The sequence below is a fragment of the Methylobacterium terrae genome (assembly GCF_003173755.1).
GTDB classification, from domain to species: Bacteria; Pseudomonadota; Alphaproteobacteria; order Rhizobiales; family Beijerinckiaceae; genus Methylobacterium; species Methylobacterium terrae.
On record NZ_CP029553.1, the window covers coordinates 3,364,936 to 4,258,602 of the forward strand.

Genomic DNA, 893,667 nt, shown 5'->3' on the forward strand with positions numbered 1-893,667 from the left:
CGCTCGCCCGGGCCTTCACGTGGTGCCAGCGCACCGAGAACAGCAGCACGCCCCAAAGCAGGCCTTCCTCCAGGTCCTCCAGGGCGAATTCCTGATCCATCTCCGGGTTGTCGAACGTGAGGGAGAGCCGGTTGCCGGTCATCACCAAACGCTTGAGGCTCATCTCGCCGTTGATCACCGCGACGACGACCGCGCCGGAGACGGGCGACAGCGAGCGGTCGACCACGGCAAGATCCTCGTCGTGGATGCCGGCGCCCTTCATGCACCAGCCGCGGACGCGCCAGATGAAGGTCGCCGGCGGGTTCGGTACCAGCCAGCGCGGCAGCTCCAGGGCGCCCTCGATGAAGTCCTCGGCTGGGCTCGGGAACCCGGCGCAGAGCGTCGGGAGCATGAACGGGATCCGCACGAGCCCGCCGCCGTCCACCGCCTGGTCGCCGACCCGGAAAAGACTCACCCGCTGCCCTCCGCCGTGTAAGAACGAAAATAGAACAAACAGGCCGGAGGTTCCCGGTCAAGGCCGAGCTTCGGGCCTGTGCGGAGCGGGGATGACAGGCTCGGGAGATCGTCATGGGAATGCGGACCACGTTCATGGTGCAGACGTTCGAGATCCACCGGAAGCGGCTGCGACCGGGCAGCCGGGACGTGGCACCAACGGAGAGCGGGGCGCTCAAGCGGGCGGAGGCGATCTCTGGCCGGATGCCGGGAGCTGCGGCCCTGCGTATCGTGGCGGACGACGAGACGGGCGAGCTTGAGAGCGTCGCGATCGTCGGCCAGTTCGGTGAGGTGCCAGAGGACTTCGCCGAGCAGGTGAGCGGCGGGTAGTCGCCCAAAACGCTGCGCCAGCGTTACGAACCTTGATCTGTATGGTCGCGTAAGGTGATGGGTCCGGCGCCCGGCAATGTGGCGAGGGTTCGTGCTAGGCGCCCGAGTGGCCTGGAATACGATTGAAATCATTTGAGCTCAAAGATGCCCAAGGCGGACCACACAGCGGACGCCTCGCCCGGCCATAGCTACGCTCCGATCAATCCAGGGTCTCACCCATGCAGAACCTGCGCGCCGCGTTCCTAACCGCCGTCGGCATCGGCCGGATCACCCTCGCCATGGCCAGCGTCGTGGAGCGTGGTGTGCAGGCGCGCCTTGAGCGCGCGCTGCTGCCCGCGGCTGTCGTCCAGACGGCGAACAGTGTGGCAGGCGCTCGGTAAGGCTCACCATCGCCCCGCCGGTGAATGCAACGCGAGAGCCGCGCGCCGAGGCGTGGCTCTCCTCCCTTGCAGGCTGCCGTAATGCGCGCTGGTCCGGCACTCCTACGCAGTAGAAGTTGAAAATGGATTGTCTGTGAGCGGCGCGTGGTCTGCTGATGTCGCAGATCCACACCCGGTACCCACAACGCTTTATAGGGTGGTTGCTGAATTATATCCTTGACCAAATTCTGAGCGGGCCGCATCATCAGTATGTCGAAAGAATTGGATGACAAATGGAAGACGCAGCCTCCGTCACCTCCCCTCTGATCGAGCTGACGAGCGATATCGTCGGCGCTTACGTCTCGAACAACAACGTCCCGGTAGCCGAGCTGTCCGGCCTGATCGCGTCCGTGCACGCAACTCTGTCAGGTCTCGGCCAGCCGGTTGCGGCGCCGATCGAAGACCACAAGGTCACTGCGGCACAGATCCGGAAGTCGATCACTCCCGACGCAATCACGAGCTTCCTGGACGGCAAGCCGTACAAGAGCCTCAAGCGGCATCTCACGACGCGCGGTATGACGCCAGACGAGTACCGCAAGAAGTTTGGCCTCGGACACGACTATCCGATGGTCGCCGCCTCCTACGCAGCCCAGCGCTCCGAGCTCGCCAAGAGCCTGGGGCTCGGCCAGATCCGGCGCGATCAGGCGGCCGCGCGTAAGGCTGAGGCCGAGGCTAAGCCGACCACGTCTGCGGCCCGCCGTGGCCGGCCTAAGAAGGCCGATGCCGCCGCGGCTGAGTGACGTGGCACCGCTGAACCTATGGCGGTGACAGGATGCCCAGCGCGCCCTGTCGCTTGGTGACACCCTGCTGATCCTAACGGGCGCCGCGATCGTGCTCGCCGGCAGGGGCTTGGTCCGTAGGCGGGTACCTATTCCGGCTAAAGGCCTGCTCGTTTTGATCCCACAACGCCGATTGCATCCGCATAGGCATTCCCATCCTCGTCATCCATAACCCCTACTTATCGCTGACGATGGCTGTCTTGCTGCATATTTCCATCAAGTGGTGGGCGGAACGGCCGCTGGCAGCGTGTTCCGGAGCGTTGTAACTTCATATGAGTGAGGTGCCTTTTTTCATCCTCGCGAGAAGTGCGCCCTCGGGAATAAAAATTCTCTTTTAGCTCGTCGTTTGTTGTCTCCTTTGCTACAATGCAAAGCTGATCCAGACGGTCGAACGCCCTCAAGAAATTCCGGGGATTAGGTTTCGATGACCGACAACACATCATCGGAGCGACAAGCGACCGAAGACGGTCAGGTGATCGTTGCGCCGGACTTGGCGCCGCTCGCATGGCAGCTGATGCAAGCCGCAGAACAGGAATATGGTCCTCTTGAATGGCGAAACGGCTTGATAATCGGCGGTATAGTATTCTGTGGTATCAATGGCAGCGTGAGATTTCTGGAAGAGAAAGCTGCGGCGATAATACTTCTACCGCTTGCGGGTGCAAAATGTATTGATTTGGCCTCCTTCATGCTGGCTCACGAAATCATTCACTGCCTTTATCTCGAACAACCTGCGGTGCCGCCGATGATCGAAGAAGGCGCGGCGGTGCGTTTTAGCATGATAGCGCCCGCCTTCCAGACTCCTGGCTATGCTCATTATCTGCGAGAATGGCACCTGACGGAGCCTGCCGCGGCGAATTATGCTGAAGCGCTACTCGCCGTCGAGCGGCTGCTGGAGATCAACCCGGAGGCGATCCGCGTCTTGAGACGGGAGGACCCCAACTGGCGCGCCATCACGCCCGAGCGCATCCGAGCGGTGGCGCCTGGCGTATCGGACGAGCTGGCCGCCACATTGTGCGAAGTGCGGGTGATGCGGCCGGATGACGAATGCGAACTGGCAGCGCAGCAGGCCTCATCTAGGCACCTCTGAGTGACCACGTGCCGACGCAGCTGAGAGAATTGCCGATGAACCGAAGGAAGTCCGGAGACGATCTCCTCGGCGTAGCCCGCATTAGGGCAGAGGAGAGAGGCGGTCCGTCAGGGATCGCCGATCGGTACGAGGAGGCCGCCCGTGCACCCTTGCCAATCGACACGCATCGCGCTGCCGGCGGCGAGCTGATGCCGGCCGAGGACTTCGCAGAGAACACCCTGCCGGCGATCCTCGACACCTTGGCGAGCCCTGATGCTGTAGCTGCCGATGCCAGCAGGGATCGGCTCGACCTCGCCAAGAATGCCGGCTCCCTGGAGATGGTCCTCGACACGGCCGACAGCATCCAGGCCGCTGACGGGCTCGAACGGATGCTCGCCCACCAGCTCGCGACTGCCCACGTCGCAGCGATGACGGCGGCGGCCCTGATGCAGCAGCAGATGACCGAGGCCAGTCGCTCCCTCGGGGCTGCCCGCCAGGCAGCGTGCGTCGAGGCCGAGCGCATGTCCCGGGCCTTCGTGCGGCTGACGGGCTCGTACCAGGCCGGGATGCAGACCCTACAGCGGATGCGGTCGGGTGGCCGGCAGGTCGTCGTGGTTCAGCACAACCATATCGGAGGCGGCGCGCAGGCTGTGGTGGCCGGTAGCGTGACCGGGGGGCCTCGCTCCCGCAAACGGGTCGGGGGGTAGGGGTGAAATCGGCCGACGCACCCCATGGCCCCAACTGGCGGGCCGCCCTCGACAAGGCACGGCAGGCGCCCCGGTGTGGCGCTCGCACCCGCTCAGGGATCGCCTGTGAGGCCCCCGGGATGCCGAACGGGCGGTGTTACCGGCATGGGGGTGCCAGCACGGGCGCCAAGACCCCTGAGGGCCGGGATAGAGCCGCACGGGCGAACTGGAAGCATGGGCGGTACACTGCCCGGGCCATCGCGCTCCGGCGGATCATCGCGAAGGCAGGGCGGGACCTGGACGAGATGATCCGGGAGGCAGAGGCGGCGATGGATCGGCGGCGCGCAGACCCGTAGAGGCGGCACCCGGTATGCACCCCCTAATGGGGGCGAGGGCTGTATCAAACCCAACGCGTGCGTTCGGGAGATCTGCTAGCCAAGCGTGCCTACGGGGCGACAGACGCGCCGACGCTCCGAGTCCGTGACGTCGAATTGCGACCATCGAACTGACACCTAGACCGCAGGGGAGCCGATGCCAGTCGCACATGATACCGGGGAAGCCATGACCGCCCCGGCGGTCGCGCGCAATCGGGGCGCGATCCTCTCCGTCCTGCGGGAGCATCTGCCGGCCTCGGGCCTCGTGCTGGAGGTCGCCGCCGGCTCGGGCGAGCACGCCGCCTACTTCGCCGCGGCGCTGCCCGGTCTGCGCTGGCAGCCGACTGATCCAGAGCCCCGCGCCCGTGCGAGCATCGCAGCCCACGCGAAGATTGCAGACTTGGCCAACCTCCTTGCCCCTCTCGACCTCGACGCCGCATCGCCCGTCTGGCCGGTAGCGCAGGCGGACGTGGTCGTGGCCATCAACATGGTTCATATCTCGCCCTGGTCGGCGACGCTGGGCTTGCTCGCGGGAGCCGCCCGGGTCCTGCCGGAAGGCGGACTGCTGTACCTCTATGGCCCGTACATGGAGGACGGGCGGCACACCGCCCCGAGCAACGCCGCCTTCGACACGGACCTCCGGGCGCGTGATCCGGCCTGGGGCATCCGGGACGTTCAGGATGTTGAGCAGGCCGCCTCCCCGCACGGACTTCGCCTGGCGCAGCGCATCGCGATGCCCGCCAATAACCTCAGCGTCCTGTTCCGAAAAGCGCCTCCTGGCGCGCGCGAGGGCTACCACCGGGGTTAATGCGGTGTCGTCGTCACGGTCGAGCTGGTAGCGCTCGGGCCCAACCCAGGTGTAGTCCCGGAGCCGGGCGGCCTCAGCCGAGACCGTCACCATAGTCCTGGGGTACGATCCGGTAGCTGGTCCCGCCTATCTTCTGATTCAGCAAGTGGGTCCGGACGCCGGTCTCCAGGATAGCATTTTCACGGATCGGGGCACTCTGGATGGATAGCGAACGCCCGCGCTGGAGCCCGCCCGCGCTTGCCGAGGACGCTTCGCACAAGCCGGCAAGTGCGGAGTGGAGGCACGTTAGTAGCACCACTCAGAGCAGCAGAAGCCCCGCCCATATGTCAGGTTGATATACAAGATTAGCTGCTACGCGCCTCAGGGGTCACAAGTCGGCCCACAAAGTACCCTCGCCGCATCCCCCAAAGTGCCCACAAAGTGCCGGCTCCGTTGGAGTCAAGCTGTTGATTTAATTGATGAATTTCTACTTTTTGGTGTGATCGCTCGAGAGCCCCCCCCAAAGTCCCTCAAAGTGAAATGCCTCCTCCGCGCATGCCGCGCCTAAGGTGCTGATTTATATAATTTTTTGGCCCGTGTATTTCAACCCCAAAGCCCCGCAAAGTCCACCCAAGTACCCTCCCACAAAGTTCCACCCCTATGGGGGAAGGCCGGGCGTGCCGCCGCCCATGGGCTCCGGCCTGCCCCCTCGTGGTTTGGGGTCGCGAGATCCTTAGCCCTTTAACAGCAAGATGGGGTAGATAATACATTGTATTGCGCCGAGACATACAAAGATTTATTTCTAATCAGTATTGACGTGCGAGCCGTTGGAATATATATTTCGGTAATCCTGCCACCCATCGTGATATGAGATGCGGTACAGTTCCTTCTTGTTCTTGAGGGCCGAACCTTCCCTCGCCCCTGATCTGACCGCCGCAGCCCACGCCCTGGGCATGAGCAGGTCCGAGTTCGTGCGCTGCGCCCTGCGGACAGCGATCGAGAACGGTGCGGATATGAAGTCGAATGCACCGCCGAACTTCGCTGTCGAATCTCGGAAGTGCGTGAAGGTGACGAGAGGCGGCTGCGCCACTGCTCTCACGGACGCATCCAAGAAGCGTCGTCGGGTTGGAACCCAAGGGCGAGTCGTTCGGGCTCCGGCGCCCCGAGATCAGGTCGCTTAGGGCGCCCGGGATGGATCTCGCCCCGCCCCCTGCCGCTCTGCTGCGAATGTCGGGTGTCCCGGCCGCCCATGTGGAGGAGGCGTGGCCCCGCCTCGCCGGGATGCTCGGGCCGGTCTTTTCCCGTCCGGAATGCACTCTGAACGCGGACGATCTCCGCGACGCCTGCGCGAGCGGCGCGGCGGATCTGATCGTAGGGCACGACGAGGAAGGGCGCCCCGCGTGCGCCGCTGTCGTGCAGGTCAGGGATTACGCACAGACCGGCCGCAGAACTTGGATCCTCGTGACGGGCGGGCGCCGCTTCGCAGACTGGCCTGCCGTGCTCGGCGTCATCGAGCAGCTGGCCCGGACGGCAGGCGCCAAGACAGTCGAGTTCGAGGGGCGCCCTGGCTGGCAGCGTATCGCTCGCGACTATGACGCCAAGCCCTCCGAGGGCGGCATTCACTACACCAAGCATCTCGGGAGGCCGAATTGAACGGCGGCGGCGGATCTACCACTCAGACGAAGACTGAGAACACATCCCAGGTCAAAAACCCCTGGGAACCCACCTTTCCGATGCTCGGCCAGATCCTGACCGACGCCCAGAACCTCTACAGCGGCGGCTCCGGCCGGGATGTGTACCAGGGCCCGCGCACTGCCGGGCTCGGCAGCACCACGCAATCGGGCCTCGACTACCTCAGCCAGAACGCCACGACGGGGCAGGCTGGTGTCCAGGCCGGCAACGGGCTCATCGGCGACCTGATGACCAACGGCGGCCAGACTGCCGGGACGCAGGCCGCGAGCAACGCCTATTCCGGCATTACGGGCGTGGACACGAGCCCGACGGCGGCGCTTGCGGCTCGCGCGGCCGATCCGAACGGCCTCGCGCAGACGGTCGGCAGCCGACTGGCTGGCGGGAACGTGGTCGGCACCGAGGGCGACTATCGCAACCTGATGGCCGCGAACGCTGGCCCGACGCAGACCCAGACCAGCCTTCAGGACGTGGCGAACGGTAATTACCTCGCCGGCAATCCCTACCTGGACGACATCGTGAACCGCTCGAATGCGTCGGCGGCCTCACGCGTGGCGCAGCAGATGGCGGCTTCCGGCCGCTACGGCTCGGGCGCCATGGGTAACGCCGTGGCCGACGCCGTGTCGGCGAACGAGGGCAACCTTCGGTATCAGGACTACAACACCCAGGCCCAGCGCCAGGCGCAGGCTGCGTCCGCGATCGACAGCGCGAACAACGCCCGCGCCGGCCTCCAACAGGGGCTCATCGGCGCCATCGGCTCCGGACAAGCTCAGAACGCCTCCTTTGCCGCTCAGGGTGCCAATCTTGGCATGGCTGGGGATGCTCAGGCTCTCTCGGCCGCGAACCAGCTTGCCAGCCAGCAGGCGCAGAACGCCTCTATCGCCTCGAACCGCGCCGCGGGCCTTGCCGGCATCGCGACGGGCGATCGCGCAGCGGCTCTGTCCGGCATCTCGGCTATCCCGACCTTGCAGCAGGCGGCGCTCCAGCCCGGTCAGACGCTCGCCCAGGCCGGCGCGATCCAGGATGCCGCCCGGCAGGATCAGATCAACGCTGATCGGGAGTATTTCGACGACACGAACAACGCGCGCTGGAAGCAACTCGGGCTCTATCAGTCGGTGATCCAACCGATTGCTGGATTGGGTGGGTTCGGCAGCGGAACGACCGTCTCGAAGACCGAAACCCCGCAGCCCGGAGTTTTACAGACGCTTCTTGGTGCCGGCCTCACAGGCGCGAGCATCCTCGGTAGGTCGGACAGCAACTCCTTGCTGGCGAAGGGCATCCCCATGGCGATGACTGCCCTTTCGGACGAGCGCGCAAAGGAGAACGTCGAGCCTGTCGGCAAGCTAAAAGATGGTCAGACCGTCTATGCCTACAACTATGCTGGTAGCCCTCAGACCTTGATTGGCCTCCTGGCGCAGGACGTGGCCGAGCACGAGCCCGATGCTGTCGTGCGGCGACCGGATGGGCTCTTGGCGGTCGATTATCACAAGGCGACGCGTCGCGCCGCGCAGGAGGAGCCGCGCCGCCGCGCGGGTGGCCGGCGATGATCGCGCAGCCCGAGTTTGCCGTGCCGCACGGCGACGTGATCGGCCCCAATCGCGACGTGCTGGCCGCAGAGCGAGAGGCGCACCGGCTGGCCGCCATCGATCTCCTGCGGGGCCTGCAAGCGGCCTGCGATCTGTTCGCCGCGGCCCTCCCGCCTCCGACCGCGGACCGGGGCGGGCAGTCCTTGGAGGCACAAGCGGCGATGCTGGTTGCGATGGACGATTACAACCGGGCGGATGCTGCCGTGCGAACAGTTCTGACGAGCTACGGCGCCCTCCTCGACGTGCAGGGCGTGGCCTGATGCTTAGCCTTTGCACCATGCAACTCATTCTTGGGAGGTAACCGCATGGCCTTCGGTCTTGGCGGCCTATTCGGCGTTGATGATTACGGCCGACCGATGCTCGGACAGCAGCCCGGCGGCAACCAGATGCCGGCCCCGTCGCCCTACGCCTTTGCGGGTGGGATGCCGGGGCTCGGCGGTCAGCCGACCGGCGGCCTGCCTCCGGGCATGGGTGGCCTGCGGGCGTTCGGCGCCTTGCCGATGCCGGAGCCTGAACCCCAAGCTCCCGGGGGCTCGCCCCTGAGTTTCGGACCGGGCTCTGCCGCCGGGGGGATGCCGCTGCCGTCGCAGGCGGCTCCTAACCGCGACGCATCGGTGCCCCGCATCCGCCCCTTCGGTGCCCTCCCGGCCCGGCCCGTGGATGACGACGCTGCGCCGGAGGGCGGCATGTCGAACCCGCCGCTCCCGCCGCCGCGGCCGACAGAGTTCGGCGGCACGGGCAGTTGGGATCCGCCAGCGGAAACCACACCCCAGGCTGTGGCTGTCCAGGGTGGTGCGCTTGGCGGCGAGGGGCCGAGCATGTTTGATAGGTTCCGGTCGGGGATCAGCCCCTATTCCGATCTCCTGATGGGCGTCGGTATGGGTCTGATGACGAAGCGCGGGATCGGACCCGCCATCGCTACCGGCGTGCAGTACGCCGACCAGCTGTCGAATTCTTCCCAGGCCCGGGATCTCGCCAGCGCCAAGCAGGCAGAGTCCATGCTGAAGCTTCGGCAATCGCTGGGCAACAGTGATCAGCTTGCCCAACTGGCGATGCAGAAGAACCCCGGCATGACGCTGCCCCAGGCGCGGGCCGCCGTCGCGAACCAGTCCTACGCGAATGAACTTCTGAAGGGCTTCGTGCCTCCGACCGAGCAGTACCGCCAGGAGACGGACGACAAGGGCAACACCTGGAACGTGAACACCCGGACGGGTCAGCGCACCGTTGCGCTCCAGGCCAAAGACGGGTCCTTCACACTTGGCCCCAATCAGGTTCGGTACGACGAGGCCGGCAACGCCGTAGCGCGCGGCAGCCCAGGCGCGCCGCAGGTCAAGACCTTCACCTTGTCGGACGGCTCGAAGGTCGACCGACAGCTGAACCCGCAGACCGGGGCGTGGGAGCCCGTAAATTACGGGGGTGCCCCGCCCGAGGCGAATGCGGCCACGAACCCCTTCGCCACCGGGCGCTTCAACAACGATCAGGGCAAGGCGGCCGGCTTCACCGATCGCATGATGGGCTCGGAGCAGGTGCTTCGTGGTCTGGAGGACATCAACAGCGGGCTTGGCGGCGGCGCGGCGGGATCCGTCAGCCAGTTCACGCCGAATTCCTTCAAGACCTCGGATCGGCAGCGGTTCGAGCAGGCGAAGAAGGACTTCGTGAATTCGCAGCTGCGGCGTGAGTCCGGTGCGGCGATCTCTCAGAAGGAGTTCGAGAACGCCGACACTCAATACTTCCCGCAGCCCGGCGACGGTGCCGACGTGATCGCTCAGAAACGCGTGAACCGACAGCGGGCGATCGAGGCCATGGGGCGCGAGGGCGGTCCAAGCTACGTCCCGCGCAGCGTGTTCGACCAGTCGGGGGCCATCGTGCCTTACCGTCCGGGCGGTCAGGGCGCCGCGCAGCCGGCCTCGTCACAGCAGCAGAGTGCCCCGAAGCCGTCCGCCGGGGATCGCTTTCGCCAGCTTCAGGGCTCCGGCCTCTCCCGGCAGGAAATCTACTCCCGCCTCCAGCAGGAAGGGTACTGACGGATGGCCGACGCCTTCGACCTCGCCGATTTCGAGCGCTTCAAGTCCCGCAACCTGCTCCCCCGGGCTGGGGGACGGGGTGGGCCGCCGGTCGCTGTCGGAAACCCGTTCGAGCGGCCTGCTGCCGAGTTCGATCCCGACGACTTCGCGAAGTTCAAGGCGGAGGCCACCGCCCGGGCTGCCCCGATAGGGGGCGGCGAGGCATTCCTTCGCGGCGCAGAGCAGGGCGCCACGTTCGGCTTTGGGGACGAGGCCCGCGGCCTCCTGGCGGCCTCGCCGATGCGCCAGCAAATCGACGCCGGCCCGGGCGACGGATCGATAGGCGACAGGCTCAGGCAGGTCGCGGCGTGGAACCTCCGCAACGGTCCTCTCGGCCTGATCGCCCAGGGCGCTGAGGGAGCCGCCCGCTATCTCCGCGCCGAGGCCGGGGCAACCGAGGCCTACGATGCCGCCGTAGCCGCCAACCGCCAGGATCTCGTGCGAGCCCGGGAGCAGCACCCATACCTCACCGGCGGCGGCGAGGTAGCCGGCGGGGTGGCTGCGACCCTGCCCTTGATGGCGGCGGCACCGGCGGCGTTCGGTGTCGGCGGTTCGACGATCGGTCGCCAGATGGCGATGGCGGGGGGTAGTGGGGTAGCCCTGGGGGGCTTGACGGGTTTCGGCCAGGGCGAAGGGGAATCGATCGACAGGGCGGTGAATGCCGGATGGGGCGCGGCCGCTGGTGCTGTTGGCGGCGCGGCAGGTGTCCCGGCCGGCGCTGCTCTTTCCCGTGCCGTCCGCGGAGCCGCCTCACTCCTGCCCGAGCGGGTTTCTGGCCTAAGCGCCCGCACAACGAAGGAGGCGGCCCGGGCTCTCACCGAGGCGGGGCCGGATGCAGTACAGGCCCGCCTTGCGGAGCTTGGTCCGGGCGGGATGCTCCTCGATGCGGCGCAGCCGTTCCTCGGCCGTGCTCAGGGCCTCGCCGCGAACCCTGGCGCCCCGGGCGAGAAGGTCGTCAGCACCTTGCGCGCTCGCGATGCCGGAACCGATGCGCGCCTTGCCCGCGGCCTCGAGGAGGCGGTCGGCCCTGCCCCTGTGCCGTCACAGGTCGAGGCTCAGTTCGTGGACAAGCGGGCAGCGGCGGGACCTCTGTATGAGCGAGCCCTGACGCACGAGGGGGCGATCGACACGACCGAGGCCCTGACGGAGATCGGCCAGCGGCTCAACACCGCCGCGGGGGCCGAGCGGGCGGCGCTCCTGCGGGCTCGGGATCTCCTGACGCAGCAGACGGACCGGGGCCTCGTACCGCGCTCGGATGCCCGCTACCTCCACAACGCCAAGGGCGCGCTGGATGAGCTGATCGACTTCGGAGACCAGACCATCGGCGTGCCGCGGGGCGCCCTCAGCAAGGAAGACGGTGCGCTCGCCCGGGTACGGGGCCGCCTGAATGGCGCCCTGGAAGCCCAGGTGCCCGGATACGCCGACGCGAACCTTGCGTATCGTACCGCGGCCAGGGCGTCGGAGGCGCTGGAGAGCGGGCAGCGTGTCCTCGGCGGCGGGGACAGGGCGATCCACCCTGCCGACTTCGCGGCCGACCTTGTGGGCCGTCCGATCGAACAGCAGGCGGCCTTGCGGGCCGGTGTGAGGGCGGACCTCGACCGCACCGTGGGGAACGCCGCGAACGACCTGACGGCGCTGTCTGGCGAGTTGAAGCGGCCGGCGGACTGGAACCGCCAGAAGCTTGAGACGACGTTTGGCCGGGACGCCGTGGATGCGCTCGCGGTCACGATCGACGCCAACGCGGCGATGCGCCAGAGCTTCAACGACGTGGCTCGCGGCTCGCAGACCGCACAGCGCAGCCGCGGTGCCGACGCCATGTCGGTCCGGGACCTCATCCCGAGCGGGAAGGATGCCGGGCTGACGGCCGTGGCGGCGGCGATCGGCGGATGGCCGGCAGCAGCGGCCCCGGCGGCGCTGCGGGGCGCCCGGATCGGGCTCAACGCCGTCGGCCGCGCCTCTGACAGGGCTCGCAATGCCGAGTTCGCCGACATCTTGACCCGCCAAGGCGCGGATCGGGACGTGCTGGTGAGCCAGCTCGTCGCCCTCCTGGAGGGGCGGGCTACCCGCGGGATCGTTCCGGGCTCCTACGCCGATGCGCTCGCACGCCAGGGCGCCGGCTCGCTCGGCCGCGAGCGCGACGTGGTAGCGCTTCCTCGCGGCGTCCTGCCCTTCGGGGCGCTGCGAGTACCGTGAGGCTCTAACTCAACGAGGTGGCGGGCCGGCCCCGTGAGGAGCCTGCCTACAACCTCATGCCACCTTCGAGGCCGGGTTCGAGATAAAGCTTAGGAAGGTGTCACCGAACTCCGATGTGCGTTTCTCAGTAACCCCAGTAGCGGTCATCATGGTGTTCATGCTCGCTCCATTGGTCAGACCTTCCCGTTCAAGCTCGCCCAAAACTCGTCCTAGTAAGACCGGGTTACCAGTGGTTTCCGGCAATGCCGCGTGTATGATTTGCCCGAGGGAGCCGGTCATCATGCCTTCGGCTCTTGCGGCGGCCTTCGGATTGGCTGCTGGATTAGCGAGTAGCTTCAGAACCTGAAAGTGCAACGTGGAAAATCGATCGACGTAGCCGAGGAATGTCTTCTGTAGCACTTCATCCAAGTGTATTCCAGCCGCCGCGTTGAGGACGGCATTCCGCAGGGCATCCAGCTTCTCGGCGCGGTGTGTAGTCATCGCGATCCGGCTGGCTTCGGCGACAGCACTCAAGAATTCTTCGTCGTCGGCCAAGTTCGCGGGATCGAACCCGTCGAAGCGGTCTTGCATCTCTCGCAGGCTATCACCCACAGCCGCAAACCAAGCCTCGCGACGGCGCTCAAGCGGCTCGCCGATGAATTGGCGGACGATCTGCTGCACCCCGTAGCTTCCGCCCGGCACCACGGAGGCAGCCGCGTCGAGCGTCCCCATGGCGACGTGGTAGGCAGCCGATCTCTTGTCATCCATGGGGAAGGCTGGGATCCGCTCGGGCTTCTCGTCGCTCATGGGGTCGGATCTCATCGGGGATAGGCTTGCTGCGACCGAGAAAGTAGGTAACTCGGTCACGCCTGACAGCCGCCAGAACGAGGCACTATCAGATCTACGACCCTGACCACGGCAAAGCTTGCGACGGTGCTGCGACCCTGCCGTTCCCAAGCCTACGCCTCGGCGAAGCCTCTCTAGTGCATTGGCACCGACGAACGAAGCACCCGGTCGCTCGCTAACTGCCTGCAGCCGTGTAGGAAATTCGAGCGTGCGGTGTACCTTATGAAGGCGTCAGTGCACTAGCGCACCCTTATGGGCGAGGCTCCGCGCTCCTCGCCCATAAGGATAAGCCTTCCGCCTGGGCGGGGGCATGCGTCACGAGCGCCCTAAGACTAAACGCGACGCCAAATTGAAACTCGTCTAGGCTCACGAGGAGCAGCGCCGCTGTGGCGCTGCGCCCTCGGGATTCAGACAGTGCTTCAGGCCACGGCTCTGGCGGTGATGCTCTTAAGCGTATTCTCGGCCTTGTTTGCAGTGCTATTGCTTGTGAAATACTTCGTTGTAGGTGGAGTTTTTTGGGTAGCTGGTGATCATCTTAACGATATTTTACTTGTGCTGGCTAACAATTTTGGCACAGCGGGACCGTTAATATTTGTAGTCTTGATGGCCGCATCTCTTTTCACTCTGGGCGCTTGGCTTGGTCGTCGAGAGGATCGCAAGCAGGTCGCAGAGACAGGTACCTTGGATTTGCGGCGTAACGTCAGCGGCATGTCGCGTGTGGAGTGGTGGCGATCAGCTGCGATCTTGGCGACACCGGCCGTGATCTTGGCTGTGGTCGTCGCCGTCTACCTGCTGACGAAGGCGTCCCCGACATAGCGAGCCCCGCCGGCCGGGTGGCCTGACGGGGCGCGAAGCCGGTAGCCTGAAGGGCGAATTTCCCCGGGGGCTAGACCATGGCTCCCCTCCCTAATGCTCCTCGCGCGTCCCATCCGACCGATTGCGAAACCGGATCCCGGCACCGCCGCCGTTCTCGGGGATGAACTCTAGACCGGCCTCCTCGAACACCCTCCTAAGCAACTCAAGCGTCGATCTTTTGGCCTCGCCGTTTTCTGCCCTGTTCAGGGTGTTGCGATGAAGGCCGGTTTTCTCAGCTAATGTTGGGTTCGACCACCCAAGAGCCGCCTTGGCCATCCGGATCTGTTCAACGGTGAGAAGGGGTGGGTTTTCGGGTTGGCCCGGACTCATGTGCTATCAGCACCATTTTAGGGTTGACGGCACCGGCTGTTGGCACCATAAAGGTGCTCATAGCACATAAAGCGCCCGGGACCAAGCTGATGGCCGCCACCCGACAGATCGATTGGACTGCTGCGATGCACGCCGTTGCTGCCGATCGCGCCAAACGCCCAGCGGGCCTCCTCGCCGCCCGCAGCCTGATCGCCGCCACTAGCGCCAAGCGCCGCCCCCTCGTGGTTGCTGGCGCCTACGACAGGGCCGCGATCATGTCGGCCGCCATCGCCGCCGCTCGCATCCATCAGGGCCGCACCGACTCGACCTGGGGCGAGGCCCTGTCCGTCACCCTCAAGGCCACCTGGCAGCTCGCCAAGGCCGCCCGCACCGCTAAGGCGCACTGATCCGCCCGGGGCGGTACCCCGGACCACGCACCAACACAACCCGACGATTTCCTGCCCGGAGCCCCGCTCATGGTATCGATGACGCTCGCCCTTCTCACGGCCTTGCCTGCCCGCCGCGCCATCGGGGCCGGCGCCGCCGCCCTCCTCGCCGCGCCCGTCAAGGCGCAGGTTGCGCCTTCGACCCGCGTCCATGCGCTCGCCCTGCCGGCGCCCGTGGCCGTTGCCGACCCAATCCTATCGGCCATCCGTGCCCACCGCCGCGCCTGGGCGGCCTTCCAGGTCGCTCCCGACGAAGAGGCGTCCGAGGCCGAGGAAGCCGAGTACGAGGCCGCGCAGGCCCTCCTTGGCGTCACCTGCAGCACCCGGCCGGGCGCACACGCCCTGATCGCACACCTTCGGTGGTACGTCGCCGAGGAGGTCGACAACCTGCTGACGGCCGGGCTCGGCGGCTGCCATCTGGGCTCGCAGCTCAAGGCCCGCCTCGCCGAACTGGTGATGTTCGTCCCCGAGGCCTCACCCCCGGCCGTGATCGCCCTCCCGGCGCCCCGAGGCCCGAGCCCGCTGCTCGCCGCGATCGAGACCTACCGCAGCGCCAACCTCGCCGTGACCCAGGCCGTCGCCGACTATGTGCGAGCCGAGCAGGACAGCGCTCCCGACGAGCCCCTGATGCTTGCCATCGCCGATCGCGCCAGCGACGAGGAGGTTGCCGCCCTTAACGCCTTGCTGGCGCTCACTCCGGCCAACGCCGAGGAGGTGCGCACGCTCGCGACCTATCTCGCGGAAGTCTCGACCGACTTCGACAAGGGCGCGTTCGGCGCATGGCTGTTCCAGCGCTTCGCCGTGATGCTCGCCAACGCCGCGGCTCAGGCTTGAGGGCTGGACCGATGGCATCCGCTCCCCGGCGCCCTGCCCCGCCCGTCGTTACTCAGTCGCCCGCGGCGCGCAGCTACTTCACTTCGCGCGGCTATCTACGCCGGGCGCCCGCTCCGCCGCCTGGCGTAGAGGGATTGGCCGAGATCGAGACTTGGGAGGCTGCTCACGCCGCCTCCGCTGTTCGGCCGGACACCCCCTATGTCCGGGCCGCTCGCTTCCTGAACGCCACCGGCGACCTGCTAGCGGTTGCTCTCGTCGTTGGTTCGATGGACCTCAGCCTCCCTCGCCTCACGCCGGCCGATGAAGATCTGAGTCGCTATCAGATCCCGAGCGCTCCGCGCATCAAGCCGCGCTGCTGATTCGCAGCACCGTCGTCAGCGTCGGACGCACCTCCCTGAACCTCACGAAGATGGAGACCACGTATGCCCAATGCATCGAAGGCGCGCCCCACGGCGCCGCGGAACGGAAGGCCCCATTCTGGCAAGCAGGTCAGCCTGCACGAAAGAGCCGCAGCGCTGCGTGCGGAAGCCGAACGCCTGCTCGCCCGGGCGAACCGCAAGGCGAAAACATCGTCTGTGGACGGTGATTCCAACTGGTTGTCGAGTCCGGTCGCCGCGAGTCACCATAATAGTCGCAAGTTTAGCGACGCGCTCGGCAGCGCATCAGCTGCCCGTCGCAAGCCACTGCGATCAGGTGACGCCATGGGCTTCCATGCAAAAATCGACACTGATTCGTCGGTCGTTGTCGGCCAAAACTTCGCCTTGTCGGCCGACAAGCCCAAACAAGCCAACAGGGCTGTGAGAGGTGCTAGGGTTGCATCTCTCAGGCTGCAGGACATGTCGATAGGCGAGCTCTCCGCGCTCCTGAGCGTTTACGAGCAGGCCGCCCGTGCCTTCACTCGGAACGTGTTTTGGCCTGAGCTGGGCCCCCACGGTTTCTGCAGGGTCGATGACGAGGCAGAACGGTGTGCGTCCATCCAGCGGGCCATCCTCGACGAGTTCGGATCGCGGTCGTCGGCATCGGACGCTGACCAAGCCGATATCACTGATCCCGCTGAGGCCTCGAACGGGAGGCGGCATCAGTGACCAACGTCATCCCATTCCCCCGTACTGCGGCCGGAATTTCGGCTACGCGCATTCCCCGCGCAGAATTCGAGCGTCTGGCCGAACTCGCCCTCGACGTGGTCGACCGCATCATCCTGCTACTCGACGAGGCCGATGGCGATGCAGAGGCCGAGGATGGGGGCGACTGCGAGCCATCCCTGGGAGCGCCGGAGGGCCATGCTTCGCAGATTATCTGGCTACGTGGCGGAGACGACGACCGCGAGCACGACACTGCCCCCATAGCTACTTGGAGCGAGTGACACGGCACTCGCTCAGCTCGTCCTGCAAAGCCGCCGCCCGGGCCCCGGGCGGCGATGCTCCGACTAGCGTTATGCGCCGCTGGGTCGATGCCGGCAGCCATCAATCCTGATAGTTTATGCAATAATCGCTAGAAAATTCAGTCCTGAAAATATTTATGATCATTTATACTGTAGGAATTTCGATATATCTACGTTGAGTTTGGATAATAATCTTACGTTTAATAATTATGATTGCTAGTAAATGTTATATTAGGGTACGATATTAATCGTATCCATGAGCGATTATTTTTCTAACTTGGCTCGCACGGCAGCCTAAAGGCCGATCCCACCGCTCTGGATCGCGCGCTCAAGTTTGTTGCCGACGCCAAGGAAGTCTCACAACCGGACATCGGCTTAAATGCTCCAGATTGCTGCCGCTCATCCTGCGAGGGGGTCCTCGAAAGACCGAAACTGCAAGTGATTTGTCACGGGCACCAGCACTGTCGCGACGCTGAGCCCTCGACACCAATCCCTAAGTGATTTCATCCTAATTGTGCGACAAAATTACCGACTTAGCTGCAATTTTTTAGGCCGCGGCAATCATACAGAGAGCTATTTTCATTATTCTAATTGAGCATTTCATGAATTAAACCGATAATATAATTAAAAAGGTTATCTATTTTGATTCAAATAATCATCCCAAATGCTTTTTTCCACCTGAGGTGTGATTGTCTGTTCGATTTTTGAAGGATCAAGCTCAGATTTATTTGCCGTACCCCTTTGTATAAACAGTGTATCGGCTGTTTTACTTATGATTAAATCCTTGTTATTTGGATCAGATGCAGCTGATTGCGCTAGAGCAGAAGCTGCGTCTTCAATAATCTTGCTTGATAAACGCTCACTTACTCCATCTGTTACTTGTAGACCTACTCCAGATCCGCCAGCTTCCGCATCAAACATAAATAATTCAGCCGGATTGCATGTTTTCCCGTCGTTCTTTACACCGTTCTTACGCATGAGAAATCTGATATTTCCCGCCGCTTCCATAAAGCTATAGCCAGGGTGAGTCTCGCTTTTGGCGCGGGTCATTCCCACAACGTTGAACTGATATATAACCGGACCACCACTTTCTCCCGGCTCCGTGAAAGGTGGTGTCAAGACAACGGACGGGGCAAACTCGTTATCTTTTTCTCCGATATCTATGGGAACAGCCATAGCATCTTGAAGATCGTGGGGTATGCCGAACCGAAGTCCTTTAGATGCATAAACATCGGATGAAAGCACACGCAGTGCGCAAAAACGAGACGGAAGGGGCTCTTTGATTTTTAGAAGCGCTACATCATTATAACTATCAATGATTTCTGCGAGACGCAGACTGCCCGGAAGTCTTGAATTTACTGTAATGATTGGGTTCAAGCATTTATTATTTAATTTAAAGACGTGCGCCGCAGTAATTGCATAATTAGAGCTAATTAGAAATCCCGTTCCCTCAGAACGACATATATTTTCATTTTTATCGTTAAAGACAGGTAAGTTATTTGAAACTTTTACTTTCAAAACGGAGTTTCGATACGTGCTTCTAATGAGATCGTCTACATCTGACCCAAACGCGTCCGAGGCTGTGCTCAAGTACGAGAAGAAAAGTAAGCATATTATGCCACGTCGTTGCATCTTTACAGCCTCATCGCACGTTAACATATTTCATAAAGCGGCTTCCCGTTGAGGTTTTCATGTCGGCAACAGTAACAGCTCCATTGCATCCCTTCTGACTTTGATTTCCGCCCAATACACGAACCAATCCATTCGAAGTACCAAGGACAAAAGCTACGTGGCCGGAGCCCCGACATGCAGCTGTAAGCGAATCTGTACCCGGATCTTTGAACACGGCAATGTCACCGCGTTTCGGATACGCCACTGAGTCCCAACACCGGAACGACCCCGAGCTTGCATTGTTGGTAGTGTGATCCCTAAGAGTCTCGACTTTGAATGGTTTTCCGTTCTGTGAGAAAGCACCAGGAGAACTACCTATTTCGTCACGTGACGATGCTTTGGAACGAGCCAAACACCAGTTTACAAAAGCTGCGCACCATGCTGTTGTGTCTCCTTCTGGGCTTGTCTGTGTCGCGGAGAAAAAGTGGAAGATGAGCGGGTTCGCACGGACTGGCCATTCGCGCGCATATGGTTGAGACTCGGCTCCGTAGGCACCAGAACCCACAGCAAGAAAATACTGTGCAATATCTATTGGTGCGACGCCAAAAGGTGAACTGACGAGGATGTCATAGGCGTGATCAATTTCGTCAGTCGACGGTGGTGCAGCCCCCACCGGACGAGTGGCAGAGTAGATTGCTGGAGGCTGATCGGCATTGCCGGCTAGATCCGACGGCAGTGGAGGTACTGCACCTATAATCTTTATATCGGTTGCATCATCATTCGCTCTAACCGACGGGATACGCCCTGCTGTGAATAAAAAAGTTGATCCTAGGATCAAATTTCTTCGGTCCATGTTCTTCCTCCCTATGATGATAACAGCACTTTTGATCAGGGAATAAATTAGATCTGCGATTTAACACCAAGGAATGCATACTCTTTTGTTTCCTACCTTGCCAACGGCGATAGGTGCGGGGGACGGAACATCACGCAATACTGTATTTGGCACCGAATTTTGCCCGCCAAATACTTGCTTTGGGTTATTAAAAATTGAGTTTTGGCCGCCAATCACTTGCCCAGAACTATTGATTGCTGAATTTGATCCACCCGCTAATGAGGCAATATTCCGCACAACGAATCCCTTGTTTCCGACAAGATCGTTTTTGTCGCCAAAACAGCCTTTATTTCCTCCAATTCCATATTCAATGCATTTAGTTAGTTCATGAGCGGTTAGTCGGGAAGCAGCGCAGCTGGCGGCAAAGTAAGGCTGATCGGCGCCCGAACTTATGCATTGCATGACAATTTGCTGTTCAGAGCTTAGGTTCAGATTGAGAAATTTATTTGCAGCACAATTCCCGAATTGTTGAAGGTCGCCTTGCGACAGCACTGCGCAATCGACGGCAGCGCGAGTTACAGGCGATGTGTCGCGACCAATAATTACACGAATAGCGCAAGCATTGAACTCATCTCCGCGATTACCGCAATCCAAGATTTGACGTTGATCTGAATTCAGTTTTGATGCTGTTGTAACATTCGAAAAACACTGAGCAAAGGCTTCAGCTTTACCTGAACTTAGCGATGCACAACTTATCGCCCTTATCTGATCAGCAGTAATTTGTGAGCCGATAAGTCCCCTACCTGCGCATTGTGCGAACTCACTCAAGTTCCCGCTTGTAGTCTCTACGCAAATAATTAATGCAGCGCTTGTTTTGTCTAGGACTAATGCGCCACGTGTACATGTGAGAAACTTTTCCACATCGACACGTGCAGTCTGTTCTGTCGCACTTGCGCATTGTAGAGCACCGGTTACGGAGTCTGACGAGATCGCCGCGTTCACATTTGGTATGTCATTGCCTGCACGCTCCAACGACCCTGAATTCAGCTGCGTATTCGTAGAAACGCTATTTGTTTGAGAACTATAGGGATTTTGACCTCCACCGTGAGTTGAAATCCATTGCGCGACTTCTCGACAAGGTCCTGGGCCGATAGGCCCTGCACAGATTGGCCCTTTTAGTGGATCTACCCACATTACCTGAAGTGGTTGGGCGCGCGCAAAACGGACCTGTACTTGAGCTATTGAGACAAGTACCATTATAGCTATAATCTTCCACATGGTATACATCCACTAGTAGACTCTGTAAGATTGAACATCTTCTAGAACTCAGATAACAGCCACGCCGTCTCCTTTTAGCTCATGAGAGGTGTGGCAAAATCGTTGACAATTCTCGCGTGAAAGTGGGCCCTGAGTCAAGAGCTCGTCTTGGGCATATAGTGCGCAGATTGATTCGAATGGTCGTAGATTGTTATAGCCAATCGCTATCTCGATTCGGCGACCGCCTGACAGAGAATAATTCTAATAATGTATCTATATTTAAGTTGTATAGACATCGATACTCAACACTACAATATATGGAAACTTGTATTTGTGTTCGAACTATACAGCGAACTCTTTTGCGCGAGATATCGAGCTCTATCATACAAGATTACTATTTCTATATTATAGGTGGATAGCAAATAAATCGGTTTTGCACCATTTTATTGATGATGAAGCTGAATTTTAATTTAATAGAATCGACTGATCATGAAAAAAACGACAAGTAGGGTTCAAATTTATTTCATTTAGTAGCGCTTCGTCGCAACTTTACCTGTCTGGATCGTCGGCAGTTGCCTCGCTTAGGACTTGGGAGCAGACGCTTCCAGGGCCCGAGCTGGATCGCAAGGGGCCCTTTGCACGTCCAGCCTGATCGGGTTTGGATCCCAGGATGGGCTCCACCTCGATCGATATCTGCGCACAAGGCGTGCTTCATCCAGCGATACCCAGCCGTACCGCATTCTCTGCCGGCAGGCTCAGATCCGGTGCGGTCCGCCTGATCGTATCGGCCACATAGGACGGCGCGAGGTGCGCATAATGCTTCTCTGCCATGCGGGTGCCTGAGTGACCCAGCGCCTCAGCCACGACGATCAGCGGGGCTCCGTTGCGGACCATCGCGCTTGCGTACGAGTGTCGCAGTTCGTGGAGCGTGATGCTCTCGAGCTTCGCGCGAGCGAGCGCCGCCTTAAAGCCCCGCTGATACGTCATGGGCCTCCAGGGCTCTCCGTTCTCTCGGATCAGCAAAGGCGCTTTCGGGACGCGGCCAATGACGAGCCTACCAAACAAGGCTGCTCCGCCCGGGGTAAGCGGGATGTGGCGTGCCCGGCCATTCTTGCTATGCTCGATGAACACGGTGCCGTTCGCCTGGTCGAAGTCGCGGACTGTCAGGCGCGCTAGCTCGCCGAACCGGGCTCCCGTCATCAGCGCAGCGGCGACGAGATCCCGGAGTGAGCCTTCGCAGGTGTTCAAAAGCCGCTGCTGCTCGGCGGCGTCTAGGAAGCGCACACGGGCCGATCCGGTATCCCGAAAAGGCGTGAGCAAACGCCAAGCCCGATCGTCGGCTACCATCTGGTGTTTATAGGCCCAGTTCAGCGCGGCTTTCAGGAGCGTCAGCGTCCGGTTCGCCGTGTCGCGACGGCGGCGAAGAGCTTCGGGGTCGGTTGTGTCGACATCCAGGGTATTGACCTTCGTAGCCAGCCGGCCGGTACGAACCCGCTTCGGCGCGTGAACCATGGCATCGCGCCAGCGCCGCAGCTTATCGAGCGTAAGATCGCCCACCCGCAGTGCGCCGAGCTTCGGCAGGATGTGTGTACGCGCCCGGGAGTGCGCGTCGTATACGGCTTTCATCCCTTCAGCGGTTCTGGCTTCGAGGTATTGCTCCAGCGCGTCCGCCACCGTCAGAGCGGGTTCAGCCTCTGGGGCCTTGCGAAGGGACTTCACCCAAGCCCGAGCCGCCTCCTTGGCCTGCTCGTGGGTCAGGACGGACGAGCCATCGGCTTCCGCGGCATCGTCGGCCTTGCCCAAACGGATCTGCACCCGCGTTCCGTCCGGTCCGCGGCTCGCGGCGAGCCAACTACCCCCCTGCCCTCTTGTGCCGCGGCCGCTGCGATAGCCGAGCCTGATGCCCGGCCCGATCATCTCCCAGGTGGGTGCGTCCGAGGTCGGCAGAGCTGCCCGACTGGAGCGGCTTTTGAACGGGCTGGCATGGCGAGGCATGGCGGACTTTTCGTTGCTAAAATCGTTGCAGACTCTGCCATGAAACGAGATGGTCCGCAAACACACAGTATGATACAAACCATTGTGATCTATGGAGTATCACGCTGTGTCAGGCTATGCCATCAAGCGCCAAAATTCGCCCTTTCACGGCGAAAACACGGGTTCGAGTCCCGTAGGGCGCGCCATGCGGGCGTAAGCCGTTGATACGGCTAAAACTCTGTGACAATCAGTGCCTTGCGAGCTGCCGGTCCTACAAGCCGGTGCTACAAACCCATGGCACGGGTGACCTGCCGCGTTCAGGACCGCCACGGCACCTACTACTTCCGGCGCGTCGCCCCGAAGGCGCTGCGGCCCTTCATGCCGGCCCCGTGGATGGGCAAGTCGGCTTGGGGACGATCCCCGCGTGGGCGGGGGAGCCACCGCAACGCGGATCCTCGACCGGTCCGTGATGGGTCGATCCCCGCATGGGCGGGGGAGCCTCCAGGATCGCGAGGCGCAGCATGGCGCGCGTGGGTCGATCCCCGCGTGGGCGGGGGAGCCATGAAATGCTAACGGTCGGGCGAGTAAGGCGCGGGTCGATCCCCGCGTGGGCGGGGGAGCCCGGTCGGCGTCTCGGGTGCGGAGCACGGGGCGGGGTCGATCCCCGCGTGGGCGGGGGAGCCTTGAAAAGTCCCGGCTTCGCGCCTTTGCCGGCAGGTCGATCCCCGCGTGGGCGGGGGAGCCATACCGATATCGTCCCGCCATCCATCCGAGAAGGGTCGATCCCCGCGTGGGCGGGGGAGCCTGTTCTTATTTCTCCGAAACCATCCAGCTCTAGGGTCGATCCCCGCGTGGGCGGGGGAGCCAGCTTCAGATAGGCCCGGATCTGCGTCCGCCCGGGTCGATCCCCGCGTGGGCGGGGGAGCCCGCCCGCGATGTATGACGGCCCGGTGAGTCCGCGGTCGATCCCCGCGTGGGCGGGGGAGCCCGATGCGTAGGCTGTCCGAGACGCAGCGCGCCGGGTCGATCCCCGCGTGGGCGGGGGAGCCGAGGCGTCGGGCTGGCCCTTGCCCGCGGCCTCGGGTCGATCCCCGCGTGGGCGGGGGAGCCTCTGCCACGTAAGTATCTGGTATTGTTCACGATGTCAAAGAACGCCGTCAGCGGCGGACGAGAAGTGCGCCGTCGAGGTCCGCGAGAGTTCGCGGAGGAAGACCGAGCGTGCGCAGGCCGAGGCGCCCGGGAGCGGCGTCGTCCTTCCACAGGATCACGATCGAGCCGCCCGGCATGTCGGCCCACCACTCCGACAGCACCGTCCAGACCCGCTCGCGCACGCCGCGGGAGAGCTCGGCGGCGACGAAGACGCCCGGGGCCGCCTCGGGCATCACCGAGGACAGGAAGCCGCGGAAGCGGTCGGCGACGTCCCGCGTCACCACCACGGTCATCGGCATGGGGCGGACGTCCTCGGGCGGGGATCGTCCGTCCCGGGCCGGCTCGTCATGGGGTCTCCTCCTCGAACAGGGTCTTGATGCGGTCGATCATGGCCGGAATGACGCCGTCGCGACGCAGCCGCTCGGCGACCGTTCGGCGCGCCAGGCGCTCGATCGGGTCGGTGGGGCGCTTCTCGTGCGCCTTCGCGGCCTTGAAGGCGCAGGGAACGGTGATCGTGTCCCGGAAGAGGTCGGCGACGTCGAGCACGAAGCTCTGGCCCGAATCCTCGTGGATGAAGCCGAGCTGCGGGATGGTCGCGGTCGCCGCGACCGCGATCGCGGCGGCGCCTTCCACCGCCGAGGCGGCGTGGTTGAGCGCCTGGTTCGGGATGTCGGCGGCGTTCGGGTTCTGGCGGTCGTAGCGGCGGCCCTGCCAGCGGATGCCGTGGCGCTCCGCCGCCTGGCGGTAGATCTCCTTCACCCGCGCGCCCTCGATGCCGCGCAGCACCGCGATGTCGCGATGCGGCAGGACTTCGCCGAGGCGCAGGGCGTACATCCGGCGCGCCACCTTCATGCGGCCGCCCTTGGCGTCGGCCCAGGCCGTCGCCTGCCGGCGCGCCAGCGCGGAGGTGTCGGGCAGGAGCGGCTGGGCGGTGTAGAAGCGCACGCCGCCCTCCCCGATCGCCGCGAGGGCGGTGTTGTGGCGCGCCAGGATGCGGAGCGCATCGTGGCTCACGGTCGAGCCCGGCCCGAGCAGCACCATCGAGAGCGCCTGGTGCGGGATGCGGTAGTCCCCGGCCTCGACCGTCTCGCTGCCGGCCGCGACGAAGCGCAGGCAGCCGTCCTCGACCGTGAGGGCACCGCGGTCGAGCCAGACGAGGCCGTGCCGGTCGGCATGCGGCTGGCGCGCGGTCTCGAGCCCGAGGCGTCCTTTCAGCATCGTCCTATTCCGGCGGCCGCAGCAGCAGCATGCCGAACCCGAAGGCGCGGTGGCGGCCGATCCCGCGGGCGAGGAGCGCCGCGAAGGCCTCCGGGTCCCGGACGATCAGGACTCCCGTCACGGTCGCGTCCGGGTGGCCGGCGGCGCCCTTCATCTTCTGGCTCGGGAGCGGGATCTGCGCGAGGTGCCGCTCCCGGCCGCGGCGCAAGGAGCGGGTGAGGCGGAAGGCGTCGAGGCTCGCCCCCTCCAGCTCCGCGCCGCCGGCCGCGAGGTGGCGCGCGAGCCAGTCGCGGTAGACCTCGCCGCGGCCGAACGGGGCCGGCTGCCCCTCGTAAGGGTCGAGGGCTGCCAGGTAGGCGTCCTTTTCGCGCGTCCGGGTCCGGTCGCCGTCGCGGTCGCGGCGGACCGTCGGGCGGATGCGGGTGCGAAAGCCCAGCCGCGTCCCGGCCGGGAACCGCTCCGGCATGGCCTTGGCCGCCAGCCCGTCGAGGCCCAGGGCCTCGGCGACCTCCGGCTCCGCGAAGGCGGCGGCGTGAGCGCGCAGGGCTGCGGCGTCCCGGGTCGTGTAGCCGAGGAGTTGCGGCGCCGGATCGGCCCCCGGCCGCTCGCGCCGGCGCGGCGGGTCGAGCAGCACGAAGGGTTTCGGGGCGTGCTCGCCGAAGGCCGCCGCCAGGATCGCGTGGAGCGCGTAGCCGAGGTCGTCCGGGCCGTGGGCGGCGACCAGCTTGCGCCGCTCGGCCCAGCGCAGGAGCGGCCCCAGGGCCGGTCGCATCTGGAGGAGGATCAGCGTCATGCCGCCGCCCCCGGCCGCTTCACGGCCCGCACCCGCACGAGCCGGTGGCCGCCATGCACGCCCGAGCGCCAGTTGCGCGCGTCGGTCACCGGGCGGACGTGGTCGCCGGGCGCGGCCGGCTCGGATTCGGGCAGGAGGACGCGCAGGGTCGGGTCGCTGTCCTCCGCCGGCGGCAGGAGGCTGAGCGCTGCCACGAGGTCGTCGGCTTCGACGATGCGGAGTTCGCTCTCCGGTTCGAGCAGCGGCCGGGACGGCAGGCAGGGCTTGCGGCCGAGGAAGAGCGGCCGGGCGGGGTGGAGCAGCTTCGCCACGAGGTCGCCGAGGGTCGGAGCCGCCTCGGGCTGTTCCAGCCGCAGGGCGACGGCGCAGGAGACGTCGCAATCGTAGTCGCGGCGGCGCAGGTGCGGTCCGACGTAGCTGCCCGCCCCGCCGGCCCGGCCCTCCGGCCGGCCGCGGGTCGTCCAGCCGCGGTCGTCCTTGTCGAGCTGCGCGGTCTGGAAGTCGGTGATGCGGGCAGCCGTGCGGTCGAGGCGGGCGGCGTAGACGAGGCGGTCTTGCAGGGCCTGGAGCCGGTCCGCCTCGCCGCGGCGGTAGCCGAGCGCGTTGGCGAGCAGCCCCGTCAGCAGCGAGGCGCCGGGGAAATCTACGAGCACGCCGCGGGCATCGACCACCTCGCCCCCGAAGGCGAGGAGCGGCGCTTCGAGCCGCAGGAGCAGGAAATGCGGCATCACTTCCCCTTTCCTGCGCTCGCCTGCCCTGCGCGCACCTGCTCGGCGGCCCAGGCGGCGAGGCCGTCGAGGGTCATCTGCCCGCCGAAGCCGGAGGCGCCGAGGCTGAGGTCGGAGGACTCGACGACCGAGAGGTTGGCGCGCTCCTCCTCCTGTCCGTAGGCGCGGTCGAGCCGGGTGAGGCAGGCGGCCATGGCGGCCACGGCCTCGGCCGCGAGGTCGCCGTCGCGCCGCAGCGGCACCGCCTTGCGGAAGGCGCCGGCGAGCGTGCGCGGCTGGCGCGATCCGGCCTCGACCAGCATCAGGTCGGCATAGGCGTAAGGGGCAGTCGAGCCCTTCTTGGCCCCGGGCGAGACGGTGGCGATGAGGTGGACGAGGTGCTCGACGACCTTGGCGGCGAGGTCCGGATCACCCGCGAGGTTGGAGACGAGGAGCGGCACGTCGACCACCACGTAGCCGTAATAGAGCCCCGAGGTGAGTTCGGTGTCGAAGATGCCGCCGGAGCCGACCTCGCCGGCCGCGACCCGCAGGTCGTCGACGACGGTGAAGTAGTCGCTCTCGCTCTCCTGGGCGTGGACCGTGAAGGCGTGCGCGACGTGGATCGCCGCGTCGGTGTTGGCGTCGGGGTCGGAGGTGACCATCCGGCCGAACAGGGCCGCCTCGAGCCCGGCGGCGAGGGTGCCGGCGCTCGCCAGCATCGCCGCGAGGTTGGCCTTGCCGGTGCCCTTGGCGAGCCGCGCGTCGATCTCGGCCTCGGCCGACTTGGCATCCGTCGCGGCGGCCGCCGCCTCGGCCCCGATCCGGGCCAGGTACGCGATCTCGGGCTCGCCGAGGAGCAGGGCCTGCCGGTCGGCGATCTTGGCGCTGTTCTTGCCGTAGAGGTGCTTCACCAGGGCGGCGCCGACCGCCTCGACGATCGCCGGCGCCGCCGTGATCTTGTCCAGGACGCGACGCTCGACGATCTCGCGCGAGCGCACCCCCATCGGCGCGCCGACCTTGCTCAGCGCCCAGGCGTCCTCGGCGAGGCGCCAGTGCCGCTTCAGGCTCTGCGACGAGACCCGGGTGCGCACCGACCCGCCATAGGGCAGCCGCTTGGCGAGACCGGCATCGTCCCGGTTCAGGAGCACGGCCGGGTAGGAGGCGAGGCTGTGGATCTGCAGGAAGCGGGTCACGCGGTCTCTCCGGGGGACGAGGATGAGGGGGCGGTCTCGGATCCGGGCCTGGCGTCGGGTTTCGGCCCGGCCTCGGCCCGGTAGTAGCCGCGGGCGATGCGGTGGCGGACCGACTGGGCCCACGGATCCTCGAGATGGCGGGCCGAGGCGACGAGGTCGGCGACGGCGAGCACCGGCAGCCGCTTGCCCGCCCCGACGAGGAGCCGGACGATGCGCGGCATCACGATCCGCAGCTCGTCGGCGGTGGCGTCGAGCAGGATCGAGAAGCGGCGCTCGCTCACCCCCGCCTCGAACAGGTCGCGGCCGAACTGCCGTTGCGCACGGCGCGACCGCTCGGCCCAGAACGCCGCCCGCGCCTCGGCGCCGTTCTCCGCCGGCTCGTCCTCGCGGCGGGGGAAGGACAGGTGGTCGGGCGCGGCGAGCGCGGCCGCGTGGATGACGAGCGCCCAGGCCGGAAAGCCGGTCTCCCCCACCTCCCGCTCCGTGGTGTGGCGGGCGAGCAGCCGGTGCAGGGTCGGCTCGGCGAGCGCCCCGTTCGGATCGAGCCGCCGCAGCTCGGCCAGTGGGCCGGTGCCGAAGCGGTCCTCGTTCGTCAGCGGGGCCGCGATCCGGGCGGCGATCTCGGCGCGGTGGCGGGGCGGCGGGTCTCCGCCGGCGGGATCAGGCTGCGTCGTCACGCTTCGGCTCCGGGAAGAATTTCGGCAGATCGGATTTCGGGTTGCGCGTGCCGGCCCGGAACACGGCCTCGGCCCGGACCAGTGCGCGCCAGCGCCGCCCCACGGCCTTCGACAGGCCGGCATCGGCCTCGACGACGAGGGGCCAGGCGACCCCGTTCACGAGGCGCCGCACCCAGGCCGTGCGCACGGCGTCGGGATCCGCGTCCGGCTCGACCTCGGCCCACAGATCCTCGAAGAACGTGGCGTCGACCGCCCGGTCGAACCGGGCGAGGAGGTCGCGCGCGCGGGCATTCGCGCCCTTGTCCTGGTAGTCGACCTGATCGGGCCCGTTCTGGAACAGGGCGAGCAGGGCCGGCTTCAGGACGCGGTTCTGGATCTCGCCGGCGAGCGCGACCCGCTCGGTCGCGGCGCGCCCGATCGCGTCGGTGGCGCGGGTGCGCAACGCCCGGTACACGGTCCGGCTGATCGGGAGGCGCCGCTCGTGCCAGCCCTCGGTCTTGCCCTGCCCGCGGGTCAGCGCCCGGGCCAGGACGACGAGGCCTTCCTCGGCGTCGGTGGGCAGCGTCGCGGCGAGGACCGGCAGCGCGTGCCCCTCCCGCTCGAAGAGCAGCCGCACGATGCGCCGGTAGTGGAAGCCCCCGGCATCGACGGTGAGGATTCTCGGCCCGTCCTTGTCGGTCACCGTCGGCGCCCAGGGGTCGCCGGGGGCGCCGCCGGGGATCGGAACGATGCGTGCCACCTTCGAGCCTCCCGCCCGCGCGGCGATCCGGCCGCCCTCCTCCACGAGCCGGACCCGGCGGCAGATCTCGATGTGGAGCGGATCGAGCTCGGACGGCGGCAGCGCGGTCGCGCCGTCCCACGGACGCAGCCAGACGAGACCGAGCCCGCCTTCGGCCGCGTAGACCGTCGATGCCCCTTCGGTCTTCCGGAGCGCCACCAGGGCCTCGACGTCGCGCCGGACCGGCGAGACCGGACCGGTCGTCGGCACGACGCTGAAGGCCGGCCGGTTGGCGAAGCCGCCATTCATGCGGGAGATGCCGTAATTCCCCGCGCCGAGAAAACCTTCGCTGGTCTGCAGGGCGACGAGGGCGAACAGCCAGTCGTCCGGCTCCGCCGCCATCATCACCTCGCTCTTGAGGTCGTGGTTCTTGGAGGTGACCAGCATGTCGAGCGCGTCCGGGGTCGGGACGGCGTTCTTGAGGTCCTTCAGCCCGCCCGGGATCGGCGGTTGCAGCAGCGCCGGGCGGTCCGGCGGCGCGACGAGGCACCAGGGTTCGTCCCCGGGAAAATCGGCGGTCAGCCCGCGCAGCAGGTCGCGCCACGTCTCCTCGTCCTCGGGCATCGCCTCGCGACCGGCGCGGAGCAGCGCGAGCGCGCCGAGCTGCACCAGAAAGGCGTGCCAGGCGTGGCGTTGGTGGGGACGCAGGGCCGGGAAGCTTGAGATTGCATTGCGGGCAAGAGCAGCAAAAACGCTTGGCAGCGTACTTACTGCGCGATTACCATCTAAAATTACTCGAATCGCCTTATTTAATATTAGATTTTTAATCGACATTGCGTGCACGCCACTGTATTTTGAAAGACATACTGTAGCTATAAACTAGTTTTGCGCCGGCTTCAATCCCGCAAATGCCGAAATTTGGTTTGATTTTCCTACAAGATATGCGAAAGTAACAGGGGCACGTATCGTGTGAGCCTATTTTGTCCTAAAATTAGCCTATGGATCTAGCGGCAACTTCCGGGACGCTATCCTCCAACGGGAGGTCGGCAGGGGTGTCAAGATTCGTAACTAGCTAGCGTGATTTAGCGATAGCAGTCGCGATTGACAAGGAGTACCGAAAACGCTATGGCTGTCTGAGAGTAGGATGGCGCTACATGCTGAGCCCGTTTCAGAATCCATTCGCTCCAACTCGACGGGAGCGCCGCGCACTTCGACGTGGCATCGTGGTTTCGAAACGGTTCTTTAGGCTGCATTACCGGCATCAATTTCATTGGGAACTCACAACCGCATGCCGGGTTGGACGCGGGTTGGATACGCCGCGGCCAGAGCGCTGGCATTACAAAGTATTCGTTGATACATAATATTCCTCCGCCTCGTCGGAGATGGCCCCTAGCTCGCGTGATGTAGCGAGAGTTGGGCTCCCCCGCCCACGCGGGGATCAGGCGTTCCGTCTCAGCCCGAACCGGTCATACGTGAACACGCTCGGGCCGAGGCGGAACGTGAAGCCATCGCCATCACCTAGAGTTTCCACAAGATCTGGTTGAGCGTCAACCGAGATGTTCGCGGCCACGTGGTGCGGCAGCTTCAGCGAGGGCACCGGCCGGCCGAACGGGCCGGTCGGGAGCGGCTGTCCCTCCACGTCGAACGCGACGTGCCGGTCGGCGCCGCCGATCCGCGTCGCGATGATCTCGTCCGGCTCGATCCGGAACGCGGTGAACGGCCGGTCGAAGCGCAGCAGCGCGCCCTGCGCCGCGTTGAGGTCGGCGAAGTACCGGCCGGTGCGCCGGTCGAAATGCGGCCGCCAGGCCGGGTCGGCGGCGGTCAGCTCCGCTTCGATCGCCGCCAGGGCGTCGGGGTGGGTCGCGGCCTCGACGAGGCGCCGGTTCATCGCGGGAATCGTCCAGACCGGCTCGGCCTCGACGAGGCGCCGGGTGAGTTCGAGGATGCGCAGGTCCTCGTAGACGCCGCCGGTCTCGCCGGAGCCGAGGCCGTAGGCGCGCAGATCCGCCCGGAACAGCTCGCGGCCCTCGGGGACGAGCACCACTGCGCGCGGCGCGGCGTAGCCCGCCGGGCGGGGCCGGCCGGCGTGGCGATGGAGGCGGCCGATCCGCTGCAGCAGCACGTCGACCGGGCAGAGGTCGGTGAGGAGGAGGTCGGCATCGAGGTCGAGGGACTGTTCCAGGGTCTGCGTGCCGACCACGATGCGGCCGCCCGCCTCGCGCTCGCGCCCGATCGCGGCCTCGACGGCGGCGTCGAGGAGGCGCCGGTCGGGCTCGGCGAAGCGGGAATGGTGCAGCGTCGCGATCCCCCGCCCGTCCGCGTGGGGCACCCGGAAGAGCGTCGCGCCATCCGCCCGCGTCGCCAGGGCCTCCAGGGCTTCCTGTGTGCGCAAGGCCTGGCCGACGGTGTTGCGGACGATCAGGACCTTGGCGCCGGCGCGGGCCGCGGCGAGGCTCGAGGCCGCGACGGCGTCGGGATCGGCGAGGATCGGGCGGGCCTCCAGCCGGACGGCCTTGCCCTCCCCGGCCGCGCCGAGGGGCTGGCGGCGCTCGACACCGTCCTCGCACCAGCTCAAGGCCGGGTAATCCACCGCATCGGCCGCCGCCCGGTCCGGAACCGTCGCGGCGCCGAGCAGGCGGGCGCGCGCACCCGCGCCGAGCGTCGCCGACAGGAGCAGCGCGTGCCCGCCCGCCCCGACATGGAAGCGCAGCAGGTTCGCGAGCAGGCGCTCCATGTAGGCGTCTGAGGCGTGGACCTCGTCGATCACCAGGAGCTTGCCGAGGAGCGAGACGGCGCGCAGGTGCGCGTGCTTCACCCGCACCGCGCCGAGCAGGGCCTGGTCGATGGTGCCGACGGCGATGGGCGCCGCGAGGTAGCGCTTGGGATGCTCGGCGGCCCAGCGGGCGGCGCGGTCGCCGTCGTCGTTCCACTGGACGTCGAAATCGGGCAGGCGCGCGCCCTCCGCCTCGTCGACGCGCATCTGCCCCGGGACGGCGAGCACCACCGCCGGCCGCCAGTCCGGCGGGAAGACGTTGTCCCGGAAGCGCTTGACCCGCTCGAAGATCTGCGTGGCCGCGACGCGGGTCGGCAGCGCGAAGTACAGGCCGTCGACGGCGCCGGCGCGAAAGAGCTCGATGAAGCGCCACAGGGCGGCCTCGGTCTTGCCGGAGCCGGTCTCGGCCTCCAGCACCAGCAGCTGTGCCGGATGGCGCGCCGCCTCGGCCTGGATCGGCCGCGCCGCGAAGGGCGGCCGGCCGGCCTGCGCGAAGGCGTGCGGGAAGCCCGCCCCGACCCGGCGCGCCGCCTCCCGCGCGGGCTGCGCGTCGAGGCCCGTCGCGGTCAGGACGTCGGCCGCGCGCTCCCGCGCGAAGGCCATCCTGTCGGCGTGTCGTCCCTCGTCGAAGGGGAAGAAGCCGGGGCCCGGGTTCGAGCCTAGCCAGTCGGCCAGCATCAGGAGCCCCGCGAAGGCGTGCGCGACGGCGGGCTGGTCGGGCAGCGGGCTCCCGTCGGCGAGCGCGTCCCCGAACCAGGCGTCGAGGGCCGCCCGCATCGGTCCGAGCCGGGCCACCGGATCGCCGGGCCCGCCGCGCCACTGCGCCGAGGCATCCCTGACATCGGCCTGGGAGCCCTCGTGCCCGAGCGCCCAGGGCCGCCCGTGATGGGCGAACACCGCGTGGAACAGGTCCGGCTCGTCCTCGGGAAGCCACGCCGCGACCCGGTCGAGCCCGAGCCGTTCGGACAGCCGGTCGCACACCGCGTCCGCGCCGCGACGAGGGGAGAACACCCAGGCGAGCTCGTCGATGTGGCCGACGCGCGGCGCGTTCGCGTCCGACCGCGCCTGGAAGCCGCGATTGGCCTTGCCCACGTCGTGCAGGAAGGCGAGCGCCGAGAGCTTGGCCGAGATCGAGGATGCGGCCGCCGCGTCGGTCCGGCCGAACCGCCGCAGGCGCTCCCCGATCGTCGGCAGGTCGAGCAGGGCCGCCAGGACGGCGCCGACATCGGCGGAATGTCCGACCAGGGAATGCCACCGGCCCGCGGCATCGCGCTTCGCCCAGAGATCGTCCTGTGAAAAGGCTGTCACGATCGGCCCCGATGCCCATGTCGTCCGCCTACACTATGATATGGCACGATGAAAAGTGGAGAGGAAAATTTATACTGATGTAATTATTGTAATTATGGCGCTACGACAAAAATATTACTTGCTTTTTTTACATTAAGTCATATACAAGATATATCTTGACGTTAATCTGGCGTATATTCTAGTAAATATCCGTGCAATTGACGCCGTGGATCGAACATCGACGCTCCCGAGAAGATGTGGCTCCGTGACGGTGGCGCGTCCTGCGCCGCTCCTTGCGGGCGCAATGGGGTGCGGCGCGCGAGGTTCTCTCGGGCTGGGGCAGCGCCGGCACCTGACCGACTCCCCCATTCTCGCTCGGACTCTACCGATCGTGCAGCTCGTCCTTCGAGCGGATCGGCGACGGTTCCCACGCCACGAGGGACCGGACCGGGACACGCCGCCGCGGTGGGAGTTCGCCGACGGGCGCCGAGCCCGGTCTTCCGGATCGTCCCTGGATTCCAAGCCGCGGAGGGTGTCCGGGATCGTGCCGTCGGGGGACTTCGTCGCGCCCCGGGCGCCGCGGCTTTCCGCGTGATCGCCGCGCCGCCGCGGATCGCCGTTTCAGATCTGCAGCAGGCGGATGTTGTTGGTGTTTCCGGTGGTGTGGAAGGGAATGCCCGCGGCGATCACGATGTGGTCGTTGGACCTGGCGAAACCCTCGGCTCGCGCGTGATGCGCGGCCTTGGCGACCATCTCCTCGTAGGAGTTCACGTCCTCCGTCTGCACGCTGTGGGCGCCCCACAGCAGGCACAGCCGCCGCGCCGTCGCCAGGTTCGGCGTCAGCGCCAGGGTCGGCGGCTCGGGCCGCTTGCGCGCCACCCGGGCCGCGGTCGTCCCGCTCGCCGTGTAGGTCACGATCGCCTTGGCGTGGAGCGCCTCGGCGAGGGTCGCGGTCGCGCTCGCCACCGCGTGGGGCGGGGTCTCCTCCTCGCCGGGATCCGAGGCCGCCACGATCGAGTGGTAGAGCTTGTGCCCCTCCACCGAGCGGATGATCCGGTCCATCATCGCCACCGCCTCGACCGGATACTTCCCGGTCGCCGATTCGGCCGAGAGCATCACCGCGTCGGCGCCGTCGTAGATCGCGGTCGCGACGTCGGAGGCCTCCGCCCGGGTCGGGGCCGGTGCGCCGACCATCGAGTCGAGCATCTGCGTCGCCACGATCACCGGCTTCACCGCCAGCCGGCAGGCGCGGATCAGCTCCTTCTGGCGGCCCGGCACGTCCTCGTGCGGGATCTCGACGCCGAGGTCGCCGCGGGCGACCATCACGGCGTCCGACAGACGGATGATGTCCTCGATCCGCTCCAGCGCCTGCGGCTTCTCGATCTTCGCGAGCAGCCCGGCGCGGTCGCCGATCAGGGCGCGGGCCTCGACCATGTCGGACGGCTTCTGCACGAAGGAGAGCGCGACCCAGTCGACGCCGAGCTCGAGGCCGAAGGCGAGGTCGGCGCGGTCCTTGCGCGTCAGCGGCGACAGGTCGAGCAGGGTGCCGGGCAGGTTGACGCCCTTGCGGTCGGTGAGGGCGCCGCCGGTCACCACCTCGGCGGTGAGGGAGGCGGCGTCGAGCCCGGTGACGCGCACCCGCACCCGGCCGTCGTCGATCAGCAGGTCCTGCCCCGGCACGATGGCCGAGAAGATCTCCGGGTGGTGCAGCGGGATGGCTCGGGCGTCGCCCTCCCCGCCCTCCAGGACGAAGCGCACGCTCTCGCCGGCCTCGAGGTCGAGGCGGCCGTCCTTGACGGTGCCGATGCGGATCTTCGGGCCCTGCAGGTCCTGCAGGATGCCGATCGGGCGGCCGACCTCCGCCTCGAGCGCCCGGATTGCGGCGTGGACCCGGGCGTGGTCGTCGTGCGTGCCGTGGCTGAAATTGAGGCGGAAGGTGTCGACCCCGGCGAGGAACAGGGCCCGCAGGCGGTCGGGGGCCGAGCTCGCGGGACCCACGGTGGCGACGATCTTGGCGTGGCGGTGACGGCGCATGGCGCGATCCGGCCGCGGGAGAACGGCCGCCTCTGGTTCGGGGGCAGATTCTGGTTCGGGGGCAGATCAGGCGATCAGGATCGCCCGGAAGTCGTTGACGTTGGTGAGCGTCGGCCCGGTGACGACGCCGTCGCCCAGGGCCTCGAAGAAGCCGTGGCCGTCGTTTCGGTCGAGGCTCGCCGCGAGCGACAGGCCGAGCGCTGTGGCGCGCGCGCCGGTGTCGGGGCCGAGCACGGCGCCCGCGATCTCCTCCAGGCCGTCGACGCCGTCGGTGTCCCCGGCGATGGCGTGGATGCCGGGATGCCCGTCGAGCGCGGCCCCGAGCGCCAGCAGGAACTCGACGTTGCGCCCGCCGCGGCCGGGCCCGCGCACCGTCACGGTGGTCTCCCCGCCCGAGAGCAGGATGCAGGGCTTCGGGACCGGCAGGCCGTGGGCGGCGACGCTCCGGGCGATCCCGGCCATGACCTTGCCGACCTCGCGCGCCTCGCCCTCGATCGCGTCGCCGAGGATGAGAGGGGTGATGCCCTCCCGCCGGGCGAGGTCGGCGGCGGCCTCGAGCGCCATCAGCGGGGTCGCGACCATCCGCAGGTCGGGCAGCCCGAGAAGCGGATCGCCCGGCTTGATCGATTCCCCCCGACCGCTCGCGAGGTGGCGGCGGACTGCCTCCGGGACCTCGATCCGGTAGCGATCCAGGATCGCCAGCGCGTCGGCGCAGGTGGTCGGGTCCGCGACGGTCGGGCCGGAGGCGATGTCGAGGGGATCGTCGCCGGGCGTGTCGGAGATCAGCAGCGTCACCAGCCGGGCCGGGTGGCAGGCGGCGGCGAGCCGCCCGCCCTTGATGGCCGAGAGGTGGCGGCGCACGCAGTTCATCTCGCCGATCGCGGCGCCGGATGTCAGCAGGGCGCGGTTGACCGCCTGCTTGTCGGAGAGCGTCAGCCCCGGCGCCGGCAGCGACAGCAGGGCCGAGCCGCCGCCGGAGATCAGGCAGAGGACGAGGTCGTCGGGGGTGAGCCCGGCGACCGCCGCGAGGATGGCCTTCGAGGCGGCTTCGCCGGCGGCATCCGGCACCGGGTGCGACGCCTCGACCACCGCGATCCGGGTGGTCGGTGCGCCATGGCCGTAGCGGGTGACCACGAGCCCGGAGATCTCGCCCGGCCACGCCGCCTCGACGGCGCGGGCCATGGAGGCTGCCGCCTTGCCCGCCCCGACGACGATCGTGCGGCCGCGGGGCGGCTCCGGCAGGTGCCGGGCGAGGCTGATGGCGGGATCGGCCGCCGCCACGGCGGCCGCGAACAGCCGCCGCAGGAGATCTCCGGGCTCGGTCACGGCGTCCCCCTTACTCGTTGTCACCCTGGATCGCCGCGATCACCGCGTCGGTGACCTGGCGGGTCGTCGCCTTGCCGCCGAGGTCGGGGGTGTGCAGGCTCGGATCGGCGGTCACCCGCTCCACCGCCCGCATCAGCCGGTCGGCCGCCGGCTTCTCGCCGAGGTGCTCGAGCATCTGGCAGGCGGTCCAGAACGTCGCGACCGGGTTGGCGATGCCCTTGCCGGTGATGTCGAAGGCCGAGCCGTGGATCGGCTCGAACATCGACGGGAACTTGCGCTCCGGGTTGATGTTCGCGGTCGGCGCGATGCCGAGCGAGCCGGCGAGCGCCGCAGCCAAGTCCGACAGGATGTCGGCGTGCAGGTTCGTCGCCACGATGGTGTCGAGGGTCTCGGGCTTGATCACCATGCGCATCGTCATGGCGTCGACCAGCATCTTGTCCCACGTCACGTCCGGGAATTCCTGGGCGACCTCGGCGGCGATCTCGTCCCACATCACCATCGCGTGGCGCTGGGCGTTCGACTTCGTCACCACGGTCAGGAGCTTGCGCGGGCGGCTCTGCGCCAGCTTGAAGGCGTAGCGGATGATGCGGGAGACGCCGGTGCGCGTCATCATCGAGACGTCGGTGGCGACCTCCTCCGGGTGGCCCTGGTGGACGCGCCCGCCCACGCCCGCATACTCGCCCTCCGAGTTCTCGCGCACGATCACCCAGTCGAGCTCGGGGCCGGAGACGTGGCGCAGCGGGCTGGTGATGCCGGGCAGGATCCGGGTCGGGCGGACGTTGGCGTACTGGTCGAAGGGCTGGCAGATCGCGAGCCGCAGGCCCCACAGGGTGATGTGGTCGGGCACGTCCGGCGCGCCGACGGCGCCGAAGTAGATCGCGTCGTGGTTGCGGATCTGCTCGCGGCCGTCCGCCGGCATCATCACGCCGTGGGTCTTGTAGTAGTCCGAGCCCCAGTCGAAGTGGTCGAACTGGAACCGGAACGTGCCGGTCTTCTCGGCGAGCGCGTTCAGCACCTCGATGCCGGCGGCGATGACCTCGATGCCGATGCCGTCGGCCGGGATCGCGGCGATTCTGTAGGTCTTGGTCATGACGGGTCTTCCTGTGTGGGATGAGGGGGGAAGGGACAGAGGGGATCAGTGCGCGACGGCGTCGGCCGTCCCGCCGCGCCGCCCGGCGCGGGCGACGATCAGGGTCACGACCGCCGAGAGGACGAGCAAGCCCGCGACGAAGATCAACCCGCCGGTGAAGCTGCCGGTCCGGTCCTTGATCCAGCCGATCGCCCAGGGACCGACGAAGCCGCCGAGGTTGCCGATCGAGTTGATCGTCGCGATGCCGACCGCCGCGGCCGGGCCGGACAGGAACATCGTCGGCATCGCCCAGAGCGGGGGCTTGGCCGCGCTGATGCCGATATTGACGAGGCTGAGCGCGGCGATCACCGCCACGGCCGAGGCCGCGCCGCCGGCGAGCAGCAGGCCGAGCGACGCGACGAGGCAGGCGATCACGACGTGCCAGGTGCGCTCGCCGGTCCTGTCCGAGTGCCGCGCCCACAGGATCATCGCGACGATCGCCAGGGTCGGCGGCACGCCGTTGAGGAAGCCGACCGCCATCGTGGAGAGGCCGAAGCTCTTGATGATCTGGGGCGCCCAGATGCCGAGCGTGTAGAGGCCGGCCGAGGTGCCGAAGTAGATCAGGGCCAGCGCCAGGACGCGGATGTCGGCGAGACCCGCCATGACGCTGTGCTTGGCGGCCGTCTGCTTGGCCGACCGCTCCGCGTTCATCTCCGTCACGAGCCAGGCGCGCTGTTCGTCCGAGAGCCACTTCGCCTTCTCGGGCCGGTCGGTCATGTAGAACAGCACCACGATTCCGAGCACGACGGCCGGCGCCGCCTCGACGAGGAACATCCACTGCCAGCCGTGCAGGCCCAGGACGCCGTCCATCCCGAGCAGCGCGCTCGAGATCGGCGAGCCGAGCACCACCGAGATCGGGGCCGCCGCCATGAACAGCGAGACGACGCCGGCGCGGTAGCGGGCTGGGAACCAGTAGCTCAGGTAGAGGATGATGCCCGGAAAGAAGCCGGCCTCCGCCGCGCCGAGCAGGAAGCGCAGGGCGTAGAAGCTGTACTCGCCCTTCACGAAGGCGAATGCGCCCGAGATCAGACCCCAGGTGATCATCACCCGGGCGATCCACAGCCGGGCGCCGACCTTGTCGAGGATGATGTTCGAGGGCACCTCGAACAGGAAGTAGCCGAAGAAGAACACGCCGGCGCCGAAGCCGAAGACGGCCGACGAGAAGCCGAGGTCCTTGTTCATCGTCAGCGCGGCGAAGCCGATATTCACGCGGTCGATGAAGGCGATGAAGTAGAGCAGGCAGATGAAGGGGACCAGGCGCCACGCGACGCGGCGCATGGTGGCCTGCTCAAGCGAGCGGTCCATCGTTTCCTCCTGTGGGATCGCCTGCACCGCGTGTCAGCTTTCGTGCCAACTTCCATGCAAGCTCGCATGGCGTATGCCATCGCACTCGAAGCGCGTCAAGCGTTCCGTTGCAACTTGCATGGAAGATGCTAAGCCAAGCGGGCGGGGCAGGATCGGGCGGAGCGATGGCGCGGGCGAGAACGGCACGGACTGACGACGGCGAGAGGCGCCCCTCGCTCGTCGACGACGCCTACGCGGCGATGAAGCTGGCGATCCGGAACTCGGACTTCGCGCCCGGGTACCAGGCCTCCGAGCAGGAGATCGCGCTGCGGCTCGGCATGAGCCGCACGCCCGTGCACGAGGCGGCGATCCGGCTGCAGGAGGACGGGCTGGTGCGGGTGCTGCCGCGGCGCGGCATCCTGATCTGCGCCATCGCGCCCGAGGACATGCGCGAGATCTACGACGTGATCATCGCGCTCGAGGGACAGGCGGCGGAGCTGGTCGCCGGGCTGGCGGAGCCCGAGCGGCTCGGCGCCGCCGGCGCGCTCGCGGCGCACACGGACGCGATGGCCGCGGCGCAGACCGGCGGGGACCTCCCGGCCTGGGGCGCCGCGGACGAGGGCTTCCACCGCACGCTCGTCGAGCGGGCCGGCAACGGGCGCCTGATCCGGATCATGCAGACGATCAACGACCAGTCGCACCGCGCCAGGATGCTGACGCTGAGACTGCGCCGGGAGCTCGACGCCTCGGTGGCCGAGCATCGCCGCATCGTCGACGCGATCCGCGAGGCGGACGCGCCCGCCGCGCACCGGCACGCCCGCGAGCACCGCATCCGTGCGCGCGACAACCTGCTTCCGCTGCTCGAAACCTTCGGCCTGCGGCACCTGTAGGCTGGGGATCCCGAACCGTCGCAGCCCGACGGCGCGCCGGTCCGGAGCCGATCCGGGGCGCCGCGTCGCTCAGCGGCGCGCGCGCAGCATGGCGATGCGGTCCTGCAGGCGGTAGCCCTGGATGATCGTCGGCATGAACCACGGATCGCCGCGATAGAGCGGGATGCCGGCCGGCGGCCGGAAGTCGAAGGCGCTCTCGGCGCGCGCAGGCTGCCCCAGCAGCCGGTAGGCCGCCCGCATGCCGACCCACGGCGCCCAGACCGTGCCCGAGCCGCAGAAGCCGGAGGCGTAGAGGATCCCCTCCTTCTCGAAGATGCGGGGGAGCATGTCGCGGTTCATCGCGACGTTGCCGAACCAGGTGTGGGAGAGGCGGACGGTCTCGAGTTCCGGGAAGATCTCGGTCAGGCCGGCCCGCATGAGGAGGGACGGGCCGATCGGGTTGCCCTTGTTCCCGCTCTCGCGCCCGCCGAGCAGGATGCGGCGGCCGTCCGGGGTCGGGCGGTAGTAGTAGCCGAGCTGGCGTCCCTCGCTGATCATCATCCGCCTCGGCATCAGCCGCGCCATCACGGCGGGCGCCAGCTCCTCGGTCACGATGATGCGGCTGCGCACCGGCACCAGGCGGCGCTGCAGGAAGGGCGCGGCGCCGTCGGTGTAGCCGTTGGTGCAGACGAGGACCTGGCGCGCCCGGACCGTCCCGGCCGCGGTCGCGACGCGGAACCCCTCCCCGTCGCGGGCGATGCCCGTCACCGGCGTGCCGGAATGGACCGCGAGGCCGGAGGCGAGCGCGATCCGCAGCAACTCGCGATGGAACTTCGCCGGGTGCAGGCCGCCGATATCCATCCGGACGGTACCGCCGCGGTAGAAGTCGGTCCCGATGACGGTCTTCTGCTCGGCGAACGGCACCGCGTAGGTTTCGACGCCGACAGACTTGCGCAACGCCTCGGCGCTCCGGGCCATCGCGTCGTATTGCCGGTAGCCGATCGCGCCCTTGAACAGGCCGGTCGGCTGGAAGTCGCAGTCGAGCCCCTCCTCCGCGACGAACCGGGCGAGGAACTTGCGGGCGGCGTGCGCCTCGGCCTCGACCGCGATCGCCCGCGCCTCGCCGAAGCGCCTGGCCATCGTGGCGTAGTCCAGGCGGATGTTGCCGCTCGTGATGCCGCCGTTGCGCGTCGAGGCGCCCTCGCCCGGGTTCATGGCGTCGAAGGCCGCGACCGAGCGTCCCTCCCGCGCCAGGACCAGGCCGGCCGACAGGCCGGCGAAGCCCGCTCCCACGATGGCGACGTCGACGCTCCGGGGCGGCGTCCGGGCCGGGATCGGCCGGACGGGGGCGTCGTCCCACCAGTACGGCGTGGTCGTCGCGGCGATCGTCGGGTCGGTCATGGCATCGAACTCTCTACGGGATCGGCGCATGCGGCACGCCGCGGGGCCGGCCGCCGGACCGGTCCGGCGGCGGAACGCTCATCGGAGGTCGCCGCGCACGTCGAGGGCGTCGCGCAGGCCGTCGCCGATGAAGTTGAAGCTCGTCACCGCGAGGGTGATGGCGGCGCCCGGGATGATCGCGAGCCAGGGCGCGCTCGCGAGGTATTGCTGGGCGCCGTTGAGCATGTTGCCCCAGCTCGGCAGCGGCGGCTGGATGCCGTAGCCGAGGAAGCTGATATAGGCCTCGAGCAGGATGGCGCGCGCGACCGTCAGGCTGGCGGCGACGATGATCGGGCCCATCGCGTTCGGCAGGATCTCGCGGAACATGATGTGCGCGCTCCCCAGGCCCAGCATCCGGCTGGCATGGACGAATTCGCGCTCCTTGAGCGAGCGGACCTCGGCCTCGACGATGCGGGCCACCTCCATCCACTTGGTGAGGGCGATGATGACGACGATCATCCCCGGGGTGGGCTTGAGCAGGGCGGCGAGCGCCAGCACCAGGAAGATCGACGGGAAGGCCAGGAAGCCGTCGACGGTCCGCATCAGCACCGCGCCGACGAGGCCGCCGCGATAGCCCGCGACGACGCCGACGAGCGTCCCGGCGACCGTCGAGAGCAGCATGGCGAGCACGCCGACCATCAGCGAGATCCGCCCCGCCATCAGCAGGCGGGCGGCCACGTCGCGCCCGAGCGGGTCGGTGCCGAGGATGTGGGAGCCGGTCAGCGGCGGGGCGAAGCGCGCCCGCAGGTCGATCTGGAGCGAATCGTAGGGAAGCAGGTATGGGCCGAGGAGGCAGGCCAGCGCCAGCAGCGTGATCATGATCGCCCCGACGAGGGCGAGGCGATGGCTGATGAAGCGGCGCGCGGCGCGGCCCTGCCACCAGCGGGTCGAGGCGATCGGCGCAGCGAGGGCGGTCATGCCGGGAGGTCCTGTCGTTGTGGGCAGGGCCGCTCAGGCCAGCCGGATCCGCGGATCGACGATGGCGACGACCATGTCGGCGATGAGGTTGCCCAGGATGACGACGATCGCCGAGAACATCAGGATCCCCATCACCACCGGATAGTCGCTGTAGCCGAGGCTGTCGTAGAACAGGCGCCCCATGCCCGGCCAGGTGAACACCGTCTCGGTGACGAGCGCGCCGGTGAGGATGCTGGGCAGCTGCACGCCGGCCAGCGTGATCATCGGCAGGAGCGCGTTGCCGACGACGTGCTTCATCAGGATCCGGCGCTCGGCCACGCCCTTGGCGCGGGCGGTCTTGACGAAATCCTGGTTGATCACGCCGAGCATCGCCGTGCGCATGTAGCGGCTCCAGACCGCGATGTGGACGAGCGACAGGACGAGGCTCGGCAGGATCAGGTGGTGCAGGTAGTCGAGCACCGAGGCATCGCCGATCGTGTACATGTTGCCGGCCGGCAGCCAGCCGAGCTTGAGCGAGAAGACGTAGATGCCGACGAGCCCGAACCAGAAGGTCGGGATCGACAGGGCGACCATCGCGCCGATCGTCGCCGCGTAGTCGAAGGCCGAGTAGCGGTGCGTGGCGCTGCGGATGCCGATCCAGGTCCCGGCCGCGATCGCGATCACGGTCGAGCTGCCCATCAGCAGCAGGGTCGCGACGAGGTGCCGGGCGATGACCGTCAGCACCGGGGTGCCGTCGCGCAGGGACACGCCCCAGTCGCCGTGCAGCAGCCTCCAGGCCCAGTCGAGATAGCGCAGCCAGAGCGGCTGATTGAGCCCCATCTGCTCCTTCAGGCGCTCGATGTCGGCCGCGGTCAGTCCGGGATCGAGCCCGAACTGCGACAGCGGCCCGCCCGGGATCAGCCCGAGGATGACGTAGCCGATGACCGAGACGATCACGAGCAGGACGGCGCTCTGGACCAGGCGGCCGAGCAGGAACCTGTGCACGATGGACTCCCTGTACGTCGTCTGAGGACCGCCCGCGGGCGACCGCCGGAAGGCGACCGCCCGGGACCGGTCGCGCGTCAGCCCGCCCGCGACCAGCCGGCGGCGTTCCAGGACTCGGTGCGGGTGTTGGAGTTGGGAACGAAGCCCTGGACGGACTTCTTGTGTCCGAGCACCGCCGTGACCTGGTAGAGCGGCATGAAGGGCAGGTCGTGGCGCACCAGCTCCTGCACGCGGGTGTAGATCTTGCGCCGCTCCTCCGGATCGAACGTCGCGGTGCCCTTGTCGAGCAGGGCGTCGACCTCGGGGTTGGAATACTGCGTGGTGTTCGAGCCGCGGCCGCCCTTGGCGCCGATCGCGCGCGAGTGGAAGCGGTTCGTCACGTCCGGATCCGACGCGACCATGAACACGACGCCGGAGATCACCGTGTCGAACTGGGATTTCGCCCAGACGTCGCCCCAGAGCACGGCGGCGGGCAGGTTCGCGATGTTCATCTCGACGCCGATATCGGCCCAGCTCTGCTTGAGGAACTGCTGCACCTGCTCGCGCAGGTGGTCGCCCGAGGTGGTCGTGTTGTTGAACGACAGGCGCACCCCGTCCTTGGCGCGGATCCCGTCCCGGCCGGGCTTCCAGCCCGCCTCGTCGAGGAGCCGCCGCGCCGCCTTGACGTCGAAGGTCTGCACCGGGAGCTTGTCGTTGAAGTAGAACGACGAGCGCGGCATGTAGCTCTCGGTCGCCGAGGGGACGCCGTAATACAGGGCGTCGATGATCGCCGCCCGGTCGATGGCGGCGTACAGGGCCTGGCGCACCGCCAGATCCTTGAATTGCGGCTTCTCCAGGTTGAAGTGGATGCCCTCGATGGTCTGCCGCGGCACCAGCGTCACCACCTTGTTCGGCAGCGTCTTGGCTTCCTTGTAGTTGTCGGGCGTGATGTAGACCTGGCCGGTCAGGTCGATGTCGCCGCTCTTGAACTGTGTGTAGAAGACCGTGAGATCCGGAATGTACTTGAAGACCAGGGTCTCGATGTAGGGCCCCTCGCCGTGGTAGTCGCGGTTGGCGACGAGCTCGAGGTTGTCGCCGGCGGTGCGCTTGCCCCACTTGAAGGCGCCGGTGCCGACCGGCGCCTTGTTGAAGTCGGCGGTGTTCGGATCGGCGGCGGTCTCCAGCACGTGCTTGGGGACGATGAAGGTCTCGGTCAGGAACGACAGGTAGGGCGCGAAGGGCTTCTCCATCCGCCAGGCGATCTCCGTCGGCGAGACCACCGTGATGTCGCGCAGGAGCGAGTGGCCGGCGGTGCGCCAGGCGCGGAAGTTCGGCTTGGTGATGAGCTCGAGGGTGTACTTCACGTCCTCGGCGGTAAAGGGCTTGCCGTCGTGCCAGCGCACGCCGTCGCGCAGGCGCACGCGCCAGTTCAGGCCGTCCTGCGAGATGCCGCCGTTCTTCTGGGTCGGCACCGCGGCCGCGAGGTTCGGCGTGATGACGCCGTCGGGCCCGATGCGGAACAGCGCGTCGAACAGCGAGAAATGCACGCCGTCATCGACCTCGATCTTCAGCATCAAGGGGTTGAGGACGGTCGGCTCCTGGGTGATGCCGACGACGACGCGGCCGGCCGGCGCCTTCTTCGCGGCCTCCCTGGCCGCCGCCGTGGCGGCCGCGCCCTGCGCCAAGGCCGGCTTGCCGAGGAGGTGGGGCAGGCCGAGGCCGGCGATCCCGCCGGCGATGCCGAGGCGCAGGGCGGCGCGGCGCGAGAGGAGGTGCGTCGTGTCGTCGTGATCGGTCATGGCCGTGCTCCGTGAAGGGGTGGCGCCGAATGGTCTCGGCACGGGGGCGGCGGGGTCGCGTCCGGCGAGGCCGCCGGGATGGTCCGTTCGCCGGGTCGGCTACCCGCCGGGAATCGCCGCGACGAGTTCGCGCGTGTAGGCCGATCGCGGGTTGAGGAAGATCTGCGACGGCGGTCCGAGCTCGACGACCCGCCCCTTCTGCATCACGGCGATCTCGTCGCAGATCTGGCTCGCGACGCGAAGGTCGTGGGTGATGAAGATCATCGCGACCCCGGTCTCGCGCTGGATCCGGTCGAGCAGCGCCAGGATCTGGGCCTGGATCGACACGTCGAGGGCCGAGACCGCCTCGTCGGCGACGAGCACCTTCGGCTTGAACATCAGGGCGCGGGCGATGCCGATGCGCTGGCGCTGGCCGCCGGAGAACTCGTGGGGGTAGCGGTCGAAGGCGCCGGCATCGAGCCCGACATGGCTCAGGAGCGCGCGGGCCTCCTCGGCCGCCGTCGCGGCCGGCATCCCGTGGGCGACCGGGCCGACGGTCAGGCTGGTGCCGATGGTCGTGCGCGGGTTGAGGGAGGCGAAGGGGTCCTGGAAGATCATCTGGATCTTCGGCCGCAACGGGCGGAACTCCGCCTCCGACATCCGGGCGACGTCGCGGCCCTCGAACAGGATCCGTCCGCCGTCGCTCTCGAGGAGCCGGGTCAGCAGGCGTCCGAGGGACGACTTGCCCGAGCCGCTCTCGCCGACGATGCCGAGGGTGCGCCCGGGCTTCAGGCTGAACGAGACGCCGTCGACCGCGCGCACGGAGTTCTGCTTGCCGGTCAGGAGTTTACCGAACAGCGACTTGCCAAGCAGCGACTTGCCGAACAGCGACTTGCCGCCGCCATAGGTCTTCACCAGGCCCTCGCAGACGAGGACCGGCTCGGTGTCGGCGACCGCGAGCGGCACCCGGTCGGTGCCGGTCAGGTGCGGCACCGCCGCGATCAGCCGGCGGGTATAGGGGTGCCGGGGCGACTTCAGGACCTGCTCGGCGGTGCCCTGCTCGACGATGTAGCCCTTCTCCATCACCACGACGGTGTCGGCGATCTCGGCCACCACGCCGAAATCGTGGGTGACGAAGACGATGCTCATTCCCTTGCGCCGCTGGATGTCGCGGATCAGCGTCAGGATCTGCGCCTGCGTCGTCACGTCGAGGGCGGTGGTCGGCTCGTCGGCGAGGAGCACCGTCGGCTCGAGCGCCAGCGCCATCGCGATCATCACCCGTTGCCGCTGCCCGCCCGAGAGCTGGAAAGGGTAGCGGTGAATCATCCGGGTCGGGTCCGGCAGCCCGACCTCCGCCAGGAGCTCGAGGGAGCGGCCGCGCCGGGTCGCGCGGGTGCCGACGCCGTGCGCCGCCATCACCTCGTCGATCTGCGCGCCGACGGTCATCAGCGGGTTGAGCGCCGAGAGCGGGTCCTGGAAGATCATCGACACCGCCCGGCCGCGCAAGGCCCGCAGGGCGTCGGGCGCCATGCCGACGATCTCGGCCTCGCCGAGACGGATCTCGCCCGAGAGGACGGAGATCGCCTTCGGCAGGAGCCCCATGATGGCGTTCGCCGTGACGGACTTGCCCGATCCCGACTCGCCGATGATGCAGAGGATCTTGCCCCGCACCAGGTCGAAGGAGATGCCCGTGACCGCGTGGGCGCGCTCCATGCCCGCCGGCAGGCCGATCTCGAGGCCCCGGACGGAGAGCGCCGTCTGCCTGCCGGTGTCGGTGTGGGGGCTGTCTGACATGGGCGTCTTTCGCGGTGCGGTCACATGATGTCGTGGGCGGCGGGATGTCGTCTCACGGTTGCCGAAAGTCGTCCTCGATGCCACCGGCGCACTCCGCGCATGCGCGGACCGTCGTTACGATCCGCGCCCGATCGCGTCGGTGCCGATACAATCCATCGTCAAAGGTAGAATTTGAAGATCGAGGCTGCCACGAGAGAGCCATACATCCCATGGATGCCGCATTAAATATCCGAAAAAACGAGCATCTATGTTGTTTTGTTAAGTGAGGTGTAGTTTCGAGACCCGGGGCCCATCAAGGCAAAATTTTGTGCATCGCTTGGGGCACTTGCCCGATTTTTGTCGTACACGCGCCCAGGACGCAGGACGACGCGTGCCCTGTCGCATTCACGGTTTCCGCCCCTGCGCGAGTTGGTTTTTCCGGTTTCTAGGATATTGCGCGAGCGCGGTCGTGAGAATCTGCCGTTCCGGGCGGACGGGACGGCACGATCTTGCAAAGACGGCCCCGGACGAAGCCGAATCGCCTCGCCGGCGGACTGTGCCTGAGGAAGGGAGCGCGGTTCCGTGCGCCTCCCGGCCCGCGCCACGTCCGGGCCTCGAAGCCCGGACACTCGCCTCACGCGGCGGCCCGGTCGATCGCCCGGAGCTGCAGGTCGAGGGCTGGGCCCGCGGCGGGAAACCGGCCGTCGAGCGCCGAGGTCCCGATCGTGAAGGCGGCGGCGCCGGCCCGCCGGATCGCCCGCACCTGCTCCGGACTGTCGACCGAACCCGCCACGACGACCGGCTTCGCCACGGCCCCGCAGACCGCGGCGATGAGCGCGGGCCCGTCCAGCGACGAGCGGTAGGCGAGCAGGTCGAGACCCGCGACGCCCTCCCGCGCGGCGAGCGCGACGGCGCTCGCGACGATCTCGGCTTGCGTTCCCTCGAGACGGCTCGGATGACCGGCGACGCGCCCCGGGAACGGATAGTAGCGCAGGCCCGACCCCGCGATCAGCGGCAGCACGTCGTCGGCATGCGTGCCGCCGAGCAGGTAGTCGACGCCGAGCGCGACCGCCGCCTTCACCGACCGGACCTCGCTGTCCCGGTCGAGGGAGACGACCTCCAGGTAGGTCGTCGCGCCGCCGCGCCGGATCGCCGCCACGAGGTCGTCCAGGGCCTCGAAGGGCAGGCCGACATCCTTGAAGCCGATATTGCGGATCCCCGCGGCGAGCGCCGTCCCGACATGCACGGCGGCATCCGCCACCGTGCGGTCGTTCCGGGTGAGCATGAAGATGAAATCGAACGAGGTCATGAGGTGAGGCTCCCCGCTGGAGCATGTCCCGGCGGCACGGACGATGGCCGGCCGGCGAGGCAGCGGCCCGATCAAAGGTGAAGGGCGGCGTCCGCCGGTCGCGGCGCGGCGGCGTGGCGGGCGATCAGCCGTTCGGCGTAATCGAACGCCGTCCCGAGGCTGGACGGATCGGCGAGACCCCGGCCGGCGATGTCGAACGCCGTGCCGTGATCCGGGCTGGTGCGCACGAAGGGAAGCCCGAGCGTCACGTTCACCCCCTTCTCCAGGCCCATGTACTTCACCGGGATCAGGCCCTGGTCGTGATACTGCGCGACCACGACGTCGAACCGTCCCTGGCGCGCCTGCATGAACACGGTGTCGCCCGGCCAGGGCCCGGAGGCGTCGATCCCCTCGGCCCGCGCCGCCTCGACCGCCGGGCCGATGATCCGGATCTCCTCGTCGCCGAACAGGCCGCCCTCGCCGGCATGGGGGTTGAGCCCCGCCACCGCGACGCGCGGCGCGTCGATGCCGAGGGAGCGCCCGGCCTCGTGGGCGAGGCGGATCGCCGCCATCTGCGCCGCGAAGTCGCCCCGCCGGATCGCCTCCGACAGCGCGCAGTGGATCGTCACCAGGACCGTGCGGATCTCGTCGTTCGCCAGCATCATGGCGACGCGGGCGCCCCCGGAATGCTCGGCCAGGATCTCGGTGTGACCGGGATAGGCGAGGCCGGCGGCCGAGAGGGCCTCCTTGTGGATCGGCGCCGTGACGATGCCCGCGACCCGGCCGCTCCGCGCCAGCCCGATCGCCCTGAGGATCGCCGCGTAGGCCGCCCGCCCGCTCTGCGCGCAGACCCGGCCGACCGGCGGCAGGGTCTCGAGGTCGGAGCTCGCCAGGACGTCGAGGAGGCCGGGCTCGTGGCGGGCCTCGGCGACGTCGTCGATCCGGCGCACGCCTCCCGCGGCGCCGAGGCGGTGGAGCGCATCCGCCATCACCAGAGGATCGCCGACGGCGATCCAGCGCCGCGCCTCGGGGTGCCGCAGGAACAGGCGGGCGACGATCTCAGGGCCGATCCCGGACGGATCCCCCATGGTCACCGCTAGGGGCGGTCGGGATGCGGGCATGGTGGTCCTTTCGCCTCGGGGCCGATCGAGAGGGCGCCGCACCACGCGGAGCGGGATACCGGTGCGCCGAACCCGCCCCGCCGGCGATCGCGCCGATGGCGAGGGGTGGCGCCGACCATAGCGGTTCCGGCGCGCTGGACGAGCGAAATGGCCTGACGTATTCCGGTGACGAGAGATCACCGATGAAGCGTTCGGACCTGCCCTCGCTCGACGACCTGCGGGCCTTCGAGACCGTGGCGCGCCTCGGCTCCATGAGGGCTGCGGCGGGGGAGCTGTCGCTGACCCACGGCGCCGTCAGCCGCCGGGTCGCGAAGCTCGCCGTCGATCTCGGCCTCCGGCTGTTCGAGCCCGCCGGCCGGGGCCTGCGGCTGACGCGGGACGGCGCCGTCCTGTCGGAGGCGGCCAAGAAGGCGCTCGCGCTGATCGCGGATACCCTGTCGGCGATCCGCGCCGCCGCAGGGTCCGGCCCGATCGTCCTGTCCTGCGAGCGCTCGCTCGCCATGCGGTGGCTGATCCCGCGCCTCTCGGCCTTCCAGGACCGGCATCCGGAGATCGAGATCCACCTGTCCACGGGGGGCGGGAGCCTGGACTTCACCCGCGAGCGCGTGACGCTCGCGATCCGGCGGCTCGACTTCGCGCTCGACCCCGCCTGGACCGTGCGGGAGCTGATGGCGGAGCGGGTCGGCCCGGTCATGGTGCCGGGCCTGCGGGAGCGCTTCGCGCGCGGGGACTACGTGGCGCTCGGATCGCGCACCCGCCCGAACGCCTGGACCGCCTGGCACGGCGCGCATCCGCACGTCCCGCGGCCCCGGAGCCTGCGGCTCCTCGACCACCATTTCCTGATGACCGAGGCCGCCCTCGGAGGCCTCGGCGTCGCGCTCGCCCCCGAGGTGATCGCGAGCCACGACGTGGCGCTCGGCCGGCTCGTGGCCCCTTGCGGGTTCACGCCGGACGGAACCAGCTACGGGCTGATCCATCCGGGCGCGTTCGCGCCGGGCGGACCGGCCGCCACGCTCTGCGACTGGCTGCGGACCGAGGCCGTCGCGGAGTGATCCGCGCCCGGCTACGGCCGGCCTCAGGCGCGGTCGGCGGCCTCCTGGCCCTCCGCGGCGCTCTCCCGCACGACGGTCTCCCGCACGACGTGGGCGAGGATCTCCGACAGCCGGTCCGCCGCCTCGCGGCGGCCGATGCGCCGGAACGCGGCGATGAGCAGGGCCGTGTCCTCGCGCAGCATCCGGGTCGGCAGGTGGCTCGCCAGGGAGGGCGCGACGGTGGTGGCGAGGCGCGCGATGCCGCGCTGCTGGGGCTCGGCCAGGGCCGGCAGGCTGGAGGCCAGGGCGCGCAGGATCAGCGCCAGGCTCTGGTGCTGGCGCGATTCCGCCGCCGCCACGATCAGGCTCTCGATCGCGTCGAGGACCTGGTCCGGCAGCCGGTCGCGATAGGCGATCCGGGCGGCGGCGGCGCGGGGGACCGGCGCGGCCCATTCGTGCAGCAGGCGCTGGAGCGCGTGCACGGCGATCGCGCCGACCGCCGGATCCGAGCGGGCGGTCGAGATCGCCGTCCAGCCGATCGTGCCGATGTGGCCGAGGCTGAAGGCCGGGTCGTGCGCGACGTCGCGCTGCTCCTCGATCGCGAGGGCGTCGCGGACCGCCTCGACCAGGGCGGGACCGGCGCCGCCGCCGCTCAGCACCGCCACCGTGCCCCCGGGCGGCACGAAACCGCCGACCGGTACCGGGAGGGCGAGGTGCATCCGGGGGGCGGACGACAGCGCGCGGGTGAGCGCGTCGACGTCGATCCGCGTCAGGTAGCCGCCCGCTGCCGCGACGACCGCGACCCCGTCGGGCGGCGTGCCGGCGGGCTCGGCGCTCGCGGCGAGGAGGGGGAGCTGGCGCGCCCGCGCCGCGAGGGCCGCCGCGCGGATCGTCGCGATGGCGGTGGCGGGGCGGGTCTGGTCGATGGTGGTGTAGATCAGCACCACGAGGGCGACGAGGGAGACCGCGCCGAGCAGCGTCGAGCTCATCACGCCGAGCACCGGCGCGGTGGTGTGGGTGGTCTGGACCAGGGTGACGAGGACGAACAGCGACACGCCGACGAAGAAGCCGAACCAGGCGCTGTTCGCGCGGCGGCGCAGGTAGTGGTCGACGATCTGCGAGTTGAGCGTGGCGGCGCCCTGCTGCACCGCGAGCAGCAGGATCGAGAAGGTGATCGAGGTCACGCTGATCAGGCTGCCGGCGATGGTCGACAGCATGCTGATCGCCGACTGGGTGTCGCCGACATACTGGCTGAGGAAGAGCCGCACCGGGCCCCACGCGGTCCTCGGCCCGGCGTCGTTGTCGAGGCGGTCGATCACCCCGGCCAGCACCACGAAGCCGAGCACGATCAGCACGGGGAGGCCGAGGAACTCCGAGAACGAGCGGCGCAGGCCGGCGATCAGGCATAAGGTCATGCGGACGCCCGCCCGCGCGTGCCTCGGTTCACCGCTCGCTGCCCCCGATTCGCCTCGTCCGGGGGCAATCTGGGGCATTCCCCAGCGGCATCAATGCGGGATGGCAGCCGGTGGGTTCCGTCCCGCGTCGTCCCACCCGCCTCCTCATCCTGAGGTGCTGCCGTGTGCAGCAGCACCTCGGGACGAGGTCGCGTGATGGCGCGGGCGGCCGGCTACCCGCCCAGCGGCGACGGCACCGGCGACACGCCCTGCGCCTCGGCCGCTTTCCGCTCGGCGGCGAGCGCCCGGGCGTAGGACGGCTCTTCCTTCAGGCCGGCCCAGTAGGCCCTGGCGAAGTCCGGCAACTGCTCGCCGAGGCCGGCGAACTCGGCCAGCATCAGGGCGTAGCCGACGCTGATGTCGGCGGCGGTGAAGCGCCCCGCGCAGACGAAGCGGCGCCCGCCCAAGGTCTCGCCGAAGCCCTTCAGCCGCGACAGGAACCATCGCGAATAGTCCGCGACGAGGCCGGGCTGGCGCCGCTCCGGCGGCTCGAACCGGCCGTAGCGCAGCACCAGCGTCTGCGGGAAGGTCAGGGTCGCCTCGCCGAAATGCAGCGCGTTGAGGTAGCGGCCGTAATCCGGCTCGTCGGGCCGCAGGCCCAGGGTGCCGGCGCCGTGGCGCGCCGCCAGGTACTCGCAGATCGCCGCCGATTCGGTCATCCGCGTCCCGCCGTCCTCGAGGAGCGGGATCGTCCCGAGGGGGTTGAGGGCGAAATACGCCTTGGCGTGGACCCGCGGCGGGAAGGGCAGCATCGCGAGCTCGTAGGGCAGCTCGAGGGCCTCCAGCGCCCAGAGCGGCCGGAACGAACGCGCGCCGACGCAGTGATGGAGCTTCATGGCGTCACCAGCGGGCAGTTGCCGGCCTTCAGCGGCCGGAAGGCCTGGTCGGCCGGGATGGTCGAGACCAGGCGGTAATAGTCCCACGGGCCCTTCGACTCGGACGGCTTCTTGACCTCGAACAGGTACATCGGGTGGGTCACCCGCCCGTCGGCCCGCACCTCGGAGCGGCCGAAGAGCGGGTCCTCCGCGGGGGCCCGCCGCATCTCGGCGGTGACCTTGGACGGGTCCTTGCTGCCGGTGGCCTTCACGGCCTTCAGGTAGTGCATCATGCCCGAATAGACGCCGGCCTGGACCATCGTCGGCATCCGGCCCTTGTGGCGCTCGGCGAAGCGGCGCGACCAGGCGCGGGTGCCGTCGTTGAGATCCCAGTAGAACGCCTCCGTCAGCACCAGGCCCTGCGCCACCTTGAGGCCGAGCGAATGCACGTCGCTTAGGAAGACCAGGAGGCCGGCCAGGCGCTGCCCGCCTTCCGCCACGCCGAACTCGGCGCCCTGCTTGATGGTGTTGATGGTGTCGCTGCCGGCATTGGCGAGCCCGATCACCTTGGCCTTCGACCCTTGCGCCTGGATCAGGAACGACGAGAAGTCGTTCGCCGCGACCGGGTGGCGGACCGAGCCCAGCACCTTGCCGCCGTTGCGCTCGACCACCTCCGACACGTCGCGCTCCAGCGCCTTGCCGAAGGCGTAGTCGGCGGTGATGAAGAACCAGGTATCGCCGCCCGAGCGCACCATCGCCCCGCCGGTGCCGTTGGCGAGCGCCCAGGTGTCGTAGGTCCAGTGGATGGTGTTGGGCGAGCAGAGCGCCCCGGTGATCTCCGAAGCGCCGGCGCCCGAATTGATCATCAGCCGGTTCTTCTCGCGCACGATCTGGTGCACGGCGAGCGCCACCGAGGAGAACGGCACGTCGAGCACGACGTCGACGTCGTCGCGGTCGATCCACTGCCGCACGATGCCGGCACCGACATCCGGCTTGTTCTGGTGGTCGGCCGACAGGACCCGGATGTCGAAATCCGGGTTCTGCGCCTTGAAGTCGGCCGCGGCCATCTCGGCCGCCACCACCGAGCCCTCGCCGGCGAGGTCGGAATAGGGCCCGGCGCGGTCGTTCAGCACCCCGAGGGTGACGCGGGTGGGGCCGGCGGCGTGGGCCTGGGCCAGGGTGAGGAGGGATGCGGCGGCGAGCGCCAGGAGGCGGAGCGGTCGGCGGAGTGGGCGTGTCGGCATGGTGTCCTCCCGGTATGTGGCGGCATCCGGTCGCTGGTTGCCGGATGCTCCGTTCGGTCTCGTCGTCGTTCCGGGTCCGCGCAGCGGAACCCGGGATCCATGAACGCTGACGAACCAGGAGGAGGCGGAACGCTCTCCGTCCCGCTCGTCGGCGGTTGTGGATCCCGGGTTCTCGCCTTTCAGGCTAGCCCCGGGATGACGAAGGGCGGTCGAGGCGGGGCGATCATTCGATCTGCGGTCGAGACGGTCATCACGCCCCTCCCCGCTCCCTGAGCGCCCGCCGGATGATCTTGCCCGTCGCGGTCATCGGCAGCGCGTCGACGAAGGCGACGTGGCGCGGATATTCGTGGGCGGCGAGCCGGGTGCGCACGAAGTCCTGGATCTCCCGCGCCAGCTCGGGCGTGCCCTCGACGCCTCCTTTCAGCACGATGAACGCCTTCACCGCCTCCGTCCGGACCGGGTCGGGTACGCCGACGACGCCGCACATCCCGACCGCCGGGTGGCGCAGCAGGCAATCCTCGATCTCGCCGGGGCCGATGCGGTAGCCCGCCGAGGTGATGACGTCGTCGTCGCGGCCGACGAACCACAGGAAGCCGTCCGGGTCGCGCCGGCCGAGGTCGCCGGTGATCAGCCAGTCGCCGATGAACTTCCTCGCCGTCGCCTCGGGGTTCCGCCAGTAGCCGAGGAACATCACCGGGTCGGGCCGGCGCACGGCGATGTGGCCGGTGGTGCCGTCCGGGACTTCCTGACCCTCGTGGTCCACGATGCGGACGTCGTGGCCCGGCACCGGCTTGCCCATGGCGCCGGGTCGGGCCGGGAACAGGTCGGCGCAGGAGGAGACGACGAGGTTGCACTCGGTCTGGCCGTAGAACTCGTTGACCGGCACGCCGAGCACCGCCTCGCCCCAGGCCAGCATCTCCGCCCCCAGGCTCTCGCCGCCGCTGCCGACCGAGCGGAGGGCGAGGCCCAGATAGGGCGTCGCCCGCGTCTGGCGCATCAGCTTCATGGCGGTGGGCGGCAGGAAGACGTTGCGCACCCCCTGCTCGGCCATCAGCCGGAACGCCGCCTCCGGGTCGAACTTTTTCGCGCGATGCGAGACGACGGGCACGCCGTGATGCAGGGCCGGCAGCAGCACGTCGAGGAGCCCGCCGATCCAGGCCCAGTCCGCAGGGGTCCAGAACCGGTCGCCGGCCTGCGGCAGGAAGCGCTGGGGCATCTCGACCCCCGGCAGGTGGCCGAGCAGCACCCGGTGGGCGTGGAGCGCCCCCTTCGGGTCGCCGGTGGTGCCCGACGTGTAGATGATGACCGCCGGGTCGTCGGCGGCGGTATCGACCGGCGTGAAGGCGTCGGAGGCTTGGCTGCAGAGAGCGTGGAAATCCTCGGCGCCCTCCCCCGCGCCGTCGATGCAGTAGACCCGCTCCAGCTCCGGCAGGGCGTCGCGGAGCCCGGCGAGGAGCGCAGCGCCGGCCCGGTCTGTCACCACCGCCTTCGCGCCGCTGTTGCCGAGGCGGTAGGCCAGCGCGTCGGGCCCGAACAGCACGAAGAGCGGGATGGTGATGAGCCCGGCCCGGAAGCCGGTGATGTGGGCGACCGCCGTCTCGGGCGCCTGCGGCAGCAGCACGCCGATCCGGTCGCCGCGCGCGAATCCGTGCGCCGCGAGCACGTTGGCGAAGCGGTTCGTGAGCCGGCGCAGGTCGTCGAAGCCGTAACGCCGCACGGCGCCGTCGGGGTCGAGATGGATCAGCGCGAGCGGATTGCCCGGGGCGTGCCGGTCGCAGACGTCGGTGCCGATGTTGTAGCGGGCCGGGATGCGCCAGCGGAAATTCTCGAGCAGATCGGCGTAGGTGTCCGCGCGCTGCAACATCGGCGTTGTCCACCCGTGGTTCTTGACGCGGACCGTTCGGCGGTCCTTCGATTGAAACGATCGTTCATTCGTTTTTGGGTGTCAACACGGGTGCCGTGCCGGCAATGCGATGGGGAGGCTCGGCATTCGAGCGTCGTGGCGGACGCGCGGCCACGCCGGCCGATGTCATCCGACCCACGACCTCGTCTCGCGGTGTGGGCGATCGAAGATCGCGCGCGAAGCCAGCGCGGTCGGCCCGCCGAGCCCTCGACCGTCGCCGGGGACGGCATCGGTACCGCCAGCTGCCATAGGCACTTGCAGGCCCGTGAGCGACATCGATGCACATGGTCCCGGTGGTGTGAGGCGTACCCTCGTGCCTTGGCATCGACCCGTCGATGCCAAGGCGTCCGGCGCACCAGCGCCGACGCCCGTTCGGGCTCAGCCAGCGCCTTCGCCCGGACCATCGACCATCGTCGGTTCGCCCCGCTTCGCCGCCGTCGAGGGCCGGCATGTCGGCGATGCCTGTCGAGAGAGTGCCTCTCATCGTCGCGGCAGCTCGTCCTGCAGGACCGCCTCCTCGGCATCGGCGTGGCGATTGTCGAGCTTGCGCAGCTCGGTGGCGATGTCCTGCAGGCTGGCCTCGCCCTTGCGCAGGACCCGGTCGGCCTCGGACAGGCGATCGCGTTCCGCCGCGGTGATGCTGCGGGCGCTGAGCACCACCACGGGGACATCGGCGCAGCCGGGCAGGCCCCGCAACCGGTCGAGGAACGAGAACCCGTCCATCACCGGCATGGTCAGGTCGAGGAGCACGAGCCGCGGCACGCCGCGTCGGACCTCGTCGAGTGCCTCGCGCCCGTCCCCGGCCTCGCGGACGGTCCAGCCGTTGCGCTCCAGAACCGTCCGGAGGCGGTGGCGCATGTCGGCGTCATCGTCGACCACGAGGACGTCGCCGTCCGCGGTCCGGAACTGGTCCAGGATCGTTCGAAGGCGCGTCCAGTCCACCGGCTTCGGCACGGCCTCGACCGCTCCGAGAGAGGCGCCGAGCGACGCGTCGGCGACGAAGCTGACCATGATCACCGGGATGCCGGCGGTCTCCGGCGTCGCCTTCAGGGCGGCGAGCACCGACCAGCCGTCCATCTCCGGCATCATCACGTCGAGGAGGATCGCCCGCGGCTGGAGCGACGTCGCGAGGTCGAGGCCGGTGCGCCCGTCCCCGGCGGTGCGGACGGCGAAACGCTGGCGTTCGAGGAACCGGGTCATCAGCTCGCGCTGGCTCGCTTCGTCGTCGATCACCAGGACGAGGTCGTTCGACGTCGCCTGGTTCTCAGGAGCCGCCGGCGCCGCCTCGCCGGCCCGCTCCGGAGCGACGGCCGGCACGCGAAGGGTGAAGCGCGTGCCCTCGCCCTCGACGCTCTCGACCGTGATGTCGCCGCCGAGCAGCTGGGCGAAGGCGCGGCTGAGCGCCAGCCCGAGGCCGGTCCCGCCGTAGTTGCGCGTCGTGCTCTCGTCGGCCTGGGTGAAGCGTTCGAACAGGCGCCCGACCTGCTCCGGGCTCATGCCGATGCCGGTATCCTGGACCGTGAACCGGAGCCATTCGCCATGCCCGTCGCTCTCGCGGCCGACCCGGAGGGTGATGGTCCCTCTCTCGGTGAACTTCGCCGCGTTCGAGAGCAGGTTGAACAGGCACTGGCGCAGCTTCACCGCGTCCGTCCGCGCCCGCCCGGCATCGCCGACGACGTCGAGGACCAAGACGTTGCCCTTCTTCGCCACGAGGGCGTCGACGGTGCCCGCGGCATCGGTGACGAAGGCGGCGACGTCGATGTCCTCGGCGTAGAGTTCCATCTTCTCGGCCTCGACCTTCGACAGGTCGAGCACGTCGTTGATCAGGCCGAGCAGATGCTGCGCGTTCGACTTGATCTTGCCCAGGTCCTTCAGCAGGCTGTCCTGCCCGAGCTCCTCGGCCTCCTCCTCCAGCATCTCCGAGTAGCCGATGACCGCCGAGAGCGGCGTGCGCAGCTCGTGGCTCATGTTGGCGAGGAAGCGGCTCTTGGCGCGGCTGTGCTCCTCGGCGGCATCCCGCGCCTCCCTCAGGGCCGTCTCGAAGGCGTGGCGCTCGGTCACGTCCGTGTGCACGCCGACCCACTCTCGGACCGCCCCGTCGGCATCGCGCACGGGGACGGCGCGCACGGAATAGTGCCGCCACGACCCGTCCGGCGAGCGGACCCGGTGCTCGACGACGTAGGGCGTCCCGCTCCGGACCGCCTCGCCCCAGACGTGCCGGGTCTCGGCCAGGTCCTCCGGATGGATCGCGGCCGACCAGCCGCCGCCGCGGTACTCGGCGAAGGTCTGGCCGGAGACCGTCTCCCAGCCGGGCTGCTCCTCGACGAGGTTGCCGGCGGCGTCGGCCGTCCACATCACCCCGTCCACCGCCCGCACGGCCGCGCGGAAGCGCTCCTCGCTGACGTGCAGGCGCCGTTGCGCCCGGCGCTGGTCGAACGAACTCGCCATCATGGCGAGGAACAGGACGACGAAGGTCACGCCGGCCACCGCCAGGGCCAGGTTCTGCTGGTTCACGCCGAGCGCGGCCGCGTGCGCGGAGTGAGCGCCCGCCTCCTCGGCGGTGAAGGTCGCCGCCGCCATGCCGGTGTAGTGCATCCCGGCAACCGCGAGCCCCATCACGCCCGCCGCGGCGAGCTTCTGCCACGGCGTGTTGCGGCGAAACGTCAGCCACAGGGCGGCGGTCGCTGCCGTGACCGCGATGGCGACGGAGGCCGCGACGATGGCCGGATCGTAGGCGAGGTTGCCCGGCACCCGCATCGCGGCCATGCCGGTATAGTGCATCGCCGCCACCCCGAGGCCCATCAGCGGCCCTGCGACCAGCAGCGACGGGACGCCGGTGCCCCGGCGCGCGACCCAGGTGAAGGCGGCGGCCGTCGAGCCGATGGCGATGACCAGGGAAAGGAGGGTCGGGCCGAGATCGTAGGCGGCGGGCATTCCCATCTCGAAGGCCAGCATGCCGATGAAGTGCATCGACCAGATGCCGCCGCCCATGGCGACCGCCGCACCCGCGCCCCAGACCCAGCGCGGCCCGGCGTCCCGCCTCCGGACCCGGGCGCCGAGGTCGAGCGCGGCGTAGGACGCGAACACCGCGATGACGATGGAGAGCGCCACGAAGGCGGGGTCGTAGCCGGTATGGACCATGGAATTTCCGCTGGGGTACGACGAGGCCGGGCCACGGACATGCATCGGCGCTGGATCGGACGCCTCTTCGTCAACGCGATGTCGGTGCGTCATGCTAACTGGGGCGCGGGTTCATGCCCCTCAAGATGGCTCGGACGCGAATCCGCCCCAACGGATGCCCGGACCATCAGCAGCGACGCTCACGTCGCGGACTTCCATGCCGCGGGATTTCGGCGGGCGGCCGAAGACGCGGCCCGGCATCGTCTCCTCGCGAGAGCCTGATCGACTGGTCCGGCCGAATTGATGCGAAATCCTGTACTTGAGCCGATCGATTGCTTCGCGACGCGGATTTCGGCTTCGCTCAGGCGTGTGGAGCCGTCGGCTCCACCGCGCGGGCTCGTGATCCCGTTTCCGGCGGGTCCGTCCGACGGCGCGGCGATATCAACAGGCTCTCGCGGAACTCGGCAAAGTCCCTCGCCGGCGCCTCGTGCCCCCTCACCTGCGCTTCTGCCGGTTCAGGACGGCGCGCAATGCCCGCGCGACCTGTTCGGCCGAGTAGGGCTTGCGCACCAGGTCGAAACCGTGCGCGTCGTCCCGGGCGAGCACGTCGCTGTAGCCGGTCGTCAGGATCACCGGCAGGGTCGGGTGCTGCGACCGCAGCCGGCGGGCGAGTTCCACGCCGCCCATCCCGGGCATCACCACGTCCGAGAAGACCGCATCGAAGCGGAACGGCATCCGCTCCATCTCGACGAGGGCGGCCTCGGCATTGTGCGCCCACACGGTCGAGTGGCCGAGATCCTCCAGGAGCTGCGTGCAGAAGCGGCCGACCTCGAGGTTGTCCTCCACGACCAGGACGCAGAGCGGCCATCCACCCCGATCCTCCTCGATGTCGGCGTCCCGGGTGTCCTCGGCACGACGGGGTGGGTCGACATGGGGCAGGTACAGCGTGAAGGTCGTGCCCCGGCCCACCTCGCTCGCCACGTCGACATCGCCGCCGGATTGCTTGGCGAAGCCGATGACCTGGCTCAAGCCCAACCCCGTTCCCTTGCCGACCTCCTTGGTGGTGAAGAAGGGCTCGAAGATCCGCGTCAGCAACTCGGGCGGGATGCCCGCCCCCTCGTCGACGATCGAGACGGCCACGAAGGCGCCGCCCGCCCCGGCATGCCCGCGGATCGAGGGCAGCGCCTCCCGGCGGAACAGCCGGAGCGAGAGCGTGCCCTCGCCGTCCATGGCGTCGCGAGCGTTCACCGCCAGGTTGACCAGGGCGGTCTCGAACTGGCTCGGATCGACCCGCACGTGGCAGGGATCGTCCGGGACCTCGGTCACGATCCGGATGCGTGCGCCCGTCACTGCGTTCAGCATCTGGGCGATGCCGCCGATGCGCGCGCCGGCGTCGAACACCTCAGGCTGCAGGGGCTGGCGCCGGGCGAAGGCGAGAAGCTGGCTCGTCAGCTTGGCGGCGCGGTCGACCGTGTCCGCCACGGCTTCCAGGTAGCGGGTGCGGCGCTCCTCGGGCAGGTTCGGCCGGCGCAGGAACTCCACCGACGAGCGGATGATGGTGAGCAGGTTGTTGAAGTCGTGCGCGACGCCGCCGGTCAGCTGTCCGACCGCCTCCATCTTCTGGGCGTGGCGCAGGGCCTCCTCGGCGCGGGCGAGCCGCTCCTGGTTGCGCAGCCTCTCGGTGACGTCCCGAGCGTACTGGAAGGCGCCGACCCGTCGTCCGGTCGCGTCCTTGAGCGGGGTGAACCGCAGCTCGTAGAGCGTCCGCCGCCGGCCGGGGTCGCCGAACTCCTCCACCAGCGTGAACTCCTCGCCGGAGAGGGCGCGGGACCAGGCCGCCCGCACGGCGGCGAGATGCTCGGGGTGGCCCTCCAGCACGTCGAGAAGGGTGTCGCCGACCCGCGGCCGGACGCCGTAGATGGCGGCGAACTCGTCGGCGTAGGCCCGGTTCACGGCGAGGAACCGGTAGTCGCGGTCGAGCGCGGCGACGAGGGCGTCGGTCGTCTCGAACACGTCGGCCCAGAGCTTGCGCTGAGCCAGAGCCGCCTCGGCGCGACGCTCCAGCGTCTCGTTCATCTCGCGCAGCGCGTCCTCGGCGAGCTTGCGATCGTGGATGTCCTCCACGACCCCGTACCACTGCACGATCTCGCCGCTCCCGTTGCGCCGGGGCCGGGCCCGGGCCCGCATCCAGCGATACTCAGCCGTGCGCGCGAGGCGGATGCGGTAGTCGACGTCCACCGGCTCGCCCGTGGACAGGGACGCCGCGAAGGCGGTCATCGTCGCCGCCAGGTCGTCCGGGTGCAGGGCCTTGGCCCAGCCGGCGCCGTCCGGCTCGCCGGCGGCCTGTCCCGTGAGTTCCAGCCACCGATTCGAGTAGGACGTGACGTTCCCGTCCGGGTCGCAGGTCCAGGGTACCTGCGGGTTGAGTTCGACCGTGTGCCGGAAGTGGTCCTCGCTCTCGCGCAAGGCGGCTTCGCCGAGCACCCGGTCGGTCGTCTCGCTGGTGACGCAGAACAGGCCGTTGATCCGGCCGTCATCATCCAGCACGGGCGAGTAGGTGAAGGACCACCAGCCCCGCTCGGGCACCCCCTCGCGCGAGAGGTCGAGCATGACGTCGGTGAGCGTCCGGCTCTCGCCGGCCAGGGTTGCCTCCACGAGCGGACCGATCTCGCCCCAGATGCTCCCCCAGACCTCGCGGAAGGGACTCCCCAGAGCCGTATCCAGGCGGTAGCCGAGCATCGGCCTGTAGGCGTCGTTGTAGAAGCAGCGCAGGTCGGGCCCCCAGGCGAGAAACATCGCCGTCGGGCAGGCGAGCATCAGCGAGAGCGCGTTGCGCAGGGCCGGCGGCCAGGCCTCCGGCGGCCCGAGCGGCGTCGCCGACCAGTCGCGGGCGCGGATCTCCGCACCGGTCAATCCCCCGGCGGGGAGGAAGGGAAACGCGTCAGCCACGCGAGGGGAAGCCTGCGCATCCGGAGCCGCCGGCCATCACGGGCGCGCGGGTGCCCTCGCCACCCGCGCCGACGGTCTGGAACAAGCGTGGACGGAGCCATGCGGGCATGATGGACGCATCACCTCTTTCGTGGACGCGCGATCGCACGTCCCACAATACCGTCGGGCACACCGAACCGTAACGAGATTCACCGGCTGGCGGTTGCCCCGCGTGAGGCGATGGGATCCAGGACGGCGCGAGGGTCGCGGGCGCGGCGGGGCCGGACGCGGCGCGAGCGGGCACCGGGATCGGCCTCGTTCCGGCCAAGGGACCCCGCATCGGGCGGAACCGCATCCGTGTCCCGCGCCGACCTCCGCCACGGACCGCGCCCGCGACCTGGGCTGGTCGGAGGCGGTAGATGCCGGGCCGCCCGGTCGACGTCTTCCCCACGCCCGGGGAACGTCGCACCGCCACGATCGCGCTGGGCGACCGGCTGGGCGACGTCACCTGCCGGACAGAATCGGACCGATCGCCGCCGGGGGCGTCGCGAGCCTGGCCGGGGTTCAGGCGTTCCGCGACTGCGGCTCGCTCGTCGACGACCTCGAGGCCGGCGGGCCCGTGCTCGTCGCCGATGCCAGGGACGATCCCCGCACGGCCGCCAGCGGCGCGGCCTTCGCGCTCGGCAGTCGTTCCAGGGCCAACCTCCCCATGACGGAGAGACGTGACGGCGGCCTGCCCGATCAAGCAGGCTCCGATACACGAAACACGAGCGATCTCCCGCCTGTGACCTCCGATCACATCCGGGCGCCGTCCGAGCGTGCCGCCGGATCGAGGATCTGGGAACGCGATTTGGAGTTGAGCAAGGAGCGGCGACGCTCGGACGCTGCACGGGAGGCCGACCTTGTCTCAGACTGCCCCGTCGTTGAGTCGATTGCCGACCTTCGGCGAAGACGGAGCCATCCACGTCGTTGTCGAGACGCCGAAAGGGAGCTCGAACAAGTACGCATTCTCGGACGCGTTCGGCGCATTCCTGCTCAAGACGGTCCTCCCGGAGGGCATGAGCTTTCCCTACGACTTCGGCATGATCCCTTCGACGAAGGGCGCCGACGGCGACCCGCTCGATGTCCTGCTGCTGCTCGACGCCCCCGCCTTCCCGGGCTGCGTGATGGAGGCACGCTTGGTCGGCGTGATCGAGGCGGAGCAGCGGGAGGGAGAGGGAACTTGGGAGCGCAACGACCGGCTGATCGGTGTGGCCGTCAACGCCCGGACACATGCGCATATCGAGACTCTGTCCGACCTGCGCCCAGGCATGCTCGACGAGGTCGAGGCGTTCTTCGGCCATTACAACCGGCTCGCCGGCAAGGACTTCAAGGTGCTCCGGCGTGGCGGCGCTGAAGCTGCGCTCGCCATCGCCCGGCAGGGTGCGGACGCGTTGGCGCAGGCGGAAGATTGATCCTCGTGCATCGGCCGGACGCTCCATGCCGCGATCGGCCGTCGCGGGAGCCTTGTCCACGGAGCGTCACGTTCGCTGCAGCGAGACCAGTTCGGGTTCGGAAATCCCTGATGTCCAGGGCCGATGCGATGAAATGGCGTGGCAGCCGAGAGGACGCAGCCTGTCCGCTTGTTTCGTCAGAACGGACCTTTCGACGGACACGAACGAAAGCGAGCATTTCCGGCGGCCCCGCAGCCGGCCGGCCCTCGATGGTGGGATTGTCGAGGCCGCAATCCGCGGGGATGCAGGGACGCCGGCGGGAGGACGCGCGTCCGGCGTCACCTCGATACCGCAACGGGGCCCAGGGTCGCAGGGCAAGGCGCCCTCGGAGACCCCATATTCGGACGTCGCACGAAACGACTGACGAGGAGCTGCGATGAGAACCGAGAGAGCAGTGCTGGCGGGCGGGTGCTTCTGGGGCATGCAGGACCTGATCCGGCGCCAGGAGGGCGTGGTGTCGACCCGCGTCGGCTACACCGGCGGCGACGTGCCGAACGCGACCTACCGCAACCATGGCACCCATGCCGAGGCCATCGAGATCGTGTACGACCCGGCGCGCACGAGCTTCCGGCGCATGCTGGAGTTCTTCTTCCAGATCCACGACCCGACGACGCCGAACCGGCAGGGCAACGACAGGGGCCTGAGCTACCGCTCCGCCATCTTCTACGCCGACGACGACCAGCGCTGCGTGGCGGAGGAGACCATCGCCGACGTCGAGGCCTCCGGCCTCTGGCCCGGCAAGGTCGTGACCGAGGTTGCGCCGGCCGGGCCGTTCTGGGAGGCCGAGCCGGAGCACCAGGATTACCTGCAGCGCATCCCCAACGGATATACCTGCCACTTCATCAGGCCGAACTGGGTGTTGCCGTCGCGCTCCCACGCGACGCAGGACGCGTGAGCCTGCCCGGCCTGGGACCCCGGATCGCTTCGGCGTCTCAGGCCCCCGTGGTCGTGACGGAGAGCCACCGTCGGCCCGCAGGAATTCGCCGTGACGAGGCTGGCATGCTCGGAGCAGGTGGGAAGTCGCGGCGGCGGCGACCCCCTCGGCCTTGCTGCGGCGCTTGGCGAGGTCGGCCGACACCTCGGCAAAGGAGGCCGTGAGGGTGCGCGCCTCCTCGATATCGATCGGCGCGAGGGCCGCCAGCGCGTTGAGCGCGGCTGCCCCGACCTCGCGGGCGCGATCCGGCCACGGCGAGGGGCCGAGCCTCGTCCGGGGCGCCGCCGGCCTCCGCCTCGACATCGTCGCGCGTGGCCTGCGCCACGGCGAGGGCGGCGCTCCGGTGTTCCTCGCTTGCGGCCGGCAGCGGGCTCGCGCCCTTCGGCGCCAGCAGGCGGATACCATACCGGAGTTCCGCGACGATCACCGATAGAAGAAAGCGGTCCGGTAGCCCTTGATCAGCACGACCTCGACGTCGATCCCGTAGACCTCGCGCAGGATCTCGGAGGTCACGATCCGGTCGGGGGGCCCGATCGCCACGACCTTGCCGTCGCGCATCGCCACGATCTGGTCCGAGTAGCAGGACGCGAAGTTGATGTCGTGGAGCACGGCCACCACCGTGCGGCCCCTCTCGTCGACGGCACGGCGCAGGAGGCCCATCATGGCGGCGGCGTGGCGCATGTCGAGGTTGTTCAGCGGCTCGTCGAGCAGGATGCAGTCGGTGTCCTGGGCGAGCACCATGGCGATGCAGGCGCGCTGGCGCTGCCCGCCGGAGACCTCGTCGAGGAAGCGGTCGGCGAGCGGCTCGAGGTCGAGGAACGCGAGGGCATCCGCGACGTGGGCGCGGTCGGCGGCGGTGAGCCGGCCCCCCGAATGCGGGTAGCGCCCGAAGGCGACGAGGTCGCGGATCGTCACGCGGGCCGTGACGCCGTGCTCCTGGCGCAGGATGCCGAGGCGGCGGGCGAGCACGTCGCCCGGCGTCGCGGCCACGTCGAGGCCGGCGACGACGGCCCGGCCCGCGCTCATCGGCAGGAGCCGGCTGACCATCGACAGGAAGGTCGACTTGCCGGCGCCGTTCGCCCCGATCACCGAGACGAAGGCGCGCTCCGGCAGGCTCAAGGAGACGCCGTCCACCACCACGGTGTCGCCGTAGCGGCGCGTGAGGTCCTGCACCTCGATCATCGGGCGGGCCTCCGGGTGGGTCTCGGGGCGGGTCTCGGGCATCAGCGGGCGCGTTTCGCGAGGAGGACCAGGAGGGTGAGGCCGCCGAGGAACTCGATGACGATCGACAGGGCGGCGTTGAGGGCGAAGACCCGCTCCAGCACGAACTGGCCGCCGACCAGCGCGATCGCGGCGATCAGGGCGGCCGCCGGCAGCACGTAGGCGTGGCGGTAGGTCGGCATCACCCGGTAGGCGAGGTTGGCCACGAGCAGGCCGAGGAAGGTCACCGGCCCGACGAGCGCCGTCGAAACCGAGACGAGCACCGAGACGAGGACCAGCACGAGGGCGAGCGTGCGGCGGTGATCGACCCCGAGGGCGACAGCGCCGTCCCGGCCGAGGAGGAGGACGTCGAGCCGGCCGAGGAGCCGCAGGACCCCGAATCCGGCGGCGAGCACCCCGAGGGCGGCGAGCGCCAGGAGGTCGGGACGGACGGTGTTGAAATTGGCGAAGAAGCCGGTCTGCAGCACGACGAACTGGGTCGGGTCGATCATCCGTTGCAGGAACTGCGACAGGCTGCGGAACAGGACCCCGCACACGACGCCGACGAGCAGCAGGAGGTGCAGGCTGCGCCCGGCGCGGTCGAGGAGCCCGCGATAGAGGAGGAGCGCGAACAGCACCATCGCGCCGGTCTCGGCGAGGAAGCGCAGCCGCGGGTCGCCGAGGGTTCCGGTCCCGGCGCAGAAGACGATCGCGGTCTGGATCAGGCGGAAGAGCTCGTCGAAGCCCATGATCGCCGGGGTGAGGATCCGGTTGTCCGACGCCGTCTGGAACAGCACCGTCGCGGTCGCGACGGCGCAGCCGATGAGGAGCATCGAGGCGACCTTGGTGCCGCGGAACGGCAGCACGAAGCCCCAGCGGCCGTCGGCGCCGACCGTCATGTAGGCGACCACGACGAGGGAAGCGGCGAGCGAGAGGAGAACCAGCACCAGGCCGGGGCCGGGCCGGACCCGGGCGAGCGCCTCACGCATGCCGGTCGGTCCGGCGCAGCAGGAGGACGAGGAACAGGCCGCTGCCGACCACCCCCATCGTGGTGCCGACCGGGATCTCGTAGGGGTAGCGGACGAGGCGCCCGAGCACGTCGCAGAGCAGCAGCAGGCCCGCGCCCGCCGCCGCCACCAGGGGCAGGGAGCGGCGCAGGTTGTCGCCGGCCACGAGGGCGACGAGGTTCGGCACCACGAGCCCGAGGAACGGGATCGTGCCGACCGTCGCGATCGTCACGGCGGTGATCGTCGCGACGATCGCGACCGCCCCGGCGACGACGCGGCGGTAATCGAGCCCGAGATTGACCGAGGCGTCGCGGCCGAGGCCCGCGATGGTGATGCGGTCGGCCATCCCGTAGGCGAGGACGGTCAGGGCGGCGGAGAGCCAGAGCAGCTCGTAGCGCCCGCTCAGCACGGTCGAGAAGTCGCCGGACCGCCAGATGGCGAGGAACTGCAGCATGTCGGTGCGGGTGGCGACGAAGGTCGAGGCCGCCTCGACGACGCCGCCCAGCATGATCCCGACGAGGGGCACCGTCAGCCGGGCGCGCAGGGGCATCGCGCGCAGGACCCGCAGGAACAGGGCGGTGCCGGCGAGCGCTGCCGCGGTCGCCGCCAGCATCTTCACGGCGACTGGGGCCCCCGGCGCGAGGAGCGTGACGAGCAGCATGCCGAACGTCGCCGATTCCGCCGTGCCGGCGGTCGAGGGCTCGGCGAAGCGGTTCTGCGCGACGAGCTGCATGATGACCCCGGCGACCGCCATGCCGGCGCCGGCGAGCACCAGGGCGAGGGTGCGCGGGATCCGGCTTCCGGCGAGGATGCCGGCGCCGGTGAGGTCGGCGACGCCGACGGCGAGGCTCGCCGCGGCAAGCAGCGCGAGGGAAAGAACGGCGAGGACGAGGCCGGCCCGGCGGCCGGGCCCGCCGCCCCGGGTGAGGGATCCGGCCATCGTCAGCGGGCGCGATCGAGGGCGGCGGCGATCTCGTCGATCGTGGTCTGGAGCGCCCGCAAGCCCCCGCTCGCCAGGTACCAGCTCGCCGGATCGACGGTGACGACCTGCCCCTTGCGCCAGGCCGCCGTCTGCCGCACGAGCGCGTTGTCGAGGAGCTGGCGCGCCGGCCGGCCCTGGACGCCGATCGCCGCGTCCCGGTCGAGCACGAAGAGCCAGTCGGGGTCGGTCCTGGCGACGAACTCGAACGAGACCGGCTGGCCGTGGATGCCGGCATCGAGGCCGGGCGCCGCCGGCCGGAAGCCGAAGGCGCCGTGGAGAAGGCCGAAGCGGGAGCCGCGGCCGAAGGCGCTCATGCGGCCGCCCGTCGTCAGGAGGAACAGGGCCGTGCCCGCCTGCCCGGCCCTGGCGTGCAGGGCCGCGATGCCGGCCTCGATCCGGGCGATCCGGTCCTCGGCCTGCGCCTCCTTGCCGAAGATGCGCGCGAGCGTGCGGATGTTGCGCAGGTCGCTGCCCAGCATGTCGGCGGGGTCGCTCGAGAGGTCGATGGTCGGCGCCATCCGGGCGAGCGCGTCGTAGCGGGGCCCCGAGCGGCCGCCGACGACGACGAGGTCGGGCCCGAGGGCGTTCACCGCCTCGTAGTCGGGCTCCCACAGCGTGCCCATCCGGGGATAGCGCGACGCGTCGTTGTACCGGGCGAGGGCGGGCGGCTTCGGCCCGCCGGCCACGCCGGCGACCGGTACGCCGAGCGCGTCGAGGGTGTCGAGCGCGGCGAGATCGAACACGACGACGGTCTTCGGAACGCCCGGGAGGATCGTCTGCCCCCTGGCGTGCCGCACCGCGATCTCCGCCGCCGCGGGCCCGGCCGCGAGCGCGATGGCGAGAGCGACCAAGGGCGCAACCAAGAGCGCCGCGATGCCGCGCCGTCCCGCACGAAGGCTCCGGACCGAACCCCGTGACCGCATCAGAGACCGCATCAGATCGTCCTTTCCCGAAGAGGCCCGGCCGGCATCCGTCCGGCGCCTCACGTCCACTCGAAGCGGAGCGTCTCGCGGAACGCGAAGCGCTCGACGTGGCGGACGACGACGGCGCGGAAGTCGGGCAGCTTGCCGGCCTCGTCGACGGCGAGGTCGATCGTCAGGGCCTCGGGACCGGCGGCGAGCCGCGCCTCCCCGAGGGGCAGCGCGATCCGCCCGGCGGTCGGGTCGAACTCGGTCTCGAACTTGTGCGACCAGTGCTTGCAGAGCTGCTGCAGGTAGCGGCTCGCATGGGCCGTGGCGACGACGGCGCGGGACTGGATCACGACGGGCTTCCTCCTCGGCGGTGCAGGGATTTCGCGCAGGCGGCGGACAATCAGAAATCCACCGTGGCCGAGACGATGACCGTGCGGGGCGCCCCCACCGCGAGGAAGCCGCGGGCGGCCGAGGCCCAGTAGGCGTTGTCGAAGACGTTCTCGACGATGGCCCGAACCGTCACCGGCTTCCCCGACGCGCCCGCGAAGGTGTAGCGCAGGCCGGCATCGAAGCGCGTCCAGTCCGGCACGCGCTGCGTATTGGCCTGATCGTAGTACTGGCTGCTGGTGTAGATGGCGCGGCCGGTGAGCGTCAGGCCGGGGGCGAGCCACGGCGGCAGGTCGACCTCGCCGTAGAGGTTGAACGCCACGTCCGGGACGCCCGGGGCGACGTTGCCGTCGAACCGGCGCCCGACCGTATCGACGAGGCGCCCGTCGAGGAAGGTGACCCCGCCGATGAGCCGCACGCCCGGGAGCGGCTCGCCGAAGGCCGAGAGTTCGAGGCCGCGGTTGCGCTGGAGGCCGCTCACCGAGAACCGGTTCGTGCCGGGATCCGTGAAGGCGTTCGGCTGCGCGATCTCGAACAGCGAGGCGGTGAGCGCGAGCGTGCCGAGATCGTATTTGACGCCGATCTCCTGCTGCCGGCTGACGACGGGCGGGAACACCTCGTTGGCGTTGATCGCCGTGACCGGGGGCGCGGGCCCGGGCTCGAGCGCCTCGATGTAGTTGCCGTAGAACGACAGCGCGTCGGTCGGGCGGAACACCGCCGCGATGGCGGGGCTGAACCGCCCGCTCCGGTAGTTCGAGGCCAGGGCGCCGAGCGTCGGCCCGGGGCGGGTGTTGTAGCTCTGCTGGTCGATCTCCTGGAACCGCCCGCCCAGGGTCAGAAGGAAGCGGTCCTCGCCCAGCGACAGGGTGTCGGCGATGCCGACGCTGCGGGCGCTCAGCTCCGTGAACAGCGGCCGGTCGTTGGAGCGCGGCAGGAAGAGGGTGTTCACCGAGCCGCGGGCGAGGTGGACCGGATCGTAGATGTTGGTCTGGAACACCGGCAGGGTCGGCGCGAGGAAGCCGCCGCGATGGTTGCGGTTGTTCGCCTCGACCGCCGAGACGGTGAGGAAGTGGCCGAGCATGCCGGTCTGGAACTTCGTGCGCAGCCCGACCTCGCCGGTGAGCCCCGTGATCTCCTGGGGCTGGATGGCCAGCGTGTTGGTCGCCTGCCCGGTCACGCTGGTGACCCGGTAGGACGAGGTGAGGAAATCCTCGTTGTAGCGGCTGACGCCGCCGGCCGCGTAGACCGTGGTGTCGGGCAAAACGTCGTACTCGACCCGGCCCGCCGCCATGTTGTAGCGGCTGTCGATGTATTCGAGCGAACTGGCCGTGTTGAGGCGGGGGTTCGGCGCCCGCGGGATCGGGATGCCCGGGGCGACCGCGTTGAACAGCGAGGTCGGCGCCGTGATGTTCTGGGTGTTGTGGACGAGGTCGAGCGAGGCGCGCAGGCGCTCGCCGCGATAATCGAGGCCGAGCGTCGCGACGCCGACCTCGATGGCGTTCTTGTCGAGCGGGGTGTTGCCGGCGCGGTAGGAGAGGTTGGTGCGCACCCCCCACTCCCCCGACGGGCCGAAGCGGCGGCCGAGATCGGCGTGGGTCCAGACCTGCGAATCGCTGAGGTAGGTGGTGGTGAGCCGCGTCAGCGGCGCGTCGTAGGCGCGCTTCGGGATCAGGTTGATCGTGCCGCCGACCCGGCCGGTGCCGCCGTTGAGGAGCGCGGAGGGACCCTTCAGGATCTCGACCCGCTCGGTGCCCTCGGTGAACACGCGCCGCGGATTGGCGATGTAGAACAGCCCGTCGAAGCCGACGTCGAGGTTCACGACCGTGAAGCCGCGGATGAAGAACGAGTCGCGCTCGCTGAACGGCGGCGCGTCGTTGCGCACCGACGAGTCGTTCAGCACGACGTCGGCGAGCGAGCGGGCCTGCTGGTCCTGGATCAGCTTCTCGGTGTAGCCGGTCACGTTGAACGGCGTCGTCAGCACCGAGCGGTTGCCGAGGAGGCCGACGCGGGTTCCCGTCGCGACCTGGCCGCCCGCGTAGGGCACGGGGGGCTGCCCCACCGTGCCGGTCGGCGGCGGCAGGCCCGCGGCCTTGGGCCCGGCACCGGCACCGGGGCGCTCGCCCCCGCCCGCGACGACGATCTCCTCGAGAGCCACCGCCTCGCGGGCGCCGCCGAGCTGGGCGTAGCGCGGGTTGACCAGGGTGACGGTGGTGGGGCTCACGTTGCGGTAGGTCAGGCCGGTGCCCTCGAGGATCCGGCCGAGGGCCTCGAGCGGCCGGAACGCGCCTTCCACGCCCGGCGTCGTCAGTGCGCTCGTCATGTCGGTGGCGTAGACGAGCTTCACCTTGGCCTGCTCGGTGAAGGTGACCAGCGCCGGCTCGAGCAGCCCGGTCGGGATCGACAGGGAGACCGTGTCCCCGGCCGGGGCGGCCTCCGGCGCCGAGGGGCCCGGTGCGGACCCGGCCGGTCGCGCTCCCGCGGCGGCCGGCGCCAGCGCCAGCAGCGACACGCCGGCCAGGGCCAATCCGAGCGACCGCCCGCCCGCCACTCCACGCTCCCGCACCGTCATTCGACACCCCGTCCGTCTGCTCGTGGGGGCGGCGCGTTTCGCGCGCTCTCGTCCCCTCACCGGCTTGAGATCAACGGGAGGCCGAACTCCTGACGTCGGAGCGCGCGTTTTTCCGAAAAAATTTCTACGGGCCCGATCCGACCAGGACGAGGAGGGGCGTGAGCCGGGTGACGCGCAGACCGAGGCTCGCCCCGATCGCCTCGAGGGCGTCGTCGGTGTCGCGCGGGTCGAACGCGCCGGTGACGCGCCGCTCGCCGGCCCGCGCGTCGGTGAGGACGATGCGCCCGCGGCGGTAGCGGGCGAGTTCGGCCAGCACGTCCGCCAGGCGCTCGCCCGAGAAGGTCAGGCGCCCCTCGCGCCAGGCCATGGCCCGGCCGACATCCACCTGGACGACGGCGGGGGCGGCCCCGTCCTGCCGGCGCAGGGCCTCGCCGGCGGCGACCGGCAGCCTCCGGTCGTCGGCCGTCACCTCGACACGGCCCTCCGCGACGCCGACCGGCGTCGGGGCGGCATCGGCTCGCACGAAGAAGAGCGTGCCGACCGCCCGGACGCTCACGCCGCCGCCCTGCACCACGAAGGGGCGCTCCGGGTCCGGCGCCACGTCGAACACCGCCTCGCCGCGCAGGAGCGCGACCCGGCGCTCGGACGGGGTGAAGTGCAGGACGACCGCCGTGCCGCTGTTGAGGTCGACGCGGCTGCCGTCGGAGAGCGTCGCGTGCCCGATCGTCCCGACGCCGCTCCAGAGGTCGGCGCGCAGCCAGTCGGCGAGGCCCGCCTGGTCGGCGAGGAGCGCCCCGAGCAGGCAGGCCGCGGCGAGGCAGGCCGGCCCCTTCGGCAGGCGGCGCCTGCGCGCATCGGGGAGGTGGCCGAGCCGGTGCCACACCGCATCCATCTCGGCGTAGGCCTCGGCATGGGCCGGATCGGCGGCGAGCCAGGCGTCGAAGGCGTCGCGGTCCGCGTCGGTCGCGTCGGAGGAGGAGAGGCGCACGACCCAGGCGGCGGCGGCCTCGTCGACCGGATCCTCGCGGTCCGGGCCTCGCGCGTCGGTTCCGTCGTCGATGGCCACGGCCAAGGCTCCCTCCGGGGCCCCGCCGAGGCCCGGCCGGCCCGAGGATGCGTCCCTGTGCTCTCAGATCAACGAGCCGCCGAACTCCTGACGTCGGCTCTCAGAAAAGGTCGCCACACCGTCGGCGGCAATGCAAGAGCGCCTTGATCAGGTGCTTCTCGACCATGTTGCGGCTGACGCCGAGCCGGGCGGCCACCTCGCCGTTCGGCAACCCCTCGATGCGCGCGAGCAGGAACGCCTCGCGGCAGCGCGGAGGAAGCTCGTCGATGGCGGTCGCGAGGCGCCTGAGGTCCTGCCGGGCCATCGCCTGCCGCTCGGGAAGCGCGGTGCCGTCCGCGATGCCGGCCCAGTCGGCGTCGCTCACGGGCTGGAAGATCGTGCCCTCCAGCCGCCGCCGGTTGCGCATCCGGCGGGCGACGTTGCCGGCGATCTGGAACAGGAAGGCGGAGGGCTGCTCGATCTCCGTCCGGGAGAGCGCCGCGAGCATCAGGAGGTAGGTCTCCTGGTGGGCGTCGGCGGCATCGGCCGGGTTGCCGAGCAGGCGCGTCAGGAAACGCCGAATTCTCACGCCCTGACACCGATGCAGCGCGTCCACCGATACTGGCTGCATGCCCCAGCTCCGAACACCTCTAAATTTCCACTTGATCAAGCAATCATCTTGGTTACGCTCTTACAAGCGCATCATGATCGATAAAATATTTGCTCTATTTCTTCTTATTCTAAACTGTCCGGGCCGGGCCAAGGCAAGCCCTTGTGTTTCTGCCGGAAATAATCGCGCGGGATCCCTCACCGGCGCGGGGCCGTACCGCCTGCGGAGCGTGAAAGCCGAGTGGTGTTGCAACGCTGCAACGCCACCCGCGCGAGGCACGGGCGGGAGGTCGGGGTCGTTCCCCCCTGCCCCGTTCGGGAGAGGGGATCCCGCGCTCGGTTCGAACCGTATTTTTCCAGGCAGCCCCCCGTCAGCCGGCCGAGGCGGCGCGACGGTTGCGCACGAGCGAGATGAGCGCCCCGGCGATGCAGGCCGCGATCGCGCCCGCGATCACCAGGAGGGTGAGGGTCCGGTTCCACAGCCGATCGAGGCCGAGATCGGTGGTGACGAGGTCGGGGCGCGCCGGATCGGCCATCACCCCGACGCGGTAATCGCCGGCGTGGAAGCCGGAGAAGACGTAGTTCACCCGCCGCGTCACCGTTCCAGCCGGCGTGCGCAGGGCGAGGGTCGCGTCGCAGATGTGGATGATCAGCTTGGCGCTGCACTTCCCCTCGCTCACCCGGGCGTTCGGGGCCGGCTGCGCCGCGGCGCGGACCTGCCAGTCGGAGAACACCGCCGGCGCCGTGTAGATCGCGCAGGCGACCAGGATCCCCCCGAGCGCCACCACGCCGAACAGGACCCAGAAGGTGTTGATCCACCCGTGCCCCCGGGGCGGCAGCCGGAGGGCGTCGGGGCGGTAGGACGAGGCGGTCTCGGGCGCTCCGGTCATGAAATCCTCTCGCGTGTTTCGTCAGGCGGGTTCGCTTGCCGGCACGGCAGCGGCGTTGCCGGCGAGGATCGAGCGGGCTTGCGCCGCCGCCTGGTAGGTGGCGACCAGGTCGGCGAAGCCCTGCGGGTTCATCCCGCGCGGCATGGGAAGCGGCAGCGTGACGATGCGGCGCCCAGGGTCGAGCTTCGCGGCGGGGCGGCCCGGCCGCCGCTCGGGCCAGGGCACGGCCGGCGGCAGCAGCACGCGCATGACGAGGCCGCTCTGGCTCCCGGTCAGGTCGAGGTCGGCGATGTCGTCCCAGGCGATCGTCCGGTCGAGCCCGGGCGCGGCCAGGCCTTCGGGCCTCAGGACCAGGATGACGGGCTCGCCCCGCGACAGGACGAACGCTCCGGCCCCGCCCATCAGGACGGCGATGCCGAGCGCCGTGGCGAGGACGACGGTGGCCTCCCGGGGTAGGATCCCGGGGATGCCGAATACGGCGATGCCCAGGGCCGCCACGGCAAAGAGGCCGCCGGCCACCGCCAGCACGAGGCCGCGGGGACGATAATTCGCGCGCAGCACCCGCTCCTCGGTGCCCACCTCGGCGGCCCTCGCTTCCAGGTGGGCGCGGAACGCGGCGTCGCGCTCGCGCACCGCGCCGAGGAAATCCGCGCTCGCCGCCCGGCACAGCCCGGCCGGGTCGGCGAAGTAGGCGGCGAGCTGCCCGAGGGCGTGCGGCGGCGGCGTGAGGCCGGCGGCGGCCAGCAGGTCCGGATCGAGCGCCTGGCCGAGGGCGGCGACGCGCTCGCGGGTCGGCGGGTGGGTGTCGGTCGGATGGGCCTGCTCGGCCTCCAGGTGGAGGGCCGGGTCGTCGAGGCCGCGGGCGACCGCGCGGTCGAGCGAGGCCGCCACGAGGTCGGGCGGCGCCGCATCCGGGGCCTCGGCCGCGGCGGCGAGGGTCTCGGCGATGCGGGTCGAGACCGCGCCGCTGCGCAGGAGCGCCCGCGCCGCCGCCTCAGTCGAGGTCACCCGGGCCCCCGCCGCGTCGGCGGCGAACTCGCGCACCCGGCTCCAGTGGCGCACGGCGAGGTGGAAGCGCTCCATCACGAACCGGCCGAGCCGCAGCGACGGCCCGAGCAGGCCGAGGGCGCCGCGCTCGCGCGCCGCCACCGCGTCGAGGGAGCGGCCGACCCCGGCATAGATCGGCAGGAAGCGCTGGCTGTAGGCGGTGTCGCCGCCGGCATAGTGCGCGAGCTCGTGGGCGATGATCGCCGCGACCTCGTCGCCGCGCATCAGCGCGAGGTGCGGCAGCGGCAGGTAGAGGATGCGGCCCGAGAGCCGCGCGCCCCCGGGCTCCAGCACCGCCGGCCCGGCGGTGACGAAGAACCCGTCCGTCAGGCCGACGACCACGGCCTCGGGCTTCAGCGCTCCCATCCGCTCGGCGAGGCCCTCGACGAGGCGCCACAGGCCCGGCGCCTCGGCGGGCGCGATCGGCCGGCCGAGGATCGGCAGCGGGTCGGGCTCGAAGGCGCCGAGCGCGCGGCGCAGGCCGAGGAGGGCACCGCCCGCCGCGAGGAGCGTGGCGCCGACCGCGACGGCGGCGATGCCTAGGAGCTTCATCCCGTCGCCGGAGAGGCCCCCCTGGACGAGCAGCCCCGCCTCGAACACCACGACGGCGACGAAGGCGACGGTCGCCGCCAGGATCTGGACGGCGAGCGCCGCCGGCAACAGGCGGCGCACCAGCGAGAAGCCACGCACCAGGGCGTCGCGCGAGCCGCGCCCGAGCCGCCCGAGCGACGCCCCGGCGAGCAGCACGAGGAGGGAGAGCCCGGCGGCGATCCCCCCGCCCGCGATCGCGACCGGCGGCAGCCAGCGGCGCCACTCCATCACGGCGACGAGCGTTCCGGCCCCGTCCCGGGCCTCGCGCGCCTTCACCACGGCGAGGGAACCGCCGTAGTTTCGGCCGTCGTGGCGGAACTGCAGGCGGAAATCGGGCCGCCCGTCGCGCGGCGTGCGCGCCTCGAGATCCGCCACGACCCGGGCGAGGCGTTCGTGCTCGGCCGCGAACTCGGCCCGGTCGTCGGCGCCGCGCTGGCGCTCCCACAGGCCGAGGAGCAGGAGGGCGAGCGGCAGAAGCACGGTGGCGGCGATCAGACCGGCGAGGGCGCGCGACCGCGAGGGCACGTGCGAAATCGGTGCCTCGGGGATGGTCGCCTCCTGGGTGCGGGAGATCAGATGCCGATGCGGCATGGAACACGCCAGACGATCGCAAGACGATCGGGCGGCGCGCTCGAGGGTGCGCCGGTCGAAGGGCCGGAAAAACGGCGGGAGATCGGGCGCAGCACGTCCGACGTCTCGGCTGGTGGCAGGATTTCTACCGGGATGAGCGTGCAGGTCAACCGAATGTTTCCGGCGGTCGCAGAAGCGGCCGACCGCGGCCCGTCGCCGGGCGTCGGGACGCCAGGAGCTCGGCGTCGGGATTCTGCGAGTTGCGATCCCGTTGTCGGGCCCGGTCGGGCGTGCGACCTCTTGATCGCAGCGGTTGTGCGACCGTGGTTGACCCCCAGTCGATCCTCGGGTTAGCGTGACGAAGGACAGACGATCCCGATGGCCTCGCGCATCGAGGCTCGGCCGCCACTGGCCACACACTGCGATCATCAGCCGGATAAGGATCAGCGGTCGGTGCGAAACCGCTCGCTGATCTCGACCACCAGCGGAGTCTGCCATGTGGCGACAGGGCGATATCTTTATCCAGGCGATCCGGACCCTGCCGCGGGAGGCCGCCGAGCGGCCCCTGCCCCACACCGTGCTCGCCCACGGCGAGCTCACCGGCCACAGCCACCGGGTCGCGCGAGCCCGTCCGGCGCGTGCTGCGCCCCCGGTGGGCCGCCGTCAGCGCCGGCAGGTCTCGTCCCGCCATGCCCCACCGTGCCACGCCCCGCCGGCGTCGAGGCAGGCATCCCGGGCGGCGACCTCGCGCAGCCGCCAGCCCGCCGCCCGCATCCGGATACCCCCGCCATGAGACCCGTCCATCCCAGGCTCACGACCGCACGCCGGGCGCGCCGCGCCGTCCTGCTGGCGGTCCTGGCCTGCGCGGCGGGCGTCTGGGGCGCGCGGGCGGAGGAGAACGAGTGCCGGCGCGCGCCAAGCCTCTCCGCCGGCCCGGTCCTCGCCCCGGGGCGAGTCTCCGCCCCGGGCCGCACCGCCTTCGTCAAGGACGGCCTTGCCCGCGCGGGCTGCCCCGATCCGGGCCCGGCCTGCCGCGAGCGGGCCTACCTCGTCACCGGCGATGCCGTGATCCTCGGCGAGCGCCGCGGCGCCTTCGTCTGCGCCAGCTATCGCGGCGCGAAGGACGAGGATGTCGGGCGGACCGGCTGGATCCCGGCCGAGGCGGTGGCGGTCGAGCCGGCGCCTCCGGTCGCCGTCGAGGGATGGCTCGGGACCTGGAAGCAGGCGGAGGCGCAGATCCGGGTGACGCCCGGGGACAAGCCCGGCACGCTCGCCGTCGCGGGCGATGCGACCTGGGGCGGGGGCGACCCCGACCGGGTCCGCCGCGGCGGGATCCATACCGGCGAGATGTCCGGCACCGTCGTGCCCGTCGGCGACGCCGCCAGCTTCGCCATGGGCGAGAACGGCACCCTGCCGGTGCAGACGGGCGGCGAGTCCGATTGCAAGGTCTGGCTGCGGCGGCTCGGACCCTGGCTCGTCGTCGACGACAACCTCGCCTGCGGCGGCATGAACGTCACGTTCCGCGGCGTCTACCGGCGCACGCCGTGACGGGGGCGGCGACGATGAGCATCCATAAGCAGGCATCTGCGCCGGCTCGCCGCCCGGGAGATCGCGCAGGATCTCGACGCCGTGGAGGCCTGCCTCGCGGCTTTGGGCCGCTTTCCCATGGAGCGGACCGGGCGGAGCCTGCGGGTCGTGGGGTACCCACGCTGATGCGCGCCGCCCTCCTCGCGCTCGCCCTCTTCTTGCCCGGCCCCGCCCGGGCCGCGCCCGCGCCGGTCGCCGGCCTTCCGCTGCCGGGCTGCGCCGAGGTGCGCGCCTCCGCCCTGGTCGGCTCCGCGCTCGTGGCGTCGTTCGAGACGCGCTATCCACCGGCGCTCGTCGGCGAGGCCTCGGTCGAGCGGCTCGCCCTCGATCCGGGGCAGGTCGAGAACGCCGCCGCCTACCTCGCCTGCGTGGCCGGCCTCACCGGGCTCGACGTCTTCGTCGCCGAGCAGGGCCTTTCCCTCTTCGCCAGCCGGCGCCACGGCCGCGCGGCGCTCGCGGCCCTCGACCGGATCGCCCGCGGGACCGGACCGGAGGCGCGGGGCGCCCGCGACTATGCCCGGCAGATCCGGGCCTACCTGCGGGGGCCGGGCCGATGAGCCCGCGTCCCTCCGCGCGATCGACGAGAATTTTTCGGACCTGCCCGCTCGCCGCCCGCGAAAACCGGTCTGGCCGGCCCATGGCCTCGACGAGGGCGGACAGCGCCCGAACGGAGATGCGCCATGACGAAGACCACGATCCTCGCCGCGTTCGCCCTCATGTGCTGCACGGTCCCGGGAACCGCCCAGGACGGCGAGGCTCACGGGGGCCGCGGCAACCAGGAGTTCATCGGCGTCGATCTCGACAACGGCGGGGTCTACTACGACGGCCGCGATTCCGGGCGCTACTGCCTCTACCGCACGGTCGAGGTGTTCAACCGGGTCACGGGCTATATCGAGCCGCGGCGGGTGCGCCGGTGCGGGCGCGGCCTCTACCTGCGCTGAGGAGGCCCCGCGATGCTCGCCACCCTCTCGCCGCTCCACCTCGCCCTTCTCAGCCTCGCCCTCGCTCTCGTCGCCGGCTAGACCCTCGCGGCGCCATGCAACGGCCGGCTTTCGTTTCCACCGTTCCGCCCCCCGGCCCGGAACGCCGGTCGCCGGGGATCGACGGCCGGGAGCCCACCGCCCTCGGGGAAGGAGAACGCGCATGACGACGGCTCCGGTGTCGCGGCGGCGCCTCGCGCGCGCCGCTCTCGCCCTCCTGGTGCAGGCGGCGGCGCTCCTCGCCCCGGTCGCGGCCCGGGCCGCCCCCGACGCGCAGGCTCCCGAAACCTCCGCCTTCACCGATAACGGCGATTCGATCGCCGTCGTGATCGGCAACCGCAGCTACAAGCAGACGGTGCCGGTCGACTACGCGCATAACGACGCCGACGCGATGCGCGCCTACCTCGTCCAGCGCCTCGGCTACCGCGACGCCAACGTCTTCGTCCTCAAGGACGCGACGCTCAACGAGTTCAACCAGGTGTTCGGCACCGAGCGCAATCCGCAATCCGGCCGGCTGTGGCGCAGCGTGCGCGAGGGGCGCTCGAACGTCTTCGTCTATTATTCGGGCCACGGCGTGCCGGACCTCGCCAGCCGCCAGCCCTTCCTCCTGCCGGAGGACGGCAACCCGAACCAGGGCGAGAGCGGCTACGCCCTCGAGACGCTCTACCGCAACCTCGACCTCGTGAAGCGCAAGATCGGGTCCGGGCGCCAGCTCGTCGTGATGGTCGATGCCTGCTTCACCGGCGAGACCGGGCGGAAGGGCGAGAGCCTGCTCGCGGTCTCGGCCCCCGGTTTCGCCCCGGCCCGGCCGAAGGCGGAGAGCGGGATCGTGCGGCTGGTGGCGACCTCGGGCGCGAGCCCGGCGAACTGGGACGAGGCCAATCGGCTGGGCCTCCTCACCAGCCGGTTCCTGATGGGCGTCTCCGGCCTCGCCGACGCGGGCGACCGGCCGGGCGGCGGCGACGGCCGGGTCACCTGGGCGGAGCTGAAGGGCTACCTGAGGCGCGAGGTCGAGGAGGCGGCGCGGCGCGCCTCCGGCCGCGAGCAGGTGCCGGAGATCGACGACGCGCCGATCGTGCTCGAGGCCTCGCTGCCCGTGGACGCGGTGGCGAAGGGCGTCGCGGCCTTGCGCGACGAGGCGGCGTGGCGCCGGGCGGAAGGCGCCGGCACGCGCGAGGCCGTCGAGGCGTATGTCGGCACCTGCGGCGAGGTCTGCGCCTACCGGCCCCGGGCGATGGACCGGCTGCTCGCCGGGCGGCAGCGCGACGCGGCGGCGATCGACCAGGAGAACTGGGCGAGGTTCGGCGCGACGCGGCAGTACCAGGCCTACCTCGATTCCTGCACCGAGGCCTGCGCCTATCGCGGCCTGGCGCAAGGCTACCTCGGCGGCGCCGACCCGGGCGGCGATCCGCGGGTGAAGACCTGCGACGCGCTCGCCGCCGGCTCCGACGATCCCGACCGGCCGAGAGCCGTCCCGGGCGTGAAGTACGGGCGGATCGAGGCCGCGTCCGCGATCGAGGCCTGCCGCGGGGCGTCTGCCGCCTACCCGTCCCTGCGACGCCTCGCCTACCAGCTCGGACGCGCCTACGACCGGGCCGACCGTTCCAAGGAGGCGTTCGCGGCTTACGACCGGGCGGCCGGGGCCGGGAGCATCGCGGCGATGAACAACCTCGCCACGCTCTACGAGAACGGCCAGGGCGTGAAGCGCTCGCAAGCCGAGGCCTTGCGTCTCTACCGCCAGGCCGGCGAGGCCGGCAACGTGGTGGCGCTCGCCAACGCCGCCCGCATGCTCGAATACGGCAACGGGGTCCCGAAGAACGAGGCCGCGGCGGTGGCGCTCTACCGGCGCGCCGCGGAGGGCGGCGACGTGCCCTCGATCAGCAAGCTCGTGCCGCATTACGCCACCGGCGCCCACGGCTTCCCGCGGGACCTGCGCCAGGGCTTCGACCTGTTCCGCAAGGCGGCCGAGAAGGGCGATCCCGTGGCGATGGCGACGATGGCGGCCCTGATCGACAACGGCTTTGCCCACTACTTCCCCGGGGTGAGCGCCGCCGACATGGTGCTGCGGGCGCTCAAACGCGGCGAGCTCGGCGCCGCCGCGGTCTCGGCCACCGACACCGCGGCGCAGAAGCTCAAGCCCGAGACGATCCGCACCGTGCAGCGCGCGATCAAGCAGGCCGAGTATTATCCGGGCGCGCTCGACGGACGCTTCAACCCGGTCTTCGTGCGCGCCCTCGACCAGTACGCCAAGGCGAACGAGGCGGAATGAGGCGCCTCCTCGCCGCGTCGCTCGGCGCGTTCCTCGCCGCCGCCCTGCCGGCCCGCGCCGATCCCGGCACCGACGCGCTGGCGCCCTTCCTCGACGCGGTCGCGTCCTGCGCCGGGCGGTCCGACCTGTCCCTCGCCGTCATCGGGCCCGAGCCCGGCCAGACCGCGTGGTCGCGCGAGCAGGCCGAGGAGGTGCGCCTCGCGGTCGAGAGCCGGCTCCAGGGGACCGGCCGGGTCCGCCTCGCCGCGGCCGCCGACGTGGTGCGGGTCAAGGCCCTGCGCGAGGGCACGACCGGCCTGTCCGGCCCGGAGGCGGAGGCGCAGATCCGCGCCGCCTTCGCGGGGGATGCCAGCGTGTTCCTGGTCGAGCCGCGCCGCGCCGGAGAGAGTGCGGCGTTCCGGCTCCAGGCGATCACCCGCAGCGCCTCCTGCAAGGCGACGAGCGAGCCCCTGACGGTCCCGATCCGCGTCGGCGCCGGCGTCGCCGATGTCGATGCCGAGATGGAGCGGGCGGTGCGGGCCTTCGGGCAGTCGGCGCCGAACGTCGCGGCGATCGAGGTCTGCCCGTTCGAGGCCGAGGGCGGCCACTCGACCTGCGCCGGCGCGCTCACCGACCGCCTGCTCATCGCCCTCGACGCCGAGGCGCGCTCGGCCAGCCGCATCCTCAAGGGCGCGCGCCTCGAGGTGCGCCGCCGCCCGCCCGGCACCGCCTGCGCCGGTCCGGTGACGGCGCGCGGGCGCTTCCTCACCGACCGCGAGCGCCGCTCCTGGATGGAGGTGGAGTTCGAGCGCGACGGCGCGGTGCTGGCGCCGACCGGGCGGCGGCGCATCGCCGTCGAGGGCCTGGGCTGCGACCCGACCCCGCGCCCCTTCCTCGACCACCTCGCGGCGACGGCGCGCACCGACGGCGGCCGGCTCGCGGTCGCCGCCACCGCCACGCCATTCGCGCGCGGCCAGCGGCTGGAGCTGCGCATCGACGCGCGGGCGCGCCAGAGCCTGTATTGCTGGGTGGTGGCGCCGGACGAAACCGCCTTCGTGGCGCTGCCGGTGCGGGGCAACGCCGCCTCGCTGAAGCCCCTCGCCGCCGGCGACGTGCAGCGCTACCCGCGCGGCTACGGCCTCGACGAGATCGTCGCCGGGGACCCGTTCGAGAACCTGTTCTCCTGCTTCGGCGTCGCCGGCGGCCTGCCGCCGGAGCTCGCCGAGCGCTGGCTTTCCGCCGCGCCGGGCGCCGACGGCGAGGCGCGCCTGCTCCCGCCGCCCGAGGTGCTCGACCTCGTCGAGCGGATCCGGGCGGTGCCGGGCGTGACCGAGGCGACGGCCAGGATCGTCGTGCGATGACGGGGCGGCCTGGTCACCACCGCCCCCGCTCCCGGGGAGAGTGTCCGATGCGAAGCCTTCTCGCCGCCCTCCTGTGCCTCTCGGCCGCGCCGGCCTGCGCCGGGGGCTTCGCGCTGCGCGACCTCACCGCGGTGGCGGACGAGGCCTCGGCGGCCCTCGGCCGGGGCTACGCGGCGCGAGCCGCGCCGGAACGGCTCACCCTGATGTGCACGGCCTGCGACGGCGCGCCGATGGTCGACCTGCTGCTCGGCCGCCGGGCCGACGGGACCGAGGAGCGGGTGCGGGCGGGCCGGACCTCGATGGCAGAGCTCGAGGCCATCTGCCGGTCGCGCAGCCCGGATTGCCGGCTGTCCGGCCTGTCGGTGGATCCGGCGGTGGGGTGGGTCACCACCTACGGCATCGGATCGAGCGCGGGGGCGACCGCAATCATCCTGCGCGACGGCGACCTCCTGACGATCCGGGCGCTGGCGGGCAGCCGCGAGGCGGCGGCGCGCCGGGTCGAGATCCTGGCGCGCCGGATCGCGCCGCGCATCGTCGGCCGCTGACCGTGGCCCCGGGGGTGACGGGCGGGCGAGCCGGCGATATCGGTGAGGGACGGACGGGCGCGGGGCTGAGGGCGGGCGCATGACCGGCGGATACGACGAAGCTTGCGCGGCCGACCTCGCCGCCGTGACCGAGGGCCGCGACCTCTCCCGCGAGGACCGGTCCTGGCTCGCCCGGGTCGTCGCCGGCGCGGTGCGGCCGAACCGCGACAAGCCGCTCTGGGACCTCGCCCACGCGCTCGCCGCCCTGGCGCGGCTCACCGGCGCCCGGGACGGGCGCGACCTCGTCACCCTCGCGCTCGATCCGGGGCTCGCCCGGGCCGACCGGCTCGAGGCCCGGTTCGCCGGCACGGGCGAAGCGGTCGATGCCCGCGGCCCGATCCTGCCGGACGGGGAGACGGGCTGGCGCACGACCTGGTCCGGCCTCGCGCGGCTCCTGGCGCTCGCCGAGTTCGTGCTGACGGCGGAGGACCTGGCGCAGTTCGCCGCCGTCACCGGCTGGCTCGACGACCTCGCCGCCGCGCCGGACGCCGAGGGTGCCGCCGCCTTGAGCCGTCGCCTGGCACGCCATCTCGCCGCCTATCGCCACGCGCACCTGCCGCTCGCCCCGCTGGAGCGGCGCTTCCGGGCGATCCTCGGCTTCCTCGACGGGCGCCGCGCCTTCACGGACGACGACATCCTGGGGTTCTGGCGCGGGCAGATGCGCGAGGGCGAGCGGCCGGGCTTCCGCACGGTCGCCGAGCATTTCGTGACCTTCGAGGCGGCCTCCGCCCTGCTCGGCGGCCTCGCGGAACTCTCCGCGCCCTCCTCGCTCGACGCAGTCGAGGGCTGGGAGGAGCGGCTCGACGCCTCGCTGGCCGACCTCGCCGCCGCCGAGCCGGCCGAGACCCTGGCGGCCCTGCTCGCCGCCCTGCCCGACGGGCCGAAGATCCTGACCGGGGCGGAGCGCGACGACCTCGCCGAGTTCCTGCGCCTCGAGCCGTTCCACCGCACCCGCCCGCTCACGACGCTGCGGGCCGCGAGCTTCGGGCGGGTGCAGTCCGGGCTCGCCAACCGTCTGCGCCGCGGCGGCGGCGGGGCGGGAATCGCCGAGCGCACGGCCTGCGCCGAGGCCGAGACCTATCCGGCGCTCGCCGAGCGGGTCTCGGGGCTGACCGCTCATCTCGACCGGATGCTGCGGATCGCGGCGGCGCTCCGGGTCCCGGCGGATACCGAGGGCCTTTCCCCTGAGGCACGCGACACCCTCGCGGCGGCACTCGCCGACATCCGCCGGGTCCGGCGCGCCGGCTTCGACGACCCCGACCGGCTCGCCGCGGGTTTCGCCGCCGCGGACGCGGCCCTGCTGCGGCTCGCCGAGGAGGCGGGCCGGCTCGCCCGCGCGATCGCCGGCCTCGCCCGGCAGCGGCCGCTCGATACGGCCTTCGCGACGGACCGGGACGTCTTTGCCGACGCTTTCGCCGAGGCCTACCCCGCGGAGGCGACCGCGTGAGCGACGAGGCGCGCCTGCTCGCCGAGATCCACGCCGCCCGCGCCCTGATGCGGGCGGGCGAACCCGCCCGCGACACGTCCCGGCGCCCGGGCGCCGCGGAACTGTGGGCCCACGCCGCCCGCGAGCCGGGCGGGCCGGTCGACCTCGCTCTGGTGCGGGCGATCCGCGGCGACCCCGCGACCGCCCGGCGCTACCGGGCGCTCCTCGGGGCCCAAGCGATCGCCCACGCGCCGCTCGCGGCGGCGGCCTCGGACGGTGCGGTCGCGTCCCGCCGCGTCGGCGCCTTCACCCTCGAGATCCTGCCCGCGGACGAGGACGCGCCGCCGCTCCTGGTGCTGCGCGGGAGTGGCGCACGGCCGCCGCGCGCCATCGAGGCGATGCTCGGCGACGAGACGGTGCGGCTCGCCCTGCCGCCGGCGATCGACGGCGCGATCCTCGTCGCCCTCGACCCGGGCGTGCTGGAGGCGGCCCGGCTCGGCGCGATGCTGCAGGACCGGGACTGCGCGGTGTTCCTGCTGTGACGCCGCCATGACGCCGGCCTCGATCCTGGTCGTGGTGCCGACGACCGGCGGTCCGGTGGTGCTGCGCAGCCTGAGGAGCCGCCCCGGCCTGCCGGCCTCCGCCGCCTTCGCGACGGGCGATTACCGGCCCCTGCCCTGGTCGGGCGACTACGCGCGGCTCGCCGCGTCCGGCGGGCCGCTGTCGCACCTCGCGGCCGGGGATGCGGGGCGAGAGGCGGGGCCCTACGAGCTGCGGCTCTCCGGCTCCTTCGATGCCGGGCGCTCGTGGGAGGTGCCGGTCTGCCTCGCCCACGGCCTCGTCGCGAGGGGGCACAGCCTCACCGCCGATCCGGAGGCGGCCGACCTCGTCCTGTGGGCGACGGGGGCGGTCGACCTCGACCTCGCGGTGCTGCCCGGCGACTACGCGCTCCTCGACAAGCTCGCGCGCTCCCGCGACCTGCTCGCGGCCGCGGCGCGGGCCGACCTCGCGGTCCTCCTGCCCGACGGGCCCGAGGCGGCGGAGGCCGCGCGGGCGTTTCGCGCCCTCGGGCGGGCGCGCCCGCCGGCGATCCTGCCGGCGGCGGACGTGCCGGCCGCCCTCGCGGCACTGGCGCGGCCGGCGCCTTCCCCCGCCCCGGCGGCCGGGCGGCGCCCCGCCCTCCCCGTCGCGCTCGTCGCCCTTCTGGCCGCCACGGCGCTCGCCGCCGGATATACGGTGCTTCGCGCACGCCCGGAGGCGGACCGGCCGGTCGTCGCCGTCACGGCGTCCATCCCGGCCGAGCCCGGCCCAACCGTCGCCCCCGCGCCGGAGGCCGCGGGGAGCGCGGCCGTGGTGGAGGAGCTGGCCGCCCCGGCGGGCTCGTCCTGCCGGCGCGTCGCCTTCGGGGCGGATCCGCCCGTGCGGCGCCCGGTCCCGGCGGAGGCGCCCGGCCGGCTGCGGGCGAGCCGCCTCGCGCCGGACCTGTGCGGCCTCGCCTTCCGCTCCGCGGTCCCCGGTGCCCGAGTGGCGGTGGGCCCGGAGCTCGCCGCCGCCGCGCTGCCGCCGACCGGGCTGCCCGACGGCGCGCAGGCCTACTTCCTGCGCGAGGGCGCCCGGCGAAACCTCGTCTACACGGTCCAGGTCATGACGGACCCGACGGCGGCGAACGCCGCGGGTACGGGCGATCGGCTCGTCCACGGCCTGGTCCCATAAGGACTTGTCCCGTCCCGGAAACGACTTGTTTTGACTTGCGGACCGGCAGGCTGCATAAAGCCGGCGCCGAGAGGAGGACAGCGATGGCCACAAGCCACCGGACACGCCGCTCGACCAAGGGGGGACTTTGGGGATTCACTGGCCTGCTCTTGGCGCTGGGCGCGGCTGAGCCTGCGCGGGCGCAGAGCGTCGGCTTCGACCCCGCCGATTACGGCCGGGCCCAGCTGCCGCTGCGGCAGACGACCGGCGACGCGGCGGCTTACGTCGACCGCAACAAGGGCGCGTTCGAGCCCATCGCCGAGCTCGATCCGCGGGACGGCCTCGCCGCCCTCGCCCGCCCGGTCGGCCGGGTCGACATCGTGCTCAAGAACGCCCGTACCGGCCAGACGGTCGGCGCCTCCTGCACCGGTGCGCTGCTGCCGGGCGACTACGTGCTGACCAATCACCATTGCCTGCCGCAATCGGGCGACCTGACCCCGGTCAAGGCCTCGATCCTGATGGACTACCTGACCCTCGACGGGGCGGGCTCGCGGCGGTTCGAGATCGACCCGAAGCCGGTCGAGTTCGACGCCCGCCTCGACTACGCGCTCGCCCGCGCCGCCGGCAACCCGACCGCGACCTACGGGGCGGCCCGGCTCTCGGGCGAGGCGGTGCCGGGTAACCGCTCGATGCTCGTCATCCACCATCCCCTCGGGCGGCCGAAGGTGATGAGCCGCTTCCGCTGCTTCGCCCTCAAGGAGCAGGGCGAGGGGCCGGACCTGCGCCACCGCTGCGACACGCTCGGCGGCTCCTCGGGCTCGCTGATGTTCGACGCCTCGGTGGCCGGCGTCGCGCTGCACAAGGAGGGCGGCCTCGACCCGAAGGACCCGTCGAGCTTCAACGCCGCGACCCGCCTCTCGGCGATCCTCGGCCGCAGCCGCATCCTGTCCGAGATCGCGGCGCGGCAGGGCCGCCCGGCCGCCGCCACGGCGGCCGCGGACCCGGCACCGCGGCCGGCCGCACCGGCGACCAAGGCCGCCCCGGCGCCGGACGGCCCCCTCGATCCGGCCGGAATGAACGCGATCCTGCGCGGGCGCTGACCTTCGAGACCGAAAAAATCCGTCTGCCGGCGCGGCGAAAACCGCTCTGGCCCGTCCAGGCACGGGGTGTGGGGGCCGAGGCAAGGCCCGCGGGAGAGAGGAGCGGACCGATGGCAACCGGATCCCTGCGGATCGACGAGGCGCCCGCGCGGCCGGCCGGCCCCGACGGGACGGCGATCCGGCGCAGTGCGAGGCGGCGTCTCGGCCGCTCCTGCCTCGCCCTGGTGGTCGGGCTCGTCGTCGCGGTGAGCGGGGCGGCGCGGGCCAACCCGCTGACCGAAACGCCGGGCATGGCCGAGCGGCCCGAGGAATCCGGTCCGGCGGAGGCGCAAGTGCGCAACCCCTCCGCCACCGCGATCATCCGCTCCCTCGCTCCCTTCGCCGACGGGAATCCCGGCGCTCCGGCGCGGGCGCTCAGCCCCGACGATGGCGGGCCGTCGATCCGGATCGCACCGCGCACGATCGATCTCACGGTCTTCTTCGCCTACGACAGCGCCCGCCTGACGCCGGAGGCGCGCATCCAGCTCGAGCCGCTCGGCCAGGCGCTCGCCTCGCGCGACCTCGCCGGCCACGGCTTCCTCATCGCCGGCCACACCGACGCGGCGGGCGCGCCCGCCCACAACCGGCGCCTGTCCCTCGCCCGGGCCCGGGCGGTGCGGGCCCACCTCGTCGAGACCTACGGCATCGCGCCGGAGCGGCTGCGGGTGCATGGCTGGGGCCCGAGCCGCCCGAAGGACCCGGCCGCCCCGCTGTCGCGCGTCAACCGGCGCGTCGAGGTCAGCCTGATCGCGCCCGCCCGCCACGGCGGGCTCCGGTTCCCCGGGCCGGCCGCCGAGGCGGCCTGTGCGGCCTCGGCCTTGACCGGCCCGACCTTGGCCGACCCGCGCCGGCGCGTGGCCCTCGACCTCGACGATTTCGACGCGGCGCCGACGCCGCTGCCCTGCTCCGAGTGACCGACCGATCCGAACAACAGGAGGACACGATGCCGCCCATCCGTGCCGCCGCGCGCCACGCCGCCCTCGCCGCTTTCTCCCTCGGCCTCCTCTTCGCAGGCCCGGCGATCGCCCAGCCCAAACCCACCGTGGTGGTGATGGGCGAGGATGCGGACGAGGATTCGGTGCCGCGCGGCAACCGCATCTTCCAGCGGGTGATCGCCGAACTGTCCGAGACGATGAACCTGCGCGGCTACAACGTCTACGACGAGACCGCGGTGGCGATGGGCTTCACCCAGGCGAACCGGGTGCGCCGGCGCGACGCCGAGCTGATCGAGGTCGCCCGCGCGGTCTCGAGCCCGCCCCTCGACGTGGTCGCGGTGTTCCAGATCTACGCCTCGGCGTCGAAATCGGCCTACTCCGACATCGTGCGGCCGGAGGTGCGCATCCCGGGCCGGCTCCTCAACGTGCGGACCGGCCAGTCCCTCGGCGCGTTCGAGGTCGCGGGCCTGCAGCTGCCGCCGCTGCCGCAAGGATGCGACCGCGAGTGCCTGCTCGAGCGGGTCGGCGCCGAGGCGAAGGCGATCGCCGGCGACGTCGCCGCGGCGCTCACCGCGAAGCTCGACGGAGTCGTGGCGCCCCGCCGCGGGGCCGAGCCCGGCGCGGCCGCCGTCCCGGGCGCCGTCGCGGCGCCGGTCGCCGGCGGCCCGACGGCTGAGGCCTGCGGCGGCCTGCCGACGGCCTACGTCGTGCGGCTCAACGGGTTCTCGGCCCAGGAGGTCCAGGCGGCCGAGGAGTACATGGCGGCGTTCCGCTGCTACGAGCACCACCGCCCGGTGCGGGCCGGGGGGGCCGCCGCCGAGTACTGGTACGAGACCCGCTCCGACTCCGCCCGCCTCGGCCGCAACCTGCGCCTGATGCTCGAGCACATGAGCGCGCCCGGCCAGGTCCAGTTCTCCGGCAACACCTTCGTGCTCAGCCGCGTCGCGACGCGCTGAACGTCTGGAGATCCCGCACATGGCATCCGTCCTGCCCCGCGCCGCCGGCCGTCTCCTGGCCGTCCTCGGCCTCCTCGCCTCGCCCGCCCTCGCCGCCGAGGCGTCGTTCCCGGCCGCCGGATCGGTCGGCCTCGTTCCGCCGCCCGGCATGACGCCCTCGAAGGGCTTCGCCGGGTTCGAGCACCGCTCGGGCGCCTCGATCCTCATCACCGAGATGCCGGCCGAGGCCTACGGCCAGCTCGTGGAGCGGTTCACCCCCGAGGCCCTGCGCGCGACCGGCTTCGAGGCTCGCGGCTCCGGCACCGCGCTCGGCATCGCCGGCGGCGAGGGCCGGGTGCTGCGCGGCCGCCAGACGGCCAACGGGCTCACCTACGCCAAGTGGGTCGCGGTGGTACGCGGCGCCTCCGGCACCGGCCTCGTCACCGTGCAGGTGCCCGAGGCGGCGCGGGGGCAGATGCCGGACGAGGCGGTCGAGGCCGCGCTCTCGACGATCGCGTTCCGGGCACCCGGCAGCCTCGCCGACCAGATCGCGGCCCTGCCCTACACCGTCGGCGACCTCGCGGGCTTCCGCCCGGTGCGCGCGCTGATGGGCAACGCCCTGATGCTCACCGACGGCCCGAAGGACATCGATCCCGACGGCGCGCAGCCGCTGGTCGTCGTCGCCCCCTCGATGGGGCGGGCCGCCGTGCCGGAGGGCCAGGAGGGCGCCTTCGCCCGCAAGGCGCTCGCCACCTTCCGCGAGATCAAGGACGTGACGGTCACCGACGAGGACCGGGCGGCCCGCGACGGCGCGGTGGTTTTGCGCCTGCGCGCCACCGGCTCGGATGCGCGGAGCAGCCGCCCGGTCGCCGTCACGCAGGTGATCCGGTTCGACGGGCCGAGCTACCTGCGCGTCCTCGGCCTGGCGCCGGCGGACCGGCCCGAGGCGCTCGCCCGCGCCGAGCGGGTGGCCGCCTCGGTCGCGATGCGCTGAGGGAAGCGGCGCGTGGCCCGTCGCGTCGTCCCGACGACCGCCGTCATCCTCGGCCTTGCCGCGGCGGGAAGCGTCGCGCGGGCCGGCCCGCCCGACGACGCGCCGCGGCTGGTAGGCGACTGGCGCACCCTCGACACCGCCTGCCGGGGCGGGCGCGGCGACGATCCCGCCACGCGCGACGCCTGCGCCCGGCGCGACGCCGCCGACCGGCGGCTCGACGCGGCGGGCCGGTGCGACGGCCGGCCCGGCGATGCCGGATACCAGCGGGTCCGGCGCCCCTGCGCCGGGACTTCGCGATGAGCGCGGTGCCGCCGGGCGTCACCCGGCGCGGACGGAACCGGCGCATGCTCCTCCTCGGCGTGCCGATCGTCTGGACCCCGTTCCTGCTGCTCGTCCTCTCCCTGGTCGTCGCCCGCCTGACGGGGTGCACGGTCAACGAGGCCCGCGCGCAGACCTGCCGGGTCGCCGGCCTCGACATCGGCGGCCTGCTCTACACCCTGATGATGATGGGCTGGCTGGTGATCCCGCTCCTGCCCGTCATGGCGCTCACGCTGGTCGGCGCGGCCGTCGCCGGCGTGCGGGCGCTGTTCGGGATCCGCTGGCCGTGAGGCGGGCCCGGACGGCGCCCGCCGACGCGCCCTCTCCCATCGTCGTCCGAGCGCGGAGCGCACCATGACCCGCACGATCGCCATCGTCCCCCTCGCCGCCGCCCTGATCCCGCTGCTGACCGCCTCGGCGCCGGCCCAGGACGTCGGCGCGGGCATCCTCCAGGGGATGCAGCAGCAGCAGTTCCAGACCCTCGGCGCGCGGATCGACGCCCGGTCGGTCGGCGAGGTCGCCGGGTCGCAGGGCGGGGATGCCGCCCCCGCCCTGCCCTTCGCCTCGAACCCGGAGCTGCGGGCCGCCACGGTCGCCCGCCACGTCCGGGAGCTGCGTGACACCAACCCGATCGCCGCGGCCGAGGTCGCCCGGGAGATGGCCCGGCAAGATTACGACGCGATCTTCCGGAGCTTCCTCTCCGACACGCCCTTACGGCCGGACGATGCCGGCGACGTGCTCACCGCCTTCATCGTCCTGCAATGGATGGTCGCCAACGACACCAAGGCCGAGCCGAGCCCTGCCGCGCTCCGGGCGGTGCGGCGCCGGATGGTGGCGCCGATGGCCGACAAGCCGCCCCTGTCGCAAGGACCCACCCGCGCCGCCTTCGCCGAGCAGGTGAAGCTCCGCACGGTCCTGCACCATGCCGGCTGGCAGGCGGCGCAGCGCCTCGGGATGGTGCCGAGCTTCGTCGCCGGCCTGTCGAAGGACTTCATTCCGCCGGCGAAGCTGCGGGCGGTCGTCCTCACCGATGACGGGCTGGTGGCCAGGGGCGGCCGGAGGGCACCGGCGGCCCGGGCCGCGGCGGGTGGAGCGTTGCCCGAGGCGCCCGTCGCGGCGGTCGCGCCGGTCGTCCCCGGCACCGCGCCGCCCGCCGCGGCCGAGCCGTCGGCGGAACCGCGCCACGCCGCCAACTGGGCCGGGGTCGAGGGCGTGTATTTCCGCTCGACGACCGGCGTCGGGGTCGGCGGCATGGTCGTGATCGAGTTCGAGCCGCTGATCCTGTTTCGCGACGGGGGCTACTACGAGATCGACGATGCCGCCCTCGAGGACGTCGACCTCGCCGCCGAGCGCGCCGCCAAGCCGCGCCGCTTCGGCCGCTGGACCCGCTCCGGCGACGCGTACGTCCTGACCGGCACGGGCGGGAAGCCGCAGGACTACAAGCTCCAGGACGGCTCCTTCTTCAAGGCCTACCCGGCGGAGGCCGGCGAGCGGACGATCACCCGGTCCTACCGGCGCATGTCGGGCGGCGGCAACACGGCGATGGGCGGCGACGTGATGATCGCCGTCGCGAACCGCTACGACTTCCGACCGGACGGCACCTACGGCCGCGGCGGCTCGACCGGGGCGACGAATTCGGGCGCGACCACCGGGGTGAGTTCCGCGGTGAGCCGGCGGCGCCCCCCGGAGGGCGGCCGCTACGGCCTCGACCGTCACACCCTCACGCTCACCGGCGCCGACGGGCGCAGCCGCCGCCTCTTCTTCGCCTACGGGTCCGAGAAGGATCCGCCGCAGCGGGACCGCGAGATGGCCTTCATCGGCGGCAGCGTGTTCACCAACCCGGATTGAGGGCACAGGCCCCTCAGGTTGCCGCCCGGACCTGCGCGATCGCGTCGAGCACCGCCCGCGTCCCGCCGCGCACCCCCTGCCCGGCGATCCAGTAGCCGCCGCCGTACATGCCGTTGAGGCGCGCGTGCCACCGCCCGCGGCGGCTCCAGGGCAGGCGATCGGCGAGACCCGGCCGCACCTGCAGCTGGATGAATCCCTGCTTGCCGATCGCGACCTCGTCGATCGCCGCGACGGCGTGCCACGGGATCCAGTCGGTCGAGAGCCGGCGGTCGAACACGCCCTCGGGCGAGACCGACACCACCGGGCCGCGCCGCAGCAATTCCCGCAGCACGACCGGGATGCCGAGGCCGAACAGGACGAGGCCGCAGGCGACGAAGAACTGCTTGAGGCTTCCCGGTGCGGCGAGCGGTCGGCCGCCGGATTCGCCGAGGAGCATCCAGGCGCAGGCGGCGGCAAAGCCCGCGCAGGCGAGCAGCAGGCCGGCGAGCCGCAGCCGCGTCGCCGGCAGGTCGATGCGCCCGCCGGAGCCCGATGACGGAGCGCCCCACCCGGGCAGGAGGGATCGGCGTTCACGGCTCGACCGGTTCTTCATGCCGTGTCCTCCTCGTCCTGAGTCCGGGCTCACACCCGGATGACCGCCGTCGACGAGGCCTTGGGCCGGCCAGACGCGGTTTCGCCCGGCGCGGGCGCGGGCCGGCGAGCCTGCATCGCTCGCTCGGATCTCGTGAGGCGCCGCTCCGTGCGGGTCGTTCACGCACCATCACCGCGCGAGCCGAATTCCCGAACGCGCCTCAGACCTCGGCTTCGGCCTGGCTCGCCGCTCCACAGGCGTAGCAGAAGCGTTCGAAGGTGCTCTTGCGATGGCTGCACGAGGCGCATTGCTCGAAGAGGCCGATCCCGCAATGCGGGCAGAAATTCGCCGCCGGGTTCGCCAGGTTCACCGGCCGCTCGCAGCCGGGGCAGACCTGCTTCGCCAGCCGTTGCAGGGCCTGCTCGGTCGCGATCCCGGTGCGACGCTCCTCGTTCGGCCGCGCCTCCGCCGCTCGCTGACGCTCCTGGTAGGCCTGGAACGCATCGATCGCCACGCGCCCCAGGATCAACGTCAGGACGACGCCGACGCCGTACTGAACGTAGCCGCCGTAGCTCGGCAGATAGGGCACGAGCTCGACGAAGAAGGCGAAGGCCGCGGCCAGCGCGAAGCCCCAGACGAACGGCCAGTTTCGCGTGTGCCGCCGCTTGACCAGGAGCCAGCCCGCGAGCGCGAGAAGCGGCAGCGTCACCGCCAGGCGGTAGGCGAACACCCGCAGTTCCTGCCGACGCTCGGCCGCGTCGAGTTTCTCTTGAGCGGCCGCACGGAGGTCCTGGTCGACGCGCTGCTGCGCCGCCTCCTGATCCGCCAGCGCAAGGCCCGACCTGTTCAGGTCGTCGAGCCGCTCCTCCACCGCGCGCTCGCCGGCCTTGAGGCGGTCGAGCTGCTCCGTGCGGGCGATCAGGCCGGGATCCTGGTCGACGCGCTGGGTCGCATCGCGGGTCCGCAGCCAGTTCTCGAAGGTCTCGCGAGCGGCGCGCGAGGCCGATCGCGCCGCCTCGAGCGCGAGCCGGGCCTGCTCGGCGCGACGGTCGACATCCTCCTGCTCCCGCCGGAGGCGCTTCAGCGCCTCGGCGGAGGCGGCCGCCGGAACAGGGTCGATGAACCGGTCCAGGGCGTAGCGCTGCTCGACCTGCGGCAGGTCGCCGACCACGAGCGAGCCCAGGCCGATCAGGAACACCGCGAAGGCGAGGGCGATGACCCAGAGAACGAGGTTGAACCAGCGTTCGGAGAGGCGGGATGCGGATCGCACGCCGTTCAGCCTCGGTCGCGTGCGGACGGCTGGCCAGGCTCGACGCGCCCTTGCCGTGATGCAGGGGGCGTCGCGTCGGGCCGCCGCGCGAGCGAGGGCGCATCCGCGAGGGGATCACGGGACCGTGCCACCTTATCCGTCTTGCGGCCGGGCGCACCGGCTTGCATGGCCCCGAGCACCGCGAGGGCGCCGAGCAGCACCATGAGGATGGAATAGTACTGCATCGGGACCCAGAACAGGGTGTGACGCCGGCGCAAGACCACGATCTGTCCCGTGCGCGGGTCGACGAGCTCGCGACCCGGGCGATTGTTGAGCCGAGTGCCGAGCCACCAGTTGAGAGCCGCCGCGGTGGCCCAGACGAGGACGACCCCCGTCGGCGTCGGGATGCCGATACGCGCGAGCGCCGGGTCGAGGAGCACGCTCCCGACCAGGCCTGCCGCCGCGATCAGCGCCGAGAGCATGCCCCAACCGGACCAGATGATCATGTGCGAGAGCCCCTCATGCGACGTTGTGCCGGAAGATCGTCGGGCGCGACCGGTGCGCCCGCTCTGCCGACGGACCTGGGTCGTGCAGACCCGTTTCTGCTACGGGCCACGGGGTCCGTGACGGGACCACGCGCGCAGGTCGTACCCCCCGAGCACGGTCCTTCCTATCGCGCGTTGGCGCCGTCCGCCATCGGACGGGCCTCGCTGGCACGGTTGGTCGCCATCGGCGTCGACGCGATGGCGAGGCTGCGCGATCTCGACCCTGGCGCTCCTTCGAGGCCGTCGCGTACGCCACCCTGGAATGGGTCGACCGGTACAACCACCCCCGCCTCCTCGCGCCCATCGGCAGCGTCCATTCCGCCGGGGCTGGAGCGCGCTATGATGCTCACGTCGGGGACCAGGCTTTTGCCGCCTGACCCAAGATCACCTGAACCAAGACAAACAGCCTCCGAAAAACCCGGGGTGGTTCAACAACCCGGAGATGAACGAGGAATCTGCCCTTGCGATGAACCGGTTCAACGAGGCGGATCGATGCCCGAGATCCCATCCCTCCGGTTCAGGCTGATCCTCTCAAGCAGTGCGGCCCGGAGACACCGGTCAGACCTGGCTCCCCTCCGACTCCCGTCGACAGGGGTGACGGCGCATCGGTGGCTCGTCTCTACCGTGACGCGCTACTTCATGGTGTAGGCCGGCTGTCCACCCAAAACGTTGTTCACGAAACGGTCGAAGGCGCCACTTCGTCCGAGCGCGGACGCGCCGGCGGCGGTGAGATGGACCTTGTCGAAGTACATAATTCGGTTCCCCGTATAAGCGGGGCAACTCGCGCCGCATAGGGCATCGAGAGCCCCCACGGTATGTACGCCGCGCCAAGCGCTTTCCTGCTGGATGACGGACGCCCTGTCTCGCTGGTACGGATAGTGGTGCAGGTCCATGAACGACCTTAGATCGTTCGCGACGATCCGGTGAGCATCATGCAGCCGAATGACCGATGTGACCCACAAGGGCGTGTTGTCGACGATGGCTGACACGAAGCTCCTGCCCTGAAGCCACGCGACATTCTCCACCAGATGCCTCGCTGAAAATTCCTGAGCGTTCGTATTCCCAGCCAGCACGACGCCTCGCAGACCGCGCAGGTTGAGAATGAGTTCCCCAACTTGGGCCCACGGCCTTCCTGATAGGATCCGGCATGGCTGTAAGTTGTCAAATTGCCAACTGAGCAGGTTCTCGTCTGCACCGAAGTAGGGAGGGCACCCTGAAAGGCTCAATTCGGTAACGTGGATCTCCGGATATCGCTTGAGCGCCAGAGCAATCGCCGCCGCCTTGCTGTCACCGATGACGAGAACGTTCTTCTTGGTGGAGGAGAAGCAGGCCTCGACGTCGGAGGCGCGCGTCTGCGCGGTGATCGGCACGCGGCAGACAGTCTGCAGAGCCGCGGTCAGCTCTGATGCGATCGCCTGGGCATCGACCGCCGTTTCGCCGGGTTTGAGCCACCCGCTTTGAGGAACCAGCAATGCGACGCCGGCTACAGCGACGGCCGCAAGAGCGGAACCGAGGCTGATGGCGACCTTTTGATTCCGCGCCGGGTCTTGCTTGCCGTTCAGCCGGAACGGGCGCTCCACGGCGGCCGAGAGAACGAGCCCTGCGGCGACGGACAGCACGAGCATGCACAGTCGTTCGAACTTGGTCGGCTCGTCGATCAAAGTCATGAAGGCGATGATGACCGGCCAGTGGGCCAAATAAATGGCATACGACCGGTCGCCGAAGAATACCGCCAAGCGGCCCCCAATCAGACTTCGGCTTCCGCGCGCATGAATGACGCCTGCGGCCCAGCACCCTACCGCAGCGGTGAGCGATGCGGCGGATTGGGCAGCGACCTGTGACAGCGCGCTCTGAAACGAGGCCAGAGACATTGCGCAGAGAAGTAGTCCGGCGCCGATGATCACCAGTTTGAGCAGCCCGTCTCCCAGAAAGACTTGCCTGCTCCGTCCCAGCATGGCGAAAATGGCTCCGAAGCCGAACTGGTGCAAGCGGAACGGTGTGAGGAAAAACACCGCGTCCGCATCCGCCGCGCTCGTGATAATGGCTGCAGTCAAGCCTAATAGCGTGAATAAAGCGGTGATTCCGAACGCTGATCTCCCTAACTTAAGGATGAAAATCAGACATAAAGGCCAAATTAGGTAAAATTGCTCTTCAACGCCTAGTGACCACGTGTGTAAAAGTGGCTTATATTTCGAAATTTCATCGAAATATCCGGCTTCCAGCCAGAAAAGAATGTTGGATGTTGACGTCGCGGCGGCCAGCGCCGAGCGAGATAACGGACGGAAGTCGTTGAAGCCGTACAGGAAGAAAAATCCCACCACTGTCAATGCGACCGTCACCATTAGGCTCGGAAGCAAGCGGGCTGCTCTAGCAATGTAGAATTGCCGCAAGCTGAAGCGACCGGAGCGATGCTGGTCAATGATCAGGCCAGTGATGACGAACCCACTGATGCCGAAAAACGCGTCAACACCCAGATAGCCGGACGGCAGCCAGCGTTGACTCGTGTGAAATATCAGAACGGCAAAAATGCAAATAGCCCTTAAGCCTTGAATGTCTGCTATAAGATGCATGGTTTCACCCCATAGTTGATGTAAATTTTTTGACGATTATGGCAATTTTATCCAATCGATGAAACGGAACATTGCGCTCATCGCGAGCAAGGCCCGCAGGCTTGCTGGAAGATCTTCCCGGAAGATGTTCGTCGCGAAGGCCGTAGCACGCCCTGCCGGCCGCCAAAAGGCACAATGAGGTCAGGGCAGAGGCCGGGCCATCCGCCCGATCAGCGGAACGTCTTTCTCACAATGACAAACTGCTACCTCCATCGACGAGGGATTTCGTGATGTGGAGGGCAGGCGGAATGGACCGCAATGGTCGTTGCTGGTTGCCGGTGCGCCCGGGCAGACCCGCTGACGCGCGGCGTCTCGCCGAAAGGGGTAGCGCAATCGGGAGGTAGCATCGATTGGACAGGACGCGACCGCCGTATGGCCACCCTCCGGGTACCCGGGGTTCCGACTAGGCTTCGGACGCGTAGGCCTGCTGCCGTGACGACGTGGTCCCGAAGGCAGTGGTGCCCCGTCCTCCGCTCGCGGCCCAGCGCGCGGCGATGGCGAGAGAAAAAATATGCTGATCATTGGTGCCGTCGCATTGATTGTGATCATCTGGCTTTGCGGCACGCGGCGCTTCATCGAGGCGGTCATTCTGACTCGATCGTTCTGCGACCCGCTTTTCACGTTGTCGAAGCTGGACGAAGGCGGAGGAATGGGCATCGGTGCCGCCGTAAACCTTGCGGTGATCGCCGTTGCGGCTTGGTGCATCTTGAGTCGGCCGGGGGTCAGGTTCGCACCGGTGGTCCGGGCGTGGGGACCATTCTTGCTGGTTTGTCTCGTGGCGGTTCCGTTCTCACCGGACCCGCCGACAGCCTTCCGCATGGTCCTGGTGTTGGTGTCCCACGCGGTCTTTTGCCTGCTGCCGTTCTACGTGGTGCATAGCCTGAACGACCTGCGCCGCTTCCTCCTTATCATATTGGCCTCCTCGCTCGTACCTACGCTCACCGCGTTCACGCAGCTGGCTCTCGGCTGGTCTCAAACAGAAGACGGCACGCGCGTGCAGGCGACCTTCACGCACCCAAACATCTATGCCTTCTATCTGATGGTGATACTCACCGTCATATTCGTCCTCCTTGCAGAGAAACGATTCCTCCTTTCCACATGGATGAGGCGTGCGCTAGTTATCTACATTCCTGTGGTGCTCGGTTTGATTGTTTTGACAAAAACCCGGAGTGTTCTGGCTGGCACGGCTTTGATATTCCTGACTTATGCATTTTTATTCGATCGTCGTAGTCTGTTATACTTGTTGGGTCTCCCGGTGATGGTCGTTGCGATGCCAGAGATCGTCGAGAGATTCACGGACCTCCAGCAGGGCAACTACCGGGATTCCTACGAGGCACTCAATTCCTACGCCTTTCGAATCCTCCTCTGGCAAAGCTCGCTCGACTGGATCGCCGAACGACCGTGGTTCGGGTGGGGACTCGTAGGATTTCCTCATTATGTCGCGCAGTTCTTCCCGCTACGGCTCGCCAACGACACCATCGACGCACATAGCGTGCTGATCCAGCTCCTATTCGAAGTGGGAGCGGTCGGTCTCATTGCCTTTCTCTGGATATATATGAATGTTTTTAATGTACTAAAGCAAATGTTAGGGTTTAACGTGAGATGGTCATGGCTGTGTATTTGTCTGACGATAGGATATTTGTTTATGGCGTACTCGGATAATATGCTGGGTTATCTCGTTCCGACATGGTATATGTGTTTCCTGATTGGAAGTTGCTGGGTCGTGCTGAACGCGTGTCGGACATCGCGGCGGGAATCTGGACGCTTGTCACGACAGCGAGAATTGGAATCCTTTGCTGTGGCGAGGGGTTCAGCGGGCGTTTCGGACGTCGTTCAAAGCACCAAATAGAGGCCTGACGACGATCGTCATAGCGGCCGAGGTTCAGCGTCTTGCGCGGCTGCTATACGCCTGGCGCGCAGCCGAAATTCTATCTGGATGAGACATCTCGGCGGGCATTGCAGTTGGATGTGTCTCTTTAAGGTGAATAAGAGCCTGTTTGGCTGAGAGCCTGTCTGATTGCCGAGGAATGCTACCGTCTGTGCCTGTTCCATCCCATGCTCAACCTCATCCTGAGGTGCGACCGAAAGGAGCCTCGAAGGACAGCCGCAGATACAGCAGCGATTGCTGGAGGCCTCCTTCGAGGTCACTCGATCTTCGATCGACTGACACCTCAGGATGAGGCGGAGGGTAGGATGAAGGCGCCGAGCGGATCAAACAGGCTCTAATGGAACCGCCTGATCTGGTTGGAGTGATGAGGCTTGCGGCGAAGCTGATGAAGGCCTGGTAGATGTCACCGCGCTGTTCGTAGCGGATCGGCAGGCGGCGGAAGCGGTTGAACCAGGCGTGCCCCCGTTCCACGACCCGACGACGGCGGCCGAGCTTCTCGTGCCTCTCGTTGCGGTGCCGGGTGATGCGCGGCACGATCCCGCGCACTCTCCCAGGGCAGTCCTGAGCGCAGCACGAGCAGGATGCCGGTGAGCGCCGCACGGTACTCGATCGGGCGGCGCCCGCCCTTCTGACGCGGGCGGGGCGGCGCAAGAAGGGGGGGTGATCGGGACGTGCGTGGCTGCCCGACCGGACGCCACAGGAGGCCTCGTCCCAATTAGAGGAGGCCGGTCTCGTCGAAGACCAGGAATGCACCAGGCCAGAAGTCCAGCAGCCTGAGCGGGCAGAAGGTCTGCTTCGAAGGTGCAGCGGTCAAGACCGACATCCTGGCGCGCTTATCGGTGCGGTGCAGGCGGATCGCACCTCACCCCTCCAAGGATTCCGTGCAGCGGACCGCGGGTCCCGAGCCCGCGGGCAGAATCGGCACTAGCAGACCGGGCTCTCGGAGCCGGTTTCCCCGCTCAGGCCGCGCCCTGCCGGTGAACAGGCTCGGGCGCCGCGTCGTCCCGCGCCGCGGCGTCGAGAGCGTCGAGGAGGCGGCGCGAGACGGCGGGATCGACCTTGCGAGCGAACGGCGCTCCGGAGGCCAGGATCGCGTCGTGGTCGCGCTCGGTCAGGATCTCCGGCGAGATGCCCCCGGCCCAGCGTATGAAATGCGAGCCGGACCGCCGCCCCTCGGTGGGCTCGGGGGCGGAACTTCGGTCGACCGGATCGCGCCACACGTGGTCGCGCCGGGATGTGGCCATGATGAATGACGGGAAGACGAGTTCGTCCGGCACCACGGCGGTGCGGAACCACGCGAGTTCCCCTGGCTGGCGCGCGATGAGGGCGAGGATCTCGTCGATCGCTCCCCGCGTCAGCGCCCACCAGCACGAGCCCCAGTAGAGGTCCATCGCCGGCTTGCGAATGCGCGGCAGCATCCCACCGAGTTTTGCCCCCCACTTCACCAGGTGACCGCTCGGGGACGTGCGGGGATTGAGCAGTCGAAAATCTCCCAGGTGATGGTGTTGGATGTAGGTGTCGCAGAAGCGCGATCCCTTCGGATCGAGCTTGTACTCGACGTTGATGTACTCGAGATCGCGCGCCATTTCCCGGGCGATCGAGCACATCGGCCTCACCGGATAGTCCGCACCGGACAGGAGGCAGAACCGCTCGGCCTCGGGCGAGCCCCGGCGGGCGGTCCTGACCAGGTTGAGGATGGCTTGAACGACCGAGAAGCCGCCCCACAGGACCCCGACCCGGTCGCTGTCCGGCAGGAGCGTGCAGTTCGGACGCCCCGCGAGCGCAGCCAGGAACGGATTGATGTCCGCCCGCCGGTCGATGTGGACGTAGATGTCGACGAAGGGCGCGCTCAGCCGCTCGACCAATCGCCCGACTTGCTCCGGATGCGCGTGCGCCATGATCAACAAGGCCATTCGCGCCTGCGGGCCGGGTCCGGCACCATTCCCTGCGGCCATGAGCATCCTACGGCTCCCTGATCGTGCGCAAAGGGCGCGACACTGCTGTCCGCGATTGTGGTCCGGCCGCGGACGCGCGTGCGTGGCTATGCGAGGGAGCCCCGCCCCTCAGCCGATCGGGCTCCCGGCCGCGCGAGCAGGGGGGCTCAAGCAGGCCCGCGGCCCGGGCTTGGGCCGTCTTCAGCACCGCCGCCATCGCGGGGGCGACTGCCCGGAAGGTGGTGCCCTCCTGGACGGTGCGGCGCGCCCCGGCGCCGAGGCGAGCCCGGGCGGCGGGATCGTCCCACAAAGCTGCGATGGCGGCGGCGAGCGCCGGGGCATCCTCCGGTGGCACCAGAAGGCCGTTCTCGCCCTCGACCACGTAGTCCTCGGTGCCGGCGGCTCGGGTCGCCACCACGGGCTTGCCCAACATCATCGCCTCCAGCACCGTGACCTGGCCCGAGGTGAAGGAGGTGTCGCGCAGCGGCACGACGTTGACCCGGGCCCGACCGCACAAGTCGTGACACTCCGCCAGGGTGAGGTCGCGCCGCACGGTGACGTTCGGCGGCAGCTCCAGTCCGGCGGTGGCGTGGTGTCCCGCCACGACAACGGTCGGCAGGCCGAGGCGGGCGACGGCCTCAGCCAGCGTGCGGTAATCCCGGTTGGCCGAGCCCATGGCGAGGAGGAAGGGCGCCGCCTCATCCTCCCGCGTCTCCCGCGGCTCGTCGCGGATCGACAGGGGTACGAAGACGAACCGCTCCGCCGGCAGGTCCAGCCAGGCAGCGTAGAGCGCGATCTCGCGGCGGGAATGGACCACGAACACGTCGACCTGCCGCAGCACCAGGCGGGCGAGACGCCCCCTCCAGCCCCCCGGCGTCCGGCCGAGGTTGAAGCACCAGGCGACGAGCGGCACGTCGTGCCGCCCGGATACCAGCTTCAGGAGCGCCGACGTCGCGGCGAGCTGCGGGAAGCACGTGAGGAGTCCGGCCCCGCCCCGGGGCGCCGCCCGCACCAGGCGCCAGGCCTGCCAAGCGTGCCACAGGTAGTCGAACCACTGACGCGAGCCCGTCACGGCCCGCGACCGGTCGTGATCGTAGGGCGCCGGCGCCGTCACAAAGCGGGCGTGCCCGCCGAAGTAGCGGGTGATCCAGTCGCCCTCTTCGTTCCGGGCGAAAGGGGCAGCGAGGATCCACTGCATCGAGCCTGTTCCTGTCTTGGACAACCGTGGGGATCCCCGGTCACGTGCAGGAGTCTAAGGCGCTCCCGGGCGGGCCGGAGCGGCGCAATCAGGCGGCGGCCAGTCCAAGAAAGGTGACGATACCTCACCCTAACGGGGGATACGGCTGGCGCCGTCCGGCAGATACGGACCGCATGCACGTCGAAGACGCGTCCGAGTTCCGACGTCGCGGCCCTGAACCGCGCGTCCCGTCTCGTCAGGACGACGTCGCCGAAGCCCTCGACCCAGTGCCGCCCGTGCCCCGGCTCAAGGTGCTCATCCAGCGTCCCGCCGCAGCCGCGAGGCCGGACTGGCGCTCGAAGGCGGCATTGACCTCGACGAAGCGGCAATCCTCGGCCCGGCCTTTCTCGTCGAAGCGGACCTTGGCGATGCAGAACCCGGCCGCGGCGCCTGACCGAAAGCCGGGAGGTGGCCGTGGCTGACCACCCCGCCCATGGCGCCCCCGGCCCATCGTCGCCGTCTCGACCGATTTCCCGTCCAGGAGCGGTACGATCAAACGGCGATGCCGCAGAACGTCGCAATCGACGTGAGGCCACCTGAGCCGTGTCGCCGCATTTGTCCGCCCAAGTCCGTTGTCCCGCGCCGGTCTAAAAGCGACGCACGCCCAGGGCGGGCGAGCCACTACCTCTTCGTGGTCTGCGGGCAACTCTCCCGCACCTCGACCGGTGACATCGTCGGATCGCACTCGTTGATATGGATTGCGTCGCGGTGCGGGAATGCGACGTCGATGTGATGTCGTCGCTGCGTCGGCGCCCGTGCCAACGACGATCACGCGATCAGATCCTGCTCAGCTCCCGAATCAGGTGTTCCGGCCAGATCGCCCGTATGATGGCCCGGGGTGACAGGGGGCTCGACGAGCAGGTTTCCGGGGCCAGCCGGCGCCTGATCGACCTGGAAATAGGTGCCGTACGCTTCACGAGTTCCAGAATGGTCTCCTCGGCGATTCTGATGTTCTCGGACGAAGGATCGATAAGGGCAAAATCGATCGCCCGCTCGGTCGCGTCCCACAATTCGGGAGCGGCCGTTCTGCCGACGTCCAGAACACGGGCCCTGTGCAGGGCATCGTAGGCATGGATGGCCGATTCGATGCGTGCAAGGCCGAATTCCGGACGCTCGAAGTCGGCCCAGACGACGACAATCCTGCTGAACTCGTATGCAGACATAAGCGCCTCCAAGTCATCATTTTTTGATCAACTTTGGGTTGCGCTTGCGGTTCTTGATTGCATTCGCGCTTTAAAACGATGGTTACCCGACAACGACTCAAGACGGCGGCAATTGAATCAAATTCAACCATTGCAGCAAGGAAAAGCGCCACCTCTTTCCCGGACCATGCGGCCTCTTTATCGCTTGAGGAGCTGGGGCGCGGCTGAAATGTCGCATCTCTGCAAGTAATTCTCAATAGCCGTGTGCGAGATCATCAATTTAAATAAACCTTTAGTTGTATAAATTCTGGAACCTTCGCTCACAGCATGCATTCTCTGTCATAGCTTCCGCGCTCATGAGGGACTCGCACGCATGACGACAGCACCCATGTCCGTGACAGGTCAGCCATCCACCCGGACGCTCGAATGGATAGCAGGAACGGACCTCCTGACAGCCGCGACCGGGAATACGACCGACCAGCTCGCCAGCCTGGGGCCGATTGCGTCCGTGATAGACGCAGCGTCCGACGGCGCGGCACCTGGCGGCGACGTGCAGGAGCGACCGGCCGTTCTGACCGAACCTCTGAACCAGGTCGTGCTGGACACGCACGCACATCTGGAAGAGACGGGCCATGAGGTGCCCGCCCTGAACGGGCCCCTCCACGGCCTGACCAATCTTGGCGAGACCGTCGGGCTCGGACACCTCGGCACCCCCGGCAACATCGCCACCGACACCGTGTCCGCCGTCCTTGGGGGCGATGCGGGGGCGGCTACCGGCATCCTCGTTGACGCGGGTCACGTTACGGAAGCGGCCGGAGGCTTGGCCGGCTCCGTTCCCGGCACGCTGACGCAGGGTGGCGGTATTCTTGGCGAGGGCAGCCCGCTCGCACCCGTGACCACGACCCTCGACGGGGCGATCCTCAGCCTTCACGGCGCTCTCGAGGATTTCGGCCACCAGAACCCGGCCCTGAACGGCGCGGTTCACGCCCTGACCGGCCTCGGCGAGACCGTCGGGCTCGGGCATCTCGGCACGACCGGCAACCTGCTGACCGACGCCGCCGACCTGCCCGTCGGGCTGCTGGAGGGCGGCGGGGTCGGCGCGGTGGCGCCCGTCCTCCAGGATCTCGGGAACGTCACGACGGCGGCCGGCAACCTCGTCGATCAGGTGCTTGCGCCGGCCACCTCCGGCGGCGTGCTGTCGAGCGGTGGGGTGCTGGCGCCTGTTGCCGGCTTGGCCAACGAGGCGGTGCTCGGCCTCCACGCCGGCATCGAGCAGGTGGGGCACGACGTTCCGGCCCTCAACGGCGCGGTTCACGCCCTGACCGGCCTCGGCGAGACCGTCGGGCTCGGGCACCTCGGCACGACCGGCAACCTGCTGACCGACGCCGCCGACCTGCCCGGCGGGCTGCTGGAGGGCGGCGGGGTCGGTGCGGTGGCGCCCGTCCTCCAGGATCTCGGAAGCGTCACGACGGCGGCCGGCAACCTCGTCGACCAGGTGCTTGCGCCGGCCACCTCCGGCGGCGCGCTGTCGAGCGGTGGGGTGCTGGCGCCCGTTGCCGGCCTGGCCAACGAGGCGGTGCTCGGCCTCCATGCCGGCATCGAGCAGGTGGGGCACGACGTTCCGGCCCTGAACGGCGCGGTTCACGCCCTGACCAACCTCGGCGAGACCGTCGGGCTCGGGCATCTCGGCACGACCGGCAACCTGCTGACCGACACCGCCGACCTGCCCGGCGGGCTGCTGGAAGGCGGCGGGGTCGGCGCGGTGGCGCCCGTCCTCCAGGATCTCGGGAACGTCACGACGGCGGCCGGCAACCTCGTCGACCAGGTGCTTGCGCCGGCCACCTCCGGCGGCGTGCTGTCGAGCGGTGGAGTGCTGGCGCCCGTCTCCGGCCTGGCCAACGAGGCGGTGCTCGGCCTCCATGCCGGCATCGAGCAGGTGGGGCACGACGTTCCGGCCCTCAACGGCGCGGTTCACGGCGTGACCAACCTCGGCGAGACCGTCGGGCTCGGGCACCTCGGCACGACCGGCAACCTGCTGACCGACGCCGCCGACCTGCCCGGCGGGCTGCTGGAAGGCGGCGGGGTCGGCGCGGTGGCGCCCGTCCTCCAGGATCTCGGGAACGTCACGACGGCGGCCGGCAACCTCGTCGATCAGGTGCTTGCGCCGGGCGCCTCCGGCGGCGCGCTGTCGAGCGGTGGGGTCCTGGCGCCCGTCTCCAGCTTGGCCAACGAGGCGGTGCTCGGCCTCCACGCCGGCATCGAGCAGGTGGGGCATGACGTTCCGGCCCTCAACGGCGCGGTTCACGGCGTGACCAACCTCGGCGAGACCGTCGGGCTCGGGCATCTCGGCACGACCGGCAACCTGCTGACCGACACCGCCGACCTGCCCGGCGGGCTGCTGGAAGGCGGCGGGGTCGGCGCGGTGGCGCCCGTCCTCCAGGATCTCGGAAGCGTCACGACGGCGGCCGGCAACCTCGTCGACCAGGTGCTTGCGCCGGGCGCCTCCGGCGGCGCGCTGTCGAGCGGTGGGGTGCTGGCGCCTGTTGCCGGCTTGGCCAACGAGGCGGTGCTCGGCCTCCACGCCGGCATCGAGCAGGTGGGGCATGACGTTCCGGCCCTCAACGGCGCGGTTCACGGCGTGACCAACCTCGGCGAGACCGTCGGGCTCGGGCATCTCGGCACGACCGGCAACCTGCTGACCGACGCCGCCGACCTGCCCGGCGACCTGCTCGGTGGCGAGGGCGTCGGAGCCGTCGCCCCCGTGCTCACCGATGCGGGCGCGGGGCTCGGTTCGGCGGGCAACCTCGTTGGGTCGGTCACGGGCGCCCTCGGTTCGGCACAGGACAGCGGGAGCGGTCTGCTCCAGCCTGTGGCCGACATCGCCGGGGCAGCCACCGGAGGCTTGCACCACGAGGGCGGAGGCGGGCTCCTGCAGCCGGTCGCCGACGTCGTCGACGCCGTCACCGGCAGCCACGATTCCGGCAATGCGGGAGGGCTGCCGCAACCGGTCGTGGCCGCGGTCGACGCCGTCGCCAGCGGGCTTGGGTCTCCCCCTGGCGGCTCGGGCGGGTTGCTGCAGCCGGTCATCGCCACGCTCGGCGATGCCGCAGGCGGCCATGGTGCGGCCCCTGGCGATACGGGCGGCGTGCTCCAGCCTGTCACGCACGCCGTGAGTGGCGTTCTCGGTTCGGGCGGAGGCGGCACGAGCCCGTCGGGCGGCCTGCTTGGCGGCCAGTTGGGCGGACCCGATACCGGTCCTCATCCTCTGGTCGACATCTCGGTCGGGCCAGAGACCACATCCCCGGCGGCGCAGGTCGACGTGTTGTCGTCCGGAAGCGTGTCCGAATCTGGAACGGTGCAGGTGAGCGCCATCGATGTCGGCGGCCACGGGCCGACCCTCGTCGGAGCCGACATCCTGTCCGGCGACAGCATCGTCTTCCCGCCATCAAGCGGCGGAGGGGGCGACTCGCTCGTCGGTCGGGCGCTCGACCTGGCGACTCCGACCTCCCACCCGGCCGAGGTGCCGGCGCATCTCGACCTCGGCGCAGTGTCCCTCGACCTCGGCGGCCACGTCGATGCACATGCCGCGGATACGCAGCACCATGCCGCCGACACACAGGCGCACACCCACGCCGTGGGCCTGCACCTGCTCGGACTCTGACCCGGTGTGGGCGCCCCGTCTTGCGGGGGGCGCCCACACTCCTTCCGCGACCCAACCAGGACAACCGGTGGAGGGACAGACGTGACGGACGAGTGCGGTGCGGCGGCCGGGCGCCGGGAGGCCTGGGGCGTTCTCGTGGAGGCGCGGGGCCCCCTGGCCACGGTGGTCCTCCTGAGCGGCACGATCAACCTGCTGATGCTGACAGCCCCCCTGTTCATGCTTCAGGTCTACGACCGGGTGCTCCCGAGCCGCAGCTTGGCCACCCTGACCGGGCTCGCCGGCATCGCAGCGAGCCTGTTCCTCCTCCAAGGCCTGGTGGAAATCTTCCGCACCCGCATCCTGGCCCGCGTCTCCCGCCTCGTGGACGAGCGTCTGGCGGAGAGGGTCTTCCGCCACCTGCTCCGGCGCGGCGCCGACCCGTTGCGCGGCGACGAGGGACCGCAGGCGATGCGGGACCTCGACACGGTCCGCGGCTTCCTGGCGAGCCCGGCCTTCTCCGCCTTCTTCGACCTGCCCTGGGTGCCGCTCTACGTCGGCGTCTGCCTCCTCTTCCATCCGTGGATCGGGCTCGTGGTGGCCGTCGGAGCCGTCGGCCTGTGCCTCGTGGCGCTCGCGACCGACCGGATCACGGCGGGCTCCTCGCGCGAGGCCGTCCTCGCCAACGCCGACCGCAGGGTCGTGACCGACATGGCACACCGCATGGCGCCGCTCGTCACGGCCCTGGGGATGCGGGAGCGCATGGTCGGGATCTGGCGGGAGCGCCACGCCCGGACGCTCGACGTGGCCGAGCGGGCGGGCGACCTGTCCGGCGCCGTGGGCAGCCTCTCGCGCGTCCTGCGCACCCTCCTGCAATCCGGCATCCTGGCACTCGGCGCGCTGCTGGTGGTCCGCAACGAGGCGACGGCGGGAGTGATGCTGGCGGCGACCATCCTCTCGGCCCGGGCGCTCGCGCCCGTCGACCTCGCCATCGCCAACTGGCGCTCCGTCTCGGCCGCCCGCCAAGCCTGGAGCCGCATCGTCACGTTCCTTCCGGCGAGGGAGCCGGCGCCCGTCACTCCCCTCCCGGCGCCCCGCGACAGCCTCCGGGTCACCGCCCTCTCGCTGGCCGCGCCCGGAACGGACAACCTCGTCCTGCACGACGTGAGCTTCACGCTCGCGCCGGGCAGCGCGCTCGGCATCATCGGTCCGAGCGGCTCGGGCAAGTCGACCCTGGCGCGCGCCCTCGTCGGCCTCGCCCCGCCGAGCCGGGGCGTGATCCGATTCGACGGAGCGTCGCTCGACCAGTGGGACCCGGACGCCCTGGGACGCTCGGTCGGCTACCTGCCGCAAGACGTCGAACTCCTCGACGGCACGATCGCCCAGAACGTCGCGCGCTTCGACCCGGAGCCCGACCCCGAGGCGCTGCTCGCAGCCGCCCGGGCGGCGGGCGTGCACGAGGTGATCCTGCGGCTGCCCGGCGGCTACGATGCCAAGGTCGGCGGGGGCGGGCTCGGCTTATCGGGCGGCCAGCGGCAACGGGTAGGACTCGCCAGAGCGCTCTACGGCGGCCCCTTCCTCGTCGTCCTCGATGAGCCGAACTCGAATCTCGACGTCGAAGGGGAGCGGGCCCTGGCGGCCGCCGTACGGGGAGTGCGCGACCGCGGCGGTATCGCGATCGTCATCGCTCATCGGCCGAGCGCCCTCGCGGCCGTGGACCGTATCCTCGTGGTCAACGAAGGCCGGGTCCAGATGGACGGGCCGCGCGATGAGGTGCTCGCCCGCTTGAGCGCCCTCACCCGCACCGTGCCGACGAGGGTGGCGTGATGGGCGTTCCCTCGAAGCCCTCCGCCTCGCCGGCCACCAGGCGCTCGCTGCGGCGGCACATGTCGGGCGTGCTCGCCGTTCTCGGGCTGGCGGGATTGGCCGGCGGGTGGGCTGGCACGACGGAGCTCTCGGGCGCCATCATCGCCACCGGCTCCCTCGTGGTCGACACCAACATCAAGAAGGTCCAGCACCCCACGGGCGGGGTGGTGGCCGCGCTCAACGTGCGGGACGGGACAAGGGTGCAGGCCGGCGACCTGCTGATCCGGCTGGATGCCACGACGGCTCAGGCCACCCTCGATACGGTCACCAAGAGCCTGTGGGAAATGGGAGCGCGCGCGGCGCGGCTCGAAGCTGAGCGTGACGGCCTGGTCGACGTGACCTTCCCGCCGGGCCTCCTCGAGGCCGGCCCTGATGCGGCACGTATCGTGGACGGGGAGCGCCGGCTGTTCCGCTTTCGCCGCGAGGCGCTCCTCGGCCAGAAGGCGCAATTGCGCGAGCGCATCGGGCAACTCGGCGAGGAGATCCGTGGGATGACCGAGCAGGCCGAGGCCAAGGGCCAGGAGGCGGCGATCATCGACCGCGAGTATCAGGGGGTGATGGAACTCTGGCGCAAGAACCTCATCCAGATGAGCCGGCTGACGACCCTGGAGCGGGAAACCTCGCGCATCAAGGGCGAGCGCGGGGCGCTGGTGGCGAGCATCGCCGGCACGAAGGGTCGGATTTCGGAGACGGAACTTCAGGTCATCCAGCTGGAGCAGAACCTGCGCAGCGATGTCGCGAAGGACCTTGCCGAGATCCGCGCCAAGACGGCGACGCTGGAAGAGCAGAAGGTCACCGCACTCGACCAACTCAAGCGCATCGACATCCGGGCGCCGCAGGCCGGCTCCGTACACGAACTCTCGATCCATACGATTGGTGGGGTGGTCTTGCCGGGAGAGGCGATCATGCTCATCGTCCCGGCCGCCGACCGCCTGGTCGCGGAGGTTCGAGTGGCGCCGCAAGACATCGACCGCGTCCGTTCTGGACAGGAAGCCGGACTCCGTTTCCCGAGCTTCGACCAGCGCACCACGCCCGAACTGAACGGAACGGTGAGCCGCGTTGCCGCGGACGTCAGCGAGGATAAGCGGACGGGCGTGTCCTTCTACCTCGTCAGGCTGACGGTCACGAAGGAGGAGCTCGAACGCCTGGATGGGTCTAAGCTCGTCCCCGGCATGCCTGTCGAGGCGTTCATCCGGACCTCGGACCGCACGGTGTTCTCCTACTTGACCAAGCCGCTCATCGATCAGGCCCGGAGGGCGTTTCGAGAGAAGTAAGGTATTTGCCGTGCACGCTCTACGTGCTGTGGACAGTTTGGCCCGCTCGCTACAGATCAGGCTCGTAGCGCGCCGTCTCCCGACACGAAGGCCGGCGGCCAAATGATCGGCCTCGCCACGCACCTGTGACGCTCAACCTCTTCACCAGCACTGAGGCAGTACAGCACTACAGCGTTTTAGCGCTGTTAAGCTGCTATCTCTGAAGTGCCTTCAGCGCTCCCTGCCTGTCCTTGCGCGAGCGCCTTGTCACCCTGAAGGGCTCGCCCACGAAGGTCACCAAGACGCCTGAGGGCCGGGAGATCGGACCAAGGATCGCCGCGAAGCGAACGCCGAAAAGCTGGCAGGCTCATTGCCCCCAAGTTAATTACCAATCCACAAAAACGGGTCCACATCGCTTTGGCCATGGTGTGACCGCGTCGAGCCTGGCATAACGCGCTCATGGCCAACGAAGTCCCGCACCCCTACTCCATTGACGTTTCCCCACTGCTCAAGCCGGAGGGAAACTTCCAGTGGGCGATCCGCCGGAGCGGCAAGTTGATCGAACGGTCCGACCGGCCCCACCGTCGCGAGGCCAAAGCCTTCGAGAGCGCCATGGAGGCTGTCGAGCGGGCCATGAAGCCGGGAGCCGATGGCGGCCCTCGCTGAGCGCGCAGCCGGCCGGGACACTCGATCTCGCACTCGTCGCCCGGTTGGCGCGAGTTACCATTAGGGCCCAGCACTTAAACCCCATGCAGTCGTTCCGCATATCGGGCTCGGCCGTGCGGAAAACAGGTGTTTTCCGACATTCAAGATAGCCGGTCGGGCAGGTTGGCTGATACCCGACGCCGACGAGAGCTTCATGGGTCTGGTGGCGACCCTTCCCAGGCATTCGATGGGTCCGTTCGAGCCGCCGCATCGCTTCGGCTGTTGCAGCGCCGGCCACTAAGGGATCTCCGCCGTACCGGCACATCTCCGACTGTAACTGTTAAAAAGTATCGCGGAATTTAATGTAAGTTAAAGCTAGATAGGCAAGTAGTATCAAAATGCTCAAATCATGAGCAACGATCTTGATTATAAGAGCAACAGGTTGAGAGCAATCGCAGAGATGCTCAGCCTATCGACTGATCAACTATTTTTGGATGACACCAAAATCGATGGATTGTTTGGCGTGCATGAATGCATTCGACTTTGTTTAGCCATCCAAACCGAAGATGGCCGCAGGCGTGCCATAGAAGTTCTTCGCCAGATTGTGGATGGCGAGCAGCCCTAGCCAAGGTCCGCAACCCACCCCATGCGGTTATTCCGCGTATCGAACTCCCGTGTCGGAAAACATGTGTTTGCCGACAGGGGCCGCGCCCATCCAGCCGCGCGCCAGCCCTCGACGGGGAAAATGTTCGACAAACCCTGTCGGATTGATGTTATGTGCGGAAAAGTGGGATTTGGGGTTTTCCGCACATGCTGGTCGGGTACATGCGGGTGTCGACAGCCGACGAGCGCCAATCGGTCGATCTGCAGCGCGACGCGCTGATGGCTGCTGGAGTCGACGAGCGGCACTTCTACCAGGATCATGCCTCCGGATCCCGGGACGACCGGCCCGGGCTGAAGGCCTGCCTCACCTACCTCAAGGCGGGCGATACCCTCGTGGTGTGGAAGCTCGACCGGCTCGGCCGCAGCCTCCCGCACCTCCTGGAGGTCATGGGCGACCTGCGGAAGCGTGGCGTCGCGTTTCGCTCGCTCACCGAGGCGATGGACACCGCGACACCCCACGGCGAGCTGCTGTTCTCGTTGTTCGGGGCGCTCGCGCAATTCGAGCGCCAGCTCACCCGCGAACGCGTGATCGCCGGTCTCGCAGCAGCCAAGCGCCGAGGGCGCCGCGGCGGCCGACCGCCGACGATCGGGGGTGAGCAGCTCGAGCAGATCACGGCGGCGCTCGCCGGCGGCGCCAGCAAGGCCTCGGTCTGTCGGTCGTTCAAGATTGCCCGCTCGACGCTGATCGACACGCTCGAGCGGACCGGGTGGCAGCCGCCAGCTAAGTGACCGGCGCCGGGGCTGCGCCGTACTGTCCGCTCGGGTGATGTCCGTTTGGTTGCTGTCCGTTGGACTGTTCCAACCCTTGCGGACGTATTTGGCGGGTCGTGGCCGTGTTCACTACGGCATGCCCCTATGGACGGCCGGTATAACGAACGGGACTCGGAGCACCGCGCCTACAATCCGTTTTGGGTGGAAAACGAGCGCTCGATAGGGCAACCTTAGGGTATGGCGACGGCGCACCTTCTGTTCGGCTTTCTGGGCTCTGGCAAAACGACCCTGGCCAGGGAGCTTGAACAACGCCATAGCGCGGTGCGCTTCACGCCCGACGAGTGGATGGCACGCCTGTTTGGTGAGGATCCGCCCGCCGAGATTTTCCAGGAGAAGGTCGCAGCGACCCTCGCCCTTCTGGAGCCCGTCTGGACCCGCTGTCTGTTCCTTGGCGTGGATGTTGTGCTCGACTACGGGTTCTGGGCCCGCTCCGAGCGTGACCACGCTCGCAGTCTCGCCCAAGCGCATGGCGGCCGAGCCCTTCTCTACAACGTGGAGTGTCCGATCGACGAAGCTCGTCGGCGCGTGGCGACCCGAAACCGGGAAGAAACACGCAGCCTCTACATTGCCCCAGAGACTTTTAATCTCTTGATGTGTCGCATGGAGCCTCTACAAGCCGATGAAACCTTCCTGCGAATTCAACATAAATTCCAATAAAGGCAGCAATATACAATTTATAGCGCTATCTTATAGCTTCTACTAGGGGTTACTGCCTGTGAAAGTTCAGATCGAATGCCGAACCGCGCACCAAAACGACCTCGATACTATCGCACAGGTCTGGCACGACAGCGCAGCAAGTTCCGATGCTTCACCCGGCGTGGTCCCTCTGGCGGAGTTCCGCGCGCGCATCAACATCGAACTAGCGGATGCATGGACGCTGACCGTTGCGTTGGTTGAGGGGCAGATCGTCGGCCTGCTCGCCCTCAAGATCGCCGATGGCGTGCTAGACCAACTTTTCGTGTTGCCGTCTGCTCAGCGTAAGGGGGTGGGATCGCTGCTGCTCAAGCAAGCAATGGACGCTATGCCCGCAGGCTTTACTCTTAGAACAGCCTCAATGAACACTGGTGCGCGTAGTTTCTACGAGCGTATGGGCCTGACGTTAGTCTCGGAGGGCCACCACCCCCGGCAGGGCTACCCCATTTGCTGGTATGGGTGGAACGTCCGATAAGGGCCGGAGGCAGCCCCAAACAACGCTCAAAACCCGTTAGGGTATGCCCCTTCGGACGGCCGGAATAACGAACGGACCTCGGAGCGCCGCGCCTACGGTCCGCTCAGGGTGGTGAGCGGACATAGGAGCGCACATCATTTCCCAGCTGGGCGAAGCCTTTCCCGCGCGACCCATGTGTCGAAATGCAAACGCGAGAAGTAACCAGGTTCCGGATCAATCCCTCGTTGCCAGGGTGTGCATCGCCAGACTGAACCGTCGGGAAGCTCTAAGTTCATGAAATAATAATCCATCGAAAGTCCTTCATAATCATCGTGGATAAAGGCAATGGATTGTATTTTACAACCATAATCTACATAAACACCATTTATATAGCGTCTATAATGGAGAATTTCCCCCGCGTCGTAGATCCATGCATGAACCAGATCATCAAGAGGAGATACAAATATAATGCATCTAGGATATAAAATACTACCGTCGCACGTCTCATATATATCAAATTGCCAAAGGGGATTTTTGACACTCCGACAATCGAGTTTCACGACACCGCTCCAACATCACCTAAAAACACTATAGCATCAGCAGCATGGATCCAACGTCCGGTGCAGGTCGAAAGCTGCCCCAAACGATGTCCAAAATCCGCTAGGGTATACCCATAAGGACATGCCGGTGGCGCATGACCAGTCCAGATGGATCTGTGACGTTCACCAACGACGCGGTCCGATCTGGGATGCCGCTCATGTGGACCTGAGTGGTAATTACCCAGGGGGGTGTCGGGACGGCGCGGCTTGGCCGCGGCGGGATCGTCGGGTCGCCCCCCTTGCCGGAACGCGGTTTGGCTGATTCGTTGTCGGGATGAGCCGCAGTGACCTCGAGCGCCTGAGCAAGGAGGAACTGATCGAGTTGGTGCTGAAGCTGCACCGGCCCGAGCAGACGTCGCGCACCTCGTCCAAGCCGCCGGCGAGCGACCGCAAGCAGCGGCGCGAGAAGGCCCGGCCGGGCGGCGCCAAGCCCGGGCACGAGGGCCACAAGCGGGCGCTGACGCCTGATCCGGATCAGGTCATGGAGCATCGGCCGACCTCGTGTACGGCCTGCGGCGAGCCACTGCCCACCGATCTGCCGGCCGAGGTGATCAGCGTGCACGAGCGGATCGACCTGCCGTTGGTTCGCCCAGCCGTCGAGCAGCACCGGCGCCTGTGCGTGACCTGCCCGGCCTGCCGGACCCGGGTCGTCGCCCCGCGGCCGGCGGGGGCCGACGCGACGCCGTTCGGGCCACGTCTGCACGCGGTGGCGACGTATCTGAAGACGTTCCAGGCGTTGTCCTACGAACGGTTGCAGGCCACCCTGTCGGATCTGTTCGGGCTGAGGCTGAGCCAGGGCGGGCTGATGAACCTGCTGCGGCGCGCCCAAGGTTGCTTTGCCGAGGGCCGGGACGCGGCGCTGGCGCGGCTGCGGCAGGCTCGCGTGGTGGCCTCGGACGAGACCGGGGTGCGCATCGAGGGCACCAACAGCTTCCACTGGGTGTTCCGCTGCCAGGACGCGGTGGTACATCACGCCGCCCCGAGCCGGGCGGCATCCGTGGTCGGCGAGGTGATGGCCGGGCATCGGCCTGAGGTGTGGCTCTCCGACCGGTACTCGGCCCAGCAGGGTCATGGCGAGCGCCAGCAGACCTGCCTGGCGCACCTCGCCCGCGACGTGGCCTATGCGGTCGAGGCGGGCGACGACCTGATCGCCTTGCGGCTCCAGTGGTGGCTCGACAAGGCCTTCGGGCTCGCCCGCGGGCTGACCGAACTGGCGACTTCGACCCTGGCGCGCAAGCGGCGCGAGTTGGAGCAGGACCTCGACGACATCCTGAAGGCCCCGGCGACGTGCGACCTGGCCCAGGCGCTCCAGGCCCGGATGGGCCGGGCGCGCGATCAACTCCTGACCTTCGTGGCCTTCCCCGGGACGGTGGACGTGACCAACAACGCCTGCGAGCGCGACCTGCGGCCGGCGGTGATCCAGCGCAAGGTGACGAACGGCTATCGGGCGATGTGGGCCGCCCAGGGCGAGGCGGACGTGCGCACCGTCGTCGCCACCGCCGCGCTCAGGACCAAGGCCACGTCCTTCGCCACCCTACTCGCCACCATCACAGCCTGATCAACCTCCCAGCCGCCAGCCCGGATAGACGTGCCGACGAACGCGCGAGCCGAAAAACACCCCGTGGGTAATTACCCTGAGTGAGACCGGTGCAGTAGGGCAGGCCTCGTTGGACTGAGCATGGTGGACAGGCGGCCGTGGACCGTTGCAGCCCCATCGCTGCAAACCGGCTTCCGACCTGCTTCGGCGGGAAGCAGGGTCTGCTTGCGGTGCACCATCTCGCTGAACAGTCGCGTGACCCCGTGCGAACCATCGGCCTCCTCGACTTCGGGTCAGGGGTGTCCAGGGGCCGGCCGAGCGCCGCCGACGGTGATCAGACCTTGGTTGGTCGCGATGGCGCACCCTCCGCACGGCGCGTCCGCCGCGCGTCGGGTTTGCGCCGTCCGGTCCGGAGCTCGGCGCGCAGTTCGGAGACGTAGGCCCGGGAGATCCCGAGCCGCAGGGCGATCTGGGCGAGGCTCAGCGTCGGCGACAGGATCAGGTCGCGCGCCGCCGCATCGAGCCAGGTGTCGCGCGGCTCGCGGCGCCGGCCGTGGAACCGGCGCCGGACATGGTTGACGATGGCGGGGTCGGCGCCGTGCCGGGCCGCGAAGTCCTTGGTCTCGGCGGTGGCGAGGTCCTCGCGCCGCTCCTGCCACCAATCCTGATTGTCGGCGTGCCAGTCGAGGGTGAGCCGGCGGCGCAGGCGGGTCAGGCTGGCCGGGCTGAGGGGCAGGCCGCAGGCGCCCGGGTGCAGGCGGTGCTGCTCGAGATGAGCGACGAGTTCCCGGGTGAGGATGATGCCGTTGCCGCTGCCACCGAGGGGCGGGCCGCGCAGGATGTCGAAGCCGAAGGCGGTCGGGATGCGCAGGGTGGCGCGATGGACGACGCCGACGACGTCGGTGATCTCGGGTCGGTCCTTGATCGGCTCGGGCTTGGGGAGGGTGAGCCAGGCGTTGCGGGTTCGGACCTGCCTGGCCTCGGCGACGCTGCGCGGGCGGATGCCGGCGGCCTTGAGGAGGGTGCTGATGGTCTTGGTGGAGACGTCGTGGCGCCGGGCGAGGTCGACGGTGCTGGCGCCGTCCTGGTAGTCCCTGGCGAGGGCGGCACGGTCGATGAGGCGGGCGGCTTTCTGTCCCCCCCGGCGCCGGGGCCGCGGCGGAGCATCGGTCGGGTCTGGGCCGGGGCGGGAGGGCGCGGAGGCCGTAGCCCGTGGGGGCGGAGAGGTGGGACGATCGTGCACGCTACCCCCGTCCTATCCGTGTCATCGGCCTGCGCTCGCGTGCCGGGATGGCGAGATCATAGCGGCAAGGTCTGGCTCACCCAACGGCATTTTCCTGACGCACTCGACCTCGATCTGCTGACCGGTATCCCGAGCAGGCCCGCGGCGAGGTCGGCGCGCGGCGGCGGCAGGCCCTCGCCGTGGCGGGCCTCGCCGACCTGGCCGTTGGCGTCGTAGGCGTAGGTCGTCCCGCCCCGCAGACCGTCGGCGATCGACACCGGCTCGAACGCCCGGTTCCACGACCAGCGCCGCTCCAGGGCGTGGCTCCCCGTCCCGGCGCGCTGGCGCAGGATCTGGCCCAGCGGATCAAACGCCTGCTCCAGCCGGAACCCGCCGCTCGCCCGGCCGGTCTCCCGACCCAGCGCGTCGCGGGAAAACGCGATCGTCGTAGTGATCGCGATCTGCCTGCGTCCACATCGGCTCCTCCAGCCGACGACAACGCGCGACCGCCGAAATCAGTCAAACAGGCTCTCATATCCGAAGCTTATCTATTGCTAATGATACAGCCTGTGCCACCGTGTCCTTATACCGTATAATTACACAAGATATCTATTTAAATTTGCAGATATAAAATCTATTTTCCGTCATCTATACAGAAATTAACGTTATAAAAAATAGATATGTAATCTTAAATTAAAATAAGATCTAAATATATGTTTTATAAATATCCAGATAATTTTGCAATAATTTTCCATTGTCTTGGTATTTATAAAATTATTTATTTTTTATTCCAAGTTTTTTTCTTGTTTCTTCAAAATCTTCTATGCTGTGAAGATAGGTATCAGGCTCAGTTTGCAAATCAACGCCGAGCAAATACATGATCGCGTCCCATATAATATCTGAATGCGCTGATTCCATTTCAAGATCTCCAGTGTCGTCTGCAGACATTGCTTTTGCAGCAAACGCAGATAGTTCTTCTCTCGTTACAGTTTCCTGGCATAGAGCGTCAAATTTATCGCGTATCTCTTGTAGTGTCACTTTCATTTCACCATTTCCCAATGTAGTTGTCGTTGGCGTCAAATCGGAAATGAACTTTTGCACCGCCCGTTTCTGGGCGAACTTGTCGCACATTTCCTGCAGCGTCGATTGTTTCATGCCAAGTACGAGTTCTGCCCGTAACGGGGTTCCACTCTCGTACGACGCGACGCCCAATCATATCACCCGGTGTTTTAGCGGGATCAATTATCCCATAATATCTAATCCTACCATTTTCAAGCTCCTTGACCCCTCCCTTGCCATATTTTTGTGCCTGACGAAGATGCTCCTTCAGTCTTGCGCCCTCCGCTGAACTGCTAGGAACAGCCTGATTTTCATTTACATTTTTGGATTTATTAAAATCGCATCCAGCTAGCCCGAATGGATCAAGCTCTGCGACTGGTCGTTGAACATATCCTTGTGGCTGGGATCCTCCCTCCAATCCTATCGGATCCGGACTGACATACTGCCCTGCCTCCGCATCGTAGTACCGGAACCGGTTGTAGCTCAGCCCATTCTCATCGTCCGCCCACTGACCCGGGAACCCAATCGGGCACAGATCAGACCCGTCCTCCTCAGCCTCTCCCGCACCCCGCGCCGCCCGCACCCCCGCCAGCGACACCACCCCGTCATTCGCAGCCTCGCCTCGCCATACACCGCGCGTCCCGCCCCACAGACGGTGCGACCGCGACCACGCCCGACGCCCCTGACCATCGTACAGCTCACGCGGCGTCCCGAGATGGTCCGTCACCACGTGGTGCACCACACCACCCCGCTCCCGCGCCACAGGCCGGAACGTCCCCGGCTCGTGGTGCCACGACACCGCCCGGTCCCACGCCACACGACCGTCGGCAAAAACGGGCGCGGCCTGCGCCACCACGTCCCCGTCCCACAGATACGCCTCCCCCGCTGGCGCCTCCCCCGCTGGCGCCTCCCCCCGCACCACGCCGGGCCCGTCGCCCGGCGCCCCCACCCGTCGCTTCCACACACGCCGCCCGAACGGGTCGTAGCCGTAGCCCCACCGCTCCCCCGAAGGCGTCTCGCACCACACCAGGCGGTCGAGCGCGTTCCAGCCGTAGCGCCACAGCTTCGGCCGGAACCCGCGCCGCTCCACCCGCCGCTCGACCACACGCCCCTGCGCGTCGTGCGTGAGCAGGATCCGCGACCCGTCCGCCCCGCGCGCCGCCTTCACCTTGCCGCCCGGGCTCGACAGCCACGGCGTCAACGCCCGCCCCAGCGGCTCGCCCGGCAGCGCGGTGTCCGAGGCGGCGACGTCACGGGTCGCCGCGTAGGCGAAGCGCTCGACCTCGACCTGCTCGCCCGGCAGGCCGAGCAGGCCGGCGGCGAGGTCGGCGCGCGGCGGGGGCAAGCCCTCGCCGTGGCGGGCCTCGGTGACCTGGCCGTTGGCGTCGCAGGCGTAGGCCGTGCCGCCCCACAGCCCGTCGGCGATCGCGGTCGGCTCATAGGCCCGGTTCCAGCTCCAGCGCCGCTCCAGGGCGTGGTGACCCGCCCCGGCGCGCTGGCGCACGATCTGGCCCAGCGGATCGAAGGCCTGCGCCAGCCGGAACCCGCCGCCCGCACGGCCGGTCTCCCGGCCCAGCGCATCGCGGGTGAAGGCGATCGTGGTCGGGTCGCCGGGCCCGGCCAGGGTCAGGGCGGCCAGAGCCCCGAGCGGATCGTAGGCGTAGGCCGACAGCCCCTCGCCGATGCGCCGCTCGATCCGATGCCCTTGCACGTCGTAGCGGCTCTCGACCGTGCGGCCGTCGCGGCTCTCCGACACGATCCGCCCGAGGGCGTCGCGCGTGAGCGTCACCACCCCGTCGCCGTTCTCAGCCCGCACCAGCAGGCCGCGCGCGTCGTAGGCGAAGCGCTCCTCCACCTCCGGGGCGCCGGTGCCCGGGTCGATCCCGGCCGCGTAGCCGCGCCGCGCGACCAGAAGGTTGGAGCGGTCGTAGGCGTAAGACACGCGCGAGCCGTCGCCGTTCTCCTGCTCGACCACGCGGCCGGCGGCGTCGCGGAGGTAGCGCAGGGTGCGGCCGTCGAAGTCGGTCTCGGCCACCACCCGGCCGGCGCCGTCGCGGTCGTAGCGGTAGGTCCGACCGTGGGCGTTGGCGACCGCGACGAGGAGCCCGCGCACGTCGTAGGCCAACGACAGAACGCCGCCGCCGGGATCGGTGACCGACAGGAGCTCGTCGAAGGGACCGTAGGCGTAGCGGGTGACCCGCCCCTCGCCGTCGACGACCTCGGCGACCTGGCCCTCGCCGTCGAAGCGGCGCCGGATCGTCACCCCGTCCGGGCGGATCACCGCCGAGGGCGTGTCGAGCGGCACGCCCTCGGCGTCGTCGTAGAGGATGCGGGTGTGCGCCCCGAGCGGGTCGGTGACGGCGGTCACCCGCCCGAACGGGTCGTCACGCGACAGCCGCGTGACGCCGCCCTTCGGATCGGTGACCGCGACCAGCCGGTGCTGCGCGTCGTAGTCGCGCCGCTCGCTCGTGCCGTCGGGGTGGTGGATCGCGGAGAGCCGCCCGGCCGGCGTCCAGTCGAAGCGGGTTTCGGTGCCGAGCGGGTCGCGCGCCGCGACGACGTTGCCTTGACGGTCGCGCTCGTAGCGCCAGGCGCCGCCCGTTTGCAGCACGAGGTCGAGCTGGCCCGGGCCGCTCCAGCGCAGCCGCGTGCGGCGCCCCTCGGCGTCGACGACCTCGGTGACGTTGCCGTCGGGGTCGTAGGCCAAGCGCGTGACGTGGCCGAGGGGGTCGGTGCTTTGCGTGCGGTAGCCGTCCTCGTAGGCGTGCCGGGTCTCGGCGCCGAGGCCGTCGGTCTCGGCCAGCACGTTCTCGTCGGCGTCATAGTCGGTGCGCTCGACCGCCGCGCCGCCGCCGGGCCGGTAGAGGGTGCGCCGGGCCTGCGCGTCGTAACTGAAGGTATCGCCGTTCCACGGCCCGCTCGTGCCGGTGGTGACCACCCGGTCCTCGACGTCGTAGGCGTAGGTGCACCAGGTCCGGCCGACGGCGTCCTGCCAGCGGGCGAGGCGGCCGCGCGCATCGTAGGCGTAGGTCAGGCTGAAGGCGGTGGCGCGGTCGGCGCTCAGCATGTTGCCGGCGGCGTCGTAGGCGTAGTCCACCAGGCGCCGCTCGGCCCCGCCCATCGCGAGGGTCACCGAGCAGCGGCGGCCCTGCGGGTCGTTGGCGAAGGTCAGCGCGTAGCCGTCGCTGTGCTCGGCGCGCAGGAGCAGGCCCTGCCCGTCGCGGGCGAGCGCGATCCGGTTGCCGTGCGGGTCCTCGATCGCGGTCAGGCGGTAGACCCGGTCCTTGCCCTGCGCAAAGCACCGCGTCAGGCGCCCGTCGGACAGGCGCAGCTGCTTGAGCCAGGGGGCCGTCAGGGCGAGGTGGCGGTACTTGGCGTTGCGCGAGGGCTCGAAGCCGAACGGTCGCGCGAACGCGACGCGACGGCCCTCCTCGTCGCGGTAGAGCAGCTTGTTGTCCGCCCGCACCTTCACGGTGACGTCGAGGAGCGAGGTGCGGTTGCGCCCGAGCGGGCCGTCGGTGCCGCGCTGGTGGCCGTAGCTGCGGCGCAGCTCCAGCGGGATCGTGCCGTCGAGGCGGACCTCCTCCCAGGTCTCGGCGTACTCGCCGCGGCTGACGACGACCGGCTCGCTCCGGGGGCTGTCTCGTCGACCGCGGCCTCGTCGGCGGCGTCCCTCGGAGTCTCAACGGTCGGCGGGATTGCGCCAGTCGCCCGGCTCGCCGAGGCGCGCGACGAGGAGCCGGTCAAAGCCGACCAGGCCGTCCAGGAACCGCAGCTCGATCACCCGTCCCCCCTCCATGAAGAACGAGACCCGCCGGTCGCCGGCCGCCAGTTCGCCGGGCGAGCCGCCGACGATGGACGACGACAGTCGCGCCGTCGCCGTCGCGAGGGTTTCGCCGTCGGGGTCGAGGCCGAGCGGCATCGGGGCACTCGCGTCGGCCTCGATCGCGATCAGGTGGAGACGGTCGCGCGGATCGGGCAGCCCCTGCGCCCGGGCGAGCGCGCCGATGCGCAGGACGAGGCCGGAGGCGCGCGGCGTGACCGCCTCGCCGGTCGGGCCGAAGGCGGTCGGCAGGGGTAGGCCCAGGGCCGCGAGCCAGGCCTCGAGCCAGGCGCCGACGGCGATGCAGTTGATGCGCCGGACCGCCTCGTCCATCAGCGTGGGGGTCACCGCCATCTCAGTCGGACCATTTCGGTATCTTGATGCGCTCCCACGCCGTACCGTCGAAGCGGGCGACGTCGCGGGAGCCGACGGCCCAGAGCGCGCCCTCGACGGCATCGACGGTGTGGACGTCGGCGAGGTCGCGCCGCAAACCGCTCGCGACCTGGCGCACGGTGCGGCCGTCATGGACGAACACGCCGCGCGGGTTGGAGATGCTGGACAGGTAGATCCTGCCGTCGAAGCGGGTGAGGGTGGAGAACGTCGGCCCGTCGTCGCAGGGGATGGCGGTGAAGCCCTGGCGGGCATTGCCGCGCAGGAGGGTGCCGTTGCGGCCGCAGATCCAGATGGTGTCTGGATCCTCGACGAGGATGTCGAGCAGGTAGGCGGAGGTCGGGACCGACAGCTTCTCCATGCGTTCGCCGTTCCAGAAGTAGACTGCGCCTTTCGCGCCGCAGAGGTACAGATTGTCGAGGCTTGGGCCGTTGATTGCGTGGAGTGATAGGCTTTTGTTGAACAAAGATATTCTTCTGGTGCGCTCCCGTTTCAATTCAGGATTTTCTTCCCAGTATCTATCTTGCTCAGCTCCAGTATTTCCTCGAGCTTTTATCTCAAAAGCCCAATTCACATCGACATAATCATCGAAAATTGATATATCCATCGGAGCCCACGTGTCGCGATTCATGCGGCAATAATTCTGACCTCCGTCCCCGCAGGCCAGTAACTGACTGGCGACTTGCCTTAAATCGGCAAGATATCCCAGCTTTTTTTTATTTTCCATATCTTTGGCGTGTATTGACTGGTTTTGAAATGATGGCTCCGGCGAAAAAAGCTCTCCACTGCGAGACATGTAAACAGCGATGCGGCCTCCCTCCGGCCGGCGATAGAGAGCGATTCGCTGCGTTGAAGCAGGAAACTCGCCGTACTCCCATTTTCCGTGAAAGTATTGATATGCCCTTGTTAGCGGCTCAGCCGCATCGGCATTGTCATCGACGCCTGCCGTGTAGAGCACGTCCTTCGTGATTGCTCTCGCACGAGTGAATATAAGTCTTGCCATAGATTTATCACCTTAATGCAGGGTAGATGATGAGTATGAATTAGAAAGTGCTTTCAGTGCGCTGCCCTGCGGCAAACGATCGATGGTTGTTCTGCCAAGAATGTTCGGATTGGTGCCTGAAAATTCTGATCTAATTCCAGACTCTATCTGCGCAGAACATTCTGGACGAACTGATTTGACCTGCTCCTCGGTAGCATCACGAATATCTTCAATCCGAGCGGTGCCCTTTGGAAAGGCTGGCGTGTCTGGATGATTGTTGCCTAGCGCTTCGATACGTTTATCAGCTTGATGCGCCTCGAAATGCTCAGATCCATCATCCTTCGCCTGCCCCGCCAAACAGATCGAAGCTCCCTCATAGTACCCCGCCAATCCCCGAATGCGCCCCTGGCCGCTCATCCCCGCCGCCCGGGAGACATATCGCTTGGCGAAATCGGGCACGATGTGATGGGCCTGCCCATCGACACAGGCCTTCGCGCAGACATGCTGCAACTGCCGGTATGGCGCGACGACGCAAGGGCATTCTCTGGGTTTTCGCGACGTGCGCGCCCCAGTGAAGATCTGGACCAGCACGCCGGCGATCCGGACCGCCCCGGCCCGCGCCCCGTTGATGAGCGGCGGGATCACGATCCGCCCGCCCTGGATCACCGCTCCGGCGGCGCCGACCGAGGAGGCGGGGCCGGCGAACGAGGTCGCCTCGGGCGCCGCGGCGCCGACCCGCCGGCCGTCGTCCATCAGCGGCACGATCGCCCGCGGATCCGCAACCTCGGCCTGCTCCATGTCCTTGGTGTAGATCAGCTTGCCGTAGGTGTTGCGGTGGTTCATCCACCATTCGTCGTCGTGGCGCACCATCTCGCGCCCTTCGACGAATACCGAGGACGACCACGTCTTGGGCGTGCATTCCGCACCCGTCGTCCCCGAGCGGATCCCGCCGCCGGTGCCCGGCTCGTCGCCGTAGCAGCGCAGCACCAGCGAGCCCCGGGTGTGGGTGCGCTCGTCGGTCTGGCGGATGCTGTCGGCGAGTGCGGCGGCATCGGCCTGGCGGCACCAGATCGTGTAGGGCACCGGCACCATCGTGGCGCCCTGCGGCGTCAGGCAGATGTCGGGCACCTGCGAGACGATGAGGCCGTCCCGGACGTCGCGGGAGCCTTCGCGAGGCCAGGTCATGCGGCTGTCTCCGGCTCGCGCAGGCCGTGCTCGCCCGAGACCGGCAGGCCGTCGGCCTCGGCGAGCCGGACCGGGAGCAGCACCGCGCCGTCATAGGCCGGGCAGGCCTCGACCCAGCCGCGCCAGGTCAGGTCCACCCGCCACGGGCCGTCGTCCCGGCGCAGGTCGAGATGGACGCCGTCGAGCGTCAGCCGTGCGTGGACCTGGCGGCCGTCGAGCCAGTGGTGGTGGGCGACGAGGGCCAGGCCCGGCAGTGCGACGCGGAGCGTGCCGCCGCCCGGCACCAGGCCGTCCAGCCGCACCTCCTCGTCGCCCCGGAGCCGGGGTAGGACGAGGTCGCCGTGCGCCGTCTGGTAGAAGCGGTAGTCGAAGTCGTCCGGCAGGCGCCGCTCCGGCGCGGCCTGCCAAGCCTCGTCGTAGGTGCCGGCATAGGCCTGGCGCCACGACCAGAACGGCGGTACCGGCCCGAAGCCCTGCGGCAGCGGCCTGGCGAACGGGGCGTCCACCGGGGCGCGGGCGCTGTCGATCTGCGGCGCCCGGCACGGCTTGCCGACGCGGCTGAACTCGCGATGCAGCAGCCCGGGGCCGAGGAGGTTGCGGGCGTCGGCGCCGCCGTCGGGATCGCCGACATACCGGCCGCCCGAGGCGTAGCGGTAGTCGAGCGGGACGCGCGCGGCCGGCTCCGCGGCTCCGAGCTTCCAGGTCGGCGTAAGGAAGGCGAGCGCCGGCTCCCACGACCGCGGGCCGTGCACCCGCAGCCGGACGCCGTGATCGCCGACCGAGAGCGCGACCTCCCAGCGCCTCGCCGCCCGGCCGTTCGGCGCGTGGGCCGCGCCGAGCAGCGTGATATCCGCGGCGGGCTTGTAGGGGATGAGATCGCCCACGCGGAGCAGGGGCGTGCGCAGGGGATCGCCTGCGTAGACGTCGTTGAGGACGATCGCCTGGTCCTCGGCGAGGTGGAGCGAGCCGTCGGGATCGAGCCGGTAGCCGGCGCGCACGCAGAGCACCGCCATCGGCGTGCCGTCGCGGTGGAGCTGCCCGAATCCCATCGCGGCGAAGGGGGTCTCGTTGCGGATGAGCATCGGCCCGCCCTCAGCGCTTCGGGTTCAGGTCGATGACCTTGCCGAAGGCCGTCACCGAATCGGAGAACCCGAGCAGCATCTTCGTGCCGGTGATGGTGACGTTGCCGTCCTTGTCCATCGTCAGGTTCGATTTTCCGACGACGACCTGGAACACCTCGCCGACGTTGATCTGCATCTCCTTGCCGACGTTGATGACGAGCTGCTCGCCGACCGTATGGGTGTGGGCCTTGCCGATGTTCTCCAGCATCGTCTGCCCGACATTGACGACCTTGCTGACCCCGACCTGCTCGGTCGCGGCGATGCCGGTGGTGTTGTTCTGGAAGCGGGTGACCATCGTGTTCATCACGCCCCCCAGCCCGCCCATCATCCCGCCGACCTGGCCGGCGAGCGCGGTGCCCGCCGCCGCCATCCCGGCCCCGCCGGCGGTTCGCAGGCTGCGCACGCTCGCGTCGTTGATCCCGGCGCGGGTCGCGTCGATGCCCCCGCCGAGCAGGCCCCCGATGCCGCCGCCGCCGACCAGCCCGCCGAACCCCGCCGCCAGCCCCGCCAGCGCGCCGCCGCCCGAGAGCGCGCCCGCATCGACGGGGGCGTCCGATCCGCCGGCATCGGCCGCCATCGCCTCCATCGCGACGCCCATCGCCTGGCCCAGCAGCTCCGCCGTCTGCCCCGACAGACCCGCCATCGCTGCTCCCAGCGCCGCGCTCGCCGCGCCGCCCACCGCTCCCACGGTGAGCGAGCGCGACCCACCGATCGCCTGGTTCTGGTTGTTCCCGACCTCGAACGAGTGGTTCGCCCCCACGCTCCCGACCTGGTTGGCGTCCACCCGCGCCGTCGCGTCGTTGAGCACCTTCGTCGTCATGTCCTTCTGGGCGTGCGTGAACAGGTTCTCGGCGCCCGCCACGTCCTCCATCGAGATCTCGTTGTAGCCCCGCCCCTTGTAGGTGTTCGATCGCACCACGAGCTTGGTCTTGTGCGCCGGCAGCGCGTAGGGCACCGGGTTGTTCGGGTTGGGCGCGATCCCGACCACGATCGGCCGGTCCGGATCGCCCTCCTGGTAGGCCACCAGCGCCTCCATCCCGACCCTGGGGATGATCTGCTGGCCCCAGCTCGTCCCGCCCCAGGACTGCGTCACCCGCACCCAGCCGGTGTCGGTCCCGTCGCCCCGGGCGCGCCGGTCCCACAGATGCGTGAGCTTGACCCGTCCGAACGCGTCGGTGTGGATCTCCTCGCCCGGCGGTCCCGCGATCCGGGCGATCTGCAAGCCGTCGATGCGCGGGCGCGGCACCGTGCGATGCGGCGTCGCCGGGCGGTCGGCCGGCAGCGTCGTGAACGCGTTCTCGTAGTGCGGCGTGCCCGCCCCGCTCTCGTAGGTCGGGTCCTCGGCCCGGTGCAGGATTTGCGTCACCACCTGTGCCGGGTAGACGTGGCCCGGATGCGCCACCTCGTAGGGCGTGAAGCGCGAGCCCGCCGCGAGCGTGCGCACGCTGGAGCGTCCCTCGATGCGGTCGAAGCCGGTCTCGGTCGCCTGGATGCGCAGCCGCGTGGCGCGCTCGCCGGCCTCGCGGGTCAGCGCCCTTGCCGGGTACTCGTAGAGTTCGTAAGCTGTGTTCTCGGGAACGCGGTCGATCGAAGGTGTATCGGCAACCAGATCGAGATTTGGCGTTAGAAACTCATAATCCTTACCGGCCCTTCGTCCCGGCGTGAACGAGAGCTGCCGGCGCCAGTCGTGGATGTGCTCGGCATCCGACGAGCCGAAGGCGAGACGCACCCGGGTCTCGTTACCGCCGTCGTACGCGGACGGATGATCGCCGACGACGAGCGTGTGCTTGCCGCGCTCATGGCGGAACCAGTAGAACAGCCCTTCTTCCTCGAGCCGGCGGATGAGATAGGCGAGATCGGTCTCGTTCCACTGCACGACGTAGTCCCGCTTCTGCGGCGGGCGGGTGACGCCGGCAAGGTTGTAGTCGCGGATGCGGTGCTCGGCGCAGAGCGTCTCCAGCACCTCGAGCGTCGAGTGCGTCAGGAAGATGCGGCAGTCGCTGCGCTGGCTCATCAGCCACAGCCGCGGGCGCAAGGTCAGCGCGTACTGGCGCGCGCCTCTCGTGACGATCGGTCCCTCGTGCAGCTCGGTGACGAGCCCGTTCCAGACCCGCTGCGAGCCGTCGGCCAGCGTGAGGGAGAGGTCGGCGGCGGTGCCGACGATCTCGTCGGGGCGGACCTCGTCGCGCTGCGCCCGGACGCGGGCCTGGATGGTGAAGAGGCGGTTGAGGCCCTCCTCGACTTCGAGGCGCTCGAGCAGCAGGGCGTCGGGCCCGAGCACGGTGTCGATCGCCATCAGGCGCCCGGCCTGGGTGTAGCGCACGTGCTCGCTCATCGCCTGCCCTGCCGTAGAAGTCTGTACCGGATGTCATAGTCTAGGGCGCGATAGCCGAACGATCAACCCGGTGAAGCGCGGTGAGCGCAGGTACGATCCGTCCGGCATGACGCTGAAGTGGCAGGATATCGGATCGTATAGCCGGCGCAGATCAAGCGCGAACACAGCACGTTTCGCGTACCAAACCCTGGCCGCCCAGACGAAAGGCTTCCCTGAGCGGTCGTGACGCTGGCGACACTATCGAGGCTGTTTCAGAAAAAAATCCTTGATGCGGAGGGGGCGGATTGGTGCGCCCCAGGCCGTTATGGTGGGCGTGGTCAGCGGCACACGGCTCAGCGCTCGACGCCATCGGGTCGCTCCCTCGCGACGAGGGCTTCCTAGACGAGCTCAGCGACCCGCTGCCCCGCGGCCTGGGCGCGCTTCGCCCGGATGGCGACGATGCGGTGCGGGGGCATCCCCGGCGAGGAGACGACGAGCTCACCGTCGCCTCGCAGGCGGACCGTGACGACGAGATCCTCCTGATGCCCGGCCGGCCGTTGGGACGGGGTCATCCCTTCACGCACGCGAGCGGTTTCGGGCGGGTAGCTGTCTTCGTCGGGCATCCCGGGATTCTCGCGCCGACCCCTCCCGCGGGCAAGCCCGAGCGGGTGCGGAGGGGCTTGGCTCTGTCAACGCGGCGCGGCAGGATCGTGGCCGGGAGCGCGTCCGGGCGCACGAATCCGGCCGGATCGCGCCCGGAAGGATTTCGGGGGTCGCAGCCCGAGAACAGCCCGAGAAGCGAAAAGCCCCGGACGGGATGTCCAGGGCATGGCCGCTAAGTCAATGATTTGATTAGATGTTTTGGTAGCGGAGGAGGGATTTGAACCCCCGACACAAGGATTATGATACCAATCAAAATTGACTTGTACCAATAACTTACGCGGTCCGTGTTCCATCCGTGTTGCGAGGTTAGCTCAGAAGGCCGGTTTCGATGCCGGCCATCATGGCGGCTTCGTCGTCCCGAGCCTCCAGGAGATACCCGTAGCGGTCGAACGTCTGTTGGATCGACGCGTGCCCCATCAGGCTTTGGATGCGCTTCGCGCCGAGCCCCTGTTCAATCCACAGAGCGGCCGCAGCGTGCCGCAGGGCGTGAAGGCTGAACTTGGCGTCGGGCACCTTCACCGCCCTCCCCTGCTCATCATTGCCGTCACGCATGACCGTGACGCCGGCCGTGATCTGGATAGGCCAGAAGACGCGGGACAGGATGTTGCCGTGGCTCTCGATGCCGCCGTTCCCGTTCGGGAACACGAGGCCGAGCTTCCCATTCGGGCAGGCCAGCTTCCACTCCTTCAGCACCCGTAGCAGGTTCGGCGGAAGCGGGATGTCCCGCGTGCCGGCCTTCGACTTCGGCGGCCCGAACGCATTGAAGCGATCGACGCGCCGCCGGACGCGGACGACGCCCTTCCGCAAGTCCACATCCTCCCATAGGAGGCCCCGAAGTTCCGAGCCACGCAGGCCCGTGAACACGAGCGTGAGGATCATGGGGCGCCACTTGTCAGGCGTCGCCTCGATGATCGCCTTCAACTCGGCCTTCGTCGGCATCTCCGGCCGTGCGTCGTCGCGCGTCGATCGCTTCACCGGCGATGCGCTCCGGACGTTGTTGACCGTCACCAGTCCTCGCCGCTGCGCCTCCGTGACGATCGCCGAGAGGGACACCAGCACGCGCCGGCACATCTCCCGGGATCGGCCATCGGCAAGGAGCTGATCCACGAAGGCGTTCACGCCGGGCGCCGTGAGCCTTGAGAGCTTCGTTGCCCCGATCCGCGGCACGATGTGCAGGTTCACGTGGGTCCGGTACTGCCGGAGCGTGGTCGCTTCCAGCTTGTCCCGCTCGCATCGCTGAAGCCAAAGTTCGGCGGCTTCGGCGACCGTGGGCGACACGCTGTCCGGTGTGTGCACCCCGGAAGCTACCTGGCTGCGCGCCTGGAGCAGGTAGGCTTCGGCCTCCTTTTTCGTCGCGAACTGCTTGAAGCGGCGCTTGCCACCCCCGTCCGTATAGCCCGCCAACCACGCGACCTTCCCGCTTGGTAGCGTCCGCTTCCTAACCGTTGCCATAGGTGGTGGCCCTTCCCGTTTACCGGCGCGTCATGGCACGCATTCACACGGCCTCGCTCGCCATGTAAGAATGTACGACATGGCCCTTGACGGTCGCAACCCTTCATGTATTTTTTACCGACATGAGGCCGGGATGGCATTCTTTAACGACCTCACGCGAGCAATTGCCCAAGTCGAGGGCATGGATGAAGCGACTGTTCGCGGCATCGGCATAAGTGTTCGTGATCACGGACATATCAAGAAAGGAGGGAGAGGTCTTTCCGCTGCTAAAATGTCCGCAACGGATGCGTGTAATTTGCTGATCGGTGTCAACGCATCGTCTTCGATAAGAGATGCCGGCTCGCTAGTTGAGAGCTATAGAAGCGCTATTCTCACCGACCGAATGGGCCTCAAAACCACTCAGAAAGGAGATTTACACGAGATATTCCAACTCAACGCGCCGTTCGGGGTTGTGTTTGAGAAATTGATTGATGCGGCTACCGTTGAAGAGGAGGGTATCAATAAATTATCTGCGTACATAGTAGATGGCATCGCGTATCCACAGGGAGGAGCCATCCGGAGCGATCTTGTAAAAAGCGTATTTGAGACGCTGATTGTTGAATTTGTCTTTAACAAACCTAATCCGATGATTGATATTTATTTTCGAGCCATGGGCTCAAACAACATCTTTGCGCAATTCTGGTTCAGTGGTCACTCGAATAGCAATCAATCTGATAGGGCCGACACTACTAAAATCACCCACAAGACTATCATGGCTGTCGCCTCTGTAATTAAAGACTAAGGAGAAACACAAATGCCTGAGATTGTAGCGCGCTCAACGAGCGCGAACGGGGGCGGCTTGCCGCTTGCGGAAGACCTCATGACGGGAGCGGAGGCAATCGCTGAGTTCATATTCGGCGATGCTTCCGAGGCGAACAGGCGCCGCGTGTACCATGCCGCCGACAAGCTCGGCCTCCCGAGCTTCAAGTTGGGCGGGACGCTCTGCGCCCGGCGCTCGACCATCCTCGCTTGGATAGAACGGCAGGAGAACGCGGCATGAGCGCCACCGTTCTGCCGTTCCGCTTCTGCCGGCGCCTGCCGCAGATCAGGCGAACGGCGGGCTACATGGTATCCCTATCGGATCATCACGCCGAAGCTCATCTTGCCGAGCAACTGAAGCGTCTCTCGTCCAGCCTTCGCCGGAAGGGAGTGGCGGAAGACCTGATCCAGACCGAGTTGGCAAATTACGAATATGCCATCCGGGCACAACTGCTGCGGCTCCTGTTGGATGAGGGAGATGCAGCTTGAGCCGCAAGCCGAGCGCCCTCGGCTCCAGTTTCGTGGCTCACTCGAAAGAGATGCGCGAGAGCGTCGCGTGGCGCTACTTGCCAGATGACGCAAGGCGCGTGCTCGACCGTCTGGAGTTAGAGCACATGCGACATGGCGGGGCCGACAACGGCAAGCTGCCGTGCACCTACAGCGACTTTGCAACGGCGGGCATCCGCCGTGCATCAGTGGCGGAAGCTATCCGCCAGTGCGTGAATTTGGGCTTCGTGATCGTCACCGAGGCCGGCGGACGATCTATCTCATCTTACCGCAAACCGAGCTTGTACGGGCTAACCTACGTGCCCGGCCGCGGAAAGAGCCCGACGCCCACGAACGGGTGGAAATCCATCAAGACCGAAGGAGAAGCAATCGATGCGCTTGCCAGGGCGAAGACCGAAAAACGACGTTCCACACAGCCGCCTCCAGGGGGCGCAAAAATCAAAAAGCCGGACGCACCGGCGCGTCCGGGGCCGGACGCACGGGCGAGCCTCCTGCGGGCCTGAAGCCGGACGCGCCGGTGAGCCTCCATACCCGGACGCACGGGTGAGCCTACTATCTATATCTCGGGTAGGGTGCAGATGAGCAAAGAGCAGCATGAGCACCAGCCAACGCCCTGGTACGTGGGTGCCGATGGAGTGCTCTACGATAGGAACGGCAAGATGGTCAGGCTGTCGGGATTGGGGACGGCGCTCAACGCGACAAGCATCTTCCCGAAGGCTGACGCCAACAGGGCGTACATGTTGAAGGCGGTGAATGCCTTCGATCCTGCCAAGAACTTCCAGAGCTAAGATCTTCAGGGCCGCAGGACGCGGCCGGGCTTAGCATTCCTCGAAAATCAGAAACCCGAAATCGCGCGCCAACCCTGGTGCGTGAAGCATGCCGGCTGCCTTTCCGGAGAGGAGAAGGACCATGAAAACGTTCAGTGATATCGCTCAGCGTCTGAGGGACATGGCCGACAGGGTCGAGAAGATCCCTACGACGATCCGCGCGGCGACAATAGAAATCGATTTGGACCGCTATGGACCGAGCGACATGGCGCAATGGCCTGCGTTCTTGAACGCCGTCCGAAAGTACGTTGCCGACCTTGGCCCACAAGATCCTCCTGAGAACGAGAGGATTGCCGTAGCCGAACGCTCGCTTGCTTCTTTCGGGCTTTCGACGAGGCTCGCGCCCCAACTTGTTCAGGGTTATGCCGCCGCGGTTGAAGCCAACGTCAGTCGACTTGTCGGACGCATCTTGAGCTGAGGAGTGGCCGAGGAAGCGCCTGGACTGCGCCCCTCGGCCTTGATCACGCAATCGGGGGATCAACATGACCGATGCAGGCTATACCACAAATCGTGAACCGGCGGTTAAGGATGCTGGCTTGTCCGGCATCTCGCTCGACGTGCTAAACCGCCTGGAGGAGGAGACATCGGAGCTTCTCGCCCTCGCTGACCTCGTCCTGATGTGGTGGATGAGCTTCACCGGGCCGGAGCCGAGCACGCTCCCGCTGTGTCCTCGTGACCGGCGCAAGCTCGATTTCGCCCTTGGCGAGATCTACGAACGTGCTCGGAGGATCAGCGCCTTGCTCGACCCACGTTGAGGGTTGGAAACCGGCGCGGTTTGCAGCCGCGCCGTCCTGCCGCAGGCAAGGCACAAAACACGAACAAGCAGAATGACTTCAGTGGGTGGATCCGTCTAAGCCAAGGGCAACAAACGCTTTTTTCGCTTGCCACATTGCACGGAGTTTCTTACGAGGTAGGCGCCCTTCTCAATCCGCCTTGAGCGCATCGCCGGCCCCGCCAGCGGTGCGCTTTGCGTTGGGGACACCCCTACATGCCTCGCAATGACTGGCGACACGTGGCGGACTTGCCGTCCGTCCGTCGCGATGTCTCGACCGAATACCGCATGGCGATCGTGGAGAACGACCGCGGCTTCGCCGTCGAGGTGCAGAAGTACCATCATGACCGGCGCGAGGGCGCGTGGTTCAAGAGCGGCGCCGGCCTCACGGTCTATGCCTCGCGCATCCCGGCAGTGATCGCAGCCCTTGAAGGCGCGCACCGGACGATCACCAGCCTTGAGCGCGCAAAGCGGCAGGTGGCGTGATGCGGCGCGAGGTAGTCGATACCATGGCCCGGAAGCTGTCCGCGGCCCGGTGCGAGATCGGCCGCTTGAACGGCCAGATCCGCGATATGCGCGGCGCTCACACGAGGCGGTGCCAGGAGATGGCCGAGCGCTTGCGGGCCGAGAGCGCACGCGCCGATCGGGCAGAGGAAGCGGCCCGCCGCCTCGCTGATGCCGCCGCAGCCACCACCCTGACCACCACCGCTCCCGTCGTCCTGCATGGCGAGATCACCAGGGCCATCAGCGCGCGCGAGGCGTGGGACGAGGCGGTTCGCCACCACGTGCAGAACGGGCAGTCTCCCGCCCTAAGCCGCCTCACCTGATGCCACGGAAGAACGCCAGCGCCCGCGGCTATGGCAGCGAGTGGCGGCTTCTCCGGGCCGCACACCTACGCCGCGAGCCACATTGCGGGATGTGCGCCGCTCAAGGCCTGCGCGTCCCGGCTGTCCACGTGGACCACGTGAGACCGCATCGCGGAAACGACCGGCTCCTGATGGACCCCACCAACCTGCAATCGCTGTGCGTGCCCCACCACAACAGCGACAAACAGCAACAGGAGCGGAAGGGCTATAGCAGCCGCGTGGGCGGCGATGGGCTACCGCTGGATAGTCGGCACCCGTTCAACACGTAAGCCTGCCACGCGCCAACGTCGTGGCTTCCTGACCCATCCCCCACGGGGGGGTAGGCGAAAGTTGCGCGAGCCGTCGTCTCAGGACCGGTCGTTGAGTTTTCCGCGCACTTAATTTTCCACCGAGGACAGAAAACGATGACCGACAACCGCCTCGCGCGCGCTGTCCCTTTCGACATGCTCGCTCCGGATCACGTGATCCGGTTCAAGACCGCCGACCTCGTGCTGATTGAGGCGGAGTTCGGGAAGGACTGGCGCAAGAAAATCGAGCTGGCCCTGAACGACCTGGAGCCGCAGGTTCTGCGTCGGCTGGTGGAGATCGGCGCGAAGGGTCCGGGCGGTTTCGTGCCCCCGACCGGGGTTGATCTTGATGACCTGCCGTTCGCGCTGGCCGACGCTATTGGGCCGATCGCGGACGGGCTCACGTGCGCCATCACCGGCAAGTCGCACGCGGCCGTTCTAGCCGATCGCGAGAAGCTCCAGGCGCAGCTTCAGGCCATGTCGGACGGGGCCGAGTAGCAGGCGGCGCGCATGGCGGCCCGGGGCAAAGGCGCAGGGCGCCGGAAGGAGCTTCAGGCCGCGGCCGCGCTCATCAAGCGCAAGCCGTCATGGCAGCGTGCCGGGCTGTCTCGTGCGGAACGGGTGATCCGGTTCGTTCAGTCGCTGCCGGTCACGAAGGGCATCCTCGCCGGCACGAAGGTGCGGCTACTGCCGGATCAACGCGAGTTCATCGAACGCCTGTACGGAGACCTGACACCGGCCGGGAAGCGGCGCGTGTCGCTCGCGATCAAGAGCGCGCCGAAGGGCAACGGCAAGACCGGGCTCACCGCGTGCCTGGCGCTGGCGCATCTTCTCGGCCCAGAGAGCGAGCCGCGCGGCGAGGTGCTGGCGGCTGCGATCGACGGGCAGCAAGCGCAGATCATTTTCCGCGAGATGGTCGCGATGCTCGACGCCGCCCCGGAGTTGGGCGGCCGGGTGAACGTGCTGCAGCACAAGACACAGATCCTGGTTGAGGCTGGTCCGGGGAAGGGATCGACGTTCGCGGTGCTGACTGCCGACGCGCGCCGGGCGCACGGCCTGGCGCCCTCGTTCTGGGTCTTCGATGAGTTGGCGCAGGTCAACGATAGGACGCTTCTGGACAACCTTTTAGAGGGCATGGGTAAGCGGTCCGAAGCACTCGGGATCATCATCAGCACGCAAGCAAAGGACGATCAACACCCGCTGTCGCAATTGATAGACGACGCGCAGCGCGGCGGTGATCCGAGCGTCTATGTGCACCTGTTGGCCGCGCCACCCGATGCCGATCCGTTCAGCGACGAGACCCTGAAGGCCTGCAACCCGGGATGGGGCAAGTTCCTGAACGTGGATGAGCTGAAACGCTCGCGGGACAGAGCACAACGACTGCCGGCATTCGAGCCCGCGTTCAGGAACTTGCGGCTCAATCAGAGGGTGGATGCGGAGGCTGATGCGCGGATCGTCAACGCCGCGGTGTGGGCTATCGGCAACCGACCCGTGGATCGGGAAGCCCTGCGCGGCCGGCGCTGCTGGATGGGCCTCGACTTGTCCGGGAAGCACGACCTCACCGCCGCGGTGTTGGTGTTTCCGAGCGACGAGCCGGAGCCGAGCTATGATGTCCTGACCCTGGCGTGGACGCCGGAGGGACAGCTTGCGGCGCGCCGCCCCCTCGAGCGGGAGCTGTTCGCGAAGTGGATCGGTTCCGGTCACCTGACCGCGCTGCCGGGCGACGTGATGAGCTACCGTCGGATGGTGCCGGCGCTCGCAGCGCTCAAGGCCGAGTTCCAGATCGAAGCCGTTGGGTTCGACCCGTGGCACGTCGATTACCTGCGCGCCGACCTCGACGAAGCCGGCCTGACGTTGCCTCTCGTGCCCTTCGTTCAGGGGTTCAAGAGCTTCGGCCCGGCCCTCGACTACCTCGCCGAGCTGGCCCTTGGCGGACGCCTCCGGCACGGCGGAAACCCGGTCCTCACGAGCGCTATCGCCAACGCTATCGTGGTTACGGACCCGGCCGAGAACAAGAAATTCGAAAAGGGCAAGTCGAACCGCACGGCATCAGTGCGCATCGATCCCGCCGTGGCGCTCGCGATGGCCCTCGGCCTCGCCAAAGGCCAAGCATCGGAGAAGCCGAAGATGAGTGTAGCCGATTGGCTTGACGCACCCATGCGCGTGGAGTGGGCCGCGTGAGCGCAACGAGCCTGAGATTTAACCTGGGGCAGGCGACCGGATGGCACTTCGGTGCTTACCCGACCGTCTCAGGCCAGGCGGTGACCGTGGATCGGGCGTTGCAGCACGCGACCGCCTGGGCCTGCATCCGGCTTCTGGCACAGACTGTCGCGACGCTCCCTCTCGTGCTCTACCGCCGCGGCGGCGACGGCGCGCCGGCTCCAGCCACGAGCCATCCGCTGTTCGATATCCTCGGATCGCAGCCGAACGCCGACTTCTCGGACGTGGAGCTGTGGGAAGGCGTGATGGTGCATCTGCTCACGCGGGGCAACGCCTTCCTGGAGATCGAGCGCCGCGGCGACGGGGGCGTGATGGCCCTGACGCTCCTGCATCCTGACTTGGTGCAGGTGCTGCGCGACAACCTCGGCGTTCGCCACTACGCCTACAGCGACCCTTACGGGCCCCGGGCAGGCTTCCGGCGCATCTCGGCGGAGGAGATGTTGCACGTCCGCGGCTTCGGTCCTGGCGGCGACCTCGGCCTGTCGCCGATTGCCTTCGCCCGGCAAAGCCTCGGGATCGGCCTGGCGGCGGAGGAGAGTGCGGCGCGGATCTTCGGCACCGGCGGCACGCCGAGCGGCTTCCTAGGCTGGTCCAAGGGTGAAGAACCGCCGACGAAGGAACAGTGGAACCAAATGTATGACCGCTACTTCGGTCCGGATAACCTGAACAAGCGGCCCGGCAACATGGTTCTACTTCCCGCGGGAATGACTTTCCAGCCGATCGGCTTTTCTCCCGAGGATGCTCAGATGTTGCAATCTCGCGCGTTCAGCGTGGAAGACATCTGCCGGTGGTTTGATGTGCCGCCGTTCATGGTCGGTCACACCGCGAAGTCAACAAGCTTCGGCACCGGCTTGGAACAGCAAAACCTCGCATTCCTAATCTACAAGCTCCGGCCGTACCTGCGGCGCATCACAGCGGCCATCCGCCAGCAACTACTCTTGCCGGAAGAGCGGAGCACGCTGTTTGCCGACTTCAACACGGAAGATTTGCTGCAAACCGACAGCAAGTCCCGTGCTGATTACTACAACCGAATGACCGGCGGCCCGGTGATGGCGCTGAACGAAGCGCGCCGGAAGCTCGGACTGCCCCCGCTGGACGGCGGCGACACGGTGCGGGTGCAGATGCAGGACGTCCCGATCGGCGCGCCGGCAGAGGAGCCCGGCGCGGCGGCGCTCGAAAATGACGGAGAGCAGGGATGATCGGCACGCGCAGGGATCGCGCCGTGAAGGTCCGAGATTTCGACCTGGCGGTGAAGGCGGCCGGCGACGATGGCCGCTTCTCGGGACACGGAAGCGTCTTCGGCGTGGAGGACAGCTACGGCGAGATCGTCGCCCCCGGCGCCTTCACCGCCAGCCTGGCGGAGATCGCCGCGAAGGGCCGCAAGGTGCCGGTCCTGTGGCAGCACCGGACCGAGGAGCCGATTGGCGTCTATGACCGGCTGGAGGAAGACGCGACCGGCCTCGCCCTCGACGGGCGGCTCCTGACGAAGAGCGTTGCTCGCGCGGCGGAGGCGCACGCCCTGATGACGGCCGGCGCTGTGACCGGCCTATCGATCGGCTACCGCGTCCGCGAGCACAAGAGGAATGACGAAACCGGCATCATCACCCTGACCAACCTGGAGCTTCTCGAAGTCTCGTTGGTCACGTTTCCGGCGAATGACCTCGCCAGAGTGGATGCTGTCAAGTTGAAGGTCGCCCACGGCGGCCTTCCGACCCTACCGGAATTTGAGACGCTGTTGCGGGATGCCGGCTTCTCGAAACGCAAGGCCGCGGTGATCGCCAATCGCGGCCTGAAGCACTTGCTGGACGGGCGCGACGCCCGCGGCGCGGCGGACGATGACACCGGTTCTGCGCGCGCCCTCCTGGCGCAACTGCGCGGCTTCTCCCTTCCGAAGTGAGAGACACACCATGACTTTCCATTCCCGCGGCCTCACCGCCGCGCACGCTGCCTATGGCCGCAAGGCTGCCGAGAACGCCGACGACGAGGCGCTGTTCAAGGAACTGAGTGACGCGCTCGCCGCGCGTGACAAGCAGATCGGCGAGTTCGTTGCGAAGGCCAACGCCGAGGCGAAGGAACACGGCGCGATCCTCACCGAGACCAAGGCGGCTCTGGCGACCCTGTCGGCGGACGGCGTCAAGCTCCAGGCCCGGCTCCTCGACGTGGAGCAGAAGCTGGCCCGCCGCGGCGGCGCGCCGGCCGGGGCCGAGCACGTCAAGAGCATCGGCGAGCAGGTCACCGGGAGCGACCTGTTCAAGAAGAGCTTCCCGGAGGGCTCCGGCTCGCAGGGCAAGATGCGGCTCCAGGTGAAGGCCGTCGCCACCATCACGACCGGGCTCAACGTCCAGGGCGGGACATTCACCGGCGGCGGTGTCGGCGCCGGCATCGTGCCGGAGTACCGGCCGGGCATCATCACGCCGCCCCAGCGACTGATGACCATCCGCAACCTCATCATGCCGGGCACGGTCGGGACCAACGCCATCGTCTACGTGGCGGAGACCGGCTTCCAGAACAACGCCGCGCCCGTGGCCGAGACGGTGCGCAAGCCGCAATCCGACATCACCCTTGAGCAGCGCACCGCCACGGTGAAGACCATGGCGCACTTCTTCAAGGTGTCGAAGCAGGCGCTGGACGATGTTGCGGAGCTTCAGAGCTACCTCAACATCCGGGCCGTCTACGGCTTGCTTTACGTCGAAGAGCAGGAAATCTTGCTCGGCGACGGAACGGGCCAGCATCTGAAGGGCCTGATCCCGAGCGCGACCGTGTTCAACAACGCGCTCCGCAAGGCGCAGGACACGCGCATTGACACCATCCGCCGCGCCATCGCTCAGGTGCGGATCGCCGAGTACGCGGCCGACGCGATCGTCCTCAATCCGCAGGATTGGATGGAGATCGAGCTGACCAAGAACGACATGGGCGGCTACATCTGGAGCAACCCCACGATCAACAACGGCAAGAACCTGTGGGGCCTGCCGGTCGTGGACACCAACGCCATGCCGGCCGGCAACTTCATGGTCGGCGCACTTGGCATGGCGGCGCAGATCTTCGATCGCCAAGTGGCGACGGTGGAGATTTCGACGGAGAACGAGGCCGACTTTGTTCAGAACCTCGCGACGATCCGCTGTGAAGAGCGCCTTGCGATGGCGGTCTATCGTCCCGAGAGCTTCGTCTATGGGCCGTTCACCGCCCCCGCATAAGGCGGAATTGATCCTGTATTGATCCAGAAGGCCCGGCCGAGTGTCGGGTCTTCGCACATCAGGGGACAGCGATGGCGAAGGTTCTGCGGACATTCCGAGACGCTCCGAGCGGGCGCGTGGTCAACCCGGGCGACGAAATCCACCCGACGCCCGGCCGGCACGAAGAGCTTGCCGAACAGGGCTTGGTTGAGCCGCCGGGTGCTGGCGCGAAGGCAGCCGAGCCGCCCGTCAACAAGATGGCCGAGCCGCCCGTCAACAAGGCCGTGACGGCGCCGGCCGAGCCTGAGAAGCGTGGGCCGGGACGCCCGCCCGTGAGGCGCTGATGGCGCTCGCGATCACCACCAAGCCGGCCGCGCCGGTGCTCACCGTGCCGGAGTTCTGCGCGCACGCCCGGCTTCCCGACGACACTCCGGATGCGGTCTACATCGCTAGCATCCTCGATGCGGTGACGGCCTGGCTCGCCGGCCCGAACGGCTGGCTCGGCCGAAGCCTTATCGCTCAGACCCTGACGCTGACGGTGCCGCTCAACGTCGTCGTCGGCTTCGTGGGGCCGATGATTGCCGATGCCATGACGGGCGTGGTGCTGCCGCGCCCGCCGGTGATCGACGTGGAGAGCGTCGCCGTGCTCGACGGGGCCGGCGCCGCGACCACGATCCCGCAGGCGCAGTACAGCACCCATGAAGGCGCGGACGGGATGACGCGCCTGGTGCTCGCTCCAGGCTTCCAGATGCCGACGATCGACCGTGCGCCGGCATGGCTTCGGACCGTCTACCGAGCCGGCTACGGCGCCGCGGGCACCGACGTGGACGCCGGCATTCGCCACGCCATGCTCATGGCTGCCATGCGGCTCTACGCCGGCCGCGGCGACCCGAGTGTGACCCTCGGCAGCGACCCGATGCTTGCCGAGCTGTTCAAGCCCTACGCCGGCTGGAGTGGCCGATGATCGCCGCGGGCGCCATGAACAAGCGGGTGCGTGTCGAGGCCTTCACTTCGACCCGCGACCCCATCAGCAACGAAGAGATCCGGGAGTGGTCCCTTGTTGCAGAGGTGTGGGCCAATCGCCGCGACACGCAAGCGCGCGAGTTCTTCGCTGGCGGAAGCGAGAACACGGAACAGAAGGCCGTGTTTACAATCTGGTTTCTTGACGGCGTGAACTCTGGAATGCGCATCGTTGAGCGTGGTCAGATCTTCAACGTCACAGGCGTGATTGAGATCGGGCAGCGATACCAGCTTCAGCTTGAGGCGCGATCCGTGAACGGTGGCGAACCGTGATCGGCGGCAAGGTCGGCAACATGGCGCTGTTCCTGGCGCAATTGGCCCACAACGAAAGCCGCCTGAAGCACGCCGCGCAGAAGCGGGCGGAGGAAGAGGCGCAGCGAGCCGTAGACGAGATGCAGGCCCGCGTACCGGAGCAGTCCGGCACGGCGCGCGAGAGCATCCGTTGGGAGCCGCGGCCGGAGGGTGGCGCCAGAGTGCTGGCGGGCGGCCCTGAGACCACCAAGGCGGATTACGACTACATCCGCGCCCTCGAATACGGCCGGGCGCCGACAGGCTCCGAAGACAGCCACGGGCAGCGGCCGCAGCCGTTCTTCCGCCCCGTCGAGGAAGAGACGCGCCGGCATGGCGCCAATCGGATCGGCCGCGGGCTCGCCGACGACATGAAGGACTGACGATGGCAGCGGCCCCCGCCCTGAGCTTCGATATCGAGGCCAACGTTTCGAGCTACAACCGCGCGATGCAATTGGTGGGTGACACCGCCAAGCAGCGCGCCGCGCAGTTCGCGCTGGAGTTCAGCGGCGCCGGCCGGGCGGCAGAGAACGCCCTGGGCGGCTTCGCGCGCCGCTCAAGCGCCCAGATCACCGGCAGCCTGTCCACGGTCGCAGGACGGTTCAAGGCGGACTTCTCGGCCGCTGCCACCAGCGTGGCGCAGAGCCTGAAGGAGAGCAGCGTCGCGGCGACCCGCCAGGCCGTTGCCACCACGGCGCCGATCGTCATCGCGTCGGCGCGCGAGGCGGTGAAGGTGGGTATGCCGATCATCAGCGCCGGTGTGTCGGGCATCGCCAAAGAGACGGCCCCTCTCGTTGGATCGGCGCTTCTGTCAACGGCGACCAAGATCGCGCCGTTCGTGGCGGCCTACGGCGTCGCGACCCTCGGCTTGCAAGCGTTCTCGGCCGCGGCCACGGCGGCGATGGCAGCCCTGGAGGGGGCGAACAAGATCGGCTCGGAGAGCGCCCGGCTCGGCGTCTCAACCAACTTCTACCAGGCCTGGACCAACTCCGCGCACGCGCTCAACGTCGAGGCGAAAGACCTCACCGCGAGCCTGGAGAAGGCGCACCAAGCTTTCATCGTGATGCAGGGCACGGAGAAGGCGAACAAGGAAGGGACCGGCGGAAATCAGAGCGCGTTTGAACTTGCGCTACGGGCGCAGGTCCGGGCCGGCAACACGGCTCAGGCCAACGTCAATCGGTTCCTCGGATCGGCGACGGACGAAGACAAGCTCCGCACTGCCCTGAACATCATGCAGGACATGTACAATGCTGGAAAGCAGGTCGCGGCCCTTGACCTCGCCAGCAAGCTCTTCCCCGACAGCATCGTTGACCGCATCCGCAGCGGCGCCCTGGAATTCCGGGATCTTCTCCGCACTGCCAACGACCTTTCCAACCCGTCCCTTGTGCTGGTGAAGGCCGAAGATGTCACGCGGGCGCAGGAGCTGGAGCGCCGTCTGAAGGACGCGCAGAACACGCTTGATGATGTCGGCCGGCAGTTCAACCAGGACATGGTTCGCGCCGGGATGACCATGACGGATGCCGCAATCCGGTGGAAGGAAATCCTGGCCGAGGGCGCCAGGATCGCCCTCGACGCCTTCCGGTTCGCGCAACGTGCCGGCCAGGCATTCCAGAGCGGCGGAGCCGGCCTATCCTCCGGCGCGCCCACGGGCGGCAAGTCTCTCGGCACGCTGTTGGGCGAAGCCGGCCCGAAGCCGGCCGCGCCCACGGCACCCGTGACAGATCCGGCGATGCAGAACGCGCTGGACGCCATGCGCGGCTCGCTCAACCCGACGAACATCGCCAGGGCTCAACGCCAGTCCACGGCCGTCTCTAACCTGTTCTTTCCCGACAAGAGCAAGCCGCTCATCACGGGATCGCCTTCGGCGAAGTCCCCGTCATCCGACACTTCGATTGATGCCGTCGAGAGCTTCACGCGCAGCCTGGAGAAGCAGGTTGCCGGCCTGAAGGCGGAGGCGCAGGCGTTCGACAAGAGCAACGCCGAGAAGCAGAAAAGCATTCAACTGGCGCGAGCCCGCGAGGTTGCGGACCAGGCCGGCATTCCGCTCACCGACGCGATGATTGAGCGGATCAACAAAGCGGCCGAAGCCTACGGCAACGCGCGAGACAAGATCGCGCTGATGGAACAGGCAGAGCGGCAGGCAGGACAAGCATCGCAGTACATGGCGCAGACCGCCGCTGATGGTTTTGCGGATATTCTCGACAACGCGCGTTCGTTCAGCGACGTGCTGACTTCCATTTTCAAGCAACTACAGCGTTCCGTGATCCAGGCGATATTCGCAGGGACGGGACCGTTCGCGGGCTTGCTAGGCATGGCGGCCCCTGCGACGGCATCGGGTGCGGACAGCGCCGGAGGCATCTTCGGATCGTTCTTCGCCACCGGTGTCAAAGCCCTGATGGGTGGCCTTGATCCCGTCTCGAATTTCGCAGGGCAGTCGGCGGGCGCGATCGGCCCCTTCCTGCCGGCCTCGCAGCACCACACGGGCGGCATCGTCGGACAGGACAACGTCGGCCGGCGCAAGCTCCCGGTGTCCCTGGTGCAGTCGGCGCCGCGCTTCCACTCGGGGCTCACCAGCAAGGAATTTCCGGCCGTCCTGGAGGCTGGCGAGCGGGTGCTTACGGAGCGCATGGCCCGGAGCACGACACAGACCATCGCAGGCCTCACCGCAGCGACGGCGGGTGCGCCCGGCGGCGGAAAGCCGGAGCTGCACATTCATGCCGGCGACCGCACGGAGGTGCAGCAATCGCAGGGGCCGCAGGGAATGCGGACAGACGTGGTGATCGACAAGAAAGTGGCGGCTGTTCTTCTCGGCGGCCCTTCAACACGATCCGCCCTCAAGCAAATCAGCGGCAGCCGTCTCACCGGGAGGTAAGATGCAAATCAACGTGCGTCACAACTTGCAGCTATACGAGCCGGAAATCGACATTCCGGAGGAACAAGCCATCGTCCTGCCGATCAAGGAGGCGAGCGCCGTCATGGGGGAGACTGTCGCGGCGTACCTTGCGCGCGTCGCCTGGCGGTTCGACCTCCCCACCATCTGCCTCATCAACGGCGAGGCCTACGGCCGGGCCGAGTGGGAGGAACGCGTTCTCGGCGTGAACGACAACGTGGAGTTCCTGAGCCGGCCCAAGGGCTCCGCCGGCTCCGGCGGCTCCACCGCGAAAAGCATCGTCAGCATCGTGTCGCTGATCGCGCTGACGGCGCTCGCTCCCTACGCCGTGGGCGCCCTCGGGATGACCGCGCTCGGATCGGCTACGGCCCTGACGGGGCTCGGCAAGATCGCCGTCGCCGTGATCGTCGGCGCTCCCGGCCTCTCAATCTCGGAATGGATGCTGAGCCGATGACCGCCATCAACGTCCTGGTGCGACCCGACCGCGTGCACGTGATGACGGACGGCGCGGTTTTCGAGCCGGAGGGCGCCGTGATCGGCGTGATGCAGAAGACCTATGCCCTCGCGCACGTGTCGGCTGTGATCGCCATCCGTGGCCCGACGTACCTTGGTGCCGGCCTGGTGGAGGCGCTGAACCTCGCCAACCTGCGGACCTTCGATGACCTCTTGGCGCGCCTGCCGGCGACCGCGCGGGTTCTGATCGACCACGCGATGCAGCACATGAACCCGGCCGAGAGGGATGCCGCATCCGCGCGGATCGACCTCCGCAAGTTCGACATCGCCGTTGCCGGCTGGTCCCATAGGCGCGGACAGGGTGAGACCTACCGCCTCGATACGTCGAAGCCCGGGTGGCACCTGGAGCGCCAGGCGGACGGGTTCTTCATGCCGGCCGACAACCCGGCCTTGCTGGCGCGCCTCGACGCGGCCGGGTGGGACCTGAGCGACCCGGAGCAAGACGCCGCCCGGCTCCTGGAACTGATGCACCATCAGCGCGCCGTCCCGGATCGCCTGCCGAGCGGCGTCGAGTGCTGCACCGTGGGCGGCTTCGCGCAGCATACCGTCATCACCCCTGACGCCATCACGACCCGCATCGTGGAGCGGTGGGCCGACAGAGCCGCCGAGTGAAGCCATGGACTGGAGCAAGGCATATCCGGCGCCGGCAACGCGCTTCGGGCTGTCGCGCCTCGCCGCGGTGGCCGGAGTGGACGTGCGCACGGTCCAGCGATGGCAGCACATCGGCGCCCTGCCGGGTAAGCGGATCGGACGCGGGAAGGTGCGGACCTACGACGTATGGGATGCCTTGCGGCTCCGGTGCCTCGCTGAGATGAGCCGGCTCGGCATGCGGCTCACCGGCCCCGGGCTGCACCTGTCGGGCGCCCTGACCGGCATGGTGCTCTTCGAGGTGGCGCAGCGCGGGAGCATCGAGGGCGTGCCGACCGACCTACGGCTCTACCCGGACGGCGAAGAGTGGCTGATGCAGTGGGATCCACGCGTGCCGGATCCGGAGGGCTCGCACATCAGGATCAACCTGCGGGCCTTGGCTGAACATGTGTCCGATGCGGACGACCTATGGAAGCCGTGAGATCCATAGAAATTTTATATCGATCGTGAAGGGCGCATTCCGCAGGGGATGCGCCCTTTTTGTGTACGGCCTTTCACAGCGCAATCCTTAGGCATCCGAAATTCCAGCAATGCGTTTTTTTGCAATAAGATAAGTAACAAAAGAAGAGCATGCACCGATCATGAACATGGCATCTGCCTCGTCAACATCCGCATCTCCTTTATCCAAGAGCGGGTGACGTATTCCATTTTCGTCACTAGTGTAACCATATAGCGCAGCAAATCCCTTTCTCATGGCAGCATGTAGATTTGTTGAGCTTTCTAAGCGTAGAAGTGCTTTCGATAGCTCTGCGCTAGGTTCAAGAGTTCTTGCCACTGCTTCAACAGAATGTATGCTTTCCCTAACGCTGTCAGCAAATCTACCTGAACTTAAAGCCTCCATTGCGCCCTTCAGATGTGCATGCGCACCTAAAAAATCTACAGATCCTGTTGATATCAGCGCACCAGAAATTGCAGCCGCTTCTTCGTCAGATCCTATCGGAACGAATGTATCTCTCTCGAATAACCTATATGCAGCCTTTTCCTCAACTAAAATCTGCTCGATTTGGCTGGAAAAAAAATATGATGATTTTTCATGCCTGATAATGAATTGCAAAAAATCATATATTTGTATGTAATTACCGCTTTCGAATAACGGAAATAATTTTTCTACAGTTTTTTTTGTGCCATTGTCGAATACGTGAGAGAACCCGCCTCGTCTTATAACGTATTCGTCTTGAAGTATACTAGTCCATGTTGGACTTAGGGATTTGTATCCGGTAGTGATTACAGTTTTATTATTAGAGATAAGCTCACGGTATAATGCATCCCAGAGCCTTGCGCGGAGTTTGCGAGGCACTTCGGTTCTTTGATGTTGTGTTGGAAGAGGTGCTGCCCCTTCGGCCTGAGCAAAAGTCAGACCTTTGCGGTTAGCAATATCGTTGGACGTCAAAGTAGGCCCCTAAGCCGCGTTGCATCCGTGTTGCACGGAGCAACCTACGCCCAACCGTAACCCATTGTAAAACAACGATCCGTGTTGCAGGCCAACGCAACACTTTTCGCCAGGAAAGAGAACACGAAAAAGCCCGCTAAGTCATTGACCGAGCGGGCTAAACGGATGGTAGCGGAGGAGGGATTTGAACCCCCGACACAAGGATTATGATTCCTCTGCTCTGACCAACTGAGCTACTCCGCCGCGCGGTGGCCGGTGCGTGACCGGCTCTGCGGTGGCGCGGATATAGGGGGAGGCGGCGGGCCCTGTCAAGGAACCGTCGCAGCCCTTTTTCCGCGCCGCCTCGCCCTCACAGCGCGTCGCCGAGGATCTCGGCGACCTGGGGGATGTCCTTGTCGCCGCGGCCCGACAGGTTGACGACCATCAGGTGGTCGCGCGGCAGGCTCGGGGCGAGTTCCTTGACCTTGGCGAGCGCGTGGGCGGGCTCGAGGGCCGGAATGATGCCCTCCATCAGCGAGCACAGCCGGAACGCCTCCAGGGTCTCGGTGTCGGTCGCCGACAGGTAGGTGACGCGGCCCATCTCGTGCAGCCAGGCGTGCTCGGGGCCGATGCCCGGATAGTCGAGGCCGGCCGAGATCGAGTGCGCGTCGGCGATCTGGCCGTCGCCGTCCATCAGGAGGTAGGTGCGGTTGCCGTGCAGCACGCCCGGCTTGCCGCCGGTGAGCGAGGCGGCGTGCAGGCCGCTCGACACGCCGTGGCCCGCCGCCTCGACGCCGTAGATCGCCACCTCGCGGTCGTCGAGGAAGGGATGGAACAGCCCCATGGCGTTCGAGCCGCCGCCGATGCAGGCGACGAGGGAATCGGGCAGGCGGCCCTCCTGCTCCAGCATCTGCGCCTTGGTCTCGATGCCGATGATCGACTGGAAGTCGCGCACCATCGCCGGGTAGGGATGCGGCCCCGCCACCGTGCCGATGCAGTAGAAGGTGTCGGCGACGTTGGTGACCCAGTCGCGCAGGGCCTCGTTCATCGCGTCCTTGAGGGTGCGGGTGCCGGATTCCACCGGCACCACCTCGGCGCCGAGCATCTTCATCCGGAACACGTTCGGCTTCTGCCGCTCGACGTCGACCGCGCCCATGTAGACGACGCATTTGAGGCCGAACCGGGCGCAGAGCGTCGCGGTGGCGACGCCGTGCTGGCCCGCTCCCGTCTCGGCGATGATCCGCGGCTTGCCCATGCGCCGGGCGAGCAGGATCTGGCCCAGCACGTTGTTCACCTTGTGCGAGCCGGTGTGGTTCAGCTCCTCGCGCTTGAAGTAGATCTTCGCGCCGCCGAGGTGCTCGGACAGCCGCTCGGCGAAGTAGAGCGGGCTCGGCCGGCCGACGTAATGGGTGAGGTAAGCGGTCATCTCGGCCTGGAAGGACGGATCGGCCTTCGCCTCGGCGTAGGCCTGCTCCAGGGCGAGGATGTTCGGCATCAGGGTCTCGGCCACGAAGCGGCCGCCGAAGATGCCGAAGCGGCCGCGCTCGTCGGGGCCGGTGCGGAACGAGTTCGGATTCTGGGGAACGGTCACGGCGGGGCTCTTCAAGTCTGGAAGGGGTGGCGGGATCCTCGTCGGCGGGGCTTACGCCCTTCGCGCCGCAGGGGCAATTTCGGGATCCGTCGCACCCGCGGCGGCGGCGGTTGTCGTGCCTGCGGCGGCTCTGGCCGCCGGCGCGGCGGCTCTGGCCGCCGCCACGAAGGCGGCGATGCGGTCGGGGTCCTTGACCCCGGGAGCGCTCTCGACGCCCGACGACACGTCGACCGCCTGCGCGGCGGTGACCGCCACGGCCTCGGCCACCGTCGCGAGCGTCAGGCCGCCGGAGAGCATGAACGGGCTGTCGCGGCCGGCGCCCGCGAGGAGGGACCAGTCGAAGGCGTGGCCGTTGCCGCCCGGCAGCACCGCGCCCGGGGCCGGCTTGGCGTCGTAGAGCAGCCGGTCGGCCAGCGCCGCGTAGCGCGCGGCGCCGGCGAGATCGTCGGCGGTCGCGATGCCGAGCGCCTTCATGATCGGACGCCCGGTGCGGGCACGCAGGGCCGCCACCCGCTCCGGGCTCTCGCGGCCGTGGAGCTGCAGCCAGTCCGGGTCCAGGGCCGCGACCACCGCGTCGACGAGGGCGTCGTCCGGATCGACCAGCAGGGCGACGCGCTCGGCACGGCCCCGCGCCTGCCGCGACAGGGCGGCGCCCAGGGTGAGGTCGACGTGGCGCGGGCTCCTGGGAAAGTGCACGAGGCCGATCTGATCGGCGCCTGCGGCGATGGCGGCCTCGAGCGTCTCGGGCGTGCCGAGGCCGCAGATCTTGACGAGGCAGGCGGTGGCGGGAGCGGGCGACATCCGCCCTATATAAGCCGATCCGGCCGCGGCCGCACGTGCCGCGGCGGCGCGCGTCACGCCGGGTGCCGCGTCAGGCTCTCCCACACCGCGGCGGCGGCGGCGAGGTCCTCGATCGCGGCGCCGACCGACTTGAACACCGTGATCTCCCCGGGTGCCCGCCGCCCCGGCGCCTCGCCCCGGCACAGGGCGGCGAGATCGCCCGCCACCGCCTCGGGCGCGAGCGCACCGGCCTGGATCGCGACCGCCACGTCGCCGCCCTTCTTGAGGGCGTCGGGGGTATCGACGTAGACCGGCCCGCGACGCAGGGCCTCGTCGTCGGCCTCGCGCATCGCGGGAGTGAAGGCGCCGACGAGGTCGAGATGGGTGCCGGGCCGCAGCCAGGCGCCCCGCACCAGGGGCTCGGTCGACAGGGTGGCGCAGGAGATCAGGTCCGCCTCCCCCACCGCCGCCGCGAGGTCGGTGACCGGGTAGGCATGGATGCCCTCCGCCGCGAGGGCAGCGGCGAGGCGCACCGCGCCCTCCGGGCGGCGGTTCCAGATCGCGACGTCGCGGATGGGACGGGCGGCGGCGTGCGCCCGCACCAGGTAGGGGGCGAGCGCGCCGGAGCCCACCATCACCATCCGGGCGGCGTCGGGCCGGGCGAGGTGGCGGGCGGCGAGCGCCGAGGCGGCGGCGGTGCGCCACAGGGTCAGGCGGGCGCCGTCGAGGAGCGCCAGCGGCCGGCCGTCGCGGCCGTCGCAGAGCAGCACCCCGCCCTGGATCGTGTCGAGGCCCCGGGCCGGGTTGCCGGGAAACAGCGTCAGGATCTTCACCCCGACGTAATCGGCGGTCCAGGCCGGCATCAGCAGCAGCGAGGCGCCGTCGGGCGCGGTCTCGATCGCGTGGTGATGGCGGGTCGGCGCCGTCGCGCCGGCCCGGAAGGCGGCCGCGAGGGCGTCGGCCATCCGGGCGGGGTCGAGCGCGGCGTCGATCTCGACCTCGCCGATCAGCCGCATGGTCAGGCGCGGCTGACCGGGGCCGGCAGCGCGGTGCGGCCCGGGGCGGCCGGGGCCGCCTGGCGCAGGCGCTCGGCCTCGTGGCGCAGCCGGGCGAGCTCGCGGCCCTTGGCGCGGCGGTCGCGGCGGGTGTCGCCCTGGCCGAGCCAGGAGCCGATGCCACCGACGACGATGCCGAGCGCCACCGCGGCGAAGATCAGGGCGTAGAGCGGCATCGGCATGCTGAAGGCCGGCGTCCCGTCCGAGAACGGATCGAAGGACAGCATCACCGGCTGGCGGTTCGCCACCGCCAGGAGCACGACCACGATCGCGATGGGCAGCAGGATCAGGCCCTTGAGGAAGCGGATCATCGGGAAAGCCGGTCTTTCGGGGATGCGGGAAGGGGTCGGGACCGCCGGGCGGGCCCTCGACGGCACAGTGTAACGCGCGGCGGCCGCGGGGCCAGGGCCGACGCGCGCGTCAGCTCACGGCGGCCTCGGCTCGGCTCGGCTCGTCGGCGCCGATCCCGGCGGCGTTCAGGCGCAGGCGCATCTCCTTGCCGGTCTTGAACACCGGGATCGCCTTCTCGGCCACCGCCACGGCGGCCCCGGTGCGCGGGTTGCGGCCGCGCCGCGCCTCCCGCCGCTTGACCGAGAAGGCGCCGAAGCCGCGCAGCTCGACCCGGTCGCCCCGCGCAAGCGCGTCGGCGATCGTGTCGAGGATGGCGTTGACGATGTTCTCGACGTCGCGCTGATACAGGTGCGGGTTCTGCTCGGCGATCTTGAGCACCAGCTCGGACTTGATCATGGGCGGTACGGTCTCGAGTGAGGCGGGGCTGACCGGGCGGGACTGATCGGGCGTGAGGTGCCGGAAGCGGGGTGCCGGCAGACTCGCCGGAGCCTGCCGGGGGAGCGGGCGAGCCTTACGGGCGCCAGACCGCGAGCAGGCCGCCCCGGGTCAGGCTCGCCGTCTCGTCCCCGGCCTGCCGCAGCCGGGCGGCGAGGTCGTCGTAGCCGAGGAGCCCCGCGCCGGCGGCGGCGGCCGAGAACAGGCCGAAGCGGTTGTCCGAGCGCGGCTTCCAGTCCCGCACCGGCAGGTCCTTGGCCACGCCCTTCTCGCGCTCGAGCCAGGCGATGGCCTGGCGCTCGGAGCCGGTCTCGTCGATCAGCCCGAGGGGCACGCTCTGGCGGCCGCTGAACACCCGGCCGTCGGCCACCGTCCTGATCTGGTCGGGGTTCATCTTCCGGCGCTCGGCCACCAGGTCCTTGAACCAGCCGTAGGTGTCGCCGACGATCGCCTGCAGGGCGGCGCGGGCCTCCGGCGGGGTCGGGTGGAAGCCGCTCGGCTCGGCCTTGAGCGGCGAGGACTTCACCTCGTCGACCTTGACCCCGACCTTGTCGAGGAGGCCGGACACCTCCGGGTACTGGAACAGCACGCCGATCGAGCCGACGAGCGAGGTCTCGCGGGCGACGATGTGGTCGGCGGCGATCGCCGTGATGTAGGCGCCCGAGGCCGCGGTACCGTCGACGAAGGCGACGATCGGCTTCTTCTCGGCGAGCGCGCGGAGATTGCGGAAGAGCTCTTCCGAGCCGGTGGTGGTGCCGCCCGGCGAGTTGATCGAGACCACGACGCCCGAGACCGCGCTCGAATCGCCGACGCGCTTCATCAGCTCGCGCGTCTTCTCGCTGCCGGCGATGAAGCCGTCGATGCTGATGCGGGCGATCTGCGGCGTGACGGCGGAGAGCCCCCTGCCCCCGGCCGCCCGCCAGCCGACGGCGCCGGCGGCGACGATCAGCGCCCCGACCCCGATCGCGCGCCAGACGGACAGCTTCCGGCGCAAGGATCGCCGGTCGAGGAGAAGTTCGGCATCGATGGCCATGCGGCGCCCGTATCCTGGTCTGACTCCCGAGGCGCCTCCGTCGCAGGCCGCGGCCTGCAAGTCATTGGCGCATCTCGCTCCCGGGGTGTTCTACCCCCGGCCGTCGCGCAGCGGCAAGACCGGTTTTGCGGGCATCCCTCCCCCCGATCGCGGTAATTCGGACATGGGAACGCCCGCGCGGGGGATCCCCCGCGCGGGCGCTCGGTCGTCGTCGGGGTGCCCGGGCCGGCAGGCCCGGGCGGATCCCTTACGTCTCGTCGCCTTACTTCTTGTCGCCCTGGCGGGCCTTGAGGGCCGCGCCGAGGATGTCGCCGAGCGAGGCGCCCGAATCGGCCGAACCGTACTGGGCGATCGCCTCCTTCTCCTCGGCCATCTCGAGGGCCTTGATGGAGAGCTGGACGCGGCGGGCCTTGCGGTCGAACTGCGTCACGCGGGCGTCGAGCTTCTCGCCGGCGGCGAAGCGCTCGGGGCGCTGGTCGTTGCGCTCGCGGGCGAGGTCGGCGCGGCGGATGAAGGCCTGGAGATCGGAATCGACGATCTTGACCTCGATGCCCGAATCCTTGACCTCGAGCACCTCGCAGGTGACGACCTGGTTCTTGCGGATGCCGTCACCGGCATCGGCGAAGGGGTCGCCGGCGAGCTGCTTGATGCCGAGCGAGATGCGCTCCTTCTCGACGTCGACGTCGAGAACCTGAGCGCGCACCACGTCGCCCTTCTTGAACTCGTCGATGACCTGCTCGCCCGGACGGTTCCAGTCGAGGTCCGAGAGGTGGACCATGCCGTCGACGTCGCCCTCGAGGCCGATGAACAGACCGAACTCGGTCTTGTTCTTGACCTCGCCCTCGACCTCGGTGCCCGGCGGGTGCTTCTCGGAGAAGGCCTCCCAGGGGTTCTGCAGGGTCTGCTTCAGGCCGAGCGAGATGCGGCGCTTGACCGGATCGACCTCCAGGATCTGAACCTCGACCTCCTGGGAGGTGGAGACGATCTTGCCCGGATGGACGTTCTTCTTGGTCCAGCTCATCTCCGAGACGTGGATCAAGCCCTCGATCCCCGGCTCCAGCTCCACGAAGGCGCCGTAATCGGTGATGTTGGTCACGCGGCCCTTGAGCTTGGCGTCGACCGGGTAGCGGGCGGCGATGCCCTCCCACGGATCGGCGAGCAGCTGCTTGATGCCGAGCGAGATGCGGTGCGTCTCGTGGTTGATCTTGATGATCTTGACCTTGACGGTCTGGCCGATGTTGACCACCTCGGACGGGTGGTTGACGCGGCGCCACGCCATGTCGGTGACGTGCAGCAGGCCGTCGATGCCGCCGAGGTCGACGAACGCACCGTACTCGGTGATGTTCTTGACCACGCCGTCGATGACCTGACCCTCTTCGAGGTTGGCCACCAGCTCGGAGCGCTGCTCGGCCCGGCTCTCCTCGAGCACGGTGCGGCGCGACACCACGATGTTGCCGCGGCGGCGATCCATCTTGAGGATCTGGAACGGCTGCGGCGTGCCCATCAGCGGGGTGACGTCGCGGACCGGACGGATGTCGACTTGGCTGCGCGGCAGGAACGCCACGGCGCCGTCGAGGTCGACGGTGTAGCCGCCCTTGACCTGGTTGAAGATCGTGCCGGAGACGCGCTCGTTGTTCTCGAACGCCTTCTCGAGCTTGACCCAGCTCTCCTCGCGGCGGGCCTTGTCGCGCGAGATGACGGCTTCGCCCAGGGCGTTCTCGATGCGGTCGACATAGACCTCGACCTCGTCGCCGACGGCGATCGGCTGGTCACGGCCGGGGCCCGTGAACTCCTTGAGGGCGACGCGGCCCTCGGTCTTGGCCCCGATGTCGATGACGGCGACGTCCTTCTCGATCGCCACCACCCGGCCCTTGACCACGGAGCCTTCCGTGATCTCGTGCTCCCGGAACGACTCTTCCAGGAGGGCGGCGAAATCCTCGCGGCTCGACGCGGCGCCTTGCAAACCTGCGGACATTGATGCTCCTTTTCGTCCCGCCCTATCCGGGGGGACGGCGCCGGCGGCTCGTATCAACGGGCCGCTTCCGCCCGCCGGAGTCCCGAGACAGGCCCCTGGGGGCCTTCGGAACCGCCGCTCCCCGAAATGTGAAGGGGCGCGGGCCGGCGCATGATCGACGGGCGAAAACGTGTTTCTCCGGACGGTCCCGGCCGGAGCGCGGTGCGGAGGGCTCGTCGCCCTGCACGCGGCATCCCAGCATCGGACCACCGGAGGTTGGGCCGATACATGAAAACGGTCCGGCCGGCAAGGCGTTGTCGCCGTCGGGGCGCGGCGGGCCGCCCGCGGTTGCCGGTCTTTCCCACCCGCCCGTCTTGCCCACGCCGTCTTGCCCATACGCGCATGTCCGGGTTACCCATCCGTAGCCTGAAACCATTCTCATGTGTTCGGGCACGGCGGACCGCGCTCCCGGGAGACGGGCCGTCCAAGCAAGCAAGACGGCACGCCGCGCGCGGCGTGGGGAGGAGGAACGAGGTGCGGGCCCGCGAGGGCCGCGGCGCCTGAGACTTGAGTGCAGGATCGACTGCAGGATCGACTGAACGAGGGGGAGGCCGGGCGTCGCGACCGGAATCGTGTCCGCGGGGTGCCCGAGCGACCTCCCGAAGCCGGAGGGCGACGATGATCAAGCTCAACGTGAACGGTGAGGAGCGCCGCTTCGACGGCGATCCCGAGATGCCGCTGCTCTGGTACCTGCGGGACGAGCTCGGCCTGACGGGCACCAAGTTCGGCTGCGGCGTCGCGGCCTGCGGCGCCTGCACCATCCATGTCGGCGGCACCGCGATGCGGGCCTGCCAGACCCCGGTCTCGGCCGCCGACGGCCAGCCGGTCGTGACGATCGAGGGCCTGTCGCCGGACGGCAACCACCCCGTCCAGGCCGCCTGGCGCGAGCTGAACGTGGCGCAGTGCGGCTACTGCCAGACCGGGCAGATCATGCAGGCGGCGGCCCTCCTCAAGGACACCCCGAAGCCGACCGACGCCGACATCGACTCGACGATGAGCGGCAACCTGTGCCGCTGCGGCACCTATCCGCGCATCCGCGCCGCCATCAAGCAGGCGGCGGGGCTGACCCCGAAGGCCGGACAGGGAGATCGCCTGTGATTCACGACCTCTCCTCGCTCATCGCCGCCGCCCCGGCCGCGGAGCCGGATTCCGCCGTCACCAAGGCCTCGCCCGGCCAGCTCAGCCGGCGCGGCCTGCTCGCTGGCGCCGGCGCCCTCGTGCTCGCCCTGTCGATCAGGCCGAAGGGCGCGATCGCCGCCGAGAAGGGCTTCGGCGCCGACGGCATGCCGCATGGCTGGCGCGACGACCCGACCCTGTTCGTGGCGATCGCGCCCGACGGCACCGTGACGGTGACCTGCACCCGCGCCGAGATGGGCCAGGGCGTGCGCACCTCGGTGGCGCTCGTCATCGCCGACGAGCTCGACGCCGACTGGGGCAAGGTCAAGGTCGTCCAGGCCCACGGCGACGAGGAGCGCTTCGGCAACCAGGACACCGACGGCTCGCGCAGCTTGCGGCACTTCTTCATGCCCTTGCGCCGCGCCGGTGCCGCCGCCCGCGCGATGCTGGTCGAGGCCGCCGCCAAGCAGTGGGGCGTGCCGGCCTCCGAGGTCTCGGTCGAGAACCACGCCCTCGTCCACGCCAAGTCCGGCCGCCGCACGGCTTTCGGCGACGTGGCGCAGGCGGCGGCCTCCGTGCCGGTGCCGGACCGCGGAACCGTCAAGCTCAAGGACCCGTCGGCCTTCCGCTACATCGGCAAGGGCCGCATCGGCCTCATCGACAATGTCGGCATCACCACCGGCAAGGCGCAGTACGGCCTCGACACCCGCGTCGAGGGGATGCTCTACGCCGTGGTCGCCCGCCCGCCGGTCTTCGGCGGCAAGGTCAAGACCTTCGATGAAGCCGCGGCCCTGAAGGTGCCGGGCGTCGTCAAGGTCGTGACCATCGACCCCCCGGCCCCGCCCTACGAGTTCATGCCGACCGGCGGCGTCGCGGTCATCGCCCGCAACACCTGGGCGGCGATCAAGGGCCGCGAGGCGCTGAAACCCACCTTCGACGACGGCCCGAACGCGAGTTACGATTCGGACGCCTACCGGGCCACCCTGGAGGAAGCCGTGCGCAAGCCCGGCAAGGTGGTGCGCCAGGAGGGCGACGTCGACGCGGCGATGAAGAAGGCGGTGAAGCGCCTCGAGGCCGAGTACTACATCCCCCACCTCGTCCAGGCCCCGATGGAGCCGCCGGCCGCGACGGTCAGGATCGCCAAGGACGGCACGATCGAGGCGTGGGGCTGCGTGCAGTCGCCCCAGGCCGCCCGCGACCGGATCGCCAAGCGCCTCGGCGTCGATCCGAAGACCGTCACGGTCAACGTGACGCTGCTCGGCGGCGGCTTCGGCCGCAAGTCGAAGCCCGACTACTTCGTCGAGGCGGCGCTCTGCTCGAAGGCGATGGACGGCGCCCCGGTCAAGATGACCTGGACCCGCGAGGACGACCTCCACAACGGCTACTACCACACCGTCTCGGTGGAGCGGCTGGAAGCCGGCCTCGACGACAAGGGCATGCCGATCGCCTGGCTGCACCGCAGCGCGGCCCCGACCATCGGCTCGACCTTCGTCGCCGGCGCCAAGGAGCAGATCCCGATCGAGCTCGGGATGGGCCTCGTCAACGTGCCGTTCGCCATTCCCAACATGCGGATGGAGAACCCGCCCGCCGACGCGCACGTGCGCATCGGCTGGTTCCGCTCGGTCTCGAACATCCCGCGGGCCTTCGCGGTGCAGTCGTTCCTCGCCGAGCTCGCCCACATGGCCGGCCGCGACCCGAAGGACTACCTCCTCGACGTGATCGGCCCGGCCCGGATCATCGATCCGGTCAAGATGGGCGACGCCTGGAACTACGGCGAGGATCCCTCGCGCTATCCCTACGATACCGGGCGCCTGCGCAACGTGATCGAGGCGGTGGCGCAGGGCGCCGGCTGGGGCCGCAAGGTGGAGAAGGGCCGCGGCCTCGGCATCGCGGCGCATTACAGCTTCGTGACCTACACGGCGGCCGTCGCCGAGGTCGAGGTCAACGCGAAGGGCGAGGTCACTGTCCAGCGGGTCGACATCGCCATCGACTGCGGCCAGCAGGTCAACCCGGAGCGGGTGCGCTCGCAGCTCGAGGGCGCCGTGGTGATGGGCATGGGCCTCGCGCTCACCGCCCAGATCACCTTCAAGAACGGCCGCGCCGTCCAGGACAACTACGACACCTACGAGCTGACCCGGATCAACGAGGCGCCCAAGATCATCAACGTGCACCTCGTGCAGGGCGGGTCCTGGGACAAGCCGCTCGGCGGCGTCGGCGAGCCCGGCGTGCCGCCGGTGGCGCCCGCCATCGCCAACGCGATCTTCGCGGCGACCGGGCGGCGCATCCGCCAGCTGCCGATGCGCGACAAGCTGAGCGCGTGAGACGAGGACCCGCGGGGCTTCCATGCCCCGCGCGACGCGAGATCGGGGCCGCCTCCCGCCGGGGGCGGTCCTTTTTTCTGGTCCGTGTCCCGCTCGGCTGGAACCCCCGCCCCCGGGCCGGTGTTCGCGGACCGGAGCCCGTCGCGCCAAGGTTCGGGAACGGGCACGAATCAACGATAGGGAGAGGCACGCCATGAAGCTCATCCTCGCCGCCGGTCTTCTCGCCAGCCTCGCCGGCCCGGCCTTCGCGGGTGCCTGCAGCACCGAGATCTCGTCCCTCGAGCCGCGCCTGACCGAGCAGGGCCGCGAGACCATCGCGGCCTCGAGCGGCGGCAAGGAGGTGGCGGCGCGCCGCGAGGCCCAGGCCGAGGCGGCGACCGAGAAGGGCACGAGCCCGTCGGCCCTGCCCAAGGGCCCCGCCCCCGGCTCCGCCGAGACGCAGGCGACCGCCGACGTCGCCAAGGCGAGCGGCGGCGGCACAGGGGTGATGGAGGCGCGCGCCAGCCTCAACCGCGCCCGCGAGCTCGACAAGAAGGGCGACGAGGCCGGCTGCATGAAGGCGGTGTCGGACGCCCGCGAGCAGATGAGCAAGTCGTGAGCCGCGCCCGCGTTTAATCCCGGGCGCGAGGTGAGGCAGCGCACATCGCGGCCCGGGCGGCCGCCGCCGGGGCTGGTCTGCTGCGCTGCAACGCCCATCTCCGGATCGTCGCCCGGCCCTTGAAGCCGGGCTCGATCCGGAGAATCCCGAGTGCCGTCCCTGTTCGATCCGATCCAGCTCGGCGCCATCCAGGCGCCGAACCGCATCCTGATGGCGCCGCTGACCCGCGGCCGCGCCTCGCGCACCCACGTGCCGACCCCGATCATGGCGGAATATTACCGCCAGCGCGCCGGCGCCGGCCTGATCATCAGCGAGGCCACCGGCATCTCGCAGGAGGGCACCGGGTGGCCGTTCGCCCCCGGCCTGTGGTCGGTCGAGCAGGTCGAGGCGTGGAAGCCGGTCGTCGCGGCGGTGCACGAGGCCGGCGGGCGCATCGTCGCCCAGCTCTGGCACATGGGCCGGCTGGTCCATCCCGACTTCCTCGGCGGCGCGCAACCGGTCTCGTCCTCGGCCACCACCGGGCCCGACCACGCCCACACCTACGAGGGCAAGAAGCCCTACGCCGAGGCGCGTCCCCTGCGGGAGGACGAGATCCCGCGGCTGCTGGAAGATTACGCCAAGGCCGCCCGCAACGCGATCGAGGCCGGCTTCGACGGGGTGCAGATCCACGCCGCGAACGGCTACCTGATCGACCAGTTCCTGCGCTCCAATTCCAACCTGCGTCAGGACCGCTACGGCGGCTCCGTGGAGAACCGCATCCGCCTCCTCGCCGAGGTCGCCCGCAGCGTCGCCGACACCGTCGGGGCCGACCGCACCGGGGTTCGCCTGTCGCCGAACGAGCCGATCCAGGGCGTCGACGATCCCGATCCCGAGACCCTTTTCCCGGCCGCCGCCGCCGCCCTGTCGGCGATCGGCGTCGCCTTCCTCGAGCTGCGCGAGCCGGGCCCCGACGGCACCTTCGGCAAGGCCGCCCGGCCGGCGGTGGCGCCCGCGATCAAGGCCGCGTTCCGGGGGCCGCTGGTGCTGAACTCCGACTATGACGGTCCGCGGGCGCAGGCCGCCCTCGACGAGGGCCGCGCCGACGCCATCGCCTTCGGCCGCACCTTCATCGCCAACCCGGATCTGCCGGAGCGGATCGCCGAGGGCGCAACCCTCACCAAGGACAACTACAAGACCTGGTACAGCCAAGGGCCCGAGGGTTACGTCGACTATCCGGCTATGGACCGTGCCTGAAAAAATATGTGAATAGATAACTGTTATATCTTCTTTATAAGGCGGGCGGCTCTGTTTTCGAATAGAGCTGCCCGCTTTTCATTGCGCGAGATATTTTGAATGATTGTACGGTTGTGCCTAGATATGTTTTTAAGAGAATGAACTGATGTCGGCGGTCTGATCGGCTAAAATCTAAATCTTGCCTCCGCTAATTTACAATCGTGCGGGATTGTGGTTTCAAGGTCCGGTTGTCCGAGCAGTTTTTCATTGGAGATCGACATGAGGCTGCTGTCGTGTGATTGTACGCGCCTTGAGGCGGGATCGTCCTACGCGGCGGGGCCGACCGCCTGCATCGCGCATCCGGACGTGCTCGAGAACATCAAGCATCAAGTCGTGTCCGGCCAAGTGCTCTCGACGGCCGACGCGAAGCTCGCGGCGCGTGCCGGCTGGCTGGGCATTCCCAAGATCGCCCGAAGCGGGTTCAACGACGGCGTCGTCTACCCGCCGTCGCAGACCGACGCGCAGGCGCTTCGGGACGAGGCCGGCCGTCCGCCGACGAAGCAGCTCGCCTTGCCGGCGCCGGACGCCAAGACGACCCTCAACTGCCTCGTCCTGCTGGTCGATTTCTCCGATCTCCCCGGCCAGCAGACGCCCAGCCATTACCGGACGCTGCTCTTCGACTCCGGCAACCCGGACTCGATGAACCGCTTCTACTGGGATCTATCCGGTCACAAGCTCGACGTGACCGGACAGGTCGTCGGCTGGCTGCGGGCGGAACACCCCTACGCCTACTACGTCGACGGCCAGAGCGGCACCGGCGACGGCTTTCCGCGGAACACGCCCGGGCTGCTCGACGAGATCCTGCGGCGATACTGCGACGGCAACAGCCTCAAGCCCTTCGACGTCAACGGTGACGGGTACCTGGACGGCTTGTTCCTCGTCCATGCGGGCGGCGGCGCGGAGGCGGAAGCCGAGCCTCTCCGGCGCAAATCCCTGATCTGGTCGCACAAATGGACCCTGCCGGAGCCCTTCACCAACGACGGCGTGAAGGCCTACGCCTACTTCACGGCCCCGGAGAACGGTCGCCTCGGCGTGTTCTCGCATGAGTTCGGGCACTTCCTCGGGCTCCCCGACCTCTACGACACCAGCTATCGCAGCGCCGGCGTCGGCAACTGGTGCCTGATGGGAGGGGGCTCGTGGAACGGCGGCGGGGAGCGTCCGTCCCGGATGTCGGCCTGGTGCCTCGAACAGCTCGGCTGGATCCGCCCGCAGCCCCTGACCGCCTCGGCCTCCCTCGCCCTCGACACGCTGGAGAAGGACGCTAGCGCCTGCTACCGCATCGACTCCGTGTCCGAAGCGCGCGAATATTTCCTGCTCGAGAACCGTCAGCAGGCTGGCCGCGACGACAAGCTGCCCGGCTCCGGCCTCGCGCTGTGGCACATCGACGAGACCCAGTCGGACAACACCAACCCGCTGGCCTACAAGGTCGCCCTGGTCCAGGCCGATGGGCGCCGGGATCTCGAATTCGGCCGCAAGCCGGACGATCCAGCCGATCTGTTCCCCGGCCAGGCGGCAGTCCGGTCGGTCGACGATCGCGGCGCCAAGCACCCGCATACGCGCTGGAACGACGGAACCGCGAGCGGCATCGCGCTCACCGAGATCACGGAGGAGGACGGCATCGTCACGGTCGACGTCACGCTCAAGGAGGTCGCGGTCTCCTGAGCGCCACGCCGGATCGCCCGGACCCTCACCGATCCTTGGCCTTGACGTCCTGCAGCACGACGCGTTCCCCGGTCGGGCCACCCAGGACGGACGCCGTGACCGTGTAGGACAAGCCCGGCTGCACCGTACCCGGCTCCGCCGTGAACATCGTCACGGTGGAGCCGGGGGATGCCTTGAGGAAGTCCGAATAGCCGTCGGCCGGCCCGCTCTGCTCGACGGCGAACTCGACCGTTTCGCCCCAACCGTCCGGGGCGGGATCGACGCTCTTGGCTTGGCCTTCGATCACCGTCATGTTCGGCTTCAACTGCATGGCTGGCCTCCATGTCCCTCGCCCGATGCGCAAGTCCGGCGGATCGGGTCTACCATATCTCGTGTGTTGCCCCGTCCGCGTCATCCCCGGCATCGGCGGGAAAACCGGCTTCGTGCGGCGCGCCCTTTCCCGCATTGCAGCACGATCCGGCTTGACGCGGCGCCCCGCGTTTGCGACGCCGCTCGGCGCCTGCCCGCCGGGCAGGCGCCGTCCGTCGGACCGGACGAGCGGCATCGTGGCGGCACGCGGAGACGATGCGCATGAGCAACCCGGGCAACGACAAGCCGGCGACCTCCCAGGAGCCCAAGATTTCCCAGGAGCCCAAGCAGCTCCTCCACCTGGTGTTCGGGGGCGAGCTGACCGACCTCGACAGCGTCACCTTCCGCGACCTCTCGAAGCTCGACGTCGTCGGCATCTTCCCCGACTATGCCAGCGCCGCCATGGCCTGGAAGGCGAAGGCGCAGCAGACCGTGGACAGTGCCCAGACCCGCTACTTCATCGTGCATCTGCACCGGCTGCTGCAGCCCTGAGGCGCGTCCTCGCACGTAAGGAAGCAGTCACCGTGCGGTCGAAAGCCGGGGGCTTGCGCATTCCGGCGCACATGAAAGCATTGTGACGGTATCCCGGCGCTGATAAGAGCCTCGCCCGTCACACGAGAGCATCGTCGCGCGAGGGGCCCGCAATCGCGCGAAGCTCGATGCGATCCCTCCCTCACCCCGGCGCGCGCGGTCACGCTTGCCGCGCGGCAGCGCCGGGGCTCTCGGCGCGGGCCACGATGGAAGCACGATGAAATCCTCGATCAAGATCGTCGCCGGCAACGCGAGCCGCCCGCTGGCCGAGGCGATCGCGGCCTATCTCGAGAAGCCGCTGGCGGTCTGCTCGGTGCGCCGCTTCGCCGACATGGAGATCTTCGTCGAGCTCCAGGAGAACGTGCGCGGCGAGGACGTGTACATCGTCCAGTCGACCTCGTTCCCGGCCAACGATCACCTGATGGAACTGCTCATCATGATCGACGCCGCGCGGCGCTCCTCGGCGCGGCGGATCACCGCCGTGCTGCCCTATTTCGGCTATGCCCGCCAGGACCGGCGCACCTCGGGCCGCACCCCGATCTCGGCCAAGCTGGTGGCCAACCTCATCACCGAGGCCGGCGCCGACCGGGTGATGACCCTCGACCTGCATGCCGGCCAGATCCAGGGCTTCTTCGACATCCCGACCGACAACCTGTTCGCCGCTCCCGTGATGGTGCGCGACATCAAGGAGCGGCTCGAACCCGCCGACATGATGGTGGTGTCGCCCGACGTCGGCGGCGTGGTGCGGGCCCGCGCGCTCGCCAAGCGCATCGACGCGCCGCTCGCCATCGTCGACAAGCGCCGCGACCGGCCCGGCGAGTCCGAGGTGATGAACATCATCGGCGAGGTCGAGGGCCGCTCCTGCATCCTCGTCGACGACATCGTCGATTCCGGCGGCACGCTCGTCAACGCCGCCGAGGCCTTGCTCGCCAAGGGCGCCAAGGACGTCTCGGCCTACATCACCCACGGCGTGCTCTCGGGGGGCGCGGTGTCGCGCATCGCCTCCTCGAAGCTCAAGGAGCTGGTGATCACCGACTCGATCCAGCCGACCGCGGCGGTCAAGCTCGCGCGCAACATCCGGGTCGTCACGATCGCGCCGCTGCTCGGCGAGGCCATCGGGCGCACCGCCGACGAGTCGAGCGTCTCGAGCCTGTTCGTCTGACGCGGCCGACCGGCCGGACGAACTTCGCCCGCCGGCGCCGCACCGGCGGGCCGCTCGCGCTTCCGAGCCGTGCTCCTCAAGGAACGACACCTTGGCCCGCGAAAGCGGTTTGCGCCGGGCCTGCGACGCGCCTATATAACGGGCGATTCCCTCACAGCGTGAGACAGGCCGTCCTGACATTCCGGGACGCCGGCGGGACCTCCCGGTTCCGCCCCGGGCGCCCTGTCGCGTCGAGGGGCCCGTATTTGCAAGGCCGCTTCCCGGACGAGCGGCAGGCCGCGTTCCGCGAGATTCCGGAACGCCCGAGGAGGTGTGGTATGTCCCAGGGACCGTTGATGCCGAAGGCGACGGCCGTGTGGCTCGTCGAGAACACGTCGCTGTCCTTCGATCAGATCGCCGATTTCTGCAAGCTCCACCCCCTCGAGGTGAAGGGCATCGCGGACGGCGAGGTGGCGGCCGGCATCAAGGGTCTCGACCCGGTCTCGACCGGCCAGCTCACCCGCGAGGAGATCGAGCGGGCGCAGACCAATCCGAACCACCGCATGAAGGTCGCGGTGTCGAAGGTGAAGCTGCCCGAGGTCAAGCGCACCAAGGGCCCGCGCTACACCCCGCTGTCGCGCCGCCAGGACCGGCCGAACGCCATCCTGTGGCTGCTGCGCAACCACCCGGAGCTGAAGGACGCGCAGGTGATGCGCCTCGTCGGCACCACCAAGTCGACGATCCAACAAATCCGCGAGCGCACCCACTGGAATTCCGGGTCGCTGCAGCCGATGGACCCGGTGACCCTCGGCCTGTGCTCGCAGATCGACCTCGACTTCGAGGTCCAGCGCGCCGCCAAGGACCGTCCGCTGGTCGAGTCCGCCGAGGGCGGCGCCACGCTGATGCCGCCCGAGCTCTCGGTCCTGCCCGAGCCCGAGGACCACGACGCGGATCGCCGCCCGGGCCGCGACGAGCGCCTGGACGCCGACTCGGTCTTCGCCCGCCTCAAGCCGATGCGGAAGGGCGAAGAGGACGAGGACGACGACGCGTATTGAGGGCCGCTGGACAGCGGCTTCAAGAGGACCGCCGCGGCTCCGCGCCTGTACCCTCCCCCCTCTGCGGGGGAGGGTGGCGAACGCAGCGAGCGCAGCGGGACGAAGTCCCGCCGAGAGGGGCGGCGCGACGCTGATCCAGGTGGCGCCCTTCAGAACGGTCCAGTCTTTTCCGGAAGCGGCGTCCCCTCTCCCACCCGGCGAACGAGTGCTTCGCACTCGCAGCCGGGCACCCTCCCCCGCAGAGGAGGGAGGGTCGAGGCGAGCTCAGCTCTCGAACAGCGACCCCTGCACGGCGCCCGTCACGGGCGCCTTTTTCGTCTCCGCCGCCGGCTCCTTGCGCTTCGCCGCCCGGCGCGGCGCCGGCCGGGCCGGCTCGGGCGGCGTCTCGGGTGCGGGCGCGCCCCCGACGGAAGCCGCCACCCGCCCGTCGGCGAACTCGACCGTCAGGTGCCCGGCGGCCCGCGCGGCCTGCGCCGAGCCGACCGGCGTGCCCGCGCCGTCGAGCACCAGGGCGTAGCCGCGGGCCAGCACCGAGCGATAGTTGAGGCTGGAAAACAGCGCGGTCGCCCGCGACAGCCGGCCGGCCAGGCGCTCCAGCCCCTGCCCCGGCGCCCGGTCGAGCCGTCGCGACACCCCGTTCAGCCGCTCGCCCTGCACCGCCAGCACCCGCTCGAGCGCGTGGCGCGGCCGGTGGTCGATCGCCGCCAGGCGCTCGCGGGCACGCGCCAGGCGCAAGGAGGGCGGGTTGCGGGCGAGCCCCTGGAGCGCCCGGTTGAGGCGGCCTTGCGCGTCGCGGGCATTGGCGGCGAGCGCGGGCGCCAGGCGGGCTTCCGCGAGGTCGAGGCGCTGGCGCTTCTGCGCCAGCAGCGCCTCGGGGCCCGGCAGGGCGCGGGCGAGGCCGCGCAGCTCCCCCCGGCGCTGCTCGACGAGGCGCAGGAGCGCGCCGGCATGGCGCCGGCTCAGGGATTCGAGGTCGATGAGCAGTTCGTGCAGCACCGGCACCGCCATCTCGGCCGCGCCGGTCGGGGTCGGGGCGCGGCGGTCGGCGGCGTGGTCGATCAGCGTGACGTCGGTCTCGTGCCCGACGGCGGAGATCAGCGGGATCGCGCTCGCGGCCGCGGCCCGCACCACGATCTCCTCGTTGAAGCACCACAGGTCCTCGATCGAGCCGCCGCCTCGGGCGACGATCAGCACGTCGGGCCGCGGGATCGCCCCGCCGGGCTCGAGCGCGTTGAAGCCGTGGATCGCCGCCGCGATCTCCTCGGCCGCCCCCTCCCCCTGCACCCGCACCGGCCAGACCAGGACGGGGCGCGGGAAGCGGTCGGCGAGGCGGTGCAGGATGTCGCGGATCACGGCGCCCGTCGGCGAGGTGACGACGCCGACGACCAGGGGGAGATACGGCACCGGCCGCTTGCGTGCGGCGTCGAACAGCCCTTCCGCCGCGAGCGTGCGGCGGCGCTCCTCCAGGAGCGCCATCCAGGCGCCGGCGCCGGCGGGCTCGAGCGAATCGACCACGATCTGGTAGGCGGACTTGCCCGGATAGGTCGTGATCCGCCCCGTGACCACGACCTCGAGCCCCTCCTTGGGCTTGTGGCGCAGCCGCAGCATCGTGCCCTTCCAGATCACGGCGTCGATCTTGGCGCCGCCGTCCTTGAGGCTGAAATAGGCGTGGCCGGAGCCGTGCGGGCCGCGATAGCCCGAGATCTCGCCCTTCAGGCGCACGTGCCCGAACGCGTCCTCCAGCGTGCGCTTGAGGGCGCTCGCCAGTTCGGTGACCGACCATTCGGGCACGTTGGCGATCGGGGCGGCGAGGGAGACGGATGAAGCGGACATCGCGCGCGAGGCTACCGGCTCCGGCCGGGTCGCGGAAGGCCGCCCCGCCGCTTGAGGCCGCCAGTGTCCCGGGCGCATCAGTGCCCCCGCGAGCCTCGACGTCCCCCTGCATCGGTCCCGGTTGCCGGGCCGCACCGGCGCCCCTAAACGTCTCGCACGAGACAGACCTTCCGTTCCGGGACCGGCGATGCGCGACCAGCACCCCCTCACCCTCCTGCTGATCGGCTCCGGCGGCCGCGAGCACGCGCTCGCCTGGAAGCTCGCCCGGAGCCCGCTCTGCCGGCGCCTGCTCATCGCCCCCGGCAATCCGGGCACCGCGGCGCACGGCACCAACCTCGCCCTCGACGTCGCCGACCACGACGCGGTGATCGCCGCCTGCCGGCGCGAGGGCGTCGATTTCGTGGTGGTCGGCCCAGAGGCGCCGCTGGTGGCCGGCCTCGTCGATGCGCTCGACGCGGCCGGCATCCGGGCCTTCGGCCCCCGCGCCGCGGCGGCCCGGCTCGAAGGCTCGAAGGCCTTCACCAAGGAACTGTGCCGGGACTTCTCCATCCCGACCGCCGCCTTCGCGCGCTTCCGCGAGGTCGCGCCGGCGCTCGACCACCTGCGCGCCGGCCGCATCCCGGTCGTCGTCAAGGCCGACGGGCTCGCCGCCGGCAAGGGCGTGGTGGTGGCCGAGACCCTGGAACAGGCCGAGGCCGCGGTCGAGAGCATGCTCGGCGGCGGGCTCGGGGCCGCCGGCGCCGAGGTGGTGATCGAGGAGTGCATGGTCGGCGAGGAGGCGAGCTTGTTCGCGCTCTGCGACGGCACCCGCGCGGTGCTGCTCGGCACCGCCCAGGACCACAAGCGCGTCCATGACGGCGACAAGGGGCCGAATACCGGCGGCATGGGCGCCTACTCTCCCGCCCCGGTGCTCACGCCGGCGCTGGAGGCCGAGGTGATGGAGCGGATCATCCGCCCGACCCTCGACGGGATGCGGGCGCGCGGCACGCCGTTCTCGGGCATCCTCTACGCCGGGCTGATGCTGACGGAGGCCGGCCCGATGCTGATCGAGTACAACACCCGCTTCGGCGATCCCGAATGCGAGGTGCTGATGCCGCGCCTCGCCTCGGACCTGGTGCCGCTGCTCACCGCCGCCGCCGACGGCGACCTCTCGGGCGTCGCGCCGGACTGGCGCGACGAGGTCGCGCTGACCGTCATCATGGCCGCTCCCGGCTATCCCGGCACCGTCGCCAGGGGTTCGGAGATCCGCGGCCTCGCGGCGGCCGAGGCAGCCGACGCCCTGGTGTTCCAGGCCGGCACGAAGCGCGACGGCGAGCGCCTCGTCGCCGATGGCGGCCGGGTGCTCGCCGTGACGGCGCTCGGGCGCGACGTGCGGGAGGCGCAAGGCAAGGCCTACGCCGCCCTCGACCGGATCGACTGGCCGGAGGGCTTCTGCCGCCGCGACATCGGCTGGCGCGCGGTGGCGCGGGAGACCTGAGCCGTATCGTGCGTTAACCTCGGCTCGCCCGCGCCCCGGCGCGGGCATCAAGACCGTGGGGAGCGCCCGATGCCCGCCGACCTGTTTCCCGCCTTCACGTCGCACTGGATCGATACGCCCGACGGGCGCTTCTTCGCCCGGGCCGGCGGCGCCGAGGACGCCCCGCCGCTCGTTCTGCTGCACGGCTTCCCCCAGACCCACGCCTGCTGGCACAGGATCGCCCCGGCGCTCGCCCGCACCCACCGGGTGATCTGCCTCGACCTCAAGGGCTACGGCTGGTCGGCGGCACCCGCCGGCGACCCGGCGCACGAGGCCTATTCCAAGCGGCAGATGGGCCGCGAGGTGGTCGCCGTGATGGAGCGGCTCGGCCATGTCCGCTTCGGCCTCGTCGGCCACGACCGCGGCGCCCGGGTCGGCTACCGCCTCGCCCTCGACGAGCCGGGCCGCATCGACCGCCTCGCCCTCCTCGACATCCTGCCGACGGTCTCGCAGTGGCGGAAGATGGATCGGGAGCCCGGAGCCTACCCGCACTGGCGCTTCCTGGCGCAGGCGGCGCCGACGCCGGAGCGGGAGATCGGCCGCGCGCCGATCCCCTATTACGAGGACCTCCTGCGGATCTGGACCGGCGACGGCACCCTCGACGCGTTCTCCCCCGGTGCCCTCGACCTCTACCGCCAGAGCTGGAACGTGCCCGAGCGCATCCACGCGAGTTGCGAGGATTACCGCGCCGGGGCGGGCCCCGACCGGGCCGCCGACGAGGTCGATCTCGCGCAGGGGCGCCGCCTCGCCGGGCCCGTCCTGGTGCTGGTCGCCGACCGCTTCGTCGGCAGGGACGGCCTCGATCCGGTGCGGCAGGCCTGGACCGGGACCTTCGCGCCGGAGGGCACGGAATACGAGATCGTCCCGTCCGGCCATTTCGTCGCCGAGGAGAACCCGCAGGCGACGCTCGCCGTGCTGGAGCGCTTCCTCGGGTCCTGACCTCGTCTCGCAGACCCGCGCCGGGCGGGGGCCGGCCCCCCGCCCCGGACCGTAGCCCGGTGCCGGCGCCTGCGGCACAACCCGGGCGGGCGCCCGACGCCCGGGGGAAACATCCGTGGGTCTGATCTACGCGCTCGGCGCCTTCCTGAGCTGGGGCCTCGTCGTCCCGGTTCACTTCCGCCTGCTCGACGGGGTGCCGGCCTGGGGCATCCTCGCCCACCGCATCGTCTGGTCGGGCCTGTTCATCGCCGTGCTGCTCGTGGCCTTGCGCCTGCTGCGCCGCGGTCCCCGGATCCTGCTCGAGCGCCGCCACGCCTTCCTGCTGCTCTCCGCCCTGCTCATCGCGGGCAACTGGTCGCTCTACCTGTGGGCGGTCCAGAACGGGCGGATGCTGGACGCGAGCCTCGGCTACTTCATCAATCCGCTGGTCAACGTCGCGCTCGGCGCCCTGGTGCTGCGCGAGGCCTTGCGCCCGCTGCAACTCGCCGCGGTGGCGCTCGCCGCCCTCGGGGTCGTCGCCGCGGTGGTGGCGGCCGGCAGCCTGCCGTGGGTCGCGCTCGCCCTCGCGATCAGCTTCGCGATCTACGGCCTGATCCGCAAGCTGGTGCCGATCGACCCGATCCTCGGCCTGGGCGCCGAGACCTTCGCGCTCCTGCCGCTGGCGCTCGCCTACCTCGCCGTCGCGCCGACGCCGCCCGGCCAGGGACCTGAGCAGTGGCTGCTCCTGATGCTCACCGGCATCACCACCGCGGTGCCGCTGATGTGGTTCGCGGCCGCCGCCGCCCGCCTCAAGCTCTCGACGATCGGCCTCCTGCAATACATCTCCCCGACCTGCCTGCTCGGCCTGAGCGTGCTCGCCTACGGCGAGTCGCTGCCGCTGTCCCGGGCGCTGGTCTTCGGGCTGATCTGGGCGGGACTGGCGCTCTACGCCCTCGATGCGGCGCGGCCGCGTCCGGCGGCGGCGCCGGCGCGCGAGCCCGTGCCCGTGCCCGGCGACGAGCCAGCCTGACGCAAGCTCCAGCGGTCAAGCTTCCCCCGTCCAACCATAATCGCGGGGCTTCCTGCCTGGAGCGACGAATCGGCGGGGGCCGCGATGATCCTGGACGACGTGAAGACGAGGGACGAGGCCGGGCCGCACCCGATCTGGCTGGTGCTCGGGCCCTGGGCGGTGTTCGCCGTGGCGGTGGGCGGGTTCCTGGCGCGGTGGCTGCCGTGAGCGCGCGTACGGCTTGGCGCGACCGAGCCGACACTCCTGGCCGTCCCGGGCTCCGCTTCGCGGCCCCGGGATCGCTGCGGCGCGTGGAAAGCGCGCCGCGCGACACGAATCCGCCCGGCTAGGTCAGCATCTGCAGATCGCCGTCCACCGCGAGCGCCTGGCCCGAGATGGTCTTGCCCCGGGCCGAGGCCAGGAACAGGATCTGGTCGGCGATCTGGCGGGCGGTGACGTAGTCCTTGATCGAGGCCGCCGCGAAGGCCGCCGCCTCCATCTCCGAGAAGCTGATCCCGCGCTGCTGCGCCTTGGCCTCCAGCACCCTGCGCTGCCGGTCGCCGGCGACGATGCCGGGCAGGACCGCGTTGACCCGGATCCCGTCGGGCCCGAGCTCCCGCGACAGCGACTTGGTGAAGCCGATCACCGCCCATTTGGCCGCCGCATAGGGGGTGCGCAACGGGAAGCCGAAGCGGCCCGCCACCGAGGACAGGTTCACGATCGACGGGTTGGCGCTTTGCCGCAGCTGCGGCACCGCCAGGCGCACGCAGTTGAACTGCCCGGTGATGCAGATGTCGAGGGTACGGTCCCAATCCTCCGGGTTGATCTCCTCGACACGCCCCGTCGGCCCGGCGATGCCGGCATTGTTGACGAGGCAGTCGAGCCCGCCGAGCGCGTCTCGCGCCTCCGAGAACAGCCGCGCGACGTCCTCGCGCGAGGCCACGTCGGCGTAGGTTCCGGTGATGCCCGACGGCAGGGCCGCCAGCGCCTCGCGGTCGACGTCGCAGACATGGACCCGCGCCCCCTCCTCGACGAAGGCCTGCGCCACCTCGAGCCCGATGCCGGCCGCCCCCGCGGTGACCAGCACCTTCAGGCCGCTCAATCCCATCTCCATGGTCGTCTCCTTGTCGTCGGGGCGAAAGATTCAGGGTGCCAGGCGCCCGGTCGTCTCGATGAAGCCGGCGCTGCCGGCGATGTCGGCGGCGAGCGCCGCGCGGGCGCCCTCCGCGTCGCCGGCGGCGAGGGCCGCCACCAGGCGGGCATGGTGCACCTGCGCCCCGCCCTCGGCGAGGCGGCGGGGCGAGGAGCGCAGGTCGAGGTTGAGCACCGGGCCGATGCGCAGCCACAAGCCCTCGATGATCGTGACGAGCGAGGGCAGGCCGGCGGCCCGGTAGACCGCGAAGTGCAGGTCGCGGTTCGCCCGCATGCCCCGCTCGAGATCCGGCTCGGGCGCCAGGACCTCGCTGCGGAAGGCCGCGTCGTGGATCCGGATCGCCGCCAGGTCGTCGGGCCCGACGGCGCGCGCGGCCTCCGCCGCGGCGAATCCCTCGACGGCGATGCGCACGCGGGTCAGCTCGCGGAAGGTGGCGAGGGTGATCACCGGCACCCGGACGGCGCGGTTCGGCAGCACCTCCAGGGCCTCGTCGGCGACGAGGCGCGACACCGCCTCGCGGGCCGGCATCACCGAGGTGCCGAGCCGCTCGGCGAGCATGCGCAGCGACACCCGCTCCCCCGGCGCCAGCCCGCCGGCGACCAGCAGGTCGCGCAGGGCGTCGTAGGCCTGCGCGCCCAGGGTGGCGTGCGCGACGCGACCGATCCGGGCGATGCTCTCCACCGCCGCCTCCCCTCAAGCACCCGCTGCTTGCTCCCACCGAGATCTCGACAGGGGCGCGGTTTGGTGCGAGCCTAAGTGTGATCACAGATCACGGCAACCCCAACGACCGTGACGCGGGACCGGGCAGGACACGCACCATGACGCAAGGCTCTCCTTCCGCGCCGCACCGGCGTTCGGCCGCGCCGTGACGCGCCCGAAGGGACCATCCACCATGCCGACCGTCGCGATCGTGGGAGCCGGGCTGATCGGCTGGTCCTGGGCCGTCGTCTTCGCCCGGGCGGGCTTCTCCGTCCGCCTCACCGACCTCCACCCCGCGGCGCTCGACGCCGCGCCCGGCCACGTCGCCGAGGCGTTGCGCCAGCTCGAGGGGCACGGCCTCGTCGCCGACGTCCCGGCGGCGCTCGCCCGGATCCGGACCTGCGCCACGCTGTCCGAGGCGGTGGACGGGGCGGACCTCGTGCAGGAGAACGGCCCCGAGACGGTGGAGGCCAAGCGCGCGCTGTTCTCCGAGCTCGACGCCCTGTGCGCGCCGGACACGATCCTCGCCTCCTCGACCTCGGCCATCGTCGCCTCGCTGTTCACCGAAGGTCTCGCGGGCCGGGCCCGCTGCCTCGTCGGCCACCCGGTCAACCCGCCCCACCTGGTGCCGGTGGTGGAACTCTGCGGCGCGCCCTGGACCGATCCGGCGGTGGTGGAGCGCGCCCGCGCCCTCTACGAGGCCGCCGGCCAGGCGCCGGTGACGGTGCACCGCGAGGTCGAGGGCTTCGTGCTCAACCGCCTGCAGGGGGCGCTGCTCTCCGAGGCCTTCCGCCTCGTCGCCGAGGGCGTGGTGAGCCCGGCCGACCTCGACCGGACGGTGGCCGAGGGACTGGGCCTGCGCTGGTCGTTCCTCGGGCCCTTCGCCACGATCGACCTCAACGCGCCGGGGGGCGTGGCCGATTACGCCGCCCGCTACGGCGGCTTCTACGGTCGGCTCGCCGCCGATCCGGCCCCGGCCTCGGTGTGGTCGCCCGAGAGCGCCGCCCGCATCGTCGCCGCCTGGGACGGCGGTCCCGATCCCGCCCCGGCGGTGGAGCGCAGCCGCCGCCGCGACGCGCGCCTCGCGGCGCTCATGGCGCACAAGCGCGCCCAACCTTAGGAGGACACACCATGGCCAAGCGGAAAGTCGTCATCACCTGCGCCGTCACCGGCGCGATCCACACTCCCTCGATGTCGCCGCACCTGCCGGTGACGCCGGACGAGATCGCCGAGGCCGCGATCGGCGCGGCGGAGGCCGGCGCGGCGATCGTCCACCTGCACGCCCGCGACCCGAAGACCGGCAAGCCCGATCAGTCGCCCGAGGCCTTCGAGCCGTTCCTGAAGGTGATCAAGCAGCGCTCGAACTGCGTGGTGAACCTCACCACCGGCGGCGCCCCCACCATGGGCATCGACGAGCGGCTCGGCCCGGCAGCCCACTTCAAGCCGGAGGTCGCCTCGCTCAACATGGGGTCGATGAATTTCGGCCTCTACCCGATGCTGGAGCGGTTCAAGACCTTCCAGCACGACTGGGAGAAGCCGTATCTCGAGGGCTCGCGCGACCGGATCTTCAAGAACACCTTCGCGGATATCGAGCACATCCTGACCACCTGCGCCGAGAACGGCACCCGGTTCGAGGTGGAATGCTACGATATCGGCCACCTCTACACGCTCTCCCACTTCGCCGATCGCGGCGTGATCAAGCCGCCGTTCTTCGTCCAGAGCGTGTTCGGGATCCTCGGCGGCATCGGCCAGCACCCGGAGGACGTCCAGCACATGAAGCGCACCGCCGACCGGCTGTTCGGCGCCGATTACCGCTGGTCGGTGCTGGGGGCGGGCCGCAACCAGATGACCATCGCCGCCCAGGCGATCGCGCTCGGCGGCAACGTCCGGGTGGGCCTGGAGGACTCGCTGTGGATCGGCGCCGGGAAGATGGCCGAGTCGAACGCCCAGCAGGTCCTGAAGGTCCGCCAGATCATCGAGGGGCTCGGGCTCGACGTGGCGACGCCGGACGATGCGCGGGAGATCCTTGCCCTGAAGGGCGGGGATCGGGTGAACTTCTAGCCGTCGATTGTAGGTATGCTGTCGGGCGCCGCGCGTGAACCCTCCCCCCCGGCGGGGGAGGGTGGCGAGCGGAGCGAGCGCAGCGGGACGAAGTCCCGCCGAGAGGGGCAGCGCGACGCTGATCGACGTGGCGCCCTTCAGAATGGTCGCGATCTCCCCGGATGCGGTGTCCCCTCTCCCGCCCCGGCACGAGTGCTGCGCACTCGCCGCGGGGCACCCTCCCCCGCAGAGGGGGGAGGGTTCATGCGCTCCGTGCGTTCAGTGCAGCAGATATAAAAATTCGCCTCTACGGCACCATCGCTCCCTGCGTCTCGACGTACACCGCGTAGACCGACGTGCTCGCCGTCATGAACAGCCGGTTCTTCTTCGGCCCGCCGAAGCACAGGTTGGCGCAGGTCTCCGGCAGGTGGATCTTGCCGATCAGGTCGCCGGACGGGGTGTAGCAGCGCACCCCGTCCTCCTTCGGATCGGCCCAGCCCATCGAGCACCAGACGTTGCCGTCGACGTCGGTGCGCACCCCGTCGGTGAAGCCCGGCGAGAATCCTTCCGCGAAGACCCGGTCGCCGGTGAGCTTGTCGCCCTCGACGGTGAAGGCGCGGATGTTGGCCCGCCCGCCATGGGTGGCGCCGGAATCGACGACGTACAGGATCTTCTCGTCGGGCGAGAAGGCGAGCCCGTTGGGCCGGTCGATGCCCTCCGCCACCACCTTGGCCTGGCCGGTCGAGGGATCGAGGCGGTAGACCCGGGTCGGGAGTTCCGCCTTGTCCTTGTGGCCCTCGTAGAACCCGTCGATGCCGTAGCCCGGATCGGTGAACCAGACCGCGTTGTCGGAGGCCACCACCGCGTCGTTGGGGGCGTTGAGCGGCTTGCCGTCGAACTTGTCGATCAGCACCGTGATCTTGCCGTCCGGCTCCGTGCGGGTGACCCGCCGGGTGTCGTGCTCGCAGGTGATGAGCCGGCCCTGGCGGTCGCGGGTGTTGCCGTTCGAGTAGTTCGAGTTCGCCCGGTAGACGCTGACATGGCCGTTCTCGAGCCAGCGCATGATCCGGTTGTTCGGGATGTCGCTCCACAGGAGGTAGCCGCCGTCCCGGAAGTAGACCGGGCCTTCGGCCCAGCGGAAGCCGGTGGCGATGCGCTCGATGGCGGCGTTGCCGACCTTGTAGCGGAAGCGCTTGTCCAGCGCCTCGACCCGCGGGTCGGGATAGCGGGTGCCCGGCAGGTCGCCGAGGGGCAGCCGGTCGGCCCGCGCCGCGACCGTGGTCGCGGTAAGCGCGGCGGCGCCCGCGAGGACGTCACGTCGGTTCATCACTCGTCTCCTCCCGTCCGGTCTTCGCGCCGGACGGGGGGATTGTACGGAAGCGGGGGCCCATGTCTCGTGGTTTTCGACAGCCCGACCGCCGTTGTGGCGATCGGGCGACCGATGTATATATGCAGTGTATATACGGAGGCGTCATGACCGTCGCGAAGCTCTTCACGTCCGGAGGCAGCCAAGCCGTCAGACTGCCGCGAGAATTCCGCTTCGACGGCAACGAGGTCGAGATTTTTCGCCGTGGCGGCGAAGTCGTCCTGCGCGAGCGCCCGGCCAATCTCTCCGTGCTCCTCGACATCATCGACAGCATGCCCGCCGACATGCTGACCGATTTGCACGATGGCCCGCCGCAGGAGCGCGAGGGCCTGTGAAGCCTCGCTACCTGCTCGATACGAACGTCATCATCGCGCTCCGGCGCAGGCGGCCACGCTCGGTCGTCGCTCGATTGACTGCGCTCCGCATCGGCGAAGCCGTCATGTCGCCAGTGACTTACGGACAGTTGTGCTTTGGGGCGGAGAAGAGCGTGGATCGGGACAGCGCTTTCGCAGTCCTCGCCCGATTGGTCGCCGTCGTTCCGATCGAGATCGCTGAGCCCGAGGAAACCGGCCGCCGCTATGGCGGACTCCGGGCCATGCTCGGACGACAAGGCCAACTGATCGGCAACAACGATGTCTGGATCGCCGCGCACGCTCTCGCGGCCAACCTCACGCTCGTGACCGGCAATGTCGGTGAGTTCAGCCGCGTGCCCGGTCTCGTCATCGAGGATTGGACGGCCCAATGAGGGCCGCCCGGATCCGCTACATCACGTGCGATACGCCTCCCCATCCAGCCCGAACGGCCGTCCCGCCACCAGCAGCGTCTCCCAGACCGGATCGGGCAGCGGCACGCCCTCCGCCAGGCGCTTGGCCCGCGTCCGGCGCTCCGGCTCGCCCGGCAGCAGCACCTCGCCGCCTGGCACCGGCCGCGCGCCCTTGAAGAAGTCGAGATAGGCGCGGGTCTCGCGCACCATCGCGTCCTCGGAGCCGAAGGCCTCCGGCGTCATGTAGAGGGAGAGCATCCCGTTGCAGAACCGCCGCGCGCCCGGCCCCGCCGTGCCCGACCCGGTGAGCGCGCCGGCGAGCAACTCGCACATGAGCGCCAGCCCCGAGCCCTTGTGCTCGCCGAAAGCCCGGATCGCGCCGGCGCCCTTGAGGTTGTCGCGCTCCGGGCCGTCGAGGGGGCCGTAGAGGGTCGCGGGATCGCTCGACAGACGCCCGTCGGGCTCGATCAGGACGCCGTCGGGCAGCGTCTTGCCCCCTTGCGAGGCGACCAGCACCTTGCCCTCGGCGACCGCCGAGGTGGCGAAGTCGAGGATCACCGGCTCGGCGCCCTGGACGGGGAAGCCCGCCGCGAAGGGGGCGGTCGAGAAGCGCCGGTCGACCGAGCCGAACGGCGCGACGAGGAGGCTGCCCGCGACGTTGACGAAATGCACCGAGACGAGGCCGGCGGCGGCCGCCTGCTCGGCCCACTCGCCGATGCGGCCGAGATGGCCGGCATGCCGCAGGGCCACGATGGCGACGCCGTTCTCGCGCGCCTTGCGGATGCCGAGCTCGGTCGCGAACGGGCCGGCAGTCTGGCCGAAGCCGTAATGGGCGTCGATCAGCGCGAAGGCCGGGCCGTCGGTCACGATCTCCGGGGTCTTGTCGGCGTCGACCTCCCCCTCCTGCAGCCAGGCGACGTAGCGCGGCACCCGGATCACCCCGTGGCTGTCGTGCCCGGTCAGGTTGGCGGCGACGAGGTAGCGGCCGATCCGCTCGGCCTCGGCCTCCGAGCAGCCGGCGCGCGAAAAGACGTCCCGCACGTAAGCCGTCAGGCCGCTGGCTGAGATCTGCATGGGATCCTCCCGGTTTCTTGGTTCTGGCGGCCGCCGGCGCGGCCGCGTTCTGGCGCGCGGGAGAATGGCCGCGCCGGCGCCCGCGGTCGAGGGCGTCCGGTGCAGATCTGCCCGGGCATTTTTAATCCCGGAGGATGGGCAGGGGGGATGGACATGGCAGCGCTGCCGGTGTCTCATCCCGCCCAAGGCCGGGCCTCGAAGCACCGGTCATTCCCACGGGAGGAGAGTGCCGATGAGGACGACGCGCCGCGTTTTCCTGAAGAGTGCGGCCACGGTCGCGGCTGCCGGCGTCGTCGCGCCGTCGATCATCCGGCCTGCGAGCGCCCAGGGCGGTACGGTGCGGATCGGCATGGTGCTACCGGTGACCGGGCCCGGGGCGGATGCCGGTCGCTTCGCCCTCAACGGCGCGAAGATCGCGCTCGAGGCCGTCAACAAGGCCGGCGGCGTGCTGGGCAAGCCGATGGAGCTCGTCACCGAGGACGACCAGACCACCAATCCGGGCGCGGTGCTGGCCTTCTCCAAGCTCGCCTCGCAACCCGACCTCGTGGCGTTCCTCGGCTCGATCCGCTCGACCCAGAACCACGCCATGGCGCCCGACATCCTGAAGACGGGCAAGCCCGTGGCCTTCGGCGGCACCGATCCGGTGCTGACCCAGCTCGGCAACCCCTGGCTGTTCCGCTTCCGCCCGAACGACAGCTTCTCGGCCCGCGTCATCGCCGAGTACGGCGTGAGCACGCTCGCCAAGAAGAAGTGGGCGATCATCCACTCGACCGACGCCTTCGGCACCAGCGGCGCCAAGGCGCTGACCGAGGCCCTCGGCAAGTCCGGGGCGACGGTGGCGCTCGACCAGGGCTACACCAACCAGAGCCAGGACTTCACGCCCGTCGTGCTGGCGATCCGCCAGTCGGGCGCCGACGTGATCGGCTCGTACTTCACCTTCGAGAACGACCTCGGCATCTTCGCCCGCCAGCTGCGCCAGCTCGGCGTGCAGGCGCCCTGGGTCGGCTCGGCCTCGATCGTCAACGTCACGGCGCTCAAGCTCGCCGGTCCCTCGCTCTACAACACCTACGGCGTGGCGGACTACGCCGAGGAATCGAGCGACGCGGCGCGCAACTTCGGCAAGGCCTACCGGGCGGTGATGAAGCTCGCCCCCGACAACCAGTCCTCCTGGACCTTCGACGCCGTGACGGTGCTGGCGAAAGCCATCAACGCCGCCGGCAAGACCGACCCGAAGGCGATCCGCGAGGCCCTGCTCGCCATCCGCGGCCACGAGGGCGCCGAGGGCACCTACAACTTCGACCAGAACGGCGACGGCCTGCACGGCTACAACGTGGTGCGCAACGACAAGGGCAACATCGTCTTCGACAAGCGCATCGACTTCTACAAGGCCTGATCTTCGAAAGAACCCGACCGGGACGGCGATGCGCCGTCCCGACGCCGTTTCGGCCGCTGCCCGACGCGCGGCGGCACGACCCCTCTCATCCGACCGGGGCGGGCCCGCATGGACCTCATCCTCCAGCTTCTGTTCACGGGAATCGGCATCGGCGCCGTCTACGCCCTCGTGGCGCTCGGCTTCGTGCTGATCTTCCGCGCCACCAACGTGGTGAACTTCGCCCAAGGCGAGTTCTCGATGGTCGCCGCCTTCCTGATGGTGGTCTTCGCCGTCGACCTCGAATGGCCGTACTGGCTGTCGTTCCTGCTCGCCATCGGCGGCATGGCGCTGCTCGGCGCGCTGTTCAACCTCGGCGTCTATTATCCGCTGCGCCACCGGACTTACCTGCCGGTGATCATCTCGACCATCGGCGCCTCGATCTTCCTCGCCAACGCCACGCTCGCCCTCTACGGGCCGCAGCCGCAGGTGCTGCCGCCGGTCTTCGAGACGCAAGGGTTCCTGGTCGGCCCGGTCTTCCTCGACACCCAGTACCTGCTGATCATCGCCGTGACCGCGGTGCTGGTGGCGTTCCAGTACTGGTTCTTCGAGCACACCCTGCTCGGCAAGAAGCTCCAGGCCACCTCGCAGGACAAGGAGATGGCCGCGCTGCTCGGCATACCCGTAGCCGGGATGATCATGCTGACCTTCGTCTACAGCGCGGTTCTCGGCGGCATCGCCGGCATCCTGGTCGCGCCGGTGCTGTTCGTGTCGATCCAGATGGGCGCCACCATCGCGCTCAAGGCCTTCGCCGCCACCATCATCGGCGGCTTCGGCGACGTGACCGGGGCGATCATCGGCGGCCTCGCGCTCGGCATCATCGAGACCTTCGGCGCCGCCTACATCTCGGTGCCCTACAAGGACGCCTTCGCCTTCATCGTCCTCGTCGCCTTCCTGGCCCTGCGTCCGCAGGGGATCTTCGGCGAACGCATCGCGGAGAAAGCATGACCGGCTCCCCTCGCCCCGTCGCGGCGGACCCGGTGTCCGCTCCCGAAGCTCCCGCCCGCCGCTTTCCCGTCGGCACCCTCGCCTACGCGGCCCTGGTGGCGGTCGCGGTGTTCCTCGCCGCCACGACGCCGTTCAGCGGCTACGTGCTCAACATCCTGATGCAGGCCGCGACCTACGCCATCGCGGTCATCGGGCTCACCGTCGTGCTCGGCCTGTGCGGGCAGATCAACCTGGCGCAGGCCGCGTTCTTCGGCATCGGCGCCTACGCGGTCGGCCTCGGCACGGTCGATCTCGGGATCAGCTTCTGGCTCTGCCTGCCGGTCGGCCTCGTCCTGGCGCTGATCCTCGGCGCGGGCTTAGGCGCCTCGACGCTCCGCTTGGGCGGCCACTACCTCGCCATGGTGACGATCTCGTTCCAGCAGATCCTGACGCTGATCATGATCAACTGGATCCCGGTCACCCACGGGCCGGACGGCGTGCCGAACATCAAGCGCCCGGGCCTGTTCACCGACGGCCAGAGCTACCTCGCGCTCTGCGTCTTCGTGCTGGCGGCGGTCGCCTACGCGGTTTGGCGGATGCCGAAGACCCGCCTCGGCCGCGCCATGCGGGCGGTGCGCGACAACGAGCTCGCGGCCGGCGTCACCGGCATCGACATCTACCGCACCAAGGTGATGGCCTTCGCCATCGGGGCGCTGCTCGCCGGCCTCGGCGGCGGGCTGTTCGCCGGCAGCTTCACCTATATCAGCCCGGACCAGTTCTCCTTCGCCGAATCGGTGGTGTTCCTCACCATGGCGCTGCTCGGCGGCGTCGGCTCGCCGGTCGGCGCGGTGATCGGCACCGGGCTCCTGATCCTGATCCCCGAATGGCTGCGCTTCCTCAAGGAGATCCCGGGCCTGTACCTCGCGATCTACGGGCTCGCCGTCATCCTGATCGTGGTGTTCATGCCGGAGGGCATCTGGGGCTTCCTCGGCGACCAGGTGAAGCGCCTGCGGCCGCGCAAACCCGCTCCGCCCCGCGCCCAGGACCTGACGCTCACGCAGGACGCCGCCTCCGCCGCCCCGGTGCTCGAGGTCGAGGGGCTGTCCAAGCACTTCGGCGGCCTGAAGGCGGTCGACGAGGTCAGCTTCACGGTGACCCGCGGCGGCATCCACGCGCTGATCGGCCCGAACGGATCGGGCAAGACCACGACCCTCAACGTGCTGTCGGGCCTCTACACCCCGACCGGCGGCCGGGTGCGGCTCAACGGGCGGGACGTCACTCGGTTCGCGCCGCACCAGCGCGCGGGCTCGGGCCTCGGGCGGACGTTCCAGAACATCCGCCTGTTCCGCTCGATGAGCGCGCTCGAGAACGTGGTGATCGGCGCGGAGCGGCCGGGCAACGCCATCGTCGCCCATGACCGCTCCTCGCTGGAGGCGCGGGCGCGGGCGGCCCTCGCCTTCGTCGGGCTGGAGGGGCGGGCCGACGAGCCGATCTCGTCCTTCTCCTACGGCCACCAGCGCCTCGTCGAGATCGCCCGGGCGCTCGCCGGCAACCCGGTGCTGCTCCTCCTCGACGAGCCGGCGGCGGGCCTCAATTCGAGCGAGAAGAACGCGCTCACCGTGCTCCTGCGCCGGATGGCCGCCAAGGGCCTGACCATCCTGATCATCGACCACGACATGACGCTGGTGAGCGACGTGGCGAGCCACATCACGGTGCTGAATTTCGGCCGGCGCATCGCCGACGGGGTCACCGCCACGGTTTTGCGCGAGCCGGCGGTGATCGAGGCCTATCTCGGCCAGGAAGCGACCGAGGGGCCGAATGTCGGCCTCAAGACCGACCTCGCCACAGCTTGAGACGCTAGGAGACGCGACACATGGCACTCCTGGAAATCCGCGACCTGACCGTGCGCTACGGCGAGATCGAGGCCGTGCGCGGCATCTCGTTCTCGGTCGAGGCCGGCGAGGTCGTGACGCTGCTCGGCTCGAACGGGGCCGGCAAGTCGACGACGCTCAAGACCATCTCGGGCCTGGTGAAGCCGGCCGGCGGCGAGGTGCTGTTCGAGGGGAAATCCCTCCTCGGGCTCAATCCCGAGGAGATCGTGCGCCGCGGCGTCGCGCACGTGCCGGAGGGGCGCCGGGTCTTCCCGGGCCTCACGGTGCGCGAGAACATCATGCTCGGCGCCTCGAACCGGAAGGGGCTCTCGACCCGCCAGATCAAGGACGAGGCGGAGGGGATGTTCGAGCTCTTCCCCGACATCCGCCGTTTCGGCGACGCGCTCGGCTGGACGCTCTCGGGCGGCCAGCTCCAGATGGTGGCCCTCGCCCGCGGGCTGATGGCCAAGCCCCGCATCCTGCTCCTCGACGAGCCCTCGCTGGGCTTGGCCCCGGTGATCGTCCAGGCGGTGTTCGCGATCATCGCCGAGGTGCGCCGGCGCGGCACCACCGTGCTCCTCGTCGAGCAGAACGCCCGCATGGGCCTCTCGGTCGCCGATCGCGGCTACGTGCTGGAAACCGGGCAGCTGGTGCTCAGCGGCGCGCCGCAGGACCTTTGGGCGAACGACGATATCCGGGCGGCGTATCTCGGTGGGCGGGCCAAGGCGGAGGCCCTGGCGCATTGAGCCTGTCCTACGAAAAGGAATGGCGCGGGTCCCCCTCTCCCGGGTGGGAGAGGGGCCGGGGGTGAGGGTGGCTCGGGTTCCGCGATAATCCTGAACAGTTGAGCTGCGCAGCTCGACGCTCTTAGCTTTACACGGAACCCGAGCCACCCTCACCCCTACCCCTCTCCCACACGGGAGAGGGGATCCCGCGCTCCACGACACGCAAAACGCAGAATGGCCCGACGGACCTCACAGCCGTATGATGGCCCTTCAGACTCACAAGGTCCCACCCATGTCCGCCCCCACCCCGCTCCATCCCACCAACCCCCGCATCGTGCGCCTCAGCCCCGAGGACAACGTCGTGGTGGCGGTGGACCCGATCGTGCCCGGCTCGACCGTGGAGGGCGTGACCGCCTCGGCCCGGGTGCCGCGGGGCCACAAATTCGCGGTCGCGGCGATTCCGGACGGCGCGCCGATCCGCAAGTTCGGCCAGATCATCGGGTTCGCCAGCCGCGCCATCGCGCCGGGCGAGTGGGTGCACGAGCACAATGTGGGCTTGGGGGAAGCCAAGGGCGATTTCGCCCGCGACTACCGCTTCTGCGAGGAAGCCAAGCCCGTCGCCATGGTGCCCGACGCCCAGCGCGCCACCTTCGAGGGCTACCGCCGGGCCGACGGCCGGGTCGGCACCCGCAACTACGTCGGCGTGCTGACCTCGGTGAACTGCTCGGCCACGGTCGCCCGCTTCATCGCCGAGGAGGCGCGCCGCTCCGGCCTCCTCGACGAGTTCCCGGGGATAGACGGCATCATCCCCCTCACCCACGGCACCGGCTGCGGCTACGACATCCAGGGCGAGGGCGCCGACATCCTCAAGCGCACCCTGTGGGGCTACGCCGCCAACCCGAACATGGGCGGCGTGATCATGGTGGGCCTCGGCTGCGAGGGCCTGCAGATCGACCGCTGGAAGCGCGCCTACGGCATCGAGGAGAGCGAGACCTTCCGCAGCTTCACCATCCAGGATACCGGCGGCACCCGCCGCACCATCGAGGCCGGCGTCGCGGCGCTCCGCGAGATGCTGCCGGCGGTGGCGAAGGCGAAGCGCGAGACCGTGCCGGCCTCCGAGCTGATTCTGGCCCTGCAATGCGGCGGCTCGGACGGCTACTCCGGCATCACCGCCAACCCGGCTCTGGGTGCGGCGGTCGACCGGCTGGTGGCCGAGGGCGGCACCGCGATCCTGTCCGAGACCCCGGAAATCTACGGCGCCGAGCACCTGCTGACCGCGCGGGCCGCGACGCCCGAGATCGGCCACAAGCTCGTCGAGATGATCCACTGGTGGGAGGCCTACACCGCCCGCAACGGCGGCGAGATGAACAACAACCCCTCCCCCGGCAACAAGGCCGGCGGCCTCACCACCATCCTGGAGAAGTCGCTCGGCGCCACCGCCAAGGGCGGCACCATGACGCTTCAAGGCGTCTACCGCTACGCCGAGCCGGTGACGGCGAAGGGCTTCGTCTACATGGACACCCCCGGCTTCGATCCGGTGGCGGCCACCGGCCAGGTCGCGGGCGGGGCCAACGTGCTGTGCTTCACCACCGGCCGCGGCTCGGCCTATGGCTGCAAGCCGACCCCGTCGATCAAGCTCGCCACCAACAGCGAGATGTACCGGCGGATGCAGGACGACATGGACATCGATTGCGGCGACGTGCTCGACGGCGTCTCGATCGAGGAGAAGGGCCGCCAGATCTTCGAGACGATCCTGCGCGTGGCGTCGGGCGAGCGCACCAAGTCCGAGGGCTTCGGCTACGGCGACGCCGAGTTCGTGCCCTGGCAGATCGGCGCGGTGATGTAGCCGCCGCGATATGGCGGGGCGGACGGAACCGCAGTAAGGGGCGCTCCGGGGCACAAGGACAAGAACGCCCCGGAGGACACCACGATGACACCGAACGGGGGCAGCGGGAGCGATCTCACCCGCCGCCAATGGAAGATGACGCTGCTCGCGAGCCTCGGCGGCGGGCTCGAGTACTACGACTTCATCGTCTACGGGATCTTCGCCAAGGACATCGCCGCCGCCTTCTTCCCGGCGAGCGATCCGGTGGCGGCCCTGACCCTGTCGCTGGCGGTGTTCGCGGTCGGCTACCTCGCCCGGCCGCTCGGCGGGCTGGTCCTGAGCCATTTCGGCGACCGCTACGGCCGCAAGACCGTGTTCGTCGTCACCGTCTTCACCATGTCGGCCTGCACGCTCGGCATGGGCCTGGTGCCGGCTTACGCCTCCTGGGGCGTGTGGGCGACCCTGCTCCTCGTGACCTTGCGCTTCGTGCAGGGGCTCTGCATCGGCGGCGAACTGCCCGGTGCCATCACCTTCGTCGTCGAGACCGCCTCGCGCCGCCCGGGGCTCGCCTGCGGCATCGTCTTCTGCCTCGTTAACGGCGGGGTGCTGCTCGCGGCCCTCGTCAATCTCGGCCTGCAAACCTTCCTGCCGCCCGCCGCCATGGCCGAGTACGGCTGGCGCCTCGCCTTCCTGTTCGGCGGGGTCGTCGGGCTCGTCAGCTTCGTGCTGCGGCGCTCGCTCGAGGAGACGCCGGAATTCCTGCGCCTCCAGCACCGCGCCGCCCGCAGCCCGATCGGCGAGGTGCTGCGCCATCACCGCCGCGAGGTGCTCCTCGGCATCGGCATCGTGGCGCTGACGGCGGGCTTCAACGGCATCCTGTTCGCCCACATGCCGGCCTACCTGATCCAGGTGCTGAAGTACCCGCCGAAGACCGTGGCTCTGGCGATGAACGTCGCGCTGTTCGCGATGTCGGCCTCGCTGCTCTTCGCCTCGTTCTTCGCCGACCGGGTACCGCCGCGCCGCCTGATGCAGGCCTCCGCGCTCGTCATCCTGATCGGGGTGATCCCGGCCTACGGGGTGCTGGCGCGGGGCGACGCCGACCTGTTCCTGGTGCTGCCGCTCCTCACCATGGCGGTGGCCGGGGCCAACGGCAGCTTCGCCTTCCTGCTCGCCGGCCTGTTCCCGACCCGGGTGCGGTTCAGCGGCGTCGCGCTGTCGCTCAATGTCGGCTTCACGCTGCTCAGCGGTCTCGGGCCGCTCGCCGCCAACGCGCTGATCGGCGCCACCGGCTGGGCGGCGGCGCCCGGGCTCATCATCGCGGCGTCCGCGCTGATCGGGCTCGTCGTCGCGAGCCGGCTCTCCGACCGGCCGACGACGCTCGCCGAGGCGGTGCCGGTCTCGGGCTGACGGCGAATGTCGGACCGCCCGCCTCGGGCGGTCCGGCTCACCCCGCCCGCCGGGCGATCCAGGCGCCCCAGAACAGGCTGGAGAAGAACCGCAGCGGGGCTTCGAAGCCGCCGTCGCGGAGCAGATCGGCCACCGCCTGCTCCGAATGCGGCGGGTCCGCCCCCTGCAGGATCTTCGCCCGCTTGGCCTCGACCTCGTCCGGTCCGGCACCCTGCTGGCGCCAGCGCTCGCCCCAGGCGGCGAGGAGCAGCGGCTGGCTCGCATAGGCCTGGTGGTTGCCGGCGAGGATCAGCGGCGCGCCCGGGCGCAGGCGCCGGGCGATGTCCCGCAGGATCGCCCGCTTGGCCTCGTCGCCCGGCAGGTGGTGGAGGACGCCGATCAGGGTCGCGGCGTCGAAGTCGTCCGCCTCCGGCAGGTCGGCGACGGTGCCGGGCACCACCTCCGTCCGCGCGTCGAGCCCGCTCTCCTCCAGACGGGCGCGGGCGAGCGCCAGCATCGGCGCGGAGGGATCGACGGCGGTGAAGCGCCAGTTGGGCTCGAGCGCCGCGGCGGTCACGACCTCCCTGGCGCCCCCGCCCGCCCCGGCCACCAGGACGCGCGCCTCCCGGCCCGGACCGAGGGCGGCGGCCAGCATGCAGGCGGCGAGCTCGTGGCAGGCCTCGTAGCCGGCGAGCGCGATGCGGCTCTGCCGTTCGTATTCCCCGGCGCGGGAGGCGTCGAACTTCTGGGCGGATTCGGGCGCGGCGGTCACGGCGTTCGGCTCCGGTCGTGGAGAGCGGGCCCGCGAGTTGGACCCGACCGGCGCCGCCGCGCAAGGGAGCGGCGCCGTCAGGCCTCCGGATGCCGCTCGCGCCAGCGCGGGCCGGGGCCGCGCATGTAGTGCAGCTCGGGGCGGTAGGGATCCATGAACTCCGCGACGAGGTCCCGCCAACGCTGGGTGAGGCGTCCGACGAAAGCCATCAGCATGGAACCGTCCTCCTGCGCGCGATCGATCCGCAATCGAGCCTGGCAGGGATCGTGCCGAGGGTTCGTTGCGAAACTCTTGCGTTGCGAAACTCTTGCCGGGCAGGCTGGTCCGGAGCTTTGGCGAGAGTGCGACCACGCCGTGGAGGTGTTAGGGCAGGATCCCGGCGAACGTCAGCCCGCCCGCGGCGATCACCGCCAGCACCACGCCCCAGAGGTCGAGGGGCATCGCGGCCCACCAGGCGGTGCTCTCGGCCCGCGGCAGCGACGCGTCCGGTGCGCGTGCGAGGTCGTGCATGGGTGTCTCCCTCGAAGGGCTCGCATCCTCCGGGCGCCCGTCTGGTGCGGGCATCCCTGCCTCACCCTACAGCACGACGCCTCGACCCGCAGCAGGAAGGACGGAAAACGGTCAGACGGTGGCGCTCAAAGATGCGTCGTCGCTGCGGGGTTGCCTGCGAGGTAGGCACGGATGGCGGATGCCCACTGGAACCGTCCCGGCCGCAACGGCCCTTGCGCCGGACGCGCTTGTCGAGCCGCCCCCCTCCGTGCTCCGCTGCCGCGACGCTCTTCCAGGAATGCCCGGCCAGGACCGCCCGATGCCCTCACCCGATCTCGTCATGATGCGCGCCACCGACCTCGCGCGGGCGATCCGCGACCGGGCCGTCTCCGCCCGCGAGGTGATGCAGGCCCATCTCGACCAGATCGCCCGCCACAACCCGGCGGTGACCGCGATCGTCTCGCTGCGCGATCCCGACCTCCTCCTCGCCGAGGCCGACGCGGCCGACCGCGAGCTGAAGGAGCGCGGCCCGCGCGGGCCTCTCCACGGCCTGCCGCACGCGGTGAAGGACCTCTCGGCCACCGCCGGGATCCGCACCACGCAAGGCTCCCCGCTCTTCCGCGACACCGTGCCGGAGGTCGACGCGATCCACGTCGCGCGGCTGAGGAGCGCCGGCGCGATCCTGATCGGCAAGACCAACGTCCCGGAATTCGGCCTCGGCTCGCACAGCACCAACCCGGTCTTCGGCGTGACGCGCAACGCCTACGACCCTGCGAAATCCGGCGGCGGCTCGAGCGGCGGGGCCGGGGTGGCGCTGGCCCTGCGCATGGTGCCGCTCGCCGACGGCAGCGACCACGGCGGCTCGCTGCGCAACCCGGCCGCCTGGAACAACGTGCTGGGCCTGCGCCCCGCCGCCGGCCGGGTGCCGGGCAACACCGACGAGGTCTTCCTGCCCCAGCTCGGCGTGATCGGGCCGATGGCGCGCTGCACCGCGGATCTCGGCCTGCTGCTCTCGGTCCAGGCCGGCTACGACCCGCGCACGCCGAACGCCATCCGCCAGGACCCCGCCGCCTTCGCCGCGCCCCGCCCGCGGGACATCAAGGGCCTGCGCATCGGCTGGATCGGGGATTTCGGCGGCCATCTGCCGTTCGAGCCCGGCGTGCTCGACCTGTGCGAGGCCGGCCTCAAGACCTTCGCCGACCACGGCGCGACGGTCGAGCCGGTGCTGCCCGCCTTCGACCCGGAGGCGATCTGGCGCGCCTGGGTGAGCTTACGCCACGGGCTCACGGGCGCCACCCTCGCCGCCCCTTGGCGCGACCCGGGAAAGCGCGCTCAGATGAAGCCGGAGGCGGTCTGGGAGGTCGAGCAGGGCCAGAGGCTCTCGGCCTTCGACCTGCACGCCGCCAGCGTCACCCGCAGCGCCTGGTACGCTTGCGTGCGCGGGCTGTTCGAGCGCTTCGACGTGCTGGCGCTGCCCGCCGCCCAGGTCTTCCCGTTCGATGCCGGGGAGACCTGGCCCCGCCACATCGCCGGTCGTCCGATGGACAGCTATCACCGCTGGATGGAGGTGGTGGTGCCGGGCACGATGTCGGGCTGCCCGGTGATCAGCCTGCCGGTCGGCTTCAACCCGGCCGGCCTGCCGATGGGCCTCCAGCTCATCGCCCCGAACCAGGACGAGGCCGGCCTCCTCGGCCTCGCGGCGGCCTACGAGGCCGTGACGGGCTTCGACCGCACCCTGCCGCCGGCCCTGCGCGCGTGACCGGCGTCGCCCGGGCGGGATAGGCTGCCTGCTCCGCTTGCCGCTGGCAGAGCCTGCCGCCATACATGGCGAGCAACAAGGTCGGCCACGCCCCAAAGGGCCGACCCCCGGAGGAGACCCTGATGAAGCCCTTCCTGATGGCGGCTCTCGCCGCCGGCGTGTCCTTCGCGAGCCTCTCCCTGGCGGGCGCCGCCCTCGCGCAGGACCCGACCGCCGGCGACACCAAGGCCAAGGTCGACAACCTCGAGAAGCTCGGCAGCTTCAAGCAGACCGGCGTCGCCGAGCCGGCGCCGATCCCGCAGACCGGCCGGCGCGCCGACGCGATCAACCGCACGCTGCAGAAGATCAAGGTGCCGGACGGCTTCAAGATCGATCTCTACGCCGTGGTGCCGGATGCCCGCGCCATGGCGGTCGGCCCGAATGCCGGCGTGGTCTTCGTCGGCACCCGCAAGTCCAAGGTCTACACCGTCACCGACCGCGACAAGGACCGCGTCGCCGACGAGGTGAAGGTCTACGCGCCCGGCGTCGACTTCAAGATCCCCAACGCCGTCTGCTTCTCCCGCGACGGCGTGCTCACCATCGTCGAGCAGAACCGCGTGCTGGCCTTCCCGGCGGCCGAGTTCTTCTACGAGGGCACGGACGGCCCGGCGGTCGTCGTGGTCAAGCAGGGCGAGCTGATCCCGCCGGCCGAGGAGAGCTACAACCACACCGCCCGGATCTGCCGCATCGGGCCGGACGGCAAGCTCTACGTCTCGCTCGGCCAGCCCTACAACGTGCCGCCGAAGGACAAGGCCGACCTCTACGCCAAGACCGGCATCGGCGGCATCATCCGCATGGACGCCGACGGCAAGAACCGGGAGGTCTACGCCACCGGCATCCGCAACTCGGTCGGCATGGACTTCGCCCCCGACAAGACCCTCTGGTTCACCGACAACCAGGTCGACGGCATGGGCGACGACCAGCCGCCGGGCGAGCTGAACCAGATCACGAAGCCGGGTCAGAACTTCGGCTTCCCGTGGTACGGCGGCGGCGGCGTCCGCACCGTCGAGTACAAGGACGACAAGGTCCCGGCCGACGTCGTCGCCCCGAAGGCGGAACTGCCGCCCCACGCCGCCGATCTCGGCATGATCGTCTACAAGGGCAAGTCGTTCCCCGAGAAGTACCGCGGCGGCATCTTCACCGCCGAGCACGGCTCCTGGAACCGCACCACGCCGATCGGCGCCCGGGTGATGTTCGTGCCGGTCAACAAGGACGGCACCGCCGGCAAGCCCGAGCCCTTCGCCGAGGGCTGGCTGACCGAGGGCGGCGAGTATCTCGGCCGCCCGGTCGACGTCGCGACCCTGCCCGACGGCTCGCTGCTCGTCTCCGACGACACGGCCGGCGCGATCTACCGCATCTCCTACGAGAAGTAGGCCTTTCGGAGGGGGCGGCCGGTGGCCGCCCCCTCCTCTCGCAAGGAGACGCCCATGACCCGCTCCCTCGCCCTCCTGCTGCTCCTCGCCGCGACCGCGCCCGCCGCCGCCGGGGACGCCAAGGCCGGCCGGGCCAAGGCGGTCGGCTGCCAGGCCTGCCACGGCCTCGACGGCCTCTCGAAGCTCCCCGACGCGCCGAACCTCGCCGGCCAGGTCGAGCCCTACCTCGTCAAGGCGCTGACCGAGTTCCGCAACGGGACGCGCAAGAACGAGGTCATGTCGGTGGCGGCTGCCGACCTGTCGGACGCCGATATCGCGAATCTGGCGGCGTATTACAGCGGGATCCAGATCGACGTGATCCCGCCCGGGTAGCGTTAGCTCAATTCTGCACTCTTGATTGTCGGAATTATATGATGAAGTTTAATCTTTTCGTTTCAAGATATATCAGTTTTGTTATCATTATATTAAATAAGCATATTTGCCATGTCCTATGATTGCAGCTTGCAGATATTTGCAAACATCATTTATAATTTTTATTATTGATGAATATTGCGACGCACATGACCAAATCCCTTGTGTAGGTTGATTCATTCTTAACATCTGCCTTATGTTGTCGATGCTCGGGTGCTCGCGGTAGGAAACCATGCCTTCAAACGGTACTAACAGCACGATCGGAGGTGGTGGATCTGGTTGGAAAATTACAGCGTTCATCAGCGCTCTGGCTGGTTTCGTGACTGCTATAGGGACACTAATCGTCGCTTATGTCGGCGCGCAGCAAAGATTCGCGGAGCTTCTGTTTCCCGAAAAACGGGTCTCTGGGTTATTTAAAGAATTACAGCTTCAAAATAAAAAGTTCGATCAAGTCAAATTTTTCCCAACACTGGATGACACGTGTCGAAATTTGCAAGTGCGATGGATCACTATAAGACAAAATGCATCAAGCGCCATTATGAATAAAGACATTACAAAACAATTTGATGAGGCAGAAAATGAGATGGAGCGAGCAGGGCGTTTTCGAATGCTTGCGCAGATATTCATAAACTCCTCCGATATTAATGAGGCGCGCAACTTGGCAGCACAAAAGGGATGTCTCGATCCAAACTAGCACAATCAAAGTAATGGTTATAATTATATATACACTTGATCGTCCATAAGCGCTGTCTATAAATTGATCTTGAAGGGCGTCGGCGTGTCGCCGTGTCGAATGCCGGGGAGGCCCATCAAGCCGGTTGCTGACGCAACCACACCGGTGACAGGCAACCCGCCCATCGATGCCGCGCCGCCACAAGCCTGGCCATAACTGCCCGGGGCCGGCGGCGGCCGGGTAGCCGGGCCGGGGTCGGATGCGCTAGTCTGGGCTCCCGCGCCCGGGAGGTCCGCAACCCGATGCCGATACCGTTGAGCCGCACCCGGCCCGCCGTGTCCGCACGGGCCACATCTCCCCGGACCGAATGGTCCGCCCGGACCGCCGTGTCCGCCCGGACCGCCGTGTCCGCCGGATGAGATTCGTCGCCCCCGGGCCCGGCGGTTCTCCGCAGCGGGTGCTGATCTACTCGCACGACACGTTCGGGCTCGGCCACCTGCGCCGGGCGCGGGCGATCGCGCACGCGCTGGTGGCGGAGGCGCCGGAGCGGCGGGTGGTGATCCTGTCCGGCTCGCCGGTGAGCCACGCCTTCCGCTTCGCCTCCGGGGTGACCTGCCGGCGCCTGCCGGGCGTCACCAAGCTCGCCAGCGGCGAGTACCGGAGCCTCGGCGCCGGCCACCACCTCGACGAGGTCGTGGCGACCCGCGCCGCCCTGATCCGCCACGTCGCCGAGCGCTTCGACCCCGACCTGTTCCTCGTCGACAAGGAGCCGGCCGGCTTCCACGGCGAGGTGCTGCCGGCGCTCCACCGGCTCAAGGCCCGCGGCTGCCGGCTGGTGCTGGGCCTGCGCGACGTCCTCGACGACCCGGACCTGCTGGCGCCCGAATGGGAGCGCAAGGGCGCGCTCGCGGTGCTGCCGCTCTACGATTCGCTCTGGATCTACGGCCTGGAGCAGATCTACGCGCCCCTCGACGGGCTGGCGCTGCCGGCCGGCATCGCGGATCGCCTGACCTATACCGGCTACCTGCGCCGCGAGGCGCCCGAGGCCGCGGACGGGGACGAGGCGGCGGAGGAGCCGTTCCTCCTCGTCACCCCGGGCGGCGGCGGCGACGGGGTCGAACTCGTCGAGGCGGTGGTGCGGGCCTACGAGGCGCAACCCCTGGAGCACCGGGCGCTGGTGGTGTTCGGGCCGTTCTTCCCGGCCGCCGAGCAGGCTGCGCTCGGCGCCCGCATCGCCGCGCATCCGCGCCTCGCCTCCCTCGACTTCGACGCGCGGCTCGAGCGGCTGATGCGCCGGGCCGCCGGCGTGGTGGCGATGGGGGGCTACAACACCTTCTGCGAGATCCTGTCCTTCGACCGCCCGGCCCTGATCCTGCCGCGGGTGCGGCCCCGGCGCGAGCAGCTGATCCGTGCCCGCGCCGCCGCCCGGCTCGGCCTCGTCGGGGTGATCGAGCCGGGCGCCGACGACGAGACCACCCGCATGGCCGAGGCGCTGGCCGCCCTGCCCCACCGGCCGCCCCCCTCGGCCCGGCCGATCCCCGGCCTCCTCGACGGCCTGCCGGCGATCCGGCGGCTGGCCGCCGCGGACGCCGCCGCCTGCGTGGCCGCCGAGTAACCCGACGCTCCCATGCCCCCGCTCCGCATCGCCGTCCTCGTCAAGGGCTATCCGCGCCTGTCCGAGACCTTCATCGCGCAGGAACTCCTGGGGCTCGAGGCGCGCGGCCTCGACCTCGCGATCTGGTCGCTGCGGCAGCCGCATGACGGCGCCGTGCATCCGATGCACCGGCAGATCCGCGCGCCCGTCGCGTACCTGCCCGAGTACCTCCACCAGGCGCCCCTGCGGGTGCTGCGCGGGGCGCTCGCGGCGCTTCGCCGGCCGGGGCTGTGGTCGCTGCTCAGGCTCGTCCGCTGCGACCTCGCCCGGGACTTGTCGCCCAATCGCGGCCGGCGCCTCGGCCAGGCGCTGGTGCTCGCCCGCGAGCTGCCGGCCGACACGGATCACATCCACGTCCACTACCTGCACACGCCCGCCTCGGTGGCCCGCTACGCGGCCGTGCTCACCGGCCGGAGCTGGAGCGCCTCGGCCCACGCCAAGGACATCTGGACCACGCCGGACTGGGAGCTGGCCGAGAAGCTCGACGATCCGCGCCTCGCCTTCGCGGTGACCTGCACGGCCGCCGGCGCGGCGCGGCTGCGCGAGGTCTCGGAGCATCCGGGCCGCGTCTCTCTCGTCTATCATGGCCTCGACCTGTCGCGGTTCCCGGCCGCCCCGGAATCGCGCCCGCCCCGGGACGGGTCGGACCCGGCCGATCCCCTGCGCATCGTCACGGTCGGCCGGGCGGTGGCGAAGAAGGGCTTCGACGACCTCCTCGACGCGCTCGCGGCGCTGCCGCCGGACCTGCACTGGCGCCTCGCCCATGTCGGCGGCGGCGAGGCGCTGAGCGCTCTTCGCGCCAAGGCGGCCGCGCTCGGCCTGTCGCAGCGGGTGATCTTCCTCGGCGCCAAGCCCCAGCCCGAGGTGGTGGCGCTCCTGCGCGAGGCCGACCTGTTCGTGCTGCCCTCGAAGCGCGCGCCGTCGGGCGACCGGGACGGGCTGCCGAACGTCATCATGGAGGCGGCCTCGCAGGGGCTCGCGGTCGTCGCCACCGACTTCGCCGGCATCCCGGAATTCCTGCGCGACGGCATCGAGGGCCGGCTGGTGCCGCCCGGCGACTGGGGGGCGCTCTCGAACGCCGTCAACCTGCTCGCCCGCGACCCCGCCGAGCGCGCCCGCCTGGGCCAGGCGGCGCTCGGGCGCCTGCGGGCGGAGTTCGGCGCCGAGGCCGGGTTCGACACGGTCGCCCGCCTGCTGGCGGAGGCCGCCCGGCCGGAGCCGGCACCGCGATGAGCCGCATCGCCTTCTACGCTCCGCTGAAGAGCCCGGATCACCCGGTGCCCTCCGGCGAGCGCACGATGGCGCGGCTGCTCCTGCGGGCGCTGGATGCGGCGGGGTTCACGCCCGAGATCGCCAGCACCCTGCGCACCCGCGATCCGCAAGGGTCGCGTCATCCGGCCCTGCGGGCGGAATCCCTGGCCGAGGCCGACCGGCTGGTCGCCCGGTACCGGGCCGATCCGCCCGCCCTCTGGTTCACCTACCACGTCTACTACAAGGCGCCGGACTGGATCGGCCCGGCGGTCTCGGCCGCCCTCGGCATCCCCTACGTGGTGGCGGAGGGCTCGCGGGCGGGGAAGCGCGCCCACGGCCCGCACGCCCTCGGTCATGCCGGCGCCGAGGCGGCCTTGGACGCCGCCGACCTGATCCTGGTGATGAACCGCCGCGACCGGCCGGCGCTGGAGGCGGCGCGGCCGGGGCGCCAGGCGCTCGCCGACCTGCCGCCGTTCCTCGATCCTGGCGACTGGCCGGCGGCCGCGGCCGGGCGAAGGCCCGGTCCCCTGCGCCTCCTCGCCGTCGCGATGATGCGCGAGGGCGACAAGCTCGCCTCCTACCGGCTCCTCGCCGACGTCCTGGGCCGGCTCGGCGACCGGCCCTGGACCCTCGACGCCGCCGGCGACGGCCCGGCGGCCGCGGAGGTGGCGGCCCTGCTGGCGCCCTTCGGCCCCCGCGTGCGCCGGCACGGCACGGTTCCGCCCGCCGCGCTGTCGGCGCTCTACGCCGCCGCCGACCTCCTGGTCTGGCCTGCGGTGAACGAGGCCTGGGGCATGGCGCTCCTCGAGGCGCAGGCCCATGGCTGCCCGGTGGTCGCCGGCGGCTACGGCGGCGTGCCGGAGGTGGTGCGGGACGGCGTCACCGGCCGCGTGACCCTGCCCGGCGACGCCGCCGCGATGGCGGGCGCGATCCGCGACCTCGCCGAGGCGCCCGACCGGCTCGCCGCGATGCGCGAGGGGGCCCTCGCCTTCGCCCGCTCCGAGCGCGGCCTCGACGGCGCCGCCGCGGCCCTGCGCACGATGCTCGGACCCCTCCTCCGCGAGCGCCGGGCATGAGCCGGATCCTCATCGCCGTCACCCACCTCCTCGGGGCCGGGCACCTCACCCGGGCGGCGGCCCTCGCCCGCGCCTTCGCGGGGGCCGGCCACGCGGTCACGCTCGTCTCCGGCGGCATGCCGGCGGCGCTCCCCCGCCTCGGCGGCGTCCGCCTGGTGCAGCTGCCGCCGGTCCGCATCACCGGCACCGCCTTCACGGCGCTCCTCGACCCGGACGGCGCGCCCGTGACGGCCGGGCGCCTCGCCGCGCGCCGCGACGCCCTGGTGGCCGCCTTCGCCGAGGCGGCGCCCGAGGCGGTGATCACCGAGCTCTGGCCCTTCGGCCGCCGGGTGCTGGCGCCGGAATTCGAGGCGCTCACCGACGCGGTCCGCCTGGCCGCGCCCCGCCCGATCCTCCTCGCCTCGATCCGCGACATCCTGGCGACGCCGAGCCGCCCGGAGCGGATCGGCGCCACCCATGCCCGTCTCGCGGGTTACGACGCCGTGCTGGTCCACGGCGACCCCGCCTTCCTGCCCCTCGACGCCTCCTGGCCGGTCGACGAGGCGGTGGCGGCGCGCCTGCGCTACACCGGCTACGTCGACGAAGCCGAAGCGGCACCGGCCCCGGACGCCCCGTGCGCCGGCATCGTGGTCTCGGGCGGCTCCAGCGCCGCCGGGCTTCCCTTGCAGGAGGCGGCGGTCGCGGCGGCCGCGCTCACCCCCGGCCTCTCCTGGCGCATCCTCGTCGGCCGCGCCGTGCCGGAGCCCGCCTTCGCACGCCTCGCCGAGGCGTCGCCCGCGAACGCCATCGTCGAGCGCGCCCGGCCGGATTTCCGCGCGCTTCTCGCGGGTGCCGCCCTGTCGGTGAGCCAGGCCGGCTACAACACCGTGCTCGACCTGCTCCGGAGCGGCTGCCCGGCTCTGCTGGTGCCGTTCGAGGCCGGCCACGAGACCGAGCAGCGCCTGCGCGCCGACACCCTGGCGGCCCACGGCCTCGCCCGGGTGCTGCCGGAGCGCGCCCTGACGGCGGCGAGCCTGGCGGAGGCGGCGCTCGCCGCGCCACCACCGGGTGCCTCCCACGCCATCGCGTGCGACGGGGCGCGGCGGAGCGTGGCGATCGTGGAAGGCTTGCTGGCGGGGGCCGATCGCGGCCGACCGATTTCGACGTCCCCGGAAGAGGCGCGGATTTCCCCTCTCCCCGCGGGCGGGAAGGGGCTTTCGTCCCCCGTGTCGGGGACGAAGGGAGAGCGCGGCGCGACGGTGAGGGGGTGGTTCCGGAGGCGGCTCGTCCGGAGATACCCTCTCACCCTCGCTGCGGCTGCGCCTGCCCTCGCTCCACCCCCGGCAAGGGGGGGTGGGATCCTGCCGATTCCCGGGCCCTCTCCCCGCCCGCCGGGAGAGGAGAGATCGGCAAGCCGTGGATCGCGCGCCGACGGCCCCCCCGCGCTCCATCCGTCCCTCGATCTCGCCCCCCTCCTCGACGCCCTCGCCCGCGCCGCCGACGCGGGCCGCACGGTCGAATTCTGGTGGCGTGACGACGATGCCGTCGCCCACACGCCCGCCCTCGACCGCCTGCTCGTCCTTTCGAAGCGCTCCGGCTGGCCGGTCGCCCTCGCCGCCGTGCCGGCCCGGGCCGGGCCGTCGCTGGCGGCGCGCCTCGCCGACGAGGGCGGGATCGACCTGCTGGTCCACGGCCTCGCCCATGCCAACCATGCTCCGCCGGAATCCAAGAAGGCCGAGTTCGGCCCGCACCGCGCCCTCGACGCGCTGCGGGCCGACGCGGCGGACGCCCTGGCGCTCGCCCTTGCCCGCTTCGGGCCCCGCCTGCTGCGGGTGCTGGTGCCGCCCTGGAACCGGATCGCCCCCGACCTGCCCGAGGCTCTCCCGGGCCTGGGCTATCGCGGCCTCTCGGCCGCCGCGCCCGTCGCGGCCGTGCCCGGCCTGATCCAGGCCCACGCCGCGGTCGATCCGATCGCCTGGCGCGCCGGGGCCAGGCTCGCCGATCCGGCCTGGATCGTCGACAGGTCGGCCCGGGCGGTCGCGGCGGGCGGGGCGGTCGGGCTCCTCACCCATCACCTCGTCCAGGACGAGGCGACCTGGAGCTTCTGCGCCCGCCTCCTCGACGGTCTCGGCGATCACGCGGCGAAAGGCCGGTCGTCGAGAATATCGCGCGCCGCCGCTTTGTTTGCGCCCACGGCGTCGCCCGTGTCACAACCGAGCCCTATCTTCCGCGGTGATCCGGGGACGCCCCCGCCCGGAGAGGACAGCACGGCATCAGGATGACGGCACCGCTCCTGTCGATCCGCGACCTGAGGGTCGATTTCTCGACCGATGCCGGCTCGTTCCGGGCGGTCGACGGCCTGTCCCTCGACGTGCCGGCGGGCCGCACGGTGGCCCTCGTCGGCGAGTCCGGCTCGGGCAAGTCGGTCACCGCGCAAGCCGTCCTGCAGATCCTGCCCAAGGTCGCGCGGATCACCGGCGGCCATATCCGCCTCGCCGATCCCGCCGGTCCCGCCGGCGGCACCGACATCGCGGCGCTGAAACCCGATTCCGCCCGGATGCAGTCCCTGCGCGGCGGGCGGATCGCGATGATCTTCCAGGAGCCGATGACCTCGCTGTCGCCGCTCCACACGGTCGGCGACCAGGTCACCGAGGCGTTGCGCCTGCACGCCGACGTCTCGGCCGACGCCGCGAAGGCCCGGGCGATCGAGGTGTTCGACCGCGTCGGCTTCCCCGACCCGAAGCGGGCGCTCGTCACCTATCCGTTCGAACTGTCGGGGGGCCTGCGCCAGCGCGCGATGATCGCCATGGCGCTGATCACCAAGCCCGCCCTCCTCATCGCCGACGAGCCGACGACCGCGCTCGATGTGACGACGCAGGCCCAGATCCTGGAGCTGATGCGCGAATTGCAGGCCGAGACCGGCATGGCGATGCTGCTCATCACCCACGACCTCGGCGTCGTCGCCAACATGGCCGACGACGTGGTGGTGATGTATCGCGGCCGGGTGATGGAGGCGGGCTCGCGCGAGGACATCTTCCGCCGGCCCGGCCACCCCTACCTCAAGGCGCTGATGCGGGCCGTGCCGCGCTTCCACATGGAGCCCGGCGAGCGCCTGACCCCGATCCGCGAGGTCAGGAGCGCGGTGCTCGCCCGCAAGGCCGGCGAGCCGCACAGGCCCGACCCGGCCGGGCCGCTGCTCGCCATCGAGGGGGTGCGCAAGTCCTTCACCCTGCGTTCGGGCTGGTTCAAGGGGAAGACCCGGACCATCAACGCCGTCAACGGCGTGTCCTTGAGCCTGCATCCGGGCCGGACGCTCGGCCTCGTCGGCGAGTCGGGCTGCGGCAAGACCACCCTGTCGAAGGTGGTGATGCGCGCCCTGCGCCCCGACGCCGGCACCGTGACCTTCGACGACGGCTCAGGACGAGGGCCCCGCGACGTCTTCGCCCTCAAGGACCGGGAGCTGAAGGATTTCCGCCGCGCGGTGCAGTTCGTGTTCCAGGACCCGTTCTCGTCGCTCAACCCGCGGATGACGGTCTACGAGCTCCTGACCGAGCCCCTGCGCATCCACGGCGTCGGCACGTCCGACGAGCGCTACGAGCGGGCGAAGGAGCTGCTCGACATGGTCGGGCTCGACGCCTCGTCCCTGCGCCGCTACCCCCACGCCTTCTCGGGCGGCCAGCGCCAGCGCCTCGGCATCGCCCGGGCGCTCGCCCTCAAGCCGCGGGTGCTGCTCTGCGACGAGCCGGTCTCGGCCCTCGACGTCTCGGTCCAGGCCCAGGTGCTCAACCTCCTGAAGGACCTCCAGGCGAGCCTCGGGATCTCCTACCTGTTCGTGTCCCACAACCTCGCGGTGGTCGACTACATCGCCGACACGATCGCCGTCATGTGCCGGGGCTACATCGTCGAGGAGGCGCCGAAGGAGGCCCTGTTCCGCAATCCCGCCCATCCCTACACGCGGGCGCTGCTCGCCGCGGTGCCCGAGCCCGACCTCGACCACCCCCTCGACCTGAAGCTCCTGATGAGCGACCGCTTCTCCGACCCGGCGAGCTGGCCCGAACCGTTCCGCCTCGACCACGGCGCGGCCGGCGCGATGACCGAGATCGAGCCCGGCCATTGCGTCCGGGTCTCGCGCCCGGCGATCGGCCAGGCCGCCTGAACCCCCTATGAGTTGACGATGTCCCACGGCGCCGCCCTCCGTCCCCACCCCCTCCTCGAGCGGCTGCGCCGCCGTTTCCTCGGCCGCCTGTTCGACCGGCTCGGCTACGACCTCGTCCCGGCGGTGTCGGACTGGAACCACCGCCCGCTCTCCGCGCCCGAGACCGACGCGCTGATCGCGGCGGCGGCCGAGCGCCTCGACGGCGACTTGCGCCAGGCCGGCCTGCCCCTGCCCGGCGGGGCCGCACCCGCGGTCGCGACCTTCTGGGACCTGATCGCCTCGGCGCCGGTGGCGCAGAAGCGCGGCGGCAACGGCTTCAACGGCGCGCTCCAGCTCTACGTGCTGATGCGGGCGCTCAACCCCGAGGTGATCGTCGAATCGGGGGTGTTTCGCGGGCTCACCACCTGGGTGATGCGCCAGGCCTGCCCCGACGCCGAGATCTTCTGCTTCGATCCCGACCTCTCCGGCCTGCGCTACCGCGATGCCCGCGCGCGCTACCACGCCGGCGACTGGTCGGCGGCGCGCCTGCCGCACCTCGATCCGGACCGCGCCGTCGGCTTCTTCGACGACCACATCAGCCAGGCCCGCCGGGTGCTGGAGGCGCGCGAGCGCGGCCTGACGCGTCTGATCTTCGACGACGACGCGGCGGCCCACCGCCTGCACGCCCACGGGGGGCCGGCCTTCCCGACGATCGCGATGCTGACGGCGCCCCGCTCCGGCGAGCCGGTGCGCTGGCGCCGCAACGGCCGCGAATTCGTCTACCGCCCCGACGACCCGGAGGCGACGGCCGCCCGCAGCGCCATCGCCGCCACCCAAGCCTTCGACGATCTGCACGCCGCGACCGGCTACTCGCCCACCCGCATCACCTGGGTGCGCCTGCACGGGAGGGACGGGACATGACGCCTCGGTTCCGACGTCTTTTCACGAGCGCCGCCTCCGAACCCTCCTCCCTCTGCGGGGGCGGGTGCCCGGCTGCGAGTGCGAAGCACGCGTGCGCCGTGCACCCTTCCCCGCAGAGGGGGGAGGGTTGGTGGCACGTCGCTGTTCTGTCAGTTCTGCTGCCGCTGCTCGGCTTCCCCGCCCTCGCGGCCGACTCCGCCTCCGACCGCCTCCCCAAGCAACCCCTGGTCGTCGATTCCACCGGACAAGGCCGCCAGCTCGGCAAGCCCGGCGGCGACATCGTCACGCTGGTCTCGAAGGCCCGCGACATCCGCTACATCTCGACCTACAGCTACACCCGCCTCGTCGGTTACGACGAGACGCTGGCGTTCAAGGCCGATATCCTCGAAAAATTCGAGAACGACGGCGACAGGGTCTACACCTTCACCTTGCGCGAGGGCCATCGCTGGTCCGACGGCCAGCCCTTCACGGCGGAGGACATCCGCTACTGGTGGGAGGACGTCGCCCTCAACAAGGAGCTGAGCCCCTCCGGCCCGCCGGAATTCATGATGGTCGACGGGCAGCCGCCCCGCTTCGAGGTGATTGATCCGCTCCACGTCCGGTTCACCTGGGACAAGCCGAACCCGCGCTTCCTGCCCGAACTCGCCTCGCCGCGCGATCCCTTCGTCTACCGGCCGGCCCACTACCTGAAGAAGTTCAACCCGCGCTACACGCCGAAGGCCGAGATCGAGCCGCTGGTGAAGCAGGCCAAGGTCAAGGGCTGGGCGGCCCTCCACAACCGGCTCGACGCGATGTTCGAGCAGACCAACCCGGACCTGCCGACGCTCCAGCCCTGGCGCGTCACCAATACCGCGCCGGCGGCCCGCTTCGTCTTCGTGCGCAACCCCTACTACCACCGGGTCGACGCCAACGGGCAGCAACTGCCCTACATCGACAAGGTTCTGATGGACGTGGCGGCGGGCGGGCTCCTCGCCGCCAAGGCCAATGCGGGCGAGGCCGACCTCCTCTTCCGCGGCCTCAACATGGAGGACATCCCGATCCTGCGCGAGGGCGAGCGCGCCAAGGGCTACCGCACCCATCTCTGGCCCACGGCCCGCGGCTCGGAACTGGCACTCTATCCGAACCTGACCGTCACCGATCCGGTCTGGCGCGGGCTCAACCGCGACCTGCGCTACCGCCGCGCCCTGTCGCTCGCCATCGACCGGCGCACCCTCAACAACGCCCTGCTGTTCGGCCTCGGCACCGAGGGCAACGACACGGTCGTCGAGAAGAGCCCGCTCTACAAGCCGGAATATCGCACGCTCTACGCCGGTTACGACCCGGCGCAAGCCTCGCGCCTCCTCGACGAGGTTGGGCTGACCCGGCGCAACGGCGCCGGCATCCGCCTCCTGCCCGACGGGCGCGAGCTCGAGATCGTGGTCGAGACTGACGGCGAGAGCAGCATGCTCACCGACGGGCTGACCCTCATCTCGGAATTCTGGCGCGAGGTCGGGGTCAAGCTGTTCGTCAAGCCGCAGGACCGCACGGTCCTGCGCAACCGCGCCTATTCGGGCGCCGCCGTGATGGTGGCGGCGCAAGGGCTCGACCTCGCGATGCCGACCGCCGAGATGTCGCCCGACGAACTCGCCCCGGTCCACCAGGACACCTATGCCTGGCCGAAATGGGGCCAGTACGTCGAGACAAGGGGCAAGGAGGGCGAGCCCTGCGACATCCCCGCGGCGAAGGTGCTGATCGACCTCAACGCCCGCTGGATGGCCACCGCCGACAATGCCGAGCAGGCGAGGATCTGGGGCGAGATGCTGCAGAACCGCGCCGAGAACCAGTGGGTGATCGGCACGGTCTCGGGGGCGCTGCAGCCGGTCGTCGCCAAGACCCGGCTCCTCAACGTGCCCGACAAAGAGACCTACAGCTGGAAGCCGACGGCGCTCATCGGCATCTACCGCATGGACCAGTTCTACTGGGGGCCGAACCCCAAGGAGGCGTCGCGGTGATCCGCTACCTCGCCCGCCGCCTCCTCACCATGGCGGTCACGCTGCTCATCATCTCCGCCCTCGTCTTCGTCATCATCAAGCTGCCGCCGGGCGACTTCCTCACCAACCAGATCGCCGAGCTGCGCTCGCAGGGCGAGGCGGCCTCCGTCGCCAAGGCGCAGTTCCTGATGCAGCAATACGGCCTCGACCGCCCGGTCTGGGAGCAGTACCTGCGGTGGATCGGGCTGTGGCCCAATCCCGAGGGCGCCTTCAACGGCCTGATCCAGGGCAACTGGGGCTGGTCGTTCGAGTACGACCGCCCGGTGCGCGAGGTGGTCGGCGACGCGCTGTGGCTGACGCTCGTCGTCAATCTCGCGGTGGTGATCTTCGTCCACCTGGTCTCGATCCCGATCGCGATCTACTCGGCGACGCGGCAATACTCGATCGGCGACTACGTCGCGACCTTCATCGGCTATATCGGCCTTGCCACCCCGTCCTTCCTGCTGGCGCTGGTGATGCTGTTCTACGCCAACCGCTGGTTCGGTGTGTCGATCGGCGGGTTGTTCGACAGCGCCTATGCGGGCCAGCCCTGGAGCTGGGACAAGGTGCGCTCGCTCATGGCCCACCTCGTCGTCCCGACCCTGGTGATCGGGCTCGGCGGCACCGCCGCGATGATCCGGCGGATGCGCGCCAACCTCCTCGACGAGCTGGGCAAGCAATACGTCGTCACCGCCCGGGCCAAGGGCCTGCCGCCGACCCGGGCGCTCTTGAAATACCCGTTCCGGATGTCGCTGAACCCGTTCATCGCCGATATCGGCAACCTCCTGCCCCACCTCATCTCGGGCTCGGTGCTGGTGTCGCTGGTGCTGAGCCTGCCGACCGTCGGGCCGATCCTGCTCGCCGCGCTCAAGAGCCAGGACCAGTTCCTGGCCGGCTTCATCCTGATGTTCGTGGCGATGCTCACCGTGATCGGCATGCTGATCTCCGACCTGCTGCTCGCCTGGCTCGATCCGCGCATCCGTCTCGGGGGAGGCGGCCGATGAGCCTCGAGTTGCGCGACCGGCCGCATCACTTCGTCGACGCCGCAGCCTTCGATCCCGGCCGCACCGAGCCGGTGGGGGCGGAGAGCAGCGCCGTCGACCGCGCCTCGTCCTGGCGCCTGACCTGGTGGAAGTTCCGCAAGCACCGGGTCGCGGTGGCGGCGGGGCTGATCCTGATCGCCTTCTACGCCCTGATCCCGTTCGTCGAGGTGATCGCGCCCTACAACCCGGCCAAGCGCCACGGCGACTACCTGTACGCCCCGCCGCAATCGATCCACCTGTTCCACGAGGGCCGCCTCGTCGGCCCCTACACCCATCCCTACCACTTCACCTTCAACATCGAGACCTTCCACCGCGACTACACGGTGGACCGCACCAAGGTGCAGCCCCTGCGCTTCTTCTGCCGCGACGAGGCCTACGCGTTCTGGGGCCTGATCGACACCGACTGGCACCTTGTCTGTCCGCCCAAGGACGGGACGATGTTCCTGCTCGGCACCGACCGGCTCGGGCGCGACCTCCTCTCGCGCATCATCTCGGGCGCGCGGATCTCGCTCACCGTCGGTCTCGTCGGCATCGCGGTGTCCTTCGCCCTCGGGCTGTTCTTCGGCGGGCTCGCCGGCTATCTCGGCGGCTGGGTCGACAACGTGATCCAGCGCGTGATCGAGATCCTGCGCTCGCTGCCCGAACTGCCGCTCTGGCTCGCGCTGTCGGCGGCGCTGCCGCCGAACTGGAGCCCGATCCTGGTCTTCTTCGGCATCACGCTGATCCTCGGGCTGCTCGACTGGCCGGGCCTCGCCCGCGCGGTGCGCTCGAAGCTCCTGGCGCTCCGCGAGGAGGATTACGTCCGCGCCGCCGAGCTGATGGGGGCCTCGAAGAGCCGGATCATCGCCCGCCACCTGATCCCGAACTTCATGAGCCACCTGATCGCCTCGGCGACCCTGTCGATCCCCTCGATGATCCTCGGCGAGACGGCCCTGTCGTTCTTAGGATTGGGCCTGCGCCCGCCGGTGACGAGCTGGGGCGTCTTGCTCAACGAGGCGCAGAACCTTGCGGCAGTGCAGCTCCACCCGTGGCTCCTGGCGCCGATCCTGCCGGTGGTGATCGTGGTGCTGGCCTTCAACTTCCTCGGCGACGGTCTGCGCGACGCGGCCGACCCGTACCACTAGGGCGGCCATGCGCGAGCGCCCCGCCTCCCGGCTCCTCGTCCTCGACGGCGAGGACCGGCTGCTCCTGTTCCGCTTCGTCTTCCGCGATGGCGCGCTCGCCGGCGAGGAGTACTGGGCGACGCCGGGCGGCGCCGTCGAGCCGGGCGAGAGCTACTCCGACGCCGCCATCCGGGAATTGCGCGAGGAGACCGGCCTGCCCTGCCCGGCCGCCGCGCCGGAGATCGGCGAGCGCGTGTTCACGATGCGGCTGGTCGACGGCGAGCAGGTGCGGGCGCGGGAGCGGTTCTTCGCCGTGCGGGCCGGGGCCGGTCCCCTCTCCCGCGACGGGTGGACGCCGCACGAGGCGGAGGTCCTGGCCGAGCATCGCTGGTGGACGCGGGCGGAGCTCGCGGCGCCGCCGATGCAGATCTACCCGGAGGATGTCGTGGCGCTCTACGATGCGGCCCTCGCCGCCCTCGAGGGTCCCGCGGGGAGCCGCGGGACCGGGTGACGTCTGCCGCTCACGCGCGGGAGATTCCTTGCGCGCGGGAGATTCCTTACGCGCGGGAGAGTTACGCGCGGGAGAGTTCGGCGTCGAGCGACGCGAGTTCGGTGCGCGCCTGGGAGATCAGGCGGGCATGCTGGAGCTGGAGGGCGCGGCTGTTGGCGCCCAGGCCCGCCGAGGAGCGGATCTCGGCGAGCATCCGCTCGTAGTCCTGAAGCTGCGCTTCGACGCGCCGGCGGCGCTCCGCGATGGTGTGCGGCATTCCGGTTCCCCTTGGTTGTGGGGCGGTCCCGCCGCTCGGGCGGACCCACCATGAGCCAAGCCCGGCCGCCGGAACGGCCGAGCTCTTACAGCCAAGGTCATAGATGGGGCGAGAGTGTGGCGAGGCCGCCCCGGATGGGGCGGCCCGCTCCCGACGGATCTTAGAAACCGCGATAGTAGCCCCGCGGGCCGTACCCGTAGCCGCGGTGGCCCCAGTGGCGATGGCCGAAGTGACGCGGCCCGCGGAAGCCGTAGCGCGGGCCGAAGTGGCGGCGGTAGCCGTAGCCGTAGCGGGGGCCGAAATGGCGGTGGCGGCCGTAGCCGTAGCCGTATTGCGCCCAGGCCGTCGGCACGGAGGCCGCGGGCGCCTGGGCGGCGGCCGGCTCGGTCAGCGGAGCGGCGGTGGCAGCCTGCGGCAGGACGGCGGCGCCGCCCAGGATCAGGCCAGCGGCCAGCATCACGGTCTTCAGCACGTGGTCGGTCCCTCACTCGTACGGGCATGCCGCCGGACGGAGGCATGGACGGCGGAAACGCGCGGGGACTGGAAAGCGTTGCGCGGGTTTGCGTCACAAGGTGAACGATGACCTGCCGGCCGAAGGGCTGGCGATCGAGCCGTCACGCCATCTTGAGCGTCATGTCGACGACCCGGGCGTTGGTCGCGCCCTTCACCAGGGCGATGCCGTGCTCGCAATCCTCGCGGCGCACGTAGCCCTCGCCCGAATCGGCCACCACCTCGCCGTTCTCGGCCCGCAGGCGCCAGCGCCACTCGCCCTTGCCGTCGCGATAGAGTTCGAAGCGCATCGCGGGTCTCCTGTGTTCGGCATGGCCGTCCAGGAAGATGGTGTGCCGAGCCGAAGCGGCAACGACGGACGACCCCAGTCCCGTCGTATCCCGCTGGCTTTGACGAAGATTGTCAACTTCTGCCGCCCTGTCGGGGGCAAGGAGATGACGATGAACATTTCGCTGCCCGATCCCATGAAGGAGTGGGTCGAGGCGCAGTCCCGCAGCGGCCGGTCCAGCAACGCGAGCGACTCCGTGCGCGACCTGATCCGGCGCGATCAGGAGCGTGCCGACAGGCTCGGCGAGTTGCAGGCTCTGGTGGATGCGGGAACGCCCCGCGGCAACAGCGATCGGACGCCCGATGACATTCGCCGTCTCGGCCGGGACAAGCTCGTCGCCGCGACGAAGACGTCATGATCTTCAAGACGACCCGGCAGGCCGATGAGGATATCTCCCCCTGTTCGCATACAGCGTTCTCAATTTCCGCCATGCTCAGGCGGAGGCCTATGAGGCGGGCCTCTTTCGCGCGTTCGACCTGCTCCCGGGCAATCCGCTCATGGCACGCGAGCGGCCTGATCCGCCCCCACCCGTCCGACTTCATCCCTCTACCGTTCGCACCTGATCGTCGACACCGTCGGGCAGGATCACGCCCTGATCGTGCGTGTGCGGCACGGCCGTCGGGGTTGGGAAGATCTCCTGTCGTGAGAAGCACCCGCTTCGCGCGGATGGTCGGGCCCCGAACGCGAGAGGCCCGCGCTCCTGTCCGGAGCGCGGGCCTCTCGTCATTCAACGCGAATCAGGCCGCTCAGCGCGGAGCGCGGTCGAGCCAGCCGATCGAGCGGCCGTCGCGGTTAGCCCCGCCGCCCGCCGGGCGCTGCTGGCGGTTGCCGTCGGCGCGCTGGCCGCCCTGAGGACGGCCCGGCCCCTGGCCCTGCGGGCGACCTTGGCCCTGGCCCTGCGGGCGACCTTGGCCCTGGCCCTGCGGGCGGGCCTGACGGCCTTCGTGGCCGCCGCGGCCATCGGCGCGGGGCTCGCGGTGCTCCTGCGGACGGCCGGCGCCGTGGCGCGGCTGGCCCTGCCGACCGGCCGGCTGGCCCTGGCGGCCGCCGCCGGGGCGCTGGCCGCGCGGGCCCGAGCCGGGCTGCCGCCGGTCGCGCTCGGCCTCGGCCACGGCTTGCGCGGCCTCCTCGCGGCTCGGGGGCACGAAGCCCTCGGGGATCGCCATCACCGGCACCTTCTGGCGGGTCAGGCGCTCGATGTCGCGCAGGTAGGCGCGCTCCTCGTCGTTGCAGAACGAGATCGCGAGGCCGTCCTTGCCGGCGCGCGCGGTGCGGCCGATGCGGTGGACGTAGGCCTCCGGCACGTTCGGCAGGTCGAAGTTGACGACGTGGGACACGCCGTCGACGTCGATGCCGCGGGCAGCGATGTCGGTGGCCACCAGCACCCGGCAGGTGCCGGCCCGGAAGGCGGCGAGCGCCCGCTCGCGCTGCGGCTGCGACTTGTTGCCGTGGATCGCCGCCGAGCCGATGCCGTCGCGCTCGAGGCCGCGCACCACGCGGTCGGCGCCGTGCTTGGTGCGGGTGAAGACCAGCACCCGGTCGATCGCCTCGTCGCGCAGGATCGTGCCGAGCAGCGACTGCTTCGAGCCGGTCGGCACGAAGACGACCTTCTGGTCGACCCGCTCGGCAGTGGTGGCGACCGGGGTCACCGCGACCTGGACCGGGTTCTTCAGGTACTGGTCGGCGAGGCCGGCGATGTTCTTCGGCATGGTGGCCGAGAAGAACAGGCTCTGGCGCTGGGCCGGCAGCAGCTTCACGATGCGCTTGAGGGCGTGGATGAAGCCGAGGTCGAGCATCTGGTCGGCCTCGTCGAGGACGAGGTACTCGACGCCGTCGAGGGTGAGCGAGCGGCGGTCGATCAGGTCGAGGAGCCGGCCCGGGGTGGCGACCAGCACGTCGACGCCGCCCGCGAGCGCCCGCTCCTGGCGGCCGATGGTGACGCCGCCGAACACCACCGTGGTGGTGAGCTTCAGGAACTGGCCGTACTCCTTGAAGCTGTCGGCGATCTGGCTGGCGAGCTCGCGGGTGGGCGCGAGCACCAGCACGCGGCAGCTGCGGCGCGGCGCGGGCTTGGCCGCGTCGGAGGCGAGACGGTGGAGGATCGGCAGCGCGAAGGACGCGGTCTTGCCGGTGCCGGTCTGGGCGATGCCGCACAGGTCCTTGCCCTGCATGGCCGGCGGGATCGCCTGCGCCTGGATCGGGGTCGGCGTGACGTAGCCGGCCTGGGCGAGCGCCTTCAGGATCGGCGCCGCGAGGCCGAAATCGGTGAACTGGGTCAAGTTGATCTTCTTGGAATTTGGCAGCGGGATCGCCGCAAGGCGCGTGCACGGCACGGCCCTCATCGCGATCCGATGTCGGGAGACCGCCCGCGTGATGGAGCGGTCCGAGGGACGAGCGATTAAGAGAGGGCCGGGCCTGCCGCGCAGGTGCCGCGGCGAAATCCGTCACGCAGCCCTCTCGAGCGGACCGCGATCGGCCGCTGACGCTGCAATCCGCCATATGGCGTTGTGCGGGTGCGAAGTCAATCGGCGGGCCCTGCGGCGCTTGCGCGGCACCCCCGCCCGTCTTGCGCGGGCCGGGCGGGGGGTGATTGATACGCTCCGAGAGGCCCCGCCGAGATTTCCTGCCGGGAATTCCCGCCGGGAGGTCTTGCCCGTCCAACCCGCCCGGAGCCCGCCCGCATGTCCGCCGGCCACCCCGCCCTCGCCCGCGCAGACGCCTTCGCCGCCGCCTACGGCCTGCGGCTGCCGCTGCTCCTCGCCCCGATGGCCGGGGCCTGCCCGCCGGCGCTCTCGGTCGCGGTGATCCGGGCGGGCGGGCTCGGGGCCTGCGGCGCGCTGCTGATGCAGCCGGCGGCGATCCTCGCCTGGGCCGATTCGGTGCGGGAGGCCGGTCCCTTCCAGATCAACCTGTGGATCCCCGACCCGGCTCCTGTCCGCGACCCCGCCCACGAGGCGCGCGTGCGCGACTTCCTCGGCGGCTTCGGCCCGGCGGTGCCGCCGGAGGCCGGCGACGCGGCGCCGCCGGACTTCGCCGCGCAGTGCGAGGCCCTGATCGAGGCCCGCCCGCGCGTCGTCTCCTCGATCATGGGGCTCTACCCGCCGGATTACGTCGCCCGCCTCAAGGCGCGCGGCATCGCCTGGTGGGCCACGGTCTCGACGGTGCAGGAGGCGCTGGCGGCCGAGGCCGCCGGGGCCGACGCGGTGGTGGCGCAGGGCGCCGAGGCCGGGGGCCATCGCGGCCGCTTCGATCCGGCGCGGGCGGAGGCCGAGACGGTCGGCCTGATGGCGCTGCTGCCGGCGGTGGTCGATGCCGTCGAGATCCCGGTGGTGGCCACCGGCGGCATCGCCGATGCCCGCGGAGCGGCCGCCGCGCTGCTCCTCGGCGCCAGCGCCGTGCAGGTCGGCACCGGCTTCCTGCGCTGCCCCGAGGCCGGCATCCCGGCGGCCTGGGCCGACGCCCTCGGCCGCGCCCGGCCCGAGGAGACCCGCCTCACCCGCGCCTTCAGCGGCCGCGCCGGCCGCAGCCTCGCCACCGCCTACGTGGCGGCCGCCGCGGAGCCGGCCGCGCCGGCGCCGGCCCCCTACCCGGTCCAGCGCGGCCTGACGCAAGGGATGCGCGAGGCGGCGGCCAAGGCCGGCGATCTCGGCCGGATGCAGGCCTGGGCCGGGCAGGCGGCCGGTCTCGCCCGGGCGGAGCCGGCGGGCGAGGCGGTCGGGCGGATCTGGGAGGGCGCGCGGGCCATACTGCGGTAGACCGCTTCGTCGCGCCGCCGGCGGCCGCGGTACTTCAGTTGAGCTTCGACATCTGCGGGGTCCTGCGGGCCAGGGCCCGCCCGATCTCGAACAGGGCTGCGCGCAGGGCGGGCAAGGCGGGCTTGCCGCCATCCTCCTCGATCAGGGAATGCGCCATGATCAGGTGGTCGGCGATCCGGTCGAGGGAATCGCCCGGCATCGTGGTCGGGTGGGTCGGGGGAGGCAGGTACCGCCCGATATTGCCGTAGGCGCCCGCGGCGTCCGACGCGCCGGACGCGATCTCGATCACGGAGCCGAGATAGCCGATGAAGGTGCGATCGGGCGGTCCGTAGGACGGAACGCCCCCCGCCCCGACCCAGCGCACGCTCCCATCCGCGAAGCAGAGCCGGAAGCGCACGCTGAACTCGCTCACCGTCGCGGCGGCCGTCGTGAACACCTCCTGGACGGTGCCCCGGTCGGCCTCGTGGACGCAGGCGAGCCAGCCGCCCTCCGCTGCGGCCGTGATCTCCTGACCCGTCAGCGTCGTCCATTCCGGACTGATGTGAGAGAGGGACCCTGACGAATCTGTCGTGAAGATCATTAGCGCCGTCTCGGGTGAGCCGAACATGTTTGTAAGAGCATAGTGCCAGACGGCGATTTCCGTTTCCATGCCCCGCCGCGAGAAATCGTGTCCGCCGCTTGCAAAGGTTATGGCGCCATTTCCGCGAGCCTCTATGGGGCCGCCCGCCTGGAAAAGAATAAATTCTTAGAGCCTCGAGGCTGTGGCGGATCGCGGACGGCCTCGGCATCCCGCGCGAACGTCCGTTTTCCGAGGAGGCGGCGTCCGGCGACCTCGCCGGCGCGCCGGAATGCCTGCGGCTCCGGTCCGCGAATCCGGACCGAGGGCGGTCGCGAGCGCGCGCCGGACGGCCGTCGCCGGATCTGGACCATGAGCGGACATGGCGCAGGTCCTCTCGCGATCGGCTCGCCCCGCGATCGGGTGCGCCGCGTGCCGCTCAGCCGACGGCGCCGGCGCCGAAGCTGCCGTCCGCGAAGGTCGAGCGGCCCTCCAGGGCGCCGTATTGCAGGTAATGCGTCAGCGGATCGATCCCGGCCGCCCGCACGTCGCCGTAGGCCGCGAGATAGGCCGTCGAGTCGAAGGCCTTCGACGGATCGCGGCCCTCCTTCCAGCCGTACTGGTCGTAATGCATCAGCGGGTCGATCCCGGCCGCCTTCACGTCCTGATAGGCGTCGAGGTAGCCCTTGGTGTCGAAGAACGCGTTCGGATCGCGCCCTTCGCGCCAGCCGTACTGCTCGTAATGCGCGTAGGCGTAGCCGATCGTGTCGCCGCCGCGGGCCAGGGCGACCGCCGCCACGTCGGAATTAGCGAGGAGATAGTATTCGGCGTCGAACGACCCGCGGGTGAACGAGGCGGTCGGCCCGATGGCGGCATCGATCTTCCGGCCCTCGGCCCGGCCGTATTGCAGGTAATGGGCGAGCGGGTCGATCCCGGCGGCGGCGACGTCCGGGTTGTTCCGGAGGTAGAGCCCGGTATCGAACGCCGCCGACGGATCGCGCCCCTGCCGCCAGCCCGTCTGGTCGAAGTGCTGCAGCGGGTCGACGTTCGCCGCGCGCACGTCCGGGTTGGCGGCGAGATAGCCCCTGGTGGAGAAGAAGGCGTCGGGGTCGCGGCCCTCGCGCCAGCCGTATTCCGCGTAGTGCTGCTCCGCATCGATGCCGGCGGCGCGCACGTCGGGATTGCGGATGGCGTAGAACGCGTCGCCGACGAGGAAATTCCGGTCGATGATGTCGCCGTAGAACTGGGCGTAGTCCTTGCCGGAGACGATCCGGCTGGCGTCGGCCAGCACGGGCGTGTCGGTGAGGAGGAGGTTCAGGTCCTCGCCGTAATGCGTCAGCGGGTGGTTCTCCGCCGCCAGGGCCCCGAGCCCGAGGAGGCCGGCGGCGCGCACCGGATCGCTGTTGCCCGGCGCCGCCGCGGCCGCCGCCGCGGCGAGGGCCCCGGCTTCCAGGATGTCCCCGGTGTAGCTCGGAGCGCCGACGCGCCGGATCGCGCCCGAGTAGAGGAACCCGTCCTCGATGTTGATCGGGGTGGCGCTGTAATTCCCGACGGGATCGCCGTAATCGACGTAGTTGGTGAGGGCGCCGGCGCCGCCGAACGGAACCGTGTCGGAGGGCAGCCCCGGTGCCGCGAAGGTCGTCCCGTCGAGGCCCGTCCGCGTCGAGGCGTAGGACGCCGCCGCGGCCCCGAGGGAATGGCCGGTGAGGTGGACCTGGCCGGCCGGGATGTGCTGCCGGGCCGCCGCGGCGAGCACCTGCTGGGTGAAGCTCGCCGCGTCGCGCAGCGCCTGCGGGACCACCCCGACGAAGAGGCTCACATCCGCCTCGATCTGCGCCAGGAGGAAGTCGGGCCGGATGTCGAGGCCCGAGACGTCGGTGCCCTCGACAGCAATGACGACCTGCGGCTCCGCGCCGGGGATGAGGAAGGCCGCGCCGTGGAACCCGCTCGGCAGCAGGCCGGAATCGAAACGCCCGGCCTCGTAGTCGAACGGCGTTAGGCCGATCGGGATCGGCGGCAGCGCATCGCTGTCGCTGTAGCCGTAGACCCAGTTCGAGGCGTCGAAGAAATTCTGCGTGGTCGGGGCCGGCATGGCTTTTCCTCCGCGGCGTATAGAATTTTTCGAAACGTCTTTCCTCTCGATGATTGCTTGTCGTGCCATTCGATTGGGCAGGAGATGACGATGCCGGCTTTCGCCACGCGGCGCCAGTGCGACTTCATGAGTAGAATAGTTTGAGGCGCTCGAGCGTGAGCCGTCCCGTACGCGTCGGCACGGATCGCCGGCATCGTCACGGACCCCGCCGCGACAGGAACGGGCATCGCTCCGCATGCCGGCCCGAACGCGGCGAGGGCCGTGCGCGGTCGGGCCGGACCCCTACTCCTCCGCCGCCAGCGGCTTTGCCACGTCCTCCAGCGACTTGCGCTCCGCCGCAACCCCCCAGATGCCGGCCACCGCGCCGGCCGCGATCATCAGCACGGAGGCGAGCAGGTAGCCGCCGAGGATCGCGGTCCGCGAGTGCCCCTCGATCAGCACGCCGAACAGGGCCGGCCCCACCGCCCCGACCGAGGTGCCGACGGCGTAGAACAGCGCGATGGCGAGCGCCCGGATCTCGAGGGGAAACACCTCGCTCACGGTGAGGTAGGCCGAGCTCGCCGCCGCGGAGGCGAAGAAGAACACCGCCATCCAGCAGAGCGTCAGGGTCGTCGCGGTGACGAGCTCCTGCTGGAAGGCGAGCCCGCTGAGCGCCAGCAGCACGCCCGACATCCCGTAGGTGAGGGCGATCATCGGCTTGCGACCGAGCGTGTCGAACAGCCGCCCGAGCAGCACCGGCCCCAGGAAGTTGCCGGCCGCGAAGGGCAGGATGTACCAGCCGACCCCGTCCGCCGGCACCTGGTAGAAGTCGATCAGGATCAGCGCGTAGGTGAAGAAGATCGCGTTGTAGAAGAAGGCCTGGGCCGACATCAGGGCGAGACCCACCCAGGCCCGCTGCCGGTAGGTCTTGAGCGCGGAGAACACCTCGGAGAGCGGGGTGTGGGTGCGCTGGCGCAGGCGCGCCTTCGGGAACGGGCCCTGCGTCAGGGCGTGCCCCTCGGCGCGAAAGCGCGCCTCGATCCCGGCGACCAGCGCCTCGGCCTCCTCGTGCCGCCCGTGGGTCATCAGCCAGCGCGGGCTCTCGGGGATCCAGGTGCGCAGGAACAGGATGATCAGCCCGAGGAACGCGCCGAGGCCGAAGGCGACGCGCCAGCCCGTATCCGGCCCGAACAGGGCCGGGTCGAGCACGATCAGCGAGGTGCCGGCGCCGAGCACCGCGCCGAGCCAGAAGCTGCCGTTGATGACGAGGTCGGTCCAGCCGCGCGCCCTCGCCGGGATCAGCTCCTGGATCGTCGAGTTGATCGCCGTGTACTCGCCGCCGATGCCCGCGCCGGTGAGGAAGCGGAAGAGGCAGAAGCTCCACAGGTTCCAGGACAGGCCGGTGGCGGCGGTGGCCGCGAGGTAGACCGCGAGCGTGATGAAGAAGAGCTTCTTGCGCCCGAGCCGGTCGGTGAGCCAGCCGAAGCCGACCGCCCCCAGCACCGCCCCGGCGAGGTAGCTCGACGTGGCAAGGCCGATCTCGGCGTTGGAGAACCGGAGCGTCGGGCTCGCCTTGAGGGCGCCGGCGAGCGCGCCCGCCAGCGTCACCTCGAGCCCGTCGAGCACCCAGGTGATCCCGAGCGCGAGCACCACCAGGGTGTGGAACCGGCCCCACGGCAGCCGGTCGAGCCGGGCCGAGACGTCGGTCTCGATCACGCCGCCGGGGGCGGCGCGGGGGGTGAGGGAACGCGTCATCGGGGCCCTTCCGGCTGGCAGGCCTGACCTGCCTCCCCGAAGATGGCTCCCGGGGGCGCGACGGGAACCCGCAACACGCCGGAAACCTTCGCGACGCCCCCGACCCCGTCGTCTAACCCTTGGCGCCGACCGGCTTGAACACCCCCGTCGCGGTCGCCACCACCCGCCCGGCCTCGTCGCGGATCTCGGCGTCGCAGAACAGGATCGACTGGCCGGCCCGCGCCACCCGCCCCTCGGCGAGGAGCACGCCGTGGCCCGGCGAGAGGAAGCGGGTCTGCATGTCGAGGGTCACCACCGGCCGGCCGGCGGTGAGCCGGGCCACCGTCCCCATGGCGATGTCGAGGAGCGTGCACAGGATGCCGCCATGGGCGATGCCGAGGTTGTTGCCGTGCTGCGGCCCGAGCGCCAGGCGCAGGCGCGTGCGCCCCTCGACGACCTCCAGCGCCTCGATGCCGCAGAGCCGGGCGAACGGGATGTCCGCCCCGTAGATCATGCCGTCGTCCGCCGCGTCCATCCGGTCCGTCCTCCACATGCCGCACCTATGCGGAGAGTTCGCCGGCCTGGCAATTCGCGGTATGACGGGTCATGAGCACCGCCACCCCCTCCCCGTTCGTCCGCACCCGCTGGTGGTGGGTGCGCCACGCCCCCGTGCGGGGCGACGGCGGCCGCATCTACGGCGGCAGCGACATCGCGTGCGATTGCGGCGACGCGCACGTCTTCTCCAGCCTCGCCCCGGTGCTGCCCCGCGGCGCGGTCTGGGTCGCGAGCCATCTCGGCCGCACCCGCCAGACCGCCGAGGCGCTCTGGCAGGCCGGGGACTTCACGGTCGACGGCGCGGGGCCGCGCCTCACCGCCCTGCCGGCCCTCGCCGAGCAGGATCTCGGCGACTGGCAGGGCCAGGACCGGACCCGCTTCTTCGCCGAGCGCCAGCCGCTCGCCGCGAGCTACTGGTTCGCCCCCGCCGACGAGCGCCCGCCGGGCGGCGAGAGCTTCTCGGAACTGTGCGGCCGGGTGAACGCCGCGATCGCCGAACTCACCGCCGAGCATCGCGGCCGCGACATCGTCGCGGTGGCGCATGGCGGTACGATCCGGGCGGCGATCGCGCTCGCCCTGAACCTCGCCCCCCAGGGCGGCCTCGCCTTCGCGATCGAGAACTGCTCGCTCACCCGCCTCGACCACTACGACGGCCCGGACGGCACCGGCTGGCGGATCGGGACCGTCAACGCCCAGCCCTGGCTCGGAACGGCCGAGGGCGCGGGACCGGCGGCCTGAGATCCGCGGGGCGGGGTCATACCGGTTTTTCAGCGCCGCCCCGCTTCTCCCGCAGTTGACAACCGGGTCCCCTTGTCCGGACCATGCACCCGGGCGCCCTCGACGGCGTACCGCGCGAACGAACGTCTTCGACGAAGGACGGACCGGGTGAGGACAACGCTTCTGGCGGCGGCGCTGGCCGCCGTATTGCCTGGCATGGCCTGGCAGGGGATTGCGCGCGCGCAGCCGATGCCGGCCGCGGGCCCCCAAACGATCTCCGACGGGCAAAGGATCTCCAACGGCGTGGTGCGCCTCGGCTTCCTGCTCGACATGTCGGGGCCCTACGCCGACGTGACCGGGCCCGGCAGCGCCGCGGCCGCCCGCATGGCGGTGGAGGATTTCGGCGGCAAGGTGCTCGGCGCCCCCGTCGAGGTCGTGGTCGCCGACCACCAGAACAAGCCCGACGTCGCGGCGGCCACCGCCCGGGCCTGGTTCGACACGGCCAAGGTCGATGCGATCCTCGACGTCGCGGCCTCCGCCACCGCGCTCGCCGCCGCCGACATCGCCAAGGCCAAGAACAAGGTGATCGTGTTCAACGGCCCCGGCGCGGTGCGGCTCACCAACGAGGCCTGCTCCCCGGTCTCGGTGCACTGGGCCTACGACACCTACGCGCTCGCCAACTCCACGGCCCTCGCGACCGTCAGGGCGGGAGGCGATTCGTGGTACTTCGTCACCGCCGACTACGCCTTCGGCCAGGACCTCGAGCGCGATGCCGGCGCGGTGGTGAAGGCCAATGGCGGCAAGGTGCTGGGCGGCGTCCGGGTGCCGCTCAACACCGCCGACTTCTCGTCCTTCCTGCTCCAGGCGCAGGGGTCGGGCGCCAAGGTCGTCGGGCTCGCCAATGCGGGGGCCGACACCACCAACGCGATCAAGCAGGCCGCCGAGTTCGGCCTGACGCAGGGAGGCCAGAAGCTCGCGGGGCTGCTGGTCTACATCAGCGACGTGCACAGCTTGGGCCTGAAGGCGACGCAGGGCATGCTGCTCACGGAAGGGTTCTACTGGGACCTCAACGACGAGACCCGCGCCTGGTCGAAGCGCTACTTCGAGCGCGTCGGCAAGATGCCGAACATGTCCCAGGCCGGCGTCTACTCGACGGTGACGCACTACCTGAAGGCGGTGGCGAAGGCCGGCACCGACGAGACCGCGCCCGTGATGAAGGCGATGCGCGAGACGCCCGTCGACGACTTCTACGCGCGGGGCGGGCGCATCCGGGAGGACGGCCGCATGGTCCACGACATGTACCTGTTCGAGGTCAAGAAGCCGGAGGAGTCGAAGGGGCCCTGGGACCTGTACCGGCTCGTCGCCACGGTGCCGGGCGAGCAGGCGTTCCAGCCGCTCTCGGCCTCCCGCTGCCCCCTGGTGAAGAAATGACCCCGACGGCCGGATCACCGACCGGCTCCGGACGGTCGGCGCGCGCGATCGTGCGCCGCCGCGCGGGCGGCGGAACGCCCGCGCGGCCTCAGCAGCGAGGGCAACGACCATGACGATGCGCTGGCGCCGCCGCCCGGAGGGCTCGACCTGGGGCGATTTCGGCCCCGACGACGAGCTCGGCCGGCTCAACCTCCTGACCCCCGAGAAGGTGCGCCAGGGCGCGGCCGAGGTGCGGGAGGGCCTGACCTTCTGCCTCAGCCTGCCCCTCGACTTTCCGGGCGGCAACGTGCTGAACCCCCGTCGTCACCCGCCGCAGATCCGCCCGACCGTGCGGGCGAGCGGCCGGCCCAACATGAACTTTCCGGTCTGCGAGGAGGTGCCGGACGCCACCGACGTCATCAGCGACGACCTGGCGGTGCTGCACCTGCAATACTCGACGCAGTGGGACAGCCTCGCCCATGTCGGCTCGCTGTTCGACGTCGAGGGCGACGGCACCCCGCGCCCGGTCTACTACAACGGCTTCCGGGCCGGCTCCGACATCACCGGCCCGGCGACCCCCGAGGAGGCGGGCGCGCCCTCCCGCGCCCAGGCGCTGGGCATCGAGCGGCTGGCCGAGCGCGGCATGCAGGGCCGCGGCGTCATGATCGACCTCCACGCCCATCTCGGCGACGCCCGGGTGGCGGTCGGCTACGATCAGTTGCGACAGATCCTCGACGCCGACGGCGTCACGGTCGAGCCCGGCGACATGGTCTGCCTCCATACGGGCTTCTCCGAGCGGCTGCTCGGCATGAACCGCAACCCCGATCCGGCCGTGGTCCACGAGCTCTGCGCCGGGCTCGACGGGCGCGACCGCAGGCTCCTGAACTGGATCACCGATTCGGGACTGGTCGCCCTCATCGCCGACAACTACGCCGTCGAGGTCCACCCGGCCCTGCCGGGGGACGGGTGCTGCGCCACCCTGCCGCTGCACGAGCACTGCCTGTTCCGCCTCGGGGTCAATCTCGGCGAGCTGTGGCACCTCACGCCGCTGGCCACCTGGCTGCGGGCGAACGGGCGCCACCGCTTCCTCCTCACCGCGCCGCCCCTGCGGCTGCCGGGCGCGGTCGGCTCGCCGACGACGCCGATCGCCACCGTATGAGGACCGGATGACCGCGCAGCTCTTCACGCCCCTCTCGCTCCGCGAGGTGCGGCTCCGCAACCGCGTCGTGGTCCCGCCGATGTGCCAGTACTCGGCGGAAAGGGGGATCGCCGGCGACTATCACCTCGTCCATTACGGCCGCTTCGCGCTGGGCGGCGCCGGGCTGGTGATCCTGGAGGCGACCGCGGTCGTGCCGGAGGGGCGCATCACCCACGGCGATCTCGGGATCTGGTCGGACGCGCACGGCGAGGCGCTCGCCCGGGTCGCGGGCTTCCTCAAGGCGCAAGGGGCGGCGGCCGGGGTGCAACTCGCCCATGCCGGCCGCAAGGCCAGCATGCAGCGCCCCTGGGAGGGCAACGGCCCGCTCTCGGCCGACGAGGTCGCCCGCGGCGAGGCGCCGTGGCCGATCGTGGCTCCGAGCGCGATCCCCCTCGACGAGGGCTGGCTGATGCCGGCGGAGCTGTCGCCGGCCGACCTCGACGGGCTCACCGCCGCCTTCGTGGCGGCGGCCGGCCGAGCGGACGCGGCGGGCTTCGACGTGATCGAGCTCCACGCCGCCCACGGCTACCTGCTCCACACCTTCCTGTCGCCGCTCACCAACCGGCGCGAGGACGCCTTCGGGGGCGACCGCGCCGGGCGGATGCGGTTCCCGCTGGCGGTCGCCCGGGCGCTGCGGGAGGCCTGGCCCTCGGCAAAGCCGCTCTTCGTGCGGGTCTCGGCGGTGGACGGGCTCGAGGGCGGCCTCACCCTCGAGGACACCCTCGCCTTCGCGGGCGAGCTGCGCGCCCTCGGCGTCGACGTGCTCGACTGCTCGTCGGGCGGGCTCGCCGGCTCGGCCACCGCCGCGCGGATCCGGCGCGACTACGGCTTCCAGGTCGGCTTCGCCGAGGCCGTGAAGCGCGAGACGGGGCTCTCCGCCATGGCGGTCGGCCTGATCGTCGATCCGCACCAGGCGGAGGCCATCGTGGCCGAGGGCCGCGCCGACCTCGTCGCGGTCGGGCGCGAGGCGCTGGCCGATCCGAACTGGACGGTGCGGGCGAGCCGGACCCTCGACGGGGCGCCGGAACCCGGCTTCGAGACCTGGCCGGAGCAGGCCGGATGGTGGCTGGAGCGGCGGGAGCGCGACATCGCCCGGCTCGGGCCCTGGCGGCCGGCCTAGGGGACGGAGGTCCCCCTCAGGACGCGCGGATCCTGTCCTCGATGCGCCGGGCCTCCTCCTCGTCGATCTCGACCGGAGCGCTGCTGTCGTTCGGCAGCCCCGGGCCGGTCTGGGCGATGGTCTCGTCGCGCGGGCGGGCGTTGGGACCGTTCGAGATCTTGGTCTCGCGTCGCGTGTCTCGTGACGGATCGTCGGCCATCGGTGCCTCCTGCGGGAACGGGCGTCTCCGCCGAGGCAATCGACCGGGCGCATGATCGTTCCGGGTGCGGCCGCGTCGTCTCCCGTTTCAGGGTCCGTTCGATGGGAGGGGCCGGTTGGTCCGGCGCGCACGTCGACAACTCTCTGCGTCGTCCAGGGATCTCGCCGAAAGCGAGAACCCGGGATCCATAATCGCTGATCGAAGAAATCAGCGAAGACCGTCCCGCTCGATCCTGGATCCAGCGGTTGTGGGTCCCGGGTTCCGCTGCGCGGCCCCGGAACGGCCAGGAGAATTCGATACCGACGAGTCTGTCGAACAGGCTCTCAGTTCACCTCTGTCTCATATCACCTGGACCTTCGTGCCGACCGGGACGAAGCGGTAGAGCTCGATCACGTCCTCGTTCAGCATCCGGAAGCAGCCGGCGGAAGCGGCGCGGCCGATCGAGGTCGGGTCGGTCGTGCCGTGGATGCGGTAGAGCGAGGAGCCGAGATAGAGCGCCCGGGCGCCGAGCGGGTTGCGCGGGCCCCCGGCGACGTGGCGCGGCAGGCCGGGCCGGCTGCGCCGCATCTCGGGCGTCGGCGTCCATTGCGGCCATTCCTGCTTGGCGGTGACCGTCTCGGTGCCCTTCCAGGTCGTGCCGGGGCGACCGACCGCCACCCGGTAGCGGACCGCCGTGCCGTCGCCGCGCACGAGGTAGAGGAGGCGCGCCGCGGTATCGACCACGATGGTGCCGGGCGCCTGCGCCCCCGGATAGCCGACGACCTTGCCGCGCCGCACCGCGAGGCCGACGGGCGGGGGGCTCGGAGCGATGGGGGCCGGCGCGGGTGAGGCCGGCAGCGGCTCGGCAGGAAGCGCCGCCATGCGCGTCGGCGCGTCGGGCGCCGGATCCGGTGGGGCGGCGAGACCCGGCACGAGGGCGGGACCCGGCACCGCTGCGAGACCCGGGAGGGGAACGGGACTCGCCGCAGGGGCAGGATTCGCCGCGAGGGCAGGAATCGCCGCGAGGGCAGGACTCGCCCCGGGGCCTGGCGCGGGCGCAACGGGCGGCGCCCCGGACGGGAGCGCGGCGAGGCGCATCGGCGCGTCCGGCAGCGGCAGGGCCGGCACCGTCGCCGGGGCCTCGCCCGCGGCGATGGCCGCGGGAGCCGCAGCGGAGGCGGCGGGGCGGGAGCGGCAGCGATACACCCGCTGCCCGTCCGCCCGCATCGTCACCGGCCCGATCGCGTCGACGACGATCTGGCGGGCCTGCGCGCGGGCATCGGCCCGCAGGTCCTCGGCCGAGTGGTAGCAGCGCATGTGGAGCCGGTAGCCGATCGCCGTGTCGGAGACCCGGTCGATCCGGCAGCGCAGGTCGTGCGCCTCGAGCCGCGCCTCGGCGGCGGGCCTCAGGCGGATCTCGAACACCCGCGGGCTCGCCGGGTCGGCGCAGTCGCGCAAGCTCGGCGCCCACCAGCCGGTCGGCGATTCGTCGGCGTTCATCGCCTGCGCGGCGCCGACGAGCGCCGCGTGGCCGGCGCCGCAGAGCAGGAGTGCGGGCAGGAACCGGCCGAGGCGTCGCATCGTGGAGGCTTTCCGGGCAGGGATCGGGGTCGGGGAAGCGGGGCTCATCGCGCGCTCGTGGCCGCGGCCGCGGCGACGGGGCGGAAGCCGGCGGAGGACGGGACCGCGCCGACCACCACGAACCCGCTCCAGCCGCCCCGCGGCGCGGGGCCCGGGCCCGTGTCGGCGATCACCGCGACGCGCACCGCCTCGGGCGTCCGGGTCTGCTCCCGCGGCGCGGGGGCTGCGGCGGGCGGCGCCTCCGCCTCCTCGAACAGGCCCGCGCGCAGGAAGAGCGGCGCCTCGTCGGCGACGCCGCCTGCTCCGGGGCCGGGAGCCGGCGGGCGGGCGGCGAGTTGGACCGCCATGCGGGCGCCGAGCCGGTCGAGGGCGACGCGCATCGGCCCGGATCGCGGGGCGTCGAGGGCCGCGAGCGCCGCCCGCGTGTCGGCGCGCCCCGGCACCATGTGGACGACGCGGTAGCGGCGCGCCTTCAGCTGTCGCAGCAATTCCGGCAGGATCGCCACGGTCCGGGGCTGGATGTCGTGGAGCAGGATGATCCCGCGCCCCGTCGCGTCGAGGCGCCTGAGCACCCGGTCGAGCACCGCCGCCGGGGTGATCCTCTTCCAGTCGTCGCCGTCGACGTCGATGCTGATCGGCACCAGCCGCTGCGCGGCGGCGTAGGCATCGAGGGCGGGGCTGTGCCCGAGGCCGGGGAACCGGAAGAACGGCGACAGGGCCGGCTCGTCGTCGGTGAGGACGGCGCGGGCGGCCTCGAGGCCGCCGTTGATCTGGTCGCGCCGCACCTCGGCGCTGCGGACGCGGTCGAGGTAGCGGTGCGACCAGGTGTGGGTCGCGATCGTGTGGCCCTCGGCGGCGGTCCGGCGCAGGATGTCGGGAAACTGCGCCACCATGCTGCCGACGACGAAGAACGTCGCCTTCACGCATTCCGCCCTGAGCGCGTCGAGGACCGCGGGGGTGCGCCGGGGCAGCGGCCCGTCATCGAAGGTCAGCACCACCTCGCCGCGCTCGAGCGGCAGGGTGCGCCCGTAGCTCGCCTTGCCGACCGGTCCCGCGGAGAACGGCACCTCGAGGACGCGGGATGTGCCGAGCGCCCCGGGCCGGCATTCGTCCGCCAGGGCCGGCGGTGCGCAGAGAAGACCGGACAGCAGCAGGAGCTTCAAGCAACGCACGAACAAACTCCGCCATCAACGCCGGCCGTCCCATGCAAATTCTCATGAAAACCTGAGTCGCAGGTAAACGCGGCGGTCCCGAGCGATAGTCTCTCCGAGGCCGGGACGTGGGAATATCCTCTCGGCTGTAGTCAAGTCGGCTCGTTCGCGATCGTCGAACAGGGTTAAATCCTGAATAACGATCAGAATTCCGGCGAGAATTGGCGGCGAAGCGACGATCACGGAACGGATGGATCGTCGCGCGCGTCTTCGCGCGGCGTCGTTGAAGACGAGGATGGATGATCGCGACCGGTGAAGCATGGCATTCCGACCGGTGATCGACGGGGAGCGGATTCCGTCCCGCGCGCATCGCGGCGAGCAGCCGCCGGGGCGCGGTCACGCCGGACGCTCGACGGGGTTCCTCAGCGTCGGTTCACGCCGGGAGGAGCGCTCTGCTGCGGGGCGAGCGTCACCGGTCGATCGACGCGGTTCGCGCCCGACGTCATGCTCGTCGACAGTGACAGGGAGAGAAATGGCGCGCCCGAAAGGATTCGAACCTCTGACCCCCAGATTCGTAGTCTGGTGCTCTATCCAGCTGAGCTACGGGCGCCCTGGCGAAGATGGGATCTTCGCGATGTTCGTGCGGTCCGGCAAGCCGGCCGTCACGTGGTAGTCCATCGAGTGAATGGCGCGCCCGAAAGGATTCGAACCTCTGACCCCCAGATTCGTAGTCTGGTGCTCTATCCAGCTGAGCTACGGGCGCCTGACCGGGGGGAGCGGTGCGCCCCGCCGGTGGAGGTGGGATCTAAGGGGTTCGCCCTGGCTTGGCAACCCCTATTTCGCCGGCGGAAGAGGGGGCTGCGAAGGGGCCAGCGAAGGGGGCCGCTTGGGCAGCCCCCTCCCCGGTTCAGAAGCCCGCCTGGGTGACGAACTTGGTGTTGAGGTAGGCCTCGATCGCCTCCGAGCCGCCCTCGCTGCCGTAGCCCGAATCCTTCACGCCGCCGAAGGGCGTCTCCGGCAGGGCGATGCCGTGGTGGTTGATCGACATCATGCCGCTCTCCACCCGCGTGGCGAGCTTGGTGGCGGTCTCGGCCGAGCGGGTATAGGCGTAGGCGGCCAGCCCGTAGGGCAGGCGGTTGGCCTCCGTGAAGGCCTCCTCGTCGTCCGAGAAGCGCTGGATCGCGGCGATCGGCCCGAACGGCTCCTCGTTCATGATCCGGGAGTCGAGCGGCAGGTCGGTGAAGACCGTCGGCTCGAAGAAGTTGCCCTGGTTGCCGATGCGCTTGCCGCCGGTGCGCAACTGCGCGCCCTTCTGCTCGGCGTCGGCGACGAAGCCCTCCATCGCCTCGATGCGGCGGCCATGGGCGAGCGGGCCCATCTTCACCCCCTCCTCCAGGCCGTTGCCGACCTTGAGGTCGCGGGAGAGCCCGACGAAGCCGTCGACGAAGGCGTCGAACACCGAGTCGTGGACGAGGAAGCGGGTCGGTGCGACGCAGACCTGGCCGGCGTTGCGGTACTTGTTGGCGCCGAGCACCTGCACCGCCTTCTGCACGTCGGCGTCGCGGAACACGATCGCCGGGGCGTGGCCGCCGAGCTCCATCGTGGCGCGCTTCATGTGCTTGCCGGCGAGCGCGGCGAGCTCCTTGCCGATCGCCGTCGAGCCCGTGAAGGTCACCTTGCGGATCACCGGGTGCGGGATCAGGTAGGACGAGATCTCGGCCGGATCGCCGTAGACGAGGCCGAGCACGTCGCCCGGCACGCCGGCGTCGAGCAGGGCCTGGATCAGGGCGGTGCAGCTCGCAGGCGTATCCTCGGGGCCCTTGAGGATCACCGAGCAGCCGGTGCAGAGCGCCGCCGAGACCTTGCGCACCGCCTGGTTGATCGGGAAGTTCCAGGGCGTGAAGGCCGCGACCGGCCCGACCGGCTCGCGGATGACGAGCTGCATCACGCCCTCGGCGCGGGGCGGGATCACCCGGCCGTAGGCGCGCCGGCCCTCCTCGGCGAACCAGTCCATGGTGTCGGCGCCGCCGAGCACCTCCATCTTGGCTTCCGCCAGCGGCTTGCCCTGCTCGAGGGTCATGATCCGGGCGATCGCGTCGACGCGCTCGCGCATCAGGTTGGCGGCCTTGCGCAGCACCTTGCTGCGCTCGAAGGCCGAGACCTTGCGCCAGGCCTTGAAGCCGCGATCCGCCGCCTCCAGGGCCTGGTCGAGGTCCTGGCGGGTCGCGACGGCGAGCTGGCTCAGGGTCTCGCCGGTGGCCGGGTTGAGGATCGGGATCGTCTGGCCGGCGCTGCCTGCGCGCCACTCGCCGGCGATGTGAAGCTTCACGTCTGGGAACATCGGGGCCTCGTCCTCGTTCCGGAAGGGACGGCCCTTAACTAAGACAAATCCTCCCGGCGAGACAGGCTCCGCGGCGCAACGCCCCGTGCCCGTCCACGCCTTCTGTCAGGGCTTGACCCGACAGATTCCCGACCTGTCCCGTCGGCGCGGGCCGGCTTCAATGCGCCCCGATGGCGCGGGCGATGTTCTCGAACCGTCGCTGCGTGTCGCCGATCTGGCCGTAGACGTTCTGGCGCGTGCAGGCCGAGACGGTCATGCCGTGGTAAAACATCCCGGACGAGTGCTGGTTGCGGCAATCGACGTAGTTCGGCAGGACGAAGACCGACACGATCGCCAGGACGAACAGGCCCAGCCTCAGGACCAGCTTCACCGGCCACGGCAGGTACGAGGAGGCGCGCTCCTTCTTGTACTCGGTCGGCGCGGCCGACACGACGATGCGGATGTCGCCGCGGTCGTAGTCCCGTTCCTGACCCCGGTTCATGCCGCGGTCGAGCCGGTCGATCCCGCTGGTTCGCTCATAGCCGCGCATCCGCTCGTCCCCCAGGCGCTCGCCGCCGTCGTGAAACCCGAGCATGATCTCACCGCGAGCGGATTAAATTTTCGTGCGCCGCAACGGTTGTACTCTTCGTACCTCGGCCGTTGTCGAAGGAAAATTTTCCGCAGCGCCCGGCCGGATCGGGCGCGATCCGCCATCCTGCGCCGGTCCCCGCGCGTCGTGTGCGCCCGCGCACCCCGTCCCGGTCCGTTCGCGGGCATACGGGGGAGGCCCTGACGGGCGTTCCTCCAGGAATTTCCTCCAAGACTTTCCTCCAAGACTTCGGGCCGCCCGCGAGGGCGGCTTTCTTCTGTCCGGATGCGCGTTCTTTCCGCCCGGGATGTAAGGACCGGTCAGAGCACGATGTGCAGCCCGAAGGTCTCGGGCCGGAACGGCAGCCGGAAGGTGACGGCGAAGCCGTTCTGGAGATGGCGGACCACCGTGGCGCGGCGCTTGCCGATGGTCACCGCCTCGCCCACCGGCGGGACCTCGGTCACCGCGATGGCCGCACCGGTCATCGACAGGTCCATGACCGTCCCGGCGAGCACCCGGCCGTCGGCGCGGCGCACCTCGACCGCGCGCTGCGTCGGCACGATCCGCGGGTCGCTGCGCTGGTCGGTGCGCCCGCTCGCCTGGTCGGCGAGCCAGTCGAGGCGCGCGGCGAAGCGGGCCCGCCGCTCGGGGCCGACATCCACCGTGAGGGTGAAGCCGTCCGGCGAGACGGCCCGGATGGCGCCGGATACCGGCCCGACTTCGTCGAGGTAGAGCGTGACCGGGTCGCCCAGGAGGCCGCTCTCCGGGGCCAGCACCTCGATCGTCTCGAGGGAGAGGCTGCGGGTCTCGCAGGCATGCTCCACCCCGCCCGGCAGCATGTAGCGTCCACCGACCCGGATCTGGATCGGCCTGGCGTCCGGTTCAGGCTGGAGATGCAACTTCAACGAGTCCGCCACGATCTCACCGACACGTAACAGCAGCATTGCCCGGGCCCCGCCGGGTCGCAAGGCCGCGGGCCGTGCCCCGATCACCATCGCCCGGGAGGCTTAATGTCCGGTGCATGATGCCGCTTGCATCGGCACCGACGGATCGTCGCGCGGTCGGCCTTCCGGACTGCGCGGGACAGCCCCGCATCGCATCGAATTCGAGCGAATCGATTGGGAAGAGGTTCGCACCTCCCTGCTTCTCTGGATCGGGAGCCAACCGAGCGGGCGGACCGTCATGGGTGCACAGGAAGCGGAAGACCGGCTGATCGCCCTCGAGGCGCTGACGACCGAACTGGTCCGGGCGCTGCACGGCGCGGGACTCCTGCCGGAGGCTCGGGTCGCCGCGCTGCTCGACCGGGTGGAGGAGCTGATGACCGGGCGGCCGGGCGCGACCTTCGCGGCCCAGCAGCTCGCCGCGGCGGCCGATCCGACCGGCCCGGGGATGGACGTCGTCGAGACGCCGCCGGAAGCCCATCTCTGCGACAGCTTCCGCCGGATCCTGTACGGCCGGGACGAGCGGGCCGGGAGCCAGGGCGCCAGGCCCTGAGGCGCCGACGAAACGCGGCACGCAATCACGACGCAATCCCCCGCCGCTACCAGGGCGCCCCGGCCGGACGGCCGATACGACGCGAGCGGGGACGAGACACCATGACATCGACGACGATCGGGCCGCGCCTCGGCCTCCTGCTGCGCGGCCTGCTCACGGCCGTGTTCCTGGCGGCGGCCGGCATGAAGTTCGCCGCCCTCCCCTTCGAGGTCGAGGGCTTCGCGCGCTTCGGCTACCCGCTGTGGTTCATGTACGGGGTCGGCGCCGCCCAGGCGCTCGGCGCGGCCCTGCTGTGGGGCCGCGGCACCAGGGCCCACGGCGCGCTGCTACTCGCCGTCATCATGGTCGGGGCGGTCGTCAGCCACCTGCGGGCCGGCGATCCGCCGGCGATGGCGGTCCCCGCCCTGGTCCTGCTCGGGCTGCTCGCCGGCCTGGCCTACGCGCACCGGCGCGACCTGGTGCCCGCTGGCCTGCAGGTCGCCGCCCGGGTCTGACTATCCCCTACTCGGCCGCGAACAGCCCGGCGGGCTCCTCCGCCGCGCCCTTCGGGTTGCCAGGCGCCGTCTCGCAGCCGAGGCCCGGCAGGGCGACGACGCGGTTGCCGCGAAAATCGGTGCGGCACACGGCAGCCCCGCGGCTCTCGACGTAGGCCAGCAGACGCCGCGCCCGGCCGGGCGAGCGCGAGCCGATGGCGCGGGCGAGCGCGTCGTCGGAGGGGCACGGCGCCCCGGCGCGGGCGGCGCGCGCCAGCAGCAGGAACAGGCCCTGGACCTCCTCCGGCAGGCTGGCGCAGGCCGCCGTCACGGCCTCCGCCTCGTCGCCGTCGGCCGCCTCGCCGTCGACGCCGGCCCGCGCGATGGCGAGCCGCCGGCGGAAGCGGCCGAGATCGAGGGGTTCGCCCGGCAGCCGGCGCATCCGGCAGCGCACCAGGAAGTCCTGGTAGAGCACCGCGATCGGGTGGTGGGCGCCATCCGGGTCGGCGGCGATCTCGCGCAGGATGTCCGACAGGGCCGCGTCCCGCTCCGCGTCGGTCATGCTCGGGGCCACCTCGACCGGCTCCGGCGGGCGGTACTGGGCGAGCTGCTGCAGCAGGTCGGTCGGCGTCGCCCGCGGCGTAGGCGCCGGGCGGGGGGCGGGGGTCCAGACCGGCTCGTTCTCGGCGGGCGTCAGGATCAGCTCGCGAAGATCGTCGCCGGCGGCCGGGCTCGGCAGCGGCACGAGCTTGGGGCTCGACGAGCGCGCCGAGGTCGAAACCGGCCCGATGGCGATCGGCAGCGGGCGCTTCGACAGGGCGGGCCCCAGCGCGATGAAGTGGCCGCGCTCGAGATCGCGAAAGCTCTCGGCCTGGCGGCGCTCGAGGCCGAGCAGGTCGGCGGCGCGGGCCATGTCGATGTCGAGGAAGGTGCGGCCCATCAGGAAGTTCGACGCTTCCGCCGCGACGTTCTTGGCGAGCTTGGCGAGGCGCTGCGTCGCGATGATGCCGGCGAGCCCGCGCTTGCGGCCGCGGCACATCAGGTTGGTCATCGCGCCGAGCGACGCCTTGCGGGCCTCGTCCGAGACCTCGCCGGCGGCGGCCGGCGCGAAGAGCTGCGCCTCGTCGACCACCACCAGCACCGGGTACCAGTGGTCGCGCTCGGCCTCGAACAGGCCGCCGAGGAAGGCCGCGGCGGCGCGCATCTGCGCCTCGACGTCGAGGCTCTCGAGCGTCAGCACCACCGAGACCCGGTGCGCCCGCACCCGGGCGGCGATGCGCTGCAGGTCGGCCTCGCCGTGGTCGCCCTCCACCACCACGTGGCCGTGGGCATCGGCCAGGGTGACGAAGTCGCCCTCGGGGTCGATCACCACCTGCTGCACGTGCGGCGCGCTCTGCTCCAGGAGGCGGCGCAGGAGGTGCGACTTGCCCGAGCCGGAGTTGCCCTGGACGAGGAGGCGCGTCGCCAGCAGCTCCTCCAGGTCGAGGGCGGCCGGCCGGCCGCCGCTCGCCACTCCCATCTCGACGCTGATCGTCATCTCGGCTCCCTGCGATGGCCCGACTCGTAACACGGCTCCGGCGGTCCCGATCCGCGTCGCCGCCCGGGGTCCACAGGGGAGTTGCGCGGGCGCGCGTCAGCCGGAGGTCAGTGCCCGGGACCCCTCCCCCAGCCGCTCCAGCATCCGCCGGCGCCAGCCCTCGACCGGGTCGTCGGGCTCGAGGAGCGCGAGCGCGCTGACGCCGCGCGCCCACAGGAAGGCGCCCATCACCGCGTGGTCGGCGTAGAGCGGGGCATCGCCGCCGAGGTAGGACTGGGCCCGCAGCACGGCGCGGACCGGCGAGAGGGTGCGCCGGAAGGCGACGAGCTGCGCCTCCGGATCGGGGCAGACCGCCTCGAGCGTCTTCCCGAACCGGGCCTCGCGGCTCGTCCTGAAATAGGCTTGGTCGGGTTCGGCGAGGTGGCGGTGGATGTCGAGGAGGAGGAGCGGCACCAGGGCCGGGTGCAGCACCCCGTCGGTCCAGGCGACGTGGAACCGGGTCAGCGCTGCCCCCGCCTGCCCGCCGAACAGCGACGGCCGGTCCGGATGGGCCGCCTCGAGATGGGCGGCGATGACCGACGATTCCGCGATCGGACGGTTGTCCTCGACCAGCACCGGCACCTTGTCGGAGCCCGAGAAGGCGAGCGCCGCCGTGTCCGTGAAGCGCCAGGGCCGGTCCTCGAAGGCCAGGCCCTTGTGCTCCAGGGCGAGGCGGATGCGCCAGCAGAACGGGCTGAAGCGCCGCTCAGGGTCGGCGGCGGCGAGTTCGTAGAGCACGCGGGTCAAGGGCTTCCTCCGGCGCCGGCCGCCGGGTGCCCCGTCGCGGGCATTCCTCGGGCGTTCCTCCGGCGCGGCGCGGATCATGGCGGCTCGGGACGATCGCGGCAACGCGGCCCGTCCCCAGCCGCGCCCGCCGCGCCGGTTGGTGCCGGGGCCGCGCGCCGCCAAGGCGATCCCCGAACCGACACGACGTGAGCGAGTGCGAACGCCACGCCCGAGGAGGCCCGGCCCCGGCCCCGGCTCGAAGGCGTCGCCTCCCTGGCGATGCCGGTCTTCGGCGCCTGGTCGGGGCGATCGCCCTGTCGGGCCCGGCCTCGCGCAGCCGCCCCGCAGGCCGACACCGTCGCGCGGCGGCTGCGCGAGGCCGCGGAGCGGCTGTCGGCGGAGGTGGGGGCACCGCTGTGATCCTCGGGCCGAAGGGCCGGATCACAAGTTGCATCGCGGGGTCACATCGCCGAGGCGGCGACCTGCGGGTGCGCGGCCTTGGCCCCGCCCGCCTTCTCGGCCGAGCGGATCGCCTTCCAGGCGTTGGGCTGGGACACGAAGGCGCGCAGGGAGGCGACGTTCTGGGCCGCCTCCGCCGGGCCGAGATCGCGGGTGAGAACCTGCTCGGCCTCGCCGAAGCGACCCTGCAGCCCGAGCACCAGGGCGAGGTTCTGGCGCACCCGCCCGTCGGCGCGGGGATCGGCGCTGGCCTGGCGCAAGGTGGCCTCGGCCTCGGGCAGGCGCTTGGCGAGCGCGTAGGACAGGCCGAGATTCGACATCACCGAGGGCTCGCCCGGGACGATCTTGAGCGCCGCCTCGTAGTAGCGCTGCGCCTGGGCGTTGTCGCCCATCTGGTCGGCCACCGCGCCCTGCGCCGAGAGCACCCGCCAGTCGGGATTGGCCGGCGAGTGGGCGTTGCGCAGCACCTCCGCGGCCTCGCCGAAGCGGCCGATCTCGGCCAGGCTCTTGCCGTAGGCGGCGAGCACCGCCGGGTTCTTCGGGTTGCGCAGGGCCGCCTGCTGCAGCACCGCCGCGGCCTGGGGGCCCTGGTCGGTCGCCCGCAGGGCCTGGGCGTAGGCCATCGCCGTGCCGAGGTCGGACGGATCCTTCTCGTAGCGTTCCGCCAGGCGCCCGACGTCGCGCCGGGCGGTGGTCGCGGGGGCGCTGGCGTCGATCGAGCCGGTGGTGAGCGGCTGGCGCGACAGGCAGCCCGAGGCCATCAGCGCGACGAGCCCGGTGAGGCCGAGCCGCCGCAGGGCGTTCGAGCGGACGGGACGGGTCTCGACGGTCGCGGGCATCGGCCACTCCAGGGACGGGCCTGGGATGTGGCAACCCGCTCCCACGGCCCTCGTGACCGTGGTGATAGGTCGTTAACCCTAACCCACCGTTAACGCTGCGGGGTGTCGGACGGGGTGGCCTTCGGGGCCGGCGCCGTCGCCTTCGCGCCGCCGCGGTCGGTGCCGGTGCCGTGGCGGCTCGGGGTCACCGCCTCGCCCTCGTGGCGGCTGCCGTCCTCGACGCCGATGGTCTCGCGCCGCTCGAGCGGGTTGATGGGCTTCCTGTCCTCGGCCATGGCGGTTCCTTCGCGGGTGATCGGGTCTCGTCCCGGGGGTGACGCCGCAAGGCCGCCGGGGTTCCCGCGGCGGACCCGTGCGCGAGGATTGACAACCGCTCCAACTTGCCTCCCCCTCCGGCCTGTCCGAGCGCGTTGTGAGGAAGGGATGCCCCGCGTGACCACGCTCCTGCCGGCGACCGAGGGCGCCGCCATCCCGATCCGCTGCGTCGCACCCGAGACCTGGCCGCGGATCGCCGAGGCGTTGCCGCCGCTCGCCGCCGCCTTCGCGGCGTCCTCCGGGTTCGAGGCCAAGCCCGGTCGCGTCGCGCTGCTGCCGGGGCCGGACGGGGCGCTCTCCGCCGTGCTGGTCGGGGTCGAGACCGGCGAGCGGGCCGATCCCTTCGCGCTCGGGCGCCTGGCCGAGTCCCTGCCCGAGGGAACCTACCGCCTGGAGGGCCTGCCGGGCGATCCCGCCCTCGCGGCGCTCGCCTGGCTCCTCTCGGGCTACCGCTTCGGCCGCTACCGCGAGCGGCCGGCCCCCAAGGCCCGGCTGGTCGCGCCCGACGGCGTCGACGCGGCGGAGATCGAGCGGATCGCGGGGGCCGTCGCGGCCGGGCGCGACCTCGTCAACACCCCGGCGAACGACCTCGGCCCGGCGGAGATCGAGGCGGCGGCGCGCAGCCTCGCCGAGCGCTTCGGCGCCGCCTGCACGGTGGTGGCGGGCGACGCGCTGGAGCGGGGCTTTCCCCTCGTCGCGGCGGTCGGACGGGCCTCGCCGCGGGCGCCGCGCCTGATCGACATCGCCTGGGGCGACGAGGGGGCGCCGCGCGTGACCCTCGTCGGCAAGGGCGTGGTGTTCGATACCGGCGGCCTCGACCTCAAGCCCGCCGCCGCGATGCTGATGATGAAGAAGGACATGGCTGGCGCGGCGGTGGCGCTGGCGGCGGCCGAGATGGTGATGGGCGCCGGATTGCCCCTCCGCCTGCGGGTGCTGATCCCGACGGTCGAGAACGCGGTGGCCGGCGAGGCCTTTCGCCCCGGCGACGTGCTGGCGAGCCGGCAGGGCCTCACCGTCGAGATCGGCAACACCGACGCGGAGGGGCGCCTGATCCTCGCCGACGCGCTCGCCCTCGCCGACGAGGAGGCGCCCGAGCTGGTCTTCGACTTCGCCACCCTGACCGGCGCGGCCCGGGTGGCGCTCGGCCCCGATCTCCCGGCCCTGTTCACCGAGGACGACGCGCTCGCCGCGGACCTCGCCGCCACGGGGCTCGCCGTCAACGACCCGGTCTGGCGCATGCCGCTCTGGGCGCCCTACGGGTCCCTGCTCGACTCGAAGGTCGCCGACCTCAACAACGTCTCGAGCGGCCCCTTCGCGGGAGCGGTGACGGCGGCCCTGTTCCTGCGCCGCTTCGCACGGTCGGCCAAGGCGCACGTTCACCTCGATCTCTACGGCTGGAACCCGGGCACGAAGCCCGGCCGGCCGGAGGGCGGCGAGGTGCAGACCGCGCGCCTCGTCTACGCCCTCCTGAAGCGGCGCTACCCCGCGCCCAGGGCCTGAACGGGCGGCTCAAGCCGCCCCGAGGGAGGCCCGCTCGGCCTCGTAGGCCTCCCGCACCGTCGCCTTGCCGTAGCGGCGCTCCAGGCGCCGCACGGTGAAGTGGCCCCGCGCGATGGCCTGGAAATGGTCCATGAAGGCGGTGTTGACGGCCGCGCCCCCGATGGCGCCGAGCACCGGCACCGCCTGGGCGGCGAGCTTCTGCGACACCACGCCCCCGAAGCGGGCGCCGACCTGGCCGGCGAAGCGCATCAGCGCCGGGGCGCTCTCCTCGACGACGCCGCGGCCGGCGGCGTAGCGCGCCGCCTCCGACATCGCCTTGGCGAGCGCGCCGCGGACCGCGAAGTAGCCGCTCTCGGCCGCGTTGGCGGTGCCCTCGCCTCCCGTCGCGCCGCGGCCGCCGAGCGCGAAGACCTGCATGCAGGCGAGCGCGGCCTCCGGATCGCCGAGGTCCTCGCCCTCGCGCTGCGCGATCTCGGCGATCGAGCGCAGCATCAGGGTGGTGGAGAGCGGCAGCTCGACCGCGAGCGTGGAGAGGCCGAAGGCTCCCCCGATGGCGCCCGAGACCGCCGCGAGCGCCTTGTGGCCGCGGTCGCCCGGGGGGAAGCGCTCGAGGAGCTCCATCGCCCGGCCGCGCCAGGAGGGCGAGACGTCGGGACCGAGCGGCACGAGCGCGCCGCCCGCCAGTCCGGCTTCCGCCTTCGGCAGGGTCGCGAGCGCCACGTGCAGCGCGCCGCGCATCGCCGTCTCGGTGGCGTGGCCGACCGCGTCCATGACTGGCGCCGGCAGGGCGCGGGTGATGAGGTCGAGGGGGGCGCCGGCCATGGCCGACAGCCGGCCGGCGAGGCTCGGCCGCTCCAGCGCGGCCACCGCCTTGCGCAGGGCCTCGCGGTCCTCGGCGCTCAACGGCCCCGGCGTCCCGACCGGGACGGGGGACGGGGCAGGCTCGGCGGCGACGATCTCGGACACGGACGCTCCCTCGCGGACGACAGCTCTCCGGGATTAAAGCTGGGGCGCCGGGGGCGGGTTCCGCAAGGGGCGGGCACCCGGGCGAAGCGGCCTTCCGCGATGAAGTCCCGGCCCTCAGGCCCGGGCCGGGACTTCCTCCGGCGCCGCCGGCTCCACCTCGCCGGGCAGCATCCGCAGGCCGAGGCAGAGCAGGGTCACCGGGATGCCGACGGCGGCGGTCATCACGAAGAAGGTCGGGTAGCCGAGGGCCTCGACGGCGAATCCCGAGAGGCCGCCGACGAACTTGCCCGGCAGGGCGTAGAGCGAGGAGAGCAGCGCGTACTGGGTCGCCGCGAAGGCCGGCGAGGTCAGGCTCGACATGTAGGCGATGAGCGCCGTGCCCGCGAAGGCGCCGGCGAAGTTGTCGATACTGATGCTGGCGACGAGCAGCGGCAGGTCGTGGCCGGCGAGCGCCAGCCAGGCGAACATCAGGTTCGAGGCCGAGGCCGCGATGCCGCCGATGAGGAGCGCCGGGTAGAGCCCGAGCCGGCTCACCGCGATGCCGCCCGCGAAGGCCCCGGCGATGCCGATCCACACGCCGTAGACCTTCGAGACCGTGGCGATCTCCGACAGGGTGAACTGCATGTCGATGTAGAGCGGGTTCGCCATGATGCCCGAGACGATGTCGGGCAGGCGGTAGACGGTGATCAGCGCCAGGATCAGGACGAGGCCCGTGCCCTTGCGGCGTACGAGGTCGGCGAAGGGATCGACCACCGCCTCGCGGAGCGCGTGGCGCCAGCCGCGGCGGGGACCGGGATCCCTGGCCGCCACCTTCGGCGCCGCGAGGGTGCCGGCGACCGCCAGGACCATCAGCGCCGCCATGGTGCCGTAGGCCGGGGCCCAGCCGAAGGCGTCGGCGACGAACAGCGCGCCGGCGCCGGCGCAGATCCGCGCGAGGCTGTAGCCGAGCTGATAGGAGGCCAGCATCATGCCCTGCCGCTCGGTCGGGGCGGAATCGATGCGCCAGCCGTCGACGACGATGTCCTGCGTCGCCGACGCGAAGGCGATCACGAGGGCGCAGACCACCATGTAGCCGAGGGCGTTCGCCGGATCCCCCCGGCTCATCGCGATCAGGCCCGCCGCCACGGCGAGTTGCGCCAGCAGCATCCAGGCCCGGCGCCGCCCGAGGAGCCGCGACAGCACCGGCACGTCGAACCGGTCGATGACGGGAGCCCAGAGGAACTTCAGCGTGTAGGCGAGCGAGACGTAGCTGAGCAGCCCGATGCTCGAGCGCTCGATGCCGGCGCTGCGCAGCCAGGCCGAGAGGGTGGCGAAGACCAGCAGGATCGGCAGCCCGGCGCCGAAGCCGAGCACCAGCATCAGGGCCATGCGCCGGTCCGCCACCACGTCCCGCAGGGTGGCGCGGGTGCGGGAAAGCCAGCCCGTGCCCTGTCTCCCGGCCGTCGTCGTCATCGTGTTCCCCAAACGTCTCGCCCCGAGCGTCTCGCACTCACCGGGACCGCCGGTGCGTCGGACCCGCGTGACGGCGGCGCCCCGTTCGGCCTCCGCCGGCCAGTCGACCCCAGCAAGTGGGCGGCATCATGATGGACGAAGGATTAACAGTGCATCCACCGGAGCTTAACTGACGAATGGGAACCCCTAGCCCCGTCGGGGGTTCGCTGGAGTGGTCGGGGCCCCGGGGCCCCGCCCCGTCGCGGATCGGCCGGACGGGGCCGGCACGGGCGGGTGCGGATGATCGGTTTGGACGCTCCCAGGCAGGCCGAGGCGACCATCGCGCACGCGGCCGACGCGCCGCACGCCGCAGCCTTCGTGGCCGCCTTCCGGGCGAGCGAGGCGCCGATGGTCATGACCGACCCGGCCCGGCCCGACAACCCGATCGTGTTCGCCAACCCGGCCTTCTGCCGCCTCACCGGCTACGAGCCGGAGGACGTGCTGGGCCGCAACTGCCGCTTCCTCCAGGGGCCCGACACCGACCCGGCCGCCGTCGCCCGGGTGCGCGAGGCGGTGGTCCTGGGCGAGCCGCTGCAGATCGACCTCCTGAACTACCGCAAGGACGGCCGCCCGTTCTGGAACGCGATGACCCTCACCCCGGTGCGCGACGAGACGGGCACGGTGCGCTCCTGCTTCGCGGTTCTGAGCGACGTCACCCGGACCCGCCAGGCCGAGCGGACGCTGGCGCGCGAGAAGGACGGGCTCGCCCAGGATCTCGAGGCCCGGAACCGGGCGCTCCAGGCCGCCCTCGACCAGCAGACCGCCCTGCTGCACGAGGTCGACCACCGGGTGAAGAACAACCTCCAGGTGATCTCCTCCCTGGTGCTGCTCAAGGCCCGGCGCACCCGCGACCTCGCCTGCCGCGAGGCCCTGCGCAGCATGGCCGACCGGATCGGGGCGCTCGCCACCGTCCACCGCCTGCTCTACTCGCTCAGCGACGTCGCCCTGTTCGACCTGCGCGACTTCGCGGCCGACTTCGCCTCCGAGCTCGAGGCCGGCCTCGACACCGACCGGATCGCCCTCACGGTCGACGTCGAGGCGGTGGCGGTGCCGGCCTCGATGGCCGCCCCCCTGGCGCTGCTCGTCCACGAACTCGCCGTCAACGCGGTCCGGCACGCCTTCCCGGGCGAGCGCCACGGCCGCGTCGCCATCACGGCGCGGGCCGAGGGCGAGCGCCTGGTCCTCGAGGTCAGCGACGACGGCGTCGGCCTGCCGGCGGAGCACGGCAACCCGGAGGGGTTCGGCCGCGACCTCGTCGGCATGCTGGTGCGCCAGATGCGCGGCACCCTCGCCTTCGAGGACCGGGCTCCGGGCACGCGGGCGCACATCGCGCTCCCGCTGATCCCCGGTCCGGGGCGCGCCCGTTGAGCGCGCACGGGCTTCGGGTCCTGATCGTCGAGGACGAGGCGTTCATCGCCCTCGAGCTCGAATGCCTGCTGGAGGAGGCCGGCCACGTGCCGGTCGGCGTCGCGATGCGCTCGGGCGAGGCGATCGCGCTCGCCCGCGACCTCAGCCCCGACGTCGCCCTCGTCGACATCCACCTCGCCGACGGCCCGACCGGCGTGGCGGTGGCGCGGGCGCTCAGCGCGCGGTCCGGGACGACGGTGCTGTTCACCACTGCCAACGCCAAGCGCGTGCCCCCGGACTTCGCCGGCGCCGCCGGGATCATCGCCAAGCCGTATTCCGAGCGGGTGATCCGCGCCGCACTCGCCTACGTCGCCGGGCGCTATCACGGGGGTGCGCCGACCGGGCCGCCGGACGGGGTGGTGCTGGCGCCGGCAGGCCGGCCCGACGACGCTTCCCACCCCGACCTGCCGGCCTGACCGGCCCGCGCCGTGCCGCCGGACGCGGCCGTCCGACGGCGCGCGTCAGGCGCCGAAGCCGCCGTCGATCGTGTGCATCGCGCCCGTCACGAAGCCCGCCTCCGGGCCCGCCAGCCAGTTCACCATCCCGGCCACGTCCTCGGGCCGTCCGTGGCGCTTGAGGGCCATGACGGCGTGCATGACGTCCTTCATCGGCCCGTCCGCCGGGTTCATGTCCGTGTCGATCGGGCCGGGCTGCACGACGTTCACGGTGATCCCCCGCGGTCCGAAATCCCGCGCGAGGCCCCGCGCCATTCCCTGCAGGGCGGACTTGCTCATCGCGTAGGCGGACAGGCCGGGAAACGGGATCCGGTCGCCGTTGACGGAGCCGATCACGATGATCCGCCCGCCCTCCGGCATGCGCCGCGCCGCCTCCACGGCCGCGTGGTAGGGCGCGGTCACGTTGATCCGGACCAGCCGGTCCACCTCGTCCGGGTCCTGCTCCAGCGGATCGCCGAACGCCCCCACCCCGGCATTCACCACCAGGACGTCCAGGGGACCGCTCTCGCGCACCCGGGCGATCACCGCGTCGCGGTCGGCGCTGTCGGTCATCGCCGCGGTGGCGCCCGTCTCCGCCGCCAGCCGCTCCGCGGCGTCCCGCGAGCCCGCATAGGTGAAGGTCACGGCCGCGCCCTCGGCCGCGAGGCGCCGCACGATCGCCGCCCCGATCCCTCGGCTCCCGCCGAGCACGAGGGCGGATTTGCCGTGAAGAGATCCGCCCTGACGAGAATCGCCCTGAAATCCGGCCATCCGGCCCTCCTTGAGGCTTAAGTTAGTAAGCACTACATAAATCGTCCGAGCTCCCGGTCAACCAGTTTTTGTATCGATGCCTACAAAATCACCGCGCCCGCGCGGCCGCCCCCGCCGCTTCGATCCCGACGAGGCCGTCGCGGTCGCGCAGCGCCTCTTCCACGCCCGGGGCTACGACGCCGTCAGCGTCGCCGACCTCACCGACGCGCTCGGCATCAACCCGCCCAGCTTCTACGCCGCCTTCGGCAGCAAGGCCGGCCTCTACGCCCGCACGCTCGGCCACTACACCGCGACCCAGGGCGTCCCGCTGGCCGAGCTGATGCATCCCGGCCGCCCGGTGGCCGAGGCGCTCGCCGCGGTGCTGGAGGAGGCGGCGCGGCGCTACGGTGCCGACCCCGAGACCGCCGGGTGCCTGGCCATCGAGGGCGCCCGCTGCAACGATCCCGCGGCCCGGGGCGCCGCCCGCGCCCTGACCGGGGCGGCCGAGGACGTCATCCGGCGCTTCGTCGCGCAGACCCACCCGGCGGCGGCCGAGGGCCTGTCCGACTACGTGGTGACGATGATGGTCGGCCTGTCCACGATGGCCCGCGAGGGCCACGGGCCGGAGCGCCTGCTCGCCACGGCCCGGTTCGCGGGCCGCGTCCTGGCGCAGGCGATCGCCGCCGACGCGCCGCGGTGAGGCGTCCTCGTCGCGGCGCGCTCGCGCTCGCCATGAGCGCGGGCGGGCCTTCGGGACCGGTCGGGCCGGGGTCCTACCCGTCCGCCCGCGCCGCCTTGAGCTGGTAGAGCGCGTCCAGCGCCTCGCGCGGGCTCAAGGCATCCGGGTCGATCCCGTCGAGGAGCAGGCCGACCGGGTCGGGCGTCTCGACCGGAGGGGCCGGGGGCGGGCTCGGCGGCATCGCGGAAAAGAGCGGCAGCTCGGCGGGCGCCTTGGGCCGGCCGCGCCCGCCCTCCCCCCGTTCCAGCTCGGCGAGGAGCGCCTTGGCGCGGGCGATCACCGGAGCGGGCAGGCCGGCCAGCCGCGCGACCTGGAGGCCGTAGGAGCGGTCGGCGGCGCCCGGCACGACCTCGTGCAGGAACACCACGTCGCCCTTCCACTCCGTCACCTTGAGGGTGGCGTTGGAGAGCCGGTCGAGGCGCTGGGCGAGGCCCGTCAGCTCGTGGAAGTGCGTCGCGAACAGCGCCCGGCAGCCATTGGCGCCGTGCAGGTGCTCGAGGCAGGCCCAGGCGATCGAGAGACCGTCGAAGGTCGCGGTGCCCCGCCCGATCTCGTCGAGCACGACGAGCGAGCGCTTCGTCGCCTGGTTCAGGATCGCCGCGGTCTCGACCATCTCGACCATGAAGGTCGAGTGGCCCCGCGCCAGGTCGTCGGCGGCGCCGACGCGGGAGAACAGCCGGTCGACGAGGCCGAGATGGGCGGAGGCCGCCGGCACGTAGGCGCCCATCTGGGCCAGCACCGCGATGAGGGCGTTCTGGCGCAGGAAGGTCGACTTGCCGCCCATGTTCGGGCCGGTGACGAGGAGGATCTGGCCCGCCTCGCGTCCCGAGAGGTCGCAGGCATTGGCGATGAAGGCCACGCCCGCCCTCGTCAGCGCCGCCTCGACCACGGGATGGCGCCCGCCCTCGATCCGGAAGGCGAGGCCGTCATCGACCACTGGCCGGGTCCAGTTCAGCTCGACGGCGAGCTCCGCGTGCGAGGCCGCGACGTCGAGGGCGGCGAGCGCGCCTGCGGCCGCCACGATGGAATCCGACTCCGCCATCACGGCGGCCGACAGGGCGTCGAAGATCTCGAGTTCGAGGGCGAGGCCGCGCCCGGCGGCGTTGGCGATCCTGGTCTCCAGCTCGCCCAGCTCGACGCTGGTGAAGCGCATCGCGTCCACCATGGTCTGGCGGTGGACGAAGGTGGCGCGCCAGGGATCCTTGAGCAGGGTCTCGCCGAAGGCCTGCGGCACCTCGATGAAGTAGCCGAGCAGGTTGTTGTGCTTGATCCGCAGCGTTCGGCAGCCGGTGTCGGCGGCGTAGCGGGCTTGCAGCCCGGCCACCACCTGGCGCGAATCGCGCTGGAGCGTGCGGGACTCGTCGAGTTCCGCCCGGTAGCCCTCGCGCACGAAGCCGCCGTCGCGGCGCTGCAGGGGCAGGTCGTCGGCGAGCGCGGCGCTCAGATCGTCGGCGAGCGCCTCGTCGAGGCCGGCGAGGATGCGCGCGGCCTTGCCGATCTCGCCCGGCAGCGCACCCGCGCCGGCGAGCGCCGTCGCGATGCCGCGGGCGGCGAGCAGCCCGTCGCGGAGCGCCGCGAGGTCGCGGGGCCCCGCCCGTCCGAGCGAGATCCGCGACAGGGCCCGGGCCATGTCGGGCGCGCGCGCCAGTTCGGCCCGCAACTCCGCCCGCAAGGCTCCCTCGGCCACCAGGAACTCGACCGCGTCGTGCCGGCGTCGGATCAGCGCGAGGTCGGTCGAGGGGCCGGCGAGCCGCTCGGCCAGCAGCCGTGCGCCGGCCCCACCCACCGTGCGGTCGATGGCGGCGAGCAGGCTGCCCGCCCGCTCGCCCGAGAGGGTGCGGGTGAGCTCGAGATTCTGGCGCGTCGCCGCGTCGATCATCAGGCTCGCGCCCGCCGCCTGGCGGGCCGGCGGGCTCAAGGTCACCCTGGCGCCGAGCTGGGTGCGGGCGATGTAGTGCAGGACCGCGCCCGCCGCCGCGACCTCGACCCGGCTGAAGGCGCCGAACCCGTCGAGGGTCTGGACGCCGAACTGCTCCTTCAGCGCCCGCTCGGCCGAGGCCGGGTCGACGTCGCCGCGGCCGACCGGCGTGACGGCGGCCCGCGCGTCGCGCCACAGGCGCGAGAGCTCGGGATCCTGGTGGATGGCCTCGCCCATCACGATCTCACGCGGGTCGAGGCGGGCGATCTCGGCCGCGAGACCGGCGCCCTCGACCTCGCCGAGGGAGAAGCGCCCGGTCGAGATGTCGACGGCGGCGAGCCCGTATGTCCAGGCCGAATCCGAGGCGCGACGGCGGGCGAGCGCCAGCAGCACGTTGGCCCGGCCGGGATCGAGCAGCCGGTCCTCCGTGATCGTGCCCGGGGTGACGAGGCGCACCACCTCGCGCCGCACCACCGATTTCGAGCCGCGCTTCTTGGCCTCGGCCGGGTCCTCGGTCTGCTCGCAGACCGCGACCCGGTGGCCGAGCCCGATCAGGCGCTGGAGGTAGTCGTCCGAGCGCTCGACCGGCACGCCGCACATCGGGATGTCGGCACCCGCATGCTTGCCGCGGCGGGTGAGCACGATGCCGAGGGCGCGCGAGGCGGTCTCGGCGTCCTCGAAGAACAGCTCGTAGAAGTCCCCCATGCGGTAGAACAGCAGCGAATCGGGGTTCGCCGCCTTGATCTCGATGTACTGCGCCATCATCGGCGAGACCTTGGCCTCGTCGTCGGGGGCGGCCGCGCGTCGGCCGCGGGCGGGCGGGGGCGGCGCCTCGTCCGTCGGCTCGTAAGCCTCGTTGCGCAGCAGGCGGCCGGTGTCGCTGTCCATCGTCATGAGATCGGGGGGCTGTCGGGTCCGCGGCATCGTGGTCGGGCAGACTAACAGAGCCCGAGGCTCACGCTCCAGACCGGCACTCCGGGGATGATGGGGATGATCGTCCCCGGTTTAAAATGGGCGGCCCGCGTGTGTTAGCGCCGCAGCGCCGCTTGAGCCGGCCGGGTCATGGCCCTAAGGGACGTGTCCCTTCGAGTGTCATCCTGGTCGCAGAGAAGAGCTTGGCATGAGCGAGTCCCGCCCCGTCACCCGCGGCAAGCGCCCGACCTTCACCGACCAGGAGGCGCTGCAATTCCACCAGCAGGGCCGCCCGGGCAAGCTCGAAGTGGTGGCGACGAAGCCGATGGCGACGCAGCGCGACCTGTCGCTCGCCTACTCGCCCGGCGTCGCCGTGCCGGTGCTCGCCATCGCGGACGATCCGGCGCTGGCCTACGACTACACCGCCAAGGGCAACCTCGTGGCGGTGATCTCGAACGGTACCGCGATCCTCGGCCTCGGCAACCGCGGCGCCCTCGCCTCGAAGCCCGTGATGGAGGGCAAGGCGGTCCTGTTCAAGCGCTTCGCCGACATCGATTCCTTCGACCTCGAGGTCGGGACGGAGGATGCCGAGGCGTTCATCAACTGCGTGCGCTACCTCGGCCCGACCTTCGGCGGCATCAACCTGGAGGACATCAAGGCCCCCGAGTGCTTCATCATCGAGGAGCGCCTGCGGGAATTGATGGACATCCCGGTCTTCCACGACGACCAGCACGGCACCGCGATCATCTCGGCGGCGGGCATGATCAACGCCCTGCACCTGACCGGCCGCGACATCGCGGAGGCCCGCCTCGTCGTCAACGGCGCGGGCGCGGCCGGCATCGCCTGCATCGAGCTCGTCAAGGCGCTCGGCTTCCGCTCCGAGAACGTGATCCTGTGCGACACCAAGGGCGTGGTGTTCCAGGGCCGCACCGAGGGCATGAACCAGTGGAAGTCGGCCCACGCGGTCGCGACCTCGAAGCGCACCCTCGAAGAGGCGATGGAGGGCGCCGACATCGCGTTCGGCCTCTCGGTCAAGGGCGCCTTCACGCCCGAGATGATCGCCTCGATGGCGCCCCAGCCGATCATCTTCGCGATGGCGAACCCGAACCCCGAGATCACCCCCGAGGAGGTGGCCCAGGTCCGCGACGACGCGATCGTGGCGACCGGGCGCTCGGACTACCCGAACCAGGTCAACAACGTCCTGGGCTTTCCCTACATCTTCCGCGGCGCGCTCGACGTGCACGCGACCACGATCAACATGGAGATGAAGATCGCGGCGGCGCAGGCGCTGGCGGCGCTCGCCCGCGAGGACGTGCCGGACGAGGTGGCGGCGGCCTACCAGGGCACGCGTCCGCGCTTCGGGCGCGAGTACATCATCCCGGTGCCGTTCGATCCGCGGCTGATCCACACCGTGCCGCCCGCGGTGGCGAAGGCCGCGATGGAGACCGGCGTCGCCCGCAAGCCCATCGACCACATGGACCGCTACCGGGCCCAGCTCTCGGCCCGGCGCGACCCCGTCGCCGGCACCCTCAACCGGGTGTTCGAGCGGGTGCGCAAGTATCCCAAGCGCGTCGTCTTCGCCGAGGGCGAGGAGGAGGTGGTGATCCGCGCCGCGGTCTCCTTCGTCAACCAGGGCCTCGGCACCGCGATCCTGGTCGGGCGCGAGGACCGGGTGATGGCGAATGCCGAGGCAGCCGGCATCGACCTGTCGGGCCGCGACAACATCGAGATCCACAACGCCGCCAAGTCGCACCGCAACGGCGTCTACGCGCAGTTCCTCTACGCCCGGATGCAGCGCAAGGGCTTCCTGTTCCGCGACTGCCAGCGCCTGATCAACCAGGACCGCAACCACTTCGCGGCCTCGATGGTCGCGCTCGGCGACGCCGACGCGATGGTGACCGGCACCACCCGCAACTACTCGATCGCGCTCGAGGACGTGCGCCGGGTCATCGACCACAAGCCCGGCCACCGGGTGATCGGCGTCTCGCTCTGCCTCGCCCGCGGCCGGGTGGTGCTGGTGGCGGACACCGCGATCCACGAGATGCCGAGCGCCGAGGAACTCGCCGGCATCGCCATCGAGGCCGCGGGCGTGGCGCGTCGCCTCGGCTACGAGCCGCGGGTGGCGATGCTGTCGTTCTCGACCTTCGGCTTCCCCAAGGCCGAGCGGGCCGAGAAGGTGCAGGAGGCGGTGCGGATCCTCGACGGGATGCGGGTCGATTTCGAGTATGACGGCGAGATGTCGGCCGACGTCGCGCTGAACAAGGACCTGCTCGCCCAGTACCCGTTCAGCCGCCTCAAGCAGCCCGCCAACGTCCTGGTGATGCCGGCCTTCCACTCGGCCTCGATCTCCACCAAGATGCTGCAGGAGCTCGGCGGCGCGCAGGTGCTCGGGCCGCTGATCGTCGGCCTCGACAAGGCGGTGCAGATCGTCCCGCTCGGGGCGACCGATTCCGACCTCGTCAACATGGCGGCGCTCGCTGCCTACAACATCGGCGGCTGACGCCGCCTACCCGCCGCCCGCCTCGCGGGCGGCGTTCTCCCTCGCCCAATCCCTCGCCAGCTCCTCCGGCACCAGCGTCGCCGCGTCCTGGCGCTCGGCCAGCGCCGCGAGCCGCACCGGACGGTACTCCCAGGCATCGACCCCGACGTCGCAGGACCGCGTGGTGTCCGGCAGCGTGCCGTGCGTGTGCCCGTAGAGGTGGCGGGTGCCGCGCCACAGGCCGGGCCAGGCCCGGTGGGCGTAGTGCGCCAGGAACAGGCGCCACTCGCTGCCGTCCTCCCGCAGGGTGACGCGGGCGCTCTCGACCGGCGGGTCGGCCCAGGGCAGGTCGAGGACGCGGTTGCTGTCGTGGTTGCCGCGCACCAGGCGCTTGACGCCGTTCAGCCGCGCGAAGATCGCCGCGCAATGCGCGCGTTCGGCATGCGCCGCGAAGTCGCCGACGTGCCAGACCTCGTCCTCGTGCCCGACGACGGCGTTCCAGTTCGCCACCAGGGTCTCGTCGTGTTCCTCCAGCGAGGCGAACCGGCGGCCGCGCTGGCGCAGGATGTGGGCGTCGCCGAAATGCGTGTCGGCGGTGAAGAAGACGGCCATGCGCACCCGGATCGAGCGTGACGGATCCGGGATCAGATGGGGCGGCGGGGGCCGGCGGCACCCCGCGTCGTGTCGGCGCGGCGGGAGCCGTGACGCCGCCGGGAACGGCGTCGCGCCCCCGCGCGCCTCCCCTCACCCCGCGAGTGCGAGCGCCCCGTCCTGCAGGAAGCCGCCGCCGCCCGTCACCGTCTCCTCCAGCCCCCGCGCGGCGGTGGCCAGGTTCTCGGCGAAGAACCGGGCGAGCACGATGCGCGCCGGGTGGGCCGGGTCGGTCGAGCCCGCCTTCGCGGCGGCGTTCGCCGCCAATGCGGCTTGCGCCAGGCAGGCGCCGCCTTGCGCGAGGCCGAACAGGCGCAGGTACGGGGTGGCGCCGGCGAGCGCCTCCTCCGGCCGGTTCGAGCCGAGCGCCTTGAGGAGGTGGCTCGTCGCCCGGTCGAGGGCCTCGATCGTCTCGCGCAGGCGCGGGGCGGTGTGGCCGAAGGCGGGACCGCCCTCCTTCAGCACCCGCTCGGCGACGAGGCGCATCGCGCCGATCTGGCCGCGCACCACCGCGCCGTTCTCCAGCGGCAGCTTGCGGGTGACGAGGTCGATCGCCTGGATGCCGTTGGTGCCCTCGTAGATCGCCGCGATGCGGGCGTCGCGCAGGTGCTGGGCGGCGCCGGTCTCCTCGACGAAGCCCATGCCGCCATGGACCTGGATGCCGAGCGAGGCGACCTCGATGCCGATATCGGTCGAGAAGGCCTTGGCCACCGGGGTCAGCAGCGAGGCCCGGGCCTGCGCGGCCCGGCGCGCCGCCTCGTCCGGCGCCCGGTGGGCGCGGTCGATCGCCTCCGCCGTCAGGTAGCAGATCCCGCGCGAGGCGCCGGTCAGCGCCTTCATGGTGAGCAGCATGCGCTGCACGTCGGGATGCTCGATGATCGCGCTCGCGCCCTCGGCCGCCGCGGTCGCGCGGCCCTGGCGGCGGTCGCGGGCGTAGGACAGCGCCTGCTGATAGGCCCGCTCGGCGATCGCGACGCCCTGGAGGCCGACGCCGAGGCGGGCGTTGTTCATCATCGTGAACATGCAGGCCAGCCCCCGGTTGGCCTCGCCGACGAGCCATCCGGTGGCGCCGTCATACACCATGGTGCAGGTCGGCGAGCCGTGGATGCCGAGCTTGTGCTCGATGCCCGCGCACTTGAGCGCGTTGCGCGCGCCGTCCGGCAGCACCTTCGGCACCAGGAACAGCGAGATGCCCCGGGTGCCGGCCGGCGCGTCGGGAAGGCGCGCGAGCACGAGGTGCACGATGTTGTCGGTGAGGTCGTGCTCGCCCCAGGTGATGTAGATCTTCTCGCCCGAGATCCGGTAGCTGCCGTCGCCCGCGGGCTCGGCCCGGGTGCGCATCACCGAGAGGTCCGAGCCGGCCTGCGGCTCGGTCAGGTTCATGGTGGCGGTCCACTCGCCCGAGACCAGCTTCTCGAGGTAGCGCGCGCGCAGCTCCTCGCTGCCGTGGCGGCTCAGCGCCTCGACGCCGCCGGCGGTGAGCAGCGGCCCGAGGCCGAAGGCCATCGCGGCGGAGTTCCACATCTCGATGCAGGCGGCGTTGAGCAGGATCGGCAGGCCCTGGCCGCCGTACTCGACCGGGCCCGGCAGGGCGTTCCAGCCGCCCTCGGTCCAGGCGCGGTAGGCCTCGCGGTAGCCCGGCGGCATCGTCACCACGCCGTCCTTAAGCGGGGTGCCGTGACGGTCGCCGATTGTGTTGAGCGGCGCCACGACGTCGTTGGCGAAGCGCCCGGCCTCGTCCAGGATCGTGTCGACGAGGTCGTCCGAGAGGTCGCCGTGCAGCCCCTCCGCGATGGCGCGGTCGAGCCCGGCGACGTGCCGGAGGGTGAAGGCCATCTCGGCCACGGGCGCGCGATAGGTCGTCATCGAGGGCTCCTCCCGGGAGAGCGGGGCGGCTTTACGTGGGTGAGCCCGCCCTGCGGGCTCGCCGTGCGAGCCACCCTTTGGATTTGACGTGCGGCCGCCACCGACGCTACGGCCGGCGGCATGGTGACGGATAGTTTAGACGTGAACGATGATCGCGGGTCAATGCCGACCCGGCGGCTGACCGCCGATGACGCGGGCGTCGCCGAGGCCGGCGCCCTGCTGCGGGCCGGCCGGCTCGTCGCGATCCCGACCGAGACCGTCTACGGCCTCGGCGCCGATGCCGGGAGTCCTGCGGCGGTGGCGGCCATCTACGCCGCCAAGGAGCGGCCGCGCTTCAACCCGCTGATCGCCCACCTGCCCGACCTCGCGGGCGCGCGGCGCGAGGGCGCGTTCGGCACGGACGCGCTGCGCCTGGCGGAGGCGTTCTGGCCCGGTCCCCTGACGCTGGTGGTGCCGGTGGCGGCGGGGGGCCGGGTCTGCGACCTCGCCCGGGCCGGGCTGCCGAGCGTGGCGCTCCGGGTGCCCGCGAGCCCCCTCGCCCGCGCGGTGCTGGCGGCGGCGGGCCGCCCGGTGGCGGCGCCCTCGGCCAACCGCTCCGGGCAGGTGAGCCCGACGCAGGCCGATCACGTGCTCGGCGACCTCGACGGGCGGATCGCGGCCGTGCTCGACGGCGGGCCCTGTCCGGTCGGGGTCGAATCGACCATCGTCGCCTGCCTGTCCGGCGATCCGGTTCTGCTGCGGCCGGGCGGCGTGTCGCGCGAGGCCCTCGAGGCGGTGCTGGGCCGGCGGCTCGCGACCCCGACGGCGCCGGCAGGCGCGGCGCCGGTCGCGCCGGGATTGCTCGCCTCGCACTACGCTCCGCGCGCCGCCGTGCGGCTCGACGCGACGGAGGTGCGGCCCGGCGAGGCCGTCCTGCTGTTCGGGGGCGCCGCACCGAGGGGGCTCGATAGCGCCCTCCTCGCCCTGAACCTCAGCCCGGCCGGAGACCTCGGGCAGGCCGCCGCCCGTCTCTTCGCCTATCTGCGCCGGCTCGACGCCGCCGGTCCGGCGACGATCGCGGTGGCGCCGATCCCGGAGGCCGGCCTCGGCGAGGCGATCCGCGACCGGCTCGCCCGCGCCGCGGCGCCGCGGTGAGGATCCGCGCGACGAAAGGGCGGCCGTTCCGTCACCGCCCCCGTCCGTCGCGCCAGCGCAGGAACTCCTGGTAGAGCTGGTCGCGGTCGACCTCGCCCGCGCCCCGGCGCTGGGCCAGGAACTGCGCCACCTCGCCGGGACCCGCCGCGACCTTCGGGGCCGGGCCGCCGCGACGCTCCAGCCAGTCCCGGGCGGCGGGGAAGCGCGGCCAGTCCGGGACCTCGGCGGTGAGGTTCACCTCGCGCCATTTCGGGTGCCGCGGGGCCTTCAGGAAGGCGTCGTACCGGCCGAAGAAGGCGTCGACGAAGCGGGCGATGCGGGTGTAGCGCTCGCTGCCCTTCGGCCAGTTGTAGGCCGCCAGGATGGTGCCGACCGCGAGCGTGCGCACGGCGCTCCCCTCGGGGGCGAGCAGCGGGTAGTCGGCGTGGGTCAGCTCGGCCGGCATGTAGCTCTCGGCGGCGCCCCCCGCGAAGGGCACGTCGAGCAGCCGGAAGCGGTCGCCGCCCTGGAATTCGGACAGCACCGCCACGGGCTTGGCCGCCACCGAGACGAGGGCCGCGATCTCGCCCCGCTCCAGCATGGCGAGGGCCGTCGGCTGGTCGACGTTGACGGGGTCCACCGTGAGGCCGATGCCGGCGAACATCGCGCGCCCGGACACGTCGGTGCCGCTGCCGCGCACGTCGAAGCTCACCTTCCGGCCGGCGAGCTGGCGGATGTCGGTGATCTCCCGGGAGGCCACGACGTGCAACTCGTCATTGAAGAGCCGGGCGATCACGGCGATGTGCGAGGAGGCGTTCCCGACCCGCTTGTCCTTGCGCAGCTGGTCGAGGGAATCGGTGCGCACGAAGCCGATGTCGATGCCGCGCAGGTAGCGCAGGTCGTAGGCGTTCTGCCCCGCGCCCTTGCCCATCACCGGCAGCACCCGCAGGTCGTTGACGCCGTCGAGCACGAAGGCGAGGTCGCTCGCCATGCGGAAGTAGGTGCCGCCGGGGGTGCCGGAGATCACCGCCACGGTGTTGGCGTTGAGGTGGCTGCCGAGCGCCACGTCCTCGGCGGTCTCCCGCGGGGCGGGCGCTTGCCCCCGCGGCCGGGGCGGGACGGCGCGGACGGGCCGGGCGGGCGCCGGGGCCGCGGCGGGCGGCGGGTCGGCGGGCTGCGCCCGGGCCTCCGCGACGGTCCAGGGCAGCAGGAGGGCGAGCCAGAGCGCGGCGCGGCGTGTCATGCGAGGGCGTCCTTCGCTCGGGGTCACTCGCCGCCCCACGGGGCGGCCAGGGAGGGGACGGCGGGCGCCAGCACCCCGCTCAGGACCGGGCCTGGCAGGCCGGCCTGGCGGACCGGATTGGTCCAGGTCGCGGGGCCGCGCCCCGCGAGGCCGGCGGGCGTGCCCTGCGGCTCCTGGTTCTCCGGTCCCTGGTTCTCCGGTCCCTGGTTTTCTCGTCCCTGGTTCTCCTGTCCCCGGTCCTTCTGCGCCTGGCGGTACAGGGCGCTCGCCCGCTCGGGGTCGCCGCGCATCCCGCGGACCTGAAGGGCGGCCAGCCGGTCGGGATCGTAGGTCTCGGCGAGGAGCGCGGTGGCCCGGGCGCTGCCGTTGCGGACGCCGAGGGTGAGGAAGAGCCGCGCCCCGCTGATGTCGCCGCGCCCGATCAGGACCGCGACCCGCGCCAGCAGCCGCTCCTCGTCGAGCGCCGCCGCGCTCGTCGGCGACGGCGCCGCGCCGGGGCGGGCCCGGAGCACCAGCGAGGGCTCGGATCCGCGGCCCGCCTGCGGCCGGGGTCCGGCGGCGTGGTCGGGGCTGCTCCTCAGGCGGTCGAGCCGCCCGCGCGTCTCGGCGCCGGCCTGCTCGGCCGCGAGCCGGCCCTGCTCGGCCCGGTCGCGCTCGCCGGCGACCTGGGCCGCGCGGGCGGTCGCCTCCGACCGGGCGACCTGGGCGGCCCGCAGGGCGACGGCGAGGCGGCGCAGGCCCGCCCGCATCATCGCGCGCTCCCGCGCCGCCGAGGCCGCCTGCGCCTGGAGGGCGACCCGCGCGGTCTCGACCGCGCCCTCGAGCGCCGCGACGCGCCTCTGCGCCTCCGAAAGCGCGCTCGCCAGATGCTCGCCCCGCGCCCGCTCGGCGTCGAGCGCCTGCCTGTGCCCGTCGGCCGCCCCTTCTGCGACTCGGCGCGCCTCCTCGGCGGTGGTCAGGGACCGGGAGGCGTCGCGGTCCTGCAACGCCTGCGCCCGCAGGGCCTCGACCTCGGCCCGGGCGGCGGCGAGCTGGTGCCGGGCCGCCGCCGCGGCCTGCGACAGGTCGCTCGCCCGCGCCTCCGCCTGCTCCAGGCGCCGGCGCCCCTCGGCCGCCTCGCCCTCCGCCTGACGCACCCGCGCCTCGGCTTGGAGCCTGGCTTCAGCCTGGAGCCTGGCTTCAGCCTGGAGACGGGCCTCCTCGGCGGCCCGCGGATCGGGCGCCGGGGCGACGGGCTTCGCCGGGGGACGCGGCGGCTCGCCCGCCTGCCGCGCCAGGATCGCGCGCGCCTGCATCTGGCGCGGCACCCCGGCCCGGTCGGCCTCGGTGGCCTCGGCGGCGGAGCCCGCGGGCGGAGGGACCGCCGCGGGCGCCGGGGTCGCGTCCGGGGAAGGGCCTTCCATCGTGAGCACCGCGCCGGTCGCCGCGACGCTCAAGGCTCCTGCCAGGCCGAGCCAGAACTTCATCCCTCGCCCCTTCGGCTTGCGCGGGCTCCCGGGGGGCCGCGCCGTCTCAGTCGCGGCCGAGAGTGGGCCGCGGGGGTGGACCGGGGCTATCTGGGCGATGGGAGCGGGGTTCGAAGGCCGTGCCTCCCTCAAAGCTGGGCGGCGCCTCCCCCAAAGCCGGGCGGCGCCTCGCCGAAAGGTGCGGGGCGCCTCCCCCTTCAGGCCGAGGCGGCCCGCCGGATCGCAGCCCGCACCCGCTCGGGCGCCTCGAAGGGCAGGAAGTGGGTCGTGCCCGGCACCGTCTCGACCTCCACACCGGGGCGGGGATCGGCGTCGAGGGCGCAGGTGCTGCCGGTCTCGGCCCGCAGGATCTCGGCCGGGCGGGCCAGCCGCGCCAGCGCTGCCCAGGGGTCGTGGCCCTGCGCCATGTAGCTCGACGCTTCCCAGGCCCCGGTGCAGGTCAGCGTCACGCCGCCGGGGCCCTCGCGAAACCCGTCCGCCACGTAATCGGCGAGGGGCGCCTCCGGCCAGGTGCGGAACGCGCCGCGCCCCGCATAGGCGGCGAGCGCCGCCGCCCGGGACGGGAAGTCGCTGCGCCGCCGCAGCGCCCCTTCCGCGAGGCCGGCATGGCCCTCTCCGCGCCGCGCCGGGGGCTGGATCACCGGATCGAGCAGCACGAGGCGGCGCACCCGTTCCGGCCGCTCGGCGGCGGCGAGCAGCGAGGCGGTGCCGCCCATCGAGTGACCGATCAGCACGAGGGGCCTCGTATCGAGCCGGTCGAGGAGCGCGATCAGGTCCTGCGTGACGTCCGACCAGTCCGTCCGGCCCTCGGGCTCGGCCGGCAGCGTCGAGAGGCCGTGGCCGCGATGGTCGTAGGCGAGCACGCGCAGGTCGGAGAGCGGCGCCAGCAGGCTGCGGTAGGTGCGGGCGTTGAAGCCGTTGGCATGCAGCAGGACCGCGTCGAGGGGCCGGTCGGCCGGCCCGAATTCGAGCGCGGCGAGGCGCCCGCCCGAGGGGTCGCCGATGTCGATCGTCCGCCGTGCCAGCCCGTCGCTCACGCCCGCATCCCCTTCGGCCGCGCCAGGGCGGTGCCGGCCGCGCCGAGCGCCATCAGCACGGCGGTGCCGAGGAAGACCGCCCGCATCCCGACATGCCCGCCGACGAAGCCGCCGAGCAGCGGCCCCACCACCTGCCCGACGTACTGCGACGAGGTCGAATAGCCAAGCATCGTCCCGGCGACCCGGTCGGGCACCGAGTGGCGGATCACGCTGGCGATGCAGGGCAGGAGCCCGCCGAGCGCCAGACCCATCAGGAAGCGTAAGAGCACGAGCTGCCAGTCGCTCGTCACCAGGGCCTGGGGCACCAGCAGCACCGCGGACGCCGTCAGGCTCGCCGTGATGACGGTCCAGGGGCCGATCCGGTCCGCGAGCCGCCCGAGGCGCGGCGCCGACAGGATGCTGCCCAAGGCGGTCGCCGACATCGCGAGGCCGGCGATCAGCGTGACCCGGGCGGGATCGGGCGTCAGCTCGGCGACGTAGACGGTGATGATCGGCTCGACCGACATCACCGCGAGCATCAGGAGCATCCCGGTCGCCAGCATGGCGAGCGCCGGTCGCTTGTCGGGGATGCTGGAGAAGCCTCCGCCGGCGCGGGCCGAGCGCGGCGGGCGCGGCTCCTCGCGGATCAGCAGCAGGGTGGCGAGGAAGGCCACGAAGATCACCGCGCCGGCGGCGAGGAACGTGGCGCGGATGCCGATCACGGGCGGCAGCACCCCGCCGACGAGGGGCCCGACGAGGTTGCCCGCCATGATGCCGGAGGCGAGCGTGCCGAGCGCCCAGGCCGAGCGGTCCTTCGGCGTCTGCGTCGCCACCAGCACCGTCGAGCCCGAGGCGTAGCCGCCGAGAAGCCCCGCGAGCAGCCGCAGGGCCACGAGCTGCCAGACGTTGCCGGCCATGCCGATCAGCGACATCGCCACCGCCATGCCGAGGCTCGCCCGGATCAGCATCAGCTTGCGGCCGTAGAGATCGGCGAGCCGCCCCCAGAGCGGCGCCACCAGGGCGGCGCTGAGGAAGGTCGCCCCGAACGCGATGCCGGACCACTGCACGATCGCCGCCTGGTCCTTGACGCCCAGCTCCTCGACGTAGAGCGGCAGGAACGGCAGGAGCAGCGTCATCGCCACGATGGTGGTGAACGAGCCGAACACGCAGACCGCGAGGTTGCGCCGCCAATGGATGTCCGCCGGCGCGTCGTCGGATCCTGCGCTTCCCTTGGCCGCCGCGCTGGTGTCGCGGGTCATCGTGGGCTCCCTTCCCCTCGCGCGGTCGTCCGGCACCGGGGGGCAGGACCCTAGACGCCCCGCCGCCCGGCGCGAACCCGTCCCGGACGCGCGCGGGCATGCCCTGCTGTCATGCCGGCCGCTCTCTTGCCGGCCGCTCTCCTGCCGGCCGCCAGTCCGGCCAGGCGGAGACCCGGTGCACCAGGCGGCGATCGCGATAGGCTTCGCCGAACGGCGCCAGCTCCCAGTCCCATTCCCGCGGCGCCGGGCCGGGATCGATCCCGTAGAGGAGGTCGATCCGCTCCCGCACCCGCCCGTACCGGTCCTCCTCGGCCTCGTCGCGGTCGGTGACGAGGCAGATGCGGGCGGAGAGGCCGGCGAGGGCGTCGAGATGCGCCGCCACGATGCGGCGCCCGAAGGCCTCGGGGTCGGTCCAGGCCCCGATCCGGCCCGCCGCCTCGAGCCGCGCGACCGGCAGGATCGGCAGCTGCGACAGGAGGTTGGCCGAGACCACGAGGTCGGCCCCGCGGCAAACCGGCGGCAGGAGCGGCCCGAACGCGTCGCGCGCGCCGAGGAGCAGCCCTTGCGCGCCGCTGAGGTCGTGGGTCACGCGCGAGACGTTGGGATGGCGCCGCGCCCGCCACCGCGCCCGCCAGGGATGCACCGCGTCGACCAGCACCACCCGCCGGAAGGCGCTCGCGAGCGCGTCGATCGGCACGTCGTCGAGGAGGCCCGAGCCCAGCACCACCGCGGTGTCGCGCCGGGCGAGACCCTCGATCGCCGCCCGCACCGTGGCCTTCGCCGCGGCGAGGTGCGGCGCCCAAGGCGCGCGGCAGCGCCGCGAGCGCGAGGCGAGCCGCACGCTGTCGCCGACGTAGCCGAGGCGCCGCGCGGGCAGCGGCGCCGGCAGGACGAGCCAGTGCGCGAGGTCGAGGAGCACTACAGGCCCCCGGCCTCCACCACGAAGCGGGCCACCGCCTCGACGCCGTCGCCGTGGCGCAGGGACGCGAACACGTAGGGGCGCTGCCCCCGCATGCGCTTGGTGTCCTCCTCCATCACCCCGAGATCGGCGCCGACGAGGGGCGCGAGGTCGGTCTTGTTGATGACGAGGAGGTCCGAGCGGGTGATCCCGGGACCGCCTTTTCGCGGGATCTTCTCGCCGCCGGCCACGTCGATGACGTAGATCGTCAGGTCGGCGAGCTCAGGCGAGAAGGTGGCGGCGAGGTTGTCGCCGCCGGATTCGAGCAGCACCAGGTCGAGGGCGGGGAAGCGCCGGCGCATCTCCGCCACCGCCGCGAGGTTGATCGAGGCGTCCTCCCGGATCGCCGTGTGCGGGCAGCCGCCGGTCTCGACGCCCATGATCCGCTCTTCGGGCAGGGCGCCGGCCACGGTGAGGAGGCGCGCATCCTCCTTGGTGTAGATGTCGTTGGTGATGGCGCAGAGGTCGTAGCGCTCGCGCAGGGCCTTGCACAGGCCCTCCATCAAGGCGGTCTTGCCCGACCCGACCGGGCCGCCGATGCCGACCCGCAGGGGGCCGTGGCTGGAACTGGGGCCGTGGCTGGAGGTCATGGTGTGGTCGATCTCCTCAAGGGCGCGCTCGTCGAGGGCCGTGGCCGGCTCATCGCAGGATGCTTGCCAACGTCAAGGCTCTTCAGAGGATCGCATCGATTCCCTTATGGGCGGCGAGGGACAACAGCTTGAGCGACGCGCCGCCCGGCCTGGAATCGCCGCGCTCCCACTTGCTCACCAGCGACGTCGTGACGTTGAGCGCCCGGGCGAAGATCGCCTGGCTCATCCGGGCGCGCTCGCGGATCGCCCGGATCGCATCGGGAGCCAGCGGTTCGACCGGCGTGAGGCAGCTCAGGTCGAATCTGCGCAAGGTCGCCTTGTCGATGGCGCCGATGGCGTGCAGGTCCTCGGCTCCTTGATGGAGCGCGCCGAGGAGATCGCTGCGGTGCGTTTTCTTCACGCTGCTCATTCGGAATCACCTTCCACCCCTTCTCCTGCACGAGGCGATCGAAAGCGTCACCGGGGAGACCGGTCAGGATGGCTGCGAAGTCGCGCAGCGCCTCGAGTTCGCCGGGTGTGACATTCGCGCGTACGTTCTTGGGATACATGTACGGGAACACGGCGTGTTGCGCTCTTCGATGGAAGAGGATGGTTCTGAAGCCGCCCGAGCGACCCTGTCCCGGGCGGGCTACCCGTTGCTTGATCAGGCACAGGCCGAGATCGGCATCGATCAGCCCGCCTTCCGCACGCATGACGGCGTCCGCCGGAGCCGCATCGCCGATACCCGACTTGACCGCGTCCTTCGCGAATCGTGGCGGAGCGAATATCCGCACCCGATCCCCTCAGGGCACCGTTCGTTTCGGCCTGAGGACGTTGCCGCGCGAGCACGCCTGCCCGCGATGCAGAGCGGTCGCAAAGGGTGGCAATCGTTACCACACCACGAACGCGTACGGGCTGCGGAATGTCAGTACAGCCGCCCGCCGTTCGGCACCGGCCGCTCGGGCGCGATCAGGACCACCGCGCCCTCCCCGTCCGGCACGCCGAGGGTCAGCACCTCGGAGCGCACCGGGCCGACCTGGCGCGGCGGCAGGTTGACGACGCAGAGCACCTGCCGGCCGATCAGGGCCTCGGGGGTGTAGCGGACCGTCACCTGGGCGGAGGATTTCCTCAAGCCGAGCGCCGCGCCGAGATCGACGACGAGCCGGTAGGCCGGCCGGCGCGCCTCGGGGATCGGCGCCGCCTCGACGATGGTGCCGACCCGCACGTCGAGCTTCAGGAAGTCGTCGATGGCGATCGGGGCCGGCGGCTGGGTCTGGTCCATGGATGGCCTGGAAGGAGCGAGGTGCCCGGATGGGGGTGGGGTGCCGCCTTCTTAGCCGAGCCGGCGTCATGCGACGAGCGGAGCATCGGCCGTGCCGCGGAGCGGCGCCAAGGCCTCACTCGCCCATCGCGAAGGGCGTCAGCTCCTCCCGCGCCAGGATCCGCGCCAGCGAATCCTCGGCCGGGCCGTCGACCGCCATCAGGAGGCCGCCGCAGACCGTGCCGCGGCCCGAGACCGCGTAGCGCAGGGTGCAGGCGGGCTCCAGAACGCCGGGGCGAGCGACGACGAAGCCCTGCATGGTGCCGGGCCGCTCGCTGGAGCCGATCACCGCCTCGAAGCCGGAGACCCGGCCGGCGATGGCGAAGGGCACCAGGCCGAGGCGGCGTCCGCTCTGGCGGGCCTGCGCGCGGCGCGGTCCCTCGATCGCCACCAGGCTCTCGGGCGCGAGGTGGGCGAAGGCCCGGAAGGTCGTCGCGCCGCCCCCGTCCGGCGCGAAGCAGTCGATCACCGCGAGGCCCGAGAGGTCGTGCGGCAGCACGAAGACCCGCCGGTGGCGCAGGCCCGGCCCGTGCACGGTGGTCTCGATCGCGTGGGCGGTGGCGCCCGGCAGCGCCAGGCTGCCGCGGTGGCGGCCGCGCCCGGCCACGGGCTCGCGCCCGTCGGGGAGCGCGACGTTGTGGGCGCGGGCCGAGAGCAGGTAGTGGCGCGCCGGCCCGGTCTCGACCTGCTCCGAGCCGCCGGCCTCGACGATCCAGCGGGTGGCGTTCGTCGCATAGACGTAGGAGGTGCAGTCGGCGTGGCCCTGCGGCGAGGTCTCCGCGAAGGTGCAGGCGAAGTGGGACCAGCCGCGGCCGGCGGCCTCGTGGCGCGCCGAGAGGCCGTCCGGGCGCAAGGTCGCGACGGAGGGGGCGGCCCTGGTGCCGGCCTTGGCCGCGGCCCTGGCGGCGGGCGCGCGCTGCGCCACCAGCCCGCCGCCGCCGCGCAGCCGGGCGATCCAGCCGGCATCGTCGCTCGCCTGGAACACCTCGCCGAAGGGCGGCAGGCGCCCGCCCGGATCGAGGAGGCCGGCGAGGTCGAGGAGCGCCGCCTCGGTCCGGCCGGCGACGAGCGGTCCGGGTGCGGCCTCGCCGAGGGCACCGTCGAGCGCCCGTCCCAGGGTGACGAGGTCGAGGCGGCGGTGGAGCGAGGAATCGGGCAGGTGCCCGTCCTCGGGCAGGAGGGCCGCCACCCCGTCGCGCAGGCTCTCGCGGGCGAGCCCGTCCCAATGGCCGGCGAGGGGCAGGCGCGGCAGGGCGCGGGCGATCGCGAGGAGCGCCGCGGCGGCCTGGAGCTGGTGGAGGCTCCGCCCGAAGGTGTTCTGGCCGACGATCTCCGCCAGCGCGAAGCCGTGCCGCACCGCCTCCCCGGTCAGGACCGGGGCCGCCGCCCCGGCTCCCGGCAGGGCGAGGAGCGCGATCCAGGTCTCGGCCCGGGCCGTCAGCGCCCCCGGATGCAGGCTCAGGGGATCGGCCGGCTGGCCCCAGGGGTTCGCCCGCGACCAGGCCTGCGCGAGGCCGAGCGCCCGGGCGGGCGCCGCCTCGGCGAGCGCCGGGAGCCAGGACAGGGACTGGTAGGCGAGGCGCCAGGGAACCGAGACCGAGGGCGTGGCGCGGAACGGGTCCTCGCGGAAGCTCGGGGTCTCCGGCAGGATCCAGTCCGGGCCGCCGGCGAGGCGCAACGAGAGGCTGCCGTCGGCCCGCGACACGACCGGGCGCTCCTCGCCCCGCAGGGCCCGGGCGCGGGCGAGCGGCAGGATGGCGGCCCCGGCCTCCCCGGGCCCGGGATCCAGGCGGCCTCGGCGCCGGGGTCGCGCCCGAGCCGGGCCGAGAGGCGGGCGAGGAAGCCCGGCGCGTCGAGGAGGTCGTCGCCGCACAGGCTCTCGAGCCGGAAGCGATCCTCGAGCGCCACCTCCGGCGGTCCGAGCAACTCCACGGCGGGCAGCGCCTCGCCCTCCTCCTCCCAGGTGCGGAAGGCGAGGTCGAGGAAGGCCGCCGCCGGCGGCGGCTCCAGGTCGAGGGTGAAGCGGCGCGCCTGCGGCTGGGCGGGCAAGTTGATCGTCGCGCCCAAGCCCGGCCGGTCGTCGGAGCCCGGCACCGAGACGGTGCCGGGATAGGGCGGTGGGATCTCGGCCCCGTCGCGGTCGCGGTAGACGAGGCTCGCCCGCCCCGCGTGCTCGCTCGGCCGGCCGGCATGGATCTGCCCGCGCACCACGAGGCCGAGGCCCGGCACCAGGGCGTGGCGCAGGGGCTCGGGACTGGGTCCGAGGCGGCGGCGGCGGAACGCGCCCGCGTCCAGGGCGGCGCCGGGGCGCAGGCGCAGGTCCGCGACCGTGAATCCCTCGCTGTTGCGCCAGGAGCGGAGCGTCAGCGCGAGACCGCGCGCCTGCGGCGGCACGCCGAACGCCACCCGCACCGGCGCCGCGCGGGCGAACTCGCTGCCGGCGGGCTGGCAGGCCGGCCCGGCGATCCAGGCGCTGTGGGGATCGAGCAGGGTGCGGGCGAGGCCGGGCACGTGCTCGACGTCGAGGCTCGACCCGTCGGCGGCGAGGAAGTCGAAGCCGGCGAGCGCGAAGTCGAGGGCCTGTCCCCCCTCCTCCTCGGGCGTCCAGGCGAGGCGGGCCTCGAGGACGCACCAGATCCCCGCCGGCAGGTCGTCGAAGGCCAGCAGCACCCGGGACCAGCGGTTGTTGGCGGTGATCCGGTGCTCGCCCTCGCGCGCGCCCGGTCCCGCCCCGCCCGCGTAGCGGGCCTGGACCGGCAGGAGAACCGACGGGAAGACCGGCTCGGAGGACGGCAGGGCCGGAAGCATCGCGTGCAGGGAGGACGGGGACGAAGGATGGCGGGAGGCGTCCCGCGGCAGTGCCGGGGACGGGACGCCCAGTCAAGGCGCCGGGGCCCGGGATCGTCGAAGACCGGCCGCGCCAGCTTCGCCAGCCTCGGGCAAGGTAGCGCTCCTAAACCCCCGGTTACGCGGCGGGCCCGGCCATCGGGTCGTTTCGGGACACAGGGTGAAGGAGTGACGGGCATGGAGGGGGTCGCGTGACGGGCGTCTACCTGTTCGATCTCGCCTCGCTGCACGGCCGCTACCTGTCGGTGCGCCAGTCGGCGATCGCCGGCAACGTGGCGAACGCCAACACCCAGGGCTACCAGGCCCGGGACACGGTGCCCTTCGCCCAGGTGCTGGCCCGCGCCGGCACCGACATGGCGCAGACCTCGCAGGTCCACGTCTCCGCCCCGGGCCTCGGCGTGGCGACGCGCAAGGACCAGACGGGCTGGGACGTGCTCGAGACCTCGAGCAGCGTCAGCCTGGAGCAGGAGATGCTCAAGGCGAGCGAGGTGTCGCGCCAGCACAACCTCGATATCGGCGTGGTGCGCAGCTTCGACCGCATGCTGAAGCTGGCCGTGAGGAGCGGATCGTGATCGACCCCCTGCTGGCCGCCTCGCGCCTCGCGAGCGCGGGCCTCGAGGCGCAGTCCCTGCGCATGCGCGTGGTGTCGGAGAACCTCGCCAACGCCCAGTCGACCGGGAACGCGCCGGGGGCCGACCCCTACGCGCGCAAGACCGTGACCTTCCAGGCCGAGCTCGACCGCATGGTCGGCGCCGCCTCGGTGCGGGTGCGCGACATCGGCACCGACAAGACCCCGTTCCGGGTCGAGCACGACCCGAGCAACCCGGCGGCGGACCAGAACGGCAACGTCAAGCTGCCGAACGTGAACGCCCTGATCGAGATGGCCGACATGCGCGAGGCCAACCGCTCCTACGAAGCCAATCTGCAGGTGATCAAGCAGGCCCGCGCGATGGTGGCCAGCGTGATCGACCTCCTGAGGACATGAGCATCCGATGATCGAGGCCCTCACCCTCTCGGCCTTCGACCGGGCCGCCGCCTCCGCCCGGCCCGAGGCCGCCCCCGTCCAGCGCGCCGCCCTGCCGGCGATGACCGGCGCGGCGATGCCGGGCCTGGACGCCGCCGCGCCGGCCGATTTCGGGCAGATCATGGCGAGCTTCGCCAGCGGAGTGCGCAACGACCTGCGCGCCGGCGAGGCCGCCTCGATCGCCGGCATCCAGGGCAAGGTCTCGACCCAGCAGGTGGTCGAGGCGGTGATGTCCGCCGAGCAGAGCCTCCAGACCGCGGTCGCGATCCGCGACAAGGTCGTGTCCGCCTACCTCGAACTGAGCCGCATGGCGATCTGAGGATTTCACGCAGATGAGAGCGCTCGCCGTCGCCGCCACGGGCATGTCCGCCCAGCAGCTCAACCTCGAGGTCATCGCCAACAACATCGCCAACCTGAACACCACCGGGTTCAAGGGGGCGCGGGCCGAGTTCACCGACCTGCTCTACCAGGCCGAGCGGCAGCAGGGCGTGCCCAACCAGTCCGGCCAGGAGGCGATCCCCGAGGGCGCGATGCTCGGGCTCGGCGTGCGCGCCGCGGCGATCCGCAACCTGCACCGCCAGGGTCAGCTCACCAATACGGCAAACCAGCTCGATCTCGCCATCAACGGCCGCGGCTACTTCCAGATCACGAGCCCCAGCGGCGAGATCAACTACACCCGCGCCGGCGCCTTCAACAAGAACGCCACCGGCCAGCTCGTCACGCTCGAGGGCTACACCGTCGATCCGGCGATCCTGATCCCGCCGACCGCGACCGAGATCACCATCAACCAGTCCGGCCAGGTCTTCGCCAAGATCGACGGCCAGGTGGCGCAGCAGAACATCGGCCAGCTCACCATCGCCAACTTCGCCAACGAGTCGGGCCTCGAGCCCCTCGGCAACGGCCTCTACCGCGAGACCCCGGCCTCGGGCGCGGCGGTGATCGGCAATCCGGGCGATGCCAGCTACGGCAAGCTGCAGCAGGGCTACCTCGAAGGCTCGAACGTCGATCCGGTCAAGGAGATCACCAGCCTGATCACCGCCCAGCGCTCGTTCGAGATGAACTCGAAGGTGATCCAGGCCGTCGACGAGATGGCCGGCACGATCTCCAAGGGTATCCGGTAGTAATTCGCATCCGGTCGTCGCGGATCCGGCGAGCCAGACCTGAGACTGCCACGCCGCCGGGCCCCGGCGGCGCCCCTCCTCCCGGCGCGACACCCCCATGCGTTCCCTCCCCCGGCGTTCCCTCCCCCGTCGCTCCCTCCTCCCGCGCGTCCTCCTTCTCCTGGCACTCCTCGGCGTGCCGGCCGCCCTCGGCGTGGCGCCCCCGGCGCCCGCCCTGGCGGCGGACGAGATGATGCTGCCGGTGCCGACCGTGACGATCTATCCGGGCGACACGATCAAGGAGTCGATGCTGCGGCTCCAGGCCTACCCGACGACCTACCGGGCGCGGGCCGCGGTGATCGACGCGCCGCTCGCCATCGCCGGGCGGGTCGCGCGCCGGATGCTGCTGCCGGGCGAGCCGGTGCCGGTCAACGCCGTCGACGATCCCCGCCTCGTCAGCCGCGGCACGCCGACCCAGATGGTGTTCGAGGAGAACGGCCTCGTCATCACGGCGGTCGGGGCGCCGCTGCAGAACGGCGGCCTCGGCGAGACCATCCGGGTGCGCAACACCGACACCAACCGCATCGTGCTCGGCACCGTGATGGCCGACGGCCGCGTCAAGATCGGCGGCTTCTGATGCGCGCCGCCCTCCGCGTCGCTCTCGCCCTGGCGGTCGCCCTGGTGCCGGCCTTGCCCACGCGGGCCGCCGCGCCGGTGATCGCCACCGGCGGCTACACCCGGATCAAGGACCTCGCGAGCCTCAAGGGCGTGCGCGACAACCAGATCGTCGGCTACGGCCTCGTGACCGGCCTGCAGGGGACCGGCGACACCCTGCGCAACGCCCAGTTCACCGAGCAGTCGCTGCAATCGATGCTCGACCGGATGGGCATCAACGTGCGCGACGCGCGCCTGCGCACCCGCAACGTCGCCGCCGTGATGGTGACGGCGGACCTGCCTCCTTACGTCGGCGCCGGCTCGCGCATCGACGTGACGGTCACCTCCCTCGGCGACGCGACGTCCCTGCGCGGCGGCACCCTGCTGATGACCCCGCTCTCGGGGGGCGACGGCAACGTCTACGCGGCCGCGCAGGGGCCGCTCGCGGTCTCGGGCTTCTCGGCTCAAGGCCAGGCCGAGCAGCTGACGCAAGGCGTGCCGACCGCCGGGCGCATCCCCAACGGCGCGCTCATCGAGCGCGAGGTGCCGGGCGCCTTCCGCGACCTGCCCGAGCTGGTCTTCGAGTTGAAGAACCCCGACTTCAAGACCGCCACGATGGTGGCCGACGCCATCAACGCCTACGCCATCGGCCGCTTCCGGCGCCGCATCGCCAGCCCCCGCGACCAGCGCTCGGTGGTGCTCCAGCGCCCCCGCGACATGATCATGACCCGCCTCGTCGCCGAGATCGGCGACCTGACGGTCCAGCCCGACGTGCCGGCCCGGGTCGTGGTCGACCAGCGCACCGGCACGGTGGTGATCGGCCGCAACGTCCAGATCTCCACGGTGGCGGTCACCCACGGCAACCTCACGGTGCGGGTCACCGAGGCGCCGGAGGTGTCGCAGCCCGCACCCTTCTCCAACGGCCAGACAACGGTGGTGCCGCGCACCGAGGTCACGGCCCGCGAGGAGCAGGGCCGGCTCGCGGTGATCGGCGGCTCCGACCTGCAGACCCTGGTGCGCGGCCTCAACCAGGTGGGGCTGAAGCCGACCGACATCATCGCGATCCTCCAGGCGGTGAAGACCGCCGGCGCCCTCCAGGCGGAGCTCGTCGTCCAATGACCCGGATCCTCCTCAGCGCCGTCCTTTTGGCCCTGGCCGGCCCGGCCCTCGCCGCCGGCGACGGCCACGGCGCGCCGGCGAGCGACCCGGCCAAGGACGCGGCGATGCGCGCCATCGCGGCCCGCGACGCGCCCAAGGAGCCGAACGCCCAGGACTTCGCCGCCGGGGCGGCGGGCAGGGATCCCTCGAAGACCGGGTACTGCGCCACCATCGCGGACGCGGCGGCCGATGCCCGCTTCGCCTGGCAGAAGGAGCAGCTCGCCGCGCTCGAGAAGCAGGTCGAGGAGCGCATCCGCCGCCTCGAGGAGAAGCGCGCCGAGTACGAGGCGGTGGTCCAGCGCCGCAAGGAGTTCCTGGCCAAGGCCGACGAGAGCGTCGTGGCGGTCTACGCCAAGATGCGGGCCGACGCCGCGGCGCTCCAGCTCACCAACATGCCCGAGGACAACGCCGCGGCGATCCTGGTGAAGCTCAACGCCCGCACGGCGAGCGCGGTGCTCGCCGAGATGGAGGCCTCCCGCGCCGCGTCGCTGGCCCGCAAGATGGCCGAGGCCGGCCGCCGCAAGGACAACGAGAGATCGTGATGACCCGCCAGCTTCCGGCCCTCTGCCTCCTCGGTCTGGCCGTTTCGAGCCTGTCCCTCGCCGGCTGCCAGAGCAGGCTCGACGAGCTCGGCCGCCCGCCGGTCCTGACCCCGATCGGCACCGGGCTCGCCGCCCCGCGCGAGGCCCTGCCCTCGACCTTCGGCTCGCTCCAGAGCCGCCACGGCTACCACTCGACCTGGTCGCCGGCGAGCGCCGACCTGTTCCAGGATCCCCGCGCCCGCAACATCGGCGACGTGCTCACCGTCAGCATCTCGATCAACGACAAGGCGCAGTTTGACAACGCCAGCGACCGCTCGCGCAGCCAGAAGTCGAGCCTCGGCTTCGATTTCGGCTACGGCGTCTCGGGCCTGAAGGATTCGGCCACCGCCGATACCGGCATCCGCTCCGGCACCGAGACCAAGGGCCAGGGCTCGATCGACCGCAAGGAGAACCTGAGCCTGTCGGTGGCCGCCGTCGTCACCGAGGTGCTGCCGAACGGCAACCTCCTGATCAGCGGCTCGCAGGAGATCCGGGTCAACAACGAGGTCCGGGTGCTCAACGTCGCCGGCATCGTGCGGCCGCGCGACGTCTCGCGCAAGAACACCATCGACTACGACAAGATCGCCGAGGCCCGCGTGTCCTACGGCGGCCGCGGCCGGCTGACCGACGTGCAGGGCCCGACCCTCGGCCAGCAGATCTTCGAGACCGTCGCGCCGTTCTGACGGCCCTGAACCGGAGACGCGCGATGGCGGACAAGAACGAGAAGAAGGGCGGCGGCAAAGCCTGGATCGGCGCGCTCGCCCTCTGCACCCTGGTGGCGGTCGGCACCGGCGCGGGCTTGGGGATGTACCTGATGACGAGCGTCGAGCAGGCGGTCGACCAGAAGACCCGCGAGGCGCAGGAGCACGAGAAGGCCGCCAAGGTGCTGAACTACACCGGCGATCTGAGCTTGCGCAGCGTCGGCTCGGTGGTGACGAACCTCGCCGAGCCGGCCGATTCCTGGATCCGGCTCGAATCCTCGGTGGTGTTCAAGACCGGCAGCCTGCCGACCCCGGACATCACCGTGGCGGAGATCAAGGCCGACATCATCGCCTACCTGCGCACCCTCTCGACGGCGCAGATCGAGGGCGCGAGCGGCCTGCAGCACCTGCGCGAGGACCTGAACGAGCGCGTGGCCTTGCGGACCAAGGGTGCGGTGCGCGAGGTCATCGTCGAGGCCCTGGTGGTCCAGTGAGCGGTGCTGCAGTGAGTGGTGCCCCGGTGAGCCGGCGCGCGAACCTCGTCCTCGGAACGGCCGCCCTCGTGCTCCTGCCCGCCGGCGCCGCCCTGGCGCAGGCCGCGGGCGGCGGGGCCGGCGCCGTCACCGGCATCCCGGGCCTCGACGCGCTGCTGCCGCCCGGCAACGGCGCGGCGAGCGGGCGCATCCTCCAACTTGTCGCCCTGCTGACCGTCCTGTCGCTGGCGCCCGGCCTGCTCGTGATGGTGACGAGCTTCACGCGCTTCGCCGTCGCGTTCTCGTTCCTGCGCTCGGGGCTCGGCCTCCAGAGCACGCCCGCCAACCTGTTCCTCGTCAGCCTGTCGCTGTTCATGACCTTCTACGTCATGGCGCCGACCTTCGACCGGGCCTGGAGCGAGGGCGTGCGGCCCCTCCAGGAGAACCGGATCAGCGAGGAGGAGGCCTTCACCCGGATCACCGACCCGTTCCGCGAGTTCATGTCGGCCCAGGTGCGCCCGAAGGACCTCCAGACCTTCCAGGACCTCGCCAGCCGCACCTTCCCGAAGCCACAGGACGGCGAGAAGATCGACCTGCGCATCCTGATCCCGGCCTTCATGATCTCGGAACTGCGCCGCGGCTTCGAGATCGGCTTCCTCATCGCCCTGCCCTTCCTCGTCATCGACATGATCGTCTCGACGATCGTGATGTCGATGGGCATGATGATGCTGCCGCCGACGGTGATCTCGCTGCCGTTCAAGGTGCTGTTCTTCATCCTGATCGACGGGTGGAACCTGCTGGTGAGCGGGCTGGTCAGGTCGTTCTTCTAGATTTCTTCGGGATTCCAGCGCGCGCCTGAACCGTCCCCCGCCGCGGGGGGAGGGTACGGGCGCGAAGCTCCGACGATCGGCTTGGATCCTCCCGCCCCCGCCAGCAACCGGTCGCTCTCGTCCTTCAGCGCCACGCCCGTCAGCCGCCGGGTCAGCGCCTGGTCGATCAGCCAGTGCAGCTTGAACGCCGCCAGGTCCGGCTTGAGCCCCGCCGCCCGCACGTTCGACAGGCAGTTGCGCTCCGCGTCGGTACGGCCCGGACGCGGATCGAAGGTGAGGTAGATCCCGAGGCTGTCGGGCGAGGACAGGCCGGGCCGCTCGCCGATCAGCACCGCGACGGCGCGGGCCTCGAGAAGCGCCCCGACCGCGTCGCCGAGGGCCACTCGCGCCTGCGTCGCCACCACCACCGGGGCGAGGCGCCAGCCGGATCCGGCGAGCGCGCCTTTCAGGGCCGCCAGCAGCGGCACCGCGCCCTCGTGGACGGCCCGGGCCGAGAGGCCGTCGGCCACCACGAGGGCGAGGTCGACCGGGTCGCCGGCGGCCGCCGCGAGCGCCGCCGTCGAGGCCTCGTCGAGCCGGCGACCGAGATCGGGCCGGCGCAGGTAGGTCGTCCGGTCGGGCGCCGCGGAGGCCGCCGGGAGGGTCTCGAAGCCGAGGGCCGCGATGCCGGCCCGCACCTCGTCCGCCTCGAGGGGCAGGTGCACCGCGTCGCGCGCCTGGGCGTGGGCGAGGCCGAAGCGCAGCACCTCGCGGGTCGGCAGGCCGGACCCGGCGCGCCCAAGCGCGATGCGGGCCGGGGTCAGGGCGGCGAGGCGGCGCCAAGCCGTGGCGGGATCGTCCGTGGCGGGATCGTCCGCGGCGGGGTCGTCGGCCCGGCTCACGCGGCGAGCCCCGCGAGGAGCGGCGCGCCACTGCCCGGCAGGAGCGTCCCGTCGGCGTCGGTCAGGCCCATCCGCGTGAGCCACGCCGCGAATTCCGGCGCCCGCCGCAACCCCATCACCTCGCGCAGGTAGAGCTGGTCGTGGAACGAGGTCGACTGGTAGTTCAGCATCACGTCGTCGGCGCCCGGCACGCCCATGACGTAGGTCACGCCGGCGGCGCCGAGGAGCGTCAGCAGCGTGTCCATGTCGTCCTGGTCGGCCTCGGCGTGGTTGGTGTAGCAGACGTCGACCCCGAGCGGCACGCCCATCAGCTTGCCGCAGAAATGGTCTTCCAGGCCGGCCCGGATGATCTCCTTGCCGTCGTAGAGGTATTCCGGGCCGATGAAGCCCACCACGGTGTTGACGAGGAGCGGCCGGAAGGCGCGGGCCACCGCGTAGGCCCGGGCCTCGAGCGTCTGCTGGTCGATGCCGTGATGGGCGTCCGCCGAGAGCGCCGAGCCCTGCCCGGTCTCGAAATACATCACGTTGTCGCCGAGCGTCCCGCGCCCGAGCGCCAGCGCCGCCTCGTGCGCCTCGCGCAGGAGCGGCAGCGTGACCCCGAACGAGGCGTTGGCTGCTTGCGTGCCCGCGATCGACTGGAACACGAGGTCGACCGGCACGCCGCGGTTCATCGCCTCCAGCGTCGTGGTCACGTGGGTGAGCACGCAGGCCTGCGTCGGGATCGCGAAGCGCTCGATCATCTCGGCGAGCAGGTGCAGCAGGCCGGTGAGCCCCTGCACCGAATCCGAGGCCGGGTTGATGCCGATGCAGGCGTCGCCGCAGCCGTAGGCCAGCCCGTCGAGGATCGCCGCGGCGATGCCGGCGGGATCGTCGCTCGGGTGGTTGGGCTGGAGCCGCACCGCGAGCGTGCCCGGCAGCCCGATCGTGTTGCGCAGGCGCGTGACCACCCGGGCCTTGCGGGCGACCAGGATCAGGTCCTGGTTGCGCATGATCTTCGACACCGCGGCGGCGATCTCCGGCGTCACACCCGGCGCGATCGCCGCCAGGGTCTCGGACGGGGCCGCGAGCAGGAACTCGCGGAAATCGCCGACCGTCAGGTGACCGACGCGCGCGAAGGCCGCCGCGTCGTGGGTGTCGAGGATCAGCCGGGTGACGTCGTCGGCCTCGTACGGGATCAGCGGACGGGCCAGGATCTCCGAGAGCGGCACCGCAGCGAGGCACCAGCGCGCCGCGACGCATTCCTCGGCGCTCTCCGCCGCCAGGCCGGCGAGCCGGTCGCCGGAGCGGGGCGGGCTCGCCTTCGCCATCAGCTCGGCGAGGTCGGAGAAGACGAAGGTCCGGGGTCCGACGACGTGACGGTAGCTCATGCGGGGCCTCCGGGGAAAACCTAACGCACGCCGTCCGCGGCGTCAGGCCCCTTCCGCCGTCGAGATCGCCGCGACGGTGCGGCCCCCGGCCTCCGGGGCGCCGTCGGCCCGGTCGATGCGGATCGCCATGCCGGTCGGCGTCATCGCGCCGAACGGGGTCGAGAACGCGATCTCGGCCGCGTCGCGCCCGACGCCGATCCGGACCAGCCCGTCGAGGTTGGCCTGCCGCGTGGCGTCGAACAGCCACCAGCGCCCGTCGAGATAGGCCTCGAACACCGCGTGGAAGTCGCACGGCACCAGGCCGTAGGCGTAGCAGCTGACGAAGCGGGCCGGGATGCCGAGCGCCCGGCAGAAGGCGGCGCCGAGATGCGCGAAATCGCGGCACACTCCTGCCCGCTTCAGCAGCGTCTCGTCGGCGGTGGTCTCCTCGTCGCTGGCGCCGCGGACATAGGCGATGTGGTCGTGGATCCAGTTGCAGATCCGGCTCACCCGCTCGAACCCGGCCGGGGCATCGCCGAACTCGGCCTGCGCGAAGGGCGCGAGCCGGTCGGAGGAGACGAAGCGGCTCGGCAGCAGGTAGGGCAGGATGTCGAGGGGCAGGTCCCTCACCGGCGTCTCGCCGATGCCGGCCGGGTCGGCCCGGTGCGGGTCGAGGGTCACCTCAGCCTCGTAGTCGAGGCTGAATGACCCGCGCGGCACGGTGACGGCGAGGTAGCGGTTGCCGGTCTCGGGCGCGACGTGCCGGCGTACGGGCAGATCCGGCGTCAGACGGAGCGTCTCCCGCAGGTCGTGGTGCCGCGTGAGCCGGGCGACCTCCAGGTTGAAGATGAAGACCGTCTCGACCTCGACCTCGTAGGCGAGATGACACCCTAACGTGTAGCGCACGGCTTGAGACCCTCCCGGCAGGCGGGATAGGGTGACGCAAGAGCCGCGCCGATTCGGTTCGCGACGGCGGCCCGATCTTTGCCTCACATGGTTTAGCCTGCGTCAAGGCGCGGGCCGGCCGGCCCGGCAAGATCGGGGCGAGCAGGGAGGACGAACCGTGCACCGCTACTTCTTCGATCTCGATGCCGGAACCTGGGATGCCCACGACGCGATCGGGGTCGTGCTCGACGATGCCGGCGCCGCCCATGCCGAGGCCGTCCAGGCGCTGCGCAGCTGCGTCCTCGACCTCGCCCGGTCCGCCGGTGCCGTGCTCGCCATGAACGTGCGCGACGAGACCGGGCGCACGCTGTTCCGGGTGTCGCTGGCGGCGCAATGACGGGGGCGTGAATCGGGGGTGACGGCGGGGCCGTCAGCCCTGGTCTTCGATCTCGCCGATCATCCGGTCGATCACGGGTGCCAGTGCGGGGAGATGGGTCGTCAAGATGTTCCACAGCACCCGGGGATCGACCGCGTAGTAGTCATGGCGCAGGATGTTGCCAATCCCGCGAATGTCCTCCCATGGCGGCCCCGGAGACCGCGACGTCAGCTCGATCGGCAGGGCCCGAACGGCTTCCGAGATAATCAGGACCGCGTGCTCGGTCGTGCGTCGCAGGACGTAAGACTCGAGAAAATCGGCTTGGGCAACGCCGACCGTCGCTGCGGAGAGCGCCCGAATTTCGTCTCGGATGTGCTCCAGACGCAGGAGCGGGTTCCGGCTCGCCGCCATCAGAACACCCGGATGGCTTCGCGTTCCACGCGCGGACGGATGTGCCGCGAGAGCCCGGCGCGAGTGGAGTAGCCGATGGCAAGACCCGGGAAGGCCGCCGCCAACCGCTCGTAGGCGCCCATGTAGTTGCGCAGGTCGTAGAAGGCGTCGTGACCGGGCTCGACCAGGATATCGAGATCCGAATCCGCCCTCGCCTCGTCGCGGGCGACGGAGCCGTAGATGGACAGGCTGCCGACGCCGAGTGCGCGCAAGTCCGGCTCGATCGCCTTCAGATGAGCAAGGGCTTCGTCGCGGTCCATCGTCTCTCCCCGTGTCCGCTCCCGCTCCGTCCCGAGCGGGAGCCAGTCTATCAGGCTGCGGCCGGAGCGGCCATCAGATCATCGGCTTGCCGCCGGTCACCGCCACGGTGGCGCCCGAGACGTAGCTCGCCTCCTCGCTCGCCAGCATGACGTAGACGGGGCTGAGCTCGACCGGCTGGCCGGGGCGCTTCATCGGCACCTGGGAGCCGAACTGGCGCACCTTCTCCTCGGGCATGGTCGAGGGGATCAGCGGGGTCCAGACCGGGCCGGGGGCGACGCAGTTCACCCGGATCTCCTTCTCGGCGAGCAGTTGCGCCAGGCCGCCGGTGAAGTTCTGGATCGCCCCCTTGGTGGTGGCGTAGGCCAGCAGCTGCGGGCTCGGCGTGTCGGCGTTGATCGACGTGGTGTTGATGATGGCCGAGCCCGGCCGCATGTGCGGCACCGCCGCCTTGGTCAGGTAGAACATCGCGTGGATGTTGGTGCGGAACGTGACGTCCCACTCCTCGTCGCTCATCTCCTCGATCGACTGCACGGTGGCCTGGTGGGCGGCGTTGTTGACCAGCACGTCGACGCGCCCGAACGCCGCCACCGCCTTCTCGACGATGGCGCGGCAATGGCCTGCGTCCTTGATGTCGCCAGGCACCAAGACCGCCTTGCGGCCGGCCGATTCGATGAGCCTGGCGGTCTCGCGGGCGTCGTCGTGCTCGTCGTAATAGGCGATCAGCACGTCGGCGCCCTCGCGGGCGAAGGCGAGCGCCACCGCCTTGCCGATGCCGCTGTCGCCGCCCGTGATGATCGCCTTGCGGTCGGAGAGACGCCCCGAGCCCTTGTAGCGGGTCTCGCCGTAATCGGGCCGCGGATCCATGTCGGCGTCGCGGCCGGGCATCGGGATCGGCTTCTGGCGCGCGAACGGGGGTTTGGGGAAGTCGGTCATCGGCGAGGCTCCTGGGCGGGGCGTGGAGCCTGGCTAACTGGTAGGGGGTATCACTGTTCCGGGTGGGCTCCTGCCTCCCCCGCGAGCAGGTGCCCGTCGGGCAACCAAGTCGGAGGAACGGCGTTTCCGGTGTCCTTAGAGGCACCCTCGGAGACCACGATGCTGACGCGCTTCCTCGCCACCGCCGGCGCCCTCGCGCTGACCACCGGCCTGGCGCTCGCCCAGACCACCGCCCCGACCGCGCCGACCGCCCCCGGCACGGCTCCGGCCGCGCCCGTGACGGCTCCCGCCGCCACCGGCGACATGAAGGACATGAAGGAGTTCCAGGCCGCCAAGCTCACGAAGATCAGCCTCGCCCAGGCGATCACGACCGCCGAGCAGCAGGGCGAGAAGGGCCGCGCCATCGACGCCGATTTCGAGAAGGCCGACGGCAAGAACCCGATCCACTGGGCGATCAAGGTCGTGTACCCGGACGGCAAGCTGGTCGAGTACGGCATCAACGCCGACACGGGCGAGCTCTACAAGAGCGAGAACCAGCCGATCGAGCGCTACTTCACCCGCCTGAAGGTCGCCGACTTCAACAACGCCAAGGTCTCGCTGAAGGACGCGCTGGCGATCGCCGAGAAGCAGGCCGGCGGCGGCAAGGCCTACGAGGCCGAGGTCGAGCGCGAGGGTTCCGCGGTCGCCTACGAGATCAAGGTGGCGCTGGCCGACAAGGAGCAGGAAGTGAAGGTCGGACCGGACGGCCAGGTGATGAAGGACAAGTAGCCCGGAGCGAGTCTCCTTTTCCGTGTGGAAGAGGAGACTCGCGCCTCCTTGTCATCGCGGAGTCGCCAGCCGTCGGCCTCCCGAGGGCCTGTTCGTCCCGACCGGCAAGTTCATCCAATCCACGGCCTCATCCCGAGGTGTCGGCGATCACAGATCGCACACGATCGAAGATCGACCGACCTCGCAGGAGGCCTCCGGCAATCGCTGCGGTATCCGGAGCCCGCCTTCGAGGCTGCTGCGCAGCACCTCAGGATGGGGTCGTGAACGGGCTGGAAGGGACCCGTACGATGCAGTCGCCGCGGTCAAGCAGGCGCTCAGATCACCCCGCCGACCACGCTCCCGACCGCCTCCGCCAGCGCGCCCTCGCGCAGTTCCAGGCCCAGGAACCGCGCCGGATCGACCGGGCCCGGCAGCGTGAGCTTGCGCGGCGGCAGAACGGAGAAGCCGAACCGGGCGTAGTACGGCGCGTCGCCGACCAGGATGACGACGCCGTGGCCGCCGGTGCGGGCGGCGTCGAGGGAGGCGCGCATCAGGGCGCCGCCGATGCCGCGGTTGCCGAAGGCCGGATCGACCGTGAGGGGCCCGAGCACCAGGAGCGGCGTCGTGCCGGCCCGGGCCGGCGAGACCCGCACCGAGCCGACGAGCAGGGTGCCGACGAGCGCCGTGAACGAGAGGTTGGGCAGGTGCGGCACGCCCTCGCGCAGGCGAAAGGCGGTGCGGGCGTAGCGGCCGGGGCCGAAGGCGCGCTCGTGCAGGCGCTCGATGGCGTCGCCGTCGCGCGAGGTTTCGGGCCGGATGACGAGGGGAAGCGTGGTCACGGGCACACTCGGGGCAGGCGTTGAATCCAGGACGGGTCGGTCAGCCGATCCGTCGTCGCGCCTCTGCCCTCGGGGCCATGACCGATACTCCCGGCGGGCCGGGGGCCGCCTCGGGCCTTGAGCGCCCGCCTCGGGCAGAATTGCCCGCGGGGGCGCCATAGCAGCGCTTCGATGTGAGTGCAAACCGCCGAGCCCCCCCTGGCACGCCGCTCGCATCGTCCCGGCCTGCAGGCTTGCGTCGGGGCACGCCTTGCGGGACAGCTAGGCGCGTGAAGGCCGGGAACGGCTCAAGGGGGACAACGCCGCAATGAGAATCCGATCTGCTCTCGCCCTCCTCCTCTCGCTCGCCCTCGGCACCGCCGGGGCGGCCCGGGCCGACGACGCGGTGCCGGCGACCGTGAGGATCGCCACCGAGGGCGCCTACGCGCCCTACAACTTCACCAAGCCCGACGGCACCCTCGACGGCTACGAGATCGAGCTCGGCCGCGAGATCTGCGCCCGTGCCAAGCTCAAATGCGAGTTCGTGGCCCAGGACTGGGACGGCGTGGTGCCGGGCCTCAACGCCAAGAAGTTCGACGCGATCATGTCGGGCATGACCATCACCGACGCGCGCCTGAAGGTGGTGGACTTCACCAAGCCCTATAGCGGCGATTCCTCGGGCTTCGCGGTCGACCGCAACGGGCCGCTGGCGAAGCTCCCCCTGGGCGGCCAGAAGTTCAGCCTGGCGGACGAGGCCGAGGCGCAGAAGGCGCTGGATACGATCAAGCCGCTCCTCAAGGGCAAGACCGTCGGCGTCCAGGTCTCAACCATCCACGCCGCCTTCATGGACAAGTACCTCAAGGGTACCATCGAGGTGCGCGAGTACAAGACCACCGAGCAGCACGACCTCGATCTCGCCGCCGGCCGCATCGACGCGATCTTCGCCAACGACGCGCCCCTGCGGGCGACCGCCGAGAAGCCGGAATTCGCCGACACCGTGGTGCTGGCCGGTCCCCGCTTCCGCGGCGGCATCCTCGGCCGCGGCGTCGCGATGGGCCTGCGCAAGGGCGAGGCGAAGCTGAAGGCGCGGCTCGACGAGGGCATCGACGCTGTGGTCGCCGACGGCACCCTGAAGAAGCTCTCGCTCAAGTGGTTCAAGGCCGACCTGACCCCGCAGGGTTGATCGGCGAGAGCCGAACCAGGGACCGAACGGGGACCGGATCCGCGTGAGCGCCTTCACCCTTCTCGGCTTCGGGCCCGGCGGCTGGGGCGGCGCGCTGCTGCTCGCCGCCGGCACCACGCTGGCCCTCGCCCTGTGCGGCTTCCTCGTCGGGGCCGTGCTCGGCGGCCTGGCCGCGAGCGCCAAGCTCTCCGGGCTCCCGCCCCTGCGGGTGCTGGCCGACGGCTACACCACGCTCCTGCGCGGCGTGCCGGACCTGCTCGTCATCTACCTCCTGTATTTCGGCGGCAGCGCGGCCTTGGGCCATGTCGCGGGCCTGTTCGGCGCGACCGGCTTCGTCGGCGTGCCGGCCTTCGGGGTCGGCGTCGCGGCGCTCGGGATCATCTCGGGCGCCTACCAGGCCGAGGTCTTTCGCGGTGCCTACCTCGCCCTCGACCGCGGGCAGATCGAGGCGGCGCGCGCCGTCGGGATGCATCGCGGGCTGATCCTGCGCCGGGTCGTGGCGCCGCTCGTGGCCCGCGACGCGCTCCCCGGCCTCGGCAACGTCTGGCAGATCCTGCTCAAGGATTCGGCGCTGGTCTCGGTCACCGGCCTCGTCGAATTGCTGCGCCAGGCCCAGGTCGGTGCCGGCTCGACGCGCCAGCCCTTCACCTTCTACCTCGCGGCCGCCGCCCTCTACCTCGCCATCACCTCGCTCTCGACCTGGGGGTTTTCCCGCGCCGAAGCCCATGCCCGCCGGGGCGCCCGATGAGCGAGATGCCGCGATGATCGACCTCGACTTCCTCGCCTCCACGATCCGGACGCTGCTCGGCGGGCTGCCGCTGACCCTGAGCCTCACCGCCGGCTCGGTGGCGCTGGGGGGCGTGCTGGCGGCGCTCGCGGCCTGGGGCCGGCTCTCCGGGTTCGCCCCGGCGGACTGGCTCGCCCGCCTCTACGTCTTCGTGTTCCGCGGCACGCCGCTCCTGGTGCAGATCTTCCTGATATATTACGGGCTCGGCCAGTTCCGGCCGACCCTCCAGGCCTGGGGCCTGTGGACCTTCTTCCGCGAGCCGTACTGGTGCGCGCTGCTCGCGCTCGCCCTCAACACCGGCGCCTACACGGCGGAGATCTTTCGCGGCGCGGTCCTCTCGGTGCCGCACGGGGCGCTGGTGGCGGGGCGGGCCTGCGGCATGCCGCGATGGCTGCTGTTTCGCCGCGTCACCCTGCCGCTCGCCACCCGCCAGGGCCTGCCGGCCTACGGTAACGAGGTGATCTCGGTCGTCAAGGCGACCTCGCTCGCCTCCACGATCACCCTGATGGAGATCACCGGCCTCGCCCAGAAGCTGATCGCCCAGAGCTTCCGGGCGCTGGAGGTCTTCCTCTGCGCCGGGGCGTTCTACCTCGCCCTCACCTTCGTGATCATCGGCGCCCTGCGGGCCGCCGAGGCCTGGCTGTCGCCGGACCTGCGCCCGCGCCCCGCCTGACGGATTGTCCTCCATGCTCGCCCCCTCGCCCACTCGTCCCGAGGCCGTCGCGGTCCGCGGCCTGCACAAGCATTTCGGCCCGCTCGAGGTGCTGCGCGGCGTCTCGCTCTCGGCGCGCGAGGGCGAGGTGGTGGCGATCCTCGGCTCCTCCGGCTCCGGGAAGTCGACGCTGCTGCGCTGCATCAACCTCCTGGAGGTGCCGGAGGCCGGCGAGGTCGTGGTCGGCGACGAGGCGGTGGCCTGGCGCGCCCGACGCGGCGGCCGGGTGCCGGCGGACCGCGCCCAGGTCGACCGCATCCGCGCCCGGGTCGGCATGGTGTTCCAGAGCTTCAACCTCTGGTCCCACCGCACGGTGCTGGAGAACGTGATCGAGGCGCCAGTCCATGTGCTCGGCCGCAAGCGGGCCGAGTGCGTCGCCGAGGCCGAGGGGCTGCTCGCCAAGGTCGGCATCGCCGACAAGCGCGACCACTACCCGGCCCATCTCTCCGGCGGCCAGCAGCAGCGCGCCGCCATCGCCCGGGCGCTCGCGATGCACCCGCGGGTGCTGCTCTTCGACGAGCCGACCTCCGCCCTCGACCCCGAGCGCGTCGCCGAGGTCCTCAGGGTGATGCGGGCGCTCGCCGAGGAGGGCCGCACCATGCTGGTCGTCACCCACGAGATGGCGTTCGCCCGCGACGTCGCCCACCGGGTGGTCTTCCTGCACGAGGGCCGGATCCTGGAGGACGGGCCGTCCGAGCAGGTTTTTTCCGCGCCGCGCTCGGAGCGGTTCCGGCAATTCCTGGCGCGGGGGGAGTGAGGGTGGCTCGGCTCAGAGCGCGCGCTTCGTGAGCCAGAGGGCCCAGCCGGCGAGGATCAGTGCGCCGACGGGAACCCCGAGCAGCGCGAGCAGGGGCAGGTCGCTCGTTACTGGAGGTTCCGGAGCATGCGTCTGGCAGTCCAATGCAGGAACCCGCTGGTGAAGAAGCAAACGACCGAGATCACCAGCGAGGCACCCGAGGCGTTGATCTGGAAGCGCATGATTCCCTTCGCTAATCCGGGATCGACGTCGTGGATGGTGCCGCCCGCGGCGATCGAGGGGGCAAGGCGGCCGACCGCGAATGTGGCGATGCCGTTGACGTCGGTCGCCGTCGGCTTGGCCTGCTCGGTGGAGATCAGTTTCTCGCGATCCTGATCCACTGCACGGTCCTCCCCGCGGGCATCGTCGTCCGATCGACCGGCGTTCCAACGCTGCGTCGGATTTTACCGATGTGCCGCAAACGTCGAGGAAAAGCGCTCGATGCGATGGACGGTCATCCTGCGCGGATGCCCGTCCGGATGTGTGCGGTCAGGGCATTTGTCGCGAGATGGTGCCTCTCACCCCCGCGTCATCACCACGTCGAGCTGCGGTTTCTGGTTGATGGTCTGGAACACCACGCAGTAGCGCTCGGTGAGCTTGAGCAACTGGTCCAGCTTCTCCTGCGGCGCATCCGAATCGACCTCGAAGCTCATCCGGATCGCCCGGAAGCCGACCGGCGCGCCCTTGTCGACGCCGAGCGTGCCGCGGAAATCGAGGTCGCCCTCGGCCTTGACCAGCCCCTTGCGCAGCGGGATCTCGAGGGCGGTCGCCACGGCCTTCAGGGTCACGCCCGCGCAGGCGACCAGGGCCTCGAGCAGCATGTCGCCGGAGCAGAGTTCGGCACCCGAGCCGCCGCTCGCCGGGTGCAGGCCGGCCACCGCCAGCGCCCGGCCGGTCTCGACCTTGCAGGCGATGCCGCCGTCGTCGAGGGAGCCTTGCGCCTTCAGGGTGATGACCGCCGCGTCCGGATCGGTGCGGTAGCGGTCCTTGATCGGGGCCTGGAGCGAGCGCAGTTCGGTGGCGTCCATCGTGTCCTCCCTGTTTATGGGCGAACGGCTTAGCATCCCGCGCCGTCGCCTCGCCAGGGCTCACCTGGAAGGACTCACGGCGAAGGGCGTCACCACCACAGGGCGGAGGCGTCGGGCTTTGCCCGGTCGGCCGGCTCCTCCGGGCGGAGCGAACGGTCGAGGCTCGCCATGATGGTGCGGGCGGCCGCCTCGCTGCCCGGCGCCGAGGGCTGGCGCGGGCGGCTCAAGGAGAGCGAGATCGTGTCGTCGATCCGGCCGGGCTTCGGGCGCAGGACCACGGCCCGGTCGGCGAGCGCCACCGCCTCGGCGACGTCGTGGGTGACGAGGAGCACGGTCGGCCGGCTCTCCTCCCACAAGGAGAGCAGGTGGCGGTGCAGCCCGGCCCGGGTCAGGGCGTCGAGGGCCGAGAACGGCTCGTCGAGGAGCAGCACCTTCGGGGCGGCCACGAAGGCGCGGGCGATCGCCACCCGCTGCTGCTGGCCGCCGGAGAGGTCGCGCGGCCAGCGCCCGGCATGCTCGGACAGGCCGACGCGGTCGAGCGCGTGGGCGGCCCTTTCCCGGCGCTCGGTCTTCGGCAGGTCGGCGAGGCCGAACGCCACGTTGTCGGCGACGCTGAGCCAGGGCAGCAGCCGCGGCTCCTGGAACACGATGCCGACCCCGGGATGCGGCGCCGCGATCCCCTCGCCGTCGAGGCTGATGCGGCCGGCGCTCGCCCGGTCGAGCCCGGCGATCAGGCGCAGCAGGGTGGTCTTGCCGCAGCCCGAGCCGCCGATCAGCGCCACGATCTCGCCGGCCCGGACCTCGAGGGAGAGGTCGGCGAGCGCTCGCGTGCCGTCGGCGTAGGTCTTCGACAGCCGGTCGAGGATCAGCATCGCGGGTTCACCATGTCGGGATCGCGCATCTCAGAGGGAATCCCGCGCCGTGTCCTGCCAGCGGGCGAGCGGCTGGGTCAGCCCGACGAGCACCGCGTCGCAGAGCTTGCCGAGGGCGGCGAAGGCCAGGATCGCCGCGACGATCTGGTCGGGCTTGCCGAGCTGCTGGCCGTCGAGGAGGAGGTAGCCGAGGCCCTCCGAGGCGCCAAGGAGCTCCGCCGCCGCCACGAACATGAAACCGAGCCCGAGGCCCGTGCGCAGGGCCACGAGCGTCGCGGGCAGGACCGCCGGCAGCAGGATGCGCCGGGCGAGCGCCAACCGCGAGAGCCGGAAGACGCGCCCGACCTCGACGAGCTTGCGGTCGACCCCCGCGATGGCGCCCGCCACCCCGAGATAGACCGGGAAGAACACGCCGACCGCGATCAGCGTGATCTTCGAGGCCTCGAAGATGCCGAACCACAGGATGAACAGCGGCACCCAGGCGATCGAGGGAATTGCCCGCAGGGCTTGCAGGCTCGGATCGAGCAGGCGCCGCACGGGCGGCAGGGTGCCGGTGAGCGCCCCGACCAGGATCCCGGCGAGCGCCCCGAACCCGAACCCGGCCGCGACCCGGGTCAGGCTGGCGAGCACGTGGGTCCAGAGCTCGCCGCTCGCGGCCAGCCCCCACAGGGTGGCCAGCACCCGGCTCGGCGGCGGCACCAGCCTCCCTTGAGCCAGGCCCGCCCGCACCGCGCCCTCCCAGGCGAGGGCGAGGGCGAGCGGCAGGATGAGCCCGGCGAGCGCCCGCCCGCCGGGCAGGCGCCGGGCCCGCCGCGGGACCTCCCCGACCGGCGCGGCCGCGAGGGTGAGCGGTCCGGCCTCCATGCCCCTACCGCGCCGCCGGCCCGAAGCGCGGATCGATCAGTGCCTGGACCGCGGCGCCGACATCGGTGCCGGCCGGGATCACCCCGGCATCGAGGAGCGCGGTGCCGGCATCCAGGATCGTCTCGGCCTGGAGCTTGCCGATCGCCGGCTGCGACAGGTCGGTGCGCTCGAGCTGGCGCGCCACCACCGGCTCGGGGAGCTTCGTCGCCGCGACGAGGATGCGCCTCAGCTCCTGCGGGTCGGCGAGCGCGATGTTCCGCGCCTCCTCGTAGGCCGCCAGCACCTTGCGCGTCAGCTCGGGGTTCTGCGTGGCGAAGTCCTCGCGGACGTTGAGCACGCCCCAGGTGTTGGCGGCGGGGTCGCGGTGGAACAGCACGTCGCCGTTCTCGATCTCGGCCGCCGCCATGATCGGGTCGAGGCCCGCCCAGGCATCGACGTCGCCGCGGTCGAGCGCCGTGCGCCCGTCGGGGTGCTGGAGCAGGACGAGCTTCACGTCGCGCTCGGTCAGGCCGGCGCCGCGCAGCGCCCGGATCAGGAAGATGTGCGGGTCGGTGCCGCGGGTGACGGCGACGCGGCGGCCCTTCAGGTCCCCCACGGCCGCGATGCCGGTATTCGGCCGGGTCACCAGCGCGGTCCATTCCGGCCGCGAGAAGGCGTAGACCGCCTTGATCGGGTTGCCGTTGATGCGCGCGAGCAGGGCCGCGGCGCCGGCGGTCGAGCCGATGTCGATCGAGCCGGCGTTGAGGAACTCGAGCGCCTTGTTGGAGCCGAGCGACTGCACCCAGCGCACCGTCACGCCGTCCCCGGCGAGCGCCTTCTCGAGCAGGCCCTTCTCCTTGAGGACGAGGCTGACCGGGTTGTAGGTCGCCCAGTCGAGGCGAACCTCCCTGGCCGGTTCCTTCCTTGCCGGCTCCTTGACTTGCGCGAGGGCCGGCGTGCCGGCGGCGGCGAGGCCGACGGCCCCGAGGGCGGCGCCGATCAGCGCGCGGCGGTGGATGCGCATCGTCTCTCCCTGGCTGGCCGGCGCCGCGAACGCGGGCGGCCGAACGGGAAGCTAGGGCGCACCGTTCGGAGTGTCAAACGATCCGGCCGGTGAAGCGGATTAGCCTTTCGCAGCGAACGGACGCGGCGGGCCGCGCGGAAGCGTTGGCTTTCGGCGGGCCGGGATGCGAAACAGGGGCGACGCGACGGGACCCGGCCGCGCTCCCCTCAACGCCCCGACCCCGGCTGCCATGCCCGACACCACCGCCATCGACCCGTCCGACACCGACGCCGCCCTGCGCGCGCTCCTCGCCGGCATCGACCAGTCGCTCAGCGAGCCGACGCGCCTGCGCGAGCGCCTGGTGCCGGAATTGCGCCGCATCATCGAGGCGGGCCGCGCCGAGGCGGAGCGGCGTCTGCTCACCGATCGCGACGGCCATGCCTGCGCCGGGCTGATCTGCGCCCAGATGGATGCGGTGATCCGGGCGATCTACGACGCGGTGGTCAAGCGGCTCTACCGGGCCGACAACCCGACGGCGGCCGAGCAGATCGCCGTGGTGGCGACCGGCGGCTACGGCCGCGGCCTGCTGGCGCCTGGCTCGGACATCGATCTCCTGTTCCTCCTGCCCTACAAGCAGACCGCCTGGAGCGAGAGCGTCGTCGAGGCGATGCTCTACGTGCTGTGGGACCTCAAGCTGAAGGTCGGCCACGCCACCCGCTCGGTCGCCGACTGCCTGCGCGAGGGCCGGGGCGACATGACGATCCGCACGGCCCTCCTCGAATCGCGCTTCCTGTTCGGCGACCGCGCCCTGTTCGAGGAGCTCGAGACCCGTTTCGACCGCGAGGTGGTGCAGGGCACGGCGGCCGAGTTCGTCGAGGCGAAGCTCAAGGAGCGCGACGCCCGGGTCCAGAAGAGCGGCGCCTCGCGCTACCTCGTCGAGCCCAACGTCAAGGACGGCAAGGGGGGGCTTCGCGACCTCAACACCCTGTTCTGGATCGCCAAGTACACCTTCCGGGTGAAGCGGGCCGAGGACCTCGTCGAGGCCGGGCTGTTCACCCCCGACGAGTTGCGGCTGTTCGAGCGCTGCGACGAGTTCCTGTGGCGGGTGCGCTGCCACATGCACTTCGTCACCGGGCGCTCGGAGGAGCGGCTGTCCTTCGGGCTGCAGCCGCGCATCGCCGAGCGCCTGGATTACGGCGCCCGCGGCGGCCTCGCGGCGGTCGAGCGGTTCATGAAGTCGTACTTCCTGATCGCCAAGGACGTCGGCGACCTCACCGCCATCGTCTGCGCCGAGATGGAGGCGCGCCATGCCAAGCGCCCGCCGGTGCTCGACCGCTGGCTGCGCCGCTTCAAGCAGCACTTCCGCGCCCCCGACCTCGAGGCGGACGATTTCCGCATCCATACCGGCCGGCTCGACGTTCGCGACGACGCCGCCTTCGAGCGCGATCCCGTCAACCTGATCCGGCTGTTCTGGCTCTCCGACCGGCACGACCTCGCGATCCACCCCGATGCGAGCCGGCTCGCGACGCGCTCTCTCGCCCTGATCGGCCCGATGGTGCGGGTCGACCCGGAGGCCAACCGCCTGTTCCTGGAACTGCTGACCTCCCAGAACGCCCCCGAGACGGTGCTGCGGCACATGAACGAGACCGGGGTGCTCGGGCGCTTCGTGCCGGATTTCGGCCGCATCGTCGCGATGATGCAGTTCAACATGTACCACCACTTCACGGTGGACGAGCACCTGATCCGCTCGCTCGGGGTGCTGGGCAAGATCGAGGCCGGGGAGCTCGAGGACGAGCATCCGCTCGCCCACCGCATCGTCGGCACGATCCAGAACCGCCGCGCCCTCTACGTGGCGATGTTCCTGCACGACATCGCCAAGGGCCGGAAGGACGACCACTCGATCGCCGGGGCCGCCGTCGCCCGCAAGCTCGGCCCGCGCTTCGGGCTCGACGCCGCCGAGACGAATACCGTCGCCTGGCTCATCGAGCACCACCTCCTGATGTCGATGACGGCCCAGAGCCGCGACCTCTCGGATCCGAAGACCATCGAGACCTTCGCGGGCGTGGTGCAGAGCCTGGAGCGGCTGAAGCTGCTCCTGATCCTCACCATCGCCGACATCAAGGCGGTGGGGCCCGGGACCTGGACCGCCTGGAAGGCGACGCTCCTGCGCACCCTCTACTACGAGACCGAGATGGTGCTCTCGGGCGGGCGCTCGGAGGTCCCGCGCACCGATCGCGTCCGGCTGATCCAGATGCGCCTGCGCGAGCAGCTCGCCGACTGGGCGGCGGAGGAGTTCGACGCCTACGCGGCCCGGCACTACCCGCATTACTGGCTCAAGGTCGATGCCGGGCGCCAGCTCAAGAACGCCCGCTTCATCCGCGCGGCGGCGGAGGCCGGCCACACCGTCGCCACCACCTTCGAGACCGACCTCTCGCGCGGGGTCACCGAGCTCTGCGTCTACTCGCCCGACCACCCGCGGCTGCTCGCGATCCTCACCGGCGCCTGCGCGGCCTCGGGCGGCAACATCGTCGACGCGCAGATCTTCACCACCGCCGACGGCTTCGTCCTCGACACCATCACCCTGTCGCGGGCCTTCGAGCGCGACGAGGACGAATTGCGCCGGGCCGGCCGCATCGCCACGGCGATCGAGCGGGCGCTCAAGGGCGAGATCCGCATCGCCGACCTCGTGGCCGACAAGCATCCGGCGAAGGACCGGCCGCGCACCTTCCAGGTCGCGCCGGACCTGTCGATCGACAACGCGCTGTCGGCCCGCGAGACGGTGCTGGAGATCTCCGGCCTCGACCGGCCGGGCCTCTTGTTCGACCTGACCTCCGCGCTCGGCCGGCTCAACCTCAACATCACCTCGGCCCACGTCGCGACCTTCGGCGAGCGGGCGGTCGACGTGTTCTACGTCACCGACCTCACCGGCACCAAGGTGACCCAGCCCGACCGGCAGGCGACGATCCGCCGGGCCGTGATGGCGGTGTTCGAGGCCGACCTGCCCCGCGGCGGCCCGGGCCGGCGCGGGCAGAAGGACGCCCGGCCGGAGGCCGCGCCGGCCGCCGGCGAAGCTTGATTTCGCCGGCCGTCCACCTGATATCGGGGTCATTCCCAGACCCATTTCCGGAATGACAATGACGCCGAACGACACGGAGAACGCCGCGCGGGCCTACGAGCCCGCGGCTGCCGAGGGCGCCCCCGCCTCCGCGCCGGAGGCCGCGCCGAACGGCGACGCGCTCGCCGCCCTCGAGGCCGAGAAGCTCGACCTCAAGGACAAGCTGCTGCGCACGCTGGCCGACATGGAGAACCTGCGCCGGCGCACCGAGCGCGAGGTGGCCGACGCCCGCACCTACGCGGTGACGAACTTCGCCCGCGACATGCTCAACGCCGCCGACAACGTCCGCCGCGCGCTGGAGAGCGTGCCGGCCGACGCCCGGGCGAGCGCCGAGGGCCCGCTCAAGGCGCTGGTCGACGGGATCGAGCTGACCGAGCGCGACCTCATCAAGACCCTCGAGCGCCACGGCGTGAAGAAGGTGGAGCCCCAGGGCCAGCGCTTCGACCCCAACCTGCACCAGGCGATGTTCGAGGTGCCCAACCCCGACGTGACCTCCGGCACCGTGGTGCAGGTGGTCCAGACCGGCTACGTCATCGGCGACCGCGTCCTGCGCCCGGCCCTGGTCGGCGTGGCGAAGGGCGGTCCCAAGGCCGAGGCGAAGCCCGCGGAGGCGTAGGGCGCCGGCGCGCCGGCCCCCCCAGAATCATGCCGTGACATGAAACGGCGCGGGTCCCCCCCTCTCCCACACGGGAGAGGGGGGGACCCGCGCCTGATCTCTGACAGGTTTTCCCCCGGACTGCCCTGTCCCCCGCCCCGCGGCGAGCGGCCCCTACTCCGCCGCCGCCAGCGCCGGCCGCCGGTCGGCCACTCCGTCGAGCGCCGCCGGACGCGGGCCGCCGGTGGCCCAGTCGAGCAGTTCCACCGTGTGGACGATCGGGATCTCGGTGCCCTTCCCGATCTGGGTGGCGCAGCCGATATTGCCGGTGGCGATCACGTCGGGCCGCACGCGCTCGATGTTGGCGACCTTGCGGGCGCGCAGGTGCGCGGCGAGTTCCGGCTGCAGGATGTTGTAGGTGCCGGCCGAGCCGCAGCAGATGTGGCCCTCGGGCACGTCCTTCACGGTGAAGCCGGCGCGGGCGAGCAGCGCCTTCGGCTCGGTGCGCAATCCCTGCCCGTGCTGCATCGAGCAGGCGGAGTGGTAGGCGACGACGAGGTCGGTCTCGACCACCGGCTCGGACAGGCCGAGGCTCGTGACGTACTCCGTGACGTCGCGGGCGAGGCCCGCCACCCGGGCGGCCTTCGCCGCGTAGGCCGGGTCGTCGCGGAACATGAAGCCGTAATCCTTGATCGTGGTGCCGCAGCCCGAGGCCGTGACCACGATGGCGTCCAGCCCCTCGCCGTCCATCTCGGCAATCCAGGCGTCGATGGTGCGCCGGGCGAGCGCGTGCGACGAGTCCTCGTGGCCCATGTGATGGGTGAGCGCGCCGCAGCAGCCCTCGCCCCTGGCCTGCACCACCTCGACGCCGTGGCGGGTGAGCAGCCGGATCGCCGCCTCGTTGAAGTCCGGCCGCAGCACGCTCTGGGCGCAGCCGCGCAGGAGCGCCACCCGGCCCCGGCGCGGGCCGGCGGCCGGGAAGCGGCCGGGCCTGTCATGGGCCGAGCGGGTCGGGAGCGCGCCGGGCGCCAGGTCGAGCATCGCGGCGAGCCGGTTGCCGACCTTCGGCATCCTCGCGGCGATCCCCCGGAACGGCCGCCCGAGGGTGGCGCCGAGAAGCGCGAGCCGGAAGCGGTTCGGGTAGGGCAGCACCCGGGCGAGCACCGCCCGCAGGAGCCGGTCCTCCGCCGGGCGCGAATAGGTCTTCTCGATATGGGCGCGGGCGTGGTCGACGAGGTGCATGTAATGCACCCCCGACGGGCAGGTGGTCATGCAGGACAGGCACGACAGGCAGCGGTCGACGTGCTTGACCACCTCGGGGCTCGCGGGCTTGCCCCCCTCCAGCATGTCCTTGATCAGGTAGATGCGCCCGCGCGGCGAATCGAGCTCGTCGCCGAGCAGCAGGTAGGTCGGGCAGGTGGCGGTGCAGAAGCCGCAATGCACGCAGGTGCGCAGGATCTTCTCCGAGGCCGCCATGGCCGGGTCGGCGAGCTGCGCGGGGGTGAAGCTGGTCTGCACGGCGGTTCCTCGGACGGTTCCTTGGGGGACGGTTCCCCGGGGGCGGTTCTTCAGCGCCTTCGCCCGCCGTTTCTAGACCATTTTCAAGGTAGCGGGAGCGGGTTTCGCGGCCGCCCCCCGCGCACGGTGCCGCATGGAGATCCCTCGATCGGGCCCGCCTCACGCGCTCCCGATCGCGACGCCGGCGATGAGCACCAGCACCCCGCCGAGCACCACCTGGAGGGCGGCGCGCCAGAACGGCGTCTCCATGTAGCGCGTGCGGATCCCCGAGATCACGAGCAGCTCCACCGCCACCACCAGGGCGGCGAGCACGGTCGCGACCGAAAAGGCGTTCGTCCAGGAATCCGGCACCAGGTAGGGCAGCGTGTGGCCGAGGCCCCCGACCGCCGTCATGATCCCGCAGACGAGGCCGCGCAGCCACGGCGAGCCGCGCCCGGTGATGCTGCCGTCGTCGGACAGGGCCTCGGTGAAGCCCATGCTGATCCCGGCGCCGATCGAGGCGGCGAGGCCGACCAGGAACGTCTGCCAGTTGTTGTGGGTGGCGAAGGCGGCGGCGAAGAGCGGCGCCAGCGTCGAGACCGAGCCGTCGATGAGCCCGGCGAGCCCCGGCTGCACGTAGCGCAGCACGAACAGGCGGTGCGCCGCGCGGGCCTCCTCGTCGGCGGCGGCGCCCGTCTCCTGCGCGGCGGCGAGCGCCCCGGCCCGGCGGCCGTGGCCGCGCTCGATCTCGGCGAGCCGCGTGAAGAGCTGGCGCACGCCGAGATCGCGGGACAGCTCCGCCGCCCGCTCGTAGAAGCCGGCGGCCTGCGCCTCCATCGCCTCCGCCTCCCGCCGCATCCGGCCGGCGTCCAGCCCCTGCCACCAGACCGCCCGGCGGCGGGGAAAGCCCCGCACATCCTCGCGCCGCAGGGGCGGCAGGTGCTCGCCGAAGCGCTGCCGGTAGGCGGCGTAGAGGTCGTCCCGGTGCCCCCGCTCCTCGTCGGCCATCGCCTCGAACAGCCCGGCGGAGCCCGGCAGATCGGCCCGCAGGCTCTCGGCGAAGCTGCGATAGATGCGGGAATCCTCCTCCTCGCTGGCGATGGCGAGCGCCAGCACCTCGCGCTCGGTGAGATCGGTCAGGGCCATCATGCGCGCGCTCCTGTTTGGAATGGCTCCAATCTATTGATTGGAGCCATTCCAAACAAGGTCCGTCGGGCGGTGGGACGCACCCGATCGATCGTCACGCCACCCCCTCGACGAACCGGCGCGCGCCCGGCATTCTCTCGAAGCTGGGCATTAGGTATTTGGTCCCATATCGGCGACGCTCTTTGACATCGTGAATGGTGCCAGATACTTATCTGGCAGAGGCTCCCCCGCCTACGCGGGGATCGACCCGAGACGGGACAGGCACAGACCCGGTCGGGCCGGGCTCCCCCGCCTACGCGGGGATCGACCCCGATCCCGCGGGTAGGGCGGGAAGGCGGCCCCGGCTCCCCCGCCTACGCGGGGATCGACCCCCGACCTCGACCAGCTGGGACCTCGTCTCGAAGGCTCCCCCGCCTACGCGGGGATCGACCGTAGACCCAACGCCGGTGCCCCTCGGCCTCGAGGGCTCCCCCGCCTACGCGGGGATCGACCGTCGGGCCCGGGGAGAGGGCCGAAGCCGAAGGAGGCTCCCCCGCCTACGCGGGGATCGACCCCCGAAGCCGCACGAGGGACACTAATGACTGAAGGCTCCCCCGCCTACGCGGGGATCGACCCGTGTAGCTGTCGTCCTTCGCCGCCTTGGCGACGGCTCCCCCGCCTACGCGGGGATCGACCCTCGGCGGCTATCGCGTGCTGCTGACCTGGATCGGCTCCCCCGCCTACGCGGGGATCGACCCTCGCTGGCCTCGGGCGCTTCGAAGTCGAAGTAGGCTCCCCCGCCTACGCGGGGATCGACCCGTGTCGGCCCTGACGACGCTCGGCGCCACCCGGGCTCCCCCGCCTACGCGGGGATCGACCCCCCTCGTCGAAGCTGACCGACCGGCAAGTCGCGGCTCCCCCGCCTACGCGGGGATCGACCCGATCCTAAGGCCGAACCTTGGGCCGACGAGCCGGCTCCCCCGCCTACGCGGGGATCGACCCGTGCGGTCAAGTTGCGTGCGTAGACGCGATCCGGCTCCCCCGCCTACGCGGGGATCGACCCTGGCCGACCTCTTCGAGCGTGCCCGTGCCGTCGGCTCCCCCGCCTACGCGGGGATCGACCCCTCGCGACGCTCACGGCCTTCGGGGCGACCCGGGCTCCCCCGCCTACGCGGGGATCGACCCCAGGTCTCGGCGATCGCGTCGGTCCCGACCGCGGCTCCCCCGCCTACGCGGGGATCGACCTTCAGACGCCGGCATCACGCCCCCGTCTCGTCCTCGCAAGCGACGGCTCCCCCGCCTACGCGGGGATCGACCGGCTTCGGGTTCTCTAGCGGCGAGCACATGGTCGGCTCCCCCGCCTACGCGGGGATCGACCCCAGCATCCAGTTTCCAGAGCGCTTGAGTTTCCGGCTCCCCCGCCTACGCGGGGATCGACCTTTTCTTATTCATCCGTATGGCGGGGCGTCGAAGGCTCCCCCGCCTACGCGGGGATCGACCCCCTCCGACCACGCCGATGATGCCGCCAAGCCAGGCTCCCCCGCCTACGCGGGGATCGACCCCACGCATCCAGGCCGGCGACGCCGGAGCGGAAGGCTCCCCCGCCTTTGCGGGGATCGACCCTGCCTGCCGCGGGCCGACGGCTACGGCCCGTTGGCTCCCCCGCCTACGCGGGGATCGACCCCGATAGGTGTCCTGGTCCTCGATCAGCGTGTCGGCTCCCCCGCCTACGCGGGGATCGACCTGCGTGGCTCGGCCAGACGCTCGACATGCTTAAGGCTCCCCCGCCTACGCGGGGATCGACCCCCGCCGCGCACTTCCAGTTGATGGAGTTCGCGGGCTCCCCCGCCTACGCGGGGATCGACCCTCGGACAGGGGTGCGACCTGAGCTGCGGAGTGGGCTCCCCCGCCTACGCGGGGATCGACCCGCCGTGTTCTTCGCGGTGTCCACCTGGATCTAGGCTCCCCCGCCTACGCGGGGATCGACCCCCGGTTTGCCGCCGCGATCGCTTCGACGAAGGGGCTCCCCCCGCCTACGCGGGGATCGACCCCGGGGAAATTTGACGGCCAGGGTTAATCCGTGGGCTCCCCCGCCTACGCGGGGATCCCTGCCGAAACCGACCCCCGTCGCAACGCGGGTGTGGTGCCGCACGCGGCCGACGGTTGCCTCGCGGTCCCGAACGGAGCATGACGGCGCCCGGATTCGCGGGGGGGCGCCCGCGTCGCGTCCCGCCGCGTGCCCCCCTTCCCTTGGCGTCCCCTTCCCGAGCGTTTCGTCCGCATGAGCGTCGTCACCCGCATCGCCCGCAGCCGGGCGGCCCAGGAGAGCCTCGGCTTCCTCGGCGCGAGCTACCTGAAGCTGGTGCGCCGCACGAATCGCTTCAGCCTCGACCCGCCCGATGCCTACGACTGGCTGACGCCGCTGCGGCCGTTCATCGCCGCGATGTGGCACGGCCAGCACCTGATGGTGCCGTTCGTGCGCCGGCCCCAGGACCGGGTCGCCACGATGGTGTCGCGCTCGGTCGACGGGGGCGTGAACACCGCGGTGCTCGAGCGGATGGGCGTGCGGGTGATGCGCGGTTCCGGCGCCCGGCGCTCCAGCGACGTCTGGGCCAAGGGCGGCGTGCAGGCCCTGCGCGGCTGCCTCAAGGCGCTCGAGGGCGACGAATCGGTGGCGTTCAGCGCCGACGTGCCGAAGGTGTCGCGGCGCTGCGGCGAGGGCATCGTGCTGCTGGCGCGGATGTCCGGCCGGCCGGTGGTGCCGACCGCCGTGGTGACGAGCCGCTACATCCAGTTCGACAGCTGGGACCGGGCGAGCCTCGGCCTTCCCTTCGGCCGCGGCGTGATGGCCTTCGGCGAGCCGATCGCGGTCCCCCGCGACCTCGATGCGGCGGGGATCGAGGCGGTGCGCCAGCGCATCGAGGCCGACCTCAACGCGGTGCATGCCCGGGCCTTCGCGCAGGTCGGCCGGATCGACCCGGTCCACACCCGGAAAGGGGCTCCGGCCCGATGAGGCGCGACGGGGTCCCGGCGCTCCTGCGCGCCTACCATTACGGGCTGATCGCCGGCGAGCCGGCGCTCGCCGGGCTCCTCGCCTGGCGGCGGCGGCGCGGCAAGGAGGACCCGGTGCGCCTGCCCGAGCGCACCGGGCGGCCCGGCAAGCCGCGCCCCGCCGGCCCCCTCGTCTGGGCCCACGGCGCCAGCATCGGCGAGGCCCTGTCGCTCCTCGGCCTCGTCGAGCGGCTGACCCGGCGCGGCTTCACGGTGCTCGTCACCTCGGGCACCCGCACCTCGGCCGAGCTGCTCGCCCGGCGGCTGCCCCGCGGTGCGCTCCACCAGTTCGCGCCCCTCGACGCGCCGCGCTACGTCGCGCGCTTCCTCGACCATTGGCGGCCGGACCTCGCGCTCGTCGCCGAATCCGAGATCTGGCCCAACACCATCCTGGCCCTGCACGCGCGCGAGGTGCCGCTGATCCTGGTCAACGGGCGGATGTCCGAGCGCTCGGCGAAGGCCTGGTCGCGCACCCCGGGGATCGCCCGCGCGCTCCTCTCGCGCATCGCGCTCTGCCTCGCCCAGAGCCGCGAGGAGGCGGAGCGCTTCGCGCGGCTGGGCGCCCCCCGGGTGGAGGCCGGCGGCAACCTGAAATTCGATGCCGGCCCGCCGCCGGCCGATCCCGAGCCGCTGCGCCAGCTCGCCGGCGTCGTCGCCGGCCGCCCGGTCTGGCTCGCGGCCTCGACCCATCCGGGCGAGGAGGCCGCGGCGATCGCCGCCCACCGGGCGCTGGCGCGGCGGCATCCCGGCCTCCTCACGGTCGTGGTCCCGCGCCACCCCGAGCGCGGCCCGACCGTCGCCGCCGATGCCGCCGCGGCGGGCCTGCGGGTCGGGCGCCGGGCGGCGGGCGGCCAGCCGCACGACAAGGTCGACCTCTACGTCGCCGACACGGTGGGCGAGCTCGGCCTGTTCTACCGCCTGTGCCCGCTGGCCTTCGTCGGCGGCTCCCTCGCCCGCCACGGCGGGCAGAACCCGATCGAGCCGGCCCGGCTCGACACGGCGATCCTGTCCGGGCCGCACGTGCGCAACTTCGCCTCGGTCTACGCCGCGCTGGAGCGCGCCGGCGGCGCCCGCACCGTGCGGGACGGGCAGGAGCTGACGGCCGCGGTCGGCGAGCTCCTGGCCGATCCCGCCGGCCGCCAGCGGATGGCCCGGGCCGCGGCGGCCGCGATCGAGGAGGCCGGCGGCGCCACCGACCGGGCGATGGCGGCCCTCGAGCCCTTCATCTGCCAGCTGATGATCGCCGGACGGTTCGCCTCGTGAGGCGGGCGCCGGGCTTCTGGTGGCGCGACGCGCCGACGCCCGCCGCCCGGCTGCTCGCGCCGGTGGCTACGGTCTACGGCGCGCTCGCCGCCCGCCGGATGTCCGCGCAGGGCGCGGCCGCGCCCTGCCCGGTCGTCTGCATCGGCAACTTCACCCTCGGCGGCGCCGGCAAGACCCCGACCGCGCTCGCCGTGGCGGCTCAGTTGCGCGACCTCGGCCGGCGCCCGGCCTTCCTGAGCCGGGGCTATGGCGGGCGGCTGCCCGGCCCGGTGCGGGTCGATCCCGCCTTGCACCGTGCGGACGAGGTCGGCGACGAGCCGCTGCTCCTCGCCCGCGCCGCCCCGGCGATCGTCGCCCGCGACCGCGTCGCCGGCGCCCGCGCCTGCGTGGCGGCCGGCGCCGACGTGGTGGTGATGGATGACGGGCTGCAGAACCCGAGCCTCGCCAAGGCCCTCGTGCTCGCGGTGTTCGACGGCGCGGTCGGGCTCGGCAACGGTCGGGCGTTTCCGGCGGGCCCGCTGCGGGCGCCGGCCGCGGCGCAGTGGCCGCGCATCGACGCCGCCCTGGCGATCGGCGACGGCGCGCCCGGGGAGCGGGTGCTGGCGCAGGCCCGCGCGCTCGGGTTGCCGGCCCTGCGCGGCCGGCTCGCGCCCGATCCGGAGGCGGCTGCGACCCTCGGCGGTCGTCCGGTGCTGGCTTTCGCGGGGATCGGGCGGCCGGAGAAGTTCTTCTCGACCCTGCGCGACCTCGGGGCCGACCTGCGCGAGACCCGCGCCTTCCCGGACCACCACGCCTTCACGGCGGCGGAGGCGGAGTCCCTCGCGGTCGAGGCGGCGCGCCGGGGCCTTCTCCTGGTGACCACCGAGAAGGACCGGGTGCGGCTTCCCGCGGCGATGCCGGTCGCGACGCTGCCGGTGGTGCTGGCGCTCGACGAGCCGGAGGGTCTCGCCGGCCTGCTACGCGGTCTGTGACGCCCCGCGCAGGCGCGCCATCACGGCGTCGGTATCGGCATAGGCCTCCTGGCGCTCGACGCTCCAGTAGCGCAGGGCGTCGAGGGGGATCTCGACCCCGGTCACCGCGCAGCGCACGAACCGGCCGGGCCGCACCACCCGCAGGTTGCTGTCGCCGTACTCGACGACGGCCTCGCCGGACCCGCCGCGCTCGAACCGTCCCAGCATCGCTTCACCCCTCTCGACCGCTATCCCCAGGGGTGTAGGGCGCCCATGGCGCCTTGTCGACGGGCTCGACGGCGGGCGCGCGCGCGGCCATGATCCGGGCTTGCCCGACGACCATGATCCGGGCTCACCCGACGACCGGGGGCGAGGAAGGCCGAGGATGGAGCCGATCGACACCCTGTTCCCCACCGAGACCCTGCTCTCCGCGGCCCGGGCGGTCCAGGCGCGGGCGCACGCGCCCTATTCGCGCTTCCGCGTCGGCGCCGCGCTCCGCGACGAGACCGGGGCGGTGCATGCCGGCTGCAACGTCGAGAACGCCGCCTATCCGGTCGGTACCTGCGCCGAGGCCGGGGCGATCGCCGCGATGGTGGCGGCCGGCGGCCGGCGCATCGCCGCGATCCTGGTGCTGGGCGACGGCGAGGCCCTGGTCACGCCCTGCGGCGCCTGCCGCCAGCGCATCCGCGAATTCGCCGGGCCCGACACGCCGATCCACGTCGCCGGGCCGGGGGGCGTGCGCCGCACCTTCACCCTCGACGCCCTGCTGCCCGCCTCGTTCGGGCCGGACAACCTCGCGTGAGCGCACCGCACGATCCCCGCGTCACGCAAGCCGCCGCGTTCCTGCGGGCGCGCGGCTTCGACGGCCCCTACACCCTCGCCCTCGTCACCGGGACCGGGCTCGGGCCCCTGGCCGATCGGATCGAGGATCCGGTCGCCCTGCCCTACGGCGAGATCCCGCACTTCCCGGCCTCCGGCGTCTCGGGCCATGCCGGGCGGCTCGTCGCCGGGCTGTTCGGCGGCCGGCGGGTGCTGCTGTTCCAGGGCCGCGCCCACCCCTACGAGCACGGCGACGCCGCCGTGATGCGGGTGCCGGTCGGCGTGGTGGCGGCCTTGGGCGCCCCGCCCCTCCTCCTCACCAACGCCGCCGGCTCGCTCCTGTCCGAGGCCGGCCCGGGCAGCCTCGCGCTCGTCACCGACCACATCAACCTCTCGGGTTTGAACCCGCTCGTCGGCGAGCCGTCCGACGCCCGCTTCGTGCCGATGGTCGATGCCTACGATCCGGCCTTGCGGGCGGCGCTGAGGGACGCGGCGGCGGTGAGCGGCGTGCCGCTGCACGCCGGAACCTACGCCTGGTTCTCGGGCCCGAGCTTCGAGACACCGGCCGAGATCCGCATGGCGAAGATCCTGGGCGCCGACCTCGTCGGCATGTCGACGGTGCCGGAGGTGATCCTGGCGCGGTTCTTCGGCCTCCGGGTCGCGGCGCTCTCGCTCGTGACGAACTACGCCGCCGGCTTCCAGACCGGTGCGCCGCATCACGCCGAGACCAAGCGGGTGGCGGCGCAGGCGGCCGACGACGTCGGGCGCCTCGTCGCCGCCCTCCTCGCCGGCGACCTCTGATCCTCCTCCCCGGGACCACCCCATGACGCTGCTGCCGCAGGAACTGATCCGCCTCAAGCGCGACGGCCACGCGCTGCCGCCCGAGGCGATCGAGGCCTTCATCGCCGGCCTGACCGAAGGCCGGGTCACCGAGGGCCAGGCGGCGGCCTTCGCGATGGCGGTGTTCTTCCGCGGCCTGTCGCTGCCCGAGCGCGTCGCGCTGACCCGGGCGATGACCCGCTCGGGCACGGTGCTGACCTGGGACCTGCCCGGGCCCGTCCTCGACAAGCACTCGACCGGCGGCGTCGGCGACACGGTGAGCCTAGCCCTCGCCCCGATGGTCGCGGCCTGCGGCGGCTACGTGCCGATGATCTCCGGCCGCGGCCTCGGCCATACCGGCGGCACGCTGGACAAGCTCGACAGCATCCCGGGCTACGCCACGGCGCCGGACGTCGACCTGTTCCGGCGCGTCACCCGCGAGGTCGGCTGCGCGGTGATCGGCCAGACCCCGGACCTCGCCCCGGCCGACCGGCGGCTCTACGCGATCCGGGACGTCACCGGCACGGTCGAATCCCTCGACCTGATCACCGCCTCGATCCTGGCAAAGAAGCTCGCCGCCGGCTTGCAGGGCCTCGTCATGGACGTGAAGGCGGGGTCGGGCGCCTTCATGGCGTCCGCCGAGGAGGCGCGGGGCCTCGCCGAGAGCCTGGTCACGGTCGCGAACGGGGCCGGCCTGCCGACCCGGGCGCTCCTCACCGACATGGACCAGCCGCTGGCCTCGGCCGCCGGCAACGCCGTCGAGGTGGCCTACGCCCTCGACTACCTCTCGGAGCGCCGGCGCGAGCCGCGCTTCCACGCCGTCACCCTGGCGCTCGGCGCCGAGATGCTGGTGCTGGGGGGCCTGAGCGCCGACACGCGGGACGCGACCGCCCGCCTCGAAGAGGCCCTGGCCTCCGGCCGCGCCGCCGACATCTTCGCCCGCATGGTCACGGCGCTCGGCGGGCCGGCCGACCTGATCGAGCATCCCGAGCGCCACCTACCCCGCGCCCCCGTGATCCGCCCGATCCCCGCGCCCACGGCGGGCCGGGTCGTCGCCATCGCGACGCGGTATGTCGGCGTCGCGGTGATCGGGCTCGGCGGCGGGCGCACCCGGCCGCAGGACGGGATCGACCACGCCGTCGGTCTCACGGCGCTGGCCGGGCTCGGAGACGAGGTCGGGCCGGACCGGCCGCTGGCGATCGTGCATGCCCGCAGCGAGGCTGAGGCCGCGCGGGCGGAGGCCGCGATCCTCGCGGCCTATCGTATCGGGGCGGAGGCGCCTGCGGCGCGCGAGCCGATCCTGGAGCGGGTTGGATAGGCCCGCGTCGTCGGTTCGTCGGTCGGCTCAGGCCGCGAGCGCGTCGACGTTCCCCTTGAAGCGCCGCCACCGCCGAGCCCGCTCGGCCGGAGAGACCTTCCGAGCTCGAAGCTGGTAGACCCATTCGGGACGGAATGTCAGGTCGCCGACGCTCAGTTCAACCGTCACCGTAAGACCCGTCGGGTCGAGCTGGTCTGGATCCGCGTGAATGTCCCACCCATAAGCCTTGAGCAGTTCGTGGGCGACCGACTGAGCCGGCGAATGCAGTCGTACCACGAACGGGGGACACGGCCTGCGGCGTTGCCGCCGCGTTGTATGCATGCGTCAGCAGACGATAGAGCTCGAGGGGGCCGACCGCGTCGAACTGCGCCGTCACTAGAACGAGGACGAAGTCCTGGACGGTACGGTCGTGTGCCCAGAGCAAGCCTTCCGGATCGAGCCCCAACCCACGCAGGGCGGACAGATACTCGGCGCCGGCTTTTAAATGTCCAGTCGGTAGCGTCTGGCCAGCCACACGATTACTCCATCCGGCCCGATCGCCGCCGTTACCATGTCCCGTGCGACCCTCATCGGCATGGGCTTCGGATTGTACCCCCTCCGTTCGCTTCCAGAGAAGCACGGTCTGGAACGAGGGAGCCACCGGATCCCGTATTAGGGCGCCGAAGTCGATACCGGCCTGTCGCGCAAGATGCACCAAATCGTGCGTGTAGAGATCGGGCGGCTCCTCCCGAGCAGGAAAACGATTGAAGCGCAGATGTGACATCACAGCCGCCTTCAGTGCGCACTCGACGGCGAAACCAGCTGCGCTCCACGCTTCGAGCGGGTGCGAACGGTTCAATAATGTGCGCGAGGCTGCCTGGTTGCGGCGAGCGACGCCGCACCATGCCTCGACCGTCTCGGGCTGTTGTCCGAGGACGAACTCGTCAGGCATGAGGCCTGCTCGACAGCATCACGATCCTATTCGTGCATCACGTGTCGCTAGAGCATTGTCCGACGAAGTGGATACCGGTTCGCCGCAGACAATGCGGCAGACTCAGAAACCTAAAGCACTCATCCCGCACCATGCGAGCGGCGAAGTGCCGGTATCCAAACGACCCGACCGATACGCCCCTACCCCTCGATCTCGATGCGCGCCTCGACCCCGAGCAGCCGCCCGAGCCCGCGCAGCCGGTTCGACAGCCGATCGCTCGCCAGATCCTTCAGATCCTGCGGCAGGGTGAGGACGATCGCGCCGTCGCGCATCGCGAGCGGCGTGCGCGGCAGGATCCCCTCCATCGCCACCGAGACCGGAAAGGCGACGCGCAGCACGGCGCCCAGGAGCCGCGCCTGCTCGAACAGCCGCGGGCCGGCGAGCTGGCGCAGCAGCGGGCTCGCCTTCTCGGGGGCGACGCCCTCGTGGCGGAAGAACACCGCGACGGCGAGGTAGGCCCGGCCCGGATGGTCGATCCCGACGAAGGAGGCGTGGGCGATGACGTTGAGGCTCTGCTCGCCGCGGTAATCCGGATGGGTGCGCCAGCCGACATCGGCCAGCAAGCAGGCGGCGTGGCGCAGCCGGCGCTCGTCGGCGGTCTCAGGCGTCGACAGGCTCGCCATGAAGGCGTCGGTCCAGGCCTGCAATTCGGGGCCGTGGCCGGGGCTGCGGCAGCGCAGGCGGTTGAGCTCGCTCGCCGCGAGCAGCAGCGGGTCTCGCGCGCGGGCGGCGGCGTCGAGCTTCTCGAACAGCAGGCCCTCGCGCACGCCGGTGGCCGAGATCGCGATCTCGCGCGGACGCCCCGAGCGGATCACCTCCTCCAGCACCACGGCGCCGTAGGCGAGCAGCGGCCTGCGCGCCTCGGACACGGTCTCGACGGCGGCGAGCGTCGCGGCGTCGGATTGCTCGACGACCTGGAGGAAGGACAGCTCGTCGTTCGGCTCGATGGTGTAGCCGTGCATCACGTGCAGGCGGTAGTCCCGCGCCGCCTGGTGCAGGCGGGCGAGCGCCCGCCAGGTGCCGCCGACGGCGTAGAAGGTGCGGCCTCTCAAGGTATCGAGCTGCGGGCCGGCCTTCCTGAGGGCTTCCGCCGCGAGCTTGCGCGCCTTCTTGAGCGAGCCGCCGCTGAGGTCCTGGAGCGCGAGGCCGCCGAGCGGCATGGTCACGCCGCTGCCGATCGCCGAGCCGCGCACGTCGACGAGTTCGAGGCTGCCGCCGCCGAGATCGCCGACGACGCCGTCCGGCGCGTGGAACCCCGAGATGACGCCGTAGGCCGACAGTTCCGCCTCGCGCCGGCCCGACAACAGTTCGATCGGGTGGCCGCAGGCGGCCTGTGCCGCCTCGAGGAAGGCCGGGCCGTTCTCGGCGTCGCGGGCGGCGGCGGTGGCCAGCACGAAGACCTGGCCGACCCGCATCGTCTCGCACAGGACCCGGAACCGGGCGAGCGCCTGGAGGGCACGGCGCACCGCCTCCTCGTTGAGGCGGCCGGTGGAGAGCACGTTGCGGCCGAGGCCGCACAGGACCTTCTCGTTGTAGAGCGGCGTCGGCGCCCGGCTGATGCCCGAATAGGCGACCAGCCGGACGGAGTTCGAGCCGATATCGATGATCGCGACGGGGGCGCCGGGCTCGATCCGGGCGAGCGCGGCTTCGTTCAGGGCGGTCTGATCCAGGCCCATCCAGGTCCTCATGACGGGAGCGCCGCCGGACGGATGGCCCCGGGGACCGACCCCCGACCGCCGCGTCAGGCGCGCTGGGCGCGCCGGCTGAGCGCGCGCGGACTTGATTTCTTCGATGCCTTCCCGCGCCCCGACAGGCTCGGGTTGGTCATGAAATACTTGTGCGCGTTGAAGGGTTCCTCGCCCTCGGCGGGCTCGATCCGCTCGCTCGCGCCCGACGCCAGTACACGCCAGCTCTGCTGGTTGTCGAGGAGATTCGCCATCATGATCTGGTCGAGCACCTGCTGGTGCACCGTCGGGTTGAGGATCGGCAGCATCGCCTCGACCCTGCGGTCGAGGTTGCGGCTCATCAGGTCCGCCGACGAGATGTAGACCCTGGCCTTGGGGTGCGGCAGCCCGGCACCGTTGCCGAAGGCGTAGACCCGGCCGTGCTCGAGGAAGCGCCCGACGATCGACTTGACGCGGATGTTCTCCGACAGGCCCGGCACCCCGGGGCGCAGGCAGCAGATGCCCCGCACCACGCAGTCGATCGGCACCCCGGCCTCGCTCGCGTCGTAGAGCGCGTCGATGATCTGGGTGTCGACGAGCGAGTTGCACTTGATCCAGATCGCCGCCGGACGGCCGGCCTTCGCGTGCGCGATCTCCTCGGCGATGTGCTCGAGCAGCCGCGCCTTGAGGGTCAGCGGCGAGACCGCCATCCGCTCGAGTTCCGCCGGCTCGGCGTAGCCGGTGATGAAGTTGAAGATCCGCGAGACGTCGCGGCCGATCACCGGGTCGGCGGTGAAGAACGACAGGTCGGTGTAGATCCGGGCGGTGATCGGGTGGTAGTTGCCGGTGCCGACGTGGCAGTAGCTCACCAGGCGGTCGCCCTCGCGGCGCACCACCATCGAGAGCTTGGCGTGGGTCTTCAGCTCGATGAAGCCGAACACCACCTGGGCGCCGGCCTTCTCGAGGTTGCGGGCCCAGCGGATGTTGGCCTCCTCGTCGAAGCGCGCCTTGAGCTCGACGAGGGCCGTCACCGACTTGCCGGCCTCCGCGGCTTCCGCGAGAGCCGCGACGATGGGTGAGTTCGACGAGGTGCGGTAGAGCGTCTGCTTGATCGCCACGACGTTCGGGTCGCGGGCGGCCTGCGACAGGAACTGCACCACCGAGTCGAACGACTCGTAGGGGTGGTGGACGATGAAGTCCTTCTGGCGGATCGCCGCGAAGCAGTCGCCGCCGCTCTCGCGGATGCGCTCGGGGAAGCGCGGGTTGTAGGGCTTGAACTTCAGGTCCGGCCGGTCGATCCCGACGATCTGGGACAGCTCGTTGAGGGCGAGCATCCCCTCGACGAGGAACACCGCATCGACCGCGATCTCGAGCTCGTCGGCGACGAAGGTGCGCAGGTCCTCCGGCATGTTGGCGTCGACCTCGAGCCGGATCACCACGCCGCGGCGGCGCTGCTTCAGCGCCGTCTCGAAGTGGCGCACCAGGTCCTCGGCCTCCTCCTCGATCTCGAGGTCGGAATCGCGCACCACCCGGAAGCCGCCCTGGCCCTTGACGAGGTAGCCCGGGAAGAGCCGGCTCGTGAACAGCACGATCACCTGCTCGATGGCGATGAAGCGCGCGGTGCCGCTGCCGCCCGGATCGGGCAGGCGCACGAAGCGGTCGATGATCGAGGGCAGGCGGATCAGCGCCCGCAGCACCCGGGCGTCGCGCGGCCGCACGAGGGTCAGCGCGATGGTCGAGCCGAGGTTGGGGATGAACGGGAACGGGTGCGCCGGGTCGATGGCGAGCGGCGTCAGCACCGGGAAGATGTGCTGGAGGAAGTAATCCTCGAGCCAGGCCGCCTCCTCGGCCGTGAGGTCCATCGCCTCCACGAGGTCGATGGCGTTCTGGTGCAGGGCCTCGCGCAGCTCGCGCCAGCGCCGCTGCTGGTCGCGGGCGAGGCCCGACACCTCGGCGTCGATGCGGGCGAGCTGCTCGGCCGGCGACAGGCCGTCGGCGGACGGCGCGGTGAGGCCGGCCCGGACCTGGTCGTGCAGGCCGGCGACCCGCACCATGAAGAACTCGTCGAGGTTGTTGGCCGAGATCGACAGGAAGCGCAGCTGCTCGAGCAGCGGGTGGCCGGTATTCGAGGCCTCCTCCAGCACCCGGCGGTTGAACTGCAGCCAGGACAATTCGCGGTTCACGAACCGGCCGGGCTCGTGGCGCAGGGCCCGGCCCGCCGCCACGGCGTCGGCCTTCGCCCGGCGGGCGGCGTCCTGGGCGGCGTCGGCCTCGTCGGCGGCGCGCACGGCCGCGGGGGCGGCGAGCCCCTCGACCGCATCGTGACGGGCACCCTCGGCGGTCGCAGGCGTCGCCTCGGTCTCGTCGAGGACCGGGATGGCACTGGCTCCGGCAGCGGTGTCCGACACGTTTGCTCCTCCTTGGATCGACGCCGGGTCAGTGGCTTCCAGCCCTCCCCGGTGACAGGACAGTTTGACATTTGCGTGAAGGCCGGCGGCGCGGGCCGCGATTCACCCCACGAATCGATCGGACGACATATCGATAGGAAGACTTACCCCTCGCCCTCCGGTTCCTCGCCCGCCTCGTCGCTGCCCTCGTCCTCGCCACCCTCGAGGGCCGCCAGGGTCGCGAGCGCCAGCGGCCGGGTGATGCGCCGGCGCCGGCTCAGGCCCTCGCGGTCGAGGAGCGCCACCACGTCGCGGGCCCGCGCCAGCGACCGGTCGAGGCGCAGGGCCAGGGCGTCGACCACGCTGGTATCGACGACGAGCTGGCGGTCGAGGAAGAGCTTCACCAGCACCACCTTGAGCAGGGCCTCGTCCGGGGGGGCGAGGCTCGCGCCCGGCGCGAGGCGAAGCCGCGAGCGCAGGTCCGGCGTGGCAAGGCCCCAGGCCTCGACCGGGCCGGATCCCGTCACCACCACGCTCAGGCCCCGCTCGCGGACGAGGTTGAGGAGGTGGAACAGGGCCTTCTCGTCGCGGCCCGGCTCCCGGTCGGCATCCTCGATCACCAGGGCGTCGGCTCGCGCCAGCTCCGGCACCGCCTCCGCCGTCACCGCGGCGACCGGCACGGTGAGCGCGCCGGAGCGCTCGGCGAAGATCGCCGCGAGGTGGCTCTTGCCGCTGCCCGGCGGGCCGGTGAGCACCAGCACCCGGTCCGGCCATTCGGGCCAGGCCTCGATGCGGGCGTAAGCCCCCTCGTTGGTCGGGCTGACCAGGAAGTCCTCGAGCCCGAAGCGGGGGGCGACGGGCAGGTCGAGGGCGAGCTGGCGCGGCTGGTCGGGCATGCGGGGTTCGTGGGCGCTCTTCGACGGGTTCAGGGCTTCGATATGGCGGGCGGCGCCGCGTTGGCCACCGCCGGCTTGGCATCCACAGGCTTGGCGACCACAGGCTTGGCGACCACGGGCTCGGCCACCACCACCGTCGCGTCGGCGCCGAGGATCGGCGTGCCGTCGTGGTAGAGGCGGCTCTCCAGGTAGCGCTTCACCGCGAAGCGGGCGACGACCCCGAGCGCCGCCGCCACCGGCACCGCCAGGAGCAGCCCGAGGAAGCCGAACAGCGAGCCGAAGGCGAGGAGCGCGAACATCAGCCAGACCGGGTGCAGCCGCACCGCGTCGCCGACGAGCTTGGGCTGGAGCACGTTGCCTTCGAGGAACTGCCCGACCAGGAAAACCCCGACCGTCAGCAGCACCGAGACCCAGTCGGGCCAGAACTGCACCAGCGCGACCCCGGTGGAGAGCAGGAAGCCGGTGAGCGAGCCGACATACGGGATGAAGGTGAGGAAGCCCGCCATCAGGCCGATCAGCACGCCGAAATTCAGCCCGACCAGCCACAGGCCGACCGCGTAGAAGGTGCCGAGGATCAGGCAGACCAGGCTCTGGCCGCGGATGAAGGCGGTGATGGCGCCGTCGATGTCGCGGGCCAGCATCCGGGCGGTGTCGCGGTGGCGCGGCGGCACCCAGCGGTCGAGGGTCGCGATCATCCGGTCCCAGTCGACCAGCAGGTAGAACGCCACCACGGGCGTCACCACGAGCAGCGAGACGATGCCGACGATCGCCTGGCTGCCCGACCACAGCGAACGCAGGAAGGCGAGGATCCAGGCCACCGCCTGCCCCATCAGGTTGCTGACGGAGGATTGCAGGTCCTGCAGCGCGCTCGCGCCGCCGACCCGCTCGATCAGGGGACCGGCCCGCTCGGCGATGATCGCCTGGAGCTTCGCGATCATCGCCGGCAGCGAGGCGACGAGCGCCGCGACCTGGTTGGCCGCGAGCGGCACCACCAGGATCAGGGCCAGGATCAGCCCGCAGACGAAGACCGCCAGGATGATCAGCGTCGCGGTGAGCCGCCCGAGCCCGAGCCGCTCGAGCCGGTCGGCGACGGGATCGAGGGCGTAGGCGAGCGCGGCACCCGCCACGAAGGGCAGCAGCACGTCGCGCAGCTGGTAGAGCAGGAAGACCAGCACGGCGAGGACGGCCAGGGTGAGGGCGGCCCGGCGTTGGATCGGCATCGCGGTTCGAGCCCGTCGCACGCGCGAATCCGTCGCGCCCCGGCCGACCCGAGATGGAAGGGCCGCGCCGCAGGGTCAAGCGCCGGACCGGGTCCGCATCGACCGGAGGCCCTGGATCGCCGCCGAGGCGACCGACAGACCGGCGAGCGCCGGCATCGCGAGCGCCTCCGCCGCTGGAGCCTCGATCCCGAGCGCACGGCCGCCGAGGAGCCAGGCCAGGAAGGCGATCTGGCCCGCGGTGTTGAGCTTGCCGACGAGGAGCGGCGGGGTGTCCAGCGGGCGGCCGGCGAGCCGGGCGATACCGGCGCCCACCACCATCAGGGAGTCGCGGGCGACCAGCACGACCGGGAACCAGGCCGGCACGAGCCCGGCGAGGGTCAGGCCCACCAGCACGCCGAGCATCAGGGCCTTGTCGGCCAGGGGATCGAGGATCGCGCCGAGGCGGCTCGTCAGGCCGTAGCGGCGGGCGAGGAAGCCGTCGATGCCGTCCGAGATCCCCGCCAGCGCGAAGAGCAGGAAGGCGGTCCCCCAGGCCTCCCGCACGATGGCCCAGACGACGACCGGCACCACGGCGAGGCGCGCGGCGGTGATCAGGTTCGGCAGCGATCGGAGGAGGGTCGGCGACGGCGTCATGGCTCCCCCCGGCTGCCCCGACTCGCGATCACGCACAAGAGCGGCTAAGAGCGGTCGCAACACGTGACGGATCGAGGCGAAGGGTCGAGGGATGACGACGGGCGAGCGCCAGAACGGGATGACCTACGCGGAAGCCGGCGTCGACATCGATGCCGGCAATGCCATGGTCGAGGCGATCAAGCCCCTGGTGCGGGCGACCCGCCGGCCGGGAGCGGACGCGGAGATCGGCGGCTTCGGCGGCCTGTTCGACCTCAAGGCGGCGGGCTTCAAGGACCCGATCCTGGTCGCGGCCAACGACGGGGTCGGCACCAAGGTCAAGATCGCGATCGAGACCGGGCGCCACGCCACGATCGGCATCGACCTCGTGGCGATGTGCGTCAACGACATCATCGTCCAGGGCGCCGAGCCGCTGTTCTTCCTCGACTACTACGCCACGGCCAAGCTCGTGCCCGGCGTCGGGGCCGACATCGTCAGGGGCATCGCCGAGGGCTGCCGCCAGGCCGGCTGCGCGCTGATCGGCGGCGAGACCGCCGAGATGCCGGGCCTCTACGACGGCGCGGATTACGACCTCGCGGGCTTCGCGGTGGGAGCCGCCGAGCGCGGCGCGCTCTTGCCGGTCGCCGTCATCGCGCCCGGCGACGTGGTGCTCGGCCTGCCCTCGTCGGGCGTGCACTCGAACGGGTTCTCGCTGGTGCGCCGGATCGTGGCGGCGTCGGGCCTCGGCTACGACGCGCCCGCGCCGTTCGCGGAAGGGCTGAGCCTCGGCGAGGCGCTGCTGGAGCCGACCCGGATCTACGTCAAGCCGCTGCTGGCGGCGCTCAAGGAGACCGGTCCCGGCGCCATCAAGGCGCTCGCCCACATCACCGGCGGCGGCTTCCCCGACAACCTGCCCCGCGTCCTGCCGGACGGGGTCGGCATCGCCCTGAACCTCGACGCGATAGACGTGCCGCCGGTGTTCGGCTGGCTCGCCCGCCAGGGCAACGTCGCCGAGTCCGAGATGCTGCGCACCTTCAACTGCGGCATCGGCATGGTGGTGGTGGTGGATCCGGCCCGGGCCGAGGCGGTGAGCGCGGCTTTGTCCGCCGCCGGCGAGGCGCCTGTCCGCCTCGGGCAGATCACCGCGCGCGGTGAAAGCCCGGTCACCTATGCGGGGCGCCTCGCCCTATGAGCGCCCGCGCCAAGGTCGCGATCCTGATCTCCGGTCGCGGCTCCAACATGGTGTCGCTGCTGGAGGCGGCGCAGGCGCCGGACTACCCGGCCGAGATCGTGCTCGTCGCCTCGAACCGGCCCGACGCGCCCGGCCTCGCCCGCGCCGCGGCGGCGGGCCTCGCCACCGAGGCGGTCGACCACCGCGCGTTCTCCGACCGGGCCGCCTTCGAGCGGGCGCTCGACGAAGGCTTGCGCCGCCACGGCGTCGAGTTCCTGGTGCTCGCCGGCTTCATGCGGGTGCTGACGCCCTGGTTCGTCGAGGCCTGGGCCGGGCGGATGCTCAACATCCACCCCTCCCTGCTGCCGCTGTTTCGCGGCACCCACACCCACGCCCAGGCTCTGGCGGCGGGTGTGCGGGTGCATGGCTGCACGGTGCACTTCGTGGTGCCGGAACTCGACGCCGGCCCGATCGTCGCCCAGGCCGCCGTGCCGGTGCTGCCGGAGGACGACGAGGATGCCTTGAGCGCCCGGGTGCTGGTGCAGGAGCACCGGCTCTATCCTGCGGCGCTCGCCCTGGTGGCGAGCGGCCGGGCCCGCCTCGACGGGGGCCGGGTGGTGTTCGCGGCGGGCAGCGGCGGCGGCGCCGAGGGCGCGCTGGTGGTGCCGGCCCTGGCCTGACGGCGGCGGGCCGAGGCGACGGCCGGTGCGGATCATTCCCGGGCCGGCACGAGGTCTTCTTCCACGTCGGACAGCCCCGCGGGGTTGCGGAGCCGCCCGCCGGGCGAGGCCGAGCGTCGGAGGCCACGGTGCCGCAGCCCCTGCGGCATTGCACCGGCCCACGCGATCTGGCACCGCCATGGCGGCATTCCGCCAGCCCGGACCGTCCGGTCCGCACGGGGCTCTCCTCTCATGATGTCCAGAGCGTCACGCCTTCTCGGCTGGCTGATCCTGGCCGCCATCACGGCGGCGACCATCGCCCCGATCGGCTACCGGCCGGTCAGCGCCATGCCGGTCTCGATCGAGCGGTTCTCCGCCTTCGCGGCGCTCGCCTTCCTGCTGTGCCTCGGCTATCCGCGCCACCGCTGGCAGGTTCTCCTGCTGACGGCCGCCGCGGCCGGCGCCCTCGAGGCGCTGCAGCTGCTCGAGCCGACCCGGCACGGCCGCGTCGCCGATTTCCTGGTGAAGGTGGTCGGCTGCGGGTGCGGCGCGGCGGCCTCGCTCGCCGCCGGCCTGGTCTGGCCCCGCCTCGTCGCCCGCGGCGAGGCGTGATCGGCGTCAGTTGATGCTGTAGGCCCGCTCGATGACGACGCCGCAGCTCTCGGCGAGGCTGAAGGCCATCTCGCGGGTCAGTCCGAAGATCAGCGGCGTCTCGCCGCGATAGAGCGTGTAGCGGCCGTCGGGCCGCACCGTGATGCGCACCGCCTCCTGCATGGCTGCCTCCTCCGGTGGCCGTCCCGTTCATCGCGGGACGGCTCGCGGCCGGGGAGCTTAGGGCGATTCGCAGGCCGCGCGAAGGGGCCGGCTCAGGCGACGCGCCGCTTCGTCCGGCGCCGGCGCTTCGCCTTCGGCCTGACGCCGGCCTTGCTCAGCTCGGTGAGCGCCGCGCGCTGCTGGCGCCGCACTGCGTTCGCGGCGTGACCCATCCAGAATCCGGCGGCCCGGTTGGCGGCGGAGAGCCACAGGCTATACGGGGACCCCTTCATGGCGATCGTCACCTCCTGACGGCTTGCACGCCGCTCCGTCAACGGCGCGGGCCCGGGACGGGTTGCGCGGGCTCACGGCTCCTCCGCCCGCTGCCCTCCCCGGGGTCCCCCTTGCACCCCTCCCCGCGGCACCTCCGCCCCGATCGACTGGCGCCACTCGGCGAGGAAGCGGGCGCGCTTGGCCCGGTCCTGCACCGCGAGGAGGACCGGCCCGACGGTGATCGGCCGGAAGATGCCGGCGGCCGACAGGCTCGGCGGCCCGTCGACCCCGGCCGGCAGGGGCCCGGTGCGGTCGAAGAAGAAGCCCTCGTCGCGGGACACCCGCTGCCCGCGCTCCGACAGGAGGTAGTCGAGGAACGCGAAGGCGTCCCCCGCCGCCCGGGCGACGACCGGCACCAGGGCGGCGCGGCTGAGCACCAGGGTGTAGTCCTGCGGCACCACCACGCCGAGGCGGGCGCCGCGCCGCATCGCGCCGTACACGTAGGAGCCGAGCAGGTTGTAGCCGATGGCGATGCGCCCCGCCTCGAGGTCGGCGATCAGGTCGGCGGTGCAGCAGCGCACCTGGAGGTTGGCCCGCCCGAACGCCTCGACGAGGCGGCCGTAGGTGGCCGCCGCGCGCGCGTCGTAGACCGCGAACAGGTAGCCGATGCCCGACAGGGTGATGTCGTAGGAGCCGATCCGCCCGGCATAGGCCTCGGGCTTGCGCCGCAAGAGGTCGACGAGCTCGACGCGACTGCGCGGCAGGTCCTCACGGGGCACGAGGTCCGGCCGGTAGGCGATCACCGCCGGCTCGGTGGTGAAGCCGAACACCTCGTTGCGCCAGGCCGCCCAGTCGGGCTGGCGGCCGGTCTCGATCGAGCGGTGGGGCCGGGCGCAGCCGTCGTTGGCGAGCTTGATCAGGTGATCGACCGAGGACGAGATCACCAGGTCGGCCTCGTAGCCGCCCGCCACCCGCCCGGCGGCACAGGCCGCCGCCACCTCGCTGAACAGGTCGGCGGTGATGTACTCGTGGTAGACCACCGTCACGTCCGGGTAGAGAAGCTGGTAGTCGCGGATCAGCGGCGCCATCGCGTCGGCATCGGCGGCGGAGCGGATGGTCAGCACGGTGCGCTCGTGCTCGCTCGCCGGGAAGCGGCTCACCTGCTCGGCGGCGGCCGGGCCTGCGACGAGGGCGAGGGTGACGAGCGCGGGAGCCAGGAGGGCGGCGATGCGGCGGATCACGGCCGCGCCTCCTCGTCCGGCAGGGACAGGATCACGCAGAACCCCCTCTCCGAATGGGTCTCGAAGCGAAGCTCGCCGCCATGGGCCGCCGCGACCTCGGCGGCGATCGACAGGCCGAGGCCCGAGCCGATGCCGCCGCCGGTGGCGGCCTGGAACGGCTCGCGGACCCGGGCCCATTCGGAGGCCGGGATGCCCGGCCCGTCATCCTCCACCGCCAGCACCACCCGGCCGCGCTCGCGCCCGAGCCGGACCGTGAGGCGGCGCGCCGCACCGTGCTTGAAGGCGTTGTGGATCAGGTTCGCCAGGGCCTCGCGCAGCGCGATGGCGTCGCCCGGGATCGTCACGGCCTCCTCCGGCCCCTCGTAGCCGATGTCCACCGCCCGGTCGCCGGCCTGCTCGGCGGCGTCGATCAGGGTGCGGCGGGCGAGCCCCGCCACGTCCACGGGCTTGAGCGGCGCGGACCGGGCGCGGTGGATCACCATGGCGTGGTTGAGGAGCTGGTTGGTGAGGTGCCCGAGCTCGGCGGTGCGCTGGCGCAGCCGGGCGAGCTGGTCGCGGCGGCGCCCCTCGTCGGTCTCGCTCGACAGGAGGTCGAGCTGGGCGGCGAGGGCGGTGAGCGGCGTGCGGATCTGGTGCGCGGCATCCGCGATGAAGCGCTTCATCACGGCGACGTGGCCCGACAGCCGGCCCATGAAATGGTCGATCGAGGTGACGAGGAGGTGGATCTCCCGCGGCGCGGCGAGGCCGAGCGGCTGGAGGTCGTTGGGCCCGCGGGCTGCCAGCACGCCCTCGATGGCGCGGAGCGGCCGCAGGGCGGCGCGCACCGCCACCGCGACGGCGCCGAGCGCCAGCGCGCTCATCGCCAGCACCATCAGGCTCGCCTTGACCGTGAGCGCCCGGGCGAGCGCGCCCCGCGCCTCGCGGGTCTGGGCCACCACCACGGCGGCGAAGCCCGAACGCGCGGCGTCCGGCACGTAGCGCCCGGCCACCACCGCCCGCACCGCCTGGCCGCGATGCTCCGCGTCGAGGAGGATCGGCCCGGCGGACAACCGCGCGCGGTCGACCGGCACCGCGAGGTCGGCGTCCCCGGTGAGCAGGCGGTCGGCCGGATCGACCACCTTGTAGAAGATCCGGTCGCGGGGGCTGAGCCCCAAGGTCTCGAAGGCCGAGAACGGCGGATCGACCGAGACCTCGCGCCCGTCGCTGGCGATGGTCTCGGCGATCTGGAGCGCCGCCCCGACGAGGAGCCGGTCGTAGGCCTCGTCCGCCGCGAGCCGCGCCGAGGCCCAGGCGGCGACGAGGAGGAGCCCCGCCCCGACGGCCAGGACCGCCGCCAGCACCGCGACGAGGCGGGCGAAGAGCGAGGAGGCGAGCAGCGAGGGCGCGCGGGTGATCATGGTTGCGGGATCACGATTCCTGGCAGACGACCTGGTAGCCGAGGCCCCGCAGGGTGCGGATCTCGGCCCTCGCGCCCGCGGCGACGAGCTTGCGGCGCAGGCGCGCCACGATCTGCTCGACGGCGTTCTCGCTCGATTCCTCCTCGAAGGCGAAGACCCGCTCCAGGAGCTCGCCCTTGGCGAAGATGCGGCCGGGCCGCGCCGCCAGGATCTCGATCAGGGTCCATTCCCGCCGGGTGAGGTCCAGGGGCTCGCCGGCCACGCTGGCGCTGCGGGCCTCGCGGTCGAGGCGCAGGTTGCCGAGGCTGAGCGCGTTGTCGGCATGCCCGCTGTTGCGCCGCAGGAGCGCGCGCACCCGCGCCTCCAGCTCGCGGAAGTCGAACGGCTTCACCAGGTAGTCGTCGGCGCCGAGATCGAGCGCGCCGACCCGGTCGTCGACCTCCGAGCGAGCGGTCAGCACCAGCACCGGCACGGGTCCCCTCCGGGCGCGCAGGCGCTTGAGGATCGCGAAACCGTCGAGCCCCGGCAGGTTCACGTCGAGGATCACGAGGTCGTAGGCCTGGACCTCCAGCACCGCGTCCCCCGCCGCGCCGTCGACCTCCCAGTCGACCGCATGGCCGAGCCCGCGCAGGCGTGCGGCGATGGCCTCGCCGACGTCCCGCGTGTCCTCGACGAGCAGGATGCGCACGAAAGTTCCTCCCCGTTCACCGCGTGGCAATATCTGTCAGGTTGGCGACAGGTTCGAAGGCTACCCCAACGTCCAACGGCGGGCCAAGCACCCTCAGACGGGGCATCCGGTCCGCGAGCGACGAAACGGGGAGGACAACGCCATGAACGCACGCCCGACCATCATTCCTGAGCCGCTGCTCCAGGTCCAGGGTGTCACGCTCCAGTACAAGACGACCGATCACCTCGTGACCGCGACCTACCGGGTCGATTTCGAGGTGATGCCGGGCGACCGCTACATCCTGCTCGGGCCGTCGGGCTGCGGCAAGTCCACCCTGCTCAAGGCGATCGGCGGCTACATGACCCCGGTCGAGGGCGAGATCAAGCTCAAGGGCCGCAAGGTCACCGAGCCCGGCCCTGACCGGATGATGGTGTTCCAGGAGTTCGACCAGCTCCTGCCCTGGAAGACCGTCAGGCAGAACGTCGCCTTCGCGCTGACCGCGAGCGGCCGCGCCACCGGCGCGGAAGCCGACGACCGGGCGATGTCCTACATCGAGAAGGTCGGCCTCGCGAAGTTCGCCGATTCCTTCCCCCACATGCTGTCGGGCGGCATGAAGCAGCGCGTCGCCATCGCCCGCGGCATGGCGATGGAACCCGACATCCTGCTGATGGACGAGCCCTTCGCGGCCCTCGACGCGCTCACCCGCCGCAAGATGCAGGACGAGCTCCTGCGCCTGTGGGAGGACACCCGCTTCACGGTGCTGTTCGTCACCCACTCGATCGAGGAGGCGATCAAGGTCGGCACCCGCATCCTGCTGCTCTCGCCCCATCCGGGCCAGGTCAAGGCGGAGCTCAACAGCCTGCCGGCCTCCGAGCTCGGCACCGCGGCGCAGGGCGCCCTCGAGACCCGCATCAACGACATGCTGTTCGCTTAGACAGCCAAGATCCTTGGGAGACACGCCGTGACCGCCACCCTCGCCCCCCTCTCGACACCCCTGGCCCCGCGGCCCGAGATCGTCCGCGAGACCTCCGCCGCCGGTGCGATCAGCGTCGAGCAGCGCCTGTCCTTCGCCGAGCTCGCCTACCGCCAGAGCTGGCTGCGCAAGGCGGTCGTGCTCGCCGCCCTCGCGGTGGTCTGGGAGATCTACGGCCGCTGGCTCGACAACCCGCTGCTGTTCCCGACCTTCTCGGCGACCGTCGAGGCCTTCGTCTCGTCCGTCCTCAGCGGCGAGATCCCCGCCAAGGCGCTGGTCTCGCTCCAGACGCTCGCCATCGGCTACGGCATCGGCATCGTGCTCGCCGCGCTGCTCACCACCCTCGCCATCGGCTCGCGGATCGGCACCGACCTGCTCGAGACGCTGACCGCGATGTTCAACCCGCTGCCGGCGATCGCGCTCCTGCCGCTGGCGCTGATCTGGTTCGGCCTCGGCCAGGGCAGCGTGGTGTTCGTCCTCGTCCACTCGGTGCTGTGGGCGATCGCGCTCAACACCCATGCGGGCTTCCGCTCGGTCTCGAACACCCTCAAGATGGTCGGCCTGAACTACGGCCTGCGCAACCTGAGCCTGGTGCGGGCGATCCTGATCCCGGCGGCCTTCCCCAGCATCCTCACCGGCCTCAAGGTCGGCTGGGCCTTCGCCTGGCGCACGCTGATCGCCGCCGAACTGGTCTTCGGCGTCTCCTCCGGCTCGGGCGGCCTCGGCTGGTACATCTTCGAGAACCGCAACGCCCTCGAGACCACCAACGTCTTCGCCGGCCTGTTCACCGTCATCATGATCGGCCTCTTCGTCGAGAACGTGATCTTCGCCAACATCGAGAAGAAGACGATCCGCCGCTGGGGCATGCAGCACTAACAAGAAAACGAGCGCCACGCCCCCTGGACCGCGGACGGTCCGGGGGGCATGAACGACGAAAACCGGGAGGATCCCCATGTTCGCACGCAAGCTCCTCGGCCTCGCGGCCGGCGCCGCCCTGGCGCTCTCGCTGAACCTCGGCGCCGCCCGCGCCGAGGTGTCCGAAATCCGCATCTCCAAGGGCTACGGCGCCCTCTACCTGCCGCTCTTCGTGATGCAGGAGAAGAAGTTCCTCGAGGCGCAGGCCGCCAAGGCGGGCCTCGGCGACGTCAAGGTGAGCTGGCTCACGCTGGATGGCGGCAACGTCATCAACGACGCGATGATCGCCGGCTCCCTCGACATCGCCGGCACCGGCGCCCCCGGCTTCCTCGCCCTGTGGTCGAAGGGCCGCGGCAGCGCCAAGACCGAGGTGACCGGGATCTCGGGCCTGGCCTCGACGGCGCTCGACCTCAACGTCAACAAGCCCGAGATCAAGTCGCTCGCCGACTTCACCCCGAAGGACAAGATCGCGATCCCGGGCATCAAGACCTCGCTCGCCGCGGTGGTGCTGCAGATGGCGGTGGCCAAGCAGTTCGGGCCGGAGAACTACACCAAGCTCGATTCGAGCACCGTCGGCCTGCCCCATCCGGAGGCGGTCGCCGCCCTGCTCTCGGGCAAGACCGAGATCGTCGCCCACTTCGCCTCGCCGCCCTTCACCGGGGTCGAGCGGGCCGATCCGAAGGTGCGCACGATCCTCAAGGCCTCGCAGATCTTCGGCGACATCACCCTCAACGTCGTGTTCGCGCTCAAGCGCTTCACCGAGGCGAACCCGAAGGCGACGCAGGCTTTCCTGGCCGCCCTCGACCAGTCGAACGACTTCATCAAGACCAACAAGGCCGAGACCGCCGAGATCTTCGCCCGCGCCTCCAAGGTGAAGGTGAGCCCGGAGGACGTCGTCCAGATCATCGAGGACCCGGACAGCCGGTACTCTGCGACGCCGCACGGCATCATGGAGTTCGTGAATTTCATGAGCCGGGCCGGCATCATGAAGAACAAGCCGGCCGGCTGGCAGGAGTTGTTCATCCCGGCCCTGCGCGACCGCGCCGGCAGCTGATCGGCCCCACGCTTCGGCCCCGCTGCCCGACCCCGCCGCGCCCCGCGCGGCGGGTTTTTTTACGTCCCGTCGAGCAGGCCCTCGCCCGAGGGCGTCCATGCCGACGCGTCCGACGACGTCCCGCTCATCCCTCGATCTGTTCGGCGGTGCCCGGCACCGGCACGCCGGCGTCGCGGCCCTGCGGCGCCGGCTCGAGGCGCGGAGCCTCCGACGGCGTCGCGACTCAACCCCGAAGTGCAGGCTTGCGGGTCGTGCACGTTGGTGACCAGGCCGTAACCCTGATCGACTCACCGATGGACCACGGTCCCCGGCGAAGCGTTATCCGGTTGACTGTGAGAGGAGAGGAAGCGTGGACGCCTGCAGCGGGACACCCGTCAGCTTGACCCTGGGCCGACGCAGGATCGAAGGCGTCCTGCGGGCCGTGGGCGAAGCCGTCGACATGCCCGGGGCGCCGGGGGCACCGGCGCGCCGGCTGCGCAACCTGATCCTCGATTTCGGGCCGGCCTGCGCCCCGGTCGAGGTGTGGCTGGACGAGCCCGAGCCGTTCGGGCCCCCGATCGGCCCCGCCTGCCCTAGCCCTTCATCAGGCTCCTGAGGAGTTCCAGGATGTCGTCGCCGCGGCAGGGCCGGGCGATGAAGCGGGCGTGAGGCGGCATCCGCTCCGGATCGGGCTTGCTGCGGCCGGAGACGACGACGATCGGCAGGTCGGGCCGCATCTGCGCCGCCGAACGGGCGAGGTCGAAGCCGTCGGTCTTGCCGGAGAGCTCCACGTCGGTGATCAGCGCGACGATGTCGGTCCTCCCGGTCAGGAGGCCCAGCGCCCGCTCGGCCGAGGCCGATTGCAGCGCCTCGAAGCCGGCCGCATCGAGCACGTCGCTGAGGTCCATGATCGTCAGCGCCTCGTCCTCGACCACCAGGATCACGGGCCGCTCGGCCTGGGCACGATCGTGCTCGGCACCGTCTCGGGCATTCACGCTGTCGTTGTCCACGTCGCCTGTCCTTGCCGGTCGGCCCGTCCGGGCGCCCGCCCGGGGGCGGCGCCGTCGGAGGGGCGGTCTCGTGTTGTCGGGCGGCCGATCCCGGCCGGCCGGCGCCCACGCGCCGGCCGTTGATCGAAACGACCGATACCCCGCACCGGTTGCAGCGCCGGCGCCCGCATCGGCAACGAATCCACCGCTCCGGCGATCTCGCGCTTGCGCGGCGGCCCGCGCCCCGCTAGAGGACGGCACCTGACCGGCACGGGCGCCCCGCCGCCCCGCAGGTCTGGCCCGGAGAGGTGGCCGAGTGGTTGAAGGCGCACGCCTGGAACGCGTGTATACGGGCAACCGTATCGAGGGTTCGAATCCCTCTCTCTCCGCCAGTTTCCTGCTGGCCTGAAAAACTTTCCCCCTACGTTCGTGATATCGGCAACGCGCTGGCGTCCGCGTGCGGCTGCCGGTTGCCCGTGTGAGGCGCCTCGCGCCGCCGGGCGGGCCGTGCGTCACGACATGACCGGCGCAGCCCCACCGCCCGGCAAGGCCGGGCTCGATCCCCCGACACACCCGCTCCGCGTCGTCTCGGCCGCAAAATTCCGCGCGGGCTGGCGCTCCCCACGGTTGCCCGGGATCGGGTTGCGGGTAGGTAGGACAAGCGGGCCGGCAGCAGCCCGGGGTCTCGACCGGTGCGTGGTCGGGGTCATCAAGACGAACGGAACGGGAGGACCACATGAGCGAGATCGCGGTCGTCGGGGCCGGGCTGATGGGGCACGGCATCGCCCTCGTGCTGGCGCTCGGCGGGCACCGGGTGCGGCTGACGGACAGCCGGCCGGAGACCCTGGAGCGGGTGCCGGGGCTGATCGCCTCCGCCCTCGACACCCTGCGGGAGGCCGGCGCCGTCTCCCCCGAATGGACGCCGGAGCGCGCGGCGCAGGCGATCCGCCTCGAGCCGGACCTCGCCGCGACCGTCGCCGGCGCGAGCCTCGTCATCGAGGCGATCACCGAGAACCCGGAGGCCAAGCGCGCGCTGTTTTCCGAGCTCGACCGCCTCTGCGATCCCGAGACCCGGATCGCCAGCAACACCAGCTACCTCGACGTCTTTCCGCTGATCCCGGAGAGCCGGCAGGCGCGCGCCCTGGTGATGCACTGGTACACCCCGCCCTACATCGTCGACCTCGTCGACGTGGTGCCGGGCCCGCAGACCGACCCGGCGGTGATCGAGGAGGCGCGCCAGCTCGTCCTCGGCCTCGGGCAGGTGCCGATCGTCCTCAAGCGCTTCATCCCGGGCTACGTCGCCAACCGGATCCAGTCGGCGATCTCGGCCGAGGTCTATCACCTCCTCGACGAGGGCGTGGCCTCGGCCCGCGAGATCGACGACGCCATCATCCACGGCCTGGCGCTCCGCATCCCGATCCTCGGCCACCTCGCCAAGGCGGACTTCACCGGCATCGAGCTGCTGCGCCACGCGCTGGCGAACGCGAGCTACAGCCCGCCCCCCGCCCGCACCCGCTCGGAGGCGATCGACGACCTCGTGGCGCAGGGGCGCACCGGCGTGATGGCCGGCAAGGGCTTCTTCGACTGGGGCGGGCGCGACCCGGCCGAGCTGTTCCGCGACCGCGACCGGCGCCTGCTGGCGCTCAAGCGCGCGATGAAGGAGGTCGGCCGGATGGAGGGCGCCTGAGCCTGTCGACCGGGGCCGCCGCGGCGCTATAACCGAAACCCCAAGCGCGCGAGGCGAGGCGGCGGCCCATGTTCGAGTTCCCGGTCCTGTTCGGCGACATCGGTGGCACCAACGCGCGCTTCGCCGTGCAGGAGAAGCCGGGGGCCGAGCCGGTCGTGCTCGCCCACGAGAAGACCGCCGCCTATCCCGATCCGAGCGCGGCGATCCGCGATGCCCTCGCGCGGAGCGAGGTCGTCCCGCCCCGCTCCGCCATCCTGGCGGTGGCCGCCCGGGTCGACGGGCCGGCGGTGCACCTCACCAACGCCCATTGGGTCATCGAGGGCGAGCGGATCGGCCGCGATTTCGGCCTCGCGAGCTGCCGGGTCGTGAACGACTACGTGCCGGTGGCCGCCGGCGCCGCCGCCCTCGACCCGGCCGGGCGCGACCGCACGATCCTCGAGCAGATCGGCCCGATCCTCTGCCCCGACGGCGGCGCGCGCCTGGTTCTGGGCCCCGGCACCGGCTTCGGCGCCGCCGGCCTCGTCCCCTACGGCCGCCAGCTCGCCATCGTCTCGACCGAGGCCGGGCACATCGATTTCGGGCCGAGCGACGCGGAGGAGGCCGAGTTCTGGCCCCGTCTCGCCCGGATCGAGGGCCGCATCACCGTCGAGTCGCTGCTGTCGGGCCCCGGCCTGACCCGCCTCCATGCCGGCCTCGGCGGCGGCGAGGCCGATCCGAAGGACATCACCGAGCGCGGGATGTCGGGCGAGGATCCGGCGGCGCAGCGCACCCTGCGGGTGTTCGCAAAGCTGCTCGGGCGGCTCTGCGGCGACCTCGCGCTCACCTTCCTGGCGACCGGCGGGGTCTATATCGGCGGCGGCATCGCGCCCCGGATCCTCGACGTGCTGAACGAGGGCACCTTCCGCCGGGCCTTCGAGCACAAGCCGCCCTTCTCCGACCGGATGAGCAAGATCCCGACCTGCGTCATCACCATCGCCGATCCGGCGCTGGCCGGCCTCTCGGCGCTCGCCTGCCAGCCGGACCGGTTCGCGTATGACGGGCAGCACTGGACGGCGTGAGGGTCCGTCGATCGCCGACGCGGGTTGGCGTCCGCGACGGGTCCGGCATCCTTCGCGTCGTTCGACCGGCTTCATCGGGCGACGGGAGCGTCGGTCCCTCAATACCCCTTCCACAATCCCGGCGTCGCCAGCTCGACCAGGTGTCCGTCGGGATCGCGAAAGTAGAGGCTGACGCCGCCCCGCGGCCAGGTGGTCCGCCCCTCGATCGCGGTTCCCTGTGCGGTCAGGTGCTCCTCCCACGCCGCCAGCGCTCCGGCCGGGATCGACAGGGCGAGGTGCAGCGGGCCGGAGCCGTCATGGGGCGGGATGGTGCCGCCGGGCGTCGCGATCGGATGCAGCGAGCCGCCGCGGGGGAACAGCAGCAGCACGCCGCGCCCGGCGACGTCGTAGGCCCGCATCCGGTGGTCCTCGTGGATGCAGGGCAGGCCCATCGTCCCGCCCCAGAACGCGGCCGCCCGCGCGAGGTCGTCGACGTAGAGGACCGTCTCGAGGATCCCGGCGATCTCCGGCATGGCGCTGCCTCCCTGCCGCTGAAACGCGCGGACGGCGCGCTGGTTACGCGGCGGCCGGGTTGACCGCGTCCTCGGCGAGCTCCGAGAGCACCTCGTCGGTGTTCTCCTCCTCGACCAGGGTCTCCTTGATCAGGTCCTCGGCCTCGGCGAAGCCCAGCTGGCGCGCCCAGGCCAGCAGGGTGCCGTAGCGGGTGATCTCGTAGTGCTCCACCGCCTGCGCGGCGGCGATCAGGCCGGCATCCAGCGCCTCGCCGCCGGCGAACTCGCGCATCACCTCCTCGCCCTCGGCGATGATCCCCTGGATCGCCTGGCAGGTGACGCCCTCGGGCTTCTCGCCGACGGCCCGGAAGACCTGGTCGAGCCGCTTGACCTGCTCGCGGGTCTCCTCGACGTGGACGCTGAGCGCGCCCCGCAGCTCCTCCGACCGGGCCGCCTGCACCATCTTCGGCAGCGCCTTCAGGATCGCGTTCTCGGCGAAGTAGGTATCCTTGAGCTGGTGCAGGAAGAGCGCCCGGAGGTTCTTGTCGCCGGTATTCTTGTCGTCAGCCATTAAGATGCTCCCGTGGGGTACCGAGGTGCCCCCGGCAACTCGCAGCCGCCCGGCTTCGTTCCGGCCTGCGCCTTCCGGCGATCACGGCTCGGCGACCGGGTCTGGTCGAGCAGGACCCTCGTCGCCATTGTCAGGGGGTGGGGGCGTGGATCCGCGCGGGAGATCACCCCGATGACGACATTGTTCGACGAACGGGAGCGGGCGGCCGAGGCGTTGTTCGCCCTCGACGAGGAGTTGCGCTTCCTGGCGATCGCCCGGCGCAACAAGATGCTCGGCGAGTGGATGTGCGCGCGTCTGAACCTCGGCGGCGGCGAGGCCGAGGCCTACAAGCGCCGGCTGGTCGAGGCCGGCGCGATGCCGCCGCCGGTCGGCCGCTCGCCGGACGACGCGCTGGCCGAGCGGCTTCGCGCCGAGCTCGCGCAGCGAGGCGCGGCGGCCGACGACCTGCCCGGGCTGATCGCCCGCTACGGCGCCGAGGCGGCCCGGACCGTGCGCGAGCAGGCGCGCTCCGGATAGGACGAACTCCAAACCCCACCCGCAGCCTCGGGACGAGGCCGTGGGTGGGATGGCAGGAGGGGTCGACGCCTTCTCAGAAGAAGGTCGGCCGCGCGCTGGCGGTGTGCTCCTTGAGCACGGCGCCGGTGGTGGTATCGACCTCCTTCATCAGCACGTCGTAGCCCCACAGGTCGGCGAGGTGCTGAAGCACCCGCATCGCGTCGTCCTTGTTGAGCAGGACGCGGTTCAGCACCTTGTGGTGCAGGATCAGCTTGCGGTCGCCTTCCAGATCGACGTCGACCACCTCGATGTCGGGATCGAGCCAGGCGACGTCGTATTGCCGCGCGAAGGCGCGGCGCAGGCGCCGGTAGCCGCGTTCGTCGTGGATCGCCTCGACGCGCAAGTCCGGCTTGTCCGGGTCGTCGGTGACGTGGAACAGCCGCAGCTGACGCATCAGCTTGGGGCTGAGGAACTGGGCGATGAAGCTCTCGTCGCGGTAATTGGCCCAGACGTCGCGCAAGACCTCCATCGCGTCGCCGCTGCCGGCGATGTCGGGGAACCACGCCCGGTCCTCCTCGGTCGGCTCGGTGCAGATGCGGGCGATGTCCGTCATCATGGCAAAGCCGATGGCGTAGGGGTTGTGGCCGCCGTAATGCCGGTCGTCGTAAGTGGGCTGGCGGATCACGTTGGTGTGCGACTGCAGGAATTCGAGGTAGGCCGCCTCGTCGATCTGCCCGGTCTCCGACAGCCGGGTCATGATCCGGTAGTGGTTGTAGGTGGCGCAGCCCTCGTTCATCACCTTGGTCTGGCGCTGCGGGTAGAAGTACTGCGCCACGTGGCGGACGATGCGCAGGATCTCGCGCTGCCACGGCTGGAGCCGCGGCGCCGCCTTCTCCAGGAAGTAGAGGATGTTCTCCTGCGGCAGTTCCAGCAGCGCCCGGCGCCGCTCGGCGCCCGGGTCGGGCCGGCCCGACTGGGCCTTGGCCGGGAGGGTGCGCCAGAGGTCGTTGTACATCCTCTCCTGGTGCTCCTGGCGCTCGCGCTCGCGGCGCTGCTCGGAGGAGAGGTCGGGGCGCTTCTTGCGGGGGTAGCGGTGGACGCCCTGGTTCATCAGCGCGTGGGCGGCGTCCAGCACCGATTCGACGGCGTTGTGGCCGTAGCGCTCCTCGCACCGGGTGATGAAGGTCTTGGCGAATTCCAGGTAGTCGAGGATGCCCTCCGCGTCGGTCCACTGCCGGAAGAGGTAGTTGTTCTTGAAGAAGTGGTTGTGGCCGAAGGCGGCGTGGGCGATGACGAGGGTCTGCATCGTCGCCGTGTTCTCCTCCATGATGTAGGAGATGCACGGGTCGGAGTTGATGACGATCTCGTAGGCCAGCCCCATCAGACCGCGGCGATAGCCGGCCTCGTGCTGGGCGAAGTGCTTGCCGAACGACCAGTGCTTGTAGAACAGCGGCATGCCGATCGACGCGTAGGCGTCCAGCATCTGCTCGGCGGTGATGATCTCGATCTGGTTGGGGTACCAGCTCAGGCCCAGCTCCGGCCCGGCGATCGCCTCGCAGGCGTCGTGGATGCGCCGGATGGTGTCGAAATCCCAGTCGTTGCCGGTGAAGAGCGGGCCCTTCCTGGCGAACACGGCCGGGCCGGCGGGCCGCGCGTCGAAGGTGGTGGAACTCATCGGGCGTCGAACCTCCCGGTGTTTCGTGCATCCCCCGGCGGGACGCGGGCCCTCGGTTCAGTCGCGCGGCCCGCGCGCGGGCCGCGTCCTCGTCACGGCGACGCCGCTTCCTGGCCGGCCTTGCGGGCGAACAGCTCGCGGAAGACCGGGTAGATGTCGCGGCGGTGGTTGACCTTGCGCATCGCCAGCACCGAGTTGGTCTTGGAGACCGGCTCGTAGGTGCGCCAGAGCGTGGTGCGGTGCTCGACGAAGCCGGCCCGCGGCCCGCCCTCGTCGCCGACCTCGAGATAGGCGAAGTACTGGCAGGCCGGCAGGATCGCGGAGCGCAGGAGGTCCTGGGAGGTGGCCCCGTCGCTCGACACGTTGTCGCCGTCCGAGGCCTGCGCCGCGTAGATGTTCCAGTCCTCGGGATTGTAGCGCTCGGCGATGATCCGCTTCATCTCGACCAGTGCAGACGACACGAGGGTGCCGCCGGTCTCGCGCGAGCCGAAGAAGGTCTCCTCGTCGACCTCCTTGGCGTGGTCGGTGTGGCGGATGAAGACGATCTCGACGTGCTTGTAGCGCCGGGTCAGGAAGATGTGCAGCAGGATGTAGAACCTCTTGGCGAGGTCCTTCATGTGCTCGGTCATCGAGCCCGAGACGTCCATCAGGCAGAACATCACCGCCTGGGCCACGGGCCGCGGATAGGGCTCGAAGCGCCGGTAGCGCAGGTCGATCGGGTCGACGTAGGGGATGCGCTGCGAGCGGGTGCGCAGGCGCGCGAGCTCCGCCTTCAGCTCGTCGAGGATCGCGGCATCGGGATCGCTCTCCTCCAGCGCCCGGATCTCCTCCTCCAGCGCCTCCAGCTCGAAGGCCTTCGGCCGCTTGAGGGCGATGCGCCGCGACAGCGAGTTGCGCAGCGTCCGCCCGAGGGCGAGATTCGCCGGCGAGCCGGTCACCGTGTAGCCGGCCCGGCGCAGGGCCTCGGTGGCGACGACCGCGAGGCGGCGCTTGGCGAGGTCGGGCAGTTCCAGGTCCTCGAGGAAGAGTTCCAGGAATTCCTCGCGGGTGAGGACGAAGCGGAACGTGTCCTCGCCGTCCTGGCCGCCGTCGCCGGCGTCGCCGCTGCCCCCCCCTCCCCCGCCGCCGCCCGGCGGGCGCTCGATCAGGTCGCCCTCGATGTAGGTCTTGTTGCCCGGCAGGATGTGGTCCTGGATCCCGGTCGAGGGGTTGCGGGTGAATTTCGGCTCGCGCACGCCGTCGACCGGAACGGTGACGTTGCCGTCCTTGCCGAGGTCCTTGATGTCCTTGTCCCGGGCCGCCTCGCGCACGGCGCGCTGGGCCACGTCCCGGACGCGGCGCAGGAAGCGCTGCCGGTTCGCCAGGCTCTTGCCGCCGGGATTGAGGCGTCGATCGATGATGTGCATCCGCTTCGCGCTCTCCGATCACGCCATCTTAACCTGCCGGGCCCGTCCCCCGCCATCGCTCCGAGGGGGGAGGCCCGTGGGACAAGCGCCCGCGGGCCTCGATGGTTCAGCCCGCCCGGGGTCAGCCCGCCTGCTTGACGCGCATGTACCACTCGACGAGGCGGCGGACCTGGCGCTCGGTGTAGCCGCGGTCCTTCATCCGCTCGACGAACTCGCCGTGCTTCTTCTCGGTCTCGCTGTCCTTCTTCGAGCCGAAGGAGATGACCGGCAGGAGTTCCTCCACCTGGCTGAACATCCGCCGCTCGATCACCTCCCGGATCTTCTCGTAGGAGGTCCAGGACGGGTTGCGCCCGCCGTGCTGGGCCCGCGAGCGCAGGGCGAACTTCACCACCTCGTTGCGGAAATCCTTCGGGTTGGCGATGCCCGCCGGCTTCTCGATCTTGGTGAGCTCCTGGTTCAGGAGCTCGCGGTTGAGGAGCTGCCCGGTCTCCGGGTCCTTGAAGTCCTGGTCCTCGATCCAGGCGTCCGCGTAGTCGATGTAGCGGTCGAACAGGTTCTGGCCGTAATCGTGGTAGGATTCGAGGTAGGCCTTCTGGATCTCGTGGCCGATGAACTCGGCGTAGCGCGGCGCCAGCTCGCCCTTGATGAATTCGAGGTAGCGCTTCTCGGTCTCGGGCGGCAGCTGCTCGCGGCGCAGCGACTGCTCGAGGACGTACATCAGGTGGACCGGGTCGGCCGAGACCTCGGTGGTGTCGTGGTTGAAGGTGGCGGCCATCACCTTGAAGGCGAAGCGGGTCGAGATCCCGTCCATGCCCTCGTCGACGCCGGCGGTGTCCTTGTATTCCTGCATCGAGCGGGCGCGGGGATCGACCTCGCGCAAGGACTCGCCGTCATAGACCCGCATCTTGGAGAAGACGTTCGAATTCGCGTGCTCGCGCAGGCGCGAGAGCACCGAGAACCGGGCCAGCATCTCGAGCGTGCCGGGGGCGCAGCGCGCCGCGGCGAGCTCGGACCCTGAGACCAGCTTCTCGTAGATCCGCTGCTCCTCGGTGACGCGCAGGCAGTACGGCACCTTGATGACGTAGATTCGGTCGATGAAGGCTTCGTTGTTCTTGTTGGTCTTGAAGCTCTGCCACTCGGCCTCGTTCGAGTGGGCGAGGATGATGCCGGTGAAGGGGATCGCGCCGATGTTCTCGGTGCCGACGTAGTTGCCCTCCTGCGTCGCGGTGAGCAGGGGGTGGAGCATCTTGATCGGCGCCTTGAACATCTCGACGAATTCGAGGATGCCCTGGTTCGCCCGGTTGAGGCCGCCCGAGTAGGAATAGGCGTCGGGATCGGCCTGGCTCAGGGTCTCGAGCTTGCGGATGTCGACCTTGCCGACGAGGGACGAGATGTCCTGGTTGTTCTCGTCGCCCGGCTCGGTCTTGGCGATTCCGATCTGGCGCAGGCGCGACGGGTTGACCTTGACGACCTTGAACTTCGAGATGTCGCCGCCGAACTCGTCGAGGCGCTTCAGGCACCACGGGCTCATCAGGCCGGTCAGGCGCCGCCGCGGCACGCCGTAGCGCTCCTCGATCATCGGCCCCATCGTCTCGGGGTCGAACAGCACCAGCGGGCTCTCGAAGACCGGGCTCATCTCGTTGCCGGCCTTGAGCACGTAGATCGGGTGCACCTCCATCAGAGCCTTCAGCCGCTCGGCGAGGGACGACTTGCCGCCGCCCACCGGCCCGAGCAGGTAGAGGATCTGCTTGCGCTCCTCCAGTCCTTGCGCGGCGTGGCGGAAGAACGAGACGATCCGCTCAATCGTCTCCTCCATGCCGTAGAACTCGGAGAAGGCGGGGTAGGTGCGGATGGTCCGGTTCATGAAGATCCGGCCCAGGCGCTGATCCCGCGCCGTATCGATGAACTCGGGCTGCCCGATCGCGTCGAGAATGCGCTCCGGCGCACTCGCGTACATCAAGGGATTGTCACGGCAGGCGTCGAGATACTCGGAGAGCGTCAGCTCCGAATCCCTCCGGGACTCGTAGCTGCGCGCGAAAGTTTGAAAGAGGTCGCTCGCTGACGGCATTGGCATTCCGGACCCTCACGACATCGCCAGGATCATCCTGTCCCGCCTCGGATGCAATCGATATCCCCATGTTTGTCGCAGCGCGGCGACGTTGGGAGGGATGCGGAGACGGGCAGGAGCCTGTATGCAGGCCGGCTGCGGGCAAGGCGCGTGCCGCAGCGGCCGGGAAAGTCGCAAGTTCGCCAAGGCGAAAGCCGGTGCGCGACCGGCCCTGTGCCGTAAAGGACACGCCTGTTCCGGTTCTTCCACACCCCTCGAAGCGCCGTCGGGCACTCCGCGAGACGTGAGGGAAACGCCGGCCGCCGGGTCGCCGTTCCCGCTTCGTTTCGGCAGCCCGGGGACGGCCCCTGCGCGAGGGGCAAGGGCCCGGAGGCCGCCAGCGAGCGCCGGCAGGCGCAAGGAAGCCGCCGGCGCGGCGGGCGATCAGAGGTCGGTGGTGTCCTTCTTGGCGCCGTCCTTCGAGTCCTTGGGGCCTTCCTTGGTCCCGGCGGGCCCGACCGTGAGCTTGATGGTCTGGGTGCTGACGTTGCCGTCAGTGCCCTTGATCTCCACCGTCACCTCGTCGTTGCCGGTGAAGCCGGCCTTGCTCTCGTAGAACAGGGCCTGGACGTTGGCCTCGGCGTTCGGGCAGCGGTAGGTGGCCGGCGTCTTCACCTTGCCGGCGCGCTGGATCAGGGCGCCGTTCTTCGGCGGGCTCGTCACCTTCAGCTCGGGCTGCGGCCCGAGCGAGCAGTCCTTCTTCATGTTCGGCACCATCACGAGCCGGACCTGCTTGCCGGAGGCGACGGCGTGCTCGCGGACCTTGGGCGCCTGGGCGAGGACGGGGCCTGCGGCCAGCACGGGCCCGGCGGCCATCAGGACGGCGAGCGCCAGGGTCGGGCGGAAGGGGCTGGTCATGTGGCTCTCAAGCTCTCCGAGGGGATGCCGGCCGCATGTGGGGAGCGGGCCCTTCGCCGTCGAGGGCCCGAGGCCCGGGTTCCGTCGAGGAAGCCCGTTTCAGTGCAGGACCAGCATCACGAACAGGTTGAACAGCCCGAGCAGGGCCACGCCGCCGAGCCAGAGCCAGTAGCCCCGCCCCTCGACCGGGTAGTCGCCGATCATTCCGCCCCCTCCTCCGCCCCGTCGCCCTCGGCGGCCTGCAGCACCGCCAGGGTGGCGCCGGTCACCCGGGCGATCTGGGCCGGCGTGAACTCGCCCGCAAGGGCCGAGGCGAGGCCGCGCTCGATCCGCGCCCGCTCGCCGGCATCCCCGATCGGGTCGGCCGGGATGTCGGTCTCGCGCAGGCGGCAGGCGTCCCGGATCGTGTCGGCGGCCCGGCGCAGCACCTCGCGCTGGTCGGGCGTCATGTCCCAGAGCGGATGGCGCAGCCGCGCGATCACGCGCCTCGCGTCGCGGTAGTCGCGGTCGACCACCGGGATCGCCTCGATCTGGCTCACCAGGAGCACGAGCTCGAGCACGTCGGCCGTCGCCTCCGGGCAGGTGCGCACGACGCGCATCAGCCGCGCGATCAGCTCGGTGGTCGGGGAAGCGTGGCGGCGGGGCTCGGCCATGTGCCCGTAACGCGGACCTCGGCGGATGGTTCTGCGACCTTACCGCTATGTCGGCTCCGGCGCGTCCGATCCGGCCGTCCGTGCCGGGCGCAGGCCGGCCAGCATCCGCCGGCACGCCCGCAACTCGTCCAGCGCCGCGGTCAGGCTCGCCCGGTCGGCCCGCGCGAGCGGCGGCGGGGCGGCCTCGGGCTCCGGTTCGGGGTCGGTCTCGACGAAGGCCGGGGCGGTCTGCTCGCCGCGGCCGACCGCCTGGACGAAGCGCATGCCGCGCTCGCGCAGCACCCGCTGGGCGCCCCGGATCGTGTAGCCCTGGCCGTAGAGGAGGCGGCGGATGCCGCGCAGGAGGTCGACGTCGTCGGGGCGGTAGTAGCGCCGGTTGCCGCCGCGCTTGAGCGGGCGCACCTGGGTGAAGCGGGTCTCCCAGAACCGCAGCACGTGCTGGGGTAGGTCGAGATCCTCGGCGACCTCGCTGATGGTGCGGAAGGCGCCGGGCTCCTTCTCGGGCAGGACGGCGCGGGCGGGAGCGCCGGGACCGTCGGGCCGGAGGGCGTCCTCCCGCTCCTCGCCCGGGGTCCCGTCCTGAGTCGCCGCCGCCCCGGTCATGGGCCGGCTCAGCCGTCGTCTTCGTCCGGAGCGGCGTCGCCGTTGATCCGGGCCTTGAGCACGTTCGAGGGCTTGAACACCATCACGCGGCGCGGCTCGATCGCCACCTCGACGCCGGTCTTCGGGTTGCGGCCGACCCGCTTGCCCTTGTCGCGCACCACGAAGGAGCCGAACGAGGACAGCTTCACGGTCTCGCCGGAGGAGAGGCAGCCGCAGATCTCCGACAGCACGGTCTCCACCAGGGCGGCGGATTCCGTCCGCGACAGGCCGACCCGCTGGTAGACGGCCTCGCTCAGATCGGCCCGCGTGACCGTCTTGCCTGCCATCGTGCTGCTCCCCCGGCGGCTGATTCGCGAAAATAACGTATGTCTATGATCGCGCACGCTAATCTGCGATGCGGCCTGGGTCAACCGGGCGTCGGGCGGGTTCCCCGGAACTTCTCGGCCTCTACCAGCGGATCAGCGCGCTGCCCCAGGTGAAGCCGCCGCCGATCGCCTCGATCATCACGAGGTCGCCCCGCTTGATCCGGCCGTCGCGGCAGGCCGCGTCCAGGGCCAGCGGGATCGAGGCCGCCGAGGTGTTGCCGTGGCGGTCGACCGTGAGCACCACCTTCTCGCGGGCGATGCCGAGCTTGTCGGCCGAGGCCTCGATGATGCGCCGGTTGGCCTGGTGCGGCACGAACCAGTCGAGGTCGTCGGCGGTGGTGCCGGTGGCCTCGAAGGCCTGCGCGATCACGTCGGTGACCGAGCCGACGGCGAAGCGGAACACCTCCTTGCCGACCATGCGCAGCTTGCCGGTCGTTCCGGTCGAGCCCGGTCCGCCGTCGACGTAGAGCTTCTCCCGGTGGCGGCCGTCGGCCCGGAGCTGGCTCGTCAGCACGCCGCGGTCGCTCGCAAGGCCCTCGCCGGGTTGGGCCTCCAGCACCAGGGCGCCGGCGCCGTCGCCGAACAGCACGCAGGTGGTGCGGTCCTCCCAGTCGAGCAACCGCGAAAAGGTCTCGGCCCCGACGACGAGGGCGCGGGTCGCCGCCCCCGTGGTCAGGAACTTGTCGGCGGTGGCGACCGCGTAGACGAAGCCGGCGCAGACCGCCTGGAGGTCGAAGGCGGCGCCCGCGTGGATGCCGAGCCCGGCCTGGATCTGGGTCGCGGTCGACGGGAAGGTGTGGTCCGGGGTCGAGGTCGCGCAGATCACGAGGTCGATCGTCGAGGGATCGACGTCGGCGTCGCGCAGGGCGGCTTGCGCCGCCCTGATGCCGAGCACCGAGGTGGTCTCGTCGGGTTCGGCGATGTGGCGCTGGCGGATGCCGGTGCGCTGGATGATCCAGTCGTCCGAGGTCTCGACGCGGGCGGCGAGGTCGTCGTTGGTGACGGTCGTCCGCGGCAGGTAGGAGCCGCAGCCCCGCACCACCGAGCGAAGGCGGGTCATGATGCGTTCTCCTATGCCGAGGCCTGCGCCGGCGTCGCGTCGAGGCGCTCCCGGATCGTCCGCATCAGGTCGTGGCGGGCCATGTCGTAGGCGAGGTCGACGGCGGCGGCGAAGCCCTCGGCGTCGGCGGCGCCGTGGCTCTTGATGACGATGCCCTCGAGGCCGAGGAAGACGCCGCCATTGGCCCGGCTCGGGTTCATCTTCTCGCGCAGGGCCTCGAAGGCGCCGCGGGCGAACAGGTAGCCGATCTTCGCCATCAGGGTGCGGCCCATCGCACCCTTGAGGTAGGCGGCGATCTGCTTGGCCGTCCCCTCGGCGGTCTTGAGCGCGATGTTGCCGGTGAAGCCTTCCGTCACCACCACGTCGACGGTGCCGCGGCCGAGATCGGTGCCCTCGACGAAGCCGTGATAGGCGAGCCCCGGCAGGTCGGATTCGCGCAGCACGCGCGCCGCCTCCTTGACCGCCTCGTTGCCCTTCATCTCCTCGGTGCCGACATTGAGGAGCCCGACCGTCGGCCGGTCGAGGTCGAACACGATGCGGGCCATCGCGGCGCCCATCACCGCCATGTCGACGAGGTGGTTGGCGTCGGTGCCGATGGTGGCGCCGACGTCGAGCACGACGCTCTCGCCGCGCACCGTCGGCCACAGGCAGGCGATGGCGGGCCGCTCGATGTGCGACATCGTCTTGAGGCAGATCTTCGACATCGCCATCAGGGCGCCGGTATTGCCGGCCGAGACCGCGGCGTCGGCCTCGCCGTCGCGCACCGCCTGGATCGCCTTCCACATCGACGACTTGCCGCGGCCGGAGCGCACCGCCTGGCTCGGCTTCTCGTCCATGGCGACCGCCACGGTGGTGTGGCGGATCTCGACCGCGCCCTTCAAGCGCGGCTCGGCCGCGACCAGGGGAGTGAGCACCGCCTCGTCGCCGAACATCAGGAACGTCGTCTCGGGGTGGCGCTCGCGGGCGAGCCCCGCACCGGGCACGACCGTCGAGGGGCCGTGGTCGCCGCCCATCGCGTCGAGCGAGATGCGCACTCTCTGGGACATGGGGGTGTCGAACAGCCTCTCGGGGACGCGGGATCTGGGAAGGGGTCCGCGGCGCGGCGGAAAATAGCGACCCGGGCCCAAGCCGCAAACGAATTCTGAAGCCTTTCGTGCGGCGGCCGCCGTCAGCCGTCAGCCGTCAGCCGTCGTTGCCGGCGGCGCCCTGGCCCTTCAGGGTCTGGAGTGCGGCGAGGGGCTTCTCCTCGGCGTCCTCCGCCGGCGGCTCGAAGGCGACGCCGGGCTTTCGCGGATAGGGATCGAGGCCGAGGGCCAGGAACTCGGCGGCGAGGCTGCCGAGGTCGATGCGGCCGTTGACGATCGGGTCGGGGATGTCGGCATCCTCGGCCGGCGTGCCCGCGAAGGCGTCCTGGGCGGCGAAGTCGACGTCGACCTCCTCCGAGACGGTGCCGTCGAACGGCTCGAGGGTCACGACGCAGGTCTGGGTGACCGCGGCCTCGACGGTGCCGGTCACCTGGAGCCGATGCAGCGAGCCGGAGAGGCGGAAAGTGCCGGTGAGCCGCGCGATTCCGGCCAAGCCGAAATCGCGGGCGAGGTCCGCGCGCTCCGCCTCGGTCGCCTCGACGGTGACGGGCTGGCCGGCCTTCAGCGTGCGCTCGACCAGGATCGGGCGGGAGAACGGGCCGACGCTGTCGGGGGTCATGAGGGCTCCTTTCCGGATGCTTCGAGACGATCGGGCGCGGCAGCCCCGAGGGGCGCGCAGGCGCGCGATCGGGCCCGGTTCCTTCGAGATGCGTCGCGCCCCGCCCGGCTGCAAGGGGTATCGGCGCAGGAGACCAGGCGCAGGAGACCCGGCGCAGGAGACGCGGTGAGAGCCGCCTTGCGGGATGGTCAGGCCGGCGGCACCGGATCGCCCGCGAAGGCGGCGGGATCGGGCAGGAGCGGGCCGGCCGCCATCAGGGCGTCGAGGTCGGTCCCGGCGAGGCCGGCGTCGGCCGCCGCCACGTAGGCCGCGAGACCCCGCGCCGCCCGCGCGTCATCGCGGGCCAGCACGTTGCGGGCGAGCGTCGCCGCCAGCCCGTCGAGGTCGCCGGCATCGAGGGCGGCGTCGTAGGCGGCGGCCCGGCCGTAGAAGGCCTGCGCCAGCTTCTTCATCCGCTTCGAGACGCCCATGTCGCCGACGCCGAGCTCGCGCAGGGACGAATCGAGCTGCTCGAACACCGAGTTCACCAGGTCCTGGGCGACGTCCGCCGCCGGGGCCGGGAGCCGGCGCAAGTGGCGCAGCACCAGCACCACGTGCAGGCACAGCGCCTCGAACCGTCCCTCGACCGTGTCGGGCACGCCGAGGTCGAGGTAGAGCGCCGGCACCCGGGCTCCGGCATTGGTGCGGACGTGCAGCGCCTCGATGGCGCGGGTGCGGGCGTTGTCGCGGCGGAAGGGGTTTCGAATCATCTCGGGTGTCTCGATCGTCCGCGCCACGTCCCGCGCGACCTGTTGCCTGCTCGGACGGGCGGTCGCCGCGTCTCGTGACGTCGCGCCGGCGGCCCGTCCCTCCGTGGCGGAACCTTGGCCGTGCCTTGCCAACGCCACAACCCCGGGGTACGGCAACGGTCGCTTCTCGCGCAAGGCCGCCATCCGGTCGGCCGTCATACCATCCCGCACACGTCTCCCGAGGTCTCGATGCCGCGCCGCTTCACACCGTCGCTCCTCCGCCTCGCCGCGGCCGGCCTGATCGGTCTGTCGGCCGCGGGCTGCGTGATCGGCGAAGAGTTCCGGCACGGCTACATCATCGACGATGCCGCCGTCGCCCAGGTGCGGCCCGGCGCCAGCGCCGAGCAGGTGCTGCAGCTCCTCGGCACGCCGACCACCGTCTCCACGGTCGGCAACAAGTCCTGGTACTACATCAGCCAGAACACCCAGCGCACCGTGATGTTCCTGGGCGAGCGCCCGAAGGACCAGCGCGTCCTGGCGGTGTACTTCAACGCCGGCTTCAAGGTCGAGCGCGTGGCGCTCTACGGCGAGCAGGACGGACGGGTGTTCGACTTCATCTCCCGCACCACGCCGACCAGCGGCGGCGAGCAGGCCTTCCTCGGTCAGCTGATGCGCGGCCTGACCAAGTTCGAGCCGTTCCGCAACGCCCGGTAACCCGGCGTCTCCCCCCTCTCCTCCACCGGGAGAGGGGTCGCTCTCGCGCCGCGTCCCCGCCGGGGCCGGCGCTCGCTCACTCGGCCGCCGCGCGCTCCTCGTCCTCGCCCAGGAAGCCGCCGGATTGCCGCGCCCAGAGGCGGGCGTAGAGGCCCCCCGCCTTGACCAGGTCGGCGTGCCGGCCCTCCTCGACGATGCGGCCGCGATCGAGCACCACCAGCCGGTCGAGGGCCGCGATGGTCGAGAGGCGGTGGGCGATGGCGAGCACGGTCTTGCCCTGCATCAACCGGTCCAGCGAGCTCTGGATCGCCGCCTCGACCTCGGAATCGAGGGCCGAGGTCGCCTCGTCGAGGATCAGCACGGGGGCATCCTTCAGGATCACCCGGGCGATGGCGATGCGCTGGCGCTGGCCGCCCGACAGCTTGACGCCGCGCTCGCCGACCTGCGCGTCGTAGCCGCCGCGGCCCCTGTGGTCGGTGAGTTCGCGGATGAAGGCGTCGGCGTGGGCCGCGCGCGCCGCCGCGACGATCTCGGCCTCGCTCGCGTCCTCCCGGCCATACGCGATGTTGTCGCGGATCGAGCGGTGGAGGAGCGAGGTGTCCTGCGTCACCACGGCGATCTGCCGGCGCAGGGAGGCCTGCGTCACCTCGGCGATGTCCTGCCCGTCGATCAGGATGCGGCCGCCCTCGAGGTCGTGCAGGCGCAGGAGCAGCGAGGTCAGCGTGGTCTTGCCCGCCCCGCTCGGGCCGACGAGGCCGACCTTCTCGCCCGGGGCGATCCGCAGGGTCATGTCCTCGATGATCCCGGCCTCGGCCTTGCCGTAGTGGAAGGCGATGCCCTCGAACCGCACCTCGCCGCCCGTCACCGCGAGGTCGCGGGCGCCCGGGCGGTCGGTGAGCGCGTGGGGCAGGGCGATGGTCTGCATGCTCTCCTGGACGACGCCGATATTCTCGAACAGCCCGCGCACGGTCTGCATCACCCAGCCCGACATCGCGATCAGCCGCAGCACCAGGGCGAGGCCCGCCGCCCCCTCCCCGGTGGTCATCTGCCCGCGCGACCACAGGCCCAGCACCACGCCCGCCGTCGCCACGATGAGGATGCTGTTGAGGAGCGAGAGCGTCCCGGTGACCGCGGTGATGAGCCGGAACGAGTGCAGGTAGGCGTCGGTGTGGTCGGTCGTGGCGGCCTGGACCGCCGAGCGCTCCTCGCGGTCGCGGGCGAACAGCTTCACCGTCAGGATGTTGGTGTAGCTGTCGACGATGCGCCCGATGAGGGCCGAGCGGGTATCGGCGACCTTGAGCGAGCGCGCCCGCGCCCGCGGAACGAAGTAGGCGGTGAGCCCCGCATAGGCCAGGATCCACACCAGCACCGGCAGCATCAGCCACGGGCTGATCGAGCCGAACAGGCTCACCGCGGTGACCGCGAAGATCGCGACGTAGAGCAGCGTGTCGATCACCACGATGGCGAGTTCGCGCACCGCCACCCCGACCTGCGTCACCCGGTTGGCGAGGCGCCCGGCGAAATCGGCCTGGAAGTACGACAGGGCGTGGCCGAGGGTGTAGAGGTGGGTGCGCCAGCGGATCAGGCTCGTCGTCTGCGGCACCACGAACTGGTTCGACAGGAGCTCGTGCAGCCAGGCGAGGATCGGCCGCACCACCAGGATCAGGCCGGCGGCGAGCATCAGGCCGGTGCCGTGGTCGCGCCACAGGTTCTCCGGGCCGGAGCGGGCCAGGATGTCGACGAACCAGCCCATCAGGAGGTAGAGCGAGGCCTCGACGCTGCCCGCGGCGAGCGCCACCACGAACAGCACCGCCAGCGGCCCGCGGACGGGCCGCAGGTAGAACCAGGCGAAGCCCGCGACCGTGCCGGGCGGGCGCCTGGCCTCCTCGAAGGGGGCGAAGGGATCGATGCGGCGCTCGAGCCAGTCGAGGAACATGCGGGCTCCGGAGGTGACGGGTCTCTCAGCCGGGTCTCTCAGCTATGCGGCGCGGGTCGTCCGCCAACCGGGGGGCGATGCCGCAGGCCGCCGAGCGGGCTTTGCCGGGAGGCGCGATGTTCTCTATCCGGGCTCATGCTGCGCCTCGCCCTCTACCAGCCCGACATCCCCCAGAACACCGGCACGATGCTGCGCCTCGCCGCCTGCCTCGGCGTCGCCGTCGAGATCATCGAGCCGGCGGGGTTCGACGTCTCCGACCGGCACCTGCGCCGCTCCGGCCTCGACTACCTCGACCACGTCGCGATTACCCGCCACCGCTCCTACGCGGCCTTCGACGCCTGGCGCCGGGAGGCTGGGATCCGGCTGGTGCTCGCCACGACGCGCGGCTCGGTGCCCTACACCGCGCACGATTTCCGGGACGGAGACTGCCTGATGGTCGGGCGCGAATCCGCCGGGGTGCCCGACGCGGTCCATGCGGACGCCGATGCCCGGGTGGCGATCCCGATGCGGGCGGGCCTGCGCTCGCTCAACGTCGCGGTGGCGGCCGGGATGATGCTGGGCGAGGGTCTGCGCCAGACCGGTGCGATCTGAGACCTTGGCCTGGCGCCGACGCTGTGGGATGACACCACCCATGACCGACGCCGCTCCCGACATCGCCGCGCTCAAAGTCGAGGCGACCACCTGGTTCTCCACCCTGCGCGACCGCATCTGCGCCGCCCTCGAGCGGATCGAGGACGAGGCGACGGGGCCGTTCGCCCCCGAGGCCGGCGGGCCGGGCCGGTTCGAGCGCACGCCCTGGGAGCGCAAGGACCATTCCGGCGCGCCGGGCGGCGGCGGCACCATGGCGATGCTGCGCGGGCGGGTGTTCGAGAAGTGCGGCGTCCACGTCTCGGCGGTGCACGGCGAGTTCGCCCCCGAGTTCCGCGGCCAGATCCCCGGCGCGGCGGAGGATCCGCGCTTCTTCGCGACGGGCATCTCGCTGATCGCCCATCCGTGGAACCCGCACGTGCCGACCGTGCACATGAACACCCGCTTCGTCGTGACGACGAAGACCTGGTTCGGCGGCGGGGCCGACCTGACGCCCGTCCTCGACCGGCGCCGGACGCAAGCCGACCCCGACACGGTCGCCTTCCACGCCGCGTTCGAGGCCGCATGCAGCCGGCACCCGGCGGCCGACTACGCCCGCTACAAGGCTTGGTGCGACGAGTACTTCCACTTGAAGCACCGCGACGAGCCACGCGGCATCGGCGGCATCTTCTACGACTACCACTGGACCGGCGACCCGCAGGCCGACCTCGCCTACACAAGGGAGGTCGGCGGCGCGTTCCTGGAGGTCTATCCGGCGATCGTGCGGCGCAACCTCGCCACCCCCTGGACCGAGGCCGACCGCCACGAGCAGCAGGTCCGCCGCGGCCGCTACGTCGAGTTCAACCTGCTCTACGACCGCGGCACGATCTTCGGCCTGAAGACCGGCGGCAACGTCGCGTCGATCCTCTCCTCGATGCCGCCGACGGTGCGCTGGCCCTGAGGTTCGTCTCACCCCGAGGCTGTCGCACTCCCATATGAATGGCCTTGGGGCATGAAGGCGATCCGTTTCACGATACCGGCGCTCAAAGCCTTCGCGAGGTTGCCGGACAAGGCTCGAGCACAGATGCAGGTGAAGCTGGAGCGTTACGCCGAGACGGGAACGGGAGACGTCAAGGCTCTGGTCGGAGTGCCCGGGCTACGCATCCGGTCGGGGTCTTTTCGCGCCGTCTTCATCGAGACGGCCGACGCCATTGATGTGTTCAAGGTCGGCGATCGGCGCGACATCTACGAATGAGGTCAAGCGAATGAGCGTTCAGTCGATCGTCACTGAGGGAGGCGAGGAACTCGTCATCCTGTCGCGCCGTGCCTACGACGCCCTCTTGGCCCGCTCCGGTGACGAGGATGCGGAGGATCGCATGACCGCGCGCCTCACCAAGGAACACTTAGCCGCACGAGCGGGCGGCACCGTCACCTTCGCACCCGATTGGTTGACCGCTGCGATTCTCGCCGGCGAGTCTCCCCTGGCGGCGGCGCGCCGCCATGCCGGACTGGACGTCGCCGATCTCGCGGCGAAGGCAGATGTCGATCTAGAGGTACTGGCTGCGATGGAGCAGGGCCGCCGCGCTGTCTCTCCAACGGTGATCGAGGCCATCGCGCGGGCCTGCGGTGTCGACGTGGCCCTGTTTCTGGATCAGGACCGCGCCCCCGCTCCGGACGAGCCTTCTACCTCTCTTCCCGGGAAACCGCGCCGCCGGTCCGCCCTGCGCCGGTGAGACCCCTCCCCGACCTCGTCGCCGTCGTCCTGTGGATGGCCGGTGCCCTGCTGTCGTTCTCGGCGACGGCGATCGCCGTGCGCGAGCTGGCGCCGGCGCTCGGGCTGTTCGACATCCTGGCGGCCCGGGCGGGGGCCGGGGTGGCGATCGTCGGCCTCGTCGCGCTCGCCCGCCGCCGGCCGCTGCCGGCCCGACGGTTGAAGCTGCACCTCGCCCGCAACCTCGTCCATTGGGGCGGCAACTACGCCTGGTCGCTCGGCGTCACGCTGCTGCCGCTCGCCGTCGTCTTCGCCCTCGAATTCACCACGCCGGCCTGGGTCACGCTGCTGGCCGTCCTGATCCTGCGCGAGCGGCTGACGGCGAGCCGGGTCGCGGCCGTGGCCCTCGGCTTCCTCGGCGTGCTCGTGGTGCTGCGTCCGGGCGTCGCCGCCCTGCAGCCGGCGAGCCTAGTGGTGCTGCTCTCCGCCGTGATGTTCGCGCTGACGGCGGTCGCCACCAAGGCGCTGACCCGGACCGAGAGCGTGCTGTCGATCCTGTTCTGGATGAACCTGATCCAGCTGCCCCTCAACCTCGTCGCCGGCCGGCTGTTTCCGGCGGTGCCGGTCCACGCCTTCGAGGGGCGCCACGGCCTGGCGCTGGCGGCGGTGTGCATCGCCGGCCTCACCTCGCACTGGTGCCTGACCAGCGCCTACCGGCGCGGCGACGCCATCCTGGTCATGCCGCTCGACTTCCTGCGCATCCCGCTGATCGCGGTGCTCGGCTGGCGCCTCTACGGCGAGCCCCTCGACCCGTGGCTGTTCCTCGGCGCCGGGCTGATCGTCGGCGGCATCGTCTGGAACCTCGCGGCGGAGGCGCGGCGACAGGCCCCCGCTCCCGTGCCGAAGGGGGCTTGACCCAAGCGCGCCGCGGCGCGTTGATCGGCGCCATGCTGCTGTCCTTCTTCACCGAGCTGCGCGCCGCCAAGGTCCCGGTCTCGCTGCGCGAGTACCTGACCCTGCTCCAGGCCCTCGACCGCGACCTCGCCGACCAGCGGGTGGAGGATTTCTACTACCTCGCCCGCACCGCCCTGGTGAAGGACGAGCGCAACCTCGACAAGTTCGACCGGGTGTTCGGCCGCGTCTTCAAGGGCGTCGTCAGCCTGAGCGACGCGGTCGAGCCGCAGGCCATCCCCGAGGAGTGGCTGCGCAAGCTCGCCGAGAAGCACCTCACCGAGGAGGAGCGGGCGCAGCTCCAGGCCCTCGGCTGGGACAAGCTGTTCGAGACCCTGAAGCAGCGGCTGGCCGAGCAGAAGGGGCGCCACCAGGGCGGCTCGAAGTGGATCGGCACCGGGGGCACCTCGCCCTTCGGCGCCTACGGCGCCAACCCGGAAGGCATCCGCATCGGACAGGACGGCAACCGCAACTTCCGGGCGGTGAAGGTCTGGGACCAGCGCACCTTCAAGGACCTCGACGATTCGGCGGAGCTCGGCGCCCGCACCATCCGGCTGGCGCTCCGGCGCCTGCGCCGCTTCGCCCGCACCGGGGCGGCCGAGGAACTCGACCTCGACGGGACGATCCGCGAGACCGCGCGCCACGGCATGCTCGACCTGCGCCTGCGGCCGGAGCGCCGCAACGCCGTCAAGGTGCTGCTGTTCCTCGACGTCGGCGGCTCGATGGACTGGCACGTGGAACTGGCCGAGCAGCTGTTCTCCGCCGCCCGCTCGGAGTTCAAGCATTTCGAGCACTTCTACTTCCACAACTGCCTGTACGAGAAGGTCTGGAAGGAGAACCGCCGGCGCCACACGGAAGGAACGCCGCTCCTCGACGTGATCCGCACCTACCCGTCCGACTACCGGGTGGTGTTCGTCGGCGATGCCGCGATGTCGCCCTACGAGATCGCGATGGCGGGCGGCTCGGTCGAGCACTGGAACGAGGAGGCCGGCCAGGTCTGGCTGAACCGGGTGCTCGCCCACTTCCCGAAGGTGGCCTGGCTCAACCCGGTTCCGCAGGCGCAGTGGGGCTACTCGCAGTCGAACGCGATGATCCGGCAGATCTTCTCCGACCGGATGTACCCGCTGACCCTCGAGGGCATCGACCAGGCGACGCGGGCGCTGCTGCGCTGAAGGGCTCAGCCCGGGCCGGCCTTGCCGGTCCCGTCCCCGCCCCTCCCCTGCACGATCACCCCGTACCAGCCGAGGCCCCGGTAGGTCTCGTAGCCCGGGGTGCGGTGATAGGCGACGAGGCCCTCGGCGTCCCGGGTCGGGAGCACGCCGCTCGCCGCATCGCCGAGGTCGAGCGGCAGCCGCTCGCTCAGCAGGCCGACGCCGTCGCTCGCGGCGATCACCCTCCGCGCCGCGTCGACGAGCAGCACCCGCGTGCGGGTGCGGTCCTCGGGGGCGACCCGCACGCCCTGGACGATCGCCCGCGCCTGCGGCTCCCAGTCGAAATGGATCGCCAGCACGCCCAGCGGCCGGCCGCAGGCCTCGCCGTCGCGGCGCACGCTCGCGCAGTAGGTCGCCACCTGGGCGCCGCCGAGACGCGGCTCCGACCGGATGTCGGCGGCGGTGTAGTCGTCGCCCGAGGCGAGCCCGGCGGCTTGCCGGAACCACGGCTCCTGCGCCACGCTCTGCCCCCGCAGGCCGGGGAAGCGGCCGGGCCGGCCCGTGGCGATGACGCGGCCGTCGAGGTCGCACAGCCAGAGGTCGAGATAGACCGTGTAGGCCGACAGGATGACGCCGAGGCGCTTCTCGGCGAAGGCCGCTGCCGCCGGGGCCGGATCGGCGGCGCAGGCCACGACCGCCGCGTCCGTCGCCCACCAGCGCACGTCGCAGGTCCGCTCGTAGAGATTGCGGTCGATCAGCTCCACCGCGTTGAGGGCGAGGTCGACCAGGCGCTCGCCCTGGGCCCGGGTCACCAGCCGGGCGACCTGCGCCTGCAACCCGACGATGCGCCCGTCGACGTCGGCCTCCAGCTCGCGGGCGAGGCCGGCGATCGCCTCGCCGACGGCGCCGACCTCGTTGGCGACCACCGTGAAGCCGCGCCCGTGCTCGCCGACCCGGCCGCTCTCGATGCGGGCGTTGAGGGCCAGCATCTTCACCTGGCTGGTGATCCGGCGGATGCGCTGCGTCTTGTCGTGGGCCGCCTGGCGCAGGGTCGTCGCCGCGGCGGCGATGTCCGACAGGGCGCACCCGTCGCCTGCGCGATCGGTGCCTGCCGTTCGAGCCTGGTGGATCACGCTGCGCCTCCCCGGTCCGGCCGGGTCCGGACGCGGGTCATTATCCGAGGCGGCGTCTTAAGGAATCGCGTCCTGCGACGGTCTAGGCCGTATGCCCGTCGAGTGTCCCGTCGTCCGTCGACTTGCCTGTTCGGCCTCGCCGCCCGTCAGATCTTGCCGGCGCGACCGGCGTGAGGCCCGTCATCGCTCGCGGGCCAAGTCGAGGTGCCGCTTCTCCCTACGGAGCCTGCCGCGCGGGGCTCGGCCGCCGGGCCGTCCGCACCCCCCGCCTCACCCCTGGCGGGCCGGGGTGGTGACGGTCAGGCCGTCGAGCTCGGGCTTGAGCCGGATCTGGCACGACAGGCGGGAGGTCGGCCGCACGTCCGAGGCGAAATCCAGCATGTCCTGCTCCATCGGCTCGGCCGGGCCGACGGCCTCCGCCCACTCCTCGCCGACATAGACGTGGCAGGTCGCGCAGGCGCAGGCGCCGCCGCATTCCGCGTCGATGCCCGGCACGTTGTTGCGGATCGCGGTCTCCATCACGGTCGAGCCGGCCTCGCCCTTGACGGTGCGGGGCGTGCCGGCGGCATCGACGTAGGTGATCTGGACCATCTGGGACTCCGGAAGCCTCGAGCGCGGCCGCGGATCGGACGAGGGCGCGGCGGGGCCTGATTGGCGGCTGCCGCCCCGGAATGCAAGCGCGCCGTGCGTCGCGCGGCACTCGCGCCGCGGGATGCGGCCCGGGATACGGGCTCAGAGCAGGGCCAGCGTCTCGCGCACCGCCCGCGCCAGGGCGGGCGCGAGGTCGCGGATCGCCGGCGCGTCGCCGGCCCGCAGGGCGCTCTCGAGCCGCCCGGCGAGCGCCGCGACGCGCATGGCGCCCACGCCGAGGGCCGAGCCCTTCAGGGTGTGGGCGAGGTCGGCCCGGCCCGCCCCGTCGCGGTCCGGATCGGCGATCCCCGGGAGCAGCCGGTCGCACTGGCCGGAGAACAGCGCCAGCACCTCCCGGGCGAGGTCGTCGTCGCCGAAGGTCTGCTGCGCCAGGTGGGCGCGGTCGAGGAGCGTCTCCATCGGCGTCTCGCGGCTCTCGTGGTCCCGTCGTCGGGACGCCAGATCCCGCAAGGAACCGCCCGACGCAAGCGCCGGGCCCCGGGACGGGACGGTTCCCCGGTTGCTGGTGGAGCCCTGTCCACAGCCGGATCGAGCCCCGTTCGGTGCCCGGCCGGAGCGGTCAAAACCGTGGTGCCGCCGCGAGATAGCGCAGTCGCGCGCCGCCCGCCGGACACATGGTAACCATTCCCTTAAGCTTTTTGGGAGGGTTCGCCCCGTCCGGGTATCCGGCTGGTACTCCTTGCGTCTAAGGTTCTCGTGGTAAACCGCTGAGGATCGCGTCGGCTGGCGGCACGGCGCGGGTTTCGCGGAATTTCGGGGATGATTGCGGCGCGGCGGTCCTCACGGACCGCCCGGCGGCGTTCACGGCGTAACGAGGCGTTCGATGGCGACGGAAAAGAAGCTCAAGGACCCGGCGGAAGCGGCGCTGTCGGCGATTGAGCAGGCCCTGAACCTGGATCACCCGGTCCGGGGCGAGACGGCCCGATCCCCCGATGCGCCTTTGCCCGATCCCCAGGCGGACGGCAGCCGCGTCGAGCCGCGCCTGCCGGACGTGCACGATTCCGACCCGCTCGCCGCGGCCGCCGCCCGCGAGCCCGGCTTCGACGGCAGCGCCCTGCCCGGTCCCCGCGACGGCCGCCGCGAGGGCGGCCTCCTGCCCCCCGACCGCTCCCTCGTCGCGAACGACGACCGCCGCAGCGTCGGGACCCTGCAGCAGACCCTGCGGGTCGAGCCCTCGCGCGGGCCCTACGCGCTGGCGGCGCTCGCCGCCCTCGTCTGGCTCGGCGGCTTCGCGGTCCTGGCCTGGAGCCAGTCCGGCGGCGACCTGCGCGGCTTCACCGCCGGCCTCACCGGCCTGCAGGGCGCGGTCGGCGCCGCCGCGGTGCTCGCCCCCGTGATGCTGTTCTTCATCGCCGCGATGCTGGCGGTGCGCGCCCAGGAGATGCGCCTCGTCGCCCGCGCCGTCGGCGAGGTGGCGATCCGCCTCGCCGAGCCCGAGGGCTTCTCCACCGACGCGGTCCTGACCATGTCGCAGGCGGTCCGCCGCGAGGTCGCGGCGGTCGGCGACGGCGTCGAGCGGGCGCTCGCCCGCGCGGGCGAGCTCGAGACCCTGGTGCGCGGCGAGATCTCGACCCTCGAGCGCGCCTACTCGGACAACGAGATCCGCATCCGCACCCTCGTCGACGAGCTGGTGGCGCAGCGCGAATCGATCGTCGCCAATGCCGAGCGGGTGCGCGGCGCGATCCAGGGCTCGCACCAGAACCTGACCCAGGAGCTCGACACCGCGGCCGAGCGCATCGTCACGGCGGTGGACGGCGCCGGCGAGCGGGTCACCGCGGCGCTCGGCGCTCGCGGCGACGCGATCACGGCGGCGATCGGCGATCGCGGCGAGGCGGTCACCGCCGCGCTCGCCGCCACCGGCGACCGGGTGGTCGAGGCCGTGGCCGGGCGCGGCGACGACCTCGTCCAGCGCCTCGTCGCGACGAGCGAGGGCGTGAAGACCGACCTCGGCAGCGTCGGCGATTCCCTGAGCCGGGCGCTCGAGACCCGGGCGGTCGAGGTCACGGAGGCGTTCGAGCGCACCGGCGGCCTCCTCACCCGGACGCTCGCCGAGAATGCCGGCGAGGTCGCCCGCACGCTGGCCGAGACCGGCGCCGGCGTGATCGAGGCCCTCAACCGCGAGGGCGCCCAGGTCCGCGAGACCTTCGAGCGTTCGGCGCACGGACTGGAGGAGCGCTTCCTCGCCCGCGGTACCGACCTCACCGAGCGCTTCGCCGAGACCGGCGCCGGCATCACCGAGCGCTTCGCCGCCTCCGGCAGCGCCATCGCGGCCCACATCGCCGAGCGCGGGATCGCGCTGCGCGAGGAGATCGAGCAGGCCGGCACCGGCGTCGCCGCCGCGATCGAGACCCGGGCGGCGGAGGCCGAGGCCGGCCTGTCCCGCGCCAGCGAGGGCGTCATCACGGCCTTCGGCGAGAAGGCGTCCCGGGTGCGCGACGACCTCTCGACCCTGGTCGAGGACGCGGCCCAGGCGCTCGGCGTGCGCGGCGCCGACCTCACCTCGCGCCTGGAGGAGACGATCGGGCGCGTCGAGGAGGTGCTGGTCGGCCACGGCGGCAGCCTCGAGCGCAATCTCGACCGGACCGGCGAGCGCGTGGCGGCCCTGGTCGCCGAGCGCACCGGCGAGGCCGAGGGCCGGATCGGCCAAGCCCTCGACGGGCTGGCGGCGGCCTTCGCGACGAAGAGCCTCGGCCTGATCGACGGTCTCGACCAGCGCACCCGCGAGACGCAGGCCGCCCTCGCGGTGGCCGCCGAGGCGCTCCAGGGCAGCTTCGAGGCCCGCACCGCCGGCGCCGGCGAGGCCCTGCGCCGCGCCGCCGACGACATCGGCGCCGACCTCGACGCCCGCGCCGCCGCGCTCGCCGAGCATTTCCGCAAGGCCGCCGAGGCCGCCACCGGCCAGGTCGGCGACCACACCGATGCGGCCGCCGCCGCCTTCGCCCGCGCCGCCGACGAGGCCGGCCGCGCCGTCGCCTCGCGCGCCCAGTCCGTCGATGCGTCCCTGCGCGGGACCCTGGACGGTCTGTCCGAGCGCGCCGAGGCAGTGGCCGCCGCGATTTCCCGGGCCGCCGAGGAGGCGACCGGGCAGTTCGACGCCCGCACCCTCGCGGCGGCATCCGCCTTCGTGCAGGCGGCGGAAGAGGCCGGGCGCCTCGTCGCGGCTCGCACCGAGGCGACCGACGCGACCCTGCGCGGCGCCGTCGCCGGCCTGTCCGAGCGGGCCGAGACGGCCGCCGCCGCGATCACCCGGGCGGCCGAGGAGGCGACCGGGCACTTCGACGACCGGACGCTGGCGGCGGCCTCGGCCTTCGCGCAGGCCGCGGAGGAGGCCGGACGCCTCGTGGCGGCCCGCACCGAGGCCACCGACGCGACGCTGCGCGGCGCGGTCGATCACCTGACGCGCCAGGCCGAGGACGTGTCGGCGGCGCTGGCTCTCGCCGCCGAGAGCGCCGCCGGCGCCCTCGACGCCCGCACGACGGCCGCCGCCGCCGCCTTCGTGGCCGCGGCCCAGGAGGCCGGCCGCCTGATCGGCGAGCGCACCGAGACCGCCGACGCGAGCTTGCGCACCGCGCTCGCCGACCTCGCCGAGCGGGCCGAGGCGGCGGCCGCCGCCCTCACCGCCTCGGCCGACACGGTCGGGGACGCGCTCCAGGCCCGCTCGACGGAGGCGGCCGAGATCATGCGCCGCTCCGCCGAGCAGGCGACGGGGGCGCTCGGCACCCGCACGGTCGAGGTGGCGCACATCTTCCGGCGCACGCTGGAGACGACCGGGGCCGAGCTCGACGCCCGCAGCCAGGCCGCGGCCGAGCTGTTCCGGCAGGCCACGACCGCGACGGCGGGCGAGCTGGAGGCGCGGGCCGAGGAAGCGGCCTGCGTGCTGCGCCGCGCCGCCGAGACGGCGACGGGGGCGGTGAGCCTGCGCACGGCGGAGAGCGTCGAGGCGTTCCGCCAGGGGGCGGACGAGGCGTCGGGCGCGCTGCAGGCGCGTCTGGCCGAGGCCGCGTCGTCCTTCGCCCGGGTGGCGGAGGAGGCCGCGGGCGTGATCGGCGTGCGGGCCGGCGAGGCGGACGCGGCCTTGCACGGCGCGGTGGTGGGCCTGGCGGGCCGGGCCGAGGAGGCGGCGCTCGCGATCGGCCGTGCGGCCGAGACGGCGACGGGCGCGCTCGATGCGCGGACTCTCGCGGCGACGGCGGCCTTCGCGCAGGCGGCGGACGCGGCCGGACGGCTGGTCGGCGAGCGGGCGAGCGCGGCCGACGCGATGGTGCGCGACGCGGTCGAGGGCCTGGCGGAGCGGGCCGAGGCGGTGGCCGCCGCGATTGCCCGGGCGGCCGAGGAGGCGACCGGGCACTTCGACGACCGGACGCTGGCGGCGGCCTCGGCCTTCGCGCAGGCCGCGGAGGAGGCCGGACGCCTCGTGGCGGCCCGCACCGAGGCCACCGACGCGACGCTGCGCGGCGCGGTCGATCACCTGACGCGCCAGGCCGAGGACGTGTCGGCGGCGCTGGCTCTCGCCGCCGAGAGCGCCGCCGGCGCCCTCGACGCCCGCACGACGGCCGCCGCCGCCGCCTTCGTGGCCGCGGCCCAGGAGGCCGGCCGCCTGATCGGCGAGCGCACCGAGACCGCCGACGCGAGCTTGCGCACCGCGCTCGCCGGCCTCGCCGAGCGGGCCGAGGCGGCGGCCGCCGCCCTCACCGCCTCGGCCGACACGGTCGGGGACGCGCTCCAGGCCCGCTCGACGGAGGCGGCCGAGATCATGCGCCGCTCCGCCGAGCAGGCGACGGGGGCGCTCGGCACCCGCACGGTCGAGGTGGCGCACATCTTCCGGCGCACGCTGGAGACGACCGGGGCCGAGCTCGACGCCCGCAGCCAGGCCGCGGCCGAGCTGTTCCGGCAGGCCACGACCGCGACGGCGGGCGAGCTGGAGGCGCGGGCCGAGGAAGCGGCCTGCGTGCTGCGCCGCGCCGCCGAGACGGCGACGGGGGCGGTGAGCCTGCGCACGGCGGAGAGCGTCGAGGCGTTCCGCCAGGGGGCGGACGAGGCGTCGGGCGCGCTGCAGGCGCGCCTGGCCGAGGCCGCGTCGTCCTTCGCCCGGGTGGCGGAGGAAGCCGCGGGCGTGATCGGCGTGCGGGCCGGCGAGGCGGACGCGGCCCTGCACGGCGCGGTGGTGGGCCTGGCGGGCCGGGCCGAGGAGGCGGCGCTCGCGATCGGCCGTGCGGCCGAGACGGCGACCGGGCAGTTCGACGCGCGGACCCTCGCGGCGGCTGCGGCCTTCGTCCAGGCGGCGGAAGAGGCCGGGCGCCTCGTGGCGGCCCGCACCGAGGCGACCGACGCGACGCTGCGCGGCGCGGTCGATCACCTGACGCGCCAAGCCGAGGACGTGTCGGCGGCGCTCGCACTCGCCGCCGAGAGCGCCACCGGCGCCCTCGACACCCGCGTCGCCGAGGTCGGGGCCGCCTTCGACGGCCATGGCCGGGCGCTCACCGACCTGATCGGCCGGCACGCCGACGAGACCCAGACCCGCCTCGCCGCGGTCGGCCGCGACATCGTCGTGGCGGTGGCGAGCCAGGGCGCGCGGGTCAACGACGCCCTGGAGAAGACCGGCACGGCGCTCGCCGGCGCCGCCGAGACCGGCGGCCGCGCGATCGACGAGGCGGTGACGAGCCGCCTCGCGGCGCTGCAGGACGCGATCGCCCGCGGCGACATCCTCGCCGACCGCATCTCGCGCGACACCCACCACCTCACCGAGACGGTCTCGGGCCGCCTCGAGGAGATGGACCGCCTCATCACGGTCCAGGGCCGCGCCGTGGCCGAGACCATCGTCGAGCGCACCCGCGAGGCCCGGGAGGCCGTCGAGGCCCAGCTCGGCGCGCTCGAGGACCGCTCGGCCAAGCGCACCGCCGAGATCGGCGCCACCTTCAGCACCATGGTGGCCCATGTCGACCAGCATATCGGCGCCCGCGCCACGGCGCTGAACGAGGCCCTGATCGTGCGGGCCGGCGAGATGGCCCGGGTGATGGCCGAGGGCGGCCGCGAGGTTGCCCAGGCCCTCGACGGCCGCGCCGACGAGCTCGCCCGCGCCATCACCGCCCGCAGCCAGGCGATGAGCGACACCCTCACCGCCCGGGTCGGCGAGATCGGCGACGAGCTCGGCCGCCGCACCGAGGAACTGACCCGCAGCCTCGATTCCGGCGCCGCGCGCTTCGACGAGCGGGTGATCGCCCGCCTGGAGGGCCTGGCCCAGGCCCTCGACGAGCGCGGCCGCATCGTCGACGAGACCTTCGGGCTCAAGGCCGAGGAGGCGCTGCGCGTCATCGAGAGCCGCACCCGCGGCCTCGACGAGGAGCTCGGCGCCCGCACCCGCGAGCTCGTCACGTTCGTGGAGGCCCATAGCGGCGAGGCGAGCCGCGCGTTCGCCGAGAAGGCCGAGGCGATCCGCGCCGCCTTCGACGGGCGCACCGAGGCCCTGGCGCGCCTCGTCGACGAGCGCACCGCCGCCTTCGCCGAGGAGATCGACGAGCGCGGCCGGGCGATGTTCGGCACGCTCGCCGGCCGCATGACCGAGCTGGCGCGGCTGTTCGACCGCGGCGGCACGGCGCTCTCTGACCTGATCGGCAAGCGCGGCGACGCGGTGCTCGGCGCGCTCCGCGCCACGATCGAGGAGGCCGACCGGGTCCTCGCCGAGGGCTCGGGCCGCCTCGAGACCCTGGTGGGTGACCGCTCCACCGCGCTCGTGACGCTTCTCGACGACCGCGAGGCCGGGGTGGAGCGCCTGTTCGGCGAGCGGCTCAAGGCCCTCGGCGACCGGCTGGACGCCCAGGCCGCATCCCTGCGCGGCCTCCTCGACGGCCAGGCGGACGCGCTGCAGCACGGCCTCGACGCCCGAATCCGCGCCCTGCACGAGGTGCTGGAGCAGCGCGCCGCCGCGGTGCGCAGCCTTCTGGACGACCGGACCGGCGCGCTCGGTGCCGTGCTCGACGACCGGACGGGCACCCTCGGCGCCGTGCTGGACGACCGGGTCGGGACCCTGCGCGGCGTGCTGGCCGAGGGCGGCGACACCCTCGCGGCGACCCTGGAGGAGCGCGTCGGCCGCGCGGTCGGTTCCGTCGAGGAGCGCACCCGCGCCCTGTCGGGCCTGTTCGACGACCGCCTCGCCGCCCTCGACCACCTGGTCGAGAGCCGCGGCGCCGCCTTCGCGGAGGCCGTGGAGGCCCGCGCCCGGGCCATCGCCGGCCTCATCGACGCCCGCGCCGCGGACTTCGTCCGGGCCGCCGAGACCGGGAGCGAGGGCCTGTCCGGCCGCATCGACGCGGCGCTCCGCGACCTCGACGGCCTGATCGAGGCCCGGGCGAGGTCGCTCGAGACCAGCCTCGACCACCGCGGCGAGGCGATGGCGGGCCTGATCGCGGCCCGGGGCGAGGAGGCCGCCGGCCTGCTCGAATCCCGCGTCGCGACCCTCGGCGAGGCCGTGTCGCGCAGCGCGCAAGCCCTGTCCGGCCTCTTCTCCGAGAGCCAGGCCGGCCTCGGCGACGCCCTCGAGGGGCACCGCACGGCGCTTGCCCGGACCCTCACGGAGCGCGTCGAGGCCCTGGCGGCCCTGCTCGGCGAGCGCGAGGCGGCCATCGCCGGCACGATCGAGCAGGGCGGCGGCAACCTGGTGCGCTTGATCGACGGCCGCCAGCGGGCGCTCGCCGAGCTGACCGGCGCCGGCGACGTCCTGGCCCGGCGCGTGCAGGAGCGCATCGACGTGCTCGCCACGACGATCCGCAGCGGCGGCGACGCGCTCGCGGGCCTCCTCGACTCGCGCAACGCCGACCTCGCCGAGACCTTCGACGGGCGCGGCGCGGCGCTCGCCGCCCTCCTCGACGCCCGGGTGGCCGAGCTGTCCGGTGCCCTCGAGCGCAGCCGCGCCGCCCTCGACGCGGTGCTCGGCGGCCAGGTCGAGGCGCTCGGGGCGCGGCTCGATGCCGGCGGCGAGGCGGTGGCCGGCCGCCTGCGCGACAGCGTCCAGATCCTCGACGGTGCCGTCGAGGAGCGGGCGGCGGCGTTCGGCGCCCTGGTCGACGCCAAGACGGCGGAGCTCGCCGCCCTGATGGCGGCCCGCACCGACGCCCTGTCGGGCAGCGTCGACGAGCGCTCGGCCGCCTTCACGGCCCGCATCGACGGCCGGATGCGCGCCTTCGCGGCGCTCGTGGCGGCCCGCGGCGAGGCCCTGGCCGACGCCTTCGACGACCGCAGCGACGCCTACGCGGCCCTGGTCGACGCCCGCACGGCGGCGCTCACCGCCGCCCTCGACGAGCGGGTGGCGAGCCTGCACGGCGCCATGGACGAGCGCAGCACCGCGCTCGCGGCGGCGGTGGACGAGCGCAGCGCCCAGCTCAGCTCGGGCTTCGACCGTCGGGCGGCGGCCTTCGCGGCGCTGATCGACCAGCGCGGCACCACCCTCACCCGGGCGCTCGCCGAGACCGCCCGCGACCTGACCCAGGCGATCGACGGGCGCGGGGCCGAGCTGAATCGCGGCCTCGCCGAGCGGGTCGAGGCGCTGCGCCAGATCGTCGACGAGCGCGGCGGCGCCCTCGGGCAGAAGCTCGAGGCGACGACGGCCTCGCTGCAGCGGACCATCGACCAGCGCGGCAACGCCCTGGTGACGGCGCTGGCCGCGAGCGGCGAGACGGTCGAGGGGCTCGACCGCCAGGTGGCGCAGCTGCGCGGCCTGGTCGAGGGCCCCGGCAGCGAGCTCGTCGCGGCCCTGGCCCAGCGCAGCGAGGCGCTGGAGCGGGCGGTGACCGAGGGGATGGGCGGCGCCGTCGCGGCGCTCGGCGAGCGCGCCGAGGCCCTGGCGGCCCTGTCCTCCGAGGCCGCCGAGACCCTGCGCCGGGCGGCCGACCAGGGCGCGGCCCGGGCGGTCGAGGTCCTGGCCCAGGTCAACCAGCGCCTCGGCGGTGAGCTCGGCGGCCTGATCGGCCGCATCGAGGCCGCCTGCGGCGCGCTGCAGGACCTCATCGGCAAGTCCGGCGAGAACCTCTCGGCGATCGAGGGCGGGCTGTCCGGCCGGGTGCAGGACATCCAGGCGGCGCTCGCCGAGATCGCCGTCGAGACGGGCAAGGCCTCGGACCGGGTCGCCGAGCAGGTCGGCGCGCTCCAGGGCGCGGCGACCGGGGCCTTGCGCCAGGCCGCCGGCCTCGCCGCGACGCTTGACGCCCGCGGCAAGGCCTTGACCGAGACCGCGCGCCAGCACATCGGCGACCTCACGGCCGCCGCGGGCGCGCTGGAGGGCGCCGAGGGCCGGATCTCCGCCTCGCTCGGCGAGCGCCAGGCCGAGATCGACGCCCTGCTCGGCAGCATCGACGCCCGCTCGGCCGCCCTGTCGGCCGCGACCGAGGGCGTCGGCACCCGGGTCGAGGCGACGCTGAAGACCATCGAGGCCCGCACCCAAGCGCTGGGCCGCGAGATCGAGGCCAGCGCCCGCCAGGCCGGCAGCGCCGTGACGGAGGCGTTCGAGCGCCTGCGCTCCGGCACCGGCCAGGAGGGCGAGCGGGCGGCCGAGTCGGTCCGCCAGGCGGTGGCGGGCGCCTCGGGCGAGATGCGCGACGCCTTCGGCGACGCGGCCGAGCGCTTCCAGGGCACGGTGGAATCCATGCGCGGCATGGCGACCGAGATCCGCCGCACCCTGGAGGAGATCCGCGGCGACCTGCAGCGCGGCGTCGTCAGCATCCCGCAGGAGGCGCAGGACGCCACCGGCGAGATGCGCCGGGTGGTGCTCGAGCAGATCAAGGCCCTGAACGAGCTCTCGGCCCTGGTCCACCGCTCGCCCCGCGCGGTCGACGTGGCGCAGCCCCGCGCGGCGGAAGCCGGCCGGGCCGCCCCGGCGGTCCCGGCCCCCACGGCGCCGAAGCCGCAGGCCCCGGTCGCCCCGGCTCCGGCGGCCAGGCCCGAGGCTCAGGTTGCCAAGCCTGCGGCTCAGGTTGCCAAGCCTGCGGCTCAGGCCGCCAGGCCCCCGGCTCAGCCGGGCAAGTCCGCGCCCCTGACGGCTCCGGCCGCCGGCCCGGTGGCTCCGGCTCCCGCCCCGGCTCGCCCGGTGCAGGGACAGGCCCGTCCGGCAGCGGCGCAAGGCGGACACCGCCCGGCGGGCGAGGCACGGCGCGACGCGACCCCGCCCGCCGGCTCCGGCGGCTGGCTCTCCGACCTCCTCTCCCGCGCCTCGCAGGACGACGAGGACGAGGTGCCGGCGGCCGCCAAGGCCAAGGCCCCGCAGGGCGCGACCGGCCAAGGGACGGGTGGGCAGCAAGGGACGGGCGGGCAAGGCGGTGCCGCCGAGCCGGCCGGCGCCGCGGCGATCGACTCGCTCTCCAGCAACATCGCCCGGATGATCGAGCACGCGGCGGCCGTGGACCTGTGGGAGCGCTACCGGCGCGGCGAGACGGACCTGTTCACCCGCCGCCTCTACACGGCGGAGGGACAGCGGACCTTCGACGAGATCCGTCGCCGCTACCGCGCCGAGCCGGACTTCCGCCGCACGGTCGACCACTACGTGCGGGAGTTCGAGCGCCTGCTCGGCGAGGTGTCCCGCACCGACAAGGACCCGCGCCGGGCCAACGCCTACCTCACCTCCGAGAGCGGCAAGGTCTACACGATGCTGGCCCATGCCAGCGGGCGGTTCGAGGGGGCGTGAGCCCCCGACACTGGCCGGAGCGAAGGCCCCCTGACGGTTCCGCGGGATCGTCAGGGGGCCTTGTTCGTTGGAGCCGAGCGGTTCTGCTTCGGCAATCTCGGCGTGTGACGCAGGGTATCGCCGCGGCTGCGTCGCATTACGGGCATTTCATGTTCCGGGAGAGCAACGCCGAGGGAACGGACACGTTCTTCGATCATGCGATCAACGGGCCGAACGCCGCCGGCCGATCCGTCACCCCCGACGCGATCCTGCGGCCGCCACGGTCCTCCCCGTCGACCGAGGAGATGTCATGAGCGCCCCATCCCGCCTCCCCTCCCTGGCCCTGGCCGGGCTGCTGACCGTCGCGGCCTGGCCGGCCGCCGCCGCCGGCCTCGCCTGCCCGGGCAACGGCGCGGGCGCGCCGGACGGTCCGCTGTTCGAGGCCATCGTGCAGCCGGGCGCTGCGGCCGGCGCGAACGGCGCCCTGCGCGAGGCGGTGCAGCGACTGCGGGCCCGGGGCCTGTCGAACGGGGCGATCATCGACCACGCCGTCGCGTCCTACTGCCCGGTGATCGCGCGCGACGCGGGCCTGTCGCTCGATCAGAAGCAGGCGGCCCTGCGGGGCTTCGCGGCGCAGCTGACGACCCTGGTCTACGATCCCGCCCAGGACGCGACGCGGATCCTCCTCACCGTGCCGGTCTCGACCGCCCTGTCGGACCAGATCGATGCCGCGGCCGCCAAGGCGAAGGAGGGCCGCGACGCCTGGATCGTCCGGGCGCTGGAGGCCGGGATCGGCGGCCGCTGACACGAAGGTCGGCGGCGTCCGGGTGAGGCGCAGCCTGCCGGTCCCGCCGCGCCGGCGCGCCTCCCGGTCGTGTCGCTCCCCGGTCAGTTCGAGGTCGGCAGGTAGCCCTTGACGGCGATGCAGACCGTCATCGGCAAGGCGGGGGACTGGATCGGGACCGGAGCCGTCGCCGCTGCGGATTTCGGGTTGACCGTGACCGTCCCGCCCGTGACCACCGGCACCTGGAAGGTGGTCGCGGCGGTGGCCGAGAGCCCGGTCACCTCGGCGGTGAGGCCGCCCAGCTGTGCCGTCGCGGCGGAATTCGCCGGATCGATGTAGATCGGCGCGGTGGACTGCCCGATTCCCCCTTGGGACAGCAGATAGCCGTCCTTGACGCCCACGACTCCCGTCGCCTGCTTCGCCAGGAGCTTGGGCGTGACGGCGAGAGTGCCCGGCGTGGCCGGGAGGGTGACCGGTGCGGTCCCCGAGACCGGCGCGAACGTCGCGTCGTGGGAGTGGGAAACGAGCGGAACCTGGGTCGCATCCAGCGTGACGCTCGAGGCGCCGACCGCCTTGCCGATCGGCATTGCGGTCGATGCGCCGACCACGGCCTGCCCCTGGAGGTTGGGGAGCGCGAAATTCGTGCGGCCGTCCCCGCCATACGTCGTCGCGATGACCGAGAAGAGATCGCTGTTGCCCGCGATGTCGAGCGTCTGCCCGGCCGCCTGCATGAAGTTCGTCGGGCAGCGCGGGGACGCGAAAGTCCGGATCTCGCCCAGGAATGGCAAAGGCGGTTCGTCGGCGAGGCTCGGCAGGCACAGCCCGTGCAGGGCGGCGGCGGAGGTCAGGCCCAGGCAGAGAAACGATCGGAGGGAGTGTCTGATCGGCACCGTGATCGGTCTTTCGTGACGACGAATGCTGGAGGCGATGCAGCCGAACCGCCGGCGACGCACGTTCGGCTGCGATGGTCGCGACGGGGCGGGATCTATCCCTGCACCTGCTCGATGCTGACGGAGCATCCGCTCGAGCTGCTGAAGCTCACGTAGAGCTCGCTGTTGGACCCATCCAGGCGAAGCATGACGTTGCCGTCATCGTCGGAGCTGATCGAGCAGTAGAAGTTGTCCTTGCAATCGAACGTGGTGCCGTTCTGGGTCGCGAACTTGACCCACCAGTAATCGAACGGGCTGCCGGCGCCGGTCGTGTAGGTGATGGCCATCGGCCCGACCTTGTCGCCCGCGGCAACGTTGTAGAAGGATTGCTCCTCCTGCTTGTCCGGGTCGTTGCTGCGGCGATGGCGAATCGTCATTTGAGCGATGTCGACGCCCCAGTCGTTCTGTAGATAAACGGAGCCGCTGTGATCGGTCGTCATGGGACGTTTCCTCGCCTCGTGTGGTGCGCACAGCCAATCGGGTGCGTTGCCGTTGTTATATGGGCGCTTTATTACCAGATCATGTATGTTGTCAACGTCACGGACCGCGCTAGATTTTACGAAAAACATCCATTATTTCAATTTACGCGCATATTTTTCAATATTAAGGAAGATAGATTTTCGTAAACGTGGGGTTGGTTTGGATAGATCCCGGTATTTTCGAAGGAGTCCCGCCGATCGTCATTCGAGGTTGGTTGCGAATGACCGCGGGCCCTGTTCGGCGTTGCTCACGTCAGGGAGGCCGATCCCAGGCTCGAGGCGTGCGCAACTCGACGGAGACTTGCCAGTCAGGATCGCACAGGGCGGCGAAGGTACACGCCTGGGTTCATCGCCGGGCGGCGGCACCGATGCGGCAACGGAGAGGCGTCCGGGATGTCGGTACCCGTCCGGGGCGACCCCGCACGATCGGACGAGGTGCGGACCGGCGATTACGGGCGGTCCCGGCGGACGGATCGTCCGGATCGAGCCCCTGCCCCATCCGGTGCCGGACGGCCCGCGGCGATGCGGTCAGAGCAGCCCGAGCGACGCCAGTTCGCGGCGCATCGCCTCCGGCATCGCCGCGAGGTCGCCGGCGGCGTGGCGGGAGATGTCGCGGGGGGCGTCCGCGGCCGCGAGGTAGCGCCAGCCCTGGAACGGCCGGCACGGCCGGGGCTCGACCGGCGTGACCTCCGGATCGAGGACGAGGCGGCAGCGGCCGATGCCCTCGCCGTCGGTGAAGGGACGGATCGCCAGCACCGGCTGGCGGCAGGCGATCTGGCCGCGGATCACCCAGTAGAGCGAACCCGCGCCGACGATCTCGTCGCCGCGCTTGGGCACCATGCGGGTGATGTGGGCCTGCTCGTGCGGCCGGCCCTGGCGCGCGGCCTCCGCCCGGCGGGCGGCGATCCAGTCCTCGAGGTCGGCGATGGACTCGCAGCCGACGCAGAGCTTGAGGAGGTGCAGGGTCATCGCGGCCGGGAACGAGGGAGGCGGGGCGCGAGGCTCCCTGCGGAGCGATCATGGCGCCGCGAAGGCGGGCCCCGCGCGGCGTGGGGCCGGTCCTCAGGTGAAGCGGGCGAGCTTCTCGTCGAGGGCGAGATCGTCGATCTCCGCGAAGGCGTCCTCCAGCGCGACCGCATCGTCGGCCGCCGGGATCTCCTCACGGACCGGCAAGTCCCGGACTGGCAAGTCCCGCCCAGGCAAGTCCCGCCCAGGCAAGTCCCGCACGGGGATGAAGGCGAGGTCGTCGTCGGGCATCGCCGGCTCGACCAGCCGCAGCCGCGGGGCGGGCGCCGGCGCCTCGTCCGACTCTTGGCCCGTCGCCACGATCTGGTCGACGTCGCTCTGGTCGAGGGCGGTCTCCGGCACCTCGGCCCGGTGGGAGGCCGGCGCCGGCGGGTCGTCCTCGCTCGCCCAGATCTCGATCATCGCGGTCAGGCGCTGCTCGAGGTAGCGCAGGGTGTTGACGATGCGGCCGGTGCGCTGCGCGGTCAGGTCCTGGAACGAGCAGGCGGTGTAGATCTGGGTCGCGTTGTGGTCGAGGCGGTCGCAGACCCGGCTGTCGGCCCCGGTCTCGCGCAGGGTCCAGGCCACCTCCTGCACCTCCTCGGCGGCCTGGAGGATGTCGGAGGTGGCGCGCTCGGTCGTGCGCACGATGCCGTCGAGGGCCTCCGAGGCCGCGCCGAGCTGGCTCTGGTCCTGGTCGGGCGTGTGGATCGCCGCGATCTCGGACTTGGTGCGGCTGATCGCCTTGGCCATCTCGATCAGGTCGAAGCGCAGGCGTTCCATGCCCGGAGGGCCGCGCTCGCCGGTCACGACGTTCTCGAGGCGGCCGATCGCGGTGAGCAGGACGTCGGTATCGGCGTTGCGGTTGCGCCGGGCGTACTCGCCGAGGAACCAGCGCCCGCGCGCCGTCTCCAGCATCGCGCCCTCGATGACGTCGTACTCTTCCCGCGGCATGGGGAGCGAAGGGGTCCCGGCCATCTCACCTGCCCTGTCATCGCCGGCCGCAACGGACGGCTCGGCGGCGGCGCCCGCGAGGGCTCAACGTGGATAACGCTTGACATCCCGGCGTTAACGGCGGCTTACGCCAAGCCCGCCGAGGGACACCTGATTCGGGCCGGCATTGATTCGGGCCGGCATGTCGCCCGCAGGTCGCCCGCGCCCGAGGCTCGCCCACCGTCCGGTTCCCGTGTCGCCCCTCCCGCCCTCCCCCCGCGACGGCCTGCGCCTCGCCCTCCTGTACGCGGCGGTGTTCGCCGGCATCGGCGTGGCGATGCCGTTCCTGCCGCTCTGGCTCGCCGGCCTCGGCCTCGGGCCGGAGCTGATCGGCGTCCTGGTGGCACTGCCGATCCTGGTCCGGATCGTCGCGACCGCGCCCCTCGTCGGCCTGATCGACCGCGGCGTCCCGCCCCGCGCGCTGATGGTCGCCGGCAGCCTCGGCCTCGCCGCCACCTACGCCCTGATGCCGGCGGCGGCGTCCCTCGCCTGGCCCCTGCTCGCCGGGGTGATCGTCCTCAACGCCGTCGCCGGGGCGTCGCTCGTGCCCTGCCTCGACTACCAGAGCCTCGCGGCGGTGCGCCGCCGCCCGGACCTCGACTACGCCCGGATCCGGCTCGGCGGCTCCCTCGGCTTCCTGGCCGCGAGCCTTCTGGGCGGCTGGCTCCTCGGCCTCGTCGGCACGGGCAGCATCCCGGGCTTCCTCGCGGTCCTCGAACTCGCCTCGGCCTGCGGCGCCGCCCTGCTGCTGCGCCGGGAGGCGGCCGCCTCCCCGGCCGCCCGGGGGCGCGGCCGGGCGCGCCTGCCCGCCGCCCTGTGGCTCGCCATCGCGGCCGGTGCGGCGATCCAGGCGAGCCACGCCGCGGTCTACGCCTTCGGGTCGATCCACTGGGTCGGCCTCGGCCTGTCGCCGGGGGAGACCGGGATCGCCTGGGGCGTCGGCGTCGTCGCCGAGATCGGGTTCTTCGCGATGGCCGGGCGCATCGCCTGGTTGCGGGACGCGCCGTTCCGCCTGCTCGCGATCGGCGCCGCCGCCGCCCTCCTGCGCTGGGCCGGGCTCCTCGCCGCCGCCGGCCTGCCCGCCCTGGTTCTGCCGCTCCAGGCGCTGCACGGCCTGACCTTCGGGGCGACGCAGCTCGGCGCCATGGCGGCCCTGTCGCGCCTCGCCCCCGAGGGCGGGCGCGGCGCCGCGCAGGGCACCTACGCGGCCTGCGCCTCCCTCGCCTCCGCCTCCGCTACCCTGGCGAGCGGCGCCGCCTACCGGATCGGCGGCGGCCCCCTCGCCTTCGGGCTGATGCTGCCGGTGGCGGGCCTCGGCCTCGCGCTGACGCTCGCGGCGGCGAGGGCTTCGCGGAAGGGCACCCCGGCGTGATGCCGAGTTGCGGCGGGGGCGCCGTGGTTTGCGAATTGTTAGCAGGACGGGGTATAGGACCGGCCCGAGGGGATTGAGTGGCGAACGAGGGAGGCCGGCCCGTGCCGACCGCACCCATGACGAGCGCACCCATGACGACCCCGCCTGTGACGCGGGAGGCCGATCCGGCCCGCGCCGCGATCGAGCGCGTCGGCGACGGTCTCGCCGCGCGCCTCGCCGGACGCTGGACCGCCGATGAGGCCCCCGCCGTCGAGGCCGCGGCCGCCGAGATGCTGTCCTCCGGCGGGCCCCTCGTCATCGACCTCTCGGGGCTGTCGCGCCTCGACACGCTGGGCGCCTGGGTGCTGGAGCGCACCCGCGCCGCCCTCGGCCCCGGCACCGCCTATGCGGGCGCCGCGCCCGAGCACCTGATCCTGCTGCGCGAGGTCGCCTACCGGGAGGCCGCCCCGGCGGCGCGCCGGCGCCGCTTCCATCCCCTCGATCCGGTCGCAGGCCTGGGCGCGGGGATGCGCAGCCTCGGGCGCGAGGGCCTGGCCGGCCTCGCCTTCCTGGGCGAGGTGGTGGCGGGCTGCCTGCGGGTGCTCGCCCGGCCGCGCAGCTTCCGCGGGCCCGCGCTGATCAACCAGGTCGAGCAGATCGCGCTGCGCGGCGCGCCGATCATCATGCTGATCTCGTTCCTGGTCGGCTGCATCGTCACCCAGCAGGGCATCATCCAGCTCCAGCGGTTCGGCGCCCAGAGCTACGTCGTCAACATGATCGGCATCCTGTCCCTGCGCGAGCTCGGGGTGCTGCTCACCTCGATCATGGTGGCGGGGCGCTCCGGCTCGGCCTTCACGGCGGAGATCGGCTCGATGCGGATGCGCGAGGAGGTCGACGCGCTGCGCGTCATGGGCCTCGACCCGATCGAGATCCTGATCGTGCCGCGCATCCTCGCCCTGATGCTGGCCCTGCCGCTGCTGGCCTTCCTCGCCGACCTCGCGGCGCTCGCCGGCGGTGCGCTCACTTCGCTCGTCTACGGCGGGATGTCGCTCGAGGCCTTCGCGTTCCGGCTCCAGAACGCGATCGGCTTCCGCCACGTCGCGATCGGGTTGATCAAGGCGCCGTTCATGGCGCTGATCATCGGCATCATCGCCTCGGTCGAGGGTTTCATGGTCGAGGGCTCGGCCGAATCGCTCGGTCGCCACGTCACCGCCTCAGTCGTCAAGTCAATCTTCATGGTCATCGTCCTCGATGGGCTCTTCGCGGTGTTCTTCGCGGCCATCGACTTCTGAGCGAGGCGAAAGCGCTCCTTGCCCACCTTCAGCCCCACCCACCCGGCGAGCCCGGCGCCCGACGCGATCATCCGCGTGCGCGACCTCGTGGTCGCCTTCGGCGAGCGCACGGTGCTCAAGGGCCTCGACCTCGACATCCGCCGCGGCGAGATCCTGGGCTTCGTCGGGCCCTCGGGCCAGGGCAAGTCGGTGCTCACCCGCACCCTGCTCGGCCTGGTGCCGAAGCGTTCCGGCACGATCGAGGTGTTCGGCGAGGACGTCGACCGCCTGAGCCTCGCCCAGCGCCGGGTGATCGAGCGGCGCTGGGGCGTGCTGTTCCAGCAGGGCGCGCTGTTCTCGGCGCTCACCGTCAAGCAGAACATCCAGGTGCCGATGCGCGAGCACCTGAACCTCTCCGAGCGCCTGCTCGACGAGTTCGCCCGGCTCAAGATCGAGATGGTCGGTCTCAAGCCCGATGCCGCCGACAAGCTGCCCTCCGAGCTCTCCGGCGGCATGATCAAGCGCGCGGCCCTCGCGCGCGCTCTCGCCCTCGACCCCGAGGTGCTGTTCCTCGACGAGCCGACCTCCGGCCTCGACCCGATCGGCGCCGGCGAGTTCGACGAGCTGGTGGCCACGCTCCAGCGCACGCTCGGGCTCACTGTCTTCATGGTCACCCACGACCTCGACAGCCTCTACACCGCCTGCGACCGCATCGCGGCCCTCGGCGACGGCCAGATCATCGCCGAGGGGCCGATCGACGCCATGCTGGCCTCCGACCATCCGTGGCTGCGCTCCTACTTCCACGGCAAGCGCGCCCGCTCGATCGTGGTGCAGGATCCCGCTTCGCCAGAACCCGGTCTCCTTTCATCCCCCGGTCTCGTGGAGGGCGTCGCCTGATGTGCGCTCCCGCACCCGACGGCCCCGCCGCCTCGCTTAAGCTCGGCAGCTCAAGCCATGCCTGGAGGGCGCAGCCCTTCGCCCCGCACGAGCACGGACATCGGTAGAGGCATGGAAACCCGCGCCAACAACGTCCTGATCGGGGCCTTCACGCTGGCCGTGATCGCGCTTGCCTTCGGCTTCGCGTTCTGGCTGCGCGGCAGCTCCGCCAACCAGGCCCGGATGCCGGTGCGCATCGTGTTCTCGGGCGGCGTCGGCGGGCTCGCCAAGGGGGCGGTCGTCACCTTCAACGGCATCCGGGTCGGCGAGGCGACCGACGTGCGGCTGCTGCCGCAGGACCCGCGCCGCGTGACCGCGATCATCGAGGTCGCCCGCGGCACGCCGCTGCGCGCCGATACCCGCGCGCGCCTCGACATGACGATGCTGACCGGCGTCGCCTCGATCGCGCTGGTCGGCGGCAGCGCCGACGCCGCGCCGCTGGCGCCGACCAGCAACGATCCCGTTCCGACCATCTACGCCGACGCGTCCGACATCCAGGACCTGATGGCGGCGGCCCGCACCATCGCGCAGCGCGCCGACGACATGCTGCAGCGCCTCGACCGGGTGGTCGCCGGCAACGAGGGCGCGATCAACCGCACGCTCGCCAACGTCGAGCGCTTCTCCAAGACGCTGGGCGACAGCGCGCCGGCCCTCGACGCCCTGACCAAGGCGGTGGACGGGCGCAAGCTCGCGAGCCTGATCGACAACGCCGACAAGTTCTCGGCCGCGCTCGCCGCCGCCTCGCCGGACGTCCAGGCAGGGGTGAAGGACGCCCGCACCCTCGCGGGCAAGCTCAACGCTTCCGCCGACCGGCTCGACGCGGTGCTGAAGGGCGCCGAGGGCTTCCTCGGCTCGGCCGCGGGCGATGCCGGCAAGAGCACCTTCGCGGAGGTGCGCGACGCCGCGATCTCGATCCGCGAGGCGGGCCGGGCCTTCCGGACGATGTCGGAGAACCTCGACAAGCGCACCGCCACCCTGACCTCGAGCGTCAGCCGCCTGAGCGGCGCCGGCCGGCGCGAGGTCCAGACCCTCTCGACCGACGGCCAGCGCACCCTCAACAGCCTCAACAGCGCCGTGCGCAACATCGAGCGCGACCCGTCCCAGGTGATTTTCGGCGGCAAGCCGACGTTGCCCGAATACAACGGTCGCTGACCATGTTGCAGCGCAAGCCTGTCGCGGTTGCACCCGCGGCCCCGGCCGGGCGTTGTCCCGTCATGTCTGGTCAAGCTTCCGGGCCGGGGCTCCGGTTCGCCCGGGTCCTCCCCGTCCTCGGTCCCCTCGCCGCCATGCCGATCCCGGTTCCCGCTCCGCGCCGCGCCCGCCGGCCCCTCCTCATGGCCTCCGGCCTGGCGCTGCTCCTCGGCGCCTGCGGCGGAGCGGTGCCGACGACCTTCGACCTCACGGCACTCCCGGGCGCGGCCCGCAGCGGCGCGGCCCGACGCTCGATCGTGGTGGCGGAGCCGGTCGGGCTCCAGCCCTTCGAGGCCGACCGGATCATCGTGCGTGAGCCCGGCGGGGCCGTGTCCTATCTCGGCGGCGGCCAATGGGCCGACCGGCTGCCGCGGCTGGTCCAGGCTCGGGTGATCCAGAGCCTCGAGAACGCGAACCGGCTGAAATCCGTCAGCCGGCCCGGCGACAAGGTCGCGGCCGACACGGTGCTGATCACCGAGCTGCGCGCCTTCGACATCAATGCCGGCACCCGCGAGGCGGTGGTCGATCTCTCGGCCAAGCTCGTCCAGGAGAGCAGCGGCACGGTCGTGGCGGCCAAGGTTTTCCAGGCCCGGGTGCCGGTGGCGGCGGTGAACGCCGCGGTGGCGGCGAACGGCCTCGACCGGGCGCTGTCGCTGGTGCTGGCCGACTTGGTGCGGTGGATCAACGCCGGGGGATAGAGGCCCGGCCGAGCACGGAGGAACGTGTCGCTCGCGCCGATGCCGTTCCGTCCGTCGTCCCGGAGTTCGCCGCAGGCGACAACGCGTGATCCATGACCGCTGACGCTCAAGCGAAGGATGGATCGCGTTCCGCGTCGCCTTGGAATGCGAGCGGTCCCCGTATCCCGGGCTTCACGCGCCCCGGGATGAAGACGGAGCGCTTCATATCAGAGCTGCAGACAGGGCCGAGATGGCACCGGAGCTCGGGCTCCGGACGCCCGAACCTCACTCCATCACCGCCGCCTTCATGATCACCACCATGAAGGCGCGCCCCGTGCCATCGCTGACGCAGCGCACGGTGTGGGGCCGGTCGCAGCGGTAGCGCAGGGTTTCGCCGGCCCGGGCCCGCTGCACCGCGCCGGCCACGTCGACCTCGAACTCGCCCTCGGTGACCGACAGGCACTCGACCGAGCCGCGCTGGTGGGCGTCGGAATCGAGCACGCCGCCGGGATCGGCCGACAGGTCGTACCATTGCAGCCACTCGACGGTCTTGATCCAGCCGATGATGGCGAGCCGCATCCGGCCGTCGTCGGAGACGAGGATCGGCGTGTCGGCCCGCGAGGACTTCTCGATAAACGGCTCCTCGTCGCCGGTGGCGAGCACCCGCTCGATCGAGACGTCGAGGGCCTGGCTCAGGCGCCAGATCGTCGCCAGCGTCGGGTTGGTCTCGTTGCGCTCGATCTGGCTGATGATCGACTTCGCGACGCCGGACTGCTCGGCGAGCTCTGAGAGCGAGAGGTTGTAGGCCTTGCGCAGGCGCTGGATGGTCTTGCCGAGTTGCCCCGACAGCACCTGTGCCCCGCTCACCAGGTCCTTGGTGCGCTCCCGCCCCCGCTCGACGCCCATCGCCCGTCCTTGAACCCCACTGGATCACCGCGCGGCGTTCCGCATTCCGAACGCCCGTACGCTCCATCAAACGCAATCGCGGGATGCGCGCAAGGGTTCATGCGGCCGCGCGGGTCGATTCCGGCGGGATGGCGCGTCAGCCCCACCAGGCGTGGAAGTGGTGCACCGGCCCGTTGCCGTGCCCGATCCGCAACCGCTCCGAGGCGGCGAGCGCGGCGCTCAGGTAGTCCTTCGCGGCCCGGGCCGCGTCCGGCAGGGAAAGGCCGCGGGCGAGCCCGGCGGCGAGCGCCGCCGACAGGGTGCAGCCGGTGCCGTGGGTGTTGCGGGTCTCGATCCGCGGGCCCGCGAGGCGCACGATGCTCTCGCCCGGCCCGATCAGGAGGTCGACGCTCTCCGGGCCGGCGGCGTGGCCGCCCTTCATCAGCACCGCCCGGGGCCCGAGCGCCAGGAGGCGTCGTCCCTGGTCGAGCATCGCGGCCTCGTCCGTCGCGATCCCCTCCCCCAGCAGCACCGCGGCTTCCGGCAGGTTCGGGGTCAGCACCGCGGCGTGGGGCAGGAGCCTGGCCCGCAGGGCCTCGACCGCGTCGTCGGCGAGGAGCCGGTCGCCGCTCGTCGCCACCATGACGGGGTCGAGCACCAGCGGCAGGCCGGCGGCGTGGCGGGCGAGGGTCTCGGCCACGGCCGCGATCACCGGGATGCGCGCGAGCATGCCGATCTTCATCGCCCGCACGTCGAGGTCCGTGAAGACGCTCTCGATCTGGCGGGCGACGAAGTCCGGCTCGACGTCGTGGATCGCCTGCACGCCCCGCGTGTTCTGGGCGGTGAGCGCCGTGATCACGCTGGCGCCGTAGACGCCGAGCGCCGAGAAGGTCTTGAGGTCGGCCTGGATCCCGGCGCCGCCGCCGGAATCCGAGCCCGCGATCGTGACGGCGATCATCGTGCGTTCCCGGTCATGCAGCGCCCCGCGCGGCGAGCGCCCCGTCGACGACCCCGCGCAGGTCGCGGGCCCGCGCCTCGACGTCGCGCCCGGTGCCGAACAGGGCCGAGATCAGCGCGATCCCGTCCGCTCCCGCGCCGATCGTCGCGGCGGCGTTGCTGCGGTCGATCCCGGCGATCGCCCCGACCGGCAGGCCGGCGCCGCGGGCGAGGCGTGCCCGGAACACGATGCGGTTGAGCCCGTCGAGCCCGACCGGCGGGTCCGGGTTGTTCTTGCTCGTGGTGGCGAAGACCCCGCCGATGCAGGCGTAGTCCACCGGCAGGCGGTAGAGCTCGTCGGCTTGGGCCGAGTTCTTGACGGTGAGCCCGACGATCGCGCCGCGGCCGAGCAGGCGGCGCGCGTCCGTCGGGTGCATGTCCTCCTGGCCGAGATGCACGCCCTCGAGGCCGGCGGCGAGCGCCAGGTCGACCCGGTCGTTCATGAGGAGCGGCACGCCGCTGCCCTGGAGCGCCGCGTGGATCCGGCGCAGGCGCGCCACGGTCTCGCGGGCATCGGCGATGGTCTTCTCGCGGTACTGCAGGAGCGTGCAGCCCCCCGCGGCGGCCTCCGCCGCCATGCGGGCGAGGTGGTCGGCGTCGCCGCCGCACACCCCGACGTCGAGGAGCCCGTAGAGCCGCAGGTCCACCGGCACGGTCGCGTGGTTGCCCGCAGGGATCACCGGGGGGCTCCCGCGCGGCGCGGATGGGGGCGTGCGGGCATGGGGCGCTTCCTGCTGGACCGGGGGACGAGTTCCGATCCCCCGGAGTAAGGGCGAGCGCGCCGGGGCGTCAACGGTCCCGCGGACTAGCCCGCCCGCGCCCCGCCCGCCGCCGCCTCGCGGGCCCGCTCGACGACGAGGCGCCGCTCGCGCCAGACCACGAACACCCCGGCGACCGCCACGATGCCGCCGCCGACCGCGATCGACAGCGTGGGAAGCTGGCCGAACACGAACCAGCCGATCAGCACCGACCACAGCATGGTGGTGTACTCGAAGGGGGCGACCAGCGAGGCGTCGCCGTGGCGGTAGCTCTCGGTGAGCAGGATCTGGCCGATGCCGCCGAGCACGCCGACGACCACGAACAGGGCGAGGTCGAAGAGGCCCGGCATCCGCCAGCCGAGCGCCAGGGTCGAGAGGCCGAGGAGCGAGGTGAACAGGAAGAAGTAGAGCACGATGGCGCCGGTGCGCTCGGTGCCGGTGAGCTTGCGCACCTGGATGGTCGCCGCCGCCGAGCAGCCCGCCGCCAGGATCGCGAACAGCGCACCCGTGGCGCCGCCGCCGCCCGCCCCGCCGAATTCGAGGTGGGGGGCGAGCGTGATCAGCACCCCGAGGAAGCCGACGCTGACGCCGGCCCAGCGATAGGCCTGGACCCGCTCGCGCAGCACCACCGCCGCCAGCACCACGACGAGGATCGGCGAGGCGTAGCCGATCGCCACGGCATCCGAGAGCGGCAGGAAGGAGAGGCCGGCAAAGCCCGCGAACATCCCGCAGGCGCCGATGATGCTGCGGAGCACGTGGCCCTTGAGGTTCCGGGTGCGCACGGCGTCGCGCACGCTGCCCTGCCAGCGCAGCCACAGGAGCAGCGGCGCGATCGCGATGAAGCAGCGGAAGAACACGATCTCGCCGGTCGGGAACCGCTCGGCCAGGATCTTCACGCCGGCGGACATCAGCGTGAAGGCGAGCGCCGAGAGAACCTTGAGCCCGATGCCGAGATACGGCCGGGCGGCCGCGCGGCCCGACGCGCCAGATCCGGTGGCCGACCGGCCGGGGACGACGAGGGGGGCTGCCATGGGCGGGGCGCTTTTCTTGGGGAAGCCGGGGAGGTGCGCGCCGCGGAGAAGCGGCGGGGCGTCCTGTCAAAACCACGAATCGCCACGGCCGAGGTAGAGGGCTCCTCGAGCGTCTGACCTGCGCGATCCGCATGGTGGTCTTTAAATCTCCGCAAACGAATTCAGGTTTGCGACGTCGGGCCGGCCTTCCCCGGCCGAGGTTCCACGCTCCGCCCCCGCGTCATCAAAGTGATACGCGAATGGGGTTTGGCTGGCGCGAGACGCCGCCAAGGAGAATGCACGTGGCCGAGGACGCCGACGCGCTTCGCGTGCGAACCCTGTTCCTCTCGGACACCCACCTGGGGACGAAGGGCTGCCAGGCCGAGCTGCTGCTCGGCTTCCTGCGGGACGTCGACGCCGACGAGATCTACCTCGTCGGCGACATCGTCGACGGCTGGAAGCTGCGCTCGGGCTGGTACTGGCCGCAATCGCACAACGACGTGGTGCAGAAACTGCTGCGGAAGGTGCGCAAGGGGTCGCGGCTGATCTACGTGCCGGGCAACCACGACGAGTTCCTGCGCGACTTCCTCGACATGCATTTCGGCGGCATCGAGATCCAGGACCAGGTGCTGCACGAGGCGGCGGACGGCAAGCGCTACCTCGTCATCCACGGCGACCAGTTCGACCTCGTGGTCCGCCACGCCCGCTGGCTCGCGCTCCTCGGGGACGGCGCCTACACGGCGGCGCTCTTCGTCAACACCCACCTCAACTGGGTGCGCCGGCGCCTCGGCCTGACCTACTGGTCGCTCTCGGCCTGGGCCAAGCTGAAGGTGAAGAACGCCGTCAACTTCATCGGCCGCTTCGAGGAGTTCCTGATCGCCGAGGCGAGGCGGGCCGAGGCCGACGGGGTGATCTGCGGCCACATCCACCACGCGGCGAGCCGCATGGTCGGCACCATGCACTACCTCAATACCGGCGACTGGGTCGAATCCTGCACGGCGGTGGTCGAGCATTACGACGGCACGATGGAGGTGATCCGCTACGCCGAGTGGAGACGGAGCGGCGCCGAGGCCGCGCAGCCCCTCGCCGCACGCCCCCGCCCGCACGCCCCGGTCGAGGAACTGGCGCCCGCCGCCCGCTCCCTGCAGGATCATCCCGCCGCCGGCACCAGGGCCGTCGCGTGAGGCTCCTCGTCGCGACCGATGCCTGGCACCCCCAGGTCAACGGCGTCGTCCGCTCGCTGGAGCACATGGTCACGGCGGGGCGCCGGCGCGGCCACGATCCGGTGATGCTGACGCCGGTGGACTTCGCCAGCGTGCCGCTGCCGGGCTACGCCGAGATCCGGCTGTCGCTCGTCACCGCCCGGGGCGTCGCGGCCCGCTTCCCGGGCCTCGCCCCCACCCACGTCCACATCGCCACCGAGGGGCCGATCGGGCTCGCCACCCGGCGGGTCTGCCTGGCGCAGGGGCGGCCCTTCACCACGAGCTACCACACCCGCTTCCCCGAATACCTCGCCGCCCGCCTGCCGGTGCCGGAACGCTGGAGCTACGCGTGGCTGCGCCGCTTCCACACTGCTGCGAGCGGCACGATGGTGAGCACGCCCTCGCTCGAGCGCGACCTCGCCTCCCGCGGCTTCGGGCGGCTGATGCGCTGGAGCCGCGGCGTCGACACCGACCTGTTCCGCCCCTGCGACGGCGAGGCGCCGCCGGACTGCCTCGCCGGGCTGCCGCGCCCGTTCTTCCTGTTCGTCGGGCGGCTCGCGGTCGAGAAGAACGTCGAGGCGTTCCTGCGCCTCGACCTGCCGGGCACCAAGCTCGTCGTCGGCGACGGGCCGGACCGGGCGCGGCTCGCCGGCCTCGCTCCCGCCGCGCGCTTCCTCGGCACGCTGACCGGCGAGGCGCTCGCCCGGGTCTACGCGGCCTCCGACGTCTTCGTCTTCCCGAGCCTGACCGACACCTTCGGCATCGTCCTGCTCGAGGCGCTGGCGAGCGGATTGCCGGTGGCGGCCTACCCGGTCACCGGCCCCCTCGACGTGATCGGGGGTACGGGCGTCGGGGTTCTCGACCATGACCTCGGGGCTGCGGCCCGCGCGGCGCTCGCGATCCCGCCCGCGGCCTGCCGCCGGGAAGCCCTGCGCTACACCTGGGCGGCGAGCGCCGACCAGTTCTACGGCAACATCGAGAGCGCCCACGCGGAGGGCGCCTCCGTGCCGCGGCGCCGGCGGCTGGGCTGGCCGAAGGCGTTGCCGGGCCAGACGCCGCTGCCGCGGGCGGGCGAGGGCTGACGCCCGGTTGCAAGGCGGCCCGGCGCTGCCTTACTGCGTCTCGGCGAGGCTCCCGCCGGGCCGCCGCCGCCGCGGCGGCGATCGGGAGGCCGGCGAAAGGCACCCGGGCGGGCGCGACCATGGAGCTGAAATGGCTTGAGGATTTCGTCAGCCTCGCGCGGACGGGCAGCTTCTCGCGCTCCGCCGACGAGCGCCACGTGACGCAATCCGCCTTCAGCCGCCGCATCCAGGCCCTCGAAGCGTGGCTCGGCGTCGCCCTCATCGACCGCAGCACCTACCCGACCTCGCTCACGCAAGCCGGCCGGGACTTTCGCGAGACCGCCGAGGAGACCGTGCGGCAGCTTCACGGCACCCGCGCCGCCCTGCAGGCCAGCGCCCGGCCGGACCCGCAGACCGTGGCGGTCGCCGCGCTCCACACTCTCGCCCTCACCTTCTTCCCGTCCTGGTTCCGACGGATCGAGGCGCAGACCGGCGCCCTCGGCAGCCGCCTCCTGCCGGACGATTTCCACGCCTGCATCCAGGCGCTCGCCGAGGGCGGCTACGACTTCCTGCTGACCTTCCATCACCCGAGCGTCGGCATCCTGCTCGATCCCGACCTCTTTCCCCACCGCGTGGTCGGGGCGGACAGCCTGGTCGCGGTGCACAGCGCGGCGCTGCCGGGTTCTGGCGCGGCGCTGCCTCTCCTGAGCTACAGCCGGAACTCCTTCCTCGGCCGCGTGGCGGCTATCGCGCAATTCCGAACGGGCGGGGATGCCGCCGTGACCGCCCACACCAACGAGAACGCGATGGCCGAGGCGCTGAAGTTCATGGCGCTCGAGGGACACGGACGCGCCTGGCTGCCCCGCAGCCTGGTCGCCCGCGAACTCGCCGAGGATCGCCTGGTCGCCGCGGGCGAGGCGCTCCCGCTCGAGATCCGGCTCTACCGCAACGCCGCGCATCGGCGCGCCGCGGTCTCGGCGGTGTGGCGGGCGGCCGAGGCCGTCGCCGCCGAAACTATGCGAAACGCGAATGGGGTGGACTGACACGGCATTGGACCGGGGCCGGGGGCGGCGCGCATCGTCACCGCGGACAGGAGGTCGCGATGCTCGGTGTTCTCGGTGGAATGGGGCCGATGGCCACGGTCGATTTCATGGAAAAGGTCATCCGCCACACGCCCGCCTCCTGCGACCAGGAGCACATCCGGATGGTCGTCTGCTCGGCCGCCGACATCCCGGATCGCACTGCCGCGATCCTCGGCGAGGGGCCGGATCCGCTTCCGGCCCTGCGCGCGACCCTGCGCCGGCTGGAGGCGGCGGGCGCGACGTGCATTGCCATGCCCTGCAACACCGCCCATCACTGGCACGCCGCCTTGCAGGCCGGGACGCCGCTGCCGATCCTGCACATCGCCGACGCGGTGGCCGACCGGCTCGGCCCGCCGGAGGGCGCCCGCATCGGCGTCCTGGCCACCACCGGCACCGTCGCGGCGGGGATCTACCAGGACCGTCTCGCCCTGCGCGGCTACGCGTGCGGGCTGCCCGACACCGGGGGGCAGGACGCGGTGATGCGCGCAATCCGGCTCGTGAAGGCCGGCCGCCTCGCCGAGGCGACGGCGATCCTGCGTCGGGAAGCGGAGGCCCTGGCGGCGGCAGGAGCCGGGGCGGTCGTGATGGCCTGCACCGAGATCCCGGTGGCGCTCGCGGCGGTGGAGGATCCGCTGCGGGCGTGCCTGGTCGACGCGACGGAAGCCCTGGCCCGGGCCTGCGTGGCGGCCTGCCGGCCCGGGACCGCCCTCGCCGCCTGAGCCGCGTCCGGCACCTCCCGCGGCGGGGCCGCCGCGGGATCGGCCCCACGCCTCACGCGAACAGGTCCACCGCCTGAAACCCCCTCCCCGCCAGCCGCTCACTCAGGATCCGCCGGTGGCAGCGCTCCGGGTCGCGCTCGAAGCAGAGCAGGCAGGTCGGGCCGGCCGCGGCGAGCGCCGCCAGCTCGTCGAGGGCGGCTTCGCCGGTCGCGGTGTCCAGCACCTCGTCGCAGTAGATCCGCCGCATCAGGCCGGCATCGTGGGCGCGGGCGGCCTCGCGCCCGGCCTTGGGCGTGCCGAGGCTGCGCAGGTGGCTGTAGGCGATGCCGGCCTCGGTCAGGCCGGCGGCGAGGGCGCTCTTCGAGAAGCCGCGCTTGCGCGAGGCCGCCACCGCCCGCACGTCGGCGAGCCGAGCCACGCCGGCATCGCGCAGGGCGGCGGTGACGCGCTCGGAATCGGCGCCTTCGTACCCGATGGTAAACAGAACCTTGGCCACGTCCCGTCCCGATAAAATTCAGTGCTGGCGGAGGCTTATGCCCGATGGCCGAGGCCCGGGCGAGCCTCGGGGCATGGTTACGTGGCTTATCCGCCACGGGTTTCGGAATTCCGTCCCGATTCCGTCAAGCTTCCATTAACCGGCCCCACCGCATCGAATAGCCATAGTGTTCCGCGTGAAGTCAGGCCGCGCCCCCATGCCGATGGAGTCGACGATCCCCTCCGCCCCGTGGTCCTCCGTCCTCTCGCGCGGTGTCCTGTGGGGCAGGCGCGCGCTCGCGGCCGCGAGCCTCGCCGCGCTCGCGGCCTGCGCCGGCGGCGGCGCCGATTTCTATCCCACCAAGGGCGACGTGAAGCCCCATCCGGGCGTCGCCAAGGCCAAGAACCACCCGATCCAGGGCATCGACGTCTCGAAGTGGCAGGGCCCGATCGACTGGGCCTCGGTCCGGGGCGCCGGCACCCAGTTCGCCTACATCAAGGCGACCGAGGGCGGCGACCACGTCGACGAGCGCTTCCGCGAGAACTGGGACGGCGCCGGCCGCGCCGGGGTGCCGCGGGGCGCCTACCACTTCGTGTTCTGGTGCCGCTCGGCCAAGGACCAGATGGACTGGTTCAAGCGCAACGTCCCCAACGACCCGACCGCCCTGCCCCCGGTCCTCGACGTCGAGTGGAACGGCCATTCGCAGCTCTGCCCCAAGAAGCTGCCGAAGGCCCAGGCCCTCGCGATGACCGAGTACATGCTCAGGGAGATGGAGGCCTATACCGGCAAGCGGCCGATCATCTACACCGACATCACCTTCCACAAGGACGTGCTGGAGGGCGAGCTGCCGGATTATCCGCACTGGGTCCGCTCCACCGCGGCCGAGCCGGAGCAGCGCTACGCCAACCGCGACTGGATGCTGTGGCAGTTCACCTCGACCGGGCGGGTGCCGGGCGTGCGCGGCGACGTCGACCGCAACGCCTTCTACGGCACCAAAGCCGAGTGGGCCTCGTTCCTGGCGACCGATTGCGACCCGCGCCACCATCGCCGGCTCTCGGCGGCGGGGTTGTGCACGGACAAGTGACGAACGGCTGACGGAGGCGACGAAGCCCGGCCCGCGACGAGCGGCCGGGCTTCCTCTTTGAAAATCGTCTCGTCCCACCCTCGACCTCGTCCCGAGGTACGGGCGATCGAAGACCGCTGGACTTCGAAGGAGGGCTCCAGAGGTCTCCGCGGTCCCCCCTTCGCGGTCAGTCGATCGTCGATCGACCGAAGCCCCGGGATGAGGTCGCGAACGGGAGGACGAGCGGATCGTCCCCGCTCACCCGTTGCGGAACGTGTAGCTGTAGCCGTTCAGCGCCGGCGCCCCGCCGAGATGGGCGTAGAGCACTTTCGAGCCCTTGGGGAAGAAGCCCTTCCGGACGAGGTCGATCATGCCCTGCATCGACTTGCCCTCGTAGACCGGGTCCGTGATCATCGCCTCGAGCCGGGCGGCGAGGCGGATCGCCTCGACGGTCTCCTTCGAGGGCACGCCGTAGACCGGGTAGGCGTAGTCCTCCTTGAGCACCACGTCGTCGGCCACGATCTCGCCGGCGCCGACGAGCGCGGCGGTGTTCCGGGCGATCTCGAGCACCTGCGCCTTGGTCTGGGCGGGCGTGCAGGAGGCGTCGATGCCGATGACGTTGCGGGCCCGGCCATCGGCCGAGAAGCCGACCAGCATGCCGGCATGGGTCGAGCCGGTGACGGTGCAGACCACGATGTAGTCGAAGTGGAGGCCCATCTCGGCCTCCTGGCGGCGCACCTCCTCGGCGAAGCCGACATAGCCGAGACCGCCGAACTTGTGCACCGAGGCGCCGGCGGGAATCGCGTAGGGCTTGCCGCCCTTGGCCTTCACGTCCTCGATCGCCTGCTTCCAGCTGTCGCGGATGCCGATGTCGAAGCCTTCATCCACGAGCTGCGACTCGGCGCCCATGATCCGCGTCAGCATGATGTTGCCGACCCGGTCGTAGACCGCGTCCTCGTGCGGCACCCAGGCCTCCTGGATCACCCGGCACTTCATGCCGATCTTGGCCGCCACCGCCGCCACCATGCGGGTGTGGTTCGACTGCACGCCGCCGATCGACACCAGGGTGTCGGCGCCGGACGCGATCGCGTCCGGCACGATGTATTCGAGCTTGCGCAGCTTGTTGCCGCCATAGGCCAGGCCGGAATTGCAGTCGTCGCGCTTGGCGTAGATCTCGACGTCGCCGCCGAGATGCGCGGTCAGCCGCGGCAGGTGCTCGATCGGGGTCGGCCCGAAGGTCAGGGGGTAGCGCTCGAACTGCGACAGCATCGAAGGAATCATCGCCGGGGTCCTGTGTGGAAGCCGCGTTCATCCTAGCCGTGATCCACCGGAAGGTGTTCTCGAAATCGCGCGATGTTTGACGTCTTTTCCCGCCGGATCGGCGGTTCACGTGCTAGATCCGTCCATATCCGGGCCTTGGGCTGGAAGGATCTCTCATGAGCGCGGGCCTCGACCGCATCGACCTGAAAATTCTCCGTCTCCTGCAAGAGGATGGCCGGATCGGCAACGCGGACCTCGCCAAACGCGTCAACACCAGCCCGGCGACCTGCCACCGCCGCACCCAGCGGCTGTTCGACGAGGGGTACCTGCGCGGCGTGCGCGGCGTGGTGGCGCCGGACAAGGTCGGGCGCGGCTCGCTTGTCCTCGTCGGCGTGGTGCTCGACCGCTCGACGCCGGAGAGCTTCTCCGCCTTCGAGGCGGCGGCGCTCGCCATGCCGACCCTCCTCGACTGCCACCTCGTCGCCGGCGACTTCGACTACTTCCTCAAGATCCGCGTCTCGGACATGGCCGACTTCAACCGGATGCACAGCGAGATCCTCATCGCCCTGCCCGGGGTGCGCCAGACCCGGACCTTCTTCGTCATGAAGGAGGTGATCGACAACGCCCCGCTCAGCTTGTGAGAACGCGGTGGTTGCCGCTGTACGCAGTTTGTTCTAGTCGTGAATGGAGACTTACCCGGAGCCTTGGCCCGGAGGCCCCGGCGCCCCATCTCGTCACCCACACGGTCGACAGGGTTCCCGGCATCGCGGGCTCCCGGCCGGTCCCCGGTCCCACCAAGCCTGGCTGCGCCTGAGTCGGCGGCGGCCCGGAGCCTTCCTGCATGGCCTCTCTCGACAAGCTCTTCGACCGTTCCGCGGAAGCGCGCGTGATCGCGGTGCGGGGTGCCCGCGAGCACAACCTGAAGAACGTCGACCTGACGATCCCGCGCGACAAGCTCGTGGTGTTCACCGGGCTGTCGGGCTCCGGCAAGTCGTCGCTCGCCTTCGACACCATCTACGCGGAAGGGCAGCGCCGCTACGTCGAGTCGCTCTCGGCCTATGCGCGCCAGTTCCTCGAGATGATGGCGAAGCCCGACGTCGACCAGATCGACGGGCTGTCGCCGGCGATCTCGATCGAGCAGAAGACGACGTCGAAGAACCCGCGCTCGACGGTCGGCACCGTCACGGAGATCTACGACTACATGCGCCTGCTGTGGGCGCGGGTCGGCATCCCGTACTCCCCGGCCACCGGCCTGCCGATCGAGAGCCAGACCGTCAGCCAGATGGTCGACCGGGTGCTGGCCCTGCCGGAGAAGACCCGGCTCTACCTGCTCGCCCCCGTGGTGCGCGGCCGCAAGGGCGAGTACCGCAAGGAGATCGCCGAGTTCCAGAAGAAGGGCTTCCAGCGCCTGCGCATCGACGGCGAGTACTACGCCATCGACGACGTGCCGAAGCTCGACAAGAAGCTCAAGCACGACATCGACGTGGTGGTCGACCGGATCGTGGTGCGGGCCGACATGGCCTCGCGGCTCGCCGATTCGTTCGAGACCGCGCTGGAGCTCGCCGACGGCATCGCGGTCGTGACCTTCGCGGACGCGTCCGAGGAGGGCTCAGGCCCCGAACCCATCACCTTCTCGTCGCGCTTCGCCTGCCCGGTCTCCGGCTTCACGATTCCCGAGATCGAGCCCAGACTCTTTTCCTTCAACAACCCCTTCGGCGCCTGCCCGACCTGCGGCGGCATTGGCCACGAGATGCGGATCGATCCGACGCTCGTCATCGCCGACGAGTCCTTCAGCCTGTCGCGCGGCGCCGTCGCGCCCTGGGCGAAATCGACCTCGCCCTATTACGGCCAGACCCTGGAGGCGCTGGCGCGCCACTACCGCTTCCGCACCGACACGCCGTGGGGCAAGCTCACCGCGGCCGCCCGCCAGGTCGTGCTCTACGGCTCGGACGGCGACGAGGTCCGCTTCGCCTACAACGACGGCTTGCGCGCCTACGAGGTCTCGAAGCCGTTCGAGGGCGTGATCCCGAACCTCGAGCGGCGCTACAAGGAGACCGACAGCGACGCGGCCCGGGAGGAGATCGGCCGATTCATGGGCGAGACGCCGTGCTCGGCCTGCGCCGGCAAGCGGCTGAAGCCCGAGGCGCTGGCGGTGAAGATCGCCGGCTCCGACATCGGCGACGCCACCGTGCTCTCCGTGCGCGACGCCCACCGCTGGTTCGGCGAGTTGCCCGGGCATCTCTCAGCTAAGCACAACGAGATCGCGGCCCGCATCCTCAAGGAGATCCGCGACCGCCTGACCTTCCTGGTCGATGTCGGCCTCGAATACCTGACGCTCGCCCGCGGCTCGGGCTCGCTGTCGGGCGGCGAGAGCCAGCGCATCCGCCTCGCCTCGCAGATCGGCTCGGGGCTGACCGGCGTGCTCTACGTCCTCGACGAACCCTCGATCGGCCTGCACCAGCGCGACAACGAGCGCCTGCTCGGCACGCTGAAGCGCCTGCGCGACCTCGGCAACTCGGTGATCGTCGTCGAGCACGACGAGGACGCGATCCTCCAGGCCGACTACGTCGTCGATGTCGGCCCCGGTGCCGGCATCCATGGCGGGCGGATCGTGGCGCAAGGCACGCCGCCCGAGCTCCTGGCCGATCCGAACTCGCTGACGGCGAAGTACCTCACCGGCGCCCTCGCGGTGCGGGTGCCGAAGATGCGCCGGAAGGCGAAGAAGAACCCCGCCGCCAAGGCCGGCGAGCCCGAGCCGCAGACCCTGCGCCTCGTCGGCGCGCGGGGCAACAACCTGAAGGACGTGACCGCCGAGATCCCGCTCGGCACCTTCACCTGCATCACCGGGGTGTCCGGCGGCGGCAAGTCGACGCTGGTCGTCGACACGCTCTACAAGGCGGTGGCGCGCAAGCTCAACGGCGCGCTCGAGCATCCCGCGCCCCACGACCGCATCGAGGGGCTGGAGCACCTCGACAAGGTCATCGACATCGACCAGTCGCCGATCGGCCGCACCCCGCGCTCGAACCCCGCGACCTATATCGGCGCTTTCACGCCGATCCGCGACTGGTTCGCCGGCCTGCCCGAGGCCAAGGCCCGCGGTTACCAGCCGGGGCGGTTCTCGTTCAACGTCAAGGGCGGGCGCTGCGAGGCCTGCTCGGGCGACGGCGTGATCAAGATCGAGATGCACTTCCTGCCCGACGTCTACGTCACCTGCGACGTCTGCAAGGGCAAGCGCTACGACCGCGAGACCCTGGAGGTGAAGTACCGCGAGCGCTCGATCGCCGACGTCCTCGACATGACGGTGGAGGAGGCGGCCGAGCTGTTCAAGGCGGTGCCGGCGATCCGCGAGAAGCTCGAGACCCTGGCCCGGGTCGGCCTCGGCTACGTCCGGGTCGGCCAGCAGGCCACGACCCTGTCGGGCGGCGAGGCGCAGCGCGTGAAGCTGTCGAAGGAACTCTCGAAGCGCGCCACCGGCCGCACGCTCTACATCCTCGACGAGCCGACCACCGGCCTGCACTTCCACGACGTCGCCAAGCTGATGGAGGTGCTGCACGAGCTGGTCGACCAGGGCAACAGCGTCGTGGTGATCGAGCACAACCTCGAGGTCATCAAGACCGCCGACTGGGTGATCGACATGGGGCCGGAGGGCGGCGACGGCGGCGGCATCATCGTGGCGCAGGGCACGCCGGAGGACATCGCCGCGTCGGACAAGAGCCATACCGGCCGGTTCCTGCGCGAGGTCCTGGCCCGCCGCCCCGCGGCCCGGCCGGCGCCCCGCCCGGCCCGGAGCCGCAAGGCAGCAACCAGCAAGCAGGCGGCCGAGTAACCCTGACGCGAAAACACCCGCGAAGCGTAGCCGCACGGGCGGAAAAACCGCCTGTGCGGTGCAGCAAGCCGGCATTTGCTTGCGATTCGGCGTATTGTACCACCAAAGTACAAAGTGGTGGTCGCATGACGAAAATGCGTCATTTGCGCAACGCCCGCACGTAGTCTGCCTTCCCCCTGAGCAAAACGCTGGCGTTCCGGGACAATCTGGAAGACCATCGTTCTTGTTCAGACTGTGTCGCCGGGCGGGAGCCGGGCGCAATCCGGTTCGATCGTTGCGCGCAGCAATGGTGCGCGGATCGGGCTCGCGGATGCGCGCGTTCCTGCCCCGAGTACCCTAGGGAAGGAAGATCATGGGCAAGTATTGGCTGGCCGCGGGGGCGGCTGCCCTGTCGCTGGGCGTTTCGGCGAATGCCGCCTTCGCGCAGACCACGACGGTGCCGGGCGAGCAGGTCGGCCTCGCGATCGGCGCGCCGCTGCCGGAGGGTGTCTACGCGATCAACACCTTCACCTATCGCAGCCCCGACGGCCCGAACCTCACCTCCACCGACACCGCGGTCAACGTCCCGGTCCTGGTCTGGTCGACCCCCTGGAAGGTCCTCGGCGCGCGCTTCGAGGCCGTGGTCGCCCCGCCGACGGTCTTCACCTTCTCCCGCGCCGCCGGCGGCCGCGACACCAGCATCAATGTCGGCACCTTCCTGGGCGGCATCTTCGCCTGGGACCTGGGCAACAACATCGGCGTCAGCTACCTCGCCGGCGTTTACCTCAACGAGCTGAATGCCGGCCGCGGCGGCGGTCTCTCGATCCTGGCCTCCAACACCTACCGCCAGGGCTTCGGCATCAGCTACACCGGCGACGGCTGGAACGTCACCGCCAACCTCACCTACAACTTCTACGACACGCCGGCCCGCTTCGGCGGCCGCAACGGCATCCCGGGCTTCTACGGCAGCCAGTTCCCGACCGACGCCCTCAACCTCGACCTGACCGCGACCAAGAAGTTCGGCAAGTTCGAGATCGGCGCCATCGGCTACGGCACCGCCAACCTCCCGAATCGCGGCCCCCTCCCCCTGGGCGCGCCCTGCAACGGCAACTTCGCCAGCTGCGGCACGGTGGTGGGCGGCGGCGGCGGGCGCTTCGCCCTCGGCGGCCTCGTCGGCTACGATTTCGGCAAGTTCTCGGTCCAGGCCTGGGTCGCCCGCGACGTCGCGACCTCCGTGAAGCAGATCTCGCCGGTCTCCGGCCTGCCGACCAACCGCGACGCCTACTCGACCGAGGGCTGGTTCCGCGTCATCGCCCCGCTCTACACCGTCGCGGCCGCGCCCGAGCCGGTGCCGGTTCCGCTCGTGCGCAAGTACTGAGCACGGGACTCGCAAGACCTTTCCACCACGAGACCCCTCCTCGCCCGCCCGGCTCCTCGAGCCGGGCGTTTTCGCTGTCGGGGCCTCGCCTCCCCGGGCCGCACCGCCTGTCGGTCCCGGGTCCGCGACCTATAACGGGAACGAGCGGGCGGGGCCGACGATCCCGCCCAGTCACGACGAGGCACGGGGCCGGGAGCCCCGGCAGGAGACCATCATGGCGGCGCCCGGCGACTGGAAGATCCCCTCCGCGGTGCAGCCCCGCCCGGCCGCCTATTCCTACGACCTCGACCAGACCCTCACCGCCGTCGTCGCCCTGTCCTCGCGGGTGCCCGACGGCGCCTACACCGCCGAGATCCTCGGGACCGAGCGCGCCGGCAACGGCGTCGTCATCGGCGAGGACGGGCTGGTGCTCACCATCGGCTACCTCATCACCGAGGCCGAGAGCGTCTGGCTCACCGCCCATGACGGGCGCACGGCGCCGGGCCACGTGGTCGGCTACGACGCCGCCACCGGCTTCGGCCTGGTCCAGGCCTTGGACCGCCTCGACCTGCCGCACCTCCCCCTCGGCAGCGCCGACGGCCTGCGCATCGGCGACCGGCTGGTGATGGCGGGCGCCGGCGGCCGCTCCCGCGCCGTCGCCGCCGAGATGGTGGCCCGGCAGGAATTCGCCGGATACTGGGAGTACCTCCTCGACGACGCGATCTTCACCGCGCCCTCGCACCCGCACTGGGGCGGCGCGGCGCTGATAGGGCCGGCCGGCGAACTGACGGGCATCGGCTCGCTGCAACTGCAGCAGGGCGGCCGTGACAACCGTGCCATCAACATGGCGGTGCCGATCGACCTCCTGAAGCCGATCCTCCACGACCTGACCACGCTGGGCCGGGTCTCCGGCCCGCCCCGGCCCTGGCTCGGCCTCTACGCCACCGAGATGGACGACCAGGTGGTGGTGATGGGCCTCTCGCCCCGCGCGCCCGCCGAGACCGCCGACCTGCGTGCCGGCGACATCCTGATGGCCGTGGGCCAGACCGAGGTGAACGACCTCGCGGGCTTCCTGCGCGCCGTGTGGGCCCTCGGCCCCGCCGGGGTCGCCGTGCCGCTGACCGTGCATCGCGACGGGCGGACGCTCAGCATCCCGGTCGCCTCGGCGGATCGGTCGAGCTTCCTGGTCGCGCCGCGCCTGCACTGAGCGCCCGTTCCCACGCCCTGCATCGGCTGCATCCCTGCGCTCTCCGCCCGCGGGAGGGCTGTCCGGGGGAAATGGACAGGCACAGATATCCCCTCTCCTGCGTCGGACAGGCCCGTTCGCCCCGGAATCGCGATGGCGACCGTCCCGGAGGACGGCGACGCCCCTCCGATCCCAGGCCCCGGCATATCCCTCGAACGCCGTGTGAGCACCCGCAGCCGCTGTCGCGACGGCGTCTCGCCGCACTGCACACCAAATCGCCACCGGTTGCCGCATCGCTGCGCTCGCCACCGGTCCGCCGCACCGTCGCGGCCCTTGCGGCAGCGCTGCCCTTCGCGTGTGCAGCATAGTGCCTAACGCTCCGAAATCCCTGCGATTCATGCGCCAGAGTGCTGCCAAATCGGCGGGCACGGGGGTTGGTTGACGATTCCCTGCGCGCTGCATGTGAATCGTGCATGGCTGGCTTACGCGACTCCGTCTCCCACCAGCGCCGCCGTTTCCCATATGGTGCGTTGCAACAGAGGCAGGCAGCCGATGCCGAAACGGTTCGCACCGGCTGCCCGCTCAGAGGTCAAATCCGATGTTCGTCTCCCTCATCCTCAGCAAGATCCGCTCCTACCTCCGCTACCGCGAGACCGTGCACGAGCTGTCGCGCCTGTCCGACCGCGAGCTCGACGATCTCGGCATCAGCCGCTTCGAGATCCAGGGCATCGCTCGCTCGGTCGCGTAAGCGCCCGCACGCGTCGCCAGTACCGCGTACCGAGTACCCCAAGTCGATCCAAGGCCCCGTCGATCGAAGGCCCCCGGGCCCGTCATCGTCTCGCGCGCCCGCCCCTTCGGCGGGCGTTCGCTTGTCTGAACCCCGCCTCGCATCGACGGTGTTGCATCGGCGGTCGCCGATCCGATATGCCGCGTCATGTCCGGATCGAACCCCATTCACGTCGTCGGCGGCGGCCTCGCCGGCTCCGAGGCCGCCTGGCAGATCGCCGAGGCCGGCCTGCCCGTGGTGCTCCACGAGATGCGCCCCCTGCGCGGCACCGAGGCGCACCAGACGGAAGGCCTCGCCGAGCTCGTCTGCTCGAACTCGTTCCGCTCCGACGACGCGGCGCTCAACGCCGTCGGGCTGCTGCACCAGGAGATGCGCCGCCTCGGCTCGCTGATCATGCGCTGCGGCGACGCCAACCAGGTGCCGGCCGGCGGCGCGCTCGCGGTCGACCGCGAGGGCTTCAGCCGCGCCGTCACGGCGGCGCTCGAGGCGCACCCGAACGTCGGGATCGTCCGCGAGGAGATCGACGGCCTGCCCCCGGCCTCCTGGGACAGCGTGATCGTCGCGACCGGCCCGCTCACCGCGCCCGGCCTCGCCGAGGGCATCCGCGGCCTGACCGGCGCCGAGTCGCTCGCCTTCTTCGACGCCATCGCGCCGATCGTGCACCGCGACTCGATCGACATGGGCAAGGCCTGGTTCCAGTCCCGCTACGACAAGGTCGGCCCGGGCGGGACGGGGGCGGACTACATCAACTGCCCCCTCGACCGCGAGCAGTACGCCGCCTTCATCGCGGCGCTCATTGAGGGAGAAAAAACCTCGTTCAAGGAGTGGGAGCCCTCGACCCCCTACTTCGACGGCTGCCTGCCGATCGAGGTGATGGCCGAGCGCGGTCCCGAGACCCTGCGACACGGCCCGATGAAGCCGTTCGGCCTGACAAACCCGCACGACCCGACGGTCAAGGCCTACGCGATCGTCCAGCTGCGCCAGGACAACGCGCTCGGCACGCTCTACAACATGGTCGGCTTCCAGACGAAGCTGCGCCATGCCGAGCAGGTGCGGGTCTTCCGCACGATTCCCGGCCTGGAGACCGCCGAGTTCGCCCGGCTCGGGGGCCTGCACCGCAACACCTACCTCGACAGCCCGCGCCTCCTCGACGCCACCCTGCGCCTGAAGGCCGAGCCGCGCCTGCGCTTCGCCGGCCAGATCACCGGCTGCGAGGGCTACGTCGAGAGCGCCGCGATCGGCCTGATGGCCGGCCGCTTCGCCGCCGCCGAGCGCGAGGGGCGCGCCCTGGAGCCGCTGCCCGTCACCACGGCGCTCGGCGCCCTCATCGGCCACATCACCGGCGGGCACGTCTCGGCGGAGGATGCGGGCACGCCGCGCTCGTTCCAGCCGATGAACGTCAATTTCGGCCTGTTCCCGCCCCTCGACCGCGCACCGAAGGCCCCGGACGGCAAGCGCCTGCGCGGGCCCGAGAAGGCGCAGGCGAAGAAGCGGGCGATGACCGACCGGGCGCGGGCGGATCTCGGGACGTGGCTCGGCGAGGAGCCGGCCCCGCTGCCGGCGGCGGCGGCGGAGTAGCCGCGGTCGACCCCGCGGCCCTCACGCCCACCACGTCACCCTGGGGCTCGACGAAGCCGGGAACCCGGGATCCATGAACGGTGACGAGCGAAGCGACCGGCGTTTCGCTTCATCCTCCGACGCCAGCGGTGACGGATCCCGGGTTCCGCTGCGCGGACCCGGGATGACGTGGCGGGTCGAAATGGACGTGGTGGGGACTACTTGACCGACCGCGCCGCCCGCCACAGCCGCCAGATCCGGCGCCAGTTCGGCACCTCGACCACGCTCGCCAGCGGGTCGTACCCCGGCCGCTCCATCCGCGCGAGGTAGCCCTCGACCATGGCGACCGGCAGGAAGGCGGGGGCGGCCACGCTGGCGATCGTCGCCCGCTCGGCCGCGTAGGCCGCGAGGTGGCGGCGCACCAGCGCCCGCATGTCGGCGCAGGCCCCGAGCAGACCCGGGCCACCGCGCCCTGCCACGATGTCCTCGCGGGTGACGCCGTGGGCGTTCAGCACGTCCGCCGGCAGGTAGACCTGCCCGCTGCGGGCGTGCCAGGGCAGCGCCCGCAGGAGGCCGGTCACCGCGTAGGCGACGCCGGCATGGCCGGCGGCCGCAGCACCTCCGGGCTCCGAGCCGTCGGCCAGGATCAGGCTGCCGAGGCGGATCAGGCAGGAGGCGGTCTCGCCGCAATAGCCCTCGAGGTCGGTGGTCGAGGGCATCGGGTCGTCGTAGAGGTCGAACACCCGGGCATCGATCAGGTCGACGAGGGGCTGGCGCGGCAGGCGCGCCTTGACCAGGGTATCGTCGAGGGCGGCGGCCACCGGGTGCGCCCGCACGTCGCCCCGCGCCTCGCCCTGGAGCGCGTCGCGCCACCATTGCAGGCGCAGTTCCCCCGGCATCGGGCTCGACACGGCTTCCCGCACCCGCGCCACCTCCAGGCTGAAGGCGGCGAGCGCGTGGAGGTGGGGCCGCTTCTCGGCCGGGGCGTAGAGGCTGGCGTACCAGCGGTCCGGGTCGCCCTCGCGCACCAGGGCCTCGCAATGGGCGTAGGCCCAGGCCGGGTCCCGCGTCTCGGGCTGGCTCATGATGCGTGGCTCACGATTCTCGGCTCACGGCACCGCGATCAGGGCGGCCGCGACCTTGCGGTTCTCGGCCATCAGGATGTTGTAGGTCCGCGCCGCCGCGCCGGTCTGCATCACGTCGAGGCCGATGCCGGCGGCCTTGAGGTGCTGGCGCAACGCATCGGGCACGAACACGATGTCGGCCCCGGTGCCGAGCAGCAGGAGGTCGACCCCGCCGGCCTCGGCCAGGAGCGGGCGCAGGCTCTCCGGCGTGATGCCCTCCGGCGCGGTCACGTCCCAGGCCCTGACGCCGGAGGGCAGCGCCAGGATCGAGCCGCGATGCGACATCTCGGCGAAGCGGAAGCCGCCGCCCCCGTAGGCGTCGATCGGGTAGCGGCCCGGGACGAAGCCGTCGTGGAGCCGCCCGGGGCTGCTCTCCCCCTCGCCCGCCACTACTCGGCCGCCTGCTTCAGGCTGGAGGTGTCGCGCGCCTGCGCGCGGCCGCCGGCCTGCAGCCCGATATAGATCAGGAACGGCGTCGAGACGAAGATCGCCGAGTAGGTGCAGATCACCACGCCGGCCAGCATCACCACCGAGAAGCCCTTGATCGCCTCGCCGCCGAACAGCACCAGGGCGAGCAGCGACAGGGCGGTCGACATCGCGGTCATCACCGTGCGCGACATGGTCGAGTTGATCGAGAGGTTCAGCAACTCCTCGGTCGGCATGGTCTTGTAGCGCCGCATCAGCTCGCGGGTCCGGTCGAACACCACCACGGTCTCGTTGAGCGAGTAGCCGACGATGGTGAGGATCGCGGCGATCGAGGTCATGTTGAACTCGATGCGGGTGATCACGAACAGCCCGACCGTGATGACGATGTCGTGCAGGGTACCGACGATGGCGCCGAGCGCCAGTTCGCGCTCGAACCGGAACCACAGGTAGAGCAGCACCGCCAGGACCGAGAGCACGACGCCGATCGTGCCCGACTGCACGAGTTCGCCCGAGACGCGGGGGCCGACGGTCTCGACGCGGTCGAAGGCGTAGTCCTTGTCGAAGGCCTCGTGCGCCTTCTGCATCACCAAGGTCTGCCCGGTCTCGCCACCGGCCTGGAGCGGGAAGCGGACCGAGATCGAGCCCTGGCCGAATTCCTGCACCTCGGTCTCGCCGAAGCCGAAGCTGTTGGCGGTGTGGCGCACCGTGCCGACGTCGGAGGTCACGCCGGGCTTCGGCCGCAGCTCGACCAGGGTGCCGCCCTTGAAGTCGATGCCGAAATTGAGCCCGATCTGCAGGAACAGCACCACCGTGGCGACCGAGATGAACGCCGAGAGCGGGAAGCTCAGGCGTCGCAGGCGCATGAAGTCGAAGTGGGATTCGTCGGGCCAGAGGCGGAGGAGGCGCATCGTCGGTCTCGGGAGGGTGTGTCGGCGCGCCCCGCTCGGGTGGCGCAGCTCCGGGCGGCCGCGAGGGCCGCCCGTCGAAAGCGATCGGATCGCCTGGACCTCAAATCGGAAGGGTCTTGGGCCGCAGGCGCTGGTACCACAGGGCGATCATCATCCGGGTCAGGGTCACGGCGGTGATGACCGTGGTCAGGATGCCGAGGATGAACACCACCGCGAAGCCCTTCACCGGGCCCGAGCCCATGAAGAACAGGATCACCGCGGCGATCGCCATGGTCGAGTTCGAGTCGACGATGGTCGCGAAGGCGCGGTCGAAGCCGGCCTGCAGCGCCGAGGGGATCGAGCGGCCGGCCCGCACCTCTTCCCGCACGCGCTCGTAGATCAGCACGTTCGAATCGACCGCGGTGCCGATGGTGAGCACGATGCCGGCGATGCCCGGCAGCGTCATGGTGGCCTCCAGCACCGACATCAGGCCGAGGATCAGGCCCACGTGGACGAGGAGCGCGATGTTGGCGAAGAGGCCGAACACGCCGTAGGCCGCGAACATGAGCACGACGACCAGGATCGTCGCCACGATGGTGGCGTGCTTGCCGGCCTCGATCGAGTCGCGGCCGAGGCCAGGGCCGACGGTGCGGCGTTCGATGATGGTGAGCTTGGCCGGCAGGGCACCGGCACGCAGCAGTACCGAGAGGTCGTTGGCCTGCTGCACGGTGAACCGGCCCGAGATCTGGCCTTGCCCGCCGGTGATCGGCTGCAGGATGCGCGGCGCCGACACCACCTCGTTGTCCAGCACGATCGCCATCGCGCGGCCGACATTCTCGCTCGTCGCCTGGCCGAAGCGCTGGGCGCCGCGCAGGTTGAACTTGAAATTGACGATCGGCTCGTTCGACTTCTGGTCGAAGCCCGGCTGGGCATCGGTCAGGTCGGCGCCGTCGGCCATCACCCGGCGCTCCACCGGCACTTTCTGGCCGTTGGCATCCTTGGACGGCAGCAGGTCGACGTCGCCGGCAGAGCTGTCGGCGAGCATGCGGAACTCGAGCTTGGCAGTCCCCTTCAGCAGCTCCTCGACCCGTTGCGGATCCTGGAGGCCGGGCAGCTGCACCTGGATGCGGTCGGCGCCCTGCTGCTGGATCGACGGCTCGGTCGTGCCGACGAGGTCGATGCGGCGGCGGATGACCTCGATCGCCTGGGTCACGGCCCGACGGGTCCGGGAGTTGAAGCCCGCATCGGTGATGGTGAGCTGGATCGTGCCGCCAGGATCGTCCTTCACGTCGAGGGTGCGAGCGCCGGTCTGGCCGAGCACGGCGTCGGTGATCGGTTGTGACAGCGCCTGCAGCTTCGGCAGCGCCTTCGCCTTGGCGGCCTCATCGGTCAGGCGCAGCTGCACGCCGCGCGGCGTGAGCTGGATGCCGCCGGCCGTCTGAACGCCGGCTTCGCGGAGGGCGTTGCGGACATCCTCGCGCAGGCTCTGCACCATCGAGCGCATCAGGTCGTTGCGGTCGACCTCCAGCACGATCTGCGAACCGCCCTGGAGGTCGAGGCCGAGCACGATGGCGCGGGTCGGGACGATCCAGGTCGGGAACCAGGACGGCAGGGACTTGATGAAGCCGGTGCGCTGTTCGGCCGTGAAGAAGCTCGGCACGGCGAGCATCAGGCCGACGAGGATCACGGCGAGCGTCGCGACGGCCTTCGTGGTGGAGATACGGAGCATCCGCGGCGTCCCAACCGGTCTTGCGTGTGTCAGATAGGTCGGCCCGGCACGTCCGTCCGGGCCGACCCTCGCGTCAGGCGTCGGCTCAGGCGGCCTTGACCGGCTCGCCCTTGGCCCGGACCTCGGCGACCATGGTGCGGACCACCTTGACCTGGACGTTCGGGGCGATCTCGACCTCGATCTCCGGGGCCTCGGTCACCTTAATGACCCGGCCGACGATGCCGCCGGTGGTCACCACCGTGTCGCCGCGGCGCACGTTCTTGATCATGTCCTGGTGGTCCTTGGCGCGGCGCTGCTGCGGGCGCAGGATCAGGAAGTACATGATCACGAAGATCAGGATGAAGGGGACGACCTGCACGAGGATGTCCGTGCCGCCGGTCGCCCCGGCTCCCTGCGCGAAGGCGGGCGTGATCACTCTCAAGGTCTCCCGAACAAGGCGGAATCGGGCCGCGCGGGTCTCCGGCGGCCTTGCAAAAGCGCGCGGACTATAGCCACGGACGACCCGAAAGCAACGGCGGGGATCGCGGCGTCCCCGCCCGATCCCGGCGTGTTCTCGTCCGCGGCACCTTGGGATCGGGGTGCCTTGGGATTAAGAGGCGCCACCCCCACGTCCGCCCCTGCGCAAGGAGCCCGGTTTCCCGCGATGACCGCCCCGACCCCGACTTCCCCCTCCGCGACCGACCTCCTCCCCGTGCTGCTGCGCATCGCCGCGGCCCTGGAGCGCAGCGCCCCGCCGGCGATCCCGAAGCCCGATTTCGCGGCGGCCGACGCCTTCGTGTGGCAGCCCGAGGGGCGGCTGCAGCCGGTGCCGCGGGTCAACCGGGTCGAGATGGACCTCCTGCGCGGCATCGACCGGATGCGCGACATCCTGTTCGACAACACCGAGCGCTTCGCCCGCGGCCTGCCGGCGAACAACGCCCTCCTGTGGGGCGCCCGCGGCATGGGCAAGTCGTCCCTGGTGAAGGCGGTGCACGCCGAGATCAACGCGCGCGGGCCGGTGCGTCCCCTCAAGCTCGTCGAGATCCACCGCGAGGACATCGAGGGCCTGCCTGCCCTGATGGGGTGGCTGCGTCCTGATCCCCACCGCTTCGTGGTGTTCTGCGACGACCTGTCCTTCGACGCCGAGGACACCTCGTACAAGTCGCTGAAGGCGGCGCTCGACGGCGGCATCGAGGGCCGGCCCGAGAACGTCCTGTTCTACGCCACCTCGAACCGCCGCCACCTGCTCGCCCGCGACATGATGGAGAACGAGCGCTCGACGGCGATCAACCCGGGCGAGGCGGTGGAGGAGAAGGTCTCGCTGTCGGACCGCTTCGGGCTCTGGCTCGGCTTCCACAAGTGCAGCCAGGACGAGTACCTGGCGATGATCGACGCCTACGTGACCCGTTACGGCCTCGCGGTCGAGCCGGAGCGCCTGCGGGCCGAGGCGCTCGAATGGTCGACCACCCGCGGCGCGCGCTCGGGCCGCACGGCGTTCCAGTACATTCAGGACCTCGCGGGGCGGCTCGGGCAGCGGCTCGACTGACCAGAACGCAGAGAAGCGGGACGCTCGCGCGCCCCGCCTCCCCTCCCGATCGATCGGGCCTCAGTTGCTCGTCAGGGTCAGTTGCTCGCCAGGTGCGGCATCGGGTCGACCGGGGTCGCGCCCTTGCGGATCTCGAAGTGCAGCTGCGGCGAGGTGACGTTGCCGGACGCGCCCGACTTGGCGATGGTCTGGCCGCGCTTCACCTTCTCGCCGGGGCGCACGTCGATCTCGCCGTTATGGGCGTAGGCCGAGACGTAGCCGTTGGCGTGGCGCACCAGGACCAGCTTGCCGTAGCCCTTCACGTCGCTGCCGGCATAGGCCACGGTGCCCTCCTCGGCGGCCTTTACCGGCGTGCCCTCGGGCACCGCGATGTTGATGCCCTCGTTGCCGCTCGAGCCGTAGCCGTTGATCACCCGGCCGCGGGCCGGCCAGCGGAAGCTCGATTGCGGGTCCGGCGCGGGCGCCGCGGGGGCGACCGCCGGGGCCGGCGCCGGCTCGGGCGCCTTCTCGGGCAGGGACGCGACCTTCACGGGCTTCGCCGGCTCGGGCTTCGGCTCGGGCTTGGCCGGCTTCAGCTCCGCCACCTTCTTCACCTCGGGCTTCTTGATCTCGGGCTTCTCGGCCTCGGCCTGCTTCGGCTCCGGCTTCCTAACCTCGGGCTTGGCCTCGACCTTCCGCGGCTCGGGCTTGACCTCGGCGACCTTCTTCACCTCGGACTTCGCCTTCTCGGCGACCTTGGGCTCGGCCTTGTGCGCCTCGGGCTTGTGTGGCTCCGGCTTCCTGGCCTCGACCTTCCTGACCTCCGGCTTGGCGGCGGCCTTCGGCTCGGCCTTCTGGGGCTTGGCCGCGACCCGCTCGTCCTCGTCGTCCTGCTGGCGCGCGGCCACCTTCGCGACGGCCTTCGGCTCGGGCCGCTGCGGCTTGGCGGTGAGCCGCTCCTCCTCGCGGGGCTCGGGCTTGCGGGCGTTCAGCTTGGCGGCACGCTCGGCCGCGGCCGGAGAGACCGGCCGCGCCTCGGCCTGGCCGGGACGCGCGGGGGCCTTGCGGGCCGGCTCCGGGGCCGGCTCGGGACGGGGCGCGACCTCGGCGACCCGGCGCACAGACTCGGGCTGGCGGGTCTCGGCGACCGGCACCCGCGGCGCGGGCGCGGCCGGCACCGCCCGGGCGCTCATCGCCGGCACGCCACCGGCATGGTAGACCGGGATCACGATCTGGCGGCCGGCGGTGACCTGCGACGCGCTCGACAGGCCGTTGGCCTGCAGGATCGCCGCCGAGGGCACGCCGAAGCGCGTCGACATCTGGCTCAGGCTGTCATTGGCGCCGACCGTGATGGTGGTGCCGCCGGCCGGCGACCAGCCGGCCGGGCCGCCGGTCACCGGGGCCGCCGCGGCGACGCGGGGCGTCGCCGCCGGCGCGGCGATCGGGCGGCTCGACAGCGGCGCGGCCGCCATCGGGGCCGACAGGGGCCGCGACTGGATCGGCGCCGAGCGCACCGGCGCGGTCAGCGCCTCGCCCTCCGGCAGGCTGCCGGTGGCCCCCGGCTCGCCGCTCGCGCTCGATGAGAACGGGTTCGAGAACGGGTCGAGCCGCACCGCATCGGTGCTGCAGGCGGCCGAGGCGCCCCCGATCAGCCCGATGAGGGCGAAGCGCGACAACGTCCGCATCCCCTTGCCTGCCCCGCGATCCCGCATCGACGCACCCGTACATCCACGCAACCCTATGGAGCGGATTCAAAGCGGATTCAGGTTAAGCTTCCGTTGCGGGGCGGCCCTTCGGCTTCACCCTGGGGGCCGGATTCGGGCTTAGGCGAACTAGTTCCGGTCGGCGTGTCAGAGCACGGCCGCCAGGCCGGGGGTCAGCGGTGCGATGCGCAAAGGCGTCTCGCGGACCTGCCGCCACGGGCCGTCGGCCTCCTGCGCGATGGCAACGAGGCGCGGGCCGGCCGGCGTGGCGAGCGCCCCGACGAGGCGGCCGCCCGGGTTCAGCCGGTCGATCAGCGCCGGGGGCAGGTCCCGCAACGCGCCGTTGACGAGGATGCGGTCGAAGGTGCCCGCCTCCTCCGGCGGGGCGCAGCCGTCGGCGAGCCCGACCATCGCGGCGCCGAAGCCGAGGGCGTCGAGGCGCGAGCGGGCGTTGCGGGCGAGCGTGGCGTAGCGTTCCAGGCTCACCACCTCGGCGCACCCCAAGCGCAGCAGCAGGGCCGTGGCGTAGCCCGACCCCGTGCCGATCTCGAGCACCCGCGCGCCCTGGGCGTTGAGCGCCGCCAGCATCGTGGCAATGACGCTCGGCGCCGTCATGGTCTGGCCGCAGGGCAGCGGCAGGGCGATGTCGCGCCGCGCGAGGTCGCGGAAGGCGAGCGGCGCGAAGGCCTCCCGCGGCACTCGCTCCATTGCGCCGAGCACCGCCGCGTCGCGCACCCCGCGGGCGCGCAGACCCAGCACGAAGGCCGCGTTCTCGACCGCGCCGGCCGATTCCCCGGCCGGCTCCGTTCCGGATTCCCCCGCCGGCCGGTCGATGCTCACGCGAAGGCCTGGGCGAAGCGCGTCAGCGTCGGCTCGTCGGTGAGGTCGAGGCGCAAGGGGGTGATCGAGATGCGGCCCTCGGCGATGGCCTTCAGGTCGGTGCCGTGGCCCGGCTCGAACCGCGCCTTGGCGAAGGCGAGCCAGAAATACGGGTTGCCGCGCCCGTCGACCCGCTCGTCGATCGAGAGCAGCGCCTGGTTGCGCACCCCTTGCGCCGAGACCGCGATGCCCTTGACGTCGTCGAGCTCGCAATCGGGGAAGTTCACGTTGACGAGGATCCCGGGCTCGATTCCGACCTCGAGGATCCGCCGCACCACCTTCGCGCCGTGATGGGCGGCGGTGTGCCACTTCACGTTCGCCCGCCCGCCGATGCCGTAGGCCTGGCTCATGGCGATCGCCTTCACGCCGAGGATCGTCGCCTCCATGGCGCCCGCGATGGTGCCCGAATAGGTCACGTCCTCGGCGACGTTCTGGCCGCGGTTGACGCCCGACAGCACCAGGTCGGGCCCGTGATCCTTCAGGATGTGGCGGATGCCCATGATGATGCAGTCCGAGGGCGTGCCCTTCACGGCAAAGCGCTTCTCGCCGGCCTGGCGCAGGCGCAAGGGATCGTTGAGCGACAGCGAGTGCGACACGCCGCTCTGGTCGGTCTCCGGCGCGACGACCCAGACGTCGTCCGAGAGTTGCCCAGCGATCTCCTCCAGGCAATTCAGGCCCGGCGCGTGGATGCCGTCGTCGTTGGTGACGAGAATGCGCATCACCGGTGTCCTTCGATGCGGGTGAGGCCGCCCATGTAGGGCGCGAGGGCCGACGGGATCGCGATGCTGCCGTCGGGGTTCTGGTAGTTCTCCATCACGGCGATCAGCGCGCGGCCGACCGCGACGCCCGAGCCGTTGAGGGTGTGGACGTATTGGACGCCCTTGCCCTCCTTCGGGCGGTAGCGCGCCTCCATCCGGCGGGCCTGGAAGTCGCCGCAGACCGAGCAGGACGAGATCTCGCGATAGGTCTTCTGGCCGGGCAGCCAGGCCTCGATGTCGTAGGTCTTGGTCGAGGCGAAGCCCATGTCGCCGGTGCAGAGCGTGACGACCCGGAACGGGATGTCGAGGCGCTTCAGCACGGCCTCGGCGCAGGCCAGCATCCGCTCGTGCTCCTCGGCCGAGCGCTCGGGCGCGGTGACCGAGACGAGTTCCACCTTGCTGAACTGGTGCTGGCGCAGCATGCCGCGGGTGTCGCGCCCCGCCGCCCCGGCCTCGGCCCGGAAGCAGGGGGTGAGCGCGGTGAAGCGCAAGGGCAGCTCGTCCTCGGCGAGGATCGATTCGCGCACGAGATTGGTGAGCGGGACCTCCGCCGTCGGGATCAGCCAGCGGTTCGGCGCGCCGCTCTCCTGGGCGATCTCGGGCGAGCCCTGGACCGCCGCGAACTGGTCGTCGCGGAACTTCGGCAGCTGCGCCGTGCCGAACATCGCCTCGTCGCGCACCAGCAGCGGCGGCACCACCTCGGTGTAGCCGTGCTCAGCCACGTGCAGGTCGAGCATGAACTGGCCGAGCGCCCGCTCCAGCCGGGCGACCTGGCCCTTCAGCACCACGAAGCGCGAGCCGGACAGCTTCGCCGCGGTCTCGAAATCCATCAGGCCCATGGCCTCGCCGAGCTCGAAGTGCTGGCGGCCCTCCTGCGCCAGGCCCCGCCCCTCGAAGCGGCTCCTCTCGACGTTGTCGTGCTCGTCGCGGCCCTCCGGCACGTCGGGGCCGGGAACGTTGGGGATCGCCGACAGGCGCTCGGCGAGCGCCCTGGCGGCGGCGTCGGCCGCCGCGTCGAGGGCGGGCGCTTCCTCCTTCAGGCGCGCGACCTCGGCCATCAGGCCTTGCGCCCGCGCCTCGTCCTTCGCCTTCTTGGCCGCGCCGATCTCCTTCGACAGGGCGTTGCGCCGCTCCTGCGCGCCCTGCGCCGCCGAGATCGCGGCCTTGCGCGCGTCGTCGAGGGCGACCAGCTCGGCGGAGAGCGGCTCCAGCCCGCGGCTCGTCAGGCCCTTGTCGAAGGCGGCCGGGTTGTCGCGGATGGCCCGGATGTCGTGCATGGCGCGGTCCGAATCGTTCTCTTCAGAGGGCCGGCGCATCCGGCCGGTGACGCCACGACGCTTTGCAGCATCGGCCCTGCGGCGACAAGGGAGGAGCTTGCCTCCCTCTCACGTGAAGATGTTGATCCGGACTGCGTTCGTGGTGTGCAACTCCTTGGCGGGACGTGCAGTTTCGCTTTGCCCATCGGGACGGGCCGGTGAGTGCGGGTATGGCTTTCGCCGGCATGCGCGGTCCCGGATCGCGGAAGTCGAGATCGTTCGACACTCGCTGGAAACCGGCTCGCGACCGTGCGTCTTGATCGCTGCTCCCCGGCAGCCCGCCCTGAGTGCATGATTAAGCAGGATGCTGCATACGGCTGTTCACGGGCCACACGTTTCCTGGGCGGTAACCATGTAAAATAATTGGACGATAGGCCGATAGAGCCTATATATTCGCTAGTGAGGGCCGCGGTGGCAGCCGCGACCCTCGTTAGGCGACTTGCTAGGCCGCTACCAGAGCCCGATCGTGATGGTCAGAGACCATCCGGTCGGGTTTTTGGCAACGATGACGGTGATCATCGGAAATCCGATCACTCCGCTCACCTCCCTTCCAGCCATACCTGCTCAGCCCTTGCGGGTTTCGGTGGCGGTCGGCAATCTCCGCCACAAGCCCCGCTCGCCACGGAGCTTTCGCGACTGGAAGGTGTCGCCTGTGGATATAATAGTCGCCTCTGCGTCTGCATCAAGTCTCAAATCGAAAAAATCTCGTTACAGACACTTTTGTCGAGCGTTAACTATTGTGTCGGTAAAGAATACATTTGCTAATCAAGTCTTAACCTTCAGGAACTTCGGGTATCTAAAGCTTCTGCGATGGGATGATGTGATGCGCGTCATCCACGCGTGTTGTCGGGCATTTCATGCAAGTTGCAGCTCTTCGGAAGAAGGAAAGGAGGCTTAGAAAATTGACATCTGTGAACGGGCATATGGAAATCGGTATCTATGTTTAAAATAGATTTCCATTTTATCGACGACTAACTAAAAAATACATTTTGTTCTGATAATTTAGCATATGTCTACAAAATTTTTAAGTTATATATAGTTCGAAATTTCCAATGATACGCCATTTTTGTTTGGAAAATAGACATCGATCAAGGCAAATATTCCGAATGTGCGGTTTGTATCCTCTACGTAGCGTACTCTCCGGCCCAGTAATTTCGTAACGAATTATAGGAATGATTGCGTCGCCTCGGTGAAAATTCCCGATACGCCTATGCCGGATTCGAACAGCGCAGAGTGCCAGAATACGGGTGTGAAAGGCATGCTCATCGTCGCACGGCACCACGTTCACGAGCGATCGTTGCCTCCTCGCTTACTCCCCCGACGGTAACGGCTGACGTTCTCCGGCTGAAGGCATGCGTGCTGATCCCCCACCAGCCCCGCTTGCAGCCGCCCGCCCCGGCGTGAGAAGAGCCCGGCGCGACGGCGGCGGCCTCGCGGTCGCCTCCGGCCCGAACTTTGCAGAACTGGTCAACGCATGAACATCTTCGCCGCCTTCGAGGCCCGCATCGGCGAGGCGCTCGAGACGCTCACCCGCGCCGGCACCCTGCCGGAGGGGCTGGACCGCGCCCGCGTCGTGGTGGAGCCGCCGCGCGATTCGAGCCACGGCGACCTCGCCACCAACGCCGCCCTGGTGCTGGCGAAGGAGGCGCGGACCAACCCGAAGGCCCTGGCCGAGGCGCTGGCGGCCGACCTGCGCACCGATCCCCGCGTCACGGAAGCGAGCGTCGCCGGGCCGGGCTTCATCAACCTGCGGCTCGACCCCGCGGTCTACGGCGAGGTGGTGCGGGCGGCCCTGCGCGAGGGCGACGCCTACGGCCGCGGCGCCGCGGTTCCGGGCGGCGTCAACGTCGAGTACGTCTCGGCCAACCCGACCGGGCCGATGCATGTCGGCCACGGCCGCGGTGCGGTGTTCGGCGACGCGCTGGCGAACCTCCTGGTCGCCGCCGGCCGGGACGTGACGCGCGAGTACTACATCAACGATGCCGGCGCCCAGGTCGACGTGCTCGCCCGCTCGGCCTTCCTGCGCTACCGCGAGGCGCTCGGCGAGACGGTGACGATCCCGGAGGGCCTCTATCCGGGCGACTACCTCGTGCCCGTCGGCGAGGCGCTGAAGGACCGTTACGGCGACGCCCTCCTCGCCAAGCCCGAAGCCGAGTGGCTCGCGCCGGTGCGCGACTTCGCCATCGACAGCATGATGGACCGGATCCGCGAGGACCTGGCGGCCATCGGCATCCACCACGACGTGTTCTTCTCCGAGCGGACCCTGCAGGGCGGCGGCAACGGCGGCGCGGTCGCGGCCCTGATCGCGGACCTGCGCGCGAAGGGTCTCGTCTACGAGGGCCGGCTGCCGCCGCCGAAGGGCCAGCTGCCCGAGGATTGGGAGGACCGCGAGCAGACCCTGTTCCGCGCGACCGCATTCGGCGACGACATCGACCGGCCGCTGCTGAAGTCCGACGGCAGCTTCACCTACTTCGCCTCCGACATCGCCTATCACCGCTCGAAGGTCGAGCGCGGCGCGGTCGAGCTGATCGACGTGCTCGGCGCCGACCACGGCGGCTACGTCAAGCGCATGCAGGCCGCCGTGAAGGCGGTCTCGGACGGGCGTGCCGCCCTCGACGTCAAGCTGTGCCAGCTCGTGCGCCTGCTGCGCGGCGGCGAGCCGGTGAAGATGTCGAAGCGGGCGGGCGAGTTCGTCACCCTGCGCGAGGTGATCGACGAGGTCGGGCGCGACCCCGTGCGGTTCATGATGCTGTACCGGAAGAACGACGCCACCCTCGATTTCGACCTCGCCAAGGTGGTCGAGCAGTCGAAGGACAACCCGGTCTTCTACGTGCAGTACGCCCATGCCCGGGCGGCCTCGGTGTTCCGGCAGGCCCGCGAGGCCTTTCCCGACCTCGACCTGTCGCCGGCCGCACTCGCCGAGGCCGACCTCTCGGGCCTGACCGACCCGGGCGAGCTCGAGATCATGCGCGGGATCGCCCAGGTCCCCCGGGTGATCGAGGCGGCCGCCGCCGCTCACGAGCCGCACCGCCTGGCCTTCCACCTCTATGAGCTGGCCAGCGCGTTCCACAGTTTCTGGAACAAGGGCAAAGACTTGCCGCAATTACGGTTTGTTAATCAAACCGACAGAAAGTCCACCGAGGCGAGGCTGGCCCTCGTCGCCGCCCTCAAGGGCGTGGTTGCGGCCAATCTCGGGATCCTCGGCGTCGGCGCACCCGACGAGATGCGCTGAGGCTTCGCACCGGGATCGGAGCGCGACCGGACGTCGCGGGCTGCCCTCGCGGGCGGTCGCGGCGGGACGGAGGCGTGGGATCTGACGGCCGCCTTTCCCATATCGGGACGGGCGGCCGGTGTCGCCGGCCGGCTTCGAGCGCGGTGAGGTGACGCGAGGGCGAACAGGATGGTGCTGCCATGACGACGAATGCTTCCCGGGTTCCCGTCGATTACGACGGCTACGAGCAGGATCGGCAGCCGGTGCAGTCTCGTGCGGATCTCGCCCGTCCGGGTTCGCGTCCCGATCCCCTCGCCGAACTCGCCCGCATCGTCGGCCAGGACGATCCGTTCCGCGCCCTGCTCGAGGCCAAGGAGGCCAAGGAGGCGAGCCGCACCGCGGAGCCGCGCGGCGGCCGCGTCGAGCCGGTGATGCCGAGCTACGGCGACGGGCAGGCGGCCGAGGGCGGCCTGTCGGCGAACCGCGGCGAGCCGAGCCTCGGCGCGCCCGGCCCGGCCCCGGCCCACACGCCGGAGGCCGCCTTCAACCAGTACCTCGCCGCGGTCGAGCGCGAGACCGTCGCCGAGCCGGCCCCGGCGATGCCGGAGGCGGATCACGTCCGGGCGGCCGAGCCGCGCCCGCGAGGCCGCCGGCGCATCGCCCTCGTCGGCACGGCGCTCGGCATCGTCGCCGCCTCGATCGGCGGCGCGCTGACCTGGAAGGCCTTCCATCACGGCCGCTCCGGCGCCCCGATCCTGGTGATGGCCGACCAGGCGCCCCTGAAGGTGGCGCCCCAGAATGCCGGCGGCGTCGAGATCCCGGACCAGAACAAGCAGATCTACGAGCGCGGCACGACGGCCAACGCCAAGGACGGGCAGATCCGCATCGTCAACCGCGAGGAGCAGCCCCTCGACGTCAAGCAGGCGGCCCGCTCCCTCGCCGCCGAGGCCGGCTCCGCCGCGACGCCTGCCGCACCGGGCAACGCCCTCACCGAGTCCCTCGGCGAGCCGCGGAAGGTGCGCACCGTCTCGGTCCGGCCCGAGCCGTCGCCGGCCGAGGCCCAGCGCGCCGCCCAGGCCGCCGCCCAAAATGCCGCCGCCCAGCAGCAGGCCGCGGCGTCGCCTGTCCCGACCATGACCCTGCCGACCGAGGCGACCGGCTCGACCCCGGCGCCGGTCACGCCGCGCAGCACGCGGGTGGCGTCGACCGCCCCGGCCCAGACCCCGGTTCCGGAAACCCCGGCGCCGGTCGCCGAGGCGCCCCGGTCCCGATCGGTCCAGCGCGTCGCCTCCGCCGAGCCGCCGGTCACCACCCAGGCGGTGCCGACGCCCCAGGCGCCGGTCGGCGGGTTCTCGGTGCAGCTCTCGGTGCGCGCCACCGAGAAGGAGGCCGAGGTCGCGTTCCGCCAGGCCCAGGAGCGCTACGGCGCCGTGCTCGGCGGCCAGTCGCCGCTGATCCGCCAGGCCGAGGTCAACGGCAAGTCGATCTACCGCGTGCGCGTCGGGCCGATGGCGAAGGAGAGCGCCGACGGCCTGTGCGGCAAGCTCAAGGCCGCGGGCGCCGCCTGCTTCGTCGCCAAGAACTGACGAAGGCGACGCCGACGAAGACGACCCGGTTTCGGCCGCGATTTCGCCCCGCGACGCCCGGCGGCTGTGGCGCACCGCCGACAGTCGCGGGCCGGCGAATCACGTAAAGAGAATCGCTCTTTCTTCGCTTGCGAACCCCGTTCATCGGTGCCGTGATGTGCACCGGGCGGGAGCGCGCGACCGTCTCGCCCCTCCAACGACGAGAAACGCCGTCGATGACCCTCGCCCTGATCCTCGGCTGCGCCGGTCCCGCTCTGAGCCCCGAGGAGGCCGCCTTCTTCCGCGACGTGCGGCCCTGGGGCTTCATCCTGTTCAAGCGCAACGTCGAGACGCCCGAGCAGGTGCGTGCCCTGACGGCGTCCCTGCGCGAGACCGTCGGCCGCGCCGACGCCCCGATCCTGATCGACCAGGAGGGCGGCCGGGTGCAGCGCATGACGCGGCCGCACTGGCACGCCTACCCGTCCGGCCGGGCCTATTTCCGCGCCGGCGGCCCCGAGGGCGGGCCGGCCCTCGCCGGGCTCGGCGCCCGCCTGATGGCGCACGACCTGGCGGCGGTCGGCATCAACGTCGATTGCGCGCCGGTCCTCGACGTCCCGGTGCCGGGCGCCCACGACGTGATCGGCGACCGGGCCTACGGCACCGAGCCGGCCGTGGTCGCGGCGTTCGGCCGGGCGGTGGCCGAGGGCCTGATGGCCGGCGGCGTCCTGCCGGTGATGAAGCACGTGCCCGGCCACGGCCGCGCCGGCGCCGACAGCCACCACGCCCTGCCGGTGGTCGAGGCGAGCCTCGCCGAACTGGAGGCGCACGACTTCGGGCCGTTCCGGGCGCTCGCCGACCTGCCGATGGCGATGTCGGCCCACGTGGTGTTCCGCGCCCTCGACCCGGAGAACCCGGCGACGACCTCCGCGACGGTGATCCGGGAGATCGTGCGCGGCCGCATCGGCTTCGACGGCCTGCTGATGACCGACGACCTGTCGATGAACGCCCTCTCGGGCGGTTTTCGCGATCGTACCGCCGCCGCCTTCCGGGCCGGCTGCGACGTCGGCCTGCACTGCAACGGCGTCCGGGCCGAGATGGAGGAGGTCGCGGCGGCGGCCCCCGTGCTGGTCGGCGACCCCTTGCGCCGCGCCGAGGCGGCGCTCGCCCGCCTGAGCCCGGCGCCCGCCGCCTTCGACCCGGCCGAGGCCCGCGCCCGCCTCGATGCCGGGCTCGCCGCCGCGGCCTGACCCTGCAGGCATGGCCGACGACTTCGACGAGAGCCCGTCGGACGCCGCCGACTCGGCCTTCGTGGTCGACGTCGACGGGTTCGAAGGCCCCCTCGACCTGCTGCTGGAACTCGCCCGGCGCCAGAAGGTCGATCTCGCCCGGATCTCGATCCTGGCGCTCGTCGAGCAGTACCTCGCCTTCATCGACGAGGCCCACCGCCTGCGCCTCGAACTCGCGGCGGATTACCTCGTCATGGCGGCCTGGCTCGCCTACCTGAAATCGCGCCTGCTGCTGCCGGCCCCGCCCCGCGGGCCCGAGCCCGCCGCCGGCGACCTCGCCGAGGCGCTGGGCCTGCGCCTGCGCCGCCTCGAGGCGATCCGCGCCGCCGCCGCGATGCTGTCGGAGCGACGCCAGCTCGGGCGCGACGTCTTCGCCCGCGGCGCCGCCCTTCCCGAGCCCGCCGCCGCGGCGCCCGGCGCCTTCGCCGTCACCCTGCACGACCTGATCGCGGCCTATGCCCGCCAGCGCCAGGAGCGGGCCCGCGCTTCCGTCACGCTGCCGCCGCGCAGCGTCTGGTCCCTGGTCGATGCCCGTACGGCCCTGGAACGGCTGATCGGCCCGCGGGACGACTGGACGGACCTCGAATCCTACCTCGCCCGCTACCTCGAGGACCCGAAGCGCCGCGCCACAGTGCGCGCCTCCTCGCTCTCGGCGGTGCTGGAGCTCGCCCGCGAGGGCCGGATCCGCTTGCGCCAGGACCGGCCCTTCGCGCCGATCCAGATCCGCGCCGCCGGGACCTGAGCGTGGCGAAGGCCCACCGTCCGCCCGATCCCTCCCCGGTCCCGTCCGAGGCCGCGCGCCTCGCCGAGGCGCTGATCTTCTGCGCGCCCGCGCCGATCACCGAGGCCGACCTCGCCGCCCGCTTAGGCGCCGGCACCGACGTGCCGGCGGTGCTGGCCGAGATCGCCCGCGCCTACGCCCCCCGGGGCATCACGCTGGCACGGTCGGCCGGCGGCTACGCCTTCCGCACAGCGCCCGACCTCGCCCCCGCCCTGCGCGGCGGGGCGCCCGAGCCGCGCAGGCTCTCGCGGGCGGCCCTGGAGACGCTGGCGATCGTCGCCTACCACCAGCCGGTGACCCGGGCCGAGATCGAGGAGATCCGCGGCGTCACCACCTCGAAGGGCTCCCTCGACCTGCTGCTCGAGACCGGCTGGGTGCGCCTGCGCGGGCGTCGCCGCACGCCCGGGCGACCGGTCACCTACGGCACCACCCCGGCCTTCCTCGACCATTTCGACCTCGACGCCGTCTCCGACCTGCCGGGGCTCGACGAGTTGAAGGGCCTCGGCCTGATCGAGGGCCGGCTGCCCGCCGGGTTCCGCGTGCCGCAGCCGAGCGACGGCGCGGAGGCCGACGAGGACCCGAGCGACGATCCCCCGGGCCCCGGCGGCGGCGTGCCGGACTGAAATCCTGGGTGGGCCAGTGGCGGGGAGCCCGAGGAAACGCTTGTTTTCGCCTCTTGCCGTCCTTACGTTCCGGCCGCACCGCGAGCGCTCCGGATGCCGTCCGGCGACGATGAGCGTGCGGTATCAGAGGTTTGGGGCGTCGGAGACGCCCCGCGAGTGTGCCGCGGCGACGATGGCGCCGCGCAGGAGAGAACCATGGGCGGCGCGAGTATCTGGCACTGGATCGTCGTCGGCGTGATCGTCATGCTGCTGTTCGGGCGCGGCAAGGTGTCCGAGCTGATGGGCGACGTCGCCAAGGGCATCAAGGCCTTCAAGAAGGGCATGGCCGACGAGGATCAGGCCCCGACCACGACGGCTCAGGTGCCGCACAATCCGGTCGTGCCGGTCCAGGTGTCCCCGCCGGTGGCGCCGGTGCAGCCGGTCCAGCAGCCCGTCCACGCGGCTCCCGCGCATGTGCCGACCGCCCAGATGCCGCCGGTCACCGCGACCGAGCCGGTGCGCCCCGTGCCGCAGCACGGCGAGCCCCTGACCAACGCCGACCGCAAGGTCGTCTGAGCCGTCACGCGCGAGGGCCGGGCCCCCGGGTCCGGTCGTCGCGTCGCAGCGCGCCGCGGGATCCCGCGTGATGGCCGCGAGGCGGCCATCCGCGAGGCGGCCCCGAGAGAAACCCTTTCGGGCGAGAGAAACCCTTTCGGGAACCTGCTCGTCGGTGACTGGCGTCGGCGCACCGGCGTGCTAGACAGCCCGCGCGAGGCGCCCGACCAGGCTTGCGCCGCGCGAGTAGCAGGGCCGTCACGCCATGTTCGATATGAGTTGGGGCGAGGTGATGCTGATCGGCGGCGTCGCGCTCGTCGTCATCGGCCCCAAGGATCTGCCCAAGGCCTTGCGTACCGTCGGCCAGGTCACCGCCCGGCTCAAGCGCATGGCCGGCGAGTTCCAGAGCCAGTTCAGCGAGGCGATGCGCGAGGCGGAGCTCGACGAGGTCCGGCGCGAGGTCGAGGGCATCAACCGCAGCGTCTCGTCGGCGACGACGACGGGCTTCAACCCGGTCCAGACCATCCGCAACGAGATCAAGGGCGCCGTCGACGGCGTGCCCAAGCCCGCAGCGCAGGGGATGCCGGGGGCGGATCCGCTCGCCGCCACGGAGCCGACCCCGGCCCTGCCCGAGCCGGTCGATCCGGCCGCCCCGCCGGCCTATCACGCGCCTGAACCCGCTTCCGAGAAGCCCTCGCACGAGGCGCTGGCCGCCGCGACCGCGCAGCTCAAGGCCGATGCGGCCCGCACCGGCCCGGATTCCGACGCCCCCGCCCCCATCCCGCACGACACCGCCAGCACGGGCCGCACCGCATGATCACCGAGGCCGATGAAGCCGATATCGAGGCCTCGCGCGCGCCGCTGATCGAGCACCTGATCGAGCTGCGCTCGCGGCTGATCAAGTCGCTGCTCGCCTTCGGGGTGATGTTCTTCGTCTGCTTCTTCTTCGCGCAACACATCTACAACATCCTCGTTCACCCCTACGTCAGCGTGGTCGGGGCGGACAAGGCGCGGCTGATCGCGACCCACTTCCTCGAGCAGGTCTTCACCAACATCAAGCTGAGCGTGTTCGGCGCCGGCTTCCTGTCCTTCCCGGTCGTCGCCACCCAGCTCTACGCCTTCGTGGCGCCGGGCCTGTACCGCAACGAGCGCCGGGCCTTCCTGCCCTACCTCGTCGCCACGCCGGTCTTCTTCGTCCTCGGCGCCCTCGTCGTCTACTTCCTGGCGATGCCGCTGCTGATCAAGTTCTCGGTCAGCCTGCAGCAGATCGGCCAGCCCGGCGAGGCCACGATCGAACTCCTGCCGAAGGTGGACGAGTACCTCTCGCTCATCATGACGCTGATCTTCGCCTTCGGCATCGCGTTCCAGCTGCCGGTGATCCTGACCCTTCTGGGCCAGATCGGCCTGATCGACTCGAAGTTCCTGCGGGACCGCCGGCGCTACGCGATCGTACTGGTCTTCGTCGCCGCCGCGGTGCTGACCCCGCCGGACGTGATCAGCCAGCTCTCGCTGGCGATCCCGATGCTGCTCCTCTACGAGGCGTCCGTGTTCTCGGTCCGCGCGATGGAGAGGCGTCGCGAGCGGGCGCGGGCGGCCGAAGAAGCGGCCGGAGAGTAGGGCGTCCCGCTCCTCCCGGCATCCGCACCCCCCAACCCCGGGGTCTCGCCTGTGGCGAGTCCCGGGGGGCATCGGCGAGTCGCATCACGCGTCGAGCAGGACCCTCTCCTCGATGCCCGCGCCCTCCCCCAGATCCTCGTCCATCCGCGCCGCCAGGTCGAAGAACCGCCGCCGCACCTCGGCCGCGTAGGGGTTCTCGCGCTCGATCGCGTGGTAGACCTCCGGCGCGTCGTGCCGCACCATGCCGACCGCCTGCATCACCAGGTCGAAGCTGCGCGTCGTCATCCGGGTCGGCAGCGGCTCCATCGCCACCAGCACCTTGGCGATCAGGTGCGTCAGGCCCTGTACCGCCGCGGCTTCGCGGTCGTGGGCCTCCGGCGTCGTCACGATCACGTCGAGGCCGAAGGCGCGACGCAGGAAGGCGCCGACCCGGCCGGCACGGCTCCCGCGCACCGGGCAGACCGCGATCTTGAGGCCGCGCAGGCCCCCGCGCGCGCTCTGCGGACCGAACAGCGGGTGGGTGGCGACGATGTCGACATCCGGCGGCAGGCCGGCCCGCATGATCGCGGCCGGCCGCACCTTCACCGAGCCGACATCGAGCACGAGGGCGCCGGGCCGCAGGTGCGGGGCGACCGCGCGCACGATCGCGGCGAGGGACGAGACCGGGGTGGCCAGGATCACCACCGGGCAGGCGGCGGCCTCAGGCAGGCTGCACGCGGCGACGCCCCCTGCTGCGAACTCCGCTTCCGCCACGAACGGATCGTGGACGCGCAAGCCGACATGCGGCGCCAGGTGCTCGGCGACGAGGCGACCGAAGGCGCCGAAGCCGATCAGGCCGATGGGCGAATGGGGAAAGGACGGCACGGGGAGAGACCTCGGGTCAGAGCGAGGTCGGCGGGCCTGGAGATCCTGGGAAGCCTCAACCGCCGACACGTCGCAGCGGTTGAGAGATGACGAGCACTCCGCCGCTAGGTGAGCGGCGCGTAATAGAGTCCGGCGAGGAGGAGGCTGGTCATGGCCGAGCCTGTAGCCCGGTCCGGCCCGGACCGTCAATCAGAACTCAATGCCCTCCTGTGCCTTCACCCCGGCCGCGAAGTGGTGCTTCACCAGGGTCATCTCGGTGACGAGGTCGGCCGCGGCGATCAGCTCGGGCTTCGCGTTGCGGCCGGTCACCACGACGTGGAGGTCGGGCCGGCGCCGGCTCAGGCGCTCGACCACCTCGGCGAGCGGCAGGTAATCGTAGCGCAGCGCGATGTTCAACTCGTCGAGGATCAGGAGCCGGATCGCCGGATCGGCCATCAGCGCCTCGGTCCTCGCCCAGGCGGCCCGGGCGGCGGCCACGTCGCGGTCGCGGTCCTGGGTCTCCCAGGTGAAGCCCTCCCCCATCGTGTGCCAGGCGACCTGATCGGCGAAGCGGTCGAGGGCCAGGCGCTCGCCGGTCTCCCAGGCGCCCTTGATGTACTGCACCACGCCGACGCGCCAGCCCCGGCCGAGCGCCCGCAGCATCAGCCCGAAGGCCGCCGTCGACTTGCCCTTGCCGGGGCCGGTATGGACGATGAGCAATCCCTTCTCGATCGTCTTGCCCGCCACCTCGGCGTCCTGCACGGCCTTGCGCTTCTCCATCTTGGCGCGGTGGCGCGCCGCCTCGTCGTCGCTCATGGGTGATCTCCCTTCAGGGTCATCGGCAGGCCCGCCACCACCAGCACCACCCGGTCGGCGAGGGCGCCCAGGCGCTGGTGCAGGCGGCCGGCCTCGTCGCGGAAGCGCCGGGCGAGCGCGTTCTCCGGCACGATGCCGAACCCGACCTCGTTCGAGACCAGGACCAGGGGCCCGGCCGCGTCCGCGCAGGCGGCGAGCAGCGCCCCGGTCTCGGCGGCGAGGTCGGCGCCGTCGTCCAGCATCGCGTTGGTGAGCCACAGGGTCAGGCAATCGACCAGGACCGGCCGGCCCGGTTCCGCACCGCGGATCGCCCCGGGCAGGTCCCGCGGCGCGTCGATGGTCTTCCAGGGGGCTGCGCGACGGGCGCGGTGCTCCGCGATGCGCACCCGCATCTCGTCGTCCCAGGCTTGGGCCGTCGCGACGTAGAGCCAGGGTCCGGCCTGCGCCTCGACCAGCCCCTCCGCGTAGCTGCTCTTGCCCGAGCGGGCGCCGCCCAGCACCAGGGTCAGGCGCGGGACGGCGGGAGTCGGGCCAGGGATCGGGTCCGGCACTGGGCTGTCCTCTCGCGAAATCTCGGGGCCGGAGGTGTCGCGGCAGGAGGCTGCGATTGCAAGCCCGTCCCCGACCCGTTAGGGTCGGCGCGACGGTGCCTCGGCGACGAGGTGAAAAGGGAACGTGGGAACCGGGATCGCCCCGGCATGCCGCGGCTGCCCCCGCAACTGTGAGCGGTCGAACACGGTCCGCCATCGGCCACTGGAGCGATCCGGGAAGGCGGCGGGCCGGCTCAAGAGGCCGCGAGCCAGGAGACCTGCCGTCACCCCCTTTCCTCGACGCCGCCGGTGGGGCGGCAGGAGTTCGTCATGGTCGCGATCACCCGGTCCCTCTCTCCCGCGCTCGTCGGCGAGCGCCTGAGCGCCGTCCTCCTCGCCGGCGCCCTCGGCATCGGGCTGCTGTTCGTCTCCGGCTTCGCGCCGGTGGTCGCCCTGCACAACGCCGCCCACGACTGGCGCCACGCCCACAACTTCCCCTGCCACTGAGCAAGGCTTGACCGAACGAGGCCGCGCGGCCCGCGCCCCGACCGGGCGCGGGCCCGCGTCCCGTTGGTCGTGCAGGTGATCCCCCGATGACGAAACGTCTGCTCGCCGCGGCCCTGGTCGCCGGCTTCCTCGCGGCGTGCGTGGCCTCAGGCCTGCAATTCGCCCTCACCTCGCCGCTGATCCTGGCGGCGGAGAAGTACGAGACCGCCGAGGCCGTCGCCCCGGCTCACGCATCCGCCAACCCGCTGATCGTTCTGGCGCATGCGGGCCACCATGCCGACGGCGAACCCGGGTGGCAGCCCGCGCCCGGCCTGCAGCGCCTCGCCTTCACGGCGCTCGCCACCCTGGTGAGCGGCGTCGGCTACGCGCTCCTCCTCGGTGCCGTGCTGATCGCCGCGGGCCGGGAGGTGACACCCTCCGAGGCGCTCAGGTTCGGCATCGGCGGCTTCCTCGCCGCCAGCCTCGCGCCGGCGATCGGACTGCCGCCGGAACTGCCGGGCGTGGCGGCCGCCGCGCTCGAATCGCGCCAGCTCTGGTGGGTGGCGACCGCCGTCGCGACCGCGGTCGGCCTGTACCTCATCGCGGTCCGCCGCGGGCCGGTGGCGACCGGGCTCGGCCTCGCCCTCCTCGTCGCCCCGCACGCCTGGGGCGCCCCGCACGGGCCGGAGGAGATCTCCGCGATGCCGCCGGTCTACGCGGCGCAGTTCGCCGCCCGGTCCCTCGCGGTCGCCTTCGCGTTCTGGGCGGTGCTCGGCCTCGCCTTCGGCTGGGCCTGGGGCGCGGTCGCCGGCCGGAAGGGGGTGAGCGCGTGAGCGAGCCTATTCTTTCCGATAGCCTGACCTGCGACCTCTGCACCCTCTACGTCTGCACGACCTGCCGCGGCGCCGACGATCCGGTGGATGGCCCCCGCGCCGGTGCGCGCCTGCACGACGCGCTCCGGGCGGCCCTGGCCGCGCGGCCGGGCGCACAGGTGCGGATCGAGCCGGTGGAATGCCTGTCGGTCTGCAAGCGGTCCTGCACGGTCGCGGTCGCGAGCCCCGGCCGCTGGACCTACGTCTACGGCGACCTCGACCCGGCGGTGTCCGCCGCGGTCATCCTCGACGGCATCGGCCTCTACGCCGGCACCCCGGACGGCATCGTGCCCTGGCGCGAGCGCCCGCAGGAGTTCCGCAAGGGAGTCGTCGCCCGCATCCCTCCCGCGCCGGTGAAGCCATGACCATCCTGAACAAGATCCCCTGCACCATCGTCACGGGCTTCCTCGGCGCCGGCAAGACGACGCTCGTGCGCCACGCCGTCGAGCACAACGACGGCCGGCGGCTCGCCATCATCGTCAACGAGTTCGGCGATGTCGGCTTCGACGGGTCGCTGCTCGCCGAGTGCGGCATCCCGGGCTGCGACGCCGACGCGGTGGTGGAACTGCCCAACGGCTGCATCTGCTGCACCGTCGCCGACGATTTCGTGCCGGCGCTCAACAAGCTCCTGGACCGGCCCGAGCCGCCGGAGCACATCCTGATCGAGACCTCCGGCCTCGCCCTGCCGAAGCCGCTCGTCCAGGCCTTCAACTGGCCGGCGATCCGCTCGCGGGTCACGGTCGACGGCGTGGTGGCGGTGGTGGACGGCCCGGCGGTGGCGTCGGGCGCCTTCGCGGACGATCCGGAGGCGCTCGCCGCCCAGCGCGCGGCCGATGCCAGCGTCGAACACGAGAACCCGCTCGAGGAGGTGTTCGAGGACCAGCTCCTCTGCGCCGACCTCGTGGTGATGAACAAGTCCGACCTCCTCGACGATGGCGAGCGCGCCCGGGTCCGCGCCGAGGTCGAGGCGCACCTGCCGCGCGCCGTCAAGCTCGTCGAGACCGCCCACGGCGCCCTCGATCCCCGCGTGCTCCTCGGCCTCAACGCCGCCGCCGAGGACGACCTCGCCTCCCGGCCCTCGCACCACGAGACGGAAGAGGACCACGACCACGACGACTTCGAGAGCGTGGCCCTGCCGGTGAAGGCCGCGGGCTCGCCCGAGGACCTGGCCGCCCGGGTGGCGAAGGCGGCGGAAGTCGCGGGCGTGCTGCGCATCAAGGGCTTCTGCGCCGTCGCCGACAAGCCGATGCGCCTCGTCGTCCAGGGTGTCGGCCGCCGCGTCGCCCATCATTACGACCGCCCCTGGCGCCCGGCCGAGCACCGCGACGGGACGCTCGTGGTGATCGGGCTCACCGGGTTCGACAAGGAGGCGGTGGCCGCGGCGCTGAAGGGGTGAGGCATCGGGTCGTGGGTCTTCTCCTCTCCCCGCCCGCGGGGAGAGGAGAGGCTGCTTCTCACTTTCGGACCGGTACCTCCGAGGCCATATCCCGGGAGCACGCCTCATCTGGAGCAGTGCCACACCAGCCCAGGAGGAGGGCATCGCATGTCGGAGCCCGCGCCGCGGCGCTGGAGCGTGCAGGAGTTCTTCGCCTGGCAGGAGCGCCAGGACGAGCGCTACGAGCTGGTCGGCGGCGTGCCGGTCCGCCCGATGGCCGGCGCCCGCAACGTCCATGACGACGTCGTGGTCAATCTCGTGGCCGAGTTCCGCACACGGTTGCGCGGCAAGCCATGCCGCCCCTTCACCGGTGACGGCAGCGTCGAGACCCTGCCGGGCCAGATCCGCCGGCCCGACCTCGGCGTCGATGGCGGCACCCGCGGCCCGAACGGATTGACGGCGGCCGAGCCGCGGCGCGTCGCCGGGCTCGACCGGACGATCGACCTCACCGAACTCGGCATGAGCCCGGCGCTGGCCGGCGTCTATGACGGCGTCGTCTTCCCGCCCCGGCCGCGCCCGGTCCGCGGGACCTGAGAGCCGATGCACCTCCTGCGCGTCGATACGGTCTCCCTCGACGAGGGCGAGGCGGCGGTCGATCTGGGCCAGGCGCCCGGCGACGTCATCGCCCTGTCCTTCACCGATTCCGACCTCGCCGGGCTCGCGGGAGCCCAGGCGGCGATGCCGCCCGACTGGCCGAGCCTGCGGCTCGCCAAGCTCGCGCAGCTGCGCCACCCGCTCTCGGTCGATCTCTACGCCGACGCGGTGATCGCCCGCGCCCGCTTCGTGCTGGTGCGCTGCCTCGGCGGGCTCGACTACTGGCGCTACGGCGTCGAGCGGCTGGCCGAGACCTGCCGGGCGCACAGCGTCCCGCTCGCGGTGCTGCCGGGGGACGACCGGCCGGATCCGCGCCTCGACGCGGTCTCGACGGTGGCGCCGGAGCTGCTCGCCACCCTCGACGCCTATTTCCGCGCCGGCGGGTCCGACAACCTGCGCCGGCTCCTCACGCGGATCGCCGCCGAGCTCGGCCGGCCGGTCGAGGCGGAGCCGCCGCGCGCCCTGCCGCGGGGCTTCCCCTGGTGCCCCGGCTGCGGGCCCCTCGCGAGCCTCGGCGCCGCCTCGCCCCTGCCCCGCGCCCTGGTGCTGGTCTACCGCTCGGCGATCCTGGGCGGCGACACCGCGCCGGCGACCGCGCTCGCGGCCGCCCTGTGGGAGCGGGGCCTCAGCCCCACCATCGTGGCCGTCGCGAGCCTCAAGGACCCCGAGGCGGTCGCCGTCCTGCGGGAGGCTGTGACGGTCCACCGCCCCGCCGTCATCGTCGCCGCCACCGCCTTCTCGGCCCGGGACGAGGCCGGCTTCGTCCTCGATGCCGCCGATTGCCCGGTGATCCAGGCCTTCACGGTGGGCTCGGGCCGCGACGCCTGGGCGGCCTCGGCGCGGGGGCTCAACGCCGCCGACCTCGCCATGCAGGTGGCGCTGCCGGAATTCGACGGGCGGCTCTCCGGTTTCCCCGTCTCCCACAAGGAGGAGGCGCCGGAGGTCGAGGGCTTCCGCGAGCGTCGCGCCGTGCCGGACTTCGCCGGGATCGGCGCCACCGCCGACCGCGCCGCCGCCTGGGCCCGCCTCGCCGCGACGCCGCGGGCGAAGCGCCGCCTCGCCCTGGTGCTGTCCGACTACCCGGCCCGCGGCGGCCGGGCCGGTTTCGCGGTCGGGCTCGACACTCCGGCGAGCACGACAGCGATTCTCGCCCTCCTCGCGGATGAAGGCTTCGCGGTCTCGGACGTCTCGGAGCCCGACGCCCTGATGCGACGGCTCACCGGGGGCGAGGAGAGCCTGACGGTGCCGCTTCCCGCCTACGAGGCCTGGCGCGCCCGGCTGCCGGAGGCGGCGCGCAGCGCGCTCCTCGCCGAGTGGGGCGAGCCCGCGGACGACCCGGCCTGCCGGGACGGCGCCTTCCGGTTCCGGGCGGTGCGGGCGGGCGCCGTGCTGGTGGCGCTCCAGCCCGACCGCGGCCACAGGGGCGACCGCAAGGCCGGCTACCACGATCCCGACGCGGTACCCGCCCACGCCTACCTCGCCTTCCACCTCGCCCTGCGCGGAAGTTGCGACGCGCTGATCCATCTCGGCACGCACGGCACCACCGAGTGGCTGCCCGGCAAGGCGGTGGCGCTCTCCCCCGCCTGCTGGCCGGCGCTCGCGGTCGGCGCGCTGCCGGTCGTCTATCCCTTCATCGTCGACGATCCCGGCGAGGCGGCGCCGGCCAAGCGCCGCCTCGGCGCGGTCACGATCGGGCACCTGCCGCCCGAGACCGCCGGCGCCGGTCTCGACCCCGAGGCCGCGACCTTGCGCGAGCTGGTCGAGGAGTATTCCGCCGCCACCGTGCTCGATCCGCGCCGGGCGCTCCTCATCGCCCGCGGGATCCTGGAGCGGGCCGAGGATGCGGGGTTGCTCGCGGCCGCCGGGATCGACCGGGCGACGGCGATGCCGGAGGCGCTCGCCGCCCTCGACGCGCATCTGTGCGACCTCGCCGAGGTGACGACGCGCGACGGGCTGCACGTCTTCGGCGCAGGCCCCGACGCCCATCCGGAATGCGGTCCGGCGGAGCGCGCCGGGCTGCTTGCCGCCCTCGACGGCCGCTTCGTGCCGCCGGGCCCCGCCGGCTCGCCGGCCCGCGGCCGGGCCGACGTGCTGCCGACGGGCCGCAACCTCGCGACGCTCGATCCCCGCGCCCTGCCGACCCGGGCCGCCGCGATGCTGGGCGAGACGGCCGCCGCGGAGGTGGTGCGCCGCTACCTGCAGGACGAGGGCGAGTACCCGGCCCGCCTCGTCATGGACCTGTGGGCCTCGCCGACCCTGCGCACCGGCGGCGAGGATGTGGCGCAGGCCCTGGCGCTCATGGGCGTGCGCCCGACCTGGGACCACGCCTCGACCCGGGTGACCGGCTTCGAGGTGCTGCCGCTCGCCCTCCTCGACCGGCCGCGGATCGACGTGACGGTGCGGGTCTCCGGCGCCTTCCGCGACACCTTCCCGGAGACGCTCTCGCTCCTCGACCGGGCCGCCCGGGCGGTCGCCGCCCGCGAGGAGGAGGACGCCGAGAACCCGCTCGCTGCCGCGCGCCGCCGCGGCGAGGCCCCGGCGCGGGTCTTCGGCGCGGCGCCCGGGCGCTACGGTGCCGGCACGGCGTCGCTCGCCCTCGACGGCGCTTGGAGCGGCCGCGGGGACCTGGGCGCCGCCTATCTCGACGCCACCGCGGAGGCCGCGGGTACCGGCGACGCCGATTTCGCCGCCCGGGTCGCGGCGGCGGATGCCTATCTCCACGCCTTCGACGTCGCCGAGCGCGACCTCCTCGACGGCGATGCCGGCGCCGACGCGATGGGGGGCTTCTCCGCCGCCGCCGCCTCGCTCGGCGCCGCGCCGGTCCTCTACAGCCTCGACACCAGCCGCCCCGAGGCGCCCCGGGCCCGCACCGCCCGCGAGGACGTCGCCCGGCTGGTGCGCGGCCGTCTCGCCCATCCGCGCTGGATCGCCGCGCAGCTGCGCCACGGCTGGCGCGGGGCGCAGGAACTGGCCCAGGGGCTCGACGCCGTCTTCGTCATGGCCGCCGCCACGGACGCGGTCACCGATGCCGACATCGACCGGCTCTACGACGCCTATCTCGGCGATGCCGACGTGCTGGCGGCGATCGAGGCGGCCAATCCCGGCGTTGCGCAGGCCCTGCGCGACCGCTTCGCAGACTTGCGCGACCGCGGCCTGTGGCGCAGCCGGCGCAACTCGCTCGCCGCCCTCGACACCCGCGAGGCCGCCGAATGATTCCCGCCCCTCGCCGCGGCTGGTGCCCCGGCCTCGCCCGGCCGATGCCGACCGGCGACGGCCTGCTGGTACGCCTCCACCCGGTCGCCGGCCGGCTCGCCGCGGACCAGGTCCGCGCGGCGGCGCGGGCGGCGCGGGAGGGCGGCAACGGCCTCCTCGACGTGACGGCGCGGGGCAACCTCCAGATTCGCGGGGTGACGGCGGAGAGCCATGCCCGGGTGGCGGCGATCCTGGGCGAGGCGGCCTTGCGCGACGTGCGCCACGATGGCGGACCGCAGCGGCTGACGCTCAGCGCGCCCCTCGCCGGGGCGGACTGCCTCGCCGTCGTCGCGGCGGTCGAGGCGATCGGCCGCGAGGTGGCGGGATTGCCGGCAAAGACCCTGGTAGCCGTGGAGGACGAGGCCGGCGGGCTCGGGTCCGTCGAGGCGGATCTGTGGGTGCGGGTGGTGTCCGACACGCGCGACGGTGTCGTCGCGACGTTGCCGGGTGCGGCGCGGGCCATCTCCGCTCCCCGCCCGCGGGGAGAGGAGACGCGCACGCCGTATCGCGTGATCCCACGTCCCTCGTTGCCGGAAGAACTGCCCGCATTCCAGCTCGCCGTCGCGACCCCGGACGGCCCGCTCTGGCTCGCGCCGCTCCCCGCCCCGGCCGCCCTCGAAATCCTGCAGACGCTCCTCGACGGCCTCGCCGCTTCGGGCGCCCGCCGCATGCGCGGCCTCTCCGATTCGCAGCGCGACGCCCTCCTGGCGGATCTCGCCCCCGGCGAAGCCCCGCCGGCGATCCCCGCCCCATCCGCCGGCCGGCACGGACGCGCGCTCCTCACCGAACTGCCCTTCGGCCGCTGCGACGACGTCCTCCTCGATCGCCTCGCCGGCTGGAGCGAGGCCCATGGCGAGGGCCACCTCGGCCTCACGCCGGGCCGCGGCATCGCGCTCACCGCCCGCGACGACGCGCGAGCGACGATCTTGCGCGAGGAGGCCCGCGCCGCCGGGCTGATCGTCGATCCCGCCGATCCCCGTCGCGCCGTCGCCGCCTGCCCGGGGGCGCCGGCTTGCGCCTCCGGCGGCACGCCGGCGCAAGAGGATGCGCCGCGCCTCGCCGCCGCCTTCGCGCATCTGGCGAGGCTCGGCGCCACCCTCCACGTCTCCGGCTGCCCGAAGGGCTGCGCCCATCCGGGTCCGGCCAGCCTCACCCTGGTCGGCCGGCCGGATGGCCGCTACGGGGTGGTGCCGCAGGGCAACGCCGGGGCCGGGACCGACCTCGTCCTCACTTTCGGTGCCGTGCTGGAGCGGCTAGAGAGCACACGAGTCCCCTCAGACCTGAGAGACGCATTCCGGGAGCCCGCATGAATCCGCGCCTCGACTACATCCGCGACGGCGCCGCCATCTACGCGCGCTCCTTCGCGATGATCCGCGCCGAATCCGACCTCGCGCGCTTCCACGGCACCGCCGAGCGGGTCGCGGTGCGGATGATCCACGCCTGCGGCATGACCGACCTGCCCGCCGACATCGACCTGTCGCCGGACTTCGCCGAGGCCGCGGAGGCCGCGCTGCGTCGCGGCGCGCCGATCCTGTGCGACGCCCGCATGGTCGCCGACGGCGTCACCCGGGCGCGGCTGCCGGCCGGCAACGCGGTGATCTGCACCCTCTCCGACCCGCGCGTGCCGGACCTGGCGAAGACCCTCGACACCACCCGCACCGCCGCCGCGATGGAATTGTGGCGCGACCGGCTCGCCGGCGCGGTCGTCGCCGTCGGCAACGCGCCGACCGCCCTGTTCCGCCTGCTCGAGATGCTGGACGAGGGCGTGGCGCCGCCGGCCGCGGTGATCGGCGTGCCGGTCGGGTTCGTGGGTGCTGCCGAATCGAAGGACGCGCTCGCCGAGGACGGCCGGGTGCCGTTCCTGGTGGTGCGCGGCCGGCGCGGCGGCAGCGCCATGGCGGCGGCGGCCGTCAACGCCCTCGCCAACGAGGTCGAGTGATGGACGGCCCCTCCGGCTTCCCGTCGGCCGACCCGGCCGAGATTCCGTCCGCGCCGCGCCCCGCCGTCACCGGCACGCTCTACGGCGTCGGGATGGGGCCGGGCGATCCCGACTACCTCACCGTGCGGGCGGTGCGGGTGCTGGAGCGCGCCCACCACCTCGTGCATTTCTGCAAGGCCGGCCGGCGCGGCAACGCCCGCACCATCGCGGACGCGGTGGTGCGGGACGCGGCCCGCGAATGGCCCCTGCCCTATCCCTACACCACCGAATTGCACCCGGAGGACCCGACCTACGTCGCGGCGCTCGCCGGGTTCTACGACGAGGCCGCGAAGGACCTCGCGGCGGTACTCGAGGCCGGCCGCGACGTCGCGATCCTGTCGGAGGGCGATCCCTTCTTCTACGGCTCGTTCATGCACCTGTGGCGCCGCCTGAAGGACCGTTTCCCGGTCGAGGTGGTGCCGGGCGTGACCGGCATGTCGGGCTGCTGGACGCGGGCCGGCACGCCGATCACCTGGGGCGACGACGTGCTCACGGTGCTCCCCGCCACCCTGCCGCACGCGACGCTCGTCGCGCGCCTGAGCAGCACTGACGCCGCCGTGGTGATGAAGCTCGGCCGCCACCTGCCGAAGGTGCGGGCGGCGCTGACCGAGGCCGGGCTGATCGACCGCGCGGTCTACGTCGAGCGCGGCACCATGGCGGGCGAGAGCGTGACCCCGCTCAGCCAGAAGCCCGACGACCGCGCGCCCTACTTCTCGATGGTGCTGGTGCCGGGCGAGGGCCGCCGGCCGTGAGCGGCTCCGTCACGGTGATCGGCCTCGGGCCCGGCGATCCGCGCTACCTCACGCCGGCCGCCGCCGCCGCGCTCGATGCGGCGCAGGACCTGATCGGTTACTTTCCCTACGTCGCCCGGGTGCCGGAGCGGCCGGGCCTGACGCGCCACGCCAGCGACAACCGGGTCGAGGTCGACCGCGCCCGCCACGCCCTGGAGCTCGCCGCCGCCGGCCGGCGGGTGGCGGTGGTGTCCGGGGGCGACCCGGGCGTCTTCGCCATGGCGGCGGCCCTGTTCGAGGCGCTGGAGGCCGGCGATCCGGCCTGGCGCGCGCTTCCCATCACGGTCGAGCCCGGCATCACCGCGATGCTGGCGGCGGCAGCCCGGGTCGGCGCGCCGCTCGGCGGCGATTTCTGCGCCATCTCGCTGTCGGACAACCTGAAGCCCTGGGAGGTCGTCACCGCCCGGCTCGCCGCGGTGCTGGCCGCCGACCTCGTCGTCGCGCTCTACAACCCGATCTCGCGGGCCCGTCCCTGGCAGCTCGGTGCGGCGCTGGCGCTCGCCGCCGAGCACCGCGCGCCCGAGACGCCGGTGATCCTCGCCCGCGCCGTCGGCCGGCCCGACGAGGCGATCCGGGTCCTGGCGCTGGCCGAGGCGCGCGAGGCCTCCGCCGACATGGCGACCCTGGTGATGATCGGGGCGAGCGCCACGCGGCTGATCCCGCGCGCGGGCGAGCCGCCCTTCGTCTACACGCCGCGGTCGGTCGCCCGATGAGCCTCGAGCCACGCCAGGGCGGAATCGGCATCCGCCACCCGCGCGACCTCCGGCAGGACGGGCTGGCGCACGATCACCACCGGCAGGTGCAGCGCGCGTGCCGCCGCGATCTTGCCGTAGGTGGCGAGCCCGCCGGAATTCTTCGTCACCAGCACCTCGACGCCGTGGCGGCGCATCAGCACGGCCTCCTCGTCCAGGCCGAACGGACCGCGCGCCTCGATCGCCGTGACGTCGATCCCCGGCAGCGCGTCGCCGACCGGCTCGATGGTGCGCACGAGGTAGCGGTGCTGGGGTGCCGCCGCGAAGGCGGCGAGCTCCAGCCGGCCGACCGTCAGGAAGACGCGGCGCGGCACCTCTCCGAGGAACGCCGCACACTCGGCCACGCTGTCGACCTCGCGCCACTCGTCGCCGGGCTCGCGCGTCCAGGCCGGGCGCCGGACCGCGAGGAGCGGCACGCCGGTCTGCCGGCTTGCCGCCGCGGCGTTGCGGGAGATAACGCGGGCGAAGGGATGGGTGGCGTCGACGAGCGCCGCGATCCCGTTCTCGCGCAGGTAGGCCGCGAGCCCGTCCGCTCCGCCGAAGCCGCCGATGCGGGTGCGCGCCGGCAGGGCGAGCGGCGAAGCGGTGCGCCCGGCGAGCGACAGGGTGACGTCGTAGGCGGGACGACCGGCGAGCAGGCGGACGAGGCCCGCCGCCTCGGTAGTGCCGCCCAGGATGAGGATGCGCATGGCCGCCTTCTCGCCTGACGCCCCGGCGGTGTCGAGCGCCGCGCCCTGGCTGTTCGTCGTCGGCATCGGCGAGGACGGGCGGGCCGGCCTCTCGCCGGCCGCGGCGGCCGCCCTCGACGGCGCCGGGCTGGTGATCGGCGGGCGCCGCCACCTGGATCTCGCAGCCCCGCTTTCCGCCGAGACCCTGGCCTGGCCGAGCCCTCTCTCCGACGCCTACCCGGCGATCCTCGCCCGGCGCGGGCAGCCGACCTGCGTGCTCGCCACCGGCGATCCGTTCCATTACGGCGTCGGCGCGGAGCTCGCCCGGCTGGTGCCGGCGGGCGAGATCGCAGGCTTTCCGCAGGCCTCCGCCTTCAGCCTCGCGGCCTCCCGCCTCGGCTGGCCGCTCGCCGAGGTCGCCTGCCTGACCCTGCACGGGCGGGCGCTCGAGCGGGTGATCCCGCACCTCCAGCCCGGCGCCCGGCTCCTCGCCCTGTCCTGGGACGGCACCACGCCCGAGAGGCTCGCCGCCCTCCTGACCGCGCGCGGCTTCCCGCGCTCGCGCCTCACCGTCCTCGAAGCGATGGGCGGCCCGCGCGAGCGCCGGCGCTCGGGCACCGCCCGCGACTTCGCCGAGACCGGGATCGACCCGCTCAACACCGTCGCGGTCGAGGTCGTGGCCGAGCCGGACGCGCGGGTGATCCCGCTCTCCCCGGGCCTCGACGATGCCTGGTTCGAGCATGACGGGCAGCTGACCAAGGCCGAGATCCGCGCCGTCACCCTCGCCTCCCTGCGCCCCCGCGCCGGCCAACTGCTGTGGGACGTCGGCGCCGGCTCGGGCTCCATCGGCATCGAGTGGTGCCTGCGCCATCCGGCGAACCGCGCGGTCGCGATCGAGGCCCGCGAGGAGCGGGCGGCCCGCATCCGCCGCAACGCGTCGAATCTCGGCGTGCCCGATCTCCGGGTCGTGGTCGGTCGCGCGCCCGCCAGCCTCGCCGGGTTGCCGGCGCCGGACGCGGCCTTCCTCGGCGGCGGCGTCTCCGATCCGGCCCTGGTGGCTGCGGTCCTCGAGGCCCTGCCGGTCGGCGGACGCCTCATCGCCAACGCGGTGACGCTGGAGAGCGAGGCCCTGCTGCTGCGCCTCCACGCAGAGCGCGGCGGCGCCCTGCGGCGCCTGTCGGTCGCCCGGGCCGAGCCGGTCGGTCACCTCACCGGCTGGCGACCGGCGATGCCGGTGACGCAATGGGCGCTGACCAAGCCGTGACGCACCTCCTCACCCAGGCGGGGATCCACGCGAGAGCGCCGGGCGCCCCGCCACCGCCCGACGTCCTGCGCGGGGCCGGCCGGGAGCCCGCCACCGAGGCGCCGCGCGCCCTCGTCGCCGGCATCGGCTTTCGCCACGCGACCGAGGCCGAGGAGATCGTCGCCCTGGTGGCGGAAGGGCTGCGGCAATCCGATCTCGCGGGCGCCCGCCTCGCGGCGCTCGCCACCGCCGCCGACCGTGCCGGCGACCCGGCGATCCGCGAGGCGGCCGACGCCCTGGGCGTGCCGCTGGTCGCGATCGGGGTCGAGGCCCTGCGCGAGGCCGGCCGCCGGGTCGTCACCCGCTCCGTCCGCATCGAGGCCCTGCGGGGCGTCGGGTCCCTCGCCGAGGCCGCGGCCCTCGCGGCCGCCGGGCCGGACGGCCGCCTCGTCCTGCCCCGCATCGCCAGCGCGGGGGCGACCTGCGCCCTCGCCGCCAGCGGAGACGCGTTACCGTCATGATCCACTTCATCGGCGCCGGCCCGGGCGCGGCCGACCTCATCACCGTGCGCGGCCGCGACCTGATCGCCCGCTGCCCGGTCTGCCTTCATGCCGGCTCGCTCGTCGCGCCCGAGATCCTGTCCTGGTGCCCGGCGGGCGCGCGCATCGTCGACACCGCCCCCCTCGCCCTCGACGCGATCGTCGCCGAGATGGCGGAGGCCCACGCGGCCGGCCAGGAGGTGGCGCGGCTGCATTCCGGCGACCTCTCGATCTGGAGCGCGGTGGCCGAGCAGACCCGCCGCCTCGACCGCCTCGGCATCCCCTACGACCTCACCCCGGGCGTCCCCTCCTTCGCCGCGGCCGCCGCATTGCTCGGGCGCGAGCTGACGGTGCCGGAACTGGCGCAATCGGTGGTGCTCACCCGCACTACGGGCCGCGCCTCGGCGATGCCCGAGACCGAGCGCCTCGCCGCCTTCGCGGCGACCCGGGCGACGCTTGCGGTTCACCTGTCGATCCACGTCATCGACGCGGTCGCGGCCGAGCTGATCCCGCATTACGGCCCGGACTGCCCGGCGGCGGTGGTGTTCCGCGCCACGTGGCCGGACGAGCGGGTGCTGCGCGGGACGCTGTCCAGCCTGCCGGGCCAGGTCGCGGCGGCGGGGCTGGAGCGCACGGCGCTGATCCTGGTCGGCCCGGCGCTCGGCGCGACCGAGTTCCGCGAGAGCGCGCTGTACGCGGCGGATTACGACCGGCGGTTCCGGCCGGGGGGGACGATGGCCGGGCCGGACGAATCCCGGTCGGCGTGATTCCCGCGGGGGCGCGACCGTTGCGAAGCACGTACGCCCTTCGTACACATCGGCGATGCGAATGCGAATGCGAATCGCCACCGACGCTGACGCGGCCTTGCTCGCGCGGCTCCACACGATGAGCTGGCGGAGCGCCTACAGCGCGATCCTCGATCCGAGCTTCCTCTCCGGTCCCATCGAGCAGGAACGCCTGGACGTCTGGACCTTCCGCCTCGGGCAGCGCCGCCCGCACCAGACCGCGATCATCGCCGAGACCGCCGAGGGACCCGTCGGCTTCGTTTGCGCGATCGGCGCGGAGGATGAGCGGTGGGGAACGCTGGTCGACAATCTCCACGTTCTTCCCAGCGCCAAGGGACGGGGATGGGGGACGAGCCTGCTCGCCGCCGCAGCGAACTGGTCGCTCGGCACCTACCCAGCCTCGGGGCTCTACCTGTGGTGCTTCGAGCAGAACGAGCCGGCCCGCCGCTTCTACGAGGGGCGTGGCGGGGTCATCGCCGAGCGAAGCCGGCACGCCGTCCCCGGCGGAGGCGACCGTCCGGTCATCCGCTATCATTGGGCTGATCCTGTCTCCGTCTCGGGCGACGCACGGTCCGGCGGATCTCCGCGGGCGGTTTCCTGAAGAGGCGTCCTGATCGAGACCCAGGGCTCGGGGACCATTCGACCGCTGCCGAGCCGCCGGATCGGGTCTCGTCACGGCGACGGCCCCGTCGGATGAATCGACTCCCGCTCGTCCGGCACGCCCTTCCGGTCGATCTCGCACATTGCCAACGTGCTGACCAACCCCGCCAGCGCCTTCGCGGCAGCCGTCCGGGAAAAAAGCGAGGGTGTGATACGAGATCCGGAAGATTACTTCCGGATCTCGTATCACCAGCCCGCGCGGCGCTTGAGCGAAGCCGATTTCCGCATCGCGAAGCGATCAGCCGGAAATCGTATGAGATGCGAGGCCGGGTCGGCGCTTCGGCCCCCGAGGCGGGGTTCGGCGGCGTGCCGGCTCGAGGTCGTCCGGGAATTGGCCCGAGCCGGGACGGGTCGTGCTCCCCCGCATTTCCGGGCGGCCAATCCCGGCTGACATCGAGGATGTCGGCCGCTCGACGATTGTCTCCGCGCGCTCTCGTCGGAGCCGCCGGGGCTGCCATCCATCACGTCACTCCGGGGCCGCGACAGCGGAGCCCGGGATGACGATGGAGCGTGTTCGTTCGGCGAGAGAGATCGAGCGGCCCCTCACCGCACCCGCTTCTTTACCGCGCCGGCTTCTTGACCGGCTCCGCCGCCGCTGGCGTGATGCTGCCGGTCTGGGTCACCTTGTCCTTCGCTTGGTCGAGTCGCTTGGTCAGCGAGGCGAGGTCGCGTTGCGTGGCCGCGAGCTGCGCCTTGGCCTTGTCGCGGGTCGCGCCGAGCTGGGCGATCTCGTCGCGCGCCGCGGCGATCTTGGCCTGGCGGTCGCGCAGCTCCGCCTCGACGTCCTGGAACTGCTTGACCTTGGCGGCGAGCGCGTCGCGCTGGCCCTCGGTCTCCGCCAGCTGGGTGCGCAGCGTGCTCTTGCCGGTGGACGATACGCCGTAGGCGCCCCAGCCCGACAGGGTGCCGAGGCCGAGGATGCCAGCCGCGAGGAGGGCGGGATTGGGTCGGAGCCGCAGGGTACGCATCGGCAGTCCTCGTCAGGTACTCGGTGGGCCGCCGCGGGACGGCCGAGGATGTCCCGAACCCGGGAACACGACTGATCGCGATCATGACGAGTCTTCGTTAACGGCCCCTTGCTGCCAGTGGCGGTGGGAAACCTTAACGGATCGTGACCCGCATGGCGTCGGAGCGAGGTATCGCGTCGGCAGAGTCTTAACGTCCTAACTGTTAGCTCTTGTCTGTTAGACCAAAAGGGCGGTGGCAGGAGGGCGGAACTTCGATGAGGCGGCTGTTCGTCCGGTTCCGGCGCGATCCACGCGGCAGCGTCGCGGTGATCATGGCGCTGGCGATGATCCCGGTCACCTTCCTGGTCGGGGCGGGCGTCGACTACGCCCGCGGTGCCGGGGTCCAGGCCAAGATCCAGACCGCCACCGACGCGGCGGTGCTGGCGGTGATCCGCGAGGTACCGACCCTGAAGACCGACGCCGATTTCCAGACCCGCGCGCGCGCGTTCTTCGACGCGAGCTTTCCGCCCCAGACGGGCGTGACCGTGACCCGCTTCACCCCGGTCCGGACCGGCACCCAGGTCTCGGTCAGCGCCACCGCCGAAGTGGACATGACGCTCGGGCGCCTGATGCATCCGGGCCGGCTCGAGGTCACCGGCACGTCGCAGGCGATGTCCGGCGGCAAGGCGGTCGAGATCGCGCTGGTGCTCGACAATACCGGTTCGATGAACAGCTCCGGCAAGCTCCCGGCCCTCAAGCAGGCGGCGAAGGACTTCCTGACCTACCTCGACAAGGTCGTGGTCAGTCGTTCCGACGCCAAGGTCGCCCTGGTGCCGTTCTCCACGCAGGTGAATCTCGGCACCGCCGTCACCAGCGCGGGCTGGCTCAGCTACACCAAGATCGGCACGACGAGCGCCGCGAGCTGGCAGGGCTGCATCACCGACCGCGACCAGCCCTACGACGTCCAGGTGCCGAATGCCGAGCCCACCGGCGCCGGCGCCTATCCGGCGGACAAGTGTGCGTCGATCCAGAACGGCAAGCCGACGCTCGCCCCCATCCGCCCGCTCGGCACCGATTACACGGCGCTCGCCACCGCCATCGACGCCATGAGCGCGGGCGGCGACACCAACGTCACCATCGGGGTCGCCTGGGGCCTGGAGGCGCTCACTCCCTACGGCCCGCTCGCCACCGCGACGAGCCTCGCGAACGACCGCGTCAGCAAGATCATGATCGTCTTGACCGACGGCCTGAACACGGCCAACCGCTGGACCTGCACCGGCGACTTCTGGAAGGACTGGTTCTCCGGCTGCGTCGACGACAGCACCATCGACGGCCGCACCCTCGCGGCCTGCACCGCCGCCAAGAACGCTGGCATCATCATCTACACGGTGCGGGTGATCGACGGAAACACCAACATGCTGAAGTCGTGCGCGACCAAGGACGGATTCTTCTACAACGTCATCAAGGCCGATGATCTCAAGCCGGCGTTCCAGAGCATCGGCAGCTCGATCGCGCAGTTCCGGCTCACGCAGTAGAGCCGCCGCGCCCGTCCGCAGGCTGGTGCCGCACGCGACCCGTTGACTCGCGCGCTGCATTGCAGCATCGTGTTTGCTGCGTCGCACAAAACCTCAGGGGCGGCGCGCGTAGCGACTGCCAGAGGAAACGACCATGAGCAGCACCCAGAAGCCCTTCGAGATCCCGACCGAGATGCGCGACTTCGCCGAGAAGGGCGTGCAGAACGCCCGCACGGCGTTCGGCACCTTCCTGGGCACCGCCCGCAAGCTCGCCGAGACCGTGCAGACCTCGACCAGCACCTCGCAGACCGGCATGGGCGCGGCCGTGGCCCGCGGCTTCGACTACACCGAGCAGCACGCCTCCGCGACCTTCGACCTCGCCGAGAAGCTCGTGCGCACCACCGACGTCAAGGAGGCCCTCGAGCTCCAGGGCGAGTACATGCGCAACCAGATGAGCGCGCTGCAGAACCAGGCGAAGGAGTTCGCCACCCTGTCCGAGGCGATCAAGGCCGACCTGAACAAGGCCCAGGCCAAGGCCTGAACGGCGGCCCGAGGGCCCTCGACCGGTCCGGCGGGGCGAGAGCCCGGCCGGACCGGCACTCTTTGACGAACTCGAGGCGAGACTCCGCGTTCCGCCCGGCGCCCGCGCGGGCAGGAGACCGGTGCGCGCCGCGCGGCCGCGCTGTCGCGCCGCAAAGCCGGTGCCCCGGACGAGCCTGCCGGCACTCCGGCCCTGCGCGCTCGCCCCCGCATCGGGCGGGGGCGGCCGCCCCCGGGCGACGCGCCAGGGACGCGATGCCTGCCACTCCGAGGAGGCCGAGCCATGACCACCCGCCGCATCGACAAGAACCGCAAGCCGCCCCGCCGCCCCGCCGCCCGCCCGGCGGCCCGGCCGGTCGACAGCACCAAGTCCGGCGCGATCTCGCCCGGCGAGACTGCGTCCGAGCCCGCGCCCTCGGTCGAGACTGTCGCGAGCGGTCCCGAGACCGCGCCGGAGCCGATCGAGACCACCGAGCCCGTGACGGCGCCGGGCACCGAAGCCGAACTGATCGAGGCCGGGACCTCCGAAGCCGAGACCGTCGCGTCCGAGGGCGTGCCGGAGCCGGCCTCGGGCGACGCGCCGGCCCACGCGCCGGTCGCGGCGAGCGCCGCCGAGGACGCCCGGGCGGAAGACGCCGCCGTCGAGGCGCCCGCGTCCGAGGTCACCCTCGCGGCGCAGGACCGTCAGGCTTCGGCGGAGACAGCCTCGGAGCCCGAGGCGTCGGACGCCGTCGCCCATGACCTCGTCGAGGAGCCCGTCGAGGAGCCGGCCGCCCGGGCGGACACGGCCGACGAACCCGTCGACGCGGAATCCGTGTCGGAAGCGCTCGATCCTGCCGCCGTCGCGACCGCCGACGACCGGGCCCCTGCCCCGGCGGAGGCCGAGGCGGCGTCCGAGACCCTGGAGCGGCCGGCCGCGGCCGATCGGGAGGAGATCCCGCTGGCCGCCATGCAGGGGCTCATCGCGATCAACGGCCGGCTCGTGGCCTTCATGCAGGGCGAGGGCCACGCCGCCGTGGCGTTCTGGAAGGCCGCGATGACGGTCCGCTCGCCGGGCGACCTCGCCCAGCTCCAGGCCGCCGAGGTCAGCCGGGCGTTCGATGCGGCGGTCGCCTGCTGGACCGACCTCGCCCGCCGGATGGGCCGGTTCACGGCCTACGCGCCGTCGCGCGCCCGCGCCGCCTGACGGCGCTTCGCGTCGGCACCCATGGGTGCCGGCCGCCCGGTCCGGGGTTGCGCCCCGGACCGTGATTCGCACACCGCTCAAGGAGACCGGGATGTTGGATGCGTGGTACGCGACGGCGATGCTCGCGATGGAATCCCAGAAGGTCATCGAGCTGCGGCTCGTCAAGATCGCCTGGGGCGGCCTCGCCGGCCAGGTCGAGGCCCAGCGGATGGTGAGCGAGAAGATCGGCGCCGCCCTCGAGGCGACCGGCACCCTGCTCGGCGGCGGCACGCCGGAAGCGGTGATCGACCGCTACCGCGAGCACGTCCGCAACAACGTCGAGCGCCTGTCAGCGCCGGCTAATTGATCGCGCAGAACCCCGCGCCCGAGCCGAACACCCGCCCGGTGCACCAGGGCCGTGCCGGCGCGGGAGCGGGCGCCGGGGCGGCCTCGGCCCGCGGGGTCGGCGCCGCGGCGACCGGCGTGGTGGTTCCGGTCGTCATCGGTTCGGGCTCCGCGGCGGCGGCCGTGCGCATCCGCGGCGCCTCCTGGGCACGGGTCGCGGGCGCTTCCGCCGGGGCGGCATGGCTCCGCGTGACGAAGAAGCCGCCGCCGCGCCGGCCCCGCGCCTCCGCGGGGTTCGCGGCCGCGACGATCCCGAGACCGACCAGCCCGAGCACCAGACCTGCACGCATCGCCCTCATCCCCTCCACCGGATGCGGAGGATGATGGCCGGCGGGCGTTAATTCGCCGCCTCAGCCGACCTTTCGCATTTGACGGATCGCCGTCGAAGATTCAGCTCTTGCGCAGCCACAGGCTGCTCTCGAACGCGCCGGGCGGCAGGGGCAGGCGCGCCAGCACGCCGTCGAGCGGCCGGGCGGACACGACGTGGCTGGCAAAGAGCGGTGCGTAGGCCCCGCCCTGCAGGAGCGCGCCGACCAGCAGCTGCTCGTTGTAGCCGCGCCAGGCCCAGGATTCCGGATAGGCGTCGGGCAGGAAGACGTCGTGCAGGTGCACGAGGACGCCCGGCTTCAGGCGCGGCAGCACGTCGAGGAGAAGCCGGTCGACGTCGGTCCCCGGCATCGCGACGTGGCTCGAATCGACGAACAGCACGTCGCCGGGTTCGAGCGAGGCCGCGTCCGCCGCGTCGCAAGGCCCGAACAGCCGCGCCTCGTGGTCCACGCCGAGGCCGGCGAGCGGCGCGCGAGGCGAGGGATCGACGCAGGTGATCCGAGTCGCGAGACCGCCGTCGCGGACGGCCTGCGCCAGGAAGCGGGTCGAGTGGCCGGATCCGATCTCGACGATGCGGCTCGGCCGCTCGCGCCGCACCAGGGCGTAGGCGGCGGCGGCGTCGAGGCGCGGGAACCAGTCCTGGGTGAAGCGCGCCGGCCGCTCGCCGACGAGGCCCGGGCCGCCGGCGTGGATGCGGTCGAGATCGGCGGCGTGCGCCTCGATCCCGGCCAGCACCGCCCGGAAGGCCGGCTCGGCCTCGACGAAGATCGGGCGGAGGGCCGGGTAGCCCTCCGCCCGCGCCGCACCGGCATGCCGGTACGGGATCAGGAAGCCGCCGGGCCGGAGGCCGAGCAGGGTGCTGAGACCGAGCCCGGCGCGGCGCAGGCGAGCCCGCGTCATACCGCCTTGCGCACCTTCGTGTCGTGCACTTGCGTGCCGTGCCCTCGCACGTCGCGGAGGTCCGGGGTGATGCCGGGACCGTCGACCGGCGGCGGCGGCACGCTCGCCGGCGACTTCGCCTTGCTGCGCAGGGCGTCGGCGAGGCGGCCGCGCTCGAACAGCAGCACGACGCCGATTGCCAGGGCGAAGGGGACCAGCAGGTAGAACAGGCGGAAGATCAGGACGGCGGCGAGCACGTCGGTCTTCGGCAGGTCCGGCATCGCCGTGATGAAGACGAGCTCGAACACCCCGATGCCGCCCGGCGCGTTGGAGACCAGCGCCACCGAGAACGAGGCGAGGAACACCGCCAGCACCACGAGGAAACCTGGATTCCCGGCCTCCGGCAGCGCGAAGTAGATGATGCCGGCCGCACCCAGGAGCTCGAGCGGGGCGGCGATCAGCTGGCGGCCCATGATGTTGGGCCGCGGATACTCGATCTTGAACGAGCGGATATGCAGCGGCCGGAAGTGCAGGATCGAGCCGATGACGTAGAGGGCCACGAAGCCGAGGAGCCCGAAGCCGACGAGGCGGGCGGTGGTCGGGCTCGCGAGCACGGGCGGCAGCAGGCTCGCCACGCGCTGCAGCAATTCGGGTTCGAGCACCAGGACGAGGCCGCCGAGGAAGGCGGTGCCGAGGCCGAAGGTGAAGGAGCAGAGCGCCACCAGCACCGCCACCTGGGCGGTGGTGAGGCCCTTCGAGGTGTAGGCGCGGTAGCGCACCACGGCGCCGGAGAACACCGAGGCGCCGATGTTGTGCGACAGCGCGTAGGTGGTGAACGAGCACACCGAGACGAAGAGCCAGGAGATGCCCTTCACGCCGAGATGCAGCAGCGCGATCCGGTCGTACCAGGCGAGCGCCCCGTAGGCGACCAGGGTCGACAGGACGGCGAGGGCATAGCGGTGCGGCGGGATCGCCGCGAGGCTGGCCTTCACGTCGGCGAAGGACAGGCCCTTGAGCAGGTGCCACAGGAGGTAGACCGAGACCACGACGGCCCCGAGGCCGATGACCGGCCAGATGAAATCTTTGATCTTCTTCATCGCGGTCCCGTCGCGTCCCCGTTCTCTCGCGCGCGCTTCTGCCCGACCCTGCGGAGGACCGCAAGGACGCCCCCGCGCCGGCGGCCCCCTCCTGTCATGGGATCGTGACGGTTTCGTGCCGGGCTCGCGGCGCAAACCGGGGTGTCAGCTCCCGCGGGCGTCGAGCCAGTCGAGGAGCAGGCGGGCGACGCCCTCGGAGCCGAGATCGAGCTGGAGGAAGTGGGCGATGCCCGGCACGGTGCGGTGCTCGGCGCCGTGATAGAGCGCGGTGCGCCACGTCGTCGCCGGCCAGATCATGCGGTCGTCGGCACCGCCGAGCACCAGGGCCGGCACCCCCGCGAAGGCCGCCGAGAGCGGCAGGGAGGGCCAATGCGCTTCGGCGAGCGCCACCGGGCTCTCGGCCGACATCCGGGCGGCGTAATCCTGCGCCCGCTCCAGGGGCAGGCCTTCCGAGAACAGCCAGTGCCGGGCGAGCGCCACCGCCGGCTCGCGGCCGGGGAGCAGCGAGCCCGCCAGGGCCTCGACCCAGAACCCCGCATCGGTCATCGCGATGCGCGGGCCGACGACGCCCAGGCCCTCGGGCGGCAGGGAGGCCATCAGGACGAGCCCGCGCAGGGGCACCCGGCCGAGGAGGCGCTGCGCGAGCAGGCCGCCCAGCGAGTGCCCGACGAGTACCGGCGGCTCGCGCCACTGCGCCGCGGCCAGCGCCACGTCGGCGAGGTAGTCGGCGAGCGACGCGCTGCGCAGCTCCCGCCCGCCCTCGCTGCGGCCGTGGCCGCGCAGGCTCACCGCCGCGGCGCGGCGGCCGCGCCGGGCGAGGTTGGGCAGGAAGATCTCCTCGAACATCCAGGCGCCCCCGAAGGCACCGTGCACGAACAGGAGCGGCGCGCCGTGGGGCTCGCCGGCCGGCACCGCCTCGATCCATTCGAGGGCGGGCCCGTCGCGGCGCTCGATCATGCGGCGCGACACCTGTGCGCGGGGCTCGGTGACGACCGAGAAGCGGCGCCGGTCCCGCGCGGATGCGTCGTGCATGGTGGTGCCTCTCAACGGTCCGGCGTCCGGCCCGGCTTGTATCTAACGGCCACGCCCCGTCCGCACAGTCGTCCGAACGGCGGAGGAGCCCCGCGTCCCGCGAGGAACCCGCGTCGCGCGAAGTGCCCGCGTCGCGCGAAGGGTCGCACGACAAAGCTTGACAGAGGGGAAACGGGCCGGCCCCCTCGCCGCGCGCTTTCCCTTAAGAGGAGACGAAGCCGCCGTGAGCGATCGCCCGACCGACGAACCGCGCCTGTGCCTCGACGGCTACACGCCGGTCCCGCCGACCCACGTCGCCACCGTGGTGACCTACCTGGAGATGCGCGAGCCCCCTCCCCGTCCGCCGCGCGCGCCGCTGCCGCTCGACGCCATCGGGGCGGATGTCGCCCGCTACAGGGCGCTCTACCGCGCAATCGGGGAATCGTGGCTGTGGTTCGGCCGCGCCCGCGTGGGCGACGAGGCGCTCCTCGCGATCCTGGCCGATCCGGACGTCGAGGCCCTGGCGCTGACCGAGGACGGGCGCGACATCGGCCTCCTCGAGCTCGACTGGCGGAAGCCCGGGGAAGCCGAGCTCGCCTATTTCGGCCTGGTGCCGGGGGCGGTGGGACAGGGCCGCGGGCGGCTTCTGATGGACGAGGCCCTGCGCCGCGCCTTCGCGCGGCCGATCGGGCGGTTCTGGGTGCATACCTGCACCCTCGACCATCCGGGCGCGGTCGAGTTCTACCGCCGTTCGGGCTTTCGCCCCTACGCCCGGGCGATCGAGGTGACGCCGGACCCGCGGCTCACCGGCGACCTGCCCCGCGACGCGGCGAGGCAGATTCCTCTGCTGGCGGAGTGACCCGTCAGGCCCGGGCGCGGCCGAGCCCGATCGCGTCCATGCTGGCCTGGTCGCGGGCGTTCTCGGCGGCGCGCTCGCTGGTGCGCTCGCGGTCGTCGAGGATCTCGACCTTCTTCAGTTCCTCGAACGCCTCGGCGAGCGCGGCCTTCGCCGCGGCGAGCTGGACGTCGAGATCCTCGGCCGAGCGGCGGATGTTGTCGCGGCGTTGCGCCGCGGCGCGGGCATAGGTCGGGTAGGCGAAGTGGGCCGGATCGGAGATCCCGGCCCGCTGCTCCTCCTGGCCGATCTCGCGGTCGAGATCGGCGGCCATGCGGGCGAAATCGGCGATCATCGATTCGATTTGCGCGACCTTGCGGCGCTTCTCGTCGGCCTGGAAGCGGCGCAGCCGGATGAGCGTGTCCCGCGACTTCATTGTTACTCCACTCCCGCCAGCGGCGTGCGGCCGTGCCTCGAGCCCGCCGCGCGCCGTCACGCGGCCGCGAGGCGGGCCGCGCGACCGGCCCTCAGGGCCCGCCGACGATCGCGGCGAGGCGCTGGTAACCCTCGCGGATGGAGGTTGCTTCTTCCTTACCCTGCCCCAGAAAAGCCTCCAGATCGGGCATCAGGCCGATCGCCTCGTCGACCTCCGGCGAGCTGCCCGGCCGGTAGGCGCCTAAGCGAATCAGCTCCTCCATGTCGGCGTAGGTCGAGAGCACCCGGCGGGCGCGGCGCACCACGTCGAGGAAGTCCGGGTCGCAGGCGCGCGGCATGGTGCGCGAGACCGAGCGCAGCACGTTGATCGCCGGGTAGCGGCCTCGCTCGGCGATGGCCCGCTCCATGACAATGTGCCCGTCGAGGATGCCCCGCACCGCGTCGGCCACCGGCTCGTTGTGGTCGTCGCCCTCGACGAGCACCGTGAACAGGCCGGTGATCGCCCCCTCGCCGGTCCCGGGCCCGGCCCGCTCGAGGAGGCGCGGCAACTCGGAGAACACGGTCGGCGTGTAGCCCTTGGCGGTCGGCGGCTCGCCGGCGGCGAGCCCGATGTCGCGCTGGGCCATGGCGAAGCGGGTGATCGAATCGGCCATGCAGAGCACCTGCGCGCCGGCATCGCGAAAATACTCGGCGAGCGCGAAGGTGACGTAGGCCGCGTTGCGGCGCATCAGCGCCGGCTCGTCGGAGGTCGCCACCACCACCACCGAGCGGGCGAGGCCCTCCTCCCCGAGGTCGTCCTGGAGGAATTCCTGCACCTCTCGGCCGCGCTCGCCGACGAGGCCGATCACCGCGACGTCGGCGGCGGTGTAGCGCGCCAGCATCGACAGCAGCACCGACTTGCCGACGCCGGAGCCGGCGAAGATGCCCATGCGCTGGCCGGCGCACATCGTCAGGAAGGTGTTGAGGCAGCGCACCCCGAGGTCGAGGGGCGGCCCGACCCGGCGCCGCGCGTGGGCCGGCGGCGGATCGGCCCGGAGGCCGTAGGCGACGGGACCGGGCGGCAGCGGCCCCTTGCCGTCGATCGGGCGCCCCAGCGCGTCGACGACGCGGCCGAGCCAGGCCGCGCTCGGCCGGATCGCGCCCGCGCCCTCCGCCCGCACCCGGGCCGGGCAGCCCCGCCGCACCCCCTGAAGCGAGCCGAACGGCATCGCGAGGGCGTGGGGACCGGAGAAGCCGATGATCTCGCAGGGCACGGCGGCGCCCGCGGCCTCGTCCACCACGACGTCGAGGCGGCCGCCGAGGCGCATCGCCGCCACCGGGCCGGCGACCTCGATCAGGAGGCCGCGCACGGCCACCACCCTGCCGAAGGTCTCGACCTCCTCGACCTCGGCGAGCGCGGCCCGGGCGGCCTCGAAGCCTCCCGCGCCGTTCACGCGGGCATCCTGTTGATACGAGGCGGTTTCCCGTTTCCTGCCTGCGCCATTGCCGGATTCCATCAACGATCCATTTACCCCTCTCCTTAACACTGCGGCCCATGGGATCCGGTCCGGGCTCCCGGAGGTTCTCCGGTGGCGTGGCACGGGCGCAACATCGCGGGCGGCCCTCAATGGTGCGAACCATTTAGGCAGCCCGGCGCAGGCGGGATGCAGGTATGCTATCGCGATTCGGCCAGAACGGAACGCAAACCCGCAAGGGCCCGGTTCGCCTGACGGTTTTCTAACCGCTTGCGGGACGGGAGCAGGGTTTGTTAACCGTTATGGCATAGCGTCGCGGTTCGGAAGATAACGGGCGTTTCCCACGGGCCGGTGGGAAACGGGCGGCGGGGGCTTGCCTTAACCCTTGAGGGCCAAGGCTTGGGGACCTGAGATGCGGGTACTTCTGATCGAGGACGACAGCGCGACGGCGCAGAGCATCGAGTTGATGCTCAAGTCCGAGAACTTCAACACCTACACGACCGATCTCGGCGAGGAAGGTGTCGATCTCGGCAAGCTGTACGACTACGACATCATCCTGCTCGACCTGAACCTGCCCGACATGTCGGGCTACGAGGTTCTGCGCTCGCTGCGGGTGGCGAAGGTCAAGACCCCGATCCTGATCCTCTCCGGCATGGCCGGGATCGAGGACAAGGTGAAGGGCCTCGGCTTCGGAGCCGATGATTACCTCACCAAACCTTTCCACAAAGATGAACTGGTCGCGAGAATCCACGCGATCGTGCGCCGGTCGAAGGGCCACGCGCAGTCGGTGATCACCACCGGCGACCTGATCGTGAACCTCGACCAGAAGACCGTCGAGGTGTCGGGCTCGCGGGTGCACCTCACCGGCAAGGAGTACCAGATGCTGGAGCTCCTCAGCCTGCGCAAGGGCACCACGCTGACCAAGGAGATGTTCCTCAACCATCTCTACGGCGGCATGGACGAGCCCGAGCTGAAGATCATCGACGTGTTCATCTGCAAGCTCCGCAAGAAGCTCGCGAATGCCAGCCAGGGCAAGAACTACATCGAGACGGTGTGGGGCCGGGGCTACGTGCTGCGCGAGCCGAGCGAGGGCGAGGACCGGATCGCGGTCTGACGGCCGATCGCCCTGTCGGACGACGAAAGAACCCCGCTTCGGCGGGGTTTTTTCGTGGGGCCGGCCAAGGTGCGGGCGGCGGGAGGCCGCTTGAAGTGAGGCCGCTTGGCGGGCGGCTTGCGCGGGGCAAGGCCGGCGACGGTCGCCGGACGGCTCGGCTTTCCGCGGGCAGGGTTCGAACACCCGGCCCCGCTGCAAGGCCGCGCGGCGGAGACCGGTATCGCGTCGTGGACGTCCCCGCCGTCGGGGTCGGGCGAGCGAGCACCACGAGTGTCAGGGGATGTCAGGGCCGGGCCATCGGGGCGCTGCCCGGGATGTCGGGCATCCTCCCCTGCCCGCCTTGCGCAGGGCTGTGGCGGTCGGAGCGCGGCACGCTCTCAGCGCGCGGACGCGGCGCGCCGGGTCGCAGGCCCGCGACGGAGCCCGTCGGCCCACGACGGCGGGGCCGACGACCCGGACGCACGCGGCCGGGCTACGGCACCCGCAGCCCGGCCGCGCCTCGGCACGCAGGCCGGCGCCTCAGCGCACCGCCCAGCGCAGGCCGGCCACGGACGCGGCGGCCGTCGGAAGAGCCGGCGTCCCGACGCTCGGCGCCGCGACGCTCGGGCTCGCCGCCGCGCGGCCGTGGCGGTAGAGGCCGCGATGCTCAGGGTCGGGCACCAGCGACTCGGTGATGCCGATCACCGTCTCGGCGGCGCCGAGCAGCACCGCGCCGTCGGGCGCGAGCTGGTCGGCGATGCGGCGCAGCACGTCCGCCTTCGTCACCGTGTCGAAGTAGATCAGCACGTTGCGGCAGTAGACGATGTCGAAGGTGCCGAGCTGCTCGAACGGCTGCAGCAGGTTGAGCGGCCGGAAATCGACCATCTGGCGCAAGGACTCCGCGATGCGCCACTGCTCGCCCACCTGGGTGAAGTGCTTGAGCATCAGCTGCACCGGCAGGCCGCGCTGGACCTCGAACTGGTTGTAGAGGCCGAGCTTGGCCTTCTCCAGCACCTCGGTCGAGAGGTCGGTGGCGACGATCTCGACCCGCCAGCCGGCGAGCCGCGGAGCGACCTCGGCGAGCAGCATCGCGAGGGAGTACGGCTCCTGGCCGGTCGAGGCGGCGGCGCACCAGATCCGCAGGCGGCGCTGGTGCGCCCGCGCCGTCAGCGCTCCCGGCAGGAGCACGTCGCGGAAGAGGTCGAACGGCGTGCGGTCGCGGAAGAAGAAGGTCTCGTTGGTGGTCATCGCCTCGACCACGGCGCGCTCGATCGCACCGTCGCGGGCGACCCGCAGGCAGCCGACGAGCTCCGGGAGCCCGGCGAGGTTGAAGCGCCGGCAGACCGGCGCCAGGCGGCTCTCCACGAGGTAGCGCTTCTCCGCCGTCAGGGCGAGGCCGGAGCGCTGCTTGAGGTAGGTGCGGAGGAAGTCGAACTCGGTCTCGGTCATCGGCGCGGCATCCTCCCCCGGATCCGTGGCAGGAAGCGCATCAGTGTCCGCCCGGGCCGGCGAGCGCGGCGCGCAGGGCCGGCCCGATGGCGGGAAGCGGCAGGATCTCGTGGGCGTAGCCGGCCCGCACCAGGCTGCCGGGCATGCCCCAGACCGTCGAGGTCGCCTCGTCCTGGGCCAGCATGGTCCCGCCGGCATCGACCAGGGCCTTGGCGCCCTTGGTGCCGTCCGAGCCCATGCCGGTGAGCACCACCGAGAGGGTGGCGGCGCCGTAGACCTCGGCCGCGTCGCGGAACATCACGTCGACCGCCGGCCGGCAGAAATTGACCGGCGGGCCGTCGTTGAGCTGGATGACCGCTTCGGCAGCGGTGCCCGACAGCCCCATGTGGCGCCCGCCCGGGGCGACGTAGACGACGCCCGGCCGCACCGGCTCGCCGTGCTTGGCCTCGGCCGCCGGCAGGCCGATCCGGGCGCCGAGGTGCTCGGCGAAGACGGCGGTGAAGACCGGCGGCATGTGCTGGACGATCAGGATCGGCACGCGCTTCAGGGTCGCGGCGCCGATGCCCTCGAGCACCTCCCCCACCGCGCGGGGACCGCCGGTCGAGGCGCCGACGAGGAGGCAGCGCGGCGGGCTGGTGCGCAACGGGCGCGGGCGCACGCTCACCGGGGCAGCAGCGGGCCGCGGCGCCGGGACCGGGGCGACGACCGCCGGGCGCTCGGGCAGGCCGGGGCGATCGAGCGACGCGGGGGGCTTCGCCCGCGGCCGGTTGCGCAGGTCGGCGCCGAGCATCCGGATCTTCTGGACCAGGTCCTCGCGGAAGCTCGCCTGGGTCGTGACGCCGCGGTTGCCCTCGGGCTTGGGCAGGTAGTCGATGGCGCCGAGCGCCAGGCAGCGGAGCGAGATCTCGGCGTTGCGCTGGGTCAGGGTCGACATCATCACGACCTGGAGCCCGGGGCGCTTGGCCAGCATCCGGGGCAGGGCCTGGGTGCCGTCGAGCTCCGGCATCTCGATGTCGAGGAGCACGATGTCGGGCTGGACCCGGTCGAGGGCGTCGAGGGCGATGCGGCCGTTCGAGGCGGTGCCGACGATCTCGCAGCCGGCCTCCTCGAGCCAGCGCGAGACCAGGCCGCGGACCACGACGGAATCGTCGGCGACGAGGACGCGGATGCGCGGTCCGGCGCTCGGGGACGGGGCGGAGGGCGCGGCGGATGCGGCCATGGCGTGTCTCGGTCAGCGGGCCGCGGGGCGGGCCGGGAGGGGCGGGCCCCGGTGCACGGCCGGGGCGTCTCGGATCGTTGGATCGGCGGAGCGGTCGGTCCGTGGGCGGGGCCGACGGCGCGGTCGGTCTCAGGCGAGACCGACGGCGCGGTCGGTCTCAGGCGAGACCGACCGCCTGGAGCTTGGCGGTCATGATGTCCTTGTCGAAGGGCTTCATGATGTACTCGTCGGCGCCGGCGTGGAGCGCGCGGGCGATCGACGCGACGTCGTTCTCGATGGTGCAGAACAGCACCTTCGGATGGTCGCCCGACGGCAGCCGCCGCAGGGCGCGCAGGAAGTCGTACCCGTCCATGTTGGGCATGTTCCAGTCGAGCAGGATCGCGTCCGGCATGGCCGACCGGCACTGCTCGACCGCCTCGCGGCCGTCCTCGGCCTCCGCGACCCGGAAGCCCAGCCCCTCGATGATCCGGCGCGCCACCTTGCGGATCACCGCCGAGTCGTCGACGATCAGGAAGGTTCTCATTCCAAAGCGGTCCTTGCCGTGCGGTCCTGGCCCTGCGGTTCTCGAGGCGTCAGGCCGCGCTGGCCGTCGGGCGCTCGTCGCCGAAGGCCAGCACCGCCTCGACGTCGAGGATGATCAGCAGGCGCCCGTCGAGGCGGTGCACCCCGCGCGAGACCGCGCGCCAGCGGGTGTCGAGATGGACCGGGTTCGGCTCGTAGGTGTCGACGGAGAGCTTCATCACCTCGCCGACCTGGTCGACGAGCAGGCCGTAGGCCTCGCCACCGTGCTCCAGGCCCACCGCCATGTTGCGGCCGTCGCCGGTCCGGTCGGGCAGGCCGAGGCGCCGGCGCAGGCACAGGGCCGTCACGACCCGGCCGCGCAGGTTGAGCAGGCCCTTGATCTCCGGCGGCGCCAGGGGGACGTCGGTGAGGTTGGTGGCGATGAAGACGTCGTGCACCCGGTCGATCGGCAGGCCGAACAGCTCGTCGCCGAGCAGCACGGTGACGTAGTCGGTGGTCTCGCCGGTGGACGGCGAAGGCGTGCCGGCGGTGTTGGTGTTGGCGGCCATCATGGGCGGGACTCGAGGGTCGTGAGAACGGATCGGGCGGTGGCGGCGCGTCCGGACGCTTCGCGAGCGTCGGACGCGCCGGCGGGGCTCACGCCGCGGCGTCGAGGGGCGCGCTGGCGATCTCGTTGACCGCCGCGACGAGGCCGGAGCGGTCGAACTTCGCCACGCAATCGGCGACGCCGAGCGACCGGGCGCGGGCGATGGCGTCCGGCGCCATCGTGCCGGCGAGCGCCACCACGGGCATCTGCGCGAGGCGGCCTCCGCCCTTGCGCATCGCCTCGATGAGGTCGAAGCCCGAGCGGCCCGGCATCTCGAGGTCGCAGACCACGAGGTCGAGCGGGGCCTCGCCGTCGAGGTGGCGCAGGGCCTCGGCCACGTCGCCGGCCTGGGTGACGCGGAAGCCCGCCGCCTTGAGCACCGGGGTCAGCATCTCGCGGAAGAAGGCCGAGTCGTCGACGAGGAGCACGCTCGGGGCCTTCGGCACCGCGCGGTGCGAGGGCTGGCCCCAATCGTCGTGGGCGAGCGGCAGGTAATGGGCGATGTTGACGATCTCGGTCGCCCGGTTGCGCACCACCGCCGAGCCGATCAGGTCGGAGCGCTCGTTGACCAGCTCGACGTCCAGCACCTCGTCGACGATGTCGACGATCTCGTCGACCACGAGGCCCATCGAGCGCTCGCCGTCGGAGAACACCACCAGCGCCTGGGCGCCCTCGCGCTTCATCGCCTGGCCCGGATCGGCCGGGACGAGCGGCATCAGGCGGCCGCGATACTGGATCAGCGGGCGCCCGCCGACCCACTCGATCTTGGCCGCGTCGATCTCCTCGAGGCGCGTCACCAGCGAGAGCGGCACCGCCTTGAGCGAATCGCCGCCGCCCTTGAACACGAGCAGCGTCACCGCCTGATCGGCCCCGTTCTCCTCGCCCTCGGCCTCCGCCTCGACCTCGCCGGGCTGGCCGCTCGCCGTGCCGGAGCCGACCATCTTGGCGACCCCGTTGGGGTCGATGATCAGCACCACCGCCCCGTCGCCCAGGATGGTGTTGCCCGAGAACAGCGGGATGTGGCGGAGCTTGGAGGACATCGGCTTCACGACGATCTCCTCCGTGTGGAAGACACCGTCGACCAGGATGCCGAAGCGCTGGCGCCCGACCTGGCTCACCACCACGAAGCCCTCGTCGCCGGAGGCCGGGGCGTCGGCGGCGTCGAGGCCGAGCATGCCGGCGACCGGCACGATCGGCAGCAGCCGGTCGCGCAGGCGCAGCACCGGCGAGCCGTTGATGCGCTCCACCGCGTGGTCGGTGCCGGGCTGCACCCGCACCAGTTCCAGCACCGAGACCTGCGGGATCGCGAAGCGCTGCTCTCGGGCCGACACGATCAGCGCCGCGACGATCGCCAGCGTCAGCGGGATCTTGATCGTGAAGGTGGTGCCACGCCCGAGCTGGGTCTGGATGTCGATCGTGCCGCCGATCAGCTCGATGTTGGTCTTCACCACGTCCATGCCGACGCCGCGGCCGGAGACCGAGGTGACGGCCTTCGCGGTCGAGAAGCCGGCGTGGAAGATGAACTTCGCCACCTGGGCGTCGGTCATCCGCTCGACCTCGGCCTCGGTCGCGACACCGCGCTCGACCGCCTTGCGGCGGATCGCCGACAGGTCGAGGCCCTTGCCGTCGTCGGCGATCTCGATCGTGATCGTGCCGCCCTCGTGGAAGGCGTTGAGGCGGATCGTCCCCTTGTCGGGCTTGCCGGCGGCCTTGCGCTCCAGGCCCGACTCGATGCCGTGATCGGCCGAGTTGCGCACCATGTGGGTGAGCGGGTCCTTGATGACCTCGAGCACCTGGCGGTCGAGCTCGGTCTCGGCGCCCTGCATCACCAGGTCGATCTTCTTGCCGAGTTCCGACGACAGGTCGCGCACCACCCGCGGCAGCTTCTGCCAGGCCGAGCCGATCGGCTGCATGCGGGTCTTCATCACCCCCTCCTGCAGCTCGGCGGTGACGTGGGAGAGCCGCTGCAGCGGCACCTTGTAGTTGCCGTCCTCGTGCCGGCGGGCGATCTCGAGGAGCTGGTTGCGGGTCAGCACCAGCTCGGACACCATGGTCATCAGGTGCTCGAGGGTGTCGACGTTCACCCGGATCGTCTGCACCTTGCCGACCGGGGCGCCGTCGCCATCGGCGGCGGGCTGCTCGGGCCGGGGGGCCTCGCCGCGCGCCGCTTCGGCGCGCGGGGCGTCCGAGCGCGCGGGCTCCGCGCGGCGGGTCTCGGCCGGCGCGGGCTCGGGACGGACCGGCTCGGGGGCCGGCAGCGGGGCGGGCGCCGCGAACTCGGCCTCGGGGCCGGGCGTGTCGCGGAAGGCGCGCTCGAGGTCGTCGAGGGAGACCTCGCCGGGCTTCAGGGCCCGCTCGAGAATCTGCGGCACCAGGGTTCCGGAGGCCGAGGGGGCTGCGACCGGGGTCGCGACCGGCACGGGCTCGGGAGCGGGCGCCGGCTCCTCGGACATGCGCTCGAGGGCGCCGATCAGGTCCTCGTCGATGCCCGCGGGCTCGGCGCCGGTGCGCTCGAGCTCGGCCAGGATCAGCTTGATCCGGTCGAGGGTCTGCAGGATCAGGCTGACGGCCGGGCTCGTCACCGGCATGCCGTCGCGGAACTTGCCCATCAGGGTCTCGGCCGCGTGGGCCAGCGCCTCGAGGCGCGGCAGGCCGAGGAAGCCGCAGGTGCCCTTGATGGTGTGCACCAGCCGGAAGATGTTGCGCAGGATCGTCTGGTTGTTCGGATCCTGCTCGAACCGGACGAGTTCGAGGTCGACAGTGTCCAGGTGTTCGCCGGATTCTGTCAGAAACTCACGCAACAAATCGTCCATCGCGGCCACTCGTCGATCCACGCAGGATCTCTGCGCAGAGCCACGCTGCCATGCGAGCCTTTATGATCCGTTGCCGCGATGGTGCAACACCCGCGGGATCCGGCGGCAATCCCCTTTGACGACAGGAGAAACGTGCGGTTCCACGGTCCGCGTGGGCGCGGACCGTGGAGGTTAGATGCCGTAAGGGCCGCTCAGACTTCGGTCTCGGCCTCGGGCTCGACGTCCTCGCCGGGTCCGGCGGTCTCGGCCCGGATCGTCACCGTGTCGCCTTGAATCGAGAACCGCACGGCCATCCCGGCGGCGCGGGCGACGAGGCCGGCATAGAACGGCTGGATCGCGTGGGCGTCGACGGTGCCGCTCTCGGGCTCCCCGGCGATCAGCGCCTCGACGTGGGGCGGGATGCGGGCATAGGCGCCCTTGGCGGTGAGGACGAAGACCGGCGCCTCGCCCTCGCCGGTGACCGCGACGTCGATGACGCCGCCGCGGGGGATCGCCGTCACGGCGATGACCACGAGGTTGAGGAGCAGCTTGACCTTGTTCTTCGGGAACAGCGCCCGCGGCGCGCTCCAGGTCAGCTGGGTCTTCTCGTCGCCGAACATGCCGCGCGACACGTTCTCGGCGTCGGCGAGGTCGATGCTGGCGCCCGCCGAACCCGCCGCCCCGAAGGCGATGCGGGCGAATTGCAGCCGGGCGGAGGCCTGGCGGGCGCTCTTGCGGATCAGGTCGAGGGCGAAGTCGCGCATCTCGGCGCTGTCCTCGTCCTCCAGCACCTCGAGGCCGTTCACGATGGCGCCGACGGGGCTGATGACGTCGTGGCAGACCCGCGAGCAGAGCAGCGCCGAGAGGTCGAGGGCGTCGAGGGTGACGGTGGTCATGGGCTTACGCTCCGCGGGGCCGGGTTCGAATCGAATCGCCGCGGCTCCCGCCACGGTTTGCCGGCACGGATAGCCGCCGCGCGCCGGTTTGAAAAGGCGATCGCGCGCGCCGCGGCCCGCCGGTGGATCGACAAATCCGGCGGCGCCGGGCATGACGGGGCCATGACACCGACCCTGGCACTCGACACCGTGCCCAATCCCTCCGAGCGCGACGCCATCGCGCTCCGGCTCGCCGGGATCGCCGCCGTCGCCGGCGTGATCCTGAGGCAGTACGAGCTCGGCGGCTGCCGCCACCACCTCAAGCCGGACGGCTCGCCGACGAGCCAGGCCGACCTCGCCGCCGAGGCGCAGATCGTCGCCGATCTCGCCCGCGACTTTCCCGGCATCCCGGTGATCGCCGAGGAGACCGCCGCCGAGGCCGCTCCCGCCGCCCTGTTCTTCCTGGTCGATCCCCTCGACGGGACCAAGGACTTCCTCAAGGGCACCGGCGAGTACACGGTCAACATCGCGCTCGTCGCCGGCGAGCGCCCGGTCGCGGCGGCGCTCGCCGCCCCGGCCCTCGCCCGGCTCTGGGCCGCCGGCGCGCACGCCCTCGAGGCACCGATCGTCGAGGGCCGGCCGGGGGACTTCCGGGCGGTCGCGGCGCGGCCCGTGCCGCCCGAGGGCATGACGGCGCTCGTCAGCCGCAGCCACGGCGAGGCGGCGGACGAGGCGTGCCTCGCCGGGTTGCCCGTCGGCGCGCGGCGCGGGGTGTCCTCGGCGCTCAAGTTCGGGCTCCTCGCCTGCGGCGAGGGCGACGTCTACGTCCGCTGCGGCCCGACGATGGAATGGGATACGGCCGCGGGCGACCACATCCTGACCCAGGCCGGCGGCTGCCTGGTCGGACCCGACGGGCGCGCCCTCGGTTACGGCCGCCGGCCCGGCCAGTACCGCAACGGTCCCTTCGCGGCCTTCGGCGACCCGTCGCAGGCCGCCGGCGCCGTGCTGCCGACGACGGGCCCGGCCCGGTCCTGAGGCTTTCAGCCGCCGATCAGGGCGTCGCGCCGCAGGCCCGGCCAGCGCGCCTCCGCCGCGTCGAGGAGCGGAGGCCCGGCCTGCGCCCGGCGCTCGGGATCGCGGAACAGGTAGAGCCGGCCGTCGTGCAGCGCCGCCACCAGGGGGCTGGCCTCGACGAGGCGGCCGGCGGCCACGCCCTCCGGGTCGCAGCCGCCGAGCCGCGGGGCGTAGGCCTCGGGGTCCCGCGCGAAGGCGCCGCGATTCGCCGCGCCCGAGAAGCGCCAGACCAGGCCCGACCAGGTGAATTCGTGCGCGCCCGAGCCCGGCACCGGCTCGGGGCCGAGCCGGTAGGAGACCGGATCGAAGCCGCGCAAAGCGATCCCGTTCAGGGGATCGGCGCCGTAGAGGGCCGGCACGCCGAGGGGAGTCTCGGCGCGGGCCGGCCGGACCGCCAGGGCGGGCACGAGCGACAGCAGGCCGCGCCGCGTTAACCAGATCTTGCCCATATCCGCAGCATCTGTGGCATCCCGCCGCCCGTCCGCGCCGGGTCCCGAAGGCCTCCGGCCGCTCGGGGTCGGCCAGGACCTTCTAAGCCGGGACGCCTAACGAATGCTCTCAGCCTCCTCCGCCTCCAAGTCCCGACCAGAGTCGTCCCGGCCAGAGTCGTCCCGGCCGGCCTCCACATCCCGGCCGGCATCGTCCGGCAGGGGATCCGGGACCTCCCGGCAGGCGCCCAGCCTCCCGCGCCGGCGCCTCCTCGCGGCCCTCCTCGCCGCGCCCCTGGCGCTCGCCGCCCTCCCCGATCCCGCCGCGGCGCAGCGGCGCGGCGGGCCCGGCGACCCGGGCACGTTCCAGCCGCGGGAGATCATCGATTCGGGCCACCAGTTCTTCGGCTCGGTCTCGCGCGGCCTCGCCCTGACGGTGCAGGAGGCGACGCGCCGCTGGGGCGAGCCCAACGGCTACATCCTCGGCCAGGAGGCCTCCGGCGCGATCATCGGCGGCGTGCGCTTCGGCGAGGGGACGCTGTTCACCCGCAATGCCGGCCAGCGCAAGGTGTACTGGCAGGGCCCGTCGCTGGGCTTCGACGTCGGCGGCGACGGCGCCCGCAGCATGATGCTGGTCTACAACCTGCCGCGGGTCGACGCGCTCTACCGCCGCTTCGTCGGCATGGACGGCTCGGCCTACGTGGTCGGCGGCTTCGGCATGTCGGCGGTCACCGCCGACAACATCGTGGTGGTGCCGATCCGGGCCGGGGTCGGCGCGCGCTTCGGGATCAACGTCGGCTACCTCAAATTCACCGACGCGCCGACCTGGAACCCGTTCTGATCGGCCCGCTTACCGCTACGCTGGTCCTCGCCGCGATCCCGTGGCAGGGTCCGGCCGCGACGTCCCGGCCGGGGCGTCCGCCGACCGTCGCAACCGTCCGGGCGCTCCTCCGCCGCCCGGACGCCGAGAGAGTATCGCCCGGGTGATCGAATCCCTGATGTTCGCGGCGCTCGGGTTCCTCGGCGCCAGCCTGTGCGCGCTGCTGATCCTGCCGGCGCTCAATGCCCGGGCCGAGCGCCTGACGCGCCGCCGGCTCGAGGCGCTCTACCCGATGTCGATCGTCGAGCTGACCGCCGAAAAGGACCACCTGCGGGCGGAGTTCGCGGTGCGCGAGCGCCAGCTCGAGCGCCGCGTCGAGGAGGCGCAGGCCGCCCGCCGGGCGGAGATGGAGGAGATGGGCCGGCGCACCGTCCGCATCGGCGCGCTCACCACCGAGGTCGAGCGCCGGGACGCGCGGCTCGCCGAGGTCGACCGCGACCTCGTCGAGGCCCGCGGCGGCCTCGCCCAGGCCCAGGGCGAACTCGCCGAGGCCCGCACCGCCCGCGCCGCCGCCGAGGAGGCGATGCGGGCGCTCGAGGGTCCCTACCAGCGGGCTTTGTCCGAGCTCGCCGCCTTGCGCGGTGAGGCCGAGGCCCTGAGCCGCGGCCAGGCCGAGGCCGAGACCGCCCGCGGCGTCGCCGAGGAGCAGGCCCGGGCCGCCCGCGTCCGGGTGGCCGCGGCGGGCGAGAGCGTCGCCAGCGCCGCCCGCGAGCAGATCCAGGCGCTCGAGGACGCCCTGACCGACCTCAACGCCCGCCACGCCGCCGAGGCCGAGGCGGCGCAGGCCGAGCTGGCGCGGGCACGCGACGAGATCGCGCGGCTGCGCGAGGCGGTGCGGACGGGTGGCGCCCCGCCGCCGGAGCGCGTCGTCGCCGAGAACGCCGCGCTGGAGCGCCGGATCGCCGAGGTGGCCGATGCCCTGCTGCAGGGGCAGGGCCGGGCGGAGCCGCGGCTGCCCCAGGCGACCCCGCTCCAGACCCCGCGGCCGACGCCGGCGGCGGCCGGCTGAGCCCCGGGCGGCCGGCCGCCCCCTCCGCGTCCCGCTCGCCCGCCTTGTGCTCTGCGGCACATCGCGGCGAAGCCGGGCGGCGGACGGCCGGGGCGAGCCGGCGCGGAAACGGACCGGAAACAGACGGCAAGCCATTCGGAAATCGGCGTTTTCCGGCGCGGTCGGCTCTTGCCGGCGCGACCGCGTCGATGTCGCGCGCCGGCCTCCATCGCCCGGCGGCCCTTGTCAGGTCGCGTGATTCGGGCCATTTCGCTGCCACCTCCCACGCTCTGCAAGGCTTCGACAGACATGATGCTCAGGCCGATGTCGCTCGCCCTCCTGACCGCCGGCAGCCTGATGCTGCTCGCCGCACCGGCCTCGGCCCAGCGGGACGACCCCAACCTGAAGAAGTACTGCACCGGCGACTACATGACCTATTGCGGCAACCTGCCGCCGGAGAGCCCCGAGGTCGACCGCTGCTTCGAAAAGAACATGAAGAAGATCTCGGTCAATTGTAAGCGCGCCATCGACTACTACGAGCAGACGCACAAGAAGTAGCGACCGGCATGAGGACGGGAGCGGCGGCCCGGGCAGCGGGCCCCGCTCACGCCGAGGCTTCGGCCCGGCTCGCGGCCTCGAGGGCCTCGGCCAGGGCCTCGATGGTGAAGGGCTTGCGCAACACCGTCTCGCCGGGCGCCGGCTGGGGTCCTTCCTGCGCCTCGTCCCGGGGATGGCCGGTGGCGAAGATCACCCGCAGGTCGGGCCGCCGGCGGCGCGCCTCGGCCGCCAGCGTCGGCCCGTCGATGCCCGGCATCACCACGTCGGTGAACAGCACCGTCACGTCGCCCTCGCTGTCGAGAGTGGCGAGCGCCGCCGCCCCGTCGGGGGCCGTCAGGGTGCGGTAGCCGAGTTCGCCGATCGTCTCGGCGCTGGCCAGCCGCACCGCCGCGTCGTCCTCGACCACCAGGACGGTCTGCCGCGACCGGCCGGGCACCGTGGCGGCAAGACGCCCGCGTGCGGCGGATTCGACGGGGATACCGTCCCGGCTCACCGGCAGCGTCAGCTCGATCGCGGTGCCCTGCCCCGGCTGGCTGTCGATGCGCACGCGCCCGCCGGACTGGGTGACGAATCCGTAGACCTGGCTCAGGCCGAGACCCGTGCCGCGCCCCTGCGGTTTGGTGGTGAAGAACGGCTCGAAGGCCCGGGCGACGACCTCGGGCGGCATGCCGGTGCCGGTGTCGCGCACCGTGACGCAGACCGCCGCCGTACCGTCCGCGAGGGTGCCGTGGGCGGTCTCGAGGGCGAGCCGCCCGCCGCCCGGCATCGCGTCGCGGGCATTGACCGCGAGGTTCAGGATCGCGTTCTCGAGCTGGTTCTGGTCGACGAACACCGCCGGCGGATCGGCCATCAGCCGGGTCTCGACCCGCACGGTCTCGCCCAGCGTCCGCCGCAGCAGGTCGACCATGCCGGCCACGAGGCGGTTCGGGTCGGTCGGGCGCGGCTCGAGCGGTTGCTGGCGGGCGAAGGCGAGGAGGCGGTGGGTGAGCTTCGCCGCCCGGTCGGTTCCGTCGAGGGCGCCGGCGATGAAACGGCCGACATCGGTATCGCCCCGGGCGATGCGGCGCTGGACCAGCTCGAGCGAGCCGGTGATCACCGCGAGCAGGTTGTTGAAGTCGTGGGCGATGCCGCCCGTGAGCTGGCCCACCGCCTCCATCTTCTGCGCCTGGCGCAGCTGGTTCTCGGCGGCCAGCCGCTGGGCGTGCTCGCGCTTGAGGTCGGAGAGCGCCTGCTGCTCGGCCCGGGCCCGGGCGAGCGCCAGCCAGGCCATCAGCACCAGGGTCAGGGCCGACACGGTGGCGACGAGGCCGTAGACCCGCAGGTTGTCGTACCAGCGGTCGAGGGCGACCGCGGTCTCGACCGAGAACGCGACCTCGACCGGGTAGTCGCCGATGCGGCGCCAGGCGTAGAGCCGCTCGGCCTCGCCGGGCGGGGTGCCGGTGGCCGCCCCGCCCTGCGGCCGGGCGCGGATCGCCCGCAGCAGGGGATCGGCCGGCGCCAGCCGCTCGTCGACCTCCGGGCCCGGCGGCTCGCGCACCAGGATCGCGCCGTCGGCGCGCAGGAGCATCGCCCGGTGGTCGGTCGGCGCGGCGACCTCGGCGTAGAAGCGGGCGAAGTACTCGGTGCCGAGGGCGATCACGATCACGCCGTCGAAGCGCCCGTCGTCGGTCGAGCGTCGGCGGCTGACCATGAAGGCGGTCGAGCCGTCGGCCTCCCGCACGGCGGGGCTGACGTAGATGCCGATGTCGCGCGGGCGGTGGACCGAGAAGATGTCCCGCTCCGCGAGGTCGCGTCCGAGGTCGCCCTCGCGGCTCGAGGCCTCGATCCTTCCCTTCGGATCGACCACCCACACCGCCCGGGCCTGGGCGAGCGGCGCCTTCAGGCTCGCCAGGAAGCCGCCGGTGGCGCTGGCCGAGATCTGGCTCCAGCTGCGGTCGAAGACGTAGTCGTCGACCCGGTCCATCGCCAGCTCGGCGGTGTCGAACACCTTCGAGGCGTGCTCGTGCATCACCGCCGCGGTGCGGACCACGGCGCTGTCCTCTTCCCGCAGGACCTCGGCCCGGTTCCACCACGCCGCGCCCACCAGGACGACGCACGGCACCAGGAAAGCCGCTGCGACGAGGAGCTGGTGCAGCCGCACCGTCGAAAGGCTCACGGGACACTCACAAACGCGACGGAAGCCGACGCGGCGATCGACCGGAAGCTTAACCGTCCGTTAACGGATTGGCGAGGGATCCGATCGCCGTTCCGTCTCCCCGGCGCTCGCGGCGACGCCTTTCCCGGGCGGTGTGTCGCCCGGGCATCGGCGGTCCCCCGAAGGAAGGACCGTCCCGGCACTCTCCGGGACCGCGTTCCAACGCCCCCTTAACGGCCACGCTCGAATGCCGCGCAACGCCGGCCTGCCCGGGGCTCGCCGTGCGGGGCGCGGGCCGCTATGGTGCCGCCGCCACGCTTGTCCCCGGATCTCGCCCGTGTTCCGTACCCGTACCCTCGTCCTCCTCGGCCTGATCGCCCTCTCGGCCGCCGCCTGCGGGCGGCGCGGTCCGCTCGAGCCGCCGCCCGCGGCGGCACCGGCGGCCCAGCCGTCGACCGGCAAGCCGCAGGCGGGCGTGCCGGGCAGCGGAGCCCGGCCGAAGACCGGGGCCGCCGCGGTCAACACGCTGCCGGGCGGCGTCGGGCTCGCGGCGGGCGGGGCGGCCCCCGACGCCGAGGACGAGCTGCCCTCCGCCGCCGTCGCGGCCCCGACCGGGATTCCGGCCCCGACCGAGTCCTCCTCGCGCCGCCGCAAGGGCTACGTGATCCCCCGGGAGCCCTTCCCCCTCGACCCGCTGCTCTGACCCGCCGGGCAGGGTGCCAAGGCCGGCCGCTTTCGTGTAGAGGGCGCGTCTCGCGCCCGGCTCGGGCGCGGCTCAGCGCCCGGATCGTCGGTCACCTCCCAGGTCACCTCCCATGCACCATTTCCATTACCGCGACGGCGTGCTCCACGCCGAGGACGTCGACCTGGCACGGCTCGCGGGCGCGGTCGGCACCCCGTTCTACTGCTACGCCTCCGCCACCCTCGAGCGGCACTACCGGGTCTTCGCCGAGGCCTTCGCCGGCGACGACGCCCTCGTCTGCTACGCCATGAAGGCGAACTCGAACCAGGCGGTCCTCGCCACCCTGGCGCGCCTCGGCGCCGGCATGGACATCGTCTCGGAGGGCGAGCTGCGCCGGGCGCTCGCCGCCGGCGTGCCGGGCGAGCGGATCGTGTTCTCGGGCGTCGGCAAGACCGAGCGCGAGATGGCCGCCGCGCTCGATGCCGGCATCCTGTGCTTCAACGTCGAGAGCGAGCCCGAGCTGGAGCTGCTCTCGCGCGTCGCCACCGCCAAGGGCGCGACGGCGCCGGTCTCGATCCGGGTCAACCCGGACGTCGATGCCCGCACCCACGCCAAGATCTCGACCGGCAAGTCGGAGAACAAGTTCGGCATCCCGATCGCGCGGGCCCGCGAGGTCTACGCCCGCGCCGCCGCCCTGCCGGGCCTGTCGCTCGTCGGCGTCGACATGCATATCGGCAGCCAGATCACCGATCTCGCGCCCTATGACAACGCCGCCGCCCTGCTCTGCGGCCTCGCCCGCGACCTGATGGCGGCGGGCCACAGGCTCCACCACGTCGATTTCGGCGGCGGCCTCGGCATCCCCTACCGCGACGACAACGCGCCCCCGCCCGACCCGGCCGCCTTCGCTTCGGTGCTGCGGCCGCATTTCCGGCCGCTCGGCCTGCGGCCGGTCTTCGAGATCGGCCGGATGATCGCCGGCAATGCCGGCGTGCTGGTCACGCAGGTCCAGTACGTGAAGCACGGCGAGGGCCGCACCTTCGTCATCGTCGATGCGGCGATGAACGACCTGATCCGCCCGACCCTCTACGAGGCCTACCACGCCCTGCGGCCGGTCGCCGAGCCGAAGCCCGAGGCCGCCCGCCTCACCGCCGACGTGGTCGGCCCGGTCTGCGAGAGCGGCGACTACCTGGCGCTCGCCCGCGAGATGCCGGAGGTCAAGCCCGGCGACCTGATCGCCGTGATGTCGGCGGGCGCCTACGGCGCGGTGCAGGCCTGCACCTACAACACCCGGCCGCTGGTGCCCGAGGTGCTGGTGCGGGGCTCGGACCACGCGGTCATCCGCCCGCGGCAGAGCTACGAGGAGCTGATCGGGCTCGACCGGGTGCCGGAATGGCTGAGCGCCTGAACGCTCGCGCGCCGATCGTTCAAATGCGACGGAATTTTCGAACGAGGCCGCCAGTCCTCGCGGGCTAACGTCCCGGCATATCACCGGGAGGACCCCACGCGATGGCGCCCCAAGGCAACCTTCTCGCCCGTGCCGAGGCCGTGGTCGAGCGCGCGTTCCGCATCGCCGCGGAGCACGAGGCGACCCTGGCCCGGGCCCGCCACGCCGTGCAGCCCCTGCGCGAGGCGGCGGAACGGCAGAACGCGAGCGGCCTGCCCGCCCGGACCCGGTCGCGGGACGAGCGGTCGGCCTGAGCCGATTTGACCCGCTGGCCGGTCCGGGCCGGCGTGGTAGCCTGCCCGCTTCGAGCCGTCCCCGGATGGGAGCGAGCGGGAGCAGGGCATGACGAAGGCCGAGCCGGACACCGCCGAGCCGGACACCGCGCGGAGCACGCCCGCCCGGGAGGGTGCGCCGCAGGCCGGCGATCCGGTGCGCGCCGGCCTCGACCGGCTCGTCCTGCGGGCCGGCCGGGTGACGCTGTGGGAGCAGGCCTGGCCGATCCTGTGGCGCGGCCTCGCGGTCGTGCTGGTCTTCCTCGCCGCCTCCTGGCTCGGGCTGTGGCTCGATGCCGGGCCGATCCTGCGCATGGTCGGCGTCGCGCTGTTCGGGCTCGCCCTCGTGGCGCTCCTGCTGCCGCTCGTGCGCCTGCGCCGGATCGCCCGGAACCAGGCGCTGGCGCGCATCGACCGCGATGCGGGGCTGAGCCACCGCCCCGCCCAGGCCCTCGAGGACACGCTGGCGCTCGGCACCGACGATCCCGGCGCACGCACGCTGTGGGAGCTGCACCGCCGGCGCGCCGCCTCGACCGTGGCACGCCTCAAGGTCTCCGGGCCGCGCCCCGGGATGGCCCGGCGCGATCCCTTCGCCCTGCGCGCCGGCGCGATCCTCGCCGCGGTGGCGGGTGCCTTCGTGGCCGGGCCCGAGGCCGGCGACCGGCTGCGCGCCGCCTTCGACTGGCGCGGGCCGGTGGCGGCGGCGCCCGCCTTCCGGGTCGACGGCTGGATCGACCCGCCGCTCTACACGAGGACGCCGCCCCTCATCGTCACCCTGGCGGAGGCGGGCCAGCGCCTGCGGGCTCCGGTGAACTCGACGCTCGTCGTGCGCATCGCCGGCGCGAGCGACGCCACCGTGACGCCGGGTGCCGGCCTGAAGCCGCTGCCCGCCGCCGCGCCGGCCCGGCCCGACCTGCGCGAGGAGCGCTTCACCCTCACCGGCGGCACCGCCGAGGTCGCGGTGCAGACGGGCTTCTCGGCGAGCCACCGCCTCACCATCGAGACAATCCCGGACCGGCCGCCGGAGATCGCCTTCTCGGGCAACCCGGAGCCCAACGGGCGCGGCACCTTCACCCTCGCCTACCGGGCCAAGGACGATTACGGCATCGCCTCCGCCGAAGGCGTGGTCGAGCCGCAGACCAGGGGCCGCAGCCTGGTGCCGCCGCCGCGCCTGACCCTGAGCCTGCCGGCCGACGCGCAGGGCACCACCGACACCCGCACCCTGATCGACCTCACCGACAATCCCTGGGCCGGCGCCAAGGTGCTGCTGACCCTGGTGGCCAAGGACGAGGCCGGGCAGGAGGGCCGCTCCGCCCCCCTCGCCTTCACGCTGCCGGGGCGGTTCTTCACCAAGCCCCTGGCGCGCTCGCTCGCCGAGGAGCGCCGCCGCCTCGTCCTCGATCCGGACGGGAGCCGCGCCCGGGTCGAGACCTCGCTCGACGCGCTCCTGATCGCGCCCGAGCGCTTCACGCCGCAATGGGGCGTGTTCCTCGGCCTCAAGGAGGCCGCGCGGCGCCTGCGGGCGGCGAGGAGCGACGAGGACCTGACCGAGGTCGCCGACCTCCTCTGGACCATGGCGCTGCAGCTCGAGGAGGGCGACCTCTCGGACGCCGAGAAGGCCCTGCGCGCGGCCCAGGACCGGCTGAAGGACGCCCTCGACCGCGGCGCCTCCGACCAGGAGATCGCCAAGCTCACCGACGAGCTGCGCCAGGCCATGGACCGGTTCCTGAAGGAGTTCGCCCAGCGCCAGCAGCAGCAGAACCCGCAGAATCCCGGGCAGCAGAGCCAGCAGGCCGACCGCACGGTGACGCCGGACGACCTGTCGAAGATGCTCGACCAGATGCAGGAGGCGATGAAGCGCGGCGACGTGGCCGAGGCCCAGCGCCTGCTCGACCAGCTCCGCGGCATCCTCGAGAACCTGCAGACGGCCCAGCCCAACTCGCGCATGTCGGATCCCACCGCCCGCGAGATGAACCGCCAGATGCAGGACCTCGAGGCGATGGCGCGCGAGCAGCAGGGCCTGCGCGACGACACCTTCCGCCAGGGCCAGGAGCGCCGCTTCGGCAATCGCGGCCAGCCGCAGCAGCCCGGCCAGCAGGGGCAGCGCCAGCCGGGTCAGCGCGGGCAGCAGGGCCAGCGCGGGGGCGAGCCGCAGCAGGGCGAGGGCCAGCAGCCCGGTCAGCGCGGGCAGCAGGGCGGTCAGCAGCCGGGACAGCAGGGAGGTTTGGGCGAGCGCCAGCAGGCCCTGCGCCAGCGGCTCGAGGACCTGCAGCGGCGGATGAAGGAACTCGGCATGCAGGGCGAGCAGGGCCTCGCCGATGCCGAGCAGGCGATGCGCGACGCCGAGAACGCGCTCGGCCAGGGCCAGGACGGTTCCGCCGTCGACGCGCAGGGGCGCGCGCTCGAGGGGATGCAGCGCGGGGCGCAAGGCATGGCCCAGCAGATGCAGCAGATGGGCCAGGAGGGCGAGGGCCAGCAGGCCGACGGACAGCAGGGCCAGGGCAACCCGAACCAGCCCGGCCGCCAGGGCGCCCGCGACAGCGACCCCCTTGGCCGCCCGACCCGCAGCCGCGACTTCTCCGACGGCCGGGTGCGCGTGCCGACCGCCGAGGAATCCGGCGTCGAGCGGGCCCGGCGCATCCTCGAGGAGCTGCGGCGCAAGCTCGGCGATCCGAGCCGTCCGGCGGAAGAGCTCGACTATTTCGAGCGCCTGCTGCGGCGGAACTGACCCGCGCCGCAGCCCCTGGTCCCCCGCGCAGTCCCGCGGCGCCTGCGTCGCGGGGCCGCCTCGTCGCGCGGCCCCGTCACGCTCTATCAGGCGGCTCCACCTCGCGAGCCTTCCCCCGGATGTCCAGCAACACCCTCGTCCTCATCGCCTGCCTCGCGGTCGCCGTGGTGCTGCTGCTCGGCCTCGCCAACATGCTCCGCGGCGGCAGCGCCAACGTCTCGCAGCGGCTGATGCGGCTGCGGGTGCTGCTCCAGTTCGTCGCCATCCTGGTCATCATGGGGGTGCTGTGGTGGCGCGGCGTCTGACGCAGCGACACTGTGGCGGGGTGGCCGCACGGGGTGGAAAACCGGGACCGGACGGATTGCGCGGCGAGACGCGGCGCGCGCCGAACGGCTAGGGTGCGCCCTGCCCCAGCAACGGGGGCGGTGGACCGTTCGACAGATGCGCGTAACCCTTCCGAGCCGCGCCGCGGCGATCGTCACGACGGCCCTCCTGGCCGCACCGGCCGCACAGGCCGCCGATCCCTCGGCACTGGTCCCGTCCTACCGGCCGCCGGTCCAGCCCCTGAGCATCGTGTCGGAGTTCCGCATCGGCGGCTCCGCCCAGGATCCGGGCAGCAACGAGAAGAACACCAGCAACATTAACGGCGAGTTCCTGTTCGCCAAGCCGGTCACGGTGGCCGACCGGCTGTGGAACGCGCTGATCCCGCGCCCGACCGTCGGCGGCAGCTACAATGTCGACGGCCGCACCAGCTACGCCTATCTCGGCGCGACCTGGACCTTCGACATCACCGACCGGATCTTCGTCGAAGGCTTCTTCGGCACCGGCTTCCACGACGGCTATACCGGCCCGAAGGCGGGCGTGCCCAAGACCTTCAACGCGCTCGGCTGCAACCCGCTGTTCCGCGAGGCGGCGGCCGTCGGCTTCCGGCTCACCGAGCACTGGAGCGTGATGGCGACGATCGAGCACATGTCGAATGCCGGCCTCTGCGTCACGAACCGCGGCCTGACCAATTTCGGCGGCAAGGTCGCCTACACCTTCTGACGGCGGCCTGACCGGCGGGGCTGGCGCGGCGACGCGGGAGCGCTAGAACTCGCCGCCGGAGCGGGCGCGCCCGCCGAAGGGAGCTGCCCGTGGTCGTCCTCAACCGCATCTACACCCGCACCGGCGATACCGGCACCACGGCGCTCGCGAGCGGCGCGCGCCGCTCGAAGGCGGACCTGCGGGTCGAGACCTACGGCACCGTCGACGAGACCAATGCCTGCCTCGGCCTCGCGCGGCTGCACACGACCGGCGAGCTCGACGCGATGCTCGGGCGGATCCAGAACGACCTGTTCGACCTCGGCGCCGACCTCGCGACCCCGGAGACCGGCGAGCCCCTCTCCTACGAGCCGCTGCGGATCGTCGCCGCCCAGGTCGAGCGGGTGGAGCGCGAGATCGACGCGCTCAACGCGAACCTCTCCCCCTTGCGCTCCTTCGTGCTGCCGGGCGGCTCGGCCGCCTCCGCCTCCCTCCACCTCGCCCGCACGGTCTGCCGCCGGGCCGAGCGCCTGGCGGTGGCGCTCGCGGGGACGCCCGGCGAGATCGTCTCCCCGGTGGCGATCCAGTACCTCAACCGCCTGTCGGACTTCCTGTTCGTCGCCGCCCGGGTCGCCAACGACGACGGCGCCGCCGACGTGCTCTGGGTTCCGGGCAAGAACCGGGGCTGAGCGACCGCGGCGGGGCGACCGCAGTTGAGCGACCGCCGCCGAGCCCCGCGCCGCGTGCCCGGGGGAACCGCCCTCCGGCCGCGTTGACAAGTCGGAAAATCGGTCGTTACGGTCCGCGCCACCTTGCTCCATCGGGGATGATCGCGGGCCGGCCGAGGGAGGGCCCGTCCACGATCGTCCCTTCGTCCCTGAAGGATGCGACGATCATGAAGGTCCTGGTGCCCGTCAAGCGGGTGGTCGACTACAACGTGAAGATCCGGGTCAAGCCGGACGGCTCCGGCGTGGAGCTCGCCAACGTCAAGATGTCGATGAACCCCTTCGACGAGATCGCCGTCGAGGAGGCGATCCGCCTGAAGGAGAAGGGCAAGGTCACCGAGATCGTCGCCGTCTCGATCGGCCCGCAGGCCGCGCAGGAGACGATCCGCACCGCCCTCGCCATGGGCGCCGACCGCGGCATCCTGGTCAAGACCGACGCCGCCGTCGAGCCGCTCGCCGTGGCGAAGCTCCTCAAGGCGCTGGTGGAGAAGGAGAGCCCGGACCTCGTCATCCTCGGCAAGCAGGCGATCGACGACGATTCCAACCAGACCGGCCAGATGCTGGCGGCGCTGCTGGGCTGGCCGCAGGGCACCTTCGCGTTCAAGCTCGAGGTGGCCGAGGGCAACCTCGACGTGGTGCGCGAGATCGACGGCGGCCTGCAGACCCTGAACCTCCAGCTGCCGGCGATCGTCACGACGGACCTGCGCCTCAACGAGCCGCGCTACGCATCGCTCCCCAACATCATGAAGGCGAAGAAGAAGCCCCTCGACACGGTCGAGCCGGAGGCGCTCGGCGTCGACGTGAGCCCGCGCCTGAAGGTGCTCAAGACCGTCGAGCCGGGCGGCCGCAAGGCCGGTGTCAAGGTCGCCAGCGCCGCCGAGCTCGTCAACAAGCTGAAGGTCGAGGCCGGCGTCCTCTGACGAGGACGCACAGGCATCCCTGAGAGAGGAAGGACACCCACGCCATGACCACCCTCCTGCTGATCGAGCATGCCGGCGGCGCCGTGAAGGACGCCAGCACCAAGGCCCTGACGGCGGCCAAGCAGCTCGGCGCCCCGGTCCACGCCCTCGTGGTCGGCGCCGACGCGCAAGGGGCGGCGGACGCCGCCGCCAAGCTCGACGGGGTCGAGAAGGTGCTGCTGGCGGCCGACGCCGCCTACGACCACCTGCTGGCCGAGCCGACCGCCGCCCTGGTGGCGGGGCTCGCCGCCTCCTACGACACCGTGATCGCCGCCGCCTCGACCGAGGGCAAGAACGTGCTGCCGCGCGTCGCCGCCCTCCTCGACGTCGCCCAGGTCTCGGACATCATCAAGGTGGTCGGTCCCGACACCTTCGAGCGGCCGATCTACGCCGGCAACGCGATCCAGACCGTGCAGGCAACCGACGCCAAGCGGGTGATCACGGTCCGCACCGCCGCCTTCCAGGCCACCGCCGAGGGCGGCTCCGCCGCCCCGGTCGAGGCGGCCCAGGCGGGTGCCGCCCCGGACGCGAAATCGTCGTTCAAGGGCGAGGAGATCGCCAAGTCCGACCGTCCGGAACTGGCGGGTGCCCGCATCATCGTGTCGGGCGGCCGCTCCCTCGGCTCGGCCGACAAGTTCAAGGAGCTGATCGAGCCGCTCGCCGACTCGCTCGGCGCCGCGGTCGGCGCCTCGCGCGCGGCGGTCGATGCCGGCTACGCGCCGAACGACTGGCAGGTCGGCCAGACCGGCAAGGTCGTGGCGCCGGACCTCTACGTCGCGGTCGGCATCTCGGGGGCGATCCAGCACCTCGCCGGCATGAAGGACTCGAAGGTCATCGTCGCCATCAACAAGGACGAGGAGGCGCCGATCTTCCAGGTCGCCGATTACGGCCTCGTCGGCGACCTGTTCCAGGTGGTGCCGGACCTGCAGCAGGAAATCGCCAAGTCCAAGGGCTGACCGAGACGGGCTGACGGTCGGGGCTGAATGGTGTCCGCCCCTCGCGCGAGGGGCGGCACAACGACCCGACCGGAACTCATTGGAACCCTTCGCATCTGCGAAGGCGCGGTGATATGAACGCTCGGTGTCGGCGCGGCGGGAAGGCAGGGGTGTGATGGGCATCGAGATCAAGACGGTCGGCATCATCGGGGCCGGTCAGATGGGCAGCGGCATCGCCCATGTCTGCTCCCTGGCCGGGCTCGACGTGCGGATGAACGACCGCGATCCCGACCGCCTCAGGAACGGTCTGGCGACCGTCAACGGCAACCTGCTGCGCCAGGTCTCGAAGGGCGCGATCACCGACGACCAGCGCCGCGACGCGATCGAGCACATCATCGCGGTCGATTCGTTCGACGATTTCGGCCCCTGCGACCTGGTGATCGAGGCGGCGACCGAGGACGAGGTGATCAAGCGCAGCATCTTCAGCGCGCTGTGCCCGTCGCTGCGGCCCGAGACGATGGTGGCGACCAACACCTCGTCGATCTCGATCACGCGGCTCGCCGCCTCGACCGATCGGCCCGAGCGCTTCATCGGCATCCACTTCATGAACCCGGTGCCGGTGATGCAGCTCGTCGAGCTGATCCGCGGCATCGCCACCGAGGACCCGACCTACGAATCGGCCAAGGCCTTCGTGAAGCGCCTCGGCAAGATCGTGACGGTGTCGGAGGATTTCCCGGCCTTCATCGTCAACCGCATCCTGCTGCCGATGATCAACGAGGCGATCTACACCCTCTACGAGGGCGTCGGCTCGGTCGATTCGATCGACACCGCGATGCGGCTCGGGGCCAACCATCCGATGGGCCCGCTCCAGCTCGCCGACTTCATCGGCCTCGATACCTGCCTGTCGATCATGCAGGTGCTCTACGAGGGCCTGGCGGATTCGAAGTACCGCCCCTGCCCGCTCCTGGTGAAGTACGTCGAGGCCGGCTGGCTCGGCCGCAAGACCAAGCGCGGCTTCTACGATTACCGCGGCGCGGAGCCGGTGCCGACCCGCTGAGGCACGGCCTCGCCCGGGGTCTGGCGGCCGCCGCATGATGCGCGGCCGCCAGACCCCGAGGACAACGTTCAGCGTCGAAATCGCCAGCAGCACCCACAGAGTCCCTCGCTCGGCCCCGAGCGAGAGGGCCAGGGTCGCCGGATCGACGCGACCGAGGAGGGCCTGCGCGGCGCGGTCGGCTTCGATCTGCATCGGACCCTGGACGCCGACGAAGCCGTACTCGAACATCAAGACGCCGGTGGCGAGCTTCACCCAGGCCCAGCCGGCGTTCTGGAACGCCCGGTTGAGGGCGATCGCCAGCAATCCGGCGACGAGCATGAGTGCGAGCGACGGCAGGAAGACCCACGTCGCCACCGCCGCCATCGCGCCGCGCATGAGGGCGTAGCCGGCGAGCGCCGTGGATGGCGCGGGAACCACGCCCAGCATCACCACCAGGGACGCCATCGCCCCCATCAGGCCGATCGCCCCCATCGTGTGAAGGAACTTCATCAGGCGCCGCATCGCGACGGTCCCACCCTCTCTGCCCACCGGTACCCTAGGGACGGTGCGGCGGCGGCGGGGATCACATTCCCGTGCCGATCGGGCGTTCGAAACGGCGAGGGGCCGCTCCCCTGCCGGGAAGCGGCCCTTCGTGGCTCCGAGCGTGAACGCTTACTTCGCGTTGGTCGAGCCGGTCGACTTCGGCTCGGCCGGGGCCGGATAGGCCGGGTTGCCGGCCGGCACGCCGGCGCTGTTCGACGACGAGACGCCGCCGCTGCCGTTCGTCGATCCGGTGATCTGCTGGCGCGAGGCATCCTGGCTCTGGCTGGCATAGTCCTTCGGCGCGTTGGCACCGTTCCAGCTCAGGAGCCCGACCATGGCGATCGCCAGGAGGGCGAGGCTGCCGAGCAGGACGTAGAGGACGGGACGGCCCTTGGCGCCCTGGCGGGCCTCGGTCGGGGTCTCGACGGTGCGGTTGGGATCCATGGGGAACCTCGGGCTGGAGGCTCGGCGGCTGCGCCGAGCGGTGATCCGTTGTGCAGCCAACGTCACCGATCGGCCGAGGTTCCTCGCGCGCCCGCCGCAGGGGCGCGCGATGCCCGTCAATCTACTTGCCGGTCCGCAGCATGATCTTGCCGAGATGGGCGCTCGACTCCATCAGCTCGTGCGCCGCCCGCGCGTCCTCCAGCGGGAAGGTGGCGTGGATCACCGGCTTGACGGTGCCGGATTCGAGCAGCGGCCAGACCTCCCGGCGCAGGCCGTCGGCGATGGCGGCCTTCTGGGCGACCGTGCGGGGACGCAGGGTGGAGCCGGTCACGGTGAGGCGCCGGATCATGATCGGGGTCAGGTTGAGGTTCTCCGCCATGAAGCCTTGCAGGAAGGCGATGACGACGAGCCGGCCTTCGAGCGCCAGCGACTTCACGTTGCGCTCGAGATAGGCCGCGCCCACCATGTCGAGGATCACGTCGACCCCCTGGCCGTCGGTCAGGCGCTTCACCTCGGCGGCGAAGTCGGCCTCGCGGTAGTTGATGGCATGGTCGGCGCCCAGCGACTCGCAGAAGTCGCATTTCTCGGCCGAGCCGGCGGTGGCGTAGACCGTGGCGCCGAACCGCTTGGCGAGCTGGATCGCCGTCGAGCCGATGCCGCTCGACCCGCCATGGACCAGGAAGCGCTCGCCCCGTTGCAGGCGCCCGCGCTCGAACACGTTGGTCCAGACCGTCCAGTAGTTCTCCGGCAGGCCCGCCGCCTCGACGAGCGAGAGCGGACCGGGCTTCGGCAGGCAGAGCGACACGTCGGCGAGGCAGTACTCGGCGTAGCCGCCGCTGATCGTGAGCGCGCAGACCTCATGGCCTTCCCGCAGCTCCGTGACGCCTTCGCCCGAGCCGACGACGCGGCCGGCGATCTCCAGGCCCGGCACCTCGGTGGCGCCGGGCGGCGGCGGGTACTTGCCGGCCCGCTGCTGGCAATCGGGCCGGTTCACGCCGGCCGCCACGACCTCGACCAGCACCTGGTTCGGGCCCGGGCGCGGCACCGGCACGGTCTCGATCCCGATCACCTCCGGCCCGCCGGCCCCGTTGAAGCGGACCTGGCGCATGGTGGCGGGGATCGACGGCATGGGGCGGCTCCGAAGTCGCGGGGTAGGCGTCCTTACCTGCCGCGTGGGTGCGCCAGCGGCAAGGGGCTACCCCCGACGGGCTACCGCGTGCCGTACATCCGGTCGCCCGCATCGCCCAGCCCCGGCAGGATATAGCCGTGCTCGTTGAGGTGGCTGTCGATCGCCGCGGTCCAGACCGGGACGTCGGGATGCGCGCCCTGGAACTTGGCGAGGCCCTCCGGCGCGGCGAGCAGGCAGACGAAGCGCAGGTCGCGGGCGCCGCGCTCCTTCAGCCGGTCGACCGCGGCGACGGCCGAGTTCGCCGTCGCCAGCATCGGGTCGAGGACCAGCACGGTGCGGTCGGCGAGGTCGGACGGGGCCTTGAAGTAGTACTCGACCGCCTCCAGCGAATCGGGATCTCGGTAGAGGCCGACATGGGCGACGCGGGCCGAGGGCAGCAGCGACAGCATGCCGTCGAGGAAGCCGACGCCGGCGCGCAGGATCGGCGCCAGGACGAGCTTCTTGCCGGCGATCTGGGCGCCCTGCATCGTGACCATCGGGGTCTCGATCTCGACCGGCTCCAGCGGCAGGTCGCGGGTGACCTCGTAGGCGAGCAGCGTCCCGATCTCGTTGAGGAGCTGGCGGAAGCCCTTGGTCGAGCGCGCCTTGTCCCGCATCAGGGTCAGCTTGTGCTGCACCAGCGGGTGGTCGACCACCGTGACCGGCGCCACCCCCGTCTCCCCGCGCGCACCCGCACCCTGCATCGCCGTCTCCATATTCACGATCTTACTCGCACGATCACACTCGACTCAGAATACGGTGCCGTCGCTCGCGATCGCCAGCGGCGGCGCGCCCTCGGGGCGCAAGGACTTGGCCAGGCGCCGGCCGGTGGCCCAGGTGCCGCCCTCCAGCACCTTGGCGAGGGGCAGCTCGGCCGGATCCTCGACTCCGAGGCGCTCGCGCACCAGCGGTGCCAGCCGGTCGAGGAGCGCCACGGTGAGCGCCCGCCACTCCACGACGAGGCGCGAGTCGACGGCGTGCGGCTGCTTGGCCTCCTCGGGCCGGCGAAGCGCCAGCACCCCGGTATCGAGGAACAGGCCGCCGTTGCGGTACTCGGGCAGGCCCGTCAGCGCATCGAGGCCGGTGACGGTCAGGCCCGCCTCCTCCAGCGGCTCGAGCAGCGAGTAGGCGAGCCACTGCGACAGCTTGTGGAACGGCACCAGCCCCTCGGTCGGTCCGGTGCCGCCGGCCAGCGGATGGCGCCAGGTATCGCCGAGATCGACGCCGTCGACGACGATGCGGCCGGGCCAGATCGGCCCGAGATGGGTCAGCAGCACCTCGAGCGCCGTCTCGGCCGCGACCTCGCCGTCCCGGGCCCTGGCCTTGATGCGGTCGAACAGGAAGCCGGGGCGCGCGTCCGGGCCGAAGCCCTCGGGATCGGCCGCCGCGACCTGGCCGAGGCGGTTGAGGAGCGCGGTGCGGCCGGACAGGCCGACGAGGGGGTTGGTCGGCGAGACCTGGAAGCCGTCGGCGAGTTCCGCTTCGGTCAGGCTCGCGAGCGCGCGGGCGTCGGCGCGGAACGGGTCCTCCGGCGCGGAGGAGAAGAGCCCGGACACGAACATGTCGAAGCTCGCCACCGCCAGGCCTTCGGAGCGGGCATAGGTCTCGCCGGTGCGGCCCTCCTCGTAGCGCCAAGTCGGGCCGGCGCCGGCATCGAGCAGGACGCTCACCACCACGAGGTCGAAGGCGGCCCGCGCCTGCTCGGCCGGATCCTCGAACGGCGCGGCATGGACGAGGGAGCCCCAGCGCTCGAACCTGCCGACGGAGAAGTGGCGCCAGCGGGCGTGGTAGGGGATGGCGAGGTCCGGATAGGCCTCGCGGATCGTCTCGACCACCGCGTCGGCGCAACCGCCCAGGCGGTCGAGGTCGACCACGAAATGGTCGAGCCTGCCCTCGAGCCCGGCCTTGAGCAGGGTCTCGGCGCGGGCGCGCACCGCCCGGGCCGAGAGCAGGCTGCGGGCGGTCGAAAACTCAGGCACGGGCATCTCCAAAGGCGTGTCGTACGGGCGACGTCAGAACCGCTCGAGGTCGCGGCCCTTCACGGCGTCGAGGTGTTCGGCGGTGCCGTCCGGCGCGTAGTAGCCCGCCGCCTTCTTGGCCTCCATCTCGACCGAGGCGTCGGGCGGGATCAGCTCCGGCGGGATCGGCACCCGCTCGCCAACCTCGATCCCCGAGCCGGTGATGGCGTCGTACTTCATGTTCGACATCGACATCAGCCGGTCGATGCGCCGGATGCCGAGCCAGTGCAGCACGTCCGGCATCAGCTGCTGGAAGCGGGCATCCTGCACGCCGGCGACGCACTCGGTGCGCTCGAAGTAGGTGGCGGCGGAATCGCCCCCTTCCTGGCGCTTGCGGGCGTTGTAGACCAGGAACTTGGTCACCTCGCCGAGCGCGCGGCCCTCCTTGCGGTTGTAGACGATGACGCCGGTGCCCCCGGCCTGCGCCTCGCGCACGCATTCCTCGATGCCGTGGGTGAGGTAGGGCCGGCAGGTGCAGATGTCGGAGCCGAACACGTCCGAGCCGTTGCACTCGTCGTGGACGCGGCAGGCGATGCGCCGGCGCGGGTCGGTCAGGCCGGCGACCTCGCCCATCACGTAGACGGTGCAGCCGCCGATCGGCGGCAGGAAGACCTGGAGGTCGGGCCGGGTGACGAGTTCGGGGAACATGCCGCCGGTCTGCTCGAACAGCGTGCGGCGAAGCGCCGTCTCGCTGGTGCCGAAGCGGGCGGCGACGCCCGGCAGGTACCAGACCGGATCGACCGCGATCTTGGTGACCGAGATGTCGCCGGTGGCATGCAGCACCGTGCCGTCGGCGGCGAGCCGGTGGGCGCCCATCGCCGCCAGGATCTCGGGCAGGCTCAGGCGCGCCTTGGTGACCGCGATGGTCGGACGGATGTCGGTGCCGGTGGTGATCGCCTCGCGAAACACCTCGCCGGGCCTATGCCCCCAGGGATCGAGCGAGACGATCTTCCCCGGGTCGGCCCATTGCGGGTGGGGACCGATCTCGACCACCGGATGGGTGTTGGTCAGGTCCGGCCGCGCGAGCGGGTTCATCGCCCGCCCGGCGATGGCAAGCGCCCGGTAGAGCGAGTAGGCGCCGCCATTGGCCCCGATGACGTTGCGGTCGGCCGGGGTGGTGACGGTGCCGATGATCGGCCCTCGCTCGCGCGGGTCGGCGGCGCCCCAGCGGATCGGCCAGCGGGCGGTGCCCGGCTCCGGATGCGAGGTGAGCCGGATATGCGACGAGCGGTTGGAACTGGTCATGCGGACGCGCCGTCCTTCAACGGAGAAGGCTCCCCGCGGGGGCCGCGAGGAGCCTGTCGATGCTTGACCTGATGGAGGGTGCCCCGGGCGATTCGGCGCGTCAAGCTCAAGCCTGAGGCGCTGAATCGCCGATCGGGGCGGCAGATCCTCCCCGTCCGGCCGGTCAGAAGTTCGAGCCGGCGCGGCGGCGGGCCATGAAGGCGTCGAACTGCTCGCGGTCGCGGGCGCGCTTCAGCTCGTCCACGAACTCGGTGAAGGCGCGGCTCTCCTCCTCGAGGCGGCGGCGCTCCTCTTCGAGGCGCTCGATCTCCTTGCGGCGATACTCCTCGAAGGCCCAGTTGCCGCTGTCGTGGCGGGCGGCGCCGAAGCCCGTGAAGCCGTTCCGGAAGGTGCGCTCGGCGAAGGACTTCATCTCGTTGAGGGCCGGGTATCCCATGAGCTTCCACACCACGTAGGCCGCGGCCAACGGCCACGCATAGATGAAACCGATGACGATCGCGCCGATCTCGACGGAGCGGCGCGGGAACGGGCCATTGCGGCAGGCGCGGCCGCTCGACCAGGGGGCAGAGGTATACGACACGTCACGATCTCCCGCAGGATGTAAATGTGAACGACATTTACATGCGGGGTCGCCATGGCGGTTTCAAGGAGGGCGCCGCCGGGAAAAGAGCGCGGCGCCCCCGATCGCTCACGGGCCGGGCGGCGCCATGCCCTTCTGCGCCAGGACCGGCGCGGCGTCCGGGCCGGCGAGGTCCCGCAGGAGCCCGGATGCGGCCTCCGCCTCCGCCGCTCCCTCCGGGACCATCCCGGCATAGACGGTGTGGTTCTGGACCGCCGCCGGGATCGGGCCGACGAGGCGCGCGCCCTCGACGGCCAGCAATTCGCTCGTCTGCTGGAGCGCCAGATCCGCCTCGCCGGAGACGAGGCGCGACGCGGCGAGCCCCCCGCGCACCAGGACGAGCTTGTCCTTCATCCGGTCGGCGATGCCGAGGCGCTCGAAGAGCCGCGCGAGGTAGATCCCGCTCGAGCCGCCGGAGGCCGGATCGACCATCGCGACGGCCCGTGCCTGCAGCAGCGCCGCACGGAAGGCCTCGGGGGTGGCGATGTCCGGAACCGGCGCCCCGTCGCGGATCGCGACGCCGATCCCGACCGTCGCGAGCGGCACCGGCTTCGCGCCGGCGAGGCGGCCCTCGCGGATCAGCGCGTCGAAGCCGCCCGGGGTGAGCACCACGAGGTCGGCCCGGACGCCGTCGCGGATCGCCTGCGCCACCGCGCCGGCGGTCTCGTTGCGCAGGACGACCTTGTGGCCGGTGCGCTGCTCGAAACGCGGCACCAGGGCCGCCGCCACGGGCTTGTAGGCGCCCGTGGTCAGCAGCGTGATCTCGGCCGCCCCTGCGGGAGCCGCGAGCCCGACCGCACCGCAGATGCACCACAGGATTCGGGATATCGGCGTGAGGCGGCGCATGCGAGGGCTCCCGGACGGCAGGCCGCGTCCCCGGCCCTGCCCTACCGGTAACCGATGCCCTCGCGCTTCAGCGAGCGAAATCCGAGAAGCCGCCGGTGACGGCGCCCGATGCCGCCAGCGCCGCCCGGCTCGCCGGCGCCGTCAGGGCGGCGAGTTCCTCGGCGTAGGCGTAGCCCGGCGCCTCGCCGGGGAAGCCGCCCGTGGTCGCGGGATGCAGGTAGAGCTCGGTCAGCCCGTCCGGCAGGTGGCGCAGCAGGCCCTCGACCCGGGCGGGCGTCATGGCGCCCGACCAGGCGAGGCCGAGCACCCCGTCCGGCACGAGAAGGCCGGCCCGCGTCGCCCGGGCGCGCAGCAAGGCGGCCCAGGGCGCGGTGTCGAGGGCGAGGCCCGGTTTCGCCCCGGGCTCGGCGCGGCGCAGGGCCTCCCGCGATTCCCGCGGCACCCGGATCGCCCGCATGCCGTAGTCGCGCCCGATCGCCAGGACCATCCCGGCGATGATCGGGTGGATGTGGAAGTGCTTGTGCGCGTTGACGTGGTCGAGGGGCAGCCCGGTCGCGCGAAAAGCCTCAAACTGCGCCCGGATCTCGGCCGCGAGCTGGCGGCGGGCCGGGGCCTTCAGCGCGAGGTCGAGGCCGAGCCGCCCCTGATCCGACCGGATCAGCCCGGCCCCGTGCACGAGGTCCGGGAGGTCGGCGGCCGGCAGGGTCGGCCAGGCCTCGACCATCACGAGGTGCAGGCCGACCCGCAGGGACGGCATCGCACGCGCCCGCGCCACCGCGTCGGCGGCTCCGGGTGCGGAGACCATCAGGCTCGCCGCCGTCAGGATGCCGTCGCGGTGGGCCCGTTCCACCGCCTCGTTGACCGGGCCTGAGAGGCCGAAATCGTCGGAGGTGACGACGAGGCGCTTGGGCGGTCGGGCTGTGCTCATGCTCGGTCTCTCACGCGAAAGAGCCTCCCCGTCCGGCCGGACGGGGAGGCTCGCGCCCGCTTCAGGCGGGACGATCAATCGTGGACGGTCACGCCGCCTTCGTCACGCCGCCTTCTTGGCGCCGCCCTGGCGCTCGCGCAGGAAGTGCCAGAACTCGACGCCCTCGCGCAGACGCCGCTTCATCATGTCGGGCGAGCGCACCATCTCGCTGACGATCGAGGCGATCTTCGGGGCGCGGAAGTAGAACTTCTTGTAGAACTCCTCCACCGAGTTGAAGATCTCGGTGTGGGACAGGTGCGGGTAGTGCAGCGGCGCGATCTGCACGCCGTTCTCGTCGACAAGCTCGGCGTTGCTAGCGTCGAGCCAGCCGTTCTCCACCGCCTGCTTGTACAGGAAGGTGCCCGGATAAGGCGCGGCGAGCGAGACCTGGATGGTGTGCGGGTTGATCCGCTTGGCGAAGGCGATCGTCTCCTGGATCGTCTCCTTGGTCTCACCCGGCAGGCCGAGGATGAAGGTGCCGTGGATGGCGATGCCGAGCTCGTGGCAGTCCTTGGTGAACCGCTCGGCCACCTCGACCCGCATGCCCTTCTTGATGTTGTTCAGGATCTGCTGGTTGCCGGACTCGTAGCCGACGAGGAGCAGGCGCAGGCCGTTGGCCTTGAGCACCTCGAGGGTCTTGCGCGGGACGTTCGCCTTCGCGTTGCACGACCAGGTCACGCCGAGCTTGCCGAGCTCGCGGGCGATTTCTTCCGCGCGCGGCAGGTTGTCCGTGAAGGTGTCGTCGTCGAAGAAGAACTCCTTGGTCTGCGGGAACTCCTTCAGGCAGTACTTGATCTCCTCGATCACGTGCGCGACTGAGCGGGTGCGGTAGGTGTGGCCGCCGACCGTCTGCGGCCACAGGCAGAAGGTGCAGCGCGACTTGCAGCCCCGGCCGGAATAGAACGAGATGTAGGGGTGCTTCAGGTACCCGATGAAGTACTTCTCCATCTCGAGGTCGCGCTTGTAGACCGAGGTCACGAACGGCAGCTGGTCCATGTCGGTCATGATCTCGCGGTCCTCGTTGTGGACCACGACGCCGTCGGCGTTCCGGTACGAGAGACCCTTGATCTCGGCCATCGGCACGCCGTCGGCGACCTCCTTGACGGTGAAGTCGAACTCGTTGCGGGCGCAGAAATCGACCGCCGGGGCCTGGGCCATCGCGCCGGCGGCGTCCACCGCCACCTTGGCGCCGATCAGGCCGGCGATCAGCTTCGGGTTCTTCGCCTTCAGCGCCTCGATGGTCTTCACGTCCGACTTGAACGACGGCACCGAGGTGTGCAGCACCACGAGGTCGAAGTCGTTGGCCTGGGCCACGATCTCCGGCAGCTTGATGTCGTGCGGCGGCGCGTCGATCAGCTTCGAGTTCGGCACCAGCGCCGCCGGCTGGGCGAGCCAGGTCGGGTACCAGAACGACTTGATCTCGCGCTTGGCCTGGTAGCGCGAGCCGGCGCCGCCGTCGAAGCCGTCGAAGGTGGGGGCCTGGAGGAAGAGGGTCCGCATCATCGGGAAGATCGTCTCTTGAGGAGAGGAGGCCGCGGTCACGGCCGGTGAGGCCGCCCGGCGGCCCGATGGATGTGTCAAGTCGAGGGAGCGCCGGACTCGCGGGCGAGGCCGGATTCCGGGATCAGCGTGCCATCCGCAACGACCCGATAATCATGACCTTTCCAAGTCACGGCGCCGGAGACGAAGCACCAGGCGAAGCCGGCGAAGGAAAGGAGGTCGCGGATCGGCAGCAGCCAGTACGGGTGCGGCTGGAGGCCGAAGGCCCGCTCGATCCGCACGCACAGCACGATCCGGCAGGCGAGGGCCAGGGCCGCCGTGGCGAGCGTGTAGATCCCGGCATCCGGCAGCAGGGCAGCGATGAGCGCCAGCGGCACGGCGTGGGTGACGAGCGTGCCGGCGTAGCCGACGGGATCGAGGTTGCGGATGGTGCGGTTCCACCGCGTCTCGTGGCGCCAGAGGCCGGCGAGCGAGGTATCGACGCAGGTATGCCCGATGGTGAAGTTCGGGATCGCCACCATGCCGCCCTGCGCCCGCAACGCCGCCCCGAGGGCGTAGTCGTCGGCGAGGTCGTCGCGGATCGCCTCGAAGCCGCCGATCCGCGCGAGCAGCTCGGTGCGGAACGCGATGGTCGAGCCGAAGCACGGATCGGCGAGGTTCAAGGACGTGCCCATCAGGACGTTGGGCAGGAACTGCGTGTCGATGGCGAGCGCCGAGAGGTGCGCCCACACGCCGCGATTGGCCGGCACGCCGTGATAGAGGCAGGTGACGCCGGCAACGCCCGGCTGCGCGAGTTCGGCGACGAGGCGCTCGAGGTAGTCGGGCGCCACCACCATGTCGCTGTCGGCCAGCACCACGACCTCGTGGGCGATGAGGCCGCCCATGTTGATCAGGTTCGAGACCTTGCGGTTCGCACCGTGCTGGCGGGCGTCGACCACGAGGTCGATGCGCAAGGCGGGGTGCTCGGCCTGGAGCCGGTGCACGACGGCGATCGCCGGGTCGGTGGCGGTCTGCACCCCGAAGACCACCTGCACGGCGCCCGCATAGGCCTGGGTGCAGAAGGTGGTGAGGTTGTGGTGCAGGTTCGGCTCGTCGCCGCAGAGGGGCTTGAGCAGCGTCACCGACGGGCGGGCCGCGTCGGGGGCGAGACGCGGCGCCGGCCGCCGCGCGAGGCGCCCGGCGAGCCAGGCCGTCGTCAGTCCGTACACGCATCCGGCGAGCGCCAGGACGATCAGCAGGGCGGAGATCCAGGTCCATTCCATGGCGAGGCGGCGATCCCTGGGAGGAAGTTGGCCGCGCGGGGCGCACGGCGGATTGTCTTGTGGCGGTCGAGGATGGGGTCGTCGTCGGCCGCCGGTCCGGCGAGGGACCGGCGACGCGAGCGTTGGCGCTCAGCCTCAGGGCTTGGCCGGCACCTTCGGGGCCGGCGCCGCCAGCATCGTCTCGGTCGACTTCTTCAGGTGGGCGAGCAGGGCATCGGCTCCGCCCTCCTGCAGCGGCTCGGAGAAGCCGGTGCGCAGGGTGCCGGCCTCGCTCACCGTGCCCTGGAGGTAGACGTCGGTGATGCGGTTGTCGGCGTTCAGCACGTAGTCGACCGGGGAGGTGTCGCCGCTGCCGTCGGTCACCGTGACGTGCACGATGCGGCCGGCCCCGCGGGCCTCGCTCTTCGGGTCGATGGCGAACTTGCTGCCGGCCGCGGCGCTGAGCCGGGTGGCGTAGGTCGCGGTCAGGTAGGGCCCGAAGGCGGCGATCAGCGCCTGCTGCTTCTCGGCCGGGATGTCCTTCCAGCGGGTGCCGATCCCGAGGCGCAGCATCGCCGGCAGGTCGAAGTTCTGCTGCATCGGGCCCGACAGGATCTCGGCGCGGGCGCGCACGTCGCCGGCCTTCAGCGCCGCCTCGAGGGCGTCGGTCATGCGCCGCACGGTGGCAACCGCCGGGTCGCCCTCACCGGTGGCAGGGGCGGCGGGGCCTTGAGCCAGCGCCGGCAGCGAGGCCAGGCCGAGGCCGGCGATCGTCAGGCTGCGCAGGATGTCGCGTCGGGTCTGCACCAGGTCATTCTCCTTTGCCGTCGACGGGCGCCGCGGCGTAGCCGAAGGCGGGCCCGTGAGCCCGGCGTGGGCGGACATACGCCCGCAGGGTCGCGCCGAGGCCGGCCGCCGGATTGCGGCCCTGCTCGGCGTTGGTGTCTTCCATCGCGTGCCAGAGCATCAGGCTCGGCAGCCCGACCGCGAGGTCGGCCAGGCGCTTGATGAGCGACAGGGCGAGCGCCGCCTCGGCCGGGATGCCGAACACGGCGCAGAGCGCGATCAGGCCGCCCTCCTGGGCGCCCAGCGCGCCCGGCACCGCGAAGGCGGCGCCGCGCACGGCCTGGGCCAGGCTCTCGATCACGATCGCTTCGAGGAAGCCGACCTCGTAGCCCATGAAGCGCAGCGCGATCCAGACCTCGAGCGTGCCGATGATCCAGCCGAACAGGTGCGTGCCGATGGCGGTGAGAATGCGGCCGCGGGCGGCGTAGAGGCCGCGCAGGCGCTCGAACAGCACGTCGACCGCGCCGAAGATCCGCCACTCGCGCCCGCCGGCGAAGCGGTTGATCGCGGCCTGGAGCAGGCTCTGCCCGAAGCGGCGCTGCACCAGGTAGAACGCCACGAGGGCCGGCGCCGCCACGACGAGGCCGAGACCCACGTAGTGCACGATCGGCCCGTCGCCGCCGAGCGCCACCAGGATGCCGAGGCCGGCCACCGTGAACAGGAACTGGGTGAGGGCCTGGACCATCAGGTCGACGAGGGTGGTGGCCCCCGACAGGGCGCCCGGCACCTTGTGCAGGGTGAGAAGGCGCGCGCCGATCAGGTCGCCGCCGACCTGCGCCACGGGCAGCAGCGTGTTGACGCCCTCGCGCACGAAGCGCACGCTGACGCAGTCGCGCAGCAGCGGCCTCTCGCCGCGGGGAAACACCACCCACCAGCCGAGGCCCGCCCAGGCCACGGCGACGAAGCGCGCGACCACGACCAGCACGGCGCCCCAGCCGGACGCCCACAGGGCCGCCGCGACCGCCTCCGGCCCCGAGGAGACGAACAGGCCGATCACGGTGCACAGGCCGGCGATCAGGCCCAGTGTCGTCAGTCGCTTCATGACCCTCTTTCTGTCGCAGCGGCGGCGGCCCCGGGGGCGCGCCATTCCGGCAACGGAGTCGAAACAAAGCAGCGCCGTTGCATCCCGGCACGTTGCAGCTTTGATGGGCCCTGTCTATCACCGCCCGGACACACTGCCGGTGAAACCGGCATGTTCCACCGGCCCGGCGAGGCCGCCCAAGCATCGCCGCAAGCTTATGTTATGGCGTAGCTTCCTCCCCCGACGGCACCGACCGGCGGGGCTTCCGGAATCGCGTGAGAGAAGGCCGCTCGCAACGGCCGTCAAGGGATGGACGAGGCAATGGATCGGGAGACGACCTTCGAGGCCGAGCGCGGCGCGCTCGACGATGCGACCGCGCACGACCTGACCTCCTTCCAGGGTGAGGGCGCGGGCCGGGCGCCGGCGCCGCAATCCCCGGTCATGGCCTGGAACGAGTGGGATCCCCTCGAGGAGGTGATCGTCGGCTCGCTCGACGGGGCGACGATCCCGACCCATCACCTGACGGTGATCTTCAACCTGCCGCGGGCCGCCCAACCGTTCTACCGGCTCGCCTCCGGCTGGAAATATCCCGGCTTCATGAAGAAGCTGGCCCAGCAGGAGCTGGACGGCTTCATCAAGATCCTGGCCGGCGAAGGCGTGAAGATCCGCCGTCCCGATTCGGTCGACTTCTCGAAGAAGTTCAAGGCGCCGCGCTGGTCCTCGCGCGGCTTCTGCGTCGCCTGCCCGCGCGACCCGTACCTGGTGATCGGCGACGAGATCATCGAGAGCCCGATGTGCTGGCGCTCGCGCTACTTCGAGGGCGACGCCTACCGCTCGCTGTTCAAGGAGTATTTCCGGGCCGGCGCGCGCTGGACCTCGGCGCCGCGGCCGCAGCTCACCGACGAGCTCTACAACTACGACTACCGGGTGCCGAACCTGAAGGCCGGCGAGCCGATGCAGTTCACGGTCAACGAGTTCGAGCCGGTCTTCGACGCGGCCGACTTCGTGCGCTGCGGCCGCGACCTGTTCGTCACCCGCTCGAACGTCACGAACCTGATGGGCATCGAGTGGCTGCGCCGCCACCTCGGGCCGGGCTTCCGCATCCACGAGATCGAGAGCCGCTGCCCGCAGCCGATGCACATCGATTCGTCGTTCATGCCGCTCGCCCCCGGCAAGGTGCTGGTCAACCCCGACTACATAGACGTCGAGAAGCTGCCGGCAGTGCTCAAGAAGTGGGACGTGCTGATCGCGCCCCGCCCCGACCCCGTCGAGGGCTTCATGAGCAAAATCTCGATGTGCTCGCCCTGGACCTCGATCAACGTGCTCGCCATCGACGAGAAGAAGATCGTGGTCGACGCGAGCCAGCCGACGCTGATCAAGGCGCTCAAGGATTGGGGCTTCGACCCGATCCCGACGCCGTTCCTGTCCTACGGCCCGTTCGGCGGCTCGTTCCACTGCGCGACGCTCGACGTGCGCCGGCGCGGCCCGCTGAAGTCGTACTTCTAGGGGGCTCGCCCGTCCCGGGCAAAGCCGCCGGCGGACGCCCGGGGCGATGCGAGCGTCAGCGCGATCGTCTCCAAGACCAGCAAGGCGCGGGATCCCCGCTCCCACACGGGAGCGGGGATCCCGCGCCTTGCTTCATCAAGCTCGCACGAGCCGAAGTCGCGTCACTCCCCCCAGCGCAACGCCGCCGCCGCCGCCAGCGTGCCGACCACGCCCGCGGCGAGGCTCAGCGCGCCGAGGATCGCGAGCGGCGTCGTGAACGGCACCGTGCCGCTCAAGGCCGCCTCCGCCGCCGAGACGCCGAAGATCAGGGTCGGCACCATCAGGGGCAGCACCACCACCGCGAGGATCAGGCCGCCGCGGCGGATCGAGGCGGTGAGTGCCGCGCCGACGGCGCCGATGAAGGTCAGCGCCGGGGTGCCGACGAGGAGCGTCAGGCCCGTCGCCGCCATGCCGGTCGGGCTGAGCGCCACGAGGAGCCCGAACAAGGGCGTCGCCAGTGCCAGCGGCAGGCCGGTGGTGAGCCAGTGCGCCGTGACCTTGGCGAGCACCAGGAGTTCCAGCGGCGCCGGCGCACCCGACAGCAGGTCGAGGGAGCCGTCCTCCTCGTCGGCCTGGAACAGCCGGTCGAGGCCGATGAGCGTCGCCAGCACCGCGGCGATCCACAGGATGCCGGGGCCGACCCGCGCGAGCAGGTTCAGGTCGGGCCCGAGGCCGAACGGCACCAGGGCGACGATCATCAGGAAGAACACCAGGGACAGGGCCCCCGAGCCGCCGATGCGGCCGGCGAGCCGCAGGTCGCGGGCGACCACCGCCAGGAAGGCGCGCCCCATCAGACGGTCTCCGCGAAGGGATCGGCCGACTGCTCGACCCGGCCGGCGCGGAAGGCTTCGACGGAGAGTTCGCGTGCAGTCTCAAGGCCGAGCGCCTGGTGGGTGGCGGCGATGACGAGGCCGCCTCCCGCAAGATGCGCCCGCATCAGCCCGGCGAGCGCGCCCTGCGAGGCGACGTCGAGGGCGGCGGTCGGCTCGTCGAGGAGCCAGAGCGGCCGGCGGCAGACGAGGAGCCGGGCGAGCGCCACCCGCCGGCGCTGGCCGGCCGAGAGGTAGGCCACCGGCAGCCCCGCCGCGTGGGCGAGGCCGAGGCGCGCCAGCGCCTCGCGGGGGCTGAGGTCGGCGTCGCCCAGGAGATCGCGGGCGAAGGCGAGGTTCTCCTCCGCGGTGAGCGCGCCCTTCAGGCCGTCGCGGTGGCCGACGACGTGGAGGCATTCGGGGATCGTGCGCTCCCCTACCCCCTCGGCCACGAGCCGCCCGGCCTCCGGCCGCAGCCGCCCGGCGAGGATGGCGAGCAGCGACGACTTGCCGGCGCCGTTGCGGCCGGTCACGGTCAGCGCCTCGCCGGCCCCCAGGGTGAAGGACAGGCCGGCGAAGACGCGGCGGCCGGAGCGCCGGCAGGCGAGATCCTCGGCGATCAGGCGCACGGGTGGAGGCTCCCGGGTGGAGGGAAAGGGCGACGCCCGCGTTTACGCGATGGCTGCTCCGGCGAGAATGACCGAATCCGCGGCCACCAGACCCGTAGCGGCCAGTTTCGAAGTGTTCTATACGCATCCCCGGCTGCGCCGCGCGACCTTCAGAGGCGTCCAAACCGTCCTTCGCGCATCCCAGTCCGGGCACCCCCGGGGCGGCGCGCGCACCGTCCGATTCTTAGCCGTAAGGCGTGGGCGGGCGGCACACGGGTATTCCCTTGCCTGGCGATTCTTTGCGTCAGCCTGGGCCGAACCCGCAGCGCATCCGGCCGAACACTTCGTTGTGGCGCGGGTCCTGCCTGCGCCGTGTTCGACAACCCCTCGCGAGGACCACGCCGTGGCATCCATCGACAGCTTCAAGGCTCGCCAGACCCTCCAGGCCGGCGGGAAGACCTACACCATCTACGCGATCCCCGAGGCCGAGAAGAACGGCCTGCCGGATGCGAGCCGCCTGCCCTTCTCGATGAAGGTGCTGCTCGAGAACCTGCTGCGCTACGAGGACGACCGCTCGGTCAAGAAGGCCGACATCGAGGCCGTCGTCGGCTGGCTCGAGAACCGCGGCAAGACCGAGGTCGAGATCGCCTTCCGTCCCTCCCGCGTGCTGATGCAGGACTTCACCGGCGTGCCGGCGGTGGTCGATCTCGCGGCGATGCGCGACGCCATGGTGGCGCTCGGCGGTGACCCGCAGAAGATCAACCCGCTGGTGCCGGTCGACCTCGTCATCGACCACTCGGTCATCGTCGACGAGTTCGGCACCCCGAAGGCGCTGGCCGACAACGTGGCCCTCGAGTACGAGCGCAACGGCGAGCGCTACACCTTCCTGAAATGGGGCCAGTCGGCCTTCGACAACTTCTCGGTCGTGCCCCCGGGCACCGGCATCTGCCACCAAGTGAACCTCGAGTACCTGTCGCAGACCGTGTGGACCAAGCCCTTCGAGGGCCATGAGGTCGCCTACCCGGATTCGCTCGTCGGCACCGACTCGCACACCACGATGGTCAACGGCCTGGCCGTGCTCGGCTGGGGCGTCGGCGGCATCGAGGCCGAGGCCGCGATGCTCGGCCAGCCGCTGTCGATGCTGATCCCCGAGGTCGTCGGCTTCAAGCTGTCGGGCAAGCTGCCCGAGGGCACCACCGCCACCGACCTCGTGCTCACCGTCACCCAGATGCTGCGCAAGAAGGGCGTGGTCGGCAAGTTCGTGGAGTTCTACGGCCCCGGCCTCGACGACATGTCGGTCGCCGACCGCGCCACGATCTCCAACATGGCGCCTGAGTACGGCGCGACCTGCGGCTTCTTCCCCGTCGACCAGAAGACCATCGACTTCCTGAAGGTCACCGGCCGCGCGGACGACCGCATCGCCCTCGTCGAGGCCTACGCCAAGGCGCAAGGGATGTGGCGCGACGCGACGACCCCGGACCCGGTCTTCACCGACACGCTCGCCCTCGACATGAGCGACGTGAAGCCCTCGCTCGCCGGCCCGAAGCGGCCGCAGGACCGGGTGCTCCTCGACGGCGCCAAGCCCGGCTTCGCCCAGTCGATGGAGACCGAGTTCAGACGAGCGGCCGACATCGCCAAGCGCTACCCCGTCGAGGGCGCGAACTTCGACATCGGCCACGGCGACGTGGTGATCGCGGCGATCACCTCCTGCACCAACACCTCGAACCCGAGCGTGATGATCGGCGCGGGGCTTCTCGCCCGCAACGCGGTGGCCAAGGGCCTGCGCTCGAAGCCGTGGGTGAAGACCTCGCTCGCCCCCGGCTCGCAGGTCGTCGCCGAATACCTGGAGAAGGCCGGCCTGCAGTCGAGCCTCGATGCGCTCGGCTTCAACCTCGTCGGCTTCGGCTGCACCACCTGCATCGGCAATTCCGGCCCGCTGCCGGCGGCGATCTCGAAGTCGATCAACGACAACGACGTGGTCGCCGCCGCGGTGCTCTCGGGCAACCGCAACTTCGAGGGCCGGGTGAACCCCGACGTGCGGGCGAACTACCTCGCCTCGCCGCCGCTCGTCGTCGCCTACGCCCTCGCCGGCTCGATGCAGGTCGACCTGAGCAAGGAGCCCCTCGGCACCGGCTCGGACGGCCAGCCGGTCTACCTGAAGGACATCTGGCCCTCGACCGCCGAGGTGCAGGAGTTCATCGAGGCCAACATCACCTCGACCCTGTTCAAGTCGCGCTACGCCGACGTGTTCGGCGGTGACGAGAACTGGAAGAACGTCGAGGTCACGCAGGCCGAGACCTTCGCGTGGAACGGCGGCTCGACCTACGTCCAGAACCCGCCCTACTTCGTCGGCATGGAGAAGACCCCGAAGCCGGTGGAAGACGTGGTGAATGCCCGCATCCTCGGCTTGTTCCTCGACTCGATCACCACCGACCACATCTCGCCGGCGGGCAACATCCGGGCGGCGTCTCCGGCGGGCCACTACCTGCAGGAGCACCAGGTCCGGGTGCAGGACTTCAACCAGTACGGCACCCGCCGCGGCAACCACGAAGTCATGATGCGGGGCACCTTCGCCAACATCCGCATCAAGAACCAGATGGTGCGCGACGAGGCCGGCAACGTGGTCGAGGGCGGCTACACCCTGTACCAGCCGTCGGGCGAGCGGATGTTCATCTACGACGCCGCGATGCGCTACGAGCAGGAGGGCACCCCGCTGGTGGTGTTCGCCGGCAAGGAGTACGGCACCGGCTCCTCGCGCGACTGGGCGGCGAAGGGCACGAAGCTCCTCGGCGTGCGCGCCGTGATCGCCGAGAGCTTCGAGCGCATCCACCGCTCGAACCTCGTCGGCATGGGCGTGGTGCCGCTGGTGTTCCAGGGCGAGGATTCCTGGGACTCCCTCAGCCTCAAGGGCGACGAGACCGTGACGATCGAGGGCCTGGCCGGCGAGCTGAAGCCGCGCCAGACGCTCACCGCCAAGATCACCTCGGCCGACGGCTCGGTGAAGGAGGTCCCGCTGACCTGCCGCATCGATACGCTCGACGAGCTCGAGTACTTCCGCAACGGCGGCATCCTGCCCTACGTGCTGCGCCAGCTCGCGGCGTAAGGGGTAGGCCTCTCCCCTCGGGCGACCGCGAAAGGGAGAGGTTTCGCAACACCGGGAGTCCTGACAGGCTCGGTCCTGACAGGCTCCATGGAACCGCCACGACGACGGGGGCCTTTCCGGCGGGAAGGGCCCCCTTCCTGTTCTCGGGAGAGCCGCGATGAGCCCGGACGACAAGATCAACGGCCTGACCACGCTCTCGGCGCGCCACGGCGAGATGATCGCCCGGCTCTCCGAGGCGCAATCCGACGTCGCCGCCAAGCAGGTGGCCCTGCAGATGGCGGTGCGCTTCGTCGCCGGCATCCTGCGCGGCGTCGATTCCGACCATTACCGCCACCAGCTCGGCGGCTTCCTCGCCATGCTCGAGGACGCGCTGACCCGCGAGGACCCGGATTCCGACCTCGCCCGGCGGGTGCTCGACACCGTCAAGGCGACGCTGGAGCCGGAAGAGGCCGACGAGGAATAGAGGACATCGCCCGATCGTGGCGCCGCCGGGTGGCGCTCGCCCCGTCCTCCATCGGGACGGGGCGAGCGCGCCTGGCCCTGGTGAGCGGACCGTGCGACCCATGCCGGCGCGCTTGACGGTTCCCGTCTCGTCGCGGTCGCGAGCGGGGCGGTCGTGTCGCCGGACATCGACAGGCGCTTGATCGACCGGCGACGTCAGCGCCGCGCGCTTGGAACCGGTGACGCACGAGTCCACGCCGATTCACATCCCGCCACTCGCTGAAGATCGGCGTGGAAATCCGGCGATCTGTATCCTACACTCGGGTATCGCAGCTTTGCGACCTGGTCGGGTCACGCTACCTGCGGTCACAACATCCGCATTTCAAAATTTACACTTCGCGAGGCCCGTCGTGAGTCTTCCCGAAATCGTCATTATTGGTCGCGAAGAGTTTGAAATCCAAAGTCCGGGCCCCGATATCGCAGTCGAAACGAGGACATTGAATTGCTCGTTTTATGCGAACGATCATGATTTGGAGCAGATCCTCGTCTCGAAGCGGCCGCACGTGATCGCGACTTTCGGAGAGGAGGCGAAATTTCAGAATCTGATGCGCGCCCCGTATGAGGTGCGCAAGCGCTGGATCAATTTCGGGAACAACATCGATGCCGACGAGATCGGGCGGCAGATTTTCTACTGCTTTTTAGAAAATGCCACGACATTTCGGAGATCGCGCCCTCTTGTAAGCGTCTTCACTCCGGCTTATCGGTCCGGCCACAGGATCCTGCGCCCTTTCGAGTCTTTGAGATCACAGACCTATGTCGATTGGGAGTGGATCATCGTCGACGATTCGGACGATGATGGGGCGACATTCTCCGAGCTCAATATTCTGGCTGCGCAAGATCATCGTATTCGCGTCTATCGTCCGCATCGCCCGTCGGGCCGTATCGGGAACGTGAAGCAGGCGGCTTGCCGTCTGGCTGGAGGCGACATTCTCCTCGAGCTGGATCACGACGACGAATTGACATCGGACAGCCTGGATGCGGTCACGCTGGCGTTTCACCTGCATCCCGAAGCTGGTTTTCTCTATACGGACTGGGCCGAAGTCTTCGAAGATGGACGCAATGCCACCTACGGGCAGGACTGGGCCTTCTTCTACGGAAGAGACCGAGTCGAGAACTACAATAATCGAGATTATATCGTGCACGAGGCGCCGAAGATCAATGCAAAGACGATACGGCACATCGTGTCTGCCCCGAATCACATCAGGGCGTGGCGCAAGGATTTCTATCACAGCATCGGCGGGCACAATCCGGATCTGGCCGCGGCCGATGATTACGAACTATGCGTGAGAACATTTCTCCACACACGAATGATATTATTAAGAAAATTTTGCTATATACAATACTATAACCAAACGGGGAATACGCAGAGGTCGCGCAATCAGGATATCCAAAGGCTCACGCGTGCCGTCAGCGAGAAGTACGACGCGAGAATCCATCAGCGCTTCGTGGATCTCGGCGTGGATGACTTTACCTGGGATGCACGTCGCCATGCGACGGATTGGTCGCGCGCCAACCCGGCCATCGAGCCGCATTGCAGTCTGATCGTCGGGTAGATCCCGGATTCCGTCACCGTCTCTCGCATCGCAGGCCGAGCGCCTGCGCGGGCCGGGTGACGCCGGTCTCGTCATCCTCCGCCCGTTCACGTGTGCGCGAGACGAATGTCCGGCGCGGCGGGGCGAACCATAACGGGTGGGGCGCAGATCCCTGAGCCCCGCCCCCCGGAGTGTGTTTCATGTCCCTTCTCAGGATGATCGCGGCCGCCGGCCTGACCCTCGCGGCCGGCGCGCAGCCCGGTGTCGCTCTCGCCGCACCGCAGGTCGAGCGCCTGCGCGGCACGATCGAGCGCGTCGAGGCCGACGCCGTCACCATCCGCACCCGCGCCGGCGCGACGGAGACGGTGCGCCTTGCTCCCGGCACCCGGGTGGCGCAGCTGACGCCGGCGAGCCTCGACCACGTCAAGGACGGCAGCTTCATCGGCACCGCCGCCAAGGCCGGGACGAAGCCCGGCGATCCGCCGGTCGCCCTCGAGGTGCTGATCTTCCCCGAGGCGATGCGCGGCACCGGCGAGGGCCACTATCCCTGGGACCGGCTGCCGGACGGGTCGGCCGAGGGCCCGGCCGAGACCAGCATGACCAACGGGACCGTGAAGGCGCCGGAGGTCGAGACGAGCATGACCAACGGCACCGTCAAGGCCCCCGAGGTCGAGACCAGCATGACGAACGGCACCGTGGCGGGCGGCAGCGCCGGCGCCGGCGCGCGGACGATCACCGTGTCGTACAAGGGCCAGAGCCTCGCGGTCTCGGTGCCGCCGGGGACCCCGGTCGTGATGCTGGAGCCCGCCGACCGGGCGGTGCTCAAGCCGGGCGCCAAGGTCTTCGCCTCGGCGATCCGCGACGGCGAGCGCCTGGAGGCGCGCAGCATCTCGGTCGGCAAGGACGGCCTGACGCCGCCGATGTGAGGCGGGCCGGCATCGTCGCCGCCCTCGTCCCGGTCGACGTGATCGAAGGTCCGTCGCGCCGGAGGACGATCGGTCGTGGCTCCGTGCTTCGCAGCACGGGGCCGCATCTATTTGGTGTGGGTGCCCGAAGATCGGGCGCAACTGCCCTCCCGGAAGCGCGTTGTTCCTGGCAGGCCGGAGTTCCGGCACAGTGCAACCTCCGCGCGGGTGCGTGTTTCGCGCCCCGAACCTCGCCCTTTCCTGACGGAGCCGGGACCGCAGTCTCGTAGTCGCGCCATGAAGCTGATCCCGAGCAATCACGCTGCGAGCTTCGGCCAGACGCACTCGACCGCGCCATCCCTGGCCGACGCGCTGCTGCTCGCCAAGCTCGGCTACGACCTGCGGGCGATGTATACCGACGTGAGCGACGAGCGGGTGCCGCCGGAACTCAACAGGCTGATCGACCGGCTGCACGCCGTGCTGGGCGACGATCCCGAGCGTCGCGGTTAGAACCTGCCCGGAGACCACCGGGACATCTCCACGACTCCGCCTCTGCTCCTCGCCGCACGGGCGTGACTGTACCGCGGAAGCGACAAGTCGGGTGAACGCACGGCTTCCCCGCGATCGCGCCTTGAGGTTGGCCGCGAAACAGTGTGGGGTGCGCGTCCCGAGCCGCCAGCCCCCCAGCCGCATGCCTTCGCTTTCCCGCACCCGCCTCGCCCTTCCGCTCGCCCTCGCCCTCGCGATCCTGGGCGGCGTCTCCGGGGCGGGAGCCGCCACGCCGCCGACCCAGCCGAAGGACGGACCGGGCGGGCAGGCCTATCCCGCCGCAAGCGTGGTGAAGCGGACCCTCGGCCGGGCCGGCGCGGTGACGCTGGCCTATTACGGCAACGGCCCGGCGCCGGCTGGGGGACGGCCGGTGGTGGTGGTGCTGCACGCCTGGGGGGCGGTGAACCCGCAGGCCTACGGCGCCTGGATCGAGCACCTCGCCCGCTCCGGCACCCTCGTGCTGTTCCCGCGCTTCCAGGAGCTCAACCGCACCCGGCCGGCGGATGCCAGCGGCATCGCCGCGGGCCTGATCAAGGACGCCTTGGCGGAACTCGCCGGCGACCAGGAGGCCAAGCCCGACACCGGCCGCGTGGCGCTGATCGGCCACCTCGCCGGGGTTCCGCTCGCCGCCAACCTCGCGGCCCACGCGCGCGAGACCGGCCTGCCGGTGCCGAAGCTGATCTTCGGCGCGATGCCGGGCGGCATCGCCCGGGACGACAAGTCACGCGGCATCGCGCTCCACGACCTCGACGCCATCGACCCCGCCACGATGATCGTCACGGTAATCGGCGACCGCGACGCCCGGGCCGCCGACATCGCGGCCCGGCGCCTGATGCGCGAGGCGAGCGCCGTGCCGGTCGACCACAAGCTGATGGTGCGGGCGCTCTCGGACGATCACGGCTTCCCGGCCCTCTCCGCCACCCTGGCCTCGCCCGCCGGCAGCAGCGCGGCCTACGACGTCGGACAGCTGAAGCTGCCGGCCGCCGACCCGAAGCAGAAGCCGCCGCCGTTCAAGTGGTCGGCCGACATGGCGCTCACCGGCGAGCAGACCGTGCTGGTGGCCCAGATCAACGGCGCCGGCACCGACAGCCTCGACTACCTCGCCTACTGGAAGACCTTCGACATGGCGGCGGCGGCGGCGTTCGCGGGCCAGAACGCCGCGAGCCTGAAGAGCAACCCGCGCTTCATCGACATGGAGCGCTGGAGCGACGGCTGGCCGGTGCGGCGCCTCTCGGTCGAGACCCCGCGCCCGCCCGCCCCGCCCAAGCCCGCGGCCGCCAACGCGACGCCGCCGGCACCCGCGAAGCCCGCCGCCAGGCCGACGCCGGCGCGGGGGCACTGAGCGGCCGGCCGGTGGCGTGAACCGTCCTCGGCGATCACGCCCCACATCGTCGTCCCGGGGCCCGGCGCGGTCGGAAACCCGGGACGACAGCGAGGGAATCGGTTCCCTCGATCGCGTTCTCGAACGCCGAACCAAGACCAAGAAGACCGGAGGATTCCCATGAAGCTGTTCTACGCCAAGGCCTCGCCCTTCGTCCGCAAGGTGCTGGTCGTCGCCCACGAGCTCGGCCTGTTCGAGCGCATCGAGCTGCTGCCCGCCGCCGCCCACCCGATCAACCGCGACGCGACCATCCGGGCGCAGAACCCCCTCGGGCAGGTCCCGACCCTGATCCTCGACGACGGCACGGCCCTCGCCGACAGCCGGGTGATCTGCGAGTACCTCGACCACCTGGGCGGGGGCGGGTTCTTCCCGGCTCCCGGCCCGGCCCGCTGGACGGCGCTCGCCGCGCAATCGACCGGCGACGGCCTGCTCGATGCCGCCCTGCTCTGCGTCTACGAGACCCGGGTGCGCCAGGAGGGCGAGCGCTCGCCGGCCTGGGTCGCGGGCCAGCGGGAGAAGATCGTCGACGCGCTGGCGCGGATCGAGGCGGCGGCGCCCAGCCTCGGCGAGCGGGTCGACATCGCCTCCATCACGTATGGCTGCGGCCTGGGCTACCTCGACCTGCGCCTGCCCGACCTCGGCTGGCGCGAGCGCGCGCCCGCGGCGGCGGAGTGGTACGCCGGCTTCTCCGCGCGCCCGTCGATGCAGGCGACGCGGCCCGAGTGAGAGGCGGGCCGAGTGTCGGCAGGGCTTGGCGCGGCTCTTGCTGCGCCGGGCCGGTCCTCGCCCACGGAGGTCCCGCATCCATGAACGACTTCGTCGCTCTCCTCCTCGCCGCCCTGACGTTCTGCCTCGGCTACTGGGCGGTCGGGTTCGCCGTGCGCCTCGCGGTGCGGCTCGATCTCGGCCACGCCCATCTGGGCGAGGGCAGCCTCGCCCAGGTCGCCCTCGCGCTGGTCGCAGCGACCGTGACCTGGCACCGGGCGCGGGGAGCCGGCGCCCGCGCCTGACCAGTGAACCCGCCATCCATGCGGGCGAAGACTGGCGGCCCTGCTTCCCCGCCCGTTGCGCGGGCCGGGCATTTGTCGCGAGTCTCGGCGTCGCGCACGGAGGCCGGGCCATGTCGACACGCCTGCTGAAGAAGACCGCGATCGTGTTCGGGGCGGGCTCCGCCGGGACCGGCTGGGGCAACGGCAAGGCCGTCGCCGTCGCCTTCGCCCGCGAGGGCGCCCGGGTGATCTGCGTCGACCGGCTGCTCGCCGCCGCCGAGGAGACGGCGCAGATCATCGCCGAGGAGGGCAACGAGGCCGAAGCCCTGTGCGCCGACGTCACCGATTACGAGGCGGTGGCGGGTGCGGTCGCCGCCGGCGAGGGGCGCTTCGGCCGCATCGACATCCTGCACAACAATGTCGGCCTGCCGGAGGCGGGCGGCCCCGAGGACCTCGACGAGGAGACCTGGCGGCGGGCGATCGAGGTCAATGTCGGCGGCGTCTGGCGCACCTGCAAGGCGGTGCTGCCGGGGATGCGGGCGCGCCGCTCCGGCGCCGTGGTCAACATCTCGTCGGTCGCCTCCCTGCGCTGGGCCGGGGCGCCGGCCTTCGCCTACGCGGCCGCCAAGGCGGCGGTGAACCAGGCCACCGTCTCGGTGGCGATGCAGTACGCCCGCGACGGCATCCGGGCGAACGCGATCCTGCCGGGCCTCCTCGACACCACGATGGCCGACGAGTGCCGCGGCGCGGGCACGCTCGAATCCGGCCGCGACCGGCGGGTGCCGCTCGGCCGCCTCGGCGAAGCCTGGGACATCGCCCATGCGGCGGTCTTCCTCGCCTCCGACGAGGCCCGCTTCATCACCGGCGTCTGCCTGCCGGTGGATGGCGGCCAGAGCTGCAGCATGGCGGCCCTCGCCTGAGGCCCGCGGGCCGGAGCGTCAGGGCCCTCACCTTCCGAAACAATGTGGCCGAAGCGTTACAGCCGGGGCGGAAGCGCGGGCGGCGGCCAAGCTCGGCTTTCCGACCCGCGCGGCGAGGGGTAGGTTCAGGCCATAACGGTGCGGCGGCCCGAACGGGCCGGCCCTGCGCCGCCGGGAGCCGGCCTCCGGGCTCCCCCGAACGGGGGTGCGCGGGTCCGGCTTCGCGCGATCCGGGAAAGCGACCGAATGCGGACGACAATCAAGGCTGCCTTGAACGCGCGGGCCGCCCGCCGCGTCGCGGCCGTGGCCGGTCTGGCCGTGCTCGCGGGCTGCGCCACGCCGGTGCTGACCCAGACCGGGCTGCTGACGCGCTACGACCGCCTGGCGCCGAGCGAGGCGACCGCCACCAAGTCGCGGATCTTCATCGACAAGGCCGCGATGGCCGCGGTCCGGACCGTCCGCATCATCCCCACGACCTTTCCGGCGGCGATCGCCGGCCCCGGCGTGACCGAGCAGGAGCGCCGGGTCGTCGCTAACGCGGCGGACCGCGCCCTGTGCTACGAGCTGTCGCTGCGCTACGACGTCGTCTCGTCCGGCCCGGCCGACCTGACCGTGCGGGCGAACATCACCCGCGCCGGCCTCACCAACGTGCCGGCGTCCGGCGTCGCGATCGGCGCCTCGGCGGCCATCACCATCGCCGCGCAGGTCGGCGTCGGCTTCGCCGACACGGTCGGCAAGGTGCCGGTGCCGCGCCTGCCGATCGGGCTCGGCGACCTCACGGTCGAGGCCGAGGCCGTCGACGCCCGCCGCCAGCAGCGCGCCGCGATGGTGTGGGCGGGCGGCGCCAACTCCTTCACCAACCAGGCCCGCTTCTCCCCGGTCGCCGACATCTACGACCTCGCCGGCGATTTCGGCCAGGATTTCGGCTCCTACCTCGCCACCGGCGAGGATCCGTTCGAGTCCGAGCTCACCATCCCGACCTACGAGCGCATCCGGGTGACGATGCTCGGCGAGATGCCCCGCGATCCCGACTGCCAGGCCTTCGGCCGCGCCCCGGGCGTCGACGGCATCATCGGCGATTCCTTCGGCCTGCCGCCGGACTGGACCGACAAGGGCCCGACGGCCGGGCGATAACGGACCCGTCGCCGCCGCAGGGGGTATCCGTTCCTCAGGGACCGCCACCGGCCCCATCCGGGACGAAAACCCTCCTGTCCATGATCGATCGTCCGCTCGTCGCCGTGCAGGTGCTCGCGCACGACCCGGAACCCGAGCCTGAGATAGAAGCCCGACGCGATCAGGGACGACTGGAGCGTGAGGACGGCGATGCCGGCCTCCCTCGCGGTCCGCTCGATCTCGGCCATCAGCGCCCGGTCGGTTCCGCGTCCCTGCACCTCGGGCGCGACGAAGACCGCGCGCACGCCGGCGCCGTCGCGGCTCGCGGTGCCGACGATGCGGCCCTCCTCCGCCGCGAAGACTTCCTCAGCCACGAAGACCTACTCAGTCACGAAGACCTGCCGCTCGGCGATCTGCGCGGCGACCCGATCCGGGGTGAAGCCCCGCACGACCCGCGCGATGGTCCCCGGCCCGTCATCGCGGGCGTTGCTCCCGTGCGGCGCCGAGAGGACGACGCGGCTGATCCCCGCTGCGTCGTCCACGGTTGCAAAGCGTACGCGGTGGATCATCGACGCCCTCCCCCGGCGCACCACGCCGGGGGAAGATTCCGGCCTCAGAACACCGCCTGACCGAGCAGCACCGCCACGATCACGATCACCACGGCGATGACCAGGAACAGGCCGAACAGCAGCCGCGCGATGCCGCGGGCGCCCGACGCTACGTTGGTGAAGCCGAGGGCACCGGCCACCAGCGAGATCACGAAGAAGATGATCGCCCATTTCAACATGGCGGGAGCGCTCCGGTCGCAGCGAAAAGTCGCAGCGATAACCGTGACCGCCACGCTTCGTTCCGAGGCCTGCTGGCGGTCTGCGCCGTTCGTCCGCATTGCCCGGACGCGGCCGCGCGCGCTACACCTCCGGGCATGTCGATGGGTCGTCTCACGCGGCTGGCGCAGCCCGGCCACTTCATGCGCTGGTCCGGGGCGATCCTGCCCTGGGTGGCGGGCCTCGCCCTCGTGCTGGTGGCACTCGGCCAGTACATGACCTGGTTCGTGGCCCCGCCCGACTACCAGCAGGGCGAGACGGTGCGGATCATGTTCATCCACGTGCCGGCAGCCTGGATGGCGGTGTTCTTCTACGGCGCCATGGCGGTCTCGGCCCTCGGCACCCTGATCTGGCGCCATCCCCTGGCCGACGTGGCGCAGCGCGCCGCCGCCCCGATCGGCGCCGCCTTCACGCTGATCTGCCTCGTCACCGGCTCGCTCTGGGGCAAGCCGATGTGGGGCACCTACTGGGTCTGGGACGCGCGCCTGACCTCGATGCTGGTGCTGTTCCTGATCTATTGCGGGCTGCTCGCCCTGTGGCGCACCATCGAGGACCCGAACCGGGCCGCCCGGGCGGTCGCGATCCTGACCCTCGTCGGCGCCGTCAACCTGCCGATCATCAAGTTCTCGGTGAACTGGTGGTCGACCCTGCACCAGCCGGCCTCGATCCTGCGGATGGGCGGGCCGACCATCCACCCGACCATGCTCCATCCCCTCCTCGTGATGATCGCCGCCGCCTCGGTGCTCGGCATCGCGCTCCACCTCCAGGCGATGCGCACCGAGATCCTGCGCCGGCGCGTGCGCACCCTGACGATCCTCGAGGCCGAGCGGCTGGACGCCGCCCTGCTGTCGCCGCAGGCCGCGTGAGACCCATGGATCTCGGACCCCACGCCGCCTTCATCCTCGGCGCCTACGGCTTCACCGCACTGGTGATCGCGGGCCTCGTCGCCCACGCGGTCCTCGACCGGCGGGCGCAGGAGCGGGCGCTCGCGCGGCTCGCACAGGAACCGCGAGGCCGCCGGTGAGCGAGGCCCCCATGCATCCGGTGCAGGAAGGCGCCGGCCAGGCCGGCGCCGGCGAGGAGGCCGAGGAGGTGCCGCGCCGCTCGCGGCTGCTGTTCCTGCTGCCGCTGCTGGCCTTCGCGGCGCTCGCCGGCATCTTCCTCGGCAAGCTGCTCACCACCGGCTACGACCCCTCGGCCGTCCCCTCGGCCCTGATCGGCCGCCCGGTGCCGGACTTCACCCTGCCCCCGGTTCCCGGGCTGACCGCCGACGGCACCGGCGTGCCGGGCCTGAATGCCGCAGACTTCAAGGGGAAGGTGACGGTGCTGAACGTCTGGGCCTCGTGGTGCGCGCCCTGCCAGGTCGAGCACCCGATGCTGGTGCGCCTCGCCCGCGACGGCGTGAACCTCGTCGGCATCGACTACAAGGACCAGCCCGAGAACGGCCGCCGCTTCCTCGGCCGCCACGGCAACCCGTTCAAGACCGTCGGCGCCGACGCGGACGGCCGCGTCGGCATCGATCTCGGGGTCTACGGCGTGCCCGAGACCTTCGTGATCGGGCCGGACGGGCGGATCCGCGAGAAGCTGGTCGGCATTCTCACGCCGGAGAATTACGACGCGTTCCTGGCGCGGGTCCGGGCGATGAAGTAGGGCGCCGACGCCCCGCGATCCCTGTCGCGTGCTGCGATGCGAGATCAGGCCGTGTCCGATGAGGCTCGCCGAAGCGCGGTTCGATCTGCCCCGGCGGACTTTGAGAGCCTGTTTGACGTGTAAGGGCGGTCTCGCGAGACACTCAACTGTCCCACCCGCGACCTCATCCCGAGGTGTCAGTCGATGAACAATCGACTGACACCTCGGGATGGGGTTGTGAGGGGGATAAAATTTGTCACTCAGCCAAACAGGCTCTGAAACCAACCCTGTCATCACAGGGCCGCGCAGCGGAACCAGGGATCCTTAACCGCCGACGATGCGGGATGAAGCGGGACCGTGTTCAGTCTCTCCTTCCACGTCGGCGGTCACGAATCCCTGGTTCCCGGCAAGGCTCGCCCCGGGGCCGACGCCGAGGGCGTGGAAATCCGCCGGCAAAAACCCGTCGGTGAGAATCCGTCACTTGGGCAGCGCGTAGATGTTGACCTCCAGCGCGTCGTCGGACGGGCTCGCGAGCGGGGTCAGGTACTCCTCGACGAAGGCGTCCTGGACGATGATGCCCTTGGCATCGAGATAGGCCGTCACCGTCTCGTAGGTCTGGTCGATGCCCTCGTAGGGGCCCTTGTGGGTGAAGCGCAGGGCCTTGCCGCTCGGCGTCGCGCCGAAGCGCAGGTCGTCCGGCAGGCCGGCCGGGCGCGGGTTCGGGGCGGCCTCGACCGGCACCATCACCTCGTACTGGAAACCGTCGTCGTCGGTGCGGGTGAACACCGAGAGCGGCTTGCCGACGGCCTTGATGCCGGCTTGAGCGAGCGCCGCCTCGACCTTGGCGATCGCGTCCTTGAGGCTCGGCACCGCCTGGTCCCACTTCGCGGTGCCGGACAGGATCGCGGCGGGCTTGGCCGGCAGCGTCACCTCGTCGACGTCGGAGGGGTCGCCCGGATTGGCGACGAGCGGCACGCGGCCGGCGGCCGGCGGCACCGGGGTCGCGGGCGGCAGCGCCTTCTCGGGCGCGGGCGGGGTCGGCGCCTGGTTCGTCCCCGGGCCGGGCCCCGGTGCCGTGGTGGTCGGCAGCGGGGTCGTCTGCGCCGGCGAGGGCGTGCCGGCCGGGGGCGCGGCGGGGGACGGCGCGGGCGCGGGCGCGGCAGGGCCGGGCGCAGCAGGGCCGGGAGCTTGGGCCGGCTGCTGCGCCAGAACCGAGGCGCCGCAGGCCAGGGAGGCCGCGAGGCCGATCGCGATCGTCGGAAGGCGGGTCTTCATCACGGGCGGAGCGCTCCGGGCGGCTTTGGCGTGCCGGCATCGCCGGCCCCATCGAACGCGTCAAGCGCAAAGCCGTTGCGTGCTCATCGCGGATGCGTGAGCGGGCGGCTTTCCTTCGGGCTTCCCGTTTCGGGCTCCCCGGTGCCCCGCCGCTCGCCTGCGCGCCGGTTCTGGTCCATACACCGCCCGATCCCCACCTGAACGTCCCGCTCCGGAGAGCCTGCCCCTTGTCCCCCCTCGCCCATCGCCGCTTCCTGAAGATGAACGGCCTCGGCAACGAGATCGTGGTGCTGGACCTGCGCGGGAGCGACGTCCGGGTACAGCCGCAGGAGGCCCGCGCCATCGCGGCCGACCCGGCCTCGCACTTCGACCAGCTGATGGTGCTGCACGATCCCGTCACCCCGGGCACCGAGGCGTACGTGCGGATCTACAACACCGACGGGTCGGAGGCGGGCGCCTGCGGCAACGGCACCCGCTGCGTCGCCTGGGCGATGATGGACGATCCGGTCATGGCCCGCCCGCTCCGGGGCGACCGCCTGATCCTCGAGACCCGCCCCGGCCTCCTCGAGGTGGTGCGGGTCTCGGCCCTGGACTTCACCGTCGACATGGGAACGCCGCGGCTGCGCTGGGACGAGATCCCCCTCGCCGAGCCGTTTCCCGACACGCGGCGCATCGAATTGCAGATCGGGCCGATCGACGACCCGGTGCTGCACTCGCCCGGGGCGGTCAGCATGGGCAACCCGCACGCGGTGTTCTTCGTCGAGCGCGACCCCGAGACCTACGACCTCGCCCGGATCGGCCCGCTGCTCGAATCGCACCCGATCTTCCCGGATCGGGCCAACATCTCGCTGGCGCAGGTCGTTGACCGCGCGCACATCCGCCTGCGGGTATGGGAGCGCGGCGCCGGCCTGACGCGCGCCTGCGGCACCGCCGCCTGCGCGGCCCTGGTCGCGGCGTCGCGCCTGCGCCTCACCGGCCGCGAGGCCATCGTGACCCTGCCGGGCGGCGACCTCACCATCGCCTGGGGCGAGGACGACCACGTCCGCATGACCGGACCGACCGAACTGGAGCACGAGGGCACCTTCGCAGCCTCGCTGTTCGCCGGAGCCGCCTGATGGGCGTGGAGGTCCTGAGCTTCGGCTGCCGCCTCAACGCCGCCGAATCGGAGGCGATGCGCCGGCGGGCGGAAAGCGCCGGGCGCACCGACCTCGTCCTCGTCAACACCTGCGCGGTCACGATCGAGGCCGGGCGCCAGGCCCGCAAGGCGATCCGGGCCGCCGTGCGGAGCAACCCAGGCGCGCGGGTCGTGGTGACGGGCTGCGGCGCGCAGGTCGAGACCGAGGCCTACGCGGCGATGCCCGAGGTGGCCGAGATCCTCGGCAATCGCCGCAAGCTCGACCCGGCGGTCTGGACCGATCCGGCACCGGAGCGGATCCGGATCGACGACGTGATGGCGCCGCACCCCGATCCCCTGCCCGAGCCGGCCCCGATGCGGGCGCGCACCCGCGCCTTCCTGCCGGTGCAGAACGGCTGCGACCACCGCTGCACCTTCTGCGTCATCCCGTTCGGCCGCGGCAACTCGCGCTCGGTGCCGGTGGCGCGCGTCGTGGCGCAGGTCCGTGCCCTGGTGGAAGCCGGCACCCGCGAGGTGGTGCTCACCGGCGTCGACCTGACGGCCTACGGCCGCGACCTGGATGCCTCGGGCGACCTCACCCTCGGTCTCCTGGTGCGGGCGATCCTGCGCGAGGTGCCCGACCTCGACCGCCTGCGCCTGTCCTCGATCGATTCCGTCGAGGCCGATCCGGCGCTGGTCGCGGCCTTCGCCGAGGAGGAGCGGCTGATGCCGCATCTCCACCTCTCGCTCCAGGCCGGCGACGACCTGATCCTCAAGCGGATGAAGCGCCGGCACGGCCGCGACGACGCGATCCGGTTCTGCGCCGAGATCCGGGCCTTACGCCCCGACGCGGTGTTCGGCGCCGACCTGATCGCCGGTTTCCCGACCGAGACCGAGGCGCAGTTCGCCCGCTCCCTCGCCCTCGTCGAGGAATGCGGCCTCGCCCAGCTCCACGTCTTCCCCTACTCGCCGCGCCCCGGCACCCCGGCCGCCCGGATGCCACAGGTCGCCCCCGCGGCGATCCGCGAGCGCGCCGCCCGCCTGCGCGAGGCCGGCACCGCCGCCCTCGCCCGCCGCCTCGACCGCGAGGTCGGCGCGACCCGCCGGGTGCTGGCGGAGCGCGGCGGCACCGGGCGCACCGAGGGTTTTTTGCCTGTGCGGCTGCCGGAGGGGGTGGAGGCGGGGGCGCTCGTCGAGCTGCGCATGGCCGGGCATGACGGGCGGTTGTTGCGGGTGGCGTGAGGAGCCCGACCGGTGGGTGGATGTGCAGAGTCTTTCTCGCTGCCGCCCTCTATTCGGAACTCTCGACCAATCCACACGCCCGCAACCCCTGCCGCATGTGCCCCGGCGCCGGCGCCTCGATCGCGATCGCCGGCTTCTTCGGGTAGAGCGGCAGCGCGAGGGCCCTGGCGTGGAGCTGCAGGCCCGGCCCGCCCTGGCGCGGGGCGGTGCCGTAGACCGCGTCGCCGAGGATCGGCCAGCCCATCGCGGCGCAATGCACCCGGAGCTGGTGCGTGCGCCCGGTCACCGGGGTCAGCGCCAGCCAGGTCCGCCCGGATGCCGGATCGCGTCCCATCACCCGCCAGCGGGTGAGCGACGGGTCGCCGGCCGGATCGGTCTTCATCCACCAGCTCCGGGGGTCGTCGGAGCGGCGCGCCAGGGGCAGGTCGATCTCGCCGGTCTCCTCCGCCGGCCCGCCCTCGACGAGCGCCCAGTAGGTCTTGCCGGCACGCCCTTGCGCGAACAGGGCGTTCAGCCGGGCGAGCGCCTTGGCGTGGCGGCCGAGCGCCAGGCAGCCGGAGGTGTCGCGGTCGAGGCGGTGGGCGGCTTCCGGCCGGCGCGGCAGGCCGAAGCGCAGGGCGTCGAGGTGCTGGGTCAGCGTCTCGCCGCCCTTCGGCCCGGGATGCACCGGCAAACCCGCCGGCTTGTCGATGACGAGCACCAGGGCATCGCGGTAGAGGAGCCGCGAGAGTATGTCGTCAACGATCATGAGGCTGTCGCAGTGGCGGCGGAGGCGGGCGAAGTTCGGGGCAGGCCGCCCTAGATCGTCCGCAGGGTCTGGAGCAAGTGCGGATGAGTGAGACCAAACAGCCGGGCTGGTTCGGCCGTCTGTTCGGCCGGAAGGCCGAGACGCCGACGGAGACGCCTGCCGAGGCGCCCGCCGAAACTCCTGCTGAAATTCCTGCCGAGGCCCCCGCGCCCAGCCCCGATCCCGCCGAGACGATGCCGACGGAGCCGACCGGCACCCTGTCGGAGGGCGTGCCGGACTTCGCCACCGCCGCCGACGACGTGCTCCCGGCCCCGCCGACGGTGACGGAAGCCTCGCCCGGGACCGCGCCGGAGCACGACCTGCCCGACGAGCTCGCCGGGGCCGACCTCGAGCCGGTCGAAGGGGTGCAGCCCGAGGGCTTGGTGCCGGCGGCGCCCGAGCCCGCCCAGCCGGAGCCCTTGCCCGAGCCGGAGCCCTTGCCCGAGCCCGCCGCGCTCGCGGAGCCCGAGCCGGTCGCCGAGGAGACCGAAGCCGAACGGGCTCCGCTCCAGATCTTCCAGCCTCCGGCCCAACCCGAGCCGGCGGAGGAGAAGCGCGGCTGGTGGAGCCGGCTGACCGGCGGGCTCAAGCGCACCTCCTCGGCCCTGTCGGACCGGGTCACCGGGCTGTTCACCAAGCGCAAGCTCGACGCCGACACCCTGGAGGAGCTGGAGGACGCGCTGATCCAGGCCGATTTCGGCCTCGAGACCGCGACCCGGATCGCGGAAGCGGTCGGCAAGGGCCGCTACGAGAGGGGGATCGCTCCCGACGAGGTGCGGGCGATCCTGGCCTCGGAGGTCGAGCGTGCCCTCGATCCGGTGGCCCAGCCGCTCGTCGTCGACGCGACGAAGAAGCCGTTCGTGATCCTGATGATCGGCGTCAACGGCGCCGGCAAGACCACGACGATCGGCAAGCTCACGCAAAAATTCCGGGCGCAGGGGCACAGCGTGATGCTGGCCGCCGGCGACACCTTCCGGGCCGCCGCGATCGAGCAGCTGCGGGTGTGGGGCGAGCGCACCGGAGCCCCGGTGGTGGCGCGCGCGCAAGGCTCGGACGCCGCCGGCCTCGCCTACGACGCGCTCCAGGCCGCCCGCGACGCCGGCACCGACATCCTGCTGATCGACACCGCCGGCCGGCTGCAGAACAAGGCCGGGCTGATGGCCGAGCTCGAGAAGGTGATCCGGGTGATCCGCAAGCTCGACGAGGCGGCGCCCCACGCCGTGCTCCTCGTCCTCGACGCCACGGTGGGCCAGAACGCGCTGAGCCAGGTCGAGATCTTCCAGAAGGCCGCCGGCGTCACCGGCCTGGTGATGACGAAGCTCGACGGCACGGCGCGGGGCGGCATCCTGGTCGCGCTCGCCGCCAAGTTCGGCCTGCCGGTCCACTTCATCGGCGTCGGCGAGGGGGTCGACGACCTCGAGCCCTTCGCGGCGCGGGACTTCGCCCGGGCGATCGCGGGTCTCGACAAGGGCTGAGGCGGCGGGGGGCCCTCCCCCCCCTCACTCCGCGCAATAGGCCGCCATCCCCTCCGCCAGCGCGTCGAACGCCGCCCGGCAGCAGCGCAGGGAGCGCAGGTCCTCGTGCATCGCCACGAAGGTCGGCAGCTCCCAGACGATCTCCGGCAGCACCCGGACCAGGTCCGGGTCGCGGGCGGCGAGCACCGTGTGGCAGGCGCCGAGGCCGAACCCGGCGCGGAGAGCCGCGAGCTGGGCGAGCGTGCTGTCGCTGCGCCAGGCGAAGCCCGCCTCGGCAAGTGCCGGGGTATTGCGTATCATCGCCCGCAGGAACGGGGTCTCGGCATCGAAGCCGACGACGCTGTGGCGGGCGAGATCGGCCGGATCCGTCGGGATGCCGCGTCTTTCGAGGTAGCGGCGGTGCCCGTAGAGGCCGAGGTGCACCGTGCCGACCCGGCGCGCCACCAGCGCGTCTTGCGTCGGCGGCGTCATCCGCACCGCGATGTCGGCGTCGCGCCGCAGCAGGTCCTGCATCCGGTCCGACAGCACCACGTCGAGGGCGAGGCCGGGGTACCGCGCGTGCAGGCCGGCGAGGATTGGCGGCAGCACCTCGGCGCCGACCACCTCGGAGGCGGTGATCCGCACCCGCCCCGACACCCCCTCGGCCTCCGCCGCCACCGCCCGGCGCAGGGCCTCCGCGGTCGCCCGGAGCGACCGCGCGAAGGGGGCGAGCGTCAGCGCGGCCTCGGTCGGCGCGAGCCCGGCGGGCGAGCGGGTGAACAGGGAGACGCCGAGTGCCCCCTCCAGGGCCGCGATCTGCCGGCCGAGGGTCGGCTGCGTCAGGCCCAGGGCCCGCGCCGCGCCGGAGAGCGAGCCCTCCTCAAGCACGGCCAGCGCCGCGCGATAGTGATCCCAACTCGGTCCTGTCATACGAAACCGTATAGCCGATCGCCGCCCTTCGGCAATTTTCGACGTGCCGGCTCCCTGGCACATGGTCACCCGTCACGAGGCGAGGAGAGCGCGATGACGACGGGTACGGCCCTGGTGCTGGGCGCGACGGGCGGGGTGGGCGGCGCGGTGGCGCGGCGCCTGAAGGCCGAGGGCTGGACGGTGCGGGCGCTCCACCGCGACCCCGGCCGGGCGGCGCGGGCCGCGGACGGGCTCGACTGGGTGCGCGGCGACGCGATGGTGGCCGCCGACGTGGTCGCGGCCGCCGCGGGCGCGTCGCTGATCGTCCACGCGGTCAACCCGCCCGGCTACCGCGACTGGGACCGTCTGGTCCTGCCGATGCTCGACGCCTCGATCGCCGCCTCGCGCGCCAGCGATGCCCGCCTGCTCCTGCCCGGCAACGTCTACGTCTACGGCCGCGACGCCGGCCCGAACCCGGGCGCCGACGCCCCCCAGGCGCCCCGGACCGCCAAGGGCCGCATCCGCATCGCCATGGAGGCGCGCCTGCGCGATTCCGGCGTGCGAAGCCTGATCGTGCGGGCCGGCGACTTCTTCGGCCCGCGCACCACCGCCAATTCCTGGTTCTCGTCCGCCCTGGTGCGCCCGGGGCGGCCGGTGCGGAGCGTGACCGGTCCGGGCACGCCGGGAATCGGCCACCAATGGGCCTACCTGCCCGACGTCGCCGAGACCATGGTGCGCCTGAGCGCCCGCGAGGCCGAGCTGCCCCGCCTCGCCGCCTTCAACATGGAGGGCCACTGGGACCCGGACGGCCGGCAGATGATCGCCGCCATCGCCCGCGCGGTCGGCGGACGGGTGCGGGTGCGGCGCTTCCCCTGGGCGCTCCTGCCGCTCGCCGCGCCGTTCTGGCCGCTGGCGCGGGAGATCCGCGAGATGCGCTACCTGTGGCGGGAACCGATCCGGATGCGCAACGATGACCTCGTCAGGTTCCTGGGGGCCGAGCCGCACACGCCGCTCGATGAGGCGGTGCGCGAGACGCTCGCGGGGCTCGGCTGCCTGAGCGCATCTGCCTGAGCGCGCCTGCCTGACGGCATCGGCCGGGAGCCCCCGAAAGCCCACCTCGCCCATCGCGGCGATCCCGTGCAGGATGACCGGCCACGGAAGACCGGGAACGGGATGGGATCGCTCAGGGTACGGTTCGGGCTGCTGGTCGGAAGCGCGGCCGCCCTGGTGGTGCTGGCCGCGATCGGCCTCTACGGGGCGCTGCACGCCGCCGAGCGCACGCTCGACGCGACGCTCGACGCGCAGGTGCGCCTGGAGCTGATCGCCGAATTGTCCGGGCGCCTGACCGAGTTCGGCCTCGCCGCCGTCGAGGCGGTCGGCGACAATCCGGGCCGGCCCGAGCGGCTGGCCAATGCCCGCAACGAGGTCGACCGGGCGCTCAACGCCGTCGACGACGGCCTGAGCCGGGCCGTCGCCGGGGCCGGCGGCGTCCTCGACCGCACGCAGTACACCGCCCGCGCCCGGCCGCTCGCCCGTCTGCGGGCCGCCCGCGCCATGCTCGACCGGCAGGTGGCGCAGATCCAGCGCGAGCCCGACCCCGCCCGGCGCGCCGACGCGATCCGGGGCGCGCTCAACGGCTTCGGCGCGGTGACGGGCCAGCCCCTCACCTTCCTGGTCGAGGCCGAGCGCCGGGCGGTCGAGGCCTCCTCCGCCGAGGTCCGGGTGCTCGCCGGGCGGATGCGCGGCGTCGCGGTCGCGGCGGCCGTGCTGATCGTGCTGCTGCTCCTCCTTCTGCACCAGGGCCTGACGCGGCCGATCCTGCGGCGGATCGAGGCGATCCGGATCGGGGCCGCGGCCATCGGCCGGGGCGAGCTCGACACCCGCCTGGCCGTGGCGAGCCGCGACGAGCTCGGCCTGCTCGTCGCGAGCTTCAACCGCATGGCGGCGCGGCTGAAGCGGCGCGAGGCCCGGGTCGCCGCCGACCGGGCGGCGCTCGAGGAGACCGTCGCCCGCGCCACCGCCGACCTGCGCGGCGCCAACGCCCGGCTCGAGGAGATCGACCGCTCGCGCCGGCGCTTCTTCGCCGATGTCAGCCACGAGCTGCGCACGCCGCTCACGGTGATCCTCGGCGAGTGCGACCTCGCGGCCCGCTCGCCCGACACGCCCGACGCGTTCCGGCCGGTGATCGCCACCATCCGCAAGCGGGCCTTGAGGCTGCACCGCCGGGTCGGCGACATGCTGCGGATCGCCCGCTCGGAATCCGGGGAGATCGCCCTCGACCGGCGCCCGGTCGGCCTCGCGACCATCCTGGCCGAGGCGGTGGAGAGCTGCGCGCCGGAGGCGCGCCGCCGCCGCATCGCGCTGGAGCTGGAGCCGAGCGCCGCCGACGCCGAGGTGCTGGCCGATGCCGAGTGGCTGCGCCAGATCGTCGAGGGGCTGATCGACAACGCGCTGCGCCACGCCGCCGGCGCCACCCGGGTGAGCATCGGCTTCTCCCCCGGCCGTACCGGCGCCGCCGTCACGGTGACCGACGACGGACCGGGCTTCCCGCCGGAGGCCGAGGCGCTGTTCGAGCGCTTCCGGCGCGGCGGCGGGCCCGGCCCGGCGCCCGCCGGCTTCGGCATCGGGCTCGCTCTGGCGCGCTGGGTCGTTGAGCGCCATGATGGGGTGATCCGCCTCGAAGCGGCCGATCCGGGAGCCCGGGTCGTCCTGGAGCTGCCCGGCGAGGACATGGGGGAGGATGCGGCATGGGACGCGGCAGGGGACGCAGCATGAGCCGGCGGCCGGACGGGCGCCGATGACCAGCGTGCTCATCGTCGAGGATGACGGCGACATCCGCGCCATGCTGGCCCGGGGCCTCGGCGCCGAGGGCTTCGACATCGACCTCGCCGGCGGCGTCGACGAGGCCCTGGCCGCCGCCCGCGAGCGGGTGCCGGAAGCGGTGCTCCTCGACAACATGCTGCCGGACGGCTCGGGCCACGACGTCTGCCGCTCGCTTCGCGAGGGCGGCTACCCGGGCGCGATCCTGTTCCTCAGCGCCAAGGACGACGTCGGCGACCGGGTCGACGGCCTGGCGGTCGGGGCCGACGACTACATCGTCAAGCCGTTCGTGTTCGACGAGCTGCTCGCGCGCCTGCGCACCCACCTGCAACGGCGGCGCGCCACCGGCGAGGCCCGCACCCTCGTCACCGCCGGGCGCCTCTCCCTCGACCTCGCGACCCGGCAGGTGCGCTTCGGCGAGGCCGGCGCCCGCCTGACGCAGCGCGAGGCGGAGCTCCTGGCGATCCTGATGGAGCAGGCGAGCCGCCCGGTCACGCGGGGCGACATCTTCGATCGCCTCTGGGCCAGCCAGGGCGGCCTCTCCCTCAACGTGGTCGACGTCTATGTCGGCTACCTGCGCACCAAGCTCGCCGACATCGCCCGGGCCGGCGGCCCGAGCCTCGTCACGGTGCGCGGGCGCGGCTTCATGCTCGACCTGCGCGAGGCCGGGTTTCGTCAGTGACGAAATTATTTTGGGCGCAATCGATACCGGCTAACTCCCGGCGCATCCTGCACAATAAGACCGGTCTGAGAATGGTCGTCCAGGGCTGTCCCGGACTTTCGGCAAAATAGCGCTTGCACTCCGGGTCGTGATTGCCGATATATCCCTGGTGACAGAAACCACTGTCATTCCAACGTCTTAAGAACCTCTTAGAGGTTCCGGCAGCCCAGGAGAAACGCCATGAAGTGGTCGATGCCCGTCGTCGCCGAGGTCTGCGTCGGCATGGAAGTCACCTCGTACGAGTCCGCTGAGATCGATCCCTTCAACTAAGGGCTCGCACGGTTCGCGCCTCCGGCGGTCGCCGCCGGATGGCGCTCGGCGCATGACACGAGAATGCCGGCCCGGGACCGACAGCCCACGAGCCGGTCGTCCGCCGAAGTCGAAGGAGGAACGCCAATGCGTTGGTCGATGCCCATCGTCGCCGAGATCTGCCTCGGCATGGAAGTCACCGCCTACGAATCCGCCGAGATCGATCCGTTCCACTGACGAGGTCGGGACCGGACCATGCAGGCCATCGTTCTGGGGTCCGGCGCGGGCGGGGGCGTGCCGCAGTGGAACTGCCGCTGCCCGATCTGCGCCCTGGCCCGGGCGGGCGACCGCCGGGTTCTCCCCCGCACCCAGTCGAGCCTCGCCGTCTCCGCAGACGGTGATCACTGGCTCCTGGTGAACGCCTCGCCGGACATCCGCCAGCAACTCTTCGACACGCCCGCACTGCACCCGCGCGAGGGCCTGCGCCACTCGCCGATCCGGGCGGTGCTGCTCACCAACGGCGACGTCGACCACGTCGCGGGCCTGCTCACCCTGCGCGAGGGCCAGCCCTTCCGGCTCCACGCGACGCGCGGCATCCTCGAATCGATCGCGGCCAACCGCGTCTTCGACGTGATGGCGCCGGGCACGGTCGAGCGGACCGAGATCGCCCTGGACGAGACCTTCTCGCCCGTGCCGGGCCTCGCCGTGACGCTGTTCCCGGTGCCCGGCAAGGTGCCGCTCTGGCTCGAGGACGGCACGCCGGAGATCGGCGCCGAGACCGAGAGCACCGTCGGCGCGATGATCGAAGCCGGGGGGAAGCGCCTCGCCTACGTGCCGGGCTGCGCCCGGGTCACGGACGGCCTCAAGGCCCGGGTCGCCGGGGTCGACGCGCTCCTGTTCGACGGCACGGTGCTGGCCGACGACGACATGATCCGCGCCGGGGTCGGCACCAAGACCGGCTGGCGCATGGGCCACGTGCCGATGACCGGCGAGGGCGGCTCGGTCGCGGCGCTCGCCGACGTGCCGCTCGGCCGGCGGGTCTTCGTCCACATCAACAACACCAACCCGGTGCTGGTGGAAGGCTCCGAGGAGCGCCGCGGCATCGAGGCGGCGGGATGGATCGTGGCGCAGGACGGGCTGACGCTGAGCCTCTAGCCCCGTCCCGTCCGGGCGCCCCGCCGCCCGGGTCCCCCGGTCCAGGCACTTTGGTCGCCCTTGACCCCCTTCCGCCGCGGCGCAATCTCCCGTCCCGAGGTCAGCCGCCGAACGAGAAACCGGAACGCCAGCACGCCATGACCGCTTCCCCCGCCCTCCCCCCGGACGATACCGGGCCCGCCGGCCGCCTGCTCTCGCCGGACGAGCTCGAGGCGGCGCTCCGCGACATCGGGGCGCGGCGCTACCACAACCTGCACCCGTTCCACCGCCTGCTGCACGACGGCAAGCTCGACAAGGACCAGGTCCGGGCCTGGGCGCTCAACCGCTACTATTACCAGGCGATGATCCCGGTGAAGGACGCCACCCTGCTGGCGCGCCTGCCCGATGCCGCGCTGCGCCGGATCTGGCGCCAGCGCATCGTCGACCATGACGGCGACCACGAGGGCGACGGCGGCATCGAGCGCTGGCTGAAGCTCGCCGAGGGCGTCGGCTTCGCGCGCGACTACGTGCTCTCGACGAAGGGAATTCTCTCGGCGACCCGCTTCTCGGTCGAGGCCTACGTGCACTTCGTCGCCGAGCGCTCGCTGCTCGAGGCGATCGCCTCCTCGCTGACCGAGATGTTCTCGCCGACGATCATCTCCGAGCGCGTCTCGGGGATGCTGAAGAACTACGACTTCATCACCCGCGAGACCCTGGCCTACTTCGACAAGCGCCTGACCCAGGCGCCCCGGGACGCGGATTTCGCCCTCGACTACGTCAAGCGCCACGCCGTGACGCCGGAGCAGCAGGCCCAGGCGCTCGACGCCCTGCGCTTCAAGTGCAGCGTGCTGTGGACCCAGCTCGACGCGCTCTACTTCGCCTACGTGGCTCCCGGGATGATCCCGCCGGAGGCCTGGCGCCCGGGCGAGGGCCTGCGGGCGGAGACCGCCACCGCCGGGAGCGCCGCGGCATGAGCCTGACCCCCGACAGCGTGCCGCGGCTGCCCCGCGGCGTCCGGCTGCGGCACGACACGGTGCGCGACGCCCACGTGCTGCTGGCGCCCGAGCGCACCTTCGACCTCGACCAGAACGCCGTCGCGGTCCTGAGCCTCGTCGACGGCACCCGCAGCATCCGGGCCATCGCCGAGGCCCTGGGCCGGCAATACGAGACCGACCCCGGCATCATCGAGCCCGACGTCGTCGCCATGCTGGACGGCCTGCTGCTCAAGCGCGTGCTCGAGACCGTGCCGGCGGCGTGAAGCCCGGGAGCGCCACTCATCCGGGAGGGACAGTCATGAACGCCGTCACGCCCATTCCACCGGCCCCGATCGGTCTTCTCGCCGAGCTGACCCATCGCTGCCCCCTGCGCTGCCCCTACTGCTCGAACCCGCTCGAGCTCGACCGGCGCTCGGCCGAGCTCGACACCGCGACCTGGCAGCGGGTGCTGGCCGAGGCGGCGGGCCTGGGCGTGCTGCACGTCCACCTCTCGGGCGGCGAGCCGACGGCGCGGCAGGACATCGTCGCGATCACCCGGACTTGCGCCGAGCTCGGCCTCTACTCGAACCTGATCACCTCCGGGGTGGCGGGGGCGCTGGACAAGCTCGACGCCCTGTCCGAGGCCGGCCTCGACCACGTGCAGCTCTCGGTCCAGGCGGTCGAGGCGGCCAATGCCGAGCGCATCGGCGGCCTCAAGAACGCGCAGCCGCAGAAATTCGCCTTCGCCGAGCGGGTGACGGCCCTCGGCCTGCCGCTGACGCTGAACGCCGTGATCCACCGCGGCAACATCGCCGAGGTGCCGGCGCTGATCGACCTCGCGGTCCGCCTCGGCGCCAAGCGCCTGGAGGTCGCCCACACCCAGTATTACGGCTGGGCCTACGTCAACCGCGCCGCCCTGATGCCGGCGAAAGCCGACGTCGACCGCTCGATCCGCACCGTCGAGGAGGCGCGCGAGCGCCTCAAGGGCCAGCTCGTCATCGACCTCGTGGTGCCGGACTACTACGCCAAGTACCCCAAGGCCTGCGCCGGCGGCTGGGGCCGGCGGCTGATGAACGTCACCCCGACCGGCAAGGTGCTGCCCTGCCACGCCGCCGAGACGATTCCCGGCCTCGAGTTCTGGCACGTGCAGGACCGCTCGCTCGGCCAGATCTGGGCCGATTCGCCGGCCTTCCGGGCCTATCGCGGCACGGACTGGATGCAGGAGCCCTGCCGCTCCTGCGACCGGCGCGAGAAGGATTGGGGCGGCTGCCGCTGCCAGGCCCTGGCGCTCGCCGGGGACGCCGCGGCGACCGACCCGGCCTGCTCGCTCTCAGGCCTGCACGGCAAGGTCCAGGCCCTGGCGATCGCCGAATCGGCGCTGGAGACCGCGCCCGACTACCAGTACCGCACCATCGGCGGCGCGCCGCGCACCGCCGTGCCCGAGGGAGCGCCCGTGTGAGACGCCACGTCCTGGCTGCCGCCGTCGCGGCCGCCCTCGCCTGCCCGGCCCTGGCGCAGACGTCCCCCTCGCCGACTCCGCCGCCGCAGGCCTCACCCCAGCCGGGCGCCCCGGCGCAACCGAGCGCGCAGGCGCCGGGCGCGCCGACCGCCACCGCGCTCCTGTTCGAGACCAACCAGCTCGCCGGCGCCCCGCCGGGCCGGGTGCTGAGCTACCGCTACACCCGCTTCAGCGGCATCGAGGGCGCGCCGTTCGGGCCCCCCGTCGAGGACCGCATCCGCGAGGAGGTGGCGCCGGGGGCGAGCCCGGAGACCCGCAACCTCAAGGTGGAGATGTTCTCCGGCGAGCGCCGGATGCCGACCGCGACCTACGAGGACGCGCCCGGCAATCCGGTCCTGGTGCGCTTCCTCGAACACCACCTCGACGACCTCGCCAAGGTGCTGAAGGGCAACCCGCGCTACATCAAGAACGCGATCCGGCGCGCCCTGCGCGAGAGCGCCTCCGTGGCCGCGACCGAGGTCGAGGTCGACGGCAAGACGATCCCGGGCTGGCGCGTGGTGGCGCGGCCCTTCGTCGACGACCCGATCCGCGAGCGCCTGCGCGGCTTCGACAGCCTGACCTACAGCTTCGTGGTCGCGCCCGAGGTCCCCGGCCAGATCGTCTCGATTGACGTGCGGGCGGCGAGCCCGGACGGCGGAACCCTGCTGCAGGAAGCCCTGACCTATGAACCGAACGCTGGCTAAGCTGGCACTCGCCGCAGGCGCGATGCTCGCTGCGGGCCTCGCCTCCGCCCGGGCCGACGACAACGACTACCCGACCGAGGCGCGGGCCGATTACGTCTTCGGCTGCATGGCGGCCAATGGCCAGACCCGCGAGGCGCTGACGAAGTGTGCCTGCTCGATCGACGCCATCGCGGCGATCCTTCCCTACGACCGGTACGTCCAGGCCTCGACGATCCTCGGCATGCGCCAGGGCATCGGCCAGCGCGCCAACGAGTTCCGCTCGACCAAGATGTTCGACGACAAGGTGGCGGAGCTGCGCCGGGCCCAGGCCGAGGCGGAGATCCGCTGCTACCGGCCGACCGCGAACTGACGGGGCGGTCGACCGCGACGCGATCGCGCCCGGCCTGCCTGGCCTCGCAGAGGGCGCGGTCGGCCAAGCGCCGCAGCGGCTCGACCTCCGCACCGGCCTGCGCCACCGCATCGTCCGTCATCCGCGGCGATCGTGCATGACCCCCGGTCGGACCGGACGGCAGGCGCCGTCCGGGTGACGCGGCCTGTCGCGGTCCCAGCCGAGGCGGTCGCGCGCTCCTCCGGATCGCCTCGCCACCGATCGCGGCGCAGGCCATGATCGGGGACGGGGCGGTGCCTACAACCCGAGCGCCTTGCGGAGCGACTTGTGGGTCAGTTCGGTGACCTCGCCGCGCTGGTCCACGTACGTGCCGGCGTCGTCGAAGACCGGCTCCGATCCGTCCCAGTAGACGAGGTAGGCGTCGGCATCGCCGGTGACCGTCTTCACCCGGCGCGTCAGGCCGCCCCACACCCCGCGCAGCTCGTGCGCGGCACAGCCGACCGCCGCCGCGACGTCGCTGACCTGGAAGTAGCGGGTGTCGCTGCGCGCGATCGCCTCGATGGCCGCCCTGGTCTTCTCGCCGCAGCCGGCGATGTACCGGCGGGCATGTCGAGGCGTCAGGTCGGCGAAGCCGTCGTCGTCGGGAGTTCCGGGCTGCGGGTGCGCATGACCCGGGCTGGTCGGGGTCCCGGCGTCGCCGCCGCCCGATCCGTCCCGGTGTCCCACGACGAAGGCCAGGATCGTTTCCCGAACGTCATCCGGCATGCGCATCAAGGTCGCAGAAGAAATGAAGAGTCCGTCGGTGCTCGTAGTCATTCAGCCGCTCCATTCATCGCCATCGAACGCCGCGATCCAGCGTCGATGATCTTGATGCATGATGAACCGGTATGTTTCAAATTGGTATATTGGAAATCTGTATTCCGTACATGCAACGGCGTCCCAATATACGATTGCGACTGCCTCGACACCCCGCCCCGTCCTGACATCGGCAGCCCTTGCCGTGAGCCTGGGCGAGGCTGGCGCGGTGCGCACCGACGGTCGTCACGGTCGTTGCGCTCCGTTCCGGGGGCGGCCACTCTGCCGTCGGACATCCCGCGGGAGGGGCGAGGACATGGTGTCGATGCGCAGCGCGGCTCTCCTGGCGAGCGTCCTCCTGGGTCTGGGTCCAGCCGCGGCGGACGACCTCTCCCTCTGGTCGCTCTACGACCGGACGCTGCGCTCGGCGAAGTACATCGATCTCACCCACGCCTTCGCGCCGGTGCAGCCGGTCTGGCCGGGCTTCGCCGGCGCCCGGTTCAAGCCGGCGCAGGCCGGCCGCACCCTGGAGGGGTTTGCCAAGGAAGGCGACGTCTTCACCTACGAGACCCACGGCTTCGTCGCGACCGCCTACGACCTGCCGACCGACCAGTACGGCACCCAGCTCGACCCGCCGGCGCACTGGAATCCGCGCGGCGCCACGATCAGCGACCTGCCGGCGACCTACACCCTGCGGCCGCTCGCGGTCATCGACATCTCGCCGAAGGTGGCGCGGGACGAAGGCTATCACCTCCAGGTCGCCGACATCGCGGCGTGGGAGGAGAAACACGGCCGCATCCCGGCGGGCGCCGTGGTGATGGTGCGCTCGGACTGGTCGAAGCGCTGGGCGGAGGCCGAGCGGTTCCGGCAGAAGCCGTTTCCCGGCGTGAGCCTCGCGGCGCTGCAATTCCTGCACCTCGAGCGCAAGATCCTGTTCCACGGCCACGAGCCGCTCGACACCGACACGACGCCGAACCTCGAGGGCGAGGCCTGGCTGATGCACAACAACTTCGCTCAAGGCGAGGGGGTGACGAACCTCGATCAGGTGCCGGAGGCCGGCGCCCTGATCGCCATCGGCTTCGCCAAGCCTCTCGGCGGCACCGGCGGCTTCGCCCGCTACGTCGCGATCGCGCCGGCGGACTGGCCGCACGGGGTCAGCGCCGAGGCGGTGCCGGGCGCGCCGCTGCCGCTCCAGCCCGCGCCCCTGCGCCGCGATGCCGACGGGGTGATGCGGCCGACGAAACCGTGACGAGAGGGGAATGGCGCCGCCCGCGACCCGGATCGCATCCGGCCGCGAGGGACCGGGCGGATCACCCGCCCATGGCGCTGCACAGCTCCACCAGCACGCCGTCGCCGTCCCGCAGATAGGCGACGACCTGGCCCCAGGGTTTCGTCGCCGGCTCGGAGACCGGCAGCGCGCCCGCCGCCACGGCCCGGGCAAAGGCGGCCGGAACGTCGTCGGCGACCAGGCCGACCTCGACGCCCGCCGGCGCCTCGGACCGGCGGTTGAGGCGGAAGCCCGGGCAGGTCCGGGCGACGAACCGCTCCTCCGCGAAGGCCAGCGCCGTGGCGCCGGTCTCGAGTTCGGCGTACTGCCCGCTCTCGTGGACGAAGCGCGGCGAGAGCCCGAAGGCGCGCCCGTAGAACGCGACGCTCGCCCCGACGTCGGGAACGTACAGGATCACGTAACCGAGCCGCATCGTCCCGGTCTCCCTCACGGATGTTCGATCCGTCACGTCCCGCCGCCCGCCGGGAAGGTCTGCGTGAACACCCGCCCCTCGGTGTCCTTGGCCGCCACCGTCACGGGCTCGGCATTGCCCGCGTAGGTGAAGCGGAAGGTCGGGTCCTCGCTGATCGAGATGCCGCCGGTCATCGAGAAGAGCGGCGTCTCGCCCTGGCGCACGCTCAGGGATTCGACGAACCAGGCCGGGGTGTAGAGCCGGGTCACCTGGTCCATCTGCAGGCCGGAATAGTTCGGGTGGCGGACCTGGACCTGGGCCTCGCCGCGATCCGCGAAGGCGCGGAAGCGCATCCGGCCGAGATGGGCCTTGGCCTCGGCCGGGTCCTTGACCACCGGCGCCGAGCAGCCGCCCGCCGCCTTGACGTAGGCCTTGGTCATGTAGAGCGCGCCGTCCTCGGTCTCGGCGATGGCGCGGACGTAGGAGTAGGAATTCACCCGGATGCGGGTGGAGAGGTCGAAGTGGCGCTGCGGCACCGCGAACCGGATCGTGCCGACCACCGGCGAGGGGTTCTCGTCCACCACGAGGGTCAGGCTCTTCACGCGGCGGGCATCGCCCTCGGGCAGCGCGATCCGCAAGGTGACCGGCACGATGGCGGCGTCCTCGGCGCGCCGGGGCGCCTCCAGGCCGACCAGCCCGGCCCCGTCCCGGATCGGGCGGTCGCCCAGGACGGAGGGGCGCAGCTCGGTCCAGGTGGTCTCGGGCCGCTCGTCCTGCGCCGATGCCGGCCCGGCCAGCACCGCCACCACCGCCAGGGCCGGCAGCACGCTCGCCGACAGCACTCTCATGGCGTTCTCCCGGGTTCGCGCCCTCTCTCGGGGCTTCGACCAATGTAGAGGACGCGTCGGCCCGGCACCAGGGTAAGCCCCTGGCGCGACGCCGCTTCGGACCGCATCCCGCCGCATCGCGGGGGCTCCCGGCGCCGTTGCGCGCGCGCTCCCCCCGGCCTATCCCGGGGTGCGCCCGCCCGAGGATCACCGTTCGAGGATCACCGCCCCGTGACCGCGCCCTCCGCGTCTTCCCTCGCCAACCTCCTGCCGGATCTCGGCCGACGCACCCTGGTGATGGGCATCCTCAACGTCACCCCGGACTCGTTCTCGGATGGCGGCCGCTTCCAGGACCTCGACGCCGCGCGGGAGCAGGCCGACCGCCTGGTGCAGGAGGGCGCGGCCCTCCTCGACATCGGCGGCGAATCGACGAGGCCCGGCCACGTCCCGGTACCGGCCGAGGAGGAACAGGCCCGGGTGCTGCCGGCGATCCGGGCGCTCGGCCCCGCCCTCCCCGTCCCGATCTCGATCGACACCTACAAGGCCTCGACCGCGGACGCGGCCCTGAGGGCGGGGGCGCGCATCGTCAACGACGTCTGGGGCCTGCAGCGGGAGCCGGAGATCGCGGTCGTCGCGGCCCATCACGGCGCGCCGGTCGTCGTGATGCACAACCGCGAGAGCGTCGATCCGAGCCTCGACATCCTGGACGAGATGCGGGCCTTCTTCGAGCGCTCGCTCGCCATCGCCCGCCGGGCCGGCATCCCCGACCGCGACATCGTGCTCGATCCCGGCATCGGCTTCGGCAAGAGCTGGGAGCAGCACCTCGAGGCCCTGCGGCGCCTGCCCGAGCTCAAGGCGCTCGGCTTCCCGCTCCTCGTTGGCGTGTCGCGCAAGTCGGTGCTCGGGCGCATCCACAACGCCGCGACCGCGCCGGCCGACCGGCTCTTCGGCTCGATCGCCGCCCACGTCGCCGCCGCGTCGCTGGGGGCCGACATCGTCCGCGTCCACGACGTGCGCCCCCACGTCGAGGCCTGCCAGGTGGTCGACGCGATCACGCGGCCCGCCTCCCGCGCCGGAGCCTGAGACCTTTGGACCGCATCCTGATCCACCGCCTCGCGGTCTTCGCCCGGCACGGCGTGCTGCCGGAGGAGGAGGTGCTCGGCCAGCGCTTCTACCTCTCGCTCGACGCCCGCCTCGATCTCGGCGAGGCCGGCCGGACCGACGCGATCGGCGCGACCGTGAGCTACGCCGACCTCGCCGCGCTAGCCCACCGCATCGCCACCGAGCGCCGCTTCCGCCTGATCGAGGCCCTGGCCGAGACGATCGCCCGGGAGGCCCTCGCCGCCTTCCCGGCCCTCGACAGCCTGACCGTGCGGATCGACAAGCCGGGCGCGCCGGTGCCGCTGGTGCTCGACGGCGTCGCGGTCGAGATCACGAGGACGCGCCGTGGCTGAGGCTTACCTGGGTCTCGGCAGCAACCTCGGCGACAAGGCCGCGATGCTCGACGCAGCGGTAGCGGCGCTCGCCGCCACGCCCGGCCTCGCGGTGACGGCCCGCTCGCGCCACTACCGCACCCCGCCCTGGGGCGACACCGACCAGGACTGGTTCCTCAACGCCGCGATCGGGATCGAGACGACGCTCTCGCCCCACGCACTGCTGGAGGCCTGCCTGTCCGCCGAGACCCGCCTCGGCCGGGTGCGCGAGCGCCGCTGGGGCCCGCGGGTGATCGACATCGACGTGCTGCACTATGCCGGCGCGACCGTCAGCGACGAGCGCCTGGTGCTGCCCCACCGTTTCCTGCGCGAGCGCGCCTTCGTGCTGGTGCCGCTGGCCGAGATCGCCCCGGCCCTGGTGATCGGGGGGGAGACGGTGGCCGAGGCGCTGGCGCGGCTCGACCGGAGCGGGATCGAGCCGGAGGCGGATCCAGGTTCGCGTTGACGCCCTACACCGACCGGGTGATCCCGCCATCCACCCGGAGGTTCTGCCCGGTGATGTAGCCCGCCCCGTCCGAGGCGAGGAACGAGACCACGGCGGCGATCTCGCCCTCCCGCCCGTAGCGGCCGAGCGGGATGCGCTCGCGGATGCCCGGCTTCTCCGGCAGGCTGTCGATGAAGCCCGGCAGGACGTTGTTCATGCGGATGTTGTCGGGGGCGTAGCGGTCGGAGAAGAGCTTGGTGAAGGCGGCGAGCCCCGAGCGGAACACTCCCGAGGTCGGGAAGGCCTGCTCGGGCTCGAAGGCCGCGAAGGTCGAGATGTTGATGATCGCACCCCCGCCCTGGCGCTGCATGATCGGCGTCACGAGGCGGGTCGGCCGCACCACGTTGAGGAAGTAGACCTCCATCCCGCGGGTCCAGTCCTCGTCGGTGAGGTCGAGGAGCGGGCCCTTCGGCCCGTGGCCGGCGCTGTTGACGAGCACGTCGACCCGGTCCCAGCGTTCCATGGCGCGCTCGACGAGGCGGGTCAGGTCCTCGACCGAGCGGTTCGAGCCCGTCACCCCGACTCCGCCGAGAGCCTCGGCCAGGGCCTCGCCCTTGCCCGACGAGGACAGGATCGCGACCTTGAATCCGTCCGCCGCCAGCTTGCGGGCGGCCGCGGCCCCCATGCCGCTGCCGCCGGCGGTGACGATGGCGACGCGTTCGCTCTTCATGAATGCCGTCCTTCCCGGGTCTCGCGTCCGCCTGCATGCCACGGCCGGGGCCGAGCGTCACGGTGCGGCCGGGCTCGCCCGTTCGAGGGGCAGGCCGGCCTCGGCCCAGCCGTCGGTGCCGTCCGGGTACCAGCGGACGCGGCGGTACCCGAGGGCGAGGGCGCGCTTGGCGGCGTTCCACGACATCCAGCAGTGCCGCTGGCAGAACAGAACCACGGGCCTGTCGCGGTCGCCCCCGGTCGCCGCCGCGAGGCCGCTGCGAAAATACGCCTCGGTCTGCGGCGCCAGCGCGCCGAAGCCGGTATTGGGCAGCCAATGGGCGCGCGGGATGCTGTCGTGGGGAGCGTCGCGCCAGATCGTGCCGGGCGGCAGGGTGGCCGGGCGGGGCGGGCGCGGCAGCACGTCGACGAAGGCGACGCCCGCCCGCCACAACCGCTCGGCCTCGCCCGTGCTCACGGTCTCGGCACCGTGCAGGGCCGCGGGCGTCGGGCTCCGGAAGTCCTCCTGGCGGTACCCGTCGGGCTCGGGCGGAGCCGCCTGGGCCGCGCAGGACGCCACGACCAGCAGCAGCGCCGCGGCGCTCCGCCTCACGGCTTGGGATCCGCCGGCAGCAGCCGGTTCTCCTCCTCGTCGAGGAGCGGCACGGCGTAGTCGCGCAGGACCGCCTCGATCTCGGCCCGGCGCTTGCGCAGCGCCGTGTTGAGGACCCGCTTCCACTCGTTCTCGCCGTGCCGCACCCCCATGGCGATGCGGTAGGAGAGCGGCGGCCGGTCGGGCTCGCGCAGCAGCGGCACGACATCGAGGCCTCCGGCCTGCTTGCCGGCCTCCTTGGCGAGCCAGCCGGCGGCCGGGCCCCACAGCACCGCGGCGTCGAGCTTGCCCGCGGCGACGTCGGCGACGATCTCGGCCGAGACGGTCTGGTGCGGGCGCGCCGGATCGAACTGGTAGGGTGGATAGGGCTTCATCGTCGGCACGAGGCCGACTGCGCCCATGCGGTCGACCGGCGGGGTGCCGACGATGACGCCGATCGCCTTGCCCTTGAGGCGCGGGTCGTCGAGCCCGGTCAGCCCATCGAAGCTGCCGCGGCGCGACACCAGGACGTAGGGAGAGCGGTAATAGGGGTTGGTGTGCTGCACCAGCTCGCTGCCGAAGGCGGAGCCGACGATGACGTCGCACAGGCCGGTGCCGAGCGTGTTGCGCACGAAGCCTGGCCCCTGGGTGAGCCAGTAATAGCGCAGCTTCACCTTCAGCTCGTCGGCGAGGATCTGCGCGATGCGGTTCTCGAAGCCGTCCCCCTTGCGCTCCGAGAACGGCATGTTGCCGGGATCGGCGCAGACCCGCAGGGTGTCGGGGGTGACGAGGTCGGGCAGGTTCTGCGCCCGCGCGGGGGCGGCCAGCGCGAGGCCGGCCGCCAGGAGCGTCGCTGGGAGAGGTACCCGCGCCATCAGCCGCCCAGGCACTCCTTCTCCGCCTTGCGCGCCGCCTCCGGCTTGTCCTCCTTGTCGCCCGGCCGCACCCGGCCGAGCGCGCCGGCGGCCCGCGCCTTCAGGTAGACGTAGAGGTCGTCCATGTAGCAGGTGACGTTCTTGTTGTCGCCGAAGGCCGGCATGACCTTCTGGGTCGACGAGTTCACGTCCTGCTTGCCGCCGACGACGATGCCGACGAATTCCTCGTAGGAGAGGGTCTTCAGCGAGTCCTTCAGCGCCGGGGCGTAGGTCGAGCCCATGCCGTCCGGGCCGTGGCAGACGTGGCACTCGGCGTGATAGCGGCGATAACCCGAATAGGTGTACCAGTCGACCTTCTTGCCGTTGTCGGTGATGTGGAAGGTCGGCGCGCCGGCGGCGTCGAAGTACTTGCCGTCCTCCACCTTCACGGCGGCATCCTTGGCGAGCAGCTTCTCGTCGGGCTCGGCGGACTTGTCGTTGGGGTTGAGCTGGTTGGCGAGAGCCGGATCCGGCTTCTTGGCATCCTCAGCATGTACGGCAACCATCCCGATGGCTGCTAGGGCGAGGCCGGCCACGAACGGCCGCAGGACAGCTTTGCTGAGGTCACGCAACGGACGTTTCTCCCTGACAACTTTGGGTGGCCACCGCAGACGCCGCGGCGGCACCGTCGTCAACGTCATCTAATCATGGGAGAGCCGGCGCGGGAACCCGCGCCGGCCCGGACTTAGGTCTGAGATGCTTTGGTCTCAGCCCGCTTCCCTATCGGCCGTGAGGCCGGTCAGTTCGGCAGGGTGAAGACGGTCAGCTGGCCGCCGAGGTTGGTGTAGCTCGACAGGGCGGCGTAGCCGCCGACCGCGCCGAGGCCGGCATTCGGGTCGGTCAGGCCGGCCGCCAGGCCGATGCCCGCCCAGCCGCCGACGCCCGACAGGACGGCGATCTGCTGCTTGCCCTTGTGCTGGTAGGTCATCACGTTGCCGATGATGCCCGACGGGGTCTTGAACTTGTAGAGCTCCTTGCCCGACTTGGCGTCGACCGCCTTCAGGTAACCCTCGAGCGTGCCGTAGAACACCACGTCGCCGGCGGTGGCGAGAGCGCCCGACCACACCGAGAACTGCTCGGGCACCGACCACTTGATCTTGCCGGCCACGTTGTCCCAGGCGATGAAGTTGCCCATGCCGCCGTGGCTGTTGGGCGCCGGGTACATCGACAGGGTCGCACCGACATAGGGCTGGCCCGGGGTGTAGCTCACCCGGAACGGCTCGTAGTCCATGCAGACGTGGTTGGTCGGCACGTAGAACAGGTTGGTCTTGGGCGAGAAGGCCGCCGGCTGCTGGTCCTTGGAGCCCAGCGCCGCCGGGCAGATGCCCTTCGAGTTGGTGTCCTCGCCGTTCTGGTCGGTCGAGTACTTGGCGACGACGAGCGGACGGCCGTAGGTCTTCGAGGACTTGTCCTGATCGACCTTGGTGGCCCAGTTCACCGCCGGATCGTACTTCTCGGCGACGAGCAGCTCGCCGGTGGCGCGGTCGAGGGTGTAGCCGAAGCCGTTACGGTCGAAGTGGGTCAGGAGCGGCCGCTCCTTGTCGCCGACCTTCTGATCCGTGAGGATCATCTCGTTGATGCCGTCGTAGTCCCACTCGTCGTGCGGGGTCATCTGGTAGACCCACTTCGCCACGCCGGTATCGGCGTCACGGGCGAAGATCGTCATCGACCACTTGTTGTCGCCCGGGCGCTGCTTCGGGTTCCAGGTCGAGGGGTTGCCGGTGCCGTAATAGACCAGGTTCAGCTTCGGGTCGTAGGAGTACCAGCCCCAGGTCGAGGCGCCGCCGGTCTTCCACTGGTCGCCTTCCCAGGTCTTGATCGACGAGTCCTTGCCGACCGGCTTGCCGAGCTCGGTGGTCTTCTCCGGGTCGATCTTCATCTCGGCGTCGGGGCCGACGTTGTAGGCGCGCCAGGCCTGCTTGCCGGTCTTGAGGTCGTAGGCGGTGATGTGGCCGCGGATGCCGTACTCGGCGCCCGAGATGCCGACGATCAGCTTGTCCTTCACCGGCATCACGGTGGCGGTGTTGGTCTCGCCGATCTTCGGATCGCCGTTCTGCACCGACCAGTTGACCTTGCCGGTCTTGGCGTCGAGCGACACGATGGTGGTGTCGGCCTGGTGCAGGAAGATCGCGCCGTCGGCATAGGCCAGGCCACGGTTCACCGTGTCGCAGCACATCACCGGGATGACGTTGGGATCCTGCTTCGGCTCGTACTTCCAGAGGATCTTGCCCTCCTGGTTGAGGTCGAGCGCGTAGACGATGTTCGGGAACGGCGTGTGCACGAACATCACGTCGCCGACGACCAGCGGCGAGCCCTCGTGGCCGCGCAGCACGCCGGTCGAGAACGTCCAGGCCACCTGCAGCTTGTTGACGTTGCCGGTGTTGATCTGGTCGAGCTTGGAATAGCGGGTGTTGGCGTAGTCGACCGTCTGAAGGACCTGCTCGGCCGGATTGGCCGAGCGCTTCAGCACGTCGTCGTTGGCCAGCGCCGGGGTGACGCCGAGAATGCCCGCGCCCAGCGCAAGAAGATGAACCGCTCTCATGGATTCCTCCGACAGGTGCATTCCGCCGTGCGCCCAGAGGGGACGCAACGAGCCGTTTCCTGTTATTAGCGTTTTGGGGATGTCGTTGGCTTCGGCAGCGTGTCACAACCGGCGGCCAGCGAAGCTGGCGCGAGAGGAGCCCTGAAGGGCCTTGCCGTGTCTGCGAACCGAACACCGCCTTCCCCCGGCGGCACCGTTGAAACCGAAGCTTGAAGGAACTCTAAGAGAAATTGGGACGCCGTCAACACACCAGCCTGCCGCAGGGCGGGTCCGGCCGGCCCCCAAATCCATAACTAAGGTATACATCCGCTCAATGCTGCATGGCAGCATAGAAATTGTGCCGCGCAACATCAACCGGTCGTGTACGAACGTGGCGGGCGGGGGCCGCGGTTGCCTCGCCGGGCGCACTTAACCGTAGGTCGTCGTCTACTCCCACTCCAATTCCTGGTAGGCGGCGGTGGCGTTGCGGGCGTTGAAGTCGTCGAACAGGGCCCACGCCCCCGCCTCGTCCCGGGCGGCGCGGCCGGCCTCGCCGATCGGTGTGCCGTCGCGCACCATCGCCCGCACCTGCTCGTCCAGGGCCGCGAGGTAGCGGTCGATCGGCCCCGCGGCGGCCGGCCACGGGACGGCGGCGGGCCCGTGCCCCGGCACGACCCGGGCGGCGGGCCGCGCCCGCAGGGCGCGCAGGGTCGCGATCCAGCCGGTGAGGCGCCCGTCGAGGGCGGGGACGTGGCCAACGAACAGCAGGTCGCCGAGGAACCAGGTGTCGCTGCCCTCGTCGCGCACGGTGAGGTCGCTGTTGGTGTGGGCGGTCGGCCAGGCCTCGAGATGCAGCACCCGCCCGCCGAGGTCGAGGTCGAGGCGCGTCGAGACCAGCAGCGTTGGCGGCACGATCCGGGTGCCCGCGAAGTCGGGGCCGACGAGGTCGGCATTGGCCCGCAGGTACGAATCCGTCCGCGCCGCCAGCGCCTCCGGCAGGGCGCGGTGGCCGACGAAGGTCGCGCCCCCGTCCGCGAAGGCGGCGTTGCCGAGCACGTGATCGGGGTGGACGTGGGTGTTGATCACGTAGCGCACCGGCAGGGCGGTGCGCTCGCGCAGGGCCGCGAGCAGGCGTCGCCCCGCCGCCAGGCTGCCGCCGGTATCGATCACCGCGACCGCGTCGCGGCCGATCACGAAGCCGACATTGGCGATGGCGCCGGCATTGCCGCGCCCGGCCAGCGCGTAGGGCGCGGCGTAGACGAAGACGCCGGGCGCGACCTCCTGCACCGGCAGGGGGTCCGCGGCGGCCTCGCCGACCGTCGCCCGCACCGGCCCGTCAGAGGCCCCGGCCGGCGCGCCGAGGAGCGGCAGGACGAGGGCGAGCGCGCTCGCGATCCTCACGCGTCGCCGACCGCGTCATCCCCCGCCTGGGGCGGCGCCAGGGGCGTGAACAGGGTGCGGTCGGGCTTGATGTCGAGGAGCGGCGTGCCGTCGAGGCAGTCGAGCCCGCGCACGTGGACGACCCCGTCCTCGACCCGGATCAGGTGGACGATGCTGGTGCCGATCGGGTTCGGTCGCACCGGCGAACGCAGGGAGAAGGTGCCGCGCGTGGTGCCGTCGTCGGCCGGGCTCTGGCGCACGAGGTCGCGCCGCGACCGGTCGAGCCAGTACAGGATCTCGAGACGCTCGTAGAGCGAGACGCCGTCGAGGGCCTCGCGCCAGGGCGGGAAGACCTCGATCCGGCAGGCCGGGCCGTCGGCCCTGCCCTGGCGCGGGCAGCCGAGCCGGTCGATCCAGGGGGTATGGATGCGGCCGATGAAGACGAGCCCCGCATCCACGGTCGCGGGCGGTGCCACCGCGACCTCGCCGGCCCGGATCTCGTTCAGGCGCACCATGTGGCGGGTTCCCTCCCCTCGCGAGCAGGCCGGGCCTCGACGGAGGTGTTCAGACTGCGCTGGCCCGACCTGCCGCCGGACCGACCCGCGGGGGCAGTCGTGGGCCCGGCCATGAGACCCTATTGCACCGGCCGCTCGCCTGGCAATCGGCGGCCGCTCGACCCGCGAGCGCAGCCCGCGGTCTCGCGACGTCGTGCCGCTCAGTACACCGAGAAGATCTCCGCCAGGGCGGCGGGATCGCGGGTCACCGTGAGGGCGAGGGCCAGCAGGATGCGGGCCTTCTGCGGCGTCAGGTTGTCGGCGCTGAGGATGCCGAGCTCGGCCAGGCGCCGCGTCGGCGGGACGACGCCGCTGCCGGCCCGGGTCGACTGCACCACCGCGAGGCCGGCCTCCACCGCCCGAGCGAGCGCCTCGGCTTCCGCCGGCGTCGTCATGCCGGGGGCGAGCCCGGCCGAGACGATGCCCCGCGCCCCCGCCTGCACGAAGGCCCGCACCGCCGTGCCGTCGGCGTCGGCGTGGGAATAGGCGATGTCGACCCGCGGCAGCGCGTCGAGGTCCCGGATGTCGAAGGGCGTGCCGGGGGCGTGGCGCCGCTCCGCCCGGCGGTAGTAGCGCACATGCGGCCCGTCGACCTGGCCGAGCACGCCGAAATCCGGCGTGCGGAAGGTCTGCATCCGGGCGACCGAGGTCTTGGTCACCTCGCGGGCGGCCTGGATCTCGTCGTTGAGCACCACCAGCACGCCGCGCCCGCGCGAATCCGGCGCCGCCGCGGTGCGCAGGGCCGCGACGAGGTTGAGGCCGGCATCGCTCGACAGGGCGCTGATCGGCCGCTGCGAGCCGACCAGCACCACCGGCAGGTCGACCGTCAGGGTGAGGCTCAGCGCGTAGGCGGTCTCCTCCAGGGTCGCGGTGCCGTGCCCGATCACGATGCCGGCGAGGTCCGGGTGCTCCCGCGCCAGCCGCTCGCAGAGCAGGACCAGCGTGCGCCAGTCGGAGAAGCCGACCCCCGGGCTCGTCACCGCCCGGTAGCGGACCGCCACCACCTCGGCCACCGCGCGGGTCTCGGGGATCCGCGCCAGGATCTCCTCGGCCTCCAGGCGCTCGCCGGTGGCGGTGTAGTCGAGGATGTCGAGGCCGTCTCGGCCCACCGACGAGAGGGTGCCGCCGGTGCCGATGAAGGCGACCTTGGGAAGTGCGGTCATGCTGATGGGACTCCTCGTGCTCGGGCCCGGCGCGTGCCGAAGGCTCGGCAAGGCGCTATCCGGCAGGAAATCGTGGCAGCCCCCGTGCCGGCGGGACGCGATGCGCCGGCCGATCGGAAGGGTCTGGTGCCGGCGGAGGGGATCGAACCCCCGACCTTCGGTTTACAAAACCGCTGCACTACCGCTGTGCTACACCGGCGAGAGCCCGCGAGGCCGAGTGCCGGCAAACCATTGCTCAGCGACCACGAGACGTCAGTGACGGGCGGGTCTTTAGACCCACTGGTCGCGTCGGCGTCAAGGCGCAAAATCCGCCGCCCGCGTCAGGCCGCCCGCGATTGCAGGAACGCGACGGGGCCGGGATCGGTCCGGTCGAAGACCGCGGCGGTCAGGCGGCCGGTCCGCACCGCGGCGGTGTCGAGGTTGGTGCGGTAGAGATGGCGTTCCGGGACGCCCGCGTAGCACGGCGTGTGCCCATGGACGACGTGCTTGCCGAAATCGAAGTCCGCGGACAGGAACGGCTCGCGGATCCACAGGCGGGCCTTCACGCTCGGATCGATGCCGCGGCGGCCCGGCCGGAAGCCGGCATGGACGTAGTAGCGCAGCGCATCCTCGTGGACGGTCCTCAGCCCGGCGATCCAGGCCAGTTCGTCGGCCGGCAGGTCGGCGACTCGCGCGGCGCGGTAGGAGGCGAGGGTGCGGTCGCCGCCGGTCGTGATCCAGGCCCCCGCCCGGCGGGGATCGCGCGCGGCCTGCAGCAGGAACGCTTCCCGGTTGCCCATCAGGCACACCACGGCCTCGGGATCCGCCGCCTGCAACCGCCGGACGATCGCGACCGCACGGGCGCTCTCCGGGCCCTTGTCGATGTAGTCGCCGAGGAAGACCAGCCGGCGCCGCAGGCCCGCGCCGTGCGCCGCGATCCGGTCGAGCAGGCTCTCGAGGGCGTCGGCACAGCCGTGGACGTCGCCGATGGCGTAGGTCAGTTCGTCCATGGCGGCCGGATGCGCGAGGTGACGGGGCAGGAATATGGTCCAAGCCGAAGACGCGGCCGCTGTCGATGCCGCAGCGGCAGGACGAGACGCCGGGCCTAGGAATCGAGACGCCGTGCACATTCGCCCGCCGGGCATGCGCCGATCGGCCCCGGACCGGCCAGGCGATGGCCGGCCGGGCGACCGGCGGTCTCGCATCCGGCTACGGATGTGGCGGTTTCGATCTTGCTTTGCACGATCCTCTGGCCCTAACGCCAAGTCACGACAACTCGGCCGAGCGATCCATGTCCGAGCCAGCAGCGACGGTTCGCCGAACGGCGGGCCTGCACTTCTCGACCGCCACCGCGTCTCCGTCCGGCCAGGGCGGGTTCGAGGCCTATCACGATCTCTACGCGATGGTGGCCGACGCGGTGCGGCTCGACGAGGCCTTCGCGGTCGCGGTCGCGGCCGAGCGCCTCGGCGACATGATCCTGTTCGACCGGCAGATGCGGGGCGTCGCGCATGTCCGCTCGCCCCGCAGGGTCCTGCGCAACGGCTTCGACCATTTCACGGCGCAGCTCGTCCTGGACGGCACCCTGGCGGTCGACACGCCGGAGGGCAGCCGGATCGTCGAGCCGGGCGAGTTCGCCCTCATCGACATGAGCCGGCCGATGGAGACGCGGGCCGGTCGCGCCCGCGTGCTGACGCTGTCGGTACCCCGCGAGGAGATCGAGGCGGTCGTGCCCGAGCCGGGGCGCCTGCACGGCGCCGTCCTGCCGCGGGACCGCGCGCGCCTGCTGACGCAATTCCTCGGCGCCCTGCCCGAGGAGATGCACCTCCACGGTGCAGGCGCCCGCCAGCGGCTGTCGCGGGTGACCTCGGACCTTCTCGGCCTCTCGCTCTCGGGCCACGCTCCGCCGGGCGCGGAGGCGGTGCGGACGGCCGGCGCGGCGGCTTGCCGCCGCAGGGCGCGGCACTACATCGACGCGCATCTGGGAACGACGCCGGAGGAGGTCGCACGGGCCATCGGCGTGTCGCGTTCCGCGCTCTACCGCGCCTTCGAGGCGAGCGGCGGCGTCGCCCGCGCCATCCGCGCCCGCCGGCTGGCCCGGCTGCGCACCCTGCTGGCGCGGCCCGACGAGCCCGGCCGGATCGCCGAGCTCGCCCATGCCTGCGGCTTCTCGAGCGAGTCCGATTGCAGCCGCGCCTTCAAGGTCGCTCACGGCCTCTCCCCGAGCGAGTACCGGCGGCTCGGCCGGGAGGAGAGCGGGCCGGGCGCCCTCCCCTCGCAGAGCTTCGCCGGCTGGTGGAACGACCTGCGCTGAGGCGGCCGGGACCGGCCGCACGGCTTGCTGCGATGCAACAAAGCGTCGCGGCTCACGGGTGCCGTCCGATCCTGGCACGCGAATCGCTGCCTCTCCCCGGCGCGGCGAGCCTCCCTCCGGTCCGGACCTCCGCCGCCCGATGGCGCGCGGCCGGTGGAGGTGGCATGTCGGACTTTCTCACCGTGGCCCTGGTCTGCGCCGGGGCGCTCGCGGCGCCGGACTGCTCCCGCGAGACCGCCCTCGACATCGCGGTCGCACCCGCGCCGACGCCCATCGCGTGCCTGATGCAGGGCGAGACCCTGGCGGCGCGCAGCGGCCTCGTGCGCGGGGGCGAGACCTACCTGAAGGTCGCCTGCGAGCGCCGCCGCACCGCCGCGCTCCAGCCGGAGATGCGGCCTGAAGGCCGTTAGGCCGGATCCCGGGTGCGGTTTGGGGGATGGATGGATCGGCCGCGCCGGTCTATGGCCATCCTCCCGTTGCGCGAGGCGCGGCGCGGGCCCACCTGCGCGGTCGGAAACCCGCCTCAGCGCGTCGAGAGGAGCGTCGCCCCCGCCCCATGCAGATCGAAGCCGTCCCGCCGCAGACCCATCTGCCGCCCCTCGCCAAGCTCGCCCTGGAGCTCGGCCCCCTCGGGGTCTTCTTCCTCGGCAACGCCTACGCCGAGAAGTTCGGCTTCGCGGCCGACCAGCGCCTGTTCGTGGCGACCGGGCTGTTCATCGTCGCGACCCTGGCGGCGCTCGCGATCCACTACGTCTGGGTGCGGCGGCTGCCGATCATGCCGCTCGTCTCGGGCGTCGTGGTGGTGGTGTTCGGCGGGCTGACGCTGCTCCTGCGCGACGAATTGTTCATCAAGCTCAAGCCCACCATCGTGAACAGCCTGTTCGGCGCGGTGCTGCTCGGCGGCCTCGCCTTCGGCCGGCCGCTGCTGGCCCTGGTGCTCGACAGCGTGTTCGACCTCACCCAGGAGGGCTGGCGCAAGCTCACCTTCCGCTGGGGCTTGTTCTTCTTCTTCCTCGCGGGCGTGAACGAGGTGGTGTGGCGCACCCAGACCACCGATTTCTGGGTCAGCTTCAAGGTGTTCGGCATCATGCCGATCACCATCGCCTTCGCGCTGGCCCAGACGCCGCTGCTGCTGCGCTACGAGCGCAGGAAGGACGAGGACAAGTCGGGCCGGGCATAATCGGGCCAAGCATGGACAGGCCAAGCATAGACAGGCCAGCACAGGGACGCGGTGCCGCAGGCGGAACGGGGGCGGGACTTCGGCGATTCACCCCGTCATGAGCGCCGCACCCGCCGACCTCGCCGAGAAGGCCCTGGCCATCCACCGCCGCCTGTGCGGGGTCTATGGCTGCCCGATCCCGTACTTCCACGACCTCGACCCGGTGAGCGAGCTGATCTCCTCGCTCCTGTCGCACCGCACCCGCAACGCCGATTCGGGCCGGGCCTTCAAGGCCCTGCGGGCGCGCTTCAACGACTGGGATTCGCTCGCCGCCGCGCCGACCGAGGAGGTGCAGGCGCTGATCTCCGGCGTGACCTGGCCCGAGCTGAAGGCGCCCCGCATCCAGGCGGTGCTGCGCGCCGTGCAGGCGCGGGCGGGGAGCCTCGACCTCGGCTTCCTGCGCGATCTTCCGGTGCCGGAGGCGCGGACCTGGCTCGAGGCGATCCCCGGGATCGGGCCGAAGACCAGCGCGGCGGTGCTGTCGTTCAGCAGCCTGCGGATGCCGGCCCTGCCGGTCGACAGCCACCACCACCGCGTGGCGCAGCGCACCGGCCTGATCGGCCAGAAGGTCGATGTCGGCCCCGCCCACGCGATCCTCCGCGCCCAGCTGCCGGCGGACTGGGATGCGCAGCGCCTGTACGACAATCACGAGGTCCTGATGCTGCACGGGCAGCGCTGCTGCTTCCACCGCAACCCGGCCTGCGGGGATTGCGCCGTGCTCGACCTCTGCCCCACCGGCCAAGCCCGGACGGAGGCGCGCAAGCCGCAGGGCACGGCGGCTCTGCACCCCTGATTCCGCCCGCTTGACCCCCCTTCCGGAACGGTCCAGAACGCCGCGCCCGCGGGATTGTGACAGCCCTCGGCCAGGGACCGACCCAAGGGACGACGATCACGATGCCCGCGTTCAAGGAACTGGTCTTCTCCGGCGTCCAGCCGACCGGAAACCTGCACCTCGGCAACTATCTCGGCGCGATCAAGCGCTTCGTCGCCATGCAGGCGCAGTACGAGTGCCTGTACTGCGTCGTCGACCTGCACGCGATCACGGTCTGGCAGGACCCGGCCGAGCTGACGCGCCAGATCCGCGAGGTGACCGCGGCGTTCCTGGCGGCCGGCATCGACCCGGCCCGCTCCGTGGTGTTCAACCAGAGCCAGGTGCCGCAGCACGCCGAGCTCGCCTGGATCTTCAACTGCGTCGCCCGCCTCGGCTGGCTCAACCGCATGACGCAGTTCAAGGAGAAGGCCGGCAAGGACCGCGAGAACGCCAGCGTCGGCCTCTACGATTATCCGGTGCTGATGGCGGCCGACATCCTGGCCTACCGCGCCACCCACGTGCCGGTCGGCGAGGACCAGAAGCAGCACCTCGAACTCACCCGCGACATCGCCCAGAAGTTCAACAACGACTTCGCGGGCGCGATCGCCGCGCAGGGCCACGGCGAGGCGTTCTTCCCGATCACCGAGCCGCTGATCGGCGGGCCGGCCGCCCGGGTGATGTCCTTGCGCGACGGCACGAAGAAGATGTCGAAATCGGACCCGTCCGACTACTCGCGCATCAACCTCACCGACGATTCGGACGCCATCGCCCAGAAGGTGCGCAAGGCCAAGACCGATGCCGAGCCCCTTCCCTCGGAGATCGCCGGCCTCGAGAAGCGGCCGGAGGCCGACAACCTCGTGGGCATCTTCGCGGCGCTCAACGACGCGACCCGCGAGGACGTGCTGCGGGATTACGGCGGCGCCCAGTTCTCGGCCTTCAAGGGAGCGCTGGTCGATCTCGCGGTGGCGAAGCTCGGCCCGATCGGCGCCGAGATGCAGCGTCTGGTCGCCGATCCCGGCCACATCGATTCGGTGCTGGCCGACGGTGCGGCGCGGGCCGAGGCGATCGCCGCCCCGAACATCGCCGCCGTGAAGGACATCGTCGGCTTCGTGCGCCGGCGCTGAAGGGCGGTTCGATCCCAATGCCGCGGACCTGACACCCGCCGGCGTCATTCCGAGGCCGCGCAGCGGAACCCGGAATGACGCCGGCGGGCTCGAGGTCTGCCGGCTCGATCGATCGGACCCGGCGACGAGCGAAGTACCGACTATGGTATTCGTCCGATACCGGACGATCCGAGTCGTGCTCAGTCGAGTATCTGACGATCGCTTCCGCCTACAGGCCGCCAGAGCCTGAACATGCGCCGCCCTCGCGAACCGCTGCGTGAAATCCATCCCGCGCGTTCGCCGTCCGCGTGCGACCGCACGAAGTCATTCTCACATCTTGCCGCTGGCCTTGAGCTGTGTCAGCCGCTTCACGGCCCGCTCGGCCGAATCATCCCGCTGCACATCCCGCGCCCATTCCTCGATCAGGGTGGGGCGGGAGCGCAGCCCTTGCAGCAACACATCCATCTCGTCCCTCAGAACGGTGTTCCGGGGAGCTGTCTGCTTCTTGGACGACGGGGGTGATTTGTGCTGGCTCGACATGCCGGGCATGCTCTGACGACGTCGTTAACGGATGGTAAATGTCCGCCCGATCCCGGCCTTCCGCCGGCCTCGCTCACCCGATGGTGATGGATCACGGCAGGCGGGCTTGAAGCGCGACCGGCGCGGCCGATAACCCGGACGACGCGATCCACCCCCGGAGGTTGTCCGCATGGCGATCCAGGCCCTCGTCTTCGACGTTTTCGGTACCCTGCTCGACTGGCACGGCGGCGTCGCCCGAGAGGCCTCCCGGCTCCTCGCGCCGTTCCGGCCCGACCTCGACGGCGCCGCCTTCGCGCGGGCCTGGCGCGACCGCTACCAGCCCGGCATGGAGCCGATCCGCCAGGGCGCCCGCCCGTACACCGACCTCGATACCCTGCACGGCGAGAGCCTGGAGGGCGTGCTGGCCGGCCTGAACCTCGCCGACGCGGTGCCGCCGGAGATCCGGCGGGACCTGGTCCTCGCCTGGCACCGGCTCGACGCTTGGCCCGAGGTGCCGGACGCCCTGGCGCGACTGCGCGAACAATACCTGCTGGCGCCGTGCTCCAACGCGCATGTGCGGCTTGCCATCGCGCATGCCCGCCGCAACCGCCTGCCCTGGGACACGGTGCTCGGGGCCGAGATCGCCCAGGACTACAAGCCGAAGCCCGCCGTCTATCTCCGCGCCGTCGAGTCGCTGCGGCTCCGGCCGGACGAGGTGATGATGGTGGCGGCCCACTCCTCCGACCTCGCGGCGGCAGCCGCCTGCGGGCTCGCCACCGCCCACGTCGCCCGGCCCGGGGAGAGCGGCCCGGGCACCGGCGAGCCGGCACCGCTGGTACCGGTCGACATCGCCGCGTCGGACTTGGCGGATCTGGCGCGGCAGCTCGGCTGCTGAAGGGCATCTCACTTGGCGGCGGCGGCAATGCGAGCCCCCGTTTCCACCCGCGACCTCATCCTGAGGTGCAGGCGGCGGGTGGAATGGTAGGATGTGGGCCCATCGAACAGGCAAGCCATGAAGAAGGGACCCGCCCCCTGTGAAGAGGCGGATCCTCTGACGACAGCGTCAGTTCAGCAGGGCACGCGCCGGCCGGCGCTCGTCCGGCGAAACCGACTGGTCGCCGATGAACAGCCCGGCGGGGCCGAGGCGCACCGGCACCGTCTCGCCGTCATGGACGCGGCCGGCCAGGATCTGCTCGGCGAGCGGGTCCTGCACCGCCTTCTGGATCACCCGCTTCAGCGGGCGCGCGCCGTAGGCCGAGTCGTAGCCCTTGTCGGCGAGCCAGGCGCGGGCGTCGGGCTCGATGTCGAGGGTGATCTTGCGATCCTCCAGGAGCTTCGCCAGGCGCCCGAGCTGGATGTCGACGATCGCCCCCATCTCCTGCCGCTGCAGGCGGTGGAACAGGATGATCTCGTCGACCCGGTTCAGGAATTCCGGCCGGAAGTGCGAGCGGACCACGTTCATCACGTCGTCGCGCACCACGTCGGTGTCCTGGCCCTCGGGCTGGTTGACGAGGTACTCGGAGCCGAGATTCGACGTCATGACGATCAGCGTGTTGCGGAAATCGACCGTCCGCCCCTGCCCGTCGGTGAGCCGCCCGTCGTCGAGGACCTGCAGCAGGACGTTGAACACGTCCGGATGCGCCTTCTCGACCTCGTCGAACAGCACGACCTGGTAGGGCCGGCGCCGCACGGCCTCGGTCAGCGCCCCGCCCTCCTCGTAGCCGACATAGCCCGGAGGCGCGCCGATCAGGCGGGCGACCGCGTGCTTCTCCATGTACTCGGACATGTCGATGCGCACGAGCGCCGTGTCGTCGTCGAACAGGAAGCCGGCGAGCGCCTTCGTCAGCTCGGTCTTGCCGACGCCGGTGGGGCCGAGGAACATGAACGAGCCGATCGGCCGGTTCGGGTCCTGCAGGCCCGCGCGGGCGCGCCGGACGGCGGTCGCCACCGCCACCACCGCCTCGTGCTGGCCGACGACGCGCTTGCCCAAAGCCGCCTCCATCCCGAGCAGCTTCTCGCGCTCGCCCTCCAGCATCTTGTCGACCGGCACGCCGGTCCAGCGCGACACGACCCCGGCGATGTGGCTCGGCGTCACCGCCTCCTCCATCATCCCCGAGCCGTTGCCGCGGGACCCGTCCGCGCCAAGTCCCTCGTTCCCTTTTGCCTCGATCTCGGATAGCTCGCGCTCGAGCCCCGGGATGATGCCGTAGGCGAGTTCGCCCGCCTTCTGGTACTGGCCCTGGCGCTGCGCGGCCGCGAGGTCGTTCCTCGCCTCGTCGAGCTTCTTCTTCAGCTCCGCCGCGCGGCCGAGCTTGTCCTTCTCGGCCTTCCAGCGCGCGGTGATCGCGGCCGACTGCTCCTCGAGGTCGCCGAGCTCCTTCTCCAGCCGCACCAGGCGGTCGCGGGAGGCGGTGTCGGTCTCCTTCTTCAGGGCCTCGGCCTCGATCTTCAGCCGCACGATCTCGCGATCGATGCTGTCGAGCTCCTCGGGCTTCGAATCGACCTGCATGCGCAGGCGCGAGGCGGCCTCGTCGACGAGGTCGATCGCCTTGTCGGGCAGGAAGCGGTCGGTGATGTAGCGGTTCGACAGGGTCGCGGCCGCCACGAGCGCCGAATCCTGGATCCGCACGCCGTGATGCTGCTCGTACTTCTCCTTGATGCCGCGCAGGATCGAGACCGTGTCCTCGACGGTCGGCTCCGAGACGAAGACCGGCTGGAAGCGGCGAGCCAAAGCCGCGTCCTTCTCGACGTGCTTGCGGTACTCGTCGAGCGTGGTCGCGCCGACGCAGTGCAACTCGCCGCGGGCGAGCGCGGGCTTGAGCAGGTTCGAGGCGTCCATCGCCCCGTCCGCCTTGCCGGCGCCGACGAGCGTGTGCATCTCGTCGATGAACAGCACGATCTGGCCTTCGGCGGCGGTCACCTCCGAGAGCACGCCCTTCAGCCGCTCCTCGAACTCGCCGCGATACTTCGCGCCGGCGATCAGCGCGCCCATGTCGAGGGCGAGGAGCTGCTTGTCGCGCAAGCTTTCCGGCACGTCGCCGTCGACGATGCGCAGGGCCAGGCCCTCGACGATGGCGGTCTTGCCGACGCCGGGCTCGCCGATGAGGACGGGGTTGTTCTTGGTGCGCCGCGACAGCACCTGGATGGTGCGGCGGATCTCCTCGTCGCGGCCGATCACCGGATCGAGCTTGCCCTCGCGGGCCGCCTCGGTGAGGTCGCGGGCATACTTCTTCAGCGCGTCGTAGGCGTTCTCGGCGGTCGCGTTGTCGGCGGTGCGGCCCTTGCGCAACGCGTTGATGGCGCCGTTGAGCGAGGCCGCGGTGACGCCGGACGCCGCCAGGATCTTGCCGGCGTCGCTGTCCTTCTCGACCGCGAGCGCCAGCAGCAGGCGCTCCACGGTGACGTAGGAATCGCCCGCCTTCTCGGCGGCCTTCTCGGCGGTGTCGAACAGGCGCATCAGCTCGCGGGTCGCCTGCGGCTGCGAGGCGCCGCCCGACACCTTCGGCTGCTTGGCGAGCCAGGCCTCGGTCTGGGCGAGCGCCACGCGCGACTGGCCGCCGGCCCGGTCGATCAGGCCCGCGCACAGGCCCTCGGGATCGTCGAGCAGCACCTTCAGCACGTGGGTGGGCGCCAGCTGCGGATGGCCCTCGCGAAGGGCCAGCGACTGCGCCGACTGCACGAAGCCCCGCGCCCGCTCGGTGTACTTCTCGAAATTCATGAATTCGCTCCTCCTCGGCCGACCTCCCGCCCTCGAAGAGGCGACGGGGATCGAAAGGTTCGCCCTCGCGCGTCGAACCGCGCGCCGGACGCCGGCCCTTCCAGGAAGCCGCCGGCCCTCCCCATGTGGTGTGACATATCGGTAACACAAGGGGCGGGCGCCCCGATTTCGCGGGCGCAAGGCATGCGGCGGGGGGATGGGTCGGCGGGAGGCGCTGCGCCCGATGTTCAGGACGGCCGATTTCCACTAACCAAGGGGGCATGACCTCCGCCGCCCTCACCGTCACCGCCCTCCACCGCTACCCGGTGAAGGGGCTCTCGCCCGAACCCCTCGCCTCGGCCGCGCTGCAAGCCGGCGCCTACTTCCCGGGCGACCGGCTGTTCGCGGTGGAGAACGGCCCGAGCGGCTTCGATCCCGCCGCCCCGGTGCATCAGCCCAAGATCAAGTACCTGATGCTGATGCGCAACGAGGCCCTGGCCCGCCTGACCACGGCCTACGACGACGCCACCGGCGTGCTGACGATCCGCGAGGGCGACCGCGAGGCGGCGAGCGGGGATCTCGGGACGTCGGAGGGACGGCTTGCCATCGAGGCGTTCTTTCGCCGCTACATCCCGAAGGAGCTGCGCGGCCCGCCGAAGGTGCTCGCCGCGCCGCAGGGCTATCGCTTCACCGATTCGCGCAGCGGCTTCGTCTCGCTCATCAACCTCGCGAGCGTCGCGGCGGTCGAGGACATGGTGGGCGCGCCGGTCGATCCGCTGCGCTTCCGCGGCAACCTGCACGTCACCGGCCTGCCGGCCTTCGCCGAGCTCGACCTCGTCGGGACCGAGTTCGTCACGGATGCAGGCGTGCGCCTGAAGGTGACGAAGCGCATCGTGCGCTGCGCCGCCACCAACGTCGATCCGGCGACGGGCGAGCGCGACCTCGCGATCCCCGACGCCCTGCAGAGGAACCTCGGCCACGCCGATTGCGGCGTCTACGCCGAGGTGGCGGCGGGGGGCGAGGTGCGGGCGGGGGACGTGCTGCGGGTGGGCTGACAGGGCTTGAGGTCAGTCGCGGCCGAACTCGAGGGCTGTGAGCAGGCATGTCAGCGCCGCCTCGGCCTCGGCGACCCGGAGCACCGCGGCCTCGTCCAGCCGCGCGGCCAGCCTGTCGGCGGGAAGGGCCTTTCGATATTCCGGCCAGCGCTTCTGAAGCTCTTCCAACGCCCGGGCGCTGTTCGTTGGGCGCAAGGCGCGCAGCCTTCGAGATGGCGCAGGATCAGGGCCTCGTGGCAGGGAATCTGCCAGATCAGCATCAGGCCATTCCGCTCGGCGGTGCCGGCCACTTTCGCGTCGCGGTCCGGGTTGCGTCCCGTCGTGTCGCCGTCCAAGAGGACAGCCTTGAAGGCGTAATCCTCTCCGAGATCGGCCCGCCGTCGCGCTTGCCGGGCGGCCAGTTCGACCAGGGCCAAGGGATCGCCTCCCCCAGGCTGAAGGATGACCGCATCGATGTGGACCCGGCGGTGGCGCGCCTCCACGAGCCGGCCGAGCAGCACCCCGTAGCTGCGCTCGCTCTCGCCCTCGCAGCCGAGGAAGATCCGCCGTCGTTGTGGGATCTTTCGCGGGCTGCGCGTCATCCGATCTGTGGCACCGCGCCGAACAGGCCGCCCATGTATTTGCGGTAGAAGTTGTCGTCGGCGGAGATCTTGTCGATGTCGCTCAGGCCGTAGACCTGAGTGCGACCGGCGCCGTCCTTCTCGCAGAACAGCACCTCGCCGGGGGTCAAGTGCTCCAGCAGGGAGGCATTGTGGCAAGTGATCCAGAGCTGAGCGTCGTGCGGATTACGCCCCGGATCATGAAACCAGCGGAGAATTTCGGGGAGGACGAGAGGATGAATGGCGGCGTCAAGCTCGTCGATGATTGCCACGCCGCCGCGCTCCAGAACGAAAACCAGAGAAGGATAAAGCTTGAAGAATTGCCGCGTGCCGTGGCTCTCAAACCCAAACGGCATTGGCGCGAAGAGACCGTGGTGCGAAAAAAATGCCGCGGGTGTACCGCCGACGATACTGACTTCGACCTGCGCCACACCGACATCGATTCGTGCAATATCGTTATTAATTTTCTCAATATAATGCGGGTTGTCAAAATAATACTTTATCACATCCTCATCGTTTAAATTCCATTCTATTGAATAATATATTTTTTTCAACTGTGTCGGCGATGTCTATAATATATTTTGAATAGGGATGATTAATCTGTGCCAGCGTCGAGATTGCGCTCGCATTGGATCTGAGGATCGCCTCCAGTGCACCACGGTGCCGATGAAGGTTAAAAGACTTTGCAGCTGACACCGTCTTGTCAGATCGGCGCTCGAAGAGCGTGACCTTTCTTCCCTGTGGCCAGTAGAGAAGCGACTCCGTAACGAGTGGGGCCGCAAGGTCGCCCTCAATCGTCAACTCGTAGACGTACCGACACTGACGACCCTGAGGATCATCGGCCGCGGCAAGATCGACCGGGCCACCGAGATGAACCGCCAGCCGGGTCGGCGCCTTCAATCCGACTTCGTCGTTGAAGCGCTCGAACGGCAGCCGGTTGGTCGGACCAGCCCCAAAGCTGTCCTTGATGAACCAGATGAGGAACGACAGCGCTCGCAGGACGTTCGACTTGCCCGACGCGTTGGCACCGAACAGAGCGACGACCTTCGGCGCATGCTCGCGCGATCCACGCCACAATGGCGCCGCGCGGCTCACTTCGTCCGGATGCGTCCCCGTCACCCGCAGGTCGATCACCTGCCGGTCGCGGATCGACGCGAAATTCTCGATTTCGAGGCGGTGGATCACCATCGGAACCCTGACCGCGGCTCAGCCAGGGACCCGCGCAACCGCGCCCATCATAGCGTCCGGCCGCTTCAGATCCCAGGCTGAACCCAGCGCCCGCCTCACCCCTTCGTCGGCAGCCAGGCCGGCTCCGGTTCCTGGCGCGGCAGCACCGCCGCCACCTCGTCGAGGTCGACCGTGTAGCTGTCGGTGAGGAGGCGCCAGAGATCCTGGCGGCTGGCGGCGCGGTCGCTGAGCGAGCTGACCGTCGCGGCGAGCAGCGCGGGGTTGGTGAGGGCGGGGCGCGGCAGGAGCAAGTCGGCGGGGCGCATCGGTCGGAACCTTGGTGGAGCGTCCACAGGATGTTCCCAACGTGGTTAACCATGCGTAAAGATCACCGTCATCGAACCGTCGCGACCCGGGCCCAGAACCCGCGCCGGAGCCCGACGGCCCCGTGCGCGGGCGCGGTCGTCGCGCCCGGGAGCGTCGCGTGGAAGGTCCGCGTGCGATTTCGGTGTGACAGGCCGCGCGATGATGCGTAGAACCCCGCGCCGATACCGGCCGCGCGCCGCCCTCGTGCCGCGGCCCGACCCTGCGAGAGGAAACCCGCCGCGATGAGCGATTCCGGAGCGGACAAAGCGCCCGACGTCCAGTTGCCCAACGTTCACGTGCGGGCCGAGGTCCTGGTCCAGGCGCTGCCCCACATGCAGCGCTACGACGAGGAGATCGTCGTCATCAAGTACGGCGGCCACGCCATGGGCGACCGCGCCGCGGCGGAGGACTTCGCCGAGGACATCGTGCTGCTCGAGCAGTCGGGCTTGAAGCCCGTGGTGGTCCATGGCGGCGGGCCGCAGATCGGCCGCATGCTCGACCGGCTCGGCATCAAGTCCGAGTTCCGCGAGGGCCTGCGCGTCACCGACGAGGCCACCGTCGAGGTGGTCGAGATGGTCCTCGCCGGCTCGATCAACAAGCAGATCGTCGGCTGGATCTCGGCCGAGGGCGGCAAGGCAATCGGCCTGTGCGGCAAGGACGGCAACATGGTGCGGGCGCGCCGCGCCGCGCGCACGGTGGTCGATCCCGATTCCCACATCGAGCGCCACATCGACCTCGGCCTCGTCGGCGAGCCCGAGCACGTCGACCGCACGGTGCTCGACGCAGTGCTGAAGGCCGAGCTGATCCCGGTCCTCGCCCCCGTGGCGGTCGGCGGCGACGGCCAGACCTACAACGTCAACGCCGACACCTTCGCGGGTGCGATCGCCGGGGCGATGCGGGCCAAGCGCCTGCTGCTCCTGACCGACGTGCCGGGCGTGCTCGACAAGAACAAGAAGCTGATCCCGGAACTGTCGATCGAGGATTGCCGCCGGCTCATCGCCGACGGGACCATCACGGCCGGCATGATCCCGAAGATCGAGACCTGCATCTACGCGCTGGAGCAGGGCGTCGAGGCGGTGGTCATCCTGGACGGCAAGGTGCCGCACGCGGTGCTGCTCGAGCTGTTCACCGATTACGGCGCCGGCACGCTGATCCGCCGGTCTTGAGACGCGCTCCCGGCGGGCGGCCCGACAGGACCGCCCGTCCCCCGTCTTCCCTTCCGCCCCGCCTCGCTTATCTTGAGCGTCCGGGGCCGCGGGGCCCCCGTCGCCGGAACGTCCCTTGCTCCTGCCAGGCGAGAGCCACCTCACCGGGCCTCAGGCCCGCGGCTTCTCCGGGATCGACACCTGGGTGTTCGACCTCGACAACACGCTCTATCCCCACGACGCCCGGGTCTGGCCGCAGGTCGACGAGCGCATCACCCTCTACGTGATGAACCTGTTCGGGCTCGACGGGATCTCGGCCCGCGCCCTGCAGAAGTACTTCTACCACCGCTACGGCACGACGCTCCGCGCGCTGATGGCCGAGTGGAAGATCGACCCCTACGAGTTCCTCGACTTCGCCCACGACATCGACCATTCGAGCATCGCGCTCAATCCGGACCTGGGACTGGCGATCGAGGGCCTGCCCGGCCGCAAGCTGATCCTCACCAACGGCTCGCGCCGGCACGCCGAGAACGTGGCGAGGAAGCTCGGCATCCTCGACCATTTCGAGGACGTGTTCGACATCGCGGCGGCCGACTTCGTGCCCAAGCCCGAGCGCTCGGCCTACGAGAAGTTCCTGGACCGCCACGGCGTCGACCCGACCCGCTCGGCCCTGTTCGAGGACATCGCCAAGAACCTCGTCGTCCCGCACGACCTCGGCATGGCGACGGTGCTGGTGGTGCCCCGCACCATCGATCCGTTCCGCGAGAGCTTCGAGCAGGAGGCGGTGCGCGCGCCCCACATCGACCACATCACCAACGACCTCGCGGGCTTCCTCACCGATCGCGTCGCCCCGGCGGTCGCGGCGTGAGCCCGCCGGACGGCGGAGGCGAGGACGACCCGGCGGAGATCTGGGGCCGGCGGATCGGTCGCGGGCTCGGCTTCGCGGCCCTCGTCGTCCTGGGCTACCTGCTCGGCCGGCAGCTGAACCTGTGGTGACCCTTCGCGAGCCAGAGACGACGATGTCCGACATAGACTGGAGCACCCGCCGGGCCCCCGACCTCGCGACCTTCGAGACCCTGGCCGAGGCGGCCTTCGCGCGTCTGCCGGACGAGTTCCGGGCCCTGTGCGAGGGCGTGGTGATCCGGGTCGAGGAGTTTCCCGACGACGAGACCCTGGAGGAGATGGGCTGCGAGAGCGAGTTCGACCTCCTCGGGCTTTTTCGCGGCACCGGCCTGGCGCAGGGAGGCGGCGCCCTGAACCTCGCCACCGGGCAGTTCCCCAACATGGTCTGGCTCTATCGCCGGCCGCTGCTCGATTACTGGGCCGAGCACGACGAGACCCTGGGCCACCTCGTCGCCCACGTGCTGGTGCACGAGATCGGCCATCATTTCGGGCTCTCCGACGACGACATGGCGGCGATCGAGGTAGCGGCCGAGGAGTGAGGCCCGGGTCCGGACGCCTTAGGCCTCGCCACCGGGATTCCTTGCTGGGGTACCGACGGCATAGTCCTGACGGGCTATGGCGAGAGCCGCACGCTCGACGGCTCGTGCCGATCTAAAACATTGCTGAACTTGTCTCATTCGTTCTCGAGCGGTGCTCGACCGGCGCCAACATGCACGGGGGCAGTATAACCGTGAGACGATTGTCGATGCTTGGACGCAACCCTATCGGAGGCGATGCATCGTCAGCCCGCTCGTCACCGTGAACCGGACATGCCCGCCGCCATCACCCTCACCCCCGTCGTCATCGATACCGGCAGCATCGACAGCGAGGGCCGCCTGGCCTTCCGCGACGGGCGCCTCATCGGCGTCCTGACCCTGCTCGACCCGGACCTCTACGACGAGCTCGGGGTCGGCCGGCACTGGTTCCTGGAGGCGGGGTTCGGACGGGTCGCCGGCGAGCCGCGCCCGCCGACCTTCCCGACCCTCGACGCGGCCCGCGCCTGGCTCGACGACCGGACGTCCCGCGTCAGGCCGCACTGCGCGGCGGAAGCGCGCTCGCCTTCGGCCGGCTGGTGCGGAACTGGCCCCGCTCCGTCGCGATGAAGATCAGCACCACCACGGTCACGCTGGTGAACCACCAGCTCGCGGTGGTGCCGATGCCGAGGCAGGCGGAGGCGAAGGCGGTGGCGGCGGTGGCCATCGCGCCGGGCGTCAGCACCGGGTGCTCGCGGCCCGAATGGCGGATGCCGTTCCACAGCACGAAGGCCGCCGCGAAGGCGCCGACGATGCCGAGCTCGTACCAGATCTCGAACAGCAGCGAGGCCGGGGCGTTGGCCGGCAGCATGCCGATCACCTTGCCGCGGATCGCGGTCTCAAGGCCGTGGCCGGTGATGAGGCGCAGCGGCTCGCTCGTCACCACCCGCTGCCAGGCCTTCAGGGACAGGACCGTCGGGTGGAGCGGCCCGAGCACCGGCGTCAGCAGCGGCCGCAGGATGAAGGGCAGCAGCGGCGCCAGCGCGACGAGGCCGGCCGCGACCCCGGCGGTGACCCGCACGCCGAGGCGCTGGCGCCAGGCCGAGAGCGCGAAGGCGCCCGCACCGCAGGCCAGCGCCAGGAGCGGCACCGGGCCGGGGGCCAGCACCAGGGCCAGCGCCACCACCACGGCGAGGCCGAGCGCCTCCATGTCGCGCCGGCGCGAGCGCAGCCAGGCGGCGGCGGGCCAGACCAGCAGGGCGAGGAGCATCGCGCCGCGCTCCAGCGCGCTGTCGTCTTCGAAGCCGCCGCGCAAGGCGGCGCCGCTGAACAGCCCGAGCAGCACCGCCCCGATCGCCGCCGCCCCGACCCCGAGGGGCAGGAGGTAGAGGTTGGCCGAGCGCATCCGGTCCGGCAGCGCGAGGTAGCCCGCCACCGTCAGCCCCACCGTGGCGGCGAGGTTGAGGAGGCGCTCGCTCGCCGGGCCCGGGAACGGCGTCCAGACGAGAGACAGGGCGCACCAGCCGAGCAGCAGCGCGCCGGCCAGGATCGCCCGCGCGCCGCCGAGGCGCGTCAAGCCAGCGCCGAGGGGGCGCTGGGCGCCGTCGAGCAGGGCCGCGATGATGAGGAGCGCGATGCCGATCGGCGCCAGGATCACGACGCTGCGCCGCGACACGAGCGCGGTGACCGGGATCACCGCCGTCAGGCCGAAGAAGGCGAGACGGCGCAGGAGCGCCGCGGCGTCGACGGCGGGATCGGGGGTGTGCGACGTCGCGCGCGGCATGGCGGCTGTTCCGGCTGACGGCACCCGAAACGGAGCCGTACTCCCTCCTAGTCGAGAGGGCGGTCGGTGCGCTGTAGATGGGGCGCAACACTGAGGCAGGGCGCTCGGTGCGACCGCAGCCCCGCGCGGCGGCTCAGCGGTCGAGCGCCGCCGCCACGTCCTCCTCCGTCACCGCCTCCAGGGCCTTTCCCACCTTGCAGGCGCGCGTGCGCGCCCCCGGGGCCATCACCAGGATCACGGTCTCGGTGCCCGGGCAGGCCGGGTCGGCGCAGACGATCTCGCTCACCGTCAGGCTCACCTCCGGGCCGAAGCCGCCGAGGCGCCGGGCGATCTCCGCCACCCGGGCGCGGGAGGCGGCGTCCAGCCCCGAGCGCCGGCGGAAGGCGCCGAGCAGGCTCATCGGTCAGCGCGGCAGGCTGAGGAGGCCGGCCTGGCCGTCGGCGCAGCCGAAGGCAAGGTGCTCGCCGCCGGCGTGCCAGCTCATCGCCGTCACGGCGCTGCCCCGCACCGCCGGGCGCACCAGGAGCTCGGAGGCGTCGGTGAAGCGGATCAGGAGCACGCAGCCGTCCTCGTAGCCCGCGGCCAGCACGGGGGCCTTGGGGTGGAACGCCACCCGCGAGACCCGGGCCGGGCGCACGCCGCATTCCCGCGGCGCCTTGCCGGTCGGGCCTTCCTTCGAATCGAACGGCCACACGATCACGGCTTCCGCGCCGCTCGTCGCCAGCCAGTCCCCGTCCGAGGACCAGGCATAGGAGCGCACCTTGGCGGGGTAGCCGGTCATCCGCATGTGGCCGCGGTCGGGCTGCAGGCGCCAGCCGTGCAGGGCGTTCTCCTGCATCGTGGTGATGACGAAGCGCCCGTCGGTCGACCACGTCACGTCGATGTGCGAGCCCTTCCAGGTCAGGGCCTCGGGCGGGGTGTCGAGGTTCGGGTACCACAGGGTGGCGCCGCCGTAATGCGACACCGCCAGCCGGTAGCCCTTGGGCGCGAAGGCGAGGCCGCGGGCGGTCGAGGGCGCCTCGAAGGTCTTCTCGCGGCCCTTGGCGTCGCGGGCGACGACGCGCTTGCCCGCCGCGTAGGCGACGCCGCCATCGGCGTGGAGCGCCAGCGCGTCGATCCAGGCGCCGCCCTTGGCGGTGGCGAGCGTCTCGAGGGCGCCGTCCGCCTTGACCGCGACGACCCGTCCGTCGTCGCCGCCGGTGACGAGGCGCTTGCCGTCGCCGGCGGCCACCAGGATGCCGGCCTCCGGATGCGCCGCGACCCGCGTGCTCTCGCCGCGCTCAGTGACGAGGAGCACCGCCCCGTCGCCGAGGGCGAGCGCGAGGGTGCGGCCGAGCCAGTGCGCCGCGATGACGTGGGCGCCGGCCGCGATCTCGGTGACCTGCTGGGTGAGGGAGGGGGCGGCGGTGGCGCTCATCGCTCGTCTTCCGTGAACCTCGAATGCGAGGCCGGGCCTCTCACACGGGCGGCCGGCGCGCAAGGGCGGGACCGGTTCCGGCCGGGATTAACCGGGCGTCCCGCAGGGTTAAGGCTTCGCTCACCAAACCGCAGCAATTCGAGGGATCGGGCCCGAACACCGCCCAGGTTCCGGTGGTTCCTACTCCGAACCGTCGCCGGTGCGCCCGGCGGCCCCCCCTCCTCCTGGAGCGAGTTGCGTGATGATCCAGTCTGCCTACGCGGCGATGGTGCCGCCCGCCGCCCTCCCCTGCGAGACGGTGCTGGTGGTCGAGGACGAGGCCATGGTGTGCGAGATCGCCGCCGAGGCCCTGGCGGACGAGGGCTACCGCGTGCTCACCGCCGCCGACGCGGTCGAGGCCGGCCGCATCCTGCAGGCCGAGCGGGTCGACATGCTGTTCACCGACATCGACCTCGCCCGCAACACCAACGGCGTGGCCCTGGCCCGCGACGCCCGTCGCCACTGCCCGCGCCTGCCGGTCGTCTACACCTCGGGCGGCCGCCACACCCTGCGCGAGGGCGAGGCCGTCGACGACTCGGTCTTCGTGCCGAAGCCCTACCGGCCGAGCCAGATCGTGGCCCTGGCCAACCGCATCCTCGGGCACTGAGCCCGACACCCCTCTCACACAAGACCGGAGCCCCGACCCCGATGCGCCCGCCCTTCGTCCTGACCGGCCTCCTCGCCCTCGTCCTCGCCGGCCACGCCCTCACGGCCGGCGCCAAGGACGCGCCGGCCCCCGCGGCCGCACCGCTGCCGAGCGCGACCTGCGACGTCGTCGGCCTGCGGCTCGAGGACGTGATCGCGAAGTCCGCCGAGTTGCAGAAGCCCGCCAACGAGCAGGCCGTGCGCGACCTGCGCACCCTGCGCGACGCCGCCGTGGTGCTCGACACCTACAAGCACCCGAAGGTCTGCGCCCAGGTTCTGACCGTCCTGCGCGCGCTGGCCGCCAACCCCGAGCGGACGATCGACCAGGGCGGCGACACCGACGAGGAGAAGGCCGAGGCGATCGAGCAGGCGCGCAAGCCGAAAGCTCCCGAGACGAAGGCTCCGGAGAGCAAGGCTCCCGAGACCGCACCCGAGCCGAAGAAATAAGCGAGGACGAAGTGGAAGCGGGGCTTGCCGAAGCATCCCGGGGCGGTTTTCCACCGGCCCGGTAACAGATTGGAATTCCTCTGAGTTTCGCGGGCGGCCTTGATCCTGCCCGGTCATCTCGCTAGTTCGTGCCTGTCGGCGGCCGGCGATCTCCGTATCCGGGATCTTCGGGCCGCCGGCCTTGTCCGACGAACAGGAGCGAGAGCCGGGACGGCGTCGCGCCGACGCCCGTGAGAGGCGGCCGGCCCGCGCGCTGGTGGCCGTGCCGCGCTCGGCCGTCCCAGAGGAGTCGTCCACCGTGCTCACGCAAGGGTTGCCCCGGTCCCGCGCCCGCCTCGGCCGCGTCACCCGCGACGCGGCCCTCGGCCTGTCGCTGATGCTGTCCGCCTCGGTGGCGGCGCAGGCGGCCCCCGCCGAGGAGACGAAGTCCGCGGAAGCCGCCGTGACCCACGCCGCCGTGACGCACGGGAGCGGCGCGCCGCTGCGGGTGGAGCTGAACAAGCTCGAGACCGCCGGCGAGACCTGCAAGGCGGTGCTGGTCGTCGAGAACGGCAAGGGCGGCCCGATCCGCTCCCTGCGCCTCGACCTCTACGCCTTCGACCCCGACGGGGTCGTCCAGAAGCGCAGCATGGTCGAGCTCGGCCCGGTGCCGGCCCGCAAGACGGCGCTTCGCCAGTTCGAGATATCCCCGACCCCCTGTGCCCAGGTCGGCCGGGTGCTGCTCAACGACGTGGCCGCTTGCGAAGGTCAGGACCTGACCCGCGAATCCTGCCTGGATCGGATCGAGCCCTCCTCCGCCAAGGGCGCCGCGCCGTTCGTGCGCTGATCCTCCGCTTCCCCTCATTCCTTTTCCCCCGGAGACCGCCGAGATGGATCCGACCACCGCGCCCGCCGCGACTGCCGGCCACGACTTCTCCTTCCTCGGCCTCTTCCTGCAGGCCGACCCGATCGTGAAGGGGGTGATGATCCTCCTGGTCCTGGCCTCCCTGGTCTCCTGGACGATCATCATCGAGAAGCTGGTGCGCATCGCCGGCGCGCGGCGCCAGGCCAAGGCCTTCGGCCGCCTCGTCGCCACCGGCGGCATGCCGGAGGCCCGCTCCGGCATCAGCGCCCGGGTGGTGGCCGCCGCCCAGGAGGCCTGGCGCGACCAGGATTCGAGCGAGACCCGGGCCGAGCGGCGCGAGCGCATCGAGCGCGCCATGCGGGCGGCGCTGACCCTCGACGTCAAGCGGCTCCAGGTCGGGCTGCCGTTCCTGGCGAGCGCCGGCTCGGCGGCGCCGTTCATCGGCCTGTTCGGCACGGTCTGGGGCATCATGAACTCGTTCTCGTCGATCGCGAAGAGCCAGGACACCAGCCTCGCGGTGGTGGCGCCGGGCATCGCCGAGGCTTTGTTCGCCACGGCCATCGGCCTCGTGGTCGCGATTCCCGCGGTGCTCGCCTACAACAAGTTCTCGAGCGACCTCGGCAAGGTGCAGTCGGCCTTCGTCGCCGGCATCCAGACCCTCGGCAACCGGCTGGCCCGCGACCGCGGCCACCACGCCCGCAGCGCCGCCGCCGAGTAGATCGCTACTCCCGTTCAACCCGAGAAGACGCCCCTGCCCCGCTGAGGCAGGCGGCCGGAGGCCCGCCAGATGGGTATGGGACCGGTGCAGGCCGGCGCCGGCGACGAGGATGGCTTCGACGCCGCGCCGATGTCCGAGATCAACGTCACCCCGATGGTCGACGTGATGCTGGTGCTGCTGATCATCTTCATGGTCGCCGCACCCCTGATGACCGTCGGCGTGCCGGTGCAGCTGCCGAAGACCGCCGCGGCGAAGAGCGCCGAATCGAAGAAGCCGGTGGTAGTCTCCGTCGACAAGGACGGCCAGGCCTTCCTCGCCAAGGAGCCGCTGCCGGCCGACGCCGCGCTCGCCCGCCTGAAGGCGGTGGCCGCCGAGGATCCGGGCCAGACCGTGCTGGTGCGCGGCGACAAGGACGTGCCCTACGGCAAGGTCATGGAAGTCATGGGCCTCGTCGGCCAGGCCGGCTTCGCCAAGGTCTCGCTGATCGCCAACGCGCCGTCCGGCGGGGCGACGCCCGCCGCCGCGCCGGCCCCGGCGGCCCCGCGGTAAGTCGATGAGCCACACCGTGACGACCGACGCGCCGGAACCGCGCGAGCCGGGATCGGGCCTCGGCCTCGCCTTCCTGGTGGCGCTGGCGCTCCATGCCGGCGGCCTCTTCGCCCTGACCTACTGGCGCAGCCCCGCGACCCCGACCGGCGAGAACGAGATCACCATCGATCTCGCGCCGGACATGGCGGCGGTCGACGTGCCGAACGAGGCGAAGGACGCCGATGCCGTGCCGACCCCCACCGACGTGACCGAGCCCACGACCGTGCCGACGGCCGAGCCGCCGTCCGACACGGTGCCGGTCGAGACCCCGCCGCCGCCGGACACGAAGGTCGAGGAGACCCCGCAGGAGACCCCGGTCGAGCAGGTCCCGGCCCAGGCCGTGCCGCTGGAGAAACCGCCCGAGCCCGTCACCGAGGCGGTGCAGGAACCCGAGGAGGAGGTCGTCACCTCGACCAACGCCGAGGCGCCGGCCGCGGTGGTGGCCAAGCCCGTGCAGGAGCCCAAGCCCGTCGAGAAGCCCAAACCCGTCGCCAAGCCGAAGCCGGTGGAGAAGCCCAAGCCCGTCGAGAAGCCCAAGCCGATCGAGGCGAAGAAGCCGCCGCCGAAGCCGACCCGCGACGAGAGGCGCGAGGCGCAGCGGGCCGAGGAGCGCCGGCTCGAGGCCTCCCGCCAGCGCCGCGCCGCGGCCTCCGCCTCGCAGATGAACCAGGGCGGCGCCTCGGCCGCCGCCAGCGCCAACGCCGCCCGGGCCTGGGGTGCGATGGTGCGCGGGGCGATCCAGGGCCGGGCGCGCAGCGTCGGGGCGAGCGGCACCGCGACGGTCCGCTTCACGGTCTCCCGGTCCGGCCGGGTGCTCGGCGCCTCCCTCGCCGGCAGCAGCGGCAACGGCAGCATCGACGCCGCGGCGGTGGCGGCGGCCTCCGGCAGCCTGCCGCCGGCGCCGGCGGAGTTCACGGGGGCGCAGCAGAGCTTCACCCTGCCGGTGCGCTTCAACTGACGGCGCAGGCTCCGCGGAACCCCGCCGCCCCGCGGGATTTCCGGTTGGCGGCCCGGCTCCGGCCGGGCGACCGACCGGACGCCGCATGACCACGTACTTCACGAGCGACACCCATTTCGGCGACCCGCGCGTCCTGCGCATCGACCGCCGGCCCTTCCCCGACCTCGCGACCCACGACGCCGCGCTCGTCGAGAACTGGAACGCGGTGGTGGCGCCGGACGACACGGTCTGGCACCTCGGCGACTTCGCCCTCGGGCCGCCGCCGGAGCGGGTCCGGGCCCTGCTCGCGGCCCTGAACGGGCACAAGCACCTGATCGTCGGCAACAACGACGGTCCGGCGACCCTGACGGCGCCGGGCTGGCTCAGCGTCGCGCATTACGCCGAGATCGACGTGGACGGGCAGCACCTCGTGCTGTGCCACTACGCCTTCCGGACCTGGAACCGGATGGGGCGCGGCGTCGTGAACCTGCACGGCCACTCCCACGGCAAGCTCAAGCCGGCGACCCGGCAATACGACGTCGGCGTCGATGCCCGCGAGTTCCGCCCGGTCACCCTGGAGACGATCCGCTCGACGAGGCGTCGCCGCGCTACGATCTGAGACACCGCAAAGGCACTCGCCCGGGCCGTGGCGTGCCGGCCATCTAGGCAGTTTTGCGCGGAACCCCACGGGCGCCCCCGACGTTCCTCGAACACAAGAAGCAAGCTGGGCTTTACGCCTCATCCATGAGGTCGATCGCCGCAGCTTCTGATCCCAAAACTGTTCGTGAGTACAGCGATGTCCCCACAACGTCGTCTTCCGCTCGGCTGGCCCGTCGTCGCCGCCTTCCTGCTTCTCGCCGCTCCCGCCCTGGCGCAGCCGGCTTGCATCGGTGCCCAGCGCAAGATCGACGAGGCCGGTGCCCTTCGCTTCCAGGCCCGCCAGGACGCCCGCATCGGCGACCGCGACCGGGTCTGCGACAACCTCGGGGATGCCGAGGACCGCTACGAGGATGCCCGCGACCGGCTCGAGGATTGCGGCCTCGGGGTCGCCTCGGTCGACCTCAAGAGCGCGATCCGCTCGGTGCGCCAGGAGAAGCGGGTCTTCCGCTGCGACTGAGCGCGTGCCGTAGCGCACACCGTTTCACCGACAATTCACGCATCTCTCTCACCGGGCCGCGCCGTGCGTCGGCGCGCCAGATCGGATCTCTCGCCATGACCAGCGCCACCCAGACCTCGTCCGAGTCCCGCCTCGCCGCCCCGACCGCCGGTGCCCACTCGTTCACCGCGGCGCTCTGCGGCTTCCTCGGCTCGACCGCCGCGACGACCGTGGTGATGCTGCTCCTCAGCAGCGTCTGAGTGCATCAGGGCGCCACGGACCAGAACCGGCGCCGGGCAAACAGCATGTCCGGCTGCCCGACCTGCGGGCTTCCCGCCTGAACATGCGTCCGAGCCGGCGCCGGCGGGCAGACCGGATCCGGGCGCCGCGCCTGGATCGCCACCGGCTCGGGCCGGACCAGGCCCATCCTCACCTGCACGTCCGGATTGCGCAGGGCCGCGACCGTCGCGACGGAGGCCATCAATGCGCCCGCGACGGCGCCGAGGAGGAAATTCAGCATAGCGGCCGGTCCTTGCGCCGACATCGTAGCGGTTTGAGGGCGAAGACCCCGGTCTTCGGGCCGTGCCCGATGCCGCAACGTCGGCGTTCTTTCACAACTCGAGCTTAACAAATCGATGGCAGACCGGCTCCGGGGCCGCCTCAGCGGCCAGCCGGAGAGGCAGACGATGAGCTACGGCGCGAACGCCTACGCGAGAACGGCCCAGGTGGCGTTGACGCCCCGCGAGGCGGAAGCGGCGGTGCTGATCAAGGCGGCGGTCCGCCTGCAGGCGATCCAGGACAATTGGGACGCGCAGCACCCGACGCTGGACGACGCCCTGGCGTTCAACCGCAAGGTCTGGACGATCCTCTCCACGGCGGCGACCGAGCCGGACGCGCCGCTGCCCGATGAACTCAAGACCTCGATGGCCCGCCTCGGTGCCTTCGTCTTCACCCGGACCTTCGATGCGATGGTCGAGCCGAGCGCCGACAAGCTGACGGCGCTGATCCAGATCAACCGCGACCTGGCGAGCGGCCTGCGCGACAATTCCTGATCCCCTGCCCTGATCCCTCGCCCCGACTACGCGTACGATCCCGCATGACGAGGCCCCCGTCCCGGTGGGACGAGGGCCTCGTCGCCGGTACGAGGACCGGGGCTACTTCTGCTGGCTGCGCAGGGAGCTGTCGCTGCCGGAGGTCGTGGTCATCGGACCTTCCAGGCCGCTGGTGTTCTGCTCGGCCCGGTCGGGAAGGGTCTGGTCGAAGTTGCGCCGGTTGGCGGCGTGGTCGTGATACTGCTCGGTCTGGACGTGCTTGCTGTCGAGGCCGCGCGCCGCGCCGTGCTGGGACTTGTCGCGGTTGCTCAGCACCATGTTCTCCTCGAGGATGCCCTCGGGCAGCTCGGTCATCGCGCCGGTGCCGGAGCCCTTGCCCTGCGCGCCGGGACCCATGTTGTGCCTGTCGGCCTTGGCCATGCTCATCCTCCGATCGAACGGGCTCGGGACCGGGAACGACGCCGGTGGCGGCGCCCCGTCCCGCCTACTTGATTAGAGTATGAGCCGTGTCGGCCGGTGCAAGCGGGGCCGCGGGAAATATTGCCGGGAACCTTTTTCTGGCGGGAGCGATGAGCATGCCGCTCTCGACGGCTTGTGAACGCTGAACCGCGGCGCTCGACCAAGCGCGACGCCGCGGAACCTTCAGCAATACCGACGATCACCCGCGCGGCGTGCTACTCCTTGCGGCACGGGAAGGCGTCGCGCAGGGCGAGGAGGGCGAGGACGCCGGCATTCTCGCGCAGGGCCGGGGGATGGGCGGCCCCGTAGGCCACGACCGCCCGGACGAGCTGCAGGCGGTTGCCGTCGGGCGGCAGGCAGGCGCCGAGGATCGGCGGCTGGCCGGCGCCGTCGGCGACGCCGGCGAGATCCTGCACCGCCGCCATGAAGGCCCAGCAGCCGACGGTCTCGGGATCCTGGCGGAACTCGACCTCGGTGCCGCGCACCTTGGCGCCGCGCAGGAGGCTCTTGCACTGCGCCACCAGGACGGCGCCGTCCGCGGCGCGCGCCGGAGCCGGTGCGGCGAGAGCCGCGGCACCGAGGGCCAGGGCCCCGACGAGGGCGAGCGGTGACGGGGCGCCGGGAACATGCAGGCTCGCGCCGAAGGGCGACGCGCGATTCCACGACCTGCTCAGGATCGACATGCGGACTGACTCGACGCGGGAGGCCGCCGGTCTGCGGCCCGGCCCCATCCTAGCAAGCGGAGCCGCGCCCCGCCGCGCCTCAGGTTCGGTCAGTCACACCTACGTTGCCGCAGGCCGGGCAACCGGTCAGCGGGCCGGGTACACCACGCGGGCGAGCGCCGCCTCGACGCGGGGCGTCGGCACCGCCGCCGGGGTAGCCTTCTGGTACTGCGCCATCATGCGGCGGGCCGCATCGGCCGGCAGGGCGCCGATCGGCGCCGTCATGGCGAGCAGCTCCTTGCGGGTCTTGCTCGCGACGACGCCCGGACGGTTCACGTCCTGGAAGTCGCTCATCCGATGCTTGTCGCTGTCGGGGTCGCCGTGGAACACCCGCGGCCCCTCGGGCATGATGACGATGTCGCCGGGCCGCAGCGTCGGATCACGCAAAAGGGCATTCCGGGCGTCGAGGGACTTGAGCGGCGACACCGAGATCGCCAGCGGCTTGTCGTCCTTCTGCTTCACGTCGGCCTTCGGCAGGGCGACGTAGCGGGTGCGGCCGCGCATCGCCTTGGCCTGGGCCGCGAGGCGGTTGCGGCGGCTCGCCCGCTGGCGGATCGGCGCGTCGTAGGGCTGCACGGCGTAGGGCTGCGCCACCGGGGCCGGCGCGTAGGTGGCTTGCGGGGGCGAGAAGATCTGCCGCAGGAAGTCGAGCCCGTCGCCGTCCGCCGCCCGCGCCCCGGCGCTCGAGGCGATCAGCAGGCAGCCCGACGTCACGGTCAGGAGCATGGCACGCAGCCGGGCAGCCGGCAGGGTCTGGTGCAGCGGCATGAAGCCCCCAGTGAGTGCGGGTCGAGGATGAGAGATCTGTACTGGTACTCGGCCGATTAACCTCGACGGCAGCCTGCCAGTTCCGGAGTTCTTGCCATAGATGAACAATTTATGAGCGCGGCGGCCTCGGGCGCCTCCGATCGGATGAGGCGCGAACGGCGAAGGCGCGGTCCGGCACCCCGAACCTCACCCGGTTCGGCGTCGTCCTGCCGCCCGCGCCGCGAACACTGGATGCGGATCGGTACGATGCACGCACGAATGCTGACGCGACGGGAGTCGACGAGGATGCCGCCCGGGCTCGGCCGGAGGGGGCGGGCGCCGCTTCGCCCGCTCGCCGCCGCCATGCTGGCGATCGGGCTCGCCGCGCCGGACGCGGCCCGGTCGCAGGCGGCACCGCACGGTCCCCAGCCGGACAAGCGCGTGCCGATGGAGCCGACGGCCTGGCCCTTCACCGCGATCGGCCGGGTCAACGTGGTCCAGGGCCCGGCCCATCGCAGCCACTGCACCGGCACCCTGGTCGGGCCGCGCCACGTGCTGACCGCCGCCCACTGCCTGTTCGACGCCCGGCTCGATACCTGGGTCAAGCCGCACCAGATCCATTTCGTCTCCGGCCAGGCCCGCGACCTCAATACCGGCACCGCCGCGATCGAGGCGTTCCGCCTCGCCCCCGGGATCGACCTGCGCGCGGCGACCCGGCCGAGCCGCGGCGGCATCGCCCCCGGGATGATCGGCCGGGACTGGGTGATCCTCACCTTGAGCCAGCCCCTGGCCTTGCGGCCGGTGCCCTGGCTGGTGCTGCCGAACGCCGACCTGCCGGGGAGCCGGCCGGGCGCGGTGGTGGCGCTCGCCGGCTACGCCGCCGACCGACCCTACCTGCCGGTGATCCACCGCGGCTGCGCCGTCCGCATCGACGCCCCGGACACCGGGATGCTGAGCGATCTGTGCGAATCGATGTCGGGGGAATCCGGCGCGCCCGTGCTCGTCCTCGACGCGGACGGCACGGCCGCCCTCGTCGGCATCCACACCGCCGTGACGGGGGGCACGCGGGTCGGCAACGCCTACCGCTCGGCGAGCGGCGTCGGCGTCGCGGCGGCGGGCTTTGCCGGCGTCCTCGACGAGATGGTCAGGAAGTGACGCGCCAGAACGCCACCTGGGTGTCGCCGTAGCTCCGGCGCTCGAGCTCGGCGAACCCCTCCGGCGCCGCGAGGGCGGCGGAGGCCGCCTCCTCCACCACCGCGAGGGCACCGTCCTTCAGCCAGCCGCCGTCGCGTGCCGCCGCGAGCGCCTTCGGGGCGAGGTCGCGGCCGTAGGGCGGATCGCAGAAGGCGAGGTCGAACCCCTCGCCGGGCGGCGCGGCGCCGAGGCGGGTGGCGTCGCGGCGAAACAGCCGGGTCGCCCCGCCGAGCCCGAGGGTGTCGAGGTTCTGGCGGATCACGCCGCGCGCCTCCGCGCCCTCGTCGACGAGGAGCGCGAAGGACGCCCCCCGGGACAGGGCCTCGCAGGCGAGCGCGCCCGTGCCGGCGAACAGGTCGAGGACGCGGGCGCCCTCGACCGGATCGTCGTAGGCGTGGGTGAGGACGTTGAACATCGCCTCGCGCAAGCGATCCGAGGTCGGCCGGATCGCGTCGCTGCGCGGCCCGGCGAGACTACGGCCGCGCAAGGCACCGCCGACGATCCGCATCGGTCAGGCTCAGCCGCGCGGCCGGCCACCGCCGGGACGGCCACCGGGACGCCCGCCGGGCTTCCCCCCGCCGCCGGCCCCGCCGGAGCGGAAGCCGCCGCCGGGCTTGCCGAACGGCTTGCCCCCAGGCCGGCCGCCACCGCCGCCCGGACGCCCCTCGCCCCGGCCCGCGAACGAGCCGCCGGGCTTGGCACCGAAGGACTTGCCGCCGAAGGACTTGCCGCCGAACGAATTGCCGCCCGGCTTGCCGCCGAAGGATTTGCCCCCGCCCGGCTTGCCGCCGAACGAGCGGCCCTCGCCACCCCGGCCGCCGGGGCCGCGCCCCTCGCCGCCGAAGCCGCGCCCCTCGTCCCGCCCGCCGAAGGAACGGCCCTCGCCGCTCCGGCCGCCGGGACCGCGGCCCTCGCCGCCGAAGCCGCGACCCTCGTCGCGGCTACCGAACGAGCGACCGCCGCCCTTGTCGCCGAACGAACGGCCCTCGCCGCGCTTGTCGAAGGAGCGGCCTTCCCCGCCGCCGCTCCCGAACGAACGGCCGCCACCGGAGCGGCCTTCGAACGAGCGGCCGCCGCCTTCCGGCCGTCCGCCGAAGCGGCCGAAGCCGCGCCCGCGACCGCCCTCGTCGCCGAGCCCGGCCTTGGCGCCGCTGAACCTGTTGCCATCGCGCGGGCCGCGCTGCGGGGCGTCGCCGTCGCGGTCGCGCCGCATCGGGCGGTCGTCGCCGCGGGGGGCGCGGTCCGGTGCGCCCTCGCCGCCGCGGAACTTGGTGCGGCGGTGCGGCGCCGCCTCCTCCTGCGGCTGGGCCACCAGCCGCTCGACCAGCACGCGCCGGTCGCCCGAGGCGATGGCGCCGACTCGCTTGCGCGGGGCGTCGGCGGTGGCGGCGCGGATCTCCTGCGGGCTGTCGCCGCGGCGATGGACCCGGCCGCGATTCGGCAGGTCGCCCGCCGCCTCGGCCTCGGAGTCGCGCCAGACCGTGCGCGGCGCCGGCGCGCGCCGGCCCGCCGACGCGCCGGGCGGCTTGCCGAATTGCGGCCGGGCCGGATCGCGCCCGCGGGGGCCGGCATCCTGCGCCGCCTGGCGGGCGGCGGCCTTCGGCGAGCCGAACGGGGCGATCGGCTCGCGCACCGGGCTGGTGAAGTCGACGCCGGCCTGCTCGGCGAGGCTGTTGCCGAGCTGGTCCTTCAGCACCCGGGTGCGGATCTCGTCGACCAGCCCGACCTCGAGGTCGCCGAGCTGGAACGGCCCGAAGGAGAGCCGGATCAGCCGGTTCACCGACAGGCCGAGATGCTCGAGGATGCGCTTGACCTCGCGGTTCTTGCCCTCGCGCAGGCCGAGCGTCAGCCAGACGTTGTCGCCCTGCGCCCGGTCGATCGTCGCCTCGATCGGGCCGTACTCCATCCCGTCGATGGTCACGCCCTTGCGCAAGCCGTCGAGCATCGCCTGGTCGACGTCGCCGAAGGCGCGCACGCGGTAGCGGCGCAGCCAGCCGGTCTCCGGATGGGCGATGACCTTGGCGAGCCCGCCGTCGTTGGTCAGGAGCAGCAGTCCCTCGGTGTTGATGTCGAGCCGGCCGACCGCCACCACCCGGGGCATGTCCTCGGGCAGGACGTCGAACACCGTTTGGCGTCCCTCCGGGTCGCGGGCCGTGGTGACGACGCCGCGGGGCTTGTGGAACAGCCACAGGCGGGTGCGCTCGCGGGTCGGCAGCGGCTCGCTGTCGATCGTGATGCGGTCGTCCGAGGTGACGTTCACCGCCGGAGAATCGAGGCGCTGGCCGTTCAGGGTCACGCGGCCATCGAGGATCATCGCCTCGGCGTCGCGCCGCGAGGCCACGCCCGCCCGGGCGATCGCCTTGGCGATGCGCTCCGGCTCCGGCTCGGCGGCCGCCGGCTTCGCCGCGGCCCTGGCGGGGGCCGTGCGCTTGGCGGAAGCCTGTCCCTCGGGGGAGCCCGCGGATGCCTCGTCCCGTCCGTGACGCTGCTGCGGCGCCCCGGTCTCGTCGTCGTTGATGTCGTTCATGCGCGCCTGATACCAGACGGGTCCTGTCGACGCGAGTGGAACCGATGCGCGATTTTGCAAGGGGGCCTTCTTCGGGAAGCGGGCCTTCTTCGGGAAGCGGGTCCCCTTCGGCGAGCGGGAACCCGTCGGCGAGCGGGAGCCCGCGTCCCGATCCTCTGGGCCTCGCCTTCGACGCCGCGCGGGAGGCCGCGGTGCGGGGCGAGGTGCCGGTGGGCGCGGCGGTCGTGCGCGACGGCGTCGTGCTGTCGGTCGCCGGCAACCGTCCCCGGGCCGACCGCGATCCCACGGCGCACGCCGAGATCCTGGCGATCCGTGCCGCCTGCGCGCTCCTCGGCGACGAGCGCCTGACCGGCTGCGACCTCTACGTCACCCTGGAGCCCTGCGCGATGTGCGCCGGCGCGATCAGCTTCGCGCGGATCCGCCGGCTCTACTTCGCGGCCGCCGACCCGAAGGGCGGCGCCGTCGAGAACGGACCGCGCTTCTTCAACCAGCCAACCTGCCATCACGCGCCGGAGGTCTACGGGGGCTTTCGCGAGGGCGAGGCCGCCGCGCTCCTGCGCGAGTTCTTCCGCGATCGGCGGGCCTGACCCGTCCCTGGAATTCAGCCTTCTCAAATCAATATAGCAGTGGCTATATGGCGGCAGCCCGGCCCGGCCGGGAGCGACGGAGCACGGGCGGATGCGGGACGGATGGGCGTGGCGCGCCGGAGACGGTGCGGCGGAGCCGAGCCTCGGGGCGATGAATGCGAGCGTGCCGGTGCGGGCCACCGGCTCGTGGCCGCGGCGGCTCCTGGCGTTCCTCGGCCCCGGCTACATGGTCTCGGTCGGCTACATGGACCCGGGCAACTGGGCCACCGACATCGCCGGGGGTGCGCAGTTCGGCTACACCCTCCTCGCCGTCATCCTGCTCTCGAACCTGATGGCGGTGGTGCTCCAGGCGCTGGCCGCGCGGCTCGGCATCGCCACCGGCCGCGACCTGGCGCAGGCCTGCCGCGACGCCTATCCGCGCCCGGTCGGGATCGCGCTGTGGCTCGCCTGCGAGGCGGCGATCATCGCCTGCGACCTCGCCGAGGTGATCGGCACCGCCATCGCCCTCAAGCTCCTGTTCGGCCTGCCGCTCCTCGCCGGCGCGGTGCTGACCGGGCTCGACGTGCTGCTGATCCTGCTCCTGATGCGCCGAGGCTTCCGGGCGCTCGAAGCCTTCGTGATCGCGCTCCTCACGGTCATCTTCGTCTGCTTCGCGATCCAGATCGCGATGGCCGCGCCGCCGATCCGCGAGGTGCTCGGCGGCTTCGTGCCCTCGCCCCAGATCGTCACCAACCCGGCGGCGCTCTACCTCGCCATCGGCATCCTCGGCGCCACGGTGATGCCGCACAACCTCTACCTGCACTCCTCGATCGTGCAGACCCGCGCCTATCCGCGGGACGAGGCGGGGAGGAAGAGCGCGCTGCGCTTCGCGGTCGCCGATTCGACCATCGCCCTGACGCTCGCGCTCTTCGTCAACGCCGCGATCCTGATCATGGCCGCGAAGGTCTTCCACGGCGCCGGCCAGACCGGGGTTCAGGAGATCGAGGAGGCCCACGCCCTGCTCTCGCCGCTCCTCGGGATCGGCCTCGCCTCGACCCTGTTCGCGCTGGCGCTCCTCGCCTCGGGCCTCAACTCCACGGTCACCGCGACGCTCGCCGGCCAGATCGTCATGGAGGGCTTCCTGCGCCTGCGCCTGCCGGATTGGGCGCGCCGCCTCGTCACCCGCGGCATCGCCATCGTGCCGGTGGTGATCGTCACCGGTCTCTACGGCGACGAGGGCACCGCACGCCTCCTGGTGCTGAGCCAGGTCGTGCTGTCGATGCAATTGCCGTTCGCGGTGATCCCGCTCGTCAGCTTCGTCTCCGACAAGCGCAAGATGGGCGTCTTCGTGATCCCGGCCTGGCTCAAGATGCTGTCCTGGAGCATCGCCGCGGTGATCGTGATCCTGAACCTGAAGCTCCTCGTCGACACGGTCTTCGGCAGCTGACGCCGATGTCAGGAAGCAGACGCCGCCCGTGAGGTGTGGCGTCTGCACAACATTTGGGCGCGGATCGTGCACCGAACTGGCCGAGAACTCGGAACATCGGCGCGGCCCGACGATTGAGGCACCACGTTTTTTGATTTGCGTGGACGCCACGATGAAGATCCGCACCGGCTACTCGATCGCCTTCGACACGCCCGGCCCGACCCCGATGGTCCTGATGCTCAACGTGCATCCGTCCCGGGCCGGCGACCTGATCACGCCCGACACCATGACCATCGACCCGCCGGTTCCCGCGCGCCGGTTCGTCGATTCCTTCGGCAACGTCTGCACCCGCATCGTCGCGCCCGGCGGACGCATCACGGTCTCGGCCGATTTCCTGGTCGAGGACAGCGGCGCGGTCGACGACTACGCCCCCGACGCGATCCAGCACCCGGTGCAGGACCTGCCCGACGACGTGCTGCCCTTCCTGCTCGGCAGCCGGTACTGCGACACCGACAAGCTGTCGAACACCGCCTGGCAGCTCTTGGGCAACACGCCGGAGGGCTGGGCCCGGGTGCAGGCCATCGTCGACTACGTGCACGAGCGGATCCGCTTCGACTACCAGCGCGCCGACGCCACCCGCTCGGCCCTCGACGGCCACACCCAGCGCGAGGGCGTCTGCCGCGACTTCGCCCATCTCGCCGTCACCTTCTGCCGCTGCATGAACATCCCGGCGCGCTACTGCACCGGCTACCTCGGCGACATCGGCGTGCCGGCGGTGCCGGACCCGATGGACTTCTCGGCCTGGTTCGAGGTCTATCTCGGTGGGCGCTGGTACACGTTCGACGCGCGCCACAACCGGCCGCGGATCGGCCGCATCGTCATGGCGCGCGGCCGCGACGCCACCGACGTCGCGATCTCGACGAGCTTCGGCCCGGCCTGGCTCGCCAAGTTCGAGGTCCATACCGACGAGGTGGTGGAGACGGCGCCGCAGCGGACGGAGTGGCTGCAGGCGGCCGAGTAAATATAGGGCGTTAGAAACCTCCTCTCCCCGCGGGCGGGGAGAGGGCCGTGCCTCCGTTCAGGAGGTGCGGCGAGCCCACAGGGCGAGGGTGAGGGGGTGTTTCCCGGAAGGGCCTCTTTCGGTACCACCCCCTCACCGTCGCTCCGGCTTACGCCTCCGCTTGCCGTGTCCCCTGGACGGTGACACGGCCCTCTCCCCGCCCGCGGGGAGAGGAGAAACCCACGCCCTTCGTTCGAATCCACTCCCCTGATTCGCTCGCCGGGCGGGACGCCTCCCGACGCCGTCAAGCCTGGATGCCCACGCGTTCTCCGGCTATGGCGGCCCGATGCTGCTTCGTCCCTACCAGCGCGCGAGCCTCGACGCGCTCCAGGCCGATTGGGCGCGCGGCGGCCGCAACGGCCTGATCGTGCTGCCGACCGGGGCCGGCAAGAGCCTCGTCATCGCCACCCTGGTGCGGGAGACGATGGTCCGCAACCCGGGCGCCCGGATCGCCGTCGTCACCCATACCCGCGAGCTGATCGCCCAGAACCACGCCGAGCTCCTGAACCTCTGGCCGGAGGCGCCGGCCGGCATCGTCTCGGCCGGGCTCGGGCGACGGGAGGAGACGAAGCCGGTCCTGTTCTGCGGCATCCAGTCGGTGTGGAACCGGGTCGAGGCGACCGGCGGCTTCGACCTCGTGGTGGTCGACGAGGCCCACCTGATCCCCCGCGACGCCGAGACCCGCTACGGCCGCTTCCTCGACGCGGTGCGGGCGCGCTCGCCGGACATGCGCCTCGTCGGGCTCACCGCTACGCCCTACCGCCTCGACAGCGGCCGCCTCGACGAGGGAAAGGGCCGGGTGTTCGACGCCATCGTCTACGAGGCCCAGGTCGGCGACCTGATCCGCGAGGGCTACCTCGCGCTGCTCGTCTCGAAGGCCACCGCCACGACCCTCGACGTCAGCGGCGTGCCGGTGCGGGCCGGCGACTACGTGCCGGGCGCCCTCGAGGCGGCGGTGAACCGCGACGTCATCACCAGGGCGGCGGTGGCCGAGATGGTGGCCTTCGGCTCCGGGCGCCGGGCCTGGCTCGCCTTCTGCGCCGGGGTGAAGCACGCCGACGCGGTCCGCGACGCGATCCGGGCCGAGGGCTTCTCCTGCGAATCAATCTCCGGCGAGACGGGGAAGCGCGAGCGCGACCGGATCGTGCGCGACTTCCGAGCCGGGCGCCTGCGCTGCCTCACCTCGGTCGGCGTGCTGGCGACCGGCTTCAACGTGCCGGAGGTCGACCTGATCGCGCTGCTGCGCCCGACCCAGAGCACCGGCCTCTACGTGCAGCAGGTCGGCCGGGGCCTGCGCCGCGCCAAGGGCAAGACCGACGCCCTCGTCCTCGACTATGCCGGCCTGGTGCGCCGCCACGGGCCGATCGACGTGCTCTCGGCCAACGCCGTGGCGCGGGCGCGGCTCCTCGGCGAGGGCGGCGGTCCCCGGGCCAAGCCCTGCCCGGGCTGCGGCGCTCTGATCGCGCTCAACGCCAGCACCTGCGAGGCCTGCTGGGTCGAGCCGGCGGAGGAGGACGAGGCGGAGATGCCGCACGAGGCGGTGGCCGACGACGAGACCGCCGTCCTCTCCGCCGGCACCGTCGCGGTGGTGCGCGAGGCCCATGCCCGCTGGTGGCCGGTGGCGGGCTGGCGCTTTTCCCGCGAGGGACGCCCGCGCGGCCCGGACGTGCTGGCGGTCGCGCTGGAGGGCGACGAGGACGCGATGACCGTGCGCCTCGACCTCGAAGCCTCGGGCTTCGCCCGCGAGAAGGCGGTGCAGTGGTGGCGCCGCCTCGGCGGCGAGATGCCCGCCCCCCTCGACATCGACGAGGCGCTCGACCGCCGCGACGAACTCTCCCGCCCGGAGGCGGTCCGGATCGTGCCGACCGGCCGGCTCTCCGAGAGCGTCGATTATCGGCTGGCCGGCGGCGCGACCTGGACCGACACCCGGCGGGTCGCCTGACCCGTCAGCCCGCCGCCGCCAGGCGGGCGACCTCGGCCTCGGCCGTCGCCTTCTCGGCCTTCACCTCGGCGGCGAGTCGCCGGATCTCCTCGAGGTCGCCGCCCTGGCAGGCGGTCTCGAGGGCGGCGCAGAGGCGCGACAGCCGGGTGAAGCCGATCAGCCCCGACGAGGCGATGACGCCGTGCGCCGCCGCGCCGAGCGCCGCCGGCTCCCCCGTCACCGACCAGTCCTGCAACTGCGTCCTGAAGCGTCCGAGCAGCACCGGCAACGCCTCGTCGCCGACGGCCTGGCGCAGGTCGGCATAGATCGCGGCGTCGAGGGAGGGCGGCGTCGCCATGGCGTCGGGCTCCAGGTGCAGATCGGCTCGAGCGGCTCTCGTCGCGGGCGCGGCGCCCGTCGTGGCCCGATCGTACAGGATATGGAGCGGCGGCGATGCTCGGCCATCAGGCCGATCCCTTCAGGATCGGGGCCGATCCCGTCAGGATCGGGGCCGATCCCTTCGCGATCGGGGCCGATGCCTGGAAGCGGGGCGGCACCTCGCCGGCTCAGGCCGACCGCGCCACCGCCGTGCCGATCTCGGCCGCCCGGGCCTCCGCCTCGCGGGCATAGGTCCGGGCCCGCAGGATCGCCTCCGAGGGAAGCTGCTCGATCACCTCCCCCTTCGGATCGACGACCTGGAACACGATCTGACGGCTGTCGGGGTCGCGCCGGTACCGGGCCGTGCTCACGGTGGCCTCCTGCGGCGGCACGGTCCGGATCGCGGTCGCTTCCGCCTCCCGGCTCAGGTCCAGGGTCACCGCCGGGTCGAGGGGGATGTCGGGGCCGGTCCGCGACGAGGGACGAACGTCGTTCCGCGTGGCCGCCGCGACCGCGGCCGGCGGAAGCGCCGCGGCAAGGCTGCTGGTCTCGATCACTGCCAAATCCTTTCGGGCGATCCATTCGCGTGCAGCTAACCGCTACGAGCCCTACCCGGATGTTAACGCCGCGCTCCGACCTGAAGGTTGTCTTAAGGCGGAGTTTCCGGCCGTTAAGCAATTGTCTTGAATTCCGGTGACAGGGCCGGCGCCGAGCCGCCACCACCTCGGCCGCAAGGCGACCCGCTCGCTGGGGCGGGGCGAGAGGAGGATCAGGAGGACTCGACAGGACGTGACGCAGATTGAGGGGGCGACCGCTCCCGCACGACGACACCTTCCTGTCGACGCCGCGCGGCGGAAAGCATCAGATCCTTGATTTCCAGATCTTGCCGGAACAGCATGGCATCTCTTCATTGCATGAAGCCTCGATCCCGCATTTAGACTTGGCGGATGCCAGTTTGGAATCATACAAAACAAGGTCGTGGCATTTGAAAGTCGCGATTTCCTCGCCTAAGAGAGCGCCGACGGAGGCGGCGTCGCGCGTCCGGACGACGTGAGCGAGGAGCACCCCATGGCCGACGGATCCACTTTCGCGCAGGCCTTCACCATCCTGTTCCGCGAGGGGCTGGAGGCGCTCCTGGTCGTCGCGGCCCTCGCGGCGTTCCTGCGCCGGGCCGGCGCGGCGGAGCGCATCCGCCCGCTCTATGCCGGGGCCGGCCTCGCGGTGCTGGCGAGCTTCGCCATGGCCTGGGTGTTCGAGGCCTTCTTCGACGGCAACCACAACGACCTGATCGAGGCCGGCGTCATGCTGGTCGCGGCCGGCCTGATGTTCACGATGAGCGGCTGGCTGTTCCTGCGCCAGGACCCGGCGGCCTGGAAGGCCGAGATCAACCGCATGGCCGAGCGGGCGATGAGCGCCGGCACCGTCCTGTCCCTCGGCGGCATCGCCTTCCTGGCGGTGTTCCGGGAGGGCGCCGAGACGGTCCTGTTCCTGCACGCCCTCGCCCGCACGGTGGGCGGCTTCGACGCCTCCCTCCTCGGCGGCCTCCTCGCGGCGGCGCTCGCCCTCGCGGTGGTGTTCGTGGCGATGCAGTGGCTGGCCCTGCGGCTGCCGCTGCGCCCGGTCTTCCTGCTCACCTCCGCCTTCCTGTTCGTGATGGGCCTGCGCCTCGTCGGGGCGGCGATCCAGGAATTCCAGGAGCAGGTGATCGTGCCGGTGCACAATGACGGCGTGCCGGAGTTCGTCACCGAGCTCGGCTTCAACGGGAGCTGGGAGGCGCTGGCCGTCCAGGGCGCGATCGTGCTCTGCGCGCTGGCCTGGCTGGTGGTGCGGCGCCAGCGCCCGGCCGGCACCGTGGCGGCCCGCCCGCAGGTCTCCGGCTGAGGACCCGCGCCCGGGGCGGTATCGCTCCGGGCCCGCTTCGGGCTAAGGAGCGGGGCGCCCCCCGGCCGGCCGGGGTGGCGGCTCGCGCCGGGAGGCCCCGTTGTCCGACACCCCCACGCTCTACTACTCGCCGGGCGCCTGCTCGCTGGCACCCCACATCGCCCTCGAGGAGACCGGCGCCGCCTTCGAGGCGGTGAGGGTCGACTTCGCCACCGCCGAGCAGCGGGGCGGCCGCTACCTCGCCATCAACCAAAAGGGCCGGGTGCCGGCGCTGGCGGAAGGCGAGTGGGTGCTGACCGAGAACCCGGCGATCCTGCGCTACATCGCGCGGACCCACCCGCAGGCCGGCTTGTGGCCGGAGGATCCGCGGGAGGAGGCCCGGTGCGCCGAGTGGCTGGCCTGGATCTCCTCCACCATCCATCCGGCCTACGCCCATATCCGCCGGGCTGAGCGCTACGCCACCGATCCGGCGGCGATCGAGGACGTGAAGGCTAGAGGGCACGAGACCTGCGCCGACCTGTGGACGATGATCGAGGTCGGCCTGTCCCGGGGCGGCTGGGCGGCCGGCACGCGTTACAGCGTCGCCGACCCCTACCTCCTGGTGTTCTGGCACTGGGGCCGCGGTCAGGTGCTCGGCTACGACATGGCCCGCCAGTTCCCGTACTGGACCGAGCACGCCCTCCGCATGGCCGAGCGCCCCGCCGTGCAGCGCGCCTTCGCCCGCGAGGGGCTGCCGCTGCCGGCGTGACGAGGTCCCCTCAGGACCGCGCGACTCAGCCGCGAAACGCGCCCTCGCCCGAGAGGTACTCCCGCTCGGCCGCGCTCTCCGGGCGGCCGAGCACCGCGTTGCGGTGCGGGAAGCGGCCGAAGCGCGCGATCAGCGCGCGGTGCTCGTGCGCCGCCTTCAGGTTGACCGGGATGCCGAGCGCGGTGAACAGCGCGACGCTGCGCTCCTGGTGGCCCGGATCCTCGGCGTGCATCAGCGGCATGTAGAGGAAGGCGCGCAAATCCGGCGCGATCGCGGCGTCGAGCCCGCGCGCGATCGCGCGGTCGGCGGCGGCGAGAGCCGCCGCGTCGGTCGCCCAGGCCCGGGGCGTGCCGCGGAACAGGTTGCGGGGGAACTGGTCGAGCAGCAGCACCAGGGCGAGCGCGCCCTCCGGACTCTCCTCCCAGGCCGCGAGGTCGCCCCGCGCCGCCGCCTCGTGCAGCGGCAGGTAGGCCCGGCAGGCGGCGTCGAAGGCCGGATCGGCCTTGAACCAGCGGTCGAACCCGGCCTCGCGCCAGAACTCCACCAATTCGGCGGGCGTCGCCCGTTGCGTCATGCCGATCCCCTGTCAGCGCCCGGAAGGGCCGATTCCGCGCAACGAACTTGGCAGCCATGTGCGCGTCCGCGCGCATAGCCTATTCCCTGACGCGAATCACGCCGCTACAAGCCGCCCGTCGCACGGCCGCTCCAGCGCCCGGAGCGTTCGAGATTCTCGCCATCTGCACAAAGGGGGAGCCGCCATGCGGGTCTATTACGATCGTGATGCCGACATCAATCTGATCAAGGGCAAGAAGGTCGTCATCGTCGGCTACGGCAGCCAGGGCCACGCCCACGCGCTGAACCTGCGCGATTCCGGCGTGAAGGACGTGGTGATCGCCCTCCGCAAGGGCTCGGCCAGCGCCAAGAAGGCCGAGGCCGAGGGCTTCAAGGTCATGGAGGTCGCCGACGCCGCCCGCGAGGCCGACGTCGTCATGATGCTGACCCCCGACGAGCTGCAGGGCGAGATCTACCGCGACTCGCTCCAGGCGAACATGAAGCAGGGCGCCGCCCTGCTGTTCGCCCACGGCCTCAACGTCCACTTCAACCTGATCGAGCCGCGCGCCGACCTCGACGTGCTGATGGTCGCCCCGAAGGGCCCCGGCCACACCGTGCGCTCGGAGTACCTGCGCGGCGGCGGCGTGCCGACCCTGATCGCCATCGCCCAGGACGCCTCCGGCAACGCCCACGACCTCGGCCTGTCCTACGCCTCGGCCAATGGCGGCGGCCGCGCCGGCATCATCGAGACCACCTTCAAGGAAGAGTGCGAGACCGACCTGTTCGGCGAGCAGGTCGTGCTCTGCGGCGGTCTCGTCGAGCTGATCAAGGCCGGCTTCGAGACCCTCGTCGAGGGCGGCTACGCCCCCGAGATGGCCTATTTCGAGTGCCTCCACGAGGTGAAGCTGATCGTCGACCTCATCTACGAGGGCGGCATCGCCAACATGAACTACTCGATCTCGAACACCGCCGAGTACGGCGAGTACGTGACCGGCCCGCGCATCATCACGCCCGAGACCAAGGCCGAGATGAAGCGCGTGCTCACCGACATCCAGAACGGCACCTTCACCCGCAACTGGATGCTCGAGAACAAGGTCAACCAGACCTCGTTCAAGGCGACCCGCGCCCGCAACGCCGCCCACCCGATCGAGGAGGTCGGCGAGCGCCTCCGCGGCATGATGCCGTGGATCAAGGAGAAGGCCCTGGTCGACAAGGCCAAGAACTAACATCTTCGGAGCCGCGGCCGCCCCGGGCGAGCCGCGGCGTCCCCTCGCGAACGCCGCGCGGACCGCCCACCCGCGCGGCGTTCGCGCGTCCGGGGCTCGCGACGTGCCGAGTGTTTCCTCCGATCGGCGCAGATCAGGGGCTGTGCCCGGCATCCTCGGCGAGATGTGACGAGCCTCGCGCGCCTCTCTCCGCTCTTCGCCGAGGATGAGGCGCCAGTTCCGGCGTCGTCATCGGAAAAATTTAACATAGGTCAACGCGGTCGACGGCGTGGCGAATGCTGCCGGCTCCATCCCCTCGGCCTGACGAAGAAGCCGGATATCGTATCAATCGCCGGACGTCGATTTCCCGTCCGACCAAGGCTTCGCGTCCGCCGCGGCCGCCGGAGACCGGTCGAGACGCCGTCCTCCGGCCCGCTCGACACGTTGACGACTCGACACATCATCCGGGGGTGCTGCAAGGCGCCGCGGGCGCGCCGCCGTTGACGCAGCGCAGCGTCGCGCGATCTCGCGAGCATGATTGACCGACCCGTTCTCTTCTGCCTGCACTTCCTCGGAGGCAGCGCCCGCACCTGGCGCCCCCTCGCCGAGCGTCTCGGGCCTCACCTGCGCTGCGTCGCCATCGACCTGCCGGGCTTCGGCGACGAAGCCGGGCATCCGGGTTGCGGCGTCGCCGCCATGGCCGACCACGTCGCCGCCCGCATCGCCGCCGAGGCCCCGCCCGGGCCCTGGTTCATCGCCGGCAACAGCATGGGGGCGAAGGTCGCCCTCGCGCTCGCCCGTCGCAGCGAGGACGGCGATCCGGCGCTCGCCGGCCTCGCCGGGCTGGTGCTGCTGGCTGGCTCGCCGCCCTCCCCCGAGCCGATGGAAGAGGAGCGTCGGCAGGCGATGATCGCCTGGATCGACGCCGATCCGGAGACCCGGAGGCGCGAGGCGGAAGGCTTCGTCTCGGCGAATGTCGGGGCGCCCCTCGATCCGGAGGATCATGCCCGGACCGTCGAGGACGTGCTGCGCGCGAACCCCGAGGCCTGGAAGGCCTGGCTCGCCGGGGGCGCCAACGAGGATTGGCGCGGGCGCATCGGCACCCTGTCCACCCCGGCGCTGGTGGTGAGCGGGGCGCAGGACGGCGATCTCGGGCCAGAGGCGCAGGCGGCGCTCACCCTGCCGCACCTCGCCTGCCACCGGCACGAGGTGGCCGCCGGCGCCGGCCACCTGCTGCCGCTGGAGCGGCCGGAGATGCTGGCGGCGCTGATCCGCGACCTCGTCACGGCGCCGCCGCGAGCCGCCGAGGCGCCGACCCTGCCGCCCGCCTTCGCGGCCCTGATGGGGTCGGAGCGGGTCAGTACCCGCCTGCGCACCACCCTGCGCGAGCGGATGCGCGAGCCGGACGGCCCGTTCTGCCTGAGCGCGGAGGAGCGCGCGACGCTGACAGCCTGCCTCGACCGGGTGCTGCCGCAGTCGGGCCCCGGACAGATCGACCTCGCCCGCCGCATCGACGCCCGGCTCGCGACCGGCCCCGGCGACGGCTGGCGCTTCGCCGCCCTGCCGCCGGACCCGGAGGCCTATGCCCGGGCCCTGCGCACCCTCGACGGGGCGGCGCGGGAATCCTACGGGCGCCCGTTCACGGCGCTCGGCGGCTCGGAGCAGGACGCCCTCCTCGCCCGCGCGACCTCCGGCGACCTGCCGGAGATTCCGGGTGGCCTCGCGCCCGACCTGATGACCTGCTGGTTCGAGGAGTTGCGCGGCGAAGCGGTGCGCACCTTCCTCGCCCACCCGGCCGGTCTCGCGGCGATCGGCTTCACCGGAATCGGGGCCGGGGGCGACGACGCCGACGCCCTGCCCGGCTACCGCCTGACCGGCCTGAACGAACGCGAGCCTTGGGAAGCCCCTGTCCTCGAGACCGTTGGAGACGCCCGATGAACCTCTCGGGGCAGAACCGTTACAGCACCGACGAGGTCGTCGACGTGGTGGTGGTCGGCACCGGGGCGGGCGGTGCGCCGCTCCTCGCCGAACTCGCCGCGGCAGGGTTGAAGGTCGTGGCACTCGAGGCCGGGCCGAACTTCGATCCCGCCGGTTACGGCTTCGACGAGACGCTGGCCGACGAGATCTACTGGACCGAGGAGCGCCTGAGCGGCGGTTCGACGCCGGAGGCCTTCGGCGGCAACAACAGCGGCACCGGAGTCGGCGGCTCGACCCTGCATTGGGGTGCCTTCGTGCCCCGGGCCGATCCCCGCGATCTCCGGCTGAACTCCGAGAGCGGCGAGGGCTGCGACTGGCCGATCGACCGCGCCGAGCTGGTGCCGTTCTACGACCGCGTCGAGGCGTTCATCGGCACGTCGGGGCCCACCCCCTATCCGTGGGACGAGAGGCGGCGCTTCCCGCTGCCGCCGGTCCCGCGCAACGGCCCGGCCCAGCTGATGGCCTCGGCCTGCGACCGCCTCGGCATCGCGGCGACCGACGCGCCGGCGGCGGTGGTCTCGCGCGATTTCACGGTCGATCCGGCGGTGCCGGAGCGCAGGGCCTGCATCAATTGCGGCTTCTGCCACCAGGGCTGCCGCACCCGCGCCAAGGCCAGCATGGACGTGACCTACCTGCCCTTGGCGGTGGCGCGGGGAGCCGAGATCCGGGCCGGGGCCCGCATGCACGGGGTCGAGCGCGACCGGGCCGGGCGGATCACCAGTGTGATCTACCGCAGCGGCGGCCGCGACCACCGGCAGCGTTGCGCCCACCTGATCCTGTGCGCGGGCGCCGTCGAGACGCCGCGGCTGCTGCTCCATCTCGACCTCGCCACCGCCAGCGGCCAGGTCGGGCGGAACTACATCGGCCACGTCGCGACGCAGGTCTGGGGCACCTTCGCGGACGAGGTCGGGATGAACCGGGGCTATCCGTCCTCGCTCATCACCGAGGACTTCACCCGGCCGAAGGGCGCCGATTTCGCCGGCGGCTACCTGGTGCAGAGCCTCGGCGTCGAGCCGCTGACCTGGGCCAACGCGGTCGCCCGCGGCCGCGGCCTGTGGGGGCCGGCGCTCACCGAGTATCTTCGCCGGTACAACCGCGTCGCCGGGATCGGCATCAACGGCGAGACGCTCCCTTGCGACGCGAACGTCCTGACCCTGTCGGACGAGACCGACGCGCTCGGGATGCGAAAAGCCCATATCAGCTTCGGCTACGGGCCGAACGAGCGCGCGCTGAACGCCCACGCCACGCAGGTGATGCGCGAGATCTGGGAGGCGGCCGGCGCCTCCGACGTCTGGGTGCTGGAGCGGGTCGCCCACACGCTCGGCACCTGCCGGATGGGCCGGAACCCCGAGGCCTCGGTGGTCGATTCCTTCGGACGCAGCCACGAGGTCGAGAACCTCTGGATCTGCGACGGCTCGGTGTTCCCGAGTTCCCTCGCGGCCAATCCGGCCCTGACCATCATGGCGCTGTCCCTACGCACCGCCGGCGCGTTCCTGAAAGGCTCCCGATGAGCGACGATCCCCGCGCGGCCTATCCCCGGCCGCCCTTCCCCGGCGCGCAGCAGCAGCCGCGCCCCGGCCTCACCGGGCCGATGGACCCGGCCCCCGACCACGGCGAGGAATCCTACGTCGGCAAGGGCCTGCTCACCGACCGGATCGCGCTGATCACCGGGGGCGATTCCGGCATCGGCCGGGCGGTCGCGATCGCCTATGCCCGCGAGGGCGCCGACGTCGCGATCTCCTACCTCGACGCGGAGGAGGAGGACGCGCGGGAGACCAAGGCCTGGGTCGAGAAGGCCAGCCGGCGCTGCCTCCTGCTGCCGGGCGACCTGCGCGACGAGGCGCATTGCCGGGCGATCGTCGCAAAAACCGCCGCGGAGTTCGGCCGCATCGACGTGCTCGTCAACAACGCCGCCGCCCAGGTGGTCAACGAGGGCCTCGACGACGTCACCGCGAACGATGTCGAGGGTTCGTTCCGCGCCAACGTCTTCGCGATGATCTACCTGGCGCAAGCGGCGGTGCCGCACATGCGGCCGGGCTCGGCGATCGTGAACTCGACGAGCCAGCAGGCCAAGGTCGCCGATGCCAGCATGCTGGTCTACGCCGCCACCAAGGGGGCGATCAGCACGCTCACGGTCGGGCTGTCGAACCTGCTTGCGCCCAAGGGCATCCGGGTCAACTGCGTCGCTCCCGGCCCGGTCTGGACGCCGATCCAGCCCATCGTGAAGAGCCCCGAGCAGATCGAGCAGCTCGGCGCCGACACGCCCCTCGGCCGCGCCGGCCAGCCGGCCGAGCTGGCGCCCGCCTACGTGCTCCTCGCCTCGCGAGAGGGGAGCTACATGACCGGCGCGCTCGTGCCGGTCACCGGCGGCCAGCCGATGCTCTGACGGAAGGGCAGCTTTGCGGAGGGAAGGCTGTCCGGCGGGGTACCCCGCCCTAGCTCCTTCGTCATCGGACGGACCCGGCCCGGGACCGTCCCACCGCCCCGGCCGAAAGGCCCGGGGATGGGCCACAAACCTTACCGCAGCATCGGAACGGCCGCCCCTCGGCCTCGTTGTTGCGGGAAATCCACGGAGTGACCGACATGACGGACTCGCAAGGCAAGGCCGGCTCCCCGCGCCAGCACCGCACCCGCAACAACACCGACTCGAACGCCAAGCGCGTGTCGATCGAGACCCTCAACGCGCGGCTCGCCGACGGCATCGACCTGGCGCTCAACATCAAGCAGGCGCACTGGAACCTGAAGGGCCCGCAATTCATCGGCATCCACCTGATGCTCGACGGGTTCCGCACCGAGATCGACGACCTCAACGACAAGGTCGCGGAGCGGGCCGTGCAGCTCGGCGGGACGGCGGTCGGCACCGCCACGGTGGTGTCCGCCTCCTCGAAGCTGACCCCCTACCCGACCGACATCTACGCCATCGCCGACCACCTCTCGGCCCTGATCGACCGCTACGCGGCCTATGCCAACGCCGTGCGCGAGAACATCGACCAGACCGACGAGGCCGGCGACCCGGACACCGCCGACCTGTTCACCGAGGTCTCCCGCGCAGTCGACAAGCAGCTGTGGTTCCTCGAGGCCCACGTGCAGGAGCCGACCGGCGCGATGCGCGACGGGGACGGCAAGGGCGCGCGCTGAGGTGGTGGAGTTCGGATGCCGGGGCCGGCGGTGAGCCAGCCTTGGCTTTGAACTCCCTTGCCCGTCTGCTCACGCTGAAGAATGCAAACGTGGTTCGCCTCTCCCGCCATGGGGGAGGCGTTTTTGCATCTGGAGACGGATATCGACGGCGAAGGTTCGATCAGTTACGCTACGTCATCAATTGGTGAGGCGGCCCACGTGACCGAGGCAGCGTCCAATGCGGCGGAGATCGCTGCGCGTCGCAAGCATCTGGCGAAGCGTCTGAACGAGCACATCAAACTGTTTGTGGCTTATGTGAACGCTTTGGCAATTGCCATCGCGGGCGCTGCCATCATCGTGCCGATGGTCAACGCCCCGGATGCGACCCTGAAACGGTCAGGCCTCGCTTGGTTCACGGCGTCTCTCGCCTTACATTGCTTCGGTCAGGCTATGATCCGACTTCTGCGCCGGGAGGAGTGACGATGCCTTGGGACGCCACGCTGGTGATGCTGGCTTTCGCGACGTTCGTATCGGTAACGGGCCTGACCGCCATCCTGTACGCCGTGCGCCGATTCGAGCGCGAATTCGGCGATGCGGGCCGCACCGGCGCCCCGCCCGCCGAGTAGCGTGAGCGCTACATCGCCTCCGGCCCGCGCCCCATCGCGGCGACGCCGGTGCGCGACACCTCGACGAGGCCCACCGACGCCATCAGCTTGACGAAGCGGTCGATCTCGTCGGTCGTGCCGGTCAGCTCGAAGACGAACGACGACAGGGTCGCGTCGACGGTGCGGGCGCCGAAGGCGGCGGCGAGCCGCATCGCCTCGACCCGGTGCTCGCCCTTGCCGGCCACCTTCACGAGCGCGAGCTCGCGCTCGAGCGAGTCGCCCTGGAGCGTGAGATCCACCACCCGGTGCACCGGCACGAGGCGATCGAGCTGGGCCTTGATCTGGTCGATCACTGCGTTGGTGCCCGCCGTCACGATGGTGATGCGGGAGATGTGCCGGGCCTCCTCGGTCTCCGACACGGTCAGGCTCTCGATGTTGTAGCCGCGGCCCGAGAACAGGCCGGCGATGCGGGCGAGCACGCCGGGCTCGTTGTCGACGATGACCGCCAGCGTGTGGCGGTTCACCGGCTCGACGCGGACCGGATCGGGATAATGGGTGTTCATGGCGTTCATCGTCCTGCCCTGCCCGCTCAGACCAGCATCTTGCCTTCGTCGGAGATCACGTCGCCCAAGTCCGCCCCGGTCTCGCCGAGGTAGTCCGAGAGCAGCATCTCGTTATGCGCCTTGCCCGACGGGATCATCGGGAAGCAGTTCTCGGTCTTGTCGACGATGCAGTCGAAGATGACCGGGCCGTCATAGTCGAGCATCTCGGCGATCGCCGCGTCGAGGCTGCCGGGATCGGAGCAGCGGATGCCCTTGGCGCCGTAGGCCTCGGCGAGCTTGACGAAGTCGGGCAGGCTCTCGGAATAGCTCTCGGAGTAGCGCGAGCCGTGCAGCAATTGCTGCCACTGGCGCACCATGCCCATGTACTCGTTGTTCAGGATGAAGATCTTGACCGGCAGGCGGTACTGCACGGCGGTCGACATCTCCTGGATGTTCATCTGGATCGAGGCCTCGCCGGCGATGTCGATCACCAGCGCGCCGCGGTGCGCCAGCTGGGCGCCGATCGCCGCCGGCAGGCCGTACCCCATGGTGCCGAGGCCGCCCGAGGTCATCCACCGGTTCGGGTCGTCGAACTTGTAGTACTGGGCCGCCCACATCTGGTGCTGGCCGACCTCCGTGGTGACGTAGGTCTCGCGATCCTTGGTCGCCTCGTAGAGGCGCTGGACCGCGTATTGCGGCTTGATGGTGGTGCCCGACGGCCAGTAGCCGAGGCATTCGCGCGCCTTCCAGCCGCGGATCTTCGACAGCCACTCGGTCAGGCGGCCCTGGTCGGGCTCCGGCGTCACCGCCCGCCACTCGCGCAGCATGTCGGCGAGCACCGCGCCGCAATCGCCGACGATGCCGATATCCGCCTTGACGGTCTTGTTGATCGAGGAGGCGTCGATGTCGACGTGGATCTTCTTGGAGAACGGCGAGAACGCGTCGAGCCGGCCGGTGATGCGGTCGTCGAAGCGCGCGCCGATGCAGACCATGACGTCGCATTCGTGCATCGCGAGGTTCGCCTCGTAGGTCCCGTGCATGCCGAGCATGCCGAGGAACTGCGGGTCCGAACCCGGGAAGGCACCGAGACCCATCAGCGTCGAGGTGACCGGGAAGCCGGTGGCGCGGGCGAGCTCGCGCAGCAGCGCCGAGGCCTCGGGGCCGGAGTTGATCACGCCGCCGCCGGTGTAGAAGACGGGGCGGCGCGCACCGGCCATCAGCGCCACGGCGGCGCGGATCTTCTCCGGATCGCCCTGCGTCTGCGGGTTGTAGGTCTTGTGGCTGTTGTCGACCGGGCGGCGGTAGACGCCGCTGGCGAACTGGATGTCCTTCGGCAGGTCGACGACGACCGGGCCGGGACGGCCGTGCGAGGCGACGTAGAACGCCTCGTGCAGGATCCGCGGCAGGTCCTCGATCGATTTGACCAGGTAATTGTGCTTGGTGCAGCTGCGGGTGATGCCGACCGTGTCGCATTCCTGGAACGCGTCGGAGCCGATCAGGTGGGTCGGCACCTGGCCGGTGATGCAGACGAGCGGGATCGAGTCGAGCAGCGCGTCGGTCAGCCCGGTGACGATGTTGGTGGCGCCCGGCCCCGAGGTGACGAGCACGCAGCCGACCTTCCCCGACGAGCGGGCGTAGCCCTCGGCCGCGTGCACCGCGCCCTGCTCGTGCCGGACCAGGATGTGCTTCACCGTGTCCTGGTGGAAGAGCGCGTCGTAGATCGGCAGCACCGCGCCGCCCGGATAGCCGAACAGGGTATCGACGCCCTGATCCTGAAACGCCCGGATCACCATCTCGGCGCCCGTCATGACCTCGCCCGCACTCATCGCCGCGCTCCGTTCCTTGGTCTCGTCCGCGCTCTCGGGTCCGTTTTACGCAACAAAAAAGGGCCCCGAAGGACCCTGCATGCGCCACCCATGGGATGCCGGGCTTCTCAAGCCCGCCCCTTCGGTGGCGCCTCCGCTACAATAAGGACCGTACGCATGCCGCTCGAAAAGCCTGCCCTTGAGAGAGTGGCGGGGACCCTACGCGCGTCGTCCGGCAGGGTCAACCGGTTATCGGCCACTCGTCGACGATGGGATTCAGCGTGGCTGCAGCGTCGGATAGGCCCGGCGCACGGCCCGGGCGACCAGGATCGCGAGGACCACCTTCGCGGCGTCGCCGGGCAGGAACCAGGCCGAGCCGATCGCCGCCTTCGCGAGATCGACCCGGGCGACCGCGGCGATCCACGGGATGCCGACCGCGTAGGTGAGCACGACGCCGCCGAGGACGAGGATCAGCGCCTCCTTCCAGACGGTCAGGGTCCGCAGGTTGCGCTCGTAGAGGAGCCCGATGACGAAGGCGGCGACCGGCCACATCAGCACGAAGCCGCCCCCCGGCCCCATGACGATGCCGAGCCCGCCGCGCCCGCCGGCCATCAGGGGCAGCCCGGCGCAGACCAGGAGGACGAACAGGGCGAGCGCCGCCCCGCCGCGCTTCGCCCCCGCGATCGCGCCGGCGAGCATCACCCCCGTCGATTGCGCGGTGATCGGCACGCCGACGACCGGCAGGACCACCGGCGGGAACAGGCCGAGCGCCGCCGTGAGGGCGGCGAAGAGCGCGACGAAGACGATGTCACGGGTCGACATGGGGTTCCTTGGGATCAGGAGATCGGGATCGGGAGGGAGGTGCGTCAGCGGCCGGCCCGGTCCGGATCGTAGGACCGCGCGTCGATCGCCGCCGCGATGTCGTCGCTCATCTTCAGCATGCGCACGACGACCGGGACGGTGAGCGCCACCAGGCTGCGCTCCAGGCCCCGGGCCCGCTGCGCCTCGCGCACCTCCGCGGTGACGGCGGCGAGCACCGGGATGAAGCGCAGGGTGAGCGCGATGGCGAGGCCGGCCTTGGCGGGATTGACGCCCAGGGGCCTGAGCCAGGACAGGCCGCGTTGCAGCGCCTCGATCAGGTCGGAGCTGCGGGTCGTGAGCGTCACGAGGCCGGCGAGCAGCACCAGGGCGGCGAGGCGGGCGGCCACCAGCAGGCCGGCGAGCCAGCCGTCGAGGGCGAACTGGACCAGGACCAGGACCGCGAGGATCCAGGCGAGGGACCGCAGCTGCGCCCAGGCGAGGCGGGGCGGAATGGCGGCGATCCGGTAGAGGAGACCGGCGAGGCCGAGCCCCGCGAGCGCGAGATCGAGCCGCGGCAGCGCGAACAGGAGGGTGCCGGCCCCGACGAGCGCGAGGATCTTCGCCCCCGGCGGGCAACGATGGACGGAGCTGGCGCCCGGAACGTACGGGGTCACGACATCATCGCCACGTAGGCCGGGAGCGCCGCCGAGGGGCGGTCGTCGATGACGACGCGCCCGCCCTCGAACACCAGCACCCGGTCGAAATGCTCCAGGAAGGCGAGGTCGTGCGAGACCACGACGGCGCGCTGCGCCAGCCCGTCGATGGCTTGCGCGATCCGGCGCTTGTTGCGCAGGTCCAGCAGCGTCGTCGGCTCGTCGAACACGATCACGTCGGGAGCCATCGCCAGCACGCCCGCGATGGCGAGCAGCTGCTTCTGCCCGCCGCTGAGGAGGTGGGCGGGGTGGTCGGCCAGGTCCTGGAGATCGTAGCGGCGCAGGGCCTCGTCCACGCGCCGCGCGATCTCGTCCTTCGGCAGGCCGAGGTTCTTCAGCCCGAAGGCGAGATCCTCCGCGACCACCGGCAGGACGATCTGGTTGTCGGGATTCTGGAACACGAAGCCGACCTTGCGCCGCACCGTCCGGCCGTCGCGGCGCGTGTCGAGCCCGTCGACCCGCACCGATCCTTGCGTCGGCACCAGCAACCCGTTGAGCAGGCGCGCGAAGGTGCTCTTGCCGCTGCCGTTGCCGCCGACGACCGCGATGCGCCGCTCCGCGAGATCGAGGGTGAGGTCGCGCAGCACCACGCGCTCCCCGAAGGCATGGCCGACATGCCGGATCTCGATCATGACGTGAAGCCGCTCCTGTCGCCCGGGCGGCGCCTCATAGCACCTCCGGCGCGCGCCGACAGGATGCAAGCGCGGCGGGTGGTTTGGAAACTCGGCGCCCCTCCCCTATCTGACCGGCGATCCGCCGAGGCAGGCTTCGGGCGGGCTCTCCTGCAGCGGGGTTCACACGCGATGACGACCGGGACGGCCTACCTGCTGGTCGATGTCGCCGGGACGGAGTGCGCCCTGCCGCGCCGGGCGGTGCGGGAGGTGCTGCCGCTCCCCCGGCTGTGGCGGCCGCCGGGAGCGCCGGCGGCACTGGCGGGCTTCCTCAACCTCGCGGGGAACGCCGTGCCGGTCCTCGACCTCGCGGTGCTGTTCGGCCTCGGCCGGCCGGCGACCGCGCGGGCCGCCCTCTACCGCCACCTCGTCCTCCTGCACGGCGAATCGCCCCTGGCGCTGATGGTCGACCGGGTCGCGGATTTCGCGCGCGTCGCGCCGGACCGGGTCCGGCCGGTCGCCGACGCGGCGACGCTGAACGGCTGCGTCGCCGCCGAGATCCGGGTCGCCGAGCGGCTGGTGCACGGGCTCGCGGTCGAGCGCATTCTCCTCGCCGAGGAGCGGGCGCGCCTGGCGGCGCAGACGAAGGCCGCCCAGGCGCGCCTCGCCGAGTGGGCCGCCTGAGCCGGGACATGAAGACCCCGCGGGGCGCCGCCCCGGTCTCGGACCCGGCCTTCGCGGCGCTGAAGAGCCGCCTCGTCGCCCGGACCGGCCACCACTACTACGCCGACAAGGACGACCTGCTGTGGGAGCGGGTCGGCCGGCGCATGCGGGCTCGCGGCATCACCGATCCCGCCGGCTACCTGCCGCTGCTGGAGGAATCCGAGAGCGAGTGGGCGGCGCTCGAGGCCGAGATCACCATCGGGGAGACCTTCTTCTTCCGCTACGCCGAGCAGTTCGCGGCCCTGCGCCGCACGATCCTGCCCGAGCGCATCGCCGCGCGGAGCGACGAGCGGCGCCTGCGGATCTGGAGCGCGGGCTGCTCCACCGGCCCCGAGACCTACTCGGTCGGGATCGTGCTGCACGAGCTGCTGGGCGAGCACCTGCCCGATTGGCGGATCGCGCTCACCGGCACCGACATCAACCGCGACGTGCTCGCGGTGGCCCGCCGCGCGGTCTACGGCACCTGGGCGCTGCGCACCCTCGGCGCGGAGGAGCGCGGACGCTACTTCAGGCCCGGGCCGCGGGAGGGCACCTTCGCGCTGCTGCCGGACTACCGGGGGCTCGCCCGGTTCGAGCCGCAGAACCTGATGAGCTTGCTGGACGGCACCGCCTCCCTGGCGCTGACCGACTACGACCTCATCCTGTGCCGCAACGTCCTGATCTACTTCCACCCGGACACGGTGCAGGCGCTGGTGCGGGCCCTGGCCGAGCGCCTGCGGCCCGGGGGCTGGCTGCTTCTGGGCCATGCCGAGCCCAACCCGGCCTTCGCGGAGTTCCTGGAGGCGGTCTCGCTGCCCGGCACCGCCGCCTATCGCCGCCCCGCCGACGGCGCGCTGCCGGACCTGCCGCCGCCCGCCCTGCCGGAGCCGGTTCCGGACACGACCTGGGCCCCGCTGCTGCCCCCGGCCGTGCCGGCGGCCGAGGCCTCACACCGGCACGCGCCGCCCTCCCGCCCCGCTCCGGCGGCGCCCGCGCGCATGCCCGCCGCGACGGACGGTCCGCTCGCCGCCGTCCGGGCGCTCGCCGATGCGGGCGACCTCGACGCGAGCTGGCGCGCCTGCCGGGCGGCGCTGGGGCAGGACCCGACCGATCCGCGCCTGCGCTACTACGAGGGGCTGCTCGCCCGCGCCCGGAGCCGGCCCGAGGAGGCGGAACGCGCCTTTCGCGGCGCGCTCTACCTCGATAAAGGCTTCGTCATGGCGCATTATCACCTCGGGCTGACCCTGATCGCCGCCGGCCGCGACGAGGCCGGGCGCCGCGCCGTGGCCAATGCGGTGCGGCTCGCCGCGCGCCTGCCGGGCGACGCGGTGCTGCCGGAGGGCGACGGGCTCACGGCGGCCGAGCTCGCCGGCGCCGCCCGGCCGTTCCTCGGCGACGAGGCCGCCTGATGCCGGGTTCCTCCCCCGCCGGGCCGCAGGCGCCGGGCGAAGCCGCCCTGAGCGCCGCCCGGATCGACGAGATCCTGGACGCCCGCACCCGGGCCCTCGCCTCCCGCGGCGCGGCGCCGGAGGTCCGGGCGACCCGGGCGCTGCTCCTGTGCCGCGCCGGCGCCGAGACGGTCGGCATCGGCCTCGAGGAGGTCGCGGAGGTGTTCCCGTTCCGGCCCTGCACGCCGGTGCCGGGGGCGCCCGCGGCGCTCGTCGGCCTGACCGGCCGCGGCGGCCTCCTCGTCAGCGTGGTCGATCTCGCGGCGGCTTTGGGCGCTGCGGCGGCACCGGGCGCCGCACCCGCCGAAGCGGCGCCCGGCCACGTCGTGACCCTGCGCCGCGACGGCCCGCGCATCGGCCTCAAGGTCGACCGCGTCCTCTCGGTCGCCGAGGCGGAGGTCGAGGCGGGCCCCGACGGGCTGGGCAGGCGGGCGGTGGCGGGCTATGCCCGCGCCGCGCCGCAGAGCGCCCGCCAGGGCTCGGACCAGAGCTCCCGTCGCGGCTCGGACCGGGCCGACGCGGGCTTCGCCGTGATCGACGTGGCCGCCCTCCTGGCCCCGCTCCTGGCGGGCGGGCGGCCGAATCCTGCCTGACCCGTCCGCAGCCTCAAGCCAAAGGGAAAACCCCGCGTGTCGCTCTCGATCGGGAACCGCATCCTCCTCGGCTTCTCCGCCGTCGTCCTGGTGATCGTGGCGCTCGGCGTCTACGCGGTCGGGCAGATCGGCGAGGTGCGCAACGCCACCGACATCATCGTCACCCGCGACCTGACGGTGATGCACCAGCTCGAGAACATCCGCGAGGCGCAGCGCCGGATGAGCGACCTGCGCGACGAGGCGACCACCCGCTACTACCTGCGGGCGCTCGGCCGCGAGCCGGCAGCCAAGGAGGAGCCGGCGGTGACCTGGCGGCGCAACGCGGCGAATGCCGAGACGGCGCTCGCCGGCGCGATCACTACGGCCAACGACTACCGGGCCCAGTCCCTCTCGGCCGACCGCGCCGCCGCCTGGCAGCGCATCGCCGAGTTGCTGGTCGCGGCTGGCGCCGAATTGCGCACCACCCGCACCGCCACCGAGCGCCAGTTCGAGGCGATCAACGCGAACGACGTGCCGGGCATCCAGGCGGCCGAGACCGCCCTCGACCAGTCCGGCGACAACTTCGTGCGCACCATGGGGGCGGCCCGCGAGGCCCTCGACGGCGCGATCTCGGCCGGCCAGCGCCGGGTCGGGGCGATCTACGAGGAAAGCCGGCTCTCGACGCTGGCGGCGCTCGCGGTCTGCGTCGTGATGGCCCTCGTCATCACCGTGCTGATCCGCCGCTCGGTGGTGCAGCCCCTCGACGCGGTGATGGCCTTCGTCGGCAAGGTCGGGGGCGGCGACCTCACGGGCAGGATCGCCGATACCCGCCGCGACGAGCTCGGCCGCCTCGGCGGGGTGCTCAACCAGATGGTCGAGGGCCTGCGCCAGTTGGCCAGCCAGAACCGCGCCTCGACCTCAAACCTCAACGCCGCCGCGGCCGAGATCCGCGCCTCGGCCCAGGAGCAGGCCGCGAGCGTCGAGGAGCAGTTCGCCGCCGTGCAGGAGACCGCCGCGACCGTCGACGAGATCACCCATGCGGGCGCCCAGATCGGCAAGCGCGCGCAGGAAGTGATCGCGACCGCGCAGGCCACCGCCCAGACCTCGAGCGCGGGCCTGCGCGCCGTCGACGAGACGGCGCGTGCCATGGACGCGATCCGCGAGCAGAGCGAGGCGGTCGCCGAGAACATCGTGGCGCTGAGCGAGAAGACGCAGGCCATCGGGGAGATCATCGCCACGGTGAACGACGTCTCGGAGCGCACCCACCTGCTGGCGCTCAACGCCGCCATCGAGGCGGCGGCGGCGGGCGAGAGCGGGCGCAGCTTCGCCGTGGTGGCCTCCGAGATGAAGGCGCTAGCCGACCAGGCCAAGGAGGCGACCGGCCAGGTGCGGGCGATCCTCGGCGACATCCAGCGCGGCATCAACGCCTCGGTGATGCTGACCGAGGAGGCGGTCAAGCGCGTGGCGGTCGGCAAGGAGCGCACCGACACCACCCACGCGACGATCGAGGAGATCACCGGCCGGGTGCAGGAGAGCGTGCAGACCTTCCAGCAGATCGTCGCCTCGACGAACCAGCAGCAGCTCGGCATCGAGCAGGTGATGGGCGCGCTCCAGAACATCCGCCAGGCGAGCCAGCAGACCGCCGCCGGCACCCGCCAGGTCGAGGCCGCCGCCGCCAACCTGAGCGAGCTGGCGAGCGCCCTCCTGGCGCTCGCCGAGCGCTACCGGCTCTGAGCGGCGGCGAAGGCCGATGGACGACATCCGCCAGCTCCTCCTCGCCGCCTTCGACGCCGAGCACCGCGAGCACCTCGCGGCGATCCGCGCGGCCCTCGCCGAGGCCGAGGCGGGACGCCACGCGGACTGGAACGACGTCTTTCGCCGCGCCCACAGCCTGAAGGGGGCGGCGCGCGCCGTCGACCTGCCGGCGGTGGAGGAGGTCGCCCACCGGCTCGAGGCCCTGTTCGACCGGGTGGTGCAGGGCCGCGCCGGCCTCGACCGGGCGACCGCGGGCGTCGTCGACCTCGCCCTCGACCGGATCGAGGGCCTGGTGGCGGGCCTTCCCGGGAACCCCGAGCCCGAGGCGCCGGGGGACGCCATCGCGGCCCTCGACGCCTGCCTGTCCGGCGCGCCGATCCCGCAGGCGAAGCCCGGCCCTGCGCGAGAGCCGAGCCCCGAGCCGGAGCCGGCCGCCCCGCGGGCGTCCGATCCCGCGCCGCCGGCGCACGAGGCCGGCATCGCCTACCTGCGCATCGCCAGCGACCAGGTCGAGGAGCTGTCGAAGGCGGTGCACGATCTCGGCGCCGTGCTCCAGGGCCAGGAGGTCGTCGGGGCGGCGGTGGCGGGCCTCGAATCCGGCGCCCGGGCGCTGCGGCGCAGCGTCGACACGGTGCAGGGGCGCACCGGCGAGATGGTGGCGCTCGCCCGCCGCCTGCGCGAGGCGGGCGACCCGGCGGGCGCGGCGCTCGACGGCTTCGTCGACCGGGTGCGCCGCCTCGACGGCGACCTCCGGGGCGTGATCCGCGGCATCTCGGGCCTCGCCCGGGTGCAGAGCCGCAGCACCGGCGCGGTCGAGACCGCCCTGCGGCGCCTGCGCGACGATGCCGACCGCCTGCTGCTGGTGCCGGCCGAGACGGTGTTCGGCGGCTACGGCCGGATGGTGCGGGAGATCGCCCGCGAGGCCGGGCTGCCGGTGGAGGTGCGGCTCCACGGCCTCGACCTCCAGGTCGATCGCGGCCTGCTCCAGGCGCTCAAGGACCCGGTGCTGCACGCCCTGCGCAACACGATCAGCCACGGCGCCGAGAGCGCGGACGCGCGCCGGAACGCCGGCAAGCCGGAGGCCCTCTCCGTCACCCTGTCGGTCGCCTCGAAGGGCAGCCGGCTCGTCGTGACGGTGCGCGACGACGGCCGCGGCCCGGACCTCGCCCGCATCCTCGAGACCGGGCGGCGCCAGGGGCTGGTGCCGGAGCGGGCCGAGCCCACGCCCCACGAGATCCTCGACCTCGTCTTCGCGCCGGGCTTCTCCACCGCCGCGGCGATCGACCGGATCGCGGGCCGCGGCATGGGCCTGTCGGTGGTGGCCGAGGCCGCGCGCGCCTTGCGCGGCCAGGCGTCCCTGCGGCCGGCGGAGCCCCACGGGACCGAGGTGGCGATCACCGTGCCGCTCTCGGCCGCCCGCCAGCCGGTGCTGCTCGTCGAGGCGTCCTTGCGGCCGGGCGAGGCGCCGCAGACCTTCGGCCTGCCGAGCGGCGCCGTCGCCGGGCTCCTGCGCCTCTCCGACCGCGACCTCGCGTCCGTGGCGGGCGAGCCGGCGGCACGGATCAAGCAGGGGGGACGGGACGTTATCGTGCCGCTCGTTCCCCTCGCGTCGCTCCTCGGATCCGGTGTCGCCCCCCTTCCCCTCCACGACGGCCTCGTGCGCGCCGTCCTCCTGCGCTGCGGCGCGTCGCTCTGCGCCGTGGCGGTCGACCGGCTCCGCGACGTGCGCGTGCTCCTCGTCGGCCCGGCCCCGCCCCTCGGCGGCGATCCCGCGCTGATGTCCGGCACCGTGATGCTCGCCGACGAGACCCCGTCCCTCGTCCTCGATCCCGACGGCCTGTGCGCCCGCGCCCGGGTCGGCGGGCTGGTGGCGGCGGCGCCCGTCGCCGCTCCCGAGCGCAGGACCCGGCGCGTGCCGACCGTGCTCGTGGTCGACGATTCGATCACCACCCGGACGCTGGAGAAGAGCATCCTGGAGGCGCATGGCTACCGGGTCTTCGTCTGCGTCGACGGCCAGGACGCCCTCGACCGCCTGCGCCGGGACGGTCCGGAGGTCGACCTCGTGGTCGCCGACGTCGAGATGCCGCGCCTCGACGGGTTCGGCCTGCTCCAGGCGGTCAAGGCCGATCCGGGCTTGACGCGGCTGCCGGTGATCCTGATGACCTCCCGCGGCGATCCCGCCGACATCCGCCGGGGCCTCGATCTCGGGGCCGACGCCTACATCACCAAGCAGAAGTTCGACCAGCGCGAGCTTCTCGACACGATCGGTCAGCTGCTGTGAGCGCCCCCGTCCGCGTCATGCTGGTGGAGGATTCGCTGGTGGTCCGCCAGCTCCTCGCCCACATCGTCAGCCGCGACCCGCGGCTCGCCCTCGTCGCCGCGGTCGATTCCGGCGAGGAGGCCCTGCGGGAGATTCACCGGGTCCAGCCCGACGTCATCTCGATGGACATCCGCCTGCCGGGCATTGACGGGCTCGAGACCACCCGGCGGATCATGGCCGAGCGCCCGACCCCGATCGTGGTCGTCGCCGACGCGATCGAGGATTCCTCGCTCAGGATCTCGATGAACGCCCTGCGGGCCGGGGCGCTGAGCGTGGTCGAGAAGCCGGTCGGCACCGGGCACCGGGCCTACGAGGCGATCTCGGACCAGATCTGCACCCAGCTGCGCATCATGAGCCAGGTGCCGGTGATCCGGCGCCGCCCGATCGGCGCCGAGCGCCTGGGTCCCCGGGACGAGGGGCGCGGAGCGGGCGCCCAGGGCCTCGCCGTCCCGATCCCGGCGACGCAGGCCCCGAGCGTGCTCGCGGTGGCGGCCTCGACCGGCGGGCCGCCGGCCTTCGCCAAGCTGCTCGGGGGCCTCCCGGCCGACTTCCCGCTGCCGATCCTGCTTGTCCAGCACATGGGCGCGGCCTTCATGGAGGGCTTCGCCGACTGGCTCAATGGCGTCGTGCCGCTCACCGTCGTCATCGCCCGCGAGGGCGTGCGGCCCCTGCCCGGCCACGTCTACGTCGCGCCCGGCGACCGTCACCTGACCCTCGGGCCGGGCGGGCTCCTCGCGCTCCTCGACGAGCCGCCGGTCGGCGGGCAGCGCCCGTCGGCCACGCTCCTGTTCCGCTCCGTCGCCCGCTCGGCCGGGCCGCGGGGCCTCGGCGTGCTGCTGACCGGCATGGGCGAGGACGGCGCGGCGGGCCTCCTCGACATGCACCTCGCGGGGGCGGCCACCATCGCCGAGCACGAGAGCTCGGCCGTCGTCTACGGCATGCCGGCGGCGGCGGTGCGCCTCAAGGCCGCCGGGAGCGTGCTGCCCCTCGACCTGATCGCCCCGCGGATCCAGCGGGCGGTGCAGCCGGGCCCGTCGCCGTGACGGCGTCTCCGGCACCCGCGCCCCGCATCCTGCTGGTCGAGGATTCCGAGACCCAGGCGCTGCAGCTGCGCCTGTTCCTGGAGCGCAGCGGCTTCGCGGTGACGCGCCACGCGACCGCGGAGGCCGCCCTCGAGGCGATGAACCACGGCCTGCCCGACCTCGTCGTCGCCGATTACCACCTGCCGGGGATGAACGGCGACGAGCTGACCCGGCAGATGCGGCTCGCCATGCGCACCCGGGCGACGCCGGTGCTGATGCTGACCGAGGCGAGCGGGCGGGACATCGAGCGCCAGGGGCTGGAGAGCGGCGCCGACGCCTACGTGCCGAAATCCGCCGACCGCGACCTCCTGCTCCTGCGCATCCGGGCGCTGCTGCGCGAGCGCGCCGCGGTGCCGGCGGACGAGCCGGGCCGCCCCGCGAGCTTCCGGCGCGCCCGCATCCTCGTCGTCGACGGCTCGGCCACCTTCCGGGCCTACCTCTCGGCCCTGCTCGGCCAGGAGGGCCACGAGGTCGTGGCCGCCGACGGGCCCGAGCAGGCGATGGCCGCGCTGGAAGGCACGGGCGAGGGGGTCGCGAGTGAGGGCTTCGCAAGAGAGGGTTTCGACTGCGTCACCGTCGATCTCCTCGGCAGCGGCTTCGACGCGATCGCGCTGTGCCGCCGGATCGACGCGCTCCGCGGCGCGGCGACGGGCGCGGGCGCGCCGGGCTTCTACCTCGTCGGCATCGGCTCGGCCGCCTCGTCGAGCAAGGATCTCCTCGTCGAGGCGTTCTCGGCCGGGGCCGACGACGTGGTGGCGAAAGGCGCCGACGCCGACCTGCTGGCGATCCGGGTCCGCACCCTGGTGCGCCGCAAGCTCCTGGAGGAGGACGACCGGCGCGTCGCCGACGAGGTGCGCCGCCACGCGCTCGCCGCCGAGCGCGCCAAGGCCGAGGCCGCCGCCGCCGAGGCGAAGGCGGCGCTCGCCGGCGCGCTGGCGCAGGCCAACCACGACCTCGAACAGGCCAACCACCGCCTCAAGGACACCCAGGCCAAGCTCGTCCAGGCCGCCAAGATGGCCTCGCTCGGCGAACTCGTCGCCGGCATCGCCCACGAGATCAACAACCCGCTGGCCTTCATCCTCGCCCACCAGGGCACGGTCGAGCGCCTGATCGGCGAGGTCGCGGGCGCGGCGCCGCCGGACGCCCCCTACCGGCGCGCCCTCGACAAGGCCCGCGACCGCGTCGGGTCGATGCGCCTCGGGCTGTCCCGGATCCAGGATCTCGTCGTCAACCTGCGCAAGTTCTCGCGCCTCGACGAGGGCGAGATGCAGACCGTGAACGTTCCCGACGCGATCGAGAACGTGCTGGCGCTGATCCAGCACAAGCTCGGCACCCGCATCGCGGTGCGCAAGGACTTCGCCGGCGCGCCCGAGATCCGCTGCTCGCCGGCCCTGCTCAACCAGGTGGTGATGAACATCCTCGGCAACGCCGCCGACGCGATTCCGGACGACGGCACCATCACGATCGAGACCGCGATCCGGGACGGCCACGACGTGATCCGGATCTGCGACACCGGCCCGGGCGTGCCGGAGGCCTTGCGCGAGCGGATCTTCGAGCCGTTCTTCACGACGAAGCCGGTCGGATCCGGCACCGGGCTCGGCCTTGCCATTGCGTACAGCGTCGTGCAGGCGCATAGCGGTCAGCTGTCCGTGGAATCGGCGCCGGAGGGAGGGGCCTGCTTCGTGATCAGCATTCCGAGGCAGTCCGCATGACCATGGGTGCGACGGGCGAGGCGATGCGTTCGACGGTGCGCGGCACCATCCTGGCGGTCGACGACGAGCCGGACATCCTGGTCGCCCTCGAGGATCTCTTCGAGGACGAGTACCGGGTGCTCACCACCAGCCGGCCGGCCGAGGCCCTGGAGCTGATCGCCGCCGAGCCCGACATCGACGTCATCCTGTCCGACCAGCGCATGCCGGGCCTGACCGGCGACGCCCTGCTGGCCCAGGCCCGGGAGATCTCCGACGCGCAGGCGATCCTGCTCACCGGCTACGCCGACATCTCGGCGGTGGTCTCGGCGCTCAACCGCGGCGGCATCACCGGCTACATCACCAAGCCCTGGGACCCGGCGCTCCTGCGCAACGCGGTGCGCAGCGCCTACGAGCGCCACCGCCTCGCCCGCGAGCTCGCGACCGAGCGCGCCCTGCTGCGCGGCCTCCTCGACCATTCGGGCGACGCGATCGCCTTCAAGGACACCGAGGGGCGCTTCCTGCGCCTCAACGCCCGCATGGCCGGGCGCCTCGGCGCCCCGTCCGTCGCGGCCTGCCTCGGGCGCGGCGAGGCGGAGTTCGCCGGCCCCGAGGGCGAGGCGGCGGAGGCCGCCGACCGGGCCGCGATCGAGTCCGGCGCCCCGACCGAGGTCATGGCGGCCGGCGGCCCCGAGGCGGCGCAGACCTGGCGCCAGGTCACCCGGGTGCCGATCCGCGACGCCGCGGGCGCCGTCGTCCACCTCGCGGTGATCGAGCGCGACGTCACCGAGCAGCGCCTCCTCGAGATGCGCCTGCGCCAGGCCGACAAGATGCAGGCGCTCGGGACGCTCGCGGGCGGCGTCGCCCACGACTTCAACAACCTCCTGACCGCGATCCTCGGCAGCCTGGAGCTCGCCCTGCCGAAGGTGGCGGGCGACGCGCGCCTGTCGCGGCTGATGACCAACGCCACCCAGGCGGCGCAGCGCGGCGCGGCGCTGACCAAGCGCCTCCTCACCTTCAGCCACCGCCGCGACCTCCAGGCCCGCGTCGTCGACCTCAACGCGGTGATCCGCGGCATGGACGACCTGCTCGGGCGCAGCCTCGGCGGCTTCGTCCAGGTCGAGCGGGAGCTGAGCGACGACCTCTGGCCGGCCAAGGTCGATCCCGACCAGCTCGAACTCGCGATCCTCAACCTCTGCATCAACGGCCGCGACGCGATGCCGGAGGGCGGCGTCGTCGTGCTCTCGACCCGCAACGAGACGGTGCAGGCCAGCGCCGACCCGAACCTGCAGGATCCGAACCTGAAAGCCGGCGACTACGCGGTGGTCGCGATCCGCGACACCGGCACCGGCATCCCGCCGGAGATCCTGGGGAGGGTGTTCGAGCCGTTCTTCACCACGAAGGGCGTCGGCCAGGGCACGGGTCTCGGCCTTGCCATGGTGTTCGGCCTCGTCCAGCAATCCGGCGGCACGATCCGGATCGACAGCGAGGTCGGCCGCGGCACCACGGTCCTGCTCTACCTGCCGCGCTCCCACGAGGCGGTGGAGGCGGCGGCCGCCGCGAAGGCCGCGCCGGCGCCGGCGCCCCGCCGGGCCCGCATCCTGGTGGTCGACGACGATCCCCAGGTCCGTCACGTCACCGCCTCGTTCCTCAACGGCTTCGGCTACGACGAGGTCGCGGTGCCGAGCGGCGAGGCCGGGCTCGAGCGCCTCACGGCGGAGCGGTTCGACCTCGTCGTCGCCGACCTGGCGATGCCCGGCATGAGCGGCCTCGACCTCGCCGAGGCGGTGCGCGAGCGCTGGCCGGACTTGCCGTTCCTGCTCGTCACCGGCCACGCCGAGGCGGCCCGCATCCCGGCGGATTTCGCGGTGCTGGAGAAACCCTTCCCCTCCGCGGATCTCGCGGCGAGGGTCGCCGCCCTGCTCGCGCCGGAGACGTGAGCCGAGGACGATCCGGCATCACGCCTCGGTGTCCATCGTATCGTCGATCTAGTACGGTCGATCTAATGCGGCCGAGTGTATCGCGGGCAGCACAGCGGACCCGGATCCGTTCGGGGCCTATTTTCATTCACGCTTGCGTCAACAAAATTCGCTAAGTGTTGCCGGCGGGTTGCCGATCGGTCATCCCCCTCGTGCCGCAGCGGCGCGCCCGCCCATGAAGAGTGTGACACGCGATGCCCCGGACGCTGAGACCGAGCCTTCAGATCGTCGTCCTGGCCGTCGTGGCCGCCGGGGCGGTCCTCGCCTATTCCACCTTGCGTCCGGGTCACCGCCAGGAGCCGATCGCCACCTTCGCGGACGTGCCGGCCCGGGCGGCGGCCGGCAAGGCCTTCACCCTCTCCGCCTCCCAGCTCGCCACGGTGACGAGCGAGGCGGTGGTCAAGCGCCGGTTCTTCGAGGAGATCGCCACCGAGGGCAAGATCGGGGTCGACGAGTACATGGCGACGCCGGTCTTCTCGCCCTATCCCGGCCGGGTGATCGCGATCTTCGCCCGCACCGGCGAGCAGGTGAAGCGCGGCCAGCCGCTGTTCTCGGTCCAGGCCAACGAGATGGTGCAGGCCCAGAACGACTATCTCGCGGCGCTCAACGTGCTGAACAAGAGCCGGTCGCAGCTGACCTTCGCGCAGGCCGCCGAGAAGCGCCAGCGCGACCTCTACGAGACCCGCACCACCACCTTGCGCGAGCTTCAGGTCGCCCAGAACGACCTGACGTCGGCCACCAACGACAACCGCACCGCCGAGGTCGGGCTCGAGGCGGTGCGCAACCGCCTGCGGATCCTCGGGCTTCGCGACGAGGACATGGCGGCCCTGCAGAAGGGCTCGGCCATCAACCCCGACACGCCGATCAACGCGCCGCTCAGCGGCACCATCATCCAGCGCAAGATCGGCCCGGGCCAGTATGTCGGCTCGGGCGGCGAGCCGTCCTACATCATCGGCGACCTGTCGAAGGTCTGGCTGGTGGCGCAGCTGCGCGAGGCCGACGCGTCGAAGGTCGAGATGAACGAGAAGATCCTGTTCCGCGTGCCGGCGCATCCGGAGCGCGACTTCGAGGGCCGGATCAACTTCATCGGCACCTCGGTCGACCCGACGACGCGGCGCATCACCGTGCGGGCCGAGATCGACAACCGCCAGGGCCTGCTCAAGCCCGAGATGTATGCCAGCGTCCGCATCATCAACGAGCGCGAGACCCTGTCGCACGCCGTGCCCCGCGCCGCGGTGATCCTCGAGGGCAACAAGGCCAGCGTCTGGGTGCTGAAAGCCGACAACTCGGTCGAGAACCGGCCGATCAAGCCCGGCATCGTCGAGGGCTCCACCGTCGAGATCCTCAACGGCCTGTCGGAAGGCGAGCGGGTGATCTCCCGCGGCTCGCTCTTCATCGACCGGATGTCGACCCAGAGCTGACACGCGCCCCGCCCCCTCGATCCCGCACACCCGGATAAACGGCCATGACCGGCATCGTCGGCCTCGCGCTGCGCCAGCGCGCCCTCGTCGTCCTGGCCTTCGTGGCCCTGATGGTCGGCGGGCTCGCGGCGTTCCAGAGCCTCAACATCGAGGCCTATCCCGACCCGACGCCGCCGATGGTGAACGTCATCACCCAGGCGCCGGGCCTCTCGGGCGAGGAGATCGAGCGCTACATCACGGTCCCGATCGAGGTCATCACCTCGGGGCTGCCCGACCTCAAGCAGGTCCGCACCGTCTCGCTCTACGGCCTGTCGGACGTGAAGCTGCAATTCGGCTTCGCCAACAGCTACCGCGAGGCCGAGCAGCAGGTGCTCAACCGGCTCGCCCAGCTCGACGGGCTGCCGAACGGGGCGAAGCCCACGATCTCGCCGGTGAGCCCGATCGGCGAGATCTTCCGCTACAAGCTCGTCGCGCCGGACGGCTACAGCGTGCTCGACCTGAAGACGCTCCAGGACTGGGTCCTGCGCAAGCGCTTCCGCGCGGTGCCGGGCGTCATCGACGTGATCGGCTGGGGCGGCAAGACCAAGACCTTCGAGATCGGCGTCGACCTCGACCGGCTGATGGCGCACGGGCTCACCCTGTCGGGCGTGGTCAAGACCCTCAACGACAGCAACCTCAACGTCGGCGGCAACCGCATCACGCTCGGCAGCCAGTCGGCGGTGGTGCGCGGCGTCGGCCTGATCCGCTCGGTCGACGACATCGGCGAGACGGTGCTGTCGCAGTCGGGCGGCGCGCCGGTGCTGGTGAAGGACGTCGCCACCATCACCATCGGCCACCAGCCGCGCCTCGGCATCGCCGGGATGAACGAGGACGACGACATCGTCCAGGGCATCGTGCTGATGCGCCGGGGCGAGCGCTCGACCCCCTCGATCGAGGCGGTGAAGGCCGAGGTCGCGAAGATCGAGGCCGCCGGCATCCTGCCGCCGGGCGTGCGCATCGAGCGCATCTACGACCGCGCCGACCTCATCGCCGTCACCACCCACACGGTGCTCCACAACATGATGGTCGGCATCCTGCTGATCCTCGTCGTGCAGTGGCTGTTCCTCGGCAACCTGAGGAGCGCGCTGATCGTCGTGGCGACGATCCCCTTCGCGCTGTTCTTCGCCGTCATCATCCTGGTGGTGCGGGGCGAATCGGCCAACCTCCTGTCGGTCGGGGCGCTGGATTTCGGCCTGATCGTCGACGGCACCGTCATCATGGTCGAGGCGATCTTCCGGCGCCTCTCGGGCCACGGGCCGCCGCTGCCCCACAGCCTCGCCGGAGCCAAGGGCATGCAGCGCAAGCTCGGGCTGATCTCGCTCGCCTCCTCCGACGTCAGCCGCTCGATCGTCTTCGCCGCCATCATCATCGTCACCGGCTTCCTGCCGCTGTTCACGCTGTCGGGCGTCGAGGGCAACATCTTCGGGCCGATGGCCCAGACCTACGCCTACGCGCTTCTCGGCGGCCTCATCGCCACCTTCACGGTGACGCCGGTCCTCTCGGCCTACCTGCTGCCGGAGCACATCCACGAGGTCGAGACGCTGCTCGTCCGCGCCCTCGACCGGCTCTACCGGCCGGTGATCCGGGCGGCGCTCGCCCACCGCACCCTGACCCTCGGCCTCGCCGGCCTGATCTTCGCCGGCGTCGCCGTGGAGGGCCGCAACCTCGGCCTCGAATTCTTGCCGAAGCTCGAGGAGGGCAACCTCTGGATTCGCGCCACCATGCCGGCGACGATCTCGCTCGAGGAGGGCAACCTCTACGTCAACCGGATCCGCCGGGTGATCGCCGAGGTGCCGGAGGTCGAGCGGGTGGTCTCGCAGCACGGAAGGCCCGACGACGGCACCGATGCCGCCGGCTTCTTCAACGGCGAGTTCTTCGCGCCGCTCAAACCCGCCGAGCAGTGGCGCGAGGGCATGACGAAGGACGCGATGACCGGCGCGCTCCTGGAGCGGCTGCGGACCGAGTTCCCGGGCGTCGAGTTCAACCTGTCGCAGTATCTCCAGGACAACGTCGCCGAGGCGGTGTCGGGCATCAAGGGCGAGAACTCGTTCAAGGTGTTCGGGCCCGACCTGCAGACGCTCACCGACGTCGCGCGCCAGGTCGAGGCGGTGCTGAAGCGCGTGCCCGGCGTCACCGATCTCGGCGTCTTCACCTCCCTCGGCCAGCCGACGGTGCAGATCGACGTCGACCGGATCCGCGCCGCCCGCTACGGCCTCACCCCCGGCGACATCAACACCACGGTGCGCACCGCGGTCGGCGGCGACGCGGCGGGCGAGCTCTACGATACCGGCAGCGAGCGCCACTACCCGATCATCGTGCGGCTCGCCTCGCAGTACCGCCAGAGCGTCGGGGCGATCCGCAACCTGCGCATCGCCGGGCAGAACCAGAACGGCGTGACGGTGCAGATCCCCTTGAGCGCCGTCGCCGACGTCGCGGTGGTCTCGGGGCCCGCCTACATCTACCGCGAGGGCCAGGAGCGCTACCTGCCGGTGAAGTTCAGCGTGCGCGACCGCGACCTCGGCAGCACCATCATCGAGGCCCGCGAGCGCGTGGCCCAGGAGGTGAAGCTGCCGCCGGACTACCGGCTCGAGCTCGTCGGCGAGTTCAACAACATGCAGGGTGCGCTCGCCCGCCTCTCGGTGACGGTGCCGCTCGCGATCCTGCTGATCGCGGTGCTGCTCTTCGTCAATTTCGGGTCGGTCGTCGATACGCTGCTGGCGCTCTCCGTGATCCCGATGGCGGTGGCGGGCGGCATCGTCGCGCTCGCGGTCACCGAGACGCCGTTCTCGGTCTCGGCGGCGATCGGCTTCATCGCGCTGCTGGGCATCGCCGTGATGGACGGCATCATCGTGCTCACCCACTACAACGCGCTGCTCGCCCGCGGCGAGGAACGGGCGGAGGCGATGCTGCGCACCTGCACCACCCAGATGCGCCCGGTGGTGATGACCTGCGTCGTCGCCGGCGTCGGCCTGCTGCCGGCCGCCTTCTCGACCGGCGTCGGCTCGCAGGTGCAGAAACCCCTGGCCCTCGTGGTGGTCGGCGGCATGAGCCTCGCCCCGGCGCTGATCCTGGTCATCCTGCCGGTGCTGATCCTGCTGTTCTCCCGCCGCCGCCCGGCGCCGGTCCACGTCCCGGCGCACGGGCCGGCCGAGCCCGGTACTCCGGCACCGGCCGGGGCCGCGACGCATTGAGGGGCCGCGTGAGGGGGATTGAGGGACTTCATCCTGCCGGCGCCCCCCATCCAGCGATGATTCGCGCGACGGAACTGGAAAATCCGCCAGGTCGGTCCGGGCTCCGCTGCGCGGCCCCGGAATGACGCGGAAGATGTCCTCGCTGTCGGCGCCGGACGAGCAGGCGCCGGGATACAGCACGGGCGTGGAGCAGGAGGGCCTGTCAGCCCACGATGCGCAGCCGAGTGGCACCGTCCCGCACCGGATCGCACCTCCAGGCCCCCAGGGCGGGCGGCGCGCCGAGGGTCCGGCGAGGGACCCGGCGGCGCCTCACGCCACCCGGCGCAGCTCCGGCCCGGCGAGCACCACCCGGTCGCGTCCCTGCGCCTTGGCCTGGTAGAGCGCCCGGTCGGCGAGGCCGAGCAGCGTCTCGAACTCGCCCGCGCCCACGGCGATCCCGGTGCTGACCGTGACCGAGAGGCCCGGCAGCAGGTCGGGGCGCATCGCCGCCACGGCGTGGCGGACGGTCTCGGCGACGGCCACCGCCCGGGCCGCGCCGGCGCCCGGGAGGAGGCAGGCGAATTCCTCGCCGCCGAGGCGGCCGAAGGCGGTCCCCTCCGGCAGGACCTGGCCCGCGGCGGCGCAGAAGCCGACCAGCACCGCGTCGCCGACGGCGTGCCCGAAGGTGTCGTTGACCCGCTTGAAGTGGTCGAGGTCGAACAGCAGCAGGGCGACCGGCCCAGCCGCCAGGACGCGGCGCGCCTCCGCCCCGAGGGCCCGGCGGTTGGCGATGCCGGTGAGCGGGTCGGTCTCGGCGACGCGGCGCTGCTCGGCCTCGAGCCGCTCCTTGGCGAGCGCCATGAACAGCACCGAGACCGCCACCGAGTAGAGCAGGGCGACGAAGCACAGGACCGCGACCCAGAACGGATCGGTCGGGGTGCCGACCGGCGGCGCCGGCAGGACCAGGGTGGCGGGGATCCGCGTCCAGATCAGCAGCGCCTCGCTGGCGAGCAGGATCGCCGCCGGGGCCCGCGACGGCAGCCGCTCGCCGCGATGGTGCCACAGCGTGCGCGCGGCGAGCGCGCAGTACAGGCCGGCGATCGCCGAGGCGAGCACCACCCGCGCCCCGAGCGAGGCGTAGAACGGCGGCACGAGGCAGGCGGCGAGCCAGACGAGCGGGCCGGCGGCGAGGGGCAGGACGGCGATCCGCCGTCCCTCGAACGAACGGGCGCCGCCCCAGATCAGCCCGAAGGCCGCGAGCATGACCGCGTTGGCGAGCCCGATCGACAGCCAGTCCGGCACGAGCCCGCGCAGGCCGAACAGCGTGGCCGCGAGCGCGCCCGAGACCTGGGCGGTGCCGAGGAAGCCGAGGGCCCGGGTCCGCCGGGTCTGGCTCCAGGACAGGAGGTACAGGGCCCCCATGACCACGGTGACGAAGACCGTCACGGTCACCAGCGTCGGCGCATCCAGCTTCATCCCGTGGGTTCCCGCCAGATGCCGACCAAGGTGACGCACCATAGCACGGGGCCTTGGGCGAAGAACGCTCATTCGAGGGCGAACAACCCGCGAATGGATGAGAGAAGGAATTTTTTCGAATGCGGCGCCGGCCGGCCGCTCTTCGAGCCGCCCGCGCCTACTCGGCGAGCCGCCGGAAGCGCCACGCCACCCGGGTGCCGTCGCCGACGGTGAGGTGGAGCACGATCTGCTCGGTGCGCCGGGCCCCGTTGAGGGCGGCGAAGAACACGCTCTCCTCGATGACCGGGTCGATCCCGTCGGCCTCGAACAGCCAGGGCGCGCCGGCCCCGGCGAGGCGCACGCCCTGCCCGACCCGGCTCGCCCGCACGGTCGGGTGCAGGTGGAAGCGGATCGCCGCCTCGACCCCGGCCCCGGGATCGCCGCGCGCCGACGGGTCGCGCACGAAGCCGTCATGGCCCTCGAGGAGCCCGCCATCCGGGTGCAGGCGCCAGCGCCGCTCGTGGCGCAGGCCGAGCGTCGGGACGTAGCCGTCGTGGCGGGCGGCGAGCACGCTCGCGCCCGCCGCGTCGGTGCCGCGCTCGACCGCGACCTCGACGGGCCCGCGCACGACGATCGGCCCCATCCGGCGCTTCAGCCAGGTGGCGAGCGGGTGGATCAGGCCCGGCTGGGACAGGCCGAGGAAGCGGCAGGAGGACGTATCGGCGAGGCAGGCGGTGGAGTGCGCCGCGGTGGTCCGGGCGAGCTCGCGCATCTCCTCGCCGGTCGCCGGCATGCCGCAATTCACCACCAGCCGCTGCGGCCCGCAGGAGAGCTCGAACGACAGGCAGCCGGCCCCCGCCGCGGCCGAGTAGGCGGGTGGCGGCGCCGGGCCGATATCGGCCACCACCAGGGTACCGCCCCCGCCCTCGAGGCGGGTGTAGCCGGAATGCGGCGCGTGCATCAGCGGCTTGGCGAGCGCGCCGTCATAGACCAGCAGGGTGGCGAGCTGGTCGGCGGCGGTCGCCCCCATGCCGTTGTGGTGCCCGAGCGAGGCGTCGCCGTGGCGCAGGAGGCGCAGGAGCGGCAGCATCCGGTCGATGGCGTTGAGCAGGGCCTCCGGCGGGGCGATGTCGCGGCTCAGGAAGCTCTGGCGCAGGGGCAGGAGGTCGAGGAGCAGGTCCTTGGCGAAGCCCGGGTCGCGGCTGCGATGGCCGCCGTCGGGCAGGATCTGGCGGGAGAGCTCGCGGTGCAGGAGCCGCGTGCCCCGGCGGAGCACCGGGTCGAAGCCCTCGCAGCACAGGCCCGCATAGGCGAGCGCCACCGCGGCGACGAGCCGGTCGCGCGGCAGGATCCCGCGGCGCAGGGACCGGTCGAGGGTCCGGGTGCAGCGCCCGATCTGGCGCAGGAACGCCTGGTAGAAGACGTGGTCGGCGCCCTCCAGCACCAGCGGCGACTGGCACAGGAGCGAGATCAGCCGCCTCGCAACCACCGACGGGCGCTGCGCCAGGGCCTGGTCGCCGCGACCCGCCATGAAGTCCTGCACGAAGGCGCGGGCGTTGGAGCGCGACAGCGCGCTCTCCGCGGCGCGCAGGTGGCGCAGCCAGCCGAAGCCGTAGAGCTCCTCGCCCCATTGGGTCGAGGGCGTCGCGAAGTCGAACGGCGAGCGGCCGCCGGTGGCGAGCGCCCGGCCGGCGAACACGAACAGGCCGGCATAGATGTCGGCCGCGATGGTGGCGTCGCTGGTGCGCAGGTCCTGCGGCGCGATGACGAGGCCGGTCGGCCGCAGGCGCGCCAGCGCCGAGGGGCGCGAGGTCGCGCGGACGGCGGCACCCCGCAAGGTGCGTCCCGCCTCGTGCCCGACGAGCCGGTAGAACCGCCAGCGGTCAGGCCCCCAACCCACGCCACCTCCTGCCCGCCGGCCGTCGCCCGACGACGGCGGCGCTCGTCAAGGTTTGGTCAAGGATCATCGCGCGGTCAAACCGCGGGATCGCCCTGTGAACAGGTTCCGGGCCCGCCTCACGCGCCGGTCCGCTCCAGCCGCACGGCGTAGAACCCGTCGAGGCCGCCGCGGCCCTCGTCGGGCCAGTGCGACGGCAGGGTGCGCAGGTCGCCGGACGCGGTGAGGAGGGCGGGATCGCCGACCTCCTCCGGCGCGATCGGGCGGCGGACGAAGTCGGCGTGGCGGGCGAGGAACGCCTCTCCTTGCGCCTCTCCCTCCTCCGGCTCGAGCGAGCAGGTGCAGTAGACGAGGCGCCCGCCCGGGCGGGTGAGCCGCGCCGCCTTGTCGAGGAGCCTGCGCTGGAGCCCGACGAGGCGGGAGAGATCGCCCTCGCCCTTCGCCCACGGCACGTCGGGGTGGCGCCGCACCGTCCCGGTGGCGCTGCACGGCGCGTCGAGCAGCACCGCGTCGAAGGGCCGGTCCTCCGGCAGCGCGAGGGCGTCGACGGCCTGCACCTCGGCGGAGAGCCCGAGCCGGGCGAGGTTGTCCGCGAGGCGGCGCAGGCGCGGGCCCGAGCGGTCGACCGCCAGCACCGCGGCACCGGCCGCGGCGAGCTGGGCGGTCTTGCCGCCGGGCGCGGCGCAGAGATCGGCGACCCGCTCGCCCGGGCGCACGCCGAGGAGGTGGGCGGGGAGCGCCGCGGCGGCGTCCTGCACCCACCAGGCGCCGTCGGCGAAGCCCGGCAGCTCGGGCACCGGCGTGCGGGCGTCGTCGAGGCGCAGGCTCAAGGACCCCGGCAGGCGCCGCCCCTCGAGCCCCTCCGGGATCGCCGCGCCGGGGCGCAGGGTGAGGTCGAGCCCCGCCCCGCGGGCATTGGCGGCCGCGATGGCGCGGGCGGTCTCCTCGCCGTAGGCGGTGATCCAGCGCCGCGCGAGCCAGTCCGGCGTGTTGAGGCGCAGGGGCTCGGCGTCGCCCTCCCGGCGGATCTCGTCGCGCTCGCGGGCGATCCGGCGCAGGACCGCGTTGGCGAGGCCGGCGAGGTGCTGCAGGCCGGGCTCGGACTTGGCGAGGCGCACCGCGAGGTCGACGGCGGCGTGGTCCTGGACGTTGAGGTAGAGGATCTGCGCCGCGCCGGTGGCGAGAAGCGCGACGAGGCCCGGCTGGTCCTCGGGCAGGCCCTTGGCGAGCCGCCCGTGCAGCGCGTGGCGGATCACGCCGAGATGGCGGAACGTCGTGGTGGCGATGGCGCGGGCGAGGCCCGCATCCTGCGGCGGCAGCACCGCGCGCTGGACGGCGGGCTCGATCGCGTCCTCGAGCGCCGTGCCGCGGTTCTTGCCGAGCAGGTCCGCCACGGTCCCCCAGGCGAGGCGCCGCGCCGGCAGGCCGGCGACCTCGGTGTGCTGTCCATCCATCCCCACTGCGACACAATCCCCTGCACGGCCCGCTGATGGACCCGCTCCCGCGGAAATCCCGGGCCACCTCGCACGACGGGGCTCCGAGCCGACCGCCGCGACCTTGACGCTGCCCCCGGCGCCCTCCACCTCGGAGGGACCGGCGGCCCTTGCGCCGGGGTGGCATCCGGCCGCCCGAGATGCAAGCGCCGCCTCGCAAGGCGCGGACCCACCAAGAGTCGACCGATGAGCGAGAGCGAAGCCCCTCCCCGCAAGACCCTGTCGCCGGCCGCCGAGCGCGCCCTCGCCGAGGCCGAGGCGCGCCGGGCCGAGATCGACGCCCGGGCCGAGGAGATCCGGCGCGAGCGCGAGATCAACGGGCGCGGCGGCCTCGAGCCGGTGCGCTACGACGACTGGGAGGTGAAGGGCCTGGCGACAGACTTCTGAGGCGGATTCCAAGGGAGGCGGGAATGGGCTTGCTCGACGGGCTGCTCGGCCACGGCAGCGACGCGGCGCCGGAGGCGGTGGCCCAGGAACTCGACGGGATGCTGGTCCCGGGCGAGACCGTGCAGGTGGCGTTCCGGGTGATCCGCGACCTGATGGTCTTCACCGACCGGCGGATGATCCTGGTCGACAAGCAGGGCGTGACCGGCCGCAAGGTGTCCTACCTCACGGTGCCCTACCGGGCGATCACCTCGTTCTCGATCGAGAACGCGGGCAATTTCGACCTCGATTCCGAGCTGACGATCTGGGTCTCGGGCCGGCCCGACCCGATCGGCCGCACCCTCAAGCGCGGAGCCGACATCCGCGGCATCCAGCGGGCGATCGCGGCGTCCCTGCGCTGACGTGGCGCGGTCGAGGGGACGCGGGAACGTCGCCCCTTCGCCCCCGTTGGGGTCGCGACGTCCCCGGCGCGGGGATACGTGCCCCGACAGGAGCTCAAACCATGGGCGACACGACGATCAAGAAGGTGTCCGGCGGGCAGTCGCCGCAGGGGCCGGACGGCCAGCGCTACCTCGCATCGGGCAAGCACGTCGCGATGCGGCTGTGGGTCGACGAGCCGCCGACCGACGACAAGCCGAGCGCGGCGCGCGACTACGAGACCGTCGGCTACGTGATCAAGGGCCGAGCCGAGCTGCAGGTCGAGGGCCAGAGCGTGCGGCTGGAGCCGGGGGATTCCTGGCTGGTGCCGGCGGGCGCCGAGCACACCTACCGCATCCTCGAGACCTTCACGGCGGTCGAGGCGACCTCGCCGCCCGCGCAGGTGCACGGGCGGGACGCGTAGCCGGCCCTCCCGTCAGCGCGTCACCACCACGGTGGCGCCGACCTGGACGCGGCCGTAGAGGTCGGCCACGTCCTGGTTGTACATCCGGATGCAGCCGTAGGACGCGAAGGTGCCGATCGAGCCCGGCCGGTTGGTGCCGTGGATCGCGTACTCGCCCCGGTCGAGGGTCAGCGCCGCGACGCCCATCGGGTTGCTCGGCGAGCCGCCGGCGATCACGTCCGGCAGGCGGGGATTGTCCCGCTTCACCTCGTCGGGCGGCGACCAGGCCGGCCGGAGGTACTTCCCGTCGATGCGGGCGTAGCCGGTCCATTGCTTGCCGGCCCGGCCGACCGCCACGGGATAGCGGATCGCCGTGCCGTCGCCGTTGACGAAGTACAGACGCCGCTCGGCGGTGCGCACCACCACCGTGCCGGCTTCCGCGGCCGCGTCGAACGCGACCAGCTCCCGCGCGGCGGCCGGCCCGGCCGCCATCGTCGCCGCGACGAACGCCGCCGCGGCCCATCCACTCTGCTTGTGCATCCCTGCGGTCCTCGAGCGTGACCTTGTCAGCCGAGCGATAATCCGCCGGGAAACCTGTCGTTCCGGTTGGCAAAGATGCTTGCCGGGGGATGAAGGGCGGGGCGATGCGCGGGAGCGTTAAGGGATGGTTCGGGAGGAGCACGGCGCTGCTCGCGCCCTCCCCTCTCCGCGGGGAGGGTTCAAGGCGCGTCGAGCGCCCTCACACCACCCGGAGCGGCTTCTCGAGCACCCGCAGCACCTGCGCCAGCTCGTGCCCGCGCTTCAGGATGCGACCGGTCTCGGCGACCACCGCGTAGGCGCCCTGGCGGCGGGCGAGGCGGGGATCCTTCTCGATGCGGTAGAGCGGCCGCTCGGAGGTGCGGCGGTGGATGGAGAACACCGCCTTCTCGCGGGTGAAGTCGATCGCGTAGTCCCGCCACTCGCCCTCGGCGACCATGCGGCCGTAGAGGTTCAGGATGACGCGCAGCTCGTCGCGATGGAATGACACCTGCGGCGCGGTGGCGGCGCGCGGGAAGGGCACCACGTGGGCCCCGGCGCCGGCGCTCCAGCTCTCGGTCGTCTCTCCCTCGCTCATCGCTCCTCCTGTCCGTCGGGGTGACTCTGCCTGTGGGGGTGATTCGCGCCGTCGGGGGGTACCGTCGGGTCGGCGCAGTGAGCCGGCGAAGGGCCGGCCAGACCATGATGGGATCCGCGATACGGCCTCGCAAGGGTTGCGCCGGAGCGACAGCGCGCCGGTATCTCGCCGTTACGAATCGGAAATGCGAAGGAATGGCCGCCTCCGCCCACAAAATGCCGCAATCGCGCCCTGCGCCGGCCTTGATGCGCGCGTAGGCAGGAACCGACCTCTTGGCCCGGTCCGCCGGCCGCTCCGGTACCCAGCCCCCCAGCCCCCGCGATGCCGGCGGGCCGGGCCTCCTCCAGAGGTTTCGAGACCCAAACGACTTCAGGGCCGCCTCTCCGGAGCGCGGTCCCTTTTTTGAGCCGGGGGCCGGTGCCTGCACCGGGGAGTTACGGCTGCATCCACATCTGCGCCGCGAGCGCGCGGGCGCGGGTCGCCCGGAAGTGGTCGAGCGTCCAGAACCCGGCCGCCAGCGCCCCGGCCAGGAGCGCGACGGGAAAGACGAGCGCCAGGATGCGGCTCTGCCGCGGCGGCGTGGTCATGCGTCCTCCTCCTTGCCTCGCTGGGCGGCAAGCGCGCCCGGTCGCCCCTGGTGCCAGGACCGACGCGGCCTGCCAAGGAGGGACCGCCTCAGCCGGCCAGCGGCGCGAAGAAGCAGAACACGGTGGAGCCGCGGCGGCACCAGTGGTAGCGCCCGTCCTGGCTCGGCCGCACCTTCGCCATCGGCACGAAGATCCCGTGCGTCTGGTAGCCGCCCGGCACCTCGACGGCATCGGAGACCGGCTCGCAATCCTGGTCGGAGCAGCATTCGTAGGGGTACCAGGAATGCGTCGGCTGGACGAGGGAGAGCGCGGCGACGGCGAGGGCGACCTTCATGGGCGGCGTACCTCCTGGATTGTACCCGGGCCGAACGCGGCCGGAGACCGGGGGCGTACGCCGCGTGCCGGGAACGGGCGCGTGGGCGCGCCTTCATCGACGCGGATCATCGCGCCGCAGGCCCCGGTTGAAAACTTCACCGATTGCAGGGGATGGATTTCGCGACCGGAATCACGGCAGATCCACCCGATGCGCCCCTTCGACGCCCGCAACGCCGCCCGCTATCCCGTCGTCATCGGCTGCGACGAGGTCGGCCGCGGCGCGCTGTGCGGCCCGGTGATCGTGGCGGCGGTGCATTTCGACCCGGCGGCCCTGTCGCCCGACCTGCTGGAAGCCCTCGACGACAGCAAGCGCCTCGACGCCGCCACCCGCGAGCGCCTGGCGCCGCAGATCCGGGCCGCGTCCCGCGTGGCGCTCGCCGGCGGCTCGCGCGCGTTGATCGACCGGATCAACGTGCGCGCCGCCACCCTCGACGCGATGCGCCGCGCCGTCGGGCGGCTCGGGCTCGAGGCGGAGGTGGCGGTGGACGGGCGCGACGTCCCTCCGGGCCTGCCCCTGCCCTGCCGCGCGTTCGTCGGCGGCGACCGGCTGGTGCCGCAGATCGCCGCCGCCTCGATCGTCGCCAAGGTGGTGCGCGACCGGCTGATGCGGGCGCTAGCCCTGCGCCACCCGGCCTACGCCTGGGAGCGCAACGTCGGCTACGGCACCGCCGCGCACCGGGCCGCGATGGGGGCTGAAGGCCTCACCCCGCACCACCGGCTCAGCTTCAAGTCGCGCGGGTCGTGACGCCGGCCATGCGACACCCGCGCTTCCGCTCGGCCCCCGGACCGGCGTAAGCTCCCCCGACGCGCAACGAGCCGAAACGGCCGGCGCCACCAGGGAGGACGTCTCGCGTGAGCATCAAGAGCCAGAGCATCCGGAGCCGGAAGGGCGCCCGATGAGACCGATGTCGCGCCGGGTGATGAACCTCGCCCATTCCCTCACCCAGGCCGCCGCGCGTCATCCGGACCACCCGGCGATCGTGTGGGGCGAGCGGAGCTGGAGCTGGAGCCGGTTCGACGCCCGGGTGTCGGCGCTGGCCGCCTCGCTTTCCGCCCGCGGCATCGCCAAGGGCGACCGGCTGCTGGTCCACGCCCGCAACGGCAACGCCATCCTGGAGATCATGTACGCGGCGTTCCGGCTCGGCGCGGTGTTCGTGCCGACGAACTTCCGGCTGATGCCCGACGACGTCGCCTACCTGGCCGGCCAGTCGGGCGCCACCGCCTTCCTGTGCCACGCCGACTATCCCGACCACGTCGCCGCCGTGCGCGCCGCCTGCCCGGCGCTCGCCCACGTCGTCGTCATCGGCGAGGGCCCGGCCGGGGGCGAGGCCTACGAGGACCTCGTCGCCGAGGGCGAGGGGCGACGGATCGCCGACGTCGCGGTCGAGCACGACGACCCGTGCTGGTTCTTCTACACCTCCGGCACCACCGGCAAGCCGAAGGCGGCGGTGCTGACCCACGGCCAGATGGCCTTCGTCATCACCAACCACCTCTGCGACCTGATGCCGGGCACCGCGCCGGAGACCGACGCGTCGCTCGTGGTGGCGCCGCTCTCGCACGGGGCCGGGGTGCACGCCGTGGCGCAGGTCGCCCGCGCCGTGACCTCGGTGCTGCCGGCCTCCGAGCGCTTCGACGCGGCGGAAGTCTGGGGTCTGGTGGCGCGCCACCGCGTCACCAACATGTTCACCGTGCCGACGATCCTGAAGATGATGGTCGAGCACCCGGCGGTCGAGGCCAACGACCATTCGTCCCTGCGCTACATCATCTACGCCGGCGCGCCGATGTACCGCGAGGACCAGAAGCGGGCGCTGCGCAGCCTGGGCAAGGTGATCGTGCAGTATTTCGGCCTCGGCGAGGTCACCGGCAACATCACGGTGCTGCCCCCCGCCCTGCACGAGGCCGAGGACGGGCCGGGGGTGAGGATCGGCACCTGCGGCTTCGAGCGCACGGGCATGCAGGTGCAGATCCAGGACCCGGAGGGCCGCGAGGTCGGGCCGGGCGAGACCGGCGAGATCTGCGTCTGCGGCCCGGCGGTCTTCGCCGGCTACTGGGAGAACCCCAAGGCCAATGCCGACGCGTTCCGCGACGGCTGGTTCCGCACCGGCGACCTCGGCTACCTCGACGCGCAGCGCTTCCTCTACATCACCGGGCGGGCCTCCGACATGTACATCTCGGGCGGCTCCAACATCTACCCGCGGGAGATCGAGGAGAAGATCCTCGCCCACCCGGCGGTGGCCGAGACGGCGGTGCTCGGCGTGCCGGACCCGACCTGGGGCGAGATCGGCATCGCGGTCTGCGTGCCCCGGGAGGGCATGGCGCTCTCCGAGGAGGACGTGATGGCGTTCCTGTTCGACAAGGTCGCCCGCTACAAGCTGCCCCGCCGGGTCATCCTACGCGAGTCGCTGCCGAAATCCGGCTACGGCAAGATCACCAAGAAGATGGTGCGCGAGGAGCTGGAAGCGGCGGGCCTCCTCGGCGGGAAGGCGCAAGGATCGGGGGCACAAGGATCGGGGGCACAAGGGTGAGCGCGGCCCCGATGCGGACCGGGACGCCGCCCTTCGCCACCCTCGCGCAGCCGGGCCCCGCGCGGGCCGCGCGCTGGCTCGCCGCCGCCGGCGGCGCGATCCGGCACTCGTTCGATCTGGCCCCCGGGCGCACGCTGCTCGACGCCGTCGCCGGTCCGCTCGGCGAGGCCGGGATGCGCGGCGGCGTGGTGCACCTGGCGGGCGGGAGCTTTTCCCCGTTCGCCTACGTGATGCCGGCCCTCTCGGCCGATCCGCGCTACGCCGCCTATTACAGCGAGACTTTCCGTCCGGCGGGCGAGACGCGGCTGGAGCGGGCGAGCGTCACCTTCGGCGAGCGCGACGGTGCGCCCTTCCTGCACGTCCACGGGGCCTGGATCGAGGCCGACGGGCGCCGCCGCGCCGGCCACCTGCTGCCGGCGGAGGTCGTGGTGTCAGGGCCGGTCCGGGCCGAGGCCTGGGGCACGGCGGGCGCGGCGTGGAGGGTCGAGCCGGATGCCGAGACCAACTTCTCGCTCTTCACCCCGGCGTCCTCGTCCGAGGGCGAGGCCGGCTGCCTGCTGCTCAAGATCCAGCCGAACGAGGAGATCCACGCGGCGATCGAGGCGGCGTGCCGGATGCACGGGCTGCCGGCGGCGCGGGTGCGCGGCATCGGCAGCATCGTGCGGCCCGCCTTCGCCGACGGGCGGGTGATCCCGACCGACGCGAGCGAGGTGTGGATCCGCGACGGGCTCGTACGGCCGGGACCGGACGGTGGGGCGGTCGCTCGTCTCGACATCGCGGTCGTGGATGTCGGAGGCGCCATCCACGAGGGCGTCCTGCTCCGCGGCGCCAACGCCGCCTGCATCACGTTCGAGCTGTGCCTCACGGCGGAGTGAGGCCGTCGCGCTCGACGCCGTGAACGTGCACGACCTCGTCGCGGCCCCTCGCCGGCGCGTGGATCACCGCCTCGCGCCGGAAGGCCATGCCGCAGGCCCGCATGACCGCGAAGGAGCCGGCATTCTCCGGATGGGCGCTGGCCTCGATCCGGTCGAGGTCGAGCCACGCGACGGCGACCGGCAGCAGGGCAGCGGCCGCCTCGCGCAGGTAGCCGCGGCGGTGATGTGCCTCGCCGAGCCAGTAGCCGAGGGTGGCGGTCCGCGGGTCGTCGCCGGTCCGGTGCAGCATGACCCAGCCGAGAAGCTCGCCGTCGCCGCGGGCGGTCACCGCCAGCGAGAGCGCCTGCCGGGCCGCGGCCAGCGCCCGCGCCGTCGCGATCCGCTCCCGTGCCATCGCGACGGTGAAGGGTATCGGCCAGGAGGCGAGCCACCGGCTCACCGCCTGGGTCATCAGGGCGCTGGTCGCCTCCGCATCCTCGGGCGCGACGAGGCGCAGGTGGAGGCGAGGCGTGTCGAGGACGGGAGGAGGAGCAGCGGTCATCGCGGCAGGGTAGCAGGGATTTCCCCTGCGGAAACGGGCGCCGCCTCCCCCTGTACGGCAGGTTCGTCCGGAGACATGAATCAGCGCGGCTCCTCCCCTCCCGGGTGGGAGAGAGGATCCGCGCTCGATTCCGAAACGGATTTTTCCGAAAGCTCCCGCCGGGTGGGAATCTGCCCGACGGGAAGAAGAGCGGACGCCTCGCCTCGAGGCGCCCGCGGCGGCGAACGAACTCTTACATGTTCACGTAGTTCGGACCGCCCGGACCTTCCGGCGTCACCCAGTTGATGTTCTGGTTCGGGTCCTTGATATCACAGGTCTTGCAGTGGACGCAGTTCTGCGCGTTGATCTGGTAGCGCGGCGCACCGCCCTCCTCGACCCACTCGTAGACGCCGGCCGGGCAGTAGCGGGCCGACGGTCCGCCGAACACGTCGTGCTCGGAGGCTTTCTGCAGGCCCATATCCTTGACCTGGAGGTGGACCGGCTGGTCCTCCTCGTGGTTGGTGTTCGACAGGTACACCGAGGAGAGGCGGTCGAAGGTCAGGACCCCGTCGGGCCTAGGGTACTTGATCGGCTTCACGTCCTTGAGCGGCTTGGTGCAGGCATAGTCCGGCTTGCCGTGGCTGAGCGTGCCGAACAGCGACAGCCCGGCGAGCTCGTTCAACCACATGTCGAGGCCGCCCAGGCCCACGCCGACGAGGGTGCCATACTTCGACCAGAGCGGCTTGACGTTGCGCACCCGCTTCAGGTCGTAGCCGATCGGGCTCGAGCGCCAGCCCTCCTCGTAGGAGGTCAGCTCGTCCTGGGCCCGGCCCGCGGCCAAAGCCTCGTGGATCGCGCCCGCGGCCTGCATGCCCGACAGCACCGCGTTGTGCGAGCCCTTGATCCGCGGCACGTTGACGAAGCCGGCGGAGTCGCCGACGAGGCAGCCGCCCGGGAAGACGAGCTTCGGCACCGATTGCCAGCCGCCCTCCATGATCGCGCGGGCGCCGTAGCCGATGCGCTTGGCGCCCTCGAACACGTCCCGGATCATCGGGTGGGTCTTGAAGCGCTGGAACTCCTCGAACGGCGACAGGGTCGGGTTCTCGTAGTTCAGGTGCGTGACGAAGCCGACCGAGACGAGGTGATCGTCGAAGTGGTAGAGCCAGGAGCCGCCGCCGGCCTTGTTCGGCAGCGGCCAGCCCATCGAGTGCTGCACCAGCCCGGGCCGGAACTTCTCCGGCTTGACCTGCCACAGCTCCTTGACGCCGAGCCCGTACTTCTGGTGGTCGGAATGCTGGTTGAGGCGGTAGCGGTCGATCAGCTTCTTCGTCAGCGAGCCGCGGGCGCCCTCGCCGAACACCGTGTACTTGGCGCGCAGCTCCATGCCGCGGGTGAAGTCGTCGCGCGCCTCGCCCGACCGGGCGACGCCGAGGTCGCCGGTGGCGACGCCGACCACCGCGCCGGCCTCGTCGTAGAGGATCTCGGCGGCCGGGAAGCCCGGATAGATCTCGACGCCGAGCTCCTCCGCCTTGCGGCCGAGATACTTCGTCACGTTGGAGAGCGAGCCGACGAAATTGCCGTGGTTGCTCATCAGCTTCGGGAAGGCGATGTTCGGCATGCTGATGCCGCCGGCCGGCCCGAGGAACATGAACTCGTCCTTCACCACCTCGGTCTTGAGGGGGCGGTCCGGGTCCTCGCGCCAGTCGGGCACCAGCGTGTCGAGGCCGCTCGGGTCGATGACGGCGCCCGACAGGATGTGGGCGCCGACCTCGCTGCCCTTCTCGACCACCACCACCGAGACCTCGGTGCCGGCCTCGGCGGCGAGCTGCTTGAGCTGGATGGCGGCAGCCAGCCCGGCCGGGCCCGCTCCGACGATCACCACGTCGAAGTCCATCGCCTCGCGTTCCGGCAGCTCCATCCCGTCCCTCCCTCAGGTCTTGCAATAGTTCACATATAAACGATCTCGGGCCGCCTCAAGCGGTTCCCTCGGCCGGACCGTGCGACGGCGTGTCCCCGGGTGCAAGCGACCGCCCCTGGGCCCCGCGCGCGAGAATGCCTGTGCGCGTCATGTCGCGCCCGTTGTCCACAGCCGCTCGGCACGCCACATCATACTTATGGCACCCGACGCTCCCGACAGCCGCGACCTTCTCTCTTTCCTCGACTTTCACGTCGCGGCGGGCGTGGACGCCGTGCTGGACGAGACGCCGCACGACCGCTTCGCCGAGCCGGAGGCGCCGCGCCGGGCCGCGCGGGCGGAGGCCGGGGCACCGGCGCGGCGGGCCGAGCCTGCGCCCGAGCCGGACCATCCGGCCTTCGCGCGGGACGAGGCGCCGCGCCAGGAATCGTTGCGTCCGGAACCTCCGCGCCGAGATCTCCCAACCCAAGCCCTCCCGCCTCAAGCACTCCCGCCCCAAGCCCTCCCGCCCCAAGCCCTCCCGCGACAGGAAGCGCCCAGCACCTACGGCCGCTCTGCCGCCGCCGCCCCGGGCGAGGCCGCGGGCGACGCGCGCGAGCTCGCCGCCACCGCCGCGAGCCTGGAGGAGCTGGAGGGCCTGCTCGCCCGGTTCGAGAGCTGCGCGCTGCGCTTCACCGCCAAGAACCTCGTCTTCGCGGACGGCAACCCGCAGGCGCGGGTGATGTTCGTCGGCGAGGCCCCGGGGGCCGACGAGGACCGGGTCGGCAAGCCGTTCATGGGCCGGTCGGGCCAGCTCCTCGACCGGATGATGGCGGCGGTCGGGCTCGACCGCAGCAACGCCTATGTCGGCAACGTCGTGCCCTGGCGCCCGCCCGGCAACCGCAACCCGACCCCGCAGGAGCTCGCGACCTGCAAGCCGTTCATCGAGCGGCAGATCGCGCTCGCCGATCCCGACATCCTGGTCTGCCTCGGCGGCGTCGCCACGCAAGCGCTCGCCGGCACCAAGGACGGCATCCTGAAGTCGCGCGGCCGCTGGTTCCCCTACCGCACCGGGCGGCGCGAGATCCGGCTGCTCGCCACCCTGCACCCGGCCTACCTGCTGCGCCAACCGCTGCAGAAACGCCTCGCCTGGCGCGATTTCCGGGCCCTGCGCGCCGCCCTCGACGAGGGCGGGCGCTGACCCCGCCGACAGCGATCGACCGGGGGCCGATCAAGCGGAACCGTGCCCGCCCTGGTCGATTACTCTTGAGCCTCACGCCTGCGCCGCGTAGCCGTCGCGGCCAAGGTTCACGGGCCAACGGGTAGCTGACCATGCGCTGGGAAGATTTTCGCACCTCCGACAACGTCGAGGACCGTCGCGGCGAAGGCGGCGGTGGCGGCGGGTTCGGCTTCCCCGGAGGCGGCGCCGGCGGCCTGGGCATCGGCACCATCGTGATCCTGTGCATCATCGGCTGGGTCACCGGCATCAACCCGGCGATCCTGATCGGCGGCGCCGAGACGGTGACGCGCCAGCGCGCGCCGCAGGAGCAGCAGCAGGGCCGGCCGCAGCCCGACCGGCGCACCGGCGCTCCCGCCGACCAGACCGGCAAGTTCGCCGCCGCGATCCTCGGCAACACCGAGGACGTGTGGAACCAGGTTCTGCCGAACCAGACCGGGCGGCAATACACCCCGACCACGATGGTGCTCTATACCGGCGGCACCCGCAGCGGCTGCGGCCAGGCCCGGGCCGCGATGGGCCCGTTCTACTGCCCGCTCGACAAGAAGGTCTACCTCGACACGACCTTCTTCAAGGAGATGGAGCAGAAGTTCAACGTGAAGGGCGATTTCGCCTACGCCTACGTCATCGCCCACGAGGTCGGCCACCACGTCCAGGACGTGCTCGGCATCCTGCCCAAGGTCCAGCGCAAGCAGCAGCAGGTCGGCGAGCGCGAATCGAACGCCCTCTCGGTCCGCGTCGAACTGATGGCCGATTGCCTCGCCGGCGTCTGGGCCAAGAACTCGAACGACCGCTTCAATTCGCTCGAGCCCGGCGACATCGAGGAGGCGATGCAGGCGGCGAGCGCCATCGGCGACGACAAGCTCCAGAAGCAGAGCCAGGGCTACGTCGTGCCGGATTCCTTCACCCACGGCTCCTCGGCCCAGCGCATGCGCTGGTTCCAGACCGGCTACCGCAGCGGCCAGACCCAGTCCTGCGACACCTTCCGGGCCTCCCAGCTCTGATGGCCGGCCTCGACCTTGCCCGGGATTTCGTGCCGCTCTCGATCGCGGTGCTCACCGTCTCGGACACCCGCACCCTCGCCGACGACCGCTCCGGCGACACCCTGGCCGAGCGGCTGGGGCAGGCGGGCCACCGCCTCGCCGCCCGGGCGATCGTGCCCGACGAGGTCGAGGCGATCCGCGCGCAGGTGCGCGCCTGGGCCGGCGATCCGGGGGTGGACGTCGTCATCACCACCGGCGGCACCGGCTTCACCGGCCGCGACGTCACGCCGGAGGCGCTGGAGCCCTTGTTCGAGAAGCGGATGGACGGGTTCTCCGCCATCTTCCACCGCATCTCCTACGACAAGATCGGCACCTCGACGCTGCAGTCGCGGGCGACCGCCGGGGTGGTGAGCGCCACCTACGTCTTCGTGCTGCCGGGCTCGCCCGGCGCCTGCCGCGACGCCTGGGACGGCATCCTGGCCGCCCAGCTCGACTACCGGCACCGGCCCTGCAACTTCGTCGAGATCATGCCGCGCCTCGACGAGCACCTGAAGCGGGGAGCGGCTAACCCCGCAGCAGCGCGGCCCGCAGGGGCCTGACCGGCAGGCGGGCCCTGAGCGGCAGGCCCGCCCGCACGGCCTCGACCCGCACGAGGTCGCCGGCCCGCACCCGGCGCGTCCCGGTCAGCGCCTCGCGCCGGCCGGCGATCCGCTCGAACAGGGGGGCGTGCGGGCGGCGCAGCCGGCCGACCGCGTCCGGGGAGGCGGTGGCGCCGAACCGGTCGAGCACCCGGATCCACCCCTCCGCCGGCACGTCCCCGGCCTCCAGGCACAGCATCCAGGGCCGTCGCGCCGGCCCGGCCGCCGCGATCCACGGATTGGATCCCCGCGCCACCAGGGCCGCCCCGGTGCTCTCCGCCATGGTGGCGACCTCCGGGTCGTCCGGACGCTCTGCCGCGATCACCGCATCGCCCACCACGCCCGCCGCCACGCCGGCCACCAGGGCCGCGAGGGTGTCGGCGAGGGCGTCGATGCGATCCGGATCGATCGCGCCGGGGAGATGGATGGCAGCCGTGAACATGATCGCGCCATAACTCATGGGGGGCGGCCCGTCCTGCCTCGATCGTCGGCATTTTCACGTGCCCTTGCGTTTGTTCCTGTTTTGTTCGAAGCTCGGCCGCTATGTCGGCGGAGGCGTGCATGGATTCGGGATGCGGGCGTGAGACGGGGCGCCGCCTCGCCGGATCGACCCCGGCGGCGCGGACCCGCCGCGGGCGCGGCGCCACCGCCAACCCGACCGGCCGGTTCGAGGCCGCGCAGCGCGAGGCCTTCTCGGACGGCTGGGAGCGCCAGGAGGACATCGGGGAAGACCAAGAGGACTCCCGGGAAGTCCGGGCGGACGACCTGCCGCCGCTGCGCACCGAGGTGACGCTGGAGCGGGCGCGCACCATCATCACCCGCAACGATTCGCCCGATATCGGCTTCGACCGCTCGATCAACCCGTATCGCGGCTGCGAGCACGGCTGCGTCTACTGCTTCGCCCGGCCGAACCACGCCTATGCCGGCCTGTCGCCGGGGCTCGACTTCGAGACGAAGCTCTTCGCCAAGCCCGACGCGGCCTCCCTGCTCGAGCGGGAGCTCTCGGCCCGCGGCTACGCCCCGCGCACCATCGCCCTCGGCACCGCGACCGACCCCTACCAGCCGATCGAGCGGCGCTACCGCCTGACGCGGGGAGTGCTGGAGGTGCTCGCCCGCTTCCGCCACCCGGTCGGCCTCGTCACCAAGTCCGACCTCGTGCTGCGCGACCTCGACATCCTGGCACCGATGGCCGCGGAGGGGCTGGTGAAGGTCGCGCTCTCCGTCACCACCCTCGATCCCGACCTCGCCCGCCGGATGGAGCCGCGCGCGCCCCGGCCCGAGAAGCGCCTCCGGGCGATCCGGGCGCTCGCCGAGGCCGGCGTGCCCGTGATGGTGCTGGTGGCGCCCCTGATCCCGGGCCTCAACGATCACGAGATCGAAGCGATCCTGGCACGCGCCCGCGACGCGGGAGCGAGCGAGGCCGGCGGCGTGCTCCTGCGCCTGCCGCACGAACTCGCCGACCTGATGCGCGACTGGTTCGCCGAGCATTATCCCGACCGGGCCAGACGCACCTTCTCGCTGCTCGCCCAGAGCCGCGGCGGCAAGGTCTACGACGCCGCCTACGGCCGGCGCTTCACCGGGACCGGCCCCTACGCGGATCTCCTCGACCGGCGGATGCGCGCGGCGATGACCCGGCTCGGCTATCCGGCGGAGAGGCTGCGGCTGCGGGCCGACCTGTTCGCGGTGCCGGTGCGGGTGGGCGGCCAGTACAGCCTGTTCTGACGGGCGGCGCGGGAACGGGCGTTCTCCTCCCTCACGCCGCCCTGACGGTGGTGAGGAAGCGCCCCACCTCCCCGCGCAGGTGCTCGGACTGGCGCGACAGCTCGCTTGCCGCCGACAGCACCTGGCTCGCCGCCGCCCCGGTCTCGTCGGCGGCCCCGGCGACCCGGACGATGTTGCCCGTCACCTCGCCGGTGCCCTTGGCGGCCTCCGCGATGGTGCGGACGATCTCCTGCGTGGCGGCCCCCTGCTCCTCCACCGCCGCCGCGATGGCGGTCGAGGCCGAGCTGATCTCGCCGATCTGGCCGGCGATGCCGCCGATCGCCGCGACCGCCTGCTCGGTCGAGCCCTGGATGCGGGCGATCTGGTCGGCGATCTCGGCCGTGGCGCGGCCGGTCTGGCCGGCGAGCGCCTTGACCTCGGCGGCCACCACCGCGAAGCCCCGCCCCGCGGCGCCCGCCCGCGCCGCCTCGATGGTGGCGTTCAGCGCGAGCAGGTTGGTCTGGTCGGCGATCGAGGAGATCAGCCCCAGCACGTCGCCGATCCGCGCCGCGCCCTGGCGCAGCTCGTGGACGAGGCGGGCGGTCGCGGCGGCGGCGTCGGCGGCGGCCCGGGCCATCTCGGCCGAGGACCCGACCCGGCGCCCGATCTCGTGCACCGAGGCGCCGAGCTGGCCCGCGGCCGCCGCGACGGTGGCGACGTTCGAGGAGGCCTCCTCGGCGGCGGCGGCGACCCCGGTGCTCTGGTCGGCGGTGCGGCCGGCGATCTCGGACATGCCGCGGGCGGTGGCCTCCATCTCGGAGGCCGCGGCGGTCACCGCGGCGAGGACGCCGCCGACCGAGCCCTCGAACCGGTCGGCGAGCTCGCGCAGGGCCGCGCGGCGCTGCGCCTCGGCCCCGGCGCGCGCCAGAGCCGCCTCCTCCTCCAGGGCGGCGGCGCGGGCGAGCCCGTCGCGCAGCTGGACCATCGCGGCGGCCATCGCGCCGATCTCGCTGCGCGACGAAGCGGCAGGCACCGGAACGGCGAGATCGCCGGCGGTGAGGCGGCGCATCGCCTCGATCATCCGGGCGAGCGGCCCGGTCACGCCGCGCACCAGCAGGAGCGCGCCGCCGCCGACCGCCGCGCAGGCGCCGGCCAGGATCGCCAGCGAGGCGAGGAGCCAGGTCTCGCTCGCCCGGCTCTCAGCCGCCACGATCGCGCCGAGCGAGGCGGTGGCGGCCGCGCGGGCCTGGCCGATGCCGGCGATGACCTCGCTCGCCTGCCGGAACCACTCCTCGGCGGCTACGGGATAGGGCTCGCGCGCGGAGCCGGCCCGGACGACCGCCGCGCGGGTGGCCTCGAACGCCTCGACGCGGCGGCCCGCCGCGGCGAGAGCGTCCCGGAATTCCGGCCCGAGGGCGGCCTCGGAGGCGCGGGCCTGGGCGAGCGCCGCCTCGACGCGCCCGGCGAGGGAGGACAGCGCCCGGACCTGCTCGACGGGCAGCGCCTGGCGCCCGGCGATCGCGACGTTGAGCCGTCCGCGCTCGCGGCCCGCATACTCGCCCGCATCCCAGAGCGCCCGCTTGATGTCGAGGCCGTGATGGAGGGGGCCCGGCACGGCGCCGGCGATGCCGGCCCGCACCGCGTCGAACAAGGTTTGCTCGCGGGTGATCACGCCGGTCGCGGCCGGGAACCAGGCCGCGGCGAGGTCGGGATCGGACGTGCCGGAGAGTACCCGGTCGACCCGACCGCGCAGGGCTGCGAGATCGCGCCTGGCCTCATCGAGGGCGGCGGCGGCCCGCGACACTGCGTCGTCGGCGCGCAGATCCGCCAGCGCGGCGCCGAGATGGCGGTCGCCCTCCTCGCGCAGGCGCGTCAGGGCCGCCTGCTCCGGGGCGGCCGGCGGCTTGGCGAGCCAGCCATTCGTCAGCCCCCGCTCGGCCGCGAGCGACGACGCGGCGGCGGCGAGCGCATCAGTCACCCGGTTGGCCTCCGCCACACGCCGCATGATATCGGCCCGGCTCCATGCCTCGATCACTTGCAGGGCAGTCAGCCCAAGAAAGAGGCAACCTATCGAACCCAGGATGAGAAATATTTGTCTGCGAAGCGACATGTCCGGCGACTCTGATGGACGACTTGTGCGGCCTGGCGCATCTGACGCGACGATTGCTTAATATTGGTCTTACAACCCGGAAACCGGGCGGCCTCACGACGGGTTGCGCGTCCGCTCTGCCGGGCGGCCCGACGGCGCGGACGGCGGCCCCCGACACATCGCCGCCGCCGTTTGGTCTTGCCGCTGCCCCGCGCAGGGTCCAATGTCGCGCCGATTTCGCGTGCCGGCGCCGCGGCCGGCGCGACCACGGAGCCACGAGTTTGGTGCTCAAGACCCGAATCCCCGCCCCCCGCCGCGGTGGCGCGCTCGCCGCGCTGGCCCTCCTCCTCGCCGCCTCGACGGCGCCGGCCCTCGCGGCGCGGCTGCCGGTGCGGGAGGTCGCGAGCCCGCAATCCTACGAGCCGGCCGATTCGCTGGAAGGCAACTTCCTCGCCGCCTACATCGCGGGCGCCTCCCGCGACACGGCCGCCGCCGCCACCTTCTACCGCGAGGCGGTCAAGGGGGATCCCCGCAACGCGGAACTCCTCGAGCGCTCCTTCGTGGCGCTGCTCGCCGACGGCTCGCTGCCGGAGGCGTTCCGGGCCGCCGAGCGGCTGACGGCGCGGGACGGGGCCAACGGCCTCGCCCAGCTCGCGCTGGGCGTGCAGAAGATCAAGGCCAAGCAATACGCGGCGGCGCGCCAGAACCTGCAGCGCGGCGGCAAGGGCGCGGCCGCCGACCTGACCTCGACGCTGCTGACCGCCTGGTCCTTCGCCGGGGCCGGCGAGGGCAAGAAGGCGCTCGAGACGATCAACAAGCTCAAGGGCGAGCGCTATTACAACGTCTTCCGCGACTACCATGCCGGCCTGATCGCGGCCCTGGTCGGCGACAAGGTCGAGGCCGAGCGCCGGCTGAAATCGGCCTACGATTCCGACCGCAACACCCTGCGCATCGTCGACGCCTACGGCCGGTTCGAGGCCGAGTCCGGCCGGCCCGACCTCGCGGTGGCGGCCTACCAGGAATTCGACAACGTCCTGCCGCGCCACCCGATCGTGCGCGACGCCCTCGACAAGCTGAAGGCCGGCAAGCCGCTCACGCCGCTGATCAACTCGGCGCAGGAGGGCGCGGCGGAAGTCCTGTACGGCCTCGGCTCTGCCGGGACCTCGCAGGGCGACGAGCTGCCGGCGGTGGTGTACCTGCGGCTTGCCCTCCACCTCGCCCCCGAGCACTCGCTGGCGCTGCTGACCCTCGCCGACACGCTGGAGCGGATGAAGGCGCCCGAGCGGGCGAACGAGGTCTTCGCCCGCATGCCGGCGAATTCCCCGCTCAAGCTCAACGCCGACATCCAGATCGGGCTCAACCTCGAGCAGATGGGCAAGGGCGACGAGGCGATCGCCCATCTCGACCAGGTCGCCAAGACCTATCCCAACGACATCGACGTGATCTCGGCGCTCGGCAACGTCCAGCGCTCGCGCAAGAAGTACATCGAGTCGACCCAGACCTACACCAAGGCGATAGACCTGATCGGCGACCAGCCGGCGCGCAATTACTGGACACTGTACTACTTCCGCGGCACGTCGTTCGAGCGGGCCAAGGAGTGGCCGAAGGCCGAGGCCGACCTGAAGAAGGCGCTCGAGCTGGTGCCGGCGACGCAGCCGAACGGCCGCGCCCAGGTGCTGAACTACCTCGCCTATTCCTGGGTCGACCAGAACCAGAACATCGACGAGGCGTTCCGCATGCTCAAGCAGGCGGTCGACCTGCAGCCGCGCGACGGCATGATCATCGACAGCCTGGGCTGGGCCTATTACCGCCTCGGCCGCTGGGACGACGCGGTGCGCGAGCTCGAGAAGGCGATCGAGCTCAAGCCCGGCGACCCGACGATCAACGACCACCTCGGCGACGCCTACTGGCGCGCCGGCCGGCGGCTCGAGGGCAAGTTCCAGTGGCAGCACGCCAAGGACCTGAACCCCGAGCCGGAGGACCTGACCAAGATCGAGGCGAAGCTGAAGGACGGGTTGCCGGAGCTGGAGAAGCCCGCCGCCACCGCCGACAGCCAGCCCGCGCCGCAGCCCGAGATGCCGAAGGGCGCCCCGGCCCCGACCGAGCCGCCGGCGATGGGCACGGAGACGAAGAGCGGGGGCTGACGCCCCCACCCATCCGATCGTCGAGAGACCATCGCGGGCGCGGTGCCGGACAGGCCCCGCGCCCCGTTCCGTGTTTGAGCTTGCCGTATCTGAGCTTGCCCGTTCGAGAGACGTGACCGTGCCACCCCTCGCGACCCGCGCGCCCGCCAAGATCAACCTGACCCTGCACGTCCTCGGCCGCCGTCCCGGCGACGGCTACCACGCCCTGGAGAGCCTGGTGGTCTTCGCGGGCGCGAGCGCGGGCGACCTGCTGACGCTGGAGCCCGGGCCGTCGCTCGACCTCGCGGTCACCGGCCCGACCGCCGGTCCGGCGGGCCCGACCGACGACAACCTGGTGATGCGGGCCGCCCGCCACCTCGCCGCGGAGGTCCCCGGGCTGACGCTCGGGCGCTTCTCGCTGGTGAAGCGCCTGCCGGTGGCGGCGGGGATCGGCGGCGGCTCGTCGGATGCCGCGGCGGCCCTGCGGCTGCTCGGCCGGCTCAACGGCCTTCGTCCCGACCACCCGGCCCTGATGGCGGCGGCCCGCCGCACCGGCGCCGACGTACCGGTCTGCCTCGATCCGCGGGCCCGGATGATGCGCGGCGCCGGGGAGGCCGTGGGACCCGCCCTCCCCTTGCCGCCGGTGCCGGCGGTGCTGATCAATCCCGGCGTGCCGGTCGAGACGGCGCCGGTCTTCCGCGCCCTCGGGTTGAAGGTCGGCGAGGCTCATCCCCGCGCGGCGGAGGCGCATCCGGACATCGCCGGCGACGGCGGCCTCGACGCCCTGATCGCCCGCATCGCCCCGGCCCGCAACGACCTCGAGGCCCCGGCCCTCACGGTCGCGCCAGTGATCGGCGATACGCTGGCGTCCTTGCGCGACCAGCCGGATTGCCGCCTGGCGCGCATGTCGGGATCGGGCGCCACGGTGTTCGGGCTGTTCGGCCACCGCTCGTCGGCGGTGCGGGCCGCGCGGGCGATCGCGGCGGCGCAGCCGGGCTGGTGGGTGCGCGCGACGCTGCTGCGGTAGGGGCGGCTCGCTTCCATCACTCTCCGTCGTCCCGGAGGCCGCCGCAGGTGGGAATCCGGGATGGACGAGGGAGGTGGTCGACGCGGCTCGAGCGGGACCGACCCGGCCCCGGCCTCCTACCGCGCCCGCGCGATGCAGAAATCGACCGCTTCCAGCAGCGCCTGCTTCATCGGCGAGTGCGGGAACAGGGCCAGCGCGTCCTTGGCCATGGCGCCGTAGTGGCGGGCGCGCTCGATCGTGTCCTCGAGGGCGCGGTGGCGGCGCATGATCGCGATCGCGTCGTCGAGGTCGCGGGGCTCCTCGATCTCCTGGCGCTCCAGCGTGCGGCGCCAGAACGCACGCTCCTCCTCGCTGCCGCGGCGGAACGACAGCACCACCGGCAGGGTGATCTTGCCCTCGCGAAAATCGTCGCCGACGTTCTTGCCGAGATCGGCGCTGGTGCCGCCGTAATCGAGGGCGTCGTCGACGAGCTGGAACGCGATGCCGAGATTCATGCCGTAGCTGCGGCAGGCGGCGATCTCGGGCGTCGGCCGCTGGGCGAGCACCGGCCCGACCTCGCAGGCGGCGGCGAACAATTCGGCGGTCTTCGCCCGGATCACCGCGAGGTACTCGTCCTCGCTGGTCTCGGTCGAGCGGGCGGCGGTGAGCTGCATCACCTCGCCCTCGGCGATCACCGAGGCGGCCGAGGACAGGATGTCGAGGGCGCGCAGCGAGCCGACCTCGACCATCATCTTGAAGGCCTGGCCGAGCAGGAAGTCGCCGACGAGGACGCTGGCCTCGTTGCCCCACTTGATCCGCGCCGCGACCTTGCCGCGGCGCATGTCGCTCTCGTCGACGACGTCGTCGTGCAGCAGCGTCGCCGTGTGCATGAACTCGACGCTGGCGGCGAGCTTGACGTCGCCGTCGGCATCCTCGCCCCTCGCGGGGTCGTAGCCGCTGAGGGAGGCGGTGGCGAGCGTCAGGATCGGGCGCAGGCGCTTGCCGCCCGAGGAGATCAGGTGGTTGGCGACCTCCGGGATCATCGTCACGTCGGAGCCGGTGCGCGACAGGATCATCGCGTTGACGCGCTCCATCCCGCCGGCCACCAGCCCCACCAGGGCGTCGAGGCTGGCCTCCGGATCGGAGGGTCTGTCCTGAAGGGGAAGTACGACGCCCACGCCCGCGCGATCTCCTCAGAGCCGCCCCGGACCGCGGGGCTCCCGTTCTAGTCCCGCCCCCTTTGGCACGCGAGCGCCCCCGGCGGCAACACGCAAGCTGCCGCAAGGCCGGCCGGCGGTGCGGGGATGCGGGGATGCGGCGCAAGCGGCGCCGAGGTGTGGTATGGCCGCCGCGATCCGACGGAAGGACCGCGCGCACCCGATGATCGAGCTGATCCGCACCAACGATCTCGTCCTGATCGGCTTCGCGGAATCCCTTCTCGCCGGTGCCGAGATCCCGGTGCTGGTCGCCGACAACCACATCAGCGTGATGGAGGGGATGATCGGTGCCTTCCCGCGCCGGTTGCTGGTGCCGGAGGACCATGCCCGGCAGGCCCGGCGCATCCTCGTCGATGCCGGCCTCGCCCACGAGTTGCGCGATGCCCATCACCGCTGAGGCTCCCCTCCCTCGGCCCGAATCCTGGCTCGGCGGGCGCCTGGCGCTCCGTCAGCCGCCGCGGGGCGCCCACCGGGCCGGCACCGACGCGGTGCTGCTCGCCGCCCGCGCCGGCGCGCAGGCCGGCGAGACGGTGTGCGACCTCGGTGCCGGGACCGGCGCGGTCGGGCTCGCGGTCGCGCTGGCCTGCCCGGAGGCGCGCGTGATGCTGGTCGAGCGCGATCCGGAGGCCGCGGCGCTGGCCCGCCTCAACGCCGAGGCGAACGGGCTGTCCGGCCGGGCCCGGGTGATCGAGGCCGACGTGACGGCGCCGGGGCGCGAGCGGCGGTCCGCCGGTCTCCTGCCCGACTCGGTCGACCTCGTCGTCACCAACCCGCCGTTCTTCGAGCCCGGCCGCCACCGCGCCTCGCCGGTGCCGACCAGGGCCGCAGCGCACGGCTTCTCGCAGCCCGGAGGGCTGGAGGCCTGGCTGCGCACCGCCTCGGACCTCCTGCGCCCCGGGGGACGGCTGGTGCTGATCCACCGGGCCGACGCCCTCCCCTCCTGCCTCGATGCCCTGGCGGGCCGGTTCGGCGCGCTCCAGGTCACGCCGGTCCAGCCGCGAGCGGACGCGGCGGCGATCCGGGTGCTGGTGGCCGGCATGCGCGGCAGCCGGGCGCCCTTCACCCTGGCGCCGGCCCTGGTGCTGCACGGGCCGGACGGTCGCTTCACGGCGGAGGTCGAGGCGATGCACCGGGGCGAGAAAATGTCATAGAATTTCCGCGAAACCAGGAAGTCGCGGGATCCCCTCTCCCGCGTGGGAGAGGGGTAGGGGCGATCGGAGATCGCGCGAGGGTGGCGCGCTTCCGTATAAAGCCCGGACCGTTGTGCTGGCAGCTCGACGGTCCATGATCATTGCGGAAACCGTGCACCCTCACCCCTAGCCCCTCTCCCACACGGGAGAGGGGAAGCGCGCTATTCTGAAACGCCAACGAAAATCGTGGCGTAACCTCGTCAGCGCCTCTCACCGCAGCGACACCGCCCCACCTGGATGCCGCCAGATCTTCCCGTCGAGTTCCAATTCCATCAACAAGCCCTGGACCACCCGGGCCGACAGCCCGGCCTGCCGCGCCAGGGCATCGACCGGCACCGGCGACAGGCCGAGGAGCTCGAGCAGGATCGCCCGGTCGTCCTGGCGCACCGACGTCGGCGAAGCCTCATCGAGGGGTCGCTGCGCCGGCTCGGCCGCCATGGCGGTGACTGCTTCGGCGGAGAAGTCGATCTCGTCCCAGTACAGGGCCGGCTCGGGTCCGTCCGCCGCGTCCTCGGCCCCGGTCTCCGGGCCCGGCCCGCCGATCAGCGGCGCGAGCACCGCCATCACGTGCTCGGGCGCGGCGCAGAGGGTGGCGCCGTCGCGGATGAGGTCGTTGGTGCCCTCGGCCCGGGGGTCGAGGGGCGAGCCCGGCACCGCGAAGACCTCGCGGCCCTGCTCCAGGGCGAAGCGGGCGGTGATGAGCGAGCCGGAGCGGCGCGCCGCCTCGACCACGACGGTGCCGAGGGACAGCCCCGAGATGATGCGGTTGCGGCGCGGGAAGTCGCGGCCCCGCGGCTCCCAGCCCATCGGCATCTCGGCGACGACCGCGCCGCCGGACTCGAGGATGCGCGCGACCAGTTCCTCGTGCTCGGACGGGTAGATCCGGTCGTGCCCGCCGGCCAGCACCGCGACGGTGCCGGCCTGGAGCGCCGCCTTGTGCGCCCGGGCGTCGATGCCGCGCGCGAGCCCCGAGACGATCACCAGCCCCTCGTGGCCGAGCGCGTGCGACAGGCGCTCGGTGAAGGTGAGGCCGGCGGCCGACGCGTTGCGCGAGCCGACGATGGCGACGGCGGGGCGCTTCAGGCAGGCGGCCTCGCCGCGCAAGGCGATCATCGGCGGTGCGTCGGCGGTGGCCTGGAGCGGCAGGGGGTAATCCGGCTCGTCCATCGCCACGAAGCGGGCGCCGAGGCGGGCGGCGGCCGCGATCTCGCGCTCGGCCTCGGCCTTCGTGGTCACCCGGATCGGCTTTCCCCGGGCCTTGGCGAGGTCCGGCAGGGCCTTGAGCGCGGCGCCGGCGCCGCCGAAGCGGTTCACCAATCCCCGGAAGGTGCGCGGGCCGACGCCCTCCGAGCGGATCAGCCGGAGCCAGTCGAGCCGCTGCGCGTCGCTTAAGAGCAAGGCCCTCTCCCCTCGCAGGTTCGCCGAACCCTGGGTGAGGGCCTATGTCAGACCTTCAGCCCTTCTGCCCGATGCGCCCCTCGGTCCCCGCCGCGAGGCGACGGATATTGGGCGCGTGCTTCCACCATAGCAGCAGGGCGAGGATGCAGAACAGCACCGCGAGGTGCGATTGCCCGAAGGCCCACAGGGCGACCGGGGTGGCGGCCGACGCCGCCAGCGCCGAGGCCGAGGAGTAGCGCAGCAGGAATGCGAGGCCGAGCCAGATCACGGCGAAGACCGGCACCCCGAGCGGGAACAGGCCGAGCAGCACGCCGATGAAGGTGGCCACCCCCTTGCCGCCCTTGAAGCCGAGCCAGACCGGGAAGAGGTGGCCGAGGAAGGCGCCGAGGCCGGCGGCCAAAGCCGCCTCCTGCCCGCCGAGGCGGCCGGCGACGAGCACGGCGGCGGTGCCCTTCAGCGCGTCGCCGAGCAGCGTCGCGGCCGCCAGACCTTTTCGGCCGGTGCGCAGCACGTTGGTGGCGCCGATGTTGCCTGAGCCGATCGCCCGCACGTCGCCGAGGCCGGCGAGTCGCGTCAGGATCAGCCCGAAGGGAATCGCGCCGAAGAGGTAGCCGAGGCCGAGACCGAGGGCGACCTGGGTAAGACCGACCTGCGTCCAGTCCGGCGTCATCGGCGCGTCTCCTCGATACGGTGGACGATGCGGCCGGCGACCAGGGTGAGGGAGGCCTGTCCCTGCAGCCGCGCCTCGTCGAAGGGCGAGTTCTTCGAGCGCGACTTCAGCTGCCGCTTGTCGAGGACGTAAGGAGCGTCCGGGTCGATCAGAACGAGATCGGCGGGCGCGCCGGCGCCGAGGCGCCCGGTCTCGCGGCCGAGGACCCGCGAGGGTGCCGCCGAGAGGGCGGCGAGGAGCCGCGGCAGGGCGATGTCGCCGGCATGGACCAGCCGGAGCGCCGCCGCGAGCAGGGTCTCGATGCCGAGCGCCCCGTCGGCGGCCTCGGCGAAGGGCAGGCGCTTGGTCTCGACGTCCTGCGGGTTGTGATCGGAGACGATCACGTCGATCACGCCCTCGTTGAGCGCGGCCACCACGGCCTGGCGGTCGGCTTCCGTGCGCAGCGGCGGCGAGAGCTTGCAGAAGGTGCGGTAGTGGCCGATGTCGTTCTCGTTCAGCACCAGGTTGTTGACCGAGACGCCGCAGGTGACGGGCAGGCCCGCGTCCTTGGCTCGCCGCACGATCTCGACCGAGTCGGCGCACGAGATCATGGCGGCGTGGTAGCGCCCGCCGGTCAGGCGCACGAGGCGGATGTCGCGCTCGAGCAGGATCGTCTCGGCCTCCCGCGGGATGCCGTGCAGGCCGAGCCGCGAGGCCATCTCGCCCTCGTTCATCACCCCGTCGCCGACGAGCGTCGGCTCCTCGACGTGCTGCATCAGGAGCACGCCGAAGTCGCGGGCGTAGGTGAGCGCCCTGCGCATCACCTGGGCGTTGGTGACGGCCTTCAGCCCGTCCGTGAAGGCGACGGCGCCGGCCTCGGTGAGCAGGCCGAACTCGGTCATCACCTGGCCGGCCAGCCCCTTGGTGATCGCGGCGGCCGGCAGCACGTGGGTGCCGGCGGTGTCGCGCGCCCGCCGCAGCACGAAGTCGACGATCGCCGGCTCGTCGATCGGCGGGTTGGTGTCGGGCATGCACACGAGCGTGGTGACGCCGCCGGCGGCGGCCGCGGCGCTCGCGCTCGCGAGCGTCTCGCGGTGCTCGGCGCCCGGCTCGCCCACGAAGGCGCGAAGATCCACGAGGCCGGCGGTGAGCACCTGCCCGGCGCAGTCGATGACCTCGGCGCCCTCGGGCAGGGCGGCGGGGGTGCCCCAGTGAATGTCGGCGATCCGGCCCTCTCGGACGAGCACCGCGCCCGGGCCCTCGCGGCCGGTGGCGGGGTCGATCAGGTGGGCGTTGGTCAGGAGGAGTGTGGTCATGCGAGGCGGTCTGCGTTCGGCTGAGACGTAGTGATCCGGCGCTCGACCGCGGCGAGTACGGCGTCGAGCGCGAGTTGGGGGTTGCCGAGGAACGCGTCGTTCGAGAAGCGCATCATCTCGAAGGCCTGGCCACGAAGCCAGGCATCCCGGGCCGCGTCGCGCTTGCGGCGCTCGGCTGTCTCGTGCGGCTCGCCGTCCAGTTCGACGATCAGCCGGGCGGACGGGCAGAGGAAATCGACGATGTACGGGGTGATGGGGACCTGCCGTTTAAATTTATGCCCGGAGAGGCGGCCGGCGCGGACCTGGCTCCAGAACAGAGCTTCGGCGCGGGTGAGGAGGGAACGCTGGTCCTTGGCGAAATTCCTGAGGCGCCCGGACACCGGGTTTCGCTTCTCCTGCTCCACCCACCCCTCCTCAATCTCGCCGCCCCGCCCCCTCCCCCCTCTGCGGGGGAGGGTGCCCCACGGAGTGGGGCGGGAGAGGGGACGCCGCATCCGGATATGTCGCGACCGTGGTGACGGGCGCTCCCTGGATCAGCGTCGCGCTGCCCCTCTCCCGGCTCACTCCGTTCGCCACCCTCCCCCGCAGAGGGGGGAGGGTTCAGGCCGTGGCGCCCTTCCCTAATCTCACGCCAAATCAGTTACGCGTTCGGCAGGTGCGTCGCCAGCGCCTCCAGCACCGCCATCCGCACCGCGACCCCCATCTCGACCTGCTCCCGGATCAGCGACTGCGCGCCGTCGGCCACCTCGGACGAGATCTCGACGCCGCGGTTCATCGGGCCCGGATGCATCACGAGCGCGTCGGCCTTGGCGTGGCTCAGCTTGTCGCCGTCGAGGCCGAAATAGCGAAAATACTCCTTCACCGACGGCACGAAGGAGCCGTTCATCCGCTCGCGCTGGAGCCGCAGCATCATGACGATGTCGACGCCCGCGAGCCCCTTGCGCATGTCGGTGAAGACCTCGACGCCGAAGCGGGGCAGGCCCGGCGGCAGCAGGGTCGAGGGGCCGATCACCCGCACCCGGGCGCCGAGCGCCTGGAGCAGGATGATGTTCGAGCGCGCCACCCGCGAGTGCAGGACGTCGCCGCAGATCGCGACCTGGAGCCCCTCGATCCGGCCCTTGTTGCGGCGGATGGTGAGCGCGTCCAGCAGCGCCTGGGTCGGGTGCTCGTGGGCGCCGTCGCCGGCATTGACCACCGCGCAATCGACCTTGCGGGCGAGCAGGTGCACCGCGCCGGCCTGGTGGTGGCGCACCACGATGATGTCGGGGCGCATCGCGTTGAGGGTTGCCGCGGTGTCGATCAGGGTCTCGCCCTTCTTCACCGACGAGGAGGCGACCGACATGTTCATCACGTCGGCGCCGAGGCGCTTGCCGGCCAGCTCGAACGAGGACTGGGTCCGGGTCGAGGGCTCGAAGAACAGGTTGATCTGGGTGCGCCCGCGCAGCGTCGTGCGCTTCTTCTCGACCTGGCGGCTGATCTCGACGGCCTCGTCGGCACGGTCGAGGAGCGCCCCGATGTCGAGGGGCGAGAGGCCCTCGATGCCGAGGAGGTGGCGGTGCGGGAAGCCGGGGGGTGCCTGGGTGCTCATCCTGAGCCGAGGGCTATAGGAGCCGCGGAAGCGGGCCGCAAGGATGGCTTGCACCGGTCCTCGGTATTTGACAACCGCCGCGTCATCACCCACTTGTCCGCTTCGCCGCGCGACAACCCGCGCCGGCCGCCCCGCACAAGTTGAAGCCCGATCTGCCGCGGTGTGCTCTTCGAAGAGGCAGCCCGTCCATGAAAGTCGTCGTCGTCGAGTCGCCGGCCAAAGCCAAGACGATCAATAAATACCTCGGCAGCGACTACGAGGTGCTGGCCTCGTTCGGGCATATCCGGGATCTTCCGGCGAAGGACGGCTCGGTCGATCCCGAGCAGGACTTCCACATGCTGTGGGAGCTGGAGGATCGCGGGGCCAAGCGCGTCGCCGAGATCGCGAAGGCCATGAAGGGCGCCGACAAACTGATCCTGGCGACCGACCCGGATCGCGAGGGCGAGGCGATCTCCTGGCACGTGCTGGAGGCGCTGCACGCCAAGAAGGTGCTCAAGGACATCCCCGTCGAGCGCGTCACCTTCAACGCGATCACCAAGGACGCGGTCGCGACCGCGATGGCCCAGCCGCGGGCGATCGACCAGGCCCTCGTCGACGCCTACCTGGCGCGGCGCGCGCTCGATTACCTCGTCGGCTTCAACCTCTCGCCGGTCCTGTGGCGCAAGCTGCCCGGCGCCCGCTCGGCCGGCCGGGTGCAGTCGGTGGCGCTCCGCCTCGTCTGCGACCGCGAGCGCGAGATCGAGACCTTCAAGCCGCGCGAATACTGGTCGATCGTCGCGACGCTGAAGACCGCGAAGGGCGCGGTGTTCGAGGCCCGCCTCGTCGGCGCCGACGGCAAGCGGATCCAGCGCCTCGACGTCGGCAATGCGGAGGAGGCGGAGGCCTTCCGGCGCGACCTGGAGCTCGCGACCTTCACGGTCGCCTCGGTGGAGGCGAAGCCCGCCAAGCGCCATCCCCAGCCGCCCTTCACCACCTCGACGCTGCAGCAGGAGGCCTCGCGCAAGCTCGGCCTCGCCCCGGCCCAGACCATGCGGGTGGCCCAGCGGCTCTACGAGGGCATCGAGATCGGCGGCGAGACCGTCGGCCTCATCACCTACATGCGGACCGACGGCGTCGACATGGCGCCGGAGGCGGTCGCCCAGGCGCGCCAGGTGATCGGCGCCGAGTACGGCGACGCCTACGTGCCGGGCGCGCCCCGCAAGTACAGCGTCAAGGCCAAGAACGCCCAGGAAGCCCACGAGGCGGTGCGCCCGACCGATCTCGGCCGGCTGCCGAAGGACGTCGCGCGCTACCTCGAGCCCGAGCAGGCCAAGCTCTACGAGCTGATCTGGACCCGCACTGTGGCGAGCCAGATGGAATCGGCGGAACTCGAGCGCACCACGGTCGAGATCGCCGCCCAGGTCGGCCCGCGCCGCATCGACCTGCGCGCGACCGGCCAGGTGGTGAAGTTCGACGGCTTCCTCACCCTCTACCAGGAGGGCAAGGACGACGAGGAGGACGAGGAGTCCCGCCGCCTGCCGCCGATGTCCACCGGCGACGCGCTGACCCGCGAGCGCATCGCCGCGACCCAGCACTTCACCGAGCCGCCGCCGCGCTACTCCGAGGCGAGCCTGGTCAAGCGGATGGAGGAGCTCGGCATCGGCCGGCCCTCGACCTACGCCGCCGTGCTGCAGGTCCTGCGCGACCGCGAATACGTCAAGATCGACAAGAAGCGCCTGGTGCCGGAGGACAAGGGCCGGATCGTCACCGGCTTCCTCGAGAGCTTCTTCCGCCGCTACGTCGAGTACGACTTCACCGCCGACCTCGAGTCGCAGCTCGACCGGGTCTCGAACGCCGAGATCGACTGGCGCGCGGTGCTCCGCGATTTCTGGCGCGACTTCTCCGCGGCGATCGCCGGCACCAAGGAGCTGCGCACGACGGAAGTGCTGGAGGCGCTCAACGGGCTGCTCGCCGAGCACATCTTCCCGGCCAAGGCCGACGGCGCGAACCCGCGCGCCTGCCCGAACTGCGCGGGCGGCCAGCTCTCGCTCAAGCTCGGCAAGTTCGGCGCCTTCGTCGGCTGCTCGAACTATCCGGAGTGCAAGTACACCCGCCAGCTCAACGCCACCGGCCTCGACGGCGACGGCGAGGGGGCCGGCGAGGGCGGCCAGCCCGGCGTGCGGGTGCTCGGCGACGATCCCGAGACCGGCCTGCCGGTGACGCTGCGCGACGGCCGCTTCGGCCCGTTCCTGCAGCTCGGCGAGGCTTCGGCCGAGAAGGGGGCGGAGAAGCCCAAGCGCTCCTCCCTGCCCAAGGGCCTGTCGCCGTCGGCGGTCGATCTCGAGAAGGCCCTGAAGCTGCTCTCGCTGCCGCGCGAGGTGGCGCGCCACCCGGAGACCGGCGAGCCGATCCTGGCCAATATCGGCCGCTACGGGCCCTACGTGCAGCACGGCAAGACCTACGCCAATCTCGGCAAGGACGACGACGTGCTGGAAGTGGGCGCCAACCGCGCCATCGACCTGATCGTCCAGAAGGAGCAGGGCGGCGGGCGTCCGGCGCAGGATCCGGGCCGCCTGATCGGCACCGCGCCGGACAGCGGCAAGCCGGTCACCGTCAAGGCCGGCCGCTACGGCGCTTACGTCACCGACGGCGAGATCAACGCGACCCTGCCGAAGGGGGCCGACGCCGAAGCGGTGACCCTCGAGGAGGCCCTGCGCCTGATCGCGGCGCGCCGCGAGGCCGGCGGCGGCACGAAGAAGAAGGCGGGCGCGCGGAAGGCCCCCGCCAGGACGGCGAAGGCCAAGGCGACGAAGGCGGAGGCCGACGCGTCCGGGGGCGAGGCCGGCACCGCCAAGCCGGCGGCCCGCAAGGCCGCGGCCAAGAGCACGGCGGCCAAGAGCATGGCGACCAAGAGCACGGCGACCAAGAGCACGGCGACCAAGAGCACGGCGACGAAGGCCGCCGCCAAGAAGGCGCCGGCGAAGAAGAGCGCGGCGGGCGAGTAGGGCGGCGCGGAGGCACCGTCCTGCCCCGCACGGGCGCGGCGGGCCTCCTCGCTCCGAATGGGCAGGGCCGCCCTGGAAACCCGGGCCGGTCCCCGACGCGTCGCGTCCCCCGCTCCCACCGGGGATTGCACCGCAAGAACCGGGTTTCCGCCCCTGGCCGATCCCGGGCACGGTCCCGCCCACCTCCCGCCGGACCACCCCCGCCATGTCCCACACCCCCCTGCCCCACACCCCCCTGCCGCCCGCCTTCACGCGCCTCGCCGCCGCCAACCTCGCGGCGCAATCCGCCGAGCAGATCGCACTCGCGGCGATCCCCATCGTGGCGGTGCTCGGGCTCGGGGCGCAGGAGGGCGAGGCGGGGCTGCTCCAAACCGCGCTCACCCTGCCCTTCCTGATCGCGGCGATTCCGGCGGGGCTGCTGGCCGACCGGCTGCCGCGGCGCGGCCTGATGGCGACGGCCGAACTCCTGCGGGCCGCCGCCCTCGCGACGATCCTGGTCCTGGCGGTCCTCGGCCAGGCGAGCTGGCCGCTTCTCGCCGGCCTCGGCTTCCTGTCGGCCTGCGGCACGGTGGTGTTCAGCGTCGCGGGTCCCGCCCTGGTGCCGGCGCTGGTGCCGCCGGCCGCGCTTGGGGCCGCCAATGCCCGCATCGAGCTCGCCCGGACGGTCGCCTTCGCGGGCGGGCCGGCGCTCGGCGGTGCGCTCGTCGGCTGGACCGGCGCAGGCCCGGCCTTCGCGGTGGCGGTGGCGCTCTCCCTCGCGGCGGCGCTCGCGCTCGCAAGGATCGCCGAGCCGCCGCGGCCGGCCGTCGCCCGGCGCCACCCCTGGCGCGAGATCCGCGAGGGCGCCGCCTTCGCGGTCCGTCATCCGCTGCTGCGGCCGGTGCTCGCGACGCAGGTGGTGTTCAACACCGCGTTCTTCCTGCTGCTCGCGGCGTTCGTGCCTTACGCAGCGCGCCACCTGCGGCTCGACGCCGCCGGCATCGGGGTGGTCCTGGGGCTCTACGGGTTCGGCATGATGGTGGGCGCGCTCCTCGCACCCGCGATCCTGCGCCGCCTGCCCTTCGGCCGCGTCGTCGGCATCGGCCCGCTCGCGGGGCTGTCGGCCTCCGCCGCGGTGGCGCTGACGATCCCGGTGCCGAGCGCAGGCCTCGCCGGATTCGGCCTCTTTCTCCTCGGCGCCGGCCCGATCCTGTGGGTGATCAGCACCACGACCCTGCGCCAGGCGGTGACGCCGGCCCCGCTTCTCGGCCGGGTCTCGGGCCTCAGCGTGATGACGCAAGGGGCCCGGCCCGTCGGCGCGGCGCTCGCCGCCCTGGTCGGGGGTCTGTCCGGCGCGGAGGCCTGCCTCGTCCTGGCGGTCGTGGTCTTCGCGCTCCAGGCGCTCCTGATCTGGACCTCGCCGGCGGTGCGGCTCGCGCACCTGCCGGCGGGCCCGGATCACGGGTCCGACCCGTCGTCCTCGTCCTCGCCCTCGCGCAGCCCGTCCAGCACGTCGAGGCAGCCCTGCAGGATGTAGGCGGCGGCGAGCTTGTCGACGAGTTCGCCGCGGCGCGCCCGCGAGGCGTCCGCTTCGAGCAGGGTGCGGGTGACCGCCGCCGTCGACAGGCGCTCGTCCCAGAACAGCACCGGCAGGGGCAGGATGGGCTTGAGGTTGCGCACGAAGGCCCGGGTGGACTGCACCCGCGGGCCCTCGCTGCCGTCCATGTTGAGCGGCAGCCCGACCACCAGCCCGCCGACCGCGTGCTTCGTCGCGATGGCCGAGAGCGCCGCGGCGTCGGGGGTGAACTTCACCCGCTTGATCGTCTCGAGCGGCGAGGCGATCCGGCGCTGCACGTCCGAGAGGGCAAGCCCGATGGTCTTGGTGCCGAGGTCGAGCCCAAGCAGGCGGGCGCCGCCGCGGGACTCGGCCGCGAAGGCCGCGATCGTCTCCCGGTTCACGGCCGGCCTCCGCGCATTAGGTAGGCGGGGCCGGCCCCGCCCCGCCGCCGCGTCGGGGCGGCCGGCCGCCGCTTCCCGCCATCAAGCCTCACTCGCCCGGAGATCGTCCGATGCGCATCACCTGGTTCGGCCATTCCGCCTTCCGCCTCGATTTCGGGTCCGCTCACGTGTTGATCGATCCGTTCTTCAGCGGCAACCCGGCCTTCGAGGGCGACCGCAAGGCGGCGACCGCGGGCGCGACCCACATCCTGATCACCCACGGCCACGGCGACCATGTCGGCGACACGGTCGAGATCGCCGCCGAGACCGGCGCCAAGGTGGTCACCAACTACGACCTGTGCATGTGGCTGGCCTCGAAGGGCGTGACCCAGTTCGAGCCGATGAACACCGGCGGCACCGTCGATGTCGGGGGTTTCCGGGTCAGCCTGGTGCGGGCCGACCACTCCGCTGGCATGAGCGAGGCCGGGGTGACGGTGCCGCTGGGACTCCCGAACGGCGTGATCGTGCGCGCCGAGGGTGAGCCGACGGTCTACCACATGGGCGACACCGACATCTTCGGCGACATGGCGCTGATCCAGGAGATCTACCGCCCCGACGTGCTGATGGTACCGGTCGGCGACCGCTTCACCATGGGGGCCGACACCGCGGCGCTCGCGGTCAGGCGCTTCTTCCAGCCCAAGGCCGTGATCCCCTGCCACTACGGCTCCTTCCCGATCGTCGACCCGAGCGCCGACCGCTTCGTCGCCGCCCTCGACGGCAGCGGCGTGCAGGTGATCGTGCCGCACAAGGGCACCGCCGTCACGGTGCAATAGGCGTCGGTCGGCGAAGCCCAGCGGATGCCCTCCCCCGGGGCGGCCGACGCGGCGGCGCACGGTCGCCGACGTTAGGGTTAACGAAAGGTTGAGATGGCGCGGCCGGGCCGGCGGGATTAACAAATCGTTAACCTGCCGTTCCCGCGCACGAGGTCGCCGTGGCTGCCGTCATCCTTCCCTTCGCGCTCGCCACCGGACGACAGGTGCGGGCCCCGGCGCAGGATCCGACCCCGCGCCCGCAGGGCTGGATGACCCTCGACCTCGACGGCGCGGTGAGCCCGCTGCGGGGGGCGCTGCCCCGCGCCGCCGGGACCTTCGACCGGGCACCCGGCCTCCCGGCCAAGCGGCGCGTCCCGGCCCAGGCCATCCTGGCGATCGGCCGCCGGATCCGCCGGGCGGCGAACACCCCGCACGTCCGGGCGGTGCCGGACGCGGTCCCGGCCCGGACCATCCTCCAGGCGCCGCAGGCCGCGACCGAAGCGCCTCAGGCCGCAGCCGAAGCGCCGCGAACGAGCGTCCGACCGCCGGCGCGCCCGCGGATGCCGCGCAAGCACAAGCTGATGCTGGTGACCGCCGTGGCGGTGCTCTACACCGGCGGCCTGGAGGCGCGCCGGCACTGGAAGCCGCGGGCGGTGCTGATCGAGGCGCCGCACGCCCGGACCCACGCCATCGCGGCGCTCCCGGCGCGGATGCCGGCGGCCTGACGCCCCGGGCGCCCGTTGCGGCAGCGCGAAAGCCGGTGCTATAGCGCCCCGCGGCCGTCGACAGGCCGCCGGGTCGCGGGACCCGGTTCCTCGTGAGTCCGAACGGAGTGTCCATGTCGGTCGACGCCAAGACGGTCCGGCGCATCGCGCACCTGGCGCGGATCGCGGTCACCGACGAGGAGGTGGCGCCGCTCCAGGACGAGCTCAACGCCATCCTGTCCTTCGTCGAGCAGCTCGACGCGGTCGACGTGTCGGGCGTCGAGCCGATGACCTCGGTGACCCCGATGGCGATGAAGAGCCGCGAGGACGTGATCACCGACGGCGGACACGCCCGCGAGATCGTGTTCAACGCACCGCTGACCGAGGACAACTATTTCGTGGTGCCGAAGGTCGTCGAGTAGCCTCCGCGCACCCCGCGAGGACACTCGCGCGAGACCGACGCGACTGCACCCATGGCGGCCGACGGGCCCCGACAGAACGAGACGACCGTGAGCACCAAGCCGGCAGAGCTGACCGACCTCACCCTGGCGCAGGCCCGCGACGGCCTGCGGGCGAAGGAGTTCTCCGCCCGCGAGCTGGCCCAGGCCCATATCGACGCGATCGAGAAGGCGCGGGTGCTCAACGCCTACCTGCTCGAGACGCCCGACCGGGCGCTCGCGATGGCCGAGGTCGCCGACCAGAAGCTCGCCGCCGGCGAGGCGCGCCCCCTCGAGGGCCTGCCGCTCGGCATCAAGGACCTGTTCTGCACCCACGGGGTCGCCACCACGGCGGGCTCGAAGATCCTCGAGGGCTTCCAGCCGCACTACGAATCCACCGTCACCCACAACCTGTGGCGCGACGGCGCGGTGATGCTCGGCAAGCTCAACCTCGACGAGTTCGCCATGGGCTCGTCGAACGAGACCAGCGCCTACGGCCCGGTGATCTCGCCCTGGCGCAGGCAGGGTGACGAGACCAAGCTGGTGCCCGGCGGCTCGTCGGGCGGCTCGGCCGCCGCGGTCGCCGCCCGGCTGTGCCTGGGCGCCACCGCCACCGACACCGGCGGCTCGATCCGCCAGCCGGCGGCCTTCACCGGCACCGTCGGCATCAAGCCGACCTACGGCCGCTGCTCGCGCTGGGGCACCGTCGCCTTCGCGTCGTCTCTCGACCAGGCCGGGCCGATCGCCCGCACGGTGCGCGACACCGCGATCCTGCTGACCTCGATGTCCGGGCACGACGACAAGGACACGACGTCCGTCGACCTGCCCGTGCCCGACTTCGAGGCGGCGGTGAACCGCGGCGTCAAGGGCCTGACCATCGGCATCCCGAAGGAGTACCGGGTCGAGGGCATGCCGGCCGAGATCGAGCGGCTGTGGCAGCAGGGCGCCGAGTGGCTGCGCGCGGCCGGCGCCAAGGTGGTCGAGGTCTCGCTGCCGCACACCCGGTATGCCCTGCCGGCCTACTACATCGTGGCGCCGGCCGAGGCCTCCTCGAACCTCGCCCGCTACGACGGCGTGCGCTACGGCCTGCGGGTTCCGGGGAAGGACATCGCCGGGATGTACGAGGCGACCCGCGCCGCCGGCTTCGGCCGCGAGGTCAAGCGCCGGGTCATGATCGGCACCTACGTGCTCTCGGCCGGCTACTACGACGCCTACTACGTCCGGGCGCAGAAGATCCGCACGCTGATCAAGCGCGACTTCGAGGAGGTCTACGCCTCGGGCGTCGACGCGATCCTGACGCCCACCACCCCGTCCGCCGCCTTCGGGTTCGGCGAGAAGGCCAAGGCCGATCCGGTCGAGATGTACCTCCTCGACGTGTTCACCGTGACGGTGAACATGGCGGGTCTCCCCGGCCTCGCGGTGCCGGCGGGGCTCGACGCGCAAGGATTGCCGCTCGGCCTCCAGCTGATCGGCCGTCCCTTCGACGAGGAGACGCTGTTCGCCGCGGGCCAGGTCATCGAGGAGGCGGCCGGCCGCATCGCCCTGCCGCGGGCGTGGTGGGCGTGAACCACCCGACCGTCCCCTACTACCCGCCATCCGTCTGGATCCTGGCGGCCTTCGATCCGGTGCTGATCGGGCTCGCGCTCTTTCTCGGCTGGAAGGCGGACCAGTTCGGCAAGGTGGTGCTCGTCGCGATGATCGCGCTCGTCGCCTCGGTGCTGGTCTCCTGGGTGCTGACCGGCATCGGGGTGCCGTGGCCGGCGCCGATCGGGCGGGAACTCCCGACCTTCTTCCCCGTCCGCACCGGCGCGGCGCTGATCTACGCGATCATCGGCTACTCCGCCCGGCGGGTGATCGCGCCGCGCGCTTGACGCGCTTGACCGGCTGGCGCCACCCTTCCTACTAGGCTCAACCCACCCCCCTCTCCCGTGCGGGAGAGGGGCCGGGGGTGAGGGTGGCACGTTTCAGCATCAAGCGCTGAGCGTCGTCCTGGCGGCGGAACAGTCTGAGTTCGACCTCAGAACCGCAGCACCCTCACCCCCCGCCCCTCTCCCACACGGGAGAGGGGAGGAATCGCGAGAATCCGAGACCCTTATGAACGCTCCCGTGAACCCCAAGAAGCTGATCAAGGGCGCGCTGGGCGACTGGGAGGTGGTGATCGGCATGGAGATCCATGCCCAGGTCACCAGCCGCTCGAAGCTGTTCTCCGGCGCGCCGACCGCCTTCGGGGCCGAACCGAACGACAACGTCTCGCTGGTCGATGCCGCGATGCCCGGCATGCTGCCGGTGATCAACCGCGAATGCGTCGCGCAGGCGGTGCGTACCGGCCTCGGCCTCAAGGCCCAGATCAACCACCGCTCGGTGTTCGACCGGAAGAACTACTTCTACCCGGACCTGCCCCAGGGCTACCAGATCAGCCAGTACAAGAGCCCTATCGTCGGCGAGGGCGAGGTGCTGGTCGATCTCCCCGACGGCGAGAGCATCCGGGTCGGGATCGAGCGCCTGCACCTCGAGCAGGATGCCGGCAAGTCGCTGCACGACCAGTCGCCCACGATGAGCTTCGTCGACCTCAACCGGTCGGGCGTGGCGCTGATGGAGATCGTCTCGAAGCCGGACCTGCGCTCGTCGGAGGAGGCCAAGGCCTACGTGACGAAGCTGCGCACCATCCTGCGCTACCTTGGCACCTGCGACGGCGACATGGAGAAGGGGAATCTCCGCGCCGACGTGAACGTCTCGGTGCGCAAGGTCGGCGACCCCTTCGGCACCCGCTGCGAGATCAAGAACGTCAACTCGATCCGCTTCATCGGTCAGGCGATCGAGGTCGAGGCCCGGCGCCAGATCGCGATCATCGAGGATGGCGGCACGGTCGACCAGGAGACCCGCCTGTTCGACCCGAACAAGGGCGAGACGCGCTCGATGCGCTCCAAGGAGGAGGCGCACGACTACCGCTACTTCCCCGATCCGGACCTCTTGCCGCTCGAATTCGACCAGGCCTTCGTCGATCGCCTGGCCGCCGGCCTGCCGGAACTGCCCGACGCCAAGAAGGCCCGCTTCATCGACGCCTACGGCCTCTCGGCCTACGACGCGACGGTGCTGGTGGCCGAGCGAACTTCTGCCGACTACTTCGAGGCGGTGGCCAAGGGCCGCGACGGCAAGATCGCGGCGAACTGGGTCATCAACGAGCTGTTCGGCCGCCTGAACAAGGAGGGCAAGGGCATCGAGGACAGCCCGGTCTCGGCGGATCAGCTCGGCGCGATCGTCGACCTCATCGGCGACGGCACCATCTCGGGCAAGATCGCCAAGGACGTGTTCGAGATCGTCTGGAGCGAGGACGGCGACCCGCGCGGGATCGTCGAGAGCCGCGGCCTGCGCCAGGTCACCGACACCGGCGCGATCGAGGCGGCGATCGACCAGATCATCGCCGCCAACCCCGACAAGGTCGAGCAGGCCAAGGCGAAGCCCACCCTGCTCGGCTGGTTCGTCGGCCAGACCATGAAGGCCACCGGCGGCAAGGCCAACCCGGCGGCGGTCAACGCGCTCCTGAAGGCGAAGCTCGGCATTGAGTGAGGGGCGACGCCCCTCCCCGCCCGTGCGGGGCTGTTCGGGAAGAAGATGAGGGCGCAGGTCTCCCTCCCTCGCACGGGAGGGGCGGGACCTGCGCCCTTCCCGTATCCAGGATGGCCGCGCCGCTCCCGGGCGGCGGACGGAGGCGGGGGCATCCGCCCGGACGCGTGGCCCGCCTGACCGGACGCGCGGGCGGCTTTCCGGCGGCCGGCGCCCGGCATGGGTTTGCCGATGCCGGCCAGCGCCTTAGCGGATAAATCCGAAGCGGTTTTCCGGCCCCTCGGCGTTAATTCTGTCGCCGATGAACCGCACGCTCGAGAGATATTATCAAAATGTTTTGCGGCTTCGCTTGCGATAAGAAGCCTTTTGATTTATTGGAAATACGTCGATTTTTGGCCTGATCACCGAGCCTCTCCGCCGCCTTCACGCTGGCGCACGCTCTGCCACTCTCTCCAAACCTGTCGATTGAATCGAGCCTCGGCACCGCTGACCGCGCACCGAGCTCTCAGAGACGCTTGCAGACAATGGATACGACGATGAGCATCGGTACCGTGAAGTGGTTCAACGTCCAGAAGGGTTTCGGCTTCATCCAGCCGGATGACGGCGGCAAGGACGTGTTCGTCCACATCTCCGCCGTCGAGCGGGCCGGCATGCAGACCCTGGCCGAGGGCCAGAAGGTCTCCTACGAGATGGAGACCGACCGTCGCAGCGGCAAGCAATCCGCCGGCAACCTGCGCGCGGCGTAGATCCACGACAGCGAGATGCGGATGGGTTCATCCGCGTCTCCCGCCCTGCGCGCGAGGCGCGGGTTCGATCTCCAACGGAAGCATTGAGTGAATTTTACTTTCAGCGCGAATTCATCGTCCCACGACGCGGCGGTCGAGCCGTCCACGTTCCAGGTCGGGCAGATCTGGCAGCAGGTCGGCGACCGGCCCCGCGACGTCAGCCACCTGATCGACCGCACCTACCGCTACCACTCGGTCCGCGAGCTGCACTGGCACCTCGCCGATCGCTTCGCGCGCCCGATCCGCTCGCTCGTGCTGAGCCGGGTCTGACCGCATGGGCAAGTTCAAGGACGCCCCCCTCGGCGATCGCCTGGGCTCGGCCGCCGCGGCCCGCCAGGCCATGCTGGGCCGTTTCCAGGCCCGCCGCGGCACGGACGATCCGCAGGTCGCGGCCCGGCGCGCCGCGCGCGAGGCCGTGGCCGCGGCGCGCACCCTCCGCCTGGCCGGGCGCGAGGCCGAGCGGGCGGCGCAGGAGGCCGCGCGGATCGCCCGGGAGGCCGAGGCGGACGCGGAGCAGGCCCGCCAGCGCGAGATCGCCGCCGCCGAGGAGACGCAGCGCGCCGCCGAGGCCGCGCTGACGGCCGAGGCCCGGCTCGCCGAGCAGAAGGCCGCGCGCGATGCCCGCTACGCGGCGCGCAAGGCCCGCCAGCGCGGCTGAGCGGACGTCGCCCCGCGCCGGTGGAGCCTCGGCGCGCGGCGGACCGTCAATCCCGGAGGAAGCGATCGATGTTGCACAAGTTCAAGATCCACCAGCGGGTGCAGATGGTCCGGTCGGGGTCGTCCGACGCGCTCGCGAGCGACATCGACGTCTTCGAGGTGGTGCGGCTGATGCCGGAGGACCGCAGCGGCGAGGCCGCCTACCGGATCCGGTCGCCGAAGGGCGAACGCGCGGTCCGCGAGAGCGAGATCGTCGCCCTGCGCTGAACCTGCAAGCGCGGCAGGCCCGGTCGCGGGCCTGCCGGACGTCACTGCGGGGTCAGGCCGCAGCTCAGTTGCAGCCTTCCTTGTGGACGGTCTTGGAATTGCCCATCCCGTCCTCCTTGTGGACGGTCTTCGAGCCGCAATCGACGCTGCCCGTGGTGATGTCGCGATGCTCGACGACGCCCTCGCGATGCTCCACCGCGATGCCGGGCGCCCGGTCGCGATGAATCACGGTGGTCTCCTCGGCCATCGCCGAGACGGAGAAGCCGGCCAGGATGACAGCCGCCGCGCCGGCAGCGAAGACAGTTCGCATTGGAAGTCTCCTCAGTTCTTGTAGAGCTAACAACATCGATCCCCAGAGGTGAGTTCCGGGTTTCCGGAGCCCCTGCGGATGCGAGTAGCCTGCGAGACATCATTCCTCTCTAGGACGGCACCGCCAAGGCTCGCCCGGCGCGCGCGCGACCGGCGATAGACTGTCGAAGGACGGCCATCGGCCGACCGATCGGGGGCCGCGCCGCGCGGGCCGCAGCCGGCCGGCCGCAGCGGCGGAATCTCGGCGGGCGCCGGCCATGGAAAGCCGCGACCGCTCGTCGTAACCTCCCGGAAACATCCCGGCGGGAACGATCGTCGCCGCACCCCGCCTGCCGCCGCGGCGCAACTCCCGATGGACGCAGCATGACCGTGGCCGGACGTCCGCTCTCCCTCCTGTCGGCCCTCTGGCTCGCGGCTTCGAGCCTGCCGGCGGCGGCGCAGGTCGATCACGACGGGCAGATCTGGATCAACGCCACGGCCTCCGGCGGCGTCGGGTCGTTCGCCTACTTCGCCGAGGTGCAGCCGCGCATCGGTGACGGCCTCTCGCGGCTCGAGCAGCTCATCGTGCGGCCGGCCGTCGGCTGGAAGATCGGCGACGCGGTCACCCTGTACCAGGGCTACGCCCGGGTGGAGAACTCGCCGGCGGGCGCACGCGCCTTCTCGGAGGACCGCAGCTTCCAGCAGCTCGGCTGGGAGATCGGGACGTTCGACGGCGTGACGTTGTCGTCCCGCACCCGGTTCGAGCAGCGCTTCCAGACCAACGGGCGCGACACGGGCTTGCGCCTGCGCCAGATGCTGCGCGCCGCCCTGCCGCTGACCGGGGAGAAGACGGGCGTCGCGGCCGTGGCCTGGACCGAGGCGTTCGTCGCGCTCAACGGCACCGATTGGGGCGCGCGGGCCGGCTTCGACCGCCTCCGCACCTTCGTCGGGCTGGAACTGCCGCTCGCCGGCCGATCGACGCTCGAGTTCGGCTACGTGAACCAGACGGTGAACGCGCCGGGGTCCCGGGGCACGATGGATCACATCGTGTCGGTGAACCTGTTCGTGCGCCAGTGACGGGCTCGTTGCGGCGGTGACGGGCCGGCTTCGCGGGACGCCCCTCGGCATTGAGTCTCGATCCTCGCCGTCATCCCGGAGCCCTCGCGGCGGATGCCGGGGTGACGAGGGAGCGCGCAACGACCGCCGAGGGAGCGGGAGAGCCCCTACAGATAGCGCAGCACCGGATGCCGCCCCTGCCGCTTCATCCCCACCATCCACCGGCAGGCCGCGTAGAGCGGCAGGCTCATGAGCGCTCCGATCAGCCAGAGCTGCGCCGGCGCGCCGGCCTCGACGCGCCCCGAGCTTCCGAGGCCAAGGCCGAGGACGAGCGCGAGGTGATAGACCCCGCGCAGCAGCCAGAGGTGCACGAGGTAGAAGAACAGAGGCGCACCGCCGAACACCCGCAGCCCGCCGAGCCGGGCCGCCGGCAGCGCCTCGAACAGGGCGAGGAGCCAGAGCCCGAGGCCCAGGGTCGCTAGCAGGAAATCGGCCGAGGGCGGGTACTTGGTGACGTTCAGGAACGACAGGACCGTCGCCCCGAGCGTGGCCCCGTCCTGCCACGGTGTCGGGTCGCCGTAGCCGTTGAGCCCGCGCAAGGCCAGGAACCCGGCGAAAGCCGCCGCCCCGAGGGCGAGGAGCCGGTGGCGCCGGACCCCCGCATCCAGGGAGAACCACGGCCCGAGGACGTAGCCCGCCGCCGCGACGCCGATCCAGGGCAGCACCGGGTAGGAGGTGCGGGCCGCCCCGCCCCAGGGCAGGTCGATGAAGCCGCGCTGGTGCAGGATCGACCAGAGGACGTAGCCGGGCTGGCCCGGCGCGAGGACGATCCCGTCGAGGAGGTTGTGGCCGAGCATGATCGCGAGCGCCACCGCCGCGAGGGCCGGGCGCGGCAGCCGGATGAGGCCCGCCAGGGCCACCATGGCGAGGCCGATCGCCCAGATCACCTGCAGGTAGAGGATCAGCGGCAGGAGGCTGCCGGTCCAGGCGAGGTTCACCAGCGTGACCTCGAGCGCGATCAGGAACAGCCCGCGGGTGAGGAGGAAGCGCGAGGCCGCCCCAATCCCGTGCTTGCCGGCGTAGAGGCTGGCCGACAGGCCGGTGAGCAGCAGGAAGACCGGCGCGCAGAGATGCGAGGTCAGCCGCGTCGCCGCCAGGTCTTGGGCGGTGACCGCGAGGTCGATCGGGTCGCGGACCTGGGCGTGGTAGAAGAAGAACTCGCGGGTATGGTCGACGAGCATCAGGAGCATGACGAGGCCGCGCAGGGCATCGATCGAGCCGATGCGCGCGGGTTTGTCCGATGCCGTCACGACGCGCCCTCGCTGGCGAGCCGCGAGAGCAGCCGGCGCACGTCCGGCGGCGTCCAGACCCGGCCGCCGCGCGGCTTGGCGACGCCCTGCCGGGTCAGGGAGGCGGCGATGGTCTCGGGCGTCGCGCCCGCCTCCCCGGCGATGGCGGCCAGCGTCGGCGCGAGGTCCTGGCGGTAGCGGCGGGCGCGGGCCGCCGCCGCGTCGCGGCCGGCATCGCCCTTGCGGATCGCGGCGGCTCGGATCTCGGCCTCGCGAATGGCGCGCCGCATCAGAACCGCACCGACACGGTGCCGGTGAACCGGCGCGGCGCGCCCGGGAAGACCCGCAGGGTGCTCAGCGACGAGGCGTAGTAGGTGGTGTCGAACACGTTCTCGACGTTCAGGCCGAAGCGGAAGTTCTCCCAGCGGTAATAGGCGAGCGCGTCGACCGCGATGTAGCCCGGCAGCCGGAAGGCGCCGCCATTGGCGTCGCCCGCCCGCTCGCCGACCGCGCGCACGCCGCCGCCGATGCCAAAGCCCTTCCAGGGCCCCTCCTGCGCCTCGTGGACGGCGAGCAGGCTGCCGCTGTGGCGCGGCACGTTGATCAGCGGGGCCCCGACCGGCAGCACGTTGTCCTTGGTGACGACCGCGTCGGCGAAGACGTAGCCGGCCAGGATCTTGACGTCCGGCGAGAGCTGGCCGGCGGCCGTGAACTCGAAGCCCTGGCTGCGGACCGCGCCGGCGGCGAGGGAGAACCCGGTGTTGTTGGGATCGGGCGTGAGCACGTTCTGGCGCTCGACCCGGAAGGCGGCGCCGGTGAGGCTCAGGGCGCCCCCGAACAGGTCGAGCTTGGTGCCGACCTCGTAGCCGAGGCCGGTCTCGGGCGCAAACGGCCCGCGGAACGACGAGGCGGCGGCGTCGGGCCCGATATTGGGCCGGAAGCTCGTGCCGACATTGGCGTAGAGCGCGAGTTCCGGCAGCGGCTGGTAGACGAGGCCGGCCCGCGGCGTCGCGGCGAAGTAGGTCTGGTCGGTCCGGACGCCGGTGGTGCGCTCGCGGAACGACTGCTCGAAGAAATCGAAGCGCGTGCCGAGGAGCGCCTTCCATTCGGGAGAGAGCGCGATCTGGTCCTGGGCGTAGAGCGCGGTGTTGGTGATCCGCTCGACGCCGTTGGTCTGGAAGGCGAAGGGCGGGGCCGGCTGGCCGTAGACCGGGTTGTAGATGTCGAGGGAATACGGGTTCTGCTGGAAGCGCGAGCGGACCTGCTGGTAGCGGCCGTCGGTGCTCTCGCGCTCGAAGCCGAGCAGCAGGGTGTGGCCGAACCCGGCGGTATCGAAGCGTCCGACTAGCTCGGCCTGGCCGAGGGCGACGTCGGCGCTGTAATTGCGGAAGTTGCGGTCGCGCAGGACAGTGCGGTTGTCGGCCGCCAGGCGGCGCACCTCCACCGCCTCGCCGACGAGCGAGTTGGAGTTGAGGTAGGTCGCGAGCCGCAATTGCCAGTCGGCGTCGAAGCGGTGGTCGACCCGGATCTGCATCGAGTCGTTGGACTGATCGATGCTCTGGCCCGGCTCGCCGAGGAAGCGCGAGATCGGCAGGAATCCGAGCCGGTTGTTGATCGCGATGACGCCGCGGTCGAAGACCGCGCGGTTCCTCAGGAACTCGGTCTCGACCGTGACCTTCGTGTCGGGCGTGACCTGCCAGCTCACGACCGGGGCGACGAAGAGCCGGTCGCCGTCGACGAAATCGCGAAAGCTGTTCTGGCGACCGGCGGCGAGGTTGAAGCGGTAGAGGAGCGTGCCGTCCTCGTTGAGGGCGCCGCCGGAATCGACCGTGCCGCGGAACTCCTCGAACGAGCCCCAGAGCCCGCCCATCTCGACGAAGCGCTCGCGCGTCGGCTGCTTGGTGATGATGTTGACGAGCCCGCCCGGGTCGCTGCGCCCGAACAGGCCGCCGCCGGGGCCCTTCAGCACCTCGATCCGCTCGACGTTCTGGGTGTCGGGCGGCGGCGGGAAGCCCCGGTTGAGCGGAAAGCCGTTCTTGTACAGCTCCGAGGTGGTCACGCCGCGGATGGCGTAGCTGAAGATGGTCAGGCCACCGAAATTGTTCTGCTGCGCGACGCCCGGCGTGTAGGTCAGGACCCGGTCGACGCGGGTGGCGGCGAGGTCGGTGATGACCTCGCGCGGGGCGACCGTCACGACCTGCGGCACGTCGCGCTGGGGCGTGTCGGTCTTGGTGCTGCTCACCGCCCGGTCGGCGCGAAAGCCCGGGGTCGGGCCGACCAGCCCGATCGCGCCGGCGGCGACGGTCGGGATCGCGGACGAGCCCGGCGCGGGATTGCGCGGGCCCTCGACCACCACCTCGTCGAGGGCGATGCTCTCCTGGGCCCGCGCGGCGGGCGCCCCGAGGCCGAGGGCCACGGCGCCGGCCAGGGCCCCGGTCGTGCGGGCGCGGCGGGACTTTGCGGAAGCGGGGCGATGCAGCGGCGAACGGCGATTCACGACACACTCGAGGTTGCCGCGTCGGCGACCCGGGCGAGCGGCGGGGTGGCGCATTTCGCGCGGCAGCCCCGAGCGCTCCCCGGGCCCACTGCCCGCGGATACGTGACCGCGCCGGCAGGCGCGCACCAAGGCAGGTCTCTACCCAAGACAGGTCTCTACCCAAGGCAGGTATCCTGGCTCGCGGATCAGTCGCTCCCGCCTGGCCTTCCCGGTGCGGCGCACCAGTGGCCGTCGGCGGCGGAAGCTCTCCGCTCACAGTTGCGGGGGCAGCCTCGGCCTCGCTCCGCGAGGAGCTCACCGAATTCCCTCTTCGCCCCGGGCCGTCGCCCGGGGAACCTTGGCGGAAATCAGAATGGCAGCCCGCCTGCCGCAGCGCAACACAGCAGAAACGAAACGTAATAATGTTGCACAGGCTGTGTCGCCATGGACACACCGGCCTCGAGGTCTGCGGACGGGCTCAGGGGCCGCGCAGGAACGCGGCGGTTGCCGGGTGCAGCCACTCTGCCGGCACCGCGTCCTTCAGGTCGCGCGGGTCGCTCGGCCGCTCGTTCGGGAGCAGGCGGGCGAGGACGGGCTTCGCCCGGTCGACCGCCGCGACGAGACGGGCGACCACCGCTTGGTCGAGGCCGGGTCGGCCGAGGACGAAGCTCCACGACCCCACGGTCTCGATCGCCTCGCCCTGGCTCGGGAAGGTACCGGCCGGCACCGTGATGCGCCGCAGGGACGGGCTCGCGGCCAGGGTCGCGCCGATCGCGGTCGCGGAGGGCCCGAGGAAGCGGGCTCCGCCCGGTGCCTCGGCCATCGTCCGGAAGCCCGGCCAGCCGGTGCCGCCGCCGAACAGGGCCGCGGCCCGTCCGTCACGCACCATCGTCGGGCCGTCGCCGGCGTGATCGAGGAGGATCGGAGAGATGTCGCGCTCCGGGTCGAGGCCGGAGCCGCGCAGGACCGTGCGGGCCATGGCGGTGAGGCCGGAGCTGCGCGTGCCGAGTGCCACCGGCCGGCCGCGCAGGTCGTCGACGCTGCGGACCGGGCTGTCGGCCGGCACCACGAACAGGCCCGGCGCCGCGTAGACCGGGGCGACCACGGTGATCGCCGGGCCGGCGCCCTGCCCCGCCAGCGCCTCGTAGGCGTACTCGCCCTGGACGAGGCCGAGATCGACCTGCGCCTCGCGCAGGAGGACGAGGTTCTCGGTCGAGCCCTTGCTGGCGCGCAGGTCGAGGATGAGGTCCGGATCGACCTCGCGGAGCGCCGCCGCCAGCGCCGCGCCGTAGGCTGGGAACCCGCCGCCGGGCGTCGCGGTGGCGAGGACGAGGCGCAGGGGCTCGGCGGCGCGGGAGGCGGGCGGGGAGAGCAGGAGACCGGCGCAGGACGCGGCGGCGATCAGCCAGGGTTTCAGCATGCGGTCGCGTCCTGCGTCGTTCCGGCGGCGCCGTGATCCTCCGCCTCGGTCCGGGCTCCGCCTCGCGGCCCCGGACTGAGGCGGAGGGTGCGGACACCGTCGCGGGAGACCCGCGGATGCCTGGACGGGCGGCGGGTCCCGGAACCGACGTCGTGGTGGAAGAGGAGGCTCGCCCTCAATGCGCCGGCGCCGGCGCCGCGGGCGCCGCGATGTCCGGCTGGAGCAGCGAGACGGTGATCGCCCGGGTGACGTGCTCGGCCATGCAGCGATAGCCGAGATCGGCGAGGCGGAAGCCCGCGCCGGCCTGCGCCGTGTCGCCCTTGAGGGCGCTGATCGCCCGCGTGGCGAGGTAGCGCATCGCCTCGTAGCGCTGCACCAGCGGCACCTGCTCGCGCTCGGCGACCTTCTGGATCGCCTGGACGAACTGGCGGTAATAGTCGTCCTTGGCGAGGCTCGCGGTGTACTGGGGATCGACCAGCACCACGTCGATGCCGTGCGACTTGATCCAGGCCACGGTCTCGGCCAGCGACTGCGAGAACTCGTCGATGTCGACGCGGGCGAGCGCGTCGTTGCCGCCGACCTGCCAGACCACGAGGTCGGGCTCGATCTCGGCGACCTGGTTGCGCAGGCGCTCCGCCGCCCCGAAGGCGATCTCGCCGGAGACGCCGCGGCTCTCCACCGTCACCTCGATGTCGGGCAGGGAGCGGGTGAGCGCGTCCTCGAGGCGGACGGGATAGGTCGCCGCGGTGCCGATGCCGCCGGAATTGGAGCCGATCGTCAGCACCTGGACGGCCCGGTGCTCGCGCAGCGCCTTCTTCACCGCCTTGAGCTTGGCGAGCGTGTAGAGCTTGGAGCCCGGCACCCGGCACTCGGGCGAGAGGCTGGGATCGGGCGCGTCCGGGCCCGGTGCGGTGGCCTGGAGCGCCGGGATCTCGGCCAGGGCCGGCTGGGCGGGTGCCGGAACGGCCTGGGTCGTGGCCGGGCCTTGGGACTGGGCTCCCTGGGGTTGGGGCGCTTGCGTCGATTGCGCCAGCGCGAGGCAGGACGCCATGGCGAGGCTCACGCCGCCGAGGAGGGCCGGGGGGAGCGAGAGCGCCATTCGACGAACCATGCCGTGAAGGAGAGTGAGGCCAGCCCGCATCCTACGACAAAGACGTCGGTCGCGAAACCTCCCCCGGTCCAGAAACGAATCAGTTGTGCACCGAGGCTGGCGACCGATCCGACCGAGAACACCGCCAGCGAATTGCGCCCGAGCCCGGCGAGCTGGTCCGTGAGCCAGCGCGCCCGGGGCTGGACGAGGCCGAACACCGCCTGGAACGCGAGCATCACACCCAGGAAGTGCACCAGCCGGGCGGGCGAGAGGTAGGACTTGTCGAAGATGAACAGGAGCCGCGGCTCCGGCACCGCGAGAGGGTCGGGCCGCAGGTTGAACCAGGACAGGACCGCGCCGACGAGCACGATGACGATGCCGAGCGGCATCAGCCGGCGCCGCCAGGCCAGGAACCGCTCCGAGCTGCGCCGCCATTCGTGCGCGGCAAAGCCCAGCACCAGCAGCAATTGCCAGCACAGCGGGTTGAAGAACCAGTGGCCCTCCACCGGCCAGCTCGGGATGTTGATCTCGAACACCAGGCTGACGGCGTAGAGCGCGACGGAGAGACCGATCGCCAGGCCGAGATGCACCCGCGACAGGAGCACGAAGGCCGGGGCGAGGCCGAGCAGCACGACGTAGAGCGGCAGGATGTTGAAGAACCCGAGCTGGTGCAGCAGCGTGACCCAGCCGACGGTGGCCTGGATCGGGTCGCTGAAGATCGGTCCGGCATTGTGCCACTCCACGAGCAGCGGGTTGTCGAGGTAGAGCGCGGCGCCGGCCAGCATCGCGAGCGCGATCGCCGTGATGACGAGCTGCGCCCGGTAGACCTCGACCATGCGCGAGAGCAGCCGCAGCACCGTGCGGAGCGCCGGCTCCGGCACGCCGTCGCGCCCGCGGGTGGCGATGCCGATCGACCAGCCGGCCAGGAACACGAACAGCTCGGCCGCGTCCGAGATCCCGTACTGGGAATAGGTGTAGTTCTGGAAGACGTTGCCCGGGATGTGATTGATGAAGATCGTGATCAGGGCGATGCCGCGCCAGAAGTCGACCGCATTCGCTGCACGCATGTGGCTCGTGGTCCCTCTTGCCGGTCTTGCGGGCTGCCGCGGCCGGGGCGGAAGCGCGCGAGGCTGACATCTAGCGCATGGCTCGGCGGCCCGCGCGGCCGAACCGGCCGCTCCGGGGGTCGTCGTGGGGCGCCTGCCCTACTTCACGATCCGGTCGAGGCGGTTGTTGACGAAGAAGTACAGCTCCTTGGCGCCCGGCTCGGTGTAGAGCACCTGCACCTCGCGCTGGCCCCGCCCGCTCTCGCCGACCAGCACGTCGGTCGGCGGCTTGCCCTTGAGGCGCACCAGCTCGCACTCGCCGATGCCGGGGGCGATCTCGGCGGCGGTCGCCGGGACCGCGCCGGTGCAGGTGCCGTCGGCCGCGAGCGTCGGCCCCCAGGAGGGCGTGGGCGGCGGCGGCGGGGGCTTGGGGGCCGCGATGGTCACCGGCGGGGCGGCCCGGTCGGTGCTACTGCAGCCGGCCAGCGCACCCCCCACCAGGGCGAGCCCCGTCAGGGCGATCCCGATCCGCGTCCGCCTCATCGTCCCTCGTCCGTCTTCGGCCGGCCGCGCCGCGCGGCCAGGGCCGTCTCGTAGAGGCGGAGCGCGTCGTCGCGCAAGGCCGCCCGCGACGCCTGACGGAAATAGAACATGTGGCCGCCGGGATAGACCGAGAGGGAGAGGCGCTTGCCCGTGCCGTAGGCCGGAAGCTGGTCGAGGATCAGCTTCGAGGCGAAGTAGGGCGTGACGAGGTCGGTGTAGCCGTGGGCGACCAGCACCCGCAGGTCGCCGTCGAGGGCGAGCGCCTGGCGCAGCTCGCCCACCACCTCCGGCGACGAGCGGCCGCCGCCCCAGTTCCAGCTCGCATTCACCGCGTTGTTGAGGAGTTCGTAGCGCAGGTTGGGCACGCGCCAGTTCAGGGTGCGGGCGGTGAGGTCGACGACGGCGCTGGTGAGCGGCGCCACCATGGCGGTGAGGATCGGGTCGGCGAAGCGCCCCTGCGCCGCGCTCGGGTCCGGGTCCCAGCCGGTGACGCCGGTGTCGTAGGCGCTCGCCACCCGGCCCGATTCGCGATCGGCCTCGCGCTGGTAGCTCGACCCGGCGACCCGGCCGGCCTGGCGGCGGACCAGGGCGGGATCGAGTCCGGTCAGGCCCGCGACCCGCTCGGTCATGCGCTCGGTCGCGGCCGTGTCGGCGGGCCCGCGCAAGAGGTCGGCGAGGTAGGGCCCGGTGGCGTAGGCCTCGGCCTCCGCCATCCGGGCGGGGTCGGGCGTCTGCCCGCGGCGCTCCAGGCCGGCGGCGGCCAGCGACGGCAGGCGCGTCACGGCGCCGAGGGGGTTGTGCCGCGCCGGCTGCAGGGAGGCGAAGTCGAGCACCGGCGAGAGCAGGACCAGGCCCGAGAGCCCGACCCCGACGTCGTCCTGGAGCTTGCGGGCGATCAGCGGCCCGCGAAACCCGCCGTAGCTCTCGCCGAGGAAGAACTTGGGGGAGGCGAGCCGGTCGTTGGTGCGCAGCCAGCGGGCGATCGCGGCCGAGAGCACGGCGGCGTCGCTCTCGACGGCGTAGTACCGCTTTCCGTCGTCGCCGGCGGCGCGGCTGTAGCCGGTGCCGACGGGATCGATGAAGACGAGGTCGGTGAAGTCGAGCCAAGTCTCGTCGTTCGGCACCGCCACCGGCGGCATCGAGGGGCTGATGCTCGGCCCGTCGAGGGGCAGGCGCCAGGGCCCGACCGCCGCGAGGTTGAGATAGGCCGACGCCGCGCCGGGCCCGCCATTGACCGCGAAGGTGACGGGCCGCGTCCCGGGCTCGCCGCCCGGCAGGGTGAAGGCCGTGAAGGCGATCTCGGCCTGGAGCTTTCCGGATTCGTCGACGAGCGGCAGGCTGCCGGCCACCGCGGTGAAGCTCAGGGTGCGGCCGCCCGACAGGGTCAGGCTGTGCTGCGTCGTCGCGTCGGGCGGCAGGCGCCGTCCGTCGGGCTGGCGGGCCTCCTGACGTGCCTCCTGGCGGGTCTCCCGCTGCGCCGGCTGCGCGAGAAGCGGGGCGGGCGCGAGCAGCAGGGCTGCTGCGAGCGCGAGGATCCGTGTCGTGATGGTGGTCATGACGTCTCCTCGCGGGCCGGGGCCCAGGGTTGATCGACGATCTAGCGCACCCTCTCGGTCGAAAGATCGGGCGCGGGTCTCTCCTCTCCCCGCGGGCGGGGAGAGGGCCGTGTTTCCGTCCCGGGAACACGGCAAGCGGAGGCGAAAGCCGGAGCGAGGGTGAGGGGGTATCGCCGGACGAGGCTCCTGCGGAACCACCCCCTCACCCTCGCCCTGCGGGCTCGCTGCATCCCTTGAACAGGGACGCAGCCCTCTCCCCGCCCGCGGGGAGAGGGGAAACCCGCGCCATTTCCGCTCCCCGGACGGCTTCGTCGGAACACTCCGAGCCCGTCCCGGATCACGCCTTCTTCTGCCAGCGGCCGCGCTCGTCCTGCTGCCAGTAGGCGACGTCGTGGCCGGCCTCCTTGGCGCCGCGCCACTGCTCGCGGGCGTGCAGCAGGGCGTCCTGGTCGGTGCCGTCGAACAGGATGCAGATGCGCTGGTACTCGGCGGCGTCGTCCGGCAGGGCGGCGCCCTCGACGAGGAAGCGGATCGAGGCGGCGTTCGGGTTCACGTCGCGCAGGGTCAGCACCACGGGCTGCGTCGCGCAATCGGGGTCGCGGTCGGTGCCGTGGGGCAGGAAGCTCTCGTCCGAGAAGATCCAGAGGTAGTCGTCGAGGGCCTGCAGCCGCTCCTCGCTCGTCGCCTGCACGGCGACGCGCCATTGCCGCTCCAGGGATTTCTCCAGGAGGCTCGGCAGCACCTGCTCGAGGGGCTGGCGCTGCATGTGGTAGAACAGGATCTCGGTCACGGTGGATCAAGGTAGGGCGCCCGGGGCCGGACGGCACCGGCCCGGGACGCGATCGCGGGCCGTCAGGCGGTCGCGGCGGCGTGCGCCTGCGCCAGCAGCTTCACCAGGTCGCAGCCGGCATGGAGGTCGTGGGCGATCCCGGCGGCCCGCAGCGCCGGTTCGAGGTCGCCCGGCTTGCCGGCGAGGAAGAGCGTCCCGGCGCCGGCCGCCCGCAACGCCTCCGCGGCGGGCACCGCCTCCACGGCATAGACCGCGTCCGAGGAGCACAGGCAGGCGAGCGGCGTACCCGAGGCCCGGAACGCTTCCGCCATGGCGGCATGGTCCGGAAAACCCTCGTTCGTCACCGCCTCGATGCCGCCGGCCTCGAAGGCGTTGCGGGCGAAGGTCGCGCGGGTGTTGTGGGCGCTCAGGGGACCGAGATTGGCGAGGAAGACCCGCGGGCGCCGGCCCGTCCGCTCGAGGACCGTGTCGGAGGCGTCGCGCAGGGCCTCGTAGGGCTCGGCGAGGCGCCGGGACGGCAGCGCGCCCTCCCCCGCCGGCGTCTCCACCGGGGCGGGCCTCAGCACCGCGACCGGCGCCTCGTGCAGGTCGGGGAACTCGCTGGTGCCGGTGATCGGCTGGCGGCGGGTGGCGAGATCCGCGTCGCGGGCCTTGCGCAGGCCGGCGAGGCGGTCCGCCAGGGCGCCGGAGCGCAGGCTCCCGGCAATGCCCCCTTCCCGCTCGATCGCCTGGAACAGCGTCCAGGCCTCGGCGCACAGAGCGTCCGTCAGGGCCTCGAAGCCGCCGGCGCCGGCGGCCGGATCGGCGACGCGCCAGAGATTGGCCTCGTCGAGGAGCACGTGCTGGGTGTTGCGGGCGCAGCGGCGCGCGAAGGCGTCGGGCAGCCCGATGGCGGCGGTGAAGGGCAGCACCGTGATCGCGTCGGCCCCGCCCAGGCCCGCCGAGAACGCCGCGGAGGTCGCCCGCAGCATGTTGACCCAGGGGTCGCGCCGCGTGGTGCTGCGCCAGGCGGTCTCGGCGTGGAGGCGCAGCGGCGCCGGGGCGAGCCCGCACGCCTCCTCGATCCGGGCCCAGAGCCGGCGGAGCGCCCGGGTCTTGGCCACCGTCAGGAACTCGTCGGAATCGGCGACCAGCAGGAAGGCCAGGGCGGCGCGGGCGCGCTCCAGGCCGTGCCCGCCGGCCTCGAGCGCCCTGAGCGTCGCGAGCGCGCCCGAGAGCACGGCCGCCAGTTCCAGCGCCTCGCCGGCGCCGGCCTCGTGGAAGGGCCGGGCATCGGCCAGGAAGGCGCGGCCGGCGAAGCCCTGGTCCGTGGAGACTTGCCCGTCGAGGTCGCGCAGGATCGCGGCCGGGTCGGGCCAGGACGGCGCCGCACCGGTGGCGGCCTGCACCGCGACCGGATCGAGGCCGAGATCGATGTCGAGGACCGCGAGGTCGTCGCCGCGGGATTTCGCCAGGGCGAGAAGCGCCGTCGCGGCCTCGGGCCCGGCCGCGCCGGCATCGAGCCTGATCCCGATCAGCGGCAGCATCACGTCGGCCAGCGCCGCCTCGAGCGCCTGGGGGCCGGACAGGCCGAAGCCGCGGGCGGCCGGCGCGCCGGCGACCACCAGGGTCAGGGCGTCGGCGCCACCCTCGAGATCGGCGAGCGCGAGCGCGTTGGCCTCGGCCGGGTCCGGATGGTCGACCCGCTGGCTCACCCGCCAGCGGCCGGGCGCGGCCCGGCCGGGCTGGGGGGCGGCGTCGGCCGGGGGGTAGAGCGGCGCGACCCTGATGCCGTCGGGCGTGCGGCGCACCAGCCGCTTGTCGAAATCGGCGCCTTTCAGCACCCCGTCGACCAGGGCACGCCACTGCGCCTCGGTGGCGGCCGGAAACGCGGCGGCGAGCGTCGTATCGTCCATGGCGGGGTCCTCTGGCGCTGGTCTTCTCCCTAACGCCAGGACATAGCCGCGCCACCCGCCATTGGTCGAGGCCTCCGGGAGGCGCCTCGCGTCACCCGAACACGATCAACCCGGCAAAGCCCGCCGCGCCGACCAGGATGCGCCACCAGGCGAACAGCGAGAAGCCGTGGCGGGAGACGTAGTCGAGGAGCTTGCGGACCACGAACAGCGCCGACAGGAACGCCACCACGAAGCCGATCGCGATCAGCCCGACATCGTCCTTCGACAGGTTCTTGTAGTTGTCGAGCAGGTCCTTGGCGAAGGCGCCGGCCATGGTGGGCATGGCGAGGTAGAACGAGAACTCGGTGGCGGCGCGCTTGCCCGAGCCCATCAGCATGGCGCCCACGATGGTGGCGCCGGAGCGCGACACGCCGGGGATCATGGCGAGGCACTGGAACAGGCCGATCTTGAGCGCCATCGGCAGCGAGAACTGGTGCACGTCGTCGTACTTCTGCTCGATCTCGGTCTCGTCGATCACGAGGAGCACGAGGCCGCCGGCGACCAGGGTCGAGCAGATGATCCAGGGGTTGAACAGGTAGAACTTGATGTACTTCGAGAACAGGCCGCCGATGATCGCGGCGGGCAGGAACGCGACCAGGATCGCCAGGATGAAGCGGCGGGCGTTCGGATCCGTGGGTGCCCGCCGCAGCAGGTCGAGGAGCTGGCGGAAATAGACGCCGACGATCGCCAGGATGGCGCCGAGCTGGATCAGCACCTCGAAGGTGTTGTTGGGCGATTCGAAGCCGATGAAGTGGCCGACGAGGAGCTGGTGGCCGGTCGAGGAGACCGGGATGAACTCGGTGGCGCCCTCGACGAGGGCGAGCACCACGGCCTTGCCGATGCTGGCGACGTCCATCACCGCGCTCCCCGATGTGAGCCCGTGCCGCGGGCGGGGGCGTCCGCCACTCGTGTCGCCGTCGTCATATCGCCTGCTCTCGTGATCGCGCCGCGGGCGGTCGAGGGACCGCGTCCGGCGGGGAGGGAAACGGGGCCCGGCGTCAGCGCCGCGCCCGCGTCTTGCGCGCCGGTACGGCGCCAGCTCTGTGGCAAGTCTGTGGTGCGCCGGCCCGGACCGCCCCGGCCTGATGGCCTATCCTGGTACCGTCAGGGTTGAGGCTCGGTTACCAGCCACGAACACCCGTGTTAAGGATGCCGAAAGTTATCCGTGTCCCGGTGACCGGACGTTAATCCTGCGGGGGTCAATCCGGACAGGCACGACCCACCGCGAGCCGACCTTCAAGGCCAGCCAACAGACGAAGCGCGAAACGGCCCCGCATGGCGACGCTCCATCACTCCTCGTTCTGCCCGCATTCCCGCTTCGTGCGCCTGATCATGGCCGAGATGGGCATGGAGCCCACCCTCGTCGAGGAACGCCCCTGGGAGCGCCGGGAGGAGTTCCTGATGATGAACCCCGCCGGCACCACCCCGGTGCTGGTGGAGGAGGGCGGGCTCGCCGTGCCGGGGGGCGGGATCATCGCCGAGTACCTCGACGAGACGCGGGGCCTGGGCCTCGGCGGCTCGCGGCTGCTGCCGGACTCCCCCGCCGCCCGGGTCGAGGTGCGCCGCCTGCTCGACTGGTTCCTGCAGAAGTTCGACCAGGAGGTGACCGGCTACCTCGTCACCGAGAAGATCCACAAGCGCTTCATGACCTCGCAGTACGGCGGCGGTCCCCCTGACATGAACGCGATCCGGGCCGCGCGCAGCAACGTGCGCTACCACCTCAAATACATCGGCTACCTGATCTCGCGGCGGAACTGGCTGGCGGGCAGCCAGCTGACCTACGCGGATCTCGCGGCGGCGGCGCATCTCTCCTGCGTCGATTACCTCGGCGACGTGCCGTGGGATGAGGACGAGATGGCGAGGAACTGGTACGCGCGGGTGAAATCCCGCCCGTCCTTCCGCAGCCTGCTCGCCGACCGGGTGGCCGGGATGGCACCGGCGGACCATTACGCGGACCTCGACTTCTGACACCCGGACACCTGAGACACGGATCTCTGAGACACGGACCTCTGGCACCCGACGCCCTTCGACGCTTCCTGGAGACCCGCGCCCGGGCGCTGGGCTTCGACGCGCTCGCGGTGACGCGCCCGGAGGCGGTGCCGGCCCTGCCCGAGCGCCTGGCCGCCTGGCTCGCGGCGGGCCATCACGGCGACATGGCCTGGATGGAGGAGCGCACGGGGGAGCGGGCGGATCCGGCGCGGCTGTGGCCGCAGGTGCGCAGCATCGTGATGCTCGGCGCCAATGCCGGGCCGGACGGGGACCCGCTGGCGGCGCTCTCCGACCCGTCGCGCGGCTCGATCGCCGTCTATGCCCGCCGGCGCGACTACCACGACGTGATCAAGGGCAAGCTGAAGGAACTCGGGGGCGCCTTCGCGGCGAAGGCGGGGGCGAAGGTCAAGGTCTTCGTCGACACCGCGCCGGTGATGGAGAAGCCGCTCGCCGCCGCCTCCGGCCTCGGCTGGCAGGGCAAGCACAGCGTGCTGGTGTCGCGGACTTTCGGCAACTGGCTCCTGCTCGGGGCGATCTACACCACCGCGGCGCTCGCCCCGGACGAGCCCGAGGGCGACCGTTGCGGCCGCTGCCGGCGCTGCCTCGACGCCTGCCCGACCGACGCGCTGCCGGCGCCCTACCGGCTGGATGCCCGGCGCTGCCTCGCCTACCTGACGATCGAGCATGCCGGGCCGATCCCGGAGGAATTCCGGGCACCGATGGGCAACCGGGTGTTCGGCTGCGACGACTGCCTGGCGGTCTGCCCGTGGAACAAGTTCGCGTCCGCGGCCCGGGAGGCGCGCCTTGCCGCCCGCGAGGATCTGGCGGCCCCGCCGCTCGCGGAGCTGGCCCGGCTCGACGACGCGGCCTTCCGGCTCCGCTTCGCCGGCACGCCGATCAAGCGCACCGGGCGCGACCGCTTCCTGCGCAACGTGCTGATCGCGATCGGCAATTCGGGGGATGCAGCGCTCGCCGGGGAGGTTCTGCGGCTCCTCGACGACGCCTCCCCGCTTGTGCGGGGCATGGCGGTGTGGGCGCTCGCCCGGCTCGGGCGCCTGCCCCCGGTTCAGCCGGACGAGCAGGACCCCGACGTGCTCGCCGAATGGGCGGCTGCGAAAAACCCGGGTGTCCAGAGGGCGAGCCCTCTGGCGGGTGCAGGGCGGCGCCCTGCATAAGACCGCACATCCCTCGGTCTCAGGCTCGGTCGCATGAACCTGTTCGTCTTCGGGCTCGGCTACACGGCCGGCCACTTCGCGGCGCGCGAGCGCGTCCGCTTCGCCTCGGTCGTCGCCACCCGCCAGTCGCCGGCCGCGATCGACGGGGTCGCGGTGCGGGTGTTCTCGCCCGACGAGACGGATCCGCGGATCGCCGACGACCTCGGCCGAGCCGACGCGATCCTGGTGTCGATCCCGCCGGATTCCGGCCACGACCCGGCGCTCGCCGCCTTTGCCGACGCCATCGCCACGAGCCCGGCGCGGTGGATCGGCTACCTCTCGACCATCGGGGTCTACGGCGACCAGGGCGGCGCCTGGATCGACGAGGCGACGCCGCCCTCCCCCACCCACCAGCGCACCCGCGACCGGGTGGCGGCGGAAGACGCCTGGCTCGCCCTCGGAGCGCGGGCGGGCAAGGCGGTGCAGGTGTTCCGGCTGTCGGGCATCTACGGTCCGGGGCGCAACGCCTTCGAGAAGCTGCGGCAGGGCAAGGCGCAGCGCATCGTCAAGCCGGGCCAGGTGTTCAACCGCATCCATGTCGACGACATCGCGACGGTGCTGGCCGCCTCCCTCGACAATCCGCGCCCGGGCGCGGTCTACAACGTCACCGACGACGAGCCGGCGCCGCCCCAGGACGTGACCGCCTTCGCGGCCGACCTCGCCGGGTTGGCCCTGCCCCCGGCGGTGGATTTCGACACCGCCGCCTTGAGCCCGATGGCGCGCAGCTTCTACGGCGAGAACAAGCGGGTGCGGAACCGGCTGATCCGGGAGGAGCTGGGGGTCGCGCTGGCATATCCGACGTATCGGGAGGGGTTGCGAGGGCTGGTGTAGCGGCCCGTCATGTCCGGCTCACCGGCTCCCATGGTGGTTGCGGTCGGCGGTTCGGGCCGGCACGCTCGCGTGGTGCTGGAGGCCGCCGATCTCGCCGGGCTACCGGTCCACGGCGTCCTGTCGGATGATCTGGGTACCGGCGAATCGTTCTTCGGATCGCATCGCGTCCTCGGCGGGCTCGACCGCCTTCGCGATCGGGCCTTCCTGCAAGGCTCCCGAGTCCATCTCGGGACTGGTGATCGGGCCGTGCGGCGGTCGATGGCAGAGCTGGTTCAGGCCGGTGGGGGACGACTCGGCACGATCATCCACCCCGCCGGCATCGTGTCCCCGAGTGCCGTGATCTCTGCGGGAGCATTCATCGCGGCCGGCGCGATCGTGGGCGTCGGCGCCGTCCTGGCGGAGGCCTGCCTCGTCAATACGGGCGCGAGCATCGACCACGATTACCGGCTCGACTTCAGGGTGTGCGTCGGTCCGGGGGCACGGCTCGCCGGGACGGTCCGGTGCGAGGCCGACGTCCATATCGGGCTTGGCGCCTGCATCCTGCAGGGATTACGGCTCGGCCGGGGCGCGGTCGTCGGCGCGGGCGCCGTCGTCACGCGGGATGTCGCGGCCGGCCAGACCGTCGTGGGTTGCCCGGCCCGACCTTTGAAGCGGTGACCGAATCCTCCACGATATGATGCCGAACGACACCGCACGTCGTCATGGCAGCCATCGAGATCGGAACACCGCGATGTCCCGGACGCGCACCCATCCCGGAAAATATCCGCTCACGGGATACCGGGGGCCGCTGACTCTCAGCGCCGGCCAGCTCGCGGACGCGCTCGGCCTACCGCGATCCTGCTTCAATGACAGTGTCCGCGAGCGCCCGTGCGTCGATGCCGACACGGCACTGCGGCTCGGCCGCGACTTCGGCACGACCGCCCAGTTCTGGATCAACATGCGGACGACCCACGATCGTGCGGAGGCGGCCGATCCGTCCAGGAACACGCCCCGGCCGGCGTCTCGACTTAAAACAGGCCGAGAGGCGCCCGCTCACGCCGCGTGCCGCCCCGCCTCGGCGCCGAAATGCCCGATATACCGCTTGGCGATGGCCTCGACCGGCAGCACCACGAACACGTCGGTCGTGCCGAACTGGCGATCGACCACCGCGCCGTCGCCGAAGGTGGCGCCGACCCGCAGGTAGCCCTTGATCAGGGGCGGCAGGGCCTGGAGGGCGGCCTTGGGGTCGATCGCCTCGCGGCTGAGGCGGTCCATGGCGACGTGGCGGTTAGGCAACGCGCGGGCGCGCCAGCCCTCGGGGGCGCGGGCGAAGTGGTGGAGGAAGCTCAAGGGCAGCGCGAGGCGGTCCGGGTCGGTGCCCTCCAGGCTGGCGCAGCCGAGCATCGCGTCGATGCGGTGGTGAAGCACGTAGGTCCAGATGCCGTGCCAGAGCAATTCGACGGTGCGCTTGGTGCGGTAGGGCCCGAGCACGCAGGAGCGACCGAGCTCCAGCACCCTTTTGCCGGCATTGGCCTCGAGCACCGGACCCAGATCGTACTCGCCGGCGGTGTAGAAGCCGAAATGCCGGTCGGCCTGCTCCTGGCGCAGCAGGCGGTAGGTCCCGACGACCCGGGGCTTGGGCTTGCGGAAGGGCTTCTGCTCCTGGGCGTCGTGGTCGATCACCAGGAGGTGGTCGCAGACCGCGTCGTACTCGTCGGCGTCGCGGCGCTTGAGCAGGGCGAGGCCGGTCGGGATCGCCGCCATCTCCTCGTAGAAGACGCGGTAGCGCAGGCGCTGGGCCCGCTTGACCTCCTTCGGCGTCGTCGCGAGGCGCACCTCGAGGGAGCCGATGCGGCCGAGGACCGGGTCGAGGCCGGGGGTCTCGAAGTGCCTGAGGCGCGGGAAGAGCCGCGCGGATTGGCCGAACCCCTGGCCGAACCCCTTGAGGTGGATGCCGCCTTCCGCGGCACGACCCAGGAGGCGGGTCAGGGGAATGCCGGGCGGAGCATCGCGGCCGTCGCCGGCCGGGAAGCGGGTGAGGAACGGAACCATGGTCGAGGCATCCCGTGCGGCGCCGACCGATCCGGCGCCCGTCGACGCGGTCGCCGCGACCGCCCCGCGTGCCGACAAGACACCACGAAGGCAGTACGGGAATATGACAGGGGTTTACAAGAACCCTCAACGAGTTGGCGGGGCGATGGCGCCCCGCCCGCCCGCGAATCAGACGAACTGGCCGAGGCCCGGGACCGAGCCGACGATCGGGCCCATCACGTCCTCGCCGGCCTTCTCGCGGCCGTAGGCGAACAGCTCGCGGCCGAGCGGCTGCATCTGTCCCATCGGCACGCCGGCCGACATCAGCTTCTGGCCGAGCGCCATCACGCCGCCGCCCATCATGCCGCCGAGCATGCCCATCAGGCCGCCGCCGCCCTCGCCGGGGCCGCCGTCGCCCGACTGGGCGATCGCCGTCTCGGCGCCCGGCATGGCGGCGATCAGCTTACCGACCTCCTCGGCCGGGCCCTCCTTCTGCAGGAAGGCCAGGATGAGCCCGATCGCCTTCTGGGCCGTGGTCGCGTCGAGTCCCGTGGCCTGCGTCACCCGGGCAACAAGCTCTTCCATCATGGTCTCCCGCACGTCTCGCGTGCGACCTGCCGGCCGGCACGCCGCCGGGCGGTCTTCGGCGAAGGTCGCCATGAAATCAAGGCGCGGCGGAGAAACCGGGGTGCGACGGCGTTGACAGACGGCGCCCGCGCCCGTAACGGTGACGTCTGGCGCGCGGACCGTAAAGGCCCGCGCGCCGTCGCGTTCGCGGCAGCCCCGACGGGGCCCCGGACGTCAACTGTCAAAAAGACGACCCCGGCGATGAGCCGGAGGCCGGATGGAACACGGACGAGAACGATGTTCGCAGTGATCAAGACCGGCGGCAAGCAGTACCGCGTCGCCGCCAACGACGTCATCACGATCGAGAAGCTCGAGGGCGAGGCCGGCACCGCGGTCACCTTCGGCGAGGTGCTGCTGTTCACCGACGGCGCCGGCGCGACCCAGGTCGGCGCCCCGCTGGTCTCGGGCGTCAGCGTCGCCGGCGAGATCGTGAAGCAGGCCCGCGGCCCGAAGGTCATCGCCTTCAAGAAGCGCCGCCGCCAGAACTCGCGCTGCAAGCGCGGTCACCGCCAGGACCTCACCGTGGTCCGCGTCACGGGCATCAGCGCCGCGTAAAGCTGGCCGCGAGCCCTTTTTCCAGAATTCAGGAGTTAGCCCCATGGCTCACAAGAAGGCAGGCGGTTCGTCCCGCAACGGTCGCGATTCGGCCGGTCGTCGTCTCGGCGTGAAGAAGTTCGGCAGCGAGGCCGTCCTCGCCGGCAACATCATCGTGCGTCAGCGCGGCACCAAGTGGCATCCCGGCGTCAACGTCGGCATGGGCACCGACCACACCCTGTTCGCCCTCACCGCCGGCAAGGTGCAATTCATTACCAAACGAGGCCGCGCCTTCGTAACGGTCGTCGCCAACGACGCCGCCCCGGCCCTGGAGGCCGCAGAGTAATCCGACGGAGCCAGTGACGAGGGAGCTCCGCCGGTGTCCCCACACCGACCCGGCAGCTCCTGCTCACTCCGGCCCCGAAACGGCCGAGCTTCGAGCGAGAACCGAAGGGAAGGTGGGGCACCACCTTCCCTTTCGTCGTTCTCGTAACCGCGCCCGAGCGGGAGGCTCTGGGTTCGGATCGGAGTCAGGCGATGTTTCCCGACCTCACCCGCGACGATGTCTTCCGGCTCGAGACCCGGAGGCTGTGGCTGCGCTGGGCCCGCCAGGCCGACGCGCAAGCCCTCGTCCGCTTCGCCGGTGAGAAAGCCGTAGCCGGGATGACCGCCCGCATTCCGCATCCGCTCGATCCGCCGGCCGTGGACAATTTCATCCTCGACTCGCGGCAGGCCAATGCGGACGGCCGGGCGCTGATCATGGCGATCACGCCGCGGCGGTACCCGACCCAGGCGATCGGCGTCGTCAGCATCGCGCCCGATCCGGAGGGCGGCGCCCCGCATCTCGGCTACTGGCTCGGCACGCCGCACTGGGGCCAGGGGCTGGCCACGGAAGCCGCGCGGGCGATGATCGACGCCTTCTTCGCCTATACGGAAGGGGGCGAGCTCGGCTCGTCCGCCCGGGTGGTGAACCCGGCGTCCCGGCGGGTGCTGGAGAAGTGCGGCTTCGCCTCGGTCGGCTCCGGCCTCCAGGCTTTCCCGGCCCGCGGCGGCGTCTTCCCGGTCGACCGCTTCCGGCTCGACCGGCGGGCCTGGGACAGCCTGAAGACCTGGCACGCGGCGGGCCTCGTCTTCGCCCGCCACGACGGGCCGGAATGCCGGCCCGGCGCCTGAACCGATCACCTTCTCGGCGGCCGGGGCCCTTCCCGGCCGCCCTTCCGTCATTCTGGAGTGTGTCCCGTGAAGTTCCTCGACGAGGCCAAGGTCTACGTCCGTTCGGGAGACGGCGGCGCCGGCTGCGTCTCGTTCCGGCGGGAGAAGTTCATCGAGTTCGGCGGGCCGGACGGCGGTGACGGCGGCCGCGGCGGCGACGTCTGGGTCGAGTGCGTCGAGGGGCTGAACACCCTGATCGACTACCGCTACCAGCAGCATTTCAAGGCCCGCAAGGGCGAGCACGGCTCGGGCCGCAACCGCGCCGGGGGCAAGGGCGACGACGTGGTGCTGAAGGTGCCGGCCGGCACCGAGATCCTGGCCGAGGACCGCGAGACCCTGATCGCCGACATGACCACGGTCGGCCAGCGGGTGCGGCTCGCCAAGGGCGGCAACGGCGGCTTCGGCAACGCCTACTTCACCACCTCGACCAACCGCGCCCCGAAACACGCCAATCCAGGCCTCGAGGGCCAGGAGCACTGGCTCTGGCTGCGCCTGAAGCTCATCGCCGATGCGGGCCTCGTCGGGCTCCCGAACGCCGGCAAGTCGACCTTCCTCGCCACCGTCACGGCGGCGAAGCCCAAGATCGCCGACTACCCCTTCACCACCCTGCATCCGGGCCTCGGCGTGGTGCGGGTCGATACCCGCGAATTCGTGCTCGCCGACATCCCGGGCCTGATCGAGGGCGCGCACGAGGGCGTGGGCTTGGGCGACAAGTTCCTGGCCCATGTCGAGCGGTGCCGGGTTCTGCTCCATCTCGTCGAGGGCACGAGCGAGGATGCCGGCGCCGCCTACCGGCTGGTGCGCACCGAACTCGAGGCCTACGGCCACGGCCTGGAGGACAAGCCCGAGGTCGTGGCGCTGTCGAAGGCCGACGCCCTCGATCCCGAGACCCTGGCGCTCCAGCTCGAGCGCCTGGAGGCGGAGACCGGCCGGAAGCCGCTCGTCCTGTCCTCGGCGACGAGGCAGGGCGTGACGGACGCCCTGCGGGCTCTCATGGCCCGCATGGATGCGGCGGCAGCGGAAGCGCCGATGGAGCGGGTGGCCTGGCAGCCTTGAAGGACGCGTGGGGGAGGCGCTAGATTCGACGCCGTCAGGAGTCGTCCCCATGACCGATCCTCTGATCATCGACAGCGACGAGACGCTGCAGCTCGCCCAGCGTCTCGCGGAGTGTCTCGGGACCACGCCGGGCGATGCCGTGGCGCAGGCGTGCGGGCCTATGACGAGACGCCGGCGGCGGCGCGTGCGTTTACGGCTCCACGACAGCCTCTTCGCGATCCGGAGGCCATCATCGCCCATATCCTTGCACTCGGCGCGGCCGCACGGGCCGAGCTTCCGCCGGGGACGAACTCCGATCACGGCGATCTGTACGACGAGGACGGGCTGCCGCGATAAAGGCGGATCGAGACGGAGCAATCGATGGCGAAGCGGCTCATCATCGACGACGATGAAATCGTCGACATCGCCGAGCGTATGGCAAGGCGTCTCGGCACGACGCCTAACGATGTCGTGACACGCCTCCTGCGCGAAGCAGAACCTCGGGCATCTGCCGAGATCTCGCTTACCCCCGCACAGCAGGCGGATTACGATGCCCTGCGTGCCCTCGTGAAGGATGTGGCCCGGTTTAGACAGCCCGGCGCAACCTCGGATCACTCCGACTTCTACGACGAGAACGGCCTGCCGGTATGATCGCCCTCGACACGTCCGCGCTCGTCGCAATCGCGATGGACGAGGCGGAGGGCGAGACCTTCTCGCAGATCATTGCGGTGAGCGGCTCGGCGATCGTCGGGATGCCGACCCTGCTCGAGACCCACATGGTCCTCGAAGGCCGTTTGCCGGGGGGTGCCAAGTACTTCCTTGATCGCCTGCTGCTTGTCCCATCCGTCCGCATGATCGATTTCGACCACCGGATGCTTCAGGCTGCCACCGACGCCTTTCTTCGCTTCGGCCGGGGCCGCGGGCATCCAGCGCGGTTGAACATGGGGGACTGCATGGCTTACGCGGTAGCCAGGACCCAGGACCTGCCGCTCCTCTTCAAGGGGAACGACTTCGTCCACACGGACCTGACGCCCGCCGCACCCTGATCCCCGGTTCCATGTCCACGCTCTCCGCCCACCGCCCGCCCGAGACCCCCACCCTCGACCAGTTCCGCCGCGTCGTGCTCAAGGTCGGCTCGGCGCTCCTCGTCGACCGGGCGCGGGGGCGGCTGCGGCATGCCTGGCTGGCGGCGCTCGCCGAGGACATCGCCGACCTGCACGGCCGCGGCGTCGACGTGCTGGTGGTCTCCTCCGGCTCGATCGCGCTCGGGCGCACCGTGCTCAACCTCAGTCCCGGGCCGTTGCGCCTGGAGGAGAGCCAGGCCGCGGCGGCAGTGGGGCAGATCGCGCTCGCCCGGCACTGGTCGGAGGCGCTCGCCCATCACGGCATCGTCGCCGGCCAGATCCTGGTGACGCCGCAGGACACCGAGGAGCGCCGGCGCTACCTCAACGCGCGGGCCACCACCCTGAAGCTCCTGGAGGAACGCGCCGTCCCGGTCGTCAACGAGAACGACACCGTCGCGACCTCGGAGATCCGCTACGGCGACAACGACCGCCTCGCGGCGCGCGTCGCCACGATGATCGGCGCCGACCTGCTGGTGCTGTTCTCCGACATCGACGGGCTCTACACCGCCCCGCCGGCGAGCGACCCGAATGCCGAGCATCTGCCGGTGATCGCCCGGATCACCCCGGAGATCGACGCCATGGCGGGGGGACCGGCCTCGGAACTGTCGCGCGGCGGCATGCGCACCAAGGTCGAGGCGGCCAAGATCGCGATCTCGGGCGGCACCCAGATGATGATCGCCGACGGGCGGGTGAAGAACCCGCTCAAGGCGGTGGCGAACGGCGCCCGCTGCTCGTGGTTCCTCGCCGGATCGACGCCGGGGGCTGCCCGCAAGACCTGGATCGCCGGGTCGCTGGAGCCCCGCGGCACCCTGACGATCGATGGCGGCGCGGCGCGTGCCCTCCAGGGCGGGGCGAGCCTGCTGCCGGTCGGCGTCCGGCGGGTCGAGGGCAGCTTCGGCCGCGGCGACGCGGTGACGATCCGGGCCGAGGACGGCACGGTGCTCGCCCGCGGCCTCGTCGCCTACGACAGCGAGGACGCGGCGCGGATCGTCGGGCGGTCGAGCCGGGAGATCGAGGCGGTGCTGGGCTATCCGGGCCGGGCCGCGATGGTGCACCGGGACGACCTGGCGGTGGTGGGGGATTGAGGACGAGGGCCGTCCACCGCCGACTCTGCCAACCCTCGATGTCCATCTCGGGGCCGCGCAGCGGAACCCGGGATCCATAAACGCCGACGATACCGAATGAGGTGAGTGGCGTTCCGCTTCTTCCTGAAGCGTCGACGGTCATGGATCCCGGGTTCTCGCCTTCGGCGGTCCCGGGATGACGCGGAGGGTGGCGGAACCGTCGCGTGCGTCGGTCTCGCGCCGCCGCGCAACACCCCAAACACCAAGAAGGCGCCTGAGGGGCGTTTGCCGCCCCTGGCGCCTTGCTTTGAACCGTGGAGTGCATCACCCCGGGCGAACCGGGGCGTCGCGATCAGCAGAAGTGCTGGCCGATGCGGCGCTCGAGATCGTCGGTGATGCGGCCGCCGTTGGTCTCGACGTACTCGCCGATCTGGCGCTCCAGGCGGCGCTGGTTGGCGGCGTGGATCGCGTGGACCATGCGGCTGACGAGGGTGAGGATGCCGGGCTCCATGTCGGAGCGCTCCTCGACGGGGCTGATGAGCGAGTGGGTGATGACCGCGAGCATCGGGATCTCCTGTGAGATTGCGCGCGGGCGTTTCCGGTGTTCTTGTTGCAACGCAATATGGACCCTGCCGCGCCGCACACAAGCGTCGCCGCTGCAGCGGCGCCATGCGAATCCGGCATGCCGAGTCCGACGGTGCGGTTAACCCGGTGGTCACGCTTCAGTGTGGCGGGCCAACGGGTTGCCCGGGGTTGACCCCGGGGACCCGACGCGTCAATCACCCCTCGCCTGTCCCCGTCGCCCGCGCGTCATGCTGGCCTGCTAGGCGAGCCGACCGGCCGCGGGGAGCTTTTCCCCACGGGCGGGGCACATCGTCGGACACGATCCGCAACCACATCCTGGAGACCTCGAGCGCCATGACCGACTGGCCCGTCCACGGCCGCATCAGCGGCCCCATCGTGATGATCGGCTTCGGCTCGATCGGCCGGGGCACCCTGCCCCTGATCGAGCGCCATTTCACCTACGACAAGGCCCGGTTCACGGTGGTGGAGCCGTCGGACGCCCACAAGGCGCTCGCCGACAAGCACGGCCTGCGCTTCGAGCAGGTGGCGCTGACCAAGGATAACTACCGCGAGGTCCTGACGCCGCTCCTCACGGAAGGCGGCGGCCAGGGCTTCTGCGTCAACCTCTCGGTCGACACCTCGTCGCGGGACATCATGGAGCTGTGCCGCGAGATCGGCGCGCTCTACATCGACACCGTCGCCGAGCCGTGGCCGGGCTTCTACTTCGACAAGAACGCCGGCCCCGCCGACCGCACCAACTACGCGCTCCGCGAGCAGGTGCTCGACGCCCGCCGCCGCAAGCCCGGCGGTCCGACCGCCGTGTCGTGCTGCGGCGCCAATCCCGGCATGGTGTCATGGTTCGTCAAGCAGGCGCTCCTCAACGTCGCGGCCGATCTCGGCCTGCAGACGCCCGAGCCGAAGACCCGCGAGGAATGGGCCGCGCTGATGCGCGAGACCGGCGTCAAGGGCATCCACATCGCCGAGCGCGACACCCAGCGCGCCAAGTCGGAGAAGCCGCAGGGCGTCTTCGTCAACACCTGGTCGGTCGAGGGCTTCGTCTCCGAGGGCAACCAGCCGGCGGAGCTGGGCTGGGGCACCCACGAGACCTGGATGCCGGAGAACGGCCGCACCCTGCCGAACGACGCGCCGGCGATCTACCTGCTCCAGCCCGGCGCCGACACCCGCGTGCGCTCCTGGACCCCGACCGCGCAGGCACAGTTCGGCTTCCTCGTCACCCACAACGAGGCGATCTCGATCGCCGACTACTACACGGTGCGCCAAGAGGGTAAGGCGGTCTACCGGCCGACCTGCCACTACGCCTACCACCCCTGCAACGAGGCGGTGCTGTCGCTGCACGAGATGTGGGGCCAGGCCGGCAAGGTGCAGGAGAAGCACCACATCCTCGACGAGAACGAGATCGTCGACGGCATCGACGAGCTCGGCGTGCTGCTCTACGGCCACGGCAAGAACGCCTACTGGTACGGCTCGCAGCTCTCCATCGAGGAGACCCGGCGGATCGCCCCCTACCAGAACGCCACCGGCCTCCAGGTGACTTCCGCCGTGCTCGCCGGCATGGTCTGGGCGCTGGAGAACCCGGAGGCCGGCATCGTCGAGGCCGACGAGGTCGATTTCCGCCGCTGCCTCGAGGTGCAGACCCCGTATCTCGGTCCGGTGATCGGGGTCTACACCGACTGGACCCCGCTCTCGGGCCGCCCGGGCCTCTTCCCCGAGGACATCGACGAGAGCGACCCTTGGCAGTTCCGCAACGTGCTGGTGCACGGCGCGTAAAACCGCCCCTTGATCCGGCACCGCGCCCCTCGCCTGGGCGCGGTGCCGCAGCGCAGCGAGGCTGTCGCCCGTCCCCGCCCGGTGCTACCATCGTGGCGGTGACAGGGAGCCGTCATGTCGCTCGCGCTCAGGCGGGCCCCGCGGATGCGGGTCGCCGACTTCATCGCAATGATCCGCGACCGCCCGGACGAGGAGCGCTGGGAGCTTCTCGACGGCGAGGCGGTGTTGATGGCGCCGCCGGGCGAGCGCCATCAGCTGATCGTCAGCAACCTTCTCGCCGCCCTGCGCCCGATCGTAGGGAAGTTCGGCTGCCGCGCCCTGCCGGGCCTGGGGCTGCGCAACGACTTCGTCGACGACTACGCGCCGATCCCCGACGTTGTCGTCCGCTGCGGCCCGCTCCTTCCTGACGGCTACGCCCGCGACCCGATCGTCGTCGCCGAGGTGCTGTCCCCATCCACCCTGAACAACGACCGGGGCCGCAAGGCCGAGTTTTACCAGGGCCTCCAGACCCTGCGCGCCTACCTCATCGTCTATCAGGACGAAGCCCGGGTGGAGGTCTGGTCACGCGGGAACGGCCCGGACTGGTCCCTGCGCGTCCTCGGCCGCGACGACACGATCCCGCTGCCCGATCTCGGCGGGTCGATTCCGGTTGCCACCGTCTACGACGACATCCCTCTCTGACGCCCGAGCCGCCCTTGCCCCATTTCGACGAATTCTACGCGAACAAGCTGCGCGGCACCCTCGGGGTGACCGATGCCGAATCGGTGCTCGACCTGCGCGGCGCCCCGCGGGCGCAGGCCGAGGCCTCGCTCGCCGACATGCTGGAGCGCAGCCGCTTCGCCAAGGGCAAGACCGTGGCGGTGCGGCTCGACGCCCCGACGCCCGGAGGCGGCGAGACCCTGTTCCAGCCGGTCGGCCGCCAGCTCCTCGACGCCAAACGCCGCGGCTGGGTCGATCGCCTGCAGACCCTGCCGTCACAGGACGGGCTCGGCTTCTACATCGCGCTCGCCGGGCGCCCCGACAAGGCGCCCGAGGCGCGCTGACCCGATGGCCGCCCAGCCCTCCGCCACCAACCCCGCCGACCTGCCCGCCACCGAGCTCCTGCGCCTCTACGCGAACCGGACGCTCTCGCCGGTGGCCGTCGCCGAGGCGGTGATCGCCCGGGCCGAGGCCGCCGAGCCGCACCTGCACGCGCTCTACGCCTTCGCGCCGGACGAGGCGCTGGCCTCGGCCCGTGCCTCGGAGGCGCGGTGGACGCGAGGAGAGGCCCTGCCCCTCGATGGGGTGCCGGTCACCATCAAGGAGAACATCGCGACGCAGGGCGTGCCGATGCCGCTCGGCACCGCCGCCCGGGACGACGCGCCCCCGAGCCTGCGCGACGCCCCGGCCACCGCCCGCCTGCGCGAGGACGGCGCGGTCATCCTCGCCCACACCACCATGCCGGATTACGGCATGCTGTCCTCGGGGCTGTCGAGCTTCCATCCCCTCACCCGCAACCCGTGGGACCCGACCAAGGGCCCGGGCGGCTCCTCGGCCGGATCGGGGGCGGCGGCGGCCGCGGGCTACGGCCCGCTGCATCTCGGCACCGATATCGGCGGCTCGATCCGGCTGCCGGCCTCGTGGTGCGGGGTCGTCGGCCTGAAACCCAGCCACGGCCGCGTGCCGCTCGATCCGCCCTATTACGGCCGCTGCGCCGGGCCGCTCGCCCGTACCGTCGCCGACGCGGCCTTGATGATGCGAACCTTGAGCCGTCCGGACGAGCGCGATCCCACCGCCCTGCCCCCGGCCGACCTGCCCTGGCTCGACCTCGACGGGCTCGACGTGAAGGGCCTGCGCCTCGGCCTGGTGATGGAGGCCGGCGCCGGACTCGCCCTCGATCCGGCAAACCGCGCGGTGATCGAGACGGCCGCCCGCCTCCTCGCCGAGGCCGGCGCCATCGTCGAGCCGGTCCCGGCCTTCCTGACGCAAGCGATGCTCGACGGGCTCGACCTGTTCTGGCGCCAGCGCGCCTCGCTCGACATCGAGGCCCTGGACGAGCCCCGACGCGCCCGCGTGCTGCCGTTCATCCGCGACTGGGCGGCGGGCGGCCGGGCCTTGAGCGGCGCGACCGTCTTCCACGGCATGAGCCAGATGGCGGCGATGCGCGACGCAGGCCTCGCGGCGATCCGTCCGTTCGACTTCCTGATCGGCCCGGTCTCGCCGAACCCGCCCTTCCCGGCCGAGCACGCCTCGCCGACCAACGACCCGGCCCGGGCGATGGCCCACATCGCCTACACGGTGCCGTTCAACATGTCGGAGCAGCCGGCGATCTCGGTCCCGGCGGGCTTCACGCCGGACGGGCTGCCGGTCGGCCTGCAGATCGCCGGGCGGCGCTTCGACGATGTCGGGGTGCTGCGGGTGGCCCGCGCCTTCGAGCGGATCCGGCCGGCGCTGCGGCCGTGGCCGGTGGTCAGTCAATCCGGACCTCGTGTTCCGTCCTTCAGATAGAATGAAAGCGCGGGATCCCTCTCCCGAGTGGGAGAGGGGTAGGGGCGATCGGAGATAGCGCGAGGGTGACACGCTTCAGGATCAAGCACGGAGCGCCGAGCTATCAGCACGACAGCCACAGCTTCACGCTGAAACGTGTCACCCTCACCCCTAGCCCCTCTCCCACTCGGGAGAGGGGAACCGCGCTTGACTTAAACAAGCGCGCAGCATTTCTAAGCCGTCTCCCCCTTCAGCCGCGCCAGCGCCCGCGCCCGCCCGATCAGCGGCAGCAGGCCGGCGAGGTCCGGGCCGTGTTCGAGGCCGGTGAGCGCGAGGCGCAAGGGTAGGAACAGGGCCTTGCCCTTGAGGCCGGTGGCGGTCCGCACCGCTTCCGTCACCCGCTTCCAGGTCGTGCCGTCCCACGGCTCCGGCGGCAGGGCCTCGCGGGCGACGGCGAGGAGATCCGGCGTCTCGCCGGTCACCGGCGTCACCGGGCCCTCGACCACCCGCCACCACGCGGCGGCGTCCGACACCCGGGTCAGGTTCGCCCGCACCACCTCCCAGAAGGCCTCCCCCCGCTCCGGCGCGACATCGAGGACGGCGAGGCGCTCCGCCACCGTCGCGTAGGGCAGGCCGTGGACGACCCGGGCGTTGAGGCCGTCGAGCTCGTGCTCGTCGAACTTCGCCGGCGCGCGCGAGACGTGGGCGAGATCGACGAGGGCGGCCAGCTCGTCGAGGTCGGCGACCGGGCGCACCGCCTCGGCCGAGCCGGTGAGCACGGCGAGCGCCGCGACGGCCATCGGCTCGTAGCCGGACTCGCGCAGGCCCCGCAGGGAGAGGTGGCCGAGGCGCTTCGACAGCCCCTCCCCGCTCGCCGTGGTGAGCAGGTTGTGGTGGGCGAAGACCGGTACCGGGGCGCCGAGCGCGGAGAAGATCTGGATCTGGACCGCCGTGTTGGTGACGTGGTCCTCGCCGCGGATCACGTGGGTCACGCCGGTCTCGGCGTCGTCGACCACGGAGGGCAGCGTGTAGAGGTAGCTGCCGTCCTCGCGGATCAGCACCGGGTCGGACAGGCTGTCGGCCTCGACGTGGCAGGGCCCGCGCACGAGGTCGTCCCAGGTCACGGTGCCGGGATCGAGGCGGAAGCGCCAATGAGGCCGGCGCCCCTCGGCCTCGAAGGCGGCGCGCTCCTCCGGGGTCAGCTTCAGGGCGGCACGGTCGTAGACCGGCGGCAGGCCGCGGCCGAGCTGGCGCCGGCGGCGGCGCTCCAGCTCCTCGGCCGTCTCGTAGGCCGGGTAGAGCCGGCCCGCCCGCTTCAGCCGCTCGGCGGCGGCGTCGTAGATCGCGAGGCGCTCCGACTGGCGAAAGCTCCCGTCCGGGACGATGCCGAGCCAGGCCAGATCCTCCCCGATCGCCGCGGCGAATTCGGGGGTCGAGCGCGCCGTGTCGGTGTCGTCGAGGCGCAGCCAGAACCGCCCGCCCTGTCGCCGGGCGAACAGGGCGTTGAACAGGGCCGGCCGGGCATTGCCGATGTGGAGGAAGCCGGTGGGCGAGGGAGCGAAGCGAACGACGGGTGCCATGCCGGCTCTCGTAGAGCATCGGCGGAGCGGGGCGCAATCCGGTGCCGCGTCCCGGCCCTTGACAGTCCTTGCCCCGGCGCCGCATCGCGGACCCGTGACTTCCTCCCCTCTCGTCCCGCGCGACACGCGGGTCTGGCTGATCACCGACGGCAAGGCCGGCGACCTCGCGCCCTGCCGCGGCCTCGCCGAGGCGTTGGGCGCCGCAGCCGACGAGCGGGTGGTCGCGCCGCGCCCGCCCTTCTCGTGGCTCGCCCCCCGCGGCCCGGCCGATCCGCGCGAGCGGGCGCTCGGTCCCCCCTGGCCCGACCTCGCCATCGCGACCGGCCGCCGGGCGGTGCCGGCGCTCCGCGCGGTCAAGGGCCGTTCGGGGGGGAAGACCTTCACGGTGTTCCTGCGCGATCCCCGCATCGGCGCAGGCGCCGCCGACCTGATCTGGGTGCCGGCGCACGATTCCTTGCGCGGACCCAACGTGATCGTGACCGACATCGGACCGCACCCGGTCTCGCCCGCCCGCCTCGCCGCGGCGCGTGCGCATCCCGACCCGCGGCTTTCCGCGCTTCCCCGCCCCCGCGCCGCGGTGCTCGTCGGCGGCGACAGCCGGCACGGGCGCTTCACGGAGGACGACGCGCGGCGCCTGCTCGCCGGGCTGGAGCGGCTGGCCGGCGAGGCGAGCCTGATGATCACCGCCTCGCGGCGCACGCCCGGGCCGTTGCAGGCGGCGCTGGCGGACCTGGCCCGCCGGCAGGGCGGCTTCTTCTGGGACGGCAGCGGCGAGAACCCGTACCTCGCCCTCGTGGCGCTCGCCGACGCGATCGTGGCGACCGCCGATTCGGCCAACATGGTGAGCGAGGCCTGCGCCGCCGGGGTCCCGGTGCTGCTCTTCGAGCCGGGGAACCTCTACCCCCGCCACCGCCCCCTGTTCGAGGCCCTGAAACTCCACGGAACTGTGCATGCTTTCACCGGACGGGTTGAAGCGTTGCGGCCCAAGCCCTTAGACATGACACTCGCGATCGCGCAGGCTGTGGCGAATGCCTATATCGGGCATCGCGACGCGCTCGCCCGCCGCAAGGCTCGTTAGAGCCTGACCGGCGGCAGCCCCGGAGACCCTTATGTCCACCACCCCGCAGGCTCCCCAGCACGAGAAGCTCGTGATCGTCGGCTCCGGCCCCGCCGGATACACCGCCGCGATCTACGCCGCCCGCGCCATGGTCGAGCCGCTGCTGATCTCAGGGTTCCAGCCCGGCGGCCAGCTGATGATCACCACCGACGTCGAGAACTATCCGGGCTTCGCGGACGCCATCCAGGGCCCGTGGCTGATGGAGCAGATGCGCTCCCAGGCCGAGCATGTCGGCACGCGGATCGTCTCGGAATACATCGCCAAGGTGGATCTCGCGCAAAGGCCGTTCCGGCTCGAGGCCGATTCGGGCGCGGTCTTCACCTGCGACGCGCTGATCATCGCCACCGGCGCCCAGGCGAAGTGGCTCGGGCTGCCCTCGGAGGCGAAGTTCCAGGGCTTCGGCGTCTCGGCCTGCGCCACCTGCGACGGCTTCTTCTTCCGCAACAAGGAAGTGATCGTCGTCGGCGGCGGCAACACCGCGGTCGAGGAGGCGCTGTATCTGGCCAACCTCGCCTCCAAGGTCACGGTGGTCCACCGCCGCGACACGTTCCGGGCCGAGCGCATCCTGCAGGAGCGCCTGTTCAAGCACCCGAACGTCGAGGTGGTGTGGAACCACGCGGTGGACGAGATCTGCGGCCGCGACAAGCCGGCCCCCTCGGTCACCCATGTCCGCCTGCGCGACACGACGACCGGCGCGATCACCGAGCGCAAGGCCGACGGCGTGTTCGTCGCCATCGGCCACCAGCCGGCGACCGCGGTGTTCGAGGGGCAGCTGCCCTTGCGGGCCGGCGGCTACCTCGAGGTGACGCCCGGCACCGCCATGACGGCGATCCCCGGCGTGTTCGCGGCGGGCGACGTGACCGACGACGTCTACCGGCAGGCGATCACCGCCGCCGGGATGGGCTGCATGGCCGCCCTCGAGGCGGAGAAGTACCTGGCCAACCTGGCGATCGGCGAAGCGCCGCGCCAGGCGGCGGCCGAGTAGGCGAAATCGACCGGGGCCGGGGATGAGCCCCGGCCCCGGCCTCGTGTGGCGTTCGCTCTGAACTCACCGGCACGTTCTCAGGCCGGCCGGGGCTCTGGCGAGGGGTTTGACGGCCGTGGACTGGGACAAGATCCGGATTTTCCTCAACGTCGCCGAAGCCGGCAGCTTCACCAAGGCGGGCGACGACATCGGCCTCAGCCAGTCGGCCGTCAGCCGCCAGATCAGCGCGCTCGAGCGCGAGCTGAAGGCGCCGCTGTTCCACCGCCACGCCCGCGGGCTGATCCTGACCGAGCAGGGCGACCTGTTGTTCCGGGCCGCCCGGGACATGAAGATGCGGCTGGAGACGACCCGGGCCCGCCTCGTCGAGACCAGCGAGCGCCCGTCCGGCGACCTCAAGGTGACGACGACCGTGGGCCTGGGCACCGCCTGGCTGTCGCAGCGGGTGGCCGAGTTCCTCGACCTGCACCCGGACGTGCGCGTCGAGCTGATCCTGACCAACGAGGAGCTGGACCTCGCGATGCGCGAGGCCGACGTGGCGATAAGGCTCCGCCGCCCGGCCCAGCCGGACCTGATCCAGCGCCGGCTGTTCACCGTGCACTACCACGTCTTCGCCTCGCTCGAGTACATCAAGCGCTTCGGCGAGCCGAAGACGATCGACGACCTCGACAAGCACCGCCTGGTCTCGTTCGGCGGCGACCAGCCCTCCTACCTGATGGCGACGCACTGGCTCGCCACGGTCGGCCGCGAGGGGCGCGAGCACCGCACCATCCACTTCACGGTCAACAACATCTCGGCGCTCCAGCTCGCGGTCGAGACCGGCGCCGGCATCGGCATCCTGCCGGACTACGTCGCCGACGGGAACGAGCAGCTGGTGCAGGTCCTGCGCGACTACGAGATGCCGAACCTCGAGAGCTACCTCGTCTACGCCGAGGAGATGCGGACGGTGGCCCGCGTCCAGGCGTTCCGGGACTTCCTCGTCGCCAAGGCCCAGCGCTGGACCTATTGAGGACCGGCTACCGCTCCCGCTCGCACCAGTAGGCGTGGGTGCGGTAGGGGAACGTCACCTCCGCCCGCCCGGCGAGACCGGGCGTGCGGGCGATGAGGTCCCGCACCCTCGCCGCCACCCGGGCGCGCTCCGGTTCGGGCAGGGCGGCGATGAAGCTCACCGACAGGGTGCGGTCGAGAATGACCTGATCGGGCGTGCCCGTATGGCCGTGGGCGAAGGCCTGCTCGTGCAGCGGGCCGAAGCCGTCGGCCGGGAAGAGCCGGCGCCACGCCCCGGTATGGTAGCGCGGCGCGTCGCCCTCGTGGGCGTTCATGATCGCGGTCAGCGCCGCCACCTAGGGCGCCGCCTCGTCGCGGACGTTCCAGACGAGGCCGAAGCGGCCGCCGACCTTCAGCACCCGGCGGATCTCGGCGAGCGCCGCCGGCGTCGAGAACCAGTGGAAGGCCTGGACGCAGACGAGCGCGTCGAGGCTTCCGTCCGGCAGCGGGATCGCCTCGGCGGAGCCGGCGAGCGCCGCCACGCCGGGCAGGGACGCGGCGAGCCGCGCCCGCATCGCGTCGACCGGCTCGACCGCGGTCACGTCCGCGCCGGTGGCCGCGACGAGGCCGGTGAACTTGCCGGTCCCGGCGCCGAGATCGGCGACCGCGCGGCCGGGCCCGAGGCGCAGGGCCTCGCGCAGCCAGGTGCTCAGGGCGGCCGGGTAGTCGGGCCGGCCCTTGGCGTAGGTGTCGGCGCCCGAGGCAAAGCCGGTCGCGGCGGCGGGATGCAGGTCGCTCACGGGAATGCCCTCCGGATCAGCGAAGCCAGCCCTTCAGCCGCCGCACCGCCTCCTGCGCCTCGGCCTCGCCGCCCGCGAAGGAGAGGCGCAGGTGGTGCGCGCCGGCCTCCGGGTCGAAGTCGAGGCCCGGGGTCGCCGCGACGCCGGCCTCGTCGAGCATCCGGCGGCAGAAGCCGATCGAGTCGTTGGTGAGCCGGGCGACGTCGGCGTAGAGGTAGAAGGCGCCGTCGGCCGGATGCACGTCGCCGAGGCCGATCGCCGGCAGCTCGTCGAGGAGCAGCGACCGCGCCCGGGCGTAGTCGGCCTTCACCAGTTCCAGCTCCTCGGTCGCCTCGAAGGCGGCGAGGGCGGCCACCTGCGACAGGTAGGGCGCCGAGATGTAGAGGTTCTGCGCCAGCCGCTCGATCGGCCGCACCAGGGATTCCGGCACCACCATCCAGCCGATGCGCCAGCCGGTCATGCAGTAGTACTTCGAGAACGAGTTGATCACGACCGCGTCCGGATCGACCGCGAGCGCGGTGGCGGCCGGCACGCCGTAGGTCAGGCCGTGATAGATCTCGTCCGAGATGAAGCGTAAGCGCAGCTCGCGGCAGGCCCGGGCCAGGGAGCCGAGGCCCGCCTCGTCGATCATCGTGCCGGAGGGATTGGCCGGGCTCATCACCAGGAGACCGGCGAGCGGCGCGCTCGCATGGGCGGCCCGAAGGCTCGCGGCGGTCGGCACGAAGCCGTCCTCGGCCCGCAAGGTGAGGCCGACGGGCTCGAGGTCGACGGCCTGGAGCACCGAGCGGTAGGCCGGGTAGCCGGGCGCCGCGATGGCGACCCGGCCGCCGGCATCGAACAGGCTCAGGAAGGCGAGGACGAAGCCCGCCGACGAGCCGGTGGTGACGACGACCCGCTCGGGCGCGACCGAGACCCCGTAGGCCTCGGCGTAGTGGCGGGCGATGCGCTCGCGCAAGGGGGCGATGCCGAGCGCCTCGGTGTAGGGGATGCGGCCGGAACTCAGCGCGGCTTGCGCCGCCGCGATGGCGCTCCTCGGCGCCGGGGCCGAGGGCTGGCCCACCTCCATGTGGATCACGCTGCCGCCCTCGCGCTCGCGCCGCGCCGCGGCGGCGAGCACGTCCATCGCCAGGAAGGGCGCGACGCGGGCGGCGCGGCGGGAGACCGGGCAGGAGGCCGGGTAGGCGGGATCGGACATGGCGGGCCTTGACGAATCGGCGCGGGTGCGTCCCCGCACATAGCGGGATTTGCCGGAGATTGCGCCCCGCGGCCGGCGCAGGCGTGATTTGACAAGGCCGCCGCGAAACCGCCTAACCGGCGGCTCAAGGAGCGCGCCAGGATTGCGCGCCACCGACGGTGGACGACCCCGATGAGGACGACGATGCTGCCCCTGCCCCGCCTTCTGCCCGCCCTCGCCCTCGCGGGCCTCGTCGCCGCGGCCGCCCCGACCCAGGCCCAATCGCCGACCACCACCCCGTCGGCGCCGGCCGCCGCCCCGATGAGCGACGCCCAGCGCCAGGCGATCGAGACCGTGGTGCGCGACTACCTGATGAAGAACCCGGAGGTGCTGCAGGAGGCGATGGCGGAGCTTGAGAAGCGCCAGCAGGAGGCCCAGAAGGTCGCCCAGGCCAGCGCCCTCAAGGAGACCCGCGACACCCTGCACAACTCGCCGCACGGCTTCGTCGCCGGCAACCCGAACGGCGACGTCACGGTGGTCGAGTTCTTCGATTACAATTGCGGCTACTGCAAGCGGGCGCTCACCGACCTGCAGACCCTGATCAAGGGCGACCCGAAGCTGAAGGTGGTCTTACGCGACTTCCCCGTGCTCGGGCCCGATTCGCTCGAGGCCAGCAAGGTGGCGCTCGCGGCCAAGCAGCAGCTCAAGGGCGACAAGCTGTTCGACTACCACACCCGCCTGCTCGAGAGCCGGGGCCGGGTGAACGGCGAGCGGGCGATCGCGGTGGCGAAGGAAATGGGCCTCGACATCGCCAAGCTCCAGAAGGACATGCAGGCCCCCGACATCCAGGCCGCCCTGCAGGAGAACGTGGGCCTCGGCGACAAGCTCGGCCTGTCGGGCACCCCGGCCTTCATCATCGGCGACGAGATCATCCCGGGCGCCGTCGGCGTCGAGCCGATCCGCAAGACGGTGGCGGGCGTGCGCCAGTGCGGCCACGCCACCTGCTGAGCGCATAGGCCCCTGCCCGCCTGAGCCGGCGCCCCTATCGCGCGCCGGCCGCATGGTCTAAGAGGCCCGCCGATCGTCCGCCGGACATCGAGACGCCCCCGCGTCGTCCGTGCGTCGCCCGGCGGGCCAAACCCCGCCCCTCCATCACGATTGCCGAAGACCGCCGTGCCCTCCAACAACAAGCATGATCCCTTCGACCCCGAGCTCGTCCGCGAGCTCGCCACGCTGATCGCCGAGACCGATCTCAGCGAGATCGAGGTCGAGAAGGGCGACCTGCGCATCCGCGTCGCCCGCGAGCGCATCGTGCAGCAGGTCCAGGTGCCGGTCGCCACCGCCGTCGCCCCGGCGCTGCCCGCCGCCGCGATCCCCGCCGCCGCGCCGGCCCTGTCCGCCGAGTCCGACCCGAAGGCGCTCGCCGCCCATCCGGGCGCGGTGCTCTCGCCGATGGTCGGCACCGCCTACCGCAAGCCCTCGCCGGAGGCGAAGACCTTCGTCGAGGTCGGCTCGCGGGTCGAGAGCGGCGCCCGGGTGCTGCTCGTCGAGGCGATGAAGACCTTCAACGACATCGTGGCGCCGCGCGCCGGCACCGTGACGGCGATCTTCATCGAGGACGGTCAGCCGGTCGAGTTCGGCGAGCCCCTCCTGCTGATCGAGTGACCGCTCGGCGGACGATGCGTCGTCCGCTTCGTTCTTTGGTCCGCCGCAGGTTTTTTTCGCGAAACCGGCGGCCACTTTTGCGAAACCTGCTTTAGGCCCCCATGTTCGACAAGATCCTGATCGCGAACCGGGGCGAGATCGCGCTCCGGATCCTGCGGGCCGCCAAGGAGCTCGGCATCGCGACGGTGGCGGTGCATTCCACCGCCGACGCCGACGCCATGCACGTGCGGCTCGCCGACGAGAGCGTCTGCATCGGCCCGCCGCCGGCCCGCGACAGCTACCTCAACATCCCGTCGATCATCGCCGCCTGCGAGATCACCGGCGCCGACGCCGTCCATCCGGGCTACGGCTTCCTGTCCGAGAATGCGCGCTTTGCCGAGGTGCTCAACCACCACGGCATCGGCTTCATCGGCCCGAAGGCCGAGCACATCCGGGTGATGGGCGACAAGATCGAGGCGAAGCGCACCGCCAAGCGCCTCGGCATCCCCTGCGTGCCGGGCTCCGAGGGCGGCGTCACCGACACCGACGAGGCCAAGCGCATCGCCGCCGACATCGGCTACCCGGTGCTGATCAAGGCGGCGTCGGGCGGCGGCGGCCGCGGCATGAAGGTCGCCCGCAGCGAGGCCGACCTCGAGAACGCGCTGATGACCGCCCGCACCGAGGCGAAGGCCGCCTTCGGCGACGACGCGGTCTATCTCGAAAAATATCTCGAGAAGCCGCGCCACATCGAGGTGCAGGTGCTCGGCGACGGCCGCGGCAACGCCATCCACCTCGCCGAGCGCGACTGCTCGCTGCAGCGCCGCCACCAGAAGGTGTGGGAGGAGGGCCCCTCCCCGGCGCTCAACGCCGAGATGCGCGAGCAGATCGGCGGCACGGTCGCCCGGGCGATGCAGGAGCTGGGCTATCTCGGCGCCGGCACGATCGAGTTCCTCTACGAGGACGGGCAGTTCTACTTCATCGAGATGAACACCCGGATTCAGGTGGAGCATCCCGTCACCGAGATGATCACCGGGATCGACCTCGTCAACGAGCAGATCCGGGTGGCGGCGGGCGCGCCCCTGTCGGTGCGCCAGGAGGACGTGCGGGTCGAGGGCCACGCCATCGAGTGCCGGATCAACGCCGAGCACCCGGCCACCTTCCGGCCCTCGCCGGGCACCATCACCTACTTCCACCCGCCGGGGGGCTTGGGCGTGCGAGTCGATTCGGCCGCCTTCCAGGGCTATCGCATCCCGCCGCACTACGATTCGCTGATGGGCAAGCTCATCGTCCACGGCCGCACCCGCAACGAGTGCCTGATGCGGCTGCGCCGGGCCCTCGACGAGTTCGTGGTAGCCGGCGTCGACACGACGCTGCCGCTGTTCCGCACCCTGGTGCGCAACGCCGACATCCAGAACGGCCTCTACGACATCCACTGGCTCGAGGAATTCCTCAGGACCGGCGGGCTCGAGATCGCCTAACGGAAGGTCGACGAGGCTTCGCTTGCCGAAGGGGCGCCGCGAGGCGCCCCTTCGCAGTTTCGGGTGCGGCATCGCAGCAATCGATGGCGCGCAAGATTTTTGCGGGCACCGTGGAACGGCGGACCGCCTCGCAAGTTCTCTGGACAACAACGGCGAGCACAGACCGGATCGTCCCTGCGTCAGGCAGTGAACAGGTCCAGTCGAAGCCGCCACCGAACAATCCAGATCCGAGAGAGACCGACGATGCGCGTGATCAAGCTCGCCGCCATGGCCGCCCTGCTGGCCACCCCTGCCCTCGCCCAGGCTCCTGCCTACCAGGCCCCGCTGCTGCCGAGCCCGGCCGCCCCGGTCGTCGATCCGCTCACCACCGGCAGCGTCGCGAATCCGTACCGCCCGGCCCGCGTCGGCGGCGTCGGCCAGAACACCTTCGCGACCGATGTCGACTCGTCCACGGGCGGCAACGCCGCGATGCCGGAGCGCCTGAACCCGAACCTCGGCAATACCTCGGGCGGCCCGCTCCTGCGTCCGTAACGAACGGCCGGGGCGGCGCGCCCCGCTCAGCCGATCGCGAGGCCCGCGGCCCACAGCCGCGGGCCTTGTTGCGTCGGGCGGTTCCCCGTGCCCTATCTTTGCCAAGGCTCACGCCCGGGTGAAGAATGCCCCACCCGCCCGCGCCCGGAACCCCTGTCGATGCACGGCAGCCTGAACGTCGAGATCACCGCCGAGATCCTGCTCAAGGCCTACGCGGCCGGCATCTTCCCGATGGCGGAGGATGCCGACGACCCGACCCTGTACTGGGTCGAACCGAAGGAGCGGGGCATCCTGCCCCTGGAGCGCTTCCATCTCGGCCAGCGCCTCGCCCGCACGGTGCGCAACGGCGGCTTCGAGGTGGTGACCGACCGCGACTTCGACGCGGTGATCGAGGGCTGCGCCGCGCCGCGGCGCGACAGCGCGCGAACCTGGATCAACGCGCGCATCCGCGCCCTCTACGGCGAATTGTTCGATCTCGGCCACTGCCACACCGTCGAGGTCTATGCCGGCGAGCCCAGAATCCTGGTCGGCGGCCTCTACGGCGTGTCGCTCGGGGCTGCGTTCTTCGGCGAGAGCATGTTCCACACCGCCCGCGACGCCTCGAAGGTGGCGCTCGTCCACCTCGCCGCCCGGCTCAAGCGCGGCGGCTACACCCTGCTCGACGCCCAGTTCGTCACCAGCCACCTCGCGCAGTTCGGCGCCGAGGAGGTGCCGCGCCAGATCTACAAGGGGATGCTGCGCGAGGCGATCGACCGGCCGGCGCAGTGGGACGACGCGCCCCTCACCGGCGCGGAGGCGGTGGCAACCCTCGGCGGGGTGTGAGCCGGACAGTCGATTCCGCATCCCGGACCCGGCCGCCTTGTCTCTCGAAGTCGAAAGCCCGGGACAACAAAGCAATATCAATTGCCAAATATTCCCGGAACAAGTCTCTCAGGAAACTCTCAGTGTTGCCGCGGCGTCACTGCGGACGACGTTCAAGCCCGGAATGTGCCCCAAGACTGCCGAACTGTGCAATGCCCCGTCGGGCGGGATTGCGGCAATATGGTGAAGCTCGCTAATCCTCTTGGCCTGCGAGGCGCCGAACGGCGCCGCGAACGAAGCGCCGGGTGGGGGGATCATGTCGGGCATGGTGGCGTCGCGCTGGGCACTTCTGGTCACGACCGCGCTCGTCTCGGCGGCGCTCGCCGCGCCGGCGCGGGCGCAAGGCACCATCGCGCTCGAGACGATCGACGTCGTGCCGGTGACGCCGGTGGCGGGTGCGGGCGGCACCGGGCGCTCGGCCACGGGCGAGCGGATCGAGGGCGGCGGCGCCCTGTCGCTCGCCAAGGTGCCGTTCACCGTCGAGACCGTGACGGCGAAGAAGTTCGAGCAGGACCGGGCCACCCTCGACCCGACCTTCACGCTCGCCCGCACCACCCCGGGCGTGAACCTGTCCGACGGCCAGGGCAACAGCTTCCGCCAGACCCTGACCTATCGCGGCTTCGACGCCTCGCCGCTGCTCGGCGCGCCGCAGGGCCTCGCGGTCTACCAGAACGGCACCCGCATCAACGAGGCCTTCGGCGACGTGGTGAACTGGGACCTGATCCCGCAGGTCGCGATCAACCGCATCGACATCGTCACCGGCAACCCGATCTTCGGCCTCAACGCGCTCGGCGGCGCGGTCAACATCGAGATGAAGAACGGCTTCACCTGGCAGGGCAAGGAAGTCTCGGTGATGGGCGGCTCGGACGGCCGCATCCTCGGCACGCTGCAATACGGCGAGGTGATCGGCCCCTGGAGCTTCTACTTCGCCGGCGAGGGCCTGCGCGACGCCGGCTGGCGCTACCAGTCGCCGTCCGAGATCGGCCGCGTCTACGCCGATATCGGCCACCGCACCCTCGATTCCGAGTTCCACGTCATCGCGTCCGGCGCCAAGACCTATTTCGGCGCCGCCGCCGCCTCGCCGGTCGACTTCACCCGCAACAACGAGCGGGCGATCTTCACCTACCCGCAATCGATCGACACGGCGGTCGGCCAGATCCAGGTCACCGGCAAGGTCAACATCTCGCCGACCTGGGACCTGTCGGGCAACGCCTATGTCCGCCGCTTCAGCCAGTTCGTGATCGACGGCAACGACGGCAACTTCGAGAATTGCTCGACGCGCTCGAACTTCCGCGGCTTCCTGTGCTTCGAGGATGACGGCTTCTCGGCCGCGCCGGGCCAGACCCAGGCGCAGTTCCGCAACCAGTTCCTGATCCTCGGCCCCCGCAACCAGCAGATCCCGTTCCGGGCCGGGGTGCCCTACGGCACGGTCGACACCGTGCGAACCGAGGCGACGGGCTACGGCGGCACCCTCCAGGCCACCAACCGCGACCGGGTGTTCGACCGCCCCAACACCTTCATCGTCGGCGGCAGCATCGACGTCGCGAGCTATAGCTTCAAGTCGGCGAGCACGCTGGGCGTCATCAACCCGGACCTGAGCGTCACGACGGACCCGAACAACCCCACTTACGGCAACATCCCGGGCCTCGGCGTCGGGCCGATCCGCACCGCCGGCGCGCTCGGCATCGCGCCGAGCTCGGTCAGCGGCTCGAACCTCTACATGGGCTTCTACGCCCTCGACACGTTCGACGTGACCGACCGGCTCTCGCTCACCGCCGGCGCGCGGCTGAACTTCGCCCGGATCGCCACCCAGGACCTCACCGGCTTCTCGCCCGACGTCACCGGCACGCACTATTTCAGCCGCATCAACCCGGTCGCCGGCCTGACCTACCGGTTCTACGACTGGCTGACCCTCTACGGCGGCTACTCCGAGTCGAACCGCGCGCCGACGCCGCTCGAGCTTGCCTGCGCCAACCCGAACCGGCCCTGCCTGCTGCCGAACTCGCTCGTCGCCGACCCGCCGCTCCGCCAAGTCGAGGCCCGCACCTACGAGGTCGGCATCCGCGGCTCGGTGCCGAACTTCTACGAGGGCGGCCTGCTCACCTACAAGCTCGGCGCCTTCCGCACCGACCTGACCAACGACATCCTGCAGGTGGCGGTGCCGGGCAACGCGGCGCGCGGCTACTTCGTGAACGTGCCGGCGACGCAGCGCCAGGGCATCGAGGTCGCGGCCGAGTACACGACCGGGCGCCTGAGCCTCTACGCCAACTACGCGCTGATCGACGCCACCTTCCAGTTCCGCGGCGACCTGTCCTCGCCCAACAACCCCCTGGCCGACGACGGCCTCATCACAATCCGCCCGGGCAACAAGCTGCCGCTGGTGCCCGACCACCAGATCAAGGCCGGCTTCGACTACGCGATCACCCCGTTCTGGCGCTTCGGCATGAACATGCAGGCGTTCTCGTCGTCCTACTTCCGCGGCGACGAGTCCAACATCAACCGCAAGCTGCCGGCCTACTTCACCGCGAACCTCAACACCAGCTTCCAGCTGACGCCGACCGTGCAGATCTTCGGCCTGGTGACCAACCTGTTCAACAACCGCTACGCTAACTTCGGCACCTTCCTCGAGCGTAGCGACGACTTCGCCGGCCGCTACGTGCTGAACGATCCCCGCACCACCACCCTGGTCCAGCCGCTCTCGGTCTATGGCGGCGTGCGCATGACCTGGTAGCCTTTCGCCCGATCCGATTGACACCGGGCCCGCCGGCGGGCTCGTGTCGCGCCAGGGGCGTCCGGAAGACGCTTCAGGGACGAGGAAGGCGCGGGATCCCCCCTCTCCCGTGCGGGAGGGGGGATCCCGCGCTTCTCCTTTTCTCCGCGCAGCCTGCCTATCGCGGGATTCCCCCCCGCGCTCCCCGAGAGCCCGTTGCGTCCGACTTCGCCGCCCCCCTCCGCCGAGCCCCTGCCCGTCGCCGCCCCGCGCCGGCTCCTGCCGTCCCTCTGGTCCGGCCGGCCGATGCGGGCCCGGCTGATGGTCGTCGTCGTCCTCATCAACCTCGTGGCGGCGGCGATCTCGGGCGTGGTCATCATCCACAAGGCGCGCACCGCCACCGAGGTTGAGACCGCGGCCTCGATGGCGGTGGTCGAGCCGCTGGTCGCCGAGACCCTGCAGGCGCTGCAGGACGCGCCGCTCTCCGGCCTGTTCCGCACGCTCGCCCTGCGCTTCCAGGGCCTGCGCCACGTCCGGGTCACCCTGCTCGATGCCACCGGCCGGCCGGCCGAGGCCGGGCCGCGGCGGGAGAGCACGCGGCGGGCGCCCGCGTGGTTCGCCCGCCTGATCGCGCCGCCGGCGCAGCGTCACGAGGTGCCGCTGGTGCTGCGCGGCAGCCGCATCGGCACGGCGCTGGTCACCGCCGAGCCGTCCGACGAGATCGACGAGGTCTGGGGCTACGCGCTCGCCCTCTTCCTCACCGGCTTGTCCTTGAGCCTCGCCATGCTGGCGATCCTGTACGTCGCCTTCGGCCGGGTCCTGAGCCCGCTCGCCCAGCTCGCCGCCGGCCTGACGCGCCTGGAGCAGCAGGATTACGGCGCCCGGGTCGACCGGCCCGACACCCGCGAGCTCGCCGTCATCGCCGGCCGGTTCAACCGCCTCGCCGAGGCGCTCGGCGCGGCCCGGGCGGCGAACCTGCGGCTCCACCGCCGCGTCCTGACCGCCGAGGAGGACGAGCGCCGGCGCACCGCCCTCGAGCTGCACGACGAGTTCGGCCCGTGCCTGTTCGCGCTCGAGGCCAATTCGGCCTCGATCGCCCGCATCGCCGCGACCCTGGAGGAGCCGGCCCGCGCCCGCCTGACCCAGCGCACCGACGACATCGCGACGATCGTCAAGCGGGTCCAGACCATCAACCGGGCGCTCCTCAACCGCCTGCGCCCGGCCGGCCTCGGCCAGGTGCCCCTCGGCCGCTGCCTCGAGCTCCTGGTGCGCGAGGCCGCCCGGCATCATCCCGAGACCGTGGTCGAGGGCCGCTTCGCGAGCCTCAAGGACGGTTACGGCGATCTCGTCGACCTCACCGTCTATCGCTGCGTGCAGGAGGGCCTGACCAACGCGCTGCGCCACGCCGGCGCGTCGCGGGTGTCGGCGGAGGTCGCGGAGCGGGACGGGACCCTGCGGCTCAGCGTCGAGGACGACGGCAGCGGCCTGCGCGGGGAGCGCGGCGAAGGGTGGGGCGAGGGACGGGGCGAGGGACGGGGATTGCCCGGGATGCGCGAGCGGGTCGAGGCGCTGGGCGGCACCCTCGCCCTCGTGCCGCGCGAGCCCGGCACCTCCTTGCGCATCGTGCTTCCCGCCGGGCCCGAGACCCGAGAGGAGGAGGCGCCGTGACCCGCGTCGTCGTGATCGACGATCACCCGATCGTGCTGCAGGGCGCCCGGCGCCTGCTCGAGGATGCGGGCGCCGAGGTGGTGGGCGCCGCCGGCCTCGCCGAAGGCTACCGCGCCATCCTGCGCCACCGGCCCGAGGTGGCGGTGATCGACCTCGCCTTCCCGGGCCGGGAGCTCGCCGGCCTCGCGCTGGTCGGCCGGGTGCGCAAGCGGGTCCCGGCGACCCGCCCGCTGGTGTTCAGCATGCACGCCGACCCGGCGATCGTGGCGCGGGCGCTGGCCGCCGGCGCCGTCGGCTACGTCCTCAAGGACGCGCCGGCCGGCGACCTGGTGCGGGCCTACGAGCAGGTCCGGTCCGGGCGGCCCTACCTCGACGGGCGGCTCGCCACCGAGGTCGCCCTGCTCCAGGCCGATCCGCGCCGCTCGCTCCTCGGCACCCTGAGCGTGCGCGAGCGCCGCATCCTGGCGCTGCTCGCCGAGGGTCGGGGCTACGCGGCGATCGCCGAGGACCTGTCGGTCAGCTACAAGACCGTGACCAATGCCTGCGCGTCCTTGCGCCAGAGGCTCGGGCTGGCGACGCTGACCGAGCTGACGCATTTCGCGGTCAGCCATGCGGGGGACCTGCGGTAGGTTTTCGTCGTGCCCTCGGATCCGTCCGACATGTCTGCCACTCTCCGGGACATCCCGGGGTCCGTGGCGCGGCCCCGGAACGACCACTGAGGATATGTCCACCGCTGGTCCGGGCAGGCGTCCCCCTACAACGCCTCCCCCCGCATCAACCGCGGCTGCCGCCCCCGCAACCCGGCCGCCTCGCGGATGAACAGCCGCTTCAGGCCCGGCAGCCGGTCGACGAGGCCGAGGCCGAGGTCGCGGGCGAGGCGGACCGGCAGGGCGTCGGTCGAGAACAGGCGGTTGAGGCCGTCGGTGGCGGCCCCCATCGCGAGCGTATCGAAGCGGCGGCTGCGCTCGTAGGTCTCCAGCGCCTCAGGCCCGCCCGGATCGAGGCCGAGGCGCATGGTGTCGGCGAGCGCCTCCGCCAGGGCGGCGGCGCTGCGCAGGCCGAGGTTCAGCCCCTGGCCGGCGATCGGGTGGATGACGTGGGCGGCGTCGCCGAGCAGCAGCAGGCGCCGGGCGCCGAAGCGCCGGGCGATGCCGAAGGAGAGCGGATAGGCCTTGAGCGGCGATTCGAGGGCGATGCGGCCGAGCGCGAGGCCGAAGCGCCGCTCGACCTCCATCAGCGCCTCCTCCGGCCCGCCGCCGAGGAGCGCCGGCACCTCGGCCTGGCGCTCGGTCCAGACGATCGAGGAGCGGTGGCCGAGGGAGCCGCCGAGAGAGCCATTCTGCGGCAGCGGCAGCACCGCGAAGGGGCCCGACGGCAGGAAGTGCTCGATCGCCCGACCCTCGTGGTCGCGCTCGTGGCCGACCGTGGCGACGATGCCCGATTGCGGGTAGGACCAGCCGACCCAGCCGATGCCGGCCGCCTCGCGCAGGCGCGAGCGGGCGCCGTCCGCCGCCACGACGAGGTCGGCGCGGATCTGCCGCCCGTCCGGCAGGCGGGCGACGATGCGGTCGGTCTCCGGCACGGCGGCGGCGACCGCGCTCGCCTCCAGCACCACGCCGGCCGCCGACGCCGCGTCCCGCAGGGCGCCGAGCAGGCCGCCGCCCTCGACCATGTGGGCGAAGGGCTCGCCCTCCGCCACCTCGCCCTCGAAGGTGAGGAAGGTCGGCCGCACCGGATCGGCGAGGCGGCTGTCGGTGATCACCATCTCGCGGATCGGCTGGGCCGTCCCCGCCACCGCGTCCCACACGCCGAGGCGCTCCAGCATCCGCCGCGCGGCCGCCGCGACCGCGTAGGCGCGCAGGTCTCCCGGCGCGCCTTTGCGCGCGAAGGCGGGGTCGCAGACCGTGATCCGCACGGCCTCGCCGAGGGCCTGGCGCAGCGCCAGCGCCAGTGCCAGCCCCGGCAGCCCCCCGCCCGCGATCACGATCTCCCGCGCCGCGCCCCGCCGCCCGCTCACGCCGTCACCCTGCACCATGTCGCGTTTCGCCCGCTGCTCGTCCGGTGGGCAGGGCTCATAGCACAGGGCAGGCCCCTTGCGTCGCTTGACGGCGCGCATCGGCCTGCGTCAGCTACGCGCTCCTCCACCAGCCCGGACCAGAACCTTGCGCGCGGTCGCCGACCTCCTCGACATCCTCGACCTGGAACCGCTCGAGCAGAACCTCTTCCGGGGTCGCTCGCCCAAGGATCGCTGGCAGCGGGTCTATGGCGGCCAGGTCATCGGCCAGGCCCTGGTGGCGGCGACCCGCACCGTGCCGCCGGAGCGCCGGCCGCACTCGCTGCACGCCTACTTCCTGCTCGGCGGCGACCCGCGGGTGCCGATCGTCTACGAGGTCGACCGGATCCGCGACGGGCGCAGCTTCACCACGCGCCGCGTGGTGGCGATCCAGCACGGAAGGCCGATCTTCTCGATGTCGGCCTCCTACCACGTCGAGGAGCCGGGCTTCGACCACCAGGCCACGATGCCGCCGGTGCCGATGCCCGAGGACCTGCCCGGCGAGGGCGCGCTCAAGGCCTCGATGCTGCCGCGCATGCCCGAGCCGGTCCGGGCCTATTTCGAGCGCGAGCGGCCGATCGAGCTGCGCCCGGTCGAGCTCGCGCGCTACGGCTCGCGCGAGCCCGGGCCGGCGCGCTTCCACGTCTGGATCCGGGCGACCTCGGCGCTGCCGGACGATCCGGCGATCCACCAGGCCGTGCTCGCCTACGCCTCCGACATGACGCTGCTCGACACCTCGCTGGCGCCCCACGGCCGCACGGTGTTCGAGAGCGAGATCCAGCCGGCGAGCCTCGACCACGCGCTCTGGTTCCACCGCCCGTTCCGGGCCGACGAGTGGCTGCTCTACGCCCAGGACAGCCCGAGCGCGTCCGGCGGCTGCGGCTTCTCGCGCGGGCTGATCTTCACCCGCGACGGCACCCTCGTGGCCTCGGTGGCGCAGGAGGGCATGATCCGCCTGAAGCGGATCGCGCCGGAGGCGGAGGCCTGAACCCGGTATTTGCATCGCGATTGGGCATTTGCCGGTTTTTTGATCTACGTTGCCGCCGCGAGCGGCTTCAATATCCGCAATCGGCCCAGGAACCGGGCAGCTTGTCCGTAGGGCCGGTCCGGATCCGTGGCACGTTCCTTGATTGATGAGCCTTCGAGACCGGGCCCCGGGGTGAGCGTGCTCACCTCAGGCCCGGATCACGCCCCGCACCGGCCCGAGCCGGGGGGAGCGCCAATTCGAAAGGGGGCTCGTCCCATGAAGATCGTCATGGCCATCATCAAGCCGTTCAAGCTGGAGGAGGTCCGCGACGCCCTCACCAGCATCGGCGTGCACGGCCTGACCGTGACCGAAGTGAAGGGCTACGGCCGGCAGAAGGGGCATACCGAGATCTACCGCGGCGCCGAGTACGCCGTCAGCTTCCTGCCCAAGCTCAAGATCGAGGTGGCGGTCGCCGTCGACCTCGTCGCGAACGTCGTCGACACCATCGCGGCCGCCGCCCGCACCGGCCAGATCGGCGACGGCAAGATCTTCGTGATGCCGCTCGAGAAGGCCGTGCGCATCCGCACCGGCGAGACCGACGCCGACGCCCTCTAGGGAGCGTCCGGGCGGGACCCCGCACGTCCCGCCGCCCCCCTTCACACGATTGCCTTCGATTCCATCGGGAGTTCCTCTTCCATGAAGCTTCGCAACGTCCTGGCTCTGGGCCTGGGAGGCGCCGCGCTGGCGCTTCTGCTGGTGGAGCCGTCCCTGGCGCAGACGCCGACCGTCGAGGCGGCGCCGGCCGCCGCCGCGGCGCCGGTGCCCAACAAGGGCGACACCGCCTGGATGCTGATCTCGTCCGCGCTGGTGCTGATGATGTCGGTGCCGGGCCTCGCGCTGTTCTACGGCGGCCTCGTTCGCACCAAGAACATGCTGTCGCTGCTGACCCAGGTCTTCGCGATCGTCAGCGTCGCCTGCATCCTCTGGGTGTTCTTCGGCTACAGCCTCGCCTTCACCAACGGCGGCGGCCTCAACGACTTCGTCGGCGGCTTCTCGAAGGCCTTCCTGCGCGGCGTCGATGCGAACTCCGTCGCCGCCACCTTCTCGAACGGCGTCGTCATCCCCGAATACGTCTACATCTGCTTCCAGATGACGTTCGCGATGATCACCCCGGCGCTGATCGTCGGCGCCTTCGCGGAGCGGATGAAGTTCTCGGCCCTGCTGCTGTTCTGCACGCTGTGGCTGATCTTCATCTACTTCCCGATGGCCCACATGGTCTGGTACTGGGGCGGCCCGGATGCGGTCGGCAACGCCGCCAAGGCGCTGGCCGCCGCCACCGACGAGGCCTCCAAGAAGGCGGCCCAGGACGCCCTCGACGCGGTCAACGCCGATGCCGGCATGCTGTTCAAGTGGGGCGCCCTCGACTTCGCCGGCGGCACCGTGGTGCACATCAACGCGGGCATCGCCGGCATCGTCGGCTGCCTGATGATCGGCAAGCGCATCGGCTACGGCCGCGACCTGCTCGCCCCGCACTCGCTCACCATGACGATGATCGGCGCCGCGCTGCTCTGGGTCGGCTGGTTCGGCTTCAACGCCGGCTCCAACCTCGAGGCCAACGGCTCGGCGGCGCTGGCGATGATCAACACCTTCGTGGCCACCGCGGCGGCCGGCCTGTCCTGGCTCCTCGTCGAGTGGGCCGCCAAGGGCAAGCCCTCGCTGCTCGGCATGCTCTCGGGCGCGGTCGCCGGCCTCGTCGCCGTCACCCCGGCCTGCGGCTTCGCCGGCCCGATGGGCTCGATCGTGCTCGGCCTCGTCGCCGGCGCCGTCTGCTTCGTGATGTGCTCGACCGTCAAGAACGCGCTGGGCTACGACGACTCCCTCGACGTCTTCGGCGTGCACTGCGTCGGCGGCATCCTGGGCGCGCTCGCCACCGGCATCCTGGTCAACCCGGCGCTCGGCGGCGTCGGCGCCCCCGACTACGCGGCGAAGCCCGGCGAGCTGGTGGCCGCGGCCTACGAGTTCGGCCCGGCCTTCCTGGCCCAGGCCAAGGCGGTCGGCTTCACCATCCTGTGGTCGGGCGTCGGCTCGGCGATCCTCTACAAGATCGTCGACGTGGTGGTCGGCCTGCGGGTGACCCAGGACGAGGAGCGCGAGGGCCTGGACCTCGCCGATCACGGCGAGCGGGCCTACAACTACTGAGACGTGGGGGCCGGGGCGTGTGCGCCCCGGCTCAACGGAGAGATTGGAAAGGCCCCGGCGCGGTTGCGCCGGGGCCTTTTTCACATCGCGCACAGGATCGGGAGTGCATCGTGACCGTCACACCGGCGCTCGAAGCGGCATGTGATCTCGCGCGCAAGCGTTGATCGCAGGATCGGCAATGTGGGTTCTCGCGGGAGTCTCTCGCCATCAACTCCGCCTGCGACCTCATCCTGAGGTGCCGCGCAGCGGCCTCGAAGGAGGCCTCCGGCAAGCGGGGAGATACCTGGCGCCGCCTTCGAGGCTCCCTGCGGTCGCATCTCGGGACGAGGTCTCAAGGTGGGATCGAGGACGCGTCGCTCTCCGAAGCGACGATCGCGTCGCTCCTGACATCCGAACCCCGTCCCGCTTGATCGCAGCGATCAAACCTGGATTGCCGAACGCCTCCGGCCGCTCGGATTCGTCCTCCCGGAGGAGCGGCCGTGATGTCCCGCGCGAGGGGGGCGGCGCGGGCCGCCCATCGGAAACTCTAGCAGATCCAGCGCCTTCGCGCCGCTCTCCCGCGATGCCGCAAGAGGCGGTTAGCCTTAAACCACCATTAACCGCGTCACCTCATCCTCACCCTCCAGTTCCGCGTACCCGGTCCAGCCCCGCATGCGTTCGCTTCGTCGCTCGGCATCGCCCTACGATGGCCTCATCGACACGCTCCGCGCGTTCCTGACGCGGCGGGCGACGGAGGTCACCGGCCTCGCCCTGCTCGTCGGGGCGGCGTGCTTCACCGTGGCCCTGGCGACGTGGTCGATCGACGACCCGAGCCTCAACCACGCCACCTCGCGCACCGCCCGCAACCTGCTCGGCTTCGGCGGGGCGGTGGTGTCGGATCTCGGGATGCAGCTGCTCGGCCTCGGTGCGCTGGCCTTCGCGCTGCCGCCGGCGGTGTGGGGCATGCGGTTGCTGCGCACCCACCGGCTGGCGCGGCTGCAATTGCGGATCGTGCTCTGGATCATCGGCTTCGGCGCGGCGAGCGGCATGGCGAGCGCCCTGCCGCCGACCGCGCGCTGGCCGCTGCCGACCGGCCTCGGCGGCGTCGCCGGCGACGCGCTGCTCGCCGCCGCCAAGGCGATCGCGGGGCCGCTCGGCGCCTTCGCGGGCTTCCTCTACGCCGCGGTCGCGGTGGTGAGCCTCACCGCGGCTTGCGGCTTCGGGCTGATCGAGGACGAGGACGGCGACGACGAGGCGGAATCCTACGCGCCGGTGGTGAGCCGCTACGACGAGCGCCAGGGCCGCCGCGCGCCCGCCCCCCACGACGACGAGTCGCCGGGCCTCGGCCTGGCCTCCCTGGGGGCGCTCGCCCATCTCGCCATCAGCGCCCGGAGCGCCGTGGCGCAGAAGATCGAGTCCATCCGGGACGGCTCCTGGCGCCAGGGCGCCGCCGATCCCTATTCCGGCAACTCGCCGGCGCTCGCCGCCCGGCGCGCCTTCGCCGAGCCGGGCGAGGGCGAGGCCTTTGACGAGCCCGAGACGGCCGCCGAGCGCCCCGCAAAAGCCCGATCGGACAAGGCCGGGCGCCGCGAGCCGGTCTTCGCCGACGAGACGCCGCGCCGCGCCGCGCCGGCCCAGCGCCGGGCCGCGTCGACCCTCGACGACGAGCCGGAGGACGAGGCGGACGACGCGGAGCCGGCCACGCGCGGCCGCGTCGCACCCCCTCCCCCGCCGATCCAGAGCCGCCGCGCGCCCGCCCCCGGCCCGGCCTCGGCGGATTCCTACGAGATGCCGGCGCTCACGCTGCTGGCCGAGCCGCGCCATCCGGCGCCGAGCGCCGCCGTCTCGACCGACGCGCTCGAACAGAACGCCACCCTGCTCGAATCGACGCTGGAGGATTTCGGCGTGCGCGGCGAGATCCTCGCGGTGCGCCCCGGCCCGGTGGTCACGCTCTACGAGCTCGAGCCCGCGCCCGGCACCAAGTCGAGCCGCGTCATCTCGCTCGCCGACGACATCGCCCGCTCGATGTCCGCCATCTCGGCCCGCGTCGCCGTCGTGCAAGGCCGCAACGCCATCGGCATCGAGCTGCCGAACACGAAGCGCGAGACGGTCTACCTGCGGGAGCTGCTCAGCAGCCCGGCCTTCGCCGAGACCAAGCAGAAGCTCGCGCTGTGTCTGGGCAAGAACATCGGCGGCGAGGCGATCATCGCCGACCTCGCCCGCATGCCCCACCTGCTGGTGGCCGGCACCACCGGCTCGGGCAAGTCGGTCGCCATCAACACCATGATCCTCTCGCTCCTCTACCGGATGACCCCGGAGGAGTGCCGCCTGATCATGGTCGACCCGAAGATGCTGGAACTCTCCGTCTACGACGGCATCCCGCACCTGCTCTCTCCCGTCGTCACCGATCCCAAGAAGGCGGTCATCGCCCTCAAATGGGCGGTGCGCGAGATGGAGGAGCGCTACAAGAAGATGTCGAAGCTCGGGGTCCGCAACATCGACGGGTTCAACGCCCGGGTGGCGGAGGCCCGCGCGCGCGGCGAGGTGATCACCCGCACCGTCCAGACCGGCTTCGACCGCGAGACCGGCGAGGCGATCTACGAGGACGAGGTCATGGACCTCGCGCCCCTGCCCTACATCGTGATCGTGGTCGACGAGATGGCCGACCTGATGATGGTGGCGGGCAAGGACATCGAGGGGGCGATCCAGCGCCTGGCCCAGATGGCGCGCGCGGCGGGGCTTCACCTGATCATGGCGACGCAGCGCCCGTCCGTCGACGTGATCACCGGGACGATCAAGGCGAACTTCCCGACCCGGATCTCCTTCCAGGTGACCTCGAAGATCGATTCGCGCACGATCCTGGGTGAGATGGGCGCCGAGCAGCTCTTGGGCCAGGGCGACATGCTGTTCATGGCGGGCGGCGGGCGCACGACCCGGGTGCACGGGCCGTTCTGCTCGGACGACGAGGTCGAGCAGGTCGTGGCCCACCTCAAGCGCCAGGGCCGCCCCTCCTATCTCGACGCCGTCACGGCGGACGACGAGGTCGAGGAGGCCGCAGCGAGCCCCGACACCCCGGTCATGGACCAGGGCAGCTTCGGCGATCCGGCGGCCGACCTGTACGACCAGGCGGTGGCGGTGGTGCTGCGCGACAAGAAGGCCTCGACGAGCTACATCCAGCGGCGCCTGCAGATCGGCTACAACCGGGCGGCCTCCTTGATGGAGCGGATGGAGCGCGAGGGCATCGTCGGCCCCGCCAACCACGCCGGCAAGCGCGAGATCCTGATGGAGGACGGGCAGGACGGCTGACGGCCGTCCCGCCCCGAGCCCCGGCCTCAGCGCTGGCCGAAGCTCGCCTCCTTGAACAGGTCCTTGAGGTGGTGGGGCTGCGAGCGCCAGTACTGCTTCGGCGCGCGGACCCGGGCGCCGAGTTCCGCGGCGGCGTGCCAGGGCCAGCGCGGATCGTAGAGGATGGCGCGGGCGAGCGAGATCGCGTCCGCCTTGCCCTCGATCAGGATCGACTCGGCCTGGCGCGGCTCGGTGATGAGGCCGACCGCGATGGTGACGAGGTCGGTCGCCGCCCGCACCCGCTCGGCGAACGGCACCTGGTAGCCCGGCCCGATCGCGATCGTCTGCCGGGGCGAGACGCCGCCGGTCGAGACGTGGATGGCGGCCGCCCCCCGGGCCTTGAGACGCTCGGCAAAGGCGATGGTCTGCTCGACCTCCCAGCCGTCCTCGACCCAGTCCGTCGCCGAGACCCGGGCCCAGACCGGGCTGCCGGCGGGGAAGACCTCGCGGACCGCGTCGAACACCTCGAGCGGGAAGCGCATCCGGTTCTCGAGGCTGCCGCCGTAGGCATCGCTGCGCTGGTTGGCGAGCGGCGAGAGGAACTGGTGCAGCAGGTAGCCGTGCGCCGCGTGGATCTCCGCCGCCTCGATGCCGAGCCGCACCGCCCGCCGGGCGGTGGCCGCGAACCCGTCGCGGATGCGCTTCATGTCCTCGCGGTCGAGCATGCGCGGGGCCACCTCGCCCTCGGCATGGGCCAAGGCCGAGGGGCCCTCGGTGAGCCAGCCGCGGGGCGAATCCGGCGCCACCTGCTGGCCGCCGCGCCACGGCACCTCGCTCGACGCCTTGCGGCCGGCATGCGCGATCTGGATGCAGACCGGCACCGGCGCGTAGTCGCGCACCGCATCCAGGACCTTCGCGAGGGCCCGCTCGGTCCCGTCGTCCCACAGCCCGAGATCGCCGTAGGTGATCCGCGCCTCCGGCGACACCGCCGTCGCCTCCAGGGTCAGGAGCCCGGCGCCCGAGATCGCGAGCTGGCCGAGATGCATCATGTGCCAGTCGGTCGCCTCGCCGTCGCGGGCCGAGTACTGGCACATCGGCGCGACGATGATGCGGTTCTCCAGCTCCAGGCCGTCGAGGCGCAGGGGCTGGAACAGAAGCGGGCTGCTCATGCGGGTACTCCGGGTGGGGATGGCCGCAATGTGGCGTGGGGCCGCGGATCCGGCCAGCGCGATCGATGCAGGGCCCCTGCGCGCGGCGCGGGCGGCACGGCGTGCGCCGGCGCACCGCGGGAGCGCGGAACGCCGAGGGCGGGAGACGAGCCGGGGACGACCGGCGCAGGCGCGACGCGCGAACGGAGCGGTTGCACCCCGACTTTCGCCACGAGCCCGCCGGCGCTCACGGCCCGGTCCGCGCCGCGCAGGCGTCCGGACGGCGTGGCGCCCGAGGCAAGCGTCCTCTCGGGCGGGCCCAAGCTTCTCCTCAAGTCGAAGATCGCTCGCTCGACCCGGCCGAGCGGCACGGGACCGTCTTCATTGCTCGGCCGACGCCATTGGTCGTTCTGGCATCTGGACAAAATCGACGACCGTGGATACCTGGACCGCGAACGGCGACGTCACTCCCGATCGATCCGGTTTCAGCTCACCATGTCATCGCGTCAGAGCCACCGACGACTTGCACGCAAGCACATCGAAGCGGCGAATGGCTTAGATGAAATTTCCTATCCAGAATTAGACGGCGTCGCGCGCTTCTCCGATCATCGTGTGCGGCCTCCGGGAGCATCGCCTGCGCTCGACTGGACTGGCGATCCGCCCACGATGACCGGCCGGTGCGTCGATCGGCTCCGACGAGACGATCGCCGTTCATGCCGGCGCACGACGCGAAGTGCATCCCGCCCTGCCGGCGAGTGGGAACGAAGACTTCTTGTCGTCGTCATGAAGGCTTGCCAAGATCCTAACTTTTGGTTGAATAGCCGAATCGGCGTCGGTCGCCAGGTCGGAACGCCGCATGTCCCTTAGTTCAGTGTTCCATGACCGGTCCGGGAGCGCCCAGGACCAGATCCTGTCGGTTCTCCGCGCGGTCCGCCGGCACCTGTCGATGGATGTCGGCTTCATCTCGGAATTCGTGGCGGGCGATCGGGTCTTCCGCTTCTCGGACACCGAGACGACGCACAACCCGCTCGCGGTCGGGTCCCACGCGCCGCTCGAGCAGAGCTTCTGCTACTACGTGGCCAAGGGCCTGATGCCCGGGCTGATGCACGATGCCGCCGAGGATCCGGTCGCGGCGCAGATGCCGGTCACCCGCGACCTGCCGGTCGGGGCCCATCTGAGCGTGCCGCTGCGCCACGCGGACGGCGAGGCCTACGGGACGTTGTGCTGCTTCAGCTACACGCCGGATCGCAGCCTCACGACGCGCGACCTCGGCATCCTGCGCCTGTGCGCGGACGTCGTCGATTCGATCCTCTGGAAGGACCGCGACGCGGCCCGCGAGCAGGACGCGCGGCGCCGGCGCATCGCCGACACGATCGCGACCGAGGCGGTCGAGATGGTGTTCCAGCCGATCTACCGCACGGCCGACGGACGCCTCGCCGCCTTCGAGGCCCTGGCGCGCTTCGCCCCGATCCCCGGCATGGGCCCGGATGCGTGGTTTGCCGAGGCGGCCGAGGTGGGCCTCGGGGAGGAACTCGAATTCCTCGCCCTGCGCAAGGCCTTGCGCGCCGCCCCTTCCCTGCCCGCCGGGGTCAAGCTGACGGTCAACCTGTCGCCGGCGGCGCTCGCCTCGCCGCGCCTCGCCGAGGCGCTGGCGGGGGCCGCCCTCGACCGGCTGGTGGTGGAGCTGACCGAGCACGCGGCGGTCGCCTCCTACGAGGCGCTGCGCGACGCGCTGGGGCCGTTCCGCGGCCGGGGCCTGTGCCTCGCCATCGACGATGTCGGGGCCGGCCACGCGACGCTCCGGCACGTGCTCGACCTCGCCCCCGAATTCATCAAGCTCGACATGAGCCTGATCCGGGACATCGACACGCATACCGGCCGCCGGGCCCTGACCGAGGCGCTGACGGGCTACGGCCGCCGCATCGGCTGCGAGATCGTCGCCGAGGGCGTGGAGACCGAGGCCGAGTACGCGGTGCTGCGGGGCATTGGGGTCACGCGCGTGCAGGGCTTCCTGACCGGCCGGCCGATGGCGCTCGCCGACGCGGCGGCCCTGCCCCCGTCGGAGCCGGCCGCCCTCGGGCGGTGACGGCCTAACCCAGCCCCCGCTCCCGCAGAGCCCCGCCGATCTCCTCGAGCACCGCCGGATCCTCGATCGTCGGCGGCACCGTCCAGGTCTCGCCGTCGGCGATCTTCTTCATCGTGCCGCGCAGGATCTTTCCCGAGCGGGTCTTCGGCAGCCGCCCGACCGTGAGCGCGATGCGGAAGGCCGCGACCGGGCCGATGCGCTCGCGCACCAAGGCCACCAGCTCGCGCTCGATGACGTCCGGCGCTTGCGCGGCGCCGGCCTTGAGCACCACGAAGCCGCAGGGCGCCTCGCCCTTCAGCGCGTCCCTGATGCCGATCACCGCGCATTCCGCCACGGCGGGGTGGGAGGCCAGCACCTCCTCCATGCCGCCGGTCGAGAGGCGGTGGCCGGCGACGTTGATGATGTCGTCGGTGCGGCCCATCACCGAGACGTAGCCGTCCTCGTCGAGGAAGCCGGCATCGGAGGTGTTGTAGTAGCCCGGATAGGTCGCGAGGTAGCTCTCGCGGAAGCGCGCGTCCTGCCGCCACAGGGTCGGAAGGGCGCCTGGGGGCAGGGGCAGCCTGATCGCGATCGTCCCCATGGTGTCGGCCGGCACCGGCCGGCCGGCCTCGTCCAGCACCTGCACGTCCCAGCCCGGCATCGCCACCGTCGGGCTGCCGTGCTTGACCGGCAGCGCGCCTAAGCCCACCGGGTTGGCGGCGATCGGCCAGCCGGTCTCGGTCTGCCACCAATGGTCGATGACCGGCACGCCCAGGGCCCGCTCGGCCCAGGCGACGGTGTCGGGGTCGGCCCGCTCGCCGGCGAGGAACAGGGCGCGGAAGCGCGACAGGTCGTGGCCCGCCATCAGCCGCGCCTCCGGATCCTCCTTCTTCACCGCCCGCAGCGCGGTGGGCGCGGTGAAGAGCGCCACCGCCCCGGTCTCGGCGACGACGCGCCAGAACGCGCCGGCATCCGGCGTGCCGACCGGCTTGCCCTCGTAGAGCACCGTGGTGCAGCCGTGCAGGAGCGGGCCGTAGACGATGTAGGAATGCCCCACCACCCAGCCGACGTCGGAGGCGCACCAGTAGGTCTCGCCCGGGGCGACGCCGTAGAGGTTTTGCATTGACCAGGCGAGCGCCACGAGGTAGCCGCCGGTGTCGCGCACCACGCCCTTCGGCTTGCCGGTGGTGCCGGAGGTATAGAGCACGTAGAGCGGATCGGTGGCGGCGACCGGTACGCAAGGAGCGCTGCGGCCGGCCTCCCTGGCGGCGGCGACGGCTTGCGCCCAGTCGCGGTCGCGCCCCTCCGCCATCCCGGCGGGGGCCTGCGGCCGCTGCAGGATAAGGCAGGCCTCGGGCTTGTGCGCGGAGAGCCGGCAGGCCTCGTCGAGGAGCGGCTTGTAGGCGACGACCCGGGCCGGCTCGACGCCGCAGGAGGCGGCGAGCACCACCTTGGGCTCGGCATCCTCGATGCGGGCGGCGAGCTCGCGGGCGGCGAAGCCCCCGAACACCACCGAGTGCACCGCGCCGATGCGGGCGCAGGCCAGCATGCCGAACAGGGCTTCCGGCACCATCGGCATGTAGAGCACGACCCGGTCGCCGCGCCCGACGCCGAGGTCCTGCAGCACCGCGGCGAGCGCCGCGACCTCGTCCAGGAGGTCGGCATAGGTGATCCGGCGCTTGGTGCCGGTGACCGGCGAATCGTACAGGATCGCCGCCTGGTCGCCCCGGCCGGCCGCGACGTGGCGGTCGACGGCGTTGTGGCAGGCATTGACCTCGGCGCCGGGAAACCAGCGGCCGTAGACCCCCTCCTCCGGCGCGAAGACGCGGGAGGCCGGCGTCACCCAGTCGATCGCCTTCGCGGCCTCGCCCCAGAACGCCTCCGGGTCGCGCTGCCAGGCGGCGTAGGTCTCCCGGTAGCGGCTCGTCTCCGGCATGGCGCTCCCCCGATGATCCGCCGGTCACCGGCGCTTCCACGGATTGTCCCGGACTCGGCGGCGGCGGGCAAGATGGCGCCACGCCATGCGGCGGACCGGTGCGCGCTCCGGCCCGCCCTCCGGTGCCTCCGCGCCGGGCTCGTTCGGGGCGGCAGGCGCCTGCCCGGGAGGCGGCGTGCCGTCGCGCGCGCCGTCCGTGAGATGCCGGAGGAACGGTGAGGAGCGCACGCCGCGGATCGCCCTTGTAGCGGGCGACGATCTCGACGGCGCCGGCCAGGAAGCCGATCAGACCGACCCCGATCGCGATCCGGTCGGACCACGGCGCCGACAACCATGCCGCGACCGCTCCGGCGCATTGTTCCCGGACCACGAGACCCGTCCCCGCCCCCGACGCAGGGATAGTCTAGACTTGCCCGGGACCACGTCCACGAACTTCAAGTTGCGACCATGGTCGAGGACGGCGGCCCGGCCCGGATCAGAGCGCCTTGCGCCCCAGGGTGGTGAGCGCGTAGGCCTTGTCGTCGTGCTTTGCGGTGGGTGTGAGAAGACCGGTCTCGACGCCGTTTTGCAAGGTCTTCGCCAGCGTGTCCATGGACAGGTCCGTCCGGTTGGCGAGATCGACGATCGTCGCGGGTTCACTGCGCCCGATGCTCTTTACCACGGTCGAGAGGGCGTCGACGCGCGACCCGGCATAGCCCGGTCGCTCCGCCACGTGGCCGTAGCCCTGGCTCCCAGGCTCCTGCATGACCCTGAGGAACGACCCGAAGAGATCGCCGGAAGATCTACCTGACACGATCGTTCCCTCCGCAGACCCGAGCACGCCGACACGAGAACGTAGTTCGCAGCAGCGCGGGCAGCAAGACGACGGGGGCCGCCGGCTGGGCGCCCTCCGTCTTTTTTCGCATCGGCGCCTCGGCGCGACGATGGGACAGCCGGGTCGGGAGCCGCTACGAGAGGATCCCGGAGGAGCCGCCAATGAGGGAGCCGCCATGACCGCATCGATCTACGACCACGGCCTCGACCGGAACCCGGCCAACCACCAGCCGCTGACGCCGCTGACCTTCCTGGAGCGGGCGGCGGCGGTGTTCCCGGACCACACGGCCGTGATCCACGGGAGCCTGCGGCGCAGCTACCGCGACCTCTACGCCCGTTGCCGGCGCCTCGCCTCGGCCTTGCGGGCCCGCGGCATCGGGCGGGGCGACACGGTGGCGGTGATGCTCGCCAACACCCCGGCGATGATCGAGTGCCACTACGGCGTGCCGATGGCCGGCGCGGTGCTCAACACCCTCAACACCCGGCTGGATGCCGGCATCATCGCCTTCTGCCTCGACCACGGCGAGGCCAAGGTGGTGATCACCGACCGGGAATTCGCCCGCACCATGGGCCCGGCCCTTGCGCAGGCCGGGGTGACGCCGCTCGTCATCGACTACGACGACCCCGAATACGGCGGTCCGGGCGAGCGCCTCGGCGGCATCGAGTACGAAGAATTCCTGGCCGGGGGCGATCCGGCCCACCCTTGGGCGATGCCTGGCGACGAGTGGGACGCGATCACGCTCAACTACACCTCGGGCACCACCGGCGACCCGAAGGGAGTGGTCTACCACCACCGCGGCGCCTCGCTGCTCGCCGTCGGCAACGTGGTGGCGGGCAATCTCGGCCGCCACCCGGTCTATCTCTGGACCCTGCCGATGTTCCACTGCAACGGCTGGTGCTTCCCCTGGACCCTGTCGGTCGTGGCCGGCACCCATGTCTGCCTGCGGCAGGTGCGGGCGGGTGCCATGTACGACGCGCTGGCCGATCACGGCGTGACCCACCTGTGCGGCGCGCCGATCGTGATGTCGCTCCTCATCAACGCGCCGGACTCCGAGCGGCGCGCGCTGCCGCGGCGGGTCTCGTTCCTGACGGCGGCGGCGCCCCCGCCCGAGGCGGTGCTCGCCGGGATGGCGGAGGCCGGGTTCGACGTCACCCACGTCTACGGCCTGACCGAGACCTACGGCCCGGCGGTGGTGAACGAGTGGCACGCCGACTGGGACGCCTTGAGCAAGGACGAGCAGGCCGCCCGCAAGGCGCGCCAGGGCGTGCGCTACCCGCCGCTCGAAGCCCTCGACGTGCTCGACCCCGAGACGATGGAGCCGGTGCCGGCGGACGGCGAGACGCTGGGCGAGGTGATGTTCCGCGGCAACGTGGTGATGCGCGGCTACCTGAAGAACCCCAAGGCGACCGAAGCCGCCTTCCGGGGCGGGTGGTTCCATTCCGGCGATCTCGGGGTCAAGCACCCGGACGGCTACATCCAGCTGAAGGACCGCTCGAAGGACATCATCATCTCGGGCGGCGAGAACATCTCGTCGATCGAGGTCGAGGAGGCCCTGTTCAAGCATCCGGCGGTGGCCGCGGCCGCCGTGGTGGCCAAGCCCGACGAGAAGTGGGGCGAGACCCCGTGCGCCTTCGTCGAGCTGAAGGGCTCCGAGATGGTCTCGGCCGAGGAGCTGATCGGCTGGTGCCGCCAGTCGCTCGCGGGCTTCAAGGTGCCCAGGCACGTGGTCTTCACGGAGCTGCCGAAGACCTCGACCGGCAAGGTGCAGAAATTCGTGCTGCGGGAGATGGCCAAGGCGCTCTGAGGAGGCGCCGTGAGGGGCGCCGTGCGAGGGCGATGCGATCGGCGCTCACCGATCCGACGCCCTCCCGCTCATCCGGGGGCCGCCAAGCCGGAGCCCGGGGGAGGCCGGAGGCACGGCCGGAACCGCAGGCAGACGAGAACGGGGCGGAACGCCGACCGCCTCGTCCTGGCGAACCTGAGTCCGGATCCCGGGCCCCGCGCCCGCGCCCGCGGAGTGACCCTGAGGATCTCAAAACTGTCGAGCAAGCGATCGGATCTGGAAAGAGCATGACCGCGGCGCGCCGGCGGACATTCTCGGCCGGCAAGCCCTTGGCCGGCAAGCCCTTGGCCGGCAAGCCCTCGCCCGGCAAGGCCTCGAGCGATCCCATCGGGAGCAAGGCCACGACGGTGGGGCGCCGGTCGATCGTCAGGAGCCGCCGCGCCGAACGCTGGCGCGGCGGCACACGGGGCTATTTTCTGGGCTAGTGCATCACGCGGGTGGACGTCGTCCGCAGGCGACTGATCTCATCCTTCAGGTGAAGCTTCCGCCGCTTGAGTTCGACAACTCGCAAGTCGTCGGTGGAGAGGTGGGTGATTGCGTCCTGGATCTCACGCTCCAACGCTTCGTGCTTACGCTCAAGCTCGGTAAGATGCGTGTTCAGCGACATCAGCCAATGCCTCCTGTCATGTAGGTGACACACGCAGCCTGCCACAGCCCGCGGCCGATGTCGAAGGCATTTGTCGCTGCACCTGCGTCATGCGCCGCCGCTTCGGTCGTCCCGCGGTGCATGCCGGGGAGCGCGCGGGGAGGCCGAGAAGTGGCACTGCACAACCCCGCCGGCGCCCCCGCGACGCCCTTGCCGGAGGCCGGGGCCTGGTTCATGATTCGCCGTCTTTCCGGGAAGACCTCCAGGCGAAGACCTCCAGGATTTGGGGCGGCGATGGCGTTCGAGTTGAGTGCGGAATCCGAGGCGGAGTACGAGAGCGAGCTGGCGCGGCTCCGGGAGGAGCATCGCGACCTCGACGACGCGATCGAGGCCCTGTCCGGGGTGATGGCCGGCGACCGCCTCCAGCTCCAGCGCCTCAAGAAGCGCAAGCTCTCGCTGCGCGACCGCATCAGCTTCCTGGAGGACCAGCTCACCCCGGACATCATCGCCTGAAGGCGGGATCGGCCGGACGGCGGCGCTTGCGCGCTGCTTGCATGAATGCGAACCCGCCGCTACTGCGGCACGACCGGCTGCGGCCCGCTCGCGGCTTAGCAGCGCTTTCTAGAGGACGCGCTTGACGATGGCGGCATCGCCCCCCGTCGCGGTGATCATGGGCAGCCAGTCGGACTGGGCCACGATGCGCCACGCCGCCGAGACCCTCGACGCGCTCGGGATCCCTTACGAGGCCCGCATCGTCTCGGCCCACCGCACCCCGGACCGCCTGGTCGCCTTCGCCAAGGGCGCCAAGGCCGCAGGATTCCGGGTGGTGATCGCCGGCGCCGGCGGCGCCGCCCACCTGCCCGGCATGGCGGCCGCGATGACGCCGCTGCCGGTCTTCGGCGTGCCGGTCGAATCGAAGGCGCTCTCGGGCCAGGACAGCCTGCTCTCGATCGTGCAGATGCCCGCCGGCATCCCGGTCGGCACGCTCGCCATCGGCCGGGCCGGCGCCGTGAACGCGGCTCTGCTCGCCGCCGCCGTGCTGGCGCTGACCGACGAGCCCCTGGCCGAACGGCTCGACGCCTGGCGCGCCCGCCAGAGCGCGGCGGTGGCCGAGCATCCGGATACGAGCGCCCCGTGAGCAAGCCTGTCATCGCGCCCGGCGCGACCATCGGCATCATCGGCGGCGGCCAGCTCGGCCGCATGATCGCGGTCGCGGCGGCGCAGTACGGGCTCAAGGCCCACATCTACTGCCCCGACCCCGACAGCCCGGCCTTCGACGTGGCGGCCCGGCGCACGATCGCCGCCTACGACGACGCGGCGGCGCTCCAGGCCTTCGCCGACTCCGTCGACGTCGTGACGTACGAGTTCGAGAACATCCCGAGCGCCACCGCCGAGATCCTGGCGGCGCGCCGGCCGCTGCATCCGAGCGCCTCGGCGCTCGCCACCACGCAGGACCGGCTGACCGAGAAGAGCTTCGTCGCCGGCCTCGGCATCCCGGTGGCGCCGTTCCGGGCGGTGGACGACGCCGCGGGCCTGGCGCAGGCCGTGCGGGAGATCGGCCTGCCGGCGGTGCTGAAGACCCGGCGCTTCGGCTACGACGGCAAGGGCCAGGTGATGCTGCGCGAGGAGGAGTTCGGCGAGGCGGGCCTCGACCCCGCCGCCGTGATGGCCTCCCTGCACGACCAGCCCTGCATCCTGGAGGGGTTCGTCCCCTTCGAGGCAGAGGTCTCGGTGGTGGCCGCCCGCAACGCGCAAGGGCGCTTCTCGGCCTACAGCCCTTGCGCCAACGAGCACCGCCACCACATCCTCGCCCGCACGGTGGTGCCGGCCCCCGGCATGGCGGAGGAGACCGCCGCCGAGGCGACGGCGATCGCCCGCACCATCGCGGACGCGCTCGGCTATGTCGGCGTGCTGGCGGTGGAGATGTTCCTGGTGCGCGGATCCGACGGCCGCGCGGGCGTCGTCGTCAACGAGATCGCGCCGCGGGTGCACAATTCCGGCCACTGGACGATCGAGGGGGCGCAGACCTCGCAATTCGCCCAGCACGTCCGGGCGATCTGCGGCTGGCCTCTGGGCGGCGCGGACCTGACCGGTACGGCGGTCGAGATGCTGAACCTGATCGGCGACCAGGCCGGCGACTGGGTCGGGATCCTCGCCGAGCCGGGCAGCCACCTCCACCTCTACGGCAAGGGCGAGGCCCGGCCCGGCCGTAAGATGGGCCACCTCACCCGGGTCGCGACCGGCGCCTGAGCCCCCCTCGCGGTGCGGCCCTGCGGCCACACCCGGCGGCGCGCAGGCCCCTCCCCTGCCCTTGGGGCGCCGGCAGGCCACACCTTCGCCACATCGTCCCGCACAAGCGTCGGAGGCGCATCGCTTTAAGCCGGCGTTCACCCCGATCCGGAATGGTCGTCCGGCACCGGGACCGCGGCTGGAGCGGGGGCGTGCGTGCGAATTGCGAAGGTGCGCGGCGCTGCAGGATGCGCCGCCCCTGGGGAGCGGGCGATGAACAACGTGATCGGCTTGAGCCGCGTGACACCGGCGGCCCGGGTGCTGGGGGCGACCGTGCTGACCGCGCTCGCGCTCGCCGGCTGCGACACCGTCAGCCGCGCGACCGCGACGCGGCAATTCGCGGTGGTCGAGGCCGACAAGTCCGGCGCGACGGAGGTGAACATCGCGTCCTTGTCGGACGTGATCCAGCGCAACCCGAGCGACGCCGCGGCCTACAACACCCGCGGCGCGGCCTATGCCCGCGCGGGCAACTTCGATTCGGCGATCGCCGACTTCACCAAGGCGATCCAGCTCGACCCGAACTCGGCCTCGGCCTACGGCAACCGGGCCCTCGCCTACCGCCAGTCGGGCCGCAACGACGCGGCTCTGCAGGATTTCAGCAAGGCGATCAACGCCGACCCGAACTACACCGCCGCCTATATCGGCCGGGCCAACCTCCAGCGGGCGCAGGGCAACTTCGAGGCCGCCTACAGCGACCTCAGCCAGGCGATCCGCCTGACGCCGGAATCGGCGGAGGCCTACCACGCCCGCGGCCTCGTGCGGCAGGCGCAAGGGCAGCACCGCTCGGCGATCGGCGACTTCGACGCCGCGATCGACCGCAACCCGTTCGTGGCCGCGCCCTACGCCGCCCGCGGCCAGAGCCTGATCGCCACCAACCAGTACGACAAGGCGATCGAGGACTACAACGCGGCGCTCAACGTCAACAACAAGGACGCGGATTCCTGGGCCTACCGGGGTCTGGCCTACGAGAAGTCCAACCGCCGCCAGGAAGCGACGGAGAGCTACCAGCGCGCCGTCGCGATCGACCAGGGCAACGCGATCGCCAAGCAGGGCCTGGGCCGGATGCAGGGCGGGATGGCGTCGCTGTTCCGGTAACCTCAGCCCGAGTTTCGTGGTTCAAAAGGGCTCCCGGCGACGTGCCGGGGGCCTTTTTCGCGTGCGCGATCGCCGCGTCGCCGAACCCTCCCCCCTCCTGCGGGGGAGGGTTGGAGCGGCCCGAACTCACAGGACCTTCCGGTACTGGATGAACCCCGGCCGGTCCGCCAGCGTGTCGTAGAGCGCGCGCGCCGTGACGTTGGCCTCCTGGGTCAGCCAGTAGACCCGGCTCGCCCCGGCCTCGCGCGCCGCGGCGTAGACCGCCTCGATGAGCGCGCGTCCCACCCCCTGCCCGCGCGCGGCTTGCGCGGTGAACAGGTCCTGGAGGTAGCAGTACGGCCCGGCGGTCCAGGTCGAGCGGTGGAAGATGTAGTGGACGAGGCCGGTCACGGTGCCGTCCTGCTCGGCCACGAAGGCGTGCATCGGCTCGGCGGCGTCGTGCAGGCGGGTCCAGGTCAGGTCGGTGACCTCGGGCGCGACCGTGGCGCCGTAGAAGGCGAGGTAGCCCTGCCAGAGCGGATCCCAGGCGGCGCGCTCGTCGGGGCGCAGCGGGCGGATGATGGGGCTCGGCATGAGCGGCGAATCCTCGGGTGAGAGACGCCGCAGGGTCGCGGGGAAAGGCCCCCGGATCAAGGGGGCCGCGCCGTCGTTCCGGCGCGGCCCGATCTCGAAAGGTCCTACTTCAGGTGGAACTTGTCGAAGTCGCGGTGCTCGGCCTCGATGCGGCGCACGGTGCCGGTATGCGAGCGGTAGACCACCGTCTCGGTGCGGATCGTGCTGCGGCCGAACTTCACGCCCTTGACGAGCGCCCCGTCGGTCACGCCGGTCATCGCCACGACGACGTCGCCGCGGGCGAGGTCCTCGAGGGAGTAGAGGCGGTTCGGGTCGGCGACGCCCATCTTGGCGGCGCGGTCGCGCTTCTCCTCGGTGTCGAGGATCAGGCGGCCCTGCATCTGGCCGCCGATGCAGCGCAAGGCGCCCGCCGCCAGCACGCCCTCGGGGGCGGCGCCGATGCCGAGATAGATGTCGATGCCGGTCTCCTCGGGCATCGTCGTGAAGATCACGCCGGCGACGTCGCCGTCGGAGATCAGGCGCACGCCCGCGCCGGTCCGGCGGATCGCCGCGATCAGGTCGGTGTGGCGCGGCCGGTCGAGCACGAGCGCGGTGATCTCGGAGGGCGGCACGCCCTTGGCCTTGGCGAGCGCGTGGATGTTCTCCTCAGGGGAGGCGTCGAGATGCACGGTGCCGGCCGGGTAGCCCGGGCCGATGGCGATCTTGTGCATGTAGACGTCGGGGGCGGCGAGCAGCGTGCCGCCCTCGGCCATCGCCATCACGGCGACCGAGCCCGGCATGTCCTTGGCGCACAGGGTCGTGCCCTCGAGCGGGTCGACCGCGATGTCGACCTTCGGGCCGGAGCCGTTGCCGAGGGTCTCGCCGATGAACAGCATCGGGGCCTCGTCGCGCTCGCCCTCGCCGATCACGACGGTGCCGTCGATCGGCAGGCGGTTCAGCTCGCGGCGCATCGCGTCGACGGCGGCCTGGTCGGCGGCCTTCTCGTTGCCCTGGCCGCGCAGGCGCGCCGCCGCCACCGCCGCCCGCTCGGTGACGCGCACCAGCTCGAGGGTCAGGATGCGCTCGATGACCTGGCTCGGTCCCGGCTTCTTGGCGTCCGACATGCGTTCGTGATCCTCGTGCTGATCCTTAAGCCCGGGTCTTAAAGGAGAACCCGGCGCCGCTGAACTGAATTCTGTCGATCGAGGGGGCGGTTACCGGTGGATGGCGCGGGCGATGCCCGGCGCGATCCGCCGCCGTGTCCGGGCCGACCGGCCGGCACCCGCCCCCGCAGCCGCAAGCCCTATTCGCGCTCGATGCGGATGAGCTGGGGCGGCTCGGACAGGAGGCCGTCCGCCGCCATCGCGTCGAGGCTCTCGCGGATCGCCGCCTCGGTCGCCGCGTAGGTGATGAGGACCAGCGGCACCGGCAGGCCCGAGCGGCCGTGGCGGTCGCGCGCCGCGGCGCTCTCCGAGCGGTGCTGGAGGATGCTCTCGAGCGAGATCTCGCGCTCGGCCATCTTGGTCGCGACGCCGGCGGCGACGCCCGGGCGGTCGTGCACGGTGAGGCGGATGTAGTAGCCGCCCTCGTGGCGCTGCATCTCGGCCCGGGCCGGGGCGGTGAGGGCGGCGGTCGGGCGGCCGAAGGCCGGCGGCACCCGGCCGGCCGCCACGTCGGCGATGTCGGCGACCACCGCCGAGGCGGTGGCCTCGCCGCCGGCGCCGGGGCCGATCAGGGTCAGCTCGCGCAGCGCGTCGGTGTCGATGGTGACGGCGTTCGTCACGCCCATCACCTGGGCGATGGCCGAGGATTTCGGCACCATGGTCGGGTGGACCCGCTGCTCGATGCCGGCCGGGGTCGCCTCGGCGACGCCGAGCAGCTTGATCCGGTAGCCGAGCTCGTCGGCCATGCGCAGGTCGAGGGGGGTGATCGCCGAGATGCCCTCGACCGCGACGCCCTCGGCGTCGAGCTCGGTGCCGAAGGCGAGGCTGGTCAGGATCGCGAGCTTGTGGGCGGTGTCGAAGCCGCCGACGTCGAAGGTCGGGTCGGCCTCGGCGTAGCCGAGTTCTTGCGCGTCCTTCAGGCAGGCCTCGAAGGTCAGGCCCTCGAGCTCCATCCGGCTCAGGATGTAGTTGCAGGTGCCGTTGAGGATCCCGTAGACGCGGGAGATCCGGTTGCCGGTCAGCGCCTCGCGCAGGGCCTTGACCACCGGGATGCCGCCGGCCGCCGAGGCCTCGAAGGCGAGCGCGACGCCGGCGCCCTCGGCCGCGCGGGCGAGGCCTCTGCCGTGATGGGCGAGCAGCGCCTTGTTGGCGGTGACGACGTGCTTGCCCGAGGCCAGCGCCGCCTCGACGGTCTCGCGGGCCTTGCCCTCCGCGCCGCCGATCAGCTCGACCACGCAGTCGACCTCCCCCGAGCGGGCGAGCGCGACGGGATCGTCGAACCAGGTCACGCCGGCGAGATCGAGGCCCCGGTCGCGCGCGGGGTCCCGGGCGGCGACCGCGGTCACGACGACCGGCCGCCCGGCGGTGGCGGCGATCGCCTCGGCGCGGCGCGCGACCATGCGGACGACGGAGGCTCCGACGGTGCCGAGACCGGCGATGCCGAGGCGGAGGGCTTGAGTCATGGCGTGCAATCCGGGCAGGCAGGCGCGAGGGCCGCAACCGTGGCGGCTCCGCAGCGGCGTCCTTCTGCAACGGTTTCCGGACCCGTGCAAGGAAGCGAGGTCCATCAGCGTCAGGCGGCGGGACCGTCGGGCCGCGAATGTCGGGCGGCGGGACCGTCAGGCCGCGAATGCCGGGCGGCGGGACCGGCGCGCCGCGCCGCCCGCACCAGACCGTAGAGCAGGCCGGCGTTGAGCAGGTGCCAGAGCCAGTGGGTGCCGAAGGGCAGGACGGGGCAGAGGGCGGAATCGAGGGTGCGGGCCAGGAGCGAGACGAGGAACAGGATGCCGAGCCCGATCAGCGCCCCGCCCTCCCGTCCGCCGAACCGCAGCGAGGCGGCGCCGACGCCGAACAGCGCGAGCGCGGCGGGCAGGTAGTCGATCGAGTTGTTGCTGAGGGGGCCGAGCGGCCGCCCGGCGAGCCCCGAGAGGACGGGCTCGACGACCGCGGCCGCGAGCGCGAAGGCGAGGGTGCCGGCGAGCGCCGCCGGGGCCCCGAGCCCGAGGAAGCGCCGCAGGGCGAGGAAGACGTAGGCGTGGATGAACACGGCGATCGGGATCACGTCGGCGAGCATCGCCCACCGCACCGCGAGCGTGTGGAACAGGGCGCTGCCGATCCCGATCAGCCCGACGAGCCAGGCGAATCCGTCCGCGGTCCCGTCCGGCGCCCGGCCGCGGCGCAGCAGGAGGAGCGCCGCGACCACGAAGGCGGCGTTCGAGGCCGCGTTCAGCGGCTCGGCCCACGGCTCCGGCCCGGTGCGCTCGCAATAGTCGCGCACCGGCTCCCACCATCCCGCCATATCCGGTCCCCAGGCCACCGCTCCCCGCGGCTTGCCAGGGCGGCGCGAAACCCCGATGACGGGAACCTTCGGCAGGATCCAGGCAGCGAGAGCTTGGTTGCGAGCGGCGCGGGACGCGATGCGGATCACCACCTGGAACGTCAACTCGGTCAAGCAGCGCTTACCCCATCTCCTCGGCTTCCTCGCCGAGGCGCAGCCGGACGTGGTCTGCCTCCAGGAGCTGAAATGCGTCGACGACGCGTTTCCCCGCACCGAGATCGAGGAAGCCGGCTACGTCGTGGCGACCCACGGGCAGAAGGCGTTCAACGGCGTGGCGCTGCTGGCGCGCCGGCCGCTGCCGCTGCAGGAGATCCGCCGCGGCCTGCCGGGCGACGAGAGCGACGAGCAGGCGCGCTACATCGAGGCGGTGATCCCGACCGCGACCGTGCCGGTGCGGGTGGCCTCGATCTACCTGCCGAACGGCAACCCCGTCGCCACGCCGAAATACGACTACAAGCTCGCCTTCATGCGCCGCCTCCAGGCCCACGCGGTGGCCTTGCGCGCCCGCGAGGAGGTGCTGGTGCTGGCCGGCGACTACAACGTGATCCCCGAGCCCGAGGACGCGGCCGACCCGGCGGCGTGGGCGAGCGACGCGCTGTTCCTGCCCCAGACCCGGGCGGCGTTCCGGACGCTCCTCAACGAGGGCTTCACCGATGCCCTGCGGGCCTGCGACGGGCGCCCGGGCGTCTACAGCTTCTGGGATTACCAGGCCGGCTGCTGGCCGCGGAACCAGGGCATCCGGATCGACCACCTGCTCCTGTCGCCGCAAGGTCTCGACCGCCTGGTCTCGGCCTCGGTGCAGAAGCACCTGCGCGGGCTCGACAAGCCGTCCGACCACGTGCCGGTGACGGTGGAGCTGGATCTCGGCTGACGATCGGTCAGGTGACGGCCGAGGGCCGCAGGTAGTCGGCCTGGAACTCGGCGATGTCGTGCAGGGCGGCGAGGTTGAGGATGTCGACCCTCCGCCCGCCGACCTCGACCACGCGCATCAGCCGCAGCTGGCGCAGCACCCGGTTGACGTGGACGTTCGACAGGCCGGTCGTGTCGGCGATGTCCTGCTGCGTCAGGGGCAGGTCGTAGCCGGCCTTGGTCGCCCAGCCGACGACGCGCAGGCGCTCGTGCAGCTCGCAGAGCAGGTGCGACACCCGCTCGATCGCGGAGCGGCAGCCGACGTTCTTCACCCACTCCCGCGTCGTCTCCTCCTCTGCGAGCTTGGCGAGGCGAAGGGCCCGGGCGATCCCGGGATGCCGCCCGGTGAGGCCGGCCAGCGTCTCGCGCGAGACCCGCGCCACCCGGCAGGGGCCGAGGGTGCCGACGCCGTGGTTCATCCGGCGGAGATGCGCGAAATCCGGGTCGCAGAGGTCGCCCGGCAGGAGGTAGGCGGTGATCTGGCGCGCGCCGCTCGGGCGGTGGCTGTAGCGGCAGGCGATACCCTCGACGACCAGGACCGCGCAATCGGGCGCCGCCCCCTCCTCCAGCAGGTCCTGGCGCGCCTCGACGCGCTGGGCGCCGGCCCCGAGGCCGGCGAGCGCCGCCTGCTCCTCCGCGGTCAGGGAGCCGTAGACCGAGAGCTTGCGCACGACCGGGTGGAGCAGGTGCGCTCCCTGCGGCCCGCCATGGGCCGGCGCGATGGCGGTCGGGGTGGCCATCATCGTCATGGTCGTCGTCATGGGCGCGCCTCGCGGGAGAACTGGCCGGGCAGAAGCTGCCCGAGCACGTGGACCAGGTCCCCGGGCCAGGCCGGCTTGGTCAGTCGGGGTGCGGCGCGCAGCGCGGCGCAGGCCGCCGCGTCGCGCCCGCGCCCGGCATCCGGGGGGGCAGGGAGGGAGACATCGACGGGGATGGCGGCATGGACGAGGAACGGCACGCCCCGCGCCGTCAGCGCCCGCGCCAGCCGGCCTCCGTCGCGGGACAGGACAGGACCGTCGACGACGGCGAGGTCGGGCCTGCGCCGCGCCACCCAGGCCAGGGCCTCGTCATGGTTCCTCAGCGGCCCCGCGACCCGGTAGCCGGCCTCCGCCAGCGCCTCCCCGACATCGAGACCGAGGAGCGGATCCTCCTCGATCAGCAGCACCAACGGATGGCGGTCGTCCAGGCGCACGGATCGGCTCCCCAAGCTCAGGCCCCGGGATGCAGGCCACGGCAAGCATTTATAGGGGCGTGTCGCCGCGTCCGTAAGAGACGGCGAATTTCGGTGTTGTATCGAACAATCGAAAATCGCAATGTCGGTTCCCGCTTCCCCGTGCGATGACGAAGATAAGTCTCCGTTTTAACTTTTTATAAGAGATATATCATTTGTTATGATCAATTGTTGTATGAAATATAGGTTTGAAATACTCAGTGATGCCTGCTAACTCTGCGATCGAATTCCTGGCGGCCAGGATGGCCCGGTCGTCCGATCGACGCGGAGGAACCGTGGCGCTGCTTCAGCAATCCATGTCGCGCAACCGCATCCTCAGGGCGCTCGCGCCGGAGGATTTCGCCCGACTGCAGCCGCACCTCGAGCCGGTGTCGCTCCAGCTGCGCGAGGTGGTGATCGCCCCCGACGCTCCGGTGGACGAGCTGTTCTTCCCAGAGACCGGCATGATCTCGATCTCGACCACCCACGACGAGCGCCGGATCGAGGTCGGCCTGGTCGGCCGCGAGGGGCTGGTCGGTGCGGTGCCGGTCGCGCTCGATTGCGTGACCACGCCCCACGTCTACTTCGTGCAGCTCTCCGGCGAGGCCCACACCATCGGCCGGGAGGCGTTCTGCGCGGTGCTCGGAGAGAGCCCGGCCTTGCGCCGGCTGCTGCTGCGCTACGTCCACACCCTGATCGTCCAGATCACCCAGACCGCCTACGCCCACGCGTCGCTGAGCCTCGAGGGCCGCCTCGCGCGCTGGCTCCTGATGTGCCACGACCGCACGGACGGCGACGAGCTGGTCCTGACGCACGAATTCCTGTCGATGATGCTGGGTGTGCAGCGCGCCGGGGTGACGCTGGCGATCCAGAACCTGGAGGGCGCCGGCCGCATCCGGGCCAAGCGCCGGCGGATCGAGGTGCTCGACCGCGACCGGCTGCTGGCCCTGACGAACGGCAGCTACGGCACGCCCGAAGCCGAATATGCCCGCCTGATCGAGGGCGGCTGATGCCGCGCTACTTCTTCAACCTCCGGCACGGTCCCGGCCCGGACGGCCTCGCGATCGACCCGGAGGGCGACGACCTTCCCGGTCCGGAGGCGGCGCGGGCCCGCGCCCTCGACGTCGCCCGCGACCTGATCGCCCGCACCCGGGTGCACGCGGTGCGGGACTGGTTCGCCTGCGCGTTCGAGGTGACCGACGAGGAGGATCGGCCGGTGATGACGGTGCCGTTCTCCGACACCGTCACGGAGGAGGATGACGAGGCGTGAGCCTCGGCGGCGCGAGCCGTCCGGCGATCCACGCCTCGGCCGCGTCGAGATCGGCGAACTTTCCGGGCTGCGGCGAGGCCAGGCTGCCGAAGCCGGCCTCGAGGAACCACAGGCCGGCATCCTCGCCATGCGCGTCGGAGAGGCAGACGAGGACCGCCACGAGCACGCCGTCCGCGAAGACGAGCAGCCCGCGCTCGTCCTCGCTGCCGGTCCTGACGCGCACGGGCTGGAGCGTGAGATCCATGGCGGGGCAACGGGGCACCGCTAGCTTGGTTCTGCCGCCTCGGATCGTGTGCCCCCCGCCGGAACGCGACCAGCCGCCGCCGATTGCCCCCGCGAAGCCCGCCACGGGCGCTCCCTCGCGAAAGGATCGGACATGAAGGCCGGATTGATCGCCGCCGCGCTCGTCGTCGGCAGCACGGGATTCGCGGCAGCGCAGGGCGGAAGCCCGGGCGGCGGCGGTGCCGTCGGGGGGACCACCGGCAGCCCGAGCGGCACCGGAGCGGCCGGCCAGCCCGGCCTCAGCCAGCAGGGCAACCAGGGTGCCGGCCACAGCAGCCTCAGCACCGGCACGACCGGCGCGGCCGCCGTTCCGCCGGGCGAGCGTGCGGGCGGCAGTTCCACGGGAGCGGGCGAGCCGGGACAAGCACGGCCGCGCTGACGCAAGGATCGAGGCTCTCGATTTGGCGAACTTCTCGATTTCGATTGATCCAGGTTGAGGACGGGCCCCGGGAACGGGCCCACTCTCCCCCTCGCCACGCCGGCCCTGTCCCGTCAGACCGACGGCACTCGGCTGGTGTCGCTCCCGCGGGCCGGGACATCTCTCCCCGGCGTTCAGCGCACCAGCCCGGCCCGCCTCCCCCGCCTCAGGCCGCCTCGTCCTCGGGCACCGCGTCCTCCGGCACCACGTCCACGGCGACCCGCAGGCTCTGCGCCCCCGACCCCGCGATGATCCCGGCGACCGGCGCGACGTCGGCGTAGTCGCGGCCGCGGGCGACGACGATGTGATCGTCCTGCACGCCGATGCCGTTGGTCGGGTCGAGGCCGATCCAAGCCCCCCCGCACCACACCGCCACCCAGGCGTGGCTGGCGTCCGCCCCCTCGAGCCGGGGCTGGCCCGGGGGCGGCAGGGTGCGCAGGTACCCGCTGACATAGGCGGCCGGCAGGCCGAGGCCCCGCAGGGCCGCGATCATGATGTGCGAGAAGTCCTGGCACACCCCGCGCCGGCCCGCGAAGGCGAGGCCGAGCGGCGTGCCGACCTCGGTCGCCTCCGCGTCGAAGGCGAAGTCGGCCCGGATGCGGCGCATCAGGTCGAAGGCGCCGGCATAGGCGCCGCCGCCGGCCGGGAAGCTCGCCCGGGCGTAGTCGGTGACCTCGGGCAGGAGCGGTACCCGCCGGCTCGGCGCGCAGAAATGCAGGGCCGCGTCGCCGGAAAGGCTCGTGCCGGACAGGACCCGCGCCCGCACCTCCTCCCAGGCGAGGCCCGTCCCGGGATCGGGAAGCGGCGGCCGCTCGACCCGGACGCGGGAGCGCGCGTCGATCCGGAACTCGCGGTGCGGCGTCTCGACGGTGAGCGAGACGGTGCGGTTGCCGAAGAAGTCGCCGCGCTCGGTCGCGGTGCGGGGTGCCGGCTCGACCACGACCTCGTGCGACAAGGGCGCCTGCCCGTCCCCCGCCGCCGGCGCGAGGCGAAGCGAGCAGCGGGCGAAGCCGACCGGGTTGCGGTAGGCGTAGGTCGTCAGGTGACGCAGGCGATAGAGCATGTCTTCGTGGGGCTCAGGCCAGCGTGACGAGGGTTTCGGGACGGGCGGCGTCCGACCCGCCGGGGAAGTAGCGCGCACCGATCGCCTCGGCGATCTCCCACAGGCGCCGCTCCCAGGCCGCCACCGTGTCGAGCGGCAGGGTGGCGGCCTCCGCCCCGGCGATCTCGCCGGCCAGCCCCGCGACGAGGCGGGCGGGCGCCTCCGCCACCCCGTCCTGGCGCAGGGACGGCAGGCCGGCGAGGCGCTCGGCCAGCCGCTCGACCTGGAAGGCGAGGGAGCGCGGGTTGTAGGGATCGAGCAGCACCATGTCGCGCACCGGCGCCAGCGCCACGCCGAGGATGTAGCGGGCGCCGTAGGAGATGCGGGAATCGACGAGGTCGAGGAGCACGCCGAGGTCGTCGGTGCTCGCGCCGGCAGGACCGAATTCGAGGGCGAAGCGGCAGGCATTGACCGCCCGCTCGACCCGCCGCCCCATGTCGACGAAGGCAAAGCCCCCGGCCCGGTTCATGTTCTCCTGGGCGAGGCCGGCCAGGGACGCGGTGAGCGCGAGCGCGCGCTCGGCCCGGTCGAGGAGGGCGGCCTCCGACTCCGCCGCGTCCGCCGGCGCCTCCAGGGCGGCGAGGAGCGCGGAGAGCGCCCGCCAGGTCTCGGCCGACAGGCGCTCGCGCAGGGACGCGGCGTTGCGCCGGGCCGAGAGGGCGTGAGCGAGGCCCGACCCCCATTGCCCGCCATCCGAGAGGGCGCGGTGGGCGAGGTCCGCCGCCGGCCCGTCGGGGCTCGGCACGGCGCCCCAGGCGTGCAGCAGGGCGCGGATGCGGGCCGAGGTGGCGCGGTCCTCCTCGGCGGTCGAGACCGCCCCGGTCCCGTCGAGCAGGCAGGCGGTGAGGCGGATCACCGCCTCGGCCCGCTCCAGGTGGCGGCCGAGCCAGAACAGGTTGTCGGCGGCCCGGCTCGGCAGGAGGCCGGGCACCCGGCGCACCGCGACCCGGTCGCTCGGCGGCAGGAGGCTCGCCTGCGCGGCGGTGGAGCCGGAGGACAGGACCCAGACGTCGGCGGCGCGGACCCCGGCGCCCATCGCCACCGGGCGCACGTCGGGCGTCTCGGAGATGCGGCAGAAGCCGCCGGGCATCACCCGCCAGCCCTCCGGGGTCGCGGCGGCGAAGACCCGGAGCACGAAGGGCCGGGGCACGAGCCGGGTGCCGTCCCAGACCGGGGCCGTGGAGAGCCGCACCGGCTCGTGGGCGACGAGGTCGCCGGGCCGGTCGCGCAGGATGGCGCGCAGGCGCCCGGTCTCGGCGGCGTCGCGCCCCTCGCCGAAGGCCCGGCTGGTGAAGGCGCCCTGCGCCGGCGCCGCGGCCGGGCGGAAGGCGAGCGCGTCGAACCGCTCCAGCACCGCCTCGCGCTGCCGGGGGTCGCCGCACCACCAGGTCGGCAGGCCGGGCAGGCGCAAGGGCTCGCCGAGCAGCCGCTCGCACAGGGCCGGCAGCGAGGCGGCGAGCCAGGCGCTCTCGACGAGGCCGGCGCCCGGCATGTTGCCCATCGCGACGGCGCCGGCGCGCAGGGCCTCGACGAGGCCCGGCGCCCCGAGGCGCGAGGCGGGATTGAGCTCGAGGGGATCGACGAAGTCGCCGTCGATGCGCCGCCACAGCACGTCGACCCGCTTGAGGCCGGCGACCGTCCGGATCGACACCTGACGATCGCGGACCAGGAGGTCGTCGCCCTCCACGAGGGCGAAGCCGAGATAGCGGGCGAGCACCGCCTGCTCGACGTAGGTGTCGCTGTAGGGGCCCGAGGTCATCAGGCCGATGCGCGGCTCCTCGCGGGCCGCCGCCGCCGCGAGGCCGTCGCGAAAGGCCTGGAAGAACGAGGCGACGCGCTCGACGTCGAGCGCGCCGTAGACCTCCGGCAGGGCCCGGGCCATGACGAGGCGGTTCTCGAGGGCGTGGCCGGCGCCCGAGGGCGCCTGGGTCCGGTCGGCGAGCACCCGCCAGGCGCCGTCCGGCCCACGGGCGAGGTCGGCGGCGTAGAAGTGCAGGTGGCGCCCGCCCGGGGGCGCGACGCCGACGAGCGGGCGCAGGAATTCCGGATCGCCCGCGGCGGCGGCGGCCGGCAGCAGGCCGGCGCGGGCGAGCGCGCCCTCGCCGTAGAGGTCGGTCAGCACCGCTTCGAGCAATTCGGCGCGCTGCGCCACCCCGGCGGCGATCGCCTGCCACTCCGCCCCCTCGATCAGGAGCGGCAGGGCGCCGATCGGCCAGTCGCGCTCGGTCGCCTCGCCGTAGGCCCGGTAGGCGATGCCGGTCTCGTGGATGTGCCGCCCGGCCGCCGCGAGGCGGGCGGCGATCTCGCGATCGGGCAGCACGGCGAGGCGGCGCAGGAACCGGTCCCAGGCCGGCCGCAAGGCGCCGTCGGCCGAGACCAGCTCGTCCGGCAGGCCGGGCAGCGGGGCGTAGCCCTCTCTCCAGCGCGCCAGCCGCTCCTCCGCCCCATCACCTTGCGGCCCACCACCTTGCGGCCCGTCGGGTTGCGCGGGCCCGGCGACCTCCACCCCCGCCGGGGCCTCGCCCATCGTGGCCTCGCTCATCGGGGTGCGGGCGTGCGCAGGTCGAGGGTCAGGGGGAACTCGCGCCCGGGCTCCTCCGGCGGCGCGCTCACCCGGCCCGGGGTGTGGCCGTTCTCCTGGAAGCGGGCGAGGCGGCGCCCCTCCGCCTCGTAGGTGTTGACCGGGAAGGTCTCGTAGTTGCGCCCGCCCGGATGGGCGACGTGGTAGACGCAGCCGCCGAGCGAGCGCCCGCTCCAGGTGTCGAGCACGTCGAAGGTCAGCGGCGCGTGGACCGGCAGGGTCGGGTGCAGGGCCGAGGCCGGCTGCCAGGCCTTGAAGCGCAGGCCCGCCACCGCCTCGCCCGAGCGGCCGGTATCGGTCATCGGCAGGCGCCGCCCGTTGCAGGTGACGACGTGCCGGCTCGGCACGAAGCCCGAGACCTTGGCCTGCAGGCGCTCCACCGAGGAATCGACGTAGCGCACCGTGCCGCCGATCGCGCCCTCCTCGCCGAGGACGTGCCAGGGCTCGAGGGCCTGGCGCAGCTCGAGCTTGACGCCGCCGCGCTCGACCTCGCCGTAGCGGGGAAAGCGGAACTCGGCTTGCGCCTCGTACCAGGCCGGATCGAAGGCGTAGCCGGCGCGGGAGAGGTCGCCGAGGACCACGGAAAAGTCCTCCCACAGGAAGTGGGGCAGCATGAAGCGGTCGTGCAGCGCCGTGCCCCAGCGCACGAACCCGCCCTCCTGCGGCTCGCGCCACAGCCAGGCGACGAGGGCGCGCAGCAGCACCTGCTGGGCGAGGCTCATCCGCGCCTCGGGCGGCATCTCGAACGAGCGGAACTCGAGCAGGCCGAGGCGCCCGGTCGGACCGTCCGGCGAGTAGAGCTTGTCGATGCAGATCTCGGACCGGTGGGTGTTGCCGGTGACGTCGGTGAGGATGTTGCGGAACAACCGGTCGACGAGCCAGAGCGGCACCTCGGGGCCGCCCGGGGGCGGCACCTGGGCGAGCGCGATCTCGAGCTCGTAGAGCCCGTCGTGGCGCGCCTCGTCCATCCGCGGCGCCTGGCTCGTCGGGCCGACATAGAGGCCCGAGAACAGGTAGGACAGCGACGGGTGGCGCTGCCAGTACAGGACCAGGCTCTTCAGGAGGTCGGGCCGGCGCAGGAACGGCGAATCGGCCGGGGTCGCGCCGCCGAGCACGACGTGGTTGCCGCCCCCCGTCCCGGTATGGCGCCCGTCGATCATGAATTTCTGCGCGCCGAGCCGGGTCTGGCGGGCGTCGGCGTAGAGGCCGGTGGTGATCTCGACCGCCTCGCGCCAGGTCCCGGCCGGCTGCACGTTGACCTCGATCACGCCGGGATCGGGCGTGACCTTGATCACCGACAGGCGCGGGTCGTAGGGCGGCTCGTAGCCCTCGACGTGGAGCGGCTGGCCGATCTCGGCCGCCGCCTCCTCCAGGACGGCGAGGAGGGCGAGGTACTCGTCGACCCGCTCGATCGGCGGCATGAACACGCACAGGATCCCGTCCCGCGGCTCGACCGCGAGCGCCGTGCGCACCGCGACGCCGACCGGGGCGGGCTCGCGCTGCGGCGCGGTGCCGGGCGCGAGCGGCCCGCGCCGCTCCAGGGGGTCCTGCGGCGCGTAATAGGGGTAGGAGTTCGGCGGCACGAAGGGAAGCGAGGCGAGCGGCAGGCGGAAGCCCGCGGGCGAATCGCCCGGCACGAGGTAGATCGCGCCGCGCTTGAGCGCCCATTTCTCGGACACCCAGTGCCGCGCCGTGCCGAAAGCCACGTTGGCCAGCGGCAGCACGTAGGCCGCCGCGTTCCCGAGGCCGCGGGTGAAGACCCGCACCATGCGCGCCTGGGATTCCGCGTCGCCGACCTTCGGGTCGAGCGGCGTGACGTTGACCGGCAGCTCCGCCGCCTTGCGCTCCCAGTGCTCGGGATCCTCGAAGAGCGGCTGGACGTACGGCTCGAGCGCGAGGCGGCGGGCGAGGCCGCGGATCAGCGCCTCGGCCTCGGCGATGCCGGCGTTCCGCGGGCCGGTCTCGCCGGCGACGAGGGCGGGATCGCGCCAGACCGGCGCGCCGTCCTTGCGCCAGTAGAGCGCGAAGGCCCAGCGCGGCAGGCTCTCGCCCGGATACCACTTGCCCTGGCCGTAATGCAGGAAGCCGCCGGGGCCGAAGCGCTCGCGCAGGCGCCGGATCAGCTGGTCGGCGAGCCCGCGCTTCGTCGGCCCGACCGCGGCGGCGTTCCATTCGGGAGCCTCGAAGTCGTCGACCGACACAAAGGTCGGCTCGCCGCCCATGGTCAGGCGCACGTCCTGCCCGGCGAGGTCGCGGTCGATGCGCTCGCCGAGCGCGTCGAGGGCGCCCCACGCCTCGTCCGAGAACGGCTTCGTGACCCGCGGCGCCTCGGCGACGCGGGTCACGGTCATCGCGAAGTCGAACGCGACCTCCGCCGGCTCGGCGAGGCCGGAGATCGGCGCCGCCGAGCGGTAATGCGGGGTGGCGGCGAGCGGGATGTGGCCCTCGCCGCAGAGCAGGCCCGAGGTGGCGTCGAGCCCGATCCAGCCGGCGCCCGGCACGTAGGCCTCGGCCCAGGCGTGGAGGTCGGTGAAGTCGGTCGTGGTGCCGGCCGGCCCGTCGACGGCGGTGGTGTCGGGCACGAGCTGGAGCAGGTAGCCGGAGACGAAGCGGGCGGCGAGGCCGAGGCGGCGCAGCACCTGCACCAGCAGCCAGGCCGAGTCGCGGCACGAGCCGCTGCCCTTGGTCAGGGTCTCGGCCGGGGTCTGCACGCCGGGCTCCATGCGCACGACGTAGGCGACCGTGTCCCGCACGAGGGCGTTCAGCGCCACCAGGAACTGCACGGTGTCGGTCTCGGCCGGCAGCCGCTTCATCAGGGCGTCGATCTCGGGATCACCCTTGCCTTGTCCCGCCGTCTCGACCGCCAGGTAGGGGCCGAGCTCGGCCTTCAGCTCGTCCGGATAGGCGAAGGGCCGGGTCTGGGCGTAGTCCTCGACGAAGAAGTCGAACGGGTTGATCACCGCCATGTCGGCGACGAGGTCGACCTCGATCCGGAACTGCGTCGTCTTCTCGGGAAAGACCAGCCGGGCGAGCCAGTTGCCGTTGGGATCCTGCTGCCAGTTCACGAAGTGGTTGGCCGGCGTGACCTTGAGGGCGTAGCTCTCGATCCGGGTGCGGGTGTGCGGCGCCGGCCGCAGACGGATCACCTGCGGTCCGAGGCTGATCGGCCGGTCGTAGGTGTAGGACGTGACGTGGTGCAGGGCGGCCTTGATCGACACGACGACTCCGAACCTTCTGCTGCGAGTGAGGGGTGAGCCCGCCGCTCCGTCCGCGCGCGCTCCGGGGTTCTACACCTTGGCCGGGCCGGCGTCAGCCGCCGCCGTCGGATGCATGAACTCCCATCACATCCTGTCGCACGTCCACTTGCGTCAGCGCACGGCCTCGTCGCGGGCGGCGGGGCGAAAAATTGAGGCAAGTCCCGTGCCGCGATCGGCGGAACCTCGGGCGGGGCAAGCCCCTTGGTGGAGGCAGGCCCCGCCGGGTTCTGGCCCGGCCCCCGCCGGGTCGTGGCCCCGGCGTTGCGGGCGGCCTGTCCCGGACGCCGCGATGAAGATCTTCCAGTGCCAAGCCTGCGCGCAGCCGGCGCATTTCGAGGCCGATTCCTGCGAGAGCTGCGAGTGCCGCCTCGGCTACGACCCCGAGATCGCCGACATGACGGCGATGCTGCGGGCCGGCCCGCACTGGCGCGGGCTCGCGGATACCGGCCGGACCTACCGCTCCTGCGCCAACCGCGAGTCGGGCGGCTGCAACTGGCTCGTTCCCGCCGGCTCGCCCGAGACCTACTGCCTGGCCTGCCGGCACAACCGGGTGGTGCCGGACCTCTCGATCCCCTGGAACCGGACCCGCTGGCGCGAGGTCGAGGCGGCCAAGCGCCGGCTGTTCTACGCCATGCTGCGCCTGCGCCTGCCGCTCGCGTCGCGGCACGAGGACCCGGCCGGCCTCGCCTTCGACTTCCTGGTCGACCCGGCGGAATCGTACCTCGTCGGCCCGCCGGTGCTGACCGGGCACGACAACGGCCTCATCACCCTCAACATCGCCGAGGCCGACGACGTCGAGCGCGAGCGCCGGCGCACGCAGTTCGGCGAGCATTACCGCACGCTCCTCGGGCACTTCCGCCACGAGATCGGGCATTATTTCTGGAACGTGCTGGTGCGGGCCGATCCCTGCCTCGACGCGTTCCGGGCGGTGTTCGGCGACGAGCGGGCCGATTACGGCGTCGCGCTCCAGCGCCACTACGCCCACGGCCCGGCCGAGGGCTGGGAGGAGACCTACGTCTCGGCCTACGCCGCCTCCCACCCGTGGGAGGACTTCGCCGAGACCTGGGCGCATTACCTGCACATCATCGACACGCTCGAGACCGCGAGCCAGTTCGGGTTGCGCGTGCAGCCCAAGCTCCAGGCGCCGGCCGGGCTGATCCAGCTCTCCGCGAAGCTCGATTTCGATCCGTATCGCAGCCCGGATTTCGGCCGGCTGATCGAGGCCTGGCTGCCGCTGACCTTCGCGATGAACTCGATCAACCGCAGCATGGGCCAGCCCGACCTGTACCCGTTCCGGATGACCCCGGCGACGATCGGCAAGCTCTCCTTCGTGCACGACCGCATCTACGCCCGCACCGACGCGCCGGAGGCCGAGGCCGGCACCCTGCGGGCGGTGATCGCCGGCCTGCGCCACCGGGTGGCGGCGCCGCGCTCGGCGTGAGGCGGGCACCGGCCTTCCTTCGTGCCCGGACGGACGCGGATCGCGACCTTTTGCGGAAAAACAGCGGTTGCGCCCCGCCGCGTTCTTGATCACGAGCGCCTGGGCGCGCCGGGCGTCCGCCGCCGAGCCCCGGGGCGACGCGGGGACGCGCCCGCGCATCGATGTCCGCCTTCCGAAGGGGCTCCGAGATGACCGAGACCGCCTACGATCCCCAGAACATCTTCGGCAAGATCCTGCGGGGCGAGGTGCCCTGCCACAAGGTCTACGAGGACGATCACGTCGTCGCGTTCATGGACGTGATGCCCCAGGCCGACGGGCACACCCTGGTGGTGCCGAAGACCCCGAGCCGCAACCTCCTCGATGCGGACCCGGCCACGCTCGGCCACCTCTACGCCGCCGTGCAGCGCGTGGCGCGGGCGGCCAAGGCGGCCTTCGCGGCCGACGGCGTCGCCGTCTACCAGTACAACGAGGTCGCGGCCGGCCAGACCGTGTTCCACCTCCACGTCCACGTCCTGCCCCGCCACGAGGGCGTCGCGCCGCGCCGCCACGTCGAGGGCATGGCCGACCCGGCCCTGCTGGCCGAGCACGCCGAGCGGATCCGGGCGGCGCTGGCGGGCTGAGATCGTTCCCGGCGCGGCGCGGATCGGAAAGGCGCGGGCTTCTCCTCTCCCCGCGGGCGGGGAGAGGCTTTCGTCCCCCTTGCCGGGGACGAAAGAAGCGGAGGCGAAGCCGGAGCGAGGGTGAGGGGGTGTCTCCGGATGAGCTTCCTCCGGCACCACCCCCTCACCCTCGCCCTGCGGGCTCCCTTCACCCCCGGCGAGGGGGGGTGAAGGCTTCTCCCCGCCCGCGGGGAGAGGGGGAGCCCGCGCTTTGCCTGTTCGCGGGCGGCTCTTCGGTCAACCCCAAACAGAAAAAGCCGCCCTCGCGGGCGGCTCTCCGTCGTCTCGATGGTCTGCGTCGCTTGGATCAGCGCGAGTAGAACTCGATGACCAGGTTCGGCTCCATCTGCACCGGGTACGGGACCTCGGACAGGGTCGGCACGCGGGTCATGCGCGCGGTCATCTTGCCGTGGTCGACCTCGATGTAGTCGGGCACGTCGCGCTCGGCGAGCTGGCTCGCCACGACGACGATCTCGAGCTGCTTGGACGATTCCTTGACCTCGATCACGTCGTCCGGCTTGACGAGGTAGCTCGGGATGTTGACGCGCACGCCGTTCACCCGGATGTGGCCGTGGTTCACGAACTGGCGGGCGGCGAACGGGGTCGCCACGAACTTCGAGCGGTAGACCACCGCGTCGAGGCGGCGCTCGAGCAGGCCGACCAGGTTCTCGCCCGAGTCACCGCGCAGGCGGATCGCCTCGGCGTAGTAGCGGCGGAACTGCTTCTCGGTGATGTTGCCGTAGTAGCCCTTGAGCTTCTGCTTGGCGCGCAGCTGCGTGCCGAAGTCGGACATCTTGCCCTTGCGGCGCTGGCCGTGCTGGCCCGGGCCGTACTCGCGGCGGTTCACGGGGCTCTTCGGGCGGCCCCAGATGTTCTGGCCCATGCGGCGATCGAGCTTGTGCTTCGCCTGAACGCGTTTCGACATCGCGTGTCCTCTAGAATGTCATCACGTAGGAGAGGAACGCGCCCTCCTCCCCCCGAAACCGGGGCGACAGAGCGGCCGTGACGAGCCGCTCGCGGGTGCGTAAAATGCCGCGGGGCCCCGAACCGGGGCCCCGCGAACCGGGCGCTCTTAGGCGACAAAGCGTTTCGGGTCAAGGCTCAGGGAGACGGGCGGAACCGCGCCTCGGCCTCGCCGTCCCGGCGTCCCAGGATCGAGACGTGGTCGCCCGGCACCGCGACGAAGTCGGCGCCGGCGGCGCGCGCCAGGCGGGCGCCGTACTTCTCCGGGATCACCGGATCGGACTCGCCGTGCACGATCAGGATCGGCACGGCGACGGTGCCGATCGCCCGGTCCGAGCGCCAGGTGTCGGCGAGCAGGCCCGCCGGCAGGAAGCGGAAGTGGTGGCGCACCATCGCGGTCATCGAGTCGAACGGCGCCTCGAGGTAGAGGCCCCGCACGCCCGCCGCCCCGATCCGGGCCGCCACCGCGACCGCGACCGCCGCCCCCAGGGAGTGGCCGTGCAGCAGCACGGGCGCCCCGGGCGCGCGCCGCCGGGCCTCCGCCAGCGCCGCGAGCCCGTCGGCGATCAGGCCGGCCTCGCTCGGGCGGCCGGTCGAGCCCGGATAGCCGCGATAGGCCGGCGCCATCACGCCCCAGCCATGCGCCCGCCACGGCCCGGCGGCGAAGCGCTCGGCGTGCCATTCCGGCAGCGAGGCGTTGCCGTGGAAGCTCACCACCATCCCGGCCCCCGGGGCGGGGGGCAGCCACAGGGCGCGCAGGCGCTCGCCGTCCGCCGTGTCGATCGCGAGCCTCTCGAGCGCGGAGGGCAGCCGCGCCGCGGTCGCCGGCACGGGGCCGCCCTGCCCCGGATAGAGCAGCCCGCGCTGGAACCACCAGAACGCCGCGACCACCGCGCCGTAGAGCGCGAGCGCGACGACGAGCAGGACGGCCGCGATCGTCATCGGCCGCGCGCGCACCATGGGACCGGGATCACTGCGGGACCGGGATCACTGCAGCACGAGCGGCATCGCCTCGAACGCCACCTCGGCGACGCCGCGATCGGCGAGCGCCGTGCGCAGGGCCGGGGTCAGCCGGTCGCCGGAGGTGAAGGCGGCGCGCACGGGGCCGGGCGAATCGTCGCCCAGCCCGCGGACGGGGCCGCCGATGAGCTGGGTCATGCGCCGGGCGATCGCCGGGGCCGGGTCGATCCAGGTCACCGGCCAGGGCGCGATGGCTTGGTAGCGGGCGAGCAGCAGGGGGTAGTGGGTACAGGCGAGCACCACCACGTCGGTGCGTCCCGCCTCGCCCTCGACGAAGCAGGGCCCGATCTCGGCCCACAGGTCGGCGTCGGAGACCGGCAGCCCGGAGAGCGCCGCCTCGGCGAGCGCCGCCAGCCCCGTCGCCCCGACGAGGGTGACCCGGCAGCCCGCCGCGTAGGTGTCGACGAGCTCGCGGGTGTAGTCGCGCCGCACGGTGCCCGGCGTCGCCAGCACGCTGACGAGGCCCGAGCGCGTGGCCGCCGCCGCCGGCTTGATCGGCGGCACGGTGCCGACGAACGGGATGTCGAAGCGTTGCCGCAGGGCCGGCAGCACCAGGGTCGAGGCGGTGTTGCAGGCCACCACGACGAGGTCGGGGGCGTGGACCGCGATCAGCCGCTCCATGACGGCGAGCACCCGCGCCACCAGCACCGGCTCGGCGAGGCCGCCATACGGGAAGGCCGCGTCGTCGGCGGCGTAGACCACCCGGGCGTCGGGCCGGGCGCGGCGGACCTCGGCCAGCACCGTGAGGCCGCCGAGGCCGGAATCGAACACGAGAACCACCGGCGCGCGGGTGATCGGCGCCAGGGGCGCCGCAGCAGTGCCGGCCATCAGATCGAACCGCATTGGGGCTTTGACCGAGAGGCAGTGGGAGAGTTGCCGGCGAGAGTCCGGCGCGACCGTTAAGGCTTGGTCACTGCGGCGGCAAAAAGGCTCCGCTTCTCCCGCCATGCACATCCTTACCGTGCCCATGCGGCGCGGATCCAAGCTGCGCGGTAACGCCGCGCTGGAGAAACGCATTCCCCCGACCGACGTTGATCGTGAACGATCGATCTACGCATGAGGGATGATCCGATGGCAGCGACCGCGACCGCGCAGGTCCTCGAGACGCGCCCCGCCTTCCCTCCCCCCTCCGTCGAGGCCCGCCCGATCGACCGGGGGCCTGGATCGCGGCCTTCCGCCACGTCCGCGACGAGACCGAGCGCCGCGCCGCGCCGCTCTCCCCGGAGGACCAGCAGATCCAGTCGATGGCGGATGCGAGCCCGACCAAGTGGCACCGCGCCCACACGACCTGGTTCTTCGAGCAGTTCCTGCTGACGGCCATGGTGCCGGGCTACACCGTCTTCGACGAGCGCTTCTTCTACCTGTTCAACTCCTACTACGTGCAGGCGGGGCCGCGGGCGCCGCGGATCAGCCGCGGCCTCGTCACCCGGCCGACCTGCGACGAGGTCGCAGGGTACCGCGCCCATGTCGACCGCGCCGTCGCCGACCTGATCGCCGGCGCGTCCGAGGGGCGGTTGCCCGAGATCGTCGCCACCCTGGAGATCGGCCTGCACCACGAGCAGCAGCACCAGGAGCTGATGCTCACCGACATCCTGCACGCCTTCGCGCAGAACCCGCTGCTGCCGGCCTACGACGAGGGCTGGCGCTGGCCGGCCCTGTCGCAGCGGAGTGGCCGCGTGGCGCTGGACGGCGGCGTGACCCAGATGGGCCACGCGGGCGCGGGCTTCCACTTCGACAACGAGGAGCCGCGCCACGACGTGCTGCTGCGGCCCGTGACCCTCGAGCGCGGCCTCGTCACCAACGGCGAGTGGCTCGAATTCATGCAGGACGGCGGCTACGCCAAGCCCGAGCTGTGGCTCTCCGACGGCTTCGTCGCCGCTCAGGAACAGGGCTGGGAGGCGCCGGGCTACTGGCGGCGGGCGGACGGGGTGTGGTCGAGCATGACGCTCGCCGGGCTGCGGCCCGTCGATCCGGCCCTGCCGGTGACCCATGTCAGCTACTACGAGGCCGACGCCTTCGCCCGCTGGGCCGGGCGCGACCTGCCCACGGAGGCCGAGTGGGAGGCGGCGAGCGGCTCCCTCGACGCCGCCTTCGGCCATGTCTGGCAATGGACCCGCAGCGCCTACGGCGCCTATCCGGGCTACCGCCCGCTCCCCGGCGCGCTCGGCGAGTACAACGGCAAGTTCATGGTCAGCCAGTTCGTGCTGCGCGGCGCCTCGGTGGCGACGCCGCAGGGGCACAGCCGGCCGACCTACCGGAACTTCTTCTATCCCCACCAGCGCTGGCAGTTCACCGGCCTGCGTCTATCTCAGTACGGAGCGTGAGGCGTGACGCGCCTCGACGCGGGTGTCCTCGAGGCGCCCGCCCGACACCGGAGTCCCTGCCCGTGAATGCCCCGCTTCCCCACCTCGCGCACGAACCCGCCCGCCTCGATCGCACCTTCCTGCAGGACGTGATCGGGGGCCTGAGCGCCCCGAAGAAGCATCTCTCGGCCAAGTACTTCTACGACCGGCGCGGCTCGGAGCTGTTCGAGGCGATCACCCGGCTGCCGGAATACTATCCCACCCGCACCGAGCTCGCGATCCTCGACCGGTACGGCCCCGAGATCGCCGCCGGGCTGGCCCCGGGCTCGGCCCTCGTCGAGTTCGGCAGCGGCTCGACCGCGAAGGTACGGCGCCTCCTGCCGCACCTCTCCGACCTCGCGGCCTACGTGCCGGTCGACGTCTCGGAGGAGTTCCTGCGCAGCGAGGCGGAGGAGCTCGGCCGCGACTTCCCGCGCCTGCAGGTCGAGCCGGTGGCGGCGGACTTCACCAAGCCGTTCGGCCTGCCAGAGGACCTGAGGGACGCGCCCAAGGCCGGCTTCTTCCCGGGCTCGACGATCGGCAATTTCGAGCCCGAGCTGGCGGCGGGCCTGCTCGCCAGCTTCGCCCGGACGCTGGGCACCGGCACCGGTGCCGGCACCGGCGCGACGCTGATCGTCGGCATCGACCTCGTGAAGGAGAAGGCGGTGCTGGACGCCGCCTACGACGATGCCGCGGGGGTGACGGCGGCGTTCAACCTCAACCTGCTCACCCGCATCAACCGCGAGCTCGGCGCCGATTTCGACCTCGACGCCTTCGCCCACCAGGCCTTCTTCGACGAGAACCTCGGGCGGATCGAGATGCACCTGGTGAGCCGGCGCAACCAGCTCGTGACGGTGGCGGGCGTGCCGTTCCATTTCGGCTCCGGCGAGACGATCCACACCGAGAACAGCTACAAGTACACGGTGCCGGGCTTCCGGGCGCTCGCCCGCGGCGCCGGCTGGGAGCACGCCCGGGTCTGGACCGATCCGGACGGGCTGTTCTCGGTCCACGCGCTCACCGCCAACACCATCCGGCGGCACTGAGGGCGTGCCGGGCGGGTCCGACCTCGACCGCCCGGGGCGCGGGGCGGTCGACGCCTTCCTGGAGACGGCGCGGCGGGTCGCCGTGCCGGCCGGCGACGCGCCGCGCCTCGTCTTCGCCCTCGACGCGACGATGAGCCGGCAGCCGACCTGGGACCTCGCCTGCGGGGTCCAGGCCGGGATGTTCGACGCGACCGCCCGCCTCGGCGGCCTGGCGGTCCAGCTCGTCTATTTCCGCGGCTTCGACGAGTGCCGGGCCTCGCGCTTCGTCGCCGATGCCCGGGCGCTCACCGGCCTGATGCAGGGCGTGGCCTGCCTGGGGGGACGCACCCAGATCGGCCGGGTGCTGCGCCACGTCCGCAACGAGGCCGGGCGCGGGCCGGTCAAGGCGCTGGTGCTGGTCGGCGACGCGATCGAGGAGGATCTCGACGACCTCCGCGGCGTCGCCGGGGAACTCGGTCTCCTCGGCCTGCCGGCCTTCTGCTTCCACGAGGGACCCGACCTCGCGGTCGCCGCCGGCTTCTCGGAGATCGCCCGCCTGAGCGGCGGGGCGGCGGCCCGCTTCGACCTCGCCGCGCCCGGGGTGCTGGCGGCGCTGCTGCGGGCGGCCGCGATCTACGCCACCCGGGGACTCGACGGATTGCGCCTCGCCGCGCATGAGGATGCGGCGGCGCGCCGGCTCCTCGCCGACATGACCGGCGGCTGACACGGGGATCCCGCGCACGGGGAACAGCGCGACGATCGAGGGTTGTGGAAGACGAATGATCGCGCTCGGCCTCGGTGTCCTGGTCCTCGTCGGCCTGTGGTGGCTCGGCCGCCACTACGCGAACGCGAATCCGTCGGTCATCGCGCGGATGGTCCGTCAGGCGGGCGGGTGGCTCGCCCTCGCGGCGGCCGCCTTCCTGTTCCTGCGCGGGCGCTTCGACATGGCGGGCGCGCTCGGCCTCGGCGGCGCCTGGCTGCTGGGCTGGCGCCAGGGCTCCCCCCTCCCCTTCGGCCTCGGCCGGTACATGCCGTCGCGCCAGGGCGCGCCCTCGCAGGGCGCCGTCTCGCGGGTGCGCTCGGCGATGCTGGAGATGGAACTCGACCATGCCAGCGGCGCGATGCGCGGCACGGTCCTGGCCGGCCCCCTCGCCGGCCAGGGGCTCGACGGCCTGGCGCTGCCGGCCCTCGTCGCGCTCCTGTCGGAGTGCCGCGCGGGCGACCCCGACGGCGCCCGCCTGCTAGAGGCTTATCTGGACCGCCGGTTTGCCGGATGGCGCGTAGACGCTCAAGGAGATCGCGACCCGCGGCCGGGCGGTGCGGCGCAGCCAGGGCCGATGACGGAGGAGGAGGCCTATCAGATCCTGGGGCTTCAGCGCGGGGCGGCCCTCGAGGAGGTGCGCCGGGCGCACCGGACCCTCATGAAACGGCTTCACCCGGACCAGGGCGGGTCCGACTACCTGGCGGCCCGCGTCAACGCGGCCAAGGACTTTCTTCTCAACCGACATCGCTGATACTCCACGCGCGTGTCGACGAAGCCGCGGCAGGGACGCGCCGCGGCGGGGATGTCGTGAACTGTTCCGTGTCGGCCGGACGCAGCGGCGCGCACTGACGCGTCGGGATGCAGCGCATCCCCCCTGCCCCGGCGATTCCGGGCAAGCCGGGGATCGCCGGGGCAGGGGAAAGTGCTAGCTCCGCGTCGCGAAGCAGGTGAAGCCGTTGCGCTTGAGCGCGCGGCAGGCGTCCTGCGCGGCCTCGGCCTCGGAGAAGCCGGAGAAGCGGGCGCGGAAGAGCGTGGTGCCGCCATGGGTCACCCGCTCGGTGAAGGGGGCGGCCTTGGAGAGCGCCCCGCCGCCGCGCTGGCGGGCATCGGCGAGCATCGACTTGGCCTTGCCCTCGTCGTCCATGGCGCCGAGCTGGATCACCCAGGGCGTCACCGTGACGGGCTTCGGTGCAGGCGCCGCGGCCTCGCGCGGGGCGGGCGCCCTCGCCTCGCCGGGCTCGGAGGCCGGCAGGCGCGAGGCGTACTTCGCCCCGGCCGCCGGGAAGGCCGCCGTCGCGGCGGGGGCGTAGGCCTGGGCGCTCGCCGGCACCGCGCCGGGGGCGCCCGCGCGCCACTTCGGCGAGGATTGCGGCGTGGCGCCGCCGCGCGGCGCGATGTCGAGGGGCTGGCCGGTGGAGTTCGTGGTCTCGACCGCGTCGTCGTCGGCCGAGGCCACGAGGGTGCGGGTCGCGACCGGGCGCTCGGCGACGACCGCCGGGCGCGGCCGCTCCGCCACCTCGACCACCGGGGCGCTCGTGCGGGCGCCGGCATAGGCCACCGGCAGGTTGGCCTGGACGAGCTTGGCCATGATGTTGTCGCGGCTCGCCACCGACTTGCCGCCGAGCACCACGGCGACGATGTGGCGCCCGTCGGTGCGGGCCGAGGTCATCAGGTTGAAGCCCGAATCGCGGGTGTAGCCGGTCTTGATGCCGTCGACGCCCTCGACCCGGCCGAGCAGGTGGTTGTGGTTGCCGATCACCCGGCCCTTGAAGGCGAAGGAGCGGGTCTGGAAGTAGCGGTAGTAGCGCGGGAACCGGTCCTGCACCGCGCGGGCGAGGATCGTCAGGTCGCGGGCGGTGGTGATCTGGTCGGAATCCGGCAGGCCCGAGGCGTTGGCGTAGTGCGTGCGCGTCATGCCGAGCGCGTGGGCCTTGCGGGTCATCATCTCGGCGAAGGCCGGCTCGGAGCCGGCGATGTTCTCGCCGATGGCGCAGGCGATGTCGTTGGCCGACTTGGTGACGAGCGCCTTGATCGCCTCCTCGACCGTCACGGTCGAGCCGGGGCGCACGCCGAGCTTCGAGGGCGGCTGGCGGGCGGCGTTGGCGGAGATCTGGAGCGGCGTGTCGAGGTCCATCTTGCCGCGCTCGAGCTGCTCGAACAGCAGGTAGAGCGTCATCACCTTGGTGATGGAGGCCGGGTGGCGCAGGGCATCCTCGTTGACCGCGTGCATCACGCGGCCGGTCTTGGCGTCGACCACCATCGCCGCGTAGGGCGGGTTGTAGCCACCGCCGCCGCCGTGATGGGCGCGCCGGCGCGCCTCGGCGGGCGAGGCGGTGAGCGCCGTCAGCACCGCCGCGGCGGCGAGCACGGCCGGCAGCGCGGGTCCCGATTGGCCGTGAACGCAACGCATCACGCAACTACCCCGTTCTATCGAGAGGGGCGCCTGCGACAGGGGCGGCACCCCGGACCGCAGGCGCCCCGCGAGAACGGCGTGGCGCAGCGGCATCACTGTCAATCAGGCTAGGCAGGCGCGGTTACGCCCCGGTTAACTCGCGGAAAATTTCGACTCTCGAATTCGCGCGATTGTGCGCCGCACAACGACTCTTGACGAATTTTGTGCGGTGCACATATTGCCGTTCGCGGGGCGCGACGCGCGGGTGCCCCGCACCGCTCCATCGCCGCGCGCAGAAGGGGGCGCCCGCCCGGGGCGCCACGCCAACCATGAACCAGAACATCAGCCAGCAGGTCGAGAAGCAGGCCGAGGCGGCCCAGAAGTTCGGCAAGGACGGCATGGACGCGATGCTGCGCAGCTTCGGCACGCTGTCGAAGGCCAGCCAGGCGATCGCCGTCGAGGCCACCGACTTCGCCAAGCAGTCCTTCGAGCACGGCACCGCCACCCTCGAGAAGCTCGCCGGCGTGCGCTCGCTCGACAAGGCGCTCGAGATCCAGGCCGAGTACGCGAAGACCTCCTTCGAGCGTCTCACCGCCCAGACCGCCAAGATGACCGAGCTCTACACGAACCTCGCCAAGGAGATGGCGAAGCCGTTCGAGGGCATCGTCGCCCAGGCCCAGCAGCAGGCCTCGAAGTTTCAGGACCAGGCCTTCAAGGCGCAGGGACGCGCCTTCGAGCAGGCCAAGGACGGCCTGAACAAGGTCCAGGACGAGGCCGGCAAGGCCTTCGACGAGGCCAAGGACGCCGCGTAAGGCGCGACCCGGAGGCGGCCCGGCCGGGCCGCCCTCCCCTTACGACCTGACGATCGTCGCGACCGGCACGGATCCCCGTGCCGGTCGCGACGCGTTTCGGGGTCCCGTGCGGCCCCGCACGACAAGAGCGCGCAGCCGACTGGCGAAGCGCGGACTCGGCCTATAGATTAGGCTCGGCACCGGCAGCCGACGTGATAGGCTGCCCTCCCGCGACGCGGTCCGGGCCCTTCGAGACGGGGGCCGGCACCGTTCGGCGCGGGCGCCAGAGCGAGGTCGGTACGATTCAGATGGCTCAGGTCCCGAGGCAGGGAGAACCCTCCACCAGGCCGGTCGCGGCCAATCCCCGCGCACCCGGGAACGGTAACGGCGACGGTCGATCGGGAACCGCCGTGATCACGCGGACGAAGCCGCGCACCAAGCGTCCCAACCTCTACCGCGTGCTGCTGCTCAACGACGACTACACCCCGATGGAGTTCGTCGTCCACGTCGTCGAGCGCTTCTTCAACAAGTCGCGCGAGGACGCGACCCGCATCATGCTGCACGTCCACCAGAACGGCGTCGGCGAGTGCGGCATCTTCACCTACGAGGTCGCCGAGACCAAGGTGACGCAGGTCATGGACTTTGCGCGGAAACACCAACATCCTCTGCAATGCGTCATGGAAAAGAAATAGGCACCAGCAAAGAGGCCCGCTTTGCCCAGCTTCTCACGCAGCCTTGAACAAGCTCTCCACCGCGCCCTGGCGCTGGCCGGCGAGCGCCGGCACGAATACGCGACCCTCGAGCATCTCCTGCTGGCCCTGGTCGACGACCAGGACGCGGCTGCGGTCATGCGGGCCTGCAACGTCGACGTCGACCTGCTCAAGCGCAACCTCGTCGAGTACATCGACACCGAGCTCGCCAACCTGACCGGCGACGGGCGCCAGGACGCCAAGCCCACGGCGGGGTTCCAGCGCGTGATCCAGCGCGCGGTGATCCACGTGCAGTCCTCGGGGAGAGAGGAGGTCACCGGCGCCAACGTGCTGGTGGCGATCTTCGCCGAGCGCGAGAGCCACGCCGCCTACTTCCTGCAAGAGCAGGACATGACCCGCTACGACGCGGTCAACTACATCAGCCACGGCATCGCCAAGCGCCCCGGCCTGTCCGAGGGCAAGCCCGTGCGCGGCGCCGACGAGGAGGGTCCGACGGAACGTCCCAGCGGGGCCGAGGACGAGCGCGGCGGCCAGAAGAAGAAGGGTGACGCGCTCGACGCCTACTGCGTCAACCTCAACAAGAAGGCCCGCGAGGGCAAGATCGACCCGCTGATCGGCCGCGAGAACGAGGTCCAGCGCACGATCCAGGTTCTCTGCCGCCGGCAGAAGAACAACCCGCTGCTCGTCGGCGATCCCGGCGTCGGCAAGACCGCGATCGCGGAAGGCCTCGCCCGCAAGATCATCCAGCACGAGGTGCCGGAGGTCCTGGCGGACGCCACCGTGTTCTCCCTAGACATGGGCACGCTGCTCGCCGGCACCCGCTACCGGGGCGACTTCGAGGAGCGCCTCAAGCAGGTGATGAAGGAGATCGAGGCGCACCCGAACGCCATCATGTTCATCGACGAGATCCACACGGTGATCGGTGCCGGTGCGACCTCGGGCGGCGCGATGGACGCCTCGAACCTCCTGAAGCCGGCCCTGGCCTCCGGCTCCCTGCGCTGCATCGGCTCGACCACCTACAAGGAGTACCGCCAGTACTTCGAGAAGGACCGGGCCCTGGTGCGCCGCTTCCAGAAGATCGACGTCAACGAACCGTCGATCCCGGACGCGATCGAGATCCTCAAGGGCCTGCGTCCGTCCTTCGAGGAGTTCCACAAGCTCAAGTACACGACCGAGGCCGTGAAGGCCGCGGTCGAGCTGTCGGCCCGCTACATCAACGACCGCAAGCTGCCGGACAAGGCGATCGACGTGATCGACGAGACCGGGGCCTCGCAGATGCTGGTGCCGGAAGGCCGCCGCAAGCGCACGATCGGCGTGAAGGAGATCGAGGCGACCATCGCCACGATGGCCCGCATCCCGCCAAAGACCGTCTCGAAGGACGACGCGGAGGTGCTCGCCCACCTCACCGACAACCTGAAGCGGGTGGTCTACGGCCAGGACGCCGCCATCGACGCGCTGACCGCCTCGATCAAGCTCGCCCGGGCGGGCCTGCGCGACCCCGACAAGCCGATCGGCGCCTACCTGTTCGCCGGCCCGACCGGCGTCGGCAAGACCGAAGCCGCCAAGCAGCTCGCCTCCAGCCTCGGCGTCGAGATGCTGCGCTTCGACATGTCGGAATACATGGAGCGGCACACCGTCTCGCGGCTGATCGGCGCCCCTCCGGGCTATGTCGGCTTCGACCAGGGCGGCCTCCTCACCGACGGCATCGACCAGCATCCGCATTGCGTGCTGCTGCTCGACGAGATCGAGAAGGCCCACCCGGACCTGTTCAACATCCTGTTGCAGGTGATGGACCACGGCAAGCTGACCGACCATAACGGCAAGCAGGTCGATTTCCGTAACGTCATCATCATCATGACGACGAATGCGGGCGCGGCCGACCTCGCCAAGGCGGCGTTCGGGTTCACCCAGAACAAGCGCACCGGCGACGACCAGGAGGCGATCAACCGCCTGTTCGCCCCGGAATTCCGCAACCGCCTCGACGCGACCGTGTCCTTCGGCCACCTGCCGAAGGAGGTGGTGGCCAAGGTCGTCGACAAGTTCGTCCTGCAGCTCGAGGCGCAGCTCGCCGACCGCAACGTCACCATCGAGCTGTCCGACGAGGCGCGGGACTGGCTGGTCGAGAACGGCTACGACGAGGCCATGGGCGCCCGCCCGATGGCCCGCCTGATCCAGTCGACCATCAAGACCCCGCTCGCCGACGAGGTGCTGTTCGGCAAGCTCAAGGACGGCGGCGCCGTCCGGGTGATCGTCAAGCGGCCCGACGGCGAGAAGCCGAGCCTCGGCTTCGTCTTCCCGGCCGGCCCGGTGATGCCGCGGCCCGAGAAGGACGTGACGATCGCCGCCAAGAAGGCGGGGAAGAGCGCGGCGAAGAAGCAGAAGCGCCCCCGCGCCGCGCCGAAGAAGCCGAAGGACGGCGGCTCGGGCGACGGTGGCGGCGGGATCCGCACGGTGCCGAAGGTGCCGCTGGTGCGGGCCTGATCCCGCCGGGATCGAGGGCAGACCCCTCGATCCCGGCACGCCTCCCGTGTATGAGGCTCATCCGAGACGCGCGCATCCCGGCGGGGGCCTCCTCCGCCGGGATGCGCATTTTGAGGCCCCGGCCGCTCCCCGAGCGGCCGCCGCGGGGCGTTTGGACACGCGAGGCCGTCCTGCCCCGCGCCAGAGGACGTGAAGAGGATCCCGATGAGCGGAGATCTCAACGAGGGCCCCCTCGCCCCGGCCGCGACGGTGACCCCGCCCTCCCCGAAGGTGACCCGGCGCGAGAAGCGGCGCCAGCGCCGCCGCCGCCGCAAGATCGGCGAGGAGATCCTAGGGTGGATCCTGGTGCCGCTGATCCTGCTCGCCGGTTACTGGGCGATCAACGCGGGCTTCGCGTTCTTCGGGACCACGCCGAGCGTGGTGTTCGACCAGCTGAAGCAGGCGAAGACGGCGCTGGAGAAGCGGGAGGCGCGGTAGGGCGCGGTTCGGCCTGCTCCGGAGGCACTCCGACCCTCCGCGCCATCGAGGACAGCGTGCGGGCTTACTTGCCGTGACGGCGTCGACCCACCCGGCGTCTCACCTCAACCCCGTCAGCACCGCCTCCCGCAAGGCCTGCGGCAGGGCCACCAGTTCGCCGTGGATCGGCTCGCGCCGGTTGTAGACCGGAACACGGCCGTCGAGGCCGAGCACCGCGCCGCCGGCCTCGCGCAGGATCAGATCGGCCCCGGCGAGGTCCCAGTCGCGGGCATCCGAGGAGACCAGCCCGACATCGACCAGCCCTTCCGCCACTCGCACGAGCCGTAACGCCAGCGACGGGATCCGCGGCAGACGCACCAGCGCGCCGGGCGTGCCGGCAAGCCCGCCCTGGCGCTCGAGCCGGTCGGCCATCGGCTTCGGCCCGGTGACCCGGGCGCCGGCCAGGTCCGCCTGGGCCGAGACCCGGATCGGCGCGCCGTCCTTCGTCGCCCCCTCCCCGGCCACGGCCTCGTAGAGCGTTCCGGTCACCGGCGCGGCGACGTGGCCGAGCACCGGCTCGCCATGGGCGAGGAGCGCCACGGCGATCGACCAGTCGGGATCGCCCGACAGGAAGGCGCGGGTGCCGTCGATCGGGTCGACGATCCAGACGAGGTCGTGGGAGAGGCGGACGGGATCGTCCCGGGTCTCCTCCGAGAGCCAGGCGGCGCCGGGGATCAGCTCGCTCAGGCGCACCTTCAGGAAGGCGTCCACCGTCACGTCGGCCTCCGTCACCGGCGAGCCGCCGGCCTTGCTCCAGACCCGGGCGCTGGTGCGCTCGCCCTGCCGGAAATACGGCAGCGCCAGGAGCGCCGCTTCGCGGATGATCGCCCGGACCTGGGGCAGGAGGTCCTCGGGCAGGATCGCGCGCACGTCGGACAGAGGCATGGTCGGCCGCCAAGGTTTCGAAAGGGGGGCGCCCGGCGGCCCCGCGGCGGGCACGGGTCGAGCACGGAGCAGGATCCCTCCGTTGTAGGCGCCCCCACCGGACGCCACAAGGACGCCCCAGCCCGGACACGCCGGCGGCGATGCCGCATTGTCTTAGCGAAGGGTTTCGCGACCGATACGCGGCATCATCTGGCGGTGAACGATAAATGAATCGGGTCGCAACAAGGATCCGTTGAGCATTCGAAGCATCTGGCCCACGCCAACCATCGCTTAACGCTGCCTTTTAAGGCGTTCTGAGCGGGAGCGGGTCCAAAGTCGTGACAACAGCGGACGACACGACAGAGGTCGCCGCCTCACGCGGACAGGGCGTCGAGCAGATCCATGGTCACCAGATTCCCCTCTTCGAACCGCCGGTCTTCGAGCAGCAACGCCGCCCGCCGCGACGTCGAGCTCCCGGTCATCCACCGCGGACCGGTCCAGGCCGAGCCGTCTGCCCTGCCGATCGTCGGCCGCCTGCCCGGCGCCAGCGCCGCCGGCAGCCTGGCCCTCTGCCTCGACGGCGACGCCAGCGACGCCGCCGGGGAGGACCGCTTCGCCGTGACGGTGCTCGACCGCAGCGGCGACCCGCTGATGCATCTCGGCACCTTCGGCGACGACGAGGTCGTGGCGGTGTGGCGGCGGCTGGGCGCCGAGACGGGCCTGCCCCTGGTGGTCATCCAGGAGGACGGCGCGGTCTCGCCGATGGGCCAGCAGCTCGGCCGGGTGAAGCTCGGCACCGTGCGCATCCGCCGCCGGCACGGCCTGCTGAACCACCGTCGGCCGCGCTTCCTCACCCGCCGCAAGACCGCCCGGCTGCCGCTGCGCCCCCTGGTCTACCGCGACGAGGCGCTGATGACCGACGGCGGCAGCCTCTGAGGCGTTACATCAGCCCCTGCCAGATCGCGTCGAGGGCGAGGCCGCAGAACAGGATCAGCCCCGCGTCGCGGTTCGAGCGGAACAGCCGCAACGCCTCCGCGCCGTCGCGCGGATCGAGCCGCCCGACCTGCCAGGCGAGGTGGCCGGCAAACAGCGCGAGCCCGGAAAGACCGATCGGCCCGGCCCCGGCCCCGGACAGCGCGAGGCCGATGAACAGCACGCAGGCCAGGAAGCAGCCCGCCACCGCGAGGCGGACCCGGGTGCCGAAGAAGCGGGCGGACGACTTGATGCCGGCGATCTCGTCGTCCTCGATGTCCTGCACCGCGTAGATGGTGTCGTAGCCGATGACCCACGCGATGGCGCCGGCATAGAGCCAGTAGGCCGGGGCGTCGAGGCGGCCGATCAGGGCGACCCAGCCCATCAGGGCGCCCCACGCGAAGGCGAGGCCGAGCACGAGTTGCGGCACCGGCATCACCCGCTTCATGAACGGGTAGATGGCGACCGGCGCGAGCGAGGCGATGCCGACGAGGATCGCCGCCTTGTTGAACTGCAGCAGCACCGCGAGGCCGACGAGCGCCTGCAGCACCAGGAAGATCACGGCGTGGCGCACGCGTACGCGCCCGGAGGGCAGCGGCCGCAGGCGGGTGCGCTCGACGCGGGCGTCGAGGTCGCGGTCGGCGATGTCGTTGTAGGTCGAGCCCGCACCCCGCATCGCCACCGCGCCGATCAGGAACAGGGCGAGGTGCCACAGGCTCGGGCCCGGCCGGCCCACCGCGGTCGCTGCGAGCGCCGCCGACCACCAGCACGGCAGCAGCAGCAGCCACCAGCCGATCGGGCGCTCGATGCGGGCGAGGCGCAGGTAGGGCCGCACGGCCTCGGGGGCGTGCCGGTCGACCCAGTGTCCGGTGACCGCGTCGGCGACCGGACGGTCGGGGGCAGGCGTCATTTCGGGGGCAGGAGTCATTCCCGATTCATGCCCGCGTCATGCCCGGGCGCGGCGCGCCGGGTTCGTCAGCGGCGCCGCGCTCACAGGGCGCCCTGCGGCACCCGGAAGCTGCCGGTCAGGCCGGGCCCGCCGAGGAGACCGCCGCCACCGCCGCCCTGCTGCTGCTGCGCCGCCATGGCGCGGGCCTTCTTCTCCATCGCCACCTGCTGCGTCGCCGCCTGGCAGACCTTGGTGCGCAGGGTCGAGACCCGGCCGTGATCGGCCTTGAAGCCCTCGACGAAGGAATCCGGGATCGAGCACCAATCCTTGTTGGCGGTGATCCACTTCATGCCCTCGGTGCCGTTGGCCTGGAGCTTCGTGAACAGGGTGCAGGCGGCCGCCGCGGTGATCTTCGCCTTCTTGCCCTGCGAGGCGGCGTTCACCTTGGAGACGATGTCCTTGCGCTCGGTCAGGGTCTTCTGGATCGTCGAGCAATCGGCGCCCTGGGCCCGGGCCGCCCCGCCGAGGAGCGTCGCGCCGAGCAGGCTTCCGGCCAGCGCCGCCACGGTCACACGCATGCCAGTCATCTCCCAAATCCCCCCAAAGCTCCGGCCCCGAAATCCCGGCCTCTCGCCGATCCGGCCGCATTCTCGGCGGCGCGCCCGGCATACGTAAGAATCCCTTGCCGCTCCCGGCCTCACACCGCTTTCTGCACAGGATTGTGGCGCCATCGTGCGGCGCGGGCCGCGGGGCGAGCGATCCGGCGCCGCTCGCCGGCCGTTGTTGCGCGGGCGCCACACGCGGCGAGCCCACGCCGCGGGGCGGAACGATTGACATCCGGCCCCCGCCTCGGCGAGCACGGCGCCATGGCGGCCTACGATTTCAATGCTCCCCGGCTCTTCCTCGACATCCCGATGCGCGAGGGCGTCCGGCATACCCTCGACCGGGCGCAGGCGAACTACCTGCTCTCGGTGCTGCGGAGGAACGCCGGCGAGCCAGTGCTGGTGTTCAACGGCCGCGACGGCGAGTGGCGGGCCGAGATCGAGCCGACCGGCCGCAAGGCGGCCGACCTGGTGCTGCGGATGCGGACCCGCCCCCAGACCCCGGGCACCGACCTGCACTACCTGTTCGCCCCGCTCAAGGCCGCCCGTCTCGACTACGTCGCCCAGAAGGCGGTCGAGATGGGCGCGAGCCTGATCCAACCGGTCGTGACGCGCCGCACGCAGGGCGACCGGATCAAGCTCGACAAGCTCCACGCCAACGCGATCGAGGCCGCCGAGCAGTGCGGCATCCTGAGCCTGCCGGAGATCCGCGACGCCGCGCCGCTCTCCGAGGCGCTCGCCGCGCTCGCGCCGGAGCGCCTGCTGGTGTTCTGCGACGAGGACGCCCCGGTGGCCGATCCCGTCGCGGCCTTAACGCAGGCTGGCGCGGCGGCAGGCGCGAGCACCGTATCGGGGAACGGCGCCGCTCCGCTGGCCGTTGTGATCGGACCGGAGGGGGGGTTCACGCCGGAGGAGCGCGCCCTGATCGGAGACCGTCCCAACACCGTCCGCCTGTCGCTCGGGCCCCGGATCCTGCGCGCCGATACCGCCGCCGTGGCGGTGCTGGCCCTGGTCCAGGCCGTGCTCGGCGACGGACGGTCGCGGGCCTAAAAAAACCCACCCCATTCTCAAGTGGCGGCATGAGGCACGACGGACCGTCGCCGCCCCGGCGCGCGGCCGGGGTCGCGCCTCATTCCAAGCGCTGATATCGGGGCCGCCCCGCGGAAACGAGGCCGATTCGCGACCGCGGTCGCCGGCCCGTCCTTGGCCCCGCCCTTGACCCCGCCCTTGGCCCGCCGATGCCGGAGGTACTGCGTATGCGAGCGGAATTCGACGTCTGCCTCGAGGAGGAAGTGTTCATCAACGATGCGGGCAAGCGCGACGCCGCCCGGGCCCGCACCCGCGATTTCCTGGCCGCCTGCCGGGCCGCGTACCCGCAGGTGCGCGCCGAACTGATGGAGCCGCAGCTCGTCTGGGCCACGGAGCCGGTGAGCGACCTCGCCGAGGCCCGGCGGGCGCTCGCCGCCCTGCGCGGCGGCCTCGGGGCGCTCGCCTCCGCCCGGGGCCTCGCCCTGATGGCGTCGGGCACCCATCCGCTGGCCCAGTGGAGCCGGGTGCGCCCGCGCGACCAGGCCGCCCGCGGCCGGGTGCTGCGCGACCTCCAGATGGTCGGCAGCCGCAACGTGGTCTGCGGCCTGAGCGTCGGCGTCGGGGTGCCCGACGGCGTGTCGCGGATCGACCTGATGAACCGGGTCCAGCCCTACCTGCCCCTGCTGCTCGCGCTCTCGACCTCGTCGCCGTTCTGGCAGGCGCAGCGCACCGGGCTCCTCGGATACCGCCTCGCCGCCTCGCGGGAGCTGCCCCGCAGCGGCCTGCCGCCGCTGTTTCGCGACGAGGCGGACTACGCCCGCTACCTCGACACGGTGGTGGGTTCGGGCGCCATCGACGACCCGCGCCACGTCTGGTGGGTGATCTGCCCCTCCCCGACCGGCCCGAGCCTCGACCTGCGCATCGCCGACAGCTGCACCCGCCTCGACGACGCGCTCGCCATCGCGGCGCTCTACCGCTGCCTGGTGCGCCGCCTCGCCCGCGAGCCGGCGCGCCACCGCGACCTCACCGGCGCATCGCAGGCGATCGCGGCGGAGAATTGCTGGCGGGCCCAGCGCTACGGCATCCACGGCAGCTTCGTGTGCGAGGAGAGCCGGGCGGCGCGGCCGGTGGCGACGGTGCTCGCCGAGACCCTCTCCCTCGTCGCCGAGGATGCGCGGGCGCTGGCCTGCGAGGCCGAGCTCGACCTCGCCCGCTGGGTCGTCGCCCGCGGCACCAGCGCCGACCGCCAGCTCGCCCTGTTCACCGAGGCGCAGGGGCGCGGCCTGCCGCCCCGGGAGGCGCTGGCCGAGGTGGTGGACTGGCTGTCGGCCGAGACCGTGGGGGCGAACCCGACGCGGCATTGAGGCGTGAACGCGGTCGGCGCCTCCGCGGAACCGGGGGCGGTCGCCCGGCGCGATCAGCCGGAGCCCTGGTGGCAGACGGCCTCGATGGCGTAGCCGTCGGGGTCGATCACGAAGGCGGCGTAGTAGTTCGGGTGATAGCGCGGGCGCAGGCCGGGGCGGCCGTTATCCAACCTGCCCGCTCCGAGCGCGGCCGCGAAGAAGGCGTCGACGGCCTCCCGCGAGGGGGCGCTGAAGGCGAAATGGACCACCGAGGCGTGAGGAGTGCCCGCGGCGATCCAGAAGTCTCCGCCCGGATCGAGCGACCGTCCCTCGCCCGCGACCACGCCGAACCCGACCGAGGCGGCCTCCTCTCGCCGCACGACGTATCCGAGCGGCGCCAGGGCCGCGGCGTAGAAGCGGCGGCTGCGGGCGATGTCGGACACGTCGATCGCGAGGTGGTCCAGCACGCGTCGCGCTCCTTGAGCTTCATGCGACCGGGGCGATGCCGTCGAACCCGTGCCCGGCACGGATCGTGAGGGCAGACGCGGCCCTCACGGAGACCGGGGCCGGAGGCTTCACCGCCCGACCGTGCACTCGATCTGCCCGTGCGGCTCGTCGGTCGCGACGAAGACCTGGTTCGGGTTGTCGAGGCCGAACGGGCTCAGATTCGCCAGGAGATAGTGCTTGTTCGGGCAGGCGAGCGTGATCGTGGCGATCTCCGGCACCGCCTCCAGCGCCGCCATTCCCATGCGGTAGAGGCTGTCCTGCAGGCTGTGGCTGTAGCTCCCGGAGAAGACCCGCAGCAGCGCGTCGAGGACCCGGGCGTTGGCGGCCTCGTAATCGGCGGGCTCGGAGGCCCAGGCCCAGGACGCCTCCATGCTGGTCGCGGCGATGCGGTCGTGGGTCTCGGGGATCGTGGTGTAGGGATCCTTGACGTAGTTGGCCCAGCCCGATTCCGTGCTCTTCAGGAAGGTGAAGCCCGAGAGGCCGGATTCGGTCGTGGCGCCGTCGCGGGACAGCACGACCCGGGCGAAGGGCTGGCCGTTGCCGTCGAGCGTGAAGGCGTGGGGATGGGCCGCGCCGTCGATGGCGAGCCGGTTCCAGCGGGTCTCGTGGGCGGTGACGGTGGCTTCCTCCATCTGCGGGTAGCGGTCGAGCAGGCGCTGCGCCACCGCGCGGCAGAACGCCTCCGCCGGCAGGGCCGGGCTCTCGCGGGCGACGACGTAGACGACGTTCTTGATCGTGTCAGTCGAGACCGTGTCGCTGTTGTCGGCATGCGTGAAGGTGCGCGCGAACGCGCCCCTCAGCATCGCCTTCACGGTCAGCTCGCGCACCTCGTGCCGGTCGCCGTCGCGGTGGACGCGCATCACCCGCACCCGGCCCTTGCCGTAGGTCTTGTGCAGCAGGGTCATCGGTACCTCGTGCGATAGGATCGGTTCAGACGTGCTCGGCCGCCGCCGCGGCCGCCGAGGCGTCCCGGCCCGCCCGCTCGGCGCTGCCCACGCCGTTGAAGAAGGCGTTGAGCAGGACCGCGGCGATCGAGGCGAGGAGGATGCCCGATTCGAGCAGCGGATGCAGGGCGTGCGGCAGGTTGCGGAAGAAGGTCGGCGCGACCAGCGGGATCATGCCGAACCCGACCGCGACCGCCACCACGATCTGGTTCTTCGGCTGCCCGCGGAAATCGACCCCCGTGAGGATGCGCGCGCCGGTGGCCGCCACCATGCCGAACATGACGAGGCCGGCGCCGCCGAGCACCACCTGCGGCACCGCCTCGACGAGGGCGGCCATCTTGGGCGCCAGGCCGAGGGCCAGCATGATCACCCCGCCCGCCACCGTGACGTAGCGCGAGCGCACGCCCGTCACCCCGACGAGGCCGACATTCTGCGAGAACGAGGTGTACGGGAAGGTGTTGAAGACGCCGCCCAGCAGCGTGCCGAGCCCGTCGGCCCTGAGGCCCCGGGCGAGATCCTTCTGCGACACCGGCCGGCCGGTGATCTCGCCGAGCGCCAGGAACATGCCGGTCGATTCGATCATCACCACGATCATCACGACGCACATCGTGGCGATCGGCACGAGGTGGAAGTGCGGCCAGCCGAAGTGGAACGGCAGCACGGGGGCGAACCAGGGCGCGGCCGCCACCTTGTCGAGATGCATCAGGCCGAGCATCGCCGCCAGGACCGAGCCGGCGACGATGCCGACGAGCACCGCGACGTTGGCGAGGAAGCCCCGCCCCCAGCGGATCAGCGCCAGGATCACGAGCAGCACCAGGAAGGCGATGCCGAGGCCGCCGGGTTGGGCGTAGTTCGGGTTCGGCACGGAAGCGGGGACGCCGTCGACGATCCGCGTCAGCGTCGGCTGGCCGCCGCCAGCCCAGTTGATGCCGACCCGCATCAGCGAGATGCCGATGACCAGGATGATCGTGCCGGTGACGACGGGCGGGAAGAGCGGCAGCAGGCGGCTGACGAACGGCGCGACCAGGAGCCCGAAGAGGCCGGCGGCGACCACCGAACCGTAGATGCCGAGAAGCCCGACATCCGGCGTCGCCGCCATCGACAGCATCGGGCCGACCGACGCGAAGGTCACGCCCATCATCACCGGCAGGCGGATGCCGATGCCCGGCAATCCCGCGCACTGGACCAGGGTCGCGAGGCCGCAGGCGAACAGGTCGGCGCTGATGAGGAAGGCCACCTCCTCGGGCCGCAGACCCAGGGCCCGGCCGATGATCAGCGGCACCGCCACCGCGCCCGCGTACATGACCAGCACGTGCTGGATCGCCAGCGGCACGAGGCGGGCCGGCGGCAGCATCTCCTCGACGGCGTCGACGGGCTCGACTGGCGTGGTGCGCATCTCGTCTCGCCCTCCCCAAGGGTCAGCGCGGATGGACCGACTGCGACGCCCTTGCGTCCGGTCGCGGTCTCATCATCGCGCATCCTCGCGCATCCTCGCGCATCCTCGCGCAGCCGCAAGCGCCGTGCCAGGGCGGGCCCGGGTTGCGCAGGAGGCCGCCTGGGTATTTGTTCACCATTCCGGGCCGAATGTGCCCGCGCGGCCGGCACCCGTCGCCGGGCATCCCGCGTCACCGGGCCGGCCGCGTCCCGTCGTGTGAAACGAGCGAAAAAGGCAGCCATGCGAACCATCGTGTACGCCGACGGCGGCTGCGATCCCAATCCCGGGCCGGGCGGCTGGGGCGTGGTGATCCAGGCGCCGGAGGGCACCGTCGAGCTGTGCGGGGGCGACCCGCAGAGCACCAACAACCGCATGGAGCTGACCGCGGCGATCCGGGCGCTGGAGCATTTCCCCGAGGGCGCCGCGATCGAGATGCGCTGCGACAGCCAGTACGTGGTGAAGTCGGTCACCGAGTGGATCCGCGGCTGGAAGCTCAAGGGCTGGCGCACCACCACCGGGCCGGTGAAGAACGTCGAGCTGATGCAGCGCCTCGACGAACTGGCGGCGCGGCGCGACGTGCGCTGGGTCTGGGTCAAGGGCCATGCCGGCGAGGCCGGCAACGAGCGCGCCGACCGCCTGGCGGCGCAGGGTCGGCGCCAGGCCCTCGGCCTGCCGCCCCGGCCGGACATCGCCCCGGCCCGCGCTGCGGCCTCCGGCCCGGTTCCGGCGGCGGCTCCCGCGGAGCCCGCTCCCCGCGGCACCTCGATCCCGGTCGACGGGGCGCTCGGCCTGCGCCTCACCCGGGCGGCCAAGCAGGCCGGCACCACGCCGCAGGCCTATGCCGACGAGGTGCTGCGCCTCGCGCTCGATCTCGGGCCCGAGGGGCTGGCGCTCCTGCGCGAGGCGAAGGCCCGGAAGGCGCCGGCGGCGTGAGCCGGATCCGGTCGCCGTCGCCCGGCGGTCCGCGCCGACATCGCCGCCTCACACGAGTTTCCACTCGGGCGAGGCGGAAGGCCGCCCCTCACGCGCTCCTCGGGAACGGCACCACGACCGGCTCGTCCGGGGCGTCCTCCGCGCCCCGCATCACGGTCTCGATCATCCGGGCGAGCGTCGCCTGATCGTAGGGCTTGGCCAGCCGCGGCAGGCGGGCGGCCTCGTCGGGGGCGAGATCGGCGTAGCCGGTGGCGAGGATCACCCGGAGGCCGGGCCGCTCGGCCTCGATCCGGGCGGCGAGCTGGAGCCCGGTCATCTCCGGCATGGCGTGGTCGGTGAGGACGAGGTCGAGGGTGCGGGCGCGGCGCATCAGCTCCAGGGCCTCCTGGCCCGAGCGGGCCTCGATCACCCGGTGGCCGAGATCCTCCAGCATCGCGGCGCTGTTCTCGAGCACCAGGGGGTCGTCGTCGACAACGAGGACGACCTGGGAGGGCAGGCCGCGGGCCGCGGGCGGGCGGCGGGCCGGCGCCTCCTCGGGCGCCGGTCCGGCCTCTCGCGCCGCCACCGGCAGCCAGACCTCCGCCGTGGTGCCGGCGCCGGGGCGGCTGCGCAGCACCAGGCGGCCGTGCGACTGCGCCGCGAGGCCGTGCACCATCGACAGGCCGAGGCCGGTGCCCTTGCCGACGCCCTTGGTGGTGAAGAACGGCTCCTGCGCCCGGGCGAGGGTCGCCGCGTCCATGCCGGTGCCGGTATCGGTGACCGAGAGACAGAGCATCGGCCGGGCCTCCCCGGCCGCGCCCGGCTCCTCCAGCCGCCCCGCGATCGCGACGGTGCCCCCCTCCGGCATCGCGTCGCGGGCATTGACCACGAGGTTGAGGAGCGCGAGCTCGAGCTGGTGGGCGTCGACCAGGGCGGGCGGCAGGCCCGACGGGAAGCGCGTCTCGATCCGCACGCCCGGTCCGATCGAGCGCTGCAGCAGGTCGGTCATCTCGCGCACGAGATGCGCGAGGTCGATCGCCTCGGGCTTGAGCTCCTGGCGCCGGGCGAAGGCCAGCATGCGCTGGGTCAGCGCCGCCCCGCGCTCGGCGCCCTGCACGGCGTTGTCGAGCAGGCGCAGCAGGCGGGGATCGTCGGGCAGGCGCTTGCGCAGAAGCTCCAGGCTGCCCAGCACCGCCATCAGCAGGTTGTTGAAATCGTGGGCGACGCCGCCGGTGAGCTGGCCCACCGCCTCCATCTTCTGGGCCTGCGCGAGCGCCGCCTGGGCCTGCTCCAGCGCGTCCTGCGCGCGCTTGCGCTCGGTGACGTCGCGGGTGACCTTGGCGAAGCCGACGAGCGTCCCGTCCTCGCCGACGATCGGGTCGATGACGACGCTGGCCCAGAACCGGGTGCCGTCCCGGCGCACGCGCCAGCCCTCGTCCTCGAACTTGCCGCCCCGGGCGGCGGCGAGCGCCCGCTCCGGCCGGCCGCCGGCCCGGTCCTCCTCGGTGTAGAAGCGCGAGAAGTGCGCGCCCACGATCTCCTCGGCCTCGTAGCCCTTGATGCGCCGGGCACCCGCGTTCCAGTTCGCCACGACGCCGTCTCGGTCGAGCATGAAGATCGCGTAGTCGGTCACGCTCTGGAGCAGCAGGCGGTAGCGCTCCTCGCTGGCGCGCAGGGCCGCGGCCTCGCGGGCGGCGCGCTGGGAGAAGCGGCGGTCGATGGTGGCGGCCGAGAGCGCCAGCGCCAGGACCAGGAAGGTCACCGCCGTGACGCCGGCGGCGAGGCGGACCTGGTCGACGCCCGCCCCCAGGGCGCCGTGACCGGCCTCCGCGGAATGGGTGAACAGCAGGCCCCGCATGGCCGCGTAGTGCATGCCCGCGATGGCGAGCCCCATCGCGCCCGACGCGGCGGCCCGCTGCCCGAGGCCGCTCTCGGTCAGCGCGAGCCGGATCGCCACGGTGGCGGCCACGACCGCGATCAGCACCGAGACGGCGACCCAGGCCGGGTCGTAGTGCGGCAAGGCCGGCAGCCGCATCGCCGCCATGCCGGTATAGTGCATCAGGACGATGCCGAGCCCGGTGACGAGCCCCGCCACGGCGACCGGGCGCGTGCGGCCTGGCCGCTGGGCGATGGCGAGGCCGATCGCCGTCACGGCGACCGGCAGGGCGAGAGAGAGGAGCGTGAGGCCGAGATCGTAGGTGATCTCGGTGCCGGGCAGCCGGAAGGCCAGCATGGCGACGAAGTGCATCGACCAGACGCCGCCGCCGAGCACCACGGCGGCGGTCATCAGCCAGGCCCGCCGCGCCCAGCCCGTCGCGGCCTTCATCCGGCTGGCGAGGTCCAGCGCGACGAAGGACGCCAGCATCGCGATGCCGATCGAGAGCGCGACGAGGACGGGATCGTGTAGGCCGGCATGCGCCATCGGGCACCTTGGGACTCGCGCGGGCGGCCGCCTGTTCGCGGTCGCCCGTCCCCGGCTCGGCCGAGCCGGGGTGCTTCGCACCTCCTGTCTAACGCAGGTCGGCCGGCCGCGCGATGCGCGAAACAGGAGTTGCTGCCCTAGTCCATCGCAGTCTCGGGTTGCACTGTCGCGGTGACGCGACCGCTCACCAAGTCGTCGGCTTCGGGTTGCGCTCGTCGAAGCCCTTCTGGTGCCAGTAGGGATAGATCGGCGTCTCCTGGCTCGCGGCGTCGAGGCGGGCGACCTGCTCGGCCGAGAGGGTCCAGCCGACGGCGCCGAGATTCTGCTTGAGCTGCTCTTCGTTGCGGGCCCCGACGACGATGTTGGCGACCGTCGGGCGGGAGAGGAGCCAGTTGAGCGCCACCTGCGCCACGCTGCGTCCGGTCTCGGCGGCGAGTTCGTCGAGGACGTCGACGACCCGGAACAGGGCCTCGTCGGCGACCGGCGGACCGCCCTCGGCACCGCCCGCCTTGATGCGCCCGCTGGTATCGGCGCCGCGGCGGATCTTGCCGGTGAGGCGGCCCCAGCCGAGCGGGCTCCACACCATCAGGGCGACGCCCTGGTCGAGGCCGAGCGGCATCAGCTCCCACTCGTAGTGCCGGCCGACCAGCGAGTAGTAGCCCTGGTAGGCGACGTAGCGCGCGAGCCCGTAGCGCTCGGAGGTGCCGAGCGCCTTCATCAGCTGCCAGCCGGAGAAGTTCGAGGCGCCGATATAGCCGATCTTGCCCGCCCGCACGAGGTCGTCGAGCGCCCGCAGGGTCTCGTCGACGGGGGTGAGCGCGTCGAAGCCGTGCATGAAGTAGACGTCGATGTGGTCGGTGCCGAGGCGCTTCAGGCTCGCCTCGCAGGCCCGCACGAGGTGGTAGCGCGACGAGCCCTTGTCGTTGGGCCCCTCCCCCGTCGGGAAGGTCGCCTTGGTGGAGATCAGCGCCCGCTCGCGCTTGCCCTTGAGCGCCTGGCCCAGGATCTCCTCGGAGGCGCCCTGCGAGTAGATGTCGGCGGTGTCGAAGAAGTTGACGCCGGCATCGAGGCACAGGTCGACCATCCGGCTCGCCTCGGCGACGTCGGTCCGGCCCCAGCGCTGGAAGAACTCGTTGTTGCCGCCGAAGGTGCCGGTGCCGAGGCTCAGGACTGGAACCTTGAGGCCGGAGCGCCCGAATTGCCGGTATTGCATGCGCGAACCCTCATCCGTTCGCCGGGGGCACGGGCGTGCCCCCGGGCTGCCGCGGGATGAGTGGTGTCTTAGGTTTCGCCGGAGCGACGACAACCCGGGCGGGCACGAGGCGGATGTGCGCCGGACGGCCTCACGAGCGGGGAGGCCGTCCGGACGGAGAGAGAGGAATGCGGGCGCTCCGAAGGGGCGGGGCTGCTTGCGCAGGATAGCCCCTACGCGGCCACACGCCCGCTCCCGCCGGCCTCCCGGCTCTCGGCGGCGGCCAGCAGCACGCAGACCGCCACCACCTCGGCCGCCGCCTCGACCTCGGCGGGCTTCGGATAGGACGGGGCGAGGCGCAGCAGGCGGTCCTGCGGGTCGCGGCCGTAGGGGTGGGTGGCGCCGGCCGGGGTGAGCGCGAGGCCGCAGGCGGCGGCGAGCTTGACCACCCGGGTGGCGCAACCCTCCGGCACCTCGAGCAGGATGAAGTAGCCGCCCTCCGGCTCGCTCCAGCGCGCGACGCCGGTGCCGCCGAGATGGCGCGACAGGGTCTCGGTCACGGCCCGGAACTTCGGCGCCAGGAGCCGCCGGTGACCGTCCATCAGGGCGTCGAGCCCGCCCCGGTCGCGCAGGAAGCGGACGTGGCGCAGCTGGTTGAGCTTGTCCGGCCCGATGCTGCGCTTGCCGGCCTGGCTAAGGTACCAGCGGATATTGGCCTCCGACGAGGCCAGCATGGCGAGGCCGGCGCCGGCGAGCGTCACCTTCGAGGTCGAGGCGAAGACGATCGCCCGGTCCGGATGGCCGGCCTCCGCGCAGGCTTCCAGCACGTTGCGCAAGGCAGGACGGCGCTCGGTCAGGTGGTGCAGCGCGTAGGCGTTGTCCCAGAACAGCCGGAAGTCCGGCGCCCCGGTCTCCATCCGGGCCAGCCGCTCGACGGTGGCGTCCGAATAGGTTTCACCCCCGGGATTGGAGTATTGCGGCACGGCCCACATCCCCTTCACCCGGGGATCGCGCACTTCCCGATCGACCACGTCCATGTCGGGGCCGTCGGCGGTCATCGGCACCGGGATCATGCCGATGCCGTAGGTCTCGCACAGGGCGAAGTGGCGGTCGTAGCCCGGCACCGGGCAGAGGAAGCGGATCTCCTCCTCCTTCGCCCACGGCCGGGCACCCCCGGGCACGCCCTTGAGGAGCGCGTAGGCGATGCAGTCGTGCATGAGCGCGAGGCTCGAATTGTTGCCGATCGCGACCCGGTCCGCCGACGTGCCGAGCAAGGGGGCGAACAGGGCGCGGACCTCGGCCAGCCCCTGCACGCCGCCGTAATTGCGGGCGTCCTCGCCGCTCTCGGTGCGGTGGTCGCGGTTGCCCGGCAGGGTCAGCAGGCCCTCCGACAGGTCGAGCTGCTCGGGCGCCGGCTTGCCGCGGGTCATGTCGAGCTTGAAGCCGCGCCCCTGCAGCGCGGCGTAGCGGGCCTGGAGGTCGGCGAGGGCGGGGATCGCGGTCATGGGACGGTTTTCGCTGGTGGACGGGAAGCGCGTCTCCTTTGCGCCTCCCGCCGCTCGGAATCCAGCACCTTCCCGGACAAAGCCGGCCGGATTCGTCCCGAACTTCTGCTTACTTGCCGGCCTTCTCCGACAGGATGGCGCCGGTGCGCGGATCGGCCTTGAACTTCATCGGCTTGCCGTCCTTCATCCCCTCGCCCTCCCAGTGGCCGTCATCGGCCTCGATCTCGGAGATCTGGGTGTAGCCGGCGGCCTCGACCTTCTGGATCACCTGGCCGATCGGCATCCAGTCGGCGCCGACCTTGTCGGCGAGGGCGCCCGCAGCGCTCCCGGCGAGGAACAGGGCGGCGAGGACTGGCACGGTCAGCTTGGTCATGGATCGGGTCTCCCTTGGCGGCGGATGCCGCGGGGAGATCGTGCGTCGGGCCGCCGGGTTCCCGGTGACGAACGCCTCGCGAAAAGAAAAAGGCGGCCCTCGCGGGCCGCCTTCGAGGACGATCGGATCGGCTGCGGATTACTCCGCCGGGGTCTCGTCGGAGACCTGGACCGGGCCGGAATCCTTGCCGCGGGCGTCGACGTCGCGGTCGACGAACTCGATCACCGCCATCGGGGCGTTGTCGCCGTAGCGGAAGCCGGCCTTCATGATGCGGCAGTAGCCGCCCGGGCGGCCGGCGTAGCGGGGGCCGAGCACGTCGAACAGCTTCTTGACCATCACCTCGTCGCCGCGGAGCGCCGCGATCGCCTGGCGACGGGCGTGCAGGTCGCCGCGCTTGCCCAGCGTGATCAGCTTCTCGACGACCGGACGCAGGTCCTTGGCCTTCGGCAGGGTGGTGATGATCTGCTCGTGCTTGATCAGCGCGGCCGACATGTTCGAGAACATCGCCTTGCGATGCTCGACGGTGCGGTTGAAGCGACGACCCCGGAAACCGTGACGCATGGCTCTCTCCTTTGGTTCTCGGCCGCCGTGCCACGGGTCGGCCGTCCTTTGTGGTGCGAGGGCAGTCTCCCGCCACTCCCGATGCGCCGCGGATCCCGGCGCATCGGGAGTGGCGGCGCGAGGTCGATCCCGCGCCGCCGGACCGGCTCAGTAGTGCTCTTCGAAGCGCTTGGCGAGATCCTCGATGTTCTCCGGCGGCCAGCCGGGAACGTCCATGCCGAGGTGCAGGCCCATGGCGGCCAGCACTTCCTTGATCTCGTTGAGCGACTTGCGCCCGAAGTTCGGAGTCCGCAGCATCTCGGCCTCCGTCTTCTGGATGAGGTCGCCGATGTAGACGATGTTGTCGTTCTTGAGGCAGTTGGCCGAACGGACCGACAGCTCGAGCTCGTCGACCTTCTTGAGCAGCGCCGGGTTGAAGGGCAGCTGCGGCGCGAGCGGCGCGGCCTCCTCCTTGCGGGGCTCCTCGAAGTTCACGAAGATCTGGAGCTGGTCCTGGATGATGCGGGCGGCGTAGGCCAGCGCATCCTCGGGCGAGACCGCACCGTTGGTCTCGACCGTCATGGTCAGCTTGTCCTTGTCGAGATCCTGGCCCTCGCGGGTGTTCTCGATGCGGTAGGACACCTTGGTGACCGGCGAGAACAGCGCGTCGACCGGGATCAGGCCGATCGGCGCGTCCTCGGGCCGGTTGCGCTCCGCCGGGACGTAGCCCTTGCCGGCCGACACGGTGAACTCCATGCGGATCTCGGCACCGTCGTCGAGGGTGCAGAGCACGAGGTCGGGGTTGAGGATCTGCACGTCGCCGATCGTGGCGATGTCGCCGGCGGTGACGAGGCCCGGTCCGGTCTTGCGCAGGGTCATGCGCTTCGGGGTGTCGCTCGACGAGCGGATCGCGATCGTCTTGATGTTGAGGACGATGTCGGTGACGTCCTCGCGCACGCCGGGGATCGACGAGAACTCGTGCAGCACGCCGTCGATGTGGACCGAGGTGACGGCCGCACCCTGGAGCGAGGAGAGGAGCACCCGGCGCAGGGCGTTGCCGAGGGTGGTGCCGAAGCCGCGCTCGAGCGGCTCGGCCACCACGGTGGCGATCCGCTTCGGGTCGTGCCCGGGGGTGACCTCGAGCTTGTTCGGCTTGATCAGCTCTTGCCAGTTCTTCTGAATGACCACGTTCGCACCTCTCGCCAACTTACACCGGGGCGGCCCTCGAGAGAGCCCTCCCCTCGCGGCCCCTCCCGCGCCCGGGAGACACCGCCGTCCTGATCTCTCACGCGTTCGAAGCAGGGACGGTCAGGACGCCGCGCTCCACTGCTCCGGGACCCAGGCGAAGCCGACGCGATCGCGCCGCACGTAGCCGAGGGCCGGAAAATCGAGATGCATCCCGGCGACCAAGCTGCGCTCGGCGGCGGCCTGATCGAGGATGCGCTTGCGCGTGGCGGCAGCGGTCGCGCCGTCCACGTCGAAGGAGACGCCGGCCTCCGGCCGGGCGAACTGGATCGCCGGCAGATGCACCACGTCGCCCCAGATCAGCAGGCTCTCGTCGCCCGACTGGATCCGGTAGGCGGTGTGGCCGGGCGTATGGCCGGGAGCCAGGATCGCCTCGACCCCCGGCAGGACCTCGCCCTCGCCGGCCTGGCGGATCCGGTCGCCGTAAGCCGCCACGAGGCTTCTCGCGCGCCGAAAGCCCGCCTTCGCGGCCGCCGGGGCCCGCGCCCCGGCGGCGTCGGCGAGCCAGTAGGCGGCCTCGGCTTGCGGGATCACCACCTCGGCATTGGGATAGGCGACCGCGCCGTCCGGCCCGATCAGCCCGCCGACGTGATCGAAGTGCAGGTGGGTGACCAGCACCGTGCCGATCTCGTCCGGCGCCACGCCGCACGCCCGCAGCGCCTTCGGCAGGTGGCCGAGGCTGTCGGGACCGCCGGCGCCCATGCCGGCATCGACCAGAACCGGCGCCTCGCCGCCGAGAATCAGAAAGGCGTTCACGGTGATCCGCGGGGCCTCGACGCTCCGATATCCCGCCGCTTGCAGGTCCTCCGCCTCGTCGGCGGGCAGGTTCTGCACCAGCCCGAGCGACGCCACGAGGTGACCGTCATTCAGCGCGACCACAACGCGATCGCCCAGCGTCCAGGGAAGGACGCCGGGCCGGGCGATCGTGGCGGTGAGGTCTGTCGACACGCAATCCTCTACGCGGGCCGTCGGCCGGGGGACTCCGAAGGGCCCCCCGGGACATGATGGACGATCAGACGCGGCGGCGCTTGCGCGGGCGGCAGCCGTTATGCGGGATCGGGGTCACGTCGCGGATCGACGTCACCGTGAAGCCCGCCGCCTGGAGCGCGCGCAGGGCCGACTCGCGGCCCGAACCGGGGCCCGAGACCTCGACCTCGAGGGTGCGCATGCCGTGCTCGGCGGCCTTGCGGCCGGCATCCTCGGCCGCCACCTGGGCGGCGTAGGGGGTCGACTTGCGCGAGCCCTTGAAGCCCATGGCGCCGGCCGACGACCACGAGATCGTGTTGCCCTGGGCGTCCGTGATGGTGATCATCGTGTTGTTGAACGAGGCGTTCACGTGGGCGACGCCCGACACGATGTTCTTGCGTTCGCGACGACGGACGCGGGTTGCTTCCTTGGCCATACTGTCTTTCGATCCTTCAGGCGCGCCCGTGGTGCCAGGCGCTCGGGACGTGTCTTACGGTGTGCGTGGCGGCGCTGGCGCGCCGCCGGATTCGGGCGGGACCGAGCCGAAGCCCAAGGCCCGCCGATCTCATGCGGCCGCGCGGCTTACTTCTTCTTGCCGGCGATCGGCTTCGCCTTGCCCTTGCGGGTGCGGGCGTTGGTGTGGGTGCGCTGGCCGCGGACCGGCAGGTTGCGGCGGTGGCGCAGGCCACGGTAGCAGCCGAGGTCCATCAGGCGCTTGATGTTCATCGAGACTTCGCGGCGCAGGTCGCCCTCGACGATGTAGTCGCGGTCGATCGTCTCGCGGATCTGCAGCACCTCGGCGTCGGTGAGCTGGTTCACGCGGCGCTCGGCCGGGATGCCGACCTTCTCGGTGATCTCCTCGGCCTTCTTGGCGCCGATGCCGTGGATGTACTGGAGCGCGATGACGACGCGCTTGTTGGTCGGGATGTTGACGCCGGCGATACGGGCCATGGTGTTCCTGCTCTCCATCGCGCCCGCGGCGTCACCGCCGGGGCGTGTCTTCACGGTTGTCACGCGCGTCCGGTGGAGCCCGGCCCCTGCGCGTCGTCCCGACGGCAAATCGGCCCGGAGCGGCCTCCAGAGAGGCACGCCGGGCCGTCCGGGTCTGAACGAAGGAGCGCCCACTAGCGCGGGCGCCTCCGCTTGTCAACAGACCTGCCGGCTCAGGCCGAAACGGTCTGGTAGGGCGCGAGCACGCCTTCGAGCTGCTTCGTCACCTCGTCGATCGGCGCCATGCCGTCGACCTGGCGCAGGAGCCCGGTGCCGGCGTAGTGGGCCGAGAGCGGCGCGGTCTGGGTGCGATAGGCCTCGAGACGGGTCTTGAACACCTCCGGCGTGTCGTCCTTGCGCACCGGCTCGCCGCGGGCCTCGGTCTCGGCCGCGCGCTTGGCGATGCGGCCGACGAGCGCGTCCTCGTCGACCTTGAACTCGACCACCGCGTCGAGCGCCAAGCCCTTCTCGGCGAGCATCGTCTCGAGGGCGACGGCCTGCGCCACGGTGCGCGGGAAGCCGTCGAGGATGAAGCCGGCGCGGGCATCCGCCTCCTCGATCCGGTCGGCGACGATGCCGATCACGATGTCGTCGGAGACGAGGCCCCCGCTCTCCATCAGGGCCTTCGCCTTGAGGCCGACCGGGGTGCCGGCGGCCACGGCCGCGCGCAGCATGTCGCCGGTCGAGAGCTGCGGGATTCCGAACCGCTCGACGATCCGCGCCGATTGGGTACCCTTCCCTGCGCCGGGCGGGCCGAGCAGAATGATCCGCATAACCTGTCACTCCCCTCCACCGCTCCCGCACGGGATCCGTCCTCCCGGGGTGCGGCCTGTCTGCTTCTTGTAACCCGTGGCCCTGTCCGGGCGGAATCCGACCATGCGCCAAGGCCGCGCCCGGGCGCAAGGCTTCCACGTCCCGACGCGGGGGATGCACGTCCCGACGCGGGGGATGGCGGCCGGACCGGTTGCATCCCGGTCCGACCGAGCCGATCAGCGCCGGCGGGCGCCGCGCAGCTTCGCCTTCTTCACCAGGCCCTCGTACTGGTGCGCCAGCAGGTGGCCGTGGACCTGCGCCACCGTGTCCATGGTCACCGAGACCACGATCAGGAGCGAGGTGCCGCCGAAGTAGAACGGCAGCGAGGCGTAGGAGACCAGGATCTCCGGGATGAGGCAGATCACCGTGAGGTACGCCGCACCGATCACCGTGATGCGCGACAGCACCTTGTCGATGAACTCGGCGGTGCGCTCGCCGGGCCGGATGCCCGGGATGAACCCGCCATGCTTCTTCAGGTTGTCCGCCGTCTCCTGCGGGTTGAACACCACCGCCGTGTAGAAGAAGGCGAAGAAGATGATCAGCGCCGCGTAGAGCAGCATGTAGAGCGGCCGGCCGTGGCCGAGATAGGTCGCCATGGTGGCGATGATGCCGGTGCCGTTCGGATCGGTCTGGAAGCTCGCCGCGGTGGCCGGCAGCAGCAGCAGCGAGGAGGCGAAGATCGGCGGGATCACGCCCGAGGTGTTGAGCTTGAGCGGCAGGAACGAGGTCTGGCCCTCGTACATCCGGTTGCCGACCTGGCGCTTGGGGTAGTTGATCAGGAGGCGGCGCTGGGCGCGCTCCATGAACACGATGAAGTAGACGACCGCCGCGGCCATCACCACGACGCCGAGGATCACCACGGTCGAGAGCGCGCCCTGGCGGCCGAGCTCGAGGGTTCCGGCGATCGCCGAGGGCAGGTGCGCGACGATGCCCGCGAAGATGATGAGCGAGGAGCCGTTGCCGATGCCGCGCGAGGTGATCTGCTCGCCGATCCACATCAGGAACAGCGTGCCGCCGGTCAGCGTGATGACGGTCGAGACCAGGAAGAAGGGACCCGGATCCTGGACGATGCCGCCGGAGCTCTGCAAGCCGACCGCGATGCCCCAGGCCTGGAAGATCGCCAGCACCACCGTGAGGTAGCGGGTGTACTGGTTGAGGACCTTGCGGCCCGACTCGCCCTCCTTCTTCAGCGCCTCGAGCGACGGCACCACCGAGGTGAGCAGCTGCACGATGATCGACGCCGAGATGTACGGCATGATGTTGAGGGCGAAGATCGCCATGCGCTCGACGGCACCGCCGGAGAACATGTTGAACAGGCCGAGCACGCCGCCCTGGGCGTTGGCGAAGCTCTGGCGGAGAGCGTCGGGATCGATGCCCGGGAGCGGGATGTAGGTCCCGAGCCGGTAGACGATCAGGGCGCCCAGGGTGAACCAGATCCGCTTCTTGAGCTCTTCGGCCTTGGCGATGGCGCCGAAGTTGAGGTTGGCGGCGAGCTGCTCGGCTGCAGAGGCCATGGGTTAAGTGTCCTCGGGTCGGGATCCGCGGCGTCGCGGTCAGGGACGCGCGGGCGTCCCCCAAAACACGAGCGGCGGCCTCGCGCTGGTCGCACGGGCCGCCGCCGATGATCGGTGACTTAAAGTGTGCCTCAGGCCGACGCAACAGCCTCGTCGGCGGTCGCGAGCGACTGGGTCACCGAGCCGCCGGCCTTCTCGATCGCCTCGACCGCCGACTTCGACGCGCGGGAGACCTGGAAGGTCAGCTTGGCGGTGAGCTCGCCGACGCCGAGGATCTTGACGCCGTCGCGAGCCTTGGAGACCACGCCGGCGGCGATCAGCGCCTCCAGGGTCACCGGAGCCGACGCGTCGAGCTTGCCGGCATCGACCGCCTGCTGGATGCGGCCGATATTGACCTCGTTGAGGTCGGTGGCGCCCGGGTTGTTGAACCCGCGCTTCGGCAGACGGCGGTGGAGCGGCATCTGGCCGCCCTCGAAGCCCTTGATGGCGACGCCGGAGCGCGCCTTCTGGCCCTTCACGCCGCGGCCGGCGGTCTTGCCCTTGCCGGAGCCGATGCCACGGCCGACGCGCATCCGCTTCTTGGTTGCGCCTTCGTTGTCACGGATTTCGTTGAGCTTCATCGTGCCCTCCTCACGCCGCGTCGTCGAGAACGCGCACGAGGTGATGCACCTTCGCGATCATGCCGCGGACAGACGGGGTGTCCTCGAGCGTGGCGATGCGGTGCATCTTGTTCAGCTTCAGGCCGATCAGCGTCTGACGCTGGCTGGCCTCGCGGCGGATCGGCGAGCCGATCTGCTGCACGCGGACGGTCTTCTTCTCAGCCATCGGAGCGCCTCCTTACGCCGCGTCGGCGGAATCGGCCGAGGCGGCCGAGTCGGCGTCACGACGGCGGGCCTGGAGGGCCGACACCTTGAGACCGCGGCGCGCCGCGACCGACCGGGGCGAATCCTCGTTCTTCAGCGCGTCGAAGGTGGCGCGCACGAGGTTGTAGGGGTTCGAGGAGCCGAGCGACTTCGCCACGACGTCCTGCATGCCCAGCGTCTCGAAGACGGCGCGCATCGGGCCGCCGGCGATGATGCCGGTACCGGCCGGAGCCGCGCGCAGGATGACCTTGCCGGCGCCGTGACGGCCCTGCACGTCGTGGTGCAGGGTGCGGCCCTCGCGGAGCGCCACGCGGACGAGACCGCGCTTGGCGGCCTCGGTGGCCTTGCGGATGGCCTCGGGAACCTCACGGGCCTTGCCGTGACCGAAACCGACGCGACCCTTCTGGTCGCCGACGACGACGAGGGCCGCGAAGCCGAAGCGACGGCCGCCCTTCACCACCTTGGCGACGCGGTTGATGTGGACGAGCTTGTCCACGAACTCGCTGTCGCGCTCCTCGCGGTCGTCGCGGCGACGACCCTCACGCTCACGTGCCATGTTGTGTGTCCGTTCGACTGACGCGGGCGGCGGTCCCGCTCGCTGTGTTTGATCCGCCGGAACGAGAGAGGGAGCCTCTCGGGCCCCCTCGCCTCATGGGACATCGTGCCGATCCGGGCGGGGCGGCGCGGGACGCGCCCTCCCCTCTCCGAGGATCAGAAGTCCAGGCCGCCCTCGCGGGCCGCGTCGGCCAGGGCCTTGACCCGGCCGTGGTAGAGGTAGCCCGAGCGGTCGAAGATGACCTGGCTCACGCCGGCCGCCTTGGCACGCTCCGCCACCAGCTTGCCGACCTCGGTCGCGGCGGCCTTGTCGGCGCCGGTCTTGAGGCGGGCACGCAGGTCCTTGTCGAGGCTCGACGCCGCGGCCAGGGTGTGACCCGTGGCGTCGTCGATGACCTGGACGTAGATCTGCTTGGAGGAGCGGAACACCGAGAGCCGCGGACGGCCGTTCGCCGCCTTGCGGATCGCCCGCCGGACGCGCGCGCGGCGCCGATCGAGCAGTTCGATTTTGCGAGACATCGTCGGCGGTCCTTACTTCTTCTTGCCTTCCTTGCGGAAGATGAACTCGCCGGCGTACTTGACGCCCTTGCCCTTGTAGGGCTCGGGGCCGCGATACTCGCGGATCTCCGCCGCGACCTGGCCGACGCGCTGCTTGTCGATGCCGGTGACGATGATCTCGACCGGCCGCGGCGTGGCGATCGTGATCCCGTCCGGAATCGCGTACTCGATGTCGTGGCTGTAGCCGAGCGACAGCTTGAGGACCTTGCCGGCGACCGCGGCACGATAGCCGACGCCGTTGATCTCGAGCTTCTTCTCGTAGCCCTTGGTCACGCCCTCGACCAGGTTCGACACCTGGGCGCGGGAGAGGCCCCACATCGCGCGGGCCTCCTTGGTCTGGGAACGCGGCTGGACCGAGATCGCGCCGTTCTCGTGAGCCACCGACACCTGGTCGGGGACGCGGAACTGCAGCTCGCCCTTCTGGCCCTTGATCTTCACGTTCTGGCCGTCGACGGTGGCGGTCACGCCGGCCGGGACGGTCACGGGCTTCTTGCCTACGCGGGACATGCTCGTCTCTCCTTTTCGGCTGTCAGGGTCCGAAGGTCAGAAGACCTTGCAGAGCACCTCGCCGCCGACGTTGCGCTCGCGCGCCTCGTGGTCGGCCATGACGCCCTGAGGGGTGGAGACGATGGTGATGCCCAGGCCGTCGGCGACGCGCGGCAGGGTATCGACCGACGAGTAGACCCGGCGGCCCGGCTTGGAGACGCGCTCGATCGAGCGGATCACCGGCTGGCCGTCGAAGTACTTGAGCTCGATCGCGAACTCGGTGCGCCCGTTGCCGTAATCGGTCGTGGCGTAGTCGCGGATGTAGCCCTCGGACTTCAGGACGTCGAGGACGCGGGCCCGCAGCTTGGAGCCGGGGGTCTGCACGACGTTGCGACGACGCTGCTGGCCGTTGCGGATGCGGGTGAGCATATCGCCCACGGGATCGTTGATCATCTGTGGCGCCCTCCCCTTACCAGCTGGACTTGACCAGGCCCGGGATCAGACCCCGGGATCCCAGGTCGCGGAGCGCGACGCGGGAGATGCCGAGCTTGCGGTAGTAAGCCCGGGGACGGCCGGTCATCTCGCAGCGGTTGCGGATGCGGGTCGCGCTGGAGTTGCGGGGCAGCTCCGCCAGCTTGAGGCGCGCCTCGAAACGCTCCTCCATCGACAGCGACTCGTCGTTGGCCGTCGCCAGAAGCGCCTCGCGCTTCGGGGCGAAGCGCTTCACGAGCTCCCGCCGCTGCTTGTTCTTCTCGATCTTGCTCGTCTTAGCCATTGCTTAAGCTCTCCGGTGTCCGCGTATGGGGGCGGTCAGCCCTCACTGCCGGAACGGGAAGTTGAAGTGCTTCAGGAGCGCCCGGGCCTCGGCATCGGTCTTGGCGGTGGTCGCCACGACGATGTCCATGCCCCAGGTGTTCTGGGCCTTGTCGTAGTTGATCTCGGGGAACACCAGGTGCTCCTTGATCCCGAGGGCGTAGTTGCCGCGGCCGTCGAACGACTTCGGGTTCAGGCCGCGGAAGTCACGCACGCGCGGCAGCGCGATGGTGATCAGGCGATCCATGAACTCGTACATCCGCTGCTTGCGCAGCGTGACCTTGCAGCCGATCGGCATGTTCTCGCGGACCTTGAAGGTCGCGATCGCCTTGCGGGCCCGGGTGATCACCGGCTTCTGGCCGACGATCAGGCCGAGATCCTCGGCCGCCACGGTGGCCTTCTTGGAATCCTGGGTCGACTCGCCGACGCCCATGTTGACGACGATCTTCTCGATCGCCGGCACCTGCATCGGGTTGGTGTACCCGAACTCCTCGATCAGCTTGGGACGCACCACTTCCTCGTAGTGCTTCTTCAGCCGCGGCGTGTAGCCGTCCTTCAGCGCCTCAGCCATCGATCAGATCTCCCGAGCGCTTCGCGAAGCGAACCTTGCGCCCGTCTTCCAGAATGCGAAAACCGACCCGGGTGGGCTTGCCGTCCTTGGGGTCGGCGACCGCCAGGTTCGACAGGTGGATCGCCGCCTCCTTGGTGATGATCCCGCCCTCGGAGGTCTGGGTCTGGCGCGTGTGGCGCTTCACCAGGTTAATCCCCCGGACCAGGGCCCGGTCTTCCTTCGGCATCACCTGGATGACCTCGCCGGTGCGACCCTTGTCGCGTCCGGTCAGAACGACGACCTTGTCGCCCTTCTTCACCTTCGCAGCCATTACAGCACCTCCGGCGCCAGCGAGATGATCTTCATGTGGTTGCGAGCGCGCAGCTCGCGCGGCACGGGCCCGAAGATACGGGTGCCGACCGGCTCCTTCTGGTTGTTGATCAGCACCGCCGCGTTGCGGTCGAAGCGGATCACCGAACCGTCGGCGCGGCGGACGTCCTTGGCGGTACGCACGACGACCGCCTTCATGACGTCGCCCTTCTTCACGCGGCCCCGCGGAATCGCCTCCTTCACCGACACCACGATGATGTCGCCGACGCCGGCGTACTTGCGCTTGGAACCGCCGAGCACCTTGATGCACATCACGCGACGTGCGCCGGAATTGTCGGCGACGTCCAGATTCGTCTGCATCTGGATCACGGCCTAACGCCCTTTCCTTGTTTCAGGCAGGTCTCCGCAGGGCAGGATTGCCCGGCGGACGGCAGCCTGATGGGGATCTCGCGTCCCCGTCCATTAAAAGACCGCGCAGCAGGGCGATCACTCGCTCTGGCGCGGTCAACGAACGCGATGAGGAGCGCGTCGCGCGCCCTTCATGTTTCGGTGGAGGCCGGCCCTATATCCCGGTTCGGCCTCGCTGACAAGACGGGGGAACGCCTTTCGGCGTCCCCTCACGCCTCGGCGGTCGCGACGGCCTCGCCCTCGACCAGCTTCCAGGTCTTGAGCTTGGAGTAGGGCCGCGACTCCTCGATGAACACCGTCTGGCCGACCTTGGCGACGTTGTTCTCGTCGTGGGCGTGGTAGTTCTTCGACCGGCGGATGGTCTTCTTCATCACCGGATGGGTGAAGCGACGCTCCACCTTCACGACGACGGTCTTGTCCTGCTTGTCGCTGACGACGACGCCCTGCAGCACGCGCTTCGGCATGGTCCTTGAACTCCCTTAGCCCTGCGCCGCCTGCAGCGTCTTCTGGCGCTGCAGGGTGCGGACGCGGGCGATGTCGCGGCGCACTTCGCGCACCCGGGCGACGTTCTCGAGCTGACCCGTGGCCCGCTGGAAGCGCAGGTTGAACTGCTCCTTCTTCAGGTTCAGGAGCTCTTCGCCGAGCTGATCCGGCGACAGCGCGCTCAGGTCAGACAGCCTCTGGCTCGACTTCATCTCGAATATTCTCCTCAGTCGGCGATGCGCTGGATGAAGCGCGTGCGGACCGGCAGCTTGGCGGCACCCAGGCGCAGCGCCTCGCGGGCGATGTCCTCGGCCACGCCGTCGATCTCGAACATGATACGGCCCGGATGCACGCGGGCCGCCCAGTACTCGGGGGCGCCCTTGCCGGAGCCCATGCGGACTTCGGTCGGCTTCGCGGTCACGGGGACGTCGGGGAAGATCCGGATCCAGACCCGGCCCTGACGCTTCATCTCGCGGGTGATCGCGCGGCGGGCCGCCTCGATCTGACGCGCGGTGATCCGCTCCGGCTCCATGGCCTTGAGGCCGTAGGCGCCGAAGTTCAGATCGGTTCCGCCCTTCGCGGCGCCGTGGATGCGGCCCTTGAACTGCTTGCGGAACTTCGTCTTCTTGGGTTGCAGCATGGCAGCCTCTCAAAACTGAAGGGCGGGAGACGGGCGGCCCTTAGGCCGCCGCGTCCCGTCCGCCGCGCTCGCCGCGCTCACGGTCGCGACGTCCGCCCGAACGGCCGCCCTCCTCGTGCGCGCGCTTGTCCTGGGCCATCGGGTCGTGCTCGAGGATCTCGCCCTTGAACACCCACACCTTGATGCCGCAGGTGCCGTAGGTCGTGAACGCCGTGGCCGTGCCGTAATCGACGTCGGCGCGCAGGGTGTGCAGGGGCACGCGGCCCTCGCGGTACCACTCGAGCCGGGCGATCTCGGCGCCGCCGAGGCGGCCGGCGCAGTTGATGCGGATGCCCTCGGCGCCGAGACGCATCGCCGACTGCACGGCGCGCTTCATGGCGCGACGGAAGGCGACGCGGCGCTCGAGCTGCTGGGCGATCGAGTCGGCCACCAGGGTGGCGTCGATCTCGGGCTTGCGCACCTCGACGATGTTGATCGTCACGTCGGCCTTGGTCATCGAGTTGACGAGCTTGCGCAGCTTCTCGATGTCCGCACCCTTCTTGCCGATCACCACGCCCGGGCGGCCCGAGTGGATGGTGACGCGGCACTTCTTGTGCGGGCGCTCGATGACGATCTTGGAGACCGCGGCCTGCTTGAGCTGCTTGAGCAGCGCTTTGCGGATCGCGACGTCCTCGTGCATCAGGCGAGCGTACTCGCCCTTGTTGGCGTACCAGCGCGAGTCCCAGGTCCGGTTGATGCCGAGACGCAGACCGATCGGATTGACTTTCTGACCCATCGATCCCTCCTCAGGCCGCCTCGGCCGGGACTTCGCGCACCACGATGGTGAGGTTCGCGAACGGCTTCAGGATGCGGGCGCCACGGCCGCGGGCGCGGGCGTGGAAGCGCTTCAGGACGAGCGCCTTGCCGACATAGGCCTCCTTCACGACGAGATCGTCCACGTCCAGGTCGTGGTTGTTCTCGGCGTTGGCGATCGCGCTCTCGAGGCACTTCTTGACGTCGACCGCGATCCGCTTGCGCGAGAACTGCAGGTCGGCCAGAGCGGTCGAGACCTTCTTGCCGCGGATCAGCTGCGCCACCAGGTTCAGCTTCTGAGGGCTGACGCGCAGCATGCGCGCGACGGCCTTCGCCTCGTTCTGGGGGAGCGCGCGGGGTGCTGCTGCCTTGCCCATCTCAGCGCCTCTTCGCCTTCTTGTCGGCCGCGTGCCCGTGGAAGGTGCGGGTCGGCGAGAACTCGCCGAACTTGTGCCCCACCATCTCCTCGGAGACGTAGACCGGGATGTGCTTCTGCCCGTTGTAGACCCCGAAGGTCAGACCAACGAAATGCGGAAGAATCGTGGAGCGACGGCTCCAGATCTTGATCACCTCGTTACGGCTCGCGCCGCGCGCGGCGTCCGCCTTCTTGAGGAGGTAGCCGTCGATGAACGGCCCCTTCCAGATTGAACGTGCCATGGGACGAAGCCCTTACTTCTTGCGGTTGTGGCGGCTCGACACGATGAACGTGTCGGTGCGCTTGTTCGAGCGGGTCTTCTTGCCCTTCGTGGGGATACCCCACGGCGTGACCGGATGACGACCGCCCGAGGTGCGACCCTCGCCGCCGCCGTGCGGGTGGTCGATCGGGTTCATCGCGACGCCGCGGTTGTGCGGGCGCTTGCCGAGCCAGCGGTTGCGGCCCGCCTTGCCGAGCGAGATGTTCATGTGGTCGGGGTTCGAGACCGCGCCCACCGTGGCGTAGCACTGGCCGTGCACCAGGCGCTGCTCGCCCGAGTTAAGGCGCAGCGTGACGTAGCCCTGGTCGCGGCCGACGATCTGGGCGTAGTTGCCCGCGGACCGGGCGATCGCGCCGCCCTTGCCGATCTTCAGCTCGACGTTGTGCACGATCGTGCCGACCGGCATGTTGCCGAGCGGCATGGCGTTGCCGGGCTTGATGTCGACCTGCTCGCCCGACACGACCTTGTCGCCGGCCTTCACCCGCTGCGGCGCCAGGATGTAGCTCTGGGCTCCACCCTCGTACGACACCAGCGCGATGAACGCGGTGCGGTTCGGATCGTACTCGATCCGCTCGACCGTGCCGACCTTGCCGGCATGTTCGCGACGCTTGAAGTCGATGTTGCGCAGCGTGCGCTTGTGACCGCCGCCGCGGAAGCGGACGGTGATGCGGCCGAGGTTGTTGCGGCCGCCGGTGGAGGACTTGCCCACCGTCAGCGCCTTGACCGGCTTGCCCTTGTAGAGCTCCGAACGGTCGACGATCACGAGCTGGCGAAGGCTCGGCGTGACCGGCTTGAATGTCTTCAAAGCCATTGGCTTGTTCCCTTACGCCGTTCCCCTCAGAGCCCGGTCGTGACGTCGATGCTCTGACCCTCTTCGAGGGTCACGATCGCCTTCTTCACGTCCGAACGCTGGCCGCGCTGACCGCGGAAAATCTTGCTCTTGCCCTTGGTGACGAGCGTGTTGACGCTCTTCACCTTGACCTCGAACAGCTTCTCGACCGCTTCCTTGATCTGCGGCTTCGTCGCCTTCGGGGCCACCCGGAACACAACCTTGTTGAGCTCCGAGAGGTTCGTCGCCTTCTCGGTGATAACCGGGGAGACGATCACGTCGTAGTGGCGCGGATCAGCGCTCATTTGAATCGCGCCTCCAGCGCATCGACGGCGGCGCGGGTCAGCACGAGCTTCTCGCGGCGCAGGATGTCGTAGACGTTGATGCCCTGCACCGGCAGGACGTCGATCTGCGGCAGGTTGCGGGCCGCACGGGCGAAGTTCTGGTCGAGCTCGGCGCCGCCGATGATCAGGGCGTTCGAGAGCGACAGCTTGCCGAACCGCTCCTTGAGCGCCTTGGTCTTGCCCTCCTCGAGGCGGGCATCGTCCATGACGATCAGCTCGGCGCTCTTGACCTTGGCCGAGAGGGCGTGGCGGAGCGCGAGCGCCCGGACCTTCTTGGGCAGGTCGTGGGCGTGCGAGCGGGTGACCGGGCCGTGGGCGCGAGCACCGCCGCGGAACTGCGGGGCGGACGCCGCGCCGTGACGGGCGTTACCGGTGCCCTTCTGCTTGTACAGCTTCTTCGTCGTCCGGGCGATCTCGCCGCGCTGCTTGGTCTGGTGGGTACCAGCCTGGCGCTTGGCGAGCTGCCAGCGGACGCAGCGCTGCAGCAGGTCGGCGCGGGGCTCGAGGCCGAAGATGGCCTCGTCGAGCTCGAGCGAGCCGGCTTCGGCGCCGTCGAGCGTGGTGATCTCGAACTTCATCACGCGTTCTCCTCGGTGGCCGGAGCCGCGGGAGCCTCGACCTGGGCCTCGCCGTTGGTCTCCTGCGGAGCAGCAGCCTGCTCGCGGAACTTGCCCGGCATCGGCACGTCGGCCGGCAGCTTGCGCTTCACGGCGTCGCGGACGTAGATCCAGCCGCCGTCGACGCCCGGGACCGAGCCCTCAACCAGGATCAGGCCGCGCTCGGGATCGGTGCGCACGACGCGCAGGTTCTGGGTCGTGACCCGCTCGACGCCGAGGTGACCCGGCATCTTCTTGTTCTTGAAGGTCTTGCCCGGATCCTGACGGCCGCCGGTCGAACCGATCGAGCGGTGTGAGATCGACACGCCGTGCGTGGCGCGCAGGCCGCCGAAGTTCCAGCGCTTCATGCCGCCGGCGAAGCCCTTACCGGTGGTCGTGCCCGTCACGTCGACGAACTGACCGGCCAGGAAGTGGTCCGCGGTGATCTCGGCGCCGACCGGGATGATCGCATCCTCGGTCACGCGGAACTCGGCCAGCTTGCGCTTCGGCTCGACCTTCGCGACGGCGAAGTGACCGCGCTGGGCCTTGGTGACGTTCTTGACCTTGGCCTTGCCGACGCCGACCTGCAGCGCGACGTAGCCGTTCTTCTCGACCGTGCGGTGGGCAACCACCTGGCACTGATCGACCTTGAGCACCGTGACCGGAACATGCTCGCCGGCGTCCGTGAAGACGCGGGTCATGCCGACCTTCTGTGCAATGACTCCTGAGCGCATGGTTCTCCCCCGCGCAGCCTAGTGAAGCTCCAAGCGATCCCTCGGGATCGCCTAGAGCTTGATCTCCACGTCGACGCCGGCGGCGAGGTCGAGCTTCATCAGCGCGTCCACGGTCTGGGGCGTCGGATCGACGATGTCGAGCACGCGCTTGTGGGTGCGCATCTCGAACTGCTCGCGCGACTTCTTGTCGATGTGGGGCGAGCGGTTGACGGTGAAGCGCTCGATCCGGGTGGGCAGCGGGATCGGCCCGCGCACCTGGGCCCCGGTCCGCTTCGCCGTCGAGACGATCTCGCGGGTCGACGAGTCCAGGATGCGATGATCGAACGCCTTGAGGCGAATGCGGATGTTCTGGCCGTTCATGTGATGTCTACCTCGCGACGGGATGGGGCGGGCACGAGGCCCGCCCCGTCACCTGTCCGCTCGTGGAAGCGCCTGGACGCTTACTCGGTGATGGAGGCGACGACGCCGGCGCCGACGGTGCGGCCGCCCTCGCGGATGGCGAAGCGCAGCTTCTCCTCCATCGCGATCGGAACGATCAGCGTCACGTCCATCGTCACGTTGTCGCCCGGCATCACCATCTCGGTGCCCTCGGGCAGCTGGCACACGCCCGTCACGTCCGTCGTCCGGAAGTAGAACTGCGGACGGTAGTTCGTGAAGAACGGCGTGTGGCGGCCGCCCTCCTCCTTCGTCAGGATGTAGGCTTCCGCCTTGAACTTCGTGTGCGGCTTCACCGAACCCGGCTTGCACACCACCTGCCCGCGCTCCACGTCCTCGCGCTTCGTGCCCCGCAGCAGAACGCCGACGTTGTCGCCCGCCTGCCCCTGGTCCAGAAGCTTGCGGAACATCTCGACGCCGGTCACCGTCGTCGTCGTCGTCGGACGGATGCCGACGATCTCCACCGACTCGCCCACCTTCACGATCCCGCGCTCGACGCGGCCCGTCACCACCGTGCCGCGCCCCGAAATCGAGAACACGTCCTCGATCGGCATCAGGAACGGCAGGTCGATCGGACGCTCCGGCTGCGGGATGTACGCGTCCACCGTCTTCATCAGCTCGAGGATCGCCTCGTGGCCGATCTTCGGCTCCCGGTTCTCCAGCGCGCACAGCGCCGAGCCCTTGGTGATCGGGATGTCGTCGCCCGGGAAGTCGTACTTCGAGAGAAGCTCGCGCACCTCGAGCTCGACCAGCTCGAGAAGCTCCGGATCGTCGACCATGTCGACCTTGTTCATGAACACCACCAGCGCCGGAACGCCGACCTGGCGCGCCAGCAGGATGTGCTCGCGGGTCTGCGGCATCGGGCCGTCCGCCGCCGACACCACCAGGATCGCGCCGTCCATCTGCGCCGCGCCCGTGATCATGTTCTTCACGTAGTCGGCGTGCCCGGGGCAGTCGACGTGCGCGTAGTGGCGGTTCTGGGTCTCGTACTCGACGTGCGCCGTCGAGATCGTGATCCCGCGCGCCTTCTCCTCCGGCGCCTTGTCGATCTGGTCGTACGCCGTGAACGTCGCGCCGCCCGACTCGGCCAGAACCTTCGTGATCGCCGCGGTCAGCGAGGTCTTGCCATGGTCAACGTGACCGATGGTGCCGATGTTGCAGTGCGGCTTCGTCCGCGAAAACTTTTCCTTGGCCATCGCCAAAACTCCGTCGATCGAATGCGTGCGATTTAGTCTGGATTGGTGCCCGCCATGGCGGGCACCGAAGCTGCGAGTCGGCCTGAGATCAGGCCCAACTCATCAGGCGTAGTTTTGCCTTAGGCGTACTTGGCAACCACCTTGTCGGCCTCGCCGCGCGGGACCTCTTCGTAGTGGTCGAACTGCATCGTGAAGTTCGCGCGGCCCTGGGTGAAGGACCGCAGCTGGTTCACGTAGCCGAACATGTTGGCGAGCGGCACCATCGCGTTGATGACATTGGCGTTGCCGCGCATGTCCTGGCCCTGGATCTGACCGCGCCGGGAGTTCAGGTCGCCGATGACCGAGCCGGTATAGTCTTCCGGGGTCACGACCTCGACCTTCATCACCGGCTCGAGCAGGACCGAGCCGCCCTTCTGCAGGGCCTCGCGGAGCGCCGCCCGCGAGGCGATCTCGAAGGCCAGCGCCGAGGAGTCGACCTCGTGGTAGGCGCCGTCGATCAGCTCCACCTTGATGTCGACCACCGGGAAGCCCGCCAGGATGCCGGCGGTCCGCACGCTGTTGAGGCCCTTCTCGACGCCCGGGATGTACTCCTTGGGCACCGAGCCACCGACGATCTTCGACTCGAACGCGTAGCCGGCACCCGGCTCGTTCGGCTCGACCACGAACTTCACCCGCGCGAACTGGCCGGTACCACCGGTCTGCTTCTTGTGGGTGTAGTCGATCTCGGTCCGCTTGGTCAGCTTCTCCCGGTACGCCACCTGCGGCTGGCCGATATTGGCCTCGACCTTGTAGGTGCGCTTCAGGATGTCGACCTTGATGTCGAGGTGGAGCTCGCCCATCCCCTTCAGGATGGTCTGGCCCGATTCCTGGTCCGTGGAGACCCGGAAGGACGGATCCTCGGCGGCGAGCTTCGAGAGCGCGATGCCGAGCTTCTCCTGGTCCGCCTTGGACTTGGGCTCGACGGCGATCTCGATGACCGGCTCCGGGAACTCCATCTTCTCGAGGATCACGGCCTTGGTCGGGTCGCACAGCGTGTCGCCGGTGCGGGTGTCCTTGAGACCCGCGAGCGCCACGATGTCACCGGCGAACGCCTCCTTGATGTCCTCGCGGTTGTTCGCGTGCATCAGGAGCATGCGGCCGACCCGCTCCTTCTTGTCGCGGGTCGAGTTGATGACGTTCGCGCCCGAATCGATCTTGCCCGAGTACACGCGGCAGAAGGTGATCGTGCCGACGTGGGGATCGTCCATGATCTTGAAGGCGAGCATGGAGAAGGGATCGGAGTCGAGCGGACGCCGAACGACCTCCTCCTCGGTCTTGAAGTCGATACCCTTGATCTCGCCGCGATCGGCGGGAGACGGCAGGTAATCGACGACGCCGTCGAGCAGGGGCTGCACGCCCTTGTTCTTGAACGCCGAGCCGCACATCACCGGGTGGAACGCGCGGCGCTGCACCGCCGTGCGCACCAGCTTGCGCATGGTGTCCTCGTCCGGCTCGGTGCCGTCGAGATAGGCCGCCATCGCGTCGTCGTCCATCTCGACGCAGGCTTCGACCAGCTTGGTGCGGTACTCCGCGGCCTGGTCGACGAGGTCGGCCGGGATCGCCTCCTCGGAGAAGTTGGCGCCGAGCGCCTCACCCGACCACACGATCGCCTTCATCTTGATCAGGTCGACGACGCCCTTGAACGAGCTCTCGGCGCCGATCGGCAGCTGCAGGCAGACCGGCTTGCCGGCCACGCGGTCGATGATGTCGGCGACGCACTTGAAGAAGTCTGCGCCGATCTTGTCCATCTTGTTGACGAACACGACGCGCGGCACGTCGTACTTGTCGGCCTGGCGCCACACCGTCTCGGTCTGGGGCTCGACGCCCTGGTTGCCGTCGAGCACGCACACGGCGCCGTCGAGCACGCGGAGCGAGCGCTCCACCTCGATGGTGAAGTCGACGTGACCGGGGGTGTCGATGATGTTCAGGCGCTTGTCGCGCCAGAAGCAGGTGGTCGCAGCCGAGGTGATCGTGATGCCACGCTCCTGCTCCTGCTCCATCCAGTCCATGGTGGCGGCGCCCTCATGGACCTCGCCGATCTTGTGGGACTTGCCGGTGTAGTAGAGGATCCGCTCGGTCGTCGTGGTCTTGCCGGCATCGATGTGGGCCATGATGCCGAAGTTGCGGTAGTCCTCGATCGCGTGCGTGCGGGGCATCGGGGGGCTCCTGAAGAGGGGGGCCGCCGCGCCAGGAGGGCGGCGGCGAAGCGGCAGTTACCAGCGATAGTGCGAGAACGCGCGGTTGGCCTCGGCCATCCGGTGGGTGTCCTCGCGCTTCTTCACGGCGTTGCCGCGGTTGTTGGCGGCGTCGAGCAGCTCTGCGGAGAGGCGTTCGACCATGGTGCGGTCGTTGCGCGAACGGGCGGCCTGGATCAGCCAGCGGATCGCCAGCGCCTGGCGGCGCTCGGTGCGGACCTCGACCGGGACCTGGTAGGTCGCGCCGCCGACGCGGCGGGAGCGGACTTCGATCGCCGGGGCGACGTTGTCGAGCGCGGCGCGGAACACCTCGATCGGGTTCGCCTTGGCCCGGGCCTCGATGATGTCGAACGCGCCGTACACGATGGTCTCGGCGACCGACTTCTTGCCCTCGTACATCACCGAGTTCATGAACTTGGTGAGGACGATGTCGCCGTACTTGGCGTCGGGGATGATCTCACGCTTCTCGGCACTGTGGCGGCGGGACATCGCTCGCTCCGTTCTTAAGTTCTAAAAATCAACTGTTGTGCCCCGCGCAGGCCGCCTCGAACCATCCGGTCGGCGACATCCTTGCGGGACAGGCGATAGAGTACCGGTCCGCTTCGTCGCGTCTTACTTCGGACGCTTGGCGCCGTACTTCGAGCGGCGCTGCTTGCGGTTCTTGACGCCCTGGGTGTCGAGAACGCCGCGCAGGATGTGGTAGCGCACGCCCGGCAGATCCTTCACGCGGCCGCCGCGGATCATCACCACGGAGTGCTCCTGAAGGTTGTGGCCCTCGCCCGGGATGTAGCCGATGACCTCGAAGCCGTTGGTCAGGCGGACCTTGGCGACCTTGCGGAGCGCCGAGTTCGGCTTCTTCGGGGTGGTGGTGTAGACGCGGGTGCAGACGCCGCGCTTCTGCGGGCAGGCATCGAGAGCCGGCACCTTGTTGCGGGCCTTCTGCGCCTTCCGCGGATTGGCGATCAGCTGGTTGATCGTCGGCATGCCATTCCTCTCGCAACGCATCGCCGTCCTGGCGACCGTCGTTTCCCAAATCTCGTCTGAACGACCGTCGCTTCTGGAGAGAAGCGCAACGCAAATCGCGCCCCAGGCTGAAACCAGCCTTTGGCGCGCCATGCGAGCAGAGGACCACCGGGAGCAAAGCCCCAGCGATCATGCCGGTCTGACACGTGTCAGTCGGTTGAAGTTCGGTCGCGTTTAGGAGACTTGGATCGAGGCACGAGGGGCACGTCGATCAGCTGTCGCCTACGGCCAGCCGTTCAGTAGGAGGGGCTATTACGGGCTCCCCCGCCGGACGTCAAGCGGAAACTTTCCCTTAAAGCTTGGCTGCTTACGCGAAAAAGCCGGCGCCCCCGCGGGGAGCGCCGGCCTGAATTTCCGGGCCGGCGGACGACCGCGTCCGCCGGATCGAGCCCCCTGCCCTACTCGGCGGCCGGGAGCTGCTCGGCGACCGCCGCGCCGCTCTCGGCCGACTTCTGGGCCATGATCAGGCCGTCGCGCCGGCGCGCGATCGACTTGATGTCGGAGATCATCGCGCCCGTGCCCGCCGGGATGAGCGAGCCGACGATGACGTTCTCCTTGAGGCCTTCGAGGTTGTCGACCTTGCCGTTGACCGCCGCCTCGGTGAGGACGCGGGTGGTCTCCTGGAACGAGGCCGCCGAGATGAACGAGCGGGTCTGCAGCGAGGCCTTGGTGATGCCGAGCAGGACGGGGACGCCCTGGACCGGCTTCTTGCCCTCCGCGAGCAGTTGCTCGTTGATCTCCGCCAGTTCCATCCGGTCGATCTGGTCGCCCGTCAGGATCTCGGAATCGCCGCCGTCGGTGATCTCCACCTTCTGCAGCATCTGCCGGACGATGACCTCGATGTGCTTGTCGTTGATCGACACGCCCTGCAGCCGGTAGACCTCCTGGATCTCGTTGACGAGGTAGGCGGCGAGCTCCTCCACGCCCTTGATCGCCAGGATGTCGTGCGGCGCCGGGTTACCGTCGACGATGAAGTCGCCGAGCTCGACCACGTCGCCGTCCTGCAGGTGGATGTGCTTGCCCTTCGGGATCAGGTACTCCACCGGCTCGGAGCCGTCGTGCGGGGTCAGGCTCAGGCGGCGCTTGTTCTTGTAGTCGCGCCCGAACGAGATCGTGCCGGACTTCTCGGCGATGATCGCCGCGTCCTTCGGCCGGCGCGCCTCGAACAGCTCCGCCACCCGCGGCAGACCGCCGGTGATGTCGCGGGTCTTGGCGCTCTCGGTCGAGACGCGGGCGAGGATGTCGCCGGCCTTGACCCGGGTGCCCGGGTCGACGCCGATGATCGCCTCGACCGGCAGGAGCGAGCGCGCGTCCGAGCCGCGCGGCAGCTTCTGCACCCGGCCGTTCTGGTCGTGGACCGCGATCGCCGGACGCAGGTCCGCCGTCCGCGCCGAGCCGCGCCAGTCGATGACGACGCGCTTGGCGATGCCGGTCGACTCGTCGGTCGTCTCGGTGATCGACTGGCCGTCGATCAGGTCCTCGTAGGCCACGATGCCGTCGATCTCGGTCAGGATCGGCCGGGTGTAGGGATCCCACTCGGCGATGCGCTGGCCGCGCTTGATCGCGTCGCCCTCGTCGACCCGGACGCGGGCGCCGTATTGCAGGCGGTGGACCGCCCGCTCGGTGCCGTCCGGCCCGACGATCACCACCGCCACGTTGCGGCCGGTGGCGATCAGGTCGCCGTCCGAGTTGCGGGCGAGTCCGCGGTTGCGGATCCGCACCGTGCCCTCGAAGCTCGACTCTATGAACGACGAGTCGGCGATCTGGGCCGCACCGCCGATGTGGAAGGTGCGCATCGTGAGCTGGGTGCCCGGCTCGCCGATCGACTGCGCCGCGATGACGCCGACGGCCTCGCCCATGTTGACGGGCGTGCCGCGGGCGAGGTCGCGCCCGTAGCAGGTGGCGCAGACGCCGTTCCGGGTCGCGCAGACCAGGACCGAGCGGATCTTCACCTCCTGGATGCCGGCCTTGGTGATCGGCTCGAGGTGCTTCTCCTCGATCGTCTCACCCTTGGCGACGATGATCGCGCCGTCGTTGGCGACCAGGTCCTCGGCCGTGGCGCGGCCGAGGATGCGGGTCGCCAGCGAGGCGACGACCTGCCCGGCATCGATGATCGCGCGCATCCGGATGCCGTTCTCGGTGCCGCAATCGGTCTCGCGGATCACCGCGTCCTGCGCCACGTCGACGAGGCGGCGGGTCAGGTAGCCCGAGTTGGCGGTCTTGAGAGCGGTGTCGGCGAGGCCCTTGCGGGCGCCGTGCGTCGAGTTGAAGTACTCGAGCACGTCGAGGCCTTCCTTGAAGTTCGAGATGATCGGGGTCTCGATGATCTCGCCCGAGGGCTTGGCCATCAAACCGCGCATCGCCGCGAGCTGCTTCATCTGGGCCGGCGAGCCACGGGCGCCCGAGTGGCTCATCATGTAGATCGAGTTGACCTGCTTGTCGGCGCCGTGCTCGTCCTTCTGCACGGACGAGATGCGGTTCATCATCTCGCCGGCGAGACGGTCGGAGCACTTGGCCCAGGCGTCCACGACCTTGTTGTACTTCTCGCCCTGGGTGATCAGGCCGTCCTGGTACTGCTGCTCGTAGTCCTTCACGAGCGTGCGCGTCTCGTCGACGATCGACCACTTGTTGTCCGGCACCACCATGTCGTCCTTGCCGAACGAGATGCCGGCGCGGAAGGCGTGGATGAAGCCGAGACCCATGATGCGGTCACAGAAGATCACCGACTCCTTCTGACCGCAATGGCGGTAGACGGTGTCGATCATCGCCGAGATCTCCTTCTTCGTCATCAGCTTGTTGACGACGTCGAAGGGGACGCGCTTGTGGCGCGGCAGCACGCTCGACAGGATCACGCGGCCGGGCGTGGTGTCGTAGATCCGGGTGACCTCGTTGCCCTCGGAATCGAGGCCCTTCCAGCGCCACTTGATCTTGGTGTGCAGCGTGACGGTGCGCGCCGCGAGCGCGTGCTCGAGCTCACCGAAATTGCCGAACACGCCCTTCATCGGGTTCTTCGGGTCGTTCGGCTTGTGCTCGCCCGGCGAGCCGTCGGCGACGATCGACAGGTAGTACAGGCCGAGCACGATGTCCTGCGACGGCACGATGATCGGCGCGCCGTTCGCGGGGTGCAGGATGTTGTTCGTCGACATCATCAGGACGCGCGCTTCCAGCTGCGCCTCGAGCGACAGCGGGACGTGCACGGCCATCTGGTCGCCGTCGAAGTCGGCGTTGAACGCGGCGCAGACCAGCGGGTGCAGCTGGATCGCCTTGCCCTCGATCAGCTTCGGCTCGAACGCCTGGATGCCGAGGCGGTGCAGCGTCGGCGCCCGGTTCAGCATCACCGGGTGCTCGCGGATCACCTCGTCCAGGATGTCCCAGACTTCCGGCTTCTCCTTCTCGACGAGCTTCTTCGCTTGCTTCACCGTGGCCGAGAAGCCCTTGGCGTCAAGGCGCGCGTAGATGAACGGCTTGAACAGCTCGAGCGCCATCTTCTTCGGCAGCCCGCACTGGTGCAGCTTCAGCTCCGGGCCGACCACGATGACCGAGCGGCCGGAATAGTCCACGCGCTTGCCGAGCAGGTTCTGGCGGAACCGGCCCTGCTTGCCCTTCAGCATGTCGGCGAGCGACTTCAGCGGGCGCTTGTTGGCGCCCGTGATGACGCGGCCGCGGCGGCCGTTGTCGAACAGCGCGTCGACCGCCTCCTGCAGCATCCGCTTCTCGTTGCGGATGATGATGTCGGGCGCGCGCAGCTCGATCAGCCGCTTGAGGCGGTTGTTGCGGTTGATGACGCGGCGGTAGAGGTCGTTGAGGTCCGAGGTCGCGAAGCGGCCGCCGTCGAGCGGCACGAGCGGGCGCAGGTCCGGCGGGATCACCGGCACGACCGTCAGGATCATCCACTCGGGCCGGTTGCCCGAGAGCTGGAACGCCTCGATGATCTTGAGGCGCTTGAGCAGCTTCTTGGGCTTCAGCTCGGAGGTGGTGGTGGCGATCTCCTCGCGCAGGTCGGCCGCGATCTTGTCGAGGTCGAGTTCCTGCAGGATGCGCCGGATCGCCTCCGCGCCGATCATGGCGGTGAAGCTGTCCTCGCCGTACTCCTCCTGCGCGCGCAGGTACTCCTCCTCCGAGAGGAGCTGACGCTCCTTCAGCGGGGTGAGGCCCGGCTCGATGGTGACGTAGGACTCGAAGTACAGGATGCGCTCGAGGTCCTTGAGCGCCATGTCGAGAAGCAGGCCGATGCGGCTCGGCAGCGACTTCAGGAACCAGATGTGGGCGACGGGGGCGGCGAGCTCGATATGGCCCATGCGGTCGCGCCGCACACGCGCGAGGGTGACCTCGACGCCGCACTTCTCGCAGATCACGCCCTTGTACTTCATGCGCTTGTACTTGCCGCACAAGCACTCGTAATCCTTGATCGGCCCGAAGATCCGGGCGCAGAACAAGCCGTCACGTTCGGGCTTGAACGTGCGATAGTTGATGGTCTCGGGCTTCTTGATCTCGCCGTAGGACCAGGACAGGATCTTCTCAGGCGACGAGATCGAGATCTTGATCTGGTCGAAGCTCTGAGGTTGAGCCTGCTGGTTGAAAAGATTCATGACCTCTTGGTTCATGATCTGCTCCTTGGCTGACGGGGCGCCGCGAAGGGCCGGGCGAAGGGCCAGGTCATCGGGCCGCCGTCTGATGAAACGGGTTCGGCGGCCGGGGCCCTCAGGGAGAGGGCCCCGCCGCTGTCGTGAGGGACGTCCGGGAAGGGGCCTATTCGGCCGCTTCCGGGGGCGCCTCGAGCTGGTCGTTGGCGGCCCGCTTGGAGGACAGCAGCTCGACGTTGAGGCCGAGCGACCGCATCTCCTTCACCAGCACGTTGAAGCTCTCCGGGATGCCCGCCTCGAAGGTGTCGTCGCCGCGCACGATGGCCTCGTAGACCTTGGTGCGGCCGGCGACGTCGTCGGACTTCACCGTCAGCATCTCCTGCAGCGTGTAGGCGGCGCCGTAGGCCTCGAGCGCCCACACCTCCATCTCGCCGAAGCGCTGGCCGCCGAACTGCGCCTTGCCGCCCAGCGGCTGCTGGGTGACGAGGGAGTACGGGCCGATCGAGCGCGCGTGGATCTTGTCGTCCACCAGGTGGTGCAGCTTCAGCATGTAGATGTAGCCGACCGTGACCTTGCGGTCGAAGGGCTCGCCGGTGCGCCCGTCGTAGAGCGTCGACTGGCCCGAGCGGTCGAGACCCGCCATCTCCAGCATCGTCTCGATGTCGGCTTCCTTGGCGCCGTTGAACACCGGGGTGGCCATCGGGACGCCGCGGCGCAGGTTGTTGCCGACCTCGGCGAGCTCCTGGTCGGACAGGCCGGCCAGCTCGGACTCGCTGTAGATCGCCTTCATGCGCTCACGCAGGGGCTCGACGTCGTGGGTACGCAGGTACGCGTCCACCGCCTGCGAGACCTGCCGGCCCAAGCCCGCGGCGGCCCAGCCCAGATGCGTCTCGAGGATCTGGCCGACGTTCATCCGGCTCGGCACGCCGAGCGGGTTGAGCACGATGTCGGCGTGGGTGCCGTCCTCCAGGAACGGCATGTCCTCGATCGGCACGATGCGCGAGACCACGCCCTTGTTGCCGTGGCGGCCCGCCATCTTGTCGCCGGGCTGGATCTTGCGCTTCACCGCCACGAAGACCTTGACCATCTTCATGACGCCCGGGGGCAATTCGTCGCCGCGCTGCAGCTTCTCGACCTTGTCGAGGAAGCGCTGCTCGAGGCGCTTCTTCGACTCGTCGTACTGCTTCTGCATCGCCTCCATCTCGGTCATGAGACGGTCTTCGACGACGGCGAACTGCCACCACTGCGAGCGGGGGTAGTCCGCCAGCAGCTCACGGGTGAGCGTGGTCTCCTTCCGGAAGCCCTTCGGGCCCGCCACCGGCGATTGGCCGACCAGCAGGTCGCCGAGCCGCGCGTAGGTGTTGCGGTCGAGGATCGCCTGCTCGTCGTCGCGGTCCTTGGCGAGACGCTCGATCTCCTCGCGCTCGATGGCCTGCGCGCGCTCGTCCTTGTCGACGCCGTGGCGGTTGAACACCCGGACCTCGACGATCGTCCCGGTGACGCCCGGCGGCACCCGGAGCGAGGTGTCGCGCACGTCCGAGGCCTTCTCGCCGAAGATGGCGCGGAGGAGCTTCTCCTCCGGCGTCATCGGGCTCTCGCCCTTCGGGGTGATCTTGCCGACCAGGATGTCGCCCGCGTGGACCTCCGCACCGATATAGACGATGCCGGCCTCGTCGAGGTTCTTGAGCGCCTCCTCCGAGACGTTCGGGATGTCGCGGGTGATCTCCTCCGGCCCGAGCTTGGTGTCGCGGGCCATCACCTCGAATTCCTCGATGTGGATCGAGGTGAACACGTCATCCTTCACGATCCGCTCGGAGAGCAGGATCGAGTCCTCGAAGTTGTAGCCGTTCCACGGCATGAACGCGACGAGCACGTTGCGGCCGAGCGCCAGCTCGCCGAACTCGGTCGAGGGACCGTCGGCGATGATGTCGCCCTTCTTCACCACGTCGCCGACGCGCACGAGCGGCTTCTGGGTGATGCAGGTTGACTGGTTCGAGCGCTGGAACTTCTGCAGCCGGTAGATGTCGACGCCGGGCTTCGAGGCGTCGGCCTCGTCGGTGGCGCGGATGACGATACGGGTCGCGTCGACCTGGTCGATGATGCCCGCGCGCCGGGCACCGATGGCGGCGCCCGAATCGCGCGCGACCACCGCTTCCATGCCGGTGCCGACGAAGGGCGCGTCGGCGCGAACCAGCGGCACCGCCTGGCGCTGCATGTTCGAGCCCATCAGCGCGCGGTTGGCGTCGTCGTTCTCGAGGAACGGGATCAGCGCCGCGGCCACCGACACGAGCTGCTTGGGGCTCACGTCCATCAGGTCGACCCGCTCGGGGCCGACGACGATCACCTCGCCCGCCCGACGGCAGACCACGAGGTCCTCCGTGAGCTTGCGGTTCTCGTCCATCACCGCGTTGGCCTGCGCGACGTAGTACTTCGCCTCCTCCATCGCCGAGAGGTAGGCGACCTCGTCGGTGACCACGCCGTCGCGCACGCGGCGGAACGGGGTCTCGATGAAGCCGTACTTGTTCACCCGGGCGAAGGTCGCGAGCGAGTTGATCAGGCCGATATTCGGGCCTTCCGGCGTCTCGATCGGGCAGATCCGGCCGTAATGGGTCGGGTGCACGTCGCGCACCTCGAAGCCGGCGCGCTCGCGGGTCAGGCCGCCCGGGCCGAGGGCCGACAGGCGGCGCTTGTGCGTCACCTCGGAGAGCGGGTTGGTCTGGTCCATGAACTGCGACAGCTGCGACGAGCCGAAGAACTCGCGCACCGCGGCCGCCGCGGGCTTCGCGTTGATCAGGTCCTGCGGCATCACGGTGTCGATGTCGACCGAGGACATCCGCTCCTTGATGGCGCGCTCCATGCGAAGCAAGCCTAAGCGGTACTGGTTCTCCATCAGCTCGCCGACTGAGCGCACCCGGCGGTTGCCGAGATGGTCGATGTCGTCGATCTCGCCCTTGCCGTCGCGCAGGTCGACCAGCGCCTTGACGACCGCCAGCATGTCCTCGCGCCGCAGCGTCCGCACGGTGTCGGCCGCGTCGAGGTCGAGACGCATGTTCATCTTCACCCGGCCGACGGCCGAGAGGTCGTAGCGCTCCGCGTCGAAGAACAGCGAGTGGAACATCGCCTCGGCGGTGTCGAGGGTCGGCGGCTCGCCCGGGCGCATCACCCGGTAGATGTCGAACAGCGCGCCCTCGCGGGCCGAGTTCTTGTCCACCGCCAGCGTGTTGCGGATGTAGGGACCGATGTTGACGTGGTCGATGTCGAGGACCGGGATCTCCTCGATGCCGACGTCGGCGAGGCCCTTGAGGACCTTCTCGCTGATCTCGTCGCCGGCCTCGGCGTAGATCTCGCCGGTCTTGTAGTTGACCATGTCCTCGGCGATGTACTGGCCGATCAGGTCGTCGTCGGTCGCGCGCAGGGCCTTCACGCCCTTCTCGGCGATCTGGCGGGCGGCGCGGGCGGTCAGCTTCTTGCCGGCCTCGAGCACTACCTCGCCCGAATCGGCGTCGATCAGATCGGTCGAGGCCTTGAAGCCCTTCAGGCGCTCGGCGTCGTAGGGCACGCGCCAGTCGTGCCCGTCGCGCACGTAGGTGACGCGGTTGTAGAAGGTCGAGAGGATCTCCTCGCCGTCGAGGCCGAGCGCGAAGAGCAGCGACGTGACGGGGATCTTGCGCTTGCGGTCGATGCGCGCGTGCACGATGTCCTTGGCGTCGAACTCGACGTCGAGCCAGGAGCCGCGATACGGGATGATGCGCGCCGCGAACAGGAGCTTGCCCGAGGAGTGGGTCTTGCCCTTGTCGTGGTCGAAGAACACGCCCGGCGAGCGGTGCATCTGCGAGACGATGACGCGCTCGGTGCCGTTGACGATGAAGGTGCCGTTCTCCGTCATCAGGGGCATGTCGCCCATGTAGACGTCCTGCTCCTTGATGTCCTTGACCGACTTGGCGCCGGTATCCGGATCGACGTCGAACACGATCAGCCGCAGGGTCACCTTCAGCGGGGCCGCGAAGGTGATGCCGCGCTGACGGCACTCGTCGACGTCGTATTTCGGCTGCTCGAAGGTGTACTTGACGAACTCGAGGAGCGCGGTCGAGGAGAAGTCGGAAATCGGGAAGACGGACTTGAAGACCGATTGCAGGCCCTCGTCGGCGCGCCCGCCCTCGGGCTCGTCCACCATCAGGAACTGGTCGTATGACGCCTTCTGGACCTCGATGAGGTTCGGCATCTCGGCGACTTCCCGAATCTTGCCGAAGAACTTGCGAATGCGCTTGCGACCGACCAGCGTGTTGGCCATGGGTTGACCTCGCTCCTCATCCACCGCTTATACGGCCCCGGTGGGACGCTGGCCGAATCGAGCCCGCATCAGACCTGCCGTGACCGCGCGGACAGCCCGTGCACAGGCCGCCCGCATCCCTTGAAACCTATATGGTGATCCGTACCCCGGATCCCGAGGGGGTGCGCTTAAAGCGACCATAGCCCGCGGGCGCGAGGCCCGCGGGCTGGTGGCCCCGGACCGGCCGGAAGGCCGGGTCCGGGACGCGAGGCGGGCCGGACGGCCCGCCATCGCCTTACTTGAGCTCGACCTTGGCGCCGGCCTTCTCGAGCTGGGCCTTGAGCTTGGCGGCGTCGTCCTTGGACACGCCCTCCTTGACCGGCTTCGGAGCGCCCTCGACCAGGTCCTTGGCCTCCTTGAGGCCGAGACCGGTGATCGCGCGGACCTCCTTGATGACCTCGATCTTCTTGTCGCCGGCGGCAGCCAGGACAACGGTGAACTCGGTCTGCTCCTCGACGGGGGCGGCAGCGGCGCCACCGGCCGGGCCGGCGGCGACGGCGACGGCGGCAGCCGCCGAGACGCCCCACTTCTCCTCGAGCATCTTCGCGAGCTCGGCAGCCTCGAGCACGGTCAGCGAGGACAGGTCGTCGACGAGCTTGGCAAGATCAGCCATTTTTCACTTCCTGATGTTGTCGGTTTGAACGGTTCGGTCTCGAACAGCCCGTTAGGCCGCTTCGTCGGTCTGGGCGTCGCCGGTCTTGGCATAGGCCCCGAACACGCGCGCGAGCTTGGCGGCCGGCGCGTTGACGACCTGGGCGATCTTGGTCGCGGGAGCCTGGACCAGGCCCACGATCTTGGCGCGCAGTTCGTCGAGGGACGGCAGCGAGGCCAGGGCCTTCACGCCGTCCGGGTTCAGGGCGGTCGTCCCCATGGCTCCGCCGAGGATGACCAGCTTCTCGTTGGCCTTGGCGAAGTCCACCGCCACCTTGGCGGCCGCGACCGGATCGCTCGAATAGGCGAGCAGGGTCGGGCCCTTCAGGAGGGGCTGAATGGAGGCGACGTCCGTGCCTTCGAGAGCGATGTTGGCGAGGCGGTTCTTCGCGACCTTCACGGTGGCGCCGGCCTGCTTCATCTGCGCGCGCAGCTTCTGCATGTCGGCGACCGTGAGGCCCTTGTAGTGGGCCACGACGACGACGGAGGTGCTTGAGAACACCCCGTTGAGCGTCGAGACGAGATCAGCTTTTGCTGCTCTGTCCACCTTGGCTCTCTCCGGTTGGCGGAACCCGGATGGGCCCCGCCGGTTGCATCTGCCGCCCAGGATGAGCCGGGGCCTTCACGGGAAGACCGCGACGTCCTGAACGACGCTTCACGGCCCTGCCCCCGATGCCAAGGACGGTGACGTCCCTCGCCTCGGGCGAGATGGTTCAAACCGACGCCCCGCTTGGCCCGGTCAAGGCCATGGGGGCGGTGAAACTCGGTCTTCCCCGTCTGTGCAGGCTGGGGATTTAAGCCGGCGGCTGCCGGCGCCTGCAGTCTCGGACAGGACATGGCCGGACCGGGCGCGAGGGGTTTCCCCCTGAGCCCTTCCGGCCACTTTGGTCGCCCGGTCGCCCGGGGACCTCTCTCCAGGACTCAGCCGTCGGCCGAATCCTTTCGATCTCGGAAACGTGGAGCCGGGTCTATAGCGGCGTGCAAACCGCCTGCCAAGTGCCCGGAGACAGAAAATTCGGTCGCAGGGGCAGATTTCCCGTCAGCGCCTCGACCTCATGCCGCCTGCCGGGCCCCTCCCCTCGCGGCGGCCTCCGCCTTCGCCTTGTCCTGCGCGGCGTAGAACGAGGCGTTGTGCTCGCCGCGCAGGGCCTCGCGGGTGAAGCGGATCAGGTGATGGGCGACGAAGCCCATGTTGAACACCGCCTCGATCTGCCCCCGCTTGAGGGCGTAGGCCGCGGCGCGCCAGAATGGACGGCGGTAATCGGACATCAGGCCGACCCGGGTGACGATGTTGAAGCCGAGGATCAGGCCGCGGCGCAGGTTGGTGAGCGTCAGCTTGCCGGCGGTCGGCGTGGTGATCCGGTTCGGGTAGGTCACGTCGCACTGGCGCTTGAAGCGCTCGAACAGCTGCTCGGGCGAGTAGGCGTGGCCGATGGCCCGGCGCCAGGACTTCACCACGTCGTCGTGCGGGCGCTTGAACAGGACGTTCGATTCGAGGCTGGCATCGTGGACGAGCCGTCCCTCGCGCTCGAGCCGGTCCCAGAGCGGCGTCTTGGGGAGGGCCTGGAGCAGGTTGATGGTGAGGACGGGAATCGCCGACTTGTCGATGAAGTCGATCAGGTTCTGCTCGGAGCGGTCGGTGTCGGTGTCCAGCCCCAGGATGATGCCGGACGTCACCTCGAGCCCGTAGGAGTTCAGGGTTTCGATCGCCTCGTACATCGGCACGGCGGCGTTGTGGGTCTTGTCGATGCCCTTGAGCGCGTCGGGCTCCGGCGTCTCGATGCCGACGAACACGGTCATGAAGTTGGCCTGGCGCATCAGCTCGAGGATCTCGGGCTGCTTGGCCATGTTCAGCGTCGCCTCGCAGGCGAACTGGAGGGGGTAGTCGTTCCGCTTCTGCCACTCCACCAGGTGGGGCAGCATCTCGCGGGTCGCCTTGCGGTTGCCGATGAAGTTGTCGTCGACGAAGTAGACCACCGCCGGGTGGGCGGCCTGGGCCACGATGGCGTCGAGTTCGGCGCAGAGCTGCTCGGGGGTCTTCAGCCGCGGCTGGCGGCCGTAGAGCTGCGGGATGTCGCAGAACTCGCAGCGGTACGGGCAGCCGGAGGAGAATTGCAGCGAGCCGATCAGGTAGCGCTTGAGCGGGACCCGCTCGTAGGCCGGGGCCGGGAAGTCGGCGAGGGCGAGGCGGTCGGCGGTCTCGAAGCGCTCAGGCTCGCGGGGCACCGCCACGGTCTCGTCGAGGCGCCGGATCAGCGCGTCGGTGGCGTCGCCGATCTCGCCGATGTGGAGGTAGTCGAAGTCCGGGTACTTCTCCGGCGCGCCGGAGACCGAGGGGCCGCCCAGCACCGCGACCTTGCCGGCGGCGTGGGCCCGCCGGCCGATCTCGTGGATCTGGCCCTCCTGGATGTGCATCCCCGACACGAACACCGCGTCGGCCCAGGCGAAATCCTCAGGGCTGGCCCGAGCGATGTTCTCGTCGACGAATCGCACCTCCCATGCCTCCGGCATGTAGGCGGCGATCACGAGCAGGCCCTGCGGCGGCATGAAGGCCTTCACGCCGCCCATCAGCGGATAGGCGTGCGAGAAGGTGCCGAACGAGGGCGTGTAGGCGGGGAAGACGCAGAGGATGCGTCGCGAGGAGGAGACCGGGACGGTGCTGCGCATGGCAGCCTATCTAGCACAGCGGCGCCGGATGGCTGCCCCGTCGCATCGGGTTTTCGCCGCGCTGCGGGACCTCGCGGAATGCCGCGTTGCCGCTGCATCAGATCATCGTTCCGGCCGGCCCGTCCCCGAAACGCGAAGCGCCCGGTCCGTTGCGGGACCGGGCGCCTCAGATCGGTGTCGCGACAGTCTCGTCGGCGTCAGGCGCCGGCGGCGACCAGCACGCTCGAGGGATCGACCTTCACGCCCGGGCCCATCGTCGAGGAGACGGCGATGCGCTGGATGTAGGTGCCCTTGGCGCCGGCGGGCTTGGCCTTCGCCACCGCGTCCGCGAAGGCGCGGATGTTCTCGACGATCTTCTGCTCGTCGAACGAGACCTTGCCGATGCCGGCGTGGACGATGCCCGCCTTCTCGACGCGGAACTCGACCGAGCCGCCCTTGGCGCCGGCGACGGCGCCCTTCACGTCCATGGTGACGGTGCCGACCTTCGGGTTCGGCATCAGGCCGCGCGGGCCCAGCACCTTACCGAGGCGGCCGACCAGCGGCATCATGTCCGGGGTGGCGATGCAGCGATCGAAGTCGATCGTGCCGCCCTGGATCGTCTCGAGCAGGTCCTCGGCGCCGACGATGTCGGCACCGGCGGCCCGCGCCTCGTCGGCCTTTGGGCCGCGGGCGAACACCGCCACCCGCACGGTCCGGCCGGAGCCGTTCGGCAGGTTGCAGACGCCGCGGACCATCTGGTCGGCGTGCCGGGGATCGACGCCGAGGTTCATCGAGACCTCGAAGGTCTCGTCGAACTTGGCGGTGGACCGCTCCTTGATCAGCTTCACCGCGTCGGCGAGCGGATAGAGCTTGGTGACCTCGATGCCCTCGCGGGCGGAGCGGATGCGCTTGCCTGTCTTTGCCATGTCGCCCTCCCCTTACGCGGTGATCTCGAGACCCATGGCGCGGGCGGACCCGCGGATCATGGCGACGGCGGAATCGACCGAATCGCAGTTCAGGTCGGGCATCTTCTTCTCGGCGATCTCGCGGATCTGCGCCTCGGAGACCTTGCCGGCGGGCGCGCCCTTGCCGGGGGTCTTCGAGCCGGAGGCCGGCTTCTTGCCGATCTTCATGCCGGCGGCCTTCTTGAGGAAGAAGGAGACCGGGGGCTGCTTCATCTCGAAGGTGAAGGAGCGGTCCTGATACGCGGTGATGATCACCGGGATCGGGGTGCCCTTCTCGATCTGCGCGGTCTTCGCGTTGAAGGCCTTGCAGAATTCCATGATGTTGAGGCCGCGCTGACCGAGCGCGGGGCCGATCGGCGGCGACGGGTTGGCGGCGCCGGCCGGGACTTGAAGCTTCACGTAGCCCGTGATCTTCTTCGCCATGGGACTGCTCCCAGAGTAGCCCTATCGAATGAGGGCGGTTGCAGGTCGCGGTGCGGCCCGGGCTCCCGGAGGCGTTGCCGGGCGGGCCTTCCGCGGGTGAGAGGCGGTTCTCCGGGGGACGCGATAGCGAGGCGTGCTGCCACACCCCGGGCGACTCCCGAGAGACTCCGCCGGTGACGATCAGAGCTTCTCGACCTGACCGTATTCGAGCTCGACCGGGGTCGCCCGGCCGAAGATGGAGACCGCCACCTTCAGGCGGGACCGGCTCTCGTCGACTTCCTCGACGATGCCGTTGAACGAGGCGAAGGGGCCGTCCGCGACGCGGACCTGCTCGCCGACCTCGTAGGAGATCGAGGCCTTCGGGCGGTCGGTGCCTTCCTGGACCTGGCCCTTGATGCGCTCCGCCTCGGCGTCCGGGATCGGCACCGGCTTCGACTTGTCGGCACCGAGGAAGCCCGTGACCTTCGGGGTGTTCTTGATGAGGTGGTAGACCTCGTCGGTGAGGTCGCACTTCACCAGCACGTAGCCGGGGAAGAACTTGCGCTCCGCGTCGACCTTGCGGCCGCGGCGCACCTCCACGACCTTCTCGGTCGGGACCATGACCTCGTCGAACTTCTCGGTCAGGCCGCGCTGCGCCGCCTGGTCCTTGATCGACTGCGCGACCTTGTTCTCGAAGTTCGAGTAGGCGTGGACGATGTACCAGCGCTTCGACACGGCGTTCACTCCAGTCCGGCGGCGGCCCCGTCGCGGGCCGGCATCTGCCGGGTCTTCAAGCTCGATCAGGCCCCGATGCCCAGCACCAGCGTCACGGCGTAGCGCAGGACCTGGTCGACGACGGTGAAGAACACGCTCGCCACCACCACCATGACGAACACCATCAGGGTGGTGACCAGGGTCTCCTTGCGAGTCGGCCAGGTAACCTTCCGGCCCTCGTCGCGCACCTGCTGCAGGAACTCGAACGGGCCGACGCGCTTCTGCGCCGGACGCGGGGGCGGCGTCGGCGTCGAGCCGCCGCCGCGGGTCGGCGGGGTGCTGCGGGAGGCGTTGCGCCCGAGGTCCATCTTCTTCGTCGCTTCGTTCGATGCCATGGCTCGGACAACCGATGCGCTCGAAACCAACGGCGGCAGGCAGGCGGAAGGATCACCCCCGGCCCGCATCGCCGCCCGTTCGATCTGGGATGGGCGCAGCGTCTAGCGCAGTTGCCTGCGCTTGTCGACTGGCCCGGACGGATTGTTGTTCGGAGATCTGCCGATGAGGGCGGAGGCTCCGGTCGGCTCGCGGTCCCTGGCAGGAGTGGAGGGACTCGAACCCCCAACCCCCGGTTTTGGAGACCGGTGCTCTGACCAGTTGAGCTACACTCCTGCAGCGCCGCGGCGCGACCGCTCTCTAGCCGGATCCCCGGCCCGGATGCAAGCGGAATGTCGCGAGGGAGGCGGAGATGGGGACCGATCGGTCAGAGCACGACCGCCGGGATGCGGAACATGCGGACGCGATGGGCTGAGGTGCCGCTGCCAACGCGGCGCACGTGGCGATCAGGCGGGGAAGGTCGCGGGCCATACCCCGCGCGCCAGGACCCTTTCATCCCCTCCGCGACCTCATCCCGAGGTGCGACTGACGGGAGCCTCGAAGGAGGGCTCCAGAAGTCTCGGGGCTGGCTGGAGCCCTCCTTCGAGGCTGCTGCACGCAGCAGCACCGCAGGATGAGGTCGTGGGCGGGACGACGTTCGCCCGCCGAACGGGCTCCCGACCAACGAAAAAAGGGGCGGGTGCCCATTCCGGCACCCGCCCCATATCTTCGGAATCCGGGGCCGCCGCGGCCCCGAACCGATCCGTCCGACCTACTCGGTGATGGAGGCGACGACGCCGGCGCCGACGGTGCGGCCGCCCTCGCGGATGGCGAAGCGCAGCTTCTCCTCCATCGCGATCGGAACGATCAGCGTCACGTCCATCGTCACGTTGTCGCCCGGCATCACCATCTCGGTGCCCTCGGGCAGCTGGCACACGCCCGTCACGTCCGTCGTCCGGAAGTAGAACTGCGGACGGTAGTTCGTGAAGAACGGCGTGTGGCGGCCGCCCTCCTCCTTCGTCAGGATGTAGGCTTCCGCCTTGAACTTCGTGTGCGGCTTCACCGAACCCGGCTTGCACACCACCTGCCCGCGCTCCACGTCCTCGCGCTTCGTGCCCCGCAGCAGAACGCCGACGTTGTCGCCCGCCTGCCCCTGGTCCAGAAGCTTGCGGAACATCTCGACGCCGGTCACCGTCGTCGTCGTCGTCGGACGGATGCCGACGATCTCCACCGACTCGCCCACCTTCACGATCCCGCGCTCGACGCGGCCCGTCACCACCGTGCCGCGCCCCGAAATCGAGAACACGTCCTCGATCGGCATCAGGAACGGCAGGTCGATCGGACGCTCCGGCTGCGGGATGTACGCGTCCACCGTCTTCATCAGCTCGAGGATCGCCTCGTGGCCGATCTTCGGCTCCCGGTTCTCCAGCGCGCACAGCGCCGAGCCCTTGGTGATCGGGATGTCGTCGCCCGGGAAGTCGTACTTCGAGAGAAGCTCGCGCACCTCGAGCTCGACCAGCTCGAGAAGCTCCGGATCGTCGACCATGTCGACCTTGTTCATGAACACCACCAGCGCCGGAACGCCGACCTGGCGCGCCAGCAGGATGTGCTCGCGGGTCTGCGGCATCGGGCCGTCCGCCGCCGACACCACCAGGATCGCGCCGTCCATCTGCGCCGCGCCCGTGATCATGTTCTTCACGTAGTCGGCGTGCCCGGGGCAGTCGACGTGCGCGTAGTGGCGGTTCTGGGTCTCGTACTCGACGTGCGCCGTCGAGATCGTGATCCCGCGCGCCTTCTCCTCCGGCGCCTTGTCGATCTGGTCGTACGCCGTGAACGTCGCGCCGCCCGACTCGGCCAGAACCTTCGTGATCGCCGCGGTCAGCGAGGTCTTGCCATGGTCAACGTGACCGATGGTGCCGATGTTGCAGTGCGGCTTCGTCCGCGAAAACTTTTCCTTGGCCATATCCATCACCTGCGGCAAGCCCGCCCACGACGTCCAGCCGGGCGGAAGGCGCGGCCCGCTTAGAGGGTTAGCGCCGGTTGATCAAGTCCGGCGTCGCGCGGGGCACCCCCTCAGGGAGCGCCCGCGACGCGCCGGCGGTCGAGGCTGCGGGCATAGGCCTCCGCCGTCTCGCGCTCGTGGTCGGAGAGCAGTTGCTCGACGGCGCCGACGAGGTCGGGCGCCTCGGTGAAGCCGGCGGCGACGAGGGCCACTGCTTTCGCCCGCGCGGCCTCGCGCTTGGCCGGCAGGCAGATGTGCTGGGCCCGGACGGCGAAGTGCTCCGGGGTCTCGTGACGCACCCGCGCCGCGGCGGATTCCCGCGCCAGGCATCCCTTCAGCCGCGCGATCGCCGCCGCCTCGCGCGCCGGCCGCGCCACCTCGATGGCGTGGGTCTCGGTGATCTGGACCGAGCTCGCGAGGACGAGGAGCAGGAGCGGCATCACGGCGCGCATGGCGAGGTCCCGGGGCGTTTGTTCCTGCTCTGTTCCATACCACCTCTGATTCCCTGCTGCCAAGGTAAACGGGTGGAGGGGTGGGGACAACGTGGGGACGGCCCCCGCCGGGCGGCGGGGGCCGAGAGCCGTGGTCAGGCCGCTTCCGGAGCCCTGCGGCTCTCCAGGAACGCCGCGTGCTCCTCGGCGAGCGCCCCCGACAGGGCGCGGGCGATCAGCGCCCGGGTCTCCCCGACGCCGTAGAGGGCGACGAAGGAGCCGAAGCGCGGGCCCCGCGCCTCGCCGAGCAGGATGCCGTAGAGCGTGGTGAACCAGGTCTGGGACACGCCGGGCCGCCCGTCCGGGCTCTTCGACTTGCCCGACAGGTCGGGGAAGTGGCGCCGCCCGACCTCGTAGACCGCCGCCTGCAGCGCCTCCGGATCGGTCGAGCCGGCTTGCCCGGCGAGCGTCTCCGACAGGTCGGTGAGGGCGACCGCCTCCTCCGCGCTCGGGGCCCGGTAGGTCTTGGCCGGGCGCACGAAATCGCGGAAGTAGCGCACGGCGTGGTGGACCAGACGGTCGAGGCGCGGATGCGTCTCGGGCGAGGCCTCGGGCGCGTAGCGGCGGATGAAGCCCCACAGCACCGCCGGATCCTCGGCATTGGCCACCGCCACGAGGTTGAGCAGCATCGCGAACGGGATCGCCCCGCTATTCCCCACCCGCTCCGGCTCCGGCGGGGTGCCGGCGTGCAGGTGCCAGGTCGGGTTGCCGAGCTTCAGCTTCGGTTCCTGGCCCGGAAACTTCTCCAGGAAGGACAGGTAGTCGTCGACGTGCCGCGGGATGACGTCGAAGTGCAGACGCTTGGCCTCCCGCGGCTTGTTGTACATGAACAGAGCCAGGCTCTCGGGCGTGCCGTAGGCCAGCCACTCGTCGATGGTGAGCCCGTTGCCCTTCGACTTCGAGATCTTCTGGCCCTTCTCGTCGAGGAACAGCTCGTAGTTGAAGCCTTCCGGCGGCTCGGCGCCGAGCGCCCGGGCGATCTGCCCGGAGAGCTTGACCGAATCGATCAGGTCCTTGCCGGCCATCTCGTAATCGACGCCGAGCGCGACCCAGCGCATCGCCCAGTCGGGCTTCCACTGCAGCTTGGCGTGGCCGCCGGTGACCGGGGTCTCGTAGGCCTCGCCCGTCTGGGGATCGCGCCACACGATGGTGCCCGAGGACACCTTCACCTCGTCGATCGGCACCTGCATCACGTGCCCGGTGACCGGGTGGAGCGGCAGGAACGGCGAGTAGGAGGCCGAGCGCTCGGCGCGCAAGGACGGCAGCATCACCGCCATCACGGCGTCGTAGCGCTCCAGCACCCGCAGGAGCGTCGCGTCGAAGCGGCCCGAGCGGTAGCACTCGGTCGCCGACAGGAACTCGTACTCGAAGCCGAACGAATCGAGGAAGCGGCGCAGCTCGGCGTTGTTGTGGGCGCCGAAGCTGTCATGGGTGCCGAACGGGTCCGGCACCGCGGTCAGTGGCTTGTTGAGGTTCTCCGCCAGCAGCGCCTTGTTCGGCACGTTCTCCGGCACCTTGCGCAGGCCGTCCATGTCGTCCGAGAAGGCGACGAGGCGGGTCGGGATGCTGTCGTTGGTCAGCGTGCGGAAGGCGTGGCGCACCATGGAGGTGCGGGCGACCTCGCCGAAGGTGCCGATATGCGGCAGGCCCGAGGGACCGTAGCCGGTCTCGAACAGCACCTCGCCTTTGCCCGTCCGTTCCAGCCGGGCGACGAGCTTGCGCGCCTCCTCGAAGGGCCAGGCGGACGCGGAGGCGGCGGCCTCCGCCAGGGCGGGATCGATGCTGAATGCGGGCATGAGGTTCGAGGCCGCGACGAGGCGGCCTTCCGGTGAGCGTGAAGGGAGCCCGGCACCCTATGGGCCGCGCTCCCGAGGGTCAACGCGAGGCGATTCGTTATGCGTGCGCGGGTTCGCGTGCCGGCGCCCCGGCCGCCCGCGGACCGGCCATGATGTCCGCCAGGATCTCGTAGGAGCGTAAGCGCGCCCGGTGGTCGTAGATCGCGGCGGCCACCATCAGCTCGTCGGCCCCCGTGCGGGCCGCGATCGCGTCGAGGCCGCGGCGCACCGTCTCGGCCGAGCCGACCACCGAGCAGGCGAGCATGCCGGAGGCCTGCACCTTCTCGTGGCCCGACCAGTAGGCCTCGATGTCGTCGATCGGCGGCGGCAGCTGGCCGCGGGTGCCCCGGAAGATGTTGGTGAAGGCCTGCTGCGCCGAGGTGAAGAGGCGGCGCGCCTCGCCGTCGGTCTCCGCCGCGATCACGTTGACGCCGACCATGGCGTGGGGCTTCGCCAGCTGGCCCGAGGGCTCGAAGCGGGCGCGGTAGACCTCGAGCGCCTGCATCAGCGCGTCGGGCGCGAAATGCGAGGCGAAGGCGTAAGGCAGGCCGAGCATCGCCGCGAGCTGCGCCCCGAACAGGCTCGAGCCGAGGATCCACAACGGCACGTTGGTGCCCGTCCCCGGCACCGCCTGGATCACCCGCCCGGCATCGAGCGGCCCGAGCAGGGTCTGGAGCTCCAGCACGTCCTGCGGGAAGTGGTCGGAGGCCGCCGGATCGCGGCGCAGCGCCCGCAGCGTGCGCTGGTCGGTCCCGGGCGCGCGGCCGAGGCCGAGATCGATGCGGCCCGGATAGAGCTCGGCGAGGGTGCCGAACTGCTCGGCGATCACCATCGGCGAGTGGTTCGGCAGCATGATGCCGCCCGCCCCGACCCGGATGCGGTGCGTGCCCCCGGCGATGTAGCCCACCACCACCGAGGTCGCCGCGCTGGCGATGCCCGTCATGTTGTGGTGCTCGGCCACCCAGTAGCGGGTGAAGCCCCAGCGATCGGCGTGCTGCGCCAGATCGAGGGTGTTGCGCAACGCGTCGCCGGGCGTGGACCCCTGCGGGATCGGCGCGAGGTCGAGGATCGAGAGTGGCGGCATCGGCGGATCCCGGAGGTTGTGAGTGCGTGTCCCCTGCTGGCGTTCAAGATTTGGCCGGGCAAGGCCGAGCGCAAGGCGGGGTTGTGCGGGTGACCCATGCGTGTGCCACGAGCGAAGCGTTGGCGGTTGACGGACGGAATGGTCACGCCGGCAGAAGATCGTCAGACATCGAACGAGATGAACCGGCCTTCCGGCGCAAGTTGCTGGATCAGGTCGTAGTCGCCGCGGTCCGCGGTCCGCGGTCAGTACGGGAATGCCGGCGCGCGCGGCCGTCAAGAAGATCAACGCGTCGTTCAGGCATTCCTTCCGTTGCGCGCGTTGGAAATCCTGCACGCGAGCAAGCGTGCCAGAGATGAGGCCGGCATCGATCCAGACCTCCGCATCGGGCACCAGCAGGCGGCTTGCCGGAATGGCCGCGAACACGGCTGCATAATGGTCGCGGATAGCGCCCCAGCCGCGCGCCGAAGCGGCGTTGGCGATCCCGGTTGCGATTTCGGAGAGGCAAATCGCGCAGTGGAACAGCCGTGACCGCTCGATGAATGTCGCAACCGACCCGGGAAGCCTGCCGCTGGCATCCAGGATATAGACGTTGGTATCGAGGAGGAGAGGCAACTGGGACCGGGGACCGAGATCTGCGATCGATTCCAGCATCTCGCGAGGACGTTGAGCAAGCCGAGTTTGTCGCTTCTCCGGCTTCCGGCGCCGGAGAAGCGCGCGGAGATCAGAAGTCAAGCGAGTGGTATTCGCCGAGGTTTCCCCGCAGCCTCTTGAGGATGTCGGCCACGGGGTCCGGGCATGCCAAAGCCGACAAGGCTACGAGGCCGAGTTCCTGGACGGAGGAGATCCCCGTCGCGCGCATGGCAGCCTCTACGAGGGCTGCAGGCGCCTCGAAGCTCAATTGCTCGGTGGGATCCCCGAGCAGGCCGGCGCCGCGCGCATCGTCGAGGAGCGCCGTGTGGCCCGTTTTCACGGTCGATCGCATCGCCTTGCACCTTCGGCTCCAGCTTGATGATAGGGAGAGCCAGGAGACCGGGCAAGGGCGACGCGGCACGAGCCGGCTTGCCCCGCCGGCTTCTTTCGGGAAGGCTCAGCGTCAGCGCCGCCCCATCCGCGACCATCGCGTCCGCGGATCCCAAGGAAGGTCGGCGCATGGGAGGACCCATGACCGACAGACCTTCGGCGGGCTTGTTCGATCTCACCGGCCGGGTGGCGGTGGTCACCGGCGGCAATGGCGGCATCGGGCTCGGGATGGCCGAGGCTCTCGCCGCGGCCGGCTGCGCGGTCTCGATCTGGGGCCGCGACGGGGAGAAGAACCGCCGCGCGCTGGAGCGCCTCGCCACCGCGGGCAGCCCGGTCGCGGCGGAGACCTGCGACGTCGCCGACGCGGATGCGGTGCAGCGCGCCTTCGACGCGACGCTCGCGCGTTTCGGCCGGGTGGACGGGATGTTCGCCAATGCCGGCGTAGCGGGAGGCGGGCGGCGCTCGTTCCTGGAGCGGGGCGCGGACGAGTGGCGGCGCACCTTCGCGGTCAACCTCGACGGGGTGGTGGCGAGCTTCCAGGTCGCCGCCCGGCACATGGCCGAGCGAGCCGGCAGCGGCGACGGCTTCGGGCGGCTCGTCGCCACGTCGAGCGTCGCCTCGCTCCTCGGGGCGGCCCGCAACGAGCATTACGGGGCCACCAAGGGGGCGCTCAACGCGATGGTCCGCGCGCTCGCGGTCGAGCTCGCCCGTTACGACGTGACCGCCAACGCGATCCTGCCGGGCTGGATCGAGAGCGACATGACGGCGGGCCTGATGGCGAACGAGAAGTTCGTGACCTTCAACCTGCCGCGCATCCCCGCCCGCCGCTTCGGCCGGCCGGAGGATTTCGGCGGCATCGCCGTCTACCTGATGAGCGGGGCGTCGGCCTACCATACCGGCCAGGTGCTGGTGATCGATGGCGGCTACACGGTCGCGTGAGGGCACGATGGCACGGTTCACCGACAAGGCGGTCCTCGTCACCGGCGCCGGCAGCGGCATCGGCCGCGCCTCCGCCCTGCTGTTTGCCCGCGAGGGCGCGGCGGTCGCATTGGTCGACCGCGACGCGGCCGGGGTCGAGGAGAGTGCGGCGCTGATCGCGGCGCAGGGCGGCCGGGCGCTCGCGCTCGCAGGCGATGCCGGCCGCGAGGCCGACGTGACCGGCTTCCTCGGCGCCGCCGAGCGGGCCTTCGGCCGGCTCGACGCCATCCACGCCAATGCGGGGATCGGCGGCGGCACCGTGCCGTTCACCGAGCAGAGCGTCGCGCTCTGGGAGGAGGTCCTGCGGGTCAACCTGATCGGCGCCTTCCTGGCGATCAAGCACGGGGGTCCCCTGCTCCTGCGCCACGGCGGCGGGGCGATCGTCTGCACCGCCTCCGTCGCGGGCCTGCGCGCCAACGCGGCGGGCGCCGCCTACAGCGCCAGCAAGGCCGGGGTGATCAGCCTGGTCCAGACCGCGGCCGACGCCTTCGCGGGCTCGGGCTTGCGGATCAACGCCGTCTGCCCGGGCCTGATCGAGACCGGCATGACGGCTGGCCTGTTCGCCGCCGCGCGGGCGAAGGGCAAACAGGATCGCATCGGCCAGCTCAACCCCTCGCGCCGGGCGGGCCTGCCGGAGGAGGTCGCTGCCGCGGCGGTGTTCCTGGCGAGCGACGAGGCCTCGTACGTCAACGGCCAGGCGCTCAGCGTCGATGGCGGGCTGTCGAGCACGCATCCGTTCGTGCCGCGGATGCCGAGGGTCTGATCGCAGTTCCGGACGATTCCTTCCGGGAATGGTATCGCAAGCCCGCGCGGTGGAGCCGAAGGCTCCACACGCATGAGCGCGGCCGAAATCCGCATTGCGAAGCCATCCGTCGGATTTCGGATGACGCGTCGGCTCAGAACGGGCTCACCGGGAAGAACCGCAGGTACAGTTCGGCGTACTTGCCCTCGTCCCACAGGCGCTGGAGCGCGTCGTCGAGGGCGCGGGCCAGGACCTCGTCCTCCTTGCGGGTGACGAAGCCGATGCCCTCGCCGAAGTAGCGGTTCTCCAGGTAGTCGCCGCCGACGAACGCGCAGCACCCGGCCGCGTCGGTGCCGCCGATCCAGAGCGCCAGCGCCAGCCCGTCGCCGAACAGGTACTCGATCTCGCCCCGGCGCAGGGCCGCCTCGGCGGTGGCGAGGTCCGGGTAGGTCTTCGGCTCGACGTGGAAGAAGCGGCGCAGATAGGCCTCGTGCGCGGTGCCCGAGACCACCCCGGTCGGGTGCTCGGCGACCGCCTTCACGTCGGGGGCGGGCAGCCCCTTGTCGCCGCGCACCGCGAAGCGGGCGGGCCAGCGGAAATACGGCCGGGTCGCGCGGTGCCCGACGCGCAGGGAGGGGTTGAGCGGAACGGCGGCCGCCACCACGTCGCCCTGGTTGGCCTGGAGCGCGTCGAGGAGGGTGTCGAACCGGCGCACCTGCACGGTGCAGGTCAGGCCGAGCTTCTCGCACGCCGCCCGGGCGAGCTCGACGGAAAAACCCGTCGGGTTGCCGTCCGGCCCGGCGAAGTGCAGCGGCGGGTACTCGTCGTCGGTGAGGAAGCGGACCGGCCGGGTGGTCTGCGGCGGCTCCGGCCGCTCCAGCCGGGCGCGGGGGTTCCAGAAGTTCGGGATCGTCACCGCCTCGGCGGCGGCCGGCGACGTCGCCGGGACCGCACCGGCGGCCAGGATCAGCAGGGCTGCCATCGTGCCGCGCAGCTGACGCTGCAGCATCCGCGCCACGGTTGCACGGAATCCGCCAGCAAGGAGGCGCGACGCTGTCGCGGGGACGGGGAGAGCCATAGGCTCTCGTATCACGAACCCCCGCCGGGGGGAGCCGGCAACTTCGGAAGGCCCGCGATGTTCGTCGAGGTCCGGTCCCCGCACGGCGCCGCCGTCACGCTGCCGGGCGAGCTCGCCTTCCTGCTCGGCCAGGGCGTCGATCTCGGGCTCGTGCGCCACGCCGCCGCCCTGGCCCGGCGGGAGGGCACGGAACCGGTGGCGGCCCTGCTGCGGGCCGGACTGATGAGCGAGGCCGACTATTACGCCGCCCTCGCCCGGGCGCTCGGCCGGCCGTTCCGCGGCGACGGCCTCGCCCTGCATCCCGGGGCCCGCTTTCCCGACGACATCCGTCTCGGCGCCGCGATCGGCGCGCGCGGCGAGGTCTTCCTCGCTCCGCCGCCCGCGGCTGTCGGCGCGCTCCTCGTCGCGGGTGCGCCGCCGGGAGCAGTGCTCACCACGCCGGCGGCGCTCGCGGCGGCGGTGCTCGGCACCGCCGGTCCCCGCGCCGCGGCCCGGGCCGCCGAGGCGCTGGAGGTGCGCGCACCCGACTGGGCCTATCGTCCGGGCCTGCATCCGGGGCAGATCCTCGCCCTGATGCTCGGGCTTTCCGCCGCCCTGCTTCTCCTCGACGCCGCGTCCTGGCTGCAGCTCATCGCCCTCGCGCTCCTCAACGCGGCCGTCCTGGCGGTGATCGTCTTCCGCCTCGCCGCGCCGCTGCTGCGGCCCGATCCCCTGCCGGCGCTCGCCCCCGTGCCGGACGCCGAGCTGCCGGTCTACACCGTGCTGGTGGCGCTCTACCGCGAGACCGGGGTGGTGCCGCGGCTGGTGAGCGCGCTCGCCCGCCTCGACTACCCGGCCTCGAAGCTCGACCTGAAATTCGTGATCGAGGCCGACGACGCGGCGACGGCCGCGGCGCTTCGCGCCCTGCCGCTGCCGGCCCGGTTCGAGATCGTGACGGCGCCGGCCGGGCTGCCGCGCACCAAGCCGCGGGCCCTGAACGTCGCCCTGCCGCTCGCCCGCGGCGCGCATCTCGTGGTCTACGACGCCGAGGACGTGCCGGATCCGGGCCAGCTCAGGGCCGCCGCCGCCCTGTTCCGCGCCGGCCCGGGGAGGCTCGCCTGCCTGCAGGGCCGGCTGGTGATCGACAACACCGAGGATTCCTGGATCACCCGTTGCTTCACCCTCGAATACGCGGCCCTGTTCGACGTGGTCCTGCCGCTGCTGACGGCGGCGCACCTGCCGGTGCCGCTCGGCGGCACCACCACCCATTTCCGCACGCAGATCTTGCGCGAGCTGTACGGCTGGGACGCCTGGAACGTCACCGAGGACGCCGATCTCGGCCTGCGCCTCGCGCTCGCCGGGTACCGGGTCGGCGATTTGCCGCTCGCGACCCTGGAGGAGGCCCCCGCCGCCTTCCGCCCGTGGCTGCGCCAGCGCGTCCGCTGGATGAAGGGCTTCGTCCAGACCACGATCACCCACAGCCGACACCCGGTCCGGGCGCTCCGGCGCCTCGGCCCCCTCGGCCTGCTCTGCGCCGTCGCGATGGTGCCCGGCACGGTGGTCTGCGCCCTCGCCTACCCGTTCGGGATCGCGCTCGCGGCCTGGCACGTCGCCGCCGGGCCGCTGCCGGCGGTGCCGGACGTCCTCGCCAACCTGGTGACGGGGACCGGCGCCGCCGTCTTCCTGGCGGGGCTCGTGGCGATGGGGTGGCCGCCCCTCGTCGGCTGCCGGCGGCGGGGCTGGCCCGGGCTCGCCCCCTGGGTGCTGATGCTGCCGGTCTATTACGGCCTCGTCAGCCTGGCGGCCTGGCTCGGCCTCGTCGAGCTGCTGCTCGCGCCCTACCGCTGGAACAAGACCGAGCACGGCCTCGCTGCCACCTCCCGCACCGGGGCGATGAAGCGGCGGGCGTGAGGCTCGGGGTTCCCGGGCTCAGAGCTGGCGCGCCACCTCGTCGGCGGCGTCCTGCGCCGGGCGCATCAGATTGAGCGAGCCGACGAAGTGGCCGCGCCCGTCCATGATGTAGACGAGCGCCGTGTGCTCCATCGTGTAGTCGCCCTCCTTCAGCGGCACCTTGCGGCTGTAGGCCCGGTAGGCCTTCACGGTGGCGGCCACCGCCTCGGGCGAGCCGGTCAGCCCGACGATGCGCGGATCGAAGCTCGACAGGTACTCCTTCAGCGCCTTCGGGTCGTCGCGCTCGGGATCGACGGTGACGAACAGGGCCTTCACGTCGCGGCCCTTCGGCCCCAGCGCCGCCAGCACGTCCGAGATCTGCTGCAGGGTCGTCGGGCAGATGTCCGGGCAGTGGGTGAAGCCGAAGAACACCAGGTGCGGCTTGCCGGCGAAGTCCCGGTCGCTGACGGTGCGGCCGTCCTGGTTCACCAGGGTGAACGGTCCGCCGACGGCGCTGGTGCCGGTGGTGACGGGCCGGCCGAGCATCAGGCTGGCGGCGAGGCCCAATACCGCGAGGCCGAGGACGAAGACGAGGAGCGGGATCGCGGCGCGGCGCATCCGGGGCGTGAGGGGCATCGGCGGTGTCTTCCTGGCTTCCCGTGAGAGGGCGGGGCCGTCCGGGACAAAACCCTTTGAAGATCGAGCGCGGGTCTCCCCTCTCCCACTCGGGAGAGGGGAGACCCGCGCTCTTTCTTTCCCCCGGACGGTCCTGAATGAAGGGCAGAGGTCGGTGGACCACCGCCCGCCTCGTCCTGCAAGGGGGCACGGGGTCGCCCTGCCGGTCGAATGGGAATGCCCGCGCGGCAGGCGCAGCACTGCCCTGCGCGTGAGCAGGCGCACGGACTCGACCCCCATGTTGCGTTGCGTCGCGCGCTCTCCTATCGGTCGCGGCGACCGGTCCGCACCTCCCGCGGTATCCGGCCCCCGTTTCCAAGAAGACCGCCATGGCCGACAAGCTCTCACTGCCCAAGGACAAGATTCGCGTCCTGCTGCTCGAAGGCATCAACGACAGCGCGGTGTCGCTGCTCGAGGCGTCCGGCTACGTCACCGTCACGCGGCTGGCCAAGGCCCTCGACCCGGCCGACCTGCACCAGGCCCTCAAGGGCGTCCACATCCTCGGCATCCGCTCGCGCACCCAGCTCGACGAGGCCGCCTTCGAGGCCGCCGACCGCCTGATGGCGGTGGGCTGCTTCTCGGTCGGCACCAACCAGGTCGACCTCGACGCGGCGCGCCGGCGCGGCATCCCGGTCTTCAACGCGCCGTTCTCCAACACCCGCTCGGTGGCCGAGCTCGTCATCGGCGAGATCGTGATGCTGCTCCGCCGCATCGTGCCGCGCTCGGTCTCGGCCCATGTCGGCGGCTGGGACAAGTCGGCGAACGGCTCGTTCGAGGTGCGCGGCAAGACGCTCGGCATCGTCGGCTACGGCAATATCGGCTCGCAGCTCTCGAACCTCGCCGAGGGTATGGGCATGCGGGTGATCTTCCACGATCTCACCGACCGCCTGCGCCACGGCAACACCGAGCCGGTCGAGAGCCTGAACGCGCTGCTCGCCCAGAGCGACGTGGTCTCGCTGCACGTGCCCGAGACCGCCTCGACGAACAACATGATCGGCGAGGCCGAGATCCGGGCGATGAAGCCGGGCTCGTACCTCATCAACAATTCCCGCGGCACGGTGGTCGACCTCGACGCCCTGGCCTCGGCCTTGAAGGACGGGCACCTGCGGGGAGCGGCCGTCGACGTGTTCCCGGTCGAGCCGAAATCGAACAGCGAGCGCTTCAACTCGCCGCTCCAGGGGCTGGAGAACGTCATCCTCACCCCGCATGTCGGCGGCTCGACCGAGGAGGCGCAGGAGCGCATCGGCGCCGAGGTGGCCCGCAAGCTCGTCGACTACTCGGATATCGGCTCGACGGTCGGCGCGGTGAACTTCCCGCAGGTGCAGCTGCCGGCCCGGCCGACCGGCCTGCGCTTCATCCACGTGCAGCGCAACCTGCCGGGCATGCTCGGGCGCCTCAACGAGACCTTCGCCCGCAAGCAGATCAACATCGCGGCGCAGTTCTACCAGACCGACGGCGAGGTCGGCTACGTCGTGGTCGAGACCGACGCGACCGACGTCGATCCGGAGGCCCTGCTCGAGGAGCTGCGCGCCATCGACGGGACGATCCGGGCGCGGCTGCTCTACGAGCGGCGGTAAAATCCGAGGCGCCCCGGGGTCGCCGGGGCGCCCGATCCTCTACTGCGCCGCCGAGGCCAGCGCCTCGGCGACCACCGCCTCGCGCTCGGCCCGCCCGAGCGCATTGCCCACCATCACGATCGCGGGTCCCTCCAGCCCCGCCGCCGCGACCCGGTCGGCGAGGTCGCGGGCCTGACCCTGCACCACCGCCTGGTCGGGGCGGGTGGCGTTGAACACCACGAGGGCGGGCGTCGCCGGCGGCAGGCCCTCGGCCACGGCCTGTCCCAGCAGGGCGCGCATGGTGCGCTTGGGCATGTAGATCACCGTCGTGACGGTGGGGTCGGCGAGCGCGGCCCAGTTGAGGTCGTCCGGCAGGGTGCCGCGGCGGTCGTGGCCGGTGACGTATTGCAGGCGCCGCGCCGCGTCGCGGTGGGTGAGCGAGACGCCGAGCGAGGCCGCCGCCCCTTGCGCCGCCGTGACGCCGGGCACCACGGTGACCGGGATGCCCGCCTCCCGGCAGGCGTCGATCTCCTCGCCGGCCCGGCCGAAGACCAGGGGGTCGCCGGACTTGAGCCGCACCACCCTTTTTCCGCTCCTCGCCAGCGACACCATCAGGGCGTTGATGTCGTCCTGGCGGCAGGACGGGCCGTGGCCGGTCTTGCCGACCAGCATCGTGCGGGCCTCGCGCCGGGCGTAATCCAGGATCTCGGGTGCGACGAGGTCGTCGTAGAGGATCACGTCGGCGCTGCGCAGGGCGCGGAGGGCCTTGAGGGTCAGGAGCTCGGCATCGCCCGGACCGGCTCCGACCAGGACGACGCTGCCGCCGGTCGGCGCGACGTCGCTCTCGGCGATCAGCGCGTCGAGGTCGGACCGGACCGGCGCCCGCTCCGGGTTGGCGAAGGCGCGGTCGGTGAAGCGCTCCCAGAAGGCCCGGCGCTCGCCGAAGACGGGGTAGCGGGCGCCGACCTCGGCGCGCCAGTCGCGGGCGGCCGCCACCCAGGCCTTGAAGCCCGAAGGCAGCATCGCCTCGATGCGGGCCCGCACGGTCTGGCCGAAGACCGGGACCGCGCCCTCCGTCGAGATGCCGACGACGAGGGGCGAGCGGTTGACGATGGCGCCGAACGAGACGTCGCAGAGATGCGGCCGGTCGATGGCGTTGACGATGGCGCCGGCGGCGCGAGCGGCGCCGACGAAGCACGCGCACTCGCCCTCGTCCTCGAAGGCCGCGATGGCGAAGGCGGCCCCCTCCAGGTCGGCCGGCGACCAGTCGCGCTCGTGCAGCACCACCTTGCCGGCGACGGCCTCGGCGGGAGCGCCGCGCATCTCCTCGGTCGGTTCGGGGGCGAACACGTCGACATGGGCGCCGGCGGCGGCGAGCAGCTTCACCTTCCAGGCCGCCCCCCCGTTGGCCCCGGCGAGCACCGCGCGCTTGCCCGTGAGCGTCACGAAGACCGGGAGCACGGCCAGGGGCTCGAGCCCCGGGGAACGGGTCTCGCGGGGAGCACGGGGGGTACGCATGGGACGGTGGGTTTCTGACACGAGTCTCGGGAAGTCCTGCGTCATCAGATGCCCCTATGCGGAAGCGGGCGCAAGTTCGGCGGCCAGCAGCTTGCGGATCTCAGGGATGCACGAGCCGCAATTGGTGCCGGCCTTGCACGCCGACCCCACCGCCTCGACCCCGTGCGCCCCGCCCCGGATCACCCCCCGGATCGTGTCGATCCCGACCGTATGGCAGGCGCAGACGAGCGGACCGGTGCCGGCGCTCGCGGCCCGTCCCGAGATCAGGGCGCGGCGGGCCGCGGGCTCCAGCAGTTCCTGGGTGCGGAAGAACGCCTTGGCGGCGTCCCAGGTCGGGCGCTCGGCCGCCGGCGCCAGGGCCAGCACGCCGAGCAGCCGCCCGTCCCGGAAGGCGGCGGCGCGGTAGCGGCCGCGGGCCGGGTCGGCGTACTCGCTGAAGGTCGCGCCCGGGAAGGTCTCGCGCATCAGGGCGGCGGCCTCGGGCACGCCGTCCTGGGCGGCGAAGATCAGGCCGGTCGCGCCCTCCAGGCTCGCCCGCGCCCACCACCAGCCGTACGGCGCCGCCACGGTCTCGCGGGTGATGAGGTAGCCGCGGGAGCGGTAGGGCTCGGCGGCGATCGAGGCCGGGGTCGCCTTGAGCTCGGGCTGGCCCGAGACCGGGTCGACGGCTCCTTGCGCCAGCGCGCCGACGCGGCCGTCCGAGGTGTTGGCCTCGCTCCAGTGCATCGGCGCGAACAGCACGCCGGGTTGCGCGCCGGGCGTCACCATCACTTCGAGCACCGCCGCGCCGTGGGCGGTGCGCACCCGGGCGAGGTCGCCGTCGGTCAGGCCCGCGGTCGCGGCGTCGTCGGGGTGGACCTCGACGAAGGGCACGGCGCGATGGGCCGAGAGGCGCGGGCTCTTCCCCGTGCGGGTGAGCGTGTGCCAGTGGTCGCGCACCCGGCCGGTATTGAGGCGCAACGGCAGCGCGTCGCTGACGGCTTGCGCGAGGGCCGGCTTCTGCACCGCGACGAAGCGGGCCTTGCGGTCGCGGGTGTAGAAGCCGCCATTGGCGAAGAAGCGCGTCTGCGGCGCCCTGGCCTTGCGGGTCAGCGGCCACTGCACCGGGGCGGCGGCGTCGTAGGCGGCATCCGTGATGTCGGCGAGCCCGCCGAGGTCGAAGTCGCGGCTGCCGCGGTTCTCGAACTCCGACAGGGCGGCGTGCTCGCGGAACACCGCCGCCGCGCTCGGCCAGGCGAAGGCCTTGGCGTGGCCGAGGCGCTTGGCCACCTGGGCCATGATCCACCAATCGGCCCGCGCCTCGCCCGGGCCTTTCAGGAAGGCGCGCTGGCGCGAGATGCGGCGCTCGGAATTGGTCACCGTGCCGTCCTTCTCGCCCCAGGCGAGGGCCGGCAGCAGGATCGCGTTGCGCGCCCGCGCCGTGTCGGTGTTCGCCACTACCTCGGAGACCACGTAGGTGTCGAGCTTCTGGAGCGCCGCCCGCACCCGGTCGGCCCGGGGCATCGAGACGGCGGGGTTGGTGCCCATCACCCAGAGCGCCTTGATCTTGCCGCGCTCGATCGCCTCGAAGAGCTGCACCGCCTTCAGGCCCTCGCCGGTGATGATGTTCGGCGCGGCCCAGAACCGGCGCACCAGGTCCACCTCTTCCGGCGTGAAGTGCATGTGGGCGGCCAGCATGTTGGCGAGCCCGCCGACCTCGCGCCCGCCCATGGCGTTGGGCTGGCCGGTGAGCGAGAACGGCCCCATGCCGGGCCGGCCGATGCGGCCGGTGGCGAGGTGGCAGTTGATGATCGCGTTGGCCTTGTCGGTGCCTTGCGCCGACTGGTTCACCCCCTGCGAGGTCGCGGTGACGACCCGCGGCGTGGTGCGGAACAGCGTGAAGAAGGTCTCGACCTCGGCCTCGCTCAGGCCGGTGGCGGCAGCCGTCGCGGGAACCGTCGGGGCGATCTGGCGGGCGCGCTCCAGGGCCGGCTCGAAGCCGGCGGTGTGCTCGGCGATGTAGCGCGGATCGAGGGCGCCATTGTCCGCGAGGTGGACCAGGAGGCCGGAGAACAGCGCGGTGTCGGTGCCGGGCCGGATGCCGAGGAAGAGATCGGCCTCCTCGCCGGTCTGGGTCATGCGGGGATCGATGGCGACGATTCTGGTGCCGCGCTTCTCCCGCGCGTCGAGCATGCGCCGGAACAGGATCGGGTGGCACCAGGCGGTGTTGGAGCCGACCAGCACCAGGAGGTCGGCCTCGTCGAGGTCCTCGTAGCAGCCCGGCACCGTGTCGGAGCCGAAGGCGCGGCGGTGGGCCGCCACCGAGGACGACATGCACAGGCGCGAGTTGGTGTCGACGTGGGGCGTGCCGATGAAGCCCTTCGCGAGCTTGTTGGCGACGTAGTAATCCTCGGTGAGCAACTGGCCCGAGAGATAGAACGCCACCGATTCCGGCCCGTGCGCCGCGATCGTGCGCCGGAAGCCCTCGGCCACGGCGTCGAGCGCCTCGTCCCAGCTCGCCCGCCGCCCGGCGATCTCCGGGTGCAGCAGCCGGTCGTCGAGGGAGAGGGTTTCGCCGAGCGCCGAGCCCTTCGAGCACAGCCGGCCGAAATTCGCCGGATGCTGCGGATCGGCCGCGACGCTCGCGCCTCCCTGGCCGTCCGGCCGGGCGAGCACGCCGCAGCCGACGCCGCAATACGGGCAGGTGGTCCGGACGGGGGGGGCCTCGGGAGTGAGGGCCGGCACGTGCAGGTTCATCGCGGGAGCCTTTCGCCGGGCGTGGGGTGGGTGGGGCCGGTGAGGGTCGGTATGCAATGTTCGAGCCGCGACGTGCCTCCGGCGGCTCGCAATTCACCCGAGCAGATCGTCCAGGGTGACGTCGAGAACGGCAGCGATCTCCCGATCGGTGTCGATGGTGCCGTCCCGCTTCAGTGCTTCCCACCCACGACCTCATCCTGAAGTGTTGGTCGATCCTTGATCGACCGACCTCGAAGGAGGGCTCCAGGAGTCTCGGAGAGTTCTGGAGCCCTCCTTCGAGGCCTCCACTGCGCTCCGGCATTCAGGATGAGGTTGCGAGTAGGAAGGAGGGCAGCCTTGGCTGACCGCCCTCAGTACACGTCCGCCTGGTACCGGTTCGCCTTCTTCAGCGCCGCGAGGTACGCCACCGCCTCGTCCGGGCTCTTGCCGCCGTGGCTCGCCGCCACGTCGATGATCGCCCGCTCGACGTCCTTGGCCATGCGCTTGGCATCGCCGCAGACGTAGAAATGGGCGCCCTCCTCCAGCCAGCGCCACAGCTCGCGGCCGTTCTCGCGCATCCGGTCCTGGACGTAGGTCTTCTCGCCCCCGTCGCGCGACCAGGCCAGCGACAGGCGGGTCAGCACGCCCTGGTCCTTCAGGCCGTTGAGCTCGTCGCGGTAGAAGAAGTCCGAGGCCTGGCGCTGGTGGCCGAAGAACAGCCAGTTCCGGCCCGGCGCCGCGGTGGCGGCGCGCTCGCGCAGGAAGGCGCGGAACGGCGCGACACCGGTGCCGGGGCCGACCATGATCACCGGGGTCTCGGGCGTGGAAGGCAGGCCAAAGCCGTGGGCCTTCTGCAGGTAGACCTTCACCGTGGCGGTCTCGGCCAGGCGCTCGCCGAGATGAGTCGAGGCGACGCCGAGGCGCAAGCGCGAACGGTGGCTGTAGCGCACCGCGTCGACGGTGAGCGAGACCCGGCCCGGATCGGCCTTGGGCGAGGACGAGATCGAGTAGAGCCGCGGCTGCAATTCGTCGAGGGCTTCGAGGAAGACCTCGGCGTCGGGCCGGGCGCCAGGGAACTTGTGAAGGGCGCCGAGCACGTCGAGATAGGCCGCATCGCCGTCCGGGTCCTCGCCGGCGCTCAGCGCCTGGGCCTTCTTGCGCTGCGCGCCGGAGGTGAGGAGCGAGAGGAGCTGGAACAGCCCGTCGGGGGCGCCGCCGAGCGAGTAGTTGGTGAGCAGGTGATCGCGCAGGGTCTTCTCGCCGAGCTTCGTCGCGATGACCCGCTCCGGCCGGGCGCCGAGCTCGGCGATGACAGCATCTGCCAGCGCCGGGGCGTTGGCGGGAAACAGGCCCAGCGAATCGCCGACCACGTAGTCGATGCCGGTGCCGGTCAGATCGATCTCGACGTGCCAGGTCTCCTTCTCGCCGCCGGGCGCGTTGAGGCGGCGGCGGGAGAGGAACACCGCCTCGGCCGGGTTCTCGCGGCAGAGGCCGTAGGGGCCGACCGGGGCCTCGGCTTTCGGGGCGTCATCGGACGCGGAAGCGGCTGCGCCGGCGGGAGCGGCGGTGCCGAACTCCGCCTCCAGCTTCTTCAGCATCCGGAGCGTCTCCTTGCCGCCCGGCTGGCAGAGGTTCAGGCGCTCCTCCTTCTTGAGGAAGAGGGCGTTGGCATACTCGGCGCAGTTGTAGCCGCACTGGCCGCAATCCTGCTGGGCCATGGCGGCCATCAGCTTCTGCGGCTCGGAGCGGTCCTTGGCGAGCGTCATGCGGTCGTCGAGGCCCATCGACGGGTCGTGCCAGGGCGCGTCGCCGTTGTCGGCGAGTGCGGGACCGCCGGGCACCTCGCCGGCCGGAAGCGCCGTCGCGCCCTCGACCGCCGGCCCGAGCAGGGCCGCGAAGTAGCCCGACAGCCAGGCGCGCTGGTCGGTGTTGAAGGGAGCGGATTCGGGGATCAGGACGAGCGGGGGAGCGACGTGCTGGGTCATCGGGGGTTACCGGAGAAGAGTGGCGTTCCGCCGGTGATGCACCGGCCTTCTCCTCTCCCCACAGATCCCGGTCTCGCCCGGGATCTGCAGGTGAGGAGCGAAGTCGGGCGAGCTCGACTTCGTTGCGGGGAGAGGGCCGTGTCTCCGTGCAGGAAACGCGGCGAGGCGTCAGCCGAGGGCGAGGGGGTGTTTCCGGAGGAGCCTCATCCGGAGGCACCCCCTCACCCTCGCCCTGCGGGCTCGCTGCATCGCCTGGACGGCGACGCAGCCCTCTCCCCGCCCGCGGGGAGAGGAGAATGGCGGGCTACTCGGCCGCCTCCAGCAGTCGTTCGCTCGCCAGCCCCTTCAGGGCCTCCGGCCCGCGGCGGGCGGTGTAGGCCTGGAAGGTCTCGTCGGGGCCGGTGCGGTGGTGGAGATAATCGGTGAGCAGGGTCTCGACCCGGCCGGGACAGTCCTCGGCCTTCACGGCCTTCCAGATCTCGGTGCCGATCTTGGCCGCCTCGCCGAAGCCGCCGCCGACCACGATGTCGTAGCCCTCGACGGTGTCGCCCTCCTCGCTCACCGTCACCTTGGCGCCGATGAGCCCGATATCGCCGATGTAGTGCTGGGCGCAGGAATGGTGGCAGCCGGTGAGGTGGACGTTGACCGGCACGTCGAGCCCCGGCACGGCCGCCTCGACGTGATCGGCGATGAGGAGCGCGTGGCCCTTGGTGTCGGCGGCGGCGAACTTGCAGCCGCGGTTGCCCGTGCAGGCGACGAGGCCGGCGCGGATGCTCGACGCCTTGGTGGAGAGGCCTAAGCCCGCGACGCGGGATTCGACCTCCGCCACACGATCGTCGGGCACGCCCGAGAACAGGAAGTTCTGCCACACGGTCAGGCGGATCTGGCCGTCGCCGCAATCCTGCGCGATCTTGGCGAGCGCCCGCATCTGGTCGGTGGTCATCTTGCCGACCGGGAGCACCACGCCGATCCAGTTGAGGCCCGGCTGAACCTGCTTGTGCACACCGACATGGGCGTAGCGGTCGAAGCCGCCGCGCGGCGTCACGTGAGAAGGATCGACCCGCTCCAGCTTGCGGCCGAGCTTGTCTTCCACGGCGGCGAGGTACTTGTCGTAGCCCCAGGCATCGAGGACGTACTTCATCCGCGACTTGTTGCGGTTGGTGCGATCGCCGTTCTCGATGAAGACCCGCAGGATCGCGTCGGCGACGGCGTTGCACTCCCGCGGCCGCAGCACCACGCCGGTGTCGCGGGCGATGTCGCGATGGCCGGTGATGCCGCCGAGCACCAAGCGCATCCAGATCCCGGGCTCGATGGCGGCGCCTTCCGTCACCTCGACCGCCTGGAACCCGATGTCGTTGGTCTCCTCCAGCACCGGCAGCACGCCGCCGCCGTCGAAGGCGACGTTGAACTTGCGCGGCAGGCCGAAGAGCGAGCGGTCGTTGAGGATGTGGTTGTGCCAGGACTTGGCGAGCGGGCGCGTGTCGAGGAGTTCCTGGGCGTCGATGCCGGCGGTCGGCGAGCCGGTGACGTTGCGGATGTTGTCGGCGCCGGCGCCGCGGGCGGTGAGCCCGAGATCGACGAGGCCGTCGAGGAAGGGCTGGCCGTGCTCAGGGCTGATCTCGCGGACCTGGAGGTTCGCCCGCGTCGTGACGTGGCTGTAGCCGCCGCCATGGGCGTCGGCGAGATCGGCGATGCCGGCGAACTGCCAGTGGTGCAGGATGCCGTTCGGGATCCGCAGGCGGCACATGTAGGAGTTCTGGGCCGGCGCGACCCAGAACAGGCCGTGGTAGCGCCAGCGGAAATTGTCCTCGGGCTTGGGCGCCTTGCCGGTCTCGGCCTCGGCGATCAGGCGGTTGTGGCCGTCGAAGGGGTTCTCGGCCCGCTTCCACTTCTCCTGGTCGGCGAGCTTGCCGCCGGCCTTCACGGTGCGGTCCTGCGCCTTGATGTGGATCGCGTCCGGCCCGGTCGGCTCGGTGGCGGGAGCCGCAGCAGGGCCGCCCCCGGCGAGGCCGCCGGTCATGCGGATTGCGGCGATGCCGTGGGAGAAGCCTTCGAGGTAGCGCTTCTGCTCGGCGTCGAAGTCGTCGGCCATCGCGGGCTCCTTCACGCTGCGAGGGATTGGGGAGAGGGGCGACCGAACATCAGGTCGTCCCGGTCGTCGGAGGTGATCGGGTCGCCGGTGCGGATCAGGGACTTGCACCAGCCCTGCTCGGCGACGTCGCCGACGAAGACCGCGCCGATCAGGCGGTCGCCGTCGATCACGAGCTTGCGGTAGAGGCCGGCGGCCGGATCGCTCCAGGTCACGGCTTGCGCGCCCTCGGGCACGTCGACGGCCCCGGCGGAGAAGACCGGCAGGCCGGAGACCTTGAGGCTCGTCGCGAGCGAGGTGCCGGCGTAAGCGGCCTCGATCCCGCAGAGGTGGCGGGCCAGCACCTCGGCCTGCTCGTAGGCCGGTTCGACGAGGCCGTAGGTCTGGCCCCGGTGCTCGGCGCATTCGCCGAGCGCGTAGATCCCCGGCACCGAGGTCGCCATCGCGTCGTCGACCCGGATGCCGCGGCCGACCGCGAGGCCGGCACTCGCCGCGAGCGCCGTCGAGGGGCGCACGCCGACCGACATCACCACGAGGTCGGCCGGCAGCACCGTGCCGTCGGACAGGACCAGGCGTTCCACCTTGCCGTCGCCCTCGACCGCGGCGGTGTCGGCGTTCAGGATCACCCGCACGCCGCGGGCCTCCATCGCCTCGCGCACGAGGCCGGCGGCGGCGTGGTCGAGCTGGCGCTCCATCAGCCGGTCCATGACGTGCAGGAGCGTGGTGTCGACCCCGAGCCGGGCGAGGCCCACCGCCGCCTCGAGCCCGAGGAGGCCGCCGCCGATCACGATCGCCCGCGCGCCCGCCACCGCCGCCCGGCGGATCGCCGCGACGTCGGCGAGATCCCGGAAGGTGATGATCCCGGGCAGATCCATGCCGGGCTTCGGCAGCCGGATCGGCACCGAGCCGACCGCCAGCACCAGCTGGTCGTAAGGGAGCACCAGCCCCTCGCCGACCTGCACGACCCGCTCCGCGGTGTCGATGGCGGTGGCGGGCGCGCCGGTGACCAGCGTGATGCCGTGCCCGGCGTACCAGTCGAGCCCGCGGAAGGTGCAGGCCGCCTCGTCGACCTCGCCGCCGAGCAGCGACGACAGCAGCACCCGGTTGTAGGCCGCCACCGGCTCGGCGCCGATGCAGGTGACGGCGTAGCGGCCGGGGGCGGCCTCGGTCAGCCGCTCCAGGAAGCGGAGCGAGGCCATGCCGTTGCCGATGACGACGAGGCGGTCCGTCATGGGCGTCAGGCCGCGATCGCGGGTTTGGCGTGGCGGGCGTAGAGGAATTCCAGCACCTCGGCCCGGGCATGGGTGTAGGTCGGGTCCTCGACGAGCTCGAGGCGCTTGCGCGGCCGCTCGAGCGGCACCGTCAGCACCTCGCCGATCGTGGCCGAGGGCCCGTTCGTCATCATGACGATCCGGTCGGAGAGCAGCACCGCCTCGTCGACGTCGTGGGTGATCATGATGACGGTGTTCTTCAGCCGCAGGTGGATCTCCATCAGCTGGTCCTGCAGATGGGCGCGAGTCAGGGCGTCGAGGGCACCGAAGGGCTCGTCCATCAGCAGGACCTTCGGCTCCATGGCGAGCGCCCGGGCGATGCCGACGCGCTGCTTCATGCCGCCGGAGATCTCGTGCGGGCGCTTCTCGGCGGCGTGGGTCATGTTGACGAGCGCGAGGTTGTGCTCGATCCAGTCGCGCCGCTCCGCCCGGCTCTTCTTCGCCCTCAAGACCTTGTCGACCGCGAGCGCCACGTTCTCGCGCACGGTGAGCCAGGGCAGGAGCGAATGGTTCTGGAACACCACCGCCCGCTCGGGGCCGGGGCTGTTCACCTCCTTGCCGTCGAGGAGGACGCCGCCGGTCGAGGCCTTGAGCAGGCCCGCCACGATATTGAGCACCGTCGACTTGCCGCAGCCGGAATGGCCGATCAGCGAGACGAACTCGCCCTTGGCGATCTTCAGGTCGACGTCGCGCAAGACCTCCGTGGTGCGCCCGGCCCGCGTGAAGCTGATGCCGATCTGCTCGAGGCTGAGATGGGTCATGGGTGGCTCCCTCAGGCCGTGGCGGTGCCGCGGGTGACGAGGTGGCCGAGGCCGGCGACGAGGCGGTCGAGCACGAAGCCGATCACCCCGACATAGACCAGGGCCACGATGATCTCGCTGATGTGCGAGGAGTTCCAGGCATCCCAGATGAAGAAGCCGATGCCGACGCCGCCGATCAGCATCTCGGCGGCCACGATGGCGAGCCAGGACAGGCCGACGCCGATGCGAAGTCCCGTGAAGATGTAGGGAGCGGCCGACGGCAGCATCACCTTGGCGAAGAACTCGAAGGCGTTGAGGCGTAAGACCGCCGCGACGTTGCGGTAATCCTGCGGGATGTTGCGGATGCCGACCGCGGTGTTGATGATGATCGGCCAGATCGAGGTGATGAAGATCACGAAGATCGCCGAGGGCTGGCCGTCCCGGAAGGCAGCGAGCGACAAGGGCAGCCAGGCGAGCGGCGGGATGGTCCGCAGCACCTGGAAGATCGGGTCGAGCCCGCGCATCGCCCATTCGGACTGGCCGACGAGGGTCCCGAGCATCACGCCGGCGATGACCGCCAGGGTGAAGCCCAAAGCCACGCGCTGGAGGCTGGCGGTGATATGCCAGAACAGACCCTTGTCGGTGCCGCCGTTGTCGTAGAACGGGTGGGCGATGATCTCCCACGCCTCCGTGACCACGCGGGAGGGCGGCGGCAGGCCGGCGCCGGGGCGCCCGCAGAGCACTTCCCAGAGTAGCAGGAACACCGCCAGCACGACGAGCGGCGGCACGATCCGCAAGCCCAGTCCTTTCAGGGCGGCGCGGGTGACGAGGGGGCGGCGCGCGCCCTCCACCTTGGCGGCGCCGACGCGCCCGAGGCTTAGTCCGAGAGCCATCTCACGCCACCTTCTTGATGCCGAGGCTGCCGAGGTAGGCGGCGGGATCCGCCGGATCGAAGACCTTGCCGTCGAAGAAGGTCTCCTTGCCGCGGGAGGTCGAGGCCGGGGCCGTGACGCCCATGCCCTTCGCCACCTCGCGCCAGATGTCCTCGCGGTTGACCCGTCCGATGAGGGCCTTGGTGTCGGTCTGGGGGTCGAACTTGCCCCAGCGGATGTCCTCGGTGAGGAACCAGAGGTCGTGCGACTGGTACGGGTACGAGGCGTTGTCGGCCCAGTACTTCATGATGTGCGGGCTGTTTGCGACCTTGCGGCCGTCGCCGTAGTCGAACTCACCCTTCATCCGCTTGACGACGTCGCTCGCCGGGACGTTGATCCACTGGCGCTTGGCGACGATGCCGGCGAGCTCGTCGCGGTTCTCCGGCTTGTCGCACCAGGCTTGCGCCTCCATCACGGCGGCGAGCAGGGCCTTGGCGGCGTTCGGATACTTGTCGACCCAGGACGCGCGCATGCCGAGCGCCTTCTCGGGATGGTCCTTCCACAACTCGCCGGTGGTCAGCGCCGTGTAGCCGATCCCTTGCGTGATCAGCTGCTCGTTCCACGGCTCGCAGACGCAGAAGCAGTCCATCGTGCCGACCTTCATGTTCGCCACCATCTGGGGCGGCGGCACGACGATGGTCTCGATGTCCTTGTCGGGGTCGATGCCGCCGGCGGCGAGCCAGTAGCGGATCCAGAGGTCGTGGGTGCCGCCCGGGAAGGTCATGGCGGCCTTCACCGACTTCCCCGACGCCTTCTTGCGCTCGAGCGCCGCCTTGAAGGGCTTGGCGTCGAGGGCGACCTTGTCGCCCATGTGCTCCTTGGCGACCGAGATGCACTGGCCGGCGAGATTGAGCCGGGCCAGGATGTACATCGGCACCGGCACGTTGTTCTGCGTCACCCGGCCGGCGCTGATGAGGTAGGGCATCGGGGTCAGGATGTGGGCCCCGTCGATGCCGTTGCCCTCGGAGCCGAGCACCAGGTTGTCGCGGGTGGTGCCCCAGGAGGCCTGCTTCAGGACCTCGACGTCGGGCATGCCGTGCTTCGCGAAGATGCCCTTCTCCTTGGCGACGAAGAGGGGGGCGGCGTCGGTGAGCGCGATGAAGCCGAGCTTGGCGCCCTTCACCTCCGGTCCGGTCCCTTGCGCAAAGGCGCCGCCGGGCAGGGCCGCACGGGCGGCCGCCGCCAGCGACAGGGCGCCAGCCGCCCCCTTGAGGATGCCGCGACGCGTGGTGTGCTCAACGCTGCTCATCGATGACTCGCCCTCAAAGCCTCGCGCCGCCATGGCGCCTGATCCGATGCCGAACGCGAAAAGCCGCCGCCCAAGGTCTTCCGCCGGCCGCGCTGAAGCGGGCCCACAGGGGATCTCGGGTCAGCGGCTCTGCTGACGGTCAGTGCCCGTCGACGCTGACGGGCCTGAAGGGAAGAGCAGGTTTCGTGCCAACTGCCCTGGGGACCGATCAAGTGCCTGGAATTGAAACGATTCGCACCTCGGCCGGAAAGCGTGCGGCACCGGATCGGCCGCGTGGTGCGATGCACAAATGATAGGCTGGACGGGTGGGGAAATGGGCAGGAGGCGTGGTGCTCAAGGGCTGGGCCAGAGGACCGCAAGGGTGGGCAGAGGCGTTAGCCGCCCGCTGAGGATCAGAGAAAGTCCATCTCCCCGCATGGCAGGACTGTCCGGGAAAAAGATGGCGCGGGTTTCCCCTCCCCCCTTTGCGGGGGACGGTGGCGAGCGGAGCGAGCCGGGAGAGGGGACGCCGCGTCCGGAGAAGTCGCGCGCGTCATGACGGCTCCCTTGGAGCAGCGTCGTGCCACCCCTCTCGGCGGGACTGCGTCCCGCTGCCCCGGCTCCGCCGGGCACCCTCCCCCGCAGAGGGGGAGGGAGAAACCCGCGCCATTTCCTCCCTCGAACGGCCATGCCATAAGAGAAAGGAAAGCACTTTTTCCATGACGGCTTAGACTTGAGGCCAACTGCCGTTACGCCGCCGCCAGCAGGTCCGGCCGATACAGTCCATTCGCGTCGGCGAACACCGTCTCGACCTGCCCCGCCGCCGCCATCTCCTCGACCATCCAACCGAGGGCGTCCGGGTCGGGGGTGAGTTCGGGCTCGCCGAGGACGAGGTAATCCGCGGCCTCGATCACCTCCCCGCCCGGCGCGAGCCGCAACGTCCCCGAGAGCCCCCGCAGGACCAACGCCGGATCGAGGCCGAGATGGCGCGGGCTGGCGAGCAGGGCGGCCAGCGCCTCGCGATTATCCGGCTCCCCGCACCAGCGAGCACTCCGCTTCAGGGCGCGCAGGAGCGGCGCCGCGCGGTCCTCCATCTCGGCGGGCAGCGCCAGCACCTTCTCCGGGCAGCCCGGCGCGATCGCGGCACCGAGGGCGGCGATGCGGCCGACGCCTGCCTCGACCGCGACGCTGCTCCAGGGCGCGCCGACGCAGAACCCGTCGATCCGGCCGCTCTCCAGGGCCGCGACGGTGGCGGGCGGCGGCACCACCACGAGGCGGACCGACGCGAGCGAGCTGCCGCCGAGCGCCAGCAGGCGCCGCCATTGGTAGGTGTGGGAGGAATAGGGGTGGACGGTGGCGAGCGTCAGCGGTCGCCCCTCCCCGGCGCGGGCCTCGGCGACGCGGGCGAGCGCGCGGGCGACGTCGGACAAGGCGTCGGATGCGGCATCGAGTGCCTGCCAGAGCGGCAGCGACAGGGTCACGGCGTTGCCGTTGCGCGCGAGCGCCGCCGGGGCGATCAGGCGCGCCTGAGGTCCGCTGAGGCCCAGGTGACAGGCCAGCGCCAGCGGCGCCAGCATGTGGGCGCCGTCGAGGACACCGAGCGCGAGGCGGTCGCGCAGGGTCGCCCAGGAGGGCTCGGGCACCAGGTCGACCTCGAGCCCTTCCCCCGCCGTGAAGCCGCGCTCGACCGCGGCGATCAGCACCGCGGCGTCGGTGAGCGGGACGTAGCCGAGCTGGAGCCTCATCCGAGCAGGTCCGCGGCGGTGACGATGGCGCGGGCGATGTCGACGATCTTGCGCTTCTCGTTCATCGCCTTGCGCCGGAGCTGCTTGTAGGCCTCGTCCTCGGTCAGCCCCTTGGCGCTCATCAGGATACCCTTGGCGCGCTCGATCAGCTTGCGGTCGGCGAGCTCGCTCTTCGCCTCGGTGAGCTCGCGCTGCAGCCGCGCGAAGGCGTTGAAGCGCAGGATCGCGATCTCGATGATCGGCTTGATCCGCTCGGCGCGAAGCCCATCGACGATGTAGGCCGAGATGCCGGCATCGACGGCGGCCTGCATCATCGGCGCGTCGGAGCGGTCGACGAACATCGCCACCGGCCGCTCGACCAGGCGCGAGACCCCGAACATCTGCTCCAGGAGGTCGCGGCTCGGGCTCTCGAGGTGGATCACCACCACGTCGGGCGACAGGGCGGAGAGACGGTCGAGGAGGTCGGCGGTGTCGGGGATCACCACCACCCGGGCGCCCTCGACGGCGCGCAGGCCCTCTTCCAGGATCGCGGCCCGGGCACGGCTCGGATCGACGACGGCGATGGTGAGGCTCTCGCCCGGGGACGGGGCGGGAGTCACCGGGGCGGGAGAGGCCGGGGGGGGCGCTGCGCGGTCGGGCATGGCGGCGTCGGATCACGCAAATGTTGGGCCTGAGGACGGCAAGGCCGCCCCATACCGCAAGGGGAGCCCGGGCGGGAGGGCCCCGATGGGGGGAACGCGGGCGCCATCCCTCCGCGATCCGCGCTCGGACACGAAAGCGCAAAGAAACGGCCCCGCTTCGGCCCGAAAGCGAGGCTTCACTGCCACCATCGAGCGGCAGGGAGGTTCGGATGCGGCAGAACGGGCGGATGCGCGGGCCGGCGGAGGCGAGCGCCATCGGAAGCCTGCCCGGCTCGTCGCGGGGCTACCTGCCGCTGCTGCCCACCGCCTGCGTGGCGGTCTGCCTGGCGGCGGGTTCGCTCTACTGGCGCGAGGCGCCGCCGCGGGCGCCGGAGGGCCACGTCGCCGCGATGCAGCCGCTGCCCGCGGGCGCGGACCTGTTCCGGATCGTCCCGGACGGCGAGGGGCGGATGCGCGCGCCCTACCCTCTCGAGTTCGAGCAGCAATTCCCGCTGATCGCCAGCCTGCCGGGCGAGGCCGCAGCGCCGGTCCTGCCGGTCGTCGAGGGCAAGGAGGCCGAGGTCAGGGAGAGCGAGAAGGCTCCCCGTCGCACCGCGCCGCACCGCGCCCGGACGGTCCCGTCGCTGGCGGGCGTGCGGCCGCCGGCCCGGCCCGACGAGCTGAAGGTCGCCAAGGTGACTCCGGAGAAGGGCCCGGTCGGCGAAGCGGCGTCCCGCACCGCGAGCGCCGGCGGCACCGCCGAGCGCCCGGCCCCCTGGCTGCCCTTCGCGCCGACCGGCCGGCTGGTGACCCAGAGCATGGTGGCTTTGGGCGAGGGCGTGACCAATGCGGGCGCCGCGATGATCGACCTGATCGACCGGCGGCGCTGAAGCCCGGGTCGGCGAGGGTCGGCTCGGCGAGGTCCGGGTTGGACCGAGGGGAAGGCCGCTCTAGCTAACGGCGTCACGGCTTTCGTTCGGGACGCACCATGGCGTTGCTCATCGAGGATTACGCGCTCGTCGGGGACGGGCGCAGCGCGGCACTGATCGGGCGCGACGGCAGCGTCGACTGGCTGTGCTGGCCGCGCTTCGACGCCTCGGCGTGCTTCGCGGCCCTGCTCGGCACCCGCGAGGACCACGGCCACTGGCGCATCGCACCCGCGGGCGAGGCGACGAGCACCCGCTGCTACCGGCAGGACACGCTGGTGCTCGAGACCACCCACGAGACCGCCGACGGCGCGGTCCGGGTGATCGACTACATGCCGGTCGAGGACGGCACCCATCTGGTGCGCCTCGTCGAGGGCGTGCGCGGCCGGGTGGCGATGCGCATGGACCTGGTGGTGCGCTTCGATTACGGCTCCGCCGTCCCCTGGGTCTCGCGCAGCGAGAACGACGACCTCAGGGCGATCGCCGGGCCGAACAAGCTGGTGCTGCGCACCCGCGCGGCCCTGAAGGGCATCGGCCAGACGACGGTCTCGGAATTCACCGTCGAGGCGGGCAAGAGCGTCGCCTTCGTGCTGAGCTACGGCCTCTCGCACGAGGACGATCCGCCGCCGATCGAGCCGCGCAAGGTGCTCGCCGCCACCACCCAGTACTGGCGCTCCTGGACCCGGCGCTGCCAGGGCGGCACGCCCTGGGACGCGGTGCTGACCCGCTCGCTCCTGACGCTCAAGGCGCTGATCTACCGGCCGACCGGCGGCATCGTGGCGGCGCCCACCACCTCGCTGCCCGAGCAGATCGGCGGCGTGCGCAACTGGGACTACCGGTTCTGCTGGCTGCGCGATTCCACCTTCACGCTCTTGGCGCTGATGGATGCCGGCTACATCGAGGAGGCCCGGGCCTGGCGCGACTGGCTCACCCGGGCGGTGGCCGGCAGCCCCGAGCAGGCCCACATCCTCTACGGCATCGCCGGCGAGCGCCTGCTGCCGGAGATCGAGCTCGACTGGCTGCCCGGCTACGAGGGGTCGCGCCCGGTGCGGGTCGGCAACGCCGCCGCCCAGCAATTCCAGCTCGACGTCTACGGCGAATTGTTCGACGCCCTGTTCCAGGCCCACCAGCGCGGGATGCGGGCCGACGAATCCGGCGTGCGGGTCGGCCGCGCCCTCCTCGACCACCTCGACCGGGTCTGGCGCGAGCCGGACGAGGGCATCTGGGAGGTGCGCGGCGGGCGCAAGCACTTCGTCCACTCGAAGGTGATGGCCTGGGTCGCCTTCGACCGGGCGATCCGGTTCTACGAGGCCCACGTCGCGGACGACGAGCCGACCGCCGGCGACGACGAGGCGGTGATCCGCTGGCGCGCCACCCGCGACGAGATCCATCGCGAGGTCTGCGAGAAGGGCTTCGACGAGGAGCTCAACAGCTTCGTGCAGTATTACGGCTCGAAGGATCTCGATGCGAGCCTGCTGCTCATCGCCCATATGGGCTTCCTGCCCCAGGACGATCCGCGGGTCGTCGGCACCGTCGAGGCGATCGGCCGCGACCTGATGCACGAGGGCTTCGTGCTGCGCTACGACACGAGCGGCCAGACGACCGACGGCCTGCCCGCCGGCGAGGGCGCCTTCCTGCCCTGCAGCTTCTGGTACGCCGACAACCTGATCGGGCTCGGCCGGCGCGAGGAGGCCAGGGCGCTCATCGAGCGGCTGCTCGCCCTGTGCAACGACGTCGGTCTGCTGGCCGAGGAGTACGACCCGGTGCGCAAGCGCCAGGTCGGCAATTTTCCGCAGGCGTTCAGCCATGTCGCGCTCGTCAACACGCTTCTGAACTTCAGTCGGACGATCGGACCCGCTAAGGAGCGCGGCGGAGACCCGGACGCCGCGGGCCATCCGGGCGAACGGCCCGTGATGCCCCCGCAGGCGGCCGAAAGCCCCGCGACCTGACAGGTCGCGGCGCGCCGATCCTTTTTCGATGTGACGAGGCCACCCAATGAGCGCAGCCGACACCAAGCCGAAGGCCGGCACCAGCGAGATCGACCAGCGCAGCATCGACACGATCCGCACGCTGACGATCGATGCGGTGCAGAAGGCGAATTCGGGCCATGCCGGCGCCCCTCTCGGGCTCGCCCCGGTCGCCTTCACCCTGTGGAACCGCTACCTCCGCTACGACCCGGCGAACCCACACTGGCCGAACCGCGACCGCTTCGTGCTGTCGGTCGGCCACGCCTCGATGCTGCTCTACAGCCTCATCCACCTCGCCGAGGTGGCGGAGAAGGACGGGGCGAACGCCCCGGCGGTGAGCCTGGAGGACCTCAAGAAGTTCCGCCAGCTCGACAGCCGCACGCCGGGCCACCCGGAATACCACTTCACCACCGGCGTCGAGGTGACAACCGGCCCCCTCGGCCAGGGCGTGGCCAATTCCGTCGGCATGGCGATGGGCGGCCGCTTCCTCGGCGAGCGCCTGGCCCACGGCGACCGGCCGCTCTTCGACTACAACGTCTACGCCCTATGCAGCGACGGCGACCTGATGGAGGGCGTCTCGGCGGAAGCCGCCTCGATCGCCGGGCACCTGCGCCTGTCGAACCTGTGCTGGATCTACGACAACAACACCATCACCATCGAGGGCCACACCGACCTCGCCTTCAGCGAGGAGGTCGCCGCCCGGTTCCTGGCCTATGGCTGGCAGGTCCTGCGCGTCGCCGACGCCAACGACACCGTGGCGGTGTCGCACGCCCTCGAGACCTTCCTGCAATCGGGCGACCGCCCGACCCTGATCATCGTCAACTCGGTGATCGGCTACGGCGCGCCGACGAAGCAGGGCACCCCGAAGGCCCACTCGGACGCGCTGGGCCCCGACGAGGTCAAGGGCGCCAAGCGCGCCTATGGCTGGCCGGAGGACGCCCAGTTCCTGGTGCCGGACGGCGTCTACGACAATTTCCGTCGAGGCATCGGCGCCCGCGGCAAGGCCCTGCGCGAGGAGTGGCTGGCCCTCGTCGAGGAGGTGAAGGCCGACGATCCCGACCTCGCCAAGGACCTCGACGCCTATCTCGCGGGCGAGCTGCCGGAGGGCTGGGACGCCGACATCCCGGTCTTCCCCGCCGACGCCAAGGGTCTCGCTACCCGCGAATCCTCCGGCAAGGTGCTCAACGCGCTGGCCAACCGGGTGCCGTGGCTGCTCGGCGGCTCGGCCGACCTCGCGCCCTCGAACAAGACCAAGCTCGAGGGCGAGGATGCCGGGACGCTGGGGCCCTTCACCCCGGGCGGGCGCAACATCCATTTCGGCGTGCGCGAGCACGCGATGGGCTCGATCGTCAACGGCCTCGGGCTCGTCGGCCTGCGCGCCTACGGGGCGACCTTCCTGGTCTTCTCCGACTACATGCGCCCGCCGATCCGGCTCGCCGCCCTGATGGAGCTGCCGGTCTTCCACGTCTTCACCCACGATTCGATCGGGGTCGGCGAGGACGGGCCGACCCACCAGCCGGTGGAGCACCTGCTGGCGCTCCGCGCCATCCCCGGCCTCGTCACCTTCCGGCCGGCCGACGCCAACGAGGTGGCGGAGGCCTACCGGGTCATCATGCAGCTCAAGCACCAGCCGGCGGTGCTGGCGCTGAGCCGCCAGCCGCTGCCGACCGTCGATCGCGAGAAATATGCCCCGGCGTCGGGCACCGCGAAGGGCGCCTACGTGCTGGCCGGGGCCGACGAGGCGAAGCCCGACGTGATCCTGATCGGCACCGGCTCCGAGGTGCAGCTCTGCCTCGGCGCCTACGAGACGCTGAAGGCCGAGGGCGTGAAGGCCCGGGTGGTGTCGATGCCGTCCTGGGACCTGTTCGAGCAGCAGGACGAGGCCTACCGCAACAGCGTGCTGCCGCCCGAGGTGACGGCCCGCGTCGCGGTCGAGCAGGGCTCGGTGATCGGCTGGGACCGCTACGCCGGCAGCGCCGGCACGATCCTGGGCATGCACACCTTCGGCTCCTCGGCCCCGATCAAGGACCTGCAGACCAAGTTCGGCTTCACGCCCGAGAAGGTGCTGGAGGCCGCCCGCGCGCAAGCGGCGAAGAAGAAGGGCTGAGCCGGCAGGCACGCGAAGCCCGCCGGAACCCTCCGGCGGGCTTCACGACCTCGTGGTCATTCCGGGGCCGCGAAAGCGGAGCCCGGAATCCAGAGACGCGAGTGTTTCAGGACGGGGCGGACCGCGTCCCGCTAGGCTCGGCGCGACCCGCGCGTCCGGATCCCGGGCTCTCGCCTGCGGCGAGCCCCGGGGTCGATCCGGAGGGGACGAGACGGGCCGGCGTGAAGCCGACGAGGACCTTCATCGCACCGTCAAGATGTCCACCGGCGGTCCCTGCCGGTCGTCGAACACCCCGGCGGTGAGCGGGCCGCCGAACACCGCGCCGGTGTCGAGGTTGGTGCGATGGGCCTTCAGCTCGGGCAGGCCGTCCCGCGTCGGGGTGTGGCCGTGGACGACGTGGCGGCCGAAATCGTGCCCGGCGGACAGGAACGGCTCGCGCATCCACAGCCGGGTCGCGCGGTCGCTGTCGTGCGCCCGCATGGCCGGGTCGAGGCCGCCATGGACGTACCAGCGGCGTGCGTCGCCGTGCAGGGTCGGCAGGGCGGCGATCCAGGCGACGACCTCCCGCGGCAGCTCGTCCGGATGCGCGACGCCGAAGGAGGCGAGCGTCGTGCCCCCGCCGTTGAGCGCCCAGAGATCGAGGTTCGATCCGGCCACGGCGTCGAGCAGCATCGCCTCGTGGTTGCCGAGCAGGCAGGTGACGGAGCTGGGCTCCCGGGCCTGGATCTCCCGCAGGATCGCGACGGCGCGCGCGCTGTCGGGCCCCCGGTCGATGGCGTCGCCGAGGAAGACCAGGCGGCGCGCCCGCCCGGCGCGATGCGCCTCGATCCGCGCGAGGAGCCGTTCGAGGAGGTCGGCGCGGCCGTGGACGTCGCCGATCGCGTAGGTGAGCATGGCCGCCTCCCTCAGTGGGCGGCCGCCCCGGTCAGGCGATGGCTCGCACCGGCGGGATGGCGCGCACCGCCTCGCGATCGAGGTAGTGCAGGGTGTCGGAGAAGCCCATCGGCCGGTGGAAATGGTAGCCCTGCATCAGCACGCAGCCGAGGCTCTCGAGCAGGCGGGCCTGCTCGTCGGTCTCGATCCCCTCGACCACGCAGTCGAGCTTCAGGTTGCGGGCGAGCGCGACGATCGACGTGACGATGTCGCGGCTCGCCGGGTCGGCGGTGATCTCGCTGATGAAGCTGCGGTCGATCTTGAGCTTGTCGAGGGGCAGGCGGTGGACGTAGCCGAGCGACGAGTAGCCGGTGCCGAAATCGTCGAGCGCGATGGCGATGCCGTTCGACTTCAGGGTCTCGAGCACCGCCTGCGCCTTGGCGATGTCCTGGATCAGGGCGGTCTCGGTCGCCTCCAGGATCACCCGGCCGGGCTTGAGGCCGCTCGCCCGGATCGCCGCGACGATGCCCTCGGCCGCCTGCGGCGAGGCGATGTCGGCCATCGACAGGTTGAAGGACAGGGCGACCTCGTCCGGCCAGGCCCGCGCCGCGGCGAGCGCCTGGCCGAGCAGCACGGCGGTGATGCGGGTGATGAGGCCCGAGCGCTCGGCGATCGGCACGAACACCGCCGGGGAGACCGGGCCGAGATCCGGGCTGGTCCAGCGCGCCAGCGCCTCGAACGCCACCGTGCGGCCACGCCGCACGTCGACGATCGGCTGGTAGACGAGGCACATCTCGCGGGCGAGGTCGGCGTGGCGCAGGGCCTGCTCGATCACGCTCTGGGTGCGCAGCAGCCGCTCGTGCTCCTCGGTGAACAGCACGGCGTCGCCGCGGCTGTTCGCCTTGGCGTAGTACAGGGCGTAATCCGCCCGCTCGACCAGGACCGCCGCCTTGGCGCCCGCCTCCGGATGCGCGGCAAAGCCGATCGAGGCACCGATCTGGGCGGTGCTGCCGTTCGGCAGCCGGAACGGCGCGCTGAGCGCGGTGCGGATCGCCTCGCCCATCGCGGCGGTCGCGGGCCGGCCGCGCAGGACGAGGCCGAACTCGTCGCCGCCCAGGCGCGCCACCACGCCGGCCTCGCCGACCACTCCCCGCAGGCGCCGGGCGGTCTCCTGCAGCACGGCGTCGCCGGCGCCGTGGCCGTGGGCGTCGTTCACCGGCTTGAACCCGTCGAGGTCGACGAGGCCGACGACGAACGCCTCGCCGGTCCCCTCCGCCGCCTCCAGGGCCTGCTCCAGGGAGGCAAAGAAGCTGCGGCGGTTGGGCAGCTCGGTCAGCGTGTCGAGGTTGGCGAGCCGCTGGTTCTCGCGACTCAGGCGCTCGAGCTCGACCTGCTGCCCGATCAGGCGGGTGAAGTCGCGATAGTAGGTGACGACCACGAACAGGAGGGCGGCGCTCACGCTCACCAGGTTGAGGGCGATCGCCCGCATGACGTGATTGTCGAGGCGGCTGACATGCAGGCAGAAGAGCAGGGTGACGGTCACCATCACCAGCAGGGCCGCCGCGCGCAGGTGCACGAGGCAGAACGCGCAGGCGATCATCGTGGTGCCGACGTAGAACAGCGTGTGGGCCTTGGCGTAGCCGTCGCCGTACTCGAACAGCGCGATGCCCCAGGTCATGAAGCCGATCGCCAGCAGGCCGCCGAGCGCGACCGTGAGCCGCAGCCTGGCGGCGATCCGCGTCTCGTCGACCGGCTGCCGGCGCCGGCGCAACCACAGGCCGAGCCGCAGGGCGCACAGGGTCAGCAGGGCGCCGAGCGGGTAGAGGGTCACCGCATCGGGCGCCACCCCGTGATAGGTCACGGCGACCGCCGTCGAGTTGATCGCCAGGATCACGTAGAGCATCGGCACCTGATTGCGCAGGGCCAGCATCTGCGCCCGCATCAGGTCCGGGTTCGCGGTATCGACCCGGAAGAGATCGATGATCGTCAGCAACCTGCGCACGGCGCGTCCACCCCGTTCGGATCCGCCGCTTCCGGCATCGCCCCAGCAACCAGAAAGCATGCCGGCTTGAATCAAGGGTTACCTCGCGATCCTCGGCCAGCAAATGACCGTTACGATTCCGCTGCGCCGCCTGTGCGACGGGCGGCTCCAGAGCAGATTCGGACTTGCCGGAGATAGCCCGAACTGTCGAAGCGGCCTTTCCCGACAGGGCGTTTGAACGCAATTTATCCTATCGCGCTCGCGCGGCGCCGGGACTTGCGCGATTGCTGGGGCAGGCACCCGGAACACCGATCGGCCGGACGACGGTCCTGCACCGGACCTCCCCGAGGCAGCGTCGCGATGGCCTCTCGGTCGCTCCCCGCCTCGCGGTCCGGCGCAGGCCGCGTCTCGTCACGAGAGGCGCGCAGGAGGCGCCGGCCGCCCTATATCTCCGCGGCAGCCCTGGCCGCGACGGGAGATTCGATCCCTTGACCGAGACCGCCTACGCCCTCTTCCTCGACTTCGACGGCACCCTCGTGGAGATCGCCCCCCGTCCCGACGGCGTGGTGGTCCCGCCCGCGCTGCCGCCCGCGCTGGCGCGGCTGCGCACCCGCCTCGGCGGGGCGCTGGCCCTGGTGACGGGCCGTCCGATCGCCACCATCGACGGTTTCCTGAACCCTGAGCGCTTCGACGTCGCCGGCCTGCACGGGGTCGAGATGCGCCGCGGCGGGCAGGCGATCGGCGGCGATCCGGCGGCGCATCCGGCCCTGCGCGCCGGCGTCGAGACCCTGCAGCGGGCGGTGGCCGACCTCGACGGCGTGCTGATCGAGGACAAGGGCTGCTCGGTCGCGGTGCATTGGCGGCTCGCCAACGAGGCCGACGCCGCGCGGGCGCAGTCGGCGGCGGCGTCCGTCGCCGGCATCCTGGGGGAGGCCTACCGGCTGCAGCAGGGCAAGGCGGTGGCCGAGATCCTGCCGGCGAGCGCCACCAAGGGCCACGCCATCCGGGCCCTCCTGCGCGAGGCGCCCTATGCCGGCCGCCGCGCGATCTTCATCGGCGACGACCTCACCGACGAGAAGGCCTTCGTGCCGGTGAACGAGGATGGCGGGATCACGGTCCGGGTCGGGCCCGGCGAGACGGTCGCCCGCCACCGCCTGGCCGATCCGGCGGCGGTGCGGGCGCTGCTTCTCGGCTGGGCCGAGGGCGGGACGATCGATCCCGAATCGCTCGGCCCGGCCTGACGCCCTGTCCGCCGGCCCGCCGATGCCCTAACTCGGTCCCGACGTCACGCACAGGAACGATCCCGTCGATGCGCCGTTCGCCCTTCTTCCTCGCCGGAGCCCTCACGATCGCCATGACCGCCTCAGCCTCCGCCGCTTCGTTCGCCACCACCCCGTCCGGCCTCCAGGTCAAGGACGACGTGGTCGGCACCGGTCCGCAGCCGAATCCCGGCCAGAGCGTCAGCGTCCACTATACCGGCTGGCTCTACCAGGACGGCAAGAAGGGCGCGAAGTTCGACAGCTCGCTCGACCGCAAGCAGCCGCTGAACTTCGCGGTCGGCACCGGCCAGGTCATCAAGGGCTGGGACGAGGGCCTGTCGACCATGAAGGTCGGCGGCAAGCGCACCCTGATCATCCCGCCCGAGCTCGGCTACGGCGCCCGCGGCGCCGGCGGCGTGATTCCGCCGAACGCGACGCTGATATTCGACGTCGAGCTGCTCGGCGTGCGCTGAACCCGGTTTCAAGCCGACGCGACGCGAGAGCTCGGCGACGTTTCCACCGCACAAGGTCGTCCCGGGGCCGCGAAGCGGAGCCCGGGATCCCGAACCGCCGATGGTTCGGGTTCGGGCGCAATCCCGCCCGCCACCTTCCGGGAGACCTGAGCATCCGGGTCCCGAGCCTCGCTTTCGCGGCCCCGGGACGACGCGGAGGATGGGTCGACCGGGGCGCGGATCCGGTCGACGGTCCCTACACCTCCAGCCACTCCCGCCGCACCGCCTCGTTGGCGGCGAGCGCGTCGGGCGTGCCCTCGAACACGACGTGGCCGTGGCCCATCACGTAGAGCCGCTGCGACAGCTTGAGGGCGATGGTGAGCTTCTGCTCGACGAGGAGCACCGAGACGCCGCGGGCGGCGATCTCGCCGATCATCTCGGCGACGCGGGCGACCATCTGGGGCGACAGGCCCTCGGTCGGCTCGTCGATCATGATCAGGTCGGGATCGCCCATCAGGGTGCGGCAGATCGTGAGCATCTGCTGCTCGCCGCCCGAGAGCACGCCGCCGGGCGTGTCGATCCGCTCCTCCAGCCGCGGGAACAGCCGGAAGATGTCGGCGTAGGACCAGCGGCCGCCGCGCTTGCCCCCCTTCTCGCCGAGCGCCAGGTTCTGCCGCACCGTGAGCTTGGGGAAGATCGCCCGCTCCTCCGGCACGTAGCCGAGGCCGCGGCGCGCGACCGTGTAGGGCTTGAGCCCGGCGATGGGTTGTCCCTTGAAGCGGATCTGCCCCCGGGGCGGCACGTCGCCCATGATCGCCTTCAGGGTGGTGGAGCGCCCGACCCCATTGCGGCCGAGGATCGACACGATCTCGCCGGCCCCGACCCGGAAGCTCACCCCCTGGAGGATGTGGCTCTTGCCGTAATAGGCGTGCAGGTCCTCGACCTCGAGGAGGGCCGGCGCGACGGACGGGGCCGGTCCTTGCGCCGGCATCGCCAGGGTGGCGCTCACGCGGCCTCCTCCCCGGTGGCGACGCCCAGATAGGCTTCCTGCACGGCGCGGTTCTCCCGGATGCGGGCTGGCGTGTCGGTGGCGATGATGCGGCCGTAGACCAGCACCGAGATGCGGTCGGCGAGCCCGAACACCACCGCCATGTCGTGCTCGACCATCAGGAGCGTGCGGCCCGTGGTGACCTCGCGGATGAGCTGGGTCGCGTGCTCGCTCTCGCTGTGGCTCATCCCGGCCATCGGCTCGTCGAGGAGGATCACCCGGGCGTCGCTGGCGATGGCGATGCCGATCTCCAGCGCCCGCTGCTCGGCATAGGCCAGGAGCCCCGCCGCCACGGCGGCGCGGTGGCCGAGGCGGATGCGGGTGAGGATCTCCTCCGTGCGCTCGGCGACGCCGGGCAGCGCATCGACCCCGCGCCAGAAGGACGGGCCGTGGCCCATCGCCCGGAGCACGGCGCAGCGCACGTTCTCCCACACGGTGAGCTTGGGGAAGATGTTGGTGACCTGGAAGCTGCGGGCGAGGCCGGCCCGGTTGATCGCCGCCGGGCGCCAGCCGGTGATGTCCCGGCCCTCGAGGCGGATCGTGCCGCTCGTCGGCGCGAAGCGGCCGCTGATCAGGTGGAACAGCGTCGACTTGCCGGCCCCGTTCGGCCCGATGATGGCGTGGCGCTCGCCCACCGGGACGGCGAGGTCGACGCCGTTGATGATCTTGGCCGGGCCGAAGCTCTTGTGGACGCCCGACAGCTCGATCGCCGGGCCGGTGCTCGCGGAACTCATGCCAGCGGCATTCATGCCAGCGGTATTCATGCCAGCTTCTCCTTGGCGGCGGCGGAGGCCTCGTGCCAGGCGGCGGCGACCCGGGGCAGCATGGCGCGCAGGGCGAGCCCGCCCCCGATCGCCATCGCGCCGGCGACGACCCACGGCAGGATCCGGGCGGCGTCGAGGGGGATGCCGACGAGGCTCATCTCGGTGCCGTCGGACGCCTTCACCAGCACCCGGAACGCCATCTCGATCAGCGCGATGGTGCCGGCCAGCATGAGGAGGACGGGGCCGAGCGCCAGGAGGTAGGCCGGGACCAGCCGGTGGGCGGTGCCGGCGCGCAGCAGCGGGCCGTGCATGAGCGCCAGGCCGGCGATGCCGCCGGGGGCGAACATCACGATGGCGATGAACAGGAGCCCGAAATAGAGCTGCCAGACCTCGGTGAGGTCGCTGAGCGAGACCTGGAGCAGCGTCACCACGACGGCGCCGACGACCGGGCCGATGAAGGTGCCGATGCCGCCGATGAAGGTCGCGAGCAGCACGACGCCCGACTGGTGCACGCCGAGATAGGCCGAGTTGGCGATCTCGAAGTTGATGGCGGCGAGCGCGCCCGCGACGCCGGCGAACATCGCCGAGAGGCAGAAGGCGGTGACCCGGATCGTCTGCGGCTCGTAGCCGAGGAACTCGACCCGCTCCGGGTTCTCGCGCACGGCGTTGCACAGGCGGCCGAGCGGCGTGCGGGTGATCGCGTACATCGCCAGCGCGCAGATCAGGCACCAGGCGGCGATCAGGTAGTAGACCTGGATCTGCGGCCCGAAATTCACGTCGAACAGCCGCAGCATCTTGGTGCGGTTGGCGGTGATGCCCTCCTCGCCGCCGAAGAAGCTGTGCAGGATGTGGGAGCCGGACGAGACCAGCTCGGCGATGCCGAGCGAGATCATGGCGAAGACGGTGCCGGCCCGCCGCGTCGAGATCATCCCGAACAGGATGCCGAAGGCGAGGCCGGCGAGCCCGCCGACGATCGGCATCACCGGCAGCGGCACCGGCAGGCGGTTCACCGCCACGACGTTCATCGCGTGGACGGTGAAGAAGGCCCCGAGCCCGTAATAGACCGCGTGCCCGAACGACAGGAGGCCGGTCTGCCCGAGCAGCATGTTGTAGGACAGGGAGAACACCACCATGATGCCCATCAGGCTCATCATGGTCAGCGCCGTGCCGCTGGTGAAGACGAGCGGCGCGGCGACCAGGATCCCGGCGGCGACCAGCCAGGGCGCGACCTGGGCGACGAGCCCGGCTCCCCGCGGGCGGATCGACGGGCGGGCGCCTGCCTGCGCCAGGGTCCCGGACGGCGCGATGTCGGCGAGGTCGCTCATGCTTCGCGGTTCCCGAGCAGGCCGGTCGGCCGCGCGATCAGCACGAGGACCAGCAGGAGGTAGGGGATGATCGGCCCAATCTGGGCGATCGTCACGTTCCACAGGTCGCCGAGCACGCCGCCCGAGGGCGCGGCGTCGATGCCGACGGACTGGAGCACGCTGGCGACCGAGACGTCGAGCGAAATGGCGAAGGTCTGCACGAGGCCGATCAGCAGCGAGGCCGCGAAGGCGCCGGTGAGGGAGCCCAGTCCCCCCACCACCACGACCACGAACAGGATCGGCCCGAGCAGGCCCGCCATGTTGGCCTGGGTCACCAAGGCCGGCCCGGCGATGACGCCCGCCACCGCGGCGAGACCCGTGCCGACGCCGAAGACCAGCATGAACACCTTCGGCACGTCGTGGCCCAGCATCGCCACCATGTTGGGATGGGTCAGCGCCGCCTGGATGATCAGCCCGACCCGGGTGCGGGTCAGCACGGCCAGGAGCGCGATGAAGATCGCCACCGAGATGACCAGCATGAACAGCTTGTAGGCCGGGTAGTTGGTGCCGAACACCGTGAAGGCCGGGAAGTCGAGCACGGCCGGGACCCGGTAGTCGACCGGCAGCTTGCCCCACACCATCTGCACCACCTCCTCGATCACGTAGGCGAGGCCGAAGGTGAAGAGCAGTTCCGGCACGTGGCCGTGGCGGTGGACGTTGCGCAGGCCGTAGCGCTCGACGAGCGCGCCGATCCCGCCGACCACGATCGGAGCGGCGACGAGGCCGACCCAGAAGCCGGTGAATTTGCTGATCTGGTAGCCGAAGAACGCGCCCAGCATGTAGAAGCTGGCATGGGCGAAGTTGAGCACGCCCATCATGCTGAAGATCAGGGTCAGGCCGCTCGCCATCAGGAAGAGCAGCATCCCGTAGAGCACACCGTTCAGCGTCGAGATGATGACGAGTTCGAGCACGCGGGGGTCTCCTGCCGGTGCGGGTGGCCTGGGTAACCGAGCCTGGCGACAGCGCCCGCCGGCTTCACGTCACGACCCGGTCCTTTCCCGGACGACTGGAGCGAGGCGGGAGGAGATCCGGGGAAGGACCGGGGCGCTTCGAGGTGACGGCGATACGACGCGGCGCCCCGTCAGCCGGAGCGCCGCCCCGTCTCCTGCCTTCAGCTCGGCCGGTCCATCTTGCAGGTGGTCGGCAGCAGGGTGTCCTTCGCGTCGACCACGCCGTCGCCGGTCCAGCCCCAGCCGGTATTCTCGCTGTCGAGGACCTTCGACGTGTCGACCGGGCCGAAGCGCGAGATGTAGATCGGCTGGAAGATCTGGTGGTCGTCCGGCCGGATGAAGCTGTCCTTGCCGTACAGCGTGTCGTTGTGGATCGAGTCCATCGCCTTGGCGATCGCCTTCGGGTCGGTCGACTTGGCGGCCAGCGTCGCCTTCGACAGGATGTTCATCAGGTTGACGACCCGGGGATAGGTCAGCTCCTGGCCGGTCTTGGCGCGGAAGGCGAGCTCGAACTCGTGGGCGGGCTTCGAGTCGACGTTGGGGTAACCCTCGGAGATCTGATAGACGTGATCGGGGAGGTTCGCCTGCTTGATCGCCGTCGGACCGCCGGCGCCGCCGCCGTAATAGGTGTAGAACTTGGCCTGGAGCCCGGCATCGCCGGCAGCCTTCAGCAGCAGCGCCATGTCCTGCGCCCAGTTGCCGGTGATCACCGTGTCGGCGCCTGACGCCTTGATTTTGGCGATGTAGGGCGAGAAGTCGTTGACCTTCTGCAGCGGCGCGACCTCGTCGCCGACGATCTGGATGTCGGGCCGCTTCTCCTTCAGCATCGCCCGGGCCGCGGCGCGCACCGCCTGGCCGTGCGAGTAGTCCTGATTGATCAGGTAGACTTTCTTGATTTCCGGCCTGCCCTTGATGTAATTGGTCAGGGCCGCCATCTTGATGTCGGAATTGGCATCGAACCGGAAATGCCAGTAATTGCACTTGGCATTGGTCAGCGCCGGATCGACTGCGGCGTAGTTGAGATACAGGACCTCCTTGCCGGGATTGCGGTCGTTGTACTTGCCGACGAAGTCGATCAGCGCGGCGCCGACCGAGGAGCCGTTGCCCTGCACCACGATGCGGGCGCCGGAATCGATCGCCTTCTGGAGCTGGACCAGGCTCTCCTGCGGGTTGAGCTTGTTGTCGTAGCCCGTCACTTCGAGCTTCAGGTCGGCGTTCTTGGCGTTGAGCTGGTCGGCCATGAACTGGAAGGTCTTCAGCCCGGCCTCGCCGGTGCTGGCCCCGCCGCCGGAGAGCGGATCGACGAAGGCGATCTTCAGGCTCATCGGCGCGGCGAGCGCGGTCGTGGCCGCCAGGGCGACGAGGCCGGCGGCCGTGATGCGCGCGAGGGTCTTGACCAAGGCGTCCTCCTGGAATGGCGTTCCCGGTTGTTATGGGCGCGCCGCATTCGGCGTCGCCGGCGGAGTCCTGCCCGCCTTCAGCGAACACTGCCTCCCGCTACGGAGCCGGTCAAGATGCGAAATCGCAATTCGCATCGCGAAACAGGTTGCCGAAGCGCCGCCGCGCCGTCACCTTAAGGACGGCCCGGGGCGAGCCTTCGAAGACCGCGGGACGAAAGAGCACGGCCGGATCGGGGGGAGACGGCAGCATGGCACAGGCGATGGCGGCGCGCATCGACGCGACCACCCAGGTTCCGGTCGCTCAGGGCCCGGCGGAGGCCGAGGACGGCGACCGGCAGTTCGTCACCGCGCTCGCCCGCGGCCTCCAGGTGCTGCGCGCCTTCCGGGATGCCGCCGAGATGCTGGGCAACCGCGAGATCGCCGCCCGCACCGGCCTGCCGAAGCCCACGGTCTCGCGCCTGACCCACACGCTCCTGTCGCTGGGCTACCTCGTGCACGACCCGGAGGGCGAGCGCTACGGCCTCGGCCCCGCGGTGCTGGCGCTGAGCTCCGCCTTCCTGCGCCAGAACTCGTTCCCGCAGATGGTCAAGCCGTTCCTGCAGGACCTCGCCACCGCGGTGCAGGCCCACGTGGCGCTCGGCCTCCTCGACGGATTGTCGAGCGTCTACGTCCAGCTCTGGCGCGGCCAGGGCCAGCGCATCGTCCTGTCGAGCGAGGTCGGCTTCCACCTGCCGCTCGCCCGCAGCGCCATCGGCATGGCGACGCTGGCGAGCCTCGACGAGGCGGAGCGCGTCGCCCTCCTCGCGCGCCTGCGCCGCGACGGGGCCGATGCCGCGCGGCTCGACCACAACTACCGCCGCTGCGCCGACGAGATCACCCGGCACGGCTTCTGCGTCGGCATCGGGATCTGGCACCAGGACATCAACGCCGTCGCGGCGCCCCTCCACGCCCCGGGCGGGCGCGGCTCCTTCGCGGTCAACATCAGCGGTCCCGCCTTCCTGCTCACCGAGGAGGTGTTGCGCCGCGACACCGGCCCGAAGCTGATGGAGACGATCGAGCGGATGCGCTCGCTCGGGATCGTCGATTGAGAGCGCGCTCAGGGTCGCTCCTCGCCTGACGCCTCGAGCCCGGCGAACCACGCGGCGTAGGGCGTGTTGCGGGCGAGGTGCCGGTTGTAGTCCGGCGCGCCGTCCGTCCACCACGGCGGACCGCGCTCGCCGAGGCCGTGCTTGGCGGCATCGACCGCGGTGCGGGCCGCGGCCAGGGCCGCGCCGCCGTCCCCCTTGGCGTCGCGCACCGCGCGGCGGGCCCGCATCAGGTCGTGCACCAGCGCCTCGCGGCGCTCGGGCGCGAGGCCCGGGTCGCTGCGCCGCCACAGCCGCCCGCGCACCACGATGTAGCGCCCGTCCGGCGTGACCGGAGCCGCCGCCCGACCCATCACCGTAAGCTCCGCGATTGCGCGCACCGCCTTGAGGCGGCGTTAAAGCTTCGCGCGCAACCTCGTCGCCGGAAGCGGGGGCACGTCCTCCTGCCTGGGGGCGTCATGCACATCGTCGTCGTCGATCCGAGCCGGGTGGTGCTCAAGGTCATCAGCGGGCTCCTGACGCCGCGCGGCCACACCGTGGACACCTTCACGGATTCGCGCGAGGCGCTCGATTTCGTCACCGACAACGCGTCGGTCACGGCACTGATCACCAGCCTCGAGGTCCGCCCCCTCGGCGGCCTCGAACTGTGCTGGTCGGCCCGCCTGCTCGCGGACGCGCACCGTCCGCTCTACATCATCACCATGTCGTCGGCCCGCAACGCCCGCAACCTCGCGGAGGCGCTCGACAGCGGCTCGGACGACTTCATCGACAAGCCGCCGAGCCCGGAGGAGCTCTACGCCCGCCTGCGCGCCGCCGAGCGGATGACCGGGATGCAGCGCGAGCTGATCCGGCTCGCCGAGACCGACGCGCTCACCGGGCTCCTCAACCGCCGCGCCTTCCTGCAACGGGCCGGCGAGGCGGCGGACCGGGCCGGCGCCCACGGCCGCCTGTCGATGATCCTCGTCGACATCGACCACTTCAAGGCCATCAACGACCAGCACGGCCACGACGTCGGCGACATGGCGATCCGGGGCGTCGCGCAGGAACTCGTGGGGGAGGCGGGCGGCATCGCCGGGCGCCTCGGCGGCGAGGAATTCGCCCTGGCGCTGCCCGGGCGCAGCCTGGAGGAGGCCGAGGCGGCCGCCGGGCGCCTGCGGCTGCGCTGCACGCAGCTGCGCTTCAAGGGCCAGCGCGGCCCGGTGCAGCTCACCGCGAGCTTCGGCGTCAGCACTTGGTCGGAGGGCGAGACCATGGGCGGCCTGCTCAAGCGCGCCGACATCGCCCTCTACGAGGCCAAGACCACGGGGCGCAACCGGGTCGTCTCGGCGGCCACCGACCTGATCCTGGCGCGGACGGCCTGACGGCGGCTCAGCCCGGTTCGCCCGGCACGTAGACCGCGAGCTTGAGCGCGGGATCGCCGGTCGCCTGGAAGGTCGCGTAGTCGAAGACGAGGCGGCCGTGCCGGGGGTGATGCAGCACCTTGCGGCCGGTCCCGCCGCCGCGCACCTCGTGCGCCTCCCACCATCCCGCGAAGAGCGGGCAGCCCGCCGTCAGACGCTCGAGGAGATCGAGGAAGGCCGGGTCCGCCGCCGAGAGGTCGTGGACCGCGCGGAACTGCGCCACCATGCGCTGCGCCTCCTCCGCCCAGGCCTCTCCGAACAGGTCCCGGGCCCGCGCGTCGGTGAGCACGAAGAGCAGGATGTTGCGCGCCGCCCCGGGCAGGTCGTCGAAGCCGAAGAGGTCGGCGGCGGCCGCGTTCCAGGTCAGGAGGTCCCAGCGCCGGCCGGTGACGTAGGCCGGCTGGGCCATCGCGTCGACGAGGCGGCGGATCGTCGAGGGCACCGCCTCGTGCCCGAAGGCCGCGGGCCGGCCGCTCCGGGACAGGGCACGCAGGTGCGCGTGCTCGGCCTCGCTCAGGCAGAGCGCGCGCGCCAGGGCGTCGATCGTGGCGGCCGAGGGGCTGACGTCGCGCCCCTGCTCCAGGCGCACGTACCAGTCGATGCCGATGCCGGCGCGCTCGGCGACCTCCTCGCGGCGCAGGCCCGGCGTGCGGCGCCGCCGCCCCGACGGGACCGCGAGGGCGGCCGGATCGAGCTGCGCGCGGCGGGAGCGCAGGAAGTCGCCGAAGGCCTTCTGCCGGGGATCGCTCAACGTCCGCCTCGCGATGGGTGGGTCGCGTGATCCCAGGATGATACCAGTCCTTCCCGCGCTTTAGAAAAGCCTCATCCTCCGCCCGTTTCCACGGGAGAAGAGAGATGAGAGCTGCCGTGCTCAAGGCGTTCGGGTCGCCGCTCGCCGTCGAGGAGGTGCAAGATCCGGTGATCGGGACCGGCGAGGTGATCGTCGACGTCGCGGCCGCCCCGGTCCTGCCCTACGCCGACGAGGTCTTCTCGGGCGCGCGCCGGTACCTGCTGCCGGTGCCCGTCATCCCCGGCTGCGGGGCGATCGGCCGGGTGCGCGCAGTCGGACCCGACGCGACGGTGCTGCGCGTCGGCGACTGGGTGTTCTGCGATCCGACCGTGCGCTCGCGCGACGACGCGGCCATGCCCGACATCGTGCTCCAGGGCTGGAGCGCGCGGGGCGAGGGCGGGCAGCGGCTCCAGGCCTACCACCGGGACGGCGCCTTCGCCGAGCAGGTGCGCGTGCCGACCGAGAACGCGGTCCGCATCGGCCCGATCGCGGCGGCGGAGGCCGGGCGCTGGTGCGCGATCACCACCCTGCTCGTCCCCTATGGCGGCCTCCTGGCCGCGGATCTCCGGGCCGGCGAGACGGTGCTGGTCAGCGGCGCGACCGGCCATTTCGGCAGCGCCGCCGTCGCGGTCGCCCTCGCCATGGGGGCGGGCTGCGTCGTCGCCCCGGGCCGCAACGCGGTGGTCCTCGCCGATCTCGTCCGGCGCTTCGGCGACCGGGTCCGCCCCGTGGCGCTGACCGGCGACGAGGCGGCCGACCGCGCCCGGATGATGGCGGCCGCACCCGGGCCGATCGACTGCGTGCTCGACATCCTGCCGCCCTCGGTCGACGCGCGGGTCGTGCGCGCGGCGGTGATGAGCGTGCGGCCCCACGGGCGGGTGGTGCTGATGGGCGGCGTCGGCATGCTCGGCGGGGGCGACCTGGCGCTGCCCTATCCGTGGATCATGCGCAACGACGTCACGGTGCGGGGCAAGTGGATGTACCCGCCGGACGCGGTGGGACGCATGGTCGGGCTCGTCCGCGGCGGCCTCCTGCGGCTGGAGGAATACGCCGCGACGGCGTTCCCCCTCGACGCGGCGGACGAGGCGGTCGCGCACGCCGCCGCGCATGGCGGTCCGTTCCGCCTGACCGTGCTGCGCCCGGACGCCGCACGCGCGACGCCGGCCGGGTGAGGCGGCACGGCGACCGGCCAAGCCGTCCGGGGAACGGGCGGTTCCGGCGCGCGTCGTCCCGGCCTGCTCCAATGCGGGAAAGTACCGAGGCCCGCGTTCCAAAACGGGGCCGGTCCGGCGGGCGCCGTCCGGGATCCTCGCGCTCGCACAGGCTCCGCTTTCGCGACATCCTGCCGCGGAGTCGGTCTACCTAGGCACTTCTCCCCTCGGCGGCGTCGCCGCGGCTCCACCAATCCACCCCGAGTCGCCGCGCGCCGGGGCCAAGTGGAACGGGGCTTGATCGGACTCCTCCGTGGACACCGCGCCTGTATCGCGCTGGGACGGAGGCAAGCGGCATGAGTGACGCCGTCAGGGTTCTGATCATCAACGAGCCGTCGGATCTCGGCGCCGCCTTCCGGGCGACGCTCGAACACGCCCCGGCATTGCGGACCGTGGGCGAGGAGGAGCTGGAAGAACCCGGCTCGACTTGCGTCATCCTGGCCTTCTCGCCCGAGATCGGCCCGGCGGCCCTGGCGGCCCTGCGCGAGCGGGCGCCGCAGGCCCGGATCCTGGTGGCATTCCAGGCCGCCGACGCGGCCGAGATCGGCCGGCTCGCGGCGGCCGGCGCCGACGCCTTCGTGGCTCGCTGCGCGCCCCCGCGCGACATCTGCGCGGCGATCCTGGCGCTCGCCCGCGGCCTGCCGCTGCACGAGGGCGACGCGGAGGTCCCGGCCCCCGAGGCGGTGGTGGCCGAGAGCCTCGGCCTGACCCCGCGCGAGGCCGAGGTGCTGCGCTTCCTCAGCGCCGGCTTCAGCAACAAGGAGGTGGCGCGCCGCCTCACCGTCAGCGTGCGCACCGTCGAGACGCACCGGCTCAACCTGCGCCGCAAGACCAAGACCGGCCGGCTCAAGGACCTGGTGCAGCTCGCCCGGCAGATCGGCCTCGCGCCGGTACTGGAGGGCGAGGCCCGGCCGCTGCGGCGCCTCGCCCACGAGGCCCACGGCGCCGTCCCTCACTGAGGGGCGGCGCTGGGGCGGGCCTCGTCGAGGACCGCCGCCATCCGGGCCGGGATCAGGCGGCCTTGCGGGCCGCCGGCTTGCCCGATCCCTTGCCCGATCCCTTGCCGGTCCGGGATCCACCCTTGACCGAGCGCCCCTTGGTCTCCTTGCCCGCGTCCTTGCCGCTCGCGTCCTTGGCCCGCGTGGTCCGGGGCGCCGCCTTCGCCTCCTGCTCCGCCCGGGCGAGGCGGCCCTGGAGCAGGCCGAGCACCGCCGTCTCCTCCGGGCGCAGGCTGGCGATCTCGTCGCGCAGGGCCGCCTCGACCTCGTCCTTGACGTGGAGCAGCAGCTCGCCCTCGAGGTAGCAGCCCAGGATCTCCGGGTGGATGTAGCACTTGCGGCAGATCGTCGGCGTGTTGCCGAGCCGCTCGGCCACCCGCTCGATCGCCGCGCGCACGTTGCGCTTGGCCACCGCCTGGCTGTCGAAGGTCTCGAACTCGCGCAGCGCCATGGCGGCGAGCACGGTGCCCGACCAGGTGCGGAAGTCCTTGGCGGTGATGTCGCGCCCGGTGATCTCGCGGAGATACGCGTTCACGTCGGCCGAGGTCACGTCCCGCTGCACGCCGTCCTCGTCGAGGTACTGGAACAGCTCCTGGCCCGGCAGGTCCTGGCAGGCCTTGACGATCCGCGCCACCCGCCGGTCGTGGACCGCCAGCTCCCAGACCTTGTTGCTCTTGCCCTTGAAGCGGAACTTCAGCTCCTTCCCCTCGATCCTGACGTGCGGGTCGCGCAGGGTGGTGAGGCCGTAGCTCTTGTTCTGCTTGGCGTAATCGTCGTTGCCGACCCGGATCAGGGTGGTCTCGAGCAGGTGGACCACGGTCGCCAGCACCTTCTCGCGCGGCAGCCCGCGCCGGCCCATATGCTCTTCCACCGTCGCGCGCAGGCCCGGCAGCACCTCCGCGAAGGTCATCATGTGGGCGAACTTGGTGCTCTCCCGGGCCTGGCGGAACTCGGGATGGTAGCGGTACTGCTTGCGACCGCGGGCATCGCGCCCGGTCGCCTGGATGTGGCCGTTGGCGTGGCGGCAGATCCACACGTCGGTATAGGCCGGCGGGATCGCCAGGGCCTTGATCCGCGCCAGCGCCTTCTCGTCCCGCACCCGGGTGCCGCTCGAATCGACGTAGGCGAAGCCGCGGCCGTTGCGCTTGCGGCGGAAGCCCGGCTCCTCGTCGCTGACGTAACGCAGGCCCGCCTCGCGGGCGGCGTCACGGGTGTCGACGCGATCCTCGGCGGCAGGCTCCGCCATCTCGGGATCCGACAGCATGGGCGTTTCCAACCTCACGGAGTTCCAGTGGGGTTCAACCGGCGCCCGGCCGCGCCGGTTCCTACCGACGCGGAGTATCCGGCGGGATCCGCGGGCAGGTTTCCCCGCGCAGGTATCCCCCGGCCGCGCCGCGGGTTAGGGAGGGCGGGACGAAGCGGGAGAGCATCGGGTGCAGCCACAGGACGCGGCGGGAGACGGGGGCAAGGCACACGTCGCCTTCGTGGTCACCGAGGATTGGTTCTTCGCCTCGCACTTCCTGCCGATGGCCCGCGCCGCCGTGGCGGCCGGCCACCCGGTCTCGGTCGTCACCCGGGTGCGGGCGCATCGCGACGTGATCGCCGCGACCGGCGCCCGGGTGGTGGAGCTGGAGGCCGAGCGGTCGAGCCTCAACCCAATGGCGGCGGGCTACGCCGCCGGCCAGCTCGCGGCGATCCTGAAGGCCCTCAAGGCCGACATCGTCCACTGCATCGCGCTGCGCGGCATCCTGGTCGGGGGTGCTGCGGCAACGCTCGCCGGCATTCCGTCGCGGGTCTACGCGCTGACCGGCCTCGGGCTGATCGGCGCCCGGAAGGACCGGGCCGGGCGGCTCGCCCGCAGCGCCCTGCGCCTCTTGATCCGCGGGCCGCTCGAGACGGCACGCACCCGCTACCTGTTTGAGAACCCGGACGACGCGCGGCTGCTCGGCCTCGATCCGGAGAGCCCGCGCGTCACGGTCGTCGGCGGCGCCGGCATCGACCCGGACGCGTGGGTGCCCGCACCCCTCCCCCCCGCCCCGCACCTCACGATCGCGCTCACCGCCCGGATGCTGTGGTCGAAGGGGGTCGACACCGCGGTCGAGGCCGCGCGCCGCGCGAGGGCCGAGGGCGCGAACCTGGAACTCGCCCTCTACGGCGCGCCCGATCCCTCGAACCGCCGCGCCATCCCCGAGGCCACCCTGCGGGACTGGTCTCGCGACGGGGTCACCTGGCACGGCGCCACCGACGACGTCGCCGGCGCGCTGGCCCGCGCCCACGTCGCCTGCCTGCCCTCGCGCGGCGGCGAAGGCCTGCCGCGGGCCCTGCTGGAGGCCGCGGCGAGCGGACGGGCGATCCTCACCACCGACGTGCCGGGCTGCCGGACCCTGGTGCGCGACGGGGTCGAAGGGTTGGTCGTGCCGCCGGACGACCCCGCGCCGCTCGCCGCCGCGATGGCGCGGCTGTCCGCCGACCCCGCCCTCGTCGCCCGGATGGGCGCGGCCGCCCGGGCCCGGATCGTCGAGGGCGGCTTCACCGAGGCGGCGGTGACGGACGCCGTGCTGCGGCTCTACGCCGAGCTCGCCTGATGGACCCGCTCGCCTTCATCCGCGCCCACACGGCACTCCGCCCGGTGCCGCATGCCCCGGCGATCCGCCTCCACGTCGCCGACGAGGCGACGGAGTTGTGGGGCCGCACCGAGGAGGAGCTCGGCGAGATCGGCCTGCCGCCGCCATTCTGGGCCTTCGCCTGGGCCGGCGGCCAGGCGCTCGCGGCCTACGTGCTGGAGAACCCCGAGACCGTGGCGGGCGCTCGCGTCCTCGACTTCGCCTCGGGGTCGGGCCTCGTCGCCATCGCGGCGGCGATAGCGGGCGCGGCATCGATCGAGGCGAGCGACCTCGATCCCTTCGCGCTCGCGGCGATCGGCCTCAACGCGGCCGTGAACGGCGTGTCGGACCGCATCGCCGCGAAAGGCGCCGACCTGATCGGCCGCGACGAGGGCTGGGATTGCGTGCTCGCCGCCGACATCTTCTACGAGCGCGACCTCGCCGCGCGGGTCGGCGACTGGCTGGCCGCTCTCCACGCCCGCGGCGCCCGGGTGCTCCTCGGCGATCCGGGCCGGGCCTACCTGCCGAAGGAGAGGCTGGAGAATCTCGCGACCTACGAGGTGCCGGTGACCCGGGCGCTGGAGGATGCCGAGATCAAGCGCACGGGGGTGTGGCGGTTCCGGGGGTGAGGACGCGGGTCTTTCGGGTCGGCGCGTGATCTCGGCGTGGCGTCGCGACCCCGGCCCCTCGACCGGGCGCGCCACGGGACGGACGGTTACGAGCTGCGGTGCTCGCGCTTGCTCGCGACCCGATCCGGACCCTCGTACTGTCAAGCGGATCGGGTGGGGCCCCGAAGCCTCAACCCCTCCGCGAGCCGAAATCGGGGCTCGGACCGAAAGCCCCTCAATGCGCCGCCGGCTGCTTGGCCCGCGCGACGATCTGCGTCGGGTTGACGAAGCGCAGGGCGACCACCAGCCAGACCAGCGTCAGCGCCATGTAGACCACCGCCATCGCGTCGATCGACTGCCCGGCCCGGACGCCCGCGGCGAAGACCGCGTAGTAGAGCGCCACCACCAGGGTCTGGCTCGTCGGCCCGGCGACCAGGAAGGTCAGCTCGAACATCGCGATGGTGCGCACCAGCACCAGGAGCAGGGCCGCCAGGATGCCGGGGATCAGCAGCGGCAGCAGCACCCGCAGGAAGAGCTGGCGCGTGCCGGCGCCGAAGACCCGGGCCGCCGCCTCGATGCGCGGGTCGATCTGCTCGATGAACGGGATCATCACCAGCACCACGAAGGGCACGCTCGGCACGAGGTTGGCCAGCACCACGCCCCACAGCGTGCCGGCGAGGCCCGTCTGGTACAGCACCGTGGCGAGCGGGATGCCGTAGGTGATCGGCGGCACGAGCAGCGGCAGCAGGAACACCAGCATCACCAGCCGCTTGCCCGGAAAGTCGCGCCGCGCCAGCGCGTAGGCCGCCGTGACGCCGAGGAGCCCGGAGAGGAGCACCACCAGGAACACCACCTGGAGCGTCACCACCAGCACCTCGCCGAGCTGGAACTCGTCCCAGGCCGAGGCGTACCAGCGGGTGGTGAAGCCGAGCGGCAGCCAGGTGCCGAGCCAGCGCGTGGCGAAGGAGTTGAGCACCACCGCGGCGATCATCGCCAGGAGGTTGAGGCAGAACAGCAGCGTGACGGCCCAGACCGCCATCCGCCACAGGCGCGAGCCGAGGCCGGTGTCGCGGATCATCCCTTGGTGCCTCCGACCGGGCCCGTGTAGAACAGCGTGCGCGCCCAGAGCAGGGCCGCCACGATGGCGAGCTGCACCGCGCCCATGATCATCGCGATCGCCGAGGCGAGCGAATAGTCGTACTCCTCGAAGGCGGCCTGGTAGGCGGCGATCGAGATCACCCGCGTGGCGCCGGCCGGCGCGCCGAGCAGCACCGCCGAGGGAAATACCGAGAAGGCCTGGACGAAGGACAGGCAGAAGGTCACGGCGAGGCCCGGCAGGATCAGCGGCAGGATGACCTTCGTGAAGCGCTGCCAGGCATTGGCCCCGTGCGTCGCCGCCGCCTGCTCGAGCGCCGGGTCGATGCCGGTGACCGAGGAGAGCGTGAGCAGGAACGCGAACGGGAAGCCGGTGATGAGGAGCGAGGCGAAGACGCCCCAGTAGTTGTTGGTGAGCTTCAACGGGCCCGCGATCAGCCCGAGCCAGACCAGCGAGCGGTTGAACCAACCCTGAGGCCCGAGGAAGTTGAGCAGGCCCTCCGCCACCAGCACCGTGCCGAGCGTGATCGGCAGGACCAGGATCGTGGTGAGAAGGCGCTGACGGCGCATCAGCCGCACGCGCAAGGCGATCGGGACCGCCAGCGCGAGGTTGAGCAACGTCACCGGCAGCGCGAGGCGCAAGGTGGCGCCGATCGTGTCGGACAGGAACGGGTCGGAGAAGAAGCGGGCGTAGTTCGCCCAGAAGGCGCCGGCCTTCGGCTGCAGCGACAAGACGAGCCCGTAGGCGAACGGATAGACGAACAGCCCGAGGATCGCGAGGAGGGCCGGCAGCACCAGGAGCGTGGTGCCGTCGAGGCCGCGGGCGGCGAGGCGCACCACGAGCGGCGGCCTCTCGGCGGGGGGTGAAGCCGAGGTCACGCGGCCTCGCCCGGGAAGACCAGGATCCGCGGCGAGGCGGCGGCGAGGCGCAGGGCCTCGTCCTGCGCCACCGCCCGGTCTGAGCGGAAGTACAGCTCGGTCCCGTCCTGCGCCACGGCGGTGCCGAAGAAGGCCCGGCCGCGATACTCGATGCTGGCGACCTGGGCCGGCAGGCCCTCGGCCGCGGGCGTCAGGTCCTCCGGGCGGATCGCCGCGACCGCGGGGGCGCCGGGGCTCAAGCGCTCCCGCAGGATGCCGGCGAGCCGGGTGCCGCAGACCTCGACCTCGGCCCGGTCGCCGTCGACCGCGATCGTGCGGCCGCGCAGGCGGTTGCGAAAACCCATGAAGTCGGCGACGTCCGGGTGGCTGGGTCGCTCGTAGAGGTCCTCCGGCGTGCCGACCTGGCGGATGCGCCCGTCGCGCATCACCACGATCCGGTCGGCCATCGACAGGGCCTCGTCCTGGTCGTGGGTGACGTAGATCGTGGTCGAGCCGATGGCGTCGTGGATGCGGCGGATCTCGGCCCGCATCTCGAGGCGCAGCTTGGCGTCGAGGTTCGACAGGGGCTCGTCCATCAGCACCACCGGCGGCTCGATCACGATCGCCCGGGCGATGGCGACCCGCTGCTGCTGGCCGCCGGACATCTGGCCCGGGAGCTTTCCCGCCTGCGATTGCAGCCGCACGAGAGCCAGCGCGTCGTCGACGCGGCGCGCGGCCTCCTGGCCCTTGATGCCCCGCATGGCGAGGCCGAAGCCGACATTCTTCGCCACGTTCATGTGCGGGAACAGGGCGTAGCTCTGGAACACCATGCCGAAGCCGCGCTCCTCCGGCTTCAGCCGGTCGATGCGGCGCTCGCCGAGGTGGATCGACCCGCCGGTGAGCGGCAGCAGCCCGGCGATGCAGTTGAGCGCCGTCGACTTGCCGCAGCCCGACGGCCCGAGGAGGGCGATGAACTCGCCCCCCCTGATCGTCAGGTCGAGCCCGTCGAGGGCGGTCATCGCGCCGAACCGGCGGCTCAGGCCGCTCAAGCACAGATCCTGCGGCGCCCCGTATTGGCCTGCCATCCCCCGTCCCTCCCCTGCCGCGTCGCGCCTCTGCCGGGCGCGGATCGCGGGCTCACCGCTTCTTGCCGGAGCCGACCTGCTCGTCCCAGCGGCGGAAGGCCACCACCAGCTTGTCGGGGTCGAGCGGCATCTCGATCGGGGTCTCGGCGATCATCCGGTCGTATTCCGGCCGGCCGAATTCCTTCAGGGCCGCGCGGCTCTCCGGCGGGGCCATGTCGAGGGTGACGCCCTTCACGGCGGGGCCGGGATAGAAGTAGCCCTCGTCGTAGGTGTAGGCCTGCTGCGCCGGCTGGAGCAGGAACGCCATCAGGTCGAGGACGACCGCCAGCTTCTCGTCGGCTACGCCCTTCGGCACCGCCATGTAGTGGGCGTCGGCCACCCAGCGGAAGTTCTTCAGGGTCCCGACCCTGGCCTCCGCCGGCACGACGCCGAGCACCCGGGGGTTGATGTCCCAGCCGGTGGTCGAGACCACGATGTCGCGGCTGCCCTCGCCGAGTTCCTTCATCGTCTGCGAGGTGCCGCCCGGGTAGTAGTCGACCGTCTCGCCGATCGCCTTCAGGTACTCCCAGGTCTTGTCCCAGCCCTTGTCCGGGTCGCTCGGGTTCGTGTCGCCGAGGATGTAGGGCAGGCCCATGATCCAGGTGCGGCCGGGGCCGGAATTCGCCGGGCGGGCATACATGAACTTGCCCTTGTTCTGGCGCGCCCAGGCCAAAAGCTCCTCGGCGGTGGTCGGCACCGTCTTCACCCGCTCGGGCATGTACTCGATCAGCGGCCCGGACGGGTACCAGGCGACGCACAGGCCCTGGTCCTGCGCCAGGCCGTTCAGCCGGAGCGCGGCGGGCTGGTAGATGTCGGCGGGCTTCGGCAGCTGGCCGGCATGGACTTTGAGGTCGACCCAGAGCTTCTGCTCGATGCCGGCGGCGATGCCGTCGGTGCCGGTGAGCACGAGGTCGATGTCGACCCGCCCGGCGGCCTGCTGCGCCTTGAGCTTCGAGGGCAGTTCCGGCGCCGGCGCCTTGGTGAAGGCGAAGCGCGAGACGATGCCGGGCCGCGCCCGGCGATAGGCCTCGATCGCCTTCTGGGTCAGGGCGAGGTTGCCGGCGACGTCGACCACCGTGACGACGACGGGCGACTTCGGCATCGGGAGCTGCGCGAAGGCCCGGCCCGAGACGGCGAGCCCCGCTCCGGCCGCGAGACCCGCGACCGCGCTGCGGCGTGTGATCGTCATGTTTCCCCCGGAATTCCCGTGCGGGCTCTGGCGGCCCTCGGACGGCGACGGATCGCACCGCCGCGACCTTACGGAAATCGACGGTACGGGCCGCGCCGCAGCGGGTCGCCCCGCCTTGTTCACCACATTGGTGCACTAATATTTCAGAGCGTCAAGCCCGTTGACGCAAAGGAGGGGAATGCCCGTCCGTCCCGCCTCCCCGCACGCCATGCCGCACCCGGGGCCGGGACCCGGCCGCCCGGCCGGACGTTTGGTGAGCGATCGCGTCGCGGCCCAGCGGCTGCGCCGGCGCCCCGCTGCGCCGCACCTCGTTTCCGCGCCGGGAGGCACCATGGACAAGCCCGATTCCGCGCCGCGCCTGACGCGCCGGAGCCTTCTCGAGAGCGGCGTCGCGGCAGCGGCGGTGCTCGGCTTCTCCGGCCGCGGCGAGGCCGCGACCCCGCCCGGGATGCCGGCGCCCCCGGCGCTCGCCGCCGAGCCGGCGACGCCGCGCCTGCCCGTGACCCTTCAGGTCAACGGGCAGGCCCGCCCCCTCGAGGTCGATCCGCGCACCACGCTCCTCGACGCGCTGCGCGAGCGCATCGGGCTCACCGGCTCGAAGAAGGGCTGCGACCACGGCCAGTGCGGCGCCTGCACGGTGCTGGTCAATGGGCGGCGGATCAATTCCTGCCTGACGCTCGCGGTGATGCACGAGGGCGACGAGATCAGGACGATCGAGGGCCTGGCGGAGGGCGACGCCCTGCACCCGCTCCAGGCCGCCTTCGTCAAGCATGACGGCTTCCAGTGCGGCTACTGCACGCCGGGCCAGATCTGCTCGGCCGCCGGCATGCTGGCCGAGGCCAGGGCCGGCTGGCCCAGCACCGTGACGCAGGACCTGACCGCGACGGTCGCCCTGACCGATGCGGAGATCCGCGAGCGGATGAGCGGAAACATCTGCCGCTGCGCCGCCTACCCGAACATCGTCGCGGCGATCCGCGACGCCGGCGGCACCGCGACCCGGCTCTGAGGGAGGGCGTCCCATGAAGGCTTTCACCTACGAGCGCCCCGCCACCGTGGCGGACGCCGCCAAGGCGGTTCTCGCGCAACCGAACGCCCGCTTCATCGCCGGCGGCACCAACCTCCTCGACCTGATGAAGCTGCAGATCGAGACGCCGACCCACCTCGTCGACGTCAACCGCCTGCCGCTCGACCGGATCGAGGCGACGTCCGACGGTGGGATTCGCATCGGCGCGATGGTGCGCAACGCCGATCTCGCGGCGGACGAGCGGGTGCGGCGCGACTACGGCGTGCTCTCGCGCGCGCTCCTCGCCGGCGCCTCGGGCCAGCTGCGCAACAAGGCGACCACCGCCGGCAACCTCCTGCAGCGCACCCGCTGCCCGTACTTCTACGACACCGCGATGCCGTGCAACAAACGCCAGCCCGGCTCCGGCTGCTCGGCGATTCAGGGCTTCAACCGCATCCTGGCGGTGGTCGGCACGTCCGAGCACTGCATCGCGACCCACCCCTCCGACATGGCGGTGGCGATGCGGGCGCTCGACGCCACGGTCGAGACCGCGACGCCGGAGGGGGCGGAGCGGAAGATCCCGATCGCCGACCTGCACCGGCTGCCCGGCGACACGCCGCAGGTCGAGACCAATCTGAAGCCCGGCGAGATCATCACCGCCGTCACCCTGCCGGCCCCGGTCAAGGGCCGCCACGTCTACCGCAAGGTGCGCGACCGGGCGTCCTACGCCTTCGCCCTGGTCTCGGTGGCGGCCGTCATCGAGGCCGACGGCGACAAGGTGCGGTCCGCCCGCCTCGCCTTCGGCGGCCTCGCCCACAAGCCCTGGCGGGTGGCCGAGGCGGAGGAGGCGCTGGTGCGCGAGGGCGTCGGGGCCGCCGGCGAGGCGGCGCTCAAGGGCGCCCGCGGCTACGGCGCCAACGACTTCAAGATCCCGCTCGCCAAGCGCACCCTCGCGGCCGCGGTCGCGGAAGCGATGCGCGCCTGATCGCCGGATCCGGAGAACAGCCATGGACATGAGCCAGCCGATCGGCGTCACGCCCCTCGACACGCAAGCGAACGGCCCGGTGGGCCAGCCGATCGACCGCGTCGACGGCCCCCTGAAGGTCACGGGCCGCGCCACTTACGCCTACGAGAGCCGGGAGATGGCGAATCCCGGCTACGGCTTCGTCGTCACGGCGACGATCGCCAAGGGCCGCATCCGCGACATCGACACCGCGGCCGCCGAGCGGATGCCGGGCGTCGTGCACGTCCTGACCCACCGCAACGTGCCGGCCCAGGGCGAGAAGAAGGAGCAGGTCGGCCCGCTCCTGACCGACACCGAGATCAGGCACTGGGGCCAGCCGGTCGCGCTGGTGGTGGCCGAGAGCTTCGAGGAGGCCCGCGCCGCGGCCGCCGTCGTGCGCGTCGCGTACGACGAGCAGAAGGGCGCCTACGTGCTCGCCGACGCGCTGGCCGAGGCGAGGAAGCCCGAGAAGGCGAGGACGCCGCCGGATTCGTCCCTCGGCGATTTCGAGGCCGGCTTCGCGGCGGCCCCGGTCAGAATCGACGCGCGCTACACCACGCCGGTGCAGAGCCACGCGATGATGGAGCCGCACGCCACGCTCGCGGCCTGGGAGGGCGATCGGGTCACGCTCATCACCGCCAACCAGATGCCGAATCGCGGCCAGGACGCGCTCGCCTCGGTGTTCAAGCTGCCGAAGGACAATGTGCGGTTGATCAGCCGCTTCATCGGCGGCGGCTTCGGCGGCAAGCTCCAGCCCCAGGCCGACGCGATCCTGGCGGCGCTCGCCTCGAAGAACCTGAACGGCCGGCCGGTGAAGATCGCGCTCACCCGCCAGCAGGTCTTCCACGTCACGACCCGGCGCTCGGACACGGTGCAGCGCGTCCGCCTCGGCGCCGGCCGGGACGGCAAGCTGACCGCCATCGCGCACGAATCCTGGTCCGACACCTCCCCGGGCGACAGCTTCTTCGAGACCTCGGCCAACGTCACCCGCTCGCTCTACGCGGCGCCCAACCGCCTGACGGCGCACCGGCTGGCCAACCTCAACCTGCCGATGGCCTCCTCGATGCGGGCGCCCGGCGAGGCGGTCGGCATGCTGGCCTTCGAGTGCGCGATGGACGAGCTCGCCGAGGCGCTGAACCTCGACCCGATCGAACTGCGCATCCGCAACGAGCCGGCGCAGGACCCGGAAAAGCACGTCCCGTTCTCGACCCGCCAGCTCGTGCCCTGCCTGCGCGAGGGCGCGCGGCTGTTCGGCTGGGACCGGCGCAACCCGAAACCCGGCGCGACCCGGGACGGGCAGTGGCTGGTCGGCACCGGCGTCTCGGCGGCGGCGCGCCTCAACCCGCTCCAGCCCGCCAAGGCGCGGGTGCGCCTCGACCCCGACGGGACGCTCACCGCCCGGATGGCGATGACCGATATCGGCACCGGCACCTACACGATCCTGAGCCAGATCGCCGCCGAGATGCTGGGCGTGAAGGTCTCGCAGGTGCGGATGATCCTCGGCGACACCGCCGATCCGATGTCGTCGGGCTCCGGCGGCTCGTTCGGTGCGGCCTCGTCCGGCTCGGCCCTCTACATGGCCTGCGAGAGCTTGCGCGGGCAGCTCCTGGCGAAGACCGACCTGGAGCCGAAGAATGCGGTCTTCACCGGGGGCCGGATCGTCTCGGGCAACCGCTCGGCGGCCCTGCGCGACCTGATCGGCGCCGGATTGGAGGCGGAAGGCGAGATCAAGCCGGGCGAGAACGAGAAGAAATTCTCGCAGTATTCCTACGGCGCGCATTTCGCCGAGGTCGGCGTCGATGCCGATACCGGCGAGATCCGCCTGCGGCGGATGCTCGGCGTGTTCACCGGCGGGCGCATCCTCAACCCGAAGACCGCGCGCTCGCAGGCAATCGGCGGCATGGTGTTCGGCGTCGGCGCCGCGCTCATGGAGGCGGTCGAGGTCGATTCCCGCTACGGCACCTTCGTCAACCACGACCTCGCCGAGTACCACGTGCCGGTCCACGCCGACCTGCCGGAGATCGACGCGGTGTTCCTGCCCGAGCTCGACGACAAGGCGAACCCGCTGAAGAGCAAGGGCTTAGGCGAGCTCGGCATCTGCGGGGCGGGCGCCGCGGTGGCGAACGCGGTCTACCACGCGACGGGCATCCGGATCCGGGACTATCCGCTGACCCTGGACAAGATCCTGGAGGGGTTCACGGCCAAGGAGACCGGGCAGCGGCGGGCGTAATATGAATCAGCATTGAGCGGCGTCAAAGAGCCCTCCCGCCCGGGAGGGCTCAGTCTTCCAAGTCTCTCGTCACGCCCTTCACATTCAGTAGGGCATGTTTTCCAAGGAATTTTATCAGAATTGTCTCCACTTTCACACATAAGTCTGGATCTGAAATCGCCAGAAATGCGCCTCTTACTACCAGTGGCTCCTTAAACCAGAAACGCGTTTGATGATCCTTTACTCTAGATCTAACGTTATTGTTAGATTTTCCGACATAAACAGGTCGATCCGTAATATCATAGAATACGTACACGCCCCCAGATTGCGGGACGGTCTCAAGATCGCTGGGAGTGAAATCGACCCATGTCATACCCGGCAGGGATGCAGCCTCGCTTTCGATCGTCGCCTCGACAGCCGCTGGCACCGTCTCCTGTAGTGCATCTGCGAGATTCTTACGCGTCTCGGGCCGAGGGGAAACTGTATTTCCAACAACGATATTTCTTATACCGGTGTATGTAATTCCTGTTTTTTCAGAAAGATTTCCAATTGTTACTCCCTTCTTAAGCATCTCACTTTTTAGCCAGCCGCCAAAAGCGCTATTTTCATCTGACGTTACCGTATTTGCGGTCATTTCAGGTTGATCGATGCCGTCCAAGTCCATCACATACGTCTCACTGCAAAAATCCTTGGGCTCACTCTCTCATCGTTGGACGCGCTTTGCCATTGAGAAATTTGTCAGAACCCCGGGGCACAGATCACCCCCTGGCCACACTCCCGCCCCCGCGCTAGCACGGGCTCCCTCCCCTCACCCGGAGCTCAGCGCTTGCTCGACGACCGCCAGCCGCCGCCCCGCTTCAACGGCGCCCGCTACTGCCTGGAGGCCAATGCCCGGGAGCGCGGCGACAAGCCGGCTCTGGTCATGGTCGGCGACGAGGGCCGCACCGAGACCATGACCTTCGGCGAGGTCGACCGGGCGGTCAGGAGCGTCGCGGCGGGTCTTCGCGAACTCGGGCTCCCGGCGGGCGCCCGGGTGATGATCCGCATGGGCAACGACGCGGATTACGTGATCACCTACTTCGCGGCGCTCGCCGCCGGGCTCGTGGCGCAGCCCTCCTCGCCGCAGCTCACGGCGACCGAGGCGGCGTTCCTGATGCAGGATTCCGACGCCGCGGTGATCGCGGCCGCCGACGATTGCCCCCTCGACCCGGAAGCCTGCCGCGGCCGGACCGTGCTGCGCCGCGACGACATCGCCCGCCTGCGGAGCGGGAAGCCGCTGGCGGATTACGCCGACACCGCCGCCGACGATCCGGCGACCCTGGTCTACACCTCCGGCACCACGAGCCGGCCGAAGGGCGTGCTGCACGCCCACCGGACGATCTGGGGCCGGCGGCCGATGCACGATGACTGGCTCGGCCTGCGCGAGGACGACGTGGTGCTGCATGCCGGCACGATGAACTGGACCTACACGCTGGGCGTCGGCATCCAGGATCCCTGGGCGCGGGGCGCCACCACGGTGCTCTACAACGGGAGGCGCGACCCGGCCCTGTGGCCGGCCCTGATCGCGCGCCACCGCGCCACCCTGTTTGCCGCGGTGCCGAGCCTCTACCGGCAAATCCTCAAATACGCCGATCTCGCCGCCCATGACCTCTCGTCGCTGCGCCACGGCATCACGGCGGGCGAGGCGCTCTCGCCCCAGCTGCTCGCCGAGTGGCGGGCCGCCACCGGCACGCCGCTCTACGAGGCGCTCGGGATGAGCGAGATCTCGACCTACATCTCGACGAGCCCGCGCGTCGCCATCAAGCCCGGCTCCCCGGGCAAGCCGCAGCCGGGGCGTCGGGTGGCGATCCTCCCGCCCGAGGGCGCGCCGGAGCCGCTGCCGACGGGCGAGGTCGGGCTGCTCGCCATCCACCGCTCGGATCCCGCCCTGATGCTCGGCTACTGGAACCGCCCGGCGGAGGAGGCGGCGGTGATGCGGGGCGACTGGTTCGTCGGCGGCGACCTCGCCTCGCTCGATGCCGACGGCTACGTCTGGTTCCAGGGCCGCAACGACGACATCATGAACGCCTTCGGCTACCGGGTGTCGCCGAACGAGGTCGAGAGCGCGCTGATCGCCCATCCGGACGTGCAGGAGGTGGCGGTGACCGAACTGTCGGTGCGCGACGACGTGCGGGTGATCGCCGCCTTCGTGGTGCCGAAGGCTGGGGCGGAGCCGCAGCGGGACGCGCTCATCGCCTGGTGCGCCGAGCGTCTCGCCGCCTACAAGTGCCCGCGGGAGGTCGTGTTCGTGGAGGCGCTGCCGCGCACGCCGAACGGCAAGGTGCAGCGCAAGCGCCTCGCCGCCGGGTAATGCCCCGCGATGGTGGCGCGCCCTAATCCGGCAGGATCGCCACCGCCCGGGTCCAGCCCGCCGAGGCGGCCTTGATCTTCACCGGGAAGCACGCGACCGTGAAGCCCGTCGCCGGCAGGGCCTCGAGGTTGGCGAGCTTCTCGATCTGGCAGTAGCCGGCCTCGGCGCCGGCCTTGTGGCCCTCCCAGATCAGGCCGGCGTCGCCGGTCTCGGCGTAGCGCCGGGCGGTGTGGGAGAACGGCGCGTCCCAGCTCCAGGCATCGGTGCCGACGACCCGCACGCCCTGCCCCGTCAGGTGCAGGGTCGCGGCCCGGCCCATGCCGCAGCCGGTATCGACGTAGTCGGGCTGCCCGTAGCGCGAGCCGGCGCGGGTGTTGACGAGCACGATGTCGAGGGGCTGGAGCCGGTGGCCGATCCGGGCGAGCTCGCGGTCGATCTCGTCCGGCATCACCACGTGGCCGTCGGGCAGGTGGCGGAAATCGAGCTTCACGCCGGGGCGGTAGCACCAGTCGAGGGGGACCTCGTCGATGGTGATCGCCCGGGCGCCGCCATCCATGGTCGGGTGGTAGTGCCACGGCGCGTCGAGATGGGTGCCGTTATGGGTGGAGAGCTGGACGCTCTCGACCGCCCAGCCCTGTCCGTCCGGCAGGTCCGCCGGCGTCAGGCCCGGAAAGAGCCCGGCGACCATCGGGGCGGACGTGGCGTGGTCCATGTAGGTGACGGTCGGGCGCTGGAACGGCGGATCCGCCGGAACGTCGTTCTCGATCGCGATCGAGAGGTCGATCAGTCGGGGCATTCCGGTGGCTCCTTCGATGGTGTAGCGGCATCCTTCGCCCCGCCGGACGGTCGTGACAAGCCGGCGGCGCCCGAGAGACGGGAGGCCCGCATGACGCCGACGATCCGCGACATCGAGGATGCCGACGTGCCGGCGGTGATCGCCCTGTGGCACGAGGCCGGGGTGGCGCGGCCCTGGAACGACCCGGCCACCGACATCGCCTTCGCCCGGCGGGGGCCGCACGGCACCGTGCTGGTGGCGGAGAGCGAGGGCCGCATCGTCGGAACCGCCATGGCGGGCGAGGACGGGCATCGCGGCTGGCTCTACTACGTGGCGGTGGACCCGGCGCATCAGGGCGGCGGGCTCGGGCGCCTCATGGTCGAGGCGGGCGAGGCCTGGCTCGCAGGCCGAGGCGTATGGAAGGTGCAGCTCCTGGTGCGCCGGGAGAACGAGGCGGTGCTCGGGTTCTACGACCACTTGGGCTACCGCGACACGAACGCGGTCTGCCTGCAGAAGGTAATCGCGAGGGGGTGAAGCGCTCGCCCGCGCCGCCGCTGCGCGATCAAGGCCCCGCCGGCGCGAGCGCCCGGTCGGCCGCGACCCGGCCGTAGGGCAGGACGAGGTTGCGGCTCGCCGCCGCCACCGCCGCGACGCCCTCAGCCCCGTGCATCAGGTCGATCTCGCCGCGCTGCTGGTGGCGGATCGCGTGGGAGAGGAGCCGCACCCGCGGGTCGCCGGCCTGCGCCAGGGCCTCGTCGGCCATCCGCACCGCGCCGGCGTGGTGGCGACTCATCAGGGCGACGAAGCGCCGGTCGAAGTCCCGCCCCTCGCTGCGCCGCAGGGCCTCGACCTCGTCGGCGCGCGCCATGCCGGGCATCGCCTCGCGCTCCCGGGGCGTGCAGAGCGGCGAGAGCGTCGGGAACCAGGCGTCCCACCACTGCATCATCACGCTGATGTCGCCGTGCTGCGCCGCGACCATCAGGGCGGCGAGTGCCCGCAGGTGCGGGTCCTCGGCCCGCTCCGCCGCCAGGCCCGCGATCTGCGCGCCTTGCGCGTGGTGCTCGCTCATCCGCCTGAGATAGTCCCGGTCGAACGCCTCGTCGCCGAGATGCGGCACCTCCCATCCGAGCCAGCCGAGGAGCGCCAGGATCCCGAGCCCCGACAGGCCCGCCGCCGCGAGGCCGGCCCACCGGGCGGCGAATCTCCGATGGACCGAGGGCACCCGGCCCTCCACCCGGTCGCGCAGCCAGGGAAACAGCGGGTAGATCGAGGCCGAGGTCAGGTGGACCAGGAAGCCGATCCAGTACGGCTGCTCCAGGGTGAAGATCGGCTGGCGGAACGGCAGCAGCGGCACCAGCACGAACCATTCGAGGGACGAGGTCAGGAGCGCCCAGGGCCCGCAGAGAGCCAGCAGCGCGGCGGGCGGCAGGCCGGCCGTCCAGCGGCCGAGGAGCCCGAAGAACACCAGGGCCCAGGAGAAGTCCGCCCATTGGTGGAACAGGATGCCGGCGGCGATGGCGGGCCAGGTCGGCTCGGGCGAGAGCGCGGCGTCGCGCAGCGGGATCGCCGCCACCACCATCCAATCGACCAGCGCGTCGCGGCCGATGCGGGCGGCCGTGGCCTGGCTCACCAGGGTCGAGAAGGTGCTGCTGAGGAGGCCGAGCAGGAGGGCGGCGCGCCAGGCCGCGGCGTCGCCGAAAGGCCGGACAGGAGGCCGGAGAAGCGGCGTGCGGATGGGCATCGTGACGGATCGCTCCCGCGCGAGGACCTGCTCACCCCCATACGGGACGGGAGCATCGCGCCACGACAGCCTATGTTGCGCGCTCTCATCATCGCGCGGGAAAGGAACCGTCGCCCGCACGCAGGCCGTGAACCAAACCATGGTGCGGTGCGTTGTGCCCGGACCCGAGGCTCGCACCGATCCCATGTCCAGTTCCCGCTTCATCAAGGCCGAGATGGCCCATTCCCCGCTCGTCGGGCCCTTCGCCCCCGTCCTCACCGGCGTCTCGCGCGGGCTGCAGGATCTCTTCCCCCCGGTCGAGATGAACGCCGCCGTGCGGAATGCCGCGCGCGAGGACGAGCGGGACGCGGTCGCCCCGGTGCTGCGGCAGCGCCCGGTTCCGGTGCCGCGCCTGAGCTGAACCGTCAGCCGGTCGTCTCCCGCAGGAGCAGCCGGATCCCCAGGTCGATCACCGCCGGCTCGCCGGCCTCGCCGTCGAGGAGCCTGAGGAGCAGGTCGCCGGTGCGCCGGCCGATCTCGGCGGCATCGACCGCGATGGTCGAGATCCGCGGCACGCATTGGCGTCCGACCTCGAAATCGCCGAACCCGAGGAGCCGGACGTCCTCCGGCACCCGGATGCCGCGGCGCCGGCACTCCATCAGCGCCCCGAAGGCCGAGATGTCGGAGACGAGGAACGCTGCCTCGGCGCCGCCGCGGGCCAGGAGTTCCGTCATCGCCTCGGCCCCGTGCGCGAAGGCGCCAGCCACTTTCCCATGATGCAGGACCAGATCGTCGGCGAGCCCCGCCGCGATCAGGCCGTCCCGAAAACCCCGCAGGCGCTCCTCCCCGCGAAAATCCCGGGCCTCGCCGGTGCGCTCGGGCCCGAGGCCGGCGATGCGGGTGGCGCCCCGCTCCGCCAGGGTTTTCGCGGCGAGCCGGCCGACCTCGTAGTTCGAGAAGCCCACCGCCCGGTCGATCGGCGCCTCGGGCCGGTCCCAGATCTCCACCACCGGCACGCGAGCGCGGGCCAGCAGGTCGCGGGCGGCGGGCGAGCGGTGCATGCCCGAGACCACGATCGCGTCCGGGCGGCGCGACAGCATCGCGCGCAGCACCACCTCCTCCTCGGCGACCGAATAGCCGGTGAAGCCGATCAGCGGCTGGTAGCCGCGCGGGCGCATCGCCGCGGTGAGGCCGGCGGCCGTGTCGGCGAAGTTCGGGTTGATCAGACTGGGCACGATCAGGGCGACGAAGCCGGTGCGCCGCGACGACAGGCCTCCCGCCCCGCGGTCCGGCACGTAGCCGAGTTCATCGACCGCCGCCAGCACACGCCGCCGCGTCTCCTCCGAGACGAGGCCGGGATCGGCGAGCGTGCGCGAGACGGTCATCGGCGAGACGCCGGCGAGGCGCGACACGTCGCGCATCGTCGGCGCCCGGCGGGCGGGAGGCCGGGTCTCGGCCATCGCGAGGGCCGACGGGCGCTAGAAGGCGAGATGGACCTTGATCGCCCGGGCGCGGTCGCCGGCAAGCGCGAAGGCCTCGTCGGCCCGGGACATCGGCAGCTCGGCGGACAGGATCGGCGCGACGTCGATGCGGCCGGCGGCCAGCAGCGCGACGGCGGTGCGGTACTCCTCGTGGAAGCGGAAGGCGCCGACGAAGTCGATCTCGCGGGCCATCAGGAGGTTGGCCGGCACCGGCACGTCGCCGGGCGGCATCATGCCGAGCTGCACCACCCGGCCGCCCGGGCGCACCACCCGGAACAGGGAGGCCAGAGCCGCGGGCGCGCCGGTGGCCTCCAACGCGACGTCGAAGGTGCCCTTGTCGGCCTCGTAAGAGCCCAGCCGCTCCGGCTCCGAGGCGACGTTGATGGTCTCAGTCGCACCGATCTCGCGGGCGATGGCGAGGGGCGCGTCGGACAAATCGGTGCAGACGATCCGGCGCGCGCCGGCGAGCTTCGCCGCCATCAGGCACAGGAGCCCGATCGGCCCGGCCCCGGCGATGAGGACGTGGCGGCCCAACAATTCGCCGGCCCGCCGTACGCCGTGGAGCGCCACCGCCAGGGGCTCGCCGCAGGCCGCGACCCGCATCGGCATCGCGTCGGGGATCGGGACGCACTGGTCGGCACGGGCCAGGAACTGCTCGCTGAAGCCGCCCTGGACGTGCGGGAAGATCGCCGCCGAGCCGAAGAAGCGCATGTTGCGGCACAGGTTCGAGCGGCCGGCGCGGCAATAGTCGCAGGAGAGGCAGGGACGGCTCGGATCGACCGCGACCCGGTCGCCGGGCTTGACGCTCGTGACGCCGCGCCCGACCCGGGTCACCGTGCCGGCGACCTCGTGGCCGAGCACCATCGGCTCGCGCAGCGAGAAGTCGCCGACCCGGCCCTTGCCGTAATAGGACAGGTCCGAGCCGCAGATGCCGCCGGCGCCGAGCGCCACCACGACCTCGCCCGCCTCCGGCTCGCGCAAGTCGATCGCCTCGATCCGCAGGTCCTTGGCGGCGTGGATGCGCGCGGCGAGCGTCATGGGCGTCGTCTCCCTCCCGGTCCGGCCCCTGGCTGCGCGCGTGTCCGGCGCCGGGAAGCCGCTTGCTTTGGTACCGGTACCATGCTTCCTTCGCGGCACGAGCGCAACCGCGGGAGCGGCCCTCACGGCCCCCGAAGCGCCGAGGGAAGGGAAGCGCCTGTGTCGACCGCCTTGTTCGATCTGTCGGGCCGTCGCGCCCTGGTGACCGGCTCCAGCCAGGGCATCGGCCTGTCGCTGGCGCTCGGCCTCGGCCGTGCCGGGGCGGCGATCGTGCTCAACGGCCGCGATCCGGTCAAGCTCGACGGGGCAGTGGCGGAATTGCGGAAAGAGGGCCTGACCGTCGAGGCCGCCGCCTTCGACGTGTCGGATGCGGGCGCCGTGAAGGCGGGCGTCGACCGGATCGAGGCCGAGATCGGCGCCATCGACATCCTCGTCAACAATGCCGGCATCCAGCGCCGCGCGCCGCTCGAGGATTATCCCGTCGAGACCTGGCACGAGCTGATGCGGATCAACCTCGACAGCGTGTTCTACGTCGGCCAAGCGGTGGCGCGGCACATGATCGCGCGCAAGCGCGGCAAGATCATCAACATCGCTAGCCTCCAGAGCGAGGCGGCGCGCTACTCGATCGCCCCCTACACCGCCTCGAAGGGCGCGGTGAAGAACCTGACCAAGGGCATGTGCACCGACTGGGCCCGCCACGGCCTCCAGGTGAACGGCATTGGCCCGGGCTACTTCGCCACGCCCCTGAATCAAGCGCTGATCGAGAACCCCGAATTCGACGCCTGGCTCAAGAACCGCACCCCCGCCGGGCGCTGGGGCCGGGTGGAGGAACTGCAGGGCGCGGCGATCTTCCTGGCATCGGCGGCCTCGGACTTCGTCAACGGGCAGATCCTGTACGTGGATGGGGGCGTGCTGGCGACGTTGTGAGACGATGTCGCCAGTACGGCTCCGATCGATCATACTCGTCTGTCGTTCCGGGGCCGCGTAGCGGAGCCCGGAATCCGGACACGCAGGCACCTCCGAAGAAGACGGATCGCGTGCCGCTTCGTTCTGCACCCTCCGCGGCCCTGGATCCCGGGCTCCGCTGACGCGGCCCCGGGATGGCTCGGTGGGTGTGAGACGCTTCGCGTCCGGACCGCCCGACCGTCAGAACACCCGCTTCTCCCGGATCTGCCCGTCGAAGCCGACATGGAGCATCCGCTCCTTGCCGTCCTGCCCCTTGGCCGCGACCTCCAGATGCCTCGGCCCGCGGCCGGCGACGCGCACGTCCGTGTAGCCGGCATCCGTGACCGCCTTGGTGAGGGCCGGGACGTCGACGCTCGGCCCGAGCCCGACCTTGTCCTTGGCCCAGTCGAGGCCGCCCGGGGGCGGGCCGACCGGGCGGAGGGCTTCGGTCCTGCCGTCGGCGCGGGTGAGGGCGCTCGCATGCAGGAAGCCGTTCTCGAACCGGCCCTGCACCGTCACGCTCTCGCCCTTGGCGACGAGGGCGCGCCCCTCCCCGGCCCGTCCGGTCTCGACCAGCGCCCGGCCGGTGCCGTCCTGGAGGATGAACTTGTTGCCGAAGATCTCGGCGACCTCGCCCTTGGCGGCGGTGGCGCCGGAGGGGCTGAGCGCGCTCACCGCGACCGGAGCGACGGGGGTCAGGGCGGTCTGGGCCGGCTGGGCGAGGGAGAGCCCGACGGCGCCGAGCGCCAGCGGCACCGCGACGGCGCCGACGAGGAGGCCGCGGCGGGGCCGGGCGCGGGGGGCGGCGGCGGCCGCGATCCCGGCCGTGCCGGTCTCGATCTCGGTCGCGTTCACTTCGGTGGCCTTGCCCTCGATGGTGCTGTGGTCGGTCATCTCTCGTGTTCCTCTGTGTGTCGAGCCCTTGGCGGGTTGGCGCTCTTCTACGTCAGGCCCCGGGAACCGGGCCTGAACCCGGCCGTTCAGGTTCGGTTAAATCGCCGGGGCTACGGCGAAATCCGTATCCGACACCTGGGTCCGACCACCCATGAAGCTCCTGCTCGTCGAGGACGACGCGGCCCTGGCGGCCGAGATCCTGCGGGTCCTGCGCGCCGAGAACTGCGCCGTCGATCATGCCGGTAACGGCGAGGACGGCGCGCATCTCGGCGAGACCGAGACCTACGACGCGGCGGTGCTCGATCTCGGCCTGCCGAAGCGCGACGGCCTTTCGGTGCTGCAGGGCTGGCGCGCCGCCGGCCGCACCCTGCCGGTGCTGATCCTCACCGCGCGGGACGCCTGGAGCGACAAGGTGGCGGGCTTCAAGGCCGGGGCGGACGACTACCTGGTCAAGCCCTTCCGGGTCGAGGAGCTGGTGATCCGGCTGCGGGCGCTCGTGCGCCGCGCCGCCGCCCACGGGGCGACCACGGTCGCCTGCGGGCCGGTGAGCTTCGATCCCGGCCTCGGCGCCTTCACGCGCGACGGGCTGCCGCTCAAGCTCACCGGGCTCGAATGGCGGGTCCTGTCCTGCCTGATCCTGCGCCGCGACGGCGTGGTGCCCCGCGGCGAGTTGCTGGAGCGGGTCTACGAGGGCGACGCCGAGGTCGATTCGAACTCGGTCGAGGTCATCATCACGCGCTTACGCCGCAAGATCGCCCCGGCCCGCATCGAGACCGTGCGCGGCCACGGCTACCGGCTCACCGCCGGGGAGGCGGCGTGATCGGCACCGGACAGATCGGCTCCCTGCGCCGGCGCCTGCTCCTCGGGGCGCTGGCGATGATCGTCGCCGCCCTGGTGGTGGCGGGCCTCGCCATCGGGCTGATCCTCGCCCGCTTCGTGCGCGGGCAGATCGATTCCCGGCTCGACGCGCAGATCGTCTCCCTGGTCTCCGGGCTGGAGCCGGGCGAGCCCCTGCACCTCTCCCGCGACCTCGACGCGCCGCCCTTCGACCGGCCGGGCTCGGGCTGGACCTGGCAGGTCCGGCGGGGCGGCGCGGTCCTGCGCTCCGCCTCGCTCGGGACGCGCGACCTCGCCGTGCCGTCGCGGCCGGCCGAGGACGGGGACCGCCCCCGTCCGGCGGACGGCACCGGCCCGCGGGGCGAGGCGCTGATCCTGCGGGTCCTGGCTCTGCCGGACGGCACCGTGGTGACGGCGAGCGCGCCACGGGCGGCCCTCAACGGTCCCTTGCGGGAAGCGGGCCTGGCCCTCGCCGCCAGCCTCGTCGTGCTGGGGATCGTTCTCGCCGCCGCGGGCCTCCTGCAGGTGCGCCTCGGCCTGCAGCCCCTGGACAGGCTGCGCCGGGACCTCGAAGCCGTGCGGGCGGGCCGGCGCGAGCGGGTGCCCGAGCCCCAGCCGACGGAAGTCCGGCCGCTCGCCGCCGAGATCAACGCCCTCCTCGACCAGAACGCGGCGCAGCTCGCCCAGGCCCGCACCCACGTGGCGAACCTCGCCCACGGGCTGAAGACGCCGCTCGCCACCTTGAATCTCGCCCTGTCGGAGCCGGGCCGCGACCCGGACGGGCGCCTCTCCCACCTCGTCGGCAGCCTCGACCGGGGGGTGCGCCACCACCTGCGCCGGGCCCGCAGCGCGGCGCTCGCCGGGGCGACGCGGATCCGCACGGATCTCGCCGGGCCGGTGGCCGACCTCGCGGGCGCGCTCGAGCGGCTCTACGCGGAGAAGGGCGTGCGGGTGACCTGCGCCGTTCCCCCCGGCCTCGCGGCGGCCTGCGACCGGCAGGACCTCGACGAGATGCTGGGCAACCTGATCGACAATGCCTGCACGTGGTGCGCGGGGTCGGTGCGGGTGTCGGCCGAGGGTGCGGGCAGCGACGTGGTGGTGGCGATCGAGGATGACGGCCCGGGCCTCGGCCCGGAGGCGCTGGCGGCGGTGGCCCAGCGCGGCCGGCGCCTCGACGAGACGGTGCCCGGCCACGGCTTCGGCCTCGCCATCACGACGGAACTGGCGGAGCTCTACGGCGGCGGGCTGGCGCTCGACCGGTCGGGGATGGGGGGATTGCGGGCGCGGCTGCGGTTGCCGGGGTAGGGACGCTGAGGATCCGGAACCAGCGCGCTCGATAGGCGTCACGCCCTCCTGGTCATTCCGGGCTCCGCTTCGCGGCCCCGGGACGACCCTGCGAGGCGGGAACGAGGCGGTTCTTCAGGACCGCCCTTCCCCTCATCCCTGCATCTTCGCCATCATCGCGTCCGAGACCGCGAAGTTGACGAACACGTTCTGCACGTCGTCCTGGTCCTCGATGGTCTCGACGAGGCGGATCAGCTTCTCGGCGGTCTCGTCGTCGACGTCGACGGTGTTCTGGGCGCGCCAGATCAGGGCGGTGCGGCGGGGCTCGCCGAAGCGGGCCTCCAGGGTCTTCGAGACCTCGCCCATCGCCCCCTGCTCGCAGATGACCTCGTGGCCGCCCTCGTCGGACTTCACGTCGTCGGCGCCGGCCTCGATGGCGGCTTCCAGCATCGTGTCGGCGTCGGCCACCTTGGCGTCGAAGGCGACGAGGCCGACATGGTCGAACATGAACGAGACCGCGCCGGTCTCGGCGAGGCTGCCGCCGGACTTGGTGAAGGCGGAGCGGACGTCGCTAGCCGTGCGGTTGCGGTTGTCGGTCTGCGCCTCGACGATGAGCGCCGCGCCCCCGGGGCCGTAGCCCTCGTAGCGGACCTCCTCGTAGTTCTCCGCGTCGCCGCCGGCCGCCTTCTTGATGGCGCGCTCGATGTTGTCCTTGGGCATGTTCTCGGCCCGGGCCGCCAGGATGGCGGCGCGCAGGCGCGGATTCATCGACGGGTCGGGCGTGCCGAGCTTGGCCGCGACCGTGATCTCTCGGGCGAGCTTGGAGAACACCTTCGAGCGGACCGCGTCGACCCGGCCCTTGCGGTGCATGATGTTCTTGAACTGTGAATGCCCGGCCATGCTGCTCCCCGGCGGCTGGCGGACCTTGCGCGCGGAGAGCGCCCGGCGGGGCTCTCGACGCCGCGAGGTCCGCGTGAGACAGCCGGCTTATAGGCGCCCGCCCAGGGAGAAGACAATGAGGGGGGAAGACAATCGCGGCGGGCCGGAAATCACGCGCCGCCGGCGCCGTTCGCGGCTGCGAAAACCCGGTGGAATCAGGCCCCTAAGGGCGCGCGGCTCAGTGGGCCGCGCCCCCGATGATCGCCCGGCGCAGGCGGCCCGAGACGAGGTCGATCAGCGCCACGGTGACGAGGATCATCAGCACCAGGAAGGCGACCTGCTGCATCTCCAGGACGCGGATCAGCTCGGTCAGGTACTGGCCGATGCCGCCGGCCCCGACGATGCCGATGATGGTGGCCGAGCGGGTGTTCGACTCGAAGAAGTACAGCACCTGGCTCGCCAGGACGGGGAGCACCGCCGGCACCAGGCCGAAGCGGACCCGGTGCAGCCGGCTCCCGCCCGACGCGGTCACGCCCTCCTGCGCCTTGCGGTCGGCGGTCTCGATCGCCTCGGAGAACAGCTTGCCGAGCGCGCCGAAATCCGAGCACGCGATGGCGAGCGCGCCGGCGAACGGCCCGAGGCCGACGACGTTGATCCAGATCAGCGCCCAGATCAGCACGTCGACCGAGCGGATCACGTCGAAGCCGCGGCGCACCCCGAAGCGCAGGAAGGGGTTTCGCACCACGTTGCGGGCGGCGAGGAACGCCACCGGAAAGACGAGGCAGGCCGCCGTCAGCGTGCCGAGGAAGGCGATCGCCAGCGTCTCGCCGAGCGCGGTCACGAACAGGGACAGGCGCCCGCCGGCCGACGGCGGCAGCATCATGCCGGCGAACTCGCTCAAGCGGTGCAGGCCGTGCAGGATGCGCAGGAGCGAGAAGTCGAGGCGCAGCATCGCGAACACCGCGAGGCCGACCACGCCGGCGAGGATGCCGAGGACGACGGCGCGGCGCCCCCGGGACGGCCGGAACTGCGCCGGGTGGCGGGCGCGCAGGCCGTCGAGATCGGCGAGCGCGGCCTGACGCAGGGGAGAGGGCGGGCGGCGGGTCACGCGTGGGCCTCCCGGCCGAGGAGGTGGTGGCGCAGGCGCTCGGTGGCGAGGTCGATCGCCACGACGGTGAGGACGATGAGGAGCAGGATCGCGCTCACGTCCGAGTAGTAGAAGTTGCGGATCGCGACCAGGAATTCCTGGCCGATGCCGCCGGCCCCGACGAAGCCCATCACCCCGGCGCCCCGCACGTTGATCTCGAAGCGCAGGAGCGCGTAGGAGGCGAAGTTCGAGAGCACCTGCGGCACCACCGCGAAGCTCACGGTTTGGACGAAGCTGGCCCCGGTCCCGGTCAGGCCCTCGACCGGCTTCATGTCGATGTTCTCGACGACCTCCGAGAACAGCTTGCCGAGGGCGCCGGCGGTGTGGATCGCGATGGCGAGCACGCCGACCATCGGCCCGAGCCCGAAGGCGATGACGAAGATCAGCGCGAACACGACCTCCGGCACCGTGCGGCACACCTCCAGGAAGCGCCGGGCGCAGAAGCGCAGGGCCGCCGAGCGCACCAGGTTGGCGCAGGCGAGGAAGCACAGGCCGAAGGCCGCGATGCCGCCGAGCAGCGTGCCGAGATAGGCCATCAGCAGGGTCTCGGCGAGGAGCCCGAGCCATTTCGGCAGGCCCCAGTACCAGGCCGCGAGGTCGGCCGGCAGGTTCGCCAGGGTCAGCGGCGGCAGGATCTGGCCGATATAGGCGGTGAAGTTCTGGATGTTGTCGAGGAGGGTGAGCGGCCGCACCTCGGCCATCCAGCCGGCGAGCAGGTACAAAGCCACGATCGCGACGAAGACCGCGAGGGTGCGGCGGCGGGTCGAGGCGACGGCGCCGGCATAGGCCGCGAGCAGCGTCCGCTCACGGTCGGGGGGCAGTCTGTCGATGCGGACGGTCACGGCGACAAGATCTCTGGAGCCAGCCCCTCCCTTCAGGGACGGTCCGGCAAAGTACGAAGCGCTGGCTTCTCCTCTCCCCGCGGGCGGGGAGAGGGCTGTGTCTCCGTTCAGGGGACACGGCAAGCGCAGGCGCAGCCGGAGCGAGGGTGAGGGGGTTTCGACGGATGAGGCTCTTCCGGAAACACCCCCTCACCCTCGCGGCGAACCTACGGTTCGCAGCTTGCTGCGTCCCCTGAACGGGAACGCAGCCCTCTCCCCGCCCGCGGGGAGAGGAGATGACCCGTGCCTCACGACCGCTTGCGCTGCTCGTCGTTGAACCGGAGCATCTCAATGATCGGCTGGTAGTCCTTCAGCGTCACCGCGTTGAGACCAAGGTCCTTGCCGTCCGACAGCTTGTCGAAGGTGGCCTTGTCCTTGGTCGGCAGGTCGAGGAAGGCCTGGCGGATCGTCTGCTTCAGGTCGTCGGGCAGGCTGGAGAGCACGGTGAACGGGCCCTCGGGCAGGAACTCGGACTTGAAGACGACGCGGAAGTCCGATTGCTGCATCGGCGAGCCGTCGGGCTTCTTCAGCATGCCCTTGGCGGTCATGCGGGTGACGGTGGTGTCGGTGTCGGAATTGTAGAGGTTGGCGGCGGCGTCGGCGGTGCCCTGGACCAGCGCCAGCACGGCGTTCTCGTGGCTGCCGGCGTAGAAGGTCTTGCCGAACAGCTTCTCGACGTCGTGGCCGGCCTTCTGCAGGAAGAAGCGCGGCGCCTGGTTGCCGGAGGTCGAGTTCGGATCGACGAAGGCGAGGCTCTTGCCCTTCAGGTCCTCGATCGACTTGTACGGGCTGTCGGCTCGGACGTAGATCACCGAGTAGTAGCCCGAGGCGCCGGTCTCGTGCTTCTGGTTGACCAGCGGCTCGGTCTTCACGCCGGTCATCACCGCACGGGCGAAGGAGGCCGGGCCGTAGAAGGCGAGCTGGATGTTGCCGGCGCGCTGGCCCTCGATCACCGCCGCGTAGTCGTTGGCGACCCGCAGCTTCACCGGCACGCCGATCTCCTTCGAGAGGTAGGCGGTGAGCGGGGTGTAGCGGTCGACGGTGCCCGACGCGTTCTCGGCCGGGATCACGGCAAGGGTCAGTTCCGGGTACTTCGCCTTCCAGTCCTGAGCCAGGGCCGGGCCGGCGGCGAGCAACAGGGCGGCGGCGCCCACGAGGGTGCGACGGTTCAGCATCGATCGAAGTCCTTCTCGGAACGAAAAAATCTAGGCGCTCAGCGCCTCGGCGTGGCGGACCGGAGCCCGCACCGGCAGTGCGGCCGCGAAACGCTCGGGCTCGCCCCGGTCCATCACCTCGCCGGCCTCCAGGCCGTAGAGGGTGCGGGCGACGTCCTCGGTGAGGTCGAAGCCGCGGCCGTCGAACACCACCCGGCCGGCCGAGAGGCCGATCAGCCGGTCGCAATAGGCGCGGGCGAGGTCGAGGGAGTGCAGGTTGCACAGCACCGTGATACCGTAGCGCCGGTTGGCGTCGGCGAGCGCGTCCATCACCAGGCGGGTGTTGCGCGGGTCGAGGGAGGCCACCGGCTCGTCGGCCAGGATGATCTCGGGTTCCTGCACCAGGGCGCGGGCGATGGCGACCCGCTGCTGCTGGCCGCCCGACAGCTGGTCGGCCCGGTTGGCGGCGAACGCCCCCATGTCGAAATTCTCGAGCGCGGCGAGCGCCAGCGCCCGGTCCTCCTCGCTCCACGATTTGAGCAGCGAGCGGTGGGTCGGCACCTGGTTGAGCCGGCCCATCAGCACGTTGGTCATCACGTCGAGCCGGCCGACGAGGTTGAACTGCTGGAAGATCATCGCGCAGCGGGCGCGCCAGGCGCGCAAGGGCCGGCCGCGCAGGGCCGTCACGTCGGTGCCGCCGTAGAGGATGCGCCCGGCCGTCGGATCGGCGAGACGGTTGAGCATGCGCAGCAGGGTCGACTTGCCGGCGCCCGAGCGCCCGATCACGCCGACGAAGCTGCCGCGCTCGATGGACAGGCTGACGCCGTCCACCGCACGGCGCGCCCCGTATTGGCGCGTAAGGTTCTCGACAACCAGCATCCGCTCGCCCGTCTCCACTGTTCGGGCGAACGTAAACGCCGGTTCAACGACAACCGGATGACAGTCCGTCAATGCTTAGCCGGCGTATTTATTCAGGAAGGCGTCGATCGGAAGCCCGCGAAAATCGGGAAGCGCCGCGCGCAGGCGGTCGTGGTCCCAGTCCCACCAGGCCGATGCCAGCAGGCGCTCGGCGGTCGCCGCGTCGAAGCGGCGGCGCACGGGACGCGCGGGGTTGCCGACCACGATGGAGTAGGGCTCGACGTCGCGGGTCACGATGGCGCCCGCCCCGACCACGGCGCCGGTGCCGATGGTGCGGCCGGGCAGCACCACGACCCCGTGGCCGATCCAGACGTCGTGGCCGATCGTCACTGGGCTCGCCCGGCGCCGATCGAAGAAGTCCGGCTCGTTCGCCTCGTCCGGCCAGTACGCGGCGGCGCGGTAGGTGAAGTGGCTCTGCGAGGCCCGCTCCATCGGGTGGTTGCCCGGGTTGATCCGCACCATCGCGGCGATCGAGCAGAACTTGCCGATGGTGGTATAGATCACCTCGCCGTCGTTGCCGATGTAGGAGTAGTCGTCGAGCACCGTCTCGGTGAGCCGGGTGCGGGGCCCGACCTCGGTGTAGCGGCCGAGGCGGCATCCGCTCACCGTGGCGGTCGGGTCGATGGCGGGCTCCAGGCCCAGTCGTCCGGCCATGCCGTTCAGCCTCCGAAGGACAAGCGCCGCAGCACCCGGAACGGGCCCGCGCCGTCCTGGCGCAGGACCGACAGGGCGTCGAGGGTGAGGGGCTCGGCCTCGCCGTAGGCCTCGGCCAGGCGCGCGCGCCAGGACGGGCGGTCGGCCTCCGGCAGGGCGTCGGTCAGGGTCATGTGGAAGCGGAACGCCTCGAAGACGTAGGGGTAGCCCCACGCCGCCAGCAGCGCGCGGCCGCGGGGGGTCAGGCGCTCGGGCTTGCGGCGGGCGGTCTCGGCCTCGGTGAGGGCGGCGCGGAACGGCTCGAAGGCCGCCACGCACTCGGCCGCGAACAGCCCGAGCTCCGGCGGCGCGGCTTGCGGGACCAGCGCCGTGAAGGCGCCGAGCGTCGCGACCCGCAAGGGGCCGACCGGGACCGGCGGGTGATCCGCCGCCAGGGTGGCGGCCGCCGCCAGCAGGTCGGCCTCGGTCGCGCCGGGCCTGAGCCGCATCGGCGCCTTCAGGGTGGCGTGGAAACCGTAGAGCCGGGGCGAGGCGGTCACCCCCGCGAGGTCGGCCATCCCCTCGGGGCGGGGGACCTCCGCGCCGGCGTGGTTGTCGGTGCCCAGCACCGCGTTGCCGAACCGGGCGAGGTCCGAGCCGGGCTTCGGCGTGAAATAGAGGGCGTAGCGGGTCGTGCCGGTCACGCGTGTCTCCTTGTGCCGCCGCATTCAGCACGCCCGCGTGACCGGACGGTGACGCGCAGGGCCGGAGACCGGCCCTACCCGAACCGGCCCGCCCGCAACGCCGCGACCTCCGGTGCCGGCGTCCGGCCCGCCAGCAGGTCGGCCACGATCCGCCCTGTGCCGGCGCTCTGCGTCAGGCCGAGATGGCCGTGCCCGAAAGCGTAGATCACCCGCGGGCTCGCTCGCGACGGGCCGATCACCGGCAGGCTGTCGGGCAGGGAGGGGCGAAAGCCCATCCATTGCCGGCCGCCCGCGGTGTCGAGCCCCGGCAGGAAGGCGGCGGCCTTGCGCAGCATCGCGTCGGCGCGGGCGAAGTTGGGCGGGCGGTGGAGGCCGCCGAGCTCGACGGCGCCGCCGACCCGGAGGCCGGTGGCGAGCGGCGTCACCACGAAGCCGTGCCCGCCGAAGGTGAGCTGGCGGCGCACCGGAAAGGCGCCGGGCGGCAGCGTGGTGTTGTAGCCGCGCTCGGTGTCGAGGGGGATCCGGTCGCCGAGGCGGCGCGCCAGCCCCCGCGACCAGGCGCCGGCCGCGAGCACGCAGGCCTCGGCATCGAGCACCGTGCCGTCGGCGAGAGTCAGGCGCACGCCCTCCCCCGCCGGCGCGATCGCCGTGACCTCGCCCTTGGTGAGCGCGGCGCCCTTCGCCATGACGTCGGCGTGGAGCGCCAGGGCGAACCGGTGCGGATCGTCGACCGTCATCCAGTTCGGCGTGAAGGTGCCGGCCACGAGACGCGGCGACAGGCCGGGCTGCAACGCCGCGAGGCGGGCGCCGCGGACATGCTCGAAGGCGATGCCCTCCCGCGCCCGCGCCGCCCAGCCGGGTTCGGCGGCGGCGAGTTCCGCCTCGCTCTCGTAGAGCTCGAGGTTGCCGTCGCGGCGCAGCCGCCCGGCGAGGCCGGCCGCCTCCACCATCGCCGCCATGGCGTTGGCGGAAAGCCGCATCAGCCCGGCCTGGACCCGCAGGGCGTGGCGGTGGCGGTCGGGCAGGCTGGCGCGCCAGAACCGCAGCAGCCAGGGCGCGATCCGCGGCAGGTAGGCGGGCGGGATCGCCAGCGGCCCGAGCGGATCGAGGACCCAGCCGGGGGCACGCCTCAGGATGCCCGGCGAGGCGAGCGGCAGCACGTCCGTGAAGGCGAGCGCCCCGGCATTGCCGAGGCTCGCCCCCTCGGCAACGCCGCCGCGCTCGATCAGCCGCACCCGCCGGCCCGCGGCGAGGCAGTGGTGGGCGCAGGCGAGGCCGACGATGCCGGCCCCGACGATGGCGACCTCGCGGGTCAAGGCGGCCCGCCCTACGCGGCGAGCTTCAGGGCCGGGCGGCGCTCCAGGGCCGTCCGCACGATCGCCTCGACGGCGGCCCGGCGCTCGCCCGAGAGGGGACGCCTCGGCGCGCGGACGTGCTCGGTCGAGCCGATCGCCAGCGCCTCGGCGAGCTTGATGTTCTGGACGAGGAAGGTCGAGACGTCGAGGTCGAGGAGCGGGCGGAACCAGCGGTAGATCTCGAGCGCCTCGGCGTATCGCCCGGCCCGCATCAGCCGGTGGATCGCCACGGTCTCGTCGGGGAAGGCGACGACGAGGCCCGCGACCCAGCCGACCGCGCCGACGCTCAGCGCCTCGAAGGCGAGGTTGTCGACGCCGGTCAGCACCGCGAAGCGGTCGCCGAAATGGTTGATGATCTCGGTGGTGCGGCGGATGTCGTCGGAGGATTCCTTGATGGCGACGAAGCGCGCGTCGGAGGCCAGCCGCTCCATGATCCGCGGCGTCACGTCGACCCGGTAGGCGACGCGGTTCGAGTAGATCATCACCGGCAGGTCGCCGGCGGCGGCGACCGCGCTCAGGGTCGCGACGGTCTCGTCCTCGTCGGTGTGATAGATCGGGCTCGGCACCACCATCAGCCCGGCGGCGCCGGCCTTGGCGGCGCGGGCCGCGAGCGCGCAGGCCTCGCGGGTGCCGGCCTCGGAGACGGTGAGCAGCACGGGCTTGCCCCCGGCGACCGACCGGGCGGTCGCCAGCACCGCGAGCCGCTCGTCGGGCGACAGCATCGGCCCCTCGCCGAGCGAGCCGCAGACGATGAGGCCGTCGCAGCCGGCCCGCATCTGCAGGGAGAAGCAGCGCTCCATCTCGGCGTGGTCGAGCTCACCGTCGGGGGTGAACTTGGTGGTGACGGCGGGAATGACGCCTGTCCACATCGGTCGTACCTCCTGGAGCCGTTCTCGAAGCCGACGGGCCCGGGCGCGGTCGCCCGGCACGGCCCGATCCGGCGCAGCCCTCGATTCGCAGATTGTATAAAATATCCGCTTAGATCAAGCCGCCGCGTCGGCCGACCGGCGATAAATCTCGACCAGCGCGCGCCCGGCATGCTCGACGTGGAGCCGCAGGAGGTTGGCCGCCGCGACGATCTCTCCCGCCTCGCACAGGTCGAGGATCGTGGTGTGCTCCATGTCGGCGCGGGCGACGTCGCCGGTGACGGAGAGCTGCAGCCGGGTCGGGCGGTCGCAATCCTGGAGCAGGCCGGCGATGATCGCCAGCGAGCGCGGCCGGCCGGCATGGCGCAGCAGGCCGAGGTGGAAGCGCCGGTTGAGCTCGCCCCAGGTCTCGACCCGGCCGGCCTTCAGGGCGGCGCCGTACTCGTCGCGCAGGGCGCGCAGCTCCGAGAAGTCCTCGCGCGTCAGGTGGCGGGCCGACAGGATCAGCAGCTGCGGCTCGAGGGAGACGCGGAGCTGGAAGACGTCCTCGATCTCCTCGACGGACAGGCCCGTGACCACCGCGCCGCGATGCGGCGCGATCCTGACGAGGCCGCCGGCCTCGAGCTGGAGCAGCGCCTCGCGGATCGGGATCCGGCTGATGCCGAATTCCTCCGCGAGCGCGTCCTGGCGCAGCTGGAAGCCGGGCGCCAGGGCGCCCGAGAGGATGCGCTGGCGCAGGGCCTCGGCCACCGCCGCCGAGACGGTGCGGTGGCGCAGGCCCTCCGGCGAGGCTTGTGCGCCCTTCATGCGCGCCGTCACGGCCATGCCCTTACTCCACGCGTTCGTTCGGCCACATTGTATACGATTATACCCGAACAGCCACTCAGAAGGTCGGCGGGGTGCAGGCGCTCACCACCTCGCACGGATGGGGCCCGACGCAGCGGAAACGGTGCGGCCGGCGGCTCGAGAAGTAGTAGGCGTCGCCCGGCCCGAGCACCCGGCGCTCGTCGTCCACCGTCACCTCGAGCCTGCCCGAGAGCACGATGCCGCCCTCCTCGCCGTCATGGACGAGCGGCACGCGGCCGGTGTCGGAACCGGGCTCGTAGCGCTCCTTGAGGAGTTGCAGCGCGCGGCCGAACAGGCTGTCGCCGACCTGCCGGTAGGAGATCCGGCCCTTGCCGATCTCGACCAGCTCCTCGCCGGCGTAGAACGCCTTCTCGGTCCGCTCCGGCGTCAGGGAGAAGAACTCGGCGAGCCCGATCGGCACCGCGTCGAGGATGCGCTTGAGGGCGCCGACCGACGGGTTGGTCTGGCCCGACTCGATCAGCGAGATGGTGGAGTTGACGACGCCCGCGCGCTTGGCGAGCGCTCGCTGCGACAGGCCGTGCAGCGTGCGGACGTGGCGCAGGCGCGCCCCCACCTCGTCGTCGGTCACCCCGGCTCCCCTGTTGAGGCTGTTGCGGATCCCGCAACACCTTAGGCCGCTTGCCAAGCGCGTCAAAGGGTTGCGGGGAGGCAGAAAAGGGCTTGTTGCCCCTCTCGAAGCGGTCTTGTCTGGGCCCGCCCGCGCCCGAGAAGCCCCTGCCAGGAGGACCCCGCCATGAACGCCCATCCGCCGCGCCTCAACCGCCCGAGCCTCGACGCCTACTGGATGCCGTTCACGGCCAACCGCCAGTTCAAGGCCGCGCCGCGCCTGCTCGTCGGGGCGCAAGGCATGCACTACACCGCCGATGACGGGCGCGAGGTCCTCGACGGCACCGCCGGCCTGTGGTGCGTCAATGCCGGGCACGGCCGCCGCCGCATCGCGGAAGCCGTCGAGCGCCAGCTCTCGACCCTCGATTACGCGCCCTCGTTCCAGATGGGCCACCCGATCGCCTTCGAGTTCGCCGAGCGCCTCGCCGCCATCGCGCCGGGGGGCGCCCTCGACCGGGTGTTCTTCACCGGCTCAGGGTCGGAATCGGTCGATACCGCGCTCAAGATCGCGCTGGCCTACCAGCGCGCCATCGGCCAGGGCACCCGGACCCGGGTGATCGGGCGCGAGCGCGGCTATCACGGCGTCGGCTTCGGCGGCATCTCGGTTGGGGGCCTCGTCAACAACCGCCGGATGTTCCCGCTCCTGCCGGGGGTCGACCACCTGCGCCACACCCACGATCTGTCGCGCAACGCCTTCGTGCAGGGCCAGCCCGAGCACGGCGCCGATCTCGCCGACGACCTCGAGCGGCTGGTGGCGCTCCACGGCGCCGAGACCATCGCGGCGGTGATCGTCGAGCCGGTCGCGGGCTCGACCGGCGTGCTGGTGCCGCCGAAGGGCTACCTGGAGCGCCTGCGCGAGATCGCGACGAAGCACGGCATCCTCTTGATCTTCGACGAGGTCATCACCGGCTTCGGCCGCCTCGGCGCGCCCTTCGCCACCGACTATTTCGGCGTGACGCCGGATCTGATCACCACCGCCAAGGGGCTCACCAACGGGACGATCCCGATGGGCGCCGTCTTCGCCACCCGCCAGGTGCACGACGCGCTGATGCACGGGCCGGAGGGCGCGATCGAGCTCTTCCACGGCTACACCTATTCGGGCCACCCGGTCGCCTGCGCGGCCGGCCTCGCCACCCTGGAGATCTACGCGGAGGAGGATCTCCTCACCCGCACGACGCAGGTCCAGGCGCACTGGCACGCGGCCATGCACGCGCTTCGCGACTGCCCGCACGTGATCGACATCCGCACCATCGGCCTCATCGCCGGCATCGAGCTCGAGCCCCGGGCCGGGGCACCGGGGGCGCGGGCCTACGACGTCTTCACCGACTGCTTCGAGAAGGGCCTCTTGATCCGCGTCACCGGCGACATCATCGCCCTGTCGCCGCCGCTGATCGCGGAAGCCGAGCACATCGACACGATGGCCTCGATGCTCGGCGAGGCGCTGCGGCGGGCGGCGTGACGGCCCGACCCCAGGATCGTCCCGGGTCCGCGCAGCGGGTCCCGGGACGATGCCGGGTGTGACGCGGCCGGCATCGACCGGGTGCCGGTCGCCGTTACATCCTTTCGCGCGCCGGGCGTCCATGCGAGCGAGTGCGGCCGAGATCCGCGTCCCGAGCCCGTCGGCGCAGTCATCATCCACGGCGGCGAGACCGAGCGGGCGGCCCGATCACGCACAGGCCGTTCGCCTCCTCCATCAGCCGGCGTCTCCGAACCCCGTTTCGGGACGATGTTCTTTCGGCGACCACGCGATTTCTTGCCGGGGCAACGGCCGTCCGCCCCGACCGGCCGCACCTCATGAGTTTTTAACTCTTAAATAAATCCGGTTAGCCCTTCAGATGAATAAAGCATTGGCGGGTGACACCGCGCAATTAAACTTGCGGGGTAATTTTTTATAGGCTATACCCTTGGGTAAGGACAGCACTGGCGCGACCGAGCCTGGTCGTCTCGCCGCATGGGACGCGCGCCGGCCGCCTCAAACCCAAGGTCCGCCGCTCATGATCTCCGTCAGCTTGGCCGGCAATCTCCTGGCCGTGGGCATCGCCTCGCAATCGCTCGTGCCGCTTCGGGACGTCGCGCGCCTGGTGGAGGATCCCGCCCTGAAACGGGGCTGGCTGGCGTTGATGGCGGCGGTCGTGACCTGCATGGCGCTGGTGGCCGTCAAGGCCTTCCGCGAGGCGCACCGGTCCCTCGACGCCGACGGCGCGGCCCAGATCGTCATCCACGTCGTCAGCGGCCTGTTCGTGGTGGCGATCGCCCGGCTGTCGCGCCGGACGGCGCGCAACGTCGTCCGGCTCGAGGGCTTCGAGGTGCAGGCCTTCACCGACGGTCTGACCGGCCTCGGCAACCGCCACATGTTCGTCAAGCGCCTGGACGAGGAGACCGCCCGGGCCCGGGAGGCCGGCACGCCGCTGTCGCTGATCGTGCTCGACATCGACCACTTCAAGCAGATCAACGACACCTACGGGCACGCGGTCGGCGACCTGGTGCTCCAGCACGTCGCCGACCGGATCGCGGCCGCGACGCGCAACGCCGACACGGTGTGCCGGATCGGCGGCGAGGAGATGGTGGTGATCGTGCCGCGGATCGATCCCGACCAGGCGGCGGAGATGGCCGACGCGCTTCGCGCCGCGATCGGCGCCGCCACCGTGCCGGTCGGCGACGGCCGCGCGGTCGCCGCCACCGTCAGCCTCGGCTTCGCCACGCGCCGGCCCGAGGAAGGCGGCGGCTCCCTCTTCGACCGCGCCGACGCCGCGCTCTACGCCGCCAAGCGCGGCGGCCGCGACCGGGTCGCCCTCGCCGCCTGAGCCCCGGGCCCGCACCGGCCAGAAAAAAGGCCGCCCTTGCGAGGCGGCCCGAAGTCTAGGGAGGAAACGCCCAAGAAGGGCAGCACCGCCACGACGCCATCGCCGCGGTGCGTGAAATCGATTTCACACATCGCGCTGCCGCCGGCAAGCGAGGCGCTGGAGGGGCCGCCATGCGCCGGCGACATGACGCCTCGTCATTCTCCCGTCATCCCCGCCGCGCGCGCCGGCCGAGCACCGCCAGGGTCGGCTCGGCGGCGAGCAGCGTGCGCGTGTACTCCTCGCGCGGGTGATCCAGCACCTCGCGCACCGGCCCGGTCTCGACCAGGCGCCCGGCCCGCATCACCCCGACCCGGTCGGCGATCTCGTCGACGACGCCGATATTGTGGGTGATGAACAGCACGGTCAGGCCGTGGCGGTCGCGTAACGACAGGATCAGGCGCAGGATCTGGGCCTGGATCGACAGGTCGAGGGCCGAGACCGCCTCGTCGGCGACGACGAGCTTCGGGTTGGTGATCAGCGCCCGGGCGATGGCGATGCGCTGGCGCTGGCCGCCGGAGAATTCGTGCGGATAGCGCTCGGCGGCTCGTGCCGGCAGGCCGACATCCTCGAGCGCCCGGGCGACGAGGGCTTGCCGGTCGCGGCCCCGGGGCGCGTCGTCGAGGAGGTGCAGCGGCTCGGCGACGATGCGCCCGACCGAGTGGCGCGGGTTGAGCGAGCCGTAGGGGTCCTGGAACACCATCTGGAAGTCGCGCCGCTTGCGCGCGAGCGCCTTGGGGCTGAGCGCGAACAGATCGTCGCCGCCGAGCCGCACCGTGCCGCCGGTCGGCCGGTCGAGGGCCATGACGATGCGCGCCAGGGTCGACTTGCCGCAGCCCGATTCGCCGACCACCGCGACGATGCTACCGGCCGCGACGTCGAGGCTGACGTCGTCGACGGCGCGCAGGGACCGCGGGGTGCTGCCGGCGCCCCGCAGGGTGTAGTCGCGGGTGAGGCGTTCGATCGCGAGAAGTGGGGTGGTCACCGGGCGCCTCCGGCGGCGTGGTTCCCGCCGAGGCCGGCCCTGGCCCGGCGCGGCAGCGCCGCGATCAGGTCGCGGGTGTACTGCGCCGCGGGACGGCGCAGCACCGCCTCGGTCGGCCCCTCCTCCACCGCCCGGCCGCGGCACATCACCAGGGTCCGGTCGGTGCTGCGGGCGATCACCCCGAGGTCGTGGCTGATGAGGATCAGGGACAGGCCGAGATCGGCCACCAGCTCGTCGAGGATGTCGAGGATCTCCTTCTGCACCGTGACGTCGAGGGCCGTGGTCGGCTCATCGGCGATCAGGAGGTCGGGCTTCAACGCCAGCGCGATCGCGATGCCGACCCGCTGGCGCTGGCCGCCGGACATCTCGTGCGGGTAGCTGTCGATGCGGCGCGCGGGATCGGGGATCCGCACCCGGTCGAGGAGGCGGAGCGCCTCGGCGCGCGCCTCGGCCCGGCCGGTTCCGCGGTGCAGGCGCAGGCCCTCGGCGATCTGCCGGCCCGCGGTCATGGCGGGGTTGAGCGCCGTCATCGGCTCCTGGAAGATCATGCCGATGCGCCGGCCGCGCAAGGAGCACAGCTCGCGCTCGCTCAGCCCCAGGATGTTCTTTCCCTCGAGCAGGATCTCGCCGGAGGTGCGGGCGCCCCCCGGCAGGAGCCCGATGGTCGCGAGCGACAGCATCGACTTGCCCGAGCCCGACTCGCCGACGATGCCGAGGCTCTCGCCGCGCCCGACCTCGATTGAGACGTCGTCGACGACGTGCACCGGGCCGTCGCGTCCCGGAAAGGCGATGGAGAGGTTGCGGATCGCGAGCATCAGGAGGCCTGCCGGCGGCGCGGATCGAGGCGGGCGGCGAGCCCGTCGCCCAGGAGGTTGAGGCCGAGCACCGCGGCCGCGATCGTGAGGCCGGGGGCGAGGGCGAGGTGGGGCGCCTGGGTGAGGTAGGTCTGCGACTCCGCCAACATCCTCCCCCAGGTCGGGGCCGGCGGCGGCAGGCCGAGTCCGAGGAAGCTCAGGCCCGCCTCGGTCAGGATCGACATGGCGAGCTGGATCGTGACCTGGACGATGATCTGCCCGGCGATGTTGGGCAGCACGTGCTCGGCCGTGATCCGCGCCGTGCCCTTGCCGGCCATGCGCGCCGCCATGATGTACTCCCGCGCCCAGATCTGCATCGCCGCGCCGCGGGTGACCCGGGCGAAGACCGGGATCATGAACACCCCGATGGCGATGATCGCGGTCAGCGCGCCCGGGCCGAGCAGTGCGCCCAGCATGATCGCCGACAGGATCGGCGGCAGGGCGAACAGCGCGTCGCAGATCCGCATCAGCACCGCGTCGAGCCGAGGCCCCGCGGCGGCGGCGACGCCGGCGAGCGTGCCGAGCACCGCCCCCAGGCCTACCGCCGCGAACGCGACGGTGAGCGAGTTGAAGGCGCCGCGCATCAGCATCGAGGCGACGTCGCGCCCGAGATGGTCGGTGCCGAGGAGCCCTGAGACCAGCGGCCCCTTCAGCTTCTGCAGGATGCGCATCCGGGTCGGGTCCTCGGGGGTCCAGACCAGGGAAAGGAGCGCCGCCCCGACGAGGAACGCCGTCAGGATGCCGCCGACGAGGAGCGCGACGCTGCCGGGGCGGAGCCGGGGGCGCAGGGCGAGCGCCGTCACGCGCGCCTCCTCAGGCGGGGATCGACCAGGGTGTAGAGCAGGTCGACGCCGAGATTGACCGCGATCACCACGGTGGCGAACACCATCACGACGTTCTGGATCACGATGAGGTCGCGCTGCGCCAGCGCCTGCCAGGCGAGCCGGCCCATGCCCGGCAGGGTGAACACGTTCTCGACCAGCACCGCGCCGCCGATCAGGAACGAGATCTGCAGGCCCAGCATGGTGATGACCGGCACCATCGCGTTCGGCACGGCGTGGCGCCACAGCGCCCGCGAGACCGAGGCGCCCTTGGCCCGGGCGGTGCGCACGAAATCCTCGTTCATCACCTCGACGACGGAGGCCCGCGTCACCCGGGTCAGCACCGCCGATTGCGGGATCGCGAGCGCGAGCGCCGGGAGGAGCAGGGCGCGGAACGCCGCCACGGGCTCGCCCCAGCCCGGGAAGCCGCCGGCCGGCAGCCAGCCGAGGCCCAAAGCCACCACCATGATGAGCAGGAGCCCGATCCAGAAGTTCGGGACCGCGATGCCTCCTTGCGCGTAGAGGGTGGCGGCGCCGTCGGCCACGCCGCCGGGCCGCGCCGCCGCGGTGACGCCGAGCGGCAGCGCGATGCCGACCGCGAGGAGAACGGCCAGTCCGGTGAGCGGCAGCGTCACCGCCAGCCGCTCGAGGATCAGCCCACCCACCGGCACGCCGTAGGTGTAGGACAGACCCATGTTGCCGCTCGTCAGCCCGCCGAGCCAGCGCAGGTAGCGGAGGACCGCCGGCGCATCGAGGCCCATCTGGGCACGCAGGGCCGCGAGCGTCTCCGGGGTCGCCGAGGTGCCGAGCATCGCCGAGGCGGGGTCCCCGGGTACGATCTCCATCATGCCGAAGACGAGCACCGAGATCAGCAGGAAGGTGACGGCGAAGCCGGCCGCGCGGCGGAGGAGGTGCCTCAGCATGGGGTGGACTCGGGCATTGGGAGCGCTCTTGGTGTGGCAGTCATCGGAGCTGGCAAGCGCTCCCCCCGCTGCATGGAGCGCGGGTCTCTCCTCTCCCCGCGGGCGGGGAGAAGGCCGTGGTCCCGTTCAGGGACCAGGGCAAGCGGAGGCGCAGCCGGAGCGAGGGTGAGGGGGTGTTGCCGGATGAGGCTCCTTCCGGCAACACCCCCTCACCTTCGGCTGCCGCCTCGCTCCGTCGACGACGAGGTCGCCGAAGCCCTCTCCCCGCCCGCGGGGAGAGGAAACGCTCACATCAGCCGCGAGACCTTACCCGTGGCCGGATATCTACTCCGTCCATCGCACCTCGGTCAGGTCGTTCGACGGCACCGGCTCGTTCTTCCAGAATCCCGTGAGCTTGGCCTTCCACACGCTGAGCTTCGGCAGCACGAACAGGAACAGGGCCGGCACGTCCTCGGCCAGGATCCCTTGCGCCTCGCCGTAGAGCGTCAGCCGCGTCGCCTCGTCGGTGGCCGCGGCGGCTCTCGCCACGACGTCGTTGAAGGCCGGGTTCTTGTAGCCGAAATAATACGGATCGTTCGCATAGATCGCGATGTCCATCGGCTCGGCATGGGCGATGACCGTCATGTCGAAGCTGCGGTCGCGCATCACCTCCTGCACCCACTTGGCCGGGAACTCGGTCGGCACGATGGTCATCGTCACGCCGACCTCGGAGAACATCGCCTGCAGGATTTCCGCCGTGCGGGTGGCGTAGGCCATCTGCGGCGACTTGAAAGTGAAGGTCAGGCCCTTGGCGTAGCCGGCCTCCGCCAGCAGCGCCTTCGCCTTCTTGGGATCGTAGGGATAGACCCCCGTCAGGTCCCTGTAGCCCGGGTCGTTGGGCGTGTAGTGGCTGCCGATGGCCGCGCCGTAGCCCGAATAGGCGCCCTCGATCAGGAGCTTGCGGTCGACCGCCATCATCAGCGCCTGGCGCACGCGCTTGTCGGCGAAGGGCTTTCCGGCATTGTTCATGCCGGCCACGACCTTCATCTCGGTCAGGCCCGGCTCGGCCGTGAACGCCTTGTCCTTCTGGAAGGCGGCGTAGAGCTCCGGCGCCGGCAGCAGCGGGAAGGCGTCGACGTCGCCGGCGCGCAGAGCCGCCGCGGCGGCCTGGGGATCGCCGATGAAGCGGAACGTGACCTTGTCGAGGTGGACCTTGCGGGCCGCGTCCCAGTGATCGGGGCTGCGCGTCAGCTCGACCCGGTCGCCCTTGCGCCAGGCGGAGAAGCGGAACGGCCCGGTGCCGACCGGATTGGTCTTGAGGCCGTCGCGCGACTTCGGCTCGACCATCACCGCCGCCGGGAGGCCGAGCCAGAACAGCAGGTTGCCCGACGGCTTCGACAGCGTGAGGACCAGGGTCTGCGGGTCCGGCGCCGTCGCTTCGGCGATGACCGCGTAGAGCGCCTTCTGCGGGTTGACCGAGCCCGGCGCCCGGATCGCGTCGAGGGCGAATTTCGCGGTGTTGGCGTCGAACGCCTCGCCGTTGTGGAACTTCACCCCGGTCTGGAGCGCGAAGGTGTAGGTCAGGCCGTCGGGCGAAACGGTCCAGCTCTTCGCCAGCTGCGGCTGCACCTTGCCGTCGCGGTCGACCCGGGTCAGGCCCTCGAACACGTTCTGCCACACCACCTGGCCGATCACCGTCGGGGCGGCGCTGGTCGGGTCGAGGCCCGGCGGCTCCACCGGCATGCCCAGCACGAGGTCGGTGCGCGGCGCGGCCTGGACCGAGCCGACGAGGCCCGGAATCGCGAGCGCGGCCAGGAGGGCGCCCGCCAGGAGGCGACGGCGTGAGGAGCGCGTGCGTAGAACCATGAAACCCCCGCTGTCCGGCCGCCTCTCCGGGCGGCCGGGGTGATGCCGCTAGGAGATCAGGATTTTTGGCGTGGCCGCAACAGCGATCTGGCGACGAGGTCTCAGGCCGCCGGGGTTTCGACCACTAGGCGCGCCGCCGCCTCACCCGCCGCCCCGAGCGGCGCCGGCCGCCGCGTGTCCTTGGCCAGCAGCACGCAGATCGATTCCGCCTCCCCCGCCACCGTGTCGCCGGTGAGGATCCGGTGGCGGAAACCGAGCGAGGTGCGCCCCGCCCGGGCGAGCCAGGTCGCGGTGCGGACCCGGCCCGGATAGTGCAGCTCGGCCCGGTAATCGATGACGAAGCGGGCGATGACGAAGAAGGTGTCGGGAGTGAGCAAGGGGGTCAGGTGGGTCCCGAAGAACTGCACCCGCCCGCTCTCACAGAAGGCGGCGAAGACCGCGTTGTTGACGTGGCCGTTGGCGTCCGTGTCGCGGTAGCGCAGCACGTCCTCGCTCCACAGCACCCGCGGATCGCCCTCGAGCCCGTCGGTCATCGCCCTGGTCCTCCGTCTCAGCCGTTGCGCGGGGCGGTGCCGCCGAGGTGGAACACCCGGTGCGGCACGAGTTCACCCCGCTCGACGTCGCCGACCGCGACGAGCACGCCGCCGCAGGTCGCGTAGGCCTTGCCCTCGGTCGGTGCGTCGCGGCCGCGCAGGATCACCGGCTGACCGCGCATCAGCCGCATCGCCATGTCGCGGGAGACCGGCACGTGCGGTACGGCGTCGAGCGCCGTCTCGACCGGGCGCAGGAGAGCGGCGTTGGCCTCGGCCTCGGCGGCTTCCAGCGCCGCGACGGTGCAGGACTGGTCCTCGACGAAGGGACCGACGCGGGTGCGGCGCAGGGCCGAGACGTGGCCGTAGCAGCCGAGCGCCCGGCCGAGGTCGCGGGCGATGGCGCGCACGTAGGTGCCCTTGCCGCACTCGGCCTCGATCACCGTGCGCTCGGGGCTATGGGCGACGATCGCCAGCCGGTCGATCTGCACCGGCCGGGCGACCAGCTCGACCACCTCGCCGTCGCGGGCGAGGTCGTAGGCGCGCTCGCCCTGGATCTTGATCGCCGAGTAGCGCGGCGGCACCTGCTCGATCGCGCCGACGAAGCGCGGCAGCATCGCCTCGACCTGCTCCTGGGTCGGGCGGTCGTCCGAGGTCGCGACCGGGCGCCCTTCCGCGTCGTCGGTGTCGGTCTCGACGCCCCAGGTCACCGCGAAGACGTAGGCCTTGCGGCCGTCCATCACGAACGGCACGGTCTTGGTCGCCTCGCCGAGCGCGATCGGCAGGATGCCGGAGGCGAGCGGGTCGAGGGTGCCGGCATGGCCGGCCTTCTTGGCGTTGAGCGCCCGCTTGACCGCCGCGACCGCGTGGGTCGAAGTCATGCCGACGCCCTTGTCGAGGATCACCCAGCCGCTGATCTCGCGGCGCTTGGGCCGGTCGCCCGGCGGGCGGCCGCGGCCGCGGGGCCGGTCGTGTCTCGGACCATCCTGCCGCGGCCCGTCATGCCGCTGGCCGTCGTGCCGCTGGCCGTCCTGGCGCGGGGCTCCGTCGCGGCCTTCGCGCGCGGGGCGGGCCGCCGGCGGCGGGGGCTCTGCGGGCTGATCCTCGTGCATCGTCATCGTCGTGTCCGTTCTCGAACGGCGGCGGCCGCGGGACGTGTCGCCCGCGTTGGTCCGCCCCGATCCTGTGGAAGCTCAAGTCTTCAGCCGGGCGCCGGTTCGACACCCCGGGTGCGGCCTTACTCCTCGGTGTCCGGCTCGGACCCGAGGTCGCGCTGGACCTTCTCGCTGCGCAGGAGCCTGTCGATGCGCGCCGCCTCGTCGAAGGTCTCGTCGCGGCGGAAGCGCAGGTCGGGGGCGAATTTCAGCGCCACCCGGCGCGCCACCTCCTGGCGCAGGACCTTCTTGTTGCGCTCCAGCGCCTCGATCACCGGGCGCTCGTCCTGGCCGCCGAGCGGCATGACGTAGGCGGTGGCGAGCTTGAGGTCCGGCGACATCCGGACCTCCGGCACGGTGATCACGTGCTGGCTCAGGACCGGGTCCTGGATGTCGCCGCGGCTCAGCACCTCGGCGAGGGCGTGCCGCACGAGTTCGGCCACGCGCTGCTGGCGCTGCGAGGGGCCGGTGGATTCCTGGGGTTTGCGCACCATCGTCTCTCCGGGCTCGGACCGGGCCGCGGGGGCAATCGTCCCGCAAGCGGCCTCGCGGCCGTCTCAAGGGCCCTCACGGCTGTCACCTGAACCGACGAGCCCGGGACGCTGGCGTCCCGGGCTCGCGGTCTCTCTCGAGGCCGCCGCCATGGCGGCGGACGGCCGATGGCAGCGGGTTCGCGTCAGAGCGTGCGACGCTCCTCGTGCACGATGTAGCACTCGATCACGTCGCGGGGACGCATGTCCTGGTAGTTCTCGAAGGCCATGCCGCATTCCTGGCCGGCCGCCACTTCCTTGGCGTCGTCCTTGAAGCGCTTGAGCTGCGAGAGCTTGCCCTCGTGCACCACCACGTTGTCGCGGATGAGGCGGACATGGGCGCCGCGCTCGACCCGGCCGTCCTCGACCCGGCAACCGGCGATCTTGCCCACCTTCGAGACGTTGAAGATCTCGAGGATGCGCGCCTCGCCCAGGCGCTCCTCGCGGAGCGTCGGCGGGAGCAGGCCCGACATCGCCGCCTTCACGTCATCCACGAGGTCGTAGATGATGTTGTAGTAGCGGATCTCGACGCCCGCCCGCTCGGCGGCCTCGCGGGCCTCCTTGTGGGCGCGGACGTTGAAGCCGACCACGACCGCACCCGAGGCCTGGGCGAGCGTGATGTCCGATTCGGTGATGCCGCCGACACCCGTGTGCAGGATGCGGGCCGCCACCTCGTCGTTGCCGAGCTTCTCGAGCGAGCCGGCGATGGCCTCGACCGAGCCCTGCACGTCGCCCTTGATGACGAGCGGGAACTCCTTGCGGCCGGCGCCCTCCTTGAGGTCGCGCATCATGTCCATCAGCGTCCGGCCGGCACCGCTGCCGGTGGCCGCCGCGCGCTCGCGCTTCACGCGGGCCCGGTACTCGGTGACCTCGCGGGCCCGGGCCTCGTTCTCGACCACCGCGACGCGGTCGCCCGCCTCCGGCGTGCCGTTGAAGCCCAGCACCTCGACCGGCACCGACGGCGCCGCTTCCTTGGTGTTGCGGCCGGTATCGTCGACGAGGGCGCGCACGCGGCCCCACTCGGCGCCCGCCACCACGATGTCGCCGGTGCGCAGGGTGCCGCGCTCGACGAGCACCGTCGCCACCGGGCCGCGGCCGCGGTCGAGCTTGGCCTCGATCACCGTGCCTTCCGCCGACCGCTCCGGGTTGGCGCGCAGGTCCAGGATCTCGGCCTGGAGGGCGAGGCCCTCCAGGAGCTCGTCGAGGCCGTCCTTGGTCTTGGCCGAGACCTCGAACTCGAGGGTCTCGCCGCCCATCGACTCGACCTGGATGTCGTGCTGCAGGAGCTCGGTGCGCACCCGCTGCGGGTTCGCGTCGGGCTTGTCGATCTTGTTGATCGCCACGATCAGCGGCACCTCGGCCGCCTTGGCGTGGGAGATCGCCTCGATCGTCTGCGGCATGACGCCGTCATCGGCCGCCACCACCAGCACCACGATGTCCGTCACCCTGGCGCCGCGGGCGCGCATCGAGGTGAAGGCGGCGTGGCCGGGGGTGTCGATGAAGGTGATCTTGCCGCCGGAGGGCGAGGTCACCTGGTAGGCGCCGATGTGCTGCGTGATGCCGCCCGCCTCGCCGGACACGACGTTGGCGTTGCGGATCGCGTCGAGCAGCGAGGTCTTGCCGTGGTCGACGTGGCCCATGATGGTCACGACCGGGGGACGCGGCTGGGTGTCGTCGTCGGTGTCGGCCTCGTCGAACAGGCCCTCCTCGACGTCCGACTCCGCCACGCGGCGCACGGTGTGGCCGAGCTCCTCGGCGATGAGCTGCGCCGAATCCGAGTCGATCACGTCGGTGATCTTGTGGATCTGGCCCTGCTTCATCAGCATGCGGATGACGTCGACCGCCCGCTCGCTCATCCGGTTGGCGAGCTCCTGGATGGTGATCGTCTCCGGGATGACCACCTCGCGGGCCAGCTTCTCCTTCTGCTCCACCTGGCGGTGGCCGGTCAGGCGCTGGTTGCGGCGGCGGAACGAGGCGAGCGAACGGGTGCGCTCGTCCTCGCCCGAGGTCGCGGTCGCGATGGTCAGTCGGCCGCGGTTGCGGTCGCCGCCCGGGGATTTCGGCGTCTTGGGCGGGGTGATGACCTTGAGCGGCATGCCGGGACGGCGGATGACCCGCTTGGTCTCGGCCTCCTCCTCCGCCGCGGCCGGACGGCCGGTGGCGGGGCGCGCCGCGCCGGCGGCGCCGGCGGTCTTGGCCGCGGCGGCCGCAGGCTTGGCGGCCGTCGGCTCGGGCTTGGCGGGCTCGGGCTCCGGCTTCGGCGCCGGGCGGGCCATGAAGTTCAGGTCGCGCGGCTTGCGGGCGTCGGCCGTCAGCGTGCGGCGCGGCTCGGCCGGGGCGCTCGGGCGGGTGATCCCGGTGCTCGGGGTCGCCGGACGGGTGCCGGCCGGAGCGGCCGGACGCGCGGCGGCGCCGGCCGGGGCACCCGGACGGGCGCCGGCGACGGCGGGACGCGCACCGGCGGCGGGGCGGGCGCCGGCCGGAGTGGCCGGGCGAGCCGCACCCGCGGCAGCCGCCGGGCGGGCGGCGGCCGGAGCCGTGGGACGCGGGGCAGCCGCGACCGGCGCCGTTGCGGCGGGCGCAGCCGCCGGAGCCGCGGGGGCCGGGGCGGCGGCAGCGGGAGCCGGGGCGGCGGCGGCACGGGCCGCATCCTCCTGGGCGCGGCGCTCGGCCTCCTCGGCGGCACGGCGCTTGCGCGCGTCCTCCTGGCGGCGGCGCTCCTCCTCCTCGTGCTTGCGGGCCTCGGCGGCCTCGCGCTCACGCTGCTCGGCGGCCTCGCGCTCGGTGCGGCGCTGCGCCTCCTCGGCGGCGCGGCGGCGCTCCTCCTCCTCGCGACGCTTGGCGTCGACGAGGGCGGCCATGCGGGCGCTCTGCTCCTGATCGCTCAGGGTGCGCAGCACGACGCCGGACCGCGCGGCGGCCGGGCGGTCCTGGCGCGAGCCGCCGGGACGTCCCTGCCCCTGCGGAGCGGAGCGCGCCTGGCTCGGCGCCGCGTCCTTCGGCGCAGCCGGGGCCGGCGCGCCGCCGGGGCGACGTTTCACCGTCTCGACCACGACCGACTTCGAGCGGCCATGGGAGAAGCTCTGGCGCACCGTCCCCTGCTCGATCGGACGCTTCATCGACAGCGTCTTCGCGGGACCGGTATGCAACGTCTTGTCGCCCGGATTCTTCGTCTCACTCATTCAGTTCAGACCCTGGGGGTTCTCGTCCGTCCCGGGACCCGGCCTCCCGGCGGCCGCCTCCCATCGTATTCCCGGGAGCGCACCCGCCGACCGGGCCGATCCCATTCGATTCACTCAACCACCGGCCTCCGGGGGGCCGGTCCGCAGCGATGTGTCACCATCCTGGACAGCGTCCGGAAGCGCCGCGTCGGAGCCCGGGGGCTCCGTTCCGGCGGTTCCCGGCGTCGCCGCCTCGCCGCGGAAGACGTGGAGCCGACGCCAACGCGCGAGCAAGCCGGCAGTGCCGGCTCCCGCGACGAGGGCAGCGTGTATCACATGATCCCGGCCCAAGGCCATGTCCAATTCTTCACCGGACAGGTCGCCGATCACCGGGATCCTCGATATGGCATCGCCGTAGCGCCTTCGCAATGCCTGGGCGAGCTTGCGGCGCCCGTCGAGGCTCGCGTCGCTGGCATGCACCAGGGCCTTGATGCCCGTGGGGCTCTCCACCGCGCTCTCCACCTTGGTGAAGCCGGTGACGACGCACCCCGCCTTGTTGGCGAGCGAGAAACCCTGGCGCAGGTCGTCGCGCAAGCCCGCCTCGATCACGTCCGCGAGATCGCTCGCCACGCGCGCGTCCTTCTGCCGGAAGGCGCGCTGGAACAGGCGCTTTCTCACCGCCTCCGACACCGCCGCCCGGGTCGCCGTGACCCAGGCGCCGCGGCCGGGGAGCCGGGCGCGCAGGTCCGGCACGACCTGGTTGTCGGGGCCGAGCGCGAAGCGGATCATCCGGTCGGGATTGCCCGCCTGCCGCGTGACCAGGCAGGTCCGCTCCGCATTGGCGCGGCCGCGCCCGGCGCCGGCGTCGAGGACGTCCGGCGGCAGATCGTCCGCATCCTGCGTGTCGTCCTGCATGGTCGTGCTCATCGGTGCCGCGGGCCTCAGGTCGGCTGCCGCTCGGCGGTCGCGGCGGCATCCTCCTCGACCGGGACGGTCTCGGATTCCCCGCCCTGGTCCTCGTGCGACGCGTCGCCCTCGGCGGCCTCGTCACCCTCGAACTCCTCGGCCTCGAACTCCTCGCCGTCCGGCGCCTCCTCGACCGGGGGCGCCTCGACCCAGCCGGCATGGACGCGGGCGGCCATGATCATCGCCTCGGCCTCGGTGCGGGAGATCTCGAACCCGTCGAGGTAGCCGGCGTGGCGGACCGCCTCGGGCCCGCGGCCCTCGGTGTAGCCGACGAGGTCGTCGGTGGCGCAGCCGGCGAGGTCCTCGACGCTCTTCACGTCGTTCTCGCCGAGCGCGACCATCATCGGGGTGGTGATGCCGTCGATGTCGCGCAGCTCGTCGGCGACGCCGAGCTCGATGCGGCGGGCGTCGTTCTCGGCCTCGATGCGGTTGAGGTAGTCGAGGGCGCGAGCCTGGATCTCGGCGCCGGTCTCCTCGTCGAGGCCCTGGATGTTGGCGAGCTCCGTCGGCTCGACGTAGGCGATCTCCTCGACCGAGCGGAAGCCCTCCGCGGCCAGCAGCTGGCCGACCGTCTCGTCGACGTCGAGGGCCTGCATGAAGGTGTTGGTGCGCTCGACGAACTCCTTCTGCCGGCGCTCCGATTCCTCGGCCTCGGTCAGGATGTCGATGTCCCAGCCGGTGAGCTGGGAGGCGAGCCGCACGTTCTGGCCGCGCCGGCCGATGGCGAGCGACAGCTGGTCGTCGGGTACCACCACCTCGATGCGGTCGGCCTCCTCGTCGAGCACCACCTTGACCACCTCGGCCGGCTGCAGCGCGTTGACGATGAAGGTCGCCTGGTCCTGCGACCACGGGATGATGTCGATCTTCTCGCCCTGCAACTCGCCGACCACCGCCTGGACGCGGGAGCCGCGCATGCCCACGCAGGCGCCGACCGGGTCGATCGAGGAATCGCGCGAGATCACCGCGATCTTGGCGCGGGAGCCGGGGTCGCGGGCGACCGCCTTCACCTCGACGATGCCGTCGTAGATCTCCGGCACTTCCTGGCCGAAGAGCTTGGCCATGAATTGCGGGTGCGAGCGCGAGAGGAAGATCTGCGGCCCGCGCACCTCGTGGCGGACGTCGAACAGGTAGGCGCGGATGCGGTCGCCGGGGCGGAAGGTCTCGCGCGGGATCGACTCGTCGCGGCGCACGATGCCTTCGCCGCGGCCGAGATCGACGATGACGTTGCCGTACTCGACGCGCTTGACGAGGCCGTTGACGATCTCGCCGATGCGGTCCTTGTACTCGTCGTACTGGCGCTCGCGCTCGGCCTCGCGGACCTTCTGGACGATCACCTGCTTGGCCGACTGGGCGGCGACGCGGCCGAAATCGAACGGCGGCAGGGTGTCGGAGATCACGTCGCCGACCTGGGCGGCCGGGTTGTGCCGGCGCGCCGCGTTGAGGTCGATCTCGCGGGCGTCGTTCTCGACCTCGTCCACCACCAGGAGGTGGCGCGACAGGCGAAGCGCCCCGGTGCGGGGGTCGATCTCGGCATGCACGTCGGTCTCGGCGCCGTAGCGCGAGCGGGCGGCCTTGGCGATCGCCTCTTCCATGGCGCCGATGACGATCGAGCGGTCGATCACCTTCTCGCGGGCGACCGCGTCGGCGATCTGGAGGAGTTCGAGCCTGTTGGCGCTGACGACGGCCATCGGTTCAGTCCTTCCTGGTTGGGATCTCTTGAGCTGGTGTCTTCAGTGGGCGACGGGCGGGGCGGCGCCCTCGTCCGCGTCATCCTCGTCGTCGCTGTCGTCCTGCGGCGGCGCCGAGCCGCGACGCAGCGACTCGCGCACGAGTTCGTCGGTCAGGACGAGGTGGGCCTCGCCGATGTCGCGCAAGGCGAGGTCGTAGAAGGATGGCAGGCCCTCCTTGACGTCCGCCAGCTCGATGCGGACGGTGTCGCCTTCGGGCGCCCGGATGATGCCGCGGAAGCGCTTGCGGCCGTCGAGCGGCATCGCCAGCTCGACCTTCGCCTCGTAGCCGGCCCAGCGGGCGAAGTCGCCCGCCCGCACCAGCGGACGGTCGATGCCCGGCGAGGAGATCTCGAGGTAGTAGGCGCCGCCGATCGGGTCGTCGACGTCGAGGATCGGCGAGATCGTGCGGCTGACGGTCTCGCACTCGTCGACCGACATGGTGCCGTCCGGCCGCTCGACCATGATCTGCACCGTGCAGCCGTTCTGGCTCGACACCTTCACCCGCACGAGGCGGAAGCCGAGGCCCTCGATGGCGGGCTCGATGATCTGCGCGACCCGGGCGGCGACGCCGGTCTCGGTGATGAGGCGCTTCTCGGCCGGGTTGTGGTCTGGGGCGTCGGTCATGAGGTCAGTGCCGCGGCGCGGTCCCCGAGAGAGGATCCCTTGGAGGGGAGGCAATCTGGCGTTCGGCTCGCGCCCGGGGAGGCTTGCGGCAATAAAAAAGAGCGGGCCCCGGGGGGACCCACTCCCGCACCGCAGCCTCACCGGCCACGAACAGAACTGTTGTTCGGGGGATAATCCCGTGGGTGGCGAAATGCAAGCCTGTCGGGGAGGGCTCAGCGGGTGAAGAGAACGGTGGAGCCGCTTCGCGCCGTCGAGCCGCGCAACCCGATCTCGCATCCGGCACCGGATGACGAGGCGCGAGGCACTTGCTACGATGAGGGCCCGGAGGATCGGACGATGACGAAACCGGCATCCGTCGCCGAACTCGTGCCCGCCACGGGCGAGTATCCGGCGCTGAAAACGCTTTTGAAGCGAATCGAAGCCGTCTACGCCCCGGAGGACGTGCTGCTGTTCGGCAGCCGCGCGAAGGGCACGGCAGGGCCCGACAGCGACTGGGATCTTCTCGTGGTTCTGCCCGACGATGCCGACGAACGCCTGCTCGACCCTCTGCTCGGCTACGAGACGCAGCGAGGGTCGGGGATTTACGCAGATGTGCTGTGCTCCTTCAAGAGCGAGTTCTTGGCGGACTTAGGCGTCGCCAATTCGCGGACGCGGGACATCGCCGGGCATGCCGTCCGTGTCTTCAGCCGCTAATCTTCACATCGCCAACCATCTCAGGCTCGCGGACCGAGACCTGAAGGACGCAATCGTCCTGCACGGCTGCAGGAGCAGGAACGACGCCTACCATCTGGAACAGGCGGCAGAGAAGCTGCTCCTCGCCCTGCTCACATCGGAAGGCGAGCACGTCCAGATCAAGGACGTCCACATCCTCGACCGTCTGGCCGACCGGCTTCCCGAGGACCATCCTCTCCGGTCCGCGATGCAGGGGCTGGGTTACCTCAAGACCTACGCCACTGCGTTCCGGTACCCGAAGACCGGCGGCAGGTTGCCTGCGGCCATTCCCGACGACAAGTTCGACTTTGCCTCCGTTGTCCTCCGCCGCCTGATCGATGCCAGCGCGCGACATTTCCAGGTTGATCTGGAGGCCGGGGACGACGTGCCGTCAGGGAATACGAATCCGATGCGCCGAAAGGCCGAGCCTCGGTCGTCCTCACCCCTCAAGACCTCACCCCTCAAGACATGATGACGGAACGAGCCTCGATCCCGTCATCATCGTCGCGGGCCTTCTCGATGCGGTCCGTCTCACACCGACAGCCACCGCCGCACCTGCGCCTCGACCATCCCTGAGCGCGGCCCGGCCTCGACCACCTGGCCGCGATCCATCACCGCGTAGGTGTCGCACAGGTCGCGGGCCCACTCGAAATACTGCTCGACCAGCACGATCGCCATGTCGCCCTTGCCCCGCAGGTAATCGATCGCCCGGCCGATATCCTTGATGATCGAGGGCTGGATGCCCTCCGTCGGCTCGTCGAGGACGAGGACGCGAGGGCGCGTCACCAGGGCGCGGCCGATGGCGAGCTGCTGCTGCTGGCCGCCCGAGAGGTCGCCGCCGCGCCGGCCCAGCATGTCCTTGAGGACCGGGAAGAGGTCGTAGATCTCGCCCGGCACGTGGCGGTCGGCGCGCTTGCAGGGGGCAAAGCCCGTTTCCAGGTTCTCCTTGACGGTGAGGAGCGGGAAGATCTCGCGCCCCTGCGGCACGAAGGCGATGCCCTGGCGGGCACGGTCGTAGGGGGCGAGCCGGCTGATGTCGCGGCCGTCGAGCTTGACCGCGCCCTTCGACACCGGCTGCTGGCCGACGATGGCGCGCATCAGCGAGGTCTTGCCGACGCCGTTGCGGCCGAGCACCGCCGTCACCTTGCCTGCTTCGGCCTGGAGCGAGACGCCGCGCAGGGCCTGCGCCGCGCCGTAATGGAGGTCGATGGTCTCGACGGAGAGCATGTCTGACAAAGTCCTCAGCGGCCGAGATAGACCTCGACCACCCGCGGGTCGGCCGAGACGGAATCGATCGAGCCTTCGGCCAGCACCGCGCCCTCGTGCAGGCAGGTGACGCGGCACTGGAGCGCGCGCACGAAGTGCATGTCGTGCTCGACGACGATGACCGCGTGGTCGCGGGCGATGCGGCGGAGCAGCGTCGCGGTCGCCTCGGTCTCGGCATCGGTCATGCCGGCGACCGGCTCGTCGACGAGGAGGAGCTTGGGGTCCTGCGCCAGCAGCATGCCGATCTCGAGCCACTGCTTCTGGCCGTGCGAGAGGTCGGCCGCCGGCCGCGCCCGGTGGGCGATGAGCCCGACGGTCTCCAGGATCGCGTCGATCTGCGACCGCTCGACCCGGTTGCGCCAGCCGAACAGCGAGGCGGTGGCGGCGCGGGGACCTTTCAGCGCCAGGAGGATGTTGTCGGCGACCGACTGGCTCTCGAACACCGTCGGCTTCTGGAACTTGCGGCCGATGCCGAGCTCGGCGATCGCCGCCTCGTCCATCCGGGTCAGGTCGTGCACGCCGTCATAGATCACTTGGCCGGTATCGGGCCGGGTCTTGCCGGTGATGCAATCCATCATCGTGGTCTTGCCGGCACCGTTCGGACCGATGATCGCCCGCATCTCGCCGGGCATCAGGGTCAGGGACAGGCCGCGCAGGGCCCGGTAGCCGTCGAACGTGACCTTGATGTCGTCGACGTAGAGCAGGGCCTGGGTGAGGCGCTTCTCGTGGACCGGGTCGGAGGGGGGAAGGGCGACCGCCGCGCTCATGATCCGCGGCCCTCCTCGGCGAGCGTTGGGGGGATGTCGGTGCGCACCTTGGACCGCCGCGCGCCGAGGCGCTCGGCCAGGGTACCGAGGATGCCCTTGGGCAGGTACAGGGTGACGACGACGAACAGGGCGCCGAGCGCGAACAGCCAGGCATCCGGCATGGCGCCGGTGAGCAGCGTCTTGGCGTAGTTGACCAGGACCGCGCCGAGCGCCGCGCCGACCAGCGTGCCGCGGCCACCGACCGCGACCCAGATCACCGCCTCGATCGAGTTGGCGGGGGCGAACTCGGACGGGTTGATGATGCCGACCTGCGGCACGTAGAGGGCGCCGGCCACGCCCGCCATCATCGCCGAGACGGTGAAGGCCAGGACCTTGAAGTGCGCCGTGCGATAGCCGAGGAAGCGGGTGCGGGACTCGGCGTCGCGGATCGCGATCAGCACCTTGCCGAAGGCCGAGGTCGTCATGAAGCGGGCGACGAGGTAGGCCAAGGCCAGCGCCACGGCGGTCAGGACGAACAGGACGACGCGGGTGCCCTGCGCCTGCACGTTGAAGCCCAAAATGTCCTTGAAGTCGGTGAGCCCGTTGTTGCCGCCGAGACCCATGTCGTTGCGGAAGAAGGCGAGCATCAGCGCGAAGGTCATCGCCTGGGTGATGATCGACAGGTAGACGCCGGTCACCCGCGAGCGGAAGGCGAGCCAGCCGAACACGAAGGCGAGGATTCCCGGCACCAGCAGCACCATCACGGCGGCGAAGGGAAACCAATCGAAGCCGTGCCAGTACCAGGGCAGGTCCTTGTAGTTCAGGAACACCATGAAGTCGGGCAGGACCGGGTTGCCGTAGACGCCGCGCGGCCCGATCTGGCGCATCAGGTACATGCCCATCGCGTAGCCGCCGAGCGCGAAGAACGCGCCGTGGCCGAGCGAGAGGATGCCGCAATAGCCCCAGACGAGGTCGAGGCTGAGCGCCAGGATCGCGTAGGCGAGATACTTTCCCATCAGCGAGACGGCGTAGGTCGGGACGTGGAGGGCGGAGCCCGGCGCGGTGAGGAGGTTGAGGGCCGGCACCACGGTGCAGGCGGCGGCCAGAACGCCGAGGAAGACCCAGCCGGCCTTGTCGATGCGGGAGAGCAGCATGGTCAGGCCTCCACCGCCCGGCCCTTGAGCGCGAACAGGCCGCGCGGCCGCTTCTGGATGAACAGGATGATGAACACGAGGAGCAGGATCTTTCCGAGCACCGCGCCCGCATAGGGCTCGAGGAACTTGTTGGCGACGCCGAGGGTGAGGGCCGCCACCAGCGTGCCCCACAGGTTGCCGACGCCGCCGAAGACCACGACCAGGAACGAATCGATGATGTAGCCCTGGCCGAGATTCGGCGAGACGTTGTCGATCTGCGACAAAGCCACCCCGGCGACGCCGGCGATGCCCGACCCGAGGCCGAACGTGAAGGCGTCGATCCAGGGCGTGCGGATGCCCATGGCGGCGGCCATGCGGCGGTTCTGGGTGACGGCGCGGGTCTTCAGGCCGAACGAGGTGGCCTTCAGGATCAGGTTGAGGGCGACGAAGACGGCGAGCGCGAAGACCACGATCCACAGCCGGCCCCAGGTGATCGAGAGGCCGTAGAGGTCGAAGGCACCCGACATGTAGGACGGCGCGCCGACCTCCCGGTTGGTCGGCCCGAAGGCCGAGCGCACCGCCTGCTGGAGGATCAGGCTGATGCCCCAGGTGGCCAGCAGCGTCTCGAGCGGCCGGCCGTAGAGGTGGCGGATGACGCTGCGCTCGATCAGGACCCCGACGGCGCCGGCGGCCAGGAAGGCGAGCGGGATCGCGATCGGCAGCGACCAGTCGAACAGGCCGGGAGCCTTCTGGCGGATCAGCTCCTGCACCAGGTAGGTGGTGTAGGCGCCGAGCATCACCATCTCGCCGTGGGCCATGTTGATGATGCCCATCACCCCGAAGGTGATGGCGAGCCCGATGGCCGCGAGCAGCAGCACCGAGCCGAGCGACACGCCGTACCAGGCGTTCTGCACGTTCGCCATCAGCGCCTGGCGGGTCTCGATCGCCGAGACGCCGCGGGCGGCGGCATCGCGCACGCTCTGGGCGGGATCGGTCGCGAGGCCGCGCAGGATGCCGAGCGCTTCCGAGTCGCCCCGGGCCTGGATGGTATCGACGGCCGAGAGCCGGTCGATCTCGGGCGCACCGGGCTTCACGAGGAGCGCGGCGGCGCGGGCCTCCTGCATGCTGCGCTTCACGCTGGCGTCAGATTCGCGGGCGAGCGCCGCATCGAGGGCCGGCAGCGCGGCGGCGTCGCGGGCCTTGAACACCGCATCGGCGGCGGTGCGGCGGGTGGCGGCGTCGGGGGCGAGCAGGTTCAGGGTGCCGAGCGCGGCGTCGATCATGCGCCGGAGCCGGTTGTTGACCCGCACGGGCTTGAGGCCATCAGGACTCAACGCCGCGCCGGTGCGGGCATCGGTGGCCGTCGCACCGTCCTTGATGGCGAGCGCCTTGTCGTCCGGGCGGTAGAGCAGGCGGCCGTCGGTCAGCGCGCGCAAGACCGCCCCGGCCTTGGGATCGCCGCTGGTGGCGAGGCCTGAAATGCCGGCCTCGATGTCGGAATAGCTGTCGCTGGCGAGCCGGCCATAGGCGGCGTCGGAGCCGGTCTGCGCGGCGGCGGCGAAGGCCCAGGCGGCGCACCAGGCGGCGAGGAGAAGGACGAGGCAGCGGCGCATTCAGGATTGTCCGGGGGCCAGGATTGTCCGGGGGCAAGGTGCCGACATTCCCCTCTCCCGTGTGGGAGAGGGGTTAGGGGTGAGGGTGCTACGATTCCGCAGAAGGCGCCGAGCGTTGAGCTGGCAGCGCGACAGTCAAAGCTTTACACTGAAGCGTGTCACCCTCACGCGGGATCTTCGATCCTCCGGCCCCTCTCCCACACGGGAGAGGGGAGGCTGTGCGAGACGATTACGCGCCGCCGCACTTCTTCGTCTTGGTGTTGTAGTTGCCGCACTTGAGCTGCACCCAGTCGGCCTCGAGGTCCTTCGAGCCGTCGAGCTGCTTCGACCACGCCTCGCCGGGGATCAGCTCCTTGGTCTTCCACACCACGTCGAACTGGCCGGTCGCCTCGATCTCACCGATGAAGACGGGCTTCGTGATGTGGTGGTTCGGCAGCATCTTGGCGGTGCCGCCGGTGAGGTTCGCCTGCTCGATGCCCGGCAGCGCGTCGATCACCTTGTCGGGGTTGGTGCTGCCGGCCTTCTCGACCGCCTTCACCCACATGTTGAAGCCGATGTAGCTCGCCTCCATCGGGTCGTTGGTGACGGCCTTGGGATTCTTCTTGAACGCCTGCCAGCGCTTGATGAACGCCTCGTTCTCCGGCGTCTTGATCGACTCGAAGTAGTTCCAGGCGGCGAGGTGGCCGACGAGCGGCTTGGCGTCGATGCCGGCCAGCTCCTCCTCGCCGACCGAGAAGGCCATCACCGGGATGTCGGTGGCCTTGATGCCCTGGTTGCCGAGTTCCTTGTAGAACGGCACGTTGGCATCGCCGTTGACGGTCGAGACCACCGCGGTCTTCTTGCCGGCGGAGCCGAACGCCTTGATCTTCGACACCTCCGTCTGCCAGTCCGAGAAACCGAACGGGGTGTAGTTGATCATGATGTCCTCGTCCTTCACCCCCTTGGACTTGAGGTAGGCTTCGAGGATCTTGTTGGTGGTGCGCGGGTAGACGTAGTCCGTGCCCTCCAGCACCCAGCGCTTCACGCTGCCGCCATCCTCCGACATCAGGTAGTCGACGGCCGGGATCGCCTGCTGGTTCGGCGCAGCGCCGGTGTAGAACACGTTGCGCTCGCTCTCCTCGCCCTCGTACTGGACGGGGTAGAACAGGATGTTGTTGAGCTCCTTGAACACCGGCAGCACGGACTTGCGCGACACGCTGGTCCAGCAGCCGAACACCGCCGCGACCTTGTCCTTGGCGATCAGCTCGCGCGCCTTCTCGGCGAAGAGCGGCCAGTTCGAGGCCGGATCGACCACCACCGCCTCGAGCTTCTTGCCGAGCACGCCGCCCTTCTTGTTCTGCTCGTCGATGAGCATCAGCATGACGTCTTTGAGCGTCGTCTCGGAGATCGCCATCGTGCCCGAGAGCGAGTGCAGGATGCCGACCTTGATGGTCTCCTGCGCCGAGGCGGCCGTGGTCGCCAGCGTGCCGAGCGCCAACCCGCCCGCGACCGCGGCGCGCGAGAGCCAACCCTTCCACGTCATGTTCATCGTCTCCCTGGGCCGATGCGGCCGGGACCCGTTCCGCAAGGGCCGTGCCAAGCAGGATCTCGAAAAGGTTCCCGCGGGCTCGGGCTCAAATTCTGGGCATGCGCCGGATTTCGGAGCCGTCTGCTCATTTTTCGCCGGTACACATGCCCGTCGAGGCGCCATTCTGCCTAGACCGGCAGCAAGGCTACGCTTGCGCCGGCCGTGCCCTAGGTTTCTCGCGGGACCCAAGTCGTCGAGGCGCGAGGAGAACCGGGGTGATCGAGGACCTCTGGTACAAGAACGCGGTGATCTACTGCCTCTCGGTCGGCTCCTTCATGGATGCCAACGGCGACGGCATCGGCGATTTCGAGGGGCTGGAGCGGCGCCTCGACTATCTGCTCGGGCTCGGGGTGACGGCGATCTGGCTGCACCCGTTCCAGCCCTCGCCGAACCGCGACCACGGCTACGACATCGCCGATTACTACAGCGTCGATCCCCGCTACGGCACGCTCGGCGACTTCGTCGCCTTCACGCACGCCGCGAAGCAAAGAGGCATGCGGGTGCTGATCGACCTCGTGGTCAACCACACCTCCGACCAGCATCCGTGGTTCAAGGAGGCCCGCGCGAACCCCGAGGCCCGCACCCGCGACTGGTACGTCTGGTCGAAGACGAAGCCGGCCAACGCCCACGAGGGCATGGTCTTCCCGGGGGTGCAGAAGAGCACCTGGACCTACGACAAGGACGCCAAGGCCTGGTACTTCCACCGCTTCTACGACTTCCAGCCCGACCTCAACACCGCCAATCCCCACGTCCAGGCCGAGATCCTGAAGATCATGGGGTTCTGGATCCAGCTCGGCGTCTCGGGCTTCCGGATGGACGCGGTGCCGTTCGTGATCGCCGAGAAGGGGCCGGAGGTCTCGGGCGAGCCGCGCGAGCAGTTCGAGCTCCTGCGGCTGTTCCGCGAGTTCCTGCAATGGCGCCAGGGCGACGCCATCATCCTGGCGGAGGCCAACATCCTGCCGCGCCAGGACCTCGACTATTTCGGCGACGACGCCGACCGCATGCACATGATGTTCAACTTCCAGGTCAACCAGGCCCTGTTCTACGCGCTCGCCTCGGCCGATTCGCGCCCGCTGGTGAAGGCGCTGGAGAAGACCTGGAACCGGCCGCCCTCCGGCCAGTGGGCGATCTTCCTGCGCAACCACGACGAGCTCGACCTCGGGCGGCTCACCGAGAAGCAGCGCCAGGCCGTGTTCCAGGCCTTCGGCCCCGAGCCCGACATGCAGCTCTACGGCCGCGGCATCCGCCGGCGCCTCGCGCCGATGCTCGGCGGCGACCGGCGCCGGATCGAGCTCGCCTACAGCCTGATGTTCACCCTGCCGGGCACCCCGGTGCTGCGCTACGGCGACGAGATCGGCATGGGCGACGACCTCTCGCTGCCCGAGCGCGACTGCGCCCGCACGCCGATGCAGTGGTCGCACGAGCCGCAGGGCGGCTTCACGCTCAGCGACGAGCCGGAATCGCCGCCGATCCACGAGGGGCCGTACGCCTACAGCCATGTCAACGCGGCGGCGCAGCGCTGCGCGCCGGAATCGCTCCTCAACTGGATGGAGCGCATCATCCGCATGCGCAAGGAGGTGCCGGAGATCGGCTGGGGCGAGTTCACGGTTCTCGAGACCGGCCATCCGGGCGTCCTCGCCATCCGGTACGACTGGCGCAACAACTCGGTCCTGTGCCTGCACAATCTCGTGGCCGAGCCGCGCGAGGTCTCCTTCGCCACCGGCCTCGACGGCGACGGCCGCAACCTGATCGACCTCCTCACCGGCCAGCGCAGCCTCGCCGACGACGACGGCCGGCACCGCGTGCTGATGGAAGGCTACGGGTACCGGTGGTACCGGGTCGGGGGATTGGACTACCTGCTGCGGCGAAGCGAGATCTGAGGATCCGCTTCGGCGACTGTGCTCCTCCCATCCACGACGTCATCCTGAGGTCGTGGATGGGAAAACTATCGAAGAGCGGCCGACGGGAGCGCGGCACCTTGCCCGCATGCGGCGGAAGCAGGGAGACAGGCTCGCGACCGCCGCCCTCCCCCTCAGGCCCCCATCTCCGCCGGCACGCCCCCCTTCCCCGCCTCCTCCGACGAGAACTCCCCCTCCGGCCAGTCCGACCAGACGACGTCGCGGTAGATCGGCAGGCAGACGCCGATCCGCTTGTATTCCGCGATGCGGTTGCGGACCGTGCGGACCGAGACGCCGAGCATCTTGGCGGCGTGGGTGCGGTTGCCGCGGCAACGGATGAGCGTCTCGATGACGAGCTTGCGCTCGGCCTCGGCGAGGGTGGTCGCTGGCGCCATGCTGCGTTCCTCCTGGTGACGAGGGACCCCGGGCTTTGCTTGTTGTTGTGACCGGGTAAAAGCTGCGCAATCAGGGTTAACAAGTCGTTAACGGCAGGATCGATCGAAATCGGCGACGCCCTATGCTTGCATCGAGGGACGCGGACCGACAAGCAATACAATGATCGTCGCACGATCAGCGGGAGTTGTCGGCGAGAGGAGGGGCGGTCCGCCTCGGCATTCGGCCGCCGAGGAGCGCGACCGTGGAATCTCGACCGGCTCATGGCCCATGACGAGAGGGGTCGAACCCCGATGTTACGGCCGGGCTCGCCCGGCGAAACCGCACGGCCGGCGGGCGGCGGCCCCCCTTCGGCGCGGCGGGACGAGGGCATCGCGCCGCTCATCCCCGCCTCACCTCGGTCCCCCCGGCGACAGGTCTTGCTCCCGGACGCGCGCGATAAAAATCCGCGCGGGCGCTCAGGCGTCCGCCGGCACCAGCCCCGGATCGATCGTGCGCGGGCTCGCGAGCCAGTGCGGCACCGGCAGGTCGCGGGCGCGCAGGAAGCCGGGGTCGAACAGCTTCGAGGCGTAGCGGGTGCCGTAGTCGCACAGGATCGTCACGACGGTGTGGCCGGGGCCGAGGTGGCGGGCGAGGCGGATCGCCCCCGCGACGTTGATGCCCGACGAGCCGCCGAGGCACAGGCCCTCCTCCTCCAGCAGGCCGAAGACCAGCGGCAGCGCCTCCGCATCGGGAATGCCGAAGGACACGTCCGGCCGGAACCCCTCGAGGTTGCCGGTGATGCGACCCTGGCCGATGCCCTCGGTGATCGAGGTGCCGGACGCCTTGAGCTCGCCGGTGGCGTAGTACGGGTGGAGCGCCGAGCCGTCGGGATCGGCGAGCCCGATCGTCACGCCCGGGTTGCGGGCGCGCAAGGCCGCCGCGGTGCCGGCGAGCGTGCCGCCGGTGCCGGCGGCGCAGACGAAGCCGTCGACCTTGCCCCCGGTCGCCTCCCAGATCTCCGGACCCGTCGTGGCGATGTGGGCCTCGCGGTTCGCCGTGTTGTCGAACTGGTCGGCGAAGAAGGCACCGCCGGGCTCGGTTTCGGCGAGCCGCGCGGCCAGGCGGCCTGCCACCTTCACGTAGTTGTTCGGGTTGGAGAACGGCACCGCCGGCACCTCGACGAGGTCGGCCCCGGCGAGCCGCAGCGCCTGCTTCTTCTCCGCCGACTGGGTGTCGGGGATCACGATCACGGTGCGGTAGCCCCGCGCCGCGCCGACCAGCGCGAGCCCGATTCCGGTATTGCCCGCCGTGCCCTCGACGATGGTGCCGCCCGGCCGCAAGGTGCCGGCGCGCTCGGCGGCCTCGACCATGAACAGGGCGGCGCGGTCCTTCACCGACTGGCCCGGATTCAGGAACTCGGCCTTGCCCAGGATGGTGCAGCCGGTCTCCTCCGAGGCGCGCTTGAGGCGGATCAACGGCGTGCCGCCGATCGCGGCGAGGATGTCGGGGCGGATCATCGCGGGGCCATCCGGGCTCGAGCGGGCGCGAAGGGCCCGCGGGTGGCGGTGATGCCGCGAAACCGGAGGGGCGGCAAGGCTCGGCTGCCTGGAACGGCTCCAGGGCGCGTTGACGGCCGCCCCCGGAAATGTCAGCCTTACTGCCATATTCGCGTGGTCCCGAGAGGCCGGAGGAACCGGTCCCCACCGCGCCAGGAGGAGGAACACGCGATGGGCTCGCCCGCGACCACCCCGTCCCTTCGGTCGGTCAGCCTCGACGACAAGTACGATCTCTCCCGCGATCAGGTCTTCGTCACCGGCACTCAAGCCGTGATCCGGATGCTGCTGATGCAGCACGCCCGCGACCGGGCGGCGGGGCTCAACACCGCGGGCTTCGTCTCGGGCTATCGCGGCTCGCCGATCGGCGGCCTCGACCAGAACCTGGTGCGGGCCAAGAAGGTGCTCGACAAGGCCGGAATCGTCTTCCAGCCCGGCCTCAACGAGGAGCTGGCCGCCACCGCGATCTGGGGCTCGCAGCAGGCCGAGATGCGGGGCGAGGGCCGCTACGACGGCGTGTTCGGCCTCTGGTACGGCAAGGGCCCGGGCGTCGACCGCTCCGGCGACGTGTTTCGCCACGCCAACATGGCCGGCACCTCGCGCCATGGCGGCGTGCTGGCGCTGATGGGCGACGACCACACGGCGGAATCCTCCACCGTCGCCCACCAGTCGGAATTCCATTTCGTCGACGTGATGAGCCCGATCCTGAACCCGGCCGGCGTGCAGGAGATCCTGGATTACGGCCTCTACGGCTACGCGATGAGCCGCTATTGCGGCACCTGGGTCGCCTTCAAGTGCATCAAGGAGAACATCGAATCGACCGCGAGCGTGGACGCGCGCCTCGACCGGGTGAAGATCGTTCTCCCCGACGACTTCCTGATGCCGCCGGGCGGGCTCAACATCCGCACCCCGGACGGCATCCTGGAGCAGGAGGCCCGCCTCCAGGACTTCAAGCGCGACGCCATGCTGGCCTTCGTGCGCGCCAACAACCTCAACCGGATCGTTCTTTCAGGGGGACGCCAGCCGAAGATCGGGGTCATCACCGTCGGCAAGTCCTACCTCGACGTGCGCCAGGCGATGGACGACCTCGGCCTCGACGAGGTCAAGGCCAACGACATGGGGTTGCGGCTCTACAAGGTCGCCTGCCCGTGGCCGCTGTCGCGGCGGGAACTGGCGGCGTTCGCGGACGGCCTCGACCTCGTGATGGTGGTCGAGGAGAAGCGATCCCTGATCGAGGTGCAGCTGCGCGAGGAGCTGTACGGCTCCAGCCACCAGCCCGTCTGCATCGGCAAGCGCGACGAGGAGGGCCACTGGCTCTTCCCCGTGAAGGGCGCGCTCGATCCCAACGACATCGCGGTGGCGTTGGGCGAGCGCCTGCTGCGCTACCACCGCAACGACGACCTCGCGGGCCGCGTCGCCCGCCTCAAGGGCGCGCAGGAGCGGCTGGCCGCGACCGCCGACATCGCCGCGCGGATCCCGCATTTCTGCGCCGGCTGCCCGCACAATTCCTCGACCAAGGTGCCGGAGGGGATGCGGGCCTATGCGGGCATCGGCTGCCACTACATGGCGCAGTGGATGGACCGCGAGACCGACGGCTTCACCCAGATGGGCGGCGAGGGCGCGAACTGGATCGGCGAGAACAGCTTCTCGAAGCGCGGCCACGTGTTCCAGAACCTCGGCGACGGCACCTACAACCATTCGGGGTCGCTGGCTTTGCGCTGGGCCGTCGATACCGGCACGACGATCACCTACAAGATCCTGTTCAACGACGCGGTGGCGATGACCGGTGGCCAGCCGCACGAGGGCGGGCTCACCGTCGACCGCATCGCCGCGCAGGTGCGGGCAGAAGGCGTCGAGCGCATCGCCCTCGTCACCGACGAGCCGCACAAGTACCCCGCGACGGTGAGTTGGCCGCACGGGCTCACCATCCACCACCGCGACGAGCTGGACGCGGTGCAGCGGGAGCTGGCCACCGTGCCGGGCGTCTCGGTGATGATCTACGACCAGACCTGCGCCTCCGAGAAGCGCCGCCGGCGCAAGCGCAACGCCTATCCCGACCCCGACAAGCGCGTCATCATCAACGAGCTCGTCTGCGAGGGCTGCGGCGATTGCTCGGTGCAGTCGAACTGCGTCGCGGTGCAGCCGGTCGAGACCGAGTTCGGCCGCAAGCGCCGCATCGACCAGTCGGGCTGCAACAAGGACTTTTCCTGCGTGAAGGGGTTCTGCCCGTCCTTCGTGACGGTGCACGGCGCCAAGCCGCGGACGAAGCCGGTCGGCACCTCGGCGACGGCGACCGACGCGGCGCCGGATGCGGGCCTGCCCGAGCCCGCGATCCCGGAGATCGCCGGCACCTACAACCTGATCGTCACCGGCGTCGGCGGCACCGGCGTGGTGACGATCGGGGCGATCCTCGGCATGGCGGCCCATCTCGAGGGCAAGGGCCTCGGGATGATCGACATGGCCGGCCTCGCCCAGAAGGGCGGCGCGGTGTTCAGCCACGTGCGCCTCGCCAGGAGCCAGGAGGACATCCACGCCATCCGGGTGGGTGCCGGCGCGGCCGACCTCGTGCTCGGCTGCGACCTCGTGGTCAGCGGCAACCGCAAGGTGCTGTCGGCGATCGCGAAGGGCCGCACCCACCTCGTCGTCAACACCGCCGAGGTGATGCCGGGCGAGTTCACCCGTCGGCCCGACTTCTCCCTGCCGGCCGAGCGGATCAAGCGGGCGATCCGCGAGGCAGCCGGGCCTGAGAGCGCCGACTTCACCGACGCGACGAGCCTCGCCGTCTCGGTGCTCGGCAATGCGCTCGCCGCCAACATGTTCATGCTGGGCTACGCCTGGCAGCGCGGGCGGGTGCCGCTGTCGCGCGCCGCGCTCGTGAAGGCAATCGAGCTCAACCGCGAGGCGGTGGCGATGAACCTCGCGGCCTTCGCCTGGGGACGGCGCGCGGCGGCCTCGCCTGAGACGATGCGGGCGGTCGAGGCACCGGCCCCGGACCTGGCGCCGGACCTCGACGGGGTGATCGCCAAGCGCGTCGCCTTCCTCACCGCCTACCAGGACGCTCCTTACGCCGAGCGCTACGCGAGGGCGATCACGGCCCTCCGGGCTCGGGAGGCGGCCGTGGTGCCCGGCCAGTCGGCGCTCGCCGAGGCCGCCGCCCGCTCGCTGTTCCGGCTGATGGCCTACAAGGACGAGTACGAGGTCGCGCGGCTCTACACCGACGGCAGCTTCCAGGCGCAAGTCGAGCGCACCTTCGAGGGCGAGGCCTTGCGCTACGAGTTCCACCTCGCGCCGCCGCTGCTCGCCCGCCGCGACCCTGCCACCGGCCGACCGCGCAAGATGACCTTCGGGCCGTGGATGCTGAAGGCCTTCGGGGTGCTGGCCCGGATGAAGGCCTTGCGCGGCACCGCTCTCGACCCGTTCGGCTACACGCAGGAGCGGCGCGAGGAGCGGCGGCTGGTGCAGGATTTCGAGGCCCTGCTGGCCGAGATCGCCCGCGACCTCACGCCGGCCAACCACGCCACGGCGGTGGGCTTGGCCGGCCTGCCCCAGCGCATCCGCGGCTACGGGCCGGTGAAGGCGCGGAACCTGGAGGCGGTGCGGGCCGAGGAGGCGGCGCTGCTGGCGCGGTTCCGCAGCAAGGAGGCCGCGCTCGCGACGGCGGCGGAGTAGGCCGCCTTCCTCCTCTCCCCGCGGGCGGGGAGAAGGCCGTGTCGCCGTTCAGGCGGCACGGCAAGCGAAGGCGCAGCCGGAGCGAGGGTGAGGGGGCGGTGCCGGATGAGGCTCGTCCGGAAATACCCCCTCACCCTCGCGGCGAACCTGCGGTTCACCACTCCCTTCACCCCCGCCGAGGGGGGTGAAGGCCTCTCCCCGCCCGGCGGGGAGAGGAGAAATCAGTGCCCCTTCCGACTCGTGTTTGTCCCTTCCCGCCGCTTCTGCCACTCCTGGCGCGCATCACTCCCACCCGGAGCCCCGGCATGAAGGACTTCCCCGCCGCCTATCAGGTCAGCGAGGGCTCGGCCCTGTCGGTCGACCGGCCGTTCTACGAGCGGATCGCCGCCGAGACTGGCGGGCGCACCCTCGTCGATGCCTTCACCATCCCGATCCGCACCGGGAGGGCCTGGAGCGTCCCGGCGGGCCACGTCTTCCGGATCGTCGCGCCGGAGGGGCCGCAGGTCGGCGACCTCAACATCTGGAACCGGCACGACCCGCGCGAGCGGCTCTGGGCGGCGCGGACCCGCCAGCTTCAGGGCGCCCACGTCACGACCTTCGACCGGCTGTGGTCGACCCTGCCGTTCCTGCGCCCGCTGGTCACGATCACGGCCGACACGCTCGCCCATTACGGCACCGACGAGTATGGCGGCCGGGTCCACGACCTGCTCGGCACCCGCTGCGACCCCTACGTCAACAAGCTCTTGACCGGCCAGGACTTCCACTTCCACTGCCACTCGAACCTGGTCCGCGCGGTGATGCCGTTCGGCCTGACGGAGTTCGACGTGCACGACGTGCTCAACGTGTTCCAGGTCACCGGGCTCAACCACGACGACCTGTACTTCATGCGCGACTGCCCGGCTCAAGCCGGCGACTACCTGGAGTTCTTCGCTGAGATCGACCTGCTCTGCGCCCTCTCGACCTGCCCGGGCGGCGACCTCTCGGTGCCGCTCTGGGGGCCGGACGCCCGCGACCCGATCGAGGTCTGCCGGCCGCTCGCCGTCGAGGTCTACCGGCTGGCGCCGGAACTGACGGAAGGCTGGCAGAGCCCGGATGTGGCGCCCTATCGCGGCCAGCACGGGCTCCACGCCGAGACGGGCTGGTGGGACAAGGCCTAGCGCAGCGGCAAAGCCAAGCAGACCGCCACCAGGATCACTGCGTAGGCGATCACGCGAAACGCCCGGTCGGAGGCAAGGGTAAAGCCGTGCGATCCGATCCAGAGCCCGAACCCGTAGGGCAGCAGCAGCGGCACGGCTTCCGCGAAGCGGGGGCCGGTGAGCACCCCGGTCGCCGTGAACACCACGCCCGACACCAGGGTCGAGAGGCCGAAATAGGCCATCAGGTTGTCGCGCACCTGCTTGGCGGACGCTCGCTGGCTGGCGAGCCAGAACACCGCGAGCGGCATGCCGCCGAGCGCGGCGAATCCGCTCGCCAGCCCCGAGGCGCCGCCGGTGGCGAGCGACAGCGGCAGCGAGGGATCGGCCTTGTAGCGCCAGCCCGAGACCAGGGCGGAGAGCGCCGACAGGATCGCCCCCGCGGTGATCCAGCGGGTCAGCGTCGGATCGAGGTGGGTGAGGAGCTGGACGCCGACCGGCAAGAGCAGGGTGGAGCCGATGAGCAGCGGCACCACCTCCCGCCAGACCGCCCGCGGGGCGGAGCGCGCGCCGAACCAGAGCGAGAACGGGGCGTCGACGACCCAGATCAGTCCAACCGCCGCCGCTGGCCCGACGGCGGCGGCGGCCACCGGCACGAACACCATCGCGAAGCCGAAGCCGGTGAAGCCGCGCACCAGCCCGCCGACCAGGGCGGCGAGGAACAGGGTGGCGGACCGGGCGTCGAGGGGCAGGAGGGTGGCGAGGTCGACTGACATAGGGTCACCACGCACCCCACGGCTACGATTCGTCAAGGGTCCCGGTGGCACGGTGTTCACGGAACGTCCCGCGCTGGCGGCGCGACCGTTTCCCGGCTAAACCCCGGCGCTCTTCGCGCCGGGACGGTTTTTCGGCATGATGCGGGCGCCGCCCGCACCCCACGGCAAGGAACTTCGAGCGGCGATGAGCGACGTGATCCGCATCCTCGGCATCGATCCGGGCCTGCGCCGCACCGGCTGGGGCCTGATCACCGTCACGGGCACCCGCCTCGCCTTCGTGGCGAGCGGCACCGTGACCTCGAACGGCGACGACGACCTCGCCACCCGTCTCCGCACCCTGCACGAGGGCCTGACCAAGGTGGTCGCCACGCTGCTCCCCGACGAGGCCGCCGTGGAGGAGACCTTCGTCAACAAGGACGCGCAGGCGACCCTGAAGCTCGGCCATGCCCGCGCGGTGGCGCTGCTGGTGCCCGCGCTCGCCGGCCTGCCGGTGGCCGAATACGCCGCCAACCTGGTGAAGAAGACCGTGGTCGGCGCCGGCCACGCCGAGAAGGACCAGGTCGGCGCCATGGTGCGCTTCCTGCTGCCCAAGGCGACCGCCGATACGGCGGACGCGGCGGATGCGCTGGCGATCGCCATCACCCATGCCAGCCACCGGGCGGCGCGAATGCGCACGGCGGCGCATGCCGCGGCGGCGGGGCCGGGGGCGGCGCGGATCGCCCGGGCGGTGGCGCGGGGGTAGTCCACGCGCCGCCTTCAACAGTATGGCACACCTCCCCTCTCCCGTGTGGGAGAGGGGTCGGGGGTGAGGGTGCTACGGTCCTAAGTCAAAATCCAACCATCTCGCTACAAGCACCACGCTCAACGACTCGTGCTGGAGCGTGTCACCCTCACCCCTACCCCTCTCCCAGACGGGAGAGGGGATCCCGCGACTTCCTGTCATCGCCGGATGACGTATCGATTTCTGTAATCACTTCATCACGATCGTGCCGACCGCGCGGCGCCGGAATGCGCGCCCCTCCCCGCTTGTCTTAAAAAACGATCGTTCGTATAAATGGCAAAAATCCAGGGAGGGCGCCGATGATCCCGAACGCCGCGCGTGAGTTCAATTTCGGCCTGGGCGAGACCGCCGAGGCGATCCGCGACAGCGTGCGCAACTTCGCGCAGGACAAGATCGCGCCGCGGGCCGAGGAGATCGACCGCACCAACACCTTCCCGCGCGACCTCTGGCCCGAGATGGGGGCGCTCGGCCTCCACGGCATCACGGTCGAGGAGGAGTATGGCGGCCTCGGCCTCGGCTACCTCGCCCATTGCGTGGCGATGGAGGAGGTGTCGCGGGCCTCGGCCTCGGTCGGCCTGTCCTACGGCGCGCATTCGAACCTGTGCGTCAACCAGATCCGCCGCAACGGCTCGGACGCGCAGAAGCGCAAGTACCTGCCGAAGCTCATTTCCGGCGAGCATGTGGGCGCGCTCGCGATGTCGGAGCCGGGCGCCGGCTCGGACGTGGTGTCGATGCGCACCCGCGCCGAGAAGCGCGGCGACCGCTACGTGCTGACCGGCTCGAAGATGTGGATCACCAACGGTCCGGTCGCCGAGACCCTGGTGGTCTACGCCAAGACCGACCCGCAGGCGGGTCCCCGCGGCATCACCGCCTTCCTGGTCGAGAAGGGCATGAAGGGCTTCTCCACCGCCCAGAAGCTCGACAAGCTCGGGATGCGCGGCTCCGACACCTGCGAATTGGTGTTCGAGGAGTGCGAGGTCCCGGAGGAGAACGTGCTCGGCCAGGTCGGGCGCGGCGCCAGCGTGCTGATGTCCGGCCTCGACTACGAGCGCGCGGTGCTGGCGGCGGGTCCGCTCGGCATCATGCAGGCCTGCCTCGACGTGGTGATGCCCTACGTCCACGAGCGCAAGCAGTTCGGCCAGGCGATCGGCGAGTTCCAGCTCGTCCAGGGCAAGCTCGCCGACATGTACGTCTCGACCAACGCCGCCAAGGCCTACGTCTACGCGGTGGCCCAGGCCTGCGACCGCGGCGAGACCACCCGGGAGGACGCCGCCGGCGCGATCCTCTACGCCGCCGAGCGGGCGACGCAATGCGCGCTCGACGCGATCCAGCTCCTCGGCGGCAACGGCTACATCAACGACTACCCGACCGGGCGCCTGCTGCGCGACGCCAAGCTCTACGAGATCGGCGCCGGCACCAGCGAGATCCGCCGGATGCTGATCGGCCGCGAGCTCTTCACCAAGTCTGCGTAACAAAGTCCGCCTGAGGCTCGAACCGATGCCGGTCATCCCCACGAGCGCCGACCTCACCTCCGGGGCGGCGGAGCAGAACCGCGCCGCCTGGGCCGAGTTGCGCCAGGCCCTCAAGAGCCACCGCGCCAAGGCCGCCGCCGGCGGGCCGGCGCGGGCCCGCGAGCGCCACGTCGCCCGCGGCAAGCTGCTGCCGCGCGACCGGGTCCTGCGCCTGCTCGATCCGGGCTCGCCGTTCCTGGAGGTCGGCGGCTTGGCCGCCCACGAGATGTACGGCGAGGACATCCACGCCGCCGGAATCATCACCGGCATCGGCCGGGTGGCCGGCCGCGAGGTGATGGTGGTCTGCAACGACGCCACCATCAAGGGCGGCACCTACTATCCGCTGACGGTCAAGAAGCACCTGCGGGCGCAGGAGATCGCGCTCCAGAACCGGCTGCCCTGCCTCTACCTCGTCGATTCCGGCGGCGCCAACCTGCCGCAGCAGACGGAGGTCTTTCCCGACCGCGAGCATTTCGGCCGCATCTTCTACAACCAGGCGCAGATGTCGGCCGCCGGCATCCCGCAGATCGCCTGCGTGATGGGCTCCTGCACCGCCGGCGGCGCCTACGTGCCGGCGATGTCGGACGAGAGCGTGATCGTGCGCCGCCAGGGCACGATCTTCCTCGGCGGGCCGCCGCTGGTGAAGGCCGCGACCGGCGAGGTGGTGAGCGCCGAGGACCTCGGCGGCGCCGACGTCCACGCCCGGCTCTCGGGCGTCGCCGACCACTACGCCACCGACGATGCCCACGCGCTCGCCATCCTGCGCCGCATCGTCGGCGGCTTGAACACCGTCAAGCGGCCCGACCTCGACATAGCAGCCTCCGTCGATCCGGCCTACGGGGCGGCCGACCTCGACGCCCTGGTGCCGGTGGACCTGCGCAAGCAGTACGACGCGAGAGAACTGATCGCCCGCCTCGTCGACGGCTCGGAATTCGACGAGTTCAAGCGCCTCTACGGCACCACGCTGGTCACCGGCTTCGCGCGGCTGCACGGCATGCCGGTCGGGATCCTGGCCAACAATGGCATCCTGTACTCGGAGAGCGCGCTCAAAGGCGCGCACTTCATCGAATTGTGCTGCCAGCGCCGCATCCCGCTGATCTTCCTCCAGAACATCTCCGGCTTCATGGTCGGGCGCGAGGTCGAGGCCGGCGGCATCGCCAAGAACGGCGCGAAGCTCGTCACCGCCGTCGCGACCGCGGCGGTGCCGAAGCTGACCGTGATCGTCGGCGGCTCGTACGGGGCCGGCAATTACGGCATGTGCGGCCGGGCCTACTCGCCGCGCTTCCTGTTCGCCTGGCCGAACTCGCGCATCTCGGTGATGGGCGCCGAGCAGGCGGCGAGCGTGCTCGCCACCGTCCGCCGCGACAACATCGAGGCCGGGGGCGGCGCCTGGAGCCCGGAGGAGGAGGAGGCGTTCAAGGCGCCGATCCGCGCAGGCTTCGAGGAGGAGGGCTCGCCCTACTACGCCACCGCGCGGCTGTGGGACGACGGCATCATCCTGCCGGAGGAGACGCGCCGGGTGCTCGGCCTGTCGCTCTCGGCCTGCCTCAACGCGCCGGTGCCGGAGACCCGGTTCGGCCTGTTCCGGATGTGAGGACAGCCATGACGACACGCCGCCTCGCCTCCGTCCTGATCGCCAATCGCGGCGAGATCGCCTGCCGGGTGATCCGCACCGCCCGTCGCCTCGGGATGCGCACCATCGCGGTCTACTCGGAGGCCGACCGCGACGCCCTCCACGTGGCGCTCGCCGACGAGGCCCATTGTATCGGCCCGGCGCCCGCCGCTGACTCGTACCTGCGCATCGACCGCATCCTGGACGCCGCCCGGGTAAGCGGGGCCGAGTGCATCCATCCGGGCTACGGCTTCCTGTCGGAGCGGCCGGACTTCGCGGACGCTTGCGCGGAGGCCGGCATCGTCTTCGTCGGCCCGCCGGCATCCGCCATCCGCGCCATGGGCCTCAAGGACGCCGCGAAGGCGCTCGTCGCCACGGCCGGCGTTCCGGTGGTGCCGGGTTATCACGGCGCCCGCCAGGACCCGGATTTCCTCGCCGCGGAAGCCGCGGCCATCGGATACCCCGTCCTCATCAAGGCGGTGGCCGGCGGCGGCGGCAAGGGCATGCGCCGCGTCGAGGGGCCGGAGGGCTTTGCCGACGCCCTCGCCTCGGCCCAGCGCGAGGCGCAGAACGCCTTCGGCGACCCGCGGGTGCTGGTCGAGAAATACGTGCTGTCGCCGCGCCACGTCGAGATCCAGGTCTTCTGCGACGCTCACGGCAACGCCGTCCACCTGTTCGAGCGCGACTGCTCGCTCCAGCGCCGGCACCAGAAGGTGATCGAGGAGGCGCCCGCCCCCGGCATGCCGGACGAGGTCCGCACTGCGATGGGCCGCGCCGCCGTCGAGGCGGCGAAGGCCGTGGGCTATGTCGGCGCCGGCACGGTCGAGTTCATCGCCGACGGCCGCGAGGGCCTGCGGCCCGACGGCTTCTGGTTCATGGAGATGAACACGCGGCTCCAGGTCGAGCATCCGGTGACCGAGGCGATCACCGGCCACGACCTCGTCGAGTGGCAGTTCCGGGTGGCCTCCGGCGAGGCGCTGCCGGTCGATCAGGCGGGATTGTCGATCCACGGCCACGCCGTCGAGGCGCGGCTCTACGCCGAGGACCCGGATCACGGCTTCCTGCCCTCGACCGGCCCGTTACGGGCACTGACCCTGCCGGAGGGCGAGGGCATCCGCGTCGATACCGGCGTGCGGGCCGGCGACCGGGTGACGCCGTTCTACGACCCGATGATCGCCAAGGTGATCGCCCACGGCGCGACCCGCGACGAGGCCCTGGACCGGCTGGCCGGAGCGCTCGGCCGCACCCTGGTGGCGGGCCCGAAGACCAACGTCGCCTTCCTCAAGGCGCTCGCCGAGGCGAAAGATTTTCGCGAGGGCCGCTTCGATACCGGCTTCATCGACCGCGACCTCGGCGCCCTGACGGCGCCGAGCCCGCGTCGCGACGCCGCGATCCGCGCCGGGATCCGGGCGCTGGTGGCGCGGGAGACCCCGACCACGGCCGGCTCGCCATGGGACGCGGCGGACGGGTTCCAGCTCGGCGAGGCCCGGCGCCAGACCTTGCCCTTCGTGCTCGAGGGCGAACCGGCCGAGGCCGGGCTGCACTGGGGCGCGACCGGGCTGACGGTGGAGTACGGCACGGACGGCCCCGAGCCCGCCTCCCTGACGGTGATCGAGGCTGCGAGCGGCGTGCTGGTGCTCGCCGAGGGCCGCCAGATCGCGCTCAGCCCGCCCGATCCGTTCGCGGTCGATCTCGACCACATCGACCAGGGCGGCACCATCAAGGCGCCGATGCACGGCCGCCTCGTCGCGGTGCTGGTCGCCCCCGGCGACCGGGTGGTGCGCGGCCAGCGCCTCGCGGTCGTCGAGGCGATGAAGATGGAGCACGCGCTGACCGCGCCTGCCGACGGCACAGTCGCCGAGGTGGCGGCGGAAGCCGGCCAGCAGGTCGCCGAGGGCGCCCGCCTGATCACCCTGACCACGGAGGACGCCGCGTGAGCACGATCCCGGCTTCGACCCACCCGCGCGGCGGGCTGTACTTCGAGGATTTCGAGGTCGGCACCACGCTTCGCCATCGCCTCACCCGCACGGTGACGCAGATGGACAACATGCTGTTCTCCAACATGACGCTCAACCCGCAGCCGCTCCACATCGACGCGCATTTCTGCGCCACCGAGACCGAGTGGGGCAAGCCGCTGATGAACTCGCTGTTCACCCTCGGGCTGATGATCGGCATCTCGGTCAACGACACGACGGTCGGCACCACCATCGGCAATCTCGGCATGACCGAGACGCGCTTTCCCGCGCCGCTCTTCGAGGGCGATACGGTGAGCGTGACGACGGAGGTCGTCGCCAAGCGCGAATCGCGCTCGCGGCCGACCGCGGGCATCGTCGATTTCATTCACCGCGCCTACAACCAGGACGGCACGCTGGTGGCCGAGTGCCGGCGCCAGGCGATGATGCGCAAGCGTCCCGCGGCGGAGGCTTAGAGTCATGCGCTCGCTGCTGTTCGTCCCCGGCGATTCGCCCCGCAAGCAGGAGAAGGGCCTGGAGGTCGGGGCCGATGCCCTGATCCTCGACCTGGAGGATTCCGTCGCCCTGGCGGAGAAGGGGAAGGCGCGCGAGGTCGCAGCCTCCTTCCTGGCGCGGATGCGGGATGTCACGGGGCGCCCGAAGCTCTACGTCCGCGTCAACGCCCTCGACACGAGCCTCACCGAGGACGACCTCGCGGCGGTGATGCCCCACGCCCCCGACGGGATCATGCTGCCGAAGGCCGAGGGCGGCGTGAGCGTCGCCCATCTCGGCGGCCGTCTCGCCGTCCACGAGGCCGAATACGGGCTTCCCGACGGCGCCACCCGCATCCTGCCGATCGCCACCGAGACCGCGCGGGCGGTGTTCGCGCTCCAGACCCTGCCGGGTTCGAGCCCGCGGCTGTCGGGCGTCACCTGGGGGGCGGAGGACCTGTCCGCCGATCTCGGCGCCGAGACCAATAGGGCTGAGGACGGCGCCTGGAGCGCGCCGTTCGCGCTCGCCCGCAACCTGACCCTGATGGCCGCCGCCGCCGCGGAGGTCGACGCCATCGACACCATCAACGCCCACTTTCGCGATCTCGAGGGGCTGGCCCGCGAGTGCCGGGACGCCCGCCGCGACGGGTTCGTCGGCAAGATGGCGATCCATCCGGCGCAGGTCGCGGTGATCAACGAGGCCTTCACGCCGACCGAGGCCGCCCTTGCTCAGGCCCGCAAGGTCGTGGCGGCCTTCGCGGAGGCTCCGGGGGTCGGCGTCGTCGGGATCGACGGCGAGATGTTCGACCGGCCGCACCTGCGCCGGGCGGAACGGCTGCTGGCGCGGGTGGGGTGAGGTGGATGAGCGCCACCGAGGAGGATCCGGCTCGGCGCACCTTGGACGAACGCGCCACCGACCAATGCCGGGTCGGGCGGCTGATCCTGCCTGAGTTGCGCCGCCGCCTCGGCTTCGACACGCGAATCGAACGCGGCGGCGTCCTGAAGGCGCGCGGCATCTACATGGATTACGATGAGGCGCACCTGATACGGGATCTGTGCGACATCGATCATCTCGGCCGGTGACACTTTGGCTGCACTCGTCAGCGCCCCTGCCCTGGCCGTGAGGAACAGGAGAGTTCAGGTCGCGTGCGCTGCCGGTAGGCTGCTGTCAGGATCCTGCGAGTGGCGCAACGCTCATCCTGAGACCGAGCCGGTGCAGCAGGCCCATGACGACAGCCAGATGCGGCGCTCCGTCTTGCGCCTCGCCGCGGGCGAGGCCGCGTGCGCGTGCGACCGCATCGAAGGCGTGAGCAGCCAGGGCCGGATCATCCTCGGCGAGCACCGCGTCGAGATAGGCGGCGATCCGTTCGGGGCTGTCGAGGTAGTCCGCGGTATCGTAGGGGGTGAGCAGGGGGTCGGTCATGGTCGCCACCATCAACCGTCAGAGAGACGCTGCCAAGGCCTTCGCCCGGCGGATGTCGCGGGACTGGGATGACTTGTCACCCCCGCACAGGAGAATGACGATCTCTTCGCCGCAACGCACGAAATAGATTCTGTATCCAGGGCCGACATGGACGCGCATCTCGCTCACGCCATCGCCAACAGGCGCGACATCGCCCGGGTTCCCGAGCGCCAGCCGGTCGATCCTCTTGGCGATCTGAGCGAAGGCCGTCGCATCGCGCAGCCTCGAAAACCAAGCAACGAATTCGGGGTGCTGCTGGATGCGTGGCATGACGTTGCGGCATTGGCGGCTCTTCGCTTACCCAAGTGTGAGCCGCCAGGCAAGCACGCAGCCGGTGCCGTGATCACGAGCCCCTTGTTTCAACCCTGACGCACCGCGCGGGCCAGCGCGCGGGCGAGTTCCCGGGAGAACGCCACATCATGTCTCGCCACGACGCCCAGCCGATCTCCGAAGCCCCCCTCTTCGCCCGCCTGCCTGCCGCCCTCGCCGCGGCGCTCCAGGCCCCCGCCTACGCCGCCCACCTCGCCGGCATCGATCCCGCCGCCGTCACCGACCGGGCGGCGCTCGCCCGCCTGCCGGTGCTGCGCAAGGGCGAGATGCCGGCGCGCCAGCGCGAGGCCCTGCCCTTCGGCGGCTTCGTGCCGGGGGCGATCGGTGGTTTTCCCCGCCTGTTCACCTCGCCGGGGCCGATCTTCGAGCCGCAGCGGGCAGGGGAGGATCCGTGGGGCGGCGCGCCTGCGCTCGCCGCGGCCGGCTTCCGGGCCGGCGAGGTTTTGCTGAACACCTTTGGCTATCACCTGACGCCGGGCGGCTTCATCTTCGACACCGCGGCTCGGGCGCTGGGCTGCGCGGTGATCCCGGCGGGGCCCGGCAACACCGAGCAGCAGCTCGACCTGATCGAGGCCTACCGCCCCGCCGGCTATGTCGGCACGCCGGACTTCCTCAAGGTGCTGCTCGATTCAGGCCAGAAGGCCGGGCGGGACGTGTCGTCGATCGTGAAGGCGCTCGTCTCGGGCGCGGCCTTCCCGCCCTCGCTCCAGGCCGAGTTCCGGGCGCGCGGCATCGCCGCCGCCCAAGCCTACGCCACCGCCGATGTCGGCTTCATCGCCTACGAGACGCCGGGCGAGCCGGGCCTCCTCGTCGGGGACGGGCTGATCCTCGAGATCGTGCGGCCGGGCACCGGCGATCCGGTGCCGGAGGGCGAGGTCGGCGAGATCGTCGTCACGGTGCCCGACCGCGACCGGCCGCTGATCCGCTACGCGCTCGGCGACCTCACGGCGGCGCTTGGCCACGGGCGCATCCGCGGCTGGATGGGCCGGGCCGACCAGGCCGCCAAGGTGAAGGGCATGTTCGTGCGCCCCGAGCAGGTCGCGGAGATCGCCCGCCGCCACCCCGAGCTCGGCCGCCTGCGCCTGGTGGTGACCCGCGCCGACGAGGCCGACGCCATGACGCTCCGGGCAGAGTCCCGGACGACGGACACCGCCCTGGCGGAGGCGGTGTCCGAGACCCTGCGGGCGGTGACGAAGCTGCGCGGCGCGGTGGACCTCGTCGAACCGGGCAGCCTGCCGAACGACGGCAAGGTCATCGCCGACGAGCGGCCGGTGGGGTGAGGGACGGGCGAGGGACCGCCCGTCAGGCTTCGGCGGCAGTCAGGCCGCCCGGACCTGGGCCAGGAAGCGCTCGACCTCGGCCGAGATGTGGCCGGATTGCCGCGACAGCTCCGAGGCCGAGGCGAGCACCTGGCTCGCCGCGTCCCCCGTCTCCTCCGCCGCTCCTGCGACGCCCGCGATGTTGCCGGTGACCTCGCCGGTGCCGGCAGCGGCCTGGGAGATGTTGCGCACGATCTCCTGCGTCGCCGCGCCCTGCTCCTCGACGGCCGCGGCGATCGAGGTCGCGACGCTCGCGATCTCCTCGATGCGGGTGGTGATCTGGCCGATCGCACCCGCCGCCTGGCCGGTCGAGGCCTGGATCGCCGCGATCTGGCTCGTGATCTCCTCGGTCGCCTTCGCGGTCTGGCCGGCGAGTTCCTTGACCTCGGCCGCCACCACCGCGAAGCCGCGGCCGGCCGCGCCCGCGCGCGCCGCCTCGATCGTGGCGTTCAACGCCAGCAGGTTCGTCTGCGCGGCGATCGAGGAGATCAGCCCGACCACGTCGCCGATGCGGGCGGTCGCCTCGGTCAGCGCCCGGACCTGGTGGGCGGTCTGTCCGGCCTCGGCGACCGCGGCCTGCGCCAGCCGCGCAGAGCTGTCGACCTGGCGGCCGATCTCCTGGACGGACGCGCCGAGCTCCTCGGCGGCCACCGCGACGGTCTCGACGTTGGAGGAGGCCTCCTCGGCCGCCGCCGCGACGGCGGTGGACTGGACGGCGGTCTGGGTCGCGGTCGCGGTCATCGCCTGGGCGGTGCCGCGCAATTCGCCCGAGGCGGCGGCGACTTCGGCGACGACGCCGGTGATCGACGCCTCGAAGCCCTGGATCAGTTCGTTGAGCGACGCGGCGCGGCGCATCCGGCGCATCTCTTCCGCCTCGCTCTCGCCCCGCAGCCGCTCGCGCTCGATCGCGTTGTCGCGGAAGACCAGCACGGCGCGGGCCATCGCCCCGACCTCGTCGCGCCGCCCCGCCTCCGGCACCGCGAGGTCGGTGCGCCCCTCCGAGAGGGCGGTCATCGCGGCGCGCAGGGCCTCCATCGGCCGCACCACCGAGCGGACGATCAGGAGCGAGGCGCCGCCGAGAACGAGCACGATGACGAGGCCGGCGACGGCCAGGCGCTCGATCTGGGCGACGATCATCGCCCGCAGGTCGCTGACGTACTCGCTGACGCCGATGTAGAAGTCCCACGGGGCGTAGAAGCGGAAGAGCCCGATCTTCGGCACCGCCGCGGTCTCGCCCTCCGGAACCCAGGTGTAGCGGAACGTCGCCGCGCCGTCGCGCTTGGCCCGCGGCATGACGTCGGCGACGTAGCGGAAGCCGGTCGGATCGGTCACGCCCATCAGGTTGCGGCCGACCACCTTCGCGGCGGGGTGGGCGATCACCGTGCCGGTGCCGTCGTTGACGAACAGGTAGTTGTCGCGCCCGTGCCGCATCGCCGCGATGTCGGCGAGCGCCGCCTCGCGGGCGGCCGCCTCGCTCAGCTCGCCCTTGGCCGCCTTCTGGCGGTAGCGCTCGACGACGTTCGCCGCGGCCTCCGTGATGAGCGAGAGGCGCTCGATGCGCTGCGCCACCATCGCCTCGTATTGGTAGTTGAGCGCGATCCCGCCCAAGGCGACCAGACTGAGACCGGCGAGCGCGATCAGCAACGCGAACTTGCGGGGAAGGGTGAGCACGAACATGAAGCGGCCACTCCGGATCCGGACCCTGCCGGATGACCGCCGGGACATAGATGCCGGGAGGTGAACGGTCGGTTTATTTCGTTAGCTCTTGGGGCGATTTATTCAGAGCGGACAACGACTTGCCCGTACGGCAGTCGACAGGTGGACCCGGATGCGTCGTCGCCGGCGGCAGCCTTTCGGGTGGACCTCGACGCGGTGCATCGTCCGGAGCCGTCCCGGACGCCGTTCGAAGGACGAGAACGGCATCGCAGAAGCCTCCTCCGTCCCGCTCGCGACCTCATCCCGAGGTGCCGCGCAGCGGCCTCGGAGGAGGGCTCCAGATGTCTCGGTGCTCCCTGGAGCCCTCCTTGGAGGTCAGCCGATCCTTGATCGACCGACACCTCGGGATGAGGGCGTGGGTGGGATGGACGGCTGTCACTCAGGTCGGCCGGACTCCCGCGATGCCGCGCCCTATCCGACTCCGGCCTGCAGGGCTCTCCGCCGCCGCGACGGCACCACCGCGACCTCCGCCGCACCCTCGCCCCGGGCGAGCGCCTGCGTCTCGCCGCGGGCGAGCGCCAGCACCATGCCGGTGAAGATCTCCTGCATCGCCTCGCGCGAGAGCCGCCCCTCCGGCTTGTACCAGGTGCAGATGCCCGACAGCATGGCGAGGATGGCGAGCGTCGCCATCCTGGTGTCGGCCAGGCGGAACTCGCCGGTGGCGCAGCCGTGGTCGAGGATGTCGCCGAGCTTGCGCTCGTAGTCGCGCCGCATCGCCACCACCGCGGCGAGGTTGTCCGGCTCGAGGCTGCGCAGCTCCGAGTAGCAGATGAAGACCTCCTGCGCCCGGGCGACGTGGTAGGCGACGTGGAACTCGGTGAACCGGGTCAGCCGCGCCTCGGCGCTGCCCTCGGGCAGGAGCGCCGCGTCGAGCGCCGCGTGCAGGTCGAGCATGTGCCCGCGGATGAGGTCGAACAGGAATTCCTGCTTGTTGCGGAAGTAGTTGTAGAGCGAGCCCTGCTGGATGCCGACCTCGGCCGCGAGCTGGCGCAGGCTCATGGCGGCGTAGCCGTGGGTGGCGATGAGCTTGAGCCCCGCCCGCCGGATGGCCTCCTCGGTCCGCGGTCCCGACGAGCCTGCGATACGCGCCATGCTGCCTCTGACCCTGCCCTCACGGGGCCCACCGCCCCCTCGACTTTCGTCGCGCCAGTGTAGCACTTGACGCTCGGAAAAAAACAGTCGAACGTATTTTCAAGGCGAATGACCCGGACGCATACCGGGCATCCGCCACAGGCAGAGCGGCGCCGGACACGAGCGCGGCCGCCATCCCAGGGAGGATCAGGCGTGGCGGAAACCCTCGCGGTTCGCCAGATCTCGTTGCGGTTCGGCGGCGTCAAGGCGCTGACGGATGTCAGCTTCGCGGTCGAGAAGGGCGAGCTGTTCTCGATCATCGGCCCCAACGGCGCCGGCAAGACCTCGATGATCAACTGCATCTCGGGCCGCTACCGGCCGTCCGAGGGCCAGATCCTGCTCGACGGCCGCGACATCACGAAGGCGACGCCGAACCAGCGCCCGACGCTCGGCATCGGCCGGACCTTCCAGAACCTCGCGCTGTTCCACCACATGACCGTGCTCGACAACATCCTGGTCGGGCGCCACCACCTGATGCGCAACAACTTCGTCACCGGCTCGCTCTACTGGCTGCCGGGGGTGCGGAGCGAGGAACTGGCGCATCGCCGTCGGGTCGAGGAGATCATCGACTTCCTCGACCTCCAAGCCTACCGCAAGGCGCCCGCCGGCACCCTGTCCTACGGCCTGCGCAAGCGGGTCGAGCTCGCCCGCGCCATGGCGCTCGAGCCCAAGCTGATCCTCCTCGACGAGCCGATGGCCGGCATGAACCTCGAGGAGAAGGAGGACATGGCCCGCTACATCGTCGATCTCAACGAGGAGTTCGGCATGACCGTCGTGATGATCGAGCACGACATGGGCGTGGTCATGGACATCTCGCACCGGGTGATGGTGCTCGATTTCGGCCGCCGCATCGCGCTCGGCCGGCCCGAGGCGGTGCTCGCCGATCCGCACGTGAGAAAAGCCTATCTCGGCGAGGAAGACGAGGAGCCCGCATCTCCCGAACCGGCGAGGGCCGCGTCGTGACGACCGATTTCTCCGCCATCGCGCAAGCCGCCGACACCTTCCCGAAGCTCCTGCGCCGCAACGCCGCCGAGCATCCGGGCGAAGTCGCCCTTCGCGAGAAGATTTTCGGCCTCTGGCGCCCGACGACCTGGGCCGAGTACCACGCCCGCACCCGCGTCTTCGCGCTCGGCCTGTCGGACCTCGGCCTGAAGGCCGGCGACGTCGTCGGGCTGATCGGCGACAACCGGCCCGACTGGGTCGCCGGCGAGATCGCCGCCCACGCGCTCGGCGCCCTGTCGCTCGGCCTCTACCGCGACGCGCTCGAGGACGAGGTCCAGTACCTCCTCGCCTTCTCGGACGTGAAGGCGGTCATCGCCGAGGACGAGGAGCAGGTCGACAAGCTCCTGAACCTCGCCGACGGGGTGCCGTCCCTGCGCCACATCGTCTATTGCGACCCCCGCGGGATGCGCAAATACGACGATCCCCGCCTGATCTCGGCCGAGGCGCTGGCGGCGAGGGGCGAGGCGCTGCACGCCGCGGATCCCGGCCTCTACGACCGGATGGTCGACGCGACGGAAGGAGAGGCCGTCGCGATCCTCTGCACCACGTCCGGCACCACGGCGCGGCCGAAGCTCGCGATGCTGAGCGGCGGCCGGGTCCTGCGCCACTGCGCCCGCTACCTCGCCGCCGACCCCAAGGGACCGGGGGACGATTACGTCTCGGTGCTGCCGCTGCCCTGGATCATGGAGCAGGTCTACGCGCTCGGCCAGGCGCTCCTCTCCCGCATGAAGGTCAACTTCGTCGAGGATGCCGACACGCTGATGCACGATTTCCGGGAGATCGCCCCGACCTTCGTGCTGTTCGCCCCGCGGGTCTGGGAGGCGGTGGCCGCCGACGTGCGCGCCCGGATGATGGATGCGTCGCCCTTCAAGCGCGCCCTCTACGAGCGCGGCATGAAGATGGGGCTCGAGGCCCTCGACAAGGGGGGGCGCTCGACCGCCGCCGACGCCCTGCTGTTCCGGGCCCTGCGCGACCGGCTCGGCTTCACGCGGCTGACCTCCGCGGCGACCGGTGGCGCGGCTCTCGGCCCCGACACGTTCCGGTTCTTCCGCGCCATGGGCGTGCCGCTGCGCCAGCTCTACGGCCAGACCGAGACGCTCGGCGCCTACACGCTGCATCAAGGCGAGACGGTCGATTTCGACACGGTCGGCGTGCCGTTCGACGACAGCATCGAGATCCGGGTCCTCGACCCCGACCGCAACGGCATCGGCGAGGTGCTGGCGCGCCACGCCAACATGTTCCACGGCTACTACAAGGCCGGCCCCGACACCCCGAGCGACGTGCGCGACGGCTGGATGCACACGGGCGACGCCGGCTACGTCGACAAGAAGGGCGAACTGGTCGTCATCGACCGGATCAAGGATCTCGCCGTCAACAGCCACGGCGAGCGCTTCTCGCCGCAATACATCGAGAACAAGCTGAAGTTCTCGCCTTACGTCGCCGAGGCCGTGATCCTCGGCGCCGGGCGCGAGTACCTGGCGGCCCTCGTCTGCATCCGCTACGCGGTGGTGGCGAAGTGGGCCGAGAAGAACCGCATCGCCTTCACGACCTATTCCGACCTCGCCTCGAAGCCGGCGGTGATCGAGCTGATCCGGAACGAGGTCGAGCGGGTCAATGCCGGCCTCACCGAGGTTCAGCGCGTCGCCAAGTTCGTGCTCCTCTACAAGGAGCTCGACGCCGACGACGGCGAATTGACCCGCACCCGCAAGGTCCGCCGCGGCGTGATCAACGAGAAGTACGCCGATTTGATCGACACGATCTACGCCGGCGCGCCGAGCTACCGGGTCGACACGGTGATCCGGTTCCAGGACGGCACGACGCAGCGCATCCGCACCACCCTGCCGGTGATCGACCTCACGGCTTCCCCCGCCACCCTCGCCGCCGCCGAATAGGGGCCTTGAGGCCATGAACACCCACCTGCTGCTCCAGCTCGTCGTCAACGGGCTGATCGTCGGCGCCCTCTACGGGGTGGTCGCGATGAGCTTCGTCCTGATCTACAAGGCGAGCCAGGTCGTGAACTTCGCCCAGGGCGAGTTCCTCCTGATCGGCGCCTGGGTGTGCTGGTGGCTGCTCACCACCTACCAGCTGCCGTTCCTCGTCGGCATGGGCATCACCTTCGCGTTCATGCTGGTCTTCGGCATCGCCCTCCAGGTGGTGGTGCTGCGGCCGCTCATCGGCGAGCCGATCATCTCGGTCATCATGGTGACGATCGGGCTGTCGATCTTCTTCCAGGCCCTGTGCAAGTGGCTGTTCGGCGTCTTCGCCCAGCCCTTCCCGCCGATCTTCCAGACCCAGTCGGTGCAGGTGCTCGGGCTCGAGATCCAGACCGTGTACCTGATGAGCCTCGGCATCTCGGTCGCCATGATGGCGGGCTTCGCCTGGTTCTTCCGCTACTCGAAGCATGGCCTTGCCATGCGGGCCACCGCCTTCAACCAGCAGGTGGCGCAGTCGCTCGGCATCTCGGTGCGCAACGTCTTCGCGATGGCCTGGGCGATCTCCGCGGTGGTCTCGTCGGTCGCCGGCATCGTCGTCGGCATCGTCAACGGCGTCTCGTCGGCCCTGTCGCTCTACGGCATCAAGGTCTTTCCGGCGGTGATCCTCGGCGGGCTCGATTCGGTCGTCGGCGCGGTGATCGGCGGCCTCGTGATCGGGGTGCTGGAGAACGTCGCGCAATACGTCGACGGCCAGTACCTGCACTGGGGCAACCTCTACGAGATCGTTCCCTTCTACGTCCTGGTGGTGATCCTGATGATCAAGCCCTACGGCCTGTTCGGCACCCGCGACATCGAGCGCGTCTGATGGCGACCCAGAGCCTGATCCCCGCCGGCGACTACCGCTCGACCTACGCCGCCGACACCACCATCTTCCCGACCGCGGGCAGCCGCTACGCGGTCTGGGCGGCGCTGGCGCTGCTCTGCTTCGCGCCGCTCGTGCTCGACCGCTACTGGCTGAGCCTGCTGATCCAGATCGGCTACTTCGCGGTCGCGGCTCTGGGCCTCAACATCCTGGTCGGCTTCACGGGGCAGATCTCGATCGGGCATGCCGCCTTCTTCGGCTTCGGCGCCTTCGCCTCCGCCTGGCTGTCGAACAATTACGGGATTCCGGTCTTCTTCGCGATCCCGCTCGCGGGCGTCCTGACCACCGCGATCGGCCTGATCTTCGGCCTGCCGGCGGCCCGGCTGAAAGGCCTCTACCTCGCCATCGCGACGCTCGCCGCGCAGTACATCCTGCAGGACTTCTTCGCCCGGGCGAACTGGTTCACCGGCGGCGTCGCCGGCACCCACGCCGAGGCGTTCTCGATCTTCGGCTTCGCCTTCGACACCGACCACCGCTACTTCTACGTGGTGCTGGCCTACCTGGTGCTCACCTTCGTGCTCGCCACCAACCTGATGCGCTCCCGCGACGGCCGGGCGCTGGTGGCGGTGCGCGACCACTACCTCTCGGCGGAGATGATGGGGATCAACCTCACCCGCTACCGCACCCTGTCCTTCGGGCTCTCGGCCTTCTTCGCCGGCATCGGCGGGGCGCTCTACGGCCACTACCTGCAATTCGTCTCGGTCGAGGGTTTTGGGATCCTGCTCTCGATCCAGTTCCTCGGCATGATCATCATCGGGGGCCTCGGCTCGATCATGGGCACGCTGATGGGCACCGCCTTCATGGTGCTGGTGCCCGAGGCCATGGGCTGGATCACCGACGCGGTGCGGGGATCGGCCCTCGACCGCGCGCTCTCGCTCAAGGACAACCTGTCCTTCCTGCGCGAGATGGCGATCGGCCTCGTGATCGTGCTGTTCCTGATGTTCGAGCCCGACGGGCTCGCCCACCGCTGGCGCCAGATCAAGGCGTACTGGAAGCTCTACCCGTTCTCGCACTGACATCATCGGAGACTGGGACAACCAGCCCACCACCGGAGGAAACCAAGTCCATGCTTCGCCTGTCCCTCGCCTCGGCCGCCGCCCTCGCCCTCAGCCTGCCGGCGCTCGCCGCCGAGATCCCGATCGGCCACCTCGCCGACCAGAGCGGCGCCACCTCCGACGTCGGCGTGCCCTACGCGCAAGGCGTGGCCGACGCTCTCGCCTACGTGAACCGCAAGGGCGGCATCAAGGGCGAGAAGATGAACGTCGAATCGGTCGATTACGGCTACCAGGTGCCGCGCGCCGTCGCGCTCTACAAGAAGTGGACCGGCGGGCGCGACAAGGTCGCGGCGATCCAGGGCTGGGGCACCGCCGACACCGAGGCGCTCTCGGCCTTCGTCACCAAGGACGAGATCCCGTACATCTCCGGCTCCTACGCCGCCCAGGTCAGCGACCCGACCGGCGCCAGCGGCAAGGCCAAGGCCGCGCCCTACAACTTCTTCTACGGCCCGTCCTACTCGGATGCCTTACGCGCCATGCTGATGTGGGCCGCCGACGACTGGAAGGCCAAGGGCAGGACCGGCAAGCCGAAATACGTCCACATGGGCGGCAACCACCCCTACCCGAACTCGCCCAAGGAAGCCGGCGAGGCGATGGCGAAGGATCTCGGCTTCGAGGTGCTGCCGGCGATCGTGTTCGCGCTGGCGCCGGGCGACTACACGGCGCAGTGCCTCACCGCCAAGAATGCGGGCGCGAACTACGCCTATCTCGGCAATACCGGAGGTTCGAACATCTCGCTCCTGAAGTCCTGCAAGTCGGTCGGCACCGACATCCAGTTCATGGGCAACGTCTGGGGCATGGACGAGAACGCCGCCAAGGCGGCGGGCGAGGCGGCGAACGGCGTCGTCTTCCCGGTCCGCACCGCCGCGGTGAGCGGCAGCACCGCGCCCGGCATGGCGATGGCGGCCGAGATCTCGAAGGTGTCGGACGCCGCCGGCACCGCCTACCGGCCGGTGCACTACTACACCGGCATCTGCGCCGCCCTCTACATGACCGAGGCGCTGGCCTGGGCCAAGGACAACGGGGGCTTGGCCGGCCCCAATGTCCGCAAGGGCTTCTACCAGAAGAAGGACTGGGTGCCGGCCGGGATGGAGGGCGTCTGTGTCCCCTCGACCTGGTCGCCCACCGACCATCGCGGGATGATGGAGGTGCACATCTACCGCGCCAAGGTCTCGGGCCCGACCGACGGCGCGCTGCCCGACCTGATCAAGGCCGGCACGATCAAGCTTGAGCCGGTCAAGACCGTGACGCTGCCGCGCAAGAGCGAGTGGCAGGGCTGGTGAGAACCATCCCTAAAGGATGACCCGCCAGTAACCCTCCCTCCTCTGCGGCGGGGCTGTCTGGGGAAAAGAAAAAGCGCGGGTTTCCCCTCTCCCCGCGGGCGGGGAGAGGCCTTGGGGATCGGAACGATCCCACCACCCCTTGCCGGGTGCGAAGGGAGCCCGCAGGGCGAGGGTGAGGGGGTATCTCCGGAAGAGGCTCCTCCGGCACCACCCCCTCACCCTCGCTCCGGCTTCGCCTCCGCTTGCTGCGTCTCCTGAACGGAGACACAGCCCTCTCCCCGCCCGCCGGGAGAGGAGAGTACCAGCGCCCCTGTTTACCCCCGGACAGACTCGCTTCTGCCGGGGGTCGACCTCGCATCTCACCCCTGGAGCCCGCCCGATGTCGCAGGTCACGACCCTCGAACGCCCGACCCAGGAGGCCGCACAGGCCGCGCTCCTCTCCCTGCGCAACGTCGAGGTCGTCTACGACGACGTGATCCTGGTCCTGCGGGGCCTGAGCCTCGACGTGCCGGCGGGCTCGATCACGGCGTTGCTCGGCGCCAACGGCGCCGGCAAGTCGACGACGCTCAAGGCCATCTCAGGGCTCCTGCGCTCCGAGGACGGCGAGGTCACCCGCGGCGAGATCGTATTCGACGGCGCCCGCATCGACGGCATCGAGCCGGACAGAATCGTGCGCCGCGGCATCTTCCAGGTGATGGAGGGCCGCCGCATCGTCGCCGACATGACGCCGATGGAGAACCTGCGCCTCGGCGCCTTCTCGCGCCGCGACAAGGAGGTCGGCCAGGACCTCGAGCGGGTGCTGACCTACTTCCCGCGCCTCAAGGAGCGCACCGGCGCCGCCGGCTACCTCTCGGGCGGCGAGCAGCAGATGCTGGCGATCGGCCGCGCGCTGATGGCCCGCCCCCGCCTGATCCTGATGGACGAGCCCTCGATGGGCCTGTCGCCGCTGCTCGTGAAGGAGGTCTTCGGCATCATCCGCCAGATCAACCGGGATCTCGGCGTCACCATCCTGCTCGTCGAGCAGAATGCCCGCGCCGCCCTCTCGGTGGCCGATCGCGGCTACATCATGGAGCAGGGCAAGGTGGTGCTCGACGGCACCGTCGAGGAGCTGCGCACCAACGAGGACGTGAAGGAATTCTACCTCGGCGGCGCCGGCGACCAGCGCAAGAGCTTTCGCAACCTGAAGAGCTTCAAGCGGCGCAAGCGGTGGATCTGAGGGTTCGTCGAACAGTCGAACGGCATCATCTGCCGTCTATTACATCCTCATTATCATCACGGCTCTCGGCGCAGCCGAGAGCCTGGGATCCGTAATCGCCAACGGTTCAGGGCGGAGCGGGCAGCGTCACGCCTCGTCCTGGATCGTCAGCGGTCATGGATCCCGGGTTCCGCTGCGCCCCGGGATGACAGGGAGGGTGTCGGTCGCGTCGAGAGAAACCCAACCCGAGATCTCTCCGCAGCGAGACCGGTCAGGCCGCCCTCGGCTCCCCTCGTCATGGGGCCGGCACGGATCGACCACCCGCCCCTGACGATCTACCCGCAGGCAGCCTTGACGACGTGGCAACTGTCCGCCGGGGCGCCCAGGACACAGAAGCTCCTCGCGTTGGCGGCGGCGGCATCGGGGCTGGCACCCATGCCGTACCCCTTGGCGCCGCCATTGCCGACGACGTAGGCGATGCACGACGCCTGCTTGACGGCCGTCACCTTGCAATCCGCCGCCTGGCAGCCGCGCCGCGCGACCTCGGAGGCTTCGGCGCTGCTGGCCTTGCCGACCGCGTAGCCCCAATTGCCGTGACCGTTATCCGCGAGGGCGGCCCAGCCTGCCCCCTGTGCCATCACGGAATGGCCCGAGCCGAGCACCGACACCGCGACGACAGCAGCCATGATCCTGATCGATCGCACGACGTCCCCTCCCCCGAATCGTTCTCTGTCCGACAGTTCTGCAAGACGAACGCATGATCTATCACGTCATAGCAGCGAGCAAGCGCCATTCCTTTAGAGCAAGCGCGCGATACGATTTGGACAACAAAGTCGGCAAGCACAGCAACCTCTGGAAACGACTCCGGCCCTGTCCGACTGCCGTGGGTTCGTAGTGCGCGACCGTGGCGACCGGGTGCCGTGACGGCCGCATCGGCCCCGACCGTCCCCGCATCATGATCGACGTGCGCACCCGCGATGACGTGAGGCCCGACATCCGGCGGGGCGCGATCATCCCGCCTGATCATCGCGCTTCTGGAAACGATCGTTTTCCGTCGTTTCTATTTTCACGCAGAAACCCCGCGGACATACTCCCCCATCGACACCGCGCCGCCCCGGCCGCCCCGATGGAGACGACGATGACCAAGCCCTACAACCGCCTCGACCTCGACCAGGCCGTCGTCCTGCTCGTCGACCACCAGGCCGGCCTGATGTCGCTGGTGCGCGACGTCGATCCCGACCGCTTCAAGAACAACGTGCTGGCGGTCGCCGACCTCGCCGCCTACTTCCAGCTGCCGACCATCCTCACCACCAGCTTCGAGGAGGGTCCGAACGGGCCGATCATGCCGGAGCTGAAGGCCAAGTTCCCGGACGCGCCGTTCATCGCCCGGCCCGGCCAGATCAACGCCTGGGACAATCCCGATTTCGTCGCCGCCGTGAAGGCCACGGGCCGCAAGCAGCTGGTCATCGCGGGCGTCGTCACCGAGGTCTGCGTCGCCTTCGTGGCCCTGTCGGCGGTGGCAGAAGGCTACGAGGTCTTCGCCGTCACGGATGCGTCGGGCACCTTCAACCCGGTGGTGCGGGACGGGGCCTGGAACCGGATGTCGGCGGCCGGCGTGCAGCTGGTGAACTGGTTCGCGGTCGCCTGCGAGCTGCACCGCGACTGGCGCCGCGACGTCGAGGGGCTGGCGACGCTGCTCGGCGACCACATCCCGGACTACCGCAACCTGATGACGAGCTACGCCGCGATGCAGGGCAAATCCGCCGCCTGATCGCCCCGCCCGCGACGGCTACTCCGCCGCCGCGGGCCTCCGCCGCCGCAGCAACCGCCCGTCGATCGCCACCAACCCTGAGCCGATCAGCGCCATGCCGAGGAGCTGGCGCGGCACCACCGGCTCGCCGAGCACCAGGGCGCCCAGCAGCAGCGCCGAGACCGGGATCAGGAAGGTGACCAGCATCAGGTTCGTCGCCCCCGCGCTCGCCAGCAGGCGAAAGAAGATCGCGTAGGCGAGCGCCGTCGAGAGCGCCGCGAGGCCGATGACCGCCGCGACCGCGGTCGCGGGGGGCGCGGGCAGCGTCCAGGGCCGGTCGACCGCGAGGGCGAGCGGCAGCAGGAGGACCGTCGCGGCAGTGACCTGGCCGGCGGCGGCGGAGAGCGGCGGGATGCCCATGCGCTTGAACCGCCGCCCGTAGATCCCGGCAAAGGCGTAGGAGAGCGCCGCGAGCAGCACCGCGCCTTGCGCCAGCGCCTCGCCCCCGAGCCCGGCGAGGACCGAAGGGCCGACCATCACGGCGAC

849 protein-coding genes, 6 tRNA genes, 11 pseudogenes, 2 CRISPR repeat arrays and 2 riboswitches (2 of these 870 cut by a window edge) are annotated in these 893,667 nt (G+C 71.3%); of the genes and pseudogenes, 428 read left to right on the plus strand and 438 right to left on the minus strand.

The window, feature by feature from the left end:
• Positions 1–454, minus strand: partial view of a LexA family protein gene (locus DK419_RS15485; protein ID WP_208642201.1) — the 5' portion only. 11 nt of this gene lie to the left of the window's left edge; the window shows 454 of its 465 coding nt (coding positions 1–454); the start codon lies at positions 452–454; its stop codon lies beyond the left edge, outside the window.
• A gap of 113 nt (positions 455–567) precedes the next feature.
• Between DK419_RS15485 and DK419_RS15490 the strand changes: the two genes are divergently transcribed.
• The 12 genes from DK419_RS15490 (at position 568) to DK419_RS15540 (ending at position 12,464) form a co-directional block, all read left to right on the plus strand.
• Complete coding sequence (locus DK419_RS15490; RefSeq protein WP_109959860.1) at positions 568–822, plus strand: hypothetical protein; 255 nt, start codon at positions 568–570, stop codon at positions 820–822.
• A gap of 218 nt (positions 823–1,040) precedes the next feature.
• Entirely contained in the window at positions 1,041–1,202 is a 162-nt protein-coding gene (locus tag DK419_RS28640; protein WP_162561244.1) for a hypothetical protein, read from the plus strand.
• Positions 1,203–1,474: 272 nt separating this feature from the next.
• Positions 1,475–1,981, plus strand: a complete 507-nt coding sequence (locus DK419_RS15495) for a Ros/MucR family transcriptional regulator (protein WP_109959861.1) — start codon at positions 1,475–1,477, stop codon at positions 1,979–1,981.
• A gap of 463 nt (positions 1,982–2,444) precedes the next feature.
• Entirely contained in the window at positions 2,445–3,107 is a 663-nt protein-coding gene (locus tag DK419_RS28645) for a hypothetical protein (RefSeq protein WP_162561245.1), read from the plus strand.
• A 149-nt stretch (positions 3,108–3,256) separates the two neighbouring features.
• Positions 3,257–3,793, plus strand: a complete 537-nt coding sequence (locus DK419_RS15505; RefSeq protein WP_245442456.1) for a hypothetical protein — start codon at positions 3,257–3,259, stop codon at positions 3,791–3,793.
• Between the two features lie 2 nt (positions 3,794–3,795).
• On the plus strand, positions 3,796–4,128 hold the full coding sequence (locus DK419_RS29995; protein ID WP_425352586.1) for an HGGxSTG domain-containing protein: 333 nt from the start codon (positions 3,796–3,798) through the stop codon (positions 4,126–4,128).
• Between the two features lie 205 nt (positions 4,129–4,333).
• Complete coding sequence (locus tag DK419_RS15510) at positions 4,334–4,954, plus strand: DUF938 domain-containing protein (protein WP_245442458.1); 621 nt, start codon at positions 4,334–4,336, stop codon at positions 4,952–4,954.
• Between the two features lie 1,170 nt (positions 4,955–6,124).
• Entirely contained in the window at positions 6,125–6,586 is a 462-nt protein-coding gene (locus tag DK419_RS15520) for a hypothetical protein (protein WP_109959866.1), read from the plus strand.
• 80 nt (positions 6,587–6,666) lie between these two features.
• On the plus strand, positions 6,667–8,169 hold the full coding sequence (locus DK419_RS15525; protein ID WP_109959867.1) for a tail fiber domain-containing protein: 1,503 nt from the start codon (positions 6,667–6,669) through the stop codon (positions 8,167–8,169).
• Positions 8,166–8,468, plus strand: coding sequence for a hypothetical protein (locus tag DK419_RS15530; protein ID WP_109959868.1), 303 nt, complete (start codon positions 8,166–8,168; stop codon positions 8,466–8,468). Before DK419_RS15525 ends, DK419_RS15530 begins: the two co-directional genes overlap by 4 nt.
• A gap of 45 nt (positions 8,469–8,513) precedes the next feature.
• Positions 8,514–10,232, plus strand: a complete 1,719-nt coding sequence (locus DK419_RS15535; protein WP_109959869.1) for a hypothetical protein — start codon at positions 8,514–8,516, stop codon at positions 10,230–10,232.
• A 3-nt stretch (positions 10,233–10,235) separates the two neighbouring features.
• Complete coding sequence (locus DK419_RS15540) at positions 10,236–12,464, plus strand: hypothetical protein (protein ID WP_109959870.1); 2,229 nt, start codon at positions 10,236–10,238, stop codon at positions 12,462–12,464.
• Between the two features lie 54 nt (positions 12,465–12,518).
• On the opposite strand, the gene DK419_RS15545 is transcribed toward DK419_RS15540, so the two are convergent.
• A complete protein-coding gene (locus tag DK419_RS15545) occupies positions 12,519–13,250 on the minus strand; it encodes a hypothetical protein (protein ID WP_109959871.1) in 732 nt (243 codons plus the stop codon).
• 453 nt (positions 13,251–13,703) lie between these two features.
• On the opposite strand from DK419_RS15545, the gene DK419_RS28650 reads away from it, so the two are divergent.
• Positions 13,704–14,105 (plus strand): hypothetical protein, encoded by a 402-nt coding sequence (locus DK419_RS28650; protein ID WP_162561246.1) that lies wholly within the window; start codon positions 13,704–13,706, stop codon positions 14,103–14,105.
• Between the two features lie 90 nt (positions 14,106–14,195).
• Here the strand turns inward: DK419_RS28650 and DK419_RS15550 are convergent, their stop codons facing one another.
• Positions 14,196–14,474 carry a helix-turn-helix domain-containing protein gene (locus DK419_RS15550; protein ID WP_342587193.1) on the minus strand — a complete coding sequence of 93 codons (279 nt, stop codon included), beginning with the start codon at positions 14,472–14,474 and terminating at the stop codon, positions 14,196–14,198.
• A gap of 125 nt (positions 14,475–14,599) precedes the next feature.
• Between DK419_RS15550 and DK419_RS15555 the strand changes: the two genes are divergently transcribed.
• The 5 genes from DK419_RS15555 to DK419_RS15570 all read left to right on the plus strand — a co-directional run bounded on the left by DK419_RS15555 (position 14,600) and on the right by DK419_RS15570 (position 17,096).
• Positions 14,600–14,860, plus strand: a complete 261-nt coding sequence (locus DK419_RS15555; protein ID WP_245442459.1) for a hypothetical protein — start codon at positions 14,600–14,602, stop codon at positions 14,858–14,860.
• Between the two features lie 69 nt (positions 14,861–14,929).
• Positions 14,930–15,733: a hypothetical protein gene (locus DK419_RS15560; protein WP_109959874.1), complete on the plus strand. Its 804-nt coding sequence runs from the start codon at positions 14,930–14,932 to the stop codon at positions 15,731–15,733.
• 134 nt (positions 15,734–15,867) lie between these two features.
• The gene (locus DK419_RS28655) at positions 15,868–16,092 is read left to right on the plus strand and encodes a hypothetical protein (protein WP_162561247.1); all 225 of its coding nucleotides are present in this window, start codon (positions 15,868–15,870) and stop codon (positions 16,090–16,092) included.
• Between the two features lie 63 nt (positions 16,093–16,155).
• Entirely contained in the window at positions 16,156–16,818 is a 663-nt protein-coding gene (locus DK419_RS28660; RefSeq protein ID WP_162561248.1) for a hypothetical protein, read from the plus strand.
• Positions 16,815–17,096, plus strand: coding sequence for a hypothetical protein (locus tag DK419_RS15570; protein WP_109959876.1), 282 nt, complete (start codon positions 16,815–16,817; stop codon positions 17,094–17,096). Before DK419_RS28660 ends, DK419_RS15570 begins: the two co-directional genes overlap by 4 nt.
• 651 nt (positions 17,097–17,747) lie before the next feature.
• Here the strand turns inward: DK419_RS15570 and DK419_RS15575 are convergent.
• The 16 genes from DK419_RS15575 to DK419_RS15645 form a co-directional block, all read right to left on the minus strand.
• Positions 17,748–18,632 carry a S1 family peptidase gene (locus DK419_RS15575; protein WP_162561249.1) on the minus strand — a complete coding sequence of 295 codons (885 nt, stop codon included), beginning with the start codon at positions 18,630–18,632 and terminating at the stop codon, positions 17,748–17,750.
• 124 nt (positions 18,633–18,756) lie between these two features.
• On the minus strand, positions 18,757–19,578 hold the full coding sequence (locus tag DK419_RS15580) for a CHAP domain-containing protein (protein WP_109962335.1): 822 nt from the start codon (positions 19,576–19,578) through the stop codon (positions 18,757–18,759).
• Between the two features lie 60 nt (positions 19,579–19,638).
• Entirely contained in the window at positions 19,639–20,385 is a 747-nt protein-coding gene (locus DK419_RS28665; protein WP_162561250.1) for a hypothetical protein, read from the minus strand.
• 1,140 nt (positions 20,386–21,525) lie between these two features.
• The gene (locus DK419_RS15585) at positions 21,526–22,809 is read right to left on the minus strand and encodes a tyrosine-type recombinase/integrase (RefSeq protein WP_109959877.1); all 1,284 of its coding nucleotides are present in this window, start codon (positions 22,807–22,809) and stop codon (positions 21,526–21,528) included.
• A gap of 389 nt (positions 22,810–23,198) precedes the next feature.
• A CRISPR array of direct repeats spans positions 23,199–23,898; the repeat unit is 29 nt; unit sequence GGGTCGATCCCCGCGTGGGCGGGGGAGCC.
• Positions 23,899–23,945: 47 nt separating this feature from the next.
• A complete protein-coding gene (gene cas2e, locus DK419_RS15590; protein WP_109959878.1) occupies positions 23,946–24,236 on the minus strand; it encodes a type I-E CRISPR-associated endoribonuclease Cas2e in 291 nt (96 codons plus the stop codon).
• Positions 24,237–24,282: 46 nt separating this feature from the next.
• On the minus strand, positions 24,283–25,155 hold the full coding sequence (gene cas1e, locus DK419_RS15595) for a type I-E CRISPR-associated endonuclease Cas1e (protein WP_109959879.1): 873 nt from the start codon (positions 25,153–25,155) through the stop codon (positions 24,283–24,285).
• A 4-nt stretch (positions 25,156–25,159) separates the two neighbouring features.
• Positions 25,160–25,948, minus strand: a complete 789-nt coding sequence (locus DK419_RS15600; protein WP_109959880.1) for a type I-E CRISPR-associated protein Cas6/Cse3/CasE — start codon at positions 25,946–25,948, stop codon at positions 25,160–25,162.
• Positions 25,945–26,676 (minus strand): type I-E CRISPR-associated protein Cas5/CasD, encoded by a 732-nt coding sequence (gene cas5e, locus DK419_RS15605; RefSeq protein ID WP_109959881.1) that lies wholly within the window; start codon positions 26,674–26,676, stop codon positions 25,945–25,947. Before cas5e ends, DK419_RS15600 begins: the two co-directional genes overlap by 4 nt.
• Positions 26,676–27,848: a type I-E CRISPR-associated protein Cas7/Cse4/CasC gene (gene cas7e / locus DK419_RS15610; RefSeq protein WP_109959882.1), complete on the minus strand. Its 1,173-nt coding sequence runs from the start codon at positions 27,846–27,848 to the stop codon at positions 26,676–26,678. Before cas7e ends, cas5e begins: the two co-directional genes overlap by 1 nt.
• Positions 27,845–28,525, minus strand: coding sequence for a type I-E CRISPR-associated protein Cse2/CasB (casB, locus tag DK419_RS15615; RefSeq protein ID WP_162561251.1), 681 nt, complete (start codon positions 28,523–28,525; stop codon positions 27,845–27,847). The genes cas7e and casB overlap by 4 nt, the downstream gene beginning before the upstream one ends.
• Positions 28,509–30,077: a type I-E CRISPR-associated protein Cse1/CasA gene (casA, locus tag DK419_RS15620; RefSeq protein WP_109959884.1), complete on the minus strand. Its 1,569-nt coding sequence runs from the start codon at positions 30,075–30,077 to the stop codon at positions 28,509–28,511. The genes casB and casA overlap by 17 nt, the downstream gene beginning before the upstream one ends.
• Positions 30,078–30,681: 604 nt before the next feature.
• On the minus strand, positions 30,682–33,324 hold the full coding sequence (gene cas3, locus DK419_RS15625; protein WP_109959885.1) for a CRISPR-associated helicase Cas3': 2,643 nt from the start codon (positions 33,322–33,324) through the stop codon (positions 30,682–30,684).
• Between the two features lie 600 nt (positions 33,325–33,924).
• Complete coding sequence (gene pyk / locus DK419_RS15630; RefSeq protein ID WP_109959886.1) at positions 33,925–35,337, minus strand: pyruvate kinase; 1,413 nt, start codon at positions 35,335–35,337, stop codon at positions 33,925–33,927.
• 66 nt (positions 35,338–35,403) lie between these two features.
• A complete protein-coding gene (locus DK419_RS15635) occupies positions 35,404–36,663 on the minus strand; it encodes a glycerate kinase type-2 family protein (RefSeq protein ID WP_109959887.1) in 1,260 nt (419 codons plus the stop codon).
• 10 nt (positions 36,664–36,673) lie between these two features.
• Positions 36,674–37,753 carry a tartrate dehydrogenase gene (locus DK419_RS15640; protein ID WP_109959888.1) on the minus strand — a complete coding sequence of 360 codons (1,080 nt, stop codon included), beginning with the start codon at positions 37,751–37,753 and terminating at the stop codon, positions 36,674–36,676.
• 45 nt (positions 37,754–37,798) lie between these two features.
• Positions 37,799–39,097, minus strand: a complete 1,299-nt coding sequence (locus DK419_RS15645) for an MFS transporter (RefSeq protein ID WP_109959889.1) — start codon at positions 39,095–39,097, stop codon at positions 37,799–37,801.
• A 164-nt stretch (positions 39,098–39,261) separates the two neighbouring features.
• Between DK419_RS15645 and DK419_RS15650 the strand changes: the two genes are divergently transcribed.
• The gene (locus tag DK419_RS15650) at positions 39,262–39,966 is read left to right on the plus strand and encodes a GntR family transcriptional regulator (RefSeq protein ID WP_109959890.1); all 705 of its coding nucleotides are present in this window, start codon (positions 39,262–39,264) and stop codon (positions 39,964–39,966) included.
• A gap of 69 nt (positions 39,967–40,035) precedes the next feature.
• On the opposite strand, the gene DK419_RS15655 is transcribed toward DK419_RS15650, so the two are convergent.
• The 7 genes from DK419_RS15655 to pdxA all read right to left on the minus strand — a co-directional run bounded on the left by DK419_RS15655 (position 40,036) and on the right by pdxA (position 49,193).
• Positions 40,036–41,346 carry an NAD(P)/FAD-dependent oxidoreductase gene (locus tag DK419_RS15655; RefSeq protein WP_109959891.1) on the minus strand — a complete coding sequence of 437 codons (1,311 nt, stop codon included), beginning with the start codon at positions 41,344–41,346 and terminating at the stop codon, positions 40,036–40,038.
• 78 nt (positions 41,347–41,424) lie between these two features.
• Positions 41,425–42,303: an ABC transporter permease gene (locus DK419_RS15660; protein ID WP_109959892.1), complete on the minus strand. Its 879-nt coding sequence runs from the start codon at positions 42,301–42,303 to the stop codon at positions 41,425–41,427.
• A gap of 33 nt (positions 42,304–42,336) precedes the next feature.
• Positions 42,337–43,287, minus strand: a complete 951-nt coding sequence (locus tag DK419_RS15665) for an ABC transporter permease (protein WP_109959893.1) — start codon at positions 43,285–43,287, stop codon at positions 42,337–42,339.
• 77 nt (positions 43,288–43,364) lie between these two features.
• The gene (locus DK419_RS15670) at positions 43,365–45,065 is read right to left on the minus strand and encodes a peptide ABC transporter substrate-binding protein (protein ID WP_109959894.1); all 1,701 of its coding nucleotides are present in this window, start codon (positions 45,063–45,065) and stop codon (positions 43,365–43,367) included.
• Positions 45,066–45,164: 99 nt separating this feature from the next.
• Positions 45,165–46,838: an ABC transporter ATP-binding protein gene (locus DK419_RS15675; RefSeq protein ID WP_109959895.1), complete on the minus strand. Its 1,674-nt coding sequence runs from the start codon at positions 46,836–46,838 to the stop codon at positions 45,165–45,167.
• 613 nt (positions 46,839–47,451) lie between these two features.
• Positions 47,452–48,126, minus strand: a complete 675-nt coding sequence (locus DK419_RS15680; RefSeq protein WP_109959896.1) for a 4-hydroxythreonine-4-phosphate dehydrogenase — start codon at positions 48,124–48,126, stop codon at positions 47,452–47,454.
• 71 nt (positions 48,127–48,197) lie between these two features.
• On the minus strand, positions 48,198–49,193 hold the full coding sequence (gene pdxA / locus DK419_RS15685; RefSeq protein ID WP_425352587.1) for a 4-hydroxythreonine-4-phosphate dehydrogenase PdxA: 996 nt from the start codon (positions 49,191–49,193) through the stop codon (positions 48,198–48,200).
• A gap of 215 nt (positions 49,194–49,408) precedes the next feature.
• On the opposite strand from pdxA, the gene DK419_RS15690 reads away from it, so the two are divergent.
• Entirely contained in the window at positions 49,409–50,278 is an 870-nt protein-coding gene (locus DK419_RS15690; RefSeq protein ID WP_109959898.1) for a LysR family transcriptional regulator, read from the plus strand.
• Positions 50,279–50,301: 23 nt separating this feature from the next.
• Here DK419_RS15690 and DK419_RS15695 read toward each other — a convergent pair whose 3' ends face one another.
• The 6 genes from DK419_RS15695 to DK419_RS15720 all read right to left on the minus strand — a co-directional run bounded on the left by DK419_RS15695 (position 50,302) and on the right by DK419_RS15720 (position 61,742).
• Positions 50,302–51,672 (minus strand): DUF2254 family protein, encoded by a 1,371-nt coding sequence (locus DK419_RS15695; protein ID WP_162561253.1) that lies wholly within the window; start codon positions 51,670–51,672, stop codon positions 50,302–50,304.
• Between the two features lie 212 nt (positions 51,673–51,884).
• Positions 51,885–52,547, minus strand: coding sequence for a glutathione S-transferase family protein (locus DK419_RS15700; RefSeq protein ID WP_109959900.1), 663 nt, complete (start codon positions 52,545–52,547; stop codon positions 51,885–51,887).
• Positions 52,544–53,770 carry an ABC transporter substrate-binding protein gene (locus DK419_RS15705; RefSeq protein ID WP_109959901.1) on the minus strand — a complete coding sequence of 409 codons (1,227 nt, stop codon included), beginning with the start codon at positions 53,768–53,770 and terminating at the stop codon, positions 52,544–52,546. The genes DK419_RS15700 and DK419_RS15705 overlap by 4 nt, the downstream gene beginning before the upstream one ends.
• Before the next feature lie 250 nt (positions 53,771–54,020).
• The gene (locus tag DK419_RS15710) at positions 54,021–55,634 is read right to left on the minus strand and encodes an acyl-CoA synthetase (protein ID WP_109959902.1); all 1,614 of its coding nucleotides are present in this window, start codon (positions 55,632–55,634) and stop codon (positions 54,021–54,023) included.
• 519 nt (positions 55,635–56,153) lie between these two features.
• Entirely contained in the window at positions 56,154–58,814 is a 2,661-nt protein-coding gene (locus DK419_RS15715) for an MHYT domain-containing protein (RefSeq protein WP_109959903.1), read from the minus strand.
• A 474-nt stretch (positions 58,815–59,288) separates the two neighbouring features.
• Positions 59,289–61,742, minus strand: a complete 2,454-nt coding sequence (locus DK419_RS15720) for a PAS domain-containing protein (RefSeq protein ID WP_109959904.1) — start codon at positions 61,740–61,742, stop codon at positions 59,289–59,291.
• An 881-nt stretch (positions 61,743–62,623) separates the two neighbouring features.
• Here DK419_RS15720 and DK419_RS15725 point away from each other — a divergent pair.
• On the plus strand, positions 62,624–63,175 hold the full coding sequence (locus DK419_RS15725; RefSeq protein ID WP_109959905.1) for an inorganic diphosphatase: 552 nt from the start codon (positions 62,624–62,626) through the stop codon (positions 63,173–63,175).
• A gap of 415 nt (positions 63,176–63,590) precedes the next feature.
• Positions 63,591–64,109 carry a peptide-methionine (S)-S-oxide reductase MsrA gene (gene msrA / locus DK419_RS15730; protein ID WP_109959906.1) on the plus strand — a complete coding sequence of 173 codons (519 nt, stop codon included), beginning with the start codon at positions 63,591–63,593 and terminating at the stop codon, positions 64,107–64,109.
• Positions 64,110–64,571: 462 nt separating this feature from the next.
• Here msrA and DK419_RS15740 read toward each other — a convergent pair whose 3' ends face one another.
• From DK419_RS15740 to DK419_RS15785, 10 genes are all read right to left on the minus strand, one after another.
• Positions 64,572–65,330, minus strand: a complete 759-nt coding sequence (locus DK419_RS15740) for an iron ABC transporter ATP-binding protein (RefSeq protein WP_109962336.1) — start codon at positions 65,328–65,330, stop codon at positions 64,572–64,574.
• Between the two features lie 41 nt (positions 65,331–65,371).
• Entirely contained in the window at positions 65,372–66,337 is a 966-nt protein-coding gene (locus DK419_RS15745) for an iron chelate uptake ABC transporter family permease subunit (protein WP_109959908.1), read from the minus strand.
• Complete coding sequence (locus tag DK419_RS15750) at positions 66,330–67,295, minus strand: ABC transporter permease (protein WP_109959909.1); 966 nt, start codon at positions 67,293–67,295, stop codon at positions 66,330–66,332. The genes DK419_RS15745 and DK419_RS15750 overlap by 8 nt, the downstream gene beginning before the upstream one ends.
• 2 nt (positions 67,296–67,297) lie before the next feature.
• Positions 67,298–68,188 carry a siderophore ABC transporter substrate-binding protein gene (locus tag DK419_RS15755; protein WP_245442460.1) on the minus strand — a complete coding sequence of 297 codons (891 nt, stop codon included), beginning with the start codon at positions 68,186–68,188 and terminating at the stop codon, positions 67,298–67,300.
• A gap of 131 nt (positions 68,189–68,319) precedes the next feature.
• Positions 68,320–68,598: a DUF2218 domain-containing protein gene (locus DK419_RS15760; protein WP_109959911.1), complete on the minus strand. Its 279-nt coding sequence runs from the start codon at positions 68,596–68,598 to the stop codon at positions 68,320–68,322.
• Between the two features lie 50 nt (positions 68,599–68,648).
• Positions 68,649–71,204: a TonB-dependent receptor gene (locus DK419_RS15765; RefSeq protein WP_109959912.1), complete on the minus strand. Its 2,556-nt coding sequence runs from the start codon at positions 71,202–71,204 to the stop codon at positions 68,649–68,651.
• A gap of 124 nt (positions 71,205–71,328) precedes the next feature.
• Entirely contained in the window at positions 71,329–72,270 is a 942-nt protein-coding gene (locus tag DK419_RS15770; protein WP_109962337.1) for a FecR family protein, read from the minus strand.
• A 100-nt stretch (positions 72,271–72,370) separates the two neighbouring features.
• A complete protein-coding gene (locus DK419_RS15775; protein ID WP_109959913.1) occupies positions 72,371–72,880 on the minus strand; it encodes an RNA polymerase sigma factor in 510 nt (169 codons plus the stop codon).
• A gap of 349 nt (positions 72,881–73,229) precedes the next feature.
• Positions 73,230–73,748 (minus strand): hypothetical protein, encoded by a 519-nt coding sequence (locus DK419_RS15780; protein WP_109959914.1) that lies wholly within the window; start codon positions 73,746–73,748, stop codon positions 73,230–73,232.
• 21 nt (positions 73,749–73,769) lie between these two features.
• Entirely contained in the window at positions 73,770–75,911 is a 2,142-nt protein-coding gene (locus tag DK419_RS15785; protein WP_483428679.1) for a M48 family metalloprotease, read from the minus strand.
• An 834-nt stretch (positions 75,912–76,745) separates the two neighbouring features.
• Here DK419_RS15785 and DK419_RS15795 point away from each other — a divergent pair.
• The 16 genes from DK419_RS15795 (at position 76,746) to DK419_RS15870 (ending at position 92,003) form a co-directional block, all read left to right on the plus strand.
• Positions 76,746–77,504, plus strand: a complete 759-nt coding sequence (locus tag DK419_RS15795) for a hypothetical protein (protein ID WP_245442463.1) — start codon at positions 76,746–76,748, stop codon at positions 77,502–77,504.
• 164 nt (positions 77,505–77,668) lie between these two features.
• Complete coding sequence (locus DK419_RS15800) at positions 77,669–78,100, plus strand: hypothetical protein (protein ID WP_109959916.1); 432 nt, start codon at positions 77,669–77,671, stop codon at positions 78,098–78,100.
• 123 nt (positions 78,101–78,223) lie between these two features.
• Positions 78,224–78,484 (plus strand): hypothetical protein, encoded by a 261-nt coding sequence (locus DK419_RS15805; RefSeq protein ID WP_109959917.1) that lies wholly within the window; start codon positions 78,224–78,226, stop codon positions 78,482–78,484.
• A 202-nt stretch (positions 78,485–78,686) separates the two neighbouring features.
• Positions 78,687–80,792, plus strand: coding sequence for a caspase family protein (locus tag DK419_RS15810; RefSeq protein ID WP_109959918.1), 2,106 nt, complete (start codon positions 78,687–78,689; stop codon positions 80,790–80,792).
• The gene (locus DK419_RS15815; protein ID WP_109959919.1) at positions 80,789–82,132 is read left to right on the plus strand and encodes a hypothetical protein; all 1,344 of its coding nucleotides are present in this window, start codon (positions 80,789–80,791) and stop codon (positions 82,130–82,132) included. Before DK419_RS15810 ends, DK419_RS15815 begins: the two co-directional genes overlap by 4 nt.
• Positions 82,133–82,179: 47 nt before the next feature.
• A complete protein-coding gene (locus tag DK419_RS15820) occupies positions 82,180–82,677 on the plus strand; it encodes a hypothetical protein (protein ID WP_109959920.1) in 498 nt (165 codons plus the stop codon).
• 79 nt (positions 82,678–82,756) lie between these two features.
• Positions 82,757–84,163 (plus strand): hypothetical protein, encoded by a 1,407-nt coding sequence (locus DK419_RS15825; RefSeq protein ID WP_109959921.1) that lies wholly within the window; start codon positions 82,757–82,759, stop codon positions 84,161–84,163.
• The gene (locus DK419_RS15830; protein ID WP_109959922.1) at positions 84,160–84,684 is read left to right on the plus strand and encodes a hypothetical protein; all 525 of its coding nucleotides are present in this window, start codon (positions 84,160–84,162) and stop codon (positions 84,682–84,684) included. Before DK419_RS15825 ends, DK419_RS15830 begins: the two co-directional genes overlap by 4 nt.
• Positions 84,685–84,691: 7 nt before the next feature.
• Positions 84,692–85,855, plus strand: coding sequence for a hypothetical protein (locus tag DK419_RS15835; RefSeq protein WP_208642202.1), 1,164 nt, complete (start codon positions 84,692–84,694; stop codon positions 85,853–85,855).
• An 83-nt stretch (positions 85,856–85,938) separates the two neighbouring features.
• Positions 85,939–86,934 (plus strand): trypsin-like serine peptidase, encoded by a 996-nt coding sequence (locus DK419_RS15840; RefSeq protein WP_109959923.1) that lies wholly within the window; start codon positions 85,939–85,941, stop codon positions 86,932–86,934.
• A gap of 110 nt (positions 86,935–87,044) precedes the next feature.
• On the plus strand, positions 87,045–87,887 hold the full coding sequence (locus tag DK419_RS15845) for an OmpA family protein (RefSeq protein WP_109959924.1): 843 nt from the start codon (positions 87,045–87,047) through the stop codon (positions 87,885–87,887).
• Between the two features lie 29 nt (positions 87,888–87,916).
• Entirely contained in the window at positions 87,917–88,864 is a 948-nt protein-coding gene (locus DK419_RS15850) for a hypothetical protein (RefSeq protein WP_109959925.1), read from the plus strand.
• Between the two features lie 19 nt (positions 88,865–88,883).
• Positions 88,884–89,837: a hypothetical protein gene (locus tag DK419_RS15855; RefSeq protein WP_109959926.1), complete on the plus strand. Its 954-nt coding sequence runs from the start codon at positions 88,884–88,886 to the stop codon at positions 89,835–89,837.
• 12 nt (positions 89,838–89,849) lie between these two features.
• Positions 89,850–90,137 carry a hypothetical protein gene (locus tag DK419_RS15860; protein ID WP_109959927.1) on the plus strand — a complete coding sequence of 96 codons (288 nt, stop codon included), beginning with the start codon at positions 89,850–89,852 and terminating at the stop codon, positions 90,135–90,137.
• A gap of 44 nt (positions 90,138–90,181) precedes the next feature.
• Positions 90,182–90,445, plus strand: coding sequence for a hypothetical protein (locus DK419_RS15865; RefSeq protein ID WP_109962340.1), 264 nt, complete (start codon positions 90,182–90,184; stop codon positions 90,443–90,445).
• 64 nt (positions 90,446–90,509) lie between these two features.
• Entirely contained in the window at positions 90,510–92,003 is a 1,494-nt protein-coding gene (locus DK419_RS15870) for a hypothetical protein (RefSeq protein WP_245442465.1), read from the plus strand.
• Positions 92,004–92,016: 13 nt separating this feature from the next.
• Here the strand turns inward: DK419_RS15870 and DK419_RS15875 are convergent, their stop codons facing one another.
• The 3 genes from DK419_RS15875 to DK419_RS15885 all read right to left on the minus strand — a co-directional run bounded on the left by DK419_RS15875 (position 92,017) and on the right by DK419_RS15885 (position 94,329).
• Positions 92,017–92,595, minus strand: coding sequence for an STM3941 family protein (locus DK419_RS15875; protein ID WP_109959928.1), 579 nt, complete (start codon positions 92,593–92,595; stop codon positions 92,017–92,019).
• Between the two features lie 199 nt (positions 92,596–92,794).
• Positions 92,795–93,844, minus strand: coding sequence for a zinc ribbon domain-containing protein (locus tag DK419_RS15880; protein WP_109959929.1), 1,050 nt, complete (start codon positions 93,842–93,844; stop codon positions 92,795–92,797).
• Positions 93,845–93,849: 5 nt separating this feature from the next.
• The gene (locus tag DK419_RS15885; RefSeq protein ID WP_109959930.1) at positions 93,850–94,329 is read right to left on the minus strand and encodes a hypothetical protein; all 480 of its coding nucleotides are present in this window, start codon (positions 94,327–94,329) and stop codon (positions 93,850–93,852) included.
• A gap of 251 nt (positions 94,330–94,580) precedes the next feature.
• Between DK419_RS15885 and DK419_RS29495 the strand changes: the two are divergent.
• Positions 94,581–94,745: pseudogene (locus tag DK419_RS29495) on the plus strand (IS3 family transposase); the annotation flags it as partial.
• Between the two features lie 255 nt (positions 94,746–95,000).
• On the opposite strand, the gene DK419_RS15895 reads toward DK419_RS29495, so the two are convergent.
• Positions 95,001–96,938, minus strand: a complete 1,938-nt coding sequence (locus DK419_RS15895) for an acyltransferase family protein (RefSeq protein WP_109959932.1) — start codon at positions 96,936–96,938, stop codon at positions 95,001–95,003.
• A gap of 550 nt (positions 96,939–97,488) precedes the next feature.
• Here DK419_RS15895 and DK419_RS15900 point away from each other — a divergent pair.
• Positions 97,489–98,826: an O-antigen ligase family protein gene (locus DK419_RS15900; protein WP_109959933.1), complete on the plus strand. Its 1,338-nt coding sequence runs from the start codon at positions 97,489–97,491 to the stop codon at positions 98,824–98,826.
• A gap of 216 nt (positions 98,827–99,042) precedes the next feature.
• On the opposite strand, the gene DK419_RS30005 is transcribed toward DK419_RS15900, so the two are convergent.
• The 4 genes from DK419_RS30005 to DK419_RS15920 all read right to left on the minus strand — a co-directional run bounded on the left by DK419_RS30005 (position 99,043) and on the right by DK419_RS15920 (position 103,199).
• Positions 99,043–99,399, minus strand: a complete 357-nt coding sequence (locus tag DK419_RS30005) for a hypothetical protein (RefSeq protein WP_425352688.1) — start codon at positions 99,397–99,399, stop codon at positions 99,043–99,045.
• Positions 99,400–99,824: 425 nt separating this feature from the next.
• Entirely contained in the window at positions 99,825–100,826 is a 1,002-nt protein-coding gene (locus DK419_RS15910; protein ID WP_109959935.1) for a beta-1,6-N-acetylglucosaminyltransferase, read from the minus strand.
• Position 100,827: 1 nt separating this feature from the next.
• Positions 100,828–101,997: a glycosyltransferase gene (locus tag DK419_RS15915; RefSeq protein WP_109959936.1), complete on the minus strand. Its 1,170-nt coding sequence runs from the start codon at positions 101,995–101,997 to the stop codon at positions 100,828–100,830.
• A gap of 815 nt (positions 101,998–102,812) precedes the next feature.
• Positions 102,813–103,199, minus strand: coding sequence for a hypothetical protein (locus DK419_RS15920; protein WP_109959937.1), 387 nt, complete (start codon positions 103,197–103,199; stop codon positions 102,813–102,815).
• Between the two features lie 352 nt (positions 103,200–103,551).
• On the opposite strand from DK419_RS15920, the gene DK419_RS15925 reads away from it, so the two are divergent.
• From DK419_RS15925 to tnpC, 9 genes are all read left to right on the plus strand, one after another.
• Positions 103,552–106,839: a beta strand repeat-containing protein gene (locus DK419_RS15925; RefSeq protein WP_162561254.1), complete on the plus strand. Its 3,288-nt coding sequence runs from the start codon at positions 103,552–103,554 to the stop codon at positions 106,837–106,839.
• An 81-nt stretch (positions 106,840–106,920) separates the two neighbouring features.
• Positions 106,921–108,642 carry a type I secretion system permease/ATPase gene (locus tag DK419_RS15930; protein ID WP_109959939.1) on the plus strand — a complete coding sequence of 574 codons (1,722 nt, stop codon included), beginning with the start codon at positions 106,921–106,923 and terminating at the stop codon, positions 108,640–108,642.
• Positions 108,642–109,955: an HlyD family type I secretion periplasmic adaptor subunit gene (locus DK419_RS15935; protein WP_109959940.1), complete on the plus strand. Its 1,314-nt coding sequence runs from the start codon at positions 108,642–108,644 to the stop codon at positions 109,953–109,955. Before DK419_RS15930 ends, DK419_RS15935 begins: the two co-directional genes overlap by 1 nt.
• A 438-nt stretch (positions 109,956–110,393) precedes the next feature.
• The gene (locus DK419_RS15940; protein ID WP_109959941.1) at positions 110,394–110,600 is read left to right on the plus strand and encodes a hypothetical protein; all 207 of its coding nucleotides are present in this window, start codon (positions 110,394–110,396) and stop codon (positions 110,598–110,600) included.
• Positions 110,601–110,988: 388 nt separating this feature from the next.
• Entirely contained in the window at positions 110,989–111,204 is a 216-nt protein-coding gene (locus tag DK419_RS28675) for a hypothetical protein (RefSeq protein WP_162561255.1), read from the plus strand.
• A gap of 185 nt (positions 111,205–111,389) precedes the next feature.
• The gene (locus DK419_RS15945; protein WP_109959942.1) at positions 111,390–111,971 is read left to right on the plus strand and encodes a recombinase family protein; all 582 of its coding nucleotides are present in this window, start codon (positions 111,390–111,392) and stop codon (positions 111,969–111,971) included.
• A gap of 219 nt (positions 111,972–112,190) precedes the next feature.
• Positions 112,191–112,670, plus strand: a complete 480-nt coding sequence (locus DK419_RS15950; RefSeq protein ID WP_109959943.1) for a P-loop nucleotide/nucleoside kinase family protein — start codon at positions 112,191–112,193, stop codon at positions 112,668–112,670.
• Positions 112,671–112,728: 58 nt separating this feature from the next.
• The gene (locus tag DK419_RS15955) at positions 112,729–113,181 is read left to right on the plus strand and encodes a GNAT family N-acetyltransferase (protein WP_162561256.1); all 453 of its coding nucleotides are present in this window, start codon (positions 112,729–112,731) and stop codon (positions 113,179–113,181) included.
• Positions 113,182–114,033: 852 nt separating this feature from the next.
• Positions 114,034–115,317, plus strand: a complete 1,284-nt coding sequence (tnpC, locus tag DK419_RS15960) for an IS66 family transposase (RefSeq protein ID WP_109959945.1) — start codon at positions 114,034–114,036, stop codon at positions 115,315–115,317.
• A 313-nt stretch (positions 115,318–115,630) separates the two neighbouring features.
• On the opposite strand, the gene DK419_RS15965 is transcribed toward tnpC, so the two are convergent.
• From DK419_RS15965 to DK419_RS16005, 11 genes and pseudogenes are all read right to left on the minus strand, one after another.
• Complete coding sequence (locus DK419_RS15965; protein WP_109959946.1) at positions 115,631–116,539, minus strand: hypothetical protein; 909 nt, start codon at positions 116,537–116,539, stop codon at positions 115,631–115,633.
• 753 nt (positions 116,540–117,292) lie between these two features.
• The gene (locus DK419_RS28680) at positions 117,293–117,562 is read right to left on the minus strand and encodes a hypothetical protein (protein ID WP_162561257.1); all 270 of its coding nucleotides are present in this window, start codon (positions 117,560–117,562) and stop codon (positions 117,293–117,295) included.
• A 1-nt stretch (position 117,563) separates the two neighbouring features.
• Positions 117,564–120,698 (minus strand): RHS repeat domain-containing protein, encoded by a 3,135-nt coding sequence (locus tag DK419_RS15970; RefSeq protein ID WP_280953944.1) that lies wholly within the window; start codon positions 120,696–120,698, stop codon positions 117,564–117,566.
• 348 nt (positions 120,699–121,046) lie between these two features.
• Positions 121,047–121,145 (minus strand): annotated as a pseudogene (locus tag DK419_RS30010) (hypothetical protein); the annotation flags it as partial.
• A 114-nt stretch (positions 121,146–121,259) separates the two neighbouring features.
• Positions 121,260–121,748, minus strand: coding sequence for a hypothetical protein (locus DK419_RS15975; protein ID WP_162561258.1), 489 nt, complete (start codon positions 121,746–121,748; stop codon positions 121,260–121,262).
• Positions 121,749–121,755: 7 nt separating this feature from the next.
• Complete coding sequence (locus tag DK419_RS28685; RefSeq protein ID WP_162561259.1) at positions 121,756–122,748, minus strand: beta propeller repeat protein; 993 nt, start codon at positions 122,746–122,748, stop codon at positions 121,756–121,758.
• Between the two features lie 57 nt (positions 122,749–122,805).
• On the minus strand, positions 122,806–123,957 hold the full coding sequence (locus DK419_RS15985; protein ID WP_109959950.1) for a DUF4150 domain-containing protein: 1,152 nt from the start codon (positions 123,955–123,957) through the stop codon (positions 122,806–122,808).
• On the minus strand, positions 123,954–125,039 hold the full coding sequence (locus DK419_RS15990) for a DUF2169 family type VI secretion system accessory protein (protein WP_109959951.1): 1,086 nt from the start codon (positions 125,037–125,039) through the stop codon (positions 123,954–123,956). Before DK419_RS15990 ends, DK419_RS15985 begins: the two co-directional genes overlap by 4 nt.
• A gap of 10 nt (positions 125,040–125,049) precedes the next feature.
• Positions 125,050–127,413 carry a type VI secretion system tip protein TssI/VgrG gene (gene tssI, locus DK419_RS15995; RefSeq protein WP_109959952.1) on the minus strand — a complete coding sequence of 788 codons (2,364 nt, stop codon included), beginning with the start codon at positions 127,411–127,413 and terminating at the stop codon, positions 125,050–125,052.
• A gap of 377 nt (positions 127,414–127,790) precedes the next feature.
• Positions 127,791–128,015 carry a hypothetical protein gene (locus tag DK419_RS16000; RefSeq protein ID WP_109959953.1) on the minus strand — a complete coding sequence of 75 codons (225 nt, stop codon included), beginning with the start codon at positions 128,013–128,015 and terminating at the stop codon, positions 127,791–127,793.
• Between the two features lie 346 nt (positions 128,016–128,361).
• Positions 128,362–129,459 (minus strand): tyrosine-type recombinase/integrase, encoded by a 1,098-nt coding sequence (locus DK419_RS16005; protein WP_208642203.1) that lies wholly within the window; start codon positions 129,457–129,459, stop codon positions 128,362–128,364.
• A 127-nt stretch (positions 129,460–129,586) separates the two neighbouring features.
• Here DK419_RS16005 and DK419_RS28690 point away from each other — a divergent pair, with 127 nt between their 5' ends.
• The 21 genes from DK419_RS28690 (at position 129,587) to DK419_RS16100 (ending at position 144,737) form a co-directional block, all read left to right on the plus strand.
• Positions 129,587–130,288 (plus strand): hypothetical protein, encoded by a 702-nt coding sequence (locus tag DK419_RS28690; RefSeq protein WP_162561260.1) that lies wholly within the window; start codon positions 129,587–129,589, stop codon positions 130,286–130,288.
• Between the two features lie 254 nt (positions 130,289–130,542).
• Entirely contained in the window at positions 130,543–130,794 is a 252-nt protein-coding gene (locus DK419_RS16015) for a DUF6074 family protein (RefSeq protein ID WP_109959956.1), read from the plus strand.
• Complete coding sequence (locus DK419_RS28695) at positions 130,791–131,315, plus strand: hypothetical protein (RefSeq protein WP_162561262.1); 525 nt, start codon at positions 130,791–130,793, stop codon at positions 131,313–131,315. Before DK419_RS16015 ends, DK419_RS28695 begins: the two co-directional genes overlap by 4 nt.
• Positions 131,316–131,390: 75 nt before the next feature.
• Positions 131,391–131,600 carry a hypothetical protein gene (locus DK419_RS16020; RefSeq protein ID WP_109959957.1) on the plus strand — a complete coding sequence of 70 codons (210 nt, stop codon included), beginning with the start codon at positions 131,391–131,393 and terminating at the stop codon, positions 131,598–131,600.
• A 121-nt stretch (positions 131,601–131,721) separates the two neighbouring features.
• Positions 131,722–132,057: a hypothetical protein gene (locus tag DK419_RS28700; RefSeq protein ID WP_162561264.1), complete on the plus strand. Its 336-nt coding sequence runs from the start codon at positions 131,722–131,724 to the stop codon at positions 132,055–132,057.
• A 64-nt stretch (positions 132,058–132,121) separates the two neighbouring features.
• Positions 132,122–132,394 carry a hypothetical protein gene (locus DK419_RS16025; RefSeq protein WP_162561266.1) on the plus strand — a complete coding sequence of 91 codons (273 nt, stop codon included), beginning with the start codon at positions 132,122–132,124 and terminating at the stop codon, positions 132,392–132,394.
• A 233-nt stretch (positions 132,395–132,627) separates the two neighbouring features.
• On the plus strand, positions 132,628–132,897 hold the full coding sequence (locus DK419_RS16030) for a hypothetical protein (RefSeq protein ID WP_162561268.1): 270 nt from the start codon (positions 132,628–132,630) through the stop codon (positions 132,895–132,897).
• A gap of 23 nt (positions 132,898–132,920) precedes the next feature.
• Positions 132,921–133,238, plus strand: a complete 318-nt coding sequence (locus DK419_RS16035) for a hypothetical protein (RefSeq protein ID WP_162561270.1) — start codon at positions 132,921–132,923, stop codon at positions 133,236–133,238.
• Positions 133,239–133,681: 443 nt separating this feature from the next.
• A complete protein-coding gene (locus DK419_RS16045; RefSeq protein WP_109959962.1) occupies positions 133,682–134,062 on the plus strand; it encodes a hypothetical protein in 381 nt (126 codons plus the stop codon).
• Between the two features lie 12 nt (positions 134,063–134,074).
• A complete protein-coding gene (locus DK419_RS16050; RefSeq protein WP_109959963.1) occupies positions 134,075–135,745 on the plus strand; it encodes a terminase large subunit in 1,671 nt (556 codons plus the stop codon).
• Positions 135,742–136,983 carry a phage portal protein gene (locus DK419_RS16055; RefSeq protein WP_162561272.1) on the plus strand — a complete coding sequence of 414 codons (1,242 nt, stop codon included), beginning with the start codon at positions 135,742–135,744 and terminating at the stop codon, positions 136,981–136,983. Before DK419_RS16050 ends, DK419_RS16055 begins: the two co-directional genes overlap by 4 nt.
• Positions 136,980–137,681 (plus strand): HK97 family phage prohead protease, encoded by a 702-nt coding sequence (locus DK419_RS16060; RefSeq protein ID WP_109959965.1) that lies wholly within the window; start codon positions 136,980–136,982, stop codon positions 137,679–137,681. Before DK419_RS16055 ends, DK419_RS16060 begins: the two co-directional genes overlap by 4 nt.
• A 10-nt stretch (positions 137,682–137,691) precedes the next feature.
• Entirely contained in the window at positions 137,692–138,978 is a 1,287-nt protein-coding gene (locus tag DK419_RS16065) for a phage major capsid protein (protein WP_109959966.1), read from the plus strand.
• A gap of 71 nt (positions 138,979–139,049) precedes the next feature.
• Positions 139,050–139,301 carry a hypothetical protein gene (locus DK419_RS28705; protein ID WP_162561274.1) on the plus strand — a complete coding sequence of 84 codons (252 nt, stop codon included), beginning with the start codon at positions 139,050–139,052 and terminating at the stop codon, positions 139,299–139,301.
• Positions 139,301–139,921, plus strand: coding sequence for a head-tail connector protein (locus DK419_RS16070; RefSeq protein ID WP_109959967.1), 621 nt, complete (start codon positions 139,301–139,303; stop codon positions 139,919–139,921). The genes DK419_RS28705 and DK419_RS16070 overlap by 1 nt, the downstream gene beginning before the upstream one ends.
• Positions 139,918–140,250: a phage head closure protein gene (locus DK419_RS16075; protein ID WP_109959968.1), complete on the plus strand. Its 333-nt coding sequence runs from the start codon at positions 139,918–139,920 to the stop codon at positions 140,248–140,250. The genes DK419_RS16070 and DK419_RS16075 overlap by 4 nt, the downstream gene beginning before the upstream one ends.
• Positions 140,247–140,648 carry an HK97-gp10 family putative phage morphogenesis protein gene (locus DK419_RS16080; RefSeq protein ID WP_109959969.1) on the plus strand — a complete coding sequence of 134 codons (402 nt, stop codon included), beginning with the start codon at positions 140,247–140,249 and terminating at the stop codon, positions 140,646–140,648. Before DK419_RS16075 ends, DK419_RS16080 begins: the two co-directional genes overlap by 4 nt.
• Positions 140,649–140,650: 2 nt before the next feature.
• Positions 140,651–143,137: a hypothetical protein gene (locus DK419_RS16085; RefSeq protein WP_109959970.1), complete on the plus strand. Its 2,487-nt coding sequence runs from the start codon at positions 140,651–140,653 to the stop codon at positions 143,135–143,137.
• 1 nt (position 143,138) lies between these two features.
• The gene (locus DK419_RS16090; RefSeq protein WP_109959971.1) at positions 143,139–143,609 is read left to right on the plus strand and encodes a hypothetical protein; all 471 of its coding nucleotides are present in this window, start codon (positions 143,139–143,141) and stop codon (positions 143,607–143,609) included.
• The gene (locus DK419_RS16095) at positions 143,606–144,280 is read left to right on the plus strand and encodes a hypothetical protein (protein ID WP_109959972.1); all 675 of its coding nucleotides are present in this window, start codon (positions 143,606–143,608) and stop codon (positions 144,278–144,280) included. The genes DK419_RS16090 and DK419_RS16095 overlap by 4 nt, the downstream gene beginning before the upstream one ends.
• Positions 144,281–144,284: 4 nt before the next feature.
• Complete coding sequence (locus DK419_RS16100; protein WP_109959973.1) at positions 144,285–144,737, plus strand: MerR family transcriptional regulator; 453 nt, start codon at positions 144,285–144,287, stop codon at positions 144,735–144,737.
• Between the two features lie 87 nt (positions 144,738–144,824).
• Here DK419_RS16100 and DK419_RS28710 read toward each other — a convergent pair whose 3' ends face one another.
• From DK419_RS28710 to rpsA, 9 genes are all read right to left on the minus strand, one after another.
• Complete coding sequence (locus DK419_RS28710) at positions 144,825–145,706, minus strand: AbiJ-NTD4 domain-containing protein (RefSeq protein WP_162561276.1); 882 nt, start codon at positions 145,704–145,706, stop codon at positions 144,825–144,827.
• Positions 145,707–145,872: 166 nt separating this feature from the next.
• Positions 145,873–145,949, minus strand: a tRNA-Met gene (locus DK419_RS16105).
• Positions 145,950–146,055: 106 nt separating this feature from the next.
• Entirely contained in the window at positions 146,056–147,276 is a 1,221-nt protein-coding gene (trpB, locus tag DK419_RS16110; RefSeq protein WP_109962342.1) for a tryptophan synthase subunit beta, read from the minus strand.
• A gap of 51 nt (positions 147,277–147,327) precedes the next feature.
• Positions 147,328–148,077 carry a phosphoribosylanthranilate isomerase gene (locus DK419_RS16115; RefSeq protein ID WP_109959974.1) on the minus strand — a complete coding sequence of 250 codons (750 nt, stop codon included), beginning with the start codon at positions 148,075–148,077 and terminating at the stop codon, positions 147,328–147,330.
• 53 nt (positions 148,078–148,130) lie between these two features.
• Positions 148,131–149,072, minus strand: a complete 942-nt coding sequence (lhpI, locus tag DK419_RS16120) for a bifunctional Delta(1)-pyrroline-2-carboxylate/Delta(1)-piperideine-2-carboxylate reductase (RefSeq protein WP_109959975.1) — start codon at positions 149,070–149,072, stop codon at positions 148,131–148,133.
• 2 nt (positions 149,073–149,074) lie between these two features.
• The gene (locus DK419_RS16125) at positions 149,075–149,422 is read right to left on the minus strand and encodes a LapA family protein (RefSeq protein ID WP_109959976.1); all 348 of its coding nucleotides are present in this window, start codon (positions 149,420–149,422) and stop codon (positions 149,075–149,077) included.
• Between the two features lie 109 nt (positions 149,423–149,531).
• Positions 149,532–149,858, minus strand: coding sequence for an integration host factor subunit beta (gene ihfB / locus DK419_RS16130; protein ID WP_048443025.1), 327 nt, complete (start codon positions 149,856–149,858; stop codon positions 149,532–149,534).
• Between the two features lie 115 nt (positions 149,859–149,973).
• Entirely contained in the window at positions 149,974–150,930 is a 957-nt protein-coding gene (gene sppA, locus DK419_RS16135) for a signal peptide peptidase SppA (protein ID WP_109959977.1), read from the minus strand.
• A gap of 262 nt (positions 150,931–151,192) precedes the next feature.
• On the minus strand, positions 151,193–152,905 hold the full coding sequence (rpsA, locus tag DK419_RS16140) for a 30S ribosomal protein S1 (RefSeq protein ID WP_109959978.1): 1,713 nt from the start codon (positions 152,903–152,905) through the stop codon (positions 151,193–151,195).
• Between the two features lie 657 nt (positions 152,906–153,562).
• Between rpsA and DK419_RS16145 the strand changes: the two genes are divergently transcribed.
• The 5 genes from DK419_RS16145 to DK419_RS16165 all read left to right on the plus strand — a co-directional run bounded on the left by DK419_RS16145 (position 153,563) and on the right by DK419_RS16165 (position 159,913).
• Complete coding sequence (locus tag DK419_RS16145) at positions 153,563–154,042, plus strand: (2Fe-2S)-binding protein (RefSeq protein WP_109959979.1); 480 nt, start codon at positions 153,563–153,565, stop codon at positions 154,040–154,042.
• A gap of 20 nt (positions 154,043–154,062) precedes the next feature.
• Positions 154,063–156,381, plus strand: a complete 2,319-nt coding sequence (locus DK419_RS16150) for a xanthine dehydrogenase family protein molybdopterin-binding subunit (RefSeq protein WP_245443024.1) — start codon at positions 154,063–154,065, stop codon at positions 156,379–156,381.
• 193 nt (positions 156,382–156,574) lie between these two features.
• Complete coding sequence (locus DK419_RS16155) at positions 156,575–156,979, plus strand: hypothetical protein (protein ID WP_109959981.1); 405 nt, start codon at positions 156,575–156,577, stop codon at positions 156,977–156,979.
• 150 nt (positions 156,980–157,129) lie between these two features.
• Positions 157,130–158,212, plus strand: a complete 1,083-nt coding sequence (locus DK419_RS16160; protein ID WP_109959982.1) for an alkene reductase — start codon at positions 157,130–157,132, stop codon at positions 158,210–158,212.
• Between the two features lie 258 nt (positions 158,213–158,470).
• The gene (locus DK419_RS16165) at positions 158,471–159,913 is read left to right on the plus strand and encodes a M6 family metalloprotease domain-containing protein (protein ID WP_162561278.1); all 1,443 of its coding nucleotides are present in this window, start codon (positions 158,471–158,473) and stop codon (positions 159,911–159,913) included.
• A 25-nt stretch (positions 159,914–159,938) separates the two neighbouring features.
• Here DK419_RS16165 and DK419_RS16170 read toward each other — a convergent pair whose 3' ends face one another.
• On the minus strand, positions 159,939–160,223 hold the full coding sequence (locus DK419_RS16170) for a hypothetical protein (RefSeq protein WP_109959984.1): 285 nt from the start codon (positions 160,221–160,223) through the stop codon (positions 159,939–159,941).
• Positions 160,224–160,483: 260 nt separating this feature from the next.
• On the opposite strand from DK419_RS16170, the gene DK419_RS16175 reads away from it, so the two are divergent.
• From DK419_RS16175 to DK419_RS16185, 3 genes are all read left to right on the plus strand, one after another.
• On the plus strand, positions 160,484–160,753 hold the full coding sequence (locus DK419_RS16175) for a DUF4170 domain-containing protein (RefSeq protein ID WP_109959985.1): 270 nt from the start codon (positions 160,484–160,486) through the stop codon (positions 160,751–160,753).
• Positions 160,754–161,009: 256 nt separating this feature from the next.
• Complete coding sequence (locus DK419_RS16180; protein ID WP_048433046.1) at positions 161,010–161,954, plus strand: ribose-phosphate pyrophosphokinase; 945 nt, start codon at positions 161,010–161,012, stop codon at positions 161,952–161,954.
• A gap of 317 nt (positions 161,955–162,271) precedes the next feature.
• Positions 162,272–162,988 carry a DUF1013 domain-containing protein gene (locus DK419_RS16185; protein ID WP_109959986.1) on the plus strand — a complete coding sequence of 239 codons (717 nt, stop codon included), beginning with the start codon at positions 162,272–162,274 and terminating at the stop codon, positions 162,986–162,988.
• Positions 162,989–163,252: 264 nt separating this feature from the next.
• On the opposite strand, the gene xseA is transcribed toward DK419_RS16185, so the two are convergent.
• Complete coding sequence (xseA, locus tag DK419_RS16190; protein ID WP_109959987.1) at positions 163,253–164,821, minus strand: exodeoxyribonuclease VII large subunit; 1,569 nt, start codon at positions 164,819–164,821, stop codon at positions 163,253–163,255.
• Between the two features lie 187 nt (positions 164,822–165,008).
• Between xseA and purD the strand changes: the two genes are divergently transcribed.
• The 4 genes from purD (at position 165,009) to DK419_RS29830 (ending at position 168,492) form a co-directional block, all read left to right on the plus strand.
• Positions 165,009–166,298: a phosphoribosylamine--glycine ligase gene (gene purD, locus DK419_RS16195; protein WP_109959988.1), complete on the plus strand. Its 1,290-nt coding sequence runs from the start codon at positions 165,009–165,011 to the stop codon at positions 166,296–166,298.
• Positions 166,299–166,367: 69 nt separating this feature from the next.
• Entirely contained in the window at positions 166,368–167,276 is a 909-nt protein-coding gene (locus DK419_RS16200) for an alpha/beta fold hydrolase (RefSeq protein ID WP_109959989.1), read from the plus strand.
• Positions 167,277–167,391: 115 nt separating this feature from the next.
• Positions 167,392–168,285, plus strand: a complete 894-nt coding sequence (rarD, locus tag DK419_RS16205; protein ID WP_109959990.1) for an EamA family transporter RarD — start codon at positions 167,392–167,394, stop codon at positions 168,283–168,285.
• Positions 168,286–168,369: 84 nt separating this feature from the next.
• The gene (locus DK419_RS29830; RefSeq protein WP_280818801.1) at positions 168,370–168,492 is read left to right on the plus strand and encodes a hypothetical protein; all 123 of its coding nucleotides are present in this window, start codon (positions 168,370–168,372) and stop codon (positions 168,490–168,492) included.
• Positions 168,493–168,610: 118 nt separating this feature from the next.
• Here the strand turns inward: DK419_RS29830 and DK419_RS16210 are convergent, their stop codons facing one another.
• Positions 168,611–169,378, minus strand: coding sequence for an SDR family oxidoreductase (locus DK419_RS16210; protein WP_109959991.1), 768 nt, complete (start codon positions 169,376–169,378; stop codon positions 168,611–168,613).
• A gap of 30 nt (positions 169,379–169,408) precedes the next feature.
• The gene (locus DK419_RS16215; RefSeq protein ID WP_109959992.1) at positions 169,409–170,098 is read right to left on the minus strand and encodes a GntR family transcriptional regulator; all 690 of its coding nucleotides are present in this window, start codon (positions 170,096–170,098) and stop codon (positions 169,409–169,411) included.
• A gap of 211 nt (positions 170,099–170,309) precedes the next feature.
• On the opposite strand from DK419_RS16215, the gene DK419_RS16225 reads away from it, so the two are divergent.
• Positions 170,310–171,236, plus strand: coding sequence for a 3-hydroxyacyl-CoA dehydrogenase (locus DK419_RS16225; RefSeq protein ID WP_109959993.1), 927 nt, complete (start codon positions 170,310–170,312; stop codon positions 171,234–171,236).
• Positions 171,237–171,247: 11 nt separating this feature from the next.
• Positions 171,248–172,177 carry a 3,5-dioxohexanoate:acetyl-CoA acetone transferase gene (gene kce / locus DK419_RS16230; protein ID WP_109959994.1) on the plus strand — a complete coding sequence of 310 codons (930 nt, stop codon included), beginning with the start codon at positions 171,248–171,250 and terminating at the stop codon, positions 172,175–172,177.
• Between the two features lie 286 nt (positions 172,178–172,463).
• Here the strand turns inward: kce and DK419_RS16235 are convergent, their stop codons facing one another.
• The gene (locus DK419_RS16235; protein WP_109959995.1) at positions 172,464–173,483 is read right to left on the minus strand and encodes an SMP-30/gluconolactonase/LRE family protein; all 1,020 of its coding nucleotides are present in this window, start codon (positions 173,481–173,483) and stop codon (positions 172,464–172,466) included.
• A gap of 146 nt (positions 173,484–173,629) precedes the next feature.
• On the opposite strand from DK419_RS16235, the gene DK419_RS16240 reads away from it, so the two are divergent.
• Together DK419_RS16240 and DK419_RS16245 are read left to right on the plus strand one after the other, a co-directional pair.
• The gene (locus DK419_RS16240) at positions 173,630–173,857 is read left to right on the plus strand and encodes an antitoxin (RefSeq protein ID WP_109959996.1); all 228 of its coding nucleotides are present in this window, start codon (positions 173,630–173,632) and stop codon (positions 173,855–173,857) included.
• A complete protein-coding gene (locus tag DK419_RS16245; RefSeq protein WP_109959997.1) occupies positions 173,854–174,267 on the plus strand; it encodes a type II toxin-antitoxin system VapC family toxin in 414 nt (137 codons plus the stop codon). The genes DK419_RS16240 and DK419_RS16245 overlap by 4 nt, the downstream gene beginning before the upstream one ends.
• 21 nt (positions 174,268–174,288) lie before the next feature.
• Here the strand turns inward: DK419_RS16245 and DK419_RS16250 are convergent, their stop codons facing one another.
• The gene (locus tag DK419_RS16250; protein ID WP_109959998.1) at positions 174,289–175,359 is read right to left on the minus strand and encodes a malate/lactate/ureidoglycolate dehydrogenase; all 1,071 of its coding nucleotides are present in this window, start codon (positions 175,357–175,359) and stop codon (positions 174,289–174,291) included.
• A 232-nt stretch (positions 175,360–175,591) separates the two neighbouring features.
• Between DK419_RS16250 and DK419_RS16255 the strand changes: the two genes are divergently transcribed.
• The 6 genes from DK419_RS16255 to DK419_RS16280 all read left to right on the plus strand — a co-directional run bounded on the left by DK419_RS16255 (position 175,592) and on the right by DK419_RS16280 (position 183,543).
• On the plus strand, positions 175,592–176,752 hold the full coding sequence (locus DK419_RS16255; protein WP_109959999.1) for an ABC transporter substrate-binding protein: 1,161 nt from the start codon (positions 175,592–175,594) through the stop codon (positions 176,750–176,752).
• A 108-nt stretch (positions 176,753–176,860) separates the two neighbouring features.
• Positions 176,861–177,736, plus strand: a complete 876-nt coding sequence (locus DK419_RS16260) for a branched-chain amino acid ABC transporter permease (RefSeq protein WP_109960000.1) — start codon at positions 176,861–176,863, stop codon at positions 177,734–177,736.
• On the plus strand, positions 177,733–179,568 hold the full coding sequence (locus DK419_RS16265; RefSeq protein WP_109960001.1) for a branched-chain amino acid ABC transporter ATP-binding protein/permease: 1,836 nt from the start codon (positions 177,733–177,735) through the stop codon (positions 179,566–179,568). The genes DK419_RS16260 and DK419_RS16265 overlap by 4 nt, the downstream gene beginning before the upstream one ends.
• Positions 179,569–179,588: 20 nt before the next feature.
• Positions 179,589–180,332, plus strand: coding sequence for an ABC transporter ATP-binding protein (locus DK419_RS16270; protein WP_109960002.1), 744 nt, complete (start codon positions 179,589–179,591; stop codon positions 180,330–180,332).
• 271 nt (positions 180,333–180,603) lie between these two features.
• The gene (locus DK419_RS16275; RefSeq protein WP_109960003.1) at positions 180,604–182,157 is read left to right on the plus strand and encodes a UxaA family hydrolase; all 1,554 of its coding nucleotides are present in this window, start codon (positions 180,604–180,606) and stop codon (positions 182,155–182,157) included.
• A gap of 84 nt (positions 182,158–182,241) precedes the next feature.
• Positions 182,242–183,543 (plus strand): MFS transporter, encoded by a 1,302-nt coding sequence (locus tag DK419_RS16280; RefSeq protein ID WP_109960004.1) that lies wholly within the window; start codon positions 182,242–182,244, stop codon positions 183,541–183,543.
• Between the two features lie 37 nt (positions 183,544–183,580).
• Here DK419_RS16280 and DK419_RS16285 read toward each other — a convergent pair whose 3' ends face one another.
• The 3 genes from DK419_RS16285 to DK419_RS28715 all read right to left on the minus strand — a co-directional run bounded on the left by DK419_RS16285 (position 183,581) and on the right by DK419_RS28715 (position 184,804).
• Complete coding sequence (locus tag DK419_RS16285; protein ID WP_109960005.1) at positions 183,581–184,294, minus strand: class I SAM-dependent methyltransferase; 714 nt, start codon at positions 184,292–184,294, stop codon at positions 183,581–183,583.
• A 77-nt stretch (positions 184,295–184,371) separates the two neighbouring features.
• On the minus strand, positions 184,372–184,509 hold the full coding sequence (locus tag DK419_RS29210; RefSeq protein ID WP_208642205.1) for a hypothetical protein: 138 nt from the start codon (positions 184,507–184,509) through the stop codon (positions 184,372–184,374).
• A 148-nt stretch (positions 184,510–184,657) separates the two neighbouring features.
• Positions 184,658–184,804: a hypothetical protein gene (locus DK419_RS28715; protein ID WP_162561279.1), complete on the minus strand. Its 147-nt coding sequence runs from the start codon at positions 184,802–184,804 to the stop codon at positions 184,658–184,660.
• A 298-nt stretch (positions 184,805–185,102) separates the two neighbouring features.
• On the opposite strand from DK419_RS28715, the gene DK419_RS16290 reads away from it, so the two are divergent.
• The 14 genes from DK419_RS16290 to DK419_RS16350 all read left to right on the plus strand — a co-directional run bounded on the left by DK419_RS16290 (position 185,103) and on the right by DK419_RS16350 (position 202,720).
• Positions 185,103–186,542 carry an amidase gene (locus tag DK419_RS16290; RefSeq protein WP_109962343.1) on the plus strand — a complete coding sequence of 480 codons (1,440 nt, stop codon included), beginning with the start codon at positions 185,103–185,105 and terminating at the stop codon, positions 186,540–186,542.
• 122 nt (positions 186,543–186,664) lie between these two features.
• On the plus strand, positions 186,665–187,954 hold the full coding sequence (locus tag DK419_RS16295; protein WP_109960006.1) for a PQQ-dependent sugar dehydrogenase: 1,290 nt from the start codon (positions 186,665–186,667) through the stop codon (positions 187,952–187,954).
• A gap of 54 nt (positions 187,955–188,008) precedes the next feature.
• Positions 188,009–188,326 carry a c-type cytochrome gene (locus tag DK419_RS16300; RefSeq protein ID WP_109960007.1) on the plus strand — a complete coding sequence of 106 codons (318 nt, stop codon included), beginning with the start codon at positions 188,009–188,011 and terminating at the stop codon, positions 188,324–188,326.
• A gap of 271 nt (positions 188,327–188,597) precedes the next feature.
• Complete coding sequence (locus DK419_RS28720; RefSeq protein ID WP_162561281.1) at positions 188,598–189,059, plus strand: hypothetical protein; 462 nt, start codon at positions 188,598–188,600, stop codon at positions 189,057–189,059.
• A gap of 394 nt (positions 189,060–189,453) precedes the next feature.
• Complete coding sequence (locus tag DK419_RS16305; protein WP_109960008.1) at positions 189,454–190,653, plus strand: glycosyltransferase family protein; 1,200 nt, start codon at positions 189,454–189,456, stop codon at positions 190,651–190,653.
• Between the two features lie 12 nt (positions 190,654–190,665).
• A complete protein-coding gene (locus tag DK419_RS16310) occupies positions 190,666–191,925 on the plus strand; it encodes a glycosyltransferase (protein ID WP_109960009.1) in 1,260 nt (419 codons plus the stop codon).
• Positions 191,922–193,019 carry a glycosyltransferase family 4 protein gene (locus tag DK419_RS16315; protein ID WP_109960010.1) on the plus strand — a complete coding sequence of 366 codons (1,098 nt, stop codon included), beginning with the start codon at positions 191,922–191,924 and terminating at the stop codon, positions 193,017–193,019. The genes DK419_RS16310 and DK419_RS16315 overlap by 4 nt, the downstream gene beginning before the upstream one ends.
• Positions 193,016–195,280 (plus strand): glycosyltransferase, encoded by a 2,265-nt coding sequence (locus tag DK419_RS16320; protein WP_109960011.1) that lies wholly within the window; start codon positions 193,016–193,018, stop codon positions 195,278–195,280. Before DK419_RS16315 ends, DK419_RS16320 begins: the two co-directional genes overlap by 4 nt.
• Positions 195,277–197,154: an ABC transporter ATP-binding protein gene (locus DK419_RS16325; RefSeq protein WP_109960012.1), complete on the plus strand. Its 1,878-nt coding sequence runs from the start codon at positions 195,277–195,279 to the stop codon at positions 197,152–197,154. The genes DK419_RS16320 and DK419_RS16325 overlap by 4 nt, the downstream gene beginning before the upstream one ends.
• An 18-nt stretch (positions 197,155–197,172) precedes the next feature.
• Positions 197,173–198,054 carry a hypothetical protein gene (locus tag DK419_RS16330; RefSeq protein WP_109960013.1) on the plus strand — a complete coding sequence of 294 codons (882 nt, stop codon included), beginning with the start codon at positions 197,173–197,175 and terminating at the stop codon, positions 198,052–198,054.
• A 98-nt stretch (positions 198,055–198,152) separates the two neighbouring features.
• Positions 198,153–200,045: an ABC transporter substrate-binding protein gene (locus DK419_RS16335; RefSeq protein WP_245442468.1), complete on the plus strand. Its 1,893-nt coding sequence runs from the start codon at positions 198,153–198,155 to the stop codon at positions 200,043–200,045.
• The gene (locus DK419_RS16340; protein WP_109960015.1) at positions 200,042–201,067 is read left to right on the plus strand and encodes an ABC transporter permease; all 1,026 of its coding nucleotides are present in this window, start codon (positions 200,042–200,044) and stop codon (positions 201,065–201,067) included. The genes DK419_RS16335 and DK419_RS16340 overlap by 4 nt, the downstream gene beginning before the upstream one ends.
• Positions 201,064–202,230, plus strand: a complete 1,167-nt coding sequence (locus DK419_RS16345; protein ID WP_109960016.1) for an ABC transporter permease — start codon at positions 201,064–201,066, stop codon at positions 202,228–202,230. The genes DK419_RS16340 and DK419_RS16345 overlap by 4 nt, the downstream gene beginning before the upstream one ends.
• Positions 202,231–202,237: 7 nt before the next feature.
• Positions 202,238–202,720 carry an NUDIX hydrolase gene (locus tag DK419_RS16350; protein WP_109960017.1) on the plus strand — a complete coding sequence of 161 codons (483 nt, stop codon included), beginning with the start codon at positions 202,238–202,240 and terminating at the stop codon, positions 202,718–202,720.
• Between the two features lie 61 nt (positions 202,721–202,781).
• On the opposite strand, the gene DK419_RS16355 is transcribed toward DK419_RS16350, so the two are convergent.
• The 3 genes from DK419_RS16355 to DK419_RS16365 all read right to left on the minus strand — a co-directional run bounded on the left by DK419_RS16355 (position 202,782) and on the right by DK419_RS16365 (position 203,776).
• The gene (locus DK419_RS16355) at positions 202,782–202,976 is read right to left on the minus strand and encodes a hypothetical protein (protein WP_048432189.1); all 195 of its coding nucleotides are present in this window, start codon (positions 202,974–202,976) and stop codon (positions 202,782–202,784) included.
• Between the two features lie 160 nt (positions 202,977–203,136).
• Complete coding sequence (locus DK419_RS16360; protein WP_109960018.1) at positions 203,137–203,448, minus strand: hypothetical protein; 312 nt, start codon at positions 203,446–203,448, stop codon at positions 203,137–203,139.
• Between the two features lie 142 nt (positions 203,449–203,590).
• Complete coding sequence (locus tag DK419_RS16365; RefSeq protein WP_048432187.1) at positions 203,591–203,776, minus strand: YegP family protein; 186 nt, start codon at positions 203,774–203,776, stop codon at positions 203,591–203,593.
• 144 nt (positions 203,777–203,920) lie between these two features.
• Between DK419_RS16365 and DK419_RS16370 the strand changes: the two genes are divergently transcribed.
• On the plus strand, positions 203,921–204,172 hold the full coding sequence (locus DK419_RS16370) for a type II toxin-antitoxin system ParD family antitoxin (RefSeq protein WP_109962344.1): 252 nt from the start codon (positions 203,921–203,923) through the stop codon (positions 204,170–204,172).
• A gap of 388 nt (positions 204,173–204,560) precedes the next feature.
• Here the strand turns inward: DK419_RS16370 and DK419_RS16380 are convergent, their stop codons facing one another.
• Positions 204,561–206,093: a DEAD/DEAH box helicase gene (locus DK419_RS16380; RefSeq protein ID WP_109962345.1), complete on the minus strand. Its 1,533-nt coding sequence runs from the start codon at positions 206,091–206,093 to the stop codon at positions 204,561–204,563.
• A gap of 402 nt (positions 206,094–206,495) precedes the next feature.
• Between DK419_RS16380 and DK419_RS16385 the strand changes: the two genes are divergently transcribed.
• A complete protein-coding gene (locus tag DK419_RS16385) occupies positions 206,496–207,569 on the plus strand; it encodes an NAD(P)H-dependent flavin oxidoreductase (protein WP_109960019.1) in 1,074 nt (357 codons plus the stop codon).
• Positions 207,570–207,603: 34 nt separating this feature from the next.
• Here the strand turns inward: DK419_RS16385 and DK419_RS16390 are convergent, their stop codons facing one another.
• The 4 genes from DK419_RS16390 to DK419_RS16405 form a co-directional block, all read right to left on the minus strand.
• Positions 207,604–208,149, minus strand: a complete 546-nt coding sequence (locus DK419_RS16390) for a PAS domain-containing protein (protein ID WP_109960020.1) — start codon at positions 208,147–208,149, stop codon at positions 207,604–207,606.
• A 415-nt stretch (positions 208,150–208,564) separates the two neighbouring features.
• Entirely contained in the window at positions 208,565–210,217 is a 1,653-nt protein-coding gene (locus DK419_RS29505) for a Tle-like phospholipase domain-containing protein (RefSeq protein WP_245442471.1), read from the minus strand.
• A gap of 282 nt (positions 210,218–210,499) precedes the next feature.
• Positions 210,500–211,951 carry an MFS transporter gene (locus tag DK419_RS16400; protein ID WP_109960021.1) on the minus strand — a complete coding sequence of 484 codons (1,452 nt, stop codon included), beginning with the start codon at positions 211,949–211,951 and terminating at the stop codon, positions 210,500–210,502.
• Positions 211,952–212,063: 112 nt separating this feature from the next.
• Positions 212,064–212,465 (minus strand): PaaI family thioesterase, encoded by a 402-nt coding sequence (locus DK419_RS16405; protein ID WP_109960022.1) that lies wholly within the window; start codon positions 212,463–212,465, stop codon positions 212,064–212,066.
• 71 nt (positions 212,466–212,536) lie between these two features.
• Here DK419_RS16405 and DK419_RS16410 point away from each other — a divergent pair, with 71 nt between their 5' ends.
• The 4 genes from DK419_RS16410 to DK419_RS16425 all read left to right on the plus strand — a co-directional run bounded on the left by DK419_RS16410 (position 212,537) and on the right by DK419_RS16425 (position 216,930).
• Positions 212,537–213,223, plus strand: coding sequence for a histidine phosphatase family protein (locus DK419_RS16410; protein WP_109960023.1), 687 nt, complete (start codon positions 212,537–212,539; stop codon positions 213,221–213,223).
• 228 nt (positions 213,224–213,451) lie between these two features.
• Positions 213,452–214,633 (plus strand): ABC transporter substrate-binding protein, encoded by a 1,182-nt coding sequence (locus DK419_RS16415; protein WP_208642358.1) that lies wholly within the window; start codon positions 213,452–213,454, stop codon positions 214,631–214,633.
• A 109-nt stretch (positions 214,634–214,742) separates the two neighbouring features.
• On the plus strand, positions 214,743–215,771 hold the full coding sequence (locus DK419_RS16420) for a cyclase family protein (RefSeq protein WP_109960024.1): 1,029 nt from the start codon (positions 214,743–214,745) through the stop codon (positions 215,769–215,771).
• A 7-nt stretch (positions 215,772–215,778) separates the two neighbouring features.
• The gene (locus tag DK419_RS16425) at positions 215,779–216,930 is read left to right on the plus strand and encodes an NADH:flavin oxidoreductase/NADH oxidase (RefSeq protein WP_109960025.1); all 1,152 of its coding nucleotides are present in this window, start codon (positions 215,779–215,781) and stop codon (positions 216,928–216,930) included.
• A 16-nt stretch (positions 216,931–216,946) separates the two neighbouring features.
• Here DK419_RS16425 and DK419_RS16430 read toward each other — a convergent pair whose 3' ends face one another.
• The 8 genes from DK419_RS16430 to DK419_RS16465 all read right to left on the minus strand — a co-directional run bounded on the left by DK419_RS16430 (position 216,947) and on the right by DK419_RS16465 (position 223,654).
• Positions 216,947–217,129 carry a hypothetical protein gene (locus tag DK419_RS16430; RefSeq protein WP_109960026.1) on the minus strand — a complete coding sequence of 61 codons (183 nt, stop codon included), beginning with the start codon at positions 217,127–217,129 and terminating at the stop codon, positions 216,947–216,949.
• Positions 217,130–217,468: 339 nt separating this feature from the next.
• The gene (locus DK419_RS29920) at positions 217,469–218,689 is read right to left on the minus strand and encodes a L,D-transpeptidase (RefSeq protein WP_342587194.1); all 1,221 of its coding nucleotides are present in this window, start codon (positions 218,687–218,689) and stop codon (positions 217,469–217,471) included.
• Positions 218,690–218,733: 44 nt separating this feature from the next.
• Positions 218,734–219,861, minus strand: a complete 1,128-nt coding sequence (locus DK419_RS16440) for a polysaccharide deacetylase family protein (protein WP_162561283.1) — start codon at positions 219,859–219,861, stop codon at positions 218,734–218,736.
• Positions 219,862–220,373: 512 nt separating this feature from the next.
• Positions 220,374–220,450: transfer RNA gene (locus tag DK419_RS16445), tRNA-Arg, on the minus strand.
• 76 nt (positions 220,451–220,526) lie between these two features.
• A tRNA-Arg gene (locus DK419_RS16450) sits at positions 220,527–220,603 on the minus strand.
• A 144-nt stretch (positions 220,604–220,747) separates the two neighbouring features.
• Positions 220,748–222,181 (minus strand): NAD-dependent succinate-semialdehyde dehydrogenase, encoded by a 1,434-nt coding sequence (locus tag DK419_RS16455; protein WP_109960028.1) that lies wholly within the window; start codon positions 222,179–222,181, stop codon positions 220,748–220,750.
• Between the two features lie 157 nt (positions 222,182–222,338).
• A complete protein-coding gene (locus DK419_RS16460) occupies positions 222,339–222,755 on the minus strand; it encodes a hypothetical protein (RefSeq protein WP_109960029.1) in 417 nt (138 codons plus the stop codon).
• Positions 222,756–223,069: 314 nt separating this feature from the next.
• Entirely contained in the window at positions 223,070–223,654 is a 585-nt protein-coding gene (locus DK419_RS16465) for a PilZ domain-containing protein (RefSeq protein ID WP_245442473.1), read from the minus strand.
• Positions 223,655–223,931: 277 nt separating this feature from the next.
• Between DK419_RS16465 and DK419_RS16470 the strand changes: the two genes are divergently transcribed.
• Positions 223,932–224,243: a hypothetical protein gene (locus tag DK419_RS16470; RefSeq protein ID WP_109960031.1), complete on the plus strand. Its 312-nt coding sequence runs from the start codon at positions 223,932–223,934 to the stop codon at positions 224,241–224,243.
• 101 nt (positions 224,244–224,344) lie between these two features.
• Positions 224,345–224,737: a DoxX family protein gene (locus tag DK419_RS16475; protein ID WP_109960032.1), complete on the plus strand. Its 393-nt coding sequence runs from the start codon at positions 224,345–224,347 to the stop codon at positions 224,735–224,737.
• Between the two features lie 7 nt (positions 224,738–224,744).
• Here DK419_RS16475 and DK419_RS16480 read toward each other — a convergent pair whose 3' ends face one another.
• The 4 genes from DK419_RS16480 to DK419_RS16500 form a co-directional block, all read right to left on the minus strand.
• On the minus strand, positions 224,745–226,253 hold the full coding sequence (locus DK419_RS16480) for an ATP-binding protein (protein ID WP_109960033.1): 1,509 nt from the start codon (positions 226,251–226,253) through the stop codon (positions 224,745–224,747).
• A gap of 96 nt (positions 226,254–226,349) precedes the next feature.
• On the minus strand, positions 226,350–227,039 hold the full coding sequence (locus tag DK419_RS16485; protein WP_109960034.1) for a glutathione S-transferase family protein: 690 nt from the start codon (positions 227,037–227,039) through the stop codon (positions 226,350–226,352).
• 440 nt (positions 227,040–227,479) lie between these two features.
• On the minus strand, positions 227,480–228,316 hold the full coding sequence (locus DK419_RS16495) for a tetratricopeptide repeat protein (protein ID WP_109960035.1): 837 nt from the start codon (positions 228,314–228,316) through the stop codon (positions 227,480–227,482).
• Positions 228,317–228,405: 89 nt separating this feature from the next.
• Entirely contained in the window at positions 228,406–228,591 is a 186-nt protein-coding gene (locus tag DK419_RS16500; RefSeq protein ID WP_109960036.1) for a hypothetical protein, read from the minus strand.
• Between the two features lie 148 nt (positions 228,592–228,739).
• Between DK419_RS16500 and DK419_RS16505 the strand changes: the two genes are divergently transcribed.
• Positions 228,740–230,131, plus strand: coding sequence for a leucyl aminopeptidase family protein (locus tag DK419_RS16505; RefSeq protein ID WP_109960037.1), 1,392 nt, complete (start codon positions 228,740–228,742; stop codon positions 230,129–230,131).
• A 9-nt stretch (positions 230,132–230,140) separates the two neighbouring features.
• Here DK419_RS16505 and DK419_RS16510 read toward each other — a convergent pair whose 3' ends face one another.
• On the minus strand, positions 230,141–231,097 hold the full coding sequence (locus DK419_RS16510) for an EcsC family protein (RefSeq protein WP_109960038.1): 957 nt from the start codon (positions 231,095–231,097) through the stop codon (positions 230,141–230,143).
• Positions 231,098–231,211: 114 nt separating this feature from the next.
• Entirely contained in the window at positions 231,212–232,549 is a 1,338-nt protein-coding gene (locus DK419_RS16515) for an AmpG family muropeptide MFS transporter (protein ID WP_109960039.1), read from the minus strand.
• Between the two features lie 288 nt (positions 232,550–232,837).
• Here DK419_RS16515 and DK419_RS16520 point away from each other — a divergent pair, with 288 nt between their 5' ends.
• Both DK419_RS16520 and DK419_RS16525 read left to right on the plus strand, forming a co-directional pair.
• Positions 232,838–233,956: a PAS domain-containing protein gene (locus DK419_RS16520; protein WP_342587195.1), complete on the plus strand. Its 1,119-nt coding sequence runs from the start codon at positions 232,838–232,840 to the stop codon at positions 233,954–233,956.
• Positions 233,953–234,411 carry a response regulator gene (locus DK419_RS16525; RefSeq protein WP_109960041.1) on the plus strand — a complete coding sequence of 153 codons (459 nt, stop codon included), beginning with the start codon at positions 233,953–233,955 and terminating at the stop codon, positions 234,409–234,411. Before DK419_RS16520 ends, DK419_RS16525 begins: the two co-directional genes overlap by 4 nt.
• A 45-nt stretch (positions 234,412–234,456) precedes the next feature.
• On the opposite strand, the gene bdcA is transcribed toward DK419_RS16525, so the two are convergent.
• On the minus strand, positions 234,457–235,200 hold the full coding sequence (gene bdcA / locus DK419_RS16530; RefSeq protein ID WP_109960042.1) for an SDR family oxidoreductase: 744 nt from the start codon (positions 235,198–235,200) through the stop codon (positions 234,457–234,459).
• 76 nt (positions 235,201–235,276) lie between these two features.
• Here bdcA and DK419_RS16535 point away from each other — a divergent pair, with 76 nt between their 5' ends.
• Complete coding sequence (locus tag DK419_RS16535) at positions 235,277–235,879, plus strand: TetR/AcrR family transcriptional regulator (RefSeq protein WP_109960043.1); 603 nt, start codon at positions 235,277–235,279, stop codon at positions 235,877–235,879.
• 73 nt (positions 235,880–235,952) lie between these two features.
• Here DK419_RS16535 and mutS read toward each other — a convergent pair whose 3' ends face one another.
• Positions 235,953–238,730, minus strand: a complete 2,778-nt coding sequence (gene mutS / locus DK419_RS16540; protein WP_109960044.1) for a DNA mismatch repair protein MutS — start codon at positions 238,728–238,730, stop codon at positions 235,953–235,955.
• A 226-nt stretch (positions 238,731–238,956) separates the two neighbouring features.
• Between mutS and DK419_RS16545 the strand changes: the two genes are divergently transcribed.
• Positions 238,957–241,248 carry an NADP-dependent malic enzyme gene (locus DK419_RS16545; RefSeq protein ID WP_109960045.1) on the plus strand — a complete coding sequence of 764 codons (2,292 nt, stop codon included), beginning with the start codon at positions 238,957–238,959 and terminating at the stop codon, positions 241,246–241,248.
• A gap of 6 nt (positions 241,249–241,254) precedes the next feature.
• Here the strand turns inward: DK419_RS16545 and DK419_RS16550 are convergent, their stop codons facing one another.
• Both DK419_RS16550 and DK419_RS16555 read right to left on the minus strand, forming a co-directional pair.
• The gene (locus tag DK419_RS16550; protein WP_109960046.1) at positions 241,255–241,839 is read right to left on the minus strand and encodes a metallophosphoesterase; all 585 of its coding nucleotides are present in this window, start codon (positions 241,837–241,839) and stop codon (positions 241,255–241,257) included.
• Positions 241,840–241,971: 132 nt separating this feature from the next.
• Entirely contained in the window at positions 241,972–243,744 is a 1,773-nt protein-coding gene (locus DK419_RS16555) for an acyl-CoA dehydrogenase family protein (protein ID WP_109960047.1), read from the minus strand.
• Between the two features lie 162 nt (positions 243,745–243,906).
• Between DK419_RS16555 and DK419_RS16560 the strand changes: the two genes are divergently transcribed.
• Complete coding sequence (locus tag DK419_RS16560; RefSeq protein WP_425352589.1) at positions 243,907–244,878, plus strand: L-threonylcarbamoyladenylate synthase; 972 nt, start codon at positions 243,907–243,909, stop codon at positions 244,876–244,878.
• A 31-nt stretch (positions 244,879–244,909) separates the two neighbouring features.
• Here DK419_RS16560 and DK419_RS16565 read toward each other — a convergent pair whose 3' ends face one another.
• From DK419_RS16565 to DK419_RS29515, 11 genes and pseudogenes are all read right to left on the minus strand, one after another.
• On the minus strand, positions 244,910–246,100 hold the full coding sequence (locus DK419_RS16565) for a TAXI family TRAP transporter solute-binding subunit (RefSeq protein WP_109960049.1): 1,191 nt from the start codon (positions 246,098–246,100) through the stop codon (positions 244,910–244,912).
• A gap of 23 nt (positions 246,101–246,123) precedes the next feature.
• Positions 246,124–247,566, minus strand: a complete 1,443-nt coding sequence (locus DK419_RS16570; protein ID WP_109960050.1) for a coiled-coil domain-containing protein — start codon at positions 247,564–247,566, stop codon at positions 246,124–246,126.
• Positions 247,567–247,763: 197 nt separating this feature from the next.
• Positions 247,764–248,603, minus strand: coding sequence for an alpha/beta fold hydrolase (locus DK419_RS16575; RefSeq protein WP_109960051.1), 840 nt, complete (start codon positions 248,601–248,603; stop codon positions 247,764–247,766).
• Positions 248,600–249,841, minus strand: coding sequence for an MFS transporter (locus DK419_RS16580; protein WP_109960052.1), 1,242 nt, complete (start codon positions 249,839–249,841; stop codon positions 248,600–248,602). Before DK419_RS16580 ends, DK419_RS16575 begins: the two co-directional genes overlap by 4 nt.
• A gap of 109 nt (positions 249,842–249,950) precedes the next feature.
• The gene (locus DK419_RS16585; protein ID WP_109960053.1) at positions 249,951–250,760 is read right to left on the minus strand and encodes a hypothetical protein; all 810 of its coding nucleotides are present in this window, start codon (positions 250,758–250,760) and stop codon (positions 249,951–249,953) included.
• Complete coding sequence (ureG, locus tag DK419_RS16590) at positions 250,760–251,389, minus strand: urease accessory protein UreG (protein ID WP_109960054.1); 630 nt, start codon at positions 251,387–251,389, stop codon at positions 250,760–250,762. The genes DK419_RS16585 and ureG overlap by 1 nt, the downstream gene beginning before the upstream one ends.
• A gap of 82 nt (positions 251,390–251,471) precedes the next feature.
• A complete protein-coding gene (locus DK419_RS16595; RefSeq protein ID WP_208642206.1) occupies positions 251,472–251,798 on the minus strand; it encodes a helix-turn-helix domain-containing protein in 327 nt (108 codons plus the stop codon).
• A gap of 79 nt (positions 251,799–251,877) precedes the next feature.
• Positions 251,878–252,162: pseudogene (locus DK419_RS16600) on the minus strand (type II toxin-antitoxin system RelE/ParE family toxin); the annotation flags it as partial.
• Between the two features lie 131 nt (positions 252,163–252,293).
• Positions 252,294–252,650 (minus strand): tRNA-binding protein, encoded by a 357-nt coding sequence (locus tag DK419_RS16605; protein ID WP_109960055.1) that lies wholly within the window; start codon positions 252,648–252,650, stop codon positions 252,294–252,296.
• A gap of 115 nt (positions 252,651–252,765) precedes the next feature.
• Positions 252,766–254,046 carry a heparinase II/III domain-containing protein gene (locus DK419_RS29510; RefSeq protein WP_342587224.1) on the minus strand — a complete coding sequence of 427 codons (1,281 nt, stop codon included), beginning with the start codon at positions 254,044–254,046 and terminating at the stop codon, positions 252,766–252,768.
• Between the two features lie 101 nt (positions 254,047–254,147).
• Positions 254,148–255,497 carry a hypothetical protein gene (locus tag DK419_RS29515; protein WP_245442476.1) on the minus strand — a complete coding sequence of 450 codons (1,350 nt, stop codon included), beginning with the start codon at positions 255,495–255,497 and terminating at the stop codon, positions 254,148–254,150.
• A 230-nt stretch (positions 255,498–255,727) separates the two neighbouring features.
• On the opposite strand from DK419_RS29515, the gene DK419_RS16615 reads away from it, so the two are divergent.
• The 10 genes from DK419_RS16615 to fliP all read left to right on the plus strand — a co-directional run bounded on the left by DK419_RS16615 (position 255,728) and on the right by fliP (position 262,057).
• On the plus strand, positions 255,728–256,108 hold the full coding sequence (locus DK419_RS16615; protein WP_109960056.1) for a flagellar basal body protein: 381 nt from the start codon (positions 255,728–255,730) through the stop codon (positions 256,106–256,108).
• The gene (flgC, locus tag DK419_RS16620; protein WP_208642359.1) at positions 256,108–256,521 is read left to right on the plus strand and encodes a flagellar basal body rod protein FlgC; all 414 of its coding nucleotides are present in this window, start codon (positions 256,108–256,110) and stop codon (positions 256,519–256,521) included. Before DK419_RS16615 ends, flgC begins: the two co-directional genes overlap by 1 nt.
• Positions 256,522–256,528: 7 nt before the next feature.
• The gene (gene fliE, locus DK419_RS16625) at positions 256,529–256,879 is read left to right on the plus strand and encodes a flagellar hook-basal body complex protein FliE (protein ID WP_109960058.1); all 351 of its coding nucleotides are present in this window, start codon (positions 256,529–256,531) and stop codon (positions 256,877–256,879) included.
• Between the two features lie 13 nt (positions 256,880–256,892).
• Positions 256,893–257,681 (plus strand): flagellar basal-body rod protein FlgG, encoded by a 789-nt coding sequence (flgG, locus tag DK419_RS16630; RefSeq protein WP_109960059.1) that lies wholly within the window; start codon positions 256,893–256,895, stop codon positions 257,679–257,681.
• A gap of 229 nt (positions 257,682–257,910) precedes the next feature.
• Positions 257,911–258,297 (plus strand): flagellar basal body P-ring formation chaperone FlgA, encoded by a 387-nt coding sequence (gene flgA / locus DK419_RS16635; protein ID WP_245443028.1) that lies wholly within the window; start codon positions 257,911–257,913, stop codon positions 258,295–258,297.
• On the plus strand, positions 258,297–259,433 hold the full coding sequence (gene flgI, locus DK419_RS16640; protein WP_109960061.1) for a flagellar basal body P-ring protein FlgI: 1,137 nt from the start codon (positions 258,297–258,299) through the stop codon (positions 259,431–259,433). Before flgA ends, flgI begins: the two co-directional genes overlap by 1 nt.
• Positions 259,430–260,014 (plus strand): MotE family protein, encoded by a 585-nt coding sequence (locus tag DK419_RS16645; protein WP_109960062.1) that lies wholly within the window; start codon positions 259,430–259,432, stop codon positions 260,012–260,014. Before flgI ends, DK419_RS16645 begins: the two co-directional genes overlap by 4 nt.
• On the plus strand, positions 260,014–260,736 hold the full coding sequence (gene flgH, locus DK419_RS16650) for a flagellar basal body L-ring protein FlgH (protein WP_109960063.1): 723 nt from the start codon (positions 260,014–260,016) through the stop codon (positions 260,734–260,736). The genes DK419_RS16645 and flgH overlap by 1 nt, the downstream gene beginning before the upstream one ends.
• 23 nt (positions 260,737–260,759) lie before the next feature.
• A complete protein-coding gene (locus tag DK419_RS16655; RefSeq protein WP_109960064.1) occupies positions 260,760–261,248 on the plus strand; it encodes a flagellar basal body-associated FliL family protein in 489 nt (162 codons plus the stop codon).
• Positions 261,249–261,274: 26 nt separating this feature from the next.
• Positions 261,275–262,057, plus strand: a complete 783-nt coding sequence (fliP, locus tag DK419_RS16660; RefSeq protein ID WP_162561285.1) for a flagellar type III secretion system pore protein FliP — start codon at positions 261,275–261,277, stop codon at positions 262,055–262,057.
• On the opposite strand, the gene eutC is transcribed toward fliP, so the two are convergent.
• From eutC to DK419_RS16675, 3 genes are read right to left on the minus strand one after another with little or no spacing between them, the layout of a single operon-like run.
• Entirely contained in the window at positions 262,054–262,938 is an 885-nt protein-coding gene (gene eutC, locus DK419_RS16665; protein ID WP_109960065.1) for an ethanolamine ammonia-lyase subunit EutC, read from the minus strand. The genes fliP and eutC overlap by 4 nt on opposite strands.
• Positions 262,935–264,305 (minus strand): ethanolamine ammonia-lyase subunit EutB, encoded by a 1,371-nt coding sequence (locus DK419_RS16670; protein WP_109960066.1) that lies wholly within the window; start codon positions 264,303–264,305, stop codon positions 262,935–262,937. Before DK419_RS16670 ends, eutC begins: the two co-directional genes overlap by 4 nt.
• Positions 264,306–264,347: 42 nt before the next feature.
• Positions 264,348–265,190, minus strand: coding sequence for a transglutaminase-like domain-containing protein (locus tag DK419_RS16675; RefSeq protein ID WP_109960067.1), 843 nt, complete (start codon positions 265,188–265,190; stop codon positions 264,348–264,350).
• A 157-nt stretch (positions 265,191–265,347) separates the two neighbouring features.
• Here DK419_RS16675 and DK419_RS16680 point away from each other — a divergent pair, with 157 nt between their 5' ends.
• Positions 265,348–265,566 carry a DUF6894 family protein gene (locus DK419_RS16680; RefSeq protein WP_109960068.1) on the plus strand — a complete coding sequence of 73 codons (219 nt, stop codon included), beginning with the start codon at positions 265,348–265,350 and terminating at the stop codon, positions 265,564–265,566.
• A gap of 33 nt (positions 265,567–265,599) precedes the next feature.
• Here the strand turns inward: DK419_RS16680 and DK419_RS16685 are convergent, their stop codons facing one another.
• The 3 genes from DK419_RS16685 to DK419_RS16695 form a co-directional block, all read right to left on the minus strand.
• Entirely contained in the window at positions 265,600–265,956 is a 357-nt protein-coding gene (locus tag DK419_RS16685; protein ID WP_109960069.1) for a HepT-like ribonuclease domain-containing protein, read from the minus strand.
• Positions 265,956–266,255, minus strand: a complete 300-nt coding sequence (locus DK419_RS16690; RefSeq protein WP_109960070.1) for a nucleotidyltransferase family protein — start codon at positions 266,253–266,255, stop codon at positions 265,956–265,958. The genes DK419_RS16685 and DK419_RS16690 overlap by 1 nt, the downstream gene beginning before the upstream one ends.
• Before the next feature lie 73 nt (positions 266,256–266,328).
• Positions 266,329–267,189 carry an SDR family oxidoreductase gene (locus DK419_RS16695; RefSeq protein WP_109960071.1) on the minus strand — a complete coding sequence of 287 codons (861 nt, stop codon included), beginning with the start codon at positions 267,187–267,189 and terminating at the stop codon, positions 266,329–266,331.
• Between the two features lie 159 nt (positions 267,190–267,348).
• Here DK419_RS16695 and DK419_RS16700 point away from each other — a divergent pair, with 159 nt between their 5' ends.
• Complete coding sequence (locus DK419_RS16700; protein WP_109960072.1) at positions 267,349–267,957, plus strand: PepSY domain-containing protein; 609 nt, start codon at positions 267,349–267,351, stop codon at positions 267,955–267,957.
• Positions 267,958–268,271: 314 nt separating this feature from the next.
• On the opposite strand, the gene DK419_RS16705 is transcribed toward DK419_RS16700, so the two are convergent.
• Positions 268,272–268,775 (minus strand): GNAT family N-acetyltransferase, encoded by a 504-nt coding sequence (locus DK419_RS16705; RefSeq protein ID WP_109960073.1) that lies wholly within the window; start codon positions 268,773–268,775, stop codon positions 268,272–268,274.
• A gap of 307 nt (positions 268,776–269,082) precedes the next feature.
• Between DK419_RS16705 and DK419_RS16710 the strand changes: the two genes are divergently transcribed.
• The 4 genes from DK419_RS16710 to DK419_RS16725 are packed head-to-tail and all read left to right on the plus strand — an operon-like array spanning position 269,083 to position 272,193.
• Positions 269,083–269,937, plus strand: a complete 855-nt coding sequence (locus tag DK419_RS16710) for a transporter substrate-binding domain-containing protein (protein ID WP_109960074.1) — start codon at positions 269,083–269,085, stop codon at positions 269,935–269,937.
• Between the two features lie 43 nt (positions 269,938–269,980).
• Complete coding sequence (locus DK419_RS16715; protein WP_109960075.1) at positions 269,981–270,685, plus strand: ABC transporter permease; 705 nt, start codon at positions 269,981–269,983, stop codon at positions 270,683–270,685.
• A 13-nt stretch (positions 270,686–270,698) separates the two neighbouring features.
• Complete coding sequence (locus DK419_RS16720) at positions 270,699–271,397, plus strand: ABC transporter permease (RefSeq protein WP_109960076.1); 699 nt, start codon at positions 270,699–270,701, stop codon at positions 271,395–271,397.
• A gap of 13 nt (positions 271,398–271,410) precedes the next feature.
• Positions 271,411–272,193 (plus strand): ABC transporter ATP-binding protein, encoded by a 783-nt coding sequence (locus DK419_RS16725; RefSeq protein ID WP_109960077.1) that lies wholly within the window; start codon positions 271,411–271,413, stop codon positions 272,191–272,193.
• A 107-nt stretch (positions 272,194–272,300) separates the two neighbouring features.
• On the opposite strand, the gene DK419_RS16730 is transcribed toward DK419_RS16725, so the two are convergent.
• The 5 genes from DK419_RS16730 to DK419_RS16750 form a co-directional block, all read right to left on the minus strand.
• Entirely contained in the window at positions 272,301–272,573 is a 273-nt protein-coding gene (locus DK419_RS16730; protein WP_109960078.1) for a hypothetical protein, read from the minus strand.
• Between the two features lie 177 nt (positions 272,574–272,750).
• The gene (locus tag DK419_RS16735; protein ID WP_109960079.1) at positions 272,751–273,260 is read right to left on the minus strand and encodes an OsmC family protein; all 510 of its coding nucleotides are present in this window, start codon (positions 273,258–273,260) and stop codon (positions 272,751–272,753) included.
• A gap of 89 nt (positions 273,261–273,349) precedes the next feature.
• A complete protein-coding gene (locus DK419_RS16740) occupies positions 273,350–274,132 on the minus strand; it encodes an ABC transporter ATP-binding protein (RefSeq protein WP_109960080.1) in 783 nt (260 codons plus the stop codon).
• 30 nt (positions 274,133–274,162) lie between these two features.
• The gene (locus DK419_RS16745; protein WP_109960081.1) at positions 274,163–274,996 is read right to left on the minus strand and encodes an ABC transporter permease; all 834 of its coding nucleotides are present in this window, start codon (positions 274,994–274,996) and stop codon (positions 274,163–274,165) included.
• Positions 274,997–275,000: 4 nt separating this feature from the next.
• Positions 275,001–275,999, minus strand: coding sequence for an aliphatic sulfonate ABC transporter substrate-binding protein (locus tag DK419_RS16750; protein ID WP_109960082.1), 999 nt, complete (start codon positions 275,997–275,999; stop codon positions 275,001–275,003).
• A gap of 229 nt (positions 276,000–276,228) precedes the next feature.
• On the opposite strand from DK419_RS16750, the gene DK419_RS16755 reads away from it, so the two are divergent.
• Both DK419_RS16755 and grpE read left to right on the plus strand, forming a co-directional pair.
• Positions 276,229–279,054 (plus strand): [protein-PII] uridylyltransferase, encoded by a 2,826-nt coding sequence (locus DK419_RS16755; RefSeq protein ID WP_109960083.1) that lies wholly within the window; start codon positions 276,229–276,231, stop codon positions 279,052–279,054.
• Positions 279,055–279,112: 58 nt separating this feature from the next.
• Positions 279,113–279,709, plus strand: a complete 597-nt coding sequence (gene grpE / locus DK419_RS16760) for a nucleotide exchange factor GrpE (RefSeq protein ID WP_109960084.1) — start codon at positions 279,113–279,115, stop codon at positions 279,707–279,709.
• A gap of 153 nt (positions 279,710–279,862) precedes the next feature.
• On the opposite strand, the gene glcF is transcribed toward grpE, so the two are convergent.
• Both glcF and mbfA read right to left on the minus strand, forming a co-directional pair.
• Entirely contained in the window at positions 279,863–281,206 is a 1,344-nt protein-coding gene (gene glcF / locus DK419_RS16765) for a glycolate oxidase subunit GlcF (protein WP_109960085.1), read from the minus strand.
• A 159-nt stretch (positions 281,207–281,365) separates the two neighbouring features.
• Complete coding sequence (mbfA, locus tag DK419_RS16770; RefSeq protein WP_109960086.1) at positions 281,366–282,334, minus strand: iron exporter MbfA; 969 nt, start codon at positions 282,332–282,334, stop codon at positions 281,366–281,368.
• A 217-nt stretch (positions 282,335–282,551) separates the two neighbouring features.
• Positions 282,552–284,422: direct repeats of the CRISPR family, unit length 29 nt; unit sequence GGCTCCCCCGCCTACGCGGGGATCGACCC.
• Between the two features lie 169 nt (positions 284,423–284,591).
• On the opposite strand from mbfA, the gene DK419_RS16775 reads away from it, so the two are divergent.
• From DK419_RS16775 to lpxK, 3 genes are read left to right on the plus strand one after another with little or no spacing between them, the layout of a single operon-like run.
• Positions 284,592–285,323: a lysophospholipid acyltransferase family protein gene (locus DK419_RS16775; protein WP_109960087.1), complete on the plus strand. Its 732-nt coding sequence runs from the start codon at positions 284,592–284,594 to the stop codon at positions 285,321–285,323.
• On the plus strand, positions 285,320–286,624 hold the full coding sequence (locus DK419_RS16780; protein WP_109960088.1) for a 3-deoxy-D-manno-octulosonic acid transferase: 1,305 nt from the start codon (positions 285,320–285,322) through the stop codon (positions 286,622–286,624). The genes DK419_RS16775 and DK419_RS16780 overlap by 4 nt, the downstream gene beginning before the upstream one ends.
• Positions 286,621–287,595, plus strand: a complete 975-nt coding sequence (lpxK, locus tag DK419_RS16785) for a tetraacyldisaccharide 4'-kinase (RefSeq protein ID WP_109960089.1) — start codon at positions 286,621–286,623, stop codon at positions 287,593–287,595. Before DK419_RS16780 ends, lpxK begins: the two co-directional genes overlap by 4 nt.
• On the opposite strand, the gene DK419_RS16790 is transcribed toward lpxK, so the two are convergent.
• Positions 287,581–287,802, minus strand: a complete 222-nt coding sequence (locus DK419_RS16790) for a DUF2093 domain-containing protein (protein WP_109960090.1) — start codon at positions 287,800–287,802, stop codon at positions 287,581–287,583. The two genes, lpxK and DK419_RS16790, sit on opposite strands and share 15 nt — an antisense overlap.
• A 157-nt stretch (positions 287,803–287,959) precedes the next feature.
• Here DK419_RS16790 and DK419_RS16795 point away from each other — a divergent pair, with 157 nt between their 5' ends.
• The 3 genes from DK419_RS16795 to deoA are packed head-to-tail and all read left to right on the plus strand — an operon-like array spanning position 287,960 to position 290,530.
• Positions 287,960–288,376, plus strand: a complete 417-nt coding sequence (locus DK419_RS16795) for a cytidine deaminase (protein ID WP_208642207.1) — start codon at positions 287,960–287,962, stop codon at positions 288,374–288,376.
• Positions 288,373–289,194, plus strand: a complete 822-nt coding sequence (locus DK419_RS16800; RefSeq protein ID WP_109960091.1) for a purine-nucleoside phosphorylase — start codon at positions 288,373–288,375, stop codon at positions 289,192–289,194. The genes DK419_RS16795 and DK419_RS16800 overlap by 4 nt, the downstream gene beginning before the upstream one ends.
• Before the next feature lie 22 nt (positions 289,195–289,216).
• The gene (deoA, locus tag DK419_RS16805) at positions 289,217–290,530 is read left to right on the plus strand and encodes a thymidine phosphorylase (protein ID WP_109960092.1); all 1,314 of its coding nucleotides are present in this window, start codon (positions 289,217–289,219) and stop codon (positions 290,528–290,530) included.
• A gap of 157 nt (positions 290,531–290,687) precedes the next feature.
• Here the strand turns inward: deoA and DK419_RS28725 are convergent, their stop codons facing one another.
• The 6 genes from DK419_RS28725 to DK419_RS16830 all read right to left on the minus strand — a co-directional run bounded on the left by DK419_RS28725 (position 290,688) and on the right by DK419_RS16830 (position 298,300).
• A complete protein-coding gene (locus DK419_RS28725) occupies positions 290,688–291,461 on the minus strand; it encodes a hypothetical protein (protein WP_162561287.1) in 774 nt (257 codons plus the stop codon).
• Between the two features lie 179 nt (positions 291,462–291,640).
• Positions 291,641–293,176, minus strand: coding sequence for an exopolyphosphatase (gene ppx, locus DK419_RS16810; protein WP_109960093.1), 1,536 nt, complete (start codon positions 293,174–293,176; stop codon positions 291,641–291,643).
• Between the two features lie 65 nt (positions 293,177–293,241).
• Positions 293,242–295,572: an RNA degradosome polyphosphate kinase gene (locus DK419_RS16815; protein WP_109960094.1), complete on the minus strand. Its 2,331-nt coding sequence runs from the start codon at positions 295,570–295,572 to the stop codon at positions 293,242–293,244.
• Positions 295,573–295,715: 143 nt separating this feature from the next.
• On the minus strand, positions 295,716–296,447 hold the full coding sequence (locus DK419_RS16820; protein ID WP_109960095.1) for a P-loop NTPase family protein: 732 nt from the start codon (positions 296,445–296,447) through the stop codon (positions 295,716–295,718).
• Between the two features lie 29 nt (positions 296,448–296,476).
• The gene (locus DK419_RS16825) at positions 296,477–297,667 is read right to left on the minus strand and encodes an AI-2E family transporter (protein ID WP_425352590.1); all 1,191 of its coding nucleotides are present in this window, start codon (positions 297,665–297,667) and stop codon (positions 296,477–296,479) included.
• A 75-nt stretch (positions 297,668–297,742) separates the two neighbouring features.
• The gene (locus DK419_RS16830) at positions 297,743–298,300 is read right to left on the minus strand and encodes a CDP-alcohol phosphatidyltransferase family protein (RefSeq protein WP_109960096.1); all 558 of its coding nucleotides are present in this window, start codon (positions 298,298–298,300) and stop codon (positions 297,743–297,745) included.
• 91 nt (positions 298,301–298,391) lie between these two features.
• On the opposite strand from DK419_RS16830, the gene purM reads away from it, so the two are divergent.
• The 3 genes from purM (at position 298,392) to DK419_RS16845 (ending at position 300,718) form a co-directional block, all read left to right on the plus strand.
• On the plus strand, positions 298,392–299,468 hold the full coding sequence (gene purM / locus DK419_RS16835; RefSeq protein WP_109960097.1) for a phosphoribosylformylglycinamidine cyclo-ligase: 1,077 nt from the start codon (positions 298,392–298,394) through the stop codon (positions 299,466–299,468).
• Positions 299,465–300,127, plus strand: a complete 663-nt coding sequence (gene purN / locus DK419_RS16840; RefSeq protein WP_109960098.1) for a phosphoribosylglycinamide formyltransferase — start codon at positions 299,465–299,467, stop codon at positions 300,125–300,127. The genes purM and purN overlap by 4 nt, the downstream gene beginning before the upstream one ends.
• Positions 300,128–300,358: 231 nt before the next feature.
• A complete protein-coding gene (locus DK419_RS16845) occupies positions 300,359–300,718 on the plus strand; it encodes a VanZ family protein (RefSeq protein WP_109960099.1) in 360 nt (119 codons plus the stop codon).
• A 6-nt stretch (positions 300,719–300,724) separates the two neighbouring features.
• On the opposite strand, the gene DK419_RS29050 is transcribed toward DK419_RS16845, so the two are convergent.
• The 5 genes from DK419_RS29050 to DK419_RS16865 form a co-directional block, all read right to left on the minus strand.
• The gene (locus DK419_RS29050) at positions 300,725–300,880 is read right to left on the minus strand and encodes a hypothetical protein (RefSeq protein ID WP_164712518.1); all 156 of its coding nucleotides are present in this window, start codon (positions 300,878–300,880) and stop codon (positions 300,725–300,727) included.
• Positions 300,881–300,972: 92 nt separating this feature from the next.
• Entirely contained in the window at positions 300,973–301,152 is a 180-nt protein-coding gene (locus DK419_RS16850) for a hypothetical protein (protein ID WP_109960100.1), read from the minus strand.
• Between the two features lie 72 nt (positions 301,153–301,224).
• Entirely contained in the window at positions 301,225–302,373 is a 1,149-nt protein-coding gene (locus DK419_RS16855) for an ABC transporter substrate-binding protein (protein ID WP_342587196.1), read from the minus strand.
• On the minus strand, positions 302,370–303,770 hold the full coding sequence (locus DK419_RS16860; RefSeq protein ID WP_109960101.1) for a sensor histidine kinase: 1,401 nt from the start codon (positions 303,768–303,770) through the stop codon (positions 302,370–302,372). The genes DK419_RS16855 and DK419_RS16860 overlap by 4 nt, the downstream gene beginning before the upstream one ends.
• A gap of 10 nt (positions 303,771–303,780) precedes the next feature.
• Complete coding sequence (locus tag DK419_RS16865; protein WP_109960102.1) at positions 303,781–304,458, minus strand: response regulator transcription factor; 678 nt, start codon at positions 304,456–304,458, stop codon at positions 303,781–303,783.
• A 142-nt stretch (positions 304,459–304,600) separates the two neighbouring features.
• On the opposite strand from DK419_RS16865, the gene DK419_RS16870 reads away from it, so the two are divergent.
• From DK419_RS16870 to DK419_RS16880, 3 genes are all read left to right on the plus strand, one after another.
• Positions 304,601–305,371: an ABC transporter ATP-binding protein gene (locus DK419_RS16870; protein ID WP_109960103.1), complete on the plus strand. Its 771-nt coding sequence runs from the start codon at positions 304,601–304,603 to the stop codon at positions 305,369–305,371.
• Between the two features lie 60 nt (positions 305,372–305,431).
• Complete coding sequence (locus tag DK419_RS16875; protein WP_245443030.1) at positions 305,432–306,286, plus strand: ABC transporter permease; 855 nt, start codon at positions 305,432–305,434, stop codon at positions 306,284–306,286.
• Positions 306,287–306,362: 76 nt separating this feature from the next.
• On the plus strand, positions 306,363–307,379 hold the full coding sequence (locus DK419_RS16880) for an ABC transporter substrate-binding protein (protein WP_109960105.1): 1,017 nt from the start codon (positions 306,363–306,365) through the stop codon (positions 307,377–307,379).
• 572 nt (positions 307,380–307,951) lie between these two features.
• On the opposite strand, the gene DK419_RS16890 is transcribed toward DK419_RS16880, so the two are convergent.
• Entirely contained in the window at positions 307,952–308,368 is a 417-nt protein-coding gene (locus DK419_RS16890) for a response regulator (RefSeq protein WP_245442477.1), read from the minus strand.
• A 281-nt stretch (positions 308,369–308,649) separates the two neighbouring features.
• Here DK419_RS16890 and DK419_RS16895 point away from each other — a divergent pair.
• The 3 genes from DK419_RS16895 (at position 308,650) to DK419_RS16905 (ending at position 311,092) form a co-directional block, all read left to right on the plus strand.
• Positions 308,650–308,739 (plus strand) — tRNA-Ser (locus tag DK419_RS16895).
• 344 nt (positions 308,740–309,083) lie between these two features.
• Positions 309,084–310,034 (plus strand): 3-hydroxyacyl-CoA dehydrogenase family protein, encoded by a 951-nt coding sequence (locus tag DK419_RS16900; protein WP_109960107.1) that lies wholly within the window; start codon positions 309,084–309,086, stop codon positions 310,032–310,034.
• A 68-nt stretch (positions 310,035–310,102) separates the two neighbouring features.
• Positions 310,103–311,092, plus strand: coding sequence for a glucokinase (locus DK419_RS16905; protein ID WP_109960108.1), 990 nt, complete (start codon positions 310,103–310,105; stop codon positions 311,090–311,092).
• 98 nt (positions 311,093–311,190) lie between these two features.
• Here the strand turns inward: DK419_RS16905 and DK419_RS16910 are convergent, their stop codons facing one another.
• Together DK419_RS16910 and DK419_RS16915 are read right to left on the minus strand one after the other, a co-directional pair.
• A complete protein-coding gene (locus DK419_RS16910) occupies positions 311,191–311,604 on the minus strand; it encodes a VOC family protein (RefSeq protein ID WP_109960109.1) in 414 nt (137 codons plus the stop codon).
• Positions 311,605–311,647: 43 nt separating this feature from the next.
• Entirely contained in the window at positions 311,648–312,154 is a 507-nt protein-coding gene (locus DK419_RS16915; protein WP_109960110.1) for a YciE/YciF ferroxidase family protein, read from the minus strand.
• 171 nt (positions 312,155–312,325) lie between these two features.
• Between DK419_RS16915 and DK419_RS16920 the strand changes: the two genes are divergently transcribed.
• A complete protein-coding gene (locus DK419_RS16920; protein WP_109960111.1) occupies positions 312,326–312,670 on the plus strand; it encodes a DUF1476 domain-containing protein in 345 nt (114 codons plus the stop codon).
• A gap of 73 nt (positions 312,671–312,743) precedes the next feature.
• On the opposite strand, the gene DK419_RS16925 is transcribed toward DK419_RS16920, so the two are convergent.
• The 11 genes from DK419_RS16925 to DK419_RS16975 all read right to left on the minus strand — a co-directional run bounded on the left by DK419_RS16925 (position 312,744) and on the right by DK419_RS16975 (position 323,829).
• Positions 312,744–314,324: a SpoVR family protein gene (locus DK419_RS16925; RefSeq protein WP_109960112.1), complete on the minus strand. Its 1,581-nt coding sequence runs from the start codon at positions 314,322–314,324 to the stop codon at positions 312,744–312,746.
• Positions 314,325–314,416: 92 nt separating this feature from the next.
• Positions 314,417–315,730: a YeaH/YhbH family protein gene (locus DK419_RS16930; protein WP_109960113.1), complete on the minus strand. Its 1,314-nt coding sequence runs from the start codon at positions 315,728–315,730 to the stop codon at positions 314,417–314,419.
• Between the two features lie 121 nt (positions 315,731–315,851).
• Positions 315,852–317,804, minus strand: coding sequence for a PrkA family serine protein kinase (locus tag DK419_RS16935; protein ID WP_109960114.1), 1,953 nt, complete (start codon positions 317,802–317,804; stop codon positions 315,852–315,854).
• A 417-nt stretch (positions 317,805–318,221) separates the two neighbouring features.
• Positions 318,222–318,695: a 4-aminobutyrate aminotransferase gene (locus DK419_RS16940; RefSeq protein ID WP_109960115.1), complete on the minus strand. Its 474-nt coding sequence runs from the start codon at positions 318,693–318,695 to the stop codon at positions 318,222–318,224.
• A gap of 200 nt (positions 318,696–318,895) precedes the next feature.
• On the minus strand, positions 318,896–319,348 hold the full coding sequence (locus tag DK419_RS16945) for a hypothetical protein (protein WP_109960116.1): 453 nt from the start codon (positions 319,346–319,348) through the stop codon (positions 318,896–318,898).
• 45 nt (positions 319,349–319,393) lie between these two features.
• A complete protein-coding gene (locus DK419_RS16950) occupies positions 319,394–319,951 on the minus strand; it encodes a MerR family transcriptional regulator (protein ID WP_109960117.1) in 558 nt (185 codons plus the stop codon).
• Between the two features lie 8 nt (positions 319,952–319,959).
• Positions 319,960–320,277 carry an integration host factor subunit alpha gene (locus DK419_RS16955; RefSeq protein WP_048435950.1) on the minus strand — a complete coding sequence of 106 codons (318 nt, stop codon included), beginning with the start codon at positions 320,275–320,277 and terminating at the stop codon, positions 319,960–319,962.
• Positions 320,278–320,398: 121 nt separating this feature from the next.
• On the minus strand, positions 320,399–321,376 hold the full coding sequence (locus DK419_RS16960; RefSeq protein WP_109960118.1) for a beta-ketoacyl-ACP synthase III: 978 nt from the start codon (positions 321,374–321,376) through the stop codon (positions 320,399–320,401).
• Between the two features lie 11 nt (positions 321,377–321,387).
• Entirely contained in the window at positions 321,388–322,422 is a 1,035-nt protein-coding gene (gene plsX, locus DK419_RS16965; RefSeq protein ID WP_109960119.1) for a phosphate acyltransferase PlsX, read from the minus strand.
• Between the two features lie 136 nt (positions 322,423–322,558).
• A complete protein-coding gene (locus DK419_RS16970; RefSeq protein WP_109960120.1) occupies positions 322,559–323,080 on the minus strand; it encodes a YceD family protein in 522 nt (173 codons plus the stop codon).
• A 188-nt stretch (positions 323,081–323,268) separates the two neighbouring features.
• The gene (locus tag DK419_RS16975) at positions 323,269–323,829 is read right to left on the minus strand and encodes a ubiquinol-cytochrome C chaperone family protein (protein WP_109960121.1); all 561 of its coding nucleotides are present in this window, start codon (positions 323,827–323,829) and stop codon (positions 323,269–323,271) included.
• 228 nt (positions 323,830–324,057) lie between these two features.
• Between DK419_RS16975 and DK419_RS16980 the strand changes: the two genes are divergently transcribed.
• Entirely contained in the window at positions 324,058–324,522 is a 465-nt protein-coding gene (locus DK419_RS16980) for an outer membrane protein assembly factor BamE (RefSeq protein WP_109960122.1), read from the plus strand.
• 76 nt (positions 324,523–324,598) lie between these two features.
• Here the strand turns inward: DK419_RS16980 and DK419_RS16985 are convergent, their stop codons facing one another.
• Entirely contained in the window at positions 324,599–326,458 is a 1,860-nt protein-coding gene (locus DK419_RS16985; RefSeq protein ID WP_109960123.1) for an ABC transporter ATP-binding protein, read from the minus strand.
• 135 nt (positions 326,459–326,593) lie between these two features.
• On the opposite strand from DK419_RS16985, the gene DK419_RS16990 reads away from it, so the two are divergent.
• The 6 genes from DK419_RS16990 to DK419_RS17015 are packed head-to-tail and all read left to right on the plus strand — an operon-like array spanning position 326,594 to position 330,859.
• Complete coding sequence (locus tag DK419_RS16990; protein ID WP_109960124.1) at positions 326,594–327,049, plus strand: tRNA (cytidine(34)-2'-O)-methyltransferase; 456 nt, start codon at positions 326,594–326,596, stop codon at positions 327,047–327,049.
• Between the two features lie 40 nt (positions 327,050–327,089).
• Entirely contained in the window at positions 327,090–327,986 is an 897-nt protein-coding gene (gene hemF, locus DK419_RS16995; protein WP_109960125.1) for an oxygen-dependent coproporphyrinogen oxidase, read from the plus strand.
• 51 nt (positions 327,987–328,037) lie between these two features.
• Complete coding sequence (locus DK419_RS17000; RefSeq protein WP_109960126.1) at positions 328,038–328,280, plus strand: type II toxin-antitoxin system RelE family toxin; 243 nt, start codon at positions 328,038–328,040, stop codon at positions 328,278–328,280.
• Positions 328,281–328,290: 10 nt separating this feature from the next.
• Positions 328,291–328,758, plus strand: coding sequence for a helix-turn-helix domain-containing protein (locus DK419_RS17005; RefSeq protein ID WP_109960127.1), 468 nt, complete (start codon positions 328,291–328,293; stop codon positions 328,756–328,758).
• Complete coding sequence (locus tag DK419_RS17010) at positions 328,755–329,651, plus strand: DMT family transporter (protein WP_109960128.1); 897 nt, start codon at positions 328,755–328,757, stop codon at positions 329,649–329,651. Before DK419_RS17005 ends, DK419_RS17010 begins: the two co-directional genes overlap by 4 nt.
• A 32-nt stretch (positions 329,652–329,683) precedes the next feature.
• Positions 329,684–330,859 carry a vWA domain-containing protein gene (locus tag DK419_RS17015; protein ID WP_109962354.1) on the plus strand — a complete coding sequence of 392 codons (1,176 nt, stop codon included), beginning with the start codon at positions 329,684–329,686 and terminating at the stop codon, positions 330,857–330,859.
• A gap of 5 nt (positions 330,860–330,864) precedes the next feature.
• Here the strand turns inward: DK419_RS17015 and DK419_RS29835 are convergent, their stop codons facing one another.
• The 3 genes from DK419_RS29835 to DK419_RS17030 all read right to left on the minus strand — a co-directional run bounded on the left by DK419_RS29835 (position 330,865) and on the right by DK419_RS17030 (position 333,021).
• Positions 330,865–331,971 carry a methyl-accepting chemotaxis protein gene (locus tag DK419_RS29835; RefSeq protein WP_425352591.1) on the minus strand — a complete coding sequence of 369 codons (1,107 nt, stop codon included), beginning with the start codon at positions 331,969–331,971 and terminating at the stop codon, positions 330,865–330,867.
• A 270-nt stretch (positions 331,972–332,241) separates the two neighbouring features.
• Positions 332,242–332,562, minus strand: a complete 321-nt coding sequence (locus DK419_RS17025; protein WP_109960129.1) for a 2Fe-2S iron-sulfur cluster-binding protein — start codon at positions 332,560–332,562, stop codon at positions 332,242–332,244.
• 141 nt (positions 332,563–332,703) lie between these two features.
• Complete coding sequence (locus DK419_RS17030; RefSeq protein ID WP_109960130.1) at positions 332,704–333,021, minus strand: Hpt domain-containing protein; 318 nt, start codon at positions 333,019–333,021, stop codon at positions 332,704–332,706.
• Positions 333,022–333,445: 424 nt separating this feature from the next.
• Here DK419_RS17030 and DK419_RS17035 point away from each other — a divergent pair, with 424 nt between their 5' ends.
• Both DK419_RS17035 and DK419_RS17045 read left to right on the plus strand, forming a co-directional pair.
• Positions 333,446–343,291 carry an apolipoprotein A-IV repeat region-like domain-containing protein gene (locus DK419_RS17035; protein ID WP_109960131.1) on the plus strand — a complete coding sequence of 3,282 codons (9,846 nt, stop codon included), beginning with the start codon at positions 333,446–333,448 and terminating at the stop codon, positions 343,289–343,291.
• A 289-nt stretch (positions 343,292–343,580) separates the two neighbouring features.
• Positions 343,581–344,075: a hypothetical protein gene (locus DK419_RS17045; RefSeq protein WP_109960133.1), complete on the plus strand. Its 495-nt coding sequence runs from the start codon at positions 343,581–343,583 to the stop codon at positions 344,073–344,075.
• An 83-nt stretch (positions 344,076–344,158) separates the two neighbouring features.
• On the opposite strand, the gene DK419_RS17050 is transcribed toward DK419_RS17045, so the two are convergent.
• From DK419_RS17050 to DK419_RS17065, 4 genes are all read right to left on the minus strand, one after another.
• Complete coding sequence (locus DK419_RS17050) at positions 344,159–344,944, minus strand: phage tail protein (RefSeq protein ID WP_162561288.1); 786 nt, start codon at positions 344,942–344,944, stop codon at positions 344,159–344,161.
• 95 nt (positions 344,945–345,039) lie between these two features.
• On the minus strand, positions 345,040–345,423 hold the full coding sequence (locus DK419_RS17055; protein WP_162561290.1) for a hypothetical protein: 384 nt from the start codon (positions 345,421–345,423) through the stop codon (positions 345,040–345,042).
• Positions 345,424–345,990: 567 nt separating this feature from the next.
• The gene (locus DK419_RS17060; RefSeq protein ID WP_109960136.1) at positions 345,991–346,431 is read right to left on the minus strand and encodes a DUF1489 family protein; all 441 of its coding nucleotides are present in this window, start codon (positions 346,429–346,431) and stop codon (positions 345,991–345,993) included.
• Between the two features lie 93 nt (positions 346,432–346,524).
• Positions 346,525–347,421: a hypothetical protein gene (locus tag DK419_RS17065; protein ID WP_245442480.1), complete on the minus strand. Its 897-nt coding sequence runs from the start codon at positions 347,419–347,421 to the stop codon at positions 346,525–346,527.
• Positions 347,422–347,653: 232 nt separating this feature from the next.
• Here DK419_RS17065 and DK419_RS17070 point away from each other — a divergent pair, with 232 nt between their 5' ends.
• The 5 genes from DK419_RS17070 to DK419_RS17090 all read left to right on the plus strand — a co-directional run bounded on the left by DK419_RS17070 (position 347,654) and on the right by DK419_RS17090 (position 352,907).
• On the plus strand, positions 347,654–348,832 hold the full coding sequence (locus DK419_RS17070; RefSeq protein WP_245442482.1) for an MFS transporter: 1,179 nt from the start codon (positions 347,654–347,656) through the stop codon (positions 348,830–348,832).
• A gap of 131 nt (positions 348,833–348,963) precedes the next feature.
• Positions 348,964–350,103 (plus strand): ABC transporter permease, encoded by a 1,140-nt coding sequence (locus DK419_RS17075; protein WP_109960139.1) that lies wholly within the window; start codon positions 348,964–348,966, stop codon positions 350,101–350,103.
• An 18-nt stretch (positions 350,104–350,121) separates the two neighbouring features.
• Positions 350,122–350,979 (plus strand): ABC transporter ATP-binding protein, encoded by an 858-nt coding sequence (locus DK419_RS17080; protein ID WP_245442484.1) that lies wholly within the window; start codon positions 350,122–350,124, stop codon positions 350,977–350,979.
• Between the two features lie 111 nt (positions 350,980–351,090).
• Positions 351,091–352,170 (plus strand): MlaD family protein, encoded by a 1,080-nt coding sequence (locus tag DK419_RS17085; RefSeq protein ID WP_109960140.1) that lies wholly within the window; start codon positions 351,091–351,093, stop codon positions 352,168–352,170.
• A gap of 182 nt (positions 352,171–352,352) precedes the next feature.
• Complete coding sequence (locus tag DK419_RS17090) at positions 352,353–352,907, plus strand: ABC-type transport auxiliary lipoprotein family protein (RefSeq protein ID WP_245443031.1); 555 nt, start codon at positions 352,353–352,355, stop codon at positions 352,905–352,907.
• Between the two features lie 264 nt (positions 352,908–353,171).
• On the opposite strand, the gene DK419_RS17095 is transcribed toward DK419_RS17090, so the two are convergent.
• From DK419_RS17095 to DK419_RS17110, 4 genes are all read right to left on the minus strand, one after another.
• Positions 353,172–353,792: a helix-turn-helix domain-containing protein gene (locus DK419_RS17095; protein WP_109960142.1), complete on the minus strand. Its 621-nt coding sequence runs from the start codon at positions 353,790–353,792 to the stop codon at positions 353,172–353,174.
• Between the two features lie 136 nt (positions 353,793–353,928).
• Positions 353,929–354,729 carry a bifunctional hydroxymethylpyrimidine kinase/phosphomethylpyrimidine kinase gene (gene thiD, locus DK419_RS17100; protein WP_109960143.1) on the minus strand — a complete coding sequence of 267 codons (801 nt, stop codon included), beginning with the start codon at positions 354,727–354,729 and terminating at the stop codon, positions 353,929–353,931.
• A gap of 13 nt (positions 354,730–354,742) precedes the next feature.
• Positions 354,743–355,447: a thiamine phosphate synthase gene (gene thiE / locus DK419_RS17105; RefSeq protein ID WP_109960144.1), complete on the minus strand. Its 705-nt coding sequence runs from the start codon at positions 355,445–355,447 to the stop codon at positions 354,743–354,745.
• A 125-nt stretch (positions 355,448–355,572) separates the two neighbouring features.
• On the minus strand, positions 355,573–356,556 hold the full coding sequence (locus DK419_RS17110; protein ID WP_109960145.1) for a DMT family transporter: 984 nt from the start codon (positions 356,554–356,556) through the stop codon (positions 355,573–355,575).
• Positions 356,557–356,831: 275 nt separating this feature from the next.
• Between DK419_RS17110 and DK419_RS17115 the strand changes: the two genes are divergently transcribed.
• From DK419_RS17115 to cuyB, 4 genes are all read left to right on the plus strand, one after another.
• Positions 356,832–357,719, plus strand: coding sequence for a UDP-2,3-diacylglucosamine diphosphatase (locus DK419_RS17115; protein WP_425352593.1), 888 nt, complete (start codon positions 356,832–356,834; stop codon positions 357,717–357,719).
• The gene (locus DK419_RS17120; RefSeq protein ID WP_109960147.1) at positions 357,716–358,819 is read left to right on the plus strand and encodes a glycosyltransferase family 4 protein; all 1,104 of its coding nucleotides are present in this window, start codon (positions 357,716–357,718) and stop codon (positions 358,817–358,819) included. Before DK419_RS17115 ends, DK419_RS17120 begins: the two co-directional genes overlap by 4 nt.
• Before the next feature lie 119 nt (positions 358,820–358,938).
• The gene (locus DK419_RS17125) at positions 358,939–359,841 is read left to right on the plus strand and encodes a LysR family transcriptional regulator (protein ID WP_109960148.1); all 903 of its coding nucleotides are present in this window, start codon (positions 358,939–358,941) and stop codon (positions 359,839–359,841) included.
• 89 nt (positions 359,842–359,930) lie between these two features.
• Positions 359,931–360,599 (plus strand): cysteate racemase, encoded by a 669-nt coding sequence (cuyB, locus tag DK419_RS17130; RefSeq protein WP_425352594.1) that lies wholly within the window; start codon positions 359,931–359,933, stop codon positions 360,597–360,599.
• Positions 360,600–360,651: 52 nt separating this feature from the next.
• Here cuyB and DK419_RS17135 read toward each other — a convergent pair whose 3' ends face one another.
• A complete protein-coding gene (locus tag DK419_RS17135; protein ID WP_109960150.1) occupies positions 360,652–361,095 on the minus strand; it encodes a DUF488 domain-containing protein in 444 nt (147 codons plus the stop codon).
• Between the two features lie 202 nt (positions 361,096–361,297).
• On the opposite strand from DK419_RS17135, the gene DK419_RS17140 reads away from it, so the two are divergent.
• A complete protein-coding gene (locus DK419_RS17140; RefSeq protein ID WP_425352673.1) occupies positions 361,298–362,158 on the plus strand; it encodes a glycoside hydrolase family 25 protein in 861 nt (286 codons plus the stop codon).
• A gap of 237 nt (positions 362,159–362,395) precedes the next feature.
• On the opposite strand, the gene DK419_RS17145 is transcribed toward DK419_RS17140, so the two are convergent.
• Positions 362,396–363,406, minus strand: coding sequence for a 1-aminocyclopropane-1-carboxylate deaminase (locus tag DK419_RS17145; protein ID WP_109960152.1), 1,011 nt, complete (start codon positions 363,404–363,406; stop codon positions 362,396–362,398).
• 167 nt (positions 363,407–363,573) lie between these two features.
• Between DK419_RS17145 and DK419_RS17150 the strand changes: the two genes are divergently transcribed.
• From DK419_RS17150 to trmFO, 6 genes are all read left to right on the plus strand, one after another.
• A complete protein-coding gene (locus DK419_RS17150; RefSeq protein WP_109960153.1) occupies positions 363,574–364,038 on the plus strand; it encodes an Lrp/AsnC family transcriptional regulator in 465 nt (154 codons plus the stop codon).
• Positions 364,039–364,238: 200 nt separating this feature from the next.
• Positions 364,239–367,223 carry an excinuclease ABC subunit UvrA gene (gene uvrA, locus DK419_RS17155; RefSeq protein ID WP_109960154.1) on the plus strand — a complete coding sequence of 995 codons (2,985 nt, stop codon included), beginning with the start codon at positions 364,239–364,241 and terminating at the stop codon, positions 367,221–367,223.
• 352 nt (positions 367,224–367,575) lie between these two features.
• Positions 367,576–368,580 carry a transporter family protein gene (locus tag DK419_RS17160; RefSeq protein WP_109960155.1) on the plus strand — a complete coding sequence of 335 codons (1,005 nt, stop codon included), beginning with the start codon at positions 367,576–367,578 and terminating at the stop codon, positions 368,578–368,580.
• A 214-nt stretch (positions 368,581–368,794) separates the two neighbouring features.
• Positions 368,795–369,766 (plus strand): S1C family serine protease, encoded by a 972-nt coding sequence (locus tag DK419_RS17165; protein WP_109960156.1) that lies wholly within the window; start codon positions 368,795–368,797, stop codon positions 369,764–369,766.
• A 577-nt stretch (positions 369,767–370,343) separates the two neighbouring features.
• Positions 370,344–370,493: a DUF1127 domain-containing protein gene (locus tag DK419_RS17170; protein WP_082173034.1), complete on the plus strand. Its 150-nt coding sequence runs from the start codon at positions 370,344–370,346 to the stop codon at positions 370,491–370,493.
• A gap of 186 nt (positions 370,494–370,679) precedes the next feature.
• Positions 370,680–372,110, plus strand: coding sequence for a methylenetetrahydrofolate--tRNA-(uracil(54)-C(5))-methyltransferase (FADH(2)-oxidizing) TrmFO (gene trmFO / locus DK419_RS17175; RefSeq protein WP_109960157.1), 1,431 nt, complete (start codon positions 370,680–370,682; stop codon positions 372,108–372,110).
• A gap of 197 nt (positions 372,111–372,307) precedes the next feature.
• Here the strand turns inward: trmFO and DK419_RS17180 are convergent, their stop codons facing one another.
• From DK419_RS17180 to yajC, 5 genes are all read right to left on the minus strand, one after another.
• Positions 372,308–373,174 carry a phytoene/squalene synthase family protein gene (locus DK419_RS17180; protein WP_109960158.1) on the minus strand — a complete coding sequence of 289 codons (867 nt, stop codon included), beginning with the start codon at positions 373,172–373,174 and terminating at the stop codon, positions 372,308–372,310.
• 24 nt (positions 373,175–373,198) lie between these two features.
• Entirely contained in the window at positions 373,199–373,603 is a 405-nt protein-coding gene (locus DK419_RS17185) for an Mth938-like domain-containing protein (protein ID WP_245442487.1), read from the minus strand.
• Positions 373,603–374,547 (minus strand): protein translocase subunit SecF, encoded by a 945-nt coding sequence (secF, locus tag DK419_RS17190; protein ID WP_109960159.1) that lies wholly within the window; start codon positions 374,545–374,547, stop codon positions 373,603–373,605. Before secF ends, DK419_RS17185 begins: the two co-directional genes overlap by 1 nt.
• Positions 374,548–374,647: 100 nt before the next feature.
• Positions 374,648–376,255 carry a protein translocase subunit SecD gene (secD, locus tag DK419_RS17195; protein ID WP_109960160.1) on the minus strand — a complete coding sequence of 536 codons (1,608 nt, stop codon included), beginning with the start codon at positions 376,253–376,255 and terminating at the stop codon, positions 374,648–374,650.
• Between the two features lie 85 nt (positions 376,256–376,340).
• The gene (yajC, locus tag DK419_RS17200) at positions 376,341–376,670 is read right to left on the minus strand and encodes a preprotein translocase subunit YajC (RefSeq protein WP_109960161.1); all 330 of its coding nucleotides are present in this window, start codon (positions 376,668–376,670) and stop codon (positions 376,341–376,343) included.
• A gap of 228 nt (positions 376,671–376,898) precedes the next feature.
• Here yajC and DK419_RS17205 point away from each other — a divergent pair, with 228 nt between their 5' ends.
• Positions 376,899–377,780, plus strand: a complete 882-nt coding sequence (locus tag DK419_RS17205) for an ATP-binding protein (protein ID WP_109960162.1) — start codon at positions 376,899–376,901, stop codon at positions 377,778–377,780.
• 77 nt (positions 377,781–377,857) lie between these two features.
• Here the strand turns inward: DK419_RS17205 and DK419_RS17210 are convergent, their stop codons facing one another.
• The 4 genes from DK419_RS17210 to serS form a co-directional block, all read right to left on the minus strand.
• On the minus strand, positions 377,858–379,444 hold the full coding sequence (locus tag DK419_RS17210; RefSeq protein ID WP_245442489.1) for a peptidoglycan DD-metalloendopeptidase family protein: 1,587 nt from the start codon (positions 379,442–379,444) through the stop codon (positions 377,858–377,860).
• 165 nt (positions 379,445–379,609) lie between these two features.
• On the minus strand, positions 379,610–380,302 hold the full coding sequence (locus DK419_RS17215; RefSeq protein WP_245442492.1) for a protein-L-isoaspartate O-methyltransferase family protein: 693 nt from the start codon (positions 380,300–380,302) through the stop codon (positions 379,610–379,612).
• On the minus strand, positions 380,299–381,060 hold the full coding sequence (surE, locus tag DK419_RS17220) for a 5'/3'-nucleotidase SurE (RefSeq protein ID WP_109960164.1): 762 nt from the start codon (positions 381,058–381,060) through the stop codon (positions 380,299–380,301). The genes DK419_RS17215 and surE overlap by 4 nt, the downstream gene beginning before the upstream one ends.
• A complete protein-coding gene (gene serS, locus DK419_RS17225; RefSeq protein WP_109960165.1) occupies positions 381,060–382,376 on the minus strand; it encodes a serine--tRNA ligase in 1,317 nt (438 codons plus the stop codon). Before serS ends, surE begins: the two co-directional genes overlap by 1 nt.
• 1,513 nt (positions 382,377–383,889) lie before the next feature.
• Here serS and argS point away from each other — a divergent pair.
• The 8 genes and pseudogenes from argS to tatC all read left to right on the plus strand — a co-directional run bounded on the left by argS (position 383,890) and on the right by tatC (position 392,032).
• Positions 383,890–385,647: an arginine--tRNA ligase gene (gene argS / locus DK419_RS17230; RefSeq protein WP_109960166.1), complete on the plus strand. Its 1,758-nt coding sequence runs from the start codon at positions 383,890–383,892 to the stop codon at positions 385,645–385,647.
• Between the two features lie 179 nt (positions 385,648–385,826).
• A complete protein-coding gene (locus DK419_RS17235) occupies positions 385,827–387,212 on the plus strand; it encodes an SPOR domain-containing protein (protein WP_109960167.1) in 1,386 nt (461 codons plus the stop codon).
• A 215-nt stretch (positions 387,213–387,427) separates the two neighbouring features.
• Positions 387,428–388,438, plus strand: a complete 1,011-nt coding sequence (gene nagZ / locus DK419_RS17240) for a beta-N-acetylhexosaminidase (protein WP_109960168.1) — start codon at positions 387,428–387,430, stop codon at positions 388,436–388,438.
• A 10-nt stretch (positions 388,439–388,448) separates the two neighbouring features.
• The gene (locus DK419_RS17245; RefSeq protein ID WP_109960169.1) at positions 388,449–389,219 is read left to right on the plus strand and encodes a segregation and condensation protein A; all 771 of its coding nucleotides are present in this window, start codon (positions 388,449–388,451) and stop codon (positions 389,217–389,219) included.
• Entirely contained in the window at positions 389,216–389,881 is a 666-nt protein-coding gene (gene scpB, locus DK419_RS17250) for an SMC-Scp complex subunit ScpB (RefSeq protein WP_109960170.1), read from the plus strand. Before DK419_RS17245 ends, scpB begins: the two co-directional genes overlap by 4 nt.
• A 195-nt stretch (positions 389,882–390,076) precedes the next feature.
• Positions 390,077–390,361 (plus strand): annotated as a pseudogene (locus DK419_RS29530) (twin-arginine translocase TatA/TatE family subunit); the annotation flags it as partial.
• A 319-nt stretch (positions 390,362–390,680) separates the two neighbouring features.
• Positions 390,681–391,232, plus strand: a complete 552-nt coding sequence (gene tatB / locus DK419_RS17260) for a Sec-independent protein translocase protein TatB (protein ID WP_109960172.1) — start codon at positions 390,681–390,683, stop codon at positions 391,230–391,232.
• Positions 391,229–392,032 carry a twin-arginine translocase subunit TatC gene (tatC, locus tag DK419_RS17265; protein WP_109960173.1) on the plus strand — a complete coding sequence of 268 codons (804 nt, stop codon included), beginning with the start codon at positions 391,229–391,231 and terminating at the stop codon, positions 392,030–392,032. The genes tatB and tatC overlap by 4 nt, the downstream gene beginning before the upstream one ends.
• Before the next feature lie 84 nt (positions 392,033–392,116).
• Here the strand turns inward: tatC and DK419_RS17270 are convergent, their stop codons facing one another.
• The 3 genes from DK419_RS17270 to cobU all read right to left on the minus strand — a co-directional run bounded on the left by DK419_RS17270 (position 392,117) and on the right by cobU (position 394,200).
• Complete coding sequence (locus tag DK419_RS17270; RefSeq protein WP_109960174.1) at positions 392,117–392,896, minus strand: prephenate dehydrogenase; 780 nt, start codon at positions 392,894–392,896, stop codon at positions 392,117–392,119.
• A 189-nt stretch (positions 392,897–393,085) separates the two neighbouring features.
• Positions 393,086–393,691, minus strand: coding sequence for a cob(I)yrinic acid a,c-diamide adenosyltransferase (gene cobO, locus DK419_RS17275; protein ID WP_109960175.1), 606 nt, complete (start codon positions 393,689–393,691; stop codon positions 393,086–393,088).
• Positions 393,688–394,200: a bifunctional adenosylcobinamide kinase/adenosylcobinamide-phosphate guanylyltransferase gene (cobU, locus tag DK419_RS17280; protein WP_109962358.1), complete on the minus strand. Its 513-nt coding sequence runs from the start codon at positions 394,198–394,200 to the stop codon at positions 393,688–393,690. Before cobU ends, cobO begins: the two co-directional genes overlap by 4 nt.
• A 118-nt stretch (positions 394,201–394,318) precedes the next feature.
• Positions 394,319–394,521: riboswitch (cobalamin riboswitch) on the plus strand.
• Between the two features lie 30 nt (positions 394,522–394,551).
• Here cobU and DK419_RS17285 point away from each other — a divergent pair.
• The 10 genes from DK419_RS17285 to cobJ all read left to right on the plus strand — a co-directional run bounded on the left by DK419_RS17285 (position 394,552) and on the right by cobJ (position 404,342).
• Positions 394,552–394,728 (plus strand): CbtB domain-containing protein, encoded by a 177-nt coding sequence (locus DK419_RS17285; protein ID WP_109960176.1) that lies wholly within the window; start codon positions 394,552–394,554, stop codon positions 394,726–394,728.
• 86 nt (positions 394,729–394,814) lie between these two features.
• Positions 394,815–395,540: a CbtA family protein gene (locus tag DK419_RS17290; RefSeq protein WP_109960177.1), complete on the plus strand. Its 726-nt coding sequence runs from the start codon at positions 394,815–394,817 to the stop codon at positions 395,538–395,540.
• Positions 395,537–395,944: a DUF1636 family protein gene (locus DK419_RS17295; protein ID WP_245442498.1), complete on the plus strand. Its 408-nt coding sequence runs from the start codon at positions 395,537–395,539 to the stop codon at positions 395,942–395,944. The genes DK419_RS17290 and DK419_RS17295 overlap by 4 nt, the downstream gene beginning before the upstream one ends.
• A complete protein-coding gene (cobW, locus tag DK419_RS17300; protein WP_109960178.1) occupies positions 395,941–396,975 on the plus strand; it encodes a cobalamin biosynthesis protein CobW in 1,035 nt (344 codons plus the stop codon). Before DK419_RS17295 ends, cobW begins: the two co-directional genes overlap by 4 nt.
• Positions 396,976–397,122: 147 nt before the next feature.
• Positions 397,123–397,548 (plus strand): Uma2 family endonuclease, encoded by a 426-nt coding sequence (locus DK419_RS17305; protein ID WP_109960179.1) that lies wholly within the window; start codon positions 397,123–397,125, stop codon positions 397,546–397,548.
• A gap of 6 nt (positions 397,549–397,554) precedes the next feature.
• On the plus strand, positions 397,555–400,821 hold the full coding sequence (gene cobN / locus DK419_RS17310; RefSeq protein WP_109960180.1) for a cobaltochelatase subunit CobN: 3,267 nt from the start codon (positions 397,555–397,557) through the stop codon (positions 400,819–400,821).
• On the plus strand, positions 400,818–402,170 hold the full coding sequence (locus tag DK419_RS17315; protein ID WP_109960181.1) for a nitrite reductase: 1,353 nt from the start codon (positions 400,818–400,820) through the stop codon (positions 402,168–402,170). The genes cobN and DK419_RS17315 overlap by 4 nt, the downstream gene beginning before the upstream one ends.
• Positions 402,167–402,799 carry a precorrin-8X methylmutase gene (locus DK419_RS17320; protein WP_109960182.1) on the plus strand — a complete coding sequence of 211 codons (633 nt, stop codon included), beginning with the start codon at positions 402,167–402,169 and terminating at the stop codon, positions 402,797–402,799. Before DK419_RS17315 ends, DK419_RS17320 begins: the two co-directional genes overlap by 4 nt.
• On the plus strand, positions 402,799–403,590 hold the full coding sequence (locus tag DK419_RS17325) for a precorrin-2 C(20)-methyltransferase (RefSeq protein ID WP_109960183.1): 792 nt from the start codon (positions 402,799–402,801) through the stop codon (positions 403,588–403,590). The genes DK419_RS17320 and DK419_RS17325 overlap by 1 nt, the downstream gene beginning before the upstream one ends.
• Positions 403,587–404,342, plus strand: a complete 756-nt coding sequence (gene cobJ, locus DK419_RS17330) for a precorrin-3B C(17)-methyltransferase (protein ID WP_109960184.1) — start codon at positions 403,587–403,589, stop codon at positions 404,340–404,342. The genes DK419_RS17325 and cobJ overlap by 4 nt, the downstream gene beginning before the upstream one ends.
• Here the strand turns inward: cobJ and DK419_RS17335 are convergent.
• Positions 404,315–405,070: a cobalt-precorrin-6A reductase gene (locus DK419_RS17335; protein ID WP_109960185.1), complete on the minus strand. Its 756-nt coding sequence runs from the start codon at positions 405,068–405,070 to the stop codon at positions 404,315–404,317. The two genes, cobJ and DK419_RS17335, sit on opposite strands and share 28 nt — an antisense overlap.
• Here DK419_RS17335 and cbiE point away from each other — a divergent pair.
• The 4 genes from cbiE to DK419_RS17355 all read left to right on the plus strand — a co-directional run bounded on the left by cbiE (position 405,069) and on the right by DK419_RS17355 (position 408,217).
• Positions 405,069–406,313 carry a precorrin-6y C5,15-methyltransferase (decarboxylating) subunit CbiE gene (gene cbiE / locus DK419_RS17340; RefSeq protein ID WP_109960186.1) on the plus strand — a complete coding sequence of 415 codons (1,245 nt, stop codon included), beginning with the start codon at positions 405,069–405,071 and terminating at the stop codon, positions 406,311–406,313. The genes DK419_RS17335 and cbiE overlap by 2 nt on opposite strands.
• 65 nt (positions 406,314–406,378) lie before the next feature.
• Positions 406,379–406,813: a cobalamin biosynthesis protein gene (locus tag DK419_RS17345; protein ID WP_245443033.1), complete on the plus strand. Its 435-nt coding sequence runs from the start codon at positions 406,379–406,381 to the stop codon at positions 406,811–406,813.
• Positions 406,810–407,598, plus strand: a complete 789-nt coding sequence (gene cobM, locus DK419_RS17350) for a precorrin-4 C(11)-methyltransferase (RefSeq protein ID WP_109960188.1) — start codon at positions 406,810–406,812, stop codon at positions 407,596–407,598. Before DK419_RS17345 ends, cobM begins: the two co-directional genes overlap by 4 nt.
• Before the next feature lie 67 nt (positions 407,599–407,665).
• Entirely contained in the window at positions 407,666–408,217 is a 552-nt protein-coding gene (locus DK419_RS17355) for a GNAT family N-acetyltransferase (protein ID WP_162561292.1), read from the plus strand.
• Between the two features lie 619 nt (positions 408,218–408,836).
• Here DK419_RS17355 and DK419_RS17365 read toward each other — a convergent pair.
• Entirely contained in the window at positions 408,837–409,244 is a 408-nt protein-coding gene (locus DK419_RS17365; protein WP_109960191.1) for a hypothetical protein, read from the minus strand.
• Between the two features lie 254 nt (positions 409,245–409,498).
• Between DK419_RS17365 and DK419_RS17370 the strand changes: the two genes are divergently transcribed.
• From DK419_RS17370 to DK419_RS17385, 4 genes are all read left to right on the plus strand, one after another.
• Positions 409,499–410,758, plus strand: a complete 1,260-nt coding sequence (locus DK419_RS17370; protein ID WP_109960192.1) for a vWA domain-containing protein — start codon at positions 409,499–409,501, stop codon at positions 410,756–410,758.
• Positions 410,759–410,891: 133 nt separating this feature from the next.
• A complete protein-coding gene (locus DK419_RS17375; RefSeq protein WP_109960193.1) occupies positions 410,892–411,278 on the plus strand; it encodes a phasin in 387 nt (128 codons plus the stop codon).
• A gap of 282 nt (positions 411,279–411,560) precedes the next feature.
• Positions 411,561–412,463 carry a phasin family protein gene (locus tag DK419_RS17380; protein ID WP_109960194.1) on the plus strand — a complete coding sequence of 301 codons (903 nt, stop codon included), beginning with the start codon at positions 411,561–411,563 and terminating at the stop codon, positions 412,461–412,463.
• A 91-nt stretch (positions 412,464–412,554) separates the two neighbouring features.
• Positions 412,555–412,809, plus strand: a complete 255-nt coding sequence (locus DK419_RS17385; RefSeq protein WP_109960195.1) for a hypothetical protein — start codon at positions 412,555–412,557, stop codon at positions 412,807–412,809.
• Here the strand turns inward: DK419_RS17385 and DK419_RS17390 are convergent.
• The 4 genes from DK419_RS17390 to DK419_RS17405 all read right to left on the minus strand — a co-directional run bounded on the left by DK419_RS17390 (position 412,802) and on the right by DK419_RS17405 (position 416,182).
• Entirely contained in the window at positions 412,802–413,137 is a 336-nt protein-coding gene (locus tag DK419_RS17390) for a hypothetical protein (protein WP_109960196.1), read from the minus strand. The two genes, DK419_RS17385 and DK419_RS17390, sit on opposite strands and share 8 nt — an antisense overlap.
• A gap of 100 nt (positions 413,138–413,237) precedes the next feature.
• Complete coding sequence (locus tag DK419_RS17395) at positions 413,238–414,074, minus strand: class I SAM-dependent methyltransferase (RefSeq protein ID WP_109960197.1); 837 nt, start codon at positions 414,072–414,074, stop codon at positions 413,238–413,240.
• A complete protein-coding gene (locus DK419_RS17400; protein WP_109960198.1) occupies positions 414,071–415,150 on the minus strand; it encodes a lysylphosphatidylglycerol synthase domain-containing protein in 1,080 nt (359 codons plus the stop codon). The genes DK419_RS17395 and DK419_RS17400 overlap by 4 nt, the downstream gene beginning before the upstream one ends.
• Before the next feature lie 144 nt (positions 415,151–415,294).
• Positions 415,295–416,182: an alpha/beta hydrolase gene (locus tag DK419_RS17405; RefSeq protein ID WP_109960199.1), complete on the minus strand. Its 888-nt coding sequence runs from the start codon at positions 416,180–416,182 to the stop codon at positions 415,295–415,297.
• A gap of 223 nt (positions 416,183–416,405) precedes the next feature.
• Here DK419_RS17405 and DK419_RS17410 point away from each other — a divergent pair, with 223 nt between their 5' ends.
• The gene (locus DK419_RS17410) at positions 416,406–417,020 is read left to right on the plus strand and encodes a GNAT family N-acetyltransferase (RefSeq protein ID WP_245442500.1); all 615 of its coding nucleotides are present in this window, start codon (positions 416,406–416,408) and stop codon (positions 417,018–417,020) included.
• 4 nt (positions 417,021–417,024) lie between these two features.
• Here the strand turns inward: DK419_RS17410 and fliJ are convergent, their stop codons facing one another.
• Both fliJ and fliI read right to left on the minus strand, forming a co-directional pair.
• Positions 417,025–417,432, minus strand: coding sequence for a flagellar export protein FliJ (fliJ, locus tag DK419_RS17415; RefSeq protein ID WP_109960200.1), 408 nt, complete (start codon positions 417,430–417,432; stop codon positions 417,025–417,027).
• Positions 417,433–417,523: 91 nt separating this feature from the next.
• The gene (gene fliI, locus DK419_RS17420; protein ID WP_245442501.1) at positions 417,524–418,864 is read right to left on the minus strand and encodes a flagellar protein export ATPase FliI; all 1,341 of its coding nucleotides are present in this window, start codon (positions 418,862–418,864) and stop codon (positions 417,524–417,526) included.
• Positions 418,865–419,297: 433 nt separating this feature from the next.
• On the opposite strand from fliI, the gene ctrA reads away from it, so the two are divergent.
• Positions 419,298–419,999, plus strand: a complete 702-nt coding sequence (gene ctrA, locus DK419_RS17425; RefSeq protein WP_109960202.1) for a response regulator transcription factor CtrA — start codon at positions 419,298–419,300, stop codon at positions 419,997–419,999.
• 519 nt (positions 420,000–420,518) lie between these two features.
• On the opposite strand, the gene DK419_RS17430 is transcribed toward ctrA, so the two are convergent.
• The 6 genes from DK419_RS17430 to chpT all read right to left on the minus strand — a co-directional run bounded on the left by DK419_RS17430 (position 420,519) and on the right by chpT (position 427,442).
• Positions 420,519–421,427, minus strand: a complete 909-nt coding sequence (locus tag DK419_RS17430; RefSeq protein WP_109960203.1) for a CheR family methyltransferase — start codon at positions 421,425–421,427, stop codon at positions 420,519–420,521.
• Positions 421,428–421,467: 40 nt separating this feature from the next.
• Positions 421,468–422,646 (minus strand): protein-glutamate methylesterase/protein-glutamine glutaminase, encoded by a 1,179-nt coding sequence (locus DK419_RS17435; protein ID WP_109960204.1) that lies wholly within the window; start codon positions 422,644–422,646, stop codon positions 421,468–421,470.
• Between the two features lie 157 nt (positions 422,647–422,803).
• Positions 422,804–423,169, minus strand: coding sequence for a response regulator (locus DK419_RS17440; RefSeq protein WP_109960205.1), 366 nt, complete (start codon positions 423,167–423,169; stop codon positions 422,804–422,806).
• Between the two features lie 49 nt (positions 423,170–423,218).
• Positions 423,219–423,719 carry a chemotaxis protein CheW gene (locus DK419_RS17445; protein WP_109960206.1) on the minus strand — a complete coding sequence of 167 codons (501 nt, stop codon included), beginning with the start codon at positions 423,717–423,719 and terminating at the stop codon, positions 423,219–423,221.
• Positions 423,720–423,804: 85 nt separating this feature from the next.
• Positions 423,805–426,567 (minus strand): hybrid sensor histidine kinase/response regulator, encoded by a 2,763-nt coding sequence (locus DK419_RS17450; protein ID WP_109960207.1) that lies wholly within the window; start codon positions 426,565–426,567, stop codon positions 423,805–423,807.
• A gap of 191 nt (positions 426,568–426,758) precedes the next feature.
• Positions 426,759–427,442, minus strand: coding sequence for a histidine phosphotransferase ChpT (gene chpT, locus DK419_RS17455; protein WP_109960208.1), 684 nt, complete (start codon positions 427,440–427,442; stop codon positions 426,759–426,761).
• Positions 427,443–427,604: 162 nt separating this feature from the next.
• Here chpT and DK419_RS17460 point away from each other — a divergent pair, with 162 nt between their 5' ends.
• Positions 427,605–428,456, plus strand: coding sequence for a 3'(2'),5'-bisphosphate nucleotidase CysQ family protein (locus tag DK419_RS17460; RefSeq protein ID WP_109960209.1), 852 nt, complete (start codon positions 427,605–427,607; stop codon positions 428,454–428,456).
• 5 nt (positions 428,457–428,461) lie between these two features.
• Here DK419_RS17460 and DK419_RS17465 read toward each other — a convergent pair whose 3' ends face one another.
• Positions 428,462–428,944, minus strand: a complete 483-nt coding sequence (locus DK419_RS17465; RefSeq protein WP_109960210.1) for a hypothetical protein — start codon at positions 428,942–428,944, stop codon at positions 428,462–428,464.
• Between the two features lie 103 nt (positions 428,945–429,047).
• Here DK419_RS17465 and DK419_RS17470 point away from each other — a divergent pair, with 103 nt between their 5' ends.
• From DK419_RS17470 to DK419_RS17480, 3 genes are all read left to right on the plus strand, one after another.
• On the plus strand, positions 429,048–429,764 hold the full coding sequence (locus DK419_RS17470; protein WP_245442503.1) for a DUF1134 domain-containing protein: 717 nt from the start codon (positions 429,048–429,050) through the stop codon (positions 429,762–429,764).
• A gap of 142 nt (positions 429,765–429,906) precedes the next feature.
• The gene (locus tag DK419_RS17475; RefSeq protein ID WP_109960211.1) at positions 429,907–430,812 is read left to right on the plus strand and encodes a coiled-coil domain-containing protein; all 906 of its coding nucleotides are present in this window, start codon (positions 429,907–429,909) and stop codon (positions 430,810–430,812) included.
• 303 nt (positions 430,813–431,115) lie between these two features.
• Entirely contained in the window at positions 431,116–431,349 is a 234-nt protein-coding gene (locus DK419_RS17480; RefSeq protein WP_425352595.1) for a 3',5'-cyclic-nucleotide phosphodiesterase, read from the plus strand.
• Between the two features lie 46 nt (positions 431,350–431,395).
• Here the strand turns inward: DK419_RS17480 and DK419_RS17485 are convergent, their stop codons facing one another.
• Entirely contained in the window at positions 431,396–433,504 is a 2,109-nt protein-coding gene (locus tag DK419_RS17485) for a hybrid sensor histidine kinase/response regulator (RefSeq protein WP_109960213.1), read from the minus strand.
• Between the two features lie 316 nt (positions 433,505–433,820).
• Between DK419_RS17485 and lptM the strand changes: the two genes are divergently transcribed.
• The 10 genes from lptM (at position 433,821) to DK419_RS17535 (ending at position 443,305) form a co-directional block, all read left to right on the plus strand.
• Entirely contained in the window at positions 433,821–434,186 is a 366-nt protein-coding gene (lptM, locus tag DK419_RS17490) for an LPS translocon maturation chaperone LptM (protein WP_109960214.1), read from the plus strand.
• A 112-nt stretch (positions 434,187–434,298) separates the two neighbouring features.
• A complete protein-coding gene (gene lysA, locus DK419_RS17495) occupies positions 434,299–435,570 on the plus strand; it encodes a diaminopimelate decarboxylase (protein ID WP_109960215.1) in 1,272 nt (423 codons plus the stop codon).
• A 101-nt stretch (positions 435,571–435,671) separates the two neighbouring features.
• Positions 435,672–435,863 carry a hypothetical protein gene (locus tag DK419_RS17500; RefSeq protein WP_109960216.1) on the plus strand — a complete coding sequence of 64 codons (192 nt, stop codon included), beginning with the start codon at positions 435,672–435,674 and terminating at the stop codon, positions 435,861–435,863.
• Between the two features lie 88 nt (positions 435,864–435,951).
• Positions 435,952–438,609 (plus strand): TIGR02302 family protein, encoded by a 2,658-nt coding sequence (locus DK419_RS17505; protein ID WP_109960217.1) that lies wholly within the window; start codon positions 435,952–435,954, stop codon positions 438,607–438,609.
• A gap of 119 nt (positions 438,610–438,728) precedes the next feature.
• Complete coding sequence (locus tag DK419_RS17510) at positions 438,729–438,914, plus strand: twin transmembrane helix small protein (protein ID WP_109960218.1); 186 nt, start codon at positions 438,729–438,731, stop codon at positions 438,912–438,914.
• A 136-nt stretch (positions 438,915–439,050) separates the two neighbouring features.
• Positions 439,051–439,653, plus strand: coding sequence for an acyloxyacyl hydrolase (locus DK419_RS17515; protein WP_109960219.1), 603 nt, complete (start codon positions 439,051–439,053; stop codon positions 439,651–439,653).
• 89 nt (positions 439,654–439,742) lie between these two features.
• Positions 439,743–440,318 (plus strand): cob(I)yrinic acid a,c-diamide adenosyltransferase, encoded by a 576-nt coding sequence (locus DK419_RS17520; RefSeq protein ID WP_109960220.1) that lies wholly within the window; start codon positions 439,743–439,745, stop codon positions 440,316–440,318.
• A gap of 206 nt (positions 440,319–440,524) precedes the next feature.
• The gene (locus DK419_RS17525) at positions 440,525–441,274 is read left to right on the plus strand and encodes an electron transfer flavoprotein subunit beta/FixA family protein (protein ID WP_109960221.1); all 750 of its coding nucleotides are present in this window, start codon (positions 440,525–440,527) and stop codon (positions 441,272–441,274) included.
• Between the two features lie 44 nt (positions 441,275–441,318).
• Positions 441,319–442,269, plus strand: coding sequence for an electron transfer flavoprotein subunit alpha/FixB family protein (locus DK419_RS17530; protein WP_109960222.1), 951 nt, complete (start codon positions 441,319–441,321; stop codon positions 442,267–442,269).
• A gap of 154 nt (positions 442,270–442,423) precedes the next feature.
• The gene (locus tag DK419_RS17535; RefSeq protein ID WP_109960223.1) at positions 442,424–443,305 is read left to right on the plus strand and encodes a 3-hydroxybutyryl-CoA dehydrogenase; all 882 of its coding nucleotides are present in this window, start codon (positions 442,424–442,426) and stop codon (positions 443,303–443,305) included.
• 24 nt (positions 443,306–443,329) lie between these two features.
• Here DK419_RS17535 and DK419_RS29535 read toward each other — a convergent pair.
• The 13 genes and pseudogenes from DK419_RS29535 to DK419_RS17600 all read right to left on the minus strand — a co-directional run.
• Positions 443,330–443,806, minus strand: a pseudogene (locus DK419_RS29535) (hypothetical protein); the annotation flags it as partial.
• A 150-nt stretch (positions 443,807–443,956) separates the two neighbouring features.
• A complete protein-coding gene (locus DK419_RS17545; RefSeq protein WP_109960224.1) occupies positions 443,957–444,271 on the minus strand; it encodes a hypothetical protein in 315 nt (104 codons plus the stop codon).
• A 121-nt stretch (positions 444,272–444,392) separates the two neighbouring features.
• On the minus strand, positions 444,393–445,400 hold the full coding sequence (locus DK419_RS17550) for an NAD(P)H-quinone oxidoreductase (protein ID WP_109960225.1): 1,008 nt from the start codon (positions 445,398–445,400) through the stop codon (positions 444,393–444,395).
• Positions 445,401–445,480: 80 nt separating this feature from the next.
• Positions 445,481–446,155 (minus strand): uracil phosphoribosyltransferase, encoded by a 675-nt coding sequence (gene upp / locus DK419_RS17555; protein WP_245443034.1) that lies wholly within the window; start codon positions 446,153–446,155, stop codon positions 445,481–445,483.
• Between the two features lie 33 nt (positions 446,156–446,188).
• Positions 446,189–447,424, minus strand: coding sequence for a URC4/urg3 family protein (locus DK419_RS17560; protein WP_109962363.1), 1,236 nt, complete (start codon positions 447,422–447,424; stop codon positions 446,189–446,191).
• Between the two features lie 27 nt (positions 447,425–447,451).
• Positions 447,452–448,702, minus strand: a complete 1,251-nt coding sequence (locus DK419_RS17565; protein WP_109960226.1) for a GTP cyclohydrolase II — start codon at positions 448,700–448,702, stop codon at positions 447,452–447,454.
• A gap of 163 nt (positions 448,703–448,865) precedes the next feature.
• Entirely contained in the window at positions 448,866–449,282 is a 417-nt protein-coding gene (locus DK419_RS17570) for a DUF2852 domain-containing protein (protein ID WP_109960227.1), read from the minus strand.
• 108 nt (positions 449,283–449,390) lie between these two features.
• Positions 449,391–450,167, minus strand: coding sequence for a molybdate ABC transporter substrate-binding protein (locus tag DK419_RS17575; protein ID WP_109960228.1), 777 nt, complete (start codon positions 450,165–450,167; stop codon positions 449,391–449,393).
• Positions 450,168–450,234: 67 nt separating this feature from the next.
• Positions 450,235–451,095 carry a hopanoid biosynthesis-associated protein HpnK gene (gene hpnK, locus DK419_RS17580; protein WP_109960229.1) on the minus strand — a complete coding sequence of 287 codons (861 nt, stop codon included), beginning with the start codon at positions 451,093–451,095 and terminating at the stop codon, positions 450,235–450,237.
• A gap of 102 nt (positions 451,096–451,197) precedes the next feature.
• Positions 451,198–452,634 (minus strand): hopanoid biosynthesis associated radical SAM protein HpnJ, encoded by a 1,437-nt coding sequence (hpnJ, locus tag DK419_RS17585; protein WP_109962364.1) that lies wholly within the window; start codon positions 452,632–452,634, stop codon positions 451,198–451,200.
• A 77-nt stretch (positions 452,635–452,711) separates the two neighbouring features.
• Positions 452,712–453,896 (minus strand): bacteriohopanetetrol glucosamine biosynthesis glycosyltransferase HpnI, encoded by a 1,185-nt coding sequence (gene hpnI / locus DK419_RS17590; RefSeq protein WP_109960230.1) that lies wholly within the window; start codon positions 453,894–453,896, stop codon positions 452,712–452,714.
• Positions 453,897–454,031: 135 nt separating this feature from the next.
• The gene (locus DK419_RS17595) at positions 454,032–454,682 is read right to left on the minus strand and encodes an MlaC/ttg2D family ABC transporter substrate-binding protein (protein WP_245442504.1); all 651 of its coding nucleotides are present in this window, start codon (positions 454,680–454,682) and stop codon (positions 454,032–454,034) included.
• A 4-nt stretch (positions 454,683–454,686) separates the two neighbouring features.
• A complete protein-coding gene (locus DK419_RS17600; protein WP_109960232.1) occupies positions 454,687–455,763 on the minus strand; it encodes a lysylphosphatidylglycerol synthase domain-containing protein in 1,077 nt (358 codons plus the stop codon).
• Between the two features lie 300 nt (positions 455,764–456,063).
• Here DK419_RS17600 and DK419_RS17605 point away from each other — a divergent pair, with 300 nt between their 5' ends.
• On the plus strand, positions 456,064–457,248 hold the full coding sequence (locus DK419_RS17605) for an amidinotransferase (protein ID WP_109960233.1): 1,185 nt from the start codon (positions 456,064–456,066) through the stop codon (positions 457,246–457,248).
• A 161-nt stretch (positions 457,249–457,409) separates the two neighbouring features.
• On the opposite strand, the gene ccmB is transcribed toward DK419_RS17605, so the two are convergent.
• Together ccmB and ccmA are read right to left on the minus strand one after the other, a co-directional pair.
• On the minus strand, positions 457,410–458,078 hold the full coding sequence (gene ccmB, locus DK419_RS17610) for a heme exporter protein CcmB (RefSeq protein ID WP_109960234.1): 669 nt from the start codon (positions 458,076–458,078) through the stop codon (positions 457,410–457,412).
• On the minus strand, positions 458,078–458,725 hold the full coding sequence (gene ccmA / locus DK419_RS17615) for a heme ABC exporter ATP-binding protein CcmA (RefSeq protein ID WP_109960235.1): 648 nt from the start codon (positions 458,723–458,725) through the stop codon (positions 458,078–458,080). The genes ccmB and ccmA overlap by 1 nt, the downstream gene beginning before the upstream one ends.
• Positions 458,726–459,107: 382 nt before the next feature.
• Between ccmA and acnA the strand changes: the two genes are divergently transcribed.
• The 10 genes from acnA to DK419_RS17665 all read left to right on the plus strand — a co-directional run bounded on the left by acnA (position 459,108) and on the right by DK419_RS17665 (position 469,718).
• The gene (gene acnA / locus DK419_RS17620; protein ID WP_109960236.1) at positions 459,108–461,807 is read left to right on the plus strand and encodes an aconitate hydratase AcnA; all 2,700 of its coding nucleotides are present in this window, start codon (positions 459,108–459,110) and stop codon (positions 461,805–461,807) included.
• Between the two features lie 157 nt (positions 461,808–461,964).
• A complete protein-coding gene (locus DK419_RS17625) occupies positions 461,965–462,270 on the plus strand; it encodes a hypothetical protein (protein WP_109960237.1) in 306 nt (101 codons plus the stop codon).
• Positions 462,271–462,658: 388 nt separating this feature from the next.
• Positions 462,659–463,861 (plus strand): glycosyltransferase, encoded by a 1,203-nt coding sequence (locus DK419_RS17630; RefSeq protein ID WP_162561294.1) that lies wholly within the window; start codon positions 462,659–462,661, stop codon positions 463,859–463,861.
• A gap of 179 nt (positions 463,862–464,040) precedes the next feature.
• Positions 464,041–464,766: a metal ABC transporter permease gene (locus DK419_RS17635; RefSeq protein ID WP_245442505.1), complete on the plus strand. Its 726-nt coding sequence runs from the start codon at positions 464,041–464,043 to the stop codon at positions 464,764–464,766.
• A gap of 276 nt (positions 464,767–465,042) precedes the next feature.
• Positions 465,043–465,255 carry a hypothetical protein gene (locus DK419_RS17640; RefSeq protein WP_109960240.1) on the plus strand — a complete coding sequence of 71 codons (213 nt, stop codon included), beginning with the start codon at positions 465,043–465,045 and terminating at the stop codon, positions 465,253–465,255.
• 181 nt (positions 465,256–465,436) lie between these two features.
• On the plus strand, positions 465,437–466,636 hold the full coding sequence (locus DK419_RS17645; RefSeq protein WP_109960241.1) for a dienelactone hydrolase family protein: 1,200 nt from the start codon (positions 465,437–465,439) through the stop codon (positions 466,634–466,636).
• Between the two features lie 159 nt (positions 466,637–466,795).
• A complete protein-coding gene (locus DK419_RS17650; RefSeq protein WP_109960242.1) occupies positions 466,796–467,401 on the plus strand; it encodes a glutathione S-transferase in 606 nt (201 codons plus the stop codon).
• 80 nt (positions 467,402–467,481) lie between these two features.
• On the plus strand, positions 467,482–467,685 hold the full coding sequence (locus tag DK419_RS17655; protein ID WP_109960243.1) for a hypothetical protein: 204 nt from the start codon (positions 467,482–467,484) through the stop codon (positions 467,683–467,685).
• Between the two features lie 110 nt (positions 467,686–467,795).
• Positions 467,796–468,584: an SDR family NAD(P)-dependent oxidoreductase gene (locus DK419_RS17660; RefSeq protein WP_109960244.1), complete on the plus strand. Its 789-nt coding sequence runs from the start codon at positions 467,796–467,798 to the stop codon at positions 468,582–468,584.
• Positions 468,585–468,830: 246 nt separating this feature from the next.
• Positions 468,831–469,718: a DUF3313 domain-containing protein gene (locus tag DK419_RS17665; RefSeq protein WP_109960245.1), complete on the plus strand. Its 888-nt coding sequence runs from the start codon at positions 468,831–468,833 to the stop codon at positions 469,716–469,718.
• Positions 469,719–469,891: 173 nt separating this feature from the next.
• On the opposite strand, the pseudogene DK419_RS29540 reads toward DK419_RS17665, so the two are convergent.
• The 3 genes and pseudogenes from DK419_RS29540 to DK419_RS17675 all read right to left on the minus strand — a co-directional run.
• Positions 469,892–470,071 (minus strand): annotated as a pseudogene (locus tag DK419_RS29540) (GNAT family N-acetyltransferase); the annotation flags it as partial.
• Positions 470,072–470,077: 6 nt separating this feature from the next.
• Complete coding sequence (locus tag DK419_RS29545) at positions 470,078–470,266, minus strand: hypothetical protein (RefSeq protein WP_245442507.1); 189 nt, start codon at positions 470,264–470,266, stop codon at positions 470,078–470,080.
• Positions 470,267–470,310: 44 nt separating this feature from the next.
• Positions 470,311–470,484 carry a DUF1328 domain-containing protein gene (locus tag DK419_RS17675; RefSeq protein ID WP_109960246.1) on the minus strand — a complete coding sequence of 58 codons (174 nt, stop codon included), beginning with the start codon at positions 470,482–470,484 and terminating at the stop codon, positions 470,311–470,313.
• 135 nt (positions 470,485–470,619) lie between these two features.
• On the opposite strand from DK419_RS17675, the gene DK419_RS17680 reads away from it, so the two are divergent.
• The 3 genes from DK419_RS17680 to DK419_RS17690 are packed head-to-tail and all read left to right on the plus strand — an operon-like array spanning position 470,620 to position 472,171.
• A complete protein-coding gene (locus DK419_RS17680; RefSeq protein WP_109960247.1) occupies positions 470,620–471,387 on the plus strand; it encodes a heme ABC transporter permease in 768 nt (255 codons plus the stop codon).
• A gap of 5 nt (positions 471,388–471,392) precedes the next feature.
• On the plus strand, positions 471,393–471,545 hold the full coding sequence (gene ccmD / locus DK419_RS17685) for a heme exporter protein CcmD (RefSeq protein WP_109960248.1): 153 nt from the start codon (positions 471,393–471,395) through the stop codon (positions 471,543–471,545).
• An 11-nt stretch (positions 471,546–471,556) separates the two neighbouring features.
• A complete protein-coding gene (locus DK419_RS17690; protein ID WP_109960249.1) occupies positions 471,557–472,171 on the plus strand; it encodes a DsbE family thiol:disulfide interchange protein in 615 nt (204 codons plus the stop codon).
• A gap of 456 nt (positions 472,172–472,627) precedes the next feature.
• On the opposite strand, the gene DK419_RS17695 is transcribed toward DK419_RS17690, so the two are convergent.
• Complete coding sequence (locus tag DK419_RS17695) at positions 472,628–473,425, minus strand: GyrI-like domain-containing protein (RefSeq protein WP_109960250.1); 798 nt, start codon at positions 473,423–473,425, stop codon at positions 472,628–472,630.
• A 227-nt stretch (positions 473,426–473,652) separates the two neighbouring features.
• Between DK419_RS17695 and dapF the strand changes: the two genes are divergently transcribed.
• The gene (dapF, locus tag DK419_RS17700; RefSeq protein WP_109960251.1) at positions 473,653–474,540 is read left to right on the plus strand and encodes a diaminopimelate epimerase; all 888 of its coding nucleotides are present in this window, start codon (positions 473,653–473,655) and stop codon (positions 474,538–474,540) included.
• Positions 474,540–475,781, plus strand: a complete 1,242-nt coding sequence (gene mtaB / locus DK419_RS17705) for a tRNA (N(6)-L-threonylcarbamoyladenosine(37)-C(2))-methylthiotransferase MtaB (RefSeq protein ID WP_109960252.1) — start codon at positions 474,540–474,542, stop codon at positions 475,779–475,781. Before dapF ends, mtaB begins: the two co-directional genes overlap by 1 nt.
• A 49-nt stretch (positions 475,782–475,830) precedes the next feature.
• Here mtaB and DK419_RS17710 read toward each other — a convergent pair whose 3' ends face one another.
• Positions 475,831–476,529 (minus strand): RluA family pseudouridine synthase, encoded by a 699-nt coding sequence (locus tag DK419_RS17710; RefSeq protein WP_109960253.1) that lies wholly within the window; start codon positions 476,527–476,529, stop codon positions 475,831–475,833.
• A gap of 83 nt (positions 476,530–476,612) precedes the next feature.
• On the opposite strand from DK419_RS17710, the gene ftsY reads away from it, so the two are divergent.
• The gene (gene ftsY / locus DK419_RS17715) at positions 476,613–478,043 is read left to right on the plus strand and encodes a signal recognition particle-docking protein FtsY (protein WP_109960254.1); all 1,431 of its coding nucleotides are present in this window, start codon (positions 476,613–476,615) and stop codon (positions 478,041–478,043) included.
• A gap of 24 nt (positions 478,044–478,067) precedes the next feature.
• On the opposite strand, the gene DK419_RS17720 is transcribed toward ftsY, so the two are convergent.
• On the minus strand, positions 478,068–478,952 hold the full coding sequence (locus tag DK419_RS17720) for a LysR family transcriptional regulator (RefSeq protein ID WP_109960255.1): 885 nt from the start codon (positions 478,950–478,952) through the stop codon (positions 478,068–478,070).
• A 93-nt stretch (positions 478,953–479,045) separates the two neighbouring features.
• Between DK419_RS17720 and DK419_RS17725 the strand changes: the two genes are divergently transcribed.
• The 10 genes and pseudogenes from DK419_RS17725 to DK419_RS17775 all read left to right on the plus strand — a co-directional run bounded on the left by DK419_RS17725 (position 479,046) and on the right by DK419_RS17775 (position 487,380).
• Positions 479,046–480,002, plus strand: coding sequence for an NAD(P)H-binding protein (locus DK419_RS17725; RefSeq protein WP_109960256.1), 957 nt, complete (start codon positions 479,046–479,048; stop codon positions 480,000–480,002).
• 102 nt (positions 480,003–480,104) lie between these two features.
• Positions 480,105–481,706: a sensor histidine kinase gene (locus DK419_RS17730; RefSeq protein ID WP_109960257.1), complete on the plus strand. Its 1,602-nt coding sequence runs from the start codon at positions 480,105–480,107 to the stop codon at positions 481,704–481,706.
• 22 nt (positions 481,707–481,728) lie between these two features.
• Positions 481,729–482,433, plus strand: a complete 705-nt coding sequence (locus tag DK419_RS17735) for a response regulator transcription factor (protein WP_109960258.1) — start codon at positions 481,729–481,731, stop codon at positions 482,431–482,433.
• Positions 482,434–482,652: 219 nt separating this feature from the next.
• Complete coding sequence (pqqA, locus tag DK419_RS17740; protein WP_048426854.1) at positions 482,653–482,742, plus strand: pyrroloquinoline quinone precursor peptide PqqA; 90 nt, start codon at positions 482,653–482,655, stop codon at positions 482,740–482,742.
• A 126-nt stretch (positions 482,743–482,868) separates the two neighbouring features.
• Positions 482,869–482,958 (plus strand): pyrroloquinoline quinone precursor peptide PqqA, encoded by a 90-nt coding sequence (gene pqqA / locus DK419_RS17745; RefSeq protein WP_109960259.1) that lies wholly within the window; start codon positions 482,869–482,871, stop codon positions 482,956–482,958.
• A gap of 18 nt (positions 482,959–482,976) precedes the next feature.
• Positions 482,977–483,876, plus strand: a complete 900-nt coding sequence (gene pqqB / locus DK419_RS17750) for a pyrroloquinoline quinone biosynthesis protein PqqB (RefSeq protein ID WP_109960260.1) — start codon at positions 482,977–482,979, stop codon at positions 483,874–483,876.
• A gap of 137 nt (positions 483,877–484,013) precedes the next feature.
• Positions 484,014–485,113, plus strand: a pseudogene (gene pqqC, locus DK419_RS17755) (pyrroloquinoline-quinone synthase PqqC).
• A 35-nt stretch (positions 485,114–485,148) separates the two neighbouring features.
• Positions 485,149–486,288, plus strand: coding sequence for a pyrroloquinoline quinone biosynthesis protein PqqE (pqqE, locus tag DK419_RS17765; protein ID WP_109960263.1), 1,140 nt, complete (start codon positions 485,149–485,151; stop codon positions 486,286–486,288).
• A complete protein-coding gene (locus tag DK419_RS17770) occupies positions 486,285–487,031 on the plus strand; it encodes a hypothetical protein (protein WP_109960264.1) in 747 nt (248 codons plus the stop codon). Before pqqE ends, DK419_RS17770 begins: the two co-directional genes overlap by 4 nt.
• Positions 487,012–487,380, plus strand: coding sequence for a hypothetical protein (locus DK419_RS17775; protein ID WP_109960265.1), 369 nt, complete (start codon positions 487,012–487,014; stop codon positions 487,378–487,380). Before DK419_RS17770 ends, DK419_RS17775 begins: the two co-directional genes overlap by 20 nt.
• Before the next feature lie 276 nt (positions 487,381–487,656).
• Here DK419_RS17775 and DK419_RS17780 read toward each other — a convergent pair whose 3' ends face one another.
• A complete protein-coding gene (locus DK419_RS17780; protein WP_162561296.1) occupies positions 487,657–488,175 on the minus strand; it encodes a hypothetical protein in 519 nt (172 codons plus the stop codon).
• A 304-nt stretch (positions 488,176–488,479) separates the two neighbouring features.
• Here DK419_RS17780 and DK419_RS17785 point away from each other — a divergent pair, with 304 nt between their 5' ends.
• Positions 488,480–489,403 carry a cyclase family protein gene (locus DK419_RS17785; RefSeq protein WP_162561298.1) on the plus strand — a complete coding sequence of 308 codons (924 nt, stop codon included), beginning with the start codon at positions 488,480–488,482 and terminating at the stop codon, positions 489,401–489,403.
• 61 nt (positions 489,404–489,464) lie between these two features.
• Here the strand turns inward: DK419_RS17785 and DK419_RS17790 are convergent, their stop codons facing one another.
• Together DK419_RS17790 and DK419_RS17795 are read right to left on the minus strand one after the other, a co-directional pair.
• Positions 489,465–489,854 carry a VOC family protein gene (locus DK419_RS17790; protein WP_109960268.1) on the minus strand — a complete coding sequence of 130 codons (390 nt, stop codon included), beginning with the start codon at positions 489,852–489,854 and terminating at the stop codon, positions 489,465–489,467.
• A 32-nt stretch (positions 489,855–489,886) separates the two neighbouring features.
• Positions 489,887–490,681: a quinoprotein dehydrogenase-associated SoxYZ-like carrier gene (locus DK419_RS17795; protein ID WP_109960269.1), complete on the minus strand. Its 795-nt coding sequence runs from the start codon at positions 490,679–490,681 to the stop codon at positions 489,887–489,889.
• Positions 490,682–490,957: 276 nt separating this feature from the next.
• On the opposite strand from DK419_RS17795, the gene folP reads away from it, so the two are divergent.
• From folP to folK, 3 genes are read left to right on the plus strand one after another with little or no spacing between them, the layout of a single operon-like run.
• Positions 490,958–491,743, plus strand: a complete 786-nt coding sequence (gene folP / locus DK419_RS17800; protein ID WP_208642362.1) for a dihydropteroate synthase — start codon at positions 490,958–490,960, stop codon at positions 491,741–491,743.
• A 5-nt stretch (positions 491,744–491,748) separates the two neighbouring features.
• Positions 491,749–492,114 (plus strand): dihydroneopterin aldolase, encoded by a 366-nt coding sequence (gene folB, locus DK419_RS17805; protein ID WP_109960271.1) that lies wholly within the window; start codon positions 491,749–491,751, stop codon positions 492,112–492,114.
• Positions 492,107–492,598, plus strand: coding sequence for a 2-amino-4-hydroxy-6-hydroxymethyldihydropteridine diphosphokinase (folK, locus tag DK419_RS17810; RefSeq protein ID WP_109960272.1), 492 nt, complete (start codon positions 492,107–492,109; stop codon positions 492,596–492,598). Before folB ends, folK begins: the two co-directional genes overlap by 8 nt.
• 4 nt (positions 492,599–492,602) lie before the next feature.
• Here the strand turns inward: folK and DK419_RS17815 are convergent, their stop codons facing one another.
• The 10 genes from DK419_RS17815 to DK419_RS17860 all read right to left on the minus strand — a co-directional run bounded on the left by DK419_RS17815 (position 492,603) and on the right by DK419_RS17860 (position 501,398).
• Positions 492,603–493,307, minus strand: coding sequence for an SDR family oxidoreductase (locus tag DK419_RS17815; RefSeq protein WP_109960273.1), 705 nt, complete (start codon positions 493,305–493,307; stop codon positions 492,603–492,605).
• Between the two features lie 57 nt (positions 493,308–493,364).
• Complete coding sequence (locus DK419_RS17820; RefSeq protein WP_109960274.1) at positions 493,365–493,898, minus strand: PQQ-dependent catabolism-associated CXXCW motif protein; 534 nt, start codon at positions 493,896–493,898, stop codon at positions 493,365–493,367.
• Positions 493,895–494,752, minus strand: a complete 858-nt coding sequence (gene xoxJ, locus DK419_RS17825; protein ID WP_109960275.1) for a rare earth element methanol dehydrogenase accessory protein XoxJ — start codon at positions 494,750–494,752, stop codon at positions 493,895–493,897. The genes DK419_RS17820 and xoxJ overlap by 4 nt, the downstream gene beginning before the upstream one ends.
• Positions 494,752–495,363: a c-type cytochrome, methanol metabolism-related gene (locus DK419_RS17830; protein ID WP_109960276.1), complete on the minus strand. Its 612-nt coding sequence runs from the start codon at positions 495,361–495,363 to the stop codon at positions 494,752–494,754. The genes xoxJ and DK419_RS17830 overlap by 1 nt, the downstream gene beginning before the upstream one ends.
• A 167-nt stretch (positions 495,364–495,530) precedes the next feature.
• On the minus strand, positions 495,531–497,333 hold the full coding sequence (gene xoxF5 / locus DK419_RS17835) for a lanthanide-dependent methanol dehydrogenase XoxF5 (RefSeq protein ID WP_109962365.1): 1,803 nt from the start codon (positions 497,331–497,333) through the stop codon (positions 495,531–495,533).
• A gap of 426 nt (positions 497,334–497,759) precedes the next feature.
• Positions 497,760–498,683, minus strand: coding sequence for a quinoprotein relay system zinc metallohydrolase 2 (locus DK419_RS17840; protein WP_425352674.1), 924 nt, complete (start codon positions 498,681–498,683; stop codon positions 497,760–497,762).
• 26 nt (positions 498,684–498,709) lie between these two features.
• The gene (tsaA, locus tag DK419_RS17845; RefSeq protein ID WP_109960278.1) at positions 498,710–499,207 is read right to left on the minus strand and encodes a tRNA (N6-threonylcarbamoyladenosine(37)-N6)-methyltransferase TrmO; all 498 of its coding nucleotides are present in this window, start codon (positions 499,205–499,207) and stop codon (positions 498,710–498,712) included.
• Between the two features lie 200 nt (positions 499,208–499,407).
• Positions 499,408–500,409: an asparaginase gene (locus DK419_RS17850; protein WP_109960279.1), complete on the minus strand. Its 1,002-nt coding sequence runs from the start codon at positions 500,407–500,409 to the stop codon at positions 499,408–499,410.
• Between the two features lie 124 nt (positions 500,410–500,533).
• Positions 500,534–500,608 (minus strand) — tRNA-Thr (locus tag DK419_RS17855).
• A 121-nt stretch (positions 500,609–500,729) separates the two neighbouring features.
• Complete coding sequence (locus DK419_RS17860; protein ID WP_109960280.1) at positions 500,730–501,398, minus strand: metallophosphoesterase family protein; 669 nt, start codon at positions 501,396–501,398, stop codon at positions 500,730–500,732.
• 281 nt (positions 501,399–501,679) lie between these two features.
• On the opposite strand from DK419_RS17860, the gene DK419_RS17865 reads away from it, so the two are divergent.
• The 5 genes from DK419_RS17865 (at position 501,680) to trpS (ending at position 505,853) form a co-directional block, all read left to right on the plus strand.
• The gene (locus tag DK419_RS17865; RefSeq protein ID WP_162561300.1) at positions 501,680–502,699 is read left to right on the plus strand and encodes a helix-turn-helix domain-containing protein; all 1,020 of its coding nucleotides are present in this window, start codon (positions 501,680–501,682) and stop codon (positions 502,697–502,699) included.
• A 164-nt stretch (positions 502,700–502,863) separates the two neighbouring features.
• Entirely contained in the window at positions 502,864–503,109 is a 246-nt protein-coding gene (locus DK419_RS17870) for a hypothetical protein (RefSeq protein WP_109960282.1), read from the plus strand.
• A gap of 146 nt (positions 503,110–503,255) precedes the next feature.
• Positions 503,256–503,879, plus strand: coding sequence for a septation protein A (locus DK419_RS17875; RefSeq protein ID WP_109960283.1), 624 nt, complete (start codon positions 503,256–503,258; stop codon positions 503,877–503,879).
• A gap of 97 nt (positions 503,880–503,976) precedes the next feature.
• Complete coding sequence (locus DK419_RS17880; protein WP_109960284.1) at positions 503,977–504,711, plus strand: endonuclease III domain-containing protein; 735 nt, start codon at positions 503,977–503,979, stop codon at positions 504,709–504,711.
• Between the two features lie 101 nt (positions 504,712–504,812).
• Entirely contained in the window at positions 504,813–505,853 is a 1,041-nt protein-coding gene (gene trpS / locus DK419_RS17885) for a tryptophan--tRNA ligase (protein WP_109960285.1), read from the plus strand.
• A 309-nt stretch (positions 505,854–506,162) separates the two neighbouring features.
• Here trpS and DK419_RS29840 read toward each other — a convergent pair whose 3' ends face one another.
• Entirely contained in the window at positions 506,163–506,297 is a 135-nt protein-coding gene (locus tag DK419_RS29840) for a hypothetical protein (protein WP_280953902.1), read from the minus strand.
• A 244-nt stretch (positions 506,298–506,541) separates the two neighbouring features.
• Between DK419_RS29840 and DK419_RS17890 the strand changes: the two genes are divergently transcribed.
• Entirely contained in the window at positions 506,542–507,246 is a 705-nt protein-coding gene (locus DK419_RS17890) for a haloacid dehalogenase type II (RefSeq protein WP_109960286.1), read from the plus strand.
• A gap of 168 nt (positions 507,247–507,414) precedes the next feature.
• Here DK419_RS17890 and clpB read toward each other — a convergent pair whose 3' ends face one another.
• Positions 507,415–510,069, minus strand: coding sequence for an ATP-dependent chaperone ClpB (clpB, locus tag DK419_RS17895; protein WP_109960287.1), 2,655 nt, complete (start codon positions 510,067–510,069; stop codon positions 507,415–507,417).
• A 260-nt stretch (positions 510,070–510,329) separates the two neighbouring features.
• On the opposite strand from clpB, the gene DK419_RS17900 reads away from it, so the two are divergent.
• A complete protein-coding gene (locus tag DK419_RS17900) occupies positions 510,330–511,103 on the plus strand; it encodes an MOSC domain-containing protein (protein WP_109960288.1) in 774 nt (257 codons plus the stop codon).
• Positions 511,104–511,153: 50 nt separating this feature from the next.
• On the opposite strand, the gene DK419_RS17905 is transcribed toward DK419_RS17900, so the two are convergent.
• From DK419_RS17905 to DK419_RS17915, 4 genes are all read right to left on the minus strand, one after another.
• Positions 511,154–511,684, minus strand: a complete 531-nt coding sequence (locus DK419_RS17905) for a hypothetical protein (protein WP_208642211.1) — start codon at positions 511,682–511,684, stop codon at positions 511,154–511,156.
• Positions 511,681–512,208, minus strand: coding sequence for an AAA family ATPase (locus DK419_RS29550; RefSeq protein ID WP_245442510.1), 528 nt, complete (start codon positions 512,206–512,208; stop codon positions 511,681–511,683). Before DK419_RS29550 ends, DK419_RS17905 begins: the two co-directional genes overlap by 4 nt.
• Before the next feature lie 4 nt (positions 512,209–512,212).
• Positions 512,213–512,890 carry an AAA family ATPase gene (locus DK419_RS29555; RefSeq protein ID WP_245442512.1) on the minus strand — a complete coding sequence of 226 codons (678 nt, stop codon included), beginning with the start codon at positions 512,888–512,890 and terminating at the stop codon, positions 512,213–512,215.
• A 95-nt stretch (positions 512,891–512,985) separates the two neighbouring features.
• The gene (locus DK419_RS17915; RefSeq protein WP_109960289.1) at positions 512,986–513,195 is read right to left on the minus strand and encodes a hypothetical protein; all 210 of its coding nucleotides are present in this window, start codon (positions 513,193–513,195) and stop codon (positions 512,986–512,988) included.
• 282 nt (positions 513,196–513,477) lie between these two features.
• On the opposite strand from DK419_RS17915, the gene argB reads away from it, so the two are divergent.
• From argB to DK419_RS17935, 5 genes are all read left to right on the plus strand, one after another.
• Positions 513,478–514,401, plus strand: a complete 924-nt coding sequence (gene argB, locus DK419_RS17920) for an acetylglutamate kinase (RefSeq protein WP_109960290.1) — start codon at positions 513,478–513,480, stop codon at positions 514,399–514,401.
• Between the two features lie 115 nt (positions 514,402–514,516).
• On the plus strand, positions 514,517–515,248 hold the full coding sequence (locus DK419_RS17925) for a pyrimidine 5'-nucleotidase (RefSeq protein WP_109960291.1): 732 nt from the start codon (positions 514,517–514,519) through the stop codon (positions 515,246–515,248).
• Positions 515,245–515,376: a hypothetical protein gene (locus tag DK419_RS29845; RefSeq protein WP_280953903.1), complete on the plus strand. Its 132-nt coding sequence runs from the start codon at positions 515,245–515,247 to the stop codon at positions 515,374–515,376. Before DK419_RS17925 ends, DK419_RS29845 begins: the two co-directional genes overlap by 4 nt.
• 23 nt (positions 515,377–515,399) lie before the next feature.
• Entirely contained in the window at positions 515,400–515,822 is a 423-nt protein-coding gene (locus tag DK419_RS17930; RefSeq protein WP_109960292.1) for a metallopeptidase family protein, read from the plus strand.
• Positions 515,823–516,092: 270 nt separating this feature from the next.
• Entirely contained in the window at positions 516,093–516,425 is a 333-nt protein-coding gene (locus tag DK419_RS17935) for a hypothetical protein (RefSeq protein WP_208642212.1), read from the plus strand.
• Here the strand turns inward: DK419_RS17935 and DK419_RS17940 are convergent.
• The 3 genes from DK419_RS17940 to DK419_RS17950 all read right to left on the minus strand — a co-directional run bounded on the left by DK419_RS17940 (position 516,349) and on the right by DK419_RS17950 (position 518,995).
• Positions 516,349–517,578, minus strand: coding sequence for a peptide ABC transporter permease (locus tag DK419_RS17940; RefSeq protein WP_109960293.1), 1,230 nt, complete (start codon positions 517,576–517,578; stop codon positions 516,349–516,351). The genes DK419_RS17935 and DK419_RS17940 overlap by 77 nt on opposite strands.
• Before the next feature lie 133 nt (positions 517,579–517,711).
• The gene (locus DK419_RS17945; RefSeq protein WP_109960294.1) at positions 517,712–517,978 is read right to left on the minus strand and encodes a hypothetical protein; all 267 of its coding nucleotides are present in this window, start codon (positions 517,976–517,978) and stop codon (positions 517,712–517,714) included.
• Between the two features lie 3 nt (positions 517,979–517,981).
• Positions 517,982–518,995: a WD40 repeat domain-containing protein gene (locus DK419_RS17950; protein ID WP_109960295.1), complete on the minus strand. Its 1,014-nt coding sequence runs from the start codon at positions 518,993–518,995 to the stop codon at positions 517,982–517,984.
• Between the two features lie 241 nt (positions 518,996–519,236).
• Here DK419_RS17950 and DK419_RS17955 point away from each other — a divergent pair, with 241 nt between their 5' ends.
• The 9 genes from DK419_RS17955 to DK419_RS29055 all read left to right on the plus strand — a co-directional run bounded on the left by DK419_RS17955 (position 519,237) and on the right by DK419_RS29055 (position 524,569).
• Positions 519,237–519,641: a response regulator gene (locus DK419_RS17955; protein WP_109960296.1), complete on the plus strand. Its 405-nt coding sequence runs from the start codon at positions 519,237–519,239 to the stop codon at positions 519,639–519,641.
• 41 nt (positions 519,642–519,682) lie between these two features.
• Positions 519,683–520,126 (plus strand): photosystem reaction center subunit H, encoded by a 444-nt coding sequence (locus tag DK419_RS17960; RefSeq protein ID WP_245442515.1) that lies wholly within the window; start codon positions 519,683–519,685, stop codon positions 520,124–520,126.
• A 298-nt stretch (positions 520,127–520,424) separates the two neighbouring features.
• Positions 520,425–520,952 carry a Tat pathway signal protein gene (locus DK419_RS17965; protein WP_109960297.1) on the plus strand — a complete coding sequence of 176 codons (528 nt, stop codon included), beginning with the start codon at positions 520,425–520,427 and terminating at the stop codon, positions 520,950–520,952.
• A 43-nt stretch (positions 520,953–520,995) separates the two neighbouring features.
• Positions 520,996–521,688 (plus strand): MotA/TolQ/ExbB proton channel family protein, encoded by a 693-nt coding sequence (locus DK419_RS17970; protein ID WP_109960298.1) that lies wholly within the window; start codon positions 520,996–520,998, stop codon positions 521,686–521,688.
• 69 nt (positions 521,689–521,757) lie between these two features.
• A complete protein-coding gene (gene tolR, locus DK419_RS17975; RefSeq protein ID WP_109960299.1) occupies positions 521,758–522,237 on the plus strand; it encodes a protein TolR in 480 nt (159 codons plus the stop codon).
• Between the two features lie 4 nt (positions 522,238–522,241).
• Positions 522,242–523,234 (plus strand): energy transducer TonB family protein, encoded by a 993-nt coding sequence (locus DK419_RS17980; RefSeq protein ID WP_109960300.1) that lies wholly within the window; start codon positions 522,242–522,244, stop codon positions 523,232–523,234.
• Between the two features lie 85 nt (positions 523,235–523,319).
• Positions 523,320–523,832, plus strand: coding sequence for a metallophosphoesterase family protein (locus DK419_RS17985; RefSeq protein WP_109960301.1), 513 nt, complete (start codon positions 523,320–523,322; stop codon positions 523,830–523,832).
• A 177-nt stretch (positions 523,833–524,009) separates the two neighbouring features.
• Complete coding sequence (locus tag DK419_RS17990; protein WP_109960302.1) at positions 524,010–524,330, plus strand: hypothetical protein; 321 nt, start codon at positions 524,010–524,012, stop codon at positions 524,328–524,330.
• A gap of 95 nt (positions 524,331–524,425) precedes the next feature.
• Entirely contained in the window at positions 524,426–524,569 is a 144-nt protein-coding gene (locus tag DK419_RS29055; protein WP_167450839.1) for a hypothetical protein, read from the plus strand.
• A gap of 5 nt (positions 524,570–524,574) precedes the next feature.
• Here DK419_RS29055 and DK419_RS17995 read toward each other — a convergent pair whose 3' ends face one another.
• Positions 524,575–524,829 carry a hypothetical protein gene (locus DK419_RS17995; RefSeq protein ID WP_109960303.1) on the minus strand — a complete coding sequence of 85 codons (255 nt, stop codon included), beginning with the start codon at positions 524,827–524,829 and terminating at the stop codon, positions 524,575–524,577.
• Between the two features lie 166 nt (positions 524,830–524,995).
• On the opposite strand from DK419_RS17995, the gene flaF reads away from it, so the two are divergent.
• Positions 524,996–525,361 carry a flagellar biosynthesis regulator FlaF gene (gene flaF / locus DK419_RS18000; RefSeq protein WP_109960304.1) on the plus strand — a complete coding sequence of 122 codons (366 nt, stop codon included), beginning with the start codon at positions 524,996–524,998 and terminating at the stop codon, positions 525,359–525,361.
• A 102-nt stretch (positions 525,362–525,463) separates the two neighbouring features.
• Here the strand turns inward: flaF and DK419_RS18005 are convergent, their stop codons facing one another.
• From DK419_RS18005 to DK419_RS18015, 3 genes are all read right to left on the minus strand, one after another.
• Positions 525,464–525,781, minus strand: a complete 318-nt coding sequence (locus DK419_RS18005) for a hypothetical protein (protein ID WP_109960305.1) — start codon at positions 525,779–525,781, stop codon at positions 525,464–525,466.
• A gap of 254 nt (positions 525,782–526,035) precedes the next feature.
• Complete coding sequence (locus DK419_RS18010) at positions 526,036–526,503, minus strand: Rap1a/Tai family immunity protein (RefSeq protein ID WP_245442517.1); 468 nt, start codon at positions 526,501–526,503, stop codon at positions 526,036–526,038.
• A 126-nt stretch (positions 526,504–526,629) separates the two neighbouring features.
• Positions 526,630–527,310: a hypothetical protein gene (locus DK419_RS18015; protein WP_109960306.1), complete on the minus strand. Its 681-nt coding sequence runs from the start codon at positions 527,308–527,310 to the stop codon at positions 526,630–526,632.
• Between the two features lie 285 nt (positions 527,311–527,595).
• Between DK419_RS18015 and DK419_RS18020 the strand changes: the two genes are divergently transcribed.
• Positions 527,596–528,444 (plus strand): trypsin-like serine peptidase, encoded by an 849-nt coding sequence (locus tag DK419_RS18020; RefSeq protein ID WP_245442519.1) that lies wholly within the window; start codon positions 527,596–527,598, stop codon positions 528,442–528,444.
• On the opposite strand, the gene rsmD is transcribed toward DK419_RS18020, so the two are convergent.
• Positions 528,434–528,991, minus strand: coding sequence for a 16S rRNA (guanine(966)-N(2))-methyltransferase RsmD (rsmD, locus tag DK419_RS18025; RefSeq protein ID WP_109960308.1), 558 nt, complete (start codon positions 528,989–528,991; stop codon positions 528,434–528,436). The two genes, DK419_RS18020 and rsmD, sit on opposite strands and share 11 nt — an antisense overlap.
• Before the next feature lie 9 nt (positions 528,992–529,000).
• The gene (locus DK419_RS18030) at positions 529,001–531,010 is read right to left on the minus strand and encodes a pseudouridine synthase (protein WP_109960309.1); all 2,010 of its coding nucleotides are present in this window, start codon (positions 531,008–531,010) and stop codon (positions 529,001–529,003) included.
• A 44-nt stretch (positions 531,011–531,054) separates the two neighbouring features.
• Here DK419_RS18030 and DK419_RS18035 point away from each other — a divergent pair, with 44 nt between their 5' ends.
• The 4 genes from DK419_RS18035 (at position 531,055) to DK419_RS18050 (ending at position 536,004) form a co-directional block, all read left to right on the plus strand.
• Complete coding sequence (locus tag DK419_RS18035; protein WP_109960310.1) at positions 531,055–531,597, plus strand: nucleoside deaminase; 543 nt, start codon at positions 531,055–531,057, stop codon at positions 531,595–531,597.
• 91 nt (positions 531,598–531,688) lie between these two features.
• A complete protein-coding gene (locus DK419_RS18040; protein ID WP_109960311.1) occupies positions 531,689–533,023 on the plus strand; it encodes an Nramp family divalent metal transporter in 1,335 nt (444 codons plus the stop codon).
• A 151-nt stretch (positions 533,024–533,174) separates the two neighbouring features.
• Entirely contained in the window at positions 533,175–534,023 is an 849-nt protein-coding gene (locus tag DK419_RS18045; RefSeq protein WP_109960312.1) for a transglutaminase-like domain-containing protein, read from the plus strand.
• Between the two features lie 325 nt (positions 534,024–534,348).
• Positions 534,349–536,004, plus strand: a complete 1,656-nt coding sequence (locus DK419_RS18050; RefSeq protein WP_109960313.1) for a DEAD/DEAH box helicase — start codon at positions 534,349–534,351, stop codon at positions 536,002–536,004.
• A gap of 4 nt (positions 536,005–536,008) precedes the next feature.
• Here the strand turns inward: DK419_RS18050 and DK419_RS18055 are convergent, their stop codons facing one another.
• The gene (locus DK419_RS18055) at positions 536,009–536,341 is read right to left on the minus strand and encodes an Hpt domain-containing protein (protein WP_109960314.1); all 333 of its coding nucleotides are present in this window, start codon (positions 536,339–536,341) and stop codon (positions 536,009–536,011) included.
• A 208-nt stretch (positions 536,342–536,549) separates the two neighbouring features.
• Complete coding sequence (locus DK419_RS18060; protein ID WP_109960315.1) at positions 536,550–536,918, minus strand: FlaG family protein; 369 nt, start codon at positions 536,916–536,918, stop codon at positions 536,550–536,552.
• A gap of 511 nt (positions 536,919–537,429) precedes the next feature.
• Between DK419_RS18060 and DK419_RS18065 the strand changes: the two genes are divergently transcribed.
• Together DK419_RS18065 and DK419_RS18070 are read left to right on the plus strand one after the other, a co-directional pair.
• Complete coding sequence (locus tag DK419_RS18065; RefSeq protein WP_109960316.1) at positions 537,430–538,242, plus strand: FTR1 family iron permease; 813 nt, start codon at positions 537,430–537,432, stop codon at positions 538,240–538,242.
• 100 nt (positions 538,243–538,342) lie between these two features.
• Positions 538,343–538,990, plus strand: a complete 648-nt coding sequence (locus DK419_RS18070) for a glutathione S-transferase family protein (RefSeq protein WP_109960317.1) — start codon at positions 538,343–538,345, stop codon at positions 538,988–538,990.
• A 25-nt stretch (positions 538,991–539,015) separates the two neighbouring features.
• Here the strand turns inward: DK419_RS18070 and DK419_RS18075 are convergent, their stop codons facing one another.
• Entirely contained in the window at positions 539,016–539,564 is a 549-nt protein-coding gene (locus DK419_RS18075) for a DUF924 family protein (RefSeq protein ID WP_109960318.1), read from the minus strand.
• Between the two features lie 184 nt (positions 539,565–539,748).
• On the opposite strand from DK419_RS18075, the gene ilvC reads away from it, so the two are divergent.
• The 7 genes from ilvC (at position 539,749) to DK419_RS28735 (ending at position 546,467) form a co-directional block, all read left to right on the plus strand.
• Positions 539,749–540,768: a ketol-acid reductoisomerase gene (gene ilvC, locus DK419_RS18080; RefSeq protein WP_048431953.1), complete on the plus strand. Its 1,020-nt coding sequence runs from the start codon at positions 539,749–539,751 to the stop codon at positions 540,766–540,768.
• Positions 540,769–541,281: 513 nt separating this feature from the next.
• The gene (locus tag DK419_RS18085) at positions 541,282–542,685 is read left to right on the plus strand and encodes an alpha/beta hydrolase (protein WP_109960319.1); all 1,404 of its coding nucleotides are present in this window, start codon (positions 541,282–541,284) and stop codon (positions 542,683–542,685) included.
• Positions 542,682–544,235, plus strand: coding sequence for a GMC family oxidoreductase (locus DK419_RS18090; RefSeq protein ID WP_109960320.1), 1,554 nt, complete (start codon positions 542,682–542,684; stop codon positions 544,233–544,235). The genes DK419_RS18085 and DK419_RS18090 overlap by 4 nt, the downstream gene beginning before the upstream one ends.
• A complete protein-coding gene (locus DK419_RS18095; RefSeq protein ID WP_109960321.1) occupies positions 544,232–545,110 on the plus strand; it encodes an SDR family oxidoreductase in 879 nt (292 codons plus the stop codon). The genes DK419_RS18090 and DK419_RS18095 overlap by 4 nt, the downstream gene beginning before the upstream one ends.
• A gap of 197 nt (positions 545,111–545,307) precedes the next feature.
• A complete protein-coding gene (gene dps / locus DK419_RS18100) occupies positions 545,308–545,862 on the plus strand; it encodes a DNA starvation/stationary phase protection protein Dps (RefSeq protein WP_109962368.1) in 555 nt (184 codons plus the stop codon).
• A gap of 81 nt (positions 545,863–545,943) precedes the next feature.
• Positions 545,944–546,321, plus strand: a complete 378-nt coding sequence (locus DK419_RS18105) for a hypothetical protein (protein ID WP_109960322.1) — start codon at positions 545,944–545,946, stop codon at positions 546,319–546,321.
• A gap of 2 nt (positions 546,322–546,323) precedes the next feature.
• The gene (locus DK419_RS28735; RefSeq protein ID WP_162561304.1) at positions 546,324–546,467 is read left to right on the plus strand and encodes a hypothetical protein; all 144 of its coding nucleotides are present in this window, start codon (positions 546,324–546,326) and stop codon (positions 546,465–546,467) included.
• Positions 546,468–546,475: 8 nt separating this feature from the next.
• On the opposite strand, the gene ilvN is transcribed toward DK419_RS28735, so the two are convergent.
• The 5 genes from ilvN to DK419_RS18130 all read right to left on the minus strand — a co-directional run bounded on the left by ilvN (position 546,476) and on the right by DK419_RS18130 (position 550,939).
• The gene (ilvN, locus tag DK419_RS18110) at positions 546,476–547,018 is read right to left on the minus strand and encodes an acetolactate synthase small subunit (protein ID WP_109960323.1); all 543 of its coding nucleotides are present in this window, start codon (positions 547,016–547,018) and stop codon (positions 546,476–546,478) included.
• A gap of 17 nt (positions 547,019–547,035) precedes the next feature.
• Positions 547,036–548,814 (minus strand): acetolactate synthase 3 large subunit, encoded by a 1,779-nt coding sequence (locus DK419_RS18115; protein ID WP_109960324.1) that lies wholly within the window; start codon positions 548,812–548,814, stop codon positions 547,036–547,038.
• Between the two features lie 255 nt (positions 548,815–549,069).
• Positions 549,070–549,615 (minus strand): biotin transporter BioY, encoded by a 546-nt coding sequence (locus DK419_RS18120; protein ID WP_109960325.1) that lies wholly within the window; start codon positions 549,613–549,615, stop codon positions 549,070–549,072.
• A 44-nt stretch (positions 549,616–549,659) separates the two neighbouring features.
• On the minus strand, positions 549,660–550,268 hold the full coding sequence (locus tag DK419_RS18125) for an energy-coupling factor transporter transmembrane component T family protein (RefSeq protein ID WP_109960326.1): 609 nt from the start codon (positions 550,266–550,268) through the stop codon (positions 549,660–549,662).
• On the minus strand, positions 550,265–550,939 hold the full coding sequence (locus tag DK419_RS18130) for an energy-coupling factor ABC transporter ATP-binding protein (RefSeq protein WP_109960327.1): 675 nt from the start codon (positions 550,937–550,939) through the stop codon (positions 550,265–550,267). Before DK419_RS18130 ends, DK419_RS18125 begins: the two co-directional genes overlap by 4 nt.
• A 171-nt stretch (positions 550,940–551,110) precedes the next feature.
• Here DK419_RS18130 and DK419_RS18135 point away from each other — a divergent pair, with 171 nt between their 5' ends.
• From DK419_RS18135 to DK419_RS18180, 10 genes are all read left to right on the plus strand, one after another.
• Positions 551,111–551,602 carry a chemotaxis protein CheW gene (locus DK419_RS18135; RefSeq protein WP_109960328.1) on the plus strand — a complete coding sequence of 164 codons (492 nt, stop codon included), beginning with the start codon at positions 551,111–551,113 and terminating at the stop codon, positions 551,600–551,602.
• Between the two features lie 8 nt (positions 551,603–551,610).
• Positions 551,611–553,029, plus strand: a complete 1,419-nt coding sequence (locus tag DK419_RS18140) for a CheR family methyltransferase (RefSeq protein WP_109962369.1) — start codon at positions 551,611–551,613, stop codon at positions 553,027–553,029.
• Positions 553,029–553,661, plus strand: a complete 633-nt coding sequence (locus DK419_RS18145; protein WP_109960329.1) for a chemotaxis protein CheW — start codon at positions 553,029–553,031, stop codon at positions 553,659–553,661. Before DK419_RS18140 ends, DK419_RS18145 begins: the two co-directional genes overlap by 1 nt.
• 36 nt (positions 553,662–553,697) lie before the next feature.
• Positions 553,698–555,374 (plus strand): methyl-accepting chemotaxis protein, encoded by a 1,677-nt coding sequence (locus DK419_RS18150; RefSeq protein ID WP_109960330.1) that lies wholly within the window; start codon positions 553,698–553,700, stop codon positions 555,372–555,374.
• A 16-nt stretch (positions 555,375–555,390) separates the two neighbouring features.
• Positions 555,391–557,676 carry a hybrid sensor histidine kinase/response regulator gene (locus DK419_RS18155; RefSeq protein WP_109960331.1) on the plus strand — a complete coding sequence of 762 codons (2,286 nt, stop codon included), beginning with the start codon at positions 555,391–555,393 and terminating at the stop codon, positions 557,674–557,676.
• Positions 557,673–558,758, plus strand: coding sequence for a chemotaxis-specific protein-glutamate methyltransferase CheB (gene cheB / locus DK419_RS18160; protein ID WP_109960332.1), 1,086 nt, complete (start codon positions 557,673–557,675; stop codon positions 558,756–558,758). The genes DK419_RS18155 and cheB overlap by 4 nt, the downstream gene beginning before the upstream one ends.
• Positions 558,755–560,509 (plus strand): response regulator, encoded by a 1,755-nt coding sequence (locus tag DK419_RS18165; RefSeq protein WP_109960333.1) that lies wholly within the window; start codon positions 558,755–558,757, stop codon positions 560,507–560,509. Before cheB ends, DK419_RS18165 begins: the two co-directional genes overlap by 4 nt.
• Complete coding sequence (locus DK419_RS18170; protein WP_109960334.1) at positions 560,506–562,425, plus strand: response regulator; 1,920 nt, start codon at positions 560,506–560,508, stop codon at positions 562,423–562,425. Before DK419_RS18165 ends, DK419_RS18170 begins: the two co-directional genes overlap by 4 nt.
• Before the next feature lie 233 nt (positions 562,426–562,658).
• Positions 562,659–563,885 carry an efflux RND transporter periplasmic adaptor subunit gene (locus DK419_RS18175; protein WP_109960335.1) on the plus strand — a complete coding sequence of 409 codons (1,227 nt, stop codon included), beginning with the start codon at positions 562,659–562,661 and terminating at the stop codon, positions 563,883–563,885.
• 44 nt (positions 563,886–563,929) lie between these two features.
• A complete protein-coding gene (locus DK419_RS18180) occupies positions 563,930–567,115 on the plus strand; it encodes an efflux RND transporter permease subunit (protein ID WP_109960336.1) in 3,186 nt (1,061 codons plus the stop codon).
• A 309-nt stretch (positions 567,116–567,424) separates the two neighbouring features.
• On the opposite strand, the gene DK419_RS18185 is transcribed toward DK419_RS18180, so the two are convergent.
• The 3 genes from DK419_RS18185 to DK419_RS18195 form a co-directional block, all read right to left on the minus strand.
• Entirely contained in the window at positions 567,425–568,570 is a 1,146-nt protein-coding gene (locus tag DK419_RS18185) for a GGDEF domain-containing protein (protein ID WP_109960337.1), read from the minus strand.
• A gap of 157 nt (positions 568,571–568,727) precedes the next feature.
• The gene (locus DK419_RS18190) at positions 568,728–570,449 is read right to left on the minus strand and encodes a heparinase II/III family protein (RefSeq protein WP_109960338.1); all 1,722 of its coding nucleotides are present in this window, start codon (positions 570,447–570,449) and stop codon (positions 568,728–568,730) included.
• A 116-nt stretch (positions 570,450–570,565) separates the two neighbouring features.
• Positions 570,566–571,900: an RsmB/NOP family class I SAM-dependent RNA methyltransferase gene (locus DK419_RS18195; RefSeq protein WP_109960339.1), complete on the minus strand. Its 1,335-nt coding sequence runs from the start codon at positions 571,898–571,900 to the stop codon at positions 570,566–570,568.
• A 225-nt stretch (positions 571,901–572,125) separates the two neighbouring features.
• Between DK419_RS18195 and DK419_RS18200 the strand changes: the two genes are divergently transcribed.
• The 3 genes from DK419_RS18200 (at position 572,126) to DK419_RS18210 (ending at position 573,164) form a co-directional block, all read left to right on the plus strand.
• Positions 572,126–572,326: a DUF1674 domain-containing protein gene (locus DK419_RS18200; RefSeq protein ID WP_109960340.1), complete on the plus strand. Its 201-nt coding sequence runs from the start codon at positions 572,126–572,128 to the stop codon at positions 572,324–572,326.
• A gap of 23 nt (positions 572,327–572,349) precedes the next feature.
• Positions 572,350–572,724, plus strand: a complete 375-nt coding sequence (locus tag DK419_RS18205; protein WP_109960341.1) for a PH domain-containing protein — start codon at positions 572,350–572,352, stop codon at positions 572,722–572,724.
• A 101-nt stretch (positions 572,725–572,825) separates the two neighbouring features.
• Positions 572,826–573,164, plus strand: a complete 339-nt coding sequence (locus DK419_RS18210; RefSeq protein ID WP_109960342.1) for a cupin domain-containing protein — start codon at positions 572,826–572,828, stop codon at positions 573,162–573,164.
• A 12-nt stretch (positions 573,165–573,176) separates the two neighbouring features.
• Here DK419_RS18210 and DK419_RS18215 read toward each other — a convergent pair whose 3' ends face one another.
• From DK419_RS18215 to DK419_RS18225, 4 genes are all read right to left on the minus strand, one after another.
• Complete coding sequence (locus DK419_RS18215; RefSeq protein ID WP_109960343.1) at positions 573,177–573,683, minus strand: L,D-transpeptidase; 507 nt, start codon at positions 573,681–573,683, stop codon at positions 573,177–573,179.
• 199 nt (positions 573,684–573,882) lie between these two features.
• Positions 573,883–574,257 carry a DUF2794 domain-containing protein gene (locus tag DK419_RS18220; RefSeq protein WP_109960344.1) on the minus strand — a complete coding sequence of 125 codons (375 nt, stop codon included), beginning with the start codon at positions 574,255–574,257 and terminating at the stop codon, positions 573,883–573,885.
• Positions 574,258–574,691: 434 nt separating this feature from the next.
• Complete coding sequence (locus tag DK419_RS28740) at positions 574,692–574,844, minus strand: hypothetical protein (RefSeq protein ID WP_162561306.1); 153 nt, start codon at positions 574,842–574,844, stop codon at positions 574,692–574,694.
• A gap of 88 nt (positions 574,845–574,932) precedes the next feature.
• Positions 574,933–575,178: a hypothetical protein gene (locus tag DK419_RS18225; RefSeq protein ID WP_109960345.1), complete on the minus strand. Its 246-nt coding sequence runs from the start codon at positions 575,176–575,178 to the stop codon at positions 574,933–574,935.
• Positions 575,179–575,367: 189 nt separating this feature from the next.
• Between DK419_RS18225 and DK419_RS18230 the strand changes: the two genes are divergently transcribed.
• The 3 genes from DK419_RS18230 (at position 575,368) to DK419_RS18240 (ending at position 578,619) form a co-directional block, all read left to right on the plus strand.
• Positions 575,368–575,964, plus strand: coding sequence for a ribonuclease HII (locus DK419_RS18230; RefSeq protein WP_109960346.1), 597 nt, complete (start codon positions 575,368–575,370; stop codon positions 575,962–575,964).
• Between the two features lie 151 nt (positions 575,965–576,115).
• On the plus strand, positions 576,116–577,744 hold the full coding sequence (locus DK419_RS18235) for an acyl-CoA synthetase (protein ID WP_109960347.1): 1,629 nt from the start codon (positions 576,116–576,118) through the stop codon (positions 577,742–577,744).
• The gene (locus DK419_RS18240) at positions 577,741–578,619 is read left to right on the plus strand and encodes a PPC domain-containing DNA-binding protein (RefSeq protein ID WP_245442521.1); all 879 of its coding nucleotides are present in this window, start codon (positions 577,741–577,743) and stop codon (positions 578,617–578,619) included. Before DK419_RS18235 ends, DK419_RS18240 begins: the two co-directional genes overlap by 4 nt.
• Here DK419_RS18240 and DK419_RS18245 read toward each other — a convergent pair.
• Both DK419_RS18245 and DK419_RS18250 read right to left on the minus strand, forming a co-directional pair.
• Positions 578,606–579,160 (minus strand): GNAT family N-acetyltransferase, encoded by a 555-nt coding sequence (locus DK419_RS18245; RefSeq protein WP_109960348.1) that lies wholly within the window; start codon positions 579,158–579,160, stop codon positions 578,606–578,608. The two genes, DK419_RS18240 and DK419_RS18245, sit on opposite strands and share 14 nt — an antisense overlap.
• A 232-nt stretch (positions 579,161–579,392) precedes the next feature.
• On the minus strand, positions 579,393–581,057 hold the full coding sequence (locus DK419_RS18250; RefSeq protein ID WP_109960349.1) for an electron transfer flavoprotein-ubiquinone oxidoreductase: 1,665 nt from the start codon (positions 581,055–581,057) through the stop codon (positions 579,393–579,395).
• 196 nt (positions 581,058–581,253) lie between these two features.
• Between DK419_RS18250 and DK419_RS18255 the strand changes: the two genes are divergently transcribed.
• The 3 genes from DK419_RS18255 (at position 581,254) to moaB (ending at position 583,852) form a co-directional block, all read left to right on the plus strand.
• Positions 581,254–582,234, plus strand: coding sequence for a uracil-DNA glycosylase (locus tag DK419_RS18255; RefSeq protein WP_109960350.1), 981 nt, complete (start codon positions 581,254–581,256; stop codon positions 582,232–582,234).
• Positions 582,235–582,365: 131 nt separating this feature from the next.
• Positions 582,366–583,274: a KPN_02809 family neutral zinc metallopeptidase gene (gene ypfJ, locus DK419_RS18260; RefSeq protein WP_109960351.1), complete on the plus strand. Its 909-nt coding sequence runs from the start codon at positions 582,366–582,368 to the stop codon at positions 583,272–583,274.
• Complete coding sequence (moaB, locus tag DK419_RS18265) at positions 583,274–583,852, plus strand: molybdenum cofactor biosynthesis protein B (RefSeq protein WP_109960352.1); 579 nt, start codon at positions 583,274–583,276, stop codon at positions 583,850–583,852. Before ypfJ ends, moaB begins: the two co-directional genes overlap by 1 nt.
• On the opposite strand, the gene DK419_RS18270 is transcribed toward moaB, so the two are convergent.
• Complete coding sequence (locus DK419_RS18270; protein ID WP_109960353.1) at positions 583,818–584,333, minus strand: hypothetical protein; 516 nt, start codon at positions 584,331–584,333, stop codon at positions 583,818–583,820. The two genes, moaB and DK419_RS18270, sit on opposite strands and share 35 nt — an antisense overlap.
• A gap of 119 nt (positions 584,334–584,452) precedes the next feature.
• Between DK419_RS18270 and DK419_RS18275 the strand changes: the two genes are divergently transcribed.
• Entirely contained in the window at positions 584,453–585,613 is a 1,161-nt protein-coding gene (locus DK419_RS18275) for a PA0069 family radical SAM protein (protein WP_208642213.1), read from the plus strand.
• Between the two features lie 31 nt (positions 585,614–585,644).
• On the opposite strand, the gene DK419_RS28745 is transcribed toward DK419_RS18275, so the two are convergent.
• Complete coding sequence (locus tag DK419_RS28745) at positions 585,645–587,570, minus strand: methyl-accepting chemotaxis protein (protein ID WP_208642214.1); 1,926 nt, start codon at positions 587,568–587,570, stop codon at positions 585,645–585,647.
• A gap of 395 nt (positions 587,571–587,965) precedes the next feature.
• Here DK419_RS28745 and DK419_RS18285 point away from each other — a divergent pair, with 395 nt between their 5' ends.
• Complete coding sequence (locus DK419_RS18285; protein ID WP_208642215.1) at positions 587,966–589,825, plus strand: tetratricopeptide repeat protein; 1,860 nt, start codon at positions 587,966–587,968, stop codon at positions 589,823–589,825.
• A 118-nt stretch (positions 589,826–589,943) separates the two neighbouring features.
• Positions 589,944–590,831 carry a 4-(cytidine 5'-diphospho)-2-C-methyl-D-erythritol kinase gene (locus DK419_RS18290; protein WP_109962373.1) on the plus strand — a complete coding sequence of 296 codons (888 nt, stop codon included), beginning with the start codon at positions 589,944–589,946 and terminating at the stop codon, positions 590,829–590,831.
• A 116-nt stretch (positions 590,832–590,947) separates the two neighbouring features.
• Here the strand turns inward: DK419_RS18290 and DK419_RS18295 are convergent, their stop codons facing one another.
• On the minus strand, positions 590,948–591,988 hold the full coding sequence (locus DK419_RS18295; protein WP_109960355.1) for a polyprenyl synthetase family protein: 1,041 nt from the start codon (positions 591,986–591,988) through the stop codon (positions 590,948–590,950).
• Positions 591,989–592,190: 202 nt separating this feature from the next.
• Here DK419_RS18295 and DK419_RS18300 point away from each other — a divergent pair, with 202 nt between their 5' ends.
• Both DK419_RS18300 and DK419_RS18305 read left to right on the plus strand, forming a co-directional pair.
• Complete coding sequence (locus tag DK419_RS18300; RefSeq protein WP_109962374.1) at positions 592,191–592,424, plus strand: putative signal transducing protein; 234 nt, start codon at positions 592,191–592,193, stop codon at positions 592,422–592,424.
• The gene (locus DK419_RS18305) at positions 592,408–593,178 is read left to right on the plus strand and encodes a tRNA1(Val) (adenine(37)-N6)-methyltransferase (RefSeq protein ID WP_109960356.1); all 771 of its coding nucleotides are present in this window, start codon (positions 592,408–592,410) and stop codon (positions 593,176–593,178) included. Before DK419_RS18300 ends, DK419_RS18305 begins: the two co-directional genes overlap by 17 nt.
• A gap of 249 nt (positions 593,179–593,427) precedes the next feature.
• On the opposite strand, the gene dprA is transcribed toward DK419_RS18305, so the two are convergent.
• The 5 genes from dprA to DK419_RS18330 form a co-directional block, all read right to left on the minus strand.
• Positions 593,428–594,615 carry a DNA-processing protein DprA gene (gene dprA, locus DK419_RS18310; protein ID WP_109960357.1) on the minus strand — a complete coding sequence of 396 codons (1,188 nt, stop codon included), beginning with the start codon at positions 594,613–594,615 and terminating at the stop codon, positions 593,428–593,430.
• A gap of 55 nt (positions 594,616–594,670) precedes the next feature.
• On the minus strand, positions 594,671–595,285 hold the full coding sequence (plsY, locus tag DK419_RS18315) for a glycerol-3-phosphate 1-O-acyltransferase PlsY (protein ID WP_109960358.1): 615 nt from the start codon (positions 595,283–595,285) through the stop codon (positions 594,671–594,673).
• Positions 595,282–596,580, minus strand: coding sequence for a dihydroorotase (locus DK419_RS18320; protein WP_109960359.1), 1,299 nt, complete (start codon positions 596,578–596,580; stop codon positions 595,282–595,284). The genes plsY and DK419_RS18320 overlap by 4 nt, the downstream gene beginning before the upstream one ends.
• Entirely contained in the window at positions 596,577–596,984 is a 408-nt protein-coding gene (locus DK419_RS18325; protein ID WP_245442523.1) for an endonuclease domain-containing protein, read from the minus strand. The genes DK419_RS18320 and DK419_RS18325 overlap by 4 nt, the downstream gene beginning before the upstream one ends.
• Positions 596,985–597,220: 236 nt before the next feature.
• Complete coding sequence (locus DK419_RS18330; RefSeq protein ID WP_109960361.1) at positions 597,221–598,168, minus strand: aspartate carbamoyltransferase catalytic subunit; 948 nt, start codon at positions 598,166–598,168, stop codon at positions 597,221–597,223.
• Positions 598,169–598,356: 188 nt separating this feature from the next.
• On the opposite strand from DK419_RS18330, the gene topA reads away from it, so the two are divergent.
• Positions 598,357–601,152 carry a type I DNA topoisomerase gene (gene topA, locus DK419_RS18335; RefSeq protein ID WP_109960362.1) on the plus strand — a complete coding sequence of 932 codons (2,796 nt, stop codon included), beginning with the start codon at positions 598,357–598,359 and terminating at the stop codon, positions 601,150–601,152.
• A gap of 205 nt (positions 601,153–601,357) precedes the next feature.
• Positions 601,358–602,668 (plus strand): MFS transporter, encoded by a 1,311-nt coding sequence (locus tag DK419_RS18340; protein WP_109960363.1) that lies wholly within the window; start codon positions 601,358–601,360, stop codon positions 602,666–602,668.
• Here the strand turns inward: DK419_RS18340 and ruvX are convergent.
• Positions 602,590–603,090, minus strand: a complete 501-nt coding sequence (gene ruvX / locus DK419_RS18345; protein ID WP_109960364.1) for a Holliday junction resolvase RuvX — start codon at positions 603,088–603,090, stop codon at positions 602,590–602,592. The two genes, DK419_RS18340 and ruvX, sit on opposite strands and share 79 nt — an antisense overlap.
• 110 nt (positions 603,091–603,200) lie before the next feature.
• On the opposite strand from ruvX, the gene DK419_RS18350 reads away from it, so the two are divergent.
• The 10 genes from DK419_RS18350 (at position 603,201) to DK419_RS18395 (ending at position 610,295) form a co-directional block, all read left to right on the plus strand.
• Positions 603,201–603,902, plus strand: coding sequence for a metal-dependent hydrolase (locus DK419_RS18350; protein ID WP_109960365.1), 702 nt, complete (start codon positions 603,201–603,203; stop codon positions 603,900–603,902).
• Between the two features lie 158 nt (positions 603,903–604,060).
• Positions 604,061–604,606, plus strand: a complete 546-nt coding sequence (locus tag DK419_RS18355; protein WP_109960366.1) for a hypothetical protein — start codon at positions 604,061–604,063, stop codon at positions 604,604–604,606.
• Between the two features lie 113 nt (positions 604,607–604,719).
• Positions 604,720–605,007, plus strand: a complete 288-nt coding sequence (gene gatC, locus DK419_RS18360) for an Asp-tRNA(Asn)/Glu-tRNA(Gln) amidotransferase subunit GatC (protein ID WP_048429481.1) — start codon at positions 604,720–604,722, stop codon at positions 605,005–605,007.
• A 51-nt stretch (positions 605,008–605,058) separates the two neighbouring features.
• Complete coding sequence (gene gatA, locus DK419_RS18365) at positions 605,059–606,588, plus strand: Asp-tRNA(Asn)/Glu-tRNA(Gln) amidotransferase subunit GatA (protein WP_208642216.1); 1,530 nt, start codon at positions 605,059–605,061, stop codon at positions 606,586–606,588.
• On the plus strand, positions 606,579–606,893 hold the full coding sequence (locus DK419_RS18370) for a hypothetical protein (RefSeq protein WP_425352596.1): 315 nt from the start codon (positions 606,579–606,581) through the stop codon (positions 606,891–606,893). Before gatA ends, DK419_RS18370 begins: the two co-directional genes overlap by 10 nt.
• 223 nt (positions 606,894–607,116) lie before the next feature.
• Positions 607,117–608,589, plus strand: a complete 1,473-nt coding sequence (gatB, locus tag DK419_RS18375) for an Asp-tRNA(Asn)/Glu-tRNA(Gln) amidotransferase subunit GatB (protein ID WP_109960367.1) — start codon at positions 607,117–607,119, stop codon at positions 608,587–608,589.
• Between the two features lie 533 nt (positions 608,590–609,122).
• A complete protein-coding gene (locus tag DK419_RS18380) occupies positions 609,123–609,332 on the plus strand; it encodes a cold-shock protein (RefSeq protein WP_109960368.1) in 210 nt (69 codons plus the stop codon).
• Between the two features lie 87 nt (positions 609,333–609,419).
• Positions 609,420–609,641: a hypothetical protein gene (locus DK419_RS18385; protein ID WP_109960369.1), complete on the plus strand. Its 222-nt coding sequence runs from the start codon at positions 609,420–609,422 to the stop codon at positions 609,639–609,641.
• A 4-nt stretch (positions 609,642–609,645) separates the two neighbouring features.
• Complete coding sequence (locus DK419_RS18390; RefSeq protein ID WP_208642217.1) at positions 609,646–610,029, plus strand: DUF6481 family protein; 384 nt, start codon at positions 609,646–609,648, stop codon at positions 610,027–610,029.
• 68 nt (positions 610,030–610,097) lie between these two features.
• Positions 610,098–610,295: a hypothetical protein gene (locus DK419_RS18395; RefSeq protein ID WP_109960370.1), complete on the plus strand. Its 198-nt coding sequence runs from the start codon at positions 610,098–610,100 to the stop codon at positions 610,293–610,295.
• A 64-nt stretch (positions 610,296–610,359) separates the two neighbouring features.
• Here DK419_RS18395 and DK419_RS18400 read toward each other — a convergent pair whose 3' ends face one another.
• Complete coding sequence (locus DK419_RS18400; RefSeq protein ID WP_109960371.1) at positions 610,360–610,605, minus strand: hypothetical protein; 246 nt, start codon at positions 610,603–610,605, stop codon at positions 610,360–610,362.
• Between the two features lie 362 nt (positions 610,606–610,967).
• On the opposite strand from DK419_RS18400, the gene DK419_RS18405 reads away from it, so the two are divergent.
• On the plus strand, positions 610,968–611,660 hold the full coding sequence (locus DK419_RS18405) for a DUF2490 domain-containing protein (protein ID WP_109960372.1): 693 nt from the start codon (positions 610,968–610,970) through the stop codon (positions 611,658–611,660).
• A gap of 146 nt (positions 611,661–611,806) precedes the next feature.
• On the opposite strand, the gene DK419_RS18410 is transcribed toward DK419_RS18405, so the two are convergent.
• The 11 genes from DK419_RS18410 to DK419_RS18460 form a co-directional block, all read right to left on the minus strand.
• On the minus strand, positions 611,807–612,889 hold the full coding sequence (locus tag DK419_RS18410) for an acetyltransferase domain-containing protein (RefSeq protein ID WP_208642367.1): 1,083 nt from the start codon (positions 612,887–612,889) through the stop codon (positions 611,807–611,809).
• Positions 612,890–612,945: 56 nt separating this feature from the next.
• Positions 612,946–613,218 carry a hypothetical protein gene (locus tag DK419_RS18415; RefSeq protein ID WP_109960374.1) on the minus strand — a complete coding sequence of 91 codons (273 nt, stop codon included), beginning with the start codon at positions 613,216–613,218 and terminating at the stop codon, positions 612,946–612,948.
• Entirely contained in the window at positions 613,218–615,344 is a 2,127-nt protein-coding gene (locus DK419_RS18420) for a TonB-dependent siderophore receptor (protein WP_425352675.1), read from the minus strand. The genes DK419_RS18415 and DK419_RS18420 overlap by 1 nt, the downstream gene beginning before the upstream one ends.
• Before the next feature lie 227 nt (positions 615,345–615,571).
• Positions 615,572–615,780, minus strand: a riboswitch (cobalamin riboswitch).
• Positions 615,781–615,882: 102 nt separating this feature from the next.
• Entirely contained in the window at positions 615,883–616,824 is a 942-nt protein-coding gene (locus tag DK419_RS18425) for a TAXI family TRAP transporter solute-binding subunit (RefSeq protein ID WP_109960376.1), read from the minus strand.
• Between the two features lie 175 nt (positions 616,825–616,999).
• Positions 617,000–617,923 carry an SGNH/GDSL hydrolase family protein gene (locus DK419_RS18430; RefSeq protein ID WP_109960377.1) on the minus strand — a complete coding sequence of 308 codons (924 nt, stop codon included), beginning with the start codon at positions 617,921–617,923 and terminating at the stop codon, positions 617,000–617,002.
• Positions 617,884–618,981, minus strand: coding sequence for an OpgC family protein (locus tag DK419_RS18435; protein WP_109960378.1), 1,098 nt, complete (start codon positions 618,979–618,981; stop codon positions 617,884–617,886). The genes DK419_RS18430 and DK419_RS18435 overlap by 40 nt, the downstream gene beginning before the upstream one ends.
• A gap of 138 nt (positions 618,982–619,119) precedes the next feature.
• Positions 619,120–619,503, minus strand: coding sequence for a hypothetical protein (locus tag DK419_RS18440; protein WP_109960379.1), 384 nt, complete (start codon positions 619,501–619,503; stop codon positions 619,120–619,122).
• The gene (locus tag DK419_RS18445) at positions 619,500–621,059 is read right to left on the minus strand and encodes a S10 family peptidase (RefSeq protein ID WP_109960380.1); all 1,560 of its coding nucleotides are present in this window, start codon (positions 621,057–621,059) and stop codon (positions 619,500–619,502) included. The genes DK419_RS18440 and DK419_RS18445 overlap by 4 nt, the downstream gene beginning before the upstream one ends.
• A gap of 337 nt (positions 621,060–621,396) precedes the next feature.
• Positions 621,397–621,849 (minus strand): DNA polymerase III subunit chi, encoded by a 453-nt coding sequence (locus DK419_RS18450; RefSeq protein ID WP_109960381.1) that lies wholly within the window; start codon positions 621,847–621,849, stop codon positions 621,397–621,399.
• A 62-nt stretch (positions 621,850–621,911) separates the two neighbouring features.
• A complete protein-coding gene (locus DK419_RS18455; protein ID WP_109960382.1) occupies positions 621,912–623,744 on the minus strand; it encodes a methylmalonyl-CoA mutase family protein in 1,833 nt (610 codons plus the stop codon).
• A 91-nt stretch (positions 623,745–623,835) separates the two neighbouring features.
• Positions 623,836–624,639 (minus strand): undecaprenyl-diphosphate phosphatase, encoded by an 804-nt coding sequence (locus DK419_RS18460; protein ID WP_109960383.1) that lies wholly within the window; start codon positions 624,637–624,639, stop codon positions 623,836–623,838.
• 419 nt (positions 624,640–625,058) lie between these two features.
• Here DK419_RS18460 and DK419_RS18465 point away from each other — a divergent pair, with 419 nt between their 5' ends.
• From DK419_RS18465 to DK419_RS18485, 5 genes and pseudogenes are all read left to right on the plus strand, one after another.
• A complete protein-coding gene (locus DK419_RS18465; protein ID WP_109960384.1) occupies positions 625,059–625,751 on the plus strand; it encodes a glutathione S-transferase family protein in 693 nt (230 codons plus the stop codon).
• A gap of 110 nt (positions 625,752–625,861) precedes the next feature.
• On the plus strand, positions 625,862–626,947 hold the full coding sequence (queG, locus tag DK419_RS18470) for a tRNA epoxyqueuosine(34) reductase QueG (RefSeq protein WP_245442525.1): 1,086 nt from the start codon (positions 625,862–625,864) through the stop codon (positions 626,945–626,947).
• Between the two features lie 33 nt (positions 626,948–626,980).
• A complete protein-coding gene (locus DK419_RS18475; RefSeq protein WP_109960386.1) occupies positions 626,981–627,817 on the plus strand; it encodes an SDR family oxidoreductase in 837 nt (278 codons plus the stop codon).
• Between the two features lie 30 nt (positions 627,818–627,847).
• Complete coding sequence (locus DK419_RS18480) at positions 627,848–628,474, plus strand: NeuD/PglB/VioB family sugar acetyltransferase (RefSeq protein ID WP_162561309.1); 627 nt, start codon at positions 627,848–627,850, stop codon at positions 628,472–628,474.
• A 73-nt stretch (positions 628,475–628,547) separates the two neighbouring features.
• Positions 628,548–628,724, plus strand: a pseudogene (locus DK419_RS18485) (helix-turn-helix domain-containing protein); the annotation flags it as partial.
• A gap of 125 nt (positions 628,725–628,849) precedes the next feature.
• Here the strand turns inward: DK419_RS18485 and olsB are convergent.
• A complete protein-coding gene (gene olsB, locus DK419_RS18490) occupies positions 628,850–629,848 on the minus strand; it encodes a l-ornithine N(alpha)-acyltransferase (protein ID WP_109960388.1) in 999 nt (332 codons plus the stop codon).
• A 168-nt stretch (positions 629,849–630,016) separates the two neighbouring features.
• Entirely contained in the window at positions 630,017–630,412 is a 396-nt protein-coding gene (locus DK419_RS18495; protein WP_109960389.1) for a DUF2267 domain-containing protein, read from the minus strand.
• Positions 630,413–630,691: 279 nt separating this feature from the next.
• Here DK419_RS18495 and rplU point away from each other — a divergent pair, with 279 nt between their 5' ends.
• From rplU to proB, 7 genes are all read left to right on the plus strand, one after another.
• On the plus strand, positions 630,692–631,009 hold the full coding sequence (rplU, locus tag DK419_RS18500) for a 50S ribosomal protein L21 (protein WP_109960390.1): 318 nt from the start codon (positions 630,692–630,694) through the stop codon (positions 631,007–631,009).
• A gap of 43 nt (positions 631,010–631,052) precedes the next feature.
• Positions 631,053–631,334 carry a 50S ribosomal protein L27 gene (rpmA, locus tag DK419_RS18505; protein WP_048428413.1) on the plus strand — a complete coding sequence of 94 codons (282 nt, stop codon included), beginning with the start codon at positions 631,053–631,055 and terminating at the stop codon, positions 631,332–631,334.
• A 191-nt stretch (positions 631,335–631,525) separates the two neighbouring features.
• Positions 631,526–632,161, plus strand: coding sequence for a GNAT family N-acetyltransferase (locus DK419_RS18510; protein ID WP_109960391.1), 636 nt, complete (start codon positions 631,526–631,528; stop codon positions 632,159–632,161).
• 66 nt (positions 632,162–632,227) lie between these two features.
• A complete protein-coding gene (obgE, locus tag DK419_RS18515) occupies positions 632,228–633,256 on the plus strand; it encodes a GTPase ObgE (protein ID WP_109960392.1) in 1,029 nt (342 codons plus the stop codon).
• A gap of 360 nt (positions 633,257–633,616) precedes the next feature.
• Positions 633,617–633,886 (plus strand): type II toxin-antitoxin system VapB family antitoxin, encoded by a 270-nt coding sequence (locus DK419_RS18520; protein WP_109960393.1) that lies wholly within the window; start codon positions 633,617–633,619, stop codon positions 633,884–633,886.
• A complete protein-coding gene (locus DK419_RS18525; RefSeq protein ID WP_109960394.1) occupies positions 633,883–634,281 on the plus strand; it encodes a type II toxin-antitoxin system VapC family toxin in 399 nt (132 codons plus the stop codon). The genes DK419_RS18520 and DK419_RS18525 overlap by 4 nt, the downstream gene beginning before the upstream one ends.
• A gap of 11 nt (positions 634,282–634,292) precedes the next feature.
• Positions 634,293–635,444: a glutamate 5-kinase gene (gene proB / locus DK419_RS18530; RefSeq protein WP_109960395.1), complete on the plus strand. Its 1,152-nt coding sequence runs from the start codon at positions 634,293–634,295 to the stop codon at positions 635,442–635,444.
• Between the two features lie 331 nt (positions 635,445–635,775).
• On the opposite strand, the gene DK419_RS18535 is transcribed toward proB, so the two are convergent.
• Entirely contained in the window at positions 635,776–635,988 is a 213-nt protein-coding gene (locus DK419_RS18535; RefSeq protein WP_109960396.1) for a hypothetical protein, read from the minus strand.
• Positions 635,989–636,341: 353 nt separating this feature from the next.
• Between DK419_RS18535 and DK419_RS18540 the strand changes: the two genes are divergently transcribed.
• From DK419_RS18540 to DK419_RS18555, 4 genes are all read left to right on the plus strand, one after another.
• Positions 636,342–637,775: a homospermidine synthase gene (locus DK419_RS18540; RefSeq protein ID WP_109960397.1), complete on the plus strand. Its 1,434-nt coding sequence runs from the start codon at positions 636,342–636,344 to the stop codon at positions 637,773–637,775.
• Positions 637,776–637,889: 114 nt separating this feature from the next.
• Positions 637,890–638,456 carry a Uma2 family endonuclease gene (locus tag DK419_RS18545; RefSeq protein ID WP_109960398.1) on the plus strand — a complete coding sequence of 189 codons (567 nt, stop codon included), beginning with the start codon at positions 637,890–637,892 and terminating at the stop codon, positions 638,454–638,456.
• Between the two features lie 14 nt (positions 638,457–638,470).
• Complete coding sequence (locus tag DK419_RS18550) at positions 638,471–638,818, plus strand: hypothetical protein (RefSeq protein ID WP_109960399.1); 348 nt, start codon at positions 638,471–638,473, stop codon at positions 638,816–638,818.
• Between the two features lie 4 nt (positions 638,819–638,822).
• Positions 638,823–640,262 (plus strand): amidase, encoded by a 1,440-nt coding sequence (locus DK419_RS18555; protein ID WP_109960400.1) that lies wholly within the window; start codon positions 638,823–638,825, stop codon positions 640,260–640,262.
• A gap of 212 nt (positions 640,263–640,474) precedes the next feature.
• On the opposite strand, the gene gltX is transcribed toward DK419_RS18555, so the two are convergent.
• Positions 640,475–641,821, minus strand: a complete 1,347-nt coding sequence (gene gltX / locus DK419_RS18560; protein WP_109960401.1) for a glutamate--tRNA ligase — start codon at positions 641,819–641,821, stop codon at positions 640,475–640,477.
• A gap of 94 nt (positions 641,822–641,915) precedes the next feature.
• Here gltX and DK419_RS18565 point away from each other — a divergent pair, with 94 nt between their 5' ends.
• The 3 genes from DK419_RS18565 (at position 641,916) to DK419_RS18575 (ending at position 644,929) form a co-directional block, all read left to right on the plus strand.
• Positions 641,916–642,899 carry a mitochondrial fission ELM1 family protein gene (locus tag DK419_RS18565; RefSeq protein ID WP_245442526.1) on the plus strand — a complete coding sequence of 328 codons (984 nt, stop codon included), beginning with the start codon at positions 641,916–641,918 and terminating at the stop codon, positions 642,897–642,899.
• A gap of 31 nt (positions 642,900–642,930) precedes the next feature.
• On the plus strand, positions 642,931–643,923 hold the full coding sequence (gene trxB / locus DK419_RS18570; protein WP_109960403.1) for a thioredoxin-disulfide reductase: 993 nt from the start codon (positions 642,931–642,933) through the stop codon (positions 643,921–643,923).
• Positions 643,924–644,038: 115 nt separating this feature from the next.
• Entirely contained in the window at positions 644,039–644,929 is an 891-nt protein-coding gene (locus tag DK419_RS18575; RefSeq protein ID WP_048434235.1) for a LysR family transcriptional regulator, read from the plus strand.
• Between the two features lie 7 nt (positions 644,930–644,936).
• Here DK419_RS18575 and DK419_RS29560 read toward each other — a convergent pair whose 3' ends face one another.
• The 3 genes from DK419_RS29560 to DK419_RS18585 are packed head-to-tail and all read right to left on the minus strand — an operon-like array spanning position 644,937 to position 646,902.
• Positions 644,937–645,263 carry a hypothetical protein gene (locus tag DK419_RS29560; RefSeq protein ID WP_245442528.1) on the minus strand — a complete coding sequence of 109 codons (327 nt, stop codon included), beginning with the start codon at positions 645,261–645,263 and terminating at the stop codon, positions 644,937–644,939.
• Positions 645,264–645,707 carry a class I SAM-dependent methyltransferase gene (locus tag DK419_RS29565; protein ID WP_245442530.1) on the minus strand — a complete coding sequence of 148 codons (444 nt, stop codon included), beginning with the start codon at positions 645,705–645,707 and terminating at the stop codon, positions 645,264–645,266.
• Between the two features lie 16 nt (positions 645,708–645,723).
• The gene (locus tag DK419_RS18585; protein WP_109960404.1) at positions 645,724–646,902 is read right to left on the minus strand and encodes a pyridoxal phosphate-dependent aminotransferase; all 1,179 of its coding nucleotides are present in this window, start codon (positions 646,900–646,902) and stop codon (positions 645,724–645,726) included.
• Positions 646,903–647,085: 183 nt separating this feature from the next.
• Here DK419_RS18585 and DK419_RS18590 point away from each other — a divergent pair, with 183 nt between their 5' ends.
• From DK419_RS18590 to DK419_RS18625, 8 genes are all read left to right on the plus strand, one after another.
• Positions 647,086–647,889, plus strand: a complete 804-nt coding sequence (locus DK419_RS18590; RefSeq protein ID WP_109960405.1) for a DsbA family protein — start codon at positions 647,086–647,088, stop codon at positions 647,887–647,889.
• A 165-nt stretch (positions 647,890–648,054) separates the two neighbouring features.
• The gene (gene accB, locus DK419_RS18595) at positions 648,055–648,546 is read left to right on the plus strand and encodes an acetyl-CoA carboxylase biotin carboxyl carrier protein (RefSeq protein ID WP_109960406.1); all 492 of its coding nucleotides are present in this window, start codon (positions 648,055–648,057) and stop codon (positions 648,544–648,546) included.
• A 101-nt stretch (positions 648,547–648,647) separates the two neighbouring features.
• Positions 648,648–650,003: an acetyl-CoA carboxylase biotin carboxylase subunit gene (accC, locus tag DK419_RS18600; RefSeq protein WP_109960407.1), complete on the plus strand. Its 1,356-nt coding sequence runs from the start codon at positions 648,648–648,650 to the stop codon at positions 650,001–650,003.
• A gap of 243 nt (positions 650,004–650,246) precedes the next feature.
• Positions 650,247–650,534, plus strand: a complete 288-nt coding sequence (locus DK419_RS18605; protein ID WP_109960408.1) for a hypothetical protein — start codon at positions 650,247–650,249, stop codon at positions 650,532–650,534.
• Between the two features lie 159 nt (positions 650,535–650,693).
• On the plus strand, positions 650,694–651,356 hold the full coding sequence (gene aat / locus DK419_RS18610; protein WP_109960409.1) for a leucyl/phenylalanyl-tRNA--protein transferase: 663 nt from the start codon (positions 650,694–650,696) through the stop codon (positions 651,354–651,356).
• Between the two features lie 304 nt (positions 651,357–651,660).
• Entirely contained in the window at positions 651,661–654,126 is a 2,466-nt protein-coding gene (locus DK419_RS18615; protein WP_109960410.1) for a TonB-dependent receptor, read from the plus strand.
• Positions 654,127–654,411: 285 nt separating this feature from the next.
• Positions 654,412–655,773, plus strand: a complete 1,362-nt coding sequence (locus DK419_RS29850) for an ATP-binding protein (RefSeq protein ID WP_109962378.1) — start codon at positions 654,412–654,414, stop codon at positions 655,771–655,773.
• Positions 655,770–656,402: a response regulator gene (locus tag DK419_RS18625; protein WP_109960411.1), complete on the plus strand. Its 633-nt coding sequence runs from the start codon at positions 655,770–655,772 to the stop codon at positions 656,400–656,402. Before DK419_RS29850 ends, DK419_RS18625 begins: the two co-directional genes overlap by 4 nt.
• A gap of 125 nt (positions 656,403–656,527) precedes the next feature.
• Here DK419_RS18625 and DK419_RS18630 read toward each other — a convergent pair whose 3' ends face one another.
• Positions 656,528–657,808 (minus strand): FAD-dependent monooxygenase, encoded by a 1,281-nt coding sequence (locus DK419_RS18630; protein ID WP_109960412.1) that lies wholly within the window; start codon positions 657,806–657,808, stop codon positions 656,528–656,530.
• Positions 657,809–657,935: 127 nt separating this feature from the next.
• Here DK419_RS18630 and tesB point away from each other — a divergent pair, with 127 nt between their 5' ends.
• The 4 genes from tesB to DK419_RS18650 all read left to right on the plus strand — a co-directional run bounded on the left by tesB (position 657,936) and on the right by DK419_RS18650 (position 664,277).
• Positions 657,936–658,814 carry an acyl-CoA thioesterase II gene (gene tesB, locus DK419_RS18635; RefSeq protein WP_109960413.1) on the plus strand — a complete coding sequence of 293 codons (879 nt, stop codon included), beginning with the start codon at positions 657,936–657,938 and terminating at the stop codon, positions 658,812–658,814.
• Between the two features lie 255 nt (positions 658,815–659,069).
• Positions 659,070–659,408, plus strand: coding sequence for a P-II family nitrogen regulator (locus DK419_RS18640; protein WP_048435350.1), 339 nt, complete (start codon positions 659,070–659,072; stop codon positions 659,406–659,408).
• 81 nt (positions 659,409–659,489) lie between these two features.
• Positions 659,490–660,992: an ammonium transporter gene (locus DK419_RS18645; protein ID WP_109960414.1), complete on the plus strand. Its 1,503-nt coding sequence runs from the start codon at positions 659,490–659,492 to the stop codon at positions 660,990–660,992.
• Between the two features lie 651 nt (positions 660,993–661,643).
• Positions 661,644–664,277 (plus strand): DNA translocase FtsK, encoded by a 2,634-nt coding sequence (locus DK419_RS18650; RefSeq protein WP_109960415.1) that lies wholly within the window; start codon positions 661,644–661,646, stop codon positions 664,275–664,277.
• A gap of 26 nt (positions 664,278–664,303) precedes the next feature.
• Here the strand turns inward: DK419_RS18650 and DK419_RS18655 are convergent, their stop codons facing one another.
• The gene (locus tag DK419_RS18655; RefSeq protein WP_109960416.1) at positions 664,304–665,425 is read right to left on the minus strand and encodes an NADH:flavin oxidoreductase/NADH oxidase; all 1,122 of its coding nucleotides are present in this window, start codon (positions 665,423–665,425) and stop codon (positions 664,304–664,306) included.
• Between the two features lie 835 nt (positions 665,426–666,260).
• On the opposite strand from DK419_RS18655, the gene DK419_RS18660 reads away from it, so the two are divergent.
• Positions 666,261–667,490 (plus strand): sensor domain-containing phosphodiesterase, encoded by a 1,230-nt coding sequence (locus DK419_RS18660; RefSeq protein WP_109960417.1) that lies wholly within the window; start codon positions 666,261–666,263, stop codon positions 667,488–667,490.
• Positions 667,491–667,494: 4 nt separating this feature from the next.
• Here DK419_RS18660 and DK419_RS18665 read toward each other — a convergent pair whose 3' ends face one another.
• Together DK419_RS18665 and DK419_RS18670 are read right to left on the minus strand one after the other, a co-directional pair.
• Positions 667,495–669,405 (minus strand): propionyl-CoA synthetase, encoded by a 1,911-nt coding sequence (locus tag DK419_RS18665; RefSeq protein WP_109960418.1) that lies wholly within the window; start codon positions 669,403–669,405, stop codon positions 667,495–667,497.
• 475 nt (positions 669,406–669,880) lie between these two features.
• On the minus strand, positions 669,881–670,117 hold the full coding sequence (locus tag DK419_RS18670) for a hypothetical protein (RefSeq protein WP_208642218.1): 237 nt from the start codon (positions 670,115–670,117) through the stop codon (positions 669,881–669,883).
• 277 nt (positions 670,118–670,394) lie between these two features.
• On the opposite strand from DK419_RS18670, the gene DK419_RS18675 reads away from it, so the two are divergent.
• Entirely contained in the window at positions 670,395–672,023 is a 1,629-nt protein-coding gene (locus DK419_RS18675; protein ID WP_109960420.1) for an acyl-CoA synthetase, read from the plus strand.
• Positions 672,024–672,289: 266 nt separating this feature from the next.
• A complete protein-coding gene (locus DK419_RS18680) occupies positions 672,290–672,487 on the plus strand; it encodes a hypothetical protein (protein WP_109960421.1) in 198 nt (65 codons plus the stop codon).
• On the opposite strand, the gene DK419_RS18685 is transcribed toward DK419_RS18680, so the two are convergent.
• Complete coding sequence (locus DK419_RS18685; RefSeq protein WP_109960422.1) at positions 672,484–672,669, minus strand: YdcH family protein; 186 nt, start codon at positions 672,667–672,669, stop codon at positions 672,484–672,486. The two genes, DK419_RS18680 and DK419_RS18685, sit on opposite strands and share 4 nt — an antisense overlap.
• Before the next feature lie 273 nt (positions 672,670–672,942).
• Between DK419_RS18685 and DK419_RS18690 the strand changes: the two genes are divergently transcribed.
• The 4 genes from DK419_RS18690 (at position 672,943) to DK419_RS18705 (ending at position 676,032) form a co-directional block, all read left to right on the plus strand.
• A complete protein-coding gene (locus DK419_RS18690; protein ID WP_109960423.1) occupies positions 672,943–673,161 on the plus strand; it encodes a YdcH family protein in 219 nt (72 codons plus the stop codon).
• A 127-nt stretch (positions 673,162–673,288) separates the two neighbouring features.
• Positions 673,289–673,786, plus strand: a complete 498-nt coding sequence (purE, locus tag DK419_RS18695) for a 5-(carboxyamino)imidazole ribonucleotide mutase (protein WP_109960424.1) — start codon at positions 673,289–673,291, stop codon at positions 673,784–673,786.
• Positions 673,783–674,898, plus strand: a complete 1,116-nt coding sequence (locus DK419_RS18700; protein ID WP_109960425.1) for a 5-(carboxyamino)imidazole ribonucleotide synthase — start codon at positions 673,783–673,785, stop codon at positions 674,896–674,898. The genes purE and DK419_RS18700 overlap by 4 nt, the downstream gene beginning before the upstream one ends.
• A gap of 252 nt (positions 674,899–675,150) precedes the next feature.
• A complete protein-coding gene (locus DK419_RS18705) occupies positions 675,151–676,032 on the plus strand; it encodes a tetratricopeptide repeat protein (RefSeq protein WP_109960426.1) in 882 nt (293 codons plus the stop codon).
• A gap of 126 nt (positions 676,033–676,158) precedes the next feature.
• Here the strand turns inward: DK419_RS18705 and DK419_RS18710 are convergent, their stop codons facing one another.
• The 4 genes from DK419_RS18710 to DK419_RS18725 all read right to left on the minus strand — a co-directional run bounded on the left by DK419_RS18710 (position 676,159) and on the right by DK419_RS18725 (position 680,046).
• On the minus strand, positions 676,159–676,605 hold the full coding sequence (locus DK419_RS18710) for a GNAT family N-acetyltransferase (protein WP_109960427.1): 447 nt from the start codon (positions 676,603–676,605) through the stop codon (positions 676,159–676,161).
• 104 nt (positions 676,606–676,709) lie between these two features.
• Positions 676,710–677,708: a class II fructose-bisphosphatase gene (gene glpX, locus DK419_RS18715; protein ID WP_048435363.1), complete on the minus strand. Its 999-nt coding sequence runs from the start codon at positions 677,706–677,708 to the stop codon at positions 676,710–676,712.
• A 179-nt stretch (positions 677,709–677,887) separates the two neighbouring features.
• Complete coding sequence (locus DK419_RS18720) at positions 677,888–679,210, minus strand: homoserine dehydrogenase (protein ID WP_109960428.1); 1,323 nt, start codon at positions 679,208–679,210, stop codon at positions 677,888–677,890.
• Positions 679,211–679,320: 110 nt separating this feature from the next.
• A complete protein-coding gene (locus tag DK419_RS18725; RefSeq protein ID WP_245442533.1) occupies positions 679,321–680,046 on the minus strand; it encodes a ceramidase in 726 nt (241 codons plus the stop codon).
• 118 nt (positions 680,047–680,164) lie between these two features.
• Between DK419_RS18725 and xth the strand changes: the two genes are divergently transcribed.
• Positions 680,165–680,956 (plus strand): exodeoxyribonuclease III, encoded by a 792-nt coding sequence (gene xth / locus DK419_RS18730; protein ID WP_109960429.1) that lies wholly within the window; start codon positions 680,165–680,167, stop codon positions 680,954–680,956.
• A 7-nt stretch (positions 680,957–680,963) separates the two neighbouring features.
• Here the strand turns inward: xth and DK419_RS18735 are convergent, their stop codons facing one another.
• The gene (locus DK419_RS18735; protein ID WP_245442536.1) at positions 680,964–681,755 is read right to left on the minus strand and encodes a Crp/Fnr family transcriptional regulator; all 792 of its coding nucleotides are present in this window, start codon (positions 681,753–681,755) and stop codon (positions 680,964–680,966) included.
• Positions 681,752–682,186, minus strand: a complete 435-nt coding sequence (locus DK419_RS18740) for a response regulator (protein ID WP_109960430.1) — start codon at positions 682,184–682,186, stop codon at positions 681,752–681,754. Before DK419_RS18740 ends, DK419_RS18735 begins: the two co-directional genes overlap by 4 nt.
• Positions 682,187–682,500: 314 nt before the next feature.
• Here DK419_RS18740 and DK419_RS18745 point away from each other — a divergent pair, with 314 nt between their 5' ends.
• Positions 682,501–683,214 carry a Crp/Fnr family transcriptional regulator gene (locus DK419_RS18745; protein WP_208642219.1) on the plus strand — a complete coding sequence of 238 codons (714 nt, stop codon included), beginning with the start codon at positions 682,501–682,503 and terminating at the stop codon, positions 683,212–683,214.
• Entirely contained in the window at positions 683,214–683,474 is a 261-nt protein-coding gene (locus tag DK419_RS18750) for a DUF6894 family protein (RefSeq protein WP_109960432.1), read from the plus strand. Before DK419_RS18745 ends, DK419_RS18750 begins: the two co-directional genes overlap by 1 nt.
• Here the strand turns inward: DK419_RS18750 and DK419_RS18755 are convergent.
• Positions 683,449–683,718: a hypothetical protein gene (locus DK419_RS18755; RefSeq protein ID WP_109960433.1), complete on the minus strand. Its 270-nt coding sequence runs from the start codon at positions 683,716–683,718 to the stop codon at positions 683,449–683,451. The genes DK419_RS18750 and DK419_RS18755 overlap by 26 nt on opposite strands.
• 132 nt (positions 683,719–683,850) lie before the next feature.
• On the opposite strand from DK419_RS18755, the gene DK419_RS18760 reads away from it, so the two are divergent.
• Positions 683,851–684,135 carry a hypothetical protein gene (locus DK419_RS18760; RefSeq protein ID WP_109960434.1) on the plus strand — a complete coding sequence of 95 codons (285 nt, stop codon included), beginning with the start codon at positions 683,851–683,853 and terminating at the stop codon, positions 684,133–684,135.
• A gap of 205 nt (positions 684,136–684,340) precedes the next feature.
• On the opposite strand, the gene DK419_RS18765 is transcribed toward DK419_RS18760, so the two are convergent.
• The 3 genes from DK419_RS18765 to DK419_RS18775 are packed head-to-tail and all read right to left on the minus strand — an operon-like array spanning position 684,341 to position 691,075.
• A complete protein-coding gene (locus DK419_RS18765; RefSeq protein ID WP_109960435.1) occupies positions 684,341–685,237 on the minus strand; it encodes a transglutaminase family protein in 897 nt (298 codons plus the stop codon).
• 13 nt (positions 685,238–685,250) lie between these two features.
• A complete protein-coding gene (locus DK419_RS18770; protein WP_245442539.1) occupies positions 685,251–687,818 on the minus strand; it encodes a circularly permuted type 2 ATP-grasp protein in 2,568 nt (855 codons plus the stop codon).
• Positions 687,815–691,075 (minus strand): transglutaminase family protein, encoded by a 3,261-nt coding sequence (locus DK419_RS18775; protein WP_109960437.1) that lies wholly within the window; start codon positions 691,073–691,075, stop codon positions 687,815–687,817. Before DK419_RS18775 ends, DK419_RS18770 begins: the two co-directional genes overlap by 4 nt.
• Positions 691,076–691,403: 328 nt before the next feature.
• Between DK419_RS18775 and DK419_RS18780 the strand changes: the two genes are divergently transcribed.
• A complete protein-coding gene (locus DK419_RS18780) occupies positions 691,404–692,555 on the plus strand; it encodes a zinc-binding metallopeptidase family protein (RefSeq protein ID WP_109960438.1) in 1,152 nt (383 codons plus the stop codon).
• Between the two features lie 188 nt (positions 692,556–692,743).
• Positions 692,744–693,175: an HIT family protein gene (locus DK419_RS18785; RefSeq protein WP_109960439.1), complete on the plus strand. Its 432-nt coding sequence runs from the start codon at positions 692,744–692,746 to the stop codon at positions 693,173–693,175.
• Positions 693,176–693,521: 346 nt separating this feature from the next.
• Here DK419_RS18785 and rpsD read toward each other — a convergent pair whose 3' ends face one another.
• The 3 genes from rpsD to murI all read right to left on the minus strand — a co-directional run bounded on the left by rpsD (position 693,522) and on the right by murI (position 696,040).
• Positions 693,522–694,139, minus strand: a complete 618-nt coding sequence (gene rpsD, locus DK419_RS18790) for a 30S ribosomal protein S4 (RefSeq protein ID WP_109960440.1) — start codon at positions 694,137–694,139, stop codon at positions 693,522–693,524.
• Between the two features lie 176 nt (positions 694,140–694,315).
• Positions 694,316–695,137, minus strand: coding sequence for an alpha/beta hydrolase (locus DK419_RS18795; protein WP_245442541.1), 822 nt, complete (start codon positions 695,135–695,137; stop codon positions 694,316–694,318).
• A gap of 27 nt (positions 695,138–695,164) precedes the next feature.
• Positions 695,165–696,040: a glutamate racemase gene (gene murI, locus DK419_RS18800; protein WP_109960441.1), complete on the minus strand. Its 876-nt coding sequence runs from the start codon at positions 696,038–696,040 to the stop codon at positions 695,165–695,167.
• Positions 696,041–696,268: 228 nt separating this feature from the next.
• On the opposite strand from murI, the pseudogene egtB reads away from it, so the two are divergent.
• From egtB to DK419_RS18820, 4 genes and pseudogenes are all read left to right on the plus strand, one after another.
• Positions 696,269–697,521: pseudogene (gene egtB / locus DK419_RS18805) on the plus strand (ergothioneine biosynthesis protein EgtB).
• Positions 697,522–697,583: 62 nt separating this feature from the next.
• Complete coding sequence (gene egtD / locus DK419_RS18810; protein ID WP_109960443.1) at positions 697,584–698,582, plus strand: L-histidine N(alpha)-methyltransferase; 999 nt, start codon at positions 697,584–697,586, stop codon at positions 698,580–698,582.
• 4 nt (positions 698,583–698,586) lie between these two features.
• The gene (locus DK419_RS18815) at positions 698,587–699,285 is read left to right on the plus strand and encodes a hypothetical protein (RefSeq protein ID WP_109960444.1); all 699 of its coding nucleotides are present in this window, start codon (positions 698,587–698,589) and stop codon (positions 699,283–699,285) included.
• A gap of 55 nt (positions 699,286–699,340) precedes the next feature.
• Positions 699,341–700,075 carry a DnaJ domain-containing protein gene (locus tag DK419_RS18820; protein ID WP_109960445.1) on the plus strand — a complete coding sequence of 245 codons (735 nt, stop codon included), beginning with the start codon at positions 699,341–699,343 and terminating at the stop codon, positions 700,073–700,075.
• Between the two features lie 174 nt (positions 700,076–700,249).
• Here the strand turns inward: DK419_RS18820 and DK419_RS18825 are convergent, their stop codons facing one another.
• Positions 700,250–701,734, minus strand: a complete 1,485-nt coding sequence (locus tag DK419_RS18825; protein ID WP_109960446.1) for a D-alanyl-D-alanine carboxypeptidase — start codon at positions 701,732–701,734, stop codon at positions 700,250–700,252.
• Positions 701,735–702,045: 311 nt separating this feature from the next.
• Between DK419_RS18825 and DK419_RS18830 the strand changes: the two genes are divergently transcribed.
• The 4 genes from DK419_RS18830 (at position 702,046) to DK419_RS18845 (ending at position 706,175) form a co-directional block, all read left to right on the plus strand.
• Positions 702,046–702,528 (plus strand): phasin family protein, encoded by a 483-nt coding sequence (locus DK419_RS18830; RefSeq protein ID WP_109960447.1) that lies wholly within the window; start codon positions 702,046–702,048, stop codon positions 702,526–702,528.
• Between the two features lie 287 nt (positions 702,529–702,815).
• On the plus strand, positions 702,816–703,199 hold the full coding sequence (gene clpS, locus DK419_RS18835; RefSeq protein ID WP_048443496.1) for an ATP-dependent Clp protease adapter ClpS: 384 nt from the start codon (positions 702,816–702,818) through the stop codon (positions 703,197–703,199).
• A 21-nt stretch (positions 703,200–703,220) separates the two neighbouring features.
• Complete coding sequence (clpA, locus tag DK419_RS18840) at positions 703,221–705,698, plus strand: ATP-dependent Clp protease ATP-binding subunit ClpA (RefSeq protein ID WP_109960448.1); 2,478 nt, start codon at positions 703,221–703,223, stop codon at positions 705,696–705,698.
• Positions 705,699–705,902: 204 nt separating this feature from the next.
• Positions 705,903–706,175: a hypothetical protein gene (locus tag DK419_RS18845; RefSeq protein WP_109960449.1), complete on the plus strand. Its 273-nt coding sequence runs from the start codon at positions 705,903–705,905 to the stop codon at positions 706,173–706,175.
• Between the two features lie 99 nt (positions 706,176–706,274).
• Here the strand turns inward: DK419_RS18845 and DK419_RS18850 are convergent, their stop codons facing one another.
• A complete protein-coding gene (locus tag DK419_RS18850) occupies positions 706,275–707,099 on the minus strand; it encodes an inositol monophosphatase family protein (RefSeq protein WP_109960450.1) in 825 nt (274 codons plus the stop codon).
• 381 nt (positions 707,100–707,480) lie between these two features.
• Between DK419_RS18850 and DK419_RS18855 the strand changes: the two genes are divergently transcribed.
• Entirely contained in the window at positions 707,481–708,014 is a 534-nt protein-coding gene (locus tag DK419_RS18855) for a DUF6101 family protein (protein ID WP_109960451.1), read from the plus strand.
• Positions 708,015–708,018: 4 nt separating this feature from the next.
• Here the strand turns inward: DK419_RS18855 and ubiA are convergent, their stop codons facing one another.
• Entirely contained in the window at positions 708,019–708,960 is a 942-nt protein-coding gene (gene ubiA / locus DK419_RS18860) for a 4-hydroxybenzoate octaprenyltransferase (RefSeq protein WP_109960452.1), read from the minus strand.
• Between the two features lie 80 nt (positions 708,961–709,040).
• The gene (locus DK419_RS18865; RefSeq protein WP_208642220.1) at positions 709,041–709,517 is read right to left on the minus strand and encodes a hypothetical protein; all 477 of its coding nucleotides are present in this window, start codon (positions 709,515–709,517) and stop codon (positions 709,041–709,043) included.
• Positions 709,518–709,805: 288 nt separating this feature from the next.
• Here DK419_RS18865 and DK419_RS18870 point away from each other — a divergent pair, with 288 nt between their 5' ends.
• Positions 709,806–710,591: a 16S rRNA (uracil(1498)-N(3))-methyltransferase gene (locus DK419_RS18870; RefSeq protein ID WP_109960454.1), complete on the plus strand. Its 786-nt coding sequence runs from the start codon at positions 709,806–709,808 to the stop codon at positions 710,589–710,591.
• A 206-nt stretch (positions 710,592–710,797) separates the two neighbouring features.
• A complete protein-coding gene (locus DK419_RS18875) occupies positions 710,798–711,934 on the plus strand; it encodes a carboxylate-amine ligase (RefSeq protein WP_109960455.1) in 1,137 nt (378 codons plus the stop codon).
• Between the two features lie 53 nt (positions 711,935–711,987).
• On the opposite strand, the gene DK419_RS18880 is transcribed toward DK419_RS18875, so the two are convergent.
• From DK419_RS18880 to DK419_RS18890, 3 genes are all read right to left on the minus strand, one after another.
• On the minus strand, positions 711,988–712,380 hold the full coding sequence (locus tag DK419_RS18880) for a VOC family protein (protein WP_109960456.1): 393 nt from the start codon (positions 712,378–712,380) through the stop codon (positions 711,988–711,990).
• Between the two features lie 108 nt (positions 712,381–712,488).
• Entirely contained in the window at positions 712,489–713,325 is an 837-nt protein-coding gene (pucL, locus tag DK419_RS18885) for a factor-independent urate hydroxylase (protein ID WP_109960457.1), read from the minus strand.
• A 25-nt stretch (positions 713,326–713,350) separates the two neighbouring features.
• On the minus strand, positions 713,351–714,760 hold the full coding sequence (locus DK419_RS18890) for a nucleobase:cation symporter-2 family protein (RefSeq protein ID WP_109960458.1): 1,410 nt from the start codon (positions 714,758–714,760) through the stop codon (positions 713,351–713,353).
• A 279-nt stretch (positions 714,761–715,039) separates the two neighbouring features.
• Here DK419_RS18890 and rnhA point away from each other — a divergent pair, with 279 nt between their 5' ends.
• Positions 715,040–715,732, plus strand: coding sequence for a ribonuclease HI (rnhA, locus tag DK419_RS18895; RefSeq protein ID WP_109960459.1), 693 nt, complete (start codon positions 715,040–715,042; stop codon positions 715,730–715,732).
• 88 nt (positions 715,733–715,820) lie between these two features.
• Here rnhA and DK419_RS18900 read toward each other — a convergent pair whose 3' ends face one another.
• The 52 genes and pseudogenes from DK419_RS18900 to DK419_RS19155 all read right to left on the minus strand — a co-directional run bounded on the left by DK419_RS18900 (position 715,821) and on the right by DK419_RS19155 (position 762,892).
• Positions 715,821–718,133 (minus strand): MHYT domain-containing protein, encoded by a 2,313-nt coding sequence (locus DK419_RS18900; RefSeq protein WP_109960460.1) that lies wholly within the window; start codon positions 718,131–718,133, stop codon positions 715,821–715,823.
• A 184-nt stretch (positions 718,134–718,317) separates the two neighbouring features.
• Positions 718,318–719,346, minus strand: a complete 1,029-nt coding sequence (locus DK419_RS18905; RefSeq protein WP_109960461.1) for an aldo/keto reductase — start codon at positions 719,344–719,346, stop codon at positions 718,318–718,320.
• Between the two features lie 212 nt (positions 719,347–719,558).
• Positions 719,559–720,830 carry an aspartate aminotransferase type Ic gene (locus DK419_RS18910; protein WP_109960462.1) on the minus strand — a complete coding sequence of 424 codons (1,272 nt, stop codon included), beginning with the start codon at positions 720,828–720,830 and terminating at the stop codon, positions 719,559–719,561.
• A gap of 109 nt (positions 720,831–720,939) precedes the next feature.
• On the minus strand, positions 720,940–721,203 hold the full coding sequence (locus DK419_RS18915) for a PepSY domain-containing protein (protein ID WP_109960463.1): 264 nt from the start codon (positions 721,201–721,203) through the stop codon (positions 720,940–720,942).
• Between the two features lie 138 nt (positions 721,204–721,341).
• Positions 721,342–721,764, minus strand: a complete 423-nt coding sequence (gene rplQ, locus DK419_RS18920; protein ID WP_109960464.1) for a 50S ribosomal protein L17 — start codon at positions 721,762–721,764, stop codon at positions 721,342–721,344.
• Positions 721,765–721,911: 147 nt separating this feature from the next.
• Positions 721,912–722,949 carry a DNA-directed RNA polymerase subunit alpha gene (locus DK419_RS18925; RefSeq protein WP_414468138.1) on the minus strand — a complete coding sequence of 346 codons (1,038 nt, stop codon included), beginning with the start codon at positions 722,947–722,949 and terminating at the stop codon, positions 721,912–721,914.
• A gap of 102 nt (positions 722,950–723,051) precedes the next feature.
• Positions 723,052–723,936 carry an MBL fold metallo-hydrolase gene (locus DK419_RS18930; RefSeq protein WP_245442544.1) on the minus strand — a complete coding sequence of 295 codons (885 nt, stop codon included), beginning with the start codon at positions 723,934–723,936 and terminating at the stop codon, positions 723,052–723,054.
• A 64-nt stretch (positions 723,937–724,000) separates the two neighbouring features.
• Complete coding sequence (rpsK, locus tag DK419_RS18935; protein ID WP_015928609.1) at positions 724,001–724,390, minus strand: 30S ribosomal protein S11; 390 nt, start codon at positions 724,388–724,390, stop codon at positions 724,001–724,003.
• A gap of 146 nt (positions 724,391–724,536) precedes the next feature.
• On the minus strand, positions 724,537–724,905 hold the full coding sequence (gene rpsM / locus DK419_RS18940; protein WP_109960465.1) for a 30S ribosomal protein S13: 369 nt from the start codon (positions 724,903–724,905) through the stop codon (positions 724,537–724,539).
• Positions 724,906–725,117: 212 nt separating this feature from the next.
• Entirely contained in the window at positions 725,118–725,717 is a 600-nt protein-coding gene (locus tag DK419_RS18945) for an adenylate kinase (protein ID WP_109960466.1), read from the minus strand.
• Positions 725,718–725,933: 216 nt separating this feature from the next.
• Positions 725,934–727,271, minus strand: coding sequence for a preprotein translocase subunit SecY (gene secY, locus DK419_RS18950; protein WP_048450470.1), 1,338 nt, complete (start codon positions 727,269–727,271; stop codon positions 725,934–725,936).
• A gap of 131 nt (positions 727,272–727,402) precedes the next feature.
• On the minus strand, positions 727,403–727,891 hold the full coding sequence (gene rplO / locus DK419_RS18955) for a 50S ribosomal protein L15 (RefSeq protein WP_109960467.1): 489 nt from the start codon (positions 727,889–727,891) through the stop codon (positions 727,403–727,405).
• Between the two features lie 10 nt (positions 727,892–727,901).
• On the minus strand, positions 727,902–728,096 hold the full coding sequence (gene rpmD / locus DK419_RS18960) for a 50S ribosomal protein L30 (RefSeq protein WP_109960468.1): 195 nt from the start codon (positions 728,094–728,096) through the stop codon (positions 727,902–727,904).
• Positions 728,097–728,108: 12 nt separating this feature from the next.
• Complete coding sequence (gene rpsE, locus DK419_RS18965) at positions 728,109–728,690, minus strand: 30S ribosomal protein S5 (RefSeq protein ID WP_048425830.1); 582 nt, start codon at positions 728,688–728,690, stop codon at positions 728,109–728,111.
• Positions 728,691–728,845: 155 nt separating this feature from the next.
• Positions 728,846–729,208, minus strand: a complete 363-nt coding sequence (gene rplR, locus DK419_RS18970; RefSeq protein WP_048450468.1) for a 50S ribosomal protein L18 — start codon at positions 729,206–729,208, stop codon at positions 728,846–728,848.
• 12 nt (positions 729,209–729,220) lie between these two features.
• Positions 729,221–729,754 (minus strand): 50S ribosomal protein L6, encoded by a 534-nt coding sequence (gene rplF, locus DK419_RS18975; protein ID WP_109960469.1) that lies wholly within the window; start codon positions 729,752–729,754, stop codon positions 729,221–729,223.
• Positions 729,755–729,790: 36 nt separating this feature from the next.
• Positions 729,791–730,186, minus strand: a complete 396-nt coding sequence (gene rpsH, locus DK419_RS18980) for a 30S ribosomal protein S8 (protein WP_048431921.1) — start codon at positions 730,184–730,186, stop codon at positions 729,791–729,793.
• A gap of 16 nt (positions 730,187–730,202) precedes the next feature.
• Entirely contained in the window at positions 730,203–730,508 is a 306-nt protein-coding gene (rpsN, locus tag DK419_RS18985; protein WP_048431920.1) for a 30S ribosomal protein S14, read from the minus strand.
• 42 nt (positions 730,509–730,550) lie between these two features.
• Complete coding sequence (rplE, locus tag DK419_RS18990; protein ID WP_109960470.1) at positions 730,551–731,117, minus strand: 50S ribosomal protein L5; 567 nt, start codon at positions 731,115–731,117, stop codon at positions 730,551–730,553.
• Positions 731,110–731,427: a 50S ribosomal protein L24 gene (gene rplX, locus DK419_RS18995; protein WP_109960471.1), complete on the minus strand. Its 318-nt coding sequence runs from the start codon at positions 731,425–731,427 to the stop codon at positions 731,110–731,112. Before rplX ends, rplE begins: the two co-directional genes overlap by 8 nt.
• Complete coding sequence (gene rplN, locus DK419_RS19000; RefSeq protein ID WP_048431919.1) at positions 731,427–731,795, minus strand: 50S ribosomal protein L14; 369 nt, start codon at positions 731,793–731,795, stop codon at positions 731,427–731,429. The genes rplX and rplN overlap by 1 nt, the downstream gene beginning before the upstream one ends.
• Positions 731,796–732,043: 248 nt before the next feature.
• Entirely contained in the window at positions 732,044–732,298 is a 255-nt protein-coding gene (gene rpsQ, locus DK419_RS19005) for a 30S ribosomal protein S17 (protein ID WP_048431918.1), read from the minus strand.
• A 15-nt stretch (positions 732,299–732,313) separates the two neighbouring features.
• Positions 732,314–732,529, minus strand: coding sequence for a 50S ribosomal protein L29 (gene rpmC / locus DK419_RS19010; protein WP_048425821.1), 216 nt, complete (start codon positions 732,527–732,529; stop codon positions 732,314–732,316).
• 14 nt (positions 732,530–732,543) lie between these two features.
• Complete coding sequence (gene rplP, locus DK419_RS19015) at positions 732,544–732,957, minus strand: 50S ribosomal protein L16 (protein ID WP_109960472.1); 414 nt, start codon at positions 732,955–732,957, stop codon at positions 732,544–732,546.
• 40 nt (positions 732,958–732,997) lie between these two features.
• Positions 732,998–733,732: a 30S ribosomal protein S3 gene (gene rpsC / locus DK419_RS19020; RefSeq protein ID WP_048425819.1), complete on the minus strand. Its 735-nt coding sequence runs from the start codon at positions 733,730–733,732 to the stop codon at positions 732,998–733,000.
• 10 nt (positions 733,733–733,742) lie between these two features.
• Complete coding sequence (gene rplV, locus DK419_RS19025) at positions 733,743–734,126, minus strand: 50S ribosomal protein L22 (RefSeq protein WP_048444830.1); 384 nt, start codon at positions 734,124–734,126, stop codon at positions 733,743–733,745.
• Position 734,127: 1 nt separating this feature from the next.
• Positions 734,128–734,406 (minus strand): 30S ribosomal protein S19, encoded by a 279-nt coding sequence (gene rpsS / locus DK419_RS19030; protein ID WP_048425817.1) that lies wholly within the window; start codon positions 734,404–734,406, stop codon positions 734,128–734,130.
• A gap of 12 nt (positions 734,407–734,418) precedes the next feature.
• On the minus strand, positions 734,419–735,255 hold the full coding sequence (gene rplB, locus DK419_RS19035) for a 50S ribosomal protein L2 (protein ID WP_109960473.1): 837 nt from the start codon (positions 735,253–735,255) through the stop codon (positions 734,419–734,421).
• 26 nt (positions 735,256–735,281) lie between these two features.
• Positions 735,282–735,578, minus strand: a complete 297-nt coding sequence (locus tag DK419_RS19040; RefSeq protein ID WP_109960474.1) for a 50S ribosomal protein L23 — start codon at positions 735,576–735,578, stop codon at positions 735,282–735,284.
• A complete protein-coding gene (rplD, locus tag DK419_RS19045; protein ID WP_109960475.1) occupies positions 735,575–736,195 on the minus strand; it encodes a 50S ribosomal protein L4 in 621 nt (206 codons plus the stop codon). The genes DK419_RS19040 and rplD overlap by 4 nt, the downstream gene beginning before the upstream one ends.
• Entirely contained in the window at positions 736,195–736,947 is a 753-nt protein-coding gene (gene rplC, locus DK419_RS19050) for a 50S ribosomal protein L3 (protein WP_109960476.1), read from the minus strand. Before rplC ends, rplD begins: the two co-directional genes overlap by 1 nt.
• Positions 736,948–736,998: 51 nt before the next feature.
• On the minus strand, positions 736,999–737,307 hold the full coding sequence (gene rpsJ, locus DK419_RS19055; RefSeq protein ID WP_012330343.1) for a 30S ribosomal protein S10: 309 nt from the start codon (positions 737,305–737,307) through the stop codon (positions 736,999–737,001).
• A gap of 80 nt (positions 737,308–737,387) precedes the next feature.
• Positions 737,388–738,578 (minus strand): elongation factor Tu, encoded by a 1,191-nt coding sequence (tuf, locus tag DK419_RS19060; RefSeq protein ID WP_109960477.1) that lies wholly within the window; start codon positions 738,576–738,578, stop codon positions 737,388–737,390.
• A 119-nt stretch (positions 738,579–738,697) separates the two neighbouring features.
• Positions 738,698–740,773: an elongation factor G gene (gene fusA / locus DK419_RS19065; protein ID WP_109960478.1), complete on the minus strand. Its 2,076-nt coding sequence runs from the start codon at positions 740,771–740,773 to the stop codon at positions 738,698–738,700.
• 57 nt (positions 740,774–740,830) lie between these two features.
• Complete coding sequence (rpsG, locus tag DK419_RS19070) at positions 740,831–741,301, minus strand: 30S ribosomal protein S7 (RefSeq protein WP_048435092.1); 471 nt, start codon at positions 741,299–741,301, stop codon at positions 740,831–740,833.
• Positions 741,302–741,424: 123 nt separating this feature from the next.
• Positions 741,425–741,796, minus strand: coding sequence for a 30S ribosomal protein S12 (rpsL, locus tag DK419_RS19075; RefSeq protein ID WP_048429408.1), 372 nt, complete (start codon positions 741,794–741,796; stop codon positions 741,425–741,427).
• Positions 741,797–742,233: 437 nt separating this feature from the next.
• The gene (gene rpoC / locus DK419_RS19080) at positions 742,234–746,439 is read right to left on the minus strand and encodes a DNA-directed RNA polymerase subunit beta' (protein ID WP_109960479.1); all 4,206 of its coding nucleotides are present in this window, start codon (positions 746,437–746,439) and stop codon (positions 742,234–742,236) included.
• A gap of 145 nt (positions 746,440–746,584) precedes the next feature.
• Entirely contained in the window at positions 746,585–750,709 is a 4,125-nt protein-coding gene (rpoB, locus tag DK419_RS19085; RefSeq protein ID WP_109960480.1) for a DNA-directed RNA polymerase subunit beta, read from the minus strand.
• 274 nt (positions 750,710–750,983) lie between these two features.
• Positions 750,984–751,361, minus strand: a complete 378-nt coding sequence (gene rplL, locus DK419_RS19090) for a 50S ribosomal protein L7/L12 (protein WP_048429411.1) — start codon at positions 751,359–751,361, stop codon at positions 750,984–750,986.
• 51 nt (positions 751,362–751,412) lie between these two features.
• A complete protein-coding gene (gene rplJ, locus DK419_RS19095) occupies positions 751,413–751,946 on the minus strand; it encodes a 50S ribosomal protein L10 (protein WP_109960481.1) in 534 nt (177 codons plus the stop codon).
• A gap of 506 nt (positions 751,947–752,452) precedes the next feature.
• On the minus strand, positions 752,453–754,066 hold the full coding sequence (locus DK419_RS19100) for a B12-binding domain-containing radical SAM protein (RefSeq protein WP_109960482.1): 1,614 nt from the start codon (positions 754,064–754,066) through the stop codon (positions 752,453–752,455).
• A gap of 197 nt (positions 754,067–754,263) precedes the next feature.
• A complete protein-coding gene (gene rplA, locus DK419_RS19105) occupies positions 754,264–754,971 on the minus strand; it encodes a 50S ribosomal protein L1 (protein ID WP_048450718.1) in 708 nt (235 codons plus the stop codon).
• A gap of 12 nt (positions 754,972–754,983) precedes the next feature.
• Positions 754,984–755,433: a 50S ribosomal protein L11 gene (gene rplK / locus DK419_RS19110; RefSeq protein ID WP_109960483.1), complete on the minus strand. Its 450-nt coding sequence runs from the start codon at positions 755,431–755,433 to the stop codon at positions 754,984–754,986.
• A gap of 180 nt (positions 755,434–755,613) precedes the next feature.
• On the minus strand, positions 755,614–756,147 hold the full coding sequence (gene nusG / locus DK419_RS19115; RefSeq protein WP_109960484.1) for a transcription termination/antitermination protein NusG: 534 nt from the start codon (positions 756,145–756,147) through the stop codon (positions 755,614–755,616).
• A 65-nt stretch (positions 756,148–756,212) separates the two neighbouring features.
• Positions 756,213–756,521 carry a preprotein translocase subunit SecE gene (gene secE, locus DK419_RS19120; protein WP_109960485.1) on the minus strand — a complete coding sequence of 103 codons (309 nt, stop codon included), beginning with the start codon at positions 756,519–756,521 and terminating at the stop codon, positions 756,213–756,215.
• 197 nt (positions 756,522–756,718) lie between these two features.
• Positions 756,719–756,795: transfer RNA gene (locus DK419_RS19125), tRNA-Trp, on the minus strand.
• Between the two features lie 475 nt (positions 756,796–757,270).
• Entirely contained in the window at positions 757,271–758,461 is a 1,191-nt protein-coding gene (tuf, locus tag DK419_RS19130) for an elongation factor Tu (RefSeq protein WP_109960477.1), read from the minus strand.
• Between the two features lie 110 nt (positions 758,462–758,571).
• On the minus strand, positions 758,572–758,952 hold the full coding sequence (locus DK419_RS19135; protein ID WP_109960486.1) for a hypothetical protein: 381 nt from the start codon (positions 758,950–758,952) through the stop codon (positions 758,572–758,574).
• A gap of 134 nt (positions 758,953–759,086) precedes the next feature.
• A complete protein-coding gene (locus DK419_RS19140; RefSeq protein WP_109960487.1) occupies positions 759,087–760,787 on the minus strand; it encodes a lysine--tRNA ligase in 1,701 nt (566 codons plus the stop codon).
• A 97-nt stretch (positions 760,788–760,884) separates the two neighbouring features.
• On the minus strand, positions 760,885–761,910 hold the full coding sequence (locus tag DK419_RS19145; protein ID WP_109960488.1) for an LLM class flavin-dependent oxidoreductase: 1,026 nt from the start codon (positions 761,908–761,910) through the stop codon (positions 760,885–760,887).
• Positions 761,911–762,186: 276 nt separating this feature from the next.
• Positions 762,187–762,561, minus strand: a pseudogene (locus tag DK419_RS30015) (type II toxin-antitoxin system VapC family toxin); the annotation flags it as partial.
• 70 nt (positions 762,562–762,631) lie between these two features.
• Entirely contained in the window at positions 762,632–762,892 is a 261-nt protein-coding gene (locus tag DK419_RS19155) for a hypothetical protein (RefSeq protein WP_109960489.1), read from the minus strand.
• Between the two features lie 179 nt (positions 762,893–763,071).
• Here DK419_RS19155 and DK419_RS19160 point away from each other — a divergent pair, with 179 nt between their 5' ends.
• On the plus strand, positions 763,072–763,869 hold the full coding sequence (locus DK419_RS19160; RefSeq protein WP_109960490.1) for an SDR family NAD(P)-dependent oxidoreductase: 798 nt from the start codon (positions 763,072–763,074) through the stop codon (positions 763,867–763,869).
• Positions 763,870–763,876: 7 nt separating this feature from the next.
• On the plus strand, positions 763,877–764,671 hold the full coding sequence (locus DK419_RS19165; protein ID WP_109960491.1) for an SDR family NAD(P)-dependent oxidoreductase: 795 nt from the start codon (positions 763,877–763,879) through the stop codon (positions 764,669–764,671).
• Between the two features lie 133 nt (positions 764,672–764,804).
• Here the strand turns inward: DK419_RS19165 and DK419_RS19170 are convergent, their stop codons facing one another.
• Positions 764,805–765,632 (minus strand): transporter substrate-binding domain-containing protein, encoded by an 828-nt coding sequence (locus tag DK419_RS19170; RefSeq protein ID WP_208642368.1) that lies wholly within the window; start codon positions 765,630–765,632, stop codon positions 764,805–764,807.
• Between the two features lie 153 nt (positions 765,633–765,785).
• On the opposite strand from DK419_RS19170, the gene DK419_RS19175 reads away from it, so the two are divergent.
• Positions 765,786–767,618, plus strand: a complete 1,833-nt coding sequence (locus DK419_RS19175) for a glycosyltransferase family 2 protein (protein ID WP_109960493.1) — start codon at positions 765,786–765,788, stop codon at positions 767,616–767,618.
• Between the two features lie 18 nt (positions 767,619–767,636).
• Here the strand turns inward: DK419_RS19175 and DK419_RS19180 are convergent, their stop codons facing one another.
• Complete coding sequence (locus DK419_RS19180) at positions 767,637–768,233, minus strand: SCO family protein (protein ID WP_109960494.1); 597 nt, start codon at positions 768,231–768,233, stop codon at positions 767,637–767,639.
• Positions 768,234–768,601: 368 nt separating this feature from the next.
• On the opposite strand from DK419_RS19180, the gene serA reads away from it, so the two are divergent.
• Positions 768,602–769,849, plus strand: a complete 1,248-nt coding sequence (serA, locus tag DK419_RS19185; RefSeq protein ID WP_109960495.1) for a phosphoglycerate dehydrogenase — start codon at positions 768,602–768,604, stop codon at positions 769,847–769,849.
• A 39-nt stretch (positions 769,850–769,888) separates the two neighbouring features.
• Here the strand turns inward: serA and cysG are convergent, their stop codons facing one another.
• The 10 genes from cysG to DK419_RS19235 all read right to left on the minus strand — a co-directional run bounded on the left by cysG (position 769,889) and on the right by DK419_RS19235 (position 784,692).
• Entirely contained in the window at positions 769,889–771,346 is a 1,458-nt protein-coding gene (cysG, locus tag DK419_RS19190; RefSeq protein WP_109960496.1) for a siroheme synthase CysG, read from the minus strand.
• A 54-nt stretch (positions 771,347–771,400) separates the two neighbouring features.
• Positions 771,401–774,082 (minus strand): nitrate reductase, encoded by a 2,682-nt coding sequence (locus DK419_RS19195; protein WP_109960497.1) that lies wholly within the window; start codon positions 774,080–774,082, stop codon positions 771,401–771,403.
• A gap of 350 nt (positions 774,083–774,432) precedes the next feature.
• On the minus strand, positions 774,433–776,046 hold the full coding sequence (locus tag DK419_RS19200; protein WP_109960498.1) for a sulfite reductase subunit alpha: 1,614 nt from the start codon (positions 776,044–776,046) through the stop codon (positions 774,433–774,435).
• A 304-nt stretch (positions 776,047–776,350) separates the two neighbouring features.
• Entirely contained in the window at positions 776,351–778,138 is a 1,788-nt protein-coding gene (locus DK419_RS19205) for a NirA family protein (protein ID WP_109960499.1), read from the minus strand.
• An 11-nt stretch (positions 778,139–778,149) separates the two neighbouring features.
• A complete protein-coding gene (locus tag DK419_RS19210) occupies positions 778,150–779,367 on the minus strand; it encodes an NAD(P)/FAD-dependent oxidoreductase (RefSeq protein WP_109960500.1) in 1,218 nt (405 codons plus the stop codon).
• A 5-nt stretch (positions 779,368–779,372) separates the two neighbouring features.
• Positions 779,373–780,167, minus strand: coding sequence for an ABC transporter ATP-binding protein (locus tag DK419_RS19215; RefSeq protein ID WP_109960501.1), 795 nt, complete (start codon positions 780,165–780,167; stop codon positions 779,373–779,375).
• A gap of 11 nt (positions 780,168–780,178) precedes the next feature.
• Positions 780,179–781,039 carry a nitrate ABC transporter permease gene (gene ntrB / locus DK419_RS19220; RefSeq protein WP_109960502.1) on the minus strand — a complete coding sequence of 287 codons (861 nt, stop codon included), beginning with the start codon at positions 781,037–781,039 and terminating at the stop codon, positions 780,179–780,181.
• A 1-nt stretch (position 781,040) separates the two neighbouring features.
• A complete protein-coding gene (locus DK419_RS19225) occupies positions 781,041–782,327 on the minus strand; it encodes a CmpA/NrtA family ABC transporter substrate-binding protein (RefSeq protein ID WP_109960503.1) in 1,287 nt (428 codons plus the stop codon).
• A gap of 728 nt (positions 782,328–783,055) precedes the next feature.
• The gene (locus tag DK419_RS19230) at positions 783,056–784,051 is read right to left on the minus strand and encodes a CmpA/NrtA family ABC transporter substrate-binding protein (protein WP_109960504.1); all 996 of its coding nucleotides are present in this window, start codon (positions 784,049–784,051) and stop codon (positions 783,056–783,058) included.
• Positions 784,048–784,692, minus strand: coding sequence for an ANTAR domain-containing response regulator (locus tag DK419_RS19235; RefSeq protein ID WP_245442546.1), 645 nt, complete (start codon positions 784,690–784,692; stop codon positions 784,048–784,050). The genes DK419_RS19230 and DK419_RS19235 overlap by 4 nt, the downstream gene beginning before the upstream one ends.
• A gap of 209 nt (positions 784,693–784,901) precedes the next feature.
• Between DK419_RS19235 and DK419_RS19240 the strand changes: the two genes are divergently transcribed.
• From DK419_RS19240 to tkt, 3 genes are all read left to right on the plus strand, one after another.
• Positions 784,902–785,561, plus strand: a complete 660-nt coding sequence (locus tag DK419_RS19240) for a hypothetical protein (RefSeq protein ID WP_109960506.1) — start codon at positions 784,902–784,904, stop codon at positions 785,559–785,561.
• 98 nt (positions 785,562–785,659) lie between these two features.
• Positions 785,660–787,546 carry a glycoside hydrolase family 15 protein gene (locus DK419_RS19245; RefSeq protein ID WP_109960507.1) on the plus strand — a complete coding sequence of 629 codons (1,887 nt, stop codon included), beginning with the start codon at positions 785,660–785,662 and terminating at the stop codon, positions 787,544–787,546.
• A 46-nt stretch (positions 787,547–787,592) separates the two neighbouring features.
• Positions 787,593–789,671, plus strand: a complete 2,079-nt coding sequence (gene tkt / locus DK419_RS19250) for a transketolase (RefSeq protein WP_109960508.1) — start codon at positions 787,593–787,595, stop codon at positions 789,669–789,671.
• Positions 789,672–789,911: 240 nt separating this feature from the next.
• On the opposite strand, the gene DK419_RS19255 is transcribed toward tkt, so the two are convergent.
• Together DK419_RS19255 and DK419_RS19260 are read right to left on the minus strand one after the other, a co-directional pair.
• Positions 789,912–790,565, minus strand: coding sequence for a metallophosphoesterase family protein (locus DK419_RS19255; RefSeq protein WP_109960509.1), 654 nt, complete (start codon positions 790,563–790,565; stop codon positions 789,912–789,914).
• Between the two features lie 31 nt (positions 790,566–790,596).
• A complete protein-coding gene (locus DK419_RS19260) occupies positions 790,597–792,546 on the minus strand; it encodes a putative bifunctional diguanylate cyclase/phosphodiesterase (protein ID WP_162561311.1) in 1,950 nt (649 codons plus the stop codon).
• Between the two features lie 467 nt (positions 792,547–793,013).
• On the opposite strand from DK419_RS19260, the gene otsB reads away from it, so the two are divergent.
• Positions 793,014–793,766, plus strand: coding sequence for a trehalose-phosphatase (otsB, locus tag DK419_RS19265; RefSeq protein WP_109960511.1), 753 nt, complete (start codon positions 793,014–793,016; stop codon positions 793,764–793,766).
• 68 nt (positions 793,767–793,834) lie between these two features.
• Positions 793,835–794,257: an FKBP-type peptidyl-prolyl cis-trans isomerase gene (locus tag DK419_RS19270; protein ID WP_109960512.1), complete on the plus strand. Its 423-nt coding sequence runs from the start codon at positions 793,835–793,837 to the stop codon at positions 794,255–794,257.
• A gap of 235 nt (positions 794,258–794,492) precedes the next feature.
• Here the strand turns inward: DK419_RS19270 and DK419_RS19275 are convergent, their stop codons facing one another.
• The 5 genes from DK419_RS19275 to DK419_RS19295 form a co-directional block, all read right to left on the minus strand.
• Positions 794,493–795,227, minus strand: a complete 735-nt coding sequence (locus tag DK419_RS19275) for an ABC transporter ATP-binding protein (protein WP_109962382.1) — start codon at positions 795,225–795,227, stop codon at positions 794,493–794,495.
• A 14-nt stretch (positions 795,228–795,241) separates the two neighbouring features.
• Positions 795,242–796,018, minus strand: coding sequence for an ABC transporter ATP-binding protein (locus DK419_RS19280; protein WP_109962383.1), 777 nt, complete (start codon positions 796,016–796,018; stop codon positions 795,242–795,244).
• A 26-nt stretch (positions 796,019–796,044) separates the two neighbouring features.
• On the minus strand, positions 796,045–797,373 hold the full coding sequence (locus tag DK419_RS19285) for a branched-chain amino acid ABC transporter permease (RefSeq protein WP_109960513.1): 1,329 nt from the start codon (positions 797,371–797,373) through the stop codon (positions 796,045–796,047).
• Positions 797,370–798,323, minus strand: coding sequence for a branched-chain amino acid ABC transporter permease (locus DK419_RS19290; protein WP_109960514.1), 954 nt, complete (start codon positions 798,321–798,323; stop codon positions 797,370–797,372). The genes DK419_RS19285 and DK419_RS19290 overlap by 4 nt, the downstream gene beginning before the upstream one ends.
• A gap of 200 nt (positions 798,324–798,523) precedes the next feature.
• On the minus strand, positions 798,524–799,762 hold the full coding sequence (locus tag DK419_RS19295) for a branched-chain amino acid ABC transporter substrate-binding protein (protein ID WP_109960515.1): 1,239 nt from the start codon (positions 799,760–799,762) through the stop codon (positions 798,524–798,526).
• Between the two features lie 248 nt (positions 799,763–800,010).
• Here DK419_RS19295 and DK419_RS19300 point away from each other — a divergent pair, with 248 nt between their 5' ends.
• Positions 800,011–800,850, plus strand: a complete 840-nt coding sequence (locus DK419_RS19300) for an IclR family transcriptional regulator (RefSeq protein WP_109960516.1) — start codon at positions 800,011–800,013, stop codon at positions 800,848–800,850.
• Between the two features lie 8 nt (positions 800,851–800,858).
• On the opposite strand, the gene DK419_RS19305 is transcribed toward DK419_RS19300, so the two are convergent.
• Positions 800,859–801,200, minus strand: coding sequence for a hypothetical protein (locus DK419_RS19305; RefSeq protein ID WP_109960517.1), 342 nt, complete (start codon positions 801,198–801,200; stop codon positions 800,859–800,861).
• A 105-nt stretch (positions 801,201–801,305) separates the two neighbouring features.
• Between DK419_RS19305 and DK419_RS19310 the strand changes: the two genes are divergently transcribed.
• Positions 801,306–802,208 (plus strand): GGDEF domain-containing response regulator, encoded by a 903-nt coding sequence (locus DK419_RS19310; RefSeq protein ID WP_109960518.1) that lies wholly within the window; start codon positions 801,306–801,308, stop codon positions 802,206–802,208.
• 7 nt (positions 802,209–802,215) lie between these two features.
• Here the strand turns inward: DK419_RS19310 and DK419_RS19315 are convergent, their stop codons facing one another.
• Complete coding sequence (locus tag DK419_RS19315; RefSeq protein WP_109960519.1) at positions 802,216–802,998, minus strand: helix-turn-helix transcriptional regulator; 783 nt, start codon at positions 802,996–802,998, stop codon at positions 802,216–802,218.
• 104 nt (positions 802,999–803,102) lie between these two features.
• On the opposite strand from DK419_RS19315, the gene DK419_RS19320 reads away from it, so the two are divergent.
• Together DK419_RS19320 and DK419_RS19325 are read left to right on the plus strand one after the other, a co-directional pair.
• A complete protein-coding gene (locus DK419_RS19320) occupies positions 803,103–804,209 on the plus strand; it encodes an alcohol dehydrogenase catalytic domain-containing protein (RefSeq protein ID WP_109960520.1) in 1,107 nt (368 codons plus the stop codon).
• A 335-nt stretch (positions 804,210–804,544) separates the two neighbouring features.
• Entirely contained in the window at positions 804,545–805,207 is a 663-nt protein-coding gene (locus DK419_RS19325) for a LuxR C-terminal-related transcriptional regulator (protein WP_109960521.1), read from the plus strand.
• A gap of 52 nt (positions 805,208–805,259) precedes the next feature.
• Here the strand turns inward: DK419_RS19325 and DK419_RS19330 are convergent, their stop codons facing one another.
• Positions 805,260–806,510, minus strand: a complete 1,251-nt coding sequence (locus DK419_RS19330) for a DNA topoisomerase IB (RefSeq protein ID WP_109960522.1) — start codon at positions 806,508–806,510, stop codon at positions 805,260–805,262.
• A gap of 169 nt (positions 806,511–806,679) precedes the next feature.
• On the opposite strand from DK419_RS19330, the gene DK419_RS19335 reads away from it, so the two are divergent.
• Positions 806,680–807,831: a glycosyltransferase gene (locus tag DK419_RS19335; RefSeq protein WP_109960523.1), complete on the plus strand. Its 1,152-nt coding sequence runs from the start codon at positions 806,680–806,682 to the stop codon at positions 807,829–807,831.
• Positions 807,831–808,478: a class I SAM-dependent methyltransferase gene (locus DK419_RS19340; protein WP_109960524.1), complete on the plus strand. Its 648-nt coding sequence runs from the start codon at positions 807,831–807,833 to the stop codon at positions 808,476–808,478. The genes DK419_RS19335 and DK419_RS19340 overlap by 1 nt, the downstream gene beginning before the upstream one ends.
• A gap of 214 nt (positions 808,479–808,692) precedes the next feature.
• Here DK419_RS19340 and DK419_RS19345 read toward each other — a convergent pair whose 3' ends face one another.
• The 4 genes from DK419_RS19345 to DK419_RS19360 are packed head-to-tail and all read right to left on the minus strand — an operon-like array spanning position 808,693 to position 812,723.
• On the minus strand, positions 808,693–809,535 hold the full coding sequence (locus DK419_RS19345; RefSeq protein ID WP_109960525.1) for an ABC transporter permease: 843 nt from the start codon (positions 809,533–809,535) through the stop codon (positions 808,693–808,695).
• Positions 809,532–810,431, minus strand: coding sequence for an ABC transporter permease (locus DK419_RS19350; protein WP_245442548.1), 900 nt, complete (start codon positions 810,429–810,431; stop codon positions 809,532–809,534). Before DK419_RS19350 ends, DK419_RS19345 begins: the two co-directional genes overlap by 4 nt.
• Positions 810,428–811,495 (minus strand): ABC transporter ATP-binding protein, encoded by a 1,068-nt coding sequence (locus DK419_RS19355; RefSeq protein WP_109960527.1) that lies wholly within the window; start codon positions 811,493–811,495, stop codon positions 810,428–810,430. The genes DK419_RS19350 and DK419_RS19355 overlap by 4 nt, the downstream gene beginning before the upstream one ends.
• A 52-nt stretch (positions 811,496–811,547) precedes the next feature.
• Complete coding sequence (locus DK419_RS19360; protein ID WP_109960528.1) at positions 811,548–812,723, minus strand: ABC transporter substrate-binding protein; 1,176 nt, start codon at positions 812,721–812,723, stop codon at positions 811,548–811,550.
• A 331-nt stretch (positions 812,724–813,054) separates the two neighbouring features.
• Here DK419_RS19360 and DK419_RS19365 point away from each other — a divergent pair, with 331 nt between their 5' ends.
• The 3 genes from DK419_RS19365 to DK419_RS19375 are packed head-to-tail and all read left to right on the plus strand — an operon-like array spanning position 813,055 to position 816,959.
• Positions 813,055–813,729, plus strand: a complete 675-nt coding sequence (locus tag DK419_RS19365; protein ID WP_109960529.1) for a 2Fe-2S iron-sulfur cluster-binding protein — start codon at positions 813,055–813,057, stop codon at positions 813,727–813,729.
• A gap of 13 nt (positions 813,730–813,742) precedes the next feature.
• Positions 813,743–814,711: an FAD binding domain-containing protein gene (locus DK419_RS19370; RefSeq protein WP_109960530.1), complete on the plus strand. Its 969-nt coding sequence runs from the start codon at positions 813,743–813,745 to the stop codon at positions 814,709–814,711.
• Between the two features lie 22 nt (positions 814,712–814,733).
• On the plus strand, positions 814,734–816,959 hold the full coding sequence (locus DK419_RS19375; protein ID WP_109960531.1) for a xanthine dehydrogenase family protein molybdopterin-binding subunit: 2,226 nt from the start codon (positions 814,734–814,736) through the stop codon (positions 816,957–816,959).
• A 49-nt stretch (positions 816,960–817,008) separates the two neighbouring features.
• On the opposite strand, the gene DK419_RS19380 is transcribed toward DK419_RS19375, so the two are convergent.
• Complete coding sequence (locus DK419_RS19380; RefSeq protein WP_245442551.1) at positions 817,009–817,602, minus strand: hypothetical protein; 594 nt, start codon at positions 817,600–817,602, stop codon at positions 817,009–817,011.
• 162 nt (positions 817,603–817,764) lie between these two features.
• Between DK419_RS19380 and DK419_RS19385 the strand changes: the two genes are divergently transcribed.
• On the plus strand, positions 817,765–819,288 hold the full coding sequence (locus tag DK419_RS19385) for a class I adenylate-forming enzyme family protein (protein ID WP_109960532.1): 1,524 nt from the start codon (positions 817,765–817,767) through the stop codon (positions 819,286–819,288).
• 22 nt (positions 819,289–819,310) lie between these two features.
• Here DK419_RS19385 and DK419_RS19390 read toward each other — a convergent pair whose 3' ends face one another.
• The gene (locus tag DK419_RS19390; protein WP_109960533.1) at positions 819,311–820,084 is read right to left on the minus strand and encodes a cyclase family protein; all 774 of its coding nucleotides are present in this window, start codon (positions 820,082–820,084) and stop codon (positions 819,311–819,313) included.
• 90 nt (positions 820,085–820,174) lie between these two features.
• Here DK419_RS19390 and DK419_RS19395 point away from each other — a divergent pair, with 90 nt between their 5' ends.
• A complete protein-coding gene (locus DK419_RS19395; protein ID WP_109960534.1) occupies positions 820,175–820,597 on the plus strand; it encodes a GNAT family acetyltransferase in 423 nt (140 codons plus the stop codon).
• Positions 820,598–820,625: 28 nt separating this feature from the next.
• On the opposite strand, the gene DK419_RS19400 is transcribed toward DK419_RS19395, so the two are convergent.
• Positions 820,626–821,804, minus strand: coding sequence for a DUF305 domain-containing protein (locus tag DK419_RS19400; RefSeq protein WP_109960535.1), 1,179 nt, complete (start codon positions 821,802–821,804; stop codon positions 820,626–820,628).
• A 184-nt stretch (positions 821,805–821,988) separates the two neighbouring features.
• Between DK419_RS19400 and DK419_RS19405 the strand changes: the two genes are divergently transcribed.
• Positions 821,989–822,204, plus strand: coding sequence for a hypothetical protein (locus DK419_RS19405; RefSeq protein WP_109960536.1), 216 nt, complete (start codon positions 821,989–821,991; stop codon positions 822,202–822,204).
• A gap of 4 nt (positions 822,205–822,208) precedes the next feature.
• Here DK419_RS19405 and DK419_RS19410 read toward each other — a convergent pair whose 3' ends face one another.
• Together DK419_RS19410 and DK419_RS19415 are read right to left on the minus strand one after the other, a co-directional pair.
• Positions 822,209–823,204, minus strand: a complete 996-nt coding sequence (locus DK419_RS19410; RefSeq protein WP_109960537.1) for a LacI family DNA-binding transcriptional regulator — start codon at positions 823,202–823,204, stop codon at positions 822,209–822,211.
• A 57-nt stretch (positions 823,205–823,261) separates the two neighbouring features.
• The gene (locus DK419_RS19415; RefSeq protein WP_109960538.1) at positions 823,262–824,302 is read right to left on the minus strand and encodes an L-idonate 5-dehydrogenase; all 1,041 of its coding nucleotides are present in this window, start codon (positions 824,300–824,302) and stop codon (positions 823,262–823,264) included.
• 159 nt (positions 824,303–824,461) lie between these two features.
• On the opposite strand from DK419_RS19415, the gene DK419_RS19420 reads away from it, so the two are divergent.
• Positions 824,462–825,229 carry an SDR family oxidoreductase gene (locus tag DK419_RS19420; protein ID WP_208642221.1) on the plus strand — a complete coding sequence of 256 codons (768 nt, stop codon included), beginning with the start codon at positions 824,462–824,464 and terminating at the stop codon, positions 825,227–825,229.
• A gap of 219 nt (positions 825,230–825,448) precedes the next feature.
• On the opposite strand, the gene DK419_RS19425 is transcribed toward DK419_RS19420, so the two are convergent.
• On the minus strand, positions 825,449–826,141 hold the full coding sequence (locus tag DK419_RS19425; protein WP_109960540.1) for a DNA-binding protein: 693 nt from the start codon (positions 826,139–826,141) through the stop codon (positions 825,449–825,451).
• A gap of 151 nt (positions 826,142–826,292) precedes the next feature.
• On the opposite strand from DK419_RS19425, the gene DK419_RS19430 reads away from it, so the two are divergent.
• On the plus strand, positions 826,293–826,961 hold the full coding sequence (locus tag DK419_RS19430) for a response regulator (RefSeq protein WP_109960541.1): 669 nt from the start codon (positions 826,293–826,295) through the stop codon (positions 826,959–826,961).
• Entirely contained in the window at positions 826,958–828,283 is a 1,326-nt protein-coding gene (locus DK419_RS19435) for a sensor histidine kinase (RefSeq protein ID WP_245442554.1), read from the plus strand. The genes DK419_RS19430 and DK419_RS19435 overlap by 4 nt, the downstream gene beginning before the upstream one ends.
• 132 nt (positions 828,284–828,415) lie before the next feature.
• Here the strand turns inward: DK419_RS19435 and DK419_RS19440 are convergent, their stop codons facing one another.
• The 11 genes from DK419_RS19440 to DK419_RS19490 all read right to left on the minus strand — a co-directional run bounded on the left by DK419_RS19440 (position 828,416) and on the right by DK419_RS19490 (position 838,234).
• Complete coding sequence (locus tag DK419_RS19440; RefSeq protein WP_048434141.1) at positions 828,416–829,162, minus strand: YebC/PmpR family DNA-binding transcriptional regulator; 747 nt, start codon at positions 829,160–829,162, stop codon at positions 828,416–828,418.
• Between the two features lie 217 nt (positions 829,163–829,379).
• Positions 829,380–830,249, minus strand: a complete 870-nt coding sequence (phnE, locus tag DK419_RS19445; protein WP_109960542.1) for a phosphonate ABC transporter, permease protein PhnE — start codon at positions 830,247–830,249, stop codon at positions 829,380–829,382.
• On the minus strand, positions 830,246–831,130 hold the full coding sequence (gene phnE, locus DK419_RS19450) for a phosphonate ABC transporter, permease protein PhnE (protein ID WP_109960543.1): 885 nt from the start codon (positions 831,128–831,130) through the stop codon (positions 830,246–830,248). The genes phnE (DK419_RS19445) and phnE (DK419_RS19450) overlap by 4 nt, the downstream gene beginning before the upstream one ends.
• A gap of 287 nt (positions 831,131–831,417) precedes the next feature.
• On the minus strand, positions 831,418–832,344 hold the full coding sequence (gene phnD, locus DK419_RS19455; protein WP_109960544.1) for a phosphonate ABC transporter substrate-binding protein: 927 nt from the start codon (positions 832,342–832,344) through the stop codon (positions 831,418–831,420).
• A 30-nt stretch (positions 832,345–832,374) separates the two neighbouring features.
• Positions 832,375–833,202 (minus strand): phosphonate ABC transporter ATP-binding protein, encoded by an 828-nt coding sequence (gene phnC / locus DK419_RS19460; protein WP_109960545.1) that lies wholly within the window; start codon positions 833,200–833,202, stop codon positions 832,375–832,377.
• Between the two features lie 75 nt (positions 833,203–833,277).
• Entirely contained in the window at positions 833,278–833,895 is a 618-nt protein-coding gene (locus tag DK419_RS19465; RefSeq protein WP_109960546.1) for an LbetaH domain-containing protein, read from the minus strand.
• A 5-nt stretch (positions 833,896–833,900) separates the two neighbouring features.
• On the minus strand, positions 833,901–834,578 hold the full coding sequence (locus DK419_RS19470) for a DUF1045 domain-containing protein (RefSeq protein ID WP_245442555.1): 678 nt from the start codon (positions 834,576–834,578) through the stop codon (positions 833,901–833,903).
• 74 nt (positions 834,579–834,652) lie between these two features.
• Positions 834,653–835,894, minus strand: coding sequence for an NAD(P)/FAD-dependent oxidoreductase (locus DK419_RS19475; RefSeq protein WP_109960548.1), 1,242 nt, complete (start codon positions 835,892–835,894; stop codon positions 834,653–834,655).
• Positions 835,895–835,905: 11 nt separating this feature from the next.
• Positions 835,906–836,802, minus strand: coding sequence for a dihydrodipicolinate synthase family protein (locus DK419_RS19480; protein WP_109960549.1), 897 nt, complete (start codon positions 836,800–836,802; stop codon positions 835,906–835,908).
• Between the two features lie 114 nt (positions 836,803–836,916).
• Positions 836,917–837,624 carry a GntR family transcriptional regulator gene (locus DK419_RS19485; RefSeq protein ID WP_109960550.1) on the minus strand — a complete coding sequence of 236 codons (708 nt, stop codon included), beginning with the start codon at positions 837,622–837,624 and terminating at the stop codon, positions 836,917–836,919.
• A 58-nt stretch (positions 837,625–837,682) separates the two neighbouring features.
• Positions 837,683–838,234, minus strand: a complete 552-nt coding sequence (locus DK419_RS19490) for a cupin domain-containing protein (protein ID WP_109960551.1) — start codon at positions 838,232–838,234, stop codon at positions 837,683–837,685.
• 165 nt (positions 838,235–838,399) lie between these two features.
• Between DK419_RS19490 and aptA the strand changes: the two genes are divergently transcribed.
• Together aptA and DK419_RS19500 are read left to right on the plus strand one after the other, a co-directional pair.
• Positions 838,400–839,731 carry an omega-aminotransferase AptA gene (gene aptA / locus DK419_RS19495; RefSeq protein WP_109960552.1) on the plus strand — a complete coding sequence of 444 codons (1,332 nt, stop codon included), beginning with the start codon at positions 838,400–838,402 and terminating at the stop codon, positions 839,729–839,731.
• A gap of 535 nt (positions 839,732–840,266) precedes the next feature.
• Positions 840,267–841,076: a GGDEF domain-containing protein gene (locus DK419_RS19500; protein WP_109960553.1), complete on the plus strand. Its 810-nt coding sequence runs from the start codon at positions 840,267–840,269 to the stop codon at positions 841,074–841,076.
• 205 nt (positions 841,077–841,281) lie between these two features.
• Here the strand turns inward: DK419_RS19500 and DK419_RS19505 are convergent, their stop codons facing one another.
• The 12 genes and pseudogenes from DK419_RS19505 to rimP all read right to left on the minus strand — a co-directional run.
• Positions 841,282–842,097, minus strand: a complete 816-nt coding sequence (locus DK419_RS19505; RefSeq protein ID WP_109960554.1) for an ATP-binding cassette domain-containing protein — start codon at positions 842,095–842,097, stop codon at positions 841,282–841,284.
• Positions 842,094–842,912 (minus strand): ABC transporter ATP-binding protein, encoded by an 819-nt coding sequence (locus DK419_RS19510; RefSeq protein ID WP_208642222.1) that lies wholly within the window; start codon positions 842,910–842,912, stop codon positions 842,094–842,096. Before DK419_RS19510 ends, DK419_RS19505 begins: the two co-directional genes overlap by 4 nt.
• Positions 842,912–843,754, minus strand: coding sequence for an ABC transporter permease (locus DK419_RS19515; RefSeq protein ID WP_245442558.1), 843 nt, complete (start codon positions 843,752–843,754; stop codon positions 842,912–842,914). Before DK419_RS19515 ends, DK419_RS19510 begins: the two co-directional genes overlap by 1 nt.
• A complete protein-coding gene (locus tag DK419_RS19520) occupies positions 843,751–844,695 on the minus strand; it encodes an ABC transporter permease (protein WP_109960556.1) in 945 nt (314 codons plus the stop codon). The genes DK419_RS19515 and DK419_RS19520 overlap by 4 nt, the downstream gene beginning before the upstream one ends.
• A gap of 324 nt (positions 844,696–845,019) precedes the next feature.
• Positions 845,020–846,540: an ABC transporter substrate-binding protein gene (locus tag DK419_RS19525; protein WP_109960557.1), complete on the minus strand. Its 1,521-nt coding sequence runs from the start codon at positions 846,538–846,540 to the stop codon at positions 845,020–845,022.
• Between the two features lie 101 nt (positions 846,541–846,641).
• The gene (locus DK419_RS19530; RefSeq protein WP_109960558.1) at positions 846,642–847,073 is read right to left on the minus strand and encodes an acyl-CoA thioesterase; all 432 of its coding nucleotides are present in this window, start codon (positions 847,071–847,073) and stop codon (positions 846,642–846,644) included.
• Between the two features lie 17 nt (positions 847,074–847,090).
• A complete protein-coding gene (gene truB, locus DK419_RS19535) occupies positions 847,091–848,188 on the minus strand; it encodes a tRNA pseudouridine(55) synthase TruB (RefSeq protein WP_245442561.1) in 1,098 nt (365 codons plus the stop codon).
• 119 nt (positions 848,189–848,307) lie between these two features.
• Positions 848,308–848,715: a 30S ribosome-binding factor RbfA gene (gene rbfA / locus DK419_RS19540; RefSeq protein ID WP_425352676.1), complete on the minus strand. Its 408-nt coding sequence runs from the start codon at positions 848,713–848,715 to the stop codon at positions 848,308–848,310.
• Between the two features lie 185 nt (positions 848,716–848,900).
• Entirely contained in the window at positions 848,901–851,936 is a 3,036-nt protein-coding gene (gene infB, locus DK419_RS19545; protein ID WP_109960560.1) for a translation initiation factor IF-2, read from the minus strand.
• Between the two features lie 114 nt (positions 851,937–852,050).
• A complete protein-coding gene (locus tag DK419_RS19550) occupies positions 852,051–852,830 on the minus strand; it encodes an RNA-binding protein (protein ID WP_245442563.1) in 780 nt (259 codons plus the stop codon).
• 26 nt (positions 852,831–852,856) lie between these two features.
• On the minus strand, positions 852,857–854,569 hold the full coding sequence (gene nusA / locus DK419_RS19555) for a transcription termination factor NusA (protein WP_109960562.1): 1,713 nt from the start codon (positions 854,567–854,569) through the stop codon (positions 852,857–852,859).
• Between the two features lie 63 nt (positions 854,570–854,632).
• Positions 854,633–855,235 (minus strand): annotated as a pseudogene (gene rimP, locus DK419_RS19560) (ribosome maturation factor RimP); the annotation flags it as partial.
• Positions 855,236–855,454: 219 nt separating this feature from the next.
• Between rimP and DK419_RS19565 the strand changes: the two are divergent.
• Positions 855,455–855,928, plus strand: coding sequence for a nucleotidyltransferase domain-containing protein (locus tag DK419_RS19565; RefSeq protein WP_208642223.1), 474 nt, complete (start codon positions 855,455–855,457; stop codon positions 855,926–855,928).
• Entirely contained in the window at positions 855,903–856,418 is a 516-nt protein-coding gene (locus tag DK419_RS19570; RefSeq protein WP_109960565.1) for a HEPN domain-containing protein, read from the plus strand. Before DK419_RS19565 ends, DK419_RS19570 begins: the two co-directional genes overlap by 26 nt.
• A gap of 59 nt (positions 856,419–856,477) precedes the next feature.
• Here DK419_RS19570 and urtE read toward each other — a convergent pair whose 3' ends face one another.
• The 5 genes from urtE to urtA form a co-directional block, all read right to left on the minus strand.
• Complete coding sequence (urtE, locus tag DK419_RS19575) at positions 856,478–857,173, minus strand: urea ABC transporter ATP-binding subunit UrtE (protein WP_109960566.1); 696 nt, start codon at positions 857,171–857,173, stop codon at positions 856,478–856,480.
• A gap of 14 nt (positions 857,174–857,187) precedes the next feature.
• Positions 857,188–857,979: an urea ABC transporter ATP-binding protein UrtD gene (gene urtD / locus DK419_RS19580; protein ID WP_109960567.1), complete on the minus strand. Its 792-nt coding sequence runs from the start codon at positions 857,977–857,979 to the stop codon at positions 857,188–857,190.
• Positions 857,976–859,112 carry an urea ABC transporter permease subunit UrtC gene (gene urtC / locus DK419_RS19585; protein WP_109960568.1) on the minus strand — a complete coding sequence of 379 codons (1,137 nt, stop codon included), beginning with the start codon at positions 859,110–859,112 and terminating at the stop codon, positions 857,976–857,978. Before urtC ends, urtD begins: the two co-directional genes overlap by 4 nt.
• A 2-nt stretch (positions 859,113–859,114) precedes the next feature.
• A complete protein-coding gene (gene urtB / locus DK419_RS19590; RefSeq protein ID WP_109960569.1) occupies positions 859,115–860,704 on the minus strand; it encodes an urea ABC transporter permease subunit UrtB in 1,590 nt (529 codons plus the stop codon).
• Positions 860,705–860,933: 229 nt separating this feature from the next.
• Positions 860,934–862,226 (minus strand): urea ABC transporter substrate-binding protein, encoded by a 1,293-nt coding sequence (gene urtA / locus DK419_RS19595; RefSeq protein WP_109962388.1) that lies wholly within the window; start codon positions 862,224–862,226, stop codon positions 860,934–860,936.
• A gap of 260 nt (positions 862,227–862,486) precedes the next feature.
• Between urtA and DK419_RS19600 the strand changes: the two genes are divergently transcribed.
• Complete coding sequence (locus DK419_RS19600; protein ID WP_109960570.1) at positions 862,487–864,151, plus strand: alpha-amylase family protein; 1,665 nt, start codon at positions 862,487–862,489, stop codon at positions 864,149–864,151.
• Between the two features lie 152 nt (positions 864,152–864,303).
• Here DK419_RS19600 and DK419_RS19605 read toward each other — a convergent pair whose 3' ends face one another.
• Both DK419_RS19605 and DK419_RS19610 read right to left on the minus strand, forming a co-directional pair.
• A complete protein-coding gene (locus tag DK419_RS19605) occupies positions 864,304–864,564 on the minus strand; it encodes a helix-turn-helix domain-containing protein (RefSeq protein WP_109960571.1) in 261 nt (86 codons plus the stop codon).
• Positions 864,565–865,020: 456 nt separating this feature from the next.
• Positions 865,021–866,061, minus strand: coding sequence for a cysteine synthase A (locus DK419_RS19610; RefSeq protein WP_109960572.1), 1,041 nt, complete (start codon positions 866,059–866,061; stop codon positions 865,021–865,023).
• A 210-nt stretch (positions 866,062–866,271) separates the two neighbouring features.
• Between DK419_RS19610 and DK419_RS19615 the strand changes: the two genes are divergently transcribed.
• Both DK419_RS19615 and DK419_RS19620 read left to right on the plus strand, forming a co-directional pair.
• Positions 866,272–869,766 (plus strand): indolepyruvate ferredoxin oxidoreductase family protein, encoded by a 3,495-nt coding sequence (locus tag DK419_RS19615; protein WP_109960573.1) that lies wholly within the window; start codon positions 866,272–866,274, stop codon positions 869,764–869,766.
• A gap of 305 nt (positions 869,767–870,071) precedes the next feature.
• Positions 870,072–870,923 (plus strand): urea carboxylase-associated family protein, encoded by an 852-nt coding sequence (locus DK419_RS19620; RefSeq protein WP_109960574.1) that lies wholly within the window; start codon positions 870,072–870,074, stop codon positions 870,921–870,923.
• Here DK419_RS19620 and DK419_RS19625 read toward each other — a convergent pair.
• On the minus strand, positions 870,920–871,675 hold the full coding sequence (locus DK419_RS19625; RefSeq protein WP_109960575.1) for a sulfite exporter TauE/SafE family protein: 756 nt from the start codon (positions 871,673–871,675) through the stop codon (positions 870,920–870,922). The genes DK419_RS19620 and DK419_RS19625 overlap by 4 nt on opposite strands.
• Positions 871,676–871,859: 184 nt before the next feature.
• On the opposite strand from DK419_RS19625, the gene ruvC reads away from it, so the two are divergent.
• The 7 genes from ruvC to DK419_RS19660 all read left to right on the plus strand — a co-directional run bounded on the left by ruvC (position 871,860) and on the right by DK419_RS19660 (position 879,105).
• Positions 871,860–872,417, plus strand: coding sequence for a crossover junction endodeoxyribonuclease RuvC (gene ruvC / locus DK419_RS19630; protein ID WP_109960576.1), 558 nt, complete (start codon positions 871,860–871,862; stop codon positions 872,415–872,417).
• A 338-nt stretch (positions 872,418–872,755) separates the two neighbouring features.
• The gene (locus DK419_RS19635) at positions 872,756–873,928 is read left to right on the plus strand and encodes an isovaleryl-CoA dehydrogenase (protein WP_109960577.1); all 1,173 of its coding nucleotides are present in this window, start codon (positions 872,756–872,758) and stop codon (positions 873,926–873,928) included.
• A 25-nt stretch (positions 873,929–873,953) separates the two neighbouring features.
• Entirely contained in the window at positions 873,954–875,561 is a 1,608-nt protein-coding gene (locus DK419_RS19640; protein ID WP_109960578.1) for a carboxyl transferase domain-containing protein, read from the plus strand.
• 8 nt (positions 875,562–875,569) lie between these two features.
• The gene (locus tag DK419_RS19645) at positions 875,570–877,516 is read left to right on the plus strand and encodes an acetyl-CoA carboxylase biotin carboxylase subunit (RefSeq protein WP_109960579.1); all 1,947 of its coding nucleotides are present in this window, start codon (positions 875,570–875,572) and stop codon (positions 877,514–877,516) included.
• The gene (locus DK419_RS19650; protein ID WP_245442566.1) at positions 877,513–878,007 is read left to right on the plus strand and encodes a MaoC family dehydratase; all 495 of its coding nucleotides are present in this window, start codon (positions 877,513–877,515) and stop codon (positions 878,005–878,007) included. The genes DK419_RS19645 and DK419_RS19650 overlap by 4 nt, the downstream gene beginning before the upstream one ends.
• Before the next feature lie 4 nt (positions 878,008–878,011).
• The gene (locus tag DK419_RS19655; protein ID WP_109960580.1) at positions 878,012–878,878 is read left to right on the plus strand and encodes an HpcH/HpaI aldolase/citrate lyase family protein; all 867 of its coding nucleotides are present in this window, start codon (positions 878,012–878,014) and stop codon (positions 878,876–878,878) included.
• A gap of 5 nt (positions 878,879–878,883) precedes the next feature.
• The gene (locus DK419_RS19660; RefSeq protein WP_109960581.1) at positions 878,884–879,105 is read left to right on the plus strand and encodes a hypothetical protein; all 222 of its coding nucleotides are present in this window, start codon (positions 878,884–878,886) and stop codon (positions 879,103–879,105) included.
• A gap of 85 nt (positions 879,106–879,190) precedes the next feature.
• Here the strand turns inward: DK419_RS19660 and DK419_RS19665 are convergent, their stop codons facing one another.
• Together DK419_RS19665 and DK419_RS19670 are read right to left on the minus strand one after the other, a co-directional pair.
• Positions 879,191–879,445 (minus strand): helix-turn-helix domain-containing transcriptional regulator, encoded by a 255-nt coding sequence (locus DK419_RS19665; RefSeq protein ID WP_109962390.1) that lies wholly within the window; start codon positions 879,443–879,445, stop codon positions 879,191–879,193.
• An 18-nt stretch (positions 879,446–879,463) separates the two neighbouring features.
• Positions 879,464–879,754: a type II toxin-antitoxin system RelE/ParE family toxin gene (locus DK419_RS19670; protein WP_109960582.1), complete on the minus strand. Its 291-nt coding sequence runs from the start codon at positions 879,752–879,754 to the stop codon at positions 879,464–879,466.
• Between the two features lie 149 nt (positions 879,755–879,903).
• On the opposite strand from DK419_RS19670, the gene DK419_RS19675 reads away from it, so the two are divergent.
• A complete protein-coding gene (locus DK419_RS19675; RefSeq protein WP_109960583.1) occupies positions 879,904–881,094 on the plus strand; it encodes a phenylacetate--CoA ligase family protein in 1,191 nt (396 codons plus the stop codon).
• 39 nt (positions 881,095–881,133) lie between these two features.
• On the opposite strand, the gene DK419_RS19680 is transcribed toward DK419_RS19675, so the two are convergent.
• The gene (locus DK419_RS19680) at positions 881,134–882,810 is read right to left on the minus strand and encodes a methyl-accepting chemotaxis protein (RefSeq protein ID WP_109960584.1); all 1,677 of its coding nucleotides are present in this window, start codon (positions 882,808–882,810) and stop codon (positions 881,134–881,136) included.
• 450 nt (positions 882,811–883,260) lie between these two features.
• Entirely contained in the window at positions 883,261–883,941 is a 681-nt protein-coding gene (locus DK419_RS19685) for a TetR/AcrR family transcriptional regulator (protein ID WP_109960585.1), read from the minus strand.
• 192 nt (positions 883,942–884,133) lie between these two features.
• Between DK419_RS19685 and DK419_RS19690 the strand changes: the two genes are divergently transcribed.
• From DK419_RS19690 to DK419_RS19715, 6 genes are all read left to right on the plus strand, one after another.
• Positions 884,134–884,943, plus strand: a complete 810-nt coding sequence (locus DK419_RS19690; protein ID WP_109960586.1) for an ABC transporter ATP-binding protein — start codon at positions 884,134–884,136, stop codon at positions 884,941–884,943.
• Positions 884,940–886,874 (plus strand): long-chain fatty acid--CoA ligase, encoded by a 1,935-nt coding sequence (locus tag DK419_RS19695; protein ID WP_109960587.1) that lies wholly within the window; start codon positions 884,940–884,942, stop codon positions 886,872–886,874. The genes DK419_RS19690 and DK419_RS19695 overlap by 4 nt, the downstream gene beginning before the upstream one ends.
• Before the next feature lie 13 nt (positions 886,875–886,887).
• Positions 886,888–887,781, plus strand: coding sequence for a branched-chain amino acid ABC transporter permease (locus DK419_RS19700; protein WP_048435433.1), 894 nt, complete (start codon positions 886,888–886,890; stop codon positions 887,779–887,781).
• Positions 887,781–888,854: a branched-chain amino acid ABC transporter permease gene (locus tag DK419_RS19705; RefSeq protein ID WP_109960588.1), complete on the plus strand. Its 1,074-nt coding sequence runs from the start codon at positions 887,781–887,783 to the stop codon at positions 888,852–888,854. The genes DK419_RS19700 and DK419_RS19705 overlap by 1 nt, the downstream gene beginning before the upstream one ends.
• A gap of 50 nt (positions 888,855–888,904) precedes the next feature.
• The gene (locus DK419_RS19710; RefSeq protein ID WP_109960589.1) at positions 888,905–890,176 is read left to right on the plus strand and encodes an ABC transporter substrate-binding protein; all 1,272 of its coding nucleotides are present in this window, start codon (positions 888,905–888,907) and stop codon (positions 890,174–890,176) included.
• Positions 890,177–890,555: 379 nt separating this feature from the next.
• Positions 890,556–891,392, plus strand: a complete 837-nt coding sequence (locus DK419_RS19715; protein ID WP_109960590.1) for an ABC transporter ATP-binding protein — start codon at positions 890,556–890,558, stop codon at positions 891,390–891,392.
• 314 nt (positions 891,393–891,706) lie between these two features.
• Here the strand turns inward: DK419_RS19715 and DK419_RS19720 are convergent, their stop codons facing one another.
• Positions 891,707–892,057 carry a DUF4189 domain-containing protein gene (locus tag DK419_RS19720; RefSeq protein WP_109960591.1) on the minus strand — a complete coding sequence of 117 codons (351 nt, stop codon included), beginning with the start codon at positions 892,055–892,057 and terminating at the stop codon, positions 891,707–891,709.
• 452 nt (positions 892,058–892,509) lie between these two features.
• On the opposite strand from DK419_RS19720, the gene ycaC reads away from it, so the two are divergent.
• Positions 892,510–893,142, plus strand: coding sequence for an isochorismate family cysteine hydrolase YcaC (ycaC, locus tag DK419_RS19725; protein WP_109962391.1), 633 nt, complete (start codon positions 892,510–892,512; stop codon positions 893,140–893,142).
• 18 nt (positions 893,143–893,160) lie between these two features.
• Here the strand turns inward: ycaC and DK419_RS19730 are convergent, their stop codons facing one another.
• Positions 893,161–893,667 carry the 3' portion of a DMT family transporter gene (locus DK419_RS19730; protein WP_109960592.1) on the minus strand. It continues 420 nt past the right edge of the window, so only the last 507 of its 927 coding nucleotides appear in the window; its start codon lies off the right edge, out of view — the gene reads right to left on this strand; the stop codon is at positions 893,161–893,163.

What these genes read in the sequence shown, in the direction of transcription:
- DK419_RS17785 (WP_162561298.1), top strand. Translation starts at nt 488,480, where the DNA reads ATGCGCAGCGCGGCTCTCCTGGCGAGCGTCCTCCTGGGTCTGGGTCCA.
- argB (WP_109960290.1), top strand. Translation starts at nt 513,478, where the DNA reads ATGAGCGATTCCGGAGCGGACAAAGCGCCCGACGTCCAGTTGCCCAAC.
- DK419_RS17140 (WP_425352673.1), top strand. Translation starts at nt 361,298, where the DNA reads ATGGAGTCGACGATCCCCTCCGCCCCGTGGTCCTCCGTCCTCTCGCGC.
- DK419_RS16035 (WP_162561270.1), top strand. Translation starts at nt 132,921, where the DNA reads ATGGCCCGGAAGCTGTCCGCGGCCCGGTGCGAGATCGGCCGCTTGAAC.
- DK419_RS18090 (WP_109960320.1), top strand. Translation starts at nt 542,682, where the DNA reads ATGAACCTCTCGGGGCAGAACCGTTACAGCACCGACGAGGTCGTCGAC.
- DK419_RS16255 (WP_109959999.1), top strand. Translation starts at nt 175,592, where the DNA reads ATGAGGACGACGCGCCGCGTTTTCCTGAAGAGTGCGGCCACGGTCGCG.
- DK419_RS17545 (WP_109960224.1), bottom strand. Translation starts at nt 444,271, where the DNA reads ATGGATCCCAACCGCACCGTCGAGACCCCGACCGAGGCCCGCCAGGGC.
- DK419_RS16920 (WP_109960111.1), top strand. Translation starts at nt 312,326, where the DNA reads ATGACGACATTGTTCGACGAACGGGAGCGGGCGGCCGAGGCGTTGTTC.
- DK419_RS16480 (WP_109960033.1), bottom strand. Translation starts at nt 226,253, where the DNA reads ATGACGATCAGCGTCGAGATGGGAGTGGCGAGCGGCGGCCGGCCGGCC.
- DK419_RS16725 (WP_109960077.1), top strand. Translation starts at nt 271,411, where the DNA reads ATGCTCGCCCCCTCGCCCACTCGTCCCGAGGCCGTCGCGGTCCGCGGC.
- DK419_RS18720 (WP_109960428.1), bottom strand. Translation starts at nt 679,210, where the DNA reads ATGACTCAAGCCCTCCGCCTCGGCATCGCCGGTCTCGGCACCGTCGGA.
- DK419_RS19525 (WP_109960557.1), bottom strand. Translation starts at nt 846,540, where the DNA reads ATGGTTCTACGCACGCGCTCCTCACGCCGTCGCCTCCTGGCGGGCGCC.
- fliJ (WP_109960200.1), bottom strand. Translation starts at nt 417,432, where the DNA reads ATGAAGTCGCGGGACACGCTCATCCGGCTGCGCCGCTTCCAGGCCGAC.
- DK419_RS16755 (WP_109960083.1), top strand. Translation starts at nt 276,229, where the DNA reads ATGCCCGACACCACCGCCATCGACCCGTCCGACACCGACGCCGCCCTG.
- DK419_RS18305 (WP_109960356.1), top strand. Translation starts at nt 592,408, where the DNA reads ATGCCCATCACCGCTGAGGCTCCCCTCCCTCGGCCCGAATCCTGGCTC.
- plsY (WP_109960358.1), bottom strand. Translation starts at nt 595,285, where the DNA reads ATGACGCCGGACTGGACGCAGGTCGGTCTTACCCAGGTCGCCCTCGGT.
- DK419_RS18275 (WP_208642213.1), top strand. Translation starts at nt 584,453, where the DNA reads ATGGATTCGGGATGCGGGCGTGAGACGGGGCGCCGCCTCGCCGGATCG.
- urtB (WP_109960569.1), bottom strand. Translation starts at nt 860,704, where the DNA reads ATGCGCCGCTGCCTCGTCCTTCTCCTCGCCGCCTGGTGCGCCGCCTGG.
- rpsQ (WP_048431918.1), bottom strand. Translation starts at nt 732,298, where the DNA reads ATGCCGAAGCGCGTGCTGCAGGGCGTCGTCGTCAGCGACAAGCAGGAC.
- urtE (WP_109960566.1), bottom strand. Translation starts at nt 857,173, where the DNA reads ATGCTCTCCGTCGAGACCATCGACCTCCATTACGGCGCGGCGCAGGCC.
- DK419_RS16670 (WP_109960066.1), bottom strand. Translation starts at nt 264,305, where the DNA reads ATGAGCTACCGTCACGTCGTCGGACCCCGGACCTTCGTCTTCTCCGAC.
- proB (WP_109960395.1), top strand. Translation starts at nt 634,293, where the DNA reads ATGTCCACGCTCTCCGCCCACCGCCCGCCCGAGACCCCCACCCTCGAC.
- DK419_RS29545 (WP_245442507.1), bottom strand. Translation starts at nt 470,266, where the DNA reads ATGATCCACCGCGTACGCTTTGCAACCGTGGACGACGCAGCGGGGATC.
- DK419_RS15800 (WP_109959916.1), top strand. Translation starts at nt 77,669, where the DNA reads ATGCGCGCCGCCCTCCTCGCGCTCGCCCTCTTCTTGCCCGGCCCCGCC.
- DK419_RS16580 (WP_109960052.1), bottom strand. Translation starts at nt 249,841, where the DNA reads ATGACCCGCGACACCAGCGCGGCGGCCAAGGGAAGCGCAGGATCCGAC.
- DK419_RS19410 (WP_109960537.1), bottom strand. Translation starts at nt 823,204, where the DNA reads ATGCGCGACGTGTCGCGCCTCGCCGGCGTCTCGCCGATGACCGTCTCG.
- DK419_RS18755 (WP_109960433.1), bottom strand. Translation starts at nt 683,718, where the DNA reads ATGGATCTCACGCTCCAGCCCGTGCGCGTCAGGACCGGCAGCGAGGAC.
- DK419_RS19360 (WP_109960528.1), bottom strand. Translation starts at nt 812,723, where the DNA reads ATGACGATCACACGCCGCAGCGCGGTCGCGGGTCTCGCGGCCGGAGCG.
- DK419_RS17380 (WP_109960194.1), top strand. Translation starts at nt 411,561, where the DNA reads ATGACCACCCGCCGCATCGACAAGAACCGCAAGCCGCCCCGCCGCCCC.
- DK419_RS18405 (WP_109960372.1), top strand. Translation starts at nt 610,968, where the DNA reads ATGACCGTGGCCGGACGTCCGCTCTCCCTCCTGTCGGCCCTCTGGCTC.
- DK419_RS19340 (WP_109960524.1), top strand. Translation starts at nt 807,831, where the DNA reads ATGGACCCGCTCGCCTTCATCCGCGCCCACACGGCACTCCGCCCGGTG.
- DK419_RS19170 (WP_208642368.1), bottom strand. Translation starts at nt 765,632, where the DNA reads ATGGCAGCCCTGCTGATCCTGGCCGCCGGTGCGGTCCCGGCGACGTCG.
- DK419_RS18415 (WP_109960374.1), bottom strand. Translation starts at nt 613,218, where the DNA reads ATGCGGCGCGCCATTCGCGAGGCCGAGATCCGAGCCGCCGCGATCCGC.
- DK419_RS17090 (WP_245443031.1), top strand. Translation starts at nt 352,353, where the DNA reads ATGGCCTCCGGCCTGGCGCTGCTCCTCGGCGCCTGCGGCGGAGCGGTG.
- DK419_RS16210 (WP_109959991.1), bottom strand. Translation starts at nt 169,378, where the DNA reads ATGGAGATGGGATTGAGCGGCCTGAAGGTGCTGGTCACCGCGGGGGCG.
- DK419_RS17850 (WP_109960279.1), bottom strand. Translation starts at nt 500,409, where the DNA reads ATGACCGCACTTCCCAAGGTCGCCTTCATCGGCACCGGCGGCACCCTC.
- DK419_RS19320 (WP_109960520.1), top strand. Translation starts at nt 803,103, where the DNA reads ATGAGAGCTGCCGTGCTCAAGGCGTTCGGGTCGCCGCTCGCCGTCGAG.
- DK419_RS17085 (WP_109960140.1), top strand. Translation starts at nt 351,091, where the DNA reads ATGGAAACCCGCGCCAACAACGTCCTGATCGGGGCCTTCACGCTGGCC.
- gltX (WP_109960401.1), bottom strand. Translation starts at nt 641,821, where the DNA reads ATGGCACCCGTCGTTCGCTTCGCTCCCTCGCCCACCGGCTTCCTCCAC.
- DK419_RS19270 (WP_109960512.1), top strand. Translation starts at nt 793,835, where the DNA reads ATGCGCCGTTCGCCCTTCTTCCTCGCCGGAGCCCTCACGATCGCCATG.
- clpS (WP_048443496.1), top strand. Translation starts at nt 702,816, where the DNA reads ATGGCTCAGGTCCCGAGGCAGGGAGAACCCTCCACCAGGCCGGTCGCG.
- DK419_RS17985 (WP_109960301.1), top strand. Translation starts at nt 523,320, where the DNA reads ATGACCACGTACTTCACGAGCGACACCCATTTCGGCGACCCGCGCGTC.
- DK419_RS16115 (WP_109959974.1), bottom strand. Translation starts at nt 148,077, where the DNA reads ATGTCGCCCGCTCCCGCCACCGCCTGCCTCGTCAAGATCTGCGGCCTC.
- ntrB (WP_109960502.1), bottom strand. Translation starts at nt 781,039, where the DNA reads ATGGCTCTCGGACTAAGCCTCGGGCGCGTCGGCGCCGCCAAGGTGGAG.
- DK419_RS29055 (WP_167450839.1), top strand. Translation starts at nt 524,426, where the DNA reads ATGACCAGCGCCACCCAGACCTCGTCCGAGTCCCGCCTCGCCGCCCCG.
- tatC (WP_109960173.1), top strand. Translation starts at nt 391,229, where the DNA reads ATGATCACCGAGGCCGATGAAGCCGATATCGAGGCCTCGCGCGCGCCG.
- DK419_RS17525 (WP_109960221.1), top strand. Translation starts at nt 440,525, where the DNA reads ATGAAGGTCCTGGTGCCCGTCAAGCGGGTGGTCGACTACAACGTGAAG.
- DK419_RS17915 (WP_109960289.1), bottom strand. Translation starts at nt 513,195, where the DNA reads ATGCGCCCCGCCGACTTGCTCCTGCCGCGCCCCGCCCTCACCAACCCC.
- DK419_RS18650 (WP_109960415.1), top strand. Translation starts at nt 661,644, where the DNA reads ATGCGTTCGCTTCGTCGCTCGGCATCGCCCTACGATGGCCTCATCGAC.
- DK419_RS19400 (WP_109960535.1), bottom strand. Translation starts at nt 821,804, where the DNA reads ATGCCCATCCGCACGCCGCTTCTCCGGCCTCCTGTCCGGCCTTTCGGC.
- DK419_RS17660 (WP_109960244.1), top strand. Translation starts at nt 467,796, where the DNA reads ATGTCGACACGCCTGCTGAAGAAGACCGCGATCGTGTTCGGGGCGGGC.
- DK419_RS16910 (WP_109960109.1), bottom strand. Translation starts at nt 311,604, where the DNA reads ATGCCGGAGATCGCCGGGATCCTCGAGACGGTCCTCTACGTCGACGAC.
- thiD (WP_109960143.1), bottom strand. Translation starts at nt 354,729, where the DNA reads ATGATCGCCGTCACGATCGCGGGCTCGGATTCCGGCGGCGGCGCCGGG.
- DK419_RS18210 (WP_109960342.1), top strand. Translation starts at nt 572,826, where the DNA reads ATGGGCGACACGACGATCAAGAAGGTGTCCGGCGGGCAGTCGCCGCAG.
- DK419_RS18300 (WP_109962374.1), top strand. Translation starts at nt 592,191, where the DNA reads ATGATCGAGCTGATCCGCACCAACGATCTCGTCCTGATCGGCTTCGCG.
- DK419_RS19255 (WP_109960509.1), bottom strand. Translation starts at nt 790,565, where the DNA reads ATGCTCACCTACGCGATCGGCGACGTCCACGGCCGCGCCGACCTCCTC.
- DK419_RS17145 (WP_109960152.1), bottom strand. Translation starts at nt 363,406, where the DNA reads ATGCTGTCGCAGTTCGAGCGCTACCCCCTGACCTTCGGGCCGACCCCG.
- DK419_RS19135 (WP_109960486.1), bottom strand. Translation starts at nt 758,952, where the DNA reads ATGCGCGCCGTGATGCCGCTCCTGCTCCTCGTCCTCGCGAGCTCGGTC.
- gatB (WP_109960367.1), top strand. Translation starts at nt 607,117, where the DNA reads ATGAACGCTCCCGTGAACCCCAAGAAGCTGATCAAGGGCGCGCTGGGC.
- rplK (WP_109960483.1), bottom strand. Translation starts at nt 755,433, where the DNA reads ATGGCGAAGAAGATCACGGGCTACGTGAAGCTTCAAGTCCCGGCCGGC.
- DK419_RS19620 (WP_109960574.1), top strand. Translation starts at nt 870,072, where the DNA reads ATGAAGGACTTCCCCGCCGCCTATCAGGTCAGCGAGGGCTCGGCCCTG.
- DK419_RS16070 (WP_109959967.1), top strand. Translation starts at nt 139,301, where the DNA reads ATGGCGCTCGCGATCACCACCAAGCCGGCCGCGCCGGTGCTCACCGTG.
- tatB (WP_109960172.1), top strand. Translation starts at nt 390,681, where the DNA reads ATGTTCGATATGAGTTGGGGCGAGGTGATGCTGATCGGCGGCGTCGCG.
- DK419_RS18780 (WP_109960438.1), top strand. Translation starts at nt 691,404, where the DNA reads ATGAAGATCTTCCAGTGCCAAGCCTGCGCGCAGCCGGCGCATTTCGAG.
- DK419_RS16880 (WP_109960105.1), top strand. Translation starts at nt 306,363, where the DNA reads ATGTTCGCACGCAAGCTCCTCGGCCTCGCGGCCGGCGCCGCCCTGGCG.
- upp (WP_245443034.1), bottom strand. Translation starts at nt 446,155, where the DNA reads ATGGAGACGGCGATGCAGGGTGCGGGTGCGCGCGGGGAGACGGGGGTG.
- mtaB (WP_109960252.1), top strand. Translation starts at nt 474,540, where the DNA reads ATGGGCGTGGAGGTCCTGAGCTTCGGCTGCCGCCTCAACGCCGCCGAA.
- rpsC (WP_048425819.1), bottom strand. Translation starts at nt 733,732, where the DNA reads ATGGGTCAGAAAGTCAATCCGATCGGTCTGCGTCTCGGCATCAACCGG.
- DK419_RS18750 (WP_109960432.1), top strand. Translation starts at nt 683,214, where the DNA reads ATGCCGCGCTACTTCTTCAACCTCCGGCACGGTCCCGGCCCGGACGGC.
- DK419_RS18875 (WP_109960455.1), top strand. Translation starts at nt 710,798, where the DNA reads ATGCGAGCGGAATTCGACGTCTGCCTCGAGGAGGAAGTGTTCATCAAC.
- DK419_RS16270 (WP_109960002.1), top strand. Translation starts at nt 179,589, where the DNA reads ATGGCACTCCTGGAAATCCGCGACCTGACCGTGCGCTACGGCGAGATC.
- DK419_RS19235 (WP_245442546.1), bottom strand. Translation starts at nt 784,692, where the DNA reads ATGCCCGACCGCGCAGCGCCCCCCCCGGCCTCTCCCGCCCCGGTGACT.
- DK419_RS18330 (WP_109960361.1), bottom strand. Translation starts at nt 598,168, where the DNA reads ATGAGCACCCAGGCACCCCCCGGCTTCCCGCACCGCCACCTCCTCGGC.
- DK419_RS16265 (WP_109960001.1), top strand. Translation starts at nt 177,733, where the DNA reads ATGACCGGCTCCCCTCGCCCCGTCGCGGCGGACCCGGTGTCCGCTCCC.
- aat (WP_109960409.1), top strand. Translation starts at nt 650,694, where the DNA reads ATGCACGGCAGCCTGAACGTCGAGATCACCGCCGAGATCCTGCTCAAG.
- DK419_RS17000 (WP_109960126.1), top strand. Translation starts at nt 328,038, where the DNA reads ATGAAGGCGATCCGTTTCACGATACCGGCGCTCAAAGCCTTCGCGAGG.
- DK419_RS16960 (WP_109960118.1), bottom strand. Translation starts at nt 321,376, where the DNA reads ATGACCCGCCTTCGCTCGGTGGTGCGGGGCTGCGGCTCCTACCTGCCG.
- DK419_RS28735 (WP_162561304.1), top strand. Translation starts at nt 546,324, where the DNA reads ATGCCTTGGGACGCCACGCTGGTGATGCTGGCTTTCGCGACGTTCGTA.
- DK419_RS16455 (WP_109960028.1), bottom strand. Translation starts at nt 222,181, where the DNA reads ATGTTCCCAGACGTGAAGCTTCACATCGCCGGCGAGTGGCGCGCAGGC.
- DK419_RS19440 (WP_048434141.1), bottom strand. Translation starts at nt 829,162, where the DNA reads ATGGCCGGGCATTCACAGTTCAAGAACATCATGCACCGCAAGGGCCGG.
- DK419_RS19210 (WP_109960500.1), bottom strand. Translation starts at nt 779,367, where the DNA reads ATGACGGACCGCCTCGTCGTCATCGGCAACGGCATGGCCTCGCTCCGC.
- DK419_RS19550 (WP_245442563.1), bottom strand. Translation starts at nt 852,830, where the DNA reads ATGCAGGACGACACGCAGGATGCGGACGATCTGCCGCCGGACGTCCTC.
- DK419_RS15985 (WP_109959950.1), bottom strand. Translation starts at nt 123,957, where the DNA reads ATGACCTGGCCTCGCGAAGGCTCCCGCGACGTCCGGGACGGCCTCATC.
- DK419_RS16275 (WP_109960003.1), top strand. Translation starts at nt 180,604, where the DNA reads ATGTCCGCCCCCACCCCGCTCCATCCCACCAACCCCCGCATCGTGCGC.
- DK419_RS18145 (WP_109960329.1), top strand. Translation starts at nt 553,029, where the DNA reads ATGCCGGGTTCCTCCCCCGCCGGGCCGCAGGCGCCGGGCGAAGCCGCC.
- DK419_RS17790 (WP_109960268.1), bottom strand. Translation starts at nt 489,854, where the DNA reads ATGCGGCTCGGTTACGTGATCCTGTACGTTCCCGACGTCGGGGCGAGC.
- DK419_RS18680 (WP_109960421.1), top strand. Translation starts at nt 672,290, where the DNA reads ATGACCGCGGCGCGCCGGCGGACATTCTCGGCCGGCAAGCCCTTGGCC.
- bdcA (WP_109960042.1), bottom strand. Translation starts at nt 235,200, where the DNA reads ATGGCCGGATTTCAGGGCGATTCTCGTCAGGGCGGATCTCTTCACGGC.
- DK419_RS16700 (WP_109960072.1), top strand. Translation starts at nt 267,349, where the DNA reads ATGCTGACGCGCTTCCTCGCCACCGCCGGCGCCCTCGCGCTGACCACC.
- rplX (WP_109960471.1), bottom strand. Translation starts at nt 731,427, where the DNA reads ATGGCTGCGAAGGTGAAGAAGGGCGACAAGGTCGTCGTTCTGACCGGA.
- DK419_RS29840 (WP_280953902.1), bottom strand. Translation starts at nt 506,297, where the DNA reads ATGGATGTGTTGCTGCAAGGGCTGCGCTCCCGCCCCACCCTGATCGAG.
- DK419_RS29050 (WP_164712518.1), bottom strand. Translation starts at nt 300,880, where the DNA reads ATGCAGGAGGCGGTGCGCATCACGGTGCGGCCCGACGGCCGCTACACG.
- DK419_RS18380 (WP_109960368.1), top strand. Translation starts at nt 609,123, where the DNA reads ATGAGCATCGGTACCGTGAAGTGGTTCAACGTCCAGAAGGGTTTCGGC.
- rplR (WP_048450468.1), bottom strand. Translation starts at nt 729,208, where the DNA reads ATGTCTCGCAAAATCGAACTGCTCGATCGGCGCCGCGCGCGCGTCCGG.
- DK419_RS28640 (WP_162561244.1), top strand. Translation starts at nt 1,041, where the DNA reads ATGCAGAACCTGCGCGCCGCGTTCCTAACCGCCGTCGGCATCGGCCGG.
- DK419_RS19415 (WP_109960538.1), bottom strand. Translation starts at nt 824,302, where the DNA reads ATGACGCTCGCCGCGCGCATCCACGCCGCCAAGGACCTGCGGATCGAG.
- DK419_RS29850 (WP_109962378.1), top strand. Translation starts at nt 654,412, where the DNA reads ATGCGGGCCCGGCTGATGGTCGTCGTCGTCCTCATCAACCTCGTGGCG.
- DK419_RS15490 (WP_109959860.1), top strand. Translation starts at nt 568, where the DNA reads ATGGGAATGCGGACCACGTTCATGGTGCAGACGTTCGAGATCCACCGG.
- DK419_RS17165 (WP_109960156.1), top strand. Translation starts at nt 368,795, where the DNA reads ATGGCGGCGCCCGGCGACTGGAAGATCCCCTCCGCGGTGCAGCCCCGC.
- DK419_RS17730 (WP_109960257.1), top strand. Translation starts at nt 480,105, where the DNA reads ATGGGATCGCTCAGGGTACGGTTCGGGCTGCTGGTCGGAAGCGCGGCC.
- purD (WP_109959988.1), top strand. Translation starts at nt 165,009, where the DNA reads ATGCGCGACCAGCACCCCCTCACCCTCCTGCTGATCGGCTCCGGCGGC.
- DK419_RS15855 (WP_109959926.1), top strand. Translation starts at nt 88,884, where the DNA reads ATGGCATCCGTCCTGCCCCGCGCCGCCGGCCGTCTCCTGGCCGTCCTC.
- DK419_RS18220 (WP_109960344.1), bottom strand. Translation starts at nt 574,257, where the DNA reads ATGAGCGAGGGAGAGACGACCGAGAGCTGGAGCGCCGGCGCCGGGGCC.
- DK419_RS16495 (WP_109960035.1), bottom strand. Translation starts at nt 228,316, where the DNA reads ATGCCCGCGACCGTCGAGACCCGTCCCGTCCGCTCGAACGCCCTGCGG.
- DK419_RS18690 (WP_109960423.1), top strand. Translation starts at nt 672,943, where the DNA reads ATGGCGTTCGAGTTGAGTGCGGAATCCGAGGCGGAGTACGAGAGCGAG.
- rpsD (WP_109960440.1), bottom strand. Translation starts at nt 694,139, where the DNA reads ATGTCGAAACGCGTTCAGGCGAAGCACAAGCTCGATCGCCGCATGGGC.
- DK419_RS18005 (WP_109960305.1), bottom strand. Translation starts at nt 525,781, where the DNA reads ATGGCCAAGGCCGACAGGCACAACATGGGTCCCGGCGCGCAGGGCAAG.
- DK419_RS17460 (WP_109960209.1), top strand. Translation starts at nt 427,605, where the DNA reads ATGACACCGACCCTGGCACTCGACACCGTGCCCAATCCCTCCGAGCGC.
- DK419_RS18890 (WP_109960458.1), bottom strand. Translation starts at nt 714,760, where the DNA reads ATGCGCACCACGCCAGTCGAGCCCGTCGACGCCGTCGAGGAGATGCTG.
- DK419_RS16735 (WP_109960079.1), bottom strand. Translation starts at nt 273,260, where the DNA reads ATGGACGCCACCGAACTGCGCTCGCTCCAGGCCCCGATCAAGGACCGC.
- DK419_RS17245 (WP_109960169.1), top strand. Translation starts at nt 388,449, where the DNA reads ATGGCCGACGACTTCGACGAGAGCCCGTCGGACGCCGCCGACTCGGCC.
- DK419_RS17655 (WP_109960243.1), top strand. Translation starts at nt 467,482, where the DNA reads ATGAACGACTTCGTCGCTCTCCTCCTCGCCGCCCTGACGTTCTGCCTC.
- DK419_RS19680 (WP_109960584.1), bottom strand. Translation starts at nt 882,810, where the DNA reads ATGTTCGTGCTCACCCTTCCCCGCAAGTTCGCGTTGCTGATCGCGCTC.
- DK419_RS18900 (WP_109960460.1), bottom strand. Translation starts at nt 718,133, where the DNA reads ATGGCGCATGCCGGCCTACACGATCCCGTCCTCGTCGCGCTCTCGATC.
- fliE (WP_109960058.1), top strand. Translation starts at nt 256,529, where the DNA reads ATGATCGAGGCCCTCACCCTCTCGGCCTTCGACCGGGCCGCCGCCTCC.
- ilvN (WP_109960323.1), bottom strand. Translation starts at nt 547,018, where the DNA reads ATGAACGCCATGAACACCCATTATCCCGATCCGGTCCGCGTCGAGCCG.
- DK419_RS15885 (WP_109959930.1), bottom strand. Translation starts at nt 94,329, where the DNA reads ATGATCATCTGGTCCGGTTGGGGCATGCTCTCGGCGCTGATCGCGGCG.
- DK419_RS19660 (WP_109960581.1), top strand. Translation starts at nt 878,884, where the DNA reads ATGAGCGCCACCGAGGAGGATCCGGCTCGGCGCACCTTGGACGAACGC.
- folP (WP_208642362.1), top strand. Translation starts at nt 490,958, where the DNA reads ATGGGCATCCTCAACGTCACCCCGGACTCGTTCTCGGATGGCGGCCGC.
- DK419_RS15680 (WP_109959896.1), bottom strand. Translation starts at nt 48,126, where the DNA reads ATGACCTCGTTCGATTTCATCTTCATGCTCACCCGGAACGACCGCACG.
- DK419_RS17170 (WP_082173034.1), top strand. Translation starts at nt 370,344, where the DNA reads ATGTTCGTCTCCCTCATCCTCAGCAAGATCCGCTCCTACCTCCGCTAC.
- DK419_RS18545 (WP_109960398.1), top strand. Translation starts at nt 637,890, where the DNA reads ATGTCGCTCGCGCTCAGGCGGGCCCCGCGGATGCGGGTCGCCGACTTC.
- DK419_RS18085 (WP_109960319.1), top strand. Translation starts at nt 541,282, where the DNA reads ATGATTGACCGACCCGTTCTCTTCTGCCTGCACTTCCTCGGAGGCAGC.
- DK419_RS19610 (WP_109960572.1), bottom strand. Translation starts at nt 866,061, where the DNA reads ATGATCCGCCCCGACATCCTCGCCGCGATCGGCGGCACGCCGTTGATC.
- xoxF5 (WP_109962365.1), bottom strand. Translation starts at nt 497,333, where the DNA reads ATGAGAGCGGTTCATCTTCTTGCGCTGGGCGCGGGCATTCTCGGCGTC.
- cas2e (WP_109959878.1), bottom strand. Translation starts at nt 24,236, where the DNA reads ATGCCGATGACCGTGGTGGTGACGCGGGACGTCGCCGACCGCTTCCGC.
- DK419_RS18915 (WP_109960463.1), bottom strand. Translation starts at nt 721,203, where the DNA reads ATGACCAAGCTGACCGTGCCAGTCCTCGCCGCCCTGTTCCTCGCCGGG.
- DK419_RS16310 (WP_109960009.1), top strand. Translation starts at nt 190,666, where the DNA reads ATGCCCCCGCTCCGCATCGCCGTCCTCGTCAAGGGCTATCCGCGCCTG.
- rpmC (WP_048425821.1), bottom strand. Translation starts at nt 732,529, where the DNA reads ATGAAGTCGAGCCAGAGGCTGTCTGACCTGAGCGCGCTGTCGCCGGAT.
- DK419_RS16985 (WP_109960123.1), bottom strand. Translation starts at nt 326,458, where the DNA reads ATGTTCCTCGACTGGCTCGAGCGCCGCATCGATCCCTTCGCCCCCTTC.
- DK419_RS18510 (WP_109960391.1), top strand. Translation starts at nt 631,526, where the DNA reads ATGTTTCCCGACCTCACCCGCGACGATGTCTTCCGGCTCGAGACCCGG.
- DK419_RS18760 (WP_109960434.1), top strand. Translation starts at nt 683,851, where the DNA reads ATGAAGGCCGGATTGATCGCCGCCGCGCTCGTCGTCGGCAGCACGGGA.
- DK419_RS18140 (WP_109962369.1), top strand. Translation starts at nt 551,611, where the DNA reads ATGAAGACCCCGCGGGGCGCCGCCCCGGTCTCGGACCCGGCCTTCGCG.
- DK419_RS17950 (WP_109960295.1), bottom strand. Translation starts at nt 518,995, where the DNA reads ATGAGCGCCACCGCCGCCCCCTCCCTCACCCAGCAGGTCACCGAGATC.
- rplQ (WP_109960464.1), bottom strand. Translation starts at nt 721,764, where the DNA reads ATGCGTCACGGTTTCCGGGGTCGTCGCTTCAACCGCACCGTCGAGCAT.
- DK419_RS18320 (WP_109960359.1), bottom strand. Translation starts at nt 596,580, where the DNA reads ATGACCACACTCCTCCTGACCAACGCCCACCTGATCGACCCCGCCACC.
- secY (WP_048450470.1), bottom strand. Translation starts at nt 727,271, where the DNA reads ATGGCCTCTGCAGCCGAGCAGCTCGCCGCCAACCTCAACTTCGGCGCC.
- DK419_RS16415 (WP_208642358.1), top strand. Translation starts at nt 213,452, where the DNA reads ATGCCGGCCGCGGGCCCCCAAACGATCTCCGACGGGCAAAGGATCTCC.
- DK419_RS16045 (WP_109959962.1), top strand. Translation starts at nt 133,682, where the DNA reads ATGACCGACAACCGCCTCGCGCGCGCTGTCCCTTTCGACATGCTCGCT.
- rpsE (WP_048425830.1), bottom strand. Translation starts at nt 728,690, where the DNA reads ATGGCACGTGAGCGTGAGGGTCGTCGCCGCGACGACCGCGAGGAGCGC.
- rplO (WP_109960467.1), bottom strand. Translation starts at nt 727,891, where the DNA reads ATGAAGCTCAACGAAATCCGTGACAACGAAGGCGCAACCAAGAAGCGG.
- DK419_RS15645 (WP_109959889.1), bottom strand. Translation starts at nt 39,097, where the DNA reads ATGGACCGCTCGCTTGAGCAGGCCACCATGCGCCGCGTCGCGTGGCGC.
- DK419_RS19685 (WP_109960585.1), bottom strand. Translation starts at nt 883,941, where the DNA reads ATGGCGCGTATCGCAGGCTCGTCGGGACCGCGGACCGAGGAGGCCATC.
- xoxJ (WP_109960275.1), bottom strand. Translation starts at nt 494,752, where the DNA reads ATGGCGCGGGTACCTCTCCCAGCGACGCTCCTGGCGGCCGGCCTCGCG.
- DK419_RS18410 (WP_208642367.1), bottom strand. Translation starts at nt 612,889, where the DNA reads ATGCTCCTGATGCTCGTCGACCATACCCGCGAGTTCTTCTTCTACCAC.
- DK419_RS19645 (WP_109960579.1), top strand. Translation starts at nt 875,570, where the DNA reads ATGACGACACGCCGCCTCGCCTCCGTCCTGATCGCCAATCGCGGCGAG.
- DK419_RS16175 (WP_109959985.1), top strand. Translation starts at nt 160,484, where the DNA reads ATGAGCAACCCGGGCAACGACAAGCCGGCGACCTCCCAGGAGCCCAAG.
- DK419_RS18120 (WP_109960325.1), bottom strand. Translation starts at nt 549,615, where the DNA reads ATGTCGACCCGTGACATCGTCTTCGTCGCGCTCTTCGCCGCCCTCACG.
- DK419_RS16125 (WP_109959976.1), bottom strand. Translation starts at nt 149,422, where the DNA reads ATGATCCGCTTCCTCAAGGGCCTGATCCTGCTGCCCATCGCGATCGTG.
- DK419_RS19640 (WP_109960578.1), top strand. Translation starts at nt 873,954, where the DNA reads ATGCCGGTCATCCCCACGAGCGCCGACCTCACCTCCGGGGCGGCGGAG.
- DK419_RS17395 (WP_109960197.1), bottom strand. Translation starts at nt 414,074, where the DNA reads ATGACGCGGGCTCGCCTGCGCCGCGCCGGGCTCGGTCTCAGCACCCTG.
- nusA (WP_109960562.1), bottom strand. Translation starts at nt 854,569, where the DNA reads ATGGCCGTCGTCAGCGCCAACAGGCTCGAACTCCTCCAGATCGCCGAC.
- DK419_RS16365 (WP_048432187.1), bottom strand. Translation starts at nt 203,776, where the DNA reads ATGCGCTTCGAACTCTATCGCGACGGCAAGGGCGAGTGGCGCTGGCGC.
- DK419_RS17025 (WP_109960129.1), bottom strand. Translation starts at nt 332,562, where the DNA reads ATGGTCCAGATCACCTACGTCGATGCCGCCGGCACGCCCCGCACCGTC.
- DK419_RS15970 (WP_280953944.1), bottom strand. Translation starts at nt 120,698, where the DNA reads ATGGGCGGGGCCGAGCGGCGCCTGGTGGACTACGCCTACGACGCCGCC.
- DK419_RS18200 (WP_109960340.1), top strand. Translation starts at nt 572,126, where the DNA reads ATGAGCGAGAGCGAAGCCCCTCCCCGCAAGACCCTGTCGCCGGCCGCC.
- ccmB (WP_109960234.1), bottom strand. Translation starts at nt 458,078, where the DNA reads ATGGGGCGCGCCTTCCTGGCGGTGGTCGCCCGCGACCTGCGGCTCGCC.
- DK419_RS16930 (WP_109960113.1), bottom strand. Translation starts at nt 315,730, where the DNA reads ATGCACATCATCGATCGACGCCTCAATCCCGGCGGCAAGAGCCTGGCG.
- ycaC (WP_109962391.1), top strand. Translation starts at nt 892,510, where the DNA reads ATGACCAAGCCCTACAACCGCCTCGACCTCGACCAGGCCGTCGTCCTG.
- DK419_RS18495 (WP_109960389.1), bottom strand. Translation starts at nt 630,412, where the DNA reads ATGGAAGAGCTTGTTGCCCGGGTGACGCAGGCCACGGGACTCGACGCG.
- olsB (WP_109960388.1), bottom strand. Translation starts at nt 629,848, where the DNA reads ATGGTTCCGTTCCTCACCCGCTTCCCGGCCGGCGACGGCCGCGATGCT.
- serA (WP_109960495.1), top strand. Translation starts at nt 768,602, where the DNA reads ATGGCCGACAAGCTCTCACTGCCCAAGGACAAGATTCGCGTCCTGCTG.
- DK419_RS15805 (WP_109959917.1), top strand. Translation starts at nt 78,224, where the DNA reads ATGACGAAGACCACGATCCTCGCCGCGTTCGCCCTCATGTGCTGCACG.
- clpB (WP_109960287.1), bottom strand. Translation starts at nt 510,069, where the DNA reads ATGAATTTCGAGAAGTACACCGAGCGGGCGCGGGGCTTCGTGCAGTCG.
- flgA (WP_245443028.1), top strand. Translation starts at nt 257,911, where the DNA reads ATGATGCTGCCGGTGCCGACCGTGACGATCTATCCGGGCGACACGATC.
- DK419_RS17355 (WP_162561292.1), top strand. Translation starts at nt 407,666, where the DNA reads ATGCGAATCGCCACCGACGCTGACGCGGCCTTGCTCGCGCGGCTCCAC.
- DK419_RS18825 (WP_109960446.1), bottom strand. Translation starts at nt 701,734, where the DNA reads ATGCGTTGCGTTCACGGCCAATCGGGACCCGCGCTGCCGGCCGTGCTC.
- DK419_RS18455 (WP_109960382.1), bottom strand. Translation starts at nt 623,744, where the DNA reads ATGGACGATACGACGCTCGCCGCCGCGTTTCCGGCCGCCACCGAGGCG.
- DK419_RS29920 (WP_342587194.1), bottom strand. Translation starts at nt 218,689, where the DNA reads ATGCGACGCCTCGGCCGGTTCCTGCCCGCACTCCTGCTCTGCGGCGCC.
- DK419_RS18340 (WP_109960363.1), top strand. Translation starts at nt 601,358, where the DNA reads ATGTCCCACACCCCCCTGCCCCACACCCCCCTGCCGCCCGCCTTCACG.
- DK419_RS17110 (WP_109960145.1), bottom strand. Translation starts at nt 356,556, where the DNA reads ATGGCAGCCCCCCTCGTCGTCCCCGGCCGGTCGGCCACCGGATCTGGC.
- DK419_RS15990 (WP_109959951.1), bottom strand. Translation starts at nt 125,039, where the DNA reads ATGCTCATCCGCAACGAGACCCCCTTCGCCGCGATGGGATTCGGGCAG.
- DK419_RS15715 (WP_109959903.1), bottom strand. Translation starts at nt 58,814, where the DNA reads ATGGTCCATACCGGCTACGACCCCGCCTTCGTGGCGCTCTCCATCGTC.
- DK419_RS18710 (WP_109960427.1), bottom strand. Translation starts at nt 676,605, where the DNA reads ATGCCGAGCCCCATCATCCGCCCGCTGCGCCCCGACGAGCGCGCCGCC.
- DK419_RS19345 (WP_109960525.1), bottom strand. Translation starts at nt 809,535, where the DNA reads ATGATCCGCGACACCGGCCTCGGCTCGCGCCTGTGGCGGATGGCGGTC.
- DK419_RS18250 (WP_109960349.1), bottom strand. Translation starts at nt 581,057, where the DNA reads ATGGAGCTGCCGGAACGCGAGGCGATGGACTTCGACGTGGTGATCGTC.
- DK419_RS18585 (WP_109960404.1), bottom strand. Translation starts at nt 646,902, where the DNA reads ATGTCCGATCCCGCCTACCCGGCCTCCTGCCCGGTCTCCCGCCGCGCC.
- rnhA (WP_109960459.1), top strand. Translation starts at nt 715,040, where the DNA reads ATGCGAACCATCGTGTACGCCGACGGCGGCTGCGATCCCAATCCCGGG.
- DK419_RS18465 (WP_109960384.1), top strand. Translation starts at nt 625,059, where the DNA reads ATGGCGACGCTCCATCACTCCTCGTTCTGCCCGCATTCCCGCTTCGTG.
- DK419_RS17710 (WP_109960253.1), bottom strand. Translation starts at nt 476,529, where the DNA reads ATGATCGTTGACGACATACTCTCGCGGCTCCTCTACCGCGATGCCCTG.
- DK419_RS16820 (WP_109960095.1), bottom strand. Translation starts at nt 296,447, where the DNA reads ATGCCCGACCAGCCGCGCCAGCTCGCCCTCGACCTGCCCGTCGCCCCC.
- plsX (WP_109960119.1), bottom strand. Translation starts at nt 322,422, where the DNA reads ATGTCCCAGAGAGTGCGCATCTCGCTCGACGCGATGGGCGGCGACCAC.
- DK419_RS16020 (WP_109959957.1), top strand. Translation starts at nt 131,391, where the DNA reads ATGAGCAAAGAGCAGCATGAGCACCAGCCAACGCCCTGGTACGTGGGT.
- DK419_RS19530 (WP_109960558.1), bottom strand. Translation starts at nt 847,073, where the DNA reads ATGACCGACGGGCTCGAGGGCGATCCGCGGGTGCTGTGGAGCGAGGAC.
- DK419_RS19200 (WP_109960498.1), bottom strand. Translation starts at nt 776,046, where the DNA reads ATGACCCAGCACGTCGCTCCCCCGCTCGTCCTGATCCCCGAATCCGCT.
- DK419_RS16550 (WP_109960046.1), bottom strand. Translation starts at nt 241,839, where the DNA reads ATGGCCGTCTTCTTCACCGCCGACACGCATTTCGGCGACGCCCACATC.
- DK419_RS16240 (WP_109959996.1), top strand. Translation starts at nt 173,630, where the DNA reads ATGACCGTCGCGAAGCTCTTCACGTCCGGAGGCAGCCAAGCCGTCAGA.
- rpsS (WP_048425817.1), bottom strand. Translation starts at nt 734,406, where the DNA reads ATGGCACGTTCAATCTGGAAGGGGCCGTTCATCGACGGCTACCTCCTC.
- DK419_RS15695 (WP_162561253.1), bottom strand. Translation starts at nt 51,672, where the DNA reads ATGACCTTATGCCTGATCGCCGGCCTGCGCCGCTCGTTCTCGGAGTTC.
- tolR (WP_109960299.1), top strand. Translation starts at nt 521,758, where the DNA reads ATGGGTATGGGACCGGTGCAGGCCGGCGCCGGCGACGAGGATGGCTTC.
- ctrA (WP_109960202.1), top strand. Translation starts at nt 419,298, where the DNA reads ATGCGGGTACTTCTGATCGAGGACGACAGCGCGACGGCGCAGAGCATC.
- DK419_RS17470 (WP_245442503.1), top strand. Translation starts at nt 429,048, where the DNA reads ATGCTCTCAGCCTCCTCCGCCTCCAAGTCCCGACCAGAGTCGTCCCGG.
- DK419_RS16065 (WP_109959966.1), top strand. Translation starts at nt 137,692, where the DNA reads ATGACTTTCCATTCCCGCGGCCTCACCGCCGCGCACGCTGCCTATGGC.
- DK419_RS16870 (WP_109960103.1), top strand. Translation starts at nt 304,601, where the DNA reads ATGAACGCACGCCCGACCATCATTCCTGAGCCGCTGCTCCAGGTCCAG.
- DK419_RS19520 (WP_109960556.1), bottom strand. Translation starts at nt 844,695, where the DNA reads ATGCTGAGGCACCTCCTCCGCCGCGCGGCCGGCTTCGCCGTCACCTTC.
- cobO (WP_109960175.1), bottom strand. Translation starts at nt 393,691, where the DNA reads ATGAGCGACGACGAGGCGGCGCGCCACCGCGCCAAGATGGAGAAGCGC.
- DK419_RS19275 (WP_109962382.1), bottom strand. Translation starts at nt 795,227, where the DNA reads ATGCCGGCGCAAGGACCGGCCCCGTCCGTCGCGCCGGCCCTCCTCGAG.
- DK419_RS16075 (WP_109959968.1), top strand. Translation starts at nt 139,918, where the DNA reads ATGATCGCCGCGGGCGCCATGAACAAGCGGGTGCGTGTCGAGGCCTTC.
- mutS (WP_109960044.1), bottom strand. Translation starts at nt 238,730, where the DNA reads ATGACGATGGACAGCGACACCGGCCGCCTGCTGCGCAACGAGGCTTAC.
- pqqA (WP_109960259.1), top strand. Translation starts at nt 482,869, where the DNA reads ATGCGTTGGTCGATGCCCATCGTCGCCGAGATCTGCCTCGGCATGGAA.
- secF (WP_109960159.1), bottom strand. Translation starts at nt 374,547, where the DNA reads ATGCGCCTCCTCCGCCTCTGGCCCGACGAATCCCACTTCGACTTCATG.
- DK419_RS17505 (WP_109960217.1), top strand. Translation starts at nt 435,952, where the DNA reads ATGACGAAGGCCGAGCCGGACACCGCCGAGCCGGACACCGCGCGGAGC.
- DK419_RS28700 (WP_162561264.1), top strand. Translation starts at nt 131,722, where the DNA reads ATGAAAACGTTCAGTGATATCGCTCAGCGTCTGAGGGACATGGCCGAC.
- rplD (WP_109960475.1), bottom strand. Translation starts at nt 736,195, where the DNA reads ATGAAGTTCGAGATCACCACGCTCGACGGCGCCGAAGCCGGCTCGCTC.
- pqqB (WP_109960260.1), top strand. Translation starts at nt 482,977, where the DNA reads ATGCAGGCCATCGTTCTGGGGTCCGGCGCGGGCGGGGGCGTGCCGCAG.
- DK419_RS15675 (WP_109959895.1), bottom strand. Translation starts at nt 46,838, where the DNA reads ATGTCAGACAGCCCCCACACCGACACCGGCAGGCAGACGGCGCTCTCC.
- DK419_RS18675 (WP_109960420.1), top strand. Translation starts at nt 670,395, where the DNA reads ATGACCGCATCGATCTACGACCACGGCCTCGACCGGAACCCGGCCAAC.
- DK419_RS18030 (WP_109960309.1), bottom strand. Translation starts at nt 531,010, where the DNA reads ATGAACGACATCAACGACGACGAGACCGGGGCGCCGCAGCAGCGTCAC.
- DK419_RS28720 (WP_162561281.1), top strand. Translation starts at nt 188,598, where the DNA reads ATGCCTTCAAACGGTACTAACAGCACGATCGGAGGTGGTGGATCTGGT.
- DK419_RS15745 (WP_109959908.1), bottom strand. Translation starts at nt 66,337, where the DNA reads ATGCGTGAGGCGCTCGCCCGGGTCCGGCCCGGCCCCGGCCTGGTGCTG.
- secD (WP_109960160.1), bottom strand. Translation starts at nt 376,255, where the DNA reads ATGCTCCGTATCTCCACCACGAAGGCCGTCGCGACGCTCGCCGTGATC.
- DK419_RS17935 (WP_208642212.1), top strand. Translation starts at nt 516,093, where the DNA reads ATGCCCGCCGCCATCACCCTCACCCCCGTCGTCATCGATACCGGCAGC.
- DK419_RS16350 (WP_109960017.1), top strand. Translation starts at nt 202,238, where the DNA reads ATGCGCGAGCGCCCCGCCTCCCGGCTCCTCGTCCTCGACGGCGAGGAC.
- gatA (WP_208642216.1), top strand. Translation starts at nt 605,059, where the DNA reads ATGGCGGCCGACGGGCCCCGACAGAACGAGACGACCGTGAGCACCAAG.
- DK419_RS18850 (WP_109960450.1), bottom strand. Translation starts at nt 707,099, where the DNA reads ATGCCTCTGTCCGACGTGCGCGCGATCCTGCCCGAGGACCTCCTGCCC.
- DK419_RS16050 (WP_109959963.1), top strand. Translation starts at nt 134,075, where the DNA reads ATGGCGGCCCGGGGCAAAGGCGCAGGGCGCCGGAAGGAGCTTCAGGCC.
- dps (WP_109962368.1), top strand. Translation starts at nt 545,308, where the DNA reads ATGACGGACTCGCAAGGCAAGGCCGGCTCCCCGCGCCAGCACCGCACC.
- urtC (WP_109960568.1), bottom strand. Translation starts at nt 859,112, where the DNA reads ATGCTGCTCTCCCGCATCGACAAGGCCGGCTGGGTCTTCCTCGGCGTT.
- DK419_RS16945 (WP_109960116.1), bottom strand. Translation starts at nt 319,348, where the DNA reads ATGGCCGAGCCCCGCCGCCACGCTTCCCCGACCACCGAGCTGATCGCG.
- rplA (WP_048450718.1), bottom strand. Translation starts at nt 754,971, where the DNA reads ATGGCAAAGACAGGCAAGCGCATCCGCTCCGCCCGCGAGGGCATCGAG.
- DK419_RS18270 (WP_109960353.1), bottom strand. Translation starts at nt 584,333, where the DNA reads ATGTTCACGGCTGCCATCCATCTCCCCGGCGCGATCGATCCGGATCGC.
- DK419_RS18665 (WP_109960418.1), bottom strand. Translation starts at nt 669,405, where the DNA reads ATGCCGGAGACGAGCCGCTACCGGGAGACCTACGCCGCCTGGCAGCGC.
- DK419_RS17435 (WP_109960204.1), bottom strand. Translation starts at nt 422,646, where the DNA reads ATGGCCGCATCCGCCGCGCCCTCCGCCCCGTCCCCGAGCGCCGGACCG.
- DK419_RS28705 (WP_162561274.1), top strand. Translation starts at nt 139,050, where the DNA reads ATGGCGAAGGTTCTGCGGACATTCCGAGACGCTCCGAGCGGGCGCGTG.
- DK419_RS17680 (WP_109960247.1), top strand. Translation starts at nt 470,620, where the DNA reads ATGTCGATGGGTCGTCTCACGCGGCTGGCGCAGCCCGGCCACTTCATG.
- DK419_RS16905 (WP_109960108.1), top strand. Translation starts at nt 310,103, where the DNA reads ATGTTCGAGTTCCCGGTCCTGTTCGGCGACATCGGTGGCACCAACGCG.
- urtA (WP_109962388.1), bottom strand. Translation starts at nt 862,226, where the DNA reads ATGACGTGGAAGGGTTGGCTCTCGCGCGCCGCGGTCGCGGGCGGGTTG.
- DK419_RS19395 (WP_109960534.1), top strand. Translation starts at nt 820,175, where the DNA reads ATGACGCCGACGATCCGCGACATCGAGGATGCCGACGTGCCGGCGGTG.
- DK419_RS19480 (WP_109960549.1), bottom strand. Translation starts at nt 836,802, where the DNA reads ATGTGGACAGGCGTCATTCCCGCCGTCACCACCAAGTTCACCCCCGAC.
- rpsH (WP_048431921.1), bottom strand. Translation starts at nt 730,186, where the DNA reads ATGATCAACGATCCCGTGGGCGATATGCTCACCCGCATCCGCAACGGC.
- DK419_RS17900 (WP_109960288.1), top strand. Translation starts at nt 510,330, where the DNA reads ATGACCTCCGCCGCCCTCACCGTCACCGCCCTCCACCGCTACCCGGTG.
- DK419_RS18605 (WP_109960408.1), top strand. Translation starts at nt 650,247, where the DNA reads ATGCGCGTGATCAAGCTCGCCGCCATGGCCGCCCTGCTGGCCACCCCT.
- DK419_RS17035 (WP_109960131.1), top strand. Translation starts at nt 333,446, where the DNA reads ATGGCGACGGAAAAGAAGCTCAAGGACCCGGCGGAAGCGGCGCTGTCG.
- DK419_RS18765 (WP_109960435.1), bottom strand. Translation starts at nt 685,237, where the DNA reads ATGCTCTATCGCCTGCGTCACCTGACGACCTACGCCTACCGCAACCCG.
- chpT (WP_109960208.1), bottom strand. Translation starts at nt 427,442, where the DNA reads ATGACCACCGTCACCCTCGACGCCCTCGACCTCTCGGCGCTGCTCTGC.
- DK419_RS16545 (WP_109960045.1), top strand. Translation starts at nt 238,957, where the DNA reads ATGAGCGAGTCCCGCCCCGTCACCCGCGGCAAGCGCCCGACCTTCACC.
- cobN (WP_109960180.1), top strand. Translation starts at nt 397,555, where the DNA reads ATGCACCTCCTGCGCGTCGATACGGTCTCCCTCGACGAGGGCGAGGCG.
- DK419_RS17795 (WP_109960269.1), bottom strand. Translation starts at nt 490,681, where the DNA reads ATGAGAGTGCTGTCGGCGAGCGTGCTGCCGGCCCTGGCGGTGGTGGCG.
- purN (WP_109960098.1), top strand. Translation starts at nt 299,465, where the DNA reads ATGAGCGCCCGCGCCAAGGTCGCGATCCTGATCTCCGGTCGCGGCTCC.
- DK419_RS16320 (WP_109960011.1), top strand. Translation starts at nt 193,016, where the DNA reads ATGAGCCGGATCCTCATCGCCGTCACCCACCTCCTCGGGGCCGGGCAC.
- DK419_RS16100 (WP_109959973.1), top strand. Translation starts at nt 144,285, where the DNA reads ATGGACTGGAGCAAGGCATATCCGGCGCCGGCAACGCGCTTCGGGCTG.
- DK419_RS16925 (WP_109960112.1), bottom strand. Translation starts at nt 314,324, where the DNA reads ATGAGTTCCACCACCTTCGACGCGCGGCCCGCCGGCCCGGCCGTGTTC.
- DK419_RS15740 (WP_109962336.1), bottom strand. Translation starts at nt 65,330, where the DNA reads ATGATCGAGGTGCAGGACCTCACGCGCCGCTACGGCGACACCGTGGTG.
- DK419_RS19100 (WP_109960482.1), bottom strand. Translation starts at nt 754,066, where the DNA reads ATGCGCAGCACCGTCCCGGTCTCCTCCTCGCGACGCATCCTCTGCGTC.
- trmFO (WP_109960157.1), top strand. Translation starts at nt 370,680, where the DNA reads ATGTCCGGATCGAACCCCATTCACGTCGTCGGCGGCGGCCTCGCCGGC.
- DK419_RS17430 (WP_109960203.1), bottom strand. Translation starts at nt 421,427, where the DNA reads ATGACCGAGACCGAGTTCGACTTCCTCCGCACCTACCTCAAGCAGCGC.
- DK419_RS16475 (WP_109960032.1), top strand. Translation starts at nt 224,345, where the DNA reads ATGACATCGACGACGATCGGGCCGCGCCTCGGCCTCCTGCTGCGCGGC.
- DK419_RS28715 (WP_162561279.1), bottom strand. Translation starts at nt 184,804, where the DNA reads ATGCACGACCTCGCACGCGCACCGGACGCGTCGCTGCCGCGGGCCGAG.
- DK419_RS16355 (WP_048432189.1), bottom strand. Translation starts at nt 202,976, where the DNA reads ATGCCGCACACCATCGCGGAGCGCCGCCGGCGCGTCGAAGCGCAGCTT.
- DK419_RS15650 (WP_109959890.1), top strand. Translation starts at nt 39,262, where the DNA reads ATGGCGCGGGCGAGAACGGCACGGACTGACGACGGCGAGAGGCGCCCC.
- DK419_RS15495 (WP_109959861.1), top strand. Translation starts at nt 1,475, where the DNA reads ATGGAAGACGCAGCCTCCGTCACCTCCCCTCTGATCGAGCTGACGAGC.
- DK419_RS19570 (WP_109960565.1), top strand. Translation starts at nt 855,903, where the DNA reads ATGCCGTCCGTGTCTTCAGCCGCTAATCTTCACATCGCCAACCATCTC.
- trxB (WP_109960403.1), top strand. Translation starts at nt 642,931, where the DNA reads ATGTCCACCACCCCGCAGGCTCCCCAGCACGAGAAGCTCGTGATCGTC.
- DK419_RS18820 (WP_109960445.1), top strand. Translation starts at nt 699,341, where the DNA reads ATGATCGCGCTCGGCCTCGGTGTCCTGGTCCTCGTCGGCCTGTGGTGG.
- DK419_RS18870 (WP_109960454.1), top strand. Translation starts at nt 709,806, where the DNA reads ATGGCGGCCTACGATTTCAATGCTCCCCGGCTCTTCCTCGACATCCCG.
- DK419_RS17445 (WP_109960206.1), bottom strand. Translation starts at nt 423,719, where the DNA reads ATGATGGCCGCCAACACCAACACCGCCGGCACGCCTTCGCCGTCCACC.
- DK419_RS15820 (WP_109959920.1), top strand. Translation starts at nt 82,180, where the DNA reads ATGCGAAGCCTTCTCGCCGCCCTCCTGTGCCTCTCGGCCGCGCCGGCC.
- DK419_RS18460 (WP_109960383.1), bottom strand. Translation starts at nt 624,639, where the DNA reads ATGGACGTCGCCAGCATCGGCAAGGCCGTGGTGCTCGCCCTCGTCGAG.
- DK419_RS18615 (WP_109960410.1), top strand. Translation starts at nt 651,661, where the DNA reads ATGGTGGCGTCGCGCTGGGCACTTCTGGTCACGACCGCGCTCGTCTCG.
- DK419_RS18785 (WP_109960439.1), top strand. Translation starts at nt 692,744, where the DNA reads ATGACCGAGACCGCCTACGATCCCCAGAACATCTTCGGCAAGATCCTG.
- flgH (WP_109960063.1), top strand. Translation starts at nt 260,014, where the DNA reads ATGACCCGCCAGCTTCCGGCCCTCTGCCTCCTCGGTCTGGCCGTTTCG.
- rplU (WP_109960390.1), top strand. Translation starts at nt 630,692, where the DNA reads ATGTTCGCAGTGATCAAGACCGGCGGCAAGCAGTACCGCGTCGCCGCC.
- DK419_RS15640 (WP_109959888.1), bottom strand. Translation starts at nt 37,753, where the DNA reads ATGACCAAGACCTACAGAATCGCCGCGATCCCGGCCGACGGCATCGGC.
- DK419_RS17095 (WP_109960142.1), bottom strand. Translation starts at nt 353,792, where the DNA reads ATGGGCGTCGAGCGGGGGCGGGAGCGCACCAAGGACCTGGTGAGCGGG.
- DK419_RS17645 (WP_109960241.1), top strand. Translation starts at nt 465,437, where the DNA reads ATGCCTTCGCTTTCCCGCACCCGCCTCGCCCTTCCGCTCGCCCTCGCC.
- DK419_RS16940 (WP_109960115.1), bottom strand. Translation starts at nt 318,695, where the DNA reads ATGACCAGCCCCTTCCGCCCGACCCTGGCGCTCGCCGTCCTGATGGCC.
- DK419_RS15900 (WP_109959933.1), top strand. Translation starts at nt 97,489, where the DNA reads ATGCTGATCATTGGTGCCGTCGCATTGATTGTGATCATCTGGCTTTGC.
- DK419_RS17285 (WP_109960176.1), top strand. Translation starts at nt 394,552, where the DNA reads ATGGTCGCGATCACCCGGTCCCTCTCTCCCGCGCTCGTCGGCGAGCGC.
- DK419_RS16645 (WP_109960062.1), top strand. Translation starts at nt 259,430, where the DNA reads ATGACCCGGATCCTCCTCAGCGCCGTCCTTTTGGCCCTGGCCGGCCCG.
- DK419_RS19245 (WP_109960507.1), top strand. Translation starts at nt 785,660, where the DNA reads ATGGCGTTGCTCATCGAGGATTACGCGCTCGTCGGGGACGGGCGCAGC.
- DK419_RS16745 (WP_109960081.1), bottom strand. Translation starts at nt 274,996, where the DNA reads ATGGAGGCCGGACCGCTCACCCTCGCGGCCGCGCCGGTCGGGGAGGTC.
- rpsG (WP_048435092.1), bottom strand. Translation starts at nt 741,301, where the DNA reads ATGTCCCGCCGCCACAGTGCCGAGAAGCGTGAGATCATCCCCGACGCC.
- DK419_RS15710 (WP_109959902.1), bottom strand. Translation starts at nt 55,634, where the DNA reads ATGTTGCAGCGCGCGGACACCTACGCCGATCTGCTCGAGAATTTCCGC.
- DK419_RS16030 (WP_162561268.1), top strand. Translation starts at nt 132,628, where the DNA reads ATGCCTCGCAATGACTGGCGACACGTGGCGGACTTGCCGTCCGTCCGT.
- DK419_RS17870 (WP_109960282.1), top strand. Translation starts at nt 502,864, where the DNA reads ATGTCGGACTTTCTCACCGTGGCCCTGGTCTGCGCCGGGGCGCTCGCG.
- DK419_RS17500 (WP_109960216.1), top strand. Translation starts at nt 435,672, where the DNA reads ATGGCGCCCCAAGGCAACCTTCTCGCCCGTGCCGAGGCCGTGGTCGAG.
- DK419_RS19155 (WP_109960489.1), bottom strand. Translation starts at nt 762,892, where the DNA reads ATGCGATCGACCGTGAAAACGGGCCACACGGCGCTCCTCGACGATGCG.
- rsmD (WP_109960308.1), bottom strand. Translation starts at nt 528,991, where the DNA reads ATGCGGATCGTCGGCGGTGCCTTGCGCGGCCGTAGTCTCGCCGGGCCG.
- DK419_RS28675 (WP_162561255.1), top strand. Translation starts at nt 110,989, where the DNA reads ATGAGCAACGATCTTGATTATAAGAGCAACAGGTTGAGAGCAATCGCA.
- DK419_RS18430 (WP_109960377.1), bottom strand. Translation starts at nt 617,923, where the DNA reads ATGGCGCTCTCGCTCCCCCCGGCCCTCCTCGGCGGCGTGAGCCTCGCC.
- DK419_RS18170 (WP_109960334.1), top strand. Translation starts at nt 560,506, where the DNA reads ATGACCATGGGTGCGACGGGCGAGGCGATGCGTTCGACGGTGCGCGGC.
- ureG (WP_109960054.1), bottom strand. Translation starts at nt 251,389, where the DNA reads ATGACCTCCAGCCACGGCCCCAGTTCCAGCCACGGCCCCCTGCGGGTC.
- DK419_RS19430 (WP_109960541.1), top strand. Translation starts at nt 826,293, where the DNA reads ATGAAGCTCCTGCTCGTCGAGGACGACGCGGCCCTGGCGGCCGAGATC.
- DK419_RS18905 (WP_109960461.1), bottom strand. Translation starts at nt 719,346, where the DNA reads ATGCAATACCGGCAATTCGGGCGCTCCGGCCTCAAGGTTCCAGTCCTG.
- DK419_RS15700 (WP_109959900.1), bottom strand. Translation starts at nt 52,547, where the DNA reads ATGAAGCTCCATCACTGCGTCGGCGCGCGTTCGTTCCGGCCGCTCTGG.
- DK419_RS15530 (WP_109959868.1), top strand. Translation starts at nt 8,166, where the DNA reads ATGATCGCGCAGCCCGAGTTTGCCGTGCCGCACGGCGACGTGATCGGC.
- DK419_RS18075 (WP_109960318.1), bottom strand. Translation starts at nt 539,564, where the DNA reads ATGACGCAACGGGCGACGCCCGCCGAATTGGTGGAGTTCTGGCGCGAG.
- DK419_RS17665 (WP_109960245.1), top strand. Translation starts at nt 468,831, where the DNA reads ATGCGGACGACAATCAAGGCTGCCTTGAACGCGCGGGCCGCCCGCCGC.
- DK419_RS17600 (WP_109960232.1), bottom strand. Translation starts at nt 455,763, where the DNA reads ATGAAGCGACTGACGACACTGGGCCTGATCGCCGGCCTGTGCACCGTG.
- DK419_RS15655 (WP_109959891.1), bottom strand. Translation starts at nt 41,346, where the DNA reads ATGACCGACCCGACGATCGCCGCGACGACCACGCCGTACTGGTGGGAC.
- DK419_RS18590 (WP_109960405.1), top strand. Translation starts at nt 647,086, where the DNA reads ATGCTGCCCCTGCCCCGCCTTCTGCCCGCCCTCGCCCTCGCGGGCCTC.
- DK419_RS17075 (WP_109960139.1), top strand. Translation starts at nt 348,964, where the DNA reads ATGACGACCCCGCCTGTGACGCGGGAGGCCGATCCGGCCCGCGCCGCG.
- DK419_RS16180 (WP_048433046.1), top strand. Translation starts at nt 161,010, where the DNA reads ATGAAATCCTCGATCAAGATCGTCGCCGGCAACGCGAGCCGCCCGCTG.
- DK419_RS18660 (WP_109960417.1), top strand. Translation starts at nt 666,261, where the DNA reads ATGTCCCTTAGTTCAGTGTTCCATGACCGGTCCGGGAGCGCCCAGGAC.
- sppA (WP_109959977.1), bottom strand. Translation starts at nt 150,930, where the DNA reads ATGGCCATCGATGCCGAACTTCTCCTCGACCGGCGATCCTTGCGCCGG.
- ubiA (WP_109960452.1), bottom strand. Translation starts at nt 708,960, where the DNA reads ATGACGCCTGCCCCCGACCGTCCGGTCGCCGACGCGGTCACCGGACAC.
- DK419_RS19365 (WP_109960529.1), top strand. Translation starts at nt 813,055, where the DNA reads ATGGACAAGCCCGATTCCGCGCCGCGCCTGACGCGCCGGAGCCTTCTC.
- DK419_RS17365 (WP_109960191.1), bottom strand. Translation starts at nt 409,244, where the DNA reads ATGCGTACCCTGCGGCTCCGACCCAATCCCGCCCTCCTCGCGGCTGGC.
- grpE (WP_109960084.1), top strand. Translation starts at nt 279,113, where the DNA reads ATGACGCCGAACGACACGGAGAACGCCGCGCGGGCCTACGAGCCCGCG.
- DK419_RS16900 (WP_109960107.1), top strand. Translation starts at nt 309,084, where the DNA reads ATGAGCGAGATCGCGGTCGTCGGGGCCGGGCTGATGGGGCACGGCATC.
- DK419_RS15920 (WP_109959937.1), bottom strand. Translation starts at nt 103,199, where the DNA reads ATGTCTGCATACGAGTTCAGCAGGATTGTCGTCGTCTGGGCCGACTTC.
- DK419_RS15940 (WP_109959941.1), top strand. Translation starts at nt 110,394, where the DNA reads ATGGCCAACGAAGTCCCGCACCCCTACTCCATTGACGTTTCCCCACTG.
- DK419_RS17565 (WP_109960226.1), bottom strand. Translation starts at nt 448,702, where the DNA reads ATGACCAGTTCCAACCGCTCGTCGCATATCCGGCTCACCTCGCATCCG.
- DK419_RS19375 (WP_109960531.1), top strand. Translation starts at nt 814,734, where the DNA reads ATGGACATGAGCCAGCCGATCGGCGTCACGCCCCTCGACACGCAAGCG.
- DK419_RS16400 (WP_109960021.1), bottom strand. Translation starts at nt 211,951, where the DNA reads ATGACGCGTTCCCTCACCCCCCGCGCCGCCCCCGGCGGCGTGATCGAG.
- DK419_RS18630 (WP_109960412.1), bottom strand. Translation starts at nt 657,808, where the DNA reads ATGGTGCAGGGTGACGGCGTGAGCGGGCGGCGGGGCGCGGCGCGGGAG.
- DK419_RS19665 (WP_109962390.1), bottom strand. Translation starts at nt 879,445, where the DNA reads ATGACCGACCCCCTGCTCACCCCCTACGATACCGCGGACTACCTCGAC.
- ppx (WP_109960093.1), bottom strand. Translation starts at nt 293,176, where the DNA reads ATGGGCCTGGATCAGACCGCCCTGAACGAAGCCGCGCTCGCCCGGATC.
- DK419_RS16090 (WP_109959971.1), top strand. Translation starts at nt 143,139, where the DNA reads ATGCAAATCAACGTGCGTCACAACTTGCAGCTATACGAGCCGGAAATC.
- DK419_RS17510 (WP_109960218.1), top strand. Translation starts at nt 438,729, where the DNA reads ATGTCCAGCAACACCCTCGTCCTCATCGCCTGCCTCGCGGTCGCCGTG.
- DK419_RS15585 (WP_109959877.1), bottom strand. Translation starts at nt 22,809, where the DNA reads ATGCCTCGCCATGCCAGCCCGTTCAAAAGCCGCTCCAGTCGGGCAGCT.
- DK419_RS17375 (WP_109960193.1), top strand. Translation starts at nt 410,892, where the DNA reads ATGAGCAGCACCCAGAAGCCCTTCGAGATCCCGACCGAGATGCGCGAC.
- purE (WP_109960424.1), top strand. Translation starts at nt 673,289, where the DNA reads ATGGCGGCATCGCCCCCCGTCGCGGTGATCATGGGCAGCCAGTCGGAC.
- DK419_RS19285 (WP_109960513.1), bottom strand. Translation starts at nt 797,373, where the DNA reads ATGAGCGACCTCGCCGACATCGCGCCGTCCGGGACCCTGGCGCAGGCA.
- DK419_RS18855 (WP_109960451.1), top strand. Translation starts at nt 707,481, where the DNA reads ATGGTCACCAGATTCCCCTCTTCGAACCGCCGGTCTTCGAGCAGCAAC.
- DK419_RS15795 (WP_245442463.1), top strand. Translation starts at nt 76,746, where the DNA reads ATGAGACCCGTCCATCCCAGGCTCACGACCGCACGCCGGGCGCGCCGC.
- serS (WP_109960165.1), bottom strand. Translation starts at nt 382,376, where the DNA reads ATGCACGACATCCGGGCCATCCGCGACAACCCGGCCGCCTTCGACAAG.
- DK419_RS16515 (WP_109960039.1), bottom strand. Translation starts at nt 232,549, where the DNA reads ATGACGACGACGGCCGGGAGACAGGGCACGGGCTGGCTTTCCCGCACC.
- DK419_RS16330 (WP_109960013.1), top strand. Translation starts at nt 197,173, where the DNA reads ATGTCCCACGGCGCCGCCCTCCGTCCCCACCCCCTCCTCGAGCGGCTG.
- DK419_RS16950 (WP_109960117.1), bottom strand. Translation starts at nt 319,951, where the DNA reads ATGACCGGGGCGGCGGCGACTCAGGACGGGACCCCGGGCGAGGAGCGG.
- DK419_RS17315 (WP_109960181.1), top strand. Translation starts at nt 400,818, where the DNA reads ATGATTCCCGCCCCTCGCCGCGGCTGGTGCCCCGGCCTCGCCCGGCCG.
- pdxA (WP_425352587.1), bottom strand. Translation starts at nt 49,193, where the DNA reads ATGGGGGATCCGTCCGGGATCGGCCCTGAGATCGTCGCCCGCCTGTTC.
- DK419_RS18475 (WP_109960386.1), top strand. Translation starts at nt 626,981, where the DNA reads ATGAACCTGTTCGTCTTCGGGCTCGGCTACACGGCCGGCCACTTCGCG.
- DK419_RS15810 (WP_109959918.1), top strand. Translation starts at nt 78,687, where the DNA reads ATGACGACGGCTCCGGTGTCGCGGCGGCGCCTCGCGCGCGCCGCTCTC.
- DK419_RS19300 (WP_109960516.1), top strand. Translation starts at nt 800,011, where the DNA reads ATGGCACAGGCGATGGCGGCGCGCATCGACGCGACCACCCAGGTTCCG.
- DK419_RS19305 (WP_109960517.1), bottom strand. Translation starts at nt 801,200, where the DNA reads ATGGGTCGGGCGGCGGCTCCGGTCACGCCGGACGGGCGCTACATCGTG.
- DK419_RS17675 (WP_109960246.1), bottom strand. Translation starts at nt 470,484, where the DNA reads ATGTTGAAATGGGCGATCATCTTCTTCGTGATCTCGCTGGTGGCCGGT.
- DK419_RS15925 (WP_162561254.1), top strand. Translation starts at nt 103,552, where the DNA reads ATGACGACAGCACCCATGTCCGTGACAGGTCAGCCATCCACCCGGACG.
- DK419_RS19280 (WP_109962383.1), bottom strand. Translation starts at nt 796,018, where the DNA reads ATGAGTTCCGCGAGCACCGGCCCGGCGATCGAGCTGTCGGGCGTCCAC.
- moaB (WP_109960352.1), top strand. Translation starts at nt 583,274, where the DNA reads ATGGCCGGCCTCGACCTTGCCCGGGATTTCGTGCCGCTCTCGATCGCG.
- DK419_RS15835 (WP_208642202.1), top strand. Translation starts at nt 84,692, where the DNA reads ATGACGCCGGCCTCGATCCTGGTCGTGGTGCCGACGACCGGCGGTCCG.
- DK419_RS16830 (WP_109960096.1), bottom strand. Translation starts at nt 298,300, where the DNA reads ATGACGCCGTCGCCGACCCTCCTCCGATCGCTGCCGAACCTGATCACC.
- DK419_RS16225 (WP_109959993.1), top strand. Translation starts at nt 170,310, where the DNA reads ATGCCGACCGTCGCGATCGTGGGAGCCGGGCTGATCGGCTGGTCCTGG.
- DK419_RS16385 (WP_109960019.1), top strand. Translation starts at nt 206,496, where the DNA reads ATGTCCGCCGGCCACCCCGCCCTCGCCCGCGCAGACGCCTTCGCCGCC.
- DK419_RS18705 (WP_109960426.1), top strand. Translation starts at nt 675,151, where the DNA reads ATGAACAACGTGATCGGCTTGAGCCGCGTGACACCGGCGGCCCGGGTG.
- DK419_RS17335 (WP_109960185.1), bottom strand. Translation starts at nt 405,070, where the DNA reads ATGCGCATCCTCATCCTGGGCGGCACTACCGAGGCGGCGGGCCTCGTC.
- DK419_RS16260 (WP_109960000.1), top strand. Translation starts at nt 176,861, where the DNA reads ATGGACCTCATCCTCCAGCTTCTGTTCACGGGAATCGGCATCGGCGCC.
- DK419_RS16410 (WP_109960023.1), top strand. Translation starts at nt 212,537, where the DNA reads ATGAGCACCGCCACCCCCTCCCCGTTCGTCCGCACCCGCTGGTGGTGG.
- DK419_RS17875 (WP_109960283.1), top strand. Translation starts at nt 503,256, where the DNA reads ATGCAGATCGAAGCCGTCCCGCCGCAGACCCATCTGCCGCCCCTCGCC.
- tsaA (WP_109960278.1), bottom strand. Translation starts at nt 499,207, where the DNA reads ATGGTGCGCCTGAACGAGATCCGGGCCGGCGAGGTCGCGGTGGCACCG.
- DK419_RS18830 (WP_109960447.1), top strand. Translation starts at nt 702,046, where the DNA reads ATGAACCAGAACATCAGCCAGCAGGTCGAGAAGCAGGCCGAGGCGGCC.
- deoA (WP_109960092.1), top strand. Translation starts at nt 289,217, where the DNA reads ATGACGCTGCTGCCGCAGGAACTGATCCGCCTCAAGCGCGACGGCCAC.
- DK419_RS17735 (WP_109960258.1), top strand. Translation starts at nt 481,729, where the DNA reads ATGACCAGCGTGCTCATCGTCGAGGATGACGGCGACATCCGCGCCATG.
- DK419_RS16200 (WP_109959989.1), top strand. Translation starts at nt 166,368, where the DNA reads ATGCCCGCCGACCTGTTTCCCGCCTTCACGTCGCACTGGATCGATACG.
- DK419_RS15815 (WP_109959919.1), top strand. Translation starts at nt 80,789, where the DNA reads ATGAGGCGCCTCCTCGCCGCGTCGCTCGGCGCGTTCCTCGCCGCCGCC.
- rpsJ (WP_012330343.1), bottom strand. Translation starts at nt 737,307, where the DNA reads ATGAACGGCCAGAACATCCGCATTCGCCTCAAGGCGTTCGATCATCGC.
- DK419_RS18185 (WP_109960337.1), bottom strand. Translation starts at nt 568,570, where the DNA reads ATGAAGCTGGATGCGCCGACGCTGGTGACCGTGACGGTCTTCGTCACC.
- DK419_RS28645 (WP_162561245.1), top strand. Translation starts at nt 2,445, where the DNA reads ATGACCGACAACACATCATCGGAGCGACAAGCGACCGAAGACGGTCAG.
- ccmD (WP_109960248.1), top strand. Translation starts at nt 471,393, where the DNA reads ATGGATCTCGGACCCCACGCCGCCTTCATCCTCGGCGCCTACGGCTTC.
- DK419_RS16025 (WP_162561266.1), top strand. Translation starts at nt 132,122, where the DNA reads ATGACCGATGCAGGCTATACCACAAATCGTGAACCGGCGGTTAAGGAT.
- DK419_RS16390 (WP_109960020.1), bottom strand. Translation starts at nt 208,149, where the DNA reads ATGATCTTCACGACAGATTCGTCAGGGTCCCTCTCTCACATCAGTCCG.
- DK419_RS15910 (WP_109959935.1), bottom strand. Translation starts at nt 100,826, where the DNA reads ATGCTCATGGCCGCAGGGAATGGTGCCGGACCCGGCCCGCAGGCGCGA.
- DK419_RS17775 (WP_109960265.1), top strand. Translation starts at nt 487,012, where the DNA reads ATGAACCGAACGCTGGCTAAGCTGGCACTCGCCGCAGGCGCGATGCTC.
- DK419_RS17305 (WP_109960179.1), top strand. Translation starts at nt 397,123, where the DNA reads ATGTCGGAGCCCGCGCCGCGGCGCTGGAGCGTGCAGGAGTTCTTCGCC.
- DK419_RS18020 (WP_245442519.1), top strand. Translation starts at nt 527,596, where the DNA reads ATGCCGCCCGGGCTCGGCCGGAGGGGGCGGGCGCCGCTTCGCCCGCTC.
- DK419_RS16425 (WP_109960025.1), top strand. Translation starts at nt 215,779, where the DNA reads ATGACCGCGCAGCTCTTCACGCCCCTCTCGCTCCGCGAGGTGCGGCTC.
- DK419_RS16980 (WP_109960122.1), top strand. Translation starts at nt 324,058, where the DNA reads ATGCCGCGCCGCTTCACACCGTCGCTCCTCCGCCTCGCCGCGGCCGGC.
- DK419_RS18045 (WP_109960312.1), top strand. Translation starts at nt 533,175, where the DNA reads ATGAAGATCCGCACCGGCTACTCGATCGCCTTCGACACGCCCGGCCCG.
- DK419_RS19310 (WP_109960518.1), top strand. Translation starts at nt 801,306, where the DNA reads ATGCACATCGTCGTCGTCGATCCGAGCCGGGTGGTGCTCAAGGTCATC.
- DK419_RS19675 (WP_109960583.1), top strand. Translation starts at nt 879,904, where the DNA reads ATGTCTCGCCACGACGCCCAGCCGATCTCCGAAGCCCCCCTCTTCGCC.
- DK419_RS17400 (WP_109960198.1), bottom strand. Translation starts at nt 415,150, where the DNA reads ATGAAGAAGATCAAAGATTTCATCTGGCCGGTCATCGGCCTCGGGGCC.
- DK419_RS15870 (WP_245442465.1), top strand. Translation starts at nt 90,510, where the DNA reads ATGACCCGCACGATCGCCATCGTCCCCCTCGCCGCCGCCCTGATCCCG.
- DK419_RS16460 (WP_109960029.1), bottom strand. Translation starts at nt 222,755, where the DNA reads ATGCTCGGGTTTCACGACGGCGGCGAGCGCCTGGGGGACGAGCGGATG.
- rpoC (WP_109960479.1), bottom strand. Translation starts at nt 746,439, where the DNA reads ATGAACCAAGAGGTCATGAATCTTTTCAACCAGCAGGCTCAACCTCAG.
- DK419_RS15875 (WP_109959928.1), bottom strand. Translation starts at nt 92,595, where the DNA reads ATGAAGAACCGGTCGAGCCGTGAACGCCGATCCCTCCTGCCCGGGTGG.
- DK419_RS15705 (WP_109959901.1), bottom strand. Translation starts at nt 53,770, where the DNA reads ATGCCGACACGCCCACTCCGCCGACCGCTCCGCCTCCTGGCGCTCGCC.
- DK419_RS18130 (WP_109960327.1), bottom strand. Translation starts at nt 550,939, where the DNA reads ATGATCGAGATCCGGCATGTCGGCCATGCCTTCGGGGAGCGCGTGGTG.
- DK419_RS16780 (WP_109960088.1), top strand. Translation starts at nt 285,320, where the DNA reads ATGAGGCGCGACGGGGTCCCGGCGCTCCTGCGCGCCTACCATTACGGG.
- DK419_RS17125 (WP_109960148.1), top strand. Translation starts at nt 358,939, where the DNA reads ATGGAGCTGAAATGGCTTGAGGATTTCGTCAGCCTCGCGCGGACGGGC.
- accC (WP_109960407.1), top strand. Translation starts at nt 648,648, where the DNA reads ATGTTCGACAAGATCCTGATCGCGAACCGGGGCGAGATCGCGCTCCGG.
- DK419_RS17625 (WP_109960237.1), top strand. Translation starts at nt 461,965, where the DNA reads ATGAGCCCGGACGACAAGATCAACGGCCTGACCACGCTCTCGGCGCGC.
- glpX (WP_048435363.1), bottom strand. Translation starts at nt 677,708, where the DNA reads ATGTCGGACGCCAAGAAGCCGGGACCGAGCCAGGTCATCGAGCGCATC.
- DK419_RS17205 (WP_109960162.1), top strand. Translation starts at nt 376,899, where the DNA reads ATGACCGCCCCGACCCCGACTTCCCCCTCCGCGACCGACCTCCTCCCC.
- DK419_RS18040 (WP_109960311.1), top strand. Translation starts at nt 531,689, where the DNA reads ATGCGGGACGGATGGGCGTGGCGCGCCGGAGACGGTGCGGCGGAGCCG.
- DK419_RS16015 (WP_109959956.1), top strand. Translation starts at nt 130,543, where the DNA reads ATGAGCGCCACCGTTCTGCCGTTCCGCTTCTGCCGGCGCCTGCCGCAG.
- DK419_RS16795 (WP_208642207.1), top strand. Translation starts at nt 287,960, where the DNA reads ATGGAGCCGATCGACACCCTGTTCCCCACCGAGACCCTGCTCTCCGCG.
- DK419_RS17635 (WP_245442505.1), top strand. Translation starts at nt 464,041, where the DNA reads ATGTCCCTTCTCAGGATGATCGCGGCCGCCGGCCTGACCCTCGCGGCC.
- DK419_RS16955 (WP_048435950.1), bottom strand. Translation starts at nt 320,277, where the DNA reads ATGGCAGGCAAGACGGTCACGCGGGCCGATCTGAGCGAGGCCGTCTAC.
- DK419_RS28740 (WP_162561306.1), bottom strand. Translation starts at nt 574,844, where the DNA reads ATGACCACGCCGCCGCGGCAGAGCCGCATCCTGGCGCTCGTCTTTCCC.
- DK419_RS18445 (WP_109960380.1), bottom strand. Translation starts at nt 621,059, where the DNA reads ATGACCACCATCACGACACGGATCCTCGCGCTCGCAGCAGCCCTGCTG.
- DK419_RS17055 (WP_162561290.1), bottom strand. Translation starts at nt 345,423, where the DNA reads ATGACGACCGATCACAGCGGCTCCGTTTATCTACAGAACGACTGGGGC.
- DK419_RS16185 (WP_109959986.1), top strand. Translation starts at nt 162,272, where the DNA reads ATGTCCCAGGGACCGTTGATGCCGAAGGCGACGGCCGTGTGGCTCGTC.
- DK419_RS15550 (WP_342587193.1), bottom strand. Translation starts at nt 14,474, where the DNA reads ATGAGTCCGGGCCAACCCGAAAACCCACCCCTTCTCACCGTTGAACAG.
- DK419_RS17690 (WP_109960249.1), top strand. Translation starts at nt 471,557, where the DNA reads ATGCATCCGGTGCAGGAAGGCGCCGGCCAGGCCGGCGCCGGCGAGGAG.
- DK419_RS19710 (WP_109960589.1), top strand. Translation starts at nt 888,905, where the DNA reads ATGCTTCGCCTGTCCCTCGCCTCGGCCGCCGCCCTCGCCCTCAGCCTG.
- DK419_RS16405 (WP_109960022.1), bottom strand. Translation starts at nt 212,465, where the DNA reads ATGGACGCGGCGGACGACGGCATGATCTACGGGGCGGACATCCCGTTC.
- DK419_RS19205 (WP_109960499.1), bottom strand. Translation starts at nt 778,138, where the DNA reads ATGGCCGACGACTTCGACGCCGAGCAGAAGCGCTACCTCGAAGGCTTC.
- DK419_RS18845 (WP_109960449.1), top strand. Translation starts at nt 705,903, where the DNA reads ATGAGCGGAGATCTCAACGAGGGCCCCCTCGCCCCGGCCGCGACGGTG.
- DK419_RS15525 (WP_109959867.1), top strand. Translation starts at nt 6,667, where the DNA reads ATGCTCGGCCAGATCCTGACCGACGCCCAGAACCTCTACAGCGGCGGC.
- phnC (WP_109960545.1), bottom strand. Translation starts at nt 833,202, where the DNA reads ATGCTGGTTGTCGAGAACCTTACGCGCCAATACGGGGCGCGCCGTGCG.
- DK419_RS18105 (WP_109960322.1), top strand. Translation starts at nt 545,944, where the DNA reads ATGCAAACGTGGTTCGCCTCTCCCGCCATGGGGGAGGCGTTTTTGCAT.
- DK419_RS19670 (WP_109960582.1), bottom strand. Translation starts at nt 879,754, where the DNA reads ATGCCACGCATCCAGCAGCACCCCGAATTCGTTGCTTGGTTTTCGAGG.
- DK419_RS16935 (WP_109960114.1), bottom strand. Translation starts at nt 317,804, where the DNA reads ATGCCAATGCCGTCAGCGAGCGACCTCTTTCAAACTTTCGCGCGCAGC.
- flaF (WP_109960304.1), top strand. Translation starts at nt 524,996, where the DNA reads ATGAGCTACGGCGCGAACGCCTACGCGAGAACGGCCCAGGTGGCGTTG.
- DK419_RS15510 (WP_245442458.1), top strand. Translation starts at nt 4,334, where the DNA reads ATGACCGCCCCGGCGGTCGCGCGCAATCGGGGCGCGATCCTCTCCGTC.
- DK419_RS15845 (WP_109959924.1), top strand. Translation starts at nt 87,045, where the DNA reads ATGGCAACCGGATCCCTGCGGATCGACGAGGCGCCCGCGCGGCCGGCC.
- xseA (WP_109959987.1), bottom strand. Translation starts at nt 164,821, where the DNA reads ATGTCCGCTTCATCCGTCTCCCTCGCCGCCCCGATCGCCAACGTGCCC.
- DK419_RS16555 (WP_109960047.1), bottom strand. Translation starts at nt 243,744, where the DNA reads ATGACGACCTATCGCGCGCCCGTGGCCGAGATGGCCTTCACCCTCCGG.
- DK419_RS19370 (WP_109960530.1), top strand. Translation starts at nt 813,743, where the DNA reads ATGAAGGCTTTCACCTACGAGCGCCCCGCCACCGTGGCGGACGCCGCC.
- rplB (WP_109960473.1), bottom strand. Translation starts at nt 735,255, where the DNA reads ATGGCTTTGAAGACATTCAAGCCGGTCACGCCGAGCCTTCGCCAGCTC.
- DK419_RS18645 (WP_109960414.1), top strand. Translation starts at nt 659,490, where the DNA reads ATGAAGCTTCGCAACGTCCTGGCTCTGGGCCTGGGAGGCGCCGCGCTG.
- DK419_RS18245 (WP_109960348.1), bottom strand. Translation starts at nt 579,160, where the DNA reads ATGACCGCTGCTCCTCCTCCCGTCCTCGACACGCCTCGCCTCCACCTG.
- DK419_RS18865 (WP_208642220.1), bottom strand. Translation starts at nt 709,517, where the DNA reads ATGCGTGTGACCGTGGCGGCGCTGGCCGGAAGCCTGCTCGGCGCGACG.
- DK419_RS16685 (WP_109960069.1), bottom strand. Translation starts at nt 265,956, where the DNA reads ATGGCGGCGAGCCGGAACCCGCTCCTGCGTCTGGAGCACATCCGAGAC.
- DK419_RS15560 (WP_109959874.1), top strand. Translation starts at nt 14,930, where the DNA reads ATGGTATCGATGACGCTCGCCCTTCTCACGGCCTTGCCTGCCCGCCGC.
- cas1e (WP_109959879.1), bottom strand. Translation starts at nt 25,155, where the DNA reads ATGCTGAAAGGACGCCTCGGGCTCGAGACCGCGCGCCAGCCGCATGCC.
- rplC (WP_109960476.1), bottom strand. Translation starts at nt 736,947, where the DNA reads ATGCGCTCAGGAGTCATTGCACAGAAGGTCGGCATGACCCGCGTCTTC.
- DK419_RS16325 (WP_109960012.1), top strand. Translation starts at nt 195,277, where the DNA reads ATGACGGCACCGCTCCTGTCGATCCGCGACCTGAGGGTCGATTTCTCG.
- DK419_RS17905 (WP_208642211.1), bottom strand. Translation starts at nt 511,684, where the DNA reads ATGACGCGCAGCCCGCGAAAGATCCCACAACGACGGCGGATCTTCCTC.
- DK419_RS17450 (WP_109960207.1), bottom strand. Translation starts at nt 426,567, where the DNA reads ATGGACGATTTGTTGCGTGAGTTTCTGACAGAATCCGGCGAACACCTG.
- DK419_RS19465 (WP_109960546.1), bottom strand. Translation starts at nt 833,895, where the DNA reads ATGGCCGGACGACTGGGCCTGGAGCCCGCCATCGACCCGACCGCCACG.
- DK419_RS15520 (WP_109959866.1), top strand. Translation starts at nt 6,125, where the DNA reads ATGGATCTCGCCCCGCCCCCTGCCGCTCTGCTGCGAATGTCGGGTGTC.
- hpnI (WP_109960230.1), bottom strand. Translation starts at nt 453,896, where the DNA reads ATGGAATGGACCTGGATCTCCGCCCTGCTGATCGTCCTGGCGCTCGCC.
- DK419_RS15780 (WP_109959914.1), bottom strand. Translation starts at nt 73,748, where the DNA reads ATGACCGGAGCGCCCGAGACCGCCTCGTCCTACCGCCCCGACGCCCTC.
- DK419_RS16250 (WP_109959998.1), bottom strand. Translation starts at nt 175,359, where the DNA reads ATGCAGATCTCAGCCAGCGGCCTGACGGCTTACGTGCGGGACGTCTTT.
- DK419_RS16775 (WP_109960087.1), top strand. Translation starts at nt 284,592, where the DNA reads ATGAGCGTCGTCACCCGCATCGCCCGCAGCCGGGCGGCCCAGGAGAGC.
- purM (WP_109960097.1), top strand. Translation starts at nt 298,392, where the DNA reads ATGACGACGGGCGAGCGCCAGAACGGGATGACCTACGCGGAAGCCGGC.
- DK419_RS18055 (WP_109960314.1), bottom strand. Translation starts at nt 536,341, where the DNA reads ATGGCGACGCCGCCCTCCCTCGACGCCGCGATCTATGCCGACCTGCGC.
- DK419_RS17575 (WP_109960228.1), bottom strand. Translation starts at nt 450,167, where the DNA reads ATGCGCCGCCTCACGCCGATATCCCGAATCCTGTGGTGCATCTGCGGT.
- DK419_RS16750 (WP_109960082.1), bottom strand. Translation starts at nt 275,999, where the DNA reads ATGCGCATCCACCGCCGCGCGCTGATCGGCGCCGCCCTCGGGGCCGTC.
- DK419_RS19225 (WP_109960503.1), bottom strand. Translation starts at nt 782,327, where the DNA reads ATGAGCAGCGTTGAGCACACCACGCGTCGCGGCATCCTCAAGGGGGCG.
- DK419_RS17930 (WP_109960292.1), top strand. Translation starts at nt 515,400, where the DNA reads ATGTCCGACATAGACTGGAGCACCCGCCGGGCCCCCGACCTCGCGACC.
- DK419_RS16370 (WP_109962344.1), top strand. Translation starts at nt 203,921, where the DNA reads ATGACGATGAACATTTCGCTGCCCGATCCCATGAAGGAGTGGGTCGAG.
- DK419_RS18390 (WP_208642217.1), top strand. Translation starts at nt 609,646, where the DNA reads ATGGGCAAGTTCAAGGACGCCCCCCTCGGCGATCGCCTGGGCTCGGCC.
- DK419_RS17990 (WP_109960302.1), top strand. Translation starts at nt 524,010, where the DNA reads ATGTCCCCACAACGTCGTCTTCCGCTCGGCTGGCCCGTCGTCGCCGCC.
- cobW (WP_109960178.1), top strand. Translation starts at nt 395,941, where the DNA reads ATGACCATCCTGAACAAGATCCCCTGCACCATCGTCACGGGCTTCCTC.
- ypfJ (WP_109960351.1), top strand. Translation starts at nt 582,366, where the DNA reads ATGCGCTGGGAAGATTTTCGCACCTCCGACAACGTCGAGGACCGTCGC.
- DK419_RS16345 (WP_109960016.1), top strand. Translation starts at nt 201,064, where the DNA reads ATGAGCCTCGAGTTGCGCGACCGGCCGCATCACTTCGTCGACGCCGCA.
- nagZ (WP_109960168.1), top strand. Translation starts at nt 387,428, where the DNA reads ATGACCCTCGCCCTGATCCTCGGCTGCGCCGGTCCCGCTCTGAGCCCC.
- DK419_RS19720 (WP_109960591.1), bottom strand. Translation starts at nt 892,057, where the DNA reads ATGGCTGCTGTCGTCGCGGTGTCGGTGCTCGGCTCGGGCCATTCCGTG.
- DK419_RS17945 (WP_109960294.1), bottom strand. Translation starts at nt 517,978, where the DNA reads ATGAGCCTGCTCGGCGCCTTCCGCCGGCGCTCGGGGCTGGACGCCGCC.
- DK419_RS16710 (WP_109960074.1), top strand. Translation starts at nt 269,083, where the DNA reads ATGAGAATCCGATCTGCTCTCGCCCTCCTCCTCTCGCTCGCCCTCGGC.
- DK419_RS17955 (WP_109960296.1), top strand. Translation starts at nt 519,237, where the DNA reads ATGATCCAGTCTGCCTACGCGGCGATGGTGCCGCCCGCCGCCCTCCCC.
- rpsA (WP_109959978.1), bottom strand. Translation starts at nt 152,905, where the DNA reads ATGTCCGCAGGTTTGCAAGGCGCCGCGTCGAGCCGCGAGGATTTCGCC.
- DK419_RS15750 (WP_109959909.1), bottom strand. Translation starts at nt 67,295, where the DNA reads ATGGCCGGATCCCTCACCCGGGGCGGCGGGCCCGGCCGCCGGGCCGGC.
- DK419_RS15775 (WP_109959913.1), bottom strand. Translation starts at nt 72,880, where the DNA reads ATGCAGCCAGTATCGGTGGACGCGCTGCATCGGTGTCAGGGCGTGAGA.
- DK419_RS28660 (WP_162561248.1), top strand. Translation starts at nt 16,156, where the DNA reads ATGCCCAATGCATCGAAGGCGCGCCCCACGGCGCCGCGGAACGGAAGG.
- DK419_RS18255 (WP_109960350.1), top strand. Translation starts at nt 581,254, where the DNA reads ATGGCACCCGACGCTCCCGACAGCCGCGACCTTCTCTCTTTCCTCGAC.
- rplF (WP_109960469.1), bottom strand. Translation starts at nt 729,754, where the DNA reads ATGTCCCGCGTAGGCAAGAAGCCCGTGACCGTCCCGGCCGGCGTGACC.
- DK419_RS19355 (WP_109960527.1), bottom strand. Translation starts at nt 811,495, where the DNA reads ATGGCAGGCCAATACGGGGCGCCGCAGGATCTGTGCTTGAGCGGCCTG.
- DK419_RS19165 (WP_109960491.1), top strand. Translation starts at nt 763,877, where the DNA reads ATGGCACGGTTCACCGACAAGGCGGTCCTCGTCACCGGCGCCGGCAGC.
- DK419_RS16505 (WP_109960037.1), top strand. Translation starts at nt 228,740, where the DNA reads ATGCCCCGCGTGACCACGCTCCTGCCGGCGACCGAGGGCGCCGCCATC.
- DK419_RS19655 (WP_109960580.1), top strand. Translation starts at nt 878,012, where the DNA reads ATGCGCTCGCTGCTGTTCGTCCCCGGCGATTCGCCCCGCAAGCAGGAG.
- DK419_RS18535 (WP_109960396.1), bottom strand. Translation starts at nt 635,988, where the DNA reads ATGCTCGCGGTCATCACCCACTCGCTCATCAGCCCCGTCGAGGAGCGC.
- DK419_RS17560 (WP_109962363.1), bottom strand. Translation starts at nt 447,424, where the DNA reads ATGCCCGTGCCTGAGTTTTCGACCGCCCGCAGCCTGCTCTCGGCCCGG.
- rplP (WP_109960472.1), bottom strand. Translation starts at nt 732,957, where the DNA reads ATGCTGCAACCCAAGAAGACGAAGTTCCGCAAGCAGTTCAAGGGCCGC.
- DK419_RS17695 (WP_109960250.1), bottom strand. Translation starts at nt 473,425, where the DNA reads ATGAAGACCCGCCTTCCGACGATCGCGATCGGCCTCGCGGCCTCCCTG.
- DK419_RS18035 (WP_109960310.1), top strand. Translation starts at nt 531,055, where the DNA reads ATGCGCGATTTTGCAAGGGGGCCTTCTTCGGGAAGCGGGCCTTCTTCG.
- DK419_RS18480 (WP_162561309.1), top strand. Translation starts at nt 627,848, where the DNA reads ATGGTGGTTGCGGTCGGCGGTTCGGGCCGGCACGCTCGCGTGGTGCTG.
- DK419_RS17480 (WP_425352595.1), top strand. Translation starts at nt 431,116, where the DNA reads ATGTCGCTCGCCCTCCTGACCGCCGGCAGCCTGATGCTGCTCGCCGCA.
- DK419_RS17865 (WP_162561300.1), top strand. Translation starts at nt 501,680, where the DNA reads ATGTCCGAGCCAGCAGCGACGGTTCGCCGAACGGCGGGCCTGCACTTC.
- DK419_RS15555 (WP_245442459.1), top strand. Translation starts at nt 14,600, where the DNA reads ATGCACGCCGTTGCTGCCGATCGCGCCAAACGCCCAGCGGGCCTCCTC.
- cysG (WP_109960496.1), bottom strand. Translation starts at nt 771,346, where the DNA reads ATGCGTACCCCCCGTGCTCCCCGCGAGACCCGTTCCCCGGGGCTCGAG.
- trpS (WP_109960285.1), top strand. Translation starts at nt 504,813, where the DNA reads ATGCCCGCGTTCAAGGAACTGGTCTTCTCCGGCGTCCAGCCGACCGGA.
- DK419_RS17530 (WP_109960222.1), top strand. Translation starts at nt 441,319, where the DNA reads ATGACCACCCTCCTGCTGATCGAGCATGCCGGCGGCGCCGTGAAGGAC.
- DK419_RS18525 (WP_109960394.1), top strand. Translation starts at nt 633,883, where the DNA reads ATGATCGCCCTCGACACGTCCGCGCTCGTCGCAATCGCGATGGACGAG.
- DK419_RS19240 (WP_109960506.1), top strand. Translation starts at nt 784,902, where the DNA reads ATGCGGCAGAACGGGCGGATGCGCGGGCCGGCGGAGGCGAGCGCCATC.
- DK419_RS17045 (WP_109960133.1), top strand. Translation starts at nt 343,581, where the DNA reads ATGAGCGCCCCATCCCGCCTCCCCTCCCTGGCCCTGGCCGGGCTGCTG.
- DK419_RS17815 (WP_109960273.1), bottom strand. Translation starts at nt 493,307, where the DNA reads ATGAAGAGCGAACGCGTCGCCATCGTCACCGCCGGCGGCAGCGGCATG.
- DK419_RS15840 (WP_109959923.1), top strand. Translation starts at nt 85,939, where the DNA reads ATGGCCACAAGCCACCGGACACGCCGCTCGACCAAGGGGGGACTTTGG.
- DK419_RS17465 (WP_109960210.1), bottom strand. Translation starts at nt 428,944, where the DNA reads ATGGGCAAGATCTGGTTAACGCGGCGCGGCCTGCTGTCGCTCGTGCCC.
- gatC (WP_048429481.1), top strand. Translation starts at nt 604,720, where the DNA reads ATGTCGGTCGACGCCAAGACGGTCCGGCGCATCGCGCACCTGGCGCGG.
- DK419_RS16095 (WP_109959972.1), top strand. Translation starts at nt 143,606, where the DNA reads ATGACCGCCATCAACGTCCTGGTGCGACCCGACCGCGTGCACGTGATG.
- DK419_RS16500 (WP_109960036.1), bottom strand. Translation starts at nt 228,591, where the DNA reads ATGGCCGAGGACAGGAAGCCCATCAACCCGCTCGAGCGGCGCGAGACC.
- DK419_RS18555 (WP_109960400.1), top strand. Translation starts at nt 638,823, where the DNA reads ATGGCCGCCCAGCCCTCCGCCACCAACCCCGCCGACCTGCCCGCCACC.
- DK419_RS29830 (WP_280818801.1), top strand. Translation starts at nt 168,370, where the DNA reads ATGATCCTGGACGACGTGAAGACGAGGGACGAGGCCGGGCCGCACCCG.
- DK419_RS17515 (WP_109960219.1), top strand. Translation starts at nt 439,051, where the DNA reads ATGCGCGTAACCCTTCCGAGCCGCGCCGCGGCGATCGTCACGACGGCC.
- DK419_RS16560 (WP_425352589.1), top strand. Translation starts at nt 243,907, where the DNA reads ATGCCGACCCGGCGGCTGACCGCCGATGACGCGGGCGTCGCCGAGGCC.
- DK419_RS15950 (WP_109959943.1), top strand. Translation starts at nt 112,191, where the DNA reads ATGGCGACGGCGCACCTTCTGTTCGGCTTTCTGGGCTCTGGCAAAACG.
- DK419_RS18215 (WP_109960343.1), bottom strand. Translation starts at nt 573,683, where the DNA reads ATGCACAAGCAGAGTGGATGGGCCGCGGCGGCGTTCGTCGCGGCGACG.
- DK419_RS17780 (WP_162561296.1), bottom strand. Translation starts at nt 488,175, where the DNA reads ATGACTACGAGCACCGACGGACTCTTCATTTCTTCTGCGACCTTGATG.
- DK419_RS15600 (WP_109959880.1), bottom strand. Translation starts at nt 25,948, where the DNA reads ATGACGCTGATCCTCCTCCAGATGCGACCGGCCCTGGGGCCGCTCCTG.
- DK419_RS17290 (WP_109960177.1), top strand. Translation starts at nt 394,815, where the DNA reads ATGACGAAACGTCTGCTCGCCGCGGCCCTGGTCGCCGGCTTCCTCGCG.
- DK419_RS18945 (WP_109960466.1), bottom strand. Translation starts at nt 725,717, where the DNA reads ATGCGGATCATTCTGCTCGGCCCGCCCGGCGCAGGGAAGGGTACCCAA.
- DK419_RS17390 (WP_109960196.1), bottom strand. Translation starts at nt 413,137, where the DNA reads ATGCGTGCAGGTCTGGTGCTCGGGCTGGTCGGTCTCGGGATCGTCGCG.
- DK419_RS15765 (WP_109959912.1), bottom strand. Translation starts at nt 71,204, where the DNA reads ATGACGGTGCGGGAGCGTGGAGTGGCGGGCGGGCGGTCGCTCGGATTG.
- rpmD (WP_109960468.1), bottom strand. Translation starts at nt 728,096, where the DNA reads ATGGCTGAGAAGAAGACCGTCCGCGTGCAGCAGATCGGCTCGCCGATC.
- DK419_RS19040 (WP_109960474.1), bottom strand. Translation starts at nt 735,578, where the DNA reads ATGAGCGCTGATCCGCGCCACTACGACGTGATCGTCTCCCCGGTTATC.
- DK419_RS17880 (WP_109960284.1), top strand. Translation starts at nt 503,977, where the DNA reads ATGAGCGCCGCACCCGCCGACCTCGCCGAGAAGGCCCTGGCCATCCAC.
- DK419_RS16605 (WP_109960055.1), bottom strand. Translation starts at nt 252,650, where the DNA reads ATGGACCAGACCCAGCCGCCGGCCCCGATCGCCATCGACGACTTCCTG.
- DK419_RS17605 (WP_109960233.1), top strand. Translation starts at nt 456,064, where the DNA reads ATGGATCGGGAGACGACCTTCGAGGCCGAGCGCGGCGCGCTCGACGAT.
- DK419_RS18395 (WP_109960370.1), top strand. Translation starts at nt 610,098, where the DNA reads ATGTTGCACAAGTTCAAGATCCACCAGCGGGTGCAGATGGTCCGGTCG.
- DK419_RS16430 (WP_109960026.1), bottom strand. Translation starts at nt 217,129, where the DNA reads ATGGCCGACGATCCGTCACGAGACACGCGACGCGAGACCAAGATCTCG.
- tnpC (WP_109959945.1), top strand. Translation starts at nt 114,034, where the DNA reads ATGAGCCGCAGTGACCTCGAGCGCCTGAGCAAGGAGGAACTGATCGAG.
- DK419_RS19175 (WP_109960493.1), top strand. Translation starts at nt 765,786, where the DNA reads ATGTTCGTCGAGGTCCGGTCCCCGCACGGCGCCGCCGTCACGCTGCCG.
- DK419_RS15535 (WP_109959869.1), top strand. Translation starts at nt 8,514, where the DNA reads ATGGCCTTCGGTCTTGGCGGCCTATTCGGCGTTGATGATTACGGCCGA.
- DK419_RS15690 (WP_109959898.1), top strand. Translation starts at nt 49,409, where the DNA reads ATGAAGCGTTCGGACCTGCCCTCGCTCGACGACCTGCGGGCCTTCGAG.
- DK419_RS19705 (WP_109960588.1), top strand. Translation starts at nt 887,781, where the DNA reads ATGGCGACCCAGAGCCTGATCCCCGCCGGCGACTACCGCTCGACCTAC.
- DK419_RS17640 (WP_109960240.1), top strand. Translation starts at nt 465,043, where the DNA reads ATGAAGCTGATCCCGAGCAATCACGCTGCGAGCTTCGGCCAGACGCAC.
- DK419_RS16535 (WP_109960043.1), top strand. Translation starts at nt 235,277, where the DNA reads ATGCCTACAAAATCACCGCGCCCGCGCGGCCGCCCCCGCCGCTTCGAT.
- DK419_RS17890 (WP_109960286.1), top strand. Translation starts at nt 506,542, where the DNA reads ATGGCGATCCAGGCCCTCGTCTTCGACGTTTTCGGTACCCTGCTCGAC.
- DK419_RS16290 (WP_109962343.1), top strand. Translation starts at nt 185,103, where the DNA reads ATGCCCTCACCCGATCTCGTCATGATGCGCGCCACCGACCTCGCGCGG.
- hpnK (WP_109960229.1), bottom strand. Translation starts at nt 451,095, where the DNA reads ATGAGCACAGCCCGACCGCCCAAGCGCCTCGTCGTCACCTCCGACGAT.
- DK419_RS16595 (WP_208642206.1), bottom strand. Translation starts at nt 251,798, where the DNA reads ATGAGCAGCGTGAAGAAAACGCACCGCAGCGATCTCCTCGGCGCGCTC.
- DK419_RS16420 (WP_109960024.1), top strand. Translation starts at nt 214,743, where the DNA reads ATGACGATGCGCTGGCGCCGCCGCCCGGAGGGCTCGACCTGGGGCGAT.
- DK419_RS15945 (WP_109959942.1), top strand. Translation starts at nt 111,390, where the DNA reads ATGCTGGTCGGGTACATGCGGGTGTCGACAGCCGACGAGCGCCAATCG.
- DK419_RS16695 (WP_109960071.1), bottom strand. Translation starts at nt 267,189, where the DNA reads ATGACCGACTTCCCCAAACCCCCGTTCGCGCGCCAGAAGCCGATCCCG.
- DK419_RS19230 (WP_109960504.1), bottom strand. Translation starts at nt 784,051, where the DNA reads ATGAGGCTCCAGCTCGGCTACGTCCCGCTCACCGACGCCGCGGTGCTG.
- urtD (WP_109960567.1), bottom strand. Translation starts at nt 857,979, where the DNA reads ATGAGCGCGGCGGTCGCCCTTCCCCCCTCCGACCCGGTCCACGAGAAG.
- DK419_RS17015 (WP_109962354.1), top strand. Translation starts at nt 329,684, where the DNA reads ATGCTGCTGTCCTTCTTCACCGAGCTGCGCGCCGCCAAGGTCCCGGTC.
- DK419_RS16970 (WP_109960120.1), bottom strand. Translation starts at nt 323,080, where the DNA reads ATGACCCCCGACAGCGTCGGCCCGTTCTCCCGCCCGATCCTGGTCGAG.
- DK419_RS15670 (WP_109959894.1), bottom strand. Translation starts at nt 45,065, where the DNA reads ATGACCGATCACGACGACACGACGCACCTCCTCTCGCGCCGCGCCGCC.
- murI (WP_109960441.1), bottom strand. Translation starts at nt 696,040, where the DNA reads ATGCGGTTCGATCTGATGGCCGGCACTGCTGCGGCGCCCCTGGCGCCG.
- DK419_RS19180 (WP_109960494.1), bottom strand. Translation starts at nt 768,233, where the DNA reads ATGCCCCTCACGCCCCGGATGCGCCGCGCCGCGATCCCGCTCCTCGTC.
- DK419_RS16085 (WP_109959970.1), top strand. Translation starts at nt 140,651, where the DNA reads ATGGCAGCGGCCCCCGCCCTGAGCTTCGATATCGAGGCCAACGTTTCG.
- flgG (WP_109960059.1), top strand. Translation starts at nt 256,893, where the DNA reads ATGAGAGCGCTCGCCGTCGCCGCCACGGGCATGTCCGCCCAGCAGCTC.
- kce (WP_109959994.1), top strand. Translation starts at nt 171,248, where the DNA reads ATGGCCAAGCGGAAAGTCGTCATCACCTGCGCCGTCACCGGCGCGATC.
- ilvC (WP_048431953.1), top strand. Translation starts at nt 539,749, where the DNA reads ATGCGGGTCTATTACGATCGTGATGCCGACATCAATCTGATCAAGGGC.
- DK419_RS18540 (WP_109960397.1), top strand. Translation starts at nt 636,342, where the DNA reads ATGACCGACTGGCCCGTCCACGGCCGCATCAGCGGCCCCATCGTGATG.
- DK419_RS17860 (WP_109960280.1), bottom strand. Translation starts at nt 501,398, where the DNA reads ATGGACGAACTGACCTACGCCATCGGCGACGTCCACGGCTGTGCCGAC.
- DK419_RS16280 (WP_109960004.1), top strand. Translation starts at nt 182,242, where the DNA reads ATGACACCGAACGGGGGCAGCGGGAGCGATCTCACCCGCCGCCAATGG.
- pyk (WP_109959886.1), bottom strand. Translation starts at nt 35,337, where the DNA reads ATGCGCCGTCACCGCCACGCCAAGATCGTCGCCACCGTGGGTCCCGCG.
- DK419_RS19325 (WP_109960521.1), top strand. Translation starts at nt 804,545, where the DNA reads ATGAGTGACGCCGTCAGGGTTCTGATCATCAACGAGCCGTCGGATCTC.
- DK419_RS18095 (WP_109960321.1), top strand. Translation starts at nt 544,232, where the DNA reads ATGAGCGACGATCCCCGCGCGGCCTATCCCCGGCCGCCCTTCCCCGGC.
- DK419_RS19195 (WP_109960497.1), bottom strand. Translation starts at nt 774,082, where the DNA reads ATGAACCTGCACGTGCCGGCCCTCACTCCCGAGGCCCCCCCCGTCCGG.
- DK419_RS16915 (WP_109960110.1), bottom strand. Translation starts at nt 312,154, where the DNA reads ATGGCTGACGACAAGAATACCGGCGACAAGAACCTCCGGGCGCTCTTC.
- DK419_RS17150 (WP_109960153.1), top strand. Translation starts at nt 363,574, where the DNA reads ATGAGCGCGGGCCTCGACCGCATCGACCTGAAAATTCTCCGTCTCCTG.
- DK419_RS18155 (WP_109960331.1), top strand. Translation starts at nt 555,391, where the DNA reads ATGGACGACATCCGCCAGCTCCTCCTCGCCGCCTTCGACGCCGAGCAC.
- DK419_RS29555 (WP_245442512.1), bottom strand. Translation starts at nt 512,890, where the DNA reads ATGGTGATCCACCGCCTCGAAATCGAGAATTTCGCGTCGATCCGCGAC.
- DK419_RS29505 (WP_245442471.1), bottom strand. Translation starts at nt 210,217, where the DNA reads ATGCCGGCCCCGACCACGCAGAATTTCTTCGACGCCTCGAACTGGGTC.
- infB (WP_109960560.1), bottom strand. Translation starts at nt 851,936, where the DNA reads ATGAGTGAGACGAAGAATCCGGGCGACAAGACGTTGCATACCGGTCCC.
- tuf (WP_109960477.1), bottom strand. Translation starts at nt 738,578, where the DNA reads ATGGCCAAGGAAAAGTTTTCGCGGACGAAGCCGCACTGCAACATCGGC.
- DK419_RS17320 (WP_109960182.1), top strand. Translation starts at nt 402,167, where the DNA reads ATGAATCCGCGCCTCGACTACATCCGCGACGGCGCCGCCATCTACGCG.
- DK419_RS16060 (WP_109959965.1), top strand. Translation starts at nt 136,980, where the DNA reads ATGATCGGCACGCGCAGGGATCGCGCCGTGAAGGTCCGAGATTTCGAC.
- DK419_RS15545 (WP_109959871.1), bottom strand. Translation starts at nt 13,250, where the DNA reads ATGAGCGACGAGAAGCCCGAGCGGATCCCAGCCTTCCCCATGGATGAC.
- DK419_RS16860 (WP_109960101.1), bottom strand. Translation starts at nt 303,770, where the DNA reads ATGATCACCCGCGCGCCCTCGCTGCTCGCCTCCTCGCTCTTCGCCCGC.
- phnD (WP_109960544.1), bottom strand. Translation starts at nt 832,344, where the DNA reads ATGCTGAACCGTCGCACCCTCGTGGGCGCCGCCGCCCTGTTGCTCGCC.
- DK419_RS18425 (WP_109960376.1), bottom strand. Translation starts at nt 616,824, where the DNA reads ATGCTGAAACCCTGGCTGATCGCCGCCGCGTCCTGCGCCGGTCTCCTG.
- pqqE (WP_109960263.1), top strand. Translation starts at nt 485,149, where the DNA reads ATGAACGCCGTCACGCCCATTCCACCGGCCCCGATCGGTCTTCTCGCC.
- rplE (WP_109960470.1), bottom strand. Translation starts at nt 731,117, where the DNA reads ATGGCTGAGGCGCTGAAGGACGGCTACACGCCGCGGCTGAAGAAGCAC.
- cbiE (WP_109960186.1), top strand. Translation starts at nt 405,069, where the DNA reads ATGGCCGCCTTCTCGCCTGACGCCCCGGCGGTGTCGAGCGCCGCGCCC.
- DK419_RS19380 (WP_245442551.1), bottom strand. Translation starts at nt 817,602, where the DNA reads ATGGACTTGGACGGCATCGATCAACCTGAAATGACCGCAAATACGGTA.
- msrA (WP_109959906.1), top strand. Translation starts at nt 63,591, where the DNA reads ATGAGAACCGAGAGAGCAGTGCTGGCGGGCGGGTGCTTCTGGGGCATG.
- DK419_RS16305 (WP_109960008.1), top strand. Translation starts at nt 189,454, where the DNA reads ATGAGATTCGTCGCCCCCGGGCCCGGCGGTTCTCCGCAGCGGGTGCTG.
- DK419_RS16315 (WP_109960010.1), top strand. Translation starts at nt 191,922, where the DNA reads ATGAGCCGCATCGCCTTCTACGCTCCGCTGAAGAGCCCGGATCACCCG.
- argS (WP_109960166.1), top strand. Translation starts at nt 383,890, where the DNA reads ATGAACATCTTCGCCGCCTTCGAGGCCCGCATCGGCGAGGCGCTCGAG.
- DK419_RS16565 (WP_109960049.1), bottom strand. Translation starts at nt 246,100, where the DNA reads ATGACACGCCGCGCCGCGCTCTGGCTCGCCCTCCTGCTGCCCTGGACC.
- DK419_RS18115 (WP_109960324.1), bottom strand. Translation starts at nt 548,814, where the DNA reads ATGAGTGCGGGCGAGGTCATGACGGGCGCCGAGATGGTGATCCGGGCG.
- DK419_RS28680 (WP_162561257.1), bottom strand. Translation starts at nt 117,562, where the DNA reads ATGAAAGTGACACTACAAGAGATACGCGATAAATTTGACGCTCTATGC.
- ihfB (WP_048443025.1), bottom strand. Translation starts at nt 149,858, where the DNA reads ATGATCAAGTCCGAGCTGGTGCTCAAGATCGCCGAGCAGAACCCGCAC.
- DK419_RS16655 (WP_109960064.1), top strand. Translation starts at nt 260,760, where the DNA reads ATGGCGGACAAGAACGAGAAGAAGGGCGGCGGCAAAGCCTGGATCGGC.
- DK419_RS18400 (WP_109960371.1), bottom strand. Translation starts at nt 610,605, where the DNA reads ATGCGAACTGTCTTCGCTGCCGGCGCGGCGGCTGTCATCCTGGCCGGC.
- DK419_RS17005 (WP_109960127.1), top strand. Translation starts at nt 328,291, where the DNA reads ATGAGCGTTCAGTCGATCGTCACTGAGGGAGGCGAGGAACTCGTCATC.
- DK419_RS29210 (WP_208642205.1), bottom strand. Translation starts at nt 184,509, where the DNA reads ATGCTGATGGCTTTCGTCGGACGCCTCACCCAGCGTTGGCGGGACCTC.
- DK419_RS16740 (WP_109960080.1), bottom strand. Translation starts at nt 274,132, where the DNA reads ATGCTGATCCTCGACCGGCTGTCGAAGACCTACGCCGACGGCACGCGA.
- DK419_RS18010 (WP_245442517.1), bottom strand. Translation starts at nt 526,503, where the DNA reads ATGTCGATCCTGAGCAGGTCGTGGAATCGCGCGTCGCCCTTCGGCGCG.
- flgI (WP_109960061.1), top strand. Translation starts at nt 258,297, where the DNA reads ATGCGCGCCGCCCTCCGCGTCGCTCTCGCCCTGGCGGTCGCCCTGGTG.
- DK419_RS18440 (WP_109960379.1), bottom strand. Translation starts at nt 619,503, where the DNA reads ATGAGGCGGACGCGGATCGGGATCGCCCTGACGGGGCTCGCCCTGGTG.
- DK419_RS16145 (WP_109959979.1), top strand. Translation starts at nt 153,563, where the DNA reads ATGATCAAGCTCAACGTGAACGGTGAGGAGCGCCGCTTCGACGGCGAT.
- DK419_RS18180 (WP_109960336.1), top strand. Translation starts at nt 563,930, where the DNA reads ATGACCGGCATCGTCGGCCTCGCGCTGCGCCAGCGCGCCCTCGTCGTC.
- DK419_RS16990 (WP_109960124.1), top strand. Translation starts at nt 326,594, where the DNA reads ATGCTGCGCCTCGCCCTCTACCAGCCCGACATCCCCCAGAACACCGGC.
- DK419_RS19330 (WP_109960522.1), bottom strand. Translation starts at nt 806,510, where the DNA reads ATGCTGTCGGATCCCGAGATGGCGGAGCCTGCCGCCGAGGATCGCGTC.
- DK419_RS18640 (WP_048435350.1), top strand. Translation starts at nt 659,070, where the DNA reads ATGAAGATCGTCATGGCCATCATCAAGCCGTTCAAGCTGGAGGAGGTC.
- DK419_RS18230 (WP_109960346.1), top strand. Translation starts at nt 575,368, where the DNA reads ATGCGCCCCTTCGACGCCCGCAACGCCGCCCGCTATCCCGTCGTCATC.
- DK419_RS17370 (WP_109960192.1), top strand. Translation starts at nt 409,499, where the DNA reads ATGAGGCGGCTGTTCGTCCGGTTCCGGCGCGATCCACGCGGCAGCGTC.
- rpsK (WP_015928609.1), bottom strand. Translation starts at nt 724,390, where the DNA reads ATGGCCAAGGAAGCAACCCGCGTCCGTCGTCGCGAACGCAAGAACATC.
- DK419_RS16170 (WP_109959984.1), bottom strand. Translation starts at nt 160,223, where the DNA reads ATGCAGTTGAAGCCGAACATGACGGTGATCGAAGGCCAAGCCAAGAGC.
- DK419_RS19485 (WP_109960550.1), bottom strand. Translation starts at nt 837,624, where the DNA reads ATGGCCGTGACGGCGCGCATGAAGGGCGCACAAGCCTCGCCGGAGGGC.
- DK419_RS18015 (WP_109960306.1), bottom strand. Translation starts at nt 527,310, where the DNA reads ATGCCGCTGCACCAGACCCTGCCGGCTGCCCGGCTGCGTGCCATGCTC.
- fusA (WP_109960478.1), bottom strand. Translation starts at nt 740,773, where the DNA reads ATGCCCCGCACGCACGCGATCGAGGACTACCGCAACTTCGGCATCATG.
- DK419_RS18205 (WP_109960341.1), top strand. Translation starts at nt 572,350, where the DNA reads ATGGGCTTGCTCGACGGGCTGCTCGGCCACGGCAGCGACGCGGCGCCG.
- DK419_RS29515 (WP_245442476.1), bottom strand. Translation starts at nt 255,497, where the DNA reads ATGCTTCCGGCCCTGCCGTCCTCCGAGCCGGTCTTCCCGTCGGTTCTC.
- DK419_RS18520 (WP_109960393.1), top strand. Translation starts at nt 633,617, where the DNA reads ATGGCGAAGCGGCTCATCATCGACGACGATGAAATCGTCGACATCGCC.
- DK419_RS16165 (WP_162561278.1), top strand. Translation starts at nt 158,471, where the DNA reads ATGAGGCTGCTGTCGTGTGATTGTACGCGCCTTGAGGCGGGATCGTCC.
- DK419_RS19405 (WP_109960536.1), top strand. Translation starts at nt 821,989, where the DNA reads ATGTCCAGTTCCCGCTTCATCAAGGCCGAGATGGCCCATTCCCCGCTC.
- rpmA (WP_048428413.1), top strand. Translation starts at nt 631,053, where the DNA reads ATGGCTCACAAGAAGGCAGGCGGTTCGTCCCGCAACGGTCGCGATTCG.
- DK419_RS16470 (WP_109960031.1), top strand. Translation starts at nt 223,932, where the DNA reads ATGGGTGCACAGGAAGCGGAAGACCGGCTGATCGCCCTCGAGGCGCTG.
- DK419_RS19605 (WP_109960571.1), bottom strand. Translation starts at nt 864,564, where the DNA reads ATGGCGCCAGCGACCACCCTCGCCGAGGCCGAGCGCAAGCTCGTCATC.
- DK419_RS18225 (WP_109960345.1), bottom strand. Translation starts at nt 575,178, where the DNA reads ATGAAGGTCGCCCTCGCCGTCGCCGCGCTCTCCCTCGTCCAGCCGACG.
- hpnJ (WP_109962364.1), bottom strand. Translation starts at nt 452,634, where the DNA reads ATGCGGACCCTCTTCCTCCAGGCCCCCACCTTCGACGGCTTCGACGGC.
- rpoB (WP_109960480.1), bottom strand. Translation starts at nt 750,709, where the DNA reads ATGGCCAACACGCTGGTCGGTCGCAAGCGCATTCGCAAGTTCTTCGGC.
- DK419_RS17030 (WP_109960130.1), bottom strand. Translation starts at nt 333,021, where the DNA reads ATGGAGACGCTCCTCGACCGCGCCCACCTGGCGCAGCAGACCTTCGGC.
- pqqA (WP_048426854.1), top strand. Translation starts at nt 482,653, where the DNA reads ATGAAGTGGTCGATGCCCGTCGTCGCCGAGGTCTGCGTCGGCATGGAA.
- DK419_RS19390 (WP_109960533.1), bottom strand. Translation starts at nt 820,084, where the DNA reads ATGCCCCGACTGATCGACCTCTCGATCGCGATCGAGAACGACGTTCCG.
- cobM (WP_109960188.1), top strand. Translation starts at nt 406,810, where the DNA reads ATGATCCACTTCATCGGCGCCGGCCCGGGCGCGGCCGACCTCATCACC.
- DK419_RS19700 (WP_048435433.1), top strand. Translation starts at nt 886,888, where the DNA reads ATGAACACCCACCTGCTGCTCCAGCTCGTCGTCAACGGGCTGATCGTC.
- DK419_RS18655 (WP_109960416.1), bottom strand. Translation starts at nt 665,425, where the DNA reads ATGAGCAGCCCGCTTCTGTTCCAGCCCCTGCGCCTCGACGGCCTGGAG.
- DK419_RS15540 (WP_109959870.1), top strand. Translation starts at nt 10,236, where the DNA reads ATGGCCGACGCCTTCGACCTCGCCGATTTCGAGCGCTTCAAGTCCCGC.
- DK419_RS17060 (WP_109960136.1), bottom strand. Translation starts at nt 346,431, where the DNA reads ATGACCCTGCACCTCCTCAAGCTCTGCGTCGGCTGCGAGTCCATCGCC.
- pucL (WP_109960457.1), bottom strand. Translation starts at nt 713,325, where the DNA reads ATGACCCTGCTGCACAAGACCTACGGCAAGGGCCGGGTGCGGGTGATG.
- DK419_RS16300 (WP_109960007.1), top strand. Translation starts at nt 188,009, where the DNA reads ATGACCCGCTCCCTCGCCCTCCTGCTGCTCCTCGCCGCGACCGCGCCC.
- DK419_RS19635 (WP_109960577.1), top strand. Translation starts at nt 872,756, where the DNA reads ATGATCCCGAACGCCGCGCGTGAGTTCAATTTCGGCCTGGGCGAGACC.
- secE (WP_109960485.1), bottom strand. Translation starts at nt 756,521, where the DNA reads ATGGCATCGAACGAAGCGACGAAGAAGATGGACCTCGGGCGCAACGCC.
- DK419_RS19625 (WP_109960575.1), bottom strand. Translation starts at nt 871,675, where the DNA reads ATGTCAGTCGACCTCGCCACCCTCCTGCCCCTCGACGCCCGGTCCGCC.
- DK419_RS17440 (WP_109960205.1), bottom strand. Translation starts at nt 423,169, where the DNA reads ATGAGAACCTTCCTGATCGTCGACGACTCGGCGGTGATCCGCAAGGTG.
- DK419_RS19500 (WP_109960553.1), top strand. Translation starts at nt 840,267, where the DNA reads ATGATCTCCGTCAGCTTGGCCGGCAATCTCCTGGCCGTGGGCATCGCC.
- DK419_RS17115 (WP_425352593.1), top strand. Translation starts at nt 356,832, where the DNA reads ATGCACGTGGCCGAGGACGCCGACGCGCTTCGCGTGCGAACCCTGTTC.
- DK419_RS18795 (WP_245442541.1), bottom strand. Translation starts at nt 695,137, where the DNA reads ATGGTGCGCGCGCGGCCGATGACGATCGCGGCCGTCCTGCTCGTCGTC.
- DK419_RS16570 (WP_109960050.1), bottom strand. Translation starts at nt 247,566, where the DNA reads ATGAAGTTCTGGCTCGGCCTGGCAGGAGCCTTGAGCGTCGCGGCGACC.
- tkt (WP_109960508.1), top strand. Translation starts at nt 787,593, where the DNA reads ATGAGCGCAGCCGACACCAAGCCGAAGGCCGGCACCAGCGAGATCGAC.
- DK419_RS17970 (WP_109960298.1), top strand. Translation starts at nt 520,996, where the DNA reads ATGGATCCGACCACCGCGCCCGCCGCGACTGCCGGCCACGACTTCTCC.
- rpsM (WP_109960465.1), bottom strand. Translation starts at nt 724,905, where the DNA reads ATGGCCCGTATCGCCGGCGTCAACATCCCGACCAACAAGCGCGTCGTC.
- DK419_RS16690 (WP_109960070.1), bottom strand. Translation starts at nt 266,255, where the DNA reads ATGGACCGCGACGAAGCCCTTGCTCATCTGAAGGCGATCGAGCCGGAC.
- DK419_RS18050 (WP_109960313.1), top strand. Translation starts at nt 534,349, where the DNA reads ATGCTGCTTCGTCCCTACCAGCGCGCGAGCCTCGACGCGCTCCAGGCC.
- DK419_RS15580 (WP_109962335.1), bottom strand. Translation starts at nt 19,578, where the DNA reads ATGGACCGAAGAAATTTGATCCTAGGATCAACTTTTTTATTCACAGCA.
- ftsY (WP_109960254.1), top strand. Translation starts at nt 476,613, where the DNA reads ATGAGTGAGACCAAACAGCCGGGCTGGTTCGGCCGTCTGTTCGGCCGG.
- DK419_RS18135 (WP_109960328.1), top strand. Translation starts at nt 551,111, where the DNA reads ATGACGACCGGGACGGCCTACCTGCTGGTCGATGTCGCCGGGACGGAG.
- DK419_RS28690 (WP_162561260.1), top strand. Translation starts at nt 129,587, where the DNA reads ATGGCCCTTGACGGTCGCAACCCTTCATGTATTTTTTACCGACATGAG.
- DK419_RS18235 (WP_109960347.1), top strand. Translation starts at nt 576,116, where the DNA reads ATGAGACCGATGTCGCGCCGGGTGATGAACCTCGCCCATTCCCTCACC.
- DK419_RS17235 (WP_109960167.1), top strand. Translation starts at nt 385,827, where the DNA reads ATGACGACGAATGCTTCCCGGGTTCCCGTCGATTACGACGGCTACGAG.
- DK419_RS15915 (WP_109959936.1), bottom strand. Translation starts at nt 101,997, where the DNA reads ATGCAGTGGATCCTCGCTGCCCCTTTCGCCCGGAACGAAGAGGGCGAC.
- truB (WP_245442561.1), bottom strand. Translation starts at nt 848,188, where the DNA reads ATGACGATGCACGAGGATCAGCCCGCAGAGCCCCCGCCGCCGGCGGCC.
- DK419_RS17405 (WP_109960199.1), bottom strand. Translation starts at nt 416,182, where the DNA reads ATGCACGACGCATCCGCGCGGGACCGGCGCCGCTTCTCGGTCGTCACC.
- DK419_RS16825 (WP_425352590.1), bottom strand. Translation starts at nt 297,667, where the DNA reads ATGCCGATCCAACGCCGGGCCGCCCTCACCCTGGCCGTCCTCGCCGTG.
- DK419_RS15895 (WP_109959932.1), bottom strand. Translation starts at nt 96,938, where the DNA reads ATGCATCTTATAGCAGACATTCAAGGCTTAAGGGCTATTTGCATTTTT.
- DK419_RS16000 (WP_109959953.1), bottom strand. Translation starts at nt 128,015, where the DNA reads ATGCCCGACGAAGACAGCTACCCGCCCGAAACCGCTCGCGTGCGTGAA.
- DK419_RS15825 (WP_109959921.1), top strand. Translation starts at nt 82,757, where the DNA reads ATGACCGGCGGATACGACGAAGCTTGCGCGGCCGACCTCGCCGCCGTG.
- DK419_RS16975 (WP_109960121.1), bottom strand. Translation starts at nt 323,829, where the DNA reads ATGATTCGAAACCCCTTCCGCCGCGACAACGCCCGCACCCGCGCCATC.
- topA (WP_109960362.1), top strand. Translation starts at nt 598,357, where the DNA reads ATGAAAGTCGTCGTCGTCGAGTCGCCGGCCAAAGCCAAGACGATCAAT.
- rplV (WP_048444830.1), bottom strand. Translation starts at nt 734,126, where the DNA reads ATGGGCAAGGCAGCAGCACCCCGCGCGCTCCCCCAGAACGAGGCGAAG.
- DK419_RS16845 (WP_109960099.1), top strand. Translation starts at nt 300,359, where the DNA reads ATGATGTCCAGAGCGTCACGCCTTCTCGGCTGGCTGATCCTGGCCGCC.
- xth (WP_109960429.1), top strand. Translation starts at nt 680,165, where the DNA reads ATGCGGATCACCACCTGGAACGTCAACTCGGTCAAGCAGCGCTTACCC.
- lhpI (WP_109959975.1), bottom strand. Translation starts at nt 149,072, where the DNA reads ATGCGGCTGATCGGCGAGGTCGAGATCGACGCCGCGCTCGACCCCGCC.
- DK419_RS16155 (WP_109959981.1), top strand. Translation starts at nt 156,575, where the DNA reads ATGAAGCTCATCCTCGCCGCCGGTCTTCTCGCCAGCCTCGCCGGCCCG.
- rplL (WP_048429411.1), bottom strand. Translation starts at nt 751,361, where the DNA reads ATGGCTGATCTTGCCAAGCTCGTCGACGACCTGTCCTCGCTGACCGTG.
- hemF (WP_109960125.1), top strand. Translation starts at nt 327,090, where the DNA reads ATGACCGACGCCGCTCCCGACATCGCCGCGCTCAAAGTCGAGGCGACC.
- DK419_RS19140 (WP_109960487.1), bottom strand. Translation starts at nt 760,787, where the DNA reads ATGCCCGCATTCAGCATCGATCCCGCCCTGGCGGAGGCCGCCGCCTCC.
- DK419_RS15850 (WP_109959925.1), top strand. Translation starts at nt 87,917, where the DNA reads ATGCCGCCCATCCGTGCCGCCGCGCGCCACGCCGCCCTCGCCGCTTTC.
- DK419_RS17180 (WP_109960158.1), bottom strand. Translation starts at nt 373,174, where the DNA reads ATGAGCCAGCCCGAGACGCGGGACCCGGCCTGGGCCTACGCCCATTGC.
- rpsL (WP_048429408.1), bottom strand. Translation starts at nt 741,796, where the DNA reads ATGCCGACGATCAACCAGCTGATCGCCAATCCGCGGAAGGCGCAGAAG.
- casA (WP_109959884.1), bottom strand. Translation starts at nt 30,077, where the DNA reads ATGTCGATTAAAAATCTAATATTAAATAAGGCGATTCGAGTAATTTTA.
- tuf (WP_109960477.1), bottom strand. Translation starts at nt 758,461, where the DNA reads ATGGCCAAGGAAAAGTTTTCGCGGACGAAGCCGCACTGCAACATCGGC.
- DK419_RS16235 (WP_109959995.1), bottom strand. Translation starts at nt 173,483, where the DNA reads ATGAACCGACGTGACGTCCTCGCGGGCGCCGCCGCGCTTACCGCGACC.
- DK419_RS18065 (WP_109960316.1), top strand. Translation starts at nt 537,430, where the DNA reads ATGGCCGACGGATCCACTTTCGCGCAGGCCTTCACCATCCTGTTCCGC.
- surE (WP_109960164.1), bottom strand. Translation starts at nt 381,060, where the DNA reads ATGCGCATTCTCGTCACCAACGACGACGGCATCCACGCGCCGGGCCTG.
- DK419_RS17720 (WP_109960255.1), bottom strand. Translation starts at nt 478,952, where the DNA reads ATGACAGGACCGAGTTGGGATCACTATCGCGCGGCGCTGGCCGTGCTT.
- DK419_RS17650 (WP_109960242.1), top strand. Translation starts at nt 466,796, where the DNA reads ATGAAGCTGTTCTACGCCAAGGCCTCGCCCTTCGTCCGCAAGGTGCTG.
- DK419_RS17995 (WP_109960303.1), bottom strand. Translation starts at nt 524,829, where the DNA reads ATGCTGAATTTCCTCCTCGGCGCCGTCGCGGGCGCATTGATGGCCTCC.
- DK419_RS17160 (WP_109960155.1), top strand. Translation starts at nt 367,576, where the DNA reads ATGGGCAAGTATTGGCTGGCCGCGGGGGCGGCTGCCCTGTCGCTGGGC.
- DK419_RS16850 (WP_109960100.1), bottom strand. Translation starts at nt 301,152, where the DNA reads ATGAAGGGGTCCCCGTATAGCCTGTGGCTCTCCGCCGCCAACCGGGCC.
- rpsN (WP_048431920.1), bottom strand. Translation starts at nt 730,508, where the DNA reads ATGGCTAAGACGAGCAAGATCGAGAAGAACAAGCAGCGGCGGGAGCTC.
- lysA (WP_109960215.1), top strand. Translation starts at nt 434,299, where the DNA reads ATGCACCATTTCCATTACCGCGACGGCGTGCTCCACGCCGAGGACGTC.
- mbfA (WP_109960086.1), bottom strand. Translation starts at nt 282,334, where the DNA reads ATGATGGCCCTGACCGATCTCACCGAGCGCGAGGTGCTGGCGCTCGCC.
- DK419_RS19145 (WP_109960488.1), bottom strand. Translation starts at nt 761,910, where the DNA reads ATGCCGCCACTCTCGATCCTCGACCTCGCGCCGATCCCGCAGGGGTCC.
- DK419_RS18435 (WP_109960378.1), bottom strand. Translation starts at nt 618,981, where the DNA reads ATGCGTGCAGCGAATGCGGTCGACTTCTGGCGCGGCATCGCCCTGATC.
- DK419_RS17980 (WP_109960300.1), top strand. Translation starts at nt 522,242, where the DNA reads ATGAGCCACACCGTGACGACCGACGCGCCGGAACCGCGCGAGCCGGGA.
- DK419_RS15935 (WP_109959940.1), top strand. Translation starts at nt 108,642, where the DNA reads ATGGGCGTTCCCTCGAAGCCCTCCGCCTCGCCGGCCACCAGGCGCTCG.
- DK419_RS17385 (WP_109960195.1), top strand. Translation starts at nt 412,555, where the DNA reads ATGTTGGATGCGTGGTACGCGACGGCGATGCTCGCGATGGAATCCCAG.
- cuyB (WP_425352594.1), top strand. Translation starts at nt 359,931, where the DNA reads ATGGCCACGGTCGATTTCATGGAAAAGGTCATCCGCCACACGCCCGCC.
- DK419_RS17535 (WP_109960223.1), top strand. Translation starts at nt 442,424, where the DNA reads ATGGGCATCGAGATCAAGACGGTCGGCATCATCGGGGCCGGTCAGATG.
- uvrA (WP_109960154.1), top strand. Translation starts at nt 364,239, where the DNA reads ATGGCCTCTCTCGACAAGCTCTTCGACCGTTCCGCGGAAGCGCGCGTG.
- DK419_RS17940 (WP_109960293.1), bottom strand. Translation starts at nt 517,578, where the DNA reads ATGCCGCGCGCGACGTCGCACACCCCCGATCCCGCCGTCGACGCCGCG.
- DK419_RS19510 (WP_208642222.1), bottom strand. Translation starts at nt 842,912, where the DNA reads ATGCTCGCGATCCGCAACCTCTCCATCGCCTTTCCGGGACGCGACGGC.
- DK419_RS18685 (WP_109960422.1), bottom strand. Translation starts at nt 672,669, where the DNA reads ATGTCGCTGAACACGCATCTTACCGAGCTTGAGCGTAAGCACGAAGCG.
- DK419_RS19160 (WP_109960490.1), top strand. Translation starts at nt 763,072, where the DNA reads ATGACCGACAGACCTTCGGCGGGCTTGTTCGATCTCACCGGCCGGGTG.
- DK419_RS15865 (WP_109962340.1), top strand. Translation starts at nt 90,182, where the DNA reads ATGCTCCTCCTCGGCGTGCCGATCGTCTGGACCCCGTTCCTGCTGCTC.
- ruvC (WP_109960576.1), top strand. Translation starts at nt 871,860, where the DNA reads ATGAGCGACGTGATCCGCATCCTCGGCATCGATCCGGGCCTGCGCCGC.
- DK419_RS19425 (WP_109960540.1), bottom strand. Translation starts at nt 826,141, where the DNA reads ATGACCGACCACAGCACCATCGAGGGCAAGGCCACCGAAGTGAACGCG.
- aptA (WP_109960552.1), top strand. Translation starts at nt 838,400, where the DNA reads ATGAACGCCCATCCGCCGCGCCTCAACCGCCCGAGCCTCGACGCCTAC.
- DK419_RS18725 (WP_245442533.1), bottom strand. Translation starts at nt 680,046, where the DNA reads ATGGCGGGATGGTGGGAGCCGGTGCGCGACTATTGCGAGCGCACCGGG.
- DK419_RS17550 (WP_109960225.1), bottom strand. Translation starts at nt 445,400, where the DNA reads ATGCCGTCGATCCCCGCCACCATGCGCCAGGTCCGCTTCAACGGGGCC.
- DK419_RS17960 (WP_245442515.1), top strand. Translation starts at nt 519,683, where the DNA reads ATGCGCCCGCCCTTCGTCCTGACCGGCCTCCTCGCCCTCGTCCTCGCC.
- DK419_RS18735 (WP_245442536.1), bottom strand. Translation starts at nt 681,755, where the DNA reads ATGACGACGACCATGACGATGATGGCCACCCCGACCGCCATCGCGCCG.
- DK419_RS18350 (WP_109960365.1), top strand. Translation starts at nt 603,201, where the DNA reads ATGCGCATCACCTGGTTCGGCCATTCCGCCTTCCGCCTCGATTTCGGG.
- DK419_RS16720 (WP_109960076.1), top strand. Translation starts at nt 270,699, where the DNA reads ATGATCGACCTCGACTTCCTCGCCTCCACGATCCGGACGCTGCTCGGC.
- cas5e (WP_109959881.1), bottom strand. Translation starts at nt 26,676, where the DNA reads ATGCCGCATTTCCTGCTCCTGCGGCTCGAAGCGCCGCTCCTCGCCTTC.
- DK419_RS18770 (WP_245442539.1), bottom strand. Translation starts at nt 687,818, where the DNA reads ATGAGCGAGGCCACGATGGGCGAGGCCCCGGCGGGGGTGGAGGTCGCC.
- DK419_RS18910 (WP_109960462.1), bottom strand. Translation starts at nt 720,830, where the DNA reads ATGACCGCGATCCCCGCCCTCGCCGACCTCCAGGCCCGCTACGCCGCG.
- DK419_RS16790 (WP_109960090.1), bottom strand. Translation starts at nt 287,802, where the DNA reads ATGCTGGGACGGTTCGAGCGCGGCGGGTCCGGCGAGGCCGTCGTCGAG.
- DK419_RS28725 (WP_162561287.1), bottom strand. Translation starts at nt 291,461, where the DNA reads ATGCCTGACGAGTTCGTCCTCGGACAACAGCCCGAGACGGTCGAGGCA.
- tssI (WP_109959952.1), bottom strand. Translation starts at nt 127,413, where the DNA reads ATGAGCGAGCACGTGCGCTACACCCAGGCCGGGCGCCTGATGGCGATC.
- DK419_RS17725 (WP_109960256.1), top strand. Translation starts at nt 479,046, where the DNA reads ATGACGACGGGTACGGCCCTGGTGCTGGGCGCGACGGGCGGGGTGGGC.
- DK419_RS17065 (WP_245442480.1), bottom strand. Translation starts at nt 347,421, where the DNA reads ATGCCGCGGGAAGAGTACGACGTCATCGAGGGCGCGATGCTGGAGACG.
- DK419_RS19215 (WP_109960501.1), bottom strand. Translation starts at nt 780,167, where the DNA reads ATGACCCATCTCAGCCTCGAGCAGATCGGCATCAGCTTCACGCGGGCC.
- DK419_RS16295 (WP_109960006.1), top strand. Translation starts at nt 186,665, where the DNA reads ATGAAGCCCTTCCTGATGGCGGCTCTCGCCGCCGGCGTGTCCTTCGCG.
- DK419_RS15660 (WP_109959892.1), bottom strand. Translation starts at nt 42,303, where the DNA reads ATGACCGCCCTCGCTGCGCCGATCGCCTCGACCCGCTGGTGGCAGGGC.
- DK419_RS18195 (WP_109960339.1), bottom strand. Translation starts at nt 571,900, where the DNA reads ATGGATGGACAGCACACCGAGGTCGCCGGCCTGCCGGCGCGGCGCCTC.
- DK419_RS19715 (WP_109960590.1), top strand. Translation starts at nt 890,556, where the DNA reads ATGTCGCAGGTCACGACCCTCGAACGCCCGACCCAGGAGGCCGCACAG.
- DK419_RS18175 (WP_109960335.1), top strand. Translation starts at nt 562,659, where the DNA reads ATGCCCCGGACGCTGAGACCGAGCCTTCAGATCGTCGTCCTGGCCGTC.
- DK419_RS19615 (WP_109960573.1), top strand. Translation starts at nt 866,272, where the DNA reads ATGGGCTCGCCCGCGACCACCCCGTCCCTTCGGTCGGTCAGCCTCGAC.
- DK419_RS17325 (WP_109960183.1), top strand. Translation starts at nt 402,799, where the DNA reads ATGGACGGCCCCTCCGGCTTCCCGTCGGCCGACCCGGCCGAGATTCCG.
- DK419_RS17210 (WP_245442489.1), bottom strand. Translation starts at nt 379,444, where the DNA reads ATGCGGACGTTGTCGCGCTTCGCCCTCATCGGGCTGATCGGGGGCGCC.